The organism is Paenibacillus taichungensis (assembly GCF_047302525.1).
Classification (GTDB): domain Bacteria; phylum Bacillota; class Bacilli; order Paenibacillales; family Paenibacillaceae; genus Paenibacillus; species Paenibacillus taichungensis_B.
On record NZ_CP168020.1, the window covers coordinates 5,876,850 to 6,799,595 of the forward strand.

Sequence of the window (922,746 nt, forward strand, 5' to 3'; positions counted from 1 at the left end):
GCACCTGACACGGACAATACCAATTTGGACTGCAACGATAAGCGGCGTCGCTTGCGGTACTCAAACAAATCATTCAGCACCACAAAGCCAAGTCCACCTGATACAACCAGCACGGAAGCTGTTAGGTTAAACAACCAGTCCCCTGTATAATACTGAAAACTGTTGCCGAACAGATCGAAACCACCATTATTAAATAATGAAACCGAGTGAAAGGCACCATAGTATACCGCCTGCCAAAAAGGCATCTCCGTTGCCCAGCGTAGTGCCAATATAACAGCAGCCACCCCTTCAATGGTAAACGAAAAAATGAGCACCTTGCGGATAATGCGTACAATGCCTTCCATACTGTCAGCGTTGATAGCCTCTTTCAGCAGCAGCCTGTCCTTAAGCGAGATTCTCTTACCCAATACTAGCGCAAACAACGTTGCGATGGTCATGAAGCCAAGTCCACCTAGCTGCATAAGCACCATAATCACGATTTGACCAAACAGGTTGAAGGTCGTCCCTACATCCACAACGACCAGCCCGGTTACACATGCGGCAGAGGTAGAAGTAAAAAGCGCATCAATAAACGCCAAATGCTCGCCGCTTTGATTGGAGATAGGTAGCATGAGCAGAATCGTACCGATCATGATAATAAGCATAAAACCACCAACCAGAATCAATGGGGGTGATAGGAATTTAGCAATGTGAAGCCTAAACTTCATGGAGGGCACCTCTTTTAACATAATACAAGCAGGTAGGCGAACAAATTCTGTCACCACACTTTGGTAACAATGTTGTTTCGACGAATCCGTCACTTCGATGCCTATGTAAACCTAAAGAGGAACTTGCCACCAGCATCATACTGAACGGCAGGTTCCTCTTCTATTATGAACGAGTTAAACGTTCCTTATTTAATCCTGTGTACGAGGACGCATGTGCGGGAAGAGCAGTACGTCACGAATGGACGGCGAGTTGGTCAACAACATGATCAGACGGTCAATACCGATCCCGAGTCCACCTGTTGGTGGCATACCATATTCGAGCGCACGGATGAAATCATCATCCATTTCGTGTGCTTCGTCGTTCCCGTGTTCTTTCTCCAGCAATTGTGCCTCAAAGCGCTGACGTTGATCAATTGGGTCATTCAGCTCCGTAAAGGCATTTGCATGCTCACGTCCAACGATAAACAACTCGAAGCGGTCCGTGAAACGCGGATCTACATCGCTCTTCTTCGCCAGCGGAGAAATCTCAACCGGATGCCCCATGATAAAGGTTGGTTGAATCAACGTCTCTTCTACAAAATGTTCGAAGAATGCATTCAGAATATGACCAAATGTCATATGCTTTTCAACCGGAACCTTATGTTCTTTCGCCAAACGATGAGCCTCCTCGTTCGTCATGTGCACGGAGAAGTCCACGCCTACAACTTCCTTAACCGCGTCTACCATCGTTACACGGCGCCATTGTGGTGTAAGATCCACTTGATAGTCTGCATATTGGATAACTTGTGTACCAAGCACTTCCTGTGCGATGTGAGCAACAAGATTCTCAGTCAAACGCATGATATCCTGATAATCGGCATATGCCTCATAAAGTTCGATCATCGTGAACTCAGGGTTATGACGTGTCGACATCCCTTCATTACGGTATACACGGCCGATCTCATACACCTTCTCCAGACCGCCTACAATCAGACGTTTCAGGTGAAGCTCGATCGCAATCCGCATGTACAATTCCATATCAAGCGCATTATGATGCGTGATGAATGGACGCGCAGCGGCTCCACCAGCGATGGTGTGCAGCGTCGGCGTTTCCACTTCCAGATAGCCCAGAGAATCCAGGTAACGGCGCATCGACTGAATGATTTTGGAACGAGTAATGAAGGTCTGTTGCACTTCACGATTCATAATCAGGTCAACATAGCGCTGGCGGTAACGCAGCTCTACATCCGCGAGTCCATGATATTTATCCGGAAGTGGGTAAAGTGACTTGGACAATACTTCGAGATTTTGAACTTTAACCGAAGTTTCACCTGTCTTGGTTTTGAAGATTACCCCAGAGACACCTACAATATCGCCGAGATCGAGCAGGCTGAACGCGGCGTATTTGTCTTCCGGCACAGTATCCTGACGAACATAGATCTGGATTCTGCCGCTCAGGTCCTGAATATGTGCAAAGCTCGCTTTACCCATTCCCCGCTTCGCCATAATCCGTCCGGCAATACTGACTTCGATGTGCTTCTCTTCCAGCTCTTCCTTGGTCAGTTCTTCATACTTCTTCAGAATGGAGCCGGCTTCTTCCGTACGTACGTATTTTTGGCCAAAAGGGTCGATCCCCAATTTGCGGAGCTCGTCCAATTTGTCGCGGCGAATTTGTAAAAGCTCACTTAGTTCGGTTTCGGTTTCCTGATTCAAGACTTCATCCGTCATGATCTATATTCATCTCCTTATTTACATTGCAGGCATCTTCAGAGGTATTCTGCCTCAAATGTTGAAAAAAGCTTCCCTAAGGAAGCTTTTGTCTCCGTACCCGACTGCTTCATTGCTTATATTACTTTTTGATGTCTACAATTTTATATTGAATTACGCCAGCAGGCACACTTACATCAACAACCGTACCTTTTTTCTTGCCCAGAATGGCTTTGCCAACAGGGCTTTCGTTCGATATTTTGTTTTGCAGCGGATTGGACTCCGCAGAACCTACAATCGTATATTCGGTGATATCACCGAATTCCAGATCTTCTACAGTGACTGTTGCACCCACGCTTACAGCTTCGGTATCGATCTCGTCGCTGTTGATAATCCGTGCGTTCCGAAGCAATTTCTCCAACGTAATAACGCGGCCTTCAATGAAAGCCTGCTCGTTCTTCGCGTCTTCGTATTCGGAGTTTTCACTGATATCTCCATACCCGATGGCTACCTTAATCCGTTCAGCCACTTCGCGGCGCTTCACTGATTTCAGCATTTCCAGTTCTTCTTCAAGCTTCTTAAGTCCCTCTGGTGTAAGGATAACTTCCTTATCGCTCATCTCAACCGATTCTCCTGTCATGGGAATAATTTGATTGCACGGCAACGGAACCAGTGCTGTTTACAGAGCTCCGCCCGCATACATCTTCAAAACTATATGAAGTTCTCCGGAGAAACAGAACGTTCCTCCTGATGCACTAGCCTTATGACGCACATGGCGAATTTATACTGTGAAATTATAGGGTAACGGTCTCGAAAAGTCAATGTTACGCCCCCTATAGCTGTAAACGTTTTACAGCAGTAGATCAGGATGCATTTTCGGCTACTGCTGGTTCTGACTCCAGATTGCCTTCCATATGCAGCTGGCCTACAAAGTTCTCCAGAATGTGCACCATCTCATCACGTTTGGTTTCTTCCATAATAACGTCCTTGATGCGGGCAGATCCTTTCAGACCTTTCAGATACCAAGCCAGGTGTTTACGCATCTCGCGAACAGCAACAGCCTCACCCTTCAGTGCAATCAGACGATCCATATGCAAAATGGCAACCCGAATCTTCTCTTCCCCATTCGGGTCAGGAAGCAGTTCGCCGGAACTCAAGTATTGAATGGTCCGATACAACATCCATGGGTTACCCAGGGCGGCACGACCGATCATAACTCCGTCACAACCCGTTTCATCCAACATGCGACGGGCATCTTCCGGTGAAGATACATCTCCGTTCCCGATAACCGGGATGGAGACAGCCTCTTTGACATTTTTGATGTGTGACCAGTCCGCTGTACCTGTGTAGAGCTGCTCACGTGTACGGCCGTGTACACTTACCGCTTGTCCACCAGCGCGTTCAACCGCAAGTGCATTCTCAACCACGTAGATATGCTCGTTATCCCAGCCGATCCGCATCTTGACTGTAACTGGCTTATCTACCGCGTCCACAACAGCGGATACCATTTCATAAATTTTGTTCGGATCAAGCAACCAGCGTGCACCTGCATCACAGCTCGTCACTTTGGGCACAGGGCATCCCATGTTGATGTCGATGATGTCAGCATTGGTTTCTTTGTCCACAATTTTGGCTGCTTCTACGAGGGCTTGACGATCCCCCCCCCAAATTTGCAGGCTCAGCGGTTTCTCACGCTCATCTACAAACAACATCTCACGTGTACGCTTGTTACCATGCACGATGGCTTTGCCACTCACCATCTCCGCACATACGAGGCCTGTTCCGAATTCTTTTGCGATCAGACGGAAAGCCGGATTACACACGCCAGCCATCGGCGCAAGTACAACCTGGTTTTTCATTTCAATGTCACCAATTTTAAGCATGGTAGTCGTTCCACTCCTTTTTAAACCGACTCTTGCATGAATCCTGGTTGTGTTTTAGTTTGTATAAGATCAACGAATAATGACGATGTTTTCTTTTTAGTAAAAAGCGGTCTTAGTTCCCCTGTAATTCCTCAATGCTGATCGACAATACCCCAGCAATTAGATTCAGCTCCCGTTCAACTACTTTGCGGTTGCCTCGTTCAATCATACCGAGAATGGCCAGCGATATGCCCGTCTCAGCAGCGAGTTCCTGTTGTGTTAAACCTTTCAGCTTCCGGAAAGCCCGGATTCGATTGGCCAATTGCACGTTTTCCAAAGCTGTATTCCATCCTTTCCATCCAGTACAGACAACGATGATTGTACAAAGGTATACAAACCTGAATGCTCATCTTCGGTTACGATATCAGCCAGTGGCACCAATACAAACGCCCGTTCACCCATCCGTGGATGCGGCAATTGCAGCCGTTCGGTATCACTCGTCTCTCCATCCATCCAAAGCAGATCCAAATCGACTGTACGAGGGCCCCAACGGATATCACGAACCCGCCCAAGCCGTGTTTCAATATCCAGCAGTTCCGTGAGCAGCTGCTCTGGCAAAAGTGTAGTCTGTACCGCAGTTGCCATATTCAGAAACGCTGGCTGGTCCACATAACCTACCGGCTCCGTCTCATACAGCGCAGAACAGCGCAGGACGGATATATGAGGATGTGCATCCAGCAACGTTAACGCCTCAAGCAGCGTCTGTTCCCGGTCACCCAAATTAGCCCCTAAAGCAATATAAGCCTCTGAAGATTCAGAGGTCGAATGTGCAATCATGATCGGTTCTCACTTTCTTGTGCGGCGAAGCTCTACAGTTACGCCCCCAAAATGAATATCGAAAGGCGGATGCGGCTTCGTCACCTTGACTGTCAATGCATTGATAATAGTATAAGTGTCTAGTAAAGAAGATGCAATATGTTCGCCCAAAGCTTCAATTAACTGGAATGATTTATTTTCAACGATCTGTTTTACCAGCTCATGGATCTCCGCATAATTGATGGTTTTGGTCAAATCATCGTTACGCCCAGCCTCGCCCAGATCCATATCGATCTCCAGATCAATATAATAACGCGCCCCCAGCTTCCGTTCCTCGGCAAATACGCCGTGATATCCGTAATACTCCATTCGATGCATTACCATTCTATCCATAAGTTCGCCTGCCCTCTATATATAATGAATTCATGGTTCGATGTTTGTTCCTATTGCAAAACGCTGCGCTTCTACTGGACGGGTCACCGAACCCGCCAGGATCATTTCCTCCGCAAGCCTGGAGATGCATACAGCATGGCATCACTCATGTCCACCGTGCGCCGAATCGGTTTCACATCATGGACACGGACCATCTGGCATCCTTGGGCTATGCCAAAGGCAACCGTAGCCGCTGTACCCTCCAGCGCATCATCCGCCTGTACCTGTAAGGTGTTCTGGATAAACCTTTTACGCGAGGTGGCAAGCAGAACGGGATACCCCATCTCATTGAGCAGCCCGAGCGATGACATGAGCACCAGATTTTCGTTCAGATCTTTCACAAAGCCAATGCCCGGGTCCAGAATAATCTGATCGGGTTGTACTCCGGCCTCTAGCGCAATCTGTATACTCTCCTGAAGATCACTGACTACATCAACCAAATATTTGGTATAGTCTCGTTCTTGCCGGTTGTGCATTAGGATCAAAGGGCATCCAAGTTCTGCCGCAGTACGAGCCATCTCCGGGTCAGCCTTGGCACCCCACACATCATTGATGATGTGTGCTCCAGCCTGAATGGCCTGGCGAGCGACATCCGCTTTATAGGTGTCCACCGATATCGGAAAATGTGGAGCCTGCCGCCGCAGTGCTTCAATGACCGGAATGATCCGGCTGAGCTCTTCATCAGCGCCAACGATATCTGAACCCGGACGTGTGGATTCCCCGCCAATATCAATGAGATCCGCGCCGTCTTCCATCATCTGAATGGCGTGAGCCACCGCTCGCTCCACACTGGTATAATGTCCCCCATCCGAGAAGGAGTCCGGCGTGACATTCAGAATGCCCATAATAAGTGTACGTGTGCCCAGTTTTAGCGCTGCTGGCCCCCACGCATAATTCCGTTCATAAATGACTGGTGTAAGTGTCATGAAGTATACCCCGCTTTCTGCCGGTACATACCCAGTAGCGCTTCTGTAACCGGGCCTATATGTCCGCTGCTGATTACCGTTTCCATTCCATCCTGATCCCTCAACGCAGTAACTGGAACAAGTTCAGCAACAGAGCCTGTCAAAAAGATCTCATCTGCCTGTAATAGCTCCTCCCAAGGAAACAAACCTTCCTTGCAAGGCATTCCTTGCTGAGCTGCAAGCTCCAGTACAACGGCTCTGGTGATTCCCGGCAAAATGCCAGTCGCAAGTGCTGGCGTATAGAGTACGCCCTGTCTCACCCAGAACACATTGCTGACAATCCCCTCAGCTATGTAGCCATCTCGGGTTAATTGCAGACCTTCCGCTCCTTGCACATGCTGCCCGTATCCGTTCAGTTCCCGTTTCGCCAGAATGCTATTCATGTAATGCAGCGATTTGAACCGAACTTCTCCTTCAGGCGTGTTACGGGGCGTCGACAGACGTTGAAGCATTTTACCATTTTCATATAGAGATGGAGAGGGTTCAGGTAGTGCTTTTGCCAATACGATATGATTGGGTTTCACATAATCCCCCGAAGGTAGCCCCAGCGGGGCTTCGCCCGCAGATACCGTATAGCGCACATAGGCATCCTGGAGTTCATTAGCAAGCAACAGGTTTTTGATCCATTCCGTCACCTCCGCTGCTGTTGCTGTGAAAGGAATGCCCAGTTCACGGCAGCCTGAAGCCATCCGCTCCAAATGACTTTCCAGCAGAAAAGGAACTCCCTGATACGTCCGGAACGTCTCGAACAATCCGAGTCCGTACAAAAAGCCGTGATCCGTCACCGGAACCACGGCTGCCGCCATATTGACCAATTCTCCGTTTATCGCGGCATATTTCATCTCTATACCTTTACCTGCTGAGACAGGAAGTTACGCAGCATTTGATGACCGTGATCCGTAATGATGGATTCGGGATGGAACTGAACACCTTCAATCGCATATTCCTTGTGACGCAAGCCCATAATCTCGCCTTCCGCCGTCTCGGCAGTAATCTCCAGACAATCTGGCAGACTGCTGCGTTCTACGATCAGGGAGTGATATCGCGTTGCCGTGAAGGGCGATGGTAATCCGGTAAATACGGATGTTCCGTTATGATGCATCTCCGATGTTTTGCCATGCATCATGCGGTCGGCACGAATAACATTGCCTCCGAAAGCCTGTCCAATCGCCTGATGTCCCAGACATACGCCGAAGATCGGAATACTGCCCTTGAAGTGATCAATGACCGCCAGACTAATGCCAGCCTCATTCGGAGTACAAGGACCCGGTGAGATCAAAATATGATCAGGTGCCAATGCCTCGATGCCTGCCAGATCAATCTCATCATTACGGCGAACTTCTACCGTCTCCCCCAGTTCACCCAGATATTGAACCAGGTTGTACGTGAAGGAATCATAATTGTCGATAACCAGTATCATGTCTTTGTTCCTCCTGCTCTTCCGTCCACACAGAGGACGGCTGCTTGATTATTTTAATTTAACAGCTTCAGCTTCCTCGCTGTAACTCACAGCCCTCATCATGGCTCTTGCCTTGTTGCGGCACTCCTTATATTCCCGATATGGATCTGAGTCGATAACGATGCCCGCTCCTGCCTGTACATATCCCACTCCATCTTTAATGGAAAGTGTACGAATGACGATATTCAACTCCATATTGCCACTGTAGTCCATCCACCCAATCGAACCTGTATACGGTCCGCGACGCACAGGCTCCAGTTCTTCAATGATTTCCATGGTGCGAACTTTGGGAGCACCCGTAATCGTTCCACCTGGGAACGTCGCTGCGATCACATCAAATACGGATAGTCCGTCTGCCAGCGTTCCCTCGACTTGAGAAACCAGATGCATGACATGCGAATACTTCTCGATCGTCATTAGTTCAGGCACGTGGACCGAGCCATAAGCTGCAATTCGTCCGATATCATTCCGCTCCAGATCGACCAGCATAATATGTTCTGCCCGTTCCTTCTCACTGTTCAGCATCTCAGCGGCCATCAACTCATCCTCAGCTTCATCCCGCCCTCTTCTCCGTGTGCCTGCGATTGGACGAGCGCTCACCTTGCCATGATCCACTTTGACGAGCAACTCAGGTGAACCGCTCACCAGTTGAAATTCCGGACTACGCAGCATTCCCATGTAGGGAGAGGGGTTCACGAGACGGAGCCATTCATAGATGTGCTCTGCACTGGACTTCAGACGTTTCTCCTGTCGCAGGGACAGGTTCACTTGAAAAACATCCCCCTGCCGGATATATTCTTGCACCGTGCGTACTGCCTGCTCAAAGTCCTGTTGGGGAAAGGAGGTATGCCACCCTTCCGTTTCCCGCTCCGAATCCAATGATTGCGCAGTGAGATGAATGTGGTTATGGCGATGCTCCAATGCCTGCTGCTGCTCTTCCGCCTGGGCAAATCCCAGAATATGCAGCCAGCGCTGCTGCATGGCTGCTGCTCGCTCTTCTGCTTCTGCGAACAACCTGCGAAGCTGAGCTTCATCCTGATCCGGCTGTACAGCCAGATGAACCATGCAGAACAGCGCCTGCTGTTCATGGTCATACGCCCATATTTCTTCAAAACGCATCCACCAATAATCCGGAAGAGCCGGATTGTCTTCTGCCAAAGTTGGCAGCTTTTCCAGGGATCTGGCTATGTCATAGCTTAGATACCCTGCACAACCACCACCAAAGTCTGGAGCCCCGCTCACCTTTGGTGCACTGTATGGCGCAGCCCACCTTTTTAATACTTCAAGCGGTTTCCCACAGTCAGTCCGGGTACCGCCTTGAATAAGATCATGAATAACAGCTTCATTGCCCTTGCCGGAAATAACGGATACCGGGTTTAATCCCAGAAAGGTATACCTTCCGCCTTTACCATTCTCCAACACCATTGCATAGGGTGACGCCTGCTGCCAGGCTGCTTCCCACGTTAACGGTAAACCGCCATGATACGGTCCCTTATCCGACTTGATCATATACGGCATCATGGTCCAACCTTTTCCGGCCCACTCTGTCCAGTCGGCGTATGTTGTCATCAGGTGTGTCATTGCGGTTTGCCGCCCTCCATCTGTCGCTAGTTCTATTGTCTGATAGTATACTAAAGCGCCGCTGCTTTTAAAAGCATTCAGCAAAAAATCCTCCACACCCGGCATGCGGGCAAGGAGGATTTGTTTCATCAATTGTTAAGCTTAAGCTTCGAAGTTGTAAAGTGGCGTACTGAGGTAACGTTCGCCGTTACTTGGCACGATAACTACAACGCGTTTGCCTGCGCCCAACTGTTTAGCTACTTGCAGACCTGCGCGGATGGCTGCACCGGAAGAAATACCGGATAGAATACCTTCTTCCTTCGCTACCTGACGAGCCGTCTCGAACGCATCATCATTCTCGATGTGAATGATCTCGTCATAGATTTCCTGATCAAGAATCTCAGGAATAAAGTTAGCACCGATCCCTTGAATTTTGTGAGGACCCGGTTTGCCACCTGCCAAGATTGGCGAAGCTGCTGGTTCAACGGCAACGATTTTAATCCCAGGGTAGGTTTCCTTCAATACTTCACCTGTACCTGTAATCGTTCCGCCTGTACCGATTCCTGCAACGAAAGCATCCAACGTACCGCCTACGGATTGAATGGCTTCAACAATCTCAGGGCCAGTCGTTTCACGGTGGATCTTCACGTTGGCTTTATTTTTAAATTGCTCAGCCATGAAATAAGATGGATTTTCCTTAAGCAATTCCTCAGCTTTTTTAACTGCACCATTCATACCTTCGGCTCCCGGTGTGAGCACAAGCTCAGCTCCATAGGCGCGAAGCAGGTTACGACGCTCCATGCTCATCGTTTCCGGCATAACAATAACAGACTTATAGCCTTTGGCTGCAGCCACCATAGCCAGTCCAATTCCTGTGTTACCACTTGTTGCTTCGATGATGGTATCACCCAGTTTCAGCTTGCCTTCTTTTTCCGCTTCTTCCACGATGCTAATCGCGATACGGTCTTTGACGCTTGAACCTGGATTCTGGTATTCAAGTTTCACGAATACTTCAGCACTGCCTTCAGGTACGATACGGTTCAGACGAACAAGCGGAGTACCTCCGATAAGTTCTGTTACGTTATTAACTACTTTAGCCATATGAATGCCCTCCTTAGTGGGATGAATACTACTTAAGTCCTGTTGCCATATACATGTGTGGCCGAGCAGCCTCTAGATGTTATAGAAGAACTACGGAAATCCGTCTGAGTTCATTCCGTCTGCAATAAACCGGACAGAACCTGGGTTTCCGAAGATTTCTTTGTTCATATAAATGGTTTTATTCCGAGTAAATGAGTAGGTTTTTGATTATTTTTATCTTATCAACGTTACAACCTATTGTCAATATGAGTACTCAAAAAAATACTCCGCCCTGGGCCCTAAGGCTGTAGACAGAGTATTTTTATCAAGATGCAGCAGGACATTCGTTTGCAGGATAATCAGGATGCCGGAATTTCAGTGATGATGACAGCTTCATACTTGTTGCGAAGCCTTTCCTCCACCTGGGGCAGGGGATCAGCCTGGCTGAGAGCCAGCTGCATCCAAATCTCTTCGCGAACCTCTTCTGCGGGTTGCACCTGAGGCTCTTGTTTGTCGTTCATTTTAATGATGGCGTAGCCTTCTTCCACCTTCACCGGCCCTGCAATATCGCCAACGTCCAGTTGAGCTGCAAGTTTGAGGATTTCTTCGGACTGAAACGGATCGTTTTGCTCGATCCATCCCAGACGACCGCCCGAATCACGGGAGTAACTGTCCGTCGATTCATTACGTGCGGTTTCTTCAAAGTCTGCTCCCTTGTCGAGCGCATCCAGAATTGTTTCGGCCCGTTCCTCTTCCTTCAATACAATGATAGACAGATCATATTTCTCTGGGGAAACATAGTCTTCATGGTGTTCGTTCCAGTAATGCTCGATATCTGCATCCTTGATCTGTATACCGCTCGTCGCGATTTTCTCAAGTAAAAGTCGGTATCCTGCCTCCAACTCGAGGTCTTGCCTGGATAAACCCAGTTGGGACTGCATCTCGTCAAAATACGCCTTCTCCGAATCATATCCATCCATGGCCGCGGCAAGTTCCTTCGCAATTTCTTTGGGAGTCACCGTCAGATTACGATCGAGCGCTTCCGCATATACGGCTTTTCGATTGAGCATCTGGAGCAGCAGTTCACTGCCATAGCGCCGTTTCAACGCATCGGTCCATTCCTTGTTGGTGATGACCTCCCCATTGATCGTTGCTACCGCACTTCCCTCTTCCTGATTGGCATCCTGAGGCGAATCTGCTCCTTCACGTCCATTCCGTAAGCCTTGCACAACCATAACCGAACCCATCACCAGCATTCCAAGCGTCAAGACAATTACAGCCGTCCATAACCCTTTTTCCTGTCTTGTCATTCCGCGTCCCGTCCCCGCATAAAATCAGTTCTTGGCTTGCTCTAGGATGGTCTCAAGTTGTTCCTTGTTGAAATCGTAAGCCTCATTGCAAAATTGGCAGACCACTTCAGCCTGGCCTTCTTCCTCAATCAATTGTTCCATTTCGGATTGACCCAGACTGATCAACGTTTTCTCTACCCGCTCACGTGAACACTCACAGTGGAAATGAATATCCATTTCGTCCATGACCTGTACATCAGGCAGTACGCGACGAAGCAGTGCTTCCAGTTCAAGCCCCTCAGCCAGCAGAGACGTCACTGGCGGCATTGTACCAATGGCGTTTTCAATCACCGTAATCTCATCATCCGTCAAACCTGGAAGCAACTGTACAATGAATCCACCGGCTACAATAACCGAATTGTCGGTATCCACCAGTACACCAACTCCTACAGCAGAAGGCGTCTGCTCCGATTTGGCAAAATAGTACGTAAAGTCTTCGCCAAGTTCTCCCGAAATAATCGGTACACTGCCGCGATAAGGCTCTTTCAGCCCCAGATCCTTGGTTACGTTCACGAATCCTTCTGTTCCGACTGCGCCAGCAACGTCCAGTTTGCCCATACTGTTGGCCGGCAGATGTACATGCGGATTGCTTACATAGCCACGAACTTCACCCTTTGCATTAGCATCAGCAACAACTTGTCCAATGGGACCGTCGCCTTTGACTTGAATAGTCAGCTTTTCTTCTCCCTTAAGCATAGCACCCATAATGGATGCTGCTGTAACCGTACGCCCCATAGCTGCTGTAGCCGTGGGAAACGTATCATGTCTTCTGCGCAGTTCCTCAACCAGTTCCGTCGTCTGGACAGCAAAGGCCCTAACCCGTCCGTTCATTGCTGTACCGCGAATTAACCGGTCTTGTTTGTTGTTGTTTTCCAAGTCATTCAGCCTCCTTTGGCGTAATCGCCAGTTATAGAAAAAACGGCATAACATATAAGACTGTAATCTCAGCCCGCTGTTTGCCGTCTCTGTTCTTACCTTTCCCGGTTCCGCTCATAAACGATACGCAGCCCTTCAAGCGTAAGCAGCGGATCCACTTCATCGATGCTGCGTGTTTCTTCTGCAATCAGCTTGGCAAGGCCTCCGGTTGCAATCACTCTAGGCTTGGCTCCCATTTCCTCGCGAATACGCTCCACGATGCCGTCCACCTGCCCTGCATAACCATAAATAATGCCGGACTGCATCGCATGAATGGTGTTGCGACCAATGACTTTCTTGGGCTTCTCCAATTCAATGCGAGGTAGCTTGGACGCCCGTTCATAGAGCGCTTCGGTTGCAATATGGATGCCGGGTACAATAGCACCACCCAGATAATTTCCTTTCTCGTCAATACAGTCGAATGTGGTCGCTGTACCGAAATCGACCACAACCAGAGGGCCGCCATACTTCTCAACGGCTGCTACTGCATTAACAATGCGATCCGCGCCAACTTCACGAGGATTCTCATACCGCAGGTTCAGACCGGTTCGGATACCAGGCCCAACGAGTAGCGGTTTTTTGCCTACGTATTTCTCACACATGGCTTCAATCACATTCACCAGCGGCGGAACCACAGATGAGATGATCACACCTTCAATGTCGCGTGTTGAAATACCCGACATATGAAATAAATTATAAATCAATACGCCGTATTCATCCACTGTCGACTGCCGGGATGTACTCAGGCGAAAATGGTGGAGCAACTCCCGGCCTTGATACACGCCGAGTACGATATTGCTGTTGCCCACGTCTACCACAAGAATCAAAGAGGTTCACCCCTCTTTCTTTTCGTTTAAATCCAGGCTGATATCCAAGCTCTCAAAAGAGTAGGTTAACCTGCCAACTGAAATTACATCCACTCCGCTCTCTGCAATACCACGAATGGTATTTAGCGAGACGTTGCCCGATGCCTCAACTTTCACATGCGGAGCCTGCTCACGAATAAGAGCGACGGCCTCACGCATCCGATCTGGGTGCATGTTATCCAGCATAATGATATCTGACCCAGCCTGCAAGGCTTCTCTGACCTGTTCCATGTTTTCGGTCTCTACTTCAATGGTCATTGTATGCGGAATGACGGCTCGAGCACGCTGTACCGCTTCAGTGATCCCGCCTGCCCCCTTGATATGGTTATCCTTAATCATGACGGCATCATAGAGGCCGAACCGATGATTTGCTCCGCCACCAACCCGCACTGCATATTTTTCAAGCAAGCGGTGTCCCGGTGTTGTTTTACGAGTATCGACCAGTCGTGTAGAAAGGCCATCCAACGCATCAACATAAGTACGTGTACGGGTAGCGATACCAGACATGCGCTGAAGCAGGTTAAGAGCCAGACGCTCTCCTGTCAGCAAGCTATGTGTGCTTCCTTCTACCTCAGCCAGAATCGTACCATGTGTAACTACATCACCGTCTTTTACCATTGGTGTGAACGCAAGACCCGGATCCACTACCTGAAACACGAGTTCTGCTACCGTAATTCCTGCAATGATTCCATTGTCTTTGGCATGTATAACGGCCTTGGACTGACTGCCGGCGGGAATCGTCACATTTGTTGTGACATCCCCTGCACCGACATCCTCGCGAAGCCAGTTTTTGATTGATTCGATGAGTCCTTCATTATATCCGTTCAGTATCATGACATCAATTCCTCCACAATCGCTTGTTCTCGCTGCTGCAGACTATGCTTCTGCCATACGGCATCGTCACGCTGCGGGAAATCCTCACGGTAGTGGGCTCCCCGACTTTCCTCGCGGTGTAATGCTCCAGTGGTAACCAACCAGGCACAGGTCAAAAGGTTGGCATATTCCATCTCTTCTTTGTGAATAAACTTCTGATCAAAAAATTGCAGTTCTTGTTGCAGTTTCTCTATTGCTCCTTGCAGGTTAGCGCCATTCCGGCGCAGCCCCACTTGACGAACCATCATTTTTTGCAGACGCAAGCGTCTTTCGGACACTGGTTTCTGATCTTCCTTTATGATCCTGCGAATACTTGTTAATGTGGGAACCCTTGTCTGTAGTGGAGCAAGCGGAGGAAGGGATTGAATACGATCCACGATTCTCCGGCCAAATACGATCGCTTCAGACAGAGAGTTGCTCGCCAGGCGATTGGCTCCATGCACTCCAGTAGAAGATACCTCACCGCAGGCAAATAACCGGCCAATGCTGCTCTCCCCACTGAGATCCGTCTTCACTCCGCCCATCATGTAATGTGCAGCAGGAGCGACCGGAATCCAGTCTGTGGTCATATCCAGTCCGTATCGCATACAGGTCTCAAAGATGGTAGGAAACCGATGTTTAATCATCTCCGGTGGTTCATGAGTGATATCCAAATATACAAAGGTACTGTTTGTCGACTCCATCTCACTGACAATTGCCCGGGCGACGATATCACGTGGTGCCAGTTCAAGCTGTGCATGATACCGTTCCATGAAGCGCTCGCCTTTCACATTGCGCAAATAGGCTCCTTCGCCACGTACAGCCTCAGACACCAGGAAACGTGGTGCTCCCGGATAACAAAGGGAGGTCGGGTGAAATTGGATAAACTCCATGTCCCGGACAACCGCTCCGGCACGATAGGCCATCGCCACGCCATCTGCTGTAGCCACTTCCGGGTTAGTGGTGTATCGATACAACTGTCCAGCCCCGCCAGAGCATAGTACGGTTGCCTCTGCCTTCACAAATACTTGCGAACCATCAGCCTTCTGAACCAACGCACCTACACATTCTCCCTGCTCTGTAATCAGGTCAATGACAAAATGCTCATCCCACACTTCAATTCCCGGATGTTCATTCGTCTGTGCAGCTAGTGCACGCACAATCTCATATCCCGTTGCATCCCCATTGGCATGCAAAATACGGCGGTGGCTGTGCGCACCTTCCTGCGTCAACGCCAACTCGCCGTTCTCCAGATCAAACAAAGTACCCAGTCGAATCAGTTCTTTCACTCCGTCCGGGCCCTCGTTCACCAATGCTTCTACTGCTTCGGAGCGGCATAGTCCCGCTCCTGCAACAAGTGTATCCTGCAAATGGTAGGCAGGTGAATCATCCTCAGCAATAACCGCAGCAATCCCCCCCTGCGCATACCGGGTGTTACTTTCCAGTAACGACTTCTTCGTGATCATCAACACACTGCATTGTTCACTAGCCTTGATCGCAGTAAACAAACCGGCAATGCCCGAACCAATAACCAGCACATCCGTCTCCACCATCGGCAGCGCGGACAGATCAAAATCCACTAAATATTGCGGTATCATGTTATTTCACCTGTCTTGGAGCAAGAGTAGCGCATGCTACTTCACCAGTAACATGCGCTCTAGTGATTCTCTGGCTTTGTCGGCAACCGCTGGCGGTACATAAATTTGCGGCTTCATCGTTTCCAGACATTTAACCAGCTTTTTCAAGTTGTTGACCTTCATGTTCGGACATACGAGGAACTTGGTAGCAAAGTGGAATTGTTTATCCGGGCTATCGAGACGCAGTTGGTATCCTGTACCATCCTCGGTACCTACGATAAATTCTTTAGCGGACGAATTCTTACAATATTCCAGAATGGCGGTTGTGCTACCTACGAAATCACCCATCTCTACAACCTCAGGACGACATTCTGGGTGAACAACGAACTCGGCATTTGGATGCTTCGCTCTCATCTCAACCACGTCTTTGACCGTCAGCATATCATGGGTATTGCAGTAACCTTCCCAGATAATCATTTTCTTGTCTGTATGTTGTTGCACATAATGTCCCAGATTTTTATCCGGTACCCAGATGATTTCATCGGAATCAACAGATTGAATGACTCTGACAGCATTGGCCGATGTACAACAGATGTCGGTCTCTGCCTTGATCTCAGCTGAAGAATTGATGTACGTTACAACTTTGGCATTCGGGTGCTGTGCTTTCAATTTACGTAAGCCTTCAACGTTCACCATGTCTGCCATTGGGCAGCCTGCACGCTCGTCGGGGATGATAACCGTTTTGTTAGGGGCAAGAATTTTAGCGCTTTCACCCATAAAATGAACCCCACAGAAAACGATAACATCCGCATCGGTTTGTGCTGCCTTCTGAGCTAGCAGAAAAGAATCTCCCCGGAAGTCAGCGACCTCCTGCACCTCGTCACGTTGATAATAATGGGCAAGAATAATGGCATTACGTTCCTTCTTCAACTCCATCAGCCGCTCGCGCAGCTCCCGGTTCATCTCAGCCTTGCGCTCTAAAGCCAGAGCTTCCACCTGTGATCCTCTCCTTTATCGGGACAGCCTCATACGCTGTTTCATATGGCAAATCCAAGTCGTTATTTTCGCTTGAGAAACGAATCACAAGCGGTTTAACACCTAATGTACACAACGTTCACGACTCTGTCAATAAATGAAAACGCCCCAGAACAAGGACATAACCACCCATTTCCTACGTAGTTCGCCCTAAAGCTCCCGGTTATCGTTATCTATACAATTTGAACGAATACATAAAAAAAAGAGAGCCCGAAGGCTCTCTTTGTCATCTGCCACTAAAGACTGATGGTGTTATGAATTAAGACGTTGGCTTCGTTCCACCATCATCCGGGTCATTGCTGTTTCCTTTGTCCAGATTCGGAGCTTCGTTAGGAATATCTCCGGCTGGTGGTTCAGGCGTTTCATCTTTGCCTTGGATACGGACACGGACATCACCGATGTTGTCGATGATCGCCTCTCCGCTTTCGTTTGGCGTACCTTCACCATCATTGCTGTTCTCATCTTTTGGAGTCAGGGAACCTGTCTCGATCAATTCCTTGATCTGATCCATTTCCAATGTCTCCACTTCGAGCAATGTTTGTGCGATCAGATGCATCTCTTTCGAATGTTTTACGAGCAAGTCCTTACATTTCTCGTAACAATCGTTAATGAAGCGTTGCATTTCCTGATCAATCTCATATGCGATGGAATCCGAGTAATTCTGTTCATGACCGATGTCACGGCCAAGGAATACCTGTCCTTGTGAACTTCCGAATTGCATAGGACCCAATTTCTCACTCATACCGTACTCCATAACCATACTGCGAACAATACCTGTCGCTTGTTGGAAGTCACTGTATGCGCCAGTACCAATTTCACCAATGAACAATTCTTCTGCAACACGGCCCCCGAGGAGTCCCGTTACTTTGTCCAACAGCTCCTGCTTGGTTACAAGCATACGGTCTTCTTTTGGCAACATGATTACATATCCACCCGCGCGTCCACGCGGAATAATGGTAACTTTATGTACCATATCGGCATGTTCCAGGAAGTAACCTACAATGGTGTGACCTGCTTCGTGGTAAGCAATGATACGTTTCTCACGATCACTGATGACACGGCTTTTCTTCTCCGTACCTACGATGACACGGTCAATCGCTTCGTCTACCTCACGCATGGAAATATCTCTGCGATTACGACGTGCCGCAAGCAATGCCGCTTCGTTCAAGAGATTTTCCAGATCCGCACCGGAGAAGCCTGTTGTACGCTTCGCAATAATATCCAACTTCACATCTTTGGTCATCGGTTTGTTGCGGGAATGTACTTTCAGGACAGCTTCACGGCCTCTCACGTCAGGGCGATCAACCGTAATTTGACGGTCAAAACGTCCTGGACGCAGCAAGGCAGGGTCCAGAATATCAGCACGGTTCGTTGCAGCAACGATGATAATACCTTCGTTGGCTCCGAATCCGTCCATTTCAACGAGCAACTGGTTGAGTGTTTGTTCACGTTCGTCGTGACCACCACCAAGACCAGCACCACGCTGACGTCCTACAGCATCGATCTCATCGATAAAGATGATACATGGGGCGTTTTTCTTCGCATTTTCAAACAAGTCACGTACACGAGATGCACCGACACCGACGAACATTTCAACGAAGTCAGAACCGGAAATACTGAAGAATGGTACACCCGCTTCACCAGCAACAGCACGAGCGAGCAAGGTTTTACCTGTACCCGGAGGACCTACAAGCAATACGCCTTTAGGAATCCGTGCACCTACTGCTGCGAATTTACGAGGGTCCTTGAGGAAGTCCACGACTTCAACAAGCTCCTGTTTCTCTTCGTCAGCACCCGCAACATCTTCAAACGTAACCCGCTTCTTCTCTTCGTTATAGAGACGAGCACGGCTTTTACCAAAGTTCATTACTTTACCGCCGCCGCCTTGAGCCTGATTAAACAGGAAGAAGAACAGCAGGAACATAATGATCAAAGGAATAAAGGAAGTCAGCAACGTCAACCAGATGCTGTCACCTTTCATAGGTTCCTGATGATATTGGAATTTGTTCGTTTCGCTTGCAGTTACAAGCTCACTAATTGCCTCATCCGTAGGAGGAATATACGTTGAGAAATTTTCTGATTTGGCTCCGTCAGGCGTCTCCCTGTATTGACCGGTCACGAGGTACGTCTGACCGTTGAATTGAACCGTCAATTCAGAGACGTTATTGGCCTTAATCGCCGTGCGCAACTGATCATATCTAGGATTATCGGTGGCTTCGCCGCCATTGCTGACGAACTGGACTATCCCCACCACAACTAAAAAAAGAATCAAATAAAAACCAGAATTCCGGATGAACCGATTCATCCCCTACCTCCTCTCGAGACACTTTAATTATTTTAACATAGCCCGACATAGCTTCTCAACAGAAGCCACCAACAGATATGGGCTTGGAACTAGCTTAAGCATTAGTTGCTGTAAACTTCAGGTTTCAGAATCCCGATGTAAGGGAGGTTCCGGTACTTCTCGGCATAATCCAGGCCGTAGCCAACGATGAATGCGTCCGGAATGTCAAAGCCGGTGTAATGAGCTTCAAGTTCGACTTTGCGACCTGAAGGCTTGTCAAATAGCGTAACCACACGGACGGATTCAGCACCGCGGTTCTGCAAGAGTTCAATCAGATAACTGAGCGTGAGTCCACTATCAATAATGTCCTCTACAATCAGAACCTCGCGTCCCTCAACGGATTCATCCAGATCCTTAATGATTTTAACCACGCCAGATGATTTGGTGGAAGCACCATAACTCGATACTGCCATGAAATCCATCTCAACAGGTACCGTAATGTTCTTAACCAAATCAGCCATAAATATAAACGCACCCTTGAGCACACAAATGACCAAAGGATTGCGATTTGCATATTCGGCACTTATTGTTGCGCCTAATTCCTTGATTTTACTCTGAATTTCTTCTTCACTGATCAATACTTCCTGAATGTCGTTCTGCAACTGTGCGAACCTCCTAAGTTATACATATGAAAGCCTTACCTGAACCATAACCACTACCCCTGAATCGCTGAATCGCCTACAGTCATGTACAGGATTGCGGAAGTATCCTCCCTGACAGGAGCTACACTAGACCGGCGAACACCCGGTAACCAGATGATATTGCCTGCTCCATCACATACCACGGGAACCCGTGAACGGACAGAAGGGGGAATTTTCTCATCGATGAAAATATTTTTCACCTTTTTGCTTCCGTTTAATCCCATCACTTTCATGGTATCTCCAGGTAACCTTGAACGCACAACCAGCGGCATAAGCAGTTGATCCGCATCAAATGCGGCATGATCCGCCGATTCCGGTACATGATAGTCCTCGGGACTCATCGGAACGAGCCGAACATGCCGGTCAATTTCCGTGAGAGAAAGCTCATAAGTTCCGCTCCATTGAGCAAGACGATATTCGTAAGATTGATCCTGTACGTCAGTCCGTATGCCGAAAGAGATCAGATCATACTCCCGGGTGCAGGCGAGTGTCTGTCCTATATCCAGGCTCCAGGTCGTCGCGTCAGGCTGAATAACCTTGCGGCGAATGGTCTCAATACGGGTAAAGTCGACAAAATCACTGTCCAAAGGCAGATAATTCAATATTAGTTTAATCAACCTTCGTTGTAAAGCGACATGTAACTTCAAAAAGGAAGGCACCTCAAAGGTTTGCCTTCCGCCGTTCGCCTGCACTAGACACCTGTATGCGTCATATGCACCTTGTTCCATGAAATCGTCTTCATCGCCCACAATTTCGGCAAGTCGATTCAAAGACGGCGTCAACTGTCCATTATATTGCCCCAAAAAAGGGAGCACATCCAAGCGAATGGCATTACGCCGATATTTACGCAGGGAATTGCTTTCATCATTAAAATACAGAAAACCCTGGGTATTACAAGCTTCTACAAGGTCTGTCTTGTTTATACGAAGGCATGGACGAATAAGTTCCACATTTTTTTCTCGCCGTTTAAACTTCATTCCCGCGAGTCCGGAAAGACCACTCCCACGCAGCAAATGGAGCATAACCGTCTCTGCCTGATCGTCGGCATGATGGGCCAGTGCAATGCTCGCCGCATCGTATTTAGCAGCCACTTCATGCAAAAACTCATATCGCTTATTGCGCGCGGCTTCCTGAGAACCTTGACCGGTAAGCTTCATATAAGAAGGTACATTGGCCTTTACCCATTCAAATGCAATGCCAAGCCGGTGCGCAAGTTCCTTCATCATCTCGGCTTCGTGATCTGATTCAACCCGAAAACCATGATGTACATGGGCGCAAATCAATTCAAGCGGGACATGCCTGGTACTGATCTCATGCATGATATGCAAAAAAGCTACCGAGTCCGGTCCGCCCGATACTGCGACGACAATCCGATCCCCGGGAACCCATAACTGATGCTCTTCCGCTGCATCCAGTACGTTATTCACCAGCTTGTTCCAGCGTAAAGCCTCCATACCTGTTCCTCATTCCTTACGTTATGTATATGCACTCTCACAGGTCAGAATCGCAGTGCATAGATGAGTACCCCAATAAGTAATATAACGGATACAGCAAATGCATTTTTGAGCCAACGCGGTGTTGTACTTTTGGAACGGCGACGAAGAGGAGAAGGGCGTGCCATCATCTCTTTCCAGACCTTAGCCGCGTGTCCGGCATCCTGAAATTGACCTCGTAATGCCTGAATAGTCCAGTTTCGAAAGGGGCGGAGACGTTCGCTGCGCTCCACGAGAGCTGTGAGCTGGTTCACACTTCGCAGTTGAGGTAATCCTTCTGCAGCTAGCGCTTTAAGTGCACCAGCTTCAAGTACATGAATCAGTAATAGCGCAAAAGCAAACACATCATAGGTACCATCTGCTGTTCGGCTGCCCGCATTCCAGAATCCGCGATCATACCATTCAGTGAACTGCTTGACGCTCCGGCCGATAGAAGTCACTCCGCCATAGTCGATAAGTTCTACCTGCCCATAATCCGATACGAGTACATTTTGAGGTTTGAGATCGCCAAACACCCATCCAGCCCGATGCAATTGAGCCAGCTTCTGCAATAGTCTGAGTCCAACCAGAAGTGTCCAGTCCGTTCCCTGACGCCGAATGAAGTGGTGCAGAGACTCCCCCCGAACGTAACGCATCACATAAAAGGGAATATCACGACCACGAATAGCGTAGTCATCCACATCTTTCAAATAAGAAGGAATGCCACTCTGCCGAAGGGCCTCATGATTACGCTGTAATTGAAAAGATTTGAGCACATTAATTTCCGATTGCAGATCTACTGGGTCAAATCCCATTTTAAGCGCATAATGTTTGCCATTCTCACCCCGCTGGACAAGAAAAACGATGCCGTTGGCTCCTTTGCCCAGCAGCTTCCGAATCGTATAACGGCTGCGATTCCATTTCCCTGTGATGACTGTTCCTGGCGGGAAAGAGGCGTCAGACAACGTTGTCACCGAGCATCCCTTCTCTTTCAATGCGATAGTTCCCTTCTATTTCCTGCTGTTCCTCCAGTGTACCATAACGGTAAAAATCAATCACCCTTTGAATCGCAGGACCTGTCGGCGTCGCTCCCTTCATTTGCAAACGTCCAAACAGCGAACGAACACGGCTCGCGTCAACTGTCCAATCGATGTCCATGACAGCTTCTTCTCCGCTATGTCGTCCAGGAAAATGAAAGACGGAAAGATGGCTCTGACCCATACGTGCCTGCAAGCTAAGCATTAAATCCCGAATCCCTTCCTCCACAGCAGCAAGCTTCGGCTTCATACTGGCACTTACGTCAATGAGAAGCACGACCTGAAGTGGTGTTGTCTCGGCCATATCATCCATCACTTCAACGACCTGCGCACGTTTTGCCGGTTCAAGGTCTGTTACCGTTTTCGGCTCATGCTCTCCCAGAATTTGTGTTAACTCTCTATTAACCGCCTGTTGAATGGTCTGAACCACCGTTTTTCTTGTCATCATCTGCATCGTATGGGCAAGCTGTCTGGTGCCTACGATCTGACTGATTCCACCTCCGGCTTTGGCAATATCCTCGATCTCCCGACTGCCCATCTCACCAATGGTTCCATAATCAATAACACCGACCACGTTAACGGTAATTCCCTCTTCTCGCGCTTCCGCCGCAGCCAGCACCGGACTTGTGCCTACATTGGAACAACCGTCGGTGATCAACAAGATTTGTTTCATCCGATATCCCTCCGTTTTGGGTTACTCTCCAACTCTATGACTAGCATTGCCAGAATGAAGAGACTTCAAACAGAGGAATATGCATTAACTGACGGTACGCGGACGTTCCATCCGGCTTATTCCGGGTACTCTCAATGTGGCCCACTCCGGGCGATAATGTTCTATTTTGCCTACAATTACAGTCATATCATCATAGATCTCATGTTGCTGGTAACGAATAACACTTTCAAGTAGGCAGTCTGCTACTTCCTGAGGATCATCACTATCAATTTCCTGAATGAGCCGCTTCATCCATAGTTCTTTATTGACGGCATACCCCGGTGCATCATAGATACCATCTGTCATCATAATTAAAACATCCCCTGGCTGAAGCTGTACGGTTACCAGATCTACCTCAATATCTTTGATAATTCCAATCGGCAGATTGCTTGCCGAAACCTGGATAACCTCCTGCCCTCGTTTAATAAAACTTGGAGTCGATCCGATTTTCATAAACGTGGTCTCTGCCGTATATTCATCGATCAGAGCCATATCCACTGTTGCATACATTTCTTCAGGAGAACGCAGCAACAGAACGGAATTCACCGATTTGATCGCCAGCTTCTCATCCATGCCCGACTGTAACAATTGCTCCAGTATATTTAACGCAGCACTGCTCTCCATGCGTGCCCGCTCCCCATTACCCATGCCATCGCTAAGTGCAACCGCAAAGGTACCGTTACCCAGTTCAACCGTGCTGAAGCTGTCTCCGGACATCACATCTCCCCCTTTGGCGGCAGCAGCAACACCCGTTGTTATCTCAAAAGTTTTGGCAGAGCCAAATGTGACTGTCGCCAGCCCTTGGCGAGGATCGAGCATGGTCTCATTCAAGACGGCAATATGCTCGTCCAGTACATCCGAGATCAGCGGAGCGATCATTTTCCGGCACTCGTCAAATCCGCGTGTATAGGCATGAACAATCTCAATTTCCACATTCCCCGCTTCCAGATTAATGATTTCAATAGAATGTATGGACAGACCTAACGACTCAAGTGCATCCCGAATCTGCTCCTCCTGTTGTACCATCTCCTCACTTTCCCGTTGAATTTCTTTCGCCAGGTCCTCCATCACCTGGGATACCCCTGATAATTGCTCTGCAACCAGCTGTCGACTATCTATAATCTGACGTTTCCATTGCATGTTATGTTGATGCAGACCATACTGGGCGCGCATCACTTCAAGTACCTCCTCCGGTTTCGCACATACCCTATTCCATTCCACCGGAATCTGCTTGCCTGACATCTCCGGGTTGGCTTCAATGGAACTCATCACGTCCGTCATGTATTTATAGGTTTGAATAAACTTCGCATCCCAGCATTGATCCTTCTTAAAGCAACCCGAACATGTGCCTTCGGCTACAGCATTCATGAAATGCTCCATCCCGCCTTCGTTCTGTACCGGCTCCCCCGCGCCGGACATCTGATCGAAGCTGCGCGACAACTGACGGAATACCTGAGAGAAGCGGGTAACCCGTTCTGCGGTGACATCCCGTATTCTCTTCGCATATTCATGCTGCGACTTCGTATGATCCTGCGTGCCAGGAACATATTTGGATATCGCCGTCAGCATGCTTTTTGGCGTTAACATAAACAGAACAATGGCTGCACATGTCTCCCATAAGGAATTCATGACATCTCCCGGACCACCCAGATATATGGATAGAATAGAGGAACCCAGTAGCATACCTAACGCGACCGCTGCACGTTTTCCTTCCCGGAGCATACCCGCCAGCATGCCAGCAAAAGCAAGCAGACTCATCTGATATACCGCCGACATATCGGCCAAACTCAGAATGAGACCAGTAATGACCCCAACCGAGGCTCCGAGGGGGGCTCCGCCCACCAGCGCAAAGATCAGAATGAGATACCGGGAGAGCATATGCTCTACAGACAGGGACTGGATCGTCCAGCCCACCGCCCCCGTCATTACGGAGGCCAGTAAGATGATCAGACAGAGGATCTCCTCGTTCTTTAGGTTGAATTTTTTTTTGCGATACGTGAAGATCGGTATAGCCTGTATGAAAACCAGGGTGAGCACGAAGCTGAGTATAGAGTCCATCGTGAGCATCAGCATGGCGTACCAACTGAACGATGGCCCAATGACGACAGCGAATAACTTGACCATAAAAGTAGTCGTAAACACCATCGTTGGCGCATAAGATAATTCAGCGCGGTCATAAGATTCCAGTCCTCTGAACAACAGATAGAAGATGGCGATCTCCGAAGCAACAATCAGCGGTACTGGGAACGGGGCGAAGAGACTTCCTGCGAGCAACGCAGCCCCTACCGGAATAATGTAATCCCTGCGCATGAAAGCAATAACCGCAAAGTAAGCAATCGCAAAGGGCGATAATTCATTCAGAATCATAGCCTTGCCCAGCAAAAATCCCATAAAGGTGAGAAGCAGCACCCATTTACGTGCAGCAACGATCTGGACGGCCTTGCGGGAGCTAATCCACTGTTTGAGACGTACCGACAGCTCCTCCCGAGCTTCTGTACCTCCTTTACCAGCTTTCATTCCCGGAAATTGAATGACATTCCACTTTTCCATCATCCTCAAGGCACCCCATTCGATTAATTTAATTTTCGTGTTTCGTTCTCGATGGTTCTGATTATAGATAGAATAGAAGACGTAGTTTGTCACAATTGGTGGGTAGGGTCCAAAAACTTTACGACAAAAGAAACAGACGCGGCGCGGTGGTGCGGAACCCCCGGCCTTATTGTGGTTTCATCCATTTGCCACGACCCTTGCCGACAAGACACTTGTCTGATTTTGAACCGGACGCGCTTCGTCATCGCCACGATTTGAGCAGGATACCTGTGGAATGCCACGGAAACCTGTCGGTAAAAAATGGTAGACGACAAATGTTCTTATGTACTTTTTTTCCTGTGCAGAAAAACTGGGGATATGGAGCTTCACTTTACAAAAACGGCTATGAATCCGGTTAAATGTCTATATCTGAATGGTTAAACTCCAAAATTAAAAACAAACGCAAAAAAACCGCCAGCCCCAAGGCTAACGGTTTTTCTTATATTTTAAATCAGGTTGAACCAGATTACACGCGTTTGGCTCCACGGCCACCACGTTTGCCTTCTGTGTTCTTCTTCAGCGAAGAGATCCGTTCTTCGCTATCTTTCAGGAAGCGTGACATTTTATCCTCAAATGAAGGTTTGCCTGCTGCGGGCTTGAAAGAACGGCCTCCGCGGTCACGGTTAAAACCACCACCACCACCGCCGCCACGGCCTTGGCCACCACTTGGGCCTCCACCGCTGAATCGTTCGCGATCTCCTCCACTGCGTTCCGGTCTAGGAGCTCTTGGGGGTCTGGACTGTGTTTGTTGCTCAACCGGTTTGTCAACAGCTTGCTTAATGGAAAGCCCAATCTTGCCATCCTTGTCAACGTTGATGACCTTAACGGTAACGAGGTCATTAAGCTTCAGGTGGTCGTTGACATCTTTGACATAATTGTCGGCGATTTCCGAGATGTGAACGAGACCCGTGACACCTCCTGACAGATCCACAAATGCTCCAAAATGCGTGATGCCTGTCACCTTGCCCTCTAACTTGGTGCCCACTTCAATTGCCATAGAATAAAATGATCCTCCCTTAAAAATATACAACCCGATTTTTTTGAATGCCAAAATCAATGCTGTGCTAATTTAATTATACCTTATGCCGCAAACCAAGGTCAACTAAGCACTACCCCCTAAGGTAGCCTATTTTTTCCGGTATAACGGCTTCAGACATATAGATAACAATCCTTGCTCGATAATGAGCCAAATTACATCAGTTCCCTGACTCTTCAACCTGAATTGGTGTTTCCTCAGGCAGATAGTATCCTTTTTTTCGAGCCAGCTGTCCTATGTATTCGGGATCCTTCAACCGACTGACTTCGTACTTCAATTGATCCAGCTTCTTCAACGTCTCTTCCTTTGAAGATTGCTGGGCAGCCAGATGAGAACTCTTGTCCGAAATTTGCGCAGTCTGCACAAGGAACGTATATCCTGCCCAAATGATAAACACAACCATAAAGGTCATCCATAGCATGAGACGCCTTTTGGCACCTGCAGATTTTCCTTGGCCTGCTGGAGCTTTTGATTTGCTCATAGGTGTTTTACCCATTATCGGACCTCCTTAAAACCAGCGTTTCCACATTGCTGCGATACTTGAACCCGCACGGATCAGGAAGCGTGGCGTAACCCAATGTTTCAGGATTGGCCTAAACATCCAGCGGAACAACTTACCGAAAGGTACCAAACATTGCAGCACCAGCTTACCCAGGAATAACAGTATGGCGAGTACGAAACCAAATAATACGCGCACTAGCTTGTAAAGTCCTTTAGCGGGCATAACGATCAGGATGTTAAGGATATGTCCACACCAATGAATCAGCGTTCTTGCGAGTTTAATTAACATTACCACAAAACGCTGGGTTGTAACACTTAAAAGCCAAAAATAGAAGCAAACCCCTATAATCAGCCCCAAAAAGACATAAAACCGCAGCTGTCCGTGGTTCCCGGCGTACAGCATCCGGAAGACGAACAGCGCGGAAGCGACCCAATACAACAGATCTAGCGTGTGGACGCTCCATCTCGGGAACCGCAGCTGACCGGACAGTACCCGGTAACTGTCGTAGGCCATCCCCATCACGGCTCCCGACATCAGCATCCACATCAATGTGATCCATTGAGTATCCGGACTCATCGGAACATCTTGCCGAACAGGCCTTTACCGTTTTTGGACTGAGAACCGGGGTCCAGATATTGAAGAGAACTGACAGTGCCCTCGATGGATAACAAACCGTCCTCCAGGCTCAGGTTTTTGATATGTAAATTGTGCCCCCGGATGGTCAGATGCCCAAGTTCAGTTTGCAGCAAAAATTCCTCACTGTCGAAGCTCTCCACATTGGAGACACCCGTCAGATCCAGCAGTTTCCGATTCTGCATGCTCAGATGATGCTGTTTCGTCTTACTTTGCTCAACCATGGCATGTACCCCTCCTTCTTAACCCTAGCTTATGGATCAGAAGTGCAGAATAGAACCAAGGTTGGATGAAAGCGAATGTCCAGATAACGGTTGAACACAAAAACGCCCTTCCCTATATGGGAAAGGCGTTTCTCTTCATTTTGCAATGAATGTGTAGAAAAGTATATCAGGCATCCCTGTTACCAGTTCAGACCGTTATCCTTGGCGATCGGCTCTTCCTTAACCAAGGTGTAGAGGCTGCTCGCCTCATCCTTCTTGGTACTCTCGGCAAGACGCTCCACCTTCACGGTGACCAGCTTTTGACCGAACTGAACCGTAAGCTCATCGCCCACTTTGACAGCGGCGCTTGGCTTCGCTTCACGTCCGTTCACCAGCACACGTCCCTGTTCGGAAACGTCCTTGGCTACGGTGCGGCGTTTGATCAGCCGGGAGACCTTCAGGAATTTATCAAGACGCATTATTTTACGGCTTCTTTAAGTTTGTTGCCTGCTTTGAACGCAGGAACGGTGGACTCAGGAATCACGATTTCATTCCCTGTTTGCGGGTTACGTCCGGTACGACCGGAACGTTTGCGGGTCTCAAAAGTGCCAAAGCCGATCAGTTGTACTTTGTCTCCGCTGGCAAGTGCATCTGTAATTTCTCCCAAAAAGCCGTTCAATACGGACTCAACGTCTTTTTTAGTCAAACCGCTTTTGGTGGAAATGTTGTTAATCAGATCTGTTTTGTTCATTTTTAAAAGCCTCCCAAATTGAAAAAAAAGTATCTGCGAATCCGTGACAACAGATCTGCTGCTGGCTCCGCGCAAGGTTACTACACATGTATTCTGGCTTGGCATCTGAAATCCTGCCTCGGTCTTCGACTTTTTTTCACTTTTTGTCGGTCCTGCCCAAGAACAGTCTAAGTCCAGTACCCGAAACACCTCTCCGTTAATCACACGGTTTCTCGTGCAACCCGCCCGAGATGCTTCGACGACACGATACGCATGATGCACCTATGTGAATGATATCGGATCAGCGACCAAAATGCCAGGACCCTTTACAATCCAGTCTTCTTCGCTGCCTGCCAGTATTGCTCCATTTCATCGACATTACTGTCTGACGGAGTTCTTCCCTGTTCACGCAGACGCTCTTCGATATACTGGAAACGCTGAATGAATTTCCGATTGGTGGCGGCAAGCGCCTCCTCTGGATCTGTATCAATAAATCTCGCTACATTGGCAGCTGCAAACAATAAATCGCCCAGTTCCAGCTTCCGTTCTTCCGCAGACTGGTTATGCTGCACCGCTTCTTTTAGCTCTGCCAGTTCTTCCTCAATCTTGGCAAAGACACCATTCACGTCATCCCAATCGAAGCCAACTTTGGCCGCTTTTTTCTGTAATTTATACCCCTTCATCAAGGCAGGCAAGTCACGGGGAATACCGTCCAGCACAGAAATCTGCTGCAGATCCTGTCCCTTGCGCTTTTTCTCCTCTGCCTTCATCTGTTCCCAGTTTTGCAACGCTTCATTCGCGTTCTCTGCCTGTTGTTCGCCGAATACGTGCGGATGACGGAAAATCAGCTTGTCGTTCAGTCCTTCGATAACGTCGTACACGTTAAACGTGCCAACCTCTTCTTCCATCTGGGAGTGCAACAAAATCTGCAACAGGAGATCACCCAGCTCTTCCTTCATGTGATCAGGATCATCTTCGTCAATCGTTTCAATGACTTCATAGGTTTCCTCAATCAGGTTTTTGCGAATCGACTGGTGGGTCTGCTCCTGATCCCATGGACAGCCGCCTGGACTGCGAAGGATATTCACGATTTCATGCAGTCGTGCGAAGGAGCGCCGACGAAGCGCGACATCCGTATTTTTCGGCACATATATCAATGAGAGATTACCGTACCCTTCAATCCGGTCCAGATCATGCAGCGGCACCTTGTGTATGATCTCCTGTCCCTGTACACCCAAGGCATGTCCGACAAATACCGGATAATCATCAGGGTAAACGTCCATCAGGCACAGTTTTACGTCAGAAGCGGTAAACACATCATATACTTGTCCAATCAAGGTATGAAGCTGCGGTTGCACCAGTTCCGTATTCAGACTGCTGGCATCGAGAAGCTGAAAACCTTCAATAGGATCGAATCCAAGACGAATAAACGCTTCATCCAGAAAGCTTTCCCCACCCATAACGCGCAGCGAAATGCCCATTTGTGGGCAGCGCTCCTTCAACAGGCGTACGCTCGCTTCAGCGACCATGGGATGCCCTGGCACGGCATAAACGATCTCAGTACCCGGCTCGCCCTTGCGTGCGGCCTCAATCAGTCGATCTGCAATTTCGTCGTACACTTCCGGAAAAGAATCCTTCGCCTCATAGATGGCATCGAAGGATGTCATCTCCAACCCTTCCTGCTTGAGATCATTCAATACGGGATGATCCATTGTGCGTACATACAGCGTCGCTGCATGTTTCATTTTTTTGATGATTCCTACCGTCAGCTGATCTGCATCTCCAGATCCAAGACCGACTACTGTCAAAGCTGCACTCATCTTTATAAACCTCCATCCGAACTATCCCGTTCCGACTCCCCATCCTTGGTCAACCAATCTTGGATGGGTCATACATAGTACAGAACAGGGCTCTATAATTACACGTATTATACCAGAATTAGACGTTATGCTATAATTGCATTTGCATATGACACGGTGTGACTCATTCAACCTCCGCTGCTCCGCTTTAGAATGCGAGAGCCGGGGTGAATGGACGGCGTGGCGCTAAGTGTAGCAGCGCAACACGAGGGTTAGCGCAGCACACGCAGTCTGCGCAGCAGCTTGGCCAGCAGCGGCCCCAGCTTGGGCACGGCCGCCAGCTCTGCGGCGGTCAACAGCCCCGTCCGGGCCGCGGCCAGCAAGAACACGGCCGAGCCTGCGGCTATGCCAAGCAGGCTCACGCCCATCGCGGCCAGCCGGCGATCGGCCGCGATACCGATGCCGCCGAGCACTGCTTCGGCGGCCCAGGCCGTGCCTGCCGCCGCCAGGCTCATGGCGGCGATCACCAGCGCCGGCTTCGCCAGGACGGCGCCGGGGGCCGGGCGCAGGGCGACAAGCCGCGCCAGCAGCGCCACATTCAGGCCAGCCGCCAGCATGTAGGCGACTGCGCCTGCCAGGGCCGCGCCGCTGATGCCCAGCGCCGGCACAAGCATGACGTTCAGCAGCGCCTTGATGCCTGCGGCGGCCAGCATGCTGAACGCGGGCGCGCGCACGGCGCCGAGGCCTTGCAGCAGCGCCGCCGCGATAATGCTGACTGTGCTGCCCGCAGCTGTCAGCGCCATGTACCGCAGGGCTTCGGTGCCTGCGGCATCCCCGTACAGCATGCGGTTAATCGGCTCTGCCAGCACCGCTAGACCCGCGGATGCCGCCAGGCCGATCAACCAGAACCAGCGCAGCGCAAGGCCTGCTTGCTGCCTCACGGCTTCTGGCCCGCCTTTCAGCCGGGCTTCGGCCATCGCCGGAATAAAGAGCACAGACAGCGACGTGGCAAGCATCGTCACCAACTGAACCAGCGGCAAGCCCCGGTTGTAAATTCCGAAGGACACCATAGATTGGAGCTCATCCAACCCTTCTCGTCTTAGCAGTCGGGGTACCGTAAAGGTATCCACCAAATTCATCAATGGCACAGCCAGTGATCCGAGACAAACCGGAATGGCATAGATCAGTAGCGTCCGCATCCACTCACCGTTGGATCGCCGCTCCTCAGACAGAAGGCTGCTCCCCCCGCTTCGGTGTTCTTTGGTTTTCTCCAGTTGCCCAGCTGTCTCAGTACTTTTCATAACAGCGAGCCTTTCCCCATTTTTCCGTCGATGATGGTACACATACCCAAGCATCGTAACTAACCCGGCAAACCCACCTGCCACTGAGCCAATCATGGCTCCAGCTGCAATGGTCTCCAATGAAGCGTCACGCACCATGAGCCACAACAATAGAACAATCATCACCGTGACCCGAACAGTCTGCTCTACCACTTGGGATACCGCCGTAGGCACCATTTGCTGCAACCCCTGAAAATATCCGCGCAATCCTGTCATCACCGGTACAAACAACAATGCCATTGAAGCTGTCCGAATGGACGGTACGACACTTCCGTTTCCAATCAGATCTCCAATAAGCGGTGCACCTATATACATCAATAAGGCCAGCGCCAGTCCAATCCCACTGAGCAGCATCGAAGATAAGCGTATAATCCGTTTACCCTCCTCCGGTCGGCCCAGAGCATTCTGCTCGGCTACGAATTTGGATACAGCCACAGGCAGCCCGGCAGCAGCAACGGTAATGATGAGCATATAGAACGGGTACACCGTATTATAGATGCCAAAAACACCGTCTCCCCCAAGATTCTGTAGCGGAATCTTCTGAAAAGCACCAATGATTTTGGATATAATGGCGGCAAGCCCAAGCACAAATGCGCCCTGAAGCAATCTTGAGCCTGTAGACAACTGTTTCATATGTCCCTCCTGCGTATTGTCCATGCATTTATTCCTTCAAAGTATACCTAGCTATTATACCTGTCCAAAGGCGCACAGACTAACCCTTCAAGGTTTCCTACCCTTCAGGACATCATCCAAACTGTCTACAGCTTCCCTAAAATGCAAAAACTCCTGTATGCCCTCAGGGCACCAGGAGTTGATCTGCTATTTATTGCTCCATCTGTTTGCCAAGGAACCCGGCAGCCGTCTCGGACATTTTAATTTCCATCTGAGACATCTTCACCGATTCATCCTTGTTGAAAAGAATAACCGTTCCGATGGGGTCACCACCTGAAATGATCGGGGCAATAACAAAAGACGATAACGTCTCGTCATGATCTTTGCTAAGCTCATAAGAACCATTGTTGGTCTCCAAAATCGTCTTCCGGTTTTCCATACAACTCTCCAGCAGTGGACCTACCTGCTTGTCCAGATACTCTTTCTTGGAGCCACCTGCCACCGTAATAATCGTATCACGGTCAGAGATCATCGTTACATGGCCTGTACTTTCATACAGCGATTCTGCATATTCTTTGGCAAAATCACCAAGTTCGCCAATCGGCGAGTATTTTTTAAGAATAACCTCTCCATCGCGGTCCACAAAAATCTCAAGTGGATCGCCTTCACGGATACGTAACGTACGGCGGATTTCTTTCGGAATGACCACTCGACCGAGGTCATCTATACGGCGGACAATACCAGTAGCTTTCATTTCACATGTTGCCCCACTTTCTCGAGAAGATTTTTCAACTACTGTTCCTTAATGGGTAGAGGAAAGTCCCAGAACGTTTAGTGTGATATCTTGACCATAGTATTCATCTGTTCCCATTTCCTTATACATACTTTGGAGAATATAGTTGTGTAAACTTCCATAGAAAGCGACCATGTACCCACTTTGCTCCATAGATACAAGGAAAAGCAAGAGGGAGGCCATAAGTCCCCCCCTTGCTTTCTGTATGGTTGTCCATATTCGAACCGTTCAGTGTATCACCCAGACAAACGTATTTGCTGAATGTATACACTCGCTATCTTACTTACCGCTTGTATCTGTACCTTCACCTGTTGTTGTATCCTTGTCGGTTCCAGTTGTTCCTTGATCCGTTTTGGTATCTGTACCCGCATCGGTTTTTTCGCCCTCAGTACCTGTTTCCGTTCCTGTACCGGTTGTACCTTCAGTCGTGCCTTCTTCAGCCTTGTCTGTTTTCGGCAGGTTTACTTCTTTTACGATTTTGTCCAGTTCGCTTGTCATGAATGTGTCAATCTCAGCAGCGGCCAATTGGCTTTTGAGTGTTTCTTTTTGTTCAGCAGTCAATTTTGTGTAGTCCGCTTCTGTACGTTTCTCTACTTTCATGACGTGATAACCATATTCAGTCTCTACAGGATCACTGATTTTGTTCAATGGCAGCGTTTTTGCCGCTTCCTTGAACGCATCTACCCAGCTGGCTACAGGTGTGTCTTCATACAAGCCGCCGTTTTCTGCAGAACCTGTATCTTCGGAGTATTTCTTCGCAATTTCAGCAAAGTCTGCTCCACCATCCAGTTTGGCTTTCACTTCTTTCGCAAGTTTCAAAGCATCTTCTTTTTTACGCTCTTTTTGCGTTTTTGGATCAGTAAAGTTGATCAGTACGTGACGAACAGACGCTGTTGTGAACTGATCTTTATTTTTCTCAAATTCAGCTTTAATCGCATCTTCAGTAACGCCAGTTTCTTTGTCCTTGATTACGGTCATGATGCGAGTCATGTAATCCTTGATGTTCTGGTCTGTAAGATTCTGAGCTTTCAGCATCTCAGTCCATTGGTCAGCTTGAACAGAAGCTTTCATTTTGTCGAATTGCTCTGTCGCTGTTTTGGCACCCTCGGTTTTGGCTGCATCACTTGCTTTTCCACTCAAATATTCATATGCAACTTCCTGTTTCACCAGGTATTCCTTGAAATCATCCATATCCATCATTTGTGCATATTCCGGATAGAGGAATTTCATGACCCGTTGCTCCATATCAAATTCATTGGCTGTAATTGTACCACCATCATACGTAGCGACTACAGCACTTGTATCCTTTGTTTCCGGTGTTTTTGCTTCTTCCTTCTTGCCACATGCAGCAAGCAGTGATAAGGACAGTACTGCTACCATACTCACAGACAGTACTTTCCCTACTTTTTTATACTTTGCTAACATCCTTTAGTTCCCCCTTTGATTTAAAAGCACTTTTCATGGACTCCAGAAATTTTTCTACCAGCTCCATCAGTTGCTTGTCCCCAAGCCCTTTGCCCTTGACATGAATAAGCATATGGGGTCCTTGTTCAAATTGTACACGTCTTTCGAACTGATTTCCAATGTGTGCGATTTTTGAGAGTTCAAATGCATGTTCTCGGCCTTCGTAGAACTTCACTGTAAGATCATCTCCGCGTTGGGAGATTGATTCAATACCGTAGATCTTTCCATAGACTTTAAGTCTGGCCACCGCCAGCAGATTGATCACGGCTTCCGGAAGATCACCGAATCGGTCAACCAATTCGTCTTCCAGTTCCATTGCATCGTCGAAGGAGGCAATAACCGCCACTTTTTTATAAATTTCAATCTTCTGAATACTGTCATAAATATAATCAGACGGCAAGTACGCATCGATACTGAGATCCAGTGTTGTGTTCCACTGGTCGGATGGCACCGGCGCTTCGCCAAGCATCGTAACTTTGCGTTTGTTAATTTCCTCTGCCAGCATCTGAGAATACAAATCGAATCCGACAGACGCAATAAAGCCGTGCTGTTCAGCTCCGAGCAGATTCCCCGCTCCGCGGATCGACAAATCGCGCATCGCGATCTTGAATCCCGAACCTAGTTCGGTGAATTCCTTGATCGATTGCAGACGTTTCTCAGCGACTTCAGTCAGCACTTTGTCCCGTTGGTACGTGAAATAGGCATACGCAATCCGGTTGGAACGACCCACCCGTCCACGCAGCTGATACAGCTGGGAAAGTCCCATTTTGTCCGCGTCATGCACAATCAGGGTGTTAACGTTTGGAATATCCACCCCGGTCTCAATGATGCTTGTGCTGACGAGTACGTCATATTCACCATCCAGGAAGTCCAGAATGGTCTTCTCCAGCTCCGTTTCCGACATCTGGCCATGCCCCACACCAACCTTGGCTTCAGGCACCAATTCGGAAATTTCGGCAGCCATCTCCTGGATTCCCTGCACACGATTATACAAGTAGTAGACCTGACCGCCACGAGCCAATTCACGTTCAATCGCTTCGCGAACAAGCGCCTGACTGTGTTCAACAACATACGTCTGTACCGGAAAACGATTTTCTGGCGGTGTCTCGATAACAGACAGATCCCGAACACCCAGCATGGACATGTGAAGGGTACGCGGAATCGGCGTCGCTGTCAGTGTCAGCACGTCCACGTTTGTTTTGAGCTTTTTCAGTTTCTCCTTGTGCGTTACACCAAAGCGCTGCTCTTCATCTACAATTAACAGGCCAAGATCCTTAAAGACTAGATCCTGTGACAATAACCGATGGGTACCGATGACGATATCGACGGTGCCTGCCTTAATGCCTTTGGCTGTCTCGTTCTGTTCTTTACGTGAACGGAATCGGCTAAGTACATGAATGTTGAATGGATAACCGGAGAAACGCTCACGGAACGTTTCATAATGCTGCTGTGCCAAAATGGTTGTAGGGACTAACACAGCAACCTGTTTCCCCTCAATAGCAGCCTTAAATGCAGCTCGAATCGCAACCTCGGTTTTGCCGTAACCGACATCTCCACACAATAAACGGTCCATCGGACGATTTTGTTCCATATCCTTTTTGATTTCTTCGATTGCACGCACCTGATCACGTGTCTCATCATAAGGGAACATGTCCTCGAACTCCTGCTGTTCCGCAGAGTCTTTGTCAAAGCCAAAACCTTTTGACGTCTGGCGTTCCGCATAAAGCTTGATTAGATCATCAGCAATATCCTGTACAGATGTGCGGACTTTGTTTTTAACCCGTGTCCACTCATTGCCGCCCAGCTTATATATTTTCGGCTCTTTCTCTTCCGAACCGACATATTTCTGAATCAGATCAATCTGCTCAATCGGTACAGACAGTTTGTCTCCACCTGCATAGAGAATATGCATGTAGTCCTTGTGAATACCGCCAACCTCAAGTGTGCCGATCCCTAGATACTTACCAATCCCGTGATTCTGGTGAACGACATAATCGCCCACTTTCAGCTCACTATAGGATTTAATTCGTTCAGCATTGTCCACATTGCGAATCGGTTTGCGTACTTTGCGCTGCTTCTGTGAGAACATCTCGCCTTCGGTAACGACAGCCAGATGGATGGATGGCATTTCAAATCCGGTTTGCAAGTTGCCAATAAGCATCTTCGGCTCAGGGATATCATAATCCATGAGTACCCGGCGCATTCGATCAAGTCTTTCCTCACCGTTAGCCAGCATCAGCACCTGAACTCCGGCTTTCTGCCAGCGCTCCATCTCTGCTTTGAGCACGTTCATCTGACCATGAAAGTCCTGCATTCCACGGCTGATAAAGTTGAGGATATTTTGCGGCTGAGTATGAGGAACCTGACGCAAAAAGATGGACATAAACAGCGTCTGGAATGGACGTTCATAGATCAGATCATCCCCATCGGCTGACAGATGCAGGTCTGGAAGTGTCTTCCCGTTTTGCATCAAATGCAGATTCCACTCCGACTCATCCCGGTCAAGCTGTTTCGACGTCTCTGCGAGCCTTGCTGGCTCGTCGAGTACAAGCAACGTATCTTCTGGCATGTAGTCGTAGATCGTCTTGTTTTCCGGATAGAGCGGTGAAATATATTTATACATTTCGGAGAAATAAACATGCTCCCGCAGAAGTTCGATCTCGCGATGAATTTCTTCTCGCAGACGCAGCTTCGCCTGCCGGTCCGTCATTTTCTCCAACTGTTGGTCAAGCAAAATAACGGCTGCATCCGCAGCCTTCTCCATACGTTCGCGATCTGCAATTAACTCTTTGCACGGCAGTACCGTCACTTCGTCAATTCGTTCAATGGAACGCTGGTCTGCAGGATCAAATGTCCGGATGGAATCGATCTCATCGTCGAATAATTCCACACGATACGCAATGGACGACGTGACTGGGTAGAAATCAATAATTCCTCCACGTACACTCATCTCGCCGCGTGATTCTACACGCTCTACACGTTCATATCCGAGCTTCACCATCTCCAGCAGGAATGCATCCAACTCGAGCGTATTGCCTTGTTTAATTGTAATCTGAGCATTAGCCATCACTTCTGGAAGTGGAACATAGCGCCGTACCCCGGAAAATGGGATAACAACAACGCCCCTGAATCCCTGGGCGCAACGGACCAACACATCAATACGCTGACCCAATGTTTCCGGACTGGAAACAGCAGCTTCAGCGGCAACAAGTTCGTTGGCAGGATAGAGCAGCACCTGATCTGGTGAAAGCGCTTCCTGTAAATCTTCTGCGATTTTTTGAGCTGAAAACATATTATGTGTCACAACGAGCAGGGGTCTGTTCATTTCCTGATGTAGGGCAGCCAGCATAATCTGACGCGCCGAACCGGATAAGCCCGAAACCAATTGCTCCTTCATACCGGATGTAATTCCGGCCGTAATGGACCCGAAGTCCGGATCTTTGGAAAAAGCCTGTATAAGTGCTTGTAACAAAAGGGGCACCTCTCTTATAACTTACTTGAGTATCTCACGCCTACGCGCAGGTTCACCACATTAAAAATTGGATACAAATTCCTTTTTGTCCTGTTTCATCATAAAGGATTAATCGCTACTTTGCCACATCCGTTTGATGTGGCTGGGGGCTAATTTGGATATAGTCTGGTTTCATCCCAACTGAAAAGAAGCCTCAGCAGGCTGCCAAGGCTATAAAGGTGGAGCGGTATTCCGCAGCCGCCATCATCTGTCATAAGTTCTTGCTGCGGGCGAGATAGTTATTGAAGCGGACTCGCAAGCAGGCTCAGCTCAGGATTGAACTCAAAAGCTTCTTTGCAATAATCACATGTAATCCGAACGGTTATATCGCCACCGGAATTATACGCTATTATATCCCTCCGCTCGTCGGGGGTCAAGAAATGAAAGCCCAATTGCGCTTCCGTTATCCGGGCAGAATCGATTCGTCCAATAAAAGTACGGCAATGCCTACACACATAATTCACTGACATGTTTATGCCTCCTGAACATGGTTTATACGTCCAGTATGCCCATTAAGACTGAATCGAACCCGAATCTTGATCATTTTTCCAGTGTCACTTGCAGCGGTTCACCCGTTGAACTTGGCCATCGTCTGCTCAAACGTATGATCCAGACTATACTCCAGTGCATCACAGGTCTGTTCGATCGTTTGATCGAGCGCTTCCTTTTCGTTCTTCATAAACTTCGACAGTACGTAGTCTACAATGGCATGTCCCGGTTCTGGTCGGGATATTCCCATCCGTACCCGGTTAAACTGCTGTGTACCGGTATGCTGGATAATGGATTTGATTCCATTGTGACCACCTGCACTGCCCTGGTAACGCAATCTGACTTTGCCTGTTTCCGTGTCCATGTCGTCATAGACGACAATCAGGTCTTCCAGACTAACTTTATAAAAATCCATATAAGCCCTTACCGACTCACCGGACAGGTTCATAAACGTCATTGGTTTAATCAGCACCGTTTTGACGCCACCAATTACACCTTCTCCAATGAGCGCCTTGCATTTGCTCTGCGTTATGGAGATATTATGACGCTCTGCAAGTCGATCAAGTGCCATAAAGCCGATATTATGACGGGTTTTAGCGTAGTTCGGGCCTGGATTTCCGAGGCCGACAATCCACTTCATCTTGTTCCCTCCTTCGGATCAGCCTAAGGTGAAGCATAGACTTCGAATGTTATATTTCATATAATATCAACAAAGTGAGATTCGAATTGGTTATATAATTTGAACGATTATTACACCTAATCACTCCGATTGCAGTACCATCTTTCGATCGCTCTTATCCCCAGATTTTCTTTATTCCCTTGATCCAAGGGAAAAATCCGGTGATAAAGGCGCACGCTCCGCTTCTTCAGATTGGTTCTGCACTCTCCGTTTTGGTGTAAACGCCAGTTTCAACTTATATCATGTTTACAGCTTTTATTCATCAACCCAGGAAGGTGAGCGGGTTTTGCGCGAAGACAACGGACAACTGACTCAACATAGCGATTTTATCTATCATCTGGAATATCACGTACCTGTACAGGTATATGACCGCGACACCCATATTGAGATCGGACTAATCACACGTTTCGATAATCAATTTGTCGAAATTGCCGACACTCTTTTTCATCGGCGCCGGTTCCGTTTTATCTCCCGCCCCGGATACTAGAAATTCGGCAGGCACTGTTTCACTTCCAATATAACGGCACGCCGACAGGGGTTACATTTTCCATTGATACGGAAAACGTAACCCCTCTACTACTTTATGCAGACATCCTTATTCAATTTCAAACAGCTTGCTGATTGACAATTCCTCATGAACCCGGATAATGGCTTCTCCGAGCAAAGGTGCTACAGACAACACTTTAAGTTTGCTTGTCGGGTTAGCATGCGTAATCGGAATGGTATCCGTTACGATAACTTCCTTCAGCGGTGCATTCTCCAAGCGTTCCATCGCAGGTCCGGACAATACCGGGTGAGTACAGCAAGCGTATACTTCCTTCACGCCGCCTTCCATCAGAGCATTCGCTCCCAGTACAATCGTTCCCGCCGTATCAATGATGTCATCGATCAGAATTGCTGTTTTACCTTCGATGTTACCGATAATGTTCATCACTTCGCTGACGTTCGGCTCTGGACGACGTTTGTCAATAATTGCGAGAGGTGCATTCAGGAAGTCCGCCAGTTTCCGAGCGCGTACTACGCCGCCGTGGTCAGGCGATACAACAACCGGATTTTCGATCTGTTTCGAGCGGAAATATTGAGCCAAAATCGGCACGCCGAGCAGATGATCGACCGGAATATCGAAGAATCCTTGAATCTGCATTGCATGCAAGTCCATCGCGATTACACGGGTTGCACCCGCTTTTTCGATCAGATTGGCAACCAGTTTGGCTGTAATCGGGTCACGCGAACGGGCCTTACGGTCCTGTCTAGCATAGCCATAGTACGGAATAACGACGTTAATCGTCTTGGCAGATGCCCGTTTAAGTGCATCAATCATAACGAGCATTTCCATCAGGTTGTCATTAACCGGCAAGCAAGTAGACTGCACGATATAAACGTGACAGCCCCGAACACTCTCAGAGAGTTTCACTTGGATCTCACCATCACTGAAGCTAGTTGTGTGAGATTCACCCATAGGAATTCCGATATAATCAGCAATTTGATGGGCAAGCTTGGGGTTAGAATTGCAAGTAAATATTTTTAATTTCGAATCAAAATAAGTCATAAAATAAAAACCCTCCGTGCTGGTTCATTGGAATCTATAAGCGTCTGCGACATGTCGGCACCCCCCGGTGTTCGGGAGGCAATTCTTAATATCAATATCCCTTATTCGGGTTTGGCATTTTGTTTCTTGGCTTTGGCACGACCGCGAATTTTCTCCGCATACCCAGGTTTGTTCTCCTGGCGTGGGCGAGCAATCGCGAGATCGTTGTCGGGAACAGAATGGGTTACGGTAGAGCCCGCGACAACATATGCGCCTTTTCCTACCGTGACAGGTGCAATCAGATTGACATTGCTGCCTACGAACGCATCGTCTTCAATCGTCGTTACAGCTTTATTATATCCATCATAATTCACCGTTATTGCCCCGCATCCAACATTTACGTTTTTCCCTACTTTAGCATCCCCAATATAACTGAGATGAGATACTTTGGAGCCTTCATCAATTGTAGCATTTTTCACTTCAACAAAGTCACCAATTTTTACTTTGCGGCCCAGTTTGGTACCTGGACGCAAATAAGCAAATGGACCTACGGTTGATTCTGATCCAACCTCGGCCTGTGACAGTACAGAATGCTTGATTGTAACTCCATCCTGAATAATACTGTCTTCCACATCAGCCTGAGGACCAATATGGCATGCCTCACCAATGGTGGTCATACCTTTGAGTATGGTACCCGGATACAATACCGTATCTGATCCAATGGTAACATCTGCCCCGATATATGTCGATGCCGGATCGATGATCGTAACACCGTTCAACATATGTCTCACCGCCAAACGTTCACGCATGAACGCTTCTGCTTGTGAAAGAGCAAGTCGATCATTAACTCCAATGGATTCCGCGATGTCATCTGACATGTAAGCTTCCACCACTTCTCCATCATTACGGAAAATGCCAACCACGTCAGTCAGATAATACTCTCCCTGAGCATTCTGGTTCGTCACTTTCTCCAGCGCAGCGAACAACTTGGCATTATCGAAGCAATACGTACCTGTGTTGATTTCGTTCACAGCATCTTCCTGCTCCGTGCAATCCTTCTGTTCCACAATGCGCTGTACAGAACCATCTTCTCCGCGAATAACGCGGCCGTACCCTTTGGGATTGTCCAGTTTAGCTGTTAGTACCGTTGCTGCTGCTCCACGACTCTCATGGAGCTTCATCAGTCCTTCCAGCGTCTCGCTGGTCACAAGTGGTGTATCTCCACAGACCACAATGGTCGACCCTGCTTCACTGCCGAGCAGAGATTTAACCTGCTTCACCGCATGTCCTGTTCCCAATTGTTCAGCCTGAAGCACGTACTCTGCTCTGGAACCCAAAAATGACTGCACCGCTTCGGCACCATGACCGACCACGACGACGCTGCGTTCAACGCCTGCGCGAAGAGCTGCATCCAGCACGTGACCCACCATTGGTTTACCGCATACGGGATGCAGTACCTTGTACAATTTCGATTTCATCCGTTTGCCTTGCCCTGCCGCAAGAACGATTGCCATTCTTTTCAAAATTTACGACCTCCTGTTCTGAAAAACCCATCGTTTGACCTTACCTGTATATATCCGATGAGTAACGTTCAGCCGGCTTTTGCCGGTCTTGTTCATCGCCTGCTGTCTCTGTAATCACGCGTAACAACGCGGACACCAACAAATCGTGACCTATATGTATACGCCGTGTACCTGCGAGCTTAACCGATTCCCATGATTCCTAAGATGCCGCCCTGTTACCAAGCGCACGCTGCGCTTTTTGTTCTTTCAACATTTTGCAACATTCAAGCCGCGAAAATGCTCTTCTGTGAATAAACTCAATACTGAATATATCTTATTCCGGTCAAAAAGAAAAGAGAGCCATAAGACATGGCTCTCTTTTCCTTCGAACCCCAATAATGTTCTCAGGCACCTTCTTCAATGACTTCTTCCTCAGTTGCTGCGCGATCATACTCAGTCAAAACAGCTGCTTGAATCTTCTCGCGAGTACCGGAAGAGATCGGGTGGGCGATATCACGGAATTCTCCGTCAGGAGTCCGCTTGCTCGGCATAGCAACAAACATTCCGTTATTGCCATCGATGACGCGAATGTCATGAACGACGAATTCGTTATCGATGGTAATGGATGCGATAGCCTTCATTCTCCCCTCAGAGTTAACACGGCGGAGTCTGACATCCGTAATTTGCATGTGTGTGTTCACCACCTTTTTCCATCAGAACTTGGTGTATAATTCCACACAGCCTATACGAACTCCTTCTTTTTATAACCACAAAAATGTCCTAATTTCAGGAATTTTTTTATTTAATACACAATTCGACAACGTTAGTGCCAGGTCGATGGAAAAGAACCTTTCCCGACATGTAATTCGTCATGATTCTACAGGTCAAAATAGTTGCCAGGCTTGACGGAAATGTGTCTGCTCTTCGCATCAACCGCCGTCAGCTTCGCCAGAGATATGTAATCCGTCAGCAGTCGTTCTTCCGAATCAACTGATCCAGATTCTACTAATACGCCTACCCCGGCTACCGTTGCATTAAACTCGGCCAATAGGTCGATCATCCCTTGGACGGTTCCTCCAGCTTTCATAAAATCATCTACAATGAGCACTCTGGAGTGCTCACGCATTGCCCTGCGAGATAGGGACATGGTATGTAGGCTTTTATGGGATCCGGATACATAATTGATACTTACGGCCGATCCTTCCGTAGCCTGATGGTCCCTGCGCACGAGCACTACAGGCAGGTTGAGCTGGGCTCCGGTCGCATAAGCAAGCGGAATTCCTTTAGTCTCGACCGTCATCACCACATCAATATCCTTATTGCCAAAGGCCGTTGCAAAAATCTTGCCGGCTTCATTCATCAATGCGGGCTGTCCAAGCAGGTCGGACATGTACAGGTATTCACCAGGCAGTATCCGATCGGACTGCGCGAGCTGGGTAGAAAGTCGTTCTGCAAAAGCCAGTGCCAGTTCTCTGGACACCTTTGGAATCCACTTTACTCCCCCGGCTGCTCCAGCCAGTGTATGCAGTTCTCCCGAACCACCTTCTTCGAATACTTCCTTGATAATCGCCAAATCTTCACTGATCGACGACTTCGCAGCTCCATAGCGTTCGGCAAATGTAGTCAACGGAATAACCGTATGCGGTCTAGACAATAAGTACTGCGTCATTTCAACCAGCCTTGCGCTTCGTTTTAATTTCTTCACAGAGATCCATCCTCACGATCACGGAAAACATCCAAATCCGAATAATTATTTAAAAATATACCACCTTTATACGTGTTTGTACATTATAAAAGCGAATTTTAAGTTAGCATACGTACGGCATATACTTCTTTACAGAAGCCTCGAAGTCCATTGTAGATCCGGGCAACCTTGGACTCCTTAGAGACCAGTCCAAACACAGTTGGACCGCTGCCTGACATTAATACTCCGTCTGCTCCAAGTCGAATCATGGCATCCTTCAGATGCTGAACTTCCGGATACAGCTTCAACGTTACGTCCTCAAGCACATTCCCCATCTGCCCGCAAACTTCGGCAAAAGATTGGTTGCGAATGGCCTGCTCCATTTTGGCAGCACTCGGATGACGAACAATCTTATCGCTGCGGAAACGTCCATAGACGTCGGCTGTGGACACATTAATCGGCGGCTTGGCCAAGATCACCCAACATTGCGGGGGATTCGGCATCGGTGTCAGCTTCTCCCCACGGCCTGTGGCGAGTGCTGTTCCGCCTGTAATGCAGAAAGGCACATCCGAGCCCAGTTCAGCTCCAAGTTCCTGCAGCTCTTGATCCGGGATGTTGAGACGCCAAAGGCGATTCAATCCACGTAGCGTTGCTGCTGCATCACTGCTGCCACCAGCAAGTCCGGCGGCCACCGGTATTTTTTTGTCCAGATGAATATGAACTCCGGTTCTCACGTCATAACGATCTTTGATGAGCCTGGCTGCCTGAAAAGCCAAGTTCTTCTCATCCAGGGGGATATATCCCGCCTGACTGGAGATAAAGATCGTGTCACGAGGCAGCTCAGACATTTCCAATCGATCGGCAAGATCCACCATCGTCATGATCATCTCAACTTCGTGGAATCCATCTCTTCTTTTATGTAAAACGTCTAGCATCAAATTGATTTTAGCAGGCGCTTTTTCGTAAATTTTCAAGGCGTTCACCCGTCCTCACCTTTTCCCTAAGACAACTTAACATATTATATCAAAATGGGGCTGTCAAGTCATTTCTATTCCGCATCCATGGGGAAAAAGCGAGGTCATTCCTGCCGGATTGCCCCGCTCTCCAAACCGATTGAACCGGATTACGATTTGCGTGCCGCTTCTTCCGCAAGTTGAATGGCCCGTTTCACCATATTGCCCGCATCCTTCGCTTTGATTCCACCCCAACCTTCCTGCTGGACGGTATCATAGAACCCCAGGTCTTTTGCCAGTTCATTCTTGAGTTCATCCGACATTACACTTCTTCTTCTCCGGCTCATGGTTCATCCTCCTCGAAATAGTTCATTCATGATAAGTCCATTCGTATCCGGGACTATTTGCCCCCAGGCCAAGGAAAATGCCTTGAACCTGTCCAAATAGTATGCCGCTTCTTCGCCAGACTCATTCCTGATCATATATGGCTTCAGATGAATCGAGCAGAATTTTTAAAAACAAAAAAAGCGACCTGCCCAAAGGGGCAGAATCGCCGTAAATCGATACTTACGTCTCCATGTAGGAGCTATGCGTCTGGCTGCCTGGATCAAATACCATGACTTCCACCGATTCCGTAAGTATATCAGCATAACTGTAGGATACTCGCTTGAAAGTTTCTTGCTCCTCATCAAGCTTGACAATAAAAACAGAAGGGTACGTTTCTTCCAATACACCCGTACGCTCAATGGTCTTACGGCGGCCACCATTAGCCCGCAGCATAATTTTCTGACCGATATGTGCATCGAGATTGCGTTTGATATCCAATAGCGTATTTTTAGCCATTGTCGACGACCACCTCTTTTCTTGTCCATTATACCGGATTTTACAGTCATTGTCAAATCAAAACTAATTATTATATCAGTATCAAAAAGTTGTTGTCAATGAATTTTTTTGCAAACAAAAAAAGCCCCTAAATGGGACTTTCTTCTGCCATCTTCAGACGGCTGATGGATTCACTTTTAACGTGGATAAATCGTTCAACCCGGGCAGACCTACCCGATAACTTCCCCGTGTCTCTACGCCGCCCACACCCTGGCTACCACTAATCGTGTTATGCAAAATGTCATTCATGTTCACCGTTTCCCTCACCGACGTGAAGGCTGCCTTGGCTGCCACATAGACTGGGTCCAGGGCATGAATGAGAATTCGGCCTGGTGAACTGGCAAAGTTCGCTCCAGCCCGCAGCAAGGCCTCAAAATGGGACTGACACGCGCCAGCTACAATCGTGAGCGCATCGAGATGACGTTCATATTGCCTAGCCACCTGAATAGCTGATACGAAGTTTTGCGAATTCTTGTAGCTTCCCAGACTATATAAGTCATAGGGCTGACGGGTCTTAAGTACCCCATCATGGCCAGTAATGACGACGATATCCGGACGCACTTTGGGCAGCAGACGATATAAAGTATCCGCCATGGCAGACTCGTGAACATATTGCCCCTCTGCAGGAACACGTAGCTGCTCATAAAGGTTCATGCTTTTTTTTAGATAATTGGGATCGCCATCCAAGTGCAGCACTTTGCCTGGCATCTCGAAATAAGCCGGGTCTTGTTGAACAGACCATTCCTGAACTATACCTTCACGATTACGCTCGGCCTGTTCCATTCGATTCTGCTGCAGGCGTGAGAGCGTCTGATGTGCCTTCACATGGGCCTGCCTAGTCTTAGCACTCTGCGGTTCATAAGGAACCTGTATCAAATCGGCCACAGGGGAATCGGCTAACAGCCGGAACTCGGTCCCTTTAATAATGGCACCGTCCGACTGGAGGCCTTCCACCCGGAAAGTCACATCTCCACCGTATGACTTTCGAACGACCAAGTCTCCGATATTCATCAACATAATCACCTCTACCCCATCGTATGGGCAGAAACCCGGATTGGTTCATCCGAATTTTACAGAGCTGCGCGTACCCCGACTTCCCACATTACGGTACTGAGTGTGGCATATTCCTGCAGACTCAAAGTTTCCCCTCGTCTCGAAGGCTGAATGCCGGCCTGCTCCAACAGCTGATCAGCCTGTTCTCTGTTCTCCTTCGTGAAGAAACGAGCTTTCAGATTATTGGAGATGGTTTTTCTACGCTGCGCGAAGGAAGCCTGTACCACCTCGAAGAAATGTGCCTCGTCGGGAACTTCAACCGGTGGTTGTTCTCTCACCTTTAACTTGATTACAGCCGATTCCACATTAGGCTGCGGAATAAATACTGTGGGCGGAACAATACAGACCAATTCCGGCATACTGTAGTACTGAACCGCAATGCTCAGACTGCCATAGTCCTTTGATCCTGGTGCAGCTGCCATGCGTTCGGCCACTTCCTTCTGGATCATGACCACAATGCTGTCTACTGGCAGCTTCTCTTCGAGCAGCTTCATCATGATTGGCGTCGTTACATAGTAAGGCAGATTGGCCACAACACTCACTTTATCTACCGTTCCAAAATCGGTGCGGAACAACTCAGCTAGATCCAGCTTCAGCACATCCCCGTGATGCACACGAACGTTTGGATAAGGCTGCATCACTTCACCCAGAATCGGGATCAATCTCTGATCAATCTCTACAGCCGTTACAGGACCGGCTACCCGAGCCAGACGTTCTGTGAGTGCGCCAATACCTGGTCCGATCTCAAGTGCGCCCTTGGACTCGTCCAGATCAGCTGCATTTACAATTTTGTTCAATATATTTTGATCGATCAGAAAGTTCTGACCCAGGCTCTTCTTGAATGAAAATCCGTGTCTTTGAATAATTTCTTTGGTTCGTTTGGGTGTTGCAATCTCTACGGTTTCTTCCATGCCTTTCATACGCTCACAATCCTTCACGTTCAATTTGCGATAATGCTTCGGAGAACTCTTCCCGGGTAATCTGGAATACACTCAACCGCTTGTGAAACTGCTTGCCGTTGCAATAACCAATGCCCAGCAAATTGCCCATCTCCATACGACGTGCAGCGGCTTGTGGGTGCACAATCAGTCCCGCCGCAATCAGATCCTCCCAATCGATCAGACTTGGTGCGCCTTCATAAGACGTGTGTACACGTGCTAATGCATGACGAATCGCCTCCGGTGAGGCGTTCTCCACTCCGATGTCGCCTTTCCTCGTAGCATCCGCCTCAGGGATGAAAGCATGCTTGCAACCAGGTACTTTATTGGCGATGATTTTACGAATACGTTCACCTGCATGATCCGGGTCTGTCAGTACGATGACACCACGCCTCTCTTGAGCAAGTGCAATCCGCTTTAGAATGCGCGGGTTGATGGCCGACCCACCGGTCTCGATCGTATCTGCCTGAACTGCACGTCGAATGGCTACAGTGTCGTCACGACCTTCTACCACGATCACTTCTTTTATCATGTTCCATTTCTTCCTTTCTAACGCAAAAAGAAGAGGAATATCCTCTTCTCTGCCAAACGGCGGGGGAGACTGAATTCAGACCCCTCCGCCGCATATTCCGCATGAATCATTCATGCTTATATTTTATAGCATTCCCATTTCAAAGTAAAACGATTTTAGTTCGCTTCCGGCTTCACCGGACCAATCACATATACCGTCTTGCCTTTCTTCCGTCCGAAGTTCAGGGCATGCTTCACACTATCATAATACACATCAATTTTGTTGCCTTTAATGGCACCACCTGTATCTTCCGCACGACGGAAGCCAAGGCCCTCGATATACACCCACCAGCCAATCGGAATGATTTTGGGATCAACCGCAATGGTACGTCCCTCAGTTACCCGAGTACCTGATGCTGTTTTTGTGCCGATACCGGGTTCTTCAGAAGAGTATGCCGTCATGGATACATTTTTCAAAACTTTTGAATATTTAAAAGAACTGCCTGAGACGGTAATTACTTTGCTGCCCGAGGCAGCGGTTTTCTTCGAGTTCGTAGTTGTTGCTGTTTTTGTCGTGGAAGTCTGCGCCGATACCGTCTGAATCACTGGCTCTTTCACAACAGGTTTGGCTTTAGTACCAACGGCGATAACTTTATCGACGCGATTCGTTGCGACCGATTTACCCACCATTTTTTTGGAGACCAATTCTCCATCCTGGAACACCTTTTCAATATGCTGTACAAGTGTGCCTTCTTTACCGCTCACAACGACACGATTGTCGCCTTTGTACAAGCTAGGATCAGCCGTTTTGATCACTTTATAAGCAATCGGCTGTTCCACTTCCACCGTACGCTTTGTCACCCGCACTACACGGATTTTCATATCCGCTTCAATAGTGGTTCCAAGCGCCGGATACACTTTGTCTTCACTTGCAATCTGAATACCTGATTTTTTAATCGCATCTTTTACCGATGAATCGGTTGTATACAGAGTCTTGGTGTCTCCGTCTGCCGTAATATTAACTGGAACGGCCCGCTCAATAACGATGCGGTCTCCATCTGTGATCGCCCCATTCAAGGGCATGGATACCTGATCGTGAGGGCTGACTGTGATTGACTGCTCCTCCAGCATTTCCTGAAGCATTCCTGTACGAGTCTCTACCGCTTGAGCTTTGCCATCAATAACCAGTGAAATTTGTTTCCCGGCCTGACCGTAAACGACTAACAAGATCATGATTGTAAGCGCAATTGAGAAAATCGCGATCAATGCCATTTGACGCAAGTTCTCATGCTTCCACCGCAACGCGAAAGACTTACTGGATGATCGTGACTCATGGGTCTCTTCTGGTTGGAATGTGCCCACTTCTCCGTCCTCCTTCATAGCCTCGCCGTCTAAAGTAATGCATGATGTCTTTGACGCGACTATACCAAATTTTCTACAGAACACAGATCGGACCAACATAATCCGGTTCTGCACCATGAATCAATCTTCGCAACATGATGTCATCCTCCTGAATACTTACCGTATGATGACCGTATTTCTTTTATTCAAAAACAAAAAAGCCAAAGAAAGAGTTTAAGAGGAACTCTTTCGTGGCTTCCGAATGATTCTGAATATCGGAAATTCATGCACGAGGTTGCCTCTCTTTTTCCGCTTGCGAGGTTAGCTGTCGGGTTCGGGCGAAAGAGAGCCGCCCTATCTCCGGTCATCCGCTCATGGCGGACGCCATTGAATTCACCCCGAGACCCAAAGAAGAAATCAAATACGGCTTCGCAGATTCATACGCTGCTTTTGGGTCAGCGCATGTTGCGCATCGGCTTCAATCACCGATGTTTAAGCCCTATTGGTTCCCCCGCTCTCCGTTAACGGAGACTCAGCGAGACTGATTCATGAAAGTAATGTTGTTTCATCGGAAAGTGTCCCTTTGTTCATCCCCCGAACATCTGTCCAATTTTCCGCACAACAATTCACTGAAAAGATGATATCCTGTTTCTATGCATGTTGTAAAGCGTTGTTCAAGTACGTTTTTCTAAATATTTGGTTAAAATATTGTAATATTCTCGATTTATTTGGATCAAAAAGCAAATTAACTCCGCCTAACTCACTTTTTCACCCGTTTTGCTCAATATTTTAACGAATCCCAAATCGTTCCATGGCATTTTTGGTCGTTATTGCTGCAATTTCCTCTACCGAAATGCCTTTAATTTCCGCAGCTGCTTCTGCAACCAGACGTACATGCGCTGTCTCATTTCGTTTTCCACGATAAGGGTGCGGTGTCAAATAAGGAGCGTCCGTTTCGATGAAAAATCGGTCCATAGGAACCTTCTCAAGTACCTCTTTGGGCTGCTTCGCATTTTTGAACGTGATTGGTCCTCCGAAGGAAAGATGAAAGCCCAAATCCAGACACATCTTCGCCGTTTCCCAGCTGCCAGAGAAGGAATGCATGACACCGCCTACTTCTCCGGCCTTCTCTTCACGCAAAATCTTTACAATATCCTCATGCGCATCTCGGTTGTGAATGACAATCGGCATATTCAACTCACGTGCCAGACCAATCTGTTGTCGTAATACGCGATGTTGAACCTCTTTCGGTGAAGTGTCCCAGTAATAGTCTAGACCAATTTCACCGATGGCTACCACTTTTTCATGCTTGCATAAAGATGCAATCCATTCCAGATCACCCTCCTGCATCGTGATTGCATCCACTGGGTGCCAACCTACCGCAGCATATATAAAATCATAGGTTTCAGCCAGCTTCATCGTGGATGGAATGGTCTCCCGGTTAAAGCCCACGTTAATCATACGACCAACGCCTGCATCCACGGCACGCTGTATCATTTCCTCGCGGTCCTCGTCGAATTGTGGTGCATCCAGGTGTGTATGTGTGTCGAACAACATCATGCTGTATTTCTCCCTTCATGTCGAATAAACGACTATCTCTTTTAATCCATCCTGCAGGTATTAACCAAAACATAAATATTACTAATTAAATCATGCTTTTTTCTATATTTCATTCCATTAGTTCATTGAGCACAACATGTAGAACGAACAGGTTCTTTCATATCTATATGTGCTTATTCTTAGCCACTCGGGTTGTATTCTAATTGCTCTGATTACAAAATTATGTCGATCTACATGTACTCTCCATTAAAGCAGATTACTGTATCATGATAAATAGCTCTTTTAGAAAGCTTTTTGCATCATGACTCATGTACAGCATTGCACATCATTTAATGTGAGAAATAGGGGCGTATATGGGACGGTAATTCATGAACAATCGCATCCACCTTATTTTGCGGATAATACAAGTGATGCTTTCCGCGATGAAGACCACTGATTGAACGGACAATGTCGGACACTTCTGACAACTCATGTAACTTGTCTTGCCGATCAAGCAGCAAAATCTGCTTGTCCGTGGATTCATCCGGACGAAACACATCATACGGATTATCCGTTGGAAAATCAATTTCCAGATCATACTCGGGATTGAGACCGGCTACAGTGAAGGCTTCCCGAATCTCTTCAATCATGTTTACGTCGATCTGTTCAATCTCTACATACTTATATAATTTGCGATCTATAAATCGTTCGCATAACTCACTTAGAACAGCATCGTCCTCTTTGCGCCACTGCATAAATGCCGTCTGAATCAAAGCTTCGTCCAGTTGCAAATATTCATCCACCGATAGATCTCCATCGAATAACTGGGGCAGTGGATCAATCATGAAGCGGAATTGAAAACCTTGCTGTATGAGACTTTTTGCCCGCTTAAATATTTGCCGCAATATAATTTCCGAACTTCGGGTAACCGGATGAAAGTAAATTTGCCAGTACATCTGGTACCTGGACATCAAGTAATCCTCCACGGCGTGCATGCCCGACTCCTTGACCACGATTCGTCCGTGATATGGACGCAACATACGCAGGATACGGTCAAGGTCAATCGTCCCATAGTTTACACCTGTAAAGTAGGCATCCCGAAGCAAGTAATCCATGCGGTCCGCATCGAGCGGACTGGTTACCAAATTAACGACAATCGGTTGCTCATATGTTTTTTGAATAACAGAAGCCACTTTCTCTGGAAAATCGGGAGCATACCGTCTTAAGATCGCCCCTACTTCGGTATCACCTGTAATGATCCGACAAGTCCAATCCTCATGATTCATATCGAAAGCTTCTTCTATAGAGTGAGAGAATGGCCCATGTCCAAGATCATGGAGCAATGCTGCACAAAGGGCTACCGTTTTTTCCTCCTTTGGCCAATCTGAATAGTGACTTCTTTCGAATTGGGAAATAATCTTACGCGTAATTTCGTAGACACCCAAGGAATGTGAGAAGCGGCTGTGCTCTGCACCGTGGAAAGTAAGAAACGATGTTCCCAATTGACGGATTCGGCGTAAACGTTGAAACTCGGGCGTGTTGATCAACTGCCATATAATCGGATCTTGCACATGGATATAATTATGTACCGGATCTTTAAACACCTTTTCTTCCGTTAAACGCTGTTCCATGTCTATTCACTCCTTTAAATATCGTTTGTATTTGTCGCTTTTCAGTATAATACTACCAAAGATTCGACACGCTTTGACGAATCTTGTCGAATAAGGTAGTTTTGTCGTTTTCCAAATCGACAAAGCTGACATTGATGTTTAAATACGAAAAATGGCTTCCAATCCCTTACCCCTCGTAATCTTATCAAAAACAGCCTTTATTTTAAGCTAATTTTAAGGTTGACTGTTTTGGGAATCGTTGGTATGATGAGTATCATAAAACATAAAATAATGTCGAATAATGACAATGATCGTTAGCTGAGAGGAGCACTGATTATAATGATGAAATCAACAGGTATTGTAAGAAAAGTGGATGAACTGGGACGGGTAGTTATTCCAATCGAATTGCGCCGTACGCTCGGTATTGGTGAAAAAGATGCTCTTGAGATCTATGTTGACGGCGAGCGCATCATGTTAAAAAAATACGAACCAGCTTGTATCTTCTGTGGCAATGCAGAGAACGTTACTTATTTCAAAGGTAAAATTGTTTGTAACGAATGTATTTCCGAAATCCCTGCACCTGTGACAAAATAAGAAGTATCAGGTATAATGGTCTTATTAAATTGTTATTTCTAACCTTTTTATATTCCTTGATCGCCTTCCCGGTGTGAACCCCACCGCTGGAAGGTATTTTTTTGCTTTATTATTGGTTTTCATTACCCAAAAAATCGAGCTACGAGTCTGTTTAACTCCAAAAAGAAGAGCGGTGACGTTCGTAATATATTTTTTTGCCCGCTCTGCTCGTTTTCATATTCCATTAAGGTTGGATCTAAGGTCCCTTTAAGTTTATGTTCCCTATTCCAGCATATTTTTGTTGATTCGTTATTAGATTAAAGCGTTATATACATCTCGTTTCGTCAAACCCCGATCCGTTGCCGTTTTCTTCATCGCATCTTTACGACTAAGTCCTTCATTCTCATAATGGCTCACATGATCCTCCAAAGACAGCAGTTGCCACCAAGCTTCCCGCTCCGCCTTACGCTCCTCTTCCCTGATACCTTCTACAAGCAAACAATATTCCCCAAGTGGCGGATGTTCCTCAAGCCATTCTATGCACTCTTGGATACTGCCTCTTGCGAACTCCTCATGACGTTTCGTCAGCTCACGCGCCAGTACGATCGACCGATCACCCAGAATCTCTTCGAGATAGGCCAAAGTTTTGCGAATACGGTGAGGGGACTCATAAAATAGCAACGTACCGTTGGACTCATTAAAAGCTTCCATCACTTTTCGCATGTCTTTTTTCTCCCGCGGCAAAAAACCGCCGAATGTGAAACGCTCCGTCGGTAAACCGGATACGATCAGAGCTGATAACGCGGCATTGGCTCCAGGGATGGGAATGACCGTAATTCCAGCATCAAGCGCAAGTTTTACAAGATCGGAACCAGGGTCCGAAATGGCCGGCAGACCGGCATCACTGACGAGTGCCAAATTTTTTCCTTCTATTATATAGCGTATTAGTTCAGGCCCACTGGCTGCCTTATTATGCTCATGGTAACTGAACAACATCGATGGTGTAATTTCAAAATGGGTAAGCAGCTTTCGGGTCTGACGAGTGTCCTCCGCTGCAATGATGTCACAGCTCTGCAATGTTTTAATTGCTCGAAATGTCATATCGTCCAGATTACCGATTGGTGTTCCTACCAAATATAGTTTACCGGCATCATCCAACTGCTCCGCGTAGCTCTTCTGAATATGCAATGTCATCTATAACCCTTCTTCCGTTGTACGTTGTGCATGCTGTGCACCGTAATATATGTCCATGATTTCTTCGCAGTATTTCCCCTCTTCATTGTAGACAATCAGTGGTGGAAGCATGCGTACCTCCGGTTTCCCATCTTTGAGTGCTTCAATCAACACCATATTGGCTTCCAAATGAGCACGGGGATGTACCATCCGAATCCGCTTCGGTTCAAGTTTGTACTCACGCATCAGAGAGATGATCTCTCCTAGACGCTGCGGGCGATGAACCATGGATACTTTACCGCCATTGCGCACCAGTCGATTGCAGGCCTGAATGACTTCCTCCAGCGTACACCCGATTTCATGGCGTGCCATTGCCTGATGAGTGTTCATCTTGAGATCACTTCCATTCAAGGGCATATACGGAGGATTAACCGTTATAGCATCGTATGCAGCATGGCCCGTTTCCTTCACGAGTTCACGCAAATCACCTTCATGAATCGTAATGGATTCTTCCAATGCATTCAGCTGAACGCTGCGACGTGCCATATCCGCCAATCGTGGCTGAATTTCAATGCCTTCCAGACGCGCCTGCGTTCGTGTGGTTAACAAAATGGGAACAACCCCATTGCCTGTACACAAATCAAGCACACGACCACGTTTCGGTACTGAAGCAAATCGGGCCAACAATACGGCATCCATCGAAAAACTAAACACTTCATCACTTTGAATAATCTTCAAATCATGAGAGAGCAAATCGTCGATTCGCTCCGAATCTTGCAATTTTACTGATATTTCTGTCATATGATACACTCATCCTCCGGTACTCTATATCTCAGACAAGGTTCTTAACCTTGAAAAAAAACCGTAGGGGATCCCTACGGCCACTTCATTTATTCAAAAAAGACAGGCAGAACAGACAATCGCCTTCCGTCCGCAAATGTCCATAATAGACATTGCAGATATGGAATCCTTCGTGATACAACCGAGCCAGATTATCATACCCTTCACCTACAACATCTTCACCATTAGCTGGACCCGCAGGCCTTGCTACCGGAGCGAGCGCCGATGCGATGGGCAAATCTGCCGGGGCCTCACGCTTCAGCAGTTTGCGTAACTGCTCATTCTCGATGGTAAGCCGCTGATTATCTTCAAGCAGCTCTTTAACAATCATTTTTAACTCTCCTAAATCACTGTGCAACTGACCCAATTGGGTTTCCATTTCATGAATGTGCGTAAACAGATTTTTCTTTTCCAAGTTTCCACCCCGAAGCAACCTTTATGGTTTACTTGATAACGACGTCATCCAGCGGAAGTTCTTTGACTTTACTGATGTCGAACAGTTGAACATGGACTGTGCGATTACCGGCATTGATGCCGACAACTTTTCCTTCACCCAAAGAGGTGACGACCAACTTGCCTACAGCCGGCAATTCTTCTCTCACACTTTCATAGTTATCATGCTCAAATTTCAGACAACACATGAGTCTTCCGCACAACCCGGAAATTTTCGTCGGATTCAGTGACAGGCTCTGATCTTTAGCCATCTTGATTGATACCGGCTCAAAGTCTCCCAGCCAGGAAGAACAACATAATACTCGGCCGCAAGGTCCGATTCCTCCAAGCATCTTTGCTTCATCACGTACACCGATCTGTCTCAGTTCGATCCGTGTCCGGAAAATGCTTGCCAGATCCTTGACCAGCTCCCGGAAATCCACTCTTCCTTCAGCTGTAAAATAAAAAATAATTTTATTGCGGTCAAACGTAAATTCCACATCGACCAGCTTCATTTTGAGGCCGTGGTCTTTGATTTTATTTAAACAAGTACCGAATGCTTCTTTTGCTGCACGCTTGTTCTCATCTACGACACGGGCATCTGTCTCGCCCGCCACCCGGATGACCTTTTTGAGCGGCAACACCACATCAGACTCGCCCACTTCTTTCTTGCCAACGACAACCTTACCGTACTCTACCCCCCGCGCTGTCTCCACGATAACGCAGTTTTCTTTTTCAATGGGAAGGTCCAGGGGATCGAAGTAATAAATTTTGCCCGCTTTTTTGAAACGGACACCCACTACACTATACAAAAAATTAACCCCCTCGTAAGCCAATCCCACTTCGTCTGAAGCCCTGTCTTCTTAGGGAACCCGCCGAAGTTATAACCGTTTGCATATGATTGGAACAAAATCTGTCCTCTCCCAGTCTTATGCCAAACCGATCAAAAATTGCTCCAGACAAAGCTGGCCATTGACATTGAAACGCAATTTTTTTCTGCATGCTGCGGCCATATCCATGTAGGAAACCCACTGCTCGGTGCTGCGGGTATGGGCCAACTGAGACAGCATGTCCAACTGATCTATAAAAACGATATGTTCATGCCTACCATACTGGACATACAGCATATCCCTGAACCATAAATGGAACAGGCTAAGCATCGTATCCAGGTGTTCTGAGAGTCCGGTTTTAAAAAGCTTCTGCTGTGCAGAGATCAATGATGTACTTCCTCTACCCAGGGACTCCTTCCCTAATTGTAACATTACGTTTCTAATTTCTGCAAACCAATTCTGCTGGAGAATTTCTCTACATGCTTCCAGTCCTGACGCTAAATGGACGGCAGAGCGAGCCAGATTGGCAGGGTGCCCTTCCACAATCAGCGATTGCAGCATCTCTTCCGGATTCAGTGCACTGAAAGGAACCAATTGAGAGCGTGAACGAATGGTGGGCAGCATCGCCTGTCCATTATCCGTAATCAAAATGCCTACCGCGGGCACCTGAGGTTCTTCCAGAAACTTCAGCAAGCTGTTGGCCGCTTGGACAGTCATCTTCTCGGCCTGTTCGATAATATATACTTTGGGATGCCCCGCCTCTGAACGATATGAAAAGATACGCTGCAAATCCCGAATTTGATCAATTTTAATGTTATTTCCATCCGGTGCAAGCATGGTTAGATCAGGATGATTTCCATGTTCCACCTTACGACATTCAAGACACTGTCCGCAGGCATCATCTTCAAGCTCTGTACAGAATATTGCTTTGGCAAATGTGATCGCCGCCTGCAATTGTCCACTGCCGGATGGTCCGCTAAACAAATAGGCATGACTTATGGCATGACGTCTCAAACTGCTCTGTAACATCTGCTTGGCTGCCTGCTGACCCATAATTTGTTGAAAGGACATACTTCCTCCTCAGAAGCTTAAATTAATAAGCATTCCCCGAATTTCTCCTACTTGCTGTAATAACGTAATCTTGCCTTCCTCTGTTTCTAAAAGCTCATCAGCCATAGATAATAAGGCAGAGTCTATCTCATCAATTAACTTGTAACGCTTCCCTCTTCCCCGACGATCCCATCCTCGAGTCTCTTTCATAGATACACCGCGACGGACCGTTTCCTCCAGAAACCTCTTTACAAGCTGCTTGTATGCTTTCAATTCTCGAATTGTCATGGAACGAGACAAACGGTCACCCTGCATCTGTATCTCACTTAATCGGCGGGTAAGTTCAGCCTGTGATGCCCGTTCACCCTGGTGATTCATCATATCAGAGAAATTTTTGGATTGAACCGGTTTGGAGCCGGAATCGGAAGAACTGAGTCCACTCTGCATCGGTCGGAATCCAGGGTTGATTTTCATGGAAACGCCTGCTTTCTATCTTAGTAGGCCAATCGCCCATCAGCACAGTGCGCGTTGCGCCTGTGCGTGGAGGAGACCTTATATATGTGCTACATCATACTCTATATATAATAGTAGTTAAATATCACCATATGGATCTATTCGTTGTTAGTCAACCTCTGTCCGAAATAAGATCTTTCCCTGATCGAAAAGTTTTTTCCGGACAGAGAACGCGATTCTTGATTACAAGAAGGACGCTTAATTTTATTTATAATGGCATCATTAAAAGTGTTCGAATCGATCTACCGGAAGAACAAACACGGTAGCTCCGCCTACTTGAACTTCGACAGGTAGCGGCAGGTAAGAGTCGGTTGTTCCGCTCATCGGAGTGACCGGAGTCACGAGCTGTTCACGAACCTTACAGCTGCTGCGAATGACGTTCATTACGGACTCGACCTGACCATCATCGACACCGATCATAAACGTCGTGTTGCCTGCCTTCAAAAATCCACCGGTACTGGCCAATTTCGTAGCCCGAAAATTTGCTTTGACCAATGCGCTGGATAATCGGTTGCTGTCTTTATCCTGTATAATCGCAACAATCAGTTTCATCCTGCATAACCTCCTTCAGATAATAAGCACCTTATGAAATGCCCTGTCTATATATTAGACAATTACTCGTCAAAATCCTTCAAAATCCCTGTCTCAAGCGACAAAATCATTGCTGCCAAGACCTCTTCTTGCTTTTGAGAAGCATCGATGACCTTGATCCTGTCAGGAAACTGTTCCTTCAACAAAAAATAGCCTTCACGCACTTTGCGGTGGAACTCCAGACTTTCGAGATCCAGACGGTTAACTTCACGTCCATCGTGGGCATCAATGCGGGCGAGTCCTGCTTCCGGCTCGATATCCAGATAGAGTGTGACATCTGGTATCAGTTCACCTATTGCAAACCGATTAATGGCCCAAACATTCTCTACGCCAAGACCACGAGCGTATCCTTGATAGGCCAGACTGCTGTCGACAAATCGGTCACAGATAACTGTCTTCCCTGCCTTCAATGCAGGCTCCACCTTCTCCGCCAGATGCTGGCTGCGTGCAGCTGCATAGAGCAGCGCTTCGGTTCGTGCATCCATTGCCGTATGAAGAGGATTGAGGATGATGGCACGTATTTTCTCCGCAATTTCAATCCCGCCAGGTTCCCGAGTAACTACATATGGTATACCCTGTTTTTCAAAGTAAGAACCTAGCTTACTGATCATCGTTGTTTTGCCGGACCCTTCTCCCCCTTCCAACGTAATGAATTTACCTCTGCCCTGCATATGCTTCCCTGCTTTCTATATCGATAATTGCTCCTAATTGTGCTGCGATAATTTATGCCCTCGATCCTCTCCTACTCCAGACTATGAAATAGCCCGCCTAGAGGTGTATATTCATCACTAACGGATTAGGTTGGTTCGAGTATGGTACGAGCTTCTTTCTATAATACCATACATGATCTCGCGTTAGCGGTCAGCTATTCTCCAATATTTCCGATAAGGCACCTGGCCTGATCAGCCGTAAATCATCCATACCCATAGAGGGAGCATGACAGAGCCGGCAATAGCACTGACAATCATGGATACGGAACTCAGCGCTACCGCATTCTCTCCATACTCAAAGGATCTTGCCATACCCAGTGCATGGGAAGCCGAGCCGAGTCCGATCCCATACGCATTTTTGCTACTTACTCTGGCCCATTTCAAAATCATGGGTCCCAATAATATCCCCGAAAATCCGGCTATCATCACAAATAACGAAGTGAAGGATGAATTTCCTCCCACCTGATCAGCCAGTTGAATGGCAACGGGTGTCGTAATGGATTTAGGCAATAATGCGATAACGATATCTTGCGGATAACCCAGCAGCAGCGATATGGCGGCCCCTGTGGACATGCCAACGATGCTTCCACCCAAGGTCCCCCCTAATATCGGGATAATATTCCGTTTCAGTACATCAAGGTGTTTCGCCAAAGGGAATGCCAGGGAAACTACAGCCGGACCCAATAACTCCTGTATCCATTTGCCACCAAGCATGTACGTATCGAGCTTAATACCGGAAATGATCAGAATCAGTACGATTACAGTCGTTGCCGTCAATACGGGCATAAGAATCGGCCACTTCAACCTTCTATATAAATGAGTCGCCGGAATATATATAGCCACGGTCAGGGCAATCATTCCGATTCCGAGGATGAATGCGAGCATGGGATCGCCTCCTTCTTGCCTTGATGCGTCGATCTCCACGCCATGAGCCATTCACTGATTTTCGCAGACAACAGACAGGTAACCAATGTACTAACGATCAACCCCAGAACAAGCAGCACGGTATTGGCTCTAAAAAAATCAAAATGATTGATAATGCCCACCGTGGGAGGGATAAATAATAATTGCAAGTTCGATTGAAGCCAGGATGACCCTTCTTCGCCCCAGCTTATTCTGATCCATCTCAGTTGAATGACGATGAATAAAAGCAGCATCCCGACAATACTTCCTGTTAACGGCAGATGCAGTACAGCCTGAATCAGGTTTCCTATCCAATAAAAACTGTACATCAGTATGACTTGCAGGACTATTCCCGTATATTTTTTTAGCGGAATATCCAAAGTTTGTTCCCTTCTTTCTTATGTCCAGACAACAATGATGTCCTAACTTGTTTGAGCATTTTGCATAAATCCAAAGAGCGTCTTCTAAACTCAATTATTCCCTGATGATTTTCAATGATTGCAGCGAAGTATCCGATACACCATGAAACCTTGCTCCTTCATCTCTCAGTAGCTTAATACGTGAAACCATGGACGCACTTATTCGCTCACCAGCGTACATAAGAGGTATGCCGGGCGGATACGGAATGACCATTTCCGCAGAGCGAAGACCTACACACTTATCAACGGATACCTCTGTCGTATCCTCCTCCATAATCGGCTGCAACGTAAACGGGATGGGCTCCGAGAAAGGAGTTCCTTCTTGAAAATTGTTCCACGTGGAAATATAATTTTCAGAATCTTTTGTAAAACGCTGTGATTGCTCACCAAGAGATTGGCTCCGCTCCTGTTCAAGGCTGATTTGCCGTAAAGCCTGCAACAGGTGCTCGGCATCGCGCAGCGTTGAGCCCAGGCTGAAGAGCAGGACGACGTATCGTTCGTCGCTCATCTCGGGCACGCAGCCGCACGCTTCCAGCTGCTGCTGCAGCCCATAACCGCTCAGCACCCCTGTGCCGTCATAAATGACGGCCTTGAACGGGTCCTGAGCGGTGTAACCCGCGGCTGAAGGCAACTCCGCCGCGGGCACTGCTTCTGGCCGCACCGGTGCACCGGTGGCCTCGGACTTACCGCCAGCTGCCGGCTTCGCCCCGGCTGGCGGCTCTTGCTGCCGCAGCTGCGCGGGCTGCAGCAACCTAAAGCGCGGCAGCTCCGCGAGGCCGCGCTTAAAGGCGTCCACGGCGGCAAGTCCCGCCGTGAAGGCATTCGCGCCCTGCACATGCAGCAAACGGCGCGCCAGATCAAGCGAAGCCATCACCGGGTACGATGGGCTTGAGCTTTGCACCATGGCCAGACGCTGACGCAGCAGGGACCGGTTTAACCGTGGTCCCTGAACGTGCAGCATGGCTCCCATGGTGAATGCAGACAGCATCTTGTGGGTCGACTGCACCACACCGTCTGCTCCGCAGGACAGTGCAGAGACTGGCAGCTCCGGATGCTGCCCATAATGCGCGCCATGCGCTTCATCCACGAGCAGCGGCATGCCTGCCTCATGGCACACCTCAGCGATGGGCTTCAGATCAGCGCCCATGCCGTAATAATTGGGCAAAGTCACAAGCACTCCCTTTGCCTCAGGATATGCTTGGACAGCGGCCTGCACCGTCTCAAGCGACGGCATCACCGCAAGTCCACTCGCTGAATCGACCCATGGCTCCAGGAATACAGCCCTTGCGCCTGCCAGCATCAACCCGTGAATGACTGACTTGTGCACATTACGCTGTACCAGTACAAGACTATTAGGTTCATTACATACGGTCAGCAGCAAAGACAAATTACCAGACGTACTGCCTCCGACAAGGAAGAAGCTCTCCTCTGCTCCAAAACAATCCGCTGCCAACTGCTGTGCCTCCAATATGACCCCCTCAGGATGATGCAAGTCGTCCGTCCCTGAGATTTCCGTCACATCCATCCGCATCATCTCCAGAAACGCACTCACCGGTACAACATCTGCTGCAGATCCGTCAGTACTATTCCCTCCATGAACCATCAGACCGCCAATTTCAATGCCATACCCTTGTTCCTCAGCTTGTCTGAAGCTCTCTTCCCCATCAGTTACTGTCCGTCCCAGACTTTGTTTTCCCTTTGCCTCACCCTCATTACGGTGAATTTCACCAACTTCTCCATCTGACTGCTGCTGGTCCGCTTGCTCCAGTAACCCGCGATAGACTTGTCCATTCTTGTGCCCAGGTACATGAAAAGAACGCTGCCCTGAATCACGATACGAAAGCAACGCCTCATATAAAGGTGCGGTATTTGATTTATGCTCCATTGAATAATCATCCTGTACATTCATAAATTTTGATATTGTTCGTACCAATGCTCTCTCTATAACAACAGAGCTCTCCACGCATGTTTCTATCCTACGATCTGCTGTATTCAAAACGTGTAGGTAAAGCACTTCTCCTTTCATTATATCAGGAATTGTCCAGCCCCCGTGCAAACCACCGTTTCCACCAATGCAGCATCATCATATCCAGTCACCCCATGGGTGCTTATCATGTCCATTTTCCCCTTCTTATTTACGGGATAGAAACAGAAAAAGGCCCCTAGGGCCTCTATGCACATCGATACAAATCAATGTGATGTATCACTAATATGATTTAACGCTCTTTATGCGTTCTTTTGCACCCAAATCTGCTTCATCTGATGAATAAAATAATTGTACTTGGCATCCTGTGCATCCGTATGAACCATTTCTGCTTCGCAAGCGTCACATATAAATTCAGATACAATAAAAATGCCTTCTTTTTTGGTCTGTTCGCAGATAATGCATGTGTGTTCGGCGTGTCCTTCCATCAACCATCCCACCTTGTTTTACGTATTACTATCAGTATTGCACAGTTTCTATTATTTTAAACCTTTTCATAGTGCTTTCTTTCTATAAAATATATATATTCGCCTACCCCTCTATGGGTGTCTGTACCGAAAACAAACATAAGAAAAATGCCATTCGTTCTATACTTCAGCGAGACAGCCTGCATTTGTTACCCATTCTCCTTACCTTATAACGTAGCTAAAACCTCGCAGACCTGCAATTTCTTCTATTATATGAAAACCATGAATGGACAGCCATTACAAGAAACATCCCCGCACTTCATTGTATTTCCCATGTGATTATCTGCTCCTCCTACAGCTATGAAAAACTTATATTCTATAATCTTAAAAAAACTTGGATTTTCAGCCGATATATAATACATCACCATTCAGAGCCTGACAGCCAGATCGTTCGAAGGTATACTTGTATATGATTAACCTACTTCCATATCTTGTACATCAATCTGGAGTCCATACAAGGTTCATATATGCAACTCTGCGTCAAATATCCTTATGAATGAAAACGAATACCTTTTACAAATGAACGTGATCCCAGAAGGAGGATTTGTAATCGTATGATCGCCGAACCGGAGAATAAAGCAACCTTTTATCAATACCGGCTTCTGAAAAAAAAGGCCATTGCCCGCAGCTTAATCTTCAGCTATCTGTCTTTGCCTGTAATTATGCTTTTGTTTAATCTATTGGCATTCTCCTGGACTGGCCTCTTCTACTTTATCCTGGCAGGGCCGATTACTTTGTGGATTCATTATGTCATCGCCAGAACCATATTACTGCTGGTCCGTACCTCCTATGCACGTCGTTGGCGTTGGAATCTCAAAATGCCTTGGTTCGGCTATATTCCAGACCAACATTTCAGCTACCGCATGTTCGTCCGGGTTCACCTCAATATGAGCTGGATTGGGCTATGTATCATTACCGTTTGTTTAATCTGGTCACCCTTGTCCTTCACCCTATCGTTGATTTTCTGGCATCTGTGGCTGCTTGTGCCGCGTCTATATGTTGTTCTTGTTCTTTCACGCGAACGCAAGGATGGGCTTATCAAATTAAATGAACAAGATGTCTCCTACTACCTGCAATAATTGTTTTATCTTTGATCTTAACCTTGCCTAACGCAACGTATAGTCGAAACCAGTAATACATAAGTCGCTAAAGCTCATCCATACGTTCTACCCAAAATGACGCAACCACTCCTTTGGCACTCTTCCATGATTACTGCTCATGCTTCCAAACCTTAAAGGTTATCCACAGTGGATAACCTTTATTTATTTCGCCTCCCTTTCCCCTTTATCCACAGCATGGGTATAGTTAAACTGGTTATCCCCAACGCTGTACATTCATTTTCGTTCTGCCACGCCCTAGCTTGTTGAATACCGTTTCTTATATTGAGTACGTATTAGGCTCATAATCGACCTCCTTTCGATATCTTCTCCCTCTTCTATGTTTACTTGCTCTATAGACGACTGATACAAGCCTCTACAGGCACCTACTATCTTTGCTATCTATGCCTCATGTCTCCTGTGTGAGTGCTGTAAACCTGCCTCTCTACAGCTCCTGGTTAAGTCACCACCAAAAGAAAACCTCCGAACGATCCATTGCTCATCTAATATGGTTCATGACAGACAAAAATAAATACAAAAAGCCCCCGATCACTGATCGGGAGCTTTACTATCATACGGACCATTACACCGTTAATTGTCGAACCATTACATCAAAACACAACTCATTCAATCATCATCATCAAGTGATTTTACTGTCGTCTGGGTAGCTTCACTTTTCGGAACCATCACCGTGAAGAACCCATCATGTACAGCTAGATGTACAGTATGCCCTTCTTTAGCAAATACACGTAGGGAACTTGAGTCATTGGATGTACTCTTGGCTTGCTTTTCTGTCCAGCCCCAGCTTTTAATCTCGTCTAGATACACCTCAGGTATACTAGTGTTCTCACTAATACCAGATAGCGTATATCGAACATAATCCATATCCGAATTGTTTTCAGACTGGTCAGATTTATTCGCCACTTTAGGAACCGGGAAACCCTTCTCGTTTACCGCTCCTTCATAAGAAGTCCATACAGATCCTGCTTCACCGCATCCTACAAGCACGCCTATCAGGCCCAGCAAGAGAAACGAATGAAGAACTAGTCTTCGCCAACTTATCACACACACCCTCCTTTTCACAGCTGCACATTCCAGCTCTGTGGTCAGGTACTTTTAGCATATTTAACATAGTCCTATTATACTGGTTTCGAATGCGTTTTCCGTAACAAAAATGTTACCTTCATTTCAAGACTTTCTAAGGCATTCCATTTACCCTCTTTTGAAAGTCAATCCACCCTCTATTTGTATCAGCTTCCAAAGCCAGAATTCAATCCATCCACCACTAGCTATTCCTGCATTTTTGCTTATAAACAAATAAAAACCACCACCGAATAACATCGGCAGTGGTTCTTTGCTTGGCGGCGTCCTACTCTCCCAGGACCCTGCGGTCCAAGTACCATCGGCGCTAGAGGGCTTAACGGTCGTGTTCGGGATGGGTACGTGTGGAACCCCTCCGCCATCGCCACCAAACGCATAGCTTAGCTTACATTCAGAGATCATTCTCTGAAAACTAGATCCGAAACGAAATTTGCGATTTACAACCTGCATATTGGATAAGCCCTCGACCGATTAGTACTGGTCAGCTCCATGCATTGCTGCACTTCCACCCCCAGCCTATCTACCTCGTCGTCTTCAAGGGGTCTTACATACTGGGAAATCTCATCTTGAGGGGGGCTTCACGCTTAGATGCTTTCAGCGCTTATCCCTTCCGTACATAGCTACCCAGCGGTGCTCCTGGCGGAACAACTGGTACACCAGCGGTACGTCCATCCCGGTCCTCTCGTACTAAGGACAGCTCCTCTCAAATTTCCTACGCCCACGACAGATAGGGACCGAACTGTCTCACGACGTTCTGAACCCAGCTCGCGTACCGCTTTAATGGGCGAACAGCCCAACCCTTGGGACCTACTTCAGCCCCAGGATGCGATGAGCCGACATCGAGGTGCCAAACCTCCCCGTCGATGTGGACTCTTGGGGGAGATAAGCCTGTTATCCCCAGGGTAGCTTTTATCCGTTGAGCGATGGCCCTTCCATGCGGTACCACCGGATCACTAAGCCCGACTTTCGTCCCTGCTCGACTTGTAGGTCTCGCAGTCAAGCTCCCTTATGCCTTTGCACTCTTCGAATGATTTCCAACCATTCTGAGGGAACCTTTGGGCGCCTCCGTTACTCTTTAGGAGGCGACCGCCCCAGTCAAACTGCCCACCTGACACTGTCCCCGCACCGGATTACGGTACCAGGTTAGAACCTAGATACGATCAGGGTGGTATCCCAACGGTGCCTCCACGCAAGCTGGCGCTCACGTTTCAAAGGCTCCCACCTATCCTGTACAGATCGTACCCAAATTCAATATCAAGCTGCAGTAAAGCTCCATGGGGTCTTTCCGTCTTGTCGCGGGTAACCTGCATCTTCACAGGTATTAAAATTTCACCGGATCTCTCGTTGAGACAGCGCCCAAGTCGTTACGCCATTCGTGCGGGTCAGAATTTACCTGACAAGGAATTTCGCTACCTTAGGACCGTTATAGTTACGGCCGCCGTTTACTGGGGCTTCGGTTCACAGCTTCGGATTGCTCCTAACCGCTCCCCTTAACCTTCCAGCACCGGGCAGGCGTCAGCCCGTATACTTCGCCTTACGGCTTCGCACAGACCTGTGTTTTTGCTAAACAGTCGCTTGGGCCTTTTCACTGCGGCCCCCTCGTGCTATTCACACTACCGGGGCACCCCTTCTCCCGAAGTTACGGGGTCATTTTGCCGAGTTCCTTAACGAGAGTTCTTCCGCGCGCCTTAGAATTCTCTTCTCGCCTACCTGTGTCGGTTTGCGGTACGGGCACCATCACCTGGCTAGAGGCTTTTCTTGGCAGTGTGAGATCATGACCTTCGCTACTATAATTTTCGCTCCCCATCACAGCCCAGCCTTAACGATGTGCGGATTTGCCTACACATCAGCCTCACTGCTTAGACGGACATCCATCAGTCCGCGTCACTACCCTGCTGCGTCCCCCCATTGCTCATAACGGCTTACGGTGGTACAGGAATTTCGACCTGTTGTCCTTCGACTACGCCTTTCGGCCTCGCCTTAGGTCCCGACTTACCCTGAGCGGACGAGCCTTCCTCAGGAACCCTTAGGCTTTCGGCGGATCAGATTCTCACTGATCTTTTCGTTACTCATACCGGCATTCTCACTTGTATAATGTCCAGCGCTCCTTACGGTACACCTTCAACCCTTATACAACGCTCCCCTACCCCTGATGCAAAGCATCAAGCCATAGCTTCGGTGGTGTGTTTAGCCCCGTTACATTTTCGGCGCAGAGTCACTCGACCAGTGAGCTATTACGCACTCTTTCAATGGTGGCTGCTTCTAAGCCAACATCCTGGTTGTCTGTGCAACTCCACATCCTTTCCCACTTAACACACACTTGGGGACCTTAGCTGATGGTCTGGGCTGTTTCCCTTTTGACAATGGATCTTAGCACTCACTGTCTGACTCCCGGAAGTAAGTCTATGGCATTCGGAGTTTGACTGAGCTTGGTAACCCTTGCGGGCCCCGCACCCAATCAGTGCTCTACCTCCACGACTCTGTTTTCCGAGGCTAGCCCTAAAGCTATTTCGGGGAGAACCAGCTATCTCCGAGTTCGATTGGAATTTCTCCGCTACCCCCACCTCATCCCCGCATTTTTCAACATGCGTGGGTTCGGGCCTCCAGTGCGTGTTACCGCACCTTCACCCTGGACAGGGGTAGATCACCCGGTTTCGGGTCTACGTCCACGTACTAAGTCGCCCTATTCAGACTCGCTTTCGCTGCGGCTCCGGCTCTTCACCTTAACCTTGCACGGGAACGTAACTCGCCGGTTCATTCTACAAAAGGCACGCCATCACCCCTAAAACGGGCTCTGACTTTTTGTAAGCACACGGTTTCAGGTTCTATTTCACTCCCCTTCCGGGGTGCTTTTCACCTTTCCCTCACGGTACTGCTTCACTATCGGTCGCTAGGAAGTATTTAGCCTTGGCAGATGGTCCTGCCGGATTCATACGGGGTTTCACGTGCCCCGCACTACTCGGGATCCGTCTCGGAGGGAACAGACTTTCAATTACAGGGCTTTTACCTTCTTTGGCGGGCCTTTCCAGACCTCTTCGCTTAACCGGTTCCTTTGTAACTCCATGTGAGACGTCCCACAACCCCAAAGAGCAAGCTCTCTGGTTTGGGCTTCTCCGCGTTCGCTCGCCGCTACTGACGGAATCACTATTGTTTTCTCTTCCTCAAGGTACTTAGATGTTTCAGTTCCCTTGGTATGCCTCTGCATAACCTATGTATTCAGTTATGAGTAACTGGAAATTACCCCAGCTGGGTTTCCCCATTCGGACACCCCCGGATCAAAGCTTGCTTACAGCTCCCCGAGGCAGTTTCGTTGTTCGCCACGTCCTTCATCGGCTCCTAGCGCCTAGGCATCCTCCGTGTGCTCTTAGTAGCTTAACCATATCGCTCGTGTTCGAGCTGTCTCTTCCCTTGTTTTGCTTGCGCAAAGCCAAAAGTCGTTCCATTTCGATCACTCGCTCATGCAATCTACCGTTTTTATTGAAACTTGTTTAACACAAGTTCAGCTTAAAAAGGAATGTTCTAAATCGCAAAATTTCGTTTCGATATCTAGTTTTCAAAGAACAAGCTCCATGCAAAAGCAAGCTGTTTGAGAGTTTGAGCTCTCAAAACTGAGCAACGAGTGAGTAGTTTTGCAGCTAAGCTGCGTATTTGAATGTTTCCACGCGGGAAACGATTCTCCATAGAAAGGAGGTGATCCAGCCGCACCTTCCGATACGGCTACCTTGTTACGACTTCACCCCAATCATCTATCCCACCTTCGGCGGCTGGCTCCTTGCGGTTACCCCACCGACTTCGGGTGTTATAAACTCTCGTGGTGTGACGGGCGGTGTGTACAAGACCCGGGAACGTATTCACCGCGGCATGCTGATCCGCGATTACTAGCAATTCCGACTTCATGCAGGCGAGTTGCAGCCTGCAATCCGAACTGAGACCGGCTTTTTAGGATTCGTTCCACCTCGCGGCTTCACAGCCCGTTGTACCGGCCATTGTAGTACGTGTGTAGCCCAGGTCATAAGGGGCATGATGATTTGACGTCATCCCCACCTTCCTCCGGTTTGTCACCGGCAGTCACCTTAGAGTGCCCACCCGAAGTGCTGGCAACTAAGATCAAGGGTTGCGCTCGTTGCGGGACTTAACCCAACATCTCACGACACGAGCTGACGACAACCATGCACCACCTGTCTCCTCTGTCCCGAAGGAAAGATACATCTCTGTACCGATCAGAGGGATGTCAAGACCTGGTAAGGTTCTTCGCGTTGCTTCGAATTAAACCACATACTCCACTGCTTGTGCGGGTCCCCGTCAATTCCTTTGAGTTTCAGTCTTGCGACCGTACTCCCCAGGCGGAGTGCTTAATGTGTTAACTTCGGCACCAAGGGTATCGAAACCCCTAACACCTAGCACTCATCGTTTACGGCGTGGACTACCAGGGTATCTAATCCTGTTTGCTCCCCACGCTTTCGCGCCTCAGCGTCAGTTACAGCCCAGAGAGTCGCCTTCGCCACTGGTGTTCCTCCACATATCTACGCATTTCACCGCTACACGTGGAATTCCACTCTCCTCTTCTGCACTCAAGTCACCCAGTTTCCAGTGCGATCCGGGGTTGAGCCCCGGGATTAAACACCAGACTTAAATGACCGCCTGCGCGCGCTTTACGCCCAATAATTCCGGACAACGCTTGCCCCCTACGTATTACCGCGGCTGCTGGCACGTAGTTAGCCGGGGCTTTCTTCTCAGGTACCGTCACCTTGAGAGCAGTTACTCTCCCAAGCGTTCTTCCCTGGCAACAGAGCTTTACGATCCGAAAACCTTCATCACTCACGCGGCATTGCTCCGTCAGGCTTTCGCCCATTGCGGAAGATTCCCTACTGCTGCCTCCCGTAGGAGTCTGGGCCGTGTCTCAGTCCCAGTGTGGCCGATCACCCTCTCAGGTCGGCTACGCATCGTCGCCTTGGTGAGCCGTTACCCCACCAACTAGCTAATGCGCCGCAGGCCCATCCCCAAGTGACAGATTGCTCCGTCTTTCCAGTTCTCTTCAGGAGAAGAAAACAACTATTCGGTATTAGCTACCGTTTCCGGTAGTTGTCCCAAACTTGAGGGCAGGTTGCCTACGTGTTACTCACCCGTCCGCCGCTAACCATCCGAGAAGCAAGCTTCTCATCAAGTCCGCTCGACTTGCATGTATTAGGCATGCCGCCAGCGTTCGTCCTGAGCCAGGATCAAACTCTCCAATAAAGTATTGAAAAGAGCGATAAGCTCATTTTGAAACTGACGAGATTAAAAATCTCATTTGTGCTCCAGTCGATTCAAGCCAAGGCTTGTTTCAAACTTTCGCGTTCATTCTGCAAGCAGAATGTTTACTCACTCGTTGTTCAGTTTTCAAAGATCAAACTTGTTTCACTGCCAGGTGTTGTTCACCTCAGCAACTTTTATATCTTATCACATCCGAACCAACTTTGCAAGCTCTTTTTTTAAGTTTCTTTCGAAGCTTATTTCATTCGCTTGCCGCACCGTGTTTCTCGTGTTTTCTTGGCCGGACTTAGAATATACCATGTACAGATTCGGAACGCAAGCTTTATTTTTAATAAAGTTATCTCTTACATTAAGCTAATAAAAAAAGCCTCTCCATATTGGAAAGACTCCTATTCTTATATTTGAACTGAAGATTGAGCTAGCCAATGACTTCCTGGATATGTAGCTGCCTTTGCTGCATCAGATTGATGATAGTTCCCTCTATCGATACCATCGGCCGTGTAGGATGATCCCGATCAGAGAATATGATCTCACCAATTTGATTATTGCTAAGCTTCACTCGAATACCGTTATGGATCTGTGTGGAACGCTGAACGAATACATTCACGATGGCAGGATCCAATTTGCCAAAAGCCTCACTCTGAATTTGTTCAAGTACCAGGTACGGTGACTGCGCCTTGCGATAGATCTTCTCCAGAGTCATGGCGTGGAAGATATCAGCGATAGCTACAATCTTGGCATAGATATGAATCTGCGTGCCGCTGAGCTGTAACGGGTAACCCGATCCATCCACTTTTTCATGATGCTGCAATGCTGCGAGTCTAGCTCCCTCATTGATGGCCTTCGCCTGTTTCAGCACCTGATAGCCATACTTCGTATGCTGTCGGATCTCCGCCTGCTCTGACGCAGTTAACGTAGAGGGTTTATGAAGGATCTGTGGATCCACTTTGTTATTACCAATATCATGGAACAATCCTGCAAAAGCTACCTGCATCCAGTCTTTGGACGGCAGATCCATCCACTGGGCCAACTGATAAGATGTAATGGCACTCAATACGGCATGGTGATACACATAATCATGTTCTTGAATGACTCGTGGACTGAAGGTAAGCACGTTATACTGTTTGAGATGAACAAACAATGCTTCCAGCTGTGTCCGTAACTCATATACAGGTAATTCAGCCGCCAGGGAGGATAGAAAAGCATTTTTGGTCAGTCCAACCATCTTTTCATACTCTTCATGTAAAGACGGTTTTGCGGGTGATGAGACTGCGCTGCTGCCTTTCCCTGCCCGTTCTCCGTTCTTCTCATTACCTGCATGGCCTGAAGACGTAGATGAATCCTTAGAACCTGTACTGCTTGTCCCTGTTCTCTCTTGCTCGATGTCCACTTGATGAATCATAAAGGCTCTAAGTACTTCAACATCTTTGGGCAAAATGACTTTGCCCTTCTGAAACAGAACATTGCCACGAAGCGTTTGCACGTCATTTCCCAGTTTAAGTCCTGGTTTGACTTCAGACAGGGTGATTAATCCCATGTTTATTCCCCTCACTCATCATTCTTCTATAATGATAACAAGACCATAGTCCCGGTTTTTCACGTTAATTCCCATTATATTACTCAAAAATCAGGCTGTACATCCCAGATTTCGAGGAGAATGGTCCTGGAGCTGTGAAAATAACAAAGGGCCCCCATATGGGAGCCCTCCAACTTCATTGCAATCATAAAATGATTTTAGTTATAGAAAATTGATCCTATGCTTCGGAACCTGAATTATCGCCCTCAACTTCAGCATCGGAAACCGCGCCCTCATCCAGAGTTGACTCTAGACCTTCAGAATCAGCAGCTTCTGCACCTTCAAGCAATTCTTCGTCGTCTGGTTCTTCCTCATTCTTGTCAATTCGGCTGACTGTAGCTACGGCATCTTCATCGCGAATATGAATCAGCTTCACGCCTTGCGTGTATCGACCCATAGTGGATATACCTTCCATACTCATCCGAATTAACGTACCGCTGGAAGTGATGATCATCAGATCTTCTTCTGTCTTAACCATTTTCAGGCTGACTACCGCACCGTTCTTATCTGTGACGTTAATGGTTTTAATCCCTTTACCGCCACGAGTCTGCATCCGATAATCGCTGACAGGGGTACGTTTACCGTAACCCTTGGCTGTGACAATCAGAACATCCAGTTCCTGATCTACAACGTCCATACCGATTACGACATCCTGCTCATCCAGTGTGATCCCTTTAACCCCGGTTGCACTCCGTCCCATGGAACGAACATTTCCTTCCGAGAATCGGATGGACATCCCGTGAGCTGTACCCATAATGATCTCTTGCTGTCCATCTGTCAGCTTAACATCAATAAGGGCATCATCATCACGCAGGGAAATCCCGATCAGACCGCCTTTGCGAATGTTGGTGTAATCCTCAAGTGGTGTCTTCTTCACAACCCCTTGACGGGTAGCAAAGAACAGAAACTTATCACTTTCGAATTCCTGAACTGGAATCACGGCATTGACCGATTCACCCTGCTCGATCTGAATCAGGTTGATAATCGGCGTTCCCCGTGCTGTACGTCCAAGCTCTGGAATCTCATAAGCTTTGAGACGGTACACTTTACCTTTGTCGGTAAAGAACATGAGGTAATTGTGAGAGTTGGTCACAAACAGATGCTCAACAAAGTCGGTATCTTTGGTGTCCATTCCCACAACCCCACGTCCGCCACGCTTCTGACTGCGGTATGTGGATACCGGCAGACGTTTCACATAGCCTGTATGGGTAATGGTGATGATAACCTCTTCACGCGGAATCAGATCCTCGTCCAGAATGCTCTCTTCACCTACAGTGATTTCGGTACGACGATCATCGCTGAAGCGATCACGGATTTCTTGCAGCTCCGTGCTGATAATTTCGAGCACCAGGTGCTCGTTGGCCAAAATTTCACGATATTCCTTAATTTTGACCATCAGTTCGTTATACTCATTTTCGATGCGCTCACGTTCCAGACCTGTCAGGCGTTGCAGACGCATATCGAGGATAGCTTGAGCCTGATCATGACTGAGTGAGAAACGCTCGATCAGACCTTCTCTGGCTGCATCTGTATTGCTGGATGAACGTATCAACGCAATAATTTCGTCGATATGATCCAGCGCGATACGTAAGCCTTCCAGAATGTGCGCGCGTGCTTCCGCTTTTCTCAGTTCGAACTGTGTACGTCTACGTATAACCTCAATCTGATGCTGCAAGTAGTGATACAACACTTCACGCAGATTCAGAATCTTAGGTTCTTTATTTACAATCGCGAGCATGTTAATCCCAAAGGTGGACTGCATCGCTGTATGCTTGTACAAATTGTTCAGCACCACACCCGGGTTCACGTCTCTGCGAAGCTCAATCACAATCCGCATACCGTTACGGTCAGACTCATCACGGAGATCCGTAATACCATCAATCTTTTTATCACGTACCAACTCAGCAATTTTCTCAACGAGTCTTGCCTTGTTCACCTGATAAGGAAGTTCCGTAACGATAATCCGTGCTTTGTTGTTGTTTTCTTCGATGTTGGTTTTGGCCCGCATCGTTACTGAACCACGTCCGGTTTGATACGCCTGGCGAATCCCGGAGCGTCCCAAAATATAACCGGAAGTTGGGAAGTCTGGTCCGTGAATATAATCCATCAATTCCATGGAAGTGATGTCCGGATTTTTGATCATAGCCTGTACGCCGTCAATTACCTCTCCCAGGTTATGAGGAGGAATGTTGGTCGCCATACCTACCGCAATCCCGCCGACACCATTGACAAGCAAGTTAGGGAAACGAGCTGGCAGAACGACAGGTTCACTTTCTTCACCGTCATAGTTCGGCTGGAAGTCAATCGTATCCTTGTTGATGTCTCTGAGCATTTCCATAGCAATCTTGGACAACCGGGCTTCCGTATAACGCATGGCTGCTGCCATATCGCCATCCACCGATCCAAAGTTACCATGTCCATCTACGTGCATGTAGCGCAGGGAGAAATCCTGTGCCATCCGTACCATCGTTTCGTATACGGCAGAGTCACCGTGTGGGTGATACTTACCGATAACTTCGCCGACGATTCTGGCTGATTTTTTATGTGGTTTATCGGGTGTCATGCCTAGCTCGGACATTGCGTACAGAATACGCCGGTGAACCGGCTTCAATCCGTCACGCACGTCAGGTAAGGCACGGCTCACAATAATGCTCATCGCATAATCCATAAACGATTCACGCATCTCGACGCCAATATCCCGATCTTTAATCTGCGAGTTCATTTCTTCCGCCATGCTGGACCTCCTTCTTGTCCTTCAACAAACATTCCATTCAGTCATTCAAAAATTAATTATATGTGAAGAGCCTAACAAGGCTAAAACCGCACAAGGACGCTACTCTTTATTATATTACTTTCACAAAAGGTAAACAATTAAACGTCCGCTGGGCAATAGCCTTTCTTCCGGGAACTTCAGAGAGTCTGGGGATTCGCCCTGCCTTCCTCCCCATTTGCACATACAATGCTAGAAAAAGCGACAAATGTACTGTGTATATTCAGGCTCAGACCGTTCCCGTTCTACGATCAAACTACATCTGTGCAACAAAACCGCACAAAACGCCATATTTCTCTATTATACCACTGAAATCATCTCTTGTCCTTTGATTTCTCCGCGTCTGCCACTCTTATAAACCCCATTAAAACACGAAAGGACTGATGGCTCTTGGGCATCCAGCGTGTCTCCAGCAAATGGACCAAGACAGCTGTGTTACAACGCAGCCGTAATGTGAATGGATATATACCGGTAACACGACAATATAATCGCCAGACCCTGGAACGGATGACTGAATTATTCGAGTCAAACTATATCAAACCGGATCGGGGAACCTACGGAAATGGCGTTATGCGTGTGAAAACCATCCGTATAAACCCACACACGACTACCGATTCAAACACATCGGAAAACCCTGCTGATCCACTCTCCACTTCCACAGCTGAAGTCGGTGCCGATATCTCTGCTGAGGACCCCCTGACGACGTATGAGCTTCGGTATGGGACGGAGGAGAAATACTTCCATTCCCTAGATGAGCTGGACCTGGCACTCACTGAACGTATCCAGAAGCGGGACTACATCATTCAGCAAGGCATTCCGCTGATGAAACATGATGGATTGCCTTTTGACCTGCGGGTACTGACCCAGAAAAATCTACAACGCAACTGGGAAACGACAGGTATCCTGGGAAGAGTTGCTGCACCGGGCAAGATCATTACCAACATTCATGGCGGCGGACGATTGGCCACCTTTAATGAGTTGGTACGCCCTCATTTTGACCAAGAGCGGTTCCAACAACTGCGCAGTGAGCTATATCGTTTAGGTATTCATACAGCGGTACAGCTACAGAAGTCATTTCCAAGACTCAAAGAGATTGGTATCGATATCGCACTGGACGAAGATGGACGGCCATGGATTATTGAAGTCAACACATTGCCGGGCATCTATGCTTTTGGCCTGTTGCCTGATAAGGAAACGTACCGGAAGATCCAGCGTTATGCGAGAGCGTACGGCAGATTACCCTCCAAAAAGGGGAAAACATCCCGTAACTCCTCCAAAGCCCAGGCTTCCTCTGCCAAAAGCCGCACACATCGATAACAGGCACTCCAGAGTCCAACCTAAAATTTCTATGCTATAACCCCATAATGTAAAAGAGGCGCCCTCGCAGGCGCCTCTTCGAATATCGTTAGATGTCGAGGTTTTTCACGTATTTTGCATTTTCCTGAATAAAGTCACGACGAGGTTCAACATTATCTCCCATCAGGGTGTCGAACATAGCATCGGCCAGCATCGCATCGTTGATCGATACTTGAAGCATGGTCCGGCTCTCAGGGTCCATCGTCGTTTCCCACAATTGTCCGGCATTCATTTCACCGAGACCTTTATAACGCTGGATATTGAACTTCGCATTTTCGCCGAGAGTTGCGATAATTTCATCGCGTTCCTTCTCGGAACCAGCATAACGAATCACTTTATTGCGCTCAATCTTGAACAATGGCGGTTGGGCAATGTATACATAACCCGCCTCAATGATTTTACGCATATAGCGATAGAGGAATGTCAGAAGCAATGTCCGAATGTGGGCACCATCGACGTCGGCATCCGTCATCAAAATAATTTTGTGATAACGTGCTTTGGCAATATCGAAGTCATCACCAATTCCGGTACCCATTGCGGTAATGATCGCTCTGATCTCCGCATTACCCAAAATACGGTCAAGACGTGCTTTTTCCACGTTCAGGATCTTACCACGCAGTGGCAAAATCGCTTGGAAATGACGATCTCGTCCTTGCTTCGCTGATCCACCGGCGGAGTCACCTTCGACGATGTACAATTCGCTGATTGAGGCATCCTTGGATGAACAGTCGGCCAATTTACCTGGCAAAGAGCTGACTTCGAGTGCACCTTTACGACGCGTCAGTTCACGGGCTTTACGAGCTGCTTCACGTGCACGGGCAGCTTGCAGTCCTTTTTCCAAAATGCGACGGGATACGGAAGGATTCTCTTCCAGGAATTCCTGCAGCTTCTCAGCAAACAGGGATTCGACAATTCCGCGCACTTCACTGTTACCCAGCTTGGTCTTCGTCTGTCCCTCAAATTGCGGTTCAGGGATCTTGACTGAGATGATCGCTGTTAGACCTTCACGTACATCATCCCCCGACAGGTTACCTGTGCTGTCTTTAATTACGCCCGCTTTGCGCGCATAATCATTGATAATCCGGGTAAGGGCACTTTTGAATCCGGATTCGTGCGTTCCACCCTCATGTGTGTTGATGTTGTTCGCAAAAGAGTAAATATTCTCGGTGTAGCTGTCATTGTATTGCAATGCAACTTCAACCTGAATGTTGTCTCTTGATCCTTCCACATAAATCGGGTTTTCGTGCAGCGCTTCACGCTTCTGGTTCAGGAAGGAGACATATTCGATAATACCGCCCTCATACAGGAAAGAGTTGGTTACACCTGTACGTTCATCGGTTAAAGTCATGCCAATTCCCTTGTTCAGGAACGCGAGCTCACGAATACGAGTCAGCAAAGTTTCATAGTCATAAACTCTTGTTTCCGTGAAAATCTCCGGATCCGGATGGAACGTAACCGTTGTTCCCGTATCCTCCGTTGTACCGATCGTTTTCAGATCATACTGCGGAGCACCGCGACGGTATTCCTGTTGATACACATGGCCGTCAACCTTAACTGTAACAACAACTTTCGCTGATAGAGCATTGACAACAGATACACCTACACCATGTAGACCACCGGATACTTTGTACCCGCCACCGCCAAATTTACCGCCCGCATGCAGAACAGTCATTACAACCTCAAGCGCAGGACGTTTCATTTTGGCATGTTCGCCGACAGGAATCCCCCGCCCGTTATCGACTACAGTGACGCTGTTATCTTCATGAATAGTAACTTCGATATGATCACAATAACCTGCGAGTGCTTCGTCAATACTGTTGTCCACTACTTCCCAAACGAGATGATGCAGACCTTTGGCACTGGTGGAACCAATATACATCCCCGGTCGTTTACGTACGGCTTCCAGCCCTTCAAGTACCTGAATTTCATCTGCACCATATGAAGGTTGATTCATAGACATGCCTTTCACCTACTTCTATAGATTCAATATCGTAAATATGCGTTAACTAAGAATGCATGCTGAAATGAACATATCCCCGTAATTCCAGTAAGCAATCTAAATAAAGACAAGCAGCAGAAAGTACAATAACTCGTACGGCCGATAGGCTAGAGATCAGGAAAAATGTGAGCTCGCTTCTTTAGCGTAGCTGAGGAAATAGGCGAGTAGTACACAATGTTTTTGGTCACGACAATGGACTTGGCTTCCTCTTCACCAATATGCTCCACTGTTTTTTCCTGCTCGGCATGCGTGACGTACTGCTTGGAGATTTTTGAGGATTTTTCAATCGATATATCAAAAATAGCGACCAATTCGGAAGAACGGATAATCTTCTCACCGCCCAGATGAATGTACATAAGCCCTCACTCCTTAGCGTTCAACCTGTCCGGCATGAACGTGATAAATACTGGCATCTTTGAGCTTGTCAACGTTTAAGCTCTCGATTCCGGTAGCCGTAATAAAGGTTTGCACCTTGCTCTGGAACGTTTCGATCAGTTGCGTCTGACGAAAAGGATCCAGTTCAGACAGTACATCGTCTAGCAGCAGGACCGGATATTCTCCGATTTCTTCATGAATCAGTTCGATTTCCGCAAGTTTAAGGGACAACGCCGTTGTGCGCTGCTGCCCCTGCGAGCCATACGTTTGTACTTCCCGATCGTTAATGAAAAAGGACAGGTCATCCCGATGCGGCCCACTAAGCGTTGTGCCTCGGCGAATCTCCTGCTCTTTCATTTGTGATAATTTTATCATAAATTGGTCCATTAAGACAGCTTCATCTTCCTCAGCGGCTTCGCTGAAGGAAGGAAGGTAGGCCAGACGCAGGACTTCTCCGCCTCCGGTGATGCCCTGATGAATCGTTTCAGCCCACTTTTGCAGTTTCTTTATGAATTGTTTCCTTTTTTTGACGATTTTAACACCATGCTCCACCAGTTGTTCATTCCACACCTCAAGCATGGTCTGGGCTGAAGCGTTCTGCCCCCATAATTGCTTGAGCAGATTATTACGCTGGACGAGCACTTTTTGATATTGCTGCAGATGATACAGGTAGCCTGGAGCCACCTGTCCAATCTCCATGTCAAGAAACCGGCGGCGGACCCCCGGTGTGCCTTTGACAATCTCAAGATCTTCCGGTGCAAACATCACCACATTAAGCGCTCCGACAAAATCACTCAGCTTGCGCTGTTCCAGTCCGTTGATCTTTGCTTTTTTGCCTTGTTGCGACAAAGATAGCTCGAGCTTGACCGATCCGTACTTTTTGTCGACCTCTGCTGCAAGCCTGGCACGTTCTTCACCGAAACGAATCAGTTCCTTGTCGCGGGATGTACGGTGGCTCTTGGTGAGTGCAAGCACAAAAATGGCTTCTGCAAGATTGGTCTTGCCTTGGGCATTTTGCCCGATCAAAAGATTCACAGGACCAAATGAATCTAGTCTCAGATGTTCATAATTGCGGAATTGCTGCAGATCTATGCTGTTCACAAACACGCGGTAACCTCCCTTTTATCCCGTCCGTCAGGAGGCAGCAGGATCTAACTGGTCTTCTTATTGTGCGACAACTTCGAACGAACCTTCTCCGTCCACCTCAACGATATCCCCAGGGTATAACTTTCGCCCCCGGCGTTCCTCAGGCTCTTTATTCACACGTACGAGTCCGTCCTGAAGCAGTGCTTTGGCCATACCTCCGGTTGGGATGCAATCGGCCAGTTTCAAAAATTGGTCAAGCTTAATATATTCCGTACGAATCGCTACTTGGTTCACTATGATCTTCCTCTCGTTAGTTGGTCGTCCGGTAAGGCAATATGACGTACAAGCTGTGACTGTCGTCCAGCGGTTTCAGGATGATGGGGCTCATGACACCAGTGAAAGCGATCATCAGCTGTTCACTCTCCACCACTTTCAGCACATCCAGCATATATTTGGAGTTGAACGAGATTTTCAGCGGTTCGCCGTTAAAGTCGGCAGGTTCGATTTCTTCTCTTACTTTCCCCAGCTCGGAAGAGCTCGATGAAATTTCGATCGATCCAGAATCCATCGTTTGCATCCGCACAATGTTTGTTTTTTCTTCACGCGACAGCAAATAAGCCCGATCAATGGATTCACTTAATTTTTTTGTATCCAAAACGAGTTCTGTTTTGTACGAAGTCGGAATAATTCTAGAAGTATCCGGATAAGTTCCGTCCAAAATGCGCGAATAGAACAGAACACGGTCGATTTTGAACAAAACCTGATTGTCAGCGACAACGATATCCACAAGTGTATTTTGATCCGGCACGATTTTGCTGAGTTCGTTCAGCGTTTTACCTGAGATCACCACATTGTTGAATCTCACACCTTCTGCATTATCCAGCATTGCTGAACGAGTAGCAAGACGATGACGGTCAGTTGCCACAAATTTCAGTTCATTGTCACCCAAACTCCAGAGTACACCTGTCAAAATCGGCGTAGTTTCATGTGTGGAAATGGAGAACACGGTTTGTTTAATCATATTTTTGAGCAAATCTCCTGGAATGGAGACGGTTTGGTTCTCTTCGATGCTTGGCAATACTGGGAATTCTTCTGGATCAAGACCAACCAGTTGAATTTCGGTAGCTCCTGCGGAGATAAAGGTGTTGAAGTTCTCTTTTACCTCCATGTGCACTTCTTGGGAAGGCAGCTTTTTGATGATCTCGACAAAAAACTTGGCTGGCAGTACAACACTACCAGGTTGTTCCACCTGAACAACACTTTTATCACCATCTTCAAGCGGGATGAAGGATTGAATTGAAATATCGGTGTCGCTTGCTGTCAACGTCACACCTTGATGATTAACGTCGAATTTGATACCGCTCAGAATTGGGATCGTCGTACGGCTTGAGATGGCTTTGGATACTTGCTGGATGGATTCGTTCAAGTAGCTTTTCATTATGCTGATTTTCATGGTTTCACTCCTAGCGGGTTTTTTGGGTGTAGAGGTGTTGAAATGTGGTTTTCAAAAGGCCGGAGGCCGAGCTTCGAAATCGCTTATTTGGAGATGATATCTTTTAGATCTTTATAGTAATAATAGTAATAGGGGCACTGAATATGTGGATAAGTGGGTATAAACCCATAAGCCCAAGCCTATCCACATGTGTATACGTTGTGCACAGGCTTGGGACTTATTCAGGTTGGATTCTTAATTTTTTCGGTTAAGTTGTTGATAACTTTATAGAGATCCTGATCGACTTTAATCGCCTGGGAGATCTTTTCGTGCGCATGGATGACGGTGGTATGATCTCGCCCTCCAAATGCTTCACCGATTTTGGGCAGAGAAAAGTCTGTAAGTTCACGAGAGAGATACATAGCAATCTGTCTTGGGAACGCAACGGCCTTGGTCCGTTTCCGTGCTTTGAAATCTTCAAGCTTAAGGCTGTAATACTCGCCGACCTTTTGTTGGATGTCGTGAATAGTGATCATTTTCGGACGACTGGAAGGAATAATATCCTTCAGTGCTTCAGCTGCTAGATGAGTGGTTACATCTTGATTAGTCAGCGAAGAATAGGCAACAACCCGAATCAGGGCCCCTTCCAGTTCACGAATATTGGTATCAATCTGGTTGGCGATGTACATCATCGCCTCATTCGGAATATCCAGGTTTTCCGCACGAGCTTTTTTACGCAAAATAGCAATCCGTGTCTCCAGATCAGGAGGCTGGATATCCGTAATTAACCCCCATTCAAAACGGGAACGAAGCCGTTCTTCCAGGGTCGGAATTTCCTTCGGCGGTCTGTCGCTGGAGATGATGATCTGTTTCCGTTCCTCATGCAGCGCATTAAACGTATGGAAAAATTCCTCTTGCGTCGATTCTTTTCCAGCCAAGAACTGAATATCATCAATGAGCAGAATATCGACACTACGGTATTTGTTACGGAAACTCTCCCCGCGATTATCACGGATCGAGTTAATGAATTCGTTCGTGAATTTCTCAGATGACAAATAAACAACTTTGCTGCCCGGATCATGCTCCAGGACGTAATGTCCGATCGCATGCATCAAGTGAGTTTTGCCGAGACCTACCCCTCCATAAAGAAACAGAGGATTGTATGCTTTGGCGGGCGCTTCAGCGACCGCCAGCGATGCGGCGTGGGCAAAACGGTTACCCGGCCCAATGACAAATGTATCGAATGTATATTTCGGATTGAGCATGCTGAGTACCGCTTCTTCCTGAACAACTGTAGGCGTTGGCGCTGGCAGTTGAGGGTCCGGTTCAGCAGGCTTGTTCTCCTCGATGACAAATTTCACATCGACCTGTTTGCCAAGCAGCTCATATACCGTCGATCCGACCAGTTTGGTGTAACGGCTCTCCAGCCATTCGACGGCAAACGTGGTTGGTGCGGATATGACGATCGAACGATCATTCAGCTTGGTAGCTTTGGTTGCTTTGAACCAAGTGTCAAAGCTGGGTTTGCTGAGCTTGTTTTGTATGATTGATAAAATTTGCTGCCATAAATCAGAAGTATGGCTGTCCACAGACTGTCACTCCTTTTACATGTTCCAAGTGTGGCTTAAGCCATGATGCAGTGTCGAAATACGAGATATATTGTTGAATTTATCCCCAAACCCCCGCAGGTCGAAAACAAAAAAAGAATGAACAACGGAAAATTGTTCACAACTTTATCCACAGGCTGTTGATAATATTATGGGTCAGATCACATATTCACATCCAAAAGTAATACAATCATAGCAAAAGAAGCCCGGCATTTCAATGTATCACGTGATTTTATCCACAAATTCAATAACTTGTGTATAATTTTTAATCACAACACAATATATTGTTTATAAATTGTTTAACTTTCGACAAGATGACCCAAAAACCCAAATTATTTTATACACAGGTTATTCGTCAAATGATGCTGAATTGTGTGTAAAAGTATTCTCAGTTTGTGAATAACCTCTCTGTGGATAACCGTAAAGTGAAAATTGCCGTTTTGGGGATTTACAGGAGAGTAACTCTTCATGCCCGTTTTCCTTTTTCGAAGAAAGGAATTGGAGAAACGACGAAATGAAAGACATGGGAGATCAAGGAGAGGCCTGTTGAACGGAAGGAGCGTTTACTGATTTGTATGAACTGAACTTAGAATTTATTCCTAAAAGAGGTAGGCTGGCTATGCGAACAAATATTGGAGATGGATGCGACTCCAATGCAGCAGATTTGTTTATGCCAAAAAGAGGTTGTTCCTTAAGACCGGAATGGTGGTCTAAGAGAACAACCTCTTTTTGGTGGTTATAAAAGAATGTTTTACTTGATATGAGCGGAAAATTTACGTTGGAATTCCGCGATGTCTGCATATTCTTCTTCCAATTTTCGCGAAATGCGAATAAAGATGGGGAGCAGCTCCTGATAGATCGATGCATGTTCTTTGATAGGGGTATGCTTGTGTGTTGTACCTACCATAGATGAAACGGCATGAAGCGACTGAATTCGCCCTGTAGCATAAAGACCGAGCACGACGGCCCCCAGACAGGAACTTTCGAAGCTCTCGGGCACAATGACTTCCTGGTTGAATATATCGGACATCATCTGACGCCAGAGTGGGGAACGAGCGAAACCACCCGTTGCCTGAATGGAGGTAGGTTGTCCGATCTGTTCTTCCATGGCCAGCAGTACCGTATATAGGTTGAAAATAACCCCTTCCAAAACGGAACGGATCATATGCTCTTTCTGGTGATGAAGGGTCAAACCAAAGAAGGAACCTCGGGCGTCCGGATTCCATAAAGGGGCGCGTTCCCCTGAAAGGTACGGATGGAATAGAAGCCCTTCCGAACCGGGGCTGACGCGTTCAGCAATCTTGGTGAGTACATCATAGGAATTGATGCCGAGCCGTTTGGCTGTTTCCACTTCGGAGGCAGCGAATTCGTCCCTTACCCAGCGGAAAAGCATGCCACCGTTATTCACAGGTCCGCCGATAACCCAAAGATTCTCGGTGAGGGCATAACAGAAGGTTCTACCTTTTGGATCGGTAACAGGACGGTCAACGACGGTGCGAATGGCACCGCTGGTGCCGATCGTTGCTGCAACAACGCCAGGCTCAATGGCGTTTACACCCAGATTGGACAATACCCCGTCACTTGCACCGATCACGAAGGGAGTAGAGGGGGAGAGAGCCATTTTTTCAGCCCATGTACGATCCATTCCCTCTATAGTATGTGTGGTCGGTACGAGCTGCGATAGATGGTCAGGTGTAATGCCTGCAACCTCAAGTGCTTCGGCATCCCAATCCAGTTGTTCCAGATTGAGCAGACCGGTACAGGATGCGATGGAGTGATCCACGACATATTGACCGAACAGACGAAAGAACAAATATTCTTTGATAGAGATAAATTTGGCGGTACGTTGAAAAAGTTCAGGTTCATCATGGCGCAGCCACATTAATTTGGTCAGTGGCGACATTGGGTGGATCGGTGTACCTGTTCGCAAATAGATACGATGTCCCAGTCCATTCTCTTGCAGTCTGGCAGCCCAGGCAGCACTCCGGTTGTCAGCCCAAGTGATGCAGCGGGTGAGAGGGATCCCATCTTGTCCCATCGCAATGACACTGTGCATGGCAGAGCTGCAGGACACGAACATAATTTGTTCCGCAGCTACGCCGCTTTGATCCATCACCCCGCGTACGGAGCGAAGGGCAGCTTGCACAATTTGTTCTGGATCCTGCTCAGCGACATCCGGAGCTGGGGTGAATAAAGGATATTCCTGAGTTGATGTGCTTACAACTTCACCCTGTTCCGTAAATAGTACGGATTTGGTACTGGTTGTACCGATATCCATACCAATCATATAGTTGTTCATTTTACATAAACCTTCTTTCTTTTAAACCCGCAAAATTAAAACTCTAATTATTTGAATTTATTTTCTTCTTCTATATAGATATTCAATTTATACGACTGTACTCAGCAGCAAAATAAAGATCAATCCCACGACAGATAGTAGTGTTTCCATAACGGTCCACGTCTTCAGGGTCTGCGAGACGCTCATATTGAAGAATTCTTTGATCATCCAGAAGCCTGCGTCGTTCACGTGGGAAAGCACAAGTGAACCTGCACCGGTAGCGAGTACAACCAGCTCAATATTGGCACCTGGCGTTAGTGCAAGAACCGGAGCTACAATACCAGCTGCTGTCGTCATGGCCACAGTCGCTGAACCGGTAGCAACCCGAATGAGTGCAGCTACAAGCCAGGCGAACAGGATCACGTTAATGTTGGCATGTGTAGCGACCTCAGCAATGGCATTACCTACGCCACTATTGATCAACACCTGTTTGAACGCACCGCCTCCACCAATAATGAGAATGATGGTCGCCGTAGGCGCCAGACATTCACTGGTGAAGCGGGAGATGTCATGTTTGTTGAACCCTCGTGAGAATCCGAGTGAAAAGAGGGCGAACACGACGGAGATCAGCAGGGCTATAATTTCATGGCCAATAAATTCACAGAAAACAGTAAATCCGCTTGTGGCGTCCGGGTCTACGATATTGGCGATGGAGCCAATAAGCATCAAAATGACCGGCAGCAAGATGGTAAACAGGGTTATTCCGAAACCTGGCAAGTTGTTACTTTTTTTCGTAGCGAATTGTTCAGCCAGCTCTGCAGGCGGTTCGGTATGTATTCTTTTACCGATAAATTTACCAAACAGAGGTCCAGCGATAATAGCAGTAGGGATACCTACAATAAGGGAGTACAAGATCGTTTTACCCAAATCGGCGCTGAACGCTTCGATGGCAATCATGGGAGCCGGGTGAGGTGGAACCAGACCATGTACAGTAGAGAGACCTGCCAAAATCGGAATACCGATCTGCAGCAGTGACATATTGGTTTTACGTGCAACGGTGAAAATGATCGGAATCAGCAGAATAACGCCGACTTCGAAGAAAACAGGAATACCAACGATAAAACCAACAATCATCATCGCCCAGTGCACACGTTTTACACCGAAACGATCTACAAGTGTGGTAGCAATACGCTCGGCTCCGCCGGATTCAGCCATCATCTTACCAAGCATGGTACCAAGACCGATGACGATGGCAATCGTTCCGAGTGTGCCGCCAAGTCCTCCCGTAATGGAAGTAATTACGTCCGCGGGTTTCATGCCTGTAAATAAACCAAGCATTAATGCAGATATTAAAAGGGTAATGAAAGGATTCCATTTATATTTGGAGATCAACACGATCAGAAAGACAATCGCAATTAATGTCCAAACCAATAACGTTGCATTATGGGATAGCCCAAAAAGAGTGCTCATGAGGTATGCTCCTTTTTTTTCTGATATATAACGCTTACAACAGATCCATGATCAAGCGGAGGGAAGACACTATATGATTCATGAAGCGAGGGCGGCTTAATCCCTCTTAATATGCCCCAAAAAAATGAAACAAATCGCATTTTGTATACTTGTCGACAAGTTGGAGGGCAATCATTCACAACGGATATGATTGCGAACCCCTGCATAGATATTCCATAAAGTGACGAATGGAATTTCATTACATGTCATTAGGAATCAAAGCTTTCGTGCAGCGTCTTGCCTGAATCCTGGAAATACGTGCGGACTCCAGATTGAATGCGTGTTTTATCACCCGATTCAAGAGCCTCAATCAGCAAACGATGTTTACCAATTACAGCGCTTACTTTCTGTTCGCCCTGAATAAAGACCCTGCGGGTGGTGAGTAGCATAACCGTCATGACAACATAACGAATGCTCCTCCATAGATGTAAAATACGGGAATGCTGGGCGGCTTCGATAATAGTCTCGTGAAAAGTAAGATCCTGATATGCGAATTCAACCGCGTCTTGGTGGCGTCCAGCCAAGTCCATTTTGTCTATCACATTGCGTAGCTGGGTAATCAATTGATCTGGCACATCCCCCGCAAGCCGCTGCTGCACAAAACTTTCAATCAGGAAACGGACGTCGTACAATTCCTCGACATCTTTAATTTTCAATCCAATGACAACGACACCCATACGCTCTAGCCGAATGAGCCCTTCATTCGACAATGTTCTTAACGCTTCACGTACAGGTGATCGACTGCTGTCAAAATCAGCGGCAATCCGATTTTCTGACAAAATTTCGCCAGGACGAAGAGTTCCGCTAATGATCCGTAGTCTTAATTCGCAGGCAATTGCTTCCCCGCGGGAAGCTCCCTGAAGCCAGGATGAAGGAAACAGCATAATGGCTAACGCTCCTATTATAAGTAATCAGTTCAATACTGATCATAGCACAACTATTTTGCTGATTGAGCGTTTTACACCAATCCTTATAACGAGAATAAATGGCAGTATGCTCTGTGCGCGTGTTGAATTTAGGAACGTCATACTGCTTCAAATGGATTTTTCAAAGAGCTAGAGGAATAATTGTCTTCCTTTAAATGAGTCTGGATCTGTACTGTGCTTCCCATAAGTATACTTGTATACAAGATTTGATTTTTTTATCCTACACCTTTCTCGAAAACTTGTAAACCATAAGAATAAAGCGGATACATTAAATTTAAAGTATGTCATTTCAAAAGCCAAAATATATTGGTCATCTAATGGATTGCTGCTCCACTGAAGTTCTTCAGAAACGTATGAATATTAACCGAAAGCAGAGCCAATGAAACAGTCTGTCATCGATAAATATTCCTTATCCACATGTGAATAACTTGAAATGGTAATTAAAGATAGAATTAAGGGGTTTGAGGGGTGTGGATAACCGTGAAAACTGATTTTTGGTGAATGAATTGGAACTTGGGGATAACTTTTGGAGCTTCTAAATGATGCTTTAAGAAGGTTGTAAACAGGAGTACGAATCCATGGCCGTTTAGGTAGGGTGGAATAGGCATTAGAAGGAGGAAGGAGGCAAGAGGCTCGCAGTTGACTTTTCCAGGTGTTCATGGTTAAATATATAAAGGTGTTTTCTGTGAAGATGAAAGTGATTCATCACATAAGTATTTCCTTGTGAGGAGGTGCAATACATTGAGACCTACATTCAAACCGAACGTTAGCAAACGTAAAAAAGTTCATGGTTTCCGGAAAAGAATGAGCACGAGCAACGGACGTAAAGTTCTGGCTGCACGTCGCCTTAAAGGCCGTAAAGTCCTGAGTGCTTAATGCACTGTGAAGACCACCGAGGTGGTCTTTTTTTTCTTAAATAGGTCATTTCAGACTGGATGCTGGTATAGATCAGGTCTGAATTGGCTGCGCAAAAGCATGAGTACACATTTATGTTCAATGAATGAGATGTCCGTTTTTTCGAAAACGTTCCTTATATAATGAAGTTGCCGCCAAGACGGTTTATCGTTATTCAAGAAAGCCTATACTAAATCAGTAATAAGGCCTTCGTCAATAATGTTGGTGGAGAACAGCAAGGAGAAGCGCCGTGTATAAAAGACTGCGTTTACGAAACCGGGCGGACTTTAGCCGCGTATACCGGTATGGGAAATCGTTTGCCAATCATCAGTTTGTGGTGTATGGCTGTCGTCGTAAAGATACAGAACAATTCCGAGTAGGTGTATCCTGTAGCAAGAAAATCGGAAACGCTGTCGTACGCAACCGGATGAGACGCATGATTAAGGAAATTGTACGCCATCATGAGAAAGAGATTGTCACGCAGATGGATCTGATCTTTATCGTCAGAAAAGGTGCATTGGACATGTCCTATAAGGATATGGAAAAAAGCCTGCTGCATGCGATGCGCAAGGGCTCTCTTTTGAAGTCGGGCAAGCGGTAAGCTTCGGTTTATTTGTCCTCCTAATTATGGTATGATTTACGGTGGAATGGAATGGTTAAGAGAGGGGTTATGAAGTGTCGCGATTGAAGACATCAAAGGGGAAGTGGATTCTCCTCATTGCAGTCATTGCAATGGTCACCGTACTAGCCGGGTGTACTCCGCAAGGTGCGGGGGTTACTACGGAAGATCTAAGAAACGGCTCATTCTGGCAAAGCAATGTTATTTATTGGTTCTCACTGGCGCTCGATACATTCGCCAACTGGTTTAACGGTGAATATGGACTGGCCGTCCTTGTGATGGTGTTAATTGTACGGACGTTAATCTTGCCGCTGACAATGAAGCAGGTTCGCAGCTCCAAGGCGATGCAGGCTATTCAGCCGCAGTTGAAAGAAATTCAAGCCAAGTATAAAGATACACCTGAGAAAGTTCAGCAAGAAACAATGAAGTTGTTTCAGGAGAACAAAGTTAATCCGATGGCGGGTTGTTTACCACTTCTGATTCAGATGCCGATTTACATCGCACTTTATAACTCAATTTACGGAAACTCGAGTCTGAGAACGCATGATTTCTTGTGGCTTCAACTCGGATCGCCGGATCACCTGTTTATTTTGCCAGTGCTGGCTGCCATTACAACATTCGTGCAAACGTGGATGATGATGCGCATGAATCCTGCACAGCAAGTTGGACCGATGCAGTTCATGCTGTGGGTTTATCCGATACTGATCTTCGTAATGTCTTATCAGTTCCCGGCTGCATTGCCACTGTACTGGTTCTACAGTAACATCTACACGATCGTGCAAAACTATTTCCTTTACCGGAATAATGATAAAGTCGTGGCTGAGGTCAACGTGAAGCAGACCAGCTCTTCCAAAAATGGAAATGGAGCTAAACGCAAAAACGGTGGCAAGGCAACTGTCTCTGGAAAAGGTTCGAAAGGGGCCAAAAAATCGAAATGACCAAAGTCATTGCGTCAGGAAAAACCGTTGAAGATGCTGTAAACCAAGGATTGGCTGAGCTTGGCGTGAGCCGGGACAAGGTCGAGATACAAGTGTTAGAGCAGCCGTCAAAAGGATTCCTGGGTTTGATCGGGGTTAAGGCCGCTAAAGTGGAAGTGAAACTTCTGCCTGTGCCCGAACCTGTTCCACAGCCGATCAAACCGGCTACACATATACCTCAAGATGAAGCAACACTTGAGGGTGTGGGTGCTAAAAATCCCTATGAGGAAGCGGCTGCTTTCCTAAAAGAAGTGGCAGCAGGTATGGGACTGGATGTTGAAGTGCATATCAAAAAACAGCGTGACGGACATATCTTCAATATTGCCGGTGAAGACTTGGGCATGATTATTGGTAGACGTGGACAGACGCTGGATGCCCTTCAATATTTAACGAACATTGTAGCAAATCGTTATTCGGAAAGCTTCGTTCGCATCGTACTCGATGCAGAGAATTTCCGTCAACGTCGACGCAAGACGCTGGAGGATCTGGCTGAACGTTTGGCTGGACAGGCCATTCGCACTGGCAAGGAAGTTGTGCTAGAGCCAATGCCCCCACTCGAACGCAAAGTCATTCATGCGAAATTGCAAAATCACTCTCAGATTAAGACATACAGCAAGGGCGAGGAGCCCAATCGGCGCGTAGTCATTACGACGAAATAACACGAAATTGAAGACGCAATGGCTTCCTGCCCGGTGCAGAAGCCATTGCTTTTTTCGTACAGAAGTATTTTTCCAAAACTATAGAGCGACTTCAATAAAGCCATATCAAGATATGAATGATGCGGTAAGAAGCGTTGTGCAACTGAACTATATATTGAAATTAATATAGCGTCCCGAGGGGCGCAATTTTAAAATAGAGCAAGGAGAGATAACGATGATTAGTGATACGATTACAGCGATATCAACAGCGGTCGGAGAAGCGGGTATCGCTGTAATCCGGGTGAGCGGCCCGGATGCGGTGTCGGAGACGGAGAAGATTTTTCGCAGCAAAACCCCACTAACACAGGCAGCATCCCACACGGTTCATTACGGTCATATTATAGATCCGGGGACTGGCGAGAAGATCGAGGAAGTATTGGTTACGGTGATGCGTGCGCCACGTTCCTTCACTACAGAAGATGTTGTGGAGATTAGCGCCCATGGCGGAGTGGTTTCGGTCAAGCGTGTAATGGATCTGTTGTTGCAGCTCGATATTCGTCTCGCTGAACCCGGTGAGTTCACAAAGCGTGCTTTTCTCAATGGACGGATTGATCTGTCCCAGGCGGAAGGGGTCATGGATCTCATTCGTTCCAAATCCGATCGGGCTTTCTCGGTTGCACTCAAACAAGTGGAGGGCAAATTGTCGTCCAAGCTGCGCGAGCTAAGATACACGTTGGTGGAGACGCTTGCTCACATCGAAGTAAATATCGATTATCCTGAGCATGATGTAGAATCACTAACCTCTGAATTTATTAAAGAAAAATCCAGTCGGGTGATGACTGAAATCGATAAATTGCTGGTAACAGCAGAGCAAGGAAAGATACTGCGTGAAGGAATCACAACAGCTATCGTAGGCCGGCCAAACGTAGGGAAGTCTTCATTACTCAATACGTTGGCCCAGGACAACCGGGCAATTGTAACGGACATTCCAGGTACAACGCGTGACGTCATTGAGGAGTTTGTTACGATTAACAATATACCGCTCAAACTGCTCGATACGGCAGGTATTCGGGAAACGATGGATGTCGTGGAAAGAATCGGGGTGGAGCGTTCTCGCTCTGCTGTAAATGAGGCGGATCTGTTATTGATGGTTATCAATGCTGCCGAGCCGCTGCATCAGGACGAGATTGAATTATTGGAACAAATCCGCGGTAGACAATCAATTATTATTATGAATAAAATGGACTTAGCGCCGCAGGCGGACCGCGAAGTGCTGCTTCGTTACATCCCTGAGGAACGGCTTGTTCCGATGTCGGTGAAAGATGATTTGGGCGTGGACCGATTGGAAGATGCCATCTCGACGTTGTTCTTCAGTGGCAAGCTGGAGTCGGCCGATCTGACGTATGTCAGCAATGTGCGTCATATTGCTTTGCTCAAAAAAGCGAAGCAGTCACTCATTGATGCCTATGAAGCGGCAGAGCAGCTGATTCCTATTGATATGATCCAGATTGATGTTCGTCTGGCATGGGAGCAACTGGGTGAGATTGTGGGCGATACAGCACATGATGCATTGATTGATCAAATTTTCTCTCAATTCTGCCTCGGAAAATAACACCTGACAAACATACCGGCTCTGAAAAGTAGTATGATAATAAAGTCCATCTGTGGGTGGTCAAAGAATCCGCGAATATGTCTGAAGTACCTATAGACTTGATGGCTTAATATAGATCGAAATGCATTCCGTAGAGTGCGGAGCGTGTTTCATCATGATTTTTACAGAAAATAGATCGTTTGCATGAATTTAGGCGTGCGGCGGCAAAAAGGAGGTAAACTGGAATGGCTTTTGATGGCGGAAGTTATGATGTAATCGTCGTAGGGGCAGGACATGCTGGTGTGGAATCGGCACTGGCTGCAGCCCGTATGGGTTCGAAAACACTGATGATTACAATCAATCTGGATATGGTGGCCTTCATGCCTTGTAACCCATCTATTGGGGGGCCGGCAAAAGGGCATGTGGTACGTGAGATTGATGCACTTGGTGGAGAGATGGGACGGAACATCGATAAGACCTTTATTCAGATGCGAATGCTCAACACAGGTAAAGGTCCTGCTGTCCACGCACTTCGTGCTCAGGCGGATAAATTCTCTTACCAACATACGATGAAAGAAACGATGGAGAATGAACGCAACCTGACGATGCGCCAAGGCATGGTTGATCGCCTGCTCGTTGAAGACGGACAGTGCGTAGGTGTGGTTACTCAGACGGGTACAGAGTATCGGGCCAAAGCCGTTGTATTGACAACAGGTACGTATCTGCGCGGTAAAGTAATTATGGGTGAGTTGATGTACGAGAGTGGTCCGAATAATCAGCAGCCTTCCCTTAAGTTATCCGAACATCTGCGTGAGCTTGGTTTCGACCTGGTTCGTTTTAAAACAGGTACACCGCCTCGTGTGCATAAGGATACGATTGATTTTAGTAAAACGGAAATTCAGCCGGGTGATGACAAGCCGAAGTTCTTTTCTTATGAAACGGAATCTTCCGATAATGAGCAGCTGCCTTGCTGGTTGACGTATACGTCTGTGGAGACACACCAGATTATTAACGATAATCTCCACCGTGCGCCTATGTTCTCAGGTGTTATTGAAGGTACCGGACCGCGTTATTGCCCATCGATCGAGGATAAAATTGTGCGTTTCAGCGACAAGCCGAAGCATCAGATTTTCCTGGAACCAGAAGGCAAAAACACATCCGAATACTATGTACAAGGTCTGTCTACCAGTCTGCCAGAGGATGTTCAATTGGCAGTGCTTCGTTCCATCCCGGGTATGGAAAAAGTAGAAATGATGCGTAACGGCTACGCTATTGAATATGATGCGATGGTGCCAACACAGCTGTGGCCTTCACTTGAAACGAAACGTCTGCCAGGTCTGTTTACAGCAGGGCAGATTAATGGTACCTCCGGATATGAAGAAGCGGCAGGACAAGGCGTGATGGCCGGTATCAACGCTGCACGTAAAGTACAGGATAAAGAGCCTGTCGTACTGGATCGCTCCCAAGGGTACATTGGTGTACTGATTGATGATCTCGTAACAAAAGGTACGAATGAACCTTATCGTCTGCTGACTTCCCGTGCAGAATACCGTTTGTTGCTTCGTCATGATAATGCCGATATGCGTTTGACGGAAATGGGCCACGATATTGGGTTGATTCCTGATGAGCGTTACGCTAAATTCCTGGACAAAAAGGCAAAAGTTGAACAGGAAGTGGCTCGTCTGAAGGCAGCTAAAGTTCGCCCTGTCGAAGTAAATTCGAAGCTGGAAGAGATCGGTTCCACACCGATTCAGGATGGCAGCACACTTCTTACATTGATGCGCCGCCCAGAGATCGGGTATGACTGGATTGAGCAGATCTCACCTTCTGAGGTGGAACTGACTGCTGACATGAAAGAGCAAGTTGAAATTCAAATTAAATATGCGGGTTATATTGAGAAACAATTGATCCACGTGGAACGTTTGCAAAAAATGGAGAAGAAAAAAATTCCGGACACGATTATATATGACGAAATTCATGGCCTTGCGATGGAAGCAAAGCAGAAGCTCGCTAAGATTCGTCCAATCTCTATAGGACAGGCGTCCCGTATTGCCGGGGTTACTCCTGCGGATATCTCCATTCTGCTGGTTTACCTGGAGCATTATAACCGTGTAACCGCAGCAAGGGGACAATAATGGACGATATTCAACAGCAGCTACAACGGCGCCTGAAGAAACATGGACTGGAGCTAGATGAACGCCAGTTGGAGCAATTCGAATTGTATTTTCAGGAGCTGGTAGCCTGGAACGAAAAGATGAATTTAACCGGGATTACCGAACGTGAACAAGTATATACAAAGCATTTCTATGATTCGGTATCGCTAGCGTTTTATACAGATATGTCTAAGGTAAACAAACTCGCAGATATTGGTTCAGGGGCAGGATTCCCAGGACTACCTCTTAAAATTTGTTTTCCGCATATTAAGCTGACGATCATTGACTCGCTAAATAAACGTATTGGCTTTCTGCAGCATCTTGTAGATACGCTCGGCTTGACCGATGTAGAATTGATTCATGGTCGTGCGGAGGAACTTGGACGCAAAGAAGGATATCGTGACAGCTACGACCTCGTCACTGCGCGTGCAGTTGCTAAGCTAGCGGTGCTTAACGAATTCTGTCTGCCATTTGTTCGCAAAAGTGGATTATTCGCTGCAATGAAGGGCGGAGACCCACGCGAAGAAATGAAGGAAGCTGAATTCAGCTTTAACCAGCTGAAAGGACGTGTAAAAGCAGTTCATCCGTTCCAGCTGCCTGTTGAAGAATCGGCACGTCATATCATTCTGATTCAGAAGTTTGATAAGACACCATTTAAATATCCACGTAAACCAGGAACACCACTAAAAACACCTTTGGTATAATTCTTGGCACAACATCGTATGTATTAAAATGGTAAGAAGATCATTCTTCGTTTATTTAATGAAGAACTTTGAATAAGATTAAAGAGGATGTTTCACGTGAAACATCCTCTTTTTGTTTTTTGATTTTTTATATAGGTATAGATAGCATCTATATTCCGATTACATAGAGCAGAGAAAAATGAAATCGATAATATTTATTTTGGCATAGAAGTTTTCTTGATGAATACCTATTTTCTTGTTCAAGCTATACTCGAATGAATGGTGCACTGCCCTCGGGGTAAAGGGAGAGTAATGGAATAGAAGACACGCAAGGAAGAGGTTTTTCTGCCACCAAGGCTATCTTGGAGAAATCCATTTTTACCTGGCATTAAACGAGTACACAACGTAGCTACTATGAGCAGGTCCTTTCTACAGAGTTCCTCCATATCTTATTATGTACAAGCAGTCGTATCGCTAATGTTCATGAAGAAAAAGCAGGAAAAATAGAAGAGTTTAAAGAATAGGTAAACATAGGATTATGGAAGAAAAGATGATAGAATAGAAGTATCCGGTCCTGGATTACAGAGATCATAGATTATATGTATAGATAGATTTTTGAGCATTATTGTATAGGTTACAGAAATCGTCATGGAAGGCAAAACTTATTCAAAGAACGACAGTATTTGGAAGGGTCGCATATTGAATAAGAAGCACCTGCAACTCTGCGGGAGCTATTACGAAACTAGGTGGTAATATACGGAATGAAAGAACAATTTTCGAAGTTGTTTGGTTTGGCGGAGCGCAATAACGGAGATGAGATTAAACAAATTCCGGTCAATGAAATTGTGAGCAGCCCATATCAACCCCGTACTATTTTTGATGATGATAAAATTGATGAGTTGTTGCAGACGATCAAGACACATGGAGTAATACAACCGATTGTCGTCCGCGTACGAAATGGATCATATGAGATTATCGCCGGGGAACGTCGCTGGCGTGCAGTTCGAAAACTTGGTTTGGATCATATCCCGGCCATTGTACGTGAATTTAACGATTCTCAGGCAGCGTCCATCGCATTGATCGAGAACCTGCAGCGTGAGGGACTCACTTCCATTGAAGAGGCTGTTGCTTATCAGAAATTGATTGACCTGCACCAACTTACACAGGAAAGTCTTGCGCAGCGATTAGGCAAAAGCCAGTCGACGATCGCCAACAAAATCCGGTTGTTACAGCTTCCGGAGGGCATTAAAACAGCGCTGATGGAACGTAAGATTTCGGAGCGTCATGCCAGAGCTTTGCTTTCTTTGGATACGGAAGAGTTGCAAATGAAATTGCTCGGCGAGATTATTGATAAAGAGTTGAATGTAAAACAAACGGAAGCACGGGTTGCTTTTTACAAGGAATCCTCGAAGATCAAAAAATCCAAACGTGTCTCATTCACGAAGGACGTTAGACTTGCACTTAATACGATTCGTCAATCCATTGATATGGTATCGGGCTCCGGTCTAGACATCAAAACCAAGGAAGCGGACCATGAGGACCATTACGAGATCGTTATCCATATCCCGAAACGCAAATAATTGAAGCTTAAGGCGGCAATGGGCCGCTTTTTCTGTCTATAAAGTTGAGAGTGGCATGAACAGCGTAGAATAGCACCATGAAGAAACGGTAGTTGATGTTTGTGTGGATGATAGCCACCTGCTTTTTGTTAACTGTAGCTCACAACCTACAAGAAAAGACTCCTATTTTATTTGAGGTGAAGTAATTGTCTAAGATTATGGCCGTAGCAAATCAAAAGGGCGGTGTGGGGAAAACGACGACATCTGTTAACTTGGGTGCAGGATTGGCTTCGCTCGGGAAAAGGGTGCTGCTTGTCGATATTGACCCCCAGGGGAATACAACCAGCGGAGTCGGGATCAACAAAGCAGATGTGGCCAATTGTATATATGATGTCATCATTAATGAAGTTCCCCCTCAGGAAGCGATTGTGGAAACTCAGATTGAAGGCCTTCATATCATACCTGCAACGATTCAGCTTGCCGGAGCCGAGATTGAACTGGTATCGACGATATCACGTGAAGTCCGCCTGAAAAAATCACTCGCCATGGTGAAAAAAAACTATGATTACATACTGATCGATTGTCCACCTTCCCTAGGCATGTTAACGATCAATTCGTTGACAGCTTCCGATTCGGTGATCATTCCGATTCAGTGTGAGTATTATGCGCTCGAAGGGTTGAGCCAATTGCTCAACACGGTTCGTTTGGTGCAGAAACATCTGAATACATCCCTGCAAATTGAAGGGGTATTGCTGACGATGTTTGACGCTCGTACGAATCTGGGCATTCAAGTGATTGAAGAAGTGAAGAAGTATTTTCAACAAAAGGTGTATCAGACCATTATTCCGCGCAATGTGCGGCTTAGTGAGGCACCTTCTCATGGTCAGTCTATCATTACGTATGATCCTCGATCCCGAGGGGCTGAAGTTTATTTAGAGCTCGCAAAGGAAGTGATTTCTTATGAGTAAGCGGCTTGGAAAAGGTCTTGATGCCCTCATTCCTTCGCTTTCAATTAATGACGATGATAAAGTCGTAGAAATCCCGATTAGTCAACTGCGGGCAAACCCTTACCAACCTCGTAAAGTATTTGATGAGGATGCAATACATGAACTCGCTGAATCAATTCGTCAACATGGTGTTATACAACCTATTATTGTACGTCCTGTTTTAAGAGGTTATGAGATCATTGCTGGTGAACGGCGTTTCAGAGCTTCCCAATATTGCGGTAATGCCACTGTGCCTGCCGTAGTTCGTAATTTCAGTGATCAGCAGGTTATGGAGATTGCTTTGATTGAGAACCTGCAGCGGGAGAATCTGAATGCGATGGAGGTTGCAGTTGCTTATCAGGGGCTGATGGATCAATTCGGATTAACCCAAGAAGAACTCTCCTTAAAAGTGGGTAAATCACGTTCTCACATCGCTAACTTCCTGCGTCTGTTATCATTGCCGGAAGAAGTGAAGGATCATGTTTCACGTGGAACATTGTCAATGGGGCATGCACGTGCTATCGTCGGTGTTAAAGATGAAAGCCTTGTGAAGCAGCTGGCAAAACAAACCATTGATCAGCAATGGAGTGTACGTGAACTGGAAGAGGCTGTTCAACAATTGGATCGTTCCAAAACGGGTGAAGCGAAAGCAAAATCCAAGTTGAAGAAAAAAGATCCATTTATTGATACATTGGAAGAATCTTTACGTGAACGGTTCAAAACAACGGTGAAAATTAAGCATAACAAAGATAAAGGCAAAATTGAGCTCAACTACTACAGCAAACAAGATCTGGAGCGACTGTTGGAACTGTTGCAATAATAGTCATGATTCCATGATCGATGAACAACATGCGGGGCTTTTTCATGTGATGACATATCGCCTCTGTACCATGGAGAAACGATATGTCATTGTTTGTTTCTAGGGAATCTATCAAAACGAACGATCAATTAGGGACAGAGGTGGTCATGAGGTGGAGGGAGTTATCTATCTGGATCATGCAGCGACATCTTGGCCTAAGCCACCTGCTGTCGGGGAAGCCATGATGAAGGCTCTGGATGTGGCAGGGGCGAACCCAGGCAGAGGCAGTCATCGAATGGCTGTACAGGCGAGCCGAGTTTTATTTGGTGCTAGAAAAGCGATATCCACTCTTTTGGGTGTTCGTAATGCCAATGATATTGCTCTAGGTTCTAATACCACAGAAGCTTTGAATCTAGCTATTCAAGGGTGGTTAAGAGAAGGCGATCACGTCATTGCTACGATGGCTGAACATAATTCAGTAAGACGGCCCCTGGAGTACATGCGCAGATCTCGTAATGTAGAGGTTGATTATGTGCCTGTTAATGCAGCCGGGGAGATCGATCTGGTCCAATTCGCACGGTTGTTTCGTTCCAATACAAGATTGGTTGTCTGCACGCATAGTTCGAACCTGCTGGGGAGTATTCTACCCATTGGTGAAATTGCGCTGATGTGTCAAAAACATCAGGTGACTTTGCTTGTTGACGCTGCTCAAAGTGCAGGGATTATACCTGTGGATGTAAAGCAGCTTGGCATCGATATGCTTGCCTTTCCAGGGCATAAAGGGCTGCTGGGACCGCAGGGAACAGGTGGGCTGTATATCGCTCCTGAGCTGGATGTACAACCATTGCTTCACGGAGGGACAGGAAGCCAATCTGAGGCGATTGAGCAGCCGCTTGTTCGTCCTGATCGCTATGAGGCGGGTACGCCGAATACCGTGGGTATAGCAGGTCTGGCAGCCGGAGTGCAGCATGTGCTTGAACTGACGCCTGAATTCATATATAAACAGGAGTGGGATTTGACTCAGCATATGATGGATGGGTTATCATCAGTACAGGGGATTCGAATGCTTGGTCCTGAAATTGGACAGCCGCGTACCGGATTGTTATCCTTTACTGTTGAAGGATATGATTCGGCTCAACTCGCTTTTCAATTAGACCGGAATTATGGTATCGCTGTGCGTTCAGGTTTTCATTGCACACCTCTTGCCCATGAGTCGGCTGGCACAACGGCAAGTGGGGCTGTCAGAGCGAGCGTGGGGTATAGTACATCAAGAGAAGATGTCGATGCGTTGATCGAAGCAGTTATCGAATTAACTGCATCAAGATCTGTATGAATCAGCCCTAATAAAACATGAATTTCAATCGCTTGAACAAGCAAAAAGCAAAAGAGGCAAGAAGCCAAAACGAGTGATTAACCGTAGGGGTTATCTGGTGAATAATAAGGGTAAGCTTGAGGGTCACATTAGTGCGTTGGATGGCTTTACTTGGCTGAATGGATCGAAGATGTGGAGTACGTTTGAAGCTACAAACGTTAACCTGAACAAACCAACAGAGGGGTAGTTGCACTACATGGCTGAATTAAATGAGCTGATTCTGGAACAGCTGATATGGATTATTGGCGGCATGGCATTACTTTTGGTGATTTTGCTTATCATAAGTATTGCTCAAGGCGCAAAGCTACGGAAGTTTAAAGGGAAATATGAGGCCATGATGGCTGGCAGTGGAGTGGAAGATCTGGAGTCGCTGTTAATCAATCTGAAAATTCAGATGGACAGCATTGAGGATGAGCATACACTGCAAACGGATCAGTTACAGGCTGTCATGCAGAAGCTGACCCGCATCCAGGGTAAAGTGGGCGTGAAACGGTACAACGCTTATGGGGAGCTTGGCAGTGATCTGAGTTTCTCCATGGCGATGGTTAACGATAGCCAGGACGGTATGGTACTCACGGGTATCTATAATCGAGACGGTTCCTATGTATATGCTAAACCTCTTAAAGGGGGAGAGTCCACGTATACTCTTTCCCCTGAGGAAAAGGAAGCCATTACTCTGGCACAGCAAGCAGAGTAGAACGGGTATGCCATTCTCGAATGGCGGAGTATAGACTGCTGGATATAATCTCGGACATGCGCATGACGAGACTGAGGCGTGTGTTCTGCAAAACAAAGTATTCCATAAAGCCGCCGACGTTAACGATACCTGTAAGATGGATATCGCCGACCGGCGGTAATTCTTTATTTACACCCGCTCCTGGTTTGAGCGGTCCATTCACGACCTGGATACATCCAACACTCGAAGACTGTCCGAGACAGGCATCAATGCCGATCACATAAGGATTGTGATGTGTGTTGTGTATTTTGTGAAGGGTTTCCTGCAGGTTCATTGCATGTACGGGTTCATCCAATGTGCCATAGAGATGGAATAGAGGGCTGTCCCACTTGGCAAGCGACGAGCCGACGAGCGGGCCAAGGCAGTCCCCCGTAGAGCGATCTGTACCGATACAAACGACAACTACATTTTGCAAAGAATGGGCTTTATAGAGATGAAACATTAAACGATGAATGATGGCTGAGTGAATGCCTGGATCTGTGTGTGGGATTTTCAAACTGGCCATGTCTTGAGATGAGAAGGAATGCGAAATGGGATTCATAGGATCTATCCTTTCCCTTGGAATAGTAGTAACAGTATATGGAAGGATAGAACGTTTTATACTTCGTGGGGACAAGCTTTTTCAAAGGGATGAATGTATCGCGAAAGGAGCCGGACATGGACGAGTGGATAGATGATTGGATGCTGATTGCTTTTGATTCCACCCAGCAGGCGCTGCGGGCAGAAATGCTGCTGGAGTTTGCCGAGATTGAGATTGACTTATTTCCTACCCCAAAAGAGATCACAGCGGGCTGTGCTCTATGTATTCAGTTTCCAAAAGAAGATCTGGAGAGAGTGAAACAAATCATTCGTAACGAATTTGTGGAGATCCGTGGCCTCTATTTCAAAACCGCTGACAGCTATGATAACATACCCATGTAGAGGAGGTTTGATCTATGTTGCCATTTAAGTTTGCTTCAGTGGACAATGAGTCTCCGAAGAACGTCGTAAAAAGTGCTATAAGCTGGACAGACCGATTATGGGATAAAGTCGCCGATGCAGATATGTGGTTTAATATATTGTTCAGTTCGATCCGTATCGTTATTATTTTCATTATTACGCGTATTGTGATCAAGATTGTATCACGTATTATAGATCGCACGATGGCACGTAAGCAGGAAGGCAAGATTCGCGTCAACCCGCGGAGATTTATAACGGTTGGAGAGTTGATGAAAAATGCGACCTCCATAACATGTAATTTCATTATGATTCTGTTACTGTTATCTGAGATCAACGTGAAAGTCGGACCATTGTTAGCGAGTGCGGGAGTACTTGGACTGGCTATCGGTTTCGGTGCTCAGGGATTGGTGAAGGATGTTATTACCGGTTTCTTCATTATATTGGAGGATCAATTCGCAGTAGGCGATGTTATTCAAACAGGTTCCTATAAAGGAACGGTTGAGGTCATTGGCCTGAGAACGACCAAGCTGGTTAGCTGGCAGGGTGAGGTGCACATCATTCCAAATGGTACGATTGCAAGTGTAACTAATTACTCGATGTCGAATTCCCTTGCAGTTGTGGATATTCCGATGAAGGGTGAACAGACCCTGGACGAGTCAGTGCACTTGGTGAAACGAGCTTTGACTGGGATTGAGGATCGAGATCTGAACATCGTTAAAGTACCTGACGTGCTTGGTATCCAGTCGATGTCTACCTCGGAATATGTGGTTCGCATTGTTGCTGAGTGCCTGCCGAACTCCAGAGCATCTGTAGAGCGTCAAATTCAGAGTGATGTAAAGAAAACACTGGAGTATCATGAGATGAGCAATCAAGCAGCATTAGAGCAAGCAGCAGCTCAGGAGAAGGATGAGGGGGATGGCATAGGTGGAGCGTAAAAGTTTCCAGCTTGGGGACATTGTACAGATGAAGAAGCAGCATCCATGTGGCAGCAATGAGATGGAGATTATACGGATGGGCATGGATATTCGCATCAAGTGTGTAGGATGTAAACACAGCGTTTTAATTCCCAGAGCGAAATTCGAGAAAAACATGAAAAAGGTACTCCGTTCAACAGAGGATTCGGCTGAATACTAATGAAATAATGCGGTTAATGTTTACTCTTTTCGCACTCCATAATAACGTTTACATGCGGGCATAGCTCAGGTATTGCGTTCTGTAAATGATCATGCTATAATCATTATTGCTGCGGAAAGGTACCCAAGAGGCCCAAGGGGGCTGACTCGAAATCAGTTAGGCGTGTCACAGCGTGCGTGGGTTCGAATCCCACCCTTTCCGCCACTAATAGATATTGCTTTGTAATTGTAATTGAATAATTTACTCAACGTGTGTTGAGCTCTATACATGCAAGAAGACCTTCCAGATGGAAGGTCTTTTTATTTCCAATTTTGTTGTCTGATAATCATTTGTAATTAAAAAAACAAAGAGCCCCTAAGGGCTCTTCATTCGGCGATGCATTCGGTTTGTTAGGAAACAATCGGTCGTAACGATCAGAAACTTGGTGTACTGCAAGTAGCAATACTCGTGCTTCAGACAAAGGCCTTACACACAACCATCTTGCTTCTTAAATTACGTGCTGAATCTCCAACAGTGAATGTTCGGCTTCGTTGTCCAACGGAACCACACCTCTCTCGTGCATCGCCTGATTGTATTATGTGCATTAGTACGTTTTATATACAGCAGTCTGAAAAAAATCTTTACGATTAGTGGACGCGGGCTTTGGTCAGCTTCTTCCACTTGCGATTCTGATTGCTTGTTTCAGGGAAAGCTTCACCCTTTTGGAGGGTTACCCGTTTCGGATTGTTAATCTCCGTATGAAAGCTCTTCTCACCAACCTCGGTGTACTCGCCATCGTTTGGAGCTTTGTCTCCTGGTTCAAACTCGGTTTTTTCACCCATGATAAAACCTCCTTGGCATAATGGATTTCAATGTTGCTTTTGTAGTGTGCTCCATTGGAGTTATGATCATGTGTAATAAGAAGAGGGAACGTTTGCTTGCATTGAGACGTCATTTTTGTTATATTAATATAGTTCGAGTTTGTGCTCGTTCCTTGCTCTCAACCTAGATTGAGGGCCAGAGTCCATAAGGAGGTGAAAATTATGCGCAAATATGAAGTGATGTACATTATTCGTCCTGATGTTGAGCAAGAAGTTGTTCAAGCTACAGTCGATAAATTCCAAGGCATCATCTCCAACGGCGGTGGTGAAGTTACAGCTCACGACGTTATGGGTAAACGCCGTCTTGCGTATGAGATCAAGAAATTCCGTGATGGTGTTTATGTTTTGGTACACTTCACTGCTGAACCAGCAGTAGTTACTGAACTTGAGCGTCTCATGAAGATTTCTGACGAAGTAATTCGTTATCTCATTACAAACGACGTTAAGTCTGCTTAAGACAACTCGTGATCAACGCACCAATACGCTCTGAAGGAGGGGATTACATTGTTGAACCGTGTCATTCTGATCGGCCGGTTAACCCGGGATCCTGAGTTGCGTTATACTCCAGCTGGAGTAGCAGTTACGCAATTTACTTTGGCAGTGGACAGACCGTTTACAAGCCAAGGTGGAGAAAAGGAAGCGGATTTCATTCCGGTCGTAACCTGGAGACAGCTTGCTGAGACTTGTGCAAACTATTTGCGCAAAGGACGCCTAGCTGCAGTCGAAGGACGCATTCAAGTACGGAATTACGAGAATAACGAAGGAAAACGTGTATACGTGACCGAAGTCATTGCCGATAACGTCCGTTTCTTGGAGTCAGCTAACCGTGATAATAACGGTGGCGGCGGTGGGCAACCGATGCGTGAAGAGCCTTCTTACGGAGGCGGCGGGCGCGCGAACAATAATAATAATTCGCGTAGCAACAATCAGGATCCTTTTTCCGATGACGGAAAACCGATTGATATATCGGATGATGATTTGCCATTTTAACGTGAGCCGATACTCTAATGAGATATGGGTTACATGATAGGAAAGGACTGAAAAGCATGGGCTTCAAGCAAAGAGAAGGCGGAGACAACGATAAAAGACCGGCACGTCGTGGCGGCCGTAATAAACGTCGTAAAGTGTGCTTCTTCACAGCTAACAAAATTACTCACATCGATTATAAAGATACGGACTTGCTTCGTAAATTTATCAGCGAACGTGGAAAAATTTTGCCACGCCGTGTAACAGGTACTAGCGCTAAATATCAACGCATGCTGACGATTGCCATCAAACGCTCCCGTCAAATCGCATTACTGCCATACACAACTGAGTAGTCTTACTCAGCATGGATACAAAGCAGTCGGCTTATAGCCGGCTGCTTTTTTGCATCTAAAAATACATTAATGGTGTGCTCTCCTGGTAATTGGATCTAGTAAGGAGTTGCGACGATAGAAGCAATTAAGGCGTAAATGATTTATAATAGAGTCTAATATATTGCTGATATCAGATAGCGTGAGTATGAACGAATATAGATTCCACCATCAGGAGAGAGCATGAATACATCTAAACGTAAAGTAAAACAGAGACGCAAGAGTAGTCTGCGATTTTGGATCGTAGCTACGTTGTTGCTTTCCATTATATATGTGTGGTTACAGCAAAAAGGAGACACCTATGATATATGGCCACGAACCAACGTACAAGAAGCAGTGCCGATTACAGGACTTCACCCGGTCGTAGCGGAAAGTGAGAAGTTGTTGGTTCGAAAGGCGGCTAGACGAGGAATTGAAGTTGTGATTACACATGATTTTCGCAGCATTGATGAACAAGATGCCCTCTATAATCAAGGACGCTCTCTTTCCGGAAATATCGTTACCAACGCCAAAGGGGGAGAGTCCTATCACAACTATGGTTTGGCCATTGATTTTGCATTGCGGACTCCTGATGGAGATGTGGTGTGGGATATGGAACGTGATGATAATGGCAATGGAAAGGCAGATTGGCTGGAAGTTGTGGAGCTTGCCAAAGAACTAGGGTTTACATGGGGAGGAGATTGGGCTAACTTCCCGGATTATCCTCACTTGCAGATGGAATTTGGATTAAGCATCAATGATTTGAAGCGTGGGAAAAGACCTCCGGATTCACAGTAAACACGATATTATATATACATCTATATGTATAAATATTAGAAAAGCCATGCATTTTGCAGGGCTTTTTGCTTTCTTTTGTAAAATAATTGATAAAAGATGACAATTTGTTCTTTACATAAGCGATTAAATGAAACTATACTATAATAACTAGAAATTTAACTTCAATCCTTTAGTAATATCTAAATTACACCTCTAAAAGTACAAAATTTGGATAGAAATCAATTTTACTCCCAAATGAAATATGTCCTCTACAATTCCCTCATACCTAACATAATAGTTTGTTATATCTATAATTCTAACATTTAACTACACACGTTATGTAATGATAATGTCATGTATTTAGATAATCGGTATTTTTAAGATTCAAACTCTACCATTGAAAATATGCAATTGACTCTGGATTCTCTTGATTTATTCCCTTTAAAGTATAACTAATACCCAGAACTGTGCTATAAAAAACATTTATACCATAAATCTCAAAATAAGCATTGACGTCACCTAAATTTACACGTATGATTACATTAATTATTTTGCATTATAATCCCGCTAGGAATTGTCAGCATTAATTGACCAACGGTCTAAATAGCAGTGTGAAAAATGGATTCTCCTAATGATTTGGTATTTTGTATACACTTTCGTTCGTTATCTTCAAGAACATGGAAATATACAGTGGATGCATTCTTCTACACATGAATACAGTCCGCAGAAATTATGGGGTTAGGGTGATTGATTTGAATACAGAGCTATTGGAAGTCAGAAATCTAACTACATCATTCAGAATTGAAGATGACTATTATGCAGCAGTTGATCACGTTAACCTTACGGTTAAAAAGAATGAAGTATTGGCTATTGTGGGAGAATCAGGATCAGGCAAAAGTGCCTTTGCTTTTTCAATTATGGGCCTGCATAACAAAGCCAAAATTGATGGTGAAATTCTGTACAAAGGGCAGGATATAGCGAATATATCTCCCAACAAGTTAAACAAACTCCGCGGTAAAGAGATGGGGATGATCTTTCAGGACCCACTTTCCGCATTAAATCCTCTGATGCTGATCGGTGAACAGATCGAAGAGATTCTGACACTGCATCAACCCAAGCTATCTTCGAAAGAAAAGAAAGACAAAGTAATTGATTTACTCAATCAAGTAGGGATTCCGCGTCCCGAACAATTATACAAGCAATATCCTCACGAACTATCGGGTGGTATGAGACAGAGAGTTGTTATCGCGATTGCGATTGCCAATAAACCTGAATTGCTGATTGCCGATGAACCAACAACAGCGCTTGACGTTACAATCCAACTACAAATTCTGGAGCTTATCCGCGAATTGAAGAACGAGATTAACGCAGGAATCATCCTGATCACCCATGATCTGGGAGTCGTTGCCGAGATGGCTGATCGCGTGGCAGTTATGTATGCAGGTGAAATTGTTGAGATTGCCGATATCTATACTCTAATGACGGATGCCAAGCATCCATATACACGTTCTCTACTAAACTCTATTCCTACCATTTCTGAAGAAAAATCGAAGCTTCATGTCATTCAAGGCATTGTTCCTTCACTGAAAAACCTTCCTCGCCAAGGGTGCCGATTCAAGGCTCGAATTCCATGGATAAGTGATTCGGCTCATGAAGAAAACCCACAGATGCATGAAATTGCGCCAGGTCACTTTGTACGGTGTACCTGTTATCAGCACTTTCATTTCCCTGATCAAGCTGAGGAGGAATAACATAATGGCATTACTCGAAGTAGAAGGACTAAAAATACACTTTCCGATTCGCGGAGGGTTGATCAAGCGTGAAATTGGTAACATCAAAGCGGTTGATGATGTGAGCTTCTCCATTGAGCAGGGGCAAACGTACGGTCTTGTAGGTGAGTCAGGCTCAGGTAAAACGACTACAGGTAGAGCCATTATTGGTCTGAACCATGTAACGGCTGGAAAAATTCTTTTCAATGGAAGAGATCTGGCTACAGAGCGGCGGAAAGATAGACAACTGCAGCGTGATGTACAAATGATCTTCCAAGATCCGTACTCTTCATTGAATCCCAAGAAACGGGTTATCGACATTATTGCTGAACCATTCCGTAATTATGAACGGCTGACGGCTACGGAAGAGAAACGCCAGGTCCGAGACCTTCTGGAGAAGGTTGGATTGAGTCCCGAATCGATCTATAAGTATCCTCATGAGTTTTCCGGGGGGCAGCGGCAACGGATTGGCATCGCTCGTGCGATTGCATTGAAGCCGAAGCTAATCATCGCAGATGAGCCAGTATCTGCGCTCGATGTATCTGTACAAGCCCAGGTGCTCAACTTCATGCAGGAAATTCAAAAAGAGCTGAATCTGACCTACCTGTTCATCAGTCACGATCTCGGCATTATCCGTCATATGTGTGATCAGATCGGAATTATGTATAAAGGTCGATATGTGGAGCAAGGCACAACGGATGATATTTTTGAGAATCCACAACATATCTATACCAAGCGTTTAATTGCAGCCATTCCGGATATGGACCCAACCAAACGTGAAGAAATGGTAGCCTTCCGTCAGCAGGTCAAATCCGAGTATGAAAATTCATACCGAAATTTCTTTGATGAGGAAGGGCTGGCATACTCGCTCCAATCCATTTCCGATACTCACCGAGTAGCTCTACCTCAGAAAGGTTGAAGACCATATGTGGAAAACGATAGTACGCAGAATTATCATTATGATCCCTCAGATCTTTTTGCTTAGCCTGTTGGTCTTTCTGATGGCCAAGGCGATGCCTGGGGATGCACTTACCGGATTACTCGATCCGAGTATTGATCCAAAAGCGCTGGATGAACAGCGGGAACGACTGGGATTAAACAATCCATGGTATGTACAATATTGGGATTGGATCAAAAATGCTGTACAAGGCGATTTCGGACAATCTTTCCGGTTCAAAATGCCAGTATCTGATTTGATTGGTCAGCGTGTAGCCAATACGTTCTGGCTTGCACTGGCGACACTCGTGTTTACTTATCTGATTGCCATTCCACTTGGCATTATCAGTGGTCGTTACAACGATACCTGGTCTGATCGGTTGATCACAGGTTACACCTACTTGGGCTTTGCAGCCCCGTTGTTTATCTTCGCACTGGTGATGTTATGGATTTTTGGATTCCATTTTGGCTGGTTCCCAACCGGGGGAAGCGTGGAACCTGGACTTACACCAGGTACATTCAGCTATATAACAAGCAAATTCTATCATTTGTTATTACCGTCACTATCCATGGCATTAATTGCAACGGTATCTACCGTCCAATACTTGCGTAGTGAAATTATCGATATCAAGCATAAGGAATTCGTTCTTACTGCGAGAGCCAAGGGCGCCTCGGAATCTCGGATCTACAACAGACATATTTTAAGAAACTCCCTGTTGCCGATCGCCGCATTTTTCGGTTATGAGATTACGGGACTTATCGGAGGTACCATCTTCATTGAGAGCATATTCAGTTATCCAGGTATGGGACAGTTGTTCCTGAATTCTATTTCTCTTCGGGATTTCAGTGTAGTAACTGCACTCGTCTTGTTATATGGCATAGCTACAATCCTAGGATCGTTGCTGTCTGACATTATTCTGGGTATTGTTGATCCGCGTATACGGATCAAGTAAGAACTTGAAGATTTCGGGGTGAAAATAAGATGAGCAAGGCCAATGATGTCGTTATAACTTCACAGAAGATTGATAAGAGCCCCTCCAGCTTGAGTATCTTGTGGCGGGAGCTTGTCAGAGATAAGGTGGCATTAGTCTCGCTCATATTTTTGGGACTGGTCATACTACTGGTCTATGGTACTTCTTTGATCCTGGATCAAGCTGAAATTGTTAAGGTAGATTTGTTCGCTTTGTATGAGCCGCCTTCCGCGCAGTATTGGCTGGGAACTGATTACGGCGGTCGTGACGTATTCGGACAACTAATAATCGGTACACGTAACTCTCTAACCATTGGTATTATCGTCACGTTAATGACTGGTTGTATAGGTATCCTGGTTGGTCTGTTATCCGGTTACTTCGGTGGAATGATCGATAACTTGTTTATGCGCGTTGTTGATTTCTTCATGATTCTTCCGATGCTGATGATTGTTATCGCGTTTGTTACTGCAGTACCCAAATATAATATTGTATCTTTCTCATTAATCATGACAGCCTTTCTCTGGATGGGGATTGCCAGGTTGATCCGCTCCAAGGCATTACAGGAACGGGAACTGGACTATGTAAAAGCTTCAAAAACATTAGGTTCGTCCCATCTGAAGATTATGCTCTCACAGGTACTTCCTAATCTTAGCTCGATAATCATCGTAACGATGACGTTGAATCTCGCTGCCAACATTGGCCTCGAATCGGGTCTGTCCTTCTTGGGATTTGGATTCCCGGAAAGTACACCCAGTCTTGGAACACTCGTAAGCTATGCTCGTAATCCGCAAACACTGGAATACAGATGGTGGATATGGCTACCTGCGTCAGTACTTATTCTGGTATTGATGTTGAGTATAAATAATGTCGGACAGGCCCTGAAGCGTGCGACTGATGCAAGACAAAGAAGAGGTTAAAAAAGGGAGGAAAGGTTCATGAAAAAGGGATTATTTTCACGGGGACTATTTTTCACGATGATGTTGGTCTTCGTACTTGCGCTTGCGGCGTGCTCGGAGAAAGAGGCGGCAACACCAACGCCTTCTACGAACACAGGGGAAAAGAAAACAGAGGAGAAGCCTACCAAAGAAGAGGGCGTTTACTCTATCGAAGATTTCAACAATGTCAAAACGAATGAAGGTACGGCCATTGAGGGCGGATCAGTTACATTCGGACTTGTATCAGATACTGCTTTTGAAGGTACACTCAACTATAACTTCTACTCGGGTAATCCAGATGTACAAGTTCTGCAATGGTTTGACGAAGGTTTGCTGACTTGGGATAAAGACTATGTATATACCAATGATGGTGCAGCAACGTATGAAACATCGGAAGATGGCAAAACGTTCACACTGACCATTCGTGACAACGTAAACTGGCATGATGGCAAACCAGTAACGGCTGAAGACTTGCAATTTGCTTACGAAGTTATCGGTAATAAGGCTTATGATGGTCCTCGTTACGATTCCAACTTCACAAGTGTAGTAGGTATGGATGAATACCATGCTGGAAAAGCAAAAACAATCTCTGGAATCAAGGTTCTTAGCGAGAAACAAATTAGCATCACGTACAAGGAATCTACACCTTCCTTGCTGACAGGTGGCGTGTGGACATATCCGCTGGCTAAACATATCTTCGGTGATATGGATGTAGCGAAAATGTCTTCTTCCAAAGAAGTACGTGAAAAACCAATCGGTTTTGGTCCATTTAAAGTGGAAACGATCACTCCAGGTGAGTCCGTAACCTACGTTAAAAATGATGACTACTGGCGTGGAGCTCCAAAACTGGACAAAGTGACTCTGAAAGTAATCAACCCAACAACGGTTGTTCAAGAATTGAAATCTGGCGGGGTAGACCTCGTGGATGCGTTCCCGACAGATCAATATAAAGACAATGCCAATATGTCTAACGTTGAATTCCTGGGTGCAATCGATCGTGCTTACACCTATATTGGTTTCAAACTGGGCACATGGGATGCTGACAACGGCAAAGTTGTAACAAACCCTGATGCAAAAATGGCTGATAAAAATCTGCGTAAAGCGATGTGGCTTGCTGTAGATAACGACCAAGTTGGTAAACGTTTCTATAACGGTCTGCGTTGGAATGCAACAACATTGATTCCGCCGTCTCACCCAGAATTCCATGATTCTAACAATCCGGGTGTAGCATATGACCCAGAAGCAGCGAAAAAATTGCTTGACGAAGCAGGTTATAAACTGGATGGAGAATTCCGTACGAAACCAGATGGTTCCCCACTTGAAATCAACTTTGTATCGATGACAGGTGGCGATACAGCTGAACCACTGGCACGTTACTACGTTCAATCGTGGGCAGCAATCGGTCTCAAAGTTAACCTGGAAATGGTTGAGTTCAACAATTTCTATGACCGTGTAGGTAACACAGGTAAAGATGATCCGAATATTGATGTGTATCAAGCTGCTTGGGGCGTAGGTATTGACGTAGATCCAGCAGGTTTGTATGGCCGCGATGCACTGTATAACTTCTCCAGATTCTCTAGTGAAGAAAACGACAAATTGCTGGCACAAGGTGTATCCGCTGAAGCGTTTGATGTAGACAAGCGTAAAGAGATCTACAACCAATGGCAGCAGTACATGGTTGATGAAGTTCCTGTATTCCCGACACTGTACCGTGCTGTTGTAGCACCAGTGAACAAACGTGTAATGAACTACGCGATTGGTGATGGAACTGGCATTTACCTGAATGATCTGGCAGTTAATGCGGATAAAGCTGCTGTAGCAGAGTAATAAAAAAGCATTAGCAACAGTAAGGATTGGGGTCCTTTAAGAAGTCGGTTGCTAGATCTAATTGAAAAGATTCTTCTAGGTATGAATAGAAAAAGTCTTAAAAACATGGATTCCGTACACTCTGGCATGGGGGGGTATGGGGTCCATGTTTTTTTTGGTAACAAAAAAATAAAAAAAATTTAACTTTTTTTATAAAAATTGCAGACAAAATGCCTCTTCACTTCGTCTATATCTGTAAGAGGTGATTTTCTGATGAAAAGATGGTGGATACGGGCAGGAATGCTGCTGGCTCTACTGGTCATTATATATTTGGGTGTAAAACCGGACATGCTGGTGGGCAAACCGGGGATTAAAGCTGAATCGGCTGTATTAATGGATATGAACTCTGAGCAGATTCTAATCAACTTTAACGGTTCTGAAGAGATTGCACCTGCAGGGATCAGTAAATTGATGACAGAACTGTTGGTAATGGAGGCCGTGATCAACGGAGAGTTGCGTTGGGACGACCCTGTTAATATCAGCCTATATGCAAGTTCAGTAGGTGGCAGCCACCTGGGTTTGAAACAAGGCGAGCAATTCACTGTGCAGGAGCTATTCCAGATTGTAGCTGTCTATTCCGCGAATGACGCTGCTATTGCTCTGGCTGAACATATTAGTGGGACAGAGCAGACTTTTGCACAAAAGATGAATCAGAAGGCTACAGAGATCGGACTGTCTGACAAGACGGTGTTTACCAATGCAACAGGTTTAAGCGAAAAACTACTTGGTCCGAATCGTCCCAAGGATATACAAGGGCAGACCGTAATGACCGCTGTAGATGCATGCAATCTTGCACGTTATCTGCTGAATAACTACCCCGAAATATTGAGAGTTTCCAGCCAAATGCAGGTGTCGATGCACCAAAAAGGAATGTATATGAGCAACACGAACTGGATGCTGTCCTCTATTGGCGGACCGTATGCTTACGATGGAAACGATGGATTGAAGACCGGATATGATGAGGATTCCGGGTATCACTTCGTTGGAACGGCTGAGCGAAATGGCAAGCGACTGATCTCCGTTGTACTGGGTTCGGATAGTCGTGAGGGACGTTTCATCGAGACACGCAAGCTGTTCAATTATGGGTTTTCCGGTTCAAAGTAAGGGGGTAATGGGATTTCCAGGGAGCTCTAAGCTGTTAACCTATGGTGGATCATGGTAAAATGATTTACGTATAATTCCAAATTATGATGTAATTCACTTTAAAGGGGGAAATAGCTTGAACGCAATGACTAAAAAGGTATATGCTCTCACGCTTACTATGGCGATGTCAATCGCTCTGATTCAACCAGCGGTCCAGGCAGCAGAAGCGGCGAAGCCTACGGCGACAATCGCTGAATCCATTGCTTCGAAGGCAACACAGACACTACAGCAACTGGGATACATAGATGGCACAACAGATGGAATGAGAGACTCACAAACGCCAATTACTCGTGCTCAGGCGGCAATCATCCTGCAGCGTGTACTTAAACTGGATGCTCCAGCGTCTCTTACAGGTTTCGCAGATGTATTGGCTAAGGATGAAGCTGCTCCTGCCATTTACGCGCTGAAGCAAAGTGGTCTTATTCAAGGACAAGCCAAAGGATATGCACCAGATGCACCTCTCACAAGAGCACAGATGGCATCGTTGTTTACTCGGGCATTTGAACTGAAGGATAATGGCATTCAGGTTGTATACAGTGATATGGCGCAGATTCCGAAGGTACATACGGAGGATGCCATTCGTCTGAAGCAGCATTTTATTATTGAAGGCAGTGCGTTTAACGCCAAAAATTCGGTGACCCATGGGGAGTTTGCTGATGCGCTGTACCTCGCTCTTGGACTTGATGTGCAGTCAGAAGGTCTCACACCTCTGGAAGACTTCTTCAAACAGCCGGCTCAAGCAGGATTCCAGATGTCTCCGGATGGTAAACATCTGGCCTACATGGAGCCTTGGAACAACCGAATGAATATTGTGGTGAAAGAGAATGGTCAGGACAAGTCGGTACGTATCACGAGCGAGACAGAGCGGAGTATAGCGGGATTTGTATGGGCGACAAAAGATAAGCTGTTGTATGTAAAGGATGAAGCAGGGGATGAGAACTATCATATTTATGTAACGGATATTGATGGTAAGAACAGCAAGGATCTGACACCATATCCGAATACAAGAGCGATCCTGGTAGACTCTCTGGAGAATATTCCGGATGAAATTCTAGTAGGTATGAACAAACGTGATCCGCGAATCTTTGACGTGTACCGGATTAACATCAAGACAGGTGAGGCTGTGCTTGCTGCAGAAAACCCGGGCAATATTACGGGATGGCTTACGGACCATGAGGGTAAAATCCGTGTGGCCATATCGAATGATGGTAACGTCTCTTCGTTGATGTATCGTGAATCGGAAGATAAACCATTTGAGAATTTGATGACCACCAAGCTGGGAGAAACATTTGCGCCGGTGATGTTCACGTATGATAACAAAAACATCTATGCTGTATCCAATCTGGAGCGGGATAAAACTGCGATTGTTGAATATAGCCCAAGCAGCAAAAAAGTAACGAAAACCATCTATGAAAACAAGGATGTGGATGTATCCAGTTTCGTTCCTTCTAAAGAAAAAGGCACAATCCTTGCAGCTGTCTATGAGACGGACAAGGTTAACTATGAATACTTCGACAATGATTTCAAAAAATTGATGCAGGATATTCAGGTAAAAGTTCCGGGTAAAGAAGTAAGCATTTCAAACATAAGTGAAGAAGGTCAGGTTCTGTTCATTGCGTATAGCGATAAATCGATGGGTACGTATTACTTCTACGATTCCAAGACAGGTAAACTGGATAAATTAGCTGATGCGGCACCTTGGATCGATGAGAGTAAAATGTCGGATGTAAAACCCATTACGTACAAGTCACGTGATGGCTTAACGCTTCATGGTTATCTGACGCTTCCACAAGGAGCAGAGGCTTCCCAATTGCCTTTGGTAGTTGTTCCGCATGGTGGACCTTGGGCTCGGGACTCTTGGGGTTTCAATCCTGAAATTCAATTTCTCGCAAGCCGTGGTTATGCCGTGCTACAGGTAAATTTCCGTGGCTCTACTGGATACGGCAAGGAATTCCTGGATGCCGGCAACAAAGAGTGGGGTAAAGCGATGCAGGACGATCTCACAGACGGTGTAAATTGGCTGGTTAAAGAGGGAACGGTTGATGCGAAGCGTGTAGCCATCTATGGTGGATCTTATGGTGGTTATGCTGCACTGGCAGGACTGGCATTCACGCCAGAAGTGTATGCCGCAGGAATTAGCTATGTTGGGCCATCCAATCTGTTCACGCTGCTGGATTCACTGCCACCTTACTGGGAGTCGGAGCGCAACATGTTCTATGAACGTATGGGTGATCCGGAGAAAGACAAGGAACTGCTGACAGCTGTCTCACCACTGTTCCATATTGATCAGATGAAAGCCCCATTGTTCGTGGTTCAGGGCGCAAATGATCCGCGTGTCAAACAGGCCGAGTCTGATCAGATCGTGGAGGCTCTGCGCAAGCGTGGAGTAGATGTGCCTTATATGTTAAAAGCAAATGAAGGACATGGCTTCGGCAATGTTGAAAATCAATTGGATTTGTATCGTGCCATTGAAAAATTCCTGAACCGTCACCTGATGCAGCAATAGTAGTTTAGATCAACAGTAAAACCGTCCCACGGGTTCCATCCAACCTGGGGGACGGTTTTATTTTGTGGAGCAGGGAATTGAATGAGGTATCCAAGCATATTAACAAATTGACATATGCAATTACTCTGTTTTAAAATGACCAATGAGTCATTATTGTTCGGTTCGGTTTAATATATATGTATCATTACAGCCTTACGCTACTGGATTGCAATCTGATCGGGGAGGAAACATGTAATGCAAAAACAAATGAAATGGCCGCTTATCCTATTTGCTATCGGGGTGTTTATGGCTGCGCTGGATAACGGGATTATTACGTCGTCTCTGACGACTTTAAATGCGTCGTTTGGCGTGTCGCCGACGTGGGGAGCATGGACAATCACGCTCTATACGCTCGGACTTGCGGTGAGTGTGCCGATTGCAGGTAAGCTCTCCGACCGTTATGGACGCAAGAAGCTGTTTCTGATTGAAGTGGCTTTGTTCGGAATCGGGTCTTTACTCGTTGCGCTAAGCACATCGTTTACCTTCTTCCTGATTGCTCGTGTCATTCAAGCGTTGGGTGGTGGCGGGATTTTTATCATTGCGAGCTCTTACGTATTAAGCAAGTTCCCAGCGGAGCGTCAGGGCACAGCCTTGGGTCTTCTGGGAGGTATGAACGGGGTTGCGGCGATTCTTGGGCCGAATATCGGTGCTTTTATCCTCGACATTACGGGAAATTGGCATTGGTTGTTCTTAATCAATGTACCGATTGCCATTTTGTTGTTTATTGCAGGCATCCGTTATATTCATGAAGAACAGGAGCTGAGCCGTAAGGCGGTGGACTGGAGTGGTATCGCAGTCCTGACGCTGGGTGTGCTCAGTCTGATGTACAGCTTCAGCAACCTGGATGGCGTAGATATGCTGCAAAGTCTTGGCTCACCGACGTTCTATGGTTTCTTCCTGGCAGGTGTGGTCATTCTGGTCATCTTCTACTTTCTTGAAAAAAGGCTGGAAGGATCACAACGTGAACCTGTTGTATCTACACAACTTCTGGGCATTGCGTCCTTTCGTTGGACGCTGCTGATTGCCTTTTTCTCAGGAGCCATTCTGGCATCTGTGATCTTCATTCCAGGCTTTGTTGAGCAATACCTCGGGGTATCCAACACAGCCTCCGGCTACTGGTTTACACCGCTTGCTCTGGCTTCAGGCATTGGTGCGGGCGGTGGCGGTTATCTTGTTGACCGCAAAGGGCCAATATGGACGTTATCTGTGGCAGGATTGCTGTCGGCAATCGGCTTCCTGCTCTTCCCGCTGTGGGTAGAGCATATCTGGCAATTCGTGATTGCGAGTGTACTCGTGGGGATCGGCTTCGGTATGATGCTGGGAGCTCCGGTGAACGTGCTCGTTACTGAGCAAGCGGGTGAGAATAACAAAGGCATTGCGGTAGCGACCAGTTCCTTGTTCCGCCAGATGGCAATGGCGATCGCGCCAACCATTTTTGCCGGTTTCCTGGCTCGTTCCTTCACCAACCTGGGATCCAATATTCAGCAGGGTCTCACAGATCAGGGCATTCAGGTGCCGCCCGAAGCGCTTCAACAATATGCATCTGGCGGCGCAGCTTCAGGAAGCGATATTTCCAGCTTAACCGAAGGACTATCCCAAATTCCTGATACGGGCATTCGAGATGTGCTGCTACAGGCTCTACATCAGACAATCGGCGAGGGTTATAGTGGGCTGTTCTGGTCTGCGGTTATTTTCAGTGTACTCACGCTGGTCGCTGCGTTTATTGCAGGGCGACAGCGTCATAAAGAGAAGAGGAATCGGGTGGAGACAGCCTCAACAAACTGAATGGATGGACATTCCACATCAAGAGAACAGTGCACCTTTTGCCAGTAAAAAAAGGGCGCTGTTCTTTTCAATTTAACCGTATTGTAACTTTTCATCATCCAGCAATGATTACAATAGAACGAGCGTGAGCGGCGTTTTCTTTTCATATAGAGAAACTTCAGAGAACACCGTGTCACAAGCCATTCCGCACGTTTAATGGTAAATATATAAGTTGAACGATTAATTAACACTGCACCATTGCGGGGTCAGGACAAGTTAAATTCAACTTATATAGTAGTAGTATCGAATTTCATTTTGACAGTGAAGAAGGAATCGATGGATGACAAGCAGAACTAAAGATAAGAAGAAGAAAAGAAGAAAAGGTCTATATATAACGCTCGTATCGCTCGTTGTTTTGTTAATCGGGGGCTATTTGTTTCGTCAGCAGCTTGCTGTAGCGGCCTTCGATCTGTTTCTCGCTGGTTCAGTTGAAGATCAATTGTCCCGTTCCTATGTTCCCCAGGAGGGCAATAATACGCCCGACCCAACGGTATATCGCAAAGAACCGTTCTCGGTGTTGCTGCTAGGCTCAGACAAACGTGCCTATGAGAAAACGCGTGGACGCTCAGACACGGTCATCTATGCAGTTGTTCGTCCGAAAGAATCCCGTGTACTCCTGGTTTCCATTCCGCGTGACACCTATGTGCAGATTGTTGGACGTGATGCCAACAAGGATGGCGAGGATGATTATGACAAGCTCGCGCATGCCTACGCTTTCGGTGGGGAGAATATGTCTATCAATACGGTGGAGAAATTTCTCGATGCGGATGTAGGTTACTATGCAACGATTAACTTTGACGGGATCAAGAAAGTCGTTGATGCGCTTGGTGGCGTGAAGCTGCCGATTGATGAGGACATTGTGAACAAGAACCCGGAACATGTGCAGTTCACAATAGAAGGCGGTAAGCCGATCTATGACGGGCAGGAAGCACTATACTATGTAAGATACCGTGAGGATAGCGATTTTAATCGCACCAAGCGGCAGCAGATCTTCCTTAATGCGATGGCGAATGAGATGCTTAATCTGAACGCTATCAGCAAAATCCCGGAATTGATTCAGATTATGGGAGACAGCTTCCAGACGGATATGCAACCTTCCTTCATTATTGATCTGGCCAAGCAGGTACTGACTCAGGAAAAACCGCAAATCTCAAGCTTCACTATATTGGGCGAGGGGATGCGGAAAGACGGAATTTATTATGGCAAGGCAGATGAGAAAGACGTCCAATATGCCAAAGAGCTGATTAACAACTGGATGGATCAGTCGACCCCAGCCGGTGAAGTGATAATTCCTGACCGGCAGCAGATCGAGTAACCAATTCCATACAGACGTTAATGTTTTAGACAACGATCAGCAGTGCGTTTATTGGCGGGCTGCTGTTTTTTTTACTTTGTAGAAGGAATCATGTCCTTTTGGAACATCTTGCGTTCTAATACGTACTATGTAAGTTGAATGTAATAAGCTGACTGATGAAATTCATAAGGAGGATACTTAAGGGTATGAACATCGCATTTTTTTTGCTGCCCAAACAAGAAGTTACGTGCGTGACGTCGGATTCTACTCTGCGGCAAACGTTAGAACGGATGGAATATCATCGGTTCACAGCGGTGCCCATTTTGAATAAGGAAGGCAAGTATATCGGCACGGTTACCGAAGGTGATCTGTTGTGGTATATGAAGAACGCTGAGGGAAAGATTACATTTGAAAACGCTTCAAAATTCTTGCTCAAGGACGTTCCACTTCGACTGGATATCAAGCCGGTATCCATTGAAGCCAACATGGAGGATTTGATCAATCTGGCCAAAGTGCAGAACTTTGTGCCGGTCGTCGATGATATGGAGCGCTTCATTGGGATCGTAAGACGGAGTCAGATTATTGAGTATTGCGAGGGTATTGTAGCCAAGGAATCCATGAAAGTGAAGTAAGTCGAAACAAATTTCAATATTGTTGCAACAGCGTGGATAATCACAGCCGTCCGGTATCATGTTAAACTTAAGAAGAGCTAAACAAGAGCGAACTTAAATAAATTTTCAACAAGATTAAATACGAATTCGTTGTATGGGGTCCCCGCAAAGTACCTGAGATAAGATTCGGAGGACTTCTCCGCTTTTTGGGGTAATTTTGCGGCCCCCCTTTTTATGCTATAATGGAGAATAAAGCTTTTTCGGGGGAGAGTGACTTTCGCCAATATGCCTAAAGAACTGGATGTAGCCAAACGCGCTAAAGTGATTGAATGGCTTAAAACCGAAGTGCTTGATCAGGTATCCCGATTATTCAAAGCGTTATGGGAAGGCAGTACAACCCGAATCGGGGACAGTCTCGCCAGTTTGATGATGAGTAGTTACATATTGGGCCGCAGGCTCGGTATTCCTTTCAAGGATTTGGATGCACTGCTTGTTGAGAAATTGAAAAAGCATAAACAGGAAGGTCACCAGTTGGAAGATTGGTACCAGGATATTTCCGCGCTAGAAGATCACATGCGTAAGAGGTGAATTTGTTGAAATTTAGCTTTAAATCAGCTGTCTGGAGCGTAGTTTATCTGCTCTTGCTACTTTCGCTGTTAACTCCTTTATCGGTTTTGGCCATATTTTTCATGATGATACCAGGAGTTATTTTGTTTGCTTCATTACCGGTAAAATCATTTATATGGCATCTCGTCCCAGTGGCGATTATTTTGGTCATATTTAGTCCGATTTATTTGTTATTACTGCTTTTGTTCACCCTGCCCGCCATTGTTATGGGCAATGCTTACAAGAAAAAGAAGTCGGCCTTGTTTGCCCTAATGGCAGGAAGTGGAGCCATGCTGGCCGAGTATCTGTTGCTCCTGTTGATTGGAAGTGTAATCTTCCAGTTTGATTTATCGAGTTATATTGATGACGTGGTTAGATTGACGATTGAACCCCTGACGAATACATCCAGTCAGATGGTAAATGGGTTTGTATGGACACCTGAAATGACTCAGGATGTCGCAAGACAGACGCAGCTTATGATTCCATTCGCCTTGGTGGTCACGTCTCTGGTTATGGCTCTAATCACACATCTCATTGCACGTCCGATTTTAAACGTAATGGGTGTGGTTGTACCGAAATTTCCACCTGCGCGTGAATGGCGTATGCCGCGTGCCCTGATCTGGTATTACTTCCTTGCATTGTTGTTCGAAGTGATATCCAGGCAGAGTGACGGAACGTACTGGACCATGATTGCCATGAACTTGTCGCCTCTAATCAATTTGGGCTTCATGATTCAAGCCATCGGATTCTTCTTCTTTCTCTCACATGCAAAGAAATGGAATCCGGTTGTACCGTATTTGCTGGCGGCAGCAGTCTTCTTCATTGGACCGCTGCGGATTATCGGGATTATCGATCTGGCGTTCCCGCTTCGCGAGGCAATATCGAAACCAAAACGATAGGGTGATGAGTCATGCCTAAATTTCTGAAGAAACGCTGGCACGGCTACTATACCGTATGGGCGTTCATACTGCTGCTTCTGCTTGTTATGTTCGTGACCATCTACAACTGGACGCTTGGTTTGATTAGTCTGATACTGGCTTCGGCGCTGGGAATCGTCATGATTAAGGCGGAGCTCGCGTTCCGTCGTGAGCTTAACGACTACATTAATGGCCTTTCCATTCGTATCAAGCGAATGGAGGGGGAAGCGGTCAGCATGCTCCCATTCGGTATTGTGTTGTACAGCGAAGATCGTACCGTAGAGTGGCATAATCGCTTCGTCGCGGACATGTTCCAAGAGAAGACGATGGTTGGCAATCCGCTGCAAAATTTATTTCCCAAACTTCCTCAACCTAAGGAGAAAAAGGATGGGAACAAGGAGTCGTCCAAGGAACTTCATGACGAATTCCAACTGGATGATCGATATTATGGAGTTATCCATAACCCGCAGGAGCGGTATGTATATGTTTACGAGATTACGGAGCTAGCCATTCTTCGTGATAAATATGAGAATGAACGCATTGCCCTGGGCATTCTGGTTCTCGATAACCTGGACGAAGCAGCCCAGGGCATGGACGACCAGCAGCGAACTGCGCTTATTGCTCGTGTGACAAGTGAGATCACGTCTTGGGCGAAGCGGTATGAAGTATATCTGCGTCGGCTGTCCTCCGATCGTTATCTCATGATGTTGAACCAAAAGTCTTTGCAGGAACTGGAGCAGAGTCGATTTGTCATTCTGGATGAAGTCCGGGAGATGACCGCTGATCTTAAGGTGCCGATGACACTAAGTGTTGGACTGGCATTTGGTTCGGATACCATCAGTGAGATGGGAGAACTCGCTCAGTCCAGTCTGGATATGGCACTTGGCCGTGGTGGTGACCAGGCTGCCGTAAAATCTGGACAGCGGTTGTCCTTTTACGGTGGGAAGTCCAACGCGGTGGAGAAACGTACACGGGTAAGGGCCCGGGTTATCGCGCATGCATTGCGTGATCTGATGCAGGAGAGCGACCGGGTGATTATCATGGGTCACAAAATGCCCGATATGGATGCGATTGGCGCGTCTATTGGGGTATGGAAAGCGGCGAGTCTGTACAATGTGGAGGCACGAATTGTGCTGGATGGGCCCAACCCTTCCATTGAACGCATGATGGAACAGGTGAATAAAGATGAGAAGCTTTCCAAAGCCTTTGTGTCACCAGAACAGGCCATCCAGATGATGACGGAGCACACGCTGCTCGTTGTTGTCGATACACATAAGGCATCCATGACAATGGAGCCGAAGCTGGTTCAATCCGCTACGCGTGTCGTGGTTGTGGATCACCACCGTCGGGGTGAAGAATTCATTAACGATGCAGTGCTGATCTATCTGGAGCCATATGCATCATCGGCAGCAGAACTGGTAACTGAGCTTCTCCAATATATTCATGACAAGGTACAATTCACTCCACTGGAAGCGACGGCGTTATTAGCCGGGATTACGGTGGATACGAAGCATTTTGCACTCCATACGGGATCGAGAACGTTTGAAGCGGCAGGCTTCCTGCGTCGTAGTGGTGCAGACACCATTATGATCCAGCGGTTGATGAAAGAAGATCTGTCAGAATATATTGCTAAGGCAGAAATCATAAAGCATGCTAAAATGGTATACGGGAACATTGCGCTGGCGGTCACGGACCCTGGCAACAAGATTCCACAGATGATGATCGCCCAAGTGGCGGACACATTGCTAAATATGACCGACGTGGTCGCTTCATTTGTCATTAGTGAACGTCCGGATGGACTGATTGGCATCAGCGCGAGATCGCTGGGGCGCATGAATGTTCAGGTGGTCATGGAACGACTGGGCGGTGGCGGACATTTGACGAATGCTGCCGTGCAGCTTGAAGGAACGCTTGGAGAGGCGGAAAAACGGCTGACGAACGTACTGGCTGAAATCGAAAAGGAAGAGGGTTTGTTCGAATGAAAGTCATTTTTATAAAAGATATGAAGGGTCAAGGCAAAAAAGGGCAAGTGAAGGAAGTGTCCGAGGGGTACGCACAGAACTTTCTTCTGCCACGGGGAATCGCACGTCCGGCAACAGACGGAAACATGAAAACACTGGACAACCAGAAGGCAGCGGAAGACAGACGTAAGCAGGATGAGAAAGCAGAAGCGGAAGCTCTGGCTAAAAAGCTGGAAGCTGAAGTGACTGAACTGAAAGCAAAATCCGGCGAAGGCGGCCGTCTGTTCGGTGCAATCACGAGCAAACAAATCGCAGAAGCTCTGGCAGCAAAAGGTCTGAAAGTCGACAAACGCAAAATTGAACTGGACGAGCCTATTCGCACACTCGGCGTAACGCAAGTAACTGTCAAGGTTCACCCTGAAGTGAAGGCTACCTTGAAGGTGCAGGTAACGGAGGAGTAAGATGGGCGGCGAAATGTTATTCGACCGGATTCCCCCACAGAACCTGGAAGCCGAACAGGCCGTGCTGGGTGCAATCCTGTTGCAGGGCGAAGCCCTGATCACAGCGATGGAACGGGTGCAAACCGAGGATTTCTATGATAAACCCCATCAATTAATTTTTGAAGCGATGATCCAGCTTGGCGAGGGAAATCAACCGATTGACCTCGTGACACTGACTTCGCTGCTGAAGGATAAAGGCGAGCTCGAGGACATCGGCGGCGTCAGTTATCTGGCGAAGCTGGCTCATGGTGTTCCGACTGCCGCAAACGTGGATTATTACGCCCAGATTATCGAAGAGAAATCCATGCTGCGTCGCCTGATTCGTACGGCTACGCAGATTGTGAGTGAAGGATACACGGGTGGTGAGGATGTCGCGGCTATGCTTGGAGAAGCAGAGCGGCGCATTCTGGAGATTTCCAACCGACGTTCCAGTAGCGGTTTTATAGCCATTCAGGATGTACTGATGGAAGTATTCGACCGTGTGGAGACGCTGCATCAGAACAAGGGCACCACAACCGGCATTCCGTCGGGGTTCATCGATCTGGACAAGATGACCGCCGGATTCCAGCGGAGTGACTTGATTATTGTAGCGGCACGTCCATCTGTAGGTAAGACCGCCTTCGCCCTGAATATCGCCCAGAACGTAGCCATTCGGGCGCAGGAGACGGTTGCGATATTCAGTCTGGAGATGTCAGCCGCACAGCTCGTACAGCGTATGATCTGTGCAGAGGCCAATCTGGATGCCAGCGTTATGCGTATGGGTGATTTCAAGGGTGATGAAGACTGGCAGAAGCTGACGATGGGCATTGCAGCCTTGAATGAAGCCAACATCTATATCGATGATACGCCAGGGATTACCGTAGCTGATATTCGTGCTAAATGCCGTCGTCTCAAGAAAGAGAAAGGTCTGGGCATGATTCTGATCGACTACCTTCAACTGATTAGTGGACGCGGTAAAGCCGGCGAGAACCGTCAACAAGAGGTATCCGAGATCTCACGTACCCTGAAACAGATTGGCCGGGAACTGGAAGTTCCGGTTATTGCCTTGTCTCAGCTGAGCCGGGGTGTAGAGCAACGTCAGGATAAACGTCCGATGATGAGTGACTTGCGGGAATCGGGTTCGATTGAGCAAGATGCCGACATCGTAGCGTTCCTGTACCGGGATGACTACTATAACCAGGAGACCGAGAAGAAAAACATTATCGAGATTATTATCGCCAAACAGCGTAATGGTCCGGTAGGTACGGTGGAACTGGTCTTCCTGAAAAACTTTAATAAATTCGTTAATTACGAGCGGGCACATAATGATGCCTTTGCCATGTAGGGGACAGGCACAGACTGCTTCGATAAGGAAGTGAAATCGTCTGTCCCGGCATCAACCATTAGATCATTTGAACTCATAAATACGTTGTGAATACGACATATAGCGTTGGATTTGAAAGCGTAGCGTATAACCGGGGTTAGCCGTCAAGCAAGCTTTGACTGGCTTCGCCGGTTTTTTGCGTCGCATTATTGAGTCAATTCCGAACATTAGAGTTTGACTATATCTAATTGTTCGCCATTTGATTTGACTTTGAAAAAAGGGACTGGTACACTAGTACTGCTGCGTTAAAGCAGCGAAAACCTTCCCTTGGATGTAAACAGAGGGGGATTTTCACTGTCCGTTAGCACGCTTCTCCGCTGGTAATTTCACTTCAAATTCCTGCCGAGATAGAGGACGGACAGACCAATACAAAGGTGCGCAAGGCACCCACGGAGGTATGTACTATGTCAACGGTAGTTGTAGTGGGAACGCAATGGGGAGACGAAGGTAAAGGCAAGATTACGGATTATTTGGCGGAATCCGCAGACGTGGTTGCTCGTTACCAAGGCGGTAACAATGCAGGACACACGATTCTGATCGATAACAAAAAATATAAATTGACGATGATTCCATCGGGTATCTTCTACACAGACAAAGCATGTGTAATTGGTAACGGTATGGTTATCAACCCGAAGGCACTCATCGAAGAAATTAACTATATTCATGACAATGACTTTACGACCAAAAACCTGTCCATCAGCGAACGCGCACACATCATCCTGCCATATCACATGGTATTGGATGCATTGGAAGAAGAGAGCAAAGGCCCGAACAAAATCGGTACAACAGGCAAGGGAATTGGCCCATGTTACATGGACAAATCGGCCCGTATCGGTATTCGTATGGTTGACCTGCTTGATGCTGAAGAGTTTGAACTGAAACTGCGTCATTTGGTAAAAGAAAAAAACCGTATAATCGAGCAAGTCTATGGCGGCGAGCCTGTAGATGTAGAAGAAATTTTGAAAGATTACCTGGGATATGCGGAAATTCTGCGTCCTTATGTGCGTGATACATCGGTTGTACTCAACGAATACATCGATGAGGACAAAAAAGTACTGTTTGAAGGTGCACAAGGCGTTATGTTGGATCTTGATCAAGGAACTTATCCATTTGTTACTTCATCCAATCCGTCTGCAGGCGGCGTATGTATCGGATCTGGTGTTGGCCCAGCTCGTATTCAGCAGGTTATCGGTGTGGCTAAAGCCTATACAACACGTGTAGGAGATGGTCCTTTCCCGACAGAACTGCATGATGCGATCGGTGATCAAATCCGTGAGACCGGACATGAGTACGGTACTGTAACGGGACGTCCACGTCGTGTTGGCTGGTTCGACAGTGTTGTTGTTCGCCACGCTCGTCGTGTCAGCGGGATTACAGGTCTTTCCCTGAACTCCCTGGATGTAATGACAGGTCTGGAAACGGTGAAAATCTGCACAGGATACAAATTCCGCGGCGAGGTAATCACTCACTATCCGGCAAGCCTAAAAATGCTGGCAGAATGTGAAGCGGTATACGAAGAGCTTCCGGGCTGGAGCGAAGATATCACTTCGGCGAAGAAACTGGAAGACCTGCCCGTGAACACACAGAATTATGTGAAACGTGTTTCCGAACTGACAGGCATCCCAATTGCTATCTTCTCTGTAGGCCGTAACCGTGAGCAAACGAATCAGGTTCTTCCTATCTACGAATAAGCAGCTAGGTTAACTCGGCAATACTAAGTTAAACGTTCATCCAAATGATATGCCTATGCAGGCATCATAGAGCCCCAGTTATCGCTTAAATAGCGATGGCTGGGGTTTTTCGCATGCCTTCCTGATATAATCCCCGGATTTCCGTCAATACTGGTTAACAGTAGACTCATAGATCCTGAAACATCGAATGTGATATGGGGTCGGAAAACGGAGGGAGAGAACGGGAATGAAGTTGCTTCAATGGTTCATTAAAATATTGCTTACCGTGATGCTGGTCAGTTCACTGACCCTGCTGACAACCGGATTAATCGTTCAGTCATATGTAAAATCGCTTCTGGCGAGTTTCAATATTCAGTGGGAAGGCCAGCCGATGGGGTTAACGGCCATGTTTCAGGGTGCATTGGGTGGTAAGTCCGGTGAAGAGAAGAAGCCGGGAACGGGCACGACAGATCAGCCGGCAGGAGCGGAGGAGGAACACGTTCCAGAAGATGCGATATCTGTCATGGGCAATGGAACAGAAAATGGAGAAACAGGCGCGAATACAGACAACAGCTCAGGACAGGGTACGGGATCAGACGAGGGTCAAGGAGCAGGCTCAGGAACGGACTCCTCCGCTACGGGATCAAGCCCAGGGGGCAGCTCCGCCGCGGGGACAGACGCAGATGCTGGTACAAATGCCGGTACCGATTCAGGGACAACAACAGGCAACAGTACAGCATCGGGCAACGGAACAGGTGCGAATTCCAATGGTACGGCTTCTTCAGGGAATGATGAGATTGTAGTATCTCCGGATGACATCACAGGCAAGAAAGACAAGCTGCCGTTGGAGGAAAAAGAAAAGATATTCAGCTTGCTGATGAATAAGTTGCCCCAGAAAGAGATGCAGCAAATCTCAGGCGCTATGGAAGGCGGCCTGACTGAGCAGGAGCTGCGCGATATTGAGCAGGTGATCTCCAAGTATCTGACGAGCGAAGAATACGATAATCTGATGGAAGTCCTTCAGGCGGAATAAACTAAGTTTATGCAAGAGTTTAACGAAATCCCTCACCAGAGATGATCTGGCGAGGGATTTCAGTTTGTATTTTTATGAAAAAGAAAACACATTTCGGTGGGTCTTAGAACCTAGTCTTAAAAAATGATCAAAAGTACATAGTATACCTGAAGTAGAGGTGTTACGGGGAAGAATATAGATCTGCCATCTTATGGATAATACAGGAAAACCAAGCGTAGCGCGGCTTTGCGCTATGACGTGTACAGTTGAAATGAGTGTAAAACCTGTGTTAAAGTATACGGGTGTGATAAAAGGTTAAAATTTTGACACTTTTACGAGCGCAGCTAAAGTCCTGATTTGCGGACACCCGAATACAAATATCGACAAGCATGGGACAGACACATTGGGTGATGTCTTGACAGAAATGCGAACTGAGAAGTGCTGAAAAGGAGAGAATCATGAAAGGTTTCAGAGGCATACGCCAACCGGGCAAGAACCGGGAACACGAACAATCCGGGGAACACCGGACGGCCGAAGACAAAAACAACATGAGCATGTCCAACTTCAGTGGTAACAAAAAGCGCGTTCTGGCCTCGCGCAAATGGATCATTACAGCAGCATGTGGTTTATTCATCGCTGCATCGATCGGATTCGCAGGCAAACAATACGTTGCTGCAAACACCGTCCCATATTATAAAGTGATGGTTAAAGGAAATGAGATTGGCACCATCACGGATGAGGCGCAATTACAGAAATTATTTGCAGACAAAACCGAGGAATTCCAAAATAAATATCCAGAAGCGGAAATGGTGCTGAACACAGACGGTATCACGACCGAAACCATTAAAGCATACAAGCCCGTAGTGAACAGCGATGAGACGCTGGACAAGCTCGGCGACATGCTTACCGCCTATGCCAAGGGTGTAGAGCTCAAGGTAGACGGTGAAGTGATCGGCATTGTGAAGGATCAGGCAACAGCAGACGCGATTCTGGAACAAGTGCAGAACAAGTACATATCGGCATCGGCTGTGCGCAGTTCGCTCAAGACGAAGTCGGTATCGGCAAACTCATCGAAAAAAGCCGAGGGACCGAGTACTACGCTGAAGTCGGTGGGCATCAAGGAAGATGTAGCGACAGATGTGGTAAAGGCTGATCCGAACAAAATATGGGATGTGTCCGAGGCGGTTGAAGCTTTAACCGTTGGTAAAGACGCGCCTGTAACTTATGTCGTGCGTGAAGGAGATACGATCTCTTCCATTGCTGCCAAATACGAAATTACGCAAAGCGAGATTCGCAAACATAATCCGGGCGTCAAAGAAACGTCGCTGCAAATTGGGGACGAGCTTACGTTGACGGTACCAAAGCCAGCCGTTACTGTTAAATCAGTTGAGCAGGTGGTTGAACAGATTGAAATTAAACCGCAGGTGGAAGTACGCAAAAGTGCTGAGCTCAAAGCAGGCACAACAAAAGTGGTGCGTCCAGGTCAAAGCGGTCTGAAAAGCATGCAATATCGGATAACGAAAGAAAACGGTGAAGTCGTTCAGGAGGAATGGCTTGGCCAGGAAGTCATCAAAGCAGCGGTTACTGAAGTGGTCCTGAGTGGAACCAAAGTGGTCGGTGAAGGTACAGGAGAATTTGCTTGGCCGGTATCCAACGCTACGATGAGCAGCAGCTTTGGACAACGCTGGGGTCGCCAGCACAAAGGTGTCGATCTTGTCGGTAACCGGGACGTGAAAGCGTCTGATGAGGGCGTGATTACTTTTGCAGGACAGAAGAGTGGTTATGGCAATGTTATTATTATTAACCATCGTAATGGATACGAAACACTTTATGGGCACTTGAACAGCATTGGTGTTAAGGTTGGACAAGTCGTTGAAAAAGGTGAGAGCATCGGCGTAATGGGCAACACGGGTCGTTCGACCGGAACGCATCTGCATTTCGAGATTATCAAGAACGGAACGGTGGAAAATCCGTTGACATACTTGAACTAGTTATATCGCAATCGAGGGCAAGGTTGGCAGTTGATGCTGGCCTTGTTTTTTGCTGCTGTAAAAATTTTTCAGTTTGGGCTGCACATTGGCCCTGATCGGGATGTGACGGTGCTTCAGGTATGTTAAACTATAGACTATAGGCAACAATCCATATGATATAGACTATAGTCATTGAATCGTGAGAAACACAATTTTATATAAGTTGAATAAGAGAGATAGACCGCTCAGGCGGATCAAGCAGGATATAGGGGTGAAGACAGCCGATGCAGGGGAAGATTTTGGTGGTGGACGATGAACAGCCCATTGCGGACATTCTGAAGTTTAATTTGGAAAAAGAGGGGTACGAGGTCATCTGCGCTTTTGATGGCATTCGTGCGGTTGAATTGGCGTTATCCGAGAAGCCGGATCTGATGCTGCTGGACCTGATGCTGCCAGGTAAGGATGGTATGGATGTGTGCCGCGAGGTGCGTGCCCATCTGGAGATGCCAATCATTATGCTGACCGCAAAGGATGGCGAGATCGACAAGGTGCTCGGTCTGGAGCTGGGCGCGGATGATTACGTGACGAAGCCTTTCAGTACGCGCGAGCTGCTCGCCCGGGTGAAAGCACAGATGCGCAGACGGCAGAAGCCTGCCATCACGGCTGAAGCGCCGGAAGACGAAGAGAAACAGGTCATGCGTTTATTTGATCTGGCGTTTGATATGGACATGTATACAGCTTACAAAGGCGGCGAACCGCTGGATCTGACCCACCGTGAGTACGAACTTCTCTATTATATGGCGAAGCATTCCGGCAAGGTAATGACACGTGAACATCTGCTGCAGGCTGTATGGGGATATGAATATTTCGGGGATGTGCGTACCGTGGATGTTACGATTCGTCGTCTGCGTGAGAAGATTGAGGAGAACCCGAGCAAACCGGAAACGATTCTGACTCGCCGCGGGCTGGGTTATCTCGTGCGCAGTCCCAAAAGCGTGGGGATATAATGGGGCGTTTCTCGCGATTTTCGTTCTTTCGAACGATTCAGGCGAAACTGATTATTATCTATGTACTGCTGATTCTGATTGCGATGCAATTGATCGGCGTTTATTTTGTCAGTGCGATGAAGAACTCGCTGACCAGCAACTTCACTGAGGATTTGCAGGCACGGGCTGAGATGCTCTCTGTGCTTGTAGGGGAGACGATGGCTGGTGGAGAAGCCGAGGCTGGCGAGGACAAAACGGAAAACCTGCGTGTGTTGGTAAACAACCTGTTCAACATTAACGGCGCCGAAATTCAGGTGCTGGATGCTAGCGGCAAAGTGCTGACCACCTCGCTAAGTTCCCATTCAGACTATGTTGGGCGCAAAAACACCCAAACCGTTGTCAGCCGTGCGCTGCAAGGCATTCGAGACAATGAGGAATATATCGTTGACGAGGATAATGTTCGCAAAAAGGTCGTTGCCAAGCCGGTGCTGTCCGGCGGCAAGATTATCGGCGCGGTCTACATCGCCGCCTCCATGAATGAGTTATATGCCACAATGGAGGGCATTAACAAGATTTTTATCTCCGGCATTTTGATTGCCTTGGTATTAACCGCAGTGCTTGGTGTCATTCTGTCACATACGATTACGCAGCCGATCAAGGAAGTCACCCGAAGGGCGACGGCGGTCGCGGAAGGCAACTTCGATCAGCAGACCCCTGTATTCGGAACGGATGAGATTGGACAGCTCAGTCGGGCATTCAACTATATGACTAGCAGGCTCCGGGATGCACTCTCCCAGAACGAAGAGGAGAAGGAGAAGCTCACGTCCATTCTGACCAATATGAGCGATGGCGTGGTCGCAACGGACGAATATGGCAAAGTCATTCTGGTGAACCGCCGTGCAAGCAGCATTCTGGGCATGCGTCCGGCGGACATTGAAGGAAGGCATTTTGCCGTATTGCTCGGCATTGATCCGGAAGATGCTGAAGCGTTAGCCAGTGGCTTTACAGGTTCGACGTTGCTCCAGATTGCACCTGCGGGACAAGAAGATCCCGTTGTCATTCGCATGACGTTTACACCGGTTCATCGTCGTGAACTGGGCATTACGGGTACGATCGCTGTGCTTCAGGACGTTACGGAGCAGGAAGAACTGGAAGCATCACGACGTGAATTCGTGGCGAATGTCTCTCATGAGCTGCGTACACCGCTGACTACCATTAAGAGCTACGCAGAAGCGCTGGATGATGGGGCTCTGGAAGATCCGCAGCTCGCCGGACGATTCGTTGGAGTAATCCAGAATGAGACGGAGCGTATGATTCGCTTGGTTACGGATTTGCTGCATCTGTCCAGGCTCGATTCTAAGGAAGCGATGCTGCGCAAACAGCCAACCGACATCATGGAGATGTTGGAAGAAGTATCGGACCGTTTTTCGTTCCAGATGCATCAGAAGGATATTCAACCTGTGCTTTCTGTGGAGAACGGAATTCCAGCGGTTCCGCTGGATCGGGACCAAATTGACCAGGTGCTCGATAATGTCGTGTCCAACGCGCTGAAATACACGCTTGAAGGTGGCACGATTACAATCGCAGCCAGACGCAATGATGATCATACTCTCGCCATATCAGTGACCGATACGGGGATGGGGATTCCACAGCGGGATCTGGATCGCATTTTTGAACGGTTTTATCGGGTGGACAAGGCTCGCTCCCGCAGTATGGGCGGCACAGGGCTTGGATTGTCCATTGCCCGGGAAATTGTGAAGGCCCATGATGGCAATATCTCACTGGAGTCCGAAGTGGACGTGGGGACAACGGTAACGTTCACACTGCCCCTGCGTGAGGAAGGAGGTGAGCACCTTGAAAGAGCGGATTAAATCTCTGGTGCTTGCTTCCCTCGTCGTTGCCAGTTTGGTACAAAGTTACTTCCTCATCTATCGTTTGCCCGGTGGGGGAGATTCGATTGTGACATCAGAGACGAACTATGTAAAAACCGAGAATATGGGCCAGGAACGCAATATTGAAGATTTAATTTTCCCGGATCAGATGGTTATTCATCTGGGAGAGGACAAACATACGGTATTTTATCCGGGTAATACGTTCTATCAGTTGATCTATTCACGGTTGCAGGGGCGTACATTTGATGATTTCCAGCGTCGGAGTGTGCAATCGGTCAACTGGGGTCAGATTCGTAAGGAGAATCCTGGCTTTGAGCTGTCGTTCAAGGAAGGCATCCCTGTAGCGTTGTTACAGCGCGTGATGCGGCTCGGGACAGACTCCTTATTCCAGGGGGAAACGATTAACCGGATCTCGATCTATACGGCCAAAAATGAAACAAAGGCTCACGCACTGTTCTTCAGCGCCAAAGGTGATGTGGTCTACGAGGCGACACAGGCGGATCTGACAGTACAGGACGTGCAGCAGCATGTCGACTTCGGTAGCAGCTGGACACCTTATACGCTGATGGACGGCGGATATTATATCCCGGCTGAAGCACTGGAAACGATTGAGGCTGACGTGCCTACAGGCCAGTTCACTGTTGAGCAGATGCAGCGAAGCCTATTCTTTGATCCAAGCATGACCCGAAACATTCGGGAAAAAGATGGATCGGAGATCTATACAGACAGCAAGCGCAGTCTGCAAGTTAAGCAAGAACAGCGCTGGATTAGCTACACCGATCCGGCGGCACCGCCTGCGGGACAGATTGATGCAGCGAAGGATGCGCTGTCCGCTGTTGATTTTGTGAATCAGCATGGCGGCTGGAAAGGTCGTTCGCGCATGATGCTGGACACTACCGATACGAAGACGAAGCTCCAGTTCCAACAATATTACAGCAGCTTCCCGATTATGGACTCGATGCAGTTCCGGTTCGGCACGATCAGCATGGAGATGCAGCAGGAGACGGTATCCAGCTATGAACGTTCGCTCGAATATCTGAACGAAGGCGCAGAGACGAAGAAATCGGTCACTCTGCCCGGTGGGGACAAGCTGAAGGCGCTCATCCAGAAGGTGGCGGGAACCAATCGTAAGGTCGTAGACGTGTATCCGGCGTACCGTCCGTCCAGCATTGAGGATGGGCTGAAGCTGATCCCGGTATGGGTAATCCGCTTTGGAAACGGGGAGGAAACCACCGTTTCTTGATGGGTTATAGGATATGAAGTCATTTGATATCCTGGTGGGATTTAAGATCACACGTTAACGGAGGGGGCAGAAAAAACCTGAAGAAGCGAAGCGCTCGCCTTTATCTCCGGATTTCTCCCTTAGGAAAAGGGAATCAAGAAATCTGGGGATAACAGCGATCGGAAGGTTGTTCTGGCCACGGAGTGGTAAGTGTGATAGTAGTCGTAATTATCAAATGATGGAGGTGAATGTTTTGGATTGGGGACGGGCGAAAAATGTGTTGATCTATGCCTTCCTGCTGCTCAATCTGGTGCTGGGATACCAGATCTGGATGGATGCGCGGGAGACGGCCGGAGCCAATCTGGACTTCACCTCGCTGGCGGATAATACACAACAGGCGATGGAGGAGAAGGGCATTCAGGTGCTGGCTCCTATTCCAAATGAGACGCCGAAGCTGCCGAAGCTGTCGTATGAGTTCATTGAAGATAACAAGGCAGGCATTGAGGTTGAATTGGAAAAGCCTGTGGACAGCAAGCTGATCTTCTCGCAAAGCGAGCTGGAGGATGCACTACAGGACGAGATTCCTCAGATCGGTACGTATCGATGGGATCAGCTGATGGCGGAGGATGGGGCATTTGTGCTTCATCCGTTGGTGGATGGCAAATGGCCACTCTTCAATGTTAGCCTGGAGCTATTCTACAGCGATCAGAAAATTACGGGTTATCGTCAGACTCCGGTGCGGATTACGACAGCGGAGGAAAGCGATCAGCAGGTGCTTCCGGCGTCGAAGGCGCTGGGTACACTGATCGAGAACTTTTTGCCAAATGATGCGATTGTCAAAGATATTCAGTTGGGCTATTACGGCCAGTTGTTTAATTCAGATATGCAGGTGGCGATGCCGGCATGGCGGTTCGTGCTGGAAAGTGGCGAAGTGTTGTACGTGCAGGGCATCAGTGGGGATGTATTCAGTCCCAAGACAGACAAACCAGGGGAGTAATGCGTTATGGGGATTTATTTTACCGTGTTATCCAGCGGTTCGACAGGGAATGCCACGGTTATACAGCATGGGGGCACGTCCCTCATGATTGATGCAGGTCTCAGTGCGAAGCGGCTGGAGGCACTGTTCCTGGAACGGGAGATTTCGGGAACGGAGCTGGACGGGATTCTGGTTACACATGAACATTCCGATCACATTAAAGGACTAGGCGCGATGTCTCGGAAATATAATTTACCAATCTATGCAAATACGAATACGTGGGCGGCACTGGAGAAGTCCGTGGGGGCGATTCCAGAGGAAAATCGGAGGGTGTTTGAGACCGGTGAAAAGCATGATTTTGGCTCCCTGCGCGTGGAATCTTTCGGCATCTCCCATGATGCGGCGGAACCGGTAGGGTACACATTCGATGATGGCAGTGAGAAGCTGTCCGTCGCGACGGATCTCGGATATATGAGCGACAAGGTTCGCGATGCGATCTCCGATTCGGATGTACTTGTGCTGGAGGCGAATCATGATGTCGAATTGCTGCGCATGGGGCGGTATCCATGGAACACCAAGCGCCGCATTCTGAGCGACATTGGGCATTTGTCGAACGAAGCGGCGGGAGCTGCGCTCAGTGAACTGATGAACGGACGCATCAAGCGCACGTATCTGGCACATTTGAGCCGGGATCATAATATGATGGACTTGGCGAAAATGACCGTGCGTGATGCGATGGAGAGCCGTGGGTGCTTTTATCGGGATCATGAGTTCAAGCTCTGTGATACGTATTATGATCGGCCTACGCCATGGGATAGGGTGGGTGAGCCATAAAGCTGTCGAGTTCGGTAGCTTTGCGCTCCACTTCCTCGCGGGTCAGAATGCCTTTGTCGACGAGTAGTTCAATAATCGTGCTTAGGGCAAGGGTATTGCGGTAATGCTCTTCCTTGAGATCGGCCAGCTTGGCCGCCATATGAACTTCATCCATTGCTGTGAGTGTACGCGTGCGATCCATAATGTGAATCCTCCTTCTATGAAGCTTCGAATTGTCTTTTACTATTATTGTAGTCAGGCTTGGTGGAAAACATTCCTCTTTTTGCCGCTATAATTACACGTAAGGGACGTGTATGCTGAACCAGGGGCGCATTTTGCTTAAGAAGATGAAAAAGTTCACGGGAATAGGCGAAATTGCGCTTAGAGAACCGGATTTTGTGGTGATAGATACTATGGACCTTTATTGTTAAGCGCGTTATAGCGGAAATTTCCGTTAATCTTCGTAATTATGCAACTTTTTAAGATTTGGCGTGTTTAGTATATAAGGAGCTTTTATAGCAGAGGCTGTTTTGCGCGCAAAAAGGCATGTCGTAGAATGCGAGAGCATTTCTGATAGAGTCACAGGCAGAATGGGATGTCCGTTCTGTTGTACATAGACGCTTCATTCCGAGTTAATGGGGATGGCAGCGATATGCAAAACGATTTTTAAAACATGCAAGAAAGCATGGAAAACCGTTGGGGTCTTCACGTAACGGAGACGGCAGAAGGAACCTGAAGAAACGGAGTGCTCGCCTTTATGAACAAATTTTTACCTTATTAGAGGGTAATCAAGAAAATTTGTGAGTAACAGCGATCGGAAGGTTCGTCTGCCGGCGGAGTGGGCTATGTGAGAACACCATCGTTGGCCATGCGAAAACGATCGGGCGGCGGTCAGGGTCTTGATGCGTGACAACGAAGGGGAGAGGATCACGATGGGATTGTTTGGAGACGATTTTTATTCAACCAAAGTATCAAGACGCGCCGAATCTGAACAGAAAGGTAAACTTCAGATCATTCGCCCTGGAGGCAGGGGACGTGACCGCTGGCAGAATCCACGCAAGTCACGCTCGGGCTTTAGCTCCACGGTCAAAGTAGCCGTGATCAGTTCGGTAATCAGCTCCATCGTGACCGTTACGCTGTTCAGCTTTATCATGCAGCCTGCAGCTCTACCTCTGGCGAACGCTGCAGGGAACGGCGGAGGCGGTACACAGACAGCGCAGGCTGCTGATCCGTACGACCGGATTATCCAGGCAGCGGCGAAGGTTCGCCCTTCCGTGGTGAGCATCGTGAACCATAAAACGGGCAGCAGCCTGTCGATGGAAGATTCCGCGTTGGGATCAGGGGTCATTTTCAAGAAGGAAGATGGCAAAGCCTACATCATGACCAATCATCACGTCGTGGAAGGTGCCAGTGATCTGGAGATTGTAACAGTGGACGGGGAAACGCATAAGGCGAAGCTGGTGGGCAAAGACCGTGTGAGTGACATTGCGGTATTGTCAGTGCAAGATGATAAGGGCATCGGTCCAGCCGCTGAGCTTGGTGATTCCAGCAAACTTCAGCGCGGTCAAACGGTACTGGCGATCGGGAATCCGCTCGGTCTGGGCGGTACGCTGACATCCGGTATTGTGAGTTACACAGATCGGATCTTGCCGGTATCCATTAATCAGGATGGTGTGTACGACTGGGAACAAAACGTAATTCAGACGGATGCGGCGATTAACGAAGGTAACAGTGGCGGGGCGCTGGCTGATCTGAACGGCAAATTGGTCGGCATCAACACGATGAAGATCTCGGATACAGGCGTTGAAGGCCTCGGCTTTGCGATTCCGATGAACGAAGTGATGAAAACGGTCGACTCACTGCTGCTGAATGGCAAAGTATCTCGTCCATATCTGGGCGTGTATACAGTCGATCTGAGTAATCCGTACGCCCCACTGGATGATGAGCAGCGCAAGGATCTGAAGCTGCCATCCCACGTAGATAGCGGGGTGGTTGTGCTGGAAGCGTCCGGTCCGGCATCCGAAGCGGGCATGAAGCTGAATGACGTCATTACTGAATTTGATGGGCAAAAAATTACCTCTACGCTTGATCTACGGAAATATCTGTACGATAAGAAGAAGATCGGCGATACGATTGAAATTACCTTTTACCGGGACGGCAACGCCGAGAAGGTGTCGGTGAAGCTCACGGACAAACCGGAGTAAAGAGAATTGCTTTCATGTACATGGCACACAGAAATAGGGTAATAAAGGAGAGTCGATCAACTCGTTGATCTGCTCTTTTTTATTGCACTAATCTTGATTTACATACAAACCAAATTCATGAGGTTACAGGGGGAATTTTGTCGTTTCCCAATGTAGGTTAGGACCGGAGCCAAAGCCTCTATTATAGAGGGTTCCAGTTATGGTAAACTGTTGGGAATGTGTTGGTGATGTGCGGCTGTGCGAGTAACATCTGTTTGACGAACTGTATTCTCAATCTGGAGTGGAAGGGGTTAATTCAATGAAACGTTTGACGAAAACCATGTTGGGGGGAACAGGTCTGGTATCTGCGCTGTTTGTTTTGTCCGCATGTACTTCTGAGGTGTCCCCGTCAGGGACTGCTGATGTTAGTGGTTTACAGGAGCAGATTACGGGACTGGAGAAGAAGCTTGCGGACCAGAGTGAGAAGAATAATGAGCAGAACAAAAAGATCGCGGATCTGGAGAAGAAGCTGGAGGAGCTAAGCACCACCGTGATTGCGGTCAATGAGCCTGGCGGCAAAGCTTCGGTTGGCTCGGGAAACAACGGATCGGCTGGAAAGGGAGATGGGGTGCTGATTACGTTTGCCCAGTATGAAAAGCTAGAGGTTGGCATGGCGGTAGAGGAAGTTATCGACATCCTTGGCGGTGAAGGCGAGGCATTGAGCGAGGCGGAAAATATGGTGGTCTACAATTATAAAGGCACCGGGAGTTCGGTATCCAATGCAGTAATCGCATTCCAGGGCGGCAAGCTGCTGACAAAGGCGCAGTCGGGGCTGGAGTAAGATCGATATCCATTGAGGATGGATTGAATACAATCGGACGATGGCTTTCATATGTGCGGTAATCTGAATAGTAACGAATGAGTGGGATAGATTCGGAATTAGGAGAAGTGTTACTTTGGGATGCCAACGGGGTATCGAGAAGTGACGCTTTTTTGGTTTGGTTTTTGCTGAAATGAGGAGATTGGTGGAAGTTGGACACGATAAATGGGGGATAGGGGTTTCTTTTCCGCGGCAGGTGTGATAGAACAGAGAAGTGGCTATCCTGTATGGATAAGCGGTTGTGAATCGGGAGCATAGCTGGATACAGAAAGGATGCTTGAACGGATGTACGTTGTATGCAAAGAACACGTGGACATCGCCATCGACATGTTTGTTGATGAGTATGAGGACGCTCCGGATATCGTCGATTTGAAGGAGACGGAATTTGCCGATTGGGACCCGCCTGCGAAGTGCGCCGAGTGCGAACAAAAGGCCGAGTATCTGGTCGTTTAGCGTACTGTGTAGGCATCCGCAGTTGGTGCGTCTGTCATGGATGCACTCGCTCGCCTGCCATCCGGTATGAACATCACAGGCAAGAAGCAAAGAGAGCGTGTCGGAGCGCTCTTTTTGTGTTTTTGGCGTGTTTTGCCTGTAATAGCGTGTCTCAGATTCTTTAGATTTTAAAGGAGCCGAAATTGGGCTAGATAAGGTGTGTGGAGTTCGTTAGCTTTTAATATTGATACAAACGATGTATTGAAGCATCTTAATTATAGATTATTTCGCAGGACGATTAGGAGGAATGAATCTTCATGTTGATTCAGATTATTGGTGTAGGCAAACTGAAGGAAAAATATTTGACTCTGGGCATTCAGGAATATGCCAAGCGGCTCGCCCCGTACATCAAGTTTCAGATGATCGAGGTCGCAGACGAAAAGGCGCCCGAAACCCTGAGCGAAGCTGAGGTGCGGGCAGTGAAGGAGCGCGAGGGTGAACGCATCCTCGCGCACGTGAAGAGCGAGGCGCATGTCGTTGCGCTCGCGTTGGATGGCCAGCTCTGGAGTTCCGAGGAGCTGGCTATGGAGATCGACAAGCTTGGCACGTATGGGACGAGCCATGTCGTGTTTGTCATCGGAGGAAGCCATGGGCTCTCCGATGAGGTGCTGCGCCGCGCGAAGCAGCGTTTGAGCTTCGGGCGCATGACCCTGCCGCACCAGTTGATGCGGCTGGTGCTGGTGGAGCAGATTTATCGGGCGGTGAAGATCAATCGGAACGAACCGTATCACAAGTAGGGCGAAATTTTTCAAGTTACATGCTGCCAGGCGTTTTGTAGGCTGGATGTCTTCCGATGAAGGTGTCGGATCGCCGTTCGGGTGATTGTGTACGCATATGATTATCTCTTTGGGACCGACTAATTACGTGATTTTTTCGTGATGAAGGGGGTGAAGAATTTCTACTGCCTTACCACGAGTACCTTAAGCCAACCGGAGATGAAGAAGAGGATCCTAGATGGACCACATTGCTGAAGAAACTCTTGTAATGTCAGATCCGACACATTTTCGCGTTTTTGCATATGCCTCTGAAAAAGGAACGCCAGCCAGACGTCGCACTTTCCATATTAATACGCTGTCTCTAAGCGATTAAAAAGATACGGGAGCACGGAATTGCGGATGGTCCGTGGATAAACGTGAGGATCGGCTTAATAAGCACGTTGGACAGGTCTGGATGGAAAGAGGTGTCTTTCCAGGATAGGGCATCAGGAACAGAGAACTTATAATGCGGCTTGGTACAGCCATGGCTTTAGAGCTTGTTGCGCCAGAGAGGATGCGAAGTGATGAAGACCAGAGTCCCAAGGTCGAAGGAATAGTCCTTGAGCGACAAGGTTTTCTGCGTGTAAAAGGACTTGATTACAATTTGGAGAGCTTTTCAAGCGACCAAGCTCAAAACATCCAGAGGAAGTCAAGGTACTTTTATATTTTTCCTTGAAGAACTACTAAACTTGAATCAATCAAGAGAACGATTGTCTATCTTACTTCAGTACACTGGATTTTATATTGGAATTTCTCAGGAAGGATGGAGCAGAAAAACAGAGTCTCATCTAGAGTAAGTTCAGGAATCAACTCATCAATTTCTATTTAATAAAAAATTTCTTTGAACCTTTAATGAATTATAGTGTAAAGATTTTATCGATAACTGTCGATATTAAAGTGTAAAGAAAAAAGCCTTTGATAATAGGTGATTATAGGTAAATTCTGAGGAGGTCTTGGAATGAACATAGGCATAAAAGCAATTGAATATTTTCTTCCTCAAAAGATTCTCTCAAACGCAGATCTTGCAAAAACTTTTCCGGGTTGGACAGAGGAAAAAATTTACAATAAAACAGGAATAGTAAATAGGCACATTGCAAATGATGATGAATATGTATCTGACCTCGCTTACTGTGCTGCCAAGAAATTATTTGACAACCATTCAATTGAACCCAAAGATATAGATTTTTTAATCCTTTTTACACAGAGCCCAGATTATAATGTTCCGACAACAGCTTGTATGGTGCAGAATCGATTAGGGATTCCCAAGTCTGCTGGCGCTTTTGATATTAATCTGGGTTGTTCCGCCTTTATATATGGATTGGCTGTAGCAAAGTCATTAATAAATACAAATATAGCAAAAAATATACTGCTAATCACAGCGGAAACCTATTCAAAATATATCGATCCAAAGGAAAAAAGCGTTGTGGCCATTTTTGGAGATGGAGCAGCCGCAGCTCTAATTTCTTATGATGAAGTCTCGCAAATTAAAGAATTCGACTTGGGTACTGATGGAAGCGGCGCGGAACAGTTGATCGCTTCATCAAGTGGAGTTAGGTCAAGAAGTACAGGAAACAATATTCAAGATGATTTACATAGCCTGTATATGAATGGACCAGAAATATTCAATTTTACAATAGATGTTGTTCCGAAATCTATTGATAACGTGTTGAAGAAAAATAACCTAGCCTTTAACGATATCGATTTTTTCGTATTTCATCAAGCAAACAGTTACATGTTAAATCACCTGAGGAAAAAGTGTAACATTCCGGAGGAGAAATTTTTTATAGACATGATTGATACTGGTAATACGGTATCATCGACCATACCAATTGCACTTTATCAGGCAGAGAAGGAGGGTCGCATCAAAAGAGGTGACACTATCCTTCTTGTGGGTTTTGGAGTAGGATTATCCTGGGGTTCAACCATTATCGTATGGTAAATATAGATATTTTGATTTAAATAGGAGGAAATGAGTATGGATGTACAAACAAAATTAAACTTGCTAGAAGATATTTTAGAGCTTGAACAAGGGTCGTTAGAGGTGACAACCGACCTTGAATCCTTAGAAAGCTGGGATTCGCTTGCGGCAATTTCGTTAATTGCTCTTGTTGATGAACATTTCGAAAAGAGATTAACCGGAGCCATGATTAAAGAGTTCAAAACAGTGCAAGATATCATAGATTTTATGAACTGAGGCATCGTATATGCCAAAGGGAATTTTGAGAAATGTAGCAGTACGAGGTATTGCATGTGCAGTGCCTAAAACTGTAGTAAAAACAACGGAAAGTAATGGGATATTCGGAGAAGAGAGTGTTTTAAAATTTGTCAAAATGACCGGCGTCGAACAACGTCGCGTAGCATCAGAAAAACAAACGGCCTCTGATTTAGCTTTTGCAGCAGCACAGGATATTATTAAGCACTTGAAATGGGACATTGACAGCATTGATGGTTTGATTTTTGTAACTCAAAGTCCTGATTATATTGCTCCAGCTACTGCATTTGTTTTGCACGGACGGTTAGGTCTAAAAAAAGATTGTATTGCATTTGACGTAAATTTAGGCTGTTCCGGTTTCGTATATGGTATATACATTGCAGGCTCATTGATGCAGACCGGAGATACAAAGCGTGTTTTATTCTTGGGAGGAGATACATTAACAAAAGGTATATCGCCCTTGGACAAGTCCGCTACTATGCTATTTGGTGATTCTGGATTCGCCACAGCCCTTGAGTATGATGAAGCGTCGCAAATCCCTTACTGTTATCATACCGATGGTACCGGATATAAATCTATAATTACACCAGCCGGCGCTTGCCGCAATCCACAGGGCAGTCGTGAACGTAGAGCGTTTGGTGAAGGTGTGCTTCGCTCTGATTATGAGTTATACATGAATGGGGCGGAGGTATTCGATTTTACTATCACCGAAGTGCCAAATATGTTAAAAAGTTTTATGGCCGAACATAATATATCTCATAATGACTACGACCTGTTTGCACCCCATCAGGCAAATGTATTTATGCTTAAACATATTGCTAAAAAAGCAAAGATCCCGCTTGATAAGCTCGGAGTTTCCATGGACAGATACGGAAACACAAGTGTAACATCGATACCCATCACAATTTGTGATGCTTACGGAGGCAAAGGACAGGGGAATAAAAAAGTACTGGCGCCCGGATTTGGAATAGGGTTATCTTGGGGAACTAACTATTTTGATATGTTAGCAGAAAACTGCTTGCCGATTATTGAAACAGATGATTATTTCGAAGACGGAGGAATTGTGGTTGATTAATCCTATGGACTTAAGTGGTAAGAAGGTATTAGTTACAGGTGCATCTTCCGGTATTGGAAGAGCTGCCTGTATTCAACTAAGCCGACTAGGGGCTCAAGTTTTTATGATGGCTAGAAACGAACAAAAGCTAATTGAAACTTTGGAACAGATGGAAAGTGGTAGCCACCTTTCATATATATATGATCTTCAAGATATTAGTGGTATTGAGGACTTGATGAAGAAATTGATTTCAGAAGCAGGGGCTCTTGACGGTTTGGTGCATTGTGCAGGAATTGGTCCAATGCGTCCATTAAATATGACAACGCATAAGTTCATAAATGATGTGTTTACAATTAATGTTTTTGCATTCATCGAATTATCTAGAATATTTGCAAAAAAAGGGAACTTTAATCCAAATTCAAGTATTGTCGTTATGTCATCTACTGCTTCTTTTCTAGGTTATAAAACAAAAATAGCATATAGTGCATCAAAAGGGGCATTAAATAGTGCTGTAAAATCAATGGCAGTGGAGCTAGCCGATAAAAAAATACGCGTAAATACAGTGTGTCCTTCTTTTGTTGAAACGGAGATGCTTGAGGAGTATACAACCCTAGCGGGTGAAGGAGCAAGAATTAAATTACTAGAAAAACAATACGCAGGCTATATTTCTGCCGAAAGTGTTGCAAATGCAATTGCATATTTACTTTCAAAACCTTCTGAATATATTACTGGGACGGACTTTATTATTGATGCAGGAGCAACATCTCACTAAAATATTTTTAGATACCGTAAAGTAAAAAGGGCTTACGACTGAGCATATTTTGGCAGTCAGAAGGCCCTTTTATTTCATATAAACGGATTTCTACTTTATGTTGTAATTATCCTAATTTGGTCTGTCCTGGTCTGAATCACCTTTAGTAAAATAGATATTATTATTTAAAAGATTCAATCTTTTTACCTTCTTTCCGTAAAAAGATAAGCATGCATTCAAATTAACAACTGATAAATCCACTGGCTGGAATCTGGATGGCAAGACGATTTTATCATCATCTGAAGTAAATTCCTTCTTAAATCCAACTGACTCCAGTCCGAAATTAAACATATCTGTCGTGCAATAGAAATCGGCGAAAAGGATAGCTTCTTCGACTCCAATTTCTAAGATTTTATTTGCAAGTGCGATGGAAGCATCCTGGTTCTTGGCAATGAATTCAATGATACGCAGAATTTTAGCTGTATTATTGACGATATTTTCAACCCTCGCTATAAATAAACCTTCATAATTACCAGACTGATCTTGAGAAGTGTACACCAAATAATTAAAAGATGGATGATTTAAATATCTCCAGCTTAAGAATTCAAAATTACGCGAGATACTAACCGTTTTTGGAGCAATATATGTGTAGTAAAAGCTATTCCATTTATCTTCTACCAATTCTTGCTTAACTGTTTTATTACCATATTGCGTTACCTCGAAAACCATATCATAATTTCTTAAATAATCCTCATTCCCATTTAGTAAAACTTCACTTGCTCGTTTCTTATCAAAAATGCCGACCATCCGGTCTAGTTTATAAATAGGTTGTGTTACAGCATCTCTTGAAATAGAAGCTGGTGAAACCCGCATTGAAAATTTACTAAGACCTATCCCGAAATTGCAAAAGAACGGATACAGATCAAGAGGTTTAGTATATAATAGTAGCCCTGCCATAGAGCTTCGATACTCTTCCAATACGATAGAATTGGTTACATTACATGCTGCCTCGGTTTCGCCATTTAAGTTAAACTCAAATAACATCAAGCCACCTAAACCAACGATTTTCCCATCTTCCCAAACACCGATAGCACCATAGTTTTCTTTCCCAATATATTTTTCATGCTGCGGGGTGTTATAAAACATGAAATCAGCTAGAGCCTTATCCCGACTTAAGATATGGCCCTTCTTCCATATTTTATCAATTGCTTCCATATATAAATGAGTCTCATCTCTTCTAAAGAGCCTTATCTCCATATTTCAATTACATCCCCCTTGCGAATTTTCTATAAGTTCTACTTGAATTCTTTTTCTATAAGTTATTATCGACAAATCATATTAATAACTTAACACATTATTAAGGAGATTTAATTCTTGAAGAGACATCCAAAACCTTTATTAACAGTCTAAATTAACCGATATAAGATACAGATTAAATATTTAGCTGCTACCCAAAGGATGGAATTCCCATGAATAATATTGCCGTAATGTACCATTATATCCGGGAGCGAGATGACTGGGGAGGTATTGTCCCTTTGTCGCCTCAGGATTTCTCTCATCAAATTGATATGCTGAGCAAGACCTATGACATTATTTCACTGGATCAGATGAACATACCCAGATCGAGGCCATGGTGTATCTTGACTTTCGATGATGGAACTAAGGATCAATATACCAATGCGTTTGAAATTTTGAAACGTAAAGGGGTCCCTGCCTATTTTACAGTGATGTCAGGCCCTTTGGTCTCAGGTGTTGTTCCTGTGATGCATCTTGTACATACTGTTCTCTCGTTTGTCGGCGATGAACAAATCTGGGAGCTGATTCGTTCGAAGCATGATACGACCGATATAGAAGAAGCAAGCACAATCTATTCTTATGAGCTTGATAAATTGCGTAGGTATAACAAGTATATGTTGAATGTGAGATTAACAACAGAAGAATCAACTGAAATCCTGGGATTATTATTTGATATCTTGTTTCCGGATAAGGCTGAATTCATTAATGACTTTTACTTGACAGAGCGGGAAATCAAGCATATGCGTCGTGAAGGAATGACCATAGGAGTGCACTGCAACAAGCATCAGCCTTACTGTGGAAATCCTCAACAGTTCTACGACAAGGAAATTGAGCCTTGCAGAGACTATCTTATGAATGTATTAGGGTCTTCTCCTGAGTGGTATACTCCTGCTTTTGGTGGAGGTGTACACCATAAAGCGATGAGAGAGCAATTAACTCCAATCCTAGTCGCTAATGGTTTCAAGGGTGCATTTTCCACCGTATCGAAGGAAGTGCCACAGGAACGGGAGTTCTGGATTGATCGGATTGACTGTTCGAAGTTATTACATGCAAAGATAAGCTACTAAAGATGATGTTAAGTCCACGATATTGGAAAAGTGCAAGAGAAAATTAGATCAAAAATGAGCGCACCCTAAATAGGTCCTCTTTAAACTTTACCTTATTAATGATACATCGAGCCTGAGATACGGTTTATGAGTTGCGTGTAATCGCGGTTAATCGTGATGACGAGATTGAGGCATTCGGCGACTATCCGGTAACAACATATCTAATTGACTTTGACGCAGTCAATCGGAGAGGCTCCAATAATTATGAAGAAGTCGTTCTCGTATCGCGCTAAAGGCTATAAAAGGGCATCCGATCGGATGCCCTTTTATTCTATGAATATTTGTTACGGTGAACCGTATCATAAGTAACGGCAAGTTTTTATTTAGTGATATAGAATAGATGAAAAAATTTGTTGGATTTTGTACAATAAACGGAGAAAAAAATTTCTAGGGGATGCGGCTATCTTCTTGGAAAGCTTTGATGTTCATGATAAGCGAGCAATGCGTCGGATTGTCATTTCTAATTTCTTGACAGCAGGTCAAATCTGTATGATCGCCAAACGTGTGTATGTACACCGTTCTATTTATGATGAGTTTGTGGAAAATTATATAGAGGCGGCTAATCGCTAGATTCGAATTGGTGATCCATTTGATTTAAATACGACAGTAGGCCCGGTTAATAACCTGAAGCAGAAAAATTACGTGCTTGGTTTGGTTGAAGATGCGCAAAAGCGCGGGGCTAAGGTCATCCCTCTTGGCCAAATTCTTGATCAGAAGCTGTTTGAACAAGGTTACTACCTACAACCTACGCTTGTTTTAGGTTGCGATTATCATGATCCGATTGTGGTGGAGGAACAGTTTGGTCCTAAGGTTCCGATTCTGCCATTTGACGATGAAGAGCAGGTTATTAATCTACACAATGAAAGCATATATGGATTGACGAGTTCTGTGTGGGGGAAAGAAGAGGATGCCATCTCCGTCGCACGTCAACTCGAAGCTGGAACGACAATGATCAATACAGCTGCTGTGCAGGGTCTCGATGTTCGGTTCCCTTTCGGTGGCTTCAAGCAATCTGGTATTGGCCGTGAACACGGCGCGGAAGGTATCCTCACTTATACAGAAAAGCATGTCATCAACGTTCCGAAGACACTGGATCTTCCTTATATACCAGAATAAATCTTATAGCACACAACTTCGACATCGTACAGGGAATGTACATGTGAAATTGAATGTAGGCTCTAACTTTGCGCTTTGTTTACTGATCTTTAAGAATCAGTAGACAGGGCGTTTTTTTGTCAGATAAGTTTGACAGTAGCAACTTTTTAGAGAAAAAAATAACCCATATCTGATGGAGGTGACCCTGACGCTTGTTCTTGAACGAATAAGTAGGGAACGCTAGGCTTATTGACGAAGCATTAAGAAAGTAAGAATTTGGCGCTAAGACGGTGGATAATGATTAGACAAAGATTTAAGGAGTGGATTGCGAATATTGAAACGTTGTGAGAGGACGGTATAGCAACGGAATATGTAATGCCAGATGTAGAGGATATAGAAAGCTTAGCGAAACCATTCAAAGAGTAATCCAAGAAACAAAATTATATCTAGGACAAGTTATAGTAAATAAATTCTGAGAGATGGAACTTGAATTCATTCAAATTGATTCAGAGAAAATGTTGCTGTGGAATTACTTCAAAAGCATTAATGATGACACTAATGTTGAAATGTTACTGCATTCATACTTCAAAGTGCTAAAGAGTGAGATGGAAACTGGTGACAATCAAAATAATAAGAAATAAAGAAGCCACTCCATTTTTCTGGAGTGGCTTTGTACTCGGCTATTATACGGTGAACGGTATAATAGCGATCGTGATAAAGCAAAGGGTCGAGTTAAAGTTACAATATTAAATCAGCCCGATGGAGTCTGTGCAAAGACTACTTTGTAATTATACGCGACTATTTTCTACCTAGTGTCTCCCAAATTCCATGGAGCCAAGAGTCGAACTCAGCATCTTTGTCACCCTCGTAAGTATCATAAATATCCAGACGTGTCTTTTGCAGTTTTTCCTTAAATTGCTCAAATGTGTGACCTTCAGGAAGGCTTTTTTTAATCCGTAGCAAAATTTTGTTAAGACCTTTAAACAGCTCACCTTTGTTTTTGGCAGGCATTTGAACATCTTCATCCAACTGCTTCAGCTTGAAATATGCAGCTTCACGCACCTGGAACACCTGATCACTTGTCAAAACATGCTGCAGTAACTTAATGGTAGGGGCTGTATCCCAGTTTCCCAATTCGTTCACCGCATTTAGTCTGTCTCTCCAGCTCGTCCGATTAGCCGCTCGTTTGAGCTCTTCAAAGTTTTCCGGTAGTTCGTTAACTGCTCCAATATCATGGTTGTTCGTCAAAATTCAATCTCCTTAATCATCGCCATCTCGGCAGAATGATGAATGTTATTTATGTGAACACTATTATAGCACGAACCTGACTAAACTACTCCTATGAAGCCGATTGACAGCCTATACATCACATTCACCAATTCATGTTTTTGTATGTAATCACTCATATAGATGTATCAACCTATCTATTCTCCTTGACAATCTTTTTTCTCTTAATGAAGTCTACCGTGTACACCCAACCAATCAGTCCACATAAAACAAAACCAAATGCATGCAGAGATCCGTAAACGGGAATGAAATCAAGTATGGTTAAGAAAAATATCTTTTTTAGTAGCGGATATAAAATGGAAAGCACAGCAACCGTGTAAAAGGCTAGACAAGATAGGCCTAAAAAGAAGGTAGCCTTATTATCCAAAGCGTTTTTCCTCAAGTAAGCAAGGAGATAAGCAGTGTAAACCACAATATTACAGGCGAACAAAGTGACACCAATGTATTCAATTGGCTTGGAGAAAATCATACCAATAGCAATCAAGATGGGTCCGATGATATCGATGGCAACGACCCAGGGATACCAGCTTTTCTTCGTCATGATGCGTCCAAGTTCACCAATAAAAATTGGAACGATAGCAGATGAGAAATGAAAGTGAACTGAGCTTAATGCGTGCGTTGTAGGATTAGCTTGGAAGAGGTTCACTTGATATTGATATAAGGTAAACCAAATGCCTCCGATAAAAAAATAAACGAGCCCTGCGCCAATCGCTATTTCCGCTGCTTTTCCTTTAGCGATCACAATAGTGGTCAAGCCATAGATTCCAAGCAGCAGTGTGAACAGTAGCCACCCAAGGGACAGAATCCCTGGGATTGTCGTACTTTCTAACCCCCACATCTTACTACTCATTACCGAGGCTAGGGTAAGAAGCGCAGCGGGAAACTGAAGCCATTTAATAGCAGCATAAACCATTCGTTGATGTTTATTCTTTTCGTCATGGTTCATAAGTAAAATCACAAGAGGTACAATGACGAAAGCCGCAAAAAGTAGAAACTTTTCAACAAGTTCGAATTGAAAGTAATCAAGATAAAATATCAGAATGGTTATGATTCCACCGGGGAACGCTGGTGCTAATAATGATTTCATTAGTTGCTTCAAGGAACGATTCATGGGGTTTCCTTTCTAACTACGTTTATCGTAATAACTGCCTGCATCCAGTTGTGCAGCGTTCTTTAGTATAGATCGGCAATTCTTCTTTTAGTAGTCTAACACATTAATTTGTCAATATATGAAAATAAGCTTATCTTACTGCGAGAAGGATCGATATGGGAGAATATCAGTCAGATCAGTACTATGATTTTCCCCAAGAAAACGAAAGCTATGTTCACCGAATCGCTCGTACAAGGAAGAGCTGGAAAATCGAGGACAGCAATCTCCTTCGCCACGCCGACAGAGGACAGGTTGATGGAGTCATGGGAAATAGCCCTAAGAGACGCTGGAGTGATGTCCGCGTCTCTTTTTTCTGCGTTCTGATGTTTATTTATCGAATATATTAAAAAATAAAGGTAAATTTCCGATAATAAATATGCGGTTATATGCCATAAATCGACATTTAACAACATTTTCCTAGAAAAGGTGATTTAATATATGTTTTCACCGTTCCAAAAGAAGAAGAGTAGACTTGAGCAGCAGCAATCGAGAGAGGACCTTGACATGAGGAGGGACTTGGACGAGCCACAAGAGGAAGTGTCGCTAAATTCGACTCCTTCCGAGGTGAAGGAAGAGCCTTCAAGTTCTGTTTTAATCAATAAGGGTCTTATGGATAAGAGCTCGCTTGATCTGGTATTCGCCGTAGAGCAGATGATTAAGGACAAGCAGCATGTCGAAATGAGTCATAATGATTTGCAGGATCGACTAAACCATTCGAACGGACAAAATGATCGTTTGAACAGAGACCTAAAGAACTTGGGCAAGGTCATTGAGGAACGCGAGAAGAGCATTTTGGAGCTGGAGCGGAAGCTGGCCGATAAGAATCTGAAGGTCGATCAAATAATGGAAGACTTTCGGGAGCTTCAATCCACTATGTCTGGTCAAAATGAGGAGCTTAAAGGTGTAATTGAGCTTGAACGCCAGAATTATGCCGGCCTGCTTCAGAAGCACAATGAGATGATTACCGATAAGAATAAGAGAATCAGCGAGCTTGAGGAGAAGAATGTAAGATATGAATCCGAGCTCACTCAAATGAAACAGAAATTCGATGCTCTTCGCCAGGAGAAGACGCATTTGCTTAATGTTGTAAATGACTTTACTAACAGATTGACATCTCCGTTTGCATCGAACGCAGGAACAACCGAGGAATCTCCAATCGATTAAAGTCATTGCTGATCGGAAGAGAGGACGAATGGTATGGAGACATACATTACGCAGGTAATGGAGCTGTTATCGCTTGGGAAGACCTCGGATGGTGTAAATCAAATCACGGTCGCAGTGTCCCAAGAGGATAGGCAAGCTATATACGAAATTAATATTGACGAGTTTACATATCTTGGGCTTGAAGTGTTAAAGCCACTAAATGGAGACAGGATCAGACTCTCTCCCTATTCCAAGTGGGATCCATACCGAAATACCTTTTATAGTTCCATAATCAGAACCACAGAAGTTTCCCGGGATGTGCAGTATTTTGCATGCAGCGAAGCATACATAAATGAAATTAAGCGGATCAGGAACCTTCCGCCCGTTCCAGTGGAGGACAGAGTAGAGGGACCCACTCAGCAACGGACACAACTCCTGCGGCAATTCTCTGCTCACATGCCCAAAATTTTGATTCTGTCCCTGGTAACTATCGGCTTGCTGATTGTTCTATCTATCACTTCAAAGGGGAATGACGATTCTGCAAATACGTTTAGCGGATCAGTCGGGGTGGCGATGGCTGGGGAAAAAGACGATGATTTTGAAGCGCCGATGGTGCTTACAGCTATAAGTGAACCATACAAGACGGAAACTTCAGTTACGGCTGCCAGAACAAATCCTATCGTCCTATCACACGTATCCGATCAGCCTGACAGTAATCACGAATCCTTTGAAGTCATCGATATTGATAAAGAGGAGTCTTTCTTTGGTTTGCCGAAGGAATATGTGGCTTTAACCTTTGATGACGGACCCTCCACGCTTACGAAGCAGTTTGTGGACATTCTGACAGAACAGAAGGTAGCGGCGACATTCCTGTTCGTGGGGCAGAAGGTGGGACCCAATCGAGATGCTGTTATCTATGCGAGTGAACATGGAATGGCGATTGGGAATCATTCCTGGGATCACAGTTTGCTTCCGAAGGACACCCCACAGGATCAGAGCGAGAGCTTGTCGAAGACAAACAGCGTTCTGGAATCATTGACGCATAAAACGGTTACTTTGTTCCGTCCACCATACGGTGCGGTTAACGACGAACTTGTCTCCGAGGTCAGGAAGTTGAATATGAAGACCCTCCTATGGAATCGCGATCCGGAGGACTGGAATGCGAAGAAGCCAGAGGACATTATTCGATACTTTCATCAGGTCGAAGCTGCTGGGGGAGTATATGTGCTGCACGAGAACAAGAACACATTAGAAGCACTTCCAGCTATTCTTAAACACTTAAAAGAAAAGAATTTAAAATTCGTCATCTTCAAATAAAATAGACCTCAGAGCAGATTGAAACCCCAAGGACTAGCTTTGGTTAAAATCCAGATACAGGTATGTCCTTTCTCTATCAATCTTTAAATTTTTTACATCCATTTGATATATTCTACGACTTTTATGAATTGAACTATGGTAAAATATTTCAGGATCTATAATTGGAGAGGGGTTTTGTTAATTCATGTATTGGAAAAAAGTTCTGGGCCAAAGCACAATTCGTGTGGCAACTGCTGCACTATTACTCACCCAACTATTGGGCGCAGCGGGTTCTGTCTCTGCCGCAGGCAAAGATGTAGAAGTACACTTGATTGGTATCAATGACTTCCATGGTCAGTTAGATACCACATCGATCGTTAGTGATAAAAAGGCAGGAACGGCTCCAATTCTAGCAACCTACTTAAAAGAAGCTCAAGCAAAATATGAACATTCCCTACTCTTCCATAATGGAGACTCTGTGGGTGCATCTGCTCCAGTCTCATCTCTCGATCGTGACGAGCCTACCATGGAATGGATGAATATGATGGGCTTTGATGTAGGTTCTCTAGGCAATCATGAATTCGACCAAGGTATCGCTGCCTTGAAGGCACAAATCTTTGGTGGCCTTGATCCAAAAGAAGGCAAAGTAACTCATGCTGGTGCAAAATTTGATTACGTCAATGCAAACGTCATTGAAACTGCCACTGGCAAAACATTGATTAAGCCGTATGTTATTAAAGAAGTAGGCGGAGTCAAAATCGGATTCATCGGATTAGTGACGAAATCCACACCTGCCAAAGTATCCCCATCTGGGACAGCTGGTGTGCGTTTCTTAAGCGCAGAAGAAGAAGTTGAAGCCGTTAATAAATATGCAAAAGAATTGCAAGATCAAGGTGTAGAAACGATCATCGTTTTGGCGCATGATCCAGCAACAACCAAAGAAGGCGTAACCACTGGAGAAGCGGCTGATTTAGCAAAAGCTTTGCCAGCAGATTCCCCTGTTGACGTTATCGTTGCAGGTGACAATCATGCCTTGGCTAACGGTGAAGTGAATGGAAAATTGATCGTTCAAGCGTTCTCTTATGGTACGGCATTTGAAGATATTAAATTGATGATTGACCCTGCTACTGGGGATGTAACCGAAAAATCAGCTACCGTTACATCGACTTTCCAAGAGGGTGTAAAAGAAGACCCTGAATCTTTAGCTATTATTAAAAAATCATTAGACAAGCATCCTGAGCTGACTAAGCCAGTAGGTACAACGGATGGTTCTGTTACCCGTACAGATGCTTATAATAACGAAGCCGCTCTGGGCAACCTCATTGCAGATTCAATGCGTGAAGCAGACTTTGGGGATAAGGCAAGTGCTGCTGACTTTGCATTTATGAATCCAGGTGGTATTCGTGCGGATCTGCCAAAAGGCGATGTGACCTTTGCTGATCTTGCTAAAATCCAACCTTTTGGCAATACTCTAGTGAAACTGGAGTTGACTGGCGAACAAATTAAAACTTTGTTGCAGCAACAATGGGGTACCAACGCTGACGGTACACCAAACACAAAAACTCTACAGATCTCTGGTTTGAAATATACTGCCGATTTCAATAAGCCAGTTGCAGAACGTGTTACTAGTCTTAGTCTTGAAGATGGCGCACCTATTGATCCTGCAAAAACATATACGGCTGTAGTTAACAACTTTATGGCTGCAGGTGGAGATAACTATAAAGTGCTAGTAGATGCTAAATCATCCTTGGCTGGTCCTATCGATCTGGATGTATTCTACCAGTACATTGTAGATACGTATAAAGGCGCTGACATTGTGGCTAAAACGGAAGGACGTATCACGAATATAGCTGCATCTACAGAGGAAACAGAAACACCTGCAACAACAGAATTCATTTCCCGTGCTGAATTTGTAAGTGCTCTTGTAGACCTGTTGAAACTGAACGAAGTAGCTGCAGCACCTGCATTCAAGGATGTTGCTGCTAACGCTTCATATGCAGATGCAATCGCTGAAGCGACTCATGCTGGATTCATTCAAGGCTACGGTGGTAACTTCAATCCTGATCGTGATATCACTCGTGAAGAAGCAGCTACCATTGTTGCTAAATTGCTGAAAGATCAAGCTTCTGATAAAAATGCGGCTACGATCATTGCAGGTTTTGAAGATGGCAAAACCGTTTCTACCTATGCGGTGAAATCTATGGCAAAACTGATTGACAAAGGTATTCTTAGTGCAGCAGAGAAAAACCTGCTTCAACCTAAACAAGGTCTTTCTACTAACGATGCAAAAGCTTTAATTCAAAAAGCTGTTGCAGCAAAAGCTTCATAATTTAGAACTTATTTAGAATTTATTCGAGCCTAAGTCATTCCGAAATCGGATTAACGAGAAAGCTAAAAAATGCTAGAACGCTAAAAAGGCTACTGACATCACGTTGTCAGTAGCCTTTTTGTATATTAAGAGCATGCGAATAGCGCAGTGCTTTGGAGATAGGGCGACCGTTCTCATCATATTATTATAGAGGTGGAATTTATTTATGAGCAATGTCAAATGGGAAGTGGATCCAGACCACAGTTCTGTTGAGTTTTCGGTGACGCATTTAATGATTAATAAAATCAAAGGTGTATTCGAGCAGTTCGAAGCGGTTTTAAGTTTTGACCCCAACGATGTAACAACCCTGGGTATTCAGGCTTCCATCGACGCAAATAGTATCACAACTCGCCAGCGGCAACGCGATGAACACCTGAGGAGCGAAGAATTCTTTCATGCTGCCAAGTATCCAGCAATTACATTTCAAAGCACCAACTGCGTTCTTACTGGCGAACGGCAATATGAACTTGCTGGCAATCTAACGCTGCATGGCGTAACAAAACCTATTACTTTTCTTACCGTTTTTGAAGGGTTTAATAAAGACCCTCGAGGCCGGGAACGTGTGGGATTTCATTCGACTGCCAGTATAGATCGTAATGAATTTGGCTTGAGCTTCAACTCGCCTCTGGAAACGGGTGGAATTGTCGTTGGAAATGAAGTAAGCATCGAGCTTTATATCGAAGCAATTCGAATAGAATAGCATTGTTACATGCTACCTGAACATTCACTCGCCATAATCGTGGCGAGTTTTTCGTTGTGTATACCACAGTCCTATTCCTAGTAATTTTCGCCTATACACTAGCACAAATGCGAATACAACTTTTTTACCAAAATATATACAAGTTGTTCGTTTACTGTCTACCATTTCGATGTTATACTCACAATATTAAAAAAGAATTTGTGAAAATATGTCGAATTGAGGCTTAATAGGATGATTATGGATATAAATAAAGACGGCAAAACGATCATCCTTATTCCATCGCTTGAGCCAGATGAGAGACTTCTAGCCTATGTATGGCAATTGCGAGAATATGGCTTGACCAATATTGTCATTGTGGACGACGGGTCTGGTGAGGCGTATCATTCGATTTTCGAAGAGCTGAGTGAGAACGGGTGTGTCTTGCTGCGGCATGCGGAAAATCTGGGAAAGGGTGCTGCACTTAAGACCGGATTTCAGTATATCGGACAGCAGTTTGATGCGTCCTCCTTTGTCGTTACTGCGGATTCTGATGGACAACACGCAGCAGAGGATGTATACCGACTTGCGAAAGAAGCGAGGCTTCATTCTGATGCGCTGGTTCTCGGGGTAAGGGACTTCAGCGAGGGAGGCATACCGCCGAAGTCTTTGCTCGGCAATCGGATGACATCCTCTATTTTTGCTGTGCTTTACGGCAAAAAGCTGTCAGATACCCAGACCGGGCTTCGTGCTTTTGGCCCCGAGCTGCTTGCTTTCATGCAAGATGTTCGCGGAACTCGTTTCGAATACGAGCTGCAGATGCTCATCTCATGCATTCAGTCAGGCATACCGATTCATACCATGCCGATTCAAGTCATCTATGAGAATGGAAATGCAGGGACACACTTTAAAGCGATTCAGGACAGCGCTCGGGTGATGGGTGTGCTGTTCTCCAACTTCCTGCGGTTTATTTCCTCTTCAGTTGCGAGTTCTGTCGTCGATCTGGGAATTGCATGGTTTTTGATCGACTTTTTGCGGCCTATATTGGGTCAGCAGGATTATCTAAGAATTCTGCTCGCAACCGTGATTGCGAGAATTATTTCTATTGTCGTCAACTATGTACTGAATAGGCACTTTGTATTCCGTAAAGAGGATAGTCAGGGCAGTCTATGGCGCTACTTGACGTTGTGCGGATTCGTGATTGTGCTTTCCAGTACGGGGGTATATTTGTTCCATACGATTTTCTTCGTGGATGAGAAAATCTCGAAATTTGTCTGTGATGCCTTGCTGTTCCTGCTCAGTTTTCAATTGCAGCGAAGATGGGTATTTGCAGCAAGGAGGAAGCAGCTGTAGTGCAAAACGAAAAAAGACAACATATTTTCTTTGTCATCACCATGATCCTGATGTCGATTTATTTGCTATGGCGGATGTTCTTTACACTGCCATGGGGGGAAGGCGTTCTGAACGTCATCTTCGGCATGCTCTTAATTGTGGCTGAGACGGTAACCGTACTGACCACCTTTGAATTGTTTTTTCAAAAGATGCAAAAGGAACGTACACAGCTCGACTTTCCCATCGTTCCTCCCGATTTTTATCCTCATGTGGATGTGTTCATTGCCACCCATAACGAACCGGTCGATCTGTTATATAAAACCGTCAATGCTTGTACGTTCATGGATTACCCTGACAAGCAGAAGGTTCACATCTATCTGTGTGATGATGGAGCACGACCTGAGGTGGAGGAGCTTGCGAAGCAGTTTGGCGTAGGATATCTGGATTTTCCCGGCAACAAGCATGCCAAATCAGGTAACCTGAATAATGCCCTGAGCAAAACCTCTTCTCCACTCATTGCAACCTTTGATGCAGATATGATCCCGCAACACACCTTTTTGATGAAAACCGTCCCGTATTTCCTGCTCTCCACATTTATAGAAGAGAACGGAAGATGGCGGCTTCGCCGTGAGGATGAAATAGATAAAAAGTTCAAGCTGGGGTTGGTACAGACCCCTCAAAGCTTCTACAACCCGGATCTGTTCCAGTTTAACTTGTATGCAGAGCAAGGAATTCCGAATGAACAGGATTTCTTCTCCAGAGAAGTGAACATCCTGCGTAATGCCTCCAATGCGGTAGCCTATACCGGAAGCAATACGATCATTTCCCGGCAAGGCATGGAAGAGATCGGCGGTTTCCCGCTGAATACGATCACGGAGGACTTTGAGACAAGCATCCGCTTACAGCAGGAAGGCTATATTACCTATGCGACTCAAGAGGTTCAAGCTGCCGGGCAGACGACAACAACTGTTCCAAGCATGATCAAGCAGCGAATTCGTTGGGCAAGGGGTATTATTCAGAGCCTGCAGAATACACGTGCTCCTATATCCGAGAAGCTTCCTTTCTGGACGAGGGTAACCTATTTAAGCAGTTTCTTATACTGGTGGTCCTTCTTTAACCGGTTGATTTTCATTCTGGCTCCTATTTTATTTGCGTTGTTTGATTTCAAGATTGTAAACACAACTTTCTGGCAAATTTTAATATTCTGGCTTCCGTCCTATTTCTTCTACAGTGTATCGATGCGTTATCTGTCGAGCAATATTCGGAATCAGCGCTGGAGTCAGGTTATTGATACTATATTTATGCCTTATCTGATATGGCCGGTACTCCTTGAAACGCTGGGCATCCGCGAAAAAAAATTCAAGGTTACGAACAAAAGCAGAGCGAACGGTCGAAAATGGATGTCTGCTCTGTTATATGCACTTCCGCATATATTCCTGCTCTTGTTTTCGATTGCGGCTGTGATTCGATATGTTAACGGCAAGTATGGCATCGCGCTGTTCTTTAGCAGTATCATTATTTTCTGGCTCATTCATAATATGATTGCGCTGTGTTATGCCCTGTTCTTCATGATCGGCCGCCGTGCGTATCGGGAGACAGAGCGGATTCGGGCACAGGAGGATGTCATGATCCACGATCAGGACACGAATGTGCGCTATGAAGCCAAGACAGTAGATGTATCTGAACAAGGTATCGCCTTTTATGTCCCGTATCCCATTTATCTACCTGAACAGAAGACGATCTCTCTGGTCGTAAAATCCGAGCGGTATGAGGCCAATCTTAACGCGGTCATCGTTTATGTGAAACAGGATGGAGAAGGCTGGCGTTATTCCGCGACGGTTCAGCCCATTGATGAGACGGATAACCGTCAATACATGCAAATCATCTATGACCGTAAACACTCGTTGCCAGAGCAGATGAATCTGTGGGATACGGCATACGACGATATGCTTCGCAATGTAAAAAAACGTATTGTTCAACCTAGATCAGATCAACGAAAAATGCCGAGGCTTTCCCTTCAACTTCCAGTTCATTTCACCAATCATGCTGGATGTATGCTGCGCAGCTTTAATTATCGTTTCTTTTCCGCCACGGGTCTCCATGGTGATATTGCGGCAGGATCGATCGTTACTTTTTATACGAAGAGTAATATTGAAATCATTTTGCAGCATACAGGGAAAACGACAGCCAATCGTCGCGAAGTGCTTCTCTCGGTGGAGAATATTGATGATATCGTGGAGCGCGGTTTGATTGATCAATTGCTGAGTGATTTGACCCATCCACATGCCGAGCGTTTCACCAGAGAGGGTTAGGAGAGATAGAGATGCTGTATATGCTTCAACTTGTGATGGGAGTTTTATTGATATTCTCCTTTATTGGTTACATGCAGTTTGTTCGAAAGGCACTATCTATACGTTGGGAGTTCATCCCTGTATTTGTGTTTTCCTCAATAGCATGTATTGTCTTTCTTAGCGGTTTGGCAGGGCAGCTCTACATTGGCAGCCTTGTCCTTCTTCTCGTCGGATTACTATTGTATGGAGGAATGGTGTTTCTCGGAATGCGCCGAGGAGCATCCTTTCGCATTTCTTTTTCCTTATTCCAGTTTTCATTCCTGGCAGGGACGTTCATTTTCTTACTGGTACTCTTCCAAAATCAATTGACGCACTACGATAATTTTTCCCACTGGGCGATTGTCTTGAAGCAGATGCTCAGCACAGATGCTTTTCCGACACCGGATTCGAACCTAATTGATTTTAAAAATTATCCGCTAGGAACTTCATCTTTTATTTATTACGTCTGTCGCTTCATGGGACATTCCCAGTCTGTGATGCTCCTGGCACAAGGTCTGCTGATCTTTTCCTGTTTTTACGCCATGTTTGGCATCGTTTCCGAGAAGAAACGTTTTCTTCTGTATGCGTTTCTCGGACTCGGATTGTCTACACTGTCTTTCTTCAACCTTACGATTCGGATTACCAACCTGCTCGTGGATTTCTTGCTTCCTATCTATGCGCTCGCCATCCTGGCGGTCATATACCAATATCGTCATGATATCAAACGAGCATGCATAATCATGCTCCCGCTTGCAGGTGTGCTGACAGTCATTAAAAGCACAGGCATTATTTTCGCAGCCATCGGCCTGATCTTCCTGGTGTATACATGGCTAAAACACAAACAAAAGTTCAGTTGGAAAACTGCGCTGGCTGTTATTGGCACCATCTGCGGTTCACTGATTCCATACTTCGGCTGGAGCTGGCGAATGGCAACGGTGTTTCAGGGCGTCGATAACAAATTCGATGTAGCCACTTCCGGGATTCAATCCGGCAAAACGGCGGAGCAGATGAATGAGATTCTGTGGCTGTTCTTAAAGTCGAGTACGGATATTACGACACGACCGGTCATCGGTATTGTCATTTTCCAACTTGTAGCGATTGCGGCTTCGGTATTTGCCTATGTAGTACTCAAGAAGAAGTGGAATTTGTGGAAAGCACTGATTGCGCTGGATGTTGTATTGTTACTGTATTATGCAGGCATTCTGGCGCTGTATCTCTTCTCCATGCCGCTGGATGAGGCGATCGTGCTGGCAGGTTTTGAGCGTTATGCTTCGAGTATTGTGGTGCTGTTCGCCGGTGGGCTGGTGCTGTGCTCTGCGATCGACCTGGAGCGTTCATTCCACTATCGGATTGGTGAAGTGCCTGATTATCAAGCCTTCAAGACGGTCGAGACGAAGGGGCATTATCAAAAAGGAATCATCGGCTGTATGGCGATTGCGGCGACTATCCTTTTATCGGAATACAACGGGATTGTCTCGATTGCTAAGACCTACGATACAACGCTCCCTTACAAAATCCATGCGGTTACCGGTGATCGCTGGTATAAAGGTGGTCAGGAGGACAACAACAGATATCTGTTCTACGCCTCGGACAGGGACCAGCAGGTCACGAATTATTACATGCAGTATGTCGGGAAGTATTTCTTGTATGCTCCGCATGTGGACGGGATCGTGTTGTTCTATGAGGATAATATGGATAACCTCCTGAGCGGCTACGATTATCTGGTCGTCGTGGAGACGGATCGTAACGCAAAGTGGCTGCTGAAAAAGCACTATGGCATTGACATGAAAGAAGGGATCTACAAGATTACCCGTTCCGGGGAACAGATCATTCTTACGCTGACTTGAGATCATTAGAGTGGATTCTGATTCGGTCAAAATTCCTGGTATAATGTAAATAGCCTGGAAATGAAGGGACTGAACTATGCGCAGATATCAATATCTTAAACCTAACTATTAAATCCTAATGGAGGTAAAAGTATTGATTACAGAGTTACACACAGAACGTTTACAATTGAGAAAAGTGAAGGTGTCGGATTCTTTGAGCTTGTTCACCGTTTGGTCTGATCCCGAGGTTACTAAATTTATGAATGTTAGTTGTTTTACTGACGTAGAGCAAGCGAAAGAAATGATCAAACTTCTGGATGATCTCTCTCAAGATCGTAAGGCTATTCGTTTCTCCATAATTAAAAAAGAATCCAACGAAATTATAGGTTCATGCGGTTATAATTCTTTGGATTTTGACAACTTAAAAGCAGAAATTGGATATGATATTGCTAAATCATCGTGGGGAAGAGGATATGCTTCAGAGGCGGTCTCTACTTTGGTAGATCATGCATTCTCATCTTTAAAACTGAACCGAGTCGAAGCAAAGGTTGATCCCGAAAATGTGAATTCGATAAAGCTCTTACAAAAGCTCCGTTTCACATTAGAAGGAACATTTAGAGAATATGAACGAGTTGAGGGAACGTTTAACGATCTCCATATGTATTCAAGGTTAGTATCAGATTGATTTGATGTTCCCCCCGGCATAAGAAAGGGATACATGAGTTTTATATAAAGAATATATTCAAAGAGGCCGTTCCGTAGTTGGAGAGGCCTCTTTGTTAATATACAGCGAAACGGATGAGTCACACGTGTCGCGTAGGCGAGTTATTCAATTAGACTTTTCGTTGCGTTATACATCTGTTCGGCGTACTCGTCGACTTCATCTCGGGACATGCGTAAGCGAGCGACAGAAGTACCATATCCAATTTCCTGGTGGCCTTCTTCCAGACCTTTGAAGATTCCATCTGTGAAGTCATCCAACGGTTCTCCATGCGTATGCAAGCCTGCTCCACCCAGATCAGTAATTACTGCCGGAGGAGCGATTTCAATGACCTCTACAGATGTATCCGAAAGCTGGTGTCTCAGACTGATGGTAAAGGAGTGAAGGGCCGCTTTGGTTGCTGAATAGATGGGAGCAATGGCAAACGGCGTGAAGGCCAACCCGGAAGTGACGTTTATAATCGCTGCCTCTTCTTGTGTTGCCAAATATGGAGCGAACAGCATGGATAGATGAAGTGGAGCTTCAATATTCGTTGTAATTTCTTTGTTGAAATAACTCCAATCGTTCTTCCCGTCTGACTTGAGTATATTAAAGCGTTGTTGAATACCGGCATTATTGACCAATACATTTACTTTCGGATAGTTTGTGGTTACCCAATCAAACAATGCGATGCGATCGGATTCAATATTCAGATCATTCACATACGTAATAAGGTCCGGGTGTGTTTCTTTTGCATGTTGAAGTACTGCTTCACGTCGTCCCGTAACAATAACTGTATTTCCAGCTCTTAAGAAGCGTTCTGCAAATGCTAATCCGATCCCAGAGCTTCCGCCGGTAATGAGTACTGTATTTCCTGAAAGTTTCATTGTATTTTCTCTCCTCTTAGTCCTCGTTTTGGTTTCTTTCCTGTATCTGATGGGTGTAACGTGTAATTTTAAAATCAATGCCCTTTAGGGATTCTTGCATTATCGAAATTTCCTCCAGCACCGCTTGCTTATGTTTTTGCATCATATCAAGCCGTGTTTCGAGCGTTCGATTTCCTTCGATGATCCAATCCATATATTGCTTAATCTGACTAATGGGCATATGCGTGTTCTTTAAACAAACAACGGTCTCCAGAAGAGCCATCTGGTTTTCTGAAAATAACCGCCGCCCAGCATCATCACGCTCGATTAAGGGCAGAAGCCCTTTTTTCTCATAATAACGTAAGGTTGATTCTGGAATATTTAATTTGGCTGAAGCTTCGCTAATGGAAAGATACTTCATGTTGGAGACCTCCAAATGGGTGTTAACTCTGTCGACAGGAATAGCATACGACTTAAACTATGGTTTAAGTCAATAAGGTAAATAAATTTCTCTTTTGGATGTAATGAATCTCACGGGTAAAGGGAACTGGAACTCATTAGCGTATTATAGATTTTCATATTGTATAGCTAGTTAAATGAGATACAATGCTATTATAGATAAGGGCATCCCGTTGGATGCCTTTAAATATTGGAATGAAAAGGGCTACATACATACCGAAGGTGTCGACATTAATTTAAAGTGGTGAGTGGATGAAAGAATTGTACAGTCAGGTGAACCGAAAAACATATTATATTTCGATGTTAACTCTCATTGCTCTTATGTTATCTGGATTAATCCTATCGACGACAGAATTAAGCGGAATTACAGTGGGGTATGTTATCCATTTTTCGTGTGTGGCCTTTCTAGCGGTTTGTTTGTTGATCTACCCTAAGCATGAAACCTATGTTTTCAGAAAAATCATCATCCTGTTTGGTTTTGCTTATTTCTATACCCTGTTCTTCTTATATCCAGAGACGTGGACTACGTACATTCTCATTTGTCTGATTCCCTCACTTGCCATTCTATTTTTTGATTTAAAATTGTTTTATTTCTCCATCATTTTGAATGGATTTTTAATTTTGGTCACGTTTGGCTATATCATCCTGATTGATCAAGGTAATATATATTCCTATTTACATCATGACATCATAGGGAACCTCATTAATATTATAGCGAGTCAGGTATTATTATTTCTCATTTTCCATTTGTCCTTTAGTCGTATGAAAAAGCAGCAACTCTATCATGAACAATTACAACAATCGGAGCGTTTAAAGATGATAGCTCATTTGACGGCAGCTGTGGCGCATGAGATTAGAAATCCAGTCACCGTGGTTCGAGGTTTTTTGCAGTTATACAGAGAAGATCCTGCATTTGATGATCCAATCAAAAACAAGTTCAAATTAATGATTGATGAGTTAAATACCGTTGAACAGATTACCTCACAGTTTCTAACCCTTTCCAAACCTAATAGAGATCAGAAGCCAGAAAAAGTGGATGTGAACGATGCTCTTCAGAGCGTAACAGGTCTGGTCCGTTCCTATGCGATGTTATCTGATAATCAGATGAATATCGAGGCAGAGGAGGATTGCTTCATATTTATTAATCCAATTGAGTTTAAGCAGTTGATGATGAATTTAATTAAAAACGCTCTGGAAGCTTCGAATATGGGTAAGCCCGTCGCTGTCATTGCTAAGAGAAATCAACATTATATCGAGATCAAAATCATTGATGAAGGGAGCGGAATGTCAGAGGATGAGGTGAAGCCGCTCGGGACGCCGTTTTATTCATTAAAAAGTAATGGCACCGGATTAGGATTAATGATCTGTTTTAATATTGTAGAAAAATATGAAGGGGAAATTAATTATGAGAGTAAGAAAGGTGTAGGGACGACCGTTACAATTCGCTTCTTGGCTACCGATGGGGAGTAAAGGAAGTTTGAAGGGTCTTATGTTAAAACCTTACGATAAATGAAGGGCAAGTTAGCGTCAGTCGTGACAACGGCGCTAACTTGCCCTTTTGAGGTTAGAGATCAGTTTGGTTTAAATCCTATTAGGAAGTTACTTCATGAATCACATGATATCGTCCTTTGGGTACGACCATCGGAGATCCCGAGATCGGGTCATCAATTACCGTGCAATCCAGGCCGAAGATGTCTTTGACCCGTGTGCTTGTAATGACCTCTGCCGGTACGCCTTCAGCGACCAATTTACCTGTATGAAGTGCGAAGATATGGTCTGCATAACGTGCGGACAAGTTGATGTCATGAAGGACCATGACGATCGTTGTTCCGTGTTTCCGATTAAGCTCCGTGAGCAGATCAAGAATCTCGACTTGATAGGTAATATCCAAAAAGGTTGTCGGTTCATCGAGAAACAGGATGTCCGTTTGTTGCGCCAGGGCCATAGCAATCCAGACACGTTGTCGTTGGCCGCCTGAGAGCTCGTCAATATTATGATTGGCAAACTCGGTGATATTCATGATGGTCATTGCTTCGGCAACGGCCTCGTAATCCTTTTTGGTCCAGCCACTGAACAAGGATTGGTGCGGAAATCGTCCTCTGCCGACCAGATCTGCTACAGAGATCCCTTCCGGGACAATGGGAGACTGGGGTAGCAGCCCCACCACACGAGCCAATTGCTTGGGTGGGATTTTGGATAGGGGCTTACCGTTTAAAGTGACCTTACCGGATATGGGCTTGATGAGCCTGGCCATCGTTTTAAGGAGCGTAGACTTTCCGCATCCGTTCGATCCAATAATAACGCTTATCTTATGACTGGGGATGACTAGGTCCACACCATGTATAATCGTTTTGTTCTCATAGCCTGCGACCAGTTGTTCGGCTTGAAAAACATGTGTTGCTTTCATTATAGTTCCCCCTTTCGATTCATTCGGATTAACAGGAAGATCAGATAAGGCGCTCCGAGTAATCCGGTAATGATGCCTACGGGGAATCTGTACTCAAAAGCAAATTGTCCGATGAGATCGGATGCCAGGACAAGGTTGACGCCAACAAGACCTGCTGGAATGATGTTGGATGAGCCAACACCGACGAGTCTTTTTGCAATGGGGCCCGAAAGGAATGAGACAAAAGCGATCGGACCTGTGGTAGCCGTAGCAATCGCAACCATACAAACAGAACTTATAATAAGTGCAATTCTGGTCTTGTCCGTGTCTACGCCCAGGGAAAATGCCGATTGTTCTCCAAGCTCCAATATGCTGAGATGTTTGCCCAGCAAGATGATGATCGGCGAACAGATGATGACGGTGATCACAAGAGGCGGAAGCTCGTGCATCTGTGAACCGTTAAGACTACCTGTGAGCCATCTGAGCGCTGAGGGAACATCCTTTTCAGAACTAACCAGTAGAAGATAAGAGATAACAGCATCAAGCATCGCTTGTATACCTATCCCGATCAGGATCAATCGCCCGATTGAAAATACCTTTCCTCTGGAAAGTACATAAATGAACAGAACTGTGATCAGACCTGCAATTACCGCAGCGAAGGACACGACGGCTCCACTTGCATGAAGAATGACGATGCAAAAAACAGCAGCAGCACTTGAACCAGATGTAATCCCGATGACATTGGGGTTTGCGAGGGGATTCCGCAACATGGTCTGGAACGTGTAACCTGCAATACCGAACGCAAATCCGGCAAACAGACCGGTCAGCATTCTTGGTAAACGAATGGTACTCACGGCAAAAGAGACACCCTTGATTTTTTCACCTGAGAGGGCTTGAATAACGTCCTTAACCGGATATATTGTATTTCCTAATAAAAGCATGGCGCAGCATAGAATGCATGCCAGTACTGCAAGGAGACTGGTGACAAGGATCCATCGGCGGCGTCTTTGACGTCTGCCCGCCATAATAAATTCAATAGAATGATTGGTCATAATGAACGCACTTTCGATCGCATAGCTAGAATAATGAGAATGGGAGCACCTATAAATGCTGTCACTACGCCGACTTCAAGCTCGCCAGGATTGCTGATGAGCCTGCCACCTACGTCGGAGATCGTCAGAATGATGGCTCCGGCAATGGCTGACATCGGAATAACAAAGCGTAAATCAGGCCCAATAATAAGGCGTATGACGTGAGTGGATAACAATCCGATAAAACCAATAGGCCCAGCCAGAGCGGTAGCCGCTCCGCATAACAGTACACCTGCAAGCGCGGAAATAAGCCTCAGTGTTCCGGTTCGAACGCCCAATCCCGTAGCCACATCATCTCCCAGCGCTAACGCATTGAGTGCCGGGGCGGTAACAAATGCAATGAGAATTCCGATGATCAGAAATGGAATGAATGTGCCGATCCCACTCCATGTTGCCGATCCGACACTTCCCACTTGCCAAAACCTGAATTGGTCCATGACATACGAGCGGGGAATCATGATCGCGGTGACCAGAGAAGAAAGAGCAGCGCTTACAGCAGCTCCGGCCAAAACAAGCTTAATGGGCGTGGCGCCGCCACGCCCCATAGAGCCGATTCCGAATACAAACACTGCAGTAATCGCAGCCCCAGCCAAAGCCAGCCATATATATTGCCCCGCGCTGCTGATATTCAGGAACGCAATGCCGCATACCACAAACAAAGATGCGCCTGTGTTAACACCCAATATACTTGGGTCAGCAAGCGGGTTGCGTGTGACGGCTTGCATAATCGCTCCCGATACCCCGAGTGCCACCCCACATAATAAACTGAAGACGGTTCGGGAAATCCGCTTGCGCACGATGTTTGCCCCATAGGAGTCTACTTCCGGGTGAAATAATCCGTCGATTAGTTCATGAAACCCCACTGGCCGAGAACCGAGGACCAGTGAAGCTACTACGCTTACAATGAGCAGGATAAAACAGATGACCAGAACCAGCCCGAAATTCTTCGGGATATTCAAGCGTGGTTGATTGTTATTCGGAATCGATGAACTATTCATTTACTTTATCAATAGCACCGCCGATTAGTTTCAGATAATCATCAATAGTATAAGAAATAGACAGTGGGTTTGGCGTTCCAGCAGCAACCAAAGGTGTATCTGCTTCGATGAATGCTACTGAACCTCGTTTAACTGCTGGAATTTTACCCAGAAGTGGATCAGCCTGAAGGGCTTTCAACAACTCGGCATTTCCATATCCAACAAGGATATCCGCATCATTAAGGGCTTCGGCATTCTCAGCACTTAAACTTAGGGAGTAGCTGTTAGGGTCTGTAATTTGGCTGGTGATGCTTTCTGGAACAACTAGTCCCAACTCATTCAGGAATGAGACGCGAGAGTCTACAGGTGTATAAATGTGCAGTTTAGACATATCTTCAGCTGAGAAGTTTACCCAAACCACTTTTTTGTCTTTAATCTGAGGGTAGGCGCTTACTTTTTCATTAATCATGGCTTCAGTGTCTTTAATCAGTTGCTCACCTTCAGTTTTCATGCCCATACCTTCGGAATTGAGGAGAACTTGTTCACGCCAAGTTGTTGCCCAAGGAGCAGTTGGATAAGCTACAACTGGAGCAATCTCACTAAGAAGATCGTAGTCTTCCTGGGTAATACCGGAGTAAGCTGCAAGAATGACATCCGGGTTGGAATCGGAAATGGCTTCGAAATCAAGACCGTCTGTGTCCTTGAAGACATTCGGGTCTGTTACGCCGAGATCTTCGAGTTTTTTCGCAGTCCAAGGCAGCAGTCCGCTGTCATCCTGAACGCCGAAGTTTGCCGCCGAGAAGCCTACAGGGACTTGTCCAAGAGCGAGAACGACATCATGGTTAGCCCATTGAACCGTAGCTACACGCTCAGGCTTTTTCTCAATAACGGTTTCTCCCAAAGCGTGCTTGATGGTCATCGGATATTCGGTATTCTCATCTTGAGTGGCTGGAGTTTCAGTAGTCTCGGTAGTTGCTGAATCACTCGCAGCCGGACTCGCTGCAGGAGTTGCTGGCTTGCTTCCACAACCTACCAGGGCCAGGATCAGCACTACCGAAATGAGTAGTGTCATTAAAGAGAGCTTTCTTTTCGTGTTCATGTGTTTCCCCTTTCTAATCTGTAATATATTTGTTGAATCTGACTTTCTGGCTGTGCAAACTCATCAAAGTAAATGAATATAAAACGTTTTACATATGAGAATGATTATCAACATCAACAAATATATCTTTATTTGAAAGGGAGTGTCAATGAAAAATTTGTAAATGATAGACTCCGGATAAGGATAGATTTATTCATAAAACAAGCGAATATCGATGGAAAAGTGCGGTTTCACGACTCGAAATAATTGACATAATATTCCTTAACAAATATAGTGTATCTAATTACTTTGCAATTAAATGCAACGAAGAGGACAAGTAGATACGGAAATACCATTCAGAGAACTGCCGGTTGGTGCGAGGCAGTAGGTATCCGAATCAAAAATCGCCTCAGAGCAGGCCTCCGAAATAATAGTAGACGGGCCCGGTATTCTACCGTTATATAGAAGCATCGTTGTTGGACGGTGGCAGAGAGGGTGTATTCATTCATACACCAATCAGGGTGGTAACGCGGAATAGACTCCGTCCCTAATGGGATGGGTTTTTTTGTGTTTTTTATGAATCGAGGAGGAATGGGTATGTGGCAAAAGTTTGGTGTAAAAGATCGAGTACTGCGTCAGAATATGTTTATGGCCGATGAAGTTCAGTACAATCTTATTCATCGTATCTGCGAGTCAGAGCGTTCAACCTGTCTAAAAGCATCTAATGAAACAATGATCTTTGCCCAGTCAGAAGGGCACAACGCTTGGTTGTGGATTTCCAAAGAACTTGCAGCTGAACCAAAGAACAAGCTCTTGCAAGAACTTTTAGAATTTCTCAAGGGAACTGAACTGCCGGGTATATCAGGAGATCGGACGACTGTTGAACACTTTGCTGAGGTATATTCAGAGTCTAGTGGGCTTCAATACGTTCCTTATATGATTATGGAATCCTACGTTTGTTCTGAGGTAAAGAAGCCAGTTCATGTAGAAGGGACACTGCACCTAGCTACGAAACATCATTTGGAGACAGTGGCGGAATTTTTAGCTGGTTTCTCAGAAGGAGCTTATGGAGTCAAAGTTGAACCGTCTAGTCAAATATCAGCAGCAGAGTTGATCATAGAAACAGGCAATTTGTATCTATGGCTAGTAGATGGTTACCCTGTATCTATGGCTAATATTGCACATCGCTCTCCAAGACATGCGAGAATTAATGCAGTATATACACCGTCTGCCTTTCGTAAGAATGGATATGCAAGTGCAGTTGTAGCAGAATTATGCACTATCCTCATAGCAGAGGGTTTAGATCCAATGCTATATGCCGATTTGAAGAACCCTGATGCAAATAAGGTTTATCAAAATATAGGTTTTGTTGAAAGTGGTCAAGTGGCTGACATTAAATTCAAATAGGAGAAAAGCGGTATAGGGCATGACTTCACTGAGAATCAATTATAGGCATGTAAGTGGTTATTATATGATGTTTTGAAGTTTATTTGAACAAAATAGCTATATTACTTGCCTACTATGCCAGGATTAGAGGATATGATCGCTTCGGAAGTCTCCCAAAGTCGGGGCAGGAATTTGGTAACGTCATCGGCGCGACTGAAAAAGTCGTTGGTAGAAGCGATGCCGAGATCAGCGATAGCTGCTTCAAAGGCAGGAGTGAGTGTTTCTTGTATCTCAGGAGGAGCGTCCGCGGTCAGAATTTTATGGCAGCGAGCAAAAGTTGCGACGATCCAGAATACCGCTTCGCGATGGTATCCGGATTGTATGAGTTCACGACTACCATCGATTGCAATCGGACGGGCAGTAGTGGTGATGTCGGAGCTGAAAAAGAAAGGTGTCCTCGCTGCTGCTGCAGCTATGTCAAATGTTCGGGCGAGTTCTCCAAGGTGATATTCGACGCGCTGAGCAGTCAGGTGAGCACAGCCGAGCAGCTCCAGCAGATTTTCGTACAGATCGGTGTAGCCGTATTCTTTAAGCACCTCATGTGTAGCTAGGTAGCGGCGGCGCACAGTTGGATTACGAAGCGCTGCAACGAGTAACACATGTGTGGTCACTCCAGTCGGGAACAACCAAGCTGTTACCTTGTCATGCATTGGCGCATCGGCATCTATTTCCCGTAGCCCGTTTTCGATTCTTTGCCGAGCGTTTTCGCATCGGCGTTGTACCCACACCTGCTTGGCAAAATGGTGAGATACCTCATTTTGAAGTCTGCCTAGATGTCCGGTGGGATCAGCAATGATCGTGTCCACACGAAAGCTGCCTGCCAGATGATAGGATGACAGAACCTCTTGGGCTGAGGCGATCTGGTCCCAAGATAGGTACGTGACTTCGACCAAAGCACCACGGTAGAGGAACTTCCCAAGCTTTAGCGGGGGCGCGGTTTCTTCCGTAATGACCACAACATCGATGTCGGAGGTAGCTGACAACTCTTTATCATCAGGCAAGTCTATCGTTGAACCACTGAAATAGGCCCCTTTGAATCCCTTCTCCTTGCTGGCATGCTCCATAACCCACTCATACGCTGCTTTTCGTGCGGACCCGACTTTCATGGATACCATCCTCCACTTCGCTCAAGTTTTAAATACGTATGTATTGCCGCCTGACTTACCTCTAAATATGCTACCTATATACTTAGTATACAAAGAGTGACAGAGTTAAAAGAACCCCTTGCAAGCATTTCCCCGTTGGTGCTGGCGGACAAGCCGGAATAAATACGAGTTAACTTGCAATGATACCTTTAGCCTTCGTTAAAGCAATCGAGGTTCTTTTGCGTGTACCTCCTGATTTTTAATAGCGAGCAAGCCACTGTCTGCAAACCTCGATGCCGTGTTGAACGGGAGTTGGGGGTTTGCTATAATTCACACAGGACGCAACGAAGAAGGGAGCCCTGTACGATGAAAAAGGCCAAACATACCTGTCCCTCCAATAGCAAGGCATTCGGCTTGGCATTGCAGGCCCTTGTGTTCATGTCGGATAGTCCTAACCGCTATCCAAGTAACAATATCGCCGATCATTTATGCTCAGAAGCAACATTGATTCGCCGAATATTGGCGAAACTCGCTCAGGAGAACATTCTGGAGGTTCGTGAAGGACGAGATGGAGGTTATCGCATGAAGCAGCCGCCGGAATCCGTGACATTGGCCGATATATATCTGGCGCTTCAGACCGAGGCATCGCTGTGTGAAGGAATGCTGGATTCCACAGGCGATCACTCATTTGGCATCCAGATGCATGATATGTTCAACGATATTACGGGGGAAATTAATCATAGTGTGTTGGAAATCCTGCGAAAATACACCATTGCCGACATGGCCAACAGGATGAGTCCGATAATGGAGAATTGACAACATACCCATCCACATATATACTGTGCTTATATTAGCACAGTTAAGTGGTTCATTTTTTTACCCTTAACTGTGTTAAATAATACACAGTATATATATGGGAGGCAAAATGGGATGGAGAGCGTAAAACAAGAGCAAAGCTTCATGGAAGTGGTAAAGGAAAGACGTTCTGTACGGCATTACGATCCTGCGTTCAACATTTCAGAGCAGGAATTGAAAGATATTTTGACTGAAGCAGCCCTTGCTCCGTCTGGCGCGAATATGCAGCCATGGAAATTCATTGTCTTTAATGATCAGGCTCTGAAAGAACAATTGCTTCCCATCGCGAATAACCAGCAGCAGGTGGTAGATGCCTCGGCCGTTATTGCGGTGCTGGGGGATTTGGAATACATTAAGCAGGTTGACTCTGTTTATGACGCTTCTGTAGAAGCTGGTTATATGACGAAGGAAGTTAAGGATTCGTTGGTTACCAACATGAAGGGAATGCTGGGAAGCATGGATTCTCAATATATCAAGGATGGCGTAATGTTTGACTGTGGTCTATTATCGATGCAGTTCATGCTCGCCGCCAAAGCGCGTGGTTATGATACCGTTCCAATGGCTGGATACGATAAAAATAAATTCATTGAAGCGTTCGATATTCCCGATCGTTATGTTCCAACCATTCTTATTTCCATCGGCAAAGCCTCGCAACCGGGGCATCCGACGACTCGACTGCCCATTGACGATCTGACGTTCTGGAATGGTATCACAAAATAATGGAGCCCGCTCCATTGGGAGAGATACTCCCTATGAGTTAGTTCCTGTTCTAGCTAAAAAGAATGACTAAAGCAAAACATCTTAGGCTGCCATTACGGCAGCCTTTTCGTATTTCAGCAAGAACATGCCGACCGCAGACAAAGGGGGGGTGGTTGAGGCTGCGATTTCCCCTTTTATGGAGCAATTCACATCACCCAAACCTTAGTCCCAATACTATTCCAACTCAATCTCTTTTACTGTCTCTCCCTCAACCAGCACTGGCTGGTAGTAGGTGTTGGTGGGCAGATCCTTTTTGCCTTGCAGTTTCTTGATGACCCAATCCGCTGCGTCGCGGCCCATTTGCTCTTGGGGATGGGTTAACGTCGTGAGTTTGATGTTGGCATTCTTGGCGATGTATGAATTGTCCTGGCCGATAATGGATAGCTCGTCTGGAATGGAAATGCCCAGCTTTCTACATGCATGTACGACTTCTAGCCCCACCTCATCGTTGTAACAGACAAGGGATGTCAGCGCATCTCTGTTTTCCTCCAGAAACACTTCCAGGTTAGTGGAGAGGTTCGGCTTCGATGCCGTATCGAACGAAAGCACTTGCTCGGGATGAAACCGCAACTTGGCTTCGCCCAGCGCTTTGATATATCCCTTCATCCGATACTTCCCTTGTAAATCATCCATTTTTGCGATAATGCCGATCTGGCTATGTCCTTTGGCGATCAGTTCCCGGGTAGCTAGATAGCTGGACTGCACGTCATCCAGACAGAAGAAAGGCACCTCGAGCTCTTCATAAAAGGCATTGATCATTGTAAACGGTACATCCTGCTCTTTAAAGGAAAGGTAATACGCAATGTTGGGATTATACAAATTACTCTTGGTCGGTTCGACGATTAGGCCATCCACACCGTAGGACAGCATCATTTCGAGTGCCTTTTTCTCTTGTGCAACGTCGTTATTGGTGCTGGCTAACAGCAACGAATAATTGTCCTCATTCAACCGACCTTCAATGCCGCGAATGATGGAGGGGAAGATGTAATCGGAGATGTACGTCGTGATGACGCCGATTGTTTTTTTCATCGTGTTGCCGCCGGTTCTGGATCGATACAGATTGCTTACATAGGTGCCGGAACCTTTCTCACTTCTCAAAAAGCCCTCGTTCGATAGCTCCAAAATGGCCTTGCGCACCGTCTGGCGGCTCACGTTGTAGCTGTCCTGCAGTGCGGATTCGGTAGGGATTTGTTCGCCTACGCTATAGGTTCCCGATAGGATATTGCTTTTGATATCGTCAATGATGACCTGATACTTTGGCTTCACGCAGTCCACTTCTTTCATCGTTACTTATCTATAAAAAAACATCGTCATATCCATAGTTGTACGTACATATTTTATCATGAATCGAACCGAATGGAAATAAAGCAGCCAGTTTCACAAAATAAACCGTACAAATCACGTCTTGAAATAGAGATGTGTACCTTACAACATAACCTTTTGAGCACAGAAATTAGATCGTTTAGACGTTATATCTTAACTAATGTAAGTATAACTATTATATATTATTGACAAATGTACGTACAAAAAATATACTAAGGCTGTCAGAAAAGGAAAGCGCATTCTTTTCAATGAACCGAAATATGAATCTATTTTAATCAGCTTTAAGCCAAAACTATTTTTACTTTTACCTACTGTGGTCAGAGAGGGGACTACGTGATCATGAGTCATGTGGATATGAAAGAAGCGATTACCAAGGGAGCCACTTCACTAGGCATCGAATTTGGATCGACGCGGATCAAGGCGGTGTTGATTGACGAACGTTTTGAGACTATTGCGTCAGGCAGTTATGAATGGGAGAACCTCCTGAAAGACGGATATTGGACGTACAACCAGGAGGATATCATCACAGGTCTTCAGACTGCGTATCGTGAAATGAAGCAAGACGTAGAGCGGAAATACGGAATCACGCTGCAAACGGTAGGCTCCATCGGATTCTCCGCCATGATGCATGGATATATCGCACTGGATAGCGCGGGAGAACTGCTGGTACCATTCCGGACGTGGCGTAATGCGACTACTGGGAAGGCTGCGAGGGAGCTGACGGATCTTCTGCAGTTCAATATCCCGGAACGCTGGAGCATCGCTCACTTGTACCAAGCGATCTTGAACGAAGAGGTCCATGTGCCTCGCATCGACCACCTGACAACCTTGGCTGGTTACATACACTTGCTGCTGACGGGTAATAAAGCCATCGGTATCGGCGACGCCTCGGGCATTTTCCCAATCGACGAGTCTACGCATAATTATCACCCGTCCATGATCAAGCAGTTCGATGAACTGATCACAAGTAAAGGTTATCCGTGGAAGGTCGAGGACCTTCTTCCCAAGGTGTATCGCGCAGGTGAGAATGCTGGTGAGTTAACCGAAGCGGGAGCCAAGCTACTCGATCCTTCGAATGATTTGCAGTCAGGCATTCCACTCTGTCCGCCAGAAGGTGATGCCGGAACGGGCATGGTAGCAACGAATAGCGTGAGGAAGCGTACGGGCAACATCTCCGTCGGCACCTCCGTGTTCGCGATGATCGTCTTGGAGAAGGAATTGTCCAAAGTGTATCCCGAGATCGATATGGTTACGACGCCAGACGGCAGTCCGGTAGGCATGGTGCATGCCAACAACTGCTCCAGTGACATCAACGCCTGGCTTGGATTATTCCGTGAATTTTCCGAGGCGATGGGATACGAAGTCGACACCGGTAAATTGTTCAGCGTGATGTTCAATAAGGCTTTGGAAGCTGACCCGGATGGTGGCGGTTTGCTGAGCTACGGTTATTACTCGGGTGAAAACATTACGGGCATCGATAAAGGCCGTCCATTGTTCGTCCGCTCACCGGAAAGCAACTTCAATCTGGCGAACTTCATGCGTACACATCTGTTCACCGCTTTTGGTGCCCTCAAGCTTGGCATGGACATTTTGACGAAGAACGAGCATGTGGCGATTGACAGCATCTTGGCTCATGGTGGTCTGTTCAAAACTCCTGTCGTCGGACAGCGGATCGTAGCCGCAGCGATGAACGTGCCAGTGTCAGTTATGTCTACAGCGGGTGAAGGCGGCGCATGGGGTATGGCGCTTCTGGCCTCGTACATGATCAACAAGGATCAGCAGGAGAGTCTGGATGTGTTCCTAGAGCAGAAGGTTTTTAGCGATGTCCAGGGTGAGGAAGTTACGCCGGATGCATCGGATGTCAAAGGTTTTGAAGCATTTATCGAACGTTATCGGAAGGGCCTCGCGATTGAGCAGGCGGCGGTAGATCATCTGGTAGAGAACGGGAGGGACTAACACATGTTAGAACAACTGAAAGAAGAGGTATATGAGGCGAATCTGGAGCTTCCGAAGCACGGACTCGTGAAGTTCACATGGGGTAATGTCAGCGCAATAGATCGGGATAGTGGCCTGTTTGTCATCAAACCGAGCGGTGTCAGCTATGACAAGATGAAACCAAGCGAGATGGTTGTGGTTGATCTGGACGGCAATGTGGTGGAGGGCGAAATGAGACCTTCCTCTGATACCGCGACTCACGCGGTGCTGTACAAACATTACCCGGAAATTGGTGGTATCGTGCACACCCATTCCACGTGGGCGACCATCTGGGCGCAAGCCGGATTGGACGTACCCGTGATGGGGACGACGCATGCAGATACCTTCTATGGTGCCGTACCTTGTGCCCGTTTCTTGAATCAGGGTGAGATCGATCGGGGCTACGAAGCGGAGACAGGCCATGTCATCATCGAGACGTTCAAACAGCGGGGTCTGGATGTGATGGCGATCCCGGCAGTTCTACTTCATGGTCATGCACCGTTCACATGGGGCAAAGACGCCAAGTCAGCGGTTGTGAACAGCGTCGTGCTGGAGGAAGTGTGCAAAATGAACCTGTATGCGCGGCAATTGAATAACTTTGCAAAAGAACTGCCGCAAGGCATTTTGGATAAACACTATTTGCGGAAACATGGGAAAGACGCCTACTACGGACAAAAATGATATGAGCAGGAAAACAGCGAATTGAAGATTGTTCTGGTTACTGAGTGATCTATATTAGGATTTAAGATTTACACGATAACGGAGAGTGCAGAACCAATCTGTAGAAGCGAAGCTAAAAGCTTTCTGCAAGAAAGCTACTTCGGAAGGATATACTTCGCCTTTATCCCGGGATATCATCCTTATTAAAATTGATCAAAGAAATCCGGGGATAACCAGCGATCGGAAGATGGTACTGCAATCGGAGTGGTAAGTGTAAACCCATTTGTTCAACTATAAAAATGAAAAGAGGATGATTACATGTCAGCAACAGCAGCTAAACAGTTTTGGTTCGTCGTAGGTTCGCAGCATTTGTACGGGGAAGAAGCACTGGGTGAGGTTAAAGCCAATGCACAGAAAATCACGGATGCCCTCAATGCAAGCGGCGTTCTGCCATACCCGCTCGTATTGCAGGATTTGGCGGTAAGCGCAGATAAAATCACGAGTATCATGAAGGAAGTTAACTACCGCGACGAGGTAGCGGGTGTGATCACCTGGATGCATACGTTCTCACCTGCAAAAATGTGGATTCGGGGTACGAAATTGCTGCAAAAACCTTTGCTTCATCTCGCGACACAATTCAATGAAAGCATTCCTTGGGCGACAATCGACATGGATTTCATGAACCTGAACCAAGCGGCTCACGGTGACCGTGAATATGGCTTCATCAATGCACGCCTGAGAAAACAAAACAAAATCGTCGTTGGCTACTGGGAGCGTCCAGAAGTGCAGCAGCAGGTTGCAGACTGGATGGACGTAGCGGTTGCTTACAACGAAAGCTTCAACATCAAGGTTGCTCGTTTTGGCGACAATATGCGCAACGTGGGCGTGACCGAAGGGGATAAAGTGGAAGCACAGATCCAATTCGGATGGACAGTCGATTATTTCGGTATCGGCGACCTCGTGCAATACGTGAATGCCGTAACGGAGCAAGAAATCGATGATCTGATCGCTCAGTATGAAGAGCTGTATGAATTCGATTATGGCACGAACAGCAAAGAAGCTTGGGAAGCTAGCGTACGTGTACAAGCAAGTTATGAAATTGCGATCAAACGTTTCCTGGACGAGGGTGGATACAGTGCCTTCACCACCAACTTCGAAGATCTGCATGGCATGAAGCAGCTTCCGGGTCTGGCTGTTCAACGTCTGATGGCCCAAGGATACGGCTTTGCTGGAGAGGGCGACTGGAAAACGGCTGCACTCGACCGCTTGCTCAAAGTTATGGCCCATAACGAAAACACGGGCTTCATGGAGGATTACACGTACGAGATGGCGGCTGGTCAAGAGGCGATACTTCAATCCCATATGCTTGAAGTAGACCCGACACTCGCCAGCAACAAACCTAAAATCATCGTATCCCCACTGGGTATTGGCGATCGTGAAGATCCTGCACGTCTCGTATTCGATGGCAAAGCAGGAGAAGGTGTCGTGGTATCCATGGCAGACTTCGGAACGCATTACAAATTGTTGATCAACGAAGTATCTGCATTTGAACCGACAGTTCCAGCGCCTAATCTGCCGGTAGCACGTGTATTGTGGAACGTGAAGCCCAACTTCCAGGATGGGGTTAGAGCTTGGATCGAGAATGGCGGAGGTCACCATACCGTAGTATCTTTGAACCTGACTACTGATCAAATCGTGACCTATGCGAAATTGGTGAACCTGGAGTACGTTGTGATTAAATAGTTTTGTTATTCATGAACTTATACAAATTCTTTCCTTATGGCCGGGGGGTTCCCCGGCCCTTTGTCTTGCCATGAGGCGCATGGTGTATGGCCTGAAACGGGTCTTGTGCTCTCTCCAATACAAAGGATAACGTTAGTACCGTCGTCTACGCTCTATTTTGCTATAATAGCCCAAAGGAGGTTATCTATTAATGATGCATACCCAAGAAAGTTTGCTCCACCAACTGCGCCAGCTTGGCATTGACGACCAAGGGACGCTGCTCGTTCACTCTTCCATGAAAAGCATGGGAGAAGTCGAAGGCGGTGCGGATACGGTGTTGGATGCATTGACCGAGTATATGAAGGGCGGACTGCTGGTATTGCCAACGCATACATGGTCCACGATCAATGCGGACAATCCGATGTTCCACGTGGAATCCTCACCATGCTGTGTCGGTATTCTTCCTGAGCTATTTCGCAAACGACCTGAAGTAGTACGTTCTTGGCACCCTACGCATTCGGTAGGTGCCCTGGGACGGGATGCTGAAGCATTCACGAAGGACGATCATCTTTTCGATACACCTTGTGCGAGAGGCTCAGCCTGGGGAAAACTGCTCGATCGGAAGGCAACCATCCTTTTGATCGGCGTTGATCTGAAACGGAACACGTTTATCCATGGTATCGAAGAATGGGTCGACATCCCGGGCAGATTAACGGATGAGCCTGAGATGTTACGTACGGTTTTACCCGATGGAACCGAAATCTCGGTGCCTTCACGGAGACATTGCGGATTGTCGTGGTCGGAGCATTTTTGGAAAGTGGATGACGTTCTTGAACGTAAGGGAGCAATGCGTAAGGGGCAGCTTGGCGATGCGATTGTCAGAGTGTGTGATGCGGCCTTGTTGACGGAAGTAATTACGGGCATGCTCCAAGATAATCCGGATTTGTTCTCAGACAATTTACCTTTGGCTACTGTACACGAATGAGGAGAGGGCCGTCCGGTGACGGAGGGCCCTACATTCATACCTGCTTGCTTCTTACGACAGCTAACAAGGTCTTCTTCCCTCCCGGTTTGCATCCAAACATTCAATTTCATTCACAAAAACGCAAAAATTGCGCAAAATTCAATCAGAGGTTGGTTGGTTTGCCATTGTATGGGCTACTCACCCCATTAGCGGTGTGATAAGATGTGGTTAAATTAACCAATAGCAATAATATAGGAATATCTTTTATAGGTTTATCGAAGGTTCACATAGCGTTAAGGAATAACCCAGTTCAATACTATCTTCGTTGTCGCATGCAAAAAGGAGAAGATTCGTGAGCCCATTAGTATGGTATGATCTCTTTCTATTCGTCCTATTGTTTGGTGTATACGTATATGTTTTTGCTACGGTTAGAATTACGAACTTACATAAGGTTTACTTTTTGTTTCATGGGTTGATGATGCTCTGGCCATTCTGTCAATTTGCGAGTACGTTGACCAAGGACCCCGGCTTGCAGTTGTTCTATGTTACGTTATCTTTTGTCGCCGTTTCCTTACTCGGGAGCGGTTGGCTGCTGCTTACGATCTTCATTACGGGTGAGGCGGAGCGATTAGGCCCAAAAAGATCCTTCCTATTGTTCATCCCTGCGGTTATTGGAGCGGTTGGCGTGATCCTGAACCCATGGGGCTGGTTTGTAACTCCGCTGGAAGGCGGTTATGTCGAGCGGGCATATGGACACTGGTTCTGGGTTGTCATGGCTATACTCGTGAGTTACTTTGTAACGTCCCTCTTTATTTTATTCCGGGCACTTTATTCTTCTCGAACGTCCTCCATGATTAAAAATCAGGTGAAAGTTACGCTATGGGGCATATTCGTGCTGGCTGCTTTTGCAACAATCGACGCTCTACTTAATGTGGTTCTAAGAGCGTATTTACCGTTCATCATTCCCGGACTGACTTCGCTGGGGATTTTCGTGTCTGACCTTTTCTTCGTCTATGTTATTAAAAGGTACAATGTGTTCGATCTGGTTTCCATCGCGCATGAGGATGTGATCAATACCATTCCTTACGGCATCCTTGTACTGGATGAGAATGAGATGATTATTGAATTGAACAAAGCCTCCCGATCCTTCATGGATCTGCATGTGGGGGATTCTTTTGATATGGAGGCATTTCTGAGTTCTGTTCGTGTAGAGGGCAGCCGCCAGAAGTTTCTGGAGGAGTATAAGCAAAAAGACAATACCTTGTCTCAAATTGAAGTACTCGTGGGGCGGAATGACATCCGTCATTATATCCTACAAGCGTCTCCCATTGTGGATGCTGCTCGTGCACCTATTGGACATATCCTTACGTTCCAGGATGTCTCTCAAGAGCGCTTCTATGTAAAAGAAATGAATCGGCAGAATGAGACGCTTCAGGAGCGTAATCATGCCCTGGATCGCATTCGTCTGGAGTTGTCCGAGGCCAATCGCAAGCTGGAAGAACTCGCCCTGACGGACAGTCTAACCAACTGCTATAACCGCCGTTATCTGACTGAACACCTGAATCACGAGGTCATCACCAATATCCAATATAAAACGCCGTTTTCACTCATACTGCTGGATATTGATTACTTCAAAGCGATCAATGATCGCTACGGACATGTCATCGGGGATGAAGTGCTGCATCGCACGGCTCAGGCTGTCAAAGAATCCATTCGGAGCACCGATATTCTAACGCGATATGGCGGGGAGGAATTTATGATCTACCTTCCGCATACCGAACGCCAGCTAGCGCAACAAATAGCCGAACGCGTGAGATCAGCGGTGGAGTCTAACCTCATTGTGGTGGATCATGAGATCGAACAGGTGTCCATTACGATTAGCATAGGAATTCTGTCTATCGAGGATTTTGAAGTTGATCATGTACCGGAGAATCCGGAGGGGTATTTGACTCAACTGTTCGCTGCAGTGGACAAGGCGCTGTATCAGGCGAAGCAGAATGGGCGTAATCGGATTGAGTTTGCTGAGTTTGAGCCGGTTGTTTTATAAATTCATGAAATTTAAAAAGAGTGAGAGGTGTACTCCACTCTTTTTGATTTTATGCTGATGTGTTTAATCAGAATTTTTTTGTAGTTTTTCTATAGTATTAAGAATCTCTTTATTAATTTTCGTTAATGATGCGATTTCATCTGAACTTTTACCACTTATTAATGTTATATGTTCATCCAAAGCTCTTTTGTACTCGGATTCTTCGTTGAATTTGAAGATTTCTTCAGCAGGAACCTGGAATCCATTTATTATTTTTTCTAGAGTCTCCAGAGAAATATTTCGATCTCCCCGTTCAACTCCACCAATATAGCTGTAATGAAGACCTGCTGCTTCTGCTAATTGCTCTTGAGTCCAACCCTTGGCCTTTCTTAACTCGCGTATCCGATTCCCTACACTTTCTGGTAAATTCATATGATCACCTCCACTTAAGGTTAGAAGAGGTTATAGAATCGTTACAGACCAATGGATGCAAATTGATTCCGAATATAATAGTACTTAAAAGTACAATTTATATTGATCTTCTTTTGCTTTACCTATACAATTATTTGAAATGGATAATTAAGGAGGAAACCCTTTTGCGAAAATCTATCCTGAAATCACTTAAACCGGACATTATTGTTGAAATGTTGGACATGGCTGTTGCTTTTGAAAATTGGAACAAGGTGATGGAGACGGCGGACGTTTTGTACCAGTGTGTTGAGTGCATCCGTAAAGAGCGACAAGAGCATCGGACCAAGGGATTACCTTTACCATATATTCATACCGAGCGTCCGTTGATCTATTATTACGGGTTCAGTCTCCAAATGCGGGGCATGGCTCACCAGAAGATGGGGCAGGTGGATCAAGCGCGGGCGTGTATTGACCAGTATGCAGAGCTATGGTGGATGGAGGAGCTGGATGAGGCGGGAATGCAGGTAGTGCAGGAGTTTAGGCATCGAGCACAGGTGAATCGGTATGCGCTGGAGATTGAAGCGGGGCATGCAGAGCTGCTGGAGGAGTATGTGAATTTTCTGCTAGAGCATCCGGAGGAATGTATAGAAGGTTTGAGAACGATTGTGGAGGCAGCGGTTCGGTATCATTGGCAGATTGATCGAGTTTTACATATGTTTGCGAGTCAGGTTCAGGGCGTTGGCAGAGAAGTGAATTCTTTAAACAACGGTGATATGTACCATTACTGTTATCAGCGGGCTTTATATGAACAATGGATGGGAAGGCAAAAGAAAGCGGTGGAGTTCATTTTGCAGGCACTCAGGTTAGCGGATGAGCTTGAGATGAATCGGTATTTCAAAAAATGCGCGGCACTATGGGAATCGTTGCGGGAATGTGCGACGGAGGAGCAGGTTGGGCGGTATCGGGCGTTTTTGGAGGAGATAGGGTAAGGGGATTATTTGCTGGTGATAAGTACTCTGGAATGGGTAAATGCATATAGGACCATAGCACCGATGATGGGTACAGCTTATGTTTTAAAAAATGGTCAAATCAGGATGTTAGCCTGATGGTCTATGTTACAAACTTCTGCTAACATTGGTTAATCCTATTTTAAATGAGCGGAGAAACGTATGAGTACAATCAAAGTTACCCCTGAACAACTACATCACGTATCGAATCAGGTGGATCAAGCCAGACAACAGTTGGAGCATATACGGGGTGATCTGACGAGACAGATCATGTTCATTCAGATGATGTGGATGGGTGCGACGCAGGAGCGGTTTTACTATGAGTTTGAGCAATCACGCCCTATACTGGATAAAGCGCTGGAGAGTATGGTGAATACATCCAAGGGATTGAAGGACATCGCTACGCGCTTCCAGGATGCAGATGCTCAGTTGGTAAGTCTGGGTGGTGCAACTGGAGCAGTCGGTGCCGCAGCAATCATGACCAATTCAGCAGGTGATTCAAGCTCGGGTGATAAGGGATATCGGATGGCACAAATCAATATGTTTGGAAAGTGGGTGTGGATGCCTGTCAACGAGGATGGTGTTGCGGATCAGGCTGCTCTTCAGGCGTATGAGAAGGATCATGGACATCTGGATGTTAATCGCATGGAAGGTGTGAAGGTTGAACCACCTGGGGAGGATATATTTTCACTACAGATCAAGGCATTCCAGAACGGAATACATCCCTATACAGGAGAAACTGTCTCTGATTCTTATGCTCGAACCATGGTTACCTCTCTAAAGTTTGCCCAAGTTTTTATGGCGATTCAGATGGTTCGTGGGAGCTTTCCAGGACGTTCAGGACCGTTTCGAACATCGTCATCCGGTTTGGCAGCAAAAATTAAGAATAATATAAAGAATGCTGAATCAAAAGCAGAGACGACAAAAGTGAAAATATCTGATGTACAGAGCAAATCCATAGCAACAAACACTGGACAATACTCTGGTGGATTAGTTAAGGTTCCAAAAGAAGATAAAGCAGCGGATATGTTAGCAGAAAAACTTAGTGGTGAGTCTAGAGTTAAATTTAATAATGATCCTAATGGGCGTGAATTTGACACAGTAAGTGATCAGTATATTGCTCAAACGAAGCCACCATTAAATAGCTTAGATAAACAATTTAGAAAGCAGGCTAAAGCTACAATAGAAGCAGCCATTGAGACAGGGAGAAAAGCTTATTTTCATTTTGATGGCAAACCCGACGATAGAGTGATAAGACAATTACCCCTTTAATTATGAGAGGATGATAGAATATGTACGAGTATCATGGATGGGCAACAATTAGAGAGAGTGCCTCGTTTGAAGAAGATGACGATCAATATGAATTGGTTATTCAACAGCTTAAAGAATATGTGCAAGAGTTAGAGTGGCCTTCAGGCGTTTTGGACTTAAGAGCAGTAAATGGTGATTTTCAACTTTGGATAGCCGGACTCAATAATCACAAGCCTGTATCAAAGTATGATCCAACCGAAGTGTTGAAAAAGGTAGGGGAAATAGCTCCTGGTTCTTATGGCGTTCTTTATGTAAGAGATAGTGATGATTTGGAATTTTCCAATCAATTTAAGGTGTATTCATTAATTCGGGGCGAGATCGCGGAGCATCATGACACTGTTCTCTCGCCATTTATACCAAAGTTGGAGGATGACTACGAAGAGTAGATATAAATTTAAGACCCAAAAACCAACTTTCAGAGACAATTCAGGCAAAGCAACCAGAATTGTCTCTTTTTATTGAACAAATTAATCTTTCAGCCCTATAACCGGGTTATCTATCTGACATAAACTAGCGTATACTGATGGAATAGCAAATATCTTCAAATTGCATATTTAAATTGACCCATATTATTGATACACTAGATCAAGGTTATATTCATTCAGAGAAGGGGCGGGCCTGTTCAAGAATGGGGCTTGCTGCAATGCCAAATCGATAACGCTTACATCCTTTTGGCAAATATAGGATATAAGGACGGTAGACATGAGCCAGGGACAAACGAGTACAGATGTTATCTTGATTGGTGCCGGAATTATGAGTGCAACTTTGGGAACTTTGCTTAAACAATTGGCACCAGACTGGAATATTAAGGTTTTTGAGAAGCTCGCCAGTGCGGGGGAGGAAAGCTCCAACGAATGGAATAATGCCGGAACCGGGCATTCAGCATTGTGCGAACTTAACTATACCGTTGAACGACCAGACGGATCCGTAGATATTAGCAAAGCCATTAAGGTGAATGAGCATTTTCAAATCTCAAGGCAATTTTGGTCCTATCTCGTCAAAAGCAATCTGATTCGTAATCCACGGGACTTCATTATGCCGCTTCCTCATTTGAGTTATGTACATGGAGAGCAGAATGTCCTGTTTCTAAAAAGACGCTTTGAAGCGTTATCGAAACATCCGTTATTCGTTGGCATGGAATTTTCGGATAATAAGAAAAAACTGGCGGAATGGATTCCGCTGATGATGAAAAACCGCACGGGCAATGAACCGATTGCAGCCACCAAAATTGACTCCGGTACGGACGTTAACTTTGGTGCTTTAACGCGTATGCTAATGGAACACTTAAAGAGCCAAAACGTGGATATCCACTACCAACATAGCGTGAAGAATATGAAACGCACAAGCAATGGATCTTGGGAATTAACAGTGAAAGATCTGGGCAGTGGTGCAGTCAAGCGCCATACGGCGAAATTTGTGTTTATCGGTGCAGGGGGCGGAAGTTTGCATTTGCTGCAAAAATCCGGTATTCCCGAAGGTAAACATATCGGCGGCTTCCCGGTTAGCGGCATCTTTATGGTGTGCAAAAATCCTAAAATCGTGGAACAGCATCATGCCAAAGTATATGGGAAGGCTTCGGTGGGTGCTCCGCCAATGTCTGTTCCGCATTTGGATACCCGATTTATTGAGAACCAGAAGTCGCTGCTTTTCGGACCGTTTGCCGGATTCTCGCCAAAATTCTTAAAGACAGGCTCCAATGCCGATCTGATTACGTCCGTGAAGCTGCATAACTTGCTCACGATGCTCGCGGCAGGCGTGAAAGAAATCTCACTAACCAAATACCTGATCCAACAACTGATGTTATCCAAGGAACAACGCATGGCGGAATTGCGTGACTTTGTTCCAGGTGCCAAGACCGAGGATTGGGATATGGTGCTGGCGGGCCAGCGTGTGCAGGTGATTAAGGATACGGCTCAAGGCGGCAAAGGAACGCTTCAATTCGGCACGGAGGTAGTCACTGCGGCGGATGGCTCGATTGCGGCATTGCTTGGTGCTTCGCCGGGTGCTTCAACTGCTGTTCACGTGATGCTGGAGATCCTCCAGAAGTGTTTCCCGCAGCATATGGATGCCTGGGAACCAAAGATCAAGGAAATGGTTCCTTCCTATGGCGAATCACTGGTTGACAATCTTAGTCTACTGAACCAGATACATGCTTCAACCGCTCGGGTGCTTGGGCTGACGGCTGAGAAATCAGTCGTTCGGATGTAACGAGCTGGTATGCAACCTGTTTACCGTGCGTGTGATAAAGAGCTAAGCCGGCTAAAAACCGTGCTTAGCTCTTTTTTTATGTACCATCAGTTGTATGCCGTTCTTGAGTACTACTCGACACAAGTCAGAGAATTCCCCTTAATTTAACCAGTCGTAATACTTTCGCCCTGTTGGGAGATCGTGGAATCTGAGATGATGGGTTCATCAAAGGTTCGGGTCACGAACTTCGGATCTTTGGTCTTCAGGCTATGGCGATCCTTCCTTCTAACTTCATTGGCGAACTTAGGGTTGCCGCTTTCCTGAAGATCTCAATTCAGAGAGGAGGCGTCCAGGCTATCATATTCCTTCCTTCTACAGCAGACCACCAATTGTAGGGATATGGCTTTCCTGGACTCTTTTATCATGAACAATACAATCTATTTGCGCAGAGCGAACAAACTCATGATCGAGCAAGAACAAGGGGAGAAACAGCTGCCGAAGGTTTATTTGGCGACTGCCCTTAAAAATATAGAAACGCTTGGATACACATTCTCGGATGAATTGATGCAAGCCGTGCGAACGTTATCCAAGGAACAGTTTGAAGCATTGGTTGTCCAGGTTGTGGCTGATCTGAGAATCATGGTCGGCGCACATGTGGACTACAAACCGATGTACCCTGGATTTCCAACGCAGGTGATGGAGAAAGATGAGGTAGAGCTTTACCTGAATGCTATCCTTCATTATCTGACCTTGGTATATCCGAATCGTGAACCCGTGGAAAGAGTGCCTTTGCTGGATAAAGTAAACCTGAAAGTCATTGGCCTCGGAAACAAGGCAGACTTTCAGACGCTCATCCGCCAACTAATTGAAGCGAAGGGCTCCATCTCGGAGACAGACAAAGCAGATATCGATACGGTGCTGGAGCATGCGGAACCGGATGAAGTGGATGCGCTGTTGCCAGTCGAGATTCCTTTTAAGGAAAATGTGGGGTTCGTGGTAGCTTCCTTATTAAAGTATGAAAAGGCCAATATCGACCGAATCGGCCCGTATTTCAGAACGGCAACGGATGTCCTTCGTCTCGCTGTGGCCTGGTCGGATGGCGATGTCAGCCTGGCTCTAGCTTCGCCTTTCCGTAAATTCAAGCGGCGTGAGAGACGCCTGTTGCTTGGTCTCCTGGAGCAATGCGGTTCGATTACGGAAAACATGCTTCGTTATAAGGATCGCTGGATTCGTCTGGGCGAAATTCTGCATCCATCTGAATATAAGCTGCGGTACCCGCGATGCGAGGAAGCTTTTGATATTTTGCGTAATAACAAGTCGTTTACGACCTTTAACGGAAGTGTGGAGCTTGCCTTCCAATACCAGAATGTGTGGAGTCTGATTGAGCTGTTGAAGCAGCGCCCTGGTGAATTTGCGAGAAGATTGGATCACCTGCTGCGTTCTACCACGGATAAGGAATATGTATTGCTGGCGTTTGGAGAAATTCTGGAGCAAGTATCGACCCCGGTATTGTTGCAGGTGAAGCAGCATTTTGCCCGGCGTAATGAGCCGCAGGATCTGCGTGTATTTTTCCCGAAAGGCAATGTAGCGAAGGCTTTCGCCATTCCGAATCAGCTTCCAGAGATGGACGATAATACTTGTCGTGCCGTCGTGCAGATGTGTGAACAGGCGCTGGTGCAGCATTTCGCCGCCCTTCCTTCGCTTGGGAAGACGTATGTCGATCCACAGCTCCATGATTATCTGGTTCCCTTTTCCCAAAGATCGGCGAGCAAGGCCCTTCATACGATTGTTCGAGGAAGCCGAGTACCGATGGCAGAAGGAGACACAATTCGTTTCTTCAACTGGTGGAAGGAAGGGACCGTGAACGGTCAAGCAACGGGGCGCGTGGATATCGATCTGTCTGCAGTGATGTACGATGAGAACTGGAACTATGTAGAGCACATCTCCTATACGAATCTGCGTTCATCCAACTACAAGGCCGTTCACAGCGGGGATATCGTGACAGCGCCTCATGGTGCGAGCGAGTTCATTGACCTGCATATTCCGTCAATTATTGCTTATGGCGGACGTTATGTGGTGGCGAGTCTGCTTTCCTTTACGAGTCATCCATATTGCGATTTGCCGGAATGCTTTGTGGGCTGGATGATGCGGAAGAAGCCAGGTTCTGGCGAGATCTTCGAGCCGTCCACGGTGGCTAACAAGATTGATATCACGGCAGATACGCAGATAGCGATTCCCGTCATTATGGATTTGGTGGAGCGTACGGTAATCTGGACGGATCTGGCGCTGACTAGGCATCCGGAGTATCACAATAATGTGGAGGGCAATCAAAAAGGGATGGTCCTGATGGGCAAAGCCCTGACCACGCTACGCAAACCGGATCTCTACGACTTATTCACACTCCATGCCAAGGCCCGAGGTGAACTAGTGGACACGATGGATCAGGCCGATACGATCTACTCGGTGGATCAAGGAATTACCCCGTTTGATATCGAGCAGATTATGGCGGAGTATTTGGCTTGAGTCCATCACATGTGAATATGGAGGATAGAGAAGAGCGGCGGAGTGCTGCTCTTTTTGTTGTGAATGTAGAATCAGGATATTGGTCGGATGTATTGTGATCTAAATTCTGATAACTTTGGTGGATGGTGTTATATGAGCGAAGAAATATATAGTTACCTAGATGAGTGCTCCCCATTTTAGAATTGGCGGTGAGAGAATGGAACGATTAAAGAACGCTGGATTTTACAAATTAAAATTCTTCATTACACCCCAAGAGTTCAAAAGTTTGTTAGCTCTTTTTGAGCAGAAACAGGCGCAATTTATCAGATCCAACCATGCGCAAACCAAGTATGATTACAATCAGGTATACGAGGCCTATAGCCGATTTTATCAGTTCTATGCTGCTGCTGAAAAAGAGAACAGGGAGGGGGGACACCCTTACTTCGTATATTCGATCTCTTTTGCCCTAGAACAGGAACAGTCCGGATTTTTCGTAAGAAACGAAGCCGTCAGCTTTCCGTACCTTGGACAATGGGCCGAGGACGAATTACCATTCATAATGCTGTCACTTCCTAAAGGGTTTCAAATCAATCTGGAAGATGAAAAAGGGAAATATTATATCTATGAGGATATTCGGGAGCATCAGCCGTTAACGTATACGTTTTATGATGAAGTGGCGAGCGAAATCAAAAAAATGACCAAACTGCTTCGTTTCTCCGTACCTGGAGTAGATGCCATGCAAGAGCAGAAGCCATCCGTTCGTGTCAGCCAACGTGCTGTAAACGAGTTGAAGGACTCTTGGATTTTCAATAAGTATTCTCTTGTTATGAATACCAAATAAGAATAGGCAGCAAGGCCCGTTTTAATTTCCAACTAACTGCAGCGCCACTGCCGTCAAGAAGAACACAAAAGCCAAAGTTGCCGCCGAAGAACGAACCACGTCTAATCGCTCCCATTGTCTCACTAACTGCTTCCAATTGCGTGGTGGTACATCGGGATTCCAGGCGAGCGCACCTTTGTTAATAGGCACGGTACCGATAAGTGTAGTCAAAATAAAGATAAGTAAAGCAAGAACGCCTGCCCAGCGGAAGCCGAATCCGGGTTCGGAACCATTCATCATGAGAACTGCAACCCCTGAAATGGCCGTGGGTAGAAAGATGGCAGGTACAAGTAAACGTAATTTCAGTATTAGTGCTTGGCGAACCCGAATCTGCGAAGGTTCATCCAGTATAGTTAGGGACACATGCACTCCATACCGTACCACAAACTCTTCACCAGCCAGGATGCCGGCTAGAAAGATACTTACAAACTCAATAATAATCTGATACATAAGGAATATCCTCCTCGTGAATGTTGACGACTGTAGTTGAAGTATTGTTTAACGGTAATACACAATTGTGAATTCAACATGAACGAGGGGAGATAATGAATACCATGGATTTAGGGAGGGGATCATCATGGCCGAAAAAACACCTATTATTGAGGTCGTTCCATACGACCCGCAATGGAAAGTCGCTTTTGAACAGATAAAAGAAATGATAATCAGTTACATTGGTGACTTAATTCTAAGAGTAGAGCATGTGGGCAGTACATCGGTTGAGGGTTTATCAGCTAAACCCGTTATCGATCTGGATGTTGTCATTGATAGCTATGATGTACTCCCAGAGATTATTAAGCGGTTGACACTACAAGGGTACGAATACCAAGGGAATCTCGGCATTGAGGGAAGAGAAGCCTTTCAAAGGACGTTTCAAGATGAACATATGAAGTATCATTTATATGTTTGTCCTAAGGATGGAAAAGGGTATCTGGAACATATCGCGTTAAGAGACTATTTAAGAGATAATGAGACGGCGCGCAATGAATACCAACAATTAAAAATCAGGCTAGCGGAGCAGTATCGATCCGATATCGATCGTTATTGTGATAATAAAACCGCGTTCGTCACAAGGATATTAAAAGAGACACTCTATCGTCCCGAAAGTTGAACATTTCATCTGTGGCTAAGTTGGTGACAATCGCCTTTTTTGGAGCAGGCAGCACCTAAATGATATAATTTCTACAACGAATAAGAGAGGGAGGCAAGATCAATGAATGATGAACTCTTGGAACGGCTAGAGGCTTGGCATGAACAGGATGAATTTGAAGAGATTGTGGATGCGATTACAGAGGTTCCGGAAGAGGAGCGGGATTATATTCTGGTCAACCATCTGGGTAGAGCGCTGAATAATATGGAGCGTTACCAGGAGGCAGTGGAGCAATTCCTGTCGGTTGAAGCAGAGGGACAGAATGATCCGCTTTGGCATTACCGCATTGGTCTGGCGTATTATTATTTGGAGCAATATGAGAACGCGCGTGAAGCTTTCGAAGCAGCGGACCGATTGGAGCCGGGAGATGAGGATACACAGGAGTTCCTGGAATGGATTCGGAATAAAACAGCAGACAAGCTTACAGAAGAAGTGGTAGAGGAGCCCGTGGATACAGTCCACTCGGTGACTGAAATCACCATCGAAGCTGCACCTGGTATCCATGCCGAATCGACGAGCTTCTGGAATGACAGTCCAGCAAACGTCGATCAATATGTGTTGTCCCCTCCTACCGATGAGCAAATTGAAGCGGTGGAGGAGCAATTGGTGTTCAAGCTGCCGACATTCTATGTGAACATGATGAAACTACATAATGGTGGTGTTCCCCACTATCGTTATTTTCCGGTTAGTCAGGCGGAGAATGATGGGAAGATTCAAGTTGAAATTTCGAATATCCTGGGTATTGGACGGGAAAAGGCACATTCACTGTGTGGAGAAGCTGGAAGCCGGGTGATCATCGAACAAGGGGGGTACCCCGAAATCGGTGTCGTTCTGTCTGAGTGCCCTTCCGATTCGGAGGTCGTGATGCTGGATTATCGTGAATCTGGCAATGCCGGTGAGCCCGAGGTTGTTCATGTGAATAAAGCAGAAGGCTACAAGATCACTTGGCTTGCGCCCGATGTTGAGACCTTTATTCAAGGTTTGGTGAATGAGGGAAATCAACCTGCAAACCTTGAGGGTTCACTGTAAAGAAGGTTATAGCTTCCTGTTATATAAATATTGAAGAGGCTGCATCCGTCACAAAGGATGCAGCTTTTTCAGTTGAAATCCTCTCATTCCATGCGGTAGAAGAAGGACGTAATGTTGATGGTGAGATCACCGTGTGTATTGTTTAGCTGCGTTCAGGCAGCTCTGTCGTCGGATCTTCCCCATAAAGCTCGTTCAAATGAGTGATGTGACCCTCACCCCAATCATTCATGGCCTGTAATAAAGGGGTCATTCGTTGACCGTACTCCGTGATGGAGTACTCGACTTTGGGAGGAATCTGCTGATAGATCTCACGATGGACGATGTCGTGATACTCCAATTCCCTTAATTGTTGGGTCAGCATTTTCTTGGTAATGTCAGGGATGGCCCTCTGAAGTTCACTAAATCTCATGGTGCCATTGGCGAAAAGCCGAAGTAAAATCACCGGTTTCCATTTCCCAACAAGGATGTCCAACGCCGTTTCAAACTTGCAGTAAGTACTCATAGGAAGCCCTCCAATCCTTTATTTATCTAAGGTTTCTTTTTGTATACTATGTTTAGTTTAAGTGCCTACTTCCAAATAGTTACCCCATAAAATATTATATGCCTAGGTGTTGATCATAAACAAGAAGAGGGGCTTACGAGTTATGAATATGGCGTTATGGATTGTACAAAGCATATTGGGTGTAGGATTTATTTTCTCGGGATGGATGAAGGCGTTCCAGTATGAGCAGGCAAAGAAATCGTGGCCTTGGGCAAACGAAGTTTCAAGAGGGCTGGTATTTTTTATCGGGGTCATGGAACTGGTTGGGGTCATTGGACTTATTGTTCCTCAAGCAACGAATATCGCCCCTGGATTGACACCGCTGGCGGCCATTGGCCTAGCTGTCGTTGTGCTGTTAGGAGCCATATTCCACATTGCCCGTAAGGAGTATAAGCAAATTGTTGTGAATATCGTTTTCCTGGTATTAGCTGTGTTCGTAGCGGTAGGACGCTTCTGAGTTTCAAGTTTCAAGTTCACGAGGGGAACACTGGACAGATATTTTGGATAGGAAAGTAGAGGCGATTGATTTCCGGTAGGGTTACGGAGAGCGGTCGCTATTTTTTATCTGGATATGATAAAAAAATAGAGAGGGATTATGGTAGGTAGATAGCTATTTTCATTGCAACAGTATGTAATATAATGGTATTATTTTATTGATATTACCAGTAAGTTGAATGCAGATTATTTCTATACAGGAGGTGGTACAAGAGAACGATAGGGAAAATTGTTGACCCCATGGATATGCCGCACGCAGCAAGAATACCGAGATGAGACATAGGCTCGTTTGTCATACATTATAATGTAAGCGCTTCACTTCTAGTTCAGCTATCGCATATACGATATTTAAATCTGATTTTGGCCCATTACGAAAACGTTAAAAAACGATTCCAGGGAGGGATTAGCTCGTGAGCAGACGTTTAATGAAGAAGGGATTCAGTTCGTTTCTATTACTGGTGATGATGGCAGCAGCGCTATTATATCCAACATCCACCGGACACGCAGCCACCATCAATGTTACGGATAACGGGTCAAGGATTGAAGTGAATACAGGAGCAGGGCTGGTATACACGGTGAATAAAACCAATGGCGATATCATATCAGCCAAAATGAACGGAACGGAGCTGAACGGCTCCAGCAAGGGGTCCCATATCGGCTCTGGTTTGGGCTCAGCCAATGTAACCTGGAACACCTCTCCTTCGGGATCAACCGTATTGATCACCGTCTCCACCAGCACGCTTACCCACTACTATGCATCACGTGGTGGTGAGAACATCATCTATATGGCAACGTACGTCACAGCAGAACCGTCTGTAGGTGAATTGCGATATATTTTCCGGGGCAACGGCAGCGTATTGACAGGGGTTCCGGCCAATTCGAATAATCGGAACAATACCGGAGCAATTGAGAGCCAGGACGTTTTTGGTTACGCCAACGGACAGAGTACCTCGAAGTATTACGGCAACGATCAGGCCAAGGATCTGACCATTCGAGGCGTTACGGGTAACGGTGTAGGCGTGTTTATGGCCTATGGCGACCGAGAGAAAAGCTCGGGAGGTCCGTTCTTCCGTGATATCCAGTTCCAGAGTGGTGGGGATACGGAGGTCTACAATTACATGAATTCAGGACATGCCCAGACAGAAAGTTGGCGTATGGGCCTGCATGGGCCGTATGCCTTGATCTTCACCACCGGCGCAACGCCAAGCGTACCTGATTTTAGCTGGATGTCGGGTCTTAACCTGACTGGTTGGGTGTCCAGCCGAGGTAATGTCGTGCTTAACGGGCTCTCTGGCATGGATACGGGTTATGCATATACAGTTGGTTTTGCCAACAGCAACGCCCAATATTGGGTGAATGCTTCTTCCAGCGGGGCGGCTGGCAAATACAGCATGATTCCAGGTACATACACCATGACGGTGTATAAGGGGGAACTGGCCGTCTATACCGAAAGTGTGAACGTCACTGGAGGATCAACGACAACGCTGAATACACGTACGATCAACAATGACCCAAGTAAAGCATCCAGCATCTGGCGCATTGGGAATTGGGACGGTACACCGTCGGAGTTCCTGAACGGCCAGACGATTCCAATCCGTCATCCTTCCGATAGCCGTAATCCAAGCTGGGGCCCTGTCAGTTATGCGACCGGCAGTGCAACCAACAAGTTCCCTGCGATTCAGTTCCGGGGGCAAAACTCGCCCACAACCGTTACCTTTAGCCTGAACTCTTCTCAAGCTACATCTTCGCATGTTCTTAACATCGGTATTACGGCAGCATACAACAATGGAAGACCCAGCGTAACGATTAACGGTCAGACGTTAACGAATCCGGCAGCTTCCTCCCAACCGAATTCGCGCAGCTTTACGATTGGAACCTATCGGGGCAACAATACAACCTTTTCCTGGAATATCCCGGCTTCCTATTTCGTTAATGGGGCAAACACGGTAACCATTACGCCGATCAGTGGCTCCAGCGATTTAGGCAATTGGTTAAGTGCCGGGTGGGTGTATGACTGTGTTGAATTGTTGAATTAAAAATAGGCCAACTAAAGGACCTAATTAAGCCAACCGGATAAGGTTAGCCTTATCCGGTTTTTCCAATTTCCATTTTAAACACTTCGCTTGCTTCGCTAAAGATATCCAAAATAAGGATATAGGGCCGAATGCATTGCAGAAAGACAATTCCTCTGCTATTATTTAGACATCTAATATTTAGTCATCTAAATAATAGATTGGTTATTTATTTATTTTCGGTTTCTTTATGAAAGGAGCTTGAGAACCTTGTTAAGAATGAAAGAGAAAGTAGCCCTTGTAACTGGAGGCGCTTCTGGAATAGGATTGTCCGCAGCCCAATTGATGGCGAAAGAAGGAGCAAAAGTCGTTATTGCTGATTTCAATGTCGATGGGGCAAAAAAAGCGGCAGCGAATATTCAAGCTGAAGGCGGAGATGCAGTGGCCGTTTTTCTTGATGCCGGAGACGAAACTTCGATTAAGGAAGCTGTGGAATTTACGGTGCAACAATATGGTAAACTCACGAGTCTGTTCAACAATGTTGGCCTGACCAACCTGAAGAAGGATTTGGACGTGGTTAACGTAGATCTAGACGAGTGGGATCGGCTGATGAACGTGAATCTGAAAAGCGTGTTGCTCGGCTGTAGATTCGCCATCCCTCATATGATTGAAGCGGGTGAAGGTTCCATCATTAATACAGCCTCTATGGCTGGCTTTACAGGAGATGCGGTTCGGGTTGCCTATGGTGCCTCAAAAGCAGGAGTCGTGAATCTGACAAGGTATATTGCCACACAATATGGCAAGCATAACATTCGTTGCAATGCTGTCGCACCTGGATTGATCTTGACCCCGGCAGCCCAGAATAATATGCCTCCAGATGTATTGGATATGTTCGCAAAATATAACGCACTGCCTTATCACGGGGAGCCCGATGATATTGGATACACTGTCTTATTTCTGGCCTCAGACGAATCCAAATTCATTACCGGACAGACCATCCAGGTTGAGGGCGGCCATTATATTGCCAACCCAACCGTTCCGGATTTTGAACAGTTTATGAAATCACACAATACGCTTAGCAACTAAAGCAGCGTCGTATAAATAAATTACGTTAGGAGCGTTTCATATGGGAAGATTAGATAATAAAGTAGCTATTATTACTGGTGGAGCTTCAGGAATTGGTGAAGGCATGGTTGATCTCTTTGCAAAGGAAGGCGCCATCGTTATTGCTGCAGACATTAATGAGGAAGCACTGGAGAAAGCAAGCCAAAAAGAGAATGTGTACGGAATGAAGTTGAATGTTTCCTCGGATGAAGATTGGGAGATATTAGCGAAAGTAGTTAACGAACGTTTTGGTAAAATTGACATTCTGGTCAACAATGCTGGCATTTCTTCAGAGAAGCCGTTTGAGGAAATCAATGCAGAGGATTGGCAGAAAATGCTCTCCATTAATGGCTTTGGCCCGTTTGCTGGCATGAAACATGTAGCTCCTTATATGGCAGCGCAAAAGAAAGGTTCCATCGTCAATATCTCTTCATACACCGCATTGATAGGACAAGGCTTTAACCACTATTCGGCATCCAAAGGGGCGGTACGCGCATTATCCAAAGCGGCGGCGACAACCTTTGGTCGTCAAGGTGTTCGGGTGAATGCTCTTTTCCCTGGGATTATCGAAACACCAATGACTCAATCCCTGAACACATCGAAGGAACTGCTAGACCGACTAATTCAGGCAACGCCTTTGCAACGTCTGGGTCAGGCTATCGATATTGCCAACGCCGCGTTGTTCCTGGCTTCGGATGATTCTTCGTACATTACAGGATCTGAGCTGGTTATCGATGGTGGATACTCAGCCCAATAGCGTGTAAAATGATGACAGCCCTTAAGTTGAATGAGGGCTGTTGTTTATTTTTACGAGGAGGATCACATGGAAGAACAGAACATTTTTGAGCTCATACACAACATGGACAACTTTACCAATAAATTGATTATACAGTGGAACAAATCGTTTAATGAGGACCTCGGCGTCTCTCATGTGCTTGTACTCAGTCATCTCAATCAAAATGGAAAAAGCCGACCTTCGGATATTGCAAAACTATTGGGGCTAACCCCGCCTACGCTCAGTTATTTAGCTGATAAGCTGGTTGCCAAGAAATTAGCCGTCAGGATGGTAGATGAAGCTGACCGCCGCATTATATATTTGAACATTACCGACAAAGGGGCCGAAGTCCTTGAAAGAGCAATATTGGAGGGGCAGAAGCTGCGTAAGAATTTATTCCAGAAACTGACCGAAGAGGATCGAGCACAATTAGTAAATATTTTTGAGAAGATGAATCGGGAAGATTGAAGAATAGCCTGAACCTTTAACATAAAGGAAGCAGGCTATTTTTTTGTATCGCTAATACCTATCCATGCAGAATTTTAGTTATGATATAAGGGTAAGGCATCTTTGCCAAGTACTTCAAATCAATAATGATCCAGCGTATCGCTGGTGTACAAGAAAATAATCTGTTCAGGATGCACGATATTTTGGAAGGGGGACAGAAGGTGATATGCAGGAACCGATCAAAGTATATAACACCGCAGTTGAGGCTCTTCTTGAAGTGATTGGCGGCAAGTGGAAGCCGGTTATTCTATTCCATCTTACCTTTGGCAAGAAACGTAATGGCGAACTGATGAAGCTGCTACCTACCATTACACAGAAAGTATTGACCCAACAGCTTGGCGAACTGACGGAGGCGGGGATTATTGCCCGTATTTCCCATCACCAGGTCCCACCAAAGGTGGAGTATGAGTTAACGGAGTATGGGTGGAGTCTTAAAGAGATTCTTCATCTGATGTGTAGATGGGGAGATACACACGTGGAAAAGGTTTATGGTGATCGAGGAAAAATTCTGTTCAAGCCGCCGACTTCGGACCGTTGACGGTACAAAGCCGATTCTTAAAACAGGAATCGGCTTATTGTGCATTTTATTTCTATTACGGGATGATCTTGCGCTCGCGTAGATTTTCAAAGATATCCATAAACATAGTCTCTGTATCAACGAAATCGTGAAATCCGAAGCGACGAGCTTTGGATCCATCTGCAAAGAAATCATAATCCCAAGAGAAGACAAAATCACCGAAGGACCAGGAAGAGACATCATCATAGGAGGTATTCATTAAACCATACTTTTCAATCATGGAACTCCAAAGCACTTCTTTGTCTGCCATAACGGTTGCAAGCGAAAGCGGCAGTGGTGGTGCCGTGTCCAGTTCGAAAAATGCAGCGATTTTGGGCCAAAGTTCATTCCAGCGAAATAGATCGCCGTTGGTGATATTAAACGCCTGATTGGCACAGCGTGGATCGGTTGCCGCCCAGACAGTCGCACGAGCGAGCAGTGATGCATCGGTCATTTCAAGTAGGGAATGGTAAGCTCCGGGTTTCCCGGGAAAGCGAAGTGGCAATCCAAGTTCCTTAGAAATGGACGCATACACCCCAATAACCATGGCAAGGTTCATTGGATTACCCAAAGCAAATCCACATACAACAGATGGACGCAGGGCTGACCAGGTCCAACTGCTTCCGGGTTGCCGATCCTCGAGAAACTGCTGCTGATCGATATTGAATTCAGGGGGCATATGATGCGCATCCGTTTCCCTGGCGGGTGTTTTAAATGGGCCCAGATGTGCACCGTATACCTTATAACCTTGCATTAGACTGATATGTTGGAGGTTGGGGGCGATCGGTTCGATGGTATTCACCACATTGACGAGCATCGCGAGATTGGGCTGCACCAATTCGGCCCAGGTCGGGCGATCCTGATAAGCAGCGTAGAAAATATGAGTAACCGTCGTTAAATGGCACAGTTTGGCCTGAGTATCCGCTTCGTCTAGCAAATCGGCCGAAATATAACGTAACCTAGGGGCATCTTCCCCTCCACGACGCGATACACCAATAATATTCCATTCCGGAAGTGTCATCAGGTAATCAATAAGGTTACTTCCAATGACGCCTCCAGCACCGATGACAAGCGCAGTGTAACGGGTAACAGATTGATCGGGTTTCAATGGGCATGCTCCTCTCTTCTTCTGTCATTATTGTGGATCAGAAAAAGAAAGATGAGAAGTACGCACCTCAAAGTGACATACGCACTTGAGAGTAATATATGGGTCTGGAGCAGGTTATGAAGGTTCTTTAGTGTAATGAGTCCTTCCCTTATTTTTATCATTTCTAATGAGTTCTTCATATGTTAGTATGTTTAACGTCAGAAGCGCGGATGAAAGAATGGCGCTAATCGGGGTCATGGTGGGTGGAATATGATGCGCAATTGGGTTCGAAATGGAAATGTGCAAATGACTGCAGTTGCTTTTGCTACAGCTGTAGGGGCGCTTTTTAAAATAAATCCTTTTCGAGAAGATTACTTCCGGATTGGACTGGGTGTAAGTATACTTTTATTTTTGCTGATGATTATGCCGCATCTGTCTTATGTGAAGACGGGAATTTTGGCGGGGATTGCGAACTTCATCTTTCAATCGGCTGATTTACTGAATCATGTGAATTCGATCTCGATCATCGAAAGCATGCAGGATAATCTGGGCGCGGGAATGTATTATGTCGTGTTTACCTATGGCCTCAGTAAATTTAAGAACAGATTCCATGAGATACCGCCTCTTGTGCTAGGTGGATTGATTACGTGCATTGATTTTTCATCTAATCTCGTGGAGCTATTCATTCGCGGTGTGTTGAGTGGGACGAATATCTTTTATATGAAAGAATGGCTTTATCTGCTGGTGCTCGGTGGTTTGCGAAGCTACTTTATCATCGGGCTGTATAACAGCGTTGCGGTGAGGCAGATGCGACTGCTGCATGCTGAGCAAGAGAAGCGGATGGAGCGGATGCTGAGCGTTAACTCAGGTCTGTACGGTGAAGTCTTTTATCTGAAAAAAGCCATGAATACGATTGAAGGCATTGCCGTAGACAGCTACGACCTTTATCGGGATCTCAGAGAGCAGGAATTGAACCAATATAGCCAGCGGACGCTCGGCATCGCTCAACAGATTCATGAGGTCAAGAAGGATTCCCAGCGTATCCTTGCAGGTCTGTTGAAATTGTACGATAGCGAAAAATCAGTGAATATGAGCCTTTCCGAGGTACTAAACTTTGCGACCAAAGGAAATCGGAAATATAGTGAAATGCTGAATAAGAAGATTGAGATCCATATCGACCAGCAATATGATTGCGACTCCCCTTACTACATTCCTCTCTTAACTGTGATGAACAATCTGATCGCCAATGCCGTGGAAGCCATTGAATACGACGGAACAATTCAGATTCGAGTATTGGAAGAGGGAGCGGATGTGCAATTTGTAGTCATCGATTCTGGGAAAGGTGTACCCGAGGCGAAGGGAGACGTGATCTTCGAACCAGGTTATACAACCAAATTCAATGAAGTGGGCATTGCGGCGACTGGAATTGGCCTGTCCCATGTACGTGATATCGTTCAGTCTCTGGAAGGTAGAATCAGCGTGAAATCAGCACCGCAAGGCGATAAGGGCTCCGCGTTTGTTGTATCCATTCCAAAAGCGAATCTCATTAAGGAAGACGGTGCAGACGACACTTTCTATCCAGATCGTGGATGATGACGTCATGTGCAGAATCATGCTGATGGATATCATTGAACCCGGATGAGGATGGAGCGGAGCGACTCCTTCTCACATCCTCATGGATGATCCAGCAAAAATGATTAATCCAGAATCACTTTTTTATCGGGTTGTTCCAGAAACTCAAACATGGTTTTAACTTGTTCAATCGTATTCCTTTCCAACGAAAGCTCAGGCAATTCGTCCAATGAGAAGAATTCAACCGCACTGGTCTCCACCCCTGTTTCAGCTTTTCCTCCAACAATTTCACATTGAATAAACATCTTATATACATGATAGGGTTCGGGTGGATGATCATGAAATTTTTTGTCCAATACGGCTAAAAGTCTCATCGGCAGGACATCAAACCCGGATTCTTCTTTAATTTCTTTCACGGCTACCTCCGATGGTGAGAAGCCGATGTCGCCCCATCCCCCTGGTAATGCCCATGCCCCATCTATTTTCTCGCGAACCAAAAGTATTTTATTTTCCCTGAAAACAACACCACGAATATCAACTTTAGGCGTTGCGTAACCGGAATCACTTGCAAACGTGAGTGAAATTTTTTCTTTGTTAACCGAAGTGTAGTTGGAAGCAGAAGAATTGTTGTCAATAATTACAAACAAGGGACAACTCATAACAACCGGATTGTTCAAATGAATAAATAAACACGCTCAAAAAGTCGTTGCTTTTCACTATGGAACTGCGAGATATTATAAAGAAAAGCTGTGCGGAAGGAGAAATTACAATGAAAATAACCATTGACCAACTGGGTAACTCCAAGGTTGCCATCATCGAAAGCAATGACATCGTTATTAACAATGTTCAAGACGCACTGGATTTGATGGCCTCAGTGAACTACACAGATGACGCTCATAAAATCCTGATTGATAAATCCAACCTCACCGAAGATTTCTTCGAACTGAAGACCAAACTTGCAGGTGATATTTTGCAGAAATACGTGAACTATCAGGTGAAGCTTGCCATAGTCGGAGATTTTGACGGATACAACAGTAAAAGCCTCAGAGACTTCATCTATGAGTGCAACCATGGCAAGCATGTTTTCTTTTTGAAAAACAAAGAGGAAGCGCTTCAGGCTTTGCACAATATCGGATAATTCCACATTCAGAGCGGTAAGAAATCGATTTATTCTTATGGAGGAGGTACCATTATGATTGCAGATTTGAAGCGAGTACCGAATGGCACCATGGCTTGTTTTGAACGTCATTGGAAGCACGCTGCGGAGGATGTATGGTCCTTTTTAACGGAAAACGAAAAGCTTGCAAAATGGTTCTCCGAACTCGAAGTAACGGACCTTCGGGAAGGTGGAAGCATCAAGTTTAATATGCCGGATGGTACCTTCAAGGAACTCAACATTATCGAGCTTATCCCTGGCTCTGTTCTCGAATATACCTGGGCAGAAGACCGGGTTCGGTTTGAGTTATACCCAGAGCCGAATGGGTGTCGTCTGCTGCTGCTTGAAACCATCCATCACATCACAAGCCATACACCTAAAGATCTAGCGGGGTGGCATGTCTGCCTGAACGTCATTGAGGCATTACTGGATGGGCGTGCCTTGGAATCTCGTGAAGCAGAATGGAAAATCTGGTACGAGAAGTACCAGAAGCATGTAGACCATTTTCTCAAAATCTAGTCATATGAGGCTGCCCTCTGGGGCCGATAATCATGCGGGAGGGGAGGATACATCGTGAAGGCTAATGAGAAATTACAGACGTACGCGTTATCTGATGTCAGCAACCTCAAAGTACATGGTAGAACGACAGGACAACGGTCGCCCTTAACCTTGTTTTGGACCGGAAGTGCGGTTGAAATTAATGTAAAAGGCTCCGAGTTGTGGGTGGAGATCGAGTCCGATTATGACCTGTATGAGCCCTGGATCAGCATTCTGATTAACGGTGTCCCGGTGAGCAGACAGATGTTAATAGCGGGAAGGTATTGGACCTGCGTATTCCGAGGTATGAACGAGAATGTGGTGAAAAATGTACGTATCGTCAAAGATGTACAGGCCATGAATGGAGATCCGGGCTGTTCCTTGCAGATTCATGCGATGAAATCAGATGGTGCCTTCGTGCCTGTAGAGGAAAAAACGTACAAGATTGAATTTATCGGGGACAGTATTACATCCGGAGAAGGTGCGATTGGGGCCAAAGCGGAAGAGGATTGGATACCGATGTGGTTCAGTGCTATACATAATTATACAGCCATGACAGCAGAAGCGCTGAATGCAGAATACCGGGTCATCTCGCAGAGCGGCTGGGGTGTACTGACGAGTTGGGATAACAATCCGAATGCAAATATCCCTGATTATTACGAGCAAGTCTGTGGATTGGTGACCGGAGATAAGAACGCAGCACTTGGCGCAGGGGGTAAGCATGATTTTAATTCCTGGCAGCCGGATGTAGTGGTGATTAATTTGGGAAGCAATGATGGAGGAGCCTTTCAAACCCCGGCGTGGAAGGACCCCGTTACCGGAAAGGTGCATAAGCAACGCTTGAACGAAGACGGCACGTACCACGAAGAGGATCTAGCTGTTTTTGAGAATGCCGTGACCCGATTCTTGATTCAACTTCGAAAAAACAATCCAGAAGCGCATCTCGTATGGGCATACGGCATGCTTGGATGCCCAATGATGCCAGCGATCTATCGTGCTGTTGACGCTTATACGAAACAGGCTGGAGATACGAAAGTCTCGGTTATACAGCTTCCAGATACGACCGAGGAGACGGTAGGCGCCAGAAGCCATCCGGGTGAGTTATCTCATCGAAGGACTGCTGATGCGTTAGCGGAATATCTAAAGGGGATTCTAAAATAATTTTAATTTACATTTGAATTCGGAGAGCCAGACCTCTCTTGAATTAGAGAGGCCTGGCTCTTCTTTTAGTGCACCTTGTACATCGGGAGGAGATGTTTATACTACGATTACTGACCTTGTACCTGATAGCGGATCGAAATGATCTGCCCCAGCGTCTGCGTATGAATCATTTTGAAATGGGTGGGTACCGTCCCTGTTGGAAATAGGGGGATTCCTTCACCAAGAATTTTCGGGATAATGGCAATCTCAACCTCATCGAGCAGTTGTTGTTCCAGAACGGCTTGCACCAGCTGGCCTCCGCCAACAATCCAAATGTCACCGCTGGAGTCTTGCTTCAATCGAGGAATCAGGTTCTCCACAGCCTCATCCGTAAATTGTACATGTGGTGCAGGGGCTTGTTTGGAACGGGAAAGTACATACGTCGGGCGGTCCGCATAGAGGAAATCCTCTGACAGCTTGAGAACCTCTTCATACGTAAGACGTCCCATAACCACCGATCCAATCGTTGAATAAAACTCGCCATACCCGTTATCGCCACCATCGCCTTCCACATCGAACAGCCAATCCACTGAACCATCCAGTCTTGCAATGTACCCATCCAGACTCATCGCAATATATAACACGACTTTATTGTTAGACATATCAATCGCTCCCTTCTGAAATGTATGATACACTTCAACTATGACAAATGTTGACGTAGTTAGGTGGGGTGAACATGAATAATCGAAAACTCGCATTGATGCGACTGATGGATTCGAGAAAGAAATTTACGGCTCGTGAATTGGCGGAGCGTTTTCAGGTGTCGATCCGTACGATTCAGCGAGATCTGAATGATCTGCAGGAGTTGGGCTTTCCTTTGTATACGGAGGTTGGAGTGAACGGGGGTTACCGAGTGCTGCCTAATCGGATTTTGCCACCACTCCAACTTACACAGCATGAGGCGTTGGGTTTGTTTATGATGATTGAATATTTGGAGAACGTCCCGGATTTTCCGTACGGATCGATACGTGAGCATCTCGCCGAGGAATATTATTCAACTTTACCTCAGGATGTACAGGATCTGATTACACGGATGAGGCAGCACATTACGTTCCTTCAACATCATGCTGTGCAGGTCGAGGCATTAACAACAGAGATATTAGGCGCGGCAGTAGATAAAAGAGAAATTGAATTTATATATCATTCCCGGCAGGGACATAAAAAAGTACAGGTCTTCCCCATCGGCATCTATTACGATCACGGGCATTGGTATATGCCGGCCCGGAGGAAGGATCGGGTGCTGTTGTATCGGGTGGATCGCATGCAAGAGCTGGTTATGTTGGATTCCATCGACGAGTCGGTTCCTAGTTTGCAAGAGTGGTTGAATTTCAAGGAAGAGAGAGAAAGCGTAGAAGTCGTGCTGCAATTCACGGATTTTGGGGCGAGACTGGCAGGATCAGATGTACTGTTCAAGTCGGTTGAAGGTAATGAATGGCGAGGACTTGTTCCGCCTGAGGAGTTTCCTTTTACAGCGAGGAAGCTGCTTTCCTATGGGCCTGAAGTGAAGGTGGTTGAGCCTCTGGAGCTGCAACAACAAGTGAGAGAGATGCTGGAACGGAGTTTGAATCAGTACTGAATGTTGTAAAAGGATATTGTGTTCTCATATTGAACTTATAAGAGTACCATGAAAGTAACTAATATAGGATTCACCGAATGGGGGGCTACCATGATTCGATTCATAAGAAGTTTCACGATCCGCTCTATGCAGAGTCCATGCGATGAACAACGGCGGTTGTTTGTATAGAGCTTGAAGTCCATTTCCGCCACACCACTATAATGCGTATAACAGTGTTCATCGGTTGACTCTGCTGCCTTAAAGATCTTAACTTTTAAGGAGCGGAGCAAATATGAAATATATTAACGCAGACACCATCTTCCCGAAACCATTATTGAAGGAAATCCAGCGCCATATCCCTGGTGGATTGGTGTATATCCCCAAACCGAAGGAAACCCATCAAAAGTGGGGCGAGAATTCGGGCAGCCGAATGGTTTTGGAGCAAAGAAACGATGAGATCCGCCAGCTATTCGCTGCGGGCATGTCCATCGACCAACTCATAGAGCAATTTTGTTTGTCCATCGACAGTATCAAGAAAATTGTATATTCCAAAAAGTGATTAAAAGGTTAGAGCTGCATTCGAGAAATCGAATGTGGCTTTTTGTGTTTTCTTCACGTTTACCCCGGCAGCATTCGCAAGGTCTGTCCTTCCGGAATATGATATAGCATACCAAGATCGCAAATCTTCATTATTCTTCTTAGTTTCATCGACTGCTTCTTCAGATTTGGATTCTATACTGATCTCAGAAATCAACTTAGGGGGTCGGACAGCATGGAATGGTTATCCTTTTTGAAGCAATACATCCAGGGACCCCGATGGATTGGGGCGATTGCCCCCAGCTCAAAATATCTAGCAGCAAAAATGGTGAAAGACATCGCATTTGACCGTGCATCATGCATTGTGGAGTATGGGCCAGGCACGGGGGTGTTTACGGAAATGCTGCTTGCGAACATGCAGCCAGGGACGGTCTTGATCCTGATTGAAAACAACGCCCGCTTCTGCCAGTTGCTTCACAACAAGTACGGTCATCTTCCGAATGTACACATCATTCATGATTCTGCCGTGCATGTCGATCAGCACATACAACTATATGGACTGAACAAGGTTGATTACATTGTATCCGGACTGCCTTTTGCGAGTCTGCCTGCGGAGATATCACTGGACATTTTATCTAAATCAAGGCAATATTTGAAGAAAGATGGCAAGTTCATTACTTTTCAGTACACGTTACTTAAACGGGGATTGCTCAAGCAATTTTTCGAAAACGTAAGCATGACAAGGGTGTACCGTAACCTGCCGCCTGCTTATGTATTCAGCTGTAGCCGATAAAAAGAACGCACAGGATGGAGGATGATTTTGCGTAAATTAAATTATATCATCGGAACAGTTACTCTGATGTCTTTCATAATGATGGGGTGTAACGAGTCCAAAAAAAACGAAAGTATTCAAGAGCCAGCTCCAACTTCAACTAGTCAGTTGAGTATATTGACGAACCAAAAGGCATCTGCCCAGGAAGAGCAGCAGGCTCTTGAAATGACCTTGGATTATAAAAAGACGGAGTTTGCAGTCGATAACAAGGAGGGTGAAGAATTATTAACCGTAGAAAAGGTGCTAGCCAAAAAAGAGATCATGAAGCCCTTCCTGACTGAACGGAATCTTGAAAGAAATAGTATGGGTTTGCCATTTCAGGTGGCAGACAAAGAAGATGCGTCACTGCATGCTGAAGATATAAAAGCGAAGATTAAAGAAAGTAAAAACGATTGGATGCTCGTGGAGTACACGCTAAATTTGGTATTTACGAATTATGATGGAGAAGAAACGAAGACCATTCCGTTAGAAGGGGAGATTACCTTTTTACAGGAACAAGGGGAATGGCGCATTCAGGACGACACATACAATATGAAAGAAATCTTGGATATCGTCAATAAGTCATTGTAATTCATTTAGAGTCTGTGAGTCCGGTACGTTGTGTACTCCCCATTTGCATATTTCCTCGAGAATCGGCATCAGGCTCTGCCCCCTAAGTGTTAAGGAATACTCCACCTTTGGTGGTGTCTGGTCATATTCCACCCTTTTCACAATATCATCGCTCTCCAGATCATTCAGTTGGGAGGTTAACACCTTGTACGTAATTCCAGGGACACGTCTCTTGAGTTCTCCGTAACGTGTAACCCCATGAAAGGCAAGTTGATACATGATCTTCATCTTCCACTTTCCGCCAATGATGGACAAGGTGTAGTCAAATGGAGTCAGTGCTTCCTCCTTGGGTGTACTTAGTTTATCCATCGTAGATACGCTCCTTCGAGTAGGTGTAGGTACGCACTTTGAAGTGCGTACTTTTTTTGTACTGAACATGTGTATATTCTTAAATCAACTATATTTGTCCCATTGGAGTTTGTAAACCGAAGGAGCCGCGAATGGGAATGGAAGAAAGGACGAGAAAGATTGCCAAAACATGATGCAAATGAGTTTGTAACAGCAACTCTCTCTGTAGAGGAAATGTATAAATTGATGATCGGGTCTGTGGTGCCAAGGCCTATTGCGTGGGTTTCCACGAGGAGTAAGGAGGGGGTTCTTAATCTGGCGCCTTTTAGTTTTTTTACCGTAGCTTCGCGCAACCCACCCACACTGCTCATTTCCATTGGACCAGGCGTAGGCGATAGGGAGGGTACCGTCAAAGATACACTGGTTAATATTCGGGAGACAGGTGAGTATGTCATTAATATGGTCTCAGCATCGTTGGTAGAGTCGATGCAGCAATCGTCAGCTGATGTGGTATCGGGGAAAAATGAATTCGAACTGGTAGGTGTTACGCCTAATCCGGGCAAACGTGTGAATGTGCCTTCGGTGCTTGAGGCTCCGATTGCCTTTGAACTTACACTGGATCGGATTATTGAGGTGGGTACAGATCATCTGGTTCTTGGAAAAGTAGAGCAAGCTCAGGTTGATGATGAGGCTTATGCGGGTGATTATAAAATAGCAATAGAGAACTGGCGGCCGGTAGCCAGTCTGGCCGGAGATTATGCCTTAATCAAACCTGCATTCTCAATCAATATCAAATAGGGTTATCCCTGTCGGAATTAGGAATTTGGTAAAGCCGAAAGAGGCCATGTCTCCAGCTAAGATTCCTGAAGAAGCAGCCTCTTTCCAGAGATGTGGATGCTCATTCCCATCTCCGATCGCTTAACTAAAAATCAGCTCGCCCAAATGTGGCATCACTCTTCACCGTTGCGCTGCTGGAGGCATTGATGGCATCCAGCTGCATTACGACTGGAGGGATACTTTGGAGCTGTCAGCCCAGCCGGGGCTGCTCAGAAATGTGGCATCTCCTTTATAGGCGGCGGTATCCGTGTACGCTTCAAGTACGATTTTGTTGCTGTTGCTGCGTTTCAGGAGTAGCCAGGAAAGTTGATGGACTCCAGTGAGATGCCTGTAGAGCTGGCCAAGCCTGGTACAACGCGGAACTGGGAATCCAGTACAGGTGAGACGTTGGCGTCGATCCGTGCAGTGAAGTTGGAATGACGGATGTACCGATCCGGATAATTGAAGGAGCTGAAACGGCTGTAATTTGTTGCATCAGGTGTTGCTGGCCCTAACATTTTGACCTCATGCAGGGTTGGGGTGTACCAGTTACCTGGGTTGTTCCACAGGACAGCGTTGATCATATTGATACGTACATAACGAGCGGTAAAATGAACAGCGTCGGTCGTAAAACCATAGGTGGTATTGCTGGTTCGATCCAGCGTGGAGTAGTTGACGCCATCGTTGCTGATCTCAACTTTGTACTTATAATAGCCTTCCGATCCTTTATACATAAACCAGGAGATATCGATCTCCGTGATGGTCTTCGGTGCACCGAAATCGACCTGCCACCAGGCTGGCCAAGTATTGGACGATGCTGCCCAAGAAGTCTGATAGTTGCCGTCATTAACATTGGCTGCAGATGATCCGGAGGCTGTGGAGATGGCGGTAGCTGTTTTTCCTTGGGCGTGATTAACAAGAGAAGGTGGCGTTACCGTGCCTGTTACAGCATCGATATTCCACTCTTTGTACCATTCCAGTGAGGCGGTTCCGTTTGAATCATTCAAGGTTAATGGAAGCCAGATATGTTTATGTTCACCAAGATAGAGTGGATTCCAGCGGTCGCCCATATAAATATAGGATGTGGTGTTGCTGCCTGTAATGGTGGCAATATCATGGATCTGGGAGCCGAAGGCGGATGGATTGCCATAAGGTGTAAGAGCGGACCACGTGCCTGTCATGGACGATGCGGTTGCATACGCGCCCTGATTCGGATACCAGCCAGCAGCTTGGGAGGTGAAGAGGTAGTAGCGATTCCCTTTTTTCACAACGGCAGGAGCTTCACGATAGGCGTTCTCGAATTGCCAACCCACTAAGGATTCCACACCGGTATAGCTGGCGTTCATTTTGAAAATAGCCATGGTATCATTGGCCCCGCCATTCTTGCGGGATGCTGTGATCAGATAACCTGTACCATCTGTATCTACAAAAACAGTCATGTCGCGTGACTCGTAATCCAAAGGCCGGAAACTTCCCTCATACGTGAATTTTCCGTTCGGTGTACTGCTGGTCGCTACCGCAACCCGCCCCAGATTGTAATCAGTACCGTTCTCGTAATGCGCCCATAGCACATACTGCTTCGTGGAGGCATTGTAGATAACTTTGGGACGTTCAATTTTGCTGGAGGCTAGCTCGGTGGCTGAATCCTTGGTCAGTATGGCATTGCTGAACGTCCAGTTCTTTAGATCGGTTGAAGTATAGACATTAACGCTGTCAAACTTACCGCTGACTGCATGCTCTCCGTACCAATAATACGTGCTGCCGACTTTCAGAATGTTTCCGCTATTGGCCTGAATGGGGTTACCCGCAGTATCCAGCCAATCGGAACTGTTGGTGATCGTCACACTTGCCGCGCTGGTCCGTTCGGGATGAACACCAAACATGGTTAGCGTGAGCGCGAAGACCAGAAACCAGACTGCTTTCCTGTTGCCCATTACACAAACCTCCTAATATCGGTCCTTTGTGAAGCGTTTACATATTTAGTGTAATTAAAATAGAATCTTGTACAAGTGAACAATGTGTACCCTGATGAACAAATGGAACTTTATCCGGAATATAGCGGCAATAGCGAGTAATTTACCTGCATTTATGAGTGCCATCGGCAATAATCCTCAACGTAGAAGTAGAGAAAAGCATTTATAAAAAAGGGGGTAGTAGACTTATAAAATAAGCCACTACCCCTTGTTGGATAACATTCTATTTAAACAGGTTCAAATTCTATTTATGACCTTTGCGAACCTTGAGCTGCATACGTTTTATCGTTGTAGTTTGCATAACCTCAAGCACGAGTGGGCCTTTGCCATTCAGAATTTCCACATCGGTTACATTATCCAGAATGGTAATAATCCCAATGTCGTCTGCAGTGACGCCTTCAATCTTGGCGATGGTGCCCACGAAGTCTACCGCACGAAGTTTCTTTTTCTTACCTCCGTTAAAGTTCAGCTTCATGATCTGTTGGTTCAACTGTTCACGCTTGTCCTTTTTGCGTTCAGGCACGATCTTCAAACGCTTCTCGAACTCTTCCCGACGACGGTCAACAGCTTCCTCGGAAGGAGCTTTCACGACAGGAATGGCAAATCCGATATACGATTCGATCTCGGCCAGACGTCTGCCATCCTTCGGGGTAACCAAGGTAAAGGCTTTGCCTGTTTTCCCTGCGCGACCCGTACGGCCTGTACGGTGCACATAGCCTTCTTTTTCCAAAGGAATATCGTAGTTGATGACATGGGTAATATTCGTGATATCAATCCCGCGTGCGGCTACATCCGTTGCAATCAGATAACGGAATTGTCCTCTTCTGAATGCATTCATCACCTCGATGCGCTCATCTTGTTCCATGCCCCCATGGATACGATCTGCTGGATAATCGAGGTCAGCCATGACCCGGAATAATTTATCCACGTTCTCCTGCGTACGGCAGAACACGATACAACTGTCCGGATTCTCAACAATAAACAGGTCTTGAAGCAGCGCCGTTTTGTTCACCTCTGGAACATGAATCACAGCATGTTCAATCGTGGCTGTTGTAAGACCGCTTGCCTTGATCTCAATCTCCACCGGATTGTTCATGTATTTGCGTGACAGCTTGGCTACATCTTCCGGGAACGTAGCGGAAAATAACATCGTCACTCGCTCGCTAGGCAGTGCCTGAATAATGGCTTGCACCGTCTCGATGAAGCCCATATTCAGCATCTCATCGGCTTCGTCAATGACAAGGTAGGAGATGCGATCCAGTGGCAGGGTGCCGCGTTCGATATGGTCCAGTACCCGTCCAGGTGTACCTACAGCGACATGCGTTCTTTGTTTTAACTCCGCTTTTTGAACATGAAAAGGGGACTGACCGTATAGTGCGGTTGCTTTAATACGCTTAAAGCGACCGATATTGGTAATATCTTCGTTGACTTGCAAAGCCAGCTCACGGGTGGGCGTTAGAATCAAAGCCTGAGGCTTATTTTCGTTCCAATCCACCAGTTCACAGAGTGGAATGCCGTAGGCGGCTGTTTTCCCGCTGCCTGTTTGGGATTTGACCACAAGATCTTTATTTTCAAGGGCTACTGGAATAACTTTGGTTTGAACCTCCGTTGGGGTTTCATAGCCCAGGCTATCCAGCGCTTTTACGATTTCTTCGCCAAGTCCATAATCTTTAAATTGTTGCTTACTCATCGTTAACCTCTTTTACGTTAGTTTTGAATACAAGAGCATATTGCATAATTCCTTAAAGCGACTTGTACACGGGAGCGTTTGGAATCGAATTGTGCAATATGCTTATATACAAGCATTGCACCGTACATTTATCGTATACCTCTTCATTATACTCTATATGCAGGTGGGTTAACGGAGTAATTCACAATGATGTTTAAATCGTATGATGCAAACCGACTCTTTCTGAACTCCAGTCCCATAATTCTACGGCACGTTCAGGGTTGTACGACTCCTCGGAAGAAGAGATTTTCTTCGGTCCATCCCAGTACGTTCCCTTTAATTCGCTTGTAGGTTGATGTAATACGAGACTTGCAAGGTCAGTTCCTGATTGCTTAGTGGTGCGTATGCCAGCATTAAAGAAACGCATCAGAGGCATTACATAATTCCACATGAAACGAAGGAGCGGGCGATACTCTCTGGCGAGAGCGGAACCTTTGCCAGGCATCATCCCAGGATTAAATGCAGCGACTGCAACAGTTCTTCCAGATTGTTGGACTTGGCGGGCGAGTTCATAGGTGAAATATAAATTGCATAACTTCGATGTTGTATAACGTAATTGTCCCCTGGCAGAAGGAGAGAGGGCGGCGAGTAATTGATCGGACTGGGCAGGATCAGACATGATATTGGGGTGAGCATAGCGAGGAGCGGGCATACCGGTTTTGGTTCCGGGATCGTGCGTGTCACTGGATACAACGATGATTCGCCCCTGTTCCTGAAGCGACTCAAGCAGCAAGCGAACGAGCAGGAAATGCCCCAGATGGTTCACACCAAAGGTTGCCTCGACACCATCCGTAGTAGATTGTGTATTTTGCACAAATTGAGACCCAGCATTGCAAACGATGGCATAGAGAGGCGGAAGATCGGCTTGTATATATATCGCTGCAAGTTTCCTTATGGATGTCGTTGAAGCCAAATCTAGCTCCATAGCCGAGATATTGGGGTTACCGGTAGATTGGATCAAAGTCTGCACCGCAGTGTTTCCTCTACTTAGGCTGCGGCAAGCAATAACGACATGCCACTTCTGAGATGAAGCGATCACTTTGGCACTTTCGTATCCAAGACCGGTATTACCGCCGGTAATAATCACTGTTTTATTGGGTTTACTCATGAATTACACTCCCTTAAATGATTTTATATTAGATACGATACTGTATCGTATCGTTAATTGTCAATAAAAAAGGTCCTGCTAATCATAGCGGGACCTAAATCATTTGGGTTGTATTCCGTTTAAAATCATATCAATACCGCGTTTCAGTTCGTTATCCAGATCGGATGAAGTCGGTTTGAGCAAGAGTTGATACATAATAAAGCCGATTATAAAATCAGACACCAGGTCCAGATCTGTATCTTGACGTAGTTTTTCTTTCGGAATATAACGTTCAAGCAGACTGGAGATTTCCTTGGTCTTCGGCAGTGAATGGTTTTCCCAATACGACTCTGAAATCTGTGAACTGCCAGATAGGGTTGAAATCAGCAATGAGAGCATCTGCTTCCCAAGCGGATTGTTCATCTTATGGGCAAAACTTTGGGCCATTTCGTACAACACTTCATGTAGTTCGCCTTGTACAGCTGTACTGAACTCCGGCTTGACACGTTCCAATGCATCCACGATCAGCGCTTCCTTGCTGCTCCAACGCCGATAGATTGAGCTTTTGCCTACGCCTGCGAGCTGTGCGATAGACTCCATACTCAGTTTCTCCACACCTACTTCGCCAAGTAAGGTTAACGTGGCATCCAGTATGCGTTTGTGAACTTCTGTACTCCTTGGTCGACCACGAGAAATGGGATTCTCTTGATCTGGGGGTTGTTTAGCGTCCATGCGAATCCTTCCCCGTTCCTTATAAGATTATTTCGTTATTATAACATATCATCTGTTCAATCTTGTGTTAATGGATGACCATCTTCAGAGCCTTAGTCTGCGGAGGACGGGATTTAGCGATAAACTCATCTATCCATACATCTGCCCTTCGACCAACCAGTGTTTCATCCAAAGGTACTGTGACGGTCTCTCCTTCGATGATGAGTTCGGCATTTGTATGAAGTGAAATTAAGATGGGTCCTGATTCAACACCGTTATCTTCTTCATTGTCGATGAGGACCTGTCCCTTTTCTTCATAAAAATTCGTAATAATCCCGCGTAAATGGGGCTTCTCCTCCCCTTTTTCGCTGATTCTTCTACGCATCCTAACGTTAACAGAAGCAAGATGAACGGTAATGCGGATAATTTTCGTACAATGGACATTTGTCGCTCACCTCATCCTTTTTGTAATGTATCTATACGTATGACGGTTTTTGAGCCACCAAAGTTCCTGCATATCGCTGAAAAAAAAGAACAAAAAACCTACATTTAAGCTGGAACAAAAAAATGGAATATGTTAACATATGGTTAACTTACGGAACGGAGGGATACGTGTGGCAAATTATATCCGATGGAGATAGTATGGCGAAACGTTTGTTTGCGCTTGCTGTGTTTCTGCCTGTGTGCAGCTCATCGGGATCGGTTTGCCTATTTACACGTATGCCGCTAGTCGTTGAAGAATCGCTCCAATAGAGTGGTTCTTTAATGCACTACTATTTTTTCGCGAGCATTCAGGTTACCCAATATCCAAATGGACTGCACAGGCATGAATGTCTGTGTTTTTTTATTTTATTGAGGAAAAGGGGAAATCCTGAAATGACAAAATCGAACGTGAATGAGCAGTTGGAATTTCAAAAGGAACTAAAATCTTTAGCTGCACAGAACGGGCTTCATATTGCTGAGGAATCCATGAACATCAATGAGTCCGGTATGGACTTTCGTGTAGCATTTGCCACCGATGAACAGGGACAACAGTGGGTACTGCGCCAGCCACGGCGCGAGGATGTATGGGAACGGGCTGAAAATGAGCGCAAGGTGCTGAAGGTTGTAAAAGGGCATCTGCCGGTAGAGGTACCGGAATGGCGGATCTTTACGCCGGAGCTGATCGCCTATCCTTTACTTGATGGAGAACCGATTGCGATCGTTGATCCGGCAGGGGGAGGGTACGCATGGCGATTTCCACAGGAAAGCTTGTCCGATGATTTTTTCGATTCGCTCGCTGCTTCACTAGTGGCACTGCATAACATTGATCCTGATGAGGCGGTAAAGGGCGGAGTGCGTAGCAAGACGCCTACAGAAGCTCGTGAAGCTTTTGCAGCGAATATTGAGGAGATTAAACAAAGCTTTGAGGTGCCAGATCAACTGGCCAGTCGGTGGGAAGGGTGGCTGACAACGGACAGCTATTGGCCTGAGCACTCAACGTTCAATCACGGTGATCTGCATCCACCGCACATTATCGTCGACGATGCCCAGCGGGTTACCGGGCTGATTGATTGGACTGAGGCGGAGATTGCCGACCCGGGTAAGGATTTTGTCATCTATTATGCGCTCTTCGAAGAGGAAGGGTTGCGGAATTTGCTCGATCGCTATGAGAAGGCAGGGGGAAGAACATGGCCTCGGATGCTGGAGCATATTCGGGAGCAGTGGGCGGCATACCCGGCAATCGTTGCACAGTTTGCATTAATCACTGGGGAAGAATCCAATATGGAGATGGCGAGAGGTATGCTTGCAAGCTGGGATATCAAGCGGGATTAATATAAGGCGAATAAACGCTAGGGAGGAGAAGGGTGCGTGACACAACTTCGTGTAGTGTGTTGGTTGTTTGCAATCACGCTAACAGTCGGTCTATTAGGTTGTTCGGCCCCTTTTTCTAACTCGGATGATAATGAATTAGATGTTCTCTCCCAAGAACGGTTACAGGAACTGAGGGAGGACTACCCATTATCGCCACAGTCTCTCGTGACTCCATGGATGAAAAAAGTGACCATTAGAGAGATCATGGACTTCTCAGATGCAGTTATTGTGGCAGAGGTTGTGAGCGTTTTGCCGAATTTCAGTATGGTGTTGACCACTGAATCAGATACACCTGAACGCAAAGTGGCAGAAAAGCAGGAGACTACGGGAATGACTCCCTACGAAGCTGAGTTCGTCTCTTACGAGGTAAAGGTGCACGAAGTGATTGTAGGAGGAGATGTAGCCAAGGAGACATTTCTGTTCTATAACGCAGCGTTTGCGGCGCTCGAACCTAAACTTATGCCTGGTCAGAGAATAGTTACAGCGATCAAAAAGGGAGTAGAGTCCGAGCAACGTGGAGGTTATTCCTTCTCTCGTTATGGCACGTACTATATCGTCGATGGGGATTATGTCCTTTCTGCCTATGAGGGGTTCTCCAACGAGGCGCTTGAATTCACCAAACAAACGAATGGAATCAAGCTGGATCAGTTTGTGAAAAAGGTGCGAAGCTTGGCGCAGGAGTAGGTGAACACGTAACGTATGGCTCTAAAATCCAAAAAAGAAAAGACCTCTTCCACATGCATTGTGGAGGAGGTCTTTCTTATGAATAGATTAATTACCTAAAGTCGTTAATTGGCAATCTATTTCAGCATAGTTACGTATTTTCCGTAGACATAAGCTACGCGTCCATCCAGTTTCACTTTGACCCAACCATACTTATCTGTACTGATCACCTCAAGAACGGTGCCTTTCGGTACGGCAGTAACCACTTTGGCTTTGGATGAAGCGCTGGAGCGTACGTTCAGGTAGTCCGCAGTAACCTTGGCTTGTTTACCTTTAACGACTGTACCCGGTTTACCTGTACTTGGTGATGTAGATGGTTTGCCTGGTTTCGATGTGTCTGGTTTCGGTACCGTTGGTGTCGTCGGCTTCTCAGGTGAAGTCTCTTCTTCACCACTGCCAGTGGACGCCTTACGAGCTTTATTCAGCTCCTGATAGAACTCACCTTTGGTTTTCACGCCAGAGAATTTCGCAATACTTACGTTCGCTTTGGCGGCAAGTGTAGTCATTTCTTCTTCAGTCACCGCATCCAAAATGTTAATGGACGCAATATTGGTATACTTGCCATCTTCCGTTGTCGGAACAGACATGATGCCATCATTAATCAGCTCTACGATATCTGCACGTGCAGGTGCTGTCAGATCGACACCGGTGATTTTCCAGTTGTGCTGGATTTTCGGTTCATAAACGCCTTTCATCACGTCTTTGAGATAAGCAATAGACAGATTACGGATCGTACCTTGAATCTCGCCAAATGCTGAAGCATCCTTGGAGGACCATAATTGCTTGAACTTACGTCCTTCCAGTGCTCCACCTTTGGCAATCAGGGCTTCCATCCGGTAGGCGTTCATGCCGAGCTTGAGCGTATCGTCTTTTTTAACCACTGTGCCATTGCTGTATTTGAGGTTCGTAATCCGACTGCCGTAAGGCTTGGTCAGGTCAATCTCATACGTCACTCCGCCGAAGAAATCGTCGGTGCTGTATTTGGAAGCACGTCGTTTCGGATCAAAACTGATCGTCACATCGCCAGGGCGTGTGGAGTTAAAATAACCCGCAGACCATTCCATGTAATCCTTCAGATCACGTCCGGTCACTTCATATACCGTTACTTCACCAAAGGTATATTGGTAGTTGAACGCAATATCCTTTTTCTTGATCGGTCCGACATCTAGCTTGGCCTTATCGTTATCGATCTGGTGTGCGACAACGTCGGCATCGCTATAATGTAACATGACTTCGGTGAAGAAGTCAGAGAGTGGTGTCTCCTGAATCTGCACAGCAGGAATGCCTGTAATCTCATCTGCCGGTACCATGTTGGTTCCTTTTAGTTCAGCTACTTCAATGTTGGCATCGGCACGAGCGAACTCGTGGAACGGATGCAGTGTATCTTCCAGTCCGGGATCGGACACTTCATAAGAGCCATCAGCTGCTTTTACAGCGAGTGCTTGTGCTTCCTTGCTTTTTAGTACAACCTTGTCGCCTTCTTTGGCAAACGTGAGGTCAATCCGTGAAATGTGTGAACCATATTTGTTTGGCTCGGAGATCAATACGCCGTTAACCGTTTGGGATTCAATCAGCGTATGCATGTGTCCGGCAAAAATGGCAGCCAGCTCCGGGTTGGCATTGGCGATATCCGTGACCCCGGTGCCCGGGTTCCCGTTCTCGTTATCCAGTCCCATATGCATGAGTCCAACCATCACATCCACTTTGCCTTTCAGCTCGGCGATGGCCTTCTTGGTCTCTTCTACAGGATCTTTGACGATGATGCCATTCAGGTGATCCGTACCTTTTTCGAACTCAGTAATCATAGGTGTGTTCATTCCGATGACGCCAACCTTGATACCGTCTTTCTCAATAATCGTATAGGCAGGCATGTAGCGGTCGCCGTTTTCTTTGAAAATGTTACCTACCAAGGGTTGTCCCTTAAACTGTGAGGAAATCTTCTCTAATACGTCCAATCCAAAGTTAAATTCATGATTTCCCATGACCCATGCGTCATATTTCATTTCGTTCATTGCGACCATCATGGGAGATTGAGGTTGATCGTTGAACAGTTCAGCCGAGTTGTCCTGAATCATGTCGCCTGCATCCAGCAGAATTGTATTCGGATTCTCAGCACGTACTTTTTTCACGATCGTGTACAACTGTGTCATGCTACCTGTCGGATTCGGACCGTCCAGGGCATAGTCCCACGGCATAAATCGGCCATGAATGTCCGATGTTCCCAGCAACGTAATCTTAGTTTCCCTGTCTGCTTCAGCAGCCTGAGCCGGAGTGGAGGCAAAAGGTGCGAAGAGGATGGAGGCACATAAGAGGAATGATAAGGGCCATCCGGCGTAACGTTTCGGCGAAAATTTGCGCATGTTGTAATCTCCCTTGTTATCTAGTGTTATGTAAAGATATGTGTCATTGGAGTTAATACTAGATAAACATTTGGTAAATGTAAACCACAAAATGACAAATAAAAGAGACCGCTCTGGATCATTCACAGGAAATGCCACTGGAAATGATCAGAGTAGTCTCTACACGTCTCTTTATATGTTTAACTTCTTCCTCAACAACACCCAAATCATATTTGATTGTGTATGACGCTTGGAACTTCAATATGAGAATGTTACTGATAAAGAAGGGACTTTTTCGTTATGGAGGAGAGATAGCGCTTCGCTCCAGACCAACTGGACCCTTAACTCTTATGCCGTTCAATTGAACTACGACTACGAGAGGTGAAAAATTTTATTTTGACAACGATGGATACCAAAGCAAGCAGACCAAAGATGATTCCGCTCCAGATAACCTGATGGATGCCGAGTTGGGCAATGAACCAGCCACCGATGGAGGTACCAAGGGTAATCCCCAGATTAGAGAAAGAGACAAAGAGGCTATTTCCGAATTCCGGTGCTTCCTGAGACTCCGTTGTTAGCCAAGTTTGGCTGACAATCAGACCGCCAGAGTGAATCGCACCCCAGACGAACACCATGATAATCATCGGCATGAAATAGGAACCTGCATAATAAACGAGTAAATAAGCCGCCATATATAGCAACGGGAAGAGGAAAACGGTCCTCGGAATATTCCGATGCAGAAGCTGTCCGAATACCAAATTTCCGGCGATCATAATAACACCAAAGGCCAAGAGCATCACACTAATCCATGAACCGCCCATACGGGTGACTTGCCCAAGGTATTCGGCGAAATAACTGTATACGGAGAACATCGCTGCAAAAATAAAAACGACAGTAGCAATATTTAGCCACAGCGCAGGTTTACGCAATATACCGATCTGTTTGCCATAAGACATCTTTTCTTGCACAGGCATCGAGGGCAGCCAAATCCATATACCGACGAAAGCAATGAGACTGACAACCGCTCCGAACCAAAACGCAGCCTCCAACGAGAATCGTTCCGCAAGATAGGAAGTTAGGGGCACGCCAAATGCAAAGCCAGCAGTGATCCCGGTAAACACTTTGGCAACGGCCTGACTGCTTTTTTCCGGTGGGACCAGCTTGGCACCCGTGACGAGAGCAACAGAGAAGAAGACCGGATGAAAAATGGCCGGGATAATCCGAAAGATTAACATCATGTCGAAGCGGGTTGTGTAGGCGTAGACTACATTGGAAATGGCAAATAACAGTACAGCAGTTAACAAAATAGTTTTACGATTGATACCAGATACAAGCAAAGTCAGAAAAGGGCCAGACACGGCAACAACTAGAGCGAAAATACTTACCAGCCATCCAGCCTGTGCAGCGGTAATGTTGAATTTCTGCGTGATCAGGGGTAGTACTCCTATAATGCCTACTTCTGTAGTGATGATGGCGAATACACCCAGTGCCAGAATGAGGATAAGTAGCGGGTTGACCTGCTGTGATTTCATGTGAAGCGTACCTCCAATTAATTTAAATATACAGATAAATAGATATAATAACTTAAAAATAAATATCGTTGAGCCCTTCTATAAGATTTGTCAGTAAGGTTTGGTTCACTGGATTACATTATATCTATATTTATAGATTTGTAAATATAAAAACAAAATGACCTTTGGTTAAGTCATCTATGGTTGGCGTTCTACAGGTGTGATCATAGTGGATCGTGAAACAGAAAAATAGCGCCTGCTCAGGGAATTTCCCAGAGCATGACGCTACTTCTGCGAGTATTTAAGTGGTAGTTAATTCGGTTCAATGACAATACTGTTGAAGGAATCAGCCTCCAGCTCGAACCGGAGTGTCTGTCCTTCATATGCCAGATGCAGATCACGGCTATCCTTGAACGGATTGTTGATGACAATGATGAGACTATTGTCCGGGTTGCGGAAAGCCACGGCTTTGCCACTCCAGGCTCCAGACAGACCCGCTCTTCGCGCACCAGGAACGACATCATGAGCAAAATGCTTCATCACATAATACTCGGGATTCCGAATGATTTCTTTGGCATCCGGGTCTACCGTAATCATGGAGTTTTGCTCCCACCCCCATGTGCTGCGGCCTTTCGGCTCCAGAACCATGTTCCAGTAAATGTACGCATTCACTCCATTGCTGAAATAGTGCTGGTACAGGTTAAATACATACTTGGCGTAGTTCCACGAGTTGTTGCCATCACCGCATTCATTCTCGGTCTGCATGTAACGAAGCTCCGGGTAGCTTGCGGCTGTACGTTGAATGGCATTTTTGCCTGCCCACTGATAACCGACTCCTTTGATATAGGCGTAGGCTTTGGGATCACTAAGCACCAGTCCGGCATATTCGTCAAAATCATTTGTTTTCTTTTTGATCAATTCTTCCCATGGATCAGGTGCGTTGATCGTTCCCAGCCAGATTTCCGTATCCAGACCATGCTTGTCAAAAGCAGGACCCAGGTAATCGGCGATAAACTCACGCAGCTGCTCGCCTGTCCACATGCAGGAAGGGAATTTCTGATCCGCGATGACTTCGTTTTGTACATGGACCTGATGGATGGTAATGCCAGCGTCCTGATAAGCCTGTACGAATTTGACGAAATACAGCGCATAAGCTTCCAGGATATCCTTTTCCCAGCGAAGCGTTCCGTAGTTATATGCTTTCGGTGACTTCATCCAAGTAGGCGGGCTCCACGGCGAGGCAAAGAATTGCAGATTCGGATTATAGGTCAGGGCCTCTTTGATGTATGGAATCAGATATTTGAAATCACGTTCGATCGAAAAATGTTCCATGGCCACATCGCCGTCCACCTCATTGTGACTATACCATTGCTCTGCATAATCACTCGCGCCAATGGGCAGGCGACAGATGTTGAATTTATGTTCACCTTCCGGGTGGAAGAGGGAATGAAATACGTCATGACGCTGCTCCTCATTCAAGTGAGACAAGGCAATATAACCAAGCTCATTAAAGCAACCGCCAAATCCTTCTACAAGCTGATGCTGTGCACCTGTGAGCTTTAAGTTAGCGTTTTCATTTGTAGATGTATAAGAGATCTCTTTCCACGCATGATCTGGTGTAGTGGAATAACCATGTAATGTCAGGGACATTGGAATTTCCTCCTCGCTTGAATCTCAGGTATGATGTACAGTCAGTATATCAAGTCCCACTGCAAAAGAAGATACGCTGAACCGCGTAAAATTTGCCCTAATCCAAGGTGGTGAAATCCATGATCATTCCTGAACCATACCGTTCTTATCTATCTCCGGAGAGCCGATGGCTGCCTGCGACGGACTGGAACGTCAAGCTGTTTGGTGCTCACATGCAGAAGGTGAAACAGGGCTGGCAAGTGCCGCTGGAATCGCATTTGGCCTTTGAATTGATATTGATTCTGGAAGGATCGCAGACGACGATACTGGAGAACATCCGTTATGATCTCCAAGCAGGAGATATATTGCTTATCCCGCCTGGATGCAAACATACCAATGAATGCAATCAGGAGCAGGGGCTGACCTACTTTATTGCCCATTTCAATGTAGATGAGGTTCTGTTTCGTCAGGAGATGAGTAGACATGTGCAGATGTTGTTCCCATGTGGCGGCGAGGATAACCAGCGATTAACGGAAGTCATGATGAAATGGGTGGATCTGCTTCAGCACAAAGAAGAATATACAACATCAGATCTGTTCCGTATGCAGGCTGGTTTGCTGGAGATTTTGGCGATATTGGCAGAGCAAAGCTCCTCCCGTTCCCAAGAAGCCGTATCGCCTACTGTGGCGCACTATGCAACACTGATTGCCGAGGCAATCAAAAGCCGCTTCAATGCCGGGAATATCCAGCGGGAAGGGCTGGGGGATAAGGAGATTCGGATTGAAGAGATTGCGGCCTCGCTTCAAATCAGCCCTGGATATGCACTGGAGACGTTTCAGAAAGTATACGGCATCTCCCCGCGCAGATATTTGTCCGAACTGAAGCTCCACGAGGCCAAGCAGCTAATACACCAGCCTGATCTTAACCTCACTCGGGTTGCCGCCATGCTCGGATATTCCAGTCTTGCGCACTTCAGTCGGCAGTTCAGAAGATGGACTGGCATGAGTCCCAGTGAATACAGGCAGACCATGGGCAGCATCCGTTTTTTCGATTAAACAATCGCATTCCGCGTACTCGTATCCAGTTTAATGCTCATCAAAAATCCCCGCTGATGTTCAGACGGGGACTTCGCTGTGTTATGCAATAATCTACATGGAGGGCATATGAATTGAATTGTGCATTGAGATAAGTTGAGATAAGTGCTTGATGCCTGATTATGCTTTGCTTAATTAAGGTTGTACTTTCTCGTTCTGAGCTTTGTTTTCGAAGATCAGAATTGTTTTACTGCTTCCGATATACGCAACCGTCGTATTGAATTGCTCCGAAATAAAACGTACCGGGACAAACGCCTTTCCATCCTTTATCAACAGAGGTGCATCGTTCATCGCAAGCGTATCGTCTACAATCACCTGTTTGTTGCCCACAGTCCACCGAACCACTGTACCATTCTGCGCAATCTGAACCTCCTGTGTATCCGGATTCCAGTTCACGCTGGCATTCAACTGCTCGGAGACAAAACGGAGCGGTACATAGGTCCGTCCCTCATCGATAAAAGGTGCAGCCTCCAGTGCGTAAGCACGATCCCCGACATAGGCCGTGGTAGAGCCTTCAATAAGCCGCTGGAAATTGCCCTGTGGAGTACGTTTCTGTTCCCGCACATTCATTTGGTTTAGAAGCCGCATCGTGTCACTGCCGTTCGCAACATCCAGATAATTATTTTGCACCGTGAGTCCGGCAGGTTCCGGTTCAGAGACCGAGGTCTGCGTACCGGAGGATAAGGAAGTGGAAGCCGAGATATCCGTTATAGTATTAGTATTTGCAGAGATATTTCTTGTAAAAGTAAAACCGGCAATCGGTGTCAGATCCCACACCCGGTTATTGGACAGTTTCAGTACTTCCAGCTTGGACAGCTGGCGTAATGGCTCCAAATCATAGATCTGATTGGACTCCGCATTCAGTTCTTTCAACCCTACCAGGTCTTCCAAGGGTGCCAGATGTTGAACCTGATTCCCGGAGAAGTCCAGCGTCTGTAGACGCGTCAGATGCTCCAAGGGCATCAGATCGGAGATCTCGTTGCCTGCCACAGTCAGCTTCTGAAGTGTATTCGGCAGATCAACCAGTACATCCAGTGTGTCAATGTGGTTGTTGGCCACATTGAGCTGTTTCAGTTTTCTTTTATCCGCCAGTGGTGTCAGGTCCGTTATCGTATTGTTCGAGATTTCAAGCCATTGAAGATCATCTGCATCAGCCAGTGCGGAGAGACTGGTAATCTGGTTACCGCTGGCGTGAAACGTATGTAATCGGGTGAATCCACGTACAACTTCTATGGAAGAAATGGAATTGTTGCTGATATACAGCCGTCCCAGGTCTTTCAAATCAGCCAGTGCATCAATCGATGTAATGTAGTTATTGCGAACATCAACCTCGCGAAGCTGAGTCAGATGCGCCAGCGGTGTTAGGTCTTCAATCTCATTGCCATATAACCGGAGGTGAGTCAGGTTCGTGGCGTATTCCAGACCGGACAGGCTTTGAATGCCTGCATTGCTCAGATCCACAACGTTCAACTGCTCCAGATCGGATGAGGTTAGAGGGGAATCTACCGGTTTGTTCAGGATCAGCTTCAGTCCGTTCTCCAGTGCAGGATCTTCGATGATTCCTTCGCCCAAATCTGCCGTGGTATAGGCCATCGCTTGCCCAGCCGCTCCGAGACTCAGGATGAAGACTAGAAATAGTAGAGTCATTCTTCTCATTGCATGAATTCCCTCCGATTCCGATTTTGAGATTATAAAATACTCCGAACAGATTGATTTTTTTCGATGATATATAAGGTAAGTACAATATTTACACGATAACGGAGAGGGCAGAAATAACCTGAAGAAGCGAAGCGGTCACCTTTATCACGGGATTTCTCCCTTTAGAAAAAGGGAATCAAAGAAATCCTGGGATAACAGTGATCGGAAGGTTGTTCTGCCATCAGAGTGGTAAGTGTAAATGGACCAGTTTAACTTATGCAGGCACGAATAAAAACACATCTATAGTTATTAACCCATCATAGGGCAAAAGGAACAAGAAATTCATGACAGGCAGAACATCTACTTCTATTCTATATGATTCAAACCCCATACTGCACTCTTCCAGCCATCTTTTTCAAAATAAATTGTACAACTCCCCCAGATGCTATTCAACTCCATGGCAGAAAGGGTATAGATGAAGTAAGAATGCCATTTGGAGGAGAAGATGCAGGTATGCGCCAAGCCATGATCATTAGTAATCCATCGTCGGGTAAAGAAGAGGCTCAGCAATATGTATCCCAGGTACAAGAAATTCTTGAATCACAGCAGTATGAAGTGGTGGTTAATGAGACCGCCGGTGAGGGCGATGCGACCAACTACTGTCTGAGTGCCTGCAAAGATGGCTGTGATCTCGTCATTTCCATCGGAGGGGATGGGACGCTGCATGAGACGATCAACGGCATGATGGATCAGGAACATCGTCCCAGACTGGGTGTGGTTCCGCTGGGTACGGTGAATGATTTTGCGCGTGCGCTGCATATCTCGCTTGATCCGGAGGAAGCCATCCGTCAGTTGCGTTCGGAGCAGATCCATAGGGTGGATCTCGGTAAAATCAATGATCGTCTGTTTGCCAACGTGGTGGCAGTTGGTTCATTGGCAGAGGCGTTGTTCTCGGTATCATCGGAAGAGAAGTCGAAGCTGGGTTCATTCGCATATTTGAAAGAAGGATTGAAAGACCTAATGAATACACCCGCCAAGCAAATAACTATTGAGTATGACGGGCAGTTATGGGAAGGGGAGTCTCCACTTTTTCTCGCGGCGCTGACTAATTCGGTTGGAGGTTTTGAGAAATTGTCCCCGGAAGCAGCGGTGGATGATGGGTTAATTCATTGTTTTGTGATCCGTAGCATGAACGTCTTCAATACGGTTACACTCGGAACGTCCCTGCTGTTTGGTAATCTGAAGAACCATAAGGATGTTGATTATTTTACGGCAAAAGAAGTTCACGTCCGTTCTACAGAAGCCATTCGCACAAATGTGGATGGGGAGGAAGGGCCTTCTCTGCCCATTCGAATCAGTGTATTGCCTCAGCATATTGAAGTGATAGTCCCGGAAGAAGTATAAGTGGATGAACGATGCAGAAAAAAACCTCCATTATTCCATATAAGAGTTCTAAAATTCCATTGAAACCGATTGCAGTTCTGTGTCACAATCATAGACGGAAGACAAGTATATACTAGATGGCAATGATCATGAGAATGAATGTACGATACTATTCGAATATGGAGGGAAATCATCTTGAGAACAATTAAACTTGGCAGCAGCGCACTCGAAATACCGGTTGTAGCCGTTGGCTGCATGCGAATTAATTCATTAAGCAGCAAAGAAGCTGAACATTTTGTTCATTCCGCCATGGAAGCAGGCGCGAACTTCTTTGATCATGCTGATATTTATGGAAACGGAGCGTGTGAGGAGATCTTTGCAGAGGCTGTGCAGATGAATCCCCAGGTTCGTGAAAATATGATTCTTCAGTCCAAATGCGGTATCCGCAAAGGCATGTTTGATTTCTCCAAAGAGCACATCTTGAATTCGGTGGATGGCATTCTGCAACGCTTGAAAACCGATTACCTTGATGTTCTGTTGCTGCATCGCCCGGATACATTGGTTGAACCGGAAGAAGTGGCTGAAGCTTTTGATCAACTGGAACGCGAAGGCAAAGTGCGTCACTTCGGGGTATCCAACCAGAATCCGAACCAGATCGAACTGTTGAAAAAATACGTTAAACAGCCACTGGTAGCCAACCAGTTGCAGTTGAGCATTACCAATACCACGATGATTGACAGTGGAATCAACGTAAATATGGAGAATGATGCCGCGGTTAACCGTGATGGCAGTATTCTTGATTATTGCCGCCTGCACGATATCACGATTCAACCATGGTCCCCGTTCCAATACGGGTTCTTCGAAGGCGTATTCCTGGGTAGCGATAAGTTCCCGGAACTGAATGCGAAGATCGACGAGGTTGCTGCAAAATATGAAGTGAGCAACACGACCATCGCAATTGCTTGGTTGTTACGTCACCCGGCGCACATGCAGCCAGTGACAGGCACAATGAATCTCCAGCGTTTGCAGGATTGCATCAAAGCTGGCGATGTTCACCTTACACGCCAAGAGTGGTACGAAATTTATCGTGCAGCTGGCAATGTGCTGCCTTAAACCCAAATCAATACATGGCAGAATGATCTGCTGTATTGCATGTAAAACACGAGCGTATATACCGCTCGTGTTTTTTTTTATCCTTTATTTGATGCTTATTCGTTCCCGGTATAAAATAAGGATAGGGCCTCTATTTCAACAAAAGGATTTTTTTGTAATTAATACAAATTAGTTGAATTTATCTTATTGACCCTTGCTTAATTATTACATATAATTACTTTTGCATACCGTTAATCCTGTTTATGGTTTTTTATTTTGGAGGGTGGTGTTAGTTTGGAGCCGACAACCACGATACGCGATCATTTAGAGAGTTATTTGAAGCGTGAGCAGATGTCCATTAGTCTTTTTTCGGAAACGTCAGGAATTAACTCGGGTACGCTGAGCAATATTTTGAACAAGAATCGTCCGATTGCGATGCAGCAGCTGGATCGAATCACTTCAGCTATGAGACTTGAAGAAGGTTACTTCTATGAATTGTATATAGATGAGTGTTTTGTCCATGCTGCCCCTGACTGGCGAAGACTGGGACCATTCCTTCATCGATGTGCAGAATTGAATAAATTGAATTGTATTGAAGATGTTATCCGGTTGATGATGGATAATCTATCTTATATTCCTTTGTTATTTGAACTGGCTGAAGAATTCTATCATGCTGGTAAATTCAAACCGGCCGTTCTACTATATGAAACGATAGCCGAAAGTGAGAAAATGCAACACTCCGAACGGCTTGCACTATGTCAGTATCGACTATTCAGGTTGGGGCTGACCAATGATCAGCAACGAAATCTGATCATCGCGGCCCAATTCGAATACTATGTGGATCGGCTGGATGAACGCTTTCAGCTGGATGCGCTTAACGAACTGATTAATGCTTTTGCATCCCTTCACAGGTGGAGCAAGGTTCAAGAGCTCTCTGAAAAGTTGAAAGTAAAGGCAACCATTCATTATGAGTTGAATGGGAGAAGGAAACAGGAAGAGACGAAACGACCGATTATCTTTTATATTATGTATGCCTATTTGGCATCTGGAAGTGCTAATTTCCATCTAAACAACTATGAAATTGCACTGAAATACGTTTCTTTATATACGGACTACAGTTGGGTGAGAGAGCCTGATTCGGATGAGATGGTTGTGATTAACCAATTTCAGGAATGGGCTGAGGGAAACCGTTATATATATCAATTGATGGCTGGACAGTTTGAGATATTGCCTGACTATCTCGATTACATCTCAACGAAAGAAAATGAGATTTTCCCTGCACTTTGTGACATTGTAACTGCTGCAAATCGCTATGATATGAATATTGATTATGTACTGAAGCAGTACGAAGCCTATTTCACCTACCAAGAACAAAGCAACCGAATAGGGAAAGTCAGCAAGCAAGTTACGGATGATCGATATGTTCGTCTGTTGTCAGGATTGGGAACCTATTACCTTAAAAAAGATGAATTTGCCAAGGGAATAGATTTTGTTCTTGATAGTTTGAGGTTTTCTCTTGAAATTAGTGACGGACGAGGTATGCTTAGAGGTGTCGGGCTATTTGAGCAATATAGGGATTATGCGTCTGACACAGCTATACAGCAGTACAAAATTTTGATTAGTGAGGTGCAGAAACTCAATGAAGAGAAAGCTGGCTTTGCTGATAGTTACATGTAGTATAGTGGTGAACATCGTTGCTCCTGTTATTGGACCTGTCCCCACTGAGGAAGTTCCGAACCCTTCAATTTACCGAACTAATGACCACGGTTTAGGGACATAAGCCTAAGCCAAGGGACGCTTCTGAATATTCATTCAGAGGCGTCTTTTTTTACGTCTGGTGGAAGAATAAGTATGTCGTACCCCTTGCGGCCTATCGATTGGCATAATAAACTAAAATATGACAAAAAGGAGGGATACTATGGATTGCCTGGAGTTAATGTCACAGATCGAAGAAGCCAGACAACAGCTTCACCGCTTGCAGTCGGAATACGGCAGTCTGCTTCATCCTGAAGTCATCCAGCAATCTGTAGTTCTGGACGGTCTTATTAATCAATACAATCGAGCTAAAATGAAAAAGTTGATTAATTAGTGGTTCGCCTATTTACATATTGGTTTCCGTGTACTATAGTTAGTCACATGAGTAACTAACCGACTAACTAATTAACGATGAATGAAAGTTGGAATCGCATGAAATCGAATTTGGATGAATCTCAGCCCATTTTTCATCAAATATCCATGATGATTATGGATGACATTGTAGACGGCAGATTGAAGGTGGAGGAACAGGTTCCTTCTACCAATGAGCTCTCTCGCTTTTACAATATTAATCCAGCCACGGCACGCAAAGGGCTTCAAACGCTCGTGGACAAAGGTATCATTTACAAACAGCGAGGTGTTGGAATGTTTGTTGCGAAGGGAGCCAGGGAAGCGTTGCTTGTTGAGCGAAAACAGCATTTCTACGAGGAATATATTAGGCCTTTACTTGAAGAGGCCAGACGGATTCACATGAATGAGGACATGATTATCGATTTGATCCGCGGCAAGAAGGATAAGGAGAGTGAGTTATGATTCATATCGAGCAGGTAAACTACAGTTATCAGAAAACAAAAACGCCAGTTCTGAACAACGTGAATTTACATGAGAGTGAGCCGATCATCAGTGCAATGTGGGGAAGAAACGGTGCCGGCAAAACAACTCTGATGAGTCTGCTCGCAGGCCATAACCGACCTGATGATGGGACCATCCAAGTGATGGGCCAGAACCCTTACAATAATTTGGCTGCGCAGGAGAACCTGTGTTATATCCAGGAGAATCATCCCCTGGGTAGAAATTGGACGATTAACGACATGGTTCGATTCGGCCAATATTTCCATCCTCAGTGGGATCAGACCTTTGCGGAGCAATTAATCGATATGTTCGAATTGCCAGTGAAGAAGAAGATCATCAAATTCTCAAAAGGCATGAAGACCGCCGCCCAGATGATACTGGGTCTTGCCAGTAATGCACGAGTAACGATTCTTGATGAGCCCACCAACGGACTTGATGCAGAGAAGCGCAAATATTTCTACAATGCTTTACTGGAGACTTATGAAGATAACCCGCGTCTAATTCTAATATCAAGCCATCATATTGAGGAGATTCAGCCTTTATGTGAGTCGCTTATCGTTCTGCAAGCGGGGAAAGTGTTATTTAATCAGCCCATGGAAAAGATACGCGAAAAAGGAGTTCTTCTAACAGGGAAAATAGAAGATATCAACCGAGTCACAGCAGACGTGGAGGTCATAGAATCTTCCCAGATGGGATCGACCTTGAAAGTGATGATTGATGAGCCATACTCGAAAATGTGGAAAGACATCGCTCATACGCAGGGGCTTTCCATTGAGAAGGCGACATTACAAGATTATTTGGTTAACAGGACGCGTAATCAGGAGGGGGTTAAGCGATGAACTCGGTGAAAGGTACGAATCGGCTGATTCTGGACGATATGCGCTGGTATTTGATGATCTTCTCCTTCATCACCCTTATGCTTACTGTAGTCTATCTGGCCATTGGATTCATCTTTGATATTGCTTATACTACACAACTTTGTGGTCCAATGTATGGAGGAATCTGTGCTTTTGCGATTGCGGGAATCGTTACATTGTTTCCGGTTGCGATAGGTATAGGGAGTACACGAATTCAGTTCATGAAATCCTTCTATATCATTTCGGTTTGGATGGTCATAGGCACAATTACCATCCTGAATATAATCTATTTTATTACGCATCTTCTCCTTGAATATGGAGCACTTCGCGTAACCTTTTATCAACCAGGCATGCTGTACTCAAGCGAATATCATTTTTTCTCCTATTTGTGGATCGACCTGATGATTGGTTTTCTCGTGCTGGGACTGTCCATCTTTTCAACCGTCTGTTGGATCAGATTGGGGATGCGCAATTTTTTCAGTCTGTTCTTTGGATTTAGCTTAATCGTCACGCTGGTATTTACTTTGACCGATCTTAGTGAGTTTATGTTGTGGATTGCTGGGGTCAATCGCATGGCATTGTTCTCCGCTCTGGGGGTCATTGGAGGTGCTTTGCTTCTGAGCACGTACCCCATGATGAAGAATGCGCCGCTTACAATGAAAGGCAGAAAAGACTGATAAGATCAAAAAAACACGAGTGCGTACATACACGCCTCGTGTTTTTTGTATGAGTTAAGCTTGAGCTTGTGGTTTGAATCCTTCTTCTTTGAGGTACTCGCCCGCTTCGCTGCGAGATTCAAAAGCCATATCCAGATTAAGACCAGAATACACATACCACATGTCATCTTCATATTTTAAAGTAAGTGTATGTCCATCTTCATCGATCCATGTTCCGCCACCAGTAGAAGTTGTAGCTAATGTAGGAGCAGCTTTTGCTTGTTCTGGCTCTGGCTCTTCTGATTCTACTGCGTTGGGATTGGTTGACATCGCTTTGATTGTCTCATCTAACAGCGTACGTAGATCTGCTTCGGAGTAATCACGAATATTGACGAATCCTTTATCATCGGTCTCATAGTTGGGCAGTAGCCCTGCATAGATATAACCGTTACCGTTAGGATGAATATGGAGAGCAATAATCTTTTTCTCGTACGCACTTTCTTCGTAGTGGAAATTTACACGGCCGAGAGAAACATCTTTGCGTTGCAGTTGGGGATACGATTGTAGCACTTCAAGCTTTTGTTCAACGTTAAGCATATTTTCCTCCTGTTAGTGTTGGGTAGTGGTGATTATAACATACATAAGTGAAAAGATAAGCATCAAAAAACAGGCGCAGTCTAGCACCTGTTTGAGGATTCACATCATAGATGATCGCTTTATAATAGCAGCTTTTATTGAATATCGTGAGAAAGTACGCCCTCCTCTGGTAAAAAATGAGAAGCGCGCCTTTCTGTTAATTTCCAGATAGAATACTTTGCCCCAGTTCTTTCAGGTATTCCATCGCTTGCAGATAAGGATAAGGCCCATAGCTTACTCGTGACACACCCAGCCCAGCAAGTTGTTTTGGTGAAGGCTCATGGGATGTAACCATCACGTTGACCGGAAGCGACGAACGTTCACACAATTCCTGAATCAGTTGTTGATCCTGTAAGCCCGGAACGAACATACCACTGGCGCCTGCTTCTGCATATGCCTTGGAACGAATAAGTGCTTCTTCCAGGAGAGCGTGATTGTGTCGTTCAGGTGCATTTTGCAAAAAGATATCTGTGCGGGCGTTAATGAACAGCGGAATGCCTGCCTGCTCCGCAGCTTCCCGGGCAGCCGACAGTCTCAGACATTGCTCCTCCACAGCGTACAGTCCTGCGCCAGAGGGGAGCTGATCTTCGATATTAATTCCTACCGCACCGTGATGGATCACTTGGCTCACATTTTCCTTCACTTCTGACGAAAACCTGCCATACCCTCCCTCAATATCGATCGTTACAGGCAAATCCACGCTCGCTGTAATCCGGGCCAGATTGTCCAGTACCTGCTGGAACGGCATCGCTTCGCCATCTTGTTCGCCGTGGGCAGCAGCTACAGACCAGCTTCCAGTAGCGATTGCTGTTGCTCCAGCAGATTGGATGGCGAGTGCACTCCCGGCATCCCAGACATTGACCAGAACCAATGGATTGCCTTTCACATGCAATTGGTGGAACAACGACGCCTTTTCTTGTAGGGTACTCATAAGATTTATCTCCTCTTGTTACATAGCTGTAATCCTCTTCATACCACTTACCGTTCTTTTCTTATCTCTTGAGTTACTCAGGTATTCTGCTTCTCGTGAGTCAAAAGCCAGTTTTTGCGTGTTAGTCCTCCTCCGTATCCACCCAGTTCTCCACTGGCATTGATCACACGGTGACATGGAATAACAATGGCCAGCTGATTAGCTCCGTTGGCCTGTGCTACCGCTCGACATGCTGTGGGTTTACCCAGAACATTCGCGATATCTTGATATGACCTCGTCTCCCCCGGTGGGATCGCAATCAACTGCTCCCATACACTCTTCTGGAATGGTGTTCCTAACCAGAACAACGGGGTGTGGAATACAGTTAGCGTGCCTTCAAAATACTGTGCAAGTTCCCGTTCGATTGAACGAATCGGTTCTGTTACTCCAGGTACAATGGCTGACTTCGTTCGTTTACGCAAACGTTCCACCTCACGCTCCAGACCTCTGCGATCCACGAATTCGAGCAGATATAGCGCCTTCTCATCGGCTACAGCCATCATGGGTCCAAGACGTGTGTCGATCCAGGACGCCTTCAATACATGTTCTTCATCTACTTGTGTAGGCGCTGCGCCCATGATTCGCGAGAAGGCATCTCGGAACCCGCTGCCGGACTCGTAACCGGTGGACAGCTGGGCATCAATGACCGTGCGACCGGAGCGAATATTTTTCAGGGCCAGTCCCATACGACGGGCACGGGCATACTCCACAAAGGTCATGCCAAATCGCTTCTTAAACTGACGTCTGGCGGTGGATTCGTCAATGGATAATGCCTTGAAATCCTGGCCTTTCCAGCGTTTCTCCGGATGGTTCTCCACGGCTTCCACCAATACGCGTACCACATCAGATACCTGATGGGGATGAGATAACGGGCGGCAGCGCTGGCAAGGGCGATATGAAGCAAGCAAGGCCTGCTGCGCCGTCTCATAGAATTCGCAGTTTTCGAATTTGGGCTTCCGGGCGGGGCATGTAGGCCGGCAGAATACACCAGTGGTCTTGACCCCGACATAGAATAGACCTTCATATTCCGAATCCTTGGCAACCAGAGCCTGATAGTATTGTTCTTTCAGTTCAGCAGAAATCATTGGGCGCACGTCCTTATATCAGTAGAGTTTATCCTTATTGATATTATAAAAAAACGATGCACAGGGCATCGCCGAAAATCAGGCATGAATATTTTTATTTCATCAATACATTCTTATTATTCGTTCGTCCAGTCCAGTTTACCAGAAAGATCCCAAGGAATATGCATAGCCCGCCCACATAGACGTAATTCCGAATAACTTCGCCCAGTAGCAGCCAGCCGGATAAGACACCGAAGAATGGAGCGAGAAACAGAAAGGCACTTGTCTTACCTGGGTCACCCTTGCTTAACAGGTAATACCATGTAGCGAACTGCACAATGGAACCGAGAATCGCCAGATACAGAATCACCCCTATGGACGTGGTGTTCAGGATGAGTTTTGTTGATTCCATGGTAAAACTGAGCAATAACAGCGTTAGTCCGCCGAATAACATCTGATATGCCGTTAACACCCAGGTGCTGAAGCGTGACCCCCATTGTTTGACCAAGAGGGTAGCGCTCGCCCAGGACAAGGCAGACCCCATACCCAGTAACGTTCCTCCGGAGAATTGAAGATGGAATCCAAGCGTGATGAACACCCCCGTTATACCGATGAGCACCCCAAACCACTGGTATACCTTATATCTCAGACCAAGAAATACACTCCCGAGAAGAACTACCAATAGCGGATTCGTAAAAGTGAGAATGGATGTCTGTCCTGAAGGAATGGTACGCATGCTCAGGAAAATGCAGGCCATCACGCCTGTCGTCTGGAACAGACCGATGACGAATAACCGGAGCCAGTCAGGCACGGTCACGGGAAGGTTTTTATTTCGTACCCACAGTGCCATTAGTCCTCCAGCCAGCGTAAATCGAATACCGACCAGCAGAATGGGTGAGACATAAGCCAGTCCGATTTTGCCCACAGCAAAGGATGAACCCATAAGCGAAGTGGCGAGTATAACGAGCATCATAAAAGCAAAGCGATTCAACCCTTTTCCTCCCTCATATAGCGTATTTTTTGACCCTTTCAGGGTAACACGCCAACATTTCATGGTTCATCGAACTGTATTAACGAATTGAATTTATAACTCATTTACATAATATGGAGCTTAATGTGAGACGATATGGTGTAGTAATTACTATAGAAGGTGCTGATTGGAAAGTTCTCTTTGGATGAATGCATCGTGATTGTTACTTTAGATAAATGGAGGGAGTTCCAATGATGAAAAATAATAAAAATAAATCTATACTCTGGGTGTCTGCTCTATGTATTCTGCTGTTGACCAGCGCATGTGGGGCGAAAAACAACAATGAATCCGTACAGGAACACGCCTATCCACAATCGAAGCAGCCCATAGAGGAAGCGGGAAATAGTTCCGTTCCCAATATTGAGGCGAAGAATAACAATAATCAGGCGAACGAAACTGGGAGTGAGGGCAAGCCTACGGCTCAATCGGAATCCTCCGCTGATGCGGAAGGACAGGTCATGATCGTAATTGACCAGGCGGATAAGCCGTCCGAGGGTAATAGCTTTGATTTTGCAATAAAACAAATTCCTGAGGGCTATGCTTTATCCGAGATGCGCTGGACGTCCAACACGGTAACGATTGTGAATTCCTACAAGGAAGCGATCGAGCATGGCGCGAATGGAAAAGAAGGATTTTATATCAGCGGTGACGGGCAATTCTCCGGATTTATTTATTCGGATGAGATGAAGGGTGAACGCGGCAAAGCGACGTTTGTGTTTACCAATGAAGATGGGAAAGAAGTGACCTCGGAGAAGGAAATTAAATTAAAATAATCAGGCAGATCATAACCGTGTGCGGTGCTTTCTGTTAATTCAAAAATGGAAAATGAAATATGCACATTATACGTGCGCCTTCATTTCTCCCATAAATGAGTAAAAGCAGCCGTCAAGGCTGCTTTTTATTGATCGCGCGAGATCACACCTTATTCTAGTTGACTGAGTGTGTCCGGCCCTCGCTTCTTAACAGATACTGCTGCTCCTACATGAAGTCGAAGAAATAACGCACCACGTGGAACATTACTGGAGAGGTGTACGTCAGGCTGTCGACCCGGCTCAGGTAGCTTTTTTTCAATGCATCGAACTTATTGTCATCCCCGATTAACAAATCCCGCTTCAGAACAGAAACCGTCAGACTTCCGAAGAACCCAGCCAGAGCGATCAACACACCGATGAAAAGCGCGAAACGTGCATCAAACGGAGTCAGGTAAGGATGAATGAAATAAGAGGCAGCGGTAGTTACAACGAATGCACAGGCGAACCCTTCCCATGTCAAAAAAGGATTGGCCGTGGGCACCACTTTGCGTTTGCCCAGATAGAGTGAGGCCAGATAATGCACCACATCATTCAGCTGGGTTAACACGACCAGGAACAAGACCAGCTTTGAGCCATATTCCGGTGTTGCGAACGGGAAGTAGGCCAGATGACTAAGTCCAAATACCATCAGCATCAATCCCCATTGCGTCGAGCTGACACTGCGCAGGAAACCAACCGTTCCCTTATTAATCAGACGTGGCAGGGGTAACACCAGGAAGACATATAGCGGAATAAACACGATAAACATCCCATACCATCCAATATAGATCCAGTAGAACTGTACCGGAATCGCCAGATACGCCCATAGAAACAGCCTGCGGTCTGCTTTGCGGGTGCTGCGGATCATGGAGAAGTACTCTTTCAGCGCGAAAAAGGTGAGTACCATGAGGGAGATCAGGGAGACAATCGGATTGAAGAGGGTGGCGAGACAGAAGATGACCAACATGCCCCACCAGGTTTTGATTTTGTTGCCAATGCCCGAATAATCCTTGTCCGGCTGAAGCTTCGTAATGATTTTGTACACGATATGTATGACCAATAAAGCAATAAAAATCAGTGTTAAGGTAAAGAGTGAACTGCTCAAGTACAATCACCTGCTTATCCAGAAGTAAGATTCCAATATAGGGTACCTATGTTATTATGAAGGAATAGTGCCAACTTGATAAGGGGAAATTTCGTTATGACAGATACACGCTCCATCTATATCCTGCTTACGAATACGGGAACATTGTTTACCAAAGTCATTCAAAGTTACACCAGAGCACCATACAACCATGCCTCCATCTCATTTGACCGGGAATTATCCGAGCTATACAGCTTTGGTCGCAAGCATCCGAGCAATCCGCTGAACGGCGGGTTTGTGAAGGAAGATATTCAGACAGGTACATACAGTAAGTATCCAAATACCACATGTGTGATTTATGAGCTTCAGGTGACGGAGCGTGAGGTGGAAAAAATGAAACGGGTGCTGCACATCTTCATTCGCAGCCGCCAGAAATATATGTACAATCTGCTTGGTGTGATTGGCATTACGTTGAAGGAGCCAGTAGAGTTCAGCAACTCCTACTTTTGCTCGCAATTTGTTGCCGAGATTCTGCAACGCTCAGGCATCAAGCTGTGGAACAAGCTACCTGCGCTGGTGACCCCGGATGATTTTCGCCAAAGTGAACAACTGCAGCTAGTATATGAAGGTAAGTTAAAGGAGTATAAGCCGGGAAACGAGGAGCTGGGTAGCAAGGAATAGCAAGGAATAAAACCATGAAACAGCCTGCCGCCACGGATTTCCGGGCAACAGGCTGTTCGGTTTGTGTAACGTTAGATCGATAGTGTGGACGAACGGTCAAAATCAACCTCTTCAAGGAATTCGATCACTTCACCATTCGGACTATGCACAACTGCATTTCGAACTTGAAGCGGGGGTTCACCAAGTGAGATCCAATCGGGTTGAACATAAGGCTTAGCACCATGAGCAAGCGCTCGCTCGTATATCACTTCCACATTGTCTACGTAAAAGGCGAAATGCAGCAATGCCCCATGTTTTACTGCTTCGGGAGACTCTGCTGGTTCACCTTCGGCCGCGATTACGGCTCCGGGGTCAAACAGTTCAATGCAGGTCCGTTGATCCGGTGAGATCAGCATGCATGCCTCGGTAATTTGAAAGGCGGGCAGACTCCAGGAGTGACCAACTTTAAACCCTAATACATCCGTATAGAACAAGAGGGTATCCTCATAATTACGTGCTTGAATGGCTACGTGAGCAAGTCCATTTACACTCATGCTCCATCACTCCTTCTTCAGATTGTATTCTAAAGTATAAAGGGAACGGCGCATTGGAACCATGCGATATCAAAGGATATAATGGAGTGAGAGTTGCAATTTATGAGCTCTTTTATCCTAAAAAACTTATTAAATTAGCCTGATTCTCGGGAGGGACTACAAATGGGTTATGTTATAGATGAGATCGACCAGCAGATCATGCGCTTGCTGCAGCACCATGCACGCATGCCAATTGTACAGATTAGCAAAGAGGTGAACATGTCCCAGCCTTCTGTTAAGGAGAGAATCCTCAAACTGGAGGAAAATGGGGTCATATCGGGATATTCAACCATCTATGATCTAGCCAAACTAAATCGTGGGACAACGACTTTTATTCTACTTAAAACAGAGCATTGTGAGGAATTCGTTCACTTCTGTGAACAAGCTGTTGAGGTCACGGATTTATATCGGATTAGCGGTGAGTACAACTATCTGATTAAGGTACAGACGGCAACCATTGAAGAGCTTGCTGAGTTCCAGGACTCTCTTGTGAAGCTAGGGCCATCCAAATCTCATATCAGTATGAAAAATATAATGGAACACCGTGTGCTTCTCTAGGAAGCAGCGAAGCACGTTAGTGTAACGGTGGCAGGATATTCGGTCCTGCCACTATTCATTGTGCATATGAACAATGAATTTCGTCTGTTCATCAATATTTATTTGGCTCGCCAGCAACTATAATGAAAGCGTGTTCAACAAGTGCATGGGGGGCAATGGACAATGGAACCTTTAACAATTAGCTGGATCGGCGCGCTGGCAGGACTTGCAATTGCGATTATACTGATTCTGAGGAAGCTGAATCCGGTCTACTCTTTATTTCTGGGCGCAATTGTAGGCGCTTTAATTGGCGGAGCCAATCTGGAAGAGACCGTAAATATACTGGTGAACGGCACGCAAAGTGTCATGGGTACTGTGCTCCGCGTTCTGGCAGCCGGGGTGCTGGCTGGTGTCATGATGGAATCGGGGGCAGCAGAGACAATCGCCCAGGCCATCGTACGAAAATTTGGCGGCAGTAAGGCCATTCTGGCTTTGGCACTGGCAACGATGATTATTACAGCGGTTGGGGTATTTATTCCCGTGGCCGTCCTGATTGTAGCGCCAATTGCGCTATCTGTCGGTAACAAAATGGGCATATCCAAGCTGGCCCTTTTGCTGGCTTTATCAGGTGGAGGCAAGGCAGGGAATATTATCTCCCCGAATCCCAATACGATCGCTGCGGCGCGGGGGTTCAATCTGGATCTCAGCAATGTCATGCTGGCAGGCGTGATTCCAGCCATCTGCGGATTAATTGTAACCGTTATCGTAGCTTCAATGCTTAGAAACAAAGGTGTAATGGTAACCGATCAGGAAGCAGAGCAGGGTGAAGTGGATACGTCACAGTACCCACCACTGAAAAAAGCGATTGTGGCACCGTTGGTTGCTATCATCCTGCTGATGATTAATCCAATCGGCTCCATAACAGGCATTACAGCATTATCTACATTCAAAGTGGATGCGATGTACATTCTCCCGATTGCGGGTATTATCGGCATGCTGGCGATGGGCCAGGGCAAAAACATTGTGAAATACACGACTTCCGGCTTGAATAAAATGACTGCCACCGTTCTTATTCTGGTCGGTGCCGGAGGCATCGCGGGACTGATCTCTGCATCCGATCTGTCTGGTCAGGTGGTTAGTCTTATTGAAGCTTCCGGGATATCCGGTACCTTCCTGGCCCCGATTGCCGGTATTCTGATGGCGGCAGCGACGGCTTCCACCTCGACAGGAGTTATACTTGCCACCGGTTCATTCGGAGATGCAATTCTGAACATGGGGACCGCTCCGCTCGCAGCGGCGGTTATGGTGCACACAGGTGCGACAGTTATCGATTCCCTGCCACAAGGAAATTACTTCCACGTCTCGGCTGACAGCATGAAGATGACAATCAAGCAGCGGATGGGCGTTATTCCTTATGAAGCGATCGTGGGTGGAACGATGGCGATTGTAGCGACGTTAATCTACGGATTTATCCTTTAATAACACGGATGGGGTGGGAGAAGATGAGAGAGACGACATTTGTACTGGCACCGGATTCATTTAAAGAGAGCATGACAGCGAAAGAAGTATGTGTGGCGATGGAAAAAGGATTGCGTAAAATCTACCCAGCTGCAAACTATGTTCATGTACCGATGGCTGACGGAGGCGAAGGCACTGTGCAGTCACTGGTGGATGCTTCTGGCGGCGTAATTCACCAGAGAGAGGTGAGCGGGCCACTGGGACAGCCTGTACTAGCGCAGTATGGCATTCTGGGCGATGGGTTAACGGCGGCGATTGAGATGGCATCGGCGAGCGGCATTCATCTGGTGACCAAGGAAACCCGGGACCCGCTTCGCACGTCAACCTATGGTACTGGAGAGCTGATTCGGGCGTGTCTGGATCAGGGTATTCGTAAAATCATTATCGGAATCGGTGGCAGTGCGACCAACGATGGGGGTACAGGCATGGCCGAAGCGCTTGGTGCAACGTTTCTGGATGCCCACGGACAGTCACTTGCACGCGGAGGCGGCGCACTTGATCAGTTGGCGCATATCGATGTGACTGGGCTGGATGAACGATTGCAGGATGTGGAGTTCATTGTCGCCTGCGACGTAACCAATCCGTTATGTGGGGAGCATGGCGCCTCACGGGTATTTGGGCCGCAGAAGGGAGCTACACCGGAAATGGTGCAGGTGCTGGATGCGAATCTTTCCCATTATGCGGATGTAGTGAAGCAGCAGCTGCACAAGGATATACGTGATGTGCCGGGTGCAGGTGCGGCAGGTGGTTTGGGCGCAGGGCTTTTGATTTTTACACAGGCTGTGTTGCGCAAAGGCATTGAAATTGTCATTGAATACACTGGATTGCGTGACAAGCTGGTACATGCGGATGTGGTGTTTACGGGCGAAGGAGGCATTGATTTTCAAACGAAATTTGGCAAGACGCCTTACGGTGTGGCGCGGGCAGCCAAAGAAGCAGGCAAGCCGGTTATCGCCATCGCGGGTTACGTTGGTGAAGGGATAGATACGTTGTACTCTGAAGGGATTGATGCGGTGTTTGGTATTGTGCCGGGGGCGGCTGATCTGGAGCAGCTTCTGCGTGAAGGCCCGGAGAATGTGGAGCGTACAACCGAGAATATTGCGAGAGTGCTGAAATTGGGTCTGATTTCTTAACATTCTGTGATGAGGTTATGTGGGGTTTGAAGAGTATAAAGAGACTGAACGTAGGGACGTCCACAAGAGACAGGGCATTCCGGTTCAGTCTTTTTTTGTTGTGGGATCTACTGATAAGACGCGAGTAGTCCGTGCGTAAGTTCAATGAGCTCCAGCCAATTGCGCGGGTCTTTGCCTGTAAGGGTCTGGATCCGTTTGAGCCGATATTGAAGGGTATTGCGATGGATGTTGAGATCTTCTGCAGTCGTTGACATGCTGCCATTGTGATGAATGAAACTGCGAAGTGTGTCCAGCAGATCGGCTGTATCCTCCAGCTTACTGACGACGTTGCTATGGCGAGCTAGGTTGGCCGTGCTGAAGCGCACCAGAAACTGTACATCATCATAACGGATCAATGGTGCCGCAGGTCGAAGTGCGAGCAAGATGTTCATCGCAGATCTTGCCTGTTCATAACAGGTGGCAATACTGGCGTCCCGTCTGCTAACAGAGATGAGGGCTTGAGGTTGTTCCTGATGTACAAGCTGGATTATCGAATCAACGTCCGATTCGTTCTGGATCAGAATAATCTGAGTAAGATCGTCTTCCTCGATGAAGAAAGAGGGAAGCTGTAGTAAGGCCCGGCTTGTCTCCGTGCCAAACTCAGGGGCTTCATGGGGAAAGCGAATGTATAGAAGAACCGTCGGCAGCTGCAGATCGATATGGTACTGTGCTGCTTCCCGCCTGATCTTCTGCGAATAGGAACCGGAGTGGGCAAGCAGCCGTTCCAGAAAGGCTTTTTTCCGAGAAGCTTCATGGGCCAGACTTTCCAATTGATTACGCTGTTCGATCAGGAGAGATACGGTTGTACGTACAATGTTGCAGAACGGACGGACTTCATCAGGATGGCCGGAAATGCCGATGACACCGACATGCTGATGATTGATCCGAATCGGTTCGTTGGTGCCCATTTTCTCCAGTCTACCATCCTGCCAGACTTCGACCCGGTCTCCGGTGGTCAGGGCACGGACAGCTCCCTGGTGAATCGTGCCTACGCGTTCCTTCTGTCCGCTTCCAATGATAATGCCCTGCTCATTCATAATGTTGATGTTGTAGGGGATGTCCTGCATCATTTTATCGACAATATCCTGTGCCTGTTTTTCCGAAAGCTGCAACATTACATATCCCCCTCTCCCGTTGTGCCAACAAGGTGCAAGTGTTTTTGTCTCTAGTATGCCTGTTCAGCCTTGTTTATCCATTGTGCATCTGAACGAAAGTATAGCTGACGTGCTTGTTTTAAACAAGTTTGTTTCCTAAAAGGTAAAAGGTTAAAGGGGCTACCTTGTTGTTTTTATACTTGCCTCGTTATGGGGGTCCCCGGCTAATTTCTCCGCATTAATCCTCTGCTGACTTCCGTTCAAGTATTCCAGATGCGCCTTGCCCCAGCCGCACATGCCATCCAGCAGCGTACCAATCGTCTGCCCGTGTTCGGACAGGCTGTACTCGACCTTCGGCGGAACATCGCCATAGAGAGTGCGCACAATAATCTGATCCTGTTCCAGCTCGCGAAGCTGTTTCGTTAACGTGCCCTGTGCTACATCGGGAATCATGCGTCTTAGTTCACCAAATCGCTTCGTGCCTTCCTTCAATAAAATAAACAGGATGAGCGGTTTCCATTTTCCATTAATGGCTTCCAACGTAACGAGTACACCTTGTAATCGTGGCTCCTGTAAATCCATAGTATTCACCTCGATTTAAACAACTATATGTAATTCCATCATACCTGATTTTTTCGCTTTCCGCTTGTTTTGTCTGTGTGAATTGGGCAAGGATAACCATATTATCGGGTTCCAATAGTACGAATTTTCGTACCTGGTACGATCCAATTGCGTACTGTTCAGCGATGTTGATTTCAATAATAATGAACAAAACGCTGGTACAACGAAAGTTCTGGCGATACGAGGGGAAGATGCAGAATGAGTCCATTTACATTGGAGAATAAACGTGTCGTGATTATAGGAGGAAGCTCTGGGATTGGGTTGGCAACGGCAATTCAGGCTGTTGAGGCAGGTGCACATGTGGTTATTGCAGGTAGATCGGAGACCAGGCTGGAGGAAGCGAGGGAACAGATTGTACATGTCGCAGGCAAAGCCAAGACTGGAGGGGTGTCCATCGAAGTTTATGTGTTGGACAATCAGGATGAACGGCAAATCGAGCAATTTTTCAATCAGGTTGGCGAATTCGATCATCTGTTCACCCCTGGAGCTGCATACACCCGTGGTCCGTTAACTTCAGATCGGGAGACGGCAGAAAGCTGCTTCAAGGGCAAGTTCTGGCCTCAGTATTTTGCTGCCAAATACGCAGCTCCGTATCTATCCGCTTCGGGTTCGATTACGTTAATGTCGGGCGGCTTCAGCCAACGTCCGCTGGATGGCGGTGCTTCTTACGCTGCGTGTAATGGAGCAATTGAAAGTCTGGGCAAAGCACTTGCGGTGGAGCTCGCGCCTGTTCGCGTGAATGTCGTTTCCCCCGGAACCATCTGGCGTGAGGGACAGGAGGGTACGCCTCGCGGCGAACATTTCAAAGACTATGAGAAGCTGTCTGTGCTCAAGCGTGTGGGCTACAATGAGGAGATCGCACATACGGTTACGTATCTCATGACGAATACATTTACGACAGGGAGCACATTGTTTGTAGATGGCGGATACACGATGATTTGATGCGTCTACCTGTGGGTTGTGGAAGGAGCGGTGAAAGAGTACAGAGAACGTGACAGATATCTTAAATTTTGTGAAATGTAGGACCCTATAATTACTCGAAGCAATAAAAATGATGAATAATGACGAAAAATATTTGAGATCCGGCCTGTTATTCACCTACAGGCCGGATTTTTTTCCGTTTATTGGGGCGGATGTTCAGAATCCGTTCAGAGTTGTGTACTACAGTAGACCTATCTTTGAGAGCCGAGATTAGGGAGGAAAGAATATATGCAATACAGAAAAATAATGAGCATGCTGCTTATTTTGGTGTTGGTAGCTCCATGGTTGGCAGCACCTGCAGGAAAGGTAAGTGCAGGAGCATCGTATCCGGTACCAGGGAATAATGGTCTATTAACGATAAAGTATGTGGACGAGAACTCAATAGAACTACAGTGGGAGTATGCACGATCCGAATCTTCTACACCACCTGATGTAAATTACCAGGTTTACATATCTAATGCTCCTGATCTTACAGACATGCAACAAATTAGCGGAACATCAGGACGTTCCTACGGTGATCCTATTAATGGTTCAGAATCTACAGATGGTACATATTCAAAAATAATTACAGATCTAATCGAAGGCGATACCTACTATTTCAATGTCGTTGTTAAAGATCGATATTTGGAAGCTGCGTATCAAATGCAATCTATTGAATTCACTGTGCAGCTGAGTGAGCTGGATCAGTTCAACGATATTAAAAAAAGAAATGAGCACGAGAACGCCAATTTCATACCAGCAGTGATTGAATTGCTTAGTAATGAACAATTCATAGCTGAGCCTAATTTCAAATCCTTGTCTGAAGACGATCAGTCGGATATCGCAGTTTATTTGTTGAGTATTGATCCACCGACAAACGATGGGTATGAGAGAAAGGAGCAAGTACGGTTTTTGGTGCAATTAGCTCTGAGAGCCCTTGAGGTGACTCGCCAAATCGGTGGGCCAAATGCAGTAGCTGCGCTTGATGACCTATATGCAAAGCAAGCAGAGCGAGTGCGGGATTTTGAATATCCTGCCACTGGAAGTCAATTCTATCAATTGGTTGATTTGTATCTTGAATCATCCGCAATCGAAAAACGTATGACGGCTTATTTATATGAGTTTAAACTCAAAAGGAGCCCTTCAATTTCACGTGTTCTGTCTTATATGGATACAGCAGTAATGGACACACCTTTAATTAATAATAAAACGGAGACGACAGAGGAAATGTTGTCATCGTTGCAGAAGCTGCTTGAGCTTCAGTTGGATATCGAGTCATATAATACAGCTAACTCGGAAAACCCAATGGAGAGCTTGTCTCTAGATATCAGCAAAATGGATAACCTGACAACCGAAGAGCAGGAGCAATTGGCTAGCCATATGCTTAGTGAAAGACCGGTTAATGGATATGAAAGTTTTGAAGCCATTCAGACCGTTTTTAATCAATTTTTCCCTAACAATGAAAGTGATGCGTTGGCTGCCGTAAATGCTGCAAGAGTTAACAAAAATATAGATGCTATGCGTCTGGCTATGGAGAATCCTGATTTGGGTATTAATTTACCAAATGAGTACGGTTCCTTATCTAAGCAGGTCAAAGACTATGTGGCAGAGTTCTTGTACGATAATATCAAGAAAGATTATGAAAATAAGGAACAAGTTCAATATATGATCGAACTTGCTGTGCAGGCTCAGTTGATCTGGGAGCAAAGAGAACTAGGTGTACTTCAAGGTAAGCTGGATCTTTTTGCACAGAAACTGTCTGAAGGACCCGATTATTTTGATGACCCTGAGACAGATATGCTTCGTCAAGTTGGGCTGCATCATCTGGAACTAAGCAAGGTGAACAAGCCTATATTTGCTTTTAAGTATCTGCATTTGTTGGGAGTGGAACGAGTTTCGAAACAGGCCCAAGTAGAGATTGCTGATCCGCGCTTTGTCCTTGGACTCCTATCCATACCATTCGAACCTATCGAGAATGCCACGACTATAAACCAAATGAATCAATGGCTTGAGACAACCATGAATGAACAGTTTAACGGACACAATTTCTTTGACCAATACAAATTCAATCTTTCAGGTGCCCTTGATTTGTCCAAAAGAGCTGAACTCAGCCCGGAAGGCAAAAAAGAACTGGCCGAATGGGTGCTTAATGAACAAGACAGCTACGATGATGTTGGGAATCTACAATATGTAATCAACCGATTCTTTACGGCCCCCAATGTAACGGGAAATGATATCAACAACACCATAACTGGCTTGGATGACACAATGGAGATCTCTTTTAACGGCAAACTGAACTGGATTGATGTTGCCTCTATTCAGAAATTTGATTTTAGTGGTGACAAAACGGTATGGGTTCGTTACAAAGCCATCAGTGACTTATTGCCAGGACGCGCGGTGAAGATTGTCTTCACGGCAAATGGAGATAGCAATAACGGAAATGGTTCAACACCTAACCCGGGTGGAAGCACAGGTGGAGGATCGTCAGTGACTACACCTGCAACGACTACGCCGACGACCAAGCAGGAACAAATTGTCGTGGACGTGAACGGAGCGAATGGCACCAACCTGACCAAAACACCAATCACACGTACAACCGAGGCCGACGGTACGATCAAGGACCTCGTGAAAATGTCTGAGGCGATTGCCAAGGAATCGGTGGAAAAAGCGAAGCAATTAAACATGAATACTGCACGCATTGTCATCCCTGACGCCAAAGATGCTGTGTCCGAGACGCGCATTGAACTGTCAAAAGCAGCGGTGAAACAGCTGAATGATGGTGGACTTAACCTTGAGATTTCCACAGAGAACGTCATTATCTCGGTTCCAACAAAGTCAATTGCCGGATTTGACCAGGATTTGTACTTCCGTTTAGTTCCTTTGAAAAAGGAATCCGAGCGCAAGGAAGTAGAAGAACGTGCGAAGAAAGAGCAGTTGATCCAACAGATTGCTCCAAATACCAACGTAAAAGTACTGGCTCGTCCAGTTGAAATCGAAACGAATATGCAAAGCCATGAAGTAACACTGACATTGCCGCTGCGCGACAGTCTTCCAACTGACCCTGCTGCTCGCCAGCAAGCTTTGGATAACCTGGCTGTGTACATTGAACACAGTGACGGTACGAAAGAGTTGATTCAAGGCAAACTGGTGAATCTCAGCGATTCCAATGAAGGTATTGAATTTACAGTTAACAAATTCAGCACGTTCACGCTCGTTGTGGTGGATGGACTGAAAGCTTCCCAAGGCTCGCACAACCCGTATATCAACGGCTTTGGTGCTGATTTCCGTCCGGATGCATTCGTAACACGTGCGCAAATGGCAGCGATGCTGGCTCGTAATTTGTCTGATGAAGCGGGAACCGCATTTGCGAACGCTGTAAACTATGACGATGTATCTGCAACCCATTGGGCAGCAAGCGATATTGAAAAGGCGCAATCCGCAGGCATCATGAATGGTATGAACGCCACTCGATTTGCGCCAGAGGGTTCAATTACCCGTGCACAAATGGCGACCATTGCATACCGCTGGATACAGCAACAAAGCGCTGATGAGACAAGCAGCACATCACAAGAAACGGATGGTGCTGGATTCACAGATGTGTCCGCCGACCTTTGGGCTTCTGATGCGATTGCCTACGTTCAATCGGCTGGCCTGATGACCGGATATAACGATGGTACATTTAAACCGGACAACAAACTTACCCGCGCTGAAGCCGTGAAAGTATTAAATGTATTGTTCAAACGGACGCCGGCAACAGGCGTAACTACGCCATCTTTTACAGACGTACCTGCAACACACTGGGCTTATGCAGACATTGAGGCTGCGGCACAGAAATAAGATAACCATATCTATAACAACAAAGGGGAGCCCCAACCATGAAAACATGGCGGGCTCCCCTTTTAATTATTTAAAGCCAGAACAAGTCCTGCATCCATCGTTGCTCACTGAGCTGGATTTTTTAGTTAAACGAACGGAGTGAATGCTATTCATAATAAAGCATATGATTCCTTAGCGAGCTGAACATAAGGCTACAAGTGTAAAAGTGAAATTCCCCCTACAGCCCTCGCAACGCTGCATTAATCACTTTCATGTGGAGCGTCTTTGTAAAAAACACCATCTCGCAGTTGATCTACAAATCCCTGCAACCAATCATAATACTGCTCGGCATGCTGAAGTTTATGCAAATCCCGCAAAGCGTCTTCCCGTTCCTCCGGCGGAGTTGTTCTGGCGAGAATAATCTCCGATAACTGCGGAATGACCTCCCGGAGGCTTTCCTGCATCACATCGATTTCCCGTTGAAGCTTGGCCCCGAAGAAGTTCTGAAACGTACGGAAAAAGTTGGTTTCGGCCAGATACTGATCCTGACGTTCCCGCTTTTCCTCCAATTTATAGATCATCTGAGATTCGGTAAGCGAACGTACAGCATAACTCATATTACTTTTGCTCATGTTCATGGACGTTTTCATCTCTTCCAGCGTCATTGGACGATCCTCAAAATACATAATGCCATACAGTTGACCAAATGAATGATTGACTCCATACAGATCCATGGTATTGGCAATGGCGTCAATGACTTTCTCCCTCAGCTCGGGCCGATAGGACAACGACGAATGGTTCTGGTCCTCGGCAGCTTCTTTTCCCACAATCTCACCTCTAGTATATGGATGGGACTCCCTGTTTCCTTTTCATATTTTACATGACCTCGCGTTATTTTAACATAACCCGGAATTACATTTTTCAAATGTATTATACAATCATTTTTGTACAGAAGAGATTAAAGGGTGTTTGAAGGTTTGATTTTTAGAGAAATTAAATAAAATTTGGACGATTAGGAGTGTGCAAATTGCGTGTGAAATTATGGAGGGAGACAGAAGCGGTTCTCTTCACCCTTCCTGCCCTTATCCCATTACTCATTTTCTGGCTGGGGCCTCTGGGATACATTGTATATCTGAGTTTTACGGATTGGGACTTCATGAGTCCTGACAAATTATTCGTCGGTTTGGATAACTACAGCTATCTGCTAACCAATTCTGAATTTTACCGTTCATTAAAAGTTACGCTGTTGTTCGGTCTTGGAAGTGTAGTGCCTACGATTGTGGGTGGACTGGCGCTGGCCATGCTCATGAACAGCAAGATTAAGTCCTCCGGTCTGTTCCGGACGCTGCTGTTCTCCCCTTGGGTGACTCCGACTGTCGCAGTCTCCATTGCGTGGTCATGGATTTTCGAACCTGAAGTGGGGCTGGCCAACCTGCTGCTTGGCTGGGTCGGTATATCCCCGATCGGCTGGCTGAAAGATCAGAACTGGGCATTGGTAGCTGTTCTCATCGTCACGCTGTGGAAGTCGATTGGCTGGTCCATGGTATTCTACCTGGTTGCATTGCGTAATCTACCATCCGATTTACTTGAAGCGGCATCGATTGATGGAGCAGGCAGTTGGGACAAGTTCCGAAGCATTACACTGCCGTTGATCTCACCCACCACGTTCTTCCTGTCCATCATCCTGACGATCCAGTCGCTTCAGGCTTATGACCAGATCAATGTGATGACGCAAGGGGGACCGGCGGGATCAACAAGGACCTTGCTTTATATGTATTATCAATCTGCATTTGAGTCCTTCAATGTGGGTGAGGCTTCTTCCATCGCCGTCGTTATTATTCTGATCTGCGTTCTGCTGTCAGGAGTATCCTTCCTGCTCGGCCGACGCCTGGTGCATTACTGATGAACATGACTACTTTAACCAAACAAACAAGAAAAGATAATAGTCGTGAGGAAGTGCAGAAACGGAAGGTCTCTCGTACAGGAAAAGGATTTGCTATCGCAATCCGCTATCTGCTTCTTGCTCTGGTTAGTCTGACGATGGCATTTCCGTTCTACTGGATGGTCATTAGCGGTTTCAAGACGAATGACGAGATCTGGCAGTTCCCGCCAACCTTCTGGCCCGAAACGTTCCGCTGGAACAATTACGTGGATGCGTGGCAGTCTGCTCCATTTGCCCGTTACATTCTGAACAGTACAGGGGTAGCGGCAGCGATCTGTCTGATCCAGGTCATTAACTCCAGCATGATGGCCTATGCACTCACCCATATGCGTTTTCGTATAAAAGGGGTACTCACCGGACTGATTCTGGTAGGCTACATGATTCCGAGTACCGCCGTTTATTTGCCCAGTTATTTGGTGCTCAGCGAACTTAAATTACTGGATTCCTACACCGGACTGATTGTGTCCAACTGTGTCAGTGTGTTCTCTATCTTCCTGATCCGTCAGGCGTTCATGCAGGTGTCCCACGAATTGGTGGAAGCCGGCCAGTTGGATGGAGCGTCGCACTTCCGCATTCTGTGGACCATTATGACGCCGCTGGTTCGTTCGTCGTTTGCCGTGATGGTGTTGATTACATTCATTGACCAGTACAACAACTATTTCTGGCCGATGCTCATTACCAAAGACCCGAATCTTCAACTGGTATCCGCAGGTCTGCGCAGCTTTTTCGTGGAGGGTGGAGCCTACGGTCTGGCATGGCCGCAGATCATGGCTGCCAGTGCCTTTACCATCGCACCGCTGCTTATCCTTTTCCTGTTTACCCAGAAAACGATTATGCAGAGTGTGAATATTACTGCCGGCGTTAACAAGAACTGATTTTCACAATATACTTTATATAGGAGGAATCAAAATGAAATTGGGTCAAGCGAGTATGAAATGGCGGAACAAATTAAAGCTCAGGTGGAGAGGGGGCATGTCGCTGGTACTGGCTGCGAGTTTTGCCCTGATCACCGCATGTGGTTCCTCAGCCGATAGCGGCACAGGCACGGGTTCAGATGCAGCTGCTGCGAATGGGGCTGATTCTGCATCAAGTAGTCCGGTCGAGATTGAGTTCTGGTATGGTCTGGGTGGTAACCTGGGAGATAACATGAAGAAGACGATTGACGCCTTCAATGCATCCCAGAGCGAAGTTGTTGTGAAAGGGATTGTACAAGCAGATTACACGGAGACGGAACAAAAACTGCAGGCAGCCATTGCCTCGAAAAAAGTACCCGCCGCTGTACTAAGCTCCAATATCGACTGGGCGCGCAAAGGCTACTATTCATCCCTGGATGAGCTAATCGCTGCTGATCAGAGCTTTAACAAGGAAAATTACGTGCAGACCTTCCTGGAGCAGGGGAAAGTAGACGGCAAGCAATATTTCTTACCGATGTACGGAACAACTCAGATCATGTATTACCGTATGGATGCGCTGAAAGAGAATAATATCGATCCTGCCACTCTGACCACGTGGGAAGCACTTGCTGAAGCGGCAGCGAAGATGAGCAAGCAGGAGAATGGCAAGACAACCTTCTATGGCTGGGAGCCGATGTGGGGTAGCGATAACATGATCGACGCCGTGCTGGGTAAAGGCGGGAAGATTCTGAGTGATGACGGCAAGACCGTAACGATTGATTCACCGGAATGGGTAGAGACGTGGGAGCTGTTCCGCAAGTGGATTAATGAGGACAAGACCATGGGTATTCATTTTGGCGGCCAAGGCTGGGAGTACTGGTACAAAACCATTGATGATGTGATGAAAAATAAAGCAGCTGGATACACCGGTTCCAGCGGTGATCAGGGAGATCTGGATTTCAGCATCGTTGCAGCTATGGAACAACCGGGCTGGGAAGGTGTAGGCCAAGGCAAACCTGTAGCGAGTGCGATCATGGCAGGTATCCCGGCCGAAGCAAGTCCAGAACAGCAACAAGCAGCTTATAAATGGCTGACGTATTTCTCGGAAACAGCGAATACAGCAGCTTGGTCCATGAACACAGGTTACATTGCAGTTCGTCAATCTGCTCAAGAAGATCCTGCTTTCAAAACGTTCAGTGAAGAGAACCCGCAAATCAAGGTTCCACTGCAGCAGGCTTCCCATGCTTCGGCTCCGTTCCAGGACCCGACTGGAGGCAAAATCAATGATGCGCTGAAGGATGCAGCAGATCAGGTACAGATTAATAACATTCCAGCGGCACAAGCGCTGAAAGAAGCCAAAGAAAAGGCTCAAAAAGAATTGGATCGCGTGAAATAACAAGGGAAACAAGCTTAACTTGGAGGAGCGGTGCAGTCATGTGCCGCTTTTCTGACTTAGTAATTCAGCAGACAAGGAGCGTAACCAATGCCCGAATTAACGCTGGGGAGCCTTTCTACCCCAATTGAGGCTATTTTATTTGACAAGGATGGGACATTGCTTGATTTTACAGCTATGTGGGGCTTCTGGACAGATCGTGTGATGGAGAACTTCCGAGAAGAGCTTGCTGCCCGTGGCCTTCAGTTCAATGCAGCAGAGATTCCTCATATATGGGGAACATTCCATGATGAGCAGGGACGAATGAACGGTTATGATGTGCGAGGGCCCCTTGCCATGGGAACGATGGAGGAAGTTTACGCCGTATTAACTTGGCATGGCTATCGTGCAGGATTGAGCTGGGCGGAAGCGAAAATTATTGTGAGGGAATGTTTGCTACAGGCAGAATACGCGATGAATAAGGAACGCCCTGCTCAGCCCCTCCCAGGCGTTCTTGCATTTCTTGAACAGTGTCGCAACAAGGGGGTGAAAATGGGCGTCGTCACAGCGGATGAGACAGAAAATGCCCTAATTCATTTGAAGTGGATGGGTATTGAATCTTTTTTCTCCGTAGTTGTAGGAACGGATCAGGTTGGACGGGGAAAGCCGTTTCCTGACATGTTGTTGCTGGCGTGTGAGCGTCTGGGTGTACCTACTGCAAGAGCTGTCGTGATCGGCGATACGGATGGTGATATGGAGATGGCTCGTGCTGCGGGAGCTGCCTGGAAGATTGCTGTCGGTGAACCTGCTCATATCAAGCTCGCAGATCTTACGGTTCGTTCGTTTGATGAATTGCTGGAAGTCGAGGTAAACCGATGACGAGTCATTCGTATACGGGATGGATACTGCTTGCCCTAGCGATTGGATTGGAGCTCAGTGGTACGATTCTGATGAGGGTCTCGGATGGTTTTACCCGCTTATGGCCTTCCATTCTTATGTTTGCCTGTTATGGAGCGAGCTTTACCCTGTTGAATTTTGCTGTGAAGTATATGCCGCTGGGTGTTGCTTATGCCATCTGGTCGGGCATAGGCATTACATTGATTGGGATCGTGGGACATTACTTTCTGGGAGAACGTCTGAAGGCGATGTCGATCGTCTGGATGGGCTTTATTCTGATTGGCATTATTGGACTGAAATGGAGTGATTCCTGATGGATAATGAAAATAAATACGAACAACCGATAATCAGCTTCCAGGTCATCACAGATACTCATGTGAGAGAGCAGGCTGATCATATCCATAACCGTCATCTGGAGAAAGCGCTGGAAGACATCGCAACGTATAGCCATGGCAGCAGCGGGATTATGCATGTGGGCGATGTTACCGATCGTGGACTGCCGCAAGAATACCAGGAGTTGCAGCGTATATTGGAGGCTCACGGTGATTCACTACCTCAAATACGTTACACCGTAGGCAATCATGATATTGGAGCCATTCTATGGGGAGAACCACCGCTGAACTTGATCACAATGACCCAGCATGAGGTGGGTAAGGTGCTGGGGCATTCAGGGGATATGGGCCAAATAGAGGCTCATGATATTGAAAAACTGCAAGAATCGATCTCGATTGAAGAGTTATGGCAGAAGCGGTTGAACGATTTTACAGCAATCACAGGTATGAACGGATCGTACCACGACCACTGGATCGACGGATATCATTATATCTTCCTGGGTACGGAGCAGCCTCATCCGAAAGATTGTGATATGTCTGTCGAACAGATGCAATGGCTGGAAACCAAACTGTCGGAACAAGCGTTGCCTGAGCAGCCGATTTTTGTCTTCCTCCATCAACCACTAATGGATACAGTCGCCGGTTCCATGAAGGAACAGGGTTGGTATGGCGTGAATCAGGACGCAGCATTAAAGGCTGTTCTAAGTCGTTATCCGCAGGTCATCCTCTTCTCTGGGCACACCCATTGGCAATTAGAGGCTCAACGTACCATGTACGAAGGTGGCGGACAGATGCCAACGATGTTTAATGCTTCCTCTGTAGCTTATCTTTGGACGGATGAGGATGAGCATCTGGAGGGAAGTGAGAGTTTACATGTGGATGTATACCGTGATCGGGTTGTCGTTAAGGGGCGTGATCATGTGACGGGGAGCTGGATTGAAGGCGCGGAATATACAATTCATTATCCGGTAAAAGTAAATGGGGGTAATTGATCCATACATCGGGTAAGTTGATGAAATATGCAGGGCAGCAATAGAAGACTTCGCTCGTTAGTTGTAGCGGAGTCTTTATTATTGCTGTAAAAGTTCCACGTGAAACGTAGTTGTGGCGGTTGAATCTGGACAAACTTGTAAATGGGTCTCGCGGAGATCTATACTCAAATAAGTGGAAACGCGCCTGCCAGTACGTACGAAAGGGCGTTGAAGCAATACAAGATTATTCTTCGTGTACGTTATTTAATAATAAACCTTGAGACAGAATTTCGTCAGCCCAAAGTTACACCCGGATCTGAGCAACACCAGTCGTAAGCTGGAACTATCGATCAGTAGAGAGGATGTATATGCGCATGAGGGAACTTCAAGTGAACACAAGATATGGCACGGTTCAAGGAGAGCTTCTGCATGGAGCAAGTGTATGGAAAGGCATTCCTTATGCTAAACCACCCGTGGGTGAATTACGCTTTCAGGCTCCGGTTCCACCCGAGATTTGGGACGGAGTCAGAGAGGCGAAGCAATACGGCCCTGAAAATATACAGCCAAGAAATCCTCAAACCGAGGCCATATCCGGACAGCCTCCAGTGGAATCGGAAGATAGTCTTTACCTGAATGTCTGGGCACCTGAAAAAGAAAGCCATGATCCACTTCCCGTGATGGTATGGATTCATGGCGGATCATTCGTTTCAGGCGCTGGCAGCCAGCCGATGTACGATGGAACACAACTCGTCCTTCGGGGAGACGTTATCGTCGTGACAATCAACTACCGCCTGGGGCCGCTAGGGTTCCTGCATCTGGCTCCGCTTGGAGAAGGTTTTGCATCCAATGTGGGTTTACTGGATCAGATTGCTGCGCTGCAATGGGTACTGGACAACATTGAGGCTTTTGGCGGTGATTCGCATAACGTCACTGTATTCGGAGAGTCCGCGGGCAGCATGAGTATTGCCGCTTTGATGGCGATGCCAGCAGCCAAAGGATTGTTCCATCGCGCCATTATGCAAAGTGGAGCTTCACAAGTCGTGCCAGCAGATCAGGCTTCAGCCATTCGTGATGGCATGCTGAAGGTACTGGGTGTAACACCAGATGACCTGCATAAACTTAAAACCATTCCAGTGGAGCAAATCATCGCTGCTGGCGAGACGGTCAAACAACAAAGCGGTGCAGGTATGGCCCTGTTGTTCCAGCCCGTACTGGATGGAGTTACACTTCCGAAGTCGCCTCTCCAGGCGGTAGAAGAGGGCGCGGCACAGGACATCCCTGTACTCATCGGAACCACCTTGCATGAAGGCTCATTGTTCATTCAGCCTCAGGTGCCTTACTCTGAAGAGATCAACATGGTGAAAGCTGTTGATTTCATGACACCTGATCTGGAGAATCGGGCTGCCATTGCGGACAGTTATCCCAAAACTGCAAATGGTCAAGCCCAGGTGATGACGGATCTGTTCTTCTGGCGCTCGGCTGTGCAATATGCGGCTGCTCAGCAGAAGCATGCACCTGTATGGATGTATCGATTTGATTGGGTGATGCCGGAGCATCCACTGCTGCAAAAATCAATCCATAGCATCGATATCTTCTTTGCTTTTAATACGTTACCTGTATTGAAGTTTATGAATGCCGAACCGGATGCTGCCGCGGTAAAACTTGCGGGTAAAGTGCAGGATGCATGGATTTCGTTTGCCAAGCAGGGCAAGCCTGAGACAGCGGGAGTAAATTGGCCTGCCTACGAAGATGATCGGGCTACGCTGATTTTCAATCATGAATTGGAGTTGGTCCATGATCCGGAAGCTTCCAAACGTGAGCTGCTGGGGCTATAGTTCGACGACCTCTGAACTTCATCTCAACATAGCTAAAAGGTGTGCCTCGTCATTAGTTGACGAGGCACACCTTTTTTTACGATGGATCAAACTTGCCGACTGTAATGGCAAACGCTACGGTACTATTTTTCACCTGAACCTATGTGCTGTGAGTGGAATGAGTCCAGCATTTACTTTCGGGATGCTCTTGTCTTGGACACATCATCACAGTAAAAAGCTCGCTTGCCTCGGGAGAACAGCACCAGCATGACATGAATGAACAACACCAAGAGAATAAGCATATGCAGACCAAAAATTCCGACAGAGATCCACACCTTATAAGGTTCGAGCATCGCATTTTCGTTCAGAAAGGCATAATCGGTTATGAATTGAGCTACGGTGACCAAGATCCAAGGGGCATAAAGTGCCAGCAACCTTTTGAACAGTGATGCGCTTGAAGGATCGCCAGTTTCCCGGTTAACATATCTGAACCGCATTAGGGCGGACCCTGGAGTCTTACCATCTCGTAATGATGGAATAAAGAAAAATACAAACAGCATGGCGATCACCGTATTTAGCGTACTGACGATCACATTTGTATTACTCCAATTGAAAATGGACATCAGATTGGACAGGAATACAACAACTACACCGTCAATGATAAGCGCGAGCAATTGAGGCACAGGATAGACCTTGTTTTGTTCCAGAATCTGCTCGCTCTTCGCCTGAATACTTACACGAGACGGGAATAAGGCAAGCAAGATGGGAGCTGCGAAAAATCCAAGTACCGTTCCTGATGTATTCAGCAGGAGATCATCCACGTCAAATAACCGATAAGGGCAATCATAATAACCGTAGAAGCCGGTGATCTGGGTAATCTCAAAGAAGAGGGACAAGCCGAATCCGCTTAACAAAGCCTGTTTCCAGTACGATCTCTTTTGCCAAAAATAACGGATATACACGCCAAGTGGCATGAGAAGCATTACGTTGAACAAAACTTGCAGAAAAGCTCTGCCCTGAATCATTCCAATATAGCTGGCGGGTTGAGACCAGATGATTGGTGTTTCTTTCATAATATCTTTTACAAAGGTGAACGGAACAAGGTTGTAATAAACCGTAGCCGCTGCTTGCTGCGCACATGTATTACGAGTGGTCGGGAAAGGAAGAATAACCAGACAATACGCAGCCAGCAAGTAGAAAATAAATGAAAAGCTGACGCCAAACCGCGACCAGCTAAAAAATCCATCTTTCCGATATCCGTAGATTAACCAAGGCACCAGCAGAAACATGGCGATAAGGACAAAAATAAAGAAAGCCGTTTGGACAGGAAAAACATAGGGTGACATAAGCAGAAACTCCTTTTATAGGATGTATATCAGCATTTCGTGTGAGACACGACTTTTGAAAATAGTATTTCGTTGTGATGCTCCACCTTTTTTCTTCTATAGCTTCAGTATAAGGAACCTTCCTTAAATCAGGGGGCGGGGCAATCTTAAATTTAGTTTAAAATCAATTAACCACCGTGGCCTATGTGGAACAATGGACTGCATTCCCGTATACTTGCGAGGAAGCCACAAAATGAATGGAGAGTTTAATACATATGTCTAATTTGCCTAATTGCCCCAAATGTAATTCCGAATACACTTACGAGGACGGGAATTTGTTGGTGTGTCCAGAGTGTGCGCACGAATGGGCGCTAGCGTCAGAAGAAGAGAATCCGGAAGAAAATAAAGTAGTACGCGATTCCAATGGTAATGTCCTGAATGATGGCGATACCGTTACGGTCATTAAGGATTTGAAGGTGAAGGGAAGCTCACTGGTAGTTAAGCAGGGCACCAAAGTCAAAAACATCCGACTGATTGACGGTGACCATGACATCGACTGCAAAATCGACAGCCTGGGCGCAATGAAGCTGAAGTCCGAGTTTGTGAAAAAAATCTAGCAAATTCCCTTAGGCAACACTGGATTGCCATGTTATTGGCCTTGTCTTAAAACATAAAGAACGTTCACTTCTGCAACGCTGTGGAAGTGAAGGTTCTTTTTTGTTGTGTGGAGAAAGAAGCAAGATGAATAAAGTAGTATTATAATGTTATAATTAAGTGATTATAATGATATCGGAGGGAAGTTATGCAGATCAAACCATCAACTACAATACGCAAGGACTATAACGGGTTCTCTAAATATTGTCATGAGCTGGATGAGCCCGTGATACTTACCCGCAATGGAGAAGCTGATTTAGTCGTGATGAGCCATGAAGCGTACCGGAGAATGGAAGCCAGAAACGCGTTGCAATCCAAACTACTCGTCGCTGAGAAACAGGTGGCTGAAGGTGAAGAGTTGCCCAGTCACGAGCAAGTGATGACACGATTACGGAGAAAATTGGATGCTTCCAAAACAGAGTAGCATCCGATATACTCCTGCTGCTGTTGATGATCTGGACGAAATTTTCTCTTATATATCTATGGATAACGTAGAACAGGCAGAAAAGATGCTTGATAAACTGGATGGAAAAATAAGGAATATTGCCGATTTTCCCAATATAGGTTCTGTTTTGTCAGAGGATGATTATAACCTGATCCAGCGAGGATACCGGTTTATCGTCGTTTCTCCCTATCTGGTTTTTTACCGCATTGTTGGAGAGGATATTATCATTTATCGCATCTTGCATGGGCGGAGAGATTACCTCCGGGATTTATTTGAAATGAATTGACAGGAAATATTTAGAAGTACTATACTGGTTAAAATTTAACAGTCAAATGCAATGATCAGGAGTAGTAAGGTTCAAGGTTTGGTCCAGAGAACTGTCGCTATGGTGCAAGGCAGTCCAACCTTTCCCCAACTCACCTGTGAGCAGCAGGATCGAATCGTAGTTACGTAAGTATCGTCAGTGTTCAGCACACGAAAGGGCTGGATACTGAAAATGATGCTATACGCTGACTTCATGTAGTTCCTGACGGTTAACCTCCGTCATCAGGTCCTGAGATGCTATGGCAGGATAGGTTGGAGCATGATGTTTCCAATCCTGTTCATGGATCAAGAAGAGTGGTACCGCGAAGGTCAGACCTGTCGCCTCTTAGTTGAGGCGGCAGGTTTTTTGTTTTTTTATATGGCTTTAATGTTGAGAAAAGGCAGGTGCAGAATCATGGAAAGATCACGTGTGATTGATTATTATTCCAGATTTGACGAGTGGGGAAGGTTGGACCGGGAACCGCTCGAGTTCATCATTAACATGCATTATATCCGAGAGTCACTTCCGACAACCGGACTTGTGCTGGACAATGGCGCAGGACCAGGCAAATATGCAATGGAGCTTGCCAGGCTCGGATACCATGTCACGCTGTCAGACCTGACCCCTGCATCTGTGGATGTGGCTCGGCAGAAGGCAAAGGAATTGGATCTGACTCAGCATTTTGACGGATTTCATGTATTGGATGCGACCCATCTTAACGGAATTGCAGATGAGACGTATGATGCTTCTCTGATGCTGGGACCGTTATATCATTTGCAGACGGAAGAAGAACGAGTGGCTGCGGTACGGGAGCTGCACCGGGTCACAAAGCGTGGGGGAACCGTGTTTGTAGCGATGCAGAGCCGCATGCGAATGGGCATTACCTCTTTGCAATTCCCGCAGCAATGGAAGCCACATGACCACATGGAAGCTATCCGATCTTTTGTGGAAAAGGGGACATTCGATCATCTGGATCAGGGACGGTTTACGGGAGCGTACTATTTCAACATTCAGGATATTAACCCGTTTATGGAGCAGTACGGATTTGAAACGGTAAACCTGATTGGATCGTCCAGTCTGAGAGCTATGCTCACAGAAGAGCAGCAGCAATATTGGAAGGAACGCGGAGAATACGATGAGTTGATCCAGTACATGATTGAGGCGGCCAAAGACCCGTCGATATTGGGAATCTCGTCTCACCTGCTGTACATTGGGAAAAAGAAATAATCATGAAATCATTGGATTTTGAGAAGAATATGTCACGAAATTGCCCTCTGGAAAACAGGGGGCACTTGTATTTTTCCTCAAAATAGTTCAATATTAAGATAAATAACAAAAGGTGATCTACTTACAATAGGTTAGATGAACGACGGATCGCTTCATAACAGGGAGGAATAGACAATGGAAATCGGAATCAGTACATTTGTGGAGACGAACCCAGATGTAAACACAGGAGAACTTATAAGTCATGCGCAGCGTATTCGCGACGTCGTTGAAGAGATTGTTTTGGCAGATCAGGTGGGGCTGGATGTATACGGCGTGGGAGAACATCACCGTGCCGACTATGCCGCTTCATCACCAGCTATAATTCTGGCCGCCGCAGCTTCACAGACCAAACGCATTCGCCTAACTAGCGCTGTAACGGTGCTATCATCGGCTGACCCGGTACGGGTATTTCAGGATTTTGCAACGCTGGACGGCATTTCGAATGGGCGTGCGGAGATTATGGCAGGGCGGGGATCATTCATCGAATCATTCCCATTGTTCGGTTATGATCTGAATGACTATGATGAGTTGTTTGACGAGAAACTGGAGCTGCTCTTAAAGCTGCGTGATTCGGAAAAAGTAACTTGGGAAGGCAAACACCGCCCTTCCTTTAACAATCTGGGCATCTACCCACGTCCGGTACAAGAGAAGCTGCCTGTATGGATCGGTAGTGGCGGTAACCAGGAATCGGTTGTCCGCGCAGGTTTACTTGGATTACCGCTTGTACTCGCCATTATTGGTGGTCGCCCCGTTCAATTCGCACCACTGGTGGAGTTGTACAAAAAAGCAGCCGCACATGCAGGTCACGACGCTTCAAAACTGACTGTGGCTTCCCACTCCCATGGGTTCATTGCGGATACAACAGATGAAGCGGTAGAGAAATTCTTCCCGCCCGCACAAGCAGTCATGAACATACTGGGCCGTGAACGCGGCTGGGGACACTACAGCCGTGCAACCTTTGACGCGGCACGCAGTCTGGAAGGCGCATTGTATGTGGGTGATGTGGATACCGTGGCTCAAAAGATTATCTATCTGCGCAAAGAAGTTGGTATCACACGCTTCATGTTACACACTCCCCTCGGCACGATGCCGCATAAAGAAGTGATGAGAGCTATTGAACTGCTCGGGAAAGAGGTGGCTCCCAAAGTTCGTGCTGAAATCTCGCGTTGGGAAGCTGAGAACGAAACCGCGCGTTAATTGGTAATGGTAATCCCTTATATATAATTATAAAAAGGAGCAGGTCCTTCATCCGAGCGATGAAGTGCCTGCTCCTTTTTTCGTTTCTTTATCAATTTATGGCTTATCAATTCGCGGATACCCCAACAAGGGAAAGAATGACCATGGACAACGTATGATCATATAGCCGTTTGGCGGCTTCCTCACTCTCAATATGGCCTCCCAGGTACAGGTGGATGACACCATGCAGAGGGGCCCAGATCATACGGACTGCAAGCAGGAGATCATTCTCCTTAAGCATTCCCTGCTCAATTGAGGCCGCAACCAGGGACGTAATTTGTTTGAGGGCAGTTGCTGTTCCTTGCAGACTCTCTGCATCTGGTTTGAATTCTGCAAATGAACCGCCAAACATCAGCTGATAGAAGCTGGATTGTGTAATCCCGAAATCCCAGTAGGCATAAGCAAGGTCACGAAAATATGTCTCGAATGATGCTTGCTGAGGCACGGATTCAAACGATTGGGACAGGAGGGTGCACCCCTCCATGTATAGATATTTAGCTAACCCTTCTTTCTTGCCGAAGAGGTTATATATGATTTTGGTGGAGCACTCCATTCGTTCTGCCACACGCCGAACCGTGACGGCTTCGGGACCGTGCTCTTGCAGCAAGGATGCGGCGGCATGCACAATATTTTGGCGCAGGTTTTCGGAGTGCTGGAGTCTGGCTTCCTGAAAGGTAGTGACCGTGTGAGCGGATTCTTTGGAACCCGAATTGTGATCTTTCATCTATCTCATCCTCATACATCCATATTGTTGTTTAACGGAAACCGTGTTTCTTATCGTCATTCTACTGTTTTACGCTGGAAATCGTCAAATGATCAAAAAAAGTTGACAGTAAGAAGACAAGAGAGTACGATGATTTCATTAGGAAACAGTGTTTCCAATAAAAAACGAGTGTTCGAAAAGGGTGGATGAGATATGAAGCAGGTTCAGAATCAATGGGTACTCATTACGGGGGCTTCTTCAGGAATTGGACAGACTTTTGCATTGGAAATGGCGTCAAAAGGCAAACATCTGGTCTTGGTGGCCCGAACGGAGTCCAAATTGCGTCAATTGGCAGAACGGATTGAGCGAACCTATCAAGTGAAGACGGAAGTGATTGTAGCGGATCTATCCCAAGCGGATGCATCACAACACGTTTATGAGGAATGTATGAATCGGGGCATACAGGTTAATGTATTAATCAACAATGCGGGATTTGCCACGCATGGAATGTTTGAGCAGGTGGATGGTGCACGGCAGCAGGAAGAGATTATGCTGAATGTACTCGCAGTCATGAACATGACCCATCTTTTCCTGCCAGGCATGCTGCAAAAACGGAACGGTGCCGTCATCAATGTCTCTTCAACGGCTGCTTTTCAACCTGATCCATACATGGCTGTATATGGGGCTACGAAATCTTTCGTCCTTTCTTTTACAGAGGCATTGTATGAAGAGAACCGGAAGCGAGGCGTTCAGTTTTTGGCTCTATGCCCTGGCTCAACTGATACCTCATTCTTTGACGTAGTAGGAGCCGAAGAGGCCTCGGTAGGCAAACGGGATACGCCCGAGCATGTTGTGGAAGTAGCGATGAAGGCGTTGGAGTCAGGCAAGCCGTATGCTGTTCCAGGTGCCTCCAATTATTGGACGGCCCAGTTCGCCCGCCTTATGCCGCGCAGACAAATGCTGCGCATCGTAGGGGGCATGCTTCGGCCCCGTTCGAAGAGTGGTAAACCGCAAAAAGCACAGGCTTAACCGTAAAAAACCCAAATACGCTGCTAGCGGGAATACCCACTGGCAGCGTCTATATCTGAACAATCTTCAGTACTCCATAGGTCACGCTGCATCCAGCATTTGAGGCTGTAATCAAACTTTTTCATGGATTCCTCTCCTTCTTGGAGAATATTGTCCCTTTCCACCTCTTTACCCCGATTCTTGTACAACATGCACGGTTAATGGGAAAGAAGAGAAGTACATACATAGGAGGGATAAGGGTATGGGTATGTCTGGCAGATATGTTGTTGTCACCAAGGAATTGATTGAATCCATCAAGTCAGGCGAAGTCAGTGTGCATGATTGTGCTGTCGATCTGGATATCGATAAAATGTGGCAGATGCTTCAGTTTACGTTGACCGGTGAAATGGTATATGGGGAGCCGCCTCTGGGATATGTGGTCCCTATGGCAGGTGAACAATATTTGGGGAACTATGCAGACATGGATCTGTTCCTCCTGACCAACGAACAGGTGCTTGAAGCGTATATGGCGTTAGAGCAGCTGACACCTGAGGAGTTGAAGAGACGGTTTAGCCTGGAGCAAATGGTGGCTGAGGGCGTGTATCCTGTCATGGATGATTGGGACGCAGACGAGACATTCCAGGAAATCGTTCAGACACTGGACGATATTCAGGCTTTATATCAGGCAACCGCTGCAAGCGGGAACAGCATTGTTTTTTATATTTTCTAAGCCCTTACCTCCGCATGTTTAATTTGTCTTTATTCCGGTTATTGATAAAAACAAAGGAACAGACCTTGCCTTAAATTCCGGTAGAATAGAGGGAATGCGATATGACACAAGACCAGAATGAAGAGAACAAAGCCATTCAAGACGACGAGCCGGATCAATTTGAAACCCCTACAAGTGCACATGGTGAAGAATCGGATGAGGACAGCGGCAACGAGGCAGAAGGTAAAGAACAAGAGTAAACCCAGCTGATTATGATTGGACTAGGCATAGTGTTATCGAAGCCAACTAAAGCAAATGCTGAAATATACGTCATACCCGAGGTCGGACAGTAGTCTGGCCTTTTTTTGGTATTTATTTATGGAGCCGGTTTACAACAATTACCTATAACCCTCATAATAGGAGTGAACCACATTTTTCCTAAGGAGGAGATCGTATCAAAAATCACAAGTTAGTGAAGTGGATTGCCGTACCACTCGTTTTGATGATGGTTGCGCTTACGGGATGTCAGGCCGTAGGTGGCGTAGATATTGGCAAAGCCGTTGTCAACAGTACAACCGTCAAGTCCGGTGAATCCAAACAGTCGATGCATATAAAAATTGAACCTACAGCAAACCTCGTCGATGAGGATGCGCTTCAAATGATTGAACTCATTAATTCCGTTTCATTGGATATTGAAGATGCCAAAGTGAAGGACTCCAGTACGGTGTCTGTCAAAGGTACACTAAGTATGCAAGGAAAGAAATTGCCTTTCCATCTGTCGATGGATAAATCGGAAATGGTCATTGATGTAGACGGAGCGCAAAAGCCTCTATACATATCTTTGCAGGATGACACACTTCCTATGCTAGATACGAAGGCGTTGGAGAAGCAGATCGAGGAGCTTTCCCCGAAATTGCTGACCTTTGCGCTGAAGCATTTGTCCAACCCAAAAAATATTTCCGTAACTCCGGTACAGGAATCGGTTAACGGTGAATCGCTGAGCCTCTCCAAGCTGCATGTGGAGATCAGTGGAGAAGAGCTTCTTGCTATGGTTAAACCGTTTCTGACAAGTGTTGCTCAGGATGAGCAAGGACTCAAGGATCTGATTGGGGATCTGTATGATGTGTTCTACCCTATCCTCGTTACAATCAACACGGTTGATAATGGCGACGGCAGTGCCCTGCCTTCTACTATTAGCGAATCACGGGATGCTGAGGTTGCTTCATTGTACGAAATGATTAAGGGCGGTCTTGACGAGATTCTTGCCAATTACGACAAAGAACTAGCCAGCTTGTTGACCGATACGCCTGAATTGAAGACGGTATTCGGAACAGAGACCAATCTCAAATTGGACTTTTATCTGGACAGCGCACTGAATATCCGTAAACAAAATTATGATTTCAAAGTAGCGTTGCCTGCTTCTGAAGATCTGCCGATCAAATCGGTATCCGTATACGGTGACAGTGAACTGTGGAATATTGGTGGACCAGTAACTGTGGATGCCGTGGATAAAACGGGTGGTGCAATTGATCTGATGCAGGGAGATATCACGCCAGGTCAGATGTTGCGCAATTTTGATTCCAATTCACTTGTGTATCAACTGTTGAAAGATGAAGCGGGAATCACCCGCAAAAATGTTATGCTGTATCCGGACGACGAATCCTTTGGCGCAATCACTGTTAAAAATACAACATTTGTTCCTCTGCGCTATCTATCCGAGGAATTGGATGCTGAAGTGAAATGGACCAAAGGGTCGGATAAAATCGTCGTTATTGACGATATCACCGGCGATGAGATTGTCCTGACTGTAGGTTCCAAGAAGGCAACCGTTGCAGGCAAGGAAGTAACGTTGGTTGAACCCGCCTATGTGGGCAAAAACGGCAAAACTTACGTCCCGCTGCGCTTTATGGCAGAGTCTCTTGGGGCATCTGTAGATAAGGAAAAAGAAACAGGCTGGATTTTCATTGATCGGCCATAAGTAAGTCGTATATTATAAAAAATGCCCGTTTCCAGCTGAGCACGTTGGAAATGGGCATTTTATATTTTGTGCAAACAGTCAGTTATGCTGCAAAGCCTACGGCTTTTTGCTAAATCCGGTACTTCCCGCGGTAAAGCCCATCTGTTGGTAGAATTCATGCGCAGCTTCACGATCCGGGCGATTGCCGCTGTTCAGGGACAAGGAATCTACGCCATGAGTGGCTGCCCATTGCTCTGCTTCCAGAATAAGCTGACGACCGATGCCGGAGCTCCTGAACTGATCATGCACGATAAGAGCCATAATACGGCAGTGTCTTCCGTTTTTTTCATATAGGTAAGATGTCTGTAGGCCAATCAATCCAACAACACGGCCACGGACTTCGGCAACCAACGTTGCAAAGTTTGAATCCGCAGCGATGTGCGAATAACGTTCCTTCATCTCAGCATACGTGGTTGGGTAACCGAGTTGATCCATAAGAATGACCATATCCTGCAGATCTTCAGGGGAACTGTTACGAATCGTTACATTCAGACTCATGATCGCGTTGCCTCCTTTTGGCGTTCTTTTAACGAGAGAGCAATAATGGAATCCAGCAAACTGGCAAAGGAAATACCAGCAGCGGCAGCACTTTTGGGCAGCAGGCTGTTTCGGGTAAGACCCGGCAGCGTGTTCACCTCAAGCACATATGGCATGCCATCCCGAATCATCATGTCCACACGGGCATAGACGCTGCATTTTAACACCCGGTAACAGGTTAGTGCTGCAGCTTCTACACGTTTGTGCAAATCCGCAGGCAAATGGACGACCTGCTCATCAGCGCCGCCGTCATTATATTTGGAGGTGTAATCGAAAAAATCAGCATTTGAACGAATCGAGATAACAGGAAGCATCTGACCATCCAGAACGGCGCAGGTAATCTCCTCACCCTCAATATATTGCTCGATCATGACGACTTCGTCCCAGACGAGTGCCGCTTCTACAGCCGCATGAAGAGCCGAGGGTTCCTGCACCACTTGTGTACCGATGCTGGAACCGCCTGAATTGGGCTTTACCACAACGGGATACGTTAACTGCTGCACAGCGGTTGATGACAATTCATCCAGACTGCTTACCTGAAGCCACTCGCCAGTAGGTACACCCGCATGCTGGATGAGGCGTTTGGACATATCTTTGTCCATGCATACGCTGCTCGCGAGTACACCACAGCCTGTATAAGGAACACCAAGCGATTCCAAAGTGCCCTGAATCGTACCATCCTCGCCGTATTTGCCGTGCAGAGCGAGCAGTGCCACATCCAATCCTGCGGCTTTCTCGATGAGATCACGTTTGCTGTTGATCTCCACCGGAATAACCTCATATTTCTGTCCATCCAGATGGTTCATCATCTCCTGTCCGGTGAGCAGGGAAACATCCCGCTCCGAAGATGTGCCACCCATAATAACGCCAACTTTCATGTGAATCCTCCTCATTTCATTTGAGCAACGGTCTCGCCAATGATGCGAATACCTTTGCGAATGTTCTCATCGCTGACTCGGGAGAAGCCCAAACGCAGCGTGTTTTGTCCCTGACCCGATTCAAGATAAAAGGTATCCCCGGGCATGAAGGTAACACCTTTTGCCTTGCAAGCCGCCAGCAGCTCCCTCGTGCGGTATTCTGGTGGAAATTGTACGAACAGGTGAAGTCCACCTTCACCGGAAACCCTGCACATCGGCAGATACTGTCGCAAGCAGCGAACGACCAACTCATATTTACGCTTATATTCCGTACGGGCCCGCTTCAAATATTTCTCGAAATTGCCGTTGCTCAGATACTGATAAAGCAGTGACTGATCCAGCGTCGAGGTATGAATGCTGCGCGCCCGTTTCATGCTTTCCAGATAATCAATTAGTGCCCCATCCGCAATGACCCAGCCTACGCGCAGTCCCGGAAACAATATCTTGGAGAAGCTGCCCAGATACACGAGTCCATTCCCTTTGCCCACACTTGCAATCAGGGGAGAGACGTGGGAACCGGAATAACGCAATTCCTCGTTAAAGCCGTCTTCAATAATCGGCACATGGTACTGGTCCATCAACCGAATGATCTCTGTCCGTTTGGCAGGTGATGTGACGATCCCGGTTGGATTGTGATAGGAGGGCACGAGATAGGCCAGATCATACGGGTTTGCTGAGAGTTCCCGTTCCAGCTGCCGCAGATTCAGACCATCTGATTCCATATCCACACCCGTGAGATGAAATTGATGAAGCCTCAGATTTTTAACAGCGGTATGATGTGTCGGGTTTTCACACAGGGCCCTGCCGCTTTTTTTGCGAAGTGCGCCCAGTACCAGATCAAAACCTTCCGTAAATCCGTTAGTAATCAGAATATCCTTGCCGGTTAGGTCGACACCTTTATTTTCCATATAGCGCAGCAGATACTTCATAAGAGGCCTGTAGCCTTGCGCATATCCGTAGTTCAGCAGCACTTCACCTTCAAGCGACATCCGGTCGAGGAAGGCTCTTTTCACATTGTGCATGTCGAACAGCTTCTCATCCGGCGCGATGCTGGTAAATGAAATCTCACCGCGCTCTGAGCCAGAGCCATGCTTCATCAGATCATACTGTTCTGCCTGGATTGCATAATCGCTGACACGTTCGTTCCAGTCCAGCTGCCACCCGGATGTTGCCTCAGGTGCATCAATGGTGGAACTTACGTAATTGCCTTTGCCTTTGACTGCGTAAATCAGGCCTTCCTCCTCAAGTTCAGCATAGGCCAGCAGAATCGTGCTGCGGCTTACTTTCATGAGTGTACTGAGTTCGCGGGTGGAAGGAAGCTTTTGTTTGGCTTGCAGGCCGCCTTTGAGCATCAATCGCTTCATATAATCTTTGACTTGTATATATACAGGGCGGTCCTCCGTCAGTTGCAGATCGGAATACATCCCATCACTCCCTCTTTTGCTATCTTGCCATATTATAAACCCCACAGAAAGAACCACGATACCTCTGTTTCCATGCGGAGGTGGTTGGTTGTTTGCGCAAACGTAAAAAAGCCCTGGCATCATGCCGGGCTGGGGTGAAACGTGATCCATCTTTTATAGTGCTGCTGCTATAACTTTCTAGGTTGGCGTTACATGACTAGTCTCTCTAGGATCGATAGCTATCTGTCCTTCTACGTGTGTCTATTTACTCTCGTACGGCTATAATTGCAGGCTTTCTAGGTGAATCCAATTCTATACTATCTTCGTAAATCTAGGATCTTTCTACGTTTGCTTGCTGCAAGGGTCGAATAGATGATGAATCTTAAAGCTATAAATCTAGGTTCTTGCTAACTGTACTCTTGTCGTGCGCACGTAACAGAATTCAGTATGAAAAAGATGATCAATCATAGGGTACAATAGACGGAAGTAGATATAAAGACATATGTCTTAGTGCCCAAATTCTTCCTCATACCCCTATAGTACCACTTTGAATCAGGGAAGTTAACCTTTTTTTTGAAATATTTGTCGTAATAGTTGAAAAAAGCTTGAATCTTGCTTCTTATTAATGAAATGGTTTCCCTTTATAATATATGATAGGATGTAAACCTATAGATAATGAGGAAGTGAACCTATTGATTAATATTACTGTGCCAACACCAGATGTCACCATCACGAAGCAGGCTGATCCACAGCTTAGCCACATTTACGGATTCACCGATTTCCACCTGATTACGCGGGAACAGGGCGGTATCTTTATGTTTTACAATGCCGCTGGCGAGTTGTTATTTGTCGGGAAAGCACGGAAATTAAGACCACGCATCAAGAAACATTTTGAAGATACGGTATCACCAATGAAGTCACACCGCGAGGAAGTAACCACCATTGAAGTGTGTGTTATTGAAGATCCGGTGGATCGCGAAATTTACGAGACCTATATCATCAACACGATGCGTGCGAAATACAATGTAGATAAAGTGTTGTACAAATAAGTATCTCGAATATGCCCCAAGAGCGTTAAGAATTGGAATCAAGTGATGGAATGTGCTGAATAAAGCGTAAAGTATTCTTCGCAAAGTTTTGGGACATATAGCCTATGCCTTGCGTCAACAGACAAGGATGTGATCTGCGGATTGCATCCCACGTCTGCTTGGAAGCATTAGAATTTTTATTTTTCAATATGCAATTCAATATGTAGTTCGTAGAAATGGCAATGTAGAACCTAGAGATGGTAGTACAGGATTAACCAAATACATAGAAGAGGTGATTGTTTTGATCGGACGTAGCGGTAACCCTACACTCAAAGATAGTACGTTTGAAGACTCCAGAGGATATGGAGATGATCGGTATCAAACCAGAATGACGATCAACGGTACGGTAAATAAGGCGTTTATTACGTTGGTAATCCTGCTGGGCAGTGCATTTGCATCTTGGATGATGTTTTTCAATGGGCAGGAAGTGCTTCCTCTTGCATATGGAGGGGCGATTGTCGGATTTATCCTCGCATTGATTATTTCATTCAAACCTGTTGCAGCGCCTTACCTTGTGCCGATCTATGCCGTAGCGGAAGGGATGTTCCTTGGTGCGCTCTCGGCTACGTATGAATACTTGTACAACGGCATTACGTTGCAAGCTGCTTTGCTGACCATGGCCGTCTTTATTGCTCTGCTGATGGCATACAAGACAAGATTGATCAAAGCTACGGAGAATTTCAAGCTGGGGGTTGTGGCAGCAACCGGAGGCATCATGATTATGTATCTCCTCAGTTTTGTTCTTGGTTTGTTCGGGATTACCGTTCCCTATCTGCATGACAACAGCCTGATCGGAATCGGCATTTCTGTCGTTATCGTCATTGTGGCCGCACTGAATCTGGTACTTGATTTTGATTTTATTGAAAGTGGTGCCGACAACGGTGCTCCGAAATATATGGAGTGGTACGGTGCATTTGGATTGATGGTTACGCTGGTATGGCTGTATCTTGAAATTATTCGTCTACTCGGCAAGCTGCGGAGCCGGGATTAATTCAATTCAAAACTTTTCAAACTTAATCATGCAAATTTCTCATCAAAAGCTAACTCGTGCCCAAAACACGCAGTTAGCTTTTTTGCCGTTTACGGGATAGTCCTAACATCGAACTGTGTACATTTTTCCATATATTGATTGACTGGATGGAAAAGAATGTGATATTTTAATTGATAATGATTATCATTTTCGTTAATTTAAAATAGTACCGGCTTTATGGCCCTGTACATTTCATATCAAACCGATCAAGCAGATCGAAAGGAGTGGCCTTATGTTACTGGAAAATGATTCGCAGACCTCTGCGCACTTGCCCGTTACCGGCCGCAGTCCCAAGACGGATCTTGCCAAGGTAAAAGTATATATGGACGAGCACTATGACGAACCATTGTCTATTGCAGATCTCGCCCACAAAGCCAATATCAGTGCGAAATATTTCGTGGACCTGTTCAAGAAGACCTACGGGCAGAGTGCAATGGAATATCTGACCGATCTCCGTATCAATCGTGCGAAACGATATCTGAAAGAAACAGGGTACAAACTTCGTGAAATCGCGCTGAGAGTAGGCTATAGCGATGAGTATTATTTTAGCCGCAAATTTAAAAAGGAAGTGGGCGTATCTCCTTCGGATTATGCCAAAAATACGAGAAAACGCATCGCCACCTGCTCCTCCAGCATCATTGGACAGCTGCTGGCGCTTAATGTCATGCCTATCGCTGCGCCGATTGATCCCAAATGGACCGCTTATTATTATAACGCGCACCGAACAGAGATTCAGTCTCATCTGAGACTGACAGACCCGTATACCAGCTTGAGATTTGAAGCCAACGTGGAGCGTTTGGTTCATATCCGGCCGGACGCTATTGTCGGTACGGATCAGATTAGTGATCAGGATCAGGCCAAGCTAGCTGAGATTGCACCTTGTTGTTTTGTACCGAAGTATCACTTGGATTGGCGTGCGCAGTTACGCATGATTGCTGCTTTTCTGGAACGGGAAGAACAGGCAGAGCAGTGGATTAGCGTATACAATCAGCGAGTCGAGAAGGCACGGGACTCAGTAAAGCAGAAAGTTGGCCGAGAGAAGGTCATCGTTGTCCGAGTGTATGGGCAGCACCTTTATCTGTATCGAAATCCGGGTATTGAAGAGGTGTTGTACAATAATGGTTTACAACTGGAAACGTTTCCCGATGTTCAGGCCAATACACGGTTAACACTGGAACAACTGGCTGGGCTAAATCCAGATCGGATTCTTGTTATGGTGTGTCCTGAGGCCGCATCGCGTGCCTACTGGCTTAGTCTGCAACACTCGCCAGTATGGCGTCAGCTTAAGGCAGTAAGGCAATACCAGATTCATCTGATTACAGGTGATCCCTGGTTTGACTACTCCGCAGTAGGTGTGATGCGCATGCTGGATGAAGCGCTACTGATTTTCACGGGATATTGTCCAAATGTATATCTGGATAACGTCCATGGTGATTCCCGGGCTACATGACATATAATCCATCTATCTAAATGAGAATGTTTATCAAGGGGGAAATGTCATGTTTCAACAGAAAAAAGGTAACGGACACCGTTCCGTTCGTCCATTTCGTAGTACCGGTTTTTCGGCCTTGCTCGTACTGGTATTGATTACGGGTCTGCTGTCTGCCTGTGGTTCAAAATCAGAAGTTGAGGGAGAAGCACAGAAAGAGCAGCCAACAACGGAGGCTTCGACCACGGCCTCATCGGGGACTGCTGTAACCGAAGGGAATACGGAAGAAACCAAAGGAGAACGAACTGTCAAAGATGATCTGGGACATGATGTTATCGTTCCTGAGCATACAGAGCGTGTTTTTGCACCTTATCTGGAAGACTCTCTGCTGACGCTGGGTGTCAAACCGGTAGCTCAATGGGCCAGCGGTACGCAAGGACATGTTTACCTTCAGGATCAGTTGAGCGGGGTGCCAACACTGGATTTCTCCAGTGGATTGCCTTCTCCTGAAGCACTGATGGCGTACAATCCGGATTTTATTATTCTACACACGGCCCAATATGCCGAGAACGGTGTATATGAGAGTTATTCGAAAATTGCACCAACCTACGTATTTACGAATGCTTCGGGTGATGTCGAGAAGTCTTTGCAGGTGATTGGTGATCTGTTGGGTAAAACGACTGAGGCCGAAAAAGCCATTGAAACATATCATGCGAAGGTAGACGATGCTAAGGCCAAGCTCGCCAAAGTTACCGAGGGCAAGAAAGCAGCGATCATTCGTTTTGCACCTCGTGGGATCAGCATGATGGGTGGTAACTACTTTAGTGGTTATGTGGTATATCAGCAATTGGGACTTGGCAAGCCTGCACTGGTGCAAACAGAGAACAGCGCAACGGTATCGACCGAGGTGTTGCCTGAGATTGATGCCGACTTTATCTTCACGGTGGAACAGGGTCCGGGGAGCATGAAGGAAATGACGGATACCAAAGTATGGAATAGCATGCCAGCCGTTAAAGCTGGACATGTATACGCAGTGGAGCCAGCTCCGTGGCTGGGCGGCGGATTGATAGCTTACGGTCATGTCATTGACGACACGCTGAAGGCGTTAACGCAATAATGGAGTCAATCCATTGATGTATTGATCACAATATGAGAAATGTAGCTCCCCGCGGAGTGCCAGAAACCGGACAAATTCCAGCGTTTCAGGTATTCCGTGAGGGAGTTTTTTTATTTTAGGGGTAACCAAGTCAGTTACAGAAATGTGGAAATATGGAGATAATCAAAATCATTTCTGGATATCGTCCATGGGACAGCCGGATGGACTCTCTTATAATTGGTAATGAGAATCAATCTCATATAAAACATGTGTAGTTCAGTATTCAACTTATATACGCAGAACAACGAGGAGGAACCATCCGTAATGACGTTTCAGCCCAATCAACCCGCATCTGGCACCCTTGAACATATCGCACGCAGCACCGTACAGATTCCACGTGCCGAACAATGGACGATGAAATCACGCAACGGCAATCATGCCTATCAGATCATGGTATTCCAACCAGCAGAAGCGCCGCCACCTTCGGGATATCCGGTGATCTATCTGCTGGATGCCAACTCGGTGTTTGGCACGATGGTGGAAGCAGTTCGTGTACAGGGCCGCAGACCGGAGAAGACCGGAGCTCTACCGGCCATTGTTGTTGGCATCGGGTATCCAACGGCGAGCCCTTTTTCGCCGCACCGTTACTATGACTTTACCCCGCAGGCCACAACGGAATATACCCAAAATTCGGATGGAACACCTTTACCGAAGCAGGGTGGAGCCGATGAATTCTTGCAGTTTATTGAAGAAGAGCTGAAACCGGATATGGAACAGCAGTTCCGGATTGACCGGAGCAGACAGGCTATTTTTGGCCATTCCCTTGGTGGATTGTTCGTGTTGCATACGTTGTTCAAGAAACCGGAAGCTTTTCGCTATTACATTGCGGGCAGCCCTTCGCTTCACTGGAATCAGAACGTCATGCTGGCGGAGGAACAGGAATTTGTCGTACGGCTGGAGCAGCATCCTGTGAACGTCAAGGTGTGGATTGGCATGGGTGAACAGGAAAAGACACATCCTGCGCGCAACAATGATAAGGCTTCGAGTCTTACAGAACGGTTATCTGCGCTGAATCAGCCGGGTCTGGACATTAAATATACCGAGTTTGAAGAAGAAAACCATGTATCCGTATTACCGTTTCTGATTAGTCGTACGATGCGTTTTGCCTGCAGCCCGGAGTCGTAGGAGGAAAGAGACGACAGTATTTCATAATTAGAGGTATCGGTATGGGAGATTGGGCGAAAGACAATTGGACAGAAATGTTACGGATTTACGGATGATCCAATCGGAGTCAGCAGGCTAACATATCTCTCCAACAGGAGAGGGAGCAGTAATGCAAGGGAGGAACAGGAGTGAGTTACACAGGGATTGATGGAAAAGTAGCCGTAGTCACTGGTGCTGCGCAAGGCATCGGTGCAGCCGTGGCGAGATTGCTTGCCGAGCAGGGCGCTATTGTTGCAGCTGTCGACATACGAGAGGATCAGTTGAATCAACTGGTCACAGATCTGCATAGTCAGGGTTATCAGGCAACAGCCTGTCCTGTGGACATATCTAATCGTCAATCCGTCGAAGATGCAATCCAGCGTATTGAGAATACATTAGGTCCGATTGGCATTCTGGTGAATGCAGCGGGAGTACTATACACGGGGGCTGTGAGTGAGCTCCGTGATGAAGAATGGACAAGTACTTTTGACGTGAATACACATGGTGTATTTTACATGTCACGTGCTGTGGTGCAATACATGGCCGAACGTCAATCAGGGGCGATTGTTACTGTCGGTTCGAATGCTTCTGGGGTACCCCGGATGCACATGTCTGCCTACGTAGCCTCCAAAGCGGCTTCAACCATGTTCACCAAATGTTTGGCGCTTGAATACGCCTCAGACCATATCCGCTGTAACATTGTATCTCCAGGTTCGACGGATACCGATATGCAGCGTGCATTGTGGGCGGATGAGCAGGGAGCACAGGCAGTTATCGCGGGTTCCCCGCAAGCATACCGATTGGGCATACCACTGAACAGGCTGGCGTTGCCATCGGATATAGCGGATAGTGTACTTTTTTTGGTATCGGATCAGGCTAGACATATTACGATGCATAACTTGTGTGTGGACGGAGGCGCCACGCTAGGTGCCTGAATCAAGATAAGGAGATGATAATCATGTCAAAAGCGGGTACGGTTGCTGCAACTTCCGCCTTACACCTTCTGGAACAATATCGGGAAGGGAAGTCCTTTTTCTGGTCTTCACCGCAACATACCCTGTTAGCTCAAGGGGAACAGATTCGATGGTCTGCCATGGAGGCATTGGAAGGGAATACACCTGATTCCATGGGCGCGGTTAATGTTAGTGAACAAAAGCGGAATGAAGAAACGCAGCTTTTCATTAACCGGATGGAGCAGTTGATGGAAAAGGCGAGAAGCTCGGGCCAAACGAAACCGATTGTGGTAGGTGCCATTCCGTTCGATCCGATACATTCTTCTGCGGAGCTATTCGTGCCAGAGAAGATCCAATGGGCTGAACCTTTATCCCCGGACTCTCGAGCATCGGTGGAAAAACGCCCAGCCGCGGTGGGGTGTGAGGTGCGTGAAGAACCTGCCGGAGCCATATTTCAGCAAAGCGTAAACAACGTTTTGATGGATCTGAATCAAGGCGATCTCCACAAAGTTGTGTTATCCCGTACACTGCATGTGACTTCACAGACGATTGTGGACACGCATCAGTTACTCCGTAATTTGTTCAGGGATAACACACACGGATATACATTTGCTGTTCCGATGACGAAACTCTCTTTAGCAAAAGGTGATATAACAACGTATAAACGCGCTGATGTGGAGGCGGAAAAAGAAAACCAACGGACTTATATCGGAGCGAGTCCCGAATTACTGGTTACCCGGAAAGGGTCCAAAGTAAGAGCCAATCCACTCGCCGGGTCTGCTGCCCGGAGTGATGATCCGGCTGAGGACCGTCGCCGTGCAGAAGCACTGCTGGCTTCAGCCAAAGATCGCCATGAACATGCGGTAGTCATTGAAGCTGTGGCGGAAGCACTGCGTCCGCTGTGCAAGCAGTTATCAGTCCCGGCAGAACCTTCCTTGATCCAGACACGGACCATGTGGCACTTATCTACGGAAATTCACGGGGAGCTTGCTGATGTGAACACATCATCACTGGAACTTGCGTTTGCTCTTCATCCTACACCAGCAATCTGTGGAACGCCTGTACAGGCCGCTCGGGAAGCCATCCGAGAACAGGAGCCGTTTGAACGGGGATTATTCACCGGCATGGTGGGCTGGTGTGACAGTGACGGTGATGGCGAGTGGGCCGTAACGATCCGATGTGCGGAAGTGGAAGGAAGAACGCTTAAACTGTTCGCTGGAGCCGGTATTGTTGCAGGTTCTACAGCAGAAGCGGAGCTGGCAGAGACCTCAGCGAAATTCGGAACAATGCTGCTCGCCATGGGTTTGGATTCATCTGTGTCCAGTATGAAGGAGGAATGAATGATGCAGTCAGGATTTCAGGCCTGGCCTGAGGAAGTTGCCGAACGTTACCGTCAGGAAGGCTGCTGGGAAGGAATTACGTTTGGAGAAATGCTCCGCCAGCGAGCTGAACTATATGGCAATCGGGTAGCCGTTATCAGTGGTGAACAACAATTAACCTATGCGGAGCTGAATGATCGGGTGGATCGTCTGGCTGCTGGCTTATATGCCAAGGGAATACGACAGCATGATCGAGTCATTATCCAACTGCCCAATATTGCGGCGTTTATCGAGGTGTGTTTTGCCTTATTCCGCATTGGAGCACTGCCTGTATATGCCCTTCCCTTGCACCGGAAGAGTGAGATTACGTATTTTGCCCGTTTCTCTGAGGCTGTAGCATACGTGATACCTGATCAGGATGGAGGGTTTGATTACCGCTCGCTAGCCGAAGAGGTTCAGGCAGAGGTTCCGGGACTTCGGCATGTATTCGTGGCGGGAGAAGCGGGGCGATTTATGGCTTTGGATGATGTTTATACAGCACCAGTCACACTGCCGGATGAGCCGGTTTCTTCGGACGTTGCTTTTCTACAGTTGTCTGGTGGAAGTACCGGACTGTCCAAAATGATTCCCCGCACCCATGATGACTACATCTACAGTTTGCGGAGAAGTATGGAAGTCTGCGGACTTACCCCAGAGAGTGTCTACCTAGCGGTTCTGCCTATAGCACATAACTATCCGATGAGCTCACCCGGCTTTCTGGGTACGCTGTATGCGGGTGGAACCATTGTACTGTCACGCGGGTCCAGCCCCGATGAAGCTTTTCCACTCATTATGCGCCATAAGGTAACCATAACGGCTCTTGTACCACCTCTTGCGCTCATATGGTTGAATGCGGCGGCTACCCGGGGGATTAAACTTCCCTCACTTGAGGTGCTTCAGGTTGGCGGAGCCAAATTCAGCGCCGAGGTGGCTGCACGTGTCCAACCCGTCCTTGGCTGCACCTTGCAGCAAGTGTTCGGCATGGCGGAGGGGCTGGTGAACTACACCCGTCTGGATGATCCGTTGCAGGTCATTGTTAACACTCAGGGCAAGCCGATGTCTCCGTATGACGAAGTACGAATTGTGGATGACGAGGACATGGATGTGGAACAGGGACAATCGGGGCATCTACTGACACGAGGGCCTTATACGATTCGTGGTTATTACAAGGCTGACGAACATAATGCCAGATCGTTTACCACGGACGGTTTCTATCGTACCGGAGATATTGCCAGTCTTACGGCGGATGGATATCTCGTTGTGGAAGGACGGGCGAAGGATCAAATCAACCGTGGCGGCGATAAAGTGGCAGCCGAGGAAGTGGAAAATCATCTACTTGCCCATCCTACCGTACATGATGCGGCATTAGTATCCATGCCGGATGAATATTTGGGCGAGCGTTCCTGTGCATTTATCGTGCCGAGCGGTGAAGCTCCGTCAGCTGCCGAAGTGAAATTTTTTCTGCGTAATCGGGGACTGGCGAGCTATAAAATACCGGATCGGATTGAGTTTGTGCAGTCTTTTCCCAAAACGCAAGTTGGTAAAGTAAGCAAAAAAGCGTTGCGCGAGATGATTACTGCTAAACAGCCCATATCCTGATTGTTATTTCTGATAGATAGCATTACAGCGCAGTGATGAACATGATTGTGATAAATAAAGCTGAAAAGAGGGATATTCATGGCACTTCCAAAGATTCAACCCTATGCAATGCCTGTAGAGTCGGAGCTTCCCGTCAACAAGGTAACATGGACACCGGATGCGAAGCGCTCGGTACTCCTGATTCATGATATGCAGCAATATTTTATGAACGCCTTTACGGCTGGGCAATCCCCTGTTGTGGAGCTGATCGATCATATTTCACAACTTCGTTCGAAGTGTCATGAGCTTGGCATTCCGGTGGTTTACTCCGCACAACCGGGCGGACAGACTCCGGAGCAGCGCGGGTTACAGCTGGACTTTTGGGGTGCGGGGATTGATGGAGGACCTGTGCAAAAAGAAATTATTGAAGCACTCGCACCCGCTCCGCAGGATACGTTCATGACCAAATGGCGATATAGCGCCTTCCAGAAAACAGAACTGTTCGAACTAATGCAGCGGGATGGTCGTGATCAACTGATCGTCTGCGGCATTTATGCTCATATCGGATGTCTGATGACCTCTTGCGAAGCCTTTATGCGAGACATTCAGGCGTTCCTGGTTGCGGATGCAGTAGCTGATTTTTCGGCGGAAAAACATCGCATGGCCCTGACGTATGCAGCAGAACGGTGTGCGGTAACACTGACAACCGGGCGTTTGCTTCAATCGCTAAATGATTCTGCCGCTGACGGAAATGAAGGAGCACTGAAATCCGAAGCGGGTGAGCAGGGGGAGCGCTCCTATGCTGCATCTGCTCAGGTGGCTGGTTCGGAGGCTGAGCAACAAACGACATCCGCAGCAGAGAGAATCCAGAACGGAAGTCAAGGCGTTGAACAAGTCACGTTGGAAGCATTAAGGAATCAGGTCGGAGAGATGCTGCAGGAGCAGCCTGCCCACATTGGAGAGCACGATGATCTGATTCAGATGTGGGGACTGGATTCCATTCGTATTATGAGTCTGGCTGAGCGCTTTCGAGTGGAAGGAGCGGGGGTAACGTTCGTGGATTTGGCAGAGTTGCCTACATTAGCTGCATGGGCAGCGTTGCTGGATAAGGCCTATACGAAAGTGCTCCCGAACGGAGACTACTTTTGAGCGGGGCCGTGCATACGTCGCACAGTCGGAACACGGCTTGGCCCCTGTCCTCTGCACAGTCCGGCATCTGGTTCGCTCAGCAGTTGAATCCGGACAATCCGATGTACAACACTGCCGAGTATGTGGTCATCGAGGGTAGCGTAGACCAAAGACGATTCGAAGAAAGTGTGCGACAGACCGTTTCGGAAGCAGAATCTCTGAATATGGTTTATGGCGAAAATGAACAAGGTCCATGGCAGTCTTTGGACAGCAACCCGGATCATTGGACATTTCATGTCATCGACGTGAGGGAGGAACCGGAGCCCCACACAGCAGCACTGGCCTGGATGAAAAAGGATCTGGCCAATCCCGTCAATCTGGCGACAGGTCCACTCTTCACGGAGGCATTGTTCCAGGTGAGCCATGATTGTTATTACTGGTACCAGCGCATTCATCATATCGCGATTGATGGATACGGCGTTTCGCTGATTACCCGCAGGGTGGCGAGCCTATACTCCGCAAGTCTAAGAGGAGAAGCTGTAGATCAAGTGCAGCAAGGGGCGTCGTTTGGCTCGTTGACGGCCGTTCTTCAGGAAGACGAGGCTTATCTTGGCTCAGTGGACAAGGAGCAGGATCGTCAGTTCTGGATGGATCGATATGCAGATGAACCGGATGTTGTCAGTCTGGGGGAACGGGCTCCGCGAACATCTACCTACTTCCTGAGACAGGGAGGTCTGCTTACACAGCCGCAGCGCGAGCAAATGCAGGCGGCAGCGGCAAGGTTCGGTGTGACTTGGCCGGATTTGTTTGTAGCGGCAACGGCCATTTACGTACACCGAATGACAGGGGCGACCGATGTTGTGCTGGCCCTGCCCGTGATGTGCCGATTGGGATCAACATCCCTGCGGGTTCCGGGTATGGTCATGAATGTGCTTCCGCTGCGTCTCAACGTAGAGTCGGATCTGACCGTGTCAGAGTTGCTGAAACAGGTTGTGCAGGAGATTCGGGCGGTACGCAAGCATCAACGCTATCGGCACCAGGATCTGCGGCGTGATCTGAAGCTGCTTGGAGAGAATCGTCGTCTGTTCGGACCCATGATTAATGTCATGCCATTCCACCATGAATTGAACTTTGCGGGGCAGTGCGGCATGATTCACAACCTGTCCACGGGCCCGGTAGACGATCTGTCCATTCATGTTGTGGACCAAGGGCATGGTCATGGGCTAAGTATTGATTTTGATGCGAACCCGTCTATCTACAATGATTCCGAACTGCTGAACCATCAGCTTCGTTATATGCAGCTGCTGAACCTGGTGATGCAGGAAGGCATGGAGACGGAAACGGTGGGACGACTGGAATTGCTGCTCCCTTCCGAACGTGAGCAACTATTGGTTACATGGAATGGAACGGGAGGGGTGACAGCCGATAGCAATTCAGCAGCACTGTTTGAACAGCAAGTCCGCCGCACGCCTTCTGCAACGGCGCTGACATTCGAAGGGGCCTCCCTGACGTATGCGGAGCTGAATGAACGGGCGAATCAGTTGGCTCATGAATTGATACAACGATATCAGGCAGGACCGGAACAACGGGTGGCCATTGCTCTGCCTCGTTCGCTCGAAGTGGTCATTGCCATTGTGGCTGTCCACAAAACGGGGGCCGCTTATCTGCCGCTTGACCCTGACTATCCCGAAGAGCGTCTGATCTACATGTTGGAGGATGCCAAGCCTGCTTGTGTGGTGACGGTAATGAACCATGTTTCCAATCTGCCGACAACATCCAGTGTACCGATGATGGTCATGGATGAACCGAATACTGCTACGGCAGTGAGTCGCCGGCCTGGAAGTAATCCCGAAGCTGATGACCTGACAAGTAAATCTTCTCTGCTCAATCCTTCGTATATTATCTACACTTCAGGTTCCACGGGTAAGCCCAAGGGTGTAGCCGTAACCCATCTGGGGCTGGCGAATCTGCTTGAGGATATGAAGACGAGACTACAAGTTGGTCCGCAGGACCACTGGCTGTCGGTGACCACGATTGCTTTTGACATATCCGTACTGGAAGTATTCCTGCCGCTAACGACGGGGGCCCGGCTGGATATTGCGCACAAAGAGACGATTCTTGATCCGGTAGCTCTGGCTGGGAAGATGAGAGAACGGGAAACCACCATCATGCAGGCTACGCCTACGTTATGGCAGTCTTTGGTGACGAGCCGGCCAGGGCGATTCGATGGGCTAACCGTGATTACCGGAGGAGAGGCGCTGACGGAGGAACTGAAGCTTTCTTTACAGGAACTGGGGTGTCACGTCAATAACCAGTACGGCCCGACTGAGACGACCATTTATTCCACGGCTGCCTCGTTCGACACAGGGGTGATGGGGAAACCGTCGATTGGTGGTCCGGTTCGCAACACGCAGCTATATGTGCTGGATCAAGGCTTAAAGCCAGTACCCTCGGGTGTAGCAGGGGAACTGTATATCGCAGGCGAAGGGCTTGCGCGAGGGTATTTGGGCAGGCCTGATCTTACCGCAGAACGCTTTGTAGCCAATCCCTTCGGTCAGCCAGGCAGTCGGATGTACCGTACAGGAGATTTGGCGAAATGGCTGCCGGATGGTTCTATCGATTATTTGGGTCGCGCAGATCACCAGATCAAAATTAGAGGCTTCCGAATTGAACTGGGCGAGATTGAATCGGTAATCTCCAGGTATCCTGGCGTAGCTCAGGTCACGGTCATGGCTCGCGAAGACCAGCCGGGAAACCAGCGACTGGCAGCGTATGTAGTGGCTGAGTCTGAACCCGAGAATCGTATGGATCTGGCAGAACTAAGAGTGTATGTGGCTGAGGCGTTACCGGATTACATGGTGCCTTCTTCATTCACGCTACTGCCCGAGATGCCGCTGACACCGAATAAAAAGATCGATCGCAAACGGCTTCCTGTGCCTGCTTTGCTGTCAAATGCCAATGGACGGGAGGCGCGCACGCCACAAGAAGAAATTCTGTGCAGTCTGTTCGCTGAGATTCTTGGTGTTGGTCGTGTGGGCATTGACGATGATTTCTTTGAACTGGGCGGGCACTCCCTGCTGGCTGGACGAATTACAGCACGTATCCGTGATGTATTCGGTGCAGATCTGACCATTGGCAGTGTATTTGAAGCTCCAACCCCAGCAGGACTAGCCAAACGATTGGATCAGGCGAAATCAGTGAGACCTGTTATTCAGCCTGTTCCACGTCAGGGGGAGCTTTCGCTCTCCTTTGCGCAGCGGAGATTGTGGTTCATGTATTGTCTGGAAGGCGCCAATCCGACGTATAATATTCCGCTGGTTGCCCGGTTGGCCGGGAAGCTGGATACGGATGCTCTGGAGAACGCCCTGCAGGATATTGTAGACCGTCATGAGACATTAAGAACGTTGTATCCGCCTGAAATGGGTTCTGCGAGTCAGCATATTCTGAATGCCACTGACGTCAAAGTGAAATTGAATGTAACCGCTGCTGGCGAGCAGGAGCTTCCCGAGCTTCTGACAGAAGCGTCACGCTACAGCTTCCAGCTCTCCACTGAACCGGGTATCCGTGCCGAGTTGTTCAGAACCGGCACGGATGAGCATGTGCTGCTGTTGCTGCTGCATCATATTGCCGGGGATGGATGGTCATTGTCGCCGCTGATCCGCGATCTGTCGGAGGCTTATGCGTCACGCTTGCGGGGTTCTTCCCCTGCCTGGGCGCCGCTTCGAATTCAATATGCTGACTATGCGGTGTGGCAGGAGAGATTGCTAGGGGATGAGAAGCAGCAGGACAGTCTGATTGCAAGACAGATGGAATTCTGGAGCAACCAGCTGGCCAATTTACCGGAGCAGGTTACATTCCCTACGGATTACGCTCGTCCAGTCGTGTCCAGTTATCGCGGTGGGTCGGTGCCTTTTACGATCAGTCAACGTTTGCATGAGCAATTGATGGTCATCGCCCGTGAGAATAAAGTCAGCCTATTCATGGTGCTGCACTCGGCACTGTCCTTGCTGCTCACCCGAATGGGGGCGGGAACGGATATCACGATAGGAACACCGATTGCCGGACGGAGCGATGATGCGTTGGATGAAGTCGTGGGAATGTTCATCAACACGCTTGTACTGCGCACCGACACTTCAGGTGATCCAACATTCCGTGAGCTGCTGGCCCGTGTGCGGGAAGTTGATCTGGCTGCATATGAACATCAGGATTTGCCCTTTGAACGGTTGGTAGAAGTGTTAAATCCGCCTCGATCCCGTTCCAAACATCCACTCTTCCAAGTGATGCTTGTGCTGCAAAATACACCGGATATTCGTCTTGATCTGCCGGGTATTACGGCGGAAACCCGCATGCATGGTGTGGGTTCATCCAAATTTGATCTAACCCTTGAGCTGACAGAGCAGCGTGAGCATAACGGATGTCCAGGAGGAATTGAAGGTGTGCTTGAATATAGTGCGGATCTCTTCCGGGAATCTACTGCAGGTGAACTCGTGGTCCGATTGATGCAAGTGCTCGAAGATGCAGTGCAGCAGATGGATGAACGAATCAGCAGATTTCATGTCGTGACCCCGACTGAGCAGGCGCAGCTTGAAAAAGAATGGTCCTTTACGCTGAGTGAGGATGCGCAACTGACCATAGCCGAGCGCTTTGAAATACAAGCAGCGGCTCATCCGGAAGCGACTGCCATGACCTGTGAGGATATCACCTTGAATTACAAGGAACTGAATGCAAGAGCCAATCAGCTTGCCAGATTACTGATCGCTCAAGGAGTGGCACCGGAACAAATGGTAGCGCTGGCCTTGCCTCGTTCTGTTGAAATGCTTGTGGGCATTCTCGCTGTGCTAAAAGCAGGGGCCGCTTATCTGCCGCTTGACCCCAATTATCCGGCAGATCGGTTGACACATATGCTGACAGATGCAGCACCGAAAGTAATGGTAACGAGTACAGAGGTATATACCTTGCTTCCGCAGGTGGCGGAAATTCAGTGTATTAATATGGACGATTCGCATACTTTGCAGCAATTGGAGATGCTGGATGATCGAAACCCTGCAGATAGTGAACGCAATGGGCGTGTAACACCTCTGAGTCCGGCTTACATGATCTATACCTCGGGTTCGACAGGCAAGCCCAAAGGGGTCGTTATTCCGCATGCCAATGTCATCCGTTTATTGGATGCCACGCAGCACTGGTTCCATTTTGACGCGAGTGATGTGTGGACCTTGTTCCACTCCTATGCATTTGACTTCTCCGTCTGGGAAATCTGGGGACCGCTGTTGCATGGAGGGAGATTAGTCGTTGTTCCTCATGAGATTAGCCGTTCACCTGGAGCGTTCCTGCAGTTGCTTGCTGAGCAAAAGGTGACCGTATTGAACCAGACGCCATCCGCATTCTATCAACTCATGCAGGCTGACCGGGAAAGTCCGGCCTGGGGACAGCAGCTCGCACTCCGTTATGTCATTTTTGGAGGTGAGGCACTGGAGCTTGGGCGCTTGGATGACTGGTATGAACGCCATGCTGATGATGCGCCAAAACTCATCAATATGTATGGCATCACCGAGACGACGGTTCACGTCAGCTACAAGGAACTGCATGCAGGTAGTTCTACGGAAGGTGCGAGCAGCTGGATTGGATGCGCCATACCGGATCTTCGGGTATACGTGTTGGATGATCAACTGGAGCCTGTACCGACAGGAGTAACCGGAGAAATGTATGTAGCCGGAGCAGGTCTGGCCCGTGGTTATTGGAATCGACCTGATCTTACAGCTGAGCGATTCGTTGCTGATCCATACGGTCCGCCAGGCACTCGTATGTACCGGACAGGAGATTTAGCGAAGCGTCTGCATGATGGCTCGCTCGATTATTTGGGCAGAGCGGATCAGCAGGTGAAAATACGGGGATTCCGTATTGAGCTTGGCGAGATTGAAGCGGTGCTGGCAAGGCACTCAAGCGTGGCCCAGGCTGCTGTAATTGTCCGTGAAGACCAGCCGGGGGATAAACGTCTTGTAGCTTATATCGTTCCGGCTTCGGATACAGGGACGGTACCGGAATCGACTGCTTTGCGTCGTCATGCGTCTTCCAGCCTTCCGGATTATATGGTTCCATCTTCGGTTGTAGCGATGGAGAGCCTGCCACTTACACCGAATGGCAAGCTCGATCGCAAGGCACTACCCGTACCGGAAATGCAATTAACGACAGGTGGCAGAGCGCCTCGCAACCCGCAGGAGGAGATCCTCTGTGATTTGTTTGCCGAAGTATTGGGAATGCGGAGTGTGAGTATCGATGACAGTTTCTTCGAACTGGGTGGCCATTCGCTGTTGGCTGTTCGCTTGATGAGTCGCATTCGTGAAGCGATGGGACGGGAGCCGGGCATCGGCATTTTGTTCGAAACAGCTACCGTAGCGGGACTGGCGGAGCGATTGGAGATGGATTCCGATTCCGGGAAAAGTTCGCTTCAGGTGCTGTTGCCGCTCAGAACGCATGGGGAGCATCTGCCTATATTCTGTGTCCATCCTGCAGGAGGACTTAGCTGGTGTTACGCCGGGCTGATGAAACATCTGGGCATGGAGTATCCGCTCTATGGGTTACAGGCCAGAGGAATTGCTGAGGTTGAGGAACTTCCGTCTACACTGGAAGATATGACGGCAGACTACATCCGTCATATCCGCTCGGTACAGCCTGAGGGGCCTTACCGTCTGCTGGGCTGGTCTCTCGGAGGCAACGTTGCGCAGGCTATGGCGGTACAACTGCAATTGGAAGGGGAAGAAGTGGAGTTTCTCGCCATGCTGGATGCGTATCCTAGCCATTATCTGCCAATTCGCGGAGAACCGGATGAGGAAGAAGCCTTAACCGCATTGCTTGCACTGGGTGGTTATGATCCGGACAGCATTGGGGATGGTCCACTGGATATGGCAACGGCTATGCGCATATTGCGCAGTGAGGGCAGTGCGCTGGCAAGTTTGGATGAAGAAACGATTATGAAGCTGCGGAAGACCTATGAAAATTCCGTACGGATCTTGGGGGCCTACACGCCATCCCGATTCGAGGGGGATCTGATCTTCTTCCGTTCCACCATTATTCCTGACTGGTTCGACCCGATTGAACCGGAAATGTGGAATGCATACATCGGAGGCCAATTGGAACGTCATGATATCGCTTGCCGTCACAAGGACCTCTGTCAGCCTGGGCCTCTGGAGGAAATCTGCCGAACACTGGCCGCCAAGCTGGAGGAGCTGAACAAGCGCGAAATTCAACATAAATAGGAGGATAAGGCGATGAGCAACCCATTTGAATATGAAGACAGCAATTATCTGGTGTTAATCAATGAGGAGGGTCAATACTCCCTCTGGCCTGCATCCCTTGAAGTACCCGCAGGTTGGACCGTGATGCTTGGCAAGGCCAAGCGCCGGGTATGTCTCGATTACATCGCCGAGCAATGGACAGATTTAAAACCGCTGAGTCTCTGTGATGAAGTTGGCATGCCTGGAGCCGTTTATGAGGCTAGCAGATGAAATTCGGTCTGAATCCCAAGGTCATTGTCAGCATTGTCTACGTACTGGCGATGTTTATGGTGGCTATGGATGGAACGGTCTTGAACGTAGCATTACGAACCATTAGTGAAGAGCTGGGGATTCCCCCAGCTGCTTCAAGTACCTTGAATGTGGGTTATCTGGTGAGTTTGGCTGTATTCCTGCCTGTCGCCGGGTGGCTTGGTGATCGATGGGGAACGAAACGAGTTTTCTTATCGGCACTGGCACTGTTTACGGTATCTTCTGCACTTTGTGCGACGGCCGATCAATTAAGTACGCTGACGTTCTTTCGCATTTTGCAGGGTGCAGGGGGTGGTCTGCTTACTCCTGTAGGGATGGCGATGCTGTTTCGAACCTTTCCTCCCCAGGAACGGGCTAAGGTATCTCGAATGCTCGTACTGCCCATCGCGCTGGCCCCGGCACTTGGGCCGATTGTGAGCGGATTGATTGTGGACCAGCTCTCTTGGCGATGGATCTTCTATGTGAATCTGCCCGTCGGCATTCCAGCGGTAATCTTCGGAATGCTGTATCTGAAGGAGCACAGAGAACAGGGAGCTGGTCGACTGGATGTACCGGGTTGGTTATTATCTGCCCCAGGACTCGCTCTGACGATGTACGCTCTTAGTCAGGGTCCGCTGCGAGGGTGGACTTCCCCTCTTATTATTGGAGCTGGCCTTACAGGAATCATCCTGCTCGCGTTGCTCGTGGTGGCCGAACTGCGCGCGAAGCAGCCTTTGCTTGACCTGCGTTTGCTGAAAGACCGTTTATTCCGCTATTCGGGTCTAGTATCTGTATGCGGGTCAGCAGGTCTGCTGGGCATGTTGTATGTGTTTCCGTTGATGTATCAAAACGTGCTAAACGCCTCTGCGCTGGAGACAGGGCTGACCACATTCCCGGAAGCCCTGGGACTTATGATTGCTTCCCAGCTTGTGCCCTGGACGTATCCGCGCCTAGGCCCACGTAAGCTTATATCCATGGGTCTGATCTGCACGGCGGTGATTTTTATTACACTTAGTCAGATCACAATGGATACGAATCCATGGTTCATCCGTGCATTATTGTTCGGAGTGGGCATCTTCCTGGGACAGACGGTAGGCGCGGTGCAGATTGCTTCGTTTGCCCAAATACCGCCTCCTTCTATGGGACGAGCCTCCACCTGGTTCACGGTGCAAAATCGGTTGGGTTCCGCGATTGGAATGGCGTTATTGTCTGCTGTTCTGGCTGGCGTGGGTACAACGACGGTGACTGCGGCTGGAGCGATGGAGCCGAATATGCTGGCGTACCGTTTGGCTTTGCTGGGAGCTGCTGCGTTTCTATTGATTGGTCTATGTTTTGCCCTGAAAATCAGCGATGCTGACGCGGCTGCAACGATACGGAAAAACAGCAGTCAGGGTCTCTTTCGGAGGCAAAAGAAATCTCCATCATTGACACAGGAAACGTCTGTACAATCGAAAGGTTAAGTCCCCTGGCAGTTGAACATGATATCCATTCAGAGGATTGCGTGAATGCAGTCCATTGGATAATAAAAAGTCCCTGGCCGGTTCGCCAGGGACTATTCGGTATTTCTACATGAGTGCTATTTCATAAATCTACAATAAAAATCTAAATTGCTATGTTTGTTACATTCGTTTCTAAGATTTTACGCTGCTCGAGCAATAATCTGATTTCTCTCAAGAACCGCTTGAGACTCAGCATTTGCAGGACGGTAGCCTTTTTCCAGCAATTCTTTAATGTAAATTTTGTTGTAAACGAAGGAGAATACGATTCCACTAACCCAAGCTCCGAAACCCACAGTGAAGACTCCAAGAGCTACACTAATCAAAAACATGATGGCAGCCCATTTCAAATCACCACGGAAAAGAGCAGGGAAAAAACCGAAAAAGAGTGTTGTCCAGCTGAAACCAACCTTAACGTTTTTGGTCACACCTGCATTGTTTTGCAAAAAGATATGCATTTGTCCACTTCCTTCTAAAATAATAAATGGAGAGAGAATCGAGCATTAACAAGTATGTACTGTAGAATCTAGTTATAAATACCTGATCTTTATTACCTATTTCTCTTCCTTCTGGTCCTATAGTACCATTAACTGGACAGAATGTTAATCATTTTTTTGAAAATTATGGTTCGGAAAGGGATTAATGCACATTTTGATAAAATGTAAAAAATGAAGGAGGGGTCTGTAACCCCTCCTTCATAATAATGCCTGATACAACTCTTCGATTGTGATGACATCCGGCTGGGCAGGTAGATCTTCTCCTGCGGAACAAGCTGCTAACATATGCCCATGATCCAGTCGCAGGCTGAGGAATGGATAAGCGGCTGCTTCTGGTGAGTGCCAGTTCCCGTCAGCATTACGGATCATGGAGAATGAATCAAGTGGCATGGACAGGCCCATGCCGACGGCCTTGATGTAGCTTTCCTTCAACGTCCATAGACGGTAGAAGGTCTCTAGCTGCATCTCGGCGGGCTCCGCAGCCAGAAATTGGCTCTCTGTGAGAGAGAAGAATCGCTCCGAAATCTTCATGTCGATAGGCGATATTTTTTCCACATCCACACCCAGATCAGCGTCACCGCCAGAGATTAAAGCAATCCAATCGCCGGAGTGCGAGACATTAAATTGAACATCAGCATAGTTACTGAGACTGAGTGAAGGTTTGCCGTATTTGTTACGGGTAAAGGAAAGTCCTTCTGGCCTTAGGCCAGTCAACTTGCTCAGCGTCACACGGGTCAACACTTCACCCAGAACAGAGCGATAGGCGTCCGCCTGATGTACAAAGCGTGAAGCTTGTCCTCGTCTTTCCTCAGATACGTGCAATAGAAAAAGGTTCCAGTATGCCTCGGGCAATTCTGCCGGAACTTGAAGAACTTGAATCGTTATCATCATTTATCACCTGACGATGTATTCGGCATGGATTGCACACTTTCCTTTATAATCATCGGTTTATCGGGTCTGCGCGTGCCGCTTCATACCTGCTGTGTTCTTTTCCATTCTTCATGTGCAGCCTGTACCCGTCCCCACATTTCTTTGCGTTCCACTTCTGTGTAATTCACCAACGGTTCGTGGAATTTCTCAGCCAATACGTCTTTCCACTCGGTGTAGGTTTGAATCTCCTTTTTGCGGATACCATCGCGGTCATGCGTCCGGAGCATACATCCACGTAGTTCGTTGCTTTGGAGAGCATGCCTCTGACGGAGCAAAAATGCGTTATGCCAAGGCGAATCGGCTGACTGGCTGTAGAATTCATGCTTGGGCATGAACTCTTCCAGGCTGGTAAGCTCTTCGGGAGCGAAGTCGACACCCTCACTTGGCCCGTTGGGTTCATATTCAAGTCTCCATCCGCCAGGAGCAACAGATGAAGGCATTAATGTATAAGTAAACGGGGCCGATCCGTAAGTTCCATAACGAAGAGGAAGCGGTTCGAAGGGCATGCCGCCCAGACCGACATCCACAATCCAACGTTCCACATTCGGGTCTGCATCTGGCAAAGAGACCGACAGACCTAGATGGAACGAGTTCACACGTGGCTGCTCTCCATATGGCTGAACTCCGGCACGATGCCAATGCACCGTATATCCCAGAGAGCGAAGCAGAACGCTGAATGCGCCATTCAGATGAAAACAGTAACCACTACGGCCTTGCAATATAAGCTGGACCGATTCTTGAAGATCAATGCCCGCAGGCCGACCTGCAAAAATATCGACCGTTTGCCAGGATAGATGCTGTACATGTGCCTGCTGGATTTCGGATAGGAATTCCAGTGTGGGTTCCTTGATATCATGAATGCCTATCCGTTTCAGGTAGGCCTGTATTTCAGATGGAGACAATGTAACATTCATCCAGATCACCTCGAGTCATGTAGTGGGCTGCAAGTGAATTGTTCTCAATTGTTACTGCCCTGAATTCATTGTAAAAGTGAATGGCTGAGATGAACACATAGGTTTAATTCGATTGTACCGGTACAGTTTAGGGTGATAATGAACAATAAAGGTTGTGTCACATACACATCTTTCCATGATTGGGAGCGTTATTTCTTTTTCTTGGTATGCTAACCGTTTGGAGTGGATATAGGTTAGAATATAGATAGATAGCAGGATTAGGAGATGGAAAAAATGGCTAATGATGAAGTGATTTTGACACAGGAAGGCTTGGAAAAGCTGGAGGACGAACTGAGGGAATTAAAGACGGTGAAGCGTAAGGAACTGGCGGCGCGTCTGAAACTCGCGATCAGTTACGGTGACCTGAAGGAAAATAGTGAGTATCATTCAGCCAAAGATGATCAGGCTTTTATGGAAACCCGCATTTTGATTCTGGAGAAAATGCTGACCAAAGCAAGAGTCATCACTTCGGACAATATCGACTCGAACAAAGTAAGCATTGGCTCAACCATTCTGCTTAATGATATCGAATTCGCCGAGAAGATTGAATACATGCTGGTTGGTCCGGCCGAGGCGGATGTTGCTGATAACAAAATATCGTACGAAAGCCCGCTTGGCAAAGAACTGATGGGCAAAGAAGTAGGCAGTGTCATTCATGTCAATGCGCCGATGGGCATTATCAAATATGAGTTGCTTGAAATTAAAATTTAATGGGAATAAAGGTGTTTCGGCAACCATGGAAATGGCTGTTGGAACACCTCTTTTTTATTCTTTCAAAATAATGTTCAGCTCCGTTTTTTTCGTCCATCCAGAATTTCACGGGTCATGGCAAATACAACCCAGAGCAGGATCACGATATGGATCATCGCAATGGAAATGCCTATGCCATACATCAAGTCATTGCTCAGTCCTGAACTGTGCATACTAAAGCTCGCTCCATCTCCTCCGCCAAAGTTACCATGCCCACCACCGATGCGTGATAGCCCTTCCTCAGCTCCAAAGTCGCCACCAGAGCCTGTGCTCATGATCATGGCAATATTTACGTAGGTCGTCAGGGAGAAGGTGATTGCTGCATACATCCATTTACGTTCAAAGAACGGAACCAGAACCAAGAATAACAAAGCAGGTATGCTGTAACGCTCATGAATTTCCGTTGGCAGCATAAAGAAGGCGAGATTCACCGCTGCACCTGCAATGAGCAGAGATGAAATACGAATTTCCTTAATCAGCAGTAGATAGGCCGCTACTCCAACCGCGGCAATGGCAAGCAGCAGCAGACCAAGCATTTTATACGTCACTATGCCAAACAACACCGTAGCATCGCTGGTTCCCGGATCACCAAGCAGGTGATACCAGATATTCATGGCGTTCAGCGAAAGCTGCGGATACATATTAACGGCGCTTCCGTAGGCGTTGGTCAGCATGGTGCCGAGGGTTCCGTTTGCAGCAAAATAGAGAAGCACAGGCAGGATAGCCATCATTAATCCTGCTACAAATAGAAACGTGCCGCGAAATCGCCTGTTATAAAGCTGGCGTAGTAATACAATACCGATCACCGGAGCAATGACAATCGCCTGGAACTTTGCCAGCAGGGCAACGCAGAACAGTACACCCGCCAAGAGAGGATTACTTAGCAGCAGAACGGTAGACAGCACCATTAATGTACTGTGCAGGATGTCGATCTGTCCCCACATGGCGCTGTCGACCAGCAGACCAGGATTGAAGGAAAGAACTGCAAGCAGTACCAGCCGTGGGCCAGAGCTTAGCTTTTTGAATGTGAGGGCCAAGACCGCCATGGACAGCATATCGAAGGCGATAGGCAGTATTTTCATGGACAGATTGCCAGCGGAGGCGGTTATGCCGAGCCCACCCAGTATCCAGCGGTACAACCCTAGAATGAAGATAAACAATGGGGGATAGTTCTGATCTTTTCCATACAGGTATGATTCACGAACCCCGTATTGGTGGACGGCATTCATCCAATTAACGAACCAGGGACTGATCTCCAATATAACCCCTAAATTTTGTTCCAAGGTACAAACGCAGCAATAGACCGCCAGTGAAAATTAGAGCGGCATACAGCCAGAAATGCCTGTTCCATCGGGTGTTTGGATCTCTGTAGGTCAGTGTATTCATCCTTCTCCTCCTCAGCATGGGCGATTGAGATTGGTGCAAGTATAGGTGACCAAGCTGAAAAAGGGATGAATTTTGGATCATGTTTCACTCGAATGGAAGCTTAAAGTTTGCTGAAAGCCAGTGAATAGCACGGGCGATTCAACAGCAGAGAAGCAGGATGTGAGGAGGTTCCTCCTTCTTAACGGTTTGGTGCCAGCAGGGGAAGTTAAGTTTGCAGCCATCTGAGCAATTACCGAACTACAGGGCAGGGTTGGCGTGCTCCTTTTTATCACATACTGTATATTAGGGGGTTCAGTGGACTACATGTCGCATGCTGCTTGCTTTGTTAAGCGAAGAAGGCAAGGGCAGCATATTTAATGTAGACATTCCTGTAAATAAATAACATTTCGACAAATTTCGATTTTCGAATGACCTGACACGTGGAGTAGTATATAATTACGGGAAAACTTTAAAGTGATGGAGTAGATACGATGAATTTTAGTAAGTCCAATAATCCTAATTTGAATCAAGACGGGCCCAACAAAGGTGAACGCTTCTCACAGGCCGGATTCATTCTGGCTGCCATCGGTAGTTCAGTGGGTCTTGGCAACATGTGGAAGTTTCCTTATATTACGGGAGAGAACGGGGGAGCGGCGTTTTTCCTACTCTTTATCGTTTGTCTCCTATTGATTGGTCTGCCCGTATTGCTGGCTGAGCTTGCGATTGGTCGTAGCGGCAGAGGAAGCGCGGCTACGGCCTTTATTAAAGCGGGTGGGCAAAAAGGGTGGCTTGCGGCTGGTTTGCTGCAAGTATTGACGCCGTTTATCATTCTTTCCTTTTATGTCATCATTGCAGGTTGGACGCTGCAATATGCAGTGACGTCATTCAGCGGCACGCTGTATAACAATCCTGACTATGCTGGGCAATTTGGTGATTTTGTAGGCGGTTATATGCCGATTGTGTGGCAGCTGATTTCAGTTCTGATTACAGGCTGGATCGTAGCCAAAGGGGTATCGAATGGGATCGAGAAATTTAACAAAGTGCTGATTCCAGCGATGCTTGTTCTGCTCATTATCCTGATGGTTCGTGCAGTGACTTTGCCAGGAGCTGGTGCGGGAGTTTCCTTCTTCCTGAATCCTGACTTCTCGCAGCTCACGACCGAATCTGCGCTGGTTGCGCTTGGACATGCTTTCTTCTCCCTATCGCTGGGTATGGGTATTCTCGTGACATACGGTTCATATGTTGATAAAAATCAATCGCTCGGTGCAGCAACCATTGCTGTCGGTGCGGGTGACTTGATCTATGCATTCATTGCCGGTCTGATCATATTCCCAACGACATTCTCCTTCGGGATTGCACCAGATCAGGGCCCGTCGCTGATCTTTGTGGCTCTGCCGGCAGCCTTCTCGGCTATGCCGCTGGGCTTCGTGTTTGGTGGGTTGTTCTTCGTGCTTCTAGCGATTGCGGCGTTAACTTCGGCTGTATCCTTGCTGGAAGTTCCGGTGAAATATTTTATGGAGAGACTATCCTGGAGCCGGAGTCGCTCGGTATGGACCATCTCACTTGCCGTCTTCATCGTTGGGCTTCCTTCGGTATTGTCGCTTGGATTGTTCCCTGAATGGAAGATTGGCTCGAAGAGTGTGTTCGACTGGATGGACTTTATGGCGTCCAACATTTTACTTCCGATTGGTGGATTGCTCGTTACTATTTTTGCCGGATACTTCTGGAAAAAGGCAGCCGAAGCTTCCGGCCTGCGTGCAGGCTGGTTCCGGGTATGGCTGTTCATGCTGCGTTATATAGCGCCAATCTTGGTGCTTCTGGTTCTGCTGCACACCTCCGGTATTATTCACTTCTAAACGGTTGGGAATTGAAGTGGAGAAGTAAGTTACTGTGCAGATTTGCCATTGATAAAACCTCTTGGAAGAAATGCAAAAGCCCTTGTGTTCCCTCGTCAATTTTGGGACAATACAGAGTAGAGGTTTTTTCGATAGACCGATAAGCCATATGCTTTTTGCGAAAAGAGGACAATAACATGATTAAATCATCCATATATGGATTAACATTAGAGCAACTACGTGACTGGCTGCCGGAGCACGGACAGAAGAAATCCCGTGCTTCCCGCATCTGGGAATGGTTATATCAGGAGCGTGTGCACGATTTTACAGACATGACGGACGTGCGTCAGGAATGCCTGGATGTCATTTCCGAGCATTTCACGATGAACTCGCTGAGTGAACATGTGAAGCAGGAATCCGCTGACGGCACCGTGAAATTTCTGCTGCGTATGCAGGACGGTAATCTGATTGAAACAGTTTTAATGCGCCAAAAATACGGTCTCACTGTATGTGTAACTACTCAAGTGGGATGTAACATTGGTTGCAGCTTCTGCGCGAGCGGGCTGATCAAGAAGAGCCGCGATCTGTCCGGTGGTGAGATTGTGGAACAGATTATGCATGTACAACAGTATCTTGATGCAGCTGGCCAAGGCGAGCGGGTAACTAACGTGGTCGTAATGGGAATTGGCGAACCGTTTGACAATTTCCAGAACATGACTGACTTTATCGAAGTGATCAAGCATCGTAAAGGGCTGGCGCTTGCGGCTAAACGGATCACCGTATCCACGAGCGGACTACCTGACAAGATCAAGGAATTTGCAGACAGCAATCTGCAGGTCAATCTGGCGATCTCCCTGCACGCACCGAATAACGAACTGCGGACGCATATCATGAAGATCAACCGGGCCTTCCCGATTGAACAATTGATGGACGCGGTGGATTATTACCTGGCTACGACGAACAAGCGTATTATGTTTGAGTATATTTTGCTTCGGGACGTCAACGATCAGCGGGAACATGCGGCCGAACTGGCTGAACTGTTGTCCAGCCGCAAGAGTATGGTCAGTATCAATCTGATTCCTTACAATCCGGTGGATGAGCACAGTCAGTATCAGCGGAGCACGGAAGAGTCCATTCTAGGCTTCTATGATACATTGAAAAAGAATAACATTAACGCAACTGTACGCATGGAACATGGTACCGATATCGATGCGGCCTGCGGACAATTGCGCAGTAAACAGATGAAAAATAACACCACTGAATCTCAGCCAGGTCGTCTGGCTTTGGGATAAGGATGCAAGAGAAGAAGTCAGGTTAACGCCTGACTTCTTTGTCATGTTATATACTTAGTGTAAATACTCTCCCAATGTGGCGCTACATCTAACGAAATCATCGCACCTAATTGCGGCAAAATACGTGAATTAGAAATGCTAACGAACTTCAATCACGTTATTGCAGTCAAATTGACATAGAAGGTGCAAGCTAGTTTGCAAAGCAGAAAATAAGGTGTGTACGGTTCGTTACAATCCCAAAATGGTTGAATCTCCATTAATAGCACTGACTGGGTTCATTAGAAACCAAAAAGAGCATCCCAAAGTCTTGTTCTTGAACTTTGAGGATGCTCTTTTTGTATTTATTTCAGTTTTTTGGTCATCAGCAGATGAGGAATGCTATCTTCCATGAATACGTCCGAGGCTGCCGTGTATCCGAGACGTTCGTAGAACCCGGAGGCTTGTACCTGTGCGTGCAGCTTGGCTTTCTCCAGCCCTTGAGCGAGAGCCATCTGCTCCAGCTTATCGATCAGCACACGACCAAGTCCATGTTTCCGATAATCGATCATGACACAGATCCGTTCCAATTTGGCAACATTTTCGACCACACGTAGTCTGGAAGAGGCGGCAGGAACGCCGTCTACGTAGAGCAGGATATGTTTTGCTTCCGTATCCAATGCATCAAAGGTGTCGAATTCATCTTCTGCAGGCACCCCTTGCTCTTCAACAAAAATAGCGGTACGAATGGCGAAGCAGGCGTCGAGCAATTCCTGGTTATTAGCTTCAACAATAGTTGTATTCATGAATGTTTCTCCTTTAGTCAATAGTAATTCTATTCTGGCATGGTAAACTGGTAGATAGCTTGAATGTATACCTGTTCCATGTGTTATCATGGTTAAAATTTAAACTGATTTAATTCAGTTATATCATCAATTATGTTGCGAATGCAACAATTTTATAGAGGGGTGAATACATTGACTGAAAAAAAAGAAGTGTTGCGTGAAATCGGCATGATTGCCCGCTGTCTGGATTCGATCAGCAACGTTGAATTCCAACATTTAAACTTGTCTCGTGGACAGTATTTGTATCTTTATCGCATATGTGAGAATCCTGGTATTATCCCCAACCAGCTCGCTGAATTAATCAAAGTTGATCGTACCACTGCGGCTAGAGCCATTAGCAAACTGGAAGCGGACGGGTTTGTCGTCAAACAGTCCGCATTGGACAATAAGAAGAATAAGCTGTTATATCCGACAGATGCTGGTCTTGAAGCTTGGGAGTTCATCCGCAGGGAGGGTGCTCATTCTGACCAGGTAACGCTGGAGGGCTTAACGGAGGAAGAGATCGAGATTGCGGTTAAGCTTCTGCGCCGGATGCGCCACAATATTGAGGTGGATTGGAAATTCGTCAAAAAGGGCGGCCGCCGGCCTTATATGGATCAATCTGAATGAACTATACTTCTAATGCGTAAGGGCTGTCTGCTGGTTTATTTCGGGCGACAGCCTTTTTGCTGTAGAAACATATGCCGATATTCTGTATAATCTTCCAGGCTGAATATGAGAGCTGAACTTCATTACAGTAACGGAGGGTTGCGCAATGAGCGAACGGGGATCGGACTTTTACGAAGATGGGGCCAATTTTGAGAAGTATATGGAACGCCGGCAGTGGCAGGAGAATGCCAATGATACGTTGGAGAAGCCTGTAATGCTGGAGCTGATTGGAGACGTTGGGGGCTTGAGCATATTGGATCTCGGCTGTGGGGATGCGAGGTTCGGAGCAGAACTGTTGGGTCCCGACCACCGTGGTGGCAGCTACATGGGAATTGAAGGTTCAGTGAATATGATTCAGGCTGCCAATGAATCGATAAAGGGCCAGAACGCGCAGATTGAGCAAGCGTATATGGAAGATTGGAGCTATCCCGCGAATACATATGATCTGGTCATATCCAGACTGGCGATTCATTATATTGAGGATGTGGACAGCCTATTCCGCAAGGTATATCAGACGTTAAAAAAGAATGGCACATTCGTATTTTCGGTAGAACATCCTGTGATCACGTCAACGTTGCAGCCTTCGGGGGTCCGAACCAACTGGGTTGTCGATCAATATTTTGTGGAGGGATTTCGGGAGCAGCAATGGCTTGGAGGTACGGTGAAAAAAATGCATCGCTCCATCGAATCTTACTATATGGCATTACAGCAGGCAGGATTTCAAGTACAGCATCTGCGGGAATCGGCGCCTCAGCGTCAATATTTTTTGAACGAGGAGACGTACCTGCGCAGACAGCGGATTCCGTTGTTTTTATTCCTGTCTGCCCGGAAATAGTACACAGAAAACTGTGGATAATTCATAATATAGCCAAGCAGCCCAAAAACCTGTCCACATGTGGATAAGATTTTGGGCTGCTTCGACTGTTCGGATTGTGAATAGATAAATTGAACTAAAGAATATTTACACTTGCCACTCCGATGACAGAACAACCTTCCGATCGCTGTTATCCCCAGAATTTTTTTGAATCCCTTATTTAAAGGGGAAAATCCGGGGATAAAGGCGAGGTGTATGCTTCCGATGCAGCTTTCTTTCAGAAAGCTTTTAGCTCCGCTTCTTCAGGTTATTTCTGTCCTCTCCGTTATCGTGTAAATGTTTAGTTTAATTTATATAGATATAGAAAATTATTTATCCGATGCTCTGACATAGACACGTTCTCCATGCCGATCCACATCCACCGGTGATTCAAAAAAGTTACTCAGTACGTCTCTGTTCATCAACTCACTGGTTAATCCACTATTCACGATCTCGCCCCGCCGGAGCAGCAGGCTGTGACTGAACACAGGCAATATTTCCTCCGTATGATGAGTAACGTAGATGAGCGAAGGTGTATCCGGCTTCTGCGTCAGCTCACTGATACTTTCAAGCAGCCGCTCTCTAGAGAACAGATCGAGCCCATTGCAGGGTTCGTCCAGAATGAGTACACGCGGGTTAGCCATCAGGGCTCTGGCAATGAGCAGCTTCTGCTTCTCCCCCTGGGAGCAGGTACGGTATTCGCGATCCCACAGATGCTGACAGCCGAGTGTATGCATCAATTCTCGTGCCTGATCCAGATCCTCGTCTGACAGTTTATCGTACAGTCCGATGGTGGCGTGTTTGCCGCTAATCACGACATACTGGGTGCGGTCGGTGCCATACAATTTCTCCTGAAGGGAGGAGCTGACCCAGCCAATCGACTTCCGCAGCTCTCGCAAATCCACATCTCCGTAACGGTGTCCGAGCACGGATATCGTACCTGCTGTGGGCCAGAGATATCCGGTGATCATGTTCAGGAGTGTGGTTTTACCGGAACCATTCAGGCCAAGCAATGCCCAATGTTCGCCTTCGTTTACACGCCAGCTGACATCGTTCAGCAGGGTGATCGGTCCCCTTTTCCAAGTAACATGCTGTACATCAATGATCATGGGTTATTCCTTCCTTCTGTTTAGCCTCTGTCGCCATTATCCTGACCTTATTGTAGTCACAAAACGACTGACGTTTCAATGCATATTAGGCGTTTCTTGGCCGATCCCGACGCAGGAATACAGCACACACCCCGAGCAGCGGCAAAAAAGAACATAGCTTGATGACGAATGAAATGCTGGTCACATCAATCAGGGAACCGAGCACAACCGAGCCGAGTCCCGCCATGCCAAACGACAGGCCGAAGAACAATCCCGATACCGTCCCAATATGACGCGGCAGCAATTCTTGTGCGTAGACAATGATGACACTGAAGCCGGACATCAGAATCAAACCGATCATGCCGCATAATACCATGGATAGAGCAGGTCCCGCATAAGGCAGCAGCAGTGAAAATGGTGCAGTACCCGCGATGGAGAACCAGATCATCGGTTTACGTCCATAACGGTCAGCCAGTGGGCCGCCGAGCAAGGTTCCAACCATACCCGCAAATTGCAGAACGAACAGGCAGATCTGTGCCTGCGAAAGAGGCAGGTTATACGCATCGGCGTAATAAAAGGCATAGTATCCGGTCATACCGGCAATATACACGAATTTGGAAAACAGCAGCAGGATGAGGATACCCATTGTAAAAGCGATAAATCCCCGACTTACAGGCTGGGCAGCAGGCTGCACAATGCCATTTGCCTGTACAGACTGTTGCTGACGGCTGCGATTATCCGCCAATTTGTCTCTATACCAACGGCTAACGGAAGACTGGATAACGATCCCGATTAGGGCAAAAGCCATTAGCCACAGAAAACTAAGCTGTCCATGCGGGAGCAGGATAAAGGCAACCAGCAACGGGGCGAGAGCCTGACCTGTGTTGCCACCGACCTGGAAGATGGACTGTGCCATTCCGCGTCCGCGACCTGCCGCCAGATGAGCGACGCGTGAGGATTCAGGATGCAGGATGGATGAGCCTATGCCAATCAATGCTGCAGAGACAAGCAGCATCCATAACTCGGAAGACAAGGCAAAGCCGAGAACACCGATGAGGGAGAACAACATGCCGCCAGGCAGAAGAATCGGCATCGGCTTGCGATCAGACATATAACCGACCAGCGGCTGAAGGACCGAAGCGGTAATATTCAATGTGAAGGCAATCCAGCCCATCTGGGCGAAACTGAGCTGCATGGTCTGCTGGAAAAGCGGAAAAGCAGACGGAACAACGGTCTGCATCGCATCATTCAGCAGATGGGCGAAGCTGACTCCGGCAAGCGCCCAATTGGCGGAGTGATTGATTTGCATTTTGCTTACAGCGGCTTGTGCCACGGGAGATCACCTCGAATTATTTTTTTACCATGATAAAAGATACAGACGGATATTGTCTTTGTGAAAAGTGCTTGGAAAGTGAGCACGATTTGCTATAATGTCAGCAGGTGAGGAAACGATGGAATTAAACATGATGCTGAATGGATTGGAATTGTGGAAGGCTTCTGGCGGATTCGCCAATGAACCCCATGTGCATGATGACTGGTATCAGGTTACGTTGCCTGTAAGAGGACAATGCCATCTGGTGCAGGAACAGCAGGCTTATCCACTACAAGCAGGACTGGGAATTATTGCGCATCCCCGGATGGAGCACTTTTTCGAGATTGGTTCGGATTCCGCGGTTATCGTTATCAAGTTTCGTAATCCGCCAGTTGGCGGCTTGGAGGATTCAGGTCAACAAGGGGCGCAGACCGAATTTCGGACCACACAAACCTTCGATCCTGCTGAAATTAGCAGACTATTTCGAGGCTGGAACGCCATTTTGTTGGACGATGCGCCTGAACCATTGCAGATACAGGAAACGGAGCTTGCAGTAGAGACATATCTTGGGCGGATGCTGACTGGTCAACCGAATGGGAGTAACCTGACGCTGGCAACCGCAGGAATAGGTGTGGTGGGGAGCGTGGGGTCTGGTCTGGTTTGCGGGCAGCTTTCGAATCTGCTTCAGCGAACAAGCAGCAACAGCGGCGCGTTCATCGACCCCCATCTACGGCGCGTGCTGGAGTATATACACAGTGACTATACAAGTCCAATGGACATTGAATCGATGGCGGCGGTTGCGCACCAGAGCAGATATCATTTTATGCGTTCTTTCAAGGCACTGACAGGTTCAACGCCGTATCAGTACGTGCTGAATTTGCGTGTGGAGGAAGCCACCCGACGACTGCGCCATACAACAGATCCAGTGACCACCATCAGCTTTGGGCTGGGGTTCTCCAATGTCAGTCAGTTCTACAGGGCGTTTCAGCGCGTGACGGGTGTAACACCGATGGAGTATCGAAACCAGATGTAGAATCTGAAGAGGTTGAAGCCACAGGCAACACGTATAAAAATAGAACAATCCTGCGCTGCACCAGAACGTTGGCGGGGGTAGGACAAGAGCGGGGCAGAACGGAAGAATCAGGAGAGCGGAATCTGGTCCCAGGTGCAGGACCAGGGATTCTGCAAGGCCAATTTCTCTTGTTGGCTGCGCTGGAAATGGAGCGATTGCCATGAACAAACCTCTGTCACACGGATCAGATCTGGATCTGTACAGAAATGGTTACCTGGTTGCTGCGGACGGAAGCGGCGATTTTCCCACTATTCAATCTGCCATTGATGCCATTTCGGCAGACTGCACTGAAAAGTATACGATTCGCATAAAGCCAGGCACTTATGTTGAAAAACTGCACATCGAGAAACCGATGGTCCACCTCGTCGGTGCGGGAGCCGATCAGACCATCATCACGTATGATGATTATGCGCTCAAGAAGTTCCCGAACGGGGAGCTGTATCATACCTTTCATTCTTACACGGCCTTTATTGGTGCAGATGATTTCACCGCTGAAGGACTTTCCTTCATAAACTCGGCCGGACCTGGTCGTGAGGTGGGTCAGGCGTTGGCTGTATACGTGGATGGGGATCGGGCAGCCTTTCGGCATTGCCGATTTATGGGTCACCAGGACACGATCTTTACCGGACCGCTGCCCGAGCAGCCGATTGACCGGAGTTTCTTCGGGGGGCCGCGTGACGGGGCGGAGCGGCGGAAGCTGCGCCAATATTATGAGGACTGTTACATTGAGGGCGATGTCGATTTTATTTTTGGCTCGGCTACGGCAGTGTTCCAGGGCTGTGAGATCTTTGCGAAGAATCGCTTGAGCGATGCTGCTGCTGCAGAGGGAGAAGTGAATGGTTGGATAACGGCTGCTTCCACACCAGAGGATGCACGATATGGCTATGTGTTTATCGATTGTGACCTAACCAGCAACGCCCCCGCTCAGTCTGTATATCTAGGCAGACCGTGGCGAAATCATGCCAAAGTCTGCTTCCTGAACTGCTGGATGGGGGCGCATGTGAAACAGGAGGGCTGGCATAATTGGAACAAGACCGATGCGGAAGCGACGGTTGCGTACTTCGAATATCATAGTGCCGGACCTGGGGCAGGAAGTGTGATGGGGAGAGTTCCTTGGGCGAAAATACTCAGTGAGCAGGAAGCGGCTGAATACGCTGTGCCTATTATTTTATCCGGTGAGGATGGGTGGCAACCTTTCGAAGGTATGCTGTCATCTGAACTAGCCTCTTCGAAATTGAAACAAACTTAGTAATACATCCGTTCATTTATAAAATGAAAATAAAAAAAGGCTGTCTACCAAGTCTCTTAATGACTTGGTAGACGGCCTTTTTGTGCGGTATATTACATTTTTCGCCCCCCATAGAAATAATTTATCCCTTATCTCAATTGCATTTTACTGATTAAATACAGGGTGAGGATCTGTAAATTCCCTGTAAATTTGGATGATGTCTGCAAAAAAAGAAAACGAGAGGGAAGGTCCATTTTGATAAGGGAAGGGAGTGAAGCGATACTCATCGTCAGACGGTTTTATAAGCTCTATAGATCGCGGATCACATGTAAGTGCACCAGTGAAGCTTTGTTTGCAAGGTGAAAATAATCTGAATACAGGAGGGATTTTGCTTGAATCAAGCTGTTCGATTCCGCCCGGTCATTACATTCGCTTTGGCATTTATTCTGATTATTACGTGGTTTGCACCAAGAGCAGACGCCGCTGCCCAGTGGCAGGCAGGCACCGCATACAAACAAGGAGATCTAGTAACCTATTTAAATAAAGATTATGAATGTATTCAGCCCCATACGGCTTTGACCGGATGGGAGCCCTCAAATGTGCCTGCGTTGTGGAAATACGTCGGGGAAGGTACGGGAGGAGGAACTCCAACTCCGGATACGACACCACCTACCGTCCCTGCAGGTTTAACCTCATCCCTCGTCACGGATACATCGGTCAATCTTACCTGGAACGCTTCCACGGACAATGTGGGTGTAACCGGATATGAAGTGTACCGGAACGGTACTCTCGTGGCGAACACTTCAACGACTACGGCTGTAGTAACAGGACTGACAGCCGGCACCACATATGTTTTTACAGTCAAAGCAAAAGATGCGGCAGGCAATCTGTCCGCTGCAAGTACCTCTCTCAGCGTTACCACTTCCACCGGATCTTCGAATCCTGGGCCTAGCGGCAGCAAATGGCTGATCGGCTACTGGCACAACTTCGATAATGGCTCTACCAATATTAAACTGCGCAACGTGTCAACAGCCTATGACGTTATTAATGTCTCCTTTGCCGAGCCGATTTCACCCGGCAGCGGAACGCTCGCTTTTACTCCGTATAACGCTACGGTAGAAGAGTTCAAGTCGGACATTGCATACCTTCAAAGCCAAGGGAAGAAGGTACTGATTTCTATGGGGGGAGCCAATGGCACGATTGAGCTCACAGATGCGACCAAGAGACAACAGTTCGAGGATTCCCTAAAATCCATTATTTCGACTTACGGATTCAATGGCCTCGACATCGATCTTGAAGGAAGCTCCCTGTCTTTAAATGCGGGCGATACCGACTTTCGCAGTCCAACGACTCCGAAGATCGTTAACCTGATTAACGGCGTGAAAGCGCTTAAATCACACTTTGGTGCCAATTTTGTCCTGACCGCTGCACCGGAAACGGCCTACGTACAGGGCGGATATCTGAACTATGGTGGTCCTTGGGGGGCGTATCTTCCAGTGATTCATGCCTTACGTAATGACCTGACCCTACTTCATGTGCAGCACTATAACACCGGTTCGATGGTGGGGCTGGATGGACGTTCTTACGCTCAAGGGACAGCCGATTTCCATGTCGCCATGGCCGAAATGCTGCTTCAAGGTTTTAACGTAGGCGGAAGCTCGGGTCCATTCTTTAGCCCTCTGCGCCCGGACCAGATCGCCATTGGCGTACCAGCTTCCCAGCAGGCGGCTGGAGGCGGCTATACGGCGCCAGCTGAGCTGCAAAAGGCATTGAACTATCTGATCAAAGGAGTATCATACGGCGGTTCTTATACCTTGCGCCAGCCTGCGGGTTATGCCGGTATTAAGGGCATTATGACCTGGTCAATCAACTGGGACGCGTATACGAATAACCAGTTCTCGAACGCACATCGTCCATTCCTGAATGGACTTGGCACGCAAAAGACAGAGGAGGTTGTGTATTAAATGATAAATTTAAATAAACACACTGCTTTTAAGAAGACTGCAAAGTTTTTCCTTGGTCTGTCCCTGCTCTTATCCGTCATTGTTCCTTCCTTTGCGCTCCAACCAGCTACGGCCGAAGCAGCAGATTCTTATAAAATTGTTGGTTACTATCCGTCCTGGGCTGCGTACGGGAGAAACTATAATGTAGCCGATATCGATCCGACCAAAGTGACGCATATCAACTATGCTTTTGCTGATATTTGCTGGAACGGCATTCATGGGAATCCGGACCCTTCGGGCCCCAATCCTGTAACCTGGACCTGTCAGAATGAAAAAAGCCAAACGATTAATGTACCAAACGGAACGATCGTGCTCGGCGATCCATGGATCGATACGGGCAAGACATTTGCAGGGGATACATGGGATCAGCCTATTGCAGGCAATATCAATCAGCTTAACAAGTTGAAACAAACCAATCCTAATCTGAAGACTATTATCTCCGTTGGAGGATGGACGTGGTCCAACCGTTTCTCTGATGTAGCCGCGACTGCTGCAACCCGAGAGGTATTTGCGAACTCCGCCGTCGATTTCCTACGGAAGTACAATTTTGACGGGGTAGATCTGGACTGGGAGTATCCGGTATCAGGAGGACTCGATGGTAACAGCAAACGTCCTGAAGATAAGCAGAACTACACATTGCTCCTGAGCAAAATCCGTGAAAAGCTGGATGCAGCGGGAGCTGTGGACGGCAAGAAGTATTTGCTTACGATTGCAAGCGGTGCGTCTGCGACCTATGCTGCCAATACGGAGCTTGCAAAAATTGCTGCCATCGTCGACTGGATTAACATTATGACATACGATTTTAACGGGGCTTGGCAAAAGATCAGCGCACATAATGCGCCATTGAACTATGATCCTGCGGCTTCAGCCGCTGGCGTGCCAGATGCCAATACTTTTAATGTGGCTGCCGGAGCACAAGGACATCTGGATGCAGGCGTACCGGCCGCTAAACTCGTGCTTGGTGTTCCATTCTATGGCCGTGGCTGGGATGGATGCGCACAGGCAGGCAACGGCCAGTATCAGACGTGCACGGGTGGTTCTTCCGTTGGAACATGGGAAGCAGGCTCCTTTGACTTCTATGATCTGGAAGCCAATTACATCAACAAAAACGGATACACGCGTTACTGGAATGATACGGCCAAAGTGCCATATCTCTATAATGCGTCCAACAAGCGCTTTATCAGTTATGATGATGCGGAGTCCGTTGGATATAAAACGGCTTATATCAAGAGCAAAGGACTCGGCGGAGCGATGTTCTGGGAGCTCAGCGGTGACCGTAACAAAACACTCCAAAACAAACTGAAGGCCGATCTGCCTACCGGAGGTACAGTGCCACCAGTAGATACGACAGCACCAAGCGTACCAGGGAATGCCCGTTCGACAGGCGTGACAGCAAACTCGGTGACGCTGGCCTGGAATGCTTCAACGGATAATGTAGGCGTTACCGGTTATAACGTCTATAATGGCGCTAATCTTGCGACATCCGTCACCGGAACGACAGCAACAATTAGTGGACTTACAGCGGGGACCTCATATACCTTCACGGTAAAAGCAAAAGATGCGGCAGGTAATCTGTCTGCGGCCAGTAATGCTGTAACTGTAAGCACAACGGCTCAGCCGGGAGGCGATACGCAAGCACCAACTGCACCGACGAACCTTGCGTCGACCGCGCAAACCACATCCAGCATAACGCTGAGCTGGACGGCATCCACTGACAATGTGGGTGTAACGGGTTATGACGTGTACAACGGAACGACACTGGCAACAACGGTAACCGGAACGACCGCAACGATCAGCGGGCTTGCGGCGGATACCTCGTATACATTTACGGTAAAAGCAAAGGATGCGGCAGGCAATGTGTCTGCAGCCAGCAACGCGGTAAGTGTGAAGACGGCGGCTGAAACGACGAATCCTGGCGTATCCGCATGGCAGGTCAACACAGCTTATACTGCGGGACAACTGGTCACATATAACGGCAAGACGTATAAATGTTTGCAGCCCCACACCTCCTTGGCAGGATGGGAACCATCCAACGTTCCTGCCTTGTGGCAGCTTCAATAGTTAAAAATTGAAATACAACATTTTTAATTGAAATGTGCAGTGTTGGCGAGCTTAGTTTAGTGGAAAGAGAATATGAAACATGGATTGTTTCTCGGCGCTAAACAGAAGAAGATAAGAAAAGGGAAGACCAAAAACCACCGGCTCTTGATCCGGTGGTTTTTGGCTATGATATATCAAAGCAGGCTCCAACAAGGCTTTGTCCTACTTATTTCATCTAAAGTTTTACACTTACATAATTTGAACTTCAATTAGAAATCAAAGTTGTCAGGATCAGGTCCAACGCGAACGTCTTCATTCAGGGCGCTAATACGCTCCATCTCATCATTAGACAATTCAAAGTCGAAGATGGAAGAGTTCTCGACGATACGTTTCTCCTTGGTAGACTTCGGAATGGTGATGACACCGTTCTGCAAGTCCCAACGAAGGATTACTTGTGCTACCGATTTACCTTTCGCAGTTGCAATTTCGGTCAGAACCGGATTGTCCAGAAGTTGACCCTGCATTAGCGGGGACCAAGCTTCCAATTGAATTTCGTTTTTCTCACAGAATGCTTTAAGTGGAGCTTGAGTCAGACGAGGGTGGTACTCCACCTGATTAATCACTGGCTTCACTTCAGCATCCTGCAACAGATCTTCAAGGTGATGAATCTGGAAGTTGCTGACGCCGATGGCTTTAATGCGACCTGCTTTGTAAAGCTGCTCCATCGCTTTCCATGCGCCTTTATATTTGCCTGCTTTTGGCCAGTGAATCAGATACAGGTCCAGATATTCCAGTCCCAGTTTGTTCAGCGTGACATCAAAAGCAGCAAGAGTTTCCTCGTATCCGAGGTCTGCATTCCACACTTTGGAGGTAATGAACAGTTCTTCACGTTTCAGATTATTCTCTTTCAATGCCTCTGCGATTGCTTGTCCTACACCGGATTCGTTGCCATAGATAGCGGCCGTATCAATGCTGCGGTAACCGTGAGCAATCGCTTGTTTAACGGCCTCGATTAATTCAGATCCTTCTTCTACCTGAAATACGCCAAGTCCGAACCAAGGCATATGAACGCCGTTATTTAAAGCTACTGTAGATTGTAAATGTTGTGCTGTCATGTGAAGTCCTCCTCATATTATGAATCAAAAATGGTGTAACGATGTTAAACGATAAATCCTAGTATCCTTCATTAAGTCATAGTAGATTAAATTCGAATTAACGTATTATACTAGATTAAAATAAAAAGCGAAACCGGTTCCGAGTTGTAGCTTCAACCTAGGAAAGACGCGTGTTTAGGCTGATATCTGACTGAACCTGTCTTACGTCTCTGATGGGGAATATGGATCTTTACGATCAAGCGCTCTTGCCCAACCAGTCAGAAGAACAGCAGCCAGAACCATAATTGCACCAACCCATGTGGTATGAATCAGACCGATGGAATCTGTGATTACACCGCCCAAATATGCACCAATTGCGATACCCGCGTTAAAGGCTGCGATGTTGAAGGCGGAGGCGACGTCTTTGGCCTGCGGAGCATAACGTTCTGCGAGCGTCACGACGTACATCTGAAGCCCTGGCACATTCATAAAGGCAAGCAGACCCATGCCGAGTATCGTGAGTAACGCTGCCAGCTTAAATGGAACTGTGAAATACAGTATGCCCAGAATGACGGTCTGAATGATAAACATATAGAAGAGTGCTCGGAGCGGATTGCGGTTGGCGGCTTTCCCTCCGATAATATTGCCAATAGCAATAGCGATCCCGTACAGCAGCAGAATACCCGCGACCGTTTTCTCGGAATACCCGCTGATATCATGCAATAGTGGGGACAGGTAAGTGAATACCACAAACGTTCCCCCATATCCCACGGCTGTAATGGCAAAAGCCAGAAGCAACCGTCCGCCTGTCACCAGCTTCAGTTGTTCTCGGAATGCAGTTCGCGTTCCGCGTTGTAACGTGGATGGTACTAGAAGCATGTTGCCGATGAAGGCAACAACACCTACGACAACGATAAGAATGAAAGCTGCGCGCCAGCCCCAGTTTTGACCGATGAGTGTACCCAGGGGTACACCAGTTACTGTAGCAATGGTCAAACCAGAGAACATGATGGCAATAGCGCTCGCCCGTCGGTTTGCAGGAACCAGGTCTGCCGCAATGGTGGAACCAATGGACATGAATACTCCGTGTGCCAAAGCGGAGACAATTCGCGCAATGAGCAGCATGGTAATTCCACTCGAGAGCGCCGCCATGGTGTTACCAGCGATAAAAACAACCATAATAGCAAGCAGCAGCGTCTTGCGTGACACCGTTGACGTCAATGAGGTCAGAATCGGTGCCCCGAAGGTTACGCCTAATGCATATAATGTAACGGTCAGTCCCGCTGTCGTTACGGAAATGCCCAGGTCATCTGCAATAAGGGGCAGCAGACCAACGCTGATAAATTCAGTGGTGCCGATGGCAAACGCACTGATTGCCAGCGCCAGCAGTGCCCAGGTACTGCGTTTTGAATCATGTAACATGTCTTGTTCAACTCCCCAGAATGTAGATTTACGTACCGGCAAATGCTATTATGAGTTATTCGACATAAAATGAATAGTACGTACTTTTTAGTACCCTACGTACTTTTTAGTGCCTATATAGCAATTGCTTTTATGAATAACAATTTCCGGGAGGACATTCAGCATGATAAGAAAGAAGTATAATATTTCAGTTGAAGCGACGCTTGAAGTCATCGGTGGCAAGTGGAAATGCGTCATTCTCTGCCATCTGACACACGGGAAGAAACGCACTAGTGATCTCAAGCGTATTATGCCCGCAATTACGCAGAAAATGTTAACGCAGCAGCTGAGGGAGCTTGAAGATGACGGGATTGTGAACCGTATTGTTTATAATCAGGTACCTCCCAAGGTGGAGTATGAACTGAGTGAATATGGCCGAAGTTTGGAACCGATTCTAAATGCCCTTTGTAACTGGGGAGATCAGCACATTATTAAGGAATACGGAGACAAATCCTCAGTGTTGGAGGATAATGGGTTAAATGACTTCAACACGGACAACAAGGAGCTGATGAAGCCATGAACTATAAAATTCTATATGATGGTGCATTTGCGATGCTTAAAGTGCAATTGCAACGGGGGGAAAGGTTCAAGGCAGAAAGCGGGGCCATGGTATCCATGACACCAACCGTTGACTTGAAGGGATCTGCTGAAGGCGGTATGTTTGCCGGATTCGGACGTATGATCAGCGGCGAGAAATTCTTTTTTCAGGAATTGACGGCTGCAGGGGGATCTGCGGAAATTCTGTTGTCACCCTCCAGCATGGGGGATGTGGAGGCGATTGAACTGGATGGTTCCTATTCGCTCTACGTACAGAAAGATGGTTTTCTGGCCGGAACGGAAGGCATCCAGGTGAATACCAAAATGCAAAACTTGAAGAAAGGTCTCTTCTCGGGAGAGGGTTTCTTTATTATAGAGATCAGTGGGCGAGGAACAGTGTTCCTATCATCCTATGGTGCAATCCATGCGATCAATCTGGCTGCGGGTGAAGAAGTGATCGTGGATAATGCCCACTTGGTCGCATGGCCCAATTATATGGATTATCGCATTGAGAAAGCTTCACAAGGCTGGTTATCCAGTGTGACCAGTGGAGAAGGATTAGTATGCCGATTCCGGGGTGAAGGGACAGTCCTGATTCAGAGCCGTAATCCGCATGGATTTGGTCAATGGGTCAAGCAATTTATTCCTTCACGCTAATGTTTTCCGCTGAAAATGTACAACGTTGAAACGCATGCGTTCCGACAAGCGTTATAAGAAAAATGAAGCTCAAGGTGTAATGATGGAGGTATATTGAGATGGAAAGCTCACGGTATAAAAATGCTCAGGAAAGTCCAGGATACCTGCTATGGCAGGTTACTACGATGTGGCAAAAGGAAATACGCAGGGTGCTCGAGCCTCTGGAATTAACACAACCCCAATTTGTATTATTGCATGCCTGTGTGTGGCTCAATGAACGCGACACAGAGGGCAAGGGAGTAACCCAGGTCCAGCTTGCGCAATTTGCCAATGTGGATGTTAACGTTACTTCTCAAGTTCTCCGTGCTCTTGAAAAGAGAGAGTTGATAACTCGCAAGCGTCATCTTACCGATACCCGTGCGAATATTATTACAACAACGCCGGAAGGAACTCGCTTGGCGCTTGAAGGTATTCATCTTGTTGAAGCCGCTGACAAGGTGTTCTTTGATGTGTTAAGTGATCGTAAGGATGAATACATGGAAATTATGCAGGAATTTATTCGATATAAAACAGATGTTTAATGCATAAAAAGATTTTTTCTATGGTTTATTAGACTACAATGTGTAGTGAAGTTGTACCTCCCGGACTTTTTAGCCGGGAGGTTTTTTCTGTTGGTTCAATCAATCCGATAAGTCGCAAATGGCTTACCATGGCGGAAAGAGTCGCTGAGTTGATCGAGCTCGGTGATCATATCATCGGTCAGTTTCATGTCCAGGCTAACCAGATTATGTTCCAGCTGTTCGGTACTCGTTGCCCCAACGATAACCGTTGAAACAGCAGGGCGTGCCAGCAGCCATGCGAGCGACAGGACACTTGGGGAGCAGCCATACGCCGATGCCTTTTCACTGACCTGCTCACCTAATTTAATATTGTGTTCCAACAAGAAACGATTGAAGGCCGGATCGGTATCCGCTCTGGAACCGGAAGGCACGCCAGCTTCGCCATTGTATTTGCCTGTCAGAATGCCGCCCGCGAGCGGGAAATACGGGATGATGCCCACACCTTGATCAAGGCACATCGGTACGAGTTCAAGCTCAGGTGTGCGATCAGCCAGAGAGTAGCTGGCTTGGGTCGAGATATAACGTACATATCCTTTTAGTTCGCTGCTACCAAGAGCTTTCATCAGTTCCCAGGCTGCATAGTTGGAAGCTCCGATATAGCGGACTTTGCCGGAAATGACCATATCGTCCAATGTGCGCAGCGTCTCATCCAGTGGTGTATGCGGATCAAAGGTATGGATCTGATACAGATCCACATAGTCCGTTTGAAGACGCCGCAGGCTATGTTCAAGCTCTTGCTGCAAATGATAGCGGGATGAACCGCGCCCATTGGGACCCTCATGCCGGGGAAGTCCGGCTTTGGTAGCAAGCACAGCGTTTTCCCGTCTGCCTGCCAGGGCCTGTCCGATAATCCGCTCCGATTCAGTTCCGGCGTAGATGTTGGCGGTATCAATAAAATTGATTCCCTGATCCAGTGCCGCATGAATAATGCGGATAGAAGTTGGGTCATCCGCCCGTTTACCAAAGGCATTGGTGCCGAGTCCAAGTGCGGAAACGCGCAGCCCGCTATTCCCCAAACGTCGATATTCCATCGTTCATCGCTCCTTCTGTGTCATTTCTTGTATAGCAGATTATAACGTAATCTATTGAAAACGTGTTATTAATATAGTTAAATGATTCTAAGACCGTTATTAAAGGAGATATGATGGAGAACAGTGCCGCACATTTAACCAGACGGAAGCCGAAGAAACCGAAGAAGAGATGGAAGAAACCTTTGATTATCATCCTGAGTACTTTGATTGTGCTGGGGGGACTCGGATTTATCTATCAAAAGCAACTCGTTGTGTTTGCATTTAACCTGTTTGCTTCGGAAACCGTAAAGGAAACGCTCGATGAATCCTTCAAGCCAGTTGGCGATAAGGATGCACCCGTTGTAGAACATACCGATCCATTCTCGCTGTTGTTGCTAGGAATTGACCAACGGGATAACGAACCAAGCCGTTCGGATACCATGATCTATTCTGTTGTGCGTCCAGAAGAAAATAAAGTGTTGCTCCTGTCGATTCCACGTGACTCCTACACCGATATTATCGGCCGGGATGTGAAGTCGAAGATTAATTCAGCCTATGCGCATGGTGAAGCCAAGATGGCGATGGATACCGTAGAGCATTTGTTGGAAAACAAAGTCGATTTCTATGCCGCGATTAATTTTAACGGACTCAAGAATATTGTTGATGCGGTTGGCGGTGTTGAATTGCCGATTAAGAAAAATATTGAGAACAAATTGAAAATCCATGAGAAGCTGTTTGTTGAAGCGAACAAACCGATCTACAGCGGCGAAGAAGCGCTGGGCTATGTGCGTTACCGGGAAGATTCCGATTTCAATCGGACGATGCGGCACCGTCTTTTCCTGAGTGCCTTCATGAATCGTGCGCTTGAGGTCAAAAACCTGACCAAGATCCCGGACGTTATCCAAATCGCTGGATCGAATTTTACAACCAACATGAACTCGGATTTCATCGTGAAATTTGCCGAGTCTCTATATATGAAAGACAGCACACCAACAATCAGCAATTACATGCTGAAGGGTGAAGGCGCAACGCGGAGCGGCACATGGTACTATGATTTGTCAGAGAGTGATCTGCAATATGTGCGAACCCTGCTCGCGAACTGGCTAGACCCGGATACCACTGAAATTATGGAGCCGGAGACGGCGGATACGAAAGATCCGGCGTAAGCAAGTATCTGAGGCTCAGTAAGATGACCAAAAGTTGTATACGTGTGCAGAATGACTATATCAATGAATGAGAGTCCAGGAAGCTGATGCTTCCCGGGCTTTTTGTTATGTAAGCATTTTGCAAAAATCCCGTAACGACTTCCAATCCGCAGAGAATGGTCGAAATGATTCTATTCCTTAAACCCCATTTTATGGCATACATATAGTAAAATATAGGGAATGAATTCAACATCAACCAACGGAGGAAGCTCATGAAAGAGTTCAAGGATCGGCTTCACCAGGTTCAGGAGCAGCAGAAGCAGCTGGTAAAGGAGTACAATGCGCTGCTCCAGGAGTATCAATCCGATGATCTGATCGTGCAGAATGAACAGCTGCGAGCGCAATATGAAGCGAATCAACTCAAGCTGCAACAGCTTGAAATACGCACACGCAAGATGGAAGAAGAGAATGCCCGTCTTCGCATGGCTCTGTCCGAACAGATGCTGGATGAAAAATTGAATCTCATTCGTGTATCCCAGGAGAAGATGGAGACCTATTTTCGGGGAAAGACGAGTGTACATAATGATCGGCTCGCGGCACATGAACACCGTGCCAAAGTGAATTTGAATGCCATATTCAACAGGGCTTCAGAGGAACTTCAGGGCGACGCCAATGAGATTAAAGAGAGAATTGCTCATCTGGCTGCTGAGGTGCAGGAACGAATTGAGCTGCACAGACAGGCCCTGTGGGAGAGAGAAGAGGCGCTACGCGGGCAGATGCAACAAGGATACGAGCATATGGCGGAGGAAGGCTTAAGCGAAGAGACCATTCAGCGGCGCATTCGCCAGAACCGGATGGAGATGAAGATTGGCCTAAGCTGGATCAACAAGGTCGCTATCCTGCTCATTATTCTTGGCGTTGGAGCGGCTTTTCGCTACTCATACGCGACCTGGTTCAACGATGAGATGAAAGGCGGCGCTTTTTTCCTGCTTGGTGTGCTCATGCTTGCCGGGGGTGAATGGCTGTTCCGGTGCAAGCGTCAGACGTTCGCGATGGGGCTGCTGGGAGGTGGGATTTCCGTTCTGTTTGGCTCGATCTTCTACAGTTACTTTTTACTGCATATTATCGGGTTATATACGGGACTTGCCTTGTCGGTGTTGGTTTCGGCCATATCCGTGCTGCTATCGTTGAGGTATCAGTCCAGGACCATCTGCTCACTTGGTTTGGTTGGAGGGTATCTACCGTTAATCTCCTACATGGCCTATTTCGGCCTTCAAGGTTCGGCTGTGTATGTTGCCATGATCTATCTGTTGCTCTTAAACGGAATTATTGTTTTGATTTCATTTGGTAAACGGTGGCCGATTGTGCATTATATCAGTTTTCTGTTCAACACACCGTCCATGCTCATCCTATTATGGCTCTCACCAAGTGAGAAGATCGGCATGGTGTATTCCATTGTGACATTTGCATTATATCTCGGCATTACACTGGCGTATCCCTTCAAACATCGGGTGAAGTTAACCTGGTGGGACTTCACGCTGCTGGCCATGAATACGAGCATCAGCTGCCTGATGTTGTATGTACTGTTTGATGCGGCGGGCTGGAATGATGCACAGGGCTTGCTTGCTCTGATTTTCGCTCTGGTCTATTTCGGGCTCGCCCGGTTTGTCCAGCAGAGGATGCCTCAGGAAAAGCAGACCCTTCTATTGTTCTACGTGACTTCCCTGACCTTTGCCATTCTGATTATACCGTTCCAATTCGGTGCAAAGTGGCTGTCCATGGGGTGGCTGATCGAAGGGGTTCTGCTGGTTACGCTAGGACATCTGAAGCGGTTCAAATTGGTGGAGCGTGCCGGATGGGGAATTGTGCTTCTGTGCATGTTCACCTTTGTGTATTATGACGTGCTGGTGCTGTTCATCATGGGGGAGCAATCCTATTTCTTGCTAAAATACTCCTGCATCACGCTGGGTGCGCTGCTTATTACGTTCTATTACGCCTTGGATCGCAACGGCTCCCTATCCGGGGAGAAGTATCATTATAGCCAGACAGAGCTTGGCTTTCTGAATGCATTCAAGTACATCACACTCGCCAATCTGTGGTTATACGTGCTGTATGAATCAAATGAATTGTATATGAAAGCAGTCGATGACTCATTCCTGTTATACCTGTTCTACAAATGGCTGATGTTCGCTGCGCTGACCATTGCCATGGCCTATGGATTGAGTAAAGTGAAGTTGCTGCGTGATCGGATCGTGCAGGTTTATATTGTCTTCCTGCATGCGGTGGGCTGTTGTATTGCACTAGCAGTAACGTTATCCATGCCGGCACTTCAGCCGGATGTTCAGCAGCATACAGCGGCTGAAGTCGTAGGCTTACTTGTGTTAATCATCTTTAATGTGGGTGTGTTCTTTGCAGGAAGGGATCTGCTGATCGCGGCAATCCGCGGGCAGTTCAAGAGCATTGAATGGTATCCGGTTATCGCAGGGGTCTATCTGCTGGGTGTCATCACCGTGTTCCTGACGATTCAGTTTCATTGGGGAGATGTAGGGCTGTTGTTCAGCCTAATCTATCTGCTGCTTGCGATCCTGTACATCGCCTACGGATTCCGCAGAAAATATGTGATGATTCGGCGCCTCGGTCTGGGCCTGACGTTGTTTTCCACCGGGAAAATGGTGTTCTATGATGTGGGATTGCTTACATCTGGCAGCAAGTTCATTGCCTATTTCAGCTTTGGCGTACTGCTGCTTGGTATTTCCTATCTGTATCAAAAGGTGTCGAGCCGGATGGAGGAAATACAGGCTGGAGAGACCGAACAGTCTAATGAATCCGAACTGCCGGAGGATAAAAAGAACCAATTTTAGGAAAGTGGACGCAACATTCACAATCTTTTGGGGAGGGAACAACATGGGATTTGATCTGAGTATCATGTTATGGCAACTGTTATGGATTGCTGGCTCTGTAACTCTTATTGTGTATGGGTGGAGGAAACTTGGTATCAGGAAAAAGCGGCGCTGAGGGCAGGAAATGCCGCAGCAACATCACTTTTGACAAAAGTCATTATCGGATGAACTGAGCGGTATCCATATCATAAATATGCATTAAAATGAGGCTCGTGAGCGCTGGTTTTTAGCGTCCAGGGGCCTTATTCTGATGAATGGATTAAGATATGTATCCTCATTCAGGATGGCATGACCCAGCATAAGATGACATTCGTGAAACGTTTTTTCTGTTGATCACGTTATAATAGAGTATACTTACGGCTGGGTATTCAGTTGCAACCATGATGTTTCGGTTACGGGTATGCCTTTCAATGATTCTCCGCGATCATCATTGATGCGGGAGAGTACTGTTAATGTAATGGACAGGGTGAAGGCGAGCAGCACATATATAAAAATGTTTTTTTTGTTCATGATGAGGGACCTCTCTTGTTGATTGGGCTAGGGCATGGATACGACTGTTATGAGAAAAAAAGCACAGCGTCTGGTATAGTAGAGAAAAGCATAAAACGATGCCTGTATACACTATATAAATTATTATGGATGCAAACAATGGAACAAATCTGATGAATTTATCATTATTTATGAACGGAACGCTCATAGAGATAGAGTGATATTTGAAGGTGGGAGAATAACATGCGGGAGACGGCAAAAATCGTCATTCGTACGCCAGGGCAGGAAAGTGATGGTTCGTTCGCTTATGTCAGCCAGGGGCGTTCCATTACAGTGGGGCGTTATACGGGTGGAGATGAATTGGACTTGTCTGTCTACAATCAGTTGATATCGAAGCGGCATTGCCGCATTCATTATGATTTGCAGCAGCAACTTTGGATTGAGGACCTGGATAGCAAAAATGGAACGGAATTGAACGGGCAGCGCCTCGTTCCTTATGAGAAATACCCGTTTGCCGAAGGAGACAGCCTGACGCTAGTCAACGGCTTGATTCAGCTTCGCGTAGAAGGGGATCTCGAAGAAACGAGAGAATATCGAATATCTGACCTCCTGGGCGAGGGCGTGCGTTTACAGGATCACCTGCAAACCGTGCAGATTGGAGAAGTGGAGATTCCACTGTCTAAGAAGGAGTACCAACTGTTCAAGCTGCTGTACAGCCAGTTGGATCACTTTGTCACACGGGAGCAGATTGTCGGCCAGGTGTGGCCGGAGCGAAGCATGCTGGAGAGCGAGCCAGTGGGTATTGACGAGATTAACTCGCTGATCTACCGGACGAATCGCAAGCTGGGAGTACATTTTACAATCAAATCGGTTTACAAAAAGGGTGTATACATGAAGTCCCATGTGCCGGACTGAATGCGTGGAATGAGCAGCGGGATGGAATGAGATTAAGCCAAAATAGAATAAGAAGAAGGAAGCTTCTGCCAGGTTTTTTAGACCTGGGGAAGCTTCTTTTGTTATGATGAAGGTGCAATTACCGCCTCTTAATTAAAAATCCAAAGGGTTGAGGTTATGTTCATATTTCAATTTATACCATGGCTGATTGCTGTGGTGACACTTATATCGGTAGTATCCATCGTGCTGGTCAGTTGGAAAAATGGAATCTCACCGATGCCGACTTCCAGCCTTGTCAGACAGACAGTCATTCAGGAGGTCAACCGCATTCCCGGTTACGGCGACGTTATTGAAGCGGGCTCTGGATGGGGAACGCTGGCACTGGACGTGGTGAGGCATTGCCCAGGCAAACGGCTAACGGGTATTGAAAATTCAATTGTTCCCTTATGGACCTCCCAACTCATTGCTTTTCTAAGTGTCCGTTTACGGCGAGCAAAGGGAAAGCGCCACTCTCTGGAGGGGCGGCTGCGATTTATCCGTGGAAACATCTATACCAGTTCATATGAACATGCAGATTGCGTGATCTGTTATTTATTTCCCGGAGCAATGAATCGGCTCGTCGACAAATTCAATCGGGAGCTGCCTCCGGGAGCAAAGGTGATTAGCGTCTGTTTTGCATTGCCAGGCAAGATACCGCTACGGACAATTACATGTCGGGATACGCTACGGACCAAGGTATATGTATATACGTTTTGAGCGCTAACAAACCTACCGCATCTTAAAAGGCGGAAAATCAAGGAATGCAGCATTTAATGAACATCAGCAACGTTATTCCTTCATCAAATGGGGTCAGAACCTACAAAATTAACCCAATCGATGAAATAACATCTCTGTGATTCTTTAGATCTCAGACTTGGGCAAATGGGAGCGGATAGCTTGTGCGAGGTTCTTTAGAACAAAATAACAATAACAAGGGATGTCCCCCGTCATAATCATGACTTATGGGACATCCCTTTGTTTTTAGTCGTTTATTTGTTGGCTTTTATGGCCTGAATCTTAACTTACTTCGCAGTATCCGTAGTGTCCGTTGTACCTGTGGTGTCGGTTGTTGTGCCCGATGTACCGGATTGCGTTCTGTTTCTACCGCCTCCGAATCCGCCTTGGCCACGGCCTCCGCCTGGACCACCCATACCTGAATTCGCAGTAGTTACACCAGATTCATTCACCCAAGTTACATTGCTTGTGGATTGGAAGGCAACCACTTTGGTTCCGCCACTATACGTTCCGTCTGTATAGAGTCCATCCACTGCTTTACCAGTCGATGTTCCGCCGGAATAGATCACATAAGAACCATCTTTTTTCAGATCCGGGGAGCTGACAACCACCGTTTGATAATCTTTCGCTGGAGCAAAGGTTAGGATATTGTTGCCTTCGCTGTCTTCCACGTGTACCAGTGTTCCTGCTTTTTGCGTTTCAGGGAACGTCATGGCAATGGTATTTTGAGTCGATGCTTCAGATGTTGCCTGAGCCATGCCGGAGCTTCCCGCAGCGATCAGATATCCGCCGCTCAATTCGAAGTTACCGTCATAATCCAGTGCTCCGTTGCCGCTGTCTGTAGGGCCGTTCACAATGACGGTTCCGTCTGTCATATAGATGGAGCCATTCGAATCCAGTCCATCGCCACCTGCATTTACGGTGAGGGAACCGCCGTTGATATGGAGCTCACTGTTGCTGGCGGATTCACCCGGCATACCACCTGGAGCGCCGCCTTGTGGGCGAGTATTGCTGTTCGCGTCTGTACTTTGATTGGATTGATCCGTAGTTGATGTTGTGCCAGTCGTCTCTGTAACAGAAATGTCGAAGACTGCAGTTGTATCGGTATCGGCTGCTTGAGTGCTGTCATCTGCAGTGGTTGCAGCATCCGCATCAGTTGCAGTTATTTCACCGGAAGCATTCACGCCATCATCTGATGCAGTCACATCCACATCCCCATCGTTCATAGTGATGATTGCACCTTCAAGACCTTCATAGCTCTTGGCAATGGTGATCGTTCCGCCGTTAATGGTAAGCGCCTGATCTGCATGAATACCGTCATCACCGGATTCAATGCTGAACTTGCCGTCATTGACGGTCACATTGTTGTTGCTGTGCAGGGAATCATCCATGGAATCGATCGTATACGTACCGCCATTGACGGTAAGATCTGCTCCTGCTTTAAGTGCTTTGGCACTCGTTGTTTCTTCTTCTGCCGCCGTTGTGCTTGTGTCTGCATCTGCATTGGAATCAGCAGGTGCTGTTGCATTTGTAGAGCTGGATGGTGCTGCGCCTGTTGCGTTCGTTCCATTATTGCTCGGCATATCAGCAGGTGGTTCCCCATCCGGTGGTGTGCCCATATCAGTTGGAGGTGTACCGCCACCACCGCCGCCAAATGGTCCTTCTTCTACTTTTTCTGGTGCATTGGCACTGCCGCCTCCGGTTACGATGTCAAATGTGCCGCCATCCGTAACCAATGCGGTTTCCGCTTGAATGCCGTCGCTGCCGCTCTGGATGTTGAATGTGCCTCCAGCAATGGCAACGAAGCCTTTGGTCGTATCTGTATCGTTTGTGGATTTGATGCCGTCACCTTCTGAATCAATGGTAATGGTTCCTGCTTGAATCGCCACCATATCTTTACCTTTGATGCCGTCATCGGCGGATTTGACGTTAATTGTTCCACTAACGATTTTCAGATCATCCTTGCTCGTAATACCTTCATTGTAGTTACCTGTAACCGTCAGCTTGCCTGTACCATTGAACGTCAGGTCTGCCTTGCTGAAGATGGCTGCATCCGGCTCATCCGTTGTATCGTCGGCGTATACGTATTTTTTGCCATCGGAGACGGCATTCTCGGTTCCTTCCTCCAGCGTAATGATGGCTTTGCCCGCTTTCTGGATATAGATGGCTGCACTATCGTTGTCATTGATTGTTGCCCCGTTTAATACGAGATGTACGGTGCCCTTATCAGCAACATTAACTACAATCTGTCCATCAGTAAGCTTGCCGCTAAGTACATAGGTACCCGCTGCGGAGATGGTTACCGATCCGTTTGCTGCTTTTGCACCCGATCCTGTGATGGAAGCGGTCGTACCGTTCAGCTTAATCGTTGTGGAGTCTGTTGCACTCCAGCTAACGTTGGTATCGTCTGCATCCAGAGTGACCAGATCGGCATACTTCACCGAGGTTTGTTCACTGACGGATACGGTTTTGGTTGTTCCTGTCGTTGACACTGCGGCATTTGCGGTGCTGCTGGTTGCTGCCGGAGCACTGCATGCTGTAACCATTGCTGTAATCATCGCGACGGACCACAGTTTGCTGCCAGTTATGATTTTCTTTTTCATATTATATCGTTCCCTTCGAATTTTAATATTCAGTGGTTGTTGGACTCATGGTTAAGGAGATATCCAGATTACCGTTTCGGGTACGGATCATGTCGAGGAATTCTTTTTGATTGACACTTTCATGAATGGTGACGTTGTAGACCAGCTCGTACAGACTGCCAAGCTCGGTTGTTCTGATTTTTTTGAGCTCATGCACGACATTAAATTTGTGGAATACTTCGTCCAGTGCTTCTTCGTAACTCAGATTCTCGGGAATGGTCACTTTCAATGTTTTTTGCTGGTTTTTCTTCGCTCCGAAGTTGAAGCGGCTCAGGACAAACATCAGTACACACAGGATAATGGTGAACATTACGGCATAACCGAATGCGCCTACACCACAGGCAAGACCGGAAGCCATGGTAAACAGAACATAAGCAATGTCTTTCGGGTCACCAGGCGCACTTCTGAATCGGATGATGGAGAAGGCACCGGCGAGGCTGAATGCACGGGCGATGTTGCTGCCGATCAGAAGAATGATGATGGCTACGATGACTGGCAAGACGACCATGGTTAGTGTAAAGCTTTGGGAATATGTGCTCTGATTTGTCTTCATGTACGTCAGGCTGATGATGACCCCCATGATGATGGCAAGTCCGATCGTTAGAATCGCATTACTAAAAGTTAGGGTGGTGTCTGTTAAAGCTGAGCTGAAAATGGAATCAAGCATATACTACACGCTCTCTTTCTGTGATTGTTTTGTCTTGTTCTATGGATGGGTTGAAATCTGTACCCGGCAGCAATTCTCGTTCAGTCTGGTAGTTCAGGTTGGTTGTTCTGGCCAGATGTCTGTACTCATTGCCGTATTTCGAGAATCCGGTGCGATATAGGCCGTGTTCGGATAACAGTTGAGAGAGCCACATCGGAACGGTTTTCTCGGCTTTGACTTCCATCAGCCAGCGTCCGTCTTTCACCAGAGGTTCACCGTAATCTCCTTGCTCTAGCTTCAGATCGTATCTGCGACTGCGGATGTTGGTATCAAAGGTGATGCGGAGATCGCGGCTGTTCTTGTCGAACAACGCCTTGCGTTCATACGCCAGATATACTTTTGGTTCCAGATCGTACAGCCGGAGGAAATACTTGATCTCTTCGACGACCTGTTTGTTCATATAATCGGCGAGATCAGGCGCCTTGCCTGTCTGAACGAATTCATAGGCTTCATCCAGCTTCAGGGCAGTTCGGCGTTTGTTCACCAGGCCAAATACTTTCTTTTTGATCTCCAGATATACCTTCGCATTCTCTTCAGGAACTCCGTATGCCCGCAGTCTCAGCTTCTCCTTGTATTTGGGTTTGGAGAGACTGGCGCGGATCAGGGAATCCTGCGGAGTGTCGAAGTACAGGTTGCTGATCGAGTAAAACTCGTGTTTCTTGTTATAGGCATCCAGCTCCATATACTTCAGCAAGTCGGTGTAGAAGTTCTCGTATTGCTCATCTGTCAGGAGGTACTTGCTCTCATATCGGTTGAATACTTCAATTGCCATTGGGTTCAGTCCTTTCATCCATGTTTTGTATGTTTTGTTTCATCGTGTATTGCTTCCATGTCTGTATCTTAGAGCGCCAACCTTGAATGAATCTTAAATGATTTTACATTCCGTTGATCTTTTTTTACCTTCCTTTAATAGTCCGCGAAAAAAGTGAAATTAAGATTGATTCAAGGTTCGGTTGCTACAATCGTTGGTATAATAGATTGACATATATCGAAACCAATTCATGCAGAGGAATGAAGAACCGATGAGAATACTAATTGCGGAAGATGAGGTTCATTTGGCGGAAGCCGTATCGCAAATATTGAAAAAACACAATTACTCTGTAGACATGGTGCATGACGGGAGATCGGGTCTGGATTATGCGCTAAGCGGAATCTATGATCTGTTGCTGCTGGACATCATGATGCCGGAAATGGACGGGATTACCGTGCTGAAGAAACTACGCAGCGAAGGCAATCATACGCCTGTCATTCTGCTCACAGCCAAAGGAGAAATATCAGACAAAGTTACCGGGCTGGATTATGGAGCCGATGATTATATAGCAAAGCCCTTTGCCACGGAGGAATTGCTCGCACGGATTCGGGCAGCCCTGAGAAGGAAGGGAGAAGTCGTTCCAGAGGATGGACTGAAGTTCGGTGACATCGAACTGAACACAACGCAGCTGAAGCTGAGTGTTCAAGGCAAGGAGATCAAGCTGAATCTGAAGGAAAATGAACTGCTGGAACTGCTGATCACGCGCAAACAGGCCATTACTTCCAAAGAGCAGATTATTGAGAAGTTGTGGGGTTTCGATTCGGAAGTGGAGTATAACAATGTGGAGGTGTACATCTCGTTTTTACGCAAAAAATTAACCTTCCTGAACTCCGCGGTCCGCATTAATACGATTCGGGGTGTGGGGTACGTACTTGAGGTGACGTCCTGATGTTCAAGAAACTCAGAAACCGATTTCTGATCGTGAACCTGGTATCCATCTCGATTATGATGCTGGTTGCCTTTGCTACGATCTACATCATTACGTATCAGAATGTGCAGCGGGAAACTAACATGGAGCTGTTCAAAGTGTCGGATTTCTATCATAGTCCGTACAATTCATCCAAAAAGCCACGTACAGACGAGGGGAATTCGGGGAATCCGCCATCCGACGCTCAAGGAAATGGGGCACCTGGGGGAGATCCCAATTCGCCTCCCGCACGTTCTGTCTCGTTCATGATCAAGACGGATAGCGAATGGAAGCTCACGGAGACCCATTCCAAATTTGATATGGAAGATACGTTCTACCCCGAGGCGCTGCAAAAAGTCGATAAAGTCGACAATGTGGACCGGAAGACCGGACAGTTTACGCTGGATGGAACAAACTGGGCCTATGTGATTGACCCGAGTAGCGAAGGGCACATGATTGTTTTCATTGATGTGACGGCCCAACAGGGGATCCTTACGAATCTGATTTATACATTTGCCATCGTAGGTTTGATCATGCTGATCGTCATCTACTTCCTGAGCCGCTATTTCGCCAATCGTTCCATTACCCCGGTCAAGGAAGCCTTCGAGAAGCAAAAGCAATTCATAGCGGATGCTTCCCACGAGTTGAAAACGCCACTGGCGATCATTAATACCAACACGGATGTGCTTCTCGCGAACCGGGAGGATACAATTGAAAATCAGGCCAAATGGCTGCATTACATCAAGTCGGAGACGGAACGCATGTCGGGACTGACGAATGATTTGTTATATCTGACTCAAATTGACGATTCGCGATCCTCGATGATTCATGCCAAGTTCAATATGAGCGATGCGGTGGAGACGATCATTTTGACGATGGAAGCGGTGATTTTCGAGAAAAATATATCCTTGGACTACAGCATTGAACCGCAGCTCATGGTCCATGGCAACAGCGAACAGATTAAGCAAGTCATTCTGATCCTGCTTGATAATGCCGTGAAATACTCCAGAGCCAAAGGCTCGGTCAACGTATCTTTGAAGAAACAGAACAATGACGTCGTGCTGGCGGTTTCCAACACGGGAGAAGGCATTGCGGCTGAACATCTGGACCGGATCTTCGATCGATTCTACCGTACCGATGCTTCCAGAGCACGCAAACATGGTGGACACGGACTCGGTCTTGCGATTGCCCGTTCTATTGTGGAACAGCACAAAGGAGAGATATACGCTCGGAGTGTGGTAGGAGAAGGAGCGACATTCTACGTGCGTTTATCCTAGGGATAAGGAATAAGACATGTCTGTTCTGGGTTAACCTATGCTACAATGGCAACAGAACGAATGAATCAAGGAGCTGACTTTAACGTGACTGAAGCAAATTCAATTAACGAACAGGAAATGAAGGCATATATTGCAAAGAAGACGAAGGCGAGTGAAGCGAATATCGCTCTTGTCCTGAAGCACGAGCAGGCGTACATTAACAAAGCGCATGAAAATGCCAAAGGCGACGTGGATATCGACGGTGACGATCTGGCCGACTACATTCTGAGCCGCAAAGATGTGAAGCTGGATGAGCTGACCGTTGAAGGCATTCTGGATGCTGAAATGGACTACTTGATGGAAAAAGGGCTCGCTGGCTACGTGGATTAAATTTAAATCAATCTATTTAAAAAATGACCTCAGCCTCCACTTTATTGTGGAATTTGAGGTCATTTTGGATTGTACATTCGGAATCACCTTTTAAACCGCCAGCCCTGTTGGGCTAGCCCCATTCTTCTTATTGACCCATCATACCGCCATCGACAGTATAGAGCGAAGCAGTGACATAAGATGCTTCTTCGGACAACAGGAAGTTCATGATGGCTGCGACTTCTTCCGGTTCACCATAGCGGCCCATCGGAATGCTGGATACGGTAGCGGATTGATAATCCTCCACATTACCGGAGTTGGCCTCGATTTGGCGCATCATGCGGGTATTAATGGTGCCTGGCAATACCGCGTTGACCCGAATACCATGGGGCGCGAGTTCATTCGCTGCTGTGCGGGTGAGGCCAATCACGGCATGTTTGGACATAATATATGGAGATACGGCTGGAGCACCCATCAGACCTGCAAGGGAAGAGGTATTCAGAATCGCGCCTGATTTTTGTTTTTTCATGACAGGGATAACGTTCTGCAAACCAAGGAATACCCCGCGCACATTGACGTTATATACGAGGTCGAGGGCTTCAACGCTCAGATCTTCGATCAGTCCGGTTGGACCTTCAATGCCGGCATTATTGGCGAAATAATCGATACGACCAAACGTATCAAGTGCTTGCTGCACATAGTTTTTCACATCGGCTTCCTGAGATACGTTTGCTTTCACCGCAATGACGTGCTCCTTGTCGAGTTTCAGATCCGTAATGGTTTGCTGAATGGCTTCTTCGTTGAGGTCGACCAGCACCAGATTAATTTTGCGTTCGGCAAGGCGACGTGCCAATTCTTTACCAATGCCACCGGCTGCTCCTGTAATAACGGCTGTTTGGGTATATGATGTACTCATCATTTATTCGCTCCTTATAAAATGAAATCAGGTGAACTGTGAGTGAACATTCAACCTGTGGTCTATCGTTCCTATCTCAATGTTAAGATATACATAGAAATGTGACAATCATCATTGACAGCGCATATGTCAGCTATCGGACAGAGATGTAAGCGGTGTTCATTTAGGTTACAATAATGGACAGAGGAGGTGGAAATGTTGATTATCGAACACCCTCAGGATCGGAGAGCACGAAGAACGCAGGATGCCATCATTGCTGCGGCAGTTTCTTTGATATTGGAAAAGGGAGCTGAAGCCGTCACGATTCGTGACATTACGGAGCGGGCGGATTATAACCGGGGAACGTTCTATTTACATTTTCCCGGCAAACCCGAGCTATTGCAATTTATTCTGGATGATTTCATGCAGGGCGTGGGACAAGCTTATGCATCACCTTATGCGAAGTTAAAAGAAGTGGATATGACAGCATTGCTGCCATCAACGATGCCTGTATTTGAATATATTGAAGCGCATCAAGACATCTTTCGAGCTTTGATGACGATGCATGGGGATATGGGAACCAGACTCTGCAACATGTTCAGAACATATTTAACCGAAGATTTTGTATTGGTGACCGAAGACAGCGACTACACCATTAATTACGACATCATGCTAAGTTACCTGGTATCTGCGACCGTTGGTGTGATTATGCATTGGGCGGAGATTGGTTTCAAGTATTCATCCCACTATATGGGAGAACAGCTGACCGCGCTAATTAATATCAAACCGACCCGTCTCCTGATTGAACCAGGGCAGAAGGGCCGGACCATTCATGAACGCATGCTTCAGGACTAAATAGCGTGCTCGGTTCTCTTATTCCCAGGGATAACTAACGGTGAGGAAGTCGGCGAATTTCTTGCTTTCTTCCCGCCGTTGTTTCCGCATGGCCGCCCGAGCTGGAGCGGTCTCGTATAATTTCTTCTCTTCCTCCGTCTCTGGAATGATGCGAGGAACAATGAGTTTACGGTTATTTTCATCCAAAGCGACAAAGGTAAGGAATGCGGTAGCCGCGATTTTCTTCTCCCCCGTCTTGAGATCCTCACGGATCACCTTCACAAAAATCTCCATCGAACTTCGTCCTGTCCAGGAAACAAACGATTCCAGTGTCACCGAATCTGTCGGATTAATCGGATACAGAAAATCGACTGAGTCGGTTGAGGCCGTAACGGTGTTCACCCGGCACAGCTTGGAAGCAGTGATGGATGCAATATCATCAATATAGGACATCAGCTTCCCACCAAATAATGTGTTGTGATTATTCACGTCTGTCGGGAACACTCTAGACGTCTTGAAACAACGTGTTTCACGCATGTACTTTTTCTCCACCTGATCCAATTCCGTAGGCTTCGGTATCTCTCTCATATTTCTTCCTCCTGACAGTATGGCTGATGGACTCTGCAAGATATGCCGCGCCCATCGTCTCTATATGTTAGTTCTAGTATAGGTGTCGGTCACATCCCTATTCAAGTGAAGCATAATTCAAAAAAACCGCCAGGCGCGGACCGGCGCGCTGGCGGTTTGATGCTGTATATTAAGCCTTGGCTTTGAAAATGCCAGACGGTCCGCCAACAGGCAGGAACGTGTAGCCAAAATGAGCATTCAGTACGGAAGCACCTGTGCCGTACAACGACACGATTCCGATTCCCATTTCAGCATAAGCTGCGATGGTATGGAAGATATGAGGAGCTACGCCGAAAGCGTCAAAGGTCAGGCCAAGGAACAGGAAGTCAATGAGAATGAAAATGATGAGCAATACTTTGTTGGCTTCCACGGCACCCAGCGTCATGAACAGGGTGAACACGAGGTATCCGGCAAAAGCAAATCCGAGCTGCTTGCCATCTGCCTGTTCCGCAAGAGTGGAGCCAAACACGCCCATTTTGATCAGCCAGTTGGCACCCATTGCGAACCAGAAGAATGCGTATGCGCCGAAGGCAGTTGTACCAAAGGTATTGTTGCGTTTGGAATCTTGAATGCAAGCGAACAGCTGCGCAAAGGCACCGAGGAAAATCGCCCAAGGAATGGCGTAGCTAAGGCCGTCTGTAATGCCAAGCTTTTGGGAGGAAGCGACCAGAGTGACGATGGCCAACCCAAATAATCCCATCGCGCTGGGATCGGCGTTTATGATTTTGACTTTAGTCTGTGAATCGGTTTGCATGGTGTTGATGAGCCTCCAAATAATCAAATCAGGATGATCCGTTCGAACTGAACCGTCCTCTATACTTCGTATTTCGTATCCGCCTGGTCCGGACACACACATCGCCCTATTGTACCTGAATGTATTTCGTATGAAAAGGGATTTTATTACCTTTTGGAGCATTATCCGCTCCCTTGTGAGGCTTGTGTTAGAGATCAAGAACGAAGAGATCGGTTTTTTGGTGGAGAAAAACGGAAAATTATATGTTCATTCATTAAAGTGAACTAACGAAGAAGCACCTCTTTATCAATATAGGGTTACCCCTTTGGTAAGCCTGTAGATAGAGAGGTGCTTTTTTGTTTTTTTAACATACACAATAATGACACAACTGTTTGATTATGAAGTTAGTGGGGTAAATTTGCTCGTGAAATTGTAATCCAACCTTCAATTAGGCGTTGCAGAGCCATTTTCAGATCGTCTTCTAGGGATGACTTTAGAGACTTTCAAAAATTGGAGAAGGATACAAAACATCCATGCCAACTATGCCATATGTTAATCCAACTATAGATTGACAGGAAAACCTAAAATGTAACACAAGAAATAAGGAGGGATCAGACGCGATGGTTATGAGTTTGGAATTGAAAAATCAAATAGAGAAAGCCAGACATAACCTTCATATGTTGGTAGAGCATAACGAGGGTAGATTTGGACATCCCGAGGTGCTTCAGCAGTCCATGGTACTGGATGAATTGATCAATGAGTATAATCGAATGCACTTAAGCAAGCCGAGGGCTTGATGGATATAGATGGTTTTTTTGCATGCACACATGATAATAGCTGGAATAGGCAGCAGGAAGAACGAATGCTGTATCATTCCAGTTCAATCATGAGCGCATGTTTTTTTGTTTACTCCTCAATGCAACAGCCGCTTGGCTTCCAGATACAGTACCTGAACGAACTTTTTGGTGTTAATGCGAGTCTGAGACAAGGAGGGCTCCACATTGTTTTGCAGTTCCAGCATTTTCTTGCGAATCTCCGTAAAGTCAAAGAACTTCGACGCGTAATTCTCGAACTTCGGATGTGTGTAATCCGTGAGTCCAAGCGATACGACATGGCTTAATGTCTGGAAAATTGCACGGCGAACGCGCTGCTCAGATGCCTTGATCTCTTTCGTTATTTCCGCTAAAGAGGCATCGGAACCCAGTTTGCGTGTGGCTACATTCTGGAAGATATCCTTAAGTGACGGGAACGTGTAAGGAGAGAGCTTATGTTCCTCCGTTTCAATCTGCTCCAGGTATTCCAGCATGTCCAGCAGATCTCTGCTGCCGGCTTCTCCGATCATGCCCATCTCGGATAGCAGAAAATGTCCTGCTGTCGTAATCGTTTTGTCGGGAGTCGGTGTTGAAGCACGATCGGAAGATTGCAGCCTGGACAGTCCTTGCAGCGTACGCTGAATATCTGCAATGGATTGCTGCATGCGCAGACGTTCGTCCACCAGACGCAGAACAGACAGGATCTCCAGCCGATTAATCGGCTTCGTAATATAATATTCGATGCCAAGCGAATAGGCTTCTCCGATCATATTTTTCGACTCAATCTGGGAGATCATCACGATCTTGCCATCGAACCTTCCTTCAAGTGCACGTATCGTCTGAATCCCGTCTCGCTGGGGCATGAGCAGATCAATCAGCAGTACATCCACCTTATGCAGCTCCAATAGTTCAGCATGAATATGAGCTCCATCTTCGGCTTCTCCCACAATCTCTCCGAGCCCCTCATCTTCTATAATATCCATCAGCATGGATCGAACCCCGGGATCATCATCTACAATAAAATAACGCATTTCAGTGTCCTCCTTTCTGATTAAGTTTACTCCTATATATTCCGTCCTCTGTATCTATAAATGATCTTTCCCTGCTATTAATGTTCCCTATTATCATACTTGGTTGTATATCCCGATGTGAAGACCCGTGGACCAATATGTCAGATAAAGTGACAGAGAATGGATAAACGTTGCTTATTTATAAAAAATTTAAATGTTTCCGTGTAGGTATTTGTCGATTTCCGTAGATGTCCCTGTAGTATAGGTAACATCCGAAAATGTGGATTCTGAGATGTGCAGAATGGTACAAACGATGCTCTTAACCTATCGTACTCCAGCAGAAAAGGGTTCGTCTGAGACGATAGAACTGTATGCCTTATTAAGTAGTATGAGAATATTTCGCTCAGTCATACAGCTGGGGAACGCTTTTTAACGAACCATCAACGAAAAGGGGCATTGCCAATGGAGCAAACAATACAAGATATTATTGCAGTTTTCAATGATTTTCTGTGGTCCAAGCTGTTAATCATCTTGTTGGTCGTATGTGGTTTGTATTTTACGACCAAGACCCGGTTCATGCAATTCCGCATGATTGGGGATATGGTGAAAGTGCTCAAGGAGCCGAAAAGTAAGGAGCCCGGCAAAATTTCGCCGTTTCAGGCATTCTGTATCAGTATGGCAGCCCGCGTGGGAACCGGGAATATTACCGGTATTGCACTGGCAATCGCACTGGGGGGACCAGGGGCTGTATTCTGGATGTGGGTTATCGCGATTTTTGGTTCGGCTTCGAGTTTTGTGGAGAGTACGCTTGCCCAAATTTATAAAATCAAGGATAAGGGCGGATTCCGCGGGGGTCCAGCTTATTATATGGAGCGTGGCCTTGGGAAACGCTGGATGGGGATATTGTTCGCAATTCTCATCACGTTGTCGTTCGGTTTGGTCTTTAATGCTGTGCAGTCCAACACGATCACAGTCGCCTTCAAAAATTCATTCGGCATCGATCGGTTGACTGTAGGTATTATTATGGCCGTTGTGTTTGCAGCAATTATTATGGGTGGTGTTAAACGGATTGCCAAGGCGTCCGAATATATCGTTGTTGTACTTGCTGTGCTATACATTGGCGTGGCTGCATTTGTTGTTCTGGCGAACATCACACAGCTTCCGGCCATGATTGCGCTGATTGTAAAAAATGCCTTCGGCATTGAACAGGTTGCCGGTGGTACACTGGGAGCCGCACTGATGAATGGTGTCAAACGTGGTTTGTTCTCCAATGAGGCGGGTATGGGTAGTGCGCCGAATGCTGCGGCTACGGCGGATACAACACATCCGGTCAAACAAGGGCTTATTCAGGCGTTTGGCGTGTTGACGGATACCTTGATCATTTGTACAAGTACGGCTATGATTATTTTGTTATCAGGCGTGTACAAGGGTTCCAATCTGGGTGGAATTGAATTAACTCAAGCGGCATTAAGTGTGCATATTGGTTCATGGGCGTCCGGATTTTTGGCAGTCATGGTGTTCCTGTTTGCTTTTAGTACGCTCATCGGGAATTATTACTACGGGGAAACCAATATTGAGTTTATCAAATCCAATAAAGGTTGGCTGTGGGTATACCGTGTCTGTGTCATCGCGATGGTGCTGTTCGGTGCCGTTGCCAAGGTACAGTTGGTATGGGATTTGGCCGACCTGTTCATGGGGCTGATGGTTGTGGTGAATCTGATTGCCATCCTGATGCTGTCCAAGGTGACATTCGATGCGCTGAAAGATTACAAGAAACAAAAGGCCGAAGGACGTGACCCGATCTTTACTCGGGACCGTATTCACATTCCGGGCGAAGTGGAATGCTGGGAGTCGGAGGCCGAGGTAGTAGGAACAAAATGAAGTGAAGTTGCTAAATAACGAAGAAATAACGGATACAAATACAACAAGAGATCCACATACACCACGATAAAAAGACAAATGAAACAGGACTTAGAATTTCCGTCACGGGGACGGGGATTCCAAGTCCTGTTTATTACATATAAGTAGTTAATGTTCAGTATATCTGGTGGAATGGGTAACCATCCTATCGGGAGATGTACCTGCCCTTAATCGTTCACAGAGTAACTGATGAGTTGTTCAGACAGAGCTTTCATGCGTTCTCCGGCTTCATTCAGCTTCTCGATGACATCCGTAAAGGAGGATACGAGCGTGGCTTGCTCCTGAGAAGAAGCTGCAATCTGGGATACTTCGACTTCCATCTGTTTAATAACCTGTTGTACATCTTTTAAGCTGATATCAATATCGCTGGTAGCCTGTTTGGCATCGACAGAAAGTTTGCGCACTTCCGTTGCGACCACACCAAAGCCTGCTCCGGCTTCACCTACACGCGCAGCTTCGATAGCGGCATTAAGCCCAAGCAAGTTGGTCTGTTCCGAGATTTCACGAATGAACCCGGCAACCTTGTTGATTTGAGACGAATTCTTTACCGCCAGGCGTGTATTCTCCAGAATCTGTTCGCTGGTGGCCTGCAATTCCTCCGCATGAGCGGCAACGTGCTGGACCATTTCAACCAGGTTTCCATTAATCGTTTGGTTTTCTTGTATAATAGCTTCAAGTTGATTCTGGTTCGATTGATCATACGATACGCAGAAAATAGCAACGACCTGATGATTGTCATCAAAGATCGGTATATTAAGGACATCCAGCTCGATACCGTAGTATTCTGCCGGCAGGTGGGTCAGAGAGGCTTCGTTTCCGTTCGTGAGAGCGGTGAAGTTCTTATATCCATCCAAAAGAGGATCGCCTTCGTTGAATCCAAGATTAAACTTATCGGTAGAGACAGAATACAATACTTTCTCGTGATCATACACCGTTAGACTGGCTGGTTCTCTAAGAATCAGACGGATATAAGGCATTACTTTCAAAAGAGCATCTACAACGTTCATGGTAAGTCGAACCATCCTTTCATTATTTGAATTCTAAATTAGCAGTTGTAACTATGCTTGTTGCTTTATCTTTCATCGGATAAGAGTGCGCTATCATGTACTCCTTTTTTCATAAAATATTGTCATTTTGAAGGCTGGACTTTAAAATATTTTCCATTTGAATGAATGTATTGGATATAAAATCTAGTTGTAACTATTTTTATATCAAGATATATGCACGGACCTATGTCGTTTAAGGGACATGTGTCCATTGTATATGTAGATCCACACAGGGGGGTATCCAAGATGAGAGAAATCATGGACTTTGGATTACTGCGCGAGCTTGCGCGGGAGCATGGCCTGAATCAGGTGCTCGACGAACCTGCGCTTGCTGAATTAAGGTTGCTCGAAGCCTCCAAAGGCGAGATTATATGTGCCAAAGGTGAACGTCCCGAACGATTATATTTTCTCGTCCAAGGTAAGCTCAAGATTTATACAACACTGCCGAATGGCAAGTCTTTGTTGCTTCGTTTCAGTATGCCGCCTGCGCTGGTAGGTGATCTGGAGCTGGTCAATGGCAAGGAAGCCAAAAACACGGTGGAATCCGTCAACAAGAGTCTGCTGCTCGGTGTAAGCTATCGCTATCTCAAGAATACATATGCTGAAAACCCGAAGTTTCTCCATTTTATGCTCAGTCATGTGACCCACAAATTATATACCTTCTCGAATCTATCGAGTCTCAATCTGCTTTATCCTGTCGAGAGCCGTTTTGCAAGCTATTTGCTGTCCACGATGGAGCAGGGGGAGCAGATCACAGAAGAAATCCAGACCTCCAAGCTGACAGAGCTGGCGGATATGCTGGGCACGAGCTATAGACACTTGAACCGGGTGATCCATGACCTCCGCGACCGTGATATCATCCGCAAAGAACAGCGCAACATTGTCATCTGTAATCTGGAGCAGCTGCGTGAAATTGCGGGAGGTAATATGTACGAATAAATAAGGATAGGTGGCAGTGCTTCACAACTGTTGTACGGCAAAAATGTAAAGACACCCTCTGCAGGTCAGAGGGTGTCCCGTGCCTTCACCTGTCAGGTGAAGGTTCTTTTTTGTCATTCTATTGCTTTAGATATGGATTAAACATCTCCACGCTGTTCGAATAATTGAGCGATTTCCACGATGACCTGTGTGGCCTTCACCATATTATCTACCGATACATATTCGAATTTGCCGTGATAGTTCTCTCCGCCAGTGAAGATGTTGGGTGTAGGCATACCCATGTACGAGAGCTGGGAACCGTCTGTGCCTCCGCGAATTGGGCGGATGACAGGCTCAATATCCAGGCGGGTCATTGCTTCATGTGCAATATCGACGATCTGGCGCACAGGTTCGATTTTCTCACGCATGTTATAGTATTGATCATTTAATTCAATGGAGATGCTTTTCTCGCCATATTTGCTTTTCAATTCGCCCACGACATCCAACAAATACGCTTTACGTTCCTCAAACTTCTCCCGGTCGAAGTCTCGGATGATGTAACTCATCTTAGTCAGTTCGACGTCTCCCTCGATAGATAACAAATGATAGAATCCTTCATAACCTTCTGTGAATTCGGGAGCTTCCTCCGCAGGCAATCGGCGGTTCAACTCCATCGCAATTTTAGCGGAATTGACCATCTTGTTTTTGGCTGTGCCCGGGTGCACGTTGGTGCCCCGTACTGTGATTTTGGCAGCAGCCGCGTTGAAACTTTCGTATTCCAGCTCACCGAGTGGTCCGCCGTCCACCGTGTAGGCATATTTGGCTCCAAAAGCAGGGACATCGAACTTATGCGGCCCGCGGCCAATCTCTTCATCCGGGGTAAAAGCAACGCGAATCTTTCCGTGTTTTAATTCCGGGTGTTCAATCAGATAGGCCATCGCCGTCATGATCTCGGTAATGCCGGCTTTGTTGTCCGCACCAAGCAGTGTTGTGCCGTCTGTTGTAATCAGAGTGTGGCCTTTATACTCACGCAGTTCCGGGAAATCAGTGGTGGATAACACCACATCCAATTCCTGATTCAGCACAATATCTTGACCATCATAGTTGTCGATTACCTGTGGTTTGACATCTTTGCCTGTGAAGTCGGTTGCTGTATCCAGATGAGCGAGGAAACCAATCACTGGAACATCCTTGTCTGTGTTGGATGGCAATGTCGCCATTACGTAGCCGTTATCATCCATGGTCACTTCCTGCAAACCAATGGATTTGCATTCCTCAACCAGGTATTTACCCAAGACCAGCTGGCCTGGTGTGGAAGGGCAAGTTTCACTATTTTCATCAGATTGCGTATCCATTTGAGCATAGGTTGTCAGTCTTTGAATTAAAATATCTTTCACCAGTAATCGCTCCTTTGGCTCGGTTAGTATATAAGTTGACCACTTATTTTACACTATCACTACAAGGTCAGAATATCCTTCTGATCGCTGTTATCCCCAGATTTTTTTGATTCCCTTATTAAAAGGGAAAATCCGGTGATAAAGGCGAGTATATGCTTCCGATGCAGCTTTCTTTCAGAAAGCTCTTAGCTTCGATTCTCCAGTTTATCCTGTCCTCTCCGTTTTCGTGTAACCGTTAGGTACAACTTATATAAAGTGGGTATAGTATAACCTGTATGCTTATATGGCTATCATATCATGTTTTAGATTCATTTCGAGTTGTGGTGAATGCATCAGAGGAAAGGGTCGACTAGGTATAAAAAAGGGTACTATCTCACAAAAAAGTACGTACTTGTATTTCTATAGGTTAGGTTCATAATAGTGATTGAGGATTTGGAGAAGGACAACTGCGGCAAGCATGGGCAGCTGTTTTCCGATCTGGAAAACAAGGAATTGCCTCAACATATATCATCATATTGAATAGGAGATGTAATTGAAATGACAGAGAAATTATTTTCCCCGTATCAATTCAAGGGACTTCAACTAAATAACCGTGTCGTCATGGCACCGATGTGCCAATATTCCGTTACTGCCAAAGACGGTATTCCGAACGATTGGCATCAGGTACACTATGTAAGCCGTGCGGTTGGGGGTACAGGATTGATCGTGATTGAGATGACGGATGTTGATCCAGACGGACGTATTACCGACAATGATTTGGGCATCTGGTCAGATGAACACATTCCTGCCTTTACCAAGCTGGTGGATGGCATTCACGCTTATGGCTCCAAGGTGGCGATTCAGATCGCGCATGCTGGACGTAAAGCAGAGGATGCGGCTCGACCTGTAGCTCCATCGGTGGTTACCTTCCCAGGAGAGAGCTTCAATACGCCACACGCTTTAACTACAGAGGAAACACAAGCCATGGTACAGAAGTTTGCGGACGGTGTACGCCGCGCAGTAGCTGCCGGGGTAGATACCATTGAGCTGCATGGCGCACATGGTTACCTCATCCACCAGTTCCATTCTCCGCTGATGAACCATCGCGAGGATGCGTATGGACAGGATCTTTCCCGTTTTGGTGTCGAGATTATTCGTGCAGTGAAAAAAGAAATGCCTGAAGATATGCCTCTGATTATGCGGATTTCGGCAGTGGAGTACGCTGATGGCGGATATGATATTGATCATACCATTGAAATTTCCCGTGCCTATCAGGCAGCAGGCGTGGATATATTCCACATTAGCTCCGGTGGTGAAGGGGCTTCCGGACAACGTAAACCGGGTAACTACCCTGGTTACCAAGTGCCTTTTGCTCGTCGTTTCCGTGAAGAACTGAACGTTCCTGTCATTGCGGTAGGTATGCTTGAGGATTCAGCACTGGCTCAAGCAGTTATCGGCAACGGTGATGCAGATCTGGTCGCGGTTGGCAGAGGCATGCTGCGCGATCCTTACTGGGCGACTCATGCAGCTCTGGAACTGGGTGTTAGCAAAGATAAAGCGCCTGTTGCACAGCCATATTCCCGCGGATACTGATCTTAATTAGAACATTTATATAAATGCAATTAAAAAGGGATGTCCCATAAGTCATGAATATGACGGAGGGCATCCCTTTTTAGCATCATTACGATCTAACGAATCGAGCAGATGCTATTAGCTGCTCAACAGATTAGCTGTTTAGTGAAAGCACTTCCGAGGTCATCTCTCGTGTCGCTTCAAACACAAATTTCTGATCAGAACGCGAGGGTGCCTGATCGGGATCGAAGTCGGCATACACGACAACGTCGATGAAACCTATCTGTTCCAGAATCATGCGCAGCTCCTCCACACCGTACCAACGTAATGCAAGCTGTTGCAGTTCTGTGGCTATGAGGGTGCCATGACGCCACTTTTCGTAGCGAATCAGACTTACTTTGTACTGTTGAAGCATATTGACTTCGATGTCTTTGCTCTCCATTGTAATCGTATCGCCATCCGGCAATTGAACAATCGAGGTGCCTGAGTAGTGTGAAGTGGTATTCGTCACATCCGGCAGAAAGAGGTCAAGCACAAGTCGGCCTCCCGGTTCCAGATATAGATACAGATTACGCAGGGCCTTTATGGAAGCCTGTCTGTCTTGAATTAGCAACAGGGAACCTGCGGCGATTATAATGACTTCATAGCGATAAGGAAGATGAAGTGTCTCCAGATCAGCAGCGAACAATTCAGGCATGGGCAATCCCCGCTTGGTGCAAAGAGCACGGCATGAGTCGAGCATATCCGTTGAATAATCAAGACCGTCTACGTTCAAACCAGCCTCAAGTAATGGAATCAGCATTCGACCTGAGCCAGACATCGCTTCCAGGATGCGTCCATTGCAGTTCGTGAGATAATCACGGTAAAATTCAATATCGCCCCCAAGGGATTGGCCAACGGGTTTGGTGGCATTGTAAACCTCGGTACATAACGGACCATAATAACTAAAAGACATGTAACGTTTCCTCCACAACATAATTAGAATAAGAATAAGAATGTGAATGTGGAAGGGAATAGCTACGAAATGTTTATCCCTTCCGGCAACGGTTGGAATTGAAATTTTCAGAGCAGACTATCATAAGGAATCACACACCTTTTATGTAATATGTTCCAATTATAGGTTTGTCTTCAATGATGGTCAACATAGTATCTGTTGTTAGCGGAATATATTTGACACTCATCACTTAATTTCGAACAATAAGTTAAAAGGGGATTTTGCATCAATTCCATGAGCGATAAATGGAATGATGCAAAATACTGATATATATCTAGGAGGAGATATCATGGAATCTTCAAGTGCATTGCCAGATATTCGGGAACAGCTGTTGCTTCACGCACCTGTGGAGAAAGTATGGGCGATTGTATCGACGTCGAAGGGCTTGGAATCATGGTTTATGCCAAGCAATCTGGAGCCGGTGGAAGGGCATGAATTTATATTGGAAGCAGGACCCTTTGGTAAATCACCGTGCAAAGTCACGGAAGTTCAGCCGCTACATAAGCTGTCATTCCAATGGGGTAAGGACTGGACGCTTACGTTTGAACTGATGGAGCAAGGACAAGACACTGACTTTACATTGATTCACAGTGGTTGGGACGCGGACAAACTGACTGAATTTGGACAAGCTCATGCCATGGTTCGTGAACGGATGGAGCAGGGTTGGGCTGGAATTGTGCAGAAACTGGCTCAGGTCGTTGGACAAGCGTAAGGAAACGAGAAAGTAAAACAGATAGTCAACAAATTCAAAAAGTCACGGGTCTTACTCCGGTCTGCATTCCGGTAGCTGAGCCTGTGGCTTTTTTTGCGTTAAAATATCATGTAAGAACTATTTCCGTCAGCAACAGAAACGTGTAACATGGAGTTATAGGTATAAAACGACAAAATTAGACGTCTCTCGCCATGGGGGCGGAAGGATTACATAGATGAGAAAACACTGGATTATACTTACCATTAGCTTTATATGTATTGTTGTCTTTCCTCTGGGATCCATTATACAAACGTTAATTATCGAGCGCGGCGACCCTCATGCGAGGGATGGGGTCATGGACCTGACCAGCTGGAACTTCGACAGGCATGGGGCTGCATCCCTGAATGGTACGTGGGATTTCTATCCGGATCAATTGTTGACGCCCGTTGATTTTGAGGCGGATGTATCCGGACGCAAGCCGCTTTCCAAACCTCTACCCATCCATGTCCCCTCCCGGTGGAATGGGACTCTTGGACAGGCGCACGGGTATGGAACCTATCATTTACGTGTTCGAATTCCCCCGAGATTAGAGAAGAACGATTACGGAATCCGCACTCAAAATATCCGTATGGCTCATCGTTTATTTATAGATGGTAAAGAGATTGGCGGCAAAGGGCTGCCAGGTACAACTCGAAATAACGATATTCAGCTCAATTTGCCTTTTACGGGATTTACCTCCATAGAAGGTGACGTTGCAGATATTATCATTCAGGTATCTAATTACAGCTACTCGTCTGGCGGCATTATTGCATCCATTTTGTTTGGAGACGAGCACAGTATTCTGAAGAGCCAACAGCAGGACTGGCTCAAGGATCTGATGACACTTTTCGGATTTATTTTGCCAGCGGCCTTCTTCCTGATGCTCTTCCGGCTGCGGCGCAGTGAAAAAGAGCTTCGGTATCTGGGATTATTCAGCCTGTCCGGTGCGATGTATGCATTAACTCATGGAGAGAAGTTGCTGGGAACCCTGTTACCGTTCTTACCGAATAATGATATTCTGCGGCTGCAATTAATCAGTGCAGCTCTTGCGTATTATTTCTTGCTCCGTTATATGGATGCACTGGTACCTGGAGCGGTCCATCAATGGTTTGTTCGCTTGGGTGTGGTTCTGGTAATAGTCCAATGCGTGGTAGGCCTTACATTGTCTCCTGTTCTGTTCTCAATGCTGGAGCTGCCCATGCTGCTGATTTCACTCGTGGTGATTGGTTACACGCTGCGAGCCATGCTCCATTGGCTGAAAAATCGACCGAATGACGGTCATTTTGTCCTGATGAGCATGATGAGTATATTTATGGTGGTTGTGCTGCACACCGTTGGTGCTTTCACCACCGTGGATACGACATTTTTAGCACTGTATGAGCTTCTGTTATTTGTGTTTGCACAGATGATTCTAACAGCGATTCGGTTCGCACAATCATTCCGTGAAGTTGAAGCGTTGTCTGAGCGTTTGCTTGCCATCGACAGCCTCAAGGATGAGTTTATGGCGAATACGTCCCATGAACTGAGAACCCCCCTGCATGGCATCATTAATATTGCTCAATCGATGCTGGAAGGGGCAGCAGGAGCGGTCACACCCAAGCAGGCCAAAAATCTGTCTATGATCACCTCAACTGGAAAGCGGCTTTCACTGCTGGTAAACGATATTCTGGATTTTTCTAAGCTCAAAAATGGTGAAATTGAATTAAAACGGGGGGCTGTGGACCTCGAATCAGTTGCCCGAACGGTCGTTGAAGTCTCTGGTTTTACCTTTGAAGACAAACCGGTTGTGCTGATTCAGCAATGGCCTCCAGCGTTTCCGTTGGTTGAAGCGGACGAGGATCGCCTAAGGCAGATTCTGTACAACCTGCTGGGCAATGCGTATAAGTACACGAAGCAGGGGGAGATTCGTCTCTATGCTCGTGTGGATGGAGCTATGGTGACGGTATCTGTCGCCGATACAGGTGTTGGTATCACCCCAGATAAACTGGAAGACATATTTCAGTCTTACGAACAGGGCAACGGAACAAGTGAGAGGGTTAACGGGGGAACTGGTCTTGGACTGAGTATCACTCGCAAACTGGTCGAGCTTGGGGGAGGAACCATCTGGGTAGAATCGGAGCCAGGTGAAGGTTCGATCTTTCATTTTACCCTGCCTATTGTGCAGCTTCCTTTGCTGCAAGCGAGTTCGAGGCCTGTTGCAGCCCAATATGTATCTACCCAAGAAAGAAGAGCGCAGGATACGGCAGCAGCAATGGATTGGGATGAGACGGATGATATTCTGGAAGCAGAACACACCATTCTGATTGTGGACGATGATCCTGTGAATCGACAGGTATTGTTCAATCTGTTATCAACGGAAAGTTACCGTGTCATTGCAGCCGATAGCGGGACAGCAGCATTGAAGCTTCGTGAAGAACACCCTTCCATTGATCTTGTCATTACAGACTGGATGATGCCGCAAATGTCCGGGCTTGAGCTGTGTCGCAAGCTGCGTGAGAACAGTTCCTTGTCCGAGTTGCCCATTCTAATGCTGACAGCTCGCGGGCTGCCTGAGGATATCAAAATGGGATTCCAGGCAGGAGCAAATGATTTTCTGAGCAAACCTGTGGATGCAGGTGAACTGCGTGCAAGAGTACGGACGTTAATTGAGATGCGTACCTCGGTACAGGAGGTTGTTCGTACGGAAATGGCTTTCTTGCAGGCCCAGATCAAACCGCACTTTCTATATAACGCACTCAACGTCATTATTGCAACGTGTGCCGTCAATCCGGATAAAGCGACCGATTTGCTTATTGAACTGAGTCACTACCTGCGGGGGAGTTTTGACTTCCAGAACCGCGACCAACTGGTTCCGCTGGCGAAGGAACTGGAGTTGGTGGAGTCCTATGTACATCTGGAACAAGCACGGTTCGAGGAGCGTTTGGTGGTCCATTATGATATCGACCCAGATGTGCGTCTTTACCTGCCACCACTCAGTATTCAACCACTTGTGGAGAATGCGATTCGTCACGGGGTGATGGAGCGTGCTGCAGGCGGCACGGTTAACCTTGGCATTACCAGGGAAGATGAGCACATCGTCATTGTGGTACAGGATGATGGAGTAGGCATACCTCCTGAACGTTTGGCTCAGGTAAGTTCAGGGCGAACCGAAGGCCCTGGGGGTGTAGGTCTACAGAATATTAATCGACGCTTGTTGTCTTTATATGGTCAAGGGCTGGAGATTCAGAGTCATTCGGGGAAAGGAACGCTAATACGGTTTCGCATACCTGTGGAGAAGAAAAATGGTTCCAAATAATGGGCCGAGTTGGGCGGATTTGGTTAACAGACTATTAAGCGGGTGCCAAGATAACCGGTATTCCCATTGAATAATTCACGGCAGGAGGCTGGAAGAGCGATGAAAGCCATTGTAATCGATGATGAGAAACCGGCGCAGCTTCATCTGGAGCGCCTGTTACGATCGGATGGGCGGATTACACCCGTGCAGTGTTTTTCAACAGCCCGTGCCGGTCTGGATTTTCTGGCAAAAGAGCGTGTGGACGTAGTGTTTCTGGACATTGGCATGCCGGAAATGAATGGACTGGAAGCGGCTGAATATATACAGCAATTAGACAGCAGTACTCGCATTATATTTATAACGGCTTACGCGGATCATGCGGTTGAAGCCTTTGAACTTCAGGCGCTGGATTATGTGCTGAAGCCGGTAAGTTCAGCGAGGCTTGGCAAAACGATCGATCGCATTGCCGCAGGGATGATAGCCTCATCCCCTCAGGTTGCTGCAACTGCTGAGGTTCTGGAATCTGAGGCTGTGGAGTTGGATACCCGTGTGCCTGGATTGCTTACTTTTAAACATCTGGATATCTACAAAAGTCTGGATCAGGAAGCACAGAAGCACAAGTGGCGTACAGCCAAATCGCAAGAACTGTTTGCTTTTTTGTTTCACCATAGAGGGGATTGGGTAAGCAAAGAGATTCTGCTCGATAAGTTGTGGGCGGATGTCTCGCAAGAGAAAGGTTTAACGCATCTGCATACTTCCGTTTATCAGATCCGCAAACTGCTGAAGGAATGGAACATGACGGGTAAGCTGGAATACAACATGAACCGCTATCGTTTGTTATCGGGTAATCTGGTGAGTGATGTAGAGCAATTCGAGCAAGGTATGGCATATGCTACCGTTACGTCAGACAATGTCGATCAACTGCGGGATATCGTCCCGCTCTACCGTGGTGATTATCTGGAGGAGCATGATTATCGCTGGGCTCAAGCCAAAGCTAGAGATCTGAGAGGTAAATATGTAGGACTGGTTATGGATATCGCCGAATGGGACATGCAGCATGGACGGGGCAAAGAGGCGATGGAGCAGTTGAACGAACTACAGGAACGGGAGCCATATGCCGAAGAGATTTGCCGATTAATGATGAGAGTAAGTGCAACCATGGGTGATCAACAAGCCATACTCAGAATATATCATTCATTTACGCTAACCCTGCTTGAAGAACTAGGACATCAACCGGAGCCAGAGACAAGCAGGCTGTATGGAGATCTAACGGCAAAGTAGGCAGTAGAGCAGGAGGATGAAGCATGAAGTTATTCATACATCGGAAAGATTTGCGTACAGATGATCTGGTCGCATTCGATTATTTGCGGAACCAGGATTCAGAGAGTCTGCATGTGCTCATCTATGACCCGTTTCTGCTGCGGCAAGGTCGTGAACAGGAACATAGCGGAGTGAACTTTCTACAGCATGCTGTAGAGCTTGGTAAGCGGTACCGCGAATCAGACCGCAAGCTGCACGTCGCTTATGGCAAACCAGCTGAGGTGATTGATTATATCCTTGATCAGATGCAAAGTCGTATAGATGAAGTCATTGTTCATCGGGATATGACCCCATATGCAATCGAACGTGATCGTGAAATACGTAAGGTAACCGAGGAACGAGAAGTCACATTTACGCAGCTGACGGATCATCTGCTGATGGATCTGAAGGGGTTCGCTGATTTTACGGGCAAGTCCGAGCCCTACAAAGTATTTGCTGCCTTCCACCGACGCTGGGTGGAATTCATGAATGAGCATCCTAATCCAGCTTCAACCACTACGGTTGCGGATGTGCAGGTCAGTGATCAGCAGATAGAATGGCCAGAGACCTTCCAGGTACCACCACAATTGCTGGCATATGATGCATCGAATTTGGATGATCCTCATCTAATGATGGATAGCTTTTTATCTGACAGAATTGCCGATTACGGAGACCATCGGGATGAATTTGAAGCTTATGAATCGAGTCGGCTCAGTTCTTATGTAGCTGTGGGGGCTGTATCCATCCGCAAGATGTACGATGCTGCAAAACACACGGAGCATTCGGATGAATGGATTAGACAGTTGTGCTTCCGCGACTTCTATCTGTATCGGGCAGTATATGAGAGTCATTATTTTACATATGAAAAATCTTACGATCTGTCGATGCTCAGCGAGGTCCACGTCGAACAGTGGTGCAAGGCCGAAACGGGTATTCCGATTATCGACGCAGCGATGACGGAACTGAATGAGACTGGACATATGCCGAATCGGCTTCGTATTCTGACCGCAATGTTTCTTACCAAAAATCTGCAATGTCCGTTCACGCTGGGTGAAGCGTATTTCAGACGCAAGCTTCGTGACTATGACAATATTCAAAACCGGGGCAACTGGCTATGGTGTGCATCACTTGGCGAGAATGCAGCTCCGTACTTTCGGGTGAACAATCCGGTGACACAGTCAGAAAAGTATGATCCTCAAGGGGATTATATCCGCAAATGGCTGCCTGAACTGAAGGGTTTGCATAGCAAAGAGATTCATCAGCCTCGCCAGGATGCAATTGTTGATCTAAAAACATCAAGACAATCGGCTATTGAGATCTATAAACAAATTCTGGCCAGTCGTCAGCATTGAAGTTTACCATTTTAATCCCAGTAAACCAACAATATTTTGGACAGATACGGAACATGCTCGCAGGCCGCGTCATAGCGGTCTTTTTTACATATATAGACATGAAAAGACTGTGAAACATGTTGAAAATTTAGGAACTTTTAAGAATTTGGACTACCCATCTTAAGCTTTATGCTTTTTAATAGATAGTGAGCTTATCGTATTAAGTCATATTAGACATATCAACGAAACATATTAAGGAGAAACGCTAATTATGAGTGAAACAATCAAAAGAGAGCGAATCCCAGAGCTGAATCTCGTACGGGCAATGGCTATCATTGGTGTGCTGTGTGTGCATTCCACTTCATACGCGACGGTGGACATGACAGGTTCAGGGTATTACTGGCTGTACAATTTTATTAATATTTTTATGAAATATGGTACACCAACGTTTATTTTTATGAGCAGTTTTGTACTGTTCTATAATTATTATTCCCGCCCGCTCGATAAGAAGCTGGTCAGCAACTTTTACAAAAAAAGATTTGTTTACATTTTACTGCCGTATTTCTTATTTTCATTAATGTATTTTGTTATCCTGCACTTCACGCATTATCAGGGCCGCCCGTTCGGTGAATCAGCGGTAAGTTTCATAACGAAACTGTTCACGGGCAAGGCGTATACGCATCTGTACTTTGTATTCATCAATATGCAATTTTATCTGTTATTCCCGTTGGTATTGTGGCTGCTCAAGAAATATCCCTCAGTTGTCAAATGGTCGGTACCGATTGGGCTGCTCATTCAGTGGGCATTTATCGTAAGTAATAAATATGGCTTCCAGGTGCCGAACAAGGGAAGTTGGGCGTTCTCGTACTTTTCCTATTTCATGTTGGGTGCTTTTATCGGGGTATATTTTCCGAAGATTAAACAATGGTTTGTCATTAGTCGGGAAAATGCAACCAAAGCTCGTGTAGTTTCATGGATTTTGCTATGGGCGGTATGGATTTTTGCCGGACTCGGCCATGTATACATTTATTATCTGTTGCGCCTGAAGATTGCGACGTATAACACGCTGTGGTACGAGTTTTTCTGGAATTTGCATACGTTCGCTTGTGCGCTGGTACTCATTCAGATCGCGTACCTGCTTTATCGCAAAGGACCATCGCTGATCGTCAAGCCGCTTAATCGACTTGGGGCACTGTCCTTCGGGATTTATCTGATACATCCATTCTTCCTCTTGGTCTATCGGAATTATCCACCACAAACCGGGGTCTCCTGGCTGATTCACCTGTGGTACGCCGGAGGTTTCGGTGTGGCGTTAATCGCATCGTGGATTGTGGTTGGACTCACTGCAAGATTCGTTCCATTTGCATGGGTGATTTTCGGCAATTTGCCAAAACCGAAGCCACGTCTGGTACCACAACAAAACTCGGGACAACTCGACGTTCGTTAAAATATTTATGCTAATACAGGAATAATAAACCGTTTCTTGGTCGACCATTAGGGTTGAGCGGGGAACGGTTTTTTTGATTTCGGTTTGATTCATCTATGGGGAACGGATGTTTCTTTTTCATAAGCGAAGGGTAATGAGAAGGCGGAACACAATTTAAATAATTTATAAGTCTAATCGTAGGTTTGAATAAAAAATACACATTAACGGAGAGGGCAGAAAAAACCTGAAGAAGCGTAGCTGAAAGCTTTCTGAAAGAAAGCTTCATCGGAAGCATATGCTTCGCCTTTAGCACCGGATTTCACCTTTTAAAAAGGGGATTAAAGAAATCTGGGGGTAACAGCGATCGGAAGGTTGTTCTGCCAGCGTAGTAAAACAGTGTAAATTCATTTATTCAATGGATGTATTGACTTTTAAGAACAGGATTAAGGTGAGAACAATGACAACATGTGAACAATGCGGGAAACCGATGCAAGATATATTGGAATACGTGGAACACATCCTTCACGAATGCGTGGGGCAGACGCAGGAGTACAAGACAAAAGACTATGGGAGATCTGGCTATGAGTGTGTTGGCGAGCAGATGTGATACAATAGAAAGAAACCGGATTCATACGGAACCGAGGTGACAACATGGAGATGGGCTCGGCCCCTTTCCGGCAGGAAATGGCGGAACATGAAGCGCAACTGACCAAGACATGTATGTATTGCGGGCAAAAGCGACCTTTGTCCGAATTTCGACGAAGAACCGGAAAGCGGGCTGGCCCGGGAGCCAGACGTGGCGCTTGTCGCTACTGTCGTCAGCTCGGTGGACAAACGAATAACGATAGCACCTCACTCCGGCCTATGGATGAGGCGGTAAAGAGTCATAAAGGTGCTGTGGCTTCCCGGCCTTCTGCATCTGCGAGTCATAGAGCAGAACGGATCGTGGATGCCGTTAATGGAACGCCTTCTATTGCTGCTACTTCAGAAGGACACGGCGAGTCACAGCTGCCGGTAGGGTCATCTTCTTCGATGGAAGGTGAAACGGCTGACTTCATTGCTTCTTCAACTGTCTCTTCGTCTTCGGGCAACCGCAAGAAGAGGAGAAGGAGGAGAAAAGCAAAGCGTCCAGAGCTTCAGTCTGGTATAGAGCAAACGAAATCGCTCTCCCGAACTGACGAGGAGAGCGAGACTGTAGATCAGCCTCAGACGGGGGCTGATCTGCAAGACAGGGATTCGCAGGTGCATACAGCGAATGCTGATCCATCTGCGAAGCGTGCCCGCGCGCGTATAGCCGCTGGCACGGATCAGGCCGCCGAGCAGGAGATTGCGGCGGCCAAGGCTCTGCTGCCAGCTAAGCCGCAAGGCTCGGCAGCAGAGCCAGGGGCTGCGGATCAGCCGACCGCAGCCAAGCGCAAACGCAAGCAGCGCCGCAAACGTGCTGCCGCGCTGCCGTCTGGCGCAGGACAGGCCCGCAGCATAGCTGAGGCCAGTGCGCCGAGCCTGAGCGACCGTGGCGATGCCTCGGTCGCCGGACCCCCAGCAGCGGCCGCACAGCCTGCCGCTGCTGCAAAGCCCGTGCCCGGCCAAGCGCCGGGCACGGCCATGGAGGCTGCGCCTCCTGCACCCATGCGCCAGCCAGGCTCGCCCGGGTCGAAGCCACGCCCGGCACGCAAGGAGCGTGCGCCTAAGGCGGGCGGCGAAGACACAGCCCGTGCCGGATCATCCGGGCAGCGGGCGCCAGCACATTCCAGCCGCAGTCACGGGGCTGGAACGGAAAGCCGTCCCCGCCGTCATACTCCGCCGGTGCCTGTAGCGATTGACCCGGAAGATCCGGCATCGCTTCGGACGAACCGGCAAGGCATGGTACGCATGCGGGGTAAGACGGACAAAGGGCGGCGCTGGCATCAGGAAGTGGATATGGAGCTGGCGGTCACGCTGGTCAAGGAAAAAGCCGCTGTTGTAGTTAATCGGTACACGATCCGCCGATTGTTTAGCAACAAGGATTTCAAACGGTTTATTTTGACCCGTGATAACTATACCTGTTACTTCTGTGGCTCGTATGGAGATACGATTGACCATCTTCTGCCGCGAGCCAAAGGTGGGCATACCACCCCACTTAACTGTGTCTGCGCCTGCAATCTGTGCAATCAGTCCAAAGCAGCGATGGATGCTGAAGAATTCATGCGTTCCGGTATTCCCGAGTGGAATGCTGCACATCAGGAAGAGCTGAATGAATTGGCAATGCAGGAAGCTCAGCTAGAATAAACGGTTAGGCGAAATACAAATACTTCCCCAAGCTTGTTCACCAATGGTTTCAAGCGGGTATCCCATATATAGAGCACACCAAGACTGAACAGGTCCGGGTGTGCTTTTTTGTTTTTCAGCGTCGCTGGTGAAATTTCTTCAAATTGACAACGGTACAGCGCTCATATGTACGTTATACTGGGGGAAGTGAGTCGTGAAACTTCACATCGGTTTACCAGATGTATTTTATAATGGGCACCACATCTTTAGAAAATTACTGTATAGATTGGAGGGAAGCAGATGAACCCGGCATCTTTGGACATCATGTCCTATATTACGGAAGAGAATATTCGTTTTTGGCTGGAGAAGTTTCGCTCCCTGGGCCCTTTACCGGCAATTTTGCTTACCTTTATGAAATCGTTCGTGCCCCCGCTGCCTACACTGCTCATTGTTGGGGTTAACGGAGCGGTGTATGGGCTATGGGCAGGATTTTTATATTCATGGATCGGGATGGTACTCGGCTGTACCGTTACGTTCCTGATTGTACGGGAGATTGGGAAATCGGCTTTTGTGGAACGTTGGGCCAATAAACCCCGTGTGCAGCGCAGCATGGTATGGATTCGGCGGAATGCGTTCAGTTATGTGTTTTTGCTGAGTGTATTTCCAGTGGGTCCGTTCGTGATTATCAATGTTGCTGCAGGTATCGCGCGGATGAGATTAATGTCCTTCCTGCTTGCGGTGGGTTTTGGCAAAGCCATTATGATCTTCTGTGTGACGTATATTGGTTCCAATGTAGCTCAGTTTATGGAGCACCCTGTGCGGTGGGGCGGCGTTTTGTTGTTTATTGCTGCATCCCTGTGGGCAAGTCGGAAGCTGGAGCGGCACTTCACCCGTTCGTCATCCAATCGTGAGGAAATGAATGATCTGAGTCACTCATCTGGAAAGTCTATTTCGTCGTAAACTTCCGATGATACACCTACGTACGTTCGATTTTGAATGAGTTTAGTCGGAGAGGACCATCTGTTCAGACTGTTTAGAGGGGGATAAACATGATTGACAATGTCTTTGATTTTGAAAAGGAGCTGCACCTTATGGATGAGGACGAGCTGCGTTCGTTATTGCGTACGCTTTATCTCATTGCAGAAAGGGAAGTCAGTGTTCAGTCAGCGGAAGAACATTCGGATCATTTTGCAACGAAAATACAGTCGATATTTAATACATTGGACGAGAATCGGAACCGGGAGAAAGCTGAGCAACATGCACTGATGGCACAGAAAACACATGAAATTCATATAGCGATTGGTGAATCGCCGCTAGGTAGCATTAAGGTTGCGATGAGCAAGGTTCCTGGCCGCTTGGAGCGGCGGTTTTTCTCAATGAGTGACTACTATGCCATCGGTCCATTGGGCGATCTGACGAACAAGGCGGATTTACACCGCAGGCACCTCTGGCTACTTGAGAAACTTTATTTAGGTGAGCATGGAAGTTATGCCGTCCAAGGCATGGATGAGCTGATTCAATTAAACAACATGTTGAGTTCAATTGATGAAGATACGCGAATCACCATCTGGTATGCGAATAATGCTCATGAGAGAACGGGGCTTTTATATGCCATGCATTTGCTGCGTAACAGGCTAGGGCCTATCTATTTGATCGATACCGGTGCATTATATCAGGAATTATTTAATAATTCTGAGGTTCAGCATGATGTTCTTAGAACAGGTGAAATTTTTTCTGAGAAGTTGTTAGCAATGTGGCAACACTGTGTGAATGCTGAACCGTTGTCTGTGGAGGAACGAAAACACATGGAGCAAGAGTGGGTGAATCTGGCTGTACAGCCTGGACTTCTGCGATTAATGAAGGATGGCCAGATTCAGAGCGTGCCCGAAGACGCGATCGATGAGTACATTATGCAGAAGGCCAGAGAGCTTACGCTAACCAGACAGCCTGGCGAGTTTATAAAATCAGCCCGCGTCGTAGGTGAGGTGCTGGGCCATCTTGAACAAGCTGTCGGAGACGCATTCATTGAATACCGTGTTCGACAGTTGATCATACAAGGACAGCTTGAGATGGAAGGAAATCCACATGCCATGCGATTCTACAGTGTGAGGCTCCCACAGTGACCGAAATATGGACTGTTCCCGGTAGTTTTTTTATTCCGGAGCAGTCCATTTATTCTTTCATGTCTTATTCTGATTCCATAACTCCAATAGTGGCCCCTCTTGCCCATAGACCGGATCGGTATGAGGGATGGGAACCTCCTGAATTTCGCGCAGAACTTTGGGACTCTCTCCCGGTTCACCCGTTCGGGTATTATAGCTCATGCCACCTGGGTAGGCCCCTGCAATGCGGAAATCAAGGCTCGCACTCAGCCGCTTATGTCCGGTTCCCGCAGGTAATACGACCACATCTCCTGCCTGAAGACGCACAACCTTTCCATGTTCCCCACCAAGAATGAGCTCAACCCAGCCACTAACCACTGCAAGTACTTCATGAGCATTGCTGTGAAAATGATGATAATCAAACACACCGTTAATCCAGCTGTTTCCCCATCCGTTTTGGTTCAGTAACGACTCTGCACGAGCGGAATTTGTTGCCCAAATTCCTTTATACAGAAGTACAGGCAGACTCGGATGATTGGGGATCACACCATCGTCCTGAAATATCATCGTTTGTACATTGTTTTTGTCCTCTTTCATCGTAAATATCACCTCTCTATGGCATTACCCGTTTATTTCTGGAGAAGAACAAAAAACAATTGTGAAATGATACAAAATGTATCGCTTTAAGGTTATAATCAGAACATAGACTCTCTTCAGTGAACTTGTTGTATTAATCCCAAGGGGGAATGTGCTTGAATATTGTCATTACAGGGGCTTCTGGATTTGTAGGGTTTAACCTTTCACAGTATTTGGCGCAAAAGGGCCATCGAATCACCCTGGTGGACCAGGATGATTATTGTCAGAGGCTTGTTCACAGCTCTCCACTTCATGAGATGGCCTTTATCTGTTGTGATCTCGCGAAGGACAGATTCAGCTTGCCGCACGAAACAGACTATATTATTCATCTGGCAGCGATGCCACACGTAGATTATTCGTATCATCACCCCGGAGAAGTGTTTCGTAACAACACCCTCAGTACACAGGCCATTCTGCAATACGCTTCCGATCACCATATTCCCGTGGTGCTGGCTTCATCCGTTGAGGTATACGGAGGGGAGATGGGCAGAGTGTATCACGAATCCGATGAATATGCTCCAGTATCCCCGTACTCCGCTTCCAAAGTAGCCTGTGAGATGCTCGCACGATCCTACGCTCAATGTTACCAGCTTCCTGTAAAAATATTTCGTTTAACCAATCTCTATGGACCTTGGCAGTTGCCGGACCGGATTATCCCGCGTAATTTTGGCCGAATGATGGACGGCCTTCCTCTGGATATTCAGGGATCAGCTGTACGTGATTTTCTGTATGTGGATGATGCGCTGCGAGCGATTGAACAGATTATGCTGAATGGACAAGATCAACAGATCTATAACATTTCGACAGGACAAGGAACGACCATGCAAGAGATCGGAGATCATTTGCAACAACTGCATACCTCTAATGGAACGGCGGAGATTCGGGAGCAGGAGCCCACCCAGTCCAGAGGTTCGAGTCTGGTCGTTCACTCGGGAAAGTTACGGTCAGAGACGGGATGGTTCCCCCAGACGACGCTGGAGCAGGGGCTGGAGCAGACCTTTCGATGGTATCAGGAACATCCCGAATGGGTAAGACAATTCAACCGTGAATACCACACGACAAGAGAAGCACGCAGTTTTATTATCGATATGGCTAGATATGCAGTTCCGGCTATCTAAATAGGACAAAAAAAGCCAGGGAAGGGTGTAGTGAATAACACCTTCCTTGGCTTTTTTGCGCCCCCGTCGAATCCCGGCTTTCAACCGGTATGGACGGTCGGGCAATGGACCTATATTTACTGCACGCATCGTCGTGCGTGTTCACGTTTAACGAATGGATCTAGTGATGTTTTTTTACATCAGCAATTTTGTCCTGCACAGCACCTTTGGCTTTGTCTTTCTTGCCCTCAGCCTGAAGGGATCTGTTGTTAGTTGCATTACCGATCTGATCCTTCACTTCGCCTTTGGCCTTGTTTACGCCTGCTTTGATTTTATCGCTAGTTGAATTACTCATATCGAGCATCTCCTTCGTTTCTGGTGTAGTCCTTATTAACCGGGATATCCGCATTCTAAACGTTCGCTATTTCATGCGGGCAGAAATTTGTTCTGGATATTCTGTCAGAAATGTTCTGTACGAAGAGTCAGTATAAGTATAGGCATTGCATAATCGCGTGCTTCATTAAAGGAATGAGAGGATGTTATGATATGAGCAATTATATTGGAAATGGAGCGTATTGCTACGCTAATTCAGCTTCAATGCTGCTGTCGTCCATTGGAGAAAAGGTTGACCCGAGTTTCCTTGAAGCTATAGGTGGCTTTTCCCTGGGAGCTTTCCGCACGCAGGAAGACCTTCTCTTTTTTGATAACTGTACCTCTAGTCCTGATCTGGCCATCAGCAAGGCGATGAGCATTCTGGGATTTAGTGTGCGCGAAAGTGTGCAATCACGGGGTACAGAGATGCCTGTAGATGAGCTAAGAGAGGCTTTGAAGCAGGGTCCTGTGATGATGGGCCCGCTGGATATGGGCAAACTCGTCTACAATCCCAACTCTCCCAACCTGGGTGGTTGCGATCATTATGTAGTGGCGTTGAGCATGGAGGGCGATGAGATATGCCTGCATGACCCGGCTGGATTCCCGAATGTCTTCCTGACACTGAATACACTTGAGGAAGCATGGAAGTCTGAATTCCCGTGGAGTAGCGGTGTGTATCGACGATGGTGGAGTCCAGAACGTATTGAACAGCCTGATCTGGAGGAGATTAACCGCCGCGCTTTTACTTGGTTCAAATCAAGCCTTACAGAACAGCTCCATGATACTGCTGCACAGGAAGGACGAACCGGAGCTTCAGCGATTCTGCATAAGGCGGAACAAGTTCGTGCTGGAGCAATCGATGGTAGTGAGTGGGCTCATTATGTGTATTTTGCTCTGCCAGTAGGCGCGCGTCGTGCCCATGATTATGGCTTGTTTTTTAAAACAATCCATCCTGACCTTTCTGCTTTGAAGTACGCACAATCCCGCCAATTCGGGGAATGCCAATCCCGTCTTGTCTCCCGGAACTGGGAGGCTGCTGCGACAATCATGGTGGCACTCGCGGAGACGGAAGCCATGATTGAAGCTGCTATTTTGAAGATGGAGTGATGTAAGTGAAGCAAGGCTATGAGAAAGGGAGATACACATGGACGGATTAGCTGACAATTGCCATATCGGGCCATGGGAAGATGAGACATTCGAGGATCGGCAAAAGGAGCCGGACATTGCGCTTATCCAACGAGCCCAAACTGGGGATACAGAGGCTTTTGGTGAGTTGATTCACCGTTACCGCGGGCAATTGTTCCGTTATGTGCGAGCACTTACGCATGATTCTTATCTCGCAGAAGACATTTTACAGGATGGGCTTATTCGTGCGTTCATTCATATGAGACAGCTTCAGAATGCCGACCGATTTATGGCCTGGATGCAGCGCATTGTGCGTAATCAGGCGTACTCACATATGCAACGCCGAGAGCAGCAGCGGGAACAACACTTTTCTTCGTTCCTTGCATTTGGAGCCGATGATGCCTCATGGAGCGATCAAGACTCGCTCGACATGACGCTGAACCATCTTTTGAATGACACCGATCGGAGATCGCAGGAAACAGGCTATGATCCGTATCAAGCTGTTGCTCAGCAGGAGATGAGGAACAATCTCCACAAGCTGCTGGGTTGTCTGAATGAGAGAGAGCAACAGGTCTTCACATCGTATTGGATGGAGCAGCTGTCACCGCAAGAAATTGCCTGCAAATTCAATCTGACGAGTGCCAATGTGTATCAAATTCTGTCCCGTTCACGTAAAAAAGTGTCGCAGCTTCATATTCATTTATCTGTAGAAGAAATGCTAGCAGAGTGGAATTCACTCGGGCAAAATCGAGTGATTCTGGAGGAACCCCTTTCTTTTCGGGCTCCCCAAACCTGGAACTCGGCAGCAGCATCCATTCACGAGATGTTAGGTTATATCGGTTCATCTCCATCTCTCCCCATGGTTATGGGGATGAGTGGACTTTCTTTTCGTCTGACCATCCTGCCTCAGGACATACATATCGCTGGACCCACCGCCTATAACTTCAAAGAGGTGCTTACCAGAGGATTGCACCATATGGGTTATCGTTCCCATGCGGTTGAGGCTTTGGCGAGCGAAGCGGGGCTCAATGCCAATCTGGTCGATCCTTCGATGCTAGAGGAGAAAGCGAAAGGGAAAAGGTTGCTAAATCCAAGGCTAGTTCGGGCCCTCTCCCTGATTCGTTACTCCATTCATCGGGGAATTCCGGCCGTAGTATGGGACCTGAATATTCCCGAATTCGGATTGATCTATGGCTATGATGATGCAGTTCGAATCTTATACGGTACAGATTTCATTAAATCAGGAACAATTCCCTATGATCATGTAGGGCGGGGTGTGAATCAGGAAGTATTTGTACTGGCAGCGGAATCAGATGGCATGATACGAGAAATGGACCTGCGCGCAGCACTGACAGCTGTTTTGGCTCATTATCGTGGGGAGGACCCGTATACCTTGTCGAACACAGTCAGTGGTCTGGCTGCTTATGCGGTCTGGAGAAAAGCCCTAGAATATAGACGGGTAGAACCGAACGGTCATGCCTATAACATTGCGGTTTTGTGGGATGCAAGACGTTATGCAAGTGAGTTTTTCAAAGAACTTTCTGTAAAGTGGGCTTCGACTCCCCGCTATTCCAGCTTGATTCCATTCTGTCTTCAGGCGGAAGAGTTATATCGAAACATGTCCCAAAGGTTAAACATGCTCAAGCAGTGTTTTCCTTTTCCAGATGGAGGACTGCCTAATGAGAAGCTTCATGCAGATCAGGCTATCTCAATACTTCTGGAGGTGGAGGAATTGGAGCGAGCCGCTGTCGTTGTAATAGAAGCATTGCTTGAAGGAATGTCTTAATATTCCCCAGCAATAAGTTGTGGGCGACCCGAATGTAACAATCAGATCGGGCGAATAGTGAAACAAACATCAGGAGGCAGGACGAACCGTCAGGCCTTCTTTGTGTCTTTTTTGCTTTCATGCCAGGATAGGTTCATACTTGGACAAGAAATGATGTTATTTCAGGAATAAGGCTGCACCCCTAGCTGCATAATAACGACAGTGACCAATTTCGTTGCATGAAATTCATGGTTTTGGAAAACAATTCCTGAAAATTTAGTTGGAAAAATCCTTCCTTGTGTACATATCGCACATATGGTCATATGTGATCTTGTCTTCATACCACATGTGGTATGATTACGGATCTGGGACAGGAGAATAATCGAGTTTAACCCGACCACAATGCTTGACAAAAAAATCGATTTTGTTACAATGTTCACAATATCTTCACAAGTGTAAAAAATTTCTTTTTCATGTTCATGTGTAAGAGGTGTAATATAGGGGTATAGAGTTCGGTTTCGGCCTGCTTGTCGTTTTGCGTCAACACATGTTGTCCGCAATAGACCCAAGATACAATACACGATGTGGGAACGGCCCATGGGCTATGCTCATTCTATTGTGTGAAATTTGGTACATTTAGTTGTATTGGATGTATTTGTGGTTCGGCTCTGCTTGACAGGCATCATGAAAGTCGCGGACTTCTATCCCAAAGTAAAGGAGGACTTTCTCTTATGTCACAATCGCCTACTCAACAAGAGGTGCCGGTTACAGAAGGTGCCGACGTTTCCCAACGCCAGTCCTTGGACGTACTGGATCAACTGATGAAGCCTGAGGTACAGGAGTCTCTGACCGTTCTGGTGGAGAACCTGCCTAAACTGGCTGAAATGGTCACTGCTATGACCAAAGCTTATGACTTTGCACAAAGCGTAGCTACAGACAAAGTTCTGATCAGCGACACAATGAGCGCAATGGGCGAGTTTGCTAAACCTGTTGTAGACAAAGCTAAAGGTGTAGCTTCTGCTGCCATCGAAGCAAGTGATCGTGCGCAAGCCGAGCAAACTTCGGTTGGTTTGTTCGCTATGCTCAAAATGCTTAAAGATCCAAACGTACAACAAACGCTGCGTTTTGCTCAATCATTCCTGAGCATCCTGAACGAGCGTGGGCAACAGCAACGTTAAGATTAGAAGAACGGAGGATGGATATGTCGAAGCAAATTTTGATCTTGGGCGGAGGTTACGGTGGTCTGTTGACTGCGCTGACTGCGCGTCAATACCTGACACCGGAAGAAGCGACTATTACAGTCGTGAACCGTTACCCTACGCACCAAATTATTACGGAACTGCACCGTCTTGCAGCAGGAAGCATTGCTGAAAAAGCAGTTGCCCTTCCACTCGAAAAATTGCTGAGTGGTAAAAATGTGAACTTGAAAATCGATACGGTGGATACAATCAAGCCGGATGAGAAAAAAGTTCTCATGACCAGCGGTTCTACTTACTCTTACGATGCACTCGTTGTTGCCTTGGGCAGTGAAACGGCATTCTTCGGAATTCCGGGATTGCAGGAGTATAGCTTCACGCTGAAATCCGTTAGCGATGCTAACCGCATTCGTGCACACGTAGAAGCGCGCCTTGAAGCATACAAACAGTCCGGCAACAAAGCAGACGCTACGTTTGTTATTGGTGGCGGTGGTTTGACTGGTATCGAGCTTGTTGGTGAATTCGCTGACCTGATTCCAGCTATTTGCCAAGAAAAAGGTATCGACTTCAAAGATGTTTCCCTGCACACGGTTGAAGCAGGTCCTTCCATCCTGGCAGGATTCCCGCCAGAACTGGTTGAGCGTGCAAAATCCAGCTTGGAAAAACGTGGCGTTAACTTCATCGTTGGCGTAGCGATTACCGAAATGAAAGAAAATGAAGTTCTGCTGAAAGACGGAAGCTCGATCCCTACGAACACACTCGTATGGACAGGCGGCGTTCAAGGTAATGCAGTTGTTGCCAACAGCGGAATTGAAGTGGATCGTGGCCGTGCGAAAGTTACGGAAGTACTGCAATCCACATCCCATAAAGACGTGTTTGTTGCTGGTGACAGCGCAGTGGTCTTCCCTAGCGAAGGCGCTCGTCCATACCCTCCAACAGCACAATTGGCTTGGCAAATGGGTGAAACGATTGGTCACAACTTGGGCGTAATGTTCAAAGGTGGCGCAATGGAATCCTTCACACCAGTATTTTCCGGTACACTGGGAAGTCTGGGTCGTAAGGATGCTGTCGGCATGATCGGTGGCAACCAGACTCGTCTGAAAGGTCTGCCAGCAACCATGATGAAAGAAGCAAGTAACATCCGTTACCTTGCTCATATTCACGGTTTGTTTGCACTGGCTTACTAATACCTGTATGCCATGCAGCAGAAAGGCACCCCACTTGGGGTGCCTTTTTTTTATTTTAACCAGCATCGGTTGGCATAGGGACTAAGTTCCTTGAAGTGAAATGCGGAAGTATAACCGTTGTTATCAGAGATGTTTTGAAGAAAAAAGTGCTCGGTATAACCGTATAGGGTGTATGGTATATTAAAGGAAGACGTGTTTTCCGCATCTTGCCAGATGCGCTGAACGGTAGTAATACATAGCAGCCGGCGCTTAGAAGCGTCGGCTTTCGTTTAAATTAAAGACATGTCTGTTTTATAAAAAACTAGCTTATAAAAAGGGAAACCGAGAGGAGAATGACATATGAACGTATTAGTAATTGGAGCGAACGGACAAATCGGCAAATTTCTGGTGCAGCAACTGGCGCAGGAAGGGAAACATCAGGTCACTGCGATGATTCGCAAACCGGAGCAGGCAGATGCACTGAAGCAGCTTGGTGCCAATGTCGTAATTGGCGATTTGGAAGGCAGCGTGGATGATCTAGCCGAGGCAATGAAGGACCACAATGCCATTGTGTTTACAGCGGGTTCCGGTGGATCTACGGGCGAAGACAAAACATTGCTCATTGATCTCGATGGTGCAGTGAAAACAATGGAGGCGGCACAGCAGCAGGGAATTACCAGATATATTTTGGTCAGTGCGTTTGGGGCAGATCAACGGGAGAAATGGTCGGATGCCATTAAGCCGTATTACGTGGCGAAGCATTATGCAGATCGGGCGTTGTTCGCAAGTGATCTGAATTACACCATTATCCGTCCTGGTGGTTTGAAAAATGAGCCGGGCACCGGCAAAATCTCTGTAGGAACAGATCTGAAACCGGGAAGTATTCCACGTGAAGATGTGGCTCGTGTAATCGCTGCTTCCCTCCAGGAGGAGAAGACGTATCGAATGGCTTTTGATCTGATCGCCGGGGATGACTTGGTAGAGGATGACTTGGTAGAGGATGCCTTAGGTAAATTGTAATTCATATTGTAATATAACGGGAGAATGGAAGACGGAATGAGGGGGAGCTCTGCATGAATGAAGCCGTGCTGGTGATCGAGGATGAGCCCAAAATTGCACGCCTGCTTGAACTGGAATTACAGTATGAGGGGTATCAGGTAGGCAAGGCAGGCAGCGGAACGGAAGGGCTGGAGATGTATGTGGACGGGCAATGGGATCTGATTCTGCTGGATATTATGCTGCCGGGTCTGAGTGGGATTGAAGTGTTGCGACGGATACGTGCCAAAGATGCGACCGTGCCTATTCTGATGCTCACAGCCAAAGACTCTGTGGAAGACAAAGTATCCGGACTCGATCTCGGAGCCAACGATTACATTACTAAGCCGTTCCGTATTGAAGAACTGCTCGCGAGAGTACGCGCTGCACTGCGCCTGAGTGCTGCATCGGCTGCTGCCCATTCTTCCTCTTCGGTCACACGGGATACGGCGCAATTACCCGAGCACACATCGGAAAATGAGACAGGCTGGCTCACCGCAGGCGGATTGAAGCTGAATGAAGGAACCCGTGAGATATCCCGGGATGGTCAACCGATTGAGCTTACCCCGCGTGAGTTCGATCTATTGGTGTATCTGCTGCAAAATCAGCGCCAGGTGCTGAGCCGGGACCAGATTGTCCAAGCCGTATGGGGATACGATTATTATGGAGATACCAATGTGGTGGATGTGTATATCCGTTATGTGCGCAAAAAAGTCGATAACGGATTCACACCACCCTTAATACATACCGTTCGGGGTGTTGGTTACGTCCTGAAGGAGCAAGTATGAGTCTGCGCAGCAAAATTTACGGATACTCGTCCGTATTGTTCGCCGTGCTGCTGATTGCCGTCAACCTGTCGGTGTATATCGTGTTTGAACGGATGTCGATCGATAACGAGATCAAGCGGGTAGAAGCTGAGGCCGAGTCTATTGTAAAAGGAGTGCGTCAGTCTGCCGGCTCCATTCCGCCGGACGACTTGCTCCGGGCCTACGCGCCGCTGGACGGCATGCTGCGGATCGTCAATGAAGACGGCACCAGCTCCCCGCCGGTGACGACATCCGCAGAGGAGCAGCTGAGCAAGCTATCCTACAAGTACGAAAGCGAAAAAAAATCCGAGTACACCCAAGTTGAGCAAATCGGTTATGTCTGGGTCTCTGTTCCAGTGATCTGGCCGGACGGAGAAGTGGTGAATCTACAAGTCACCGAGAGCATTGAGGATACCGAGAATCGCCTGTCTGTGCTTCGTACGGTTCTTGTTGCTGTGACCATTATCGCGCTGATTCCGGCCATCATCTCCAGCCGTATTCTGGCGAACCGGATGACAAGGCCGATTCAGCAGATGACACGAACGATGAGTGATATCCAGTCGAGCGGCCAGTTCAAGCGACTTCCGCTCGACGAAAAATCCAAGGATGAGCTGAAAACGATGGGACAGACGTTCAACCGTATGATGGATCTGCTTGAATCCAACTTCGAGCGGCAGGAGCGCTTTGTTTCCGATGCTTCTCATGAACTGAAAACACCACTCACCATCATTGAAAGTTATGCCAGTCTGCTGCAACGAAGGGGCAAGGAACGACCCGAAGTATTCGACGAGGCGGTGGAAGCCATTCTGTCCGAATCCGTGCGCATGCGGGAGATGACCGAGCAGCTGCTATTGCTGGCAAAGCAGCCAGAGCAGTGGAATGTGCAGCTGGAGCGGGTGGATATCACCCAGCTTGCGCTGGATTCCACACGTGCATTTCGCGAAGCCTATCATCGGGAAGTCCACTGTGATGATCCAGGCAGGATATGGGCGATTAGCGATGTGAGCAAGCTGAAGCAGCTGCTTTTTATTTTGCTGGACAATGCTCGTAAGTATAGTGAGGATGCCATTGAAGTGCGGCTAGAGGCAAAGGGCCAGGAATGTCGGATACGTATTGTGGATAAGGGAATCGGCATGCGGGAAGAGGAATTGTCCAAAGTGTTTGACCGTTTCTATCGTGTTGATCAGGCCAGAACACGCAGCGGCGGAACAAGCGGTTCGGGCTTGGGACTGTCTCTTGCCAAAGATATCGCAGAGGTCGTGGGCGCACGTATTGAACTGAGCAGCACCGAGGGCAGGGGAACTGAGGCTTCGATTATTTTGCCCACATCCGTACAGTACGGGTCACTCTCATGAAAATCTCATTCTTCTCTTATATACTGGTGAACACGGTACAATTTCGGATCATAAGAGAGTGCATAAGGGGGAACCATGATGGAAGAGCATGAGAGGCGTCCGGAAATGAAACGGGAAGAACAACGACGCAAAGGATGGGCGAAGCCAAGACGTTCATTTTGGTGGGGTGCGGGGCTCCTGGCTCTCCTTGTCGTTATAGCGTTCATGTGGTGGAAGCCGTGGCAATCTGACCGCATGACGTTAACGGCAGATGCAGCGGCCCAATCGGTCTTGGATCAATATCCGGGAGAAATCGTGAATTCCACGTTGAAGGACGGAACCTATATCATGCAGCTCCGCTCAGAAACAGGACTGTATGACGTACAAGTTGATGCGGTTACGGCCACCGTGAATTCCATTAAACGGCTGGAGTCCAACCCGCAAGCCGAGGAGAAGACGTTATGGAGCCGGGAACAGATCAAGACGGAATTGCTGAAACAAACGGATGCCGAACTGGTATCGCTTGAACTCGTCGAGCAGCAGGGGAGCCCGGTGTATCTGGCGGTATTCAAGATGAAGGACAATGGCCGGGAGCAATGGACCATTGATCCGTATAACGGAGAGAAACAGTCTACAAAGACACTGGAAGCATCTTCACCCGACCCAACGATAGTGGAAGGCACCAAGACTCAATTTCTGAGCGAGAAAGAAGCAGAGCAGAAGGCACTGGCTAAGGTTCCTGGTGAAGTGGATGATATCGAACTCCGTGGAACGAATAGTGGCAATCCGTATTATCTGGTTGAAATTGACCTGGAAGACGGCCGTGAAGCCATTGTGCAGGTGAATGCCATTTCAGGCGCGATTCGTTCGGTGACTTGGGATGATGACGAAGATTAAAGGTATGGAAGCCATTCTATGAGGTTCTCATTCATTTTCTCATCAAATTCTAATCTGACTCTCGCTGAACTCTCATTCGTACTGGTTAATCTATAACTGTAGACGAGAACGAGAACAACAACGAGGAGATGAATGATGATGATGAACAAACATAAACTATGGATTGGCAGCTTGTCGGCAGCGGTGTTGCTCGGAGGATCAGCCGTTGCGGCTAGTGGGAGTGTAAACGGACAATCGGTACAACCTACGCAAACGTCCACTACACAATCAGTAACACAGACCCAGAACACAAGTAAATTGCTGACGGTCGCACAGGCAAAAGAAGCAGCTTTGAAAGCAACGGATGGTAAAGTGGATGATGTGGATCTGGAGCGCAGAAACGGCCAAACGTTCTATGAAGTTGAAATCGACAAAAAAGGAAGCAACGACGTTGTCGTTCGTTTAGATGCCTACACAGGTAAAATCCTTGCAGTAGTCGATGATGAAGATTACGATGACGACGATGATTATAATGGCACTGTGACAGGTACGTCTTCCAATCAAGCTGCTTCAAAACAAGTTAAACTGACAGAGGCACAAGCTTCGAACATTGCCCTGAAACAGGTGACAGGCGGAAAAGTAACCGAAATCGAACTGGATCATGATAACGGCCGTTATGTTTATGAAGTGGAACTGAGAACAGCAAACGGTGAAGCTGATGTAGACGTCGATGCCAATACAGGCAAAGTGCTTTCGTTTGATCAGGATTTTGACGACGAAGATTAAGAAATAACGTATATTATAGGGATTTAGCTCGTGTATAACAGAGGACGCTTCGGATGAAGCGTCTTTTTGCTGTTCACTCCATAAGTTCAGTATGCAATCGTACATGTTCCGCCGTATTGTTCACTATTCGAGCAGGAGGATGGCGGATACAATCGTAATCAGGAGGTGAGTGCCGAGCCATTCTGAGAAAGAGGTAATCTATGAAATGCATCATCGATCGGAGGAAGAAGAGACGTATCGATTTTATTGTAAGCGCTTTATAAATAAATTACGGAGGTGCAATGTTATATGAATGAGAATTGGTTGGAAAAGAAAACATATTCACATCGTTTCACTCGTCGCCTTTGTTATCTGCTTGTTCTAATCCTGGCGCTACAATCACTAGGTATGCTGGTCGCTCCAGGACAACAGGCTTCCGCTGCTCCACTCAGTGTGACTAACGGGGTACAGTTCAAGGATACGAACGGCAATGTCATTCATGCCCATGGGGGCGGGATGATTAAGGCTAACGGGTATTATTACTGGTTTGGAGAGAACCGCAATCCTAATGGAACGTTTAAGGCGGTCTCCGCATATCGTTCAGCAGATTTGAAAAACTGGGAGTATCGCAATGACGTGCTCACCAGCAGCTCGGCTGCTGAGCTGAACATTTCCAACATCGAACGCCCAAAAGTTATCTATAACAGTGCAACAGGCAAGTATGTTCTTTGGATGCATAAGGAAAACGGGGTTGATTACGGTGAAGCCAGAGTGGCTGTAGCGACCTCAAGTACAGTGGATGGCAATTATACGTATGTGGGCAGCTATCGGCCGCTGGGCTATGATTCGAGAGACATGACGGTATACAATGACAATGGAACGGCTTATCTTATTTCCGCGACCAAAGTGAATGCTGACCTGAATATCTACAAGCTGACTCCAGATTTTCTCGGTGTGGAATCGCTCGTAACGACGCTGTGGCCGGGTCAATATCGTGAGGCACCTGCCATGTTCAAAAAGGGTGGCGTCTACTTCCTGATCACATCCGGGGCTACGGGTTGGAATCCGAATCAGGCCAAGTATGCGACTGCTACCAGCATAACTGGCACATGGAGCGGCCTGAGCAACTTTGGAGATAGTACAACCTATGGTTCCCAATCGACCTACGTGCTTCCGGTGGAAGGCTCACAGACAACATCCTATCTCTATATGGGTGATCGCTGGGCTGGCGCCTGGAGCGGGCCAGTACAGGATTCCAAGTATGTGTGGTTACCGTTGTCTTTCCCTAGTGCAACCAGTCTGGCGATGAACTGGGCAAGCACGGTTACCATTGATGCAGCCACAGGTTCCGTAACCGGAGTGGATACCACTAACGTATGGGACCCGAATGCTTCGTACCAGTTGATTAGTCGTAAAAGCAATAAATTGCTTAATGTCATCGGTGGTTCTTCGGATAACGGTGCGGATCTAGAGCAGCGGGCAGACGGCGGCACAACCAGCCAGCAGTGGCAGATCACGGATGCAGGTGGCGGTTATGTCAAAATCATCAACCGATCCAGCGGCAAGCTAATCGGTGTAGAGAATGGCTCTACAGCCGATGGAGCTGTTATTGAACAGTGGAACGATGGCGGCTGGGCCAGTCAGCAATGGCAGTTGGTTAGTGTGGGCGGTGGTTATTATAAATTGAAAAACCGCAGTACAGGCAAGGTGCTTGATATTTCGGGACAATCCCTGGCAGACGGGGCAGCTGCAATCCAGTGGACAGATAATGGTGGTACAAATCAGCAATTCCAGATTGTTAAGGTTCAATAAGGATTTATTGTTTTGTTGGTTAATCATCATAAAGATTCACAATTAAACCCTTGTCCCTCATTATGAGTGGGACAAGGGTTTAATTGTGAAAAATATTAAGCTATATAAGCTAGAGTTGAAACATTCCAATTGAACCTTTTTTTCTAATTTTAGATTATCAATAGCAGAAAAAAGGTATTAGTATAAATAACGGAAAAGCTTAATCCTCAGGACGATTACATTGCTCAGATATATTACTGGTAGGATCCTGCCACAAAGTAAAAAATGGTAAAACACGAGTGCGAGTTAGGAGGTTAGCAAATGTACGTTTTTCTTCCTTTTTTGTTATCGACATTAATCTCTGGATTGCTAGGTTATCTAACCTATAGATTATTATTAAAAAATAGAGTTGGGATTATTGTGACGTTGATATCATCCGCGTTTATAGCTTATATTTTTACAGACTTATACGCTTTTTTTGGAGTGATAGGAGGTGTGTTGTTTTACCTTTTATTAATAAGAATTCCAACCAAATAAAAAATAATAATTACCAGGCTTAATTGATAAATTAACAAAAATTAAATTCTATTCTATAAATTCAGGACCCTTGTTATGCATTTCTTTGTGCAGGAGCAAAGGTCCTTTAATTTTTCTTTATCCATCTCCATTAATCCAATCTGTGGTAAACTAGTAGAATTGTAGAAATAGTACAGACAGGGGCTGGATAACGAAGTGAGTGAAAAACAAGTACTGTCAATTGAAGGCTTGCGTATGCGGTATAACGGGCGTTATGTGCTCAATGGGATTGATCTGGAAGTGAATCGGGGCGAGATGATCGGATACATCGGTCCGAACGGCGCGGGTAAAAGCACAACGGTCAAGATTTTGCTCGGACTGGTTGAGGGATATGTGGGTACGGTTCGTATCTTTGGCAAGGATATCGCGGACGGTGACGTGGAATATAAACGCAGAATCGGTTATGTACCGGAAGTCGCGGAGCTATACGAACAACTAACCCCGGCAGAGTATCTGACCTTTACAGGTGAATTGTACGGATTGTCCTATGAAGATGCCGATTATAAGGCAAAGCAGTTGATGGACTGTTTTGGACTGGAGAAATCATATCATTCCCGCATTGCTTCCTTCTCCAAAGGCATGCGTCAGAAAGTACTGCTGATCTCCGCGCTGCTGCATGACCCGGATCTGTTGTTCCTGGATGAACCACTCAGCGGTCTGGATGCTAACAGTGTGATGGTGGTAAAGGAGATTTTGACACAGTTGTCGGCCAAAGGCACGACGATATTCTACTCGTCACACATCATGGATGTGGTGGAGAAGATCAGCAGTCGAATCGTTCTGATTGCCGAAGGACGCGTGATGGCGGATGGTACGTTCAGGCAGCTCCAGCAGCAATCCATGGAAGGCTCACTGGAGGAAGTATTCAATCAACTGACGGGCTTCAATGAGCATCGGGCAATTGCAGAACGTTTTGTGTCCATCGTGCAGGAGGTGTACTGATATGGCGGAATCCTCCGACTTCCGCACGCTGAAGATTCTGGATCGTTTTCGGCCTATCATCGCCAGAACAGGAGCGGATTATGATGTACTGCGTTTGATTCTACGGGTGAAGTTCCAGATGGATCAGCGGAGGGTACCGACGGTATTGTCAGCACGCAATGGCAATAAGGAGCAGAAAGAAGGTAATCTGTATCTGCGTTCCCTCTGGTTATACGCACTGATGGGGTTGATTATGGTTCCGTTTGTTGTCTGGGATACGGGACACTTTATGCTCCAGATGGGTCTAGTGACCGCCATGCTGATGTTTATGATCATGACCTCCATGATCTCCGACTTTTCTTCGGTACTGCTTGATATTCGGGATCGTAATATCATCATGAACAAGCCGGTAAACGGACGCACTGTTGGCATGGCTCGTGCCATCCACGCAGGAGTTTATTTGCTGCTGCTGACAGGCTCCCTGACGGCTGCGCCGCTGGTAGCGGGATTGATTTCCCACGGGATCGGCTTTTTCCTGCTTTTTCTGGTGGAACTGGTTCTGATTAATATGTTAATTCTGGTGACCACGTCCCTGATCTATTTATTCATGATGAAGTTTCTGGATGGCGAGAAACTGAAGGACATGATTAATATGGTGCAAATCCTGCTTTCCATCGGGATTGCCGTAGGCTATCAGCTGGTCATACGTTCGTTCAGCATCATCGACTTTAATATGGTGTTCACGCCTGCCTGGTGGCAGTTACTGCTGCCTCCGGTATGGTATGCAGCAGCATTTGAGCTGCTTTTCGGCGGCGGGGGAGATGCCTGGCTTTATACTTTCTCAGCGCTTGCTTTGATCGTTCCAATGGTCAGTCTGTTGGTGTACGTGAAGCTGATGCCTTCCTTCGAATTGTATTTGGAGAAAATGGCACACGCAGGTCAAGCTTCTGGACGAAGACGTGGGAATTGGGATCGCATCATGGCGAAGATATTCTCCCGTTCCAGAGAAGAGCAGGCGTGCTTTCGTTTGTCTGCCAGTATGATGCGAAGTGAAAGGGAGTTCAAGCTGAAGGTATACCCTTCGGTTGGTTTATCTTTTGTATTGCCTTATGTATTCTGGTTCACCCAATTGCAGAGCTCCTCGTGGGCAGAATTTAGGGAAAGCTCTTTCTTTTACACGCTATATATTGTGCTCTTGCTGATTGTGTCTGTTGTGACCATGCTGAAGTATTCCGGACAATACAAGGCGTTTTGGACCTTCCGGGCAGCCCCTCTGGCTAATGAGAACGTGTTATATAGTGGAGCGCTGAAAGCCTTCTTATGCAATATGTTTCTGCCCGTATTTATATTGAACGCCATCGTATTTGTGTGGACCTTTGGATTAAGAATTCTTCCTGATCTGGTCGTTATATTTTTGGTGGCAACTGCACTTATCCCGCTGTCTGGAAAGTTGTTGATGCGAAAACCGCCGTTTTCCCAATCCTTTAGTGTGGCCGGGCAGAGTGATGGCTGGCTCATCTTTGCCTTCTTTCCGCTCATGGCACTGTTATGGGGATTACATGTATTCATCCGCACCATACCAGCAGGCATCTGGATCTATGTAGCGCTCCTGGTGTTGATTAACATGCTATTCTGGACGATGCTGCATCGAGTGAAGCGGGCATCTGTAACGGTTGAAGTTTAAGGCGGGCGGTAGCAGGTTGAGGTTGCCTGATGAAGTTTAGCAGATGGAATCCTGAAGAAAAGTTGATTATAGCCAATCCGGTTTCGATGACCCGGATTGGCTTTTTACGTTTTTTCTAATTCTTACGTGATGCGCTGAATTCTAAATATGGAGAAAATGATATGGCGAACTATAACAGTGATGTAGATTCTGGAGTACTTAAAAGATCGGGACATTGAATTAGTGTGTTAAATCGGTATCGGTATATTAAGCATGGGGTTTTCCGCTTTGCAGGACAGCTTCTGCCAGCTGATCGGCTGCATCCGCCGTGGAGAGGGCAGACTGCGCTGCTATCGCATAGACCTTGGACAACGTACCCGCAATCCCCGCCACTTTTTGGCGGATCAGGTCGGGCCCTGCGCCTTCCAGCTCGTAGGCGGTGCTGATGATTCCGCCTGCGTTGAGCACATAGTCAGGCGCATACAGGATGCCGCGCGCCTGCATGCGGCGAACAACCAGCTCCCGATGGCTGAGCTGGTTGTTCGCCGCCCCGGCAACGATGGAGCAGCGCAGCTCCTCCACCGTTGCCGGGGTCAATACGCCCCCTAGGGCACAGGGGGCGAATACCTTGCAGGCAGCGGCGTGAATATGGGCCGGATCGGCCGAAATGGCGCCGCTGAACTGCACAAGGGCACGTTGTACACGTTCAGGTACAACGTCTGCCACAATGAGCCGTGCCCCGGCTGCATGCAGGTAACGGCACAGGGCATAGCCGACCTTGCCCAGTCCCTGGACGGCAACGGAAATGCCCTGCAAGGCGTCGATGCCTTGGTGACGCAGCGATGTCACAATGCCAGTGTATACACCGTAGGCGGTCATCTCGGCTGTGAAATCATCCTGTGCACCAAGTGATCCGGTCGTATCTGTCACATGTACCGTCTCCAGCCGGATTTGGTCCATATCTGTCGCCGTAGTGCCCAGATCCAGACCTGTCACATAGCGTCCGTTCAGTCGTTCCAGATAGCGGCCCAGAGAACGGAACGTTTCCGCACGCCGGCAGACTTGTAGGTTGTTTCTGGACACCTTATTTAATCCCTTATCTAATCCGTCCGATGGATCCTTGCCTTTAATGGTATTCGCATGGGGTCTGACGTTCTGTTTGCGTTTTCTGGGATTTAGATTGTTGTTTGGGCTGGCCTCACTCGGTTGGCTCATCAATTCATCTGGCACATCCCATACCACTGCCTTGCCCCCGCCATAGGGCAGACCGGAGACTGCCGATTTGTAAGTCATGCCCTTCGCGAGTTTGATGGCATCCCTAACCGCTTCTTCTTCCGATGCATACGTCCAGCAGCGGCATCCCCCGAGTGCGGGACCCAGTACTGTGCTATGGATAGCGATGACGGCTTTAAGCCCGCTGCGTGGATCGTGGCAAAATATGAGTTCTTCCATACCTTCCCGCTCCATCTCGTGCCACAACTGCATGACAGTTCCCCCTTTTGGTAGCCGTCGTTTCCCGAACCTGTTTGCCTGTACGCCTCAATCTACCTGCTGTTGGTTCAGCATATTCAGTCACGCCGATTTTCGCCCCTGGGTCTCAGGCCGGGTTGATAATGAGTGGAAAGGGCTCTATAATGGCAGTTCCGGCAAGGAACTGCAGTCCGATTTACGTTCCACCGTTTAAAATGACCGCATAACGTCCAATGATGGAGATAGAGTAAATACACAGAAGCGTAAATGACATGCAGGGGAAGCGGAAAGAAGGCGCGCAACAAACGCCATTCCGTTGTGAAAGTCAGGAAAGAGGGATTGCGATTGTTTAAAATATTGGTATTTATCTTTTTGATCCAGATTGTGTATGTATCTGCCTATACACTTCGGATGATTCTGACGCTCAAAGGACAGAAATATATTGCTGCGCTCATAAGTATGGGCGAAATTGTGATCTACGTACTCGGTCTGAATCTGGTACTCAAATATCTGACCCAGCCATCTGCGTTAATTGTATATGCCGTTGGTTATGGGCTGGGGGTATTGCTAGGTGCTTGGATTGAAGAGAAGATTGCACTCGGTTACGTTACCGTTAAGGTTATTTGTAACCAGATGGGCGGGGATGTGGCGAATGCCTTGCGGGATAAAGGATACGGTGTCACCGCCTGGGTTGGCAGTGGACGTGACGGAGATCGGCTGGTTATGGAGATTTTGGCGAAACGCAAAAACCAGAAACTGCTGTATCAGACGATTCTGGAGCTTGATCCCAAAGCATTTGTCATCACCGTTGAGCCCAAACAGTTCCATGGCGGGTTCTGGACACGTTCCATCAAAAGATAAATTATGGCAGGTCTGCAGCAGGTGCAGTCCTGCTTTTTTAGTTGTAAATATAATCATTTGTTTCAGATAAATTATCATTCAAAGTATTTTCGGCTAATTGAATAATACGCGGGTTTCTCACCGCTTTTATCAATAAGAGACACTTGCAGCAACTCTTTGATTGTTTTGCGGATCGTCATTTCGGATTTATTTAAAATTTCAGCCAATTCTTTGATGGTCAGTCCGTTTTCTGTAACAAAGAAATGGTTTTGGGCCAAGACAAACATGATATGGCGATATATAGCATCTTTATCTTTGAGCCTGTAATCTTTAGACAATTTATTCTCAGTAATTTTAAGTAATTCGATTTTTTCTTTTAACTCGCCACTCATTTTGCTAAGCGTTTCCAGAATTATTTCAAGGAAGGATTCAATAAAACAATTCATTTCGCCACGACTCTTAATACTATTGGTAATCTCGAAAGTCTCTAGATACTTGTTCCTATACGTATTGCACCCTCTAGATAGAGACAGTGTACCGATCTCACCAAGTACCTCTATCAAATATAAGCTGCTAATGAAGCGAGAACTTCTGCCATTACCGTCATAGAATGGATGGATATAACCAAAGAAATAATGGCCAACGGCCACTCTAATCATCAGAGGAATGTCGTCATGGGTGTTCATAAAGTTTAATAACTGTTCTATTGCATGATAAACTTCTTTTTCTGGTGTCATTCCCTGGTGAATAATCTTTCCGCTCCCCGACTTTTTATAAATATAGGTTGCTTCTTCTCTGAAAATTTCGCCATCGGGTAACTCGCTCGAGTCAATCTCACCATTTGTAATCTCATCATAGATTTGTCTTATATCTTGGGGTGAAACGGGGTACTTCATTTCATTGTTTAATAGAGCCAAATAAGATTTAATCATACTGTCAAACCTGTTTTTAGATTTTCTTTTTAATTGAATCTCTTTCGTGCTTCTTGCGATCTCTTCACGTGAACTCCGTACTCCTTCCAAATCATTGGTATTGTATAGCTCTTCTACCAAGCACTCATTAATAAATTGCTGTTGAGCTACCGTAGGGAGCTGTTCAAACGTTTTCTGAAACTCTCGAGATATGAGATGGATATTGTTGACGAGGGTTAACAAATGGTTAGTGGGAACATAGTAAAGCTCATATTCATTTGGCTGGCTCATTGGTTTTATTTTTAGTCCCGTATGAACTGTTGATTCATAATTGATTCTCTGTTGATATGTAGTGTTAAATTCACTAGCACTTTTCTCATGATAAATTTTATGAATATATCTCATTCCATCACCTCTTTTCTATAATTAAAGAGATTTTTACATATAAAAAGCGAAATGTACATATCTATTTATAAAAATGAGCTTATTTTTATAAATAGAATGATGAGATGGAGTGGCTATTTATCATTTATAACCTTTATGTGGGTACCGCAGGAACATCTGCCGTGGCCATTTTTTTTAATTTTGACTTCTTTACTACAGGAAGGGCAAGTGACATACATTGAATGAACACCTCCAGAATATTCATAGTTTAGACTTGAATAATAGATAATATTCTCACTAAATCTCAAGTAATCGTTCAATTATGGTAGAAGCGCCCTATACATAAGTTAAGTGCGTACGATGCAAGGTTGCATACGGTACAATCCCTGAAGATACGATCACTTATACATAGAATCTGAGATAAGGATTATTGTTGTAATCGCTCCCAACATTTACATTGAGGACATGTCCTTCGTGACATGCGATGGCAGAGATGGACGGACGTAATCATTATAATTAGGGAGGAATGGTTTTATGAAAAGCAAAATTCGAACATGGTGTAGTGCCGCACTGGCTCTGACGATGGGCTTTACTCTATTGTCTGGACCGACAAGTGTACAGGCAGCAGGCAATGCAGACTACAATCTCACAGGTTTCTCCCAAGGAAATGCGGGTGGAGGTACCCTCAGTGAGTCGGACACGTCCAAGTATAAGAAGGTATACAATGCAACGGATCTCGCTGCGGCGCTGAAAAAGAACTCCGGTGTCAAAGTCGTCGAGATTATGAATGACCTGAATCTGGGATGGAACGAAATTCCGAGCGCTGCACAGACATCTCCTTTTGGCAAGCATAATGATGCACTGACTCATCCTGTATTGAAACAAACGGGTGTCAGTAAGCTGACCATCGACAGCTTCAATGGCCTGACCATTTTCTCAGCCAACGGGGCCAAGATCAAGCATGCAGCCATCAGTGTCAAACGCAGTTCCAACGTTATTATCCGCAACCTCGAATTCGATGAATTATGGGAATGGGATGAAGCGACCAAAGGCGACTATGACAAAAACGACTGGGATTACATCACCCTTGAAGAGAACAGCAACGTTTGGATTGATCACTGCACATTCAATAAAGCCTATGACGGGCTTGTCGATTCGAAAAAAGGAACGAGCGGTGTGACCATCTCCTGGTCCCTCTTCAAAGGGGATGACGGCAGCTCAAACAGCTGGGTTACCCAGCAGGTTAACGAGTTGGAAGCGAACAAGGCTTCCTATCCGATGTATAACTACCTGCGCAGCAGCGCGGTTGGGTTCAGTAAAGCCGATATCATTGCCATTTCATCTCCTCAGAAAAAAGGTCATCTGGTTGGTTCGACCAGCTTCGAATCGGCCAATGCCAATCTGTCCATGACCCTGCACCATAACCTGTACAAAGATATCCAGGATCGCATGCCGCGTCTGCGCGGAGGCAATGCGCACGCATACAATATTGTGATGGATGCGACGGGGGCACGTGCGGCCAAATCCAGAATCACCTCTGCGATGGCAACGGCAATTTCGTCCAAAGGGTATCATTTTGATATCATCGGCAATGGAGCTATTTCCACTGAAGATGGTGCAGTGCTGGTCGAAAAATCGGTGATCAAAGACGTACTGTTCCCGGTCCGCAATAACCAGACGGATCCGGCCGATGCAACATATACCGGTAAAATTAAGGTGACTGACACGATGTATTCTCTGGATGGAAGCTCATTCCGTGGAAACAGTGATACATCCGGCAGTCCACTCAGCCCGGTTCCGGCTGCTGTAAAAGCTTTCTCCTGGAACGGATTCTCTTCACTTCCTTACAGCTACACTACAGATGATCCAGCGACGCTGAATGCACGCCTCACCGGTTCAAGCGGAGCAGGTGCAGGCAAATTATCCTGGTCCAAAGACAATTGGCTAAAGACGAGCTACTAGGCAAAAATACGAATCCGGTGTTGAAACGAGTGGCTATGATTACAAGGATTTCAAGCCACTTCCTCTTTTTTTCATAAGCAAAGAGTGCTCCTGCAGCCGTAATGGCCGGGAGCACTCTTTTTGTGGAACGGAGAGTCTTAGTTCCTTTTTAGTTAGAAACGTCATCCGTAAGGGCAGGTGCAGCACTCACCGAATCACGATAAATGATATTGCCCTTCACGTGTACGCGGCCGAAGCTGCGACTCGGGTTATCAATCTTTTTGAGCATGGAATGAACCGCAGTACGCGCCATCTGCTCCACATCGACCTCAACCGTTGTTAATTTGGGATCGGAGAGTGTGGCATAGATATCATTATCGAACCCAACCACAGAGCATTGTGCAGGCACCTGAATACCCAGTGAAGTCAGTTTTTGAACGAGCAGATGGGCCACCTGATCGCAGTTGCATACAAATGCCGTAGGCAGCTGCGCTGGCAGATCAATTTCAATAAACGTACCTCGCTCATCGCGGTCATTAAGCACAAGATCCGGATTCATCGGCAATCGATGTTCCAGCAATGATTTGTAATAACCGAGGAATCGGTCCTGAATGCTGCTTGTAGAATAGAGATTTCCGACATAAGCGATGCGGCGGTGTCCCTGTTGAACCAAAACGTTTGTCAGCTCATAAGCAGCGTAAAAGTTATCGGTAACGACAGAGTCGATATCAGAATGCTCATCGTAGAAATCGAGAAACATTTTGGGAACGTCCATCGACTGGACCAGCTCGATATATTCCTTGCTGACTTGTCCAAGCACAATGAAACCATCCACTTTGTTGTCACTATAGAGCTTCGGCAGAATTAATTCCTCTTCATCCTGAACATTCAGAATATGCAGAATACCGTAGTACCCCTGATCCTCCAGATGTTTGGTGATGCGCTGGAATACACGTACATAGAACGATTGTGTAGGTCCGGTAAAACGCTCCGGGATAATAACACCAATATTATGAGTCAGGCCTTCCTTCATCGAACGGGCCGCGGCGTTATACCGATAGCCCATCTGAACGGCAAGCACTTTAATTTTTTCCTTCAATTCGCCACTGACGCCATCTTTATCATTTAATGCTTTCGAGACCGTCACACTGCTAACTCCGAGCTTGTCGGCGATATCCCGCATGGTGATATTGTTCTTCAGCTTTGGTCGCCTCCTTCAAGCCGGTTTACGTACAATGTGCTGTCATTATGGTTAGCGTTTCTTTCAAACTTAACAACAATCCATATTAGTATACATCGTAACCCACATGGAATAAAGAAATTCTGGTTAGCGCTGCGCTAATTTTTCAGCATGCTGCATTTTCCGTTGAAGGCTGATCTTCGGTTTTAAGCCAATTGCTTTTGGAGAAGCTTCTCATTCCGCTCAATCAGGTCACCGCGCTGGCTGGCGCAATCCAGGGAACGATATGGATCGGCTGGGGTATTGAAGGTGTAATTGACCAGTTTATCCAGCGTCGTTGTGGCTACATGACAGCGGGTATCGCTGGATGCGTAATAAATGAAAACCTCTCCTTGTTCGTTGACCGCCGCGCCGTTGCAGAAAATAACATTGGACACATCGCCTACGCGCTCGTCGTCATAAGGAGCAATGAAGTGTCCACCCGGCTTGGCGATGATGCGTGCCGGATCATTCAGATCCGTGGCAAACGTGTACAGCACATAGCGAAGACCCGCTGCCGTGTTGCGAACCCCGTGGGCAATGTGAATCCAGCCGCGATCCGTTTTGATCGGAGCGGGCCCCTGTCCATTTTTCACTTCGTATACGGTATGGTATTTCCGTTCATCGATGATTGTCTCTTCCTCAATTACTGGATTCAGAATATCATCGCACAGACCAAAGGCAATCCCGCCGCCGCTGCCTGTGGAGATGAATCCGTCTTGTGGCCGTGTATAGAACGCATATTTACCATCAACAAATTCAGGATGTAATACAACATTCCGCTGTTGAGGGGATTTAGTGGTGATGTTGGGCAGACGCTCCCAGCTGACCAGATCTCGTGTCCGCACAAGTCCAGCCTGGGCTACGGCACTGGATGTATCAAATGCTTGAGCTTCCGGGTCTTTGCGCTCAGAACAGTAGATACCATAGATCCAGCCATCTTCATGCTGAACCAATCGCATATCATACTGGTTGGTCTCGTCGGCATCGATATCTTCCCACACTAAGGGTTTGCCTGTGAAGCGAAATCCGTCGATACCGTTATCACTCTCAGCTAGGGCAAAGATGGATTTGCGGTCCAAGCCCTCGGTTCGGATGACCATCACGTATTTGCCATTGAAATAGATGGCCCCCGGATTAAGCGTAGCGTTAATGCCCAGACGCTCCATGAAGTGGGGATTCGTCGTTTCGTCCAGATCAAATCTCCAGTGCAGCGGTACATGATGGCGTGTGATTACCGGATAACGGTACCGATCATATACGCCATTGTAGAAGGAAGAGTCAATTTCATTTTGACGCGTAAGCAGCTGCTCCTGTTGCTCCAATAATTCATTGTATTTGGGGTGTATCATCGTTATCCCATCCTCTCAATTAGTTCAATGCAGAATCGGCTATTGTGATACGGGCATTTCCACGGTCCGGCGATTTCGCTTTGATCCGGCGTGCCGTCCCCGTCTACCGACCAGTACCATTCGCCGCCAGCTCGGTGATCAATAATGTATTCCTTCGTATATGTCCACAAGCGTTCCACTCTCTCCAAAAACAAAGGATCACCTGTACGTTCATAGGCATTATAGAATCCGACCATCGCCTCGGCCTGAACCCACCATATCCGTTTCTCATCCACATGATCGCCCTCTTGTTCATTCATCAGGGAGCCATCGGCCTGTACAGCCACATTGGAAATGTTATAGGCAATATCCGTAACCATCGCAGAATACTCCGGGTGTTGAGCCAGGCCCAGCACTTTCAACGTTTCGTCGATCAGCCAGCTGGCTTCAATGTCATGCCCGAATGAGCGTAGATCAATGATGGATTGCCAATCTTTGTTGAAAAATACACCGAGAAACTTCGTGTCCTTGTCATACACCCGTTCATATAAGATGCCGAGCAGGCGTTCCAGCGCCGTCTTCACCTGCTGATCTGGCCACACTCGGTAGAGCGTGGTGTAGGCCTCCAACACGTGAATATGCGTATTCATCGTGTAATCCGCGATCACACCATTTTCGCTCAGCATTTCATTGGGCTGTTCATTCCAGAAGCGGTCAAATTGTTCCTTGTATGCAGGTAATTCTGCATTCAGCCCTTGATCCTCTATCAGGGCAAAAAGCGTTTTCGCAAGTTCCAAAGCAGATTCATCCCCGGTGGCACGATAGTACTCACTCAGTGAATAAACGCCGAAGGATTGCGTATACACATGTTTGCTTGTGTCCAGCGGTTCTCCGTTGGCATGGACCATCCAGTACATGCCGCCGTATTCCGTATCCATCACATGATCCACAAGGAAACGGTAAGCATGTTCAGCGTGATCACGCCAGATTTCATTTCCGGTTACCCGGTAGGCTGCTGCAAAGGACCATAATTGTCGTGCCGTGGCGATTCCGCCTTTGGGAGCGAGTGGATCGACCTGAAGGTCATTGCCAACCCAGCCGTAGAATCCGCCGTTGTTATGATCCTTGAGGGCAGACCAGAATGGCAAAATATGTGCTTCCCAGTGTTCTTTTATTTCAGTTCTAATGTCATTGGTGTGAGTCATAAGTGAGCGCTCCTTCAAAGTACAGGTTTCAACTATATTTAAGTTAACGTTAACTTTATTGATTAATATTAGTGTCGGGAAAATACGTTGTCAACGAATCCAGTGATAAAAACTTTTGTTGAGTAATAAATAATTTAATTGACAGGTAAACATCACCATAATAAAATTCATTTTGTAACCTTAACGATAACTTAAATTAACTTAGAAAAGGGGTAGAACCAAATGAGAAAAAACAAAGGCTGGATGCTTCTGCTTACCATGCTGCTCATCACTTCTCTGCTCGCCGCTTGCTCTTCAGGGGGTGGATCTTCACAGGCAGGAGAGGAAATTAGTACAGATCCTGCGGATATTAAGGGGGAAATCACCGTTCTCACGCAGCGTACAGATATTGTTGATAGCGTATTCAAAGATTACGCCGCGGAGTTCAATAAGGAATACCCGGATGTCAAAGTAAACTTCCAGGCGCTGGCTGACTACGAGGGACAAGTGAAGATTCGTATGAGCACCAAAGATTATGGCGACGTGCTGATGATCCCCACCAGCGTACCGATCGCCGACATTCCGGACTTTTTTGAACCGCTAGGCACGTACGATGAGTTGAAAGATAAGTATACAGCCATTGAAGAACGTATGGTTGACGGCCAGATATACGGAATTCCAACCGTTATCACGTTCTCCGGCATCATCTATAACAAGCAGGTGTTCAAGGACGCTGGCATTACGGAAGTGCCCAAAACGCCTGAGCAATTCCAGGCTGCACTGCAACTGGTGAAAGATAATACGGACGCGATTCCACTGTATACGAACTATGCCTCCGGCTGGGCTTTGACACAATGGGAAGCAGATCTGCCGACGGTTGCAGGCAGTGTGGACTACGTAAACATTGATCAACCGAACACGGATGAAAACTTTGTGGCTGGCAAGCCGCACTATGAATTGTACAAAGTGCTTTATGATGCAGCCAAGAATGGCCTGATTGAGAAAGATCCGACCACAACCGACTGGGAAAGCTCCAAGGCTGATCTGGCGAACGGGAAAATTGCAACGATGGCGCTTGGATCTTGGGCGATTACCCAAATTCAAGGCTTGACGGATACACCAGATAATATCGGATTCTTGCCATTTCCTACGAATGCAAGTGATGTGGTCGTTCCGCTCGCAGCAGACTATAACATTGGCATGAACGTGAACAGCGAGAACAAACCTGCTGCGAAGGCCTGGATCGATTGGTTCCTGGCGAAATCGAATTACGCGGTTGAGCAAGGCGGGGGCATGAGCGCAGACAAAAATGCGGAATTGCCACCGATTTTGGATCAATACAAAGACGTTACATTCTCCACACTGACTCCTGCCAAAGAAGGACAGGAAGGTCTGGTTGACAAAATCGACAACGAAGGCGAGATCGGCCTCTGGCAGCCTGACTTCAAGAAACGCATTATCGAAGCTGCCATCGGTAACCGCAGTGAATCGTATGACGACATCATGAAAGACCTGAATGACAAATGGGTGAAAGCGCGGGCTGAACTCGCAAAATAAGTAGATTGCGGAGATTCATCGATCTGTAAAGGCGCTACCTGTGACCGATCACCGCTGACAACAGCGAGGCACAACGCCTTGGCTGAGGGGAGAGGATTTTACCTTTTCCTACGGCATTTTGCATCTGGATGCATCATATCGGATGTGAAATGCCACCATCGGTGGTTGATTATCCAGCCGGATTTGTTCATTGGACGGGAGTCTTTCGATATAAAAGCGGCAGAACCGCTTGGAGGTGTGGAGAGCATGAAATACTTGAAGATTTCGAATTGGGGCTACTCAGCGCAACGCATATTTATCATCTGTGCCTTCTCGATCATTCCACTGGCACTGCTGTTCACGTTTGCTTATTTGCCTGTCATTAATATGTTCAAATACAGCTTCACCGATTGGAACGGATACAGCAAAAGGTTCGACTATGTGGGATTTGAGAACTACACGCGGATATTCAGTGACCCTGAGTATTTTAAAGTATTTATTGTCAGTTTGTATTATTTTGTAGCCACCTTCGTACAAATGGGTCTGGCCCTCTACTTTGCAACGATTCTAAGCTTCAAAATCCGCGGCAAAAACTTTTTCAAAGGCATATTGTTTTTCCCCTATCTGCTGAATGGCGTAGCCATCGGATTTATCTTCCTCTTTTTCTTCAAACCGGATGGTACTCTCGATACACTCATGCAGGCCGTAGGGCTTGGACAATACACTCAGCTCTGGCTTGGGAATCAGAACATTATTAACGTGTCGCTCGCAGGAGCATCGGTATGGAGATACATGGGCTTTAACTTCATTATCTTCCTGGGTGCGATCTCTTCCATTCAAAAAGATGTCTATGAAGCGTCGGATATTGACGGAGCCAATCGCTGGCAGCAGTTCCGCCATATCATCCTGCCGAGTATCACACGCATCCTGCAGCTCAACCTGATTTTGGCGATTAGCGGCGCAATCAGTGCGTTCGATATTCCATACATTATGACCGATGGTTCCAACGGCAGTGATACGTTTGTGATTCAGACCGTTCACTTGGCATTTAAGTACGGTAAGCTGGGCTTGGCGTCAGCAATGGCTGTTGTGCTGCTGTTTATTGTCATTCTTGTTACGCTGGTTCAGCGTGTCACCATGAAAGGGGAGGAATGAACGTGCAACCATTCAAATACACCCTTGCGAGCATATTTAAATATGCTTCACTCATTCTCGCAGCGTTCATTGCGCTTGTACCCATCGTTGTGGTGCTATTTGCATCACTCAAAACCAATGCAGAGTACGCGACCAGCAGTCCGCTTGCCCCACCAGCCAACTGGCTGAACTTTGCGAACTATACCAAGGCTTTTGTGGACGGCAACATGCTGGTCGGTTTCAAAAATACGATTATCATCCTGATCATCTCCATCGTGGGTGCTACCTTAACGGGTTCCATGATCGCGTATGTGCTGGATCGTTTCAAATTCAAAGGCAAGAAAATCATGGTCGCCGCGTTTCTGCTCGCCACGTTAATCCCAAGTGTAACGACACAGGTCGCCACATTCCAGATCATCAACGCGCTGGATCTGTTCAATACCAGATGGGCAGCCATTGTGATGTACCTTGGTACAGATATCATCGCGGTGTATATCTTTCTGCAATTCCTGGGTTCCATCTCGAATGCGCTGGATGAATCGGCCATGCTGGACGGCGCTTCCTACTTCACGATCTATTGGAGAATCATTCTGCCACTCCTGAAACCGGCGATTGTAACGGTCATTATCGTGAAGGGCGTCAACATCTACAACGACTTTTACACACCATTCCTGTACATGCCAAAGACAGATTTGCAGGTCATATCCACGGCTCTTTTCAAATTCAAGGGACCGTTCGGATCACAGTGGGAGGTCATCAGCGCGGGTATTATGATCGCCATCATTCCAACGATGATCATTTTCCTACTGCTACAGAAGTACATCTACAACGGCTTCGCACAAGGCTCTGTTAAATAAAAAACGAAGTCTATATGAAATTAATATGAAAATACACAGGAACGGAGAGGGCAGAAAAAACCTGGAGAAACGGAGCGAGCTTTCTGAAAGAAAGCTCGCTCCGTAAGCATATGCTATCACCGGATTTTCCCTTTTCATCAGGGAATCAAAAAAATCTGGGGATAGCAGCGATCGGAAGGTTGTTCTGCCATCGAAGTGGACTCGTGTAATTTTAACAGTTTATTTCATATAGCCTACCACCGAAGGGAGAAATGAAACGATGACAGTTGTCGATACGAAAAATGTACACATTGTTGGAGAGGCGTTGCCGAATATGCCTTGGGAGGATAAACCGGAGGGAACGGAAGGGCCGGTATGGAGACATTCAGCCAACCCGATTGTGCCGCGTAACCCGGTCAAGGGAGTTGCCCGTATGTTCAACAGTGCGGTGATTCCTTATGAAGGGAAATTCATCGGAGTATTCCGCGCAGAAACAATTAATGGACGTCCACACCTGCACATGGGATCGAGTGAGGATGGACTATCGTGGAATATTGAAGAGGGACGCATTACTTTTGTGGATGAGAAGGGCGATCCCTTTATGCCGAACTATGCATATGATCCACGTCTGGTGAAAGTAGAAGATACGTATTACATCATCTGGTGTACCGATTTCTACGGTGCAGCGCTGGGATTGGCGAAGACGGAAGATTTCAAAACGTTTGTCCGTCTCGAAAATCCGATGCTTCCGTTCAACCGCAATGGCGTTTTGTTTCCGCGCAAAATCAATGATAACTATGTGATGTTGTCCAGACCAAGCGACAGCGGACATACGCCGTTCGGGGACATTTTTCTGAGCGAAAGTCCGGATCTCGTTTACTGGGGCAAGCACCGTCATGTCATGAGCAAAGGCGGTCAGGGCTGGTGGCAGTCGGTCAAAATTGGCGGCGGTCCGGCTCCGATTGAAACGTCCGAAGGCTGGCTGATGTTCTACCACGGTGTAACGGGTACGTGCAATGGTTTTGTTTATAGTATGGGCGCAGTCATTCTGGATCTGGATGAACCATCGAAAGTAAAATATCGTTCCTCCAACTTCGTACTGACACCGGAAAAATGGTACGAGGAGCAGGGTTTTGTGGAAAATGTCATCTTCCCGTGCGCCACATTGCATGATGCGGAGACAGGACGGATCGCCATCTATTATGGTGCAGCCGACACATACGTTGGAGTGGCTTATACCGCTGTAGAAGAGATTGTGAGCTATGTCATTGAGACCGACGAAGTCATTGCCGGAGACCGTGAGGAAGGCAAGCTGTAATGAAACAATTTTAAATAAAGCTGATGGTACTGCAATCGTAGTTGGATGTGTATACATTCGGTCATTCATTTTACATTAATTGAAAAAGGGGCTTTGCGGAACAATGCATATGGAATACATCAAGGGATTTACGTTTGGCTGGATGAGTGGCAGGGGAGACTTCCGCAAGCCGGAAGCGAAAGAATCCTTGCGTCTGATGGCTGAACGAACAGGCAGCTCGCATGTTATTTTTGCACTGGCGGCACATCAGGATCATCCGCAGGCTGTAGAGGTCAAATATGAGGGTGAACATATGGTGGAAGACGATGAATTGGTGGATATGATGCGTTATGCCCGCGCGCTCGGACTGCGGGTCATTCTGAAACCAACCGTCAATTGCACCGATGGCACATGGCGTGCACACATTAACTTCTTTGATATCGATGTGCCGTGTGAGCCGAAATGGCAAGACTGGTTCCGCAGCTATACCGCGTATCAGAAGCATTATGCAGCCATTGCAGAGCGCGAGCAATGCGAGATATTTATTGTGGGTTGTGAGATGGTGCAGTCTGAGCGTCGGAGTGAGGAATGGCGCGAGGTCATCGCGGGAGTGCGTGAAGTGTATTCTGGGCTAGTATCCTACAACACCGACAAGTATCAGGAAGGGCATGTGAAATGGTGGGACGCCGTGGACGTCATTTCCTCCAGCGGATATTATCCCATCGGAGACTGGGAAGCACAGTTGGATCGGATTGAACAGGTCATTGCACCCTACGACAAACCCTTTTTCTTCGCAGAAGCGGGCTGCCCTAGCCGCAGTGGATCGGCACAGGTGCCGAACGACTGGGGCTTGGAAGGTGAAGTGAATGCGGAGGAACAGGAGCAGTTCTATGAAGCTATGTTCCGTCATGCAAGTAAGCGGGAGTGGATACGTGGTTTTGGTCTGTGGGACTGGAGCGCAAATCTGTATCAGGAGCAGGATGCCTTGAGTGATGATGGATACGGAGTTTATGGTAAACCAGCCGAGAGGGTTATTCATCGGTTCTATCAAGATGTTGAAGTGGAATCCTGAAATTCAAAAAAAATCTATCCATTCCGTGAAGTGAACGAAGTGGATAGATTTAAGTGTATGAAGTAAATATATGGAAAAATATCTGATGGTATTCTGCATATCCTCTCGAAAAGGTTGATTCAAATATTTACTTGATATCAAACTTTACTCCATTGCGAATCGCCGAATTTTGATTGGTAGGTATAAGCATTTTATTTTACCTTTGCAATCTTAAAAGTTGTACTTTTCTTTCACTGAATTTTTTAGTTTTACATAATCAGAATTTTCAACTTCGAATTGTTCCATTCTATTTGATAATTGATTTTCACCATTAAGGCTCATCTTATATTTACCGTGATACACAGCGATAGGAAGATATTTTTCTTCATTTTCCTTTTTTACTAAAAATAAAAGATACTTTGTTCCTTCTTCTGACATCTCATATCCTTCAGAGATCAGAACCTCATTTTCTTTAATAATTGCATATGGTTCATTAACAGAAATGATATCATTTTCCGTAATATCAGAAGTATTCTTATAAACTTTTTCTACTTCAAATTTGCTTTCTGTCCAGTAGTATAATGGGAAATCTCCATCCATTATTACCTGATTAATTTTTTCATCTGTTCCTTTTGCCTCAACTATCAAATCAGCATTTTTTTCTAGTTCTGCTACATCATCATATGTTCTCTCAAAAACATCGTGCGCTTCATAAAACACAAGTTCGTCTGGGCTACCTGCGCTGATAAAATGACTTGAAGTTAAAAAAATTGTAAGACCTGCAAGAGCTATTAAAAGTATAAGTTTCTGTTTTCTCATCTGATCCCCTCCTAATTTCCATAAATAGCTTTAATAGCTGCATTGTCATCCCAAATTCTTGCTTCATTTGAACTACCAATACTTTCATACATTAAGGCATTAGTAACAGCTGAGTGATTTATACCCAAAGAATGACCTACTTCATGAGCCATTACGGCACTTATTCTTTGGTTATTATATTTTTTTGATACTGGATCATTAATCCGTATTCTTGATGCAGCATAGTTACAATCCCAGCAGGCTGTTACCTGTCCTAACCAATTCCTACTATAGTTTAAAGCATCTGCGTAAACGCCATCTTTATTAATATCCCCAGCATAAATTTTTATTTCTGCGCTACTTTCAGTGCTAGTTGATGAAATAGAAACTTTCGAACTGACTCCATTCCAATTAGTCAAACCATTATCTGTAGAACTACTATAACCATAGCTTGTAACAGATTGATCTTTCCAGTATTTCAGAGAACCAGGGTTAGACCAACTGCCTCCGTACAAACCATAGGCGTACGTAATGCTGCTAGAGATTAAGAATACTAATAACATCGGTACCACCACACTCGCAATTTTTTTCATGTTTACCTCCTGTAAATTTGGGTTAAAATATATTTTATTCTATATTATTCTATTATTTTGCATAATTCAAATATATTTACATTAAATCTCAAATCAATGTAACTATTCTGTTATTCGTACGTCTAATATTAGGAAATGAAATAATGAAGGGGTGGGTTATTTTGAAAAAAATTATTTTAGGGTGCATAGTGGCTGTAATAATAGTCTTGAGTGGCTGTTCAACAAATCAAGAGAATGATATTTCAATAGATAAAGAACAATCATATGTACCAATGGTGAATGTAAATGGAATAATTTATTCCTCGTATAGCTTAACAAAACAAGAAAAATATACAGCAGGTGAAGTACTTGGAAAAATAAAAAAAAGGGTACCGTCCTCTGATATCCAGAAAGAAAATTTAGCCTCCAATTATTACGATGAAGGAACTGTTATTTATAATGTCAACGAGGATAAAGAGATGTTCCTAATTGAAGAATCACCAGGTGTTTATTCCGTTCTAAAAAAATTAAAGTAATATTTGAGTCTGCGACCGATAGAATCCTACAACATTCTCCCAGACCCATTTTATTGAGTTAAGAAATCCATATGCTTTCCTGTCATCGTAGTGCTCGTGCAAATCATCTTTAGTTCAACTTATATTGAATAAATTCCGCGATTTCTGATCAGTTGTTTCTTGAGCTGTAGATGAACATTTTTCAAACCTGTGCCGTGGGATACGAACAATGCAAATGCAACGTTTGATGCAACCATGTCCAATAATATCCAGGATTTCTCCATACATCAATGCTGTGGATGCAAGCCAGCCTGTCTCGGCCACATTGGTTTTTGATGATATCCGTGCTGTGAACAAGCAATAGGCACATTAAGAACCTACCATCTTCGTGGGTAGGTTCTTAATCTGCCTTTTTCGACTATAGGGAATCTATAATTAGATACTCCAAAAATTCTTGGATTCTTATGGAACAACTTTTGAATTAATGAAGGGGGATGGTGTAAAACGTACGTTTTCCATCCACATTGGTATACCAGATGATGCGGTTATCGACTACAAGGGGATCTGTTTCAGATAATACATAGTGAGGTAAGCTTTGGACTTCCCCTAATGTATTGCCTTGTCCGTCAATCTCAACATACTTGACATTCTGGAGATGGTTATTTAGATCGAATTCTTGCCAAAGAACGATCATGTCGTTGTCAGAACGTTTGACCAATTTAGGTACAGAAGCAATATGATCGCTTCCAACGTACTTACTCAAGGTAACCTGTTTTGCAGCTGCACTATTGAAATTGGCTTTGGGCATCAGGCTAAGAATGATGTCCCGCTGGTCTCTGGGCAATCCAACCATCTCGTAGGAAGTATACTCTGTTACATAAGAGTGATCTATGGAGTTCATGGCAACCATGTAATAGTCATTGGACATTTCAAAGCCTCCGAGCGATACTCCCGTAGTGTTTGCACCAATTCTGCCTGGAATTTTGAATAAGTCTGCCTCGGTATAATTCGATCCTTCACCCCGATGAATAACAATAGAGCGAGGGTAGGCGTCTCCATGATCCACAAGGACAGGTGTGCTCCCATCGAACTGTACATATTGATCAAAGGAATGGCTCACATGATTCTTTTGGAACTGACCCAGGTCATTTGTCACAGTCATTGTTGAAGTATTCACTTGAATCGTTAACTGAGACTGATGGTTAAGTCCGTCGGATGTAGTATAACGTTTGCGTGCGGTGTGGAAGATGAGTGTATTCTCATGCTCCGCCATTCTCCCCGATCCGTGAGCGAACGGTTCTATAGTGTAGCTTTCTCCACCTTTGATCGACAGACTATCCACTCGCTTGAAATTTTTGTCATATCGAACGATACGAATAACTTCCTTATCATCGTTTTCTTCTTTATTTTCCTGTCCAAAGGCAATATAGTTGTAGGTTTTACCGCTATAGAACCCTCCAAACAACGGAAGTTCCAAATCAACCGTATGATTCTCGATTAGTTTAAAATCGGTATTGTAAGTCTCAATGGTCACTCCCTGATTGGCCTCGACCACACTAACCGTTTGATCTCCGTTATTAATGAGATAGGAGAGGATCGGGCTCTTCCATCTTGGGAATTCAGATGATACGACATTGTCATTGATTATGGATGTAACGTTTGCACGATATGTATTCTCAACGGCTTCGGAAAAAATATTAATCTGATTGGAGCTTTCATCGAATTCAACTTCAAAAGGTATTTGTGCAGCTAAATCTCTAAGTTGGAAATAATTAGATCCATCTATATTGTATGCTTTAAGTTGTTGAGGAGCTCCATTAACGATTACTTTGGCATTGGATAAAATAGCTGTGTAGCTCTTGTTTGAAGAGTAGGACGTTTGTTTAATCGAATCATCAGGAGTATAAGGTTGCTCCTTCACGATCTCGATTGCGTTGGTTTTCGTATTCCATGTGACATCAAACTCACTTGTTGTTCCTGATAACTGCTTGGAAATATCTCTAAGACTGTAATAGTTGCTTCCTGCAATATTGAAACCGGATAATCGTATTGTTTTTCCATTTACAGTAACATTGCTTTTGGTAACACTAGCTTCGGCTTTCGCCTTAACAGAATCTGCGTAGGTAGATGTGCTCGAAGCTGGAAAAGCTACGAATAAAGCCAATAATACGAACCATATCTTTCTCATTTTCGTGATCCTCCATGCTTTTGTGATGTTATGAGACGGCCATTAACTCTATGGATACCTCCTTTTATGGCAACACTGTCACAACGTCTTATTTTAAGTGTACTCTCCATATTATGGAAGGATACAATTGGATATTTTCTAGCGATGGAGGATGTACATTCTGATAGAATTTTAGGGATATTACTTAATTCATCTTCTGTCCAAGCTGCTCAATTTTCTCCAACCATTTCTTTCTCTGTTCCTCGGACTGTTTGCCCACCAGATCTACAGGTGTTATGCGCACAGGTTTGATGCCTGTCAGAGCAAAGGTGGAGATCTTCATCATTTTGTGTGCAGGTTCACCCTGGAACCACTTGTAGTACCAGCTCGGACCGTCCATGGTGGTGATCATGCGTGCGGTGCGACCTTTAAGCAGTTGGTCCGGAAAAAGTTTCCCCTTGTGATACTTGAAGGCATAGCCTGGCATAAAGATTCGATCAATGAACCCTTTTAACAGGGCAGGGGGGCCTCCCCACCAAATCGGAAATACCCATACGAGATGCTCTGCCCATTTAATCGCCTCTTGGGCTTCCAGCAAGTCGGGTTCAAGTGGAAGTTTATTTCGGTATCCACCTGCTAAATTCATGTTGAATTCCAACTCGTTTAGGGTGATCATCCGAACCTCGGCACCTGCTTGCACAGCGCCTTTACGATAAGCTTCGGCGATAGCACCGTTGTAACTGGGGGAGACGGGATTGCCTTGGATAATTAATATTTTCTTCATAATGATGACACATCCTGACTGTTTTAGTTAATGAACACTAACCTCATATGCAAAAAGAAAAGGTCACGAATGACCTGGTTATATTTCAGGGAATATCCTGAAGCTGGATGGAGCTAGTCTTGTATATAGGTGAAAACTTATGCCAATGATTATTGCCTGATCTGATCAAAACGATTTTGAGATGCAATCCGTCGGGTGTTACCCCAACTCAGCTGTTACCTGGCCCAACATCAATGCAAGACGATGAACGGTTTCCCCGGTGTATGGAACAAGCAGCTCCGGCAGTTCACCTTGCATACTGGATACGGCCAGGCGCGTAATGGCACCAATGACCAGAACGGCCGTGAGCCGTGAATCCTGAGCGGGCAGTTCACCTCGCATAATTCCCTGATCGATCAGGTCAATTAACGCATCCAGCGGCTGACGGTAATCTTCGCTGCTTCCAGCTTCAATGAAAATCTCGTGATTCTGTGAGATCAACAGTAGTCCGTAGGGATCTTCATCATGCAGGTGGAGAACTTCGGTAATCAGTTGCCGGAAGCGTTCCAGCATCGGGCCCTCCTGGCGAACATACCCGTCAATTAATGCAGTATAGTCCGCGCAATATTGGGTGAAGGCCTCAAGGGCAACGGCGTCTTTGTTTTTAAAATGTTTGTAAATCGCCGCATCCGTTACTCCGGCGGCGTCACCGATCTCTTTGACGGAAATGCCGTCAACGCCTTTGGTTGCAAACAAGCGCATCGCCGCTTGTAGGATGTCTTTCTTTTTGCTGTCTACATGAGGTTTGTTCTTCATGATTTTATAGTAAGTGATTACTAACTAAATTGCAAATAACATTTCTAAATCTCCTAATTAACGCTAAGAAAAGTGCTTTCGCTCAAAGCTTGCAGGCTTGTGAACGGCAACGTATGATGGATAGAAATAATAACGGATAGGCGGGCACGAAGCGTGGGCAGAAGTAGGGCTGCAAAGGCAAACATCAGTAACACCAGCTCCAGGTCTGGGAACGAAATGGATGGTGAATGGCGTGAATGAAGACGTGCAGGCGCATCGCTGGGTGACTCCCGAAGGGACGTTGAATGAACAATATATAACAAGCCGGGAACGACTCTACAAAGGGATGAATGGTAAATATGTGGAGCGTTTCACTGTTCATACTGGGAAAAGTTATATTTTCAAACCGCTGACCAATCCTGCACAATATGGGCGCGAACAGTGGATGTCGAGGCATGTGCTGTCTGTATTACCCCCTATATATCCAGCACTAATTGCTGCATCAGACCGTAAAATTGACGCGGAACAGAGCTGGATCATCTATGAGGATCTAGGCGAACTGCTACATGATTTGCGGGAAGAGACGATGCTGGCTGCTGCTGTACATATGACGGAGTGGCACACGTTATCTGTTGCTGATTGGGCTGAGCTGCCCCGGGTGGGTCAGAAACCGCCAATCTTGGACATGCTGGATGATTTGCTTGGGCAAAAGGAATCTACCGCTGATTTGTTATCCAAGCTGGAGATCACGCTGTCACCATCGGATTGGCACAACATCGCCGCGCTAATCCATGCGGCGGAGGAGGAGTTACCTCGTGTCTTGTGTCACGGAGATCTCCATCCCGGCAACATGGCGGATGTGAATGGCAGGCTGGTGATTATCGATTGGGAGCATGCGCATCTGAATACGGCTCTTTGGGACGTGTATCATCTGGTGGATTTATCGCATCCGCTGTTCCCGAGAACCGTTACGCCTGAGCTGCGGGAGCGGATTATTGATGTTTATCTGGACGGGCTGGAGCGCCATAGCGTTCAGGTTGACCGGGTTTCTTTTAAAAGGTGGTACAGTGCATATGCCATTGTATTCTCGCTCTGGATGCTGCGTCTGATTGATGGGGATCTGAGAAGTGCAGACTGTGTATGGCCGGAGGAACAGCTGCGGAACCAGTGGCACGAGACGGCAATGACGCTGAAACAGTGCATGAAGCAGTGTTGTAGGGAATAGAAATGAGGGGTGCAGAACATGCGTAAAGTAGGACTCGTAATGCGTAAAATTCAATTCACGGAGTCACAGGGCCCGCGCGTATTTGCGGATCGGTTGAAGCAGATTGGGCTGGAGCTGGGCGTGGAGATTGTGTTCATCTCGCCGGAGCGCCATGTCAGCGGGTATGACTGGTTGCCGGGTTATGAGCATGAGAAAGGCGACCTGGTGAACTATGATATCGTACTGGACCAGATATACAGCCAAAATATAGAGCATGTCATCTACACCGTGTCCGGGTTTACGTTCTTGAAGATGTTTTTACCGAAGAGTGTGTTGTTCCCGCACAGTTTTCCCGACCCGGCGCTGACGGGTTATGAGATGATGAAGCCATTTTATACGATGGTGGATAAAGCAATTGTGCAGACAGAGTTTCTAAAAACGGAACTGGGCCGCAATTTCGGTGTACATGACGTGAACGTCATCCCGATTGGCTTTAGCGAAGAACTCGCAAACCGCCACTACGACCCGAGTCAGGTTGTGCATAATCGTGTGCTCTGGATCGGTCGGGATGAAGCGAATCGTCGCCCGGATCTGGTGCTGGAATATGCGCGGCAGAACCCGGACAAGGAAGTGTATATGGTTTTCGGCGGTCGCCGCTATGAGGAAAGCATGAAGAAATACAACATTCCGGACAATGTAAAATTGCAATTTGCGCTGACACAGGATGAAGTATTTACCCTGATGAACTCGTCCAAGGTGTATTGGAGCTGTTCGGCCTTTGATACGTTTGCGATGCCGCTGACCGAAGCCATGGCGATGGGCAAAATGGTTGTGAAGCCGGAGCATGCCTGCTATGGACACATCCGTTCCACGCATGCCTTTGCAGGCAATGAGGATAACTGGTTTGAACTGGTGAACATGGCTGCTGCTGCGCCGCGCAGTGTGTCGGAAGACAACCGTGAGTATGCCTTTGGTGCTTTTTCGCGCACGATCATGAAAGAGGGATACCGTGAGTTCTTTGCCAACTGGTTGAAGTAATGAGAGGTCTGTAACGAAGGCTCTAACCATTCAGCAAGAAGGAGGAGAACCTTATGGAAGTACTCATCCTATGGACGCTTGGCATGTGGGCTGTGCAGCTGCTGATCGAATGGCTCATCTATCGGTTGCAGGGACGTCGAATGACCGGGGTTCAATATATACTGCCATGTGTGGCCTTGCTCGGCGGAGCCGTTGTGATCATGATTAGCATTGATATTGGCGGGTGGAACGGCATTGGTTATGCCTTGCTTGGCGTATCGCTGGGTACAGCGGGAATGTTGACACTAATTACGGTGGCGATCACGGATGTGGTGTTTCGGCGTCGTAGAAGGAATTAATTGGAGGGTTAAGCTGCTGTACAGTAAGAGTGAATTGGACGATCGGACGGTTGCAGGATTGCATTCGTCTGTGATATATTGACATTAATTATAACAAGGGAGGTGAAGACAGGTGAATCACGAGATGCTTAACAACCGTATTAGCCAGCTGCCGATTGCTATGGCTGGCATTGTTCATACTTTTCCAACCAACGGGAGAAGTCTGTCCAATTTTGAATATACGGAAATTAACATTTGCGAGAAGATGCCTGCCTTGACCTCATTCGGACGATAAGCAATTTTGCTTGAATTCTGAAGGGCCGCGGAGCTAACCTCCTGCGGCTCTTTTTGTGTTGCGGTCAGGATCTTCCAATCCATAGGAGGAACCTTATTATGATGATTATTAGCGCACAACAACTGACCCAATACCACGGAGCACATCTGGTGCTGGACGGCATTACGTTTGAAATTATGGAAGGCGACAAGGTCGCCCTAATCGGCCGCAACGGAAGCGGTAAAACGACATTAATGCGTCTGTTGGCACGACTGAGCCAGCCGGATGAAGGACAATTGATGATCAAGAAGGATACACGTATCGGTTACGTCGCTCAGGTGCCGGAAGGAATGGACGATTACACAGTGCTGGATGTGCTGAGTCTTGGATTCAGGGAGCTTATGGCGTGCCGAAGTCAAATGAAGGATATGGAGCAGCAGATGTCCGATCCGGACTGTGCAGCCGATCCGAACCAATTGGAGCGACTATTGAAGCGGTACGCGGCATTGCAAGACCAGTTCGAGCGCGAGGGTGGATATGAGATGGATGCCCGGATCGATCAGGTGGCGGACGGTTTGGATATTGCGAAGGAGCATTACGGATGGCGTTTTGGTTCGTTGTCTGGTGGTGAACAGACCCGGGTTGTACTGGCTTCACAGCTGATTGTAAGGCCTGATCTGTTATTGCTGGATGAGCCCACCAACCATCTTGATCTGGAGCGGGTGGAATGGCTGGAAGAATTTTTGCGCGAGTACACAGGTACGATTATCCTGATCTCACATGATCGCTACTTTTTAGACCGTGTAGCATCCCGGACGTTAGAGCTGGAGGATGGAGAAGCAGAAACGTCCGCTGGCGGTTATACGGAATATATGAAAGTAAAGGAACTACGACTGCTGCAGCAATTCGAGGAGTTCAAGGAGCAGCAGAAGGTGATCAAAAAAATGAAAGAAACGATACGAAAACTAGAAGAATGGGGTCGAATCGGGGACAATGAAAAGTTCTTCAAACGAGCAGCCTCTATGCGTAGAGCAATCGAACGGATGGAACAGGTGAAACGCCCGGTACTGGAGCGGCGTAACGCCGACTTCGATGTACGCCCTACAGACCGTACGGGAAAAAGAGTGGCTGTGATAGAACAAGTCGAAAAGGCTTATGGAGAACGTCTGATTCTGCGAGGTGTATCAGGATTACTCGAATATGGCGAGAAAATTGCCCTTATTGGACGTAATGGTTCAGGCAAAACAACGTTGTTCAAGCTGCTGCTGGGAGAGGAACAGCCAAGTGCAGGCAACCTAGAGTGGGGTGCACGTGTAGATGTGGGCTATCTGGCCCAGCAGGAGGAGCCTTCCAATCCGAGGCTGAATGTGCTGGAGTACTTCCGTCTGGAAGCGGGCGTGGAAGAAGGAGAAGCACGCGGCATTTTGGCCCGATATCTATTCTATGGAGCAGATGTATTTCGCTCGGTAGGACAGTTATCCGGTGGGGAATGGACACGGCTAAGGCTGGCTCTGCTGGTTCAGCGCAAGCCGAATGTGCTTCTGCTGGATGAACCGACCAACCATCTGGATATCGCTTCAAGGGAAGCACTCGAAGAGTCGCTTGTTGATTTCGAAGGCACGGTGCTTGCAATCTCACATGACCGCTACTTCGTCAATCGACTCGCTTCCCGCGTGTGGGAACTGGAGGATGGGCGGATGACCGCTTATCTGGGAGACTATGAAGCCTATCGCGAGAAGAAGCTTGATCTGCAAGCCCGCGCAGCCGCGGCAAATCAGCATATAGCAGTTGTTGCCACTCCATCACGTGGGAGTTCAAAACCGAAACAGGAGACGAAGTCCGGTAGTACGCCTAATACAACCGCCACTTCCAAAAAGCTGTCCGCAGAACAATTCGAGCAAAGACTGGCCCGTCTTGAAGGGCAAATCCAGGAGATGGATCGTCAGCTTGAATCCTTGCAGGATAATCCAAACGAGCTGGAGCAAATATGGAACGAACGTGAGCAATTGTCTGGTGAATACAATGATATGTTGGCCCAGTGGGCAGAGCTGTGAGACAGGTCGGATTATGGAGCTGATCTTGAAATAGATAAAGAAGGAAAGAAGGCCGGAGAAAGTTCTCTGGCCTTTTTGATCTTCAAAGTTAGCTTCATAACGCGATGATATCCGCAGTAATTGGCTAGTTATGTTGTGTATCGCTCGCGGGCAAAAGATCTAGACGAATAGATTCATTTCGATCTATATCATGCTGATTGAAAACCACTCTTGGGATTTATGAAAATTGCTTTTTTCCTTCTCATGCGTTAAATACGTTTGTGTGTATTGAAACGGCTCCTCTTAGAGCTCACAGAAAGGCAGGTTATCGTTATTTATTATTCATTGACTTATCGGAACTGGTCGGATGACCGGCAGGTGGAGACGGGCGTACTGGAGCAGGTATCGGGTACTCGCAATGAGCTTTACATGCGCAAGCTGGTCGATGCTACCCTGATGAAAAATAAGCTCTGGGCGCATCTATCCAATGAATGTGAGGATCGTCGGGAGCATGCAGTCTACGTGACCAAGTATGACAACCAAAAACCTGCGGAATACGGTACAGCGATTGCGGACGCTGCACTCGCAATGTGTAAAATGTCCTCCATGTACAGTGCGGAATATATGCTGTGGAATGGGAGTGCATTTGAGGAATTGGACCTGGCAGAATCCTCCTCGTACACGATGGAGCTTGCCGAGCAATTGCTGGACCATTACATGGTCCGGGGCGGTACGACCTATGAATTTGTGTATTCCGTGTTGGATGCGGATCGCAAGAAAGTGTTGTTTTTTATGAAGGAGGTAGATTTCTAATGGACGAAAATCCCAAACCCAAACCTGGATCACGCGCCAAGCTGGTCGCCTTCTCGCTAATGCTTGCGGTTCCAGCCGTATTATCCGGTTGTAGCAGCAATAGCGACGAGTGTGACCCAGAATACGATACCGGATGTGAGTATGACTCCAGCAGTGGGCACTATTATTACGGTGGCGGATCGTCCTATCGGAGCAACAAGGGCAGCAGTTCCTACAGCAAATCCAGTTCAAAATCGAGCGGCTTTGGCAGCTTCTTCCGCAGTTCGGGAGGTTAGAACCTGATGAGGCATATATACCAACTGCCATTCAGTCATGATGAAGTATTCAGGGGCGAAGCAGGGCAGCAGGTTCCCTACCATCGGATGTATGGAAAGCAATATTGTGTGCCTGCGTTGATGGTCTATTCCCCAGCGGAGATGCAGGAATTGCGTACGGCGGTTGAGGCTGTAGACGGAATCTACTGCAAGGTGATGCGTTTTATTCAGCAATACATGCCCGACTCTTTTCTGGAGCAGCAGTTGGGCATTCATCCCGGCCTTATTCCGGCGGCTCGTATGGAGATGGTGACAGGCGGGATTACTCGGCAGGACTGGATTATTGGGGAAGCCGGACCTAAATGTATCGAAAATAACACGGATACCCCAACCGGCATACCTGAAGCAGCTGCATTGGAAGGTATTTTGGTGGGGATGGTTGAAAAAACATCACTCCATGCTCCGTCCAAAGGAATGGATGAATGTATCCGGGAATGCTTTCACCGCTGGCTGGATGCTTACGCACAGCAGGGTTTGCGGGGCCCGGTGACCTTTACTTCATTTGGGGAGCATGTGGAGGATCGGACCAATACGGAGTATCTGATGAAGCTGTGCCAGGAGGCGGGGTATGAAACGTTTTACGCTCCACTGGAGGAGTTGGAGATTATTCCAGTGGAGGCGCTCTACCATCATGGACGCGAGATTAACCTGTTGTACCGGCTCTATCCCCTGGAATATCTAATCGATGATCGAGATGAAACGACCGGCGTGGACATCGGCGCAGCACTGCTTGAATTGGTTCAGGATGGCCGCCTGGGCCTGATGAATCCTGCACAGCATGTGCTGATGCAGAGCAAGGGTTTCATGGCGGCGATCTGGTCACTCTATGAACGTAATGAACAAACCATGGAATATTGCGGGTTTCGGCTGTTTGATGATGCAGAGGTAGCGGTGATTTCGCGTTATCTGCTACCGACTTATTTCGAAGCCGGACCATTTGAATGGAGCGCAATGCCTTATGTGGCCAAAAGCTATTGGGGGCGCGAAGGTCGAGGCACATCAATGCTGGGTGAGGAATCGGATCATCATGCGGGCCAAACGGCTGCTTTACATCAGCTGCACGCAGACACGAATTCCGACACCATAGCCGAACTGGAAGAAGATGAGGAAATCGAAGCCTATTATAATAATCAGCCTAAAATATATCAGCAGCTGGTACCGATGGAACAGGCCGTGATTCAGACAGAGGATGGCGAATACAGTGGTTATTTGCTTACAGGGGTATTTGTCATCGGTGGACGTTTTGCCGGTGTCCTGCCCCGGATCGGGGAGAAGGTAACCGGAGATATGGCCTATTATTGTGCGGCTGTGGTCAATGAACGCATGGATGATGAGGAGGAGAAGGAATGGACAATTTGGGATTGAACCTGCTGAATGTAGCGGTAGGTGTAGGCATTTTGCTGGTTGTATTGGTATGTGGGTATTTCGCTTTTAGCCAATTGACCCGGTATAACGATAGCGAAGAAATTGCGAAAGGCAACGAGGCGGCAGGTATGTATATGGGCAGCAAATTGCTGGGCCTGTGTATCATTGTGGGCATGGTGTCCTTCTCCACGCATTCGTGGCTGGATATGCTGCTTTGGTCAGCGCTTGGAATCATTATTTTGTGTCTGGTCTATATTATATTTGACTTCCTTACCCCAAAGATGCGGGTATGTGACGAGATCGCCCGAGGAAACATGGCGGTAGCACAGCTGCTGCGTTCCATTATCATCGGCGTTTCCATCGTCATTGGTACGTTTTTGATGTAAAATAAACCCTAGTGTTTATTTGGAATGAATATCAATCCAACGAAGAAGGAGCGCGGCATCATGAGAAAAGTCATCATCGATACAGATACAGCAGGAGACGATACGATTGCGATTCTGACGGCACTGCACCATTTCCAGGTGGAGGGCATTACAATTACAGGCGGGAACGTACAGTTTGACCAGGAGGTTGAAAATGCCCTGTACACGGTACAGGTTGCAGGACATGGCGGCAAGGTGCCTGTGTACAAAGGGTGCGAACGCCCATTGATGGCCTATGGTAAGGCCCAACACCGCACGGTGGAAGACGTACATGGCGATGACGGCATGGGCGGAGCCCATTTCCCGAAGGCGGACCAGCGTCCAGAGGCAGGGCATGCAGTTGATTTTATTATTGAAAAGGTACACGCACAGCCGGGCGAGATCTCGCTTCTGGCCATTGCACCCCTGACCAACATTGCGATGGCAATCCAGAAGGACCCAACCATTATTCCGGAGATTGCTCACCTCTACATCATGGGTGGAACAAATAATGCACTGGGTAATATCACACCAGCCGCGGAGTATAACTTCTATGTAGATCCGGAAGCAGCCAAAATTGTATTGCACGCGGGCATTCCGATCACCATGGTTGGCTGGGAGATGTGTACTCAATATTCTGTTATGGATGATGATGATCACGCTGAAATTGCAGCACTGGGTACATCTGGTGCGGATTTCTTCACCGCCATCAACAAAGTAGTTATGCAGTTTAACAAATCGGTACATAAACTGAATGGCACCACTCATCCGGATACGTTGCTGATGGCTGTTGCCGCAGATGAGTCGCTCATGACCAAATCCGGTCAGTATTATGTGGATGTAGAAGCAGCAGGAGAGTTAACGCGCGGATATAGCGTTGTGGATATCAACGGACGTTTCGGTAAAGAGCCGAATGTACGCGTCTGCGAGGCCATTGACCGTCCGAAATTCAAATCTATGCTGCTGGATCTGCTCTCTGCTATTCAATAAAATTGTGGTTTAAACTCCAATAAAAGTATTTATCATCCGTGCCTATTCCAGGTACGGATTTTTTTTGCCCATTTTATGTCTAACTACTTCACCTGTCGTAGTAAGTTATGATATACTTCAACTACTACGACAGATGAAGTAACGGAGGAGGATTACCTTTTGTGATCAGCAGTGATGTTATACGCGGCTACAACGATACGCTAATTCTCTATATGCTGCTGGAAGGGGAGTCGTACGGGTACGAGATTTCCAAAAACATCAGGCAGCTGACAGATGAGAAGTATGTGATGAAAGAGACGACACTATATTCTGCCTTCACCCGATTGGAGAAGAACGGGTACATTGAATCATTCTACCGGGATGAGAGTCTTGGGAAGCGGCGTACGTATTACCGGATCACGCCGCTGGGCCTCGATTATTACAAGGAAAAATGCGAGGAATGGAAGGTTACGCAGGAGGTTGTGAATCTATTTATCAGGGAGTGGTGACAGAGCATGGAGACGATTATGGTGTATCTGGAAAACATGTTTGCTGGTCTGCCGAAGACCTCCGAGGTGGAGCGTTTGAAACAGGAGCTTCTCTCGGGGATGGAAGATAAATACTTGGAACTGAAGCGAGAGGGCAAATCGGAGAATGAGGCAATTGGTATTGTGATTTCGGAATTTGGCAATATCGAGGAGTTAACAGCTGAGCTCGGTATTCAACCAGATGAGGTCGGAGAAGCAGCACCTGTGCTAACGGAGGAAGAGGCTTACGATTATGCTGCTGTCAAACGCAGCGTGGGTCTGTGGACAGGACTTGGCGTTTTTCTCTGCGCATCCGGGGTGGCCTTCCTGATATTCCTTGATACATTTTTTGAACACAACAATATCAAGTCCATGACAGGGTCGATGGAAACGGGTAGCCTGCTGGGGCTGATCGGGATGTTTGTGCTGATCGCCATTGCAGTCGGCATGTTTATTCACAGCGGGATGAAGCTCGATCGCTTCAAGTATATGGAGAAGGGCTTTCAGTTGCCTTATGCGCTCAAGATGTCACTTCAACGCAGTCAGGCCCATTTCGCGCTGACGTACCGCGTTTCGATCATTACGGGCGTCGGCCTGTGCGTGCTGTCACCCGTTTTTATTTTCGCGGGTGCATATATTAATGATGTCTACGCATCTTACGGTGTCTCTCTCTTTATGTTAATGGCAGCGGTGGGCGTGTTCCTGTTCATTTATTACGGCAATATCCAGGGGGCTTACACGAAATTGCTGGAGGAGCCACACTTTAGTGCTGATAAGAAGGAGCAGGAAAGGATTGTAGGCGCAGTGGGGGCAATCGTATGGCCTTTGGCTACGGCGTTGTTTCTGTTCACGGGCTTTGTATACCAGCGATGGGACGTTAACTGGGCCATATTTCCGATTACAGGTGTGCTGTTCGGCATGTTCAGCAATACCTATCATATATTAAAGCGGAAAAATCCCTCCTGATGGTTTGTAATGCGCGTGCTCTACCCAGTTGGTGACAACGCTTCGGGTGTGTTAAAGTGAAGGGAATGTTACAGCGGAGACCCTTTAGTTTAACTTTTGAGCGTCCGGCAGGAGGAGTGGCACAATGTTATTTTATTTTGTAGCACTGCTGGTTACCTTGGTTGATCAGGGAACCAAGATGGCGGTGAGGATGTATATGGAAGTTGGCGACACGATGAGACTTGGCGACTCAGGAATGCAATTGCAGCATTATGAGAACAGTGGAATGGCAGGCAGCCTGTTTCAAGGGAATGCGCGTCTGTTCGGTGTGGTCGCCATTCTATTCGTGGCAGGCATGATGTATTATCGGAGAAAAGGTGAAATTCGCGGTTTCTGGATGCAGGCGGGTGCCGGCTTCATGGTCGGTGGTGCCTTGGGTAATGCAATTGACCGTTTTATCTACGCACGCGTAACGGATTTTCTCGTATTTCCGTCGGGACGTGGCATTCTTAATTTGGCGGATGTTGCGATAAATGTTGGTGTGGTTATGCTGGTTATCGGCATGCTGATCCGTGCATTTCAGAGTTACCGGGCCAAGCGTTTACGTAATGCTTTGCCGAAAATAGAGCGTTCATAATAAGTTAACAACAGCTTTGATATAAGCAGTCGTAATTGAATACATGAGGGACATTGGACATTTTCCGATGTCCTTTTTTGTTATGCCGATGACCGGACTCGCGCTCAGTGGGACTGATTCAATTTTACCGAAACCGTTTTAGGAATAATAGGACACATTATAGTCAACGCTCTAAGTATAAAACAGTGGAAGGATTAACCACATGGTTACTTCACTAATTTAATGGGTAAATCTTTACGTATATAAGCTGAGGGAGGTACAACATGAGAACATCGCTTACCAAGGCACTCGGGTTAATGCTGCTTTGTGGAATAACGGCTGTAATTCTGTCTTCCTGCACCAGCGGGAATAATGCCAACGGCAAAGTGCAGGTTGAATTTTTTCAGAACAAACCCGAAGCCAAAGGAACCTTTGACGAATTAATCAAAACATTCAATGCCGAACACTCCGATATTCAGGTCACTCAGGTGAATCCACCTGACGCGGAGACGGTGCTGAAGACACGTGTGGTGAAGAACGATGTGCCAGACATTATGGCAATGGGGGCAACCGATACCTATTCCATTCTTGCACAGAGTGATATTTTCGCCGATCTGACAGACAGTCCACTATTAAAAACGATCGATCCCAACTACATAAAGATGCTGAAGGATGTCACGGGCATGGATGAAGTGACAGGTGTTCCTTACGCTACAAATGCAAACGGCATCATGTACAACAAAACGTTGTTTAAAGAAATGGGTCTGGACGTACCCAAGACCTGGGACGAGCTGATTGCTACAGCCAAAAAAATTAAGGATGCGGGTAAAATTCCGTTTTACTTCACATACAAGGATGATTGGCAGACGAATCTGCCGTTCAATGCACTCGGACCTAACTTGGTTGGTATTGATTTCTACCTGGAGCGTCGCGAGAACAAGGTGACCTTCAAGGAGAAATACCGTGAGGTTGCAGAGAAGCAGTTGGAGCTGATGAATTATGGTCACGGCGACAACTTCGGTAAAGCGTATTCGGATGGTAACCGTGCCTTTGCCAATGGCGAAGCTTATATGTACATCCAGGGTACCTGGGCGATCTCCGAGATTCGCAAAGCCAACCCGAATGTTGACATTGGTTTCTTCCCATTCCCGACAGGCAATGATCCGAGCCAGATTAAGCTGGTGAACGGAATCGACTCCCTGTTTACCATTGCAGCGGATACACCGAACAAGGAGCAGGCCGAGCAGTTCATCGCGTTTCTGCTAGAGCCTGAAAATATAGGCAAGTACATTGAGGAACAGACGTTGTTCTCTGCGGTGGAAGGTGTAAAACAAGATGATCCTGCTGTACAGGAACTGACACCTTACATTGAGCAGGGCAAGGTTATCGACTTCGCCGATCACTATATTCCGGCTGCGGTGCAGCTGAATTCCATCGTACAGTCCTTTTTGCAGAACAAGAACATCGACAACTATCTGGATACACTCGACAAAGAATGGGACAAGGTAGCGAATCGGCGATAACGCCTTGTCCGAAGGAGGATGGAGTATGAACAAGCGCATCGCGCCCTATTACTGGATGACGGTTCCGGCGGTAATATTGTTCTTCGTATTTATGACGCTGCCGGCCCTTCAGGGGATCTATTATTCTTTTACGAACTACAACGGATTTGGTAAAGGTTATGACTTTGTTGGATTCAAAAACTATTTCAATCTGTTTCAAGATGACAATGTAGGCAACGCCTACTGGTTTACCTTCAAGTTTGCGATCGTTGTAACGATCCTGACGAATATTCTAAGCCTGCTCATTGCACTCGGGCTGAATGCCAAGATCAAGTTCCGTAACTTTTTCCGTGGCATCTACTTCTTGCCGAATATCCTGAGTGTATTGATTGTAGGTTACATATTTAACTACCTGTTCTCGAACGTATTCCCGATCTGGGGACAAAACCTTGGCATCAACGCCCTATCCACCAACATTCTGGGGAGCGAAAGCCTGGCATGGATTGGGATCGTGATTGTAGCCGTTTGGCAATCAGTCGCGTTGAATACGATTCTGTATTTGGCGGGATTGCAGACCATTCCTACGACATTGTATGAAGCATCAAATCTGGACGGCGCTGGCAAATGGCGTGAATTCTGGAGCATTACGTTTCCACTTATTGCCCCGTTCTTCACGATTAATATGGTGCTGGCGATGAAAAACTCACTGATGGTCTTTGACCAGATCGTGGCCTTGACGAATGGTGGACCGGGACGGGCAACACAGTCCATCTCCCATCTGATCTACACGGGTGGATTTGAAGGCGGCGAATATGCATATCAATCTGCGAACTCGGTTATCTATTTCATCGTTATTGCGGTGATTTCGATTCTGCAAATCCGGTTCCTCCAAAGAAGGGAGACGGATCTGTAATGAGAAGCCGTTTACGTACCAACTGGCCCGTTATGTTGTTAATTGTTCTGGGTACCTTGTTCATTCTGTTCCCTTTATATATGACGGTTACAATCGCATTGAAGAATCCGGAGCAAATGGCCCAATCGGTATTTGCCATTCCGACAACGCTTCACTGGGAGAACTTTGCAAGTGCAATAGACATGACAAACTTCTTCCAATCGTTCCGTAACAGTGCCATTGTTACTGCGTCAACAGTCATTCTGACCTTGCTCAGTAACTCCATGGTCGCTTACGCCATTGCGCGGAATATGGAGAAACGGAAGTTTTTCAAAGGGCTGTATTACTACTTCGTCAGCGCGATGTTCATTCCGTTTCCAATCATCATGCTGCCGATTGTTAAGCTGACTGCATCATTGGAAATGACCAATCTTCTGGGTCTTATCCTGCTGCATACGGTGTATGGTCTCGCCTTTAACGTATTTGTGTATGTAGGTTACATTCGGTCCATTCCGGTAGCGCTGGAGGAAGCAGCCTTCGTAGATGGAGCAACAACCTGGGGCACGTTCTGGAAAATCATTTTCCCATTGATGGCGCCGATCAGTGCCACGGTTGGTATTCTAACTTGTCTATCTACCTATAATGACTTTCTGCTGCCACTCATTATTATTAGTGATCCGGCACAATACACGCTTCCACTGGTACAATATGTGTTCCAGGGTCAATTCAATACTGACTTCAACCTGGCGTTTGCATCGTATCTGCTGGCGTTGCTGCCGATGATCATCATTTACCTGTTTGCACAGAAATGGATTATCAACGGTGTGACGCAAGGTTCAGTGAAATAAATTGGGGAGCGATTGGTGCGACACTGATGATCAGTATCCTGCCCGTCCTGATCGCTTTCCTCGTCTTGAGCAATCGAATTGTGGAGGGTATCGCTGCCGGATCGGTAAAAGGCTAAACCTATTTATTCCATATGATTAAATGGCTAACTTAAACCTTGGACCCTTACATATCCCGATCCAAAAGGGATGTGTAAGGGTTTTTGCTCATCGCCTCGGACTTCGTCTATCTCCTGAGAACATGTATTTAGAACGACTATATGAATGTATTTATTCTCTATAATGCAAACTAAATGAAAGAACTGAAAATTCCTATTATTGGAATTTCAAAAAACTTTCAAGTTTTTTCGCAAAACTACTGCATTTTCAAACTACCTGTGCTAACATACCCTAAGAATTAAAGCCCACACGGGAAAGGTGAGAAAATGACAGCAATATCCTCAACCAAAGAGTCCCTACGTTCGGATGCCAAGGATCTAAATCTGATTCGGCTAACATGGCCTATTTTCCTGGAACTCTTCTTGTTTATGTTGATGGGGAGCGTGGATACGTTCATGCTCAGTTCGGTGTCCGATAATGCAGTATCTGGAGTCGGAGCAGCCAATCAGATTATTTCCATTGCGATTCTTGTACTGGAAGTCATTGGACATGGCGCTGCTATTGTTGTGGCACAATATATTGGTTCGAAGAAGTTGAGTGAGGCGGCACAGGTCACAGGTAATGCGATTACACTAAATCTGATTGTCGGACTGATCCTGAGCGGAAGCTTCCTTCTGTTCGGAGGACATCTGCTTACACTGCTTCATATTCAAGGTGAAATATACGATTTTGCCCGTTCTTATATAAGTATTGTCGGAGGCGGGATCTTCCTTCAGGCGCTGATTAACGCGCTGGCCGCGACGATTCGTACGCATGGTTACACCAAAGAGACGATGTATGTTTCTGTTCTGATGAACGTGATTCACGTCGTTGGTAACTACGCTCTTATTTTTGGCCATTTCGGCATGCCGAAGCTTGGTGTAGAAGGGGCAGCGATCTCAACGGTCGGAAGCCGTCTGATCTGTTTGATTATTTTCTTCTGGTTACTCTATCGGGTTATGGATGTAAGGGTAGAGTTTAGCTATTACATCAATCTTTCGAAGAAATTTATCAGCAAAATATTGCGAATTGGTATTCCCTCTGCACTGGAATCCGTTGTATATCAGTCCTGCCAGCTCGTCTTCACACTTTACGTGACCTATCTGGGTGCTGAGGCGATGGCAACCCGGCAATATGCGGGTAACATTTCAAGCTACATCTATCTATTCAGCATGGCTATCGGAATGGGGACTTCCATTATAGTTGGCCGTTTGGTCGGTGCGCGACGCAAGAACGATGCATACAAACGTGTATTTGACAGTGTGAAGTGGGCGCTGCTCGCCACGGTTGTGATCGATGTAATTATTATTCTCTTCCGTGTTCCGCTGATGAGTGTCTTCACAGATAATCCGGAAATTATAAAACTGGGTGCACAGGTCATCCTGCTCAGTCTTCTGCTGGAGACCGGGCGAACCTGCAATATTGTGATTATTGGTTCGCTACGAGCCGCAGGTGATGCGAAGTTCCCAGTATACATGGGACTGATCTCCATGGTCTGCATGAGCCTGCCGCTGGGCTACCTGCTGGTGTTCAAGCTTCACATGGGGCTCGCCGGTGTCTGGCTTGCGATAGCCGCAGACGAATGGACACGAGCTGTCATTATGTATTTCCGCTGGAAGAGCCGGGCTTGGGAGAAACATGATCTTTTGGATCATGAAGAGGAAGTTGGAGCTCAGCCGGTGCCGGCAGTATGATGTTGATTTTGGAAAATAATTTCGATTTGAGTGGAGTATAGAAATAAAAAGACGCCTCACTTGGAGTCGTTAGTCTTATTAAAGAAGAAGAGTCAATCATGGGATGGAGCACTCCTCCTTATGGTTGGCTCTTTTTGTTGTGTTTGGGGTATAAAAAAAGTGGAGCGAAGTCGAAGCTGAGAGGATACAGGCGTTTCTCACAAATCGTAAATTCCTCCATAGCTAATCAGGCGATACCTTGTTAACATAGATCCAAAGATTACGATAACTCATGACACATATAGAGGATGATTTCGATGAATAAGAAAGTATTGGTCGTGGATGACGAGTCAAGCATTGTCAGTGCCATTGCTTACGCGCTGCGGCGCGAAGGATATGAAGTAGAGACAGCAAATGACGGCGAAGAAGCGCTGGTCAAGGTGGCGTCATTCCAACCGCAGGTCATGATTCTGGACGTGATGATGCCCAAGCTGGACGGATACGGCGTATGCCGCAGGCTGGAGGATCGGGAGGATATCGGCATTATTTTGCTAACCGTCAAAAATGATATCGTGGATAAGATCGTAGGCCTGGAAATGGGCGCGGATGATTATATGACTAAACCGTTTGAGATCCGCGAGCTGCTCGCCCGGGTAAAAGCACTGATGCGTCGTGTGGAGAAAAGCAGTACACCATCTGACGATTCCAAGAATCAGGCTATTGTCAATGGATCACTGCGTATCCATATTGCTCACCGCACTGTGACGGTGAATGAGGAAAAGCTGGATCTGACGCCAAAGGAATTCGATCTGCTTACCATCCTCATGTCCAATCCTGAGCGTGTATACACGCGGGATGATCTGCTGGACCGGGTGTGGGGCATGGAATACGCCGGGGGCACACGCACGGTGGATATTCATATTCAGCGGCTGCGCAAAAAAATCGGTGATACGGACCAGCAAAAATTGCAGACGGTATACGGAATTGGCTATAAGGCATCAGCCCCTGAACCGGGCGGCTCGGTATGAGAGTCAGCATCAAGCTGAAGTTCAGCGTTTTTCTGGCCGCATTGCTAATTCTGACCGTCGTTGTGCTCAGCTCCCTGGTGTTGCGAGGTATTGAGCGCAACCAGCAGACGCAGATTGAGACCATTCTGTCCCAGCAGACCCGCCTGGTCAATCTGAATGTACGCCAGTCATACTACACCGAGTCCGTTCGTCTGGAGCAGGAGGTTTTTTTACAGCAAAATGGCCGCAGGCTGGCGCAGGAGCTTGCGAGCTCCACAGGTCTGCCCATCGCGCTTTATGATATGAAGGGACAGCAAGTTGGTTCATCGATCATGTCTGAGGAAAGTGCAGATATCACAGCGACGCTGAACTATGCGCTGCAAAATAAAATTGCTTATCACGAACAGGGGGTTACCCTGCTATATATGGCACCACTGGACGGACCGGATGGACAGATGGGTGCTGTGCGCATGCAGTATCCGGTTCAGAGTTATCATGAATTTTATGCACGTATCCTTCAGTTGTTTATGTGGGCGGGGATTGCGGTTGTTGGACTAAGTTTCATTCTGGGATATCTCTTCTACAATCGTTTTGCCGTTGCCATAACCCGCTTGAAGAAGTCTGCCGATTCCATCCGTGAAGGGCATTATATTACCGAATCACCTGTGAGACGCAAGGATGAATTGGGCGAGCTGGGACAGGGCATTTATTATATGAGCACATCCATTAAGCAAAATATTGAAGCCATGCATGCGGAACAGCAAAAGCTCCAGCTCGCCATCGAGAAGCTTCAGGCCCTGGAGCAGCAGCAGAAACAATATATCGGTAACATCAGCCACGAGTTCAAGACGCCACTTACGTCGATTAAGGCGTATGTGGAGCTTCTGGACATGTATAAGGACGATCCACAATTGCTGGATGATGCCACGAGCAATATTGGCAAGGAAACCGAGCGGCTGTACGAGATGGTTGAGAAGGTATTACATTTGTCTGCCCTGGAGAAATATGATTTTGAGAATCAGGCGGAAGACGTGGAAGTTCGTGCCCTGCTGGAGGATGCCTGTGGCCGGATGCGGGGCAAAGCCGAGAAGTTTGAACTGAACATGGAGCTGGCCTTACTGCCTGCGGTGATCCGCAGCGATCGGGAAAGCCTGATGCATATTTTCATCAATCTGTTGGATAATGCGATCAAATATAATGTGCCGGGAGGTGCCATCCGGGTAAGCAATGAACTGCGAATGCAGGAGCGACAAGCGGTTATTCGCATCTTCAACTCGGGTACGCCCATTCCGGATGAGGCGCGCGAGAAAATCTTTGAACCCTTTTACACCGTCAACAAAGACAGAGCCAGAAAAACCGGAGGAAGCGGACTGGGACTATCAATCGTCAAGCAATTTGTAGAGAAGCAGGGCGGCACGATCACATTGTTACCGAGCGATCCGATAAATGGGGAAGGAACGACGTTCCAGCTGGTTTTCCCTCTGGCCCATTCAAGTTTACAAGTTGGAAACAAGTCTGAATAACTTTGGAAGTATGCGATGTGTATGCTTGGTCTATAGAAAGCACTCAGGAGGGACCATGATGAATTGGAAACAGGCGGCTTTGGGCACGCTCGGGGCAATCGTCCTATTATCGGCGACAGCATGCGGGGGAACAACAGAACCAGGGGGGGATACACAGAGCGGGAAATCCGGCACGGATATTACGGTGAAGGATAATACCAATACGTCGGTGTACCAGAGCTTTAAGCTGGAAAAAATTGATAAACTGTCGAATATGCGCGGGGTAGCGTGGCTAAGCAATGACTGGATTTTGTCGGATAAAGAAAACGAGTCCATGAAGCCTGTCACTGTTGAGGGTGAGAAACGTTACCCGCATAACTTATACATGTATGATCTTACGAAGGGTACAGATACACCCGTGAAGGAAAGTGAAGTGAGTCTGGGCTCACCACTTGTGTCCCCGGATAGTCAGTATATTTTCTACAGAGAACCAGAGGAATCGACAGGCAAAGGCTTCATTCTGAATCTGCACAACGGAGAAGTGCTGCCTGCGGGCAAGGATGATGGATTTGTCTTTGAAGGCGCATGGCTGGATAAAGAGCATGTCGTCTTTCCGAACATGAATGGGGATATCGTATCTGCAAGTGTGGATGGAACGACCAAAGCGCTGGTCAAGACGGGAAACTTCAATGTAAGCAGTGTCAGCGTTTCAGGTAATGTGATTTACTACATCACAGGCACGGACGGACAGTTAAATGCCTACGATACGAAGACCGGTGAAGTGAAGCAGGTGTTGAAAAGTGTGGAGAGGGTAATCCCGTCCAACGATGGCTCAAGACTGGCGATTGTGAAAAAAACAGCCGATACCAAACGGGCGCTGGTGCTAACCGATCTGGAAGGGAATGAAAAAGCCACACTTGCCAGAGGCACGCAGATTTTCGGCACGAGCTGGTCTGGTGACGATTCCAAAATCGCCTACACGATCAATTCGGAAAGTGACGATGAGAAAGGACTGTTCGTCTCCAATACGGAATCGGCGGAGCAGTTCCAGATCTCGGCCGATATGGATAACGCATCTGATCCACTGAGCTGGAGTCCGGAAGGTAACCGAATTTTGCTGTCACAGGCAGTGCAGGAAAATGAATCGTATCACTTTGTCACCTCGGTCATTACGATTTCGCAGTAAATCATCATCGAAGAAGAAGCAAATCAGCAGGGCGGGCCTGACTCATAACGAGTTGGGCTTTTTCTGTACCTTTAACGTTGGTTTTCTGGGTTATACTGAAGAGACGAGAAGTGAAGGGGGAACATGATCATGGATGAAAAGGACTGCCGTCTGCTGCTGAGCGTTTCCGAAGAAAGCAGTCTGACTAAGGCTGCGGAGCGCATGTTTATGACCCAGCCTGCTTTGACATACCGTTTGCAGCAATTGGAGAAGGAATTTGGCGTACCACTCATTGATAAAACATTAAAAGGTGCCAGATTCACTCCCGAAGGAGAGCATCTCGCGATCTATGCCCGTAAAATGCTCAATGAGCTTAATCAGGTCAAGGAACAGCTGTCGAACATTCGAAATGAGGTTAAGGGAACGTTGCGCCTTGGGATTGCCAATCATTATTCGTTGTACAAGCTTCCTCCGTTGTTAAAGCAGTTCAAGGAGCTGTACCCTGAGGTTCAGTTTGCTGTGACCTGTGCTTTGAGTGTAGAGGTTATGGAACTGTTGATGCGGGATGAAATTCAGGTGGGTGTCATCCGGGGGGAGCATCCATGGTATGAGGGGAAACATCTGCTGCACGATGAACCGGTCTGCATTGTATCCCGTGAACCCATTGACCTGGATGAACTTCCCGAGCTTCCGCAAATTGCATTTCAGGAGCCCTTGACGAAAACGGGTGGAACTCCTGTGAGCCCCTTCCGAGAGGGGGTAGCGGCCTGGTGGTATGAGCGCTATGAATGTTCACCAACCGTAGCGATGCGTGTGGACAGCTATGAGACATGCAAGGAAATGGTGCGTTATGGGCTTGGTTATGCCATTATTCCGGGTATTTTTGTGTCTGCTTCGGATGACCTCCATCAGCAGGAACTGATCCGACAGAATGGACAGGGAGTGCGGCGTAATACGTGGTTGGTGTATAAGGAAAGTGTGCTGCAGCAGGCAACGGTGGGTCGCTTTGTTGACTTGATGAGAACGGCAGGGACACAGCATGTCTTGGGTGGAGGCTAGATACATACATAGCGGAATAGATGCATTGCTTTATGCATAATTATCCGATGTTTTCTTATTGAAAAAGGGATTTTATTACTATTTGGCAGTGTCGTTTTCATCGGGAGTACCCATTCGAAGGATGTACATAAGATCAAAATGTATACCGAAGTTCTCTTGGCTAATATGTAAATGAACCAGTAATATACTGACATCTAATGATATACATATGTTATTATCAAGCGAGTCCATAAAATTTTTTATGGGCTATTCCTTAATTTTTTTGAATTTACTTATGGCTTGGTCACACATACAATATATCCAATCTGATTGTATATTTATTCGATTGAATTGAATATAGAAATGCTGTATTTGGAGAAAGGCGGCAAAATAATATGTATCCTGACCCTGCTCATATGAAGCAAAAAATCAAAGAAACCGTAGACCTGCTAGACCCCGACTTGCGGAAATTATCCCTGCGCATTCACGCTAACCCTGAACTTAGCTTTCAGGAAGTCCAAGCACAACAATGGTTAACCGAACCGCTGGAAGCGGCCGGATTTCAGGTGGAAAAAGGCATCTCAGGCCTCGACACCTCGTTCCGTGCTGTATGGGAAGGCCGGCCAGGCGGACCCACGATTGCACTGCTCGCTGAATATGATGCGCTGCCCCGCATCGGACATGCCTGCGGACACAATCTGATCGGAACCTCTGCTGTAGGTGCAGCACTGGCGCTCAAGGAAGCTTGCCCTGATCTTCCGGGACGGATCATCGTTCTTGGCACACCGGCTGAAGAAGAGGGCGGCGGCAAAATCATTATGGTGAACGATGGCGTATTCAATGAGATTGATGCCGTCATGATGTGTCACCCGCAGCAAAAAACGATGGTACTGAGAGGTGCGCTGGCCTGTGTGGACGCAACCTTTACGTTCCACGGCAAACAGGCACATGCAGCCTCGTCTCCTGAGAAAGGCATTAGTGCGCTGGATGCCTTGGTCAATGCATACGCGGGGATTAACTCGCTTCGTCCTTATTTGAAGGATGACGTTCGGGTGAACGGGATTATCACCAAGGGTGGAGATGCGCCCAACGTGGTGCCTGAGCTGGCTGAAGCCGTATATATCATTCGGGCGAAGACAGTCGAAGAACTGAAAATCGTCATGGACAAAGTATATCGTGTCGTGCGCCATGCTGCGGAAGGCGTTGGGGCTACGGTAGATATTACAGAAGGCCTGATCTATGCCGAGCGGAATAACAACAAGACTCTGGCGGGTCTGTTCCAGCAGAACCTGGAGGATATGGGCATTGAAGTGCATGATCCACCGCAAACAGGCGGTGTTGGTTCATCGGATATTGGTAACGTAAGCCAAATTACAGCCGCGATCCATCCGTATATTCGGTTAGGCGACGCGACAACACACACACCTGAATTTGCCCGGCTTGCCGGAGCAGAGGAAGGCATGATAGAACTAAACCGTGCGGCGAAGGCACTTGCACTGACAGCGTTCGATTTGTACGCAGACAAGGCAGCATTGCAGCAGGTACGTGATGAATTTGAAGCATGGAAACAACAGAAGGACGAGGGATGATGAATTGGAAAACATAACAAAACAACCACAACAACGGCGTAAATGGTTCAAAATGCCTCATACCTTCGTCATCTTGTTCATTTTGGTGCTGGTAGCTACTGTCCTGACCTATATTATTCCCGCAGGGGAATTTGATCGGGTCAAGGATGAGGCGACAGGCAAATCCTTGCTCGTTCCAGGTTCATATCATCATGTAGAGGCCAATCCAACGGGATTATGGGATATTCCCAAGTCCATCGTTCGCGGACTGGTTGACTCCGCTGACGTTGTATTCTTTATTTTCATCATCGGCGGAGCATTTCAGATCATTACGAGCACGGGAACAATTGAAGCTCTTACAGGCCGGGTAGCCCGTTCGTTTGCCAATAAGGGACTGTGGGTCATTCCGGTATTCATCACCTTGTTCTCAGTTGGTGGATTCACGATGGGCATGTCCACAGAGGTTATGGTCTTTGTACCGATCGGGATTGCCATTGCGCGTGCGCTGGGGTATGACGCTCTAACCGGTACGGCGATGATCTCGCTGGGGGCCTCGTGTGGTTTTACTGCCGGACTGCTCAATCCGTTCAACGTAGGACTGGCTCAGGCGATTGCAGAAGTCCCGATCTTCTCAGGCATGTGGCTGCGTGCGATCATTCTGGTGTGTCTCATCTCCGTGACAAGTATCTATATTATGCGGTACGCGTCCAGAGTGAAGTCTGATCCAACTCGTGGTTTGGTGCATGAGTTAGAACAGGAGCAGGCAGCAGATACACCTGCGGTGGACCTGAACAAACTGCCAACGATTCGCATCACACATATTCTGACCATCATTACAATTGTAGCTGGCTTTGCCCTGTTAATCTGGGGTGTATCCAAAGAAGGCTGGTGGATGGAAGAACTGGCGGCTCTCTTCCTGAGCATGGGCGTGATCGCTGGTCTCGTGTCTGGGTTCGGTCCTAGCCGAATTGCAAGTGAATTCGTCAAAGGCGCAAGTGGTATTGCCTATGGTGCCTTTATCATCGGTCTGGCAAGAGGAATTATGGTTGTCCTCGATCAGGGTAATGTAATTGACTCCGTAGTATACGGAATGTCTACAGCGGTTGGCGAATTGCCGTCCTCCGTGCAGGTATTGGGTATGTATTTCTTCCAAAATATCATGAACGTGTTCATCACCTCGGGTACAGGTATGGCCGTAACAACGATGCCGATTATGGTTCCATTATCGGATCTGCTCGGGGTTACCCGTCAGACTGCCGTACTGGCTTTCCAGTTCGGAGACGGATTCACCAACATGATTTTGCCAACGTCTTCAGCCTTAATGGGCAGTCTCGCGGTATCCGGCATTCCGTATCAGAAATGGGTTAGATTCTTCTGGCCGCTGATGGTAATGTGGATCGCTATGGGTATTGTATTTATGCTTATTGCAAATGCCATTCAGTATTCTTAATCGACGATTGAGACAAGTAGCGAAAAATGTATTCCATAACTTACATTCCTTTCTATACATTTATATTGACTAAGCTATTCCGCTTCCGATAAACTAGAATGCAGGAATAAAAGTCGAATGTTCAAAGCAGCAGTTCGAGACATTGTTTCGGACGGCTGTTTCTTTTCTTTTTATTAAGCAAGGTTGCAACGTTGTAGTCTTGTCGGATGATCCGGCCAATAACAACATGGAATAGGAACAGGTGATACACATGTGTAACAGCGCGTACCGCGTGCTTTTATATTATAAGTTCGTGAAGATTGAAGACCCTGAAACGTTTACGCAAGAGCATCTGCAATACTGTAAGGACCTGGGTGTAAAAGGCCGTATTCTGATTGCCTCGGAAGGCATTAACGGTACCGTATCCGGTACACCAGAGCAAACCGAGCAATACATGAAGGATATGCACGCCAACCCGCTGTTCAGCGATATGGTATTCAAGATTGATGATGTCGAAGAGCATGCGTTCAAAAAAATATTTGTTCGTCACAAAGCTGAGCTGGTTACGTTCCGCGTGGACGAAGACTTGGACCCGAACGAAGTTAGTGGTAAACGGTTGTCCCCGAAAGAATTTTACGAGCATCTTCAACAGGAGGATGTCATTGTAATTGATGGCCGCAATGACTACGAGTACGAGATTGGTCATTTTCGAGGTGCGATTCGTCCGGACGTTGAATCGTTCCGCGAGTTTCCGGAATGGATTCGGGAGAATCTGGGTGACATGAAGGACAAAAAAATCATTACCTACTGTACTGGTGGCATCCGTTGTGAGAAGCTGACCGGGTTCATGATTAATGAAGGATTCCAGGACGTGGCGCAACTTGATGGCGGAATCGTAACCTATGGTAAGGACGATGAGGTACAAGGTCGTCTGTTTGATGGTAAATGTTATGTATTTGACGAGCGTATTTCCGTACCGATTAACCGGACGGATGAAGATATCGTGATTGCTAGCTGTTATCACTGTGGAACGACGCATGACCGTTATATTAACTGTCCAACCTGCAACCTGCAGCATGTAAGCTGTGAGGATTGCGAAGAGACGCATAACCGCTTTTGCTCGGATGCCTGCCGGGAGGCAGCACCGGTAACCGCATAAGCAGGGAGAGCAGGTGCTGATCGTGAAGCGCGAAGAGGAACGAACGACGCGTGAACGGATTTTGTTCATGCTGAAGCAGCAAGGCACAATGACCGCAAGGGAAATGACAGCTGAGCTTGGTCTGACCGGCATGGCGATTCGCCGTCACCTCACAGCACTGGAGCAGGATGGATGGATTGAAGTTCGGGAAGCCAGAGCTACAGCTGGACGTCCATCTGCCGTGTACCATCTGACGGTACGCGGGGATAGCTTTTTCCCAAAATCATATTCATCACTGACCCTGGAGCTGCTGGAGGAACTGTCGGATTCAGCGGGCAGCGGTGTCGTGGATGCATTGTTCGAGAGCCGCCGGGACAAGCTGCTTCGCAGCGGACAGCCACAGATGCAAGGTCAGGATCTGGCCGGACGTGTCGAGGAACTCGCGCGCATTCAGAATGCAAACGGATATATGGCCGATGCCTCCAAGGAAGAGGATGGCACCTATGTGCTTACCGAGCTGAACTGCCCCATTGTGCAGGTAGCGAGTGTCTATAAACAGGCTTGTCGCTGTGAACTGGAGCTGTTCCGTTCATTGCTGCAGGCCGATGTGGAGCGCACTGAATGTTATGCGGACGGCGGCAAGAAATGCACATACCAGATTCGCGAAGCGGCTGGGAACTAATAGGTTTGAGAGAAGAAGGGATTGTTTCGATTCGTCGAAGCAGTCTCTTTTTTTGTTTTATGTAATGTTTTCTCTCACGTATCTGTACTGAAACCAAATTGGAAGCGGTTCAACCATTGACGGGAAACAGGTCGCACCTTAATATTAGGGAAACAATAAAATACCAACACGAGTCATGGACTTCAGTCGCATGAGAAAAGTCTATATTTGTCTGCTTTTGTCGGTCAAAGCAACAATGCGTTGAAGCGTTCGTTTTGTCCCGCCCTATCGTGTCACTTGGATAACGATAAGGGTATCAATATTTTAGAAGATGGAGAGGGGTTCTCACACATGAAAAAGAAATTGTTAATGTCTCTGATGATGGTTGCATCAATGATCGTAGCGGCAGGTTGCGGAAATAACAGCGGTGGTAGCACAACGACCGAGGGATCAGGCAGCACAACAGGTGAAGGCACGGCAGAAAAATCGTATCGTATCGCGATCTCACAAATCGTTGAGCATCCATCGTTGGATGCCACACGTGAAGGATTTATTGCAGCGCTGAAGGATGCTGGTCTTGAAGAGAACAAGAATCTGACGATTGACTACAATAACGCGCAGGGCGATTCAACGAACAACCTGTCCATTGCCCAGAAGATTGCCGGGGATTCCAAGAATGATCTGGTCCTAGGGATTGCAACACCATCCGCACTGGCGCTGGCTCAACAAGTAAAGGACAAGCCACTGCTGTTCGCGGCAGTGACGGATCCACTGGGTGCCAAACTGGTGAGTGACATGGACAAGCCAGGTGGTAACGTAACGGGTGCATCGGATACGAACCCGGAGGCGATTGTGCAATTGGCTGATTTTATCGCCAAAAATTTACCGGATGTGAAGACGGTAGGTCTGGTTATTAACGAGGGCGAACCGAATGCGGTTGTGATGGCTAACAATGCGGAAAAAGCGCTGGCAACACATAATATCAAGCTGGTCAAAGCGCCAGTTACGAACACATCCGAAGTAAAACAGGCGACCGATTCTTTGGTTGGCAAAGTGGATGCCTTCTATATCACGCTGGATAACTCGGTGGTTAGCGCAGTGGATACAATCATCCAGACAGCGAACAAAAATAAAATTCCGTTCTTCTCCAGTGACCGGGATACCGTGGAAAAAGGGGCTTTCGCAACTGTAGGTTTCAAATATTACGATCACGGATACCAAGTTGGTGAAATGGCTGCGGACATTTTGAAAAATGGGTCGAAACCGGGCGACATGAAAGTGACCGTGCCGGACAAGCTGGATCTGATTCTGAACCTGAAAGCTGCTGAAGCTCAAGGCATCACTGTTACCGATGAGATGAAGGCAGAAGTGAAGGACCAGGATACCAACATTATTCAATAATCTGACCGGACGATTCTCCGGCAGTACGGATGCGAGGCGAACGTGCAACGGGTTCGCCTCATTCTTTTCGATAGACAGGGAGGAAGCAATGTGAATTTGACTTGGGGTTCAATTGAAGGGGCAATCGAGCTTGGATTGTTGTATGCACTGATGGCACTGGGTGTATATATTACATTCCGCATACTGGACTTCCCCGATCTCACCGTAGACGGAAGTTTTACAACTGGAGGCGCAATCGCGGCGGTCATGATATCCAACGACTTCTCTCCTTGGCTCGCTTGCTTGGCAGCAATGGCTGGAGGAATGGTGGCTGGCGCCTGTACAGGTCTGCTGCACACCAAAGGCAAAATTAACGGGCTGTTATCTGGTATTCTGATGATGATTGCCCTGTATTCGATTAATATGCGTATTCTCGGTGCACCGAATAAATCCATTATGGGCATGGATAACCCCTTCTCGGGTGAGCATGTCATGATCATCATTATCGTGGTTGTGCTGGTATTCAAAATCATGCTGGATCTGTTCATGAAAACAGATATCGGACTGGCACTACGCGCCACAGGTGACAACAAACGCATGATTCGCAGCTTCGGTGCGAATACGGATGTGACCACCATTGTTGGTGTCAGTCTGTCCAACGGACTTGTTGCGCTGTCTGGAGCCTTTATTGCACAGCAATCCGGTTTTGCAGACATTACGATGGGAATTGGGATGATCGTCATCGGATTGGCCTCCGTTATTATCGGGGAGGCGATTCTGGGTGCAAGAACCGTATTCTGGGCCACACTTGCGGCCGTGGTCGGTTCAATTATTTACCGGATTGTGGTCGCGATCGCACTCCAGGTCGAATGGTTTGACACATCTGATCTGAAGCTGATCACCGCGGTGATCGTTATTATCGCACTTGTTTTCCCAACCATGCAGCGCTCCATGAAGCAGAAAAGTCTGGCTCGCAAACGAACCGAAGAGCTTATGGGCTCATCGAGCCAACAGGCGAAGGGAGGCATGTGATTATGCTTGAGATTACACAAGTGACCAAACTGTTTAATCCGGGAACTACGGACGAGAAGACTGCGCTGGTTGGTGTAAATCTGACCATGAATCCGGGAGATTTTGTGACGGTGATTGGCAGTAACGGTGCAGGGAAATCAACGTTGATGAACATTATCTCAGGCGTCATGAAGCCCGACATGGGCGATGTGCTGATCAATGGACGTTCCATCAAAAGCCTGCCTGAGCATAAACGCAGCAGTTGGATTGGCCGTGTGTTTCAGGACCCGATGGCTGGTACAGCACCGCATATGTCCATTGAGGAAAACATGGCGATGGCGTACAAACGCGGCAAGGGCCGTGGACTGGGCTTTGGAGTTACCCGTGCAAGACGGGAGATTTTCAACGCCCAGTTGGAGAAGCTCGGCATTGGGCTCGACAAACGCCCCAATGCCAAAGTGGGCCTTCTGTCCGGTGGTGAACGCCAGGCGCTCAGCTTGCTGATGGCAACATTCACCCAGCCGCAAATTTTGCTGCTGGACGAGCATACGGCTGCACTTGATCCTTCTCGTGCGGAGCTGATCACAGAGCTGACAGAGACGCTTGTACGTGAGATGAGACTTACAACGTTGATGGTTACACATAATATGGAGCAGGCCATACGTTTGGGCAATCGTCTAATTATGATGGACAAAGGCCGAATTATTTTGGACGTTAGTGAAGAGCGTAAGCGTACGCTGACCGTACCTGAGTTATTGGGTGAGTTTGAACGTATCAGTGGTAAAAAAATGGCCGATGATCGCGTGGTGCTGGGTTAAATCCAGGGAGCACCTTTCGATCACCGAAGAGAGCCAGTACATCTCATTACAAAAACCTTTTGCGTTCTCGCAAAGGGTTTTTGTGGTATGTTGAACAGAATAAGGACCACAATTAGTAAGCATACATAGGAGGGCCGAGCATGTCGTTACAATTCGATGAAGGAACATACAGCGTAACCCGGCGTACCGATTCCATTCGCCTGCTGGCGAAGGAATTTGCGCTGCTGCATTTTTTGTATGAAAACAAGGAAAAAGTCTTTACTCGCAGCCAATTGCTGGACCGGGTATGGCCCCTGGAATATCCCGTTGAACGCACCGTGGACGACCATGTGTATCGACTGCGCAAGAAACTGAAACGTTGGGAAGAAATTGCACTGGAGACCGTGCGTGGTTATGGTTACCGACTTATCATTCGATCGAATATGGCGATATTGCCTTCTAACCCTTCCGCCCAAGATCAGGAGATGCGAGAAGCCATTCATGGATTGTTCCGCAAATATCATCTGTATGGGCAGGGAAAATCGATGCTCACGCTGCTGGATCAGCAAGAAGCGCTGGGCATTGAGATTGATCCATTTTATCAGCTGTACATCCACTTTATTCAGGGAGATCTGGAATGGCTGATTACAACGACGGAAATTCCCTTCGAGGAACGTTTGTACTGGCTGCTAATTTTTACACATACCCTGATTGAACCATCGGAGAGTTTGCCCTTGTACGAAAAGGCTCTGAATTCATCCGCTTTGTCTGCCGAACAGCTTCGTGAACTTCGTATTCTGAACATTGTTGAAGTCTACGCAGAGGTGGGCCAGTATGAACGAGCCAAGGCTCGACTCATTGAAACGTATCATGTGATGGAGAAAGATGAACTGGTCCATTTCAGACTTCCGGTAAAGCTCTCAGAGTTGTATGTGGAACTGTGGGGTGGCGGCGGCGAAGCGGTAGAGGATCAGATGGCTGCTCTGCGTTCCGGGTTGAAAGATGCGCCATACCTGCGGGAAATCGGACGCTTTCAAGTTATGGAAGGCTTATGGCTGCTCAGACAGGGGCGAATCCGAGAGGCAGAGCCGAGAATGGACGATGGTCTGGACGTATTGAAAATGACACTGAACGCACCGCTATATCTCAATTCGGCCTACCAGATATTGTTGTTCATGGCACAACACCGCATAGAGGGGCGTCTTCGCACTAAATACCGTCAAGTCTATGCGGATATCTCCAAAAGTTACGGCGTGCCTGTGTATGGACAGCAAATTGTGGATGAAATCCGTACGTTTTTATTTCCGTTTTCCCGATCCTCTGATCTTCCTCTGATATAACACCCTTATGATTACAGCCAAGGAACATACAAGCCAGCAACAAGGCTGTAATCAGGGGAGGAAGTATAACGTATGACCGTCATTTCAAATGAACCCAATCCATCATCTATTTCATCCAATGGCTCATCCAAAAGCCTATGGACCAACTTCCGCTTCATGCGGATGTTTATTGCGTATTCGCTCGCGACCTTTGGAGATTGGTTTGACGCACTCGCCATCCAGGTCATGGTCGCTTATCGTTGGGGTGCTGATCCGCTGATCATTGCCCTTATTCCGGTATGTATGGCTGTTCCGGGTATCGTACTCGGATCGGTGGCAGGTGCATTGGCTGATCGTTTGCATAAGGTGAAAATTATGATGATATGTGATGTGATCACCGTTGTATTAACGATTGCAATTCTGTTCGCGCCAAGTGCGGCGTGGCTGCTGCCACTTCTTGCTTTACGAGCGATGATGGGGGTATTCCATGTTCCTGCGCAGCAGGCACTCACGCGCCAAGTGGTAGCAGAGGAGCATCTGTTTCAGGCATCATCACTGAACGGTTTTGTGAACCAATGCTCCAAAGTAGCGGGACCGCTGCTGGGTGCAGTCATTGTGGCCGTCTTTTCACCGCAAGTCTGTATTTTAATCAATGCTTGTACACGTTTGTTGTCCGGAGTCGTGTTGTGGCCTTTACGGCGTCTAACAGAGGATCCAGAACCTTCTGCATCGGATGGAGGTCCTTTGGAAACGGGGGAGACCGCGGAATCTCTATTCATTCAATGGCAGAAGGGTTGGCGTTTTATCCAGAGCAGCCGCATCCTTCTGAGTACGATTCTGTTTGGTTGCTTTGGATTAATGGCGATCCTCATGATCGATTACCAGTTTACGACGCTGTTTCGAGAGATCAAGCCTGGCAACGAAGCCCTGATCGGCTGGCTGGGATCATCGGCTGGGGCAGGTGCGGTTGTGATTATTCTACTGTTGAATCGGCTTCCGCGAATTGGGTATGGCTGGGGGCTGGGTGGAGGATATTTGCTGATTGGTGCCGGAATTGCTGCGCTTGGTTGGGTCAGTTCCCAAACGTCTGAGTTCTGGATCATCATCTGGGGCTTATGCATCGGAGTGGGCAATGGTCTGTTCATGGTGACGTTGAATTACTTGCTGCAAAAAGAAACTCCGCCTGCCTATGTAGGCCGTGTATTCGGTATCCAAAACTCGCTTTCCAGTGTCGTGCTGGTCGTCGCTCCACTTGCTGGCGGTGCATTGATTCGGAGCGTGGGGCCCAGTCCCACATTTCAATATATCGGCATAGCGACACTGGCCATTGGTTTGGCCGGCATGTTGCTGCAGCGAATTTTATGGGTGGCGAAACAACCGCATCCGGTAGAGTCGACTGGAGAACTTGGGCAGAAGACAGTCAGACAGCCATAAGTACCATCGTTACGATAAAAGAAGATGAACGATGAACAGCCGCTACGGTTACTTATCCGTAAGCGGCTATTTCCATCTAATAGGGCAGTACATCATGCTTCCCACCAAGAGAAATAGGAAGTGGAGGCCATTAGCCCTCCAACAGACAGTGATCCGCTCACGGACAGGTTAATGGACTGACCGGGAGGAACCACGTAACGCCCTAATTCATCGGATAGAAAAGGACCTACCTGCAAGGGCATGGCGATCAAAGTTGTGGCACCTGTGGGAGCTACGGCGGAGAAACGTAACGTTGCAATACTGGTGTTACTGCTTGATAAATTATTGTTTACCGGCGTTAGTGTGGTTGGTGATGTTATCGTTCCGTTTGCAGACAGATTCATGGTACCACTGAAGGAAGAAAGCAAGTTGAGCGCGACCGTGATTCCGCCTGAAAGCCGTGATATATATATAGTTTTACCGCTCCCGGCTGGGTTGGTCAGTTGGACAGTAGCAATAACACTGCCCCCCAGCAATCCCAGTGTTGTGGAGTTGGTTGAGCCTGCATTGTACAGATTGCCGGTACTGCCTGCATTATTCTCAGGTGGAGCCACAATGCCGGGAGAGGTAAACGTATTCGTAATGGAAGTATAAACGGGACGGTTTAGCGGGTTGAACACGTGATCATTCGGCATTGTGCACACTCCTTTTCTAAATGATATTTCAGAATTCCCACCAGGAAAGATTAATTGAGGCGGTTTGGGCACCTGTTCCCGCACTGATGGATAGTGTCTGTCCAGGAGGGACGATGATAGAACCGTTCAGGTTTAACATATACATGCCCGCCGTAAGGGGAATACTTAACAGGCTTGTTAATGTTCCCGTTAATGTGCCGGTATTTTGTCTTGTTGTCATCACACTCGTATTGGCATTGCCTAACAATGTATTGACTGGCGCAGGTGTGGTACCACCTGTAATGGTTCCACCGGAATAAACAATGAGTGTAGCAGCTGCCGTTGTGCCTCCGCTGATCCTAGAGACGTACAAGGTACGCCCACTGCCCACTGCATTAACTACCTGCAGCAACAGATTTAGTCCAGCCCCTACACTGACATTATTGGTAGTCAGTGCAAAAGAACTGCCTGCGGCTGCCGCCCCGCCCTCTGGAGTGGACTCAATGCCGGGGGCAGAGAATGTATTAGTCAGTTGAGTATATAAGGGACCGTTGGATTGATTGAATACATTGGAATTGGTCATATAATCCACCTCCAATCTGCCTGAATAAGATAACCAAAGCGAATTTTGGAATGGGCTGCTTCATGAAAGTTTGAAATAAAGACGTGAAGAGGTTGTACTTGCAGTGTATGTGGGGAACAAGGGAAGGGTTTGGGATGTACACAGTAAATTCAAATAACGGCGTATGCCGTGCCCGTATTTTATATGCAGGCATACGATGCGGAAGCACATTTTTTAAGGGGAAATCGATATGAGTCGAACAGCGAAGCGTAGCAAGAAGAAAACGAACCAAACAACTAAATATGTCAGCTGTCGCCAATCCCGTCGTTCCTGCCGCGCTAAATTGCTGAAACCTCCTTGTTCCCGGATTACTCGTCCCCGGTTCAAGCAGGGTAGTTCCTCACGTACGACACTCCCTGGTGCTACTCACTGTTTTACAGAGCATACGTATGTCGGAGCCGAGACAAACGGTAGTATGAATCCTCTTCCGGCTCAAGACACCTCATCGCTCAGCATGTACACATATGGCATTGTAAATCGGGGAGAACATCCGGCTCTTGTGCAGGTTCAGATAAGCCCTAATGCCAGGGACTATGCTGTGGACAGCCAGGAAGTGATTGCCGGAGGTCAGACCAAAGCGCTGGTGCCGCTACGATTTCTGCGTTATACCCGGCTGGTTATCCAATCGGTTGAACCGGATCAGCCAACCCGGCTCGATGTTTATTTTCAGGCGCAGCGTATGCCGTAAGAACGTGAAATACAACCGATTTGACCAGGGAGGAGGACGAGGCATATGCCTAACTTTACAACGTTTAACACGAATCCGGATAATCTTAGAACTTTGATTTTTGGTCATGATAGTACAGGTACGGCCCAGCCGGTTCACACCGATACAAGCGGGAACGTACTCGGAATTATTTTGGATGGTACGATTAGTAATATCTCAGGTCTCACTACCGTTACCATTAATGCCGGAACCATCACAAATATTCTGAACGGAACGATTACCAGCGTCCTCGGAGCAACGATCACGGCGGGTACAATTAATAGCGTGCTTGGCGCAACCATCACAGCCGGAACATTAACCAACTTGTTGAATGGTACGATCACCAGTGTTTTGGGAGCCACCATTACTGCCGGAACGATCACAAGTGTGCTCGGGGCAACCGTGACTGCGGGGACATTAACAAACCTGCTCAATGGTACCATCACCAGCGTGCTTGGAGCTACAATCACCGCAGGAACGTTGACCAACTTGTTGAATGGTACAATCACGAGTGTGCTCGGAGCGACGATTACAGCCGGAACGATCACCAGCGTGCTTGGAGCCACAGTGACCGCAGGGACGCTAACGAACTTGCTGAATGGTACAATCACGAGTGTGCTTGGAGCGACGATTACCGCAGGGACGCTGACCAATCTGTTGAACGGTACAATCACGAGTGTACTTGGTGCTACGATTACAGCCGGAACACTGACGAACTTGTTAAATGGTACAATCACCAGCGTATTGGGAGCTACAGTGACAGCGGGAACGTTAACGAATTTGCTGAACGGTACGATTACCAGTGTACTTGGCGCCACCATTACAGCCGGAACGTTGACCAATTTGTTGAATGGTACCATAACCAGCGTATTGGGAGCCACGATTACAGCGGGTACACTCAGCAGCGTGACGTCCATCTCGCAAAAGAGCTTTCAGGAATCACAGCTTCTTAGTACGCCGACGGCAAACACGTTTACACCGCTTCCGGCGGTCACAACGAGTGTATTCGGCACTTATTCTTTCTTCGTATATAACAGGGGGCCGGGGCTTAACCGGGTTGATGCCCGCGTTGAAATCAGTGCCAACGGTACCAACTGGTACGATGATGTGGACACGGTGACCGGGATTTTGCCAGGCTCGGTGGATGTTCTGGTGCCGCAGCGTTTTCTCAAATATACACGTCTTTCCTACCGCTCCAGTCTGCTGGGAGCACCCAGCACGATTGATGTGTTCTTCAATGGACAAGGCACATAACCCGGTTTGTCGTCATATAGGTACATGGAGTCCCTTTGGTGGGCTTCATGTACTTTTTTTGCATTGGAGGTGGCTGCATTGCAGAACAGGTTACTCGGAATTCATATGATTGTGCAAAATGAAGAACATCATCTGGCCCGCTGTCTCGACAGCTTCAAGTCGATTGGCAGCGAATGCTTCATTACAGATACCGGGTCAACAGATCGTACACCGGAGATCGCCAGACATTATGGAGCAACGGTGCTTCACATCCGTTGGGAAGATGATTTTGCATATGCCAGAAATATAAGTTTGCCTCTCGCGAGCACGGAATGGATTCTGTGTCTGGACGCGGATGAGCATGTCATACAGGGATTGGAAGAGCTTTTGGATTATCTACCGAAGGTCCATAAGAGCGTTTCGAGACTGCGGATTACGATAGAGAACCAAATTGGCGAGGGAGCGGGAGAGAGTGTGATCTTCCAACCTGTGCGTCTTTTTCGCGCCCATCAAGGATATCGGTATGCTGGGCGTATCCATGAGCAGTTGGTTCGTGGCGGTACAAGGGATGGTGGAGAACAAGAAGGCGACGATCAGGACATGAACGACTCCTTTGCCTATGAAAAAGGTTGGATTGCTGAGCATGAACCCTTGGCTCCACTGCGTTTGGTTCATGATGGTTATTTGCCGTCCACGATTGCTAAAGGAGATAAACCATTGCGTAATCTAAAGCTTTTGCAGCGGGAACTAGCTGATCGTCCGGGGCAGCCTTTTCACCTCTATAATGTGGGGGTGACATACTGCCAGCTAGGATATATCGAACAGGCAGCAGAAGCCTTTACTGAATCCTTTCTTCATACACCGCTGCACGCTCCGTATCGCTCCACCCTGGTTCGGGACTATGCCAAGGTTCTTCTGGCAATGGGGCGCTATGACGAGGCTCATGGGTTATTGGCGGGAGAAAGACAGCGTTATGCGGGGTATGCCGACCTGCATCTGATATATGGAGAGATTTTGGAGCAACAGGGTCTTGAGGAGAGAGCCTACAAGTCCTATGCAAGAGCAACAGATTGCCGGGAGGGCTTCAATGGAGCTGATCTCAAGGACAATAACAAGGCAGAGATTCGAGGCATACATCAGCAGGCAATCGAGCAAACAGATAAACCGGGAAGCGATGAATTATGTGAAGGCAAGTCCTCTGATGATGTTCACAGAGAGCCAGCCCAAATGGAAAGACATTACGTAACGGACATGGGTTGCGATAGCTACAAAGCCTATACAACCATGGGAAGGCTTGCACAGAAAAGAGGCTTTCTGCAGGAGTCTGCTCATCTGTACAGCCTGGCTCTGAGCAGCGAGATTACGTATGCTCCTGCATGGACAGGGTTAGCCGATGTATTGCAGCAATCCGGAGAGACGGACGAGAGCATAGCAGAGACATTACTCGCACGCAGGAAAGAGCATTCAAAGAAAGAGGATTCATATCCGGGCGCAGTCATATACGACGACGGACTGGTGCATGTGGTTCATGCACTTGCTTCCAGTGGAGCGTATGGGCAGGCATTGAATTTGCTACATGGAGATCCCCGAAATACACGTATAAAACATGAAGATTATCTGTATTGGATGTTATGTGCCAACAGGGTATCAGATGCGTTGCATTACGTACGGAATCATTGGAGTGAGGAACTAAGTGATGTCAGGAACCTCCAGCCTGAACAGCGAGTGGACTTGGCATTGACCTATTGGGCAAATGAATTATCAGTATCCGAATCATTTGTGGCCGCAGCAGAACCTCAGGAGAGGAAAGGCTGGAGACTGCTGAATGGCCTGCTGGATGCGGGAGAACAGGTGCATGTTGAGGATGACAGAGATGGGAAAACAGTTCACCAGACGCTTCAGGCTGCAACGGAGCTGAGTAAGAACATATTGATTCGGGCAGTGCAGACGGGGCAACTGGCGTTTGCCAATAAGCTGTACGAGAAGATGGCTGCAATTAACCCTGAACACGACGGAAATGGTGTTTATAGCCGATGGCTGGCTGCTGTTCTTTACCGCCAGGGATACACCATGGCGGCCGCAGATCTGCTGATTCAATGCATGTCGCAAGGCGATCTGGATGCGGAAAGCCACTTCTACCTTGGGGAAGCCGTGTATGCCAAAGGGCATTATGATCAGGCATTGATTCTTTTCCAGCAGGCATTGGAGCTGAATCCAGAACAGCGGCAGGCAAGGGCTGGAGCTGCTGTCTGTTATATGAAGTTGGCGCTAGGGGTTATCAGACACGAACTAACTCGTTCTCCCGCTGACAAGGTACTCATGGCACAACAAACTGTGCTGGAACAACAGCTTCGCACCGCCGAAGGTATTCCTTGGCGTACGGTGTTCCATGCAAGGGAGAGGAGGAACCAGCTTGCCGACCAAGCACATTTCATTATGCATGATCGTGAAGGATGAAGAAGAACTGTTGCCTCATTGTCTCGAAAGTGTCCGCGGGGCGGTGGACGAGATCATTGTTGTGGATACCGGTTCGTCGGACCGAAGTGCTGCCATTGCCAGGGAATATGGGGCGGAGGTTGTGCCGTTTGTGTGGAGCGACGATTTTGCCGCGGCACGAAATGCTGGGCTGGAGCAGGCTTCGGGCGAATGGATTCTTTTTCTCGATGCGGACGAGGCGCTGGATGAGACTGCACGGGAGCAGATCAGAAGCTGGACGGCAGCCAGCGGATGTGACGGATTGTTTTTAAATATCCATAACTATACGGGTTCGGGTCAGCAGGGGGTCACGGTAAATCCGGTATTGCGCCTCTTCAGGAATGAGCCGGAGCATCGATTCGAAGGTCGGATTCATGAGCAGATTGCGGTGGCAATCTGTCGAAAGAATCCTCAGGCTGCTTTTCACGTGACAGACATGATCATTCACCATTACGGGTATCAGACGGCCATTGTGGAGCGCAAGGATAAGGTGAACCGGAATTTGCGTTTGCTTCAACAGGCGGTGGAGGAAGAGCCGGAGCAGCCGTTCCATCATTATAACCTGGGTGTCGAGTATCTGCGGATGGGGGAAGCGGAACAGGCGCTGAAGACGTTTGGCGTAGCTAAAGCGGGAATTGACCCTACTTTGACAAGTTATGCACATCTGTTGTTTAAATATGAGATTCGTTGTTTCCAGCATTTGAGTCGCTGGCAGGAAGCATTGGATCACACCCATGCTGCTCTTGAACTCTTCCCAGAATACACGGACCTGCTGCATCATCGCGGGGTATGTGAGGAGGCGTTGGGCGAGACAGAAAAGGCAGAGCTATCGCTGCGTGAAGCAGTCCATATGGGACCGCCACCACCCATATTTCATACAGAAGAAGGAATCGGAACCTATCAGACCTGGTATACCTTGGGTAGGCTGCTGGAGGGGCGGGCGGATCTTGAAGGCGCAGTGGATGCTTATGTGGAAGCAGTTCGTGCCAAATCCAGCCTGCTGCCGCCGTTGTACAGGATCTTTCGAATTATGCGGGTTTCCGGTCAAGAGCAACATCTGGTGGAGCTGATTAAGGAGCGATTTGCAATCACTTCAGAAGAGGCGATCCAGAAAGTGTTGGGTATTCTGGAGCAGTGTCGTTGCTATGATACGGCTGTGCAGTTGTTACCAGACATATCTTCACATCCTTCCGGGGAGATGAGGGAGAGGTTATCCATGGCTGAGGCTTTGCTCCAGATTCAACAGGGGAAATGGAACAAGGCTCGTCTTAAGCTGGATACGGTACGGCGAAAAAAAGGAGAGCTTTCTGTACCAGCTACCCATTGGATAGAGCGACTAAACTGGATTGAAGGAAGACCAATAGATGGGGAAGATCAACTGACTGCGTGGTTGTATCGTCATTCGCAACCGAGTAGGGAGTCGGAGCCATATCAACAGACAGAACGAATTGCGAGTTTACAAGTCGTTGCCCAAAATGACGACTCTAACGTGGCTGCTGGAACAGCGTATAATGGCTGGCAGGCAATTGGATTAATGATGGAGGGATGTGTGCAATCCGGGAAATGGGATGTGCTGCATGCGCTGGTTCAGCTCGGTCAGGGGCAGTTGGCAGAAGGGGTGTATCCATTGGTGGAAGGCGCCCGGCAGGAAGCGGGAGAACCCTTTCCCGGAGCCTCCGATTCACGTGTGGGAACCAGCTGGCTGGTGAAAGGGTTTGTCAGTGCTGCCGATCATCACCTGAAGGTATTTGCTCAAGGGGCAGAAGGACAGCGACACCGTTGTTGGCCTGTGGTTCAGCAGATTAGACTGGATTTACCGGGGCCGGATGGTTTTGAGTTTTGAGGGAATGAAAGAGAACAGAACCCCGTATAGGAAGGGCGGAGGATGAATATGCAGACGGGAATCAGCCTGTGCATGATCGTGAAGGATGAGGCCCGGTCGCTTCAGCGGTGTCTAGATGCCATTCAGGATGTTGTGGATGAGATCATCATCGTGGATACGGGATCAACGGACGATACGATCCATATTGCCCATCGTTATGGTGCGGTTGTCATCAGTGCAGCATGGACCGGAGATTTTAGTGCTGCCCGCAACCTGTCCCTTGCTGCTGCCACTCATCCTTGGATTCTGGTACTGGATGCGGATGAAGTCTGGATGCAGACCGAGCATAATTTGGCGGAGATGAAGCGGCTGCTGACCTCAAGTAAGGACGACGTATGGGGATACTGGATACAGGTCACGAGTTTGCTCGGAATGTCTGGAGAAGAGCGTGTGACGGATGCGGTGTGTCGTTTATTTCGGAATGATCCCCGAATTGCTTTTCAAGGCATGATTCATGAAGAAGTGGCATCTTCGATTCTATCCTTCGCTCCGTGGGGGGTGGTCGATTCCGGGCTTGAAATTATTCATTATGGCTATCTGGAGCACGTTATTGTTGGCAAAAATAAACCCGAGCGCAATATGCGGCTGATTCGCTCCGCTCTCCATAAGTCGCCGGATCAACCGGAACTGTTATATGCCATGGCTGCCGAGTGGTTTCAGCAAGCGAGATACGATGAAGCGCTCAAGTTGTTACAGCCTTTGCTGGCAAAGCTTACGCCGGAATGCGGATATCATTCGGATCTGGTACTCAAAACGGCTTATGCCTGGCGGGAACGTAGCCGCCCAGAGAGAGCACTCGCTATCGTTGAGGAATGGAGACCGGTGTATGCTGACTTCCCTGATCTGCTGGAGCTTGGTGCTGTGTTGGAGCTCGATCAGGGACGGGATGCTGCGGCGCTCGACTGGCTGAAGCAGGCCAAAGCGGCAGCATCCACAGCCAGTCGATATACGTCCGTTTCCGGTGCGGGAACGTATCGCAGCCTGACTCTGGAAGGCATAGCCCATGAACGGCTGGGCTGCTGGCAGGAGGCAGCTAAGGCTTATACATCTGCGCTCGCCGTACAGCCCGGCAGCTTGCCAGCATGGCAGCGGCTGTTGCTGCTGGCCGCAGCTACCGGGCGGCCGAACGCCATCGCAAGCGCAGCCCAGCGGATAAGCCTGCCGCCTGCGGCCTCGCAGGCGCTGATCCCGGCCGCGCTGGATGCGCATCGGCCGGAATGGCTGCTGCGCCACGCGGCATCGCTGTCCGCCGCGCTGCGGGCGCAGCCCCTCGCCGCCGGGCTGGCGCTGGCCCAGCTCGGCGAGCACGCCGCTGCCCGGGCGGCTTTACAGCCCTGGGCGACGCATGCGCAGCACGGGCCGGAGGCATCGCTGGCGCTGTGGGCGCTCGGCCACAAGCAGCCCGGCGAGCACCGCACCCGGGCTGCGGTGGGCTCAGCGCGAGGTGCCGCCGCGTCGCCGTCAGCGCGGCGTAAAGTCCGCCAGCAGGCGGCCGCGCCCGACGCAGCAGCCCGCGCAGCCGATGCGCTGCTGCGGGGCGCCCCGGCCAGCTGCGCCCCGCCAGCGCCGCAGGCCGTGCACGCCGCGGCGCTGGCGCTCGCACGCGTAGGCGCCTGGGCCGCATGGCTGCGCCTGTTGCATGCCCTGCCGACCGGCCAGGCGCCGGCGCTGCTCGCGGCGCTTCCGCCTGCGGCCCGCTGCGGGCTGCTGCGCGCGCCCGCGAGCGTGCGTGAAGGGCTGCTTGCACTGTTCGGCACGCCGCATGGCGCGCAGCAGCCCTTCACGCACGAAGTGCCCGCCATGGTACTGGCGGGCACGCTCGCTTTGCTCGCCGGGCGGCAGCGCACTGCGCGTGATTGGGCCGAATGGGCCCAAGTCACTGCACGGCAACCTGCCGCCTCCGGCAGCCCGGCGACGACAATCCCGCCGGGCCTGCACACCCTGCTGCGCCTGACATCACCCGGCGCAGCATCCACCGAAGCATACGCTAACCAGTGCAGAATGCTGCTGGTTCATCTCTAACGGCTTCGGTATCCAAAAGATTTAAGGATATAGAGTTAATCTTAATCTATGCCCTTCATCCGTGATCCCGTTTATCCCTCCCAATTACTCTTTACGAATAACAGCACGAAAACAACGGATTGCCGGGCCATACATGTCAGACCAGATGGCATCCTCCGGTTCTTTCACGCTTAGCTTACCTTCGATCGTCAGTCCAGTGACAGCCATAATGGTCTCCAGCAGATCAGGGCGCATCTCGGGCACATCAAACGTGGCTATCAACCGTCCGTCCGGCTTCAGCACCCTGGCGAATTCGCGAAAGGCCCGCAGCATCGTGCCTGTATCCAGATGCTCCAACACAGAGATGCAGAATACGCTGTCAAACATCTCGGATGCATACGGAAGCTGAGCCAGATTGGCCTGCGCAAGATTCAGTCGGTCCAGGCTCGATTCTGGCAGGTCACGTGCTGCCTGCTCACCAAAATCAGAAGCGATATCCAGTCGGATCGCTTCTCTGGACAAAATGCGCTCATCCCAATCACAGGCATGAACTTCCCGGCAGTACTCTGCCAGCCAAAATTTGAATGGATGGGATATACCACAGGCAGCGTCGAGTACGACGTCTTCCTGCCGTGCAAACTGGCGTGCCCATTCGTACTCGTACGGACGGCTCCACCACGCAGGATGCAGTGGAAAAACCAATGTATCCGTTTTGGGGTCACCCTCCCGAATGTATCTTGATTCCATGAAATCCGTTGCATTTGGTGTATCCATCATCCCCGAATTCCCTCCTTTAATCCTGCTTCTGCCAAAAAAGATTCCAATACCGTACTCCACCTGCGCCGCCAGTGGGATATATCGTAGGACAGCGCCGTCTCGCGGGCATAGATTCCCAGCCGCTCCCGCTCGGCCCTATCCTGAACGAGGCGTACCAGCGCAGCGGTCAGCGCTTCTTCCCCTGGAGGTACCAGCAGCCCGTTGAAGCCATCCTGAATCAGATCATTCAGACCGCCAACATTGGAAGCAACAACCGGAAGCCCGCAGCTCATCGCTTCCAGACAAGCGTAGGACGTTCCTTCCGAGAAGACGGTCGGGATCACGGCGATATCTGCCTGATGGTAGGCCTCGCGGATATCCCGAAAATCATACGTGCGCTGTTTGATTCGATCCGCATGGGGGTGCGTGCGATGCCAATATCGGAAGGAACGACCCACCGTGCTGCCTTCAACCAGCTCTCCGGCAAATTCGACCTCAAGACCAGGAAAGGCACCGAGCAGTCGGTCAGCTGCCAGCATCATCGGAATAATGCCCCGTTCCATGCTGATACGGCGCGGATATAAAATGCGCAGTGGACGCGAAGGATTGACATGGATTGCAGCCGTATTATCCTCATGCTTCTCCTTCAAATGATCACCCGTCAGCTCATTTGCTTGCCGACCAGCGTGGCCCTGTCGGATATTCCCCGAGTCCAGTTCTTCAGCGATTACTGTCACCTCGGATCTGTCCGCCCGCACCATGCCGTTTCCATCGTTTCTTTCCCCGACGGATGATGCAACATTCAACCCCGAGATGGCAGCTGCAGCATGATCTTCATGGCTTGCAAGATCTTTCTTCCATGCAGCCAGCCATTCTTCTTCCTGTTCATGCTCGAACGTACGCCTTGGTGGAGCAGGTGTGAAGTAGGAGGTATCCACTGCATTAGGAATAAGCACAACCTGACCGGGATCAGCAAACGTACAAGCAGCACGGCAAAAGGTCTGAAAATGCGAATCGACCGACACGATGCGTACAAGTCCATCCAGTGCCAGCTGAATATGCTCAGCGACTTGCTGCTTGGTTTCCAGCGGCAGCGCGGGACGATCCCAGTTAATCCCGTGGCAGATGCCGAGACTGCCCGGCTTGTAGGCAATGGGCTGCCACAGGCAGCTTGCATAGATGACAGGCCCTCGCGCTGCGGCAGCCATTCGGGCAAAAGCTTCGGGCACATCATTCATATCGTAGGCATAGCCATATACATCAATCTGTTCCGTCCGGGTCTGAAATGCTTCGAAATAGGATAGCTGATGAACCTCGGGAATATGCCCTAATCCGCGGATCACGCTGCACAAGTCAAGGATATAACGCTCCAAACCTCCGCCGAACACCCGGCTGAATTCCCGGTTATATCCATCGGTGAAGCTGTGTGTCAAAATGCTGACCACGCCCATCTCACTGCTCCTCCTTCCACGGAATCAGTCGGGGCTCCGGATCAAGAATCGATTCATAGTGTTCCAGGCTGCCCCACTCGCCGTGTGGATCAATTCGTTTATAACGCAAATATTTCCGAACCCGATCCTCCAGACTTCCTGCCCAGCCAAGATGCTGGACTTTCAATTCTGTGCTGATTCCGGGCAATACAGTGCAGGGCAAGGGAAGGCGAGGCACATGATGATTTTGCTGCGGATAAAAGTAGGGATAACCCGGCATATAACGGACCAGGGAAGCGGTATGACGTCGGTGAAGTCCCCAAAGGTCATCCTCCCGATAGTGGGTTCGTCCGCCCCACATATCGTAGAAACGGAAAGCAATCCAGTCCGCATGATCCTGGTTAATCAGAGCGCGTATCGCTTTCTTCGCTTCCGTGCTGTATAGCTCATCGGCATCAATCGAGAGCAGCCAATCCGGCGAGGTACCTGCTGCTGCCTGCCATAGCGCATTGCGTAATCTCCATTCCTCCGCAAATAACGGCTTTTCCAGCACTTCCAGACGAACGACCTTTGGATAGGCTCTGCATATATCGGGTGTTCCATCTGTGCTGGCATCGTCCACAATGACAATCTCATCTACGAATTCACTTAGATCGTCGAGTACTTCCTCCAGATATCGCCCGCGCTCGTTACGTACCTGAAGCATGGCGGTCAGTTTGTTGTCCTGACTTTTACGAACACGACGAACGGAAAACGGTTCTCTGAATAGGCCTGTATCTTGGTGTTTTGCAGTATCCTGATCCCCTTGGCCCTCTGGGTCAACGCGCAGTGATTCCAGCGTTTCAGTTGGAGTATGAGTTGTTTCGGATCGTATATCCCTATGCACAATGGGTACATTCACATGTTGTCTGCGCTTCTTCGGGTCCAGCATCATGGCACCTCCCCCAGCAATTGCTGGACGGCTTGATCCAACAGCTCCATCTCGACGATTCGCGCAAGAGCATCTTCATCCTCCAGTGCCGTCTCCAGAAATTGTCTCACCGCCCCGTGACGTTCTCCGCGCAGAGCCAGGGCTAGACCCGACAGTTGCTGATAATCCTGTCGGCTAGGGCTATCTTGGATATCCACTGCGTGCACCAAATTTAATGCATCTTCCACACGTCCAGTCTCCTGATAGATACGAAATTTCCAATGCCGTGCCGTTTCGCCTCCGAGTTCATCCAAAATGTGCAATGCGTGTCTATAATCATCATTCAGACGCAGCAGTTCTGCCCGGACAAGCTGTTCCTCGCCGGCCTCCAGCCAGCGACAGAGTTGTTCATAATGGTGGCGTTCCTGCTCGTTACCTGCGCTGATTCCATAAACCTGCAACGCGTTCTCGATTTCCCCGGTCCTCGCATGAATCGCAGAGAGGAATCGATAGTGGGAGCTCACACAATCATTGCGCCCGTTTAATACCGCGTGGGAGAAGGCTTCCTTGAGTGAAGCGGCCGCTCTGGAATCCTCTAGCACATATTCATAGGCTGCCAGCAAAAATGAAATCGTCTCATGCGCTCCTGCTTTGGACCGAAGCTGACGATAGAAGTCGGCCCGCACACTGCATTGCAGCTGGGTGACCGTATCCTGAACACCCGAGAGGGTCTGTCGCAGCGCATGCAGGAATAGCAGTTCATAGTCCCGGAGAGGGACCTCGAGGTCATCCTTTTGCATGACACCAGCAGGGGAGGTATCCTCTCCATTCAGCCAGATGGCGCGTACACCCTGGAATACCAGCTTCATATAGCGTGTTTCTGAAGTGGTGCCCACCAGATCGGCGATACCGACCAGTCTTGAAATACAGCTCTCCCATAAGGGGGACTCGGCTTCTTCACCAACCGGCTCAGGAAGAAGTACAATACAGAGCTCCGGATCGAGCGAGGCTGTGGCGGTCAGCCAGTAGGGATGAGCAACCACTGCAACCGTACGTGGCTCCTGTAATAGTTGTTCAGCTTCGGGAAGCGTGATGACGGTGATATTCGCAGGTATTTCCTCGGAGCGCTCCAGGCTGCTGACATAATAGACAGGCCCTTCTGCGACCATCAGAGCAGCGATGTCTGGATAGGGAAAAGCAGACCATCCTCCCTTCCGGGGGAAAAGAATATAACGAAAGGAAGGAAGGGTCGTACTTGACTCTTCTGCATCTACCCCTTGATGAGGCTCCGGGTCCGAGATCGGAGACAGCTCTTCCATCGATGAATCACCTCACTTGATTTTCATTTTTGTCCGTTCATGGATTGAAGCAGCACCATCTGATGAATATCGGATTGGCGCTGCTATGAATGATATCAATGAATCCAATGATTCAATATGTAATGCCTTTTTTGCCCAGCGTATTTTATGCCTGACACTAACATATGGGCGTTCCGTCCCAAACATGAGCATCTTCCGTGAATAGACGAAGCTGGCAAGCCCAAAGATTAGGTTTAATTTTTTCTATTATGTGACCATCGTCACTTTTTTTTGATGTCATGGCAGGGTTTGTGATAATTGTCACATGTATAAAATAGTCTATCTGGCACAATACGTTCATCAATACGTGTTTGGCTGACAGAAACTGAAGAAGGGGCTTCAATGCCAAATACGAAAACTGCGATGTGAACAGAAAGAAGGGGTAACGGTATGGATCCGATCATGTTATCGCGTATCCAATATGCGCTCACAACGATTTTCCATTTCTTTTTTGTGCCGCTGTCCATCGGTCTTGTGCTGCTGGTAGCCATTATGGAGACGTTGTACGTAGTGAAGGGTAAGGAAGTTTACAAAACGATGGCCAAATTTTGGGGCAAACTGTTCCTGATTAACTTCGCCGTCGGTGTAGTCACAGGCATTCTGCAAGAATTCCAGTTCGGCATGAACTGGTCGGAGTACTCCCGTTTTGTCGGGGATGTATTTGGTGCGCCACTGGCTGTGGAAGCCTTATTGGCGTTTTTTATGGAGTCTACCTTTATTGGACTCTGGATTTTCGGATGGGATCGTTTGTCTAAAAAGGTGCACCTAGCTTGTATTTGGCTGGTGTTTGTCGGCACATTCCTGTCTGCGCTCTGGATTCTGGCAGCCAATTCATTCATGCAGCATCCGGTTGGCTTCGAGATTAATAATGGCCGCGCAGAGATGAATGATTTCTTTGCACTGATTACGAATGGTCAACTGCTGGTAGAGTTCCCGCACACGATCTTTGGTGCCTTGATGACAGGCGCATTTGTGGTAACCGGGATTAGTGCTTACAAGTTGATGAAGAAGCAGGATGTGGAGATTTTCCGCAAATCGTTCAACATCGCGATCATTATTGGCCTGGTTTCCTCGTTGGGTGTTGCCTTCTCGGGTCACTTCCAGGCGCAATATCTGGTGGAGACGCAGCCAATGAAAATGGCGGCCAGTGAAGGAACATGGACGACGACGGAAGACCCTGCCCCATGGACGGTGGTGGCCTTTATCGATCCGGACAAACAGGAGAATTCCGGCGAGATCAAAATCCCTGGATTGCTCAGTTATCTGTCCTATAGCAAGTTCTCTGGCAGTGTCAAAGGCATGAAGGAACTGCAAGCAGAGTATGAGCAAACGTATGGACCAGGGGACTATATTCCACCGGTACGGACGACGTTCTGGAGCTTCCGCATCATGATTGCTGCGGGAGGATTGATGATTTTGCTAGCGATATACGGTACATTCCTGACGATGCGTCGCAAGTTGGAGGGTGCAGGCAAGTGGTTTATGCGTCTGATGGTGTTTGCCATTTCCCTTCCGTTTATCGCCAATACGTCTGGCTGGATTATGACTGAGGTGGGAAGGCAGCCGTGGACGGTATTTGGTTATATGACAACTGCAGCCGGGGTATCCCCGAACGTAAGCGCAGGCCAGATTTTGTTCTCCACCATTGCTTTTACAGCAGCTTATACGGTTCTCGGAATTGTGATGGTCTATCTGTTCGTTCGTGAAATTAAGGCAGGGCCATATGCAGTCGAAAAGCCGGAGGAGCATGATGAATCGGCCGATCCGTTCGGCGTGGATGGGGGTTATTCTGTTGTCACTAAGTGAGTTGTGGTTTTTGCTGATTGCCGTCTTGTTTGTTGGTTTTTTCTTTCTGGAAGGTTTTGATTTTGGTGTGGGTATGTCCACTGCAATGATTGGCAAAACGGATCGTGAACGTCGTACTCTGATCAACTCGATCGGTCCGTTCTGGGATGGCAATGAAGTCTGGCTGATTACGGCGGGGGGGTGCAATGTTTGCAGCCTTCCCGCACTGGTATGCCACGCTGTTTAGCGGTTTTTATCTGCCGCTGGTTGTGGTACTGCTGGCCTTGATCGGCCGCGGAGTTGCCTTTGAATTCCGTAGTAAGATGAGACATGAACGCTGGCGCAAAACATGGGACATCATCATTGTAGTCTCCAGTGCGTTACTGCCATTCCTGTTCGGGGTTGTTTTCGCTACCTTGATGAAAGGTCTGCCTATTGATGCGCAGATGCAGCTTCGTCCCGGTTTCCTGGACATCGTCAATCCATATACGGTGGTAGGTGGGTTGAGCGTGACATTGTTATGTCTGGTGCATGGTTTGCTGTTTGCTTCATTGCGGACCGTCGGAGATCTTAGAGAACGTGCCCTGAATATGGCCAAAAAACTGATGCTGCCGCTGGCCGCAATCCTCGCGGTCTACGCTGTGATGACATACTTCATGACCGATGTGTTCGCCGTACGCGGCTGGGCTCTCTGGATTATGGTTGTCTTGGGCGCTGCTTCATTGGGTCTGGCCGCTTACTTCGTGCGTCAGAAACGTGAAGCCTGGGCCTTCGGCATGACGGGAGCCGTGATTACAATCGCGTTTGCCTCTGTATTTATTGGTCTGTTCCCAAGGGTCATGGTGAGTTCAATGGGTTCGGCGTTTGACCTGACGGTCTACAATGCTTCATCCGGTGCATATTCGCTGAAAGTGATGACGATTGTGGCGTGTACGCTGCTTCCGTTTGTACTCGGCTATCAGATCTGGAGTTATTATATTTTCCGCAAACGTCTGAACGATCAGCATCACCTGGAGTACTGACATGGGACGGGGGCTGCTGAAGCTGCCGGGCATCCGGCCAGTACTTGCGCTGGCCTCAGCGCTAGTACTGTTACAGGCGATGACGATTATCATGCAAGCGAAATGGCTGGCACAGGCGATTACGGCTTTGTTTCAAGGTTCACCCGTAACGGAGCAGTACTCGGTGCTGCTGTTGTTCCTGGCCGCTTTTGTCGCCCGCTATGCCCTGTCATTCTGGTTGCAGCTCATCGCTTCGCGGTACGCGGAGAAGACAGGAAACGATCTGCGTAGACAGATGGTGGAGCAGTGGTTCCGGCTGGGGCCGCGTTTTGCCAAAACGGAAGGAACAGGGCACCTAGTAACCTTGGCACGCGAAGGAACAGCCCAGTATAAGACGTATCTTGAACTGTTTATTCCCCGAATGCTGGGGATGGGGTTCACGCCAATCGTTATTCTGTTCTATGTCTTCAAGCTGGATATGATGTCCGGGGTTATTTTGACGCTGACGCTGCCGATCCTGATTGTGTTTATGATTTTGGTGGGGGTGGCTGCACAACGCAAGATCGATGGACAGTTCAAGTCGTACAAAGCGCTGGCCAACCATTTCGTAGATACGCTCCGTGGACTGGAAACACTCAAAACACTGGGACAAAGCGTTAAGCATGGAGAAACAATCGTTCGGGTCAGTCAGCGATATCGCAAGGCTACGATGTCTACGCTGCGTATGGCTTTTCTGTCCTCCTTCGCACTCGATTTCTTCACCATGCTGTCGGTGGCTTCGGTGGCGGTTGGATTGGGGCTGCGCCTGACGGAAGGACATATGCTGCTTGGACCAGCGCTGACCGTACTCATTCTCGCACCGGAATACTTCCTGCCTGTACGAATGGTAGGCGCAGATTACCACGCTACACTGGACGGCAAAGAGGCCGGGGAAGCGATCAGCCAGATGATTGAACGAGGGAAAATGGCCGAACGTAAGCAAAAGGAAGCATACACAAGTGCTGTTCTGCATGGGGTGTCAGAAAAGAACGGAGAATCCTCCTCGCCTGAGCCTTCTTCTGGCCCAAGTGATGTGAATCCATCCACCATACGGGTGGTGTTACGTGAGGTAAATGCCCAAAGTGACGTGGCTGCTTTCTTATTGAAACCCTCTTGGGAGGCGACGAGCAGACTGGCGCTCACTAACGTACAGGTACGGCATCAGGAAGACGGGCCATGTTCGCTGAATGATGCGACGTTTCAGGTTTCTGGTCTTGGCAAAGTAGGGATTATCGGAGCGAGCGGAGCAGGGAAATCGACCCTGATTGATGTGCTGGCGGGTTTCCAGCAGCTTACTTCAGGTCAGATTTTATATAACGGCCAGCCCTTATCTCCAGAGATGATGGAAGATTGGAGAAAACAAACGGCGGCGATTCCGCAGCATCCAACTATTTTCAGTGGCAGCTTAGCGGATAATGTTCGGTTCTATATGCCTGAAGCTTCGGATGCGGAGGTGGCTGACGCCATTCACGCAGCAGGTCTGCATAAGCTTACCTCCTCCTTGCCGAATGGGTTGCAGGAGCCGATCGGGGCTGGGGGAAGGCAGCTCAGTGGGGGACAGGAGCAACGGGTAGCTTTGGCGAGAGCTCTGCTTAGTGCGCGCCCGATCCTACTGCTGGATGAGCCGACTGCGCATCTGGATGTGGAGACCGAGTATGAACTGAAACAGACGATGTTAACGCTGTTTGAGGGTAAGATGGTGTTTTTGGCAACACATCGACTGCATTGGATGCCCCATATGGATCGCATTATCGTGATGGAGGGCGGCACGGTTGCAGAGACAGGAACACATGAGGAATTGTTGGCCCGACAAGGCGTATATTACCAGATGATTCAGGCCCAGATGGAGGCGGTGTAAGATGAAAGCCGGATATGAGCAGACAGAAACAGCCCGGAGCGGGAGCAAAAAGAATAGCTGGATCACTCCGTACGTGGCACAGTACCGCTGGAGACTCGTGGCAGTCATTGCGCTGGGGATATGCGCTACATTATGTGCTGTGCTGCTGCTCTTCACCTCCGGGTTTCTGATCTCCAAGTCGGCGCTCCGTCCTGAAAATATTTTGATGGTATATGTACCTATCGTGGGTGTTCGTGCATTTGGGATTTTCCGTGCCGTATTCCGGTATGTCGAACGTCTGGCCGGACATGATGCGGTTTTGCGTATACTGGCGGATCAGCGCGTGAAGCTGTATCAAATTTTGGAGCCGCAGGCATTGTTCCTGCGCTCTCGTATGCAGACGGGAGACGTACTTGGTGCCCTCGCAGAGGACGTAGAACGACTGCAGGATATTTACCTGCGTACGGTATTTCCAGCGGTTACCGCGCTCATGATGTACGGTGGAGCTGTTGTGGTCTTTGGCAGCGTTGATCTGGGGTTTGCACTGTGGATGGGGTTGTATATGCTGTTTCTGGTTGCCGTGCTGCCTGCCATCTCCCTCCGCGTGACGTGGAAGTTGCGGGTGCGACTAAAGCGGGAGAACGCCAAGTTGTACACTCGTCTGACAGATGGTGTGCTTGGCCTCGGGGATTGGATAGCGAGTGGACGAGCTGAAGAATTTGTACGTCGGCAGGAAGTGACTGAAGGACAGGCGGATATGATTCGACTCCGCTTGCGGCAATGGACGCGCTGGCGTGATCTGATTGCCCAATGTGTGATCGGACTAATGGTGGTATCCGTGACCTTATGGGCGGGAAGTGCGGCTTCTGCCGGACAGCTGCCTGCAGTCATGATTGCTGCATTTGTGCTGGTGTTGTTTCCACTCACGGAAGCACTGCTGCCCGTAGGAGATGCGGTAGAGCATATCCCGCAGTATCGTGAATCGCTGGAACGATTGCAGCACTTGGAAGGTGAAGAGCATCAGCCAGAACAGTCTGGAACCGAAGAAGCGAAAGCATCAGCCGGAGCCAAAAAGGATATGACCACAGGTATATCAGGCAGCAATCCCGTAGAAGGACAACATCTGGGTTCTCTGGAGCGTAAGGAAAAAGCTTCGGACCGACGTATCCGCCTACGCATTCCGCCCAGGCTGCGAGCCGACATTCAGATCGATCAGGTGAGTTATCGTTATACGTCAGGTGCTCCATTGGCTGTGCAGGAGGTGTCTCTTCATCTTCCGCAGGGCAAACGCTTGGCTATTCTCGGTCGCAGCGGCGGCGGTAAATCAACCCTCCTGAAGCTCATTCAGGGAGCGTTACTCCCATCCGCCGGGAACGTATTCATCAATGATCTTCCGGTACAAACGATGGGCGAAAATATAACGGATGTCATTGCAGTGCTGAACCAAAGTCCACATCTATTTGATACAACAGTAGCTAACAATTTGCGTATCGGCCGTCCTTATGCAACAGACGAAGAAATCCAGCGAGTGGCTGCGCAAGTAGGTTTATCCGATCTCATTGAATCTTTGCCGCAGGGTTATCATACCCCGATGCTGGAGACAGGACTTCGTTTCTCTGGTGGAGAAAGACAGCGGATTGCACTGGCTCGGGTACTTCTTCGCGAAACGCCTGTCGTTATTTTCGATGAACCGACTGTAGGACTTGATCCTGTAACGGAGCGAGCGCTCATGCGGACGATTCTGGACAGCATGCAAGGTAAAACAATGATCTGGGTCACCCATCACCTGATGGGAGCGGAACGGATGGATGAACTTATTTTTATGGAAAATGGACAGATCACCATGCAGGGTTCTCACGAACAATTGCTAGCCCGGGAAGAGCGTTATCGCCGTCTCGTTGAACTTGATCGACCGGGTTGGGCAGATGGGCAGCAACCTGCGGTCACGCTACCACCTGTAGCCTCAAGATAAGAGCGAATATAAGGTGCAGGTGCAGATGCAGGCAGGGCAGGGATCGGATAGAGTATGGCGCGTTGACAGAAGTTTGTGCACGAATCGGTAGTTACTCTATTAAAAGGATAATTCACTTCGTCAGTGAAATAGCAAAGAGACGAGCCACAGGATCAGTGGGCTCGTCTCTTTTTTTACACCTTTTGTTGAAACGTTTGTTACTAATATTACATCTCTACCAGCATCAAAATAATGGAAGAGAGGCATAGACAGGTACTGATGAGATACAGGACGCCAACCACCTGTTTGTGATTCAGGCCAGCGCGCAGCAAGCGATAATGGGCTTGACTTGCATCTGCCTGATAGATGGCTTTGCCTTGAATGAAACGTTTGATGACCACAAAAATGTTGTCGAAGATCGGCACACCGAGTGCCAAAATCGGAATGAAGATAGACAGCATGGTCGCTTGTTTGAAAGCACCATCCAGGGCGATTACCGCCAGGATGAAGCCGAGAAACGTAGCTCCTGCATCGCCCATGAACACCTTGGCGGGGGCTTTGTTATATTTCAGATAACCCAGGGTGACCCCGACCAGCGTAATGGCCATAAGGGCAGAATCGGTTTGGCCTTTGGTCATTGCCACGATAAACAGTGTAATGGCTGAGATGGCGGACAAACCGCCTGCCAGTCCGTCCATGCCGTCCGTGAAGTTAATGACTGTTGTCACACCGAAGATCCACAGGATCGTCAGAATAAATTGCAGCCAGATCGGAAGCATAATGTATTCGGAATTGAAGGGATTCACGAACCCGGTGAACGCAATGCCGGAAGCAAATACGAGCACTGCGGCAGAGATCTGTACGAGCATCTTGGGCAGGGCAGGGAAGTCTTTGCCTTTGGTTTTGTACCAGTCATCAACTGTACCAATCGTTAACAGAAGCATTCCGCCGGCGACCAGGGCCGCCGTTTCCCATGAAATTTCTTTCGTAAGAACAATGTATGTCAGGAAGAATCCAGTAAATATCGCGTAACTCGCCGTCAGTGGAATGGGCTGCCTGTGCAGCTTACGCTCCACATCTTCTCGGGGCTTGTCCACAAAATCGAGCCGATGTGCCAGTCGACCAAGCGGCGGAATAAGCAGAACCACGACAGCAAAAGACAGCATAAAAGCCAGTATGTATACCATAAATTCGCTTGATTCACTCCTATCTACCAATTTCCCCCTATTATACGAGCTAAACAGGAAATCTGTCGATGTCATTATTGTAACCTAAGCTTCCACCCAGATAGTCAGTGTGTTCTTCCCTTGGTGAAAAACCAACCACCGGCCACGAAAACGAAGAAAAGCACAAGATTAAATCCGACACCCTTGAGTAGTGAGTCGTTGAATAACAATGCTTCAAAAAAAGAAACAACATGAGCGCGTAGCGCAGGAATCGCTGTTCCGGTTGGAATCGCCACAATGAATAGCACCCACAGCAGCCAACCGACAAGGTGGTGGTAGCCGGAGATCAGCATGCTTAGGAGCGCCATCGTCATCAAATAAAAAACGGTTTGATAGAGAAAAGAACCTGCCACTCCAAATTCATTCCAATGAAACGCATCAATAAGATTTACGGTATTTTTGTGGAGTACATTTACTTCAAGCATAGGCCACAAAGAATTGAATAAAGCGATGACCATTGCCCACACGGCATAAACGAATTGAAGCCCGAAAAAATATTGCTTTCGGCTTGCGCCTAAATGTACGATGCGGTTGTAATAGCTAAGCGGAAGTGCGATTGCGATAATGAGCAAAATAAGCAGCAGCAGGTTGCCATCCGCGAGTCCTGTGTTTTGACTGCTGTCTATAAAGAGGCCAACAATGAATTCCGCCAACTTGCCAAGGAGGATTAAAATAATGACCATCCATATATAAATCCTCAATTGCAGATAGGTCGCCTTTAAATGAACGGTCAATGAACCCAATTCAACGACCTCCTTCGATCAAATACGAAAAAAACTTCTGAAGCGTCAAATTTTCGATAGTTATGTCTAGTTTGCGGGCCTGCAGCCTGTCCTCATCGTTAAATTTTTCGTAAATGGCGGCAAGCTTCCCGTGGCCATAGGATTCTGTATGTAATACTCGCTTTCCTTTTGTAAATGAAGCTACAGCATCTGAATTTCCACGAATCAAATAAGCTGCCATCCGTATCCGATTCATCTCGTCATGAAGCAGGAGGGAGCCCTCATCAATGATATAAATTCTCTCTGCGATTGGGGCGATTTCATCAATCAAATGCGTAGAAAGTAAAATCGTACGGGGATGATTGGCGTAATCCTCCAAAAGCTCCTTGTAAAACCTTTCCCGCATCAATACATCAAGTCCAAGCACTGGTTCGTCGAATAATGTCAACGACGATCGGCTAGACAGACCGATGATGTTTCCTACGAGTGATTCTGTGCCTCTTGAGAGCTGTTTGATTTTTTTGTTGGGATCAAGCTCAAACGTTTGAAGAAGTTTATGAGCAAACGTCCAGTCCCAATTGGGATGGAAATTTGCAGCGAACTGCAAAATCTCAATCAATCGAGCTCCTCCAAATAGCTTGTTATTCTCCCGTACGAAACAGCAATCTTCTGGAAGTACTCCTTTACCCAGCTTTTTACCTCTTACCTCAATGGTGCCGTCGTTCGCGAAGAGTCCACCTGCTATGATGTTTAGCAAGGTTGTTTTGCCTGCGCCGTTTCGTCCGAGCAAGCCATAAATAACGTTTTCCTCGAGCTGTATATCCAGATCCCGTAATGCATAGGTTCGACCATATTTCTTATTCAATTTGTCGCAACTCACCAAGATGCTCACAATGAATTCATTCCTTCCTTAATTGTTTAATCATCTCAATGATATCCTCGGTTGCCAGTTCAAGTTTGTCAGCTTCACAAATGAGATTGGACAACAATTCCTTATAAAAACGATTTCTTCGCTTATTCTTAATCTTTTGTTTGGCATCAGACGAGACATACATGCCAAGCCCTCTTTTTTTATACAATATTTCTTCATTTACGAGCAGGCCAATTCCCTTCACAACAGTCGCTGGATTGATTTGAAAGAGCTGAGAAAACTGAGCAACGGAAAGAATTTGCTCGTCCTCTCGGTAAGTTCCGTTGAGAATATCGTCCTCAATGATATCTGCAACTTGTTGAAAAATTGGTTGCTTTTCGTCGAAAGTGACGTTCATTACCTCACCACTCAGCATTGTAGTTTGTTACACATCTAGCAGGAAAACATAACTTATATGCGAAAATTTGTCAATAAACAATGATTCTGAAGGGTAAGTGATGATTTTTTTACACAGAGTCCAGTTATTGACAATTGATTACGATGGAATTATAGTATGCTACATGAGTGACATACTCATACACTAACATACCTACATAAATAAAAATATACTTGCCAAAGGGAGCTCCAGAAGTATGACAAATAGATAACGGGGAGAGAGAATTTATGAAAACATTAATCGAATTTAAAAACGTAACGAAAGAATACAAAATTGGCGAAGTGCCGATCAAGGCGCTGAACGGCGTTGACTTTTCCATCAACGAGGGCGAATTCGTCGTTGTTCTAGGTGCAAGCGGAGCAGGCAAGAGCACGATTCTGAATATACTTGGTGGCATGGATACGGCTACCTCGGGTAAAGTGACTGTTGGCGATAAGGATATTACTAACTTCAACGAGAAGAAGCTTACGGAATATCGCGCTGAGAAGGTAGGATTTGTCTTTCAATTCTATAACTTAATCCCCAATTTGAATGCTTTAGAAAATGTTGAATTTGCGACTGAAGTATGTAAAAACCATTTGGATGCCAAAGAGATATTAAATCAAGTCGGCTTAAAGAATCGGATAAAAAACTTCCCGTCCCAGCTCTCCGGAGGAGAACAGCAGCGAGTTGCTATAGCACGAGCCGTTGCAAAGAACCCTTTGCTATTGCTATGCGATGAGCCGACTGGTGCATTAGATTACGTGACTGGTAAGTCCGTTTTGAAACTACTTCAGGATTTGAACACGGAAACGAAAAAGTGTGTTGTGCTGGTAACGCATAACTCCGCAATTGTGCCCATGGCGGATAAAATCATTCGAGTAAAAAGTGGGAGAATCGAAAGCGTAACAGTTAATGAGCATAAACAAAGCGTTGAAGGGATTGAGTGGTGATGAAATTACTAAAAAAATTGTTAAGGGATATCAAGCAATCAATCGGTCAATTTCTGGCCTTTGTATTGGTTATCACCATAGGGGCTTTTTTCTACACCGGGTTGGTTACGTTAAGTGATAACCTTAGCTCTTATTCGAAGGATTACTTTCAAACACATAATTTAAGTGACTTAAACGTTTACTATGACCAAGTATCCAAGCAGGATATGTCGAAGTTGAGTGGAATCGAAGGGATAAAGAAGGTTGAGGGACGGTATACCTTTGATGCGACGCAATCATTTGGTGATACAAAAGCGGCTTTAAAAATCCACTCCATCCCCGCAGTCAATAACATTAATACGCCTACGATAGTTGAAGGCAAGATTCCATCCAGCATGGATGAAATCTTGCTGGATTCCCATTACGCTAGGGAACATCAGTACAGTGTTGGAGATCAAATGAATTTAATCGTTAATAACGCGAATGTGGCATTTACCATTAGTGGTTTGGGGGAGAATGTGGAGTATGCCAAAAAAAATGAAACCCAAGATCATAAAACTTTTGGATTCGCATATGTGGCTGAAGCGGGAATTCCTCGAATCGCCGGTAACCTTTATTATAATGAGGTTTTGTTCGATGCGGAAGAAGGGTACAATTTAGAGCGATTAGGCCGAAACGTTGAAGCGCATTCCCAAAATTTTTCTTATGTAAGCCAAATAAGTAAAGACCGAACATTCAGTTACTCGCAGCTCCAACAAACAGTCTATAACAATAAATTGATGAGTAAGGTTATTCCTCTAGTTCTCTTTATAATCGAAGCGATCATTCTCTTCCTCACCATGTCTCGAATCATCGATTCGCAAAGGAACCAGGTAGGAATTATGAAGGCTTTAGGAGTGAAGAACAGCAGCATCATGCTCCATTACATGGGGTTTCCGGTGCTTGTGGGGATCATAGGTTCCATTCTTGGTTGCATCGTTTCGGCAGTCATATTTGTTCCGATGATTGAGACGTCGAATGCTAGATCCTATTCGCTGCCGGGCATTACCTTCTCCCTATCGCCATTCTCGGTCATTACGCCTATCCTGTTCTCTAGCGCATTCGGCATGCTGGCTTGTTACTTGAGCGGCATAGGTATTCTGCGAGAAAACGCAGCACAGGCGATGAGGCCTAAACCGCCGAGGAAGATGAAAAAACTGCTTATTGAACGGCTTCCGAAAATGTGGGGACGTATTTCCTATAGCAATAAACTTATTTTGAGAAACATCTTTCTTAATAAGCAAAAGGCGATAGCGAGCTCCGTTGGCGTTGTGGTGAGCACGGTGTTGTTGATAACTGCGTTCGGTACTCAAACGTCCTTACAAAGGGTCGCGGACCAGATCGAAGAGGTGAATACCTATGATCTGAAGGTCGAATACACGAAAGGCGCAGAGCTAGAAAAGGTGGAGTTACCCACCGGGATTAAAAGCAGCTATGTTCAATCGACCTTTCCTGTGGAGTTTACCAAGGGCGATGAACATGAGAATGCCACGTTGACCGTTACCGAGAAGGACAATACTCTTATCCAATTTTTCGACGAGAAAGACAATCCGATGACACTTATGGACAATGGCGTGCTGATACCCAAATCGTATGCAAATCAATATAAAGTTACGATAGGGGACACGATTCAAATTCGATTTACCGATCCGTCGTTTGAAAATAAAACGGTCGATATGAAGGTTGCACAAATATCCAATCAGTATTCCAATCCATCTTTCTTTTGTTCGATAGCGTATCTGAATAGTTTTGACATCGACTATAAGCCAACATCGATTCTAGTAAAAGCCAACAATGCCGCAGAGCTTCCTAACGTTCGACAGTTTTTTGAACAAGATAACCAGGTAGATACAATCGCGGATAAAGATGATTTGAAAAAATCTGCACAATTTATTATGAAGCAGAATAGTTTTATCTTCATCATGTTTATCATTAGTGCCGTCATTCTTTCGTTTGGTGCCATCTACACGATATCCTCCATCAACATTTATGAAAGGAATCGAGAGCTGGCTACTCTTAAGGTATTAGGTTATCAAAAAAATAAAATAAATCGACTTATCTTCTCTGAGAATATGATACTCACCACCTTTGCGGTCATTATAGCTATGCCGATCAGCGTATACATGTATTCGATTATTATTGAGGCATTGTCGAGTACCCATCAACAAATTCCAGATCAAATAAATATTTTTGTTATGCTGGTATCAATCATGATTGCATTTTTACTTACCACGCTCTCTAACTTGATGCTTCAGAGAAAGGTCTCCCGAATTAATATGATTGAATCGTTAAAAAGTCTAGAATAAATCGGGCAAACGGGGTGTGTACTGCGTGAATTGATTCCACACTTAGTATGTCGTCCTTTAAATATGTCTTGATGCCTATCGGAAAATTAACGGTCAATTTTCGGTAAAACACTGCAAGCCTTCGAGCTGTAGTGTTTTTTACTATATCCACCTAAGTATTTGTTTGTCATTCATATAACCAGGTTTAAGCAGACCTAGGGCTGGTTAAGGGCTTAAAGTTTCTGGGGCAGATAGGAGCCAAAGAGGGAAATCGCCGCATCTGCGCTATAACCGTCATCGCCCTGCCAGGTTGCGGTAAAGTGGAAGTCGCTGTACCCGCCTCTGCTTTTCCGTGGCGTATCCTGCGGAACAAGCAGACCGGATGCACCCCAGATTTCGAGGATGGCGTCGCGTTCCTGTTTGCTCGAAGGAAATAAGCCTTTCCAGCGTTTCTCCAACCCGCGTGCGCTGTCATGAGGCTCGCAGGTTTGCGCTGCTTCAAGCATGCTCACAAGTATAGCGATGTCTGCGTCAGTCACTTCATAGATGGCTTCCTTGCTAGCCAGCAGTAGATCCAGATCCATCAGGCAGTATAACAGGTTGTTGTGGCAGACTCCGCCCCATTTCACCCGTTCAAAGTTCAATACATTCAGATCCACGTCCGTGTACGTCTTGTCCGATTGCAGGCGCAGGAAGTTACAATCCCCGCAGGAGCTGGTGTTGGCATGCAGTGCTCGGCGTTCCTCATAGGTATGCAAAGGCAGCTGCGATGTTAAAGCCCAGCTGGAAAGGGCGCTGCGAAGGTACAATTTTTTGGTAGATAAACTGTGTAAAAATGCCGATACTACCCGTCGCTTGATGGAGTCGTCCTGATGAACTTCACGCAAACGTGTGACGATCTCATCATGGCTAATGGTCAGTCGATCGAACATGACCCCTCTGCTTTTGGCATATTCAAAGTCATCCCCCGAGAAGGGAGCAGATATTGTTTTCCAGCCGCCGCTTCCCCAGAAGGTGCCTAGAAGAATTTTTGCCGCTTTTTTATCCAAGAAATCAACCACCTTTATACAATCGATAAGATGATGTATCGCATGATTCAAGCTTAGTTTTCCTTAATGTACATATTCCTCGCCTGTATTCAGAATCAGTTCAACAAGACCGGGAAAGCGGGAGTTCAAGTCTTCCTTTCGCAGAGAATAAAAGTGCTGTTTACCTTCAATGCGAGGCCGGATAAGGCCTGCTTCACGCAAGATTTTGATGTGATGAGACAACGTTGATTTGGAAATATGGTTTACTTCGAAGGCGGAACAGTTTTTCTCGCCAGAGCTGGCCAGACAGTGTGCAATTTTCATCCGTACCGGATCACCGAGTGCGTTGCAGACCTTGGTCAGATTCAATTCCGAAGCCATAGGTATCGTTGGAGTTTTCATATCTATGACGGTAGCATATTCGACAATCTCTTTCAATGTTTGATTTTTTTCGAACTGAGGGTTGTTCTGGAGATATAAAGTGTGGTACATTTCTTCTCAGTTAGTTTGAAATTTTTCGAACTGAAATCCAAATCGACTTATCAACCTCAGGAGGAATACCCATGACTACCTTGTTAAACAACTATTTCCGTTTATTTGACGCTTCCCGTACAGACGAACGCGCGATGCAAGATTTGTTGTCCCTGTTTACACCGGATGCAGAAATTGTGCTTAATGGCACCAGAAGAATAGGATTTGATGGTTTTATGAAGGCTTTTTATGAATACAATAGCGATGTGAAACACATGTGGGACCAATGGAAGCTTCAGCCGGACGGCAGCTATCAAACGAACTGGGCGGTATGTGGACAAGCTGCGGACGGAACGGTATATGCCAAGACAGGCATTGATATCGCTCGTGTGAATGAGACGGGACAGATTGTATATTTGGAAAATGTGCAGGCAGATAAAGATGCATTCAGCAAATATAATGGATGATTGCAATAAATAGGATACAGATGAACATCCAGATTGAATCAGAAAAGAGAGCTATCGATCATTTACTATTCGATTAATTGCTCTCTTTTTGCCGTACATCGAATCAGTTAGCGTTGGATGCCTACATGTTCTTGGTGGTTCTTCTTATGAGATACTTCGTTATCTATCTTCCTTATCATGTCACCGTTGCTGATGGTGTGATGGGCAATGCACCTATGGTATTTGGGGTATTTGTGCAAAAAAAGTACATAAAGAGGGGCCATCCCATATGTCATAGACATAGTGGGATGACCCTCTTTAACGTGCAGTGATTCGTTGGCGTAGCTAACTCACTTCTGCATCGTTTTATTCTGAAAAGCAGCGATATTGGCATATTCCTCTTCAAATTTGCGGGAGATGCGGATGAAGATCGGCAGCAGTTCGCGATAGACGCGAACGCTATCCGGGTCTGGCTGATGCCGATGGGTCGATCCAATCATGCCGGAGACGGAGCTGAGGGAATCGATGCGGCCAAGAGCATAAAGCCCTAATACAGCTGCCCCAAGGCAGGAGCTCTCGATACTTTCGGGAATGATGACATCCTGGTCGAAAATATCAGCCATCATCTGGCGCCACAGCTCAGAGCGGGCAAAGCCGCCTGTCGCCTGAATCTTTTTGGGACGTCCGATTTTCTCTTCAATCGCCAGCATGACGGTGTACAGGTTAAACAAGACACCTTCGAGAGCAGCGCGAATCATATGCTCCTTCTTATGATGCAGCGTCAGACCGAAGAATGAACCGCGTGCATTCGGATTCCAGAGTGGGGCCCGCTCACCCGTCATGTACGGATGGAACAGCAGGCCTTCCGAGCCCGGTGGTACATTTTCGGCGACACGGGTCAATACTTCATACGGATCAATTCCGAGTCGTTTCGCTGTCTCTACCTCAGATGCAGCAAACTCATCCCGAATCCAACGGAATATAACCCCGCCATTGTTGACCGGACCGCCAATCACCCACGCATCCGCAGTGAGCGCATAACAGAAGAAGCGCCCTTTCGGATCGGTGACCGGCTTGTCCACGACGGTACGAATCGCTCCGCTGGTCCCGATGGTAACCGCCACGACGCCTGGATCGATTGCGTTTACGCCCAGATTGGAGAGCACGCCGTCACTTGCCCCGATGACAAATGGCGTCGTATCCGTAATTCCCATCTCCTTGGCATACTCAGGATTCAAGCCTTTCTTGAGTACATGAGTCGTCGGCACAAGGCGGGACAGATGATCCGGAGTGATGCCTGCGACATGTAGAGCTTCCTCGTCCCAGTCGAGCTTTTCGAGATTCATCATTCCCGTAGCAGAGGCCATGGAGTGGTCAATTACATACTCGGAGAACAATTTATAAAATACGTATTCTTTCATTGAAATAAATTTGTGCGTCTGTTTGAACAGTTCAGGTTGATCTCTGGTTAGCCACATGATTTTGGTCAGAGGTGACATCGGATGGATCGGCGTACCTGTTCTCAAATAGATTTCGTGACCGTTCATTTCGGTTTTGAGTGCTTCCGTCCACTCGGCACTGCGATTGTCTGCCCAAGTCATCGCCCGCATCAGTGGTTTGCCGTGTTCATCAACAGGTAGAATGCTGTGCATGGCAGAACTGAACGATACAAACAAGATTTCATCCGGTTTGATGCCGGCTTTAGAGGTCGCTTGTTTAACCGATTCTACTACGGCTTTGAAAATATCTTCTGCATCCTGCTCTGCAATCGCAGGAGTAGGAGTATACAGCGGGTAATCGGCACCGCCTTGAGCCACGATGGTTCCGTTCTCTTCAAAAAGGACGGCCTTGGTGGAGGTGGTGCCGATATCTACGCCGATCATATAGGGTGAAGAAGCCATTTTGTCATCCCTCTTTCTTGAATATATAAGTTAAATGAATGCTGTCTATTCATCCAACTTATATGGCATCTGGTATTTATCTATAGATAAGAATATCAGACTTGAGGGATGGATCAAAATGCGCTATCCCTAATCCTTTACCGCCCCTGCGGCAATATCGGAGATAAACTGGCGGCTGATGAACAGGAACATCACGATCAGCGGAATAACAGCCAGCAATGTACCCGCGATAACCATCGCGTAATCCGTATTGTACAGTCCATTTAATTGAGACAGCGCAATCTGCAGCGTATACTTTCGCGCATCCGTCAGGACGATCAGGGGCCAGAGATAATCATTCCATACGCCAATAAACGTGAACGCGCCGAGGAAAGCAAACGCAGGCCGCAGAATGGGCAACGCTACGTTCCAATAGAGCCGGAAAAAATTACAGCCATCGATTCGCCCGGCATCCAGCAGGTCATTCGGTATGGACTCCGTGGCATATTGACGAATCCAGAAGATGCCGAAGGCATTCACCATGCCCGGAATAATGAGGGCTTTGAAGGAACCAACCCATCCGAACGTCGCCATTAGCACGAAGGAAGGGACCAGCGACAGCTGGGAAGGCACCATCATGGTGGCGAGCAGCAGGACGAAGAGCCATTTTTTACCCGGAAATTCAAACTTCGCAAACGCAAATCCTGCCAATGAGTCAAAAAACAGCACCAGTACCGTCACCAAGCCCGACACAAACAACGTATTCATGAATGCGCCCCAGAAGTCAATCTGCTGAAGCACCCGACTGACATTATTCCATAGCTCGCCCCCAAACCAGAGCTGAGGTGGGAACTTATAAATGTCGGACGTCGTCCGGGTAGACATTACAATCAGCCAATAGAATGGGAACATGGAAATGAGCATGCCCCCGATAAGACCGGTATACAACACCAGCGATTTGAGAGATTTGGACGTCATGAGCGCTCCCCCCTTGTCACATCAGGATGACTTGCCTTGAACGAGCTTCCAGTTCACAATCGAGAACAGGGCGATAATGAGGAACATGCCCCAACCAACCGCAGCACCGTAGCCAAAATAGTTGTTAATGAATGACTCGCGGTAAAGGTACAATACAATGGTCATCCCTGCCGCACCTGCGCCGCCATCGTTACCTACGAGAATTTGTGGCTCGGTGAATAGCTGCATGCCGCCGATCGTTGATGTGATCACAGTGAACAGAATGACGGGACGCAGCATCGGAATCGTAATTCGGAAAAAAGACTGTATCCCGGATGCACCGTCAATCTTGGCAGCCTCGTACAATGTCTGCGGGATGCTCTGAAGTCCGGCCAGATAGATGACTGCGTTGTATCCTGTCCAGCGCCAGACCACCATAGAGGAGATCGCCACTTTGATGCCCCATGGTGCGTTCAGCCATTCCACAACTGGAAGTCCGACGGACTGTAGCAGATAGTTGAGAAACCCGTAGTTGTTGGCAAACAGGGCACCGAAGATAATGGCGACGGCCACGATGGACGTCACGTTCGGCAGGAAATATCCCACGCGAAACAGCGTACGGAACTTCACAAAAGGTGCATGCAGCAGAAACGCAATGATCAGGGCAAAGAACAACATCGGGATAGTGGCGTAAATCCAGATCATGAACGTATTGCCCACCGCTTGCCAGAATTCAGCATCGGTCAGCATATATTTAAAGTTGTTTAGTCCGTTATAGGTCATCACGCCAATGCCATCCCATTTGTGGAAGGCCAGATATAAGGAAAAACCGATCGGAAACAGTCCAAACACGGCAAACAGAATGTAAAACGGGGAGATCGCCACATAGAGGGCACGATGTTCCCACATCCGGGACAAGAGTGATTTCTGCCGATCCAAATCAGGACTTACCTTTCCGGGATCCGGAGTGAGGCGAGGTTCGGTTACAGCCATATGAATTCCTCCTTTGCTGATTGCCATCTCATAAGAGTGTCTGAATTAACGCTGTAACTCCCGCTCAACTCGTTGAACCGTATCGGGCCAGACCTGCTCGGGGTTGGCATTTTGCTTCGCTATATCATTCAGCCGCCGAGTAATGATGTTGTGCACCGAAGGGTATCGTTCGCCAAAGAAGGCTTCTGGCACATGCCGTGCCGATTCGGCAAATACAGGCCCTGTTGCCTGTCCGCCAAAGAAGGGCTCTTCTTCTTTCATCGCCGGTGTATCAAACACACCAGGTGCCGAAGGAAACAGGTTCAACGTCTTGTACTGTTCAAGCTGATTTTCCGGGCTTTGCAGCCACTGGATGACTTCGAATGCTTCTTTAGGGTGTTTGCTTGACTTCAAAATGGACAGGAATGATCCACCGTTATTGCCGTCTCCACCAGGAGCGCGAGTGACTCGCCACTTGCCAGATGTATCCGGCGCAGCTTCCTGCAGTACCTGCTTCATCCAGACCGCCCCCACAAAGGAAGCAATCTCACCATTATTCATCGCTGCGTTCCAGCCCGGGGTCCATCCGTCTGCATTAGCGAGCAGCCCTTTTTGCTTGAAGGATACGGCGGTATCCCAGCTCTGCTTAACGAGCGGAGAATCCATGCCGATAAACGAGCCGTCAGGACGGAAATACCGTTCGGTTCCTTGCGATAACACTTGATTGTAAACGGTTCCAATATTGTCGGTTAGAAATACCTTGCCTCCGAACTTTTCCTTGATCTTTTCTCCTGCAGCAGAATAGGCATCCCAGTTGTTGATCTGACGAGCCACTTCTTCAGGCTCGGAAGGCAATCCGGCCTCTTTAAATAGATCTGCACGGTAGAAGAGGGCTGTCGGTCCTGTATCCATAGGGAAACCGATCATTTGTCCATCCGGTGTAACGCCTTGCTTCCATTTCCAATCCAGATATTGGTTTTCGACGTCACCTGCGCCAAGATCATACAGATTATAGAAACGGTCCTCGCTGGGAAAGAGCTCCATGATCCAATCGTTCAATGCGACAATGTCGGGCTCACCTGAGCGCGCAGCGAGTGTCGTTTTGAGTTTTGCCTTGAAATCACCACCGATTTTCTGGGCGGTCAGTTCAATATTGGGGAACTTTTCCTTGGCCTTGGCAATCAGCTTATCATCGATGGAACGGTTCCAGTACCACAATGTAAGCGTTACCTTTTTGTTGCTCGATGAATCGTTCTGTCCCGGCCATATGGAGCATCCGCTCACCAGCATGACACAGACTAGCAGAATGGCTGTCCAGCATGTTCTTTTCCGGCGGATCATGTGATAACCCCCTCATCGTTAAGTTCGAGGCATGAAGTGCGATGGACTACAACATAAGTGTATGAGCAGTTTATAAACTCATACCCAATATTCCTGAAATGAAACACAAATTTGTGTCGGTTACGTATCATAAATTTATTAGTTACTTTAAAAACAAAAGTTACTTGACACAATATAATTTTTATTTTAAACTTGCTTACATAAAGTAACTAATGATGATGACAATAATATAGATACGTATGATATGCAATCCAGTGATCCATTTCCCGTCTGGATGCGAATCAATTCTTAACCAAGATGGCTTAACAGGAGGAAATTACTAATGATTAATTCACATATTATTCAACTGCTTGCCCCTAAAATTCAGACTTTTCCGAGTGGAAAAGAATTCATTCACCTCGTTGGGCCAATTAAACTTCCGGTGAATCTTGATGGAGAGACACATACCTTCCAGTGGTACAGCTGGATGAAATCGGAGAAAGCCATGGAAAGCCGCGAGCTGATTGAATCTCTCGCTACTGCCGAACTGGCTGAACGTCAGCAATCCAGCGTATTGGTGTACGGTGACTTTGCCGAAGCCCAGGAAGCACTGATTCGGATGCACAGCATCTGTCATACGGGCGACATCTTTGGAAGCAAACGTTGTGACTGTGGCTTCCAACTGGAGCAATCGATGAAGATGATTGCTGCCCATGGAGCAGGCGCACTCTTCTATCTGGCGAACCATGAGGGCCGTGGCATCGGTCTGTTCAGCAAAGCGATGGCATACCTGTTACAAGAGGAAGGTCTGGATACCGTAGACGCAAATCTGCAACTTGGGTTTACAGACGATGCTCGTAATTATGATGATGCCATCGCCGTATTGCGGGCACTTCGTACAGCTCCGGTTACATTGATCACCAACAATCCACGCAAGCTCGCTGCTTTGCAGGAAGCGGGACTAAATGTGGGTGGACGTGTGCCACTGTGGGGAGATCGTTCGTCCTTCAACGAAAAATATTTGCAGACCAAAGTGAGCCGTTCCGGTCACTTGGCAGAAAATGATGGATGGGCTGGCAAAGAGACCTTGCTTCCGCATGCCCAGGCCTAAAAGGTTGATCTCGATCGATCGTTCAATATGATTTTGCCATAAAGCCTGTCTGTCATACTGTTCAATAGACAGGACAGTTTAAGCTGTTTGTGTATGCTCCTTCTGGGGTATACATGAACAGCTTTTTTGAGTTTAGAGAATGGAACGGTCCAGTCTCAAGCCAAGAATTAATCTTACAGTCCTGACTTCGCTTGCCGTTCATACCATACGACTATACAATATAGGCATCTGATTTATGCGGGAGGAACGAAGGTGCCATTTGAGGGACAGTATGTGTTACCGGCTGCCAAGAGTATGAAGCAGTTCGAAGCAATGATTGAAGGCCCTTACACCTATGGGGTTATGCTGGATACGCATATTGCGCAGCTTCATAGTCTGCTGGAAGAAGCACGGCGACGTGGCAAGAAAATATTACTGCATGCCGATCTGGTGCAGGGGCTGAAGAACGATGAATATGCCGCAGAGTATTTATGCCAGCATATTCGTCCGGCAGGACTGATTTCGACGCGAGCCAGTGTAATTCAGAAGGCGAAACAGAAAGGGATTACAGCCATTCAGCGCGTTTTTCTGCTGGATACAAATGCACTGGAGAAAAGTTATCTTTTGCTGTCCAAGACCCAACCGGATTATATTGAAGTACTGCCCGGTGTTATCCCGCATATTATTGCAGAAGTATCCATACGGACAGGTATACCCATTATTGCAGGTGGGTTGATCCGCTCAACGGAAGAGGTTGAACTGGCGCTGGAAGCCGGAGCTACCGCAGTAACCACTTCCAACATGGACCTGATTCGGCACTACAAGAAATCGCATACAGAATATAAGCAGTAATCCCACAACAGGAGGTTGTCTGTATGGAAAAATATATATTGGCCCTAGATCAGGGGACGACGAGTTCCCGGGCTATTCTGTTTAATCGGAGCGGTGAGATTGTGCATATTGCACAGCAGGAATTTCCGCAGTACTTTCCCAAGCCGGGCTGGGTGGAGCAGAACGCCAATGAAATTTGGAGCTCCATTCTGGCAGTGATGGCATCGTGTCTGGCCGAAAGTGGAATCAAACCGGTCCAGATTGCCGGCATCGGCATTACGAACCAGCGGGAAACGGTTGTGGTATGGGACAAAGAAACGGGCCGGCCCATCTATAATGCAGTAGTCTGGCAATCCAGACAAACGGCTGGAATTTGTGATGAGTTGAAGGAGAAGGGACTAGGTGACCTTTTTCATCGCAAAACGGGCCTACTCATTGACCCTTACTTCTCGGGAACCAAGGTAAAGTGGATTCTGGATCATGTGCCTGGTGCGCGCGAGCGTGCAGAGAAGGGTGAACTCCTGTTTGGTACAATCGACAGCTGGCTGATCTGGAAACTGAGCGGTGGTACACATGTCACCGATGTATCCAATGCTTCCCGCACATTAATATACAACATTTATGATCTGCAATGGGATGAGGAATTGCTGCACATCCTTGATATTCCCAAAGCGATGCTGCCGGAAGTGCGCGGTTCATCCGAGGTGTACGCACATACGGTTGACTACCATTTCTTCGGTCATCGGATTCCGATTGCCGGAGCAGCAGGAGATCAGCAGTCGGCATTATTCGGTCAGGGCTGTTACACAAAGGGAAGCATGAAAAATACGTACGGCACCGGCTGTTTCATGCTCATGAATACCGGAGAACAACCCGTACAGTCTAACCACGGGCTGATTACAACCATTGCATGGGGCATTAATGGCAAGATCGAGTATGCATTGGAAGGCAGCATTTTTGTCGCAGGTTCGGCGGTACAGTGGTTGCGTGACGGCTTACGGATGCTTCGTTCCTCAAAAGACAGTGAGGACTATGCGGCACGTGTACCCTCTACAGACGGCGTTTATATGGTGCCTGCATTTGTGGGTCTTGGCAGCCCTTACTGGGACAGTGAAGTTAAGGGAGCGGTGTTTGGTTTGACGCGAGGAACGACCAAAGAACACTTTATCCGTGCAACCCTGGAAGCACTGGCGTATCAGACCAAGGATGTACTGGCGGCAATGGAATCCGATTCAGGTATTCCTGTGAATGCCTTGCGCGTGGATGGGGGAGCGGCAGCCAATGATTTTCTAATGCAATTCCAGAGTGATATTCTGAATATCCCTGTGGAGCGTCCCAATGTGAACGAAACGACGGCATTAGGTGCGGCTTATCTGGCAGGACTCGCAGTAGGGTATTGGAATAGCGCGGATGAATTGGCGAATCATGAGAATACGGAGCGTGTCTTCCATCCGGTTATGGCTGAAGAAGAGCGTACAGAACTGTATGCAGGGTGGCAACGTGCAGTGAAGGCAGCGATGGTTTTCAAATGAGTGGATTATATTTCAATTGGGCATTTGTACTTTTTCGTTAAAGTTCTACAATAAATGATATTTATTGGTGGAAAATGATGCATAACTTACAGGGGTTATTTTCCTGGAGAAGAGAAAATATATACCCACTATAAGGGAAAATAAATGATTAGTGGATCAGTTTGAAATTCCATCCTCAGGCAGAACAACTTTTTGAATTTTTTTTGAATAATGTGTCATTTCAGGCCTTCACGCCGCCTTAAATGTGTGATAGGATTAACTCACAAGTTAAAAAATGATGTCTGGAGATCGGGAGAGACCACGTACCGCTCAGCAATTGCTGAAGCGAATGACGTGGTCTTTTTTTTGTGCTTTTGTGGGTATAACAAAGGTAATCAATGGGAGGAATCGGGATGACAACATCGTTCTCGGCGGAAAAGCGTACCGAATATCTGGATCGGATGGCGAATGCACATTTTGACATATTGATTATTGGTGGGGGAATCACGGGAGCCGGGATTGCGCTGGATGCAGCTTCCCGCGGATTGAAGACAGCACTGGTGGAAATGCAGGATTTTGCGGCAGGCACATCCAGTCGTTCGACCAAACTGGTGCATGGCGGTCTGCGGTATCTGAAGCAGTTCGAAGTGAAAATGGTGGCTGAGGTGGGACGGGAGCGAGCAGTTGTGTACGAGAATGGGCCGCATGTGACGACACCTGAACCGATGCTGCTCCCCATCTATACGGCGGGTACCTTTGGCCGCTTCAGCACGTCCATTGGCCTGATGGTGTATGACCGGCTTGCCGGAGTGAAGCGTAGTGAACGACGCCAAATGTTAAATGCCGGAGCCGTCTCAGACAGTGAGCCTTTGCTGCGCAAGGACGGACTGCTGGGTGGTGGACGTTATGTGGAATACCGCACGGACGATGCCCGGCTTACCATTGAAGTGATGAAGGAAGCGGTACAGCGCGGTGCACAGGCCGTGAACTATGTGAAGGCAGCAGAATTCCTGAAGGAGAATGGGGTTATTACAGGTATTCAGGCTGTGGACCAGATCAGTGGTCAATCTTATGATCTGCGGGCAACCAAAGTGATTAATGCTTCCGGTCCATGGGTGGATGAGCTGCGCAAGATCGATGGGTCCCGCCAAGGCAAAACGTTGCAAATGACGAAAGGTATTCATCTGGTATTCGACGGTACGCGTTTCCCGTTAAGGCAGGCTGTATATTTTGATACACCGGATGGACGAATGGTCTTTGCTGTCCCGCGGGATGGGAAAACCTATGTAGGAACCACAGATACCGTCTTCGAAGATGATCCCGTACACCCGTTAATCTCCGAGGCAGACCGGGATTATGTCATCGATGCCGTCAACGGCATGTTCCCGGACGTTCGGATTCGTGCCGAGGATGTGGAGTCCGGTTGGGCGGGAGTACGTCCCTTGATCCATGAGGAGGGTAAAGGACCCTCCGAAATTTCGCGCAAGGATGAAGTGTGGGTAGCCCCTTCGGGGTTGATCACGATTGCTGGGGGGAAATTAACCGGATACCGCAAAATGGCCGAGATGGTTGTTGATCTCGCTGCTCGCCAATTGGAGCAGGAGACGGGGAGATCCGTTGGACCATGTATAACGAAAGAGATGCCAATCTCTGGAGGCCATGTTGGCGGTTCCACTGGATTTGGCACGTATACTGAACGCAAGATCAAGGACGGCGTCGCACTTGGACTCGACCGATCTGCTGCGGAACGATTAGCCCGAGTATATGGTTCCAATGTGGACGCACTGTACGAGCGGATGCCTGATCCGCGGGCAAAGGCTGAGCTGCATGACATGCGGCAGGGACTGCTGCTGATGCTGCGTTATGCCATCGAAGAGGAGATGGCTGTGACACCGGCAGACTTTTTTGTGAGACGTACCGGAGACCTGTTTTTCCGCATTGACGAAGTCCGTCAGTGTAAGACAGCGGTTATTCAGTTTATGGCTGAACGCCTGGATTGGCGGGAGGAGCAAGCGATACGGTTTGCGAATGAACTGGATCAGTTGCTCTTGGAATCATCGGGCAAAATTTAATGCAGGATTTCGCATCTGGGGGTCGAATGGAACATGTAAGCGTGTAACAAGGAGAGGGGACTACATCTATGACTTTACAGATCGGAATCATTGGAACAGGTTGGTTCAGCAAGGTACATGCAGATATTCTGGCACGAATGGAAGGCGTTCGTGTAGCAGCTGTCTGTGGAACAACGCTAGAGAAGGCGGAGGCCATGGCCTCCGTCTATGATGCTGTTGGCTACGGTGAACTTGAACATATGCTGGATGGTGAAAAGCTGGATGCAGTCTATATCTGTGTACCTCCGATGTCTCACGGATCGATTGAAGCTGAATTAATTCGCCGGGGTATCCCGTTCCTGGTGGAGAAACCGCTGAGTACAGGCATGGATATTCCTCGCCAAGTGCTGGATCAGGTACAGAAGTCCGGATTGTTGACATCGGTAGGTTATCATTTCCGTTATCAGGAGGCTGCACAGGTACTGAAAGAAGCGATGAAAGAGCAGACCGTCGGCATGGCGCTTGGGCGCTGGATGGGCGGAATGCCAGGAGTCGCCTGGTGGCGTCGCCAGGAAGGCTCCGGGGGGCAGTTTGTCGAACAGACGACCCATATCGTGGATTTGCTGCGGTATTGTGCTGGTGAAGTGACAGAGGTGTACGCTGTAGCAGCCCAGCGCAGCATGCATGAGAAGCATGAACATGTCACGGTAGCTGATGTGGCGAATGTAACGCTTAAGCTGGAGAGTGGAGCGATCGCAAGCATTGCTAACACTTGCCTGCTGCCAGATGGTGAAGGCGGCGCAGGGCTCCAGTTCTACACGGACGCCGGAGTCTGGGATTGGACGCCTGAACGTCTTCTTCTGCCAAGTGCTGCCCCTCATGTGATGGCAGGTCTGGAGATTCCAGCAGGGCACAACCCGTATGAGCGGGAAAATGAAGCGTTCATTCACGCCCTTCGTACCGGAGATCGTTCACGAATTTTGTCCGATTATGCGGATGCCTGCCGTACACAGGAAATTACAACGGCGGCATTGGTTTCGGCAGAATCGGGATTGCCGGTACAGCTTCAGCCATCCAAACATCTCTCGCATTAATCCTTATTATGATGTAACAAGAAATATAAGCCCGTGAAAAAGACGCCTGAATCTGGACTGATCCGAAGATCAGTTCAATTCAGGCGTCTTTGTGTTGTAAATGAATCAGAATCTGGCTACTTAGTAGACTGCTGCTGTTTCAACCAGTCTGAGGACCAGTTGTAAATCTGATTAATGACGGGTTCAATGGCTCTGCCTTTGGGCGTCAATTCGTACTCTACGCGAGGCGGAATTTCAGGATACATATGCCGGGTTACGATACCTTCTATTTCCATTTCCTTCAGACGTTCGGATAATAACCGACCGCTAATCGCCATTTCTGCTTCCAGCTCTGTGAATCGTTTGGGTCCGGATAACAGTTGGTACATGATGAGCAGTACCCATTTCTTACCAATGATATCCATGGCTTGAGTAATGAGACAGGGACTTGGCGATTTTACTTTTCTCAGCTTCAACGTGTTCACCTCGATTCAAGTAAGTATTGATGGATTTCCTCGTATATATAAAAGTGCGTGGCTTTCTGCCGCTCTACCAAAGTAAGGGACAATGAAGTCAACATGTTACTACGAAATGTACTGTAACATACCTTTTGTATGTATTATACACTATTCGTCAAAAAATTACTTGAATAAATAATGTTATTATTATATACTCACTTCATAAAAGTAAGTTAATGATTATTAATATGTATAATATCAGCACGTACCATTTTTGCAGTGCAAACTGCCAATTTTAAAAATAAAGTTACGTTGTAACTTTTACATAGATTGCTTTTTATACAACAGATGGATTTGGATATTCATTTTCAGGAGGATTATACATATGAACAAAGGCTTAAGAATTTTGGGATATATTGCGTTGGTTGTGCTTGCAGCTATGTTTGTAATGGCAGGCTTTAACAAGGTTAGTGGGGCAGAGATGATGGTACAGACTTTCGAAGGGTTCTCCTATCCTACATGGACGATGTATCTCATTGGTGCAGTAGAGCTGCTCAGTGCGGTGGGCCTGTTGATTCCACGTACTCGTATTCTGGCTTCAGGAGTATTGACGTTCATTCTGATTGGGGCTGTGGGAAGTCATCTGATTTACGGACAATATGCGGCTGTTCCTTTCCCAGCGGTGTTACTGGTTGCCAACATTGTCGTCCTTATTATGGGCATGCGTAAACTGGAAGCAGAAGAAATGGATATCGATCTCGTGCAGGTCTAAGAGATCGATTTGGATTCGAATGTTCCAATATGAAGAAGATGACCACTGCAATGGAGCGGTAGTCATCTTTTTTTATTGTCGAAGGGGCTGTCCCACGAAAGGACTGCTTTGAGATTAAAGGCTTCTTTGACCACGTGTGATGATCCGCAGCGTATGCTTAGTATCTGATTGCTGGATCCAGGTGTCGCATACCTGGCGAACCCAATCCGGGTTGGTTTTGGCAACGTCGTTCAGCCAGTTGCTGACAGAGTCCTGTACATATTTATGAGCATCCGATTTCACATGGTTCAGCAGAGGCAGAGCTATCGCAGGATTTTCTTTCAACTCCTGAATATGTTTGGACCATACACCATGCGGTCTTGTCGACTCTATGGTAAACCGTCGAACCAGTGGGTCGGGATCGATCGCCCAGTCCATGAGAAACGCGAGCGCTTCCGACAATTCAGCTGTAATCGGCTGTCGAACAGCCATCCAGGCAATTTCTCGTACACCAAAGTGATGATCTGCGGCAAAGGGACGGATACGATCCAGTTTTTCAATCAGGCTTAAGCGGGAATCCAATCCGATGATATAGGCTGCCCAGCAGCGTACACTGTCTGAACGGTGTTCTGCAAGGGAACGAAAATGACGTACTCGCTCCTTTTCCTCCATTCGTTCCAGAAGGTTGAGCCAGTTCGCGGCGATAGTCGGAATGATTTTCATGATCCGCTGCTCATTTATCTGTGCTAACTGTTCCGTCATTTCCCGGGTGACGGCATCCATTCCCCGTTCATGAGCGACCTGCTGAAAAAGGAGAATGTGATCAACGGCGAGCCACTCCGTCAAATTTACTGATTCGATATGCCCCGATTGCAGTAGGTTGCGGATATGATCCGGGATCTCAATCCCTTTACGGGCACCTTTGCGAAGCAGAACATCCTCGGGTATATGCAGTTTTTTCTGTACATCCATCGCCGTACTCCTCCTTGCATGTATGTGGATTCATCATCTACACGATACAATTGGCAGCAGGTTAGAGATGTAATGTGGCTTACAACTGGGTGTTAGCGGTGCATGAAGCGGATAGTTCATTACGATGCAGGGCGACGGATTTGAATCCGGTACGAATACGGCCAACCCTTACGAGATCTTGCAGGGCAACACTGACAGACTCACGCGTGGCTCCAGCCATCCAGGCAATCTCCTGATGGGTCAGTACAAGGTTGATCCGACAGTAATCTTCTTCTTCCACCCACCCCATCTGATCCGCCAGTCGAGTAAGATTATGCATAATTTTGTCATGCAGGTTACCCAGGGCCAGCTTCTGTGTTAACTCACTCATACCCTTGATTCGCTCGCTGAGTACTTTCATCAGATTCATCATAAACTCGGGGTGTTCAATCAGAAATTGTTCAAAACGATGCCTGTTCATCAGGCAAATATCGCATTCCTCCATGGTTTCGATATATACGGAACGTGTGCCAAGTGAAATGCCGTTCATTTCCCCAAACACATTCCCTTCTTTCAAAATATCGAGAGTAAACTGTTTCCCTTCTTCCGATAATGTGTACAGGCGGACTTTCCCTTTTTTCACAAAATAAAAACCTTCCGCAAATGTATCCGGTGTCTGGATCAGCGTATTCCTGGCCAAGGTCGTGATGGACGTCATGCTGTCCATTTCGATCAGGTCTGCCTCGGACAAGGAGGACATCAGATTGAATTGTGATAAATAGAGGATTTTATCCATAACATTCCTTTCCATTACCGTATAAATATAAAAAAAAGAAGAACCCACGGAGTTCAAAGGGTTCTCTTGCAACGGGACTTCTTGAAACGGAAGGTCTCCTGATTAATAAATAATCGAATAAATTCCTATTATAGTAGTTTTTTAAGTTGGGAGACGCGTCCTTGGCTAATGCCAAGCTTTTCCGCAATTTGCTGTTGAGCCAAACCAGGATTCTGTTCAACAATTTCCTTCATCTGTTGCAGCATGCGTGCCGTCTTCGGCCGCAGGTCCGGGTACTCATGGTTGGCAGCTGTAGTCCCTTCTTCCCATGCGGGAGATGAGACTGTGGCGGATTCGGTAGCAGGACGCTCCACGGGTGCAGGAGCCTGTTTGTTTGGAGGAACGAACCAATCGGGAGTGTCATCCGGGTGTTTTAATTGAATTGCACAAGTCCGGCAGATGAATTGCTCTTTGAAATACATTTCCGTATCCACATCACCGCAAAAAATACACAATGTTGATTTGTACTTTCTCAAAATCAACTCTTTCCCTTCAATGAAAAACTCGAGCGGATCGCCGATATGGATTTCCATCGTATCCCGCATTTCTTTGGGAAGGACTATTCGTCCAAGGCGGTCCAGAGATCTCTTCATTCCGGTTCTTTTCATCGCATCTCCCCCGCAATATTCACAATTAAAACCTGTCCTTATTGTAAGGAAGAAAGGGCTTTAATACAACAATAATATTTCAAGAAATAGGGTTAATTCCATCTATTATGGGAAAATAAGTTTGGATAGCACGGGTGCAACCGCCAATGTGAACAATGCGGCCAGTACCATGGAGATGCTGGAGATGGTTCCTGTCAGTGAACTGAGCTCAAATGCCTTGGATGTACCTGTGCCATGGGCACCGGTTCCAAGTAGCGTTCCACGTGCAATCTCACCATCAATACGCAGCATTTTCACAATGGATGGCCCCATAATCGTCCCCAGCAGACCGGTCATGATGACAAAAACCGCCGTAACCGCCGGAATGCCTCCAATGGTAGCCGATACATTCATGGCAATAGGGGTCGTGATCGATCTCGGGATCAGACTATGAATGAGTCCGGAGTCCAGGCGCAGCCATTTGGCGAGCAGGGCAGAAGAGAGGACCGCCACTACGGAGCCCGTCATAACGCTGAAGACGATCTCGGAAATATGTTTTTTGAGTACATGGAAAAACGTATAGAGAGGTATGGCGAAGGCCACCGTTGCCGGTTGAAGCAGCAGACTTAGCCATTTACCACCACTGCTGTAGGCTGCGTAATCCGTACCTGTAGCGAGCAGCACGCCGACCACCAGAAGCGGCGTAATCAGCAGCGGAGACAGATAAACTTTGGGCAGATTGCGATACATGCGTTTGGCGACCCAGTATATACCGACGGTTAACAGTAGGCAGAGAAATCCAATCATCCGGTGTGACGCTCCTTTCGTTTGGCGATTCGGGTGGCAACAAGGCCTGTGCAGGCCATGACCAGAAATGTGCTAAGCAGAACAATAAACAGAATTTGCAGTCCGTCTTGTTCCAGCATGGGCATGTAGTTCATAATGCCGACGGCTGACGGGATGAAAAAGAGCAGCAGCTCACCGAGCAGCCAGGCAGCTCCAATTTCGATCCAGCGCAGCTTCACGACCCGGGTCTGAAGCAAAATGAACAGTACAATCATACCAAGTATGGAACCCGGTACAGGTAGATGGAGAGTACGGGCCAACTGGTCCATGAGCAGTGAAAAGGCCATCAAGAGCGCAACTTGCAAAATGCCAAGGCCCCATTTCTTCACTTCAATCCCTCCTTGTATAATGAACGTGATAATTTTGAGTTGTTTATGAAAATGAATGGAAACGTTGTTTTGTATAACAAATTTTACATCGCATTCTTTCATGAGTAAAATGCATATTAAGAATGTTTACCATTCCATTTATCTATGAGAGATGGGGATCAGACGATGGATATCCGCCATTTGCAATATTTTCTGGAAGTTGCTCGGCAGCAAAGCTTCACCAAAGCGGCTGAAGTGCTGTTCATTACACAACCGACCATTAGCAAAACAGTCAAAAGCTTGGAAGATGAATTAGGCGTAACTCTTCTGGATCGTTATGGCAAGAAGGTAGCGCTGACGGATGCAGGGCATGTCTTTTTTCGGCAGGCGCTGGAGATTGAAAAGTCATTTCGCAGCTTATCGTCCGAGTTGGACGATCTGATGAATCTGAAGAAAGGACACCTGCGGATCGGTTTGCCACCGATGGTGGGGTCCAGCTTTTTCCCGATGATTATTGGTGAATTTCACAAAGCCTATCCGCAGGTAACCATTCAGCTATTCGAGGATGGTGCGAAAAAAGTGGAGGCCGATGTCATCAGCGGTGCACTGGATATTGGTGTTGCGGTATTGCCAACGGTGGATGAACTGGTGGATCATTTTGTTTTTGTAAAAGAGAAGCTGAATCTGCTCGTACACCCGTCGCATCCGCTCGCTGCCAAGGAGTCGGTCGCGCTGCGTGAACTGGAGCATGACGCTTTTGTACTGTTCCGGGAAGACTTTGCGCTGCATGACCGGATTATTGTCGCCTGCCAGCATGCGGGATTCCAGCCCCGGGTGGTGTATGAGAGCTCTCAGTGGGATCTGCTCAGTGCGATGGTAGCGGCCAATCTGGGTGTGGCGTTGCTGCCAGAGACGATTTGCCGTGAGGTGGATCATATGCGTGTGCGCATTATTCCCGTTGTGGAGCCTGTAATTCCGTGGCAGCTCGGCATGATCTGGCGGAAGGACCGATATTTGTCCTTCGCAACCCGGGAGTGGATCAGTTTCACACAGTCCATGCTGAGTGAATAAGAAATTCGGTGTATACTCCAACTGAAAGCGATAGAATGTATATTAAAATGACCCTCAACGCGTGTTGAGGGTCATCTTTACTTTTATGTCTATTTATAAAATGAGTAATATTAATGTTCCACTATAAGAACAATACGAGTAGGTGCTGCGTGCATGATAATGTGGTTAGTGAAGCTCTGGCTGTGTTTTTTTCAAATATGCACGCCAGGTAATACACCATTGCTTCGGATCGTCCAAAGATGATTCGTCATTGCGATGCACAGTGCTATTATGCGGAGCCGATTTGACGATATCTGGCTGAGTATAGGCTTCATTCGAGATATGCTCCAGCGCATGGATATATTCGTCGAGATCCTCCTTGGAATAGGATTCGGTTGGCTCCAGTGTGAACGGCTGTGGAACAATATATGGATGATGAGAGGTCCAATAATGCAAGCCAAAGTCACACATTCTCCGCGTAATATCCTCCGTGGTCACTCCAGTCTCATCCGTGAGCTGTTTCCAGCTGTAGCGTACCTGTTCTAAACGGCGTCCTTGGACATACGGGGCACTCGCTCCGCGTATTTGAACAATTTTATGATATAAATAGTTGTTATTCAGTACCGCCACCTGAGCGACATCCTTCAGACCGTCCGGTCCGAGGCTCATAATCCAGGCGTAGGAACGGAGTACAGTTTGGGCTACACCATGAAAACTCCGTACCTTACCGATGCTGACTTCCGTTTGATCTCTCAAGATATAACGTCCGTCATTATTCTTATCCACCAAAGGGCCGGGCATGAACTTCTTCAATTCTTCCGTCACACCGAGAGCGCCCGTAGCAGGACCGCCGCACATATGGGGCGCAGCAAAGGTTTTGTGAAGATTGAAAAAGCACATATCAAAACCCGCTTCCTTCGCTCGTGTAATCCCGAGCAGGCCATTTGCGTTAGCCTGATCATAGTAGCAGACACCACCAGCGTCGTGCACCACATCCGTAAATTCGCGGATACGATGGTTGTAGATGCCTGTGTCCTCCGGATTAGCTACAACAAATCCGGCTGTCCGCTCGGAGACAACGTTCTTCAGCTTCTCAAGGTCCGGGAATCCATCCTCGTCTGGATGCAACGTAATAATCTTATATCCCTTAACGGCAGCTGTAGCAGCCTGGGAGGGGTGAGAGAAGATTGTTGTAATGATCTCGTCACGTTGTTCACCATCACCGCGCGAATCATGATAGGCGCGAACGATGGAGGCCATAGCCAAAAGTGCCTGGGTTCCGCTACTCGGCTGAAAGGAGAACGCATCCATACCCGAAATCTCTCGCATTGCCAGATCGAGATTGTGGAATATCTCCAGCATCCCCTGAACAGAATCCACATCCTGCAGCGGATGAAGCTCGGTCATACGTGGATTGCGGATAAGCATTTCGTTAATCCGGGGAATATATTTCATCGTGCAGGTTCCCTGCCCAATCTCCACGTTCATATCCGATCCCAGCGTTTCTTGGGATAATCTCAGATAATGCCGCAGTACCTTTGCCTGCCCGATTTCTGGCAAAGCGGGAATATTGCGCCGCCGCATGGATGCCGGTATGTTGTCTTCTGCGGAGCCTACTTCAGCAGCTACAGCCGCTTCCGTTCCCGGCGGGATGACGCCCCGCTCTCCGGGCCGGTGAAGTTCAAAGATAACGGGCTCATCCCATTTAGCTTGGTGAAACATGCGAACCTTATGATCTCTGCGAATCCGTTTCATGGCGTTCATTCCTCCTCTATATGATCATTATGATGTGCTGACAATGGAACGAAGAGTATCGACGAGTCGGTCCAAATCAGCCTGGGTATGCGTTTCCGTGACGCAGTACAGTGCACATTGACCCCATGATGGGTAGGATGAAGACAAATCCTTACCACCGAAAATCCCTGTCTCCATTAATCTCTGGTTGATCTCCTCAACAGTTAGACCTGTATCATTAAAATCAACAACAAATTCTTTAAAAAAGGTGCCATTTTCGAAGCGAAGTGACACACTTGGAATTCGTGATATCTGTTTTGCAGCGTAATGCGATTTCTGGATAATGGTGCTACCAACCTCCTGCATTCCGAAAGGACCGAGGAGGGCCAGATATACTCCTGCCGTAATGCCCCATAAAGCGGTCTGAGTTCCTACCGATTCCTTGCCTTTCTCCCGAAGAGCGAATGAAGTACGTTCATAGGCAACATCTCCGAAGCCATATTCGCCTTCCACTTCGGTTGGCACGATACCAAATAACCGGGAAGGGTATTCCATTACGTATTTTTCCTCATCACGTGTTGCGATAAAGCCAGCCTGCCCACCGCCAAAGTTCATATGCATACCCAGCGGCTGTAAATCTCCGCAAATGATATCGGCCCCGTAACGGCCCGGAGGCTCCAGAACTCCAAGTGATATGGGATCAACACCTACAATAGAAATGGCATTAATCTTATGAGCCAGTTCAGATATCTCGGCACCCTGATCCTCAATGATTCCAAGGTAACCGGGATTTTCAAAGTAAATCGCCGCGATATCGTCGCTTAATTTGCTACGCAGATCATTCAGATCCATTCGTCCTGTTGCCTGATCGATGTCAACATACTGGATATCCATGACCGGAGTGCAGTAATTACGAATAATCGCCGCCTTATCCGGGTCTACGGATCGCGGGAGCAGCACGATTTTGCGCCCTGTAATACGCCCCGCCATCCGAATCGCGGTGGAAGCCGCCTGAGCCCAGTCAAAGGTTGGAACATTCACGACATCCATGTCCACGAGCTCGGCAAGCAGGCTCTGATATTCGAATAGGGCCTGGAACCGACCATGGTCTTCGTAAGGCTCTCCAGCATAGGCTGTCACGAATTCAGAACGCTGATTGATCTCATCGCATACAGCTGGGATGAAATGCTGCCAGCATCCTGCACCCAGAAAATTAAGATAATCTCCACTGTACTTGTTCTTCGCTAATAGTCCGTCAATATGTCGGCGCAGTTCGTGCTCGTTCATGGCTGGCGGAAGGTCCATCTCCCGCTTCAGCTTCAGGCTGTCAGGGATCGCGTCGTGGAGTTGCTCCATAGACGTGAGACCAATTTCTTTCAGCATCGCGTCCCGGACCTCCGGAACGGTATTTGGAATATAGGGATGGGCATATGTTTTGTTGTCAGCCACAATTAACGCCTCCGTTCATATGTTGAAAAAATAGTAGTTCTATCCGCGCTAAGCGATTCCGCCTCCGTCAACAACGAGCACACTGCCTGTTACCCATGAGGACAAGTCACTCGCTAGGAACAATACGGCATTCGCGATATCACGCGGTGTACCTAGACGTTCCAGAGGTCTGCCTCCTGCAGAGGCAACCAGAAATGCTGACTCATCCTGTTGTAACTGCTTCGCTTCGTCACGCAGGAGTGGTGTATCCGTATCCCCTGGTGATACACAGTTTACTCGAATATTCGCCGCTCCATGGTCGATAGCCATGGCACGTGTCAGATTGACAACGCCTGCCTTTGCTGCGCAATACGCTGCTGCGCGGTCTCCACCTTTCAGTCCCCAACCTGAACCTGTGTTAATGATGCTACCGCCGCCGCTTTGCTCCATAATGGGAATTACATATTTAGAGAGGAGGAAGACGCCTTTGAGTGAGACATCGAATACAAGATCCCAATCTCTTTCATCCAACTCGGTAACCGTTTTGCGGCGGATAACCCCTGCATTATTGAACAGGACATGAATCCCTCCAAGAGCTGATTTAACCTCTGAGGCTGTACGTTCGCAGTCTGCAGCAGAGGTTACGTTGCAGCAGTAAAAGCTGGCCTGACCGCCCTGTTCACGGATACTGGCGACGGCCTCGTTACCGGCCGCCTCATTAATGTCAATCAAGACAGCATGTGCCCCGAAGCTCGCTAGAAGCCCGGCGGTGGCAAGCCCAATGCCTGATGCCCCACCAGTAACAACAGCTACCTTGCCAGATAAATTCAAAACGTCCTGTGTATTAAGCATCTTGATCTTCCTCCATTTCATATTGCATCGCTTCTGTACTCATTCGGCGGCTCAGCCTTGTAGGAGCGCTATCCTCCGCCATATACGCTTGAAGCAAGATGCGGAACCGGAACGCTTCCGGCTTAACTGTATTCTCAGGGGACTGTGCTGGGCCGCAGCTGTTACTTCCCAGTCCATTCTGTCGGTAATCCAGATTCAGAGTAATGAAATCACGAGGTGTCAAATCGCTCATATGCTGCGCCTTCTCCAGATCACCGTCCGTGTAACATCTGGCGCTGAAATCAAGCGTTGGCACTCCTGCCGCTAGCAGACCAATTCCTGCTCCATCGACTATCGACATCCATCTAACATCTGTCCGATTTCCGTTCTCTTGGGGATAGATATACGACGTGAACAGTCCATCTACACTGCTCTGATATACTCCGAAGCGTCCGGCCTCCCGGCTATCCGAATAGCTCTCTCCCGGCCCGCGGCCATACCATTTCACACGGTCCATATCACCGGGAACTTCCATTTGAAGACCGATTTTCGGCAGCATGGCGGGTGGTGTTCCTTCCGGCATTCCCTTCACGTCTATAATGATTAGTCCGCTTGCAGTAACCGTATAGGACGTTTCGCAGCGGAAGCCCCAGTCGTAGACAGGAGGTGCTATACGTGAAGTCCAAGTTATACGAACGGACGTTTCATTCAATCGATCCCAGTGGAAGTTATCTATCCGCTCGGTCAGTCGATCGAGGTGTGCCTTGCGCCAATCCGGGAGCACATACATATCGTTATCAATCGGAGCACGCCAGAAATTCAGTCGTGGTCCATGTTGAATGAGTTCCTTTCCGTTCAAGCGAAGCGACGTGACCCCTGCACGTAGACGATTAAAAGAAATACGGAAACTGTCATTCGCAAGGATTAGCTCTCGTCCTTCTTCGGTGACCGATAATTTCTGCTCTACAGACAGCAGGGATGAGGGAGATACGGCTGATGTTGAATGATTCGGCAGTGCAAACTGCGCCCAAGCGACCTCATGCCCCTGTGCTGCCCAAGCGCAGTCTGCTGCCAGCGTGAATCCGACATTCAGCCACGTCTCCGTACCCGGCTCGAGATGAATCGACTGTTGATCTGCCAAATTCAAGTTTGGAATCAATACGTTTGCGCTATCACCCGGACCAATCTTCGAAAGCACGAGTACACCACTGTTAACAGTTCTTCCATCAGCCGTGATACTGTAATGAACCTGCAGATGATCTAAAGTCACAAAGTCATACCGATTCGTTACGCAAATCTTTCCTGCGTCTATCAATTCGACCCTCACAGGTTCGATGATTTTCTTATATTCAATGAGTCCTGGAGAGGGGGTGCGGTCTGGGCGAACAAGTCCGTCAATAACAAAATTACTGTTATTTGGTACATCTCCGTAATCTCCGCCGTAAGCATAGTCAGCCTTGCCATCGATTAATTTTCTGCTAAGCCCATGATCGATCCATTCCCAGACAAAGCCGCCTTGAAGACGCCGATAAGCATCAAAGGTGTCAAAATACGTCCGTAACCCTCCGGGTCCATTACCCATCGCATGGGCAAATTCGCATAGAATATGCGGTTTCGGATGATCGGTTAGCTGGCCGAATCCTTCCATTTTCTCCACGGAGGAATACATCGTGCTCACCACATCACATACTTCCGCTTCACGGTCTTCTTCATAATGGATAAGACGTGTGGAATCATTGGCTTTGCACCACTCAGACATCGCACGGAAATTGCAGCCGAAGCCCGATTCATTGCCAAGTGACCAGAAAATCACGGAAGGGTGATTTTTATCGCGCTCCACCATACGGCGGATGCGGTCAACATAAGCATCCTTCCAAGCGGGGTCGTCGCTAAGTCGTGAAATATTACCCAGCGGCTCAAAGCCGTGTGTCTCCAGGTCCGTCTCTTCCATAACGTATAACCCATACTCATCACATAGATCATAGAACCTCGGATCGTTCGGATAATGTGCCGTCCGCACGGCATTGATATTGTGCTGTTTCATCATCTGGATATCTTCGAGCATGGTGGATACCGTAACGGTTCGCCCCGTATCTGGATGATGGTCATGCCGGTTTACTCCTTTGAGAAGGATCGCTACTCCATTCACCAAGAACTGTCCATCCTTGACTTCCACACGGCGGAACCCGACTCGCTGGGCAATCGTTTCTATAACCTGATTCTTCGAATCGACCACTGAAATGATCAGATGATATAAATAAGGAGATTCAGCATTCCATAAAAAAGGCTTCGCCACAGGCAGATTGAACTCGACATGTGAAGGATGGTTTAGATTTTTCTCAGCAGACAGGGTCTGCTCTCCAACGTTATTCAGCAGTTGCAGCTGCACCTTGCCCTGAACTTCTTCTCCATCCAGGTCTAAGCGGACCGACAGTACCGCATTGGTAAACTCTGTATCTAACTCCGTTACAATTCGATAATCTGTAATGCGGGATGCCGAAGGTTCGGAAACCAGATAGACATCCCGGAAAATGCCACTCATCCACCACATATCCTGGTCCTCCAAATAACTACCGTCAGACCACTGGTATACCCGGACCGCCAATCGGTTAATTCCCGCCTGCAGGTAAGGGGTCAGATCGAACTCTGATGTCAGCCGGCTGCCTTGGCTGTAGCCGACAAATGAATCATTCAGCCATACATGAAAGGCGCTATCTACGCCGTCGAACTTAAGTGAAACAACTCTTCCATCCCAATGGTCTGGCAGCGTAAATTCCCTTACGTAGCTACCCGTTGGATTATCGTTAGGTACATGAGGAGGATCAACAGGGAATGGGTAGTCGAGATCCGTGTAATGCGGATTTCCGTAGCCTTGCAACTGCCAGTGGCCAGGAACACGAATATCATCCCAACCTGAGGTGTCATATTCATTTTGATGAAAGTCCGGGGGTGCCAGATCCGGCCCCTCAGCAAATTGGAACTTCCAAATACCGTTCAGCGATTTGAACCAAGGAGAGCTTCCTCTGTCATAGCTCAGAGCACTTTCTTTATTGGAATGAGGAATAAAATATGAGCGACTCTTCGCACGGTTTCTCTCCAGCACGCTGAGGTTATCCCAGTCGCGCTCAATGTTCATAACAGTCATGATCGTCATTCCCTTCCTCTATCTGTGTGTCCTATCCTTTAATACCTGTCGTGGCAATTCCGCCAACAATGTAACGCTGGGCGAAGAAGAAAATCGCAAGTGGCGGAATCGAAATTAAGCAGGTGATGGCCATGATGGATTGCATATCAACACCGTACATGCCCTTAAATTGAGATAGGCCAAGTGTTAACGTATATTTCGTCTGATCATTCAGGAAAATGAGCGGTCCCAGATAGTCATTCCAACAACTCATGAACTGGAATACGGAGACCAGGATCAGCGAAGGTCCCATCAGCGGCACGATGATTCGCAGCAGAATCGTCATTTTACTAGCGCCGTCAATCGTCGCTGCTTCATCCAGCTCCCGAGGGAGGGTCATAATGAACTGCCGCAACAAAAAGATATAATAGGCAGAGCCGAACCACGATGGAATAATCAGCGGTTTGAGTGTGTTGATCCAACCCAAATAGTTAAACTCCATATACTGCGGAATCATCGTTACTTCCCAAGGGATCATCATGGTTGCTAGGACGACAAGAAATAGGAAATCACGCCCTTTGAAGTGGAATCTGGCGAAGCCGTAAGCGACGAGTGTACAGGATATCAGCTGACCCAGGGTGGATAAAACCGTAACGAGCAGTGTGTTTTTCAAAAATAAATTAAAGGGCTGGATGTTCCATGCCTCTGCGAAGTTACTGAATTTCCAGACGGACGGAATCCATTTGGGAGGAAACAGATAGAGCTCCTGCGGTGATTTCAGTGCTGTGGTCACCGCCCAGAACAGGGGGGCGATGAATAGCAGTGAGAACCCGATCAGCAACACGTATGCAACTATTTTTTTCATCAGGACCGCCCCCTTTTACTGGCCTTAAGTTTCTTCTGCGGCTGCTTTTTCATTTCACCTTCATAGAACACCCAGGCTTCCGAAGATTTGAATACCAGAAACGTCAAGGTAAGCACGATCAGAAACATAAACCAGGCATTGGCGGCAGAGTAACCCATCTTAAAATATTTGAAAGCGTTCTCATACATATACATCGCATAGAAATAGGTTGATTTCATTGGCCCGCCTCCCGTAAGTAGCAGGGCAAGAGTTAACTGCTGGAATGCTGCAATAATTGATGTAATGAGATTGAACAGAATGGTTGGCGTAATCATCGGAATGGTCACACTCAAGAACTTTCGGATTTTACCTGCTCCGTCGATTGAAGCGGATTCGTACAGGTCCTTAGGAATGCCTTTAAGTCCAGCCAGGAAAATAAGCATCATCGATCCCTGTCCCCAGAGGCTGGCAACGACCATCGCAACAAGTGACCAGTTCGTATCATTCAGCCAATCGGGCCCCTGAATGCCAAGGACAGACAAGAAATAGTTCAGAATTCCATAGTCTCCGCTGTATACCCACGACCAGATCATAGCAAGCGCCACACCTGAGATCACGGAGGGTAGATAAAATGCCGTACGGAAAATGGCGCTTCCTCTAACCCTTTGGTTTAGCAGCATGGCAAGTCCGAGTGCAACTACAATATTGAGCGGAACGAAGAGGGCTGCAAATTTCAGTGTTACAAATAAAGATTTCCAAAAAAGCGGATCATTCGAAAACATCTCTACGTAGTTGTCTAGCCCGATAAAAGTTACCTTACCGACGATTGGCCAATCAAAAAATGAAATGACCAGTGAGAACAGTAGGGGACCTAACGTGAAGACAATAAATCCAAATATCCAAGGGAAGATAAAGAGGTAGGGTGCAAGCCCACCCCATTTGCGTTTTTTCAAGGCCTTAAGGGTAGCTGTCGGTTCTGATGTATTCTGCAGGTAGGTCTGAGCCATCTCCTAACCTTCTTTCTACAAGTGTTATTTCAAAAATCGCTCGCTGTCCTTAACCGCCTGATTCAGCGCTTCTTGGGCATTGCTGCCGTGCATAACTGCTTCCACTGCAGCCGACAGCTGTCGGTTCACTTCATTCCACTTCGGATTGAGTAGAAATGCAGGTGTATTATCCGAACGCTCAAGCATGGTGTAATAAGGTTTGTAGAGCGGGTCCTGATCCTTTTTGAGCTCGTTTACAACACTTTGTCGTACTGGCAGGTCAGCAACACGCATTTTGATCGATTCATTAGAGACATAGAATTTAACGAATTCCCATGCCAGATCTTTGTGCTTGGAGTCTTTAGCAATAGACAGGGCAGATTCTGCAAGTACACCTTTAACCGGTTTGCCTGGAAAAGCCGGAATTTCGACCGTACCTACATCAACTCCTGCTTGTTTGAATGATTCGAGCGGCCAGATTCCGCTTTCCCACATGGCGATCTTACCGCCTTTAAAAATATCATCACCGCTTTGCTGGCCTTTACCACCTGTGAGCACGGCACTGCCGTTCTTGACCATATCACCAAACATTTGGATAGCTTCAGCGGTTTCTTTACTGTTCATGTAGCCTTCGATGCTTTTACCGTCCGGGGAAATAAAGGAGCCACCGTTGCTCCAGACAAAGCCCTGCAAGTCATACGTATCATTCTCGGCACGGGCACCGAAGCCGTACTGCTTCTTGGATGTGTCCGTCAGCTTCTTAGCGATATCCTGGAATTCGCTCCATTCCCATCCGTCCTTAGGATAAGGGACACCGGCAGCATCAAAGAGCTTTTTGTTATAATAGACGACACGAGTCGTGAAGCCGGCCGGAATGCCGTATAGCTTATCGTCAATTTTTCCATAGTTGAACAATCCTTTGTAAAAATCATCTATCTTCAGGTCTTTATCCTTTTCTGCGAAGCTATCCAGTGGTTCAAGAGATTGATGGTAAGTAGGGAAGTCCCACATGTACATGACGTCTGGCGGGTTACCCGCTCCAAAGCCTGCGGCAAGCTTCTGGTCAAATCCGTCCGCATAGGCCTCAACCTGCACCTTTGTACCGGGATGTTCTGCTTCAAACTTCTTGGCGATATCCTGCTCAATTTTGAGCGCGTCTCCCGTATCCCAGGTTGCAAAACGAAGTGTCTTCGTCTGATCCGAACCGCCGTTTTCCGGATTGGCTGTTCCAGCGTTACCGCTGCATGCAGACAGTATAGATACCATCAGCGTCGTTGCAAGGACAATGAGTGAAATTCTCTTCTTCATATCGTCAGCTCCCTGTCAGTGAGGTTTATAATAATTGAACCGCTTTCATCGTAACGCGAATGAAAGCGGTTCAAAACGTGTATCTATTCGAATGTTGTTGTGATTTTGTTCGAATTATTGAAGCAGGTGTCAATCTGTTCGGGACCTTTCGTCTTTTTGTTGGGCACGGTAATGGCTCGGTGTCTGACCCGTACAGCGTTTGAACCATTTGCTAAAATATTTGCTGTCCCCAAGTCCTGTTCGCTCGGCAATTTCCTGCATGGTTAGGTGTGTATCCCGCAGTAAGCCATAAGCAAGGCGCAGTTTCCGTTTATATTGGAAGGCAATGAAACTATCACCGACAGCCTTCTTAAACAGAATGGAGAAATGACTGCGGCTGAGCCCAACCTCTTCCGCCAGTTCGCTGGCTGACCAGTCAGCTGCGGGATTAGCATATAGTAGATTCACGGCTTTCCAGATCGGATCTGGCCAATGATTTACGGATATCCCATACAGCTTCTCTAGCTCAGCTTCTTTATGAAGGTTTTGGAACGCCTGCTTCAGATCATCGCTGTTGAGCAAGGATTCTTTACGAGTCCACTTCAACTGACTGCATTTGCTCTTACTCTCTACCAGAAGGCTGTCTGCAGACCCTCGCAGCGTATCAGGAACGATCCAATAGTAGTATTCTTCTCCATAAGGAATGGTCGTACCCTCGCGCATGCTACGGTCATTCTTCTCAGCTTCTTGTAGTAGCTCGGTCCAAGATGCTCCGCATTCTGCCGTTCGAATCAGATATATCAACAGCGGCTGACCATTAACATGCGATTGACCGCCATGCAGCTTCTCCAGCTCCTCTGGAAATTTACAGCTATGCCCGTTCAGCCATGCAAAGAGCAGTGTTTCCATACGTTCTTCATCCTTTGGAGAGGGGGGAGCGGAGACAGACAGTTCCTGCTGGAACTTCTTTAACATGTCTTCAAGTTCTTCGTCCTCAAAAGCGGTTTTCAAAAGATATCCGGATGCCCCAAGTTGAATTCCCTGCTGTGCGTATTCAAAATCTCGGTGGCAACTGAGCAGAATTATTTTTGTCTTCGCCGCCATCTCCTTTATCTTGCGAGACAGCTCAATGCCATCCATCTCTGGCATTACAATATCGGTAATTACAATTTCAGGCCGATGCTCCAGAAAGGCTTCCCAGGCTTTTTGTCCATTGGGCGCGTCTGCTATAACTTCCATTCCAAATTTCTCCCAAGCTACGGTCGAACGTAGACCTTTCCGTACAATACTCTCATCATCTGCAATCAGCACCTTAATTCTCTTTGCTGTATCCATCCGGACGCTCCTCCTCTTTGGGCCAATGAATGACAATCGCTGTACCTTCACCCTTAGTCGAATGTACTGTAAGTCCGTACTGCGAGCCGAAATGCAGTTTGAATTTCTGGTCTGCGTTCTGGACGCCTAATCCTCCGCGACCACGACGTTTCGGATCTGGAAAAAGCAAACGCTCCCGTTTTTCTTCTGTCATACCTGCTCCATTATCCCGGAGAGTCAGCAGAAGCTCATTCTTTTCTACGGTGACATCGAGCTTGATAATACCGATCCCATCCGTGAATCCGTGGAAAAATATATTTTCAAACAGCGGCTGAAGAGTCATACGCGGGATCAGATACTGCTTCAGTGAGTCCTCACAATTCAACTCATAGCTGAACACATTTCCGTACCTGATCTCCTGAATTTTCAGGAAATGCTCAATCATGCGTAGTTCTCTGCCCACCGTGATCAGTTCCTGCGATATATCCAGATTTCCTTCTAGCACCATCGTTAAGTGATACAACATCTGACGGATATCATCAGCCCCTTCGAGACGGGCCTTCCACTGAATGGAGTTCAACGTATTGAACAGCAGATGGGGGTTAATCTGATAATGAAAAGCCTTCAGTTCCGCTTCCTTTTTGAGTCTTTCACTCTGTTCCACTTCTTGTACGAGTGATTGAACACCACTTACCATCCGGTTAAAACTCATATCAAGGCTACCTAGCTCATCTCTACCTTCGATCGGCATCCGTGTATCCAGCTTACCGAAGCTGACCTTCTGCATCGAATCCTTTAGCGTGAGAATACGCGCTGTAAACCTCGATGAGAACAGATAGGCGAGTCCAAAGGCAAGCACACATGAAATAACTGCCACGACAATGGTATTCGACCTAATAATGCCCGAGGATAGGTAGAAGGCTTTGGCAGGTAATCTTGCTTCTATGGTCCACTGGTTCACGGAAAGCGTCCGAGTCCATGTAATATCACTATCCTTCTTCGTAAAAGCTGAAGCGCTCTCATACACAACCCTTCCGTCCGAAGCTTTAATGGTCAGATGCGACTTCGTATCTGTCTCAAATAGTTTGAACATATGGATCAGTTCCTGCGCATTCTCCTCTATGAGTATGGTACTGCCGTTTTGCGTTCCGTTGGAATTATGAATCGGAACAGCGAGCCCAAGGACGGGGAGATTCGAATCGCCTGAGCTGCTCATTGCGTGATTTTGCATATAAAAGCCGAGCCAATATAATCCTTTATATGAAGCAGGTTTTGTCTTCCATTCTGGAATGTTTCTCAGCTTGTCAACATTCAAATTGTTCTCTCCGTAATAATAGCCAGAGGGTGTAATGATATAGATTCCAGCGGTTAGATCCGTCCGCAGCGATTTAAGTAGTGCTTCAAAGTCATTCTTCTCAATGATTTCACTATAGGTTACAGGTGCCTGATTCCTTAGATCTGTATGGGCGGGATCAAGCAAATACGAGTAGATCGTTTCACTCATTTGTTTCATTCGGCTTAAAGATGAGCTCGTTTGCTGCTCCAACTGCGCTACGGCATTTTCACCATATTTGCCAAACTGGGAATTAATAATTTTGGCGGATTGGTAATAGGACAACGCACCTAGCGAGAGCAGCGGAATCAGAGTCACGATGAGAAAACAGAAGAGCAGCTTGGTCCGTATACTGCGGTAGGAACCAGAGAAAATGCGTTTATAAAGCTGCCTGATCCATTGGATGTTCATAAACGGTTTCCCCTCTCGCTAATAACTACATCTACCTGCATTCTAGCACGGACAGGTAGCCTATAGAAGAATCCAATCATTTCATGGTAACGCTTTCAATTTGTTGTGTGCAAATAAAATTTTTCAAAGAAACGGTAAAAGCACCTCCCCGGAAAGCTGTTTAAAAAACAGCAGCCAGAGACGTGCAATATTGGTTTTAGATTGTGTACTCGTGCCCCAGAACCAGGAACACACTCGATGTCCATGTGAATGCCCTGTCACGTAGGCCTTCACCAGTTAGGGCGTCGAAGTTCTCCGCCATACCACTCCGGCTAAGCATACAGCAGAAGCGGTGGGATACTTCCCGAGCCAGCTCCAGGTCACCAGCTGCAGCTACGCCTTCCACGAGCAGCATGGTCGATGGGGCCCAGATTGGTCCACGCCAGTACCCGTCTGGTATATAGTAAGGGCTGCTTATGCTCTCGGTCGCCCAACCATTCTCCGTTAGGAAGCGATTCTCCTCCCGCAACCCTTCCAGAAGAACATCTCTGATCGGTTCAGGCAGGCGTTTACCCAGTAGGATTGGAACGAATAACAACAGACTGTCTCCAGCTGAAGGCTCATGTGTACCTGAACGTAAGGAGATAAATCTATCATCTTTCCAGAAGTGGCTGATCATCTTCTCCAGCGTATCATCCGCCAGTTTTCTCCATTCCGAAGATTCCTTCGTAAGCCCAAGCAACCCGGCAATTTCAGCCAGAAGCTCTGTCTGGATAATCAGAAAGGCAGCTAAATCAGGGCTTTCTACAGGAATTCCATTATTAAAAGCGGTGCTGTTATCCCAACCGGAATCATTACCGTGGTTATATTGAGGAATTCCATCACCATCATCATCACGATACCGGAACCACCATTTCGTCCACTTGGACAATGGGGTGTACACTTCACGAAGCTGCGCCTCGCGAATATAATCCGTACGTTGCATCATCCAAGCCAGTGTCCATCCGTGAATAGGAGGTTTGTTGCAGTTCCACAGTTCATATTTATCGTTCACAAAGTCAGGAATTAATCCACTCTCATCTTGCCTATCAAAAAAGATCATGAACTGGTCCCACGCAAGCTTTGGATCATGGCGAACAAGCGCCATCGCATTGAAACAGTGGTCCCAACTCCATATATTCGTCATCCAGTTCTTCGACATATACATGGCTGGACGCGTCAGACATCCCTCCGCCGGAACGAGGCAGGACCAAGTAATGTAAGCCGCGAGCTCCCGCGCATCCTGCCAGCGATCGGGGATCGCAAGACTACTGTCAAGCCACTGGTTGAATTCAGTCCGAACCGCTTCTACGTCATCATCAAAGGACTCCCATTGTGGGCGAGGCTCCCATACTGTGCGGAACTCCTCAACGGCAAACTCAGCTGTATTCGTGTCCATATCCATACTGAACTCTGCGATTACGCGTGAGCTCTTGATTTTGTCCCACGGCACTTCCAGCTTCATGTCGCCTGCAAGTCCAGTCAGCATGAAGCGGCATTCATGGGTAAAGCTGTTCACTTCCCAGCTGTTCTTATTCACCTCATATGCATAATCATAAGTTGAGGGGATAAAGGTCAATCTGATCCCGCACCTTTTCGAACGGAATCGGACCGTGCGGCTATCCGAAATACAGATGTCGGCAAAGATTGCCGATGCTGGTGAATTCAGCCGGACGGCTTCTGGATAAGCTTCTGCCGTGAATGGAATCGGCTGATTCTGCTGATCCAACAGTTCGATACGGAACGCCTCGCCAAATTTATCATCTCCACCCCGCACAGTTCGTAAGTAGAGGCCCCGCTGTCTATTCTTGCCTTCAGGGAGAAGAGAGACGGCGAGGAACGACTCTCTGCGGCTGAAGGGTACAAAGTTCAGGTCGAAATTCATAATTCTCCTCCTTCAACAAGGAATAATACGCTTTCATTGTAAACCGCTGCTCAAGGAACAGGAACGTCCAGGTGTCTTCACTAAAGAGGGTAATTTGTTGGCAATGGATGAATCGGATGGATATAGGTGTCTTTTTGTTAGAGAATTGGGGAGAAAGTGTTAGATATAGAGGTTAGAAGGAATGGAAAAGGCCCATGGATCAGGTCGTTTCAGACCTTTCATGGGCTCTTGTCTTTTTTTATCATGGATTGAAAGTAAAAAATAAGTTCATTTCGCATGTTGGATCATTTTACTGCATTTCGATTCGGTAACTGACTCAGATAACTGTTGGATAAGTGGAGAAGATCCAAAGCCCGATCGTACTGTTCCTTCGTAATATATTCGGAAGAGGTCGATTCCTCTTCAGATGGTATGGCAGATGCGGGCACGGCCGGTTCATCCTTCAGACTGTTCGGATTCGTCCCCTGATCAAGCTCTGCCGACACGAAATCCTGTCTCCCGGCATCAGCAAGAGAGTAATGCGTACCATCCCCGTATCCCGTCTCAGGAACGAATAGTGAAGCATCGTTCAATACGGAACCGGAGGGTAGGTAATAGCGCTCTGGCAGCAGATTATTTCCCTCACGCAGCAAATCCTGCCCGAAATACAGTTGGTTCTGGAGAGAGGCACCGGTCAACCCGGCGATCGTTGGCAGAATATCCACCTGTCCTCCGATCTGTTCCAGCTGAGCTGCCGGTGTGATGCCAGGAGCCGTGACGATGAGTGGAATATTGATCATGTCCGCAGACGTGTATTCCCGACCGTAGATTTCCTGCATCAGTTTCTCATCAGTCCGATCCAGTGAGTAGATAGGCAGACCTAGATGGTCACCGTAAACGACCAGCAGGCTATTTTCCCATAGTCCGCGTTCCTTAAGTCCCTCAATAAATTGCCCCACCGCCTGATCGGCATAATGCTGGGACACAAGATAATCCCCTGGCAACGTATTAACGTACCGTTCCGGCAACGTCAGACTTTTCTTATCTTCTGGTAAATGGTAAGGATGGTGTGCAGACATGGAAATAATTTGTGCATAGAAGGGTGATCCCGTGTCCTGCATAGCCTCCAGTTTATCGAGTGTTTTGCTGTACAACACTTCATCCGATGCCGAGAAGGCGATGGAATCCTCTGTTCCGAAATAATTAATGTCATAATACTGGTCGAATCCAAGCGCCCTGTATAACTGATCTCGATTCCAGAAGTGCACATCATTCGTATGGAATGTGGCTGTCTGGTAACCGTTCGCTGACATCAGTCTGGGCAGACTTGGCAATTCCTTATTGGCATAGACGGTAGTTGCGGCCCCGTTGGGCGGTGTATAAAACGATGTATTCACGACAAACTCGGCATCCGACGTGTTCCCCTGTCCCACTTGCTGATAAAAGTTGGGGAAATACAGGCTTTGTCCAGCTAGCTTATTCAGATTGGGTGTAACTTCCTGTCCGTCTACCTGCAATCCGATCAGGAAGTTCTGGAATGATTCGAGCTGGAGAACAATGACGTTGCGTCCTTTGGCTGAACCCGGCTCCACAACAACGGGCAATGCTGTCGTTTGTTTAATCTCGTCGATATGATTCTGATCGATTTGATCGAGGGGCACGGGTTTATCAGGCCGATCCGCCAGGATGGTGTACGCTTCGTAACCGAGAATCCCCATCTGCTCCGCCTGTGTAATCTCGCTCATACTCGCCCGATTGGGGTATATGTTGAGCATGCACAGCATCATCGACAAAACCAGAATGACCGAGGCAATCCGTCTTCTGGCCCTTCGTTCAAGCGGCACTCTGCCTGGACGTTCAGTCCCACCGAGCTTGATCCGCCGACGAACCAAAATCCCCGCGATAACCAGAATATCTGCAAAAATAAACAAATAATACGGATCGAGCAGAGAGAACATGCTGCTCTTGACCGAGGTTACCTGATTAACCTGTGCAAGCGCGTGATAATTGACAATCACACCATAATATTTGTAATACATGATCGCTGCGAAGAAGATGCCCGATAGCACCAGATTTAGTCCGAGATATATCCACATCCGGCGTTTGGCTGCGAACCACTCAATCAGACTAAAGCAGATCCAGATCAGCGGCAACTCTGTCAGCAGCGGTTTCCAGACGGGGATGTCATCGAAGATCACAATCCAGGCCAAAGAGCTTTTGATCATCATAATAACGGTGAACACTATAAACGGTCCGCTTAGAAACCGGGTGAGTGAATTGCGTGACAAGTTACCGCCTTCCTTCCTTTCCGAAGTTTCATTTAACAAGTATTATGCTATCTCATGGCATGTCGTGTCAAAAGCACCGAACTTATTGGCTGCTCGCTTCTTGAAATTATTGGAAAAAGAAGAGAAGAGCTTGGGGTCATTCATGACCTCACGTATACAAAAAGCCCCTTCCATTGAAGAAGAGGCAGAAGGGGCTGTGATTTTAAAGTACAAATAATTTAAATGATGCTTGTCCAAAGTGTGATCAACAGTATATCTGTAAACTTGCATACAGGTTCTGAAGCCTAACATAACATCAGGTCTGCTCTCGCTCGTTTACTCTATGGTGAATGTCGTGACGAATGAAGGTCTAGGAAACATGGTTGGCTTCTGTGCGGTCAGCCCTTCACTCGTGCTGCGGTTGCGGTGAGCATGGTTATAGGCTTGAGACTGCTGCCAGTTTTTGAAATGATCCTCGGACTGCCAAAGTGTAAGTACGACATACGTATCGTCCTTTAGCGGACGAAGCACACGAATGCCGACAAAACCGGGTTCGTCTTCCACTTTGCGCGCACGGTTCTTGAAACGTTCCTCGAAGTCATTCCGTCCATCTTCTGTTACGGGTATATTGTTCAGAACGGCATAACCGCCGCCTGTCCAGGAACCTGCGGCATCGAAGGCTTCGTACGCCGCTACGTTGTCATCGGACTCGATGTTCATCAGACGTTCTGTCGATTCAATGGCCAATCGAACCTGTTCCTCGCTGCGCAAAGTCAGATGCGGATATGCAGCAAGTGCATCCGGAATCGGTGAAGGTACCAAATAGATATACATAGAAGCTGCCTCCTTATTTACGTAAATTCTCCCCCCAACATAGCATATGGGAGGGGACGAGTCCAATCGGCTGATTGGCTGGTTTGAGCACCACTTTTCGTGATAAAGTATAGAGACTACAATCAGAACGGGTGATCGCATGACAACCGCAATTCGAATATCAGTCAGACCTTTGGTGGAATATGTGTATCGCAGTGGCAGCATACGTCCAGGGTTTCGCTCGAATGCATCAATGCAGGAGGGGACCCGAATACATCAGCGGGTACAGAAGGATTACACAGAAGAGGATTTAAAAGAAGTGGTTCTCGAAGTGGAGCTGCAACACGGAGACTTGACGTACGTGGTGGAGGGACGATGTGACGGGCTGATTCGTCTGGATGGTCAACTGACGGTGGATGAGATCAAATCAACTGCGGGCAATCTGGACGATCTGGGCGATGGGGCCCCCGTACACTGGGCGCAGGCCATGATGTATGCCTATATGTACGCCGTTCAGCATGATGAACCCCGTATGCAGGTACAGCTTACATACGTGCACACCGTGAATAATGAGGAAAGACGGTTTTTGCGGATGCTGGAACGGCAGGAGCTGGAACAGTTTGCAGCAGAGCTGGTCGCTGGTTACGCGCCATACGCAGAGATGATTGTGGCTTATGAAGAGAAGCGCGATATAAGCGTGCGAGAGCTGCCTTTCCCTTTTCGCAAATACAGAGAGGGACAGCGCAAGCTGGCAGGAGCCGTATACAAGACCATCCGCGAGGGGCAGGGACTGATGGCGAAAGCGCCAACGGGTATTGGCAAAACGATGTCAGTCCTGTTTCCCACGGTCAAGGCCATTGGTGAAGGAGAAGCCAAACGATTGTTCTATCTGACCGCAAGAACGACGACGCGAGTGGCGGCAGAAGAGGCTTTTGCCCGGATGCAGGCGGAAGGATTGAAGATGCATGTGATCAGTCTGACCGCAAAGGACAAGATCTGTTTCAAGGAAGAGGAAGCCTGTGATACGGGACAGTGTGGCATGTGCGAAGGATATTATGACCGTATTAATGGAGCCGTGCTGGATATGCTGGAACATGAGACGTTAATGACACGCCCGGTTATAGAACAGTACGCGCGCAAGCATCGGGTATGTCCGTTTGAATTTTCACTGGATGCTGCGTATGCAGCCGATGCGGTGATCTGCGACTATAACTATATTTTCGATCCGCGTATCTCGCTCAAACGCATGCTGGAGGAGCAGAAGCGCAAGACGGTATTACTGGTCGATGAGGCACATAATCTGGTCGATCGGGGCCGAATGATGTTTTCGGCAGAGCTGGAGAAGGCCGTCTTTCTGGATGTCAAAAGGGAATTCCAAACGCTGGGCAGCAGTGTGACCGCCGCTAAAGCCATCGCGGATCGGACAGGCGCCATCGACAAATACCTAATTACGCTTCGCAAAAATGGTGGGGATGAGGGCAAATTGCTGCAACAGGAGGCCCCGGAGGAACTGATTGAACTGCTGGAGCCTTTTGTCATGGTTGCAGAGCAATGCCTTGTTGAAGGCGGTTCGGGAATTGCCGAGACGGATGAATTGCTGCTGGCAGCCTACTTCACCGCACAGAATTTCCTGCGTATTGCCAGGCTGTACGATGAACGCTTCATTACCTATGCGGAATGTGTACGAAGTGAAGTACGAGTGAAGCTGTTCTGCCTTGATCCATCCGTGCTGCTGCGCCAGACTGCCAAAGGGTTCCGTTCTACCATTCATTTCTCTGCAACATTGTCACCCCTTGGTTATTACCGGGATATGCTGGGTGCGGAGGAAGAGGATTACACCCTGCGTATTCCTTCGCCTTTCCAGCGAGAGCAACTAGATGTGAGATTGTTGCCATTATCAATTCGCTATCGGGACCGCGAACGTTCCAGACAGCCCATTGCCAGTATGCTGCGTCAGTTGGTTGCCGAGTGGCCCCATAGCAACCTGCTCGTCTTTTTCCCTTCCTATCCATATATGCGTGAAGTACATGGGACGTATATGGAACAGCCGGGCGAGGCAGAAGTCGTGATGCAGGAGCAGGGCATGAGTGAAGAGGAACGGGAGGCGTTTCTGAACGCATTCCAGCCGCATCCTGAACGAACACGATTGGTATTTGCCGTTATGGGTGGTGTATTTTCTGAAGGTGTGGATCTGCCGGGTGATCGTCTGAATGGAGTTGTGGTGGTCGGGGCCGGACTTCCCCAGATTGGTCTGGAGAACAACGTACTCCGCGATTATTATAGTCGGACAGGGCGCAACGGATTCAACTATGCCTATGTTTTTCCCGGCATGAACAAGGTGTTGCAGGCAGGTGGAAGACTGATACGTACGGAAGAGGACAAGGGCGTGCTGGTGCTGGTTGATGATCGTTTCACCGAGGAACCGTATCGATCATTGCTGCCCGAAGAATGGCAAGACTACACACGGATTTCACCCCAATAATGATATTTAGTTAAAGAACGATCGCAGACTTTTCAGCTTTCTTTTCTGTGCATGATTGAAGGATAGGCCGAAAAGGGTATTACTTGGATAGCATACGAACGAACAAGGACGATACAGATGCGTGCCGTAGTCCGCTTCGAAAGCAATCAAGGAGGTCGGTTGGGAATGAAGAGAAATCATACGATGATGCAGTTTTTTGAATGGCACCTGGCCGCAGACGGAAACCACTGGAAGCGATTGGCCGAAATGGCGCCAGAACTGAAAGCCAAAGGCATCGACTCCGTGTGGGTGCCTCCGGTGACCAAAGCCGTCTCTGCAGAGGATACCGGTTACGGCGTATATGACCTGTACGATCTGGGCGAGTTTGACCAGAAGGGCAGCGTGCGCACCAAATATGGCACCAAGCAGGAACTGATCAAGGCGATTGCCGAGTGTCAGAAGAATGGCGTTGCCGTCTATGTGGATCTGGTGATGAACCATAAGGCAGGTGCGGATGAGAAGGAAGTCTTCAAGGTGATTGAGGTCGATCCCAATGATCGGTTGAAGGAAATCTCCAAACCGTTCGAGATCGAGGGCTGGACCAAGTTTACATTTCCGGGTCGTGGGGATCAATACTCCTCTTTCAAATGGAACGCCGAACATTTCAACGGTACCGACTTTGATGCCAAGGAAGAACGGAGCGGTGTGTTCCGCATTGCAGGGGAGAACAAGAACTGGAATCAGAACGTCGACGATGAGTTCGGCAATTATGATTACCTGATGTTCGCCAATATTGATTACAATCACCCGGATGTCCGGCAGGAAATGCTCCAATGGGGAAAATGGCTCATCGATACGCTGCAATGCAGCGGTTTTCGACTGGATGCGATCAAGCATATCAATCACGAATTCATCAAGGAATTCGCTGCTGAGATGATCGGCAAACGGGGGCAGGATTTCTACATTGTGGGCGAGTTCTGGAACTCCAATCTCGATGCATGCCGTGAATTTCTGGATACGGTGGACTATCAGATTGATCTGTTCGATGTGTCCCTGCATTACAAACTTCATGAAGCCTCTCTGGCTGGCCGGGACTTTGATCTTTCCAAGATTTTTGATGACACCTTGGTGCAGACACATCCAACGCATGCTGTAACGTTTGTCGATAACCATGATTCCCAGCCGCATGAAGCGCTGGAATCCTGGGTGGGCGATTGGTTCAAGCCGAGCGCATATGCGCTGACGCTGTTGCGTCGTGACGGTTACCCGGTTGTCTTTTACGGTGATTATTACGGTATTGATGGTCCCGAACCTGTCGAGGGTAAGAAGGACATTCTCGACATTCTGATGTCAGCCCGTTACGACAAAGCTTATGGAGAGCAGGAAGATTACTTCGATCACGCGAACACGATTGGGTGGGTACGCCGCGGGTTGGACGAAATCGAAGGCTCCGGTTGTGCAGTAGTTATCTCGAATGGTGATGATGGTGAGAAAAGGATGTTTGTTGGCGAACACCGTGCTGGCGAAGTCTGGACCGATCTGACGCACAGCTGTGAGGATAGCATTACTATTGAGAAAGACGGCTGGGCCACCTTCCATGTATGTGGTGGAGGCGTCTCCGTGTGGGCTCTCCCGGATCAGGGTGAGGAATCTTCCGCTCAATAATACGTTGAGGATCAGCGAATCTTCATATAGACTGTTAAACCACCTGAACTGGCGATCTATCTGCCAGGCAGGTGGTTTTTTATGTTAGGTGGAGTGAACCTATTCGTGTTATCCTTATATGGAATAATAAACCAATGTAGTGATCGCTATTAATATCGATTAGTCATCATTTAGATAGATCATACCGAGGGGGAAATCGGGTGAGGAAATTAGTACAGTTGGGGTTGTTTCTGCTTGTGCTGGCGGTTTGTCTGGGGGCTTGCAGTTTGGGAACAAACAAAGGGCCAAGGGGAGAACCGAAGCGAACGGATGATTATACGCTGAATACCGAGCGAAGAGATTTGACCCAACGTTTGCTGAAAAATCCGGATTCCTTTCAGGAAGGTTTGCCAGATGATTATAGCTTGACTGCTACTGTTAGAGTTCATCATGAATCGGATTTGGACCGCATTATATATGAGATTTCTGTTAAAGAGGCCCGGGTACCGATGGTCAATGTGATACAGTCTTTTACACTTGATCCATCCTTGATGAACAGCATTAACGCCACTGAGCTTCTCAACTCCAATGCGGGAAATACGCACGAGACTACTCTGGGTCCTGGTAAAGAACCGTTGGGATTGAGTTTACTCAGAGAATATATTTTGAAGCCCAAAGCGGAGATCCATAGCAATATCATTAAAACTTATCAGGATATGTATATCAAAATCTCCTACGGACCAAATGATCAGCGAACGGAAGATTACGTTCATGTTAAAGCCAAACCATCTCCTGAAACTATTGAATATATGAAATCATGGAATGCAGATCAATAGAAAGGCAGCACCCGTAAGCTCCTTCAAAGGAACCTGAATGGATGCTGCCTCTTTATTTTGGTGATACATATAGTTCGATTTGCGTACTACACTTCCAGTTCAAACGACTCCAGCGTGCCCACCATTCTTAGATCATGTTTTTGGTTGAACTGTGCCCGTTTGTCCGCATCCGCGTATTCATCATGATAATGCATGAGCACGGTTTTCTGTCTCACTTCGGCAGGAAGTTGTTGCAGATCCTTCAGTGAGGTGTGTGATTTGATCACCAGATCATGCATATGACATTCATGGAAAATCAGCTGTACATCTGCGGCAGCCTGCTCTACCCGTTCCTGATCCAGCGTGCTATCCGCGCTATAGTAGAAGTAGGGCTTTGCAAGAAGGCCATTGCTGACCATACCCGGCACGTGCTGTGTTCGAAAAGTCTCAAATGTCACGCCCCCCAGCTCAAATGTGCCTCCATCCGGTAAAGGTACGATATCATAATAGTCGCTCATCGTACGCTCCCCATCGGTTGTATAACGCATGCCTGGGGATAAAATATTCCATAACGGATCAACCAGTTCTTTGTGGATAAACAGACGTGGCTTGCGGTCGCCCACAATCTGTGAATAATATCCGAGCATCTGTACTCCGTTAATATGATCTTCATGCAGATGGCTGATAAACACATTGTGAATATCTGTCATTGGATAGCCGTATTCCTTTAATGCTTTTGCATTGGATTCCGGAAAATCAATCACCAGATGTGTATCGCCGAATTCGGCCAGCATACTGTTGTGGTGTTGCTCTACACTGAACATGTCTCCTGTACCGAGAAATGTTATTTTCATCCATTTCATCTCCTTCTACTATCTTCAGATCAGCATCAATTAGATTAAAACCAGTATACCTCGTTCCAGGAAATATGCCTAAATCAACCTTTTGTGATAACGCTATCATTTTATATTGAACTTTGTGGGCAAACAGTGTAGCGTAAAGATTGGGAAGTAAACCCATATGAACGTAAACTCACCTAAAGGGAGCGTGCGAGACGAATGAAGTCTTTTCTGGATGAACAATTTTTGCTGCACAATGAAACGGCGATCAAGTTATATGAGGACTATGCGAAGGACATGCCGATTATTGACTATCACTGCCACTTGAGTCCACAGGAGATCTACGAGAATAAAACCTTTGGCAATATTACAGAGGCTTGGTTATACGGTGATCACTACAAATGGCGGCTGATGCGCGCAAACGGAATTGAGGAGCAGTACATTACGGGTGGAGAGGGTGTAACCGATTACGATCGTTTTCTGGCGTATGCCAAAACCGTACCGATGATGATTGGTAACCCGCTTTACGCGTGGTCTCATTTGGAATTACAGCGTTATTTCGGTGTCTATGAAGTGTTGAATGAGACGAGCGCCCCGGCCATCTGGGAAAAAGTAAATGCAAAACTGAACAGTGACGGATTCGGTGCACGTGATCTCATTACCAAATCCAATGTGACCGTGGTATGCACAACGGATGATCCATGTGATTCCTTGGAATATCACCTGAAGATTCAGGAAATTGAAGGATTCGATACCGCAGTATTGCCTTCATTCCGGCCGGATAAAGGCTTGGAACTGAACCGCGATACATTCTCGGAATGGGTAGGCAAGCTGTCGCAGGCAGCCGGAACGGAGATTTCCGATTATGACTCATTCCTCTCCGCTCTGGAATCACGGGTAGAGTTCTTCCACTCCGTAGGAGGCCGGGTGTCTGACCATGCACTCGATTATGTACCTTACGGCACGGCCACACGTGAGGAAGCAGCAGCGATTTTTGCCAAAGCCATTGCAGGCGAGAAGGTCAGTCGTGAGGAAGAGGACAAGTACAAGACGGTAACGCTGACTTTCCTCGGCAAGCTGTACGCAGATCGAGGCTGGGTAATGCAGTTCCATATTAATGCGGCCCGCAATAATAACAGCCGTATGCTCGCCCAGCTTGGTCCGGATACCGGATATGATTCCGTTAATGATACGCCGCTTTCCTCAGCCATGATCGGTTTGCTCGATGCGCTGGAGCAGCAGCAAGCGTTGCCGAAAACGATCTTGTATTCCTTGAATCCTCGGGACAATGAAGTGCTCGCAGCGATTATCGGCAGTTTCCAGGGCGGCGGTATTCCAGGCAAAATTCAGCTTGGTGCAGCATGGTGGTTCAATGATACGAAGGATGGCATGCTCGCTCAAATGAAGGCGCTGGCGAATGTAGGTCTGATCAGCCGTTTCGTCGGCATGCTAACCGATTCCCGCAGTTTCCTCTCCTACACACGACATGAGTATTTCCGCCGCCTGGTCTGCAACCTTATCGGTGAATGGGCCGAACAAGGCGAGGTACCGCATGATATGGATCTACTTGGACAGATCGTACAAGGCATTGCATACAACAATGCGAAGGAATATTTCCCTTTTGCTTCTGCGTTGAAAACTGTTTCTGCTTCGCAGTCCTGATCCCGTAAAATAAACGTCTTCCTCGATTCAGATTACCTGTCTCTTTCGGGTAAACCAAATGCTCCCCTCAAATCGTCAGGTAGATCCTTAAACCTGACGACTTGAGGGGAGCTTCTTCCCAATGGCCCCATATCTATTCCATTTCAGACAATAGCTGGGTATATAGAGCAGATACTTCGGGAGATGGTCCCGTACCGATTTCCTGACGCAACAATTTCGCAAAATGCTTGTACTGCTCGATCAGCGCCTCTCTGTTCTTCTGCGTAGTTAACGTCTGCATGAGCATCATTAAGGATTCCTCATCCAATTCATTGCGAGAGAGGAGCTTCTTGAGCAAAAGGGTAGCTGAACTGATATCACGTACTCTTAGTAGAGCCTGACATATTCGACGGGTCAACGAGGTATACATGATCGACAATCGCTCGATATCGCTCCAGGCCCAGGTATAAACATTATCCCCGAATAAATCGCCCACATATAGTTGCTCCAGTGTCCGCGCCTGCTCGATGTCGTCCTCGGATTGAATGACAGAAAGCATCTTGCAACCCTCTTCAAAACGAAGAAAATCTACCGTGATATCCGTCAAATTCAGGGCGTAATGGTTGTTGTCCGTGTGAAGTACTTGTTTCAATCCGTACGCATCCAGCAGTTTACGTAGTTGATAGACCGTCGTATTGAGATAGACTTCCGCATTTTTCTGCGGCATGCTTCCAAAAATATCTTCAACCAGTCGTGCCCTGGACACCAGCCGGCCTTTATGAATGAGCAGATACGCGAACAGTTCTGCGCTTTTGCTGGATTTCCATTTGGTTTTGATGCCTTGGGGACTCTGAATCTCAATTCTCCCCAGCCCATTGAATTCCACAGGTCGAGCCTGTGAGACTTCCGTGTTGTCAGCCACCGGGTGATTACGCCATTCCACAAGGGCTCGGTGCACAGTCTGTTGAAGTCTATTCTGATCCACAGGCTTAACCATGTAGTCAAAAGCGAAGACATCAAAAGCGGATAAGGCATATTCCTTGTGGGAGGTGATAAAGACGATTCGTGTCTGTTTACCCAGCTTTCGCAGCCCTTCTGCAAATTCGAGTCCGCTCTCCCTGGGCATGTTAATATCTACAAAAATCAAATCCACCTCATGATCAACCAGATATGCTGTTGCGGCCATGGTATCCAGAAATGTGCCCATAATCTGGATTTCCCCGATCTTGGCCAGCATTTTTTTCATAATGAGATGCATGGCCTTCTCATCATCCACCAGAATGACTTTCATGCACCAATCCCCGCTTTCATTGAGAATAGTGGCTGTGTCGCTTCGGGTTCAGGAGGAACCGGAACGGAAAAGTAGAAATTGCTGCCCTGCGAAAGTTTGCTATCAAACCAGATCTCGCCCCCGTTAAGGCGCACGAATTCCCTGCACAGATTCAATCCGAACCCGATTCCTCGTTCTCCAGCAGTTCCTATGGCAGATATCGGATATTCGTCTTGAAGGAGAGAGCGGGCTTGTTCATCCGAGATTCCTTCCCCGGTATCGCTGACGGATACGACAATATGCTGGTCAACCCGGTCAGCGTTCAATGTGATTCGTCCACCCGAATTCATAAATTTAATGCTGTTGGATAACAGATTTCGAAGGATCAGATCGAGCATGTCCTTGTCTGCATATACGGAGATTCCCGGCGAAATGTTAGAAATGATCTGAATCTGTTTATTTTCACTTCGCAAGCGAAGCAGGCGTATGCTCGCATCTACGGAGTGGTTCAAGTCCCGCTCTACTGGATGAAAGACTTGGCCTCCGCTCTGACTGCGAAACCATTCGAGCAGCCCTTCCACCAAGGCGAAGGTATTCTGGATCTGTTGCCTCATCTCCTGAACAATCTCCTCCGAATCCTCGCCGAATTCTTGTACCTCTTCTTCAAGCAAATCCATCAGATTGACAAGAACGGCAATGGGATCACGAATATCATGGGCGACCACACCGAACATTCTGTCCTTGAATGTGTTCAATTCAGTTAGTTGTCTGGCATTATCCCGAAGCTTATCTTCTGCCCGGATGGCTTCAGTCACATCGCTGAGCAGCAGCATTCTGCCGATGGGTTTCCCGCCGCGGTGTGTTACCAGAGAAAAATGCACATTATAAAACTTGTTACTTTGCCCGCCGGATAGCTGAACCTTGCTGGCAAAAGAGGGTTGCTCAATCAATTTCTCCAGTAGCAGTGGGTAATCAGCAAGGACAAGACTTGCGGGCTGACCAATATTTTTGGGGTGCAACCCCTCAATAACTCCACGTGCAGAGCGATTGAAGCTGGTTAATACGTGGTCCAGATCAAAGACAATGACAGCATCCTGCATGGACTCAAACACCTTTTGCCAAGCCAGCGGAGCCAAACGAAGCATGTTGAATTGAAAGATTCCCCACATATAGAAGACACCCGAGATGATAAATCCAAAAGGTGAGATATCGATGGGTGAATGGAGCACGCCACTTAAGTAAACAAGAGAAAAACCGAATGGCCCCCAGGAGCCAATAATCATCAGTGCGATTTGCTTTTTCATGCGTGGTATAGCACGGCGGAACATCTGTACAAGGAAGAAAAAACCAATAAAAAACAGCGTGTAGGAGAACAGGACATGAACCTGATATAAGGGCCCTTTCTCAAAAGAGAACAGAGGGAAACCTGCGGAGTTATCGATCATCATACTCTTGTAGTACAGGTGGTGCCACTCATTGGTAATATGTGCGATAAACGTAAAGAGAGGTACAATCAGCAGCAATATAACGTTACGCTTGCGTACCCAGGCTTCTCGGCCCGTATATTGCAGCACCATGAGAAAGAAAAAGACGGGGCCGAGTAGGATGCCGATATATTCGATTCGAAGCCAGAATCGGATATGGTCCAGATTCCCGCTAACGATTTCAAATGCGTAGCCGAATGTGTAAAAGGAACTGACAAACATCCCGAGGCCGTAACTAACGGCAATGGGCAGGTTCCTTCTTTTGTAGGAGAGGTAAGCCATTATTAAAGAACAGCAGGTTGCAGCCATCAGCAGTGCAGATAAGTACAGATTATAATTCATAGATGAGCCGCCTTTAATCAAGTCATATTCTTGCATAATATGCTTCCAATTTTATCAGAAAGAGAGTCGAAAACATATGTGTTTGAAAGGGGGAATTTAAAATTTTATTTGTTTGAAAAAAAACCCGCTCTGCCTTCGAGAGGCCGAGCGGACTGATGTGATTCTAGACTTATTGGATAGATTCCAATAGTGTACCAAGCTCGGGATTGGTTTGGAGCACTCGCAGCACAATCGTCAGCGCTTCAGCACGGGAGGCTGAGTTCGCGGGATAGAACTCTCCTTTTCCGTCTCCTGTGATGATTCCGGCTGCAGCAGCCTGCTGAAGTTGCTCTTTATTCCAGGTCTGTTCAAGGTCCGTGAAGACAGGGGCTTCCGTCGTAATTACATTCGTCAGATCCATAATGCGGGAAATGATGGCGATCATCTCGGAACGCTTAATCTCCTGATTGGGCTTAAATGTTCCGTCGGGGTAACCCGACAACACGCCCTTACCTTGCAGGGAACGAATAGAAGCTTCCGCCCAGTGACCGGACACATCACTCATTACACTGCCTTGGCTACTGGATAGATCAAATACTTTGGCGATCAGCGTTGCAAACTCGGCACGTGTGATGCTGGCGTTCGGGTGGAAGGAGCCATCGGAATACCCTGTTACGACTCCCAGCTTCACGAAGGTATTCACTGTCGTTGCAGCCCAGTGTGTGCTTGTATCGGATAATTGTACAGCGGGACTGGACTGTGCTGCTTTAATTTTTTGGTTGAGGCTCGTCATAAGGTTATCCAAATTAACGACCTGCTCGTTGAATTTCGGCCCTGGTACAACGGTTGGTGTGGTAGTTGGCTCGGGAGTTGGATCTGGCTTTACGACAGGTGTTGGTGCTGGTGTTGGGGTGGTGGTAGGCGTTGAGCTTGAACCGCCACCTGAACTACCTCCGGTACTTCCACCTGAGTTGCCTCCAGTACCACCATTGTTAATCGCGGTGATTTCAACCGTTTTGGTTCCGAACACGCCTGAGAGGTCTGCTGCTTTGGCCTGAACCAGAACGGTTCCTGCCGAAGTCCCAGTCAGTACTCCGTTCGTATCAATGGTCGCTTTGCCTGTTCCGTTCTGTACTGTCCATACAATCGAACGATTGGTAGCATCGGCTGGCAGAATACTTGCAGTAAGCGGAGTAGATTGGCCCACTTGAACGGAATTGCTTCCACTCACCGCAATGGAATTCACCAGAATGGGAAATGGCGTGATCGTGACTCGAACACTGCCAACGACTCCGCTACCATCTGTTGCAGTAGCTTGAACCAAGACGGTTCCCAGATCTCCGGCGGTAAGCACACCTGTCGTAGCGTCAATGGTTGCTGTTCCTGTCTCGTTAATTACAGACCAGGTTACGGTAGGGTTAATCGCGTCTAATGGCATAATTTCAGCATTCAAAGTCATGGTTTCACCTGTTTGAAGCGAATAGACTTCGTTAGGACTAGTTACTTTCACATCGGTTACTATGGATAACAAATTATCGGTAAGTAAAGTCGAGCCGGAGTATACGCTAATAGGCTTTGTAATGGGTACCGATTTGATTGCAAAAGTTACAAGTCCTCCACCCTGTGTAAAGTATGAATATCCATTTTTAACTGATTGATCACCATAGACGTTCAGACTATGAAACTCCAGGTTTGGATCGTCTCCATGCATGAAGATTTCGGTTTGGTTGTTAACGAGTTGATTTTGATTATCGTATACAGCCACCGTATAACTTAGATATCCTGGATAGTTGGGAGACACCTCGGGTGCTTTAGTTAGCTTAACATGATCTGCGGCAGTTGCTGGTTTGGTATTTGGAATGTTCACAAGTTGAATTCGGTTACCATCTGCATTACCGGAAGGGTATCCAGTATAAGGAACCCAAGCTATTCCATCCGCTTGAGCATATCCCCCAACGATCTTTTTATCAATATCCATCATAGTTTCTATACTGCTGTTATCTCCGATATCTGGAACCTGTACAACTTCTCCAGTTGAATATCGGAAGAATAGCTGGGTACCTTCACTCGGTTTTCCAGTGGGGTACTCAACTACGATGGAGCTTCTGTTGGTTACACAGCCGCTTAGCAAGGCGGCAAACAAAGCCAGCACCAAGCCTGTTTTTCCTATTGTAAACCTGTTCATCTTCAATCTTCATCTCCTTAAATTCTAGTTGTTTAAATTTAAAACTAAGTATAGCGGGCTCCAATGACGGGAAAATGACAAACCCAATACCCCAAGCCAATGTAGGCTCTTAGGGGTATTTAATTTACGTGTGAATTTGCTGTTTGACTTTCAACTTTTGCAGGAATATACTTAGTGCACCTAATTAATTGATTGGCTATTTAATTGGAATGCTATTTAATAGATGTCCTATGATGTTGGACCTCTATGGAATGATAATGAAAATAAGGGGGGGACAATAATGACTGGCATAGATCCGGTTGCCCAGAAGCTTTTGTATTCCATCATGCAGTTTAATAAAGGCAAATGGAGGCAACATAAACCGCATGGGCGTAATCACAATGAAATTATGGTTCTGGGTTGTTTACTCCACGGCATGCATCCGGGAGAACGATTGAATTGGCAGGATAATCCTCCTAACTTCAATGACACGCTACATTCAAAACACCCAGGACTGAAAGTATCGGAAATTAGTGCTTTGTTGCGAGTGAAATCGCCGACGATTACTCCTGTCATTCGAGGGCTTGAAGACGAAGGGCTGGTTGAACGAACCATGGACCCGGAGGATCGTCGCGCAGTCCGCATCACCATTACCGAAGCAGGTCGTGAAATTATTCGGGCGGCACATCAGGAGCGCATGGAGATATTTAATAAGCTCGTTGAGCATCTGGGTGAGGAAGACAGTCTTCAATTAGCGGCATTGTTGACCAAGGTGTACACCTTTTTTGATACAAGGGTTTCCCAACAGACGGATGCGTCCACACAAGGAGATGATAAGCCATGATGAAATTGTTTCGCATGCTTAAGCCTTACCGAGTCCCCATTTTCTTCATACTGGGTTTGGTGCTGTTACAGTCGCTAGCTGAACTGTATTTGCCAACCCTGATGGCGGACATCGTTAATGGCGGCATAATAAAAGGAGATGTTCCATACATTTGGCAGATTGGTGGCTGGATGCTGGTGATTGCGATAGCAGGCACGGCTTGTTCTATAACAGCCAGTTACCTTTCATCCCGCACAGCGGGTGGATTTGCCAAACAGCTGCGCAGCAGAGTATTCCGCCATGTGGAGAACTATTCGCTGCAGGAATTTGATAAATTGGGTACAGCTTCACTAATCACTCGTACCACAAATGATATTACGCAGGTCCAGAACGTATTAACGATGATGCTGCGCATGATGGTTATGGCTCCGATGATGTGTATCGGTGGTATCTTCATGGCGGTATCCCAAGATGCCAAATTATCGACCATCTTCCTGGTTGTCCTGCCTGTACTGGCTGGAGCCATTGCACTGATTGGTGCGAAAGGTCTGCCTTTGTTCAAACAAATTCAGAAAAAACTCGACCGACTCAATCTGGTCCTGCGTGAGCAACTAACTGGGATTCGCGTGGTTCGTTCCTTTAATCGTGGGGGACATGAACGTGCTCGCTTTAATGGAGCCAATACAGATCTGAGAGACGTTTCCATTAAAGTGAATGTGCTCATGGCAACATTAATGCCTGTTATGATGCTGGTTATGAACTTTTCAATGATTGCCATCCTGTATTTCGGTGGACAGCGTATCGACAGCGGGAATATGAATATTGGTTCATTAATTGCCTTTATTCAATATGCGATGCAGATCATGTTCTCCCTCATTATGGTCTCCATTATCTTTGTCATGATTCCAAGAGCTTCGGCTTCGGCAGAGCGGATCAACGAAGTATTGGATATGCATCCGGATCTCAGCAACCCAGAGCAGCCTCGTGAGATGAAATCGCTGCAAGGCACGATTGAATTCGATAACGTGACATTCCGTTATCCGGGTGCGGAAAATGCTGCGTTGTCAGGCATTTCATTTACGGCACGCCCGGGTGAGACCACAGCGATTATTGGGGGTACGGGCTCAGGTAAATCCACATTGCTCAGTCTCATTCCACGTTTCTATGATGTAACGGAGGGCAGTGTACGGGTAAATGGAACAGATGTCCGTGAGCTACGGCAGGAAGATCTGCGGGCCAAAATCGGATTTGTACCACAAAAAGCGATTCTTTTCACCGGAACAATTGCGGAGAATATCCGCCACGGGAAGGATGACGCCACGATGGAGGAGATTGTTCGAGCCGCTCAAACGGCCCAGGCAGAGAACTTCATTACGGAGATGAAAGACGGTTACGACAGCGTCATTGCACAGGGAGGTAACAACGTATCCGGTGGACAGAAGCAGCGTTTGTCCATTGCACGCGCACTGATTCGCCGTCCAGAAGTATATATTTTTGACGACAGCTTCTCGGCTCTTGATTTCAAAACGGATGCCAAACTTCGTGCTGCCCTGAAGTCCGAAACGACTGAAGCAGCGGTGCTAATTGTAGCTCAGCGCGTAAGTACGGTTATGGATGCGGATCGCATTCTGGTTATGGATGAGGGACGGATTGTCGGATCGGGAACACATAAAGAGCTGATGGAGCACAATGAAGTATATCGCGAGATTGTATCCTCCCAGCTGACAGAGGAGGAGATCGCATGAGTGAACGTACAGAACGCAAGTCATCTCGTCCCCCTGGCGGGCCGGGTCATCCCGGAGGCGGAATGGGCATGCGGCCTCCCGTGGAGAAAGCGAAAGACTTCAAAGGTACACTGCGGCGCTTGATGCGTTATCTTCAGCCCCACAGCTATCGTTTGCTGGGTGTGCTGGTTGCTGCGATTCTAAGTACCGTGTTCAGCATTATCAGCCCGAAGGTTATGGCAGAAGGTACGGATATTCTCAGTAAAGGCGCTATTGCCATTCTTCAGGGTGTGCAGGGGGCCGGCATTGATTTTCCTGCCTTGATGAAAGTTTTGTATCTGCTTGTGGGACTCTATCTGTTTAGTGCAGCTTTCATGTACATTCAGCAATATCTGATGGCTGGTGTAGCTCAGCGAGTTGTGTATGACATGCGTGAGCAGATCAGCGCCAAGGTGGGACGTCTGCCACTGAAATATTTTGACTCCCGTACCCACGGGGAAACATTAAGCCGGGCGACAAACGATGTGGACAACATCAGTAATACGCTCCAGCAAAGTTTGGCTCAGTTCATTACGTCTGTAGTTACCATTGTCGGGGTTATCATCATGATGTTGACCATTAGTCCATGGATGACTCTCATTACCATTTTGACGCTTCCATTAAGCGTAGTTGTGGTTATGCTGGTGGCATCCCGTTCGCAAAAACACTTTGCAGGCCAGCAGAAATCTCTTGGTGAATTGAACGGCCATGTCGAGGAAATGTACACCGGACACAAAGTGGTTAAAGCCTTTGGACGGGAAGAACATTCGGTAGAACAGTTCGAAAAAGTGAACGAAGAACTGTATGAATCCGGTTGGAAAGCCCAGTTTATCTCGGGTATTATCATGCCATTGATGACGTTTGTAGGTAACCTTGGTTATGTGCTGATTTGTGTGGTCGGCGGGATCTTTGTTACGCGTGGTGCCATCTCTATTGGGGATATCCTTGCATTCACACAGTACTCCCGTCAGTTCACTCAGCCGATTAACCAGATTGCCAACATCTCGAATATCATTCAGTCCACCATCGCTTCGGCGGAGCGGGTATTTGAATTGCTGGATGAAGAGGAAGAGGTTCCAGAGTCTTCGAAACCAGTACAATTGCAGCAACCGCAGGGTGCCGTTGCATTCCATGGTGTGAATTTTGGATATAAAGCGGATGAGTTACTCATTCATAATATGAATATTGATGTAAAACCGGGTCAGACGGTAGCCATTGTTGGGCCGACTGGAGCGGGGAAAACAACGTTGATCAACCTCCTGATGCGTTTCTACGAAATTCAGGACGGCCAAATTACGATTGACGGTGTTAATATCGTGGACATGGAACGTGGCAAGCTGCGCAGCCTGTTTGGGATGGTGCTTCAGGACACATGGCTGTTCAACGGAACGATCCGTGACAACATCGCCTATGGCCGAGAAGGCGCAACGGAAGAGGAAGTCATCAAGGCGGCCGATGCGGCCCATGCCGATCACTTTATTCGTACCTTGCCTGATGGATATGACACGGTGCTGAATGAAGAAGCATCGAACATTTCACAGGGCCAGAAGCAATTGCTGACTATTGCGAGAGCAATTCTGGCGAATCCGGCCATTTTGATTCTGGATGAGGCAACGAGCAGTGTCGATACACGGACCGAAGTGTTCATCCAGAAAGCGATGAATGATCTGATGAAGGATCGCACCAGCTTTGTCATTGCCCACAGATTGTCCACCATTCGCGGAGCCGACCTGATTCTCGTTATGGATCATGGTAACGTGATTGAGCAGGGTAATCACGAGGAATTGATGGAGAAACAAGGCTTCTATGCGGATCTGTACAACAGTCAGTTTACGGAGCAACAGCCACAGGCGATCTGATCCTAGATGGCGTTAACATAATAGCCGGGTGCACCCTTTGGGTGCACCCGGCTATTTGTTTGCTACCGCGGCAAGTCCCACGATACAATTTCTTCTTTCTTTAGTCCTTTTTCGAATCTTCTGGAGCTTTACCTTCGTTGTCGCCGGATGACGTCTTTACTTCCAGCTTTGGATCTTCGTCTGCTTCCTCAAGCGCAGAAGGTGCCGGCTCGCCCGGTATTAATTCACGCTGCTCGATCATACGTTTCACGACCTCATAACAGTCCTCAACATGTTTGTTGCCGACATACCGCATGGCTGTAAAGCTGAGCGCGGCAGCCAGTCCTTGACCTGCAAAAGGGACAAATTTGGCGACTGATTTGGTAGCTACGCGTACTCCGACCCTTTTCAGAACCTGTACGACCAGTTCTTTGGTTACCATACGTCCAATGACTTTACTTCCGATGGACATGACGAATCCGTAGATCATGGATTTGGTCTCAGGGTCCATACCGTCGAGCTGCTTTTGCGATAATCCGAATTTATTGTTAATGGCAGGCAGTAGCTGCATGAGCATTCCCACATCAGCCAGGACGTCTGTACCTGGAAGAGGAACGAGTGTTGTACCAGCGGAAGCGGTAGCTCTCTTTTTGACCATGGTACGGCATTCCTTGCGAATTTGCTCCAATTGTTCCAACGTTGCCGGAATCATAGGGAATCCCTCCATTCGTATATGGTATAGATATAACCGTTTTGACTCGTTTTGAATGGTGTTTATTACAGTAGAAATTGTTGACCTTGGCATATGAGTGTAAAGTAACCTTTTTTCTCAACCGTACGTCTAGTAAAAAAAGGAAATCAGTAAATTGCTAAGACGGGTATCTGAGTATTACGGATGAGGGGGGATTACGATGCATGCACGGTTAGGAGTATTACTGTTATTATGCTGTATAACTGGGCTGATCATTACGAGCTGTTCAGCAAAGGGGGACCCGAACAAGATGCAATTCAATTCGAATCAGGAGCTATCCGAGGCAGAACGAAATGCTGCTCTGAAAGAGATCGAACCCGAAAGAATCCAAGCCATGAACACCATGGGGCTGAACATTCTTCAACAGATGGGTACAAAAGAGAAGACTGACGGAAATAATCTGCTGATTTCTCCTTACAGCATTGCGGCGGCGATTGGCATGGCATATAACGGTAGCGTAGGTGAGACTAGGCGAGAGATGGCAGAGGTCATAGGCTGGTCGGGGCTAGAAATGGAGCAAGTGAATGCTTCTCAAGCGGCTTTGCAGCAGTTGTTGACCCATCCGGGAAAAGGCATACAGATCGGTATAGCGAACTCCATGTGGATGAAGGACGGAATCCCGGTAGAGGAAACGTATCAAACAACCGTACAGCAAACTTATGAAGCCGAGATCAGGACGTTAAATGGACAACCAGCACAAGCAAAGGAAGAGATCAATCAATGGGTGAAGCAGCACACCGAAGGCATGATTCCAAATTTGATGCAGGAGCCGCCTGAAAAGGAAGCCCTGATGATTCTGGTGAATGCCATTGCATTTGATGGTAACTGGATGGATGAGTTTGACCCAGAGTACACGACAGACGCCGAGTTTAAGCCCGCAAATGGAAAGGCCTTGTCTGTACCGATGATGCATCAGACAAAGCAGTTTCTTTATACGGAGAATGATGACTGGCAGGCGGTTAGGCTGCCTTACGCAGAAGGACAGATGCATCTGCTCGTCGTTTTGCCGCGAGAGGGGCGTACACTGGAAGAGGTTCAGCAGCAGTTGCTAGATGACCCGAAACGGCTGGATACTGGTTCTGAATACAAGTTGGTTGGGCTGTCCTTGCCACGTTTTCGTGCGGAGTATGGCATGAACCTGAAAGAGACGTTGCAACAGTTGGGTATGGAGAAAGCCTTCGACCCTTATGCCGCCGATTTTACGAAAATGATTCCTCGCGACCCGAACTGGCAGGCATACATTGGTCAGGTATTGCATCGCGCCGTGATGGAAGTGAGCGAGCAAGGGACTGTAGCGGCAGCTTCAACGCTGGTGGAGATGCGGGCCGGAAGTGCACCGCCCACAGATAGGATCAAGATGGAGGTTAATCGTCCATTTATGGTTGCTGTAGTGGATGAAGCAACTGGAGCATGGTTATTTGCCGGGAACGTAAACCAACCGGAAGAGATTCCCTCCCGGTAGCACGTAGTCTTCGTTATCCAAGTCTGCTGACATGCCGCTCTCGGAATTCATTCTCCAGCATGCTCATCTGAATGGCATCGTGATATTGATGATTGTAATACAAGGCATCTCGCCGTACACCTTCACGTTGAAATCCTAGTTTCTCATATGTACGAATCGCACGTTGATTGAAGGCATACACTTCAAGCTCGATTCGGTGCAGATTGCAGATGCCAAAACCGTAGTCTAGCATAAGCAGCAATGCCTCGCTGCCATAGCCTTTTCCTTGATGCTCTGTATGGTCGATGGCGATCCGAATGTGCGCACTGCGATTTTTGGTATGCATGTCCATCAGGGCAATCTCTCCGATGACCTGGTCATTCTCCTGCAAGGCAATCAGCAGCATCAAGCGTGAGTCATCTTGGGCCGCGTTTTCGATGTAGCGTTCTACTTGGGTACGGGTGAAGCTGTTTTGTGTCCCGGTGAGTCTGCGCATCTCGGCGTCAAACAATCCGGGGAAATAGGTATCAACATCAGTCGATTCAAATGGACGCAGATAGATACGCTTCGTTTCCAACAGACGTGGGATGCGTGGGGATGGTGTTGGTTGAGACATGGGTTATTCCTCCTATGGGTTCAAATCGTCATGCAGGACTGATTGAGCTGGTATCGCCGCATTGGCCAATGCCTGGAGAGATCTTTACGCCTTGTGAGCGGCTCCGTCCAAAAATAAAGCGACCAGCTCATGTGCCAGATCGGCAATCGTTGCATGCATGTCGCGCACGCCTTCGCGGTTTGCCAGCATCAGCAAGGACGTGAACGCGTGGGCAAGCAGCATCGGATTGGCAGATCGCAAATAACCGTTGTCCATCTCCTGCTTAAAGTGGGTGGCGAGGACTTCATAGATGCGGACTTCGGCTTCACGGATCTGGGCCAGCTGATCTGCATCCAGATAGGTATTGGCTTCACGCATCATGGTCTCGGTATCGACGTGAGATTGTTGCATCCGTCCTTCCGCAACTTTCTCCAACCGCTCTTGCAATGTACCTGGTGCATCCATACGGAGAGCTGTCTGCTGCATGCCCATAGCCATCATACTGGTGATGGCGACGGTGAATAGCTGCGGTTTGCTGGAAAAATGATAATAGATCGATGCTTTGGTTACGCCGCATAGCGAGGCAATTTGCTGGAGAGAGACGGGCTCATACCCGTATTCCATAAATAGCCGCGAGGCGGTCATCAGTATTTTCGACTGGGCTGATGCCTGATCGGCACCGGCCTTGGGCCTACCCGGAGAGCGGGGAGGGTTCGTTTTTTTGCTCATGGTTGCATACCTCTTTACTTATTCATGTTGGCTGTACAAAAGTGTTCACAAAATTAGTATTTGCAATATTAACCTTCCGGTATATATAATTAAATCAATTATACTATGACCCGTGGTTCATTTCTATATTTATCACATAAAAACGGCTTCATAGAACCAAAATAGGGAGATGAAGAGACAATGCAAGAAGGTTCGGGCTACGGCCGCTGGGTTGCCGGCAAACGAAGCAAATGGATTACACTGTTGGTATGGATCATCATCGCGGTTGTTCTTGGTGTGGTGTGGCCTGCTGTAGGTGACCGTGAAACGAATAACGCGCAGGATCTGAGTGATTCCAAGCCATCGGTGCAGGCGGCAGCAGTTGCCCAGAAAGAATTTCCCGGCGGCGAAGGTGTTCCCGCTCTCATCGTATGGCGTCAAGCCGGCGGGCTGACGGATGAACAGATTGAGAACATTCAGGCGTTAACGGAGCGACTGGATCAAGATCCGGTAGAGCAGCAGCAATCTGTGGTACCACTATATCAGTTGCCGCCACAGGCTCTGAAAGGTCAGCTTTCGGAAGACGGAAGCACCTTGGTTATGCCGCTCTTTTTCAATCAGGAAGCTGATTCATCACAGCTGAAGGAAGGCATTGAAGCGTTGGAACAGAAAACGAAAGACATTTTTGGTTCCGACCCATTCGACGTTGCCATCGATGATGCCAGCGCACTAAGTGCACGGGTCACAGGTCCGGTTGGGATATCAATTGATGCAAGTGGGCTGTTCTCATCTGCTGATGTATCCTTGCTGATTGCAACAGTTGTGCTGGTACTTGTCCTGTTGCTGTTGATCTACCGTTCGCCCGTACTGGCGATTATCCCGATTATTGCAGTTGGGTTCGCTTATATGGTCACTAGTCCGATTCTCGGATTTATGGCGGATCAGGGTTGGATTACAGTCGACGCGCAGTCCATCTCTATTATGACGGTGTTGTTGTTCGGCGCAGGAACGGACTATTGCCTGTTCATGATCTCCAGATTCCGTCAAGTTCTCTATCATGAGCCGGATAAAAAGAAAGCACTCTTCCAGGCGATTACCGGATCGTCCGGTGCGATTGCCATGAGTGGATTTACAGTTGTTGCAGCACTGCTTGTACTGCTGTTCGCAGAGTACGGTGCCTATCACCGTTTTGCCGTACCATTCAGTTTATCCATCTTCATCATGTTTATTGCGAGCCTAACCCTGGTTCCGGCTTTGCTCGCGATCTTCGGTCGGGGTTCATTCTACCCGTTTGTACCGCGTACGCACGATATGGAAGTGGAACGTGCGAAGAAAAAAGGCAAACCAGCACCTGCTCCGCGTAAAATCAAGGAAAGCTGGATTGGCCGTACAGTAGTAACCAAACCGTGGACAGTACTGGCGATTACGCTGGTGTTGTTGGGTGGACTGGCTGCTTTCTCTAGCCAAATTAAATTCACGTATGACTTGCTATCGTCCTTCCCGGAGAATGTTGCATCTCGTGAAGGTTTCAAAGTCATTGGAGAACAGTTCTCGGAAGGTGAACTCGCTCCGGCGAAAGTGATTATCGATACAGAAGGCAGCGAGACAGATCTGAAACAACGTCTGGAATTGCTGGATTACGTAAGCAAAGTGGGTGAAGCGCAGCAGGGTGCTGAGAATGCAAACATCACCGCTTACGATGTGGAATTCAATCTGAATCCATACTCGATGGAGGCGATGCAGCATATCCCGGATCTGCGGGCAACGGCTGAACAGGCATTGAAAGATGCTGGAATAACAAGCGTGGACAGCCATGTCTGGATCGACGGTCAGACGGCTGAGCAGTATGATATCGAAGTCACTGGAGAGCGGGATGCCAGCATCATTATCCCAGTAGTGATCGGAATGATCACGTTGCTGCTGCTGTTATACCTGCGTTCCGTCGTAGCGACGGCGTATCTGATCGCGACAGTAGTACTATCCTATTTCTCTGCATTGGGCTTGGGATGGCTCATTATTCACTATGGACTGGGAGCAGACGCCATTCAGGGAGCGATTCCGCTGTATTCCTTCGTATTCCTTGTGGCGCTGGGTGAGGACTACAACATCTTCATGATCTCAAGCATCTGGCAAAAACGCAAAACGATGCCACTTCGCCAAGCGATCAAGGAAGGTGTGGGTGAAACCGGATCTGTTATTACTTCCGCAGGTCTGATTCTCGCAGGTACGTTTGCCGTACTGGCAACACTGCCTATACAGGTGCTAGTGCAGTTCGGTATTATCACGGCTGCGGGTGTCTTGCTCGATACGTTTCTTGTTAGACCGTTCATGGTGCCAGCTATTACAACGTTGCTGGGCAAATGGGCCTTCTGGCCAGGCAAGTATGTGCCTGTTGGAGAGAAGGCCAAAGAGAAACAAAATCAATCCATGTAATCGATGGATAGATTCAGACAAGGACAGTGGGGACCTCAAGCCTACTGTCCTTGTTTTTTTACCATTTTCATATTGGAGTGGAGGCTGCTCCGGGCATATGCTGAGATGGAATGGAGGAACTGTAAAATATCCGCAGAAACAGAACTGGTCGCTATTTTCTTTGTACGAGGAAGGTTTACGTGGCCAAGGGTTTTGGGACATAATAGAGGTAACGTCGGCCACGGGCAGACGGACGGGATGAACATCAATGGGACAACCAGGGGGAAGGATGAAAACAAGCATGACGAACCAACTTAATGTGTACTTTAACCATGACGGCGGCGTGGATGACCTCGTATCGCTGTTCATGCTTCTGCAAATGGACAATGTAAATGTAACCGGTGTATCGGTTATTCCGGCAGACGGATATCTGGAGCCAGCTACAGATGCCAGCCGTAAAATTATCGATCGCTTCGGCACATATTCCGTAGAGGTAGCGAAATCCAACTCCAGAGGTAAAAATCCGTTTCCTGCGGCATGGAGATTGCATTCCTTCTATGTAGATGCACTTCCAGTACTGAACGAATCCGGCAAAATGGAAGCTCCTTTGTCTTCCGTTCCGGCTCACCAGCATTTGATTGAGAAAGTGCGCAACACCGAAGGCAAAACGCTGCTCCTGTTCACAGGACCGCTGACTGACCTCGCGCGTGCACTGGACGAAGCACCAGACATTGAAGAGAAAATCGACAAGCTTGTATGGATGGGTGGTACGTTCGAAAGAGGGAACGTCGAAGAGCCTGAGCATGATGGCACAGCAGAATGGAACGTATTCTGGGACCCTGAAGCGGCTTATCGTGTATGGCAGAGTGGCATCCAGATTGATCTGGTAGCCCTGGAAAGCACGAACAAAGTACCTCTGACACCTGCTGTACGTAACCGTTGGGCTGCAGAGCGTCGCTTTGAAGGCGTTGACTTCCTGGGTAACTGTTACGCAGGATGTCCGCCACTGGTGTACAGTGAAACGAATTCCACGTACTATCTGTGGGATGTGTTGACTACGGCTTCCGTTGGACGTGAGGACATCGTGAAGAAGAAAACCGTGAACTGTATTGTTATCCCGGATGGTCCAAGCCAGGGCCGTACGGTGGAACAAACAGACGGACGTCCAGTGCAACTCGTGTATGATACCGATCCAGAAGCGTTCTTCACATACATGACAGATTTGGGCAAAAAAGCTGCTCCGCAGCGTTATTAATTCAGGCAGCCGCAAGGCCAGTCTCCATTAAAGGTACAACCAAAAAAAGCCGCAGGCAGAGTGAACAGGATTGGGGTAATCCCCATGTTTCCGTTCCCTTCCTTGCGGCTTTTTTGTATTCATCTGGTGGGCTCTATTGATTGCTCATCTGCAATCGGATTTATATTTTGAATCGGCTTATCAACCCGTTCAACTCACTGGACAACACACGAAGGGATTCCGCAGATGTGCTCATCTCATCCATCGATTGCAGCTGCCCGTCAGTTGCAGCCGATACCTCCTGAATGCTGGAAGAGGACTTGCGCGAGATATGTTCCATATCTTCAACGGAAGCGGATACTTCTTCGGCACTGGCGGAGAGCTGTTCGGAAGCGGCGGACACTTCGTGCAGACGTTCATTCATCGTCTCAATGCCGGAATGAATGGACGTGAATGAACGTCCTGCTTCTTGAACAACTGCAAGACCTGCCTGAACTTCTGAGGTGCTGACCGACATATGCGAAGATAAAACGGCAGTCTGGCGCGTAATTTCGGCGATCAGTTCAGTCACATGCTGGGACGATTGCTCTGATTCCCCCGCAAGCTTCCGAACCTCGGAAGCAACAACGGCGAATCCGCTGCCATGTTCCCCGGCCCGAGCAGCTTCAATGCTTGCATTCAATGCCAGCAGACTGGTCTGGGAAGCGATGCCCTTCATCATGTGTGCTACCGATTCTATTTTGCTGGAGTATTGCGCAAGCTGGGAGGTGGATGCTTCCATCTGGGCGTTGGCCTGATGAATTTTGTCCATGCGGTCGATCGCGGTGTTGATGTTGGTCTGGCCCTGTATCGCGTTATGGGTCGTCTCCTCGGATACATCAGCCACCATGGAAGATGAATTCGCAATATGCTGCATGCTGCGTGTAATTTCCTCCATTGCTACAGTAACTTCGCCTGCCCGTGCAACCTGCTCCGCAGCGCCTTTGGCTGTGTGGTCTGTGTGCTCAGCAATGCGCTGGCTGGCTTCCGCTGTCGCCTGCGAGTGTCTGGATACCCCTTCGGCTGCTTGCAGCAGGGAATCGGAGCTTTTGCGGATGCCTGTCATGACATCTCGTGTATCCGTGACCAGATGTTTGAACTCCGAAGCCAGTTGTCCGACCTCATCCTTCCGTCCAAGCTCGACATCGACGGTCAGATCACCTTTGCCTACCTCAGCAATGATCTTCTTCAGTTTCACGAGAGGACGGGTCAAATAATGAGCAAATCCATAGACCAGCAGCACGCTGAGTAATACGATGGCAAGGGCGGTCCAGATCATGGTCATCCGATTGCGTGTCATCAGCTCGTAGACGGCAGTGGAGTCCAGGTCCGCACCAACCAGACCAAGCAGTTCCCCATTGGCACCATGAATCGGCACATAGGCTGTAATCGTTGCGCCGTATTCATCCTGGGTCAGATCGCCCCGGAAAGGTTCGTTTTGTGCAAAGGCTTGCAGCATTCCCGCATATTGGTTCTCTTCAGGCGACCCGTAGGGAGAGAAATCGTCCTCTTCTACATCCGGAGCAGCGCCATCCACCACGTAATAATACGTTGCGGCTCCGTTCTCTTCACGCTTACCAAGCGTGTATAGATACTTCAACCCATTGGCCTGACGAAGCTGGCTGAGTTGTTCGCGCAATGAATCGTAATACTCGGTTTGATCCTGTCCTGTACTTAATGGCGCATACAGGGAGGTGTCGATGGATTGCGCTGCTCGTTCGGCAACAGCCTGTGCCTGCATGCCCATCGACTGTTCAACCAGCTGTGCAGATGAGCGATACATGGTAATGCCAAGAACGGCTCCTGCCGCCAGCATCAGACAGGAAAAAAATAAAAAGATACGCATAAACAAACTGTTCATTAGTAGAAATGTTCCCCCTTGATATATAAAACTATGAATTCTTATATTGAAGTTGGATGAATCGTCATATTGGAACTGCGTTTCCTTCTTTGCTAACGTACATATATGTATTTCATTTCTATTTAAAATATCGGCATCTGCATGATAAAGAATTAGCCCCCGGATCAAGTATAGATCCAGGAGCGTATCTTGTTTGAAACGTATAAATGGATATCTCATCCCTTGAACTCCCTATGATTGCAGGAACCCTTTGCTGTTATTACTACAAAGAGGGGCTTTACATCGTCCCGCCACCCTGGCGGATGGAGGCAGGGATCTTCTCTGGTCCCTGATTAATATATTTATTAATAAAAGTGCCTACTTTGGCATCATCGAATTGGTCCAGCTTCATGGTTTTGGTCCATGCCGTCACGACGACCTCACTGCCCTCTGGGATGTCCTTGTTTGGCACAGCGAGGATACCTGATCCAGCTTTGCGGAACTTGGCAAGGTATTTCAGATGCTCTTTCAGCTCATCACTTGCGTTCGCACGATAATAAATGATGATATCCCCATGCTCCAGATTATGTACTAGGTATGGATAGCCGGGGAGATCGGTGTAAAATCCGAATTTGATATCATGCGGGTTATGAGGCCCCGACGTCGGGATGGTCATCTCATATTGGATCGGTTCTTCCGTATGATCGGCTCCATAGTATTTATCGTCGGTCACGTCAATCACAGCATCAGCCTTTAGATCGGCTACATCATACTTGGTAAGTGCGCCCTGCATGAAGAAAAGAACAAACGCAATGATCGACACCCCCAGTAGTGCATGTGCACCCAGGCGGATAGATCGGGTTTTCTTTTTAATCACAGCTCGTTCATTCTTCTTCATATGTGCCAGTACAGACTTCTGGGTGCGTGAAGACCAGATATAAGCTGCGATGGAGAACAATAGAACGACTGCTCCAACGATAAGCCACAGATAGGATGTCCCTGCCTCGTGCTCCATTTGCATATGATTCATATTCATATCCATATCGATTTCCTCTGCCCTTCTTAATAAAATGAATGATCACAACAATACACTACATAATGTAGTGTTTATGACAATGGTACAGGTCCCATATAAGCATGGAGTGTTTCTTACCTCATATCCTTACGTAAAAAAGAACATACCTTTTACACTACACATTATAGTGTATGGAACACAACGAGTGCAATCTGCTGACGTTGAAAACCAAAGAAGACCCTCCTCGCATAAGCAGGGAGAGCCTTCGTCAGAGCTTTTGAACTAGATGCTACAGACGACCGTATGGAGAATACATCAGGCCAATCAAGCCAATGATTGTAGCGCCTAGAAAGCGAGATAGAATAAAAAACAATACAACATTGGCAATCAGCACGCTGTACATGCTATCGATGGCTGCCTTGGTACGATTCAGCGGATACTGGAACAGCACCGTGTTAAGAGATACAAAGATAATCAAATACGAGACAACGAGGAAGAAGATAGCGATGGAATACGAGATAACAATAAACAGATTCGCCAGAACGAGTGACGCTACAGCGGGCACAAGCAATGTACCGAACTGGGCAACCAGCGTTTTGGGACGGAACGTAATTTTTTCAATCTTCAATATGGCATACATCAATGCGATAGCTACGACCAAAGAAATGGCGGTGAACAACAGCGGTCTGATAAACCCGCCAATGAACAATCCGTCCATATCCATCCGGCCGAATGTAATCAAAAAGTATGTAGAGGATAGAACCGCAATCAGAGCCATCGTGATCCAGCCGTTAAGAGAATGCTGTTCACCAACGGTTTTCATGGTTTGATAAGGACGGTTGAGCACACTAAGGCAATAGGATAGATACTGTTTGCTTACTTCTTTGGCTTGCTGAACTTTCTCATTTTGTACGATGTTATTCCACTGATTGGCGTTGTTGTCTTCAGAAGATGAAGGGCCATCTGTGTTGGAAGAGTCGGATATGTGTTGTACAGGTCTGGGAGCAGAAGGTGTGTTGGGAGAAATGGGAGCGTGAGAAGATGTCGCCTGTGTGCTCGACCAACGCGTATATTCGGGTTCGGCAGCAGCGGATTGTTGATCCTGAGCGGAATCTGCAGTAGGGGAGGAAGGGGTTAGATTAGAGCCGCACCTCTCGCAAAAACTAGCATTTCCATTTTCATGATTACATACTGGGCATTTCATGGCATGAGCCTCCAATTTCATAAATTAAGATAATATAGACATTTTGTCTCATTTTAACGGGTGATGACGAAGTTTGTCTATGTTTTCAAGGGAATTAATACCCGGTATTTTCCATCTAGGTATGTGATTAAACCGTTCCCCTTATTTTCATATTGACATAAGTATGCGCCGGAATTATGATGTCATTACCGAAATTGATAATCATTATCATTAAATGAACGTTAATCCAAAGGTTTGTACTCATCGACATATTAATCGCAGGTGTACAACCAAATCAGTTTAACCAATGGGGAGTGTATCGTGTTGAAAAAAATATTGGCATTGCCGGCTGTTGTGCTGGCAACTTCGGTTTTACTCGTCGCTTGCGGCAATAATGATGCTTCGGACAAGCAGGCAGAGACGCCTGTTGCTCAAAGCGAAAATCAAACTTCCACAGAAACCACGGATGCAACAGATCAGGAAGCGGCCGGGAGTGATTATACAACCGCAGTGGATGGCTATCGCGCGTTTGCAATCGAGCAGATTGATGAATTCGTGAAGCAAACGGAGAAGTTCACGGATGCCGTGAAAGCGGGTGATCTGGAGACTGCCAAATCATTATATGCACCAGCTCGTATGTATTATGAACGCATTGAACCGGTAGCCGAAGCACTTGGGGATCTGGACCCGAATATCGATGCGCGTGACGGAGATGTGGAGGCTGCCGACTGGCGCGGATTCCACCGGATTGAGAAAGCACTTTGGGAAGACAAGACGACCGAAGGCATGACTGACTTTGCGGATACATTGTTGAGTGATGCGAAGCTCCTGCGTGCCAAAGTCGAGACGATGGACATCGATGCGAGTCTGATGGTAACGGGTGCGGTAGAACTTCTGAATGAGGTTTCCTCCAGTAAGGTAACCGGTGAAGAAGAACGTTATTCCCATACGGATCTGTATGATTTTGCAGCGAATGTAGAGGGAGCACGCGAGATTTATAACCTGCTCAAGGATGATCTGGCTGCCAAAGACAAGGATCTGAATCAGCAAATTGCGGACCGATTCGATGCGCTCGAGAAAGAACTTGCTCCATTCAAGGATGGAGACGGGTACGTTTCATATGAGAAGCTGAAGGATGAGGACGTGAAGAAGCTGAGTCAGAACCTGGATGCATTAGCTGAGCCACTGTCTAACATGGGACAGGTACTGGGAGTGTAGAACGATGACCGAGCAGAAAAAGGATTCGCTGAAAAAGCCGTTGTCACGGCGTGAAATGCTGAAGCTGACCGGCGTGGCCGGACTGGGTCTGCTCTTGGGTGGAGGCGGTGCCAGCGGTCTGATGGCGCTGGGCCACAAAAGCAGTCCGGCGACATTGGATGTGAACACGCCGGACAAGGCACTGCCCTTCTATGGAAAGCACCAGGCAGGCATTATTACCCCGGCTCAGGATTTCATCTGCTTCGCCGCCTTTGATGTGACGGCGGGAAGCGCGGAGGATCTCCGCCGTCTGTTCAAGAACTGGACGGCGGCTGCCGCTGCCATGGCCGCCGGAGAGATGATTGGCGAACATAATACAACGCTGAATACGCCCCCTACCGATACGGGCGAAGCGGCAGGCCTGACACCGTCACGAACTACGTTGACGTTTGGTGTGGGGCCCTCTTTGTTTGACGGGCGCTTCGGGCTGCAGGGCCGGAAGCCCAAGGGCCTGCGCGATCTGCCGGCATTCGCCGGAGATGCGCTGGACCCGCAGTGGTGTGGTGGCGACCTGTGCGTGCAAGTCTGCGCAGACGATATGCAGGTCGCCTTCCATGCCATCCGCAATCTCGCGCGCATCGCACGCGGGCATGCGGTATTGCGCTGGACGCAGGAAGGTTTCCAGCGCACAGGCCGAGCTGACCCTGCCGGTGGAACACCGCGCAACTTGCTCGGCTTCAAGGATGGCACCGGCAATCCTGATACAACGGATGCCGTGCTGATGGACCAGACCGTCTGGGCGCAGCCTGCTGACGGTCCGGGGTGGATGGCCGGCGGCAGCTATATGGCCGTCCGCCGGGTTCGCATGCGTGTGGAGGTGTGGGACCGCTCCACACTGAAAGACCAGGAGGCGACATTCGGCCGCCACCGGGACAGCGGAGCGCCGCTCGGCAGCCGCGGCGAGTTCGATCCGGTAGATCTGAAGGCCAAGTCTGCCGATGGACAGCCTGTCATTCCGGCAACGTCACATCTGCGTCTCGCGAAGGGTGATGGCAGTCAGCAAATTTTACGCCGCTCCTACTCGTATTCGAGTGGGCTCGATGCCAAGACCGGACAGCTGGATGCAGGTTTGCTGTTCATTAGTTATCAACGGGACCTGGAGAAGCAGTTTATTCCGATTCAGAAACGACTGGCAAAGAACGACAAGCTGAACGAATATACCGTGCACACAGGCAGTGCTGTATTTGCCTGTTTCCCCGGAATTACGAATGGCGGATATATTGGGGACACCTTAATTTAATGGGGAGGATGACAAAGATGAGCAGGATCGCAGATCGGAAGGCGCTTAAGCGGCTGCACAAAGGAAGGTTGATGCGCTCCTTGCTGATGCTGCTGGTGTTTCTGATGGTGGGGTCCAGTGTAATTCGTTTACCGGGCACGCCACACGCTTCTGCTGAGGGGCTCCAAAACGAAGAGCAGTCTGTGCAAAAACAACTGGATAGTCTATTGCCGCCTGTGGGCAGTGCCTTGGTTGAAGCGGGACAGGGCAAGCTGGCAGAAGCGACGGAGGATGTCGCCGAATTCTGGCAACTGTGGGATGCTGCCAGCACGTTGGTGCCGGAGCAGAACGCAGATCAGGTTGCGATGGCCTCTAGAGTTGTAGGTGATGCCTTGTCCAAAGCGGAACAGGCACTGTCGGGCAAGGATTCTGATGCTGCCAAGAAAGCACTGGCGGATCTTGCCCGTGCGACCAATCAGTACATTGAGGCGTTTCAGGGTGCGGAAGAGAGCAGCGACGCAGGCCGTAAAGCGGCCGAAAGGCTGCTGCCGGACGCACGTAAAAGTTTGAGTTCAATGGAACAGGGCGATTGGACCCAGGCAGAGCTTGCCTATAAACGGATTGTTACGGCCTGGAAAGGCACCGAAGCTCCGATCCGTCAGGATCATTTTGGCGTATACAGCCAGTTGGAGAAGGACATCAGCCTGGTTCGTATTTCAATGCAGGCCGAGCCCCGCAAGGAAGAACAGGCAACAGAGCGTATGCAGGAACTGGTCACGTTGCTCACGGACTACAGTGCAGGGACACTCAAGGAAGGGGAAGTTGAGGATACGTCAGCATCCTCTGGTGTTTCTTCATTGTCCGACCTGCTGAAATTACTGGAGCAAATAGAGCAGCAGATTCAAGCCGGGGATACCACTTCTGCTGCAACGGGATTGGAGCAGTTTATCGTGGCCTGGCCTTTGGTTGAAGGTCAGGTGCAGATATCATCTCCCGCTTCATATACGGCTATTGAGAATGAAATGGCGGAAGCATCCGGATATGTCGTCTCCAATCCGCCAAATACGGCGAAGGCAACCGAGGTTGTAACCCAAATGATCAATCGGCTGGAGCCGTTAACGGCTACCACCTCATACACGGCATGGGATGCGGCATTGATTCTGCTTCGCGAAGGATTGGAGGCCATTCTGGTACTGGCTGCATTGCTCGCTTATGCCAAGAAAAGTGGCGAGACTGCGGCCCGGCGCTGGATCTGGGCTGGTGCCGGTAGTGGTCTGCTGCTTAGTGCGGCGCTGGCCGTTGTACTGTCGCTGACCTTTGCTGTGGCATCATCGGGTAGCACACGGGAGATGATTGAGGGGTATACGGGGCTTGCAGCCGTTGTACTAATGTTGACGGTTGGACATTGGATGCATAGCAAATCGAATACCCGCTCCTGGAATAGTTATGTACAGCGACAGGTAGGTGGTGCACTGGCAAGGGGGAGTCTGTGGTCACTCTTTGCTGTGGCGGGACTCGCCATATTGCGAGAAGGTGCGGAGACTGCGATCTTTTATATTGGCATGGCGCCTGCAATTGATACCTCGCAGATGTTGATCGGTATGGGGGCAGCATTGCTCATCCTGATTGTATTGGCTGTGGCCATTATTCAGTTCAGTGTACGTCTGCCTGTACGATGGTTTTTCCTGACCGCTACGCTGCTGATTTATTATCTGGTATTTCGTTTCCTTGGAGAGAGTATTCACTCCCTTCAAGTCTCAGCAGCGCTGGGGGCTCATGTTGTGCCGAGTCTGCCAACGATTGGCTGGCTTGGCATGTATCCGACATGGGAGACCTTTATTCCACAACTCGTTGTGCTGGTCTTTATGATCTTTAATTTGATTCGCACAGAGGTACGTTCGGCCAAAGGAGCATCCAAGGCATCCGTGTAGCACGGAGCTACGAGTTTTGGTTAAAGGCTGCGTCCTGTTCGCATCATATTGTGAATGCATCATACAAAGGGCATATAGAAGTCCCTTTAAAAAAAGCCGTATCCTTCACGATCTACTCTGCGTGAAAGATACGGCTATTTATTTTTTTAGAGATTCATGAGATAAGTTAAACGGTTTGTGGATTGGCATTCATAAGTGTGGGAGTGGACTCCCGTATGATCGGTTTGGTCACGATATGCGAGACCTGATAAGGCTGTGACGGATGATCAATCCGGGATAACAGCATCTCCGCAGCCTTGATGCCCATCTCGTTACTGTAAATATGAACAGTTGTTAATGGAGGCTCAATAATCCGTGATTCAGGCGCATTATCGAATCCGCATATGACAATATCCTGCGGTACAGTAATATTCCTCGCTCTCAATGCCCTGATCAGTTCGACTGCAATGAAGTCGTTGGCGCATACATACGCATCAGGCAGTGAATTCAGCTCTGCCACTCGTTCGTTTAACCAGCCGGGCTTCGAGAAGAACAGGCGGTCATCGTCCACAATGCATTGGGATGGATCGACCTGCAACCCCGCTTCCAGCATGGCCCGCTGATATCCTACCCAACGTTCATTGAAGCTTTTGCAATGATTGTAATCCCCGGCAAATCCAATATTGTTATAGCCACTCTCAATTAACTTTCTGGTTAACTGATACGTGCTGTGCTCGTTCTCCATTAGCAGCAAATCTGCATGAAATTCCGGATAACATATGTCGGAAGCGCTATCTATGAAGATCGTGGGAATGCCGAGATCGGTAATAAGCTGAGTATATTTGAGATCGAACAATTCAATGCAAATGATACCGTCCACGTTGGAAATATCAAAATTGTTGGGAAGTGTAAGTGAATCCTGATCAACCTCACGCACGATATGAATGGAGAGATTGTACCCCTCTGCGCTGATTCTTTTCTCCAGACCACTGATTAACATCGAACCAAAGTGAGATGTATTGGGCAGATTCTCCGTTAACAGGGCGATATTGCTTGGAGCTTTGGTTAGAACATGCTCATTTTCCATATAGGCAAACTGTTTATATTTAAGTTCAATTGCTTTTTTAATTACACGATTACGTGTCTCATCCGGGATATTTCCGCTATCATTCAAGGCTTTGGAAGCTGTATTCCGGGAGATGCCCAAAGCATCCGCGATGTCCTGTATCGTGACTTTTTCTTTTGCCATCTAGTGCTTCACCTCTAATGATCATATGGTCGTCCATAGTATTATCTTAGTCAAATGTATAATAGATCGGAACAAATAGCAATCTCAATTTTACATATGCACAATTTAGTTTACATTTTTAATTCAAATAATGCGCTTTTAATTGTATTCAGAAGTTTCGTTGCAAATGATAATTAGTTCGGAATATCCTACTTCTGATAAGGGAAGTGACAGATTGAAGGGATTTAAATAAACGTTTTATATGCAAATCAATGCACATTCAGAACTTGAAAAACACACAAAATGTTATCAAATGCACAATTATTTTTTACATTACGTATTGACTAATGCCTAGATCACCTGCTAAATTGTAAATTATTAAATGAGCAATTGTAAATATTGAAAGCCCTTACTACAAACAATTGTCAACTTCAGGAATGAACGGAGGTCATGTGTTGGATAACACGGTGGATACCAAAAAGGGTACAGGAAGGGTGTTGAAACAGAGGACATCAACCGGTCACAGGATGCAGCAGCTCAAAAAGAATTATTTTTTGTATTTGTTACTCGCACCAGCTCTGATCCTCACCCTTATCTTCAAATACATCCCGATGTACGGAGCCATTATCGCATTTAAGGATTTTAGTCCGATCAAAGGCATCATGGGCAGTGAGTGGGTGGGCTTGAAGCATTTTGAGAAGTTTTTGGCTTCGCCCAATTTTGATGTCATTTTTATGAATACGCTTAAACTCAGCTTTTTTGGATTGATATTCAGCTTTCCAGTACCCATTTTGCTTGCTCTCATGCTCAATCAGGTACGTAAAGCCGGAGTGAAGAAAAACATCCAATTGTTTCTGTATGCACCCAACTTCATCTCGGTTGTTGTCGTTGTGGGTATGCTGTTTATCTTTCTATCCCCAACAGGGCCGATCAATCAGATAGCGACAGCAATTACAGGGCATCCCATTATGTTCATGTCCGAGCCGGAATATTTCCGCTGGATATACATTTTGTCGGATATCTGGACTGGAGCGGGCTGGGCTTCCATTATCTATGTAGCTGCTTTGGCCAATGTCGATCCGGAACTTCACAATGCAGCCAACCTGGATGGAGCGAATCTTATTCAGCGTATTCGCCACATCGACCTTCCGACGATTCGACCGATTATGGCCATCGTATTTATTCTTGCCGCTGGCGGGATCATGTCGATTGGATTTGAGAAGGCCTACCTGATGCAGACGTCCATGAACCTGCCTTCCTCTGAGATCATTGCCACGTATGTCTACAAGGTGGGCTTGCAGTCCGGAGATTACGCTTATTCTGCGGCAGTGGGATTGTTTAACTCCGTCATCAATGTCATTTTGCTGGTTACTGTGAATCTGATCGTGAAGAAATTGAATGAAGGCGAAGGCCTCTATTAGGAAAGGAGTGTTATCCATGGTAGTCAAACATACGGGACTGGATCGTCTGATCCTCGCGCTGAATGCGATCTTTCTCACCTGTGCCGTACTGGTTGTGGTTGTCCCCCTGATTTATATCGTTGTTGCCTCATTCATGGACCCAACTGTGCTGCTGAATCGCGGACTGTCCTTCAATGTTTCCGACTGGAGTCTGGATGGGTATCAGATGATTTTGTCCAATCCAGCCATGATTCGAGGGTTTGCCAATGCGGTGCTGTACTCGGTTTCTTTTGCACTCGTGACGGTGACCGTCTCGATATTTGCAGGATATGCATTGTCTGATGAAAGGCTGGCAGGGCGAGGATTTTTCATGATTATTTTTATCATCACGATGTTCTTCGGTGGCGGTTTGATCCCTACCTATCTGCTTGTTCGTAATCTCGGCATGCTGGACACGGTATGGGCCATTATCATCCCAGGCGCAGTCAACGTCTGGAACATCATTCTCTCCAGAACCTTCTTCAAAGGGGTACCGCGAGAACTGAAAGAAGCCGCCAATGTGGATGGCGCCTCCGAGATGAAGATTTTCTTCCAGATCGTCATTCCTTTATCGAAACCCATCATTTTTGTCCTCGCGTTGTACGCGTTTGTAGGGCAGTGGAATTCCTATTTTGACGCCATGATCTATCTGGATAATCCGAACCTCCATCCGTTACAGCTTGTGCTGCGCTCCATTCTGATTCAGAATCAGGCTGCGCCAGGCATGATCAGTGATCAGCTTGCGATGGCAGAACTGAAACGGCTCTCGGAAATGATCAAATATTCAGCCATTGTCATTTCGAGTCTGCCACTCATCATCATGTATCCGTTCTTTCAGAAATATTTCGAAAAAGGTGTCATGGTAGGTTCACTCAAATAGTGAACAGCCTGAAATATAGCACGTTCGACCCAACACAATCCACGGAGGTCATTATTATGAAAAAAGTGAACAAGTCCAGAAAAGCCGCTACAACGGCATCCATCTCCATGTTGTCAGCTATGCTCCTGCTCTCGGCGTGTGGTGGGGGAGGAGGCGGTGCCGCAAGTGAAGCCCAGTCGCCTGATGGCAAAGTGACATTGAATTTTATAACACAGAGTTCTCCGCTGGCCCCTGCTGATCCGAACGAGAAGCTGATTAACAAGAGACTCGAACAGAAGACCAACGTGCATATCAACTGGAAGAACTACACGAGTGATGTGTTTGCGGAAAAAAGAAACCTGGCGGTAGCCAGCGGTGATTTACCCGATGCCATCTTTGACGCAGGTTATGGGGACTATGATCTCCTGAAACTGGCGAAGGACGGGGCCATCATTCCACTGGAGGATATGATTGACCAATACATGCCGAACCTGCAAAAGGTGCTGGAGGAAGCTCCCGAATACAAGAGCATGATTACGGCTCCAGACGGACATATTTATTCCTTTCCCTGGATTGAGGAGCTCGGAAGTGGCAAGCAACGAATACAGACGGTTGATGACTTACCTTGGATCAACGTGGAGTGGCTGAACAAGCTCGGACTGAAGATGCCAACGACAACCGAAGAATTGAAACAAGTGCTGATTGCGTTCAAAACTCAGGACCCGAACGGCAATGGCAAGGCTGACGAAATTCCGTTGTCCTTCATTAACAAGCCGGGCGGAGAAGATCTAACATTTTTATTTGCAGCATTTGGACTTGGGGAGAACTGGGACCACACCGTGGTGACCAACGATGGAAAAGTGGTCTTCACAGCAGCAGATGAAGGCTACAAAGAAGCGGTCAAATACATTCACGAACTGGTTCAGGAAGGTCTTGTAGATGTGGAAGCATATCAGCAGGATTGGAATACGTATCTGGCCAAGGGCAAAGACAACAAATATGGCATGTACTTCACTTGGGATAAGGCCAACATTACAGGTATGAATGATACCTATGATGTTCTGCCTCCTGTCGCCGGACCGAATGGAGAAATTAATGTCGCACGTACAAACGGTATCGGTCTAGACCGGGGACGCATGGTTGTTACGAGCAGCAATAAAAATCTGGAATCCACAGCGAAGTGGGTGGACCAATTGTACGATCCGCTCCAGTCCGTGCAGAATAACTGGGGAACTTACGGTGATAAGACACAACAGAATATTTTTGAATTGGATGAAGCCAAAGGCATGCTGAAGCATCTCCCGCTGGAAGGCGCTGCACCTGTTGAGCTCAGACAGAAAACGAGTATTGCAGGACCGCTGGCTATTCTCGACAGTTACTATGACAAATACACAACCAAACCGGAAGATGCCGCATGGCGTATGGAACTGCTCGATAAATATATGGTTCCACACATGAAAGCAGAAAACGTCTATCCAAGCGTGTTCTTCTCGATCGATGAACTCGACCGCCTCTCCACCATTGAGACTGATCTGTTCGCCTATGTGCTGCGTATGCGCACGGAATGGTATCAGAATGGAAAGATCGATCAGGAGTGGGACGCTTATCTGAAAGAGCTGGATCGTCTTGGATTGCAAGAGTGGCTGCAGATTAAACAAGCGGGATATGACCGCAACACCCAATAAAACAAACTGGTTGAGGAGCTTTGCCGTACATAGCATTAGGGTGCGTGAGTGAAGCGAAGTCTCCTCTTCAACGGTTTGAATCAAAGGAGTAAACCAACATGTCTACCATTTCAACAACCGATTACCGGGGCGTCTATCACTTCTCTCCCAAGGAGAAGTGGATGAACGACCCCAACGGCATGGTATTTTTCAAAGGTGAGTATCACTTGTTCTATCAGCATCATCCGTTTGGCACAACATGGGGACCGATGCATTGGGGCCACGCGGTGACCAAGGATTTGGTTACCTGGGAAGAGCTTCCTGTGGCTTTGGCGCCGGATGAACATGGCATGATCTTCTCCGGCAGTGCCGTGGTGGACTGGAACAATACGTCCGGATTCTTTGACGATGAGCCAGGACTGGTGGCTATTTTCACCCATCATCAGGAGGTGCCAAACGATCATCCGGTTCAGCGACAGAGCCTCGCTTATAGCAAGGATAGCGGCAGAACATGGATGAAATACGAGGGCAATCCAGTACTGGAGCATGAGTCGTTCGTGGATTTCCGTGATCCCAAAGTTTTCTGGCATGAGCAGACCAAGGAATGGATTATGATTATCGCTTGTGGTCAAACGGTATGTCTGTACCATTCTCCTGATCTGAAGGATTGGATACTGGGTAGTGAATTCGGCGCAGGGATCGGTTCGCATGATGGCGTCTGGGAGTGCCCTGATCTGTTCCCACTAGCCGTGGATGGAGATGCGAGCCAGGAGAAATGGGTGATGCTCGTCAGCATTGGTGCAGATCCGGCCTTCAAGGAAGGCTCCAGAACGCAATACTTCACCGGAGATTTTAATGGCATTACATTTGTTCCTGATGAAGCTTCCCATACCGTTCGCTGGTTTGATCATGGTCGGGATAACTACGCAGGGGTCAGTTGGTCTGACATTCCGGCAGAAGACGGCAGACGTCTGTTTATGGGCTGGATGAGCAACTGGATGTATGCCAATCAGACACCAACCGAAGGATACCGCGGCGCGATGACCATTGCGAGAGAGCTGACATTGGAGACAAGGGACGGAGAAGTCCTGCTGGTTCAGCGTCCAGCACGCGAGTTGGAGCAAGCCCGCACGCCAGTACTGTCCTTACAGAATGCTTCTATCAGACAAGTGAGTGAGCAGTTGAACACCTTGCGCCTTGTAAACTATGAGATTTATGCGGAATGGGCTTCTGATCAATCTGTTCAATTTGCATTACGAAGTGGTTCAGACAACGAAACGCTCATAGGCGTGGACGCTAGCCAGAATGAGGTATATGTTGATCGCAGTCGATCGGGTATTAGCGATTTCCATGAATATTTCCTGGGCCGCCATGCAGCTGGATTAAAAGCAGTGGACGGTAACCAACATGTGCGTATTTATGTGGATTACTCATCCGTAGAGGTATTTGCCAATGACGGTCAAGCGGTTATTACCGATCTGATCTATCCGGATGCGGGTTCCAAGGGGATCTCTGTTCAGTCCGAAAATAAGGATTTAGTATTTGCTTCGCTTCATATCTACGAGCTATCCCCCATCCGAGTTGAAGGTCAGTAGGAATGATCGTGAGGGGGACAGTAAGATGCTTATAGGAGCAATAGAAGCCGGTGGAACGAAGTTTGTATGTGGTTTAGGTAACGAGCGAGGGGAAATTGAAGATTGGTGCAGCTTTCCAACGGAACATCCCGAGACCACACTGGCGAAGGTCATCGACTATTTTAGGGACAAAGGAGTGGCTGCGATCGGGATCGGCTCCTTTGGTCCGATTGATCTGCAACCGGATAGCCCCACCTATGGTTACATTACAACAACGCCCAAGCCAGGGTGGGAAAACTGTAATGTTATTGGATCATTGAAGCGCGAATTCCCCATTCCCTTCGGATGGGATACGGATGTGAATGCAGCGGCCCTTGGAGAAGTCACTTGGGGAGCAGCAAAGGGACTGGACAATTGTGTGTATTATACGATCGGCACAGGTGTTGGGATTGGACTTGTGGCGGGAGGTAAACGTGTGCATGGATTGTTGCACCCAGAGGGTGGACACATCCGGACGAGACGGCACCCAGAGGATCATTTTGCCGGATTATGTCCGTATCATGGCGATTGCCTGGAGGGCATGGCTGCGGGGCCAGCCATTCAAGCACGCTGGCAGAGCCCTGGCAGCGAACTGCCGGCAGACCACCCGGCTTGGGAGATCGAATCCTTTTACATTGCGGAGTCCATCACAACGGCCATTCTGCTTCACTCCCCGCAAAAGGTCATCTTGGGCGGAGGGGTGATGCAGCAAAGTCATCTGTTTCCCATGATCCGAGAGCGGGTTGTACGGAATCTGAATGGTTATGTGAATGCAACCTCAATAACGCAACATATTGACGAATATATTGTCCAGCCGGGATTGGGCCAGCACGCAGGACTATGCGGCGCCCTCGCATTGGGTTTAGAAGCATTGCAGCATGAAACTTATGCTTCATAGCGTTTGATATTTATGGACGTCCCAGAAGGGGCGGATGCAGGTTCACTTATCTAAGAGACTGCGCCGTCCTTTGTGGGATTTTTGTCTCATCTACTATATGAAAAGAGGGAATGCTTATGAAATTCATCTTCCGTTCCATTGGTTGTGTTCTATTATCATGTGTCCTTGGATCTTCTTCTGCTGGAGCCTATTCCACAGCATCTGTTATGGAGACAAATGCCTCGCAAAGGATAGAGCAGACCTCCAAGGAATCAGCAAAACAGGGGGAGGCGGTTCAAATGTTAACCCAAGTGTCTAAGGCAATAACGAATTTGTCAGATTGGACATTGCAAGGTAGAGGCAATCTGGAAGATACGAATGAAGGACTTCGTCTGACTTCGGACGCCGGGCAGAATGTGATGGCCATATCGGCCACACGAGCCGATAATTTTATCTATGAAGCTGATTTGATGGTTCAGGATATGAAAGCGGATACGAGTCTTATTTTTCGATCCAATGATACAGGCTGGTCTTCATATATGTTGCAAGTGGTTCCCCAGGCTGGTGTGATACGTCTAAGAGATGCAAGTGGACAGCCGGGAACGTTAAATGTAGAACATAAAGCAAACCTGGAATCTGGAGGCATTTATCATCTGAAAGTGAAAGCGGACGGAGAGAGCCTGCAGGTATATTGGGATAATCGGTATGACCCGGTGATTGATGTGAAAGACAGTGCCTACTCGTCAGGGAAACTGGGGCTCCATGTATGGGATGGGGCGGCTTTGTTCCAGAATGTGCAGGTCAGTACCATGAATGGCAACATGGGTAAACCGATTAGCAACGTCGGCGAATGGCAGCCTGACTTGAAAGGTTATAAGGGGAAAGGAGCCGCTCAAGGGAAAGGAAGAGTCATTTACGAGAAAGCGGCATCTGATTTTGTATATGAAGGAATTATATCTCTGGCCAATGCGAGTACCTCAGCAGCGCTGCTATTCAGGGCAAATGCAGACGGAACGAAGGGATATGAAGCAGCCCTGATTCGGGAAGGAGAAGAAGTTCGAGTACAACTTCGAAAAGCGGACGGTACCGTGCTCGCCAGCTCGAATCGCAAGTTTCCAAGCCAACCGGGAGCGAGGCATCACATCGAAGTTATAGCCTCGGGCAGCTTGATTCAGGTTTATGTTGATGGGTACACGCCTGCGGCTGTTGTGGTCACAGACAAAAGCTACGCTGATGGAAATGCTGGACTTGTCGTTCAACAAGGCATCGCTTATTTTCAGGATATCTATGTAACGGAAGAGTCGGTGTACTACAAGGAGAACTATCGTCCTCAGTACCATTACTCTCCGATTCGGGGATCGGCAAGTGATCCAAATGGGCTGGTCTATTACGAAGGAGAATATCATCTGTTTCATCAGGATGGAGGCACCTGGGCTCATGCAGTCAGTTCAGATCTTATAAATTGGAAGCGTTTACCTATTGCTTTGCCCTGGAATGATCAGGGCCATGTGTGGTCGGGATCAGCAATTGCTGATCTGAATAATGCCTCCGGTTTGTTCACGGATTCGGGCGGAAAAGGTCTGATTGCATACTACACTTCCTATCATCCGGATAAACCTGGTGGCAATCAGCGTATAGGCCTCGCCTATAGTACCGATGAAGGCCGGAATTGGCAATACGCTAAAGATCGTCCGATTGTCATTGATAACCCTGGCAAGAGTGGTGATGATCCGGGGAGCTGGGATTTCCGTGATCCGAAGGTCGTCCGGGATGAAGATCACAACCGCTGGGTGATGGTTGTGTCTGGCGGGGATCACATCCGGTTCTTTACTTCAACCAATCTGCTCGATTGGACCTTAACTGATAACTTCGGATATGGCGATTATGTTCGAGGTGGTGTGTGGGAGTGTCCCGATCTGATTCAACTGCCTGTAGATGGAACGGGTCAACGTAAGTGGGTGCTTATGATCAGTACAGGGGCCAATCCGAAAACCCAAGGATCAGATGCGGAATATTTTGTAGGCCAGCTAACAGCTGACGGGAAATTCCTGAACGATCATCCGGCTGGGCAAGTGTTGAGAACGGACTTCGGTAAGGAGTTCTACGCACCGATGTCTTTTGCGAATATGCCTGATCAGCGGAAAGTCATGCTTGCATGGATGACGAACTGGGATTATCCGTTTGAATTCCCAACTTCCTCATGGAAAGGACAACTGACCATACCGAGAGAAGTCTCTCTTCGAACCACGGATGAAGGAGTACGTTTGGTACAAACACCAATCACTGAACTCCAGACACTGCGGCATAACCTGTATAGTGCACAACAAATGATGGTTGGACCAAAAACAAAAAATCCGCTTGACGGCCTAACGGTAGGAGCGTATGAGATTGAAGCTGAAGTGGAAATTCCGGCTAACAGTTCTGTAACCGAGTTTGGTTTTCAATTGCGTCAAAGAGAAGGGCAGAAAACCACTGTAGGATACAGAGTAAATACGCAGAACATGTTCGTGGATCGCACCACCTCGGGTGACGTAAGCTTCTCCGATTTATTCACCAAGGTCCATGAGGCCTCGTTACAACCGGAAAATCAAAAGGTGAAGCTACGTATATTCGTCGATGAATCCTCTGTTGAGGTGTTTGGCAATGATGGCAAGGTTGTCTTCTCGGATGTCATTTTTCCAGATCCGGCGGGACGGGCAATGGCTTTTTATAGCCTTGGTGGGGAAGTGAAGATACGCTCCATGAAGGTGTACGTCTTAGATAACATCTGGAGAAAGAGCACGTCCTCTAAATCTCAGGTTATTGCAGATATGCAGAGAAGAACGGCGAATGTTGGGCAGACGCAAACGCTGTACGCCACGGTGGAAGACAGACCGGGAAAAGCTGCCGCTCAACAGTTGAAATGGAAGGTAAGCAATCCTAAAGTGGTGCAAATCGTTCATTCTGATAAAACGAAAGCGACGGTTCGAGCCGTGGGTGGAGGCGAAGCTACAGTAACAGTATCGACGGCAGACGGCAAAGCTTCTGCTCAAATACCGATTACGGTATCCAGTGGCATATTCCATACCAACTTATCTGGCTGGAAATCGGATAAATCATCTGCCCGATGGCTTATTTCCAAACAAGGCATACAGGGCAACTATAGTGGAGATACACAATATATCGCACAGGAAACGGCAGGGGATTTTCAATATGATGCTGATCTGACGCTGGGCGCTCAGGGTGGAGCGGGGTCTATTGTATTCCGTGCAAGTGAGGATGGACGAAGCGGCTACTATTTGAATATTGACCCTAACCTGAAGTCCATCCGACTATTTTATAAAGTGAATGGAAAAATCGAAAATCGACAGGTGCTTGCTCAAATCCCGAGATTCGTTCGTAAAGATCATACGTATCACATCCAGATTCAGGCGAAAGGTCCTCGAATCCAGGTTGATGTGGACGGTGAGCGAATCATGGATCTTCAGGATGGAACGTTTGTCGAAGGACATTTTGGAATTCATGTGTTCGGTGGGAATGCGTCCTTCCAGAATGTGAATGCAATCCATAGGAAGAAAGCAGAATTGGAGAAGGTGATGATCCATAATGCAGGACGTCCCGTTGCGTTGCAGGCTGTTCCATCTGAAGCAGGAGAAGTGATAAAGGTTGCTGACGAGACAGAGAATGCAAGTGAAGATTTCAAATGGGTACTTGTACCGACAGGCGATGATTCCGGCTCTTACTCCATTCGAACCTTGAGCGGAATGTCTCTTGATTGGGATGTAGGACAGAATCGTATTCAGCTCTATTCGTACCTTGGTTATGCGAATCAACGCTGGAACATTTCAAAGAATGAGGATGGGACGATACGCATTACAAGTTCTCATAACGGGAAAGCACTTGGCATATCCGAGGATGGGGCGGAGCTGGTAATGGATGAGTATCGTCAAGAGAATGAGTATCAAAAGTGGGTTATTAAGCAACAATAATAGAGAAAAGGGGTGCAGTTATCTCCAAGCACGCTCACGGTGAACATTTACGAATTGTTTTCGCTAGTTTATACCTATCGTTCGCTTTTATGTGTTATTTTCATGTTAACTATATCTTTTGGGTTGCCTAAAATCGTAGATATATGTATAATCAATCGTGTTAACACGTCGAACGTACGGTAGTAAATGATGTGGGTGAGTTCATGGAACTGCTGGACAGCAATGAGAGCAAGAAGAAGATGTGCCAGTATTATAACGAAATCTCGAAGGAACTGTTCGGCTTTGGCACCACTCTCCTGAGAGTGACCATTGATCAGAACATTGTGACCTTCTACGCGAAGCACCGACGTTCACCGCGCTCTGACGCCCTGGAAGGGGAGGCCCCCGGCTTGAAGCTGGAAGTGGACTTCCGCATGTCTGTCTTGTATAAGAAGAAATTCAGGGAGAAGTTGGAGCAACACATGGGTTTGCCAATCGAAGCTGTATTACGGGATTACGATGCGTCCACGCAGTGGGCCATTACGAATGTGATATTGGAACAAGCATAGGATGGATCGACAGGTTCGATGCATGCGTTGCACACGATTCTAATTCATAATTCTGATTCCGAACAATTTCATATGATGGCGTCTGTCTTCGGATTGATTCTGAAGCAGAAACCGATGATGTACCGGCAGCGGGTGTCGCTTTCCTTTGTTTACGAAGAAAAGTGTTCTTGTTTATACAAGAATGCTTTTCTTTTTGTTTTTTTAAGTTGAACTAGCCCTAAATAACGCATGTACCCTTCGAAAATCAGAAGACCTTCCGATCGCTGTTATCCCCAGATTTCTTTTATTCCTTTTAATAAGGTAGAAATCTTGTGATAAAGGCGAACACGCTGTTTCTCCAGGTTCTTTCTGTTTTCTACGTGAAATGCGTTATCAAGCTAGTTCAACTTAATGGTTTGGGTTGTTATATCACACATATCAGGGGGAATCAGGATCATGATGAAGAAGTGGATTAGCGGTTTGGCGGCAGTGGCAATGACATCGGTATTACTAGCAGGTTGTGGCAGCAGCACAGAGGACGCAACAGGCGGATCAGGCAGCGGCGGCACGGCGCCAACCAAACTGGTCATCTCCACTTGGGGATTCTCGGAAGATTTCTTCAATGAAGAAGTATTTGGTCCATTTGAAAAAGAACATAATGTAGACATCGTGCTTGAAGTGGGTAACAACGCTGAGCGTTTGAACAAAATCCGCCAGGGTACATCCAATGTCGATGTGATTTATTTGTCCGATTACTATGCACAGCAAGGTATTGATGAAGGATTGTTTGAGAAAATCGACCGCTCCAAAATTCCGAATGTGAGTGATATTTATGATATTGCCAAAGCACCGCTTGGCGAAGATTACGGCCCGGCCTATACGGTTGGACAGCTCGGAATCGCTTATAACCCAGACCTCGTTAACAAAGAAGTCACTTCATGGGCGGATCTGTGGGACCCGGCGTTTGCGGGTAATCTGACCATTCCGAACATTACGGCAACAGCAGGCCCAATGGTATTGGATGCAGCTTCCCGTGTAGCCGGAAACGAAACGTTTAATGAAGATGCAGCTTTTGCGGAACTGAAAAAATTAAGCAGCAACGTTGTTAAATTCTACACTCAAACTTCCGAATTCGTGAACATGTTCTCCCAGGAAGAGATTGCTGGCGGACCGATTATGGAAATGTACTTCAAAGATTTGAAAGCGGCAGTGCCAAATGCGAAGTTTGTTACACCTAGCGAAGGTGCGTATGCAGTCATGAATACGATCAATGTCGTGAAAGGCAGCAAGAACAAAGAACTCGCCGAAGAATTCATCAACTGGCAGCTGAGCCAGGATGTACAAACCAAATCCGCCAAAGCAAAAGTGGATTCCCCGGTAAATACGAAGGTTGAATTGAATGCCGAAGAAGCTGAAGGCGTAACGTATGGTGCAGACGTAGTTGGTAAGCTGAACAAGCTGGATATGGAATTTGTGAATCAACAGGCTAAAGCATGGACAGATCGTTGGAACCGTGAGATTGCACAATAAGCATAATTAGCTTTAGAACGATAAGGTTTAGAAGCAGTATTGATCGTGCTCGACAAACAAAATTTGCAGCAAGCAATCTTTTAACGGTAGAGGAGTTGGGAATGTATGAGTGAAACAGGAAATCGCATCATTCTGGATGTGGATACCGGTATTGATGACGCGCTGGCGATCTTGCTGGCCGTTAAGAGTCGGAAGCTGGACATTCTCGGGATTACCACGGTCTGTGGGAACGTATCGCTCCAGCAGGCAACGGATAATACATGCAAAATTCTCGAACTGGTGGGGGAACCCTCCATTCCGGTCATTGCCGGAGCGGCTGGGCCACTCACACGCAAGTCTCATTATGAGCACCGGGTACATGGACAAGACGGATTGGGTGGTGCGCTGCCTGATCCGGCCGTGTCCAAGCAGGCGGATGAAGGCTTTGCCCCGGACTTTATCGTTGAACAAGCGAAGTTGTACCCAGGCGAACTAACATTGATCATGACCGCGCCGTTAACGAATCTGGCGTTGGCGTTAATGAAGTGTCCTGAGCTACCTACATTATTGAAGGAAGTCATCTTCATGGGTGGCGTCGTTCGTGGACATGGCAACATTACACCTACTGCGGAGTACAACACATACGCTGATCCCGAAGCCGCACGCATTGTACTGCATGCAGGTTTCGAGAAGCTTACGCAGGTGGGCTTGGATGTTACCCGTCAAACGCTGCTGAATGAAGAAGCCATCGGACGATTAACTGATCCGGTATTGCGCGATTACGTGGCACAGAGCACGGAGATTTACATCAAGCGGTATGAAGAAATGAACGGGATACGCGCCTGTGCCCTGCATGATCCACTGGCAGTTGGCGTCGCTCTTGCCCCGGAACTGGTTGGACGCAAATCGTATTACGTCGATGTAGAGACAGCCAGCCGTTTGTGCGATGGTCAGATGGTATGTGACTTCCAAAACCGTTTGGGCGAACAACCCAACACATTGGTATGCGAAACGGTAGATGCCGAAGCATTCCTTGAGTTATTTATTAATGCGTTAAATGCCTAGCTATGATCTTCACGGCATTGGGGTTCAGTCTAAAAATCAATCCTTACGTATTTCGCTGGTAGTGGAGGGGACGAAATCGATTCTGTAGAAGCGAAGCGTTCGCCTTTATCCTTGGATTTTTCCTTCTAAACAGAAGGAGATCAAGAAAATCCAAGGATAACAGCGATCGAAAGAACGATTCGTAACCGTAACGGCTGGTGAGACTAACGTGTAGCATTTATTTTGAAATGTGCTCCAATGAAACGTGTGAATAAAACCATTTTATAAGTCAGGAGTACCGCGATGAAGAAATCAGTATACTGGCTATTGCTGCCGGGATTTGTGTTTTTGGCGGCATTTATGATCATTCCGATTGTCCTGACGATCGGATCGACGTTTTTTCAGGAAAACTCCTTCACGTTTGAAGGATACATGCATTTTTTCAGAGACCCTTACTTTTTGAAAATATTGCTTACGACGCTGCAGGTCAGCGTGGTCACCACCATCGTCTGCGTGGTGCTCGGATTCCCGACAGCTTATTATATTTCCCGGAAAGCGCCGCGCCGCAAAGGCATTTTGCTCGCGCTGGCAATCTTCCCGCTACTAACGAGCCCGGTTGTGCGCTCGTTTAGCTGGATGATTATTCTTGGACGCAAAGGGCTGATCAACAACGCCCTCGTTGGGCTTGGTATCGTGGACAAGCCTTTGGATATTCTGTATACGCCGGCAGCCATGATGATTGGTTTGACCCATCTGTTCCTGCCACTCATGATCATTTCCCTAGTCGGTGTGCTTGAGAACATCGATGGTGATCTGCTCAAGGCAGCACAGAGTCTGGGTGCATCCCGCTTCACGGCATTCCGTCGGGTGGTGTTCCCGCTGGCTGTGCCAGGGCTTGTTATCGGAGCCGTACTTGTTTTTGTCGGAAGCCTGACGGCTTATACGACGCCTGCGCTTTTGGGAGGCAAACAGCGCGTAATTGCGACGTTCCTCTATCAGAACGCCATGACCCTGAACGACTGGTATCTGGCCTCGGTCGTTGCTGCGATTATGATTGTCATTACGTTTGTCGTGGTCGGTGTCATGAACAAAATGGCCAAAACTTTAAATCCGAAGGGGTAGACATATGCGGGAGAAACATATCGGGCTGGGCCTGTTCAGTCTGCTGGTCTTTATCTTTCTGCTGGGCCCGCTTCTGATCATCTCGGTGACTTCGTTTGAACCGGGGACGGTACTCAAATTCCCACCGGAGGGCTTCTCCCTCCGCTGGTACGAGAATATTTTCAACACAGGTGGTTTCCTCCGCACGTTCCAGACGTCCATCATCATTTCCCTGCTGGGGAATTTGCTGGCGCTGTTGCTCGGGGTTCCGGCTGCATACGCACTTAGTCGTTACGATTTCAAAGGCAAGTCCGTGCTGAATGCACTGTTTCTGTCTCCGGTACTTATTCCGGGAATCGTGCTTGGTTTTACATTGATGAAATACCTGATCGTGATCTATCATTTGCCGATGTATCTGGGTCTGCTGATCGGTCACACGATTATTATGCTTCCATTTATCATTCGCGTCATCGCATCGAGTCTGTCGAGCTTTGACTTTGCGGTGGAAGAAGCTGCGCTGAGTCTCGGTGCGGGACGTGTCAGAACGTTCTTCCAGATCGTACTTCCCAACATTCGTTCAGGAATTATCGCAGCGGTGCTGATTGCCTTTCTGGAGTCGTTCAACAACGTGGACATTTCCGTGTTTATGACCGGACCGGGGGTAAGTACATTGCCGATTCAGATGCTGACCTATGTGGAAAATTATTTTGACCCAACGATTGCAGCCATTTCTGTGCTGCTGATGGTATTGACTGGACTTTTAATGTTTGTGATCGAACGGATCATGGGCGGATTCTCATATTTTACTAAACGTTAATTGGAGGCGCAGAACGCTATGGCATTGCTGACATTAGACCACGTATCAGTGGCTTACGACAAGCAGACGATCCTGAAGGATTTTCAGTTGGAACTGGAAAAAGGTAAGCTGCTCTCCCTGCTCGGACCGAGCGGTTGCGGCAAAACAACTACGCTGCGCCTCATCGCCGGATTCCTGGAAGCAACACAGGGCAAGTTTATGTTCGGCGGCAAGGACTATACGAAGGTTCCGGCGAATAAGCGGAATTTCGGATTTGTATTTCAGAGTTACGCGCTGTTCCCGCATCTGTCTGTCTATGACAACGTGGCCTTCGGCCTGCGGATGCGCAAGGTGAAAGACAAGGATATCTCGTCACGCGTGATGCGTATTCTTGAAGTGGTGAACCTGAACGGCTTCGAGAAACGGTTCCCGCAGGAGCTGTCCGGTGGACAGCGTCAGCGTGTGGCGATTGCCCGCGCACTCGTCATTGAACCGGATTTGCTGTTGTTCGATGAACCACTCAGTAACCTGGATGCCAACCTGCGGTTGAATATGCGGGTTGAGATCCGCCGGATTCAGCAGGAACTGGGCATTACGACGCTTTATGTCTCTCATGATCAGGAGGAGTGCTTCTCCATCTCGGATCAGGTAGCGATTATGAATAAAGGCGTTGTCGAGCAGCTCGATCGCCCGGAAACGATTTTCAAATACCCGGCGACGGAATTTGTGGCACGATTTATCGGATTCCATAATTTCATTGAATTCGCGGAACGCAGTGATGCAGGAGAGGTGATCTCGCTGAAAGCGGGTGGTCGCTTGTTCACCGCAACAGCGCATCCCGGAACGGCTCGTCCCGGTGCACGCAAAGGTGCAATTCGCCCGGATGATCTGATCGTCAGTGGAGATACCTCCGGGGACATGGCAAATGCTTTGCCAGGGATTATTAAAGTAAGCACGTACCTTGGACGCAGCTATCAGTACGTCATCGAGACAGAACTTGGCGACTTCACAGCTAATCAGGAGATGGAGACGCCTTATCTCAGCGGACAGCGAGTTAATCTGATTTTCCCGCAGGATAAGCTTGTCCTTGTGGAATAGCAGCAGGAAGCAGAAAGCAGCAAAAGAGGCATTTTATCAGCTGAATCCAGAGCAATATGGCTAATTGTAAACTGCTGCTCTGGATAGCTGTAAATGCTCATGAAGAAGGAGATTATGCCCCATGCGTGCAGATCAACTAATTAAGAATGTACATGTGTATAACAGTTACTATAAACGATTCGAAATGAACAATGTGGCTGTACTGGACGGCAGATTTATGTATGTTGGTCCAGGCGGACCGGAGATGATTGAAGCCGATGAAGTGATTGATGCACGCGGACGTTATATGATTCCGGGCCTCATTGATATTCATCTGCACATCGAGAGTACGATGGTGACACCAGCAACCTTTTCCCATGGCCTGATCCGCTGCGGGGTAACGTCCATTGTGGCGGAACCGCATGAGATGGCGAATGTGTTTGGGCTGGAAGGTGTGCAGGAGATGATGTCGGCCAGTCGCGAGACAACAGTGGACATGTTCTACGCTATCCCAAGCTCCGTTCCGGCGACGCCGATGGAAACAACGGGTGGTTCAATCGAAATCGAAGACATGGATGTTCTTCTGGCTACTGGAGAGATCATCTGTCTGGGTGAGATCATGAACTATGTGGACGTCATCCGTGATCCGGAATGCAAGACCAACCAGATTCTCCAGCATATTCGCAAAAACTATCCAGATCTTGTGATCGAAGGTCATACACCGAAATTGCTTGGGCTGGATCTGCACCGACTGATCTATGCGGGCATCGATTCCGATCATACGCATCAGAGTATTGAAGGCTTGCAGGCTCGAATTGCGGCAGGCATGTTCATTGAAATTCAGGAAAAATCGATGACGCCAGAAGTCATGGAATACCTGATCCAGCATGATGTCGCTCAGCATTTCTGCTTCGTAACGGACGATGTTATGCCGGATTCGCTGGTGGAACGGGGGCATTTGGATCATATCGTACGTAAGGCCATTCGGATGGGTATGCGCCCCGAAGATGCGATTTACGCTGCAACCTCAACCCCTGCATCTCGTATGAAAATGACTGATCGCGGTAGCATTGCCCCAGGCAAAGTGGCGGATTATGTGCTGCTGTCCAACTTAGATACACTTGCAGTAGAGCAGGTATACAAAAATGGCCGTAAAGCTTATGACGACTACGAACCGTACAAGCAGGACCGAATTAGTGGACAGTTCCCACCTCACTTTTACAAGAGCGTGCAGTTGGATCTGCTGGGAGCCGAGGATTTCGCAATCCGTTTGTCTGATCCGAAGGTGAATGGGCAAAGTGAAGCATCTGACTCAGACACGCAGTTATCTGAAAATGGTTTAAACAACTGCCGAGTTATGATGGTGAAGGATGGTTCAACCTTTGTGGAAGAGCATATTGCACAGGTTCAGGCTGCGAATGGTGAACTGCTCTGGGAAGAAAGCGAATATGGACAGATTGCGACCTTTGAACGTTATGGCGTGAACGGCAATCGAGCACACGGTTTAATTGGTGGAGACACGATCAAGCGTGGTGCCATTGCAACAACATATTCACATGATAACCACAACCTATTGGTCGTAGGACGCAATCGTGAAGATATGATCTTGGCAGCTAACACGGTGATTTCGAGCCAGGGTGGGTTCTGTGTGGTAGAAGACGGCAAAGTGTTGTCCCATCTTGAACTCCCTGTGGGTGGCATTTTGACGGAGGAACCGCTGGCGGTAGTGTCACACCAAGTGAAAGAGCTGCGTGCAGCGATGTTATCTCTTGGTTATGTACACTATAACCCGATCATGTCCATCAGTACCCATTCTCTTGCGGTAAGTCCGGCTCTGAAAATTACGGATCACGGCCTGATTGATGTGAATGCAGGCAAGGTTGTACCGTTGATACTTTAATTGGAATACACACAATTTGTGATGTATCTCCAATTAGGTGATTGATCGTGAATTAATTTTTTTAATTATGAAAAATTGGCGACACCCCATTTCACAACCAGCATGTTGCGAGACGGGGTGTTTTTTTATGTATTAGGATCAAATAGAGAGGACCTAGAATGGGTTCATTTTTTGGACGGAGAAATGGAATACATATATAGTAAGAAGAGATGTTTGGAGCCAACACCAGGAGGATAAATAGCAATTATGGAAAAAACAAATAAAACCAGATCCATCTTTTTCGATGTAGACGATACCTTGTATGACCACTTACAGCCGCTTCGTGGCGCATTAGAGCAAGTTCTCGGCCTGCCGGATGATTTCCCGTATGGGGAGGCATACCACCGCTTCCGTTATTATAGCGACTGGCTGTCTGCCCAAGAAGACTTGTCTGCTGTACCCGAACCCGAAGCGGTAGAAAGGATGCGTCATCGCAGATTTGAGTTGACCATGGCGGAATTTGGATATCCCCTACAACAGGGGCAGGCTGAAGAACTGCAAGCACAGTATTTGAGTAGACAGTTTCAGATCCAGCCCTTTGAGGGAGTATATGAACTTATCCGAAGACTTCTTGCAGAGGGGCATATGGTAGGGTTAATTACCAACGGAGAAGGAAAACATCAGCAGCGGAAGCTCGAAGCGCTGGATGTATTCAACCTTATTCCCGAGGAACGGATTTTCATATCGGGTACCCTTGGTTATGCCAAGCCGGATCGCAGATTATTTGAGCATGTAAGCAGGCAGACGGGATCGGATTCCGACTCCAGTTATTACATCGGCGATTCCTGGCGCAATGATGTTGTCGGTGCAGTGGATGCCGGATGGAAAGTGATTTGGTTCAACCATCGTGATGCTTTGCCAGAATCAGAGCATCAGCCTCATCATGTTGCGCGCAGTTATGAAGAGGTAAGCCGTATCCTTACATCCGAGTTGATTCAACAATAAAGCGTGCGCTATGTGCGTTGGTGCAGTCCTGACTCCTCATTGAGGATCAGGGCTTTTTTTTGTTATATGTGACGTGAGGATTGTCATTGTACATCGGCGAAAATCAAGGTATAGATACTACATGTAAAGGTGCTTAAAAGGGACTTATCACATTGTCCAATGATGAAGCTTAGCTTCATGGAATCTTCATTTGAAAGAGTAGGCTAAAGCCTTCACAAAGGATAAGGGCAGTGTTATAATTAAAACAAGATTTAGATTAAGTCTAAATTAAACAAATGAAAGCAAGTTAAATTACGTTATCAAAATCAAAACTATATCGTATTCGAGAGGGGATAAATTCCATGAGCACAATCCAAACTAGAAACAATACTTTTGCAAACCATACCACTGAACTTCAAGAGGTCCTGAACCGCCAGATCGCAGGATGGTCTGTACTGTACACCAAATTGCACCACTTCCATTGGTATGTGAAAGGTCCTCATTTCTTCACACTGCATGCCAAATTCGAAGAGTTGTATAACATGGCTACGGCGAATATGGATGAAGCTGCAGAACGTCTATTGGAAATTGGTGGACGTCCAGTCGCAACGATGGCTGAACAACTGCGGTTGTCACCTGTTGAGGAAGCACAGGGACAGTTGTCAGCCGAAGGAATGGTGGAAACCGTAGTTGCTGATCTGCAATCGATGGTGGATGTTATTAACCAGGGTATTCAAGCAGCAGGCGAAGCTGAGGATAATGCGACCGAAGATATGCTGATTGGATTCACTGCTGCCTTGGATAAAGAGGTCTGGATGTTAAACGCATTTCTGGGCAAATAAGCTAAGTTAGCCTGCATCCTGAACAACGATATGTAGAGTCCGTGAACAAAGTGCCCGTTCGCTTACAAATCCGGTGTGCTTGCCGTATAATGATGGCATTCAAGATGTATAGATTGGTGGAGTGAATAATGCGGACAGACCTGGAAGAACTACGGGATGAAGCTGAACGGTTTATATATAGATGTTATGAAGAGCTGGGCCATTCGCGTGAAGACGCGCAGGCCCGGCTTGTTGCAGTTTTGAACGAGATTGAACACACAGGCACATATGTGCATACTGCGGATGAATTGGAGCATGGCTGTAAAATGGCATGGCGTAACAGCAATCGCTGCATCGGGCGGCTATTCTGGGATAAACTGCGCATCGTTGATGCACGTCATGCAGATACGGTTGGAACGGCAGCGGATGCTGTGATGGCGCACATCAGAGAGGCCTCCAACAAAGGAAAGATTATTCCGATGATTACGATCCTTCCACCTGATGGACCGAATGGAGCCCCCGTGCGAATTTGGAATCACCAGTTGATCCGTTATGCTGGATATGAGACGACGGAAGGCATTGTAGGTGACCCAGCATCCGTTGAGCTAACGAAGACAGCAATGTTGCTTGGCTGGCAGGGGGAAGGTACGCCTTATGATGTGTTGCCATTGATTATCCAGGCTCAGGGACAAGCTCCAGAGTGGTATACAGTGCCCGAGGAAGACATCGTGGAAGTGAGGATTGAACATCCGGAACGTCCGGAAATTGCCGAACTGGGCATGCGCTGGTACGGTGTACCAATGATTGCTGATATGCGGCTGGAGATTGGCGGCATATCCTACCCTGCAGCGCCGTTTAACGGCTGGTATATGGGTACTGAGATTGGCGCACGCAATCTGGCAGATACGTTTCGGTATAATAAACTACCAGCGGTAGCGGCAGCGCTTGGCCTGAATACATCGAGTGAAACGACACTTTGGAAGGATCGAGCTTTGGTAGAGCTGAATGTAGCTGTGCTGCATTCGTTCAAGAAAGCAGGCGTTAGCATTGTGGATCACCACACAGCGGCAGCGCAATTTGCCCTGTTTGAGCAGCGGGAAGAGAAAGCCGGGCGCGAGCTGACAGGCGATTGGGTCTGGCTGATTCCGCCGGTGTCTCCGGCGACGACGCATATTTTCCACAGTTCATACCGCAATGAGATTGTGAAGCCTAACTTTTTCTATGGAGATCATTCCTACACACTGGGTACAGAGAAATCGGAAGCTGAACGGATGGACAGGGAAAAACAACAACCCGAGGGGGATCACCAGCCTCAGGCTGAGAACCCACCAATGAAATGCCCGTTTGCACACTGATGTGCGAACGGGTTGTTTTTTTGCTGTTTTTTCATCAAAGTACGGGCTCTAAAATAGGAAATAAAGCTGAATATTCTTTCTCTATATGGAAATTAATTGCACTTCTATAATAAGGATCATGACTTGATATAGGAGGGTTAGCTATGGGCTATATTGAATCGCTTCGAGAAATGGTTGGCAATGCACCAGTTATTCTGGTGAGACCGAGTATTTTGATATTGAATAAATCAGGTGAAATTTTGTTGGTTCGACATGTGGATAATACCTGGGGAGTACCGGGTGGATTTATGGAGTTGGGCGAATCGGTGGAAGAGTCAGCGAGGCGTGAGGTCAAAGAAGAAATTGGAATACAGATCAAGAAACTTGTGCTATACGGCGTCTTTTCGGGGAAAGAGTTATATACGAAATTAAGAAATGGGCATGAATATTATAATGTGGTCATTGGTTATATTTGCACGGAGTTCGAAGGCGAGTTGAAGCCCAATGGGGTGGAAGTTCTTGAAGCGAAGTTTTACAAGCCGATGGAATTGCCTGAGAACACAGACCCTTATTTAAAAAGTAAAATCGAAGAAAAAGCACTACATATAGCAACTTTATTAGGAGTAAATAAGTAAATGGAGGCTGCCCACTGATGTGGGCAGTCTTGTGCGTCTACACTCGTTTCGATCTGTAACGGCTGCGCATCACTGCCTGAACGGCAATGGCAGCGGCGATTAGAAGCAGATTGAACACAAACACGGTATACAGCGATCCACGCTCCACAAGCAGAGCAGCTATCAGTGGAGACACGATGGAACCGATCTCTGCCGCAGAGACAATTTTGCCAATGACAGAGCTCCTACCCTCGTCCGGGATATGATCCCCGATATGAGCAAAGAACGAATCCATGTAACATGCACCGCCTACGCCGCCGATTAGCATGCCCACGTAAACCAGCACATAAGAAGATGTGCTCAGAAAAACCACCACTTCGATGCCAATCATCAGCATGCCGAACATGCAGAGCAGCAGACGATCACCCATCCGATCAGACAGGTAACCGGCTACCGGGGCAGCAGCGAGTGTGGAGATACCAACGACCGTAAAGGCAAGACTGATCGCAAACGGGTCCCAGTGCATGATATGAGCCGCATACAACGCAAAATAAGTCAGAAACACGGCATAAGCGCTCATCTCCAGGAAATGAACCGTACCGTAGCCAATCAGTTGCTGCCTCCGGGTAAGTCCGGTGGACGGTTCAGGAGTGGTTGGGCTAGGAGTAGCGTTTGCTGGAGAAACTGTATAATCCGTAGGTGTTTGCGTTTGTTTTGCATCCGTTGGAGACTCGCTTGAGGCGTGGCCGTCCAACACATTTTCAGATACAGGATTGGACTTTGCTGCTGTCTTCATCCCCATTGCCGCAACCACAGCCATCAGGCAGCACACGGTAACGAGTAAAAAAGGCACCGACAAAGGCCAATGCAACGAGAGCCAGCCGCTGATGACCGGACCCAGCACCATGCCCCCGCCTTCACTGCTGCTGATATAACCGTTGTACAGCCCCCGATTGTCAACATTGCCCTCATCCCCGATAATGGAACGCACGACGACCGTAAGTCCAGTCGAAGCGAGCCCTTGCAGCAGCCGCAACAGGCCGAATACTAGTGCGGCAGAAGATACAGCGAAACCACCCATACAAACAGCGAGCAGCAGCAGCATGGCAATAAGTGCCCGTTTGCCCCCAATTTTCCGATAGAGTGCCGCAGCGGGCACCCCGCCAATCACTTTACCGACATAAAAGAGTGCAAAAATAACCCCCATCATCCAGCCGGACAGGCCGAATTCCTCAATAAACAAAGGGAACAGGGGCAGGATCATGAAACCGCCCATCTGACTAAGAAAACAAATGATCATCAGCAAAGGCAGGTTACGGCGAATATCCACGAACAGGACTCCTTTCACATGACTTGATTCCGAAATCCTCATGAAATCGCTCTACTTGGATGCGTAGATATCGACATATACCCGTAATGTATGCTGTATTTGTGAGATTAAGAAGAAATACACATGGCGTTTACATCAAAACCATTGCGGATATAGCTGAATCATATATAATAAATGGGATTTGTAATGAAGCATGCATGAAAAGAAGTGTACAGGCTCAAGGTATACCTCAAGTTTAAAGGGGGCGAAATGAAGCATGTCAGAACAACAACCGATTATCCGGTTCGACCGGGTGACTCAGCAATACGATCAGGATGAGGCCGTATTGAAGGAAGTCAGCTTCGAGATTGAGCGGGGTAAATTTTATACGCTACTCGGCCCGTCAGGCTGCGGGAAAACAACGATATTGCGCCTGATCGCCGGCTTTGCGGAGCCGACACAGGGCAGTATTTATTTTAACGGTGCACTGATTAACCAAGTGCCGGCTCACCAGCGGCAGGTGAATACCGTATTTCAAGATTACGCGTTATTTCCACATTTGAACGTATTTGAGAACGTAGCTTTTGGTTTGCGGATCAAAAAAATGAAAACCGCTGAACTTCGCGACAAAGTGCTGGAAGCACTCAAGTTCGTCAATCTCTCCGGTTATGAAAACCGTGAAATTGGCGAGATGTCCGGCGGACAACGGCAGCGTGTCGCCATCGCGCGGGCGATTGTGAATGAACCCGAGATTTTGCTGCTGGACGAGCCGCTTTCGGCGCTCGATCTGAAGCTGCGGACAGAAATGCAGTATGAACTGCGCGAGCTGCAACAGCGATTGGGCATTACGTTTATCTTTGTCACGCATGATCAGGAGGAAGCCTTGGCGATGTCGGATGAGATCTTTGTCCTGAACGGCGGCGTCATTCAACAAAGCGGCACGCCGAATGATATCTATGATGAGCCGATTAACCGTTTTGTGGCGGACTTTATTGGTGAATCCAACATTGTATCTGGCAAAATGAAGCAGGACTTTGTGGTGGAATTCGCTGGCGCAGAGTACGAGTGTGTCGATCAGGGTTTGCAGCGGGACGAGCCTGTGGAAATTGTAATTCGTCCAGAGGATATGGAGATTACAACCGAGGAACAGGGCAAGATGCAGGTCAACGTGGACTCCCAGCTGTTCCGTGGGGTGCACTACGAGATATCGACATACGATGATGCGGGTAATGAGTGGCTGGTGCATTCCACGAAGAAAGCCGTCGTAGGCGCTCGTATTGGACTGTATTTTGACCCGGAAGCCATCCACGTCATGCGCTTTAACGAGACGGAAGAAGAGTTCGATAAACGTCTGGAAGCCTACCAAGAGGCCGTTCATGCAGACTAAGGCGAGTACACGCAATGCGTATCTGATTCCATATGTATTATGGATGGTGTTGTTTGTAGTTGCTCCGGTTCTGCTGGTGGTGTATTACTCGTTCTTCGATGTGGAGGGCAATTTCACGCTGGGTAACTACGCTCGGTTCTTTACACCTGTGTATATGCAGATGACCCTGAGCTCGTTCTGGTATGCATTTCTGATCACGGTGTTCTCGCTGTTGGTCTCGTATCCGACGGCGTATTTACTGACTCGTACGAAGCACAAGCAGCTGTGGCTGCTGCTTATTATTTTGCCAAGCTGGATCAATCTGTTGTTAAAAGCGTACGCCTTTATCGGCCTGTTCGGCACGTACGGCTTGACCAATTCCCTGCTTGAAGTGGTGGGCATTGGCACGCAACAGATTTTGTTCACCGATTTTAGCTTTATCTTTGTCTCGGTGTATATCTTCATTCCGTTTATGATCTTGCCGATCTTCAACGCGCTGGAAGAGATGAATCCGTCGCTAATCTATGCAGCACGAGATCTCGGTGCTTCGTCATGGCTGACATTCCGCCGGGTTATCTTCCCGCTGACGCTCAGCGGAGTGAAATCCGGATGTCAGGCCGTATTTATTCCGGCGCTATCCTTGTTCATGATTACCCGCCTTATTGCGGGGAACCGGGTAATTACGCTGGGAACAGCGATTGAGCAGCATTTTCTCGTCACCCAGGACTGGGGGATGGGTTCGACGATTGCCGTCTTTTTGATTATTGCGATGGCGATCATTATGTTCCTGACTGGATCAGGTAAGAAGGAGGTGCGTAATGGGAAGAAACGGAAAGCTGTCTAACGTCTATCTGGCCGTTGTATTCGCCATACTGTACGCACCGATCGCGTATCTGATCTTCTATTCCTTCAACAGTGGCGGGCATATGCGCGGCTTCGAAGGATTTACATTGGAGTGGTACAGGGAAGTATTTGCCGATACTCGGCTGCTGATCATTGTACTGAATACGTTTATTATTGCGCTCCTGTCCTCGGCGATCTCAACGATGCTCGGTGTGGCAGGGGCACTGGCGATCTACCATGTGCGGCGCAAACGGACCAAGAATACGTTGCTGTCACTCAATAACGTGCTGATCGTTAGTCCGGATGTCATCATTGGTGCATCCTTTCTGATTCTGTTCACCATGATTGGCATCAAGCTTGGATTCACTTCGGTACTGTTGTCTCATATCGCATTCAGCGTGCCGATCGTCGTAATTATGGTATTGCCAAAGCTTCAGGAGATGAGTCCGACGTTAATGGATGCAGCGCGCGATCTGGGGGCTGGATCGTGGCAGATCCTGACTCGTGTCGTGCTTCCATACGTTAAACCGGGTATTTTTGCCGGGTTCTTCATGGCATTGACGTACTCGCTTGATGACTTCGCAGTAACATTCTTTGTCACGGGTAACGGATACTCCACACTCTCTGTGGAGATTTATTCAAGAGCAAGGCAGGGTGTGTCATTGTCCATCAATGCGCTGTCCACGCTGCTGTTCCTGCTGACGGTGCTGCTGGTGGTTGGGTATTACTTCATTAACCGCCGTGCCGCGCGAACGCCTGCGGGAAGGGGGCTGCGTCCATGAAGCAACTGGTTCGGACATTTGCAATTGTATTTGTGGCTGCCTTTGCCTTGATGATTCTCGCTTCGTATCTGAACAAGAGTCAGGGGTATTCCGGCGGCAACACGCTGACGATTTACAACTGGGGCGATTATATCGATCCCGATTTGCTGAAGGAATTTGAACAAGAGACGGGAATTAAGGTCATCTATCAGACGTTTGACTCGAATGAAGCGATGTTGACCAAAATTGAGCAGGGCGGAACGACGTTTGATGTAGCGATTCCTTCTGAGTATGCGATTAGCAAAATGAAAGAAGAGAATCTTCTCGTTCCACTCGATCATAGCAAGCTGCCTAATCTAAGTAACATCGACCCACGATTCATGGACCTATCCTTTGATGAGGGCAATAAGTACTCCATCCCTTACTTCTGGGGAACGGTGGGGATTGTGTACAATCCTGAACTGGTTGATGGGTTAACATTTGAGAGCTGGAACGACCTGTGGGACCCACGTTTGAAAAACCAGATTTTACTGCTCGATGGCGCCCGTGAAGTGATCGGCATGGGGCTGAACAGCCTCGGGTATTCGCTGAACGATACGAACGAAGATCATCTGCAGGAAACTTTGAAGAAACTGTCCACCCTCACGCCTAACGTCAGAGCAATTGTCGGAGACGAGATCAAAATGCTGATGGCGAACGAGGAAGCCGCAGTTGGACTCGTATGGTCCGGTGATGCGTCGGAAATTATGGATGAGAACGAGAAGCTGGATTACGTGGTTCCTGAGGAAGGATCGAACCTTTGGTTCGATAACATGGTCATTCCGAAGACTGCGAGTAATATTGAAGGCGCTCATCAGTTTATTAACTTCATGCTGGACCCGGATCATGCGGCTCGTAATACTGAATATGTCGGGTACTCTACACCGAACGCCGAGGCATTGAAGCTGCTGCCAGAGGATATTTCGGAGGATGAACGATTCTATCCAGATGAGACACTGACAGGTAAGCTGGAAGTGTACAATAATCTGGGCAAAAAAATGCTCTCGCATTATAACGATTTGTTCCTTGAATTTAAAATGCATAGCAAATAAAAGGTATAGCCATGCGGAGTATTTCCATATGGTGAATATATATCACCATACATGCCTCTAAGCCAAACATCCCCTGATCCTTTAATGGACCAGGGGATGCTTGGTTTTTTCTTTACCCTACCTTCCAAGCAAATAGTGCTTGGTAGTGCTTTATAAGATGAACTTGAACATTACACATTAACGGAGGGGGCAGAAATAATCTGTAGAAGCGAAGCGCTCGCCTTTATCGCGGGATTTTACCCTTTATTAAAAGGGAATCAAAAAAATCCGGCGATAACAGCGATCGGAAGATTATTCTGCATGCGGAGTGGTCCAGTGTAATCCCAGCCCTTCATCTTATGTACGTCACTACATGCGCTTTTTGCGACCCACAATGATCCATGCCCCGCCCATAATCAGCACAATTGCCACGAATGGCTGGACAAAGGATAGACTGTTCAGCATCGTGCCAATCGACATCACGGAGAAGAATAACAATGAGATAACCGTCAGAATGTTGATCGGAATCAGCAACCATTTGTTACGGCCACCGAACCAATACAATTCAAACAAACCTACCGCTACCGCAAGAATGAAGCCAGGCCACATCGTGCTCCAGTTACCAAAGAGCATGGCGATCTGGCTGACAACACCTGCCGTAAGCAAGATGCCCCCGGGAACCAGCAATCCGATCCCTCGTCCAATCATAGAGAAGTACAGCCAATGGAAGAATAGCCCCAGTGGAATCACAAATAGGGTGGGCCAGAACGTGGCAAAGATTGTACCCGGACCGAGTGAACCTCCCTGGTTCAAAATCAGGTATACGCCGAGCAAAATAAGCACAGGCGCAAGGATGGTGCGTTTAGCCATGATATCTCTCCTTTTCAATACAAGATCAATTCCCGAACGGTCATGGAGTATGTTTTCTCGTTATTCACAGCATACCATGAACGGCAAAAGGGTATCCTCGGTCTTTGGAGTTAAACTGAACCTAGACTAAAGTCTAGGTTCAAAACATGCAATCCATATTCCCGTTAGAAGGATTGAAGTCGGAATTATTCAGCTACTTGGCTGCATGGGCTGTTTGAGGCTCGAACGGTATTGCCCGGGCGTCTGTCCGGTCCACTTTTTGAAGGCATTCTGAAAAGCGCTTTGCTCCGAAAAATGCAGGGCATAGGCAATATCCCCCACCGAATAGGTTCCTTTCTGCAAATATCGCAATGCCATTTCCTTGCGTACCTGAACGGATATCTCATGATATGTTGTATCTTCTGCACGCAATCGGCTCTGAAGTGTGCGAATGCTCACGCCCAGATGCTCGGCGGTGTGTTGTAATGTGGGAAAGAAGGTTGGAAGGCTCTCCGTCATCCACCGACTTACTTTGCTGGAGAACGGTTGAGACGAATGAAGCTCATCTTTGCTTTCCTGAGCCATGGTTTCAAAGACCTTCAGCATTCTTGCATCCGAATATAATACGGGCTGATCCAGAATGTCTTTGTGCATTCGCAGGAGTGTACGGGTATCCCCGAATCCCGGCTCTATTCCGAACATGCCAACATAAGGAGATAGATCGCCTGAAGCATCGGGGGCTTGATGACCGAATCGAACCTCTTTTAACTCCACCCGGCGATTCGCCAGTTTGCTGATCAAATACACCATTGAGACAGCCATATCTTCCACACAGTGACGTGACATCTGCTTCTCCGAATTTTGCAAAGACAATTGAAGGATCAAATCCGTTCCGTCTACTTTCCAATCGAGATTAAATCCACTATATAGAATGATGTTATATCGTTGATAAGCAGCGAGTGCATCTCCAATCGTCTTGGAATGCATCATGACGTAACCAGGAAGGCCAAGGTCCGCAAAGTCCAGCAGTTGTCCCTGGTTCAATCCAAAATACAGATCATCCGAGTATCTCGCAGCACACTGCATAATATGTTCCAACTCTTCAACTGGAATACGGGCTTCCGGGTTCTGCATCATAGCAGGATCTAAGCTGACGTACTCGAAAAACGCTTCGGATTCATACCCTTTGTTCACCAGTGTCTTCATAATCGGATACAACATGGAAATCGATACACCGTGATTATGGTTGTTCATGCTACCCCCTTTTGCGCGAATCAGCAATGTTTTGGCGCCGTTGATCATTTGTTTATGTATGCGTTCATTCTATGCTTGTGATATGCCTGCTACTTCGGCCTTCATGAACTTTATTATACAGGAGGAACAGATGTATGAAATCAAATATCTTGGTAATTAATGGTCATCCTGATCCGCAAAGTTACTGCAAAGCACTATCAGAAGCCTATGTAAAAGGGGCCCGACAATCGGGCAGTTCTGTGGAGCTGATCGACCTGAGCCATATTCAGTTTAATCTCAATCTTCAGTACGGGTACCGTCAGCGGACAGAATTGGAACCTGATTTGGTGAGAGCTCAGGAATTGATCCGATGGGCGGATCATCTGGTGTTTGTATATCCAACGTGGTGGGGAGTGATGCCTGCAATTTTGAAAGGGTTTATTGATCGGGTGTTCTTGCCCGGATTCGCGATGAAAGATCGGGAGGACTCACCCCTATGGGACAAATTGCTGAAAGGAAGGTCTGCCCACATCATTGTGACCATGGACACACCACGCTGGTACAATCGATTGATTTACAGACATGCAGGACATCGGGTCATGAAATCAAATATTCTTAAATTCTGCGGGGTCTCCCCGGTACGTGTAACCGAGATTAGCCCAATCAAAGGCTCCACTGAGGCTTTCCGTCTGAAATGGCTGGATAAATTGATGGAGATGGGCATGAAGCAGGGTGGCAGAAGTATACCCCATGATAGTCAGTCAGCGAATTCTAACCAACAAGTTTAGCGCAACCTTCAGCAGCCATGTAGATATAGTTAGCTATGTCACGTAGTTAGATATGTAAAGAAGCCCACTCCGCGAAGAGTGCGCTTCTTTTATCTTTTATAAAAGGGAGCAGGCACTTATTTCACTACATCAGAATGCTTCTTGCCCCAGCTGTTCACACCATCATCTTCGATAATCGAGATGGCTGCATCAGCGATGTCCGGATCTGTCATTAACTTTTCCTGGATACGGAACTTGATATCATCTGCATCGGCAAGGCTCAATCCTTTGGTCAGTTCAATCAGACCCTCGACGTGGTAATAACGACCTTCCTGAATAATGCGCATCATCTGGATATCTGCAACATGAGAGTCTGCCAGAATGGTCTGGGATACTTTATCCTCAACATCCTGTGGAGCCGCTACACCAATCAGTCCGATCATATTGTCATAACCTACACGGAAAGCGACAGCGATCATCAGGCATCCAATAATGGTCGTCACGATTCCATCGAGCAATGCAAAGTTGGTTAGTGCAATGACAACGACAGAGATCAGTGCGAGTGTCGCACCGAGTACCGCTACAATATCTTCGTAAAATACAAGGCGTGTTGGCGGTGCGGCGCGTCCTACATTTTTGATCGCAGCAGGGAACAGGGCCAAGCCTGACGCTTTGGGCGCACGTGCTTCGTGTAGAATTTCTTTCATCGCTTTAATCAAAATGGCTCCATCGATCACAATGTTAAGCACCAGCACGCCGATGTTAATCCAGATACCGCCGGAATGAGCAGCCGGATGCAGTAACAGATGAATCCCTTCATGGATCGTTTCATACGCCATAATGGTAACAACGATAACGGCAATCATACAGAAAATGTTGATGACCCGCCCGAATCCGGTCGGGAAGCGGCGTGTAGGTTTTTTCTCGGACAACACACTTCCGACAAAGACAAACCCTTGGTTGATGGCATCGGCCAAAGAGTGCATCGCCGAGGCGAACATGGCGCCACTGCCACTGAATAGAAAGGCTCCTCCTTTGCACAGTGCAAGTACAGCATTTCCTGCCATAGCTACAGCCGAGGATGTGTTCCCCTTTTTGACGAGAGACATCAAGCTCTCAGACTTTGGTTGTTCAGCCACTTCGAATGTTCCTCCCAGAAAGATGTGATAGGTGTAGAAAGAGTATTCCTTAATTACAGCTTGTTCATTTCCACTAAATGTTATTATAGCTTGCTTTACAACTCCCAGCATTATGCAAAAAAGGTCATATCACTAAAAACACCCGTGCGAGTTCGCACGAGTGTCTGGTTATTTTTATATAAGGTGTTATATCAATCGATCAATCAAATTTCCAGCATGACAGGCTCAGGTTGCCATACTGATAGGCTTTAAACAGGAGTGATGCCTGCTTGTTCTGATCTCCCGCACCCATGGCGAGCAGCAATGGTACAAAATGCTCTGGAGTTGGCACGGCTGCTTGGGCTGATGGTGCCAGCTTGTCATAGGCGAAGAGGGACGCTGTATCCCAACTCACCAGTTTGTCTTGCAGCCAATTGTCAAACGCCATGGCCCAAGGGTCAACGCCTGAACTTTCCCAGTTTAACTGACGCAGGTTGTGTACCGTTCCACCACTGCCAATGACGAGAACATCCTGCTCACGCAAAGTAGCCAGCGCTTGTCCTACCTGATACTGCTGTTCATTGGACAGATATCGATTCACCGATAATGCAACGACCGGAATGTCCGCATTTGGATAGAGCAGGCGAAGCACGACCCAAGCACCGTGATCCAGACCACGAACAGAGTCGCTTTCCACCGGAATACCAGCATCCGCGAACAGGCGCTGAATCTCCGCTGTTGTCTCTGCATGTCCTTGTGCAGGGTATTTGATCTGATACAGCTCGGGCTGGAAGCCGCCAAAATCATAGATGGTCTCGTAATTGGCTACCGAAGAAACCAACTGAGTTGTGGATTCCCAGTGAGCAGAGAACAATACGATTGCCTTGGGTTTCGGCAGTTCCTGTCCAAGTTTTTGCAGAAATTCAGTGTATGCATGTTCCTCCAGTGCAAGTGATGGCGCACCGTGAGCGATAAACAGGGATGGCATCATTATGAATTCAGTCCTTTCGGGTCTTCGGCAGCAAGCTTGGCATCCGTCCGAAGCCATTGTTGAAATTGTTGATATAAGTCGGGGGTGACTTGGTGTCCACCGTTATATGGAACATACGTAACGTTATTGGTTTGTTCACGGAAGAAGGTGGCGTTATCTTCGCCAAGTTGCAGTGGGAAGAGATGATCCTGATCGCCATGTGAAATAAATACAGATAACTCCGAGTCGGGCTGTATCTTGTATTCGTCTTTTACAAATTGCGGAATGTAATTACTCATAGCTACAATTCCCTTGATTTCTTCTCCCATGATCAGTGAGAGCGTCATCGCCATGATGGCTCCCTGACTGAACCCGGCGATATAACGCCGTGCGGGATCAATGGCATATTTGGCGGACAGGTCAACCATTAGCTGTTGCAGTCCCTGAACAGAGGCATCGAACAACTCACGGACGGGATTGCCAATGCTTTTAATTTGAAAATAGGCGTAGCCGCTACCCTGAACAATAGGCCCACGTACGGCAACGATAATAAAATCGGACTGAAGAGGCTCCATTAAGCGAAGCATATCCTGTTCATCCGAACCCATGCCATGCAGGGCAAAGATAACGGGATATTGTTGTTCTGTATTGTAATCGGAAGGAAGCCGAACGTCGTAAGTCAATGAATAATTCAATGCAACCACCACCTGATAAGAAATGAGTAATCAAAAATAAAGTTCACTAATATGAAATTAATATTCTTATTGATGAACAAAATTTATCATGATTCCATTGTAGGGTCAATATTTTTTTTGTATTATGAAAATATGTTCCGTATAAGAAATCTATAATGGTCTATAACGATGTATCCGGCGGATCGCCAAAGTAATCCACATATTACTCCCAAGGACGTGATAATAATGGTTAACGGAATCGTACCTATTCTGAGGATATTTGATGAAGACAAGGCGAAAGAGTTCTACCTGGAATACCTGGGTTTTCGAATGGATTGGGAACATCGGTTTGAGCCAGATTTGCCGCTATATATGCAGGTATCTCTGGATTCCATTCAATTGCATCTATCTGGACATCATGGCGATTGTACGCCTGGAGCGGCATTACGAATAGAAACGGATGCGCTCGATGCATTATGTGACGAGCTCAATCGGAAAAAGTACAAGTATTCCAGACCTGGCATTACCGATACACCGTGGAACCTAAGGGAAATGACAGTGATTGATCCGTTTGGCAACCGGATTGTTTTTTATGAACCTAACGCAGAATAAGATTGAGTATTGAGTATACAGATCGGATAAACAGATCAAAGGGGGAGGATTGCAACATGGATATTGGTCTAGCCATTCGTACGATCCGCAAACAAAAACAGATCACCATCATGCAAATGTGCGAGGGTACGGGGCTATCCAAGGGGTTTATCAGCAACGTGGAAAATAATAAAACATCACCGTCCATCGCGACGCTCGAAAGTATCGCGGATTATCTGGAAGTGCCACTGCCATACTTGCTGCTGTCACCGGAGCAGCGGATGAACGTGGTGCGCAAGGATGAGCGCAAGGAGACGACTGCCGGAAGCGGACAAATCAAGGTACAGCATCTAACGGCAAAGGGCGCTATGCGCATGTCCATTGTGGAGCTGCCAGCAGGTGCATCGACTGGAGTTAATAAGCACGCTGGAGAAGAGAGCCATCTTGTTCTGCAAGGCCGAATTCGCGCAGAGCAGTGTGAGGATGTAGAGATTCTGGAAGCGGGGGATTCATTCAGCTGGAATGCCATCGTTCCCCACGAAGTAACCAATATTGGGGAGGAGCCCGCGGTAGTACTGATCGCCGTGTCCAAGGAGTTGGATTTGGACCATTTGTGGAACGCATAAACAGAGGATAGTGAAATGGAGAATGAGAGAAGTAACGCTGCATTAATCATAAGGGTAGAGAATCAGCGTGATGAATCGTATTCGGACACGATGGCGGCTGCTGAATATGTAAAAGGCCGCCCAGAGGTTTCTCGGGCGACCGGATGGCGACGGAGTGCATCATTAGAAATGGTTGCTTCTGTCATTCATTATTCTCTTTAAATGGTCTGACTGATCCTGCTTACTGTGGATTAGTTGTCCAGATGCCTGCGGCTTTAACAAATACACGATCCGACAGCTTGAGGGTGGCCAAGGCCAGTTCAGCTACGTCTTCCGCTTGCATCATGCGGTCTTCGTCTCCGATTTTGAGTCCGGCATTGGTTGCCAGCTCCGTGTTCACTGTACTTGGTGTTAACGCAGTAACACGGATATTCGATTTGCGTACTTCCTGCATCAGGGATTCGGTCATGCCGAGCAGTGCGAATTTGGAAGCACAGTAAGCTGAGCCTGTAGCAAAGCCACGCTCGCCTGCGGTGGAGGCGATGTTGATAATGCTGCCGCTGCTTTCCTTAATCATGCTTGGCAGTACAGCACGAGTTACATAGTATGTACCCATGACATTAACATGCAGGATACGTTCCCACTCTTCCGGGTCCATGTCCAGCAGTGTACCGAAGCTTGCAATGCCTGCATTGTTGATCAGAATATCGACTGCACCAAGCTCCATCTCAATGGCCGCTACAGCTGCTTCGGCCTGAGTGCGATCGGAAATATCCGCAATGGCACTGGTTACTTTTACACCATATTCCTGGCTCAACGATTGCTGGAGAGCCTCCAGATCGGAGGCCGTCCGAGCGATAAGTCCGAGATGTACACCTTCCTTGGCAAGTGCTTCAGCAATGGCACGGCCAATACCTTTACCGGCGCCAGTGATGACAGCCGTTTTATTTTTAAGTTCCATGTGGGTAACTCCTCCTTAGAATTGGACTAGCATTTAATTATACTATATTACCCACAGTTCGAATATTTGCTTCATCATGATTTATTATGATTGCTTGATCTTGATACTGCCTGAAGTGGTGCGAGCTTTGATGACCTCACGGCTTACCATGGGGGAACCAGGTATATTTACATCACCGGAAGTGGCCTGTGCATCGTAAATGCCGTCAAAATCAGGCGCCGCCTGTATGGAAATATCTCCAGACTGTCCCGATACATCAATCGAACCGGAGATTTCTTGCTCGATCTTCACACTACCAGAAGTGAACTTAACATTTGCTGCACCGTTCAATTGCGTAATTTTGGTATCTCCCGACTGTACACTTCGGGTCACATCGCCATCAATGCCATTCAGCGTGAAACTTCCGGAAGTTTGTTTGATTTCCATATCTCCCGCAATTGCCGCAGCTTTAATGTCTCCTGAAGTTAGATCGAGTTGAATGGTTGGTACAGTAATGTCCTGAAGGTGAATGCTTCCAGACGTAGTGTTAAGGTCCAAGGTATTGGCATGCAGACCCTTCAGATCCAGATCACTGGAAGAAGAGACGATGTTAACTTCATCCAGCTGATGTCCTTCAGGTAACGCAACCGTGATCGTTTGCTGCTGATTATTCCAATAAAGGGTGAAAAATTGCAAACGCAAACGCTCTTCCTGGTTTAACGTAAAGGTTCCATCCGTGATCGAAGCCTGTTTAAAACCTTCAATTGTGGCCGGGTCCCACTTTCCGTCGACTTCAATGTAGCCATTGGAATCCGGACTGACAACGAATTCAATATCTGCGCTTAAGTTGGCATTCATCATGATATTGTGCAGCTCATCATTTTTGAATTCCCAACGTTTGGAGTAGGGTTCTCTCTGGTCTCCGAACTGAACTCCGTATATGGAGGTTCCGAGCAAACCGATGCCGATACATAGTACCGCTAAAGCAATCCATTTTTTGGTGCTCATGATTAGACATCCCCTTTCATCGTCTTTTGATTCCATCTTATATACTGAAGAGTGATCAACTTAAAGGCTTTAAACACCCATTTTGTCGCAATGGCGAATAGAATGCCTATACCGAATACTCCAATCGAAACGAACAATTCAGAATACTCGAAATGACCGAGATATAAGAAATCCACAGCAGCAGCAACTGGGGCTAATACCAGCAGCGACAAACTGGCAATGGTGAGCCATACCGACCACAGAGTCAATCCTAGCGGAATGGCCAATATGATGTTCAGGAAAAAAAGGCCGATTGCCGTGAAGAAGTTGCGTGCAGCTCGATTTCCCCTTTGCTGTGAACGCATTTCTTCGAATGTTGGTGCATAGAAGGGATCAGATCCTGGCGTCTGTGCATCATACCGATCACCGAGAGCTTCTTTGGCTATCTCGATTGGATGTCCCAGTTCACGTGCAATCTCTTCTTCCGATCTTCCTTCTCTCAATCCCATCTCAAAATGCTGTTCATAATCAGCGAGTAATTCTGCCCGTTCCAGCCGGTCCATCGGTCTTAGATGAATCTCCATTGCCTGCATGAATTGTTGTCTATTCATTTGGGGTACCTTCCTCTATAAGATTTGCGACATTGCGCACAAAACTATTCCATTCATTCGTGAGAGTCTTCATATAGTCACGGCCGGTATCAGACAGTTTGTAGTACTTACGTGGTGGGCCTTCACTGGATTCCTGCAGGTAAGTCGTACAATAGCCGTCATTGACCAATCTCCGCAAAAGGGGATACAGCGCACCTTCCGCCACTTCAATATGCTGGGATACAGCCTGAGCCAGTTCGTAGCCGTAACGATCCTGGCGGTTGATCAGCACGAGGACGCATAGTTCCAGCACCCCTTTTTTGAATTGAATATTAACATTCACTTGGGTTCCTCCTTGTTGCTCTATCCAATCACTAGTGTGTATTGTTCAGTAGTCGTGAATTCATCATAGCATCCGGTACTGTTTAATGCAAGGTAGTGATTTTAAAATAGTTCCGTATCACGATGTAGCGCTGAGTTGGACTAACTTCGTTTTCTCGCTAATTTATCTATAGATCAGCATACGCAAAACCCGAATCGGTTACTTCCGTCTGAAGACGGATTCCAATCCGGGTCTATGGGATGAAGATATACAACGATGGGGGTATCAGCTTAGTTTATTCTTGTGCTTCCAGCATCTTAAGGTCTTTCACGGCAGGGCCTTCAATGACTTTGCCTGCGTAATCGTAGCGTGATCCGTGGCATGGGCAATCCCATGAACGTTCTCCGGCATTCCATTCCACTTCACAACCCAAATGGGTGCAGGTGGTATCCACAAGAAAGAGTTTGCCAGTCGGGTCCTTGTAGGCGCCAGCACGTTTGCCGTCGTGGCGAACAACAGCCCCTTCATCGTTGCCGAGTTCTCCCGTGTTTTTGTGAATAATGCCGACTTTGCCAGAGATCAGTTCCGCAGCTACATTAACATTCTCTACAAGGAAGTTTTTCACACCAGGGTCTACCTTGAATCTTGCAGGATCAAATACTGCTGCGTAAGAGTTGTCCCGTCCGGTAATCCGGTCTGTAAGGATATGTCCAGCCATCGTTCCTGTGGTCATGCCCCATTTGGCAAAGCCGGTAGCCACATAGACACGTTCATGTCGTCCGGTAATTGGTCCAATATAAGGGACCTTATCGATGGAAATCAGATCCTGGGCTGACCAGCGGAAAGGGATGTTGCGAATGCCAAATGTATCGGCTGCATAGCTCTCCAAATTTTCATAATGACCGACGGTGCAAATGCCCTGTCCGGTTTTGTGATTTTCCCCTCCAAAGAGGATGTGTTCCTTCCCTTTATGAATGACGGTACGCAGGGATCGATAAGGTTCATCGTCAGAGATATACATGCCACCGGTGAAAGGTTTCTGAGGTTCAACAACAACAGCATAGGAACGTTCAGCGTGCAGCCGTGAAAAATAAAATCCGGGGTCATAGACCGGAAAATGGGAGGCAACAACGACATGTTCGGCCGTTACGGATGGACCATTCTCATATGTCCGCACATGCAGTGAGGCATCTTCCTCCACATCGGTTACCGTTGTATGTTCATAGATGCGTACACCTTGCTTGACTGCAGATTCCAATAGGTAATGTAAATAACTGAGCGGGTCAAAGCGAGCCTGTCCCGGCATCTTAATACCTGCTCTGGACGGAACAGGGATGGGAAGGGGATCAACCCATTGACCAGGAATATTCAGCTTGCCATAGGCTGTCAGTTCAATCTCCAGCTTCTTGAGATTCTCCTCAGATTGAATGTAGACATAGGCATCTTCCTCAGCCCACTGGCAATCAATCTGTTTCTCTTTTACCAGATCTCGCATCCATTTGGCGGCTGTTGCATTGCCTTCATAATACATGCGGGCCTGTTCTTCTCCAAAATGATGAAGCAATTCATCAAATATCACGCCATGCTGCGCGGATACCTTGGCTGTTGTATGGCCGGTTGTGCCATCCAGTACTTTTCCGGCTTCAAGCACAACCACACGCAGGCCCTTCTGGGCCAGCAAATAGGCTGTTGTGATACCTGCAATTCCTGCACCAATAATGGCTACATCGGCGGTTGTATTTTCTGTCAGTTTCGGATATTCATTGAATGTGTTTGTCGCTCTCCACAGGGATTCCGGTATGGAAGGCAAACCTGTCGGGGGCTGTTGATGTTCACTCACTCGAATCTCCTCCTTCAATATTCTTCTTCATTAAGGACTATGCTTAGCTCAATAAGTACGTCATATTTATACTCCTATCCATGATTACCATACTGTGCCAGAATAAAACGATTGTCCGCATACTTTCCTGAGGAAAGTTCACATTTTCCTGTGAAGCACCCCTGTTTTTTTTGCTAAACATGCTATATGATAGATTTATCGAAACCGTTTTAGTAAATGATATGAAGAGTTAACGACGGATCGTAAAGTGCTTGTTCTAAAAGGTTAAATCTTCGAATTGTGAGCTCGGATACATCAAGAATACATCATATTAATTTATCGATTATGTATCCGCTATCATTCTAAATAAATCAATGAATACCCAAAGGAGATTCCATATCATGACCAACCAAACGAAATATCCGTTTCAGGATACAACGCTCGAACTTGATATACGTGTAAAGGACCTCGTGTCCCGTCTGTCGGAAGATGAGAAAATTGAATCCATGCTTCAATACCAACCAGCAGTAGAGCGACTGGGTATCGCAGCATATAAACACGGCACAGAAGCAGCCCATGGCCTGGCCTGGCTTGGCGAAGCCACTTCCTTCCCGCAGCCGGTTGGACTAGCGTGCACATGGGATGCGGACCTGATGGAAGAGATCGGCTCCGTAATCGGAGACGAGGCACGTGTATTTTACAAACGCAATCCAGCAGTAAACGGTCTGACTCTGTGGGCACCTACGGTAGATATGGAGCGTGATCCACGTTGGGGTCGGAACGAAGAGGCTTATGGTGAAGACCCAGAACTGACTGCTGAACTGACAACGGCGCTGGTTAAGGGAATCCAGGGCGACCATCCGAAGTATTACAAGGCGGTTGCCACGTTAAAGCATTTCCTTGCAAACAATAATGAAGTGGACCGTGGCAGTGGTTCATCGAGCATTGATCCGCGCAACATGCGTGAATATTATCTGAAAGCGTTCGAGAAACCGTTCAAAGAGGGCGGCGCGCAGTCAATGATGACCGCGTACAACTCTATTAATGGTACACCAGCATTGCTGCATCCGTTTGTAAACGAAATTGTGAAGGGCGAATGGGGCATGGATGGCTTCATCGTAAGTGATGCAGGGGATGTCATGGGGATCAAGAACGATCATAAATACTATGATTCGCACACACCAGGAACAGTGGAATCCGTCAAAGCCGGAATTGACAGTATTACCGATGATGCGGATCTGTCGAAACAGGCGCTGCGTGAAGGGCTGGAGCAGGGCACACTCACGATGGAAGATATTGATCTGGCATTGTTTAATACGTTCCGTGTGCGTTTCCGTTTGGGTGAATTCGATCCGGCTGAGGGCAATCCATATGCTTCGATTGGTGAAGAAGCGATGATGACGGAGAAGGCGAAGGTCCTGTCACTGAGAGCAGCGAGAGAACAAGTTGTACTGCTCAAAAATGATAAAGGCACGCTTCCACTGGATAAAACGAAATCCGGCAAAGTGGCTGTGATTGGCCAACTGGGCGGAACAGTCTATCGTGACTGGTATGCAGGCACTATGCCATATAGCGTATCCCCGCTTGAAGCGATTATTGGCAAAGTAGGCGGCGACAAGGTTGCATTCAAGGATGGCAATGATCGCATTACTTTGACTTCAGTGGCAAGCGGCAAGGCTGTCGGATTGGCTGAAGATGAGAAATCATCCATTATTGCTTCAGGAGATGCCGAGACATTTACACTGAGTGACTGGGGCTTTGGCAGTTACACGCTGAAGGCAGACAGTAATGGAAAATACCTGACGACGGATGAAGAAACGGTTACGGCATCGGCGGATGAAGTATATGGCTGGTTTGTGAAGGAAGTATTCCATCTGTTGCCACAACAGGAAGGAAGCGTGGGGCTGACGACTTGGAACGGTAAAACAGTAACGGCGCCCAATGGTGGAAACGATGCGTTTGCGGTATCCGAAGAGTTGAAATCTTTCGGTGCTACGGAAACATTCAAAAAGGATATTGTGGTGAATGGATTGGAGGAAGCGGTAGCGGCTGCGAAGGAAGCGGAGACGGCGATTGTATTTGTCGGCAACAATCCACTTGTGAATGGTAAAGAAGAGATTGACCGTCCAAGTCTGGATCTGGCTGAATCCCAGCAGCGTCTGGTTGAAGCCGTGTATGCAGCGAATCCAAATACCGTTGTAGTTATCGTGGGAAGTTATCCGTTCACATCCAACTGGGTACAGGAGAACATCCCGGCTGTATTGTATACATCCCATGCAGGACAAGAGTTGGGGAACGCTGTCGCTGACGTATTATATGGCGATTATGCGCCAGCAGGCCGTCTGAATATGACGTGGGTGCAATCGGCAGATCAGCTGACCGATATCAGGGACTACGATATCATTCAATCGGGACGTACGTATCAGTACTTTGAAGGTGACGTACTGTATCCATTCGGACATGGATTAACGTATGCATCGTTTAAATACAGCAATTTGGAGCTGAATCCGGCCCAGGCTGGAGTCGATGAAACCATCAATGTACATGTGGACGTGACGAATACAGGAACGATCGCCAGTGATGAGGTTGTACAGTTGTACGTGCGTGCCGGACAGTCCCGTGTGAAACGTCCACTCAAAACGTTAAAAGGTTTCCGTCGTCTTCATATTGAAGCTGGAGCTACAGTGAAAGTCAGCTTCACACTGCCAGTTCAAGAACTGGCGATCTGGGATGTAACCCGTGATCGTTATGTGGTCGAAAGCGGTACCTACTCCATTATGGTGGGCAAATCTTCTGCCGATGTTCAGCTTGTTGCTGACCTGGCAGTACAAGGTGAGACCATTCCTTCACGTAATCTGGGTGTGGCTACTCGCGCCGAGAATTACGATGCATACTTCGGTGTGGATCTGGATGAGAGCAAGGAAGGCGGAACTTCTGTCCGTGTGATTGGTGAACAAGGCTGGATTGTCTTCAAGGATGCAGATCTGGGCAGCAATGCAGCAGCGCTTGAAGCACGTGTATCATCAGAGCAGGCAGATGCGGTATTGGAAGTTCGACTGGGCGCACCTGACGGTACAATGGCAGGACGCGTGGAACTGGCACAGGGTGAGGCACAGCAGTGGTCCACGGTTAAGGCAGACCTTCAAGGCGTATCAGGTCAACAAGATGTATACCTTGTGTTGTCCGCAGGAGTACGTGTTAGCCATTTCGAGATTCGTTAAGTCGGATAAAAAGATATTAGCCAGATAAACAAATAGAATGATGGTAATTGAAAAAGCCTCCAAAGGAATTCGGAGGCTTTTTGTTTGCATTCACAAGCTTCGTTTAGATTGAGGAGTCAGCGGTTACCCGTTCTCTTGCTGTACGAGCAGCGTCTACCATAATGCTCAATGCATCTACAACTTCGGCTTTACCACGTGTTTTCAGTCCGCAGTCAGGGTTTACCCAGAACAGATCTGCTGGCAGAACTTGAAGTGCACGCTCAATCATATTCAACATCTCGTCCTTGCCTGGAACACGCGGACTGTGGATATCGTATACACCAAGTCCGATGCCTTTGTCATACGTATTCTGCTCGAAGCTGCCTACCAGTTCCCCATGGCTACGGGATGTCTCGATCGAGATCACATCTGCATCCAGGTCGCTGATGGCTTCAATAATATCATCGAACTCGCAGTAGCACATGTGGGTATGCACCTGCGTTGTTGGTTTTACGGTTGCAGTAGCTAAACGGAAGGATTCCACGGCCCATTGCAGGTACTCATCCCACTTGCTTCGTTTGAGTGGAAGTCCTTCACGCAGAGCTGGTTCATCGACCTGAATCATCTCAATGCCTGCTTGCTCCAGCGCTTCAACCTCGTCCCGAATGGCGCGAGCAATCTGGTAGGATACTTCACTGCGTGGAATATCCGAGCGGACAAAGGACCAGTTCAGGATCGTTACCGGACCTGTGAGCATGCCTTTTACCGGTTTGCTGGTCAGTGTCTGGGCATAGGCCGTTTCTTTCACCGTCATCGGTTCATTGAACAGCACATCTCCGTAGATTACAGGTGGCTTCACGCAACGTGAGCCGTAGGATTGTACCCAGCCATTTTTGGTGAAGGCGAATCCAGTCAGCTTCTCGCCGAAAAACTCGACCATATCGGTACGTTCGAACTCACCGTGTACCAGCACATCCAGACCGATTTCCTCCTGGATGGTAATCCACTCCTGGATCTGTTCACGCACATAAGCGTCATATTGCTCCGCATTCCATTCCCCTTTACGGAAGAGTGCACGTGCTTTGCGCACGTCCGCCGTTTGCGGGAAGCTGCCAATGGTTGTCGTTGGCAGCAGCGGGAGCGACCATTTCTGCTGCTGCAATTCGCGTCGTTCCTGGAATGACGTGTTGCGAAGCAGCTGCTCGTCAGCGTGCACCCCAGCAGGCGCACCACTCAGGCGTGTCCTTGATTCGGACTCGCTCAGCAAGCGCACCGCTTCGGTGCTTGCCTGGGCGCGGCGGCTGGCTTCAGCCAAAGCCGCTGCTTGGTCCGCCTGCTTTGCACCGCCGGACAACAACGTGCCGAGCGTCGCAATTTCCTCCAGCTTCTCGTCGGCAAAGGCCAGGGCATTGCGCAGTACCGGATCAAGCGCGCTCTCCTGAGCGGCAGTAACCGGTACATGCAACAGGCTGCAGGAAGGCTGAATAATCAGCTTGCCTTCGGCTGCGAATTCAGCCACCTGCTCCAGCAGCTTCGCCGTCTCTGCGAGATCGGCGCGCCAGATGTTGCGCCCGTCGATGACACCGGCGCCCAACCATTTATCCTGCGGGAAGCCATGCTCCCGCAGGCTGGCCAGGTTGCCTTCATAGCCGTGGACCAGGTCCAGGCCGATTCCGGCTACAGGCAGAGCTGTCACGACCGGATAAGCTTCCACCGATTCGAAATACGTTTGAAGCAGCAGTTTCAATTCCGGTGCGGCTTCTGCCAAGGCAGCATACACCTGTTGCAGCAAGGCTTCATCTTCGGAAGAGACAGCCAGCGTCAGAGCAGGCTCGTCGATCTGTACCCACTGTACGCCTTCTGCTTGAAGCTCAGACAGAAGCTGGGCGTATACTGGAACGAGGCGTGTGACGATCTCTGCGAAGCGTTCCGCGTCATAGCCTTTGGCGAGCCGTACATACGAGTACGGGCCGACAACGACTGGTTTACCTTCCAGCCCAAGCTCCTGCTTCGCTTCGCGATAGGCGGCAAGGGGTTTATTTTCAAGCAATGCAAATGCAGTATCATTATGAATCTCAGGTACGATGTAGTGATAGTTGGTGTTCAGCCACTTGGTCATCTCACAGGCTGTTGCCTGATCATTACCCCGGGCCATAGCGTAGTAGGTAGATACGGATACTGGTCCGCCTGAATGGTTAAAACGCCCAGGAACGACGCCAAACATCGCGGATACGTCAAGAATATGATCATAGTAGGAGAAGTCGCTCACAGGAATCAGATCGAGCTGCTGTGCCTGCTGTTTCTTCAGATCCTGCAACCGAAGTGTGGTCAACTCCTGATGAAGCGTAGATTCATCGATTCGGCCAGCCCAGAAGGACTCCAGTGCTTTTTTCCATTCGCGTCCCGCACCGATGCGGGGGTAACCGAGGTTGCCTGTCAGTACTTGTGGTTGTTGTTGCTGTGATTGCGACATGTAAAATTCCTCCTCATTTATAATAAGTGAACTCATCAAGTTGAAGCTATTGTGGTGTGTTTCTTTTGAAAGCATCAAAAAAAGGCATTCCTTCCGATTCCATATCCCGAGAAACAGGCATCATGAATGACGACTGTGCACAAAGATAGAATGGGAAAGAACACCTGCTATAAGTAGTTGTAGCGGTTGCTCTAACACCTTCCTATCTTCCGTAGGTCATACGATGCTGTCGAAACAGGCAGGTCTCCTGGCTTGCGGATCATGATCATATGCATTCCTTCCCGGTTGCTACACCAGTGGATTATATGCACAGACTCCCCGTATACAGTGGCGGGACCGCGACGGATTTACACCGTGCTTCCCTTTTAAGCCTGTCCACGCATTTAGCGCGGTCGGCACCTGTTTCCGTGTGCAGAAATGTGCGTACACATCTCCGGCTATGAAATTGGTGACCAAGCATAGATGATAGATTGTATAATGATGCAATCGTCGTATACTTGCTCTTATGCTACCAATCATAGACGATAACCTACGGGCTTGCAATATATATCATTAATCCGATCGGAAATAAAATAGTGCTCTATGAATCCTAGATATATTGGCAGATTTGGCTCCTTAAAATGAACCCAATCATCGCCCACGCTGTGCTAATTCCCCTCAAATAAAAAAATCGTTACCATGCATCTAACTGCATGGTAACGATTGTCTGGCCAGCCATTGTTGCACCCACATTAACGATGCGCTGATTACGACTGCCACGAAAAGGAAGAGACACATCACGCTCAGCTGCGATATAAGGTCCATCGATAATGACGTCGCATAGCCGGGATAACTCCGCCCGCGACGGGTCTGTAATCAGTTCCTCATATACAAACCCCGTGTAGGCCCATACGGTCAGATCAGGCCGAGCAGCCCGAAGCTGCCGAACCCAGGAGGCACATTCTGCGGCAGAGAAAAAAGGATCACCTCCGCATAACGTAACCCCTTCCAGCAAGGGATGCGAGGTCACTTCATGCAAAATCTGTTGCTGCCGCTTCTCCGTAAATGGTTCGCCTGCACGGAAGCTCCATGAGCCGGGGCTGAAGCAGCCCGGACAGGCGTGGCGGCATCCGCTGATGAACAACACGGCACGCAGGCCAGGCCCCTCATTCACCGATTCCGGGATGTAACCATACAGATTCACCGGTGTTTCACCCGGTCTCTCACTTCGGCCTGCTTCGCCCCATTGAAGCGCACTTTATAGTCACCGGTCAGATATCCCGTCACCCGGCGTAGCCGCTGGAAATGCACGTGGTTTTCATGAGCATCACATCTGGGACATACATCTCCAATAACGCCCTCATAGCCACAGGACGGACAGCGGTCAATCGGATGATTAATGGAGAAATACCCGATGTCCTGGGCCAGCGCGTATTGCACGATTCGTTGGAAAGCCGCGGTATTGGCCCTTACATTCCCGTCGAGTTCGACATAAGAGATCGCTCCGGCATTACATAATGAGTGGAAGGGAGCTTCCAATTCAATCTTGCGATAGGCAGGAAGGGTGTGATAGACCGGAATGTGAAATGAATTGGTGTAGTATTCCCGGTCATTAACCCCTACGATGCTGCCGTATCGCTCACGGTCAATCTTGGTGAATTTGCCGGACAGGCCTTCGGCGGGTGTAGCGAACAAGGTGATATTCAGGTTATGCTGCTCACTCATCCGGTCGCAGAACTCTCTCATCGTACGAATGATATTCAAGGCTTCTCGATGTACATGGAGGTCTTGTCCATGGTGACGGCCATATAGAGCGGTCATACATTCAGCAAGTCCGATAAAACCAAGGGATAACGTACCATGTTTTAACAGGTCGGCCACCGGTTCATTCGGAGCCAATTGTTCACCGCCTTCCCATACCCCTTCCCGCATCATGAAGTCCGATGCTTTGGCAGGCTGGTTCGTTTGAATTCGATACCGGTGCAGCAGTCCATCCGTAGCATTGTGCATGACCGATTCCAGCGCCGTATAGAAGCCCGCCCGGTCAGCGATGGCTCTTGCTCCTTGGCAGATCCCGTATCGAATGCCGAGCTTGACCAGATTGATGGTGTTAAAGGACAGATTCCCTTTGCCGCTCTGACGATTGCGTCCGAAGCGATCAGCCAGTGTGCGTGTCCGGCATCCCATCGTCGCAATGATCGTATCGGGATCTTCCGGTTGATAATAGGGCAGGTTGAAGGAAGCATCCACATTGACAAAATTCGGATACATGCGCCGTGAGGAGCAGATCACAGCAAGGCGGAACAAATCGTAATTCGGATCTCCCTCAGATTGGTTAATTCCTTGCTTGCACTGGAAAATATGCTGTGGGAACACGGGAGTTTCCCCGTTACCGAGTCCACGAATGGTCGCTTCCAGCAACGACCGGGATACGAGCCGACCTTCGGCTGAAGTACACAGTCCGTAGTTCAGCGAAGTGAACGGAATCTGTCCGCCAGCACGACTGCTCATGGTGTTCAGGTTATGGATCAGGGACTCCGCAGCCTGTTCGGTCTCCATTCCTGTTTCTTCATAGGCAAAGGAAAAGGCTCGAGGACACTTCTCCTTTGCTTCATCGCTATCCAGATGCAGTTGCTCATCCTCAATTGAGGCAATCTCCCCAAACAGTCGTTGTCCCTTCCGGTAATGCTTACGGAACGAACGCTTCACATAAGGTGCGAGATCCCAGTCGATTTTATTGGCGGATACCCCGCCGTACTGGCTGTTTTGCTGGGATTGAAAAATAATGGCCACCAGTGCCATGGCAGACATAATCGTCTGTGGTGTACGAACCGAACCGTTGCCGGTATTGAATCCGGAGGCCAGCAGTCGGTCAAACGGAATAAAGATACAGTTGGTCGTTCCAAGGGCATACTGATCCAGATCGTGTACATACAGATCGCCGTTCTCCACAGCTAGAGCGAGCTCCTTAGGCAGCACATGACGCAGAGCATGCCACTTGGCGGTCTCCGAACCGAGCCTGCTCATCTTGCCGCTGAATGAGTCTCCGTTCAGATTGGCATTCTCCCTCAGCGTATCGGCGTCTTCAGCACCAATAATTCGTCTTCCCAGGTCAGATAGCAGATCGGATGCCGGTGGAGAGGCATACTCAAGCATGTTCATATCAGTTCCTCCTAAATAATGAAATTGAAATTGTATAGGGATAATGCCCATTCATTGAACACTACATGTAGAGTTTCTTTATCCATTTATAAACTATATATTGTTATTTAGGTGTGATAATGATCACATGTGAGAGGCTGATCGACTGTCATGATTCATGGCCCTGAATGATAGAGGTTTTCAAAGCTGGAGGGTAAGCGTATAATTTCTATTTACCGTGCAAGTTCAGTTGACGATGCTTGAAAAAAGGATAGAAAACTTCATATATGAATAGTTTGTGACAGCTGTTTCGGAACATTTGTACCCTCGTTAATCGATTGAATCATACTGTGGAATACGGATTTGAAGTGCAGCTAAGACAAGAGGGGTGAATCATGGGAACGGTAGGCATTACAAGGGGCTTCTATGAAAATATACAGGAAGCCGCATCCCACATTGTAGATGTATTAAGCGGTATATTAAAGGTGAACACCATCTTTGTTGCTACGAATGATGGCGTGACCAATGTTATTATGGAGGCTTTTAACCGCGAGGAAGAGTTGATTGCCAAAGGTAGTGAACTTCCATTTGAAGCGTCATATTGCAGCTTGGTATTAAGAGATAAGGGCAGCGGTCTGATCATCACGGATACATGTGAACATCCCCTTACGAAATCAATGGACGTTACAAGCGGACTGGGCAATCGTTTCTTTGTGGGGATTCCCATTATGCGGAGGTCCGGGGAAACGTTCGGCACGATCTGTCTGATGGATGACCCTGATTATGTGATCAGTGAAACGGATATGAAAACACTGCAAGCGATGGCCGTTTTTCTCGGGTATGTCGTGGATCTGGAAGATACGCTTCAAGTTCAGGAACAGAAGCTGAGTGATTCGGAGCAATTACAAGAGCAATTGCAGGCAGAGAAGGAACGTGCGGAGTCTGAGGCAATGACCAAGACGCAGATGCTGTCGCTGATGAGCCACGAGATTCGTAATCCCCTGAACGGCATTCTGGGATTAACCGACCTGATGCGTACACCAGATATGTCAGACGAGCAGACAGAGTATGTGAATATGATTGAAACCAGCGGTAACATACTGCTCTCCCTGTTGAATAATATGATGAGTTTTAACGTCAATGACGCAGGCAAAACGGTCGTACACGATGATCCATTTGATCTGGTAGCCACGATTGAGAATACCGTTTATCTCTATGCGGGACTGGCGCTGAGCAAGAACATTGAGCTGGGATTGAACCTTGATCTGAATGTGTCCCAGGTTTTCGTCGGAGATGAAATCAAGATCGGGCAACTATTGGCCCATGTCATTCAGTATGCGCTAGATTCAACACGGACAGGTTCGGTATTGGTTACGGCAACCGTAGATGGTGGAGATGCAGAGGATGCGGGTATCCTTCAACTCCAAGTGAAATACACCGGACGCATGTTGTCTTCGGATAATAAGCTTAGATCAATTAACAATTTGGACGGAAATATAAGTACACAGAAGCTGGTTGGAACCAATCTCGGTTTGGCGGTCAGCCAAAACCTTGCCATCCTTATGAACGGCCGTATTCAGGTGCATGGCATGGGGGAGAAGGAGACAGAATTCGAGATCTGCCTGCCGCTCCGCAGACATTGGGAACTGCCTCAGCTTGCCAATATTCAGCATCGACTGAAGGGCAAAAAGGTGCTGCTTGCAAAGGACCCTGACATTCTGCAAGGGGCCTCTTCCCTGATGCGCAGATGGGAGATGGATGTGCATATGACCCCGGTTACGACCGAAGCGTACGACTGGATTCAGAAGGGCTTTAAGCCTGATGTGGTCGTTGTGGATATGGGACTGCTGGAGGGCGGTGCTGTGGATTTTGTACACAAGCTGAAGCGCCTGGTTACAGATTCACCGGTCATAGTGCTGATTCCGTATGGCATGCATATCGATTCACATGAAGCGGAAGTCTTCGATGCGGTCCTGACCAAGCCGGTGAAGCAGGCTGATTTGTTGAATGCGTTAAGCATCATTGTGCATTAAGAACATAAGAAAATAAATTAAACTAGGCGCACCTGTCACGGGTGCGCTATTTTGTTATTTTGAAGGAAGAGGACCCTCGAACAAGCAGCTCCGAGTCGACTTTAAATACACGTTTGTCCTGAAAATCATTCGTATTCATCGTGTCAATCATCTTCTCCATAAGAATGGCCCCCATTGTATACTTGGGCTGGTTCACCGAACTTAGCGTAGGATGAATGTATTTGCTGATTCGATTGTTGTCCACACCTACGATAGCCAATTGCTCGGGAATGCGTATTCCGTATTCCGTGCATGCCTTGTATACGCCTAGAGCCATTTCATCATTAGCCGCATATACAGCGGAGAAGGACAGGCCTTTGTTAAACAGTCTTTTGATAGCCTCGTACCCGCCTTCCTCGTTGAAGTTCCCATTCTCGATGAGTTCGGGACGGAATGGAATCTGATGATTGCGCAAGGCCTTCAAATAGCCTTCAAGCCGCTCATAGCTGTCGATCGCTTCAGGATAACCGTTTAAGAAAACGATATTTCGATGTCCGGCCTCAACGAGATGCTGAACAACTTCCTGAGAGAATTTTACGTTGTCCGTGTATATACACGGGATCTGATCATGTTCGATATATTTGCCAACGATGCCAATGCGATATCCTTTATCCGCAAGCTGGAATAATTCCTCATCCGCCAGCATGGGAGTGATGATGATGACACCGTCAATAGTCCGATCCAGCAGCAAATTGAGATAATCGACTTCTCGCTCTTTCAGGTTATGGGCATCACATATAATGACCTTGTAATGACGGGCGTAGGCGATGTTCTCAATGCCTTTGATAATTTCAGCATAATAGGAGTTGTTGATATCCGGAACGATGACGCCAATCGTCATGGTTCTCTGTGAACGAAGGTTCTTGGCTGCTGCGTTGGGGTGATATCCCAATTGCTCGATGGCGCGCATCACCTTATCTTTGGTCTTGGTGCTTACTTTACTGTGTTGATTAATGACCCGCGATACGGTTGCCGGGGACACACCTGCAATGGCAGCTACATCAATGATTTTGACATCCATATTCTTCACAACTCCAAATAAGTGATTGACAATTAATTCAAATTCATTATAATTCCAATTGAAAACGATTACAAGTTATAACCGATTGAAACAATAATTGGGGATAGTGGAGGAATAAAGGTATTCATAATCAATATAATGTAATCGATTTCACAAATTTGGAATCAGAATGATTAATAAATTCCACCTATACGTAATATCGATTTCATTCCTCTGGTTGTGATAAATAGCGGGGCCATCTATGGATCGTACCACTCGTATACCCGCTGTTTCTATAGCATTACCGTTACCCGTCGTGAGTGCTGCATCCTGGTTCAGTCATACCTCAAGATATGACCATTTAAGGGAGGCGTCAACATGTTGAAGAAGAGCACCATCATGCTATTGTGCAGCTGTCTGCTGCTCGGACTGCTGGCTTCGGCCGTAGGTTCACCGAAGGCAAGTGCGGCTTTTGGATCAGGGGATTTCCTGAAGGCTAACGGGACGGTTGTCCGCAATAATTCGGGTACAGGCAACGTGGTAAACCTGCGTGGAACAAATTTGGGTGGCTGGCTGCTGCAGGAAGAATGGATGACGCCCTCCGGGGCGGTAGATGAATACACACTGCGTCGCACGTTGACGAATCGTTTTGGAGAATCGGGTGCACAGAACCTGATCAATGGATATCAGGACAACTGGATTCAGGCTGGTGATCTGGATAACATCAAGAACTGGGGCATGAACGTTGTGCGTGTGCCGATCTATTGGGAGGATTTTATGAACACCAGTGGTGTCATGAAGCCTGATTCGGTTACGTTCCGCAAGTTGGATTGGCTAATTGATGAAGCGGGCAAACGGAATCTGTATGTGATTCTCGATCTGCACGGTGCACCGGGAGCAGCCTGTCCATGGCATTCCTGCGGTCAGGAGAATTCCAACCAACTGTGGACCAACTCTACATACCAGAACTGGACTATTCAGATCTGGGAACGGATGGCAACACGTTACAAAGGTAATCCAACCGTTGCCGCGTACGACTTACTCAATGAACCTCTCGTAACCATGGGAACGGGTGAAAATGCAGCTCAAATCAAGCAAAAGATGGATTTCTATGACCGGATGTACAAAGCCGTCCGTGCCAAGGATGCCGACCACATGATCATCATCGCGGCATTCTTCGACTGGTGGGCAGCTTCACCACCAACGACTTATGGCTGGACGAATGTGATGTATCAGACACACCATTATCAATTCACGGATTATAACAACTGGGATTTGACCAATTCGGAGATGGATCGCTGGCTGAAGGATATGGCGTCCTATCAGAAGAATTGGAACGTTCCGGTGTTAGCGGGCGAGTTCTCGTTTGGTCAGGATGATCTGACCGAGAAGTGGTTATCTGGTCTGAATGCACTGAATGCTTCTTGGACGAACTGGAGTTATAAGGTCAAAGGGGGCGGAACTTGGGGCTATTACAATAATAATAACAACCCGGCACCTAACCTGAATACGGACAGCGCGGCAACGATTGCTTCAAAATGGAGCAAATTCACAACGGCGAATTTTGCCTCTAATACCTCGTTCCAGAATGTGGTCAAGAAACATACGGGAACGGCTCCGTTTACAGAGACATGGTCCAGTCTCAAAGCCAACGCCAACGGCACATTTGTCAGCGCAGAGAATGGCGGTGCAGATGCACTGGTAGCCAATCGGGATACTGCCGGACATTGGGAGCGGTTCAAAATCATCCAGAATTCAGATGGAACAGTATCCTTCCTGTCGATGAGCAATATTAAATATGTGCAAGCCGATCTGAATAATGAAGGGCGTTTGATCGCCTCGGCCACGTGTCCATCCACATGGGAGAAGTTTACCCGTGAAGATCTGGGTGGGGGACTGGTTGCCTTTAAATCCGTGGCGAATGGTAAATATGTCAGTGCGGATCTGAATAACGGAGGCGTGCTGTACGCCAATCGTAACGCTGTGGGCGGAGCATGGGAACAATTTATCGTAACAGCTAATTAAAAAACTAGCGTCCATTCATAAAAATGTGGTGACTAGGTAATATTTGACGCGTATCGTGGCTCCGCTCATTTAGCGGAGCTTTTCATATGCATCCCTATCTATTTCCCAAATTCTTCTCCAAAGCCCTTTTAATCCGAGCCGAATACGATACAATAGAAAGGGAACTTCATCATTAATCAGTTTAGAGGAGGATGTGCATTCAATGGAATACCGTAGATTGGGTGGAAGCGGACTGAAAGTAAGCGAGATCAGCCTGGGTAGCTGGCTGACATACGGAGGATATGTGGAACGTGAAAACGCGGTGAAATCAATTGAAGCCGCATTCGATGAAGGCATCAACTTTTTTGATACAGCCAATGTGTACGAGCGGGGTGCAGCAGAAGAACTGCTGGGGCAGACGTTGAAAGCGTATTCCCGTGATTCCTATGTTCTTGCAACCAAGGTTTTTGGCAAAATGGGTGACGGTCCAAATGACCAAGGGTTATCACGTAAACATATTAAGGAACAATGCGAAGCCAGCTTGCAACGGCTGGGTGTTGATTATGTAGACATATATTATTGCCATCGCTATCATACCGAAACACCGATTGAAGAGACACTGCGAGCACTGGACGATCTGGTGCGTCAAGGCAAGGTGCTCTACGTAGGTGTTAGTCAATGGACCGCAGCACAGATGGAAGCTGCGCTGGGTACCGCTGACCGCCTGTTGCTGGACCATATTGTGGTGAACCAGCCGGTATACAATATGTTTGACCGTTATATTGAAAATGAAATCATCCCACTGGGTGAGCGCAAAGGTATTGGACAAGTCGTCTACTCTCCGCTGGCACAAGGGTTGTTGACCGGAAAATACACTTCGGTGTCCGATATTCCTGAGAACAGCCGGGCAGCGAAGCTGGGCTGGGATGAAGGGAAAATTAACGCTGACCGGATCGGCAAGGTTCGCCAGTTGATTGAAGTGGCGGACAAGCTGGACCTGAAGGTCGGCCAATTGGCTCTGGCGTGGATTCTGCGTCAAAATAACGTGTCCAGTGCGCTCGTAGGGGCAAGCCGCCCTGAGCAGGTGAAAGAGAACGCAGCTGCCTCCGGTGTGAAGCTGGACGCTGCCATCGTTGAAGAAATCGAACAAATATTAGCTTGAGGCAAACTCAACCCCACAGGTTGCTTTTGTACTTGTAAGCGAGTTGGTTTGATGATGCAAAATGGTGAGATAAGAAAGGGATGTCCTGGCTAGCCTGATAGGCTATGAGGACATCCCTTTTTGGTTTGAGATTAGAATGGGTTTTGGCCGCCGGAGAGTGTGATGGAACGCAGCGGAATGGCACAGACTCGGTTCCGGCCCGTATTCTTGGCTTCATATAACGCACGGTCTGCCTGTTCAAAGAAATCGTTATCATCCCGGTCGTCGCAGTGATCTGGAAAAACAGCGACTCCGATTGAGATGGTCAGCCGGATCGTATTGCCATCAGGCAGGGCGAAATGGTACTTCTCGACCGATTGTCTGATTGACTCGGCAATGGCCATGGCTTGGTGATGACCACAATCGAGCAGCAGTATAGCGAATTCCTCGCCTCCGTTTCGAGAGACGATATCCGCAGAGCGGGCATGCTCAATGAGCAATTGTCCGAGCTGTTTCAGGACCGCATCACCTGAAGTATGACCGAAGGTATCATTTACTTTTTTGAACCGGTCGATGTCGATGACCAAGAGCGATAGTTTTTGCTTGTACTCACGTGCCCGTTCCAGTTCCAACTCGAGTGATTTCTCAAATTGTCTGCGATTACTGAGGTTAGTAAGATGGTCGGTGGTCGCTTTTCGTTCGAGCAGGAACAACATCTCATTGGATTTATTAATGAATTCTGCGATGAAATAAATAAAGATTCCACCGACAAAGGAAATGGTCATCTGTAATGGATATACTTTCATTAATGAATTCACGCTGGTTGTATTCAGCATCAGGATAACAAAGATCAGCGTCATACCCAGCAGGTTCATGGTAATAATCTTGGTTAATCTCGACCATGGAGCATAGGCGAAATATACACCGGACAGTCCGATGATCGTCATGACGAATGCTGCATCGATGGCAGCTGATGACATTCCAAATATGACAATACGCAGGATGGAAATGACGAGTCCCGAGATGACTGAAGCCAGTCCTCCTAAATATACGGCTGCTGTGACGATAGCCAAATGACGCAAATCCACAATGGTAGTTTCATTTAAAGGAAAGGAATAATTCATCAGTACCGTTCCATAGATCCCGAACAGCAGACTACTGATCATCTGAACACGCATCGAGGGAAAGGGCACGCGGATACGATAGAATTTGGCTATGATTCCGGACACATACATGAACGTGATCATGACACAGAGATTGACGAAAAACGTGCTTAGCAACCAGCATCCCTCCTTTAGCGCACATTACTATATTTTAGCTGAAAAGCAGTATAGTAGCGAACCATATTATCCCAAGTGGGGGGCAACGGATCCGTAGAAGAAGGTTTGGCTATCACTATTCATGAATAAAATAGTCGGATATTGACTTCATTATACAATGAGATTTATACTTAATCTAAATCAAAATTGATTTTGATGTTTCAGGGAATCATAGCAATCAGTAGATTGCTGTGTCATCTTATATACTATTGAATGGGTGAATAAAGGAGAATTGCTGGTGAGAACTCTAAATCTGACGATACAGCGTCAAGCCGTTTACGATGTAGTCCGTCATTCCGAAGACCATCCAACGGCAGCAGAAGTGATGAACCGTCTGGTGGAGCAGGGTTATAATTTGGCTTATGGTACGGTATATAATTCGCTCCGATATTTAACGGATAAAGAATTGATTCGAGAGCTCAAGTTGGGCGAGACAGCCAGTCGTTATGATGCCCGCATGGACGATCATCAACATATTATGTGTGAAGTATGCGGCAAGGTGGATGAAGTCATGACGGAAGTTCCTCCGCAATGGATGAAGCAAGTCGCGGAGGAAACCGGGTATGCGATTGATCACGCTCATGTGGTCTTTGGAGGTGTCTGCGCGGAATGCAGAAACAAACGGGTCAAGTGAAAATCAACCTGTCCGGTCGTCGTTTACCGCTCCGGGTCAAGCCTGCCCTTGCGGATTCAACTCCCCTTGTGGATAATTGCCCGGTCACGAGAAGGGTCATTCTGATCAGTCCGATGCCCGGGCAAGTACATGAACTGGTCAAGGCACTTACGGATAGCTGCTTCGATGTGCTGGTGTTCCACCGCTGGGAGCCTGATTTGCATGAACGGCTTGTATTTGATCTGTTGATCTATGACCTGTCTGTTGCTGGAACCATTGATGCTTTTGCCGGCATCAGCAGCCGATTGAATCGTGAAGCGGAACATGCAACACCATGTCTGTATCTGGTGGGGGAGAAGATGATTGGCAGTGCCAGTGGCCCGATGCTTCAGGAGGAATTACTGGTCTGGCCGGCCCGCCCACAGGAAGCGTTGTATCGTGTGCAACGCATGATCGGCAATAGTCCTGCAGCACCGAAACGTGGATTTCTACCTCAGGAAGGCCAACGCATCGGTTTCAAGGATTTATGGCTGGACCGAGAGCGGATGAGCGTGCATCGCAATAATGATCGCATTCATTTGACCAAGACAGAGTATGATCTGCTGCTGAAGCTGATTGATGCCAAAGGTGCAGTGATTTCCCGTGAGGAGATGCTCAGCGATATCTGGGAGACTGATTTTACGGGTGGAAGCAATGTGGTGGATGTTCATATCAAAAGCTTGCGCAAAAAACTTGGCGATAACGCAGCGTCGCCTCAATATATAGTAACGGTAAGAGGAGTGGGCTACCGCCTGGCGGATTAGTCCGCTTTTTTTTGTGGACACATTATGCTCTTCATGTCACTCGTATGCGGGTATATCCACTAGATAGAGTAGATCAAGCCAAGCGAAATGGATCAATGATCATCTTACTCCAAGTTGATGTTCATATTTCATTCATGAAACGAACAAGAAACTCATCTTAATCTCATACGAACCTCATGCAAGGGGCGAGTGGGACATGTTAGAATCAATTTAACAGTTAGATCAAGTCTAAATGTATATTTAAACCGATGGCGAATATGATTTTAATAGAGTATATACAGCTGGCATGAGACCAACATGAGGAGGATAACGATATGACAGAACGCATGACAACCAATCAGGGCGCACCCGTAGGTGACAACCAAAACTCCCGTACCGCAGGAAGAAGAGGCCCCACATTACTTGAGGATTATCATCTGCTTGAGAAGATCGCACACTTTGACCGTGAGCGTATTCCGGAAAGGGTCGTTCATGCAAGAGGTGCCGGTGCACATGGCGTATTTACGCTGGAGAAGAGCATGAAGGCTTATACGACAGCCGATTTCTTACAAGACCCGGGCACAGAGACGGATGTAATGGTGCGGTTCTCCACGGTAATTCACGGTACGGGTTCACCGGAGACAGCGCGTGATCCACGTGGATTTGCCGTGAAGTTCTACACCCGTGAAGGGAACTATGATATTGTGGGTAACCATTTGCCCGTCTTTTTCATTCGTGATGCGATGAAGTTCCCGGATATGGTTCATTCCCTGAAGCCTGCGCCGGACACGAATATACAGGACCCTGCGCGTTACTGGGACTTCATGACACTATCACCCGAGTCAACTCATATGATGACCTGGTTGTTCTCCGATCTGGGTACGCCAGCAAGTTACCGTGAAATGGATGGATTCGGCGTACACGCCTTCAAATGGATTAATGCTCAAGGGCAAGTCCATTATGTGAAGTACAAGTGGGAATCGGCTCAAGGAGTACGAGGCTTCTCACGTCAAGAGGCAGCTGAGGTACAAGGGCAGGATTTCAACCATGCCACCCGGGATTTACACGAGCATATCAAAAACGGGCAATACCCGCAGTGGAAGCTGCAGGTACAATTGCTGAAACCGGAGCAGATGGATGATTTCGCCTTCGATCCGCTCGACCCAACCAAGACTTGGCCGGAAGATGTACTGCCGTTCCAGACGATCGGAACCATGACATTGAACCGAAATCCACAAAACTTCTTCGCAGAAGTAGAGCAAGCAGCCTTTTCACCAAGCGCTTTGGTGCCTGGAATCGAGCCTTCCGAAGATAAATTGCTGCAAGGTCGTCTGTTCTCCTATCCGGATACACAGCGCCACCGGCTCGGACCGAACTATTTGCAGATTCCGGTGAACTGCCCTTATGCTCCGGTTCGCAATCATCAGCGTGATGGATTGATGAATGTGAATCAGGACCCGTCTCCGGTAAACTATGAACCGAACAGCTCGGGCAACAGCCCGGAGGAAGTACCTGAATATCGTGACAGTCAAGCTCCGTTACAGGGTCATGTTACGCGTGAGAAAATTGAGAAGACCGATAACTATACGCAGTCAGGGGAATTGTTCCGTTCATTCACGGCGGTAGAGCAGCAACATTTGCTCGATAACCTGATCAATGACTTGAAGGCAGTACCAGAACAGACCCAGCTTCGTGCTTTATGCCATTTCTTCCAGGCAGATGGACAGCTCGGTGGTCGTTTGGCTCATGGACTTGGTGTGGATATTTCCGCATTTATGCCCTCACAGGATCGCAAATAAAACACGGATTTCATCATTATTTCAGAAATGAATAATCGATTTATGAATTAGACCGGGCAGGACTGCAGAATAGCAGACTTGCCCGGTCTTTAGGCTTTTTTTAACGATAAGCAGATATTGTGCAAAATAATGTTCTGAAATGGAAAACATATTTACAAATCATTTACAATAAATAGCTGACATAGAGGTTGACTTCTCGTTTGTTGGCACTACAATGGGTAGTGTGAGGGGTGTCTGAACATGAGAATACACAATTTTAAAGTGGGTGAGCGTGGGCTGAACCGGTTTTTCGGTCCGCTGGAGGCGAAGATTATGGACATTTTATGGGCGCGTCCAGGTAGCAGCATTCGCGAAGTACAAACCGCACTAGAAAAAGATAAAGACGTTAATTTCAATACAGTCATGACGGTGATGAATCGCCTCGTGGACAAGGAGCTGCTCCACAAGTCGCAGAAGGGCCGAACGTCACTGTACCATCCGGTACAGAGCAGGGAGGAGTTTATGAACGACCAATCCAAGGAATTGTCACATGAGTTGGTGGATGAATTCGGGGTACTTGCTGTGAATCACATGCTGGATGCGCTGGATGAAGCAGATGCAGGGTTGATTGAGCGTCTGGAGCAGAAGATTAAGCAATGGAAAAAGGATAGCGATTGACATGTGGAAGGCCCGCTCGAAGCTGCTGTTTACCGTCGGGTTTGGCATTCCGTTATTCGTGTTCATGCAGATGTTCATGTACGCGATGTACAAAATATTCGGTTGGGACATTCCGTTTAATCTGCTCTGGCTATGTAATCACTGGATGAGCAGGCTGGGGTGGTTATCCGTAGGGCATGTTCTTATGGCACTGGTGCTCCTGACTTTTGCAGGTACAGGCTGGTTGCTGTTCGATCGGATGATTAAGACACGTGCTGCGGTAAGGAAGCTTCGGTCAATGGAAGATAGAGCCATGTCTCAGGACCTTCAGGCGCGGTACCGTCATCTGAAACAACCTGGATTCATTGTGGTGGACAAACCGTCACCGGTGGCATTTACGATTGGTCTCTGGAAACCTTGTATTGTGCTTTCCACAGGGCTGCTCACGATGCTGGATGCTGAAGAAGAAAGAGCGGTTGTGTATCATGAAGTGCACCATCTGTGGCATCGTGATCCACTCAAGACGACATTATTGTCGGTATTTGCCGTGATGATGCCTTATATTCCGGTGTTGAAGCATACTTCAAAACATTACAATATCATTAGAGAAATACTGGCTGACAATGAAGCAATTGAACTTACAGGGAACGCCGCGGGCATTGGTAGTGCACTGCTCAAATTGATCCGGGCTTGCCCTGAACCTTGGAGAATTAGAGAGACAGCTATTCAATCGTCTTTTGCCGATACTTCGGTGAATGTACGTATTTCCCGTCTATTAGACCCGGAACAGGATGTTTCACTGACGCTTCCCCGCTATGCGGTATTCATTTCTGCCACAGTGATCCTGCTGTTGTCTGTCTTGTTTGTTTGGTCAATTGGGTGAAATGTAACGTTGAACTTAAACTCCAAGGAGGAAGATGAATATGAATAGAAGTGTGGAGATTGGTTTGTTTTTTTCAAGGATCATGATTGGTCTCATCTTTGTATTACATGGTTGGAGCAAATTCGAAGGTGGAATTAGCGGTACAGTCGGTTTCTTTGAAAGTATCGGCATTCCTGGTTTTCTGGCATCGGTTGTAGCAATCATTGAGCTGGTGGGTGGTGCAGCCATGATTCTGGGCTTGGGAACACGTGTATTTGCTGCATTGTTCATCGTAGTGATGGGTGGGGTTCTGCTTACTGCCAAAGTGGGAGAGCCGTTCATGAGTGGTACCGAGTTTGATTACCTGTTGCTGGCGGGTTCGTTGACACTACTCTTCACAGGCAGCCGTTTCCTGGCGGTGGATCATTTCTTCTCCAGACAAGGGAACGCTCGTCAGAATGTGAGTGCATAACAGGTTTATCACCATCCAATAGGGATGGATAATAATTTCATTCAAGCAGGTATATCCTGCAAGAGGCCTTTTCTCGCTAGTCCGGAATACACGTGATTATACGTGTGCACCGTTCGAACCGGGAGAAGTCTTTTTGTTTTGGACGACAAGCCCATCGATTTGGTACAATGAGAATAAGTATGCTACTAAGAAAAAATAAGAGAAAATGTAGGAGGGCGCGCTTTATGATTAACGTCATTCCATCCGATTCCCGCTCCAGCTTCGACCGGGGCTGGCTGCGCGGCAATCACAGCTTTTCCTTTGGTGAATACCAGGACCCGGAGAATACTACGTTTGGACCCATGCGAGTTGCCAACGACGATGTGATTGCCCCTGGTCGTGGTTTTGGGGCACACCCGCATAGTGATATGGAGATTGTGTCCATCGTGCTGAACGGCAAGTTGCGTCATGAAGATAACCTGGGCAATGTGGCTGTTACATCATTTGGTGGAATTCAGCGCATGTCAGCAGGCAGTGGCATGATCCATACCGAACACAATGCCTCCGATTCTGAAGATGTGCGTATATTACAGCTCTGGTTCATGCCACATACGAAAGGGCTTGAGCCGTCTTATGAGACGACTTCTTTTGATCCAGACGCACTCGCGGGAGCACTTGTACCCGTGGTATCCCCTGAAGGTGGGGCACGTATCGCATCCATTCATCAGGATATGACCATCTATCTTGGCCGACTGGCTGCAGGCCAGACATTATCATATGAACAGGCAGAAGATCGCCGCATGTACATTTTTGCCATTGAAGGCAAGCTCGGCTTGAACGGAGAGCATCAGTTAAATGAAGGGGACACGGCTCGTGTGGAACAGACGACATCCATGAATCTGGATACAAGCGAGGACGCTTTCTATATGTTGATCGATCTGCCCTAGGTTACCGAAATGGAATGAAACTCCAAGATCAAAGGAGGATGTACTTTAATGACGCAACAGGAATGGTTCATGGTTAAGCATGCAGTGACTGGGCAAGGGCTGGTGAACAGCAAAACCGATTCGATGTCCTATCGCTATCAAAGAGAGGGCACTGGATTTATTTTTACCGTTACGGGTCTGGAACAACAGGTGGTGGACAGCATTATGGAGCGTAGACAGGAGCTCAATGTGTTCCGCTTTGTACAGCGTAAGGATCAGCCCCTTGTGAAGCACTGGTATTACGTTCAGGGAGATCGGGTGCAGTATGATGAAGAACGCCATACGTTGACCATATATGCGGAATCTGAGATCCGCTATGTTCCTGAGGATTATTTTGCCGACTAACCGAATCAGTAATAAGGCCTTCCAATAGGAGGGTCTTTTTCCTTATATACAATTAAAAATGAATTATATGTGTTTCAGGTTGTTTTATGAAATTTAGGAAAAGAAAAGCAGAGGAAGGTTGACATGACGAAATTAATATCGATATAATCACTATAATTGATAATGAGTATCAATATCAAATCGTACTAAGTAGAGCAGCTACAAGTGTTTTACGGCTATTGGTGAGGGGATTAGTAGAGAGATGAAGTTAGGCTATATGTTGATCGTACTGGCTTTTTTGTCTATCGTATACCTGTTTATTGGCAATTCAGACATTTCACCCATGGATATATTTCATTTGACCCCAGTCCAGCTTCAGGTGTTACAAGTCAGTCGTTTTCCCCGTCTAATCAGCATCCTTGTCGCAGGTATCAGTATGAGTGTCATTGGACTGATCATGCAGCAGCTGACACGCAACCGTTTTGTTTCTCCGACAACGGCCGGAACAATGGACTCAGCCCGATTGGGTATCCTTGTTACTTTGATGTGGTTCCCTGGTGCTTCTTCACTGCAAAAAATGCTGGTCGCTTTTGCCTTCGCACTGGCTGGAACGCTAATCTTTATGCGGATACTGGAGAAAGTCAAATTCAAGGATACGATATACATCGCTCTCCTTGGTTTGATGTTTGGCAATATTGTAAGCTCAATCACGACTTTTTTTGCTTACAAGAACGATTTAATCCAGAACATGTCGTCCTGGTTGCAAGGTGACTTCTCCACGATTATGAAGGGACGCTATGAACTGATCTATATTAGTATTCCGTTGCTCATTATCGTATATCTGTTCGCTAATCGCTTTACACTTGCGGGTATGGGGGAAGATTTCTCAACTAACCTTGGACTGGCTTATCGAAAGGTGGTTAATCTCGGACTGATTCTGGTTGCCATGGTTTCAGCCGTCGTTATTATTACCGTAGGTACAATTCCTTTTCTGGGTCTTGTAGTACCGAATATTGTGACATTGTATAAGGGTGACAACTTGCGGGATACATTGCCTCATACGGCAGTACTCGGTGCGATTTTTGTTCTGGTCTGCGATATTTTGGGCCAATTGATTATTTATCCTTATCAGCTCTCCATCAGTTTGACTGTGGGAGTTGTAGGTAGCGTGCTGTTTCTGTATTTATTGCTTCGAAGAAAGGCTTATGAATCATGAGAATGAAGTATACGGCGAATACCTGGAAGTTTGGCATTTTGATTGCAGCGGCAGTGTTGTTGATTGGTGTATTTCTGGTCATTCAATCCGGGGGCAACTGGGATTATATTCTGCCTCGCAGAGGGAAAAAGATTCTTGCCATTGTGCTCACAGGTGCCTGCATCGCGTACTCCACTGCCATTTTCCAAACGATAACCAACAACCGAATTCTTACACCTGGCATTATGGGGCTCGACTCCCTGTATATGTTGTTTCAGACCTTTGCCGTGTTTGTGTTTGGGAGCACGCATATCAGCTTTGTGAACAAAAATCTTAACTTTGCCGTATCTGTCCTGTTAATGAGTCTGTTTGCTCTACTCCTGCATCAGTTCATGTTCCGTAGAGAACGGGGACGCAATATCTATTTGCTGCTGCTCGTTGGCCTTATTTTGGGAACGCTGTTTCAAAGCATGTCTTCCTTCATGGAGGTGCTGATTGATCCCAATGAGTTCCTTGTGCTGCAAGGCAAAATGTTTGCGAGTTTTAACAATGTGAATACCGATCTGCTGATCATCTCAATGGTGGCCATTATTTTGATCCTGCTATATGCACAGAGGTTTACCAAATATCTTGATGTATTGTCCCTCGGTAAAGATCACGCGGTTAATCTTGGCGTGGACTACCAATACATCGTGAAAAGGTTGCTGCTGGTTGTGATGGTTCTGGTGTCGATCTCCACAGCGCTGGTCGGCCCAATTATGTTCCTGGGACTTCTGGTCGTGAATCTGGCGCATCAGATATTCCGGACACACCGTCATAAAGTGCTGATCTGGGGTTCAGTCATTATAGCCGTGGTTTCATTGGTCGGTGGACAGCTCATTGTGGAGCGGGTATTTACTTTTGCTACTACAGTAAGTGTCATTATCAATTTTGTAGGCGGTGTGTACTTCATCTATTTACTGCTAAAGGAGAATAAGTCGTGGTAGAAGTCAGAAATGTAACCAAACAATACGGCGGCGTCCGGGTAGTGGATGACGTATCACTGAATATTGCCAAAGGGAAAATTACTTCATTTATCGGTCCCAATGGTGCAGGCAAAAGCACATTGTTATCCATGATCACCAGACTAATCAGCAAGGATACCGGACAAGTCCTGATCGAAGGGCAAGAGATTGAAGGCTGGAAGAACAAGGATCTGTCGAAAAAAATATCAGTACTCAAACAATCTAATCACATAAATATCAGGTTGACTGTGGAGGATCTTGTGGCTTTTGGCCGTTTTCCTTATTCGCAAGGAAGACTCACGGCAGAGGATCGGCAGTGGATTCAGGAAGCCATCGATTATATGGAGCTGGCTCCATTCCGCAAAAAGTATTTGGATGAGCTAAGCGGTGGACAGCGGCAGCGGGCTTACATTGCCATGGTTATCGCGCAGAACACCGAGTATATTCTCCTAGATGAACCATTGAATAATTTGGACATGAAACATTCCGTGCAGATTATGAAGGTGCTTCGCAAAATGGTGGATGAACTGGGGAAGACAATTGTTATTGTCATTCATGACATCAATTTTGCCTCCTGTTACTCAGACTATATCGTTGCACTCAAAGATGGGCGTGTCGTGCAGGAAGGTAAAACGGAGGACATCATTAATACGGATGTATTACAGAAAGTATATGACATGCACATCCCTGTTCAATGGATTGATGGGCGTAAGATTTGTGTGTATTTTGCTTAAAGAAGTAAAACAAATATAGAGAGAGCGAGAGGTGTCTATTAATGAAAAAGGGTTGGTTGTTTACGTTGCTTGTGGTGTTGTCCGTTGTTCTGGCAGCTTGCGGTGGAAGTAAGACAGCAGAAAATACAGGTGCCAGCAGTGGCACAGGATCAGAAGCGAATGCAGCAGCAGATCAGTCCAATGATGAAATCGTCATTAAACATAAACTTGGTGAAACAACAGTGAAGAAGAATCCGGAAAAAGTGGTTGTGTTCGACTATGGTGTGCTGGATTCATTGGATCAGCTTGGGGTAGAGGTTGCCGGTGTACCTCAGGAGGGAGTTCCCTCTTATCTGGAAAAGTATAACGATGCAAAGTACACCAATGTTGGCGGTTTAAAAGAGGCTGATTTTGAGAAAGTAAATGCCATGAAGCCTGACCTGATTATCATCTCAGGACGACTGCAAGACTCATATGAAGAGCTGAGCAAGATTGCACCGACCATTTATATGGCGGTAGATACAGAAGATTATATGAACTCTATGACTTCAAATGTGAAGACGCTTGGAGAGATCTTTGGTAAAGAAAAAGAAGCAGAAGCGGCACTGGCATCAATTGATACCTCTGTTAAAACTTTAAAAGATAAAGTAACGGCTGCTGGAAAGAATGCACTGGTTGTTCTGACGAACGAAGGTAAATTGAGCGCTTATGGTGCAGGTTCCCGATTTGGTATCATACATGATGTGTTCGGTTTTACTCCCGCAGATGTAAATATTGAAGTGTCCACCCATGGTCAGAGCGTTTCTTTCGAATATGTTATGGAGAAAAATCCGGATTATCTATTCGTGGTAGATCGGAGTGCGGTAGTTGCAGGCAGTGGTGAGGCAACTCCAGCCAAACAGGTGATCGAGAACGATTTGGTCAAAAATACGAATGCCTATAAAGACGGACACATTGTTTATCTCGACCCGGATTACTGGTACTTGTCCGGTGGTGGTTTGGAATCCATTCAAGAAATGATTAAAGAAGTGGACAAGAGCATCAATTAAGTGAATGAAGATTGATTCAAACTTTTAATTAGGCCCCACAGGTCTCTGTTATCCATACAGAGGCCTTTTTTTGTTGCCTGAATTGAAGAAGCCATTGGAATTTTTACAAAAAGACCACATAATTCCGTGTGATCTGGCACAAGCTACCTTGTATAAAAAACAGGAACGGAGGGCGACATATGGCGGACAAAACATCAGGGAAAGATGGTTCCGGGGATTCAGAAAAGAAGAAACACATCCCCTTAGGGCTGCCGTCTCCCCCCATTTTGAGACAACCGATAGGCCTTTCAAATGAAAGCCATATGTTGGCACTGGAAGATATATTCTCGGATTGTTCAGATGTGATCTTCCGCAATGTCAAGATTTCAACTGAAGTAGAAGGACTGCTGGTGTACATCGAGGGCATCGTGAATTCGACGGATATTCAGGATCATATGCTTCGTCCTCTGATTCGTGGTCTAGTCGAGCAACGAACTGATGAACCTGCGGCTCCTCTGGATGATACACGTATCGCCTTGACGCAGGTGAAGAAAGTGGATACCTGGGCAGACGCAGCGGATGGTGTGCTGGAATCCTCTGCGCTGCTGTTGATCAACGGAAGCAAGGAGGCTTGGCTATTCAACGTCAAGGGCGGCATGCGGCGCGGCGTCGAGGAACCCCAGACCGAGTCGGTTATCCGCGGGCCACGCGAAGGCTTCACCGAAACATTGCGCGTGAACACAGCTCTGCTTCGTTTCAAGCTGAAAACACCTGGGCTTAAGATGTTAAGCATGACGATTGGAACCGAGACCAAAACCAATATAGTCCTGTCCTACATCGATGATATTGCCGACCCCAAGCTGATTAAGGATGTCAAAAAACGCCTCAACAAGATTAAGATCGATGGGATTCTTGAGTCCGGGTATATTGAGGAATTAATAGAGGATCATCCGTATTCCCCTTTTCCGCAGATGCATTATACCGAACGTCCAGATACAGTTGCAGGTAACTTGCTGGAAGGGCGATTTGCCATCTTTGTGGATGGCAGCCCGTTTGTCCTTATAGCCCCAGTAACCATGTGGCAGATGCTTCAGGCGAGTGAGGATTATTACGAACGGTTCTTTATCAGTAATCTGGTGCGGTGGATTCGGTTTTTGTTTGTAGCTATCGCGCTATTTCTGCCTGCACTTTATATCGCCATTACAACCTTCCATCAGGATATGTTGCCAACCACGCTGATCCTGAGTATTGCCGGGGCAAGGGAGGCCATTCCATTCCCTGCGCTGGTTGAAGCCCTCATTATGGAGCTGTCGTTCGAGGCTTTGCGAGAAGCGGGGGTCAGGTTACCCAAAACGGTAGGTCAGGCCGTCAGTATTCTGGGGGCACTTGTGATTGGGCAGGCAGCCGTTCAGGCGGGGATCGTTTCCGCTCCCATGGTTATTATCGTATCAATGACAGGGATTGCGTCGTTTACAATCCCTCGTTTTAACTTTGCCATTACGGTTCGTTTACTGCGATTTCCCATTATGATGCTTGCCGGGGCGCTTGGCTTGTATGGCATTGTGTTCGGACTGGTGCTGATCTCGGTACATCTCACGCAAATGACTTCTTTTGGAGTACCTTATCTGTCAGGTCTCAGCCCCTATAGCAAGACGGATACCAAGGATATTGTTATTCGTGCACCGTGGTGGAAAATGATCAATCGTCCTTCAACGGTTCATCGTGATCAGAAGCGGATGAATGAGAAAATCAATGGTTCACCTGAAGCTGAGGAGGGGTGGTAAGCACATGTTCCTTATTCATAAACGGCATGTTGTCGCCATCATGCTCCTATGTACTATTTTCATATCAGGTTGCTGGGATCGGAAGGAAATTAATGATATCGCTTTTGTCATTGGTCTCGCGATCGATAAGGAGGAGAACAATTACAGATCCAGTTTGCAAATTGCTCTCCCCGGTCAGTCCGGTTCCTCCGGGAGTGAGGGTGGCGGTGGAGGCACAAGCGGAGACAAATCCTGGTTCATGTTGTCCAATACAGCCAAAACCTTGCGCGGAACGTCTATTGAGGGTCAAAAGGCACTTTCTCGTGAACTTTATTATGCCCATCGGCGTGCCATACTGATCGGAGAGGACCTTGCCCGCTATGGCGTTGCCCCCATGCTGGATTTATATACGCGTTACCCGCTTAACCGTTTATCTGCATTACCGGTTGTTACCAAAGGGCCTGCTTATAAGGTGCTGGATACTGATGCACCAATTGAAAAATTTCCCTCAGAAATGGTGCGCGAATTGTGCTTCCTGAATATGCGCAGGCCACGTACGCTCAAGACATTCACGGATGCGATTCTTTCCGAAGGGGTAGATCCATTTCTTCCTGTCGCCTCGACCGTTACGAATGTGCCGGGCAATTGGAAGGACGTCAAGACGAACATCAAGTTAGATGGAATCGCTATCTTTAAGAAGGACAAACTGATAGGCATGATTGAAAAGGCTCCCGCTGATGCACTTATATTGGCTATGGGTGAAGCCAATGAGCCGGAAGTGATGGTAAAGGTTCCGCGTGGAAAAGGTGATGTGTTCATTAAATTGAACGAGAATAACTCATCTTTGCACCCTCATGTTGAAAACGGGAAAGTCACGGTGACGATCGAGTTGTATGCGAAGGGAGTCATGATAGATAACGAATCCAATTATGGTGATTTGCGAGCCCAGGAAATGAAGAGCCTTACTCAGGCCCTTCACCAGAAAATTGAAGATGATATTAAGGAAGGTATCAGGCTGATTCAAAAACAATATCCTGCGGACATTTTGGGTCTGGGTCGTTCCATTCATCAGCAACTCCCCCAGGAATGGAAAAAAATAAAGGATCGGTGGGATGATATTTATCCGGATGTAAAGGTAATCGTTGAACCACACATCATTATTGAAAATGTAGGGGTTATCATTAAACCGATTGGATTACAAGAGGGGGATATTGTCCATGATTAAGCCGCTGCTGTTCACTTATTTGGGTATAGTCGTTGCCGTAATTATCATGGACTTCAAACATTTGAAGCAGGCAGCGGCCATTAATCGCTGGTTATCCTACGGACTGATTGCTATCAGCGCCGGGATTTGGTTCTATGTAACGAATTTGAGCAAAACAGTCTTCGTCACGACATGGCTTACCCAATTGATTCAGCGTTGGCTACCGTTACCGTAAGGCTTGTTTCAACGAATCTCGAAGCAAGAAAGATAAGACAGAAAGGAGGTATTCCATGAATCAGGGAGTGACCAGTCGTCAGTTGGTACTGCTCATCATTCTGCTCAGTATTACAGGTACGATGATGCAGCCCCATGCACAAGCTATTTTTTATGCTGAACAGCACGCCTATTTATCCTATATCCCTGTGTTTCTTGTCATGGTAGCATCACTATGGATGCTAAGCCGTGTTCAGCGACGGTTCCCCAAGCAGGATCTGTTTGAATCTCTGGTGGAGCGTTTCCCCTTTTTGGGTCGTGTGACAGGCATGTTGTATATTTTGTTTTTTCTCTTCATATTTGCCCGTGATATCCGGCTAATCGGTGACTATGTAAGTATTACCTTACTGGAGACGACCCCCATTTCCATAGTTGTATTGACCCTGTTGGTCATGGCTGTTTTTATCGTAAGGGGAGGGTTGGGGTCCTTAATAGGGATGTCCGAACTGTATGTTACTTTGTTTCTGCTGAATTCGTTGATTGTGCCGGTTATGCTCATTCAGCAAATAAACATGGACAATCTCAAGCCGTATTTTGACATCGATGTTGCTGGTGTTGGCAAGGGAAGCTGGTACATATTTTCCTTTTTTGGAGAGATGATTGCAATCCCTTTTGTAATCAAAGGCAGTGATTTCCGATTCAAGTCGGTCATGTGGGGGATTACGATTGCAGCCCTGGTAATGATGCTGATTATCATCGAAACCATCTTGGCGGTGGGGGTACCAATCGCATCTAGACTGGTATATCCCTCCTACGAGCTTGCAAGGCAACTGCAAATCAGTGATTTCCTTGATCGGTTTGACCTTGCACTAGCAGCGGCAACCCTTCCTATGATGATTACAAAAATTGCATTTGATCTGTACTTTGTCTGTTGGGGACTGAAACGAATGATACCGAAAGTCTCAGGTAAGATCATGACGGGGCCGGTTGCTTTGGTCGGATATGTCTGCGGTTTCTGGTTTTTCAAAAATGCGATCCAACTTTTTCGCTTTACACGAGAATGGACATGGATTGCGATTGTGTTCGAGGTGCTGTTTCCCATCATACTTTTCGTGTTCCTTCGTCCCCACAAAAAAAGCACGAATGATCGACGGGCAACGGATAACCAGAAGCAAAAGCAGCAACCAAAAGAGGATAAACAAGGGAAAGCATCACAGGAACAAGATGAACCTGACAAAGGGAAACGTGAAGGTCATCAGGGTGGAGAATTGCAGCCTTCCTGATATATCCCATCAAAAATCGTTATAGATGAACCGCCGAAAAGAGGGGAAACTCGGTTTCCCTCCATAGAAGTACCCTGTATACTGTAGTCAGACTGATGAGATTCGGCTGAATTAACGGGGGGAACATGGATGGCTCAACATTTGGCAGGTATACGTGTAGCATTGACAGGACCACGAAAATCCAAAGAGATGTCCTTGCTGGTTGAGAAAATGGGCGGGATTCCACTAGTCCGACCTGCACAGGGCACTGTTTTTCTGGACGATCGTAATATTCGGGATGGTCTGGTATCCTGGATATCCGACCCGCCAGACTGGACGGTGTTAACCACGGGTATGGGATTGGACGCTATTTTTGATATGGCTGAGGATATGGAGATTGCTGATCAATTGCTGGACGTATTATCGGAATCCTTGATTGCAGCAAGAGGGTACAAAACAGTCAATGCACTCCGAAAACGTAAACTGACCCCGCTGGTGCGGGATGATGATGGCAGCACAGACGGGCTGATTCGTGAATTTGCGCCTCATGAACTTAAGGGACAGAAGGTAATGTTGCAACTGCACGGGGAAACTGCGCCCAAGTTGGTCGGGTGGCTGGAAGAACAAGGGGCTCAAGTACGTCAGGTACTTCCTTATCGTCACGTCCCGCCCGAAGAGGGTGAACTAGAACAGTTGTTGAATGAAATTTTGCTGCATGAGGTGCATGCTGTCGCGTTTACAAGTGGACCGCAAGTACGGTTTTTGGTTGAATACGCGGCGTCAAGGGGCAAGCTCGAATCCATGCAGGAAGCCTTCCGTCAAGGCGTGGTGCCTGCTTCGGTGGGCAGGGTTACGGCAAACGCGATGCGTGAAGAAGGTATTGAGGCGCTCGTGGTCCCGGAGGATGAGAAGATGGGAGCACTAATCGTTGAACTGGGGCGTTATTACGCTGCTCGATCTGCGGATAAGGCTCATCTTCTGTAGTAATATATGAACCCATCTGGACCCATATGGATGCGTTGAATGAAACGTATTTATGATGCCAAGTCGTACTCGGTTCTGATCCGATATATGGGTCAGAACTTTTTTTTCATTCTCTATAAGCTGAACGACTCTGATTCAAGGGAATTCACCTGAGACTTTGGTCGTGAAGTTAGTTGTACCCATTCATAATTAAAGGTTTTTGGATAATAATGTGGAATGAATTAAAGACAGATTAAGCTTGTGAGGGAGGGACAGCATGATGAAAACCGTATGTGTAACCGGGGCGGCCCGGGGACTGGGGTTGGCTCTGACAGCACAAATGCTGAAGAGAGGTTATATCGTTTATGCGGCAGGGTTGGACATGGAAGAGTCCGAAGGGATTCGTCTTCTGACGGATGCCTATCCGAAACATTTACGCGCCATCGAACTGGACATTGCGGATGATTTGTCCGTAGCTTTGTTCACGGAGACACTTAAGCTGGATACAGAGCATTTAGATATGCTTATCAATAATGCGGCTATACTAGGAAGTATTACGGATCATATCCGCGGACCGTTAAATATGGCGGAGATGGTAGAAGTATTCAACGTAAATACCTTGGGGACATTGCGTGTGACACATGCCCTGTTGCCCCTCCTTCTTCAAGGGACAAACAAGCTAATTGTCGATATATCTTCGGAGGCAGGCAGTATTGAGCAGTGCAGCCGAGATGGATGGTTTGCCTATTGCATGTCCAAATCTGCGTTAAACATGCAGGCCCGCCTTGTGCATAATGGTCTGAAGAATGAGGGTGGGCAAGTGATGCTGATACATCCCGGCTGGGTACAGAGTTATATGAGCGGGGAATTGAATACCGCTGCGGACCTTACGCCAGATCAATCGGCTCAGCATATCACAGCACTCATCGATCGCCATAAGGAGTTCATGGGAGATCAGCCCGCGTATGTAGATTACAAGGGGGATGTACTTCCTTGGTAATTCTGTTATAGGTAATTTGAAAGGAGTTTTTATTGATGGATCATCGTAAAAAAGCGTTGTTACTTGGTGATTATACTCATCCAGACTGGCATCCACTGCAAGGTGTGGATGCGGAAATTAGTCGGATTTTTCACGATACTATGACTGTGCAGTGCAGTGAGAATCGCAACATGCTACTGCAAGAAAATATAACTGGATTTGATGTGTGTATTTGTTACATGGACGATTGGAAGGGGAAAGTCTCTCCACAGCAGACAGCAGGCTTATTGTCCTATGTTAGTAATGGAGGTGGGCTGGTCATTATACATAACGGAATTTCGCTCCAAAATCGTTATGAGCTGAAGCAGATGATCGGCGCCAAATTCCTGCATCATCCACCTTATGCACCACTGGAGTTCACAGTAACGGCAGAGAGTCATCCGGTGACTGAAGGCATTTCGGGATTTACGATGGAAGAAGAGCCTTATCTGTTCGAGTTCGGTTCGTTTGCCGAAACGAAAGTTCTGCTTGAGTATCAATCTGAAGAAGGGCCGAAGCCCGCAGCTTGGGCGCATAGATATGGTATTGGACGTATTGTTTACCTGATGCCAGGACATCACGTACCTTCTTTTGCACATGAAACCTATCGTCAGTTAATTCTGCAGGCAGGAAAATGGGCTGCGCGCTACGTATAGCCGGACCGTTTCTTTTGTGAGCAGCTGATTAGGGGTATACTAAAGAGATCAACGAAGAGGAGGATGACAAGAATGAGCGATTTGTTCAAAAAGGCAATCTCGTTAGGGCTCGGTCTTACTGTTGTAAGCAAGGAGAAAATTGAGAAAACCGTGGATGATCTGGTCAAGCGCGGGGAACTGGCGCCTGGTGAATCCAAAGCGTTGGTCGAACGCCTGATGGAACGGGGCGATGAAGAGCAGGGCCAGTTCAAAAGAGTGATTCACGAACAGGTCAAGCGCGTCCTTCAGGAAGTGGGCGTTCCATCCGAGAGTGATGTAACCAGTTTGGAACAGCGTGTTGCCGTCCTTGAGAAAAAGCTTGCGGATCTGGGTCACACACCACAGCTTCAACCTGATGTATCCCCAGCTCCACTTGAAGTTCCTCCTCTCAAAGGAAACGAGATCGAGTAGATGGCTGTGCGAATCAAACATGTCGGCAGATACCGGGAAATTGCCATGGCGCTGGTGCGTCATGGCTTCGGTTATATGGTCGAAGAGCTGGGCTTGTTCCAGTTGCTGGCTATACCCCGGCGGTGGATGTCGCGTGAAGCCCACACCACCAAGACGCTGAGTGAACGCATAAGACTCGTGCTGCAGGAGCTGGGGCCGGCTTTCGTCAAGCTGGGGCAATTGGCAAGCACAAGGTCAGACTTGTTGCCTGAGTCTGTGATCCGGGAATTGGTGAAGCTGCAGGATCAGGTACCGCCGTTTTCCTCGGAGACGGCACGGGGTATTTTGGAACAGGAATTGGATACACCGCTGGAGGAGATCTTTTCCCGGTTCGAGGATACCCCTGTGGCTGCGGCTAGTATTGGACAGGTGCATCTGGGCAAGCTCCGAAGCGGTGAGGCCGTAGCTATTAAGATCCAGCGTCCCGGCATATCGCGTATCGTTCAGCGCGACCTGGATATTTTGCGAGAATTGACATCCATGGCGGAGAAACGCTGGGATTGGGTGAAGCAATATCAGATTCCGCAAATGGTAGAAGAGTACGCTCAGGCACTGATGGCCGAGCTGGATTATACGGTCGAGGGCCGTAATACGGAAAAGATCGCACAGCAATATCAGCAGGATAACAAAGTGAAAATACCGGTGATCTACTGGGATCAAACGTCTTCACGTGTGCTTACAATGGAGTACATCGAGGGCATCAAGCTTAATGACCGTGACGAGTTGATTAACCGTGGGCATGATCTGAATAACATTGCGCAGCGACTGGTGGATTCGTTGTTGAATCAAATCTTCATTCATGGATTCTTTCACGCCGATCCACATCCAGGCAATCTGATGGTATTGAAGGATGGCAGGCTGGCCTTTATCGACTTTGGCATGGTGGGCAGTTTGAGTGATGAAATGAAGCAGCATCTGGCTTCGCTCATTATCGGATTAATGCGCAAAGATACGGACAGCATGATCCGGGCGATTGAGAAGCTGGGCATGATGCCAGATGATATGGATCTGCGTGGACTTCATAGCGATCTGGACAAGCTGCGTAGCAAATACTACGATATTCCCTTTTCCAAAATCAGCGTGGGTCAAGCATTGAATGATCTGTTCGGCGTGGCCCAGCGACATCGGGTCGTAATGCCTGCCGACATTCTGCTGCTCGGGAAATCGCTACTCACTATGGAAGGTGTCATCGAACATCTCGATCCTTCCTTGAGTATTGTGGACATGGCAGAACCCTTTGGTCGAAAGCTGATCAAGGAACGCTTCAATCCTGGGAGGATCAAGAATCGTCTGTTTCGCAGTGCGGCGGATATGGCTGAGAGTGTCATGGGTCTTCCGGGACAGCTGAGACAGATATCATCGATCATCAGCAAAGGCAAGCTGAGACTGGAGATCAGTGTCCCTGAACTGGATGCGCTCATGCGCAGAATGGACCAGATCAGTAATCGGCTGTCTTTCAGTATTGTATTGCTCGCATTTTGTATCATTATGGTTGGATTGATCATCGGTTCTTCGATCAGTCACCAGTCAACCATGCTGTGGGATATTCCGGTCATTGAGATCGGTTTTCTGGTAGCCATTCTGATGGTGGCCTTCCTGCTCTATTCGATATTTAAATCGGGGAGATTCTAGTATAGGCATAATCAAGAGAGTCGTTAACGTTTCCTGGCAGGGGAGCATTAGCGGCTTTTTTGGTTTGGGCATGGATTAGTGATACTTAAACAAGATAAACAGAGCATAACTGAGTTATTTTACATAAATAAGAGATAATACAAGATAATATAGCAATTATGGATACATACTCTGTTCGTGTAGAAGAGACACTGGGACTATAATAATAGGTCAGTACATTAACGGACCCGGTTTTTCTGAGAGGGGAAAACCTAGAGAAATTGTGATTGGCTCACGATGCCTCGAAAGCAAGACACCTGAATGTTGTAGTGTAAATAATAGGTGCACACTGGAACGGATGAGACATGTTCAGACATGATATCGGATAACTTATTCGGATCATAGTCAATCCAACATGTTTTCAACTTATACAGGCACATTTTTGCGGGAGGTTATTCCGCTGTTTTGTGTTGTTGTCTGTTGTAGTTGGTCAGTCACGAACCCTTCCATTGCCATTCAGGCGATAAGACAAATTTGAGTTTAAATACGTAGGAGGACCGGCAAAGGACGATATGAATACTTTAAAACAACAATGGTTTGGTAACATTCGCGGAGATGTGCTGGCAGGTATTACGGTAGCGCTGGCGCTTATTCCGGAAGCCATTGCCTTCTCGATCATTGCGGGTGTCGATCCGATGGTTGGATTGTATGCTTCAATTACAATTGCCATCGTGATCTCGATTGCGGGCGGAAGACCGGGCATGATCTCGGCAGCAACGGGTGCTATGGCGGTACTGATGGTAGGGCTCGTCAAGGATTATGGCGTGGAATATCTGTTTGCCGCTACAATTCTGACAGGTATTATTCAGTTTATTCTGGGGATTTTCAAGGTTGGTCGGTTTATTACATTTGTGCCTCATTCGGTACTGACCGGGTTTGTGAACGCATTGGCGATTCTCATCTTTATGGCGCAGCTTACCCATTTCACGGGCGCTAACTGGATCATGTATGCGATGGTGGCGGGTACGCTGGCGATCATTTATATTTTGCCACGGTTTTTCAAAAGTGTTCCGGCTCCACTGATTGCTATTGTAATCATGACGATCATTACGGCTCTATTACATCTGGATGTCAAAACCGTAGGTGATATGGGGAATCTCACAAGTACCCTGCCCATGTTCCATCTGCCGAATATCGACTGGTCCCTCAATACGCTAATGATTCTGCTGCCTTATTCGTTCACGATGGCTCTGGTAGGTTTGCTGGAATCTTTGCTGACAGCAACGATTGTGGATGAAATGACCGAGACCAAGAGCAGCAAAAACCGTGAAGTACGTGGTCAGGGGATTGCCAACTTTGTTAATGGCCTTTTCGGTGGCATGGGTGGCTGCGCGATGATTGGACAGTCGGTTATTAATGTGAAGTCTGGTGGCCGGGGTCGTTTATCGACATTTACGGCTGGGGCTTTTCTGGCCATATTGTTGTTATTGCTCAGTGGTGTGGTGAAAGAGGTGCCGATGGGTGCACTCGTAGGTGTGATGTTTATGGTGTGCATCGGTACGTTTGACTGGAGTTCCATCAAGAACATTGCGCGTGTGCCACGGGCGGAAGCCATTGTCATGATCATCACGGTTGCAATTGTAGTGTATACCCACGATCTGTCCATCGGTGTGATGGTCGGCGTTGTGCTTAGTGTGCTTCATTTTGGTTGGAAACAGACCAAGATTCGTGTGCAGGCAAATGAGGAGCAGGGGCAGAAGGTGTATCGTGTGCACGGACCGTTTTTCTTCGGTTCATCTTCCCGCTTCGTCGATGAGTTCAATGCTGAGGCTGATCCGCAGGAAATCACGATTGATTTTGGGGGATCACATATTTGGGATAACACGGCGGTTGTTGCCATTGGTAAAGTGAAGTTCAAATATGCGAAGCTGGGCAAAACGGTACATCTGCGCGGACTGAACGAGGAAAGCTTTCGTTTGCTTGAAAAAAGTGGATTTGCCACGGTGCAAGGGCACAGTTCGTAATTTAATAGCTATAGCTGAATCCAAATGAATAACATTTATAGACGGTGAAGGTGCTGTCCTGCAAGTCATGATGGATCATGACAGGGACGGCCCTTTTTTTGTATACGTCAGCAAAATGCTTAGTTAGTTGAGGTCTATAGCGTGGCTGAAGTTCGTCACAATTTCTTAGAGTGCCATGACTGCGGTATAAGGTCTGTATGATTCGTTAACGCTTTAAATACAACGATCCGGGACATTTGTGGACAAATGCAGGAAAGTAACGCCTGATCCCCTTTTGTTTTGCTTGACTAACGTGTAAACTACAGGGTATGGAGAAGAAGAGCAACGGACCGATTGCTTTTTAAAAAATTCATTTCATAATCATGATTGATATACGGAAAACTAGTCTTGATTGAAGCCAAGTGAAAGCAATTATGAAATGGACTTATCTAAATGAATAAACAGAGGTGTAACGATTGGCAAACTTTGAACAACTGGGCATTCGCCCGGAATGGTGCGAGATCCTGAAACATCAGGGCATCGCCGTGCCGACTCCGGTACAGGAACGTTCGATTCCGGTATTGCTGGGTGGGCGCGATATTATTGCTGAGGCACAGACAGGTACAGGGAAAACGTTAGCTTTTTTGCTGCCGATTATTCAGAAAATTAACGTATCCGACCGCTCGCCGCAAGCACTGATTATTGCCCCTACGCGGGAGCTGGCGCTGCAAATTACGGAAGAAGCGAAGAAACTGACTGCAAACGACGATAAACTGCATGTTCTCGCGGTATACGGCGGACAAGATGTGGACAAACAGCTCCGCAAACTGCAAAACGGAACACAGATCGTGATTGGTACGCCGGGACGTCTCCTGGACCATCTGCGTCGTGGCACGTTGAAGCTGGATAATGTTAAGAAACTCGTGTTGGATGAAGCCGACCAAATGCTGCACATGGGCTTCCTGGATGATGTAGAGACCATTCTTAGTGAGCTGCCACACAAACGTCAGACGATGCTGTTCTCGGCAACGATGCCGAAGGGCATTCGCAACCTGGCGAAGAACTACATGAAAGACCCGGAGGATGTGAAGGTATCCTCCAAGTCTGTGATTCCGATCAATCAGATTCGCCAGCAGGTGCTGGAGTGTACGGATCGTGGCAAACTTGAGGCACTTCGCGGCATGATTGATACGTATCGCCCGTACCTGGCGATTGTTTTCTGCCGGACCAAGCGCCGTGCATCCAAGCTGAATGAAGATCTGCGTGAAGCAGGTTATGCGAGCGATGAACTTCATGGTGATTTGTCTCAATCCAAGCGTGAGAACGTAATGAAAGCATTCCGCGACGCGAAATTGCAAATCCTCGTTGCTACGGATGTTGCGGCACGCGGACTGGATGTTGAAGGCGTAACGCATGTATTCAACTACGATATGCCACATGATGCGGAAAGCTATATCCACCGGATCGGCCGTACGGGTCGTGCTGGCGGCACGGGCCTTGCCGTGACATTTGCAACACAGCACGACAGACCGGAGCTTGCTCGTATTGAGGAAGGCACCAATCAGAAGCTGTCCCGTATCCAGTGGACAAGTGAAGGTCCGGTAGCATCAACTGGTGCAAATAGACGTTCCATCAACAGTCAGGATGATGAAGAACGTTCTGGCGGACGCTCCGCTGGGACTGGCAGTGCTCGTCGCGGCGCAGGTCGTACCGGCCGCAGCGAAGGCGGACGTGGTGGTCGTGGTGGTTCCCGTGGCGGCGAAGGTGGACGCAGCGGTGGTCGTAGTGGCGGCCGCAGTGGCGACGAGCGCAGCGCAGGCCGTGGTTCCGCGCGCAGCAGCGACAGCAGTCGCGGTGCAGCGGGTCAAGGCGGGCGTGGTGCAGGTCGCAGCGGCGATGAGCGCAGCAGCGGCTGGGGCGGCCGTAGCGCCGACAAGCGCAGCTCCGGGCGCAGCAGTGAAGGTTCACGCCGACCGGACTCCGCAGGACGTGGGCCAGCCAAGAGCGACCGCCGCGATTCTCGTCGCGGGCGGTAATAACGATAAAACCTATGGCAAGTAGTCTGGAAGAACGCCATACATTTTCCAAATATCAAAACACCTCATCCTAGACCTAAGGATGGGGTGTTTTTTCGTCGAAGCTTATATGATAAAAACTATACAATGTCAGACGTAATTCCAGTACGCATGCAGGGGTAAACGAATTTTGGTTCGTCTATATACAGGGATTGAGTTTGCACTAATTTACATTTCGAGTCCATATACATCAGCTCTACACACGAACATCTGCGTACGAATCCCGATATTTCTCGTTATACACCCGACCAACCGACTCCGCCAGACCACCGCGTGCCTTACCAGGATACAGCTCCAGAGTTCGATAGAGCCGCATAAACCGATCTTTGGGCATAAAGCGCGCGTAGCGGGTAATAAGACTTGGGAACAACTCAATATATTTACTCTTGCGTACAGCAGCGGCGGCTACAGCCGTCAGAATCTGAATCCCGTTGTGCAGCTGCAAAATATTCACTTCGTACGTGGCGATATACCGGATCGCATCTTCACGGACCAATTCGGGCTTCAGCCGTGCGATTTCACCGATATATTCAGCGAGCAGCCGCTCGAAGCTGCGCAGCAGCAGAGGTTTGAGCTGCAGGTCCATATCACTGCGCAGCACGAAGGATTGCAGCAGCGCAACCTGCTGCAGACGAATCCGGTCGTTATAGACGAGTGAACCGATCTCCCTGAGCATTTCATAGGCTAGCGCTTCATCCTGCTTGCGCGCTTCTGCGACAAGAGCCCAATTCCGGTTAATACCTTGGCGAATCGCTTCCTCATCCTGACGCAGCATGCGTTTGAGTTCACGCTGCTGTTCAACTTGGAAGGATCGCTTTTGTATGAAGATCAATCCAGCCAAAAGTAGCAGGGAGACGCTGGCCGCCGCCATCGTTTGGTCTATGGTTTCACCAAAATAGGTAGCGACTGCACCAAGTATTACCGTGATGAACAGGTCGCGTGCGATCCGGCGTTTGACGCGGGAAGAGGCACGCTCTTCCACAGTAGCAAGGGTGCCGCGTCCACAGGCGGTACAGTGATCCTCCCACAGGCAGGTATACTGGCCGCACCGCTTGCAGACACGCAACTTTTGAAATGCATGCGTTGTTCTTATAAAAGGTCTGATGGATACAACTTGTTTAGTGCTCATGCTCAATCACGCTCGCCATTCAGAATAGTGTAGAGGGTTCGATCCGCATCTTCCCTGGAAACGGGTTTGCGCCGATGAAGCAGGAACGCAATCACCTTTATAATGACAAAAAGAAACAATATGGCGAGGCATCCGTATGTAACCATAATCCGTTCCTTTCTATGGCTTGATCATTTTGCTTATATTATAAGATGAACTATTGTTTGCACACTCGAGCCACTTCGATGGCAGAACAACCTTTTTGCCCTCTGCGTTAGCGTGTGATTCATATATTCATCTTATAGACGATAATGTTTACTGATCAAGCGTCGTTATATTGCAGTTTGCTGGCAATAACTATATCATATTTCCATAGTTGGAACTTTCATGCCAGTTAATGACGTGAATTCGTCGATTTTTGTCAGTCATTACAAAACTGTAACTGAAGATAGGGGTGCTTTTCAGAATTTATTAGTAGACTGTTAAGATTTCCTTAAGGCTTGACGCCTATAATAAACTATTCCCATTTTAATCTCAAACGTGAAGGAGTACACCCAATGCTGCGGACAAGCAAAATACGCTGGCTCAGCGGAACTCTGGTTCTGCTGGCATTTCTAACGCTGCTGCTACCTCAGGCGTTGCTGCCACATGCTGCAGCGGCTCAGGCACAGACAAGCGGAATCGATGCGGTACTTGTAGCCGATGTAAGTAATTCAATGAATACAAGTGACCGTGACAAGATCAGCAATGAAGCCATGAAAATGTTTATTGATATGCTGCCGGTCCAGGGGGACAAGGTAGGGATTGTTGCTTACACCGATCAGGTGGAGCGGGAAAAGGCATTGCTGGAGATTCAGTCCGATGCGGACAAGAGCAGCCTGAAAGATTTTATTGATCAGCTCGGCCGAGGGCCGTATACCGATATCTCTGTCGGGGTGGCTGAAGCAGTGAATGTGCTGAACCATGGGGCAGACGCATCTCACTCGCCAATGATCGTGCTGCTGGCTGACGGCAACAACGATTTTAACAAATCCAAAGGTCGCACCCAGTCTCAGTCCGATGCGGATCTGGCAAAGGCCGTCAAGGAAGCACAGGATCAGGGAATTCCCGTCTATACGATTGGACTGAACGCAGACGGCAAACTGAACAAGGACGCACTTGCAGATCTGGCTCAGCAGACTGGAGGCAAGTCCTTTATTACAGATACGCCGGATGATCTGCCGCAGATTCTGAGTGAGATTTTTGCCGATCATGCCAAACTGAATGTCGTGAAGCTGCCCTCCATTACAGGAAACGGCAGTTATCAGGAAGTTACCGTGAACGTACCGAACGACAGTGTACTTGAAGCCAATATTTCGATCATGTCTTCAAAACAAGTTCAGATTGAATTAACCGATCCTTCGGGCAAGGCCGTGGATCTGAACTCTGACGCAGCCAAGCTCTCAACTTCGAAGAGTTATTCCTTGGTGAAGCTGCTCAAGCCTCAGGAAGGCGACTGGAAACTTCGGGTAAAAGGGGCTCCGAAAGACAGCATCGATATCAACCTGTTGTTCAACTATGATCTCCAGCTCGTTGTGGACCCAATTAAGACCAAGTCCTATACGAAGGGCGACAAAGTCGATCTGACCGCCAAGCTGGAGAATGGAGGGCAGCCGCTGCAGGATAATGATCTGTATGCCGATATGAAGGCGACCTTGGTCGTAAACGATCAGGATACAGGCAAAAGCACAGAACAGCCGCTCGAAAACACGGGTACCGGGTTCGCCGGAACGTTTGAAGTGCCGGACAACCATAACTACGAGCTTGTTATCCGTGCAGAAGAAGACAGCTTCTACCGGGAAAGTGCTCCGATTACGATCAATGCGAGCGGAGCAGCCGGTAGCGGAACTCAGCCGACGACTCCTGCGGGCGAGCAGGACAAGCCGTTTCCATGGTTGCCTGTTATTTTGGGCGTGATCGCCTTGATCGTGGTAGCTGTGGGTGTATGGTTCCTGCTAGGCTGGTTGAAACGCAAAAACCGTGGATTTGTCGGACAGATGGTTGTCGAAATTCGTGATGAGAATACCGGGGACAAGTCGTACCCGCAATATAAAAAGCTGGCATCCTTCCGGGGCAGATTCCATCTGCACCAGCTGTTACAGCTGGACCCTGAATTGAAGGAAACCGAGAAATATGTATTTACACCCAGCAATGGGGATCGAATTATAATCCGTAACACCGCTGGCGGAACGCTGGAGAAATCCGGCCGTGCCGTTGATGCAAGCTCAGGCGTTGAACTGAAGAACGGTGACCGACTGAGCATCCCGCTGCAACAGGCGGACAAGACCATTTTAATTGAGTATCTGGTGTAATCCAAGGGAGGACAACGAATGAAACCGATTGTTAGAGAACATATTCAGCAACTGGATGTATCGCTTGGCGGAGGGATTGTCAGTGAGAAAATCAGAGTCGATACGATTGATAACCCGATTCTGATTATCGGTCTTGGAGGAACAGGTATTGATGCGCTATTGCGTCTTAAATACCAGATTAACCGACGTTTCAAGCTGCCACAGGACCCGGTATCCAAGAAAAAAATGGACAAACCGTCCAACGTGGAATTTCTTGCTTTTGAAACGAACGAACAGGATCGCGCCAAAAAGTATAAAGGCATCGGACTCGATCCAATTAATGAATTCGTATTGCTGTCCAATGCCGAAATTGGTGGACTACTTCAGAACCGCAGCGTATTGGAGCCGTATATTACGGACTGGCTGTCTCCGGAACTGAGCATCACCGATGGCATGAACGGCGCCGCAGGGGTGCGTCAAGCTGGACGTTTGCTGCTTTTCACCAAGATTAACCAGGTCGTGCAGGCGATCGACAAAAAAATCAAAACATTATCTGTAGGTACCAACAAAAAACTGATGGTGTTCCTGCTGACAGGTCTTTCCGGCGGTACGGGCAGTGGTTGCTTCCTCGATATCTCCTATATCGTGCGCGGGATTATCGAACGTGATCACGGCTCTGCCGGGATTGACCGCGTGAACACACTGGGATATCTGTTCACCCCAGACGTGAACCTGTCCAACAAAAGCTTGAGTGAACACACTCGTGAATATATCCGCAAGAATGGCTACGCTGCGCTCAAGGAATTGGATTACTGGATGAACGTGGATAGCCGGGGAGAGCGTTTCTCTCAGAAATACGGCAATATTCTGACCGTAAATTCACCGCTACCGCCGTTTAACCTGTGTCATCTGATTTCCGCAACCAACACGGAAGGTAAACTGCTGGAGAACGCTTATGATTACTGCATGAACGTCACCGCCGAGAACATCACCAACTTTATGGCGAGTGAGGAAAAGCAATCCGGCGAGGAGTTTGCCATTCACGATTATATTAGCAACATTCGTACGAACATTGCGCAGATGAACAAAGCCTACCCGGCCAACTATGATTACAACATTATCGGTGCATCCTCAGCGGTACTGCCGATTGAAGAAATGACAACCTATCTGGCTTACCGCATGTTCGACAAAATGAGCACCATGTTCTCCAAAGCACCGAACCAGGAGGATACCGAGAAGTTTGCCCGCAAGCTGGGCATTGATCTCGAAAGTGTGGTCAAGTCCTTCGAAGCCCGTGTGCCGGAGCCGCTGCCAGGTTACCAGAACAGTGAGCGTCTGTCTTATGGCAATGTGGTGAAATCACAGGTCGTGAACATGGACACCGAACTGGAGCAGAACTTCCTGGCTCGTGCCCGTGAGGAATATATCAAGGCGAAGAAGCAACTGCCGGGTGAGATCGCGGGTCAGTTCACCGAACAGATCCGACGTATGTTTTTGCATCCTGAACAGGGTCCGTTCTATGTCTCCCGTCTGATCTACACGGAAAAAGGCTTCTGTGTACTGAAGATGATTCAGTCGTACATTGAAACTCTGCGTGAGAATGCCTTCCGCATTCCACGTGACATTGAGGCCGCTCAAGAGCAGTCCGAAGAGAAGCTGGGCGATGCGAAGAGTGCGTTTGTCTCCAAAGAGAAGAAGAAGAATGCTTATATTGAAGCAAAAATTCATGAGTACTGGCTGCATGCCGATGTGGAACGCAACGATCAGATGATCGAGTTCTACGAGGATCTGTACGAATTGCTGAACCAGGAAAACAGCCGCATTTATAACGTATTTACTGAAACGCTGAATGCACTCAGCTCGATTTTCTCCAAAAACGGGGATATCCTGACACGCGGCGAAGAACAGTCCGATCACAAAGGCAACAAAACGTATTACTGGAACGTTGTAAGTGTGCCGGATATCGTCAGTGTGGTGGATGGACTGCTGGACAAGCGTGATACGGATGACCTAATCCGCGACTTCTCGCGTGAATTGCTGGAGAACTCCAGCCAGTGGGTCAAAGAAAACGAGATCGATATCGTCAGTTCCATCTCTGATTTCCTGACCGAGAAGTTCGGCGATCTGATTACCCGCTCGATGGAGGACTTCCTGGTTATCAAGTATGGACAGGATGAGTCGGTCGAGAAATTCGTGGAACGCTTCATTGCAGGCAAACTGGATGATGAGGCGGTTCCGGTGTTCAATCTGAGCAACAGCACAGGCAGTCTGCATTTCCCATCCTGGGGATTCGTATCGGTGCCAGCACAGGCGCCGGGCATTCTGAGAGGGATTCGCAACTATCAGAACAATGCGGTGGGCAAATCCCATTTTACCGTCAAGGAAAGTGAAGTGCGCAACCGAATCTTCTGGCTGAACACTCGCAACGGGGTACCACTGTTTGTGTATACACCGCTCAAAGTATATGAGGAAAGTTATGAACGTACCATTTTGGACAAAGAAGGTATCGGCCGCCATCTGGTGCAAACCGAGAAGAATAACTGGACCTATCTGCCGTCGCCAATCCCTGAAAAGTCCTGGGGAGATGTGTACGAGAACGCCCGGGTGAAGCAGTATAACGCCCGTGTACGTACCGAATTCGAGCAGGCGATTGGATACAAGATTGTTACAGCCAAAACGATTGACGAAAATACTAGCAACCGTTATGCAGTTGTTACGACCGAACCGTTTGACCTGTCCGCGAAGCTCGGTGCCTACGACATGCGCCTGACGTCCACTACGCCGAACCTGGGTGAAGTGAAGCGGGCAGTCATGGAATTGAAACGCCTGCAATCCGAAGGATTGCCGAGGGTGTCGGTGAAGGACATTTTCGGAAGTATTAATGAAGATATGGCCAAAGAAAACCTGGTGCGTTCCCCGCAGCTGATCGCGCGGGTACGTGAAGAACTGGCGAAGATGAACGCTATCTCAGCCAAAGTCGCTGAGCTGGAAGGTATTCTCGCCCAGCATCAGGACGAGGAGCAGTGGTATGACCGCTTCATCGAAGCACTCTACACCGATACTATCGTGAAGAAAGGCGCGTTGTACGTCTATGACCGTGATCCGGAAGAAGACGCATGGGAGCCGTTTGCGAACCTGATGAAGAGCCGTAACTTTGCCGAATATGAAGTGTTTGGCAATTTCCGTGGACTGGCGGAGAAGGATCGCAGCACATTGCTGCGAAAAGCGTCCCGTCGCGATAACGACCTGACCGCTTCCGAAGATATCACGCCATTGCTTACGAAGTTGGATGATCTGGCTGCATTGTTCATGGAATCCCGTGATCGTCTGGAATACGAGCGAGTGGAATTGGCGAACGGGGAAGACATCTACCAGTTCTACAGAACGATGTCATCGAAACTGAATGACATTCGCAGAAGGCTGAAGTAAGATGGCGGCCGGGATGGAGTTCAGCTCGAACAATGCCCTGAAGCGCAATCTGGAAAAGTATGCGGCACAGTATGCAACAGAGCAGGAGCGTCAAGGCAGCCTGGGTGATGGTCGCAGCAGCATCCATTACCCCGCGTTGTTCCTGTTCGTGGGTGATCAGGTCGCTCCGGCAGTGTCTGCTGTCCAGGAAATCAACCGGCTGAAGTGGGATAACGGAGAAGGCGTAGTCTATGTACAGATTGGGACCGAGAACCAAGAGGATGCCCGTCATCGTGACCGTGACACCATGGGAACGAAGAATGACCATTACAGCGCGGGTGCTCATTCAGGATATGCGCGCGCTGACGGCTTGGATGATGCAAGGAGTGGCAGCGCTTCTGATGACGGTCAGGTGACCCGTCATGTGCTTCCCTTGTCCACCATACAGACGGATCGACCTTCCAAAACGCTTCGCAAGGATGTGCATCGCAGTTTCCACGATTCAGATCAGGCACTCTTTGGTCTGAATCGTACCTTGCGGCGGGTGAGTAATCGTATTGCCGAATATGGACGCCTATATTCATCGTTCGATCGAATCTACGTGACCGTTGTGACCAGGGCAGATGATCCATTGAATGTATTGTTGCCGGAGCTTACCAAGCTGACCGAGACGATACTGGCTCAATCCTTCAAGTCGGTACAGACCGATTTGCATGTGCTGGTCAGCGAGATGGAGCAGGTCGATTCCTTTGGATATGCAAGCGCGGCGGGACTCGCTTTTCTGCGGGAACTGGATTACATGCAGGGGCTGGACTATACGTTCAGTGGCAATCTGCTGGTTACGGAGGACGGTATCTCCATTCCGGTTGTACATCCCACTTCTCCGTTATTCGATCTCGTATATATTTTGTCAGACAAAAACGAGCGGGGAACCGGCGTACCTGGCGGGTGGATCGAAAATGCCGAGATCATCTGCCGAATCTGTCTGCTCAAGAATCGGAAGCAGGATGCAGATAGCTCCGGTTCAAGCACAGGGGCCAATACGTATAACAATACGTCGTTCAAAAATAACATTCGTACGAACTCGGATCAGCTTGGTTACGCCAGCGCAGGTTTTGCCGAGATTAGACGGCCGAACAAACCCATTGCACTCGCGGTGTTGTATCACCTGTATCGTTATTTGCTTGAACGGATGCGGCAGGAACCCGAGTGGAGCATTAAGGACAAGCTCGCCTTCTTCGGACTGGATGGGGCTTCGGTAGAGCGCAAAGTGGAAGGGATTCTTCCCGATGAGGATCTGGTGAGCGGCATGAGCGGCATAATGACGCATAACGTCAGCTTCACCGATCTGAAGCCGCTCTCGCTGCGTGAAGCGGAGAGAGCACTGTTTGGGCAGGGGGCAGAGGCGTACTTCCGTGATAATGTGGTCCGTCTTGCCGAGGAACGAGTACGTCAGGGCAGCACAGAAGGCTCCCTTCGTCGCCAAGCCGAGCAATCGCGCACGGAGCATCCTGAGGTTGGCTATTTTCAGTGGGCTGCCTGGAGTGACAACGGGTTCGGCAGTGTGCGTGAGGCATTGCTTGGATTGATTCGTGATAAATCGGTGCAGCTTGAATCCGCACGTGCCTTGCTTGAGCAGCGTCAGCAGGAGAGAGTAGAGGATCAGTCGTTCAAACGGGCCTTGTTCCGTGACAAACAGAACGTGCGGAACCTGATCGATTGTTTGCTGGAGCGTGTGTATGTGCCCAAAGTTGAATTGCTGCGCCTGGAGAATGAATTGCAGCTGCTTCGTGTCTACGACACAGAGATGGAACAACTGCATACGTTCAGCCGGAGCGTAACGGAAACACTGGCAACACTGGAACGTGTTTTGCGTGAGACAGCGGTAGAGAGCATAGCGGCTGCAGATGAATATATCGGTCAGAATGTAATGGAGTATTATGGCAAAGTGACGGAAGCGCTGATTGCAGATTTGGAGGCAAAGCGTGGACGGGATGTCTGGTTTGAGGACCGCCATATGGGGGATATGAACCGGCTTGCCACAGAAGGAAACGAGCGACTTCTGCAACGCCTGATGGAGGTATGTCATGTGATGCTGCTTACAGCAGAACCGCTCCGGGTACCTTTCGAAGAAGAATTGCTGTTACGGGCGAATGTTACAATTACCTATGGCGACAAAAATGTACTGACCCGTGATGATCTGTTCCGCCGATTGTATCGCACACTGGAGGAGCAGGCGGTCGTTCGGGTAAGAGTATTCGACTATACGCAGGAACATCGTTATGAAGAAAAATATTTCTTTGGTGATCACCATAGTGCCTTCATGGACTACGCGGCGTATGCCGAAGAAACGTCACGGATCTATAAGCTGGGTGTGGTATATGAAGAACGAAGCAGTGGTGTGGAGAAGCTGAATCTGATGGGAGGCTTCCATCTGGAAGACCTGATGGTGTATCGCAATGGTCGGGTGTATTACGATTCGTATACGGAGAATGGTTATGAGCTCCATCCCTCCGATCTGGCCGAGAAGCTGTCACCCATGCGTTAAAACATAAGGCGATATCTTATTTGGGCGGAAGGGAGGTACAGATCGATCCATCTGTTTCCGTCCAGTACATTAAACGTTCATTTTTCATCAACATCTTGTATTAATTCAGCCGTTCATCGGCTGGTTTGGAAAGGATGCATGCAAACATGCAGCGAAAAATCAATCTTCTCCTGGTCCTGTTCAGCCTAATTGGCGGAGCTGTGGGCTTTGCGGCTGGAGAAATCATGCTGCGTCAGTGGCTCGGGGAAATGCCCCGTCTATTGCTGATGGGATTATACTTTGGCGTGTTGGCGCTTAGCGTGGGATTATTCTGTTTACTCGCAGAGATGATCTCGCCAAAGCTGAACGGAGCTTCCTGGAAGCTGCGATATCTGGGACTATCTTGGAAACTGCTTGTTCCGGCAACGCTGGCGCTGTTGTTTGTCGTCGGACTTGCCCTGCAATTGCTCTATCAGATTAACCCAGGCGGTGTGAAGCAAGTCAAGGATATCGTGCTGATGATTGATAACTCGGGCAGTATGAGTGAGACAGACCCAGATAACGGCCGATTTGAAGCGGCCAAAACACTGATCAGCCAAATGGAAAGCGATAAACAGGTAGCGGTGATTACCTTTGATGATCAACCCGAGCTACTTCAGCCGTTCACCCCGTTGGACAGCGAAGCTGCCAAAAATGAGGTGTACAGCAAAATAGACGACATCGTGACGACCTCGGGCGGAACTAATTTCGACGCAGTGCTGCGGGAAGCGATGGAGCAGATTAAGGGCAAACAGGACCCGAAACGCGGAACGGTAGCGATTCTGCTATCCGATGGATTCAGTGATGCAGAAACATCCGGCATTTTGTCTGAGTATGCGAATGAACAGATTGCCGTCAATACGGTAGGTCTGAGTCTGGTGGATCCTTCCGGAACCGACTTACTGCGTCATATCGCACAGCAGACGGGCGGTATGTACTATGATGTACCAGATTCCGGGGGACTTAATCTGGCATTCCAGCAAATTTACGATACGATTGATGAACGAACGCTGGTGACCGAACGTACGGGCATGATGGAGCACAGTACGTATCTGGCTATTTTCCGAGTGGCTGCTTTACTGTTGATTGGTATCGCACTGGGCGTGTCGCTCGGACTTGTATTCGATAACCGTCATCTAGCACTCAGTTTCGGAATTGGTGGTGCCGTGTCTGGTTTATTGGCAGGACTTCTGCTCGAATGGGGTCTGGACGGATCAACGGTTGGTGATACATTTGTAAGATTCGGAGCGATGCTCATCTTATCTGGTGTGTTAACCCTGTTCACCTGGATCATTCCGATCAAGGAGAATACACCGCGGAAGACTCGTGGGCGCCGCGATGCTGGTGGAGGAACCAATTCGGTGGAAGGATTCGGTCAGCGGGCAAGAGATACGCGCAGCAAAGGATTTTAACGTCTGGAGGAGACGATAGATGCGTTTTACGGATGCAGACCCTTCAGCACCCCTGATTCGCAGACTGACACTTGCAGTGGATGAGAGCCAGTGCACACTTCGCTGGCTCTGGCCAGAGAGCGTGGAAGCTGTATATGTTGAACGGCTGGAGCTCGATATGATGGGTGATAATCGTACCGGGGAACAGGCTGCACAGGGCAAGCTGAAGTTATACACGAAAGAAGAATATAAGGCGAGCAATGGATATATGGATCGAATCACGGGTTTTGGTGCCATCCGTTACACGGTGTATGTGTGTCAGATGCAGGAAGACGTGCCAGTTCTGGTGCGTCAGCGTGATGGAGACAACACGGTAATTGCCAGTGCAGGCAAGGCGGATATTCGCTTTTCCATCCGATACAAGAGCGGTTTTTTTCAGAAACGAAAAAGTGTACTGATGACCGTCACAACGGAAGCACCTGTTCCGAAGGAAGCACTCTGTTATGTCCGCAAGCAAGGCGGGGTTCCGCTGAATAAGGAAGATGGCACGGTGTACCCTTTTGTGAGTGATTTTGCTCCCGGGAGAAATGAGATGCCACCCGTCGAGGTCGCCAAGGACGATTACGTGAGGTTATTCTTTACGGACGGACCAAAGTATGGAGCCGCCTATAGGCTTATATCAGACTAGATAGTTAGGCTAATTTTTTACACTGAAACGGAGAGGACAGAAATAACCTGAAAAAGCGGAGCGTTCGCCTTTATCCCCGGATTTTCCCCTTTAGAAAAGGGAATCAAAAAAATCTGGGGATAACAGCGATTGGAAGGTTACTCTGTCATCGTAGTGCAAGTGTAAATCAACTTTGTCTAACTGATCAGGGGAGGGGAGTGGCTATGAGCTTTTTTAGTCGGTTTTTGAAGAGACAGCAGCCTGAAGAGCGGCCGTTGTTTTACGATATCGTATGTCCGTATTGTTTCAGCAAGTTTTCACCGGAGGAGGTTGTGTTCCGGGCTGCACATCATCGCGACGACGATGAGGACTACGCACTTGGGGAAGATGCGAAGCTGAATCGGTATCGCGAGCGGTTTGGACTGGATACGGTGTTTGATATGGAGGCCGTGCTGGCTCCGCATGATGTACCTGAGGAACATCGCATCTATTCGGATAACATTGTGATGGGACTGAACGATCGTTACGGTGTGGTTACGCGGCGTCGGTTGTGCCCACAGTGCCATAACGAGCTGCCTGTCACTGCAGGCAAAGCACCAAGCAATATCATTTCCATTATCGGGGCATCCCAGGTGGGTAAATCCGTCTACATGACTTCATTGATTCATACATTGCAGCATTACACAGCCGATCATTTTGATGCGGCCTGCATGCCGCTGAACGCGGAGATTAGCCGCCGGTTCCGTGCCGATTATGAAGAACCGCTATTCGAGCGGGGCGATTTGCTGGATTCAACGCAGAAGGAGAAGCTGCAGGAGCCGTTTATTTTCCAGTTTGTGTTCAAGGATGAAGATAAAGCTCCGCTGACACTGGTGTTCTTTGACGTCGCTGGTGAAGGTATGGTGGAGCAGGACTACCTGGGACTTCACGGGCAGCATATCAAGAACTCGGCAGGCATTCTGTTCATGGTGGACCCGCTTCAGATTCGTTCCATCCGGGACAAAATCCGCATCAACCTCGGCAACGAGCCAGGCGAGTGGACGCCAAGATACGATGAACCGCGTGATGTGGTGTTAACGATGTTCGGTGACTTTATCGCTTACCAGGATAAGGCCAAGACGAATATTCCGACAGCCGTTGTACTCACCAAAAGCGACATGCTGCATTCCCTCAAGGATGAAGAGGGCGATTATATCAAATCCAACAGCAATGTATTCCGCAACATGGTGCACCGCGACTGGTTTGACCTGACCGAATTCGAGAATATCGACGGAGAGATCCGGCGTTTTATCGAGAAGGTGGACCGTCCGTTCAAAGGCACAATGGATGTGTACTTTAAGGATACGGCTTACTTTGCGGTGTCTGCGCTGGGAAGCAATCCGGTGGATATGAAGCTGCAAGGCGTGGTCAGTCCAATCCGTGTCGATGAGCCATTCCTCTGGCTGTTGTACAAGCTGAAGTACATTGAGGGGAGAGTGGGATGATGCGTTCTTCCATAACCCCGCCAATTGAACAACAGCTGTACACTCGAGAGCGGCGCGGGGTGTTTCGCACAACGGAGGGGTTCGATACGGTTGCCGCATCGCCGGGACTGGACCCTTCTTTTATCAAAAAAGTGCTTCATCCCTATTGCGTCTATGACGCTCCAGCGGAGCTGACGGGGCGGAGTGAGAAGGACGAGACGAAGTTCCCGCCGTCCATTCACCTGCTTCACTTGGAGAGCGGGGAGACGATTCTTGGGCAAAATGTGTACCAGTCCGTTGATTTCACCGGGCTGCGCAGCGCTTTTTTTGCCCATAACTATGTCTTGTCTCCTGAACGCTCGGAAGAGCAGATGAAGCAAGGTGGCTGGCTGGATGCTGTATTCGCCACGTCCTATGACATCGAACAAGGTACAGTGCTGCCTGCGCTTACTGAATTGCCACGAGCAGCTGGTGTTGGACAAGGCTCTCCAAGCCAAATCCTGGGCGCTCTGAAAATGGACGAGGTGGTATTCAAGCGTCTGCTCTACGCCGTCATGCAAGCTGTAGCGACACGTCGGAAGGTATATATAGCGCTGGATGTGCCCGCTGAGGAGGTTACAGCCGGAGCCAAGGGACTGCTGCGTTTGTTATTTACGGCGCTGCCTTACGCGTTCCGCCGGCAGCTCGGCTTTATGACGTTTGCGAAGGAACCGCAGGCCAAGAAAGGCATCCACCTCCAGTTTGTGGAGCGGGGCACGCTGCGTCCGAAAGATCGGAATACGGAGAAGGATTTCACCTTTGATCTGGTATCGGGCAGAGTTACCCATGCAGATGCATCTGTGGCGAGGCTTCCTTATGCGGAATTCGCCTGGTCACTGCTGCACGAGCCTGCGGCTGCCGATCCATTTTATGCTTTTGCGGATGAGATGCTGTCCGGAATGGAACCTGGACGGGAGCTCTCCATTGAAGCATACGGGGAACTTTCTATGTTCTATCGTCTGGAGCAGGGGATGGAAGATTTGTACCTGGATAACAAAAGCGATGTCCTCAGTGGCTTGCTCACCTACTTGAAACCGGAAGGCGGAGCGCAGCAACGCTCTCGTTTGAACGAGTTGTTCCTGACGTTGCTCAGTCGTGAGCTGGACAGCGTCAAACGGGAGAATGTGCCTGAAGAATCGGTTGCAGCACGCATCGGGGAGTATTTCCGGGTCGCTGCGCCAGTCGTACAGTCCCGAATCGTGGATTATTTCATCTATGGCGTTAATAACGCCCGTTCACAGAAACGTATGCGTGCCGTGCAGGAACTGTATGGCTTTCTGGATCGGGACAGCCTGTTAAGCCGTGCTTTCTTCGACAAAGTGCTGGCGAACGAATCATTGACCAAGCTGTTGTTCGAGCCCTATCTGGATAATCAGTTGAAACGCACGGAATCAGCTGCCGACGTCGTGGAAGTGATCCAGAGATGGATTACATCTCACCCGTTTGCCATTCACAATAGCTTCTTGCTGGAACGGACAGCAACCGAGCTGCGTGAACGTTTGTGTTCTGCGCCCAACCCTGTTCAGTCTGCCAATGAGGCACTTAAGCGGGTTAGTGTATTGGATCGTGTACCAGTTGCAGGCTCCTTAGACACGGGTATTACCGCCCGAATTGGCCAGTCTGGAGCTACAGTCCGCGCTAACCGGAAAGGTGGACCTGAGTCCGCTGTCCAACCACCGGCGTATCAGGAGGATTTAACCCGGCTCGCAGATAAGCTGGCTTACGTCATTAACTTGTTTATGATCCAGGATCTCGATCTGGAGCGGGTTAACCGTGAACAGCTGTTAAGCATTGATATTTTGTTGCACGGAAACGAGGTTCGGGACTGGGCTGCTCGCCAGGGCTCAGATGTATCTGCGCGTACAAACATGATGCTGGCAGCGCGGGCATGGCTTAGCGGTGAGGGGCGTGACGAAGAGGAGCTGGAATCCCTCTCCTTAGCCGAACGTAATGAGCTCCAGCGCTGGACGCGCCGCTGGCTTGCCGGAGAGCTTCGCGATCGCCCGGATACGGCTGCATTTGAAGCACTTCCGCTGGCCTTCTATCGGGGTGGCAGCGGCAGCAACAGACTCGATTATCCAGGACTTATTGAATTTATCTACAGTAGTTCAGGACGTACAGAAGTGTTGTATCAATTTATGGAGTGGTCGGGGAATCAACGCTTGTTTATTCGAGGCTCCAACGCACATAAGGGATACTCGGATGCAATCGTGGCCTATTTCAAGGCCCATGATCGCGAAGCTTTTAAGTCAAAGTCAGCTTTCAAACCCTATTATGCCAGAGCAAGCAAGACGATGAAGCCGGCCTACGACCGCGCCAGAACAGAGTTGTCTTCCCCACTGGTACGCATGCTGACAGGTAAAAGGAAAAACCTTTTTCTAGGATCGGTTATTGTCATCCTGATTCTTGGTATTGCTGGAGGCACGTATGCTTTGATGAGCGATAAGGCGGAGACACCTGCGGCATCACCTCCACCGACACAGGAGCCCGTTGTTCCCGCTGAACCTGAGGTGGAGCTCGCTGAACAGATCGCCTACCTCGTTCCTGTATCCGAAGCGGACGACGGTACACAGACGCCTGCCCAGTTAGTGATCCGTTACAGAAACGAAACGGACAGCAACGCTTTGCAAACGGGCGCTCTCCAATGGAACTTGAAAGATGGCACTACACAGGAGCTCCATGCTGAGGGTGAATGGGAGAGTTTCAACCGAAATGAGGAGCCGGATGGGGAAGGTACGGCTGGAAACAGCTCAGAGGGCACGCCTGAAGGAAGCTCTGCAGGTTCTTCTACCGATACTGCAGACGATACTCAGCAGAGCGGAGAAGCTGAGCAAGGGGCAAATTCGGCCACAACGGAGGACACCACTTCAGATCCAGCAGCAGGGATGGATGCAGGTACTGGCACAGCCTCTGACACTACGGATGAAAGCTCAGCACAGGGAGATGCAGGCGGCACCCCTTCAGATTCGTCTCAGTCTACGGGAACTGGTTCGTCTTCAGGGGGAAATCTGACTATTGCCGAAGCTGATCGTCTGTACCCCTATGGGCACCAAGTGGAGCTTCCGGCCGATATCGATCTGGAGAATATCGTGAGTGTTCAGAATGGAACGACCGTGATCAACCTAGTCCCGGAACCGAAGCTCTGAGCGGCATTACGTGAATATGTTATTAATGTGAATACAGCCACCTCGAAGAATTTCGTAGGGGCTGTATTTTTGTTTTGTTCAAGTGATGGGGAGTGACATTTACAAAATGAATCAATATAGGTCTATTTTTCACAATTCGGACACATTATTAAGATGTTGGGCAAGGATGAACATACGCAAAGCGATGAAATGCGCGTACACGATGAGAAAAGATCTCACATAAAGTGCGGACAATCTGACCGATTTCTAGTAAAACACTTCAAAAATAGCTTTCAACCATCAAGGAATTTGGTATTTAGTGTTGACAAATGATAATGATTATCAGTATCTTTAGAGTATAAATCTTGTTGCGCCGGAAATACGCTGAACTACAATTTCGTTTTCGTTGTCATAGCCGGAATACATAACCGGGATAAATGAGAGAGGGATGATCGCATGTTTCGTCTGGAGACGTCCAAGTTGGATATCGCTTATGAGGAAAGACTGATTGTTGATAATCTGAATATTCAAATTCCCCAAGGAAAAATTACAGCACTTGTTGGAGCCAATGGTTCAGGGAAGTCTACTATCCTGAAAACGATGGCACGGATCATGAATCCAAAAGCAGGTAGTGTATTGCTCGACGGGAAGTCCATCCATAAGCAGTCCACGCGTGAAGTAGCCAAGCAGCTTGCGATTTTGCCACAAAATCCAACAGCTCCCGAAGGACTTACCGTAACCGAACTGGTGTCCTACGGACGGTTCCCATATCAAAAAGGTTTTGGTTCGATGCGTGCTGAAGACAAACGCATGATTGAATGGGCTATCGAAGTGACAGGCATGACGGAGTTCCATGATCGTCCAATCGATCAACTGTCCGGTGGACAGCGTCAACGTGCCTGGATTGCCATGGCTCTTGCACAAGAGACAGACATTCTGTTCCTGGACGAGCCAACAACGTTCCTGGATATGGCTCACCAGCTTGAAGTATTGCAATTGCTAGAGCAACTGAATGCCACAGCAAACCGTACGATCGTTATGGTTGTGCATGACTTGAACCATGCTTCCCGTTATGCGCATCACATGATTGGTATTAAAAAAGGTAAAGCCATCGCTACAGGTTCACCTGTAGAGGTTATGAACTCCGATGTGCTTCGCGAAGTATTTAACATTGAAGCTGATATCGTGATTGATCCGCGTTCCGGTGTACCGCTTTGCTTGCCTTACGCCCTTGCGGGTGAACGCCAGCAATCAGCACCTCCAGAACAAATGGTCATGAACAGTGCAATGGTTCATGCTGGAGGACGGACAGAGCAACGCGTTCGTCACGCGACAGGAAGTTAATGAAACGGGCCATATGTGGTCCTAAACTATAGAATGAAGCCGCTGTGCATGATGCACGCGGCTCATTCGCATTCTAGGAGGTCTACAGGAATGGGAGAAATCAACTACACCTGGTTACAGCAATATGGACGAATAACAACCGGGACGATTGATGAACCGGTCTTTGGCATGCCTTTGACGGCATTGAGACTTCCGGAGCAGGCCAAGCTTATGCTGGAAGCTTATAATGAGCATCTTCGGGCCGATTCTCTTCGCTCAGCGGCTGTTTATTTCATGCATTCGGTTCGTGGCCTGATGATTGGGGTTCACTACATGACGGCGTTATGCGACACCTATCTGGATCTGTCTCTGGAGAACATTGATATGCGGTTGGAGGTAAAGGATGGCCGTCCGACGATTGGTTTTCAACTGAACAATGCAACCGAGCAATCACATCCGAATCAGGTGGACGGATCTCATGTCGTTCCATCCTCCTGGCGTAATGATGTATTGACAGCATATTACGGCGAGCAGCTGCGTCCACTGATTGAAGGGGTGGCTGTTGCTGGAGGAGCAAATCCAGGTCAAATGTGGGCACAACTCGCATCCATGCTGAGATGGTTCAAAACAACAGCGTTACAGATGAACATCACGGAGACGGAAGGTGAAGCGGTTGTACAAGGGTATGAGCATGTAATCGCGATGTCTCCAGAGATTCTGGGGTTGAAAAAGAACCTGTTAACCTTCAAACCGGTGGAGATTGATAATCCGCATCAACCTGGAGAAACCATGCTGATGAAGCCAGTCTGCTGCTTGCACCATCAGGTGTATGGCGGTCAGAACTTTTGCTACAGTTGTCCCAAACTGACGAAGGCAGAGCGGCAAGAGCGGTATGATGCTATTTTGGCTTCGAAATCAGGCTAAAAAGGGATATGTCCATGTCGATGGACGAAGTTTGCTTCTACGTATGAACTTGGGAGGGATTTATCTCCGCAGATTTGGTAATTGATCGCCTCAGGTTTATAATATGGAGACAGGCTGTGTGCCGCATGGTCATTCGGTAGTACATACAGCAGCCCAACCTACATCTTACTCATGGGAGGAATCAGTCATGTCCGTATATTCGTATCAGGCGGTAACGACCGCAAATCAGGAAGTTTCACTCGATCTGTATCAAGGCAAAGTGTTGGTGATTGCCAATACAGCCAGTAAGTGTGGACTGACTCCACAATACGGTGAATTGCAGAAGCTCTATGATCGCTATCGTGATCAAGGCTTGGTTGTACTGGGATTCCCTTGTAACCAGTTCGGCGGCCAGGAGCCGGGTACCAGTGAGGAAGCAGAATCATTCTGCCAAATTAACTATGGCGTTAATTTCCCGGTGTTTGCCAAGGTCGACGTAAATGGTGAAGATGCGCATCCATTGTTCAAGTATCTGCGTGAGCAGCAATCTGGTGTTGGCGAAGACAATAGCATCCAATGGAATTTCACCAAATTCCTCGTAAATCGTGAAGGTGAAGTTGTAGGGCGTGTTGAACCAAAAGAATCCCCTGAAGCCATGACTGCAGAGATTGAAAAGCTGCTTGGCGTATAAAATAAACGAAGAAGCCTGCCTCCAGATTGGAGGACAGGCTTTTTTTTGATACAATTTTTTAGTGCAAATATCCTCTTGATATACGTGTCTCCTCGGTAGTTACTAAGCTTATTTTGAGCATAAACCAGCCATAAGCAGGGAAAACTGAAGTCAATGAAGATTGAGTCGATGACTCGCTTGATCGTAAAGAAAACCACATCCGACAAATTTATTTTGATTAACCTCTTGCAATGTGAAAAATATCACATTATAATAAGTATACAAAGTGAAATAAATCACATAAGCGGTATTCACTTAGAAGTGAAATATTTCACAACCACAATGACGTTAAATTCAATTTTTTATTTATATACTCCAAGGGGGAACCTTATCATGAAAATCGCAGTTATCGGATGTACACATGCAGGAACCGCAGCCATCGTTAACACCGCCAAATTGTACCCGGATGCTACCATTACAGTGTATGAGCGCAATGACAATATCTCCTTCTTATCGTGTGGCATTGCGCTTTATGTGGGTGGCGTGGTGAAAGATCCTGAAGGATTGTTCTATTCTTCGCCAAACCAACTGGCCGAGCTCGGTGTCGTTACCAAAATGCTTCATGAAGTGACGTCAGTAGATTCTGCGGGTCACAAACTTCAGGCTAAAAACCTGAAAACTGGGGAAGAATTCGAAGATACCTTCGACAAGCTGATCGTGACCACGGGTTCATGGCCTGTCGTACCGAAGCTGGAAGGCATCGAGATGGACAACATTTTACTTTGCAAAAACTACAACCATTCCAACACGATTATTGAGAAAGCCAAGCATGCCAAACGCATTACCGTGGTAGGAGCAGGATATATCGGCATCGAGCTGGTGGAGGCTTTCCAAATGAACGGCAAGGAAGTTACACTGATCGACAGTGTGGACCGGATCTTGAACAAATATCTCGACCCCGAGTTCACGGATGCCATTGAAGAAACGTTGACTGGACACGGCATCAAGCTGGCACTGGGCCAAACTGTACAGAAATTTACCGGAGAGAATGGCAAAGTGAACAAGGTCATTACATCCAAAGGAGAGTTCGATACAGACCTCGTTATTCTGTGCATTGGTTTCCGTCCAAATACCGAGCTGCTCAAAGGCCAAGTGGATATGCTGCCGAACGGCGCAATCATCGTGGATAAATATATGCAAACCAGTCAAAAAGACGTCTTCGCTGCTGGAGACAGCTGTGCAATTCATTACAACCCAACCGGCAAGGCAGCTTACATTCCACTGGCAACTAATGCGGTGCGGATGGGTACACTCGTAGCACGGAACCTGGTTCGTCCTACGACACGGTACATGGGTACACAAGGCACATCAGGTATTAAAATTTATGAACAAAATATTGCAGGTACAGGCTTGACGGAAGCATCTGCTGCGGATGAGGGTCTGGTGGTTGAAGCTGTAACGCTTGAAGATGCTTACCGTCCGGAGTTCATGCCAACGGCAGAGAAGCTGCTGCTCAAAGTAATCTATGAACAGGCTACTCGCCGCATTGTTGGTGCGCAGGTCATGTCACAGGCTGATCTGACACAGTCGATCAATACGATCTCTGTCTGCATCCAGAACAACATGACGGTAGATGAGCTGGCCTTTATCGACTTCTTCTTCCAGCCACATTACAACAAACCATGGAACTTCCTGAATTCGGCGGGTCTGCAAGCACTGCCTCCAATAGAAGTAAAAGCACCAGCAATGGTGTAAGGAAGGTTTGATTAATTTATAGCAACAAATAACCCGATAGGCCGATGAGAAATCACCAGCCTGTCGGGTTAACTTTTTGTTACGGATGATCGAATAATTTAAGGATATGAGTTTTAACTTTCCTGTTTTTTCTCTATAGCTCGTTGTTGTTCTCAGCAGATATTCCCCATGCACTTCCACTCAGCAGATTTCCATTAGCACGATAAGTTATCGTATAATCTCCACCTCTAACTCCCTGTGGAGTATCCGTAAAGCTTCTCCAATCCAGAGTACCACCGGGAGCTATATCTTTACTGAAGTATTCTTTTTTTGTTGAATCGTGGATCATTACCGCTCTAATTGTATTTTTTCCAGTATTTTTAATATAAACTTTGACATGGCCATATCCACCAGCGACATTGAACAAACTATAATCAGTGACTCCAGATAAGTCAGTTTTAAAAAGGTCTGAAGTTCTGAATGGAACAATAACAGGATCATCATCTTGAACAATAATCGGAGTTATAGACGGATTAACATTGGTAACTCTGTCTGTTTTTTGATCAGATGAAGCTGCTGCAACAGATACTGATGCTGCTAGTGACAAGGACACAATAGATAATAAAAGCGCTTTTTTCATTAGAGTACATCTCCTTATGTATAATGTAAATACATTATTATTAAACCATAAATATATAAAAAAATCAATATGTTACCATATAATTTAATTAAATTCACATAAATACCAAGTTACACCATTTTAATTTTCGATAGATAAAATTAAAGTCTTTATTTTTCTCGTTATTAACTGCACCAGACCGAACCTTTGCGTATAACTCCTTATTAGCAGAAGCAGTGGGTGGAGAGCCACTAGTACGAGAGTGCACCGGTTGAAGAGGTTTTGAATCTCTGGATCAGTCTGAATCGTGTCCATTCCAGCTCTGTGGAGACGAGTCAACGAAAACATGTATCCTCTCTAATGGAAGTGTGGTAACGCTGGAATGGCTGGCACAAGATTACGTTGAGCATCTGGAACATCATTTGCAGCAAATTTTCGGTGAGCATGAGGATCTGGGGACGGCGTAAGTAACCACCTCATCGATCGCACATCAAGTAAACTAGAACGAAACGTGAAAATGTAGTTTTCAGACTTTGTGATAAAAGTAACAAACCTCTTGAAACCTTCGCGATACAATGAACATATCAACCCAACAAGTTGAATTATGATGTTCATGAACTGTGAAGGAGAGGATCGTTATGGCAGCAAAAACACCTCTTGAGGTTGCACAATATACGGCGCATACGGGGATGAAGAAAGCTCAAAATCCGGTGTCCTCCGTATTGATACTCAGTTTTCTGGCAGGCGCTTTTATTGCGCTCGGATTTCTGCTGGATATTCGGGTCATTGCCTCTGCTCCGGCCGAGTGGGGCAGCTTGGTTAATTTGATTGGTGCAGCAGTGTTCCCGGTAGGTTTAATATTGGTGCTGATTGGCGGCGGGGAACTGCTGACAGGCAATATGATGGCCGTCCCACTTGCGACGATTGCACGTACACTGTCCGCAGGCAACATGTTGAAGAATCTCACCTTAGTAACGATAGGTAATTTCCTTGGAGCGCTCTTTGTTGCCTATGCATTTGGGCATGTGCTCGGTCTGACGGCAGAGGGGGCTTATTTGACCAAAGTGGTGGATATGGCTGGACACAAGCTGGACGACAGCTTCCTTCAGGCTTTTATATCCGGGATTGGGTGTAACTGGCTGGTAGCTCTCGCGGTTTGGCTGTCTTATGCATCGGATACGATGAGTGGCAAGGTACTGGGCATTTGGTTTCCGACGATGGCCTTTGTAGCTATTGGATTCCAGCACGTTGTCGCCAACATGTTCCTGATTCCTGCGGCGATCTTCGAAGGGCATTATTCGTGGGGACAATATATCATGAATTTCATTCCGGTTTGGCTTGGCAACCTGACGGGAGGAGCGCTGTTTGTGGCGGCTGCTTACTGGATGGTGTACCTGCGCAAGCATGAGCCGGAAGTGAAGCCTGAGGTGGCAATGGCGGCGGCCCAGCCTGTGGAGACAGAAGCCAGACCGATGTGGAGCAAGCAGGCGTAGCGGTATTTTGCCAAGTACCCGAGTTAGAGTTGTAACCGTGGTAACGAGTACGAAAACGAGTATGAAGACGAATGCAAAGTAAACAGGAGAGGCGATTCTGATCTCGTTCAAGTCATGGCTGTCTGCTGTGATGGGCGGGAAAAGAATCGTTTTTTTATGCAAAAAATATCCACGCAAAATAAATTCGCCATGACAAGGTTCGGGGGAACGAAACCTGTTCATGGCGAATTTCGGGAGTGGTCCATGATATGGCATGAGGAGGAAGTGGGGAAACACTAGCCTAATGCCTTATTTTTAATTTACCCCTGAATTTCGAGATTGAATCAAGGGGAAAAAGTTTTTTTGGAAAAAAAATATGGAGCGGTTGTGGCGATGAAAAAAGACTGTTCTCTTTACGCGATTACCATGAAGAGGATATGATATGAGGATAGCTTTGAAGGGGAGGAACTTGTATATGATCGATCAGGAGAATGGCGTATTCCCGGCGGTTTGCCCGCTCGATTGTCCGGATACTTGCGGCCTGCTGCTTCATAAGGAGAACGGTAAGATCGTGAAGGTAGCGGGCAATCCGGACCATCCGATTACAAAAGGCGCCATCTGTAACAAGGTTCGAAATATGACGGAGCGAGTGTATCACCCCGAGCGGCTGCAATATCCAATGAGACGCATCGGAGCTAAGGGCGAAGGTCGATTCGAGCGAATCAGTTGGGACGAAGCCATCGCCGAGATTACGGCGAAATTCAGTTCGCTGGCAGATACCTACGGACCGGAGAGCATCCTGCCCTATAGCTTCTATGGAAACATGGGCATTCTTGGTGTGGATGGCATGGATCGTCGATTTTTCAATGCGCTAGGTTCGAGCAAGCTGGAACAGACCATCTGTAATGCTGCGGGAAATACCGGGTGGAAATATACGATGGGTGCGAACCGGGGAACATTGCCAGAGGATACAGAGCATGCGGATGTCATTCTGGTGTGGGGAGGCAACATCGTCAGCACCAATATGCATCAGGTTGTTCTGGCCGAGAAAGCCCGCAAGAAGGGCGCGCAAATCATCGTTATTGATGTCCATCGCAATCGGACCGCCCAATGGGGAGATTGGTTCATTCCACTCTACCCAGGTACAGACAGTGCGTTGGCACTCGGATTAATGCATGTACTGTTCGAGCAGGGACTGACGGATGAGGCCTTTATGCAAAAATATACCGTCGGCCATGAGGCACTGCGTGATCATGTCCGCAGCTACACCCCTGAGCGCGTTGCACGTATTACAGGCGTGCCGGAAGAGGACATCGTGAAGCTGGCTGAGCTGTATGGCAACGCACAGGCAGCCCATATTCATATCGGCAATGGCCTCCAGCACCACGACAACGGTGGTATGAACGTACGCAGCGTAGCCTGTCTGCCTGCCATTACAGGCCAGTGGTTGAAGCGCGGCGGTGGTGCCATTCGTACCAACAGCTACGCAAGCACGAATAGCGATGCGCTGGAGCGTCCGGAGCTGCGACAGAACCTGGAGCCGCGCGTGGTGAACATGAACCGGATTGGCGAAGCACTGCTGGAAGCGGAGCAGCCGATCCGGGCGTTGATGGTCTATTGCAGCAATCCACTGGTGGTGGCCCCGGATACCGAGCGGGTGGAGCGAGGTTTTGCACGGGAGGATCTGTTCACGGTTGTCCATGACCTGTTCATGACAGATACGGCGAAGTATGCGGATATTGTGCTGCCTGCGACGTCTTCATTTGAAACGACGGATCTGTATACGTCCTACTGGCATCAGTATGTTCATTTGCAAGAGCCAGTCATTGCGCCTTTGGGAGAGAGCAAGAGTAATGTTGAATTGTTCTCTTTGCTTGGACAGGCGATGGGGTATGACCCGGAGATTTTCGGTGAGACACCGGAACAGATGATCGAGGAAGCACTTCAGGGTACGGGCAATCCCTACATGAACGGAGTAACCTTGGAAGGGCTGAAGCAGCATCATTTCGTCAAGCTGGATATGTCTGCACATGACTCCTATTTGGATCAGTTGCCCACGCCTTCGGGGAAAATCGAGCTGTATTCGGAAACGATGGCACAGAAGGGATTGCCGCCATTGCCTACGTATAGTGCTCTCGTTGAGGGGTATGACGGGGAAAACCCGGCTGGACCTGCGGATGTTTATCCGCTAATGTTTCTGTCGCCGCCAAACCATAATTTCCTGAATTCCACCTTTGCCAATTCGGCCAAACATCAACGTTTGGAGAAGATGCCATTATTGCAAATGCACCCGGAGGACGCCGCTTCCAGACAGGTGGAAGACGGGGATGCTGTGGTCGTGTGGAACGACCGTGGTCGGATCGAACTAACCGCAAAGGTGAGTGAATCCATGCTGCCAGGAACGGTGATCAGTCAAGGCTTATGGTGGGATGGCAATGGCAAAAAACAGCGGGCGAATTCGCTCACGTCCAATCGTCTGTCCGACATGGGGAATGGGGCTACATTCTTCTCAGCCACTGTCGAAGTGAAGCGTCAATGAATGTGCTTGCAGATCGGATCTTTTCAGGTAAGATGAACAATGGATAGATCGTAAGCAGAATGATAAAGAGCAAGATTTAAAATTTAAATTCAAAATTCTAAATTCAAGTGGCCTTCGCTCTGGCTAATCATGCCGTCAGGGCAAGGGTCTATTTTTTATGGCAATATGCTTTTTGAAGGTACTAAGGAGAATAAACACGATGATGAGATGGCTGGATACGTATCCAAAAGAAGTGAAAATATTTTTGCTGGCAAGTTTGGTCAATGCGACAGGCAGTGCCTTGATGTGGCCGCTGACCACGATGTATGTATTTGACGAGCTTGGACGCACGATGGCGAACGCGGGTTTTGTTATTCTGATCCAGTCGCTGGGGGGCATCTTCGGGCAATTGCTCGGCGGTGCATTGTACCACCGGGTGGGCGTCAAGAAGCTGATCATCGGATCGCTGGCGTTAAATGCGGTAGGGCTGTTTGCTCTGCCGTGGATTAGCGCGTATTGGGTTGTATTTATATGTGCCATGGGCTGGATCGGCCTGTTCAGTTCATTGTCGCTGCCAGCGATTCAAGCCTTTATTGGTTTCCGGTTTGCAGAGCGACGCGGGGAATTGTTCAATGTGATCTATGTCGCCAACAATATCGGTGTGGCAATTGGTACAGCGCTCAGTGGTTTTCTGGCTGACTTTTCCTATCACCTCAGCTTTGTACTGAACGGGGTGACCTCCGCCGGGTTTGCGATTTTCTTCTGGTATTATCTGTCGCGGGCAGAACCGGATCAGGGCGAAGTACATCTGACCAAACGCAAAACGGTTCCCGATGGGCCGGGCGTCTGGGCGCTGCTGGGCAACACCAGGTTATATCTGTTCATGAGCCTGGGCGTGCTGTTCCTGCTGTTCGGTAATTCCATCTGGAATACTGGTGTGTCTCCGTATATTATTTCCGAGGGTATGGAGAAAAGAATGTACGGTCTGCTCTGGACCCTGAACGGGGTGCTGATCTTTGTGGGACAACCCTTCACCAATTGGGTCAAGCGTACGATGGCCCGTACATCGACTGCTCAGATGACTGCAAGTGCGGTGTTCTATGGCATGGCCTACATCGTCATGATCACCATGTATAGCTATCCGGGTATGGTGCTTGCAATGGTACTGGCTACCTTTGGGGAAATGCTGATCTCACCTGCTACCCCGGCATTCATCTCAGAGCATGCAGGAAGATCGGCACCCTTCTACATCGGGATCTCCGGTGGAATCGGTGCGGTCGGACGGGTTATCGGGCCGTATGCAATGGGGGTCATGTACGACAAACAGGGACTGATTCCTGTAGCGTGGCTGGCGACTGGCACGGCGGTTATTGCGGTGCTTGGCTTTGTACTGCATGCGGTGCTGAACCGCAACCGTGAAATGAAGGAGTACGGATTGGATACTTAGCCTTTTCGGGCTGAGTGGTATGAAGGAGGGAGAGGACAGATTGGAGTGGAGGGGCAAAGAAAGCCACTTTAATCTGTCGGATCACCCTGTAAATTTAGATTGACAAAAAAATATTTTTATGCTATAATTTACATATAAAAACATTCCGTATATACTAAGGTTCTCCTGGCCAGGGAGAATCTTATTTTTGTTTGTACGGGAGGATGAAATATGAAGCAAAATGAGTCCAGCATTACATCCTTGATTTCGGCTTTTGGCCGAGCCTACCACTGCCAATACGATACACCTCTTATTTTTAATGATTATATAGCCAAAGCACTTATTACTCCTCAAGAGTTTGCGGGTATTCGCGAGAATATGATTCAAGGTATCCATTTTTTCAACCCGGACATGGCTCATCTAATCAAGGACGACCCGGATAAGATTCTAAAATGGATTACTCAGGTACAATTATCTCCAATAACACTGGCTCGGGCTGCTTATTGTGAGCATGTACTGCTGCATGAAGTCACGTTGGGATTGAAGCAGGTTGTCATTCTAGGCGCGGGGATGGATACATTTGCTTTGAGGCATCCGGAACTGGAGGACACTCTAGAACTATTTGAAGTGGATTATCCAGCCACACAGCAGTTCAAGCGGGAGCGTCTGGACCAGGCCAAGCTGATCATGCCGGACAATCTTCATCTGGTGCCAATGGATTTTACCCATGAGGCTTCGTATGAACGTTTGACTAATAAAGGTTTGAAGAAGCGAAAGACATTGGTTACTCTGTTAGGCGTTTCGTATTATTTGTCCAAAGAAAATCTATCCAACTTGCTCCGACATGTGTTTTTGGATCTTCCAACGGGGAGCTCCATTGTGCTGGATTATGCAGATGAGCATCTCTTTGAGGAAAAAGGAAGGTTTAACCGGGTTGAAAATATGGTTAAGATGGCTGCAATGGGGGGTGAGCCGATGCAATCCTGCTTCACTTACGAGGAGATAGAACGGTTATTGGCGGATGTGGGACTTCTCATATATGAGCATCTATCGCCGGAAGACATACAAGATCGATATTTCAGCAATCGTACAGATGACTTGTCCGCCTTCGAAACAAACCATTTCATCCATGCGGTCAAAAAATAAAATCCTATTCCTGATATGATTATCACAGAATAGGATCTGAATAAGAAAGGGGATGTCCCATGAGTCATGAACATGACGAGGACATCCCTTTTTAGCGTTACTACTGTTTAACGAAACGAGCGCGTGTTATTAGCGCCAATTTCCACAGGTCTGCGGTTTAACGAATCCAAGAGACGTTATTTCCGCAACCTATCCAAACTGGGCTTGATGCAGTCGGCTATACGAGCCCTGACGTGCCAGAAGTTCATCATGGCTGCCTTGCTCGGCTACGCCGCCATTTTCCACAACCACAATGCGATCCGCGTGTCTGATCGTTGCCAGTCGATGGGCGATGATCAGCGTTGTACGTCCTTGTGCCAACTCAGATAAAGCCAACTGAATGGCGGCTTCCGTTTCGGTATCAAGTGCGGAGGTCGCTTCATCCAGAATGAGGATCGGCGGATTTTTCAAAATCATGCGAGCAATGGACAGACGTTGCTTCTGTCCGCCAGACAATTTGACGCCCCGCTCACCAATCAAAGTATCGAGTCCTTCCGGTTGGGATAGGACCAGCTCTTCCAATTGGGCCCGGCGGATGGCTTGCCAGATTTCTTCATCAGGTGCATCCAGTTTGCCGTAGGCAATATTCTCACGGATCGACCCATCAAACAGGAAAATGTCCTGCTGCACAATCCCGATATGGGAGCGAAGTGACTCCAGTGTCATATCTTTTACCGGAATCCCATCAATAGAGATATGCCCCGCATCCACATCGTAAAAGCGTGGAATGAGACTGCATAGTGTAGATTTGCCTGCACCCGAAGGTCCAACCAGCGCCACCGTTTGTCCTGCCTGAATCTCCAGATTCACCTGATCCAAGGTAGGTTTGTGTTCGCCGTAAGCAAATGAAACGTCATGGAAGGCGATATCGCCTTTCACATGCGGGAATGGTTTGGCCTGTGGAGTGTCATCTACATCGGGCTCGGCCTCCAGCAGCTCCAGGTAACGTCTGAATCCAGCGATGCCTTTGGGATACGTTTCGATGACGGAATTGATCTGTTGAATCGGTCCAAGAAACACATTGGATAACATGACAAAGGCGATAAATTCTCCGTAGGTCATGCTGCCCTGAATGACAAACCACGTACCGCATACCAGTACAAACAGCGAGACAAATTTCATCAGAATGAAACTGAGCGAGGAGTTCCACGCCATAATCCGATAGGTGATCAGTTTAGTAAGACGGAAGCGTTCATTATTTTCGACAAAACGTTTCACTTCATGTTTTTCATTGGCAAAAGCCTGTACTACACGAATTCCGCTCACATTGTTCTCTACGCGTGCGTTATAGTCTGCAATATCCGCAAACATACGCTTGAACGCTTTAGACATTTTGCGGCTGAAATAAAGGGACAGGAAGATCATCAGCGGTACGATGATGAAGGTCATTACAGCCAGTTGCCAGTTGATACCAAGCATAATGCCGAAGGCTCCGGCCAACGTCATCAGGGCAATGAACAGATCTTCGGGTCCATGATGCGCAATCTCACCAATATCCATCAGATCATTGGTCATGCGAGAGACGAGGTGCCCCGTCTTGTTGTTATCGAAAAAGCGGAAGGATTGCTTCTGCACACGCTGGAACAGTTCCCGCCGCATATCGGATTCGATGTTAATACCCAGCTTATGTCCCCAGTAGGTGACTGCATAATGGAAAAAGGAACTGAGCAGATAGATGCCCAGCAATCCGGCACAGGCTGATAAAATCATGGACCAGTTGCCTGCGGGAAGCAGCTGGTCTACAACTTTGTTTACAGCCAAGGGAAACGCAAGTTCCAGCAGTGCAGCCAGAATGGCACAGGAGAAGTCCAATATAAAGAGTCCCCGATAAGGACGATAATAAGCCATGAAACGGCGAAGCATATGTAAGTCCTCCTCCATATAATGCAAATGCCCGGACAGGTTCCATAGCCTGACCAGACACTTGCATCTCTCATATGTTATTTACGATTTTGCTGTGCACGTTCTACGATCATATCAGCGAATTCTTCAGCCTGACTCTGAATTGCAATCGGATCGAAGTACCAGTAGCGATCTTCCTGCAATTCGTACACCTGATTGTTTTTCACAGCCGGCAGGGATTGCCAGATGGAGTCACCTTGATAATTTTTATTGTTCTCGCCTACGGTTAGGAAGATATGGTCTCCTGCATAATCACCAACGACTTCACGTGAAATCTCTTTCCACTGGGTATCGCCCATCAGTTCTTTCTTGGTGATTTCGAGTGGTGTAAGTTCCAAAGCACGATAAACGGCCTGTCCACCGCGACCAAAGTTGTCTCCATAGCCATAATAGCTCTTGTCTGATACTTCGAGGATGGAGAAGGTTTCCTCCGGTTTAATGACTGATTTTACTTTGGAGCGAGCGGCTTCAATACGTTCGTCGTACGTTTTCAGCCAGGCTTCAGCTTCTTCGGATTTGTTCATGAGTTCTCCGAACCCCCGAATTTCATCCTCTACATTGGTAAACGTACCGTAGGGAATGACCACGGTAGGTGCGATTTTTTGATAACTCTCAATTTCTTCGGCTTTATCAGAGTAGGTAATGATCAGATCCGGGTCCAACGCGACGACCTTCTCCAGGGATACGGCACCCCGGTCGCCAATATTCTCTATGCCCTCCACCTGATCGGCGTAGAATGGATTTTCCAGATAATATTTAATAGAGCCAACGGGCTTTATACCGAGTGCGAGCAGATCACTTACGTACATATCCGTAACAATCCGTTTCGGTTCAGCCGGAATTTCCACATCTCCACTTAATGACTTGTAGATCCGCGTAGCACCGGAAGAGTCGGTATTTGTTTCGGTCGAATCTGTTGTCGATTCTGAACCCGCCGCTGTTGGTTCCGTTGTGCCGGAACCCGTGCCACTGTTACAGGCAGCCAGGATCATGATGATGGCGAGCATGAGCAGCAAGCCGGAAAAGCGTTTTTTTGCAGCAAACATATAATTGTTCCCCCTGTGTATATAATCAATAATGATTATTATTCTCATTACTAACATAGAGGATGAGGTAACATTTGTACATGGACATCTATGATGACTAATGCATGGACAGATGTGATGTCAGTTTGTGCATGATGTGCTGTAATTGCTCCATAACCGAGATGGGGTCGAATCCATAAAACATATTCGCATCAATCTCGTACAGTCGCGCTTCCCGGACCGCACTCAAGGTGTTCCAGGACTCCTGAGCGAAAAGTTTGTCCACAGCATCCTGCTCCGATGATTCCCTGGCATAATCAATGAAAATATGATCTGCAGCATACAAATGAATTTCATTTAGCGGAACATGGATGTAACCTGTGAGCAGTTGGCCATCCTTTTTCATCCGTGCAGGAGGGGTGAAGCCCAGCGATTGATACAAAATATGAGAAGCTCTGCCCCATCCGTGACCATAGATGTACGCTCCACTCTCACCAATCATGAATATGCATACCGCTGATCCACGTACACCCATCATTTGATCGAGTGTACGGTTGGCCTCTTGCTGAAGCGTATCATAATGGTCTAACAGCGCACGAGCTTTGGCTTCCAGGCCTGTGATGCGTCCCAAATGAATGAATTGCTCCTGCCAGTCAAGTTCTTCAAAAGGCATCAAAATAGTTGGTGCAATCTGCCTTAATTCATCCATGCCGGAATGAGGTGCATAACCAAGAATGACATCGGGATGAGCGTCTGCGATTAGATCCATATGATTAATAAGTTCATGCTCAGAATACTGCTTAAATGGATCAGGCCCCAGCTCAATGATCTTCGCTTCCATCCATCCCGCGACGGCACCCAGATGAGGGATATGGCCCAGTGCGAGCAAGGAAGCGGTATAGTTGTATGTAAGACTTGCGATTTTTTTTGGCGTTTTCCGATAGTGGGTCGGTGCGCAACCTACCGTTTGTTTAAATTTTCGACTTAGATAAAAAGTGTCCCTGTATCCCGTCAATTGGGCGAGTTCCTGCAATGTGGGATTGGCAAAAAGCAGTTGCTCCTGGGCAATTCGAATTCTTAACCGGGTAACATACTCCACGAATGTAAATCCGGTGTATTTCTTGAATTCTCGTGAAAAATGCTCTGGACTCACATTAACCTCTCTCGCTAATTGCTCACGTGTAAAGGAATAAGTAACCCTTTCATGGATGTGCGCGATGACGATGTCCAGCCAGGAATGATCTTCATGAGCCAAACGCACAGCATGATCTCGCAACGTATCTAGCAGCTGATAAAACAGCATATGAGGTTTGAATGGTCCCGACTCATCGCGTTTCGAGCTGGACTGAACCAACTCGGAGATCAGCTCGGCAATAAGACGGCTCGTAACGGGAACAGGATGTCCGAACGGCCAGAGCGTTTGTTCGTTATCTGCAAAATCAAAGGCTATTGCAATACCCTGAACCGGGGAAAGGGAACCACGCTTGCTTTCATGCTGAAGCAGGGTTCCAGCTTGGCGTACGACAGCTGAGCCGGTATTTACCATCAATTGACCATTCGAACTGATCAGTCTTGCCTGACCGGAGGTGATGACATAAAGAACGTGCTTGCTGCTCCACAGTTCATCGATACGGGAGAAGGCTTCCCGATCATGGAGCTGCACCAGATGACACAATTTGAACATTGCCGGAGGCACGGTTGTGATTTGCTGTAAGCGGCCGGGGTTGTTCACGGATGATTTATGAAAGCTTAGATCCAGATTGCTCATAACATAATGGACTCCTTATAGAGGATTGGACTAATAAGCAGTATAATACCACAAAGGTGTAATGGGGACCCCTCGAATCATTCCCTTCACATATTTCTGTGAAAAATGGATAAAGAGGTTGAAATCGCTATCAACACCGACTATAATGAAAATGTCGAAACGTTTCAATCTATGGTTTACAGGCGTGTTCATTGTGATTTATAATGAATTCTTGCTCTTGTCCAATATTGAAATGTTGTCAATCGACCAAGCTATATGTACAATAAAAGGGTATATGATTCAGCAGTGATACTTAAAAGACGTGAAGAGAATTTTTTTTGAAAACACTTCGAAACGTTTCGATAAATGAGAATTGATGCCATTTCTAATGGATAATGCATAGGAATGAGTGGTTGTTGCAACCATTTACAGTATAAAATGATAGGTAACAAGAAAGTTAGAAGGAGCGAACGTGGAATGGCAACGATTAAGGATGTGGCAAAGCTGGCAGGCGTGGCGCTCTCGACCGCTTCCTATGCACTGAATGGGGACAGCAAGGTAAGTGCCAAGACCAAGGCAAAAGTGCTGGCGGCAGCACGGGAACTGAATTATCGCAAAAACGGCTTTGCCATGGACCTGAAACGGAGCCGGACGAACACGATTGCGTTGATTCTTACAGATCTGTCGGGTCCGTATTACTCCGAATTGATTCGCAGCGTACAGGACGTAGCGCTGGCTAACGGATATGATCTGATTGCTTGCAGCTCTATGGGAGGACGCGACTCCACAGCGGTTCGTTTCTTGCGGGAAAAAAGAGTGGATGGTGCTATTATCCTGGCTCATAACATCCATGATGATATCCTGGTGGAATCTGCAGGCGAACGTTTCCCTATCATTGTGATGGATCGGCAGCTGTCGAGTAGCCATCTGGTCAACGTGCTGGTGGACGGGGAGCAAGGTGGTTACCTGGCTACACGTCACCTCATTCAGAAGGGGCATAAGACCATCGCCTATATCAGCGGGCCATCCAATTCTTATGATAATGCTCTGCGTTATCAAGGATATTTGCGAGCAATGCAGGAGGCGGGCCTTGAAGAGAAGTCCAAATGGCGTCTAAGCGGTAATTTTGTACGTGAGGGCGGATATAGTGCAACCAAGATGATGGTTATGCAGGGCGAGCTTCCATCAGCCGTATTTTACGGGAATGACGAAATGGCGATTGGTGGACTGAAAGCATTTGAAGAGAGCGGCATTTCGGTACCGAATGACATTTCGATAATCGGATTTGATGATATTCAACTGTCCGAATATGTTCATCCGCCGCTTACAACGGTGCGGCAGCCCAAGCATGAAGCAGGTTCATTGGCAGGACATTTGCTCTTCCAGATGCTGAACGGCGAAGCTGTGAATCCATCGTATACGTTAACCATTGATCTAGTGGAGCGAGAGTCTGTACGATCGGTACAGGTAGAGTCCGGAAACCAGCCGGCCTAGGAAGTAACTCGTCGGATGGGATATGGTTTGGATACTGCTTACAGAAGTCATACCATATCCGGTCTGTCTAGATTTGTGAAGTTGTTCTTTTCTAACTCGCGTGGTTGTAAAAGGGATTGGCCCTCTTTGAATTGAGAGTTGAATGATGGGGATCACCGTCCGAATTGGCCAGACAAAGGTCATTTCGCAGAGGACCCCTATTCTTTTTCAGATTTATCGAAACGTTTCGATTTTATACTAAATGAAGGAGTGAATAGTATGACAACGATGATTAATGAACCAATCCGGCTGACTGCCGGGGATTTATCCTTTACCTTTTTGAACAGTGGGGACCTGTACCAGGCCAAGTCCGGTACGACCATGTTGAATCAATTGCTCAGTAACCAGATCGATGGATCTTTGAATAACCTGTATCTGCGTGTACACGAGGGAGAGAAAATCAGCTCGTTCCCACTGCTGGGTGTGCGTTCGAACAGCAAAGTGATTACAAGCAAAGCGCAATCCGGCAATCAACTGATCTGGGAAGGTACCGTACAGCTTGAAGGCAAAGAACAAGGCATTGGCTATCAGGTTGTGTTTACAGCCACAACGCAAGGCGTCTGGTTCTGGGATGTGAAACTCACAGGACAACAACATAACGTTGACGTAGTATATGGACAAGATGTAGGTCTTGCTGATCCAGGTGCAGTACGCAGCAATGAAGCCTATCTTTCGCAGTACATTGACCATACGGTATTCGAAGATGAAGCGAAGGGATATGTGGTGTGTTCCCGTCAAAACCAGCCTCAGGGCGGTGCTTTCCCTTACATGCAACAAGGTTCTCTGACTAAGGCAGTTGGTTATTCTACAGACGGATTCCAATTCTTCGGTCTGTCCTACAAGGAAACGAACCAGCCTGAGAGCCTGAGCCATAATACACTGGCAAATGAGACGTACCAGTATGAATTTGCCTACACAGCATTGCAATCGGAGCGCGTAAACTTGGACGGGGAGGCCCAAGTAGTCTTCTACGGACTGGCCAAAGCAGATCATCCGTCTGGAATTTCTGCACTGGAATTCGGGAATGAAGTGACTGCAGCATGGAACGAAGTACAAGCATTGACTGTGGAGCAAGGCGAGACATTGGAACAGGTAAAACTGTCATCCTTCTTGGGTGAACCGCTTGCTGCGCTTGATTTGACACAAGATGAGATTAATGATCTGTTCCCTGACCGTCATCAGGAAGAGTGTAGCGGTGATTCACTGTTATCCTTCTTCACGGGCAGTTATGAACATATCGTCCTGAAAGCGAAAGAATTGCTCGTTGAGCGTCCGCACGGCCATATCCTGATGAGTGGTGGCAATGTACAGCTCGGTGCGCAGGTTATTACGACGACATCGTATATGTACGGTATTTTCAACTCACAACTCGTTATTGGTAACACCAATTTTAATAAAATGATCAGTAATGCCCGCAACGCATTGAACGTGCCGAAGACGGCTGGACAACGCATTTATGTGGAAATGGATGGACAATATCGTCTGCTGACGATGCCTTCCCTGTTCGAGATTGGCTTCAACTATGTGCGTTGGATCTACAAAACCGAATCGGATACCATTATCGTGACCAACTACACTGGAGCACACACGACTGAAGTGAGCATGAACGTGCGCTCGACTAGTGGCAAAGCATATCGCTACCTGGTAACCAACCAAGTTACGATGAATGTAAATGAATACGAGTATCCGTTGCATATGACGCAAGATGGCAACACGCTGATCTTCAAGGCTGATCCGCAAGCGATTAGTGCCGGAACGTATCCTGACCTGCAATACCGCATGTCGGTGGAGGGCGCAACCGTAAATGTTGGAGATGAAACGTTGCTGGCGAGTGGTATTCGCAGTGGATCTGCATCGCTGGTTACACTTAGTCTGGAAGAGAGTGCGGAATGGACGCTGAAGGTACAAGGTGTATTGGAAGGTCAAGCAAACGAAGCAGACGGTTCTGTCGTAGCAGGATCCAGCCTTACTTTTGAAGAGGAAGTTCAGGCGTACCGCGAATTCTTCGCAGGCGTAATGAACGGTTTCCGTTTGTCTCGTGGTGAAGGCCAAAGTGCAGAGGATCTGTTCAAAGTGAACGCACTGGCTTGGTGGTACACACACAACATGCTGGTTCACTACTCCGTGCCTCACGGTTTGGAGCAGTACGGCGGTGCGGCATGGGGTACTCGGGATGTATGCCAAGGTCCGGTTGAATACTTCATGGCAACGCAAAAATATGAACAGGTTCGCGATATCATCAAAATGGTGTATACCCACCAATATGAAGATGATGGCAACTGGCCGCAATGGTTCATGTTTGACAAGTATTTTGCAATTCAGCAGGAAGAGAGCCACGGTGACATCATCGTATGGCCGCTGAAAGTGCTGGCGGACTACCTGACAGCGACTCGCGACTATGCGATTCTGGATGAGAAAGTGCCTTATACCGTTAAGCACAGCTTCGGATTCACGGAAGAAACAGCGACTGTATTGGATCACGCGAAAAAAGAGATCGAATATATCCGCTCACACTTCCTGCACGACACATTCCTGTCTTCTTACGGTGATGGGGACTGGGATGATACGCTCCAGCCAGCCAATGCACAGCTCAAACAATATATGGTGAGCAGCTGGACCGTTGCTTTGACTTATCAGTCTGTAAATGTGCTCGCACAGGCGCTGCAACATAAGGATGCTGGATTTGCACAGGAGCTGGACGTTCTGGCTCAAGGCATCCGTGAAGACTTTAATCGTTACATGCTGGGTACAGATGTGATTCCAGGTTTCGTATACATGGAAGAAGCGGATCAGGCGAAGCTGATGCTTCACCCAACAGATACGGAGACAGGTATTCAATATCGCCTTCTGCCGATGACGCGCAGCATGATCGGCGAATTGCTGAATGCAGAACAGGCTGAATCGCATTATGCGCTGATTCGTGAGCAGTTCCTGTGCCCGGATGGGGTACGTCTGATGAATCGTCCAGCTCAATATGCAGGCGGTGTGAGCACTCACTTCAAACGGGCAGAGCAAGCGTCTAACTTCGGTCGCGAGATCGGTTTGCAGTATGTACACGCTCATATCCGTTACGTTGAAGCGATGGCGAAGCTTGGTAAGACGGATCAAGTGTGGAATGGTCTTGCCATGATTAACCCGGTTGGCATCGGCGAAGTTGTACCTAATGCGGAGATTCGTCAGGCGAATGCGTATTTCAGCAGTTCCGACGGCAAGTTCAACACGCGGTACGAGGCGCAGGAGCATTTTGACCAACTACGCAAAGGAACAGTACAGGTGAAAGGTGGATGGAGAATCTACTCCAGCGGCCCTGGAATCTACATGAACCAACTGATCTCGAACGCACTTGGCATTCGTCAGGAAGGCGGAGATCTGGTTATTGACCCGGTATTGCCGGTTGAGCTGGATGGCATGCAATTCGAATTCGAATATGCAGGAGAGCCGGTAACATTTATCTACCATCTGAACGAAGGTTCGGTTAACCGTGTAACGGTAAACGGCAAGGACATCCGCACCGAGCAAACGGCGAACCGTTACCGTCAGGGTGGGGCTCGTATCTCGCTGGATGAGTTCAAACAAGCGCGTAATGCTTCGGAGCGCACGATTGTTGAAATATATATGTAAATTCAATACAAGCTCGATGTTTCACTAGAGTGGAAGGTCATCCTCCTTAACAGGCAGGGTGACCTTTTTTTATTTGAGAAGGATTCATTGGCGGGTCAGGGGAACTCGTTACGGTGGGATGATCATTCTAACGCAAAGGAACGGCCAGCAACGTGTGCAGAAGCGCATTATGGCGTATATGCTTCGTCACATAGCCTGCGTCCTCCAGCGAGACGCACAGGCCGTCCAGCAGCGGGAAATGACGTTCCCTTATCGTTTGCAATTGGTCCTCACGACCTGCTGCCTCAGCCTGTTGGATATACGTGTGACGGTGAGCTGCATCAGCGAACATCAGATCTGTCAGGCAGATCCGTCCACGTGCAGTTAACACTCGCTGCATTTCGTGTAACGCCAACTGTTGCTGGTCTGGGCTCAGATGATGGAAGGCGAAGCTGGATACGACAAAATCGAAGGACTGGTCGGCGAAAGGCAACGCCAGAAAGTTGCCAAGCTTCACATGCATCTCTGGATATTTGGTGCGGCATGTACGCAGCATCTCGCGAGATTGATCGATGGCGGTCATCGCTGCGCCGCGTTCTAACAGTTTGCCTGCCAAATTCCCCGTGCCTGTACCGATATCAAGTCCTTTTTCGCCGGGCACAGGAGATATCCAGCTTGCTGTCTGCTCCAGCGCTCCGTCATAGTTGTCATATATATTGAAAGGTACTGCATCTACTCCTACTCCCAAATCTTCCGATCTTAATCCTGCATCTTCTGGATACGTTGTATTGCTGTTTGGCCTGTGTGCTGTCCGGCTATTCTTCTGGCTGCGAACTTCATCAACGTTATGATCTGGCTCGCCTTCTCGATCCGACTCAACCGTTGCTTGCATGGCTCCAGGTCCCGAATCAATGCTGACGTTTGAGGTAGTTTGTCCTGGTAGGTGGCCATTCGCCGCCTGTACCCGCTGATCGTGGATGGCTGCTTGCATATCGTAATTCCAGCGGTCATGCCAGTTCTGTCTGGCTTCCCTGAGGCGGCGCGCACTGTCTGCAAGATCATGCAGATGGCTGACATCCAGTGGCCCGTCCTGGCGGTTGAGATCAATCATGTGCTGGGTTGTATCCAGCATGCGTTTGAGCTCGACCCACTGGGCATACATGACCGCCTGCTGCAGCTCCAGATATTCTTCCAGCCGCTGCTGATTGCCCTGGTCAATCTCTCCGAGCGCTTGGGTGATATCCTGAAGCGACATCCCGATCTCACGCAGAGCTGCAATGGTTTGCAGCCGCCAGATGTCATTCTCGGTGTATGTACGATATCCGTTACTTGTCTGTTTGACTGGGGAGATCAGTCCTTTTTCCTCATAAAAGCGAATGGCCCTCGTCGATATGCCGAGTCTGTCCGCGGCTTCTTTGATGTTCATCACGTACACCTCCTTATCAATTCAGTATAAACGATGACGTTACGGCAAGGTTAAGTGTTCATTTCTTTCCACCGAGTGAAATTTTAGTCAAGCCTGAGGCTATGCTACAATATAAAGCTAAAGGAGCATTTTGCATCGTATTCAATTGCAAAATGTCGAAACGAGTAAGGAATAAGCTAGTTTTTTCTAACGCTGCTTTGCGCAGTGTTATCGACTATTGCACGAAAGGTTGAATTTTTATGCTTATCAGCCATACGTATACCATTCGGCCATCCGAGATCAAGGATGCAGCCCAACTGATGGAACTGGATGCATTGGTATGGGATAAGCATACCTCTCCGGCCCCGTTTCAGTGGCGATCCAGACAACAATATTTGCAGCATTGTCCTCCAGGCAGTCAGTTGATTGCCGTTCAGGGAGAGCGGGTATGTGGTTATGTAGGCTTTTATCTGCCGACAGGAATGCCCGTTAACCGCCATGTATACGAGATTAATATCGCCGTTCATCCCCATGATCGACGCTGTGGTATTGCTACAGCTCTGATGGATGCGATGAAACAGCATGCCTTTGAACAAGGAATCATCAAACTTAGGTTGCGTGTGTTATCCAGCAATCCAGGGGCGATTGCTTTTTATACACAGTGTGGATTTGTGACAGAAGGCAGACTGGTGTCGGAATTTTATATCGCAGGCAAGTATGTGGACGATATTCTTATGAGTTATTTCATCCGGACCAACGGATAGAACAGAGTAGAAGGAGGAACAACAATGGACATGGGACTTCGGGGTAAAAAGGCGCTGGTGCTTGCATCCAGTCGAGGACTGGGCAAAGCGGTAGCCGCTCAATTGGCGGCAGAAGGCGCTGATGTCATGCTCGCCAGCCGGAACGAAGAGAAGCTTGCAGCGGTGAAGCAGGAGCTGCTGGCGCTGGGTGGCGGCGGACGTATCGAATATTGTGCAACCGATGTGACAAGCAAGGAAGATATTGATGCCCTGATTCGCAAGACAGGCGAACAGTTTGGGCAGATTGATATTTTGGTGAACAATTCAGGTGGCCCGCCTTCAGGAACATTCGAGTCATTGACGGATGAAGATTGGGAACGTGCATTTGAATTAAATGTACTTAGCTATGTCAGACTGATTCGTGGTGCACTTCCTTACATGAAGGAGAATGGCGGACATATTGTGAACATTGCCTCTACCTCTGTGAAGCAGCCGATCCCCGGTCTGATTCTGTCCAATACGTTCCGTACGGGTGTGTTCGGATTGGCCAAGACCTTGTCACAGGAACTCGCGCCATACGGCATTCTGATCAATACGGTTGCGCCGGGTAGAATTGGAACGGATCGGATACGCGAATTGGACGCAGCGCGTGCAGAGCAGAATGGAATAAGTGAGGAAGAAGTTGCCGAACAATTCCGTAAGGAAATTCCACTGGGACGTTATGGTCAACCCGAGGAGTTTGCCAAAGCAGTTGTGTTCCTCTTATCAGGAGCGAATACTTACATTACAGGTACATCCCTTGTGGTGGATGGTGGCATGGTACGTGCGCTCTAAGAAGTCGGATCGACAGATTCGAAGTTATATGGATGCATAAATGCGCAAATAAGATAAGCCCCTCCTTATTCTCCACGTGTTGTGGAGTAGGAGGGGCTTTAAGAGTTGATGTATGCCATTGTGAAGGCCGGAATTCACAGTGGAAACTGGTCCTACGACCATTAAATTATGTAAGTCTAATTTAGCGCAAAAGTTCCCATTCATGCTGCAGCATGCCATACACCGCATGGTTAACATAGCCCTTAGGCAGTTTCTCAGCCTGGCGAATAACGCCTTCAAGGACGAATCCAAGCCGTTCAGGGATGGCCCGGCTCCGCTTGTTGTTGGTTGCTGAACGGATCTCGACACGGTTCAGATCCAGGGTGACGAGAGCGTAGTCGACCAGAACGCGGCATGCGCTGGTCATCAAGCCTTGACCTTCAAAACCTTTGCCAAGCCAGTATCCGATGCTTACCGAGCGGTTGGTCCAGTTGATTTCGTGAAAGCCGATGATGCCTGCAAGATCGCCTTTCAGCCAGACACCTGCGGTGAACCCGCCGTTGTCAGCGCCCTGTTTCAATGCATTGCTGATAAAATTCGAAGTATGCTCAATCTCGGTCACGTTGTCCACCCACGGTAACCAATGCCTCAACTGATCCCGCGAGCGGTCCGTGAGTTCGAACAACGGTTTGGTGTGCTCCATGGCAAGTGGGCGGAGTTCGGTATATTCATCCAATGAATAGGTAAACATGAGTGCAACCTTCTTTCTTTGAAATTATGGTTTATCGGGAAGTCTTTGGTAGCTTGCGCTCCAATGCAAACAGGTCTTCTTCCATCGAGGCCATGCGTTGATTCACCGTAGTACGGGCGTCAACAAGTGCCTGATTATATATGAAGGGAGCCAACTGGGTCATGAAAAGATCCAGCACACCCCAAGCTGCCAGATCGCCCAGTTCTTCGCCGCGTTCCTCTTCGAAATACGACTGGATGGTACGTATGGCTTCATCCTGTTGTTCTTTGGACAGTTTTAGCGCGTTCAATGGGAAACCCTCCCTTAAATTCTGTTTTTCTATCATGCTACATGATTCGTGCGAACCCGTCAAAATGGTTTTGGGCCTATCTTGTGTGTAACTGATCCTGATTTTGGGGCGTTATTTATTGAACTCCTCCCTCGTTAAAGGTATATTTAAATGAAACGCGTACGAAACTTTCCAAGAAAATAGATTTTTTCAGGAAATGACTTCGTTATAAAGGAATTTTAGCCGGAATTGCTGCAATTCCTGAAAGCTCCAATCAATTCATGAAAGGTTTGATACCTGTGGACAATCGTACAACCCCACCTAACTTTATCAAAAATATTATTACCGAAGATCTCCGGTCAGGGAAAGTCCAGGAAGTCATTACCCGTTTTCCTCCGGAACCGAACGGTTATCTGCATATCGGCCATGCCAAAGCGATCTGGATTAACTTTGCACTGGGTGGCGAATTTGGCGGCAAAACAAATCTGCGCTTCGATGACACGAATCCGGTCAAGGAAGATGTAGAGTATGTCCAATCGATTCAAGAAGACGTGAAATGGCTCGGCTACGAGTGGAGCGAGAAACGTTTTGCTTCCGATTATTTTGATGAAATGTACAACCGCGCGGTCTTGCTGATCCAAAAAGGTAAAGCTTACATCGACGACCAAAGCGCCGACGAAATCCGTGCCATGCGCGGAACGCTCACCGAGCCGGGTAAGAATAGCCCGTACCGTGACCGCACTGTAGAAGAGAATCTGGACCTGTTCACACGGATGCGTGCCGGCGAGTTCCAGAACGGTGAGAAAGTGCTGCGTGCCAAGATTGATATGGCTTCACCGAACATCAACCTGCGTGATCCAGTTATTTACCGTATTGCTCATGCACATCATCATAATACGGGTGACAAATGGTGCATCTATCCGATGTACGCATTCGCACATCCGCTCGAAGATGCCATTGAAGGAGTAACTCATTCCCTCTGCTCCCTGGAGTTTGAGGACCAACGTCCATTCTATGATTGGGTTATTGCCGAATGTGAGATGGCGAACCAACCACATCAATATGAGTTTGGCCGCCTGAACCTGTCGCAAATGGTGACAAGTAAACGGAAGCTGAAACTGCTCGTGGATGAAGGCCATGTGGATGGATGGGATGATCCGCGCATGCCAACGATTTCGGGTCTGCGCCGCCGGGGATATACACCGGAAGCGATTCGTGATTTCGTATTCGAAACAGGCATTTCCAAAAGCCAAGGCGTCATCGATCTGCAAACGTTGGAGCACTTTGTCCGTGAAGATCTGAAATTGAAAGCTCCGCGTACGATGGCTGTTCTGCATCCACTTAAAGTGGTCATTACGAATTACCCTGAAGGGCAAGTCGAATGGCTCGAAGCAGAGAACAATGTGGAGAACCCGGAGATGGGCAATCGCCAAATTCCGTTCTCTCGTGAGATTTATATTGAACAAGACGATTTCATGGAAAATCCACCGAACAAATATTTCCGTTTGTTCCCGGGCAACGAAGTTCGTCTGAAACATGCGTATTTCATCAAATGTAACGATGTAATTAAGGATGCAGAAGGCAATGTGACTGAAATCCATTGTACCTATGATGTGGAAACGAAGAGCGGCAGTGGATTCACAGGCCGTAAAGTTAAAGGAACCATTCATTGGGTGGAAGCAAGCCAAGCGGTTCCAGCTGAATTCCGTCTGTATGAACCTCTGATCTCCGCAGAAGCACCGGAAGCAGATAGCGAAGTGGAAGTATCAGGGGCTGAGGTTTTGGAAGAGCAGCCGGAGAAAACGTTCCTGGATCAATTGAATCCAAACTCTCTTGAAGTGGTTCAAGGGTTTGTGGAGCAAGAGATGAAGGAGGCGCAAGCACAGGATAAATTCCAGTTCTTCCGTCATGGTTACTTCAGCGTTGATCCGAAACATTCCGAGCCGGGCCGTCCGGTATTTAACCGGGTCGTATCCCTGAAAAGCTCGTTCCAACTGCCAAAAGCATAAGGTAAAGTACAGAGGTAGAACAATAGGTGAAGTTAAAAGCTTTAAGGCCCAAGCTACAAGTTAGGGTTACACACCTAAGCTGTAAACTTAAATCTATAAACGTAAAAGGCGTCTCCTGGGCAACAAGCCAATGGAGACGCCTTTCTTTTTACTACTACTATTCTTAATCTTTTGTTTGATTGTTTGAACTTTGTTATTTAAACCATAACGGAGAGGACAGAACAAAGCTGGAGAAGCGGAGCGGTCGCCTTTATCACCGGATTTTACCCTTATAGAAAGGGAGAATCAAAAAAATCGGGGGATAACAGCGATCGAAAGATTGTTCTGTCCTCGTAGTGCTCCAGTGTAAATCTTGAAAGGTTCAACTTTTGCCAACAAAAAATTACCTTTCACCCATTTCCGTCAACACAGTTGGCTGGTATCCATTGCGGCGATTCGAGAGCCACATGATTGCAAAACCAACAGCACCGATCAGGGAGAAGAATACCCCGATGTTATACATCACTTCAGCACCAAAGCTCTGGAACAGCCAGCCGCCGAACAGGCCAGCAATGACACCAGAGAGGCCGCCCCAGGCCATCGTATACACGGCCTGACCAGAGGAACGGTACGGCCTAGGAATGAACAGCATCGTCAGCTGGGTCCCTACATAGAAATACCCACCGAACGTAATGGAGTGCATGAGCTGAATGAACACAATCTCTAACGGATTGTTCGCTAAGGCCATGAGCTGCCAGCGGATGGCGAACAACAGACTGATCAGTATGAGCGATGATAGAAGCATACTCATTTTGCGTTTGAGAAAGCGGTCCAGGAGCAAGAATACACCCACTTCAAGGATGGATGATGTGAAGATGGCCCAGCCAACCATCTGTTTATCGCCGCCCATTTCCACGATGTATAATGACATAAATGTACTGTTCATGGCGTTGGGTACGGAAACGAGCACCCCAAGCCCGATAAAGATCATAAAGTACGGATTGAACATCACCCTGCCAAAACGTCGAAAGCTCACTACAGGTGTATCTGAAGCGATCGGCTGTCTGGGTAGAAACAAGGCAAAGACAAAGGCAATGACAATCATGAAGGCAAAGACAATCGATACACTGCCCGCTCCCAGGCGGTCAATCAGCGGTCCGGCAGCCACAGCGGTTAAAGCCCAGCCCAGCGATCCCCAAAGACGAAACGTACCGAATTTCTGAGTGGTGCCATCGATATAACCGAGAATCAGGCTGTTGGTTTGGGCAAACAACGGACTTTGAAAAAAATAAAAAAAGATCATGGCTGCATAGATCCAGGCATACGTAGGCGCATAGAATACAGCCTGAGCAAGAACAAAGGTGCCACCCATCATCATCATCAGGATAATACGAATATTGCGTGATTTATCGCTCCAGAAGCCCCAGAATGGATTAGCGAACAAGGATACAAAAGGACCAATCGCCATCAGACTGCCAATCTCCAATTTGGTCATCCCGATTTCCTGCAAATACAACTGAAGAAAACCGGCGAAGATTGAAATGGCTCCATAAATGAAAAAGTTATATAGTTTCAGCGAAACCAAAGAGGGATTGCCTCTTCCGGGTGCATATCTATCCAATAGAGCCATTCCTTTCAGAATCATATTCTTCAATGTATCATTTGTTGAAAGGGTATTCAATGTATAGAATAAGTTTATTGAACGAGGAGGATTACCATGAGCACGATGGAATGGACAGGTATTATACTGGCAGGAGGCTTATCCCGCCGTATGGGTTCCAATAAAGCATTGTTGGAATGGAATGGTTCCAGCGTGCTGGGACAGGTCATCCAAGCGATGGCACCGGCTGTGGATGGTATTATCGTTTCCACAGGAACCAACACAGCTGCATACAACGCATTGCCCTACGACTGCGTCCAGGATTATTATCCGGGAAGAGGGCCGCTTGCAGGGCTGCATGCCGCGCTGGAAGTCTCTGAGACGGACTGGAACCTCGTCTGCGCCTGTGATATGCCGCTGCTAGAGCCATCCTTTTTCAAAGGCTTGAAGTGGCTCACCGAATCAGGTCAAGAGCATCATGCGATCGTTCCACGACTGGCAGGGCGTGTTCATCCGCTTGCAGGTGCATATCATAGACGTGTTCTTCCCGAACTTGAACAGCGTTTAATAGATAATAGACTAAAGGTAACCCAATGGCTTGAAGAGATCGGCTGCCGATATGTCGACATCGATGAGCTGGAAAGCGCTGGTGTCCATAATGTGGCCATTCAGCTTAGTAATATGAATACCCCGGAAGAGTATGAGCATATTCGCAACAGATCATACGGCCCTTAACCCATCTATTCATTTATCATCTCATACCTTTCTTAGTCCGATTCGGTCCCCCAACTCTGGTGCACAGGACCTGATTCGTTAGATATATCCTGAACGGTGTTACGATATTGAAGCGGACTCTGGCCAGTCCATCGTTTGAATTGCCGACTGAAGTGCGACAGATGGGTATATCCCAGCTTCCATGCAATTTCGCCCAAAGAGAGCTTCGGCTGTTCGATCAGCACTTTAGCTTCCTGCAGCTTCAGGCTGGACAGATAGGCCCGTGGAGATTGTCTGTACACTTTGCGGAAGATCTGCAGCCCATATCCCGGACTGATGCCAAATGAGGATATGATCTGCTCCACTTTGACGGTGGATACATTGCCCTCTTTGATTCGGAGCTGCGTATGGAACGCCTGTTTGATGGCTTCTGCGATGGCCCCTGCATAATGCATGGCTGCGGGAGCTGGAGCATTGGGCGAAGCATCAGATCGGGTGGACAGTGGTTCATGGTCAGCCGCCTGGGACAACAGGGCAAACAATTCAAACATGCGTGCCTGCATTATAAATTTGTCTGTGGAAGTGTATGCCTCTGATGTTCGGATCATGTTCATCCAGTTCTCCAGGACGGGACGTATTTGCATATTATCTGTTGTACCTGCCTCATAGATTCGGCTGTGATGTGACATCAGCTTCAGGGTAAATACGGGATCATCCACATTGAAATGAGCACTGAAATACGTCATGCCGTCTGATGATATACATTGGTTGGTATGTTTGAATCCTGGTGGAACCAGCAGAATGGAACCTTCCTCAACCGTATAGGTATACCCGTGAATCACGCTCTCCTGGGTCCCCTTTATAATCAGCATAATTTCAAAGCCCGGATGGGATTCTTCCGGCATCGCCCAACCGTATGGAACTTGTTGGCTGTGCGCTCCATAGAATTTAATGTTACAGTCGATAATAGGCAGCCAGTGAGCCAGTGTATGATGTGGCATTTCTCGAAGCTGCGATCGGATATCCATGACATTCACCTCGGAAAAGGGTAAAAACAACTCGCCTTGTACAATCGGCACCCATAGTATACTTCATTATAATCAGTTTAACGCCAACATTGAAAAATTGCAGAACGGAGGGCGTTCGACCAGATTGCTAAGTGTCTAATGTACTTCAATAGATATTAATGTAAACGTTATCATTTTTCAATTGAATCATTTCATTTTGTATAAATGCCAAGAGTAACATACTTCGCGATGAAAAGGAGATTTTAACATGGACAAGTTATTATACGGGGTAGCCTACTATGATGAATATATGCCTTATGAGCGATTGGACAAGGATATTCAGATGATGAAAGATGCAGGCATCAACGTGGTGCGGATTGCGGAATCAACCTGGAGTACGCATGAACCACAGAATGGTGTATTCAATTTCTCCTCAGTTGATCGTGTACTGGATGCCATGCATGCGGCGGGTATTCAGGTTATTGTGGGTACGCCTACGTATGCTGTTCCGACGTGGATGGTCAAGGAGCACCCGGATGTTCTGGCAACAACGGTACAGGGACCGGGGAAATATGGAGCGCGGCAGATCATGGATATCACACATCCAACATATCTGTTCTATGCGGAACGCATCATTCGCAAGCTGATCTCCCGTGTTAGCAAACACCCTGCCGTGATTGGCTATCAGACGGATAACGAAACGAAGCATTACAATACTGCCGGAGATAACGTACAATTGCAATTCGTCAAATATATGCGTAACAAATTCAGCTCATTGGATGATCTGAACAAGGAATTTGGTCTCGACTATTGGAGTAACCGTATCAATAGCTGGGAGGACTTCCCGTCTGTTGTGGGTACAATCAACGGCAGTCTGGGAGCTGAATTTGCCAAATTCCAGCGCCAACTGGTAACTCATTTTCTAGCGTGGCAGGTCGGAATTGTAAATGAGTACAAACAGGAAGGTCAGTTTGTCACCCAGAACTTTGACTTCGACTGGCGTGGGTATTCGTACGGCATTCAGGGGGATGTGGACCATTTTGCCGCATCCAAACCTTTTGACATCACCAGTGTGGACATCTACCATCCGTCGCAGGATGATCTGACGGGCATTGAGATTTCATTTGGCGGTGACGTGGCACGTTCCACCAAACAATCGAACTATCTTGTACTCGAGACGGAAGCCCAGGCTTTCTGGCATTGGCTTCCCTATCCGGGACAGCTTCGCCTTCAGGCGTTTAGCCACCTGGCCTCGGGAGCAAACATGGTTGCTTACTGGCACTGGCATTCCTTGCATAATTCGTTCGAGACGTATTGGAAAGGATTGCTGAGCCATGATTTTGAACCAAATCCGGTGTACAACGAGGCCAAAACGATAGGCCGGGATTTTGCCAGACTTAGCCCGCAACTGGTGAATTTGAAGAAAACGAATCGGGTAGCCGTGCTGTTCAGCAATGAGGCGTTGACGTCGATCAAGTGGTTCGGATTTAATTTTACCAGTGACAAAAAATACAACGACGTTGTGCGCTGGATGTATGACGAATTATACAAAATGAACATTGGCTGTGATCTGATTGATCCGTCTGTGGAGAGTTATGAAGGCTATGATGTGATCGTTGTACCTGCTTTGTACGCAGCTTCTGATGCCTTGCTTGAGAGGCTGAACCAATTTGTACAGGATGGTGGGCATGTCATTTACTCCTTCAAGAGCGGATTCGCCAATGAGCATATTAAGGTCCGCTCTACCCGCCAGCCTGGACTGATCAGTGAGGCTTGTGGCATCAGTTACAACCTGTTCGTTGAGCCGAAAAATGTGTCGCTTCGAGATGATCCGTTCGAGGTTGGAGAGGAACAGAATCAGATTCACACCTGGATGGAACTCATCACACCAACAACTGCAGAAGTGCTGGCCTGGTATGATCATCCTCACTGGGGAGAATATGCGGCAATTACCCAGAATACCTATGGCAAGGGCAAAGCAACGTACGTTGGATGTTATACCAGCTCCGCGGTGATCCGCAAAGTGTTGGAGCGTGTCATAAAGGAAGCCAGACTGTGGGGAACCGATCAGGAGTTGGCTTTTCCAATCATCGTGAAGAGCGGCGTGAATGATCAAGGGAATACGATTCGTTATTTCTTTAACTACTCCGATCAGGCGACTTCGTTCGTGAATGCCTACGGAGACGGAACGGAACTTCTTGCAGGCACAGCGGTGTCCGGAGGGCAGAATATGGAGCTGGAACCATGGGGATTCTGCATTATTGAGCAATAATGGGAAATCATAAATGAATTGACAAGTCTGTTTTCAATGATTATAAAAAGAATACCAAGACCAAAGCGCCCTCGGCTTCATGCTGGGGCGTTTATCTTATTTTAGCTCATAGCTCAGGAGTGGATGCCTCGTGTTTACCGAATTATATCGGAAGCTTATTGATCCGTTCAAACGCAGCATTCGCAACAAATTAATACTCACCATGACGTTTCTGACCATTCTGCCCGTAATTGCCATGACTGTTGTAGCGGCCGAAAATACCCGCTCTTCCATGGAAGAAGAGATCATGGAGACCAATCGTGCGAATATGAATTGGGCCTCCATCTATTTGGGTGAACAATTCGCGCGGATGAACAATCTCATCTATTCCATCCAGATCAGTGATGAGCTTCATCAGTATTTGGCATTAAATCAGGATGCTCCAGCTGCCAGCCGATTCGATGAGCAGAAGGCTGTGTTCAACATGCTGAACAGTGTATATTATTCGGCTGGTAACTATGTATTTGGCGTGGAATTATACCTGAAGGAACTGGACACGTTGTTCACCTTCAACTCAATGGAAAGCCGAATCCGATCAGTCCCGGACATTCCTTCGGCATACCATGAACTTTTTGAGCAGCGTAAGGACTTTACGATTATTAATGATTCGAATGATCCGGAAAAGTTCCACATGACCCGCAGCATGAACCGTTTCGAGGATCAGGCGCAGATCGGCGCAATCAGTCTGGAAGTCAAGTGGGCCGAATTCAATCAGACGCTGGAATTGCTGGACAGCCGGGGGGATTATGCGGTGTACATCGCGGATAGTACGGGAAGTCCGGTTTATCAGCCAAACAAGGAGATACAGCCTTCAGCAGAGGCACTAGAAAAGCTTGCAGCTACAAAGGACAGTTCCGGTTTCATTCGAACAGCGAAGGAATATGTATTCTATCATGCCATTGACCCGTCAGGGATGCGTCTGATCAAAATTGTACCTTCCCATGTCATCAATGAGAGCGCAATGGAAACGATGAAATATGGTCTTGTTGTGGGTGGGCTGGCTACCGTGGTTTCGGTGTTGTTGGCAGCATTTGTGGCTTGGCGAACATCCAAACCGATTGTCAGACTGGCGAATTCCATGAAGGGAATCCAGTTGATCAAGGACAAGGAAGTGGTGCGCAGTGGTCGGGTGGATGAGATTGGCCTGCTGGAGAAAAATTTGCATGGTATGGCAAGCCGCATTCGGGAACATATCCGGGATAACTATCTCATGAATCTGGAGAAACAGACGGCCGAGCTCAAAGCGCTTCAGTCTCAGATTCACCCGCATTTTCTGCAAAACACGTTGCAGATGATCGGAGGTATGGTGTACTCCCAGAAGCCTGCAGACAGTTACAAAGTTATTCGTGCATTAAGTGAGATGTTCCGTTATATTGTCAGAGCGCCGGATGGTCTCGTGCCATTGCAGACCGAATTGGACCAGTTGGAGCATTATATGCTCATCCAGAAACAGCGTTTTGGCAGTAGACTTGAATATAAACTGGAGATTAAAGGTGGGTTAAATGACTGCTACATTCCGAAGTTGTCCCTGCAACCGATTGTTGAGAATGCATTTGTCCATGGTCTGGAGAAAAAACAGGGAGAGTGGAAATTGAACATTGAAGTTGTCCGACTAGATCATGAGGTAACCATCCGCATTTCCGATAATGGGGTGGGCATGGATCAAGAGAGGCTGGCCGAGATGCAATCCAGACTATCCAAGCTGTCCCAGCAAGGAGACAGAGTATGGAGCTCGGGGACTAGCATTGGACTGGTCAATGCCGCATCACGTATCGTGATGCACTTTGGGCCTGCATACGGCATGAACATGGAGAGTGGGGAAGGACAGGGAACCAGTGTCACTGTTCGAATTCCTTGCCATACAGGAGGCGAGATCTCGTGAATAAGGATCATTATCGAGTGGTATTAGTGGACGACGAGCCATGGAACAGAGATATTTTGCGCAATTTGGGCACGTGGGATGAGCTTGGCATGGTGGTTGCAGGTGAGGCAGAGGATGGCGGAGATGCGATCCGGCTGGTAGAGCAGCATCAGCCCCATATTATCATTACAGACATGCGTATGCCGGGTACAGATGGCGTGGAACTGCTCCAGACGCTGAGCGCACAATATCCGCATATCAAAGTGATTGTGGTCAGCGGATATGATGATTTCAATTATGCGAAACATGCCATTCGTCACCGTGCCGCTGATTATCTGCTTAAGCCGGTGAATCCCGATGAATTGAATAACGTTCTGGCCAAGTGTAAACGAGAATTGGAAAAGACCGAGTCCGGGCCGGAGTCCTGGGAACCTTATCCTTCGGCTTTTTCTGGCGAGTTCTCGCTGATTCAGCAGCAGGCACGCCTGCGTTTTAACGACTTGAACGTTCAGGGATTACATGAGCTGTTCGGGCAGCTGGAACACCGGCTAGATACCAGTGATATCCGAAGACCTCAACAGCTTGGGCGGGTCGCATACGAATTGCAGACGCTGCTGGGCGAGCTGTGTGTTTCCAACGGCTTATGCGAGCAACCTGTAGCAGCTGTGCTCCCGCCGCCGACTGCTCTGGCGTCCATCGCATCGGCGGTGGACTGGATATCATCGCCTTACTATACTTCGTTGGAGCAGCTAATTGCGCAGCGCAAATTCAAGAACAAGCTGAACCTGGATGAGGTGAAGCAACACATTGAGCAGCACTGCATGGAGATGATTACGCTAGAGCAGCTCGCTCAGATCTTTTTTGTCAGCAAAGAATATCTCAGCAAGGTGTTCAAAAAAGAATACGGCGTGAATGTGACCGACTATATTGTCCAGTTACGCATGGCAAGAGCAAAAGAATGGGTGCTGGATGATCAGATTCCATTCAAACATATTGCCGAGATGACAGGTTATGAGGATGTATCGTACTTTTACCGGGTGTTCAAGAAACACTTCGGGGTTTCGCCTGGGGAGATGCGAAAGGGACAACCTCGTGTGTCAGGTAACAGCCCAAAATAATTCATTCACAGACAGTTTACTGTTAGATTAAGGTTTAAAATAATCCAATAAATGAGTCTAATTTTGTCCAATGAAGCGCTTTCATTTCGTGATATATAATGATCCTATGAAAGACAAACCAGTTACACCGGGAGGTCATAAGAGATGAAAGTATGGAAAAGCGTAGCAAGTGCGGTACTTGTGAGTGTTCTGCTCGCAGGCTGCGGTTCCAATGCGGGTACGGATGGTAAGGCGGAGGGGACTGCATCGGGCAGTACGGTGTCCCTCAAAGTATTCATTGCACAGCCGCGGCTGAAAGAACATTACGATAAATATATAGAACAGTTCAAAGCCAAGGAGAAAGCCGAAAAGAATATTGAAGTCAACGTACAACTGGAGATGCCGCCAGCAGATAATGCGCCGCAGATTCTGAAAACACGACTTGCCTCCAATGATGCACCGGACGTGTTCGCGCTTCATGCGGTCAATGAAATTCCACCGTTCAGCAAAGCGGGTTATCTGGAAGACCTGTCGGGTCAACCTTTTGTCGATAAATTACTGGATTCCGTTAAGCCTTCCGTAACGGATGCGTCGGGTAAAGTCGTGGCCGTTCCTTTGGAAACGTTATCTTGGGGATACCTGTACAATAAGGATATTTTCAAAGAACAGGGGATAGAGATACCTACGACTTTGACGGAAATGAAAGCGGTCGTGGAAAAGCTGAAAGCAGCCAACATCACACCGTTTGAACTGTCGTACAAAGAGGCCTGGATTCCGCAACTCTTCCTGCCACTTACCGTAGGTGCACTGACTCAGTCAGAACATAAAGACTTCTTGGATAAGATGAATCAGGATCAAGGTTCCTTCTCGGACATGAAAGCCTTGTTCGACATCTTCGATCTCGTCAATGCCAATGGAACGGAGAAAGCGCTCGAAGTGGGCGGCGATGATGGTTCAGCAGCCTTTGCAACAGGCAAAGCAGCAATGTGGATTCAAGGACCTTGGTTCGCGGAAACCATCCTGAAGTCCAATCCAGATATCAACTTCGGCGTAGCTCCACTGCCGATCAATGACAACCCGGATGATACCAAAATCAATCTGAGCACATCGACTTCACTGGCCGTATCTTCTTCCAGCAAAAACAAGGAAGTGGCACTCGACTTCGTAAACTATGTTCTCGATGACAAGGATTCAAGTGCATTCTATGAAGCATTGAAATTCAATCCGGTTGCCAAAATTCATGACTTCAAAAGTTTTCCTTGGGTAGACGATGCCCTGAAATATGTTAATGAAGGCAAAGCGTATCAGGATCCATCCATTCCTCAAGCAGTTAAGGATGAATCAGGCAAAGCGCTGCAAGGTTACTACTCCGGACAACTGGATCAGCAGCAGGTGATTGATGCGCTCGACAAGGCGTGGAAATCCTACAACAAAGTCAACAAGTAAGCAGATGAAACGGCTGGCAGAACGGTCTTCGTTCCCCCGTTTACGCGAGTCTGCTTATAGTGAAAAGGGGGAGAACCAATGGCTACGAATGTATTCAAGAAGTATCTGTCGCTGCTAGCGTTCACTGCGCCTGCCTTTGTCATCTATGCCATTTTCCTGCTGTATCCCACATTTAGTGGCTTGTTCTACAGCTTGACGGACTGGAATGGTCTAAACCGGGATTACAGTTTTATCGGTCTGGGGAACTTTGTGGAGCTGTTCAAGGAAGATCCCGACTTTCTGAATTCCCTATGGTTCACGTTGAAATATGTGGTGTTTATGCTAATACTGCAAAACGGAATTGCCTTGCTGCTCGCCGTGTTCATTGAGACACGGACGCGCAGCAAGGGGTTATTCCGAACCCTGTTTTTCATGCCGAACATGATCAGTACAATCATCAGCGCCTTTATGTGGACATTCATCTTCTCCCAGGTGCTGCCGCAGCTGGCCGAGAAGTTGGCCGTCTCCTTTTTGGACCAACAGTGGTTGGGTGATCCGAAATTTTCATTCTACTCCATCCTGATCGTATCGCTCTGGAATGGTGTGGGGTATATGATGATCATCTATCTGGCAGCACTTCAGGGTGTACCGAAGAGTCTGAAGGAAGCGGCTGTTATTGATGGAGCTAATGCGTTCCAGGTACTGCGTAATGTCGTATTACCGATGATTACTCATGCCGTGACGATCTGTTTCTTCCTGACACTGAACGGTGCCTTCAAAGTATTTGAAGTCGTGTACGGACTTACAGGTGGCGGTCCAGGCAGAGCCACTCAGGTCATTACGATGAATATCTATGAAGAGGCATTCTCCAACAATTTTAGATATGGATATGCCAGTGCCAAGTCGGTTGTGTTATTCGTCATCGTGCTCATCTTCACGCTCATTCAGATTACGGTGATGAAGAAGAAAGAGGTGGAAGCATGAGGATGCAACGAATTAACAGCTACCTGATTCGACTGCTGCTGGTCCTAGGCTCCCTCGTCGCAATGCTGCCAATCTACATGGCGATTGTGAACTCATTCAAAACACAAGGCGAAATGTTCCAGTCCTTTATAGCTCTCCCAACGACATTTCATTGGGAAAACTACTCGGATGCGTTCAACAAAATCAACCTGCTGGGCAGTTCATTGAACTCGGCGATCGTATCCTTCCTGGGTATTGGTGGTATTGTATTCTGCGCTTCATTGGCCGGATACAAGCTGTCGCGTACTTCAGGCAGACTGAGCAACCTGATCTTCTTCCTGTTCGTGGCATCCATGCTGGTTCCTTTTCACTCGATCATGATTCCGCTGACACGAGTTGCCAAAGGACTTCACGTTCAAGGTAGCACATACGGATTGGCTCTGATCTATATCGGACTTGGTGTGAACATGGCTATCTTCCTCTATCACGGGTTTGTTAAGTCCATCCCGCGTGAATTGGAAGAATCGGCACAGATGGATGGATGTAATGAGTTCCAGACGTTCTTCCAGATCATCTTCCCACTGTTGCTGCCAATTACGGTCACCATCGCCATCTTGGACTTCCTGTGGATCTGGAATGATTTCCTGTTGCCACTGCTCATGCTGACGGATGTGAATCGTTATACGCTGATTCTGTCCACGAACATGCTGTTTGGCGAGTACAATAAGGAATGGCCGTTGATTCTGTCGTCCCTGGTACTTACCGCGATTCCGGTGGTTCTCATCTATGCGTTCTTCCAAAAGTTCATCATGGAGGGTATTGCAGAAGGTGCGGTAAAAGGGTAAGGAAAACCTGCGACCTAGACGTATCTGTCTTATTAATACAAAAATTCAAAAGAACCGCCTTGATCTGAGGGATGTCATTCCTTCCGATCAAGGCGGCTTTTCATTTCATGATGTCATCAGCTTATTGACTGTCTGTGCCAGAAGGTGAAGACCACGCTCCATCTCATCCGGCGAAGCGTAGGCATAGGACAGACGAATGTGGTCTGTATCCAGGCGGTCATAGAGATATCCCGGATGAATCAGCACATGATTCTCCAGACAGGCATGGAACAGTTCTCGAATGGAAAGAGGACTTGTGGTAAATCGGAGCCAGATATAAAAGCCTCCGGCAGGTATGCTCCACTCGGCGATTTCACTGAAATCGCGTTGCAGAAGCTCAAGCATAAAGTCTCTGCGTTTGCGAAGTTCCGGCCGCAGACGATCCATATGTTGCTCGTGGTATGCATCGGCAAACCAGAGTGCAGCAGCCTCCTGAGCGAGGGAGCTGGTGCCATAATCCGTCTGCATCTTGATGTCTGCGAGACGACGGATGACCGGCTCCGGCCCAACCAGCCAGCCGAGGCGCAGACCGGGGCTGACCGCCTTGGACAAGGTGCCCATATGCAGCACCCGTCCTTCCTTGTCGCGCGCCTTCAGCGCTGGCGGCGGGGGCTCGTCCAGCCATAGGTCGCTGTAGGCGGCATCCTCCAAAATGGAGATGCCGGTGTTCCGCGCTGTGGCGAGCAGTTCTTCCCGGCGGCCGTCACTCATGACGGAGCCGGTAGGATTGTGGAAGCTCGGAATCGTATAGAGCAGCGAGATGCTGTCCCTGTTTGCATTGTTCTGTACGGCATCTTCCAGACGCGGAGTGTGTAATCCTTCGGCATCCATCGGAATGCCGCTCATTTTCAACCCGGCAGATTGGAAAGCATGAATGGAGTACAGATAAGATGGTTTCTCCAGCAGGACTGCCGATCCGCGGGGCAGAAGCCCAACTGAAATAAGATGTAGTGCCTGGAGAGAGCCGGAAACGATCAGAATGGAGTCAGGGGAGGCTTGTATATCGCTTGTTTGCAAGTAAACGGACAAAGCCTGACGGAGCTCCAGACTACCCTGAGGTTCGAGGTAGTTTAGTGTACGAGAACGACTGGATAGAGCATGGAGGATGTCGTTAAAAGCCTCCTGGGGCATCAGCTCAGGTGCAAGCTCACCAGTTCCGAGCCGAATGATGCCTGGCTGGAATTCAGCCCGGTTAATCTGCTGTACCTCTGGTAGATTGGGATAATACCAGCCTTCTTCAATGGCTTCTTCCCAGTTGGGCTGAGCCCCGTGAGCCAGCGCATGCCAGCCAGAGCCACAGACATATGTTCCGCCACCATGTCTGCCTTCGATCATGCCTGCGGCGGCCAGGTTTTCCAATGCAGTGACCAGCGTGCTGCGATTCACACCCATGGATTGAGCCAATGTCCGTTGTGAAGGAAGCCGGTACCCTGCTGTCCATTCCCCTGCAGTAATTTTCTCGCTGATATAGACCTCAATCTGTCGGTATAGAGGTAAGGAATGGGAGGGGGCCGGCTTCCAGCTCCCCCCCTGTCGAGAATCGGAACGATTCATGGGCAGTTTCACCTCCTTTATGGAATGAGTGATGTATTTACGTTTTCTCTTATTTCGAACACTATATCATTTGGTTGGTTCCAATGCCATCCAAGTGGTTGGTTACGCCTGACGTTATCTCCTCTACTATGGAGACATGTCTAAGGGGGATGAACGATGGGGGTAATTATTCACGCGGTGGTGCTGGCGTTTGGCCTGATCTTGCCACTCGGTGTACAAAATGTATTTATTTTTAATCAGGGCATGAGTCAGCGAAGTTATGCGCGGGCGCTGCCAGCTATAGTAACCGCAGGACTCAGTGATACGTTGTTGATTGGTGCAGCGGTCGGAGGGGTGTCCCTTATTTTGCTGCAATGGCCGCTGCTGGCGAATGTATTGTATGCAGGAGGGAGTGTATTTTTGCTCTATATGGCATGGAGCATTTGGAGGTCATCCGGGCCTGCCAATAGTTCAGCAGCAGTGCTGTCTGCGGGAAGACAGATCGCCTTTGCTGCTTCAGTTTCCTTGCTTAACCCGCATGCCCTGCTGGATACGGTAGCCGTGATCGGCACCAGTTCGCTTCAATACGAAGGGGTGGCACGCTTTTATTTTGCGATAACGGCGGCAGTGGTATCATGGGTATGGTTTCTGGGACTGGCAGGTGCAGGCAGGCTAGTAGGTAGAACAGATCGTACAGGCCGGATCAGTGTTTTCTTCAATCGATTGTCCGCTGTAGTCATGGTCGGAATGGCGGGTATGATGCTGTGGAAGCTGATCCTCTCGTAAAAATAGAAAAGAATCCCCTCACGTTAAACGTGCGGGGATTGTTTATATGTTTGCGCTATGCGCAAAATGAGTATTCTATATTATTCTGCCTTCAGTAGCATGGATTCAATGAAAGCTTTGAGACCCTGGGATGCGTTGTTCAGTTGATCAATCACCTCGCTGAACTCAGTGACGAGTTCGGCTTGCTGGTTGCTGGATTGGGCGATGGATGTAATCTCCTGTTCCATCTGACGAATGGAATGCTGTACTTCCTTCAAGGAGCGTTCAATGTTCACTGTGGCTTCTTTGGTTCCGGTGGATAATTTGCGTACTTCGGTAGCAACGACACCAAAGCCAGCTCCTGCTTCTCCTGCTCGAGCCGCTTCAATGGCAGCATTCAGACCTAGCAGGTTCGTCTGCTCCGAAATTTCACGAATGAATGAAGCCACTTTGGTGACTTCATTGGAATTTTGCACCGCCATCCGTGTGTTGTCCAAAATCTGTGAAGATGAAGCGGTCAATTGCTGGGACTGAGCAGCTACGGTCTGAACCATATCCGTCAATCTGCCGCTGATGCTGCCGATCAGTTCTGTGAAGTGCTCCAGTTGTTCCTCATTTTGGAGTGAAAATCCGATTGCGAGTGCACCCACGATATTTCCTGCTTCATCGCGAAGCGGGGTAGCTGTCGAATTGAGGGCAGTCCCGTAGTGTTGCGCTTCAATACGATTGGCTGAAGTTTCACCATCGATAAGGGTCCGGCGCAATGTAGGATCTTCAAGTGAGATGGGGTCCCCGGCCTTGATACCAAGATCGAGATCTTCACTGGGCACATAATACCAGAATTTCTCGGTGTCTGTCACAGCAATCATCAGATTGTGTTCCTTGAGCATGATTTTAAAATACGGGCTGGCTGCAACGACTGCTTCAACAATATTCAATTGGATCAACTCCTATAGGTGTGCATATGATCTTGATGTATCGTATATTCATCGTCAGAATTGCGGGATTCTTGAAGGCCTAAAGAGGGCATACGGCAGATTAATTTTATTTTAATCATGAAATCAGGAAAATTGATCAACAAGGTTAGACAAAAGAAAAATACATGACAAAAAAGCTGCTGAGGATCATCTGACCTCAGCAGCTTTTAGTACATCGATAATGGCTGTATTTTGAGAAGTATATCGGGTGCTTACGTTTGTTATTTCTTCCTACTCTGATGCACATAAATATGGATGTGTTACCCGCCAGATCACACGTGCCTATCCACCAATCTGGGACATGCGTCGTACCGTCGGTGTATGGCTTTGCATTTTCTGCTCCAGGGCAAGCGCCATTTCATGATTCTTCGGTTTGGTGCCAAGGGCTTTGAGGAAGAGAGCTGCCATAGCATCGGGGGCATCCACGTAGCGGCGAACGTTGTATTCATCCGACCAGTACAGACAAGCTTTGATATGCCCATCTGCTGTCAGGCGGAGACGGTTGCAGTTGTCACAGAAGTGATCACTGACCGGATGGATCAATCCGAATGTCCCTTGTGAACCGGCAATCTTCATATTTCGAGATGGACCATTACCTGCCGGACCTGCCGTATTTTCCACCGTCCAGCCAGCCTCCGCGCATACATCCGTGACTGCTTCCAGCGGCAAATACGATTTGCGCCATGAATCTGATGCCTGCCCAATCGGCATATATTCAATGAAGCGCACATGTAGTGGCTGATCTATGGTCATGGCAATGAAATCCTTAATCTCATCATCATTGATGCCCTTCATTAACACGACATTCAGTTTGATCGGAGCAAGTCCAACTGCCGTGGCGGCTTCAATACCTTTCAGCACCTTATTTACATCCCCGCCGCGAGTAATCATGGAGAAACGGCTCGCCTGCAGGGAATCGAGACTGATGTTAATCCGGTTCAGTCCAGCGTCTTTCAGGGCCTGAGCCTGTTTGTCCAGCAGCAATGCATTGGTGGTCAACGCAATATCTTCAATCCCGTCAATGGCCGAGATCATACTTACGAGTTGATGCAGATCTTTCCGTACCAGTGGCTCGCCTCCGGTCAGGCGGACTTTGCGCATCCCCATTGGAGCCAACACTTTGAGCACCTGGGCGATTTCCTCGTAGCTCATAATTTGGTCATGCGGGGCAAATTCCATGCCTTCTTCGGGCATACAGTACACACAACGCAGATTACAGCGGTCCGTAACAGAAATACGGATGTAGTCATGTATTCTGCCAAAAGAATCCTGGAGCATTTCCATGCAGACCACCCTTTCATTGATTCAGATTGGAAAGTTTCTATATGAAATGAACCGACAATGTCTAAACGAACAGTTGCATCAAATTTTAGCTATTTCTCCAATCCGCGTCAATGATGACGTCAGATAATCGCGTTTTTATCGGGATGGGTCAGTTGGAATTGTCCGACAAGATGTTGTAAGAAGACCGTAATGGCTTCTACATTGTGCGATGAATGCTGAACATGTAGCATGTCGTTAATAAGCTCGACCATCTCGGCTTCCACCTCCGAAGACGTGGAACGGTTTTTGTGGCTGATGGCGGCGATATTCTCCATCAATACCACGACCTGATCCACAACCTGTGTTCTTTGGGGTTCTTCAGCCGTCGCACTTTGGAGTAAACGCGAAGCAGCCTGAACAAGCGTGGTGCCTTCAGCCAGCACCTGATCGCCTTCCTTGATGGATTGCGAGGCTGCTCCTGCCGCTACAGAGATATTATCCAGAATCTGATGAATATCTTCCGTGGAGGAACGGGATAATTCGGCAAGCTTGCGGATCTCACCAGCAACGACGGCAAATCCGCGTCCATGTTCGCCAACATGGGCTGCTTCAATGGAAGCATTCAGTGCGAGCAGGTTGGTCTGTGCCGAGATTTCATCAATGACAGCAAGCGCGCGGTAGATATCCTGCATGGTCGCCATAAAGGATAAAATCGTATGGTTGGTGTCGGACACGGCTCCCGAGATCTGAGTCATTTTGTCTCCGATACGCTCCACTTCCTGACGGGCAACATCAATCTGCTCTGTGGCAGACACTTCAAGCTGCTGTAGGGTGATGCGCATTTCGTCGGCGGCTACTTTGGCCTGATCCAGGTCCTCAAGCTGCTTGCGTATCCCCTGAATCATGGAGCTAAGTTTGAGATTTACACGTTCGGTTGTCCCCTGAGTAGTTTCCGTTGACGCCCGCATCTGGTGCTGGTTATTCATCACATCCACGGTGGCAAGCTGTACTTTGAGCATGATTCCTTCAAGAGAGTCGATCATATTGTTAATCCATTTCGCCAGTTCACCTGATTCATCCTGGGCAAAAGCCGACGTGTCCAGACGCTGGGTTAGATCGCCCTTGCCTTCGGCGTTAATTCGAATAAATCGGCTAATGCGGCGTAGATCCTCATGGACCCGTTGAACATGTTTTCGTTGCAGCTGGTTTGCAGTCAGGAATCCATAGATGATATTAAAGGCAGCGATGGCTGCTGCGCTCCATGCACTTCCAGTCAGCGCATATACTAGTGCCGCTCCCGCAATGCCTGACAACAGGATGTACAAGCTGTGCTGCTTGAATTGGCGCCAGCCAATGCTGCGTCTCCGATACACTTCCTCCAGATCGCCTTCACACATCATGCCCCACAGATCCGGACAGTGGGGAAGCTGGAATGTGATGCCTTTACCAATAACTGAAATATGACGATAATCCGAATAACCCGGAAAAGCCACAAACAGATTGGAGCCATTGCGAATGGTATTCGCTACACCGGGATGCAGTTCGTTGGTGGAAGGATCGGTAAACATCAGTTCCAATTCGGTATGCTCTTTAACGGATACAACGCCCCATTCAGTGGTTACGCCGTCTTTCAGATTCTCCCCATGGGTGAACGTATGATCTTCGAAGCGGCTGCGGGATAAGGCGGTTCCGGGCTGCAGTTCGGGGCGAAGTCTTGATTCAGCCATAAAAAGATAATTATCCCCGGAATCGGGGTAGATGTGGCCTGATTCACGCTGGATCAGATCGCCCAGTACATCATTTGGCACACGATTGCACAGGGAACCGATGTAACGGCCGTTTTCCATGATAGGTACGATAAACATCAAGGTTACATCATCGTGAAAAGTGGAAGAACGTGGTCCAATTTCTAGTGTGAGCGGATCAGAATAAGGTCCAAACAGACACTTTTGTCCGTTGATATCTGCTTGGGTATACTTCAGCCCTGGCCCCATCAAAGCATTTCCATCTTCGTAGACTTGTCCAATATGTTTCTTATATGTAGAAAATACAACCTGGTTTTGCTCGTTCAGCATAAAAAGCTCAGTACTATCAGTAGCGCGTACATAACTTGCTGCGAACCATACCTCCAATCCGTGTACATCTTCCGTACCTTGCAGCACACCCTGCGGATGAACAGCTCGTACCTGCTGAAGCAATCGATCCAGATGATTCCACTGCTCCTCAGCCCAATCCATCAAAAGCTGCCGCCGGGTCTCGGCGATCCCCTCAAATATTTCCTCAACATCTTGCTTAATATTTGCATTCAACCGATATGACCGCCACAGCGGCCACCCTTTTCTCCATCCCAGCCAATCAAACATACGGACCACCCCGATTTCTGATTTTGAAAATCCTTTGCGAGACTGCGCGGAAACGCGATTATCCAACCACTATGGGTGGTGGACGGGAATCAATGACACCGCCTTCATGATCCCAGAACCAGACACCGTATCGGGGCGAGATTTCACGTCCTTCTATATGAGCATTTTGCAAAATGTTGTTATCAATGTTTATACAAGAAAATCACCAAGAATACGAGGGTATATGTCATATTTTCCGAATATTTATTCAATAAATACAAATGATTATGCGTCTTTATTTGAATATTACAAGAGTTATGTATGAGTGAAGCAGATGTTAGATAACATACACGGACATTAACATGCTTAGGACTGAGAATCGGTATCATTTTACACTGTGTAACATGAACAGGCCCATACTCAAAACAGTCTGTATAATGTAATCCCTGCCCAAAGATATATAGTATTACCTAACAAGCAAAACCTGTTACGTTCGTGTATATAAACCTTCCATTCAGCCTTGGTGTGAAAAGATTGCGAGCTTCCCGCGAAAAGGAGAATGCCTATGTCCTCTATCATCGTCCCCGACGCCTGCCATATTGAGCTGGATCACGTGTCCGTTGTATTTGGCAGTGGAGCACAACAAGTTACCGCTCTGTCCGACGTTTCATTTCAAATCCATTCCAATGAGTTTGTCTCTCTGCTTGGCCCCTCGGGGTGTGGCAAGTCCACACTGCTGCGACTCGTAGCCGATTTGCTCCAACCAACGACAGGCAGCATCCGTGTTACCGGGGAAGAACCGGAGCGGGCGCGGTTGCAGCGCCAGTTCGGTATTGTCTTCCAGACTCCAGCTCTGTTCGATTGGCGCACGGTACGCCACAATGTGGAGCTTCCCCTGGAGCTGCTCGGCACAAGCCGGAAGGAGTGCCGCCGCATGAGTGGTGAACTGCTTGAAATGGTCGGGCTGACCCGCTTCGCTGACCATTATCCATGGCAGCTCAGTGGGGGCATGCAGCAGCGTGTTTCCATCGCACGGGCACTTGCGCTTGATCCGCCATTGCTGCTTATGGATGAACCTTTCTCCGCATTAGATGAATTCACGAAGGAGAAACTGCAACTGGAGCTGCTCGATATTAAGCTTTCTACAGGCAAGACATTCCTTTTCGTCACACACAGTATCCCCGAAGCCGTATTTCTGTCTGACCGTATCATCGTCCTCTCCGCACACCCCGGGCAGGTGCACTCCATTCATTCCGTTCCCCTGCCTGCTGAACGGAATCGAGAGCTGAGGGAAACCGAAGCCTTTTACCGCATGATGACCACCATCCGTAATTGTTTCTATGAGGAGCGTGATCCAATCCATGTTCCTGCACACCAATAAGCTGGGTTTTCTTTCCTGGGTAGCGATCTGGATTTTGTCCGTATTGCTGCTGTGGGAAAGTGTCGCCTGGTTTCTCCACTTGATCATGTCACCCCAGCAGGCAGCATCCCGTCTTCCTTATCTTCATGAAGTTCTCGCAGCCCTGTTTCGGTACTCAGGCACATTGGCTGAACAGGGGGCCGTAACGTTTGGGAATGCAGCAATTGGTTTTGCCGGTGGAACAGTACTGGGTCTGCTGCTGTCCCTGCTCATGAGTGTGGCGGTTTGGGTGGAGCGGACCTTATCTCCCTATGTCATCTCGTCACAGATGGTGCCCGTAATCGGCCTTGCGCCCATTATCTATGGCATTATCCATAACGCCGAGTGGGCCCGAATTATTATGGCGGCTTACGTTACGTTTTTCCCGATTATCATTCACACACTCAAAGGATTGAAAAGTGCAGCACCGGAGCATCTGGAGCTTATGCGTTCCTGTGGAGCTTCCCTGCCTGCGCGTTATATCAAATGTCTGCTGCCTTCTGCGCTACCGGGTTTGTTTTCCGGTATGAAAATAGCTGCTCCGCTCGCGGTTACCTCTTCCATTGTGGTGGAGCTGATGGGAGCCCCGGACGGACTTGGCGTGCTGATGGTAAGTTCCCTGTATTACGGCAGTGCCCAAATCGGCATGTTCTGGGCCACTATCATGCTCAGCATTGGCATTGGACTCATTTCGTATCTTGCCATCAGCCTCGCTGAGCGCTGGCTAACCCCATGGCAGCCTGAATTCAGGGCCAAGGGAGGGCGTGCTGCATGATGAATGAAAGTGTGATGGTAACCCGCAAAGGTGAAGAGGGTGCGACGGCAGCTGTTTCTGGCACGGCATCCATTGGGGAGTCTATCGTGGATCCGGTTAGGGTGCCATCTGCTTCAAGTACGGATATCCATGGACAACAGGGACAAGCCGGACAGAGACGGCTGCGCAGAAGCGTTCGCAAAAGCTCAATTGGCCTGCGCCTGTTGCCATGGCTTGCAGGAGCATTATTTCTTACCCTATGGCAGCTTCGGTTGTTCCATCAGTTATTCTCGCTTGAAAGTTACCAACTGCCTGTTCCAACAGCGATTGCAGCGTCCATCAGGGAAAATGGGGAGATGCTTTTCCGATACGCGATATACAGCGGAACCGAGATGCTAGGTGGCTTTCTGCTCGGCTCCTTGCTGGGAGCCTTGGCGGCTGCGGGTGCATCCTTCTTCCCGACGAGCGGCAGGGCGGCGGTTGCCGTGATGTCAGCGCTGAACGCCGTTCCGATTGTTGCGCTGGCCCCGATTATGAACAACTGGTTTGGGGACGGTATATGGTCCCGTATTGCTGTCGTGACTGTAATTACGATGGCTGCCATGGCTGTGAGTTTATTCAAGGGGTTGACGTCGATTCAGCCACAATACAGTGATCTGATGGGTGGTCTTGCCGCTAGCAGGATGCAGGTTTTCGTGAAGCTGCGCTGGCCTCATGCGCTGCCTTCCCTCTTCGCAGGTCTGAAAATTAATATGTCGACCAGTATTATTGGCGCCATTGTGGGTGAATTTTTCATCGCCTCCCAGGGGCTTGGATACTTGCTTTCAGATCAGATCCGACTGGCAAACATGCCGCTTGCCTGGTCCTGTATTGTTATTGCCGCCGTGCTCGGCATTGTGTTGTATGAAGTCGTCGTTCTGACCGAAAAACGATTGATCCCGTGGAATCATGCACGTACAGATCCGTAAAGCTCATCAAAATGCCAACCATCCACAGATCGATTGACTCGTGAAGCGGGCTTCACAGTACCTGATTGAAGATCCTTATATAAACAGGGGGGTGTTCTGTATATGTACAAAACGTTAAAACCGGGTTTTCTGGTTTTGGTACTGTTGGTCGTTGCCATGCTGGGAGCGTGCTCCACGAAATCAGAGCCGTCTGTCACTCCTGCTGCTGCCAGCTCGGAGGGAAAGGAAGGGGCAGATCAACCCTTAACCAAAGTGAAAATCCAGCTCAAATGGGTGCCACAGGCTCAGTTTGCCGGGATATATGCAGCCAAGGAGAAAGGTTTTTTTGCAGATGAAGGTATTGATGCCGAGATCATTCCGGGTGGCCCGGATATCGTGATTGAGCAGCAGGTGGTCAATGGCGCAGCCGATGTGGGCATCACCGGGGTAGACAGTTTGCTGGTCAGCCGGGATAACGGTCTTCCGCTGGTTTCCCTCGCTCAGATTTCGCAGAAGAGCAGTTATCGATTGATTGCCAAGAAGTCCACAGGTATTCACGATCCCGCCCATATGAAAGGCAAGAAAGTGAGCACATGGTTCGGCAGTCAGCAGTTCCAGGTTCTCGCCTTTATGGAGAAGAACGGCCTTGATCCAAAGAAAGATATTGAGCTGGTGAAGCAGGGCTTCACGATGGATCAGTTCTTCAACGATCAGGTGGATGTCGCCACGGCGACGATCTATAACGAATATCACGTAGTACTGGAAAGTGGGACGAAGGAGTCCGACCTGGATGTATTCAACATTGAGGATGCAGGGGTAGGTATGCTGGAGGATACGCTGATCGCGAAGAAGGATTGGGTGGACAGTAATAAAGAGCTCGTGGTGAAAGTCACCCGTGCCGTTCTGAAAGGCTGGAACTACGCCATCGACAATCAGAATGAAACGGTAGATATCGTCATGAAAAATGTTACGGACGGCAGCACGACCCGCGAACATCAGGTAACCATGCTCGAAGAGATTGCGAAGCTGATTCGCCCGGAAGGGTTTACGGAGAAACAAGTGGGCAGTTTTGTGGATGAATCGTTTACCCGGACTGCGGATATTGCCCTGAAATATGGCCTGATCAAGAAAGCCGCCAATCTGGACGAAGCACTGGAGAAAAGCATCTATGAAGAAGCGGTGAAGGATGTTACGAAATAAATAAGCGTGGAGTGTTCGGAAGAGGGTACTGCAATCGGAGTGGTCAAGTGTAAAGTCCATAGGTTCAGCTTGGAGAGGAGGATGAGAAATGAGCTCAGTAGATCAGCAACCCCAGCCGCTTGGCGGTACGAAGGAAGAGTGGCTGGAGAAGGATCGCAAATATGTGTGGCATCACATCTCGCCTCATAACGATCATCCGATGATTGCCGTAAGCGGGGAGGGCAGCTGGATCACGGATCAGGATGGCACACGGTATCTGGATGCGATGTCGGGACTGTGGTGTGTGAACGTCGGGCATGGACGCGAGGAAATTGCCCAAAGTGCCTATGAGCAGATGAAAGCTCTCGCGTACGTGCCTATGACCCAGAGCCATGAGCCGGCGATTCTGCTGGCAGAGAAGCTGAACGACTGGCTGGAGGGGGAATATCGCATTTTCTTCTCCAACTCGGGTTCAGACGCCAATGAGGTGGCGTTCAAAATAGCTCGTCAGTTTCATCACCAGAATGGTGAGCCAACTCGTCACAAATTCATCTCCCGTCACCGTGCCTATCACGGTAACTCCATGGGCGCACTGGGTGCCACAGGGCAAGCCGCCCGCAAAATTAAATACGAACCGCTGGGTGTAGGCTTTTCTCATGTACCGCCTCCCTATTGCTACCGCTGCCCATTTGGACGAAACAAGGATGGATGCGGACTGGAATGCGCCACCATCTATGAGGAGGTCATTCGCTGGGAAGGGCCGGAGACGGTAGCTGCGGTCATTATGGAACCGGTCATTACAGGGGGCGGCATGATTGTCCCGCCTCCGGATTACATGCGCACAGTGCAGGAGATTTGTCAGCGTTATGGCGTGCTGTTGATTGTGGATGAGGTCATCTGCGGGTTTGGCCGCTCCGGGCAAAAATTCGGTCATCAGAATTATGGGGTGCAGCCGGATATTGTCACCATGGCAAAGGGCATGACGAGCGCGTATGCTCCACTATCGGCGACAGCCGTTCGAGCAGATCTGTATGACACGTTCAGAGAATCCGGACCCGATACACACTTTCGTCATGTGAATACGTTCGGGGGCAATCCCGTATCCTGTCGCGTGGCACTGGCGAATCTCGAAATTCTGGAACGAGAGGATCTGGTCAGTCGTGCCGATGAACTTGGATACCTGCTTCGGGATAAGCTGGAGCCGCTGCTGGAGTTATCGGTGGTTGGAGATATCCGCACATTTGGCTTCGCCTGCGGGGTAGAGCTGATTGAAGCAGATGGTTCGCCTGCTCATGCGGATAAGGTCATGAAAGTGCTGGCAAGCTGCAAAAAGGACGGCATCCTGATTGGCAAGAACGGCGATACGGTGCCGGGATTTGCGAATATTTTGACCATCTCACCGCCGTTTGTCACCACCGAGGAAGAATTGGACCTGATCACTGGCAGTTTGCTGGCTGCACTACGCAGTCTGGATGCAGGGTAGGAGGCGACGCGGAATCTAGGTGGGATTTTTATTTATATCGTGCTTGTGAATATGCGTAAGGAGGCGAGGGAGATTGCAAACCACCACTGGGAAAATCATTAATCAGCTGCGTCTGGATGATCGAATTGAACAGTTATCCCGTATTGGCCGAATTGTGGAGACGGGTGTCTGTCGACTAGCCTTAACCCAGGAAGACATGGAGGGCATTATCCAGCTTCGCCTTTGGATGGAAGAGGCCGGACTTGTGACTCGCCTTGATCCGTTTGGCAATCTGATTGGTCGCCTTGAAGGTACAGATTCGTCCTTGCCGATCCTCATGATCGGTTCGCATATCGATTCCCAGCCATATGGCGGTCGGTATGATGGGGCCATCGGCGTCCTTGGTGCGCTGGAAGCTGTTCAGTGTCTGATGGAACAAGGCATTCGCCCTCGGATGCCGATTGAGGTCATTGCTTTTTGTGATGAAGAGGGCTCGCGTTTTAACAAAGGATTATTTGGCTCACGTGGCATAACAGGACAGCTGGAAGAGGGAGAATTGGAGCGGCAGGACAAAAATGGGGTGACCCGACGAGAGGCATTGGAGGCCTTTGGCTGTGCACCAGAACAATTCGCCGAAGCAGTCTATCCGGCAGGTTCCATTGGCAGTTATCTGGAGCTGCATATTGAGCAAGGACCTGTACTCGAATCGCTGGACGCTCCGGTAGGTCTGGTGACTGGCATCTCGGGCCCGCTGTGGCTCACGGTGACAATGAAAGGCATGGCAGGGCATGCCGGTTCTGTACCGATGGGGATGCGGCATGATGCGCTGGTGGGCAGCGCCAAGGTCATTGCGGCTTTTGACGATATGGTCAGAGAAGATCCGGAAGCTCCGACAGTAGGGACCGTGGGGAGCCTTAGTGTCTTTCCCGACTCACGCAACATCATTCCCGAGCAGGTCAGCTTTACGCTTGATTTGCGAGATATGGAGATGGAGCGCAGAAATCGGCTTGAGGGAAGGTTAATGAGCCTCTTGGATGACGTTAGCTCGGAATACGGCCTGACCTACTCTTTGACCGAAGATACCAACAGCGAGCCGCGATATTGTGCAGAACGGATCAAGAATGCCATTCGCTCGTCTGCCGAAGAGATCGGCCTGCCTTTACCGGAGCTGATGAGTGGTCCGTTCCATGATGCACTTGCCCTTTCTTACGTGTGTGACTATGGCATGATCTTTGTTCGCAGCAAGGATGGGATCAGCCATCATCCAAGTGAGTATTCTTCGCCCGAGGACATTGCTCTCGGTACAGAAGTGTTGTACCGCACGATCAGGCAGATGTGCAGATCGGAAACCGGCGAGTAACGAGGGGAACACACAGGGAGGACGATGGAAGTTCATTTCGTTGGTAACAATCCGATTGATACTTCAAATCCAATAATTTTCGGTGGGGTTTTACGGTCATATAAGATGATGGTTATTTTCATATTAACGACAGCGGACAGTTTCTTAGAGGAGGCGATGTGGCGTTATGGGTAAAATCAGCATCGGGATGATTCAAGCTTCACACGAGGTGGAGGGTTCGGCACCAGTTGAAGTGCATAAGGAGGCCGCCATTCAGAAACACATTGCGCTGGTGCGTGAAGCGGCTGCTCGGGGAGCGCAGATTATTGGCTTGCAGGAAGTGTTCTACGGGCCTTACTTCTGCACGGAGCAGAGCCCCAAGTGGTATGCATCTGCCGAGCAGGTGCCGGAAGGACCGACGACCAGGCGTTTTCAGAAGCTCGCGAAGGAGCTTGGCGTGGTAATCATTTTGCCTGTATACGAGGTGGAAGGGATCGCTTCGTATTACAATACGGCTGCTGTTATTGATGCGGACGGCTCCTACCTGGGGAAATACCGCAAACATCATATTCCGCATGTGGAAGCGGGCGAGGGCACGAATGGTTTCTGGGAAAAATATTATTTCAGGCCCGGCAACCTGGGGTACCCGGTATTTGATACAGCCTATGCCAGAGTGGGTGTGTACATCTGTTATGATCGTCATTTTCCGGAAGGAGCACGGCTGCTTGGGCTGGCTGGTGCGGAGATTGTATTCAACCCTTCCGCAACGGTAGCCGGAACATCGGAATATTTGTGGAAGCTCGAGCAGCCTGCCCATGCGGTGGCTAATGGCTATTATGTGGCTGCCATCAACCGAGTGGGAGTGGAATCGCCGTGGAATATGGGTGAATTTTATGGTCAGTCGTATCTGGTAGACCCGCGAGGCAGGATGGTGGCAATGGGCAGTAGGGATCAGGATGAGGTTATCATTGGCGAGATGGATACGGAGCTGATTCGGGAAGTACGCAATGTATGGCAATTTTACCGCGATCGTCGGCCCGAGACCTACGAACATCTTGTTAACCTGTAGCAATGGCCGGCCTGGGATAAAAAATCTGGAGATAACAGTGATCAACCTTATGGAGGTGTAAGGCATGATGAACAGCGCAGGAGCAACGTTGTCCGATTACGGATGGGAGAGTCGTTTTACCGAAATGAAGCCTGCAATGACAGGCAAAGAAGCGATGGAGGAATCGAACCGATGTCTGTACTGTTATGATGCACCCTGTATCAAGGCATGTCCAACCGACATCAATATTCCTTCGTTTATCAAAAAAATCTCGACGGGTCACCTCAAAGGCTCGGCTCGGACCATTATGGAAGCCAACCCGGTAGGTGCAAGTTGTGCACGGGTCTGCCCGACAGAGGAACTGTGTGAAGGCGCTTGTGTACTGAACGAGTCATCCAAGCCGATTCAGATCGGCGACTTGCAGCGATATGCAACAGATTGGGCACGGACGAAGAATGAGCCGTTATTCAAGGCAGCGCCTGCCAACGGAAGAAGTGTCGCAGTTGTAGGCGCAGGGCCTGCGGGATTGTCTGCGGCCAGAGAACTGGGTCGTGCAGGGTATGAGGTGACGATCTATGAAGCCAAAGAGAAAGGCGGAGGGCTGGGCACGTATGGTATCGTGTCCTTTCGCCTGCCGGAATCTGTAGCCTTATGGGAAGTCGAACAGGTGCAGGCACTAGGTGTGCAGATTCGCTATGGTGTGCGCATTGGGGTGGATGTATCCGCTGACGAGTTATTGGAGCAGCATGAAGCCGTTATTCTGGCTTGCGGAATGGGGGCGGTACCGATGCTTGGCATTGAGGGAGAGACGCTGGAAGGTGTCTATGATGCCATTGAGCTGGTGGAATCCACGAAGCAGGGGGTGCCTCCGGCCCTGAACGGTCTGAAGGTTGCCATTATTGGTGCAGGCAATACGGCGGTGGATGCAGCGACCTGTTCGGTACGCCTGGGGGCCGAGCGTGTACAGATGCTCTATCGACGCGGGGAGAGCCAGATGACGGCTTATGCTTTTGAATATACATTTGCGAAGCAGGAAGGTGTAGAGTTCCGCTGGTTTACCATGCCGCAGCGCATTATTGGAGATGAGAACGGGCGGGTTCAGGCTATAGAGTGTGTGAAGATGAAGCTGGTTACTCCACCTGGAGGAGGTCGGGCATTGCCTGTACCGATTGAGGGATCGGAGTTCTTGATTGAATGTGATAGCGTTGTTCGAGCCATTGGACAGAACCGTTTGCTGCCATTAATTGAGGCATTTGGCCTGCGTCATCACTGGGGTGTTGTTGAAGTGGAACCACAGACGTACCGCACCTCCCATCCACAGATCTATGCGGCAGGGGATGTTATCTTCGGACAGGGGCAAGGCGAAGCGATGGTGGTCTCCGCAGCTCAACAAGGTAAGCTGGCAGCTGCATCGGTGATGAAGGCGTTGCCCGGACAGGTGGAAGAGACGGCATGAGATATGAGGTTGGAAAGGGGGCTGGGAGAACGGTGAGAGGGAAGCAGACGTATGGAAGGTGAAGTGATATTTCACAATCTTGCATTTAGTTATAGCTAACGAATCTTATGCACCAAGCCTTCTACGATTCGTTAAAACGCTCACCTACCGCATTTTCGTCAAATAGAAGGCGTAAGGTTCGTTAGAGTGTATGCAAACAGATTATGCCAAGTGGTTGGCAACACCAACCACTCAAACTAACCTGATCAAGCAGGATTCCTGGGTCATACATGAGGTTCCAGTCTATCTTGTGAAGTTCAAACAAACACCATTGTGAGTTCAAACCACACCAAGGAGGGATCGTTATGGCTGACTTATCCATTAATCTGGCAGGTATTCGATCGCCCAATCCATTCTGGCTGGCCTCTGCGCCGCCAACCAATACGGGGTACCAAGTTCAGCGGGCCTTTGAAGCAGGCTGGGGTGGTGCCGTCTGGAAGACGTTGGGCGAACCGATCATTAATACCTCTTCGCGTTTCGCAGCCGTTCATTTTGGTGGGCAGCGCGTCGCGGGTTTTAACAATATTGAGTTAATATCCGACCGTCCGTTGGAGGTGAATCTGCGTGAAATTGCCGAGACCAAAAAGCGGTTCCCGGATCGGGCAGTGGTTGCTTCACTCATGGTAGAACCGAAACGCGAGAAATGGCATGAGATTGTGAAGAAAGTCGAAGCTGTCGGCGTAGACGGGCTGGAGCTGAACTTTGGTTGTCCGCATGGCATGGCCGAGCGTGGTATGGGAGCTGCGTCTGGTCAACAACCGGACCTGGTCGAATTACAGACGATGTGGGTGAAGGAAGTGGCGACCACACCTGTTATTGTGAAGCTAACGCCCAATATCACCGATATTACGGCGACTGCCCGGGCAGCGGTGCGCGGCGGTGCGGATGCAATTTCCCTGATTAATACGATCAACTCCCTGGCGGGTGTGGATCTCGATTCCTGGAATACCGTGCCGCATGTTGGTGGAAAAGGGGCCCATGGCGGGTACTGCGGTCCGGCTGTGAAGCCGATTGCGCTGAACATGGTTGCCGAATGTGCGCGCAATCCGGCAGTTGGTGTACCAATCTCCGGCATCGGAGGCATATCCGATTGGCGGGATACCGCAGAGTTTTTACTTATGGGTGCGACGGGGGTCCAGGTATGTACCGCAGCCATGCATCATGGCTTTCGTATCGTGGAGGACATGATCGATGGATTGAACGATTATCTAGAGGAGAAAGGTCTGCGCAGTGTATCTGAATTGATCGGTCAGACGGTTCCCCGTTATTCGGATTGGGGTAATCTCGATCTGAATTACAAAGTGGTAGCCCGCATCAACCGCGATGTCTGCATCAATTGCAACAAATGCCATATCGCCTGCGAAGATACCTCACATCAATGTATTGATATGTTATCCGACCCCTCTGGCTCCTATCTGGAGGTTGTTGAGGAGGATTGCGTCGGGTGTAATCTGTGCTCGATTGTCTGTCCGGTGGACGGCGCAATTGAGATGGTAGAGATCGCACATGAACAGGAACCGTTAACCTGGAATGACCGTCAATCTGCGATTGCCCTGCTGCAATCGGCCAGAGATCAATCCACTAAGGAGGCGATATCATGAGTACCCGCAAATTGATTCGTAATGGAATGTTGGTCACGGCGTCGGATACGTTTGAAGCTGATATCTACATTGAAAACGGAAAGATCGTGCAGATCGGCATGGGACTTGTGCCGGATGAACGAATGGAGGTTGTAGATGCGTCCGGCTGTTATGTCATCCCTGGCGGGATTGATCCGCACACTCATCTCGATATGCCATTCGGTGGAACGGTGACAGCGGATGATTTTGCAACGGGAACCGCAGCTGCTGCCTTCGGCGGCACAACAACGGTCATTGATTTCTGTTTGACGCAAAAAGGCCGACCTTTGCTGGAATCCCTTCAAGAATGGCATGCCAAAGCCGAGGGCAAAGCCGCCATTGATTACGGGTTTCATCTGATGATTGGCGAGATGAATGATCAGGTGCTGGAGGAACTGCCACAGATCATTGAAGAAGAGGGTGTGTCTTCCTTCAAGGTGTTCATGGCGTACAAAAACCAGTTCCAGGCGGATGACGGCATTCTCTTTCAGACGTTGCAAAAGGCCAAAGAGTACGGTGCACTCGTCATGGTGCACGCCGAGAATGGCGATGTTATCGATCTGCTGGTCCAGCAGGCGCTGGCGGATGGAAGAACCGAGCCTATCCATCATGCACTTACCCGACCTTCCATACTGGAGGGAGAGGCTACAGGGCGTGCGTCCCGACTGGCAGCACTTGCCGATTCACAGCTTTATGTGGTGCACGTCACCTGTGCTGAAGCCGTGGAGCAGATCGCGCGTATGCGAGACATGGGCTATCGAATCTGGGGCGAGACCTGTCCGCAGTACTTAACTCTGGATCAATCGAAGATGGATCAACCGGATTTTGAAGGTGCGAAGTATGTCTGGTCCCCACCGCTGCGTGAAGCCCCTCATCAGGAAGTGCTGTGGAATGCACTCAAGAGCGGTCAGTTGCAGACGATTGGCTCGGACCATTGCTCGTTTAACTTCAAGGGACAGAAGGATCTGGGACGGGATGATTTCAGCAAAATTCCAAATGGCGGGCCTGTCATTGAAGATCGGCTCAGCATTTTATATTCCGAAGGGGTAGTGAAGGGGCGAATTTCGCTTAATCAGTGGGTGGATTTATGCTCTACACGGGCAAGCAAGCTATTTGGTTTATTTCCGCAGAAAGGAACCCTTGCTGTGGGGACAGATGCGGATATCGTTATTTTTGACCCATCGATCTCAAGGGTGATTTCGGCAGCTACCCACCATATGAATGTGGATTATAGCGCCTTTGAAGGCATGCCAGTCCAGGGATGTCCGGTGACAGTGCTATGCCGCGGCGAATATGTGATTCGGGATCGACAGTTTGCCGGAGTGGCAGGCGCGGGTCAGTATGTGAAGCGTGACAAATATGATGCCGGTGCACCATTACCTGTAAGACAGCCTGTGACCGCAGTGAATGGAGGGTGAAGCTGATGTCGGACCATGATGTATTTGAAGAGGAAAAGATAGCGATTGAACGAATGGTGGCGCAGGGTTATCGCATTTATGCCGTTCGGGAACATCTGGAGGGTGCTCATGTCGTGTGGGGGCACCCCGATCTTCCCGGAGAGAAACAGGAGCAATATGTGGGTACGGCGTCTGGGCGGAAGTGGTTCAGTTATATCCTGATCAGGCAGCTTCAGGAGCAAAAAGGAGCGTAGAAGGTCACGCGAGTGGCCCATGAACGTATTCATATGCATAGATAGCAAGTTCGATGGCGACGCGTTTCTCGGGGAGGGTATAGTCATCACCCAGGAGCGTTTCAATTTTGTGCAATCTGTGATATAACGTCTGTCGGACGATAAACAAAGCCGTGGCTGTCTCCTGTTTAGAGCAGCATAGAATAAAATATTGTTTAAGCGTACGTAACAACTGGCCGCCTTTTTCGGCATCATAACGAATGACAGGACCGAGATATTCCTCAATGAAATCATCCAGACTACCGCTCTGCTTCATGCTGGCAATAATGCGGTAACAGTGAAGATTGCTATAAAAGGGCTGCTGCATCACACCGATGTCCTTCTGAATGCGCAGGGTATCCTTGGCTGCCTCAAGGCTGTCTTTCAGACGTGATAGATCAGCGCAGCTGTGACCGATGCCGAACAGACCCGAGAAGAGGCGATGGGTCTGTTCCTGTTCATGCTGCTGCAATTGTTCAATACAGCGCCATAGACTGCTTATTCGCTGAGATCCAGGCAGAGGGTCAAGAATAATCAGAATGATTTGGTGGTTTAGAACCGTGCTATATAGGGCGAAGCCCTCTCGGGAGAAAACGGAACGGGCAACGATGTTGCGTTGAATTAGCAGTTTCTGTAGCTTAAGACTGTCTGTGTAGTTGGGATTGCTATCGAACAAAATGACAGTACCTTTTCCAAAAGCAAGCTGGGCGTTGGCAGCAGATACATATTCATGAATTTCTTTAGTAGAATGATGTCCGTTAAGCCAGTCGATGACCCACATATCTTCCTTGTAGCGTCGTTTTTCCTCCATGTATTTGGTACGCATCCAGTCCTGAGCAATGGCGGCTGCACAACGTTCCAGTGTCTGGATAATGAACTCATCGGATGGTTTGTTAGGGGATTCCGGTTCGTGATCCGGCAGCTTGTTGAGCATCAGCACCAGATCGGCAAATGCATAATCAAGCGCCTGAACAGGCAGGGTGAGTGCATCCAGTGAATGCACCGAATGATTCGCTCGTAACAAATGATCTCCATTGTCCGCATGACCACGATGTATCAACCACTCCTGCCGACGAGTCTCCAGTTGGGCTGGAGGGCAGTAGGGAACAGCACTCGCTTCGCCGTCCAGTGGATATAACGCTACAGGATAACCCGTTGTTCGAGACAATAGTCGGAGCAATGGTTGTACACCGTCTCCATTCAAAAGAAGTTGGTTGAACGAGGTGGTGAGGCTGTCGAGTTCGGCAAGCATACGCTGGTGGCTGCGAATCAGGGCGAAATGCAGGTCTTGTGTAATATCGATATAACGTACTTGTTCGTGGAACCAGATCAGCGGGAAATCTTCTGCTGCTGCAAGTTCCTTCATGGGTCCAAGCTGGGACTTGGTGTGGGCCCCCAATTCGATACAGAGTCCCGCAGCTCCACGAGCAATTAACTGGCGCATGAAAGACAGCCCCTGTTTCTCATCATCCTGCCAGCCAATGCCGGTCGTCAGCACCAGTTCCCCTCCATTTAACAAATTGCCTACTTCGGTAACCTCCATGATGTGCACCCAACGCACATATCGCTCCAAGGCCCGTTCACTGGCGAGCACCTCAGCCTTGCGGAACACCGGACGTTTCAGCATGTCTCTCATCTGAATATGCAGCGTCGTTTCCCCCACACAACCACCGTCCTTCCCACAAATACATGCAGTTTTACATACCCGCTGTGTAAGTCGGGCTTCGAAGAGCGTTTGTTATGATGTGATGTATTGAAGGCATCACCTGACTGAAAGCATTGAACTTACATAATTAAGCATATTATAAGTCTGTTTACAGCAGATGAGCTGAAATCTCACGTTCATTTGTTGTATTTCACAAAATAGATTCTTCCTTTTATGAAATAAAACAAAAAGGATTATTCCTATGTAGCTCTATCTAACATCTAGATGTTTCTATGACCCATGCTAAGAAATTGTAGCTAAATGTAAAACACCCTTTAGCCGGAGATTAGAATGTACAAACCATTCTAATGTGGACTAAGGGGTGTTCTAAGTTAGAGGCTTATCTTAATTCTGAATGATGATTTAATTCGATCAACAGAAGGTGTCGATTAATCTTCAATTCTTTTCTTTTTGAACTTCATCAGGAACTCATACACGATTGGCACGATAACCAGAGTCAGCAGCGTGGAGCTGATCAGACCGCCGATTACGGTAATTCCGAGACCTTTCGAGATGATCCCTGCGCTTTCTTCGAGTCCTGTAACTAGTGGCAGCAAGGCACCAATGGTAGCCAGAGCTGTCATAAGGATTGGACGCAGACGCGTTGCTCCGGCTTCCAGCAAGGCTTCACGAGTAGGCATTCCCTCTTTTTCCTTGTGAATAACACGGTCGATCAGGACGATGGCGTTGGTGACCACGATCCCGATCAGCATCAGTCCACCCATCATGGCAGATACGTCAAGCGTACCACCAGCTACGAACAGGCCGACCATAATACCAATGATGGTAAATGGCAGGGAGAACAGGATGGCAAATGGCGCCAGTCCACCGCCGAACGTAACGACAAGCACAAAGTACACAATCGCAATGGCTGCCAGCATGGCCAGACCAAGTTGGGTAAACGTGTCATTAATCTGTTCGGTTGTACCGCCAAACTTCACTTCAACACCATCTGGCAGATCCAGTTTGTCGATGTTCGCCTGCAAGTTTGATGATGCTTTTTGCACATCGGAAGCCAAAATGTTGGCTGAAACCTGGACAACGACTTTTCCATCAATACGCATGATGGAGTTCGGTGAAGTGCCTTCTTCCACTTTCGCGACATCTTTGATTGGTACTTCAATGCCGAGTGGTGAAGTAACTTTTTCGTTTTCAATATCAGCAATGCTGGTAAATGTCTTTTTGTCAGTCTCTACATAGACTTTATACGTTTTGTTTTCGATATCCACTTCTGTCAGTACAGGGCGTTCACGTGCAGGGCTGAGCGTCATAGCCAGTTGGCCAGCAGTCAGACCCAGCGAGCTCAGTTTTTCCTGATCCGCGACGAGCGTGTATTGCCCGTAGGTATCGGAGAGCGTAGTGTCCGCTTTTTCAAAAGATTCGGTATCTGCTTCAACCAGTTTCAGAATTTCATCCGAGACAGGTTTGATCTGATCTACATTGTCACCATAGATGGAAAGGCTCAAGCTGCTGCCTCCCAGTCCCCCGGACATGTCAAGCTCATTCCAGGTTCCTACGGTAACTTCTTTTTTCAGACCTTCCACAAGTTGTTCTTTCACTTTTGTAAAGTCTTTCGTATCTTCGTTATATTCGATATAGAAGAGAGCAGAGTTGGAGCTGCCTCCACCCATGCTGCTCAGTGGATTGCTGCCGCCGATGGAATATTGCATTTTCTCCAGGCCTGGCTGCGTCAGCAACCATTTCTCGGCTACGAGTGCTTCTTTTTCTACATCTTCACGCAAAGCTCCAGTTTCCGGGCTGTACGTAATGGTCACATATTTATCCTGTTGTTCCGGCAAGAAACTTGCACCGATGAACGGATAGAGGAACAAACTGCCGACCAACAGCAATACAGCAACGCCGACGGTGATGAGTTTGTGTGACAATGTCCAGTTCAAGAGTCGTTTGTAAGCTTCCGCCATCTTGCCTGGCTTTTCCTCATGATTCTGCTTGTTCTTCAGACCTTTGCGGAACAGCGTGTGTGCCAGCATTGGTACAATCGTAACAGCTACAATCAGGGAGGCCAGCAAAGCGAAGACCATCGTCAAGGCAAATGGCATGAACAGCTCACCGACCATACCACTTACCAGTGCCAGCGGCAGGAATACCGCAATGGTTACGATAGTGGAAGAAAGGATCGGAATGAACATTTCACGGGTAGCTTCCCGGATCAAATCACGGCCTTTGAGTTTTTCTCCCTTGAGTGTCAATCTACGATAGATATTCTCGATAACAACGATGGAGTCATCGACAACCCGTCCAATCGCAACTGTCATGGCACCTAATGTCATCATGTTCAGCGTAATGTCCATCATATTAAGTGCTGTCAATGCAATGAGCAAGGAGAGCGGGATGGAGATAATGGAAATAATGGTGGAGCGAATATCACGCAGGAACAACAGAATGATCAAAATGGCGAACAAAGCACCAAACATCGCTTTGAACAACATCGTGTTTACGGAGTCCTGGATAGGTTTACCTTGGTCGAGCAAAACAGTCAACTCGGCGTTTTTGAACTGCGTCTGCAACTCTTCCGCTTTGTCTTTAACCGCCTTAACGACATTAACTGTATTGGCATCATTAGACTTAACGATGGAGATCCCAATGGATTCCTTACCGTCTGTCCGGGAAATGGATTCCGCCTGACCAATGACTTCAATCTTGGCGATCTCGCTTAATTTAACGGTTGGGATTCCAGGTGCATTAGCGGCACCCGAAGTGCTGCCCACACTTGCATTTCCGCCAGCGGCTTGTCCAGCAGCCTGGTCAGAACCTTGTGCAGAGCCCTGAGCTGCCCCGCCAGCTTGTGTGCCGGCGCCTTGTGGTGCTGTGGCCGAACCACTGCCTGCTCCTGCACCGCTTGGTACAACCGGGATGGCGAGATTTTTCAGATCATCCAGATCGATGATATTGCCATCAACAACAACAGCTTTCTGTGCTTTGTCCAGTTCGAACAGTCCCAATGGTACACGGACAGAAGAGCCTTGAACGATGCCGTTGACTGTATCTTCAGTCAAACCGAGTTCATTCATTTTCTTCTGGTCAAATTTCAGTTGAACTTCCTTAACATATTGACCGGAAACTTGGACTTGAGCTACACCGTCAATATCTTCAAGTGCAGGCTGGATATCCGTTTCAACCAGTCGAGTCAATTGTTCCAGATCGCCGCCGTCTTTGTCAGACAAGCTGAGCGAGACAACCGGGAAGGAGTTGATGCTGAACTTCGAGATGGTTGGTTTCTGTACCCCATCAGGCAATTGCACCTCATTCAGTGCTTCGCGTACCGCTGCGGTAGCGTTATCCAGATCGGTACCATAATCAAATTCGAGGGTAATGGAAGAGGCATTCTCCATGGAGGTGGAGGTGAGTGTCTTAATTCCCTCTACATTTCTTAAGGTCTGTTCCAGTGGTTTGGTGACATCCTCCACAATACCCTCTGGAGCTGCACCTGGATCAATGGCCGTAACACTCAAGAATGGCACATTGATGTTTGGGATGGTCTCCTGTTTCATCGTCAGTCCGCTGTACAAACCGGCGAAGGAAACGATGATGGTCAGAATCCAGATCGCAAACTTATTGTTCAGTGAAAAATTAATAATCCCTTTCATACGATGGTTTCTTCTCCTCTCTGTTTCTCCCTGTATTTCTTTATTGTTGTGACGAGTCAGCCTGGATGAACCGGCTATACATGGCATCCATAATGTGCTGAAGCTCGGAGTGCAATGACTGGATGACAGGAATGTGATCCAGATTACGCATCATGCCCAGAATAATGGCCCGTCGCGGTGTGAATTCCATCATTTCCTGTCTCAGGATGGCGATGGTCTCCAGCGCGTCATTGCGCAATTGCCCTGAAGGCATATCAGAAGTGATGATATCCTTCATCTGTTTGATGATGTGAATGGGATGACGCATCACTGTGGAATCTGTATCTGAATCGCTGCTCCATGCTGGCCAATGTTCCAAAGGAACCAAAGGGGCAGGGCGTTGATCGAGCAATCCGCGAGCTGCATAATCAATCGTTTGCAGCATGTTGCTTGCCATCTTGGATACGGTAAGGGAAGGCATTTCCGTAAACCAGATTTTGACGTAGGAGAGGAACAAACCATGCGTGAGCAAAATAAGGTCTATGGTATAGGGTTCAATCTCCGGTCCGTACAGATCCTCCAGTTTGTCCTTAAACCAGTGCAGGGTACGGATCTCCAAATCCTTTTGCTGCGGGTTGCACTTTTCCTTGCGATGCTGCTCTTCATCCATCATCATGCTGCGCATTTGCACGCGTAAAAATTCTTTCAGCTCGGATACATGGACAAGCAGTGTTTCAATCTGCCTGTGCAGACGTTCTCTCGAAGTGAGCCCAGCTTCATGTTCAATCTGGGAGATTTCGTCCATGAGCGTGAATATGCAGTACTCCATCGTACTGGCCTCTAATTCCTCTTTGGATTTGAACATGAGGTAGAGGCTGCCTTTCGACATCCCGCATATCTCTGCAATCTCCTGCATGGAGGTTGCAGCACTGCCTTTGGCTGAGAACAGCTTGAGTGCTGTGGTAATAATGAGCTTTTTCTTCTCATTCATTTCATGGATAGGGTTCATTAACGATACATCCACCTCACCTGCGGAACTTATGAGTTCTTGAATTGACTTTAGGGTCAAACCAAGTATAAACGATATATACAACGGAATTCAAATGGGAGGAAAATGGAAAAATAAGAGGGCGTAATATAAGGGGTATGGAGCATTTTTCCTACGTCATGTAGACGGCATAAAGGCTGTATAATGAGCGACGATATGTTCATTTCAATGCAATATGTATCAAAATCATGAGTATCCAACGTAGGGCGAAGCAAGCTGAGCATGATGAGTTTAAATAATCTATTTCAGGTTCCGCCCTTAAAGACGTAAATGGCTAGAAGGATGATAGCTACAAGAGCAAACAAATAAAAGGCCCCCACAGCGATCAGGAAGATGTACCCGGTAAAAGAACCCATGCGCGCGAACAATTTCTTCATCATCACGACATCCTTTCTTACGTAACAGAGTGTGGGTAGGTTTCTTACTTACATCATATCCCAAAAAGACGACTTTCTGATCGAAAGTCGTCTTTTTGGGATAATTAAATATTACGGAAGATATATAATGGAGGTATTTACGTTACGTAATCAGTTTCAATCCGATCGCCGCCACCAAAATCATGGCAATAAACAGCAGCCGCTTGGCTTCCTTCCGCTCACCGAACAGGAACATACCTGTTAACGTACTGCCCACCGTACCGATTCCAGTCCACACCGCATACGCGGTACCCATTGGAATAGAAGTCATCGCATAGGATAACAGGGAGAAGCTGAATGCGAACGATACAAGCATGAGTACGATATAAGGCCAGCCCTTTCGGGTAGAAGCACCATTAATGCCGATGACGCCAAAAATTTCACATATGCCTGCACCCACAATTGCCATCCAAGCCATTATGCTTCACCTCCTTTTGCCGATTGTTGATCCGTGACCAGTTTCAATCCGATCACACCACATAGCAACAGACCGATTAACAAAACCTTGGCAAGTGAGAATGCTTCACCAAATAGCAGCATTTCAGCCAGTACCGTACCTGCAGTACCAATCCCCGTAAATACGGCATAAACCGTACCCACAGGCAATCTTTTGGAAGCAGCGATGATTAATCCAAAACTGAGGATGATGGCTAGGGCCGTCAAAGCCCACTCCCAAACATTGGAGGCGTGTTTCAGCCCACTTACCCATACAATCTCAATGAGTCCTCCGATAAATACATATAACCAGTTGCGGTTCATGATGATGAATCTCCTTTCAGCACAACGGGCTGTGCCTCTTGTTTCAGATGATGGATGCCATGCCAGTAGACTGGCCAGGAAGCTTCAATCCGTCTCCTGTACCGACGTGAACTTCCATAAATAATCTCAACCGTGATGCCATCGAGAAAAGTCATATAAGCAATCGCAGCTTGTTCTGCTGGAACAGCCTGTAGTTCCCCGTTGCGCGTCGCCCTTTGCAGTAGCCGTGTCAGTGACCGCTCCATACCGTCCAGAAACGGATAAACTAGATCCATCACTTCGCTATATAGCGAAAGCGGCGGAAAGTAACACATACGCAGCATAAAGCGGGCTGAGGCATTACAGTTATACTCCTGCTCAAACCATATCAGCAAACCCTTCAACCTTTGTTCCAGTGGAAGATCGGCGTGATCACGGAAGTATTCGAGCGTTCGACGCTGAACATCCTTAAACGCATGCGCAAGGGTTTGCAAAAACAGGTCATCCTTGCCGCTAAAATGTGCATATATGGACGGTTTTTTAATCCCGACTTCGTCAGCGATTGCTCTTAAGGAGGCTCCTTCATATCCATCTCTTGCAAAATGGAACAGGGCGGCATCCCGAATCGAATGTGCAGTCATTAATATCACCTTCCTAACGGTCGTTAGGTAACCTATATTTTCACATTTTACATTCGCTGTCAAGGCACAAAAAACGCCTGCACGATAGTGTACAGGCGGGTTTATGCTTCGAATTTCATTTTCAATTAGAAGGTCGTTAAACCCAAAATCAGTTGAAGCTTATATACGATTTCTTTCAAAAATGTAGTCTTTTCCTGAAATTCATCCAGGTTCAGGGTGAACTCGGCATCTTCATTATTCCATATCCGGTCAAAATAATTCGCCACATCATGAGTAAATGAGTTGTCTGGTGGGGCAACAACCCAGAGGTCATTTTCCAGATTGTAATCATTCATGTTTCTGGGAGTAAAGTTGGTCGATCCTCCAAGGACGATATGATCCCCGGTGGCTTTGGCAATGTACATCATCTTGGCGTGATATTGCTCTTTGGTTGTGTTATACCAGCGAATTTGGATTTTGCCATCCGATTTATCATGTAACTTAGCAGCTACAGGACGATTGGGAATGCCGGTCTTCTCCTGACCAAAAGCATTTTCGTTCGGGTCGAGCACAAGACGTATCTCGGCTCCGCGTTTTGAGGCTTCGAGCAGCGCATCCAATACTTTGGGTGAAGCGATGTAGAACATGCCCATCCATAAGGTGTCACCTTTAACCGATTGATTGATCTCATGGAGCACTGTTTCATTCACTTTACCCTCGGTCAGATAGCGAATTCGCAAATCTCCCTTATTCGGGTCTGTGGAAGGAGTTGTATAGGAAGGGAGCTTTCCCCCGCCCGAGAAATTCAGCACAGCCTGCTCCGACTCAAGGATATCTCCAATGATTGGACCGGTTATTTCAAAAGCGACGTTTGAATGGTACGCACTGGCATCGTGAATATTGCCCGAAGAGACAATGGCCGTCTTCTCGCTGACCACAACTTTGCGATGGTTGGCCTTCAGATTGAGCAATTTGAGGTAGGAACGCACCGTGACATCCGGGCCATTGGTTGCCATCAGGTTCGGAATCCAACCATTCCCGGATTGTCCAAACCACTGGAAGAATGTGCGCCATACAGCCGAGTAGATGGGAGTAGAATCGCGCAAAGGGTCTACATCTGTGATTACTACATGAATTCCAGCCTGTTTCATCCGCTCCAGCAGCGGATTGGGTGCAGAGTTGTAGTTGGTGTTCACTTCATCCGTAATGAACCAGATGTCCATATCCGGTTTCTGTTTTTTTTTGGCGACGATTGTATCCGTGAACTCTGTGCTGACGGGTGGAAAACTCTGACCTTTGTGCTGGTAGTTATTGAATAAAAACATATCAACGACGACGAATTGTTCCGCGTCTTCGACAATCTGTTGCATGCGCTGGAAGATCTGCTGTTCGTGCTCCATCTGTCCGTCAGCGGAGGGATAGGTCAGATCATGCAGAAACTGCACCTGATCCACACGGTATTCAGGACTTTCATAGGAAATGCCGGGTGGTAACGGCTTATAGGTCTGGTAGAGCATGACGGCGATGAGCCATAACACCAGTAATCCGAGACCTGTTCGTATGTATGGAAGTTTACCGCGTGAAGACTTGCGGTCTGATGTCTGGCGGCGAAAAGAAAACAACGATAACTCTCCCCTTTCTGAACTTGCTGACTTCTATTACCACTCTGGTAACAACATTGACGCAAAGATCTTAATGGTATGTTTAATGTAATCAGAGAAGGCAAAACCAATTGATCGATTCAATCGACATGGATATGACCGTTGTGTATAATGAGTGTATTATTTTTGTGGAATGTTCGGATTTTCATATACCTGACAAGGACGGGATAAGGTTCCTGCGAAAGTCTGGCTATTTCAGGAAAGAAAGTGGGTAATAAGGTGTATTCCATCAAACAAGTCGCTGCCATGCTGGGTATTCCGACGGTAACGCTCCGGGCTTGGGAGAATCGGTACAGTGCGGTCACCCCTGAGCGGACGGAATCGGGTTATCGCTTGTACACGGAAGAGAATGTTGCAGATCTGCGCTGGTTGAAAGAGCAGGTGGAGCAGCACCAGACAAATATTTCGGAAGCGGTTCGTATGCTCAAGGTGAACAAAACCACTTCACATGAAGCTGCAGTGCCTACGTCGTTTATGCCTCCAGTACCCACGATGGAAGAGGCATATGTACGTATAGCCGATCAGATTTACGACTCGTTATACAACTTTCAGGGCGAACGGGCCAATGGTCTGATTGATTTTGGCTTCACCATGTACGGATATGATTCAATGTTTTATCATGTGCTGGTGCCTATTCTCGTTCGTGTTGGGGATGCATGGGAGCAGGGCAGGGCTTCGGTCGCTCAAGAGCATTTTATGACTCAATTGATCTCACAGCGCTTTTATCAGTTTTTCCATCTGTTCCCGATCTATCCGCATCTGCCCAAAGTTCTAGCCTTATGCCCGGAAGGGGAGCATCATCAGGTGGGATTATTGTTGTTCTCCCTGTTCATGCGTAAAAATGGTGCTGAAGTGCTCTATCTCGGAGCGGACACACCCGAAGAAGGAATATACCCAATTATCCGGGAGCAGAAAATCCGGTTGGTTTGTCTTTCAGTTACCAGTTCAGAACTGCTTGAACGGTGTGATCAACTCATAGGACGAATTTTGGACGAGTTCCCTGATATGCGCTTTGTGCTTGGAGGGAAGGGCTATGAGCGTGCAGAGAACGCACGTTATCCGCAGTGGATTATGCCTGGAAATTCAGCGGATTGGCAATCGTGGATGGAACGTGAGTATTTTGTTGAACCATCGCCTGGGCGAAGATAACTGACTCGTGTCTTTTTGAAAATGTATTTTAAAATAAAATGTATAGGTTTAGGTATACAGGACATCCTTTGACGCAAGAGCGCGGAGGGTGTTTTTTTTGCTTTCTAAAATATCTTAATAGAGAATTTGACCAGTGGGTCATTTTTTGATTTAATAGGTCGTATAATATTTGTACTACATTTGTATAATGTTTTTGCGTTTACCCGCTTGAACAGTTCAAGGGCGGTTTAATAATAAGTTAGAGACTATAGTACTAGAGATAGTTCTTAACATAGGAAAGGTGAGTGGCATGATACCGAATCAGCAACGTAAACGTGCAGCGGTCATTGGTGCAGGTCCGGGTGGACTTGCAGCAGCGATGTTATTGTCCGGCCAGGGGTACGAAGTAGATGTATATGAGAAACAGCCAGTCATCGGGGGACGTTCTTCCAGACTGGAGCTGGGCGAATATCGGTTCGACCGGGGTGCAACGTTTTTGATGATGCCGCAGTTGATTGAAGAGATGTTCAATGTTGTGGGACGCCAATTATCCGACTATGTGGAGATGAAAGAGCTGACTCCGCTGTATGCTCTAAACTTTGGCGATAAGGTGTTTAAGCCTTCCCGTGACCGTGAAGATACAGCCGCACAGATCAAGGAACTTTTCCCCGGCAACGAGGACAATTACCTTCGGTTCATGCAGGAAGAGGAAGTGAAGTTTGGCAAAGTCATGCCTTTGCTGCGTAGACCTTTTGGCAAGCTGGCAGATTATTTGCGAAGAGATGCCATGACAGCTCTGCCAAAACTCGATATTAACAATACAGTCTATGGCATCCTGTCCCGCTATTTCACAGATGAGCGCTTGCGCTGGGCATTCACGTTCCAATCCAAATACCTTGGTATGTCTGCTTGGGATTGCCCGGGTACATTTACGATTCTGTCATTCATTGAGCACCATTATGGTTTGTTTCACCCCATTGGCGGCGTCAATCGCGTGTTTCAAGCCATGGCTGATGTAGTTGAAGAATATGGAGGACGAATACATACATCCTGTTCGGTTAAACAGGTCATTGTTCGCAATGGTCGTGCAGAAGGCGTATTGCTTGAAAATGGCGAACGCATTGAAGCAGATCATGTCGTTGTTAATGCAGACTTCGCGCATGCCGTGAACCATCTGTTTGAACCAGGCGTACTCAAGAAATATACACCGGAGAAAATGAAGCGTAAAAAATTCTCTTGCTCCACAGCCATGCTGTATCTGGGTGTGGACGGTGAAGTGGATTTACCGCATCATTCCATCTATTTTCCCGAGGACTATCGACTGAACGTCGACGAGATCACGAAGCATAAAGTTTTGTCTGCAGATCCATCCCTCTATATTCATAACCCTTCCAGACTCGATTCGACGCTGGCGCCGGAAGGGAAATCTGCATTATATGTTCTCATGCCTACGCCGAACCTTACCGGTGACATCGATTGGGAGGTAGAACGAGAGAATGTGCAGGAGGCGATGATGAAGCAGATGGAATCGATTCCTGAGTTGTCAGGTATCCGCAGTCGTATTGAAGAATCCATGATGTTTACACCGTTGGATTGGGAAAATGAACTCGACGTGTACCGCGGAGCAACATTTAATATGGCTCATAATCTTGGGCAGATGATGTATCTTCGGCCGCATAACCAGTTTGAAGAGTTGAAAAGGGTGTGGCTGGTGGGCGGCGGTACGCATCCGGGCAGTGGATTACCGACCATCTTTGAATCGGCTCGAATCAGCGTGAAACTGATCCAGGAAGAGGACGCTCGCAAGCGCTCGAAACCATCCTCGTATGTGAAAACGGCGGAAGCGGGAGGCCATTCATGAAACGGGCAGCCATCGTAGGTGCAGGTATTGGCGGCCTGACTTCAGCGTTGCTGCTGAATCGACAGGGTTGGGACGTAACCGTATACGAACGGGCTTCCAGAGTTGGAGGTCGTATCGGCTACGAGCAGGAAGGGGACTATCGGATCGATCAAGGCCCGACCATCGTGCTTCTGCCCGAGATGCTGCTTGGCATTTTGGAGGAAGCAGGTGTGGATCGTTCGAAGATTGAGCTGCTGCGTTGTGATCCATTGTACAGAGTTCATTACAGCAGCGGACGTGTGATGACCAAAATGACGGAACGTGAACAGCAGGCCGAAGAGATTGAACGTCTCTTCCCTGGAGAAAGCCAGGGATTCTCAAAATTTATGAGAGATATGGACACGCTGTTTCCGGCGGGACGGGCTGCGTTTCTGGAACGGGCTTTTCCGCGGAAAAGGGATTTTTTCACTCCGTCTCTGATGTCCCTGATGGGCCGATTACGCGCGCACAAAAGTGTACGGAAGGCTGTAGGCGATTATTTTCATCATGAGGAACTGCTGGATGCATATTCGCTGCAAAGTCTCTACATTGGGGGATCTCCCTTCGGTACGCCGGGTATTTACTCCCTGCTTCCTTATGCAGAGCATGAATATGGCATCTGGATGGTGAAAGGTGGCTATGCTGCATTACCTGCCATACTGGAACAGGAACTGGTATCACGTGGTGGACGCGTCGTACTGAACACGGAAGTGACGGGACTGAATATCGAAAATGGGATATGCAAAGGTATAGAAACAGCCCCAGGCGCAGAAAATGTGGATGCAGTTATCTACAATGGCGATTTCCCCCACCTGCCGGGTCTGCTTGGTCAGACTCTTGAAAGTTCACGCAAACGAAAGCCATATCGTCCTTCATCGGGATGTGTGTTGATCTATGCGGGCGTAGACAAAACCTGGGAGGATGCAACGGCGCATCAGTTTTTCCTGCCCCCAAGTCTTGATGGCAGTTTGCGGGAAGTGTTCGACCAGCGCCGCATTCCGGCGAAGTCCTCTTTTTATGTATTTAATCCGGCTGCATTGGACGAGACGGCAGCTCCGCCAGGTCAGAGTGTGTTGTACTTCCTCATTCCGGTGCCGGATGCCGATGGTGTCGACTGGTCTAGGGAGAGCGAGGCGCTGGTAGAGCGTGTACTGGAAGAAGCGGAACAACGGGGATTTCCGGGACTTCGTGAAGCGATCAAGTGGCAAAAAATACGTACACCCGCTGACGCTGAGCGTGACGGGCTGTACGGCGGCGGCAGCTTTGGCATCGCACCCGTACTGTTTCAATCCGGTGTATATCGTCCGCAACCGAAGCCGTTCCCGGCAATCCGGGGTCTATATGCGGCAGGGGCGTCTGTACATCCGGGAGGCGGGGTTCCTATTGTGATGCAAAGTGCACGGATGGCAGTGAATTTACTGACGAAGGAGATGGAAACATGAATGAAGCGATTTTGAACAAGTGTGAGGAATTAATGCAAAAGGGCTCATCATCTTTTTATCAAGCCTTCAGAGGTCTGCCCAGCCCACGCCGCGAGGCTGTGTACGTTATCTATGCTTTTTGCCGCATGATCGATGACAGTGTGGATGAGCCGGAGCAGTCGCCCTATACGACTTATGAAATCCGCAATCTGTTCAATCAGCTGGAAGAAGCGGAAGGACATTTTATTTGGCCGGCACTACGATGGCTGTTTACGAGTTTTCCTCATCTGGACAAGGGGCCTTTCTTCCGTCAAATGGAAGGACAATTAACCGATCTTAAAGTAACGCACTATAGAACGATGGAGGAACTGGAGCATTATTGTTATCTGGTTGCCGGAACCGTCGGCGAGATGTTGTTGCCTGTATTGCGCGATGACAAAGGTACAGACGTGGCGATGAACGGGATTGCGCTGGGCAAAGGTATGCAGATCGTCAATATTATCCGTGATGTGGGCGAAGACCGGGCAAGATCCCGTCGCTACGTTCCGCTGGAGTTGATGGAGAAGCATGGATATTCCGACCAGGATTGGGCTAACGGTGTTGTCGACGAAAGGTTTAAGGCCATTATTCATGAATTAAAAATAGCTGCGCTGAACTGGTTCCGTATCGGTATGGACTGTCTGGATACGTATCCAACTGAAAGTGCGTTTGCCATTGAGCTGGCGGCAGCCTTTTATTCAACCATTCTGCATGCGGTTGAGCGCAACGACTATGACGTGTATACGAAGCGTGCATTTGTTAGCGATGAACTGAAACTGGAGATGCTGGGTGCCATTGTGGAACGTTATCCTATGCTGACTTACCAAGCTTCCCGCACGGCGGTATCCTGATGGTTCAGGGCCTGTACTGGGCATGGTATATCATCGGAGCAATATTGATGCTGACGATCGGTGTTCCAGATGTGCTGTCCTTTTCCAACGGTTTGTTCCTAATCTTCTATGCACTCTATGTACTGGATCTGATACATCAAGGCCGTAAACGGACGAGAATGTCCGACCAGTCAGTCATTTGGAAGGAACCCGGACTCTGGTTGGCTTCTGCCGTTATTTGGCTGGGAGGCATGGGGGTAGAATGGGTCGGTGTGCATACACATTGGCCCTTTGGCGAGTATTCGTATTCCGATTTCTTCGGAATCCATCTGTTCAGTGTACCCGTTACATTAGGCTTCGCCTGGGTTGCGGTGATTGGTAACTCGGCTCTGCTGAGTGGCGGCGGCTCCACCTGGACCGGCAAGCTGATCCGGGCGGTTAAGACTGGATTTTGGGCCATCGTGCTTGACCTGGTGCTGGATCCAGTTGCTCATGCCAGAGGATTCTGGCAATGGCAAGCCCCAGGTGGATTCTACGGTGTGCCCTGGACCAATTACATAAGCTGGTTTGTAATGGGAGCGTTCCTCTCCTTGTTTCTTCCGGCAATGCCTTCAGATCGAAGCTCATTGCTGCGTGCGAAATGGTTATATCAGCTGTTTATTCTTTTGTTTGGGTTGTTAGCTATCAAAGAAGGAATTAAGGGCAGCTTCATCATTGCTATTGTGGGTATGCTTCTTGCTGAGGGGAGCTGGCTATATGATTCGCGCCGTAAAGTCAAACCCGTTTAACCGGATTTTTTCCTTATACAATCATTATTATTTGCTGCGGAGACGTTTTCGCTCGTTTACGTTATCAGGGTCATTGGACCCGCTGTTACCGAATACTGGTTCACCCATAGAACCGGATCAACCGGTCATCTATTTCATGAACCACAGCTCCTGGTGGGATGGTCTGCTGCTCTATCATGCGTCGCAGCAGACTTCCCGGGGAGATCATTATGTCATGATGGAAGAAGAGCAGCTGCGACAATATGCCTTTTTCCGCAAACTTGGCGCGTATTCAATCAACAAGGAGAATGCATCCAGCATTCGAACCTCCTTGCAATATACGACCGAGCTGCTTCACTCCGGCAAAAGGGTCTGGATCTTTCCCCAAGGGGAAATTCTGCATCAGGATGCCAGGCCAATCGAGTTTCGTCCAGGCATTGGTTTGCTGCTACGCCGCTCTCCACGCGCCGTAGCTGTACCTGTGACTTTGTGTCACGGCATGGTTCAACATGATTTGCCGGAAATATCGATGCAGGTGGGCACGCCTGTGATAGAAGATTGGAAGACATGGAAGAGTGAAGAGATTGCTACCAGATTGAGTAGGGGGCTGGAGCAGCAGTTGAATGACCATAAATCAGAGCTGGCACGCATCGGGCAGGGGAGTTTGCCGGGTGCTTTTCCACTGATCCGCCATGTGCGTTCAACGAGTGAAAAATACGATGCGGCACGAAAGCGGGTGAACCGTTAGCGATGAGTGCATCTGAAATAGGATGGATTATACTGACTTTTGTATTGGGCGTTCAGTTGGTGTTTGCGATATGGAACGTCTCCTGTCTGCCCAAAGTGCGCTCATTCAACGCAGACAGATTGAAGGACAAGGATATCCTGATCTCTGTGCTAGTTCCTGCCCGTAACGAGAAACTGCACATCCAAGGATGTCTGGAAAGTGTGCTTGCCAGCGATACATCCGGATTTCGGATGGAAGTACTGGTGCTGGATGATCGCTCTGAAGATGAGACCGCAGCCATAGTTCAGGGGATTGCCGATCGTGATCCACGTGTGCGCCTGTTGCATGGTATGGAGCTTCCCGCAGGCTGGATGGGGAAATCTCATGCTTGTCACCGACTGGTGCAGGAGGCCAAGGGTGAGTGGTTTATGTTCGTGGATGCCGATGTGCGCTTGGAACCTGCAGCCATCCGGCAGACTATTGCTGCGGGGTGTGAGCAAGGCGGCGGCCTCGTAACGGGATTCCCCTATCAGGTGACGAAGACCTGGATGGAAAAGCTTGTTGTACCCATGATGGTGTTCACCATCATCAGCCATCTCCCCATTTTCATGATACGCAGATCATCCAATCCGATGTTTGTAGCCGCTACAGGGGCGTTTTTGCTCATTCATCGTTCCAGTTATAAGGCCTCTGGTGGACATGCTGCAATCCAGGCTGATCTGGTCGATGATATGAGCCTGGCGAAGGCGGTTAAGCGTGCGGGGCATCCCGTTATGCTGGTCGACGTTCATGACGTGACGAATACGCGAATGTACCAGAATGTTGCAGAAGTGTGGAACGGGTATAAGAAAAACATGTACGAAGGCATGGGGCGCAAAGATGTGCTGCTGTTAGGCACGATGCTGATGTATACATTGATGTATATTGTGCCTCCGCTCGGTCTGATTATCGGTTTGTTGTCGGGCAATGCTACGTCCATCATCTATGGTCTTGTGGGAACCGTGCTCGGGATGGCAGTCAAAAGGGTATCGGATCACGTTGGAGGACAACCCTGGTGGCTTGCTTTCCTGCAACCGATTAGCATGGCCTGTGTCATTGCGATCGGCATAGCTTCCTGGCAGGCAGGTCGTTCCGGCAAGGGGTATGTATGGAAAGGTAGGCGGTACAGTTGAAGGGTAACGTCATTATTATCGGCGCAGGATTTGGAGGTCTATCGTGTGCCATTCGGCTAGCTTCGCTGGGCGTACGGGTAACTATTCTGGAACGGCAGGATCGGGTCGGTGGAAAGCTGCAACAAATCGAGCAGGATGGATATCATTTTGACCGGGGGCCAAGTACGATCACGATGCCCGCAAGCTTCCGTTCTGTCTTCGATCACGCAGGTGTGGAGATGGAGGATTACGTTCAGTTATATGAGCTGGAACCACGTACACGTAATAGTTTTGCAGATGGGACTGTAGTTGATTTGTCGGGCAATCGAGAGAGGATGAAGGAGCAGATTGCTGCCTACAGCCCAGAGGATGCAGCCCGTTATGATGCATTTATGGATGAGTCTGCTGTGCTGTATACAGAAGCCAATCGTCATTTTCTTGGAAAGTTGCTGTTATCGCCCAAGGATAAATATAATCTTCGAATGCTGCGCAGTCTGCTGCGTGTACGGCCTACAGTGAAGTTGGACAAGCTGCTGCGTTCGTATTTCCAGCACCCTCATACCCTTGCGATGTTCGGTCGGTACGCGACCTATGTTGGGTCATCACCATATCAGGCGCCTTCGATCTTTGCCATGATGGGTCATGTGGAAGCAGAAGAGGGCATCTATGGGGTGAAGGGTGGAACCTATCAACTAATAGAAGCAATGACACGGCTTGCACAGGAAAAAGGGGTGCAGATCGTGACTGGCATCGAAGTCCGGCAAATTGTTATCAGACATGGTAAAGTGGCAGGTGTGGATACGGATCAGGGCTTCCGGGAAGCCGATCAGGTCGTTGCCAATGGAGATGTGCTGAGCGTAAATCGGCTGCTGCTTGCGCCAGAATATCGCAAACAGATGAGTGATGAACGGATTCGCAAGTATGAGCCTTCGATATCCGGGTTTGTAACATTGGCTGGTGTGCGGAGACAGTATGAATCCCTGCTGCACCATACCGTCTTTTTCCCTGAACGGTATGAACCGGAGTTTGACCATATTTTCCGTGACCGAAAAATGCCTGCCGATCCCACGATCTACATCTGTTATTCCGGTTATTCGGAAGCGGGTATGGCTCCAGCGGGAGCCAGCAATCTTTTCATTCTGGTGAACGCTCCGTATTTGTCGGACTCCTGGCATTGGGATGAGCAGATGGACGGATACGGTGAGTTGGTGTTGGAGAAGCTGGCCGAGCTGGGCATTACGGGATTGAAGCAGTCCGATGTGCTGATCCGGTACACGCCACAGCATATAGAACGGGATACCCTGGCCCATCAAGGGTCGATCTACGGCATCTCGTCCAACTCCGTGAAGCAGACCTTCATGCGTCCCGGCAACAAAAGCAAGGATGTACAAGGACTGTGGTACGTGGGTGGAACGACGCATCCGGGCGGCGGAACACCGATTGTGACATTGTCCGGGCAACTTGTTGGAGCGCAGCTTGCATCGGAAATCTTAAGGTAAGTTATAGAAGAGATTCATCTAACAGAATGACTGACCCAACCTCCAAATCTCTGAGTAGCAAATATTAATTGTGCCTCGGAATTCAAGTTATTGTTGGGTTTCGGGGCACCCTTTCCATTGCTGGGCCGGAACGTTATACTGGGTAGAGTTGACGCATTGAGTGTGAATATCATTTATAATATAGATCCAAATCATACAGTTTGTACGTTACATAATAAGAATTAATATTTCTGAGAATCTCTCTGCTGTATCGGGCAAATCCTGAATGGAGCCTAGCCGAAACTGGCAATTATCCTGTCCATCAGCACTATTCTCACATAAGGAGGTCTCATCATGAATGAACAAGAGCGAGCCGGCGAACGGCTGCTTCCCGAGGTGGCTACGGGGGAACGGAAGCTGGAGCATGTGCGCCTCTGTCTTGAAGAGAATGTGGCAGGAGAAGGGGTAACCAGCGGAATGGAGCGATATGCTTTTCGTCATAACCCGTTACCTGAATTGAATTTTGAAGAGGTGAGTCTGGAGACTGCGTTTATTGGTAAAAAGGTGCGAACACCCCTGCTCATCAGTTCGATGACGGGTGGAAGCAAAACAACGGGCGCCATCAATGAGCGGCTTGCCCGTGTGGCGAACGCCCGAGGCTGGGCACTCGGCGTAGGTTCGATTCGGGCTGCCGTGGAACAGCCTGAACTGGCAACGACCTTTGATGTGCGGCGCTGGGCACCGGATATTCCGGTCATTGCGAACCTCGGTGCGGTGCAGCTGAATTACGGCTTCAACACTGCTGATTTCCAGCGGGCAGTTGAGATTGCTGGCGCAGATATGCTGGTGCTGCATTTGAACAGTTTGCAGGAGATCTTCCAGCCTGAAGGCAATACCGATTTTAGCGGATTACTTCATCGAATCGAGGGTTTGTGCCAGCAATTAGATGTACCTGTTGGTGTGAAAGAAGTGGGTTTTGGCATAGATGGAGTAACGGCACAACGATTGTACGAAGCAGGTGTGGCTTTTATTGATGTGGCCGGAGCAGGTGGCACCAGTTGGGTGCAAGTAGAGAAGTTCCGGAATTCGAATCCGGTACGTCGTGCGGCAGCAGAAGCTTTTGCAGACTGGGGCATTCCGACAGCGGAATGTATTCAGGAAGTGAGAGCGGTGAACCCCACGGGTGCTCTGATTGGCAGTGGCGGGTTATACAGCGGTGTTGATGCGGCCAAAGCACTGGCGCTTGGTGTAGACCTGGCCGGGTTCGGGCGATCTTTGCTGGAGTCTGCTGTTGCCTCGGATGCAGCGCTAGATCAGTGTCTAGAACAGGTGGAATTCGAGCTGCGTACCGTCATGTTTGGCATTGGCGCAGGGCGGATCGAGGATTTGCAAGGCACGCCACGTCTGGTGGAGCGGCGTTAAATTTGATTTGGATATATGTAAGCTGAGCTAACGAACCGGATGCACCTTATTATGTGAATTTGCTTGGGATGAATAGCTAACGAACCTTAGACACGCTATTCCTGCAAAACGTATGATGTGACATGCAAAATGAGGGTATAAAGCTTCTGTGGTTCGTTACCCCGCCGAATCTGTGCAATTAAGATCTAATAGAACGTGTGTGATTCGTTACAAGTTGATAACTTTAGCGTGTTAAAAGGGGAACCCCGTCAGGTCATGACGGATTGGGGAGCCTCTTTTTGTTGTTTAACGTGGGAGAGAGGGGCTACATACATTCTTCTTTCACGGTTATTGTTTCGTTGGTTACAGTCACATAGGAGTTGCCAGACAAGTATTCGGTATAACCGCACACCGTCTTGTTATAGGTTTCACCACGGCTGTCCGTAAACTCCAGATAGATGGATCCTTCACCGGAGAGTCGCAGCTGTGGAGCGAACTTCACTTGTTCCCCGCTGGGGACACCTTTCTTTAAGGTGTATATAGTACCCTCATTGTTTGTATTGAACGATTCAATGCCGCTGCTCACACGTGCTGTGATATTAGAGAGATCATAATCGGACTGATTGTGAATCGTGATCCTTAAATGTCTGAAGGGGTCCAGCGCCTGATAACCCATAGAAATAACTAATCCAATGAAGAGAATCACTGTAGAAAGGATGATTATTTTCCTTTTTGAAAAGGGACGACGTGTATTCATAAGTGATCTGCTCCTTTCTTTCATATAGGTATAAACAGAGTGAGGTAACCAAAAGTTGTATAGGATTTGGCTGGAATTGCATCATGCAGACCATGGTATAACAAGATACAATACTATAGAGTGCAAAAAGATCATACATAGAACACTCGAACTAGGAGGGAAACCAATGGAACTGATCCCAATGAATCAAGAAGAATATGCTAATTTCCATATTCGCTCGATTAAAGATTTTGCAGAAGAGAAAGTAGAGGCGGGGACTTGGGCTGCGGAAGAGGCGCAGGGACTTGCGGAGGCATCCTACGATAAATATTTGCCTGAAGGGCTGAATACACCGGGTGCTTACCTCTATAATTTGGTACATGCCGTGGACGGGAATGTGGGTTATATCTGGTTTAACGTTACGGATAACCGCCGTGGCAAAGACGCTTTTTTGCTGGATATTGTGGTCGAAGAAGCCTATCGGGGCAAGGGTTATGGTACAGAGACGATGGAGGCACTTGAAAGGGAAGTCTTGAGTCTTGGCGTGGATCGCATTGGTCTGCATGTGTTTGGACATAATGTGCGGGCAAGCAGCCTGTATCGCAAGATGGGGTATGAGGTAACTGATCTGACGATGTACAAGGAATTGAACACCTAATACAGCGATAAACCCAAATCCAAAGTTCCTTGATGCCTTGGGGTTTGTCATATATAATGTATAGGATTATCCATACCGAACAAGTAATCAATGAGGAGTTGTCATATACATGGCTTTGAAAGCTGGAATCGTGGGCCTGCCTAACGTTGGTAAATCCACACTGTTTAACGCAATTACACAAGCTGGTGCCGAATCGGCAAACTATCCGTTCTGTACGATTGACCCTAACGTGGGGATCGTTGAAGTACCGGACGAGCGTTTGGACAAATTAACAGAACTCGTTGTACCGAAAAAAACGGTACCAACGGCATTTGAATTTGTAGATATCGCAGGTCTTGTTCGTGGTGCGAGCAAAGGCGAAGGTCTTGGTAACAAGTTCCTTGCCCACATTCGTGAAGTAGACGCGATTGTACACGTGGTACGTTGCTTTGTAGACGAGAACATCACACACGTCGATGGCAAAATTGATCCGGTAAGCGACATCCAAACGATCAATCTGGAGCTGATCCTGGCCGATATCGAGAGTGTCGAGAAAAAAATCGATCGCTCCAAGAAAAACATGAAGGGCGGCAACAAGTCAGCTGCTCAGGAAGTGGAAGTACTGGAGAAAGTGAAGGCTGTTCTGTACGAAGACAAGCCAGCACGCAGCATGGAGCTTACGGACGAAGAGCGTCTGATCGTGCGCGATCTGCACTTGCTTACCCTGAAGCCTGTTCTGTACGCAGCCAATGTAGCTGAGGACGAAATCGGCGATGTGGCGAACAATGCCTATGTGCAAAAAGTAAGAGAATTCGCAGCTGCTGAAAATGCAGAAGTGGTACCCATCAGTGCGAAAGTGGAAGAAGAGATCTCTGAGCTTGAAGGCGAAGATAAACAAATGTTCCTGGAGGAACTCGGCATTGAGGATTCCGGTCTGAACCTGTTGATCAAAGCTGCTTACAAATTGCTGGGTCTGTACACGTACTTCACAGCAGGCGTACAGGAAGTTCGTGCATGGACCATTCGTCAGGGAACGAAAGCTCCTGGCGCAGCGGGTGTCATTCACACGGACTTCGAGCGTGGCTTTATCCGGGCAGAGGTTGTTTCCTACAACGATCTGGTTGCTGCCGGTTCCATGAACGGTGCCAAGGAGCGCGGACAACTTCGCCTCGAAGGTAAAGAGTATGTTGTCAATGACGGCGATGTTATGCACTTCCGCTTCAACGTTTAATTGATACACACAAGAGGATAGAAAATTGCTATAGCCCTGTTGTCTTCCATTGAAGATGGCAGGGCGTTTTATATTCTAGAACCTTTTACATAACCTTTACTTTTGCTGGATTGTTTGCAGGTGGTGGATATAATAAAAAAGAAGGAGAGACAGAGGAGGAAATATTGTAGCTGGTGATTCTGATGTTTCGGCTATGTAGGTTGGGAATTTTTTGGTCCTCTCCCGGGCGAACAGTTGCTATTCAGGAGCATAAGAATATGCTATAATTAAGAGTCGTATACCTATGTTGAATTCCGCGCTTAACTTGATGAGCTGAAGCGAGTTCCACAGAGGGTGCGTAATTTCTTTTTATAACTTAAAAGTAAAGGATTTGATGACGTTGTAGCGATGTTATACGTCGATCATAAAATGAATGTTACGGTCAGGGATTTCTGAGAACTCCGTGCCTTGTGAAATATAGATGGTCTGATGATGCATGAATGAATGCCTATCGGGATCAATGAATGTTGAAATGCTGGAACGAAAATAAAGCGTGAGGTGACTATATATGTTGGATAAATTACAGGCGTTAGCCGACCGTTATGACAAACTAAGTGAGTTGCTGTGTGACCCGGATGTGGCAAGTGATAACAAGAAGCTGCGGGAATATTCCAAAGAACAATCCGATCTGCAACCTACCTATGAAGCATACAGTGAGTACAAACAGGTAAGTCAGGATCTCGAAGCCGCCAAAGAAATGCAGGGCGAGAAGCTGGACGACGAGATGCGTGAAATGGTCAAAATGGAAATTGATGAGCTGAGCACTCGCCAGAAAGAACTGGACGATCTGATTCGTGTTCTCATGCTGCCAAAAGACCCGAATGATGATAAAAACGTCATCGTGGAAATTCGCGGAGCGGCTGGTGGAGATGAAGCGGCGCTGTTTGCAGCGGATCTGTACCGGATGTATACACGTTATGCCGATAATCAAGGCTGGCGCGTGGAACTGATGGATGCCAATACGAATGATGTGGGCGGCTTCAAAGAGGTTATTTTCCTCATCAACGGTCGTGGTGCTTACAGCAAAATGAAATACGAAAGTGGTGCGCACCGTGTGCAGCGTATCCCGACAACCGAATCGGGTGGACGTATTCATACGTCTACTTCGACAGTAGCCGTTATGCCTGAAGCCGAAGATTTCGATATCGAAATTCATGATAAAGATATCCGTGTAGATACATTCTGTTCCAGTGGTGCCGGTGGACAATCGGTTAATACCACGAAATCGGCTGTACGGGTAACTCACGTTCCAACGGGAATCGTGGCGACGTGTCAGGATGGTAAATCCCAGAACTCGAACAAGGAAAAAGCATTGCAGGTTCTGCGTACGCGTATCTTCGATATGATGCGTCAGGAAGAAGAAGCAAAAATTTCGAGTGAACGGAAGAGCAAAGTGGGTACAGGTGATCGCAGTGAGCGGATTCGTACCTATAACTTCCCACAAAGCCGTGTTACGGATCACCGTATCGGATTGACGATGCACAAGCTGGATCAAATCATGAATGGTGAGATTGAAGATATCTTGTCTGCACTGACCATTGCCGAGCAGACGGATATGATGGATAGAGGAGAATAATGCTGTGACCCGCGCGCAGTTTGTCATGACGCCGGAACAGAGCTGTCGGGAAGCCTTCGTGGAGGCTTCCTCTTTTTTGGAGAAGTGCGGCGTGTACGAGCCGCAGAATAATGCCCGGCTGCTGCTGGAGCATGTACTCGGCCGCGAAGGGGCCGAGTACTATATGATGCAGCCGGAGCCGTTTCCCAGCGAGCTTCGCAGTCGCTGGGAAGACGCCGTCACGCGCAAGGCTGCGGGTGAGCCGGCGCAGTACATCATCGGCAGCCAGGAATTCTATGGGCTGCCGTTTGAGGTCACTCCGGCCGTGCTGATTCCGCGGCCGGAGACCGAGCTGCTGGTCGAGGCTGTGCTGCGCGAAGCCGACCGCGTGTTTCCCGGCGGCGCTCCGCTCGCCGTCGACATTGGCACGGGCAGCGGCGCCATCGCAGTGACGATGGCTTCGCAGCGCCCGCGCTGGCAGGTAGGCGCCGGAGATATCTCGGCGGCTGCCCTGCAAGTGGCCGCGCGCAACGCGGCCGCGAACGGAGTGCAGATCGACTTCCGTGAAGGCGATCTGCTGGCCCCGTTCGCTGGGGCACGGGTGGACATCCTGGTGTCCAACCCGCCTTACATCCCGGCGGCAGATATCGCCGGGTTGCAGCCCGAGGTGCGCGATCATGAGCCGCGCACGGCACTGGATGGCGGCCCGGATGGGCTGGGGCCGTACCGCATCATGCTGGAGCAGCTGGCGCTGCTGCCTGCACCGCCGCAGATCATCGGTTTTGAGCTGGGTCAGGGTCAGGCCGGGGATATCGCAGCTCTGCTTGAATCGGCCGGATATTGGCCGGAAATTATCGTCGTGCCGGACCTTGCAGGCATTGAACGGCATGTGCTGGGTGTTCGCACTTCGGAACAGGTGACGAAAATGTAAGGTTCCACGGGTTTTCTTTTTGCCGTGAAATCCTCTACAATGAGATATACCGAAGATTGCTGAATGCTTGGAGGAACATAACTACATGCTGCATAAATTCAAAAAAATAGACTATTCGATTGTTTTTATATTGCTCATTCTGATGGTCATTAGTATCTTGTCGATTTATAGTACCACCTTCGGAAGACCGAAGTGGGAGGTTTATCCCCAGAAAGCAGTAATTTTTTATATTATCGGTTTTATTGTGTTTTTCGGAATGTCCATGATTAACTACAAATTGATCATTAAAAATTACTTATACATTTATGGCGTGGGCATGATACTGCTTATTCTTGTTATGTTTATCGGTAAGGAGTACTACGGTGCTCAAGGCTGGCTCTCTATATTTGGCCTGAGCTTGCAGCCTGCCGAGCTATTCAAATTATGTCTGATTGTCTTCCTGTCAGCGCTTCTGGCGAGGAAGAAAAACAGACCATTGTTTTTTGGGCGAGATGTCATCCCGATCTCACTCTGTGTGCTTCCCCCGTTGCTGCTCGTATTGCTTCAAAATGACTTGGGGAATGCGCTGAGTTATGTTGTTATCCTGGTAGGGCTTCTTTGGATAGGCAATATCAAATTCACACATGCCCTGATTGGTTTTGTCATAGCGGTGGCCGCTTTGATAGGTGGGACACAAGCCTATATTCATTACCATGACGAAGTTGTGAAATTTCTGAAGGACATTGGTCGCTCTCACTGGGCAGATCGTTTCGATCCTTGGCTCGTGCCGGATCAGACGTCAAGGGATGTGCTTTGGCAGACCTACAATGCCAAGTTGGCTATAGGCTCTGGAGGTATTAGCGGTAAAGGATACATGGAAGGTACCACTATTCAGTCGAATCGGGTGCCGCTGGCCTACGCGGACTCGATCTTTGTGCAGATTGGTGAAGAATTTGGTTTTGTTGGAGCATCGGTGCTGCTGCTGCTCTACTTTATCTTGATTCACAGACTGGTGTTGATTGCACTGGAATGTAAGGACAGGGCAGGGCCCTATCTGATTGTCGGCATCATAGCGATGCTGCTCTACCAGATCTTTGTCAATATCGGTCCGTTCATTGGTCTGATGCCGCTGACAGGGATTACGCTGCCGTTTATCAGTTTCGGGGGAACCTCGCTTGTTCTCAACATGCTTAGTATGGGACTTGTGATGAGTATCAAAGTGCATACGGAAGAGAACGAGGATATTCTCGGTTCCTCAGAACAGCCAAGCATTACGGAACTGGTAATGAAACTATTTAGACGCAAATCAACACAGCAGGAGCAATAGTTTTGATCCTAGGACAGACTCTTTGCAAGTGAATACGATATAAGCCAACCCTGGAATCAACAGATCGGAGCAAGATGGATCTGTGGGTTTCGGGGTTTTTCGTTATTTGTTTGACGGATTTCCAATTTGTCTTCCAATTATATACAATGGTAATATTGAAGACTACTGGAAATAATTATTGGGTTATTGAGCCTCAGGGGGATACGTAGGAACATGCTAAGAATGCTGAAAAAGATGGACGGGGTTATTCTGTTTGTGTTGCTGCTGCTTATGGTCATGAGTGTATTTACGGTGTACAGTGCGATTCAGTCCGATCCGAAATTGGGCAATCATCATATCAAAACCTTGCAGTTTTACGGGATTGGATTCGTAGCCCTCATTGGTATTGGATTAGTCAATTATAAACTGTATATCCAATATGCGTTTTATATTTACGGGTTTGGGATTGTCCTGTTGATTCTTGTTAATTTTATAGGGGGCACGATCAATAATGCGAATGGCTGGATAAAGATTAATGATTATCTTTCTTTTCAACCGGCAGAATTGTTTAAAATGATCTTAATTCTGTTTCTGGCGCATGTATTGGTCAAAAGAAAAAATTCTACGCTTCATTTCTGGAAAGATATCGTGCCAATTGGTTTATGGACGTTCGTTCCCTTTGCACTCGTGATGATTCAGAATGATCTGGGCAACGCCCTTGGATACATCGTGATTCTGGTCGCTGTGTTATGGATAGGGAATATCAAGTTGTCGCATGCACTAATTGCTCTTGCCATTGTGGGAGTAACTTTTTTTGGATTCGTCAAAGCATATACGTCGTATCACGATGAGATTTTTACCTTTCTGGAAAAGGCGAACCGCGAGCACTGGGCCGAGCGGATTGACCCCTGGCTTGTACCGGATAAAGCAACGTCGAAAGCTTCCTGGCATACGAAAAATGCGGGTCTTGCCATAGGCTCGGGAGGCATAACAGGCAAAGGTTATATGCAAGGCACATCCGTTCAATCGGGGCGTGTACCGTATACATATTCGGATTCCATTTTTGTGGTCATTGCTGAGGAGTTTGGTTTTGTAGGCGGATCTGTTCTGCTCTTAATGTATTTTATCCTCATTCATCGTATGGTGTTAATCGCATTACAATGTAGAGACAGGGCAGGACCTGTCGTGATTGTAGGGATTATCGGCATGCTGTTATATCAGGTGTTTGAAAATATTGGCGCTTTCCTCGGGCTGATGCCGCTTACGGGCATTACGCTGCCGTTTATCAGCTATGGGGGCACCTCGTTGCTCATTAATATGGCATGTATCGGGCTGGTAATGAGCATTAAATTGTATGGTCAGGAAGACGAGGACGAGCTTCTTATGGGAGAACAACGACCTACCTTGCTGGAACGTTTATGGAGTATGGTCAAAAAGGAAAAGACAACAGCGTAATTATCTTGGGTGTGATTCATCTCTGCTAGGGACATCCAGCTTCTCATTCATAGGATGTTGTAGTATGTTATGGAGCAGTAAGTGATTTGTTTGTTATTCCGATCTTTGCCTGCGCAGCCAGGTGAAGATCTTTTTTTGTTTTTAAGGTAGTGTGAATTTTGGACTTTGGAAGAATGACAAATTTAATTTTTATTGACAAATATTTCAATTATGTATTATCCTAATTTTAACTAGATTATATAAGTATTTTACCCGCCTACTTACACTCTACACGTCAGACAGTAATCAATACTTTGAAAGTGGGTTATGAACCTACTCCTCATCCATACACCCAGTCATGCCAATGAATAATGTAATTGTAAATCGTTGGTGTACTCTTCCCTAGATTATCAAAATTGTTCAGCTACGAAGTTCCTTTGATATCCCATTACCCTTCAGCTCAACGTACTATGATCCTTCTTGTGTTAGCCTATTTTTTCTGCGAATCTATTTATTCCATCCATGAATTTCAGTGAACCAGATTCCTTTTCTCATAAATGAAATCGATTACATTTAATTGTAAACGCTTCCTTTGATTCGAATTTGATTTGAACAGAAAGGGTGAAAAGGCGATGTGGATCAACAAACATAGTCTTTCAGCGGCATTAACGAGAGAAGCAGTAGGGAGTACAGGGCGTGATCCTCCTGCTAACCAAAACGTAAGGCTACTGCTGAATTCCTAAAATTAAAACCCCAAAGGAGAGTTATGTGATGAACCTAAATCGAGTTGGTATGATCCCTTCATTTGTGAAAGTGTTCATGCTCTTGTTTTTATCTTTTGCACTAACCGTTTCAACATTTGCCATCGGACCAGCGAAACAAGCTGACGCAGCTCCTCTTCCAAAGAAAATTATTGCTTATGTGGCTGGTTGGGCCAACTGGACCGCGAATGAAATCAAGGCAGAACAGCTCTCTCATATCAATTATTCCTTCGCTCTCATCTCCAACGGCAAAGCAACAATTACAAATTCAGATCGTACCAAACTGCAACTGATGGTTGGACTGAAATCCAGAAATCCGGATTTAAAGGTATTATTGTCTGTTGGGGGCTGGGGAGCTAACGGTTTTTCAGACGCAGCACTAACAGACGCCTCACGTACAACCTTTGCCGACAGCATTGTGCAACTGGTAACCTCCAACAATTTGGACGGCGTCGATCTGGATTGGGAATATCCGACCAACCCTGCTGCCGGTACAACCGCGCGGCCACAGGATAAACAAAATTTCACACAACTGCTCTCGAAGGTTCGTGAGAAGTTGAATGCTCAAGGACAAATTAATGGCAAACAATATCTGCTGACCATTGCCGCAGGAGCGAGCAGCAGTTATCTGAACGGTGTGGAAATCAATAATATCACGCCTCTGCTGGATTGGATCAATCTGATGACTTACGATTTTCATGGAACCTGGGATGCAACAACAGGTCATCATACGAATCTGTCCGGAAGAGATATTAGTGTAACGTCTGCGGTCAATCTGTTCAGAAATAGCGGTGTTCCCGCGAACAAACTGGTCATTGGCGGAGCCTTTTACGGCCGGGCTTGGACTGGTGTTCAGAATTCGAACAATGGTCTGGACAGGCCCGCTTCTGGTGGTTTTGAACCCGATTACAACACCATTGTCAGCCAATATTTGAATAAAAACGGATATACACGGTACTGGGACAGCAGTGCCCAAGCTCCTTATCTGTTTAATGGAAATACTTTTATCTCGTATGACGACCCACAATCACTCAGCCTGAAGGTGCAATATGTGAAAAATAGCAATCTGGGTGGCATCATGTTCTGGGAGTACAGCAACGACCGCTCAGGTGCGCTGCTTCAGGCCGTATATTCAGAGGTTACGGGTGGTGGCACGGTGCAGCCTCCGAATCCAAGCGGGTACAACTATTTAGTTGCTCAAGCCAATCAGCAAATCGTCTCTGCCGAGAATCAAGGCAATGACCAGCTTGTCGCCGATCGGACGACGGCAGGAGACTGGGAGCTTTTTGAATGGATCACGAACTCCGATGGAACGGTGTCCCTCAAGTCCAAAATCAATAATAAATATGTCACAGCAGATGTTGATTTGGGTGGTGCCCTGATCGCCAAAGCTGCAACCATTCAGCAATGGGAGAAGTTCAATCGTGTGGATTTGGGTGATGGAACAATCGCGTTGCAGGCACTCGCCAATAACCTGTATGTGACCTGTGATCTGAATAATGGCGGTAAGCTTGTAGCGAGCCGCAATTCGGTTGGCGGGGCCTGGGAAGCTTTTCGTGTGAATAAGTAACCGAGGAGCAAGGGCATCCATGCAGCATGCCAAATTGGAACATCAAAGGTAGATTAGAATTTTAGATTTTTCAAAGAAGTGCCAGCCGACAAGCGTTCCGTAGGCAGGCGCTTCTTTGATTTTCGTCAGTTTCATGAGCGAGATAATAGTCCTTTCATTTTAAGTCTTACCCTCCTATAAAATTTTAGTAGATTTGTAATCTAGCAGGTTTACTTCCGACTCTTCCGGGCATACTGATAGACATGAGAGAGTTACAGGGATCTTGATCACGGGAGCCGAGGGGGAGAACGGAATGAGCAGAAGAATCGTGAAACAAATTGGACTTATTATTGTATGTCTTATGATGATTATTATGATGTGGGAAGGTCAGAAAACGGATGCAGCTGTGGCGGCCACAGCGATTCCGGAACAATCCATTCGCTTGCGTATTCTCGCAAACTCGGATGCAGCGGGAGATCAGTTGGTCAAACGAGAGATTCGTGACGCCGTCGTTGCCCAAATGAATGAGTGGGTAACCGAACTGGAGAATCCGCAAAGTTTGGAAGAAGCGCGTGGGGTTATTCGTCAGCATTTATCTGAAATCGAGGATCGTGTGGGAGAAGAGCTTGCCAATCGTGGCTTAACCTATTCATATCAGGTGGAACTTGGAGTGGTTCCGTTTCCAACCAAATTATATGGGGGTACAGTATATCCGGCTGGAGATTACGAAGCAGTGCGGATAACACTCGGAAAAGGTGAAGGACAAAACTGGTGGTGTGTGTTGTTTCCACCATTATGCTTCATAGATGCAGGAACAGGTGATGCATTGGCGAAGCCTACAACAGCATCTGCAACTGCCGCAGAGCCTGGGGACGCACAAGCATCTGTGCAGGCAGCCACACCGGAAGCACGTTTCTTCCTGTGGGATATGGCGGTGAAATTGTGGGATTGGGTAACGGGATTGTTTGCATAACTGTATAACATGCTGCTGGATATAAGCTTTATCAGGGGACTTCGATTCAGGGAAGTGCCCTTTTGTTTTATTATGGGTTCGGGTCAAAGACCTCGTGATGTTAATCGCTGGGGAGAATCTGACCGCATCCTTGGGCAAAGCAGATATGTTATAATTATAGGAATCAGAAAACATAAGCGAAGAAGACATTGCGGAAACGGGATGTCTTGCATCAACTACCCTACTGAAGTTTAGGAATGATGGATATATGACGAGAGAGAACGAGCAATTGCATCAGTCTTCCATGAAAGGCATGGGGAACGATGAAAGTACAGAGGAAATGGTTACGAGTATGTGGAATGTCAATGTACTGGTAACCAATGAGAACACGGATGATGTGGCAAAAGGGATTGCGTATAAACAGGCCCTCGCTGACTTGCAGGATGCGGCAACCTGTCTTCGTCAAGGGCAGACCGTGGCATTCCCGACCGAGACGGTATACGGTCTGGGTGCAGATGCTCGCAATACAGCTGCGGTGGAAGCTGTATTTGCAGCCAAGGGGCGGCCTTCGGACAATCCGCTGATTGTGCATATTGCACAGCGTGACCAGTTGGATTCACTGGTCACGGAAGTGAATGGCACAGCGGAGGTGCTGATGACGGCCTTCTGGCCAGGGCCGCTTACGCTTGTGCTGCCGGTTAGGCGAGGGGCGGTATCCCCGCGGGTTACCGCCGGTTTGGACACGGTGGCCGTGCGGATGCCGGATCATCCGGTGGCCTTGCAGTTGATCGCGGCGGCGGAATGCCCGGTCGCCGCGCCGAGCGCCAACCGCTCCGGGCGGCCAAGCCCGACACTCGCAGCACATGTGCGCGAGGATCTGGCAGGCCGCATCGGCGGCATCGTGGACGGCGGCCCCACCGGGGTGGGCGTCGAGTCCACGGTGGTGCAGGTCGGTGACGACGGTACCGTCACCATCCTGCGCCCTGGCGGCATTACGGCGGAACAGTTGTCCGCCGTTGCCGCCCGTGTTGCCACGGACCCGGCGCTGCTCGCTGAGGGGCCCGGTGGCGATGACAGCCCGGCGCCGCGCTCGCCGGGCATGAAGTACACGCACTACGCGCCTGCAGGTGCGCTGTGCGTGGTGGAGGGGCCGCCCGCATCGGTGGCGGCCTGGATCAGCGCCGCCCTCGCAGAGGCGGCGCAGCGCGGGGAGCGCACCGCGGTGCTGGCGTTCGCCGAGCACGCGGAGCAGTACCGCGCCGATGCCGTGTTCTCGCTGGGCGAAGCCAGCGAGCTGGAGGAAGCAGCGCGCCGGCTGTACGCGGCGCTGCGCAGCTGCGATGAGCAGGGGGCCACATATATTGTGGCCGAAGCCTGCTCGCGCGAAGGGTTGGGAGCAGCCGTCATGAATCGGCTGCTCAAGGCGGCAGGGCACCGACTCATACAGGTCGGTAACCGATAGCTCCCTTTTTCCATAATATCGCTATGAATATTTCCCTCCGGCACCCGCCCTCTAGTCACGACAGCAATTCCTTTTTTTGAATGGTAGGAATGCAAAAGTCTTCTCAGGTCATGTTTATGTCCTTGTCCGCATATGGTGTACAAGAACCTTTACGTGACTTGGGGGTATGGGGATGTGGGATGTGTCTGCCCATGTAGGGCAGTTGGTAACCATTTTAATTATGGCCGTCGCTCTCGGACTCGACGCGTTCTCACTCGGCATTGGGATTGGCATGAAGGGCATTCGTCTGAGAGACGTATTGCGAATCAGTACCGTAACGGCCCTGTTTCACATCATCATGCCGCTCATCGGCATGTATACGGGCAAATACGTCAGTTCCCTGCTTGGTGACATTACGACGTATGCAGCTGGCGGTCTGCTGGTCCTGCTCGGTGCCCATATGATCTTGAACGCTTTCCGGGAGGGAGACACCAAACTGGTGGATCATCGATCTCTGCTCGGTGTGATTCTGTTCTCACTGAGTGTCAGTGTGGATTCGTTTTCCGTTGGAGTCTCGCTCGGCATGTTCAGCAGTGATTTGGTATTAACGGTGCTGGCTTTTGGTGTCTGTGGTGGAGCAATGTCCGTTATGGGTCTGCTGTTGGGACGGCGTGTGAGCCAAAACATGGGCGATTACGGGGAAGCGGTCGGCGGAGCGATCTTGCTCGCTTTTGGACTTTTGTTTATATTTTAAAATACACCGTTAATAATGATTACAGCCTAGTGCAGTCTTCAATATATAGTTAAGAGTTCCATTTGTTTAGATTGAGTTTCAAACATGATTCGACAACATTTGCAAAATGGGGAGGCTAACCACAATGAAACATATTTTGTTTGTATGTACAGGGAATACATGCCGCAGCCCCATGGCGGAGGGACTTTTACGTAAACTGGCGTCTGAGCGGGGCATTCAGGTGGACGTTCGTTCCGCAGGTGTAGCCGCAACTACGGGCATGCCGATTTCCCGTCATGCTGAGGCTGTATTAAAGGATCACAACGTTGAGGGACCACCTCATTCGACGCACCTTAGCTCGGACCTGGTCGGTTGGGCCGATCTGATTCTCACGTTGACACGTAGTCATAAACAGCATGTCATGCAGGTTTTTCCTGACTCGGTACACAAGACATATACCTTGAAAGAGTATGTGGAAAATGACGAGCAAGTTCTGAATGATCTTCAGGAACTGGACAGCCTGTTCGCGACATTGGAGATGAAGCGTGCGCTCGGTCAGGCAATTTTGGCGTCTGAACGTGAGCGGGCGATCGAGATCAGACAACGCATTCCGAGCTTTGATATTTCGGACCCGTTTGGCGGAAGTCGTGACGATTACAACATAGCCGCGGCAGAGATCCGGACTGCGCTCGACAGACTTTTGGACAAGTTGAATTAATTTGAATCGTTCAATCAGTCGCAGCTAACGATGGACTTCCATATAAAAACGGACACGGGATGTAAATTACCCGTTGATTTTAAACGCAGGTTGTTTTATGATGAATGGGAAAACAGGGATCCGGTGTAACTGGCGACGAAGTGGGCATAACCACGATGGAGCACCGGAACAAACGGCCGGTCGCCTGGGCAAAAGAGCAATTCTGCGTTACCCGCAGACTGCTCTTTTTTTCGTCTTTCATCTGATTATTCGCTATAATAGTACCTGAAATGCCATGCATGAATACCAAGGGCAGCCTAGAGGAAGCCGGGCATGATTTTATCGGGAGGCGATAGGATGACTATTGAGTTAGATTCGGAACAACCCGGATTGCATGAACAGACCGCATCCATTCTGCGTGAACTGGCGCTTGCCGGACAGCTTGGACCTGGACAGATCGTTGTGATCGGTACAAGTACAAGTGAGGTTGCAGGCAAACGGATTGGTACAAGCGGTGCGGTTGAAGTAGCGCAGCAGCTTCTTGCGGGTATACGCGAGGTGCAGCAGGAGTTCGGTTTTGATGTTGTATTCCAATGCTGTGAGCACCTGAACCGTGCGCTGGTTATGGAGCGTTCACTGCTTACACGTCTTGGATTGACTGAAGTGGGTGCAGTACCCGTGCCCAAAGCAGGTGGTTCCATGGCATCCGCAGCGTATCGCTCGCTGACCGATCCATGTCTGGCTGAACATGTGCAGGCCCATGCGGGACTGGATATTGGGGAGACGATGATTGGCATGCACTTGCGGCATGTGGCAGTACCCTTCCGAACAGCACTCCGCTACATCGGTGATGCCCGTGTTACTACAGCATTGACCCGTCCGAAGTTGATTGGCGGCGAGCGCGCAGTGTATCGTATGGAAGAGCAACCAGATTCGACATTTTGTGACTAACGTATAAACCGAAACGATTGGTTACACTCCTGACTTCGATTGCATCACCATCTTTCGATCGCTGTTATCCCCAGATTTTTTTGAATCCCTTATATAAGGGGAAATCCGGTGATAAAGGCGAACGCTCTGCTTCTCCAGATTGGTGTTGCACTCTCCGTTTTCGTGTAAACATGATTTCGCTTTATAACTTCACTTATAACTGGGAGGAATTTAATCATGGAACAATTGCGCAAGAATGACCCGGCAGTACTGGAAGCGATGAATCTTGAACTGAAACGTCAACAAAACAACATTGAGCTGATCGCGTCCGAAAACATCGTAAGCGAAGCGGTTATTGAGGCAATGGGATCTGTACTTACCAACAAGTACGCTGAAGGATATCCAGGCAAACGTTACTACGGTGGTTGTGAGCATGTCGATATCGTTGAAGATATCGCGCGTGATCGTGCCAAAGAACTGTTTGGAGCAGAACATGTAAATGTTCAACCTCACTCCGGTGCACAAGCGAACATGGCAGTATACCTTGCGGCTCTGAAACCAGGTGATACCGTTCTGGGTATGAACCTTGCGCATGGCGGACACCTCACACATGGTAGCCCGGTTAATGCTTCCGGATTGCTGTACAATTTCGTGGCTTATGGTGTACAAGAAGATACATTCCTGATTGATTATGATGAAGTGCGCAAAGCGGCATTTAAACATCGCCCTCGTATGATCGTTGCAGGTGCAAGTGCATATCCGCGTATCATTGATTTTGAAAAGCTTGCTTCCATCGCCAATGATGTAGGTGCTTTGTTCATGGTGGATATGGCTCACATCGCAGGACTGGTAGCTGCAGGCTTGCATCCAAGCCCGGTTCCACATGCGCATTTCGTAACGACAACAACTCACAAAACGCTGCGTGGACCTCGTGGTGGTATGATTCTGTGCCGCAAAGCATGGGCAGCAGCGATTGATAAAGCGGTATTCCCCGGTTCCCAAGGTGGACCTTTGATGCACGTGATTGCTTCCAAAGCGGTAGCATTCGGTGAAGCACTGCAACCTTCGTTCAAAACGTATGCACAAAACGTGGTGAAAAATGCACAAGTATTGGCTGAAACGCTGATTGCTGAAGGATTGAACATCGTATCCGGCGGTACAGACAACCACTTGATGCTGATCGACACACGCAGCGTGAATATCACAGGTAAAGAAGCCGAGCATGTACTTGATTCCATCGGCATTACCGTGAACAAAAATGCAATTCCGTTTGATCCAACTAGCCCGTTTGTAACGAGCGGTATCCGTATCGGTACACCTGCAGCTACTTCCCGTGGTATGAACGAAGAAGCAATGGTAGCCATTGGTAAGATTATTGCCAAAACATTGAAAAACCCTAAAGATACAGCCAAATTGGACGAAGCCCGTGCAGAAGTAACGGCGCTTACGGACCAATTCCCACTGTACACAGATCTTAAATACTAAAAAAACTTGCTCGTGCTGTTTGTATTTGAGATGTTCTTAATGTAAACATGCAGACGGAGCAAACCGAAAGAACCTGAAGAAGCGTAGCGCTCGCCTTTATCACCGGAATTCCACCATTTATTAATGGATCAAAGAATTCTGGGGATAACAGCGATCAGAAGGTCATTCGGTTTGCGGAGCTTCAGTAGTGTTTACAGATTTTTTAACATTCAACTGACATAACAGCGAGAGCAAAAAGGACCGGAAGACTCATGTTTCCGGTCCTATTTTTATAGGATTCGGTTTTCTGTAATGATTAAGTGCCCTTTGATGGTGTAATTCGGTGTAGGTGATGATATAATATACAGGATTTATCGGGCCTATGAATGATGATTAGGCATATTTGGTAATGCTGAACATGAAGAACATACCGGAGGGACAAATTAGATGGGAAAATTAGTAATATGTGATCACCCTTTGATTCAACACAAACTGACGTTTATACGCGACATGCGTACGAATACGAAAGATTTTCGTGAATTGGTGGATGAAGTGGCTACACTGATGGCTTATGAGATTACAAGAGATGTTGAGCTGGAGACTATTGATGTACAGACACCAGTAGCTGAAACACAAGGAAAAGTAATTTCTGGACGTATGCTTGGGCTGGTTCCGATTTTGCGTGCGGGCCTTGGGATGCTGGATGGTGTTGTTAAATTGCTGCCGGCGGCAAAAGTTGGACATGTAGGTTTGTTCCGTGACCCGGAAACCCTGCAACCTGTTGAGTACTACACCAAGCTGCCTACGGACGTTACAGAGCGTCAGTTGATTGTCATCGACCCGATGCTGGCAACTGGCGGTTCTGCCATTGCTGCTATTGACGTGCTCAAAAAACGCGGCTGCACGCAAATCAAAATGATGAACCTTGTTGCAGCTCCTGAAGGAGTAAAAGCTGTTCAGGATGCGCATCCGGATGTAGATATCTACGTTGCTGCACTGGACGATCGTCTGGATGATCATGGCTATATCGTTCCCGGACTGGGAGATGCAGGAGACCGTCTGTACGGCACTAAATAAGCATATTGCATGCTGAATAGAAAAGGGGCTTTGCTTCAATGTCCAAGAAAATTAAAGTCATGACGATATTCGGGGTGCGCCCGGAAGCCATCAAGATGGCTCCGCTTATTTTGGAACTGCAGAAACATCCCGAATCTATTGAATCGATCGTTTGTGTAACTGCACAGCATCGTCAGATGCTGGATCAGGTTCTTGAAGTATTCGATATTCATCCAGACTACGATCTGGATGTGATGAAAGATCGCCAGACGCTGAATGAAATTACGATTCGTGTGCTGGGAGGCCTGGAGCCGGTTTTGCGTGAAGCAAAGCCGGATATTGTGTTGGTTCACGGTGATACGCTGACAACGTTTGTAGCCAGCTATGCTGCGTTCCTACAGCAGATCCAGGTGGGGCATGTAGAAGCGGGCCTTCGAACGTGGAACAAGCTCTCTCCATACCCGGAAGAAATGAACCGTCAGTTAACCGGGGTGCTTGCTGACTTGCATTTCGCGCCTACCGACTGGTCGTCTTCAAACCTTGCCAAAGAAAATAAATCGGAGTCTAGTACGTATGTCACAGGCAATACGGTAACAGATGTGTTTCAATATACAGTACGGCAGGATTACACACATCCGGTACTAGATTGGGCACAGGGCAAGCGTCTTGTGTTGATGACAGCTCACCGCCGTGAATCCCAAGGCGAGCCTCACCGTAACATTTTCCAGGCCGTCAAACGGATTGCCGACGAGTTTGAGGATATTGCCATCGTGTATCCGGTGCATCCAAGTCCTGCTGTGAAGGAGCCGGCTCACGCGATTTTGGGGAATCACCCCCGTATTCAACTTATTGATCCACTAGACGTAGTGGATTTGCATAACTTTTACCCGCATACTCACTTGATTTTGACAGATTCAGGCGGTTTGCAGGAAGAAGCGCCTTCGTTTGGTGTGCCTGTTCTCGTCCTTCGGGATACAACAGAGCGTCCGGAAGGAATTGAGGCTGGAACACTGGAGCTGGTGGGTACCGAAGAGGAACGTGTATATGAGCGGACCAAAGCTCTGCTTACAGACGAAACACTGTATTCAAGTATGAGTCAGGCTGCCAATCCTTATGGTGATGGACATGCTTCGGAAAGAATTGTCAATGCGATTTTGCATCATTTTGGTGTGAATAGTGAACGTCCGGAATCATTTCACAGAAAATTCAAAAAATAATTCATTTTTTCTGATGGATTAATAAAGGGTACAGTATACAGTTAAACTGTACGGTTTACGCGGGTTTATGGGCTCTGATGGCCTGTAATCCCGTCGTTTCCCCCTTTAAAACGCTAAAATCATTCAATTGACAAAGGCTCTCATCATTCAGTAAAATTAACTGGGATTGCAAGGGTGGCGTGGAAAATGGCCGATTCGAACAAACCAAATTCATCCCGTAACCATGATGATAATGTGTGGAAAGCAATGGGGCTCGTGACAGCTTTTGGAATCGAGATTGCCATTCTCGCTGTTGCCGGATATTACGTTGGCTCCTGGTTGGATAAGACCATCGGGGGTAGCGGAATATGGATCGCCGTAAGCGTTCTCTTTTTTTTGGCAGCAGGCGGCGTAAGCATCTACTTTATCGCGAAAAAATTCATGGGGGAAAGTGATGAGTGAACTAACCAGATACCGCAGAATGATGACTGTTTTCATCATGTACTTTCTTATGATTTGTTTTCTCGCAGCGGCCTTTATGCCACGTGTGGAGACAATTGCTTTGGGACTGGCCCTGGGTACAGGAATTAGCTGGATCAATGCATTTTACCTGGGCTTCAAAGTAAGGAAAATGTCTGATGATGCGGCAGAAGGTAACTTGAAGCGTGTGAACCTGGGATTTTTGACAAGAGCGGCACTCGCAGTGCTCGGTATCTTCATATCGATGCGCTTTCCGCAGTACTTCAATACATATGCGGTTGCAGGCGGTCTGGTCATTGCACAATTTTCCTTACTGATTATAGGGATCGTCTATTCCCGCAGAGCAGAATGATGTTAGGTGCTGCAGCTTTCAAGTCGAGAAAGGGGTGAGAAAAATATGCATGAAGCTCCAATTATTATGCTTGGCGGATTTCGACTGGATCTATCGGTTCTGTTGATGCTGGTTGTTACAGGTGCACTTGTTTTTATTTTTGCTGTACTGGCAACACGGAGATTATCCGTTGAAAATCCCGGCAAGCTGCAAAATTTTATGGAGTGGGCAGTAGAATTCGTCCGCAATCTGATTTCCAGCACGATGGATATGAAGAAAGGGAAACATTTTATCTCTCTCGCTCTTTCCATGATTATGTTCATTTTTGTAGGTAATATGCTAGGTCTTCCGTTTCAGGCGGTTACTGAAGTTACGGAGGTTAGTCAGGCGCAGGTGTTCAATCAACCGATTGTCACTGCTGTTGATGCGTTTAACGAAGCGCATGCCAAGGACCCTGAAGCACATCCACACGTTGAACTGGCCTGGTGGAAATCACCGACAGCCGACTTGTCTGTAACGATGGGACTGGCACTCGTAGCATTCCTGGTATCTCATGGACTCGGATTATTCCGTAACACAAGAGGATATCTCCAGCATTATCTTAAACCGTTCGCCTTGTTCTTGCCGATCAACCTGATAGAGACGGCATCCAAGCTGCTAACACACGGAATGCGTTTGTTCGCGAATATCTTCGCGGGCGAGGTACTGATAACAACAATCCTGAAGCTGACCACGTTCAAAGTGTTTGGTGCCATTGCAGCGATTCCGTTGCTTATGGTATGGCAGGGCTTTAGTATCTTTATCGGTGCGATTCAGGCATTTGTATTTGTAATCTTGATGATGGTGTACATTTCACAGAGCATCGAGACGCATGAAGAACATTAAGTTTCAAGCCCTACGAAGATTTCTTCACCAGGCTGAACAATAAAAATTCGATTTATAATTTTAAGGAGGATATACAAATGGGAGCAATGGCATTAATCGCAGCAGCAATTGTTGCAGGACTGGGCGCGTTTGGCGCAGGTATTGGTAACGGTATGGTAATCAGCAAAACGGTGGAAGGTATTGCCCGTCAACCGGAAGCAAAATCCACTCTTCAAACAACAATGTTTATCGGTGTAGGTCTGATCGAAGTATTGCCGATCATCGGTGTGGTACTCGCGTTCATGTTCTACGGTATGGCTTAATTAAATTGATACAGGTTTGGCGGGGAAGGCCATAGCCATCCGCGCCTTCTTTTTAGGTAATGTCCGCGCTAGTGGATGATGGTTTCAAGGATACCTCCAGGAAGGAGTGAACAGATTGAGTTTCATATGGGAAAATACGCTTCTTGCGATGATTGCATTTGTAATTTTATATTGGCTGCTTAGCCGTTATGCTTTCGGTCCTTTGTTCACCATTATGGAAAAACGTCGTGAACTCGTGATGACGCAGATGAATGAGGCTGCGCAGACTCGGGAACAGGCCATTGCCTATGTGGAGGAACAAAAACAGGCTCTGGAGCAAGCGCGCAAAGATGCTTACGACATCATTGAACAGTCCAAACAAACGGGCGGCAAACAAGCCGAATCGATCCTGGCTGATGCGAAAGCGGAAGCTAATCGTCTCAAAGACGATGCTGTACGTGAGATTGAGAGTGAGAAGAACAAAGCGGTCGCAGCGCTTCGCAGCGAACTGGGTACAGCTTCCGTTCAAATCGCTTCCAAGCTGATCAAAAAAGAAGTTGAGAACGGTCCTGCACAAGAGGAACTTGTGAACCAATACCTCAATGAGGTAGGAGGCCGACAATGAGCCGCGATACGATTGTTGCCAAACGTTATGCGAAAGCATTGTTCGAAGTTGCTCTTCAGCAGCAGCAGGTACTTGAAGTTGAACAGGAACTGCGTGCGGTTGTCAGTGCATTGACCGGGGATGCTGATATCGAAAAATTTATCGTATCTCCCAACATCTCTGAGGAAGCCAAGCAGCAGGTAATTCATTCAAGCCTTGATGGCAAGGTGTCTGACCCTGTCCTTCGCACCGTCCTGCTGTTGATTGAGCGCGGACGCGTTGAATTGCTGGAAGCTCTGCTGAATGATTATCTGAAGATCCAAGGCGATTCGCTCGGCATAGCTGATGCGCGCGTTTACTCGACTTATGCATTGAATGATGAAGAAAAAGAAGCGGTTGCCCGTGAATTCGGTGGCCGTGTGAATAAAAAGATTCGTATCGAGAATTTTGTTGATCCGACTCTGCTGGGCGGATTGAAAGTCGCCATTGGCGATACGATCTATGACGGCAGCTTGGCTGGCAAGCTCGAACGTCTTGAGCAGTCTTTTAACAGACGAGTACAGTAGATTGGGGTGAGGACACTTGAGTATCAAACCAGAAGAAATCAGTACATTAATTAAGAGCCAGATCGAACAATACAAAACCGATATCGATGTAGTCGAAGTCGGGACAGTTATTGAGGTCGGTGATGGTATCGCTCGTGTATACGGACTTGAGAACGTAATGTCCAACGAGTTGGTTGAATTCCCAAGCGGTGTTATGGGACTCGCCATGAACGTGGAAGAGAGCAACGTCGGTGTCGTTATCCTGGGACCTTACTATGATATTCGGGAAGGCGACCAAGTAAAACGTACTGGTCAAATCATGCAAGTGCCTGTTGGCGAAGCATTGATTGGACGCGTTGTTAACCCGCTCGGTATTCCAGTGGATGGCAAAGGGCCAATCGCTACAACGGAATTCCGTCCGGTTGAAGGTAAAGCACCAGGCGTAATGGATCGTAAATCGGTTCATGAGCCGATGCAAACAGGGATCAAGGCTATTGACGCAATGGTACCAATCGGTCGCGGACAACGTGAGTTGATCATCGGTGACCGTCAAACAGGTAAAACATCAATCGCGATTGATGCTATCCTGAACCAAAAAGGCAGCGGCATGAAATGTATCTATGTTGCTATCGGTCAAAAACAATCTACAGTTGCACAAGTCGTAGAAACTCTTCGTCGTAAAGGCGCAATGGAGTACACGATTGTTGTAACTGCGGCAGCATCTGATCCATCACCACTGTTGTACATCGCACCGTATTCTGGTTGCTCGATGGGTGAGTACTTTATGTACAAAGGTGAGCACGTTTTGGTTATCTACGATGATTTGACCAAACAAGCTTCCGCATATCGTGAACTCTCTTTGCTTCTTCGCCGTCCACCGGGTCGTGAGGCTTATCCGGGTGATGTCTTCTACTTGCACTCCCGTTTGCTGGAGCGTGCAGCGAAGCTGAATGATGAGCTTGGTGGTGGTTCTTTAACCGCACTGCCGTTCATTGAAACACAAGCTTCCGACGTATCTGCTTACATTCCGACGAACGTAATCTCCATTACGGACGGACAAATCTTCTTGGAAGCTGACTTGTTCAATGCTGGACAACGCCCGGCGATCAACGTAGGTATCTCCGTATCCCGTGTTGGTGGTTCTGCTCAGATCAAAGCGATGAAAAAGGTTGCAGGTTCCCTGCGTCTCGACCTCGCTCAATATCGTGAGCTTCAAGCGTTCTCCCAGTTCGGTTCCGATCTGGATAAAGCGACTCAGGCTCGCCTGAATCGTGGTGCTCGTATGATGGAAATCCTGAAACAGGGTGTGAACCAGCCTTTGCCTGTAGAACAACAGGTAGTCAGCTTGTACACAGCGGTTAAAGGATTCCTGGATGAAATTCCTACAGGTGATGTGACTCGTTTTGAACAAGAATTCCTTGCGTTCATGGAGAGCAGCCATCCTGAGATTCTTCAATCCATCCGTGATACTAAAGAATTGACTGCAGACAACGAGAATGCTCTGAAGGGCGCTATCGAGAAGTTCAGAAAGAGCTTTTCTGTCTCCGTCTAAATAGATGATATGCAGTTGCGGAGTTGTTTAACCGATTCCGCATGTCTGCATGTATAACTTTGATCTATTAAAGTTTCAATATGCTTACGAAGTAGTTTTGACTATGTCAAAACTGGTATAGGCTTACGAAGTAACTTTGGCTTCGCCAAAGTAAAGATTATGCTTACGAAGTAGTTTTGACTATGTCGAAACTTTAAGGTGGTGAAATCATGGCAAAAGGCATGCGCGAAATAAAGCGGCAAATTAAAAGCGTACAAAGCACCAAGCAGATCACCAAAGCAATGGAGATGGTTGCTGCCGCAAAACTGCGTAAAGCGCAGGAAAAAGCGGAAGCAGCTCGTCCTTATTCGGAGAAACTGAAAGAAGTTGTGGCTAGTATTGCATCAAGCACGCAGGGAATCCAACATCCGATGCTGGAGAGCCGTCCGGTCAAAAAGACAGCTTATCTAATCATTACATCGGACCGCGGTCTTGCGGGTGGTTACAATGCAAATATTTTGCGTCAGGTCAATCTGACACTCAAAGAAAAACACAACTCTCAGGATGACTACGAATTGTTCGTCATTGGGCGTAAAGGACGCGATTATTTCAGACGGCGCGAAATTGCGATCGCATCCACTACAACGGATCTATCCGATTCACCATCATTTGCAGATATCAAATCTATTGCACACGAGGCTGTTCAAGGATTTGAGCTGGCTAAATTTGATGAATTGTACATTTGTTATAACCGCTTTGTAAATGCGTTGACCCAGATTCCTACGGTAGAACGTCTTCTTCCGATGGATACACCTGAGGTAACTGCTGCGGAAGGACCGACGGCAAGCTACGAATACGAACCTTCAGCTGAGGCTGTACTGGAAGTTTTGCTACCGCGTTATGCGGAAACGCTGATCTACGGTGCACTTCTGAATGGTAAGGCGAGTGAGTTGGGTGCCAAAATGACTGCGATGGGTAATGCAACCAAAAATGCATCTAAACTCATCAACGACTTGTCATTGACTTATAACCGTGCTCGTCAAGCGGCTATTACGCAGGAGATTACGGAAATTGTAGCAGGTGCCAACGCAGCACAAGGCTAACCGTTTTTTATTAATGAAGGCTTGCAGTGCAGAGATAACAGAGAACGGAACTTTATTTCTGCAAAACTAGCAGGCTTGTAGGAGGGGAACGTTAAGATGAACAAAGGACGCGTTGTGAGCATCATGGGTCCGGTTGTTGACGTCGAGTTTGATCGCGGCGGTCTGCCGGAAATCCTCAATGCCATTACGATCACTACAGTAAGCGAAAGCGGCGTAAGTGTGAATCTGACACTCGAAGCTTCGAAACATCTGGGTGACAACCGGGTACGTTGTATCGCGATGTCCTCCACGGACGGACTCGTTCGTGGTATGGAAGCCGTAGATACAGGAGCTCCAATCTCTGTACCTGTTGGGGAAGCAACACTGGGTCGTGTATTTAACGTACTCGGCGAAGCTATTGATACTGGCGGCACTGTAGCTGCTGCACATAAAAATCCGATTCACCGCTCGGCTCCTGCATTTGATGAACTGACTACCCAGGCTGAAATGCTGGAGACAGGAATCAAAGTTATCGACTTGTTGGCTCCTTACGCCAAAGGTGGTAAAATCGGTCTCTTCGGTGGTGCCGGTGTAGGTAAAACCGTAACGATTCAGGAATTGATCAACAACATCGCACAGGAACACGGCGGTATCTCCGTATTCGCAGGTGTTGGTGAGCGTACACGTGAAGGTAATGACTTGTATCACGAGATGAGTGATTCAGGCGTTATCAACAAAACAGCAATGGTCTTCGGACAAATGAACGAGCCTCCAGGCGCACGTCTTCGTGTAGCCCTCACAGGTCTGACCATGGCGGAATACTTCCGTGATGAAGAAGGCCGTGACGTGTTGCTCTTTATCGATAACATCTTCCGTTTCACCCAAGCAGGTTCAGAAGTATCTGCCTTGCTCGGACGTATGCCTTCCGCGGTAGGTTACCAACCAACGCTGGCAACGGAAATGGGTCAACTGCAAGAACGTATCACTTCGACCAAAAAAGGTTCCGTAACATCCATCCAGGCCATCTACGTGCCTGCGGATGACTATACTGACCCGGCTCCAGCAACGACGTTTGCTCACTTGGATGCAACGACGAACCTGGAGCGTAAAATTTCCGAGATGGGTATCTATCCTGCGGTAGATCCGTTGGCATCCAGCTCCCGGATCTTGTCCCCTGAAGTTGTAGGCGAAGAGCATTACAACGTAGCTCAAGGCGTTAAACGCATCTTGGCGCGTTACAATGAATTGCAGGATATTATTGCGATTCTCGGTATGGACGAGTTGAGTGAGGAAGACAGAGCGCTCGTTTACCGTGCTCGTAAGATTCAACGTTTCTTGTCCCAGCCTTTCCACGTTGCTGAAGCATTTAACGGTATTCCGGGTAAATACGTTCCGGTTAAAGAAACGGTGCGCAGCTTTAAAGAAATTCTCGAAGGCAAGTACGACGATCTTCCGGAAGCAGCTTTCCTCTTCGTGGGTACGATTGAAGAGGCAGTGGAGAAAGCCAAAACACTGGTATAATCTGAATCCAGGATTGTCCTTATGAAGCGAGCTATCCTTCGGATAGTTTCAGGAGGGATGGAATTGAGCACCTTTTTGTTGGAAATCGTAACACCTGAGCGTTTGGTATATTCAGAACAAGTGGATAGTATCACGGCTCGTGGTATTGAAGGGGAGCTGGGCATTCTGCCAGGCCATATCCCTATGGTTACACCTTTGCAGATCGCACCGATCTATATCAAAAACGGAAAAGAAAACAAACGCGTCGCTATTGGTGGCGGGTTTATCGAAGTCCGTAAAGATAAGGTAGTTGTCCTCGCAGAAAGTGCCGAGTTCCCGGAAAATATCGATGTGGACCGTGCGCGTGCGGCGAAAGAGCGGGCAGAACGCCGTCTCGGCAGCCAAAGCAATCAGGACCATTTTGATCATCGCCGGGCAGAGATTGCTCTGCAAAAAGCGGTTAACCGGATCAACGTATACGGCAAATAAACTATTCTTTGGAGCCTGGCGGCTTAGTCTGCCGGGCTTTTTTGAGTTTTCGGAACGTTATCTTTTCCAGTTACAGTAAAATATATGGACATTTTCTTCGGTTGAAGCACTTGATTTAACGGCAAATAAAGTTAATTGTATTCACCGTTTATGGGCAGTTGAATAGAATGTAGGACTAAAGTCGTGGCGATAATGATCACTGTTGGAACCATTTTTAACGACGGAAATCCAAATTATTTCCGAGGAAATGACAGGATCGATATCGAAATAACGCTCTTTTATGTCGTTTTAGTCACAAAATCCCGGCATTTTGAATTTAAAATATTATCGAAGTGGAAATCAATGTAATTGACAATGTATGATGAAAGAGCCTATATTCCATAGAGTCAGCAGATGCAGGAAGCTGCGTTGATGAATTCCATAGTCATTCACAGCCAGATTGTTGCTACTCCGTGATTGGGCATCCAGATTTCCTGTATTGCAGGAGTAAGTCTGACAGTAGGCTCAGTGTGTTGTGTTCAAGTCATTCCATTGTTCTAACAAGTTATGGATGCCAGGCATAATTATGCTGATCGCTGCAACAAATGTGGAGGTAATGAATATATGGATACTGACCTGACGAATCAGTTGAACCAGACATTAAGTACGAATGGCTTAGTCTCGATTATCGTCTCTCTTTTATGTATAGCGTTGTCGTGGTGGGCTTTGCAGAATCTCAAACTGGATTTAATCATCAGGCAGCCACGAGGAGCACAGGGAAGACTGTTACATTTACTGTTGGCCATTATACTTGGGCATGCTGTTTCAGGCTTTGTCATTGACTATTTGTCATGGACACAAATGTTGCGCCATTTGTTTTAATGTTGAGATGGTTGGTTAATCATCTGTTAGGTTCTTCAAGCAGTGCAATGTCGAATAACATCGATTAATTGTGTTAACAATTAGAGTATGAGTTGTCGGCAAAGGAATTAAGAAAAAAGTGTGACGTGGAATTGGATGAATTTGAGATGTTTTATGTAAAAATGCTTGTATCGTACAATTCAACAATGTTATGATGGAAGTTAGGGAATTCACAATTGTTCACTTATTTTGTGGTTATAAACGGGATATCCGGTTGAATCCGGCTAATAATCATCCCAATCTGTCTGTTCAGATGCTTGCTGGCCTGTAAGGCATTATATTTACAAGTCGGAGGGCATCATGCAACGCACGTGGTATCATCGATATGGATTATAAACCAATTCTTTTCTGAATAGACATCAAGGGCATTATTTGCCAGGCTATGTCGAAATTCCACACACAGCAACAGTCTTTTCTATTACAGAAGGGCTCACGTATTCCGGAATGAAGAAAAGGGAATAAAAGCGCGGAGGGAACCATGATGAGCAAATTTATCGTCCGCGGTGGCAAAAGGTTGACCGGAAGTGTCAAAGTTAGCGGCGCTAAAAATTCTGTTCTTCCGATCATCGCTGCCTCTCTCTTAGGGGAAGAAGGACAAAGCGTTATTATTGACGCTCCTCCTCTAGACGATGTGATGACGATTAACAAGGTGTTGGAATCGCTGGGAGCGGGTGTTACATACCGGGACGAAGTGATTACCGTAAATGCGGAGAAACTTACTTCCTGTGAGGCACCGTATGAATGGGTAAGTAAAATGCGGGCGTCTTTTCTGGTCATGGGGCCATTGTTGACACGTATGGGTCATACAAGAATTTCGCTTCCTGGTGGATGTGCCATCGGTACACGACCTATTGATCAGCATTTGAAAGGTTTTGAAGCCATGGGCGCTGAGATCAGCTTGGGCCAAGGCTATATAGAAGCTCGTAGCCAAGGACGGTTGCGTGGCGCGAAAATTTATCTGGATGTGGCTTCCGTAGGTGCCACTCAAAATATTATGATGGCTGCAACATTGGCTGAAGGTGTAACTGTTCTGGAGAACGCGGCAAAAGAACCAGAAATCGTGGATCTTGCCAATTTCCTTAATGGAATGGGTGCCAAAGTACGGGGTGCCGGAACAGGAGTCATCCGTATCGAAGGTGTGGAGAAGCTGTCTGGCGTGAAGCACACCGTAATTCCGGATCGGGTTGAAGCAGGTACCTATATGGCTGCTGCTGCAATTTCCGGTGGTGATGTGTATATCGAAGGTGCGATTTCAGACCACTTGGGTTCTGTTATTGCGAAGCTGGAAGAGATGGGTGTAACCATTCATCCTGACGAGAATGGCGTTCGCGTTATTGCGGATCGTCCGCTCAAGGCTGTGGATGTGAAGACATTACCATACCCAGGCTTCCCTACAGATATGCAATCCCAAATGATGGCGCTCTTGCTTGCGTCTGAAGGAACCAGTGTTGTAACAGAGACTGTTTTTGAAAATCGCTTCATGCATGTGGATGAATTCCAATTGATGAATGCGGAGATCAAAGTTGAAGGACGTTCGTCCATCATCACGGGCAATGCCAAGCTGAAGGGTGCCAAAGTAACAGCTACCGATTTGCGTGCGGGTGCCGCACTTATTATCGCGGGTCTTGTTGCTGAAGGTACAACGGAAGTGGGTGGTGTTCATCACATCGACCGTGGCTACGTACATCTCGCTGAGAAGCTTAACGGACTTGGAGCCGATATTTATCGTATTTCGGTTGAAGAGCCTAAGCTGGATGCAGTTAAAGCATCGAATGAAAAAGTCGGGGAAGAAGTACCGCTGTTCAAAGTACAACCGACCTGGGCATAACATCGAATTGGACAATAGGCGTTGCTCTCTAATATGAATCACACATCATTGTATATTGCGGATACGAGAGCATGCGTGCTGTCATTTAAATTCAGATCAAAAGCTAAGCCATCTGGCTTGGCTTTTTTTTGTGTTCAACGATCAATTGAATCAGTACCTGATTCTATTAATAGCTGGTCCTAACTTATATAGCATAACATCCTATTCTGTACCAATTCTGAACAAATGAAAGAGCATGCTTTTTGAGGAACGGGTGGTACCTTATGGAACCGGATTCCGCGACAGATCAATGTTTTTTAATAATACATAGCAGAAGTAAGTTAGAAATCGCCACATATGGAATGCCTTCGTTTCTCTTAAATCAGGTTCTATCAGATCCAGCCAGCTCATACCCTAAACTATGGATTTGAACAAAAGGACCGGCGCTTGACCGGCCATGGACAACGGAGGGTTATATCAAAATGAAAGAAGCCCGTGTGCAGGTTAAGGTACCTCTTGTCCCTCGTCCACTAGTGAAGGAGCCAGAGGAGATTGCTGGTTTCGGTGTGGAAAAAGACAAGCTTGCTTCAACGAACATTAGAACTGTTCCAGATGAACCCATAACACCATCTGCTAGACGGCCTGGCTCGAAACCGGAGTCAGCTCAACACACTGCGGCACGGATACACATGCCTGTCATTGAATTAGACCAGTTTCGTCGTGTGAAGCGCCGCCGAATGCGTACGTTCGGCCGAGGCCGCAGATGGGGCAAGAACAATACTCGCTGGCAGCCGGCAGCGGCTGTATCGGCAGTGCTGGCGCTTGCGCTGTTGATCCCCGCCATTCTGGTCTGGCCGCGGACGGATGATCCTGTTAAACCGATCCCTGTCCCACCAGGTACAGGCAGTGTAACAACTCCAGCACCTTCGCCAGCTGTGCCCGTTACTTACCCTGAACCTAAAGTAAGGGTGTACCTGTCTGCAACCGGTACGACGATGAATCTTCCGCTTGAAGATTATGTTACTGGAGTAGTCGCTGCCGAGATGCCAGCTGAGTTCAGATTGGAAGCTCTGAAGGCACAAGCCATTGCTGCAAGGACATTTATCGTGAGAAGGCTGGCAGCTAGCGATACAAGCGGTGTGCCTTCAGGAGAGGCAGATGTGACGGATACCGTGAGTCATCAGGTATTTATACCACCAGAACAAGTAAAAGCGGACTGGACTCGTCTGGGGAAAGCGAAGGAATGGGAGAAGCTACAACAGGCTGTCCGCGAAAGCAAGGATTCCGTCATGACATATGAAGGCAAGGCGATTACCGCATCCTTTTTCTCCACAAGTAATGGGTATACGGAGAACGCAGAGGATGTATGGGGCAACCCTGTTCCTTATTTGCAAAGTGTAGCGAGTCCGTGGGATAAAAACCTGGCTCCGGGCTTTGAGGAAACCATCACGATGAAGCGTAGTGAGATTCTCCAAAAGTTAAATCTCGGTGCGAATGCCATTCCTGTGACCGCGCAGCAGAACGGTGGATGGATGGAAGTATTGTCGACAACGCAAGGGCATCGGATCAAGGAGATACAGATTGCAGGTAAAACGTTTAGCGGGCCGGAGGCTCGAAAGTTGCTTGGGCTGAGATCCAGTCAGTTCAGCTGGAAGACAGATGGAGATGAGGTCCAGATTACAACGTATGGATACGGTCATGGAGTCGGCATGAGCCAGTGGGGAGCCAACGGCATGGCACAGGAGGGTCACACCGCGACTCAGATCCTCAAACACTACTACACAGGCATCTCCTTCGGACAGGCATCCAAGATGCTAGCCTCCAAATAGGCCAACATGGAAGTCGGTATCGTCCGGGCCATTTGATTTGACCAAACGTTAATCTATTAGCAGTAATGGGCCACTGATAATATAAAGCGAGGCATCGCAGGCAATCTATGAAGTTGCTGAGCCTAAAATTAAAACCCGCCATTTCGCTCTACCAATGAACTTAAAACTATAACGCCATGTTCAATCTCATAAACTTACTTTATAAGGATTGGCTGTTAAATCCAATCCATGTATTTCTGTTTACCCCCCCTTCCGGAGCTTTCAAGACTTGGCTACATATGCTGAGACTGCCGAGCGTATGGAGAGCGGAGGGGACAGAAAAGACCTGTAGAAGCGCAGCGTCCGCCTTTACTCCCGGATTTCACCTTTAAAGAAGGTGATAGAAGAAATCTGGGAGTAACAGCCGGTCGAAAGGTTTTCTGGCCCCAAAGCGGCGCACGCACTAAGCACATCTCCCGCATATATAGTACTCTTTGAAAGTTCTGTGAAAATAATTAGAGTCGCGCGTGTATAAAAGAGTTGCACCCGGTAACACTTGTTACTGAGGTGATTAAGATGAATGAACAAAACAAAAAAACAGGCCAAGAAGAAACTCCTAAAACAACTCAAGGAGTACCGGCTAGCCAGCCCTCTTCATGGAAAAGAGCAATGTCCAAACGTTGGGTCTTCCCGGCAGCCTACATCGCAGCAGCAGGCATTATACTAACCTTAGTGTGGGTCTATCAGGGCACAGGCGAAAAAACGCTGAACTCGGACCCTACAAGTGGGGTAGTAGAAACGGGTGCATCGGGTACAGAAGGAACAGCGGTTAACGGAGAACAAGAAAGTGTGGAAGTTGTTGCAAAGTCGGAGAATTTTGTATGGCCGGTAGCGGTTCCGTCAGAAATTTCGGTAGTAAAACCTTTCTATGACAACGAAGCTTCAACTGAGGAACATGAAGCAGCGATGGTGCAGTACAATGACACATTTATTCCGAACACGGGTGTAGATCTGGCACGTGGTGATAACAAAACGTTCGAAATCAAAGCAGCACTCGGCGGAAAAGTTACCCGGGTTGAACAAAACCCGCTGACAGGTCAAGTTGTGGAAATCACACACAGTGATAACCTCAAAACCGTATACCAAAGCCTGGCTGACGTCAAAGTGAAACAGGATGATGAAGTGAAGCAAGGAGATGCAATTGCATCGGCTGGTGTTAATGAACTGGAAAAAACGCTGGGCAACCACCTTCACTTTGAAGTTTACGAAGACGGACAACCGGTTAACCCGCAAGGATATCTTCCGGAAAAATAAATGATTTTTACCGCAGCAACATGACGGGCAGAGGGAATTCTCCTCTGCTCTTTTTGTGCTTTTCAGAAAATAATGGGACCTTCGAAGCTTGTCACACCTTTAAACCGCGAATATATAGGCATGCTCCTCATATAATGTACCAAACTATCCACACAGTAGGGAGGCGGGAGCGTGCACGATTACATCAAGGAACGGACCATAAAAATTGGTCGCTGCATTGTTGAGACGAGGAATACGGTCCGTACCATTGCCAAGGAATTCGGCGTGTCAAAGAGTACTGTGCATAAGGATCTGACGGAGCGTCTGCCGGAAATTAACCCTGATCTTGCTGACCAGGTGAAACACATTCTGGAGTATCATAAGTCCATCCGTCATTTGCGGGGCGGTGAAGCGACCAAAATTAAATACAAAAAAACAAGCGGTAAAAAACGCGAGGTGCTGGCTTCCGCTAAATCGTAGAGACCTGCGGAAAGACGTAGGCCAAAAAGCTCACACATGCATTGAATCCCTCCCCTGAAGTATGATATGTTAAAAGCTGGTACAGGATCGAATTATGACATCTTATCAGCCCGATTTTTACATATATATGTTGCACTTTGTCGAACGAGCGGTGACGTGATAAGGGACTCTTTTTCACAGGATACGCTGACCAAATAATATCACTTTGGGGGCTCTTTTATGTTTAGCAAGGATATCGGTATTGATCTTGGCACGGCAAACGTGCTTATTCACGTGAAAGGAAGTGGGGTTGTCCTCGATGAACCTTCCGTCGTGACCATTGAAAGCGATACGAAGCGGGTCCTTGCTGTTGGGGAAGAAGCGCGTCGTATGGTGGGGCGTACTCCAGGTAACATTGTTGCCATTAGACCGCTGCGTGACGGTGTTATTGCGGACTTCGAGATTACGGAAGCAATGCTTAGACATTTCATTAATCGTGTGGGAGCAAGAAGCTGGTACAGCCACCCGCGTATTCTGATCTGTGCACCAACCAACATTACTTCCGTGGAGCAGAAGGCTATCCGTGAAGCTGCTGAGCGCAGCGGTGCCAAAGAAGTATTTCTGGAAGAAGAGCCGAAAGCGGCAGCGATCGGTGCGGGAATGGATATTTTTCAGCCGAGCGGCAATATGGTCGTGGATATCGGCGGCGGAACGACTGACGTTGCAGTCCTGTCTATGGGCGACGTAGTCACCGCCTCTTCTATTAAAGTCGCAGGGGACAAGTTCGACGAAGCGATTACCAAGTTTATCAAAGCTAAATACAAGCTCATGATCGGTGAACGTACAGCCGAAGATCTCAAGATTGCGATTGGTTCCGTGCATCCGGGTGGTCGTCAAACAGAGATGGACATTCGCGGTCGTGATATGGTATCCGGTTTGCCTGTTACCGTAACGGTGTCGGGAAATGAAGTGCAGGAAGCGTTATGGGATTCCGTGCAATCTATTATCGTGGCAGCCAAGTCGGTATTGGAGCGGACGCCACCAGAATTAGCGGCAGACATTATTGACCGAGGTGTCGTGTTGACAGGTGGAGGCGCTTTGCTGAACGGACTGGATGAACTGTTGTCCAATGAATTGCATGTACCGGTATGGGTTGCAGAGGATCCGATGCATTGTGTCGTGAAGGGAACAGGCATTATGCTGAATAATTTGGATCAAGTGGTTAAGAAAAAGTTCTAATCTGCCGATATAAAAAGCAAAGGTTCGCCCAAGCTCGGGAAGCAGAACGGACAAGCAGCCATCCTGTAATGCAGGACAAGCGCTTGAGGAGAGGGGTTAATACATGTTAAGAGGTCTGTACACCGCTACCGCGGGAATGATTACGCAACAACGCCGCCATGACACCGCAACGCAGAATATCGTAAATATGAACACAACGGGATATAAACAAGTGAACAGCGTAAGCCGTTCTTTCCCGGAAATGCTCATTACTTTGGTAGGCGGAGATGCCAATCTTCCGACAAAGCGGCTGGGCAAACTGAACACGGGTGTGTTCGCGGAAGAAAGTTTGTCCATGAATTTGCAGGGAGCCATTATGGAAAGTGGGCAAAAGAGTGATTTTGCCATTTCGTCCAATCTGGCCGTGAATGATCCACAGACAGGACAACCTGTCCCGTTTGACGGTTCAGGCAAATTTGTACGAGCTGATGGCACGGTAACTTACCAACCTCAGGCGTATTTTACAGTACAGGATGCAGAAGGCAACACAAGATATACACGCGATGGTCATTTCGAGGTTACAGGAACTGGACAACTCTTGAGTTCAACGGGTTCGCAAGTGTTGGATAATAATGGACAACCTGTTGTGTTGACAGGCTCGGTAGACCAATTTAAAGTGGATGAGCAAGGTCGTCTTGTCAATGCAGTGACGGGTGCACCGACAGGTGTTACATTGGGAGTCAGCGTCATCGATCAACCGAACCAACTGGTACGTCAAGGCGATGGTAATTTCAGCCTGAATGATCAGAATGGAGCAACGGCTCGGATGATGGCTGCCGGTGATAATGTGCAGATCCGTCAGGGCTACCTGGAAGGTTCGAATGTGGATGCATCACAGGCGACTGTAGATATGAACGCAGCATTCCGTGCATATGAAGCGAACCAGAAGGTCGTACAATTCTACGACCGCAGTCTGGATAAAGCCGTCAATGAAGTTGGGCGTGTATAACGCTGGCGTTTGAATATAGATTGCGCAGGGAAACAGGGAGGGTAACCACCGAATGAATAATTCCATGATTAGTGCAATGGTCTCCATGACCGGAATACAGCAGCGTCTGGATGTCATTTCCGATAATATTGCCAACGTGAATACGGCAGGATATAAGAGTAAGCAAGCAGCCTTCGAAGATGTACTGACCCGGGTGCAGCAGCAGCCGGACAAGTACAAGCTGGATGGACGCTCAACCCCGATGGGATACAACCTCGGGTTTGGAGTACGTTTGGCTGATGTGACAAAGGATATGACTCAGGGTACGCTCAATGAGACAGGCAATCCTACCGATCTGGCGATTGAAGGCAATGCGATGTTTGCCGTTGAAGCAAATGGTGAGAAAATGTGGACGCGTCAGGGTGCATTCCATTTTGTCCCTGATACAAGACCCAAAACGAATCCCAATGCGCCAGACATGATGGTATTGGTCAATGGAGAAGGCCACTTTGCATTGGATCGTCAAGGTAATCGAATTACGGCACCGAATAACAGCAAGGTTGCATTTGATGAAAAAGGCAATCTGTTGATCCGTCGTGGCAATGAAGCCAATGCAACGATTGGAGCCCAACTGCAACTCGTAGATATCGAGCGCCCTGAAGGGCTTGTGCAGTATGCGGATAACCTGTTTGGTCTGGATGCGGGTCTAACCGAGGATGATGTATTTGGAGCCAATGCAGCTACACGTGAAGCGACAGCCATGATCCGTGCAGGCTACATTGAACAATCCAACGTGGATTTGACACAAGAGATGGCTTTGCTGATGCAAGGACAGCGGACCTACCAACTGGCGGCACGTGCGCTGACATCCAGTGATTCCATGGCAGGTCTTGCTAACAATATGAGAGCATAAAAGGTGAATGTGATGACAGATACACAGCAGCAGAACAGCAAGCCGGATAAGACGAAAGTCAAGAAGAAGAAGAGTGGATGGCGCATCGCACGATGGTTTCTGGTTCCGGTCCTGCTTGTTCTTGCCCTCGCTGGCGGATTGGTGGCTGGCTACGTGGTACTGGGCAAACAGGATATCGGTTCCGTATTGCAGTGGAGTACATGGGAACATGTATATGATTTGGTGTTCGCTCCGTAGATGAACGATATATGCGAAAACTCCTGCGCAGGCAGGAGTTTTCTTTTTGGCGTTGAAAACAGTATAATGATGGATGACGTTTGACGCCAAAAGAGGCCTCCCCTGCGAAAGACATTCGTCATCGCGAAGAGAGACCCCTTATCTTAACCTTCACTACTGCAGTCATGAAGGATATAACTAGTGTTAACTGAAAATATGCTTTTCATACAAATTAAATGAAAAACACATTTATATGAGCATCGACTTCATAATAGGAATGTCCATTTTAGCTCTGGAACCAGTGAAGGGGACGGAATCGATTCTGAAGAAGCGAAGCGCTCGCCTTTGTTTCCGAATGTTATACATCTAAAAATAGTTCAGTAAACATTCGGAAACAACAGCGATCGAAAGAACGATCCGTACCCGTAACGGCCACCACACGCACACGGCCCACTATTATTGAGAATCTCATATAAATGACCCTGAGAGGAGATTATACTGTGCTCGATATCAAACAGATCCAAGAGATTATTCCACACCGTCCCCCGTTTCTGCTGGTGGACAAGATTGTAGAGTTAGAGGATGGCAAACGTGCCGTTGGATTAAAAAATGTAACCATTAATGAACCTTTCTTCATTGGTCATTTTCCAGAGTATCCGGTAATGCCGGGTGTTTTGATTACAGAAGCACTGGCACAGGTCGGTGCAGTAGCCATTCTTAATTTGGAAGGCAACAAAGGGAAAATTGGCTTTTTGGCGGGACTGGACAATTTCCGATTCCGTGGACAAGTTGTGCCTGGAGATACATTGATGCTGGAAGTGGAAATTACGCGTCTCAAGGGTTCAATTGGTAAAGGCAAAGCTACAGCCAAAGTAGGCGACAAAGTGGTAGCAGAAGGCGAGATCATGTTCGCACTGTCTGACCCAAGCTAATGATTGTATAGTTCAGCAGTCAATTGAATTTTATATAGAAGGAAGGGGTTTGCAGGAATGGAACAGTTAAGCACAACAGCAGCACAAACATTGCAGCAGTGGTTGGAGGATGCTTCGATTGATGAAGCGACGAAACAGGAGCTTCGTGATTTGCAGGATCAGCCGAAAGAGCTGGAGGATCGCTTCTACAGAAATCTGGAGTTTGGTACAGGTGGATTGCGTGGTGTGATCGGAGCGGGAAGCAACCGGATGAACCGTTATACCGTAGGTCGTGCAACGCAAGGGTTTGCCCGTTATTTGCTGGAGCAGCATGGCGACAAAGAAGGTAAACCTTCTGTAGTGATCGCACATGATTCCCGTCATTTCTCACCTGAGTTCACACTGGATGCTGCCCTGGTTTTGGCTGGAAATGGCATTGTGGCTAAGCTGTTTACTTCCCTGCGTCCTACGCCTCAGCTTTCCTTCAGTGTACGTCATCTGCAAGCAACCGGCGGTATTGTGGTGACGGCGAGTCATAATCCTCCTGAATACAATGGCTACAAAGTGTACAACCACGAGGGTGGCCAACTGGTACCACACGAAGCAGAGAAAGTCATTCAATACATTCAGGAAGTTCCTTCCCTCGCGGATGTGAAAAAGCTGACGCAGGAAGAAGCCGAAGCTCAAGGATTGCTCGTATGGCTTGGGGAAGAGGAAGATCAGGCATTTGTTGATACAGTTGCCAGCCTAAGTCTCAGTCGTGACCTGATTCAATCCGGTGTCGGCCGTGATTTCAAAATCGTCTTCACTCCACTGCACGGAACAGGTAATGTGCCTGTACGTCGTGTGTTGGAACAGATCGGTTTCGAGCAGGTTCACATTGTGGCAGAGCAAGAACAGCCTGATGCTGAATTTTCCACAGTGAAATCCCCTAACCCGGAAGAGCGCGAAGCATTTACGCTTGCAATGAAGCTGGGTGAATCCGTGGGTGCGGACATTCTGATCGGTACAGATCCGGATGCAGACCGCATGGGTGCGGTAGTGAAAGACAATGATGGCAAGTATTTCGTACTGTCGGGTAACCAATCCGGAGCCATCATGGTGCATTATGTGTTGAGCCGCTTGCAAGAGACGGGTAAACTGCCGAAGAACAGTGCAGTTGTCAAAACGATTGTAACAAGCGAGATGGGAGCGGTCATTGCTGAGCATTACGGTGCAGAAGTGATGAATACCCTGACAGGCTTTAAATATATCGGTGAAAAAATGAATCAGTTTGAAGCAACCGGCAGTCATACGTTCTTGTTCGGTTATGAGGAAAGCTACGGCTACCTGGCAGGCAGCTACGCTCGTGACAAGGATGCAGTCCTGGCTGCAATGCTGATTGCTGAAGCAGCTGCTTATTATAAAAACCAAGGCAAAACCCTCTATGATGTTCTGCAAGAGCTGTACAGCCAATTCGGATATTTCCTGGAGAAGCTGGAGTCCCGTACGCTGAAAGGCAAGGATGGCGTAGCTCAAATTCAGGCGAAAATGACCGACTGGCGTTCTAATCCGCCGCAAGAAGTAGCCGGCATAGCTGTACAAGATGTGCTGGATTACTCCCTTGGCTTGGATGGCTTGCCTAAAGAGAACGTTCTGAAATTTATTTTGGCAGACGGATCATGGTTCTGCCTGCGTCCTTCGGGAACAGAGCCGAAGATCAAAGTATACTTCGCCGTGCGCGGAGAGAACTTGGAAGACGCCGAAAGCCGTATCGAACGTTTGGCTACTACGGTGATGACGCGCGTAGACGCACAATAAATACGAATGCAGTACTAAGCAAGAACATGAGAAAGCCTCTCCGCACCGTAAGGTTGGTTGGCGGAGGGGCTTTTCTTTTAGGTAAAAAGGGTGAATGTCTACGTCTATTTGGATGAATTGCGGATAGTTGCACGTTTGTTGACACAAGCTGTTTGTATCCGGTATTTATTCAATATTATGCAATGAAAATCATGAGCTGAACGTGCATTTGGTTCCAACACTTGAGGAGGTACATGTAGTGCGTCAAAAATGGCTTTATTGGAATACCGCTTCACGGAAGTGGCTGTGGATTGTTGTCATTATCGGTTTGATTGCTTCCATCCCTGTCATCAGTGATCGGGTGCAGACGGAATCTTCCGCCAAAAAGGTGGAGCTTGTCTTCAATTATCGGGGTCTATTGGATATCTCGGCTTATCAGGCCCATCCGCAAGACTTCATGAAAGAACAACTGACTCGGTTGAAAGACGCCGGAGTAACAACCATGGCGGTGTTCGAAAGTACACTGGATGAGTTGAAGAAGTCCCGCCGTCTGATGGTATATAACGGGCAGGACCTTGCGAACATGACCAAAAATGTCATTCCTGCTAACGATAATTATACGTATGTGTTATTCACAAATGAGGAAAATGCACAAACGTATACCCCTATCATTGAACAAACGTTCGCCGATCGGGAGATTCCTGTGCTTCCATGGGAATATGAAGGTCGTAGCGGCTTAATATTGCAGACTCCACCGGAGAACGCCAACATGCAGCCTTTGCAACCAGATCCGGTTGCCGTGAAGATGCTGCGTGATAAAGGATTTTACATTTTGCCACGGATCTCAGACAGTGTGCCTTATAATCAGGAATCCATGGAACGCCTGCTTACCTTCTTCGAAGAGAATGGGGTAAAGCGCATCTTGTTTGATGGTGATGCTGTGAAAGGGTACAATGATAATGCAGAGATGAAGAGTATCGATATGTTTGCCCAGTTGCTGAACAAGCACCATATTGGACTGGCGGCTATTGAGAATTTGAAGAAACCACAATCCGGTTTTGAGACTCTCTCATATAAAATTGACTACAATGTAACTCGTCTGTACTCCTTAAGTGACGGGGATGCCAATCTGGATGTAGACACCATTGCTGACCGTTTTGTTTTGGCTACCAAAGACCGCAACATTCGTATGCTCTATATGAATGCTTCGCCAAGTCGGAATACGGCCAAAGCCATGATCACCAATCCGATTGATAATCTGATCAATAGTTTGGGTGAGCCTGGTCATGCGATTGAACGTATGGGCAAACATGGCTTCGAACTGGGACAAGCCGAAGCGTTTACGGTGAAAGATTCTTCCATTCAGCGTTATGCCAAGCTGGTTGCCCTGATTGGTGCAATCGCAATGATTTCGCTTATGGTTTCATATTTTGTACCACTGCTGACATTGCTGGTATTTGCACTGGCTCTGGTGGGCAGTGCCGGGTTATTCTTGCTCAAACCGACGTTGCTGGAGCAAGGAATTGCATTACTGGTAGCCATTAGCGCTCCGACCATCGCGATGGTACTGGCAGTTCGTACAGTGAACTATCAGCAACAGCGTCAGTCAGACGCGCCTGCGGGTCGTCGTTTAGCGCAAACGTTATTCTTATATGTAAGAACGTCGATTCTTTCGTTCCTGGCGGTGCCTTTTGTCATCGCGTTGCTTAACAGCATTACGTACAGTCTGGTGATTAACCAGTTCCGAGGCGTGAGCCTGTTGCACTTTGCACCTATGGCGCTGGTAGCGATTTATATTGTGTTTTACCGTGGCTCGGGTACGTTCTCCATTAAGCAAATTAAGAACCTGCTTCGTACTCCGATCACCGTTGTGATGGTTGTATTGGCACTTGTTGCTGCCGTTGTTGGGTATTACTATTTGAGCCGTACAGGCAACTCGGGTTCGGTTACGCCATTCGAGATGTTCCTGCGTGTTGTGTTGGAAGACACATTCGGCGTGCGACCAAGGTTCAAAGAATTTATGCTGGGACACCCGCTGTTTATCGTTGGCGTGTTCGCCGCTTTAAAATATCGTAAAGTCATCTTTGTGCTCATTATTGCAGCAATTGGACAATTGTCCATGGTGGATACGTTCGCGCATATCCATACGCCAGCTGTATTGTCACTCATTCGTGGAGTGATGGGATTGGGACTTGGCTTAATCTTCGGTATCGTTGCTGTGGGTGTGTGGCAAGTAGCGGAAGGATGTTGGAAAAAATGGTCACCACTTCTCAAAAGTTAATCATCTCAGGATATTATGGATTCCACAACAGTGGAGACGAAGCGGTACTAAAGTCAATTTTGACGGCGCTGGAAGAGGAGAGTCACAGATCGAATGTCACGATTGAGCCGATTGTGCTCTCCGGTGACCCGGAGTGGACCACTTCAATGTACGGTGTACGTTCAGTACATCGGATGAAGTTGAAGGAGGTTCGCGAAGCGATCAAGGAAAGTGATGGTTTAATTAGTGGGGGAGGAAGTCTGCTGCAGGATGCAACCGGACTGAAATCCATCCCGTACTACCTGGGGGTCATCAAACTGGCCCAATGGTTGAAAAAACCAACATTTATCTATGCACAGGGCATTGGACCTGTAAATCGCAAAATTTTCAATCCAATGATTCGATCCGTCTTCAAAGCTTGCAATTATGTATCTGTGCGTGATGAACAATCCGCTGAATATTTGCGCGGGCTCGGATTGCAGTGGAATCAGATTCATGTGGTCCCTGACCCGGTGATGGGTCTGCCACTGCCTGAAGCCAATGCGGAAGAAGTAAGTTCAGTCACGGTTAATGCTCAAGGAGCAAGCGTTCATACCAAACTCCCGGTGATCGGTGTATCCGTACGTTTCTGGGAGTCGGATCGTAAAGAGCTTACAGCGATTGCTGCTGGACTTAAGAAGCTTTGCTCCAAAAAAGCCGTTCACTTACGCTTTATGCCATTTCACTTACCGATTGATGAGCAGGCTTCACGTTTTGTCATGGAAATGCTCGGTGACCTCGGTAACAAGGGGAGCGAAGTAAGTATTACCAAGGATCTCACTGATCCGCAGCTGATGCTTCAGGAAGTCAGCAATTGTGATGTCGTTATCGGCATGCGTCTGCACAGTCTAATCTACGCAGCTTCACAGTATGTTCCACCCGTTGGTATCTCGTATGATCCAAAGATTGATCAGTTTATGCTGCGTCTGGATAGTGAGTCCGTGGGTAGTACGGATGCGCTGGATGGGGATAAATTGGCGAAGACGGTGGCTAACCTGTTGGATCAGCGTTCACAGTGGCTGAAGGAACATGAAGAAGGCATTACCGAATTGAAGCAGGAAGCCAAAGTGCCTGCTCAGCAAATTATTAAATATTTAGGCCGCAAAGGGTGAAATAAGATGAATCAGACCGGACCAATACCTACCGTTTCGATCTATGGTATTCCTTTTTCCAAACTAACGATGAAAGAAACGGTGGAGGTTCTTCGCGAAGCTGTGCTCACGAAGCAGCCGCACCAAGTCATCACAGCCAATCCCATCATGATCATGGCCGCGCTAGAGAATCCGGAGATGATGAAGGTTATGCAATCTGCGGAAATGATTGTTCCCGATGGAACAGGCGTTGTGTGGGCTGCCAATTATTGTGGGGAGCCTGTGGCAGAACGGGTGCCTGGATTTGAGCTTTTACATGAATTGCTGCGTGTTGGAGAAAACTATCGGTGGGGCGTGTATCTGCTCGGTTCCACACCTGAGGTGATTCAAGAAACGGCAGTTCGGTTACAAGAGCAATATCCGGCGATTCGAATTGTAGGTTATCGCGACGGTTATTTTGGTCCGGCTGAGGACGAGCAGGTTGTCGCTTCCATTCGTGAAGCTGCACCTGATCTTCTGTTTGTTGCACGTGGGGCAGATACGCAGGAACCGTGGATTCACAAGTACAAAGACGCGCTTCAAGTTCCCGTTACCATGGGGGTTGGAGGCAGCTTTGATGTGATTTCGGGTAAAACCAAACGTGCACCCAAACTGTTCCAAAAGTTAAGACTGGAATGGTTTTATCGTCTGCTTCGCGAACCTAGTCGGGCTGGCCGAATGCTTGCGCTTCCGAAATTCGCTGTCAAAGTGATGCGGGACAAAGAAAACGTGACTAAAGTCCGTTAAAATTAGGCTAATACGAGTAAAATGCACGTTTTTGCTAAAAATTGAGGTTGGCATTTCGACTGTGATCAGCGTATAATTCATTCCGGATTACATGTGTCGTACTGCTTGAATTAAAACGTTACACTGAGCAACTACGATAGCAAGGCAACCTTCCGATCGCTGTTATCCCCAGATTTCTTTTATTACCCTTTTATAAGGGTGAAATCAGGTGATAAAGGCGAACGCTTCGCTTCTTCAGGTTTTCCTTGCTCTCTTCGTTATCGTGTAACAAGTATTCAAAAATGACTAACAAATGATTTTTTATATATAAAAAGAGATCAGGGGATTTATAATTTCTTACAGGTATTATAATTGGGGGTCGAATGTTCAAATGGTAGCGATCTTTATCATTGGATTTATCGTGTCAATGGGACTGGCTCTTGCCTTGACACCGCTTGTCAAAAAGTTCGCAGTCAGAATTGGAGCAATGGATACGCCGAATGCACGTAAAGTGCACACTCGGATTATGCCCCGTCTTGGTGGTCTAGGGATTTTCCTGGCCTTTATCATTACGGTTGCTGCACTGCTTCCTTTTGTGTCAGCATGGTTTACGACAAGAGACATGAGCTTTGTCAGTGCTTTTCTGATTGGTGGATCGATCATCGTACTGATTGGTGCGTTGGATGACCGTTTTGAACTGTCAGCCAAAGTGAAGCTGCTCGGACAAATTGTTGCTGCTGCTGTAGTCGTATTCGGATTCAACATTCGTGTAGACTTCGTTAATATTCCTTTTCAGGATTCCTATTCTTCATTGGAAGCTTGGGTGTCGATTCCGCTGACGATTCTCTGGATTGTTGGTGTAACGAATGCGATTAACTTAATTGATGGTCTGGATGGTCTGGCTGCCGGTGTATCCGGTATTGCCATTGGTACCATTGCCGTGATGTCCTTCCTCATGGGTAATATGATGATTGCTTTGATGTGTCTTGTACTGCTTGGTAGTATTGTTGGATTCTTGTTCTTCAATTTCCACCCAGCCAAGATCTTCATGGGGGATACGGGATCACTATTCCTTGGTTTCTCTCTGGCAATGCTATCCATGCTTGGTTTCAAACAAATTGCTGTCGTGTCCTTCATTACGCCGTTGATCATTATCGGTGTGCCGCTCTCGGATACCTTCTTCGCGATCATTCGTCGTGCGGTACAACGGAAACCGATTTTCTCACCGGATAAAGGTCACTTGCATCACTGCCTGCGTGAGCTTGGATTCAGTCACCGTCAGACGGTTCTGATCATTTACGGTATTGCCGCATTCTTCGGTGTGCTGGCAATTATCCAATCTTCCGCTGCGATGTTCGAAGCCAACTGGGTAACGTTCGTCGTGATCTGTATCATGATGTTCTTCCTCCAGGTCGGAGCAGAAGTCATCGGACTTGTAAGCAAAACCAGAAGGCCGGTCATTAACTTCCTGATGCGTATGCGCGTCAAGATGAACCCGGAAACCCGTTCAAAATCCTAAATAGAAACGCTCGTTTACTGATCTTATTGAATATTCTTTCAACCCAAACCTTGTCCCTCGTGGACAAGGTTTTTTGTTTATTTTGCTGTTTTTACTAAATAATTGGAACCTTTCGGCCGATATATAACGGTAACTGACTTAAAAAGAGGAGAGATGATTGCATGCAGCGTACGAAGAAGCCGATGATTTGGCTGATGATGGTGGCACTGGTTGTATCTCTAATACCAGCAGGCCTTGCACCAGTCGCGTCGGCGGCAGGACAGACGAGTTATTTTACCCCGGATAATGCGAAACTTAAGAGCACGGTAGGATTGTTGTTGGAAGGGGAAGATACGAATACCAACAAACTGACTCGTGAGAATGCATACAGAGTGACGAACAGTGAGGAACCCATTTCTGGTACATTTGTGAATGTATCGGGGTCAACCCTTGCTGTTAACGTACAACAACTGAATTTGGATGGCGGGAAATGGGTTGAGAGTACAACTCGTGTAGCTCCCGGCTTTATCACGGCCGATCCGGAAAGTCCAGATAATCGTTTCAATGCTACATTGACTCTATTTCCTGGTATGAATAAAGTTACGTTCACTGGATCTCAGGGACCCAGCGAGCGTTCGGAAACATTTTATATCTTATTCGACCAAGTACCCTATTTGCAGGATGTGCAAATCATGGGTGGTTCATCTAATTTGAACTTGAATGACGGATCGAAAGTCGTAGTGAATGCAAAAGCAGTTACAATTCAAGGTCAAGCGATGAACGCTTCCAAAGTGACGGTATCCATCAACAACGGTGATGCTTTGCCTACATCCCTTCTGGAAGATAAGTCATTCTTTACGCCACAGATGCAACTGAATCCAGGTGAAAATAAGATTAAATTGGTTGCTCAGAATGGACAAGATACACTTACTTTCAACTACTCACTTCTATATTATGATTCGGAAAACCCGGTTGTGGAACTGGATTTGATCGGTGCGGATTCTACGCAAACTTTGTTGGGAACACGTCCTTCTTACACAGGGGATAAGGATAAAGCAAAGGTCAAAGTGAAAGTACTAATCCCTGAAGAGGACGGCAAGTCTTTTCTTCAATCTGCTAACGTAACGGTCAGACCTATTCTCGCTGAGGGAACGCCACCACCAGCGGTGACAGTTCCAATGCCTACTCAACCTGAGAATGAAACTTATATTCCAAGTACAGCTACCAATACACCTTCCTATTACTTGGCTGAGTTTGAGATTGATCCATTGAAACTAGCAGAGGTCTCAGGCGAAACTATAGAGGCGCAAGAGCACACACTTACAATTCAATACGGCACCAAAACGATCAATAAAACGTTCAGATTCTTGTATCAGCCTGGACAAGTTGCAATCACTGGCTTGCAATATCTTAAGGGGTACAGTGAAGGTGGTACAATTCCGGCAGGACAGGCGCTTAACGGTGCAACGATAGATCAAGATGAGTTTTACATTGCAGTGGAGACAAGTACTGCAGTAACTAATCAAGCAGCAAACGGTGCAAACAAAATTATTGCCCGGTATCTTCCATTAGGCACCAGTTCTATTGATATCAAGTATGTAATGGACGTACCTGTGCCAACGGGTTCCAAACAAAATCCAAAGTATATTTACAAAATCTCCGGCTTTAAAAATGGTACTCAAACGGTCAGATTTAATTACAGCATTGCTGGTGTAGAGTCAAAATCATATAGGGATGCGACCATTTCATTTGCATCGAAAAATTATATCTATATTGAAAATGTAAATGATGGAGAGACATATGACGTTAATTCAAAGGAACCAAAACCCTTTGAAGTATCAGGACAACTAGTTGGTTTTGGAGATATGTTGAAGAGTGACTTTTTCGTGTTTGATGTATTCGCTAACGGAACTAAATATTACTATTATGCCGACTCAAAATCATCTGATACTGGTTTCAAGTTTGATAACGTGACTGGTAAATTCAGCTTCAGTCTGAACGTCAATGGAGAAAAAGGCCCATTGTTCTTCGGGGAGAATCGGCTTGTCTTTACTGCTACAGGAAAAGATGGAGAGAACCAAACTAGCGAGATCAAAAAGGAAGTTCGCTTCTACATTAATGATAATAACGTATCGACAGTGAAGAACTTCCAACCTGCGCTGGTTAGAGGTCGACAAGATCTCCCGACAACCTATAATTCAGATGATGCAATTATCAAAAATCTGTTCAATCTGGCAGCGGAATTTACACTCAAAGACAATGTGTATACAACAAGTCAAAAAACCTTTGATATCGCTATTCGCGGAGCCGGAGCAGAACGCATCAATTTGAATATGGGGACCAAAACCATCTTCACGTTGAAGGTTCCACAAAATCAGGACAATCAAGCTGCAGTAACTTGGGATACACCCGAATTCTCAACAGAATTCACGAAGAATCCGCCATATGTAGTAGATCGAATTGGCTCTCAGGATGAGTTTGTCGTACGTCTTCGGGATCTCCCGTTGGATACACCTGGAACGTACATCTACACACTTGAGTTAATTAACAAAACAGGTGCGAAAACTTCTCAAAAATTGGAGATTGTAAGAGAGTCAACAGGCTATCGACTTTTATCTCCACAACCCACTTCAGGCAATAAAATTGTAGTTAATAAAAACTTCGTTCACATTGATATCGAGGCAGAAGGCGCAACCCAGGTCCTCATAGGAAAAGAGCCAGCTGTCCGTCGTACAGACGTGGGTGAAGATCGCTTTATGTTCGATTTCGTAGGACTGAAACAAGATAAGTCCACACCAATCAAAATCACTGTACAACGGCCAGGATCAAATCTCACGGATACCATCAATGTGTTCTACACGGGGACCGTAGGAGTTGACGCGCAGTACATGGCTCCGAAAGTGGCCACAAAGTATACAGTTTTCAATAAGCAACTGCAATTGAATTTTCCAAAAGGCACAGTGATGCAAAGCACTGATACGAAAGGTATCGCAAGGTATTATCCAGATACCAAACTGCTGTTTGGTATTGCTGATCCTGTTCGGGGTGTAGTTGAACGCCGAAATGATTATGGTAATGTGATTGGATTCATCAATACGGGGGAAGAGAGTGGACTTCCAACGTGGCAGATTCAGGATGAATACTACACACGATTTGGTTCCACAGCAGCTTCAACAAACTTCAGCCCGATCTCTGAAGTTTATTGGATCAGCGGAGGTATGGGAGAGACTGGCGACAGAGGAACACAAGATTACAAAATGCCAACCAATGGACTACCACCTTATAGCAGTGAAGCATTATTCGGTGATCCTAACATTCCGTCAGAGCGTAAAATTACACCTTCACAACGGGGCACATTAACACTTTCGTACGATTCAAGCGTAGTTGATGATGCTGGTTCAACCATCACTGTATTCCGTTATAACTCCAAGCGGGAGTGGAAGAATATTGGTGGTGAAGTAGATACGAAGGCTCACACGATTACTGTGCCGTTTGATGAATTTGGTTATTACAAAGTTATGAAGCTGAAACGTAGCTATAATGACATCATCAATCATAACTGGGCAAGAAACATTCTGAATGGACTGTACTCGAAAGGATTCATGAATAATCTTCGATTCGAACAGTTCGGTACAGATGATCGCACTACGCGTGGAGAATTCGCCACATTGTTGGTTAAGGGTCTTAATCTACCAATCAATTCAGACAGTAACAATACGTTTACGGATCTGAGACCTGGAACAAGCTCCACGACATGGGATTATGACAGCATAGAAACTGCAGCAAGAGCAGGTATCCTGACAGGTCTTACGAATGGTGTTGTAGGGGCAGATCGACCACTGACACGTGAGCAAGCTGCTGTGATGATTGCTCGTGCACTGCAACTGAAGCTCGCAACAAATGATGCCAAACTTGAGGCTGCCGTAGCCAAAGCGTTTGTCGATTCAGGAAGTGCAGAGAAATATGCTCTACCAGCAATTCAGGCCGTCTCCAAAGCTAAGATCATGGAAGGATCTGATGTTACGGTTGCGGGGCAGGCAAAACCTCAGAAGGCATTTAACCCGAAAGGAAACCTGACTCGTGCAGAAGCAGGTAAGATCGCGGTTGAATTGCTCAAGAAGAGTACCAAAGTATTCCCTAAAAACTTGAGTTAATTTATGTGTTAGCATGGATGCATTTTAGGAAGGACCTGTCCCTTGCACTAAAGGGGCAGGTCCTTTTTATGAGTGTTATGTAACTGATAAAGAACACTTTTATAATAGAAGAAATAAGTTTTTTACCAATAACTATTTTTGTAATTTGCTAGAGTTTAAGATACAATAACGGTAAATACACAATGATCTAGAGGGTGAAGTTAGCTAATGAAACCGATTTATTCGAAGGCCCAGCTGGGCTACATGAAGGCAAAGACACAGTTCGAGAAGCAGGCAGTCATTCTGGAGAAAAAGTTGGAAGATACACGTAAGACGGAGGAGATCTCTCAGGAAGTGATGGAAGGGCTTGTACAGACTACTGGCTTCCATGATGCGTATAACAATCTGGTTCTGGCTGAGAATGAACTGATTGAATGGTCTCACACGACGATGAAGCATGAGAAAACGTACCGTGAGAACAGACAACCAATCGATGATATGTATCTAAGATTGAACAGTGATCCGCAGATGCGTGCTCAAATTATCGACCTTGCGATGAAAATTCGCTAACCTATATAACCAGAATATTACGAAAAGCATCCCAGCATGGGATGCTTTTTATTTTGTTTATTGTGGAATTTGTCGCTTCATAGTATGAAACTCTGGGTATAAATAAACGTTGGCAACATAGAAGAAGCACCTCTTATATTGGAAAGAACACAGTCACATCAATGCTTTTTTATGGGTTTTGAATGGCTATCTTACCCGCACTGTACCTATACATAATTAAATTCAAAACTTTTTTTGTGGAATCCGCAACTTTTTGAAATCTGTTGCGTTTAAGATGTAGAGTCAAAAACATTGGGCCTGTTACCAAGATTGACCTCGTGAAGAATCTTGTCTATTTATTAGAAAAAATTGCTTTACGACTCGGAAGACCCATTGTATAATACGTAGGTAGGATTAGGAAACTACTCTATTTTCGTATGGATCTGCTTTACAACCTAGTTTACAAGTTTCTGTGATATGCTCACAGACATCATTTATATTAACTTGCTCACAACTCTGGAAAGGGGGTGCAACAATATATGAGGAATACGAGCGACCCTATTAAAGAAAATTCAAATGTTATGAACACCCAAGGAGGAGAAAAAAAGGTTATGAAGAAAATTTTATCCGTAGCATTGTCTACAGCAATGGCATTCTCAATGTTTGCATCTGTAGCATTCGGTGACACAGCAGTTTCACCACAACAACAGTTTGATGCATTGAAAGCAAAAGGTATCTTTACTGGTTACCCAGATGGTACTGCAGGTTTGGATAAAGACATGACTCGCGCTGAGTTCGCTAAAGTAATCACTAAATTGCTTGGTCTGAAAGAGATCACTGGAACTCTTTCTTACACTGACAAAAACTACACAGCTAAGAACTGGGCTGTACCTTACATCGAAGCAGTAACTGCTGCGGGTATCATGGAAGGTAAAAACGTTGAGAAGAAAATCTTCGACTTCAACGGTAAAGTAACTGTTTCCGAGATGGCTACCATCTTGACTCGCGCACTTGACCTGGAAATCCCAACTGAAACTAACAACAACGCAGCTGACTGGGCTAAAGGTTATGTTCAAGCAGCAATCAACGCTGGACTGATCGATGCTAAAGCTAACTTTGGTGCTAACGCTTCCCGTGAATTGTTGGTAGGTGCAGCATACGCAATCGATCAAGCTCAAAGCTTGAAAGTAGCTTCTTATGAAGTAAGCGAAGCTGGTAAAGTTGTAACTTTCAAAATCAGCGACGGTGAATCCGTTAAAGTAACTTTGGATAAAGCTCTCGAAGCTAACAAAGAAACTGAAGTGAAATTCACTTACAAAGATAAAGAATTCACAGAGAAAGTTACTTATGTAGTAACTTCAGCAACTAAAGTTGAGAGCGTAAAAGCTAGCAACCTTAAAGAAATCGATGTTGCTTTCGACGGTAAAGTTGACAAACTGACTGCAGAAGACAAAGATCGTTACTCTGTAGACAGCTCTGTTGTAATTGAATCCGCTGCACTGCAATCCGACGAAAAAACAGTTCGTTTGACTGTTGTTGGTAACCTGCAGAATCAAAAATCTTACAAAATTTCTGTTCGCAACGTTAAAGCAGGAGATAGAACTGTAAGTGTAACAAACCAAGAGTTCACACCTCTCGATAACGCTCTTCCAGAAGTTGCGTCAGTGAAATCTCTGGGTACTAAAGCAGTGAAAGTAACATTCACTGAGCCAGTTAAATCGGCTACATCAGCTAACTTCAAACTGGACGGTAAAACGTTCTTCGGTAGCGTAACTGAAGGTAAACGTGATGTAATTCTTAAACCTTACAGTTCTACTGACCTGACTGTTGGAACTCACAAACTGGAAGTATCTGGTGTTGAAGACTTCAACGGATTCAAAGCTCTGACTAAAGAAGTTGAATTCGAAGTGGTTTCTGATACTACTGCACCAACAATCGCTAATGTAACAGCTACGCTCGAAAAAGCAACTGTAACATTCAGCGAAGAAATCGATCCGGACACTTTGTCTAAATCTAACGTTTACTGGAAATCTGGTAACGACAAAAAAGCTGCTGATTCCTTTACTCAAGTATCGCCTGAAGTATATGAGTTCAGCTTCAAGTCTAACCCATTCCCTGGATATGAAACACCATTCTTCGTAGAAGGTGTTAAAGACTATTCCGGTAACCAAATTACTGCTACTGAAACTAAATTGAAAGCCGAAGTTGACCAAACTCGTCCAGAAGTTACTGAAGTAACACTGAACAGCACGGACAACAAAGTAATCAACGTTAAATTCAGTAAAGAAGTAAAAGTTGAAGATGTTAAATACTTCACTTTGACTAAATCCGATGGTAAAACTGTAGCACTGAAATCCGTAATTGGTGTAGATGGTACTTCCGAAGATAAAGCATTCAAACTTTCCACTTATGATGCTCTTACTGAAGATTCCTATACACTCAAAATCGTTGGTGTACGTGATACTACTAAGTTGAACAACACTATGCTTGATTACACTGCAACTGTAACAGGTAAAGATACTGTTGCACCAGAATATCAAGGTAACTCTGCTACAAGCAGCACTCGTACTCTATATATCAGTTTCAACAAAGCATTGAACCCAGTAACAGTTGGTGATAAATCTAACTACTTGGTGAAAATCAATGGAACTGATCAACAGCTTCCTTCTGGAACTGAAGTAACTCCAGTTAATGAAGGTAAAGGTGTACGTATTGTATTCCCACAATACATCGATAACGATGCTGTTGGAATCAATGATACTGCATTTAAAGCTAATATCACACATTTCACATTGTTGGGTCTGAAAGATGCAGCTAATAATGTGATTGATAAAATTGGTGAATCCACTCCAATTAACACTGCAGCTGCAACAACTGTTGTTTATGAGTCTGGAGTAACTGAACATGCTCGTTTGACTGAAGAAGGTACAATCAAAGTTCGCTTTGATCAACCAATTTCAACTGTTAAAGCAGGAGACTTCACAGTATCTCAAGGAACAGTAACAAGCGCCTCTGCTGATGGAACTAACTTGGTTACTTTGAAAATTTCTGGACTGGGCAAAACTGGTCTTACAAACCAAACTAGTTCTACTGATTTGGCTCTTACAGTAGCAACTGGAAATACTATTAAAACTGTAACTGGTAACGCTGTAACTGGCGGAGCAGTTGTTGTAAAAGACAAAGTTAAACCACAAGTTCAACTTGCAAGTGGTCAAACTCGTCTGGCTGTTGAAAACAACAGAACAATCTTGTTGCCATTCTCTGAAACACTTTCAACAACTAATGTTGAGAAATTTGCTGAAGATTTGGTTGTACGTAATGTAAGAACAGGAGATCTGGTAAGTAATAGCCAATTCTCCACAACTGTTGATGGTAATGTTCTGAAAATCACTTTGGCTTCTTCGGTGAATTCCACTGATGATTACACTGTAAGTGTAAGATCTGACGCTACTTCTTTGCAAGATCGTGCAGGAAACTTGGCTGTTTCTTCTTCCGCTTACACAACAGTAGCTGGTCAACTTAACACTGTAGCTACAGGTGTAACTGCAACTACGGCAGCAGGAGTAACAGGTGCTGAAGGAGTTACGGGTGTCAAAGAAGTTAATGTATTGACTGTTTCTGGTACAGCTGCAGCTGGTGATATCACTGTTGAGTTTAATGATGGAGGAACGCCAGTTTCCCATAATGTAACTCTTCAAGCTGGGGATTCTCCTAGTATTGCTGCATTGAAAATCGCTAATGCATTTGCATCTACGACTGGATATTCGGTTCAAAATGTAGGTAGCACCGTTGAATTTACAGCTGCTACTGCAATTGCAGATAAGCCAACAGTGACTATTACTGTAACTAATACTGATCCAGCAACTCCAGTAGGTGTAACTGGCAATGCAACTGAAAAAACAGCTGGGGTGGCTGAAGTAACAGCTGCTAAACAAACTCACACACTTACAATCAGCGCTACTTCGCCAAAAGCTGGTGTTAATACAGTAACCTTTACTGATGGCTCAGTGAATGTTTCCGCGACGATTAATGTTGCGACAACAGATAATGCTACAACTATTGGTGATAAAGTTGTTGCAGCATTTAATGCTAAAACAACAGAATACGTAGCTAGCAATGCAGCTGGTGTAGTAACATTTACTGCTAAAGCAGCAGCAGCGCAAAAAGCAATTACAGTTACTTTTAACTAATTATCTGTAAATACAAGAAAGACCTACCCTTACGGGTAGGTTTTTTTTGTTCTTTTATATTTTACAAACACCATAATGTTCTCGCTCTATCCAACGTTTATACTGTAAATCAACAAGCAACATATAGGAGGTTTGAAAATGGATCATAAAAAAGTTATAACGACTTTGTTATCAGGTGTGTTGTTAATTAGTAGTGAGGCATTGCAGAAGCAGAGTATCAAAAGCTACGCAGGTAAACTAAATTTTAACTGTATTATAACTATGAGGGGATTTACGAACGTAATAAATACTTGTTCTGGAATGGGATCTAATTTAAAGTTTATTGATGTAGTGACTCCCTAAGTAAGCATCGAGGTAGAAACTTGAAATTCCCCAAATTAAAACAAATAGAAATACCATTTACAGAATTTTTGGATATCGCTAATCAAGAAGTATATGCATTTGACTTAGTGATTAGGCAATTTGCTCAAACTAAGGTCCCTACCTTGAATCCAATAGTGGATTACACTACAACCGTTGAAGGAAATAATATTGTTGTAAATTTCTTAGTAGATTACACAGATGAATTTTCAGTAGAAGCTAGAGATCTACGTTTTATTCGTGCAAATGGAAGCCATGCATCACAGTCAGAAGTCTACACAACAACAGAGAATGATCAAGTAATAGATATCACTACATGACTGGTAAAAAAACCAACAACATCGTAACTTTCTTCCCCTCACAAACGTTTATACTATAAAGCAACAAGCAACTTATTGGGAGGTTTGGAAGTGGAGCAAAAAAAGGTTTTAGTGAGTTTTTTGGCGAGTGCCTTGATATTTAGTTCAACTGCTGGGATTACAGCCGCAGCTAACACTGCTAATAATAAGAATAAAACGGCTACCAACAGTTCAAGTAACACATCTTCTACTACAACATCAACGAATAAGGTAGTACATACATTAACTAACTTGTCTCCGGTTAAGTTAACTGCACGTAGTTCAGTCAGTTTAACGGATGTTAACCTCTTGGCTCAAGATGATGGAAAAGTTGTCACATATACATTGACGTATAAGAACAACGACAGTAAGCCTATGATGATGCTGGATTATTGGAGTAAAGTAAAAACTAAGGGTGGAACATTGTTCTCTCCTAAATTGATTGCAAAGGATCAAGAGAAGAAAACTGTTGCTCCTGGATCAAGTGTAGAGCTTACATACACGATGAAGGTTGGACGTGAGGTGAAGCTGAGTGATCTGAACTTCCTGATAGTAAAGTGGGATTTTAGCAAGCCGAATTATGAAAGTACGTTGGGTAAATTTAATGTCCCATCATCGTATAGTATCACTACACCTGCAGGGAAAACGAAGACAGTTCGTCTCAGTGACTCATCAGTAAAGGTGAAGGTATCAGGTATTAAGCTGTTCCCGGGAGAGGATAAGAATCAATACGTCAAAGTCGGTGTGAATCTGAACAATATTAGTTACAAATTGCTTGAAAATCCGAATATAAAATGGATTCTTCGTACTCCAAGCGGTAGCAATTATCCCTTGACCCCGGATAAGGCTAGTACAAGCATCAGTATTCAGGCACAAGCAAACAAAACGCTTAGTCTGATGACATCCTTGCCAACATCGATTAAGTTGCAGAATTCAGAATTGTTACTGGTAGAGGAACAGGGTGAAGAAAAAACGGCATTGCCAGTTGGTGCTTTCCAATTACCAGAGGCAAGTACATCTAATGTAGAAACGGCAGTTAACCAACCCAATATTATCTCTGTCGATGGACAGCCACTGTCTACCTTGCTTGAGTCCGCAAAAATTCGTGTGGATGACAATGAGTACGATCTCAATATGCAATTCGTACTGAAGAATGAGGGCAAGAAGGCAATTAAGGCACCTACTTACACTTTCGAAGTACGTAATGAGGATGGTACCATTTATCCGATTGAAACAAAGGCATTAGATGCGCTGAAGTTAAATCCAGGAGATATGAAAACCATTAAACTGAATACTAGGCTTCAAGGTAATGGTGACACAAGCCAGATTAAGCTATATGCGATGAGTCCTGTGGATAAAAATGAAGGTACGGAAACCACAAGTCCATCTAGTAACTTTGTATTCTCCTACCCAGTAGGAATCTATGCTATTCCAGAATATGTTTCAAGTGAGGACGGTCTAGCTACAGAGAGCGTAATTAAGAACAGCAAAGGAACATTTGGGGTATCTTTGGGTTCATTGCAACGTTTACCGTGGTTAGACAGTGATATTGTGGCGGCTAAAGTCACGATTCGTAATGCAGGCACCAAAACAGTGCAGCTTCCAGAGCTAGAAGCAATGTTCACAATTGATTCGGCTCAGATCGATGGAGACAAGAAGTTGATATACACACAGAGTGGAAAATTACTTGGAGCGGGCATGACGACTGAAGCATATCTGTTGACCAAAATTCCTTCTGAACTTCGTATGGGTCGTCTCGAAGTTAGTCTGATCGAGAAAATTAGTGAAGAAGAAACGAATGAGTGGATCACGTTAAACACCTCGGGATTGATTAAACCTTTATCCTACGTAGAAACCGGCAAGACTTATATAGCTGGTACTGCGGATAAAGAGACCGAAATGGGTGTGCACAGAACAATTCGATATCCAGGAACGTCTTCAGACATCGTATATACAGAATTTGAAATGACAAATAAATCATTGCGTCAAAGTGGGCTTGGCAAACTGGTGGGTTACTTCAAAACATCAGATGGGCAGTATTACAGAGCTACAGCTAAGCAAGCAGAGCGTCTGCCTGGGCCAGGCCAAAAATCTATTGTTACGTTCTGGGCAAAGGTTCCGAAATCCGTTACATTCTCTGACCTGCGCTTAATTGTGGGTGAAGGTATTACAGACAGCAAGTTTCTAACAGGTGAAGGGGACGCTACTGCTTATGTGAACGCTCTGGCATTTGAAGTGCCACCAGCCTCCATTAACGTTCAAGGCTCGCTGACCAATCTTGATCTCTTTCCATTTTCTTGGACGGCCAACAGTGTCCGGGCATATTTAGCAGGTACCTCTTCTGTTCAGATAGAGATGAACTATAGTTTGTCTCGTAATGCAGAGATAGAGATGGGTGAGAATGAACATAAATTAATACTCACGCTGACGGATCAAGCAGGTAAAACGTACGAGAAGGAGCTGACCCTGGGGACCGATCTGAAAGTAGGAGCCAATCAGACGCTGAGCTGGAGTGTAGAAGACAGCTTCTTCGAAAAATTGCGTGGTGGTTCCTATCGCTTGAGCGTAGATGACCAGTTCCAGGGGCAACGACTTCGTCTTGCCGAGCAAAACTACGGATACGATGTATCCAAGCTTCCAAAAGAGGAACCAGTCATAGAATAGTATTTAAATAATGCTAAATTAAATAATGCGAATATACCTAACCTCGTTTCTGAACAATAGGAAGCGAGGTTTTGCTTGTCCCCACAACATTTTTTCTCTATAGTTAAAGTTAATAGATTTCCAGAGGAGGAAAATAAATTACATGAAACCTTATATGAAAGTATCCCTGGCTGCGCTGGCAATTGGCGTTGGCGTATGGGTTGGGTCTGTATACAGCAACACGGCAATAGGTGCAGGCACAATTCAACCGGGAACAGCAGATGATCCTGTAGTCACCAAAAGTTATGTAGATCAACAAATTCAGCAGGCGCTAGGTGGCAAGATCTCCACGGGCAGTGGCAATACCAGTAGTGGTGCAGACAGTAATGGAGGCAATGGTAGTAATACTGGCTCAACTGGAACCGGAAACTCAAGTAACACAGGTGGCGATACCACGCTTCCTCCATTAGTATCCGGTGCTTCGGATGCGCTTGAGATCGTTATGGTGAAACCGGGTCAACAGTTGATAGGTGCAACTGGTGCGGAGTTCATTGTACGCAGCGGCAAGGCAGTGATTGTTAGTGAAGGTACGAATGGTGTAGCCGATCTGACGGATGGAGTAGACTTGACGAATGGTCAGGAAGCACCGAACAATCACCTGCTTTCTTTTCCAAAGGATGGTAGAGGCATTACAGTTCTCGATGGCAACAAATACAGTCTGACTGTTATGGTTCGCGGTGGGTACTCTTTGAAGTAGTTTGAGCATTGTAACCTGAAATTATTCAATATTACGTAATAAGGATTGCTGAGATTACCCAGTTCTAACAAACATTAATACGGCTAGCCAGCCTTGTTCCTGCTCACTCTATAACTGTACACAACCAATAACCGGAGGTGCAGGAATCATGGCTAGAAGCAACCGCAAAGTGGTACCGGAAAGTCGTCAGATGTTGGATCAAATGAAGTACGAAATTGCCGCTGAGTTTGGTCTGAATGTGGGATATGGCGGTAGAGGTCTTGCTGGTGCAGATACCGAATTTGGTTCTGAACTGGGTGAGGTGAGTGATCACTCCTATGGCCAATATAAAGGCTGGGGCCATCTGACTTCCCGCGAGAATGGATCGGTCGGTGGAGAGATTACCAAAAGGCTGATTCGCCAGGCACAGCAGCACTTATAGGGTGTTTTCCTTATCCCAATCCGTTTGACACGTCTTGACAAATACGTTAAGATGGCAGTTGAGGTACGCAACCTTTTCCGCTAGGGAAAGGTTGATTTTTTGTTGAGGCCATTACCTGAAAAATCCTTATCTTCGTAACTGCGGACCCTGCGTCCTTATTCCGCCCGGAAAGCTTTCGAGGGTACAGTGAACGAATCAACGTAAATGTTTTGTTCGGGCAATCGCCATACTACTCGTTATGGGAGGTTGAAACTTCAATGTCTATTAAAGGCCGACATCTATTCACATCGGAGTCTGTAACTGAAGGACATCCGGATAAAATTTGCGACCAGATCTCGGACGCCGTATTGGATGCGTTCCTCGCGAATGATCCAAACGCTCGTGTAGCGTGCGAAGTTTCCGTAGCTACAGGCCTTGTGCTTGTCATCGGTGAGATCAGTTCAGCTTCTGAATACGTGGACATTCCGTCCATCGTTCGTAATACGATTAAGGAAATTGGGTACACTCGTGCCAAGTTTGGTTTCGATTATAATACTTGTGCAGTCCTAACTTCTCTGAATGAGCAGTCTGCTGACATAGCACAAGGCGTTAACGCAGCTCTGGAGAACCGTGACCCGGAACAAATGGCTCGCGAGACAGAGAATATTGGTGCTGGTGACCAAGGCCTGATGTTTGGTTTTGCAACGAATGAAACACCTGAACTCATGCCTTTGCCAATCGCATTATCCCACCGTATCGCTCGCCGTTTGGCTGAAGTGCGTAAGAACGGAACATTGGAATATCTCCGTCCGGATGGTAAAACTCAAGTAACGATTGAATACGACGGTGACAAACCAGTGCGTGTTGATACCATCGTCGTGTCTACTCAGCATGCTGAAGAGACTCTACTTGCGCAGATCCAAAAAGACATCAAAGAACACGTAATTCTGCCTGTCGTTCCAGCTGAATTGCTGGATGAGCAGACTAAATATTTCATCAACCCAACTGGACGTTTCGTTATTGGCGGACCTCAGGGAGATGCAGGCCTGACTGGACGTAAAATCATCGTAGATACCTACGGCGGTTATGCACGTCACGGCGGCGGCGCGTTCTCCGGTAAAGATCCAACAAAAGTAGACCGTTCTGCAGCTTATGCAGCTCGTTATGTTGCGAAAAACCTGATTGCTGCAGGTCTTGCCGACAAAGTGGAAATCCAGCTCGCTTACGCGATTGGTGTAGCCAACCCGGTATCGATCAACGTGGATACATACGGAACAGGCAAAGTCAGTGAAGAGAAATTGGTTGAGCTTGTGCGTAACAACTTCGATCTTCGTCCGGCTGGTATTATCCGTATGCTGGATCTGCGTCGCCCAATCTACAGACAAACGGCTGCTTACGGTCACTTCGGTCGTACAGACCTCGATGTACCTTGGGAACAAGTGGACAAAGCAGACGTTTTGAAAGAGCAAGCAGGTCTGTAATTCAAAATGGTGAAATTAATAAGAGCCTTGATCCCTTAAAAGGGGTTAAGGCTTTTTTTTGTGCTTAGCTGACCATTACGATCAAATGTTTTTTTGTTACGTTATTTTCCATATTACTAAAGGAAAGCGCTCCTAAACCCGATATACACAATGAGGTCTACATAATTGAATTAGGGACATTTGATACGGATGAGGGGGAAGAAAAAGGTGAGCATATCAAGATTGGCTCGTAAGAGCATGATTGTCTTATTGGTTTCACTATTGGCAGTCCAAGGCAGTTTTGGATTCCCGAATGCGGAAAATAAGGCATATGCAGCAGAAGATCCGCGTTGGGATGAGATATTTATTGAATCAACCATTCCAGCAGTTGATGCTAAGGAAGTAGACGGTAAAGAGTCGCTGGTTATGCATTTTAAGGAATCGGTTAGAAAAGCAGAAAGTGACCTTACAAAGCTGTATATCCTTCGTTATCAAGATGATGAAGCAGAGGAAACGATTTTCATTAATAGTGAGGATATTCTAATCCGTGACCCTTCTGCCGATCCGGCGATACCTGCGAGCAGTAAGGGAACAGGGACTGAGGTAACTATTAAGCACAAAGAGTTGCCAGGTGGTACATATTATGTGATGTATGATGCAGGAGCTTTTGTCACTGTAGCAAACACCATAGGAATAGGTTCTCCATCTTATCGCCTATGGAAGTTTACCACGAAGGGAATAGGTACAGCGAAAGCAACAGTGTTTTCTCCGACGAAAGGGGCTAATTCAGTTCCTCTTGCATCGAATATTCAACTGACATACAGTGAACCGATTAAAGCTGGAGCAGGTGAAATTCAGATCATGCAGGGTAACACCTTGTTTGAGAAATTCAATGTCAAGGACTCCAACCGAATTCGTATAAGTGATAGTTCCATTACAATTACGCCGTCCAAACCCTTTGAGAACAAGGCTACATACTCGGTGATTGTTCCAGAAGGTGCATTACGAGACCTTAAACAAGGCAATGACGTATCGGCCATCCAACAAGGGGAATGGACTTTTACGGCATTCCAATCCGATCCGGCTGCTTTGACTGTAGCGACTTTATCCCCTGCCAACGGAGCAAGTAATGTTGCTTTAACTGGCGATTTACTTGTAACGTTCAACAAGGACTTGGATCAGAGCTTTATTGGACGGATTACGCTGAAGAATGCTAATGGTTCAATTATAGCGACTACTCCTTCATTTATCAGTTCTAACAAAAGGCAGCTGCGCATAACCCCAAACACCAGTTTGGCTAGCAATACGAGCTATACTGTAGATATCGCAGGCGGGGCTTTGCAGGATACGACAGGGAACTTGTTCGTTGGTCTGAATGGCGCAACGTCATGGACATTCCGGACGCTCAGCCCGGATACAAAGGCACCTGTGCTAAAGAACGCGAAAATGCACAGCAATAACACCATTCGTCTAACGTACGATGAATGGTTGTACAGCACTAATTCACTCAGTAGCAGTTATACAGTCACCGTAAATGGAGAGAATCGGAACGTTAGTTCCACCTATATTTCAGGTGAAAGTGTATATGTAGTATTGGATACTGGTGTAGCGGTAGGACAGGTGGTGCGGATTGCTTATGCGCCTGGTACAGGTAATCGCCTTACAGATCAGTCTCTGAATGCTGCAGCTGCTTTTGGTGCACGGGATGTGGAGAACAGTTTGGACTCCGTCATGTCCAAGCCGCGAGAAGGTAGTGTATATTACAGTACAATTACGTTGTATTACCCTGAGACGGTATATATTACCTCAAGTGATGCAGTGAGACAATTCAGCGTAACTGCCGATCAGTCAACTGTAGGCATTAATAGCATATCGGTCAATAATAGCTCCGTTGTGACATTGAATCTCAGTCGATCTATTACGGATGGTGAAGTCGTTCGTGTTGCGTACACGCCAGGTTCATGGCCTGTAAAAGATACTCGTGGACAGGCTCTTGCTGGATTCAGCGGCTTCTATGTCCGAAATACGATTGATACCAAACCGCCTGAGTTCAAGAGCGCCGAGGTCAGTGGGAATAAATTATGGATTCGATACAATGAACCACTGAAAACGACGAATAAGCCGCTCAATAGCCAATATTCTGTTCTTGTGGATGGCAAGCCACTCTACGTAACGGATTCCATGATTGAAGATGATCTGGTAACGTTGACACTGGCATCAGCCGTGAAGGATACACAGTATATATCGTTATCGTATGTACCTGGAGCCCTGCGATTAACGGACCTGAATAATAATCCTGCGGGCTATCTCAATCTGACTCCAGTAACGTACACCTACGGAAATGGCAAAATTCTGTCGGCCACGCTCCAAGGAGACACCGTTCAGATAAACTTCCGTGATGCAATTCAGTCTCAGACGGCATTAACGGTAGCTCAATTCAGTGTGGTGCTTGGCAATTCATCCGCAACTGTATTGTCGGCTTCTGCTTCTGGATCTGTGGTGACGCTGAAATTAGATATTTCGTCATCTACTACAGCTAGCCAGACAGGTACCGTTAGTTATGTACCTGGTGCAGTCCCATTAAGGGACTCGTCGAATGTTACTATAGCAGCATTCGGGCCTCTTACGCTGCAACAGACGAGCAATAGTTCGGGTGTTAGTGGTGGCCAAACGGGGACACGTCCTACCTGGTTGGAGGAACTAGATTCTTCGAGCTATGGTCAGCCTTTACTTGTGATGAACAATAATACGGCTTCTGCCGTATCTGCGGTGTCACGTAATAATCGTTCAACTCGTCAATTTAATGTGGATGCGAACAAGTTGATCCAGACTTTTGAATATGCTTCAACCGTAGGGAAAATGAATCAGTCTGTTGTTTTTGAGATTCCAGATAGTGAATCCTCTGCGTATGTTGGGTTCCCATTGAATGCACTAATTCAGATTGCGGCAAGTCATCGAACAGGTACAATCGGTGTGAAATATGGGGATCTGCTCTGGACTGTACCGCTGTCTAATCTTAATTTAGCAGCTATGAGCCAGAAGGTAGGAGCAGCAATCAACACAAGTACAACGACAGGAGCTACAACTCCATCCTTGTACGTACAGTTAGAAACGGTTCCTGTATCTTCATCCGGTTCAATCGAAGGTTTGATTGCAGGTGCAGGGGCGCAGAAGCTTGGCAATTATACGGATGTATATGTGTTTGCTAGTAATGGAAGTGCCGATCATCGTGTGGAGCAGAATATCAAAAGCCAGTTGGCCATGCAATTGTCTGCAAATACGCCTAGATTAACATCCGGATTTACGTATATTGATCCGGTTACCTTTATGTTATCTAATGTACCAAGTTCTTTTAAAAGTACTGCCGGGGGCGTGGTTATCCAAGGACAGCTGAATGGCAATCAATCAGTAGTTCCTGTTAACCACACCGTTAGTTACCAGGATACGTATTCACACTGGGCTAGTGCAGTTATTAATGAGCTCTCTGCTAAATGGATTATTAGTGCGTCGAATGGTTCCTTCTATCGGCCAAATGAGAATATTTCACGTGCAGAATTCGCAGAATTGGTAGCTAGAGGACTGGGACTTAAGGGAGAACAAACCGCAGCAAGTCGTTTCCGGGATGTACGTAGTGGCAGTGTTACCAGTGCCTATATCGGTGCTGCAGCTGAAGCGGGAATCATTACAGGCAATACCGATGGTACCTTCAAGCCGGATCGTCCAATCACCCGAGAGCAAATGGCGATCATGATGGTTCGTGCCTTGAATTACGGTGGTCAACCAACTGCTTTGAATGCTTCAGCTGCTTCAACATTAGCTAAGTTTAAGGATAACAAAAAGATCCAATCCAAGGATTCTGTCGCCAAAGCGGTGCAGGAAGGCATTATTCAGGGAATGACGTCAAAAACATTTGAACCCCAGGGGAATGCATCTCGTGCACAAGCGGCGGTAATGTTGAAACGTGTTCTGGATAAGTTAGGATATTTGTAAAAACGAGTTAAGTATATCATTCATTTATTCAAGAATGGTCATGATAACGATATGTAATAAGGTTGGAACATTTCAAGAAAGTTCATTTCTTGGGGTGTTCCTTTTTAATTTGAAAGAGGAGTTCGGTTATGTTCGTATACGAGAAAGATGGAACAACAATTATTGGTGGATTTATCATGTCGAGATCGTCAGAGAAATAATAGAATCATATCAAATGGAGTTTCAGATTGAGTTCCGGCCATAGTTTCAAGAGTCAAATCTAATCCAAACAGACTTCTGATGTGCTGAACTAGGCATAGCTGAAGTCTATTTGCTCTATACGTTATTCGTATAACACAATCAGAAGATATCGCATAACCCAATAAATACCTGAATTCAGGCTCGGGGCGTAACTTTTTCCACAAAAAGTAGTCTATTAATAGAAGAGTATACTAGAAATCTCGCTATCTGCTGCCACATGGTAGAGATCGTGATATCTAAGATTGATATACAAGATGGGAGAGACGTTTCAAACATGCTGGGGAAACAAGGGAAACGGCTGAACGACGTTAAGGGTAGCAAGGCGAAGAAATGGGCGATTGTGACGCTGGCAGGCGTGATCTGGATTGCACCGGTTCTGGGAGCGGGACAACAGGTGTGGTCGGGAAGTACATGGCAGTCGGTGGCTGCAGCGGCCTCTACAACAACAAGTAAATTGAGCGAAGAAATTCTGACTTCGGGTGCGAAGTTGATGAAATACAGTTATACAACAACACGTTCCGGCTCGAAGGTGAACGTACTGGCAGATGTCATTCAAGTGGATTTGCAAAATCCCTATGTGAAGCTGGATGTCATGACAGGCAAGGGCGGCAATCTGAATAGTAAACAAAGCACGGGTGGCATGGCTAAGGAAAATGGTGCAGTAGCCGCCGTGAACGGCGATTATTTCAATGTATCCGGGGAACTTGCCCCAATCGGTGGACAGGTCTCGGATGGGGTGCTCGTATCTACTCCATCAGAGCTGTCAGGGATGTATGCCCTCACCGTAACCAAGGACGGTAAGCCGATGATTGATGAATATTCATTCGATGGCACCGTGAAGGCAGATGATGGTTCAACGTTTGCTTTGCGTGGGATAAATAAAGAGGACTACACGGTCGAATCGAGCTCGGTGAAATACAGTCACGCCAATTCGATGTATATTTATACACCGGCTTGGACGTCCACAAAACGGCCGAATGATCCTTCCACAACACCAACTGAGGTACTTGTGCAGAACGGAGTAATCACCCAAATTTCGGATAAAAAAGCGTTGAACATGACGGTGCCGGCAGATGGGTACATTTTGCGTGCGCATGGAACGGCAGCGACATGGATTATGACTCACCTGGCGGTAGGGCAGACGCTGAATGCAGATTACAAGTTGAAAGCCAAAACGACGGGGGAGACCGTTGATCCAAGCAACCTGCAGATGATGATCGGTGGTCATACCATTCTGGTGAATGGTGGCAAGGCGGCTACGTTTTCCCGTGATATTGCGGCTTCTGGCATCGGCGGCATTCGTGCGAGAACAGCAGTCGGCTACTCCCAAGATGGTCGGTATGTCTACATTATTGCAGCGGAGAAAAACAGTAACAGCAGCGGTTTGTCGCTGACTGAACTGCAATCCTTCATGACCAGCATTGGTGTATGGAAAGGCATGAATCTGGACGGAGGCGGCTCCACAACGATGGTAACTCGTCCGCTTGGCGAGGAGACAGCAGGGCTTACGTTCAACACGGAGTACGGTACAGAGCAGCGTCAGGTCGTAAACACGCTGGGCGTGTTCTCTACGGCTCCAGAAGGTAAGCTGAAAGGCTTTGCCGTGAGTGGCAGTCAAACGTTGCTGGTAGGGCAAGAGGGCAAGTATACAGCCAAAGGATATGACACTTACTACAACCCGATTGCGACAGGCGATATCAAGATGACATGGAAATCGAGCAACAACGGCATCGTGAGTGTAAGCAATGGAACGATCAAAGGTGTGAAACCAGGTACAGCGACGCTGACTGCAACAAGTAATGGAGCCTCATCTTCCATTAAAGTTACCGTGTTGGGCGGAAGTGAACTGGCTTCGCTGACAGCAGGATCTGGCTTGGGATCGCTCCAAGCGGGAACAACGATTTCCATTCCAGTAACGGCGAAGACCAAAGACGGACAAAGTGTGACAGTTCCGGCGGATTCGCTGACATGGGAGTTTATTGGATTCAAAGGTAAAGTGTCTGCAGACCAATTAACCGTATCCTCCGTGAACGCTGGCGCTCAAGTTGGCTATGCGATCGGTCGTTATGACGGCTACAGCACGGTGGTTGTGCTCTCCGCTGCGGCAAGTGAAACGATATGGGAGAACTTCGAGAATGTAAGCTACCCGATCAACTTCACGACCAACGCATCAGGTGTAACTGGATCGGCTTCCGTGACAACGGGAACAGGTGAAAAAGCTGGCTCCAAGGTATTGCAGCTGAGCTATGATATGACCGCAGGAATAGGTAAAATGTATGCTTATGCCCAATTGAATGGTTCCACTGGCAAAGAGGTATCTGCAACAGCGACATCCATGTCGATGGATGTTATGGGAGATAAGAGCCTGAACTGGCTGCGTGCTGAATTTACGGATGCCAGTGGCAAAACGGTATATGCCGATCTCGCTAAGGCAATTGATTGGGATGGTTGGAAAAAGCTAAACGTGGACCTGAACGGGCTGAATATTTCTTATCCGGCGAAGCTGAAACGGGTTTATGTGGTGAATGTGGAAGAAGGTCAGGATGAGCGTGCGAAGGCAGGCACGGTTGCTTTTGACAACATTGCTTTCACCATGCCATCCAAATCCAGTGAAGTGGGCTTGCCTACAGGAACTGCTTCGCTGGTGCTTGGACAGAAATCCATGACCGTAAATGGAACGAAAAAGGCAATCGATTCTGCGCCTGTACTGAAAAATGGTACAACATATGTTCCAATCAAGCATGTATTGGATGCTTTTGGCGGACAGGCGAGCTGGGATAGCAAAAATCAACGAGTTACCGTCGTGCGCGGTGGCAAGCTGATTGATCTGGTTGTAGGCCAGAAAGAATTTATCATCAATGGCAAAAGACAAAGTGCAACAGTAGCACCTTACGTATCTGGTGGTAGGACTTTAGTCCCTCTCAGACTCGTTTCAGAGCAGCTTGGACTGACTGTAAAATGGGAACAGAACACGAAGACCGTTACCATCTCATCGTGATATGGTATGATATATACCGGAAACGATAGAAATGGAGTCGAACAAACGTGGATTTACAAGCCGATGCCATAGACCGCGTCATAAAAAACGCCATACAAGTCATGGAAAACAGTAAATATCAAATGTTTGAGATTATGGACTCGACTCGGAATGAGCTAAAAACGCTGAACGAGGAGTTGAAGTCGGTTCTAAAGGAGACGGCGGAAACGATCGAGAAAGTAGATCAATTGGAGCTCAACTACCGCCGCTCCCGGATCCGGCTAACTGAGGTTAGCCGCGACTTCGTCCGTTATTCCGAGCATGATATCAAGCAGGCGTATGAAAAAGCGACGCAGTTACAGCTGGATCTGATGATTTACCGTGAGAAGGAAATGTATCTGAAAGCCCGTCGGGATGATCTGCAGAAGCGTGCCAAGAATGTGGAAGCTTCCGTGGAGCGCGCCGAGACGATCGGTTCCCAGATGGGGGTTGTACTGGAGTATCTGTCGGGTGAGCTGGGTCAAGTGACCCGCATCATTGAATCCGCCAAAAATCGACAAATGATTGGTTTGAAAATAATTTTGGCCCAGGAAGAAGAGCGGAAACGTATTGCCCGTGAGATCCATGACGGACCTGCGCAGATGCTCGCAAATCTAGTGCTTAGGACGGAAATTGTAGAAAGAATGCTCATAAAGCAGGATTTTAAGATGGTCCAGGCCGAAATAGTAGATTTGAAAGGCCAGGTTCGTTCGAGTCTTGGAGAAATGAGAAAAGTTATTTTCAATTTGCGTCCTATGGCACTGGATGACCTGGGATTGATTCCAACGCTTCGGAAGTACGTGCAGGATTTTGAAGAAAAAACAAAAATCCGCTCGCTTTTTGAAACGAGAGGCAAAGAACACCGTTTATCTTCGGCAATGGAGGCTGCGATCTACCGCCTCGTGCAGGAAGGTCTGTCCAATGCTGCAAAGCATGCTTATCCCACTTATGTAGTAGTGGAAATTACATACCAGGCTCAGCTCGTTAAGATTGTCGTGCAGGACAATGGGCTTGGGTTCAAACCGGAGCTTCTTGCGAAGAAGAGCAAGGATCATACCCACTTCGGTCTGATTGGGATGAGAGAGCGGGTTGAACTGTTAGAAGGAAGAATAGAGATCGAATCCGCGGAAAATCAAGGAACCAAAATAGTGATTCATATCCCGACAAACGTGGATAAGGGAAAGGAGTAGCAGGATGGAAAACCGTGATACTGGTAAGGCATCAATTAAAGTTCTTTTGGCTGATGATCATCAGCTGTTCCGTGAAGGTCTGAAACGCATTTTAAATATGGAGGACGACATTGAGGTCATCGGCGAATGCGGCGATGGGATTCAGGTGCTCGAATTCTGTAATCAGGATAAACCGGACATCGTATTGATGGACATCAACATGCCGGTGGAAAACGGGGTTGAAGCGACGGAGAAATTGCGTGAGCTGTTCCCAGATGTCAAAGTCATTATCTTGTCTATTCATGATGATGAGAGTTATGTATTCGAGACGCTGCGTAAAGGTGCTAATGGCTACCTGCTGAAAGATATGGAGGCCGAGTCCCTGATCAATGCGATTCGTTCCGTTCATGAAGGGCACGCATTCATCCACCCTAAAGTAACTGGCAAACTGATCATGCAGTTGCGTCGGATGACGTACCTTAATGAGACAGGGGCAATGAGCGAGGGAGCTTCGAAGGAAGCAGGCGTTAAGTTTGTCGCTGGCGACAATAATCCGCTTACTCGTCGTGAGGCTGAAGTGTTGCGTCTGATGGCTGAAGGTAAGAGCAATAAAATGATTGGTGAGTTCCTGTTCATCAGTGAGAAAACAGTAAAAAACCATGTCAGCAGTATTCTGCAGAAGATGGAAGTGGACGATCGTACGCAAGCGGTTATCAACTCGATCAAATATGGTTGGGTTACCCTTTAATATACGATTGTATTTAGATGCAGTTTGATTATAGCAATTATAGGATTCTGTTTACTCGCGCCCATTCCAGAATGTTGGACTGGTTAGCGGGTTAATGGACTTTATTACTGCAAATGAGCAAAGTGTGAAGTTAGGAGAACTTATGTTCAAGCTTCGGCATGAATGAGTGAACGACCTGGCCTGTCTTCTTCGTCCGGTGTCGATCAGAATGGAATATGAGCGTTTGGGATTTGCAAGTGTAACCCTTCGGGGAATGCAGCATATACTGCTGCATACAGGGATGTTCGCCATGGGTGAGCATGACCTTCCGAGGAGGTGCAGTTGCCATGGTTGCTCATCTGACTATGATTCTGCTCATATACTTCCTGGCGGCAATGGCCGTTCATGCCATGCACCAGCGCCATCTTTCCCGTCCGGACCCCGAAGGCTACGAGCAGATTATGCTCATTCCTTCCAATCAGGAGCAGCGGATTGAAGGCATTGTAAGAGCGCTTTGCCGGGAATTATTTTACCGTGGAAAGAGCTTCACATTGACGGTTGTCGCTGATCGTACGGAAGCCGAAACGGTTCGTATTATTGAAAAGCTTATGCTTAGGCATGGAATGGAGTTATCCTACTTGTCTGCTGTCCCTACTGATATGGAACAGTGGAATCAGACTGGGAATCATTCTATTCGCCTTATCGATTTGCGTGATCCAAAGCAGTAGATGCTTTTTTTTGCAACAGTCGGACTCATTAATCGTGCAAGCTGCTGAGACAGACTGGCTAAAGCGTGTCATCAGTCAGAATACACTTTCAATGAAGTTATGCCGGCTTGCCAAAATAAGTGTGAATTTCATCATGTTTGAGGTTAAAGATTACAGCTTATGCTGTAGTCTTTTTTTGTCATTGTAGCCAAGCTTGCTGTTAAATTAAATATGGGTTTTTATGCAATCTATGGTTATTGTCCTTGTTGGGATCGCAGCACGAACCTTTTTGAAATCAGAACTCTTAAGTTAAAAGTATAGACGAAGCAGATTGGAAAAAGTTTCGCATGATCAAAGAAAGATTAACGATGCTAATTGAATTGGTAAAATGATCGTTACGATTGCTTTTGGAAACTAAACGACTTGTGGGACGACTCCACAATTGATATAGTGATAATACAAATGGATATAGAACAAATGAGATATGGACATGAAGCACATGCTCCGACGAATAGTCGGTTGGCATGTGCTTTTTTGCGTTTCGGGACATGGAGAATGAGGGAGGAGAGCAGATGAAGGTTGGGTTGTATGTGTGCCGAGTGAGAGAAGAGTGGAAGATGGTGCTGTCACTGGATGTCCGAGTGGATGTGGGGTGGTGGCTTGAGGGGGTGAGCGAACAGCGGGTGTTGAGATGGTTGCTGCTAGGCAGGGAGTTACCTTTAAGTCAGGCCTCGTGGATGGTAGAGAATTTTGAGGTGGAGCGAGGAATGGATCAGTGGGTAGAGGAGCATTGGCAAAAGTATATGCAGCGCAAACTCGATTTGATTGAAAAGGTATCGGGAGAGCAAGAAGCCAGGGGAGTGATTGGAGGTAACGTGGGAGTTGCTGCGGGGAAGCTCGAGATGGGTGGGATGCCAGAGTCGTATCCCGCCGGGGAGTGGGCTCAGCTTGAGCGGGGCGCAGCCCTGCTGGCTGAGTGGCTTACTGGCCGCCAATTGCTGGCGGCCGAGGCAGAGGCGCTGCTGGCGGACACGTCGCCGCAGCTTGCCTCGGTTTGGCGCGCGGCTGCGCAGCTCGCGCACCTGCGTGGGCGGCTGAGCATAGCAGCCGCCCTGGAAGGGCCTGCCACGCGGCGGCAACGCCTCGCGTGGCTTGGTCGCGCGCATAGCGCGCCCCGCTGCCGCCGGTGCGGCAGCTTTGCCGGGCAGCGCGTACCCTGCGCTGCCTGCGGCTTGGCGGCGTGCGCCTACTGCGAGGCTTGCCTCGCGCTGGGGCGCAGCCGTGCCTGTGCGCTGCTGCTGCGTAGCGCAGCGCCAGGGGCCGTGCCACGCGGTGCATCGCAGCGTGGCACGGCCGTTGCCCCCACCGAGGGCGGACTTGCCCGGTGGGGGTTAAGCCCGGCGCAGAGCGCGGCAGCTGCCGCGGCGCTGGCGTTTTTGGCCCAGCCATCCGCCGGGGATGGGCCGGGGCGGTTTTTGCTGTGGGCCGTGACCGGGGCGGGTAAAACCGAGATGATATTCCCTTTGCTCCAATACATATTGGAGCGAGGTGGACGTGCGCTTGTTGCTACGCCGCGCCGGGATGTCGTACTGGAGCTTGCCCCTCGTCTGGCGAAAGCGTTCCCCGACATCTCGCTCGCTACCCTATACGGAGGCAGCACCGAGCGCTGGAAAGACGCGCAGCTCACACTCGCGACCACACACCAACTGATGCGTTTTTACCAGGCATTCGATCTGGTCATTATCGATGAGCTCGACGCATTTCCCTACCATAATGATCCCATGCTTGCTCATGCAGCTGCGTCCTCATGCAAGCCTGATGGTCATTTTGTGTACCTGTCCGCTACGCCACCAGCTAAGCTACAGCAGGAAGCTGCGCATGGGAACCTCGTCCACGCTAAAGTTCCGGTCCGCTTCCACCGCCACCCTTTACCCGTACCGCGTTTACTGAAAATGCCTACCGTCGCCGAGTGTATTCGAAAGCGAGAGCTGCCCGCCATACTAAAAAAGAGTATTCAAACCTCCTTGCTACGGGAAGCTCAGGTATTTGTATTTGTGACACGGATCGCTCAGATCGAGGCGTTTGTAAATCTCATGCGTCGCATGTTTCCACAAATCCATATAGAAGGAACATCATCCCAAGATCCGGATCGCGCGAGCAAAGTTATTGCTTTTCGTGAACGGACCATACGTCTGCTCGTGACCACCACCATCTTGGAGCGGGGCGTCACCATTCCGCGTAGCGATGTATTTATTTTAGATGCGGATAATGGCCTCTTTGACGAAGCTTCTCTGGTACAGATGGCGGGTAGAGCAGGTCGCTCCATGGATGATCCAGCAGGAAGAGTCGTCTTTGCATCATCCCGTCGTACGCGTTCTCAGGTGAAAGCGGTGGCACAAATCCAAAAGATGAACACCATCGCAAAACGCAAAGGCTACCTTCACCCGCCAACACACCAATAGATACTAAGGGGAGGTTACAATCGGATGTCGAACTGGCTAAGCAGCATCACTGACTACGTGCACCAACTCACCAATCGCCTGCATGGATTACTCGCGCCACCCGGAGCGACTTGTCTGACCTGTGGTACACGAGCGATATTGTCTCCGATTTACCCCGGCATCTGTCCGCGTTGTGTGCAGCAAATTCCATGGATTCGTTCCATTCGCTGTCTGCGTTGTGGTCGGGGGATCGGCTGCCCAGACTGCGTACGCCCACACATGCAAAACCGTTCTTTCATATGCAACCGCAGCGCCGTCCAGTATAACGCTCTTATGAAGGAATGGATTGGGATGTACAAATTCAGAGGCCACGAGCGCTATGCGCCACTGTTAACGGCTCTTATTATTCAAGCATTTCAAGCATTGAAAGAAGAACTCAACCCTGTTTTGGCAAAAGAAACCCTGGCCCTCATGGCTCATCCCGCCACGCCTGCTCAATACCATGTGGATGTCAGATCACATCCACCCGGCTCGAGTGCGTCAACAAACGCACTCGTTCACCGACCTGACGGGCGCGTAACAGCGCCCGCGCCGGTTCACGAAGCAGCGACGCGCAGCCGCCAGTCGCTGCTCCAAAACAATAAGCCGCGATGGCGGCCAGACGCGGTGACCTATGTCCCCGTCAGCAGCGAACGCCTTGCCGAGCGCGGCTTCAACCAGGCCGAGCGGCTCGCAGTAGGACTTGCCGCTACCGTCCGCCTGCCTGTAGTTGATCTGCTGCAGCGTCGGATCAACACCACCAAACAAAGCTTCAAAACACGCGGCGAGCGTATTCAGACCATGCAAGATGCATTTGCAATGCAGCCGGATGGACTGGAGTTGATATATGGCCTCTATCAAGCCAACTCTCAATTCGCGCAAAAGGAGATGCATTCACAGCCAGCAACAAATTCATACGCCATTGGAGAAGGAGTCTCTTCACATATCAGACCAACAAAACAAGGCTGGCAGATTCCTCCCTTACGCTTGCTAGTAATCGATGATATTTACACAACCGGTAGCACCTTGGATGCTTGCGGACAGGTGATCTTGAACGCTGGATATTCCATGAACATTCCAATCGAAATTTACACGCTGACTTTGGCCAGATCTTGATATGAACAGATAGATATATAGTTAAGTATCAATATAAGGGAGTTGATTGCATGAAGGATTTAAAGTGACCAGGCCACGTTACTTAACGTGAAGACATTAAAATAAACATTCCATTTTGAGGAACAGGTTGCGCATTGACGCAGCCTTTTTCTCATATTTTTGGTATGATATTAAAAAGTAGACTTGAAAAGACGTTATAAAGTAAAGTATACGTAGTAGAAGTTTGAGAGGGGCGTTTTAGCAATGAATCTGGGTAATTGTCCTCGCTGCGGCAGATTATATGCGTTGAATTTTCGGGATGTATGTTCGAACTGTATCAAAGAAATTGAGCAGGAATACCAGACATGTGTAGACTACCTACGTGAGAATAAAGGTACCAATATACAGGAATTATCTGATGCAACGGAGATTTCGATTAAGCAAATCACCCGCTTTATTCGGGAGGGTCGGATTTCCATCGAAAACGCCCCTAACATGATGTATCCTTGTGAAGTATGTGGAACGCTGATTCGTGAAGGACATATGTGTGACTCATGTCGAAGCCGCTTGACCAAAGATTTGGCAGGAGCAGCCCGTGAAGTAGGCCAGAAGGATAACAATAATATAGGCGGGCGAGCCTACAATGCTGTCGACAAACTGCGCGATTCATAGGAGCGAGGGCTTAAATACAGTTTTTGCTATAACAAATGTTTTGGAACGTACCGATAAACTTATTAAAGATTATCGGTTTTTTTTATTATCTCAATCATTCAATAACATAAAGATAATGTAAAAAATCCTAGGGTAAAGGAAGTGTAGTTTGTATGAAAATCAATGAACCAAATAGAATTGGTGCTATCAATTCCTATCAGAGAAACGTTGAATCCAATCAGCAGGCTGATGCCAAAAAGAGCCGCCGTAAGGACGAAGTATCCATTTCTCCGGAGGCGATGAAGATGCTTGAGGAACAAGGTCGTACACAGGATGCAGGACGTATACAACGTATTCAAGAATTAAAGGAACAGGTAAATTCGGGAACTTATCAAGTAGACAGCCAGAAGCTTGCCGAGAAGCTCGCTCCATACTTTAAGAACTTCCCTAATCAATAGGAGGACACATGGCAATTGAATCGATAATTGGTGTACTTGAACAGCTGGAAGCCGCACATGTTGAGATGCTTGAGCTGGGGGAACGGAAGAAGGAAGCTGTTGTTGCCAACAAAGTTGACATCCTGATTTCTCTAATTAACCAGGAATCCAAACTGCTGAAAAGGATTGAGTTGATCGAGCAGCAAAGAATTCTGGCTGTCCACCAGTTTCTGGAGGGACGTGGTATTAAGTCCAAGTTAAATCTGACCATTAGTGAGTTGACAAGACTGGTCTTTGATGCCGCAGAGAAAAAGAGGCTTCTTCAAGCTCAAACTTCATTAACAGATGTGCTAGAAAAGGTGAAATATCTTAATGAATCCAATCAACAGCTTATTAAGCAGTCGCTCTCGTACATCGACTTTTTTATTGAGACAATGTCATTTCATGCTGAATCAGAAGCCACGTATCAGAATCCTTTAGAGAAATCTTATGGTATAGCTCGCTCTGGTCTTTTTGATACTCGTGGTTAACAATGGGGGAAAAATAATATGGCTTCAACATTTCATTCAATTGAAACGGCCAAACGCAGTCTGATCACACAAACGGCCGCTTTGAACACAACAGGACATAACGTTGCCAATGCGAATACACCAGGTTATTCACGTCAAGTCGTCAACATGACGGCAGCCGACCCGATTGATGCAGTGGCATTTTATCGTACAACGGCTCCAGGTCAGCTTGGAACGGGTGTAGAATTCAACTCGATTATGCGTATTCGTGAGTCTTTCCTGGATGGCCAATTTCGTAATGAGAATACCTCTCTTGGAGGATGGACCATTCGTAATAGTACACTTGAAAAGCTTGAAACCATCATGAATGAGCCTTCGGATACGGGTATTCGCACAGTGCTGAATAACTTCTGGAACTCTTGGTCCGATCTTAGTCAAGATCCACAGGATGTTACAAACCGCAAAATTGTGAAAGAGACAACTTTGGCGTTAACAGATGGTTTAAATCAAATCAGTCTCCAATTGGATGCACTGACTAGTGATTTGACCAATAACGTTTCGTTAAAAACCACTGAGATCAACTCATATTTGCAGTCCATAGCGGATCTGAACAACAACATCGTAAAAGTGGAGCAACTCGGAGACAATGCCAATGATTTGCGTGACCAACGTGATTATGCCGTAGACCAGCTCTCCAAGATTGCAGGCGTTCAGATAACAGAACTGGATAGTGGCTACCAGGTAACGATTGCAGGCCAAGTAGCAGTCACTGGAGCTGCGGTGGTTCCTGTCACGGCTGATATTCTAGAGAATGCCTATCAAGCGGGGACTTTAACTGGCGGCGAAGTCTACGGAATGATCCATTCCCGTGATCAATATGTAGCAGACTATCGTAATCAAATCAATCAACTGGCGAATACGCTCGCAACCGGGGATATTGAGATTACCATTCCTGCTGGATCCGTATTGCCTAGCGGCACGGTTTTCAACAATGTGACCTATTCAGATGCCAATAACAATAGAACGTTAACGTCAGATTTGAAAGTGACGGTTCAAGGGATTAATGGGCTTCATAAACTGGGTTATACGCTTAGTGGTGATACACCAACTGCGGGCGGGGATTTTTTCTCAACCAAAGACGGTTCAGGAACGATCACGGCTGGAAATATTACATTAAGTAAAGATATCCAAAATGATCCGAATAACATCGCGACTTCGATGCGTACGACCGGAACAGGTACAAGTGAGAGTGTAGTACTGGGGAATAATAGCCTGGCGCTGGCTTTAGCTGGCTTAAAAGATGCGAAATTTGATTTTGGATCAGCATTGTCCAAACCAACCACGGTAGATGACTTTTTCGGCGCAATTGTAGGACAACTTGGTGTACAGACCCAAGAAGCTAACCGTCAAGCACAAAATGCTCAACTCCTCACTGAACAGGTTGACTTGAATCGTCAATCGGTAAGCGGAGTATCGCTAGATGAAGAAATGAGTAACTTGATCAAGTTTCAGCACGCGTATAGTGCAGCTGCCCGTTTTATGACTGCTTACGATGAACTGCTGAACAAACTCATTAACAGCACCGGTGTAGTCGGTCGCTAAGACGTAGAAAGGGGGAACCAAATAATGGCTATTCGCGTAACCTCAGGAATGATGAGCACTCAGATGCTTAGCAACCTGAACCGCAACATGAACCGTATGGATAACATGTCCAACCAGATTTCCACAGGGCGCAAAATCAATAAACCATCAGATGATCCCGTTGGTGTGACTTACGCGCTCCGTTACCGTGCAGAGTTGGCGGCGAATGAGCAGTACCAATCTAATACGGATGCAGCGGTAAGCTGGCTGGATGCGACGGATTCAAATATGCAGCAAGCTAATGATGTAATGAAAAGGTTAAAAGAACTGGCAGTCCAAGGATCTAATGGAACGTTGTCTGACTCAGATCTTGAAGCCGTAAACCTTGAAGTAGAACAATTGAAGAAACACCTTGTGGATATAGGTAATACGCAGATTCGTGGAAAGTTCATCTTCAATGGTCAAACTTATGACAAAGCCCCTTATGAATTATCGGATACTGTGACAGATTATGCAGATGTAGAGACAGATACACAAGGAGTGCTGTATTCTATTAGTGAGCAGGTTACTTTTCAAATTAATACTTCAGGTTCAGAATTTTTTGGTAATAAAGGCGAGACCGATAATGTCTTTAAAATTATTGATGATCTTTCAACAGCGCTAAATAGTGGGAGTAAGACTGCAGTACAACAGCAATTACAAAATATTGAGTCGCGTTCCACCAAAATGCAAGCATGTCATTCAGAGGTGGGTGCACGAACCAACCGTATTGAATTGGTACAAAATCGGCTGCAAGATCAAGATTTGAATTTTACTACTCTTCAATCCAAGACAGAGGATGCCGATGTGGCTAGTCTTATGATTCAGGCTACTTCTGCGCAAACCATCTATGAAGCGGCTCTTAAATCATCTGCTCAGATCATGCAACCTTCACTAATGGATTTCATGAGATAATAATTGATTTTAATTATATATTAACAGTAAGCTATGGACATATATGATGCTCCATAGCTTTTTTACTAGTATAGGAGGAAGAATAAGATGAAAGAAAACAACAATTTAGATATAACTGAAGAACAGATGTTAAAGGAAACATATACTTTCCATAAAGGAATTCCGGGTTTTGAAGAACTGAAATCCTTTAATTTGCAGCGGCATGATGAAGTGTTTAGCCTCTTTAGTTCAGTTGAAGAACCAGCTGTAGCCTTTGTAACCGTAAATCCATTTGATTTTCATCCGGAATATGAGTTTGAACTTTCTCCTGATAACGTAGAGGATCTTGGTGTAACAGATCCAGATGATGTGGGAGTTCGGTGTATTGTCACTCTACATGATGAGATTCGAAATGCAACAGCAAACTTACTGGCCCCAATTGTGTTCAATAAACAACAAAGAATTGGGAAACAGATTGTACTTCAAAATACAGAGTACAAAACCAAACATGCTTTATGGAGAGATGGAGATTCTCTCAACAAGGACGGTGACATCTAATGCTTGTACTTACACGTAAAAAAGGTGAATCCATTGTCATTTCAGATGATATCGTACTGACAGTGCTATCCGTAGATGGGGAGAATGTGAAACTTGGTATAGCAGCACCAAGAAATATTGATATTTATCGTAAAGAAGTTCTCGATGCGATTGAGCAAAATAATCAAAATGCAGCGATGAATCTGGAGACATTGCAAAAAACAATGAAAGGGTTTGGACAAATATCTTAACTGTATTGATAAGTTAGTGCATTTCTAAAAACTATGATAAAAAATAGAAAAAAAGTTGAAATGGCTATAAACAAATTATGTCATGTCGTCGATATATATATTAAGGCGGTAATCTTCAGGGCGGCCGACCTGTGAAGACGCTAATACCACATGGATGTGGGCATATAACCATTTCAGGGAGGAAATAAACAATGATTATCAATCACAACTTACCAGCGGTTAACACACACCGTAATATGGGTCTGAACAACTCAGCAGCAAGCAAAAACATGGAGAAATTGTCTTCCGGTCTGCGTATCAACCGTGCGGCTGACGATGCTGCAGGTCTCTCCATCTCCGAAAAAATGCGTGGTCAAATCCGTGGTTTGGAGCAAGCTCAACGTAACGTTCAAGACGGTATCTCATTCGCACAAACAGCTGAGGGCGCAATGAACGAAGTTTCCTCAATGCTGACTCGTATGAAAGAGCTTCTGGTTCAATCCTCAAACGGAACGTACCAAACTGGCGATCTTTCCAACATTAAAATGGAATTGGGACAATTGGGTGCACAAATTGACGCAATCACTTCCAATACCAAATTTAATGGTATTAATATTACTGCAACTTCGGGTGTGAAAATCCAAGCTGACGACGATAAGTTCAAAATTACTATTGCTGGTGTCGACACTGCAGGATTTAAAGGTATGACTTCGGCGGTAACTCTTGCAAGTGCTACTACTGCAATTGAAAAAGTAGCAACTCAACGTGCTAAACTTGGTGCTGTTCAAAACCGGTTGGAGTATACTTCCAATAACTTGGGTACAACTGTTGAGAACCTGACTGCATCCGAATCCCGTATTCGTGATACAGATATGGCTAAAGAAATGGTTGCTTTGTCCAAAAACAACATTTTGCTGCAAGCATCCCAATCGATGTTGTCCCAAGCAAACTCTGCACCTCAAGGTGTTCTTTCCTTGCTTCGTTAATATCATTTTTCTCCGGGACCTGTATTTTACAGGTCCTTTTTGTTTTTTTATCAAAGAACATAAAGAAATGTTTGATTTTACCGATATATAAAGTAACAAAACCTCAAGAAGCCTTAGTAATTATCATCCTTTACAAGGGGGCACAGTATGGGCACAATTGGATCTACCGGGAGTTCCATAGATAATGGGAATAAAGAATTGTTTGCAAAAAAAGGGAATAATGTTAATCAAGAATCGGCTTCCCAAATTGCTTCTTCTCAAAACGGTGTAAATCATCATAAGACAAATGCAGTTGAAGAATTGAAGAAAGCAATAGAAGCCATTCAGGGGCCTCAAAAATCACTTGAGTTCTCCGTTCATAAAGAAACCCATTCTATTATGATTAAAGTGACGAACAGGGAAACAGGGGAATTGATCCGAGAAGTACCCCCTGAGAAATTACTTGATGTTGCAGCTAGGATGATGGAACTGGCTGGTCTGATAATTGATAAAAAAATCTGAATAAGGAGTGGTTTTCATTGGCTACAACACGCATTATGGGGATGGCTTCAGGAATGGATATAGAATCCATTGTCAAGCAACTGATGACTGCTGAAAAAAAGCCCCTTGATAAGCTGAATCAAAATAAGCAGGTTATGGAGTGGAAAAGAGAAGGTTATCGTGAAACAAGCGTGAAGCTCGTAACTTTTGCACAAAGTAAAATCTCGGATATATTTAGTAAGGCGAGCGCCTTGAATGCACAAACTACCAAAGTTACGGGGAATACGACTGCAGTTACGGCTAAGGCTACTTCTTCTGCAAGTGGGGTTATGGACATAACTGTAGGTTCGCTGGCTAAAGCTGCCAGTACAAAGTCTTTAAATGCTCCGACAAATACTGGCTCGGAAACGGATTGGGGAAAAGTTTTATTATCCGATATTTCAGGAGTCAATGGAGCTGGACAGGTGAAAATTAACGGAGCATCGATTACAATTGATACTACCGAAACTCTTAATTCTTTTGTTGATAAAATAAACTCGACAAAGGCGGCTGGAGTAACCGCTATTTATAATTCGTCAACTGGTGAAGTTTCCATCACAAGTAAAACGACAGGTGCTGCCGGGAATTCGATTGAGTTGGACGATTCTATTAATTCTACGGGTGTATTTTCATCTTTAGGACTTGGAGCGAAGTTAGCTGGCGGAACGGACTCAAGCTATATTGTTAACGGTCTTGAAATGACCAACAGTTCAAATACATTTACACTGAATGGAGTCGAACTTACATTAAATAGTGTAAGCACTCAAGCGACCCATATTGATGTCTCCAAAGACACGGACAAGATAGTAGAAACAGTCCAAAGCTTCGTCGATGCCTATAATGAATTGTTATCGTTCTTGAATACAAAAGTTAATGAAGAAAAGTATAGTAAATATCCTCCTCTTACAAGTGATCAGAAAAGTGGAATGTCAGAAAGTGAAGTAGATTTATGGACGAACAAGGCTAAAAGCGGTATGTTGAAAAGGGATAGTATTCTCGAAAATACGATTTCCGAAATGCGTGCTGCCATGGTACAAGGTGTAAAACTGGCTGATGGCACTTCTCTTAATCTAACGCAATTAGGTATTACTACTGGTGGATATGAGACAAAAGGTAAATTGATCTTAGATCAAGACAAGTTAAAGACGGCATTGAATTCTAATCCTGATATTGTAAATGACTTTTTTGCTACAAACTATTCAACTTCGTTTTCTAATACAGAATATACTCAAAGTGATGGCGTTTTCGCTAAAATGAAAAAAATATCGACTAAGGCACTTAATAGCTTAAATACCACTGCAGGTACCTCAAAAGTAAGTAGTGAACTTAGTGCGGCATTTATAAACGACAGTATTATGGGTAATCAGCTTAGAACTCTTGATACACGTATCTCTGACATGGAAAGCAGATTGACTAATAAAGAGAATAGCTACTATAAAAAATTCACAGCTATGGAAACGGCTATTAATAAGTACAATAATACATCTTCTAGTTTGTCCAGTTTTATGTGAGGAGGACAGAAAATTGATTAATTCTCCATACCAGAAATATCAACAAGCTCAGACTCAAACTGCTTCAAAACCGAAATTATTGATTATGTTATACGATGGAGCTATTCGATTTGTTCAAGCAGGTATTGAGGGGATTGAGCAAAATAACTATGAATTAGCAAATCGTAATCTATGTAAGGCTCAGGCTATAGTTCATGAACTAATCTCATCATTAGATTTTGAATATTCCATTGCCAATAACTTGGTTTCAGTATATGAATATATGTTGCAACGTTTAATAGAAGCTAATATAAATAAAATTGCTCTTCCAGCGTTAGAAGTATTGGAATACTTGAAAGAGTTAAGAGAAGCATGGGTGGAAGCGAGTAAATCTTTGGGAGCGGGATTTGCTTTATGACGGATCAAGAAAAATTACAGGTCTTCGTCAATGAATATAGTCAACTATCCCACTCTACCATCGCAAATATCTCGGAATTGAATGAAGATCAATTGTTGGATTATGTTGAGCAAAGAGAATATATTGTTAACGAGATGAAGGCCTATCGCTCGTTGATAACAGATGAAATGAAAACTAGGATTAATGAGTTGATCATTGAGGAAAGCATTATTGTTGAAAGAATGTTAAAAATTAAAGACGAAGCATCCGAGTGGCTGGAAAAGAGAGGGAATATTCGTTCTCAACAGAATGCATATCAACAACCCTATTCTGCAAACAGCGCCTTTATAGATTATCGAAAATAGGTAGAGTAAGGCGTCGGTTACAGACCGATGCTTTTTCTATTTTGCTTCATTCTTGACAAAGAGAGGCCGATAATAATAAATATAAAGAAAAGCAGATGGGTGGATGAATTATGAATCAGGCTAATCTCGACGTATTGGAGTACAGGTTCCCACATATTGCAGAAAAATTGAAGAGTTTCAATCCATCGGAACTACGACAAGAGGGAGTTCTATATGAGAGATTTGATAAAGATGAGACATGGTTGCAGGCAGTAAGGGAACTGATAGAAGAATCAAAAATCATATTTGTATATGGATTTGGGCAGGGATTAAGTATCGCAGATCTTTTAGAAGAGTTTCCAGATCGGTGGCTGTTTGTTTACGAACCAGATGAAGCATCATTCAACAATGTAATGAGTGAAAATGATATTAGTCTGTTGTTAAGTCATCCGAATCTATACTGGATTTCAGTAGGTGATGACCAACTGAGAATGTTATTTCATTTACTGTGCAGTTATATGCAAGAAAAGCTTGCCTTTATTGGGCTCCGAAAGTTTTTGGAAGATCAGTTCGAAGTGCTTCATGATGTGAAAAAGGAGTTTCTAAGTTACAAAGGTGACTACCATTCCAATAAATACGTGGAAAACCGTTTTAGAAACGAGTGGACTCAGAACTATCTTTATCATCTGCATGAGTCTCTTACAACTCATTCGATTGAAAAAATGCATGGGGCTTTTAAGGGAAACACCGCTATCATTATATCGTCAGGTCCTTCTCTAACAGAAGATATAGAATGGATTAGGAAAATCTCAAAACATGCATTGATTATTGCGGCTGGTTCCAGTGTTCAGGCTCTGGTCAAATACGGAATTGAGCCTCATCTATGTGTAATAATGGATGGCCATGAAGTAAATAATAAAATTTTCTCTAATGAAGAAACCCTCCAGTCTACATTATTATTCACTTCATCGTCTTATTATGGAATTTCTGAGCGAAAAGAGAAAAATAAAATTTATAGCATTATGGAAAATGACCAGGTTTCTCAATACTTTCTGCAAATAAACAAAAATGATCTCTTGATGAGGCCTACACCAACTGTAGCCGGAACGGCGATTCAGACTGCCATATTTTTGGGGGCGACACAAGTTGTGTTTGCCGGACAAGATTTATCTTATCCAGGACAGAAGGTGTACAGCGATGGAGTGGAGCACTTTTCCCAGGATACTAAAGTTGAAATGCTGCAGAGAGCGGTTAGACAAGTAGAGAACGTACAGGGTGGTATGAATTCGACAGACGCAAGTTTTATGTCAATGAAGGAATCAATTGAAAGTTTGATTAAGTACTTCAATCATATTGATTTCTATAACTCAACTCGTCTTGGGGCTGTCATTGAAGGTGCTCCTTTCCAACCCATAGAAGAAGTTTATGAAGGTCTTAAGGATAAAGAGGTAGAGAAAGATTTAATTGAAAACTGGATGAGCGATCATTCAGTAGCAATAAACCATGGACAATTTGCAAATGTAAGGGCGAGAATAGAATTCGTCGAAAGAGATGTAGTCCATTTAAAACCAGAAATCAGAGACATTCGTAAATTGATAAACAACATTGAAGGACTTAGTAGAACTAAGCCATTAAAATGTCATAATATGATATTTGATATAGAAGAAAAGTGGGGAAGCATAGTAAATAGAGAATGGTTTGCACCAATATTTGAATCTTTGATTCCTTTACAGCTGGCACGTTTTGATCGAATGTTGCCTTCAATCGTTGTTGAACAGAATATTATTCTCAAAGCAAGTTATATAAAGGAATATCTTGGTGGAATTTTAGAAGAGTTGGAATCTCAACTTCCACACTTGGAAGGGCTTTTGTTGGAAAGTGGGAGAAGATTGGATAGTATACACAATATAATGGATGCCTAGGTTCATAAAAACAATATAACAATCAATTTTGAACCGGAGGTTTGTATATATGTTTACCGATAAAATTGTTTTGGTTACTGGTGGCACTGGCTCTATTGGAAGCGAAATTGTTCGGAATCTATTAATCTATCGTCCAAAGGCAATTCGAATTTTTAGTCGTGATGAAAGTAAACAATTTGAATTGCAACAGGAACTCAAAGAATATAATAATATTAGATATTTAATAGGGGATATAAGAGACAAACAGAGACTTGGGTATGCTATGGAGGATGTGGATATTATTTTTCATGCAGCAGCTTTAAAACATGTTCCTGCATGCGAATACAATCCCATGGAAGCGGTAAAAACCAATGTTATTGGTGTACAAAATCTTATTGAAACAGCCATTGAACATAATGTTGAGAAGGTTATAGCCATAAGCACGGATAAAGTGGTCAATCCAACCAATACCATGGGAGCTACTAAATTGTTGTCTGAGAAGTTGATTTCTGCAGCGGGTTTTTACAAAGGTAGCAAACGGACAATATTTGCTTGTGTAAGGTTTGGTAATGTGATGGGTTCCCGTGGATCCGTCATTCCTCTGTTCAAAAATCAAATCACAGAAGGGAAACCTATAACAATAACACATTCGGACATGACTCGTTTTATGATGTCTATTCCACAGGCGGCCCAATTGGTAATTGACGCAGCAAAATACTCTCAAGGTGGCGAAGTGTTTGTCTTGAAAATGCCGATCCTTAAAATTACAGACTTGGCCAACTGTCTGATTGAATCTTATGAACAGTCTGAAGGTAGGAGTTACTTGGGCAAAGTCATTGAGACGGGTATTCGCCCTGGAGAGAAATTATATGAGGAACTTATGACACTGGAAGAATCAGAGAGGGCTCAGGAAAATGAGCAAATGTATATTATTCCTTCTTTTTTTCACACTCACGAACATTATTACACTGGGTTCAAAAAAGCCATACATCAGGAATACTCTTCAAAAACGGCCAGGCAGATGTATGTATCTGAAATTAGGGATCTTATTGAGGTGAATGGATTAGGTTTCTCCAAGGTGTTGATATGAAAGGCTCAACCAAATGTTTAGCTGTGATCCCTGCAAGGGGGGGGTCTAAAAGTTTGCTAAATAAAAATATAAGATTGCTGAATCATAAGCCGTTAATTAATTACACGATTGAAGCAGCGCTGAAAAGTCATTATATTGATGAGGTAGTTGTTTCTACAGATTGCAAAAAAATTGCCGATGTTGCTAAGTCAGCTGGTGCTAAGGTTCCTTTTATGAGGCCTTTTGAGCTTGCAACAGACCAAGCTGCAAGTATTGATGTTTTGAAGCATGTCGTCCATTTTTATGAAGAGGAGATGAAAGTTTCCTTTGAAAATATTATGTTGCTTCAGCCCACATCTCCATTGAGAAATGCTAATGATATTGATCAAGCTTATCAAATATTCATAAGTAATAAGGGAGATTCATTACAGAGCATTACTGTGGCTGATACTCATCCATACCTATTAAGAGAATTGAATTTTGGAAAGCTTGAGCCTTATATGAAGGAGCAGGCCTATAATCTTAGAAGGCAAGACTTATCAGAATTATATGTGTTGAATGGTGCAATTTATATCGTTGAAAGAGATCTGTTGATGAATCAGAACACAATGACGGGTTTGAATAATTGCGGATATCTTATGCCTCAAGAACGATCTGTTGATATAGATAACGAACTCGATTTAAAATGGGCTGAGTTTCTTATACAAAGCTCAAAATAGAATAAAACAAATCAAGATGGGGGAAGAGGCGTTCAAAATGAGCAAGTTACAATCTAGAATCAGCGAAGGAATCGTATACATTATTGCGGAAGTAGGAGTTAACCACAATGGCTCATTAGATCGAGCGCTCAAATGTGTAGAAGAGGCTGTTTTATGCGGAGCAGATGCAGTTAAATTTCAAACTTTTAATAGTAAGAAGCTAGTAACCAGGCATGCGCAAAAAGCGGAATATCAGACTGTAAACACTGGTGAATCAGGAAATCAATTGGAAATGTTACAGCAACTTGAGCTAAGTCATTCGGATTTTATAGAGATTAAACGTTATTGCGATAAGAGAGAAATTGACTTTCTGTCCACTCCTTTTGATGAGGAAAGTGCCGACTTTCTAAATTCCATCCAAGTTGATGCGTTTAAAATAGGTTCTGGAGATATGAATAACATCCCTTTTCTCCAAAAAGTTGATGAATATGAGCGTCCTATTATTCTTTCAACCGGAATGGCGGACTTGACCGAAATCAGAGAGTCATTAGAGGCTGTTACAAAAAGTAATGTTTTTTTGTTGCATTGTACTTCAGATTACCCTGCTCCTGTTGAGGACGTCAATCTTCTTGCAATAAAGGCTATGGGAGCTGAGTTCAAGAAAGTTATTGGGTATTCAGATCATACAAAGGGGCTAGAAGTCTCTGTCGCGGCTGTAGCAGTAGGTGCTCAGATTATAGAGAAACATTTCACTCTAGATCGTACTCTGCCTGGCCCGGATCATAAAGCTTCCCTCGAACCGGATGAATTTACTACTCTGGTAAAGGCTATCCGTTCCGTTGAACAAGCAATGGGGGATGGAGTTAAACGATGCATGCCTTCCGAGGTGAGCACAAAAGCAGTTGCGAGAAAGAGTCTTGTTGCGGGGCGAGCTATGCAAGCTGGTGAACAAATAAAAGATAATGATATAGCCATCAAGCGTCCTGGAATAGGAATCCCGCCCAAATTTTATTTTGAATTTCTTGGTAAAGTACTTTCAAGAGACGTGGAAGAGGACCAGATCTTGTCAAGGGAAGACTTCCAATGAAAAAAATAGCTGTTGTTACCGGGACTCGTGCTGACTATGGAATTTACTATCCAGTTTTGAAAGCAATTGAAGAAGAAATTACTCTAGACCTACATCTTCTTGTGACGGGAATGCACTTGTCTCCTCAATTCGGTAATACCGTTGAACTGATACGAAGGGATGGATTTCGAATTTCTGCGCAGGTGGATTGCCTTTTACAAGGTGCGTCGCATGGGAACATGTCTCGTTCAATTGGATTGGCTATTTTGGGCATGACGCAGGCGTTGGAATCCATGAAACCTGATACGATTGTCGTATTGGGGGATCGGGGAGAAATGCTTGCAGCAGCGGTAGTAGGTGCACATATGAATATTCCAGTTGTGCACCTACACGGTGGAGAAGTTACAGGGACTATAGATGAATCTGTCCGACATGCGATTAGTAAACTATCTCATATTCATATGGTTGCCACTGTACAAAGTGAAGAAAGGTTGCTTAAATTGGGTGAAGATCCTTGGAGAGTTCATGTAGTAGGTGCTCCGAGACTTGAGACGATGATGAATACTCTTCTTCCTGACCATAAAAAAACTTTAGAGAAATACAATATCCGTCTTCATTCTAAAGGTTATATTCTATTTGCTTATCATTCAGTTACTACAGAATCCGTAGATCTACAGATATTCACTAATATGTTAAATGTGTTAGTGAACAGCAAATTAGATATTATATGTATTATGCCGAATTCCGATGCAGGATCGGATGCACTGTTAGGCATGTATAATCAATTCTCTAATATAGACGGTATTCAATTAATTACCAATTTTGAGCCATTAGATTATCTGGTCATGCTGCAAAATGCTGAGGCCCTAGTTGGAAATTCATCCTCTGGAATTATTGAGGCTGCTTCCTTTCATGTTCCTGTTATCAATATCGGTACACGTCAAGGTCGTAGAGAACGTTCTTCCAATGTAATAGATATTATTGAGAGTCCTACAGCACTTAAAAAGGCACTGGAAGAAGCTACTTCACCTCATTTTCGGCAGATTGTTTCCTCCACTCAAAATGTCTATGCGAAGGATAATACAAGCCATTTAATTGTAGATATTCTCAAGAAAATAAAGAATAGCGATCAATTAATTCAAAAAACAATAACCTATTGATCTGGAAATCTTCATCATTAGCCTTGATAGGACAGAGGGGGCACTCTTTTGGAATACATTATCTTCGGAGCAGGTGGACATGGGAAAGTAGTACTGGATAACCTGCGATCAAATGGTGATGATATTATCGGGGTTATGGATGATCAATGGTCTGAAAAAGAATGGCGGGGTGTTCCGCTTCTTGGTGGATTGGATGAACTCGACAGGGTTGTCAGGCAGTATCCAAATTCGTTATACATTATAGCTATAGGCAAAAATTCTGTGAGGAAAAAAATAACTTCATTGTTTGAACAAAAAAAAGTTCGTTTTGGAAAGGCAGTACATGCAAGTGCAGTGATCAGTGCTGATGCTTGTATTGGAGAAGGAACCGTTATTATGGCTAACTCAGTAGTCAATGCTGATGCCACTATAGGCAGGCATGTGATTATTAATACGGGAACGACAGTTGATCACGACTGTAGTATAGAAGATTATGTTCATCTCTCACCAGGTGTACATTTGGCAGGGGAAGTTGAGGTTGGTCTCTCCACACATGTTGGAATTGCCGCATGTTTGATTCCACAGATCAAGGTTGGAAGAGATACAATAATTGGTGGCGGGTCCTGTGTAATTCATAATATCCCAGACTGTGTTTTGGCCGTTGGCTGTCCAGCTAAAGTGATCAAACAATTCAATGAGAGTAAGGGATGAAAAGAAGATGACTGAGCGTAAGCGAATTTATTTAGCTTCTCCTCATATGAGCGGTTTGGAACAACAATATATAAATGAAGCTTTTAACAGTAACTGGATTGCGCCACTTGGGCCGAACGTAGATGCTTTTGAGCAAGAATTTTCCGATTATGTGGGTAGTGCTGGTGCAGTTGCCTTAAGTTCCGGTACAGCTGCCATTCACTTGGCTTTAATATTACTTAATGTGCAGGCAGAGGACATTGTTTTTTGTTCTTCTTTGACTTTTGTCGCTAGTGCCAATCCGATCTTATACCAGAAAGCAACACCAGTATTTATTGACTCTGAGCCTGGTAGCTGGAATATGTCTTCGCTTGCTCTTGAACGTGCTATGAAGGTATATGCAGATAAAGGGAAAAAACCCAAAGCAGTTATTGTAGTGAATTTATATGGGCAAAGTGCCGACTACGATTCACTGAAAAAAATATGCGATGAGTATGAAGTACCTATTATTGAAGACGCTGCGGAATCTTTAGGTGCTACATATAAAGGGAGAATGAGCGGGACGATTGGTAAGTTTGGTATATACTCATTTAATGGTAATAAGATCATCACTACATCCGGTGGAGGAATGCTAGTTTCCGATGATGTTGAAAGCTTAACGAAGGCAAGATTTCTATCTACCCAAGCCAAAGAGAAAGTCCTACATTATCAGCACAGTCATGTGGGGTTCAACTATCGTTTAAGTAATGTACTTGCTGGAATCGGGAGAGGGCAATTGAGAGTGTTGGATGAGCGAATTGAGCAAAAACGATCTATATACTATCGTTACCAGCAGGCTTTCTCGAACACAGCATTGGGAGTCCATTTTATGCCAGAAGTACCTTATGGGAAATCGACCCGATGGCTAACAGCATTATTAATAGATTCACAATCGATGCAAACTGAAATATCGGACATTATCAATTATCTTGAATGTGAAAATATAGAAAGTAGACATGTGTGGAAACCGATGCATCTACAGCCTTTATTCAAAGAGTGTGAATACTTTGTCCATGAAGGAAACCAAGATGTTAGTCAGTTTTTGTTTAATACAGGCCTATGTGTGCCATCTGGTACAAATATGATTGAGGAAGAGCAAGAGCAAGTGATTAGGCACTTAAAAGAGATTCTTAGTTAAAAGGCCAAGGGAATTCTCAGAGCGGGCAGGTTTTAACTCTTTAGTGAGCTTTTGATTAAAGAGGAGCTGCTGCTTCTACATAGTTTCGGAATAACTATAGATTTTTAGGTCTATCATTTTTAATGAAGGTAGGTAATTTGTATGTCAAAAGAGTATGATCTGACCATTCAAGGTCATCCTAATATTTATAATAATAATTCTCCACGGAGTTTAAAAATTTTTTTTTCAGAACCCAATTCAGGTGTGAATGAAGAAACTGGAATTGTCTTATTGATACCTGGATTTGGGGGGCATTCAAACTCCAAAGTTTATAAAAAAATGAGATCCGTTTTCGCAGATAAATATAATTTAGTCTCTATTCAATGTGACTACTTCGGGCTGGAATTCATGCAGAATAACCCTTTACCAGAAAGTCGCTCCAATTTTAATGATATGGGGATCATGCAGGCTTTGGACAACATAACAGTAATAGGGATAGTTGAACAGATTTTAAAGGATAATAGTTTAAATTTTAATGCCGGTAAGGTCATAGCTTATGGTCACTCTCATGGCGCATATTTAGCTTATTTAATGAATGTGTTATCTCCTGACTTACTTACCCTTGTTATCGATAATTCTGCGTGGTTATATCCTAAGTATGTTGATATGAGCAGAGAGCTTTTTCGTAATAATGGTGAAATATACGAATTTAATTATATAGCTAAAAACGTTGTGAAAGACAAACAATTATTAGATCTTAATTACTTATATATGTATTATAATAATAATTGTAAAATCCATGCATTTCATGGCTCGGAAGATTCATTAATTACGTTATATGATAAGAAAAGTTTTTGTGAGAAAAATCATAATTGCTTCTTACATGAAGTCAACGAGAATAATATAGACTTACAAGTTTTCAAATCATTAGGTCATGGTTTAAACGCAGACTTTCTAGGGTTATTCGATCTTTGTATGAAAAATAAAGAATTGAAGTTCCAAAGCAAAGAGAATATCGGTTTTAAAGAGGTTGGAATTGCAACAAACGCAAATCTCTATTCCGTGACGTACTCATCTAATATTCCTATATTAAGTGTAAAAAGTATAAAAAATTGAAAAAAACCATCTTTTATACATATTAGGCATGATAATTTGCTCTGCATATTAAAACATTATTTTACAAGAAAACATTTACTTTACCAATTGACAATGGATAACTTTGGATGGTATAGTCTGAATTGTGGGCAAGGGTCTTTGACACAACCTCACTTCATTTGATGACGAAGGGAATGTTAGTGCATGCAAGGTAAAGTAAAATGGTTCAACGCAGAAAAAGGTTACGGTTTCATTGAAACTGAAGACGGCGGCGACGTATTTGTACATTTCTCCGCAATTCAATCTGAAGGATTCAAAACTTTGGAAGAAGGTCAATCCGTAGAATTCGACATCGTCGAAGGCGCGCGTGGACCGCAAGCAGCTAACGTAATCAAATTATAATCATCCGGACAATCCGACCTACATATATGGTTAGATGGTTACCAATTGAATTAACGCTAGCATCAGACTCCGGTTTTTCCGGGGTCTTTTTTTGTTCTAATAGATTCGAGATTTGTGGATCAGTTAAGCATAATATTGGTATGGATTTGGTAGATTCAAGACATAGAATGTATTCATTTTACATAATAGATTGAAGAAGCTCGGAAACGGTTAATTACATCATCAAGCGCCTAATAAGACAATTCATGTTAATTAACGATTATGCCTCAAAATGGTGAAATATCGCGAAATATGGCGGTAAGCCTATGTTGGGTGATGTGGCTTGAACAGATGTCATTATTCGGTCACCGGGAGTTTTTACATGGCGCTTACATTCGTGTTATAATGAAGTGGCAAAGGAAAAGGAGGAGTGCCCTATGAATTTAAGTATTCGAGGTCAACAAATCGAGGTTACCGATGCTTTGAAGGATTATGTCGACAAAAAGTTGAGTAGACTCGAGAAGTATTTCGATGCACCCCTTAACTCTGACGGTGCTGTTACCCTGAGCACGACGAGAGGCTTGCATACAGTAGAGGTGACGATCCCTTTGAAAGGCATTGTGCTCCGCGCCGAGGATGAGAGTGACGATATGTACGCTTCCATTGACTCCGTGGTGGACAAGCTGGAACGTCAGATCCGTAAACACAAAACTAAAATTAACCGTAAGTTCCGCCAGGAAGGCAGCCTGAAAACTCTCTTCGTCGAAGATCCGACAGGTACAGTGGCTACCGCTGAACTGGATGCGGAGACCGAAGATGATGACCTGGAAGTGGTGCGGACGAAACGGTTTATGTTGAAACCAATGGACGTGGAAGAGGCTATCCTCCAAATGAACATGGTCGGCCACAATTTCTTCGTATTCTCCAACATTGAGAACGAAGAAGTCAGCGTTGTGTACAAACGGAATGATGGTAAATACGGTTTGATTGAACAAGGTTAATGGATTGACTGAAAACCTAACCTAGTTTAATGACCGAACCAACGTATTCAACTGAAAATGATTCCTTAATAATAACGAATGAAGACAGGGGTACTTTTGATTCCTGTATTGGATTAAACTAACAAGAGCCTCCATCCTTTATGGGATGGGGCTCTTTTGTGCGCACTGGGGCTGGAAAAAAGTCGCTGAAGCAAGTTTGTGAAACTATTTCCCATGCTACTGCGTCTAATAGATAGTAGGAATGAAACAAATCCGTGCAAGTGAATGCAAAATTTTCAATACTCACGGAGAAATCATTGAAGAGTTTTCTTTTTCTCTATATTGAGATTTTCATCCAAATTTACCACCAAAATCCGTTAACATGGCTTATCTTACTGGAAAATGAAACGATAGAATCCAGGGCTTCCGCTAACGACTATGATTTTTTGCACTTAAACTCCATCTGAGAGGCTTCAGAAGTTCAAAGAAGTGTGCCGTGGCGTGTTGCGGCGACCCTTACAAACTGTTACAATTTAGGCAAGAGAATCATTGTCCTGATGAGGAATTGTCAACGAATGATCGCTAATCATAATCAATGACAGGCACAGCACCATGAACATGATTCATAAGGATCGGTATTCGGCTTATTTCTAATAACCGGATCCGGTTGAATACCGAATCAGCTTCATGAGGGAACCTTGGCAAGCCTGGAGTTGATTCATTTATATTATTTTTTATATCGTTTGTCACCCCCGGGCAAGTGGATACATATCCATCCGATGGTGTCGCGTGGCGGCAGCAGGGGGTCTATTCTGTTTTGCACGAAAGGGGTATACCATGCTAGGACTTGTCAAAAAGATCTTCGGCGACATGAACGAACGTGATGTTAAACGTCTGATGAAGACAGTCGATGTGATCAATAAACTGGAACCACAATTTCAGGCTCTGTCTGATGAACAACTGAAATCCAAAACGGATGAATTCCGTGCCCGCATTGAAAAGGGAGAAACAACAGATGAACTTCTTCCTGAAGCATTTGCAACCGTACGTGAGGCATCTCGCCGTGTACTGGGCAAACGTCACTATGACGTACAGATGCTCGGAGGCATTGCTCTTCATGAAGGCCGGATTTCAGAGATGAAGACGGGTGAAGGTAAGACACTGGTGGGAACACTCCCGGTATACCTGAATGCATTGACGTCCAAAGGTGTACACGTGGTAACAGTCAATGATTATTTGGCTCAACGGGATAGCCAGGAAATGGGACAAATTTATGAATTCATGGGCATGACGGTAGGGGTTAACCTGAGCGGTATGGACCATGCTTTGAAACAACATGCTTATGCATGTGATATTACGTACGGAACCAATAACGAATTTGGCTTTGACTATCTGCGTGACAACATGGTGTTGTACAAAGAGCAGATGGTTCAACGTCCATTGTTCTTCTGTATCATTGATGAAGTGGACTCCATTCTGGTCGATGAGGCACGTACACCTCTGATCATTTCCGGACAAGCTCAGAAATCGACAGATATGTATTATGCAGCTGACCGTTTCGTGAAACGTCTGGTTCCAGAAGAAGACTTTACGGTGGACATCAAGGTGAAATCCGTAGCTTTGACTGAAGCTGGTGTGGCGAAGGCGGAGAAAGCATTTGGTATCGAAAACTTGTATGATCATGCCAATGTTACGCTCAACCATCACATCGTACAGGGATTGAAAGCCAACGTAATCATGCGTCGTGACGTCGACTATGTGGTGAGTGATGAAGAAGTACTGATCGTCGATGAGTTCACAGGTCGTTTGATGGCAGGACGTCGTTATAGCGATGGATTGCACCAAGCGATCGAAGCCAAAGAAGGCATTGAAGTACAGAACGAGAGCATGACTCTTGCTACAATTACATTCCAGAACTATTTCCGGATGTACCGCAAGCTCGCGGGAATGACGGGTACAGCGAAGACCGAGGAAGAAGAGTTCAAAAAAATCTATGGTCTCGAAGTATTGCAGATTCCAACCAACCGTCCAAACAAACGCGATGATATGGCTGATGTGGTGTACAAGAGCATCGATGGCAAGTTCAACGCGGTTGTGGAAGAAATCGTGGCACGTCACAGCAAGAACCAACCGGTTCTGGTTGGTACGGTCTCCATCGAAAACTCCGAGCGTATTTCTGATATGCTGAAACGCCGTGGTGTCCGTCACCAGGTATTGAATGCCAAATATCACGCTGAGGAAGCTGAGATCATCACAGGAGCCGGACAAGCGGGTGCAGTAACCATTGCAACCAACATGGCTGGACGGGGTACGGATATTATCCTGGGCGAAGGTGTAGCTGAAGTGGGCGGCCTTCATATCATCGGTACAGAGCGTCACGAATCTCGCCGGATTGATAACCAGTTGCGTGGACGTGCAGGACGTCAGGGTGACCCGGGTTCTACACAGTTCTACCTGTCACTGGGTGATGAGCTGATGAGACGTTTCGGTGCAGACAATGTACTGAACATGATGGAACGTCTTGGCTTTGAAGAAGACCAACCGATTGAGAGCCGGATGATTACCCGTGCGGTAGAGTCGGCACAAAAACGGGTTGAAGGTAATAACTTTGACGTACGTAAAGTCGTTCTTCAATATGATGATGTTATGAACCAACAACGTGAAATTATATATAAACAGCGCCGTGAGGTGCTCGAGTCTGAAAATATCAAACAGATCGTTATGGATATGATCAAACCTTCCATTGAACGCATTGTGGAAGCTCATTGCAGTGACGATATTCCGGAAAACTGGGAACTACAGGAAGTTGCCGACTACATGAACAGCAAATTGCTGGATGACGGCTCGGTAACGAAGGATGACCTGTGGGGCAAAGAAGCAGAAGAGATTATCGACTACCTGTTTGAGAAAGTTCAGAACAAGTACAATGCACGTGAAGAGCGAATCGGTGAAGAGATGGTTCGTGAATTCGAGAAAGTGGTTGTACTCCGTGCAGTAGACAGCAAATGGATGGATCATATTGATGCGATGGATCAATTGCGTCAAGGTATCCACCTTCGTGCCTACGGCGGTACAGATCCGTTGCGTGAGTACCAGTTCGAAGGCTTCGAAATGTTCCATCAGATGATTGCTTCGATTCAGGAAGAAGTGGCAACCTATGTGATGAGAGCACAAATCGAGAGCAACCAGGAGCGTCAGGCGGTTGTTGACGAAAGTCAGATCTCGACAAGCGGCGAACCTACTGAGAAACGTCCGGTAAAAGTTTCTGACCAAATCGGACGTAACGATGCTTGTCCATGTGGTAGCGGCAAAAAGTTTAAACACTGCCACGGTCAAGAGTAGTCAAAGGATTCTTATATATAAGTTGAACTATACATTTACACGAGAACGTAGAGGACAGAAATAAGCTGGAGAAGCGGAGCGTTCGCCTTTATCCCCGGATTTTCACCTTTGCAAAAGGAAATCAAAAAATCTGGGGATAACAGCGATCGGAAGGTTGTTCTGTCATCGGAGTAGTAAGTGTAAATATTCTTTAGCTCAACTTAAATAGAATGACATGAACGGCTCCTTGCAGCCGGGTATTCTAAATGATCAAGTGTAGGATGCATAACCTGTAATTGGTGCATAGTTATAACTATGTGACCATGATCATGGAGAAGAGGATTGCCGATATTAAGGTGACCGAGACTCCAAGGTGAAGTATCGGATACTTGATCTGGAAGAATGCCCTGGATGCGGGGAGCTTATCTTAATGAAAAGAGGAATTGCACATGATCGATCCAAGCGTGAAGCAGGACCTGCGTGAAATAGGCAAGAAACTAACAAATCTTAGGGGGTCTCTTTGACTTAGATCTTAAGCAAGAGATGATTGAGAACTTCGAAGTGAAGATGTCCGCCCCGGATTTCTGGGATGATAATGATAAGGCACAAGCTTTAATCGCCGAGCTGAACGCGGTAAAGGGATCTGTGGATCAATACACCAAGCTGCAGCAGGATTATGACGATGCGGTGATGATGGCAGAACTGGCTGACGAAGAAGGCGATGATGATCTGGCCGTGGAGATCGGCAACAGCGTGACAGCCATCGTGAGCAAGGTAGAAGAGTTCGAGCTACAACTTCTCCTGAATCAGCCGTATGACAAGATGAATGCGATTCTGGAGCTTCACCCGGGTGCTGGTGGTACCGAGTCACAGGACTGGGGACAGATGCTGATGCGGATGTATACACGCTGGGCCGAGAAACGTGGCTTCAAGGTTGAGGTGCTGGATTATCTGGCAGGAGATGAAGCTGGAATCAAGAGTGTCACGTTATCCATCAAGGGGCATAATGCTTATGGGTATCTGAAAGCCGAAAAGGGTGTCCACCGGTTGGTGCGGATCTCACCTTTTGACTCCTCTGGACGTAGGCATACTTCCTTCGTATCCTGTGATGTAGTTCCTGAGATTGATGACACCATTGAATTGGACATTCGGACAGAAGACCTCAAGATCGACACGTACCGTGCGAGTGGCGCGGGTGGACAGCATATCAATACCACCGACTCAGCCGTACGGATTACTCACCTTCCAACAGGTGTGGTTGTAACGTGCCAGAATGAACGGTCACAGATCAAGAACCGTGAGCGAGCGATGACGATGCTTCGTTCCAAATTGTATGAGCGTAAAATTGAAGAACAAAAACAACATCTGGACGAAATCCGAGGAGAACAGTCGGATATTGCGTGGGGTAGCCAGATTCGCTCCTATGTATTCCATCCCTATAGTATGGTAAAGGATCACCGTACGAGCGTAGAGACTGGAAACACAGGAGCAGTAATGGATGGCGACCTCGATGGATTCATCGACGGTTATTTGCGCAGCCAGATTAAAGTAGAAACCGATTAATCAAAAGTTCCTGTATAGACCCGATACGTGTAGACGTATGCTGGTGTATACAGGGGCTTTTTTTTGAGCATATATACAAAAAAAAGGAGAGCACGATGACATGCAAGAGCAACAGCAGTTACACAATAACCGCAAGAAGAGGTTAACCACTCTCATTCCCTTGAACGGCCCCTGGAGAAACGTGATGGATACCGTATCCATCATATTAGGTTCGTTTTTGATTGCCGTGGCCTTTAATTTATTTTTACTACCGAACCAGATTGCTTCAGGCGGGGTGTCTGGGCTATCGATATTAGGCAAACATTGGCTGGGGCTTGAACCGGCATACACCCAATGGGCTATTAATATTCCGCTTCTGATCGCGGGTTTTCTCCTGATTGGCAAGCAGTATGGAATTCGTTCTGTACTTGGCAGCATTGTACTGCCACTGTTTGTATATCTCACGAAAGACTGGGCCATTCCAACGGCCAATCCTCTGCTTGGTGCTCTCTATGGGGGAATAGGGGTTGGACTCGGTATTGGAATCGTATATCGGGGAAGAGGATCAACAGGGGGCATGAGCATTCTTGCTAGGATCGTACAGAAATACAGCGGACTGAGTTACTCTATTTGCGTAGTGATAATGGATGCTACTGTCATTATTATGGCTGCCTTTGTGTTGTCATTGGAACAGTCACTCTTTGCCCTAATCGGGTTATACGTTACAGGAAAAGTAATTGATGCCATCGAAATGGGACTTGGTTATTCCAAGGTAGCTTACATTATTTCCAACCAGACCGAACCGATTACGAAGGTGATTCTGGATGATCTGGATCGTGGACTGACGAAGCTGGAGGCAAAAGGTGGCTACACCGACGATCAGCGAACCGTACTGATGGTGGTCGTCGGACAGAATGAGGTGCCGAGACTGAAAGCCTTGATCCGGTCTGTGGACCCGGGGGCTTTTGTCATTATTAGTAATGCGCATGAAGTACTGGGCGAAGGCTTTAAGCGTGGGGAATTGTAAGGTACAGCGAGTAGGGCACTCTAACATTGAACTTAACATTCACATAATAACAGAGAGCAATGTAGAGGTTATTCGTTTAACTTATAAGAAGAAAGTAAACATATAATCTAAAAAAGCAGGTACTCCTCCACCAGACATGACTGGAAAGGAAGCACCTGCTTTTTGTTTTGTCTTTTGAACGAAAATTGCTGTACTACAGAATCGGAGACAGCAGACGAGAGATCGCTTCTTTGAAGCGAATCTTCACACTGCGTTTATTGTATTCCTCTAGCGTCATCTCACGGGATACAAGAAGATCATGCTCAAACGTCTGCACAAGAGTAGTCGCAATCGCCTCATCATACATAAAAGCATTTACTTCAAAGTTTAATCGGAAGCTGCGGTAATCAATATTTGCGGTTCCCACAGATGCGATCATACTGTCGATAATGAGTGTTTTGGCATGAATAAAGCCATTATCGTAAATAAATACGGTTGCTCCCACTTTTAACAACTCACCGATATAAGATAGCGTAGCCCAATATACAAAGGCGTGATCCGGTTTATTTGGAATCATAATGCGAACATCAATTCCTGACAAGCACGCCAGACGAATGGCTTCGAATACACTGGCATCTGGAATAAAATAAGGCGTCTGAATCAGAATGGAATGTTTGGCTCCATTAATCATTTTCAAATAACTGTTCTTGATATGCTCTGTCTCTGCATCCGGTCCGCTGGATACAATCTGCATGGCAGTTGTTCCTGTGCCCTCAATATGAGGGAAATGCGCCGGAACATATGGTGTATCGTGCTGCTTAGACGCTTCATTCCAATCCAGAAGAAAACGGGTCTGAAGAGCATGAACAGCATTACCCTGAATACGTAAATGAGTATCGCGCCAGTAACCGAACTTGGAATTCAAGCCGAGATATTCATCCCCTACATTAAACCCGCCTGTATATCCAAGGTTGCCGTCAATGATGACGATTTTGCGGTGATTTCGGTAGTTCATACGCAGGTTAATCAGACTGAATTTGGATGGGAAAAAGACCTCAACCAAACCGCCTGCTTCGCGCAATTCTTTGAAAAAGCGTTTGGATACCCGCCGTGATCCCAGCGCGTCATACAGCAGACGAACTTTGACACCTTCGCGCGCTTTACGGATGAGTGCATCCCGGATTCTTTTACCGAGTCGGTCACTTCTATAAATGTAATATTGCACATGAACATGATCTTGCGCTGCCTCGATATCATCGAGCAACCGCTGAAATTTGTCTGTCCCGTCGGTAATAATCTCGACCGCGTTGTCTTCGGTCAACAGAGCATCGTTTTGCTTCAGGTTCATATAAATCATGTCCTGACTACTCTCTGTCGCTTGATTACGGAAAGGTGTTCTGTTGTCTTGCAGCTGTGCAAGCTGGGAAGCAATACGTTCTTCAAGCCCAAGCTTCTTGCGCTCTTTCCACTGGAAAAGTCGGTAGCGCGTCAGGTTTTGCCCTGTTAATAAGTAGAGTACAAACCCGAACACCGGAATAAAGTTCAAGACGAGCAGCCAAGCCCAGGATGCACTGGCATCCTTTCGTTCGAAGAAAACGACTGCTGCAGCGAAAATAATATTCAGGCCCAGGAGTACAACAAGTAAAATGGATTCGATATGCACTGTAGTCCCCCATGTCTCATAATGACCATCATGAATCCATTCATAAACCCTTCATCGTGTAGATTGATTATGAATTAGACCCTGGTTGTAATGTTTCCTATAATACGTATTTTAGCAGAAGTATACGGGTTCGTCCGCAGATGTTGGAAAGATATGTTCGGAAGCGATGAGAATCCATGTAAAATTGATGATAGAGTGTTGTATTTATATAACTAGAGTCGTATAATAATACACAAATATGCATAGAAGCGACGGAATTGCTGTATGAAAGCTCATTGGGAGCAGGAGAACAGTATAAGTAGCGCATACGACAAGATTGGGGGAGCGAGAGTGAATAACAAATTAAAAGTGGCAATCGTCGGTTCCACCGGCTACGGCGGGGTGGAACTGATTCGTTTTTTCCAGAACCATCCGCAGGTTGAAATTACTTCGGTAATCTCTTCATCCAGCAGTGGTGAGTCCATCGCAGATGGATTCCCGCATTTGACGGACGTGATTCAGAGGCCGCTTGATGGTGTAGACCCGGCTGAGATCGCAAGTCGTGCAGATCTGGTGTTCACAGCGACCCCGTCTGGTGTAAGCGCAAAGCTCGTTCCGAGCCTGCTTGAAGCAGGTCTAAAGGTCATTGATCTGTCTGGAGATTTCAGACTCAAGGATGGAACGGTGTATGAAGAGTGGTATAAACATCCGGCACCATCTGCTTCATTGCTGGAACAGGCGGTTTACGGTATGGCAGAGGTGTATGGAGACGAAGTGAAGGGCAAGAACTTTATTTCCAATCCAGGCTGTTACCCAACGGCTACGTTACTTGGATTGATTCCAGCTGTTGAGGCAGGATGGATTGATCCTTCCAGTATCATTATCGATGCCAAATCTGGCGTATCGGGTGCGGGACGAGGAACAAGTCTGACGAATCATTATGCAGAAATGAATGAGAATTTCAAAGCATATAAACTGAACAAACATCAGCATATTCCCGAAATCGAGCAAGTGCTGGGGAATATCACTGGAACTCCAGTCACAGTAACGTTCACAACTCAACTGGTGCCGATGACTCGCGGGATCATGAGTACGATGTATGCCAATTTAACTGGTGAACACAGTGACCGTGAAATCGTTGATCTGTACCGCAAATATTATGAAAATCGTCCGTTCGTGCGTGTACGTGAGCCAGGGATCTGGCCTTCGACGAAGGAAGTGTACGGATCGAACTATTGTGATATCGGATTTGCGGCTGATCCTCGTACAGGTCGTTTGACGATTATTTCGGTCATTGACAACCTAGTAAAAGGTGCATCCGGGCAAGCCATTCAAAATATGAACCTGATGATGGGATGGGAGGAGAACCTCGGGCTGAACATGACGCCGGTATATCCATAAGGTTTGAATCATTGGGAGAGCGTCTAGACGCAATCTCGAAACCATGTGGGGAAGACGGATCAGGCAAAGCAAGCGGACAATCGGCATGCAGCCGAACGCATAACGGGGGATAAACATATGGGAACAAATGTGGAGCAAAAGGCTTTTACAATAGTTGAGAACGGAACGATTGTAACCCCGCGCGGGTTCACTGCTGGTGGACTGCACTGCGGATTGAAAAAAACTTCTCGTAACGACATCGGAGCGATTCGCTGTGACGTGCCGGCAACTGCAGCTGCGGTATATACAACGAACGTGTTCCAGGCCGCACCTCTGAAAGTCACACGTGAGAGCTTGAGCAATGGACGCCTTCAGGCAGTCATCGTGAACAGTGGGAATGCCAATGCGTGTACTGGACAACAAGGTGAAGAGGATGCATACGCAATGCGTACGGCGGCTGCACGTGAATTGGGAGTAGCAGAAGAGGATGTTGCTGTCGCTTCTACAGGTGTCATTGGTGAATTGCTGAAGATGGACGCTGTACACTCAGGGATTAGCGGACTTCCGGCACGTTTAGGTAGCGAGGTGAATGAGGCTGAACAGTTCTCCCAAGCTATTCTGACAACCGATTTGGTGAAAAAGGAAGCCTGCGTCTCCGTTGAGGTGAACGGCAAAACGATTACCATTGCAGGTGCCGCCAAGGGATCGGGGATGATTCATCCGAATATGGCGACCATGCTGGCCTTTATGACTTCTGATGCGGTCATTGGTGCAGAAGCGTTGCAGCGCCTGCTGCGCCAGGCGACCAATCATACATTCAACATGATTACGGTAGATGGAGATACGAGCACGAACGACATGCTTGTAGCAATGTCCAGTGGTCTGGCAGGTAACGAAGAACTGACCTTGGAACATCCGGATTGGGAAGCTTTTGCTGCCGGATTTACTTATGTGTGCGAAGTGCTTGCCAAAGCCATTGCGCGCGATGGTGAAGGAGCAACCAAGCTGGTAGAAGTACAGGTAACGGGTGCAGTAAGTGATGAATCTGCGCAAGCTATTGCAAAGACCGTCATTGGTTCCAGCCTGGTGAAATCCGCCATGTTTGGAGCTGATGCCAACTGGGGACGGATTATTGCAGCCGTAGGGCGAGCAGGACAGCCGGTGAACCCGGAGACGGTTGATATCCGTCTGGGAGAAATCCCTGTACTTGCACAATCCCGTCCAGTCGAATTCGACGAAGAAGCGGCGCTGGCCTACTTGCAGACGGATACCGTACGCATTGTGGTCGATCTGCACCACGGCGAGGGAACAGCCATCGCTTGGGGCTGTGACCTGACGTACGACTATGTACGAATTAACGCGGCATATCGCACGTAATAAGCAACTATTTATATTTACACGTTAACGGAGAATGCAGAACCAATCTGAAGAAGCGTAGCGTGCGCCTTTATCCCCGGATTTTACCCTTTTGAAAAAGGGATCAATAAAATCTGGGGATAAGAGCGATCGAAAGATGGTACTGCAGTCGAAGTGGCCGAGTGTAACGATTCATAGTTCATTATACGAAATACGAAAGGAGTGCCCTCATGAATTCAACATTGCAAAATAAGAGTACCGGAACTGAGGCAGGTGCCGAGAAGCAGACGTTTGTAATGAAGTGCGGAGGCAGTACGCTGGCGGCATTGCCTGAATCCTTTTTTGCAGATCTGCGTGACTTGCAGTCCCAGGGAACTCAGCCTGTCATCGTGCATGGCGGCGGCCCTGCGATCTCGGATAATTTGGCGAAGCTGGGTATTGAGAGTGAGTTTGTGAACGGATTGCGTAAGACAACGGAACCCGTGTTGGATGTCGTGGAGATGGTTCTAGCGGGGAGTATTAACAAACAGATCGTACGCCTGATCCAACGTGTTGGTGGACGTGCGCTGGGCTTGTCGGGTGTGGACGGTGGTTTGATCCAGGCGAAACCAGTTAGCAACCATGCAGAGATTGGTTGGGTAGGCGACGTAAATGGCGTTAATGCGGAGATTATTCAAGGCATTGTGGAAATGGGCTATATGCCAGTTATCGCGCCAGTTGGTGTGGATGCATCCGGTCAGCGTTATAACATCAATGCGGATACAGCCGCAGGTGCGGTAGCTTCCCATCTCGGAGTGAGTCGGATGATCGTAGTGACTGATGTCCCTGGCATTATGAAGAATGTAGGTGGCGAGAAAAAAGTACTGCCATCCGTCTCTGTACAGGAGATTGAGGATATGATCCAAACCGGAGAAATCTATGGCGGCATGATTCCAAAGGTGCGCGCAGCCATCGCTTGTATTCACGGCAAAGTGCGTGAGGTCATCATCGTAGATGGTAGCGAACCACAGATCCTGAGCCGTGTGCTTGGCGGAGAAACGATCGGAACCCGAATTATCCGTATGCAGTAATTTGCTCTCAGTGCGATAGGGTCTTAATAGTCTTATATTATATAAAAAAATATGTACACGTTTTTTTGTGAATCTGGCATAGCACGATAACGAAGAGTGCAGAACCAATCTGAAGAAACAAAAACGCGAGAACGGAGAGGACAGAAATAACCTGAAGAAGCGGAGCGTGCGCCTTTATCACTGGATTTCCACCTTTAAACAATTAATCAAAGAAATCTGGGGATAACAGTGATCGGAAGGTTGTTCTGTCATCGAAGTGGTCTAGTGTTATGTTTTATTCACCCTAGAAGTGTACCAACAAATAAGGAGTGATAGGTGATGGCAAAAGGCAATGAACAGCCAGGTTCTGGCACAGAAGTAGCGGGCGTAGCAGCGACAGGTGCAGCGGCACAAACGGAAAGCTCTCTTTTCCAAACGTATGCGCGTTATCCAATCAGTCTGGTCAAGGGTAAAGGCAGCTGGCTATGGGATGATCAGGGCAATCGTTATCTTGATTTCATGTGTGGGTTGGCTGTAACGAGTCTGGGCCATGCACCGGAGAAAGTCGGAGCCAAGCTGAAAGCTCAGATTGATGAGCTGTGGCATGTATCCAACCTGTTCCAGATTCCTGGTCAGGAAAAAGCTGCGGCTTTGTTGACAGCCAATACATGCGCAGACGCCGTATTCTTTTGTAACAGTGGTGCAGAAGCGAATGAAGCGGCAATCAAACTGGCTCGTCGCTATCACCAGAAGGTAAAAGGCACAGGTCGGTACGAAGTCATTACATTTGCCCAATCCTTCCACGGACGGACACTCGCAACTTTGACAGCAACTGGACAGGATAAGGTGAAAGAAGGATTTTTGCCATTGCCAGCCGGATTCGTAACCGTACCATTGCATGACACAGCGGCTCTCGAAGCTGCGATCGGACCCAATACAGCAGCGATTATGCTGGAGATGGTGCAAGCCGAGGGTGGCGTGCATCCGGTCAAACCAGATTTTGTTCACCACGTTCGCAAACTGTGTGAAGAGCACGGATTACTGTTGATTGTAGACGAAGTGCAGACGGGAATGGGACGTACAGGCAAACTGTTCGCGCATGAGCATTATGGCATTGAGCCCGACATTTTTACAGTGGCCAAAGGTATTGGGAGTGGATTCCCTGTAGGTGCGATGCTGGGTAAAGGTTATTTGAAAGATGCGTTTACTGCGGGTAGCCATGCGACGACGTTTGGGGGTACACCACTTGCTTCCTCTGTTGTCATTGCAACGATTGAAACCATGCTCGAAGACCACCTGCCAGAGCGTGCAGCTGAAATGGGCGAATACCTGATGAACTCTCTGCGGGAGCGTTTGGCTGGTAATTCGTTTGTAAAAGAAGTTCGGGGTATGGGGCTGCTTGTTGGAATCGAATGTGCTGAAGCGGTAGGCGATATCGTGCTTGCTGGTCAGAAGAAAGGCATTCTCTTTGTTTCCGCAGGACCGAATGTCATTCGTCTGCTTCCAAACTTGTATGTGAGCAAGGAAGAGATCGATGAGGCGGTATCCTTGGTTGCTACGTTGATTGAAGAGCATGTGGCTGCAAAGAACGCCTAATAAGGCTTTATACAAGCAATACTTTTAGGATGAGTCAACGAGTTAATGTTACGTTCTCCCATCTGAATATAATCGGTTTTCCCCCTGCAAAATGCAGGAACCTTTCTGACTCGGGGCCTTCGCGGGCCTCGAAGCGGAACAAAATGATGAATCATGAATCCCTGTAGCCGCGCGGTAAACTAGCGGAAGATGAAAGGGAGTAGTCGGATGGCAAGATCTCAACCTTCTACACTCTTCTGTCCATGCGGGTGCAGGGAACCGGAAATAAGGAGGACAACACTAACATGACACAAGCGCAACAGAAGGAAAAGGTACAGAAGGTCGATCTTAGAGGCCGTGATTTTATTGAATTTACAGATTATACAGCGGAGGAAATTCGCTATTTGCTTGACCTTGCGATTGAGATTAAAGGCAAACAAAAAAACGGCGTACCGTATCAGCCACTCCAAGGCAAAACGATCGGACTCATTTTTGAAAAATCATCTACACGTACGCGTGTATCCTTTGAAGTCGGCATGTTCCAACTGGGTGGACACGCGCTCTTCTTGAGCAAAAATGATATTCAACTTGGTCGCGGGGAAACGACACATGATACAGCCAAAGTCCTGTCACGTTACCTGGACGGCATCATGATTCGGACCTTTGGACACCATAATGTGACTGAACTGGCACAACATGCGGATGTTCCAGTTATTAACGGCCTGAGCGATGCAGCGCATCCATGCCAGGTACTCGCAGACTTCCAAACCGTGCTGGAGCACAAAGGCAAGCTGGAAGGTCTGAAAATGGCTTATGTCGGAGACGGCAATAACATGGCCCATTCCCTTATGCTTGGTGCTGCCAAGATGGGCATGCATGTAGCCGTAGCGACTCCGGAAGGTTATGAGCCTGACAGCTCAGTGGTAGAGCAGGCGCGCAGCATTGCACAGGAGAGCGGCTCACAGGTGACTGTGACTTACAGTGCACAGGAAGCTGTGAAAGATGCAGATATCGTCTATACGGATGTATGGGCGAGCATGGGTTTTGAAGAGGAACAAAAGATTCGTGAACAAGCATTCGCTGCGTATCAGGTGGATGAGGAACTGATGAAAGGCGCGAAGCCGGATTACATGTTCCTGCACTGCCTGCCAGCTCACCGTGGAGAAGAAGTGAGTGCCGGAGTTATTGACGGTCCAAACTCTCTGATCTTTGATCAGGCGGAGAATCGTCTGCATGCACAGAAAGCGTTAATGGCCGCGTTAATGAGCGAATAGACGCTGTTTGCCTGAATGGGTTGATTTTAGGCACAGATTTCGCGAAGATAGATTAAGCAACTGAACTTGGGGAGGACCATTGAACATGGCTAAGGAAAAAATCGTACTCGCTTATTCTGGCGGGTTGGACACATCTGTAATTTTGAAATGGTTGAAAGAAACGTATGATGCGGAGATTATCGCATTTACGGCGGATATCGGACAAAAGGATGAACTGGACGGCCTTGAGGAAAAAGCACTCGCTACAGGCGCTTCCAAAGTGTACATCGACGATCTGCGCGACGAGTTCGCCAAAGATTTCATCTATCCAATGTTCCAGGCAGGTGCCCTTTATGAAGGACAGTATCTGCTTGGTACAAGTATCGCACGTCCACTGATCGCTAAACGTATGGTCGATATCGCTCGTGCAGAAGGCGCTACTGCGATTGCTCACGGCGCTACGGGTAAAGGGAATGACCAGGTTCGTTTTGAGTTGAACGCAGCTGCGTTAACACCAGACATTCAAGTCATCGCACCTTGGCGTCTGGAGGAATTCCGCAACCAGTTCCCGGGACGTGCTGAGATGATTGCTTATGCTGAAAAACACGGCATTCCGGTAACCGCATCGGCGGCTAAACCATACTCCACAGACCGTAACCTGCTGCATATCAGCTATGAGAGCGGTGTGCTCGAAGATCCTTGGTTCGATCCAAGTACGAACGAGAACAAGGACATGTTCCTACTCAGCAGTGCACCTGAAGATGCACCGGATCAAGCGGAATATGTTGTACTTGATTTTGAACAAGGTAATTGTGTTGCACTGAATGGTGAGCGTTTAAGCCCACTGCAAGTGATGGAGCAACTGAACGAACTTGGTGGTAAACATGGTATTGGTCGTGTGGACATGGTTGAGAACCGCTTTGTCGGCATGAAGAGCCGTGGCGTATATGAGACACCGGGTGGAACTATTCTGTTCACGGCACACCGCAAAATGGAATCCATCACGATGGACCGTGAAGTCATGAACTTGCGTGACAGCCTGATCACACGATACAGCACACTCGTTTACAACGGCTTCTGGTTCGCACCGGAACGTCTGGCGCTGCAAGCACTGGTAACGGAAAGCCAGAAAAATGTAACAGGTACCGTTCGTGTGAAACTGTATAAAGGTAACATCATTGGCGCAGGTGTGAAAAGCCCTGTCAGCTTGTACAACCCGGACATTGCCACAATGGAAGCAGATCCAACACAAGCATACGATCAAGGGGATGCAACGGGCTTTATCCGCCTGAATGCATTGCGTTTGAAAGTAAATTCCGGTGTGGAGCAAAAGAAAAACTAATTTCATCTGCATATAGAGCATCACGATTATAACTGACAAGGCGGGCCGTTCTTGCACATCTGGCAGGAGCGGCTTTGTCCATGAGCGAAAGGGGAGTACTCACTGTGAGCAAGCTGTGGGGAGGACGTTTTACCAAACAAACCAATCACCTGGTTGAGGAATACACAGCGTCAATCAATTTTGATAAAGCGTTGGCCGAGGAAGATATTCAAGGAAGTCTGGCTCATGTAACGATGTTGGGTAAATGCGGCATTCTTCCGGCAGAGGATGTAGAAACGATCAAGGAAGGCTTGATCACCGTTCTGCACAAAATCCGCGCAGGCGAAGTGGAATTCTCCGTATCGGATGAAGACATCCACATGAACATTGAGAAAAACCTGATCGATACCATCGGCCCTGTAGGTGGCAAATTACATACAGGACGCAGCCGGAATGATCAGGTAGCAACGGATATGCATTTGTACTTGCGTGAGCGCGTGGTTGGATTTGTTGGCATGCTGCACTCGTTGCAGGAAGCGCTGATCGGACAAGCCAAAGATAATCTCGATACGATTGTACCGGGATATACGCATCTTCAACGTGCACAACCGATTCTGTTCGCCCATCACCTGATGGCGTATGTATCGATGTTCCAACGGGATGCAGAGCGTCTTATGGACAGCTACAAACGCATTAACGTTTTGCCACTGGGTGCAGGTGCCCTTGCAGGCACAACGTTCCCGATTGATCGTCATTTTGTGGCGGAACAATTGGGCTTCGACGGTGTCTACGAGAACAGTCTGGACGCGGTCAGCGACCGTGACTTTATCGTGGAGTTCCTGGCAGCTGCATCGCTGATCATGACTCATTTATCCCGTCTGAGTGAAGAACTGGTCCTGTGGAGCAGCACGGAGTTTGGTTTTGTTGAACTGGACGACGCATTCTGCACGGGCAGCAGTATTATGCCACAGAAGAAAAATCCGGACGTTCCTGAACTCGTTCGTGGTAAAACAGGACGTGTGTACGGCAACCTGATCGGTTTGCTAACCGTACTGAAATCTCTGCCGCTTGCTTACAACAAGGACATGCAGGAAGACAAGGAAGGCATGTTTGACACTGTGGCGACGCTGGAGGGTGCGCTTCAATTGTTCGCACCGATGATCGCAACGATGACGGTCAACAAAGGACGGATGCGTCAAGCGGTCAATCAGGATTTCTCCAACGCTACAGATATTGCGGACTTCCTCGTGGGCGAAGGTTTGCCATTCCGTCAGGCACATGAGGTTATCGGTAAGACGGTATTGTATTGTATCCAGAACGGCAAGTATCTGCTGGATCTGACAATCGATGAATTCCGCCAGTTCTCCCCGTTGTTCGATGAGCGTATTTACGATGTGCTGCAACCAGAAGCGGTTGTAAATGCTCGTAACGTATACGGCGGAACAGCTTCGAACCAGGTGGCTGAGGCGATTGGACGTAGTGAAAAGGTGCTGGAAATTACAGAGCAATGGATCACCAATCGAGGATAATGCCACAGTTACTAGAATGAAATAAAGATGTATAACGCAAAAGCAGGCCGAGAATGAAGTGACCCCTTAAAGTTAGACAAATATTTTTATGCAACTTGTTTGGCATGAGCTCGGTATTGTACCGGGCTCATGCCTTTTAATTTTGACTTGATGCGTTTGTGATTGTAGTAATCCATGTATCGTTCTAGTTCTTGCTTGAAGTGATCTACACTTTCAAACTCATGAAGATAAAGAAACTCTGACTTCATAATGCCAAAGAAGTTCTCCATTACTGCGTTATCGTAACAATTCCCTTTGCGTGACATGCTCTGGGTTAAAGCCTGTCGATACTGCTTCATCTGGTAGTGCCAGCCTTGATCCGAATGCAGGAGGAGCTCATCTTCGCTGGATAAGCGTTTAAAGGCTTTATTTAGCATTTCGGAGACTAATGAATACGTAGGGCGAGACCCTACTGTGTAAGTGATAATTTCACTGTTAAACAAGTCCATAACAGGTGATAAATAAAGCTTTTCTCCAAACAACTTGAATTCCGTAATATCGGTGACCCATTTCTCATTTGGTTTTTTCGCTTGAAAATTACGATCGAGTACGTTAGGTGCAATTTTACCTACGGTTCCTTTATAGGAACGATATTTTTTCATGCGTACCACAGATTTCAAGCCTAATTCTTTCATGATACGTTGTACCTTTTTATGGTTAACTCGGTGTCCACGATTAAAGAGTTCATCACGGATACGGCGATAGCCATAACGTCCCTTATGTTCCTCATAAATGGAGCGAATAAGAAGTTTCAGGTCTATGTCTAGATCGGGCTTGCCAAACTGTTTCACCCAGTAATAGAAGGTACTACGTGGGACTTCAGCGAACGCTAGCAATGCAACCACCGGGAATTCAAGCCTTAATTCATAGACTACTTGTGCTTTGTCTTGTTTGGTGATTTTTCCTTGTTTTGAACTAAGGCATTCAACTTTTTTAAGTAGGCGTTTTCCATTCGCAAACGTTCTAATTCAGCTTGTAGAGCTTCAAGTGATCCCTCGGCAGGCTCTTTCTTTTTAAGCCCTTTTTTATTCTTATCAGTCATACGATGACGCCCCTTTATCTTTGGTTTTAGGGCGTCGATTCCATTTTCATTGAACTGACTACGCCATCTTCGAATAACCCCTGGAGAAGAGATATTGAAAATGACAGCTGCTTCATTTGGAGACGTCCCATTTTCGTTCATATAGTTGAGTACGTCTAGTTTATATGGAAGGGAGTAAGCTGTATAGGTTTTTTCAAAAGCTTTTATACCGTGATATTCGTATTGCTTGATCCACATACGCAGAACTTCATGATTAATTCCTAAGGATTTCGCAATGCTTTTAATCCCTTCATTTCCTGATAAGTGTTGATGAATAGCTTCTATCTTCAAGTCTAAATTAAATTTCGACAAAAAAAACTGCACCTCCAATTGCTAGATAGTGTCTAACAATTGGGGTGCAGGCCGAGAATTTCTTCTCAAGGCCTGCTTTTTTGTGTGTTACAACGATCTAGATATGTTCAACTCAACATTTACACGATAACAGCGATCGGAAGGTTGTTCTGTCATTGGAGTGCCAGTGTAAATATTCATTAGTTGAACTTATATAGTTATTTCTGTACATATCTAACTAAAATGCAATGGCTTCATTTAAATTTCTCGGCTATTCACGTTCACGCAAAGGCAACCATTTCAGCACATTCTGAATCTTCTCGTCCCAATATCCCCAGTCATGTCCACCGGGTTCTTCCTCGTACGTCAGTTGAAAATCGGTCTGTGCACAAGCTTGACGGAACGATTGATTCTCTTCATACAGGAAATCTTCTGTCCCACAGCATTGATAGAGCAAAGGTTTTGGGCCCTGAATTGCTTTGCTTTCTTCGAGCAGATGTAGCAAGTCATTCTCCGAGCCTTTAATTTCTGATCCGAAAATCCGCTTGAATTCAGCATCACTCAATGCCTTAACGATTCGGTTATCCATATGCGCTACCATGTCGAGTGCTCCGGACAAACTTGCCGCTGCGGCGTATTGCTCCGGTTTGTGAAGTGCCAGCTTGAATGCCCCGTAGCCACCCATGGATAATCCGGCAACAAAGTTATCCTCACGTTTGTGTGATAACGGGAAAAAGGAACGCGCAAGTGCAGGCAGCTCTTCACTGATGAATGTCCAGTAGCGTCCGCCTTCAGCCATATCGGTATAGAAGCTGCGATGTACCTGAGGCATCACAACGGCAATACCAAGGTCCGCAACATATCGTTCGATGGATGTACGGCGCAGCCAGATGGAGTCATCATCTGATAGCCCGTGCAGCAGATACAGCGTGGGATGTAACCCCTGGCCGGATACGTTCTCCATGCCAATCTGATTGTGGGTCTGTTGTGGAAGAATAACATGCATACTGGTGCTTAGACCAAGCGTGTCAGAGTAAAAGTCACATTTAATAAGTGCCATATATATGAGAAACCCCTTTCATAAGTCCATTAACGATGTGTTCTGACCCGATTCAATAGGAAGGGATCTGAATCCATAATGGTTCCATAGCGTCTATAATAAACAGGTTAAACGCAAAGTCTTTTCATTGCAATAATAAGAAATTCACCACTAGTTATTCACCTTCTTTACAGCGTAACAATGTTATGTTACACTGTTTTCAACACAAAGGGGGACCATATATGACGGATGATTTGATCTCCAAAAAAGAATTGCTGGACCTGACGGGTATCTCCTACGGCCAGTTATACCGCTGGAAGCGGAAGAATCTCATTCCAGAGGAATGGTTTATTCGGAAGTCGTCCTATACGGGACAAGAGACTTTTTTTCCAAAACAACAGGTTTTACTGCGGATTGACAAGATTCTCAATATGAAAGACGGCTTGTCGCTGGATGAACTGGCAGATGTGTTTTCACCAACTTTGGGTGAAGTGGAAATGTCCGATCAACAGCTGTTAGAGCGAAACATTGTTTCGAACATTTCTATTGAGCTGTTGAAAGAAGCAGGTCGGGAGCAGGCACTGTATGCTTTGGAGCAGATCATGATGCTTTTTGTACTCGATAAGCTGCTAATGAGCGGAGATATTACCCGCCAGGAGGGTACGCTGCTGATCAATGTCATGTCCGAGCATTATTATCGTTTCACAGGCAAACCAAGTGAACTGGTGCTTATTCGCAAGATGGGTGTCCCTTCATTCTTGCTGGTAACGGCAGGAACAGAGCTTTATTTTGACAATGGAGTGAAGGTCGTTCTCAGGCAGCCAATGGGGACGTTCATGGAAGAGCTAAAACTCAAATTGGGATAAGGAGAGGATCATATATGGAGGAACGTAATTTGCGCAATGATCTGAACGTAGCGGGCATGAGCCAAACGGCAGGCGGGAATTTTCACCGGGTATCCATTGATGGCATGGCTAAGGTAAACGGTAACCTGGACTGTACCACCCTAAATGTGAATGGAACATTGAAGATGCACGGAGCTTTGAGCTCAGAGAGTGCAACGATCAACGGCATGTGCACGCTGAACGGCCCCTTGATTAGTTCTCGTGTTCGTGTGGATGGCTTGACAACCATTAACGGAGACCTCCGAAGCCCTGAGCTCGAAGTCAACGGGAAGTGTACTGTTCGCGGACGGGTAGATGGGGAACGGATTGATATTGGTGGCGTGATCGATATTGAAGGCGACGTACAATGTGAGTCTTTGAACGTACAGGGCAATATTAAAATTAGTGGCTTCCTGAATGCGGGGACGGTAGAGATCAGGCTGCATACATCCTCTTCGGCGAAAGAGATCGGTGGGGAACGCATTGATATTCGTCGTAAGGAACAGACTGGTTTTTGGAAAAGTATTGGCCTGGGCGGTACCCCGTCCTTCAAGACATCCTTGATTGAGGGGGATGAAATCGTGCTGGAAGATACCGAGGCTGATATTGTTCGTGGCAGCAAGGTTCATATCGGTCGTGGCTGTAACATCAGGTTGGTCGAATATTCGGGTGAACTAGAGGTTGATCCAGACGCCAAGGTGGGCAGCAGTCAACGGATTTAAATTTTGATATGAAAAGAAAGGGATGTGATCGACTTGAATAACCATTTTGCTAATTCTTTGGATAAAAAACACGACATTAGCATCATCGGCGACGGCAGTTCTTCTGGCGGTGTGTACGGCAAGATCAAGGTAGTGGGGGATTCCTCATTTAACGATAATCTGTTCTGTGATCAATTCAAATGCACCGGCACATCGGTCATATACGGATCTCTTGAATCAACCGATATCAAAATTACGGGAACCCTTACCCTGAAAGGCCGGGCTGCTGCCAGCGACGAAGATCAGGAGGGCAATTATGCTTCAGACCTGTATGCAAAAGCTGAACATATGAAAGTGGTAGGCGAGCTTCATGTATCTGGCGATTGTCAGGTGGAAAATATGAAGTTGAATGGTCGTTTTACGATAGCGGGTATGCTCAGTGCCGAAAGTATGACACTCAAAATTATGGGTCCATCCGAGGTCAAGGAAATGGGCGGTTCCATCATTTCAGTGAAGAGTTCGCGGGGAAAACTGCTGGAGGGTTTATTCACTGGTAACAAGTCTATTCTCAAGGCCAGCCTAATCGAAGGCGACGAAATTGAACTTGAGAACACGGAGGCCGAGGTTGTACGAGGGGATAAAATAAAAATTGGCCCAGGCTGCCGGATTGGTACAGTGGAATACCGCTCTTCTCTGCAAATTCATCCGCAATCGGAAGTTTTGGTGCAAAGCAATCGGTCCTTGGACTGATTATCCGCCGTAACTTTTCGGATATACTAATTCAGTCATATGAATCGGATGTGAATGGGAGAGATTGAGTAGAATGGCTACACGTAAAAATAATATTGGATTGGTGCTGGCAGGGCTGCTGTTGAGCATACTGATGGCTTCGATGGACAATACCATCGTGGCAACAGCTATGGGCGACATTGTCGGGAAGCTGGGTGGGCTCGACAAGTTCGTATGGGTGACCTCCGCTTACATGGTGGCCGAGATGGCGGGTATGCCAATCTTCGGTAAGTTATCCGACATGTACGGACGGAAGAAGTTTTTTGTTTTCGGAATACTGGTATTTATGCTCGGGTCCGCATTATGTGGAACGGCAACATCGATCGTTGAGCTGACGATGTACAGAGCTATTCAGGGTATTGGTGCAGGTGCACTGGTGCCGATTGCCTTTACGATCATGTTTGATGTGGTCGCACCAGAATCACGGGGTAAATTGGGCGGATTGTTCGGAGCCGTGTTTGGTTTATCCAGCGTATTTGGTCCACTGCTAGGTGCTTACATTACGCAGTATGCGACATGGGAATGGGTATTTTATATCAACCTGCCGCTTGGCCTGATTGCGTTTGTGTTTATTGCATTTTTCTACAAGGAATCCCATCAGCATCAATCCCAACAGATTGATTGGCTGGGTGCAATCACACTGATTGGTGCGGTAGTCTGTCTCATCTTTGGGCTTGAACTGGGTGGTAAAACGTATGCATGGGGCTCGTGGCAGATCCTCGGTTTGTTTGCCGGATTTGTGGTGCTAGCACTGCTTTTCCTGTTTGCAGAAACGAGAGCCAAGGAACCAATTATCTCCTTCGGCATGTTCCGCAACCGGGTGTACTGGTCCAGTAACGTTATTGGCATGTTCAGTGGTGCGGCATTTATTACGGCATCCGTGTACATTCCGATCTTTATCCAGGGTGTGCTCGGCGGCAAGGCGACCAATTCAGGTCTCGTGCTACTGCCCATGATGCTGGGGTCCGTTGTGACGGCTTCCATGGGTGGGGTACTGATGACCAAAATCAAGTATCGCAACATTATGATTCCTACGCTGGCCTTGCTGGTAGTTGGTCTTGGATTGCTGACAACGCTGGATGAAAGTTCATCTCTATGGACGATACGTATATTCATGGTGATGGTTGGTCTCGGTGTCGGAGCGTCATTCTCCGTGCTCAGCAATGCAGCCATGAACGCGTTTGAACCGCAAAGACGCGGAGCAGCAAGCTCCACACTTAACTTCTTGCGTTCCCTTGGGATGACGATGGGCATTACCATCTTTGGGATTGTACAGAGCCAGGTATTTACGCGCAAAATGAATGATGCCCTCGCCGGATCAGCGGCGGAAGCGGGTGGTGCTGGTGCTCCTGCAGGCGGCGTGCCTCAGGGAGTGGATCTGAGCGATCCACATGCGTTGCTGTCGCCAGAGCTGAGAAAGGCAATTCCGCCTCAGGTGCTGGACACCATTACGCACGCGTTGTCTTCATCCATCGTGCAACTCTTTGCCTGGGCTGCGATCCCGGCTGCACTCGCTTTGATTGCTGCTTTCTTCATGGGTAATGAGAAGATGGTTATAGGCGAGGAGCAGAAAGAGTACACAGGCGGACATTAAAAGGTTTCAGTCTGATCAATAAACAATATGTATCTATAAAACAAGCCAAAGACACATCTCTCAGGGGACCCATTATGGGGAAAGGGAGATGTGTCTTTTTCTATTTGTTATTACGTTTGCTGAGTTGAGCCTATCCATGTGTACGCAAGTGAAAGAAAGATTATGGCTGCTTCGTGTCGCTGATGCCATCCTCTACGACTGAAGGCTCCTTGGGATCAGGCAGGTTAGTATGACCAGAGCGGGCAATCAGGCGATTCTGGGCTTTGTACGTGTCACGTGTAATGGTCTTGGATTCGACGACTTTGCCATCCACCTTTTTGGTGCGCAGCGTCTCCACAATATATCCGGGTTGACCGTTCTGAAGCACCTGCTGGGCACCGTCAGGCAGCACATTGCTCAATACATATTTAACGGGAACACTTAGCGTCTCAATTGTACGGGATTCCAGTGCATAACTGACGTTCTCCGGGAAGGTGCCGAAAAATTTGACCGTTAAGCTGCCACCTTCCACTTTGGCATGAATGAGCAGAGACTTGCCGGTATTGTTTTTGAACCGAAAATTGATGGAACCTGAGGCAAACGTGGCATCCAGTCCCTTCGGCAAATATTTGACGGGCAGGGAGTGATTTCGGCGCTCTACAATGTCCAGCCCTGTCAACAGAGCTGCGTTATAGACCGTGCTCGATACCTGGCAGATGCCGCCCCCAATGCCAGGGGTCAGCTGTCCATTGACGATGACTGGGGCTTCCCGGAAACCATAGTCTTCCTCGGCCTTCCTGATGACCTTCTCATAATCAAAAGTACCATTTGGCGGCAAAATCATGCCGTTAACGGCTTGCGCTGCTGCGCTGACGTTATGTATCCGGCCTGCGCTGCTGTTTCCAAGGCCAGTGGAGAACTGAATGATCTTCCGGTCAATTCCCTCTTGGCGCAGCGAATCGAGAGTCACTTCGGGTTGCAACGTATACAACGGCAGCTGAATCAACAGCGGGTTTGGCTTCGCATCATGGTCCAGTGGAGCGAAATCCCGGTGCAGTTTAGTCTGCATCAGGGTCGCGAGTTCATCCCAGGCGATCCGGCGGACGCCCTTTTCTGGGATGTACTGGACCTTGTCACTTGCGGTAATGCGGCGAACGGCGTTCGCGGGTGTACCGAAGGTTTCCTTTTCCCAGGTAGGGGTAAGCTGCTCTTTCAGTGATTTTGAACTGTAGGTCAGCTTCAAGGACCACTCCTCGATGAAATGATATCGTGCATAAGCGCGCTCCCACAGATTGCCTTCATCCAGTTGCTGTACAGCTGTCCGGAAGTCGTCAGCACTGTAGCTTGCGCCTGTCTGGGCGGCGGTGAACATCAATGTTTTTGTTGAAGGATCGTCAACCTCCAGAGTGATCGGCCAGGCCTCCATTTCTTTTAATCGTTCATCCAGTGCCAGTAGAACTTCCTTGCGATTCACGCCCTCAACCGACCACTCCGCAACACGTACACCTTCTGGTAGGGCGGGTTGGTTCACGTACATATACAGCAATCCATAGGACGCGGAACCGATTAATAGGATGGAGAACAGTGCAATGACCATCAAATGTATTTTTTTCATATCCGTACGCTCCTTTGTACTTCTGTTGTTCCGCATTTCGTAACACTTTCCATATATATGATCCAATGATGGAAAACTTTCGGGTACTCAATAGGTAACAAATTTGTTACAATAAAATTCATATGAATCCATGCTTCACCATCGAAAAAGGGGTGAAATGGATTTTCCCTGATGAAATTCAGGTCTTTTTAAAGGAAATGCCGGGATTGTGTCGAAATGATAATGGCTAACTATGCAACGGGAAGTGATGATGTGATAGAAATGCAGGACGTGTGGAAGACCTACGCCAATGGTACCCACGCATTACAAGGGGTGTCGGTGAAGATCGACCGCAATGAATTTGTCTATATCGTCGGTCCGTCCGGCGCAGGCAAATCGACATTTATGAAATTGATGTACAGGGAAGAAGTTCCGACTAAAGGACAAATATCCATTAACGGATTTAATATCGGAAAGTTAAAGCCACGCAAAATTCCTTATGTACGCCGGAATATCGGCGTTGTGTTCCAGGATTTCCGACTGCTGCCACGCATGACGGCATTTGAGAATGTGGCATTTGCCATGGAAGTTATTGAAGCACCGAAGCGTCACATCAAGAAACGAGTGATGGAAGTGCTTGATCTGGTGGGATTGCGCAGCAAGGCGAACCGTGAACCTTCACAGTTGTCGGGTGGGGAACAGCAGCGTATTGCCATCGCACGTGCCATCGTGAACAATCCGTCTGTCATTATCGCGGACGAGCCTACGGGGAACCTTGATCCAGAGACGTCATGGGGCATTATGCAGCTGCTGGATGAAATTAATTTTCGCGGGACAACCATTGTCATGGCAACCCACAACAAGGACATCGTTAATACGATGCGTAAACGGGTTATCGCCATTGAACGGGGACAGATTGTAAGGGATCAGATGAGAGGGGAATATGGTTATGAATTTTAGTACTCTCTTGCGCCATTTACGGGAGGGATTCAAAAACGTATTCCGCAACGGCTGGATGTCCGTGGCCTCCATCATGTCCATTATTGTGTCACTGCTCATTCTGGGTGTGTTCATGCTGCTTGTGCTTAATGTGAATTCCATGGCCAACCAGGTGGACAGTCAGGTCGAGATCAGTACGTTTCTCGAGCTGAACGTGGATGAGAACCTGCGTAACACGCTGGAGCAGGAAATCAGTGCGATGCCTGAAGTCAGTGAAATTCGTTTTGTCTCCAAAGAGGAAGGACTCAAAGAGTTCCGTGAACGTCTTGGAGAAAGCGCAGATAACGTGCTGAGCGGTTTCGATGTGGATAACAATCCACTGCCGGAGACCATTGAAGTAGAGGTCATTGAACCGGAAACCGTCACTTTTGTGGCGCAAAAAATCGAAGCATTGAACGATAAACACCCGGAGAAGCCGATCATGAAAGTGAACTACGGCAAGGAAACGGTGGAAGTGTTGTTCAAATTTACGAAGCTTGTCCGGAATATCGGATTTATTTTTGTTGGGGGACTGGGTCTGATGTCCATGTTCCTGATCTCGAATACGATTCGCGTAACGATTCTGGCCCGGCGCCGGGAGATCGGTATTATGAAACTGGTTGGTGCAACCAACACGTTCATTCGTTGGCCTTTCTTTATTGAAGGAGCATTGATTGGATTGATCGGTTCGGCGATTACGGTAGCGGTTCTGTTCTTCGGGTATAGCCGTCTGATGGCCACGATTGGTCAGGATGTATTTATGCAGATGCTTAATTTGATTCCGCTCGGCGATATTTGGTTGCTGTTTGGAACATTGTTGATTGGACTTGGTGTGTTGGTTGGTATTTTGGGAAGTACATTGTCCATCCGCAAGTCTCTTAACGTTTAATCGAAAAAGAATGGCAAAGCAGGTTCACATATGAACGCTGTTTGACGATATGTAGTAAAGACGGAGTCTTTAGTGTAAAGAAAGCAAAGAACATGCTGTTCACCACCTGTGCAGGTTGCTTTCTTGTGAATTCATAGGATGGGGGATCACATTTTGAAAAAAACAGCTTCGCTGCTGGCTTTAACATTATTGGCCAGTTTGACGCTTCAACCTTCTGACGGATATGCCAAGAGTAGCATTAGCGACATTGACCAGCAGATTCAGCAACTGGAGAGCAAGGCGGCTTCGGCCAAAAAGGAGCAGCAAAAGGCTGCCAGCAACAAAAAGGAAGCCCAGCATTACAAGAACAAGACCAATGCTTACTTGAAAGTAGTCATGGAGCAGATCAATGTGGTTAGTGATGAACTGGCAAACGTATCCTTGCAGATTGAAAATACGGAAGAGGATCTTCGGACAACGAAAAAAGATCTGCAAGCCGCAGAAGATCGTATTGTGGCTCGAGAGAAACTGCTTGAATCACGTGTACGACTGATGTATACAGACGGTGCGGTTTCTTATCTCGATGTGTTGTTAACTTCAACAAGCTTCTCCGATTTCCTGACTCGTGCCGATTCACTGAAAACGATTGTGGATCAGGATCAGCACTTGCTGGATGAACACAAAAAGGACAAGCAGCTCGTCGTGGACAAAAAAGCAGAACTGGATGTGCAATATGCAGAAGCCAAGAGTCTGTATGCGCAGAAGAAACAGCGCAAGTCCCAATTAAATGAGAAGGAACAGGAGAAGCAAGTGCTTCTCGCTTCCTATGATGCTAAAATTGAAGAGTCGGAAGAGCTGACGCAAGAACAGGAAGACGTATTGATGCAGATCGCCAGCAAGCGTTCGGCCCTTCTGCAAGAGAAAAATAAATTGCGTGAGCAACAAGCGGCTGCGGCAGCCAAAGCAAAAGCAGCAGCTGCTGCACGTGCGGCGGCAGCTGCGAAGGCGCCGACCAAGGTTAGCTCCAACAGCAGTAGCAGCACTTACTCCAGTGGTAACGGTATCTTTGGCATGCCAGTATCAGGTGCGCGTGTATCTTCCGGTTTTGGACCTCGTATTCACCCGATCACGGGTGAAGTAGGTAAATTGCACGCAGGTGTAGACTTTGCTGTTGCTCAAGGAACGTCCGTTCATGCCGCTTCTGGCGGGATCGTCATCATGGCTGAATGGTATAGCGGGTATGGTTACACCGTCATTGTTGACCATGGAGGCGGATTATGGACGCTATACGGTCATTTACGTGAAGGTGGATTTAAGGTTAGCAAGGGTGACACGGTAAGCCGTGGCGACATTATAGCTGAATCAGGCAATACAGGCAACTCCACAGGACCGCATTTGCACTTTGAAGTACGTGATAATGGAACAGCAGTGAATCCATTTAACTATTTGTAGTTTTTAGCCAACAGTTGGAATGGAACAAACATATTCCGTACAAGCTAGGCATATACTAAGCTGGCATGTTCAGGGAATGATTCACGGAACAATTGAATTTGACACGCTTCAATACTAAAGGCGGTGACAAACGGATGATGAAGAAAAAATCGGCCCTGCTGCTTGTCATTGTAGCCCTTCTCGGAGGCAGCCTGCTTACGTTGGTGCTGATGAGCTCTCCTGGCCTGGCACAGACGACACCTGGCGAAGGATTGCTCGCCAGCGTTACTGGCAGTTCGCAGCAGAAGAACGATTTGAAGAAGATTGAAACCGCGATGGATTTGATCTCAAGCAACTATTATAAAGACGTAGATCAAACCAAATTGATTGATGGTGCGATCAACGGCATGATGGAATCCCTTGGTGATCCGTACTCCAACTATATGGGGCAGGAAACAGCAGCCCAGTTCGAGGAGTCGATTGAAGGTTCATTTACCGGTATCGGAGCAGAAGTATCCTCACAGGATGGAAACGTTGTAGTCGTTTCCCCAATCAAGAATTCACCTGCCGAGAAAGCGGGTATTCGTGCGAAAGACATGATTATGTCCGTAAATGGCGAATCCCTGCAAGGTTTGGAACTGAACAAAGCCGTTAACAAAATCAGAGGTCCAAAAGGCAGTGAAGCGAAGGTACAGGTTAAACGTGCCGGATCTTCCGAGCTAATTGAATTTGTCATTGTACGTGATGACATTGATCTGGAGACGGTGTACGCCCACATGGAGGATAACGGTGTTGGTGTTATTACAATCACCCAATTCTCGCTGAACACAGGAGATCGCTTTAAGGAAGAACTGGCGAAGCTGGAGAAGCAGAACATGAAGGGCCTGATCATTGATGTTCGTAATGACCCGGGTGGTGTTCTGCAAGTTGTCATTGACATTGCAGAACAATTTGTTCCAAAAGGCAAAGTTATTGTTCAAGTCGAAGACAAGAACGGTAAAAAGGAACAAAGCAAATCGAACGGATCAGGTAAATCCTACCCAATTACGGTATTGATGAACAAAGGAAGCGCGAGTGCGTCGGAAATTTTGGCTGGTGCATTGCAACAGTCGGCAGGCGCAACCCTGGTTGGAGAAAATTCCTTTGGTAAAGGAACCGTACAAACGAGTTATGACAAACAGATGGGTGATGGCAGCCTGCTGAAAATCACCATCGCGAAATGGCTGACTCCGAATGGCGACTGGATTCATGAAAAAGGCATCAAACCGGATATTGCCGTGGACCAGCCGGATTACTTCTCGGTGGCACCAATCAATAAAGAAAAATTACCTTTGAAATACGACAGCAATAGCACGGATGTGAAAAGTGCGCAGACGATGCTGAGAGGACTTGACTTCAAGCCGGATCGTGTAGATGGATACTATGACCAGAAGACAGAAGAAGCGGTCAAAGCATTCCAGAAACAAAAAGGCATTCAGGCAACAGGCCAGATTGACGAGAAAACCGCGGAATCACTGGAAGCGGCTCTGATTGAACGCATTGCCAGTCCTCAATATGATGCACAGCTGAAGCGCGCGATCGAAAAAGTCTCAAAGGATATTTCGTCCGCAGTGTCGAAGCCATAAAGAAGGCTGATTTTCAGCCTTCTTTTTTTCTGAACCGGCTGAAGGAGAGGGGTGACCGTCCACAATGGAATGGGCTTGGCCATGGTTGACCACATTAGGGGAAGCATTGTTGCAGTTGTTTATTCAGCCGTTTTATTATATTGCGGTAATCTTGATTGCTCTCGTTTATCATCGTCAACTCTTACAGGAACGTAAATTGTTCCACGTTCGTCTGCAAAGCTCAATAACACAGACCATTCGTGCAGTACTTGGAGGTATTGTGATCGGTGTAATGGTCTCCGTCGTGTCGCTGTTTCTCGGGGCACATCTTACACTGGGCAGCCTGATCTGTATATGGGCAGCTACGTTATTCTTGGCATTATTCCGTATCCGATATCTATGTTTTGCTTATGCTGCAGGTTTGCTTGGCGTGTTGCAGTTTGGTTTAAATATGGCTTCGGGCTGGCAGCCGGCAGGATGGATGGGAAGTGTCACTGAAGCATTACGTGCGCTGGATATGCCTGCACTTCTTGTGCTCGCAGCTGTATTGCATATCGGTGAAGCACTGATGGTACGCATGCAAGGGGTATCCATGGCATCGCCTTTGCTCTTTGAAGGTAAACGCGGCAAGCTCGTTGGAGGATACCAGTTGCAGCATTTCTGGCCGATTCCGTTACTGATTCTAGTTCCAGTTACGGGCGGGGCCACATTGCCATGGACCGCCCTGATCAGCGGAGGAAATGGATACATGCTGGTTGCGCTTCCGATTATGTTGGGATTCGGAGAAGTTACGCAAAGTATGCTCCCCGGGAAAAAAGTACAGATTTCCGCAAAGCGATTGCTGCTATATGGCACAGGGCTACTTGTGCTCAGCCTCCTGGCTGCGTGGTGGTCTCCACTCATGGTTGTTGCAGCCTTGGCTGCTTTCATTGGGCATGAGTTCCTGGTGTGGTACAGTGGCTTCGAGGAACAAAACCGCAGCCCGCTGTTTGTACACCCTGAGCACGGCCTGAAGGTGCTGGGTGTCATTCCTGATAGTCCTGCGGAAGAACTGGGAATTGAAGCTGGGGAGACCTTGTACAAGGTGAATGGCGTATTGGTACATTCGCCCGAGCAATTACATCGCGCTTTGCGTATGAATCCGGCCTTTTGTAAGCTGGAGGTACGCAATCATCAGGGCGAGAGCAAGTTCATGCAACGGGCGATCTATGAAGGTGAGCATCACCAGCTCGGGGTGCTCATGGCCCCGGACAATCATGAAGCTTGGGCGCTCCGCTTGCGTCCGCTAACTCTGTTTCATATCGTAAGTCTCAAGTTGTTCGCACGACGACGGAAAGATCAGCTTGATGTTGAGGCTCCACTGGCATTGCCACCCGCCCCGGCGGCGGGGGAGCAAAGATCTGTAGAGATGTAATGAAGAAAGGGTATTTCCTCCGCCATATCAGGCGAGGGAAATACCCTTTTTGCTACTTTTTCAACATAAAAATGGCGATTTGAGTCCGATCACGCAAACTAAGTTTGCCGAGAATATCCGTAACATAGTTTTTGACAGTACCTTCGCTCAGAAATAGTTTTGCGGCAATTTCTTTATTGGATAGCCCTTCTGATATAGCTTCTGCAACAGCCAGTTCCATACGGGTTAATCCGTAAGAGTCAATGGGTTCATGTGACTGAGGTGCTGCAGCAGGACGGAGCAGACTCGCGAGCTTACGAGCAATATCGGGATGAATCAACATATCCCCGTTATGTACAGTCTTGATGCCCTGAATGATCCGGTCAGGGGGCACATTTTTGAGCAAATAACCGCTGGCCCCGTTTTGCAAAGCCTGGATAATGTACTCATCATCGTCAAACGTGGTAAGCATCAGTACACGCACGTCAGGGAAACGTGTTTTAATGATTCGGGTACCTTCAACTCCGTCACAATCTGGCATACGAATATCCATAAGTACAACGTCGGCAGTTGTTCCTGACTCCAGCAGTTCCAGAGCTTCTCGTCCGTTTGAAGCTGTACCTGTAACGTTAATGCCGGGATCGAGTCCAAGAAGGACTTTGAGACTTTCACGGATAAAGGAATCATCATCTGCAAGCATCAGCCGAATGGACTGAGGTTGGACAGAATGGCTCGAGTTATTTAAATCATGGTCAGACATAAGCAAATCACTTCCTTTTTCAAATCAGTTCAGCTTTGTTCGCCATGGGTAGGCGTGTAATCACCGTATAGGGATAGTCCGACTTGATTTCTAGTTTCCCACCAACCAACTGTGTGCGTAGGCGCATTCCTTCAAGTCCCATGCCGAGTCCTGTAGACTCTGCCTTTACGCCCGGGTTAGCACGAGATCTTTCATATCTTCCTTTCGTTTGTTCCTTGGAGGAAAGGGTATGGATCTTCCCAGCGTTGCTGATGGACATACAGATTTCTCTTTCTCCAAATTCCAGTTCCACAGTAATCGTAGTGGCATTTCCATGACGGAGTGCATTGGTCAGGGCCTCTTTGGCATTTTTGTACAAGACAATCTGCATACTGGGATAGAGTACATGTGAATGCCCTCGCACTTCGTAACGCGTCTTCACACCCGTTTCCCGGCCAACGTCTTCAAGCAGACGATCTAGTGCGTAGGCATCGGATATATAAGAGTCAGGCCGCAATTTGTGAAGCGTGGTTCGCATGTCATCCATACTGGCGGCCAATTGATCCCGAATCTGTCTCACCATTTCCGTGCCCTGTTCAGGATGTATAGGGAGGGTCAGGAGGGCTGCCTCAGACATCATTTTGGTGCGAATCAGGCGATGACCAATATCATCATGAAGCTGCCTGGATATCCGAGTACGCTCCTCAACCTGTGCCGCTCCTTCAAGTTGCTTCGTGAATTGCAGCAATTGTTCGCGTGCCTCCTGAAGCTCGTAATGTTTACTGCGCAGCTCATCATACACCTGTTCAAGCTGCCCACGGCTGCTCGCGCTTCTAGACCCCTGCCAAGAGAGTGTTGAGGTGATGAGCAGGAGCAAGTTACCTGCAACCCGAGCGACTGTCTCTTGGGTGAAGCTAAAAGGAATGGCCGTGTTTGTGTGAAGTGTAAGCCATGTATGAAGCTCCTGTGGTGGGGCGTAGTACCAATGTAACGCGATATTGCTGGCGATAAGCTGAATTGCGAGCATTAACCAGCGCTGGGTCCCATCCAATCTGTACATGTACACATAAAGCGCAGATAAGGAGAGGAAAAACATAAATGGGCCATATAGAGCGATCAGCCAGCAGCTGAAGAGGATTTCAGCCACGAGCAGCAAACGCTGCATACCTGAACGGGTGAAGTCTTTCCACACCGCGAGTCCTAGCGCAATGATAATATAGAGAGTATAGCTATCTTCTTGTTCCAGTGGTAGCACTAGAACGTACAGGACTGCAGGAACTATGAGTAAACCGTATTGCAGCAACCGCATCGGCATATGTCAGAGACATCCTTTATTTTTAGAAGTGAAGGTATACCTTCCGGTAATAAATTGAACAAAAAATTTACACGAGAACGGAGAGGACAGAAACAACCTGAAGAAGCGGAGCGTTCGCCTTTATCCCCGGATTTTCCCCTTTGAAAAAGGAAATCCAAAAAATCTGGGGATAACAGCGATCGGAAGGTTGTTCTGTCATCGGAGTGGCAAGTGTAGATATTCTTTAGTTCAACTTATATATGTCGATTATATCATAGGCAGTTTTCCCATCCGAAGATGACTTAAGTCACCTTTTTTTCATGACCTTTCGTACCTTCGCAGAAGATCACAATTCGTTACAATACAGATATGAAATCCAGTCGCAGGAAGCTGGGCGGAAGAGGAGTGTATAATCTATGGCTATGCTTGAAGTGGATCATGTCGTGAAACGATACGGTAGCAAGCTGTCAGTGGATCATTTAAATCTGAGTGTCGGTAAAGGTGAGATTTTTGGATTGCTTGGACCCAATGGAGCAGGGAAAAGTACCACCATTAGCATGATTGCCGGTCTTTTAAATATGGATCAAGGTGAAATTCGGTTGGATGGCATATCGGTCAAGGAACGGCCGCTTGAAGTGAAACGTAAAATTGGGCTGGTACCGCAGGATCTGGCTCTATACGAAACGATGACCGCTGCGGAGAATGTAACTTTTTTTGCCCGATTATATGGACTCCGTGGAAAAATGCTTAAAGAAAGAGTGCAGGAATCCCTCGAATTTGTAGGTTTGCAGGACAAAGCGAAGGATGCCCCGTCCACTTTCTCTGGCGGTATGAAACGCAGGCTGAACATTGCGTGTGCCATTATGCATCGGCCGGATTTAATCATTATGGATGAACCAACAGTGGGCATTGACCCGCAATCGCGGAATCATATTTTGGAGTCGGTCCGTACGCTTAATCAAATGGGGTCAACCATCATTTATACAAGTCATTACATGGAGGAAGTTGCCGCAATCAGTCACCGGGTAGCGATTATGGATCAGGGGCACATCATTGCCTGCGGCACCGAAGCAGAGCTGAGAGAACGGGTTGCATCTGAGGAAAAAATAGTGCTCACCACTTCGGGCATTGGTCCCGATGTTGTGGAGGAGTTAAAACTTCATCCCCGTGTGCGGGCGGTAGAAGTATCAGACGATACATTGACCGTTACGCTGCCTTCTGCACAGCAGGACCTACAGGATATGCTCTTCATTTGCAGCAAACATGAGATCTCCATTCAATCGCTCAAGGTCGAAGAGCCTGATCTGGAAACGCTCTTCCTCAATCTGACCGGACGTACGCTTCGGGACTAGGAGGATCTCAGATGAACATGTGGCATATTTGCATTTTTGAGTTAAGACGGATTCTGAGAATTCGCTCGGTTCTGCTGAATCTATTTATTCTGCCGCTGCTGCTCATCTTTATATTGGGTACTGCACTTTCCAGTACAATGGGAACGGCAAAAGAAGCCATTCCTGACCCGGTGAGAGTAGGGATTATTCAAACAGAAGAGAATTCCGGTTCGGGAGCGATCAGCAAAGCCCTAAATACATTTGTAACATCCCCGGCGGTAGCCGACATGATGAAGGCGCAGAACATGTCTACGGAAGAAGAGGCTGTAAACGCACTGCGACGTGGTGATCTGGATTTTGCCGTAATAGTTCCATCAGATCTGGAAGAGCAGATCATGAAAGGGGAAGAGGCAAGGTTGCAATGGATACTGGGGAAAGATGGCACGCTCAATGTCGTAGGTCAGACTTTGTTTACGCGGTTCACGGATGAACTGAACAGACAGGTCGCTGCGGCGAAAGTGTTAGGTCCTGACGCAGTAGCTGCAATGGCTGAGCATTCACAGACCAATAGCGCGAGCACTTCATATATAGCCGTCAACAGTCCCGGAGAAGTGGGCACCTCTTATAGTGCTTCACAATATTATGCGGCTTCCATGCTCGCCATGTTCATGCTTTATTCGGGCATGACAACCAGCAACAGCCTATTTGGTGAAAGAGATAAAAAAACGCTAACTCGCTTACAGGCAGCTCCAATCGGCAATGGGGTCATTTTTGCGGGGAAAATTGCAGGCAACAGCCTGATTGCTTTCATGCAGGCCATCATCATCGTATTGATGACGCATTGGTTATATGGTGTGAACTGGGGCACACATCCCTGGCTGATTGTCCTGATCTGTGTGCTGATTACGCTGGCTTCCATGACTCTCGGCGTGATCGTTGCACTGGTTTGCAAAAATGCCGCATCGGCAAGTGCCGCTCTCCAAGGCATCATTATTGCCATGACGTTTATTAGCGGTGGATTTACACCCATTGCCGTTGGTTTTGTACAGCGAATAAGCGAATTTACGGTAAATCACTGGGCTCTGCAAAGTTTTCTGCGGATGATGCTGAACGCTCCCATAAGTGAGATTATGTACAGCATCATGATGCTTGGTGCGGTATGTGCGGTAATGGTGGCGGCAGCGGGACTGATCTATAGAAAGGCGGGATATCGCTATGAATAGCCTGAATATTGCCTGGTTGATGATCCGGCGCACGATATTGCGCAAACGGGGTTTCATCACATTCTTTCTTCTTCCTTGCCTTGTCGTCACAGGAACAATTGCGCTGTTTGGGAGCGAGGAGGGAACACGTGCAGTCATTCCTTATGTAAACGAGGATCAGGGTGCAGCAGGCAGATGGATCTTGGATGAGCTTGGCCGCAAAGAGGAATATCTGCTCAAGCCCATGAACAACGTTGCGGAAGTTAAGGAAGCCATTGCGCAGCAAAGGGGGAGTTCAGGACTCGTTATCCCGGCGCATTATACGGATAATTTATTGCAAGACAAACAGCCTGAAGTCCAACTGGTAGAACTTCGTGTCAGTGAAAGCTCCTATACGCTGAGAGCTGCGGTTGAAGGTTTGGCGGCGGGATTGAAACAATCTGCTTCGGCAGTATTGGCAGCGACAGATGCGGCTTCGGGTGAGACTCCTGATCCAACTCTGGCAGAAGCAAAATTTAAAGAGTTGTTACTTGAACTGGGCAAACATCAAATTTCGGGTGAAGCAACTGAGCTGCAGATATATCCCAAACCGGGTCTGAACAACGTGACCGGATTTACGATCATGTTCATGATGGGTCTGCTGACCAGTACAGTTGCTGTTATTATGGAAGACCGCAGGCAGCGGACGATGGCAAGAGTCTACACGGCTCCGGTCCGCGCCTATGAAATCGCATTGGGCAATTTTCTGGGGAGTTTTGCGATCGGTTTGATCCAAATTGTTTTGGTACTGGGGATTAGCAGATGGGTGCTTCATTATGATGCGGGGATTCCATTTGCCATCCACCTTCTCATTCTGGCCGCATTTATGCTGGTCTCCATGGGGATTGCGAGTACGGTTACCGGCTTGATTCGTGAATCCAAAAATGCAAACATGCTGAATTCACTGATTATCACACCGACGTGTATGATTGGCGGCTGTTTCTGGCCGCTGTCGATCATGCCGGATTATATGCAAAAACTCGCTAATTTTGTTCCGCAGAAATGGGCAATTCAAGCGGTGGAAACGATCTCTGCTGGCGGTTCGTTGTCGGACATTGCACTGCCGCTGCTGATACTGTTTGGCATGGCAGCCATTTTGCTGACGGTCGGTTCTGCGATTCTTCGTCCCAGCCAGCCAGGTGTAGATGCGTAATGTGTGAATCGTTTGTATGATGAAGGTGATCATATCGCGTGCCATTACTGTAAAACGAAGAAAATAAGGGATCTGTCGTTTAGCAATAAAAATTAGAATTATAAAAAAAAAAGCACGTTCTGCTGAATCGAATTCAGTAAGAACGTGCTTTTTATAATAGAGCAAGGATGCTTCATACGAAATGTTGAAGATTAAGGCTGGAGTTGACGCAAGACGGTGATTTCCACACGTCTATTTTTTTGCCGCCCTGCGGCGGTGGTATTATCCCCAGTTGGGCGGGTATCCGCGTATCCTGCATATTGAAAACCGTCAGGGTCAAGCTTTTCTTTGTCGAGAAAAAATCGTAATACAGACAGTGCGCGTTCACCGGAAAGCTCCCAATTGTCTTTATAGGTAGCATTCGCCCCAACAGGAACGTTGTCCGTATGTCCTTCAATGCTGACAACTGTGCTCAGATCACGGAACAGGCTTGCCAATTTGCTCAGTGTGGGTGCAGCGTCGCTTTTGAGTGCGGCTTGTCCCTGATCAAACAGGAAGCGGTCACTTAGTGTGATAGAGATACCTTGCGGCTTGTCCGCAACAAAAATCTGATTTTCCAGTTTATTGTCCTCGATATACTGGGTAATCACATTGAATAGATTTTGCAGCTCCTGCTCCTGTGATCTGAATTGCTCTTCACGCTCCGTAAGTGGCTGATCGTCATCATCTGGTTTATCTGTCTCGGACCCGGAAGAGGGTCCTTCGCCTTCTCCGGGATCTTCGCCCTGAATCTGGGAAGGCGGATTCTTGGTAATAGCTTGTCCAGCTGTACCACCAACGCCTTCACCTTGATCAAGCAGGGAGTTGGATTGGTTAAATGTATTTTGTAACGATTGAGTAACCACATCGTATTTACCAGAATCCAGATGGCTCATGGCATACATGATCACAAAAAAGATCAGTAGCAGGGTAATGAGATCGGCATAGGTAATCATCCAGCGATCTCGATGATCTCCAGGTTCACGTTTTCCGCGCCGTTTACTGCGCCGACTCATCCAATCCCTCCTTCACTACAGGACGTGTAATCTGGCGGTGAGTAAGTGTAAAGGACTCGAGCCGTTTACGTACAAGCTGAGGGTTTTCCCCGTTCTGGATGGATAGTACGCCTTCGAGCAGCATTTCCATCGTTTGAATTTCGTCTGCTCCACGGGATTTAATTTTGGAAGCAATGGGTAAAAAGATAAGATTGGCACTGGCGACCCCGTAAAGGGTTGCGGTAAAGGCAACAGCAATTGCTGGTCCGAGTCCGGTAGGGTCGGTCAGACTGCCGAGTACCTGAATAAGTCCCATCACGGTACCAATGATACCCATCGTTGGTGCATAACCGCCTGCTGATTCAAAAATTTTGGCATAGCCTTCATATTTTTGTTCGACGGAATCAATCTCCATCTCCATGATCTGGCGAACAACATCCTGATCTGTGCCATCGACAACCATCTGAATACCATCTTGTAAAAATGGATGCGGATGGTCCATTACTTTTCGTTCCAGTGCAAGCACGCCTGAGCGGCGAGCGATTGAAGACATATCTACAAGTTCTTCAACCCACTGGCTTGAGTCATTGTTGTTACGCCCAAAGGCCATGCGGAGGGCAGCAGGAATCGTACGCAGCCGATGTGCAGGGAAACTGGCAACAACTGCGGCAATCGTTCCACCAAATACAATTAGAGCAGCCGTCTTTTGCATCAGACCGGATAATTGACCACCTTCCCATAAGAAACCACTAATGACTGCGGCAATCCCGGCAATAATGCCGATAAGTGTCGCAATATCCATAAATTAACCCACTCCTATCTTTACTTCGCGATTGCATCACTTGCATAGACGAGGTATAATTAAACGGGAACAAATATTCTTATTAATATAAGTTTTCCCATATGTTAATTCGGGGAACTTCGACAATATATAGTGACTATTATTTTAGACGATAGGGTGAGATACGGCAATGAGCGATATTATAATGAGCGACAAAACGTTCGAAATCGAATCAGAGTTTTCTCCCCAAGGTGATCAGCCTGCAGCCATTGAAGAATTGGTGAAGGGTGTTCAGGAGGGGAAGAGATATCAGACGCTGCTGGGTGCAACCGGTACAGGTAAGACGTTCACCATTGCACAGACGATTGCCAAGCTGCAACGTCCCACACTGATTATTGCCCACAATAAAACGCTGGCAGCTCAGCTTGCAAGTGAGTTCAAAGACTTTTTTCCAAATAACATGGTTGAGTATTTTGTCAGTTACTACGATTACTTTCAGCCAGAGGCCTATATTCCTTCCTCGGATACGTACATCGAGAAGGATTCAAGTATCAATGAAGAGATCGATAAGTTGCGCCATGCGGCTACGAGTTCATTGTTTGAGCGCAGAGACGTCATTATTGTAGCGAGTGTATCCTGCATCTATGGTTTGGGTTCGCCGCACTCCTATTCCAGCATGCTTCTGTCCCTGCGGGTAGGGATGGAGAAACCGCGCAATCAGATTTTGTCCCGTCTGGTGGAGATCCAGTATCAGCGAAATGACATTAACTTTGTGCGCGGTACGTTCCGCGTGCGGGGCGATGTCATTGAGATCTTTCCAGCATCCAAGGGTGAACATGCGATTCGGGTGGAATTATTCGGAGATGAGATTGAGAAAATTACGGAGATTGATGTGTTAACCGGAGAACTGGTTGGGGAACGTGAGCACATTGCGATATTCCCGGCATCTCACTTCGTAACCCAGGAAGAGACGATGAAGGTTGCGCTAGTGAATATTGAGCGTGAACTGGAAGAGCGTCTTGAAGTATTGCGTGAACAGGGGAAATTGTTGGAGGCTCAGCGACTGGAGCAACGTACACGGTACGATATCGAGATGATGAAAGAAGTCGGTTTTTGTTCAGGGATTGAAAACTATTCCGGCCCACTGACATTCCGCGAACGAGGCGATACACCTTACACGCTGATGGACTATTTTCCGGATGATATGTTGATTGTGGTCGATGAGTCCCACGTGACTCTTCCACAGATCCGTGCGATGTATAACGGTGACCAAGCACGGAAGACTGTACTGGTTGATCACGGATTCCGTCTGCCATCTGCGCTGGATAACCGCCCTCTCAAATTCGATGAGTTTGAAGGGAAGATGGATCAGATTATCTATGTATCTGCGACACCAGGTCCTTACGAGATTGAGCATACGGATACGATGGTGCAACAGATCATTCGTCCAACCGGTCTGCTTGATCCAATTATTGAACTGCGTCCAACGAAGGGGCAGATCGATGACATGATCGGTGAGATTAACGACCGGATTGCGAAGGATGAGCGGGTCCTGATCACAACATTAACGAAGAAGATGTCCGAGGATTTAACAGATTATCTGAAGGAGATCGGAATCAAGGTGCGTTATTTGCACTCCGAGATCAAGACGTTGGAGCGTATGGCGATCCTGCGTGATCTAAGGCTGGGGGTTTTCCATGTCCTTATCGGAATCAACTTGCTCCGGGAAGGTCTGGATCTACCCGAAGTTTCCTTGGTAGCCATTTTGGATGCCGACAAGGAGGGCTTCCTGCGCTCCGAACGTTCGCTGATCCAAACGATTGGCCGGGCGGCACGGAACAGTGAAGGTCGAGTTATCCTGTACGGTGACAAAGTGACAGATTCTATGGATAAGGCGATGAAGGAAACGGAACGCCGTCGTGCGATCCAGATTGCGTATAACGAAGAGCATGGTATTACACCACAGACGATTCGCAAAAAAGTGCGTGATGTGATTGAAGCCACCAAAGTTGCCGAATCCAAGAAAGACTATCTTACAGGCGCTGCCGAGAAGATGTCGAAGAAGGAACGTCAGTCGCTTATTCAGCGCCTAGAGGCAGAGATGAAAGACGCAGCCAAAAACTTGCAGTTTGAGCGTGCTGCTGAACTTCGTGATGCATTGTTGGAACTACGCGCAGAATAGCTTATTAAGCAGACTGTAGAGATATAAGATAGAGGCACAGTAATGAATGTGTCGCAGCAAGGATAGATCTGCAACAAGAGAACGGCCGGGTGGCCGTTCTCTTGTTGAGTAAGGAAATTAGTGCTATCTACCGATAATTAGACATGTTGAAAACGTAAAATCAGGTCTATACTGATAGAAAAGTTGAAATTGGTTAAAAGGTTTATAGGAAAACATTTGGAAGTCGTGTACCCGGGAGCCGAGCCGAAGGCAATGGCGACCTATCGCGAGCGAGGCGAAGCCGTGAGCGTCCCGGTGTTTAAGGGGAGCCGAGCCGAAGGCAATGGCGACCTTCGCGAATGAGGCGAGGCCGTGAGCGTCCCGGTGTTCAAGGGGAGCCGAGCCGAAGGCAATGGCGACTTATCGCGAGCGAGGCGAAGCCGTGAGCGTCCTCTCGTTGTAGAGCGGCCGTCCAAGAGACCGGCAATCGGCCGGGACCTTGGACGAAGCTGCGGGCACACGATAACCTTCACATAGCAAGACCCGACCATTCACCATGCACCGCCTGTTTCGGGTGTCCAGAGGGCTGCGCCCTCTGGGGCCCTCCCTTGGAAGGGAGGGTTTGGGAGGGATGGAAAAGACTTTGACTTTGATTTTGAAAGGATGAATACCATTGGCGAGCGAGAACATTGTCATCAAAGGCGCGCGAGCGCATAACCTCAAAAACATTGATATCACCATCCCGCGTGACCGTTTTGTTGTATTAACCGGTCTTAGTGGCTCAGGCAAGTCCTCGCTGGCTTTTGACACAATATATGCCGAAGGACAGCGACGTTATGTAGAATCCTTGTCTGCGTATGCACGGCAGTTTCTGGGGCAGATGGAGAAACCGGACGTGGATTCCATTGAAGGATTGTCTCCGGCCATCTCCATAGATCAAAAAACGACAAGTCGTAACCCGCGTTCCACCGTCGGAACCGTTACGGAAATCTATGACTACCTGCGTCTGTTATTTGCACGTGTGGGACATCCTCATTGTCCGGATCATGGCGTGGAAATTAGCTCCCAGACCGTAGAACAAATGGTTGACCGCATAATGCAATATCCTGAGCGGACCCGGTTGCAGATTCTGGCACCGATTGTCTCGGGACGCAAGGGTGAACACAAAAGTGTGTTTTCCGATATCTCCAAACAAGGTTTTGTCCGTGTTCGGGTGAACGGGGAATTACGTGATCTGTCCGAAGATATCCAATTGGAAAAGAACAAGAAACATACGATTGAAGTCGTCGTTGACCGGATCGTGATCAAGGAAGATGTGCAATCACGTTTGGCCGATTCTATTGAGACTGCACTTAATCTGTCCGGTGGACAGCTGCTGGTAGATATTATGGGTGAAGAAGAACTGCGTTTTAGTTCCAACTTTGCTTGCCCGGTGTGCGGATTCAGTATTGAAGAGCTGGCGCCGCGCATGTTTTCGTTCAACAGCCCATTTGGAGCCTGCCCGGATTGTGATGGATTAGGTGTCAAAATGATTGTTGACCCGGATCTACTGGTGCCGGATCGTAGCAAAACAATTGAAGACGGTGCGTTTGATGCGTGGACAGGTGGCACATCAACCTATTATCCGCAGTTCCTCAAGTCGGTATGCGAACACTTTAACATTCCGCAAAACGTACCTGTAGAAGATCTCCCTGCTGAACAAATGAACAAGCTTTTGCTGGGTACAGGTACGGAGAAAATCCGTTTCCGGTACGAGAATGATTTTGGACAACGGAAAGAAGCACTGGTTACCTTTGAAGGTATTGTGAATAATCTGGAGCGTCGTTACCGTGAGACAGCATCCGAAGGTATCCGTGAATTCATTGAAGGTTATATGAGTGCCAAGCCGTGTGGAACATGTAAAGGACAGCGACTAAAACGTGAAAGCCTTGCTGTTACGATTAACGATCACAACATGGCGTATGTGACAAGTTTGTCCATTGGAGAAGCTGGTCGTTTCTTCGATTCGCTGCAATTGAGTGAGAAAGAAGAAATAATCGCCAAACTTATTTTAAAAGAAATCAACAGCCGTCTCGGCTTCCTAGTAAACGTAGGACTGGATTACCTGACCCTGAGCCGTGCTGCAGGAACGTTGTCCGGTGGTGAAGCCCAGCGGATCAGACTGGCGACACAGATTGGTTCCAGCCTGATGGGTGTGCTGTATATTCTGGATGAGCCGAGTATCGGCCTGCATCAACGGGATAACGATCGTCTGATCTCGACACTCGCTCACATGCGGGATATCGGTAACACACTGATCGTGGTTGAGCATGATGAGGATACGATGATGGCCGCCGATTATATTATCGATATTGGTCCGGGGGCAGGTATCCACGGTGGTACCATCATGTCGCAGGGTACACCGGAAGAAATTATGAATGACGAGAACTCGTTAACGGGTCAATATCTGAGTGGGCGCAAGTTTATTCCGATACGTACCGAACGCCGTAGTGTCGGGGACCGCTGGCTGGAAGTGCGTGGAGCGAAGGAAAATAACCTGAAAAACCTGAATGTAAAAATTCCAGTGGGTGTATTTACCGCAGTAACGGGTGTATCCGGCTCGGGTAAATCGACGCTAATTAATGAGATTTTGTATAAAACGCTAGCTCGTGATTTGAACCGCGCGCGGGTACGCCCAGGTCTGCATAAAGAGATTCGGGGTTTGGAACATATCGATAAAGTCATTGATATTGACCAGTCGCCAATCGGACGGACACCACGCTCCAACCCGGCTACGTATACAGGCGTCTTTGATGACATCCGTGATCTGTTTGCACAGACCAATGAAGCCAAAGTGCGTGGATACAAAAAAGGCCGGTTTAGTTTCAATATTAAAGGTGGACGTTGTGAAGCATGTCGTGGGGACGGCATTATCAAAATTGAGATGCACTTCCTGCCGGATGTCTACGTGCCTTGTGAGGTCTGCAAAGGCAAAAGGTACAATCGCGAAACACTTGAAGTCAAATACAAAAATAGAAATATTGCAGATGTGCTGGAAATGACGGTAGAGGATGCAACGCAGTTCTTCGAGAACATTCCGAAAATTCATCGCAAAATGCAAACCTTACTCGACGTGGGACTAGGTTACATTAACTTGGGACAGCCTGCAACAACCTTGTCCGGCGGTGAGGCACAACGGGTGAAACTTGCTTCCGAGCTGTATCGTCGCAGTACGGGGAAAACCATATACATTTTGGACGAACCAACGACCGGTCTGCATGTGGATGATATTGATCGTCTGCTGAACGTGTTGCATCGTCTGGTGGACTCTGGTGAATCCGTTTTGGTTATCGAGCATAACCTGGACGTTATCAAAACAGCCGATTATATCGTTGATCTGGGTCCAGAAGGTGGCAGTGGTGGCGGAACCATTGTTGCGACAGGTACGCCAGAGGATATTATTAAAGTGGAAGCTTCCTATACAGGTAAGTATTTGAAACCAGTATTGGAGCGGGATACGGAACGAAGCAAGACGTTACAATTAACGGAGTAAATGCTCCAGTTTACAGGTTGTTTGAATATCTAACCCTTCTTTTCATGAAGTAGGCGGCATCGATGTATGACCTGATGTCCTCTTCTTCCGGGGAGAAGGGTTTTCTGATATTGTGCCGCTGTGCCAATCTTAATCAGGCATCGGTGAAAGTGTTTACATATGCGGTAGAGCAAGCATTCCAACAATCTACTGCCAAACTGGATTTTTTTCATTTTTCTGGATGATAGGGCTTGCATTACAAGCAGGGTACAGATAACATAGAGGAAGATATTAGGGTATGCGTTTAGCTGTTCAACTATGGTGAGGAGGTCTGTCTATCCATGCTGTTTGCAGAAGCTGCCGCGGCGAGTACTTCGAATTTTAATGCGTTTGATATTTTTGTCATCTTATTTACGATCCTGATTTTCATCGGAGTGGTCCGCCTGATTCGCGCACCGAAGAAGAATTTGTTTGCTATCGGATTTGCAGTGGTCAGTCTGCTGGTATTCCTTTTAACGGACTATGCCATGATTACCGGTTGGTTTGGCTCGTAGAGACAACGCTGAACTTATTTGAAAGCAGCAAGTAGAAGAACAGACAAACACTTTCCAGGGAAGTTAAGGAGGGTGTTTTTTTGTGTTTTGCTGAGTGGTTCGGATAATACGGTCTTCTCTATAGAAATTAGGACTTAAAGCGATTGTACAGGAATAATTTGTATGTTAAATTTGAGGATACCGGTATTGCAGATAATAGAGAAAGAGATTCAGTAATGAATCATATGGTTCGGTTGCATAACGGAGGATATATAGAGAGGGTTAGGTGAGAGAATGAGAGTGTTGGGGAAAAAGGGCGTAGCCATGCTGATGGCTGCTGTACTCTCGATCAGTGTTGCAGCAACGGCTGGAGCAGCGGGGTCTTCATCAAGTATGCAAGCCAAAGTGGTAGATGGACAAGTATATGTTAGTTCAACGGATTTGGTCAAAGCGCTCGGAGGAAGTGGGCAATATGACGCCAAATCTGGAACGTTTCAGTATAAGGGTAGTGAAGCAGTCCCGAAAGTAATTGAAAAAGTATCTCCGTCTGTTGTAGGCATCATCGGCAAATCTACTGAATCACAGGATGGCGTCACATCGGACCGCTATAACCTGGCTCATGGCACTGGCGTGATCATCCGCTCCAACGGCTGGATTGTGACGAATGCCCATGTAGTTGATGGATTAATCAATCCGTTGGTCGTGACGACCGATGGCAATACATATAAAATCACCAAAACATACAGTGACCCGTTAAGCGATATCGCTCTAATCAAAATTAATGCCAAATCTCTTAAACCGGCGACCTTTGCCAAAGCTTCACAAACAACCGTTGGAGAAACCGTCATTGCCATCGGCACACCGATTTCCTTCTCTTTGCGTAACTCGGCGACAGTGGGCGTAATCAGTGGTCTTAATCGGGGAGTGGAGGCCACCTATCGGTTGATTCAAACAGATACGGCCATTAACCCAGGCAACAGCGGCGGACCGCTGGTCAACCTCAAAGGTGAAGTTGTCGGTATTAACTCTATGAAATTTTCAGCAGTGGGTATCGAGAGTATGGGATTTTCAATTCCAGTAGATACCGTTCAATATATTATTAATCAGTTCTTTGAATACGGAAAAATCAAGCGTGCAAGCCTTGGCCTGCAACTGGAAGAGAGCTGGTCAGCGATTGTGGGCCTGCCTACAGATGATCCTTTGACAATTACGGGTGTGCTGTCAGCTCAAGCGAAGAAAGCCAAAATCAAAGAGGGAGATGTGTTATACAGTGTGGCAGGCACACGTGTGTCCTCTGTGGTGGATATCAATGAGTTGCTTAAAAAGTATGTGCCAGGACAGAAGATCAAACTGTTGATGCAAACGGACGGCGATATTGTCACTCGTACGGTGGTCCTTGCTGATCGAGCGGATATCCAAGACGATGAAGATGAGCAGTTCACTTTAGATGAAGATCAATAAAGCCCGGCGAGCAATCCGGATCCAGAGAGGACGAAGAACGGAATGAAAAAATCATTTTTACGTGTGCTAAGCACGGGTGTGTTAGCCGGGATGCTGAGCATTGGATCGACATTGCCTGTGTGGGCATCCGATCTTACAACAAGTGAGTTGCGGATCACAGCAGGTAGTACGAGCGCCTATATTAACGGCAGCAAGCAGGCAATCGCCAAACCATACAAGTTCAAAGGGGTTACGATGGTTCCTGTCGGTGTATTCAAGAAGGCTTTTGGCAGTGAGATCCGACTGGAGAAGAATGATGTGGTCAAAGTTAAGGAAGGTCCGCATACTGTCACCTTAACAATTGGCAGTTCGATTGCCTGGGTGGATGGAGTCAAAAAAGAGATGGGCGCTGCCCCAAAAATGGTGAATGGCGTGCTCATGGTGCCACTCCGCCCGGTAGCCGCGGGGATTGGCGCTACACTTGCCCCAAGTAGCTCTGGAGAAATGGTCATTCGATTATTGCAAACGGATGAATCGACGGATGAGGACGAGGGCAGCATTAATTTGGACGAAGGCAAAACGAGAATTGGTAACAGTTATTACGGCTGGTCCATTAATTATCCATCCGACCTCATGATTCTGCAAACGGGTGAGCAGGAGCGTATGATGACATTTGGCGCGGAGGACAGCAGTTATTATCTTGAAGTGTACGTGAGTGACCAGGATGTGAGTCTGGATTCGGATGATTTGTTACAGCAACTTGTTCAAGAAGCGAAAGAGAGCGGAGATACCGTGCTCGATCGGGAATCAATTGCCAAAGGGAAAATACCTTATGCCCGGATTGTGGTTAAAGATGCGGACGGGGTATTATGGGAAATGCGCCAATATATCCATGATGGTCGCCAATATGACGTATACCTTGCCGATTATGAAGCACTGAATTACAAGGATCTGGGCAAACGTGCAGTGCTGCTTAATTCATTCCAGCCTACTTATGCACAGTCCGATCGTACAATTAAGGATCTTTCAACCGTGGATGAGGGTATGCGCACTACCTGGAATGACGATTATGGCATTGAACTGAAGATTCCAGCAGGTTGGTCCATAGACAACACACAGATGATATACGAAGCCAAAGATGGTGCATATCTGCAGCTGCGTGTTACATCTGCACCGAAAGGTGCGACGGTCAAAGAGTGGAGCGGCCAACTGGACAAGTGGATGCGTGAGACGTTCACGCCGGAAAGTTATGAACCGATAGGTTCATATACGATGGATGTATCAGGCGAAACTGCTGAGGTGAATGAGTTCCGTTATAACTTTGGAGATGGATGGCAGACGGAGTTCGATGTTCTTTTGCAAAAAAACGGCTATCGTTACTATGCTGAGTATACGTTCCCTGAGGAGCAGACGAAGGATCGTGAATGGTTTAAGAGTATCATGAAGAGTGTTGAGATTGATTTTGATACCGTATCTGATAATTTCGGACAACTGGATGAAGACCCGTATTTGACGGATAAAACAAAATCTGTGACACGAACGTCCAAACGTTATCATTACAGTGTAGATATTCCACGTTACTGGACGCCGTACAATGATCGGTTTGAGTATTCTCCCGTCGTGTATACCTTCACAGGTGGTCAATTCTCCATTGCCGCGAGTGAGGACAAATCCATTGAAATGACCGTCAGTCAACTTAGAGAGGCATATGCGGAAGCAACCAAAACGCGTAAAAACTTCAAGTTGCTTAGCAGTGAGGAGTTGACGTTTGCGGGTGTGCCTGCGTTTTCCTTTATCTATCATGAAGTGGACAATGGTGTGCCGTATACCGGACGTCAGATTGTGTTTGAACAGAATGGAACGACGTATACGATTACGAGCGGACTGAATGACGCCAACAAGACAGAAGTGCAGGCAGCAGCGCTGGAAAAAGCCGTGAACTCATTTACTTTTATCAAATAAGAGAGATCAATGCCGGAGGGTCAAGAGACCTTCCGGTTTATTTGGTTTCTATATAAGAGAATTGAACATTTACACTGGAACGAAGAGTGCGGAACCGATCTGAAGAAGCGAAGCTACAAGCTTTCTGAAGGAAAGCTGCATCGGAAGCATATGCTACGCGTTTATCGAGCGATCGGAAGATGGTACTGCAATCGGAGTGTCTAGTGTAAAGTTTAATGGAAATGAAAATGATAAACGGTTTTTTCAGGAAAGCGTAGAAGAGTCGTTGCAGAAGTGGTACACTATACTAGTTCAGGAGTTATGACTGCTGTTCTGAAAAATAAGAATGACTGTAGGCTTGGGAATTAGGCAATACAGACATAATGTATAGATATAGCGATACAGTGACAATGCAGGTGTATGGAATCAAGGTACAGGATTTAGCGTACAGGGTACAGGGATGAAATCCGGCTATGCCGGTTATGGGGAGGATACACATGAAAACAGCAACAATACGAAGAGAAGACGTTGAGCTTCTGGCACCCGCAGGTGACTGGGACTGTATGCGTTCGGCGGTAGCGAACGGTGCGGATGCGATTTTCTTCGGAGTCGAAAAATTTAATGCACGGGCACGGGCGAACAATTTCCGTATGGACGAGCTGCCGGAGATTATGGCGTTTTTGCACAGTTATGGCGTAAAAGGTTTTTTGACCTTTAATATATTGATTTTTGAAAATGAATTGACGGATGCCAAAGAACTGATTGACGCTTGTGTCGATGCAGGTGTGGACGCCGTGATTGTACAGGATTTGGGTCTGGTCAAAATGATCCGCGAGATCTCGCCGGATTTCCCGATTCACGGTTCAACCCAAATGACGATTACGTCACCGGAAGCGGTGGAGTTTACGAAGCCGTTTGATATGGAACGTGTCGTGCTTGGACGGGAGAACAACCTGAAGCAGATCCAGAAGATCGGAGAACAGGCGAAGTTGCCGATGGAAGTATTCGTACACGGTGCATTGTGTGTGTCTTATTCCGGGCAATGTTTGACTTCTGAAATGTGGGGCGGACGCTCCGCCAACCGTGGGGAATGTGCACAGGCTTGTCGTTTGCCGTACGACCTGATGGTGGATGGCGAGCATAAACCGATGGGCGATGTGGCGTATCTGCTGTCTCCGAAGGATCTGGCTGCGATTGACTTGATGCCGGAACTGATCGAAGCGGGCGTAACTTCCTTTAAAATCGAAGGACGTCTCAAAACGCCGGAATACGTGGCCAACGTGGTTAGTAAATACCGCAAAGCGATCGACCGTTACTTTGATGGAGATAACACTCCACCGAGTAAGGAAGAAGTTCGTGAATTGCAGCAGAGCTTCTCTCGTGGATTCACACACGGTTTCCTGGATGGAACGAACAATAAACAACTCGTTGACGGTACGTTCCCGAAAAGCCGTGGTGTCTATCTGGGTCGTGTAGACCAAGTATTGCGCGATGGTGTCGTCCTGAAGCTCGATGCACCCGTTAAACGTGGAGACGGAATCGTATTTGATGCCGGAGATCCGACGAAGAAGGAAGAGGGCGGGCGTGTCTACGATGTACGTCGCAAAGGCGTGAAGCTTGAAGGCGAAGCAGAGGAAGGCTGGATCGTGGACGTTGTACCAGGCCGTAGTGACGTGGACCTGCGCCGCGTGAAAGTTGGCGACAAAGTATGGAAAACGAATGATCCGGCGCTGGACAAACGTCTGCGTCAGAGCTTTGAAATCGAGAAGCCTTATCGTATCTTCCCGGTAAACGTAAAAGTTATCGGCAGCCCAGGGCAGCCGCTTAGCACATGGTGGACGGACGTGCAGAAGGGCACGACGGTCCGTGTGAATTCCGAGATGGAACTGGATATTGCCCAGAAGCGTCCAATGACGCACGAACTGCTCGAAGAGCAATTCGGACGTCTGGGCGGCACCGTGTTCCAGCTGGAAGAATTGGACGTCAACCTGCACGGTGACGTCATCATCCCGATGCGCGAGTTGAATAACATTCGCCGTCAGGCGGTGGAGCAACTCGCGGGCGAGCGCCCTAAACCGCCCGTCTACGTGAAGCGGGCGGTGGAAGTCTACGGCGATGCGGTTAAACCGGCATCGCCAGTTGCCCGCGGTCATGCGGAGCTGACCGCGCTCTGCCGCAGCCTGCCACAAGTGGAGGCAGCGCTGGAAGCAGGTGTCGGCATGATCTACGCCGACTTCGAGTTTATCAAGCAGTTCCCGGCAGCAGTGGAAGCCGTTCGTGCCGCAGGCCGCAAGATTGCGTTGGCAACACCACGCATTCATATGCCTGGCGAGAACGGGTATCACAACAACATCTTGCGTTTGCAGCCGGATGCTGTGCTCGTACGTAATACGGGTGCGTTGTACTTCTACTTGCGCCATCGGATGGAGAACCCAGATGCGAAGCACCCGGAATTGATCGGTGACTTCTCACTCAACATCGCCAATCACAAAGCAGTGGAATTGTTCCTGGAAGCAGGTTGTGACTGGATTACTCCTTCTTATGACCTCAACATTCAGCAAATGGTTGATTTGCTGGGACACTCCCGTACAAATCAGACGGAAGTCGTTATTCATCAGCATCTGCCGATGTTCCATACCGAGCACTGTGTGTACTGTACGTTTATGAGTGAAGGAACGGACTTTACGAACTGCGGACGTCCATGTGAGGATCACCGGGCTTCCTTGCAAGACCGGATCGGCATGTCTCACCCGGTACGTGTGGACGAAGGTTGCCGTAATACCGTGTATAATGCGGTGGAGCAATCCGGTGCAGAATATCTGACCAACTTTATGGATCTGGGTGTATCCCGCTACCGTGTGGAATTCCTGGAGGAATCCCCAGAGCAGGTGCGCGAGGTTATTGATCTGTACAATCGTGCTCTGCGTGGCGAGATCAGTGGCACACAAGTTTGGAAAACACTGAAAGCAACAAACCAGCTGGGCGTAACGCGTGGTCAACTGGTGAAATAATAGATCGTAACCGGAACAAACAGCAACAGGCATGAAGTATGAAGCAACCCCAATCTCTGCTTTACGGAGCTCTTGGGGTTTTTTCTATAAAAGAGACTTGAACTATACCGAGGTCAGATTCGTATGTGGTATCTTGTTTGTCAGAGAAATGTTTGTATCGGTGTGTGAAATTTATATATTTTTTCGAAAGAAAACTAAAACATCATGTTATAGGAGGCGAAGAACCGTGGCGCCATTCACGATGATGGATATCAAATTGCTGTGCGGGGTCACGGCATTCAAACGGGGAGAAGCGTATAACCAATCTGGCAGGGTGACCAACCTGGTCGCCAGTCAGGATGAACGCCATTACGAAGCTGTGGTTCGGGGTACAGAACGATACAAAGTAACGGTTGATCTGGATGATGCAGGTGAGGTTGTTGCCGGATGCAGTTGTCCGGGCGATAGGAGATATTATGACTATTGCAAACATGTGGCTGCCGTATTGCTGGCGATTCATGAATGGGGAGAACAGCGTGACACGGGCTCTCAAACATCCTCGAAGCTGGTGTCTAAACCTGATCGTAGCTCCACTTCCAGAGTAGGAACGCTGGTGGAGGAAAATGATTGGGAGCGCCCAAACTCCATTTCAAATACCGACTCAGTAATGAATGTGGGGTCTCATTCAACTTCATCTGCTCAGGCCTTTGCAGCGGAGCCATTGCCTTCCGATTCCAAGCTTGATGACCATTTGGATTTGGATCGTCCATCCGTACATTTCGCTCAAGCAGGTCGTCCAAGCTCGGCCCCTGGATGGGGAAGATCAGCAGATAAACCTTCGTACCGCACAGCGGATCAGATTCTTTCCATGTTTGCCAAAGAACGTACCCCCTTGCATGCAAATGATCGTAAATACACTGCGCCTGTAACCCGGTCTTCATTACGGGAAGAGCTGCAGCTCCAATTTATATGCAAGCTTGTACAGGTTCACAAAGGCGGAGCCAAACTCGCACTTGAACTGAAGGTAGGAAATAAACGCCTGTATGTAGTTCAGAAAGTGAAGCAATTCTTGAACTGCATTGAGAACGGTGAACCGATGTCGTTTACCAAGCTGTTCTTCTACGACCCTTCAATGCATTATTTTAGGCCCCAGGATCAGGCGATCCTGTCTATGCTTATTCGGATGAGGCAGAGTGAGGAAGCATACCGCGAATCCATCTCCGGTTACTTGGGTGCTTCAGACGGAAGAGATATATTGATTGCTCCTCTGGTTTGGAAGCCTCTACTGGATTTGCTGCTTCAGGCAGATAGCCGGATGGAGGGAACAGGGTTAGCGAATGGACCTCTCACTTTGGGTGAGGGGGCACTGCCATTATTTTACCGTATTGCGCAGGGTACTAATGAAGGATATCAGCTTGAAATCTCCGGATTGCGTGAGCTGATTCTTCTTCCAGCCTATGATGCTGCCGTGGTGGAAGGGCAATTGCATATGTTGGAGCCGATGCAGATGCGAAGTCTGGAGGATTTGAGCAGAGCGCTCACTTCTTATGGAATCAAGGAAAGTATCGATATTTCTGCTCAGCAGGTGGATGAATTTGTGCAGCATGTAGTGCCGGAACTACGTACACTTGGACATCTGTCCATCGACTCTCAGGTGAGAGAACGAATCGCAGAGCCGGAACTTGCGCCAAAGTTGTATATCGATTTCTACCGGGAACGGATTACTGCGCGTCTGGAGTTTGATTATGGTGTAATGGTGATTAATCCGCTGGCCGAATATTTGATCGATGAGGAAGAGAAAAAGGTGATTTTGGTACGTGACCGTCATGCGGAGCGTAACCTGATCGACCGACTAGATCGCTCTTTCCTGGAACGGGATGGCAGTGTATGGGCAAGTGAACGAGAAGATGCGGTATATGATGTGATGTATCATCTGCTGCCAGAGCTTGAGAAGCAGGTAGACATCTATATACCGAATGCGGTGAAGGCCATGATGCAATCCTATCCGACACCGCCGAAAGTTCGGGCAGATCTGGGTAAAGGCTTGGACTGGCTGGAAATCTCATTCGAGATGGAAGGTGTAGACGAGCATGAGCTTCAGGAAATTATGCGCAGCATTGTAGAAAAGAAACCGTATTTCCGCTTGCGCAGTGGTGTGTTTGTCTCTCTCGAAAATGAAGGAGCGGATAGCTTCGCACACATGGCGGATTCGCTTGGAATTGCGTCGGGCGACATCAAGGGCAGTCATATTCGGCTGCCGGCAGTTCGAGCGTTGCAGCTTCCGGGTCGAGACGAGGTTTCGGGACATGTGAAGTGGGGAGGTTCCCTGAAACGTTTCCTGGATGATCTTCGTGATCCCGAACGGATGGATTTTGCATTGCCGGATGCGCTTGCTCCTGTGCTGCGTGATTATCAGGGCAGTGGATATCAGTGGCTGCGTACACTCGCATTTTACCGATTTGGCGGCATTCTGGCAGATGATATGGGACTTGGAAAAACGCTGCAAAGTATCGCCTATATCGCGGCAGAACTGAAAGAAAAGCCGCAACAGCACAATAGCAATTCAGGTGATGCTAAACACGTTTTAGATGAGGGAACTTTCGGGAGTAACATCCCAGATGAAGTACAAGCTGAACTGTTGGACCAACATACTGCTCATCCCCCGGTACTCGTCGTTGCACCAGCTTCATTAACGTACAACTGGGCGAATGAATTTGCCCGATTTGCGCCGCATTTACGAGTTTTGATTGCAGCTGGGCAGAAAGACGAACGAGCCAGTATGCTCGCAGGCATGGATGACGCAGATGTTATTGTGACTTCCTATCCGCTATTGCGCCGCGATCTGGACACATATCTCGGAAGAACGTTTCATACGCTTATTTTGGATGAAGCCCAAGCGATCAAGAATTCTTCTTCCCAGACGGCTCAGGCTGTTAAACAGATTCAAGCACCACGTCGCTTCGCTCTTACAGGAACACCCGTGGAGAACTCACTGGATGAGCTGTGGTCGATCTTTGAAGCCGTATTCCCGGGCTTGTTCCCAAGCTATCGCAGATTCCGGGACCTGCCCCCTGAGCGGATCGCGCGAATGGTTCGTCCGTTTATCCTCCGCCGTTTGAAGAAAGATGTGCTGGAGGAATTGCCGGATCGTATTGAAACCGTTCAGCGCTCCGAGCTGAAGGACGAACAGAAGAAACTGTATGCCGCCTACCTGTCCCAGCTCCAGGATGAGACATCCAAGGATATGGAGGAGAACGGTTTTCAGAAGAACCGTATTAAAATACTGGCTGGTATTACACGCCTACGCCAATTGTGCTGTCATCCCGCTCTCTTTGTGGAGGGTTATCAAGGTGATTCCGGGAAAATGGAGCAGCTGCTGGAGACGGTTCAGGATTGTCTGGCTGCTGGCAAGCGGATTCTCATCTTCTCCCAGTTCGCTAGCATGCTGAACCTGATTCGACAGACGTTGGCTGCACAGGGTAGGGATTTGTTCTACCTGGATGGTCAGACACCTGCACAGAGTCGGGTAGAAATGTGCCGCAGATTCAACGAAGGCGAAGCCGAACTGTTTCTGATCTCGTTGAAGGCTGGCGGTACCGGATTGAATTTAACGGGTGCAGATACTGTTATTTTATATGATTTGTGGTGGAATCCCGCCGTGGAAGAACAGGCCATCGGACGCGCCCATCGTATGGGGCAGAAACAAGTCGTACAGGTTATCCGCCTCGTTACGGAAGGTACGATTGAAGAGAAGATTTTGGAGCTGCAGCAGCGCAAAAAAGATCTGATTGCCGAAGTCATTGAACCGGGAGATGGGGGATCGACTACCTTATCCGAGCAGGATATCCGGGAATTGTTGATGGTATAATGAAGTCCAGTCACATTGGAGCTTGCCGTCATTTAATATATTAAGATATGACTCTAGCAAAAAGGAGTGGGGCTCAGCATGTGCATCCGTAAAGCAATTATTCCAGCAGCCGGGCTCGGTACCCGGTTTCTGCCTGCCACGAAGGCGATGCCCAAAGAGATGCTGCCAATCGTTGATAAACCAACGATCCAGTACATCATTGAAGAGGCGGTAGCTTCAGGCATTGAAGATATCATTATCGTAACAGGTAAAGGTAAACGGGCCATTGAGGATCATTTTGACTATTCATTCGAGTTGGAGCAGAACCTGGCTGGTAAACAGAAGTGGGATCTGCTGAATGAAGTTCGCAAGCCCTCCGAGATGGCAGACATCCATTATATCCGTCAAAAGGAACCGAAGGGTCTTGGACACGCCATCTGGTGTGCCCGCAAGTTTATCGGAAACGAACCGTTTGCCGTGCTGCTGGGGGATGACATTGTGGAGTCCAATCATCCTTGTCTTCAGCAAATGATAGAAGTCTATGATGAATTGCAATCTCCGATTGTAGGTGTACAGCCAGTTGATTGGAGCGAAGTGTCTCGTTATGGAATTGTGGACGGGGAATTGGTATCTCGCACCGAAGATCGTGTGTACCGCGCGCGTCGTTTGATTGAGAAACCGAAGACGGAAGAATCACCTTCCAATCTGGCTATTATGGGACGTTATATTCTGACGCCGGACATCTTCGATATTCTTGGTCAGCAGTCTGCTGGCGTGGGTGGAGAAATCCAGTTAACGGATGCCTTGTCCCGTCTGAATGACCAACGACAGATTCTCGCCTATCACTTTGATGGCCTACGTCATGATGTTGGGGAGAAGCTTGGTTTTATTGAAACCACGATTCACTATGCGCTTCAGCGCCCGGATTTGCGGGAGGATTTGTTGAAGTATTTGGAGCAGATTGTACAGAACAAATAGAGAAGTCACTATTATTAAGCCCAGCCGAAAGTTAAACACGGTTGGGTTTAATTATTTTATGGAACAACGTATTGAAATATCATGATTTAACCAGGCCAATGAACGATCACTTGCCCGATGCTTTACATATACATAGATTAATATGAAGAAATGCTGTTAATAGCAATAACGGAGGGATAACATGAAGGTGATTCCGCTGTTTATGGATGGCGCAGCTATATTGGAACCTAAGGTTTATGGCGATCATCGGGGATATTTCATGGAAAGTTATAATGAGCGTGTTCTGTATGAAAATGGTATACATCATGTGTTTGTTCAGGACAATCAATCCCTGTCCGCTGAAGCTGGAGTTCTTCGCGGACTTCATTACCAGCTTCAGCCCAGAGCACAGACCAAGTTGGTCAGAGTTATATCCGGAGCCATCTATGATGTTATTGTAGATATTCGTACCACTTCACCAACCTTTGGACAGTGGGAAAGTGTCATTCTCAGTGAGTATAATCAGCGGCAGTTGCTTGTCCCCCAAGGTTTCGCTCATGGATTCTGTACACTGGTGCCACATACACAGGTGACATACAAGGTGGATGCATACTATTCGCCTGAACATGACCGGGGTATTTTGTGGAACGATCCAGCTCTTGGAATTGATTGGCCTGTGTCGGATCCCATTCTCTCCGAGAAAGACCAGAAGCACCCTTTACTACAAGGGGCGGAACTGAATTTTGGCTAACTAAAACAAGCTTCTCGGATGTGCAGTATCTGGGGGCAGAAGGAGAGAGATAACATGAAACTGCTCGTTACTGGAGGGGCTGGATTTATTGGCAGCAACTTTGTGATATATATGCTTCGTGAGCATCCTGATTATGAAATTGTTAACGTGGATTCCTTAACGTATGCAGGCAACCTTGAGAATTTGCAATCCGTAGAATCCAATCCTCAATATACGTTTATCCGAGCGGATATCACTGACGTACAGCAGATGGAACAAATCATCTCCCAAGGGATCGATGTAATCGTCAATTTTGCGGCTGAGTCTCATGTGGATCGCAGCATTCTGTCCCCCGATATTTTTGTGCGTACCAATGTACTCGGAACTCAGGTGTTGCTGGATGCGGCGAAGAAATATCAGGTTACCAAATATGTTCAGGTGTCTACGGATGAAGTATATGGCTCACTTGGTCCAACAGGTTTGTTTAGAGAAGAGACACCTTTGATGCCGAACAGTCCTTACTCTGCCAGTAAAGCGGGTGGGGATTTGCTTGTAAGAGCGTATCATGAAACCTTTGGTTTGCCTGTAAACATTACACGTTGTTCGAATAATTATGGACCTTTCCAATTTCCAGAGAAACTTATACCGCTTATTATATCTCGTGCATTAAATGATGAGGCTATTCCTGTCTATGGCGATGGGCTTAATATTCGTGATTGGCTCTATGTAGAAGATCACTGTAGTGCTATCGATCTGGTCATTCATAATGGCAAGATTGGAGAGGTATATAACATCGGGGGAAATAATGAACGTACCAATATATATATTGTTGAAAAGATTCTAGAACAAATAGGCAAACCTGCAAGTTTGATTCAATATGTACAGGATCGACTAGGCCACGACCGACGTTATGGGATTGACCCGACCAAATTGCATACTGAGCTTGGCTGGAAGCCCGTGCACAATTTTGAGACAGGAATCAAGGAAACCATCCAGTGGTATCTGAACCATAAGGAATGGTGGACACGAATTCAATCAGGTACGTATCAAGATTATGTAAAACTTCAGTATGGTGATCGAATGGGTGATCCTACAAAATGAAGTATAGAGTAATGGTGACGGGGGCTGCGGGACAGCTCGGATACGATGTTGTAAAGATATTTCGAGCTGGTGGTCATGATGTCATGGCCTGTGACAGGGATCAATTGGACATTACCGACCAACAGCAATGCAGAGATACCATTAACGCTTTTCAGCCTCACATCATCGTTCATTGTGCTGCCTATACAGCCGTCGATCTGGCCGAGACAGATGAGGATATGGCGTACACAGTCAATGTAACAGGCACTAGAAATATAGCAGTTGCTGCAGAGAAAGTGAAAGCCAAACTGATCTATATTAGTACCGATTACGTATTTGATGGCACTGCAACGAGACCTTATCAGGAATTTGATTTGACCAATCCGCAGACCGTGTATGGCAAGTCAAAGCTTGCCGGAGAGAGACTGGTCGAGAGTCTCTGTACGCGATGGTTTATTATACGAACATCATGGGTATTTGGAGTACACGGCAGTAATTTTGTCAAAACCATGCTGGAACTTCTGGAGAAGCGTCCCCGGCTTCAGGTGGTTCATGATCAACAAGGATCGCCCACATATACTGTGGACTTAGCCAGACTCGTGAGTAACCTTTCATTAACTGAAAAATATGGTATCTACCATGCCTCTAATTCTGGAACATGCACCTGGTATGAATTTGCTCAGGCCATTGCGGAAGAAGCAGCCAAGCAATCCGGATTCAATCAGAGTGCTGTTCTCGAGCCTTGTACCACCGTGCAATTTCCCCGTCCTGCTCCTCGCCCCCAATATTCCGTAATGGATCATCTCGCTATTCGCACAAACGGTCTGCAACCCATGAGGGCTTGGCGAGAGGCTTTGATCGCATTTCTAAATGAATTAAGTGTACAACAAGCCGAATAGATGGTGTCTCTTATGCATCCGAAATACTGCATCCCTAGATTTAACAGCCGCCTCCGTGCGGCTTTTTGTTTTACACCTCTCCAATCAGGGTAGTTAGCTATCAAAAAGGAAAAACCGCACATGTTTCGTCATATGATGATTATCATACTCTTTTTCTTCCCTACCACCCTGATAAGGATGTGAACGCCATATGAAACGAATTGCCGCCGTCATTACACTACTCATCGTAACCGTGGGCACACTCTTTTTTGCCTATGACAGTCAAAGTGAGGAGCAGCACGATGGGTTTACGGCCTATCGACTGATTGCTCATGCCATGGGCAGTATCCGTGAGCAGCCTTACACGAACGCCTATGAGGCGATGATTGCCAATTATGAGAAGGGCACACGTGTGTTTGAGATTGACTTTATGCTGACCTCGGACCGCAAAGCAGTAGCCAGACATGAATGGACCGCTAACATGAGCAAAATGCTGGGACAGGACGAGGAGTTACCCGAAGACAAACAGGCTGGGGCATTGACACATGATGAATTTATGAATACACCCATTCTGGGCATGTACCAACCGATGGATGCCGACGGGATTATGGATGTATTGGCCAAGTACCCGGATATGTATATCGTGACCGATACAAAAGAACAGAAGGACGAGGATATTCAGCAGGTGCTAAAATCACTCGTGGACGCAGCCAAGAAACATGACTCTTCAATCCTTAATCGGGTTGTAGTACAGATCTATAACGAGCCGATGCTCGAAACCGTGAAAGAAATCTACGCGTTTCCTTCTATTATCTATACTCTTTACGCTACGCAGGATACTGAAGCCCAGGTGGTTGATTTTGTACAAAAGAATGATATCGATGCCGTAACCATGCCGGAATATAAAGTAAACCAGAATTTCGTTGCCAAGCTGAAGCAGGCAGGAGCAGTCACCTACGTGCATACCATTAATGACACCGATCAGGTAGCAAACTATGAGAAATGGGGCGTGTACGGCGTGTATTCGGATGTATTGACCGAGCAGGAACTGGATGAGATGAACACACGTTTTGCTTGGAAACCTTGAGACATTATATTGTGATTCAAATGATGCAATGCTCCTACTTGAGACTGTTGAACCCTAGCCAAGATATTGATGTTCGAAGTGGCACCAGGCGCTGGCTTAAATTCTGTAGCATCACATCCCTACCATCTAAAATTACAGGCTTCTCCTGCAATTCCAGGGAAAAGTCTGTGATTTTTTGTTCCCCTTTTTATACGAACATTGACACTCACTCCCTGCTGACTTAGACTTAGTTTACAAGCTTTTTAGGATGCAGAAGAACCTCTGGAGGAATGTTCGTTGATAGACATGATTAAGCAGTGGAGACATGTATTTAAGCTAGACCCGGACCGGGAAATAACGGATGAAGCACTCGACCTGATTTGCATGTCGGGAACCGATGCCATTATTGTTGGCGGGTCTTCGGGAATTACCTATGACAACACGGTGGACCTGATGTCCAGAGTACGTCGCTACGAGCTGCCCTGTGTGCTTGAAGTATCCGATCTGGAGGCAGTTGTGCCTGGTTTTGACGGATATCTGATTCCGATGGTGCTGAATGCAACGGATAGCAAATGGATGATCGGACAGCACCAGCAAGCCATCGAACGTTACGGTTATCTGATCCCATGGGATCTGCTTATTGCAGAAGGTTATATTGTCCTCAATGTCGACTCCACTGTTGCCCGAATGACTGGAGCGGATACGGAATTGACGACGGATGCTGCGGTTGCTTACGCCCAGGCTGCGGAACGTCTGCTTAACCTGCCTATCGTATACATGGAGTACAGCGGAACATTTGGAGATATGGATCTGGTTGGAGAGACGCACAGACAACTCACCAAGGCGCATCTCATCTATGGCGGCGGGATTGATAGTCCGGAGAAAGCTGGACAAGCTGCACAGGTCGCAGACACCGTTGTGGTTGGAAACATTGTTTACAGTGATTTGCACAAGGCGTTGGAGACTGTCCAAGCTGTGAAACAATCCATTTAATCGGTTTAGTTTACCATTCCCCCAATTTCCCCTCCTGATCTGTTAAAATAGAACTTTGACCTTACTAATTAAATAAGTTGTATAAACGTAATGTTGTTTACACTACAACGGAGATTGCAATGGAGAAGCGGAGCGTTCTCACTTTTTCAACAACTGAAAGATAGTAATTGCAGTTCAATTGTAATTTCAACTACCCTTAAATATAAGCTAGACTAATTTTGACACGAGAACGAAGAGGACAGAAATAAGCTGGAGAAACGAAGTGCTCGCATTTATTACCGGATTTTCACTTTGAAAAAGTAGATCAAAAAATCCGGGAATAACGGCGATCGGAAGATTATTCTGTCATCGTAGTGACGAGTGTAACCCTTAGTACTACTTATATCGATTTCAACCAACGAAAGGAGCATGCATGCATGCAACCTGTAAATATACATGATGCCGTTGCACGGCTTAACACCCCCCAACGGCAAGCCGTCGAGGCGACGGATGGACCGCTGTTGATAATGGCTGGAGCGGGCAGTGGTAAGACCCGTGTGCTCACACACCGGATTGCCTATCTTATTGCAACACGGAAAGCACCCCCGTGGGGCATTTTGGCTATTACGTTTACGAACAAAGCAGCACGCGAGATGCAAGACCGAGTATCCCAACTGGTTGGCGGCTCTCAGGGTCGTGACATCTGGGTATCAACGTTCCACTCCATGTGCGTGCGTATTCTGCGCCGTGACATTGAACGCATCGGCTTCACCTCCAATTTCAGCATTTTGGACTCATCTGACCAATTATCTGTAATTCGTAGTTGTATGAAAGACCAGAACATCGACACCAAGAAATTTGAACCAAAAGCCGTGCAGTCGATGATGAGTACCGCGAAGAATGAATTGATCAGTCCGGAGCAATATGAGAAGCAGGCTGCTGACTATTTCGAAGGCATTGTGGCGAAGGTATATAAGATGTATCAGAAAAAACTCAGAGCAAACAACTCGCTCGACTTTGACGATCTCATCATGGCGACCATTCAACTTTTCAAAGAGGTACCGGAAGTTCTCGACTTCTACCAAAAGAAATTCCAGTATATTCACGTGGATGAGTATCAGGATACCAACCGTGCGCAATACATGCTCTGCCGCATGCTAGCTGATAGTCATCACCGCATTTGCGTCGTAGGTGATAGTGACCAATCAATCTATCGCTGGCGTGGAGCGGATATCAGCAACATCCTGAATTTTGAGAAAGACTACCCTGAAGCCAATACGATTTTGCTGGAGCAAAACTATCGTTCCACTTCGAATATCCTGAATGCAGCGAATGAGGTAATCGGCCTGAATACTGGGCGCAAACCGAAGAAACTGTGGACGGACAAAGAGGGTGGCTCAAAGATCAAGGTGTACCGTGCGGATTCCGAACATGATGAGGGGTATTTTGTAACCTCCGAGATTAGTAAAAATGTGAAGAATGGAAAATCCTATCAGAATCACGCTATTTTGTACCGTACCAATGCCCAGTCCCGGGTTATAGAGGAAATTTTGATCAAATCTGATATTCCGTATCAGATCGTTGGCGGCATCAAGTTCTATGATCGTAAAGAGATCAAAGACATTCTGGCGTATCTGCGCCTGCTTTCGAACCCCGATGATGACATCAGCCTTACCCGGATTATTAATGTACCGAAACGCAGCATTGGTGATACAACGGTAGCGAAGCTGGCAGCTGCAGCAGGAGAACGGGGGATTTCAATATACCGTGTGCTTCAGGTCGTGGACGATCTCGGTTTTGCCGGTCGAACGCGGAATGCGCTGGTGGAGTTCTATGACATGATCGCCGCACTGCATCAGATGGTAGAATATCTGTCTGTAACCGAACTAACCGAGAAGATTCTCGAGATGAGTCAGTACCGACTAGAGATGCAAAATGAAAACACACTCGAATCCCGTGCACGGTTGGAGAACATTGATGAGTTCCTGTCCGTTACCATGGAATTTGAGAAAAATAATGAAGACAAAACACTCGTTTCGTTCCTCACCGATCTCGCACTGATTGCGGATATCGACAGCATGAACGATGATGAAGAGGATCAGAGTGACGCAGTTACCCTGATGACGATGCACAGTGCCAAAGGTCTGGAATTCCCTGTCGTCTTTATCGTTGGTATGGAGGAAGGAGTTTTCCCACATAGCCGGGCCTTTATGGATAACGAGGAGCTGGAGGAAGAACGCAGACTGGCTTATGTGGGCATTACGCGTGCGGAAGAACAACTCTTCCTGTCTTGCGCGCAAATGCGGACCTTGTTCGGACGCACAACGGCGAACCCGCCTTCACGTTTCCTGGATGAAATTCCAGATGAGCTAAAAGAAGATACCTCCATCGCTCGTGACCGCTACCGTCGTGGTAGCAGCGCAGGTGGATCATATGGTGGCCGTGGACTTGGTGCTAGTGGAGGAAGCAATTTTGGTGGCGGAGCAAGCAAGTTGTTTGATCGTCAGAGCCAAAGCGGTTCTTCCGCTTCGTCAGTTACTTCCTCACGGGTTACCATGAGTACGTCGTCCAGTACATCCAGCACGCCTGCCCCGTCGTCGGCATCTAAACCGGTCGCTGCCGGAGCTGGTTCTGACGGATTCAAGGCCGGAGATAAAGTACAACACGGCAAATGGGGAACAGGTACCATTGTTGGGGTGAAAGGCACGGGTAATGACACAGAGCTTCAGATCGCATTCCCGGCCCCAGTTGGCCTAAAACGTCTGCTTGCAGGCTTTGCTCCCATTACCAAAGTAGAATAGATTAAGAACGAAACTTCAATATTGCAAAATAACTAAGAGGGCAGAAATAACTTGAAGAAGCGAAGTGTTCGCCTTTATCCCCGGATTTCCCCCTTTAAAACGAATTAAAGAAATTTGGGGATAACAGCGATCGGAGAGTTGTTCTGTCATCTTAGTTCAAGTGCAAATTTGAGTGTTTGTTCTACATAGATCCAAATTATAATAACGGAGGGATGGCCCTGTATGGACCCGATGCACCGGATGGAGCAACTCGTTACCGAGCTGAACCAGCATAATTATCAGTACTACACGATGGATCAGCCGCAGATCAGCGACAAGGAGTATGACCTTCTGTACGACGAACTGGTTACGCTGGAACAGGAGAGTGGCATGGTTTTGCCTGATTCTCCGACACAGCGTGTGGGTGGTGAACTGCTCAAAGGGTTTACACCGCATCGCCATTTATCCTCATTGTGGAGCTTGGACAAAGCCCAGAATATAGAGCAGCTGCGAAATTGGAATACTCGTGTGCTCAAGCTGGTCAATGACTTCAACACCAAAAATCCAGACAATCCGTTGCCCGAACCTGGCTATGTAATTGAACTGAAGTTTGACGGTCTGACCCTGAATCTAACGTACACAAACGGTGAGTTGGTTCAAGCCTCTACGCGTGGAAACGGAACTGTAGGGGAGGGCATTTTGGCTCAAGTTAGAACGATTAAGTCTGTCCCGCTCAAAATCCCTTATACAGGCGGCACGATTGAAGTCCAGGGCGAAGGCATCATGAACTTGTCTGTATTGAATCGATATAATGAAACGGCAGCAGAGCCGCTCAAAAATGCCCGAAATGCCGCAGCAGGAGCGCTGCGCAACCTGAATCCGAAGACTACCGCTGAGCGGCGGTTGAACGCCTATTTTTATAACGTAGGTTATTCGGATGATATTCAGTTTGCCAACCATCAGGAGATGATGGACTTTCTCCGTGAGAATCGATTCAAAGTCAATCCATCCATTACGTATTTCCATGAGTTTGATGATGTGATGGAGCAATTGGCTGCGATACAGGAGAGCCGTGGTCAACTGGACTACCTGATCGATGGAGCTGTTATTAAAATCACAGACATGCGCACCCGTGGGGCATTGGGTTACACGGATAAATTCCCTCGTTGGGCGGTAGCGTACAAGTTCGAGGCGGAAGAGACGACGACCGTTCTGAACTCTGTTGTCTGGAATGTGGGCCGTACTGGCAAAGTGACTCCACTTGCTCGAGTTGAACCGGTTGAGTTAGCTGGGGTAACGGTACAGAACTGCACATTGAATAACGTGGGTGACATTGAGCGGAAAAATTTGAAGTTTGCCTTGGGTACCCGTGTCTTTATCCGTCGTTCCAACGATGTCATTCCTGAAATCCTGGGCAAAGTGACTGAAGAGAGTGACGGCGAGGAGATTGTGTTCCCTGAGCAATGTCCGGCATGTGGATTCCCGCTGGAACAGCGTGGAGCGCATTTGTTCTGTAACAACAAGCTGGCGTGCAAACCGCAGACGGTGGCTCGAATTTCTCATTTTGCTTCCCGTGATGCAATGGACATCGAGACATTCAGCGAGAAAACGGCGATTCAGCTGTACGATGAATTGAACGTGCGTGAGCCTGCTGATTTGTATACGTTACAATTTGATGATTTGGTGAAGCTGGAGCGGTTTGGTGAAAAGAAAGCAAACAACCTTATTGCTGCCCTGGAGCAGAGTAAGGATCGTGACCTCGCTTCGTTCCTATATTCACTGGGTATCCCGAATACAGGTAAATCAACTACACGCATGCTGGCTGACCATTACCGCGACCTGCATGCCATTATGAATGCAACGGCAGAGGAACTCGTTGAACTTCCGGACGTAGGCGGCATTGTAGCTGATAGCATTGTGACTTTCTTTGCAGACCCGTTTACACAGGCAGCCATCGAAAAGATGCTGAATTTGGGCGTGAAAGCCCAGGCGCCTGAGGCACCAGCAGCAATTGTGGAAGATTCCTTCTTCAGTGGCAAAACGGTCGTGCTGACTGGAACGCTGCATCAACTCACACGGGAAGAGGCAACGCAACGACTGGAAGCGCTTGGAGCGAAGGTGACGGGCAGTGTCTCCAAAAAGACAGACCTTGTTATTGCCGGAGAGAAGGCTGGCTCTAAACTGACCAAAGCTCATGATCTCGGCATTCCTACCATTGAGGATGAGGACGAACTTGTACGTCTTTTAAATCAAGAGGGATAGATCTGAATGTGGAGTAGACTATGATTTAGTTCTCAGTTTTATCCGATTAAGTAATAGATAACTTAAAGACCCCTGTACCACGAATGCGTGGAACGGGGGTCTTTGGTTTACACGTATATTTAAACCTAACTGTATATGCGCATTAACTTAAATCAGGAACGCGCCTGAGAAGCACCAGTAAGCCATGCATCCTTATCGTAACCTCGTTCTTCCCAGTAGCCGATATGTTCGCTGTCGATCAGTTCAATGCGATTCAGCCACTTGACAGACTTATAGGCATACATCTGGGGAATGACCAAACGTACCGGGCCGCCCAGATCTGCCGGGATCGGTTTGCCATCATGCATGACAGCTACCATAATATCATCCATCTGCGCCTGATCCATTGTAATGGCATCCGTATATACACCATCTCCGGAGTAGAACTTGACGCTGTGCGCTTCGGGTTTCACTCCGGCTTGGGTCAGTAATTGCTTAAGAGATATGCCTTCCCAAGTATTCTTATATACAGACCAACCTGTAACGCAGTGAAAGTCACTGACCTGAACGGTACGTGCAAGCTTTACAAACTGCTCCCAGTTCCATACCTGCGCCCGTTCAACGAGCCCGTCAATCCGGAATGACCAGTTTGCATTGGAAAAGGAAGGTATCGGTGTTACTGTGTATACGCGAAAATGGCCTTCGGCCCCGCCCCCTACGGGAGGTAAGGAACTTGGTAGTGCTTGTGGCAATGGCACCATGTGATTGGGATCGTTCTCCAGCATGCTATCAATACTGTTGTCTATATTGAGGTTTCGTCCAACCCATGATATAAAAGTAGGCCCCAAAGTCACAGCTAGGCCCACTCCTACAGCAGACCGAATAAATGCCCGCCGTGTATACACGGGTTGAGGTTTCTCTGGTTGATGGAGAGGACTTTCCTTAATGGTACGTATAGATTCGGTAGAAACCACCGCTGCAGGTGTTGTATTTTCATCAGGAGCATTAGTTGGATGCGCCATATTTCTACCCTCTGCTACAACTGTCGTTGTTTTTACTGCACGGCGTGCAGGGTCTTTTAACCACCTCGTTCTCGTGATGGAATGGTAGATGATATAAGGCAGGCCAACCCAAGTCAGCAAATCATGAACCAGAAGCGCGGCATTCGACCATCTCGGTCCAGCGAGCTTGAATTGCCATAACACAATACCTGATAACAGCCAACCTACCAGCAGTGCAAGAACAACGATTGTATTTGCTTTCTGCCAAGGCCTATTACGAAGTTGTTTCCAGTGCTTTCCGGCCAAAAGTAAGTAATACACCACGGGTGCCAGCATAGCTAGCCCGACGATAATATGTAGCCACTTTAACCATACGCGTCCAATCCCGAGTAACTCACGCCAGAAACCACCGACCAACATAAGACCTGATACCGCGAGGATGACAACAATCCAGGCATTCCAGGCATGAATGGAAACGAGCTTTTTACCATAACCCTTTCGAAAGTTCTTCAGCCATTGCTTCATATGCGTTCACCCCATATAGGTTATTCATCAGAGCATCCTCGATATAAATGAAGCCGATTGTGATTAGAGAGCGGGTTCTGAATTTAGTATTACTGAGTATTGTATCAGTGGCTACTTGAACGGGAGTATCATATTCATTCCTTATTCTATATTATATATACCTTATTATAGAGCGTTTGGATCACTTGCATCAAAAGGGGAGGGGAGACACTTCTTATATAAAAGTATCTTCTAAATAGTTATCTAATACTATTTACGGAAAAGTAGATGTGCCTATCCGTTTTTAGTAAATAGAATTAATGTACTTGTAACCTGAAGTATCTAGTATCTTATCTGTAAGTAAATAGAGTTGCTCCTTCTGGATTCATATAATCTGTCGATTGATGTAGTTGAGAGGAGTCTCAGTTAGAAGGGGTATGGATTATAAACCATTTATATAAAGGTTGTTAAAAAGTGCTTGCTAAATGAATTAGATCATGATATATTATTTCTTGTCGCCTCAAACGAATGATTGTCGAAACGCTTTGAACGCTGACGGAAAAAAAGAGTTGACAGTTAGTTAGTCAACATGATAAGATAAGATTCCTGTCCGGTTGACAAGTATTAACACAAACGGACAAACAAGTTCCTTGAAAACTGAACAAATGGATAGTAACTTTTGATTCATAATGAATCGTCAGTTTCAAAATGAGCTTATCGCTCTTTTCAATACTTTATTGGAGAGTTTGATCCTGGCTCAGGACGAACGCTGGCGGCATGCCTAATACATGCAAGTCGAGCGGACTTGATGAGAAGCTTGCTTCTCTGATAGTTAGCGGCGGACGGGTGAGTAACACGTAGGCAACCTGCCCTCAAGTTTGGGACAACTACCGGAAACGGTAGCTAATACCGAATAGTTGTTTTCTTCTCCTGAAGAGAACTGGAAAGACGGAGCAATCTGTCACTTGGGGATGGGCCTGCGGCGCATTAGCTAGTTGGTGGGGTAACGGCTCACCAAGGCGACGATGCGTAGCCGACCTGAGAGGGTGATCGGCCACACTGGGACTGAGACACGGCCCAGACTCCTACGGGAGGCAGCAGTAGGGAATCTTCCGCAATGGGCGAAAGCCTGACGGAGCAATGCCGCGTGAGTGATGAAGGTTTTCGGATCGTAAAGCTCTGTTGCCAGGGAAGAACGCTTGGGAGAGTAACTGCTCTCAAGGTGACGGTACCTGAGAAGAAAGCCCCGGCTAACTACGTGCCAGCAGCCGCGGTAATACGTAGGGGGCAAGCGTTGTCCGGAATTATTGGGCGTAAAGCGCGCGCAGGCGGTCATTTAAGTCTGGTGTTTAATCCCGGGGCTCAACCCCGGATCGCACTGGAAACTGGGTGACTTGAGTGCAGAAGAGGAGAGTGGAATTCCACGTGTAGCGGTGAAATGCGTAGATATGTGGAGGAACACCAGTGGCGAAGGCGACTCTCTGGGCTGTAACTGACGCTGAGGCGCGAAAGCGTGGGGAGCAAACAGGATTAGATACCCTGGTAGTCCACGCCGTAAACGATGAGTGCTAGGTGTTAGGGGTTTCGATACCCTTGGTGCCGAAGTTAACACATTAAGCACTCCGCCTGGGGAGTACGGTCGCAAGACTGAAACTCAAAGGAATTGACGGGGACCCGCACAAGCAGTGGAGTATGTGGTTTAATTCGAAGCAACGCGAAGAACCTTACCAGGTCTTGACATCCCTCTGATCGGTACAGAGATGTATCTTTCCTTCGGGACAGAGGAGACAGGTGGTGCATGGTTGTCGTCAGCTCGTGTCGTGAGATGTTGGGTTAAGTCCCGCAACGAGCGCAACCCTTGATCTTAGTTGCCAGCACTTCGGGTGGGCACTCTAAGGTGACTGCCGGTGATAAACCGGAGGAAGGTGGGGATGACGTCAAATCATCATGCCCCTTATGACCTGGGCTACACACGTACTACAATGGCCGGTACAACGGGCTGTGAAGCCGCGAGGTGGAACGAATCCTAAAAAGCCGGTCTCAGTTCGGATTGCAGGCTGCAACTCGCCTGCATGAAGTCGGAATTGCTAGTAATCGCGGATCAGCATGCCGCGGTGAATACGTTCCCGGGTCTTGTACACACCGCCCGTCACACCACGAGAGTTTATAACACCCGAAGTCGGTGGGGTAACCGCAAGGAGCCAGCCGCCGAAGGTGGGATAGATGATTGGGGTGAAGTCGTAACAAGGTAGCCGTATCGGAAGGTGCGGCTGGATCACCTCCTTTCTATGGAGAATCGTTTCCCGAGTGGAAACATTCAAATAGCAGACTAGATCTGCAACAGCAACACAGTTACTTATCCATTTGTTCAGTTTTGATGGAATTTGAGGGGCCATAGCTCAGCTGGGAGAGCGCCTGCCTTGCAAGCAGGAGGTCAGCGGTTCGATCCCGCTTGGCTCCACCAAAGAATTTCGTCTATTCAGCTTGTTCTTTGAAAACTAGATATCGAAACGAAAATTGCGAATTAGAACATTCCTTTTTAAGCTGAACTTGTGTTAAACAAGTTTCAATAAAACGGTAGATTGCAATTGCGATGGTATCGAATGGGAAGCGACTTTTGGCTTTGGACGTAGTCCAAAACAAGCGGAGCGCGCCATCGAAACCGGAGCAAATGGTTAAGCTACTAAGAGCACACGGAGGATGCCTAGGCGCTAGGAGCCGATGAAGGACGTGGCGAACAACGAAACTGCCTCGGGGAGCTGTAAGCAAGCATTGATCCGGGGGTGTCCGAATGGGGAAACCCAGCTGGGGTAATTTCCAGTTACTCATAACTGAATACATAGGTTATGTAGAGGCATACCAAGGGAACTGAAACATCTAAGTACCTTGAGGAAGAGAAAACAATAGTGATTCCGTCAGTAGCGGCGAGCGAACGCGGAGAAGCCCAAACCAGAGAGCTTGCTCTTTGGGGTTGTGGGACATCTCACATGGAGTTACAAAGGAACCGGTTAAGCGAAGAGGTCTGGAAAGGCCCGCCAAAGAAGGTAAAAGCCCTGTACTTGAAAGTTGGTTCCCTCCGAGATGTATCCCGAGTAGTGCGGGGCACGTGAAACCCCGTATGAATCCGGCAGGACCATCTGCCAAGGCTAAATACTTCCTAGCGACCGATAGTGAAGCAGTACCGTGAGGGAAAGGTGAAAAGCACCCCGGAAGGGGAGTGAAATAGAACCTGAAACCGTGTGCTTACAAAAAGTCAGAGCCCGTTTTAGGGGTGATGGCGTGCCTTTTGTAGAATGAACCGGCGAGTTACGTTCCCGTGCAAGGTTAAGGTGAAGAGCCGGAGCCGCAGCGAAAGCGAGTCTGAATAGGGCGACTTAGTACGTGGACGTAGACCCGAAACCGGGTGATCTACCCCTGTCCAGGGTGAAGGTGCGGTAACACGCACTGGAGGCCCGAACCCACGCATGTTGAAAAATGCGGGGATGAGGTGGGGGTAGCGGAGAAATTCCAATCGAACTCGGAGATAGCTGGTTCTCCCCGAAATAGCTTTAGGGCTAGCCTCGGAAAACAGAGTCGTGGAGGTAGAGCACTGATTGGGTGCGGGGCCCGCAAGGGTTACCAAGCTCAGTCAAACTCCGAATGCCATAGACTTACTTCCGGGAGTCAGACAGTGAGTGCTAAGATCCATTGTCAAAAGGGAAACAGCCCAGACCATCAGCTAAGGTCCCCAAGTGTGTGTTAAGTGGGAAAGGATGTGGAGTTGCACAGACAACCAGGATGTTGGCTTAGAAGCAGCCACCATTGAAAGAGTGCGTAATAGCTCACTGGTCGAGTGACTCTGCGCCGAAAATGTAACGGGGCTAAACACACCACCGAAGCTATGGCTTGATGCTTTGCATCAGGGGTAGGGGAGCGTTGTATAAGGGTTGAAGGTGTACCGTAAGGAGCGCTGGACATTATACAAGTGAGAATGCCGGTATGAGTAACGAAAAGATCAGTGAGAATCTGATCCGCCGAAAGCCTAAGGGTTCCTGAGGAAGGCTCGTCCGCTCAGGGTAAGTCGGGACCTAAGGCGAGGCCGAAAGGCGTAGTCGAAGGACAACAGGTCGAAATTCCTGTACCACCGTAAGCCGTTATGAGCAATGGGGGGACGCAGCAGGGTAGTGACGCGGACTGATGGATGTCCGTCTAAGCAGTGAGGCTGGTGTGTAGGCAAATCCGCACATCGTAAGGCTGGGCTGTGATGGGGAGCGAAAATTATAGTAGCGAAGGTCATGATCTCACACTGCCAAGAAAAGCCTCTAGCCAGGTGATGGTGCCCGTACCGCAAACCGACACAGGTAGGCGAGAAGAGAATTCTAAGGCGCGCGGAAGAACTCTCGTTAAGGAACTCGGCAAAATGACCCCGTAACTTCGGGAGAAGGGGTGCCCCGGTAGTGTGAATAGCACGAGGGGGCCGCAGTGAAAAGGCCCAAGCGACTGTTTAGCAAAAACACAGGTCTGTGCGAAGCCGTAAGGCGAAGTATACGGGCTGACGCCTGCCCGGTGCTGGAAGGTTAAGGGGAGCGGTTAGGAGCAATCCGAAGCTGTGAACCGAAGCCCCAGTAAACGGCGGCCGTAACTATAACGGTCCTAAGGTAGCGAAATTCCTTGTCAGGTAAATTCTGACCCGCACGAATGGCGTAACGACTTGGGCGCTGTCTCAACGAGAGATCCGGTGAAATTTTAATACCTGTGAAGATGCAGGTTACCCGCGACAAGACGGAAAGACCCCATGGAGCTTTACTGCAGCTTGATATTGAATTTGGGTACGATCTGTACAGGATAGGTGGGAGCCTTTGAAACGTGAGCGCCAGCTTGCGTGGAGGCACCGTTGGGATACCACCCTGATCGTATCTAGGTTCTAACCTGGTACCGTAATCCGGTGCGGGGACAGTGTCAGGTGGGCAGTTTGACTGGGGCGGTCGCCTCCTAAAGAGTAACGGAGGCGCCCAAAGGTTCCCTCAGAATGGTTGGAAATCATTCGAAGAGTGCAAAGGCATAAGGGAGCTTGACTGCGAGACCTACAAGTCGAGCAGGGACGAAAGTCGGGCTTAGTGATCCGGTGGTACCGCATGGAAGGGCCATCGCTCAACGGATAAAAGCTACCCTGGGGATAACAGGCTTATCTCCCCCAAGAGTCCACATCGACGGGGAGGTTTGGCACCTCGATGTCGGCTCATCGCATCCTGGGGCTGAAGTAGGTCCCAAGGGTTGGGCTGTTCGCCCATTAAAGCGGTACGCGAGCTGGGTTCAGAACGTCGTGAGACAGTTCGGTCCCTATCTGTCGTGGGCGTAGGAAATTTGAGAGGAGCTGTCCTTAGTACGAGAGGACCGGGATGGACGTACCGCTGGTGTACCAGTTGTTCCGCCAGGAGCACCGCTGGGTAGCTATGTACGGAAGGGATAAGCGCTGAAAGCATCTAAGCGTGAAGCCCCCCTCAAGATGAGATTTCCCAGTATGTAAGACCCCTTGAAGACGACGAGGTAGATAGGCTGGGGGTGGAAGTGCAGCAATGCATGGAGCTGACCAGTACTAATCGGTCGAGGGCTTATCCAAATATGCAAGTTGTAAATCGCACATTTCGTTTCGGATCTAGTTTTCAGAGAATGATCTCTGAATGTAAGCTAAGCTATGCGTTTGGTGGCGATGGCGGAGGGGTTCCACACGTACCCATCCCGAACACGACCGTTAAGCCCTCTAGCGCCGATGGTACTTGGACCGCAGGGTCCTGGGAGAGTAGGACGCCGCCAAGCAAAGAACCACTGCCGATGTTATTCGGTGGTGGTTTTTATTTGTTTATAAGCAAAAATGCAGGATTAGCTATTATTTTAGAGACAGTGCACTAAATGACTTAACATAGATAAGCGCGACTCGATATGAGTGGCGTTTTATATATATAAAATGAACCTGTCCGTATGGAAAATACAGTTGTATGCATCAGGCAATACACCTAATATAACCAGGGAGTTTCCCTTGACAGTCTAAATAACGCTTTGCTAAGATGGCAATAATAAATTTTTCAGAAAACGTATTTTCGGCATAAAATACAGCCTGAGATCTTCGGGTTTTGGACCGTAAAGCTGAGCCAACATAAGGAGGAACGCCCGCGTGTGGGAAGATAAATTTGGTAAGGAAGGTTTCACCTTCGACGATGTACTGCTGGTGCCCCGGAAATCCGAGACACTGCCTAAAGAAGTGGACGTATCTGTTCGTTTGAGTGACAGCGTAAAACTGAATATTCCTTTGATTAGTGCTGGTATGGATACTGTTACTGAAGCGACATTGGCTATTGCCATTGCCCGTGAAGGCGGTATTGGTATCATCCATAAAAATATGTCTGTTGAGCAGCAAGCGGAGGAAGTGGATCGGGTTAAGCGCTCGGAGAGTGGTGTTATTACCAACCCGTTCTCATTGACAGCGGAACATCTGGTTTCTGATGCAGAATCGGTTATGGCAAAATATCGCATTTCCGGTGTACCGATTGTTGAAGGAGATCAAAAGCTTGTTGGTATCCTGACAAATCGTGACTTACGTTTCATCCATGACTTCTCCATTAAAATCAGCGAAGTCATGACTCGTGAGAATTTGGTTACTGCGCCTGTAGGTACTACACTGCAAGAAGCAGAAGGTATTCTCCAGAAGCATAAAATCGAGAAACTTCCATTAGTAGATGAGTCCAACACACTGAAAGGTCTCATTACTATTAAAGATATCGAAAAAGCAATTCAATTCCCTAACGCAGCTAAAGATGCACAAGGACGTTTGCTGGTTGGAGCAGCGATCGGGATTTCCAAAGACACCTTTGAACGTGCAGATGCATTGGTTGAAGCCGGTGTGGACCTGATAACGGTAGACTCGGCACACGGACATCACATTAATATCATTGATGCGGTTCGTCAGCTGCGCGAACGTTTCCCAAGCCTGACAATTGTTGCAGGTAACGTTGCTACAGGCGATGCAACTCGTGAATTGATCGAAGCTGGGGCGTCGGTTGTCAAAGTGGGAATTGGTCCAGGTTCCATCTGTACCACTCGTGTAATTGCTGGTATTGGTGTTCCTCAAGTTACAGCAGTATACGATTGTGCAAATGTAGCACGTGAATATGGCGTACCAATCATTGCTGACGGTGGTATAAAGTACTCTGGTGAGATTACCAAGGCTCTTGCTGCAGGTGCTCATGCAGTTATGCTGGGAAGCTTGTTTGCAGGTACGGCAGAAAGCCCGGGAGAAACGGAAATCTTCCAAGGACGTAGCTACAAAGTTTACCGCGGTATGGGTTCAATGGCTGCGATGAAACAAGGAAGTAAAGATCGTTACTTCCAAGATGATGACAAGAAACTGGTTCCGGAAGGAATTGAGGGACGTGTTGCTTACAAAGGTCCATTGTCTGATACGATTCATCAGTTGATTGGTGGTCTACGCTCAGGTATGGGATACTGTGGTACAAGCAGTTTGGAACAGCTTCGTAACAACACTCAGTTTATTCGTATTACAGGTGCGGGGCTTCGTGAAAGCCATCCGCATGATGTACAGATTACGAAAGAAGCCCCTAACTACTCGTTGTAATCTGAATTGTGTTAATCATTTCCAGGACAGGCTTGGCGATTTTCGCCGGGCCTGTCTTTTTTTGCGGATACCCCTGTGATAGAATAGAACAAGCGGTGATGATCCTTTAATGGATTAGGGCGTTGCGGCGGTTTTTTGACGTGAGTCTATGAAACTGCTTTTGACAATGAATTTAGAGTGATAGACAAAGGTTGAAGGTTGCCCAGCGAAAAAAGAAGCGCGGACGTCCTTTTACATAAGCATTTCATTTAATGCTAACTAAGTGACAATCGATTCGAACTTTAGGAGCAATGACATTGCTCTTTCGATACAGCGCATATACGACACACTTCACACATCATCTCCACCTGTTAGGGACTAAGAAAATATTGCAGCTCAAGCTGCACTGAAGCACACAATAGAAGCTTCGGACCGAAGGGAGTATTCACCATTGAAAGCCAAACAAATGAATAAGAAAAAACGTCAAATGCTCAAAAAAAGCGTAGCCTCGGTTATGCTGATTAATATGCTCTGCATGTCAGCGGTAATGCCTGTAATGGCTGCTGCAAACGATTCAGGACAGGTGTTGACTGCGGCAGCGACAACAACGAAGACAGAAAAAGCCGTGGACATTCCTTCGGCAGACTCTCTAGGACTCGATGTTAAATCAGCCATACTGATGGAGGCTTCAACGGGTCAGATTCTACTCAATGTTAATGCGGATAAAGCTATGCCGCCTGCTAGTATGACTAAAATGATGACAGAGTATATTGTGGCTGAACAGGTTAAGCAAGGAAAGTTTAGTTGGGATGATATTGTAACTGTAGGTGAAAATGCAGCCAAGAGTACAGGTTCCCGCATTTTCCTTGCAAAAGGCGACCAACATACAGTCAAGGAGCTGTACATTGCTATGGCTGTAGGTTCTGCCAATGATGCCACGGTTGCGCTGGCTGAATATGTTGCAGGCTCCGAGCAAGCTTTTGTGAAAATGATGAATGATGAAGCGAAGCGTATGGGAATGAAAGATAGCTATTTCATCAACTCCACAGGACTGGATCGTGCAGATATGCCTGCGGATTTCCGCCCAACTGAAGATAAGGAAATCGTCATGTCGGCACGGGATGCGGCCATTTTGTGCAGATATATCATTATGGATCACCCGGACTACAAAGATTTTACAACAATTCAATCCTATAAATTCCGTCCCAATGACAAGGATCCAATTATTAACTATAACTGGATGCTGGAAGCGAATAAAAATATAACCAACTTCAAAAGCTATGCCTATGAGGGTCTGGACGGGATGAAAACGGGCCATACCACGAACGCTGGGAATAACTTTACCGGTACGGCTGAGCGTAATGGCATGCGTCTGATCAGTGTTGTTATGGGTACTGATTCGGAGCCGGCGCGTTTCAGAGAAACGAAGAAAGTATTGGACTTCGGGTTCAACAATTTTGAAGTTAAACAGGCGGTTGCTGCCAAAACTAAAGTCACAGGCTGGGAAGCTGTACCTTTGAAAAAAGGGAAGGAAACAACAGTACCTGTTGTGACGGATAATGCAGTAAGTTTCGTTGTACCTAAAGGTACTCAAAACCTGGACGTGACATTTAAAGCGAATGTAACTGAAGCTGATAAGCTGGTTGCTCCAATCAAGGCCGGAACCAAGGTTGGAACGGTTACTTATACGTACAAGGCTGAAGGAATTGAGCCACAAGAGAAGACAGTGAACCTAATCACCGCAGAAGAAGCGGAAAAAGGCGGTTGGTTCCGTCTCTTCTTCCGTGCAGTGAAAGATTTCTTCGTTGATCTGTTTGATGGCATCAAAAACCTGTTCTAATAGATAAGGTGAAAGAAGACGGAATAATATGACATTTTCAATATAGTGTCGCTAGACCATTGACAAAATACAATTAATTCCGACCGGATGGATTGTATATTTACAATTTTTCCGGTAAAATATCAAGTTAGAATTCTACGTATGAATCAGTTAAAAAGACTATTGTTCTTCTAACTGACACTGCATATTCCACATCCTGTTCATGGGCAAGAACGACCCATCCATTACGGTAGGGTTGGGGTATGGAAACGGGAATAACACGCGTTAAATGAGGTGCCAAAGCGCGGATCGGAAATTATATTGAAGCCAAGGTCGGTCTCGGAATCCCTAGGAGTGAATTACCTTGATGAGAGTGTAGTACTGACTCCATCTGATGAAGTATTCCATATCGACAAACATGAGTTCACTGTACCGTTTGTATGTGGCGCCAAAGACTTGGGTGAAGCGTTGCGCCGGATCGGAGAAGGGATTTCCATGATCCGTACCAGCTACAAACTTACACCTTCCGAGCGCATGCAGGATCGCGGCTGGTAAGAGAAAGGTGGATTTTAAATGAAGATCGGCGTTTTAGCACTTCAAGGGGCAGTCACCGAGCATATTCGTAGTATTGAACGGGCCGGAGCAGAAGGAATGGCTATCAAACAGGTTCAGCAACTTAAGGAGCTGGATGGGTTAATTCTTCCTGGCGGTGAAAGTACCACGATTGGCAAACTGATGCGCAAATATGGTTTCATGGAGGCCATTCGCGCATTCGCTGCTGAGGGTAAACCGGTATTCGGCACCTGTGCTGGTTTGATTGTTATGGCCAAACATATTGCAGGACAAGAGGAAGCTCATCTGGAGCTAATGGATATGACCGTCTCCAGAAATGCATTTGGACGGCAGAGGGAAAGCTTCGAAACGGATCTTCCGGTAAAAGGCATTGAGGAGACGGTAAGGGCTGTGTTTATACGGGCACCCCTGATTGAGAGTGTAGGAAAAGAGGTAGAAGTTCTCTCCACGTACAAGGATGAGATTGTTACTGCTCGCCAGGGGCATCTGCTGGCTTGCTCCTATCACCCTGAGCTGACAGATGATTATCGACTGCATGCTTACTTTGTGGACATGGCTAGGTCGTATAAACAGCCTGTACAGAACCAATAGTGATTGATATACAACCTATGATCTGCCGGTGAACCGGATCAGTCCTTCAGAGGCTCACAAGGCTTGCTGGCAAGGTGCTGTCTGGTCAGATACCTGATGTTGCTCGTATCTGCTTCCAAAGCGGGAATCGCAGCGTAGGGTAGCGCCGGATGTCATAGGTTGTTTTTTTACCATTGAGGAATGATGAAGTTACACGGGCTGCAAAGTTTTGGCAGGGGTTAATAAGGAAGGTTTCTACTTTGTGGTGTTATTTAGGAGGGGTATTTAGTGCTTGATGTGAAAATATTGCGGAATGAGTACGCACGTGTTGAAGAAGCGTTGACGAAACGTGGCAAATCGCTGGATCTAATCGCTGGGTTCACGGACATGGATGCCAAGCGTCGCGAGTTGTTGCAAGAGAGTGAAAACCTGAAAAGTCGCCGGAATACGGTATCCGGAGAAGTTGCCAAGCTTAAAAAGAGTGGTGAAAATGCGGATGAGTTGATCCTTGAGATGCGCGAAGTCTCCGATCGAATCAAAGCAATGGATGAAGAAGTGCGTGAGTTGGAAGTGAAGATCAACGATCTGACTATGGCGATTCCGAACATCCCTAACGAGAGTGTGCCTGTTGGTGCGTCCGAAGATGATAATGTGGAGATTCGTCGTTGGGAAGAGCCAAAGTCATTTTCATTTACACCAAAAGCACACTGGGAAATCGCACAGGACCTCGACATTCTTGATTTTGAAGCGGCTGCCAAAGTAACAGGCTCCCGTTTTACCTTTTATAAAGGGCTTGGTGCACGTCTGGAACGTGCTTTGATCAACTTTATGATGGATCTGCACAGCGATCAGCATGGGTATGAAGAGATTCTGCCTCCATACATCGTTAACCGTGACAGCTTGTTTGGAACTGGCCAACTGCCGAAATTCGAGGAAGACCTGTTTAAGCTGAAAGACACCGAGTATTATTTGATCCCTACCGCTGAAGTTCCGGTAACGAACTATCATCGCGAAGAGATTTTGAATGCTGACCAGTTGCCTAAACACTTTGTAGCATACAGCTCATGTTTCCGATCCGAAGCAGGTTCTGCTGGACGGGATACACGTGGCTTGATTCGTCAGCATCAGTTCAATAAAGTTGAGTTGTTGAAACTGTCTTCTCCTGAGACCTCTTATGAGGAATTGGAGAACATGACACATAATGCTGAACGTGTGCTTCAATTATTGGGGCTGCCTTACCGTGTTCTGACGTTGTGTACAGCAGATATGGGCTTCACGTCTGCCAAAACGTATGACATTGAGGTCTGGTTGCCGGAAAGCAATACGTATCGTGAAATCTCGTCTTGCTCCAACTGTGAAGACTTCCAAGCACGTCGAGCTAATATCCGTTTCCGTAGAGAGCCAAAAGCGAAACCGGAATTTGTCCATACGTTAAATGGTTCAGGACTGGCAGTGGGGCGTACAGTAGCTGCTATTCTGGAGAACTACCAACAAGAAGATGGAACAGTGGTTATTCCTGAAGCACTGCGTTCTTACATGGGCGGAGTCAGCGTGATTGCCCGTCGCTCCTAAGATGTTCAACTAAATGAATGAAATAAAAAACCGTCTCCTGACAAATGGAAGTTTAGAACTTGCCATTTTCACAAGGAGACGGTTTTTTGTAGTTTATTGTTTATGACGACTATACATTAGCCATGATTATCGCCTATACGAACACATAATATATTAGTTCACATACTCAATGGAGCGCAGGGTGCGCACCAAGATCATAAGTGTTTCGTCTGTGGTTGCTGCTTTTTTCGGCTCGAAGGATGTCCCGAATGTATCTTGAAGCAAATTGAGCGATGTCAGAGCCTGGACTTGGGCGGTGGCCCAAGGAGAGATAGAGTCTTGGTCCAGATAGGATATCTTAGCTGAGGCATTAGCGACAGAATCTCCTCCTGCAAACTGAATTGTTCGATGGATCATGCTAGCCAGCTCTTCCCGGGTAACCTGGCGATCGGCACGGAATGTTCCATCAGCATAGCCTTTAACAAGTCCTAGATGTGCTGCGGTTGACGCATACGATTGTTCCTCAGTCACATCCCGGAAAGTGGTATCCTTAGCTGCGATTCCGTTTGCTCCTAAGGCAGAAACCAATAATTGGGCGACCCCTCCGCGTGTGATGGGTTCACCGGTCTTGAATTGATGTAAAGCAAGCAATTGTTTGCTCTGCATGTATTCGATGCTGTTTATTAATGAATTATTGTCTAGGGGATTTATTTGTTCATTCGAAGCGATAACATAAGTGCTGTATTGCATGTCTCGTATTCTTACCTCCCATTGTCCTTTATCTTGGACGAAATAGGCTGGCACGTAGGAATATGTCCGCGTTTCTTCATTGAAACCGAGAACGGTTGCTGTTTGTGGGTCAAGATCTTTAGTACCGAGGTTGATTACCCGGGTCACATTGTTTAATTCTTCTTGATCTAGCTTGAGCTTTTGTTCGCCAGCCACCCATTGTACATTGAAACGTAAAGGCTGTACCAACAATTTTAGGCCGGATGGTGACGCCATACATAGCGATCGTTTATCTTTTTGACTGTGGAAATGGAATTGCCTCGGCGCCCTTGATCAGGTTTAACTAAAACTTCTCCGTGAACATCCAAAAAAGCAAGGAATTGATTTAGATCCTGCAAGCACTCCGTCGGAATGAGGTGATCTTTGAAGAGGGGGGCCAGCTTCCTCTGAATGTCGTATTTTCCGTGAATCAGAAATGTTGTAAAGGGAACCCTGCGGCGCAGCCAATTCTCACATTCCGGTCTGTTATTAACAGGCTCAGGCGCTTCATTAAGCACCACGTCAGGGAGAGGCACATTCCTTTGCACCCATCCGTTACCCTCCTGGAAGATACCATGGATCAATTCCTGTTCCATATCAATGCTGCTGGCATCAAAAAAGAAAACATTCGCGCCTTCTTTCATTCCCTCCGAGATCAATTCGCTGATTCGCTCCTCAGGCAACGTGTTCAAAGGGTCATTTTTACGATACACACCTATAAACAATCAACCACCCCATAATGAAAAAGTCTAAATTCGATTATACAGGGCAGGGCTGAACAGATTCTGAACAACAATTTCAATCGTCAGGTAGCGCTGTTTACCGTTACTTAGTAGGTGGAAATTCCCTTTTTGATGTATCTAATATATAAAAACAATAAAAAGGTTGCTTTCTGGCATACAATTATGGTATGATCAATTTCGTGGCAAGTTTATAAAAGTTAATGTCCTGGAGAGGTACCGAAGCGGTCATAACGGGGCGGTCTTGAAAACCGTTAGGGGGCAACTCCACGTGGGTTCGAATCCCACCCTCTCCGCCATACTACAATTATGATAAGGATCCGAGCGATAAGCTCGGGTCCTTTTTTGCATTTATTTATACATCTAGGGCATCCGCATACACGCTGTATTTCCAGAGCATTTTTACGACAGAAAATCAGTTTGTTTCATTATCTGCGTGATGTATAAAAACATTCGAATCGCCGCACTTTATATAAGAGTGGAGGTGGTAAGATGAACCGCGAATTAAACATAGATCAGACGGAGCTTGTCGGTGCTTGGCAGGAAAGGTTGCCTGAAGTTCTAAATGTCGGAGATCGGGCTCAGGTGATGGCTGACGAGGCTGATCAACAGGCTATTCGAATTCACATCGCAACAGCGGGACACCAGATGTACTCTTTTGATTTCAAGTGTGCCTATGTGGATTCTCGTGAAGTCAGTGTGCAACTGATTGATGTGGAGCGCGATGGAAGGACGACGGATGAGCGAACAGAGCCCATTCAGGAATTGGCTCAGGATTACACGCGTCATATTCATGAATGTGCCCAGTCGTTGCAACCCAAAACCAGACATTAGGCAAACGTCAAAGGAGTGGTAATACGTGAGCAAAGCCAAAGCTGGAACAGATAAAAACCTGCAAAATGTAGTCGCAGATCTGGATCAGACACCTGTGAATAGTCACCATGCCCAGCAAATTCAACAGGACTCGAATGACCGTCGGCATCAGGATTCCATGAATCATGACAAAACGGAAGATATGGACCCATCCCATTCCTAATCCAATGAAGAGGGGGGAACAACATGAGTAAACCCAAAACAACACCTGTGCCTGAAGCTCAGGCTGCTGTGCAGCACCGAAAACCTGAAAAGAATTCTTCCATGCAGGAACCGTTGTCAGGCTCCAAAAAAGTGAAAAACCAGAACCATGTGGATCATCATAATCCTCAAGGCTAAGTCAAAGGAACAATCGTTCCTCTCTTTAGCACATATTTATTGCATAACCATACCCTATAACTCCGGTTAACAAACCGGGGTTTTTGCGCGTTCATACATGATTTAGAGGAGCACACCATTGATATCTAAAGCTTACATAGGTCTTTGTAGCCAATTTAGAGAGTAAAGCTCACAAATTTCCCAAATCGTGTTTCCGTTTCAGAATAAATGGTATATCATTGATATTGAATTATTTTTTTTGGGGTTATCACGAGAGGAGAGAAACAAATGACTAAACGTATGGGGGCGCTTCTTCTTACGTTGCTGTTAACCGTATCCATGGCACTGACAGCATGTAGCAGCAAGCAAGAGCCAAAAGAGGCATTGAAGACGGCGGCAACCAATGCTTCCAAACTGACTTCGTATGAGATGAGTTCTAACTTCACTATTAATGAATTGAGCTATAAAGCTGCAGACGAGTCACAACAGGATCCAACGATGTCTCAGTTTATGAGCATGCTGAAGGATGCTCAGTTGAATGTAACTGGCGTATACCAAAGCGAGCCAATGCAGACCGAAATGACGGTAGGTATTGAGCTTAAAGGCGATATGGGTATGACGTTTACCATTCCAATGGTTATGACCGCTGAGAAGTTATATGTTAAGGTACCAAGTATTCCTTTCTTCCCGATTCCGGAAACGGTTGTTGGTAAATTCCTGGAGCTGGATCTGAAAGAACTGGCTGAGCAAGAAGGAACGGAATGGAATCCGGATGCTATGGATGCAGCGAAAACACAAAAGCTGAGCAATGAAGTTATGGATGCGGTTCTGAGCGAGTACGATCAGGATAAATTCTTTAAAAACCTGGATGTGAAGGATGCTCAGCTTCCTGAAGGTTTGGATGCCAAGCAAGTCGTTCAATTTTCGGTCAACAATGACAATGTGAAAGAAGCCGTTACTGTCCTGGTAACCAAAGCATTGCCAAAAGTACTGGATATCATCTCTAAAGAAGAATACCGTGACATGTTGCAAATGAGTCAGGCAGATATCGACAAAGCCAAAGAGGATCTGAAAATTACTGAAGCAGATCAAGCTGAAATGGCTAAAGATCTAGACCAATTGAAAGATACACTAACCATTAACCAGTTCCACATTGATTTTGCTTTGGACAAAAAAGATTTCCCGGTATATCAAAAATTGGTTGCTGATTTGTTGATTAAACAACCTGATACCAAGGATGAAGTAAAACTTGCATTCACTGGTTCGAACACATACACCAAAATTAACGAGAAGCCAGCATTCAAAATCAATATTCCTGCTGGCGAAGACGTTATTACAATGGATCAGTTTGAAGAACTAATGAACGCATCTTACGGATACTAAGTTCTCAGATTCATTAGTAAAAGCAAAGAGCCGCTCGACCTTAGGGTCTGGCGGCTCTTTGTATGTTGTTCCATAGTCTGTTCAATTACTGTAAAGATTCACCCAAGTCTTCGGCCAGCACAGCGTGGATCTGATGATCCTGATACTCTCCGTTAATCTTGAGATATTTACGAGCAATGCCCTCAGCCTGAAAGCCGTTCTTCTCCAGAACACGTTTGGAACCGGTATTGGATAGCAGAATGGCCGCCTGAACACGATTTAACTTCAGAGCACGGAAGGCGTAGGACACAGCGAGCTTCACCGCTGCAGTCATCCGTCCGCCGCCTTGGTAGTCTGGATGGATAAAGTATCCCATGTCTGCATAATTGGCGACGCCCTGAACGACATTGTTCAAGCTAACCTGACCGATCAGAATACCATCATCGATCGTAAAAATTCCGAATTGATATCCTGTTCCTTCTTCGGCCGCCTGAATTCTATCCTGAATGCGTCTGCTTTGCGCATGCAGCGTATAGAATTCATCATCCCGGATAGGCTCTACAGCTTGGTAGGGAAGACGTGTGATTTGAATAAGAGCAAGATACGCCTCCGTATCTTGTGGAGTAAGTAATCGGAGACTTATTCCTTTTGGTGTGTCATATAGTGTAAGCGGCATGGAATGCACTTCCTTTCCAGATGGATGTAAGTTTCTATTTTTTGCGTAAACGCCGGAAAAATTGAGTCAGCATTGTGGAGCATTCTGGTTGCAGAATGTCAGCAACCACTTCGGTTCGATGATTAAAACGAGGTTCTTGTAGCAGATTCATCAGCGTTCCTGCACATCCGGCCTTGGGGTCAGCGGTACCATATATGACTCGAGGCACTCTGGATTGCACAATGGCACCTGCACACATGGGGCAGGGCTCCAGTGTGACGTACAGACTGCAATCCAACAGTCGCCATGCACCGATGGCTTCACTGGCTTGCCGGATGGCTACCATCTCCGCGTGTGCTGTGGAATCAAGTGTCGTCTCACGCAGGTTATATCCACGACCAATAATGCGATTATGTTGAACAATTACAGCCCCGATCGGTACTTCCCCGAGTGCTTCTGCTTTGTACGCTTCAGCAATGGCTTCACGCATCCAGTGCTCGTGCTGAGCCTCCTCCGAGAGATGCGCAAGATCAGGTTGGAGAACGTCATCCTTCATTAAAATGTAAAACTCCTTCCAAAGAGCATTTTGTGCGGCGAACAAACATTCGTTTGTTAACATGTTGTGTATAAGTCTGTGGATAACCAACGAGTTGCTCACATAGTTATGAACATACTATCCACATGCCTGTGGATTTGTGTATAAGTTTTAGTGGTTATTCCCATTGTAGGCATGGAAAAGACAAAATACAATTGATTTCGCGTTTTTCAGCCAATCGGTAACTTTTGGACAAGGGTCAATTATCCTTTTCAAATAGGCATACAACAGTTATGATGGATATAGGTTTTGCCATATATCGCCAGAGGGTACAAGCCGAGAGGTGAACGAAAAAGTTGTCTATTAAAACGAAATTATCCATGATTATGTCGTGCTCAGTGCTCGTCATTTTGGTTTTAAATATAGCACTGAGTTATTATACTACAGAAGAGAATCTAAGGCAGGACAGCGAAACCAAAATGGTGCTTACGGCCAAACAGATTGCAATCGCTGTCGAACAGAGTCAGTCCAGTTCAGAATATGTAAAACGACAAATTGGGAACAATCTATGGCTAGCCTCAGTAATGGCAGCGGAAGAACTGGACCCGAATATTAATAATATCACAAATGAAGACCTGGTTCGTATGAGCGAAAAAGTCGGTGTTTCCCACATTTCATTGATGGAGCAAACGGCTGATGATATTGTGGTTACCCGGTCTTCCGATCCAAAGGAGATTGGATTGTCTACCAAATCCATGACGTACTGGTATCAGGCATTTAAACAGCTGTTCGAAAATCATCAGGTTACTATTTCACAGGGACAGAAATTGGATCATTTTTGGTCGGATGGATTCGAATACTCTACATCAAATCCGTCAGATGTTGATATCTGGGGTTACTATCACGATGGGAAGAGGAATTACATAATCAATCCCTTCTATAATAATGCCGCTGTTGACGGCTATGTGAAGATCTCTGGTCCAGACGAGATATTGAATAAGATTCGTGAAGTTAATCCTTCGATTCTGGAGATTACAGGCATCAATCCATTGACCTTCGGTAGCTCAAGCATGAGCAATGACGGAAGGGATACGAACCACAACAAGTTGAATAACAGGCCAATTCGTTTCGGTACATATCAATATGGTACCGCAGAAGAGGATCACAAGGCGGTTGTACGGGCAATTCGTACTGGGCAGAATGTATCCTTTGTCAGTGAAACTCATGAACAGAAGGTGCTCAAAAGTTTCATTCCTATATTCACCCCCAATGAATCATCTTATGTGATTAGTATTGTCATGGACTATAAGCAAATATCCTCCATGGTATCGGAACAGCTGGTTAGCCATGCCTCGATTTCGCTTGTTTTGCTGGAGATTGTGATCTTTGGCAGCTATTTGCTCGCAGGATACATTACGCGTCCTATTCAATCTATTTTGGGCAAAGTGAATGATGTGGCTGACGGCCATTTTGATTTCCGTCTCAAGGTGAGAAGGAAAGATGAACTGGGCCAGTTAGCGAATCGCATTAATGCCATGATTCGTAATTTGGGTCATTATACGAATCGCCTGAAACAGATGTATGAAGAAAATCGTGCGGTAAAAGAGCATTTGGAATCGATCATTAACCAAACGGCAGATGCGATTCATATTACGGATCTGGATGGAAATGTACTGCGGGTAAACCGTGCCTTTGAGCAGTTGTACGGCTGGCGCAGTCGTGAAGTGGAAGGCCGCAAATTGAAAATTATCCCTCCTGGTACTGAAGAGGAAATGGAAAAGCAGCATGCCCAGTTGATTGAGGGCATGTCAATTACGTCCAATGAAACGACATGGATGAAGAAGGACGGCAGCCGTGTCGAAGTCAGCGTGAGTACAGCACCGGTCCGGGATGAAGCAGGCGAGATTACAGCACTAATCAGCGTATCAAGAGATATTACCAGCCGTAACCGTATGGAGGAACTGCTCAGACGTTCCGAGAAACTGACGACGGTTGGCCAGCTGGCAGCCGGGGTTGCGCATGAGATACGTAATCCGCTTACGACGCTGCGTGGGTTTCTTCAGCTCCAACAAGAGACGAACAAGCTTAATCATCGTCACTTGGACTTGATGCTGTCCGAGTTGGATCGAATTAATCTCATTGTGGGTGAGTTTCTGATACTAGCCAAACCACAGGCGGTTCATTTTCAGGAACGGGATATTCGCTTCATTCTGGGAGATGTTATATCATTGCTGGACAGCCAGGCGCATCTGCATGGTGTGGAATTTGTACTGAATGCTTCATCCGATTCAGCTATGGTACACTGTGAAGAGAATCAGTTGAAGCAGGTCTTCATTAACTTGCTGAAGAACGGCATGGAGGCCATGCCAGACGGAGGTAATATCCGAATTAAACTCAATCATGACGAAGAGAATAGTCGGGTTCGGATTGAAATTAAGGACGAAGGCACTGGAATTCCAGAAGAACTGATGCCTAAGCTAGGGGAACCATTCTTTACAAGCAAGGAATCGGGAACAGGGCTTGGCCTGATGGTCAGCCAGCGCATTATTCAATCACATAAGGGCATGATGGATATCAAAAGCGTCATGAACAAGGGGACGACCGTCATTATCGATCTGCCTGCCTCCCAACAGCAACCGGAGAGTATAGAGGAAGAGCATAAGACGGACAATGAACCTATAGACGAAGAGAACTAGACGAGGTGAGATTACCTTTTGCGTATTAATAAATTTATCAGTGAAACAGGTTTTTGTTCCCGTCGGGAAGCCGACAGATTGGTGGAAAGCGGGAAAGTAACGATTAATGGAGTGACGGCAGAGCTGGGCAGTCAAGCAGAAGATGGCGATGATGTACGAATTAATGGTCAACCTATTAAGGAAAAACGAAAACACGTATATATTGCGCTCAATAAACCTGTCGGAATAACGAGTACAACCGAGCAGCACATTCAAGGGAATATCGTTGATTTTGTAGGTCACAAAGAACGCATCTTCCCGATAGGTCGTCTGGATAAGGATTCGGAAGGTTTGATTCTGATGACCAATGACGGTGATATCGTCAATCGAATTCTAAGGGCAGAAGGACGCCATGAGAAAGAATATATTGTCACCGTGGATCGTGCGGTAACGCCGAGTTTCTTGAGAGGCATGAGCACAGGAGTCAAGATCCTTGGCGAAATGACGCTGCCTTGTACGGTGACTCGTATATCAGAGCGGGTGTTCCGCATTATTCTGACGGAGGGAAAAAACCGTCAAATTCGCCGGATGTGCAGTGCATTTGGCTATGAGGTTCGGAAGTTGAAGCGGATTCGTATTATGAACATTCATCTCGGTGAACAGGCTACAGGGACCTGGAGAGAACTGACACCCGCAGAAAAGTCGGAATTAAGCAGTCTGCTAGATTATAATATGGAATAAATGATGATTATCGAAGGCGCTGCTTTCCCTCAAGGGAAGCAGCGCTTTTTAATATCAGTGGATAGAAAAAAGTCACTCTCCTGTAATGAAGGAGAGTGACTTAAGCATTAGTTTGCTACAACGAACGACTCTTTAGTTACCTTGTCCGACTGCTTTCACGGCCGTGTTGTTACTCTGATATTTCCGGATAATCGAAACTTCTACCCGACGGTTTTGAGCTCGTCCAGCATCCGTTTGGTTGCTAGAGACTGGGTGATACTCTCCATAACCGCTAGGTGTGAACTTCGAAGGGTCCAGCGCCTCATTCAATAACAGAATTTTGAGGAAATTCAGTGCTCGATCGGCACTCAAATCCCAATTATCCTTATATTGGCTGTTCGAAATGGGAACATTATCAGTATGGCCAGACACAACGACTTCATATTCCGGGAACTCCTGCAACATGCTCGAGATGGCTTTGGCCAGCGAGCGTGACTCGGGTTTAACATCAGCCCGGCCTGAGGAGAACAGGGCGTTATCACTGATCGTGATCTTGAGCTCAGACTGATTCAGCTTCGTATTCAGCTGATCGGAAAGCCCGTTTTTCTGAATATATTGATCAAGCCGTTTCTTGAGTTTCTCCAGATCTTCCTGTTCTTTCTGAGCCATCTGCGCATCTGTAATCTGAGCCGGTGTCTTCTTGATATCTTCAGGCTGCTGTTTGCTCTTACCCAGATCTGTAGTAGATTCTGTAGGGCTCATAGAGGTATGATCCAGTACACCCGAACCACCGTTCAATGCGCTGCTCAGTGCGGAAGCCATCTGTTCAAACTTCGTTGCATCTATAGAACTCATAGAGAATAATGTGATAAACAGAGCGAGCAACAACGTCATCAAGTCGGAGTAGGGAAGCAACCAACTCTCGTCTATATGTTCTTCATGCGGTTCGTGTTTTTTAGCCTTTTTCACCTGATGAGCCCTCCTTCTCTTCCAACTGTCTACGTTCGGAAGGTGTCAGGAATACAGATAATTTTTGATTAATGGCAATGGTGGATACACCAGATTGTATGGATAACAAGCCTTCAACCATCATCAGCTTGATTTCCATCTCTTTTTTGGACATCCGCTTCAGTTTATTGGACATCGGATGCCACAACACGTAACCACTAAAGATACCGAGAAGTGTCGCGATAAACGCCGCTGCAATCGCATGGGAGAGCTTTTCCATATCACTGAGATCGGCAAGTGCTGCGATGAGACCTACAACGGCCCCGAGTACCCCGAGCGTTGGTGCATACATCCCCGCTTGGGCGAAGATCAAGGCACCGCCACGATGGCGCTCTTCTGTAGCATGAATATCTTCCATGAGTACATCACTTACAAATTCCTGATCATTGCCGTCAATAATCATACGCATACCGCCGCGCAGGAACTGATCATCAATATCTTCGACTTTTGATTCAAGTGCAAGCAAACCTTCACGACGGGTGGTGGAAGCCCAGTCCATAAATGTGCCGATTAGAGAAACACGGTCAATCAGTTGTTGCTTTTTGAACAGTACCCCGAATAGCTTGGGGATTTTTTTAACTTCAGACATGGGAAATGCCATGAAAATAGTTGCTGCCGTACCAACAAAAATAATAACGTAGGCTGCCGGGTTGTTAACCAGGTTGATAAGGGGCGCACCCTTCAGGAACATACCCACTACAAGTGAAACCAGCCCTAAAACTAGTCCGATAATCGTTGAAATTTCCATCATACACCTCATCCATGAGATAAAATTGAATCCTTTCAAGCGGCTTTATTCGGGCTTCCGGACGAACGTTACACCGCAATCCGTTTAATGTTAGGCATCCTTTAGGGTTGCAGAAACAGTTAAAACGGTCATGTATAGTATTTATCGACCAGATGGCCTTTTTTTTTAAGGGTTATTTTCAGGTATAATAAGATCAAATCTGCTCCTTAGGGGCTAAATAGGAGTGAAAAGCCAATGGGCGTAAAGCATGGACGAGATTATGAAGGAATATTGACAGATTTGACAGAGGCTATAGGCCGAATACCGGACCGCTATGTTTTCTTTGAGATGGATGAGGAAGAATGGTCACGCCTTGGTGTAACAGAGCAACTCGAAGTGGATGAGGCATTGGCGGAAGATCTGTTCTATGCACTGGGTGAGGAGTCGGTCATTCCGGTAGGAAGTGGAGTGGTCATTCATGACAAGGATCAGCACCGAATTCATATCTTAATTGGGGAAGAAGAACTGACTTTTGTACCGCTCATTTAGTATGCTCGCATAAGATATTTGGCATGGAAAACCGAGTTGGAGAATCTCCCTAAAGCCTTATGGTTAGTGGATCTAGCGCCATTTGTACTATTGGAATTTGAGGCTTGTCCGTGGTAAGATGATAGTCATGAAACGGGCGAACCGCAGGGCGGTGGACCTATGCGTTTGGGTTGCTATGGGTAGCACCAAAGGTTTCGGTGGCAGCATGGACAGTTGTCTGTGATGAGCCATCATATGGGGAGGAAGATAACGTATGGTTTTTTCGCAAGAGGAAGTCGAAGCTCATCTGGGAAGGCTGGAAGGCTGGGAACTGGAAGAGGGACGATGGATTGTCCGCAAGTTCGTATTTTCCAACTACATGAAAGGGATTGCATTTGTGGACGAGGTCGCAGCGATTTCGGAAGCGTTCAATCATCACCCTTTCATTACGATTGACTATACAACAGTCACACTGCGTCTCACATCATGGGATGAAGGTGGCATCACATCTGTAGATATTAAAGAAGCGCAACAATATAACGAGGCTTTTGAGAAAATGAGGTCGGAATAACCTGGATCGGTTATATCGCACTACCGGAAATGAGTGAAGCATACATGTCAGACGATAATCACAACAAACCTCTTATTGCTGTCGTAGGCAGCCTTAATATGGATCTGGTGGTGAAGACGGACATCATTCCTGAGGAAGGCGAGACGGTGATCGGGGAGGAACTGCACTATCTGGCCGGGGGCAAAGGCGCCAATCAGGCGGTTGCAGCTGCACGACTGGGCGGACAGACAACGATGGTTGGTGCGGTTGGTTCGGATGGTTTTGGTGAACGGCTGCTGCACAGTCTAACGGAAAGCGGGGCGGATGCCTCGCAGGTTCGCATTCTGGATGATTCCGTTACAGGTACGGCCTCCATTTGGCTCTCCAAAGGAGATAACCGGATTATTGTCATTCCCGGAGCGAATGGGCAGGTTGTGCCTGCGATGCTGGAAGAGGCTGATACGGTAAAAAGCCTGACTGCAGCCGCAGCGGTGCTGCTGCAGCTAGAGATCCCGCTGCCTGCGGTCACCCGCGCCGCCCAACTGGCGGCTGAAGGCAGCGCATTGGTGGTGCTCAACCCGGCGCCTGCGGTGCCGGGTCTGCCCCAGGAGCTCCTGCGGTGCGTCGACGTCATCACGCCGAACCGCAGCGAGCTCGCCGTGCTCACCGGCCGGGATGATCTCCGGCCGGAAGACGTGGATGCGGCGGTCGCAGAGCTCGCTGCATCCCTCGGGGCCGCTGTCGTCACGACGCTCGGCCCCGAGGGGGCTGTGTACGCGGCAGCGCCTAGCGGCCGCGTACAGGCAGGGCGTGCCGGCGCGTGCCGTGCGCCCGGCTACGCCGTAAGCGCCGTCGACACGACCGGCGCTGGCGATTGCTTCAACGGCGCGCTGGCAGTAGCCCTCGCGCGCGGAGAGACGCTGGACGCGGCGGTAAGCTTCGCCATGGGCGCAGCCGCGTTGTCCGTGACGAAGCTCGGTGCCCAGTCTGGGATGCCGTCCGCAACTGAGGTGCAGGCTTTCCTTGCCGAGCATAAGGCAAAGACCCAGTAATCTATGCATGCTTTAGCTGAATCAGAGGCCAGCAGGCAGGATAGGATACGCCAATGCATCTAGAGATAGCCATAGCGTGGTGTATGTTTTCATCGGAGCATCCCTGAAATGACCAAGAGGCTCTTACTTCCCAGTACGGGAGAGTAAGAGCCTCTTCTCTGTATGACCATTGATAAATCCAGCAACCCTGTAATACAAATAAGGGGTGACTACGTTGTGCATCTAGCGTCAGCGTGGTTTAGAGCATGCGTAAAGAGCAGGAGGCGATTGAATCCACGATACGCACTACACATGCAACCCGCCACAAACTTATCGCCTTGAACATCTTGGATTACTTCTTCTCCGCCAGCCACATCGCAATATTCGCGATTTCTTCATCCTTCAACTTGTCTTTGAACGAAGGCATACCGCCGCTTTTACCTTTGACAATGGTCGTATAAATCTTCTCCACATCGTCCTGGCTGCCAATCTTCTGCAGACTAGGGCCCATGCCCCCTTGAAGCTGATCACCGTGGCAGGTAATACAGTTTGCTTTGACTAGTGCCTCAGCCTGTCCTGCATCCATTGTAACTTGCGGCATCGTCGGTTTCGCTTCTTCTGCAACTTCCTCTTTCCCTGGAAGCGTAAACATTAGTACAATAGCTAAAGCGCACGCTGCAAAAAATACCCCGCTCATGATCCATTTGTGCATCCCTTATGTCCCCTCCAGAATGAAAGATCATCTAACTTGAAACTATCCATATCATTATAACGGAACCTGTAGTGACATCATAGCATTTTGTGGTAATTTTTTGAACTAATCACATAACCGGGGACTTTTCAGGGTGATTTTAAGCCCTATTTATTCGCGTGGACCTTCATAGACCATGCAGTAAAAAGGTTTCAAACCGCTCGGTGTCTGTCGTTCGTATGTATCCTGCGTAACAAATCCGACTTTGAGATAGACACGAATGGCCCGGTCATTCCAGGTCAGAACTTCCAGATCAATTTCGTTTGCAGGATTCCGGCGAATTGCTTCCTGTACAATGGCTGAGACAAAAGCTGTCCCTTGACCATGACCACATCGATCGGGGTGCATGCCGAGTCCAATGCGGGTGATGCTTTCAAGTGGGAAGTATTGAGCAAAACCGCAAATCTGATGATCCTCTCCCAGCACCACTGCATATTGTTCCTTCCGTAGCTGGGGATCTCCGAATTCCACTTCAAGTGCTTTCATCTGCTCCCAGGGCAGCCAGCTATAAATATTATAAGGCGGGTCATACTGCCAATCGCAGATTAGTTCCGCATGTTCTTCTTGCATGGGCACAACGTGAAACGTCACAGGGGCTTCATCCATACAACTGCACGCTCCTCTCATTGTGAACAAGCTATAATGTTCTGATCCGTCCATATACATATGTCATTCCATATCTAAGCTTGTTTTCACTCTACAAAAGAGGCGTTCATTTGGCAAGTCCTCGTTTTAGAAAAAAAGTGAAACAAAAGTTCCGGTAATTTCGTTTATATTATAGTGGGATGGGTAAAAACATTATAAGAGCACGGACGAAGCAACGAAAAATAGCTCTAAATAAGTTGAAGTTAGGTTTGACAGCTATCCCTAGTACGTTAAAGGAAACGAAGCACAAAAAAACCGCCGGATACATTCCTGCGGAGAATGTACCAGACGGTTCTATTATGCTTCGTTACAGTAGTGTTATTGTTACAGCATGACGTTGCTCAGCTTGTCCCTAGTCGTTGGCCAATGTCTCATATGCGTCCGTGCTCATAATCCGTTTAGCGCCAACATAGCGGTTAGCCCAGTAGCTTTCGCTTAATTCGCTGATTGTAACTCCTTTGGAAGAAGAGGAGTGTGCAAACTTCCCATCCCCTACAAAGATCCCTACGTGCGAGACCCCTTTGCCCGTTGTATTGAAGAATACCAGGTCACCTGGTCTCATTTCCATGCGAGATACCGAATCGCCCATGTCGAATTGCGAACTCGATTGGCGAGCCAGATCAATACCCAGCTTGTCGAATACATAACTTGTGAACCCAGAGCAGTCAAAGCCGTTAAGCGTTGTTCCTCCGCTTTTGTATGTAGTTCCCATTGCTGAATCAATGACTTGGTCCATTTTTGAATCTGCGAATGCGCTGCCTGCTCCAAGCGATAATGCGAATGTGAGGCTGAGTACAGCCGCAGTTAATTTCTTCTTAAACAAGAGATATACCCCTTCCAATGCCTGCGAGGTTAGCTTAAGGATTCGGTTGAAGGTCCCCTATGATCCCTCTGTTGCAAGATCAATTCACCCATAACTGGTTCCCCCGCTTCCCAGGTGCTAGGAATTTGGCTATGCTAGTTATGCACCTGCGAAATCAAGTAATGACGATTAAATTTTAAGTAGTTACAAATATGAAGGTAAAGATTACAAAGTTGTTACTAAAAACTCACTGCGATTATTGTAACAGAGGTATATCACTTTGGCAACGTTTAACAACAAAATTAACAAAAAAAACCTCGACCTTTGACGGGGAAAGGTCGAGGTTTGCTTGTTTAACGGCATTTGATGAATACAACTTTACATAGAGATGGTACAATTTTTAACCGTTCAATTTAATCCTTGACCGAGTTGGACTGCCATAACCGGAAATGGGCGCATATTTTCCACAGGCTCAGCAAGCACCGGGCAAGTGGATACGTCTGTTGTAGTATAAGGCCAGTTAAGCCCGTTACTAACCATGAAGCTGAAGTAAAGGCACCAAAGACTAGCAGATGAAGGCCGCCCAACAGGACAGCAATGCCGATTAGAGAGATGACCTGGCGTAGTGCAATCCATAGAGCTTGAAACGTACCACGCGCTCCACCCTCCCCATCAGGAGCCGAGATACCAAACTGCATGTAGAGCAGGACATGATGGATAACCCACCCGTATACAATCCAACCAGCAACATAGGGAATACCAGGCAAGAGCAGATGGAGGGAATGAAAACCTTCCATAAAGATGGAATAGAGTTTTGGTGCGAGCCAATAAGCCGGTAGCAGCAACAATAGGGTACGAATGGTGTGGAGCAATAACATCGGTTTCCACAAATTTTTGATGCCGCGGATGAATGGAATGCGTTCTTCCGAATGGTTAAAATGCTGGAGCGAGTAGAGCAGCCCTGCCTGAATGAGAGGGCTAATCAGCATCCGCAGCAGTAGCATAGCCCCTAGAATCCATAGATAGCGATGGACCTCCGGATTCGTTGTCAGGCTGAGTTGGCTCTCCATTTTAAATAAAATCGTGCTGAGCTCCCCTGCATCAGGGTCAGGATAACGCAGGAGCAGCGGAACCACAGCTGACTGCACCATTCGATAAAGAAAGTATCCCCATACTAATTGATAGAGAAATAAGAGTGCCGCAATGAACATATGCTGACGGACGAGAAACCAGCCTTCACGTATTTTCGCTTTCACTGTATCCACCTCACCATGACAGACTTCCGAATATGGCTTCTATAAGTTTGGTTGCGCTCATGCTCCAGCGGGATTTGGTTGGCTCATCCAGTCCGGCTTTCAGAAAATTGTTCATATGATGGTTCTCCAGCACAATCGTGTATAGCGGATCAGTCATAGCCCAGGAAACAGGAGAAGTATAGGTCAGTTTGTAGGTAATGCGCTCCTCGCTGCCATCCCATTCTTTCGTCATGGTTTTCCCATCTTCGAACATAATTCGAACAGGCACCTTCTTATATTCACTGCCTTTTTTCTGCAATGTAACCGATGACTCGTACAACGTTTGGCCGTCTTTCAGGATAGGATTGATTGCGATCTTCTCCACCGCAAAGTCAGCCATGCCGTCTCCGTATACATATTGATTAAAATAATCGGTCCAGGATGTACGGGTTACTTGCTCCACGACCTTTTGAAAATCAGACGAGGTAGGGTGTTTGAAACGGTATTTCTTTACATAGGTCGAGAGAATACGTTCCATCGTTTTGGCACCAACCTGTTGTTCTATCCCGAGTAATACAAGCTTGCCTCGTGTGTATACGTTTGCTGCATATTGATTCTGGGAATCAAATTTCCAGGAGTCCTGTGTCAGTGAAGCTGGAGAAGTAATAAGACCTGATTGTACAGGCAGATTCGGGATAAGTCCGTATTCCTGTTCCATCACTTTGTCTTCTGCATAGGAGGTGAATCCTTCGTCCAGCCAAGCCTCTTCAAATTCATTACTCGCGACCATGCCGTAAAAATACTGATGCCCAATCTCGTGCACAACTGTGCGTTCCAGATCGTAACCAGGAGCTGAATCATCCGCACCGAAGGCGGTGACCAAGGTAGGGTATTCCATTCCCCCTGCGCCATTCCCCGATTTGGGCGGGACAACGATGGACAGTGTGGAATACGGATAAGGGCCAAACCACTTGCTATAATTGGATAGCGCTGCTTTGGCGGCGTAGAAATAACGTTCCTTCAAATCCTCATGAGCAGGGTCGAGATACAGCTTGATTCGAACGCCTGGCACATTGGGAGCAGAGAAGGGTTCTTCCGCATAAACAAAATCAGGAGAGGCTGACCAGGCAAAATCATGCACATCATCGGCATAGAACTGATATAATTTTTCGCCGTTCTTCACAACAGCTTGCTGGGTTGGGAATCCAGTAGCAGCTACTTTGTATGTTTCCGGTACCCGAATACGCACACTATAGATACCGAAATCTGCGTAAAACTCTGAATTGCCGTGATACTGATGCAGGTTCCAGCCTTCGGTTGTCCGACCTCGGGTGCCTGCTGGCTCATATACGCTAAGTTTAGGGAACCATTGACCTGCCATAACAAAATTATCTGCTGTTCCCATGCGGGCAAAAATTTTCGGTAGCTTGACCTCAAATCGGGTGTGAAGCGTGATGCTTTCACCGCCTTTAACGGGTTTGGGCAGCCGTACCTTAATGAGGGTAGTATCTTTCATGTTTCCGTCATCCGGTTGCACATACTGCATCCGATGTAAGAGAGAAAGCCCGTCCTCTGTTTTCATTTCTGTAATATGCATGGAACCGTAACCGTTCGTGGGCATGACATCACCGCGAAGCTTTCCCCCGGATTCTTTCATAAAAGTGGTGTCAGCAGAAGAGAAGGCATTGGGATACATGTGAAAATAAAGCTCGCTGACGGTTTTCTTACCTGGATGTGTCCAGGTTATCGTCTGTGTCCCTTGCAGTACGTTCCCGTCTACCAGCTTCACATCCATGTGATATTCCACTACGCGGTTGCTGAACACTTCAGCGGTAGGTGTCTGTATACTTTCCGGAGATGTTTGGGTTTTGACGGGTGCTGTAGGCTTGCCCGATTCCGGGGCGAGCGCAGGCAAGTCAGAATGAATGGAGCGTGTGGAACCCAGACCAAGCCATATCCCCCCGGCAATTACACACAGGGCTATAATTGCGGTGAGCCAGCTCTTGGCGCGTCGTGGAATCATCGTTAAATACCTCCCGTTGACAAGCATCTACAGCATGTATATGTTTGCATTGGGGCGATTATTAGTTAAAATATTTGTATCAACCCTTGGAGGCTATAAAACATGGACCAAAACGAGCAAAACGGCAAAAAACAGATTGCCTTGAATATCGTTAGTGCAAAAAGCAAACACAAAGGCTTCGGTGCAGGCTCCATTGATCTGAATAACCTTTCCCCCGTTATTATTGATAACGGTGAAGCAAAGATTGATGTGGGCGCGATGCATGCGAAGAGCAAAGTGGAGCGCAATATCAAGTTCTCGACTAATCGTGAGGATGTGCCCAATGGACGCCAAGTATGGCTAGTATGGGTAGCTGTGGACCGTAACGAACAGGGGCAGTTCTATGGTGGAGCAACTGCGTGTGAGATGTGGATTGATACAGAAGCGCGTCGTGGATGGAAACTGCTGGCCGATCATGTGAATCGCATGGATTATGCCATGAAGCGCCGGTTCATGCTGGATGATCTTGGACCTGAAGATCGCGCGGCACTCAAGACGTTGCTGACTACGCATAACGAAGAATGGTGGAACGCTTCTCCAGATGAATTGAAAGAAGCGCTTGCCTAATTAATGAATGTTTAAAGCTGTTCAAAAAAGAAGAAGCAAAAGCCCCGTGATCGAGATGATCGGTTCGGGGCTTTTGCTTCTATGCTAAAATTGAATCTTGCGGGCGCTGACGCAATTACGTCATTACGCATTTACGTCACTTTGGTCATTCCACCCACCAGCGTTTGAAATCCTTCCACCATGAATGCTTCTCTTCCTGTATTCCCTGCTGGTTTTGCACTTCGCGACTGTCTTTATCATTCTCTGAACCCGAATCATCTGAAGCGCTGCGACAGACCTCAGTCGGTTCCGTGCCATCAATAAAAACTTCCAGCCGTTTCTCGGCGCAGCCATTGCCAGCCAGTTTTCCGGATTCGGGATCGATATATACACTGACTACGTTATCCGGTACGGTGAAAATCTTTGGTGGAACACTGGAGAGAGCCTGTTCCGTGAACTGGGCAAACATAGGTGCCGCACGACGCCCGTCGGATGTGGAAATGGCTTTGCCTTGATCGTAACCGACCCAGACAGCCGTTGAGAGCTCTGGGGTGAAGCCGACTAGCCAAGCGTCCGTATTTGTTGTCCCCGTTTTGCCGGCGACAGGTCGCTTAATGGTTGCAGATACTCGATTACCCGTCCCACCATTTTCGAACACACTTTCCATCAACCGTGTTAATACATAAGCGGCAGCGGGTTCAACGACCTTCTCAGCCTTGGTCTGAGGTGCTTCATAGATTACTCGTCCTGCGGCATCCGTCACTTGCAGAATGGCTACAGGAGGTGTTCGCTGCCCACCTGCGGCGATAGCGGAGAATGCTGAAGCCATCTCCAGTGGACTAACAGGTGAGGTGCCGAGTGCAAGGGAAGGTACCGGGCTCATGTTGCTCGTAATCCCTAGGTTTTTGGCCATTTTCACCACTTGTTCAGGTCCAATCTGCATAATCGTATTTACCGCGTAGATGTTGTCCGAAGCGGCGATAGCCTGTCTCAGATCAATCTCACCTAAATACTTATCCCCGAAGTTGCCGGGTTTATAGGTCTTCCGATCATTGTCATAATGAAACAGGGTAGGTTCGCTTTTAAACATGGACGCACTGGTGAGCTGTTTGGATTCCAGGGCAGCCAGATACATAATTGGTTTAAAAGCAGATCCCGGCTGGCGTGTAGTCGCCAGTACATGGTTAATCTGATTGGTGCGGTAATTTTTGCCGCCGACCATCGCTTTGATATATCCGGTACGCGGATCGATCGATACCAGAGCCGTTTCGAGCTCACTTTTAGCGTCCATGCCCTTGGCTACGGCATCTTCCGCCGCTTTTTGCACACGCAGATCCAGCGTGGTGTATATATTCAATCCTCCATGATCCAGCATCGCTTCGCTGATTCCCAGCTCCTTGATGGCTAGATTCCGGATATAGTCGCGGAAATAGGGTGCACTTTCTACGGTTTTGCGTTCACTTTCCGGCTTGAACGAAAGCATTTCCTCATAAGCCTTGTCTGCTTCTGCTTGCGTAATTTTGCCGATGTCAGCCATGGCATTCAATACAACCTTCTGCCGGTCCTTGGCGTTCTTCATATGATTATATGGAGAATAGTAAGTCGGACCCTTTGGAATCCCTGCAAGCATGGCACTTTCGGCGAGCGTCAACTGTTTCGCCGATTTGCCAAAATACATCCGCGAGGCTGCTTCGATCCCGTAGGCGCCGTGACCGTAATAAATTTCATTCAGGTACATCTGCAGAATTTCATCCTTGCTGTATTTCATCTCCAATTGTGCCGTATACATGGCTTCCTTGGCTTTGCGGGTCCATGTCTTTTCATGCGACAAATACAAGTTACGTGCGAGCTGTTGGGTCAGTGTACTTGCGCCCTGAGACATCTGCATATGTTCCAGGTTTACGAGTACAGCCCGTCCCATTCCTCGAATGTCGAAGCCGACATGATCATAGAACTTGCGGTCCTCTACAGCAAGAGTAGCGTTGACCAAATCGGGTGAGATATCTCCCAACTGTACAGGTACCGAGTCTTTGCCGCCCGCAGAGAAAGTGGCAATGACTTCGCCCTGGCTGTCCAGCAACCTGGAATTGCGATCCGAGTCGGCCAGCGGCAGGCTGGTGGCGTACAAGTAGACCAACCCTGCTGCCATGGCGATTAGGCCGAGAATAGCGAGCAGAGTCAGGCTTTTGATGACTTTCCATATGCGGAACCCGCGTTTGCGGGTCTTTTGGCTTGATTGGGTCATGGAACGGGCTCCTTTCTTTTCTTTCCAGTATGGGAATTCAGTGACACGGATATTCAATCCGCCCGTTTAGCGGTTTAAAATATAGCTTTATTTGCAGAAAAAAACCGTTTTGCAGTATAAACGTCAATCGCGTATAATGCAAAAGGGTAATGAAAAGTAACGGTTCGGCACAACATACAATAGGCAAGGAAGGTCGAACAGTACCCATTGGCAGTGATTTGATTCTTTGATTAGTCAGACGCTATGTACGCTCTGGTCAATTTAATCTATATAAACTTTACGGAAAGAAGGTAGAGATTATGGAATTGTGGTTTACGGAGAAACAGACCCCCGCATTCGGAATCACCGCGAAGATTAAACAGACCTATGTAAGCGAAAAGACGGATTTTCAAGATCTGGCTATGGTAGAGACCGAAGAATTCGGAAATATGTTGCTGCTTGACGGCATGGTGATGACGACGGTGAAAGACGAGTTCGTTTATCACGAAATGGCGGCTCACCCTGCGCTGAACACACACCCGAATCCGAAAAAGGTGCTGGTTGTCGGTGGCGGTGACGGCGGAGTTATCCGTGAAGTCATTAAGCACGCTGCTGTAGAAAAGGCAGTTCTCGTCGAAATCGACGGGAAAGTGATTGAATATTCCAAAAAGTATCTGCCTGAAATCGCCGGTAAATTGGACGAGCCTAACGTTGAAGTGCTGGTGAACGACGGCTACATGCATATTATAGAGCATAAAAATGAATACGATGTAATCATCGTTGACTCCACAGAGCCTGTAGGTCCGGCTGCTCCACTGTTTGAGCGCGGTTTCTACCAGGGCATCTATGAAGCGCTGAAAGAAGACGGGATTTTCGTTGCTCAAACGGACAACCCCTGGTTCAAAGCGGATCTGATCCAAAAGGTAAACAAAGACGTTAAGGAAATCTTCCCGATCGTACATGTGTACGGCTGTAATATCCCTACGTACCCAAGTGGTCTGTGGACTTTTACAATGGGTAGCAAAAAACATAATCCGCTTGAGGTGGACGAGACGCAGATTCCAGAGATGGATACGAAATATTACTCTCCACGTCTGCACAAAGCGGCGTTCGTTCTTCCTAAATTCGTGGAAGACCTTACGAAATAAGGAGGAATAATTAGATGAAATTGGATCAAGCTTATTCAGGTAACGTATTTATTTGCAGTTCAGAGGATTATGAGAACTCCAAAGCGGTCATTTATGGTATGCCGATGGATTACACCGTCAGCTTCCGTCCAGGGTCCCGTTTTGGTCCTTCCCATATCCGTCAGGCTTCGGTTGGACTTGAAGAGTACAGCCCTTACCTGGACAAAAGTATTGTGGATATGACTTACTTTGACGCTGGGGATCTGCTTTTGCCTTTCGGTAACGCAGGACGCAGTCTCGAAGTCATCGGAGAATATATCGGTGGCCTGCTGGCTGACGACAAATTCCCGATTGGTCTTGGCGGGGAACACCTCGTCACTTGGCCTGTCATTCAGCAAATGTACAAAAAATATCCGGACCTTATCCTGATTCATATTGATGCACATGCCGACCTGCGTGAAAACTATGAAGGTGAGCCATTGTCTCACTCGACGCCAGTGCGTAAAGCAGCCGAACTGATGGGCGGCAAAAATATTTATCAGTTCGGAATTCGTTCCGGTTCCCGTGAAGAGTTCCAATTCGGACGGGAGAACATCAACTTCTATCCGTTTGAAGTGGCAGATCCCATGAAGGAAGCTCTTCCGAAAATGGGTAACCGTCCGGTGTACGTTACAATCGATATCGATGTGCTTGATCCGTCTGCGGCTCCAGGTACAGGAACAGCAGAAGCGGGCGGCATTACGTCCAAGGAATTGCTTGAAGCCATTCACATGATCGCAGGATCAGATGTAAATGTGGTGGGTTGTGACCTAGTTGAAGTGGCACCGATTTACGATCCAACGGAACAGACACAAATTGTGGCTGCGAAGATGATCCGTGAAATGCTGCTTGGATTCGTGAAGTAATCGCAAAATAACAGCGTCCTCTGTCTGTGTCAGGTTGAAGCCTGCATAGGAGGGGGCGTTTTTTTGTGATTGCCTCCTGAACTTAACTTGTTGAACCTCATTTCTGGACTGTGTTATACTGACTACAACAGTATTCAGTAATATATTAATTGATATATTACAGCCGTGAAGTATATGGTGATCGGGTTCGACCATATACTAAAAAAGAGCCTTCACCGCGCCAACGGTAAAGACTCTTAGGCCCCCAAAAGGCTGTGAATTGCCACGGCGTGCAAGAATTAAATATTGCTATTCAAGCGAAACCCACCGTCAGGCTTCCGACCTTATGAGGTGGGTTTTCGCTTGCAATTCAAAGTCCATAACATTGATTATAGCACGTATGTTCCCGTACCTCTACCATTTGTTGTATATATGATTCCACCCACGCGTTAAGCAGAAATACGTATTTGGGATGACTCTATCTTAATATTTATGTATAATATGGAAATAGAGGAAAGGGGTTTTTGTTATGCATGCAATCCGGGCTCAATTGAGTATGTATCCCAAATGGTTCGTAGCGGTACTTATGATATTTACCATCAATCTTATAATAACAATGACTTTGTTCATCAATTTAACGCTAATACTGGCTAATCTCGCCATGTTATATGTTGCCTTTAGCATCAGAACACTCAAATACAATAAATTGCATTTTGCCCTTTGCCTTGTTTTAAGTATCACTTTTGTGATCATTGCTTTTAAGACATATCCCATTTAAATCAGCTCTTAGTAGAGATTAATGACGAACCATTCATGCCCATGAGATTAAAAATGTGGGCATGAGTGGTTTTTCATTGCAACGGATTGTCAAACCAAGTGCGACAGTTCCTTTATGAAAGATTCGTGAGCGGTTTTCCAGCCCAGACATTTTCGGGGGCGATGGTTGATTAAGTGAAGCGAACGCTCCAATGTTGCATCTGATATTTGCTTAAAGTCCGTGCCCTTGGGAAAGAACTCTCGAAGTAAGCCGTTCGCATTCTCATTCGAACCGCGTTGCCAGGAAGAGTAAGGGTCAGCAAAATAAATCTGTACGTCGTGTGTTTGTTCCAGGTTCGCGTAGCAGGCGAACTCCTTGCCACGGTCTGCCGTAGCGGTTCGAAAAGCCTTAGTAGGATACTGAGCAGCGGCTACGCCAAAGGCGATCTCCATCGACAAAGCCGTCCGATCGGGCATTTGAATCGCGGTGTACAGACGTGTTTTCCGTTCAATGAAGGTTGCTACACAACCCTTGCTCTTTCCACGTCCCGAAACCACCGTGTCCAGTTCCCAATGCCCAAATGTTTCCCGAGAGCGAACGTCCTTCGGACGCTCGGAAATGGGTCTGCCTACAGCAAACTTACCGCGTGTTTCCGCAGGTTTCTGACGTTTACCTTTGTGCCGGAGTACATGCAAAGCACCTTTGGTTAGACGACCTGCATAGATCCAGCGGTAGATCGTTTTAAAACATACGGTGAGTCGATTTTCAGTTTTAAAGCGCTCCACGATCTGTTCAGGGGACCATGTGGCGTGCAACTTCTCTTCCAACTCTTCAGCATGTGCTTTCGTCCATCTACCCTTGGATACGGAAGCTTTGCGGCGCTGCACATAAGCTTGTTGTGATCTTTCTGCCTGATAAGATTGTAGTTGAACATTCCGGCTGATCTCCCGGCAAATGGTCGTATGATGCCGACCAAGTTCCTCGGCGATGGCTCTTGCACTTTTCCCTTGTCGATGTAGGATTTCTAGCTTGCTGCGTTCGATTATGCTAAGATGTGAATAACTCATGGACTGATTCTCCTTGTGTGAATGCTGGTGTGGTAACTTTCATTCTACACGAATCAGGCTATGAGCCATTTTTTATTTCCAGTAGGTGTCGCACTTCATATTACAATCCGTCATTGCAATAATGTCACGCGAATTAAACAAATTGTTACGTTAAATCCTGCAAAATAGGGTAAAAACATAGAAGGAGGTGTCACAATGACAACAAAGAGCAGAATGACATGGAAACGGATTGGCGCACTCGCACTATCGGTAACGCTGGCATGGGGACTGGGTCCGGTACATACACTACCCGGCGCTAACGCTGCATCCTCCCCAACGTGTGGAAGTGGAGATCATGGATTAACGGCTACGTTGAAAAAGGGCAGTGGTGTGGAAGACCAACGACTGCAATTTACGGATATCGATTTTCTAAACAATACAACCGGACGGGCTGGTGGCGAAGGCTTCCTTATTGGCACATCGAATTCAGGCTGCACTTGGCAGTCCATCTATACAGGCCAATGGCAGTTCACACAACTTGATTTCCCGAACAATGTGAATGGATTTGCTTTGGCGCAGGTAAAGGCTTCTCCAACGACGTATCTCATCCGCTCAACGGATGGCGGTGCGCACTGGACACGGATGGATACTAAGGGTATACAATTTAAACGTATTGATTTTCGCAATAAAAACGAAGGCTTTGGATACACCTATAATGGAGCTTATTTGACGAAGGATGGCGGTGCAACATGGAATCGAATCTCCACACCAGCCAATACACGCGGAGCTGTGTTCGCGACAGAGAAGCAAGGTTATGCCATTGTAGTGGCTCCTGGTTCGGGTTACCGTATCATGCAGACAAGTAACGGCGGCAAGAACTGGACGCAATCGTTGAAGGTAGCCTCAACAACTTGGAGCGGTGGAGACTTATACTCAAGCGGTAACCAGGTATGGGCCCTTCTGTATGGCGACGCAGGGATGTCCCAGCAGTCGTATTCTCTCTACGCGAGCGGAAATGAGGGCAAGAACTGGAGACAGGTATTTGCTCAATCCACAGCAGGTGGTGGCCCGGCTCCAGGTGCAAGCAGCACAGGGAATGGAAAAGGCCCCGCAGACCCAGGGGGTCACCCAGGGAACATGGCGTTGATCGGTAATCAGACGGCCTATCTCTCCGCAGGATCACCTGCAGCAGGCAAAGTGGGGATCGGACGTTCTTATGATGCAGGTTCCACGTGGAAAAATATCGACCTGAAAGATCCAGGTTATAGCTCCCGCATTTCGTTTCCTTCTGCCAAAACAGGTTGGCTCGTCGTAACAAGCGACAATTCTCCTGCAATTTATGAGACGACAGATGGTGGAGCAACATGGAAGCAAAAAATGTTATTGCCTGCTGAAAACGAGTAAATGGTGTCATGCCATGGAATAATTTTAAGGCGATTTCAATCTAAAATGGTATAAACCTTAACTCATTTGGCCTGATGAGGCCAGCATAAACAAACAAGTCTTTTCCGGACAAATGAAGCCGGAAAGGGCTTGTTTTTGCTTGAATAAAAACGGTTGAATCCTGTTCAGAAACACGTTATTGTAAGCGATAACAATACTTTTTAGGAGGTTGAAATTATGGTTGATGTTATTTTAAAGGATGATTCGGAACAAGGATTAATAAATCGCAATATATATGGTCATTTCTCAGAGCATCTGGGACGCTGTATCTATGAAGGCATCTGGGTGGGAGAGGACTCCCCTATTCCCAATACGGAAGGCATTCGAAATGATGTGCTTACTGCACTGCAAAAACTTCATATTCCCGTACTTCGCTGGCCTGGAGGTTGTTTTGCTGATGAATACCATTGGAAAGATGGCGTAGGTCCAAAAAGTGAGCGCGCACGGATGATCAATACGCACTGGGGCGGGGTAGAAGAGAACAATCATTTTGGTACGCATGAATTCCTGAGACTATGTGAGTTACTTGACACCCAGCCATATATCAGTGGCAATCTGGGCAGCGGTACGGTGCAGGAGATGCAGGAATGGGTGGAGTACATCACTTTTGATGGGGAATCACCGATGGCAAACTGGCGGAAGAGCAATGGCCGTGAAGAGCCATGGAAGCTGAAATACTTTGGTGTGGGGAACGAGAACTGGGGTTGCGGCGGTAATATGCGTCCGGAATACTACGCAGATGAGTACCGTCGTTATGCTACATATGTACGCAATTATTCCGGGAATGAAATTTATAAAATCGCCTGCGGCCCCAATGACAACAACTATCACTGGATGGAGGTGTTAATGCGGGAGGCCGGTCGTTTTATGGACGGAATCAGCCTGCATTATTACACCATTCCAACAGGTGAGTGGGCAGATAAAGGTCAGGCTACAGGTTTCGGAGAAGCTGAATGGTTCACCACATTGAAAAAGACGCTATATATGGAAGAGTTACTTGTGAAACACTCCGAGATTATGGACAAATATGATCCTGAGGGCAGAGTGGGTATTATCGTGGATGAGTGGGGAACGTGGTATAACGTTGAGCCAGGTACAAATCCAGGTTTCCTGTATCAACAAAATACGATGCGTGATGCAGTACTCGCAGGGATTAATCTGAATATTTTCAACCAACATAATAAAAGAGTTCATATGGCCAATCTGGCCCAGATTGTTAATGTTCTTCAGGCGTTGGTTTTGACAGAAGGCGAGAAGATGCTCCTCACGCCTACATATCATGTGTTTGATATGTATCAGGTACACATGGATGCGCAGCGGTTGGAACTGAATTACGAGAGCCCTGGATACACTTTCGGGGAAGAGACCATCCCTCAACTGAGTTTGTCAGCTTCTCGTAGCAATGATGGCGTTATTCATGTGACGGCGTGTAACCTTAGTCATACGGATGAGCTTGAAGTGGTTTGTCAGATTGAATCAACGAACGCTTCTGCTGTATCGGGACGAATTCTGCATCACGCAGATTATAGTGCGTTCAACACATTTGAACAGCCGAATCAGGTTCAACCTGCGGACTGGAAGGGTATTACACTCGAAAATAACAAATTGCGTTTTGTACTGCCTCCGGCCTCGGTTGGTGTGGTCGCTATAAAGGCTTGATCAGATGGATTCATCCGTGCAGAGTAGAAGTGTTGGGAAACGGGAACCATGCAAGGGATGTAACGATCAATATGATGTGAAGATTAGTGAAGCCAAGATAGCCCGGCTCGTGGAGTTGGCCTCACGCTCACGTCCGGCCGTTGAGTACGCTGAATATGAGCGTCGGTTATCCATCTGCGCTGATTGTCCAGGGTTACAATACGATACGACTTGCCGCTATTGTGGCTGTCTCGTACAGGTGCGCGCCAAGCTGGTAGAGTCGACCTGTCCGTTTCCATATGAGCCGCGATGGACCTGATCCAGAACGTATTTCTTTATTAATGAAGCAAGGCAGAGCTGCACTTTACAGGTGTGGCTCTGCTTTTTTTGGTGCTGATGGGCAAAAACTCTGAATTTGGATTTGAATTGAGCGGGTGAACTGGATATAGTTATACAGTAGAGTGTAGGATAGCGAGCTATCCGGGAATATGAGCGCGTATAGCGGCACAACAATACAGGAAGGGCTGTTCTCACCGGCCGTGCCTGATTTTGCGTCGCCTCGAATATAATGGAGGTTAACATTCATGTCGAACATGCGACCGGTTCAGATCCGGCTGCACAGCCGTTATGAAGGTGAAGATGTACTGCAGGAAATGCAGGGTGAAGCCGTATTGAAGGGGGCTGTGCTCTATGTTCGTTATGAAGAGCCACAGGCTGGACCCGAGGGCGGTATTACCCGAACAACATTGAAGCTGGGCGGACAATCCATCAAGATTATACGTCACGGCGAGGTGGAATCGGAGCAAACATTTGAGTTAAACCGCAAGCTCCCTGGTTTTTACCGCTCGCCGTATATGTCGTTTGCCTTGTCCACGCATACACAGGAGCTGGAACTTTCCATTCAGGGATTGAGCGCACGCGCAGCGTGGAGCTACGACTTTTACCGCTTTGACGAAGAATCCGGACATTTCGCGATTAGTTTGCATATACAGGAGGAACCAATTTCATGACACGTAATCCATTAGATACGATTAACGAACGGGTAAGTACAGCCATAGGCAATGCCATTGTTGCTGCTGGCATTGTTACGCAGGAGGATCTGCCGACCATCACCCTTGAAGTACCACGCGAGAAAACACACGGCGATTTGGCGACCAATGCCGCTATGCAACTGACCAAGATTGCCAAGCGTAATCCACGCCAGATTGCAGAAGAGATTATTGCCAATCTCAACCTGGCTGAAGCTGGAATCGAGAAAGCGGAAATTGCTGGGCCGGGATTCATTAACTTTAAGTTGGACAAGAGTTATCTCTATCCTGTGCTGGGGCTTGTACATGAGCAGGGTGAGAATTATGGAAGAATCAATGTTGGTGAAGGGCGCAAGGTCGAGATGGAGTTTGTCAGTGCCAACCCGACAGGCAGTCTGCATCTGGGCCATGCGCGTGGAGCGGCTGTGGGTGATGCGCTTTGCAACATCCTCGACTATGCCGGATATGATGTAACACGTGAATACTACATTAATGACGCGGGTAATCAGGTATTTAATCTGTCTCGTTCCATTGAAGCTCGCTATTTGCAGGAACTGGGCCAAGACGCAGAGATGCCTGAAGATGGTTATCATGGTGAGGATATCAAAGGATTCGCCAAGGATCTAGTGGCTGAGAAAGGCGATTCTTTGCTGTCCATGCATCCAGGTGACCGTGCCGCTTATTTCCGTGACTTCGGTTTGGAAAAAGAATTGGACAAGATCAAACGTGACTTGAATCGCTTCCGCGTCAATTTCGACATCTGGTTCAGCGAAACATCACTGTATGATAACGGAGAAGTGTTGCGTGTACTTGACGAATTGCGTGATCGTAATGAAATCTATGAGCAAGACGGAGCAACTTGGTTGAAAACCATGCAGTATGGTGACGATAAAGAGCGTGTTTTGATCAAAAATGACGGTACGTACACGTACCTTACACCGGACATTGCTTATCACCGTGATAAATATGCGCGTGGATACGACACGATGATTAACATCTGGGGAGCAGACCACCATGGTTACATTCCACGGATGAAAGCGGCCATGCAAGCACTGGGCAACGATCCTGAGAAATTGGTCGTTCTGATTGCACAGATGGTGAGCTTGTTCCAAAACGGCGAAAAAGTGAAGATGTCCAAGCGTACAGGCAAAGCGGTAACTATGGAAGATCTGATGGATGAAGTAGGCATTGATGCCATTCGTTACTTCTTTACCATGCGCAGCATGGACTCTCATCTGGACTTCGACATGGATCTCGCGATTTCGACGTCTAATGAAAACCCAGTATTCTATGTACAATACGCTCACGCTCGGGTATGCAGCGTATACCGTCAGGCAGAAGAACAAGGAATTGAACTGTTGCCATTGGCACAGATCGACCTTTCGAAGCTGTCCACGGAACATGAATATGACCTTCTTCGCAAAATGGGTGAACTGCCTGAAGAAATCGCGACTGCTGCTACGGGATATGCGCCGCATCGTATTGTTCGTTATGTATATGAGCTGGCATCCCTGTTCCACAGTTACTATCGTGCAGAGCGCGTCATTACTGAAGACGCGGGACAAACTCAGGCGCGTCTGGCCCTGATCGGTGCTGTACGCACCGTCATCGCAACAGCGCTTCGTCTGGTGGGCGTATCCGCACCGGACAAAATGTAATTCAAGCCCTGGCGGTGCTTTGCCGCCCTGGCTTTACAAAAAGTCTCCATGCACCACGCCTGCAATGCAGCGTGGACATGGAGACTTTTTGCTGTGCCCGCGGCCGAGTTCACACGGCCCCGAGGCACCCAGAGCCAGCGCCGCCTGCCGCCCTGGGCAACCACCGTGAAACAGCACACCGCGCAGCAGTGCTACGCTTTGCGATGCTTCACGGAACGGCTCCCTGCGGCAGGAAGCGCTCCTTACCCTCCGCCCTCCTGCATTAGCTTGAGGGCGTCAATCTCACCACCGCGTATTTTGCTCTTTGCGGTGGTGGTCTTGCGTGCGCGCAGCGGAACGGTCGCGCGCTTTACGAGCGTTTTGATCTCGGCTGGCGACAGGCCGGGATGCTTCGCAAGCAAGAGCGCTATGGCGCCACTGACGTGCGATGTCGCCATGGAGGTACCGCTCATCTCATGGTGCTTACCTTGCACCCAGGAGGAAACAATTTTGTCCCCTGGCGCATATACATCGACGTATGCACCTCGGTTGCTGAACGAGGCAATCCGCCGGTTTTTGTCGGTTGCCCCAACCGATATCGTTTGCGGATAACGTGCTGGATAATCAATGCTGCGGCGTTTGCCGTCATTCCCTGACGAAGCCACAATGACAATCCCGGCCTGATAGGCACGGTTCACGACATCAAGCAATGCTTTGCTACGCGTTTTCATGCCAAAGCTCATATTGATAATATCGACCCGATTGCGAACACACCAGTCGATGCCAAGCACAATGTCTGACACGAATGCCGAACCATTATGGTCGAATGCCTTCACTGGATAGATCAGGGAGCGAGGAGCTACGCCAATCATACCTGCCGTACTATTGGCCGCGGCAATGGTTCCGGCAATATGAGTGCCATGACCGTTATCATCATGAGGAAGCAGACTACGGTTTAACAGGTTAATTCCGCGTGCTAGCGAATAGCGAAGATCCGGATGTTGATAATCGGCACCTGTGTCAATTACGCCAATTTTGATCCGATGTCCCGTGGATACGGACCATACTTTGGGAGCATGAATCTGTTTCACGCCCCAAGGTATGCCCTGAGCACTGCTCGGTTTACTGTGAAGCGCGGTGGCATGCAGTGAGATGGATACATCTTCTTCTACCGTAATCTCATCGCTGTAGCGAGATAGTTCTTCTGGGTCATGCATCGGGGCGATAATGGAGCGGGCCAGCCGGGAGGAGCGTACCACACCAAGATCACTAAATTCATTCCTCATCCGCGACAGTTCCACGAGGCAGGCTTCATATTGCTTCGGATTGGCGAACCGGATCAGGTACCGCCGTCCCTGTTCTGGTTCGGGACGTTGCATTCCTTCAACCAATTGATGTAGAAAACCAGTATAGTCCATAATGGGCAGCCCCCTTCGGGATGAACATGCTGAGGTATTCTATGAATGCGTTGATCCCGCCGCATGGGGAACCTGCCCTTTTTTTACAAAAACACATTCTCTTCGTGTCAAAACGGGCGCAGGGACATATGATGGATGGAGGGCTAGAGGGCTCTTGCGGGGACCCTGGTGAGGAGCGATCCTTCAAGGGTATACAGTCAGAAGGCGGAGGGGACTCCGTCTTTTTTATATGATTATGCTTTTTTTGCTCAAAGACGATATGCCCGCGAGTTAGATGTCTCTTACGGTCGTGTATATTGCTCGTTCGAAGTCGCATCTTGGAATTATGAGACATCCATACATAAAAACTTGCTTTTTGACGCTAAATAGGTTTTACTTAGGTTTGTTAATGGATATGTTATACGTAACGTTCCAGTTTGTAGGGATATAAAGTGAATTTTGTGTGAGAGGAAGTGTCTGTCAGTGAGTACCTCGCTCAATTTGAAAATTGATAAAGAAAAGGTCAGAGAGATTCCTTTGGTGGACCTCGCCTTTATGGTGCTGAAAGCGGCCAATACGCCGTATTACTACCGTGATTTGATGAATGAGGTAGCTAAACAGCGCGGAATGACTGATGAAGAAATCAACGAGTTTATCGCCCAGTTATATACCGAGATTAATATCGATGGCCGTTTTGCTTGCGTCGGTACAAGTCTGTGGGGCTTGAAGCGCTGGTATCCGGTAGCTGGATCGGAAGATACCATGACGGGTGCGAAGCGTCCGCGCATCATCAACGATGAAGACGATGATCTGGAAGATGAGGACTTCGGGGAAGAGGAAGACAGCTACAACAGCGACGAAGACTTCGATAATTCTGATGATGATCAGGACGAAGAAGATGATGACGATGAAGAAGAAGAAGAAGAAGACATCTTTGACGAAGAAGATGGCGAAGAAGAAGTTCTAGTTGAAGATGACGAGTTGGAAGAGGAAGACCTCGATGAAGACGATGAAGAAGAGTCCGAAGACGAGGGTGAATTTGACGACGATTCCGATAAGTAACAGTCATTTTTGACGTCGATAGTTTACCTGTTTTCCCCGCATAGTCAGCCTTGACAGCAGACGGGGTAACGGGTAAACTATTGCATGGGCTTATGAATGAGCGACAAAATATTTATGTTTTTTATAAAAAGTGCCCCGTCCTGCGGGAGTACTTTTTTTGTATTTTTAGAGGCAGAATTTTGCAAAATGATTTGAATTCCGCATGCTCCCGGCCAACAATCCGTGGTCTATTTTTGTATATCCAAAACACCAAATGGATCGATGCAATGATATCTATTTAGGGACGGGCCCGGTAGTTGGCTCCCGGAAGGTTTGCACCATTCTACGCTGTAGAACAACGTTGTTTACACACGGTCTTCGCATGAAAGAGCAGTTCGCAGATGCAGGGAATTTCTGCCATTGCTCTTTTTAACGATGATTACCTGGGAAACGGGTTACGATAATACCATATATCGCCTGAATTTCTGTACTTATATTAGGAGGGTAATAACAGTGACAAAGTATATTTTCGTGACGGGCGGAGTTGTGTCCTCCCTGGGCAAAGGGATAACGGCTGCCTCGCTGGGCAGATTGCTGAAAAACAGAGGGTTGAAGGTAACCATTCAAAAGTTTGATCCATACATCAATATCGACCCGGGAACAATGAGTCCTTATCAGCATGGTGAGGTTTTTGTAACGGATGATGGCGCGGAAACGGATCTTGACCTTGGCCACTACGAACGTTTTATTGACATCAACCTCTCCAAAAACAGCAACGTCACGACTGGTAAAGTATACTCCTCCGTCATCAGCAAAGAGCGGCGCGGGGAATATCTGGGCGGAACGGTACAAGTAATTCCACACATTACGAACGAGATCAAAGAGCGCGTATTCCGCGCAGGACGTGAAGCGGGTTCGGATGTTGTAATTACAGAGATTGGCGGTACAGTAGGTGACATCGAGAGCTTGCCTTTCCTGGAAGCTATTCGTCAAATCAAGAGTGATGTAGGTCGTGACAACGTCATGTACATCCATGTAACACTTATTCCTTACATCAAGGCTGCCGGTGAAGTGAAAACCAAACCGACTCAGCACAGTGTGAAGGAATTGCGCAGCATCGGAATTCAGCCGAACGTCATTGTATGCCGTACAGAGTATGAGCTGTCCAAAGACATGAAAGCCAAAATCGCTCTCTTCTGTGACATTGATGAAAACGCCGTGGTGGAATGCCGCGATGCAGACACATTGTACCAAGTGCCTTTGAACCTGCGTGAAGAAGGTTTGGACGAGATCGTGGTAAACCACCTGAAGCTGACTACTCCTGCACCGGATATGAGCGAGTGGGAAGGGCTGGTTGACCGTATCAACAAGCTGAAGCATACAGTGGAGATTGCCATTGTAGGTAAATATGTAGCGTTGCATGATGCTTATTTGAGTGTTGTTGAATCCTTGTCTCATGCAGGATTTGCATCCAATGCTGATGTGAAGATCCGCTGGATTCACTCCGAAGATATCACTGATGAGAATGTAGGCGATCTGTTGCACGGCGTAGGCGGAATCCTCGTACCAGGCGGATTTGGTGATCGGGGTATTGAAGGTAAAGTATCTGCGATTCGTTATGCCCGTGAGAAACAAATTCCGTTCTTCGGTATTTGCCTGGGTATGCAGGTTTCTGTTATTGAATATGCACGTTCCATCGTTGGTTTGACTGGAGCAAACAGCTCCGAGATCAATCCAGCTACGGAGTTCCCGGTGATCGACCTGTTGCCTGAACAAAAAGATATCGAAAACCTGGGTGGTACAATGCGTCTGGGTCTGTATCCTTGTAAGCTTCAGGAAGGTTCCCTGGCAATGTCTTGTTATGATGATGAACTGGTCTATGAGAGACACCGTCACCGGTACGAGTTCAACAATGAATACCGTGAAGCAATTGAAAAAGCCGGTCTGGTTATCTCGGGTACATCCCCGGATGGACGTCTGGTTGAGATCGTGGAGCTTCCAGGACACCCATGGTTCCTGGCAGTACAATTCCACCCGGAATTCACTTCCCGTCCGAACCGTCCGCAGCCATTGTTCCGTGAGTTTGTAAAAGCTTCTCTGGAGAGCATTGAAAAATAAGTATTGATCATTAAGTTATAAATAAAGGGATGTTCTTGGCAACCGATAAGGATGCCGGGGGCATCCTTTTTTAGTGCGTCGAGATAAGCGGAAATGGTTTTTGGCATTTTGGGATGTAAGCAGGATTTCAATGGGTGAGGTAGAATACTTATCATGACGACTATGGGATTGTTATCCAGATTCAGACGTACATGCTTTCCTAATTCTAGGAGGTTAATCAGTGGAAAATAAAAAAGTGTTAATTGTCGATGACCAAAACGGTATTCGAATCCTGTTAATGGAAGTGTTCGGCAGCGAAGGATATAATACGTTCCAAGCGCCTAATGGGAAGATTGCCCTGGAGATAGTAAATAATGACAAACCTGATCTTGTGCTGCTTGATATGAAGATTCCTGGCATGGATGGCCTGGAAATTCTGAAACATATTAAGGAAATTGATCCGGATATCAAAGTCATCATGATGACGGCTTATGGTGAACTGGACATGATTAAAGAAGCTACGGATCTTGGAGCGCTCATGCACTTTACGAAACCGTTTGATATCGATGAAATGCGAGTGGCAGTCAATATGCAGCTTCGAAATGATACTGCGAATAAGTGCAGCTGAATCCTGTAGATACAGGATTTTTTTGCGTGTGAAGCTGTGAGAGTTTACGGGTGGGCATACAGGGTATTTCAGTCAGACATCCGGGGAATATTGGAAATAGGGACGTCGTCATGCTGTGTCTATGAAAACTGTGCTGCAAAGCACAGCATTTTTGCAAATGCTTGTTTAGTATTTGACATGGGATGTGGTATAATAAGCCCGTATGTGATTTCGGCTAAAAACCATAGACACAACCCAACACCCCTAGGAGGATTGAAACCATGCCATTAGTATCTATGACAGACATGTTGAACAAAGCACTCGAAGGAAAATATGCAGTTGGTCAATACAACATCAATAACCTTGAGTGGACTCAAGCGATTCTTGCTGCTGCTGAAGAAGAGAAATCCCCAGTAATCTTGGGCGTATCCGAAGGCGCAGCACGTCACATGAGCGGCTTCTACACAGTAGTTAAAATAGTAGAAGGACTCATTCACGACATGAAAATCACCGTTCCAGTTGCGATTCACTTGGATCACGGTTCCAGCTTTGATAAGTGTAAAGAAGCGATCGATGCTGGATTTACATCCGTAATGATCGACGGTTCCCACCACTCCATTGATGAAAACATCGAAATGACTAAAAAAGTTGTTGAATATGCACACGCTAAAGGCGTTTCCGTAGAAGCCGAAGTAGGTACTGTTGGTGGACAAGAAGACGACGTTATCGGTGGTATCATGTACGCTGACCTGAACGAGTGTGTACGTATCGTTAAAGAAACAGGTATTGACACATTGGCTCCAGCTCTTGGTTCCGTACACGGTCCTTACCATGGCGAGCCTAACCTGGGCTTCAAAGAAATGGAAGAAGTTCGCGATGCAGTTAACGTTCCACTGGTACTGCATGGTGGTACAGGTATCCCTAAACATGATATCGACAAAGCCATTTCCCTGGGTACTTCCAAAATCAACGTGAACACTGAGAACCAAATTTCGTTCTCCAAAGTGGTTCGCGAAGTGCTTGCAGCTAAACCAGATGCTTACGATCCACGTACATTCATCGTACCAGGCCGCGATGCAATCAAAGAAACCGTTAAAGGTAAAATTCGCGAGTTTGGTTCCAACAACAAAGCGTAATTTTTCTTTACCAGTTCCATACTGTGTAAGTGGAAAGAACACCGCCTAGCCGGTGTCTTTCCATTTTCACGCCTTATTTCTACATCGAAAGTCAACAGCACGTATTGCCGTTAACCGGCTGCAAAACACGTAGGGGGACATTAAGCTTTATGGAAAAATTGATGATTAGTGGCGGACGTCCGTTACAGGGAACTGTAACTATAAGCGGCGCCAAGAACAGCGCCATCGCGCTTATTCCTGCAGCATTGCTTGCCGAGTCAGAAGTCGTGCTGGACAACCTGCCGCTTTTGAGTGACGTGGCGGTTTATGCAGAAATTTTGGAGGAACTCGGAGCTCGTGTACACTGGGAAGGCAGTCAGATGAAGATCGATCCTTCCGACATTAAATCCATTCCCATGCCGAATGGTCCCGTGAAGAAGCTCCGTGCTTCGTATTATATGATGGGAGCACTGCTTGGGCGTTTTAAAGAAGCAACCATTGGTTTACCCGGGGGCTGCAACTTTGAGCCTCGTCCGATTGATCAACATATCAAAGGGTTTGAAGCGCTTGGCGCAACTGTAACGAACGAACATGGCTCCATTCATTTGCATGCTAAAGAGCTGCGCGGAGCAAAGATTTATCTTGATGTAAGCAGTGTAGGTGCAACCATTAACATCATGCTGGCGGCTACTCGTGCCAAAGGCTCTACAATTATCGAAAACGCGGCTAAAGAGCCTGAGATTATAGATGTAGCAACACTTTTGAATTCAATGGGTGCCAGCATCAAGGGTGCCGGTACCGAAACGATCCGTATTGAAGGTGTGTCGGAGCTTAAGGGTTGCCGTCATTCCATCATTCCGGACCGTATACAAGCAGGCACGTATATGATCGCTGCGGCTGCGACGCGTGGCGACGTTCTGATTGATAATGTTATTCCCAAACATCTGGAGGCTTTGACGGCAAAGTTGCTGGAAATGGGCGTTGGCATTGAAGAGCTTGACGAAAGTATTCGTGTCATTGGCAAACCGAGCTACAATCATGTAGACGTTAAGGCGCTCGTATATCCCGGTTTTCCGACGGATTTGCAGTCCCCCATGACCAGTGTGTTGACACAGGCAACGGGTGTGAGTGTCCTAAGCGACTTTGTATATAGCAACCGGTTTAAGCACGTTCCTGAGTTGGTGCGCATGGGTGCAAAGATCCGTGTGGAAGGGCGTTCAGCTATTATTGAAGGCAGTGCATTGAATGCGGCCAAGGTAAAAGCATCCGATCTTCGCGCCGGCGCAGCGCTGGTGATCGCGGGTCTCACCGTCAGTGAAGGTGTGACCGAAGTGACAGGCGTGGAGTTTATCGATCGTGGGTACGATCATCTAGTAACCAATCTGCGTCTGCTAGGTGCGGATGTGTGGCGAGAAACCGATTAATTCTGTATTGTATGACGATTTTTACGTCATTAAAGTGATTATTTTGACAGAACTGCATATCCTCTCAGTAATTGGGTAAACCTGTTTTAATAGAGTTCTCAGTCTCTCCGGGATAAGACGAAATGTTCCTGTTTCCTTTACCGGAGGGTCTTTTTTTGAGTCAGACTTCATATGGCTTTAAGAACATCATTTCCTTTTCCCCAAACCCCGGTTTTGTTTGAACTGCGCTCCATAGCCGGTCTGCCCGGATCGAACGCCTCATGTATTCGTGTTCACTCACTAGCGGATCTTGCCGAAAGCTGGCCATCCTGCCCGGAAACTTACACTCAAAGACAAGTATTTGCATTATAACGGTTACATTCCGTACAATGGACAGAAGAGAAATGCAGAACGATGCTGCTCTTATAGCCGGAACATCAAGCGAAACTATCCATTTCACGGACTTATTAATTGAATAGGTGGTTATTATATGGATCTACAAATTTCCGATTTGGAAGAAATGAAACTAACGGACCTCTACAAACTGGCCAAAAAATATCAAATTCCCTACTACGGCACTTTAAAAAAGAAAGAATTGATCTTCGCTATATTACGTGCACAAGCTGAACAGAGCGGATTGATGTTCATGCAGGGTGTGCTCGAAATTCTACCTGAAGGTTACGGATTCCTTCGTCCGATCAATTACCTGCCAAGTACGGAAGACATCTACATCTCAGCCTCACAGATTCGCAAGTTTGACCTAAGAACAGGTGACCTCGTATCAGGTAAGTGTAGAACACCTAAAGAAAACGAGCGATACTTCGGTTTGCTGCAAGTCAACGCTGTAAATGGTGAGAATCCGTCGGCGGCTGCGGAAAGACTTCACTTCCCGGCATTAACCCCATTGTACCCGCAGAAGAAACTGGTTCTCGAAACATCCCCCAACCATTTGTCCACACGCATTATGGATGTGCTCGCCCCGGTAGGACTGGGACAGCGCGGATTGATCGTAGCACCTCCCAAAGCGGGTAAAACACTTCTCCTCAAAGAAATCGCCAACAGCATCTCAACCAACAACCCAGAAATTGAACTATTTGTCCTGTTGATTGATGAACGTCCGGAAGAAGTTACGGATATGTCGCGTTCCGTTAAAGGGGAAGTTGTGGCTTCTACGTTCGATGAGCTGCCAGAAAACCATATCAAAGTTGCGGAATTGGTGCTGGAACGTGCGCTCCGTCTGGTTGAAGCGAAAAAAGATGTCGTTATTTTGCTGGATAGCATTACGCGTCTTGCTCGTGCATACAACCTGGTTATCCCACCGTCCGGACGGACACTTAGTGGCGGTATTGACCCGGCAGCATTCCATCGTCCGAAACGTTTCTTCGGTTCTGCACGGAATGTAGAAGAGGGTGGAAGTCTGACGATCCTGGCTACAGCTTTGATTGATACGGGATCACGTATGGATGATATCATTTATGAAGAGTTTAAAGGTACGGGCAATATGGAGCTTCATCTGGATCGTAAGCTGGCCGAGCGTCGTATTTTCCCGGCTATCGACATTCGTCGTTCCGGTACACGTCGCGAAGAAGTGTTGCTGAGCAAGGAAGAACTTGATACAATCTGGGCGATTCGTAAAAACATGAACGATTCCCATGACTTTGTCGAAGGCTTCTTGAAGAAACTGCGTAATAGCAAAACGAATGCTGAGTTCCTGGCGGCATTTGATACAGCTGGCAGCAGTCAGACCAGCAACTCCGGATCGACTACGACTCGGCGCTCACCAAGACAGACTGCGGCGTCTGGTACAACTACCTAGCATTACGTCGTTGATTTAACTCAAGTTTTGCAGCGTTGCTGCTGATTAACAATATACTCGTCGTTTGGCTTTAACCCATTAGATGTGAGGAGAACATCATGTATTTAGTATACGCAGATGAAAAAGGTAATGTATTTGATCACCCTTCCCTGTACGGGCTTGCCCGCAGTGGAGATATGATCGTCGAAATTATGGAGGATGAGCTGATTCCTTTGCCGGAAGGTGCAACGCTGGTTGGACTGCCGAGTACACGTCCGATTGGTATGGACCCGGATACTGGAGAAATGCTGCCGATGCCTAGTGATACACAGGCGGTGGGGGCTTTGCTTCCGCAAGGATTCACTCGGTTGTGTCTGCCGGGGTATGTAAAAACGGATAAGGAGTACAAACTGCCTTTGTTCGGTTACTCGGCTGTTGTGTGGAAAGATGGTCAGTTCTACGTCACTGCCCGGATGTCGGATCATCCGGATCAATGGAATCCGCTAAACTGTGATCGCGATGACGTACGCGCGGGTGTTAAACGTTTAACGAAGCAATACCCCGAAAACCGTCTCTATACCCATTTGTCCAATTGTGCGCTCGGGTATGAATGTCTGACTTCATCCAACACCTTCCTGAATCGTTGGGAAGGCGGAGTTCCAGTATCCTATTCCTGCAACGCAGGCTGTTTCGGATGTATTTCCGAGCAACCGGATGATAGTGGCTTCGTTTCTCCGCAAACCCGGATGAACTTCCGTCCGCGCGTGGACGAAATCGTTGAAGTAATGCTGGAGCACTTGAAAACGCCGGAATCGATTATCAGCTTTGGTCAAGGTTGTGAAGGGGAGCCTTCCACGCAGGCCAAATTGATTATTGAAGCCATCCGCGAAGTGCGTTCCATAACTGACATGGGATATATCAACATTAACACCAATGCAGGTTTGAATGATCACATGAGAGGTATTGTTGATGCGGGGCTTGATCTAATGCGTGTAAGTACAATCAGTGCACTGGATGATCACTATAATGCATACTACAAACCTCGCGGATATACACTGGCCAATGTAGAAAAATCGATGAAATACGCTGCTTCCCAGGGTGTATATACGTCGATCAACTATTTGATCTTCCCGGGAGTAACGGATCGTGAGGAAGAGATTGAAGCGATGATTGAGTTTGCTCGCAGAACCGAGTTGCGTCTTATTCAAATGCGTAATCTTAATATAGACCCGGAGAGCTATCTGGAATTGATTCCTCCAGCTCAAGGTGATATTTTGGGCATGAAGCAAATGATTGAGATCTTTGAGGAAGAGCTGCCTGGTGTCGTTATCGGCTCCTACACGCACGTTCCCCCAGCTGGAATGGCACGTCCCAAACGTCTGATCACCTCTTGACAATAATGGATTGCAACCGGCATTGGGCCGTGTTATAATCTTCGATGTTGTGCCATTTACTCTGGGTCCGCTTGAGGCTCAGGGCGGAAAGAGGTGAAAGGTAATGAAAGCAGCAATTCATCCTAAATACACGATTGGTCAAGTATCTTGCGCTTGCGGGAATACTTTTGAAACTGGTTCGGTTAAAGACGGACTTCGTGTAGAGATTTGCTCCGCGTGCCACCCGTTCTTCACCGGTAAACAGAAGTTTATCGATGCTGGCGGCCGTGTTGATCGTTTCAAGAAAAAATACGGAATCTAATTCAGCAATTCCTTGGGGATTGTCTGACTATTACATCCAAATCACCTCTGCCGTTCCGGCAGAGGTTTTTATATGTTTTTAGGTGATTGTATTGCTGCCCTTTTGACTCTGGTTGCAATTTAGACAACCTTAAGTTATACTATTTCTTACCGTGCTAGATGGGGAGGTAGCGGTGCCCTGTAACTCGCAATCCGCTACAGCGAGGTTGAATTCCTGCTAGAGGTTTTGTCGATGTGAGGTTTGGTCCCTTAACGTGGTGTTGACGGTTGGGTCCTCCGCAATGAGTACTCATGAACCTGGTCAGGTCCGGAAGGAAGCAGCCATAAGTGAGATCACTCTTGTGCCGGAGGGTCGCCTAGCCCGAGCTATTGTTAAGGGGTGCCGCTTGGATCGCAAATATCGATAGCAGGTGCACGGCTTACCATTAAAACGTAGAGACCTTTGCAGTTGTATGTATGCAGAGGTCTTTTTGATATGTCTAAAAAAACCATGCATGATGAGTCAGATAAAGTTTGGATTCACCCCGGAATATAGTATAATGGGGGAACGACAAAGGACTCGAATGCGAAGTGGAAGGAAGGTAACGCATCATGGAGCATATCGCGTTATACCGGGCTTGGCGTCCCCAGTCGTTTCAAGATATGGTGGGACAACAGCATATTATTCAGACCTTGCAGAACGCGATTCGTGAACAGCGGACTTCCCATGCCTACTTGTTTAGCGGGCCCAGAGGAACAGGGAAGACGAGTGCCGCCAAGATTTTGGCCAAAGCTGTAAACTGCGAGCGCGGGCCTGCACCTGAGCCTTGTAACGAGTGTGAAGCTTGCCGCAGGATTACGACTGGCGCTGTGATGGATGTGCAGGAAATTGATGCTGCATCCAACCGTGGCGTTGAAGAAATCCGTGATCTTCGGGAAAAGGTGAAATACGCCCCGACTGAAGTCCGGCAGAAAGTGTATATTATTGACGAAGTGCACATGCTGACGACAGAGGCATTCAATGCCCTGCTTAAAACATTGGAAGAACCTCCGCCACATGTGATGTTTATTTTGGCAACAACAGAACCCCATCGTCTTCCGGCGACGATTATTTCTCGCTGTCAGCGATTTGATTTTCGCCGGGTGTCCCTGGAAGAACAGACAGCACGACTTACGCTGATCTGTGAACAGGAAGGTATGGAAGCTGATCAGGACGCACTCCAGTATATTGCTCGTCTGTCTGATGGGGGAATGAGGGACGCACTCAGTGTCCTGGATCAGATCTCTTCCTATACAGATGGAAGGGTAACCTATCAGCAGGTTATGGATATGACCGGAGGCATTCCTTCCGAACAGTTTGCAAAGTTGGCTGCTTCTCTGCTTAAGGGCGACGTAGGTCATATTTTGCAAATGATCGAAGGGTTTATGCATGAAGGTAAGAGTGCGGACAAGTGCATGGAAAATCTGCTTTATTATTTCCGTGATTTGCTTATGATTAAGATGGTGCCGGATGCAGATAAACTGACGGATCGGGTGCTTAATCCCGAGTCATTCCGTGATATGGCGGAATCATTCACCAAGGAACAGCTGTTCCAGATGATTGATACTCTTAACCGGTACCAGAGTGAGATGAAATATGCAGTACAGCCGCAGACATTGTTTGAAGTAGCTCTCCTTAAACTGTGCAGTATTCCTGCTCAAGGTGCGTCATCGGGTTCGGCCGGTGCTACTCCTGCTGTATCCGCGCCAGCGGATGGCGGGGAGATCAACCGACTGAAGCAACAGCTTGCTGAACTGGAGAAAAAGCTGGATCGTGCGATTAAGGGTGGTTTGTCTGGGGGAGAAGCTGCATCAAGTGCTCCTTCACGTCCAGCAACAAGAGCTCCGGTGTCGAGAGGTAATTCGCCAGCGAAGCTGCCTGCACAGCTCGATCAGTATGTTGCACGTAAGGGATCTCCTGAGTTTGCGGAGGTCAGCAAGAAGTGGGGACAGATCCTGCAGCGCGTAAAAGAAGAGAAAGTAACCGTTCACGCCTGGTTTATGGATGGTGAACCGGTATCGCTACTGGAAGACAATGTTCTGGTGGCGTTTAAGAACAACATCCACCGTGAAACTACGGAGAAGCAGGCTAATCGCGAAGTGATTGAACGGGTGCTGTCTGAACAACTTGGACGTTCAGCGCGTCTTGTGACGATGATGCTCAAAGATTGGACCGGAGCGATGGAAGGGGCTACTGAAACGCCAAAGGAGGACTTTAAGCTTGAACCTGAGCATGAAGACGGCGGTTCAGGCAACAAGCAGCCTTGGATTGATGAAGCCATCCAGCTCTTTGGTGAGGACCTTGTAGTGATCAAAGAATAGATATACATGCGCCTGGCGCGATAACTATAACAAAGGAGATGAATAATCATGAATAACATGAACCAAATGATGAAACAAGTGAAGAAAATGCAGGAGCAAATGCTGAAGGCACAGGAGGAACTGGCGGACAAAACAGTCCAAGGTACTTCCGGCGGCGGTGTTGTAACTGCTGAAGTTAACGGACATAAGAAATTGCTGGCTATCACTATCAAGCCAGAAGCGGTTGATCCAGAAGATGTAGAAATGCTGCAGGATCTGGTTATGACAGCAGTCAATGACGCAATGACCAAAGCTGATGAAATTGCGAACCAGGATATGGGTAAATTCACAGGTGGCATGAAAATTCCGGGATTATTTTAATTTAAATTGATCCTATCAAAGGAGACGCAATCGATTGTATTATCCCGAACCGATAGCGAAGCTGATTGACGCCTTTACCCGTTTGCCGGGTGTTGGCCCCAAGACTGCAGCGCGACTAGCTTTTCATGTGCTTAAGATGAAGGAAGATGACGTTATTGATTTTGCCAAAGCGCTCGTCAGTGTGAAGCGGAATCTTCATTACTGTTCGGTGTGTTGTAATATTACGGATACTGACCCGTGTCGGATCTGTCAGGACAAATCCAGGGATGTCTCGGTAATCTGTGTAGTTCAGGATTCCAAAGATTTGGTGGCTATGGAGCGTACCAAGGAATTTGACGGATACTATCATGTGCTGCAGGGTGCAATCTCTCCTATGGAGGGAATAGGTCCGGATGATATCCGTCTGAAGGAACTTTTGACCCGTTTAAGCGATGAGCGAGTTAAAGAACTGATTCTGGCTACAAATCCGAATATCGAAGGTGAGGCCACGGCGATGTATATTTCCCGTCTGGTCCGTCCGTTTGAGATCTCGGTGACTCGGATTGCCCATGGATTGCCTGTTGGGGGCGACCTGGAGTATGCGGATGAAGTGACTCTTTCCAAGGCGCTGGAAGGGCGCAGGGAGATGAGATAGTAATGCGTGTTTCTTAATGAGAGCATGCGCCTATAATGATTGATTTCCTAAAAGAAAAGAATAGATAAGTTTGGATTACTTAGAGAGCCCTTTAGGCTCTCTTTTTTTGTTTTAATACTCTTTTTAACGTTGCCAAATGTGAAGTCTCTCATTTCTACTGATGTATGGTTATTAATCCATAGAATTTCGTTGAGATTAAAATAACGATTCATTAAATTATTTAGCTCAGTTCTAAGTTTGTCCTTTCCCTGATATGTATGAGAATATGCTTGTGCTGATCAGGAAGGGGATGGCTTATGTTTATATGGCGAAATGTAGGAAGATCGGTGGAGAAGCGTGAAAGAATGATTAAGGAGATGGAAGAGGACCAGATTTATTCAGACATACAGAAAGCCAAGGCGGAGTGGGAACGGGCTGTCAGACAGTTTGAAGAGGCGCAGGGGCAGGATGAGATCGATTATGCGATCTATGTGCTGGAGGCCGCAGAGCGTAAATATCAGATTCATTTGAAGCGCGCTAAACGTGTAGGGATTAATAAGGCAGTAATAGGTGATCGGGGGATGGGCATGTAGGTGGAGGTGTGATATTCAATTATGGGGGTGCTGAGTATGAAGAGTCTTATATTAGGCTGTGTGCTTGTTGTATCGTTACTAGGGCTGATAATCATCCTATTTAGAAAACGAATTGGGCTATCCTTTTTTACATCATTCGGAATTCATCTGGTACTGGCTGCGGTGGGGATATATGTTGTTAATTATTCAGGGTGGATCACCGGAACCTACATTCCGCTGAACCCTGCCACAATAGGTACTGTAAGCATTCTGGGATTACCGGGTGTTGGGTTATTATTGGGTTTGAAAATTTCTTTGTTTGGGTAGTTGACTCCCTGAATGTTTATATGGTACATTATATCTCGTTGCTTTGCTTGCTTGGTTAAATGCTTTTGACGAAATGAATGAGTTCGCTAAGGACTCGAAAAAAGAATTTCAAAAAAAGCTTGACTGAAACAAACGAAGTATGGTATATTATAAAAGTCGCCGCTGAGAGAAAATGGTGACGAAAAAGCAAGAAAATTATCAAGTTTGATCTTTGAAAACTGAACAACGAGTGAGTAAACATTCTGCTTGCAGAATGAACGCGAAAGTTCGAGACAAGCCTTGGTTTGAATCGACTGGAGCACAAATGAGATTTTTAATCTCGTCAGTTTCAAAATGAGCTTATCGCTCTTTTCAATACTTTATTGGAGAGTTTGATCCTGGCTCAGGACGAACGCTGGCGGCATGCCTAATACATGCAAGTCGAGCGGACTATCAGAGAAGCTTGCTTCTCTGATAGTTAGCGGCGGACGGGTGAGTAACACGTAGGCAACCTGCCCTCAAGTTTGGGACAACTACCGGAAACGGTAGCTAATACCGAATAGTTGTTTTCTTCACCTGAAGAGAACTGGAAAGACGGAGCAATCTGTCACTTGGGGATGGGCCTGCGGCGCATTAGCTAGTTGGTGGGGTAACGGCTCACCAAGGCGACGATGCGTAGCCGACCTGAGAGGGTGATCGGCCACACTGGGACTGAGACACGGCCCAGACTCCTACGGGAGGCAGCAGTAGGGAATCTTCCGCAATGGGCGAAAGCCTGACGGAGCAATGCCGCGTGAGTGATGAAGGTTTTCGGATCGTAAAGCTCTGTTGCCAGGGAAGAACGCTTGGGAGAGTAACTGCTCTCAAGGTGACGGTACCTGAGAAGAAAGCCCCGGCTAACTACGTGCCAGCAGCCGCGGTAATACGTAGGGGGCAAGCGTTGTCCGGAATTATTGGGCGTAAAGCGCGCGCAGGCGGTCATTTAAGTCTGGTGTTTAATCCCGGGGCTCAACCCCGGATCGCACTGGAAACTGGGTGACTTGAGTGCAGAAGAGGAGAGTGGAATTCCACGTGTAGCGGTGAAATGCGTAGATATGTGGAGGAACACCAGTGGCGAAGGCGACTCTCTGGGCTGTAACTGACGCTGAGGCGCGAAAGCGTGGGGAGCAAACAGGATTAGATACCCTGGTAGTCCACGCCGTAAACGATGAGTGCTAGGTGTTAGGGGTTTCGATACCCTTGGTGCCGAAGTTAACACATTAAGCACTCCGCCTGGGGAGTACGGTCGCAAGACTGAAACTCAAAGGAATTGACGGGGACCCGCACAAGCAGTGGAGTATGTGGTTTAATTCGAAGCAACGCGAAGAACCTTACCAGGTCTTGACATCCCTCTGATCGGTACAGAGATGTATCTTTCCTTCGGGACAGAGGAGACAGGTGGTGCATGGTTGTCGTCAGCTCGTGTCGTGAGATGTTGGGTTAAGTCCCGCAACGAGCGCAACCCTTGATCTTAGTTGCCAGCATTTCGGATGGGCACTCTAAGGTGACTGCCGGTGACAAACCGGAGGAAGGTGGGGATGACGTCAAATCATCATGCCCCTTATGACCTGGGCTACACACGTACTACAATGGCCGGTACAACGGGCTGTGAAGCCGCGAGGTGGAACGAATCCTAAAAAGCCGGTCTCAGTTCGGATTGCAGGCTGCAACTCGCCTGCATGAAGTCGGAATTGCTAGTAATCGCGGATCAGCATGCCGCGGTGAATACGTTCCCGGGTCTTGTACACACCGCCCGTCACACCACGAGAGTTTATAACACCCGAAGTCGGTGGGGTAACCGCAAGGAGCCAGCCGCCGAAGGTGGGATAGATGATTGGGGTGAAGTCGTAACAAGGTAGCCGTATCGGAAGGTGCGGCTGGATCACCTCCTTTCTATGGAGAATCGTTTCCCGCGTGGAAACATTCAAATCGCAGACTAGATCTGCAAAAACTACTCACTCGTTGCTCAGTTTTGAGAGCTCAAACTCTCAAAACGTTTGGTGGCGATAGCGAAGGGGTTCCACACGTTCCCATCCCGAACACGACCGTTAAGCCCTTCAGCGTCGATGGTACTTGGACCGCAGGGTCCTGGGAGAGTAGAACGTCGCCAAGCGTAAACCCATTAGGGTTTCAATATGATATATAATGTGGGCCCTTAGCTCAGTTGGTTAGAGCGCACCTCTGATAAGGGTGAGGCCGGTGGTTCGAGTCCACCAGGGCCCACCATGTATACCTTATAATCTAATATGGGGCCATAGCTCAGCTGGGAGAGCGCCTGCCTTGCAAGCAGGAGGTCAGCGGTTCGATCCCGCTTGGCTCCACCAACAAGATTTTACAAGCTTGTTCTTTGAAAACTAGATATCGAAACGAAATTTTGCGATTTAGAACATTCCTTTTTAAGCTGAACTTGTGTTAAACAAGTTTCAATAAATAGTGAAAACTGCATTGCGATGGTATAGAGTGAGAGCGACTTTTGGCTTTGCGCAAGCAAAACAAGGGAAGCGAGCAGTCGAAACCGGAGCAAATATGGTTAAGCTACTAAGAGCACACGGAGGATGCCTAGGCGCTAGGAGCCGATGAAGGACGTGGCGAACAACGAAACTGCCTCGGGGAGCTGTAAGCAAGCTTTGATCCGGGGGTGTCCGAATGGGGAAACCCAGCTGGGGTAATTTCCAGTTACTCATAACTGAATACATAGGTTATGCAGAGGCATACCAAGGGAACTGAAACATCTAAGTACCTTGAGGAAGAGAAAACAATAGTGATTCCGTCAGTAGCGGCGAGCGAACGCGGAGAAGCCCAAACCAGAGAGCTTGCTCTTTGGGGTTGTGGGACGTCTCACATGGAGTTACAAAGGAACCGGTTAAACGAAGAGGTCTGGAAAGGCCCGCCAAAGAAGGTAAAAGCCCTGTACTTGAAAGTTGGTTCTCTCCGAGATGTATCCCGAGTAGTGCGGGGCACGTGAAACCCCGTATGAATCCGGCAGGACCATCTGCCAAGGCTAAATACTTCCTAGCGACCGATAGTGAAGCAGTACCGTGAGGGAAAGGTGAAAAGCACCCCGGAAGGGGAGTGAAATAGAACCTGAAACCGTGTGCTTACAAAAAGTCAGAGCCCGTTTTAGGGGTGATGGCGTGCCTTTTGTAGAATGAACCGGCGAGTTACGTTCCCGTGCAAGGTTAAGGTGAAGAGCCGGAGCCGCAGCGAAAGCGAGTCTGAATAGGGCGACTTAGTACGTGGACGTAGACCCGAAACCGGGTGATCTACCCCTGTCCAGGGTGAAGGTGCGGTAACACGCACTGGAGGCCCGAACCCACGCATGTTGAAAAATGCGGGGATGAGGTGGGGGTAGCGGAGAAATTCCAATCGAACTCGGAGATAGCTGGTTCTCCCCGAAATAGCTTTAGGGCTAGCCTCGGAAAACAGAGTCGTGGAGGTAGAGCACTGATTGGGTGCGGGGCCCGCAAGGGTTACCAAGCTCAGTCAAACTCCGAATGCCATAGACTTACTTCCGGGAGTCAGACAGTGAGTGCTAAGATCCATTGTCAAAAGGGAAACAGCCCAGACCATCAGCTAAGGTCCCCAAGTGTGTGTTAAGTGGGAAAGGATGTGGAGTTGCACAGACAACCAGGATGTTGGCTTAGAAGCAGCCACCATTGAAAGAGTGCGTAATAGCTCACTGGTCGAGTGACTCTGCGCCGAAAATGTAACGGGGCTAAACACACCACCGAAGCTATGGCTTGATGCTTTGCATCAGGGGTAGGGGAGCGTTGTATAAGGGTTGAAGGTGTACCGTAAGGAGCGCTGGACATTATACAAGTGAGAATGCCGGTATGAGTAACGAAAAGATCAGTGAGAATCTGATCCGCCGAAAGCCTAAGGGTTCCTGAGGAAGGCTCGTCCGCTCAGGGTAAGTCGGGACCTAAGGCGAGGCCGAAAGGCGTAGTCGAAGGACAACAGGTCGAAATTCCTGTACCACCGTAAGCCGTTATGAGCAATGGGGGGACGCAGCAGGGTAGTGACGCGGACTGATGGATGTCCGTCTAAGCAGTGAGGCTGATGTGTAGGCAAATCCGCACATCGTAAGGCTGGGCTGTGATGGGGAGCGAAAATTATAGTAGCGAAGGTCATGATCTCACACTGCCAAGAAAAGCCTCTAGCCAGGTGATGGTGCCCGTACCGCAAACCGACACAGGTAGGCGAGAAGAGAATTCTAAGGCGCGCGGAAGAACTCTCGTTAAGGAACTCGGCAAAATGACCCCGTAACTTCGGGAGAAGGGGTGCCCCGGTAGTGTGAATAGCACGAGGGGGCCGCAGTGAAAAGGCCCAAGCGACTGTTTAGCAAAAACACAGGTCTGTGCGAAGCCGTAAGGCGAAGTATACGGGCTGACGCCTGCCCGGTGCTGGAAGGTTAAGGGGAGCGGTTAGGAGCAATCCGAAGCTGTGAACCGAAGCCCCAGTAAACGGCGGCCGTAACTATAACGGTCCTAAGGTAGCGAAATTCCTTGTCAGGTAAATTCTGACCCGCACGAATGGCGTAACGACTTGGGCGCTGTCTCAACGAGAGATCCGGTGAAATTTTAATACCTGTGAAGATGCAGGTTACCCGCGACAAGACGGAAAGACCCCATGGAGCTTTACTGCAGCTTGATATTGAATTTGGGTACGATCTGTACAGGATAGGTGGGAGCCTTTGAAACGTGAGCGCCAGCTTGCGTGGAGGCACCGTTGGGATACCACCCTGATCGTATCTAGGTTCTAACCTGGTACCGTAATCCGGTGCGGGGACAGTGTCAGGTGGGCAGTTTGACTGGGGCGGTCGCCTCCTAAAGAGTAACGGAGGCGCCCAAAGGTTCCCTCAGAATGGTTGGAAATCATTCGAAGAGTGCAAAGGCATAAGGGAGCTTGACTGCGAGACCTACAAGTCGAGCAGGGACGAAAGTCGGGCTTAGTGATCCGGTGGTACCGCATGGAAGGGCCATCGCTCAACGGATAAAAGCTACCCTGGGGATAACAGGCTTATCTCCCCCAAGAGTCCACATCGACGGGGAGGTTTGGCACCTCGATGTCGGCTCATCGCATCCTGGGGCTGAAGTAGGTCCCAAGGGTTGGGCTGTTCGCCCATTAAAGCGGTACGCGAGCTGGGTTCAGAACGTCGTGAGACAGTTCGGTCCCTATCTGTCGTGGGCGTAGGAAATTTGAGAGGAGCTGTCCTTAGTACGAGAGGACCGGGATGGACGTACCGCTGGTGTACCAGTTGTTCCGCCAGGAGCACCGCTGGGTAGCTATGTACGGAAGGGATAAGCGCTGAAAGCATCTAAGCGTGAAGCCCCCCTCAAGATGAGATTTCCCAGTATGTAAGACCCCTTGAAGACGACGAGGTAGATAGGCTGGGGGTGGAAGTGCAGCAATGCATGGAGCTGACCAGTACTAATCGGTCGAGGGCTTATCCAATATGCAAGTTGTAAATCGCACATTTCGTTTCGGATCTAGTTTTCAGGGAGCAATCCTTGTAAGAATTTTTCATGATTGTCTATTTGGAGAGATACCCAAGTGGCTATAAGGGGACCCTCTGCTAAGGGGTTAGACTGCGTAAGCGGTGCGAGGGTTCGAATCCCTCTCTCTCCGCCATCTTTACCTTAAGATGGACAAGCAATCAAGATCAATATTATTAATATGGCGGTGTAGCTCAGCTGGCTAGAGCGTACGGTTCATACCCGTGAGGTCGGGGGTTCGATCCCCTCCGCCGCTACCATATTACCCAGGAGGCTTAGCTCAGCTGGGAGAGCATCTGCCTTACAAGCAGAGGGTCGGGGGTTCGATCCCCTCAGCCTCCACCATATACGCCGGTGTAGCTCAACTGGTAGAGCAACTGACTTGTAATCAGTAGGTTGGGGGTTCAAGTCCTCTCGCCGGCACCATTAATGCCTGGAACCGTGGTGTAGTTGGCCTAACATGCCTGCCTGTCACGCAGGAGATCGCGGGTTCGAATCCCGTCGGTTCCGCCATTAATCTAAAAATTAAATAAGGCTCGGTAGCTCAGTCGGTAGAGCAGAGGACTGAAAATCCTCGTGTCGGCGGTTCGATTCCGTCCCGAGCCACCATGTAATCCTGGAGGATTAGCGAAGCGGCCAAACGCATCAGACTGTAAATCTGCTCCCGTACGGGTTCGGTGGTTCGAATCCATCATCCTCCACCAGTTTTTCGAGTCATTAGCTCAGTTGGTAGAGCACCTGACTTTTAATCAGGGTGTCGAAGGTTCGAGCCCTTCATGACTCATCTTTTGAAAAAGAGTGATTGATCATTAATTTGATTAATCACTCTTTTTTGTTATAGATAAATAAATTAATAATCTGGGAACGCTGATAAAGACTGAAAAAGGCGATGCTGTGCAAGATATGATAAAATAATAGAAAAAAGCAGAGTGGTGGCGTTCATTATATGAAGCTCATACCTGATCTAAAACAACAAATCGAAGCAATTATAGGTACTACATTGGACGAATCCGTGATAACTATAGAAGAATGGAATCAATATGGATTAAACTCAACTCACCGTAGAACTGTTCCAGTGGCTCATAATACTCTTACAAAAGAGGCTGAAGGTTTCTTACGTGATGATGAGATGATGGATGATTTGGCTACGGATGTAAGCAGTTGGCGTACAGAAGACCATATATATTTTAAAGTCGGGATGAACGAGGAAGAAGGGACTGTTTTATATTGGGGATGCTCTGTTGACACCGTTACGCTGGAAGTACAGCGTTTAATTGAACTTCTCATTAGAAGTCATAGGGAATCGCTAGATGAAGAACAGCCTGTGATATATGAAAACGATAGAGAACAACAGCTTGCTGAATTGGGACAGTGGCTTCGGAAGCAGATTGAGCAAAAAGTCCAGCAGGAACCTATTCCGGATCATTTTTCACTGGATGGAGAATTGAGTACAGAGAAAATCCCATTTTTGCTGCAATGTGAGACACCTGATGCTCATCGCATTCGTTCGAAGGAATTGAACAAGTTACTCGAAAGTTACTTCGGTGAAGAGATTATACTGATTCCTGTGGGAGCGCAGGAGTGGGTGTTTCTGGGTGATGAACAGATTGTCACAGGCGAAGCTGAAGAGGATACGACGGAAGCCAGAAAGGATTTACTGAATGCCTTTTGTCAGGGGCTCTATGAATTGGTTGCCAGTGAATGGGCGGGTGTATTTCATTTGTCTGCATCCTTACCGTGTATCCCTGCAAAGCAGCTATCTCCTGTCACGGCACTTCTTCAAGAGAGTGTTCACTTGGGCAGGGCTTTCCATGTCGCACAACACATCCATCTCCCTTGGGATCTGCACCTCGAACGTTTGGTAGATAGCATTCCTGTGCAACAGCGTCTACGTTTTATACAGGAAACGGGGAAAGGCACTGTGTTGTTTAGTGATAGTGAGACACTGGCTACGCTGGAGACCTTCTTCAATCTTGATTGTAATGTCAGCGAGACGGCAAAGCGACTCTTCATTCATCGAAATACCTTGGTATATCGTTTGGATAAGATCAAACAGGAGATTGGATATGATGTCAGGAACTTCGAAAGTGCTGTTCTGGTGCGACTTTTATTGCTTATGTACAAAGTGACGAAAAAGCTTTGATATTTTTGTGCAGTTTGCGAATAGTCAAACATCATGTAAATGGGTTAATATAAAACTACAAAATGTATTCGATTACAAAATGATCTCTGAGGAGGCAACAATCATGGCTGGTGTACGTTTAGAGCATATTTTCAAAAAATACCCGGGTTCTGATAAAGCTACAGTAGTTGATATTAACCTGGACATTAAAGATAAAGAGTTTCTGGTACTGGTAGGTCCGTCCGGTTGTGGTAAATCAACAACACTGCGTATGATCGCAGGCCTTGAGGAAATTTCTGAAGGTAAACTCTATATCGGCGACCGTGTCGTTAATGATGTTGCTCCTAAAGACCGCGATATCGCGATGGTATTCCAATCCTATGCCTTGTATCCGCATATGAGCGTATACCAAAACATGGCGTTTGGTCTGAAATTGCGTAAAGTGAAAAAAGATGAGATCGACAAACGTGTACGTGAAGCAGCTAGAATCCTGGACATCGAGCATTTGCTTGAGCGTAAACCTAAGGCATTGTCCGGTGGTCAACGTCAGCGTGTCGCTCTGGGACGTGCGATCGTCCGTGATCCACAAGTATTCTTGATGGATGAGCCTCTCTCCAACTTGGATGCGAAACTGCGTGGTCAAATGCGTGCTGAGATCACTAAACTTGCGAAACGTTTGGAAACAACCGTTATCTACGTAACGCATGACCAGATCGAAGCAATGACAATGGGTGATCGAATCGTTGTTATGAAGGATGGTATCATCCAACAAGCAGCTTCTCCGGAAGAGCTTTACAACCTCCCTGCTAATCTGTTCGTAGCTGGTTTCATCGGTTCCCCGACAATGAACTTTATCTCGGGTAAATTGGCTGAGCAAGGTGCTAGCATGCATTTCGTAGCTCCTGGTGTGGACGTTGAAATCCCACAAGGTAAAGCACAAGTGCTGAAATCAAGAGGATACATTGGTAAAGAAGTCATTCTGGGTGTTCGTCCAGAAGACATTCACGAAGAGCCAGTATTCCTGGAAGCATCCCCGAACTCTGTATTCTCTACACACGTAGATGTAACAGAGAACCTGGGTCACGAAATGCTCCTCTACCTGAGCGGTGTAGGTAACGACACTACAATCGCACGTGTAGACGGACGTTCCAACACTCGTGATGGTTCCACAGTCAAAATGGCAATTGACATGAACAAAGTTCATATCTTTGACAAAGAGACTGAAGCAAACGTTCTTCTTCAAGACTAATAGTACTGAGATTCATCGGTAACGATGGAATCTATCAGTTAACGCAATCATACATTGTAATCTGAGCCCCTTCCGTTATTGCTGGAAGGGGCTTTTTACTCATACACGGGTGCAAGCCAAGATTGCATTCATCCCGGAATTCATTTAAGATTATTTGAAGGTTAGATGCTGTAACAAACAACATGAATGCGCTATTAATGCAATGGAATGACGCTAATGCTGATGTACATAGAGGGCAGCGAATGCTGAAAGGAAGAGACAAATGGCGAAAAAAGTGAAAGTATCTGAATTGGTACAACAGTTCCAATTGGAAGTTGTTTCTGGATCCCACGGATTGAAGAGAGTCATTACTGTAGACGATTTGAACCGTCCTGGTCTGGAAATGGCCGGTTATTTTGAATATCATCCACAAGAACGGGTACAGCTGCTTGGTAGAACAGAGCTGGCCTTTTTTGCAATGTTGCCGGAAGATGAGCGCCGTGATCGGATGCAGCGCCTTTGTACGGAAGAAACGCCATGTATCGTAGTAACCCGTGGACTTGAAGTGCCACAGGAACTGATTGACATCAGTGAAGAACAGAACCTTGCTGTGCTTCGCAGCAACATGGCTACAACGATTCTGTCCAGCCGGATTACTGGATTTCTGGAGAAGAAACTGGCGCCTACCGCAACGATTCACGGTGTACTCTGTGATGTGTATGGAGTAGGGATGTTAATCACCGGAAGCAGTGGCATTGGTAAGAGTGAGACTGCACTGGAACTGGTGAAACGTGGTCACCGATTGATCGCCGATGATGCGGTAGAAATTCGTCAGACATCAGACTTCCAGCTGCACGGAACTGCGCCAGAATTGATCCGTCACCTGCTTGAGATTCGTGGCGTCGGCATCATCAACGTAATGACATTGTTCGGTGCGGGCGCGGTTCGTAATAACAAACGGATTACACTGGTTGTCCGTCTGGAAGCTTGGCAGCAGGATAAGCAATATGATCGTCTTGGTCTGGATGAAGAAACGACACGCATCATTGATACAGATGTACCGCTTGTAACGATTCCTGTGCGTCCGGGACGGAACTTGGCTGTTATCATTGAAGTAGCGGGAATGAACTATCGCTTGAAACAGATGGGTCTGAATGCTGCGCTGCAATTTACGAACAAGCTGACAGCAACGATCTCTGAAGATATGGAAGACATGGACTAAGAAGAGAAGGACCTATTATATGATTAAAGGCCAATTGTTGATGTGTTCTACTTCTTTATAGAGTGTTGGAGACATGCAGCAATTGGTTATGCTTGTGAATGAGTCAATTTATAGGAGTGTGAATGAATGGATACATTATTACTGTTGAACCCGATTGCGTTCTCCATCGGAGCGTTAAAGGTTCACTGGTACGGGCTTATTCTCGGTACAGCGGCCCTTGTAGGTTTGCTGCTCGTCATCCGGGAAGGCAAACGGTACAACATTCCGCAGGAAGTGTTCATGGACATGGTTCTGCTTGGTGTACCTTCTGCCATTATTGGTGCCCGCATATACTACGTGGCATTTCGATGGGACGATTATAAGGATAATTTCTGGGATGTCTTTAAAATATGGAATGGTGGTATCGCCATATATGGCGCACTGATTGGTGCGATCATATGTGCAGTCATTTTCTTCCGTCGTAAAGGGTATAATTTCTGGCGCATGGCGGATATCTGTGCACCCGGACTGATCGTTGGACAAATGATCGGACGCTGGGGTAACTTTGTAAACCAGGAAGCCTATGGCGGTCCTGTGGAAGAATCATTTTTGAGAGACAAGCTTCATCTGCCAGACTTTATCGTTAATCAGATGAATGTGGAAGGTGTATTCCATCATCCTGCATTTTTGTATGAATCGATGTGGAGTCTTGTTGGTTTGGTCATCTTGCTGGTGCTTCGTCGTCAGAAGTTCCTGCGTGCTGGTGAGCTGTTTATGTCCTATTTTATCTGGTACTCGATCGGTCGATTCTTTATCGAAGCGCTGCGTACCGACAGTCTGGGATTTCAGGCTCCGCAATGGGTTGCCTCCATGGTTAATGGGTTATGGTCTCCGATGACAGCTATGGGCTTCGAGCAAGGATATCTTGATCCAGCCTACGGTAACGTAAGAATTTCGCAGCTGTTGGCTATTGGCATCATTATTGTTGCGGTAGTCTTCATCGTCGTGAGAAGAATGACAGGCAAGGCAGATGTACGTTATAGCGATCCGATTGTATCTTCCAAGGTTCCTTCAGAATCATCGGATGATATGGTGCAACCAGGCCCGGTTGCAGGCAAAGAGGACACGGTAACTCCAGTCTCGACCAAAGAGGATCTGAAGCAAGCTGAAGAGAAAAAGGAGTAATGCAACATGATTGACACGGTTTTGTTTGATCTGGATGGAACGATTATCGATACGAATGAACTAATAATCAACTCTTTCCTTCATGTAATGGAGGATTTGCAATTATCAACCCCTTGGACACGCGAACAGATCATCCCACATATGGGAGGAACACTGGAGAATCAGATGCGTACGTTCTCTGGGAAAGAGGATGTTGCGGAGTATGTCAAAGGGTATCGAGCGTACAACGACGTTCATCATGAGGCGATGGTTCAGCCGTTTCCTCACGTGATTGAGGTTGTTGAAGCTCTTCATGAGGCAGGAATCGTGATGGGTGTTGTCACGACGAAGATTCGTCCATCTACTCTTAAGGTGCTGGAGCGCTTCGACCTGTTGAAGTATATGAAATCGATTGTGACGGTTACCGATGTAACAAATCCCAAACCGCATGCTGAACCGGTCCTAAAGGCGATCGAAGAGTTGGGTGCAGATCCTTCCAAAACTTTAATGGTGGGTGACAGCCCAGTCGATATTCAATCGGCACAGAACGCGGGTGCGCTGGCGGCAGGCGTAGCTTGGTCCCTTAAGGGAGAGGCTGTATTGAGCGGCTATAACCCGGATTATATTTTGCACGACATGAAGGACTTGCTTAAGCTGATTGAAACGGAACGTTCATGAGAAAAGTAACCCGCTATCCCGTAGAAGGTCATAACGCACTTTGGCATATCTACAAGACAGTGAGTCCGTGGAAAGGCGTGCGTAATTTCATCTGGATTCAGTTGTCACGGTACTGCCCGATTCTATCGGTCAAGAACTGGATCTATCGTCGCATGCTCGGCATGAAGGTGGGTAAACATACGGCATTTGGATTGATGGTTATGGTTGATGTGTTCTTTCCGGAGAAAATTACGGTGGGCGAAAATTCCGTGATTGGTTACAACACCACGATCCTGGCTCACGAGTATCTTATTAAAGAGTACAGACTCGGTGAGGTGATTATCGGGGAAAATGTACTGATCGGTGCAAATTCAACCATCCTGCCGGGTGTGACCATCGGAGACGGTGCGGTTGTAGCTGCAGGAGCAGTTGTTCATAAGGATGTAGCTCCGGGGGCTTTTGTTGGAGGGAATCCACTTCGTGATCTGTCTCGCTCGAATGCTTCAGCGGAGGAGATCGTTGTAAAGGCTGATGAAAACAAATGATTTTGGGAGACGGCCTACGGACATATCTGAAAAGATCATCAACAAAGGATACGGAAATTAACCTGAATTGGTTCAGTCAGGGGAAGAGCAATAAGTCGAACTGACTGGAATAAGGAAGCTGCTGATGGCAGCTTTTTTCGTATACACATAATTAGACTAATCTCCAGCAGTGGGATCAAAATGGAGGATGTAGTACAAGCACCCCAAAGGGGCTGTATTGTTGACGATGGATGGCCATTCATGTTATCATATCCCATATCCTTTAGTTTGTTAGCACTTTACCATGTTAAAGAAACAAGATGGAAGTTGAATATAGTTAAGATAAATGAACACGTACTAAACATTTTCTGAAGGCTGCCTGGCAGCAACAATAAGAATTCAAGTTACAAGATAGAATGGGGATTTACACTACATAAATCCTGTTGAAATAGAACGTCTACCAATCTTAAATTACTGACTCGGGGTGAATAATACCAATGTCCAAACCAAAAGGCTTTGAAAAACCGACAGGTTTTCGTGACTATACACCACATGTGGTGACCAAGCTGCGAACCATTGAGCGGAATGTACTGGAATGCATGGAACGCTGGGGTTACCGTCAAATCATTACGCCAACGATTGAATACTACGATACCGTAGGTGTAGCGAGTTCCACAT

Annotated in this window: 772 protein-coding genes, 13 tRNA genes, 9 rRNA genes, 1 other RNA gene, 6 pseudogenes, 4 riboswitches and 1 other annotated feature (2 of these 806 running past the window's edge); of the genes and pseudogenes, 537 read left to right on the forward strand and 264 right to left on the reverse strand. The window is 47.3% G+C overall.

Translation table 11 applies throughout. The features are described 5' to 3' along the window. The 37 genes from ACDJ58_RS26740 to pth all read right to left on the reverse strand — a co-directional run. Positions 1-707: the 5' portion of a TrkH family potassium uptake protein gene (locus ACDJ58_RS26740; RefSeq protein WP_413373818.1), read on the reverse strand. 631 nt of this gene lie to the left of the window's left edge; 707 of the gene's 1,338 nt are visible here — the first part of the coding sequence; it begins with the start codon at positions 705-707; its stop codon lies off the left edge, out of view. A gap of 189 nt (positions 708-896) precedes the next feature. Beyond that, the gene (gene lysS / locus ACDJ58_RS26745) at positions 897-2,414 is read right to left on the reverse strand and encodes a lysine--tRNA ligase (protein WP_413373819.1); all 1,518 of its coding nucleotides are present in this window, start codon (positions 2,412-2,414) and stop codon (positions 897-899) included. 121 nt (positions 2,415-2,535) lie between these two features. Next, the gene (gene greA / locus ACDJ58_RS26750) at positions 2,536-3,012 is read right to left on the reverse strand and encodes a transcription elongation factor GreA (RefSeq protein WP_053778901.1); all 477 of its coding nucleotides are present in this window, start codon (positions 3,010-3,012) and stop codon (positions 2,536-2,538) included. Positions 3,013-3,256: 244 nt separating this feature from the next. Next, positions 3,257-4,276, reverse strand: a complete 1,020-nt coding sequence (gene dusB, locus ACDJ58_RS26755; protein ID WP_063568396.1) for a tRNA dihydrouridine synthase DusB — start codon at positions 4,274-4,276, stop codon at positions 3,257-3,259. Between the two features lie 112 nt (positions 4,277-4,388). Next, on the reverse strand, positions 4,389-4,592 hold the full coding sequence (locus ACDJ58_RS26760) for a helix-turn-helix domain-containing protein (protein WP_063568397.1): 204 nt from the start codon (positions 4,590-4,592) through the stop codon (positions 4,389-4,391). Next, a complete protein-coding gene (gene folK / locus ACDJ58_RS26765) occupies positions 4,544-5,092 on the reverse strand; it encodes a 2-amino-4-hydroxy-6-hydroxymethyldihydropteridine diphosphokinase (protein ID WP_024633743.1) in 549 nt (182 codons plus the stop codon). The genes ACDJ58_RS26760 and folK overlap by 49 nt, the downstream gene beginning before the upstream one ends. Before the next feature lie 9 nt (positions 5,093-5,101). Further along, complete coding sequence (gene folB / locus ACDJ58_RS26770; protein WP_053778905.1) at positions 5,102-5,464, reverse strand: dihydroneopterin aldolase; 363 nt, start codon at positions 5,462-5,464, stop codon at positions 5,102-5,104. Positions 5,465-5,565: 101 nt separating this feature from the next. Beyond that, positions 5,566-6,429, reverse strand: a complete 864-nt coding sequence (gene folP, locus ACDJ58_RS26775; protein WP_413373820.1) for a dihydropteroate synthase — start codon at positions 6,427-6,429, stop codon at positions 5,566-5,568. After that, positions 6,426-7,310 carry an aminotransferase class IV gene (locus ACDJ58_RS26780; protein ID WP_413373821.1) on the reverse strand — a complete coding sequence of 295 codons (885 nt, stop codon included), beginning with the start codon at positions 7,308-7,310 and terminating at the stop codon, positions 6,426-6,428. The genes folP and ACDJ58_RS26780 overlap by 4 nt, the downstream gene beginning before the upstream one ends. 2 nt (positions 7,311-7,312) lie before the next feature. Next, positions 7,313-7,888 carry an aminodeoxychorismate/anthranilate synthase component II gene (gene pabA, locus ACDJ58_RS26785; RefSeq protein WP_079347471.1) on the reverse strand — a complete coding sequence of 192 codons (576 nt, stop codon included), beginning with the start codon at positions 7,886-7,888 and terminating at the stop codon, positions 7,313-7,315. A 48-nt stretch (positions 7,889-7,936) separates the two neighbouring features. Further along, a complete protein-coding gene (locus ACDJ58_RS26790) occupies positions 7,937-9,508 on the reverse strand; it encodes an anthranilate synthase component I family protein (protein WP_413379843.1) in 1,572 nt (523 codons plus the stop codon). A 141-nt stretch (positions 9,509-9,649) separates the two neighbouring features. Further along, the gene (gene cysK / locus ACDJ58_RS26795) at positions 9,650-10,588 is read right to left on the reverse strand and encodes a cysteine synthase A (protein WP_413373822.1); all 939 of its coding nucleotides are present in this window, start codon (positions 10,586-10,588) and stop codon (positions 9,650-9,652) included. Positions 10,589-10,926: 338 nt separating this feature from the next. After that, entirely contained in the window at positions 10,927-11,877 is a 951-nt protein-coding gene (locus ACDJ58_RS26800; RefSeq protein WP_413373823.1) for a peptidyl-prolyl cis-trans isomerase, read from the reverse strand. A 24-nt stretch (positions 11,878-11,901) separates the two neighbouring features. Then, the gene (gene hslO, locus ACDJ58_RS26805) at positions 11,902-12,792 is read right to left on the reverse strand and encodes an Hsp33 family molecular chaperone HslO (RefSeq protein ID WP_413373825.1); all 891 of its coding nucleotides are present in this window, start codon (positions 12,790-12,792) and stop codon (positions 11,902-11,904) included. A 95-nt stretch (positions 12,793-12,887) separates the two neighbouring features. Then, on the reverse strand, positions 12,888-13,658 hold the full coding sequence (locus ACDJ58_RS26810) for a type III pantothenate kinase (protein WP_413373826.1): 771 nt from the start codon (positions 13,656-13,658) through the stop codon (positions 12,888-12,890). 6 nt (positions 13,659-13,664) lie between these two features. Further along, the gene (nadC, locus tag ACDJ58_RS26815; RefSeq protein WP_413373828.1) at positions 13,665-14,531 is read right to left on the reverse strand and encodes a carboxylating nicotinate-nucleotide diphosphorylase; all 867 of its coding nucleotides are present in this window, start codon (positions 14,529-14,531) and stop codon (positions 13,665-13,667) included. Next, entirely contained in the window at positions 14,528-16,147 is a 1,620-nt protein-coding gene (gene nadB / locus ACDJ58_RS26820; RefSeq protein ID WP_413373829.1) for an L-aspartate oxidase, read from the reverse strand. Before nadB ends, nadC begins: the two co-directional genes overlap by 4 nt. A gap of 36 nt (positions 16,148-16,183) precedes the next feature. Continuing rightward, on the reverse strand, positions 16,184-17,122 hold the full coding sequence (gene nadA, locus ACDJ58_RS26825; protein ID WP_024633731.1) for a quinolinate synthase NadA: 939 nt from the start codon (positions 17,120-17,122) through the stop codon (positions 16,184-16,186). A 298-nt stretch (positions 17,123-17,420) separates the two neighbouring features. Continuing rightward, entirely contained in the window at positions 17,421-19,466 is a 2,046-nt protein-coding gene (ftsH, locus tag ACDJ58_RS26830) for an ATP-dependent zinc metalloprotease FtsH (RefSeq protein WP_413373830.1), read from the reverse strand. A gap of 101 nt (positions 19,467-19,567) precedes the next feature. Continuing rightward, on the reverse strand, positions 19,568-20,107 hold the full coding sequence (hpt, locus tag ACDJ58_RS26835; protein WP_024633729.1) for a hypoxanthine phosphoribosyltransferase: 540 nt from the start codon (positions 20,105-20,107) through the stop codon (positions 19,568-19,570). A gap of 53 nt (positions 20,108-20,160) precedes the next feature. Beyond that, positions 20,161-21,600 (reverse strand): tRNA lysidine(34) synthetase TilS, encoded by a 1,440-nt coding sequence (gene tilS, locus ACDJ58_RS26840; protein ID WP_413373832.1) that lies wholly within the window; start codon positions 21,598-21,600, stop codon positions 20,161-20,163. 44 nt (positions 21,601-21,644) lie between these two features. Then, positions 21,645-22,592: a serine/threonine protein kinase gene (locus tag ACDJ58_RS26845; protein ID WP_413373833.1), complete on the reverse strand. Its 948-nt coding sequence runs from the start codon at positions 22,590-22,592 to the stop codon at positions 21,645-21,647. After that, the gene (locus ACDJ58_RS26850; protein ID WP_413373834.1) at positions 22,576-23,328 is read right to left on the reverse strand and encodes a hypothetical protein; all 753 of its coding nucleotides are present in this window, start codon (positions 23,326-23,328) and stop codon (positions 22,576-22,578) included. The genes ACDJ58_RS26845 and ACDJ58_RS26850 overlap by 17 nt, the downstream gene beginning before the upstream one ends. An 84-nt stretch (positions 23,329-23,412) precedes the next feature. Beyond that, positions 23,413-25,920 (reverse strand): stage II sporulation protein E, encoded by a 2,508-nt coding sequence (gene spoIIE, locus ACDJ58_RS26855; protein ID WP_413373835.1) that lies wholly within the window; start codon positions 25,918-25,920, stop codon positions 23,413-23,415. Positions 25,921-26,422: 502 nt separating this feature from the next. Next, positions 26,423-26,953 carry a S1 domain-containing RNA-binding protein gene (locus ACDJ58_RS26860; protein ID WP_053778917.1) on the reverse strand — a complete coding sequence of 177 codons (531 nt, stop codon included), beginning with the start codon at positions 26,951-26,953 and terminating at the stop codon, positions 26,423-26,425. Between the two features lie 199 nt (positions 26,954-27,152). Beyond that, entirely contained in the window at positions 27,153-27,488 is a 336-nt protein-coding gene (locus ACDJ58_RS26865) for an FtsB family cell division protein (protein WP_413373836.1), read from the reverse strand. Between the two features lie 12 nt (positions 27,489-27,500). After that, positions 27,501-28,070 (reverse strand): spore cortex biosynthesis protein YabQ, encoded by a 570-nt coding sequence (yabQ, locus tag ACDJ58_RS26870; RefSeq protein ID WP_024633722.1) that lies wholly within the window; start codon positions 28,068-28,070, stop codon positions 27,501-27,503. Beyond that, complete coding sequence (gene yabP, locus ACDJ58_RS26875; protein WP_053778920.1) at positions 28,067-28,351, reverse strand: sporulation protein YabP; 285 nt, start codon at positions 28,349-28,351, stop codon at positions 28,067-28,069. Before yabP ends, yabQ begins: the two co-directional genes overlap by 4 nt. A 179-nt stretch (positions 28,352-28,530) precedes the next feature. Further along, positions 28,531-28,809, reverse strand: coding sequence for an RNA-binding S4 domain-containing protein (locus ACDJ58_RS26880; protein ID WP_024633720.1), 279 nt, complete (start codon positions 28,807-28,809; stop codon positions 28,531-28,533). After that, positions 28,809-29,081, reverse strand: a complete 273-nt coding sequence (locus ACDJ58_RS26885) for an HU family DNA-binding protein (protein ID WP_017691362.1) — start codon at positions 29,079-29,081, stop codon at positions 28,809-28,811. The genes ACDJ58_RS26880 and ACDJ58_RS26885 overlap by 1 nt, the downstream gene beginning before the upstream one ends. 305 nt (positions 29,082-29,386) lie before the next feature. Further along, positions 29,387-30,880 (reverse strand): nucleoside triphosphate pyrophosphohydrolase, encoded by a 1,494-nt coding sequence (mazG, locus tag ACDJ58_RS26890; protein WP_413373837.1) that lies wholly within the window; start codon positions 30,878-30,880, stop codon positions 29,387-29,389. Positions 30,881-31,131: 251 nt separating this feature from the next. Continuing rightward, the gene (locus ACDJ58_RS26895) at positions 31,132-32,832 is read right to left on the reverse strand and encodes a putative polysaccharide biosynthesis protein (RefSeq protein WP_413373838.1); all 1,701 of its coding nucleotides are present in this window, start codon (positions 32,830-32,832) and stop codon (positions 31,132-31,134) included. A gap of 190 nt (positions 32,833-33,022) precedes the next feature. Beyond that, positions 33,023-33,565, reverse strand: a complete 543-nt coding sequence (gene spoVT, locus ACDJ58_RS26900; protein ID WP_024633717.1) for a stage V sporulation protein T — start codon at positions 33,563-33,565, stop codon at positions 33,023-33,025. 318 nt (positions 33,566-33,883) lie between these two features. Next, entirely contained in the window at positions 33,884-35,029 is a 1,146-nt protein-coding gene (locus tag ACDJ58_RS26905) for a peptidylprolyl isomerase (RefSeq protein WP_413373839.1), read from the reverse strand. Next, positions 35,013-38,540: a transcription-repair coupling factor gene (gene mfd / locus ACDJ58_RS26910; protein ID WP_413373840.1), complete on the reverse strand. Its 3,528-nt coding sequence runs from the start codon at positions 38,538-38,540 to the stop codon at positions 35,013-35,015. The genes ACDJ58_RS26905 and mfd overlap by 17 nt, the downstream gene beginning before the upstream one ends. Positions 38,541-38,818: 278 nt before the next feature. Beyond that, positions 38,819-39,049: an anti-sigma-F factor Fin gene (locus tag ACDJ58_RS26915; protein ID WP_413373841.1), complete on the reverse strand. Its 231-nt coding sequence runs from the start codon at positions 39,047-39,049 to the stop codon at positions 38,819-38,821. A gap of 98 nt (positions 39,050-39,147) precedes the next feature. Next, positions 39,148-39,708, reverse strand: coding sequence for an aminoacyl-tRNA hydrolase (gene pth / locus ACDJ58_RS26920; RefSeq protein ID WP_063567548.1), 561 nt, complete (start codon positions 39,706-39,708; stop codon positions 39,148-39,150). A gap of 325 nt (positions 39,709-40,033) precedes the next feature. Here pth and ACDJ58_RS26925 point away from each other — a divergent pair, with 325 nt between their 5' ends. Further along, positions 40,034-40,234: a hypothetical protein gene (locus tag ACDJ58_RS26925; protein WP_024633712.1), complete on the forward strand. Its 201-nt coding sequence runs from the start codon at positions 40,034-40,036 to the stop codon at positions 40,232-40,234. Positions 40,235-40,342: 108 nt separating this feature from the next. Here the strand turns inward: ACDJ58_RS26925 and ACDJ58_RS26930 are convergent, their stop codons facing one another. The 13 genes from ACDJ58_RS26930 to ACDJ58_RS26990 form a co-directional block, all read right to left on the reverse strand. Next, on the reverse strand, positions 40,343-41,296 hold the full coding sequence (locus ACDJ58_RS26930) for a ribose-phosphate diphosphokinase (RefSeq protein WP_017691370.1): 954 nt from the start codon (positions 41,294-41,296) through the stop codon (positions 40,343-40,345). Positions 41,297-41,397: 101 nt separating this feature from the next. Further along, positions 41,398-42,789, reverse strand: coding sequence for a bifunctional UDP-N-acetylglucosamine diphosphorylase/glucosamine-1-phosphate N-acetyltransferase GlmU (gene glmU, locus ACDJ58_RS26935; protein WP_413379845.1), 1,392 nt, complete (start codon positions 42,787-42,789; stop codon positions 41,398-41,400). 392 nt (positions 42,790-43,181) lie between these two features. After that, positions 43,182-43,466 carry a septation regulator SpoVG gene (spoVG, locus tag ACDJ58_RS26940; protein WP_017691372.1) on the reverse strand — a complete coding sequence of 95 codons (285 nt, stop codon included), beginning with the start codon at positions 43,464-43,466 and terminating at the stop codon, positions 43,182-43,184. A 188-nt stretch (positions 43,467-43,654) separates the two neighbouring features. Beyond that, positions 43,655-44,482, reverse strand: a complete 828-nt coding sequence (gene purR / locus ACDJ58_RS26945) for a pur operon repressor (RefSeq protein ID WP_413373842.1) — start codon at positions 44,480-44,482, stop codon at positions 43,655-43,657. A gap of 98 nt (positions 44,483-44,580) precedes the next feature. Continuing rightward, the gene (ispE, locus tag ACDJ58_RS26950) at positions 44,581-45,435 is read right to left on the reverse strand and encodes a 4-(cytidine 5'-diphospho)-2-C-methyl-D-erythritol kinase (protein ID WP_413379847.1); all 855 of its coding nucleotides are present in this window, start codon (positions 45,433-45,435) and stop codon (positions 44,581-44,583) included. A 149-nt stretch (positions 45,436-45,584) separates the two neighbouring features. Continuing rightward, complete coding sequence (locus tag ACDJ58_RS26955; RefSeq protein ID WP_053778930.1) at positions 45,585-45,761, reverse strand: small, acid-soluble spore protein, alpha/beta type; 177 nt, start codon at positions 45,759-45,761, stop codon at positions 45,585-45,587. 220 nt (positions 45,762-45,981) lie between these two features. Continuing rightward, positions 45,982-46,257, reverse strand: coding sequence for a biofilm formation stimulator Veg (veg, locus tag ACDJ58_RS26960; protein ID WP_053778931.1), 276 nt, complete (start codon positions 46,255-46,257; stop codon positions 45,982-45,984). Positions 46,258-46,410: 153 nt separating this feature from the next. Further along, on the reverse strand, positions 46,411-47,307 hold the full coding sequence (gene yabG, locus ACDJ58_RS26965) for a sporulation peptidase YabG (protein ID WP_413373843.1): 897 nt from the start codon (positions 47,305-47,307) through the stop codon (positions 46,411-46,413). A gap of 59 nt (positions 47,308-47,366) precedes the next feature. Then, positions 47,367-48,269 carry a 16S rRNA (adenine(1518)-N(6)/adenine(1519)-N(6))-dimethyltransferase RsmA gene (gene rsmA / locus ACDJ58_RS26970; RefSeq protein WP_413373844.1) on the reverse strand — a complete coding sequence of 301 codons (903 nt, stop codon included), beginning with the start codon at positions 48,267-48,269 and terminating at the stop codon, positions 47,367-47,369. A gap of 4 nt (positions 48,270-48,273) precedes the next feature. Then, positions 48,274-48,819: a ribonuclease M5 gene (rnmV, locus tag ACDJ58_RS26975; protein ID WP_413373845.1), complete on the reverse strand. Its 546-nt coding sequence runs from the start codon at positions 48,817-48,819 to the stop codon at positions 48,274-48,276. Between the two features lie 155 nt (positions 48,820-48,974). Further along, positions 48,975-50,159 carry a ubiquitin-like domain-containing protein gene (locus ACDJ58_RS26980; RefSeq protein ID WP_413373847.1) on the reverse strand — a complete coding sequence of 395 codons (1,185 nt, stop codon included), beginning with the start codon at positions 50,157-50,159 and terminating at the stop codon, positions 48,975-48,977. Between the two features lie 273 nt (positions 50,160-50,432). After that, positions 50,433-50,686, reverse strand: a riboswitch (cyclic di-AMP (ydaO/yuaA leader). A gap of 241 nt (positions 50,687-50,927) precedes the next feature. Continuing rightward, complete coding sequence (locus ACDJ58_RS26985; protein WP_175382525.1) at positions 50,928-51,698, reverse strand: TatD family hydrolase; 771 nt, start codon at positions 51,696-51,698, stop codon at positions 50,928-50,930. Between the two features lie 329 nt (positions 51,699-52,027). Beyond that, positions 52,028-53,308, reverse strand: coding sequence for an HD domain-containing protein (locus ACDJ58_RS26990; RefSeq protein ID WP_413373849.1), 1,281 nt, complete (start codon positions 53,306-53,308; stop codon positions 52,028-52,030). Positions 53,309-53,626: 318 nt separating this feature from the next. Here ACDJ58_RS26990 and ACDJ58_RS26995 point away from each other — a divergent pair, with 318 nt between their 5' ends. Then, positions 53,627-53,881, forward strand: coding sequence for an AbrB/MazE/SpoVT family DNA-binding domain-containing protein (locus ACDJ58_RS26995; RefSeq protein WP_024633700.1), 255 nt, complete (start codon positions 53,627-53,629; stop codon positions 53,879-53,881). Positions 53,882-54,172: 291 nt separating this feature from the next. On the opposite strand, the gene rsmI is transcribed toward ACDJ58_RS26995, so the two are convergent. The 12 genes from rsmI to ACDJ58_RS27055 all read right to left on the reverse strand — a co-directional run bounded on the left by rsmI (position 54,173) and on the right by ACDJ58_RS27055 (position 63,733). Continuing rightward, positions 54,173-55,054 carry a 16S rRNA (cytidine(1402)-2'-O)-methyltransferase gene (rsmI, locus tag ACDJ58_RS27000; protein WP_413373851.1) on the reverse strand — a complete coding sequence of 294 codons (882 nt, stop codon included), beginning with the start codon at positions 55,052-55,054 and terminating at the stop codon, positions 54,173-54,175. Beyond that, positions 55,055-55,834: a tRNA1(Val) (adenine(37)-N6)-methyltransferase gene (locus ACDJ58_RS27005; protein WP_413373853.1), complete on the reverse strand. Its 780-nt coding sequence runs from the start codon at positions 55,832-55,834 to the stop codon at positions 55,055-55,057. Between the two features lie 85 nt (positions 55,835-55,919). Next, positions 55,920-56,288: a DNA replication initiation control protein YabA gene (gene yabA, locus ACDJ58_RS27010; RefSeq protein ID WP_413373854.1), complete on the reverse strand. Its 369-nt coding sequence runs from the start codon at positions 56,286-56,288 to the stop codon at positions 55,920-55,922. A 28-nt stretch (positions 56,289-56,316) separates the two neighbouring features. Beyond that, the gene (locus ACDJ58_RS27015; protein WP_024633696.1) at positions 56,317-57,117 is read right to left on the reverse strand and encodes a stage 0 sporulation family protein; all 801 of its coding nucleotides are present in this window, start codon (positions 57,115-57,117) and stop codon (positions 56,317-56,319) included. Positions 57,118-57,234: 117 nt separating this feature from the next. After that, on the reverse strand, positions 57,235-58,206 hold the full coding sequence (holB, locus tag ACDJ58_RS27020) for a DNA polymerase III subunit delta' (RefSeq protein ID WP_413373856.1): 972 nt from the start codon (positions 58,204-58,206) through the stop codon (positions 57,235-57,237). Between the two features lie 9 nt (positions 58,207-58,215). Further along, positions 58,216-58,659 carry a YaaR family protein gene (locus ACDJ58_RS27025; protein ID WP_024633694.1) on the reverse strand — a complete coding sequence of 148 codons (444 nt, stop codon included), beginning with the start codon at positions 58,657-58,659 and terminating at the stop codon, positions 58,216-58,218. Positions 58,660-58,920: 261 nt separating this feature from the next. Then, positions 58,921-59,250, reverse strand: a complete 330-nt coding sequence (locus ACDJ58_RS27030; protein WP_017691391.1) for a cyclic-di-AMP receptor — start codon at positions 59,248-59,250, stop codon at positions 58,921-58,923. 62 nt (positions 59,251-59,312) lie between these two features. Continuing rightward, complete coding sequence (tmk, locus tag ACDJ58_RS27035) at positions 59,313-59,960, reverse strand: dTMP kinase (RefSeq protein ID WP_413373859.1); 648 nt, start codon at positions 59,958-59,960, stop codon at positions 59,313-59,315. A 231-nt stretch (positions 59,961-60,191) separates the two neighbouring features. Then, positions 60,192-60,884 carry an LrgB family protein gene (locus tag ACDJ58_RS27040; protein ID WP_413373861.1) on the reverse strand — a complete coding sequence of 231 codons (693 nt, stop codon included), beginning with the start codon at positions 60,882-60,884 and terminating at the stop codon, positions 60,192-60,194. Next, positions 60,854-61,282, reverse strand: coding sequence for a CidA/LrgA family protein (locus ACDJ58_RS27045; protein WP_413373863.1), 429 nt, complete (start codon positions 61,280-61,282; stop codon positions 60,854-60,856). The genes ACDJ58_RS27040 and ACDJ58_RS27045 overlap by 31 nt, the downstream gene beginning before the upstream one ends. 94 nt (positions 61,283-61,376) lie before the next feature. Continuing rightward, the gene (locus ACDJ58_RS27050; protein ID WP_413373865.1) at positions 61,377-63,206 is read right to left on the reverse strand and encodes an aminotransferase class I/II-fold pyridoxal phosphate-dependent enzyme; all 1,830 of its coding nucleotides are present in this window, start codon (positions 63,204-63,206) and stop codon (positions 61,377-61,379) included. 341 nt (positions 63,207-63,547) lie between these two features. Beyond that, positions 63,548-63,733 carry a sigma factor G inhibitor Gin gene (locus tag ACDJ58_RS27055; RefSeq protein WP_110002322.1) on the reverse strand — a complete coding sequence of 62 codons (186 nt, stop codon included), beginning with the start codon at positions 63,731-63,733 and terminating at the stop codon, positions 63,548-63,550. Between the two features lie 593 nt (positions 63,734-64,326). Between ACDJ58_RS27055 and ACDJ58_RS27060 the strand changes: the two genes are divergently transcribed. After that, complete coding sequence (locus ACDJ58_RS27060; protein ID WP_413373867.1) at positions 64,327-64,851, forward strand: hypothetical protein; 525 nt, start codon at positions 64,327-64,329, stop codon at positions 64,849-64,851. 645 nt (positions 64,852-65,496) lie between these two features. On the opposite strand, the gene ACDJ58_RS27065 is transcribed toward ACDJ58_RS27060, so the two are convergent. The 6 genes from ACDJ58_RS27065 to gyrA form a co-directional block, all read right to left on the reverse strand. Beyond that, the gene (locus tag ACDJ58_RS27065; protein WP_413373869.1) at positions 65,497-65,934 is read right to left on the reverse strand and encodes a hypothetical protein; all 438 of its coding nucleotides are present in this window, start codon (positions 65,932-65,934) and stop codon (positions 65,497-65,499) included. A gap of 291 nt (positions 65,935-66,225) precedes the next feature. Next, a 5S ribosomal RNA gene (gene rrf / locus ACDJ58_RS27070) occupies positions 66,226-66,342 on the reverse strand. A gap of 79 nt (positions 66,343-66,421) precedes the next feature. Continuing rightward, positions 66,422-69,348, reverse strand: a 23S ribosomal RNA gene (locus ACDJ58_RS27075). A 305-nt stretch (positions 69,349-69,653) separates the two neighbouring features. Beyond that, positions 69,654-71,205: ribosomal RNA gene (locus ACDJ58_RS27080) — 16S ribosomal RNA — on the reverse strand. 436 nt (positions 71,206-71,641) lie between these two features. Further along, the gene (locus ACDJ58_RS27085; protein ID WP_413373870.1) at positions 71,642-72,760 is read right to left on the reverse strand and encodes an HD-GYP domain-containing protein; all 1,119 of its coding nucleotides are present in this window, start codon (positions 72,758-72,760) and stop codon (positions 71,642-71,644) included. Positions 72,761-72,977: 217 nt separating this feature from the next. Then, entirely contained in the window at positions 72,978-75,533 is a 2,556-nt protein-coding gene (gyrA, locus tag ACDJ58_RS27090; RefSeq protein ID WP_413373871.1) for a DNA gyrase subunit A, read from the reverse strand. Positions 75,534-75,959: 426 nt separating this feature from the next. Here gyrA and ACDJ58_RS27095 point away from each other — a divergent pair, with 426 nt between their 5' ends. Next, positions 75,960-76,886 (forward strand): YheC/YheD family protein, encoded by a 927-nt coding sequence (locus ACDJ58_RS27095; RefSeq protein WP_413373872.1) that lies wholly within the window; start codon positions 75,960-75,962, stop codon positions 76,884-76,886. A gap of 88 nt (positions 76,887-76,974) precedes the next feature. Here ACDJ58_RS27095 and gyrB read toward each other — a convergent pair whose 3' ends face one another. From gyrB to ACDJ58_RS27140, 9 genes are all read right to left on the reverse strand, one after another. After that, positions 76,975-78,885 (reverse strand): DNA topoisomerase (ATP-hydrolyzing) subunit B, encoded by a 1,911-nt coding sequence (gene gyrB, locus ACDJ58_RS27100; RefSeq protein WP_413373873.1) that lies wholly within the window; start codon positions 78,883-78,885, stop codon positions 76,975-76,977. A gap of 146 nt (positions 78,886-79,031) precedes the next feature. Continuing rightward, positions 79,032-79,280: an extracellular matrix regulator RemB gene (gene remB, locus ACDJ58_RS27105; RefSeq protein ID WP_017691405.1), complete on the reverse strand. Its 249-nt coding sequence runs from the start codon at positions 79,278-79,280 to the stop codon at positions 79,032-79,034. A 13-nt stretch (positions 79,281-79,293) separates the two neighbouring features. Then, complete coding sequence (gene recF, locus ACDJ58_RS27110; RefSeq protein ID WP_024629510.1) at positions 79,294-80,406, reverse strand: DNA replication/repair protein RecF; 1,113 nt, start codon at positions 80,404-80,406, stop codon at positions 79,294-79,296. A 57-nt stretch (positions 80,407-80,463) separates the two neighbouring features. After that, positions 80,464-80,679 carry a S4 domain-containing protein YaaA gene (gene yaaA, locus ACDJ58_RS27115; RefSeq protein ID WP_024629511.1) on the reverse strand — a complete coding sequence of 72 codons (216 nt, stop codon included), beginning with the start codon at positions 80,677-80,679 and terminating at the stop codon, positions 80,464-80,466. 16 nt (positions 80,680-80,695) lie between these two features. After that, positions 80,696-81,838, reverse strand: coding sequence for a DNA polymerase III subunit beta (gene dnaN / locus ACDJ58_RS27120; protein ID WP_079696977.1), 1,143 nt, complete (start codon positions 81,836-81,838; stop codon positions 80,696-80,698). Between the two features lie 221 nt (positions 81,839-82,059). Further along, on the reverse strand, positions 82,060-83,406 hold the full coding sequence (dnaA, locus tag ACDJ58_RS27125; protein WP_024629513.1) for a chromosomal replication initiator protein DnaA: 1,347 nt from the start codon (positions 83,404-83,406) through the stop codon (positions 82,060-82,062). 769 nt (positions 83,407-84,175) lie between these two features. Beyond that, the gene (gene gntK, locus ACDJ58_RS27130) at positions 84,176-85,723 is read right to left on the reverse strand and encodes a gluconokinase (protein WP_413373875.1); all 1,548 of its coding nucleotides are present in this window, start codon (positions 85,721-85,723) and stop codon (positions 84,176-84,178) included. Between the two features lie 87 nt (positions 85,724-85,810). After that, positions 85,811-87,172 carry a GntP family permease gene (locus ACDJ58_RS27135; protein ID WP_413373877.1) on the reverse strand — a complete coding sequence of 454 codons (1,362 nt, stop codon included), beginning with the start codon at positions 87,170-87,172 and terminating at the stop codon, positions 85,811-85,813. Between the two features lie 248 nt (positions 87,173-87,420). Then, the gene (locus ACDJ58_RS27140; RefSeq protein ID WP_413373879.1) at positions 87,421-88,095 is read right to left on the reverse strand and encodes a GntR family transcriptional regulator; all 675 of its coding nucleotides are present in this window, start codon (positions 88,093-88,095) and stop codon (positions 87,421-87,423) included. A 783-nt stretch (positions 88,096-88,878) separates the two neighbouring features. Here ACDJ58_RS27140 and rpmH point away from each other — a divergent pair. From rpmH to ACDJ58_RS27205, 13 genes are all read left to right on the forward strand, one after another. Continuing rightward, positions 88,879-89,013: a 50S ribosomal protein L34 gene (gene rpmH / locus ACDJ58_RS27145; protein WP_024629517.1), complete on the forward strand. Its 135-nt coding sequence runs from the start codon at positions 88,879-88,881 to the stop codon at positions 89,011-89,013. Between the two features lie 268 nt (positions 89,014-89,281). Beyond that, positions 89,282-89,632 (forward strand): ribonuclease P protein component, encoded by a 351-nt coding sequence (gene rnpA, locus ACDJ58_RS27150; RefSeq protein ID WP_024629518.1) that lies wholly within the window; start codon positions 89,282-89,284, stop codon positions 89,630-89,632. Between the two features lie 74 nt (positions 89,633-89,706). Then, positions 89,707-90,588, forward strand: a complete 882-nt coding sequence (locus ACDJ58_RS27155; protein WP_413373880.1) for a YidC/Oxa1 family membrane protein insertase — start codon at positions 89,707-89,709, stop codon at positions 90,586-90,588. Next, positions 90,585-91,286 (forward strand): RNA-binding cell elongation regulator Jag/EloR, encoded by a 702-nt coding sequence (gene jag / locus ACDJ58_RS27160; RefSeq protein WP_413373882.1) that lies wholly within the window; start codon positions 90,585-90,587, stop codon positions 91,284-91,286. Before ACDJ58_RS27155 ends, jag begins: the two co-directional genes overlap by 4 nt. Positions 91,287-91,500: 214 nt before the next feature. Next, a complete protein-coding gene (gene mnmE / locus ACDJ58_RS27165; RefSeq protein WP_413373883.1) occupies positions 91,501-92,877 on the forward strand; it encodes a tRNA uridine-5-carboxymethylaminomethyl(34) synthesis GTPase MnmE in 1,377 nt (458 codons plus the stop codon). 224 nt (positions 92,878-93,101) lie between these two features. Then, positions 93,102-94,991: a tRNA uridine-5-carboxymethylaminomethyl(34) synthesis enzyme MnmG gene (mnmG, locus tag ACDJ58_RS27170; RefSeq protein WP_413373885.1), complete on the forward strand. Its 1,890-nt coding sequence runs from the start codon at positions 93,102-93,104 to the stop codon at positions 94,989-94,991. Continuing rightward, a complete protein-coding gene (gene rsmG / locus ACDJ58_RS27175) occupies positions 94,991-95,713 on the forward strand; it encodes a 16S rRNA (guanine(527)-N(7))-methyltransferase RsmG (protein WP_063567385.1) in 723 nt (240 codons plus the stop codon). Before mnmG ends, rsmG begins: the two co-directional genes overlap by 1 nt. 740 nt (positions 95,714-96,453) lie before the next feature. Continuing rightward, positions 96,454-97,272, forward strand: coding sequence for a nucleoid occlusion protein (noc, locus tag ACDJ58_RS27180; protein WP_413373888.1), 819 nt, complete (start codon positions 96,454-96,456; stop codon positions 97,270-97,272). 185 nt (positions 97,273-97,457) lie between these two features. Beyond that, the gene (locus ACDJ58_RS27185; protein WP_024629525.1) at positions 97,458-98,219 is read left to right on the forward strand and encodes a ParA family protein; all 762 of its coding nucleotides are present in this window, start codon (positions 97,458-97,460) and stop codon (positions 98,217-98,219) included. Then, complete coding sequence (locus tag ACDJ58_RS27190) at positions 98,212-99,057, forward strand: ParB/RepB/Spo0J family partition protein (protein ID WP_413373889.1); 846 nt, start codon at positions 98,212-98,214, stop codon at positions 99,055-99,057. The genes ACDJ58_RS27185 and ACDJ58_RS27190 overlap by 8 nt, the downstream gene beginning before the upstream one ends. A gap of 151 nt (positions 99,058-99,208) precedes the next feature. Then, positions 99,209-100,369 carry an aminotransferase class V-fold PLP-dependent enzyme gene (locus ACDJ58_RS27195; protein ID WP_413373890.1) on the forward strand — a complete coding sequence of 387 codons (1,161 nt, stop codon included), beginning with the start codon at positions 99,209-99,211 and terminating at the stop codon, positions 100,367-100,369. Between the two features lie 97 nt (positions 100,370-100,466). Beyond that, positions 100,467-100,595 (forward strand): hypothetical protein, encoded by a 129-nt coding sequence (locus ACDJ58_RS27200; RefSeq protein ID WP_413373891.1) that lies wholly within the window; start codon positions 100,467-100,469, stop codon positions 100,593-100,595. 9 nt (positions 100,596-100,604) lie between these two features. Continuing rightward, a complete protein-coding gene (locus ACDJ58_RS27205; RefSeq protein WP_413373892.1) occupies positions 100,605-101,105 on the forward strand; it encodes a DUF4446 family protein in 501 nt (166 codons plus the stop codon). Here ACDJ58_RS27205 and yyaC read toward each other — a convergent pair. Next, complete coding sequence (gene yyaC, locus ACDJ58_RS27210) at positions 101,080-101,685, reverse strand: spore protease YyaC (RefSeq protein ID WP_413373893.1); 606 nt, start codon at positions 101,683-101,685, stop codon at positions 101,080-101,082. The genes ACDJ58_RS27205 and yyaC overlap by 26 nt on opposite strands. Before the next feature lie 116 nt (positions 101,686-101,801). On the opposite strand from yyaC, the gene ACDJ58_RS27215 reads away from it, so the two are divergent. From ACDJ58_RS27215 to ACDJ58_RS27230, 4 genes are all read left to right on the forward strand, one after another. Beyond that, positions 101,802-102,065 (forward strand): DUF3343 domain-containing protein, encoded by a 264-nt coding sequence (locus ACDJ58_RS27215; RefSeq protein WP_029880815.1) that lies wholly within the window; start codon positions 101,802-101,804, stop codon positions 102,063-102,065. 14 nt (positions 102,066-102,079) lie between these two features. Then, entirely contained in the window at positions 102,080-103,018 is a 939-nt protein-coding gene (locus ACDJ58_RS27220) for a mechanosensitive ion channel family protein (protein ID WP_413373894.1), read from the forward strand. Further along, positions 103,008-103,217: a DUF951 domain-containing protein gene (locus ACDJ58_RS27225; protein WP_413373895.1), complete on the forward strand. Its 210-nt coding sequence runs from the start codon at positions 103,008-103,010 to the stop codon at positions 103,215-103,217. The genes ACDJ58_RS27220 and ACDJ58_RS27225 overlap by 11 nt, the downstream gene beginning before the upstream one ends. A 113-nt stretch (positions 103,218-103,330) precedes the next feature. Further along, positions 103,331-103,421: transfer RNA gene (locus ACDJ58_RS27230), tRNA-Ser, on the forward strand. Between the two features lie 422 nt (positions 103,422-103,843). Here the strand turns inward: ACDJ58_RS27230 and ACDJ58_RS27235 are convergent. Beyond that, entirely contained in the window at positions 103,844-104,038 is a 195-nt protein-coding gene (locus ACDJ58_RS27235; RefSeq protein ID WP_024629533.1) for a YjzC family protein, read from the reverse strand. Between the two features lie 201 nt (positions 104,039-104,239). Here ACDJ58_RS27235 and rpsF point away from each other — a divergent pair, with 201 nt between their 5' ends. The 27 genes from rpsF to ACDJ58_RS27370 all read left to right on the forward strand — a co-directional run bounded on the left by rpsF (position 104,240) and on the right by ACDJ58_RS27370 (position 135,991). After that, the gene (rpsF, locus tag ACDJ58_RS27240) at positions 104,240-104,533 is read left to right on the forward strand and encodes a 30S ribosomal protein S6 (RefSeq protein ID WP_024629534.1); all 294 of its coding nucleotides are present in this window, start codon (positions 104,240-104,242) and stop codon (positions 104,531-104,533) included. 48 nt (positions 104,534-104,581) lie between these two features. Next, positions 104,582-105,067 (forward strand): single-stranded DNA-binding protein, encoded by a 486-nt coding sequence (gene ssb / locus ACDJ58_RS27245; protein WP_064641449.1) that lies wholly within the window; start codon positions 104,582-104,584, stop codon positions 105,065-105,067. Positions 105,068-105,123: 56 nt separating this feature from the next. Beyond that, on the forward strand, positions 105,124-105,396 hold the full coding sequence (gene rpsR, locus ACDJ58_RS27250; RefSeq protein WP_017691433.1) for a 30S ribosomal protein S18: 273 nt from the start codon (positions 105,124-105,126) through the stop codon (positions 105,394-105,396). Between the two features lie 219 nt (positions 105,397-105,615). Then, the gene (locus ACDJ58_RS27255; RefSeq protein ID WP_413373896.1) at positions 105,616-106,209 is read left to right on the forward strand and encodes a M15 family metallopeptidase; all 594 of its coding nucleotides are present in this window, start codon (positions 105,616-105,618) and stop codon (positions 106,207-106,209) included. Positions 106,210-106,940: 731 nt separating this feature from the next. Further along, the gene (locus ACDJ58_RS27260; RefSeq protein WP_064641983.1) at positions 106,941-107,939 is read left to right on the forward strand and encodes an ABC transporter ATP-binding protein; all 999 of its coding nucleotides are present in this window, start codon (positions 106,941-106,943) and stop codon (positions 107,937-107,939) included. Positions 107,940-107,943: 4 nt separating this feature from the next. Beyond that, positions 107,944-108,876, forward strand: coding sequence for an ABC transporter ATP-binding protein (locus ACDJ58_RS27265; protein ID WP_413373897.1), 933 nt, complete (start codon positions 107,944-107,946; stop codon positions 108,874-108,876). Between the two features lie 7 nt (positions 108,877-108,883). Next, on the forward strand, positions 108,884-109,846 hold the full coding sequence (gene opp4B, locus ACDJ58_RS27270; RefSeq protein WP_063567376.1) for an oligopeptide ABC transporter permease: 963 nt from the start codon (positions 108,884-108,886) through the stop codon (positions 109,844-109,846). A gap of 29 nt (positions 109,847-109,875) precedes the next feature. Next, positions 109,876-110,781 (forward strand): ABC transporter permease, encoded by a 906-nt coding sequence (locus tag ACDJ58_RS27275; protein WP_413373898.1) that lies wholly within the window; start codon positions 109,876-109,878, stop codon positions 110,779-110,781. Between the two features lie 18 nt (positions 110,782-110,799). Next, complete coding sequence (locus ACDJ58_RS27280; protein WP_413373899.1) at positions 110,800-112,626, forward strand: oligopeptide ABC transporter substrate-binding protein; 1,827 nt, start codon at positions 110,800-110,802, stop codon at positions 112,624-112,626. Positions 112,627-112,878: 252 nt separating this feature from the next. After that, a complete protein-coding gene (locus ACDJ58_RS27285; RefSeq protein ID WP_413373900.1) occupies positions 112,879-113,769 on the forward strand; it encodes a D-alanyl-D-alanine carboxypeptidase family protein in 891 nt (296 codons plus the stop codon). A gap of 124 nt (positions 113,770-113,893) precedes the next feature. Next, on the forward strand, positions 113,894-116,314 hold the full coding sequence (locus ACDJ58_RS27290; RefSeq protein WP_413379849.1) for an alpha/beta fold hydrolase: 2,421 nt from the start codon (positions 113,894-113,896) through the stop codon (positions 116,312-116,314). 234 nt (positions 116,315-116,548) lie between these two features. Continuing rightward, entirely contained in the window at positions 116,549-118,138 is a 1,590-nt protein-coding gene (locus ACDJ58_RS27295; protein WP_413373901.1) for an MFS transporter, read from the forward strand. Between the two features lie 319 nt (positions 118,139-118,457). Further along, a complete protein-coding gene (locus tag ACDJ58_RS27300) occupies positions 118,458-119,492 on the forward strand; it encodes an LCP family protein (RefSeq protein ID WP_413373902.1) in 1,035 nt (344 codons plus the stop codon). Positions 119,493-119,677: 185 nt separating this feature from the next. Next, entirely contained in the window at positions 119,678-120,103 is a 426-nt protein-coding gene (locus ACDJ58_RS27305; RefSeq protein ID WP_063567369.1) for a CBS domain-containing protein, read from the forward strand. Positions 120,104-120,367: 264 nt separating this feature from the next. Beyond that, positions 120,368-120,670: a MazG-like family protein gene (locus ACDJ58_RS27310; protein ID WP_024629547.1), complete on the forward strand. Its 303-nt coding sequence runs from the start codon at positions 120,368-120,370 to the stop codon at positions 120,668-120,670. Further along, positions 120,667-121,587, forward strand: coding sequence for a DUF2232 domain-containing protein (locus tag ACDJ58_RS27315; protein ID WP_231952824.1), 921 nt, complete (start codon positions 120,667-120,669; stop codon positions 121,585-121,587). The genes ACDJ58_RS27310 and ACDJ58_RS27315 overlap by 4 nt, the downstream gene beginning before the upstream one ends. Before the next feature lie 11 nt (positions 121,588-121,598). Beyond that, positions 121,599-123,587 (forward strand): DHH family phosphoesterase, encoded by a 1,989-nt coding sequence (locus ACDJ58_RS27320; protein ID WP_413373903.1) that lies wholly within the window; start codon positions 121,599-121,601, stop codon positions 123,585-123,587. Next, positions 123,584-124,027 (forward strand): 50S ribosomal protein L9, encoded by a 444-nt coding sequence (rplI, locus tag ACDJ58_RS27325; protein WP_413373904.1) that lies wholly within the window; start codon positions 123,584-123,586, stop codon positions 124,025-124,027. Before ACDJ58_RS27320 ends, rplI begins: the two co-directional genes overlap by 4 nt. A 1-nt stretch (position 124,028) precedes the next feature. Then, on the forward strand, positions 124,029-125,390 hold the full coding sequence (gene dnaB / locus ACDJ58_RS27330) for a replicative DNA helicase (RefSeq protein ID WP_053781970.1): 1,362 nt from the start codon (positions 124,029-124,031) through the stop codon (positions 125,388-125,390). 443 nt (positions 125,391-125,833) lie between these two features. Then, on the forward strand, positions 125,834-127,120 hold the full coding sequence (locus ACDJ58_RS27335; protein ID WP_413373905.1) for an adenylosuccinate synthase: 1,287 nt from the start codon (positions 125,834-125,836) through the stop codon (positions 127,118-127,120). 226 nt (positions 127,121-127,346) lie between these two features. Continuing rightward, on the forward strand, positions 127,347-128,132 hold the full coding sequence (locus tag ACDJ58_RS27340; protein WP_413373906.1) for a hypothetical protein: 786 nt from the start codon (positions 127,347-127,349) through the stop codon (positions 128,130-128,132). Positions 128,133-128,569: 437 nt separating this feature from the next. Beyond that, on the forward strand, positions 128,570-130,102 hold the full coding sequence (locus tag ACDJ58_RS27345) for a peptidoglycan DD-metalloendopeptidase family protein (protein ID WP_413373907.1): 1,533 nt from the start codon (positions 128,570-128,572) through the stop codon (positions 130,100-130,102). 263 nt (positions 130,103-130,365) lie between these two features. Continuing rightward, on the forward strand, positions 130,366-131,088 hold the full coding sequence (gene yycF, locus ACDJ58_RS27350) for a response regulator YycF (RefSeq protein ID WP_062327757.1): 723 nt from the start codon (positions 130,366-130,368) through the stop codon (positions 131,086-131,088). Further along, a complete protein-coding gene (walK, locus tag ACDJ58_RS27355; RefSeq protein ID WP_413373908.1) occupies positions 131,088-132,938 on the forward strand; it encodes a cell wall metabolism sensor histidine kinase WalK in 1,851 nt (616 codons plus the stop codon). Before yycF ends, walK begins: the two co-directional genes overlap by 1 nt. Next, a complete protein-coding gene (locus ACDJ58_RS27360) occupies positions 132,922-134,202 on the forward strand; it encodes a YycH family regulatory protein (protein WP_413373909.1) in 1,281 nt (426 codons plus the stop codon). The genes walK and ACDJ58_RS27360 overlap by 17 nt, the downstream gene beginning before the upstream one ends. Before the next feature lie 232 nt (positions 134,203-134,434). Beyond that, the gene (gene yycI / locus ACDJ58_RS27365; protein ID WP_247900076.1) at positions 134,435-135,178 is read left to right on the forward strand and encodes a two-component system regulatory protein YycI; all 744 of its coding nucleotides are present in this window, start codon (positions 134,435-134,437) and stop codon (positions 135,176-135,178) included. 6 nt (positions 135,179-135,184) lie between these two features. Further along, positions 135,185-135,991 carry an MBL fold metallo-hydrolase gene (locus ACDJ58_RS27370; RefSeq protein ID WP_062327768.1) on the forward strand — a complete coding sequence of 269 codons (807 nt, stop codon included), beginning with the start codon at positions 135,185-135,187 and terminating at the stop codon, positions 135,989-135,991. Here ACDJ58_RS27370 and ACDJ58_RS27375 read toward each other — a convergent pair. Beyond that, a complete protein-coding gene (locus tag ACDJ58_RS27375; protein ID WP_053781978.1) occupies positions 135,960-136,172 on the reverse strand; it encodes a hypothetical protein in 213 nt (70 codons plus the stop codon). The two genes, ACDJ58_RS27370 and ACDJ58_RS27375, sit on opposite strands and share 32 nt — an antisense overlap. Before the next feature lie 730 nt (positions 136,173-136,902). Here ACDJ58_RS27375 and ACDJ58_RS27380 point away from each other — a divergent pair. The 4 genes from ACDJ58_RS27380 (at position 136,903) to rlmH (ending at position 140,262) form a co-directional block, all read left to right on the forward strand. Next, complete coding sequence (locus tag ACDJ58_RS27380; protein WP_413373910.1) at positions 136,903-138,174, forward strand: S1C family serine protease; 1,272 nt, start codon at positions 136,903-136,905, stop codon at positions 138,172-138,174. A 298-nt stretch (positions 138,175-138,472) separates the two neighbouring features. After that, positions 138,473-138,994: a hypothetical protein gene (locus ACDJ58_RS27385; protein ID WP_413373911.1), complete on the forward strand. Its 522-nt coding sequence runs from the start codon at positions 138,473-138,475 to the stop codon at positions 138,992-138,994. Positions 138,995-139,318: 324 nt separating this feature from the next. Continuing rightward, a complete protein-coding gene (locus ACDJ58_RS27390; RefSeq protein WP_063870633.1) occupies positions 139,319-139,486 on the forward strand; it encodes a CxxH/CxxC protein in 168 nt (55 codons plus the stop codon). A 296-nt stretch (positions 139,487-139,782) separates the two neighbouring features. Further along, positions 139,783-140,262, forward strand: a complete 480-nt coding sequence (gene rlmH, locus ACDJ58_RS27395) for a 23S rRNA (pseudouridine(1915)-N(3))-methyltransferase RlmH (RefSeq protein ID WP_413373912.1) — start codon at positions 139,783-139,785, stop codon at positions 140,260-140,262. Positions 140,263-140,280: 18 nt separating this feature from the next. On the opposite strand, the pseudogene ACDJ58_RS27400 reads toward rlmH, so the two are convergent. Next, a pseudogene (locus tag ACDJ58_RS27400) lies at positions 140,281-140,364 on the reverse strand (JAB domain-containing protein); the annotation flags it as partial. Positions 140,365-141,238: 874 nt separating this feature from the next. On the opposite strand from ACDJ58_RS27400, the gene ACDJ58_RS27405 reads away from it, so the two are divergent. From ACDJ58_RS27405 to ACDJ58_RS27420, 4 genes are read left to right on the forward strand one after another with little or no spacing between them, the layout of a single operon-like run. Continuing rightward, positions 141,239-142,219: a 3-oxoacyl-ACP synthase III family protein gene (locus tag ACDJ58_RS27405; protein ID WP_413373913.1), complete on the forward strand. Its 981-nt coding sequence runs from the start codon at positions 141,239-141,241 to the stop codon at positions 142,217-142,219. A gap of 36 nt (positions 142,220-142,255) precedes the next feature. After that, the gene (locus ACDJ58_RS27410) at positions 142,256-142,474 is read left to right on the forward strand and encodes an acyl carrier protein (RefSeq protein ID WP_413373914.1); all 219 of its coding nucleotides are present in this window, start codon (positions 142,256-142,258) and stop codon (positions 142,472-142,474) included. A gap of 10 nt (positions 142,475-142,484) precedes the next feature. Continuing rightward, complete coding sequence (locus ACDJ58_RS27415) at positions 142,485-143,567, forward strand: 3-oxoacyl-ACP synthase III family protein (RefSeq protein ID WP_413373915.1); 1,083 nt, start codon at positions 142,485-142,487, stop codon at positions 143,565-143,567. Continuing rightward, positions 143,560-144,318, forward strand: a complete 759-nt coding sequence (locus tag ACDJ58_RS27420) for an SDR family NAD(P)-dependent oxidoreductase (protein WP_413373916.1) — start codon at positions 143,560-143,562, stop codon at positions 144,316-144,318. Before ACDJ58_RS27415 ends, ACDJ58_RS27420 begins: the two co-directional genes overlap by 8 nt. Positions 144,319-144,429: 111 nt before the next feature. On the opposite strand, the gene ACDJ58_RS27425 is transcribed toward ACDJ58_RS27420, so the two are convergent. Continuing rightward, positions 144,430-145,512 carry a hypothetical protein gene (locus ACDJ58_RS27425; protein WP_413373917.1) on the reverse strand — a complete coding sequence of 361 codons (1,083 nt, stop codon included), beginning with the start codon at positions 145,510-145,512 and terminating at the stop codon, positions 144,430-144,432. A gap of 254 nt (positions 145,513-145,766) precedes the next feature. Between ACDJ58_RS27425 and ACDJ58_RS27430 the strand changes: the two genes are divergently transcribed. Together ACDJ58_RS27430 and ACDJ58_RS27435 are read left to right on the forward strand one after the other, a co-directional pair. Further along, positions 145,767-146,660 (forward strand): polysaccharide deacetylase family protein, encoded by an 894-nt coding sequence (locus tag ACDJ58_RS27430; protein ID WP_413373918.1) that lies wholly within the window; start codon positions 145,767-145,769, stop codon positions 146,658-146,660. Between the two features lie 432 nt (positions 146,661-147,092). Continuing rightward, positions 147,093-147,815: pseudogene (locus tag ACDJ58_RS27435) on the forward strand (aldehyde dehydrogenase family protein); the annotation flags it as partial. Between the two features lie 777 nt (positions 147,816-148,592). Here the strand turns inward: ACDJ58_RS27435 and ACDJ58_RS27440 are convergent. Both ACDJ58_RS27440 and ACDJ58_RS27445 read right to left on the reverse strand, forming a co-directional pair. Beyond that, positions 148,593-149,042: a HEAT repeat domain-containing protein gene (locus ACDJ58_RS27440; protein ID WP_413373919.1), complete on the reverse strand. Its 450-nt coding sequence runs from the start codon at positions 149,040-149,042 to the stop codon at positions 148,593-148,595. A 172-nt stretch (positions 149,043-149,214) separates the two neighbouring features. Next, positions 149,215-150,192 carry a YndJ family transporter gene (locus ACDJ58_RS27445; protein WP_413373920.1) on the reverse strand — a complete coding sequence of 326 codons (978 nt, stop codon included), beginning with the start codon at positions 150,190-150,192 and terminating at the stop codon, positions 149,215-149,217. 543 nt (positions 150,193-150,735) lie between these two features. Between ACDJ58_RS27445 and ACDJ58_RS27450 the strand changes: the two genes are divergently transcribed. The 8 genes from ACDJ58_RS27450 to ACDJ58_RS27485 all read left to right on the forward strand — a co-directional run bounded on the left by ACDJ58_RS27450 (position 150,736) and on the right by ACDJ58_RS27485 (position 161,887). After that, positions 150,736-151,395 (forward strand): hypothetical protein, encoded by a 660-nt coding sequence (locus tag ACDJ58_RS27450; protein WP_413373921.1) that lies wholly within the window; start codon positions 150,736-150,738, stop codon positions 151,393-151,395. Between the two features lie 33 nt (positions 151,396-151,428). After that, entirely contained in the window at positions 151,429-152,691 is a 1,263-nt protein-coding gene (locus ACDJ58_RS27455; RefSeq protein WP_413373922.1) for a polysaccharide deacetylase family protein, read from the forward strand. A gap of 184 nt (positions 152,692-152,875) precedes the next feature. After that, positions 152,876-154,999, forward strand: a complete 2,124-nt coding sequence (locus ACDJ58_RS27460) for a 5'-nucleotidase C-terminal domain-containing protein (protein ID WP_413373923.1) — start codon at positions 152,876-152,878, stop codon at positions 154,997-154,999. Positions 155,000-155,204: 205 nt separating this feature from the next. Next, the gene (locus tag ACDJ58_RS27465) at positions 155,205-155,738 is read left to right on the forward strand and encodes a YceI family protein (protein WP_413373924.1); all 534 of its coding nucleotides are present in this window, start codon (positions 155,205-155,207) and stop codon (positions 155,736-155,738) included. Between the two features lie 231 nt (positions 155,739-155,969). Continuing rightward, the gene (locus ACDJ58_RS27470) at positions 155,970-157,067 is read left to right on the forward strand and encodes a GtrA family protein (RefSeq protein ID WP_413373925.1); all 1,098 of its coding nucleotides are present in this window, start codon (positions 155,970-155,972) and stop codon (positions 157,065-157,067) included. Continuing rightward, the gene (locus ACDJ58_RS27475) at positions 157,067-159,358 is read left to right on the forward strand and encodes a glycosyltransferase family 2 protein (protein ID WP_413373926.1); all 2,292 of its coding nucleotides are present in this window, start codon (positions 157,067-157,069) and stop codon (positions 159,356-159,358) included. The genes ACDJ58_RS27470 and ACDJ58_RS27475 overlap by 1 nt, the downstream gene beginning before the upstream one ends. Before the next feature lie 11 nt (positions 159,359-159,369). Next, the gene (locus ACDJ58_RS27480; protein WP_413373927.1) at positions 159,370-161,223 is read left to right on the forward strand and encodes a hypothetical protein; all 1,854 of its coding nucleotides are present in this window, start codon (positions 159,370-159,372) and stop codon (positions 161,221-161,223) included. Positions 161,224-161,356: 133 nt separating this feature from the next. Beyond that, positions 161,357-161,887 (forward strand): GNAT family N-acetyltransferase, encoded by a 531-nt coding sequence (locus tag ACDJ58_RS27485; protein ID WP_413373928.1) that lies wholly within the window; start codon positions 161,357-161,359, stop codon positions 161,885-161,887. Between the two features lie 140 nt (positions 161,888-162,027). Here ACDJ58_RS27485 and ACDJ58_RS27490 read toward each other — a convergent pair whose 3' ends face one another. After that, complete coding sequence (locus ACDJ58_RS27490; RefSeq protein ID WP_413373929.1) at positions 162,028-162,789, reverse strand: SDR family oxidoreductase; 762 nt, start codon at positions 162,787-162,789, stop codon at positions 162,028-162,030. A 16-nt stretch (positions 162,790-162,805) separates the two neighbouring features. Continuing rightward, positions 162,806-163,189 carry a MerR family transcriptional regulator gene (locus ACDJ58_RS27495; RefSeq protein ID WP_413373930.1) on the reverse strand — a complete coding sequence of 128 codons (384 nt, stop codon included), beginning with the start codon at positions 163,187-163,189 and terminating at the stop codon, positions 162,806-162,808. Positions 163,190-163,479: 290 nt separating this feature from the next. Here ACDJ58_RS27495 and ACDJ58_RS27500 point away from each other — a divergent pair, with 290 nt between their 5' ends. Beyond that, the gene (locus ACDJ58_RS27500; RefSeq protein WP_413373931.1) at positions 163,480-164,697 is read left to right on the forward strand and encodes an ATP-binding protein; all 1,218 of its coding nucleotides are present in this window, start codon (positions 163,480-163,482) and stop codon (positions 164,695-164,697) included. Positions 164,698-164,818: 121 nt separating this feature from the next. Here ACDJ58_RS27500 and ACDJ58_RS27505 read toward each other — a convergent pair whose 3' ends face one another. Genes ACDJ58_RS27505 through ACDJ58_RS27520 form a run of 4 tightly spaced genes read right to left on the reverse strand, consistent with a single transcriptional unit; the run spans position 164,819 to position 168,780 of the window. Further along, entirely contained in the window at positions 164,819-165,634 is an 816-nt protein-coding gene (locus ACDJ58_RS27505; protein WP_413373932.1) for an ABC transporter ATP-binding protein, read from the reverse strand. Beyond that, positions 165,634-166,665 carry a FecCD family ABC transporter permease gene (locus ACDJ58_RS27510; RefSeq protein ID WP_413373933.1) on the reverse strand — a complete coding sequence of 344 codons (1,032 nt, stop codon included), beginning with the start codon at positions 166,663-166,665 and terminating at the stop codon, positions 165,634-165,636. The genes ACDJ58_RS27505 and ACDJ58_RS27510 overlap by 1 nt, the downstream gene beginning before the upstream one ends. Next, entirely contained in the window at positions 166,662-167,702 is a 1,041-nt protein-coding gene (locus ACDJ58_RS27515) for a FecCD family ABC transporter permease (protein WP_413373934.1), read from the reverse strand. Before ACDJ58_RS27515 ends, ACDJ58_RS27510 begins: the two co-directional genes overlap by 4 nt. Next, complete coding sequence (locus tag ACDJ58_RS27520) at positions 167,695-168,780, reverse strand: iron-siderophore ABC transporter substrate-binding protein (RefSeq protein ID WP_413373935.1); 1,086 nt, start codon at positions 168,778-168,780, stop codon at positions 167,695-167,697. Before ACDJ58_RS27520 ends, ACDJ58_RS27515 begins: the two co-directional genes overlap by 8 nt. Positions 168,781-169,074: 294 nt before the next feature. After that, positions 169,075-169,311 (forward strand) — a binding site (T-box leader). 45 nt (positions 169,312-169,356) lie between these two features. Between ACDJ58_RS27520 and ACDJ58_RS27525 the strand changes: the two genes are divergently transcribed. Beyond that, on the forward strand, positions 169,357-170,166 hold the full coding sequence (locus tag ACDJ58_RS27525) for a GNAT family N-acetyltransferase (RefSeq protein ID WP_413373936.1): 810 nt from the start codon (positions 169,357-169,359) through the stop codon (positions 170,164-170,166). 101 nt (positions 170,167-170,267) lie between these two features. Here the strand turns inward: ACDJ58_RS27525 and ACDJ58_RS27530 are convergent, their stop codons facing one another. Further along, positions 170,268-171,311, reverse strand: a complete 1,044-nt coding sequence (locus ACDJ58_RS27530; RefSeq protein ID WP_413373937.1) for a hypothetical protein — start codon at positions 171,309-171,311, stop codon at positions 170,268-170,270. 345 nt (positions 171,312-171,656) lie between these two features. Here ACDJ58_RS27530 and ACDJ58_RS27535 point away from each other — a divergent pair, with 345 nt between their 5' ends. Then, positions 171,657-172,106, forward strand: a complete 450-nt coding sequence (locus ACDJ58_RS27535; protein ID WP_413373938.1) for an RrF2 family transcriptional regulator — start codon at positions 171,657-171,659, stop codon at positions 172,104-172,106. 114 nt (positions 172,107-172,220) lie between these two features. After that, entirely contained in the window at positions 172,221-172,865 is a 645-nt protein-coding gene (locus ACDJ58_RS27540) for a nitroreductase family protein (protein ID WP_413373939.1), read from the forward strand. Between the two features lie 213 nt (positions 172,866-173,078). Here the strand turns inward: ACDJ58_RS27540 and ACDJ58_RS27545 are convergent, their stop codons facing one another. After that, entirely contained in the window at positions 173,079-174,170 is a 1,092-nt protein-coding gene (locus ACDJ58_RS27545; protein WP_053782465.1) for a GntR family transcriptional regulator, read from the reverse strand. 396 nt (positions 174,171-174,566) lie between these two features. Here ACDJ58_RS27545 and ACDJ58_RS27550 point away from each other — a divergent pair, with 396 nt between their 5' ends. From ACDJ58_RS27550 to ACDJ58_RS27570, 5 genes are all read left to right on the forward strand, one after another. Beyond that, complete coding sequence (locus ACDJ58_RS27550; RefSeq protein WP_413373940.1) at positions 174,567-176,183, forward strand: xylulokinase; 1,617 nt, start codon at positions 174,567-174,569, stop codon at positions 176,181-176,183. Positions 176,184-176,186: 3 nt separating this feature from the next. Further along, the gene (locus tag ACDJ58_RS27555; protein WP_413373941.1) at positions 176,187-176,882 is read left to right on the forward strand and encodes an L-ribulose-5-phosphate 4-epimerase; all 696 of its coding nucleotides are present in this window, start codon (positions 176,187-176,189) and stop codon (positions 176,880-176,882) included. A 297-nt stretch (positions 176,883-177,179) separates the two neighbouring features. Continuing rightward, a complete protein-coding gene (araA, locus tag ACDJ58_RS27560) occupies positions 177,180-178,604 on the forward strand; it encodes an L-arabinose isomerase (protein ID WP_413373942.1) in 1,425 nt (474 codons plus the stop codon). 193 nt (positions 178,605-178,797) lie between these two features. Beyond that, entirely contained in the window at positions 178,798-179,568 is a 771-nt protein-coding gene (locus ACDJ58_RS27565; RefSeq protein ID WP_413379851.1) for an AAC(3) family N-acetyltransferase, read from the forward strand. A gap of 331 nt (positions 179,569-179,899) precedes the next feature. Next, entirely contained in the window at positions 179,900-181,594 is a 1,695-nt protein-coding gene (locus tag ACDJ58_RS27570) for a diguanylate cyclase (protein ID WP_413373943.1), read from the forward strand. Between the two features lie 63 nt (positions 181,595-181,657). Here ACDJ58_RS27570 and ACDJ58_RS27575 read toward each other — a convergent pair whose 3' ends face one another. Continuing rightward, complete coding sequence (locus ACDJ58_RS27575; RefSeq protein ID WP_413373944.1) at positions 181,658-182,005, reverse strand: helix-turn-helix domain-containing protein; 348 nt, start codon at positions 182,003-182,005, stop codon at positions 181,658-181,660. Between the two features lie 164 nt (positions 182,006-182,169). Between ACDJ58_RS27575 and ACDJ58_RS27580 the strand changes: the two genes are divergently transcribed. The 6 genes from ACDJ58_RS27580 to ACDJ58_RS27605 all read left to right on the forward strand — a co-directional run bounded on the left by ACDJ58_RS27580 (position 182,170) and on the right by ACDJ58_RS27605 (position 189,832). Then, on the forward strand, positions 182,170-182,973 hold the full coding sequence (locus tag ACDJ58_RS27580; protein WP_413373945.1) for a DNA-binding protein: 804 nt from the start codon (positions 182,170-182,172) through the stop codon (positions 182,971-182,973). A 180-nt stretch (positions 182,974-183,153) separates the two neighbouring features. Next, the gene (locus ACDJ58_RS27585; RefSeq protein WP_413373946.1) at positions 183,154-184,263 is read left to right on the forward strand and encodes a WXG100 family type VII secretion target; all 1,110 of its coding nucleotides are present in this window, start codon (positions 183,154-183,156) and stop codon (positions 184,261-184,263) included. A gap of 20 nt (positions 184,264-184,283) precedes the next feature. Then, a complete protein-coding gene (locus tag ACDJ58_RS27590) occupies positions 184,284-184,688 on the forward strand; it encodes an Imm7 family immunity protein (protein ID WP_413373947.1) in 405 nt (134 codons plus the stop codon). 316 nt (positions 184,689-185,004) lie between these two features. Beyond that, positions 185,005-186,510 (forward strand): malate dehydrogenase (quinone), encoded by a 1,506-nt coding sequence (mqo, locus tag ACDJ58_RS27595; RefSeq protein ID WP_413373948.1) that lies wholly within the window; start codon positions 185,005-185,007, stop codon positions 186,508-186,510. 402 nt (positions 186,511-186,912) lie between these two features. After that, the gene (locus ACDJ58_RS27600; RefSeq protein WP_413373949.1) at positions 186,913-189,012 is read left to right on the forward strand and encodes a TerD family protein; all 2,100 of its coding nucleotides are present in this window, start codon (positions 186,913-186,915) and stop codon (positions 189,010-189,012) included. Positions 189,013-189,208: 196 nt separating this feature from the next. Continuing rightward, positions 189,209-189,832: a hypothetical protein gene (locus ACDJ58_RS27605; RefSeq protein ID WP_413373950.1), complete on the forward strand. Its 624-nt coding sequence runs from the start codon at positions 189,209-189,211 to the stop codon at positions 189,830-189,832. A gap of 21 nt (positions 189,833-189,853) precedes the next feature. Here ACDJ58_RS27605 and ACDJ58_RS27610 read toward each other — a convergent pair whose 3' ends face one another. Beyond that, positions 189,854-190,321, reverse strand: a complete 468-nt coding sequence (locus tag ACDJ58_RS27610; RefSeq protein WP_413373951.1) for an anthrone oxygenase family protein — start codon at positions 190,319-190,321, stop codon at positions 189,854-189,856. A 127-nt stretch (positions 190,322-190,448) separates the two neighbouring features. Here ACDJ58_RS27610 and ACDJ58_RS27615 point away from each other — a divergent pair, with 127 nt between their 5' ends. Both ACDJ58_RS27615 and ACDJ58_RS27620 read left to right on the forward strand, forming a co-directional pair. Further along, positions 190,449-190,979: a GrpB family protein gene (locus ACDJ58_RS27615; RefSeq protein ID WP_413373952.1), complete on the forward strand. Its 531-nt coding sequence runs from the start codon at positions 190,449-190,451 to the stop codon at positions 190,977-190,979. Positions 190,980-191,081: 102 nt separating this feature from the next. Continuing rightward, complete coding sequence (locus ACDJ58_RS27620; RefSeq protein WP_413373953.1) at positions 191,082-192,047, forward strand: SMI1/KNR4 family protein; 966 nt, start codon at positions 191,082-191,084, stop codon at positions 192,045-192,047. Positions 192,048-192,189: 142 nt separating this feature from the next. On the opposite strand, the gene ACDJ58_RS27625 is transcribed toward ACDJ58_RS27620, so the two are convergent. Further along, positions 192,190-192,549, reverse strand: coding sequence for a winged helix-turn-helix transcriptional regulator (locus ACDJ58_RS27625; protein ID WP_413373954.1), 360 nt, complete (start codon positions 192,547-192,549; stop codon positions 192,190-192,192). Between the two features lie 142 nt (positions 192,550-192,691). On the opposite strand from ACDJ58_RS27625, the gene ACDJ58_RS27630 reads away from it, so the two are divergent. The 6 genes from ACDJ58_RS27630 to ACDJ58_RS27655 all read left to right on the forward strand — a co-directional run bounded on the left by ACDJ58_RS27630 (position 192,692) and on the right by ACDJ58_RS27655 (position 198,019). Beyond that, entirely contained in the window at positions 192,692-193,045 is a 354-nt protein-coding gene (locus ACDJ58_RS27630; RefSeq protein WP_413373955.1) for a DoxX family protein, read from the forward strand. Between the two features lie 448 nt (positions 193,046-193,493). After that, on the forward strand, positions 193,494-195,119 hold the full coding sequence (locus tag ACDJ58_RS27635) for a rhamnogalacturonan lyase B N-terminal domain-containing protein (protein ID WP_413373956.1): 1,626 nt from the start codon (positions 193,494-193,496) through the stop codon (positions 195,117-195,119). Positions 195,120-195,374: 255 nt separating this feature from the next. Next, positions 195,375-196,181 (forward strand): SDR family NAD(P)-dependent oxidoreductase, encoded by an 807-nt coding sequence (locus ACDJ58_RS27640; protein ID WP_413379853.1) that lies wholly within the window; start codon positions 195,375-195,377, stop codon positions 196,179-196,181. A 40-nt stretch (positions 196,182-196,221) separates the two neighbouring features. Then, positions 196,222-196,956: an SDR family NAD(P)-dependent oxidoreductase gene (locus tag ACDJ58_RS27645; protein ID WP_413373957.1), complete on the forward strand. Its 735-nt coding sequence runs from the start codon at positions 196,222-196,224 to the stop codon at positions 196,954-196,956. A gap of 66 nt (positions 196,957-197,022) precedes the next feature. Continuing rightward, positions 197,023-197,442 carry a MarR family winged helix-turn-helix transcriptional regulator gene (locus ACDJ58_RS27650; protein WP_053782485.1) on the forward strand — a complete coding sequence of 140 codons (420 nt, stop codon included), beginning with the start codon at positions 197,023-197,025 and terminating at the stop codon, positions 197,440-197,442. Between the two features lie 205 nt (positions 197,443-197,647). Beyond that, complete coding sequence (locus ACDJ58_RS27655; protein WP_413373958.1) at positions 197,648-198,019, forward strand: winged helix-turn-helix transcriptional regulator; 372 nt, start codon at positions 197,648-197,650, stop codon at positions 198,017-198,019. A gap of 55 nt (positions 198,020-198,074) precedes the next feature. On the opposite strand, the gene ACDJ58_RS27660 is transcribed toward ACDJ58_RS27655, so the two are convergent. After that, on the reverse strand, positions 198,075-199,145 hold the full coding sequence (locus tag ACDJ58_RS27660; RefSeq protein ID WP_413373959.1) for an SDR family oxidoreductase: 1,071 nt from the start codon (positions 199,143-199,145) through the stop codon (positions 198,075-198,077). Positions 199,146-199,394: 249 nt separating this feature from the next. On the opposite strand from ACDJ58_RS27660, the gene ACDJ58_RS27665 reads away from it, so the two are divergent. Continuing rightward, positions 199,395-200,717, forward strand: coding sequence for a sensor histidine kinase (locus ACDJ58_RS27665; protein WP_413373960.1), 1,323 nt, complete (start codon positions 199,395-199,397; stop codon positions 200,715-200,717). Between the two features lie 104 nt (positions 200,718-200,821). Here ACDJ58_RS27665 and ACDJ58_RS27670 read toward each other — a convergent pair whose 3' ends face one another. After that, positions 200,822-201,343, reverse strand: a complete 522-nt coding sequence (locus tag ACDJ58_RS27670) for an NUDIX domain-containing protein (protein ID WP_413373961.1) — start codon at positions 201,341-201,343, stop codon at positions 200,822-200,824. 122 nt (positions 201,344-201,465) lie between these two features. Here ACDJ58_RS27670 and ACDJ58_RS27675 point away from each other — a divergent pair, with 122 nt between their 5' ends. The 3 genes from ACDJ58_RS27675 to ACDJ58_RS27685 are packed head-to-tail and all read left to right on the forward strand — an operon-like array spanning position 201,466 to position 203,550. Next, entirely contained in the window at positions 201,466-201,834 is a 369-nt protein-coding gene (locus ACDJ58_RS27675; RefSeq protein WP_413373962.1) for a DUF4180 domain-containing protein, read from the forward strand. Between the two features lie 54 nt (positions 201,835-201,888). Next, entirely contained in the window at positions 201,889-202,371 is a 483-nt protein-coding gene (locus tag ACDJ58_RS27680) for an SRPBCC family protein (RefSeq protein WP_413373963.1), read from the forward strand. A gap of 54 nt (positions 202,372-202,425) precedes the next feature. Beyond that, positions 202,426-203,550, forward strand: a complete 1,125-nt coding sequence (locus tag ACDJ58_RS27685) for an SGNH/GDSL hydrolase family protein (RefSeq protein ID WP_413373964.1) — start codon at positions 202,426-202,428, stop codon at positions 203,548-203,550. A 107-nt stretch (positions 203,551-203,657) separates the two neighbouring features. Here ACDJ58_RS27685 and ACDJ58_RS27690 read toward each other — a convergent pair whose 3' ends face one another. Further along, a complete protein-coding gene (locus ACDJ58_RS27690; protein WP_413373965.1) occupies positions 203,658-204,191 on the reverse strand; it encodes a dihydrofolate reductase family protein in 534 nt (177 codons plus the stop codon). Positions 204,192-204,265: 74 nt separating this feature from the next. On the opposite strand from ACDJ58_RS27690, the gene ACDJ58_RS27695 reads away from it, so the two are divergent. From ACDJ58_RS27695 to ACDJ58_RS27710, 4 genes are all read left to right on the forward strand, one after another. After that, complete coding sequence (locus tag ACDJ58_RS27695) at positions 204,266-205,165, forward strand: helix-turn-helix transcriptional regulator (RefSeq protein ID WP_413373966.1); 900 nt, start codon at positions 204,266-204,268, stop codon at positions 205,163-205,165. A 271-nt stretch (positions 205,166-205,436) separates the two neighbouring features. Beyond that, the gene (locus ACDJ58_RS27700) at positions 205,437-205,703 is read left to right on the forward strand and encodes a CD3324 family protein (RefSeq protein ID WP_413373967.1); all 267 of its coding nucleotides are present in this window, start codon (positions 205,437-205,439) and stop codon (positions 205,701-205,703) included. A gap of 213 nt (positions 205,704-205,916) precedes the next feature. Beyond that, positions 205,917-206,474, forward strand: coding sequence for a class I SAM-dependent methyltransferase (locus ACDJ58_RS27705; RefSeq protein ID WP_413373968.1), 558 nt, complete (start codon positions 205,917-205,919; stop codon positions 206,472-206,474). A gap of 27 nt (positions 206,475-206,501) precedes the next feature. Continuing rightward, complete coding sequence (locus ACDJ58_RS27710) at positions 206,502-207,083, forward strand: hypothetical protein (protein WP_413373969.1); 582 nt, start codon at positions 206,502-206,504, stop codon at positions 207,081-207,083. Here the strand turns inward: ACDJ58_RS27710 and ACDJ58_RS27715 are convergent. Next, entirely contained in the window at positions 207,075-207,431 is a 357-nt protein-coding gene (locus tag ACDJ58_RS27715; RefSeq protein WP_413373970.1) for a winged helix-turn-helix transcriptional regulator, read from the reverse strand. The genes ACDJ58_RS27710 and ACDJ58_RS27715 overlap by 9 nt on opposite strands. 159 nt (positions 207,432-207,590) lie before the next feature. On the opposite strand from ACDJ58_RS27715, the gene ACDJ58_RS27720 reads away from it, so the two are divergent. After that, positions 207,591-208,208, forward strand: coding sequence for a flavin reductase family protein (locus tag ACDJ58_RS27720; protein ID WP_413373971.1), 618 nt, complete (start codon positions 207,591-207,593; stop codon positions 208,206-208,208). Positions 208,209-208,409: 201 nt separating this feature from the next. Here ACDJ58_RS27720 and ACDJ58_RS27725 read toward each other — a convergent pair whose 3' ends face one another. The 6 genes from ACDJ58_RS27725 to ACDJ58_RS27750 form a co-directional block, all read right to left on the reverse strand. Continuing rightward, positions 208,410-208,538 (reverse strand): AbfB domain-containing protein, encoded by a 129-nt coding sequence (locus ACDJ58_RS27725; RefSeq protein WP_413379855.1) that lies wholly within the window; start codon positions 208,536-208,538, stop codon positions 208,410-208,412. Beyond that, positions 208,535-210,109: a family 43 glycosylhydrolase gene (locus tag ACDJ58_RS27730; RefSeq protein WP_413379857.1), complete on the reverse strand. Its 1,575-nt coding sequence runs from the start codon at positions 210,107-210,109 to the stop codon at positions 208,535-208,537. The genes ACDJ58_RS27725 and ACDJ58_RS27730 overlap by 4 nt, the downstream gene beginning before the upstream one ends. Positions 210,110-210,443: 334 nt before the next feature. After that, positions 210,444-211,889: a DEAD/DEAH box helicase gene (locus ACDJ58_RS27735; RefSeq protein ID WP_413373972.1), complete on the reverse strand. Its 1,446-nt coding sequence runs from the start codon at positions 211,887-211,889 to the stop codon at positions 210,444-210,446. Between the two features lie 193 nt (positions 211,890-212,082). Continuing rightward, entirely contained in the window at positions 212,083-213,036 is a 954-nt protein-coding gene (locus tag ACDJ58_RS27740) for an SDR family NAD(P)-dependent oxidoreductase (RefSeq protein WP_413373973.1), read from the reverse strand. 99 nt (positions 213,037-213,135) lie between these two features. Next, positions 213,136-213,747, reverse strand: a complete 612-nt coding sequence (locus tag ACDJ58_RS27745) for a TetR/AcrR family transcriptional regulator (protein ID WP_413373974.1) — start codon at positions 213,745-213,747, stop codon at positions 213,136-213,138. Between the two features lie 67 nt (positions 213,748-213,814). Then, positions 213,815-214,111 carry a hypothetical protein gene (locus ACDJ58_RS27750; RefSeq protein WP_413373975.1) on the reverse strand — a complete coding sequence of 99 codons (297 nt, stop codon included), beginning with the start codon at positions 214,109-214,111 and terminating at the stop codon, positions 213,815-213,817. 227 nt (positions 214,112-214,338) lie between these two features. Between ACDJ58_RS27750 and ACDJ58_RS27755 the strand changes: the two genes are divergently transcribed. The 3 genes from ACDJ58_RS27755 (at position 214,339) to ACDJ58_RS27765 (ending at position 216,264) form a co-directional block, all read left to right on the forward strand. Further along, positions 214,339-214,479: a hypothetical protein gene (locus ACDJ58_RS27755; RefSeq protein WP_413373976.1), complete on the forward strand. Its 141-nt coding sequence runs from the start codon at positions 214,339-214,341 to the stop codon at positions 214,477-214,479. A 123-nt stretch (positions 214,480-214,602) separates the two neighbouring features. Continuing rightward, positions 214,603-215,541 (forward strand): macrolide 2'-phosphotransferase, encoded by a 939-nt coding sequence (locus tag ACDJ58_RS27760; RefSeq protein ID WP_413373977.1) that lies wholly within the window; start codon positions 214,603-214,605, stop codon positions 215,539-215,541. Positions 215,542-215,577: 36 nt separating this feature from the next. After that, on the forward strand, positions 215,578-216,264 hold the full coding sequence (locus ACDJ58_RS27765; RefSeq protein WP_413373978.1) for a hypothetical protein: 687 nt from the start codon (positions 215,578-215,580) through the stop codon (positions 216,262-216,264). 116 nt (positions 216,265-216,380) lie between these two features. On the opposite strand, the gene ACDJ58_RS27770 is transcribed toward ACDJ58_RS27765, so the two are convergent. The 3 genes from ACDJ58_RS27770 to ACDJ58_RS27780 form a co-directional block, all read right to left on the reverse strand. Further along, positions 216,381-218,663 (reverse strand): 5'-nucleotidase C-terminal domain-containing protein, encoded by a 2,283-nt coding sequence (locus tag ACDJ58_RS27770; protein WP_413373979.1) that lies wholly within the window; start codon positions 218,661-218,663, stop codon positions 216,381-216,383. A gap of 320 nt (positions 218,664-218,983) precedes the next feature. Continuing rightward, complete coding sequence (locus ACDJ58_RS27775) at positions 218,984-220,174, reverse strand: MFS transporter (protein ID WP_413373980.1); 1,191 nt, start codon at positions 220,172-220,174, stop codon at positions 218,984-218,986. A gap of 291 nt (positions 220,175-220,465) precedes the next feature. Then, complete coding sequence (locus ACDJ58_RS27780) at positions 220,466-221,803, reverse strand: glycoside hydrolase family 30 protein (RefSeq protein WP_413373981.1); 1,338 nt, start codon at positions 221,801-221,803, stop codon at positions 220,466-220,468. Positions 221,804-221,922: 119 nt separating this feature from the next. Here ACDJ58_RS27780 and ACDJ58_RS27785 point away from each other — a divergent pair, with 119 nt between their 5' ends. Next, the gene (locus ACDJ58_RS27785) at positions 221,923-222,837 is read left to right on the forward strand and encodes an AraC family transcriptional regulator (protein WP_413373982.1); all 915 of its coding nucleotides are present in this window, start codon (positions 221,923-221,925) and stop codon (positions 222,835-222,837) included. A 174-nt stretch (positions 222,838-223,011) separates the two neighbouring features. Here the strand turns inward: ACDJ58_RS27785 and ACDJ58_RS27790 are convergent, their stop codons facing one another. Next, complete coding sequence (locus ACDJ58_RS27790; protein ID WP_413373983.1) at positions 223,012-224,532, reverse strand: leucine-rich repeat domain-containing protein; 1,521 nt, start codon at positions 224,530-224,532, stop codon at positions 223,012-223,014. Between the two features lie 495 nt (positions 224,533-225,027). Between ACDJ58_RS27790 and ACDJ58_RS27795 the strand changes: the two genes are divergently transcribed. From ACDJ58_RS27795 to ACDJ58_RS27825, 7 genes are all read left to right on the forward strand, one after another. Further along, positions 225,028-225,918: a diacylglycerol/lipid kinase family protein gene (locus tag ACDJ58_RS27795; RefSeq protein ID WP_413373984.1), complete on the forward strand. Its 891-nt coding sequence runs from the start codon at positions 225,028-225,030 to the stop codon at positions 225,916-225,918. A 174-nt stretch (positions 225,919-226,092) separates the two neighbouring features. Next, positions 226,093-227,010: an aldo/keto reductase gene (locus ACDJ58_RS27800; RefSeq protein ID WP_413373985.1), complete on the forward strand. Its 918-nt coding sequence runs from the start codon at positions 226,093-226,095 to the stop codon at positions 227,008-227,010. 273 nt (positions 227,011-227,283) lie between these two features. Next, positions 227,284-228,666: a transcriptional regulator gene (locus ACDJ58_RS27805; RefSeq protein ID WP_413373986.1), complete on the forward strand. Its 1,383-nt coding sequence runs from the start codon at positions 227,284-227,286 to the stop codon at positions 228,664-228,666. A gap of 241 nt (positions 228,667-228,907) precedes the next feature. After that, the gene (locus ACDJ58_RS27810) at positions 228,908-229,078 is read left to right on the forward strand and encodes an aspartyl-phosphate phosphatase Spo0E family protein (protein ID WP_076287270.1); all 171 of its coding nucleotides are present in this window, start codon (positions 228,908-228,910) and stop codon (positions 229,076-229,078) included. Between the two features lie 98 nt (positions 229,079-229,176). Then, positions 229,177-229,557, forward strand: coding sequence for a GntR family transcriptional regulator (locus ACDJ58_RS27815; protein WP_413373987.1), 381 nt, complete (start codon positions 229,177-229,179; stop codon positions 229,555-229,557). Further along, the gene (locus tag ACDJ58_RS27820) at positions 229,554-230,435 is read left to right on the forward strand and encodes an ATP-binding cassette domain-containing protein (RefSeq protein WP_413373988.1); all 882 of its coding nucleotides are present in this window, start codon (positions 229,554-229,556) and stop codon (positions 230,433-230,435) included. The genes ACDJ58_RS27815 and ACDJ58_RS27820 overlap by 4 nt, the downstream gene beginning before the upstream one ends. After that, a complete protein-coding gene (locus ACDJ58_RS27825) occupies positions 230,432-231,130 on the forward strand; it encodes a hypothetical protein (protein WP_413373989.1) in 699 nt (232 codons plus the stop codon). Before ACDJ58_RS27820 ends, ACDJ58_RS27825 begins: the two co-directional genes overlap by 4 nt. Positions 231,131-231,184: 54 nt before the next feature. Here the strand turns inward: ACDJ58_RS27825 and ACDJ58_RS27830 are convergent, their stop codons facing one another. From ACDJ58_RS27830 to ACDJ58_RS27845, 4 genes are all read right to left on the reverse strand, one after another. Continuing rightward, a complete protein-coding gene (locus tag ACDJ58_RS27830) occupies positions 231,185-231,706 on the reverse strand; it encodes a hypothetical protein (protein WP_413373990.1) in 522 nt (173 codons plus the stop codon). Between the two features lie 196 nt (positions 231,707-231,902). Then, positions 231,903-232,676: an isocitrate lyase/PEP mutase family protein gene (locus ACDJ58_RS27835; RefSeq protein ID WP_413373991.1), complete on the reverse strand. Its 774-nt coding sequence runs from the start codon at positions 232,674-232,676 to the stop codon at positions 231,903-231,905. Between the two features lie 77 nt (positions 232,677-232,753). After that, entirely contained in the window at positions 232,754-233,800 is a 1,047-nt protein-coding gene (locus tag ACDJ58_RS27840) for a bifunctional transcriptional activator/DNA repair enzyme AdaA (protein WP_413373992.1), read from the reverse strand. 94 nt (positions 233,801-233,894) lie between these two features. Then, on the reverse strand, positions 233,895-234,770 hold the full coding sequence (locus tag ACDJ58_RS27845; protein ID WP_413373993.1) for a DMT family transporter: 876 nt from the start codon (positions 234,768-234,770) through the stop codon (positions 233,895-233,897). A 230-nt stretch (positions 234,771-235,000) separates the two neighbouring features. Here ACDJ58_RS27845 and ACDJ58_RS27850 point away from each other — a divergent pair, with 230 nt between their 5' ends. Beyond that, entirely contained in the window at positions 235,001-235,582 is a 582-nt protein-coding gene (locus ACDJ58_RS27850) for a hypothetical protein (RefSeq protein ID WP_413373994.1), read from the forward strand. A 205-nt stretch (positions 235,583-235,787) separates the two neighbouring features. Here ACDJ58_RS27850 and ACDJ58_RS27855 read toward each other — a convergent pair whose 3' ends face one another. Next, a complete protein-coding gene (locus ACDJ58_RS27855) occupies positions 235,788-236,705 on the reverse strand; it encodes a phosphatidate cytidylyltransferase (RefSeq protein ID WP_090902911.1) in 918 nt (305 codons plus the stop codon). Between the two features lie 96 nt (positions 236,706-236,801). On the opposite strand from ACDJ58_RS27855, the gene ACDJ58_RS27860 reads away from it, so the two are divergent. Beyond that, a complete protein-coding gene (locus ACDJ58_RS27860) occupies positions 236,802-237,365 on the forward strand; it encodes a hypothetical protein (protein WP_413373995.1) in 564 nt (187 codons plus the stop codon). Positions 237,366-237,436: 71 nt separating this feature from the next. On the opposite strand, the gene ACDJ58_RS27865 is transcribed toward ACDJ58_RS27860, so the two are convergent. Further along, positions 237,437-237,898 carry a VOC family protein gene (locus tag ACDJ58_RS27865; RefSeq protein WP_413373996.1) on the reverse strand — a complete coding sequence of 154 codons (462 nt, stop codon included), beginning with the start codon at positions 237,896-237,898 and terminating at the stop codon, positions 237,437-237,439. A gap of 162 nt (positions 237,899-238,060) precedes the next feature. Here ACDJ58_RS27865 and ACDJ58_RS27870 point away from each other — a divergent pair, with 162 nt between their 5' ends. The 3 genes from ACDJ58_RS27870 to ACDJ58_RS27880 all read left to right on the forward strand — a co-directional run bounded on the left by ACDJ58_RS27870 (position 238,061) and on the right by ACDJ58_RS27880 (position 241,125). Next, a complete protein-coding gene (locus tag ACDJ58_RS27870) occupies positions 238,061-238,495 on the forward strand; it encodes an Lrp/AsnC family transcriptional regulator (protein ID WP_064641603.1) in 435 nt (144 codons plus the stop codon). A gap of 162 nt (positions 238,496-238,657) precedes the next feature. Further along, a complete protein-coding gene (locus ACDJ58_RS27875; RefSeq protein WP_413373997.1) occupies positions 238,658-239,953 on the forward strand; it encodes a GntP family permease in 1,296 nt (431 codons plus the stop codon). 23 nt (positions 239,954-239,976) lie between these two features. Next, positions 239,977-241,125, forward strand: coding sequence for a glycerate kinase (locus ACDJ58_RS27880; RefSeq protein ID WP_413373998.1), 1,149 nt, complete (start codon positions 239,977-239,979; stop codon positions 241,123-241,125). Between the two features lie 107 nt (positions 241,126-241,232). On the opposite strand, the gene ACDJ58_RS27885 is transcribed toward ACDJ58_RS27880, so the two are convergent. Together ACDJ58_RS27885 and ACDJ58_RS27890 are read right to left on the reverse strand one after the other, a co-directional pair. After that, positions 241,233-242,279 (reverse strand): CdaR family transcriptional regulator, encoded by a 1,047-nt coding sequence (locus ACDJ58_RS27885; RefSeq protein ID WP_413373999.1) that lies wholly within the window; start codon positions 242,277-242,279, stop codon positions 241,233-241,235. 159 nt (positions 242,280-242,438) lie between these two features. Continuing rightward, positions 242,439-242,840, reverse strand: coding sequence for a winged helix-turn-helix transcriptional regulator (locus ACDJ58_RS27890; RefSeq protein ID WP_413374000.1), 402 nt, complete (start codon positions 242,838-242,840; stop codon positions 242,439-242,441). A 237-nt stretch (positions 242,841-243,077) separates the two neighbouring features. Here ACDJ58_RS27890 and ACDJ58_RS27895 point away from each other — a divergent pair, with 237 nt between their 5' ends. Next, positions 243,078-243,821 carry an SDR family oxidoreductase gene (locus ACDJ58_RS27895; RefSeq protein ID WP_413374001.1) on the forward strand — a complete coding sequence of 248 codons (744 nt, stop codon included), beginning with the start codon at positions 243,078-243,080 and terminating at the stop codon, positions 243,819-243,821. 267 nt (positions 243,822-244,088) lie between these two features. Further along, a complete protein-coding gene (locus ACDJ58_RS27900; RefSeq protein WP_413374002.1) occupies positions 244,089-247,676 on the forward strand; it encodes an S-layer homology domain-containing protein in 3,588 nt (1,195 codons plus the stop codon). A 239-nt stretch (positions 247,677-247,915) separates the two neighbouring features. On the opposite strand, the gene ACDJ58_RS27905 is transcribed toward ACDJ58_RS27900, so the two are convergent. Next, positions 247,916-248,482 (reverse strand): GbsR/MarR family transcriptional regulator, encoded by a 567-nt coding sequence (locus ACDJ58_RS27905; RefSeq protein ID WP_076287286.1) that lies wholly within the window; start codon positions 248,480-248,482, stop codon positions 247,916-247,918. Between the two features lie 200 nt (positions 248,483-248,682). Between ACDJ58_RS27905 and ACDJ58_RS27910 the strand changes: the two genes are divergently transcribed. The 7 genes from ACDJ58_RS27910 (at position 248,683) to ACDJ58_RS27940 (ending at position 255,897) form a co-directional block, all read left to right on the forward strand. Further along, positions 248,683-249,558, forward strand: coding sequence for a carbohydrate ABC transporter permease (locus ACDJ58_RS27910; protein WP_063565861.1), 876 nt, complete (start codon positions 248,683-248,685; stop codon positions 249,556-249,558). Beyond that, positions 249,558-250,472, forward strand: a complete 915-nt coding sequence (locus ACDJ58_RS27915) for a carbohydrate ABC transporter permease (RefSeq protein WP_413374003.1) — start codon at positions 249,558-249,560, stop codon at positions 250,470-250,472. The genes ACDJ58_RS27910 and ACDJ58_RS27915 overlap by 1 nt, the downstream gene beginning before the upstream one ends. Before the next feature lie 34 nt (positions 250,473-250,506). After that, a complete protein-coding gene (locus ACDJ58_RS27920; protein ID WP_413374004.1) occupies positions 250,507-251,886 on the forward strand; it encodes an ABC transporter substrate-binding protein in 1,380 nt (459 codons plus the stop codon). Between the two features lie 87 nt (positions 251,887-251,973). After that, positions 251,974-252,741 (forward strand): HAD family hydrolase, encoded by a 768-nt coding sequence (locus tag ACDJ58_RS27925; RefSeq protein WP_413374005.1) that lies wholly within the window; start codon positions 251,974-251,976, stop codon positions 252,739-252,741. Then, the gene (locus ACDJ58_RS27930; protein WP_110000479.1) at positions 252,738-253,073 is read left to right on the forward strand and encodes a DMT family transporter; all 336 of its coding nucleotides are present in this window, start codon (positions 252,738-252,740) and stop codon (positions 253,071-253,073) included. Before ACDJ58_RS27925 ends, ACDJ58_RS27930 begins: the two co-directional genes overlap by 4 nt. Further along, entirely contained in the window at positions 253,073-254,083 is a 1,011-nt protein-coding gene (locus ACDJ58_RS27935) for a metallophosphoesterase family protein (protein WP_413374006.1), read from the forward strand. Before ACDJ58_RS27930 ends, ACDJ58_RS27935 begins: the two co-directional genes overlap by 1 nt. A 353-nt stretch (positions 254,084-254,436) precedes the next feature. Continuing rightward, positions 254,437-255,897: a carboxylesterase/lipase family protein gene (locus ACDJ58_RS27940; protein ID WP_413374007.1), complete on the forward strand. Its 1,461-nt coding sequence runs from the start codon at positions 254,437-254,439 to the stop codon at positions 255,895-255,897. 170 nt (positions 255,898-256,067) lie between these two features. On the opposite strand, the gene ACDJ58_RS27945 is transcribed toward ACDJ58_RS27940, so the two are convergent. After that, entirely contained in the window at positions 256,068-257,222 is a 1,155-nt protein-coding gene (locus ACDJ58_RS27945; RefSeq protein WP_413374008.1) for a VanZ family protein, read from the reverse strand. A gap of 254 nt (positions 257,223-257,476) precedes the next feature. Here ACDJ58_RS27945 and ACDJ58_RS27950 point away from each other — a divergent pair, with 254 nt between their 5' ends. The 5 genes from ACDJ58_RS27950 (at position 257,477) to ACDJ58_RS27970 (ending at position 261,067) form a co-directional block, all read left to right on the forward strand. Then, positions 257,477-257,818 carry a zinc ribbon domain-containing protein YjdM gene (locus ACDJ58_RS27950; protein WP_413374009.1) on the forward strand — a complete coding sequence of 114 codons (342 nt, stop codon included), beginning with the start codon at positions 257,477-257,479 and terminating at the stop codon, positions 257,816-257,818. A 185-nt stretch (positions 257,819-258,003) separates the two neighbouring features. Further along, complete coding sequence (locus ACDJ58_RS27955) at positions 258,004-258,279, forward strand: type II toxin-antitoxin system Phd/YefM family antitoxin (protein WP_413374010.1); 276 nt, start codon at positions 258,004-258,006, stop codon at positions 258,277-258,279. Further along, positions 258,260-258,586 carry a type II toxin-antitoxin system RelE/ParE family toxin gene (locus ACDJ58_RS27960; RefSeq protein ID WP_413374011.1) on the forward strand — a complete coding sequence of 109 codons (327 nt, stop codon included), beginning with the start codon at positions 258,260-258,262 and terminating at the stop codon, positions 258,584-258,586. Before ACDJ58_RS27955 ends, ACDJ58_RS27960 begins: the two co-directional genes overlap by 20 nt. Before the next feature lie 432 nt (positions 258,587-259,018). Continuing rightward, positions 259,019-259,831, forward strand: a complete 813-nt coding sequence (locus ACDJ58_RS27965; RefSeq protein ID WP_413374012.1) for a class I SAM-dependent methyltransferase — start codon at positions 259,019-259,021, stop codon at positions 259,829-259,831. A gap of 174 nt (positions 259,832-260,005) precedes the next feature. Beyond that, on the forward strand, positions 260,006-261,067 hold the full coding sequence (locus tag ACDJ58_RS27970; protein WP_413374013.1) for an LLM class flavin-dependent oxidoreductase: 1,062 nt from the start codon (positions 260,006-260,008) through the stop codon (positions 261,065-261,067). A 106-nt stretch (positions 261,068-261,173) separates the two neighbouring features. Here the strand turns inward: ACDJ58_RS27970 and ACDJ58_RS27975 are convergent, their stop codons facing one another. Further along, entirely contained in the window at positions 261,174-261,830 is a 657-nt protein-coding gene (locus ACDJ58_RS27975) for a TetR/AcrR family transcriptional regulator (RefSeq protein ID WP_413374014.1), read from the reverse strand. 192 nt (positions 261,831-262,022) lie between these two features. Between ACDJ58_RS27975 and ACDJ58_RS27980 the strand changes: the two genes are divergently transcribed. The 4 genes from ACDJ58_RS27980 (at position 262,023) to ACDJ58_RS27995 (ending at position 265,504) form a co-directional block, all read left to right on the forward strand. Further along, positions 262,023-262,838 carry an SDR family NAD(P)-dependent oxidoreductase gene (locus tag ACDJ58_RS27980; protein WP_413374015.1) on the forward strand — a complete coding sequence of 272 codons (816 nt, stop codon included), beginning with the start codon at positions 262,023-262,025 and terminating at the stop codon, positions 262,836-262,838. Positions 262,839-263,079: 241 nt separating this feature from the next. Then, positions 263,080-263,547, forward strand: coding sequence for a YfbM family protein (locus tag ACDJ58_RS27985; protein WP_413374016.1), 468 nt, complete (start codon positions 263,080-263,082; stop codon positions 263,545-263,547). 101 nt (positions 263,548-263,648) lie between these two features. Beyond that, positions 263,649-263,786 carry a hypothetical protein gene (locus ACDJ58_RS27990; RefSeq protein ID WP_413374017.1) on the forward strand — a complete coding sequence of 46 codons (138 nt, stop codon included), beginning with the start codon at positions 263,649-263,651 and terminating at the stop codon, positions 263,784-263,786. A gap of 212 nt (positions 263,787-263,998) precedes the next feature. Continuing rightward, positions 263,999-265,504 (forward strand): copper amine oxidase N-terminal domain-containing protein, encoded by a 1,506-nt coding sequence (locus ACDJ58_RS27995; RefSeq protein ID WP_413374018.1) that lies wholly within the window; start codon positions 263,999-264,001, stop codon positions 265,502-265,504. A gap of 96 nt (positions 265,505-265,600) precedes the next feature. Here the strand turns inward: ACDJ58_RS27995 and ACDJ58_RS28000 are convergent, their stop codons facing one another. From ACDJ58_RS28000 to ACDJ58_RS28010, 3 genes are read right to left on the reverse strand one after another with little or no spacing between them, the layout of a single operon-like run. Then, positions 265,601-266,041, reverse strand: a complete 441-nt coding sequence (locus ACDJ58_RS28000) for an N-acetyltransferase family protein (RefSeq protein ID WP_413374019.1) — start codon at positions 266,039-266,041, stop codon at positions 265,601-265,603. Further along, positions 266,038-266,958, reverse strand: coding sequence for a D-alanine--D-alanine ligase (locus tag ACDJ58_RS28005; protein WP_413374020.1), 921 nt, complete (start codon positions 266,956-266,958; stop codon positions 266,038-266,040). Before ACDJ58_RS28005 ends, ACDJ58_RS28000 begins: the two co-directional genes overlap by 4 nt. Positions 266,959-266,969: 11 nt before the next feature. After that, on the reverse strand, positions 266,970-268,421 hold the full coding sequence (locus ACDJ58_RS28010) for a PLP-dependent aminotransferase family protein (RefSeq protein WP_413374021.1): 1,452 nt from the start codon (positions 268,419-268,421) through the stop codon (positions 266,970-266,972). Positions 268,422-269,092: 671 nt separating this feature from the next. On the opposite strand from ACDJ58_RS28010, the gene ACDJ58_RS28015 reads away from it, so the two are divergent. The 12 genes from ACDJ58_RS28015 to ACDJ58_RS28070 all read left to right on the forward strand — a co-directional run bounded on the left by ACDJ58_RS28015 (position 269,093) and on the right by ACDJ58_RS28070 (position 288,246). Further along, the gene (locus ACDJ58_RS28015) at positions 269,093-269,449 is read left to right on the forward strand and encodes a nucleotide excision repair endonuclease (RefSeq protein WP_413374022.1); all 357 of its coding nucleotides are present in this window, start codon (positions 269,093-269,095) and stop codon (positions 269,447-269,449) included. Between the two features lie 280 nt (positions 269,450-269,729). Then, complete coding sequence (locus tag ACDJ58_RS28020) at positions 269,730-270,479, forward strand: Bax inhibitor-1/YccA family membrane protein (protein WP_413374023.1); 750 nt, start codon at positions 269,730-269,732, stop codon at positions 270,477-270,479. Positions 270,480-270,750: 271 nt separating this feature from the next. Next, positions 270,751-271,968 carry an AraC family transcriptional regulator gene (locus tag ACDJ58_RS28025; protein ID WP_413374024.1) on the forward strand — a complete coding sequence of 406 codons (1,218 nt, stop codon included), beginning with the start codon at positions 270,751-270,753 and terminating at the stop codon, positions 271,966-271,968. A gap of 49 nt (positions 271,969-272,017) precedes the next feature. Further along, positions 272,018-273,064 carry an ABC transporter substrate-binding protein gene (locus ACDJ58_RS28030; RefSeq protein ID WP_413374025.1) on the forward strand — a complete coding sequence of 349 codons (1,047 nt, stop codon included), beginning with the start codon at positions 272,018-272,020 and terminating at the stop codon, positions 273,062-273,064. Between the two features lie 303 nt (positions 273,065-273,367). Then, a complete protein-coding gene (locus tag ACDJ58_RS28035) occupies positions 273,368-274,228 on the forward strand; it encodes an alpha/beta hydrolase (protein WP_413374026.1) in 861 nt (286 codons plus the stop codon). A gap of 167 nt (positions 274,229-274,395) precedes the next feature. Then, positions 274,396-275,181 (forward strand): 2,3-dihydro-2,3-dihydroxybenzoate dehydrogenase, encoded by a 786-nt coding sequence (locus tag ACDJ58_RS28040; protein ID WP_413374027.1) that lies wholly within the window; start codon positions 274,396-274,398, stop codon positions 275,179-275,181. A 23-nt stretch (positions 275,182-275,204) separates the two neighbouring features. After that, positions 275,205-276,539 (forward strand): isochorismate synthase DhbC, encoded by a 1,335-nt coding sequence (dhbC, locus tag ACDJ58_RS28045; RefSeq protein ID WP_413374028.1) that lies wholly within the window; start codon positions 275,205-275,207, stop codon positions 276,537-276,539. A gap of 3 nt (positions 276,540-276,542) precedes the next feature. Further along, positions 276,543-278,156 (forward strand): (2,3-dihydroxybenzoyl)adenylate synthase, encoded by a 1,614-nt coding sequence (locus ACDJ58_RS28050; RefSeq protein WP_413379859.1) that lies wholly within the window; start codon positions 276,543-276,545, stop codon positions 278,154-278,156. Positions 278,157-278,234: 78 nt separating this feature from the next. After that, positions 278,235-279,284, forward strand: a complete 1,050-nt coding sequence (locus ACDJ58_RS28055; RefSeq protein WP_413374029.1) for an isochorismatase family protein — start codon at positions 278,235-278,237, stop codon at positions 279,282-279,284. After that, the gene (locus tag ACDJ58_RS28060) at positions 279,281-286,519 is read left to right on the forward strand and encodes an amino acid adenylation domain-containing protein (protein ID WP_413374030.1); all 7,239 of its coding nucleotides are present in this window, start codon (positions 279,281-279,283) and stop codon (positions 286,517-286,519) included. The genes ACDJ58_RS28055 and ACDJ58_RS28060 overlap by 4 nt, the downstream gene beginning before the upstream one ends. A 12-nt stretch (positions 286,520-286,531) precedes the next feature. Continuing rightward, on the forward strand, positions 286,532-286,768 hold the full coding sequence (locus tag ACDJ58_RS28065) for an MbtH family protein (RefSeq protein WP_413374031.1): 237 nt from the start codon (positions 286,532-286,534) through the stop codon (positions 286,766-286,768). Further along, entirely contained in the window at positions 286,765-288,246 is a 1,482-nt protein-coding gene (locus ACDJ58_RS28070) for an MDR family MFS transporter (protein WP_413374032.1), read from the forward strand. Before ACDJ58_RS28065 ends, ACDJ58_RS28070 begins: the two co-directional genes overlap by 4 nt. Positions 288,247-288,425: 179 nt before the next feature. Here ACDJ58_RS28070 and ACDJ58_RS28075 read toward each other — a convergent pair whose 3' ends face one another. The 3 genes from ACDJ58_RS28075 to ACDJ58_RS28085 all read right to left on the reverse strand — a co-directional run bounded on the left by ACDJ58_RS28075 (position 288,426) and on the right by ACDJ58_RS28085 (position 290,623). After that, entirely contained in the window at positions 288,426-288,740 is a 315-nt protein-coding gene (locus ACDJ58_RS28075; RefSeq protein ID WP_063565889.1) for a hypothetical protein, read from the reverse strand. Positions 288,741-288,977: 237 nt separating this feature from the next. Beyond that, positions 288,978-289,670, reverse strand: coding sequence for a 4'-phosphopantetheinyl transferase family protein (locus tag ACDJ58_RS28080; RefSeq protein ID WP_413374033.1), 693 nt, complete (start codon positions 289,668-289,670; stop codon positions 288,978-288,980). A gap of 80 nt (positions 289,671-289,750) precedes the next feature. Continuing rightward, positions 289,751-290,623, reverse strand: a complete 873-nt coding sequence (locus ACDJ58_RS28085; RefSeq protein WP_413374034.1) for an arylamine N-acetyltransferase family protein — start codon at positions 290,621-290,623, stop codon at positions 289,751-289,753. 273 nt (positions 290,624-290,896) lie between these two features. Between ACDJ58_RS28085 and greA (ACDJ58_RS28090) the strand changes: the two genes are divergently transcribed. Then, entirely contained in the window at positions 290,897-291,373 is a 477-nt protein-coding gene (greA, locus tag ACDJ58_RS28090) for a transcription elongation factor GreA (RefSeq protein WP_063565893.1), read from the forward strand. Positions 291,374-291,447: 74 nt separating this feature from the next. Here greA (ACDJ58_RS28090) and ACDJ58_RS28095 read toward each other — a convergent pair whose 3' ends face one another. Beyond that, a complete protein-coding gene (locus ACDJ58_RS28095; protein ID WP_413374035.1) occupies positions 291,448-292,671 on the reverse strand; it encodes a hypothetical protein in 1,224 nt (407 codons plus the stop codon). After that, on the reverse strand, positions 292,646-292,798 hold the full coding sequence (locus ACDJ58_RS28100) for a hypothetical protein (protein WP_413374036.1): 153 nt from the start codon (positions 292,796-292,798) through the stop codon (positions 292,646-292,648). Before ACDJ58_RS28100 ends, ACDJ58_RS28095 begins: the two co-directional genes overlap by 26 nt. A 470-nt stretch (positions 292,799-293,268) precedes the next feature. Between ACDJ58_RS28100 and ACDJ58_RS28105 the strand changes: the two genes are divergently transcribed. Together ACDJ58_RS28105 and rlmN are read left to right on the forward strand one after the other, a co-directional pair. After that, positions 293,269-294,633 carry a sodium-dependent transporter gene (locus ACDJ58_RS28105; RefSeq protein ID WP_413374037.1) on the forward strand — a complete coding sequence of 455 codons (1,365 nt, stop codon included), beginning with the start codon at positions 293,269-293,271 and terminating at the stop codon, positions 294,631-294,633. 176 nt (positions 294,634-294,809) lie between these two features. After that, positions 294,810-295,904 carry a 23S rRNA (adenine(2503)-C(2))-methyltransferase RlmN gene (rlmN, locus tag ACDJ58_RS28110; protein WP_413374038.1) on the forward strand — a complete coding sequence of 365 codons (1,095 nt, stop codon included), beginning with the start codon at positions 294,810-294,812 and terminating at the stop codon, positions 295,902-295,904. Positions 295,905-296,245: 341 nt separating this feature from the next. On the opposite strand, the gene ACDJ58_RS28115 is transcribed toward rlmN, so the two are convergent. Beyond that, on the reverse strand, positions 296,246-296,686 hold the full coding sequence (locus ACDJ58_RS28115) for a GNAT family N-acetyltransferase (RefSeq protein WP_413374039.1): 441 nt from the start codon (positions 296,684-296,686) through the stop codon (positions 296,246-296,248). A 141-nt stretch (positions 296,687-296,827) separates the two neighbouring features. Here ACDJ58_RS28115 and ACDJ58_RS28120 point away from each other — a divergent pair, with 141 nt between their 5' ends. Beyond that, a complete protein-coding gene (locus tag ACDJ58_RS28120) occupies positions 296,828-297,334 on the forward strand; it encodes a MarR family winged helix-turn-helix transcriptional regulator (RefSeq protein ID WP_413374040.1) in 507 nt (168 codons plus the stop codon). A 145-nt stretch (positions 297,335-297,479) separates the two neighbouring features. Continuing rightward, positions 297,480-298,208 carry a class I SAM-dependent DNA methyltransferase gene (locus ACDJ58_RS28125; RefSeq protein WP_413374041.1) on the forward strand — a complete coding sequence of 243 codons (729 nt, stop codon included), beginning with the start codon at positions 297,480-297,482 and terminating at the stop codon, positions 298,206-298,208. Positions 298,209-298,555: 347 nt separating this feature from the next. On the opposite strand, the gene ACDJ58_RS28130 is transcribed toward ACDJ58_RS28125, so the two are convergent. Then, complete coding sequence (locus ACDJ58_RS28130; protein ID WP_413374042.1) at positions 298,556-299,335, reverse strand: ABC transporter ATP-binding protein; 780 nt, start codon at positions 299,333-299,335, stop codon at positions 298,556-298,558. An 85-nt stretch (positions 299,336-299,420) separates the two neighbouring features. Beyond that, complete coding sequence (locus tag ACDJ58_RS28135; RefSeq protein WP_413374043.1) at positions 299,421-300,647, reverse strand: MFS transporter; 1,227 nt, start codon at positions 300,645-300,647, stop codon at positions 299,421-299,423. Between the two features lie 118 nt (positions 300,648-300,765). Between ACDJ58_RS28135 and ACDJ58_RS28140 the strand changes: the two genes are divergently transcribed. The 4 genes from ACDJ58_RS28140 (at position 300,766) to ACDJ58_RS28155 (ending at position 306,990) form a co-directional block, all read left to right on the forward strand. Beyond that, positions 300,766-301,659: a helix-turn-helix domain-containing protein gene (locus ACDJ58_RS28140; protein ID WP_413374044.1), complete on the forward strand. Its 894-nt coding sequence runs from the start codon at positions 300,766-300,768 to the stop codon at positions 301,657-301,659. A 199-nt stretch (positions 301,660-301,858) separates the two neighbouring features. Then, a complete protein-coding gene (locus tag ACDJ58_RS28145) occupies positions 301,859-302,947 on the forward strand; it encodes a pectinesterase family protein (RefSeq protein WP_413374045.1) in 1,089 nt (362 codons plus the stop codon). Positions 302,948-303,318: 371 nt separating this feature from the next. Continuing rightward, positions 303,319-304,890 carry a chitinase gene (locus ACDJ58_RS28150; RefSeq protein WP_413374046.1) on the forward strand — a complete coding sequence of 524 codons (1,572 nt, stop codon included), beginning with the start codon at positions 303,319-303,321 and terminating at the stop codon, positions 304,888-304,890. After that, a complete protein-coding gene (locus tag ACDJ58_RS28155) occupies positions 304,891-306,990 on the forward strand; it encodes a glycosyl hydrolase family 18 protein (RefSeq protein WP_413374047.1) in 2,100 nt (699 codons plus the stop codon). A gap of 248 nt (positions 306,991-307,238) precedes the next feature. On the opposite strand, the gene ACDJ58_RS28160 is transcribed toward ACDJ58_RS28155, so the two are convergent. Continuing rightward, positions 307,239-308,084, reverse strand: a complete 846-nt coding sequence (locus ACDJ58_RS28160) for an aldo/keto reductase (RefSeq protein WP_413374048.1) — start codon at positions 308,082-308,084, stop codon at positions 307,239-307,241. Positions 308,085-308,285: 201 nt separating this feature from the next. Then, the gene (locus tag ACDJ58_RS28165; protein WP_379437484.1) at positions 308,286-309,485 is read right to left on the reverse strand and encodes an MFS transporter; all 1,200 of its coding nucleotides are present in this window, start codon (positions 309,483-309,485) and stop codon (positions 308,286-308,288) included. 163 nt (positions 309,486-309,648) lie between these two features. Here ACDJ58_RS28165 and ACDJ58_RS28170 point away from each other — a divergent pair, with 163 nt between their 5' ends. From ACDJ58_RS28170 to ACDJ58_RS28180, 3 genes are all read left to right on the forward strand, one after another. Then, positions 309,649-310,044: a winged helix-turn-helix transcriptional regulator gene (locus ACDJ58_RS28170; protein WP_024629739.1), complete on the forward strand. Its 396-nt coding sequence runs from the start codon at positions 309,649-309,651 to the stop codon at positions 310,042-310,044. Then, positions 310,041-310,718 carry a TIGR00266 family protein gene (locus tag ACDJ58_RS28175; RefSeq protein ID WP_413374049.1) on the forward strand — a complete coding sequence of 226 codons (678 nt, stop codon included), beginning with the start codon at positions 310,041-310,043 and terminating at the stop codon, positions 310,716-310,718. Before ACDJ58_RS28170 ends, ACDJ58_RS28175 begins: the two co-directional genes overlap by 4 nt. Positions 310,719-310,816: 98 nt before the next feature. Then, positions 310,817-311,278 carry a MarR family winged helix-turn-helix transcriptional regulator gene (locus tag ACDJ58_RS28180; protein WP_376038592.1) on the forward strand — a complete coding sequence of 154 codons (462 nt, stop codon included), beginning with the start codon at positions 310,817-310,819 and terminating at the stop codon, positions 311,276-311,278. 95 nt (positions 311,279-311,373) lie between these two features. Here the strand turns inward: ACDJ58_RS28180 and ACDJ58_RS28185 are convergent, their stop codons facing one another. Then, positions 311,374-312,348: an aldo/keto reductase gene (locus ACDJ58_RS28185; protein WP_413374050.1), complete on the reverse strand. Its 975-nt coding sequence runs from the start codon at positions 312,346-312,348 to the stop codon at positions 311,374-311,376. Between the two features lie 110 nt (positions 312,349-312,458). On the opposite strand from ACDJ58_RS28185, the gene ACDJ58_RS28190 reads away from it, so the two are divergent. Together ACDJ58_RS28190 and ACDJ58_RS28195 are read left to right on the forward strand one after the other, a co-directional pair. Then, the gene (locus tag ACDJ58_RS28190; RefSeq protein ID WP_413374051.1) at positions 312,459-313,493 is read left to right on the forward strand and encodes an LCP family protein; all 1,035 of its coding nucleotides are present in this window, start codon (positions 312,459-312,461) and stop codon (positions 313,491-313,493) included. A gap of 251 nt (positions 313,494-313,744) precedes the next feature. Continuing rightward, positions 313,745-316,333, forward strand: a complete 2,589-nt coding sequence (locus ACDJ58_RS28195; RefSeq protein WP_413374052.1) for a DUF2339 domain-containing protein — start codon at positions 313,745-313,747, stop codon at positions 316,331-316,333. Positions 316,334-316,726: 393 nt separating this feature from the next. Here the strand turns inward: ACDJ58_RS28195 and ACDJ58_RS28200 are convergent, their stop codons facing one another. Next, positions 316,727-316,882 (reverse strand): hypothetical protein, encoded by a 156-nt coding sequence (locus ACDJ58_RS28200; protein ID WP_181586560.1) that lies wholly within the window; start codon positions 316,880-316,882, stop codon positions 316,727-316,729. A gap of 222 nt (positions 316,883-317,104) precedes the next feature. On the opposite strand from ACDJ58_RS28200, the gene ACDJ58_RS28205 reads away from it, so the two are divergent. Both ACDJ58_RS28205 and ACDJ58_RS28210 read left to right on the forward strand, forming a co-directional pair. Continuing rightward, positions 317,105-317,776, forward strand: a complete 672-nt coding sequence (locus ACDJ58_RS28205) for an FHA domain-containing protein (protein ID WP_413374053.1) — start codon at positions 317,105-317,107, stop codon at positions 317,774-317,776. A gap of 156 nt (positions 317,777-317,932) precedes the next feature. Continuing rightward, a complete protein-coding gene (locus ACDJ58_RS28210; protein WP_413374054.1) occupies positions 317,933-318,511 on the forward strand; it encodes a class I SAM-dependent methyltransferase in 579 nt (192 codons plus the stop codon). Positions 318,512-318,816: 305 nt separating this feature from the next. On the opposite strand, the gene ACDJ58_RS28215 is transcribed toward ACDJ58_RS28210, so the two are convergent. From ACDJ58_RS28215 to ACDJ58_RS28225, 3 genes are read right to left on the reverse strand one after another with little or no spacing between them, the layout of a single operon-like run. Continuing rightward, positions 318,817-321,132 (reverse strand): carbohydrate-binding domain-containing protein, encoded by a 2,316-nt coding sequence (locus ACDJ58_RS28215; protein ID WP_413374055.1) that lies wholly within the window; start codon positions 321,130-321,132, stop codon positions 318,817-318,819. A 22-nt stretch (positions 321,133-321,154) separates the two neighbouring features. Continuing rightward, a complete protein-coding gene (locus ACDJ58_RS28220; protein WP_413374056.1) occupies positions 321,155-321,838 on the reverse strand; it encodes a DUF4956 domain-containing protein in 684 nt (227 codons plus the stop codon). After that, positions 321,831-322,649: a polyphosphate polymerase domain-containing protein gene (locus ACDJ58_RS28225; RefSeq protein ID WP_413374057.1), complete on the reverse strand. Its 819-nt coding sequence runs from the start codon at positions 322,647-322,649 to the stop codon at positions 321,831-321,833. The genes ACDJ58_RS28220 and ACDJ58_RS28225 overlap by 8 nt, the downstream gene beginning before the upstream one ends. A gap of 250 nt (positions 322,650-322,899) precedes the next feature. Here ACDJ58_RS28225 and ACDJ58_RS28230 point away from each other — a divergent pair, with 250 nt between their 5' ends. Genes ACDJ58_RS28230 through ACDJ58_RS28240 form a run of 3 tightly spaced genes read left to right on the forward strand, consistent with a single transcriptional unit; the run spans position 322,900 to position 325,241 of the window. Further along, entirely contained in the window at positions 322,900-323,577 is a 678-nt protein-coding gene (locus ACDJ58_RS28230; RefSeq protein ID WP_053782593.1) for a response regulator transcription factor, read from the forward strand. Then, positions 323,577-324,872, forward strand: coding sequence for a sensor histidine kinase (locus tag ACDJ58_RS28235; protein ID WP_413374058.1), 1,296 nt, complete (start codon positions 323,577-323,579; stop codon positions 324,870-324,872). The genes ACDJ58_RS28230 and ACDJ58_RS28235 overlap by 1 nt, the downstream gene beginning before the upstream one ends. A 60-nt stretch (positions 324,873-324,932) precedes the next feature. Continuing rightward, positions 324,933-325,241: a hypothetical protein gene (locus ACDJ58_RS28240; protein WP_413379861.1), complete on the forward strand. Its 309-nt coding sequence runs from the start codon at positions 324,933-324,935 to the stop codon at positions 325,239-325,241. 127 nt (positions 325,242-325,368) lie between these two features. Here the strand turns inward: ACDJ58_RS28240 and ACDJ58_RS28245 are convergent, their stop codons facing one another. Beyond that, a complete protein-coding gene (locus tag ACDJ58_RS28245) occupies positions 325,369-326,136 on the reverse strand; it encodes an SDR family NAD(P)-dependent oxidoreductase (RefSeq protein WP_053782595.1) in 768 nt (255 codons plus the stop codon). Positions 326,137-326,331: 195 nt separating this feature from the next. Between ACDJ58_RS28245 and ACDJ58_RS28250 the strand changes: the two genes are divergently transcribed. Beyond that, a complete protein-coding gene (locus tag ACDJ58_RS28250; RefSeq protein ID WP_053782596.1) occupies positions 326,332-326,970 on the forward strand; it encodes a TetR/AcrR family transcriptional regulator in 639 nt (212 codons plus the stop codon). Between the two features lie 18 nt (positions 326,971-326,988). On the opposite strand, the gene ACDJ58_RS28255 is transcribed toward ACDJ58_RS28250, so the two are convergent. Further along, entirely contained in the window at positions 326,989-327,537 is a 549-nt protein-coding gene (locus ACDJ58_RS28255; RefSeq protein WP_407944564.1) for an acyl-CoA thioesterase, read from the reverse strand. Between the two features lie 169 nt (positions 327,538-327,706). Then, positions 327,707-328,330, reverse strand: coding sequence for an acetate uptake transporter (locus tag ACDJ58_RS28260; RefSeq protein WP_024629763.1), 624 nt, complete (start codon positions 328,328-328,330; stop codon positions 327,707-327,709). Positions 328,331-328,929: 599 nt separating this feature from the next. Here ACDJ58_RS28260 and ACDJ58_RS28265 point away from each other — a divergent pair. Beyond that, positions 328,930-329,106, forward strand: coding sequence for an aspartyl-phosphate phosphatase Spo0E family protein (locus ACDJ58_RS28265; protein ID WP_413374059.1), 177 nt, complete (start codon positions 328,930-328,932; stop codon positions 329,104-329,106). Between the two features lie 116 nt (positions 329,107-329,222). On the opposite strand, the gene ACDJ58_RS28270 is transcribed toward ACDJ58_RS28265, so the two are convergent. Further along, positions 329,223-330,152 (reverse strand): response regulator, encoded by a 930-nt coding sequence (locus ACDJ58_RS28270; RefSeq protein WP_413374060.1) that lies wholly within the window; start codon positions 330,150-330,152, stop codon positions 329,223-329,225. A gap of 441 nt (positions 330,153-330,593) precedes the next feature. Between ACDJ58_RS28270 and ACDJ58_RS28275 the strand changes: the two genes are divergently transcribed. Next, complete coding sequence (locus ACDJ58_RS28275) at positions 330,594-332,012, forward strand: alanine/glycine:cation symporter family protein (RefSeq protein WP_413374061.1); 1,419 nt, start codon at positions 330,594-330,596, stop codon at positions 332,010-332,012. A 206-nt stretch (positions 332,013-332,218) separates the two neighbouring features. On the opposite strand, the gene ACDJ58_RS28280 is transcribed toward ACDJ58_RS28275, so the two are convergent. Further along, the gene (locus tag ACDJ58_RS28280) at positions 332,219-333,073 is read right to left on the reverse strand and encodes a methyl-accepting chemotaxis protein (protein WP_413374062.1); all 855 of its coding nucleotides are present in this window, start codon (positions 333,071-333,073) and stop codon (positions 332,219-332,221) included. 270 nt (positions 333,074-333,343) lie between these two features. On the opposite strand from ACDJ58_RS28280, the gene ACDJ58_RS28285 reads away from it, so the two are divergent. Beyond that, on the forward strand, positions 333,344-334,036 hold the full coding sequence (locus ACDJ58_RS28285; protein ID WP_413374063.1) for a Crp/Fnr family transcriptional regulator: 693 nt from the start codon (positions 333,344-333,346) through the stop codon (positions 334,034-334,036). A 137-nt stretch (positions 334,037-334,173) separates the two neighbouring features. On the opposite strand, the gene pepT is transcribed toward ACDJ58_RS28285, so the two are convergent. After that, positions 334,174-335,412 (reverse strand): peptidase T, encoded by a 1,239-nt coding sequence (pepT, locus tag ACDJ58_RS28290; RefSeq protein ID WP_413374064.1) that lies wholly within the window; start codon positions 335,410-335,412, stop codon positions 334,174-334,176. Positions 335,413-335,949: 537 nt separating this feature from the next. Between pepT and ACDJ58_RS28295 the strand changes: the two genes are divergently transcribed. Then, positions 335,950-336,984 carry an NADH:flavin oxidoreductase/NADH oxidase gene (locus ACDJ58_RS28295; protein ID WP_413374065.1) on the forward strand — a complete coding sequence of 345 codons (1,035 nt, stop codon included), beginning with the start codon at positions 335,950-335,952 and terminating at the stop codon, positions 336,982-336,984. A 133-nt stretch (positions 336,985-337,117) separates the two neighbouring features. Here the strand turns inward: ACDJ58_RS28295 and ACDJ58_RS28300 are convergent, their stop codons facing one another. Next, the gene (locus ACDJ58_RS28300; RefSeq protein ID WP_413374066.1) at positions 337,118-337,918 is read right to left on the reverse strand and encodes a class I SAM-dependent methyltransferase; all 801 of its coding nucleotides are present in this window, start codon (positions 337,916-337,918) and stop codon (positions 337,118-337,120) included. Between the two features lie 328 nt (positions 337,919-338,246). On the opposite strand from ACDJ58_RS28300, the gene ACDJ58_RS28305 reads away from it, so the two are divergent. The 8 genes from ACDJ58_RS28305 (at position 338,247) to ACDJ58_RS28340 (ending at position 350,387) form a co-directional block, all read left to right on the forward strand. After that, positions 338,247-338,669, forward strand: a complete 423-nt coding sequence (locus ACDJ58_RS28305) for an SRPBCC family protein (protein ID WP_413374067.1) — start codon at positions 338,247-338,249, stop codon at positions 338,667-338,669. Between the two features lie 214 nt (positions 338,670-338,883). Continuing rightward, a complete protein-coding gene (locus ACDJ58_RS28310) occupies positions 338,884-341,982 on the forward strand; it encodes an ATP-binding protein (protein WP_413374068.1) in 3,099 nt (1,032 codons plus the stop codon). A gap of 99 nt (positions 341,983-342,081) precedes the next feature. Next, positions 342,082-343,242, forward strand: coding sequence for a response regulator (locus tag ACDJ58_RS28315; protein ID WP_413374069.1), 1,161 nt, complete (start codon positions 342,082-342,084; stop codon positions 343,240-343,242). A gap of 23 nt (positions 343,243-343,265) precedes the next feature. After that, positions 343,266-344,612, forward strand: a complete 1,347-nt coding sequence (locus ACDJ58_RS28320) for a cryptochrome/photolyase family protein (protein WP_413374070.1) — start codon at positions 343,266-343,268, stop codon at positions 344,610-344,612. A gap of 250 nt (positions 344,613-344,862) precedes the next feature. Beyond that, positions 344,863-346,038 carry an acyltransferase gene (locus tag ACDJ58_RS28325; RefSeq protein ID WP_310854161.1) on the forward strand — a complete coding sequence of 392 codons (1,176 nt, stop codon included), beginning with the start codon at positions 344,863-344,865 and terminating at the stop codon, positions 346,036-346,038. A gap of 630 nt (positions 346,039-346,668) precedes the next feature. Next, complete coding sequence (locus ACDJ58_RS28330; protein ID WP_413374071.1) at positions 346,669-348,285, forward strand: HNH endonuclease; 1,617 nt, start codon at positions 346,669-346,671, stop codon at positions 348,283-348,285. Positions 348,286-348,564: 279 nt separating this feature from the next. Further along, on the forward strand, positions 348,565-349,224 hold the full coding sequence (locus ACDJ58_RS28335; protein WP_413374072.1) for a TVP38/TMEM64 family protein: 660 nt from the start codon (positions 348,565-348,567) through the stop codon (positions 349,222-349,224). An 89-nt stretch (positions 349,225-349,313) separates the two neighbouring features. Further along, positions 349,314-350,387 (forward strand): DUF1835 domain-containing protein, encoded by a 1,074-nt coding sequence (locus ACDJ58_RS28340; RefSeq protein ID WP_413374073.1) that lies wholly within the window; start codon positions 349,314-349,316, stop codon positions 350,385-350,387. Positions 350,388-350,444: 57 nt separating this feature from the next. On the opposite strand, the gene ACDJ58_RS28345 is transcribed toward ACDJ58_RS28340, so the two are convergent. Then, positions 350,445-350,963, reverse strand: a complete 519-nt coding sequence (locus ACDJ58_RS28345) for a cupin domain-containing protein (RefSeq protein ID WP_413374074.1) — start codon at positions 350,961-350,963, stop codon at positions 350,445-350,447. Positions 350,964-351,112: 149 nt separating this feature from the next. Between ACDJ58_RS28345 and ACDJ58_RS28350 the strand changes: the two genes are divergently transcribed. Further along, on the forward strand, positions 351,113-352,120 hold the full coding sequence (locus tag ACDJ58_RS28350) for an NAD-dependent epimerase/dehydratase family protein (RefSeq protein ID WP_163755646.1): 1,008 nt from the start codon (positions 351,113-351,115) through the stop codon (positions 352,118-352,120). 160 nt (positions 352,121-352,280) lie between these two features. Here ACDJ58_RS28350 and ACDJ58_RS28355 read toward each other — a convergent pair whose 3' ends face one another. Beyond that, the gene (locus ACDJ58_RS28355) at positions 352,281-352,454 is read right to left on the reverse strand and encodes a CsbD family protein (RefSeq protein WP_064506464.1); all 174 of its coding nucleotides are present in this window, start codon (positions 352,452-352,454) and stop codon (positions 352,281-352,283) included. A 191-nt stretch (positions 352,455-352,645) separates the two neighbouring features. On the opposite strand from ACDJ58_RS28355, the gene ACDJ58_RS28360 reads away from it, so the two are divergent. The 12 genes from ACDJ58_RS28360 to ACDJ58_RS28415 all read left to right on the forward strand — a co-directional run bounded on the left by ACDJ58_RS28360 (position 352,646) and on the right by ACDJ58_RS28415 (position 367,511). Beyond that, positions 352,646-353,578, forward strand: coding sequence for a hypothetical protein (locus ACDJ58_RS28360; RefSeq protein WP_413374075.1), 933 nt, complete (start codon positions 352,646-352,648; stop codon positions 353,576-353,578). Between the two features lie 37 nt (positions 353,579-353,615). Continuing rightward, on the forward strand, positions 353,616-355,382 hold the full coding sequence (locus ACDJ58_RS28365; protein WP_413374076.1) for an RNA polymerase sigma factor: 1,767 nt from the start codon (positions 353,616-353,618) through the stop codon (positions 355,380-355,382). A gap of 710 nt (positions 355,383-356,092) precedes the next feature. Next, positions 356,093-356,539: a DUF1641 domain-containing protein gene (locus ACDJ58_RS28370; protein WP_113053123.1), complete on the forward strand. Its 447-nt coding sequence runs from the start codon at positions 356,093-356,095 to the stop codon at positions 356,537-356,539. Positions 356,540-356,562: 23 nt separating this feature from the next. After that, positions 356,563-357,744, forward strand: a complete 1,182-nt coding sequence (locus ACDJ58_RS28375; RefSeq protein WP_413374077.1) for an NAD(P)/FAD-dependent oxidoreductase — start codon at positions 356,563-356,565, stop codon at positions 357,742-357,744. 339 nt (positions 357,745-358,083) lie between these two features. Beyond that, positions 358,084-358,743 carry an SDR family oxidoreductase gene (locus tag ACDJ58_RS28380; RefSeq protein ID WP_413374078.1) on the forward strand — a complete coding sequence of 220 codons (660 nt, stop codon included), beginning with the start codon at positions 358,084-358,086 and terminating at the stop codon, positions 358,741-358,743. Between the two features lie 53 nt (positions 358,744-358,796). Continuing rightward, a complete protein-coding gene (locus ACDJ58_RS28385) occupies positions 358,797-359,546 on the forward strand; it encodes a response regulator transcription factor (RefSeq protein ID WP_413374079.1) in 750 nt (249 codons plus the stop codon). Beyond that, positions 359,543-360,919 carry an ATP-binding protein gene (locus ACDJ58_RS28390; protein WP_413374080.1) on the forward strand — a complete coding sequence of 459 codons (1,377 nt, stop codon included), beginning with the start codon at positions 359,543-359,545 and terminating at the stop codon, positions 360,917-360,919. Before ACDJ58_RS28385 ends, ACDJ58_RS28390 begins: the two co-directional genes overlap by 4 nt. Positions 360,920-360,994: 75 nt before the next feature. Continuing rightward, positions 360,995-361,795, forward strand: a complete 801-nt coding sequence (locus tag ACDJ58_RS28395) for a PepSY domain-containing protein (RefSeq protein ID WP_413374081.1) — start codon at positions 360,995-360,997, stop codon at positions 361,793-361,795. A gap of 132 nt (positions 361,796-361,927) precedes the next feature. Further along, on the forward strand, positions 361,928-362,560 hold the full coding sequence (locus ACDJ58_RS28400) for a PepSY domain-containing protein (protein WP_413374082.1): 633 nt from the start codon (positions 361,928-361,930) through the stop codon (positions 362,558-362,560). 288 nt (positions 362,561-362,848) lie between these two features. Then, positions 362,849-364,351 (forward strand): RICIN domain-containing protein, encoded by a 1,503-nt coding sequence (locus tag ACDJ58_RS28405; protein WP_413374083.1) that lies wholly within the window; start codon positions 362,849-362,851, stop codon positions 364,349-364,351. A 711-nt stretch (positions 364,352-365,062) separates the two neighbouring features. After that, positions 365,063-365,848, forward strand: coding sequence for an ABC transporter ATP-binding protein (locus ACDJ58_RS28410; RefSeq protein ID WP_379437362.1), 786 nt, complete (start codon positions 365,063-365,065; stop codon positions 365,846-365,848). Position 365,849: 1 nt separating this feature from the next. Continuing rightward, positions 365,850-367,511 (forward strand): hypothetical protein, encoded by a 1,662-nt coding sequence (locus ACDJ58_RS28415; protein ID WP_413374084.1) that lies wholly within the window; start codon positions 365,850-365,852, stop codon positions 367,509-367,511. Positions 367,512-367,757: 246 nt separating this feature from the next. Here ACDJ58_RS28415 and ACDJ58_RS28420 read toward each other — a convergent pair whose 3' ends face one another. Continuing rightward, positions 367,758-368,975 carry a Leu/Phe/Val dehydrogenase gene (locus tag ACDJ58_RS28420; RefSeq protein ID WP_413374085.1) on the reverse strand — a complete coding sequence of 406 codons (1,218 nt, stop codon included), beginning with the start codon at positions 368,973-368,975 and terminating at the stop codon, positions 367,758-367,760. Positions 368,976-369,305: 330 nt separating this feature from the next. Here ACDJ58_RS28420 and ACDJ58_RS28425 point away from each other — a divergent pair, with 330 nt between their 5' ends. Beyond that, positions 369,306-369,821, forward strand: a complete 516-nt coding sequence (locus tag ACDJ58_RS28425) for a DUF2179 domain-containing protein (protein ID WP_053782622.1) — start codon at positions 369,306-369,308, stop codon at positions 369,819-369,821. Between the two features lie 74 nt (positions 369,822-369,895). On the opposite strand, the gene ACDJ58_RS28430 is transcribed toward ACDJ58_RS28425, so the two are convergent. Beyond that, the gene (locus ACDJ58_RS28430; RefSeq protein WP_413374086.1) at positions 369,896-371,116 is read right to left on the reverse strand and encodes a Fic family protein; all 1,221 of its coding nucleotides are present in this window, start codon (positions 371,114-371,116) and stop codon (positions 369,896-369,898) included. Between the two features lie 561 nt (positions 371,117-371,677). Between ACDJ58_RS28430 and ACDJ58_RS28435 the strand changes: the two genes are divergently transcribed. Beyond that, positions 371,678-373,057 carry a hypothetical protein gene (locus ACDJ58_RS28435; RefSeq protein WP_413379864.1) on the forward strand — a complete coding sequence of 460 codons (1,380 nt, stop codon included), beginning with the start codon at positions 371,678-371,680 and terminating at the stop codon, positions 373,055-373,057. Positions 373,058-373,205: 148 nt separating this feature from the next. On the opposite strand, the gene ACDJ58_RS28440 is transcribed toward ACDJ58_RS28435, so the two are convergent. The 3 genes from ACDJ58_RS28440 to ACDJ58_RS28450 all read right to left on the reverse strand — a co-directional run bounded on the left by ACDJ58_RS28440 (position 373,206) and on the right by ACDJ58_RS28450 (position 376,791). Beyond that, positions 373,206-374,219: a LacI family DNA-binding transcriptional regulator gene (locus tag ACDJ58_RS28440; protein ID WP_413374087.1), complete on the reverse strand. Its 1,014-nt coding sequence runs from the start codon at positions 374,217-374,219 to the stop codon at positions 373,206-373,208. Between the two features lie 203 nt (positions 374,220-374,422). After that, positions 374,423-375,607 carry a glycosidase gene (locus ACDJ58_RS28445; protein WP_413374088.1) on the reverse strand — a complete coding sequence of 395 codons (1,185 nt, stop codon included), beginning with the start codon at positions 375,605-375,607 and terminating at the stop codon, positions 374,423-374,425. 2 nt (positions 375,608-375,609) lie between these two features. After that, on the reverse strand, positions 375,610-376,791 hold the full coding sequence (locus ACDJ58_RS28450; protein WP_413374089.1) for an AGE family epimerase/isomerase: 1,182 nt from the start codon (positions 376,789-376,791) through the stop codon (positions 375,610-375,612). A 222-nt stretch (positions 376,792-377,013) separates the two neighbouring features. Here ACDJ58_RS28450 and ACDJ58_RS28455 point away from each other — a divergent pair, with 222 nt between their 5' ends. From ACDJ58_RS28455 to ACDJ58_RS28475, 5 genes are all read left to right on the forward strand, one after another. Continuing rightward, positions 377,014-378,327: an ABC transporter substrate-binding protein gene (locus tag ACDJ58_RS28455; RefSeq protein ID WP_413374090.1), complete on the forward strand. Its 1,314-nt coding sequence runs from the start codon at positions 377,014-377,016 to the stop codon at positions 378,325-378,327. Positions 378,328-378,573: 246 nt separating this feature from the next. Next, a complete protein-coding gene (locus tag ACDJ58_RS28460; RefSeq protein WP_413374091.1) occupies positions 378,574-379,461 on the forward strand; it encodes a carbohydrate ABC transporter permease in 888 nt (295 codons plus the stop codon). Continuing rightward, entirely contained in the window at positions 379,458-380,297 is an 840-nt protein-coding gene (locus ACDJ58_RS28465; protein WP_063567578.1) for a carbohydrate ABC transporter permease, read from the forward strand. The genes ACDJ58_RS28460 and ACDJ58_RS28465 overlap by 4 nt, the downstream gene beginning before the upstream one ends. A gap of 259 nt (positions 380,298-380,556) precedes the next feature. After that, the gene (locus ACDJ58_RS28470; RefSeq protein ID WP_413374092.1) at positions 380,557-381,594 is read left to right on the forward strand and encodes a glycosylase; all 1,038 of its coding nucleotides are present in this window, start codon (positions 380,557-380,559) and stop codon (positions 381,592-381,594) included. Between the two features lie 109 nt (positions 381,595-381,703). Continuing rightward, on the forward strand, positions 381,704-382,645 hold the full coding sequence (locus ACDJ58_RS28475; RefSeq protein ID WP_413379866.1) for a glycoside hydrolase family 113: 942 nt from the start codon (positions 381,704-381,706) through the stop codon (positions 382,643-382,645). 210 nt (positions 382,646-382,855) lie between these two features. On the opposite strand, the gene ACDJ58_RS28480 is transcribed toward ACDJ58_RS28475, so the two are convergent. Together ACDJ58_RS28480 and ACDJ58_RS28485 are read right to left on the reverse strand one after the other, a co-directional pair. Then, positions 382,856-383,443, reverse strand: a complete 588-nt coding sequence (locus ACDJ58_RS28480) for a hypothetical protein (RefSeq protein WP_413374093.1) — start codon at positions 383,441-383,443, stop codon at positions 382,856-382,858. Positions 383,444-383,454: 11 nt separating this feature from the next. Next, entirely contained in the window at positions 383,455-384,015 is a 561-nt protein-coding gene (locus ACDJ58_RS28485) for a matrixin family metalloprotease (RefSeq protein ID WP_413374094.1), read from the reverse strand. Positions 384,016-384,176: 161 nt separating this feature from the next. On the opposite strand from ACDJ58_RS28485, the gene ACDJ58_RS28490 reads away from it, so the two are divergent. Further along, positions 384,177-384,530: a hypothetical protein gene (locus tag ACDJ58_RS28490; protein WP_413374095.1), complete on the forward strand. Its 354-nt coding sequence runs from the start codon at positions 384,177-384,179 to the stop codon at positions 384,528-384,530. A 460-nt stretch (positions 384,531-384,990) separates the two neighbouring features. Here ACDJ58_RS28490 and ACDJ58_RS28495 read toward each other — a convergent pair whose 3' ends face one another. The 3 genes from ACDJ58_RS28495 to ACDJ58_RS28505 all read right to left on the reverse strand — a co-directional run bounded on the left by ACDJ58_RS28495 (position 384,991) and on the right by ACDJ58_RS28505 (position 388,255). Then, positions 384,991-386,697 (reverse strand): hypothetical protein, encoded by a 1,707-nt coding sequence (locus tag ACDJ58_RS28495; protein WP_413374096.1) that lies wholly within the window; start codon positions 386,695-386,697, stop codon positions 384,991-384,993. A 184-nt stretch (positions 386,698-386,881) separates the two neighbouring features. Continuing rightward, positions 386,882-387,463, reverse strand: a complete 582-nt coding sequence (locus tag ACDJ58_RS28500; protein WP_413379868.1) for an NAD(P)H-dependent oxidoreductase — start codon at positions 387,461-387,463, stop codon at positions 386,882-386,884. A 195-nt stretch (positions 387,464-387,658) separates the two neighbouring features. Then, positions 387,659-388,255 (reverse strand): TetR/AcrR family transcriptional regulator, encoded by a 597-nt coding sequence (locus ACDJ58_RS28505; protein ID WP_413374097.1) that lies wholly within the window; start codon positions 388,253-388,255, stop codon positions 387,659-387,661. 232 nt (positions 388,256-388,487) lie between these two features. Between ACDJ58_RS28505 and ACDJ58_RS28510 the strand changes: the two genes are divergently transcribed. The 31 genes and pseudogenes from ACDJ58_RS28510 (at position 388,488) to ACDJ58_RS28660 (ending at position 419,552) form a co-directional block, all read left to right on the forward strand. Next, positions 388,488-389,459: a phosphotransferase family protein gene (locus ACDJ58_RS28510; protein ID WP_413374098.1), complete on the forward strand. Its 972-nt coding sequence runs from the start codon at positions 388,488-388,490 to the stop codon at positions 389,457-389,459. Positions 389,460-389,477: 18 nt separating this feature from the next. Next, the gene (locus ACDJ58_RS28515) at positions 389,478-390,476 is read left to right on the forward strand and encodes a glycosyltransferase (RefSeq protein ID WP_413374099.1); all 999 of its coding nucleotides are present in this window, start codon (positions 389,478-389,480) and stop codon (positions 390,474-390,476) included. A gap of 53 nt (positions 390,477-390,529) precedes the next feature. Further along, complete coding sequence (locus ACDJ58_RS28520) at positions 390,530-390,814, forward strand: YesK family protein (protein ID WP_163755592.1); 285 nt, start codon at positions 390,530-390,532, stop codon at positions 390,812-390,814. A gap of 112 nt (positions 390,815-390,926) precedes the next feature. Continuing rightward, positions 390,927-391,088, forward strand: coding sequence for a hypothetical protein (locus ACDJ58_RS28525; RefSeq protein WP_379437295.1), 162 nt, complete (start codon positions 390,927-390,929; stop codon positions 391,086-391,088). Positions 391,089-391,186: 98 nt separating this feature from the next. Next, positions 391,187-393,121: a ribosomal protection-like ABC-F family protein gene (abc-f, locus tag ACDJ58_RS28530; protein WP_413374100.1), complete on the forward strand. Its 1,935-nt coding sequence runs from the start codon at positions 391,187-391,189 to the stop codon at positions 393,119-393,121. 357 nt (positions 393,122-393,478) lie between these two features. Then, the gene (locus ACDJ58_RS28535) at positions 393,479-393,913 is read left to right on the forward strand and encodes a hypothetical protein (RefSeq protein WP_413374101.1); all 435 of its coding nucleotides are present in this window, start codon (positions 393,479-393,481) and stop codon (positions 393,911-393,913) included. Further along, complete coding sequence (locus ACDJ58_RS28540; protein WP_413374102.1) at positions 393,913-394,188, forward strand: hypothetical protein; 276 nt, start codon at positions 393,913-393,915, stop codon at positions 394,186-394,188. The genes ACDJ58_RS28535 and ACDJ58_RS28540 overlap by 1 nt, the downstream gene beginning before the upstream one ends. A 6-nt stretch (positions 394,189-394,194) precedes the next feature. After that, positions 394,195-395,592 (forward strand): glutathionylspermidine synthase family protein, encoded by a 1,398-nt coding sequence (locus ACDJ58_RS28545; protein ID WP_413374103.1) that lies wholly within the window; start codon positions 394,195-394,197, stop codon positions 395,590-395,592. Continuing rightward, positions 395,574-395,978, forward strand: a complete 405-nt coding sequence (locus tag ACDJ58_RS28550) for a DUF350 domain-containing protein (RefSeq protein WP_072733770.1) — start codon at positions 395,574-395,576, stop codon at positions 395,976-395,978. Before ACDJ58_RS28545 ends, ACDJ58_RS28550 begins: the two co-directional genes overlap by 19 nt. Positions 395,979-396,038: 60 nt before the next feature. Then, the gene (locus ACDJ58_RS28555; protein WP_413374104.1) at positions 396,039-396,986 is read left to right on the forward strand and encodes a nucleoside hydrolase; all 948 of its coding nucleotides are present in this window, start codon (positions 396,039-396,041) and stop codon (positions 396,984-396,986) included. A gap of 161 nt (positions 396,987-397,147) precedes the next feature. Continuing rightward, entirely contained in the window at positions 397,148-397,474 is a 327-nt protein-coding gene (locus ACDJ58_RS28560) for a PadR family transcriptional regulator (protein WP_079695459.1), read from the forward strand. A gap of 6 nt (positions 397,475-397,480) precedes the next feature. Continuing rightward, complete coding sequence (locus ACDJ58_RS28565) at positions 397,481-398,458, forward strand: permease prefix domain 1-containing protein (RefSeq protein WP_413374105.1); 978 nt, start codon at positions 397,481-397,483, stop codon at positions 398,456-398,458. A 124-nt stretch (positions 398,459-398,582) separates the two neighbouring features. Next, complete coding sequence (gene lspA, locus ACDJ58_RS28570) at positions 398,583-399,074, forward strand: signal peptidase II (protein WP_413374106.1); 492 nt, start codon at positions 398,583-398,585, stop codon at positions 399,072-399,074. Positions 399,075-399,370: 296 nt separating this feature from the next. Next, the gene (locus tag ACDJ58_RS28575) at positions 399,371-400,576 is read left to right on the forward strand and encodes an ABC transporter substrate-binding protein (RefSeq protein ID WP_413379870.1); all 1,206 of its coding nucleotides are present in this window, start codon (positions 399,371-399,373) and stop codon (positions 400,574-400,576) included. Between the two features lie 25 nt (positions 400,577-400,601). Then, the gene (locus tag ACDJ58_RS28580) at positions 400,602-401,468 is read left to right on the forward strand and encodes a carbohydrate ABC transporter permease (protein ID WP_063567591.1); all 867 of its coding nucleotides are present in this window, start codon (positions 400,602-400,604) and stop codon (positions 401,466-401,468) included. Then, positions 401,468-402,295, forward strand: coding sequence for a carbohydrate ABC transporter permease (locus ACDJ58_RS28585; protein ID WP_076287389.1), 828 nt, complete (start codon positions 401,468-401,470; stop codon positions 402,293-402,295). The genes ACDJ58_RS28580 and ACDJ58_RS28585 overlap by 1 nt, the downstream gene beginning before the upstream one ends. Positions 402,296-402,297: 2 nt before the next feature. Beyond that, positions 402,298-402,411: pseudogene (locus ACDJ58_RS28590) on the forward strand (carbohydrate ABC transporter permease); the annotation flags it as partial. A 306-nt stretch (positions 402,412-402,717) separates the two neighbouring features. Next, positions 402,718-404,124, forward strand: coding sequence for an MATE family efflux transporter (locus ACDJ58_RS28595; RefSeq protein WP_076287394.1), 1,407 nt, complete (start codon positions 402,718-402,720; stop codon positions 404,122-404,124). Positions 404,125-404,420: 296 nt separating this feature from the next. Further along, positions 404,421-405,131 carry a response regulator transcription factor gene (locus ACDJ58_RS28600; RefSeq protein WP_413374107.1) on the forward strand — a complete coding sequence of 237 codons (711 nt, stop codon included), beginning with the start codon at positions 404,421-404,423 and terminating at the stop codon, positions 405,129-405,131. Beyond that, positions 405,128-406,633 carry an ATP-binding protein gene (locus ACDJ58_RS28605; RefSeq protein WP_413374108.1) on the forward strand — a complete coding sequence of 502 codons (1,506 nt, stop codon included), beginning with the start codon at positions 405,128-405,130 and terminating at the stop codon, positions 406,631-406,633. The genes ACDJ58_RS28600 and ACDJ58_RS28605 overlap by 4 nt, the downstream gene beginning before the upstream one ends. A gap of 55 nt (positions 406,634-406,688) precedes the next feature. Continuing rightward, positions 406,689-407,798 (forward strand): hypothetical protein, encoded by a 1,110-nt coding sequence (locus tag ACDJ58_RS28610; protein ID WP_413374109.1) that lies wholly within the window; start codon positions 406,689-406,691, stop codon positions 407,796-407,798. A 129-nt stretch (positions 407,799-407,927) separates the two neighbouring features. Continuing rightward, positions 407,928-408,836, forward strand: a complete 909-nt coding sequence (locus ACDJ58_RS28615) for a LysR family transcriptional regulator (protein ID WP_413374110.1) — start codon at positions 407,928-407,930, stop codon at positions 408,834-408,836. A gap of 374 nt (positions 408,837-409,210) precedes the next feature. Then, positions 409,211-410,404, forward strand: coding sequence for a M20 family metallopeptidase (locus tag ACDJ58_RS28620; RefSeq protein ID WP_413374111.1), 1,194 nt, complete (start codon positions 409,211-409,213; stop codon positions 410,402-410,404). A gap of 4 nt (positions 410,405-410,408) precedes the next feature. After that, positions 410,409-411,833: a YfcC family protein gene (locus tag ACDJ58_RS28625; protein ID WP_244192812.1), complete on the forward strand. Its 1,425-nt coding sequence runs from the start codon at positions 410,409-410,411 to the stop codon at positions 411,831-411,833. 250 nt (positions 411,834-412,083) lie between these two features. After that, positions 412,084-412,971 (forward strand): rhodanese-related sulfurtransferase, encoded by an 888-nt coding sequence (locus ACDJ58_RS28630; RefSeq protein ID WP_413374112.1) that lies wholly within the window; start codon positions 412,084-412,086, stop codon positions 412,969-412,971. A 13-nt stretch (positions 412,972-412,984) separates the two neighbouring features. Then, entirely contained in the window at positions 412,985-413,632 is a 648-nt protein-coding gene (locus ACDJ58_RS28635; protein WP_413374113.1) for a helix-turn-helix transcriptional regulator, read from the forward strand. A 330-nt stretch (positions 413,633-413,962) separates the two neighbouring features. Beyond that, the gene (locus ACDJ58_RS28640; RefSeq protein ID WP_413374114.1) at positions 413,963-415,012 is read left to right on the forward strand and encodes an ABC transporter substrate-binding protein; all 1,050 of its coding nucleotides are present in this window, start codon (positions 413,963-413,965) and stop codon (positions 415,010-415,012) included. A 150-nt stretch (positions 415,013-415,162) separates the two neighbouring features. Next, positions 415,163-416,023, forward strand: a complete 861-nt coding sequence (locus tag ACDJ58_RS28645; RefSeq protein ID WP_064642035.1) for an ABC transporter permease — start codon at positions 415,163-415,165, stop codon at positions 416,021-416,023. 2 nt (positions 416,024-416,025) lie between these two features. Then, complete coding sequence (locus tag ACDJ58_RS28650; protein ID WP_413374115.1) at positions 416,026-416,820, forward strand: ABC transporter ATP-binding protein; 795 nt, start codon at positions 416,026-416,028, stop codon at positions 416,818-416,820. A gap of 140 nt (positions 416,821-416,960) precedes the next feature. After that, the gene (locus ACDJ58_RS28655) at positions 416,961-418,139 is read left to right on the forward strand and encodes a winged helix-turn-helix domain-containing protein (protein ID WP_413374116.1); all 1,179 of its coding nucleotides are present in this window, start codon (positions 416,961-416,963) and stop codon (positions 418,137-418,139) included. Between the two features lie 72 nt (positions 418,140-418,211). Next, entirely contained in the window at positions 418,212-419,552 is a 1,341-nt protein-coding gene (locus tag ACDJ58_RS28660; protein ID WP_413374117.1) for an MFS transporter, read from the forward strand. A gap of 92 nt (positions 419,553-419,644) precedes the next feature. Here the strand turns inward: ACDJ58_RS28660 and ACDJ58_RS28665 are convergent, their stop codons facing one another. Together ACDJ58_RS28665 and ACDJ58_RS28670 are read right to left on the reverse strand one after the other, a co-directional pair. Then, the gene (locus ACDJ58_RS28665) at positions 419,645-420,226 is read right to left on the reverse strand and encodes a hypothetical protein (protein ID WP_413374118.1); all 582 of its coding nucleotides are present in this window, start codon (positions 420,224-420,226) and stop codon (positions 419,645-419,647) included. Positions 420,227-420,254: 28 nt separating this feature from the next. After that, positions 420,255-420,788: a hypothetical protein gene (locus ACDJ58_RS28670; RefSeq protein WP_413374119.1), complete on the reverse strand. Its 534-nt coding sequence runs from the start codon at positions 420,786-420,788 to the stop codon at positions 420,255-420,257. A 229-nt stretch (positions 420,789-421,017) separates the two neighbouring features. Between ACDJ58_RS28670 and ACDJ58_RS28675 the strand changes: the two genes are divergently transcribed. From ACDJ58_RS28675 to ACDJ58_RS28695, 5 genes are all read left to right on the forward strand, one after another. Further along, complete coding sequence (locus ACDJ58_RS28675) at positions 421,018-421,515, forward strand: DUF6385 domain-containing protein (RefSeq protein ID WP_413374120.1); 498 nt, start codon at positions 421,018-421,020, stop codon at positions 421,513-421,515. Positions 421,516-421,560: 45 nt separating this feature from the next. After that, positions 421,561-422,787, forward strand: a complete 1,227-nt coding sequence (locus ACDJ58_RS28680) for a DUF6385 domain-containing protein (RefSeq protein ID WP_413374121.1) — start codon at positions 421,561-421,563, stop codon at positions 422,785-422,787. A gap of 78 nt (positions 422,788-422,865) precedes the next feature. Next, complete coding sequence (locus ACDJ58_RS28685; RefSeq protein ID WP_413374122.1) at positions 422,866-425,223, forward strand: glycosyltransferase; 2,358 nt, start codon at positions 422,866-422,868, stop codon at positions 425,221-425,223. Then, positions 425,180-427,084, forward strand: coding sequence for a glycosyltransferase (locus ACDJ58_RS28690; protein WP_413374123.1), 1,905 nt, complete (start codon positions 425,180-425,182; stop codon positions 427,082-427,084). Before ACDJ58_RS28685 ends, ACDJ58_RS28690 begins: the two co-directional genes overlap by 44 nt. A gap of 42 nt (positions 427,085-427,126) precedes the next feature. Then, positions 427,127-429,145, forward strand: a complete 2,019-nt coding sequence (locus ACDJ58_RS28695) for a glycosyltransferase (RefSeq protein ID WP_413374124.1) — start codon at positions 427,127-427,129, stop codon at positions 429,143-429,145. Positions 429,146-429,229: 84 nt separating this feature from the next. On the opposite strand, the gene ACDJ58_RS28700 is transcribed toward ACDJ58_RS28695, so the two are convergent. Genes ACDJ58_RS28700 through ACDJ58_RS28715 form a run of 4 tightly spaced genes read right to left on the reverse strand, consistent with a single transcriptional unit; the run spans position 429,230 to position 433,539 of the window. After that, complete coding sequence (locus ACDJ58_RS28700; protein ID WP_413374125.1) at positions 429,230-429,901, reverse strand: methyltransferase domain-containing protein; 672 nt, start codon at positions 429,899-429,901, stop codon at positions 429,230-429,232. Beyond that, positions 429,898-431,331 carry a glycosyltransferase gene (locus ACDJ58_RS28705; protein ID WP_413374126.1) on the reverse strand — a complete coding sequence of 478 codons (1,434 nt, stop codon included), beginning with the start codon at positions 431,329-431,331 and terminating at the stop codon, positions 429,898-429,900. The genes ACDJ58_RS28700 and ACDJ58_RS28705 overlap by 4 nt, the downstream gene beginning before the upstream one ends. Position 431,332: 1 nt before the next feature. After that, complete coding sequence (locus tag ACDJ58_RS28710; protein ID WP_413374127.1) at positions 431,333-432,244, reverse strand: glycosyltransferase; 912 nt, start codon at positions 432,242-432,244, stop codon at positions 431,333-431,335. Continuing rightward, entirely contained in the window at positions 432,241-433,539 is a 1,299-nt protein-coding gene (locus ACDJ58_RS28715; RefSeq protein WP_413374128.1) for a tetratricopeptide repeat protein, read from the reverse strand. Before ACDJ58_RS28715 ends, ACDJ58_RS28710 begins: the two co-directional genes overlap by 4 nt. Positions 433,540-433,968: 429 nt before the next feature. Here ACDJ58_RS28715 and ACDJ58_RS28720 point away from each other — a divergent pair, with 429 nt between their 5' ends. The 4 genes and pseudogenes from ACDJ58_RS28720 (at position 433,969) to cydC (ending at position 440,212) form a co-directional block, all read left to right on the forward strand. Beyond that, positions 433,969-435,384, forward strand: coding sequence for a cytochrome ubiquinol oxidase subunit I (locus ACDJ58_RS28720; protein WP_413374129.1), 1,416 nt, complete (start codon positions 433,969-433,971; stop codon positions 435,382-435,384). Next, positions 435,368-436,385, forward strand: a pseudogene (gene cydB / locus ACDJ58_RS28725) (cytochrome d ubiquinol oxidase subunit II). Before ACDJ58_RS28720 ends, cydB begins: the two are co-directional and overlap by 17 nt. 1 nt (position 436,386) lies before the next feature. Further along, entirely contained in the window at positions 436,387-438,261 is a 1,875-nt protein-coding gene (gene cydD, locus ACDJ58_RS28730) for a thiol reductant ABC exporter subunit CydD (RefSeq protein ID WP_413374130.1), read from the forward strand. 1 nt (position 438,262) lies between these two features. Beyond that, a complete protein-coding gene (gene cydC, locus ACDJ58_RS28735) occupies positions 438,263-440,212 on the forward strand; it encodes a thiol reductant ABC exporter subunit CydC (protein ID WP_413374131.1) in 1,950 nt (649 codons plus the stop codon). Between the two features lie 206 nt (positions 440,213-440,418). On the opposite strand, the gene ACDJ58_RS28740 is transcribed toward cydC, so the two are convergent. From ACDJ58_RS28740 to ACDJ58_RS28755, 4 genes are all read right to left on the reverse strand, one after another. Next, complete coding sequence (locus ACDJ58_RS28740; RefSeq protein WP_063567347.1) at positions 440,419-441,378, reverse strand: MraY family glycosyltransferase; 960 nt, start codon at positions 441,376-441,378, stop codon at positions 440,419-440,421. Positions 441,379-441,482: 104 nt separating this feature from the next. Beyond that, positions 441,483-442,160 (reverse strand): hypothetical protein, encoded by a 678-nt coding sequence (locus tag ACDJ58_RS28745; protein WP_413374132.1) that lies wholly within the window; start codon positions 442,158-442,160, stop codon positions 441,483-441,485. Between the two features lies 1 nt (position 442,161). After that, complete coding sequence (locus ACDJ58_RS28750) at positions 442,162-443,031, reverse strand: ATP-binding cassette domain-containing protein (RefSeq protein WP_413374133.1); 870 nt, start codon at positions 443,029-443,031, stop codon at positions 442,162-442,164. A gap of 7 nt (positions 443,032-443,038) precedes the next feature. Then, positions 443,039-443,425 carry a GntR family transcriptional regulator gene (locus ACDJ58_RS28755; RefSeq protein WP_072733740.1) on the reverse strand — a complete coding sequence of 129 codons (387 nt, stop codon included), beginning with the start codon at positions 443,423-443,425 and terminating at the stop codon, positions 443,039-443,041. A gap of 248 nt (positions 443,426-443,673) precedes the next feature. Between ACDJ58_RS28755 and ACDJ58_RS28760 the strand changes: the two genes are divergently transcribed. Together ACDJ58_RS28760 and ACDJ58_RS28765 are read left to right on the forward strand one after the other, a co-directional pair. Next, on the forward strand, positions 443,674-444,378 hold the full coding sequence (locus tag ACDJ58_RS28760; protein ID WP_413374134.1) for an ABC transporter ATP-binding protein: 705 nt from the start codon (positions 443,674-443,676) through the stop codon (positions 444,376-444,378). Beyond that, complete coding sequence (locus tag ACDJ58_RS28765; RefSeq protein WP_413374135.1) at positions 444,378-446,702, forward strand: ABC transporter permease; 2,325 nt, start codon at positions 444,378-444,380, stop codon at positions 446,700-446,702. Before ACDJ58_RS28760 ends, ACDJ58_RS28765 begins: the two co-directional genes overlap by 1 nt. 212 nt (positions 446,703-446,914) lie before the next feature. Here ACDJ58_RS28765 and ACDJ58_RS28770 read toward each other — a convergent pair whose 3' ends face one another. Then, on the reverse strand, positions 446,915-447,730 hold the full coding sequence (locus ACDJ58_RS28770; protein ID WP_413374136.1) for a hypothetical protein: 816 nt from the start codon (positions 447,728-447,730) through the stop codon (positions 446,915-446,917). Between the two features lie 63 nt (positions 447,731-447,793). Continuing rightward, on the reverse strand, positions 447,794-448,147 hold the full coding sequence (locus tag ACDJ58_RS28775; RefSeq protein ID WP_413374138.1) for an ArsR/SmtB family transcription factor: 354 nt from the start codon (positions 448,145-448,147) through the stop codon (positions 447,794-447,796). Positions 448,148-448,272: 125 nt separating this feature from the next. On the opposite strand from ACDJ58_RS28775, the gene ACDJ58_RS28780 reads away from it, so the two are divergent. Beyond that, positions 448,273-448,647 (forward strand): nuclear transport factor 2 family protein, encoded by a 375-nt coding sequence (locus ACDJ58_RS28780; protein ID WP_413374139.1) that lies wholly within the window; start codon positions 448,273-448,275, stop codon positions 448,645-448,647. A 329-nt stretch (positions 448,648-448,976) separates the two neighbouring features. Here the strand turns inward: ACDJ58_RS28780 and gntK (ACDJ58_RS28785) are convergent, their stop codons facing one another. The 4 genes from gntK (ACDJ58_RS28785) to ACDJ58_RS28800 form a co-directional block, all read right to left on the reverse strand. After that, entirely contained in the window at positions 448,977-450,527 is a 1,551-nt protein-coding gene (gntK, locus tag ACDJ58_RS28785) for a gluconokinase (RefSeq protein WP_413374140.1), read from the reverse strand. Between the two features lie 129 nt (positions 450,528-450,656). Continuing rightward, positions 450,657-451,484: a carbohydrate ABC transporter permease gene (locus ACDJ58_RS28790; protein WP_413374141.1), complete on the reverse strand. Its 828-nt coding sequence runs from the start codon at positions 451,482-451,484 to the stop codon at positions 450,657-450,659. A gap of 21 nt (positions 451,485-451,505) precedes the next feature. Then, complete coding sequence (locus ACDJ58_RS28795; protein WP_090952660.1) at positions 451,506-452,372, reverse strand: carbohydrate ABC transporter permease; 867 nt, start codon at positions 452,370-452,372, stop codon at positions 451,506-451,508. A 129-nt stretch (positions 452,373-452,501) separates the two neighbouring features. After that, on the reverse strand, positions 452,502-453,776 hold the full coding sequence (locus ACDJ58_RS28800; RefSeq protein WP_413374142.1) for an ABC transporter substrate-binding protein: 1,275 nt from the start codon (positions 453,774-453,776) through the stop codon (positions 452,502-452,504). Between the two features lie 322 nt (positions 453,777-454,098). On the opposite strand from ACDJ58_RS28800, the gene ACDJ58_RS28805 reads away from it, so the two are divergent. The 5 genes from ACDJ58_RS28805 to ACDJ58_RS28825 all read left to right on the forward strand — a co-directional run bounded on the left by ACDJ58_RS28805 (position 454,099) and on the right by ACDJ58_RS28825 (position 460,332). Next, entirely contained in the window at positions 454,099-454,866 is a 768-nt protein-coding gene (locus ACDJ58_RS28805) for a GTP cyclohydrolase II (RefSeq protein WP_413374143.1), read from the forward strand. Between the two features lie 252 nt (positions 454,867-455,118). Further along, entirely contained in the window at positions 455,119-455,697 is a 579-nt protein-coding gene (locus tag ACDJ58_RS28810) for a glycerol-3-phosphate responsive antiterminator (RefSeq protein ID WP_413374144.1), read from the forward strand. A 23-nt stretch (positions 455,698-455,720) separates the two neighbouring features. Next, positions 455,721-457,208 carry a glycerol kinase GlpK gene (gene glpK / locus ACDJ58_RS28815; protein ID WP_413374145.1) on the forward strand — a complete coding sequence of 496 codons (1,488 nt, stop codon included), beginning with the start codon at positions 455,721-455,723 and terminating at the stop codon, positions 457,206-457,208. A 392-nt stretch (positions 457,209-457,600) separates the two neighbouring features. Beyond that, the gene (locus ACDJ58_RS28820) at positions 457,601-459,259 is read left to right on the forward strand and encodes a glycerol-3-phosphate dehydrogenase/oxidase (protein WP_413374146.1); all 1,659 of its coding nucleotides are present in this window, start codon (positions 457,601-457,603) and stop codon (positions 459,257-459,259) included. 68 nt (positions 459,260-459,327) lie between these two features. After that, entirely contained in the window at positions 459,328-460,332 is a 1,005-nt protein-coding gene (locus ACDJ58_RS28825) for a Gfo/Idh/MocA family protein (RefSeq protein WP_413374147.1), read from the forward strand. 116 nt (positions 460,333-460,448) lie between these two features. On the opposite strand, the gene ACDJ58_RS28830 is transcribed toward ACDJ58_RS28825, so the two are convergent. Then, positions 460,449-460,736, reverse strand: a complete 288-nt coding sequence (locus tag ACDJ58_RS28830) for a winged helix-turn-helix transcriptional regulator (RefSeq protein ID WP_413379873.1) — start codon at positions 460,734-460,736, stop codon at positions 460,449-460,451. A gap of 418 nt (positions 460,737-461,154) precedes the next feature. Here ACDJ58_RS28830 and ACDJ58_RS28835 point away from each other — a divergent pair, with 418 nt between their 5' ends. Next, positions 461,155-461,541, forward strand: a complete 387-nt coding sequence (locus ACDJ58_RS28835) for a DoxX family protein (protein ID WP_413374148.1) — start codon at positions 461,155-461,157, stop codon at positions 461,539-461,541. A 114-nt stretch (positions 461,542-461,655) separates the two neighbouring features. On the opposite strand, the gene ACDJ58_RS28840 is transcribed toward ACDJ58_RS28835, so the two are convergent. The 5 genes from ACDJ58_RS28840 to ACDJ58_RS28860 all read right to left on the reverse strand — a co-directional run bounded on the left by ACDJ58_RS28840 (position 461,656) and on the right by ACDJ58_RS28860 (position 465,068). Then, positions 461,656-462,492, reverse strand: a complete 837-nt coding sequence (locus ACDJ58_RS28840) for a DNA alkylation repair protein (RefSeq protein WP_413374149.1) — start codon at positions 462,490-462,492, stop codon at positions 461,656-461,658. 79 nt (positions 462,493-462,571) lie between these two features. Then, positions 462,572-463,267 (reverse strand): Crp/Fnr family transcriptional regulator, encoded by a 696-nt coding sequence (locus tag ACDJ58_RS28845; RefSeq protein ID WP_413374150.1) that lies wholly within the window; start codon positions 463,265-463,267, stop codon positions 462,572-462,574. Positions 463,268-463,395: 128 nt separating this feature from the next. Continuing rightward, entirely contained in the window at positions 463,396-463,914 is a 519-nt protein-coding gene (locus ACDJ58_RS28850) for an AbrB/MazE/SpoVT family DNA-binding domain-containing protein (RefSeq protein WP_064641751.1), read from the reverse strand. Positions 463,915-464,019: 105 nt separating this feature from the next. Further along, positions 464,020-464,700 carry a CidB/LrgB family autolysis modulator gene (locus tag ACDJ58_RS28855; RefSeq protein WP_413374151.1) on the reverse strand — a complete coding sequence of 227 codons (681 nt, stop codon included), beginning with the start codon at positions 464,698-464,700 and terminating at the stop codon, positions 464,020-464,022. Then, on the reverse strand, positions 464,697-465,068 hold the full coding sequence (locus ACDJ58_RS28860; protein WP_413374152.1) for a CidA/LrgA family protein: 372 nt from the start codon (positions 465,066-465,068) through the stop codon (positions 464,697-464,699). The genes ACDJ58_RS28855 and ACDJ58_RS28860 overlap by 4 nt, the downstream gene beginning before the upstream one ends. Before the next feature lie 165 nt (positions 465,069-465,233). On the opposite strand from ACDJ58_RS28860, the gene cidR reads away from it, so the two are divergent. After that, complete coding sequence (cidR, locus tag ACDJ58_RS28865) at positions 465,234-466,118, forward strand: cidABC operon transcriptional activator CidR (protein ID WP_413374154.1); 885 nt, start codon at positions 465,234-465,236, stop codon at positions 466,116-466,118. A gap of 165 nt (positions 466,119-466,283) precedes the next feature. Here the strand turns inward: cidR and gcvPB are convergent, their stop codons facing one another. The 11 genes from gcvPB to ACDJ58_RS28920 form a co-directional block, all read right to left on the reverse strand. Then, positions 466,284-467,852, reverse strand: a complete 1,569-nt coding sequence (gcvPB, locus tag ACDJ58_RS28870) for an aminomethyl-transferring glycine dehydrogenase subunit GcvPB (RefSeq protein ID WP_413374155.1) — start codon at positions 467,850-467,852, stop codon at positions 466,284-466,286. A 27-nt stretch (positions 467,853-467,879) separates the two neighbouring features. Next, entirely contained in the window at positions 467,880-469,280 is a 1,401-nt protein-coding gene (gcvPA, locus tag ACDJ58_RS28875) for an aminomethyl-transferring glycine dehydrogenase subunit GcvPA (RefSeq protein WP_413374156.1), read from the reverse strand. A 48-nt stretch (positions 469,281-469,328) separates the two neighbouring features. Then, positions 469,329-470,111 (reverse strand): SDR family NAD(P)-dependent oxidoreductase, encoded by a 783-nt coding sequence (locus ACDJ58_RS28880; RefSeq protein WP_413374157.1) that lies wholly within the window; start codon positions 470,109-470,111, stop codon positions 469,329-469,331. Further along, the gene (locus ACDJ58_RS28885) at positions 470,104-473,235 is read right to left on the reverse strand and encodes a glycoside hydrolase family 2 TIM barrel-domain containing protein (RefSeq protein WP_413374158.1); all 3,132 of its coding nucleotides are present in this window, start codon (positions 473,233-473,235) and stop codon (positions 470,104-470,106) included. The genes ACDJ58_RS28880 and ACDJ58_RS28885 overlap by 8 nt, the downstream gene beginning before the upstream one ends. 31 nt (positions 473,236-473,266) lie before the next feature. Then, complete coding sequence (locus ACDJ58_RS28890; protein ID WP_413374159.1) at positions 473,267-474,079, reverse strand: carbohydrate ABC transporter permease; 813 nt, start codon at positions 474,077-474,079, stop codon at positions 473,267-473,269. Beyond that, positions 474,079-475,065 carry a carbohydrate ABC transporter permease gene (locus ACDJ58_RS28895; RefSeq protein ID WP_413374160.1) on the reverse strand — a complete coding sequence of 329 codons (987 nt, stop codon included), beginning with the start codon at positions 475,063-475,065 and terminating at the stop codon, positions 474,079-474,081. The genes ACDJ58_RS28890 and ACDJ58_RS28895 overlap by 1 nt, the downstream gene beginning before the upstream one ends. A 24-nt stretch (positions 475,066-475,089) precedes the next feature. Further along, positions 475,090-476,352 (reverse strand): ABC transporter substrate-binding protein, encoded by a 1,263-nt coding sequence (locus ACDJ58_RS28900; RefSeq protein WP_413374161.1) that lies wholly within the window; start codon positions 476,350-476,352, stop codon positions 475,090-475,092. 129 nt (positions 476,353-476,481) lie between these two features. Beyond that, positions 476,482-477,666 (reverse strand): response regulator transcription factor, encoded by a 1,185-nt coding sequence (locus tag ACDJ58_RS28905; protein ID WP_413374163.1) that lies wholly within the window; start codon positions 477,664-477,666, stop codon positions 476,482-476,484. Beyond that, positions 477,644-479,389 (reverse strand): sensor histidine kinase, encoded by a 1,746-nt coding sequence (locus ACDJ58_RS28910; protein ID WP_413374164.1) that lies wholly within the window; start codon positions 479,387-479,389, stop codon positions 477,644-477,646. The genes ACDJ58_RS28905 and ACDJ58_RS28910 overlap by 23 nt, the downstream gene beginning before the upstream one ends. Positions 479,390-479,585: 196 nt before the next feature. Next, on the reverse strand, positions 479,586-481,292 hold the full coding sequence (locus ACDJ58_RS28915) for an amylo-alpha-1,6-glucosidase (RefSeq protein ID WP_413374165.1): 1,707 nt from the start codon (positions 481,290-481,292) through the stop codon (positions 479,586-479,588). Positions 481,293-481,576: 284 nt separating this feature from the next. Beyond that, the gene (locus ACDJ58_RS28920) at positions 481,577-483,499 is read right to left on the reverse strand and encodes an LTA synthase family protein (protein WP_413379875.1); all 1,923 of its coding nucleotides are present in this window, start codon (positions 483,497-483,499) and stop codon (positions 481,577-481,579) included. A 49-nt stretch (positions 483,500-483,548) separates the two neighbouring features. Here ACDJ58_RS28920 and ACDJ58_RS28925 point away from each other — a divergent pair, with 49 nt between their 5' ends. After that, positions 483,549-483,776, forward strand: a complete 228-nt coding sequence (locus tag ACDJ58_RS28925) for a hypothetical protein (protein WP_413374166.1) — start codon at positions 483,549-483,551, stop codon at positions 483,774-483,776. A gap of 98 nt (positions 483,777-483,874) precedes the next feature. On the opposite strand, the gene ACDJ58_RS28930 is transcribed toward ACDJ58_RS28925, so the two are convergent. Continuing rightward, complete coding sequence (locus tag ACDJ58_RS28930) at positions 483,875-484,372, reverse strand: antibiotic biosynthesis monooxygenase family protein (protein ID WP_090994860.1); 498 nt, start codon at positions 484,370-484,372, stop codon at positions 483,875-483,877. A gap of 139 nt (positions 484,373-484,511) precedes the next feature. Here ACDJ58_RS28930 and ACDJ58_RS28935 point away from each other — a divergent pair, with 139 nt between their 5' ends. The 3 genes from ACDJ58_RS28935 (at position 484,512) to ACDJ58_RS28945 (ending at position 489,292) form a co-directional block, all read left to right on the forward strand. Further along, positions 484,512-486,833: a helicase C-terminal domain-containing protein gene (locus tag ACDJ58_RS28935; protein ID WP_413374167.1), complete on the forward strand. Its 2,322-nt coding sequence runs from the start codon at positions 484,512-484,514 to the stop codon at positions 486,831-486,833. Between the two features lie 165 nt (positions 486,834-486,998). Next, on the forward strand, positions 486,999-488,477 hold the full coding sequence (locus ACDJ58_RS28940) for an alpha-amylase (RefSeq protein ID WP_413374168.1): 1,479 nt from the start codon (positions 486,999-487,001) through the stop codon (positions 488,475-488,477). A gap of 200 nt (positions 488,478-488,677) precedes the next feature. Next, positions 488,678-489,292, forward strand: a complete 615-nt coding sequence (locus ACDJ58_RS28945) for a hypothetical protein (RefSeq protein WP_413374169.1) — start codon at positions 488,678-488,680, stop codon at positions 489,290-489,292. An 86-nt stretch (positions 489,293-489,378) separates the two neighbouring features. Here ACDJ58_RS28945 and ACDJ58_RS28950 read toward each other — a convergent pair whose 3' ends face one another. Then, entirely contained in the window at positions 489,379-490,125 is a 747-nt protein-coding gene (locus ACDJ58_RS28950; protein ID WP_413374170.1) for an MBL fold metallo-hydrolase, read from the reverse strand. A gap of 204 nt (positions 490,126-490,329) precedes the next feature. Between ACDJ58_RS28950 and uxaC the strand changes: the two genes are divergently transcribed. After that, the gene (gene uxaC / locus ACDJ58_RS28955) at positions 490,330-491,772 is read left to right on the forward strand and encodes a glucuronate isomerase (protein ID WP_413374171.1); all 1,443 of its coding nucleotides are present in this window, start codon (positions 490,330-490,332) and stop codon (positions 491,770-491,772) included. A 133-nt stretch (positions 491,773-491,905) separates the two neighbouring features. Here the strand turns inward: uxaC and ACDJ58_RS28960 are convergent, their stop codons facing one another. The 3 genes from ACDJ58_RS28960 to ACDJ58_RS28970 all read right to left on the reverse strand — a co-directional run bounded on the left by ACDJ58_RS28960 (position 491,906) and on the right by ACDJ58_RS28970 (position 497,011). Beyond that, complete coding sequence (locus ACDJ58_RS28960; protein ID WP_413374172.1) at positions 491,906-493,042, reverse strand: response regulator; 1,137 nt, start codon at positions 493,040-493,042, stop codon at positions 491,906-491,908. Continuing rightward, positions 493,039-494,847 carry a histidine kinase N-terminal 7TM domain-containing protein gene (locus ACDJ58_RS28965; protein WP_413374173.1) on the reverse strand — a complete coding sequence of 603 codons (1,809 nt, stop codon included), beginning with the start codon at positions 494,845-494,847 and terminating at the stop codon, positions 493,039-493,041. The genes ACDJ58_RS28960 and ACDJ58_RS28965 overlap by 4 nt, the downstream gene beginning before the upstream one ends. 169 nt (positions 494,848-495,016) lie before the next feature. After that, positions 495,017-497,011 (reverse strand): S-layer homology domain-containing protein, encoded by a 1,995-nt coding sequence (locus ACDJ58_RS28970; protein ID WP_413374174.1) that lies wholly within the window; start codon positions 497,009-497,011, stop codon positions 495,017-495,019. Between the two features lie 280 nt (positions 497,012-497,291). Between ACDJ58_RS28970 and ACDJ58_RS28975 the strand changes: the two genes are divergently transcribed. The 3 genes from ACDJ58_RS28975 to ACDJ58_RS28985 are packed head-to-tail and all read left to right on the forward strand — an operon-like array spanning position 497,292 to position 501,435. Then, positions 497,292-497,834, forward strand: a complete 543-nt coding sequence (locus ACDJ58_RS28975) for a MarR family winged helix-turn-helix transcriptional regulator (protein WP_413374175.1) — start codon at positions 497,292-497,294, stop codon at positions 497,832-497,834. Continuing rightward, a complete protein-coding gene (locus tag ACDJ58_RS28980) occupies positions 497,831-499,558 on the forward strand; it encodes an ABC transporter ATP-binding protein (RefSeq protein WP_413374176.1) in 1,728 nt (575 codons plus the stop codon). The genes ACDJ58_RS28975 and ACDJ58_RS28980 overlap by 4 nt, the downstream gene beginning before the upstream one ends. Next, the gene (locus ACDJ58_RS28985; protein WP_413374177.1) at positions 499,555-501,435 is read left to right on the forward strand and encodes an ABC transporter ATP-binding protein; all 1,881 of its coding nucleotides are present in this window, start codon (positions 499,555-499,557) and stop codon (positions 501,433-501,435) included. Before ACDJ58_RS28980 ends, ACDJ58_RS28985 begins: the two co-directional genes overlap by 4 nt. A gap of 100 nt (positions 501,436-501,535) precedes the next feature. Here the strand turns inward: ACDJ58_RS28985 and ACDJ58_RS28990 are convergent, their stop codons facing one another. Next, entirely contained in the window at positions 501,536-502,126 is a 591-nt protein-coding gene (locus ACDJ58_RS28990) for a hypothetical protein (protein WP_413374178.1), read from the reverse strand. A gap of 289 nt (positions 502,127-502,415) precedes the next feature. Between ACDJ58_RS28990 and ACDJ58_RS28995 the strand changes: the two genes are divergently transcribed. After that, on the forward strand, positions 502,416-503,627 hold the full coding sequence (locus ACDJ58_RS28995) for a serpin family protein (protein ID WP_413374179.1): 1,212 nt from the start codon (positions 502,416-502,418) through the stop codon (positions 503,625-503,627). A gap of 13 nt (positions 503,628-503,640) precedes the next feature. On the opposite strand, the gene ACDJ58_RS29000 is transcribed toward ACDJ58_RS28995, so the two are convergent. Both ACDJ58_RS29000 and ACDJ58_RS29005 read right to left on the reverse strand, forming a co-directional pair. Continuing rightward, the gene (locus ACDJ58_RS29000) at positions 503,641-504,222 is read right to left on the reverse strand and encodes a GNAT family N-acetyltransferase (RefSeq protein WP_413374180.1); all 582 of its coding nucleotides are present in this window, start codon (positions 504,220-504,222) and stop codon (positions 503,641-503,643) included. A gap of 84 nt (positions 504,223-504,306) precedes the next feature. Continuing rightward, positions 504,307-504,930 (reverse strand): TetR/AcrR family transcriptional regulator, encoded by a 624-nt coding sequence (locus ACDJ58_RS29005; protein WP_413374181.1) that lies wholly within the window; start codon positions 504,928-504,930, stop codon positions 504,307-504,309. A 180-nt stretch (positions 504,931-505,110) separates the two neighbouring features. Between ACDJ58_RS29005 and ACDJ58_RS29010 the strand changes: the two genes are divergently transcribed. Together ACDJ58_RS29010 and ACDJ58_RS29015 are read left to right on the forward strand one after the other, a co-directional pair. After that, entirely contained in the window at positions 505,111-507,342 is a 2,232-nt protein-coding gene (locus tag ACDJ58_RS29010; protein WP_413374182.1) for an MMPL family transporter, read from the forward strand. 280 nt (positions 507,343-507,622) lie between these two features. Then, the gene (locus tag ACDJ58_RS29015; RefSeq protein ID WP_413374183.1) at positions 507,623-508,576 is read left to right on the forward strand and encodes a nucleoside hydrolase; all 954 of its coding nucleotides are present in this window, start codon (positions 507,623-507,625) and stop codon (positions 508,574-508,576) included. Positions 508,577-508,736: 160 nt separating this feature from the next. On the opposite strand, the gene ACDJ58_RS29020 is transcribed toward ACDJ58_RS29015, so the two are convergent. From ACDJ58_RS29020 to ACDJ58_RS29030, 3 genes are all read right to left on the reverse strand, one after another. Next, on the reverse strand, positions 508,737-510,455 hold the full coding sequence (locus ACDJ58_RS29020) for a methyl-accepting chemotaxis protein (RefSeq protein ID WP_413374184.1): 1,719 nt from the start codon (positions 510,453-510,455) through the stop codon (positions 508,737-508,739). 277 nt (positions 510,456-510,732) lie between these two features. Continuing rightward, the gene (locus ACDJ58_RS29025; protein ID WP_413374185.1) at positions 510,733-511,470 is read right to left on the reverse strand and encodes a DUF3105 domain-containing protein; all 738 of its coding nucleotides are present in this window, start codon (positions 511,468-511,470) and stop codon (positions 510,733-510,735) included. A 268-nt stretch (positions 511,471-511,738) separates the two neighbouring features. Beyond that, positions 511,739-512,653 (reverse strand): hypothetical protein, encoded by a 915-nt coding sequence (locus ACDJ58_RS29030; RefSeq protein WP_413374187.1) that lies wholly within the window; start codon positions 512,651-512,653, stop codon positions 511,739-511,741. A 303-nt stretch (positions 512,654-512,956) separates the two neighbouring features. On the opposite strand from ACDJ58_RS29030, the gene efeO reads away from it, so the two are divergent. Genes efeO through ACDJ58_RS29045 form a run of 3 tightly spaced genes read left to right on the forward strand, consistent with a single transcriptional unit; the run spans position 512,957 to position 517,039 of the window. Next, entirely contained in the window at positions 512,957-513,850 is an 894-nt protein-coding gene (efeO, locus tag ACDJ58_RS29035) for an iron uptake system protein EfeO (RefSeq protein WP_413374188.1), read from the forward strand. A 4-nt stretch (positions 513,851-513,854) separates the two neighbouring features. Then, a complete protein-coding gene (efeB, locus tag ACDJ58_RS29040) occupies positions 513,855-515,129 on the forward strand; it encodes an iron uptake transporter deferrochelatase/peroxidase subunit (RefSeq protein ID WP_413374189.1) in 1,275 nt (424 codons plus the stop codon). Positions 515,130-515,146: 17 nt separating this feature from the next. Then, positions 515,147-517,039 (forward strand): FTR1 family iron permease, encoded by a 1,893-nt coding sequence (locus tag ACDJ58_RS29045; RefSeq protein WP_413374190.1) that lies wholly within the window; start codon positions 515,147-515,149, stop codon positions 517,037-517,039. 166 nt (positions 517,040-517,205) lie between these two features. On the opposite strand, the gene ACDJ58_RS29050 is transcribed toward ACDJ58_RS29045, so the two are convergent. After that, a complete protein-coding gene (locus ACDJ58_RS29050) occupies positions 517,206-518,267 on the reverse strand; it encodes a LacI family DNA-binding transcriptional regulator (RefSeq protein ID WP_413374191.1) in 1,062 nt (353 codons plus the stop codon). Positions 518,268-518,773: 506 nt separating this feature from the next. Between ACDJ58_RS29050 and ACDJ58_RS29055 the strand changes: the two genes are divergently transcribed. The 17 genes from ACDJ58_RS29055 to ACDJ58_RS29135 all read left to right on the forward strand — a co-directional run bounded on the left by ACDJ58_RS29055 (position 518,774) and on the right by ACDJ58_RS29135 (position 540,373). Then, complete coding sequence (locus ACDJ58_RS29055) at positions 518,774-519,667, forward strand: ABC transporter permease (RefSeq protein ID WP_413379877.1); 894 nt, start codon at positions 518,774-518,776, stop codon at positions 519,665-519,667. Positions 519,668-519,683: 16 nt separating this feature from the next. Next, a complete protein-coding gene (locus ACDJ58_RS29060; RefSeq protein WP_024632860.1) occupies positions 519,684-520,565 on the forward strand; it encodes a carbohydrate ABC transporter permease in 882 nt (293 codons plus the stop codon). Between the two features lie 56 nt (positions 520,566-520,621). Then, entirely contained in the window at positions 520,622-522,229 is a 1,608-nt protein-coding gene (locus ACDJ58_RS29065) for an ABC transporter substrate-binding protein (RefSeq protein WP_413374192.1), read from the forward strand. A 98-nt stretch (positions 522,230-522,327) separates the two neighbouring features. Further along, positions 522,328-523,803, forward strand: coding sequence for a glycoside hydrolase family 32 protein (locus ACDJ58_RS29070; protein ID WP_413374193.1), 1,476 nt, complete (start codon positions 522,328-522,330; stop codon positions 523,801-523,803). A 25-nt stretch (positions 523,804-523,828) separates the two neighbouring features. Next, on the forward strand, positions 523,829-524,719 hold the full coding sequence (locus ACDJ58_RS29075; RefSeq protein ID WP_413374194.1) for an ROK family protein: 891 nt from the start codon (positions 523,829-523,831) through the stop codon (positions 524,717-524,719). 116 nt (positions 524,720-524,835) lie between these two features. Further along, entirely contained in the window at positions 524,836-528,666 is a 3,831-nt protein-coding gene (locus tag ACDJ58_RS29080) for a GH32 C-terminal domain-containing protein (RefSeq protein ID WP_413374195.1), read from the forward strand. A 203-nt stretch (positions 528,667-528,869) separates the two neighbouring features. Further along, positions 528,870-529,214: a Na-translocating system protein MpsC family protein gene (locus ACDJ58_RS29085; RefSeq protein WP_024632855.1), complete on the forward strand. Its 345-nt coding sequence runs from the start codon at positions 528,870-528,872 to the stop codon at positions 529,212-529,214. Positions 529,215-529,652: 438 nt separating this feature from the next. Continuing rightward, positions 529,653-530,723: an ABC transporter substrate-binding protein gene (locus ACDJ58_RS29090; protein ID WP_413379879.1), complete on the forward strand. Its 1,071-nt coding sequence runs from the start codon at positions 529,653-529,655 to the stop codon at positions 530,721-530,723. Positions 530,724-530,828: 105 nt separating this feature from the next. Continuing rightward, positions 530,829-531,767 carry a nucleoside hydrolase gene (locus ACDJ58_RS29095; RefSeq protein WP_413374196.1) on the forward strand — a complete coding sequence of 313 codons (939 nt, stop codon included), beginning with the start codon at positions 530,829-530,831 and terminating at the stop codon, positions 531,765-531,767. A gap of 282 nt (positions 531,768-532,049) precedes the next feature. Next, positions 532,050-532,868 carry an ABC transporter permease gene (locus ACDJ58_RS29100; protein ID WP_090903370.1) on the forward strand — a complete coding sequence of 273 codons (819 nt, stop codon included), beginning with the start codon at positions 532,050-532,052 and terminating at the stop codon, positions 532,866-532,868. Between the two features lie 4 nt (positions 532,869-532,872). Beyond that, a complete protein-coding gene (locus ACDJ58_RS29105) occupies positions 532,873-533,664 on the forward strand; it encodes an ABC transporter permease (protein WP_192271485.1) in 792 nt (263 codons plus the stop codon). Positions 533,665-533,682: 18 nt separating this feature from the next. Next, positions 533,683-534,741 carry an ABC transporter ATP-binding protein gene (locus ACDJ58_RS29110; RefSeq protein WP_413374198.1) on the forward strand — a complete coding sequence of 353 codons (1,059 nt, stop codon included), beginning with the start codon at positions 533,683-533,685 and terminating at the stop codon, positions 534,739-534,741. A gap of 121 nt (positions 534,742-534,862) precedes the next feature. Further along, positions 534,863-536,620, forward strand: coding sequence for an adenine deaminase (locus ACDJ58_RS29115; RefSeq protein WP_413374199.1), 1,758 nt, complete (start codon positions 534,863-534,865; stop codon positions 536,618-536,620). 246 nt (positions 536,621-536,866) lie between these two features. Continuing rightward, positions 536,867-537,604, forward strand: a complete 738-nt coding sequence (locus tag ACDJ58_RS29120; protein WP_413374200.1) for an HAD family hydrolase — start codon at positions 536,867-536,869, stop codon at positions 537,602-537,604. Between the two features lie 341 nt (positions 537,605-537,945). Continuing rightward, positions 537,946-538,425, forward strand: coding sequence for a Dps family protein (locus tag ACDJ58_RS29125; protein WP_413374201.1), 480 nt, complete (start codon positions 537,946-537,948; stop codon positions 538,423-538,425). A 128-nt stretch (positions 538,426-538,553) separates the two neighbouring features. Then, complete coding sequence (locus ACDJ58_RS29130; protein ID WP_413374202.1) at positions 538,554-539,759, forward strand: nitric oxide synthase oxygenase; 1,206 nt, start codon at positions 538,554-538,556, stop codon at positions 539,757-539,759. A 143-nt stretch (positions 539,760-539,902) separates the two neighbouring features. Further along, positions 539,903-540,373, forward strand: coding sequence for an NUDIX hydrolase (locus ACDJ58_RS29135; protein WP_413374203.1), 471 nt, complete (start codon positions 539,903-539,905; stop codon positions 540,371-540,373). A 37-nt stretch (positions 540,374-540,410) separates the two neighbouring features. Here ACDJ58_RS29135 and ACDJ58_RS29140 read toward each other — a convergent pair whose 3' ends face one another. Further along, positions 540,411-541,682 (reverse strand): MFS transporter, encoded by a 1,272-nt coding sequence (locus ACDJ58_RS29140; protein WP_413374204.1) that lies wholly within the window; start codon positions 541,680-541,682, stop codon positions 540,411-540,413. Positions 541,683-541,938: 256 nt separating this feature from the next. Between ACDJ58_RS29140 and ACDJ58_RS29145 the strand changes: the two genes are divergently transcribed. From ACDJ58_RS29145 to ACDJ58_RS29160, 4 genes are read left to right on the forward strand one after another with little or no spacing between them, the layout of a single operon-like run. After that, a complete protein-coding gene (locus ACDJ58_RS29145; protein ID WP_413374205.1) occupies positions 541,939-543,048 on the forward strand; it encodes an ABC transporter ATP-binding protein in 1,110 nt (369 codons plus the stop codon). Next, positions 543,038-543,871 carry an ABC transporter permease gene (locus ACDJ58_RS29150; RefSeq protein ID WP_024632841.1) on the forward strand — a complete coding sequence of 278 codons (834 nt, stop codon included), beginning with the start codon at positions 543,038-543,040 and terminating at the stop codon, positions 543,869-543,871. The genes ACDJ58_RS29145 and ACDJ58_RS29150 overlap by 11 nt, the downstream gene beginning before the upstream one ends. Then, entirely contained in the window at positions 543,846-544,652 is an 807-nt protein-coding gene (locus ACDJ58_RS29155; protein WP_064641797.1) for an ABC transporter permease, read from the forward strand. The genes ACDJ58_RS29150 and ACDJ58_RS29155 overlap by 26 nt, the downstream gene beginning before the upstream one ends. Then, positions 544,649-545,722, forward strand: a complete 1,074-nt coding sequence (locus ACDJ58_RS29160; protein ID WP_413374206.1) for an ABC transporter substrate-binding protein — start codon at positions 544,649-544,651, stop codon at positions 545,720-545,722. The genes ACDJ58_RS29155 and ACDJ58_RS29160 overlap by 4 nt, the downstream gene beginning before the upstream one ends. A 348-nt stretch (positions 545,723-546,070) precedes the next feature. Here the strand turns inward: ACDJ58_RS29160 and ACDJ58_RS29165 are convergent, their stop codons facing one another. Together ACDJ58_RS29165 and ACDJ58_RS29170 are read right to left on the reverse strand one after the other, a co-directional pair. Further along, entirely contained in the window at positions 546,071-546,571 is a 501-nt protein-coding gene (locus tag ACDJ58_RS29165) for a hypothetical protein (RefSeq protein WP_413374207.1), read from the reverse strand. Between the two features lie 189 nt (positions 546,572-546,760). Next, positions 546,761-547,804 (reverse strand): AraC family transcriptional regulator, encoded by a 1,044-nt coding sequence (locus ACDJ58_RS29170; protein ID WP_413374208.1) that lies wholly within the window; start codon positions 547,802-547,804, stop codon positions 546,761-546,763. Between the two features lie 134 nt (positions 547,805-547,938). Between ACDJ58_RS29170 and ACDJ58_RS29175 the strand changes: the two genes are divergently transcribed. Next, positions 547,939-548,571, forward strand: a complete 633-nt coding sequence (locus tag ACDJ58_RS29175; RefSeq protein ID WP_413374209.1) for an NAD(P)H-dependent oxidoreductase — start codon at positions 547,939-547,941, stop codon at positions 548,569-548,571. 116 nt (positions 548,572-548,687) lie between these two features. Here the strand turns inward: ACDJ58_RS29175 and ACDJ58_RS29180 are convergent, their stop codons facing one another. From ACDJ58_RS29180 to ACDJ58_RS29190, 3 genes are all read right to left on the reverse strand, one after another. After that, complete coding sequence (locus ACDJ58_RS29180) at positions 548,688-549,689, reverse strand: cation diffusion facilitator family transporter (protein WP_090809032.1); 1,002 nt, start codon at positions 549,687-549,689, stop codon at positions 548,688-548,690. A gap of 199 nt (positions 549,690-549,888) precedes the next feature. Further along, positions 549,889-550,659, reverse strand: a complete 771-nt coding sequence (locus ACDJ58_RS29185; protein WP_413374210.1) for a DODA-type extradiol aromatic ring-opening family dioxygenase — start codon at positions 550,657-550,659, stop codon at positions 549,889-549,891. Continuing rightward, positions 550,659-551,333 carry an alpha/beta hydrolase gene (locus ACDJ58_RS29190; protein ID WP_413374211.1) on the reverse strand — a complete coding sequence of 225 codons (675 nt, stop codon included), beginning with the start codon at positions 551,331-551,333 and terminating at the stop codon, positions 550,659-550,661. Before ACDJ58_RS29190 ends, ACDJ58_RS29185 begins: the two co-directional genes overlap by 1 nt. 225 nt (positions 551,334-551,558) lie before the next feature. Between ACDJ58_RS29190 and ACDJ58_RS29195 the strand changes: the two genes are divergently transcribed. The 3 genes from ACDJ58_RS29195 to ACDJ58_RS29205 are packed head-to-tail and all read left to right on the forward strand — an operon-like array spanning position 551,559 to position 552,730. Next, a complete protein-coding gene (locus tag ACDJ58_RS29195) occupies positions 551,559-551,924 on the forward strand; it encodes a glyoxalase superfamily protein (protein WP_413374212.1) in 366 nt (121 codons plus the stop codon). Positions 551,925-551,980: 56 nt separating this feature from the next. After that, positions 551,981-552,529 (forward strand): helix-turn-helix domain-containing protein, encoded by a 549-nt coding sequence (locus tag ACDJ58_RS29200; RefSeq protein WP_064641803.1) that lies wholly within the window; start codon positions 551,981-551,983, stop codon positions 552,527-552,529. Positions 552,530-552,544: 15 nt separating this feature from the next. Beyond that, positions 552,545-552,730, forward strand: coding sequence for a hypothetical protein (locus ACDJ58_RS29205; protein WP_413374213.1), 186 nt, complete (start codon positions 552,545-552,547; stop codon positions 552,728-552,730). A gap of 19 nt (positions 552,731-552,749) precedes the next feature. Here the strand turns inward: ACDJ58_RS29205 and ACDJ58_RS29210 are convergent, their stop codons facing one another. The 5 genes from ACDJ58_RS29210 to ACDJ58_RS29230 form a co-directional block, all read right to left on the reverse strand. Then, the gene (locus ACDJ58_RS29210; protein ID WP_064641804.1) at positions 552,750-553,469 is read right to left on the reverse strand and encodes a 3-ketoacyl-ACP reductase; all 720 of its coding nucleotides are present in this window, start codon (positions 553,467-553,469) and stop codon (positions 552,750-552,752) included. An 84-nt stretch (positions 553,470-553,553) separates the two neighbouring features. Then, on the reverse strand, positions 553,554-554,456 hold the full coding sequence (locus tag ACDJ58_RS29215; protein WP_413374214.1) for a DUF4097 family beta strand repeat-containing protein: 903 nt from the start codon (positions 554,454-554,456) through the stop codon (positions 553,554-553,556). Between the two features lie 2 nt (positions 554,457-554,458). Next, positions 554,459-555,046 (reverse strand): HAAS signaling domain-containing protein, encoded by a 588-nt coding sequence (locus tag ACDJ58_RS29220; RefSeq protein ID WP_413374215.1) that lies wholly within the window; start codon positions 555,044-555,046, stop codon positions 554,459-554,461. Then, positions 555,039-555,368 carry a PadR family transcriptional regulator gene (locus ACDJ58_RS29225; RefSeq protein WP_076287486.1) on the reverse strand — a complete coding sequence of 110 codons (330 nt, stop codon included), beginning with the start codon at positions 555,366-555,368 and terminating at the stop codon, positions 555,039-555,041. The genes ACDJ58_RS29220 and ACDJ58_RS29225 overlap by 8 nt, the downstream gene beginning before the upstream one ends. 274 nt (positions 555,369-555,642) lie before the next feature. After that, positions 555,643-557,187 carry an FAD-dependent oxidoreductase gene (locus tag ACDJ58_RS29230; RefSeq protein WP_413374216.1) on the reverse strand — a complete coding sequence of 515 codons (1,545 nt, stop codon included), beginning with the start codon at positions 557,185-557,187 and terminating at the stop codon, positions 555,643-555,645. 380 nt (positions 557,188-557,567) lie between these two features. Between ACDJ58_RS29230 and ACDJ58_RS29235 the strand changes: the two genes are divergently transcribed. Next, on the forward strand, positions 557,568-560,387 hold the full coding sequence (locus tag ACDJ58_RS29235; RefSeq protein ID WP_413374217.1) for a glycoside hydrolase family 3 C-terminal domain-containing protein: 2,820 nt from the start codon (positions 557,568-557,570) through the stop codon (positions 560,385-560,387). 103 nt (positions 560,388-560,490) lie between these two features. Here ACDJ58_RS29235 and metE read toward each other — a convergent pair whose 3' ends face one another. The 3 genes from metE to ACDJ58_RS29250 all read right to left on the reverse strand — a co-directional run bounded on the left by metE (position 560,491) and on the right by ACDJ58_RS29250 (position 565,980). Beyond that, on the reverse strand, positions 560,491-562,839 hold the full coding sequence (gene metE, locus ACDJ58_RS29240) for a 5-methyltetrahydropteroyltriglutamate--homocysteine S-methyltransferase (protein ID WP_413374218.1): 2,349 nt from the start codon (positions 562,837-562,839) through the stop codon (positions 560,491-560,493). Between the two features lie 219 nt (positions 562,840-563,058). Further along, a riboswitch (cobalamin riboswitch) is annotated at positions 563,059-563,257 on the reverse strand. Between the two features lie 255 nt (positions 563,258-563,512). Further along, positions 563,513-564,022: an anaerobic ribonucleoside-triphosphate reductase activating protein gene (gene nrdG, locus ACDJ58_RS29245; protein ID WP_413374219.1), complete on the reverse strand. Its 510-nt coding sequence runs from the start codon at positions 564,020-564,022 to the stop codon at positions 563,513-563,515. Beyond that, positions 564,019-565,980 (reverse strand): anaerobic ribonucleoside triphosphate reductase, encoded by a 1,962-nt coding sequence (locus tag ACDJ58_RS29250; protein ID WP_413374220.1) that lies wholly within the window; start codon positions 565,978-565,980, stop codon positions 564,019-564,021. Before ACDJ58_RS29250 ends, nrdG begins: the two co-directional genes overlap by 4 nt. Before the next feature lie 374 nt (positions 565,981-566,354). On the opposite strand from ACDJ58_RS29250, the gene ACDJ58_RS29255 reads away from it, so the two are divergent. Beyond that, complete coding sequence (locus ACDJ58_RS29255; RefSeq protein ID WP_413374221.1) at positions 566,355-567,992, forward strand: histidine kinase dimerization/phospho-acceptor domain-containing protein; 1,638 nt, start codon at positions 566,355-566,357, stop codon at positions 567,990-567,992. A 46-nt stretch (positions 567,993-568,038) separates the two neighbouring features. Here ACDJ58_RS29255 and ACDJ58_RS29260 read toward each other — a convergent pair whose 3' ends face one another. Continuing rightward, entirely contained in the window at positions 568,039-569,052 is a 1,014-nt protein-coding gene (locus tag ACDJ58_RS29260; protein ID WP_413374222.1) for a LacI family DNA-binding transcriptional regulator, read from the reverse strand. Between the two features lie 357 nt (positions 569,053-569,409). Between ACDJ58_RS29260 and ACDJ58_RS29265 the strand changes: the two genes are divergently transcribed. After that, positions 569,410-571,056 (forward strand): cellulase family glycosylhydrolase, encoded by a 1,647-nt coding sequence (locus ACDJ58_RS29265; protein WP_413374223.1) that lies wholly within the window; start codon positions 569,410-569,412, stop codon positions 571,054-571,056. Positions 571,057-571,258: 202 nt separating this feature from the next. Further along, the gene (locus tag ACDJ58_RS29270) at positions 571,259-572,197 is read left to right on the forward strand and encodes an aldo/keto reductase family protein (protein ID WP_413374224.1); all 939 of its coding nucleotides are present in this window, start codon (positions 571,259-571,261) and stop codon (positions 572,195-572,197) included. Positions 572,198-572,328: 131 nt separating this feature from the next. Here ACDJ58_RS29270 and ACDJ58_RS29275 read toward each other — a convergent pair whose 3' ends face one another. Further along, positions 572,329-573,456, reverse strand: a complete 1,128-nt coding sequence (locus ACDJ58_RS29275; RefSeq protein ID WP_413374225.1) for a GGDEF domain-containing protein — start codon at positions 573,454-573,456, stop codon at positions 572,329-572,331. Positions 573,457-573,733: 277 nt separating this feature from the next. Here ACDJ58_RS29275 and ACDJ58_RS29280 point away from each other — a divergent pair, with 277 nt between their 5' ends. The 23 genes from ACDJ58_RS29280 (at position 573,734) to ACDJ58_RS29390 (ending at position 597,106) form a co-directional block, all read left to right on the forward strand. Beyond that, positions 573,734-574,129: a Fur family transcriptional regulator gene (locus tag ACDJ58_RS29280; protein WP_063567221.1), complete on the forward strand. Its 396-nt coding sequence runs from the start codon at positions 573,734-573,736 to the stop codon at positions 574,127-574,129. Beyond that, positions 574,105-574,911 (forward strand): winged-helix domain-containing protein, encoded by an 807-nt coding sequence (locus tag ACDJ58_RS29285; protein WP_113052988.1) that lies wholly within the window; start codon positions 574,105-574,107, stop codon positions 574,909-574,911. The genes ACDJ58_RS29280 and ACDJ58_RS29285 overlap by 25 nt, the downstream gene beginning before the upstream one ends. A 314-nt stretch (positions 574,912-575,225) precedes the next feature. Beyond that, on the forward strand, positions 575,226-576,689 hold the full coding sequence (locus ACDJ58_RS29290) for a catalase (protein WP_413374226.1): 1,464 nt from the start codon (positions 575,226-575,228) through the stop codon (positions 576,687-576,689). A gap of 240 nt (positions 576,690-576,929) precedes the next feature. Next, complete coding sequence (locus ACDJ58_RS29295; protein ID WP_076287498.1) at positions 576,930-577,346, forward strand: BlaI/MecI/CopY family transcriptional regulator; 417 nt, start codon at positions 576,930-576,932, stop codon at positions 577,344-577,346. 1 nt (position 577,347) lies between these two features. Next, a complete protein-coding gene (locus ACDJ58_RS29300) occupies positions 577,348-578,208 on the forward strand; it encodes a M56 family metallopeptidase (protein ID WP_413374227.1) in 861 nt (286 codons plus the stop codon). A gap of 40 nt (positions 578,209-578,248) precedes the next feature. Next, positions 578,249-578,659 carry a DoxX family protein gene (locus ACDJ58_RS29305; RefSeq protein WP_413374228.1) on the forward strand — a complete coding sequence of 137 codons (411 nt, stop codon included), beginning with the start codon at positions 578,249-578,251 and terminating at the stop codon, positions 578,657-578,659. 224 nt (positions 578,660-578,883) lie between these two features. Beyond that, positions 578,884-579,585 (forward strand): pirin family protein, encoded by a 702-nt coding sequence (locus ACDJ58_RS29310; RefSeq protein ID WP_413374230.1) that lies wholly within the window; start codon positions 578,884-578,886, stop codon positions 579,583-579,585. 48 nt (positions 579,586-579,633) lie between these two features. Next, positions 579,634-579,969: a hypothetical protein gene (locus tag ACDJ58_RS29315; RefSeq protein WP_413374231.1), complete on the forward strand. Its 336-nt coding sequence runs from the start codon at positions 579,634-579,636 to the stop codon at positions 579,967-579,969. 241 nt (positions 579,970-580,210) lie between these two features. Beyond that, complete coding sequence (locus ACDJ58_RS29320) at positions 580,211-581,164, forward strand: ABC transporter permease (protein WP_413374232.1); 954 nt, start codon at positions 580,211-580,213, stop codon at positions 581,162-581,164. Then, complete coding sequence (locus tag ACDJ58_RS29325; RefSeq protein WP_413374233.1) at positions 581,161-582,129, forward strand: iron chelate uptake ABC transporter family permease subunit; 969 nt, start codon at positions 581,161-581,163, stop codon at positions 582,127-582,129. Before ACDJ58_RS29320 ends, ACDJ58_RS29325 begins: the two co-directional genes overlap by 4 nt. Then, on the forward strand, positions 582,123-582,881 hold the full coding sequence (locus tag ACDJ58_RS29330) for an ABC transporter ATP-binding protein (RefSeq protein ID WP_063567230.1): 759 nt from the start codon (positions 582,123-582,125) through the stop codon (positions 582,879-582,881). The genes ACDJ58_RS29325 and ACDJ58_RS29330 overlap by 7 nt, the downstream gene beginning before the upstream one ends. A gap of 41 nt (positions 582,882-582,922) precedes the next feature. Further along, complete coding sequence (locus ACDJ58_RS29335) at positions 582,923-583,909, forward strand: siderophore ABC transporter substrate-binding protein (protein WP_413374234.1); 987 nt, start codon at positions 582,923-582,925, stop codon at positions 583,907-583,909. 302 nt (positions 583,910-584,211) lie between these two features. Then, positions 584,212-585,672 carry a spore germination protein gene (locus ACDJ58_RS29340; protein ID WP_413379881.1) on the forward strand — a complete coding sequence of 487 codons (1,461 nt, stop codon included), beginning with the start codon at positions 584,212-584,214 and terminating at the stop codon, positions 585,670-585,672. 4 nt (positions 585,673-585,676) lie between these two features. Then, positions 585,677-586,876: a Ger(x)C family spore germination protein gene (locus ACDJ58_RS29345; RefSeq protein WP_413374235.1), complete on the forward strand. Its 1,200-nt coding sequence runs from the start codon at positions 585,677-585,679 to the stop codon at positions 586,874-586,876. Further along, positions 586,869-587,090 (forward strand): hypothetical protein, encoded by a 222-nt coding sequence (locus tag ACDJ58_RS29350; RefSeq protein ID WP_413374236.1) that lies wholly within the window; start codon positions 586,869-586,871, stop codon positions 587,088-587,090. Before ACDJ58_RS29345 ends, ACDJ58_RS29350 begins: the two co-directional genes overlap by 8 nt. Before the next feature lie 55 nt (positions 587,091-587,145). Continuing rightward, a complete protein-coding gene (locus tag ACDJ58_RS29355; RefSeq protein ID WP_413374237.1) occupies positions 587,146-588,351 on the forward strand; it encodes a GerAB/ArcD/ProY family transporter in 1,206 nt (401 codons plus the stop codon). A 129-nt stretch (positions 588,352-588,480) separates the two neighbouring features. Next, on the forward strand, positions 588,481-589,314 hold the full coding sequence (locus ACDJ58_RS29360) for a uroporphyrinogen-III synthase (protein ID WP_413374239.1): 834 nt from the start codon (positions 588,481-588,483) through the stop codon (positions 589,312-589,314). A gap of 256 nt (positions 589,315-589,570) precedes the next feature. Next, positions 589,571-590,293, forward strand: coding sequence for an SDR family oxidoreductase (locus ACDJ58_RS29365; protein WP_413374240.1), 723 nt, complete (start codon positions 589,571-589,573; stop codon positions 590,291-590,293). Between the two features lie 35 nt (positions 590,294-590,328). Then, positions 590,329-590,967 (forward strand): ThuA domain-containing protein, encoded by a 639-nt coding sequence (locus tag ACDJ58_RS29370; protein ID WP_413374241.1) that lies wholly within the window; start codon positions 590,329-590,331, stop codon positions 590,965-590,967. A gap of 72 nt (positions 590,968-591,039) precedes the next feature. Continuing rightward, on the forward strand, positions 591,040-591,417 hold the full coding sequence (locus ACDJ58_RS29375; RefSeq protein ID WP_413374242.1) for a phasin family protein: 378 nt from the start codon (positions 591,040-591,042) through the stop codon (positions 591,415-591,417). Continuing rightward, positions 591,418-593,088, forward strand: coding sequence for an ABC1 kinase family protein (locus ACDJ58_RS29380; RefSeq protein WP_413374243.1), 1,671 nt, complete (start codon positions 591,418-591,420; stop codon positions 593,086-593,088). It abuts the gene before it with no gap. Between the two features lie 551 nt (positions 593,089-593,639). Continuing rightward, a complete protein-coding gene (locus tag ACDJ58_RS29385) occupies positions 593,640-595,091 on the forward strand; it encodes a SulP family inorganic anion transporter (protein ID WP_413374244.1) in 1,452 nt (483 codons plus the stop codon). A 455-nt stretch (positions 595,092-595,546) separates the two neighbouring features. After that, positions 595,547-597,106: a DEAD/DEAH box helicase gene (locus tag ACDJ58_RS29390; RefSeq protein ID WP_413374245.1), complete on the forward strand. Its 1,560-nt coding sequence runs from the start codon at positions 595,547-595,549 to the stop codon at positions 597,104-597,106. 235 nt (positions 597,107-597,341) lie between these two features. Here ACDJ58_RS29390 and ACDJ58_RS29395 read toward each other — a convergent pair whose 3' ends face one another. After that, a complete protein-coding gene (locus ACDJ58_RS29395) occupies positions 597,342-598,274 on the reverse strand; it encodes a hypothetical protein (protein WP_413374246.1) in 933 nt (310 codons plus the stop codon). Between the two features lie 536 nt (positions 598,275-598,810). On the opposite strand from ACDJ58_RS29395, the gene ACDJ58_RS29400 reads away from it, so the two are divergent. The 11 genes from ACDJ58_RS29400 (at position 598,811) to ACDJ58_RS29450 (ending at position 617,893) form a co-directional block, all read left to right on the forward strand. Continuing rightward, complete coding sequence (locus ACDJ58_RS29400) at positions 598,811-600,604, forward strand: vWA domain-containing protein (protein WP_413374247.1); 1,794 nt, start codon at positions 598,811-598,813, stop codon at positions 600,602-600,604. An 18-nt stretch (positions 600,605-600,622) separates the two neighbouring features. Next, positions 600,623-604,012 carry a tubulin-like doman-containing protein gene (locus ACDJ58_RS29405; RefSeq protein WP_413374248.1) on the forward strand — a complete coding sequence of 1,130 codons (3,390 nt, stop codon included), beginning with the start codon at positions 600,623-600,625 and terminating at the stop codon, positions 604,010-604,012. Between the two features lies 1 nt (position 604,013). Next, positions 604,014-606,539 carry a transcription initiation factor TFIID gene (locus ACDJ58_RS29410; RefSeq protein WP_413374249.1) on the forward strand — a complete coding sequence of 842 codons (2,526 nt, stop codon included), beginning with the start codon at positions 604,014-604,016 and terminating at the stop codon, positions 606,537-606,539. 146 nt (positions 606,540-606,685) lie between these two features. Next, a complete protein-coding gene (locus ACDJ58_RS29415; RefSeq protein WP_413374250.1) occupies positions 606,686-607,969 on the forward strand; it encodes a vWA domain-containing protein in 1,284 nt (427 codons plus the stop codon). 19 nt (positions 607,970-607,988) lie between these two features. After that, the gene (locus ACDJ58_RS29420; RefSeq protein ID WP_413374251.1) at positions 607,989-608,636 is read left to right on the forward strand and encodes a beta-mannanase; all 648 of its coding nucleotides are present in this window, start codon (positions 607,989-607,991) and stop codon (positions 608,634-608,636) included. Between the two features lie 203 nt (positions 608,637-608,839). Further along, a complete protein-coding gene (locus ACDJ58_RS29425; protein WP_024632789.1) occupies positions 608,840-610,099 on the forward strand; it encodes a TRAFAC clade GTPase domain-containing protein in 1,260 nt (419 codons plus the stop codon). Next, entirely contained in the window at positions 610,096-613,263 is a 3,168-nt protein-coding gene (locus ACDJ58_RS29430) for a hypothetical protein (protein WP_413374252.1), read from the forward strand. The genes ACDJ58_RS29425 and ACDJ58_RS29430 overlap by 4 nt, the downstream gene beginning before the upstream one ends. Positions 613,264-613,698: 435 nt before the next feature. Further along, positions 613,699-614,586 carry an ABC transporter ATP-binding protein gene (locus tag ACDJ58_RS29435; RefSeq protein WP_413374253.1) on the forward strand — a complete coding sequence of 296 codons (888 nt, stop codon included), beginning with the start codon at positions 613,699-613,701 and terminating at the stop codon, positions 614,584-614,586. Positions 614,587-614,676: 90 nt separating this feature from the next. Further along, complete coding sequence (locus tag ACDJ58_RS29440; protein WP_413374254.1) at positions 614,677-615,489, forward strand: ferric iron reductase; 813 nt, start codon at positions 614,677-614,679, stop codon at positions 615,487-615,489. Positions 615,490-615,676: 187 nt separating this feature from the next. Beyond that, positions 615,677-616,159: a glutathione peroxidase gene (locus ACDJ58_RS29445; RefSeq protein ID WP_413374255.1), complete on the forward strand. Its 483-nt coding sequence runs from the start codon at positions 615,677-615,679 to the stop codon at positions 616,157-616,159. A gap of 372 nt (positions 616,160-616,531) precedes the next feature. Beyond that, positions 616,532-617,893, forward strand: coding sequence for an FAD-dependent oxidoreductase (locus tag ACDJ58_RS29450; protein WP_413374256.1), 1,362 nt, complete (start codon positions 616,532-616,534; stop codon positions 617,891-617,893). Positions 617,894-618,026: 133 nt separating this feature from the next. Here the strand turns inward: ACDJ58_RS29450 and ACDJ58_RS29455 are convergent, their stop codons facing one another. Beyond that, positions 618,027-618,512, reverse strand: a complete 486-nt coding sequence (locus tag ACDJ58_RS29455) for a hypothetical protein (protein WP_413374258.1) — start codon at positions 618,510-618,512, stop codon at positions 618,027-618,029. Between the two features lie 617 nt (positions 618,513-619,129). Between ACDJ58_RS29455 and ACDJ58_RS29460 the strand changes: the two genes are divergently transcribed. The 4 genes from ACDJ58_RS29460 (at position 619,130) to ACDJ58_RS29475 (ending at position 625,053) form a co-directional block, all read left to right on the forward strand. Further along, positions 619,130-619,984: a formate/nitrite transporter family protein gene (locus tag ACDJ58_RS29460; RefSeq protein WP_413374259.1), complete on the forward strand. Its 855-nt coding sequence runs from the start codon at positions 619,130-619,132 to the stop codon at positions 619,982-619,984. A gap of 454 nt (positions 619,985-620,438) precedes the next feature. Continuing rightward, positions 620,439-622,502: a molybdopterin-dependent oxidoreductase gene (locus ACDJ58_RS29465; RefSeq protein ID WP_413374260.1), complete on the forward strand. Its 2,064-nt coding sequence runs from the start codon at positions 620,439-620,441 to the stop codon at positions 622,500-622,502. A gap of 202 nt (positions 622,503-622,704) precedes the next feature. Beyond that, the gene (locus ACDJ58_RS29470) at positions 622,705-623,928 is read left to right on the forward strand and encodes an MFS transporter (RefSeq protein ID WP_413379883.1); all 1,224 of its coding nucleotides are present in this window, start codon (positions 622,705-622,707) and stop codon (positions 623,926-623,928) included. A gap of 210 nt (positions 623,929-624,138) precedes the next feature. Then, a complete protein-coding gene (locus ACDJ58_RS29475; RefSeq protein WP_413374262.1) occupies positions 624,139-625,053 on the forward strand; it encodes a class I SAM-dependent methyltransferase in 915 nt (304 codons plus the stop codon). Between the two features lie 189 nt (positions 625,054-625,242). On the opposite strand, the gene ACDJ58_RS29480 is transcribed toward ACDJ58_RS29475, so the two are convergent. The 3 genes from ACDJ58_RS29480 to ACDJ58_RS29490 form a co-directional block, all read right to left on the reverse strand. Beyond that, a complete protein-coding gene (locus tag ACDJ58_RS29480; protein ID WP_413374263.1) occupies positions 625,243-626,955 on the reverse strand; it encodes an ABC transporter ATP-binding protein in 1,713 nt (570 codons plus the stop codon). Positions 626,956-627,032: 77 nt separating this feature from the next. Further along, positions 627,033-628,040: an ABC transporter substrate-binding protein gene (locus ACDJ58_RS29485; protein WP_413374264.1), complete on the reverse strand. Its 1,008-nt coding sequence runs from the start codon at positions 628,038-628,040 to the stop codon at positions 627,033-627,035. 97 nt (positions 628,041-628,137) lie between these two features. Then, complete coding sequence (locus ACDJ58_RS29490; RefSeq protein ID WP_413374265.1) at positions 628,138-629,787, reverse strand: helix-turn-helix domain-containing protein; 1,650 nt, start codon at positions 629,785-629,787, stop codon at positions 628,138-628,140. Positions 629,788-630,243: 456 nt separating this feature from the next. On the opposite strand from ACDJ58_RS29490, the gene ACDJ58_RS29495 reads away from it, so the two are divergent. Both ACDJ58_RS29495 and ACDJ58_RS29500 read left to right on the forward strand, forming a co-directional pair. Next, positions 630,244-631,260 (forward strand): LacI family DNA-binding transcriptional regulator, encoded by a 1,017-nt coding sequence (locus ACDJ58_RS29495; RefSeq protein WP_413374266.1) that lies wholly within the window; start codon positions 630,244-630,246, stop codon positions 631,258-631,260. Positions 631,261-631,518: 258 nt separating this feature from the next. Continuing rightward, positions 631,519-634,920: a GH36-type glycosyl hydrolase domain-containing protein gene (locus ACDJ58_RS29500; RefSeq protein ID WP_413374267.1), complete on the forward strand. Its 3,402-nt coding sequence runs from the start codon at positions 631,519-631,521 to the stop codon at positions 634,918-634,920. Positions 634,921-635,047: 127 nt separating this feature from the next. On the opposite strand, the gene ACDJ58_RS29505 is transcribed toward ACDJ58_RS29500, so the two are convergent. Next, positions 635,048-636,325: a methyltransferase domain-containing protein gene (locus ACDJ58_RS29505; protein WP_413374268.1), complete on the reverse strand. Its 1,278-nt coding sequence runs from the start codon at positions 636,323-636,325 to the stop codon at positions 635,048-635,050. Positions 636,326-636,564: 239 nt separating this feature from the next. On the opposite strand from ACDJ58_RS29505, the gene ACDJ58_RS29510 reads away from it, so the two are divergent. After that, on the forward strand, positions 636,565-637,068 hold the full coding sequence (locus ACDJ58_RS29510) for an N-acetyltransferase family protein (RefSeq protein WP_413374269.1): 504 nt from the start codon (positions 636,565-636,567) through the stop codon (positions 637,066-637,068). Between the two features lie 24 nt (positions 637,069-637,092). Continuing rightward, the gene (locus tag ACDJ58_RS29515) at positions 637,093-637,881 is read left to right on the forward strand and encodes an SDR family oxidoreductase (protein WP_063566925.1); all 789 of its coding nucleotides are present in this window, start codon (positions 637,093-637,095) and stop codon (positions 637,879-637,881) included. Between the two features lie 181 nt (positions 637,882-638,062). Here the strand turns inward: ACDJ58_RS29515 and ACDJ58_RS29520 are convergent, their stop codons facing one another. Both ACDJ58_RS29520 and ACDJ58_RS29525 read right to left on the reverse strand, forming a co-directional pair. Continuing rightward, positions 638,063-638,611: a GNAT family N-acetyltransferase gene (locus ACDJ58_RS29520; RefSeq protein ID WP_076287542.1), complete on the reverse strand. Its 549-nt coding sequence runs from the start codon at positions 638,609-638,611 to the stop codon at positions 638,063-638,065. A gap of 31 nt (positions 638,612-638,642) precedes the next feature. Next, positions 638,643-638,900 (reverse strand): DUF2164 domain-containing protein, encoded by a 258-nt coding sequence (locus tag ACDJ58_RS29525; RefSeq protein ID WP_413374270.1) that lies wholly within the window; start codon positions 638,898-638,900, stop codon positions 638,643-638,645. Between the two features lie 260 nt (positions 638,901-639,160). On the opposite strand from ACDJ58_RS29525, the gene ACDJ58_RS29530 reads away from it, so the two are divergent. Beyond that, the gene (locus tag ACDJ58_RS29530) at positions 639,161-640,888 is read left to right on the forward strand and encodes a glutamine--tRNA ligase/YqeY domain fusion protein (protein ID WP_413374271.1); all 1,728 of its coding nucleotides are present in this window, start codon (positions 639,161-639,163) and stop codon (positions 640,886-640,888) included. A gap of 382 nt (positions 640,889-641,270) precedes the next feature. On the opposite strand, the gene ACDJ58_RS29535 is transcribed toward ACDJ58_RS29530, so the two are convergent. Continuing rightward, a complete protein-coding gene (locus tag ACDJ58_RS29535) occupies positions 641,271-642,497 on the reverse strand; it encodes an MFS transporter (RefSeq protein WP_063566968.1) in 1,227 nt (408 codons plus the stop codon). Between the two features lie 87 nt (positions 642,498-642,584). Between ACDJ58_RS29535 and ACDJ58_RS29540 the strand changes: the two genes are divergently transcribed. Continuing rightward, positions 642,585-643,202: a molybdenum cofactor guanylyltransferase gene (locus ACDJ58_RS29540; protein ID WP_413374272.1), complete on the forward strand. Its 618-nt coding sequence runs from the start codon at positions 642,585-642,587 to the stop codon at positions 643,200-643,202. Between the two features lie 32 nt (positions 643,203-643,234). On the opposite strand, the gene ACDJ58_RS29545 is transcribed toward ACDJ58_RS29540, so the two are convergent. Next, entirely contained in the window at positions 643,235-644,209 is a 975-nt protein-coding gene (locus ACDJ58_RS29545; protein WP_413374274.1) for an AraC family transcriptional regulator, read from the reverse strand. Between the two features lie 247 nt (positions 644,210-644,456). Between ACDJ58_RS29545 and ACDJ58_RS29550 the strand changes: the two genes are divergently transcribed. From ACDJ58_RS29550 to ACDJ58_RS29575, 6 genes are all read left to right on the forward strand, one after another. Then, a complete protein-coding gene (locus ACDJ58_RS29550; RefSeq protein ID WP_413374275.1) occupies positions 644,457-646,460 on the forward strand; it encodes a beta-galactosidase in 2,004 nt (667 codons plus the stop codon). 130 nt (positions 646,461-646,590) lie between these two features. Continuing rightward, on the forward strand, positions 646,591-648,381 hold the full coding sequence (locus ACDJ58_RS29555) for a sensor histidine kinase (protein ID WP_413374276.1): 1,791 nt from the start codon (positions 646,591-646,593) through the stop codon (positions 648,379-648,381). After that, on the forward strand, positions 648,378-649,478 hold the full coding sequence (locus ACDJ58_RS29560) for a response regulator transcription factor (protein WP_413374277.1): 1,101 nt from the start codon (positions 648,378-648,380) through the stop codon (positions 649,476-649,478). The genes ACDJ58_RS29555 and ACDJ58_RS29560 overlap by 4 nt, the downstream gene beginning before the upstream one ends. Positions 649,479-649,622: 144 nt before the next feature. Then, the gene (locus tag ACDJ58_RS29565) at positions 649,623-650,903 is read left to right on the forward strand and encodes an ABC transporter substrate-binding protein (protein WP_413374278.1); all 1,281 of its coding nucleotides are present in this window, start codon (positions 649,623-649,625) and stop codon (positions 650,901-650,903) included. A gap of 78 nt (positions 650,904-650,981) precedes the next feature. Next, entirely contained in the window at positions 650,982-651,866 is an 885-nt protein-coding gene (locus ACDJ58_RS29570; protein ID WP_064641854.1) for a carbohydrate ABC transporter permease, read from the forward strand. Continuing rightward, positions 651,863-652,690 (forward strand): carbohydrate ABC transporter permease, encoded by an 828-nt coding sequence (locus tag ACDJ58_RS29575; RefSeq protein ID WP_024632759.1) that lies wholly within the window; start codon positions 651,863-651,865, stop codon positions 652,688-652,690. Before ACDJ58_RS29570 ends, ACDJ58_RS29575 begins: the two co-directional genes overlap by 4 nt. Positions 652,691-652,795: 105 nt before the next feature. Here ACDJ58_RS29575 and ACDJ58_RS29580 read toward each other — a convergent pair whose 3' ends face one another. Next, positions 652,796-654,283, reverse strand: a complete 1,488-nt coding sequence (locus ACDJ58_RS29580; RefSeq protein ID WP_413374279.1) for a PLP-dependent aminotransferase family protein — start codon at positions 654,281-654,283, stop codon at positions 652,796-652,798. A gap of 156 nt (positions 654,284-654,439) precedes the next feature. Here ACDJ58_RS29580 and ACDJ58_RS29585 point away from each other — a divergent pair, with 156 nt between their 5' ends. Then, positions 654,440-655,048, forward strand: coding sequence for a LysE/ArgO family amino acid transporter (locus ACDJ58_RS29585; protein ID WP_413374280.1), 609 nt, complete (start codon positions 654,440-654,442; stop codon positions 655,046-655,048). A gap of 80 nt (positions 655,049-655,128) precedes the next feature. On the opposite strand, the gene ACDJ58_RS29590 is transcribed toward ACDJ58_RS29585, so the two are convergent. The 3 genes from ACDJ58_RS29590 to ACDJ58_RS29600 all read right to left on the reverse strand — a co-directional run bounded on the left by ACDJ58_RS29590 (position 655,129) and on the right by ACDJ58_RS29600 (position 659,630). Next, complete coding sequence (locus ACDJ58_RS29590) at positions 655,129-655,965, reverse strand: methyl-accepting chemotaxis protein (RefSeq protein ID WP_413374281.1); 837 nt, start codon at positions 655,963-655,965, stop codon at positions 655,129-655,131. Between the two features lie 321 nt (positions 655,966-656,286). Then, the gene (moaA, locus tag ACDJ58_RS29595; protein ID WP_379436740.1) at positions 656,287-657,288 is read right to left on the reverse strand and encodes a GTP 3',8-cyclase MoaA; all 1,002 of its coding nucleotides are present in this window, start codon (positions 657,286-657,288) and stop codon (positions 656,287-656,289) included. Between the two features lie 119 nt (positions 657,289-657,407). Further along, positions 657,408-659,630, reverse strand: coding sequence for a methyl-accepting chemotaxis protein (locus tag ACDJ58_RS29600; RefSeq protein WP_413374282.1), 2,223 nt, complete (start codon positions 659,628-659,630; stop codon positions 657,408-657,410). Positions 659,631-660,174: 544 nt separating this feature from the next. Between ACDJ58_RS29600 and ACDJ58_RS29605 the strand changes: the two genes are divergently transcribed. The 11 genes from ACDJ58_RS29605 (at position 660,175) to ACDJ58_RS29655 (ending at position 672,502) form a co-directional block, all read left to right on the forward strand. Then, complete coding sequence (locus ACDJ58_RS29605; RefSeq protein ID WP_413374283.1) at positions 660,175-660,990, forward strand: ABC transporter ATP-binding protein; 816 nt, start codon at positions 660,175-660,177, stop codon at positions 660,988-660,990. Next, positions 660,959-661,783 (forward strand): ABC transporter permease, encoded by an 825-nt coding sequence (locus tag ACDJ58_RS29610; RefSeq protein WP_413374284.1) that lies wholly within the window; start codon positions 660,959-660,961, stop codon positions 661,781-661,783. Before ACDJ58_RS29605 ends, ACDJ58_RS29610 begins: the two co-directional genes overlap by 32 nt. Beyond that, positions 661,780-662,730: an ABC transporter permease gene (locus ACDJ58_RS29615; protein ID WP_413374285.1), complete on the forward strand. Its 951-nt coding sequence runs from the start codon at positions 661,780-661,782 to the stop codon at positions 662,728-662,730. The genes ACDJ58_RS29610 and ACDJ58_RS29615 overlap by 4 nt, the downstream gene beginning before the upstream one ends. 102 nt (positions 662,731-662,832) lie before the next feature. Further along, positions 662,833-663,909, forward strand: coding sequence for an ABC transporter substrate-binding protein (locus ACDJ58_RS29620; RefSeq protein WP_413374286.1), 1,077 nt, complete (start codon positions 662,833-662,835; stop codon positions 663,907-663,909). An 88-nt stretch (positions 663,910-663,997) separates the two neighbouring features. Next, complete coding sequence (locus ACDJ58_RS29625; protein ID WP_413374287.1) at positions 663,998-665,371, forward strand: aspartate aminotransferase family protein; 1,374 nt, start codon at positions 663,998-664,000, stop codon at positions 665,369-665,371. A 73-nt stretch (positions 665,372-665,444) separates the two neighbouring features. Beyond that, positions 665,445-666,710 (forward strand): M20 family metallo-hydrolase, encoded by a 1,266-nt coding sequence (locus ACDJ58_RS29630; protein WP_413374288.1) that lies wholly within the window; start codon positions 665,445-665,447, stop codon positions 666,708-666,710. A 166-nt stretch (positions 666,711-666,876) separates the two neighbouring features. Continuing rightward, positions 666,877-667,758, forward strand: coding sequence for a nitrilase-related carbon-nitrogen hydrolase (locus tag ACDJ58_RS29635; protein WP_413374289.1), 882 nt, complete (start codon positions 666,877-666,879; stop codon positions 667,756-667,758). A 67-nt stretch (positions 667,759-667,825) separates the two neighbouring features. After that, positions 667,826-669,193, forward strand: a complete 1,368-nt coding sequence (locus tag ACDJ58_RS29640) for an NAD(P)-dependent oxidoreductase (protein WP_413379885.1) — start codon at positions 667,826-667,828, stop codon at positions 669,191-669,193. 344 nt (positions 669,194-669,537) lie between these two features. Beyond that, a complete protein-coding gene (preA, locus tag ACDJ58_RS29645) occupies positions 669,538-670,833 on the forward strand; it encodes an NAD-dependent dihydropyrimidine dehydrogenase subunit PreA (protein ID WP_413374290.1) in 1,296 nt (431 codons plus the stop codon). Further along, the gene (hydA, locus tag ACDJ58_RS29650; protein WP_413374291.1) at positions 670,830-672,269 is read left to right on the forward strand and encodes a dihydropyrimidinase; all 1,440 of its coding nucleotides are present in this window, start codon (positions 670,830-670,832) and stop codon (positions 672,267-672,269) included. The genes preA and hydA overlap by 4 nt, the downstream gene beginning before the upstream one ends. Before the next feature lie 5 nt (positions 672,270-672,274). After that, a complete protein-coding gene (locus tag ACDJ58_RS29655) occupies positions 672,275-672,502 on the forward strand; it encodes a hypothetical protein (protein WP_413374292.1) in 228 nt (75 codons plus the stop codon). A gap of 4 nt (positions 672,503-672,506) precedes the next feature. On the opposite strand, the gene ACDJ58_RS29660 is transcribed toward ACDJ58_RS29655, so the two are convergent. From ACDJ58_RS29660 to ACDJ58_RS29695, 8 genes are all read right to left on the reverse strand, one after another. Then, positions 672,507-674,183 (reverse strand): PucR family transcriptional regulator, encoded by a 1,677-nt coding sequence (locus ACDJ58_RS29660; protein ID WP_413374293.1) that lies wholly within the window; start codon positions 674,181-674,183, stop codon positions 672,507-672,509. 431 nt (positions 674,184-674,614) lie between these two features. Beyond that, positions 674,615-677,833 (reverse strand): efflux RND transporter permease subunit, encoded by a 3,219-nt coding sequence (locus ACDJ58_RS29665; protein WP_413374294.1) that lies wholly within the window; start codon positions 677,831-677,833, stop codon positions 674,615-674,617. Positions 677,834-677,873: 40 nt separating this feature from the next. Continuing rightward, entirely contained in the window at positions 677,874-678,821 is a 948-nt protein-coding gene (locus ACDJ58_RS29670) for a TetR/AcrR family transcriptional regulator (RefSeq protein ID WP_413374295.1), read from the reverse strand. Positions 678,822-679,105: 284 nt separating this feature from the next. Continuing rightward, on the reverse strand, positions 679,106-679,240 hold the full coding sequence (locus ACDJ58_RS29675; protein ID WP_413374296.1) for a hypothetical protein: 135 nt from the start codon (positions 679,238-679,240) through the stop codon (positions 679,106-679,108). Between the two features lie 139 nt (positions 679,241-679,379). Beyond that, a complete protein-coding gene (locus ACDJ58_RS29680) occupies positions 679,380-679,694 on the reverse strand; it encodes a DMT family transporter (protein WP_063566950.1) in 315 nt (104 codons plus the stop codon). Then, positions 679,694-680,035 carry a DMT family transporter gene (locus ACDJ58_RS29685; protein ID WP_063566951.1) on the reverse strand — a complete coding sequence of 114 codons (342 nt, stop codon included), beginning with the start codon at positions 680,033-680,035 and terminating at the stop codon, positions 679,694-679,696. The genes ACDJ58_RS29680 and ACDJ58_RS29685 overlap by 1 nt, the downstream gene beginning before the upstream one ends. Then, positions 680,032-680,655: a TetR/AcrR family transcriptional regulator gene (locus ACDJ58_RS29690; RefSeq protein WP_413374297.1), complete on the reverse strand. Its 624-nt coding sequence runs from the start codon at positions 680,653-680,655 to the stop codon at positions 680,032-680,034. The genes ACDJ58_RS29685 and ACDJ58_RS29690 overlap by 4 nt, the downstream gene beginning before the upstream one ends. 125 nt (positions 680,656-680,780) lie before the next feature. Beyond that, positions 680,781-682,256: a phospholipase D family protein gene (locus ACDJ58_RS29695; protein WP_413374298.1), complete on the reverse strand. Its 1,476-nt coding sequence runs from the start codon at positions 682,254-682,256 to the stop codon at positions 680,781-680,783. A gap of 258 nt (positions 682,257-682,514) precedes the next feature. Between ACDJ58_RS29695 and ACDJ58_RS29700 the strand changes: the two genes are divergently transcribed. The 9 genes from ACDJ58_RS29700 (at position 682,515) to fni (ending at position 693,137) form a co-directional block, all read left to right on the forward strand. Beyond that, a complete protein-coding gene (locus ACDJ58_RS29700; RefSeq protein WP_413374299.1) occupies positions 682,515-683,444 on the forward strand; it encodes a MerR family transcriptional regulator in 930 nt (309 codons plus the stop codon). Positions 683,445-683,733: 289 nt separating this feature from the next. Next, on the forward strand, positions 683,734-685,284 hold the full coding sequence (locus tag ACDJ58_RS29705) for a phytoene desaturase family protein (RefSeq protein WP_413374300.1): 1,551 nt from the start codon (positions 683,734-683,736) through the stop codon (positions 685,282-685,284). After that, positions 685,281-686,744 carry a phytoene desaturase family protein gene (locus ACDJ58_RS29710; protein WP_413374301.1) on the forward strand — a complete coding sequence of 488 codons (1,464 nt, stop codon included), beginning with the start codon at positions 685,281-685,283 and terminating at the stop codon, positions 686,742-686,744. The genes ACDJ58_RS29705 and ACDJ58_RS29710 overlap by 4 nt, the downstream gene beginning before the upstream one ends. Beyond that, positions 686,741-687,613 (forward strand): phytoene/squalene synthase family protein, encoded by an 873-nt coding sequence (locus ACDJ58_RS29715; protein ID WP_413374302.1) that lies wholly within the window; start codon positions 686,741-686,743, stop codon positions 687,611-687,613. Before ACDJ58_RS29710 ends, ACDJ58_RS29715 begins: the two co-directional genes overlap by 4 nt. Then, the gene (locus ACDJ58_RS29720; RefSeq protein ID WP_413374303.1) at positions 687,613-688,380 is read left to right on the forward strand and encodes a carotenoid biosynthesis protein; all 768 of its coding nucleotides are present in this window, start codon (positions 687,613-687,615) and stop codon (positions 688,378-688,380) included. Before ACDJ58_RS29715 ends, ACDJ58_RS29720 begins: the two co-directional genes overlap by 1 nt. After that, positions 688,349-689,107, forward strand: a complete 759-nt coding sequence (locus ACDJ58_RS29725) for a lysophospholipid acyltransferase family protein (protein WP_413374304.1) — start codon at positions 688,349-688,351, stop codon at positions 689,105-689,107. Before ACDJ58_RS29720 ends, ACDJ58_RS29725 begins: the two co-directional genes overlap by 32 nt. 2 nt (positions 689,108-689,109) lie before the next feature. Continuing rightward, positions 689,110-690,258 (forward strand): glycosyltransferase, encoded by a 1,149-nt coding sequence (locus ACDJ58_RS29730; protein WP_413374305.1) that lies wholly within the window; start codon positions 689,110-689,112, stop codon positions 690,256-690,258. Continuing rightward, the gene (locus ACDJ58_RS29735) at positions 690,255-691,736 is read left to right on the forward strand and encodes a phytoene desaturase family protein (RefSeq protein WP_413374306.1); all 1,482 of its coding nucleotides are present in this window, start codon (positions 690,255-690,257) and stop codon (positions 691,734-691,736) included. Before ACDJ58_RS29730 ends, ACDJ58_RS29735 begins: the two co-directional genes overlap by 4 nt. Before the next feature lie 333 nt (positions 691,737-692,069). Continuing rightward, positions 692,070-693,137: a type 2 isopentenyl-diphosphate Delta-isomerase gene (gene fni / locus ACDJ58_RS29740; protein WP_413374307.1), complete on the forward strand. Its 1,068-nt coding sequence runs from the start codon at positions 692,070-692,072 to the stop codon at positions 693,135-693,137. 304 nt (positions 693,138-693,441) lie between these two features. Here the strand turns inward: fni and ACDJ58_RS29745 are convergent, their stop codons facing one another. Beyond that, positions 693,442-693,873: a hypothetical protein gene (locus tag ACDJ58_RS29745; protein ID WP_413374309.1), complete on the reverse strand. Its 432-nt coding sequence runs from the start codon at positions 693,871-693,873 to the stop codon at positions 693,442-693,444. 166 nt (positions 693,874-694,039) lie between these two features. Between ACDJ58_RS29745 and ACDJ58_RS29750 the strand changes: the two genes are divergently transcribed. The 81 genes from ACDJ58_RS29750 (at position 694,040) to ACDJ58_RS30150 (ending at position 790,349) form a co-directional block, all read left to right on the forward strand. Continuing rightward, positions 694,040-694,510, forward strand: a complete 471-nt coding sequence (locus ACDJ58_RS29750) for a GNAT family N-acetyltransferase (RefSeq protein ID WP_413374310.1) — start codon at positions 694,040-694,042, stop codon at positions 694,508-694,510. A 109-nt stretch (positions 694,511-694,619) separates the two neighbouring features. After that, positions 694,620-695,720 (forward strand): redox-regulated ATPase YchF, encoded by a 1,101-nt coding sequence (gene ychF, locus ACDJ58_RS29755; RefSeq protein ID WP_413374311.1) that lies wholly within the window; start codon positions 694,620-694,622, stop codon positions 695,718-695,720. Positions 695,721-696,267: 547 nt separating this feature from the next. Further along, a complete protein-coding gene (gene prfA, locus ACDJ58_RS29760; RefSeq protein ID WP_064641884.1) occupies positions 696,268-697,335 on the forward strand; it encodes a peptide chain release factor 1 in 1,068 nt (355 codons plus the stop codon). Positions 697,336-697,360: 25 nt separating this feature from the next. Continuing rightward, a complete protein-coding gene (gene prmC, locus ACDJ58_RS29765) occupies positions 697,361-698,245 on the forward strand; it encodes a peptide chain release factor N(5)-glutamine methyltransferase (protein ID WP_082350848.1) in 885 nt (294 codons plus the stop codon). Between the two features lie 85 nt (positions 698,246-698,330). Further along, the gene (locus tag ACDJ58_RS29770) at positions 698,331-699,551 is read left to right on the forward strand and encodes an FtsW/RodA/SpoVE family cell cycle protein (protein ID WP_053782835.1); all 1,221 of its coding nucleotides are present in this window, start codon (positions 698,331-698,333) and stop codon (positions 699,549-699,551) included. Between the two features lie 213 nt (positions 699,552-699,764). Then, entirely contained in the window at positions 699,765-700,985 is a 1,221-nt protein-coding gene (locus ACDJ58_RS29775; protein WP_053782836.1) for an FtsW/RodA/SpoVE family cell cycle protein, read from the forward strand. A gap of 750 nt (positions 700,986-701,735) precedes the next feature. Further along, positions 701,736-703,295 (forward strand): glycosyl hydrolase family 18 protein, encoded by a 1,560-nt coding sequence (locus ACDJ58_RS29780; protein ID WP_413374312.1) that lies wholly within the window; start codon positions 701,736-701,738, stop codon positions 703,293-703,295. Positions 703,296-703,587: 292 nt separating this feature from the next. Continuing rightward, positions 703,588-704,247, forward strand: coding sequence for a stage II sporulation protein R (spoIIR, locus tag ACDJ58_RS29785; RefSeq protein WP_413374313.1), 660 nt, complete (start codon positions 703,588-703,590; stop codon positions 704,245-704,247). 292 nt (positions 704,248-704,539) lie between these two features. Beyond that, positions 704,540-705,688: an L-threonylcarbamoyladenylate synthase gene (locus tag ACDJ58_RS29790; protein WP_413379888.1), complete on the forward strand. Its 1,149-nt coding sequence runs from the start codon at positions 704,540-704,542 to the stop codon at positions 705,686-705,688. 172 nt (positions 705,689-705,860) lie between these two features. Continuing rightward, entirely contained in the window at positions 705,861-706,421 is a 561-nt protein-coding gene (locus ACDJ58_RS29795) for a manganese efflux pump MntP family protein (RefSeq protein ID WP_076287585.1), read from the forward strand. A gap of 124 nt (positions 706,422-706,545) precedes the next feature. Then, on the forward strand, positions 706,546-707,118 hold the full coding sequence (locus ACDJ58_RS29800; protein WP_413374314.1) for a low molecular weight protein arginine phosphatase: 573 nt from the start codon (positions 706,546-706,548) through the stop codon (positions 707,116-707,118). Between the two features lie 115 nt (positions 707,119-707,233). Then, positions 707,234-707,315, forward strand: a riboswitch (ZMP/ZTP riboswitch). A gap of 139 nt (positions 707,316-707,454) precedes the next feature. Next, a complete protein-coding gene (locus ACDJ58_RS29805; protein WP_063568349.1) occupies positions 707,455-708,048 on the forward strand; it encodes a TIGR01440 family protein in 594 nt (197 codons plus the stop codon). A gap of 216 nt (positions 708,049-708,264) precedes the next feature. Next, positions 708,265-709,512, forward strand: coding sequence for a serine hydroxymethyltransferase (gene glyA / locus ACDJ58_RS29810; RefSeq protein WP_162842473.1), 1,248 nt, complete (start codon positions 708,265-708,267; stop codon positions 709,510-709,512). 426 nt (positions 709,513-709,938) lie between these two features. Beyond that, positions 709,939-710,568 carry a uracil phosphoribosyltransferase gene (gene upp / locus ACDJ58_RS29815; RefSeq protein ID WP_053782842.1) on the forward strand — a complete coding sequence of 210 codons (630 nt, stop codon included), beginning with the start codon at positions 709,939-709,941 and terminating at the stop codon, positions 710,566-710,568. Positions 710,569-710,606: 38 nt separating this feature from the next. Then, positions 710,607-711,764: a non-hydrolyzing UDP-N-acetylglucosamine 2-epimerase gene (wecB, locus tag ACDJ58_RS29820; protein ID WP_413374315.1), complete on the forward strand. Its 1,158-nt coding sequence runs from the start codon at positions 710,607-710,609 to the stop codon at positions 711,762-711,764. A 186-nt stretch (positions 711,765-711,950) separates the two neighbouring features. Continuing rightward, a complete protein-coding gene (locus ACDJ58_RS29825; protein ID WP_076287589.1) occupies positions 711,951-712,205 on the forward strand; it encodes an AtpZ/AtpI family protein in 255 nt (84 codons plus the stop codon). Then, positions 712,198-712,575, forward strand: coding sequence for an ATP synthase subunit I (locus tag ACDJ58_RS29830; RefSeq protein WP_076287590.1), 378 nt, complete (start codon positions 712,198-712,200; stop codon positions 712,573-712,575). The genes ACDJ58_RS29825 and ACDJ58_RS29830 overlap by 8 nt, the downstream gene beginning before the upstream one ends. A 45-nt stretch (positions 712,576-712,620) precedes the next feature. After that, the gene (gene atpB, locus ACDJ58_RS29835) at positions 712,621-713,439 is read left to right on the forward strand and encodes a F0F1 ATP synthase subunit A (RefSeq protein WP_379436641.1); all 819 of its coding nucleotides are present in this window, start codon (positions 712,621-712,623) and stop codon (positions 713,437-713,439) included. Positions 713,440-713,516: 77 nt separating this feature from the next. Then, on the forward strand, positions 713,517-713,741 hold the full coding sequence (gene atpE, locus ACDJ58_RS29840; RefSeq protein WP_017691934.1) for a F0F1 ATP synthase subunit C: 225 nt from the start codon (positions 713,517-713,519) through the stop codon (positions 713,739-713,741). Positions 713,742-713,856: 115 nt separating this feature from the next. Next, a complete protein-coding gene (gene atpF / locus ACDJ58_RS29845) occupies positions 713,857-714,345 on the forward strand; it encodes a F0F1 ATP synthase subunit B (RefSeq protein ID WP_413374317.1) in 489 nt (162 codons plus the stop codon). After that, entirely contained in the window at positions 714,342-714,890 is a 549-nt protein-coding gene (locus ACDJ58_RS29850; protein WP_413374318.1) for a F0F1 ATP synthase subunit delta, read from the forward strand. The genes atpF and ACDJ58_RS29850 overlap by 4 nt, the downstream gene beginning before the upstream one ends. Before the next feature lie 16 nt (positions 714,891-714,906). Then, complete coding sequence (gene atpA / locus ACDJ58_RS29855) at positions 714,907-716,421, forward strand: F0F1 ATP synthase subunit alpha (protein WP_076287593.1); 1,515 nt, start codon at positions 714,907-714,909, stop codon at positions 716,419-716,421. A gap of 209 nt (positions 716,422-716,630) precedes the next feature. Next, on the forward strand, positions 716,631-717,503 hold the full coding sequence (atpG, locus tag ACDJ58_RS29860; RefSeq protein WP_379436633.1) for an ATP synthase F1 subunit gamma: 873 nt from the start codon (positions 716,631-716,633) through the stop codon (positions 717,501-717,503). 96 nt (positions 717,504-717,599) lie between these two features. Beyond that, positions 717,600-719,003: a F0F1 ATP synthase subunit beta gene (gene atpD, locus ACDJ58_RS29865; RefSeq protein ID WP_413374320.1), complete on the forward strand. Its 1,404-nt coding sequence runs from the start codon at positions 717,600-717,602 to the stop codon at positions 719,001-719,003. A 63-nt stretch (positions 719,004-719,066) separates the two neighbouring features. Next, on the forward strand, positions 719,067-719,471 hold the full coding sequence (locus tag ACDJ58_RS29870) for a F0F1 ATP synthase subunit epsilon (protein ID WP_413374322.1): 405 nt from the start codon (positions 719,067-719,069) through the stop codon (positions 719,469-719,471). Positions 719,472-720,074: 603 nt separating this feature from the next. Beyond that, positions 720,075-720,332: a DUF1146 family protein gene (locus ACDJ58_RS29875; protein ID WP_062321714.1), complete on the forward strand. Its 258-nt coding sequence runs from the start codon at positions 720,075-720,077 to the stop codon at positions 720,330-720,332. 520 nt (positions 720,333-720,852) lie between these two features. Further along, entirely contained in the window at positions 720,853-722,199 is a 1,347-nt protein-coding gene (gene murA, locus ACDJ58_RS29880) for a UDP-N-acetylglucosamine 1-carboxyvinyltransferase (RefSeq protein WP_083678749.1), read from the forward strand. A gap of 461 nt (positions 722,200-722,660) precedes the next feature. Further along, on the forward strand, positions 722,661-724,007 hold the full coding sequence (gene spoIID / locus ACDJ58_RS29885; RefSeq protein WP_413374323.1) for a stage II sporulation protein D: 1,347 nt from the start codon (positions 722,661-722,663) through the stop codon (positions 724,005-724,007). 555 nt (positions 724,008-724,562) lie between these two features. Further along, positions 724,563-725,300 carry a peptidoglycan DD-metalloendopeptidase family protein gene (locus ACDJ58_RS29890; protein ID WP_413374325.1) on the forward strand — a complete coding sequence of 246 codons (738 nt, stop codon included), beginning with the start codon at positions 724,563-724,565 and terminating at the stop codon, positions 725,298-725,300. A 171-nt stretch (positions 725,301-725,471) separates the two neighbouring features. After that, positions 725,472-725,759, forward strand: coding sequence for a sporulation transcriptional regulator SpoIIID (spoIIID, locus tag ACDJ58_RS29895; protein ID WP_024632710.1), 288 nt, complete (start codon positions 725,472-725,474; stop codon positions 725,757-725,759). A gap of 219 nt (positions 725,760-725,978) precedes the next feature. Next, positions 725,979-726,977, forward strand: a complete 999-nt coding sequence (locus ACDJ58_RS29900; protein ID WP_063567732.1) for a rod shape-determining protein — start codon at positions 725,979-725,981, stop codon at positions 726,975-726,977. Between the two features lie 103 nt (positions 726,978-727,080). Then, a complete protein-coding gene (locus ACDJ58_RS29905) occupies positions 727,081-727,965 on the forward strand; it encodes a flagellar hook-basal body protein (protein ID WP_413374326.1) in 885 nt (294 codons plus the stop codon). A 52-nt stretch (positions 727,966-728,017) separates the two neighbouring features. Continuing rightward, on the forward strand, positions 728,018-728,857 hold the full coding sequence (locus tag ACDJ58_RS29910; RefSeq protein WP_113052898.1) for a flagellar hook-basal body protein: 840 nt from the start codon (positions 728,018-728,020) through the stop codon (positions 728,855-728,857). Between the two features lie 12 nt (positions 728,858-728,869). Continuing rightward, positions 728,870-729,094, forward strand: a complete 225-nt coding sequence (locus ACDJ58_RS29915; protein ID WP_024632706.1) for a DNA-directed RNA polymerase subunit beta — start codon at positions 728,870-728,872, stop codon at positions 729,092-729,094. A gap of 479 nt (positions 729,095-729,573) precedes the next feature. Further along, positions 729,574-730,005 (forward strand): 3-hydroxyacyl-ACP dehydratase FabZ, encoded by a 432-nt coding sequence (gene fabZ / locus ACDJ58_RS29920; protein ID WP_063567749.1) that lies wholly within the window; start codon positions 729,574-729,576, stop codon positions 730,003-730,005. Between the two features lie 57 nt (positions 730,006-730,062). Then, positions 730,063-731,784: a phospho-sugar mutase gene (locus tag ACDJ58_RS29925; protein ID WP_413374328.1), complete on the forward strand. Its 1,722-nt coding sequence runs from the start codon at positions 730,063-730,065 to the stop codon at positions 731,782-731,784. A gap of 238 nt (positions 731,785-732,022) precedes the next feature. Beyond that, the gene (locus tag ACDJ58_RS29930; RefSeq protein ID WP_413374329.1) at positions 732,023-734,044 is read left to right on the forward strand and encodes a DUF5693 family protein; all 2,022 of its coding nucleotides are present in this window, start codon (positions 732,023-732,025) and stop codon (positions 734,042-734,044) included. Next, positions 734,020-735,174: a polysaccharide pyruvyl transferase CsaB gene (gene csaB, locus ACDJ58_RS29935; protein ID WP_413374331.1), complete on the forward strand. Its 1,155-nt coding sequence runs from the start codon at positions 734,020-734,022 to the stop codon at positions 735,172-735,174. Before ACDJ58_RS29930 ends, csaB begins: the two co-directional genes overlap by 25 nt. Before the next feature lie 6 nt (positions 735,175-735,180). Beyond that, a complete protein-coding gene (locus tag ACDJ58_RS29940) occupies positions 735,181-735,939 on the forward strand; it encodes a WecB/TagA/CpsF family glycosyltransferase (protein WP_413374332.1) in 759 nt (252 codons plus the stop codon). 370 nt (positions 735,940-736,309) lie between these two features. Then, on the forward strand, positions 736,310-737,437 hold the full coding sequence (locus tag ACDJ58_RS29945; protein WP_413374333.1) for a glycosyltransferase family 4 protein: 1,128 nt from the start codon (positions 736,310-736,312) through the stop codon (positions 737,435-737,437). A gap of 161 nt (positions 737,438-737,598) precedes the next feature. Then, positions 737,599-741,570 (forward strand): S-layer homology domain-containing protein, encoded by a 3,972-nt coding sequence (locus ACDJ58_RS29950; protein ID WP_413374334.1) that lies wholly within the window; start codon positions 737,599-737,601, stop codon positions 741,568-741,570. 207 nt (positions 741,571-741,777) lie between these two features. Then, the gene (locus tag ACDJ58_RS29955; protein WP_053782862.1) at positions 741,778-742,119 is read left to right on the forward strand and encodes a hypothetical protein; all 342 of its coding nucleotides are present in this window, start codon (positions 741,778-741,780) and stop codon (positions 742,117-742,119) included. A gap of 518 nt (positions 742,120-742,637) precedes the next feature. Further along, positions 742,638-746,288, forward strand: coding sequence for an S-layer homology domain-containing protein (locus ACDJ58_RS29960; protein WP_413374335.1), 3,651 nt, complete (start codon positions 742,638-742,640; stop codon positions 746,286-746,288). Positions 746,289-746,426: 138 nt separating this feature from the next. Beyond that, complete coding sequence (locus ACDJ58_RS29965; RefSeq protein ID WP_413374336.1) at positions 746,427-746,630, forward strand: hypothetical protein; 204 nt, start codon at positions 746,427-746,429, stop codon at positions 746,628-746,630. Between the two features lie 20 nt (positions 746,631-746,650). After that, positions 746,651-746,968: a hypothetical protein gene (locus ACDJ58_RS29970; RefSeq protein ID WP_413374337.1), complete on the forward strand. Its 318-nt coding sequence runs from the start codon at positions 746,651-746,653 to the stop codon at positions 746,966-746,968. A 90-nt stretch (positions 746,969-747,058) separates the two neighbouring features. Continuing rightward, complete coding sequence (locus ACDJ58_RS29975; protein ID WP_413374338.1) at positions 747,059-749,650, forward strand: hypothetical protein; 2,592 nt, start codon at positions 747,059-747,061, stop codon at positions 749,648-749,650. 142 nt (positions 749,651-749,792) lie between these two features. Further along, positions 749,793-750,386 carry a hypothetical protein gene (locus tag ACDJ58_RS29980; protein ID WP_413374339.1) on the forward strand — a complete coding sequence of 198 codons (594 nt, stop codon included), beginning with the start codon at positions 749,793-749,795 and terminating at the stop codon, positions 750,384-750,386. A 148-nt stretch (positions 750,387-750,534) separates the two neighbouring features. Continuing rightward, on the forward strand, positions 750,535-750,807 hold the full coding sequence (locus tag ACDJ58_RS29985) for an alpha/beta-type small acid-soluble spore protein (protein WP_053782866.1): 273 nt from the start codon (positions 750,535-750,537) through the stop codon (positions 750,805-750,807). Positions 750,808-751,064: 257 nt separating this feature from the next. Continuing rightward, a complete protein-coding gene (metK, locus tag ACDJ58_RS29990; protein ID WP_063567744.1) occupies positions 751,065-752,267 on the forward strand; it encodes a methionine adenosyltransferase in 1,203 nt (400 codons plus the stop codon). A 207-nt stretch (positions 752,268-752,474) separates the two neighbouring features. Further along, complete coding sequence (locus tag ACDJ58_RS29995) at positions 752,475-756,236, forward strand: Ig-like domain-containing protein (RefSeq protein WP_413374340.1); 3,762 nt, start codon at positions 752,475-752,477, stop codon at positions 756,234-756,236. A 514-nt stretch (positions 756,237-756,750) separates the two neighbouring features. Continuing rightward, entirely contained in the window at positions 756,751-759,474 is a 2,724-nt protein-coding gene (locus tag ACDJ58_RS30000; protein ID WP_413374341.1) for a stalk domain-containing protein, read from the forward strand. A 47-nt stretch (positions 759,475-759,521) separates the two neighbouring features. Further along, on the forward strand, positions 759,522-760,682 hold the full coding sequence (locus ACDJ58_RS30005; RefSeq protein ID WP_024631628.1) for a sensor histidine kinase: 1,161 nt from the start codon (positions 759,522-759,524) through the stop codon (positions 760,680-760,682). Between the two features lie 4 nt (positions 760,683-760,686). After that, positions 760,687-761,409, forward strand: coding sequence for a response regulator transcription factor (locus ACDJ58_RS30010; RefSeq protein ID WP_024631627.1), 723 nt, complete (start codon positions 760,687-760,689; stop codon positions 761,407-761,409). Positions 761,410-761,735: 326 nt separating this feature from the next. Beyond that, the gene (locus ACDJ58_RS30015; protein WP_413374342.1) at positions 761,736-762,116 is read left to right on the forward strand and encodes a hypothetical protein; all 381 of its coding nucleotides are present in this window, start codon (positions 761,736-761,738) and stop codon (positions 762,114-762,116) included. 551 nt (positions 762,117-762,667) lie between these two features. After that, the gene (locus tag ACDJ58_RS30020; RefSeq protein WP_413374343.1) at positions 762,668-764,557 is read left to right on the forward strand and encodes a helicase-related protein; all 1,890 of its coding nucleotides are present in this window, start codon (positions 762,668-762,670) and stop codon (positions 764,555-764,557) included. A 330-nt stretch (positions 764,558-764,887) separates the two neighbouring features. Then, positions 764,888-765,691 (forward strand): ComF family protein, encoded by an 804-nt coding sequence (locus ACDJ58_RS30025; RefSeq protein ID WP_413374344.1) that lies wholly within the window; start codon positions 764,888-764,890, stop codon positions 765,689-765,691. Positions 765,692-765,934: 243 nt separating this feature from the next. Further along, a complete protein-coding gene (locus ACDJ58_RS30030) occupies positions 765,935-766,342 on the forward strand; it encodes a TIGR03826 family flagellar region protein (RefSeq protein ID WP_064641917.1) in 408 nt (135 codons plus the stop codon). A gap of 152 nt (positions 766,343-766,494) precedes the next feature. Further along, positions 766,495-766,779 carry a flagellar biosynthesis anti-sigma factor FlgM gene (gene flgM, locus ACDJ58_RS30035; RefSeq protein ID WP_062329757.1) on the forward strand — a complete coding sequence of 95 codons (285 nt, stop codon included), beginning with the start codon at positions 766,495-766,497 and terminating at the stop codon, positions 766,777-766,779. 8 nt (positions 766,780-766,787) lie between these two features. Beyond that, the gene (locus ACDJ58_RS30040) at positions 766,788-767,288 is read left to right on the forward strand and encodes a flagellar protein FlgN (protein WP_413374345.1); all 501 of its coding nucleotides are present in this window, start codon (positions 766,788-766,790) and stop codon (positions 767,286-767,288) included. A gap of 18 nt (positions 767,289-767,306) precedes the next feature. Next, positions 767,307-768,869 carry a flagellar hook-associated protein FlgK gene (gene flgK, locus ACDJ58_RS30045; protein WP_413374346.1) on the forward strand — a complete coding sequence of 521 codons (1,563 nt, stop codon included), beginning with the start codon at positions 767,307-767,309 and terminating at the stop codon, positions 768,867-768,869. Positions 768,870-768,893: 24 nt separating this feature from the next. Further along, positions 768,894-769,802 carry a flagellar hook-associated protein FlgL gene (flgL, locus tag ACDJ58_RS30050; RefSeq protein ID WP_413374347.1) on the forward strand — a complete coding sequence of 303 codons (909 nt, stop codon included), beginning with the start codon at positions 768,894-768,896 and terminating at the stop codon, positions 769,800-769,802. An 87-nt stretch (positions 769,803-769,889) separates the two neighbouring features. After that, positions 769,890-770,339, forward strand: a complete 450-nt coding sequence (gene fliW / locus ACDJ58_RS30055; RefSeq protein ID WP_413374348.1) for a flagellar assembly protein FliW — start codon at positions 769,890-769,892, stop codon at positions 770,337-770,339. Next, a complete protein-coding gene (gene csrA / locus ACDJ58_RS30060; protein ID WP_413374349.1) occupies positions 770,339-770,569 on the forward strand; it encodes a carbon storage regulator CsrA in 231 nt (76 codons plus the stop codon). The genes fliW and csrA overlap by 1 nt, the downstream gene beginning before the upstream one ends. Positions 770,570-770,760: 191 nt before the next feature. Then, complete coding sequence (locus tag ACDJ58_RS30065; protein ID WP_413374350.1) at positions 770,761-771,534, forward strand: flagellin; 774 nt, start codon at positions 770,761-770,763, stop codon at positions 771,532-771,534. Between the two features lie 147 nt (positions 771,535-771,681). Beyond that, complete coding sequence (locus tag ACDJ58_RS30070; protein WP_413374351.1) at positions 771,682-772,035, forward strand: flagellar protein FlaG; 354 nt, start codon at positions 771,682-771,684, stop codon at positions 772,033-772,035. A gap of 17 nt (positions 772,036-772,052) precedes the next feature. Continuing rightward, positions 772,053-773,564 carry a flagellar filament capping protein FliD gene (gene fliD / locus ACDJ58_RS30075; protein ID WP_413374352.1) on the forward strand — a complete coding sequence of 504 codons (1,512 nt, stop codon included), beginning with the start codon at positions 772,053-772,055 and terminating at the stop codon, positions 773,562-773,564. A 13-nt stretch (positions 773,565-773,577) separates the two neighbouring features. Beyond that, positions 773,578-773,961, forward strand: coding sequence for a flagellar export chaperone FliS (gene fliS, locus ACDJ58_RS30080; RefSeq protein ID WP_413374353.1), 384 nt, complete (start codon positions 773,578-773,580; stop codon positions 773,959-773,961). After that, the gene (locus tag ACDJ58_RS30085; RefSeq protein WP_413374354.1) at positions 773,958-774,305 is read left to right on the forward strand and encodes a hypothetical protein; all 348 of its coding nucleotides are present in this window, start codon (positions 773,958-773,960) and stop codon (positions 774,303-774,305) included. The genes fliS and ACDJ58_RS30085 overlap by 4 nt, the downstream gene beginning before the upstream one ends. Positions 774,306-774,415: 110 nt before the next feature. Next, a complete protein-coding gene (locus tag ACDJ58_RS30090) occupies positions 774,416-776,206 on the forward strand; it encodes a motility associated factor glycosyltransferase family protein (RefSeq protein WP_413374355.1) in 1,791 nt (596 codons plus the stop codon). 49 nt (positions 776,207-776,255) lie between these two features. Then, the gene (locus ACDJ58_RS30095; protein ID WP_413374356.1) at positions 776,256-777,275 is read left to right on the forward strand and encodes a UDP-N-acetylglucosamine 4,6-dehydratase family protein; all 1,020 of its coding nucleotides are present in this window, start codon (positions 776,256-776,258) and stop codon (positions 777,273-777,275) included. After that, positions 777,272-777,973, forward strand: coding sequence for a cytidylyltransferase domain-containing protein (locus ACDJ58_RS30100; RefSeq protein WP_413374357.1), 702 nt, complete (start codon positions 777,272-777,274; stop codon positions 777,971-777,973). Before ACDJ58_RS30095 ends, ACDJ58_RS30100 begins: the two co-directional genes overlap by 4 nt. Positions 777,974-778,010: 37 nt before the next feature. Then, positions 778,011-779,039, forward strand: coding sequence for an N-acetylneuraminate synthase (neuB, locus tag ACDJ58_RS30105; RefSeq protein ID WP_413374358.1), 1,029 nt, complete (start codon positions 778,011-778,013; stop codon positions 779,037-779,039). Continuing rightward, complete coding sequence (gene neuC / locus ACDJ58_RS30110) at positions 779,036-780,178, forward strand: UDP-N-acetylglucosamine 2-epimerase (protein WP_413374359.1); 1,143 nt, start codon at positions 779,036-779,038, stop codon at positions 780,176-780,178. The genes neuB and neuC overlap by 4 nt, the downstream gene beginning before the upstream one ends. A 48-nt stretch (positions 780,179-780,226) precedes the next feature. Then, a complete protein-coding gene (locus tag ACDJ58_RS30115; protein ID WP_413374360.1) occupies positions 780,227-780,868 on the forward strand; it encodes an acetyltransferase in 642 nt (213 codons plus the stop codon). Between the two features lie 7 nt (positions 780,869-780,875). Then, positions 780,876-782,024: a DegT/DnrJ/EryC1/StrS family aminotransferase gene (locus ACDJ58_RS30120; RefSeq protein ID WP_413374361.1), complete on the forward strand. Its 1,149-nt coding sequence runs from the start codon at positions 780,876-780,878 to the stop codon at positions 782,022-782,024. A gap of 141 nt (positions 782,025-782,165) precedes the next feature. Continuing rightward, the gene (locus ACDJ58_RS30125) at positions 782,166-783,119 is read left to right on the forward strand and encodes a DUF2920 family protein (protein ID WP_413374362.1); all 954 of its coding nucleotides are present in this window, start codon (positions 782,166-782,168) and stop codon (positions 783,117-783,119) included. Positions 783,120-783,302: 183 nt separating this feature from the next. Next, positions 783,303-783,500: a cold shock domain-containing protein gene (locus tag ACDJ58_RS30130; RefSeq protein ID WP_024631599.1), complete on the forward strand. Its 198-nt coding sequence runs from the start codon at positions 783,303-783,305 to the stop codon at positions 783,498-783,500. Between the two features lie 416 nt (positions 783,501-783,916). Continuing rightward, positions 783,917-784,480, forward strand: coding sequence for a ribosome hibernation-promoting factor, HPF/YfiA family (gene hpf, locus ACDJ58_RS30135; RefSeq protein ID WP_053779540.1), 564 nt, complete (start codon positions 783,917-783,919; stop codon positions 784,478-784,480). A gap of 816 nt (positions 784,481-785,296) precedes the next feature. Continuing rightward, complete coding sequence (gene secA / locus ACDJ58_RS30140) at positions 785,297-787,801, forward strand: preprotein translocase subunit SecA (protein ID WP_413374363.1); 2,505 nt, start codon at positions 785,297-785,299, stop codon at positions 787,799-787,801. 428 nt (positions 787,802-788,229) lie between these two features. Next, positions 788,230-789,343 (forward strand): peptide chain release factor 2 gene (prfB, locus tag ACDJ58_RS30145; protein ID WP_301880022.1). Its coding sequence is split into 2 segments (ribosomal slippage): positions 788,230-788,301 and positions 788,303-789,343, totalling 1,113 coding nucleotides; the frame shifts between segments, so codons are not numbered across the junction. A gap of 100 nt (positions 789,344-789,443) precedes the next feature. Further along, positions 789,444-790,349 (forward strand): YitT family protein, encoded by a 906-nt coding sequence (locus ACDJ58_RS30150; RefSeq protein WP_413374364.1) that lies wholly within the window; start codon positions 789,444-789,446, stop codon positions 790,347-790,349. Positions 790,350-790,542: 193 nt separating this feature from the next. Here the strand turns inward: ACDJ58_RS30150 and cls are convergent, their stop codons facing one another. Next, positions 790,543-791,991 carry a cardiolipin synthase gene (gene cls, locus ACDJ58_RS30155; protein ID WP_413374365.1) on the reverse strand — a complete coding sequence of 483 codons (1,449 nt, stop codon included), beginning with the start codon at positions 791,989-791,991 and terminating at the stop codon, positions 790,543-790,545. Positions 791,992-792,321: 330 nt separating this feature from the next. On the opposite strand from cls, the gene argC reads away from it, so the two are divergent. The 7 genes from argC to argH all read left to right on the forward strand — a co-directional run bounded on the left by argC (position 792,322) and on the right by argH (position 801,433). Then, entirely contained in the window at positions 792,322-793,371 is a 1,050-nt protein-coding gene (argC, locus tag ACDJ58_RS30160) for an N-acetyl-gamma-glutamyl-phosphate reductase (protein ID WP_072733584.1), read from the forward strand. Between the two features lie 117 nt (positions 793,372-793,488). Then, positions 793,489-794,727: a bifunctional glutamate N-acetyltransferase/amino-acid acetyltransferase ArgJ gene (argJ, locus tag ACDJ58_RS30165; RefSeq protein WP_413374366.1), complete on the forward strand. Its 1,239-nt coding sequence runs from the start codon at positions 793,489-793,491 to the stop codon at positions 794,725-794,727. Between the two features lie 209 nt (positions 794,728-794,936). Beyond that, the gene (gene argB, locus ACDJ58_RS30170; protein WP_413374367.1) at positions 794,937-795,776 is read left to right on the forward strand and encodes an acetylglutamate kinase; all 840 of its coding nucleotides are present in this window, start codon (positions 794,937-794,939) and stop codon (positions 795,774-795,776) included. 318 nt (positions 795,777-796,094) lie between these two features. Next, the gene (locus ACDJ58_RS30175; RefSeq protein WP_413374368.1) at positions 796,095-797,351 is read left to right on the forward strand and encodes an acetylornithine transaminase; all 1,257 of its coding nucleotides are present in this window, start codon (positions 796,095-796,097) and stop codon (positions 797,349-797,351) included. Between the two features lie 284 nt (positions 797,352-797,635). Continuing rightward, complete coding sequence (gene argF / locus ACDJ58_RS30180) at positions 797,636-798,604, forward strand: ornithine carbamoyltransferase (RefSeq protein WP_413374369.1); 969 nt, start codon at positions 797,636-797,638, stop codon at positions 798,602-798,604. A gap of 85 nt (positions 798,605-798,689) precedes the next feature. Next, positions 798,690-799,925, forward strand: a complete 1,236-nt coding sequence (locus tag ACDJ58_RS30185) for an argininosuccinate synthase (RefSeq protein WP_413374370.1) — start codon at positions 798,690-798,692, stop codon at positions 799,923-799,925. A 104-nt stretch (positions 799,926-800,029) separates the two neighbouring features. Further along, positions 800,030-801,433, forward strand: a complete 1,404-nt coding sequence (gene argH / locus ACDJ58_RS30190; protein WP_053779582.1) for an argininosuccinate lyase — start codon at positions 800,030-800,032, stop codon at positions 801,431-801,433. An 86-nt stretch (positions 801,434-801,519) separates the two neighbouring features. Here argH and ACDJ58_RS30195 read toward each other — a convergent pair. Both ACDJ58_RS30195 and ACDJ58_RS30200 read right to left on the reverse strand, forming a co-directional pair. Beyond that, positions 801,520-802,865 (reverse strand): IS3 family transposase gene (locus ACDJ58_RS30195; RefSeq protein WP_413374371.1). Its coding sequence is split into 2 segments (ribosomal slippage): positions 801,520-802,409 and positions 802,409-802,865, totalling 1,347 coding nucleotides; the frame shifts between segments, so codons are not numbered across the junction. 250 nt (positions 802,866-803,115) lie between these two features. Then, positions 803,116-803,904: an alpha/beta hydrolase gene (locus ACDJ58_RS30200; protein ID WP_413374372.1), complete on the reverse strand. Its 789-nt coding sequence runs from the start codon at positions 803,902-803,904 to the stop codon at positions 803,116-803,118. A 221-nt stretch (positions 803,905-804,125) separates the two neighbouring features. On the opposite strand from ACDJ58_RS30200, the gene ACDJ58_RS30205 reads away from it, so the two are divergent. From ACDJ58_RS30205 to ACDJ58_RS30220, 4 genes are all read left to right on the forward strand, one after another. Further along, positions 804,126-804,749 carry a YhbD family protein gene (locus tag ACDJ58_RS30205; protein ID WP_413374373.1) on the forward strand — a complete coding sequence of 208 codons (624 nt, stop codon included), beginning with the start codon at positions 804,126-804,128 and terminating at the stop codon, positions 804,747-804,749. A 14-nt stretch (positions 804,750-804,763) separates the two neighbouring features. Continuing rightward, positions 804,764-805,489: a polymer-forming cytoskeletal protein gene (locus tag ACDJ58_RS30210; RefSeq protein ID WP_413374374.1), complete on the forward strand. Its 726-nt coding sequence runs from the start codon at positions 804,764-804,766 to the stop codon at positions 805,487-805,489. Between the two features lie 33 nt (positions 805,490-805,522). Continuing rightward, complete coding sequence (locus tag ACDJ58_RS30215) at positions 805,523-806,218, forward strand: hypothetical protein (protein WP_413374375.1); 696 nt, start codon at positions 805,523-805,525, stop codon at positions 806,216-806,218. Between the two features lie 73 nt (positions 806,219-806,291). Beyond that, the gene (locus ACDJ58_RS30220; protein ID WP_413374376.1) at positions 806,292-807,851 is read left to right on the forward strand and encodes a DHA2 family efflux MFS transporter permease subunit; all 1,560 of its coding nucleotides are present in this window, start codon (positions 806,292-806,294) and stop codon (positions 807,849-807,851) included. Positions 807,852-808,011: 160 nt separating this feature from the next. Here ACDJ58_RS30220 and ACDJ58_RS30225 read toward each other — a convergent pair whose 3' ends face one another. Further along, positions 808,012-809,445, reverse strand: coding sequence for a VanW family protein (locus tag ACDJ58_RS30225; RefSeq protein WP_413374377.1), 1,434 nt, complete (start codon positions 809,443-809,445; stop codon positions 808,012-808,014). 252 nt (positions 809,446-809,697) lie between these two features. Between ACDJ58_RS30225 and ftsE the strand changes: the two genes are divergently transcribed. From ftsE to ACDJ58_RS30250, 5 genes and pseudogenes are all read left to right on the forward strand, one after another. Beyond that, positions 809,698-810,384 (forward strand): cell division ATP-binding protein FtsE, encoded by a 687-nt coding sequence (gene ftsE, locus ACDJ58_RS30230; protein WP_024631580.1) that lies wholly within the window; start codon positions 809,698-809,700, stop codon positions 810,382-810,384. Beyond that, positions 810,374-811,291 (forward strand): permease-like cell division protein FtsX, encoded by a 918-nt coding sequence (gene ftsX, locus ACDJ58_RS30235; RefSeq protein ID WP_062329253.1) that lies wholly within the window; start codon positions 810,374-810,376, stop codon positions 811,289-811,291. The genes ftsE and ftsX overlap by 11 nt, the downstream gene beginning before the upstream one ends. A 153-nt stretch (positions 811,292-811,444) precedes the next feature. Continuing rightward, positions 811,445-812,722, forward strand: coding sequence for a murein hydrolase activator EnvC family protein (locus tag ACDJ58_RS30240; protein ID WP_413374378.1), 1,278 nt, complete (start codon positions 811,445-811,447; stop codon positions 812,720-812,722). Positions 812,723-812,931: 209 nt separating this feature from the next. Then, positions 812,932-814,206 (forward strand): annotated as a pseudogene (locus ACDJ58_RS30245) (S41 family peptidase); the annotation flags it as partial. A 184-nt stretch (positions 814,207-814,390) separates the two neighbouring features. Continuing rightward, positions 814,391-815,719, forward strand: a complete 1,329-nt coding sequence (locus ACDJ58_RS30250) for a PDZ domain-containing protein (RefSeq protein ID WP_413374379.1) — start codon at positions 814,391-814,393, stop codon at positions 815,717-815,719. A gap of 52 nt (positions 815,720-815,771) precedes the next feature. Here the strand turns inward: ACDJ58_RS30250 and ACDJ58_RS30255 are convergent, their stop codons facing one another. Together ACDJ58_RS30255 and ACDJ58_RS30260 are read right to left on the reverse strand one after the other, a co-directional pair. Continuing rightward, positions 815,772-816,458: a response regulator gene (locus ACDJ58_RS30255; RefSeq protein ID WP_413374380.1), complete on the reverse strand. Its 687-nt coding sequence runs from the start codon at positions 816,456-816,458 to the stop codon at positions 815,772-815,774. Positions 816,459-816,477: 19 nt separating this feature from the next. Further along, positions 816,478-817,752, reverse strand: coding sequence for a sensor histidine kinase (locus tag ACDJ58_RS30260; protein WP_413374381.1), 1,275 nt, complete (start codon positions 817,750-817,752; stop codon positions 816,478-816,480). Positions 817,753-818,147: 395 nt separating this feature from the next. Between ACDJ58_RS30260 and ACDJ58_RS30265 the strand changes: the two genes are divergently transcribed. Genes ACDJ58_RS30265 through ACDJ58_RS30275 form a run of 3 tightly spaced genes read left to right on the forward strand, consistent with a single transcriptional unit; the run spans position 818,148 to position 821,456 of the window. After that, the gene (locus ACDJ58_RS30265; RefSeq protein ID WP_413374382.1) at positions 818,148-819,083 is read left to right on the forward strand and encodes an ABC transporter ATP-binding protein; all 936 of its coding nucleotides are present in this window, start codon (positions 818,148-818,150) and stop codon (positions 819,081-819,083) included. An 11-nt stretch (positions 819,084-819,094) separates the two neighbouring features. After that, positions 819,095-820,285 carry an ABC transporter permease gene (locus tag ACDJ58_RS30270; RefSeq protein WP_413374383.1) on the forward strand — a complete coding sequence of 397 codons (1,191 nt, stop codon included), beginning with the start codon at positions 819,095-819,097 and terminating at the stop codon, positions 820,283-820,285. Continuing rightward, positions 820,278-821,456: an ABC transporter permease gene (locus ACDJ58_RS30275; protein ID WP_413374384.1), complete on the forward strand. Its 1,179-nt coding sequence runs from the start codon at positions 820,278-820,280 to the stop codon at positions 821,454-821,456. Before ACDJ58_RS30270 ends, ACDJ58_RS30275 begins: the two co-directional genes overlap by 8 nt. A gap of 191 nt (positions 821,457-821,647) precedes the next feature. Here the strand turns inward: ACDJ58_RS30275 and ACDJ58_RS30280 are convergent, their stop codons facing one another. After that, positions 821,648-822,490: a flagellar motor protein MotB gene (locus ACDJ58_RS30280; RefSeq protein WP_413374385.1), complete on the reverse strand. Its 843-nt coding sequence runs from the start codon at positions 822,488-822,490 to the stop codon at positions 821,648-821,650. Next, positions 822,474-823,271, reverse strand: coding sequence for a flagellar motor protein (locus tag ACDJ58_RS30285; RefSeq protein ID WP_072733566.1), 798 nt, complete (start codon positions 823,269-823,271; stop codon positions 822,474-822,476). Before ACDJ58_RS30285 ends, ACDJ58_RS30280 begins: the two co-directional genes overlap by 17 nt. A 169-nt stretch (positions 823,272-823,440) precedes the next feature. Between ACDJ58_RS30285 and uvrB the strand changes: the two genes are divergently transcribed. The 15 genes from uvrB (at position 823,441) to ligA (ending at position 850,398) form a co-directional block, all read left to right on the forward strand. After that, positions 823,441-825,432 carry an excinuclease ABC subunit UvrB gene (uvrB, locus tag ACDJ58_RS30290; protein WP_413374386.1) on the forward strand — a complete coding sequence of 664 codons (1,992 nt, stop codon included), beginning with the start codon at positions 823,441-823,443 and terminating at the stop codon, positions 825,430-825,432. Positions 825,433-826,084: 652 nt separating this feature from the next. Then, the gene (gene uvrA / locus ACDJ58_RS30295) at positions 826,085-828,943 is read left to right on the forward strand and encodes an excinuclease ABC subunit UvrA (protein WP_413374387.1); all 2,859 of its coding nucleotides are present in this window, start codon (positions 826,085-826,087) and stop codon (positions 828,941-828,943) included. 320 nt (positions 828,944-829,263) lie between these two features. After that, entirely contained in the window at positions 829,264-829,476 is a 213-nt protein-coding gene (locus ACDJ58_RS30300; RefSeq protein WP_090903589.1) for a hypothetical protein, read from the forward strand. Between the two features lie 273 nt (positions 829,477-829,749). After that, on the forward strand, positions 829,750-830,916 hold the full coding sequence (locus ACDJ58_RS30305) for a S1C family serine protease (protein WP_413374388.1): 1,167 nt from the start codon (positions 829,750-829,752) through the stop codon (positions 830,914-830,916). 42 nt (positions 830,917-830,958) lie between these two features. Continuing rightward, positions 830,959-832,857 (forward strand): stalk domain-containing protein, encoded by a 1,899-nt coding sequence (locus tag ACDJ58_RS30310; protein ID WP_413374389.1) that lies wholly within the window; start codon positions 830,959-830,961, stop codon positions 832,855-832,857. 476 nt (positions 832,858-833,333) lie between these two features. Continuing rightward, the gene (locus ACDJ58_RS30315; RefSeq protein WP_413374390.1) at positions 833,334-835,847 is read left to right on the forward strand and encodes a DUF3656 domain-containing U32 family peptidase; all 2,514 of its coding nucleotides are present in this window, start codon (positions 833,334-833,336) and stop codon (positions 835,845-835,847) included. A 226-nt stretch (positions 835,848-836,073) separates the two neighbouring features. Continuing rightward, positions 836,074-839,694 carry an SNF2 helicase associated domain-containing protein gene (locus ACDJ58_RS30320; RefSeq protein ID WP_413374391.1) on the forward strand — a complete coding sequence of 1,207 codons (3,621 nt, stop codon included), beginning with the start codon at positions 836,074-836,076 and terminating at the stop codon, positions 839,692-839,694. A gap of 78 nt (positions 839,695-839,772) precedes the next feature. Continuing rightward, positions 839,773-840,651 (forward strand): UTP--glucose-1-phosphate uridylyltransferase GalU, encoded by an 879-nt coding sequence (galU, locus tag ACDJ58_RS30325; protein ID WP_413374392.1) that lies wholly within the window; start codon positions 839,773-839,775, stop codon positions 840,649-840,651. Positions 840,652-840,832: 181 nt separating this feature from the next. Then, the gene (gene rfbC, locus ACDJ58_RS30330) at positions 840,833-841,381 is read left to right on the forward strand and encodes a dTDP-4-dehydrorhamnose 3,5-epimerase (RefSeq protein WP_413374393.1); all 549 of its coding nucleotides are present in this window, start codon (positions 840,833-840,835) and stop codon (positions 841,379-841,381) included. A 54-nt stretch (positions 841,382-841,435) separates the two neighbouring features. Beyond that, a complete protein-coding gene (rfbB, locus tag ACDJ58_RS30335) occupies positions 841,436-842,461 on the forward strand; it encodes a dTDP-glucose 4,6-dehydratase (protein ID WP_413374394.1) in 1,026 nt (341 codons plus the stop codon). Beyond that, positions 842,458-843,339: a dTDP-4-dehydrorhamnose reductase gene (gene rfbD, locus ACDJ58_RS30340; protein WP_413374395.1), complete on the forward strand. Its 882-nt coding sequence runs from the start codon at positions 842,458-842,460 to the stop codon at positions 843,337-843,339. The genes rfbB and rfbD overlap by 4 nt, the downstream gene beginning before the upstream one ends. 190 nt (positions 843,340-843,529) lie before the next feature. Further along, a complete protein-coding gene (locus ACDJ58_RS30345) occupies positions 843,530-844,405 on the forward strand; it encodes a phosphatidylinositol-specific phospholipase C/glycerophosphodiester phosphodiesterase family protein (RefSeq protein ID WP_063568268.1) in 876 nt (291 codons plus the stop codon). Positions 844,406-844,690: 285 nt separating this feature from the next. Further along, positions 844,691-845,377 carry a heptaprenylglyceryl phosphate synthase gene (locus tag ACDJ58_RS30350; protein WP_413379891.1) on the forward strand — a complete coding sequence of 229 codons (687 nt, stop codon included), beginning with the start codon at positions 844,691-844,693 and terminating at the stop codon, positions 845,375-845,377. A 416-nt stretch (positions 845,378-845,793) separates the two neighbouring features. Then, entirely contained in the window at positions 845,794-848,157 is a 2,364-nt protein-coding gene (pcrA, locus tag ACDJ58_RS30355) for a DNA helicase PcrA (RefSeq protein WP_413374396.1), read from the forward strand. A gap of 222 nt (positions 848,158-848,379) precedes the next feature. Beyond that, the gene (ligA, locus tag ACDJ58_RS30360) at positions 848,380-850,398 is read left to right on the forward strand and encodes an NAD-dependent DNA ligase LigA (protein WP_413374397.1); all 2,019 of its coding nucleotides are present in this window, start codon (positions 848,380-848,382) and stop codon (positions 850,396-850,398) included. 152 nt (positions 850,399-850,550) lie between these two features. Here ligA and ACDJ58_RS30365 read toward each other — a convergent pair whose 3' ends face one another. After that, positions 850,551-851,903: a molybdopterin-dependent oxidoreductase gene (locus ACDJ58_RS30365; protein ID WP_413374398.1), complete on the reverse strand. Its 1,353-nt coding sequence runs from the start codon at positions 851,901-851,903 to the stop codon at positions 850,551-850,553. Between the two features lie 713 nt (positions 851,904-852,616). On the opposite strand from ACDJ58_RS30365, the gene ACDJ58_RS30370 reads away from it, so the two are divergent. From ACDJ58_RS30370 to serS, 9 genes and pseudogenes are all read left to right on the forward strand, one after another. Beyond that, positions 852,617-854,168 (forward strand): 16S ribosomal RNA (locus ACDJ58_RS30370). A gap of 102 nt (positions 854,169-854,270) precedes the next feature. Next, positions 854,271-854,346: transfer RNA gene (locus tag ACDJ58_RS30375), tRNA-Ala, on the forward strand. Positions 854,347-854,555: 209 nt separating this feature from the next. Beyond that, positions 854,556-857,481, forward strand: a 23S ribosomal RNA gene (locus ACDJ58_RS30380). Positions 857,482-857,561: 80 nt separating this feature from the next. Continuing rightward, positions 857,562-857,678: ribosomal RNA gene (gene rrf / locus ACDJ58_RS30385) — 5S ribosomal RNA — on the forward strand. Between the two features lie 355 nt (positions 857,679-858,033). Continuing rightward, positions 858,034-859,491 carry an IMP dehydrogenase gene (gene guaB / locus ACDJ58_RS30390; protein WP_413374399.1) on the forward strand — a complete coding sequence of 486 codons (1,458 nt, stop codon included), beginning with the start codon at positions 858,034-858,036 and terminating at the stop codon, positions 859,489-859,491. A 430-nt stretch (positions 859,492-859,921) separates the two neighbouring features. Then, positions 859,922-861,310 (forward strand): D-alanyl-D-alanine carboxypeptidase family protein, encoded by a 1,389-nt coding sequence (locus ACDJ58_RS30395; protein ID WP_413374400.1) that lies wholly within the window; start codon positions 859,922-859,924, stop codon positions 861,308-861,310. A 275-nt stretch (positions 861,311-861,585) separates the two neighbouring features. Further along, positions 861,586-861,796: pseudogene (locus ACDJ58_RS30400) on the forward strand (pyridoxal 5'-phosphate synthase lyase subunit PdxS); the annotation flags it as partial. A 66-nt stretch (positions 861,797-861,862) separates the two neighbouring features. Then, a complete protein-coding gene (pdxT, locus tag ACDJ58_RS30405) occupies positions 861,863-862,453 on the forward strand; it encodes a pyridoxal 5'-phosphate synthase glutaminase subunit PdxT (RefSeq protein WP_413374401.1) in 591 nt (196 codons plus the stop codon). A 267-nt stretch (positions 862,454-862,720) separates the two neighbouring features. Beyond that, positions 862,721-864,004, forward strand: a complete 1,284-nt coding sequence (serS, locus tag ACDJ58_RS30410; RefSeq protein ID WP_413374402.1) for a serine--tRNA ligase — start codon at positions 862,721-862,723, stop codon at positions 864,002-864,004. A gap of 153 nt (positions 864,005-864,157) precedes the next feature. Here the strand turns inward: serS and ACDJ58_RS30415 are convergent, their stop codons facing one another. Together ACDJ58_RS30415 and ACDJ58_RS30420 are read right to left on the reverse strand one after the other, a co-directional pair. Further along, on the reverse strand, positions 864,158-864,988 hold the full coding sequence (locus ACDJ58_RS30415) for an S-layer homology domain-containing protein (protein WP_413374403.1): 831 nt from the start codon (positions 864,986-864,988) through the stop codon (positions 864,158-864,160). Beyond that, complete coding sequence (locus ACDJ58_RS30420; protein WP_413374404.1) at positions 864,967-865,476, reverse strand: YheC/YheD family protein; 510 nt, start codon at positions 865,474-865,476, stop codon at positions 864,967-864,969. Before ACDJ58_RS30420 ends, ACDJ58_RS30415 begins: the two co-directional genes overlap by 22 nt. Before the next feature lie 225 nt (positions 865,477-865,701). Between ACDJ58_RS30420 and ACDJ58_RS30425 the strand changes: the two genes are divergently transcribed. From ACDJ58_RS30425 to ACDJ58_RS30445, 5 genes are all read left to right on the forward strand, one after another. Continuing rightward, a tRNA-Ser gene (locus ACDJ58_RS30425) sits at positions 865,702-865,790 on the forward strand. 193 nt (positions 865,791-865,983) lie between these two features. Beyond that, the gene (locus ACDJ58_RS30430; RefSeq protein ID WP_064641367.1) at positions 865,984-866,325 is read left to right on the forward strand and encodes a hypothetical protein; all 342 of its coding nucleotides are present in this window, start codon (positions 865,984-865,986) and stop codon (positions 866,323-866,325) included. Between the two features lie 25 nt (positions 866,326-866,350). Beyond that, entirely contained in the window at positions 866,351-866,527 is a 177-nt protein-coding gene (locus ACDJ58_RS30435) for a hypothetical protein (RefSeq protein WP_175382032.1), read from the forward strand. A 23-nt stretch (positions 866,528-866,550) separates the two neighbouring features. Beyond that, positions 866,551-866,703, forward strand: a complete 153-nt coding sequence (locus ACDJ58_RS30440) for a small acid-soluble spore protein P (protein WP_413374405.1) — start codon at positions 866,551-866,553, stop codon at positions 866,701-866,703. 267 nt (positions 866,704-866,970) lie between these two features. Next, complete coding sequence (locus tag ACDJ58_RS30445) at positions 866,971-868,065, forward strand: hypothetical protein (protein WP_413374406.1); 1,095 nt, start codon at positions 866,971-866,973, stop codon at positions 868,063-868,065. An 85-nt stretch (positions 868,066-868,150) separates the two neighbouring features. On the opposite strand, the gene ACDJ58_RS30450 is transcribed toward ACDJ58_RS30445, so the two are convergent. Together ACDJ58_RS30450 and tadA are read right to left on the reverse strand one after the other, a co-directional pair. Next, on the reverse strand, positions 868,151-868,720 hold the full coding sequence (locus ACDJ58_RS30450) for a GNAT family N-acetyltransferase (protein WP_413374407.1): 570 nt from the start codon (positions 868,718-868,720) through the stop codon (positions 868,151-868,153). A gap of 34 nt (positions 868,721-868,754) precedes the next feature. Next, on the reverse strand, positions 868,755-869,255 hold the full coding sequence (gene tadA, locus ACDJ58_RS30455) for a tRNA adenosine(34) deaminase TadA (RefSeq protein WP_413374408.1): 501 nt from the start codon (positions 869,253-869,255) through the stop codon (positions 868,755-868,757). A gap of 335 nt (positions 869,256-869,590) precedes the next feature. On the opposite strand from tadA, the gene ACDJ58_RS30460 reads away from it, so the two are divergent. Together ACDJ58_RS30460 and rluF are read left to right on the forward strand one after the other, a co-directional pair. Beyond that, positions 869,591-871,930 (forward strand): PAS domain S-box protein, encoded by a 2,340-nt coding sequence (locus ACDJ58_RS30460; RefSeq protein ID WP_413374409.1) that lies wholly within the window; start codon positions 869,591-869,593, stop codon positions 871,928-871,930. A gap of 18 nt (positions 871,931-871,948) precedes the next feature. Further along, positions 871,949-872,650, forward strand: a complete 702-nt coding sequence (gene rluF, locus ACDJ58_RS30465) for a 23S rRNA pseudouridine(2604) synthase RluF (protein WP_413374410.1) — start codon at positions 871,949-871,951, stop codon at positions 872,648-872,650. Positions 872,651-872,782: 132 nt separating this feature from the next. Here the strand turns inward: rluF and motB are convergent, their stop codons facing one another. Next, positions 872,783-873,598, reverse strand: coding sequence for a flagellar motor protein MotB (motB, locus tag ACDJ58_RS30470; protein ID WP_413374411.1), 816 nt, complete (start codon positions 873,596-873,598; stop codon positions 872,783-872,785). Continuing rightward, positions 873,585-874,385, reverse strand: coding sequence for a flagellar motor stator protein MotA (gene motA / locus ACDJ58_RS30475; protein ID WP_024628803.1), 801 nt, complete (start codon positions 874,383-874,385; stop codon positions 873,585-873,587). The genes motB and motA overlap by 14 nt, the downstream gene beginning before the upstream one ends. Before the next feature lie 234 nt (positions 874,386-874,619). On the opposite strand from motA, the gene ACDJ58_RS30480 reads away from it, so the two are divergent. The 3 genes from ACDJ58_RS30480 (at position 874,620) to rbsK (ending at position 876,494) form a co-directional block, all read left to right on the forward strand. After that, the gene (locus ACDJ58_RS30480; protein WP_063567630.1) at positions 874,620-874,913 is read left to right on the forward strand and encodes a hypothetical protein; all 294 of its coding nucleotides are present in this window, start codon (positions 874,620-874,622) and stop codon (positions 874,911-874,913) included. A gap of 253 nt (positions 874,914-875,166) precedes the next feature. Continuing rightward, positions 875,167-875,463, forward strand: a complete 297-nt coding sequence (locus ACDJ58_RS30485; protein WP_062329625.1) for a 4a-hydroxytetrahydrobiopterin dehydratase — start codon at positions 875,167-875,169, stop codon at positions 875,461-875,463. Positions 875,464-875,507: 44 nt separating this feature from the next. Further along, positions 875,508-876,494 (forward strand): ribokinase, encoded by a 987-nt coding sequence (rbsK, locus tag ACDJ58_RS30490; RefSeq protein WP_413374412.1) that lies wholly within the window; start codon positions 875,508-875,510, stop codon positions 876,492-876,494. Positions 876,495-876,825: 331 nt separating this feature from the next. Here the strand turns inward: rbsK and ACDJ58_RS30495 are convergent, their stop codons facing one another. The 5 genes from ACDJ58_RS30495 to ACDJ58_RS30515 all read right to left on the reverse strand — a co-directional run bounded on the left by ACDJ58_RS30495 (position 876,826) and on the right by ACDJ58_RS30515 (position 881,929). Continuing rightward, positions 876,826-877,185 carry a c-type cytochrome gene (locus ACDJ58_RS30495; RefSeq protein ID WP_063567633.1) on the reverse strand — a complete coding sequence of 120 codons (360 nt, stop codon included), beginning with the start codon at positions 877,183-877,185 and terminating at the stop codon, positions 876,826-876,828. Between the two features lie 150 nt (positions 877,186-877,335). Further along, positions 877,336-877,830: a GNAT family N-acetyltransferase gene (locus ACDJ58_RS30500; protein ID WP_413374413.1), complete on the reverse strand. Its 495-nt coding sequence runs from the start codon at positions 877,828-877,830 to the stop codon at positions 877,336-877,338. 391 nt (positions 877,831-878,221) lie between these two features. Further along, a complete protein-coding gene (locus tag ACDJ58_RS30505) occupies positions 878,222-878,692 on the reverse strand; it encodes a C40 family peptidase (RefSeq protein ID WP_413374414.1) in 471 nt (156 codons plus the stop codon). Between the two features lie 3 nt (positions 878,693-878,695). Then, positions 878,696-878,833: riboswitch (cyclic di-AMP (ydaO/yuaA leader) on the reverse strand. 251 nt (positions 878,834-879,084) lie between these two features. Then, positions 879,085-879,927, reverse strand: coding sequence for a hypothetical protein (locus tag ACDJ58_RS30510; RefSeq protein WP_413374415.1), 843 nt, complete (start codon positions 879,925-879,927; stop codon positions 879,085-879,087). Positions 879,928-879,937: 10 nt separating this feature from the next. Continuing rightward, the gene (locus ACDJ58_RS30515; RefSeq protein WP_413374416.1) at positions 879,938-881,929 is read right to left on the reverse strand and encodes a M1 family metallopeptidase; all 1,992 of its coding nucleotides are present in this window, start codon (positions 881,927-881,929) and stop codon (positions 879,938-879,940) included. Positions 881,930-882,031: 102 nt separating this feature from the next. Between ACDJ58_RS30515 and ACDJ58_RS30520 the strand changes: the two genes are divergently transcribed. Beyond that, the gene (locus ACDJ58_RS30520; protein WP_063567638.1) at positions 882,032-882,535 is read left to right on the forward strand and encodes a YwhD family protein; all 504 of its coding nucleotides are present in this window, start codon (positions 882,032-882,034) and stop codon (positions 882,533-882,535) included. 145 nt (positions 882,536-882,680) lie between these two features. On the opposite strand, the gene ACDJ58_RS30525 is transcribed toward ACDJ58_RS30520, so the two are convergent. Further along, positions 882,681-884,759, reverse strand: coding sequence for a transglycosylase domain-containing protein (locus tag ACDJ58_RS30525; RefSeq protein ID WP_413374417.1), 2,079 nt, complete (start codon positions 884,757-884,759; stop codon positions 882,681-882,683). Between the two features lie 299 nt (positions 884,760-885,058). Here ACDJ58_RS30525 and speE point away from each other — a divergent pair, with 299 nt between their 5' ends. Then, positions 885,059-885,886, forward strand: a complete 828-nt coding sequence (gene speE / locus ACDJ58_RS30530) for a polyamine aminopropyltransferase (protein WP_090905341.1) — start codon at positions 885,059-885,061, stop codon at positions 885,884-885,886. Positions 885,887-885,900: 14 nt separating this feature from the next. Continuing rightward, on the forward strand, positions 885,901-886,770 hold the full coding sequence (speB, locus tag ACDJ58_RS30535) for an agmatinase (RefSeq protein WP_413374418.1): 870 nt from the start codon (positions 885,901-885,903) through the stop codon (positions 886,768-886,770). Between the two features lie 846 nt (positions 886,771-887,616). Here speB and ACDJ58_RS30540 read toward each other — a convergent pair. Continuing rightward, positions 887,617-888,573 carry an IS30 family transposase gene (locus ACDJ58_RS30540; protein WP_413374419.1) on the reverse strand — a complete coding sequence of 319 codons (957 nt, stop codon included), beginning with the start codon at positions 888,571-888,573 and terminating at the stop codon, positions 887,617-887,619. A gap of 195 nt (positions 888,574-888,768) precedes the next feature. Here ACDJ58_RS30540 and ACDJ58_RS30545 point away from each other — a divergent pair, with 195 nt between their 5' ends. From ACDJ58_RS30545 to argS, 5 genes are all read left to right on the forward strand, one after another. After that, positions 888,769-889,956 carry a WD40/YVTN/BNR-like repeat-containing protein gene (locus tag ACDJ58_RS30545; protein WP_413374420.1) on the forward strand — a complete coding sequence of 396 codons (1,188 nt, stop codon included), beginning with the start codon at positions 888,769-888,771 and terminating at the stop codon, positions 889,954-889,956. Positions 889,957-890,172: 216 nt separating this feature from the next. Beyond that, positions 890,173-891,654, forward strand: coding sequence for an alpha-N-arabinofuranosidase (locus ACDJ58_RS30550; protein WP_413374421.1), 1,482 nt, complete (start codon positions 890,173-890,175; stop codon positions 891,652-891,654). A 16-nt stretch (positions 891,655-891,670) separates the two neighbouring features. After that, a complete protein-coding gene (locus ACDJ58_RS30555; protein ID WP_413374422.1) occupies positions 891,671-891,952 on the forward strand; it encodes a DUF6171 family protein in 282 nt (93 codons plus the stop codon). Positions 891,953-892,217: 265 nt separating this feature from the next. Continuing rightward, positions 892,218-892,643: a DUF1934 domain-containing protein gene (locus ACDJ58_RS30560; RefSeq protein ID WP_413374423.1), complete on the forward strand. Its 426-nt coding sequence runs from the start codon at positions 892,218-892,220 to the stop codon at positions 892,641-892,643. Further along, entirely contained in the window at positions 892,640-894,319 is a 1,680-nt protein-coding gene (gene argS, locus ACDJ58_RS30565) for an arginine--tRNA ligase (protein ID WP_413374424.1), read from the forward strand. Before ACDJ58_RS30560 ends, argS begins: the two co-directional genes overlap by 4 nt. Before the next feature lie 242 nt (positions 894,320-894,561). Here the strand turns inward: argS and ACDJ58_RS30570 are convergent, their stop codons facing one another. Then, positions 894,562-895,716: a S8 family peptidase gene (locus tag ACDJ58_RS30570; RefSeq protein ID WP_413374425.1), complete on the reverse strand. Its 1,155-nt coding sequence runs from the start codon at positions 895,714-895,716 to the stop codon at positions 894,562-894,564. A 462-nt stretch (positions 895,717-896,178) separates the two neighbouring features. Here ACDJ58_RS30570 and rpoE point away from each other — a divergent pair, with 462 nt between their 5' ends. The 34 genes from rpoE to ACDJ58_RS30740 all read left to right on the forward strand — a co-directional run. Continuing rightward, the gene (gene rpoE / locus ACDJ58_RS30575) at positions 896,179-896,757 is read left to right on the forward strand and encodes a DNA-directed RNA polymerase subunit delta (protein ID WP_413374426.1); all 579 of its coding nucleotides are present in this window, start codon (positions 896,179-896,181) and stop codon (positions 896,755-896,757) included. Positions 896,758-897,249: 492 nt separating this feature from the next. After that, complete coding sequence (locus ACDJ58_RS30580) at positions 897,250-898,854, forward strand: CTP synthase (RefSeq protein WP_413374427.1); 1,605 nt, start codon at positions 897,250-897,252, stop codon at positions 898,852-898,854. 220 nt (positions 898,855-899,074) lie between these two features. Continuing rightward, positions 899,075-899,461, forward strand: a complete 387-nt coding sequence (locus ACDJ58_RS30585) for a response regulator (protein ID WP_053779053.1) — start codon at positions 899,075-899,077, stop codon at positions 899,459-899,461. Positions 899,462-899,721: 260 nt separating this feature from the next. Beyond that, entirely contained in the window at positions 899,722-900,576 is an 855-nt protein-coding gene (gene fba, locus ACDJ58_RS30590) for a class II fructose-1,6-bisphosphate aldolase (protein ID WP_063567652.1), read from the forward strand. Positions 900,577-900,725: 149 nt separating this feature from the next. Further along, positions 900,726-901,979, forward strand: a complete 1,254-nt coding sequence (locus ACDJ58_RS30595) for a UDP-N-acetylglucosamine 1-carboxyvinyltransferase (protein WP_063567653.1) — start codon at positions 900,726-900,728, stop codon at positions 901,977-901,979. 469 nt (positions 901,980-902,448) lie between these two features. Continuing rightward, the gene (gene rho / locus ACDJ58_RS30600; protein ID WP_413374428.1) at positions 902,449-903,774 is read left to right on the forward strand and encodes a transcription termination factor Rho; all 1,326 of its coding nucleotides are present in this window, start codon (positions 902,449-902,451) and stop codon (positions 903,772-903,774) included. A gap of 98 nt (positions 903,775-903,872) precedes the next feature. Continuing rightward, the gene (locus tag ACDJ58_RS30605; RefSeq protein WP_413374429.1) at positions 903,873-905,147 is read left to right on the forward strand and encodes a radical SAM protein; all 1,275 of its coding nucleotides are present in this window, start codon (positions 903,873-903,875) and stop codon (positions 905,145-905,147) included. Between the two features lie 103 nt (positions 905,148-905,250). Then, entirely contained in the window at positions 905,251-905,448 is a 198-nt protein-coding gene (gene rpmE, locus ACDJ58_RS30610; RefSeq protein ID WP_024628775.1) for a 50S ribosomal protein L31, read from the forward strand. Positions 905,449-905,597: 149 nt separating this feature from the next. Beyond that, positions 905,598-905,865, forward strand: an RNA gene (gene ffs, locus ACDJ58_RS30615) — signal recognition particle sRNA large type. Positions 905,866-906,038: 173 nt separating this feature from the next. Then, positions 906,039-907,787: a DNA polymerase III subunit gamma/tau gene (dnaX, locus tag ACDJ58_RS30620; protein WP_413374430.1), complete on the forward strand. Its 1,749-nt coding sequence runs from the start codon at positions 906,039-906,041 to the stop codon at positions 907,785-907,787. A 48-nt stretch (positions 907,788-907,835) separates the two neighbouring features. Continuing rightward, entirely contained in the window at positions 907,836-908,147 is a 312-nt protein-coding gene (locus tag ACDJ58_RS30625) for a YbaB/EbfC family nucleoid-associated protein (RefSeq protein WP_024628773.1), read from the forward strand. A 34-nt stretch (positions 908,148-908,181) separates the two neighbouring features. After that, positions 908,182-908,781, forward strand: coding sequence for a recombination mediator RecR (gene recR, locus ACDJ58_RS30630; RefSeq protein ID WP_053779059.1), 600 nt, complete (start codon positions 908,182-908,184; stop codon positions 908,779-908,781). Positions 908,782-909,077: 296 nt separating this feature from the next. Beyond that, positions 909,078-909,353 (forward strand): DUF2508 family protein, encoded by a 276-nt coding sequence (locus ACDJ58_RS30635; protein WP_413374431.1) that lies wholly within the window; start codon positions 909,078-909,080, stop codon positions 909,351-909,353. Positions 909,354-909,389: 36 nt separating this feature from the next. Beyond that, complete coding sequence (locus ACDJ58_RS30640) at positions 909,390-909,659, forward strand: pro-sigmaK processing inhibitor BofA family protein (protein WP_413374432.1); 270 nt, start codon at positions 909,390-909,392, stop codon at positions 909,657-909,659. 359 nt (positions 909,660-910,018) lie between these two features. Then, positions 910,019-911,570: ribosomal RNA gene (locus tag ACDJ58_RS30645) — 16S ribosomal RNA — on the forward strand. A 103-nt stretch (positions 911,571-911,673) separates the two neighbouring features. Continuing rightward, positions 911,674-911,790 (forward strand): 5S ribosomal RNA (rrf, locus tag ACDJ58_RS30650). A 36-nt stretch (positions 911,791-911,826) separates the two neighbouring features. After that, positions 911,827-911,903: transfer RNA gene (locus ACDJ58_RS30655), tRNA-Ile, on the forward strand. Positions 911,904-911,925: 22 nt separating this feature from the next. Continuing rightward, positions 911,926-912,001 (forward strand) — tRNA-Ala (locus tag ACDJ58_RS30660). A 204-nt stretch (positions 912,002-912,205) separates the two neighbouring features. Continuing rightward, positions 912,206-915,131: ribosomal RNA gene (locus ACDJ58_RS30665) — 23S ribosomal RNA — on the forward strand. Positions 915,132-915,216: 85 nt separating this feature from the next. Beyond that, a tRNA-Ser gene (locus ACDJ58_RS30670) sits at positions 915,217-915,308 on the forward strand. Between the two features lie 47 nt (positions 915,309-915,355). After that, positions 915,356-915,432 (forward strand) — tRNA-Met (locus ACDJ58_RS30675). Positions 915,433-915,441: 9 nt separating this feature from the next. After that, positions 915,442-915,517 (forward strand) — tRNA-Val (locus ACDJ58_RS30680). A gap of 5 nt (positions 915,518-915,522) precedes the next feature. Continuing rightward, positions 915,523-915,598 (forward strand) — tRNA-Thr (locus tag ACDJ58_RS30685). A gap of 9 nt (positions 915,599-915,607) precedes the next feature. Beyond that, positions 915,608-915,685, forward strand: a tRNA-Asp gene (locus ACDJ58_RS30690). A 20-nt stretch (positions 915,686-915,705) separates the two neighbouring features. After that, positions 915,706-915,781 (forward strand) — tRNA-Phe (locus ACDJ58_RS30695). 9 nt (positions 915,782-915,790) lie between these two features. Beyond that, positions 915,791-915,876, forward strand: a tRNA-Tyr gene (locus ACDJ58_RS30700). 7 nt (positions 915,877-915,883) lie between these two features. Continuing rightward, positions 915,884-915,956: transfer RNA gene (locus ACDJ58_RS30705), tRNA-Lys, on the forward strand. 162 nt (positions 915,957-916,118) lie between these two features. After that, positions 916,119-917,315: a PucR family transcriptional regulator gene (locus tag ACDJ58_RS30710; RefSeq protein ID WP_413374433.1), complete on the forward strand. Its 1,197-nt coding sequence runs from the start codon at positions 916,119-916,121 to the stop codon at positions 917,313-917,315. 103 nt (positions 917,316-917,418) lie between these two features. Then, positions 917,419-918,543 (forward strand): ABC transporter ATP-binding protein, encoded by a 1,125-nt coding sequence (locus ACDJ58_RS30715; RefSeq protein ID WP_063566522.1) that lies wholly within the window; start codon positions 917,419-917,421, stop codon positions 918,541-918,543. A 262-nt stretch (positions 918,544-918,805) separates the two neighbouring features. After that, positions 918,806-919,744 carry an HPr(Ser) kinase/phosphatase gene (gene hprK / locus ACDJ58_RS30720; RefSeq protein ID WP_063566521.1) on the forward strand — a complete coding sequence of 313 codons (939 nt, stop codon included), beginning with the start codon at positions 918,806-918,808 and terminating at the stop codon, positions 919,742-919,744. Positions 919,745-919,870: 126 nt separating this feature from the next. Beyond that, a complete protein-coding gene (gene lgt / locus ACDJ58_RS30725; RefSeq protein WP_413374434.1) occupies positions 919,871-920,908 on the forward strand; it encodes a prolipoprotein diacylglyceryl transferase in 1,038 nt (345 codons plus the stop codon). Positions 920,909-920,914: 6 nt separating this feature from the next. Next, positions 920,915-921,565: a pyrophosphatase PpaX gene (gene ppaX, locus ACDJ58_RS30730; RefSeq protein ID WP_063566519.1), complete on the forward strand. Its 651-nt coding sequence runs from the start codon at positions 920,915-920,917 to the stop codon at positions 921,563-921,565. Further along, positions 921,562-922,089 (forward strand): acyltransferase, encoded by a 528-nt coding sequence (locus ACDJ58_RS30735; RefSeq protein WP_413374435.1) that lies wholly within the window; start codon positions 921,562-921,564, stop codon positions 922,087-922,089. The genes ppaX and ACDJ58_RS30735 overlap by 4 nt, the downstream gene beginning before the upstream one ends. Before the next feature lie 476 nt (positions 922,090-922,565). Beyond that, a protein-coding gene (locus ACDJ58_RS30740; RefSeq protein WP_413374436.1) for an ATP phosphoribosyltransferase regulatory subunit crosses the window boundary here: on the forward strand, positions 922,566-922,746 show its 5' portion. Its footprint extends 1,013 nt past the window's final position; the window shows 181 of its 1,194 coding nt (coding positions 1-181); it begins with the start codon at positions 922,566-922,568; its stop codon lies off the right edge, out of view.

Bases quoted from the DNA above. Each gene is read 5' to 3' on its own strand.
- ACDJ58_RS29445 (WP_413374255.1), top strand. From the start codon at position 615,677: ATGTCCGTATATTCGTATCAGGCGGTAACGACCGCAAATCAGGAAGTT.
- ACDJ58_RS29185 (WP_413374210.1), bottom strand. From the start codon at position 550,659: ATGATGCCATCCCTGTTTATCGCTCACGGTGCGCCATCACTTGCACTG.
- ACDJ58_RS29480 (WP_413374263.1), bottom strand. From the start codon at position 626,955: ATGCTTCGCCGTTTCATGGCTTATTATCGTCCTTATCGGGGACTCTTT.
- ACDJ58_RS28595 (WP_076287394.1), top strand. From the start codon at position 402,718: ATGACAGCAATATCCTCAACCAAAGAGTCCCTACGTTCGGATGCCAAG.
- ACDJ58_RS27955 (WP_413374010.1), top strand. From the start codon at position 258,004: ATGCAGATCAAACCATCAACTACAATACGCAAGGACTATAACGGGTTC.
- ACDJ58_RS27415 (WP_413373915.1), top strand. From the start codon at position 142,485: ATGCCAAAGGGAATTTTGAGAAATGTAGCAGTACGAGGTATTGCATGT.
- gcvPB (WP_413374155.1), bottom strand. From the start codon at position 467,852: ATGAAACGGATTCGCAGAGATCATAAGGTTCGCATGTTTCACCAAGCT.
- ACDJ58_RS28600 (WP_413374107.1), top strand. From the start codon at position 404,421: ATGAATAAGAAAGTATTGGTCGTGGATGACGAGTCAAGCATTGTCAGT.
- ACDJ58_RS27215 (WP_029880815.1), top strand. From the start codon at position 101,802: ATGGACGAGTGGATAGATGATTGGATGCTGATTGCTTTTGATTCCACC.
- ACDJ58_RS29640 (WP_413379885.1), top strand. From the start codon at position 667,826: ATGAACAGCGCAGGAGCAACGTTGTCCGATTACGGATGGGAGAGTCGT.
- ACDJ58_RS28545 (WP_413374103.1), top strand. From the start codon at position 394,195: ATGAGGCATATATACCAACTGCCATTCAGTCATGATGAAGTATTCAGG.
- ACDJ58_RS28360 (WP_413374075.1), top strand. From the start codon at position 352,646: ATGAGCAATTATATTGGAAATGGAGCGTATTGCTACGCTAATTCAGCT.
- ACDJ58_RS28205 (WP_413374053.1), top strand. From the start codon at position 317,105: ATGCGGGAGACGGCAAAAATCGTCATTCGTACGCCAGGGCAGGAAAGT.
- ACDJ58_RS27235 (WP_024629533.1), bottom strand. From the start codon at position 104,038: ATGGGTGAAAAAACCGAGTTTGAACCAGGAGACAAAGCTCCAAACGAT.
- ACDJ58_RS28765 (WP_413374135.1), top strand. From the start codon at position 444,378: ATGAAATTACTAAAAAAATTGTTAAGGGATATCAAGCAATCAATCGGT.
- ACDJ58_RS29770 (WP_053782835.1), top strand. From the start codon at position 698,331: ATGCTGCATAAATTCAAAAAAATAGACTATTCGATTGTTTTTATATTG.
- ACDJ58_RS27390 (WP_063870633.1), top strand. From the start codon at position 139,319: ATGTACGTTGTATGCAAAGAACACGTGGACATCGCCATCGACATGTTT.
- ACDJ58_RS30175 (WP_413374368.1), top strand. From the start codon at position 796,095: ATGGCAAAAGGCAATGAACAGCCAGGTTCTGGCACAGAAGTAGCGGGC.
- ACDJ58_RS30560 (WP_413374423.1), top strand. From the start codon at position 892,218: ATGTCGAACATGCGACCGGTTCAGATCCGGCTGCACAGCCGTTATGAA.
- ACDJ58_RS29750 (WP_413374310.1), top strand. From the start codon at position 694,040: ATGGAACTGATCCCAATGAATCAAGAAGAATATGCTAATTTCCATATT.
- ACDJ58_RS29205 (WP_413374213.1), top strand. From the start codon at position 552,545: ATGGAGAATGAGAGAAGTAACGCTGCATTAATCATAAGGGTAGAGAAT.
- speE (WP_090905341.1), top strand. From the start codon at position 885,059: ATGGAATTGTGGTTTACGGAGAAACAGACCCCCGCATTCGGAATCACC.
- ACDJ58_RS28760 (WP_413374134.1), top strand. From the start codon at position 443,674: ATGAAAACATTAATCGAATTTAAAAACGTAACGAAAGAATACAAAATT.
- gyrB (WP_413373873.1), bottom strand. From the start codon at position 78,885: ATGTCTATGAATCAACCTTCATATGGTGCAGATGAAATTCAGGTACTT.
- ACDJ58_RS27600 (WP_413373949.1), top strand. From the start codon at position 186,913: ATGAACAATACAATCTATTTGCGCAGAGCGAACAAACTCATGATCGAG.
- neuC (WP_413374359.1), top strand. From the start codon at position 779,036: ATGAAAAAAATAGCTGTTGTTACCGGGACTCGTGCTGACTATGGAATT.
- ACDJ58_RS29780 (WP_413374312.1), top strand. From the start codon at position 701,736: ATGAACCTAAATCGAGTTGGTATGATCCCTTCATTTGTGAAAGTGTTC.
- ACDJ58_RS28850 (WP_064641751.1), bottom strand. From the start codon at position 463,914: ATGAAAAGAACCGGAATGAAGAGATCTCTGGACCGCCTTGGACGAATA.
- ACDJ58_RS29315 (WP_413374231.1), top strand. From the start codon at position 579,634: ATGACGCAACAGGAATGGTTCATGGTTAAGCATGCAGTGACTGGGCAA.
- ACDJ58_RS27290 (WP_413379849.1), top strand. From the start codon at position 113,894: ATGACTAAAAAGGTATATGCTCTCACGCTTACTATGGCGATGTCAATC.
- fliW (WP_413374348.1), top strand. From the start codon at position 769,890: ATGAAAGAAAACAACAATTTAGATATAACTGAAGAACAGATGTTAAAG.
- ACDJ58_RS29565 (WP_413374278.1), top strand. From the start codon at position 649,623: ATGAAAGTATGGAAAAGCGTAGCAAGTGCGGTACTTGTGAGTGTTCTG.
- ACDJ58_RS27745 (WP_413373974.1), bottom strand. From the start codon at position 213,747: ATGGACGCTAAACAACCCCCAGATCAAGAGAATCCCATTTCTCGTGGT.
- ACDJ58_RS28390 (WP_413374080.1), top strand. From the start codon at position 359,543: ATGAGTCTGCGCAGCAAAATTTACGGATACTCGTCCGTATTGTTCGCC.
- dnaX (WP_413374430.1), top strand. From the start codon at position 906,039: ATGGAGCATATCGCGTTATACCGGGCTTGGCGTCCCCAGTCGTTTCAA.
- ACDJ58_RS26880 (WP_024633720.1), bottom strand. From the start codon at position 28,809: ATGCGTCTTGATAAATTCCTGAAGGTCTCCCGGCTGATCAAACGCCGC.
- ACDJ58_RS30095 (WP_413374356.1), top strand. From the start codon at position 776,256: ATGTTTACCGATAAAATTGTTTTGGTTACTGGTGGCACTGGCTCTATT.
- ychF (WP_413374311.1), top strand. From the start codon at position 694,620: ATGGCTTTGAAAGCTGGAATCGTGGGCCTGCCTAACGTTGGTAAATCC.
- yabQ (WP_024633722.1), bottom strand. From the start codon at position 28,070: ATGAGTCCGGATACTCAATGGATCACATTGATGTGGATGCTGATGTCG.
- ACDJ58_RS28715 (WP_413374128.1), bottom strand. From the start codon at position 433,539: ATGGAAGAGCTGTCTCCGATCTCGGACCCGGAGCCTCATCAAGGGGTA.
- araA (WP_413373942.1), top strand. From the start codon at position 177,180: ATGTCAGCAACAGCAGCTAAACAGTTTTGGTTCGTCGTAGGTTCGCAG.
- ACDJ58_RS29345 (WP_413374235.1), top strand. From the start codon at position 585,677: ATGTTCCTTATTCATAAACGGCATGTTGTCGCCATCATGCTCCTATGT.
- ACDJ58_RS27780 (WP_413373981.1), bottom strand. From the start codon at position 221,803: ATGTCCCTGACATTACATGGTTATTCCACTACACCAGATCATGCGTGG.
- ACDJ58_RS30545 (WP_413374420.1), top strand. From the start codon at position 888,769: ATGACAACAAAGAGCAGAATGACATGGAAACGGATTGGCGCACTCGCA.
- ACDJ58_RS30515 (WP_413374416.1), bottom strand. From the start codon at position 881,929: ATGATTCCACGACGCGCCAAGAGCTGGCTCACCGCAATTATAGCCCTG.
- ACDJ58_RS28840 (WP_413374149.1), bottom strand. From the start codon at position 462,492: ATGGATGTACAGAAAAAACTGCATATACCCGAGGATGTTCTGCTTCGC.
- ACDJ58_RS28240 (WP_413379861.1), top strand. From the start codon at position 324,933: ATGAATCAAGGAGCTGACTTTAACGTGACTGAAGCAAATTCAATTAAC.
- ACDJ58_RS27840 (WP_413373992.1), bottom strand. From the start codon at position 233,800: ATGATTTCTGCTGAACTGAAAGAACAATACTATCAGGCTCTGGTTGCC.
- spoIID (WP_413374323.1), top strand. From the start codon at position 722,661: ATGAAAGAAGCCCGTGTGCAGGTTAAGGTACCTCTTGTCCCTCGTCCA.
- ACDJ58_RS30185 (WP_413374370.1), top strand. From the start codon at position 798,690: ATGGCTAAGGAAAAAATCGTACTCGCTTATTCTGGCGGGTTGGACACA.
- ACDJ58_RS26865 (WP_413373836.1), bottom strand. From the start codon at position 27,488: ATGGGTAAAACACCTATGAGCAAATCAAAAGCTCCAGCAGGCCAAGGA.
- ACDJ58_RS27990 (WP_413374017.1), top strand. From the start codon at position 263,649: ATGACACAAGACCAGAATGAAGAGAACAAAGCCATTCAAGACGACGAG.
- ACDJ58_RS30440 (WP_413374405.1), top strand. From the start codon at position 866,551: ATGAGTAAACCCAAAACAACACCTGTGCCTGAAGCTCAGGCTGCTGTG.
- ACDJ58_RS27425 (WP_413373917.1), bottom strand. From the start codon at position 145,512: ATGGAAGCAATTGATAAAATATGGAAGAAGGGCCATATCTTAAGTCGG.
- rpsR (WP_017691433.1), top strand. From the start codon at position 105,124: ATGGGCTTCAAGCAAAGAGAAGGCGGAGACAACGATAAAAGACCGGCA.
- ACDJ58_RS27985 (WP_413374016.1), top strand. From the start codon at position 263,080: ATGGGTATGTCTGGCAGATATGTTGTTGTCACCAAGGAATTGATTGAA.
- rpsF (WP_024629534.1), top strand. From the start codon at position 104,240: ATGCGCAAATATGAAGTGATGTACATTATTCGTCCTGATGTTGAGCAA.
- ACDJ58_RS27865 (WP_413373996.1), bottom strand. From the start codon at position 237,898: ATGAGTGTAAATGGACTTGCTCACGTAGCCATTCAAGCACGTAATTAT.
- ACDJ58_RS27810 (WP_076287270.1), top strand. From the start codon at position 228,908: ATGGATTGCCTGGAGTTAATGTCACAGATCGAAGAAGCCAGACAACAG.
- ACDJ58_RS27465 (WP_413373924.1), top strand. From the start codon at position 155,205: ATGAGCAATGTCAAATGGGAAGTGGATCCAGACCACAGTTCTGTTGAG.
- ACDJ58_RS27085 (WP_413373870.1), bottom strand. From the start codon at position 72,760: ATGGGATTAATCACCCTGTCTGAAGTCAAACCAGGACTTAAACTGGGA.
- ACDJ58_RS27920 (WP_413374004.1), top strand. From the start codon at position 250,507: ATGAAATTGGGTCAAGCGAGTATGAAATGGCGGAACAAATTAAAGCTC.
- ACDJ58_RS29575 (WP_024632759.1), top strand. From the start codon at position 651,863: ATGAGGATGCAACGAATTAACAGCTACCTGATTCGACTGCTGCTGGTC.
- ACDJ58_RS28990 (WP_413374178.1), bottom strand. From the start codon at position 502,126: ATGATTCCGGCAACGTTGGAACAATTGGAGCAAATTCGCAAGGAATGC.
- ACDJ58_RS27345 (WP_413373907.1), top strand. From the start codon at position 128,570: ATGAAAGGTTTCAGAGGCATACGCCAACCGGGCAAGAACCGGGAACAC.
- ACDJ58_RS28010 (WP_413374021.1), bottom strand. From the start codon at position 268,421: ATGTATTCCGATCTGCAACTGACGGAGGACCGCCCTGTATATATACAA.
- ACDJ58_RS29605 (WP_413374283.1), top strand. From the start codon at position 660,175: ATGTCCTCTATCATCGTCCCCGACGCCTGCCATATTGAGCTGGATCAC.
- ACDJ58_RS27930 (WP_110000479.1), top strand. From the start codon at position 252,738: ATGACGAGTCATTCGTATACGGGATGGATACTGCTTGCCCTAGCGATT.
- ACDJ58_RS29210 (WP_064641804.1), bottom strand. From the start codon at position 553,469: ATGGAACTTAAAAATAAAACGGCTGTCATCACTGGCGCCGGTAAAGGT.
- ACDJ58_RS28245 (WP_053782595.1), bottom strand. From the start codon at position 326,136: ATGAGTACATCATATACCCAAACAGCCGTTATTACAGGAGCAGCCGGT.
- ACDJ58_RS27925 (WP_413374005.1), top strand. From the start codon at position 251,974: ATGCCCGAATTAACGCTGGGGAGCCTTTCTACCCCAATTGAGGCTATT.
- atpE (WP_017691934.1), top strand. From the start codon at position 713,517: ATGGGAGCAATGGCATTAATCGCAGCAGCAATTGTTGCAGGACTGGGC.
- ACDJ58_RS28335 (WP_413374072.1), top strand. From the start codon at position 348,565: ATGAACCCGGCATCTTTGGACATCATGTCCTATATTACGGAAGAGAAT.
- ACDJ58_RS29380 (WP_413374243.1), top strand. From the start codon at position 591,418: ATGGCTGTGCGAATCAAACATGTCGGCAGATACCGGGAAATTGCCATG.
- ACDJ58_RS28660 (WP_413374117.1), top strand. From the start codon at position 418,212: ATGACCGTCATTTCAAATGAACCCAATCCATCATCTATTTCATCCAAT.
- ACDJ58_RS28480 (WP_413374093.1), bottom strand. From the start codon at position 383,443: ATGAGAAAACAGAAACTTATACTTTTAATAGCTCTTGCAGGTCTTACA.
- ACDJ58_RS27550 (WP_413373940.1), top strand. From the start codon at position 174,567: ATGAGTCATGTGGATATGAAAGAAGCGATTACCAAGGGAGCCACTTCA.
- ACDJ58_RS28370 (WP_113053123.1), top strand. From the start codon at position 356,093: ATGTCACAATCGCCTACTCAACAAGAGGTGCCGGTTACAGAAGGTGCC.
- ACDJ58_RS28220 (WP_413374056.1), bottom strand. From the start codon at position 321,838: ATGCTTGATTCCATTTTCAGCTCAGCTTTAACAGACACCACCCTAACT.
- ACDJ58_RS29485 (WP_413374264.1), bottom strand. From the start codon at position 628,040: ATGTTTGCTGCAAAAAAACGCTTTTCCGGCTTGCTGCTCATGCTCGCC.
- ACDJ58_RS27830 (WP_413373990.1), bottom strand. From the start codon at position 231,706: ATGCTTAACGTTGAACAAAAGCTTGAAGTGCTACAATCGTATCCCCAA.
- ACDJ58_RS28120 (WP_413374040.1), top strand. From the start codon at position 296,828: ATGCAACAATTTTATAGAGGGGTGAATACATTGACTGAAAAAAAAGAA.
- ACDJ58_RS27650 (WP_053782485.1), top strand. From the start codon at position 197,023: ATGGAAGAACAGAACATTTTTGAGCTCATACACAACATGGACAACTTT.
- walK (WP_413373908.1), top strand. From the start codon at position 131,088: ATGGGGCGTTTCTCGCGATTTTCGTTCTTTCGAACGATTCAGGCGAAA.
- ACDJ58_RS29320 (WP_413374232.1), top strand. From the start codon at position 580,211: ATGAAGTTAGGCTATATGTTGATCGTACTGGCTTTTTTGTCTATCGTA.
- ACDJ58_RS30350 (WP_413379891.1), top strand. From the start codon at position 844,691: ATGATTAAGCAGTGGAGACATGTATTTAAGCTAGACCCGGACCGGGAA.
- ACDJ58_RS27520 (WP_413373935.1), bottom strand. From the start codon at position 168,780: ATGAACACGAAAAGAAAGCTCTCTTTAATGACACTACTCATTTCGGTA.
- ACDJ58_RS28700 (WP_413374125.1), bottom strand. From the start codon at position 429,901: ATGATGGATACACCAAATGCAACGGATTTCATGGAATCAAGATACATT.
- ACDJ58_RS30595 (WP_063567653.1), top strand. From the start codon at position 900,726: ATGGAAAAATTGATGATTAGTGGCGGACGTCCGTTACAGGGAACTGTA.
- ACDJ58_RS27625 (WP_413373954.1), bottom strand. From the start codon at position 192,549: ATGAGTACTTACTGCAAGTTTGAAACGGCGTTGGACATCCTTGTTGGG.
- ACDJ58_RS28650 (WP_413374115.1), top strand. From the start codon at position 416,026: ATGCTTGAGATTACACAAGTGACCAAACTGTTTAATCCGGGAACTACG.
- ACDJ58_RS29175 (WP_413374209.1), top strand. From the start codon at position 547,939: ATGAAATCAAATATCTTGGTAATTAATGGTCATCCTGATCCGCAAAGT.
- ACDJ58_RS27705 (WP_413373968.1), top strand. From the start codon at position 205,917: ATGGAATGGTTATCCTTTTTGAAGCAATACATCCAGGGACCCCGATGG.
- ACDJ58_RS30430 (WP_064641367.1), top strand. From the start codon at position 865,984: ATGAACCGCGAATTAAACATAGATCAGACGGAGCTTGTCGGTGCTTGG.
- ACDJ58_RS30315 (WP_413374390.1), top strand. From the start codon at position 833,334: ATGAAAACAGCAACAATACGAAGAGAAGACGTTGAGCTTCTGGCACCC.
- ACDJ58_RS27005 (WP_413373853.1), bottom strand. From the start codon at position 55,834: ATGACAGAAATATCAGTAAAATTGCAAGATTCGGAGCGAATCGACGAT.
- ACDJ58_RS29120 (WP_413374200.1), top strand. From the start codon at position 536,867: ATGGAAAAAACAAATAAAACCAGATCCATCTTTTTCGATGTAGACGAT.
- ACDJ58_RS27540 (WP_413373939.1), top strand. From the start codon at position 172,221: ATGGAGAGCGTAAAACAAGAGCAAAGCTTCATGGAAGTGGTAAAGGAA.
- ACDJ58_RS29095 (WP_413374196.1), top strand. From the start codon at position 530,829: ATGAGTGAAACAGGAAATCGCATCATTCTGGATGTGGATACCGGTATT.
- ACDJ58_RS27940 (WP_413374007.1), top strand. From the start codon at position 254,437: ATGAGGGAACTTCAAGTGAACACAAGATATGGCACGGTTCAAGGAGAG.
- dhbC (WP_413374028.1), top strand. From the start codon at position 275,205: ATGTCAAAAGCGGGTACGGTTGCTGCAACTTCCGCCTTACACCTTCTG.
- ACDJ58_RS28825 (WP_413374147.1), top strand. From the start codon at position 459,328: ATGACTTTACAGATCGGAATCATTGGAACAGGTTGGTTCAGCAAGGTA.
- ACDJ58_RS28365 (WP_413374076.1), top strand. From the start codon at position 353,616: ATGGACGGATTAGCTGACAATTGCCATATCGGGCCATGGGAAGATGAG.
- ACDJ58_RS30525 (WP_413374417.1), bottom strand. From the start codon at position 884,759: ATGACCCAATCAAGCCAAAAGACCCGCAAACGCGGGTTCCGCATATGG.
- ACDJ58_RS28575 (WP_413379870.1), top strand. From the start codon at position 399,371: ATGCTGCTTTGTGGAATAACGGCTGTAATTCTGTCTTCCTGCACCAGC.
- ACDJ58_RS28105 (WP_413374037.1), top strand. From the start codon at position 293,269: ATGAATTTTAGTAAGTCCAATAATCCTAATTTGAATCAAGACGGGCCC.
- ACDJ58_RS27205 (WP_413373892.1), top strand. From the start codon at position 100,605: ATGGCTGAATTAAATGAGCTGATTCTGGAACAGCTGATATGGATTATT.
- ACDJ58_RS28820 (WP_413374146.1), top strand. From the start codon at position 457,601: ATGACAACATCGTTCTCGGCGGAAAAGCGTACCGAATATCTGGATCGG.
- ACDJ58_RS27590 (WP_413373947.1), top strand. From the start codon at position 184,284: ATGTACGAGTATCATGGATGGGCAACAATTAGAGAGAGTGCCTCGTTT.
- ACDJ58_RS29730 (WP_413374305.1), top strand. From the start codon at position 689,110: ATGAGTGCATCTGAAATAGGATGGATTATACTGACTTTTGTATTGGGC.
- cydD (WP_413374130.1), top strand. From the start codon at position 436,387: ATGGGACGGGGGCTGCTGAAGCTGCCGGGCATCCGGCCAGTACTTGCG.
- gntK (WP_413373875.1), bottom strand. From the start codon at position 85,723: ATGAACAACTATATGATTGGTATGGATATCGGTACAACCAGTACCAAA.
- ACDJ58_RS28935 (WP_413374167.1), top strand. From the start codon at position 484,512: ATGACAACCGCAATTCGAATATCAGTCAGACCTTTGGTGGAATATGTG.
- yycF (WP_062327757.1), top strand. From the start codon at position 130,366: ATGCAGGGGAAGATTTTGGTGGTGGACGATGAACAGCCCATTGCGGAC.
- ACDJ58_RS28300 (WP_413374066.1), bottom strand. From the start codon at position 337,918: ATGTCTTTTAGTTATTATGGTCCGTTATGTACCGAGGTTTACAATGCC.
- remB (WP_017691405.1), bottom strand. From the start codon at position 79,280: ATGTACATTCATCTGGGCGGTGAGAAGATTATCCGTTCTTCCGAATTG.
- argB (WP_413374367.1), top strand. From the start codon at position 794,937: ATGAATTCAACATTGCAAAATAAGAGTACCGGAACTGAGGCAGGTGCC.
- ACDJ58_RS28285 (WP_413374063.1), top strand. From the start codon at position 333,344: ATGAGAGAAATCATGGACTTTGGATTACTGCGCGAGCTTGCGCGGGAG.
- ACDJ58_RS29005 (WP_413374181.1), bottom strand. From the start codon at position 504,930: ATGAGCAAAAAAACGAACCCTCCCCGCTCTCCGGGTAGGCCCAAGGCC.
- ACDJ58_RS27040 (WP_413373861.1), bottom strand. From the start codon at position 60,884: ATGCTCGCATTCATCCTCGGAATCGGAATGATTGCCCTGACCGTGGCT.
- ACDJ58_RS28315 (WP_413374069.1), top strand. From the start codon at position 342,082: ATGAAAGCCATTGTAATCGATGATGAGAAACCGGCGCAGCTTCATCTG.
- ACDJ58_RS28115 (WP_413374039.1), bottom strand. From the start codon at position 296,686: ATGAATACAACTATTGTTGAAGCTAATAACCAGGAATTGCTCGACGCC.
- rbsK (WP_413374412.1), top strand. From the start codon at position 875,508: ATGTCAGACGATAATCACAACAAACCTCTTATTGCTGTCGTAGGCAGC.
- ACDJ58_RS29305 (WP_413374228.1), top strand. From the start codon at position 578,249: ATGAATAGAAGTGTGGAGATTGGTTTGTTTTTTTCAAGGATCATGATT.
- motA (WP_024628803.1), bottom strand. From the start codon at position 874,385: ATGGAAATTTCAACGATTATCGGACTAGTTTTAGGGCTGGTTTCACTT.
- ACDJ58_RS26990 (WP_413373849.1), bottom strand. From the start codon at position 53,308: ATGGAACAGCGTTTAACGGAAGAAAAGGTGTTTAAAGATCCGGTACAT.
- ligA (WP_413374397.1), top strand. From the start codon at position 848,380: ATGGACCCGATGCACCGGATGGAGCAACTCGTTACCGAGCTGAACCAG.
- ACDJ58_RS27055 (WP_110002322.1), bottom strand. From the start codon at position 63,733: ATGGAAGGACACGCCGAACACACATGCATTATCTGCGAACAGACCAAA.
- ACDJ58_RS28195 (WP_413374052.1), top strand. From the start codon at position 313,745: ATGAAAGAGTTCAAGGATCGGCTTCACCAGGTTCAGGAGCAGCAGAAG.
- ACDJ58_RS29985 (WP_053782866.1), top strand. From the start codon at position 750,535: ATGGCTAGAAGCAACCGCAAAGTGGTACCGGAAAGTCGTCAGATGTTG.
- holB (WP_413373856.1), bottom strand. From the start codon at position 58,206: ATGTCCTTTCAACAAATTATGGGTCAGCAGGCAGCCAAGCAGATGTTA.
- ACDJ58_RS29130 (WP_413374202.1), top strand. From the start codon at position 538,554: ATGCGGACAGACCTGGAAGAACTACGGGATGAAGCTGAACGGTTTATA.
- ACDJ58_RS30285 (WP_072733566.1), bottom strand. From the start codon at position 823,271: ATGGATATTGCGACACTTATCGGCATTATTGCCGGGATTGCCGCAGTC.
- spoVG (WP_017691372.1), bottom strand. From the start codon at position 43,466: ATGCAAATTACGGATGTCAGACTCCGCCGTGTTAACTCTGAGGGGAGA.
- spoIIE (WP_413373835.1), bottom strand. From the start codon at position 25,920: ATGATGGAAAAGTGGAATGTCATTCAATTTCCGGGAATGAAAGCTGGT.
- rsmI (WP_413373851.1), bottom strand. From the start codon at position 55,054: ATGACATTGCATATTCAGAAGAGCTACGCGGAGCAGTTGGATGATGCC.
- ACDJ58_RS29000 (WP_413374180.1), bottom strand. From the start codon at position 504,222: ATGTCTCAACCAACACCATCCCCACGCATCCCACGTCTGTTGGAAACG.
- ACDJ58_RS28630 (WP_413374112.1), top strand. From the start codon at position 412,084: ATGTGTAACAGCGCGTACCGCGTGCTTTTATATTATAAGTTCGTGAAG.
- ACDJ58_RS30415 (WP_413374403.1), bottom strand. From the start codon at position 864,988: ATGGCGTCACCATCCGGCCTAAAATTGTTGGTACAGCCTTTACGTTTC.
- ACDJ58_RS28880 (WP_413374157.1), bottom strand. From the start codon at position 470,111: ATGCTTAATACACAGGACGTTTTGAATTTATCTGGCAAGGTAGCTGTT.
- rsmG (WP_063567385.1), top strand. From the start codon at position 94,991: ATGGACGATATTCAACAGCAGCTACAACGGCGCCTGAAGAAACATGGA.
- ACDJ58_RS28905 (WP_413374163.1), bottom strand. From the start codon at position 477,666: ATGGATACAGCAAAGAGAATTAAGGTGCTGATTGCAGATGATGAGAGT.
- ACDJ58_RS27770 (WP_413373979.1), bottom strand. From the start codon at position 218,663: ATGCGCAAATTTTCGCCGAAACGTTACGCCGGATGGCCCTTATCATTC.
- ACDJ58_RS29145 (WP_413374205.1), top strand. From the start codon at position 541,939: ATGTCAGAACAACAACCGATTATCCGGTTCGACCGGGTGACTCAGCAA.
- tmk (WP_413373859.1), bottom strand. From the start codon at position 59,960: ATGCAGGGCAGAGGTAAATTCATTACGTTGGAAGGGGGAGAAGGGTCC.
- ACDJ58_RS30445 (WP_413374406.1), top strand. From the start codon at position 866,971: ATGACTAAACGTATGGGGGCGCTTCTTCTTACGTTGCTGTTAACCGTA.
- ACDJ58_RS27900 (WP_413374002.1), top strand. From the start codon at position 244,089: ATGCAATACAGAAAAATAATGAGCATGCTGCTTATTTTGGTGTTGGTA.
- ACDJ58_RS27275 (WP_413373898.1), top strand. From the start codon at position 109,876: ATGAGCAAGGCCAATGATGTCGTTATAACTTCACAGAAGATTGATAAG.
- ACDJ58_RS29955 (WP_053782862.1), top strand. From the start codon at position 741,778: ATGAAACCGATTTATTCGAAGGCCCAGCTGGGCTACATGAAGGCAAAG.
- ACDJ58_RS27380 (WP_413373910.1), top strand. From the start codon at position 136,903: ATGGGATTGTTTGGAGACGATTTTTATTCAACCAAAGTATCAAGACGC.
- yabG (WP_413373843.1), bottom strand. From the start codon at position 47,307: ATGAATATCGGAGACTTGGTCGTTCGAAAGTCATACGGTGGAGATGTG.
- ACDJ58_RS29980 (WP_413374339.1), top strand. From the start codon at position 749,793: ATGAAACCTTATATGAAAGTATCCCTGGCTGCGCTGGCAATTGGCGTT.
- ACDJ58_RS26930 (WP_017691370.1), bottom strand. From the start codon at position 41,296: ATGACTTATTTTGATTCGAAATTAAAAATATTTACTTGCAATTCTAAC.
- ACDJ58_RS28160 (WP_413374048.1), bottom strand. From the start codon at position 308,084: ATGACAGCACAACATTTACAATCTACAGTAGCTTTAAATAACGGCGTT.
- upp (WP_053782842.1), top strand. From the start codon at position 709,939: ATGGGAAAATTAGTAATATGTGATCACCCTTTGATTCAACACAAACTG.
- ACDJ58_RS29045 (WP_413374190.1), top strand. From the start codon at position 515,147: ATGAGCAGGATCGCAGATCGGAAGGCGCTTAAGCGGCTGCACAAAGGA.
- ACDJ58_RS29030 (WP_413374187.1), bottom strand. From the start codon at position 512,653: ATGAAATGCCCAGTATGTAATCATGAAAATGGAAATGCTAGTTTTTGC.
- ACDJ58_RS26955 (WP_053778930.1), bottom strand. From the start codon at position 45,761: ATGAGCCGGAGAAGAAGAAGTGTAATGTCGGATGAACTCAAGAATGAA.
- cysK (WP_413373822.1), bottom strand. From the start codon at position 10,588: ATGGCTAAAGTAGTTAATAACGTAACAGAACTTATCGGAGGTACTCCG.
- ACDJ58_RS27135 (WP_413373877.1), bottom strand. From the start codon at position 87,172: ATGAGCACTCTTTTTGGGCTATCCCATAATGCAACGTTATTGGTTTGG.
- ACDJ58_RS27445 (WP_413373920.1), bottom strand. From the start codon at position 150,192: ATGAATCGTTCCTTGAAGCAACTAATGAAATCATTATTAGCACCAGCG.
- ACDJ58_RS28505 (WP_413374097.1), bottom strand. From the start codon at position 388,255: ATGAAGAACAAACCTCATGTAGACAGCAAAAAGAAAGACATCCTACAA.
- ACDJ58_RS28100 (WP_413374036.1), bottom strand. From the start codon at position 292,798: ATGAATACACTGACCTACAGAGATCCAAACACCCGATGGAACAGGCAT.
- ACDJ58_RS27300 (WP_413373902.1), top strand. From the start codon at position 118,458: ATGACAAGCAGAACTAAAGATAAGAAGAAGAAAAGAAGAAAAGGTCTA.
- preA (WP_413374290.1), top strand. From the start codon at position 669,538: ATGGCTGACTTATCCATTAATCTGGCAGGTATTCGATCGCCCAATCCA.
- ACDJ58_RS29705 (WP_413374300.1), top strand. From the start codon at position 683,734: ATGATACCGAATCAGCAACGTAAACGTGCAGCGGTCATTGGTGCAGGT.
- ACDJ58_RS29455 (WP_413374258.1), bottom strand. From the start codon at position 618,512: ATGAAAAAAGCGCTTTTATTATCTATTGTGTCCTTGTCACTAGCAGCA.
- pabA (WP_079347471.1), bottom strand. From the start codon at position 7,888: ATGATACTGGTTATCGACAATTATGATTCCTTCACGTACAACCTGGTT.
- speB (WP_413374418.1), top strand. From the start codon at position 885,901: ATGAAATTGGATCAAGCTTATTCAGGTAACGTATTTATTTGCAGTTCA.
- ACDJ58_RS29620 (WP_413374286.1), top strand. From the start codon at position 662,833: ATGTACAAAACGTTAAAACCGGGTTTTCTGGTTTTGGTACTGTTGGTC.
- ACDJ58_RS28140 (WP_413374044.1), top strand. From the start codon at position 300,766: ATGGAATTAAACATGATGCTGAATGGATTGGAATTGTGGAAGGCTTCT.
- ACDJ58_RS29395 (WP_413374246.1), bottom strand. From the start codon at position 598,274: ATGAGCACTAAACAAGTTGTATCCATCAGACCTTTTATAAGAACAACG.
- ACDJ58_RS29160 (WP_413374206.1), top strand. From the start codon at position 544,649: ATGAAGCAACTGGTTCGGACATTTGCAATTGTATTTGTGGCTGCCTTT.
- ACDJ58_RS29150 (WP_024632841.1), top strand. From the start codon at position 543,038: ATGCAGACTAAGGCGAGTACACGCAATGCGTATCTGATTCCATATGTA.
- ACDJ58_RS29745 (WP_413374309.1), bottom strand. From the start codon at position 693,873: ATGAATACACGTCGTCCCTTTTCAAAAAGGAAAATAATCATCCTTTCT.
- ACDJ58_RS26985 (WP_175382525.1), bottom strand. From the start codon at position 51,698: ATGATGTTGTTCGACACACATACACACCTGGATGCACCACAATTCGAC.
- ACDJ58_RS30570 (WP_413374425.1), bottom strand. From the start codon at position 895,716: ATGGACTATACTGGTTTTCTACATCAATTGGTTGAAGGAATGCAACGT.
- ACDJ58_RS28070 (WP_413374032.1), top strand. From the start codon at position 286,765: ATGAAATTCGGTCTGAATCCCAAGGTCATTGTCAGCATTGTCTACGTA.
- ACDJ58_RS29945 (WP_413374333.1), top strand. From the start codon at position 736,310: ATGGTAGCGATCTTTATCATTGGATTTATCGTGTCAATGGGACTGGCT.
- ACDJ58_RS28740 (WP_063567347.1), bottom strand. From the start codon at position 441,378: ATGGTATACATACTGGCTTTTATGCTGTCTTTTGCTGTCGTGGTTCTG.
- ACDJ58_RS27565 (WP_413379851.1), top strand. From the start codon at position 178,798: ATGCATACCCAAGAAAGTTTGCTCCACCAACTGCGCCAGCTTGGCATT.
- ACDJ58_RS29665 (WP_413374294.1), bottom strand. From the start codon at position 677,833: ATGAAAGGGATTATTAATTTTTCACTGAACAATAAGTTTGCGATCTGG.
- ACDJ58_RS29325 (WP_413374233.1), top strand. From the start codon at position 581,161: ATGAGAATGAAGTATACGGCGAATACCTGGAAGTTTGGCATTTTGATT.
- ACDJ58_RS30020 (WP_413374343.1), top strand. From the start codon at position 762,668: ATGAAGGTTGGGTTGTATGTGTGCCGAGTGAGAGAAGAGTGGAAGATG.
- wecB (WP_413374315.1), top strand. From the start codon at position 710,607: ATGTCCAAGAAAATTAAAGTCATGACGATATTCGGGGTGCGCCCGGAA.
- ACDJ58_RS30070 (WP_413374351.1), top strand. From the start codon at position 771,682: ATGGGCACAATTGGATCTACCGGGAGTTCCATAGATAATGGGAATAAA.
- ACDJ58_RS27340 (WP_413373906.1), top strand. From the start codon at position 127,347: ATGAAGTTGCTTCAATGGTTCATTAAAATATTGCTTACCGTGATGCTG.
- flgK (WP_413374346.1), top strand. From the start codon at position 767,307: ATGGCTTCAACATTTCATTCAATTGAAACGGCCAAACGCAGTCTGATC.
- rfbD (WP_413374395.1), top strand. From the start codon at position 842,458: ATGAAGTATAGAGTAATGGTGACGGGGGCTGCGGGACAGCTCGGATAC.
- ACDJ58_RS27970 (WP_413374013.1), top strand. From the start codon at position 260,006: ATGGAAATCGGAATCAGTACATTTGTGGAGACGAACCCAGATGTAAAC.
- ACDJ58_RS28075 (WP_063565889.1), bottom strand. From the start codon at position 288,740: ATGCATATCTTTTTGCAAAACAATGCAGGTGTGACCAAAAACGTTAAG.
- ACDJ58_RS27980 (WP_413374015.1), top strand. From the start codon at position 262,023: ATGAAGCAGGTTCAGAATCAATGGGTACTCATTACGGGGGCTTCTTCA.
- ACDJ58_RS28380 (WP_413374078.1), top strand. From the start codon at position 358,084: ATGAACGTATTAGTAATTGGAGCGAACGGACAAATCGGCAAATTTCTG.
- rho (WP_413374428.1), top strand. From the start codon at position 902,449: ATGGATCTACAAATTTCCGATTTGGAAGAAATGAAACTAACGGACCTC.
- ACDJ58_RS29635 (WP_413374289.1), top strand. From the start codon at position 666,877: ATGGGTAAAATCAGCATCGGGATGATTCAAGCTTCACACGAGGTGGAG.
- ACDJ58_RS28835 (WP_413374148.1), top strand. From the start codon at position 461,155: ATGAACAAAGGCTTAAGAATTTTGGGATATATTGCGTTGGTTGTGCTT.
- ACDJ58_RS27935 (WP_413374006.1), top strand. From the start codon at position 253,073: ATGGATAATGAAAATAAATACGAACAACCGATAATCAGCTTCCAGGTC.
- ACDJ58_RS29075 (WP_413374194.1), top strand. From the start codon at position 523,829: ATGCTTATAGGAGCAATAGAAGCCGGTGGAACGAAGTTTGTATGTGGT.
- ACDJ58_RS26895 (WP_413373838.1), bottom strand. From the start codon at position 32,832: ATGAAACAGTTGTCTACAGGCTCAAGATTGCTTCAGGGCGCATTTGTG.
- ACDJ58_RS28385 (WP_413374079.1), top strand. From the start codon at position 358,797: ATGAATGAAGCCGTGCTGGTGATCGAGGATGAGCCCAAAATTGCACGC.
- ACDJ58_RS28675 (WP_413374120.1), top strand. From the start codon at position 421,018: ATGAGTCGAACAGCGAAGCGTAGCAAGAAGAAAACGAACCAAACAACT.
- ACDJ58_RS28000 (WP_413374019.1), bottom strand. From the start codon at position 266,041: ATGAGTCTGAATGTAACGATTCGTAACAGTTCCCCTGAAGATCTGCAG.
- ACDJ58_RS29055 (WP_413379877.1), top strand. From the start codon at position 518,774: ATGCAGCAGCTCAAAAAGAATTATTTTTTGTATTTGTTACTCGCACCA.
- ACDJ58_RS29600 (WP_413374282.1), bottom strand. From the start codon at position 659,630: ATGTTTGATTGGCTGGGATGGAGAAAAGGGTGGCCGCTGTGGCGGTCA.
- ACDJ58_RS27450 (WP_413373921.1), top strand. From the start codon at position 150,736: ATGAGGAGGGACTTGGACGAGCCACAAGAGGAAGTGTCGCTAAATTCG.
- lysS (WP_413373819.1), bottom strand. From the start codon at position 2,414: ATGACGGATGAAGTCTTGAATCAGGAAACCGAAACCGAACTAAGTGAG.
- ACDJ58_RS28585 (WP_076287389.1), top strand. From the start codon at position 401,468: ATGAGAAGCCGTTTACGTACCAACTGGCCCGTTATGTTGTTAATTGTT.
- glyA (WP_162842473.1), top strand. From the start codon at position 708,265: ATGGAACAATTGCGCAAGAATGACCCGGCAGTACTGGAAGCGATGAAT.
- ACDJ58_RS27730 (WP_413379857.1), bottom strand. From the start codon at position 210,109: ATGTTTGGTGTTCATCCCGAACGGACCAGCGCGGCAAGTGTGACGATC.
- ACDJ58_RS30480 (WP_063567630.1), top strand. From the start codon at position 874,620: ATGGGCGTAAAGCATGGACGAGATTATGAAGGAATATTGACAGATTTG.
- ACDJ58_RS30225 (WP_413374377.1), bottom strand. From the start codon at position 809,445: ATGAAAAAAATACATTTGATGGTCATTGCACTGTTCTCCATCCTATTA.
- ACDJ58_RS28980 (WP_413374176.1), top strand. From the start codon at position 497,831: ATGATGAAATTGTTTCGCATGCTTAAGCCTTACCGAGTCCCCATTTTC.
- ACDJ58_RS30130 (WP_024631599.1), top strand. From the start codon at position 783,303: ATGCAAGGTAAAGTAAAATGGTTCAACGCAGAAAAAGGTTACGGTTTC.
- ACDJ58_RS29890 (WP_413374325.1), top strand. From the start codon at position 724,563: ATGAATGAACAAAACAAAAAAACAGGCCAAGAAGAAACTCCTAAAACA.
- ACDJ58_RS30310 (WP_413374389.1), top strand. From the start codon at position 830,959: ATGAAAAAATCATTTTTACGTGTGCTAAGCACGGGTGTGTTAGCCGGG.
- ACDJ58_RS27375 (WP_053781978.1), bottom strand. From the start codon at position 136,172: ATGGATCGCACGCGTACACTCACAGCAATGGATGAAGTTCATATGGCG.
- ACDJ58_RS28565 (WP_413374105.1), top strand. From the start codon at position 397,481: ATGGAGACGATTATGGTGTATCTGGAAAACATGTTTGCTGGTCTGCCG.
- ACDJ58_RS29135 (WP_413374203.1), top strand. From the start codon at position 539,903: ATGGGCTATATTGAATCGCTTCGAGAAATGGTTGGCAATGCACCAGTT.
- atpG (WP_379436633.1), top strand. From the start codon at position 716,631: ATGGCAAAAGGCATGCGCGAAATAAAGCGGCAAATTAAAAGCGTACAA.
- ACDJ58_RS30210 (WP_413374374.1), top strand. From the start codon at position 804,764: ATGGAGGAACGTAATTTGCGCAATGATCTGAACGTAGCGGGCATGAGC.
- dnaN (WP_079696977.1), bottom strand. From the start codon at position 81,838: ATGAAAATCAGCATAATGAAAAGCTACTTGAACGAATCCATCCAGCAA.
- argF (WP_413374369.1), top strand. From the start codon at position 797,636: ATGACACAAGCGCAACAGAAGGAAAAGGTACAGAAGGTCGATCTTAGA.
- lspA (WP_413374106.1), top strand. From the start codon at position 398,583: ATGTTATTTTATTTTGTAGCACTGCTGGTTACCTTGGTTGATCAGGGA.
- ACDJ58_RS29340 (WP_413379881.1), top strand. From the start codon at position 584,212: ATGTTGGCACTGGAAGATATATTCTCGGATTGTTCAGATGTGATCTTC.
- ACDJ58_RS27050 (WP_413373865.1), bottom strand. From the start codon at position 63,206: ATGGAGCATAAATCAAATACCGCACCTTTATATGAGGCGTTGCTTTCG.
- ACDJ58_RS30100 (WP_413374357.1), top strand. From the start codon at position 777,272: ATGAAAGGCTCAACCAAATGTTTAGCTGTGATCCCTGCAAGGGGGGGG.
- rlmH (WP_413373912.1), top strand. From the start codon at position 139,783: ATGTTGATTCAGATTATTGGTGTAGGCAAACTGAAGGAAAAATATTTG.
- ACDJ58_RS27430 (WP_413373918.1), top strand. From the start codon at position 145,767: ATGAATAATATTGCCGTAATGTACCATTATATCCGGGAGCGAGATGAC.
- ACDJ58_RS28605 (WP_413374108.1), top strand. From the start codon at position 405,128: ATGAGAGTCAGCATCAAGCTGAAGTTCAGCGTTTTTCTGGCCGCATTG.
- ACDJ58_RS28855 (WP_413374151.1), bottom strand. From the start codon at position 464,700: ATGATTGGATTTCTCTGCCTACTGTTAACCGTCGGTATATACTGGGTC.
- mnmG (WP_413373885.1), top strand. From the start codon at position 93,102: ATGGCTTTTGATGGCGGAAGTTATGATGTAATCGTCGTAGGGGCAGGA.
- ACDJ58_RS30305 (WP_413374388.1), top strand. From the start codon at position 829,750: ATGAGAGTGTTGGGGAAAAAGGGCGTAGCCATGCTGATGGCTGCTGTA.
- ACDJ58_RS30275 (WP_413374384.1), top strand. From the start codon at position 820,278: ATGAATAGCCTGAATATTGCCTGGTTGATGATCCGGCGCACGATATTG.
- ACDJ58_RS28960 (WP_413374172.1), bottom strand. From the start codon at position 493,042: ATGAAAGTCATTCTGGTGGATGATGAGAAGGCCATGCATCTCATTATG.
- ACDJ58_RS28950 (WP_413374170.1), bottom strand. From the start codon at position 490,125: ATGAAAATAACATTTCTCGGTACAGGAGACATGTTCAGTGTAGAGCAA.
- rsmA (WP_413373844.1), bottom strand. From the start codon at position 48,269: ATGAAAGGCATGGAAGAAACCGTAGAGATTGCAACACCCAAACGAACC.
- metE (WP_413374218.1), bottom strand. From the start codon at position 562,839: ATGTCGCAATCACAGCAACAACAACCACAAGTACTGACAGGCAACCTC.
- ACDJ58_RS27510 (WP_413373933.1), bottom strand. From the start codon at position 166,665: ATGACCAATCATTCTATTGAATTTATTATGGCGGGCAGACGTCAAAGA.
- ACDJ58_RS30540 (WP_413374419.1), bottom strand. From the start codon at position 888,573: ATGAGTTATTCACATCTTAGCATAATCGAACGCAGCAAGCTAGAAATC.
- ACDJ58_RS27665 (WP_413373960.1), top strand. From the start codon at position 199,395: ATGATGCGCAATTGGGTTCGAAATGGAAATGTGCAAATGACTGCAGTT.
- dnaB (WP_053781970.1), top strand. From the start codon at position 124,029: ATGGGCGGCGAAATGTTATTCGACCGGATTCCCCCACAGAACCTGGAA.
- ACDJ58_RS30125 (WP_413374362.1), top strand. From the start codon at position 782,166: ATGTCAAAAGAGTATGATCTGACCATTCAAGGTCATCCTAATATTTAT.
- greA (WP_053778901.1), bottom strand. From the start codon at position 3,012: ATGAGCGATAAGGAAGTTATCCTTACACCAGAGGGACTTAAGAAGCTT.
- ACDJ58_RS28520 (WP_163755592.1), top strand. From the start codon at position 390,530: ATGGAAGTACTCATCCTATGGACGCTTGGCATGTGGGCTGTGCAGCTG.
- ACDJ58_RS29385 (WP_413374244.1), top strand. From the start codon at position 593,640: ATGAATACTTTAAAACAACAATGGTTTGGTAACATTCGCGGAGATGTG.
- ACDJ58_RS28885 (WP_413374158.1), bottom strand. From the start codon at position 473,235: ATGACTGTTATGAACATTGAGCGCGACTGGGATAACCTCAGCGTGCTG.
- ACDJ58_RS28640 (WP_413374114.1), top strand. From the start codon at position 413,963: ATGAAAAAGAAATTGTTAATGTCTCTGATGATGGTTGCATCAATGATC.
- ACDJ58_RS30065 (WP_413374350.1), top strand. From the start codon at position 770,761: ATGATTATCAATCACAACTTACCAGCGGTTAACACACACCGTAATATG.
- ACDJ58_RS29290 (WP_413374226.1), top strand. From the start codon at position 575,226: ATGACAGAACGCATGACAACCAATCAGGGCGCACCCGTAGGTGACAAC.
- mnmE (WP_413373883.1), top strand. From the start codon at position 91,501: ATGATTAGTGATACGATTACAGCGATATCAACAGCGGTCGGAGAAGCG.
- ACDJ58_RS28895 (WP_413374160.1), bottom strand. From the start codon at position 475,065: ATGGCTCAGACCTACCTGCAGAATACATCAGAACCGACAGCTACCCTT.
- ACDJ58_RS28930 (WP_090994860.1), bottom strand. From the start codon at position 484,372: ATGTATATCTATTTGGTACCTTCACCGATTCCGGATGCACTTGCTGCA.
- tadA (WP_413374408.1), bottom strand. From the start codon at position 869,255: ATGAAGGATGACGTTCTCCAACCTGATCTTGCGCATCTCTCGGAGGAG.
- ACDJ58_RS30365 (WP_413374398.1), bottom strand. From the start codon at position 851,903: ATGAAGCAATGGCTGAAGAACTTTCGAAAGGGTTATGGTAAAAAGCTC.
- ACDJ58_RS29710 (WP_413374301.1), top strand. From the start codon at position 685,281: ATGAAACGGGCAGCCATCGTAGGTGCAGGTATTGGCGGCCTGACTTCA.
- rpmE (WP_024628775.1), top strand. From the start codon at position 905,251: ATGAAAGCAGCAATTCATCCTAAATACACGATTGGTCAAGTATCTTGC.
- ACDJ58_RS27875 (WP_413373997.1), top strand. From the start codon at position 238,658: ATGGAACCTTTAACAATTAGCTGGATCGGCGCGCTGGCAGGACTTGCA.
- ACDJ58_RS27285 (WP_413373900.1), top strand. From the start codon at position 112,879: ATGAAAAGATGGTGGATACGGGCAGGAATGCTGCTGGCTCTACTGGTC.
- ACDJ58_RS29830 (WP_076287590.1), top strand. From the start codon at position 712,198: ATGAGTGAACTAACCAGATACCGCAGAATGATGACTGTTTTCATCATG.
- ACDJ58_RS29355 (WP_413374237.1), top strand. From the start codon at position 587,146: ATGAATCAGGGAGTGACCAGTCGTCAGTTGGTACTGCTCATCATTCTG.
- ACDJ58_RS29720 (WP_413374303.1), top strand. From the start codon at position 687,613: ATGGTTCAGGGCCTGTACTGGGCATGGTATATCATCGGAGCAATATTG.
- ACDJ58_RS27410 (WP_413373914.1), top strand. From the start codon at position 142,256: ATGGATGTACAAACAAAATTAAACTTGCTAGAAGATATTTTAGAGCTT.
- ACDJ58_RS28440 (WP_413374087.1), bottom strand. From the start codon at position 374,219: ATGCGGGATATCGCCGACAAGCTCGGAGTTAGCAGTGTGACGGTCTCG.
- ACDJ58_RS28975 (WP_413374175.1), top strand. From the start codon at position 497,292: ATGACTGGCATAGATCCGGTTGCCCAGAAGCTTTTGTATTCCATCATG.
- glmU (WP_413379845.1), bottom strand. From the start codon at position 42,789: ATGGCAATCGTTCTTGCGGCAGGGCAAGGCAAACGGATGAAATCGAAA.
- hpf (WP_053779540.1), top strand. From the start codon at position 783,917: ATGAATTTAAGTATTCGAGGTCAACAAATCGAGGTTACCGATGCTTTG.
- ACDJ58_RS27265 (WP_413373897.1), top strand. From the start codon at position 107,944: ATGGCATTACTCGAAGTAGAAGGACTAAAAATACACTTTCCGATTCGC.
- efeB (WP_413374189.1), top strand. From the start codon at position 513,855: ATGACCGAGCAGAAAAAGGATTCGCTGAAAAAGCCGTTGTCACGGCGT.
- rlmN (WP_413374038.1), top strand. From the start codon at position 294,810: ATGATTAAATCATCCATATATGGATTAACATTAGAGCAACTACGTGAC.
- ACDJ58_RS26790 (WP_413379843.1), bottom strand. From the start codon at position 9,508: ATGACACACCTGATGACAACATACGCCGACTGGACAGAGTGGGCCGGA.
- ACDJ58_RS28805 (WP_413374143.1), top strand. From the start codon at position 454,099: ATGATTAATTCACATATTATTCAACTGCTTGCCCCTAAAATTCAGACT.
- ACDJ58_RS27610 (WP_413373951.1), bottom strand. From the start codon at position 190,321: ATGTATCAGATTATTATTGAGTTTGTAAGTATCTTTCTAGCCGGCATC.
- ACDJ58_RS28210 (WP_413374054.1), top strand. From the start codon at position 317,933: ATGTTCATATTTCAATTTATACCATGGCTGATTGCTGTGGTGACACTT.
- ACDJ58_RS28085 (WP_413374034.1), bottom strand. From the start codon at position 290,623: ATGAATGTTACATTGTCTCCATCTGAAATACAGGCCTACCTGAAACGG.
- ACDJ58_RS29915 (WP_024632706.1), top strand. From the start codon at position 728,870: ATGACAGATACACAGCAGCAGAACAGCAAGCCGGATAAGACGAAAGTC.
- ACDJ58_RS27645 (WP_413373957.1), top strand. From the start codon at position 196,222: ATGGGAAGATTAGATAATAAAGTAGCTATTATTACTGGTGGAGCTTCA.
- galU (WP_413374392.1), top strand. From the start codon at position 839,773: ATGTGCATCCGTAAAGCAATTATTCCAGCAGCCGGGCTCGGTACCCGG.
- ACDJ58_RS27190 (WP_413373889.1), top strand. From the start codon at position 98,212: ATGAGTAAGCGGCTTGGAAAAGGTCTTGATGCCCTCATTCCTTCGCTT.
- ACDJ58_RS28995 (WP_413374179.1), top strand. From the start codon at position 502,416: ATGCAATTCAATTCGAATCAGGAGCTATCCGAGGCAGAACGAAATGCT.
- ACDJ58_RS27950 (WP_413374009.1), top strand. From the start codon at position 257,477: ATGTCTAATTTGCCTAATTGCCCCAAATGTAATTCCGAATACACTTAC.
- dusB (WP_063568396.1), bottom strand. From the start codon at position 4,276: ATGCTTAAAATTGGTGACATTGAAATGAAAAACCAGGTTGTACTTGCG.
- ACDJ58_RS30085 (WP_413374354.1), top strand. From the start codon at position 773,958: ATGACGGATCAAGAAAAATTACAGGTCTTCGTCAATGAATATAGTCAA.
- ACDJ58_RS29535 (WP_063566968.1), bottom strand. From the start codon at position 642,497: ATGGCTCTATTGGATAGATATGCACCCGGAAGAGGCAATCCCTCTTTG.
- ACDJ58_RS27535 (WP_413373938.1), top strand. From the start codon at position 171,657: ATGAAAAAGGCCAAACATACCTGTCCCTCCAATAGCAAGGCATTCGGC.
- ACDJ58_RS28475 (WP_413379866.1), top strand. From the start codon at position 381,704: ATGGAATACATCAAGGGATTTACGTTTGGCTGGATGAGTGGCAGGGGA.
- ACDJ58_RS27470 (WP_413373925.1), top strand. From the start codon at position 155,970: ATGATTATGGATATAAATAAAGACGGCAAAACGATCATCCTTATTCCA.
- ACDJ58_RS29400 (WP_413374247.1), top strand. From the start codon at position 598,811: ATGCTGCGGACAAGCAAAATACGCTGGCTCAGCGGAACTCTGGTTCTG.
- ACDJ58_RS30000 (WP_413374341.1), top strand. From the start codon at position 756,751: ATGCTGGGGAAACAAGGGAAACGGCTGAACGACGTTAAGGGTAGCAAG.
- ACDJ58_RS28515 (WP_413374099.1), top strand. From the start codon at position 389,478: ATGCGTAAAGTAGGACTCGTAATGCGTAAAATTCAATTCACGGAGTCA.
- ACDJ58_RS30485 (WP_062329625.1), top strand. From the start codon at position 875,167: ATGGTTTTTTCGCAAGAGGAAGTCGAAGCTCATCTGGGAAGGCTGGAA.
- folK (WP_024633743.1), bottom strand. From the start codon at position 5,092: ATGATTGCACATTCGACCTCTGAATCTTCAGAGGCTTATATTGCTTTA.
- ACDJ58_RS27740 (WP_413373973.1), bottom strand. From the start codon at position 213,036: ATGAGTAAACCCAATAAAACAGTGATTATTACCGGCGGTAATACCGGT.
- ACDJ58_RS27835 (WP_413373991.1), bottom strand. From the start codon at position 232,676: ATGAGTACCCTACAAGAAAAGGCGTCGTTGTTCCACCAATTGCATGTG.
- ACDJ58_RS28430 (WP_413374086.1), bottom strand. From the start codon at position 371,116: ATGAGATATATTCATAAAATTTATCATGAGAAAAGTGCTAGTGAATTT.
- ACDJ58_RS27640 (WP_413379853.1), top strand. From the start codon at position 195,375: ATGAAAGAGAAAGTAGCCCTTGTAACTGGAGGCGCTTCTGGAATAGGA.
- ACDJ58_RS27690 (WP_413373965.1), bottom strand. From the start codon at position 204,191: ATGTCTAACAATAAAGTCGTGTTATATATTGCGATGAGTCTGGATGGG.
- ACDJ58_RS27455 (WP_413373922.1), top strand. From the start codon at position 151,429: ATGGAGACATACATTACGCAGGTAATGGAGCTGTTATCGCTTGGGAAG.
- ACDJ58_RS29415 (WP_413374250.1), top strand. From the start codon at position 606,686: ATGCAGCGAAAAATCAATCTTCTCCTGGTCCTGTTCAGCCTAATTGGC.
- ACDJ58_RS28965 (WP_413374173.1), bottom strand. From the start codon at position 494,847: ATGAATTATAATCTGTACTTATCTGCACTGCTGATGGCTGCAACCTGC.
- ACDJ58_RS29910 (WP_113052898.1), top strand. From the start codon at position 728,018: ATGAATAATTCCATGATTAGTGCAATGGTCTCCATGACCGGAATACAG.
- ACDJ58_RS29725 (WP_413374304.1), top strand. From the start codon at position 688,349: ATGATTCGCGCCGTAAAGTCAAACCCGTTTAACCGGATTTTTTCCTTA.
- ACDJ58_RS28920 (WP_413379875.1), bottom strand. From the start codon at position 483,499: ATGATGATCAAAAGCTCTTTGGCCTGGATTGTGATCTTCGATGACATC.
- ACDJ58_RS28405 (WP_413374083.1), top strand. From the start codon at position 362,849: ATGAATGAGAATTGGTTGGAAAAGAAAACATATTCACATCGTTTCACT.
- ACDJ58_RS30520 (WP_063567638.1), top strand. From the start codon at position 882,032: ATGGACCAAAACGAGCAAAACGGCAAAAAACAGATTGCCTTGAATATC.
- ACDJ58_RS28845 (WP_413374150.1), bottom strand. From the start codon at position 463,267: ATGGATAAAATCCTCTATTTATCACAATTCAATCTGATGTCCTCCTTG.
- ACDJ58_RS27280 (WP_413373899.1), top strand. From the start codon at position 110,800: ATGAAAAAGGGATTATTTTCACGGGGACTATTTTTCACGATGATGTTG.
- ACDJ58_RS27885 (WP_413373999.1), bottom strand. From the start codon at position 242,279: ATGTTGCAGCTTTCGGAAAAACAGGCACAGGATATTGTCGATAAAATG.
- ACDJ58_RS28200 (WP_181586560.1), bottom strand. From the start codon at position 316,882: ATGAACAAAAAAAACATTTTTATATATGTGCTGCTCGCCTTCACCCTG.
- ACDJ58_RS27505 (WP_413373932.1), bottom strand. From the start codon at position 165,634: ATGAAAGCAACACATGTTTTTCAAGCCGAACAACTGGTCGCAGGCTAT.
- spoIIR (WP_413374313.1), top strand. From the start codon at position 703,588: ATGAGCAGAAGAATCGTGAAACAAATTGGACTTATTATTGTATGTCTT.
- ACDJ58_RS27735 (WP_413373972.1), bottom strand. From the start codon at position 211,889: ATGAGTAAGCAACAATTTAAAGATTATGGACTTGGCGAAGAAATCGTA.
- ACDJ58_RS29580 (WP_413374279.1), bottom strand. From the start codon at position 654,283: ATGAATCGTTCCGATTCTCGACAGGGGGGGAGCTGGAAGCCGGCCCCC.
- ACDJ58_RS27880 (WP_413373998.1), top strand. From the start codon at position 239,977: ATGAGAGAGACGACATTTGTACTGGCACCGGATTCATTTAAAGAGAGC.
- ACDJ58_RS27850 (WP_413373994.1), top strand. From the start codon at position 235,001: ATGATGAAAAATAATAAAAATAAATCTATACTCTGGGTGTCTGCTCTA.
- ACDJ58_RS27915 (WP_413374003.1), top strand. From the start codon at position 249,558: ATGAACATGACTACTTTAACCAAACAAACAAGAAAAGATAATAGTCGT.
- ACDJ58_RS27530 (WP_413373937.1), bottom strand. From the start codon at position 171,311: ATGAAAGTCGGGTCCGCACGAAAAGCAGCGTATGAGTGGGTTATGGAG.
- ACDJ58_RS26995 (WP_024633700.1), top strand. From the start codon at position 53,627: ATGATGAAATCAACAGGTATTGTAAGAAAAGTGGATGAACTGGGACGG.
- ACDJ58_RS27820 (WP_413373988.1), top strand. From the start codon at position 229,554: ATGATTCATATCGAGCAGGTAAACTACAGTTATCAGAAAACAAAAACG.
- argS (WP_413374424.1), top strand. From the start codon at position 892,640: ATGACACGTAATCCATTAGATACGATTAACGAACGGGTAAGTACAGCC.
- ACDJ58_RS28455 (WP_413374090.1), top strand. From the start codon at position 377,014: ATGAGAAAAAACAAAGGCTGGATGCTTCTGCTTACCATGCTGCTCATC.
- ACDJ58_RS29460 (WP_413374259.1), top strand. From the start codon at position 619,130: ATGGCAGCAAAAACACCTCTTGAGGTTGCACAATATACGGCGCATACG.
- ACDJ58_RS30030 (WP_064641917.1), top strand. From the start codon at position 765,935: ATGAATCTGGGTAATTGTCCTCGCTGCGGCAGATTATATGCGTTGAAT.
- ACDJ58_RS27500 (WP_413373931.1), top strand. From the start codon at position 163,480: ATGAAAGAATTGTACAGTCAGGTGAACCGAAAAACATATTATATTTCG.
- ACDJ58_RS30270 (WP_413374383.1), top strand. From the start codon at position 819,095: ATGAACATGTGGCATATTTGCATTTTTGAGTTAAGACGGATTCTGAGA.
- ACDJ58_RS29025 (WP_413374185.1), bottom strand. From the start codon at position 511,470: ATGAATATGAATCATATGCAAATGGAGCACGAGGCAGGGACATCCTAT.
- ACDJ58_RS30735 (WP_413374435.1), top strand. From the start codon at position 921,562: ATGAGAAAAGTAACCCGCTATCCCGTAGAAGGTCATAACGCACTTTGG.
- lgt (WP_413374434.1), top strand. From the start codon at position 919,871: ATGGATACATTATTACTGTTGAACCCGATTGCGTTCTCCATCGGAGCG.
- ACDJ58_RS28420 (WP_413374085.1), bottom strand. From the start codon at position 368,975: ATGCAGTTGTGGCACGAGATGGAGCGGGAAGGTATGGAAGAACTCATA.
- ACDJ58_RS27615 (WP_413373952.1), top strand. From the start codon at position 190,449: ATGGCCGAAAAAACACCTATTATTGAGGTCGTTCCATACGACCCGCAA.
- opp4B (WP_063567376.1), top strand. From the start codon at position 108,884: ATGTGGAAAACGATAGTACGCAGAATTATCATTATGATCCCTCAGATC.
- fni (WP_413374307.1), top strand. From the start codon at position 692,070: ATGAATGAACAAGAGCGAGCCGGCGAACGGCTGCTTCCCGAGGTGGCT.
- ACDJ58_RS28125 (WP_413374041.1), top strand. From the start codon at position 297,480: ATGAGCGAACGGGGATCGGACTTTTACGAAGATGGGGCCAATTTTGAG.
- mazG (WP_413373837.1), bottom strand. From the start codon at position 30,880: ATGAGTGCAGCTTTGACAGTAGTCGGTCTTGGATCTGGAGATGCAGAT.
- ACDJ58_RS28145 (WP_413374045.1), top strand. From the start codon at position 301,859: ATGAACAAACCTCTGTCACACGGATCAGATCTGGATCTGTACAGAAAT.
- ACDJ58_RS27480 (WP_413373927.1), top strand. From the start codon at position 159,370: ATGCTGTATATGCTTCAACTTGTGATGGGAGTTTTATTGATATTCTCC.
- ACDJ58_RS29300 (WP_413374227.1), top strand. From the start codon at position 577,348: ATGTGGAAGGCCCGCTCGAAGCTGCTGTTTACCGTCGGGTTTGGCATT.
- ACDJ58_RS28350 (WP_163755646.1), top strand. From the start codon at position 351,113: ATGTGCTTGAATATTGTCATTACAGGGGCTTCTGGATTTGTAGGGTTT.
- pdxT (WP_413374401.1), top strand. From the start codon at position 861,863: ATGAAGATCGGCGTTTTAGCACTTCAAGGGGCAGTCACCGAGCATATT.
- ACDJ58_RS30715 (WP_063566522.1), top strand. From the start codon at position 917,419: ATGGCTGGTGTACGTTTAGAGCATATTTTCAAAAAATACCCGGGTTCT.
- ACDJ58_RS27945 (WP_413374008.1), bottom strand. From the start codon at position 257,222: ATGTCACCCTATGTTTTTCCTGTCCAAACGGCTTTCTTTATTTTTGTC.
- ACDJ58_RS29680 (WP_063566950.1), bottom strand. From the start codon at position 679,694: ATGGCTTGGATGGCAATTGTGGGTGCAGGCATATGTGAAATTTTTGGC.
- prmC (WP_082350848.1), top strand. From the start codon at position 697,361: ATGACGCCGGAACAGAGCTGTCGGGAAGCCTTCGTGGAGGCTTCCTCT.
- yyaC (WP_413373893.1), bottom strand. From the start codon at position 101,685: ATGAATCCCATTTCGCATTCCTTCTCATCTCAAGACATGGCCAGTTTG.
- ACDJ58_RS28550 (WP_072733770.1), top strand. From the start codon at position 395,574: ATGGACAATTTGGGATTGAACCTGCTGAATGTAGCGGTAGGTGTAGGC.
- ACDJ58_RS28830 (WP_413379873.1), bottom strand. From the start codon at position 460,736: ATGGATATCATTGGTAAGAAATGGGTACTGCTCATCATGTACCAACTG.
- ACDJ58_RS29410 (WP_413374249.1), top strand. From the start codon at position 604,014: ATGGCGGCCGGGATGGAGTTCAGCTCGAACAATGCCCTGAAGCGCAAT.
- ACDJ58_RS29350 (WP_413374236.1), top strand. From the start codon at position 586,869: ATGATTAAGCCGCTGCTGTTCACTTATTTGGGTATAGTCGTTGCCGTA.
- ACDJ58_RS27890 (WP_413374000.1), bottom strand. From the start codon at position 242,840: ATGGATTTACAGGAGCCACGATTACAAGGTGTACTCGTTACGTTGGAA.
- ACDJ58_RS29465 (WP_413374260.1), top strand. From the start codon at position 620,439: ATGATCGATCAGGAGAATGGCGTATTCCCGGCGGTTTGCCCGCTCGAT.
- ACDJ58_RS28340 (WP_413374073.1), top strand. From the start codon at position 349,314: ATGATTGACAATGTCTTTGATTTTGAAAAGGAGCTGCACCTTATGGAT.
- ACDJ58_RS29165 (WP_413374207.1), bottom strand. From the start codon at position 546,571: ATGGCTAAACGCACCATCCTTGCGCCTGTGCTTATTTTGCTCGGCGTA.
- noc (WP_413373888.1), top strand. From the start codon at position 96,454: ATGAAAGAACAATTTTCGAAGTTGTTTGGTTTGGCGGAGCGCAATAAC.
- ACDJ58_RS30280 (WP_413374385.1), bottom strand. From the start codon at position 822,490: ATGAGTCGGCGCAGTAAACGGCGCGGAAAACGTGAACCTGGAGATCAT.
- ACDJ58_RS29715 (WP_413374302.1), top strand. From the start codon at position 686,741: ATGAATGAAGCGATTTTGAACAAGTGTGAGGAATTAATGCAAAAGGGC.
- ftsH (WP_413373830.1), bottom strand. From the start codon at position 19,466: ATGAATCGGTTCATCCGGAATTCTGGTTTTTATTTGATTCTTTTTTTA.
- ACDJ58_RS28130 (WP_413374042.1), bottom strand. From the start codon at position 299,335: ATGATCATTGATGTACAGCATGTTACTTGGAAAAGGGGACCGATCACC.
- ACDJ58_RS28485 (WP_413374094.1), bottom strand. From the start codon at position 384,015: ATGAAAAAAATTGCGAGTGTGGTGGTACCGATGTTATTAGTATTCTTA.
- ACDJ58_RS28055 (WP_413374029.1), top strand. From the start codon at position 278,235: ATGGCACTTCCAAAGATTCAACCCTATGCAATGCCTGTAGAGTCGGAG.
- ACDJ58_RS27220 (WP_413373894.1), top strand. From the start codon at position 102,080: ATGTTGCCATTTAAGTTTGCTTCAGTGGACAATGAGTCTCCGAAGAAC.
- ACDJ58_RS27140 (WP_413373879.1), bottom strand. From the start codon at position 88,095: ATGCTGTTTCCTTCATCCTGGCTTCAGGGAGCTTCCCGCGGGGAAGCA.
- spoVT (WP_024633717.1), bottom strand. From the start codon at position 33,565: ATGAAAGCTACTGGTATTGTCCGCCGTATAGATGACCTCGGTCGAGTG.
- ACDJ58_RS29195 (WP_413374212.1), top strand. From the start codon at position 551,559: ATGGTTAACGGAATCGTACCTATTCTGAGGATATTTGATGAAGACAAG.
- ACDJ58_RS27775 (WP_413373980.1), bottom strand. From the start codon at position 220,174: ATGAAATCACAGCAGGTCAACCCGCTACTTATCCTCATTCTGGCACTG.
- ACDJ58_RS29100 (WP_090903370.1), top strand. From the start codon at position 532,050: ATGAAGAAATCAGTATACTGGCTATTGCTGCCGGGATTTGTGTTTTTG.
- ACDJ58_RS28330 (WP_413374071.1), top strand. From the start codon at position 346,669: ATGGAGATGGGCTCGGCCCCTTTCCGGCAGGAAATGGCGGAACATGAA.
- pcrA (WP_413374396.1), top strand. From the start codon at position 845,794: ATGCAACCTGTAAATATACATGATGCCGTTGCACGGCTTAACACCCCC.
- ACDJ58_RS30450 (WP_413374407.1), bottom strand. From the start codon at position 868,720: ATGCCGCTTACACTATATGACACACCAAAAGGAATAAGTCTCCGATTA.
- ACDJ58_RS30205 (WP_413374373.1), top strand. From the start codon at position 804,126: ATGACGGATGATTTGATCTCCAAAAAAGAATTGCTGGACCTGACGGGT.
- ACDJ58_RS29520 (WP_076287542.1), bottom strand. From the start codon at position 638,611: ATGTTTACCTATTCATTGGATGAATATACCGAACTCCGCCCACTTGCC.
- ACDJ58_RS27760 (WP_413373977.1), top strand. From the start codon at position 214,603: ATGACAAAATCGAACGTGAATGAGCAGTTGGAATTTCAAAAGGAACTA.
- ACDJ58_RS29360 (WP_413374239.1), top strand. From the start codon at position 588,481: ATGGCTCAACATTTGGCAGGTATACGTGTAGCATTGACAGGACCACGA.
- ACDJ58_RS28450 (WP_413374089.1), bottom strand. From the start codon at position 376,791: ATGACTCACACCAATGACATTAGAACTGAAATAAAAGAACACTGGGAA.
- ACDJ58_RS26885 (WP_017691362.1), bottom strand. From the start codon at position 29,081: ATGAACAAAACAGATCTGATTAACAACATTTCCACCAAAAGCGGTTTG.
- moaA (WP_379436740.1), bottom strand. From the start codon at position 657,288: ATGGAAATGCTCCAGGATTCTTTTGGCAGAATACATGACTACATCCGT.
- ACDJ58_RS27680 (WP_413373963.1), top strand. From the start codon at position 201,889: ATGATTGCAGATTTGAAGCGAGTACCGAATGGCACCATGGCTTGTTTT.
- ACDJ58_RS30220 (WP_413374376.1), top strand. From the start codon at position 806,292: ATGGCTACACGTAAAAATAATATTGGATTGGTGCTGGCAGGGCTGCTG.
- ACDJ58_RS28065 (WP_413374031.1), top strand. From the start codon at position 286,532: ATGAGCAACCCATTTGAATATGAAGACAGCAATTATCTGGTGTTAATC.
- ACDJ58_RS29510 (WP_413374269.1), top strand. From the start codon at position 636,565: ATGCTTATCAGCCATACGTATACCATTCGGCCATCCGAGATCAAGGAT.
- ACDJ58_RS26780 (WP_413373821.1), bottom strand. From the start codon at position 7,310: ATGAAATATGCCGCGATAAACGGAGAATTGGTCAATATGGCGGCAGCC.
- ACDJ58_RS30300 (WP_090903589.1), top strand. From the start codon at position 829,264: ATGCTGTTTGCAGAAGCTGCCGCGGCGAGTACTTCGAATTTTAATGCG.
- ftsX (WP_062329253.1), top strand. From the start codon at position 810,374: ATGAATTTTAGTACTCTCTTGCGCCATTTACGGGAGGGATTCAAAAAC.
- ACDJ58_RS28790 (WP_413374141.1), bottom strand. From the start codon at position 451,484: ATGACGTCCAAATCTCTCAAATCGCTGGTGTTGTATACCGGTCTTATC.
- ACDJ58_RS28670 (WP_413374119.1), bottom strand. From the start codon at position 420,788: ATGACCAATTCCAATGTATTCAATCAATCCAACGGTCCCTTATATACT.
- ACDJ58_RS28280 (WP_413374062.1), bottom strand. From the start codon at position 333,073: ATGGTTCGACTTACCATGAACGTTGTAGATGCTCTTTTGAAAGTAATG.
- ACDJ58_RS27515 (WP_413373934.1), bottom strand. From the start codon at position 167,702: ATGAATAGTTCATCGATTCCGAATAACAATCAACCACGCTTGAATATC.
- hydA (WP_413374291.1), top strand. From the start codon at position 670,830: ATGAGTACCCGCAAATTGATTCGTAATGGAATGTTGGTCACGGCGTCG.
- ACDJ58_RS30010 (WP_024631627.1), top strand. From the start codon at position 760,687: ATGGAAAACCGTGATACTGGTAAGGCATCAATTAAAGTTCTTTTGGCT.
- ACDJ58_RS30090 (WP_413374355.1), top strand. From the start codon at position 774,416: ATGAATCAGGCTAATCTCGACGTATTGGAGTACAGGTTCCCACATATT.
- ACDJ58_RS27460 (WP_413373923.1), top strand. From the start codon at position 152,876: ATGTATTGGAAAAAAGTTCTGGGCCAAAGCACAATTCGTGTGGCAACT.
- ACDJ58_RS29490 (WP_413374265.1), bottom strand. From the start codon at position 629,787: ATGAGCAATCTGGATCTAAGCTTTCATAAATCATCCGTGAACAACCCC.
- ACDJ58_RS29530 (WP_413374271.1), top strand. From the start codon at position 639,161: ATGAAAGGTTTGATACCTGTGGACAATCGTACAACCCCACCTAACTTT.
- ACDJ58_RS27675 (WP_413373962.1), top strand. From the start codon at position 201,466: ATGAAAATAACCATTGACCAACTGGGTAACTCCAAGGTTGCCATCATC.
- ACDJ58_RS28915 (WP_413374165.1), bottom strand. From the start codon at position 481,292: ATGAATTTCGACCTGAACTTTGTACCCTTCAGCCGCAGAGAGTCGTTC.
- atpD (WP_413374320.1), top strand. From the start codon at position 717,600: ATGAACAAAGGACGCGTTGTGAGCATCATGGGTCCGGTTGTTGACGTC.
- ACDJ58_RS29270 (WP_413374224.1), top strand. From the start codon at position 571,259: ATGGAATACCGTAGATTGGGTGGAAGCGGACTGAAAGTAAGCGAGATC.
- ACDJ58_RS29110 (WP_413374198.1), top strand. From the start codon at position 533,683: ATGGCATTGCTGACATTAGACCACGTATCAGTGGCTTACGACAAGCAG.
- folB (WP_053778905.1), bottom strand. From the start codon at position 5,464: ATGGATAGAATGGTAATGCATCGAATGGAGTATTACGGATATCACGGC.
- gntK (WP_413374140.1), bottom strand. From the start codon at position 450,527: ATGGCTTCTTCACCCTATATGATCGGCGTAGATATCGGCACCACCTCC.
- ACDJ58_RS30260 (WP_413374381.1), bottom strand. From the start codon at position 817,752: ATGCCGATGCGGTTGCTGCAATACGGTTTACTCATAGTTCCTGCAGTC.
- ACDJ58_RS27750 (WP_413373975.1), bottom strand. From the start codon at position 214,111: ATGCGTAGAAGAATCAGCGAAAAAGGGGAGGAGAAGCCCCATTTACGC.
- metK (WP_063567744.1), top strand. From the start codon at position 751,065: ATGTCTATTAAAGGCCGACATCTATTCACATCGGAGTCTGTAACTGAA.
- ACDJ58_RS28415 (WP_413374084.1), top strand. From the start codon at position 365,850: ATGGCGGAATCCTCCGACTTCCGCACGCTGAAGATTCTGGATCGTTTT.
- ACDJ58_RS28175 (WP_413374049.1), top strand. From the start codon at position 310,041: ATGAACTATAAAATTCTATATGATGGTGCATTTGCGATGCTTAAAGTG.
- ACDJ58_RS29085 (WP_024632855.1), top strand. From the start codon at position 528,870: ATGGAACTGCTGGACAGCAATGAGAGCAAGAAGAAGATGTGCCAGTAT.
- ACDJ58_RS30040 (WP_413374345.1), top strand. From the start codon at position 766,788: ATGGCAATTGAATCGATAATTGGTGTACTTGAACAGCTGGAAGCCGCA.
- ACDJ58_RS27860 (WP_413373995.1), top strand. From the start codon at position 236,802: ATGACAGATACACGCTCCATCTATATCCTGCTTACGAATACGGGAACA.
- ACDJ58_RS28235 (WP_413374058.1), top strand. From the start codon at position 323,577: ATGTTCAAGAAACTCAGAAACCGATTTCTGATCGTGAACCTGGTATCC.
- ACDJ58_RS29685 (WP_063566951.1), bottom strand. From the start codon at position 680,035: ATGAACCGCAACTGGTTATATGTATTTATCGGAGGACTCATTGAGATT.
- neuB (WP_413374358.1), top strand. From the start codon at position 778,011: ATGAGCAAGTTACAATCTAGAATCAGCGAAGGAATCGTATACATTATT.
- uvrB (WP_413374386.1), top strand. From the start codon at position 823,441: ATGAGCGATATTATAATGAGCGACAAAACGTTCGAAATCGAATCAGAG.
- ACDJ58_RS28025 (WP_413374024.1), top strand. From the start codon at position 270,751: ATGTTACTGGAAAATGATTCGCAGACCTCTGCGCACTTGCCCGTTACC.
- ACDJ58_RS29050 (WP_413374191.1), bottom strand. From the start codon at position 518,267: ATGGCAAAAGAAAAAGTCACGATACAGGACATCGCGGATGCTTTGGGC.
- murA (WP_083678749.1), top strand. From the start codon at position 720,853: ATGAGCAAATTTATCGTCCGCGGTGGCAAAAGGTTGACCGGAAGTGTC.
- ACDJ58_RS28035 (WP_413374026.1), top strand. From the start codon at position 273,368: ATGACGTTTCAGCCCAATCAACCCGCATCTGGCACCCTTGAACATATC.
- ACDJ58_RS28345 (WP_413374074.1), bottom strand. From the start codon at position 350,963: ATGAAAGAGGACAAAAACAATGTACAAACGATGATATTTCAGGACGAT.
- flgL (WP_413374347.1), top strand. From the start codon at position 768,894: ATGGCTATTCGCGTAACCTCAGGAATGATGAGCACTCAGATGCTTAGC.
- ACDJ58_RS29310 (WP_413374230.1), top strand. From the start codon at position 578,884: ATGATTAACGTCATTCCATCCGATTCCCGCTCCAGCTTCGACCGGGGC.
- ACDJ58_RS29470 (WP_413379883.1), top strand. From the start codon at position 622,705: ATGAGATGGCTGGATACGTATCCAAAAGAAGTGAAAATATTTTTGCTG.
- folP (WP_413373820.1), bottom strand. From the start codon at position 6,429: ATGACACTTACACCAGTCATTTATGAACGGAATTATGCGTGGGGGCCA.
- prfA (WP_064641884.1), top strand. From the start codon at position 696,268: ATGTTGGATAAATTACAGGCGTTAGCCGACCGTTATGACAAACTAAGT.
- ACDJ58_RS28030 (WP_413374025.1), top strand. From the start codon at position 272,018: ATGTTTCAACAGAAAAAAGGTAACGGACACCGTTCCGTTCGTCCATTT.
- ACDJ58_RS29430 (WP_413374252.1), top strand. From the start codon at position 610,096: ATGATGCGTTCTTCCATAACCCCGCCAATTGAACAACAGCTGTACACT.
- ACDJ58_RS29905 (WP_413374326.1), top strand. From the start codon at position 727,081: ATGTTAAGAGGTCTGTACACCGCTACCGCGGGAATGATTACGCAACAA.
- ACDJ58_RS29550 (WP_413374275.1), top strand. From the start codon at position 644,457: ATGGACAAGTTATTATACGGGGTAGCCTACTATGATGAATATATGCCT.
- ACDJ58_RS29965 (WP_413374336.1), top strand. From the start codon at position 746,427: ATGGATCATAAAAAAGTTATAACGACTTTGTTATCAGGTGTGTTGTTA.
- ACDJ58_RS27965 (WP_413374012.1), top strand. From the start codon at position 259,019: ATGGAAAGATCACGTGTGATTGATTATTATTCCAGATTTGACGAGTGG.
- hprK (WP_063566521.1), top strand. From the start codon at position 918,806: ATGGCGAAAAAAGTGAAAGTATCTGAATTGGTACAACAGTTCCAATTG.
- ACDJ58_RS29090 (WP_413379879.1), top strand. From the start codon at position 529,653: ATGAAGAAGTGGATTAGCGGTTTGGCGGCAGTGGCAATGACATCGGTA.
- ACDJ58_RS27795 (WP_413373984.1), top strand. From the start codon at position 225,028: ATGCGCCAAGCCATGATCATTAGTAATCCATCGTCGGGTAAAGAAGAG.
- ACDJ58_RS27370 (WP_062327768.1), top strand. From the start codon at position 135,185: ATGGGGATTTATTTTACCGTGTTATCCAGCGGTTCGACAGGGAATGCC.
- uxaC (WP_413374171.1), top strand. From the start codon at position 490,330: ATGAAGTCTTTTCTGGATGAACAATTTTTGCTGCACAATGAAACGGCG.
- ACDJ58_RS28295 (WP_413374065.1), top strand. From the start codon at position 335,950: ATGACAGAGAAATTATTTTCCCCGTATCAATTCAAGGGACTTCAACTA.
- ACDJ58_RS29515 (WP_063566925.1), top strand. From the start codon at position 637,093: ATGGACATGGGACTTCGGGGTAAAAAGGCGCTGGTGCTTGCATCCAGT.
- ACDJ58_RS28325 (WP_310854161.1), top strand. From the start codon at position 344,863: ATGAGTGAAACAATCAAAAGAGAGCGAATCCCAGAGCTGAATCTCGTA.
- ACDJ58_RS29505 (WP_413374268.1), bottom strand. From the start codon at position 636,325: ATGAACATCAAAGAAGCCGCGGACAGACTCGGCATATCGACGAGGGCC.
- ACDJ58_RS28255 (WP_407944564.1), bottom strand. From the start codon at position 327,537: ATGAGAGAGATACCGAAGCCTACGGAATTGGATCAGGTGGAGAAAAAG.
- ACDJ58_RS28705 (WP_413374126.1), bottom strand. From the start codon at position 431,331: ATGGGCGTGGTCAGCATTTTGACACACAGCTTCACCGATGGATATAAC.
- ACDJ58_RS27895 (WP_413374001.1), top strand. From the start codon at position 243,078: ATGAGTCCATTTACATTGGAGAATAAACGTGTCGTGATTATAGGAGGA.
- ACDJ58_RS29690 (WP_413374297.1), bottom strand. From the start codon at position 680,655: ATGACTGCACATTCGATTCGGGATGCCGCCCTGTTCCATTTTGCAAGA.
- ACDJ58_RS30550 (WP_413374421.1), top strand. From the start codon at position 890,173: ATGGTTGATGTTATTTTAAAGGATGATTCGGAACAAGGATTAATAAAT.
- mqo (WP_413373948.1), top strand. From the start codon at position 185,005: ATGAGCCAGGGACAAACGAGTACAGATGTTATCTTGATTGGTGCCGGA.
- ACDJ58_RS29105 (WP_192271485.1), top strand. From the start codon at position 532,873: ATGCGGGAGAAACATATCGGGCTGGGCCTGTTCAGTCTGCTGGTCTTT.
- ACDJ58_RS30025 (WP_413374344.1), top strand. From the start codon at position 764,888: ATGTACAAATTCAGAGGCCACGAGCGCTATGCGCCACTGTTAACGGCT.
- ACDJ58_RS26860 (WP_053778917.1), bottom strand. From the start codon at position 26,953: ATGGCAATTGAAGTGGGCACCAAGTTAGAGGGCAAGGTGACAGGCATC.
- yabP (WP_053778920.1), bottom strand. From the start codon at position 28,351: ATGGTTGAGCAAAGTAAGACGAAACAGCATCATCTGAGCATGCAGAAT.
- ACDJ58_RS29370 (WP_413374241.1), top strand. From the start codon at position 590,329: ATGGATCATCGTAAAAAAGCGTTGTTACTTGGTGATTATACTCATCCA.
- ACDJ58_RS29285 (WP_113052988.1), top strand. From the start codon at position 574,105: ATGCAGAAACAAACGGGTCAAGTGAAAATCAACCTGTCCGGTCGTCGT.
- ACDJ58_RS27335 (WP_413373905.1), top strand. From the start codon at position 125,834: ATGTCAACGGTAGTTGTAGTGGGAACGCAATGGGGAGACGAAGGTAAA.
- ACDJ58_RS28310 (WP_413374068.1), top strand. From the start codon at position 338,884: ATGAGAAAACACTGGATTATACTTACCATTAGCTTTATATGTATTGTT.
- ACDJ58_RS29675 (WP_413374296.1), bottom strand. From the start codon at position 679,240: ATGATGAAGAAATTGTTCGCGCGCATGGGTTCTTTTACCGGGTACATC.
- ACDJ58_RS27870 (WP_064641603.1), top strand. From the start codon at position 238,061: ATGGGTTATGTTATAGATGAGATCGACCAGCAGATCATGCGCTTGCTG.
- fba (WP_063567652.1), top strand. From the start codon at position 899,722: ATGCCATTAGTATCTATGACAGACATGTTGAACAAAGCACTCGAAGGA.
- ppaX (WP_063566519.1), top strand. From the start codon at position 920,915: ATGATTGACACGGTTTTGTTTGATCTGGATGGAACGATTATCGATACG.
- ACDJ58_RS28155 (WP_413374047.1), top strand. From the start codon at position 304,891: ATGATAAATTTAAATAAACACACTGCTTTTAAGAAGACTGCAAAGTTT.
- ACDJ58_RS28910 (WP_413374164.1), bottom strand. From the start codon at position 479,389: ATGAACATCCAATGGATCAGGCAGCTTTATAAACGCATTTTCTCTGGT.
- ACDJ58_RS28710 (WP_413374127.1), bottom strand. From the start codon at position 432,244: ATGATGCTGGACCCGAAGAAGCGCAGACAACATGTGAATGTACCCATT.
- ACDJ58_RS28190 (WP_413374051.1), top strand. From the start codon at position 312,459: ATGATGGAGAACAGTGCCGCACATTTAACCAGACGGAAGCCGAAGAAA.
- ACDJ58_RS27700 (WP_413373967.1), top strand. From the start codon at position 205,437: ATGAAATATATTAACGCAGACACCATCTTCCCGAAACCATTATTGAAG.
- ACDJ58_RS29875 (WP_062321714.1), top strand. From the start codon at position 720,075: ATGGATACTGACCTGACGAATCAGTTGAACCAGACATTAAGTACGAAT.
- ACDJ58_RS29435 (WP_413374253.1), top strand. From the start codon at position 613,699: ATGTTTCGTCTGGAGACGTCCAAGTTGGATATCGCTTATGAGGAAAGA.
- ACDJ58_RS29365 (WP_413374240.1), top strand. From the start codon at position 589,571: ATGATGAAAACCGTATGTGTAACCGGGGCGGCCCGGGGACTGGGGTTG.
- ACDJ58_RS28680 (WP_413374121.1), top strand. From the start codon at position 421,561: ATGCCTAACTTTACAACGTTTAACACGAATCCGGATAATCTTAGAACT.
- ACDJ58_RS28800 (WP_413374142.1), bottom strand. From the start codon at position 453,776: ATGATCCGCCGGAAAAGAACATGCTGGACAGCCATTCTGCTAGTCTGT.
- rfbB (WP_413374394.1), top strand. From the start codon at position 841,436: ATGAAACTGCTCGTTACTGGAGGGGCTGGATTTATTGGCAGCAACTTT.
- ACDJ58_RS27655 (WP_413373958.1), top strand. From the start codon at position 197,648: ATGCAGGAACCGATCAAAGTATATAACACCGCAGTTGAGGCTCTTCTT.
- ACDJ58_RS29495 (WP_413374266.1), top strand. From the start codon at position 630,244: ATGGCAACGATTAAGGATGTGGCAAAGCTGGCAGGCGTGGCGCTCTCG.
- ACDJ58_RS27255 (WP_413373896.1), top strand. From the start codon at position 105,616: ATGAATACATCTAAACGTAAAGTAAAACAGAGACGCAAGAGTAGTCTG.
- ACDJ58_RS28185 (WP_413374050.1), bottom strand. From the start codon at position 312,348: ATGGAATATCGACGTTTGGGGAATAGCGGGCTGCGCGTTTCCGCACTT.
- ACDJ58_RS30250 (WP_413374379.1), top strand. From the start codon at position 814,391: ATGGAATGGGCTTGGCCATGGTTGACCACATTAGGGGAAGCATTGTTG.
- ACDJ58_RS29900 (WP_063567732.1), top strand. From the start codon at position 725,979: ATGTTTAGCAAGGATATCGGTATTGATCTTGGCACGGCAAACGTGCTT.
- ACDJ58_RS29235 (WP_413374217.1), top strand. From the start codon at position 557,568: ATGACCAACCAAACGAAATATCCGTTTCAGGATACAACGCTCGAACTT.
- ACDJ58_RS28620 (WP_413374111.1), top strand. From the start codon at position 409,211: ATGTATCCTGACCCTGCTCATATGAAGCAAAAAATCAAAGAAACCGTA.
- ACDJ58_RS28270 (WP_413374060.1), bottom strand. From the start codon at position 330,152: ATGCGTTATTTTATTGTAGATGATGATCCCGGGGTTCGATCCATGCTG.
- ACDJ58_RS30640 (WP_413374432.1), top strand. From the start codon at position 909,390: ATGAAGAGTCTTATATTAGGCTGTGTGCTTGTTGTATCGTTACTAGGG.
- ACDJ58_RS28940 (WP_413374168.1), top strand. From the start codon at position 486,999: ATGAAGAGAAATCATACGATGATGCAGTTTTTTGAATGGCACCTGGCC.
- ACDJ58_RS28265 (WP_413374059.1), top strand. From the start codon at position 328,930: ATGGTTATGAGTTTGGAATTGAAAAATCAAATAGAGAAAGCCAGACAT.
- ACDJ58_RS29170 (WP_413374208.1), bottom strand. From the start codon at position 547,804: ATGAACAACCATAATCACGGTGTATCGATTTCCATGTTGTATCCGATT.
- ACDJ58_RS29615 (WP_413374285.1), top strand. From the start codon at position 661,780: ATGATGAATGAAAGTGTGATGGTAACCCGCAAAGGTGAAGAGGGTGCG.
- ACDJ58_RS28170 (WP_024629739.1), top strand. From the start codon at position 309,649: ATGATAAGAAAGAAGTATAATATTTCAGTTGAAGCGACGCTTGAAGTC.
- ACDJ58_RS27960 (WP_413374011.1), top strand. From the start codon at position 258,260: ATGCTTCCAAAACAGAGTAGCATCCGATATACTCCTGCTGCTGTTGAT.
- ACDJ58_RS28795 (WP_090952660.1), bottom strand. From the start codon at position 452,372: ATGTGGGAACATCGTGCCCTCTATGTGGCGATCTCCCCGTTTTACATT.
- ACDJ58_RS28395 (WP_413374081.1), top strand. From the start codon at position 360,995: ATGATGGAAGAGCATGAGAGGCGTCCGGAAATGAAACGGGAAGAACAA.
- ACDJ58_RS29405 (WP_413374248.1), top strand. From the start codon at position 600,623: ATGAAACCGATTGTTAGAGAACATATTCAGCAACTGGATGTATCGCTT.
- csaB (WP_413374331.1), top strand. From the start codon at position 734,020: ATGGTCACCACTTCTCAAAAGTTAATCATCTCAGGATATTATGGATTC.
- rnmV (WP_413373845.1), bottom strand. From the start codon at position 48,819: ATGATAAAAGAAGTGATCGTGGTAGAAGGTCGTGACGACACTGTAGCC.
- ACDJ58_RS28540 (WP_413374102.1), top strand. From the start codon at position 393,913: ATGGACGAAAATCCCAAACCCAAACCTGGATCACGCGCCAAGCTGGTC.
- rfbC (WP_413374393.1), top strand. From the start codon at position 840,833: ATGAAGGTGATTCCGCTGTTTATGGATGGCGCAGCTATATTGGAACCT.
- ACDJ58_RS29420 (WP_413374251.1), top strand. From the start codon at position 607,989: ATGCGTTTTACGGATGCAGACCCTTCAGCACCCCTGATTCGCAGACTG.
- nadB (WP_413373829.1), bottom strand. From the start codon at position 16,147: ATGATACCGCAATATTTAGTGGATTTTGATCTGTCCGCGCTGCCGATG.
- ACDJ58_RS28355 (WP_064506464.1), bottom strand. From the start codon at position 352,454: ATGAGTAATTCAACTAGCGATAAAATCAAAGCAGGCGTAAACAAGGCC.
- ACDJ58_RS29255 (WP_413374221.1), top strand. From the start codon at position 566,355: ATGGGAACGGTAGGCATTACAAGGGGCTTCTATGAAAATATACAGGAA.
- ACDJ58_RS29805 (WP_063568349.1), top strand. From the start codon at position 707,455: ATGACTATTGAGTTAGATTCGGAACAACCCGGATTGCATGAACAGACC.
- ACDJ58_RS29440 (WP_413374254.1), top strand. From the start codon at position 614,677: ATGGGAGAAATCAACTACACCTGGTTACAGCAATATGGACGAATAACA.
- ACDJ58_RS29795 (WP_076287585.1), top strand. From the start codon at position 705,861: ATGTGGGATGTGTCTGCCCATGTAGGGCAGTTGGTAACCATTTTAATT.
- ACDJ58_RS30265 (WP_413374382.1), top strand. From the start codon at position 818,148: ATGGCTATGCTTGAAGTGGATCATGTCGTGAAACGATACGGTAGCAAG.
- ACDJ58_RS28470 (WP_413374092.1), top strand. From the start codon at position 380,557: ATGACAGTTGTCGATACGAAAAATGTACACATTGTTGGAGAGGCGTTG.
- abc-f (WP_413374100.1), top strand. From the start codon at position 391,187: ATGATGATTATTAGCGCACAACAACTGACCCAATACCACGGAGCACAT.
- ACDJ58_RS29200 (WP_064641803.1), top strand. From the start codon at position 551,981: ATGGATATTGGTCTAGCCATTCGTACGATCCGCAAACAAAAACAGATC.
- veg (WP_053778931.1), bottom strand. From the start codon at position 46,257: ATGGCTAAAAATACGCTATTGGATATCAAACGCAATCTCGATGCACAT.
- ACDJ58_RS27785 (WP_413373982.1), top strand. From the start codon at position 221,923: ATGATCATTCCTGAACCATACCGTTCTTATCTATCTCCGGAGAGCCGA.
- ACDJ58_RS30255 (WP_413374380.1), bottom strand. From the start codon at position 816,458: ATGTCTGACCATGATTTAAATAACTCGAGCCATTCTGTCCAACCTCAG.
- ACDJ58_RS27525 (WP_413373936.1), top strand. From the start codon at position 169,357: ATGTGGCAAAAGTTTGGTGTAAAAGATCGAGTACTGCGTCAGAATATG.
- ACDJ58_RS28890 (WP_413374159.1), bottom strand. From the start codon at position 474,079: ATGAAAAAAATAGTTGCATACGTGTTGCTGATCGGGTTCTCACTGCTA.
- ACDJ58_RS29570 (WP_064641854.1), top strand. From the start codon at position 650,982: ATGGCTACGAATGTATTCAAGAAGTATCTGTCGCTGCTAGCGTTCACT.
- ACDJ58_RS28665 (WP_413374118.1), bottom strand. From the start codon at position 420,226: ATGCCGAATGATCACGTGTTCAACCCGCTAAACCGTCCCGTTTATACT.
- ACDJ58_RS30200 (WP_413374372.1), bottom strand. From the start codon at position 803,904: ATGGCACTTATTAAATGTGACTTTTACTCTGACACGCTTGGTCTAAGC.
- glpK (WP_413374145.1), top strand. From the start codon at position 455,721: ATGGAAAAATATATATTGGCCCTAGATCAGGGGACGACGAGTTCCCGG.
- ACDJ58_RS28320 (WP_413374070.1), top strand. From the start codon at position 343,266: ATGAAGTTATTCATACATCGGAAAGATTTGCGTACAGATGATCTGGTC.
- ACDJ58_RS28465 (WP_063567578.1), top strand. From the start codon at position 379,458: ATGAACGTGCAACCATTCAAATACACCCTTGCGAGCATATTTAAATAT.
- ACDJ58_RS27605 (WP_413373950.1), top strand. From the start codon at position 189,209: ATGGAACGATTAAAGAACGCTGGATTTTACAAATTAAAATTCTTCATT.
- ACDJ58_RS29125 (WP_413374201.1), top strand. From the start codon at position 537,946: ATGAGCACAATCCAAACTAGAAACAATACTTTTGCAAACCATACCACT.
- ACDJ58_RS29295 (WP_076287498.1), top strand. From the start codon at position 576,930: ATGAGAATACACAATTTTAAAGTGGGTGAGCGTGGGCTGAACCGGTTT.
- ACDJ58_RS28260 (WP_024629763.1), bottom strand. From the start codon at position 328,330: ATGCAAACCGATTCACAGACTAAAGTCAAAATCATAAACGCCGATCCC.
- ACDJ58_RS28755 (WP_072733740.1), bottom strand. From the start codon at position 443,425: ATGCTGAGTGGTGAGGTAATGAACGTCACTTTCGACGAAAAGCAACCA.
- ACDJ58_RS27490 (WP_413373929.1), bottom strand. From the start codon at position 162,789: ATGAAACTTTCAGGAAATACAGTACTCATTACCGGCGGAAGCTCTGGG.
- ACDJ58_RS27385 (WP_413373911.1), top strand. From the start codon at position 138,473: ATGAAACGTTTGACGAAAACCATGTTGGGGGGAACAGGTCTGGTATCT.
- ACDJ58_RS28180 (WP_376038592.1), top strand. From the start codon at position 310,817: ATGGAAAGCTCACGGTATAAAAATGCTCAGGAAAGTCCAGGATACCTG.
- greA (WP_063565893.1), top strand. From the start codon at position 290,897: ATGGCTAATGATGAAGTGATTTTGACACAGGAAGGCTTGGAAAAGCTG.
- ACDJ58_RS28050 (WP_413379859.1), top strand. From the start codon at position 276,543: ATGCAGTCAGGATTTCAGGCCTGGCCTGAGGAAGTTGCCGAACGTTAC.
- ACDJ58_RS30635 (WP_413374431.1), top strand. From the start codon at position 909,078: ATGTTTATATGGCGAAATGTAGGAAGATCGGTGGAGAAGCGTGAAAGA.
- ACDJ58_RS27695 (WP_413373966.1), top strand. From the start codon at position 204,266: ATGAATAATCGAAAACTCGCATTGATGCGACTGATGGATTCGAGAAAG.
- ACDJ58_RS29925 (WP_413374328.1), top strand. From the start codon at position 730,063: ATGGAACAGTTAAGCACAACAGCAGCACAAACATTGCAGCAGTGGTTG.
- ACDJ58_RS29020 (WP_413374184.1), bottom strand. From the start codon at position 510,455: ATGAACAGTTTGTTTATGCGTATCTTTTTATTTTTTTCCTGTCTGATG.
- ACDJ58_RS29545 (WP_413374274.1), bottom strand. From the start codon at position 644,209: ATGGATATCCGATCGCAGCTTCGAGAAATGCCACATCATACACTGGCT.
- ACDJ58_RS27495 (WP_413373930.1), bottom strand. From the start codon at position 163,189: ATGAAGTATCTTTCCATTAGCGAAGCTTCAGCCAAATTAAATATTCCA.
- ACDJ58_RS29115 (WP_413374199.1), top strand. From the start codon at position 534,863: ATGCGTGCAGATCAACTAATTAAGAATGTACATGTGTATAACAGTTAC.
- ACDJ58_RS27030 (WP_017691391.1), bottom strand. From the start codon at position 59,250: ATGAAACTGATTGTTGCGATTATACAGGATAAAGACAGCAACCGATTA.
- ACDJ58_RS28445 (WP_413374088.1), bottom strand. From the start codon at position 375,607: ATGATACACCCCAAATACAATGAATTATTGGAGCAACAGGAGCAGCTG.
- ACDJ58_RS27630 (WP_413373955.1), top strand. From the start codon at position 192,692: ATGAATATGGCGTTATGGATTGTACAAAGCATATTGGGTGTAGGATTT.
- ACDJ58_RS27975 (WP_413374014.1), bottom strand. From the start codon at position 261,830: ATGAAAGATCACAATTCGGGTTCCAAAGAATCCGCTCACACGGTCACT.
- secA (WP_413374363.1), top strand. From the start codon at position 785,297: ATGCTAGGACTTGTCAAAAAGATCTTCGGCGACATGAACGAACGTGAT.
- ACDJ58_RS28555 (WP_413374104.1), top strand. From the start codon at position 396,039: ATGAGAAAAGTCATCATCGATACAGATACAGCAGGAGACGATACGATT.
- ACDJ58_RS28655 (WP_413374116.1), top strand. From the start codon at position 416,961: ATGTCGTTACAATTCGATGAAGGAACATACAGCGTAACCCGGCGTACC.
- ACDJ58_RS28720 (WP_413374129.1), top strand. From the start codon at position 433,969: ATGGATCCGATCATGTTATCGCGTATCCAATATGCGCTCACAACGATT.
- ACDJ58_RS30495 (WP_063567633.1), bottom strand. From the start codon at position 877,185: ATGCACAAATGGATCATGAGCGGGGTATTTTTTGCAGCGTGCGCTTTA.
- ACDJ58_RS29250 (WP_413374220.1), bottom strand. From the start codon at position 565,980: ATGAACATGCTTGAGTATGCCTCTCCACCGGCATCCGATCTGCTATCT.
- nadC (WP_413373828.1), bottom strand. From the start codon at position 14,531: ATGATACTGAACGGATATAATGAAGGACTCATCGAATCAATCAAAAAC.
- ACDJ58_RS29800 (WP_413374314.1), top strand. From the start codon at position 706,546: ATGAAACATATTTTGTTTGTATGTACAGGGAATACATGCCGCAGCCCC.
- ACDJ58_RS26915 (WP_413373841.1), bottom strand. From the start codon at position 39,049: ATGTCAGTGAATTATGTGTGTAGGCATTGCCGTACTTTTATTGGACGA.
- ACDJ58_RS29260 (WP_413374222.1), bottom strand. From the start codon at position 569,052: ATGGATGTCAAAATCATTGATGTAGCTGCCATTGCAGGTGTGTCCCCG.
- cydC (WP_413374131.1), top strand. From the start codon at position 438,263: ATGAAAGCCGGATATGAGCAGACAGAAACAGCCCGGAGCGGGAGCAAA.
- ACDJ58_RS28230 (WP_053782593.1), top strand. From the start codon at position 322,900: ATGAGAATACTAATTGCGGAAGATGAGGTTCATTTGGCGGAAGCCGTA.
- atpB (WP_379436641.1), top strand. From the start codon at position 712,621: ATGCATGAAGCTCCAATTATTATGCTTGGCGGATTTCGACTGGATCTA.
- ACDJ58_RS28080 (WP_413374033.1), bottom strand. From the start codon at position 289,670: ATGATGATAACGATTCAAGTTCTTCAAGTTCCGGCAGAATTGCCCGAG.
- ACDJ58_RS27305 (WP_063567369.1), top strand. From the start codon at position 119,678: ATGAACATCGCATTTTTTTTGCTGCCCAAACAAGAAGTTACGTGCGTG.
- ACDJ58_RS28695 (WP_413374124.1), top strand. From the start codon at position 427,127: ATGAATATGCAGACGGGAATCAGCCTGTGCATGATCGTGAAGGATGAG.
- gyrA (WP_413373871.1), bottom strand. From the start codon at position 75,533: ATGGCGGAAGAAATGAACTCGCAGATTAAAGATCGGGATATTGGCGTC.
- ACDJ58_RS28250 (WP_053782596.1), top strand. From the start codon at position 326,332: ATGTTGATTATCGAACACCCTCAGGATCGGAGAGCACGAAGAACGCAG.
- ACDJ58_RS29065 (WP_413374192.1), top strand. From the start codon at position 520,622: ATGAAAAAAGTGAACAAGTCCAGAAAAGCCGCTACAACGGCATCCATC.
- ACDJ58_RS28645 (WP_064642035.1), top strand. From the start codon at position 415,163: ATGGCACTGGGTGTATATATTACATTCCGCATACTGGACTTCCCCGAT.
- ACDJ58_RS28780 (WP_413374139.1), top strand. From the start codon at position 448,273: ATGACTACCTTGTTAAACAACTATTTCCGTTTATTTGACGCTTCCCGT.
- ACDJ58_RS30345 (WP_063568268.1), top strand. From the start codon at position 843,530: ATGAAACGAATTGCCGCCGTCATTACACTACTCATCGTAACCGTGGGC.
- ACDJ58_RS28005 (WP_413374020.1), bottom strand. From the start codon at position 266,958: ATGAAAGTTGGCGTTATTATGGGTGGCACATCTTCGGAGCGGGATGTT.
- ACDJ58_RS29060 (WP_024632860.1), top strand. From the start codon at position 519,684: ATGGTAGTCAAACATACGGGACTGGATCGTCTGATCCTCGCGCTGAAT.
- rplI (WP_413373904.1), top strand. From the start codon at position 123,584: ATGAAAGTCATTTTTATAAAAGATATGAAGGGTCAAGGCAAAAAAGGG.
- ACDJ58_RS28970 (WP_413374174.1), bottom strand. From the start codon at position 497,011: ATGAACAGGTTTACAATAGGAAAAACAGGCTTGGTGCTGGCTTTGTTT.
- ACDJ58_RS29655 (WP_413374292.1), top strand. From the start codon at position 672,275: ATGTCGGACCATGATGTATTTGAAGAGGAAAAGATAGCGATTGAACGA.
- ACDJ58_RS29070 (WP_413374193.1), top strand. From the start codon at position 522,328: ATGTCTACCATTTCAACAACCGATTACCGGGGCGTCTATCACTTCTCT.
- ACDJ58_RS29825 (WP_076287589.1), top strand. From the start codon at position 711,951: ATGGCCGATTCGAACAAACCAAATTCATCCCGTAACCATGATGATAAT.
- ACDJ58_RS29950 (WP_413374334.1), top strand. From the start codon at position 737,599: ATGCAGCGTACGAAGAAGCCGATGATTTGGCTGATGATGGTGGCACTG.
- ACDJ58_RS27060 (WP_413373867.1), top strand. From the start codon at position 64,327: ATGATCGCCGAACCGGAGAATAAAGCAACCTTTTATCAATACCGGCTT.
- ACDJ58_RS27575 (WP_413373944.1), bottom strand. From the start codon at position 182,005: ATGAATTTACCAGAAAGTGTAGGGAATCGGATACGCGAGTTAAGAAAG.
- ACDJ58_RS29475 (WP_413374262.1), top strand. From the start codon at position 624,139: ATGAAGCAAAATGAGTCCAGCATTACATCCTTGATTTCGGCTTTTGGC.
- ACDJ58_RS28615 (WP_413374110.1), top strand. From the start codon at position 407,928: ATGGATGAAAAGGACTGCCGTCTGCTGCTGAGCGTTTCCGAAGAAAGC.
- ACDJ58_RS29450 (WP_413374256.1), top strand. From the start codon at position 616,532: ATGAAAATCGCAGTTATCGGATGTACACATGCAGGAACCGCAGCCATC.
- ACDJ58_RS30120 (WP_413374361.1), top strand. From the start codon at position 780,876: ATGACTGAGCGTAAGCGAATTTATTTAGCTTCTCCTCATATGAGCGGT.
- ACDJ58_RS29775 (WP_053782836.1), top strand. From the start codon at position 699,765: ATGCTAAGAATGCTGAAAAAGATGGACGGGGTTATTCTGTTTGTGTTG.
- ACDJ58_RS29215 (WP_413374214.1), bottom strand. From the start codon at position 554,456: ATGAGCACCAAAAAATGGATTGCTTTAGCGGTACTATGTATCGGCATC.
- ACDJ58_RS27585 (WP_413373946.1), top strand. From the start codon at position 183,154: ATGAGTACAATCAAAGTTACCCCTGAACAACTACATCACGTATCGAAT.
- ACDJ58_RS26905 (WP_413373839.1), bottom strand. From the start codon at position 35,029: ATGTTAGCAAAGTATAAAAAAGTAGGGAAAGTACTGTCTGTGAGTATG.
- ACDJ58_RS27790 (WP_413373983.1), bottom strand. From the start codon at position 224,532: ATGAGAAGAATGACTCTACTATTTCTAGTCTTCATCCTGAGTCTCGGA.
- ACDJ58_RS28460 (WP_413374091.1), top strand. From the start codon at position 378,574: ATGAAATACTTGAAGATTTCGAATTGGGGCTACTCAGCGCAACGCATA.
- ACDJ58_RS30150 (WP_413374364.1), top strand. From the start codon at position 789,444: ATGCAAGAGCAACAGCAGTTACACAATAACCGCAAGAAGAGGTTAACC.
- ACDJ58_RS28985 (WP_413374177.1), top strand. From the start codon at position 499,555: ATGAGTGAACGTACAGAACGCAAGTCATCTCGTCCCCCTGGCGGGCCG.
- ACDJ58_RS30015 (WP_413374342.1), top strand. From the start codon at position 761,736: ATGGTTGCTCATCTGACTATGATTCTGCTCATATACTTCCTGGCGGCA.
- ACDJ58_RS27825 (WP_413373989.1), top strand. From the start codon at position 230,432: ATGAACTCGGTGAAAGGTACGAATCGGCTGATTCTGGACGATATGCGC.
- ACDJ58_RS28400 (WP_413374082.1), top strand. From the start codon at position 361,928: ATGATGATGATGAACAAACATAAACTATGGATTGGCAGCTTGTCGGCA.
- ACDJ58_RS28305 (WP_413374067.1), top strand. From the start codon at position 338,247: ATGGAATCTTCAAGTGCATTGCCAGATATTCGGGAACAGCTGTTGCTT.
- ACDJ58_RS29625 (WP_413374287.1), top strand. From the start codon at position 663,998: ATGAGCTCAGTAGATCAGCAACCCCAGCCGCTTGGCGGTACGAAGGAA.
- ACDJ58_RS27295 (WP_413373901.1), top strand. From the start codon at position 116,549: ATGCAAAAACAAATGAAATGGCCGCTTATCCTATTTGCTATCGGGGTG.
- cidR (WP_413374154.1), top strand. From the start codon at position 465,234: ATGGATATCCGCCATTTGCAATATTTTCTGGAAGTTGCTCGGCAGCAA.
- ACDJ58_RS29940 (WP_413374332.1), top strand. From the start codon at position 735,181: ATGAATCAGACCGGACCAATACCTACCGTTTCGATCTATGGTATTCCT.
- ACDJ58_RS29155 (WP_064641797.1), top strand. From the start codon at position 543,846: ATGGGAAGAAACGGAAAGCTGTCTAACGTCTATCTGGCCGTTGTATTC.
- ACDJ58_RS28610 (WP_413374109.1), top strand. From the start codon at position 406,689: ATGATGAATTGGAAACAGGCGGCTTTGGGCACGCTCGGGGCAATCGTC.
- ACDJ58_RS27555 (WP_413373941.1), top strand. From the start codon at position 176,187: ATGTTAGAACAACTGAAAGAAGAGGTATATGAGGCGAATCTGGAGCTT.
- ACDJ58_RS28900 (WP_413374161.1), bottom strand. From the start codon at position 476,352: ATGAAGAAGAGAATTTCACTCATTGTCCTTGCAACGACGCTGATGGTA.
- ACDJ58_RS29010 (WP_413374182.1), top strand. From the start codon at position 505,111: ATGCAAGAAGGTTCGGGCTACGGCCGCTGGGTTGCCGGCAAACGAAGC.
- argJ (WP_413374366.1), top strand. From the start codon at position 793,489: ATGGGAACAAATGTGGAGCAAAAGGCTTTTACAATAGTTGAGAACGGA.
- ACDJ58_RS27815 (WP_413373987.1), top strand. From the start codon at position 229,177: ATGAAATCGAATTTGGATGAATCTCAGCCCATTTTTCATCAAATATCC.
- ACDJ58_RS28165 (WP_379437484.1), bottom strand. From the start codon at position 309,485: ATGTTACATGATTCAAAACGCAGTACCTGGGCACTGCTGGCGCTGGCA.
- ACDJ58_RS29220 (WP_413374215.1), bottom strand. From the start codon at position 555,046: ATGAATAGACAACAATTCATGCAGGCAATGGAGATTCATCTAAGACCG.
- ACDJ58_RS27405 (WP_413373913.1), top strand. From the start codon at position 141,239: ATGAACATAGGCATAAAAGCAATTGAATATTTTCTTCCTCAAAAGATT.
- ACDJ58_RS28375 (WP_413374077.1), top strand. From the start codon at position 356,563: ATGTCGAAGCAAATTTTGATCTTGGGCGGAGGTTACGGTGGTCTGTTG.
- ACDJ58_RS28580 (WP_063567591.1), top strand. From the start codon at position 400,602: ATGAACAAGCGCATCGCGCCCTATTACTGGATGACGGTTCCGGCGGTA.
- ACDJ58_RS27310 (WP_024629547.1), top strand. From the start codon at position 120,368: ATGCCTAAAGAACTGGATGTAGCCAAACGCGCTAAAGTGATTGAATGG.
- ACDJ58_RS28275 (WP_413374061.1), top strand. From the start codon at position 330,594: ATGGAGCAAACAATACAAGATATTATTGCAGTTTTCAATGATTTTCTG.
- ACDJ58_RS29335 (WP_413374234.1), top strand. From the start codon at position 582,923: ATGAAAAAGGGTTGGTTGTTTACGTTGCTTGTGGTGTTGTCCGTTGTT.
- ACDJ58_RS29960 (WP_413374335.1), top strand. From the start codon at position 742,638: ATGAGGAATACGAGCGACCCTATTAAAGAAAATTCAAATGTTATGAAC.
- ACDJ58_RS29670 (WP_413374295.1), bottom strand. From the start codon at position 678,821: ATGAACCCTATCCATGAAATGAATGAGAAGAAAAAGCTCATTATTACC.
- ACDJ58_RS28225 (WP_413374057.1), bottom strand. From the start codon at position 322,649: ATGGCAATTGAAGTATTCAACCGATATGAGAGCAAGTACCTCCTGACA.
- ACDJ58_RS30605 (WP_413374429.1), top strand. From the start codon at position 903,873: ATGTATTTAGTATACGCAGATGAAAAAGGTAATGTATTTGATCACCCT.
- ACDJ58_RS29015 (WP_413374183.1), top strand. From the start codon at position 507,623: ATGACGAACCAACTTAATGTGTACTTTAACCATGACGGCGGCGTGGAT.
- ACDJ58_RS29080 (WP_413374195.1), top strand. From the start codon at position 524,836: ATGAAATTCATCTTCCGTTCCATTGGTTGTGTTCTATTATCATGTGTC.
- ACDJ58_RS29850 (WP_413374318.1), top strand. From the start codon at position 714,342: ATGAGCCGCGATACGATTGTTGCCAAACGTTATGCGAAAGCATTGTTC.
- ACDJ58_RS29375 (WP_413374242.1), top strand. From the start codon at position 591,040: ATGAGCGATTTGTTCAAAAAGGCAATCTCGTTAGGGCTCGGTCTTACT.
- ACDJ58_RS29265 (WP_413374223.1), top strand. From the start codon at position 569,410: ATGTTGAAGAAGAGCACCATCATGCTATTGTGCAGCTGTCTGCTGCTC.
- ACDJ58_RS26800 (WP_413373823.1), bottom strand. From the start codon at position 11,877: ATGACAAGACAGGAAAAAGGGTTATGGACGGCTGTAATTGTCTTGACG.
- csrA (WP_413374349.1), top strand. From the start codon at position 770,339: ATGCTTGTACTTACACGTAAAAAAGGTGAATCCATTGTCATTTCAGAT.
- ACDJ58_RS29585 (WP_413374280.1), top strand. From the start codon at position 654,440: ATGGGGGTAATTATTCACGCGGTGGTGCTGGCGTTTGGCCTGATCTTG.
- ACDJ58_RS28495 (WP_413374096.1), bottom strand. From the start codon at position 386,697: ATGAGAAAGATATGGTTCGTATTATTGGCTTTATTCGTAGCTTTTCCA.
- pth (WP_063567548.1), bottom strand. From the start codon at position 39,708: ATGAAGTGGATTGTCGGCCTCGGAAATCCAGGCCCGAACTACGCTAAA.
- ACDJ58_RS27620 (WP_413373953.1), top strand. From the start codon at position 191,082: ATGAATGATGAACTCTTGGAACGGCTAGAGGCTTGGCATGAACAGGAT.
- ACDJ58_RS30500 (WP_413374413.1), bottom strand. From the start codon at position 877,830: ATGGATGAAGCCCCTGTGACGTTTCACGTTGTGCCCATGCAAGAAGAA.
- ACDJ58_RS29425 (WP_024632789.1), top strand. From the start codon at position 608,840: ATGAGCTTTTTTAGTCGGTTTTTGAAGAGACAGCAGCCTGAAGAGCGG.
- ACDJ58_RS30710 (WP_413374433.1), top strand. From the start codon at position 916,119: ATGAAGCTCATACCTGATCTAAAACAACAAATCGAAGCAATTATAGGT.
- ACDJ58_RS29540 (WP_413374272.1), top strand. From the start codon at position 642,585: ATGAGCACGATGGAATGGACAGGTATTATACTGGCAGGAGGCTTATCC.
- ACDJ58_RS27320 (WP_413373903.1), top strand. From the start codon at position 121,599: ATGCCTAAATTTCTGAAGAAACGCTGGCACGGCTACTATACCGTATGG.
- jag (WP_413373882.1), top strand. From the start codon at position 90,585: ATGACCAAAGTCATTGCGTCAGGAAAAACCGTTGAAGATGCTGTAAAC.
- flgM (WP_062329757.1), top strand. From the start codon at position 766,495: ATGAAAATCAATGAACCAAATAGAATTGGTGCTATCAATTCCTATCAG.
- ACDJ58_RS29790 (WP_413379888.1), top strand. From the start codon at position 704,540: ATGGGGAACGATGAAAGTACAGAGGAAATGGTTACGAGTATGTGGAAT.
- ACDJ58_RS28435 (WP_413379864.1), top strand. From the start codon at position 371,678: ATGGGCTTTACTCTATTGTCTGGACCGACAAGTGTACAGGCAGCAGGC.
- ACDJ58_RS29500 (WP_413374267.1), top strand. From the start codon at position 631,519: ATGACAACGATGATTAATGAACCAATCCGGCTGACTGCCGGGGATTTA.
- ACDJ58_RS27715 (WP_413373970.1), bottom strand. From the start codon at position 207,431: ATGGATAAACTAAGTACACCCAAGGAGGAAGCACTGACTCCATTTGAC.
- ACDJ58_RS30625 (WP_024628773.1), top strand. From the start codon at position 907,836: ATGAATAACATGAACCAAATGATGAAACAAGTGAAGAAAATGCAGGAG.
- ACDJ58_RS27025 (WP_024633694.1), bottom strand. From the start codon at position 58,659: ATGAAAATCAACCCTGGATTCCGACCGATGCAGAGTGGACTCAGTTCT.
- ACDJ58_RS28215 (WP_413374055.1), bottom strand. From the start codon at position 321,132: ATGAAAAAGAAAATCATAACTGGCAGCAAACTGTGGTCCGTCGCGATG.
- ACDJ58_RS26850 (WP_413373834.1), bottom strand. From the start codon at position 23,328: ATGAAACAAATCTTGTTGATCACCGACGGTTGTTCCAATGTAGGCACA.
- tilS (WP_413373832.1), bottom strand. From the start codon at position 21,600: ATGGAGGCTTTACGCTGGAACAAGCTGGTGAATAACGTACTGGATGCA.